Consider the following 711,029-nt stretch of genomic DNA (forward strand, 5'->3'; position numbering starts at 1 on the left):
TTAAAAGTCGTTAGATTTCAATCTCTTAGGCTTGTCTGATTTTCACAATATTTACATAGCAACATAACCTCTGCTCGCTATAAGCAAGAGAGCATTAGCTCTAAGAAAATTCAATAGGTGATTATATGATGTTTGGTTATTTTGTCGGGTATTTAGGAGCAGATCCTGAAGAGAGAATGACTTCAAAAGGTAAACGTGTAGTTGTGTTGCGTCTAGGTGTGAAATCTCGCGTAGGAACCAAAGATGAAACCGTCTGGTGCAAATGTAATATTTGGCATAACCGTTACGATAAAATGCTCCCTTATTTAAAAAAAGGTTCAGGAGTAATTATTGCTGGAGATATTTCTGTAGAAAGTTACATGAGTAAAGATGGCACTCCTCAGTCTTCTTTGGTAATTAGTGTCGATACAATTAAGTTTAGTCCTTTTAGTAGAAGCGAAACTCGCTCTCCAGCAGCAGAGGATACTGTGTCTCACGTGTCTTATGACAATGTGTCTGTAGGGTTTGAGGGAGAGAGTTTGGATGCTGAAGCTATAGCAGATAAAGATATGTATGCTGGTTATGGTCAAGGTCAGCAATATATATCAGAAGATGTGCCTTTTTAGTGGCTAACGAAATAACGATTTTTATAAAGAGGTAATTGTGGTTCTATTTCACTCTCAAGCATCTTGTAATAAACGAGTTAAGGCTGATGCGATTGTTCTTCCTTTTTGGAAGGTTAAGGATAAGCCGAAATGCGCAGCTTCCATCGCAAAGGAATATGAATCACTTTATCGAGTTGCCTTGGATAGCTTCTCTGGAGAAAAAGGGGAAATCGAGTTTATCTATAATTCTGGTCAAGGTAAGGAAAAGCGTCTTTTAATTTTAGGATTAGGGAAGAATGAAGAGCTAACTTCTCAGGATGTTTTAGAGGCTTATGCTAAGGTAACACGCGCATTACGTAAGGCAAAATGCACAACAGTGAATGTTGTACTTCCTACAATTTCCGAGTTGCGTATTCCTGTGGAGGATTTCTTGACCAACCTGACTTCAGGAATCCTATCTTTGAACTATAATTACCCTAAGTATACTAAGGAAACGAAAAAGACAGATCCTTTGTTAACTAAGGTTACTGTATTAGGAATTGTACCTAAGATTGCTGATAGAATCTTTAGAAAAGAAGAAAGCATCTTCGAAGGCGTCTATCTGACACGAGACCTTGTAAATGGGAATGCAGATGAGGTAACTCCTGGAAAATTAGCAAATATTGCTAAAGGATTAGCTAAGGAATTCCCTAGTGTAGACGCTAAGGTTTTGAATAAGGATGCTATTCTTAAAGAAAAGATGGGGTTGTTGGCGGCTGTGGCTAAGGGCTCAGCTGTTGACCCGTGTTTTATTGTTTTAAGCTATCAAGGTAAGCCAAAATCGAAAGATCATACTGTGCTTATAGGCAAAGGTGTGACTTTTGATTCCGGGGGCTTAGACCTTAAACCCGGGAAAGCCATGTTGACTATGAAGGAAGATATGGCAGGAGCCGCTACAGTATTAGGTATTCTTTCGGGGGTTGCTGCTCTTGAGCTTCCTGTAAATGTTACCGCTCTTATTCCTGCTACAGAGAATGCTATAGATGCTGCCTCTTATAAGATGGGGGATGTGTACGTCGGGATGTCTGGACTATCAGTAGAGATTGGTAGTACGGATGCTGAGGGGCGTCTAATACTTGCTGATGCAATCACTTATGCTTTAAAATACTGCAAGCCTACGAGAATTATTGATTTTGCTACCCTAACAGGTGCGATGGTCGTATCTTTAGGTGAGGATGTTGCTGGTTTCTTCTCAAATAATGATGTATTAGCTCAAGATCTTTCCGAAGCTTCTGCTGAAACTAGCGAATCTTTATGGCGCTTGCCTCTTGTTGAAAAATATGACAAAGCTTTGCATTCCGATATTGCTGATATGAAAAATATTGGCAGTAACCGTGCAGGGGCTATTACAGCGGCACTTTTCTTAAAACGTTTTCTTGAAGATCAACCGGTGGCATGGGCTCATTTAGACATCGCGGGTACTGCATATCGTGAAAAAGATGAGGATGCTTATCCGAAATATGCTTCTGGTTTTGGTGTTCGTTGTCTTATTTATTACATAGAAAAGTTTTTATCTAAGTAACTGTTTTTTAAACTCCTTCTGATTTAATAACGCGAATTTGTTTTTAATTTATTAAAATAAATGCGCGTTTTATTAAAGTTTTTTCAATTTCCTGCCGATAAAAGGGGTAAGTAATTACCTGTCTAATTAGGGGAAATGAAAATGTTAGGAGTACAAAAAAAACGTAGCAGCAAGAAAACAGCTACTAAAGCTGTTCGTAAACCTGCTAGAAAGGCTACTGCTAAGAAGACTGCTACTAGAAAGCCTGCGGTTAGAAAGGCAGTTCGTAAAACAGTTGCTAAGAAAACTACCGCTCGCAAAACTGTTAGAAAAACGACAGTACGTAAGACTGTAGCTAAAAAAACGACTGCGAAGAAGGCTGCTACTAGAAAGCCTGCAGTTAAAAAGGCAGTTCGTAAGACAGCTGCTAAGAAGACTACTGTACGTAAGACTGTTAGAAAAACGACAGCACGCAAGACTGTAGCTAAAAAAGCTACTGCGAAGAAGACTGCTACTAGAAAGCCTGCGGTTAGAAAGACAGTTCGCAAAACAGTTGCTAAGAAGACTACCGCTCGCAAGCCTGCTGCTAGAAAAGCAGTAGCAAAACCTGCTATGTCATGCCACAAGCATCACAGACACACAGCTTCTTGCCAACGTGTATGCGCTTCTTCAGCAAAAAGACGCTGTGGTTCTAAAAGCCGTGTTCGCACAGCTCATGGCTGGCGTCAACAATTAATGAAACTCGTTGCTCGTTAGGAACTGATTTCATTAGGCGATGGTGAACGGTAAGAAGATAGAATAGATCTCTTACCGTTTTTTTTGTTTATACTGAGGATTCTATCGACTCTCTCTGTACAGTTAGATTCGTAATGGGTATAGTAAGTGTCTACCTTTATCTGTGCTAGGAGGTTTAGGAGATGCAAGACTATACTTGCTTCCAAGATTTTTCCAAATTCTACAAGGAAAAGGCTCCGCACCTCACAGTCATTGGCTCAAATTCTGAAGAAGATCGTCGAGTGTGTGTAGAATTGCTTGTTTCTGGGAAAGCTCAGGAAATCGACGCTTTGGGATTAACAATCAGTGACTTATCAAAATGGACGGAATCTTATGGGTTATTTGCCTCTAAAGAAGTTGTTTCCATTTTCCAAGCAGAGAAGCTATCCCCGCAAATGCGTGATTTTCTAGCTCGTTATGCTAGAAATCCTCATCCTCATCTTACCTTAATGTTATTCACCACTAAGCAGTCGTTTTTCCAGTCTTTGCGAAAGGAGCTTCCTTCTGCCGTGTTCCTATCGTTATTTGGTGAATGGCAGTCGGATATGGAGAAGCGTATGGCCACCCTCCTATCTCAAAAAGCTTCCCTTTTAGGAATTTCCTGTTCTTTAGCCTTGGCCTCAGTGTTTATTAAGAAATTTCCCCAAGCGGAGATGCATACGCTTCTTGGGGAATTTCATAAGTTGCTTTGCTGTTTAGGGGGAAAGCAAGTTCTAGAGTACAACGATATTGAAAACTTTGTTGTGAAACAAGAACAGGTATCTCTATGGAAATTACGCGATGCTGTACTTCAAAGGAATACTTCTGCAAGTCAGGCAATGCTTCAAGCTTTGTTGCATGAACATGGGGAAGAACCTCTGGGATTAATAGCTTTTCTTCGTGGGCAGTGTTTGTACGGATTGCGTAGTTTAGAAGAAGAAACGGGGGATAGGAAACATCGCTTTTTTATTGCCTATGGGAAAGAACGGCTCCACCAAGCTTTAAGTTATTTATTTTATGCTGAGAGTATTATTAAGAATAATACTCAAGATCCTATAATAGCCATGGAAACTTTGCTGATTAGGATGACAAGTACATGACTTTGTATATTTTCCCGAATACTTTAGGAAATCGACGCGTGGATCTTTTACCTGCGGGTATAAGTGAAGTTCTACCTAAACTCCAAGGTTTAATAGCAGAGAGCGACCGTGGTGGTCGTACCTTCCTGAGTTTATGGAAAGTTCAGGAAATACACAAGTTTCCTATAGCAGTATTAAGTAAGAACGCCCGGTCTGTAAAGGCATGGGATTTTTATCTTGAGCCTATTGTAAAAAAACAAGAAAACTGGGGATTGGTTTCTGACTCGGGTCTTCCTTGTATTGCCGATCCTGGAGCAGGACTGGTACGTCGTGCTCGTGATCTTAATTTACCTATTCAAGCATTTTCGGGTCCGTGTTCTATAACATTAGCGTTAATGTTATCCGGATTACCGGGGCAAAACTTTACTTTTTTAGGCTATCTTCCGCAAAACCCTAGGGAGAGAGAACGGTGTATAAAGAGTAGTGCTGGGAAACAACATACACAAATATGCATAGAAACACCCTACCGGAATGTCCATACATTTCAAGCATTATTAGAAGTTTTACCGGGTCATGCTGATCTATGCGTAGGCATCGACCTTACTGGTGATCAAGAATTTGTTTCTACACGATCTGTAGATACGTGGTTACAATCTAAAGATATCGATCAGGTAACTCAAAAAATTACAAAAACGCCTGCAATTTTTCTTTTCCATACTCCGAGATAATGAATGGAGAAATTAAAAGAGGAATCTTTGTGTAAGATTCCTCAATACATACTTCCTATATATCTGTGAGATTGCTGCAGCAGGAGTGCTCTGAGCAACATTTCGCAACAGGAGGCTGTTCAGATTTCATAGAAGCATGCTCTGCTTCTTTCGCGAGTTTTGCGTAGTGATTTTTTATTTTCCGCATTTTCTTACAAAGAATAAATGGTTCGATTAACGACCAAACAAAGAAGCCAAGAAGCGGTGCAGTCAGGAATTGTATGAATTCGGAATTCAAAGCTACAGCCCTGCGCATTTTGACTTTCCCAGAAGCCATGGATACACTTTGAAGCATATTCAATAAGATAGGCATGGCGATCACAATCAATGCGCATATGAATAGATAAGTTTTGTACTTTCTAAAATGTTTCTTAGGCGCTAAAGGCTCTCCTTTGAATAACGTTCTATAAAAGATGAATACAGGTATAGATGGTGATAGAAAAAAGATCAAATTTACGATCGTTGACATAATGCTTGGTTGCGGCACAACACTCTCCATGTTTTTCGATCAATATACCTTAGCTTTTCTTCTGTAAATCCGTCGAGATTTTTATTATAAAATAATTTCTATACTTTAAAATAATATTTTATTCTATTTGGTATTTAAAATTGATCAATAGAAGTTTTTAATAAATTAAAAAATGAAAAATATAATTAAAAATATAAATACACAGTATGCTAATGCTACCACTTCGGAGGAATCAAATGAAACTTCCAATAATGAGAATGAGGTTGTTGAAAATCAGAATGTGATTCCCGATGAGAAGATTCTATTTTCTTGTGTTAATAGTGATGGCACAAGTAAGAATGTCATGCGTCAACCATGGAACGTTTCCAATCACAGAATTACCAACATAGTCAGAGGTACTGATGACCCCGCTCCTCAGGGGAGTATTGCTTTAAAAAGCGATCTCAGTGATTACCTGCAAAAAGGAGAAATCACCACCGCGGGAATCTTTTTAAGAACTACCGGTGGATTAATGATCGGTGATATTGACATGGGATCTGCTCATACTGTGGTGGGTCTACCTACTTCGTATAAAACCACTGTTGTAGATTCTGCGAATGTGGCCTCTGTTGGTATGGTAGAGGAGGACATAGGTGCTCTTGCTCACAAGGTAACCGATCTGATTAATCGTATCAATCAACTGACATCTCAAAATGGTTTAGATCAAATTATTAAGGATCTAGGCACACCGACTAGTACAGGAACACCGCCTAATGTCACCCTGACAAAACCTGGGGAGGCTAAATGGTTAGTGCGTGCCGGTGGGAATTCTATGCAGGGAGATTTGAGATTTCAAAAAATCGAACAAAGCTCGCCAACGGCGCCAGAACCTACTATTACTAATCTTGTGATATCAGGAACTAAAAAAAACAAAGCAACGGCTGCCTTAGGCGCGATTTCTACGGGAACTTCGAAGGATAATCTCCAAAGAATGGTTGCTGTAGATGATATCACAAAAACGTTGCAGAGTATAACACCTGAAAGTAATGCGTATCCCAATTGGTCGGGAATGGACATTCCATGTGTCTGTTTAAAACAAGCTGCTAATGGATCATCACCCATAGATTATGATAAATCTAAAAACTCTGAGCTATATATCCAGACTAAAGATGGGGATGGCGTTACGCTATTGCGCAGAGGCATCTACTGTGTTTCTTTTTGCTATGACTTTACTCAGACAGAACCTCCTGCTCCTCCTTCTCCTCCAGATCCTTCTGTTCCTACTACGCCTCCTGATGCTAAATCCTCAGAGGTCAGTTGCACATTATCCCTTAAACCTAAAGAAGGGGAGAAAAATGAGTGTTATAAAGTTACGGGGAAAGCGAACTCTAGTTTGATAGGAAAGACTTATATTTTTGTTCCTGGTGATCAAGCGTCAGTATCAACAGATTTAAGTTTTGAGGTTTCATCTAGTCCAGCGGTTGCCAAACGTACTTGGACGATAACTTTTATAGGCGCGGCTTATTAAATTATGAACAAGGCTAAGTAATGAACTTAGCCTTATTTTAGCAACAGAAACTATGGGGTAGTTGCTGCTGGAAAGATGGACGGAAGTAAAGTCGTTTGCCATGACCATGAAGAGAGGTTTAGACTTGTCTTGCTTGCACGGGAAGGAGTACCATTTGCTGCTGGAGGGGTGAATTTCAGTTTTAGGTCAGAAGGTTTTTGTACAGGTATCTGGAAGAATAAATTCTGTCCCGATATAGCTGAAACGGTATAGACTACAGTGTCAGTTTTAGTCGTTCTGTTAGCTGGTTCCGAGCTTTCTGTTCCTGTTGCAGATGGATTTAATATAACACTAATGTTTGCAGAAGTACTCTCGCTCCAATTAGCTGTTACAGATAGTGTTAAAATCCCAGTGGATAACACTTTTATTGTTTGTTTATCAGAATCTTCAATTTTTAAGTACTTATCTGATATTGGTGTGCTGCTTACATTATCAGCTTTTGTTTGTCCTGTAGCTCCTTCTGTTCCTGCTTCGCCACCTTGAGAGGCCTCCATTCTTATTGGTGCGGGTGGTACTGGCTTGGGAATACTGGGAGAAGGTGTTACTGGTGATTCATCAGGATCCGAAACAGGTGAAACTGGGGTTGCTGGAGCCGGAGCCGGTGGTGGTGGTGGTGCAGGTGGTGGTGGTGGAGTCGGGGTTTTCCAGTCAAAATAGTCTGTAACTGATGTTGATCCAGTGATCGTATTTCCTAAAAAACCAATTTGAGGGGTAGAGATTTTGGATTGCACATACTCGACATTAGCAGCGTCTTTAGGATTAGCCTCTGTGGGAGTTTTGATATTTTTAACCGCGTTGTTTCCCATATCCAAATCACCTGACATGGTGCTACCAGAAATGCTTACAAACAGTGAAGTATCAGGAGCTGGCTCTTCGGGTTCCTCTCCTTCCGGGGGAGCCTCCTGACTCGGCGGTATTCCTAAAGCAGCTTCAATGACGCTCACCTTACTCGATATACCAGACAGTTTCGTGACCGCTTCATTAATATCAGGGTTATTTGTTACTGTATTGGCTGTTGCCATAACATAGCCTACAGTTGCTGCAGCTGAAGGGTCTAAAGTCTTTGATTCTCCAGTTGCATCAGGCATCTTCACATTGGTAATCGAGTTTCCTCCCATATTGATGTTCCCTGACATGGTCCCACCTTTTGTAGATAAGTACCCCGAATTAGGGTCAGTCTTAGACACGTAGTTGGATTGTAGGTAGTCTAAGGATACAGCATCGGAATTTTGTTTCGGTGCTGCTAAGCCACTGATATTTTGATTATTCATATCAATGGGTTTTGTTGATGTGATGGTTGATCCCGTTAGAGTAAATAAAGCGGGGTTAGTCTCTACTTTTGCTCGTACTCTGCTTTGGATATTTTCTAATGAGAAATCATCGTTTACTTTATTATCTGTTTTATCTTTCATATTTTTAATAACAATTAATTGTCTTTTTAATAAAATCCAATAACAATTATTAATTATTATTAAAATTAAAAAGAAATGTTCATGATTTCTTCAGCAATAGTATCATGAAATAAACGACCTTGTTTATTTAAGAATAAAAATTCGTTATTGCTATCGAAGAGTTCTTTAATAAGAGGAAGGGAGGCAAGAGACTCCATTAATGGAGCAGGGAAATCTTTCCATCTAGCTCCTTCGGTAAGACGTAATCTTAGAGCTAGAGCTTCTTTGATGCGTTCGTTTTCTGGTAAGCTCTCTGTAGATTCATGAACAGGAAGATTTTTACGTACTGCACGTAGATACTGAGAGATTCTTGAGAGATTTTTTGACCGTACCTTATGCATATATTGTGAGGCAGAAACTCCTAAACCTAGAAAGGGTTTATCTGTCCAATAATACAGATTATGTTTGGATTGCGCTTGAGGTTTTGCATAAGAGGCGAGTTCATAACGAGAAAATCCACGTGAGGTAAGGAGTTCTTCAGCAGATAGGCTCATCGCGGCAAGTATGTCATCATTAGCAATGGAGGAAGCTAGAATACGACGGTGCTTATAAAAAGATGTATGAGGGTCTAGGGTGAGATTATAAAGAGAGATATGCGAAATCGGAAGAGTCAGGGCTTGATGAAGGTCCGCGATAAAATCTGCTAGGGATTGTGTTGGCAGACCATAAATAAGATCTATGGAGATATTATTATATCCATGTTCATAACAGCGGTGTACAGCGTCTATAGATGCTGCTGAGGAGTGGATCCTGCCTAAGGCTTTAAGAAGGGGATCATGAAAAGTTTGTGCTCCAATACTAATCCTATTCACAGCAGTGAGAAGCAGTTCTCTTAAATAGACCTCAGAAAGATCTTCGGGATTAGCTTCTAGGGTGATTTCTTGAGCGTGGGGAGCGAGCGTTTGAATTATGTTGTGAAGATAGTGTGGAGGAATTAATGAGGGTGTTCCTCCACCAAGAAATACAGTATCTATGAAATGCGTGTCCTTGATCGTAGAAAGTTTTTGCAAACCCTCTTGAAGAATCGCATTACAATACAAATTTACCGATTCAGAGTTGTAAGGAATCGTATAAAAGCTACAGTAATGACACTTCTTTGAACAGAAAGGAAAATGGATATAAAGGGCTAAAGGCGATTTACCATTCATTAGCATCGGGGTCAACAATGCCCCCACGTCTCCAACGATTTCGGTCGCTAAAAGGATCCTCGTCATCGTCACTAGAGTAATCGATTTCTGCAGCACCTTCTTCTCGATCTTCATCATGAAGATCGATTTCTACGGTCTCACCGGGATCAATATCAATTTCAGTTTCCGTAGCTTCCACAAACTCCATATCAGACATACTTGGCCCGTCAGGATATACCGTTTTTGCAGGACTGCGTCTTGGAGTAACAAACTCTTCAACTTCACCACTTTCTTTTAGAAGTTGCAGACGCTCCTTCTCCTCATGGATTTTGTTTTCTAAAGAACGCATTTCTTCTTTGTGACGGTCGATTTCTTTTTTAGGAACCAAACCCAATTGCATCCACTGGGTTAAGTCACGTAATTCAGATTCGAGTTTTTTTAGACGTTCACTTTTCATCTAGTGGGCACCATCCTGTATTCTAGAGAGCAGATGTAATGTATCCTTTGCTTTTTTTCAACTATAGAAAAAAAACAAAGATTGTTTTTTTTGAAAAATAAAAATTTGCTATGAAACGAAATTCAGATCGCATCTATCGAGAACAAATATCATATGGATTCAGAGTTTGCTGGACAAGTCCATTCTTCGGATATGGATTGGATCGAGGCTATGTTTCAAAAATTTCTAAATCATGAAACATTGGATCCTTCATGGAAATATTTTTTTGAAGGATACCAATTAGGTCAGGAAGGTGCTGCCTCAGCATCTTCAGGAAATGAAGAAGCATACGCTGCTCTGCAAGAAAAGAAAGCTCAATTCCTTTGTATGATATACCGTTATTATGGTTATTTACAAAGTCAGATTTCTCCCTTAACTTCCGTTAATCCTTCTCCTTTGATTCAAGAAAAGATCAAGAATATAGATCTTAATGAAATTGTCCCTTCTTTAGGTCTCCTCCCTCAGCCTAAAGTTCCTGTGCGTGATTTAATCCAAGCATTAAAAAACTTTTACTGTCGTAGTATCTCTGTAGAAACCCTTGCGTGTTCTCCTCAATTGCAAGAGTATGTATGGAAGCTCATGGAGAGTAAGCCTCCTCAACGATCTCCAGAAGAGCTTTTGCGTTCCTATCAAGATATATGTAAGGCAACCTTTTTTGAAGAGTTCTTACAAATAAAATTTACAGGGCAGAAAAGGTTCTCCTTAGAAGGGTGTGAAAGTTTGGTCTCCATGCTTGAACATCTTGTTCGCTACGGTGTTACTCAAGATATCACAAGTTACATTCTTGGTATGGCTCACCGTGGGCGGTTGAATGTTTTAACTAATGTTTTAGGCAAGCCTTATTCCCAAGTGTTTATGGAGTTTGAGGATAATCCTCAATCTCGAGGTTTAGATACAGTTGGTGATGTGAAGTATCACAAGGGATATGTAGCTAGATCTCTTGGTAAAAATGGTGAGGAAGTGACATTCGTCATGTTGCCAAATCCTAGCCATTTAGAAGCTGTGGATCCTGTTGTTGAGGGGGTTGTGGCAGCTTTGCAACATCAAGCGGATTCTGGTAAGGAACATTCTTGTTTAGCGATTCTTGTTCATGGCGATGCCGCATTTTCAGGACAAGGAGTCGTGTATGAGACTTTACAATTAAGTCAGATTCCTGGGTATTCCACAGGGGGAACGTTACACATTGTTGTAAACAACCATATAGGATTTACTGCTCAGCCTAGAGAATCACGCTCCACACCTTACTGTACAGATATTGCTAAGATGTTGGGCATCCCGGTATTTCGTGTGAATGCTGAGGATGTTTTCGCTTGTTTGCAGGCTATAGAGTATTCTCTGAAGGTACGTGAAGAATTTAGTTGCGACGTAATTATCGATTTATGCTGTTATCGTAAATACGGTCATAATGAAAGTGATGATCCTTCAATAACAGCGCCTCTGCTCTACGATGAAATTAAGAAAAAACAGACCATTCGCGAGATTTATAAGAAGTATTTGTTAGATAACTATCGTGAAGAAATCTCCGAAGATCGTTTGGAGAAACTTGAAAAAAGCGTTCAGGATACTCTCAACAAAGAATTCCAATCATTAAAGCAAGAAGAAAACCACAAACTCCCCAAAAGAGATTGTCGTCATTGCGATCGTATGGATCTCGGTGAGTTATTAATGAATGATATCGATGTTTCCTTAACGCGTGATACGGTATTTCATATAAGTTCTAAATTGTGTGGTCTTCCTGAAAACTTTACACCCCATCCTAAGGTAAAAGCTCTGCTTGATAAGAGAATGAAAATGGCTAAAGGAGAAATTGGCTATGATTGGGGGATGGCGGAAGAGCTAGCCTTTGCTTCTTTATTGATCGAGAAATTTTCCCTACGTCTTTCAGGACAAGATGCTATTCGTGGGACCTTCAGCCAGCGACATTTATTATGGAGTGATATCCAATCTGGAGATACTTACACACCTTTGTATCATTTATCTCCTGATCAAGGCTCTGTAGATATTTATAATTCGCCATTATCTGAATATGCTGTGCTAGGCTTCGAATATGGTTATGCTCAGCAAGCAGAGCGTACTCTTGTTTTATGGGAAGCGCAATTTGGAGATTTTTCCAATGGAGCGCAGATTATTTTTGATCAGTATATTTCATCTGCGATTCAAAAATGGGATCTACACTCTGATCTCGTTGTTCTTCTTCCTCATGGCTACGAAGGACAGGGGCCAGAACACTCTTCAGCACGTATAGAAAGGTATTTACAGCTGGCTGCGAATTGGAATTTTCAAGTTGTGATTCCTTCTACTCCGGTACAATATTTCCGTATCCTGCGTGAACATACAAAACGAGATTTATCTTTACCCCTGGTGATCTTCACTCCAAAAATGCTTTTGCGGCATCCTGAATGTACAAGCCTTATTGATGAGTTTACGGAACCAGGAGGGTTTCGTCCTATCCTTGAAGATACCGAGCCTAATTATGATGCTAAGGTATTAGTATTGTGTTCTGGCAAGGTATATTATGATTTTAAAGGTGCCTTACCTCAAGAACGTAAGAAAGACTTTGCTTGTTTGCGTATTGAGAGTTTGTATCCTTTACATCTCGAAGATCTTCTTTCCTTGATTGGCAAGTATTCTAAAGTCGAGCATTACGTTTGGCTTCAAGAAGAACCTCAGAATATGGGTGCTTATGATTATATTTTCATGGCTACTGAAGAGATTCTCCCTAAAAAATTAAAGTGCGTTAGCAGACCAAGAAGTAGTTCAACAGCTACAGGTTCTGCACGTCTTAGCCAACAAGAACTTTTAACATTAATGGAAACATTGTTTTCTTTAGGTAATGTATGATCACAGAAGTACGCATTCCAAATGTCGCTGAATCCATAAGCGAAGTCACCATAGCTTCTCTTTTGGTGACTTCAGAGAGTCTGGTTCAGGAGAATCAAGGTATTATGGAGATCGAAAGCGATAAGGTAAATCAACTTATCTATGCTCCTATATCGGGAAGGATCGTTTGGTCTGTCGCTGAAGGAGACGTTGTTGCCGTCGGTGGAATCGTTGCTACGATCTATGATGCTAATGAATCTGTTTCCGAAAGTACAGCGAAGGAAACTCCGGTAGAGGAGACAGTAGATGCGGAGATTATTAATTTCCCGAGGTCTACAGCTCACAATCCTCCTTCTGAGGGAAAAACATTTGTTCCTTTACGTGAGAAAATGCAAGAAGAACCGCAACGTTCGGGAGCTAAAAATGAGGTTCGTGAGCGTATGTCATCCATACGCAAAACGATTTCTCGACGTTTAGTTACAGCTCTTCATGAATCAGCAATGTTAACAACATTCAATGAGATTCATATGACCCCTCTGATGCAACTTCGGAAGGAAAAACAAGAGGCCTTTTCTTCTCGCTATAATGTGAAACTCGGTTTGATGTCCTTTTTCATAAAAGCAGTTATTGAAGCTCTGAAGGCTTATCCCCGTGTAAATGCGTATATTGATGGCGATGAAATTGTCTATCGTCAGTATTACGATATTTCCATTGCTGTAGGAACAGAACGCGGTCTTGTTGTCCCTGTGATTCGTGAGTGCGATAAACTCTCTAGTGGCGATATCGAAGTGAAACTTGCAGATTTGGCAAGTAGAGCTCGAGATGGTTTAATTTCTCTTCCAGAGTTAGAAGGAGGAAGTTTCACTATTACCAATGGTGGGGTGTATGGTTCCTTACTTTCTACGCCGATTATCAATCCTCCTCAAGTGGGGATATTGGGAATGCACAAAATAGAAAAACGCCCTGTAGTGATCGATAATACAATCGCCATTGCGGATATGATGTATGTTGCCTTTAGCTACGACCATCGTATCATCGATGGTAAAGAGGCGGTTGGTTTCCTTATCAAAATCAAAGATGCTATAGAACAACCAGAAGGGTTACTTGATTTTTAAAATCATAGGATCATCTAGGAAGAAGAAGAACAGCAGTGACGTTGTTCTTTTTTATAGGTGTATCTATCACGTTAGGTTCTGAATAGTAGTTGCGGTACCGAGAAGAGAAGAAAATCTCATGTTCGGTATATGTACACCGTTCAGAAATCGTAATTTTAGAACTTGAGATTCCAAGATCTAGCAACTGTTTTCTCGCTATAGCACGGAAATCCAAATGATTTTCCTTTGGCATGAAGGCAAAAAAACTCGGGGGAAAAAGCTCTCTATAATCGGGATAAATTGCATAATCCGGACCTAGAGAAGGGCCTATCACAACAATCAAGTCTTGGGGACGGGAGTTATATACACGTTTTAATGTAGCTACAGTTACTGCGTAGATATTTCCCACAAGTCCTCGCCATCCACAATGTACATTAGCGACGACATGATTTTCTGGATCGTAGAAAATAGCCGGTTGGCAATCAGAATGTCGGATATGTAGAGAAAGCATAGGATCATGAGTATACAATCCATCAGCAGGGCATCCTGAAGGGGTTGTATATGCAGCATGACGTAAACTCGTGCTATGCACTTGATGGAGATCACAAAAACGTTCAGCACCTAGAGCTTTACGGATCTCATCATTTTTAGGTACATAGACGTAGCCTTCTGCATCTGTTTGCTTAGGGAACAATCCATGACGTAGGGGGAGGTCGGAGAGCTCTGGGAAAGTTAGTTTATTTAGGTGGTTACCTGTAGTCGTAGATTGTGCCATAGCTAAAAATGTCTCATTCAGGATCTTTCCATACACCATGTTCTTTCAGAAGACTTACAAGCTCTTCTTCAGCTTTTTCCATGGGGATATGCGCTTTCACGCATGTGTGTTTGACATAGAGATCGATCATTCCGGTTTTAGACCCTACAAATCCAAAATCAGCATCTGCCATTTCTCCTGGGCCGTTAACAATACATCCCATAACGGCAATTTTTAATCCTACAAGATGTTGTGTTTTGTCGTGAATACGTTTTGTCACTTCAGGAAGGTCAAAGAGAGTTCTTCCGCATCCAGGACATGAGATATACTCGGTTTTTACTAAACGTACGCCAGCACTTTGTAAGGTGCCGAAGGCAATTTCTCGAACTGCGGTAAGTGGAATATTAGGAAGATCCAAAATTACAGCTTCTCCTAAACCATCCAGGAGTAGTGCTCCGAATTCTGTAGCTATAGCCACCGCTGCTTCAGATTCATCATCGAGATCTTTTGAAAATACCAATTTTACAGGTTGTTGCTCACATTCTTTATGTTCAAAGAACTCTCTTGTACTGTGAATAAACGGAGGTGAGGCGTGAAAATGCACGAAAGGCGCACTTAACACTTCCTCTTTGTTCCAGATCTCTTTGTTATAATCATAAAGGCAGGGTACTTCATGATGATGGAAAACAATGAAGTGCTCTTCTAATTTTTCAAGAATCGAAGTGCCAATAAAACTTTTTGGAACAACCACGCCATCAGGAGCGGTGAACTCTTTTTTCCCATTTTTAGGGTTGATTCCTAATTGCTCAAGTAGATGTTCAACTGTGGTATTTAAGATATGATCTTCATTCAGTTTAACAAAAACACCATAAACAGATCCCCAAGGGGTTGTTTTTGTGATTTTCTTGGAAGCATTGACGAAACTTTCAGAATTTTCTAAAGCAAAAGGGTTATTTCTCTTAGGAAGATTCAGGTATGTCTCTGTATGTTTTAATAAACTTTCACAAACAGGGACTTCTTGTGTCGGACACCCTGTTAAAGAACAACGAATGGTATCACCTAAACCTTCTGTGAGGAGAGTCCCTATACCAACAGCGGATTTAATAATCCCATCCATTCCCATTCCTGCTTCAGTAACCCCTAGATGTAGAGGATAATGCCAGCCACGGGCGTCAAGATCTTTAGCTAACTGACGGTACGCAGCAACCATGACTTTAGGGTTGCTAGACTTCATGGAGAAAACAACATCTCGGTAATCAAGCTTTTCACATATTTCAATATACTCAAGTGCCGAAACTACCATACCCTCAATGGTATCGCCATAACGTTGCATAACACGTTCGGAAAGAGAACCGTGATTCACTCCAATTCTCATTGCTTTCCCTAGACGCTTACATTTCTCAACAAGAGGAGAGAATTTTTCTTCTAATCGAAGAAGGCTGTCGGCATATTGTTTATCTGTATATGTTTTCCCCGTGAACATGTTGCGTTTATCAACGAAGTTTCCTGGGTTAATACGGACTTTGTCTACAAAATCTGCGACATGCATCGCTGCTTGAGGAAAGAAATGGATATCAGCTACAAGAGGAACATCTATGCCTAAGGCAAGCAAACGTTCTTTTATATGCTCGCATGCTTGAGATTCTTTAATTCCTTGTACGGTAACACGAACAATTTCACACCTAGCTTCTACTAAGGCACAGATTTGCTCAACCGTAGCGTCAACATCTGCTGTAGGGGTTGTTGTCATTGATTGCGTTTTTATCGAGTGGTCGCTACCTACATAAAGATTCCCAATTTTGACAGAATGCGTGTAACGTCTAACAGCTTGTTCTTGGGCTGGGGGATTGATCATAAAAACCTAAAATAGTTCTAAAAGGGCTGCTATAGAGAGGGCAAAAAGCGCTTTAAAAGCAAACCGAAAACCAAGTCTAGACTATTTGAGGGTATTCATCAAAAAGAAAAATATAAATTAAATAAAAACTTAACTTTCACAATCACATTTTTTGTTTTTAAAGTTTTTATTTGATTAGTTTAAAAAACTCATATTGATGAACTTATAGAATTTTAGGGCAGCCCAACCATTCTCTGAGATGAGAAAAGATAGAGGTTGTGCTGCTTTTGAGAAGAAAACCTTAATCGTCTTCCAAATCATCAATATCAATTTGTTTGTAAGATACAGGTTTGGGTTTGTGTAGAGGGTTGCTTCCTATACCGTAGAGACACACAGTTAGGTTATTCTCGGGGTCTTGTGCTATTTCAGCTAAGGCTGAGGATAGTGCTGTGGCAACTCTACTTTCAAAATCACTATCAAGTGGTGCAAACATGTCAATATAGGGGGCATCAAGCTGATTTTTAGGGAACAAAAGATCGTTTCCGTAAATGCTAATGCTGTGCACACCACTAGCTACTAGTGACTGAAAGAAACGAGAAAACATCTCTTTTTGACGGTCAAAGCTTTTCCTCCCATAAAGAGGGTGGCGTGTGTGCTCGAGTTGCTCATTATCTGTTTTTGGGTAATTTCCAAAGGGATTCCACGCACTAATCAGGTATTGAGGACTGTCATCTGTTGCAGATTCTGCGATATTGCTCCACGAACTGCGTGACCATCCTGCAGGTGTTTTCGGTGTTTGCGAAAATTCTGCTAAATTTGTATTCCAACCACGAGTTCCAATTTCTATTTTAAATAAATCTAAAGAACTATTCCGCATAGTTTCGGGACGCGTCAGATCTGCTTCTGGAGGTATGAAACATACCCGCGATACACCTGTGCCGCGATCCATAATAGGAGATAGGAATGATGGAGTTTTAAAAGTTACGAGTTTGACTTTGGAGTTGTTTTTTGCTGTAAAGACGTCGATATCTTCAACTCCAGGGGCTTGCATATTTTTAGGTAGTGATGAGCTCTCTGTGAAATTTGCTTTCAAAGAGTTGGCAAGATCGGAAGAAAGGAAGTCATAGGGCCTGTTTGCTTCTAAAGCGCTTTCTATTTTCCCCCTAATATCTTTTTTCATTTTGCTGGGTAGAAGCGCAATGGAGGCTCCTAATAAAATAGTTCCTAAGGTAACGCCAATAGCTGTAGCAATCACTAGGCCAGGGGCTCCAAGCACTCCGAGAGTAATCCCACAGGCAATTCCTCCAGCTAAAGCAAGTCCGCCTATGATCGCAAGCACTTTTCGAGTAGTCTCTCGAGTGTTTGGGTTATATAAAACCCTATTCAGATAGCCTTTTACGGGGAATCTGTCCTTAGGATTTAAATTAAATAGTTGGTGTGGGGGTAATGGATGATTACCCGAGGGAATTTTTTCATGTGACATAATTAAAATTATAAAAATTTTTTTAAATAAAAGTAATAGTGTTATTTATATTATTTATTGTCTATTGAAAATGAGTGATTTACAATATTGAGTATTTCACAATGGAAGTCCTAATCCCGGGGAACTCACAATAACAACGTTCATAATGGTGTCAGGCTGTGAGGTTGCAAAATTGATTAATGCAGCAACCAAACCTGTTTGTATAGCAGCCTTCCAATCAGCTGCTACTTGAGGATTTGAGGAGAGCTGAGTAGGCGCAGTGGAAATTAGGGGAATTTGAATCATGTCCACACCTTGTCTGATAGCCTCGTTTAGGCAATTAGTATACGTAGCTTTTGCCAGGGCAAAAGCAATCACGGGATGGTGATTATAGAGTTCAGGATCAAGCTCCTGAATGATGCCTAGGAAATTAGGTAATCCTAGTTGTTTCTTGTTGCTAGAGCCATCAGAGTTTTTCCATGGTATGGAGATACATTGACCTTCCTGCATCTCTATAGGAATTTCGTCAGAGATGTTTAAAGTGCATAAGTCTGAAAGGAGTGTATTCCGTTCTAATACGATCATGAGGTTGCAACAGCAATGCACACGTGGGGAATAAACGGTTCCTGTAGTTGCAAAGAGAACGGTTTTTGAATTGTTAATTTTCCAAACCTTATTTAATAGGGAAGGGGTAGTTTCTCCGAAGATGCGCGGTAAGGTGTTCCACGTATTCACTACTTCACAGTATTGTTCTAAAATTTTTGTATGTTTTGTGTTTTCATTGATTTCAATTAAGAATGGCGTACCTAGAAGAGGTGTAACATCTTTTTGTTGTAATTTCTGTTGAGAGGTTCTCCTAAGAAGAAATAGAGACGCAATAACAAGAGGAATTGCGAAGGCGCAAATAGAGAACAGAGGGAATATTCCTGTAACTAAAGAAGAAATAATAGCTCCGAGTATAGCTAAGTACGCGAAGACAAGCATAATAATAATCGGGAGGATTCTTGATACTATGCTACTTTTTTTGGGGGATATTTCGGGGTAGGATTGTATGTGTTTGAAAGATGCGGCAGTGAGATCGGATATCATATTATGGTAAAGAAGGATGCTTGGATTTTTGAGCCGTCTTCGCGATATCGTGAAAAAATACTCAGTTTAAAGTAGAGACGAAGATGCTCTCAATTTTATACATCTTTTTCTTAGTGTTTATGTTTTGCTATTCAATGTTATCGATATAGTAAAGATAATACAACAAAGTTGGCAACTTAGATTTTATTCAGAAGTTGAGCTGCTATAATTCATCTCAAATGTGCCTTGCAAGCCCTTTTGTACGTTTATTCAAAGTACTTATAGGTAGAAATATAAACACACCATCAGCACGTTTTCTATAAGAAAATGTCTTGGGATTTTGCTTCTAGGAGCAATAAGAGAGGATCTTGGGGTTATGATGCCATAGATCTACAACACATACTTGTTGTAGATCCACGACAAGGTGATCTTATGTTAGCCTAAGGGGGGATTAGCGATATCTGTGACAACAATGATCATTTGAGAATTTGGATTTTGCGTAGCAAAATTCGTAACAGCAGTTACTAAGGCTGCTTTCACAGCATCTATCCATTCAGCTCGCACAGTACCTCCTGCTAGATTTGCTGGAGGAGCGAAAAGGCTGGATGAGATAAGGGGTAACTGAACATATTTGGCGCCTTTTTCCACAGCTTTAGCTAAACAATTTTCATAGGCTTTAGTTACGGTCTCATAGCATCTGAGTGCGTCATTATTCAGTTGGTTGGCTGTTGGTCCTAAAAGTTGTGCGAGTAATGCAGGAGCCGAAGAGTCCCCGTCATTGGTTGTGCCGTTTGCATTTATCCATTTACCCGCAGTACATTCGCCAATATTTAAACGTGCCTTGCCTTCGGTGGAATTTTGCCATCCTCGACGACTAACTGCTCGAGTAAAGACGTAATTAGTTCCTCCGCCATGTCTGTACATAGTATCGTTGGCAGCATTTACTAGCATAGGGGTGAGGTCTTTGGTGAGGAATCTAGGTGTAGTAATGTCACCGCATGTAGAGACAAGTACTGTTTCAGTATGAGGGACCTGCCATCCCGAGAAAGTGGTGTTTTGGTCGATAGGATCAAATTGAGGGGTTTGGATATCTTGTCGGGATGCGAGTTTCGTCAGACCGTCAAGTAATTCCGTAAAATTCGGGACAGTTTGCAAAGGAGCCGCTGCAGCTGCAGGCAAAACCTGAGGTGGAGGAGTTGGAGATGATGGTACATCCTGAGGCTCTTGGAATGTTTGGGGTAGTGGTACATCCTGAGGAGCTGGGAATGTTGAGGATGGTGGTACATCCTGAGGCTCTTGGAATGTTGAGGACGGTGGTATATCCTGAGGCTCTTGGGATGTTTGGGGTAGTGGTATATCCTGAGGAGCTGGGAATGTTGAGGATGGTGGTATATCTTGAGGATCTTGGAATGTTGGAGAAGGAGGAGGAGTGTACTCTGGTGTTGATAGATCTTCTGATTGGAAAGAAAGAGGTGGAGAAAGGTCGGGTATGGATAGTTCTGATCCTCTTTCTGGGAAAGTCTCTTGAGGAAGAGATGATGAAGCAACAAGCTCTTTATTAAGAAGAATACAACACGCTACGGCTATGATAGAGCAAGCAACTACGGCAGCAGCAAGAGCTGGCATCGAAAAAGTAATAGCTAAAGCAAGGGTTGTTACCACGCCAATAAAGGCTAAGCCCGCGATGGTTGCAAGGGCTGCCTTTTTAACTTCTGTATTATTTCTATTACCTGGTATTGCGGAGGTCTCGGAAAGGAGTTGAGACGGCTCACGATTATGAATAGGTTGAAACATAAAATATTAATTTTTTTTATGACTAAAAGTTATTAATATTTTAACGTATTCCAGCCTTAGGGTATAGAGAGTTTTTTTTCAAGAACTTCGGGCCCAAAACGCAAGTTTTCCCGGAATGTAAAGCAAACCTTACATACCTCGCCCGTATATAAAAATGTCTTAACGTTTTTAATTTTTTAAGGAATGGAGCTTAAAAGGTAATTTTAACACATCCGCCGTTAATTTTACACTGACAGGCAAGACGTTCATTAGAGTCTTCACAATCTCCGAGAAAGTCTTTCTCTTCTTCTGTGAAATTAGAAAGATTTTCTTTGCCTTCTACAACCTCGATAACACAGGTGCCACATACTCCTTCTGTACATGCAAAAGGAATCCCTGAAGATTCACAAGGCTCTGCTATGCTAGAACCGTCTTGAAGTTCAAACTCTTGTGTTTCGTCTTCGGATGCAATAATCAATTTTGCCATTTGTGATTTCCTGAAAATCTTTTAATAACGAGACTAACAATTCGGAGTAGAGGGATTCGAACCCCCGACCTATTGCTCCCAAAGCAACCGCGCTAACCAGGCTGCGCTATACTCCGTACAAATGTCTCTAAGAAATAAAGACGTTAGCACAGAAGAAAATAGTCTACAAGATAAACATAACCTAAAATTCACGAATCTTTATCGTAAGAGTTTTTCTTGAAGATATATGTTTTTTGTCGTTATTGAAGAAAATAAGAGAGTCTCATAAGGGAGGCGCTTGGTGACAAGCAAACAAGAGAAATTATGGAGAATGGCTCTCATTCCCTTAGGTATTCTTCTTTCTTTTTTGATTCCTTTACCTCAGCTACTTTTAGATACTGGTCTATGTATCAACTTTATTTTATCGCTAACCGTTGTATTTTGGGTATTTTCTTTAAAATCTAGCCTTGAAGCTAGGCTCTTCCCTGCGTTATTTTTGTACCTTTGCTTATTTCGTTTAGGATTGAATCTTGCTTCAACGCGATTAATTTTATCCTCCGGTTGGGCATCACCTATGATTTTTTCTTTGGGGAATTTTTTTTCCCTAGGGAGTTTAGGAGCAGGAATTGCTGCCTGCTGTCTGTTTTTTTTAGTAAATTTTCTTGTCATTGCTAAGGGATCTGAAAGAGTCGCCGAAGTACGTGCAAGATTTATTTTAGAAGCTCTTCCTGGCAAGCAAATGTCACTAGATGCCGATCTTGTATCTGGACGAGCCTCTACGATCGATGTGGAAAAACAAAAACAAGATCTTTTTGAAGAGAGCGATTTTTTTTCTTCGATGGAGGGAGTATTTCGCTTTGTAAAAGGAGATGCTGTTGTTAGTTGTATTTTACTCATTGTTAATTCGATAGCAGCTGCCTATTTTGCTTGTTCTTCCGATGGAGAATCAGCAAATTTATGGCTCACCGTGGTAGGAGATGCTTTAGTAAGCCAGGTGCCTGCACTCATGACATCATGTGCGGCAGCTACCTTGATATCCAAGGTTGGCCAAAAAGAATCTCTTCTTGAGTATATGCTAGATTATTACGAGCAAGCGCGAGTGCATTTTCGAACGATTGCTCTTTTATTTTCCTCACTACTGTTTATCCCAGGGACTCCTAAAGCTCCTGTTCTTGCTTTTGCTATTGCATTGCTCATCGCATATAAACAACCCAAGGATATACAGGATCCTGAAACTTTATCTGAAATATTCCAACAAATACATCTCTCTCTTCCTACAGATTACACAGGAGTCAACCCTCACGAGCTATATGCACAAGCACGAGAAGAGATCTTCAATGAAACAGGAGTATTCTTACATCAAGAGATGAAGATTTTTTATCGTGGCAAACAAGCAACTTTGAGTTGCTATGGAAAACATTTTCATCTTGAAGAAATTTCTTTATCTCGTCTTTTGCCAATACTAAGAAATCTACTCCCAGAGGCTATTCACGGAAAGTATGTCAAAATGCTTGTACGACAAGCGCAAAATGTTTTGGGTATCTCTATCGATGAGATTATTCCCAAAAAAATATCTGAAAATTCCTTACTCTTTCTCGTAAAAGGCCTAGTCAAAGAACGTGTATCTTTAAGGTTGTTCCCTAAGGTATTGGAAGCAATAGCGTTATATGGATCTCCAGAAGAAAATCCAGAGATACTCGCCGAGAAAATTAGAAAATACCTAGGGAAACATATAGGAAGAGCTCTTTGGGATCAGAAAAATACACTAGAGATCATCACAGTAGATTCTCATGTAGAACGTATGATAGGTGATTTATATTCAAAATCTAATCCATTAATGTGTGATAAGGTGATTGGCCAAGTACAGACTCTTTTAAATCAATCAGCAGGAGGGGATTTTCGTGCTATCATTACGGGATGCGAGTCGCGTTTCGAACTAAGGAAAATGATAGAACCTCACTTTCCAGATCTACTTGTTTTATCACATAATGAACTTCCAGAAGAAATCCCTATTTCTTTGCTAGGATCAGTTTCTGACGAGGTTTTGACACTTTAATTGTGAAATTTATCTTTTTAAAACAAATAAAATATTTTAATTGAGGTATTGTTTAAAATATTTTTTTTATTTAATCTTAAAATAATTATTGAAAGAAAAAATTTGTGAAAACACAAAATACGCAGAACATTTCTGAGATTTGGGAACTTTATTGGCAGACTCAAGAAATCAAGTATCGAGATACTCTGATTGATTTTTACCTGCACTTAGTTAAGTGTGTGGCTCACCGCCTAATTTCAGGTATGCCTTCCCATGTAAAGACCGAGGATCTTTATGCTTCCGGAGTTGAGGGTTTAGTTCGAGCTGTTGAACGTTTTAACCCTGAAAAGAGTCGTCGTTTTGAGGGGTATGCTTTATTTTTAATTAAAGCAGCAATTATCGATGATTTAAGGAAGCAGGATTGGGTGCCAAGAAGCGTACATCAAAAGGCAAATAAGCTTGCTGATGCTATGGACGCCCTGCGTCTGTCACTCGGGAGAGAGCCTACGGATGGTGATCTTTGTGAGTATTTCCAAATTTCTCAACAAGAGCTTTCTGGCTGGTTTGCTTCAGCTCGGCCCGCATTAATTATTTCTTTAAACGAGGAAAGACCCTCGTTATCTGATGGTGAATCTGGTGTAGCTCTAGAAGAACGCATTGCTGATGAAAGAGCAGAAACAGGATATGACATTGTTGATAAAAAGGAATTCTCTTCATTCTTAGCAAGTGCTATAGAGGGCCTTGAAGAGAAAGAAAGAAAGGTGATGGCTCTATACTACTATGAAGAGCTTGTTCTTAAGGAAATTGGAAAGATTCTAGGAGTTAGCGAATCACGAGTATCCCAGATTCATTCCAAAGCCCTGATCAAGCTCCGAGCGGCTTTATCTGCTTTTCTTTAAGAAATTCTCTCTGGTTGTGGTTTCACATTCAACATGAAGATGCTCATAATTCCAAGAGACAATGCGACTCCCCCAACAGCACTAAGTAATAAGAACCAAAGGTTCAAAGTCAGTGTCATAGCCACACAACTCCCTACCGTTGCTACAATAGCTAGAGTAATAAGAGCTACAGAAATAATACGAGAAACAGTTTTGGAGTGAATAAAATCCACTGCTTTGGCTTGTAAACGGCTGATACAAGAAGTATTTTCTAGAGTTGGGCTTATCATTATTAAAATAACCTTTAAGTAAAAGAATTGATCTATTTTAAATTAAAGTGGAATTTTTATCTGTTTATTTTTTTTCTAGAGTAAATTCCTAAGGAATCTTGCATATAAGAGTACTGATCGTTAAGATAGTCCTTCAATTATTAAGATTTTTTGTTATTGCGATGCGGGATTTTATACAACACTTGCAAGATCGGGGAATTCTCGAAAATTTTTCCTCAGGATTAGATAGCGTAAGTACCCCAGTTTCTGCCTATCTTGGATTTGATCCTACCGCTCCTTCTCTTCATATAGGACATTGGATAGGGATATGCTTTTTGCGTAGAATGGCTAGCTTTGGTATCACTCCTGTAGCTCTTGTAGGTTCTGCTACCGGAATGATAGGAGATCCTTCAGGGAAAAGCATAGAACGTACCCTACTTGAGGAAAGCCAAGTCGCTTATAATAGCCAGAAACTCTCAGAATGTCTTTCTCGCTATTTACCCGGATTGCAAATAGTAAATAACATGGATTGGTTGAAAGAAACTACTGTGATAGATTTCTTGCGAGACGTAGGGAAGCATTTTAGACTAGGCGCTATGCTCGGTAAAGATACAGTCAAACAGCGTGTTCAGTCTGAAGAGGGCATTAGCTATACTGAATTTAGCTACATGCTTTTGCAATCATATGATTTTGCTTATCTCTTTGAGAAGCATGGAGTATGTTTGCAATGCGGAGGAAGTGATCAATGGGGGAACATTACTTCAGGAATTGATTACATTCGTCGTCTTGGATTGGGACAGGCTTATGGTTTGACTTATCCATTGTTAACGAATAGCCAAGGTAAGAAGATTGGGAAGACAGAATCAGGAACAATTTGGTTGGACCCCAAGCTAACATCTGCCTATGAGTTATATCAGTACTTTTTACGGCTTCCAGATCAAGAAGTGCCTAAAGTCGCACGTACGTTAACTTTATTGAGTAATGAAGAAATCTTTGATCTAGATCAAAAGTTTTTATTAGATCCGGTAGCTGTGAAAAAGTTTGTTGCCGAAACTATAGTAACCTCTATACACGGTGAAGATGGACTAAGAGAAGCTCAGATAGTCACCCAAAGTATGCATCCTGGTAAAGTATCTTCAGTTTCTGAGAAGGATTTCCAAGATCTTATTGCTATGGGCCAGGGAGTCTCTTTAGAAAGAGCTCAGGCTCTCGGCAAACGGTGGATAGATCTTTTTGTTACATTAGGGGTCTGTAGTTCTAAAGGAGAAGCTAGAAGATTGATCGAGCAGAAAGGTCTCTATGTGAATAGTGAACCTATTGAGAATGAACACAGTGTTTGTGAAGAAACTCAGGTATGTTTCGATCAATATGTGTTATTAGCACAGGGAAAGAAGAAAAAACTCGTTTTGCGTCTAATTTAAGTGTGGAGGAGGATTGGTGGCAGAGAAAGCAGGTGCGGATATTGGGCTAATTGGTTTAGCTGTAATGGGGAAAAATCTTGTGTTGAATATGATCGACCATGGTTTTTCTGTGTCTGTCTATAATCGGAGTCCAGAGAAAACTCGAGAGTTTCTTCAAGAACATTCTCAAAGCCCCGAACTTCAAGGACATGAAAAATTAGAATCTTTTGTACGTTCTTTAAAACGTCCTAGAAAAATCATGCTGATGATTAAAGCAGGAACTCCTGTGGATCAAAGTATTGATTCGCTACTCCCTTATCTTGAAGCTGGTGATATTATCATCGATGGAGGGAATAGCTATTATAAAGATTCAGAAAGACGATGCCGTGATCTTAAGGAAAAAGGCATATTATTCATAGGCATGGGCATCTCTGGAGGAGAAGAAGGCGCTCGTCATGGACCTGCTATTATGCCAGGAGGGAATAGTGATGCCTGGCCAGAAATAGCACCTATCTTCCAAAGTATTTCTGCTAAGGTTAACGGGAACCCTTGCTGCTGCTGGGTTGGACCCGGAGGAGCAGGACATTATGTAAAAACTGTACATAATGGCATAGAATATGGAGACATACAGTTAATTTGTGAGGCTTATGGCTTATTAAGATCACGTTTGGATATATCTCCTGAAGCGGTATCATCGATTTTTGCTGAATGGAATACACGTGAATTAGAAAGTTACCTGATGAGAATTTCTGTGGAAGTTCTCTCTTTAAAAGACTCCAATGGCTTCCCAGTTATTGATACCATTTTAGATGTTGCTGGACAAAAAGGAACAGGACGTTGGACTGCTATTGATGCTATCGATTCAGGCGTCCCTCTTTCGCTAATTATTGAATCTGTGTTAGCCCGCTTCCTCTCTTCTTGGAAAACTATTCGCGAGCGAGCAGCTCAAGAACTTCCGGGTATTCCTATCGTTTTTGAAAAACCTCGAGACCCTCATCTTTTTATAGAAGATGTTTTTCAAGCGCTATACGCTTCGAAAATCATAAGTTATGCTCAAGGATTCATGTTATTGAATCAAGCATCTGAAGAGCATCAATGGAATTTAAATTTCGGAGAGTTAGCCCTATTGTGGAGAGGCGGATGCATTATCCAAAGTGTTTTTCTAGATGCTATCCATAAAGGTTTCGAAAATGAGCCGGAAGCACCTTCGTTAATTTTACAAACCTATTTCAAGACGGTATTACAAAATTCCGAACCAGGTTGGCGAAGAACCGTTGCCTATGGCGTGGGTTCAGGATATCCTATCCCTTGTTTAGCAGCTGCATTGACATTTTATGATGGTTATCGAACAAAAGACTCTTCAATAGCTTTAGCTCAAGGATTAAGAGACTATTTCGGAGCTCATACTTATGAACGTAAGGATAGACCTCGAGGGGAGTTCTATCATACAGATTGGATAGGGTCCAAAACAACAACTCTAGTAAAATAATTTGAGAAAATACGAGAGCGTTGACTTAAGTTGATTTTTTGAGCAACTCTCTTGTTATCTTTAGGGATAACTTACAACGCCCCTTTTTGTTGGTCTATTCTAAGTTTCTGGAGTAGAATGTAGAGGAATATAAAAAAGTAACTTATCCCAACCTCAAGTTTCCTATCGGAAGGGCATAGTAACATATCTTTACGGCTTACTAATCTATTTTGAGAACTTCGATAAAAGCAGTGTTTGGAATAGAGACTTTTCCAAATTCCTTCATCCGCTTTTTACCTTTTTTCTGTTTTTCCCAGAGTTTACGTTTTCTCGTGATATCACCGCCGTAACACTTTGCAGTCACATTCTTAGAAAGAGCGCGAATAGTTTCTCTAGCAATTACTTTTTTATTGATAGCAGCTTGGATGGGGATTTTAAAAAGTTGTTGAGGAATCACATCGACGAGCTTTTCGCAGATACTTCTTCCGCGTGCTTCAGCTTTATCTCTATGTACAAGGCAAGAAAAAGCATCAACGGGTTCGTCGTTGATTAGAATTTCAAGTTTGATGATAGATCCTTTACGGTAATCTCCCAAACGATAATCAAAAGATCCATAACCCTTAGTCACAGATTTTAATTTATCGTTAAAATCAGAGACAATTTCATTTAAAGGAAGATCATAAGAAAGCACTAACCTGTGTTGATCTAACATTTCTGTTTTTAAGCATACACCACGCTTATCCAAACATAGATTCATAATACTGCTTAAGTACTCTTGTGGTGTAATGATATTGACATGTACCCAAGGCTCTTCCATGTGTTCTATGATCGAGGGATCTGGATAGGCGGTAGGATTGTCTATGAACAAAGTTTTGCCATTTTTTAAGACAACCTTATAAATTACACTGGGCGCTGTAGCAATAATGTCGAGATCAAACTCTCGGATGATTCTTTCAAAAACGATCTCTAAATGCAGTAATCCTAAAAACCCACAGCGAAAACCAAAGCCTAAAGAATGGCTACTTTCTTGTTCGATCGTTAAAGCAGAATCGTTAAGTTGTAAACGGCTTAAAGCGTCTTTTAAAGCATCAAAATCTGAAGAATCAATAGGGTAAATACCAGCAAACACTACAGGATTGATTTCCTTGAATCCATCTAAAGGTACCTTAGCAGGATGCTTTACTGTAGTTACCGTATCGCCAATCTTTACATCCTTGACTTTTTTTAAGTTGGCTATGAAATAGCCTACCTGACCTGCTCGTAAAGATCCCTCAATTAACGTTGCTTCAGGAAGAAAAGCTCCTACGCCTAATACCTCAAATGATGATCCTTTTGTTGCCATAAAGGTAATGCGATCACCTTTTTTAATTTCTCCGCTAATCACGCGGACATACACCATAATGCCTACATAAGGATCATAGTGAGAATCAAAAATCAAAGCTTTTAATTCAGTTTCTTCAGGAGGTTTAGGTGGAGGGATTAACTCAACAATTGCTTCAAGAATGTCAGAGATTCCTTCCCCAGTTTTTGCTGAGCAGGCGATCGCATTTGTAGTATCTAACCCTATGTAATCTTCTATTTGCTTTCGGATTTTTTCAGGGTTTGCGGCTGGTAAATCAATTTTATTTAAAATAGGAATGATTTCCAAATCACGCTCTAAGGCGAGATAAACGTTAGCTAAACTTTGAGCTTGCACACCTTGAGCTGCGTCAACAATTAAAAGAGCTCCTTCACAGGCAGCTAAGGATCGTGATACTTCATAAGAAAAATCCACGTGCCCAGGCGTGTCTATAAGGTTAAGCTGATAAACTTCCCCATTGTATTCATAATACATAGTCACTGGGTGCGCTTTGATTGTGATACCACGCTCTCTTTCTAGATCCATGGAATCAAGGAGCTGCTCGCGCATTTCTCTTTGCTCGACTGTACTTGTACTTTCAAGTAAACGGTCAGCAATTGTAGATTTCCCGTGGTCAATATGCGCAATAATAGAAAAGTTTCGAATGTTTTCTAGCTTATACTCTTTCAAAATACAGGAGGGGTCTTGTCAATTTCAGAGAGAGCCATGTTAGACTGAGTATTGTTAGTTGTCAATACTACTAGAACTGAAATGTAAGAAGGTGAGTTTAATTTATTTAAGAAATCAAAAGTAGAATAGCTATTGTGTTTGTAGTTTGTACGTTTTATCGTTTCTAACCGTAGTATATTATAAACATATGTCGTTTATAATTATAATTTTGTTTCTTTTATTTAGTATGACATATGGAAACTTCCAATCTTTTTGCCTTCCAAACACTTCCAAAGCAAGAAGTAGTTTGTCGATACATGGAAAAAAAGAGACCAACAAAATCTCAAATAATAATATTAATTGTTTTGAGTCTTTTATTTATTATTTCAGGTCTTATTTTTTTATCAATATTACCTTCATGCGTAAATATCATTATCTCACTACTATGCGCAGGCGTGAGTTGGTGTATTTTATCGTTTGTTACGGCCCAGATTATCATTAAATATTCTCAACCTAAATACAGTCACATCCCTTTTGGATTTCGTTGTGTAATTAAATCGGAATTTCCTAAGGCATTTTTTGATTTAGTAACTACGCAAGACTTAAAATTTGCGAATTTTAGGGAGTTATTAATTTATATTCATGATTTTAGAGAATCTAACGACACATCAATTCGAAATAATCTATGTAAACTATCGCCTCAATTAAAGAAGGCTTTGGAAGATTTTGGCGTTGACAATTTCAATACTGAAATTAACGGACAATATCTTCCAAGCTTAAATAACTTATTAATAGAAAATTGCCCTCTATATTGGATGAAGCGTTTTATAGAGTTAGGTAATAAGAATGTCTTAAGAGAAAATTTAGAAAAATACAATCGTGGGTATTCTGGGACCTATTGGTTTTGTGAATTAGATTCAATACGTCGACCTGTCTCTCCAAGAACAGAACACGGAACGATTTTCCTCCTTCAATCTTATGGATTGGTTCAAGAATTGAGCCAAGAGGAATATGTTTTTTTAATGGATCAGGTGAAAAATCATACTTTGGATAATCAACAAGTAACCGCTGTAGTAGATAGGTTATTAATTCATGCTCAGGGAGATTATAGCAGATATATTGCTGAGAAAGATAAGGTAGAACTACTGTCAGAACTACGCGTGTCATTTACAGAGGAGAGTATAAAAGAACTCATTTTTCGAATATGTTCCCATGGTTTTTCTTGGGAGCAACTACAGCTTATTCGATCAACATCGCTTGCTTCTTGGCAGTTTTTATGTTGGGTAGACCGATCTGCTGCTCATGGAGGTATGCGCATACTTGCAAGGTCTTTTTTAGGAGATTTTATTAATGAAAATAGTCATAAGTATGAGTCGAATATTGCTTTAGCAACGTATTCTGAATGTAAAAATGTTTCCCGATACACAAGCTTAATCAATCAAAAAACAAGTCAAGCTTGGAAGACTATCTGTTACTATTTTAATCACCGTATGAAATTTCATGAAAAATTGGAAGAAGCTCATCTAAATAGGGATGATACAGGTTATAATTAAACTTTCTTACAATTTTTAAAGACAAAAAAAATCCTCACCTGTTTCCAAGTGAGGATTTTTGTTAAGATCTCTCATTGAATCTTATGAAGAAGCGTTCTCAACAGCAGGTGTTCCCTGAATTGATGAGGATCCTTCAGCTTCTGTAGAAACAGCAGCTTCTTCTCCTGCGAGCTCTTTTTCTTTGAGAGCAGATTGAATTAAGAATAGTTTGTTTAGCTTGGTAGCAGAAACTAACCATATTGCAATAATCACAAAGAGTGCTATTGCTAGGTAAGGTGTCATAGCTCCAATACTTCCACAAACTACTAAGAGACCTTGTTGAATTAAAGAACCTCCGGATTTTCCGAAACGTGCGGCAACCACGTCAATAGCAGCCTTTCCTTTAACTTTTTGTTCTTGGTCTAATGGAATGTAGGCCATTTCTTTAGTTGCATCAAAGAGGGCATACTTTGTGGATTTAGATAGAATGTTTTGGACAGCACCAACCATAACAGCAAGCATTAATGGTGTGGTTCCAAACATTGCTACGATACCAGAAGCTTGATCTCTGAAGATAACTAAAACAAAGAAAAAGACACCTGTTAACAATACCATCACCGGTGTAACAAGAGCTCCTGTTAACCAGCCGAATTTACGGATAACGTTACCACCGATAAACAACATAACGATTACGGAGACAACACCTGTCCAGAATGAGAAATTCCCCATGAATTCGCTATATTCGTTAGCATTTGGGTATTGCATTTTCAACTGGCTCTTCCAAGTCACTTCTACGAGGTTAATACAAATACCGTAGCAAATAACAAGAAGGGCTAATAACAACATGTAAGGAGATCTTGCAAGGTAAGCAAAGCTTTCTTTCATTGTCATTTTTGGCTTTGATTTCTTAGCTTTGTTTAGCTCTTTAGGATCATAGAATCTAGGATCGGTAAGAACACACTTGTTCATCCACCAGTAGCATAGAATAATAATACCACCAGAAATAACAACCATGCTCATTAAGAGGTAAAGAGAGAGACCCCAAGGATCTGTATTTCCTGTAGCACTAGCACGTAGCTTAGAAGCCCAAATAATAGAGCGGCCAGAAGCGAGTAAAGCGATGTTAGCACCAACTCCAAATAAAGCGTAAAAACGTTTAGCTTCGCTAATTTTAGTAATTTCGTTAGCGAAACCCCAGAACATTAAAGAAAGCATAACGCTTCCCCATAGCTCAGAAAGCACGTAAAATGCAGCAAAAGTCCAGTTTCTAAGCATTGCAACGCAGCCCATTAATCCTTGAGGAAGGATGGCCTGTAATTTATCAGCAAAATCCGTTGGATGTAAAACGTGACGGAATGGGTAAATTACTGTAGGGAATAAAGCAAAGAATAGAAGGAATGGAGCAATTACTGTGTAAAAGAGGGCTGGCTTACTTAAGATGTTGCTTAATTTGGCATAGATAAGCATGAAGACTACAGCGCAAGGAACGACAAGCCACAGTTTGATGAAAGGTATAGCCTCTGCACCAGATCCGGGAGCCGTTACGATAAGAGTGTCTTTTGTATCACGCAATACGGTGTAGTTGAACGCAATACAGAAGAACATTAGGAACATTGGCAGTACCTTCTTCAGCTCATGCATGTGTATCGGCCAAAGAAAAGAACGCAATTTTCCAAAAGGTTTTTCCGCTGTTTGTGTCATATTTACCCTCTGAAATAGCTTAGTTAATTAATTTATAAGTTATTAATGATTTAGTCTTTAAAACAATTAAAATTTAATATTTTTAGCCTTTTAGCATATCATTTTCTTTCTCTATTGACAAGAGAAAACAAGACGAGGCGCTTAAAGGCTTTTTAGAGTACTCGAAAGACTAGAGCAAATCGGCTAAAATATTAACTTTACTTAGCCGATTGTAAAGTCTTTTAAACAAAAGACTGAGGAGAATCTAAACTTGAAGAATTAGTTCTTACTGCCTCCACATAGGCATTCCATAGCTCAACGCTAACGATACCATTGCGGATAGAACGAATAAGCTCTCTTTTTAAAGAGGGGAGAGGTTTTTTTGGGCTAAACCGTGCTAAAAGATCTTTATCTCCTACTTGTCTCGCTAATTCTAAAACGCGTTCTATGTCAGTCTTAGTAAAGTTAATAAAGTCTCTGCGCTTTTTAGAGCCTCTAGGAGCTCGAGGTTTTGGATTAATGGCTCGTGGTGAATCAGATTCTAAAATAAATGTTTTTAGCATTTTTAGAAATTGCTCGGGGGCGGCGCTTTTCATTTTTTTTAATGTAAAATGGTGCATATAGCCACCACTTGGTCCTGGAAGATAGCGACATAAATCGTTTTCTTTATCCCCGCAGACCTTTCTAATAGCTTTTGAGATCAGTTTTTCTATTTCTTCATTTATATTCGACTGTTCTACGGCCATGAAACCCACCTTGATAACTTGCTAAATCTTCATAAAAATTAATCGATGTTTACTTTACAAATTTTATAAGAAAGAATTTGGCATACTTTCGATTTAACGTTTAGAAAAATAAAATTAAAGTTCTGTTTATTTAGAGACGTAATTTATCTTCGATTTTGCTTTTTTTCGCAATGTTATTTTCCTGGAAAAGATCGTTTTGTTTCATAAATAACTTTAAAAGAAACAATCATAAGGACAAGAAGTCTTTAGCTGTAACATTTACTTCCTATAATTAAAAGCCTTTTCATTCTCATGAAACATATTTTATTTCTTTTATAAAACCTTCGTAAGAAGAGAAGAAGCGTTTTTCTGATTTCTTTTCGTTGTTCCTCTTATTAATTCTTCGGATTATTCTAAATAAATAACGAGATTTTTTTCTGCATTTTATATACCTTATGCCTTTCATTGTTCTGACTTTATTAAATTTCTGAAAATAATCTTCCGAAAAGGAGGGATATGTTGTTGGCACGTATGATCAAAAGAGTAAAACTGTTAATCTGCTTAGTTTTAGTTTTTATTGTTTCCGGGTGCTCTTCTTCTAAGGTGCGAAATGATGATAATAAGATTTATGTATTGTCTATGAATCGGATGATACATGATTGCGTGGCTAGAATTGTAGGAGATAAGCTTTGTCCGATTGTTTTAATCGATGGATCAATAGATCCCCATGCATATGAGATGGTTAAAGGTGACGAAGATAAAATGGCTATGAGCCGATTGATTTTTTGTAATGGCCTGGGATTAGAACATACAGCAAGCTTACGCAAACATTTGGAAGGGAATCCTAAGGCTGTAAGTATTGGGTCGCGCTTACTATCTAACGGAGCATTCGTTCCTTTAGAGGAAGATGGTTTTTATGATCCCCATATTTGGACAGATATGAGCATTTGGGTGGAAGGAGCTAAAGAGGTGACCAAAGCTTTAATTAGTGAATTCCCGGAGTATGAACAAGAGTTCACTTCCAATTCTAAAGAGTTGGTAGAAGAAATGTTGGAGCTAGATGCTTGGGCTAAGCGTTGTTTATTGACAGTACCTGAAGAATCAAGATATTTAGTTTCTGGTCATAACGCATTCAGCTACTTCGCAAGGCGTTACTTAGCAACACCAGAAGAAGTTGCAAGTAATGTTTGGAGTAAGAGATGTATTTCTCCTGAGGGTATATCTCCTGAAGCTCAAATTAGCATTCGGGATATTATGCTCGTTGTAGATTACATTCATGAGCATAATGTTACTGTTATGTTCCCTGAAGATACCTTGAATCAAGACGCACTTAAAAAAATCGCTTCGTGTTTGAGGAAGGGATACAACATCCGATTAGCGGATCGTCCGTTATATAGCGATAATGTCAAACATAATTACTTGGATACTTTTAAGCACAATGTTTGCACAATTACTGAAGAGTTAGGAGGAACTGTTTCTTGAATAGACAACATGAAATTGCTTGGTCAGTTCATAACCTATGTGTGAACTATGATCATTCTGATGTTTTATGTCATGTTTCCTTCCTATTAAGGAAGGGAACATTGACGGCAGTTTTAGGACCTAATGGTGCTGGGAAAAGCACGTTATTAAAAGCTTCTCTTGGGCTGATTCGTCCTTCCACCGGTCATACTTTGTTTTTTGGAAATAAGTTTAAAAAAGTACATCAACGTGTTGCTTATATGCCTCAAAGAGCAAGTGTGGACTGGGATTTTCCTATGACAGTTCTAGATCTAGTGCTTATGGGGTGCTATGGCTACAAAGGCATGTGGGGAAGAATTACAGCGGATGACCGTAAGGAAGCGTACAATATTTTAGAGAGGGTAGGTTTATCTGCTTTAGCAAATCGGCAAATAGGGAAGCTTTCGGGAGGTCAGCAACAGAGAGCGTTCTTAGCCCGAGCTCTTATGCAAAAAGCAGATCTTTATCTCATGGATGAATTATTTTCTGCTATAGACATGGCTTCATATCAGACTGTGGTAGACGTTCTGCGGGAGCTGCAAGAACAAGGACGCACGGTTGTTGTCGTTCACCATGATCTTAGTCATGTGCGTCAATTATTCGACCATATCATATTGTTGAATAAACATCTTATTTGTTCCGGACCGGTTGAAGAGTGTTTGACGAATAAAAACATTTTTCAAGCTTATGGTTGTGAGTTAGAACTATTAGATCGCACTCTTAAATTATCTAGAGGGAAGCAACAAGGAACGTATTAGATGCTCAATTGCATTTTTATCGACTCTATTTTTTTATCAAGCTTTTTAGCAGTTACTTTGATTTGCATGACAACGGCTTTATGGGGGACGCTTCTACTTGTAGGTAGGCAGCCCCTTTTAAGTGAGAGTCTCTCTCATGCTTCTTATCCAGGATTGCTTTTAGGGGCTTTATTAAGTTGCAAAGTCTCTTTTTTTACGGATTCTATACTGTTAGTTATTATTTTCGGCTGTCTTGCGGCTATTTCCGGTTATGGGATTATAGTCTTTTTAGAAAAAACTCTGAGGGTGCATAAAGATGCCTCTTTATGTTTTGTTCTCGTTGTTTTTTTTGGCCTAGGCGTTATTTTGACAAGCTATGTCAAAGATAGCTGTCCTTTGTTATATAATCGTATTAATGCGTATTTATATGGTCAGGCAGCTACTTTAGGTTATGTAGAGGCTAAACTCGCAGCTTTTGTCTTTCTTCTATCCATAACGACGTTATGGTGGTGGTATCGTCAGATTATCGTGACCATTTTTGACAAAGATTATGCTTCTACTTGTGGTTTGAGTACGCGTGTTTCTGGAAGCGTTATTCTAATATTTATTTCTTTAGTTATTGTCAGCGGTGTGCGTTCCGTGGGTATCATATTGATTTCTTCCATGTTCGTAGCGCCTCCTCTAGCAGCTCGTCAATTGTCTGATAGATTAAATATTATTTTTCTTCTTTCTTGTTTATTTGGAGGGATATGCGGAGCTCTTGGAAGTTACATTTCAGTAGCTTTCACTTGCCATGTTTCAGGACATGGGGGTGTGATTACTTTCCCTACAGGCCCTCTTGTTGTTGTGATATCAGGATGTTTAACTTTGCTTTGTTTAATCTTCTCTCCTAAATCTGGGTGGGTAACTCGATATATACGGAGAAAATACTTTGCATTTTCCAAGAACCAAGAGCATTTACTCAAAGTATTTTGGTACTTGTTAGAAGATCAGATTCCGGAAGTGGGAGCACGGGATTTTGTTTGTTCTCACAAATACCAAGAATATTTCGGTCCCAAGCCTTTCCCTAGGTTGAGAATTTGGTTGCTTGAATGTCAGGGTTTGGTAAAGTGTCGAGATTATCGTTGGAGTCTGAGCAGTAAGGGAAAGAATAGAGCAAAAAAATTAGTACGAGCTCACAGATTGTGGGAATGCTATCTTGTACGCTCTTTAGAGTTTAAAGAAGAAGAGGTGCATGGGTTTGCGGAAGAAATGGAGCATGTCCTAACAGATGAATTGGATTATGCCATTACAGAAATATTGGATAACCCTCATTATGATCCCCACGATAAGATAATTCCAGAAAAACCGCAGACTATGGAGGAGCTATGATAGGAGTGTTTTCCCCATATCATGGGGTATCTTTTTTGCAATTTCTCGAGGTCTTTTTTTCAAGAACTTTCTCTGGAGAGCTATTTCGGGGCCATTTATTTATCGATGACATTCAGGTTATCATATTTTTAGCCATTGCTCTTTCAGGAGCGTTTGTCGGTACCTTTTTAGTGTTGAAGAAGATGGCGATGTATGCGAATGCTGTTTCTCATACAGTATTATTTGGACTTGTGAGTATTTGTTTATTTACGCACCAGTTAACAGCATTATCGTTAGGAACTCTTACCCTAGCTTCAGTTTCAACTGCTTTGCTTACAGGTTTTCTTATTTATTTTATAAGAAATATTTTTCGTGTCTCAGAAGAAGCAAGTACCGCCTTGGTATTTTCTTTGTTGTTTTCAATGAGTTTGCTTCTTTTAGTATTTTTAACACGTAATGCTCACATAGGCACAGAACTTATTTTAGGTAATGCAGATTCTTTAACTCGAGGTGATATTTTCCCTGTATATACAATCCTTTGCATTAATCTGCTTGTTTCTTTGGTTGGATTTCGTAGTTTCGTTTGTGTTTCTTTTGATTCTGTATTCTCCTTTTCTTTAGGGATTCCTGTGAAAATCATAGACTATGTGATTATTTTGCAATTGTCCGCGAGTTTGGTAGGAGCGTTTAAAGCTGTTGGAGTTTTAATGGCTCTAGCATTTTTATTAATTCCAGGGCTCATAGCTAAAGTTTTTGTTTCTTCCGTACGTGGGATGCTCGTTTGGTCTTTGATTTTTGGAGCTTTGACTGCAGTACTTGCTCCTGCTTGTTCTAGAGCGATTTTAACATCTTACGGTGTAGGATTGTCGACGTCTGGTATTGCGGTTTTTATACTAATGGCTTTCTATGTTGTCGTTTGTTTATTTCATTATGGCAAGAAGCTGGTTTATAAAAAGTTTTATTCAAAAGATAGTAAGAATACAGAATTGACAACTCTCTAACCTAAGAGTTATGATTTTTTTAATTTGTTAAGGTTACTATTTGAAACATTTAGCTATTTTTGGATCCACGGGAAGTGTAGGACAGCAGGCTTTAGCAATCATTCGCTCGCTTCCTCATTTGTTCAATGTGGTTGCTCTTGCTTCATACGGTAATAAGAGAGATCTATTTTTTGAACAAATTCGAGAATTTTCTCCTTCTATAGTTTCTGTATACGATGAACAGCTATATTTTGAAATTCGCAAGGAGTTCCCTAAAGTTCAAGTATTTCTTGGTGAAGAAGGATTGCTAGCTGCTGCTACAGCTAACGAAATAGACACTATTGTTGCTGCATCTTCGGGGATAGTCGCTTTACCTGCAATTGTTGCTGCTATGAAGTTAGGGAAAACCCTAGCATTAGCCAATAAAGAAGTTTTGGTTTCTGCAGGAGAAATCATTAACAAATTTGCTAAGCAATATCAAACTAGGATTTTGCCAATAGATAGTGAGCACAATGCTTTATATCAATGTTTAGAAGGGAGAGATACCTCGGAAGTCAGAAAGTTGTTTTTAACAGCTTCTGGAGGTCCTTTATTATACAAATCTAAAGAAGAATTAACCCGTGTAACTATTCAGGACGTATTGAAGCATCCTATATGGAATATGGGGGCTAAGATTACCGTAGATTCTTCAACATTGGTAAATAAAGGCTTAGAAATAATTGAGGCGTATTGGTTATTTGGATTAGAACATGCAGAGATAGATGCTGTAATTCATCCTCAAAGTTTAATTCATGGTATGGTAGAGTTTGAGGACGGAACGGTGCTTTCTGTAATGAATCCTCCCAGTATGCTTTTCCCCATACAACATGTATTAACAACCCCGAAACGCTGTCCAGCACCTCATAAAGGAATGGATTTTTCTATCAAACACACATTAGAATTCTTTCCTATAGATGAGGAGCGTTTCCCAAGCATTGCTTTGGCGAGACAAGTATTAAAAGATAAAGGATCCTTAGGACCATTTTTTAATGCTGCTAACGAGATCTTAGTTCAAAGATTTTTGAAAAAAGAAATTGCTTGGTGCGATATTCTAGATAAGCTAACAAGACTTATGAAAAATCATAGAGTTTCTTCGTGCACCTCGTTAGATGATGTCTTTTCTGTTGATAAAGAAGCTCGAGCCCTTGCTCAAGAGATATAACCTGGTACGTATATGACAATAATATATTTCATTCTCGCAGCCCTTGCTTTGGGGGTTTTAGTATTGGTTCATGAATTGGGTCATTTACTGGCAGCCAAGTCTGTAGGTATGGCTGTGGAGAGTTTTAGTATTGGTTTTGGCCCAACCTTATATAAAAAGAAGATTGGCAATATAGAGTATCGTATAGGTATTTTCCCATTTGGGGGGTATGTCCGAATTAAGGGCATGGACAAAAGAGAAAAAGGTGTAGATGTAGACCCTGATTCGGTTTATGACATACCTCAAGGTTTTTTCAGTAAATCTCCATGGAAAAGAATCTTCGTCCTTGCTGCTGGTCCTATAGCGAATGTTTTATTAGCTTTTGTAGCTTTTGGCGCCTTATATATTTCTGGAGGGAGAGATAAAGCATATTCTGAGTATTCTCGTATTGTTGGTTGGGTAAATCCTATTTTAAAAGAGAAAGGTTTAGCTCTTGGGGATGAGATTCTTACGTGCAATGGCAAGCCTTATTACTCAGATAAAGACGCGATTACTTCAGCTTTATTAGACGGGCGTTTGTCATTTACGGGAGTGCACCCTGGATATCTTTCGGAAACTTCTAAGGATTTTTCCTTCAATACAGAATTCGATGTTAATAAAAATGGTATTCCTCTAGCAGGAGCGAGTTATCTTTTATATCGTCATCAGGAGCCTATTTCAAAGGAATCTCCTCTATATTCAGCGAATATACTTCCAGGTGATCGCTTAGTATGGATGGATGGGCAAATACTGTTTTCTCCAATGCAAGTTTCACAGATACTGAATGAGGCTTATGCTTTTGTTAAGGTTTCTCGTCACAATAGGGAATTCTCAGTACGTATTCCTAGACTATTAGTTAGTACATTGTACCTTTCTCCTTATGTAAGGAATGAACTTATCGATAATCAGTATGAAGCTGGGATTAAGGGGAAATGGTCTTCTTTATATACTTTACCCTACGTGATTAATAGCTACGGCTATGTAGAAGGGGAATTACAACCCATAGATCCAGAGTCACCGTTTCCTTTTATGGAAGAAAAACTGGAGTTGGGGGATCGTATTATTGCTATCGATGGTACTCCCGTTAGTGGAAGCACGGACATTTTGCGTTTAGTGCAGAATCATAAGGTATCTATTATTGTTCAGAAAATGACTCCTGAGCAATTAGAGGATGTGGATTCCTCTCTTGCGGATAAGCGGTTTATTCATTCCTACAATGCTCAAGACTTATTAGCGATTATTAATTCTATAGGAAGCGCTCACGAAGTACGTGAAGCGGGACAATATCGGTTATTGCCTCCCGTTCATCCTAAACCTTGGGTTAGCATTTATTCCGATGATCTTTTGAATAAGCGTCGTGAAATGGCGAAGAGATTCAAGAATCAAGATCAGCAGCGTTACTATCTCGAGAGAATAGAACTGGAAAAACAAAGGTTATCTTTAGGGATTCCTTTAAGGGATATGACTGTGAAGTATAATCCTAGGCCGGATGTTTTAATTGCGAATATTTCTAAGGATAGTCTGCGTACTATGAAAGCCTTAGTTGTAGGCCGACTAAATCCTCAATGGTTATCAGGACCTGTAGGGATTGTTCATATGTTACATAAGGGCTGGTCGTTAGGAATTTCAGAAGCTTTGTTTTGGATAGGGCTAGTAAGTATCAATCTCGCTGTTTTGAATCTTCTTCCGATTCCTGTATTAGATGGAGGCTATATTGTACTTTGTCTATGGGAAATGATCACAAGACGGCGTTTGAGTATGAAACTTATTGAGAGGATGTTAATTCCATTTTCTTTATTATTAATAGCCTTCTTTATTTTCCTAACGTTTCAGGATTTGTTTCGCTTTTTTGCTGTGAGCTAGGTTTCCAGCTTTTGGGAAATCCATAAAGGTTATAAGGATGAGAGCCAAAACAATGGATAATATAAATATCCTTGTTTTTGCTTGTATTCAACCTAGAACTTTTTTGTTTATCTTCCTTTACCTGGAGTTCTATTTCCTCTGGAACTTGTTCTATAGCTGTGCTTTTGCTTCCATATTTTAGAAATTCTCTCATTAGGAAAATAGATTTCTTATTTGTGATGATATAGGTATGGTTGGTGTTAATTACATAGCCTTTATGTGGGGTGTCTAAGCGAGTCTCTACAGTGCACACTTTTCCGTCATTTTCGCATTCTAAACGGAAAGGCAGAAACTTACTGCGTTTATTTCCACTAAGTACAAGAACTTCTACAGTTGAAGGGAGTTTACCCACATCAAGCATTTTTCTTGGGCAGTAGGTGAGTAACTGCCTACCTAATTTACCTCCAAAAATGAACTGTACAATGGCTAAGGATCGGTAACGTCTTGCTAATGTCGACCCGGCATTTGGAGGGGCCATCAGTATAGCTTTCCCGCACTTTGCTTCTTGAGGGCAATCTGGTTTTGCCAGGGCTACTCGCACAATAACGCCTCCTATAGAATGCGTCACAAAGTTAATAGGGACTCCTGGCTTGAGTTCTGCAATCTTTTTAATTAGTTTAACAAGATGATCAGCATGTTGTTCTAATGTGAATTTGCGAGTTTCATAGTTCCAGATAAATACATCGTAATTTTCTTTTTCTAAGACATTACCAATAGGTTTTAATGACCTGTAAGATCTTAAAAATGCGTGAACGCAGATTACGGATTCTTTTTGTTGAGATGTTTCTCTTATTCCACCAATTCCTGAAGGAAGTGTTTGAATTATAGAGGTATCCGCTAAAATAGACGTTCCAGATATTAGAAATAGTAAAATTAATAATAATTTATTCATTTGCACACCGATATAATTATTTTAATAAGTTTTTTATTAAAAACCAGCGTGTTTAATTAAGTCATTTTAAAAAATGATCAAGTTATTAATTATTAATTAATAAAAAATCACTCTTTAATAATCGCATGCGAATGAATAGAGATTTGTGCTTGATTAACTGAAAATATCCTATGAGTTTCGGATAATGTTTGATGAGGGAGGGTTGTTGAGGTTATTAGGGTTTGCCCGAGAGAAGGCGCTAGTCCTAATAATTGTGAGATTCTCTGATTGTCTAATCCTGCATGGATATCATCCATACAGAATAAGGGATATACGTTGTGTATGCTTTTTATGTAGAGAGATTCTGCAAGTTTAAGAACAGCAAGTAGGCTCTGTTTTTGTCCTTCACTAGAAAATTGTGCTACAGGAAGATCATTAATCATCAAAGTAAAGTCTTCACGATGAGGACCTACTGAAGTATTTCCTAATTCTAAATCACGATGTAAAGAAGCTGAGAGTTGTTTATGCAGTTCATTTTTAACAGCTTCTTGAGAAATCTTACATTGTTTAATTAAAGGACTTTTAAACTTTATAAATAAGCGTTCTGATAGAGAATTATTCCATAGTTCTTGAATGAGTTGATTGAGTTGTGTGCAGCAAGTGTATCGACTAAGGCATAGATAGGATCCTAAAGTGGCAAGTTGTTCATCCCAAACGGATAATGTAGAGGTTTGCTTAGTTTTCAGTAGGGTATTTCTTTGTAATAGAGCTCGGTGATAATAGGACAAAGAGTGTTTATATTGTGGATCACACTGCGATAAAAGTAAGTTAAGAAATAATCTTCGATCTGAAGGAGATCCAGAAATTAAGCAACGATCTTTTGCAGAGAACAGGACTATAGGTATCATGCCTATCAATTGTGATAGGGTTTTTATAGGAGATTGATCGCAAAAGATTTTTTTCCCCTGTTTGTCTACATAGGTAGAAAGCGTGTGGGGAACGCCATCTTTCTCGAAGGTCATTTCTAAAAAGAAATACGAAGAGCCAAAAAAAATGGCTTCTGTAAGATGAGAAGTACGGAACGATCTACCTAGAGATAATACATACAGAGCTTCAATAAGATTCGTCTTTCCCTGAGCATTTTCTCCAAAAATATAATTTATATTTGGGGAGAAAGAAACCTCAGCTTCTTTATAGTTTCTAAAGTTCTTAAGGCGTAAGGAAAGAATATTCATTAATCATCATGCAATCTCATAGGCATAATAACGAATAGGCTACGTGTGGAATCTGTAATAATTCCAGGATTGTAAGAGTCAGAAATACCTAGTCGAACTAACTCATCCTTACTATGTTTCAAAATATCCAGGAAGAAGAAAGGATTGAACGCAATTTCTAATAATTCTCCAGAATAGTTTACTGCCATACTCACTTTGCCCTCGCCCACTTTTGTACAGTTTGCTGTTAGGGTGAGTTCTCCAGGGGTAAAGGTGAATTTTACAGAGTGTGAAGATTCGTTAGTAAATAGAGCGACTTGTTTTAATAAGGTGATAAGCTCTTCTCTGTGAAGATCTAGTAAAACACTACTTTCTGTGGAAATAACAGGAGAGAAGTCAGGAAATTCTCCAGAAAGTAATTTAGTAATTAGCAATGTGTTGCCGCACTCTACAGCAATTTTTGCCTGATCTAAGAAAATAGAAGCTTCGGAATCTTCAGAACAGAGCTTAATGATTTCTTCAACAGCTTTAATAGGGATAATATAATCTCCAGTAAAGCTTTTATCTAAAGAGACTTCGATATCAGTTTTTGCTAGGCGTTTCCCGTCAGTACCAACTACAGTAGCAGTACCGTTAGCAATAGTTAATAAAACCCCTGTAAGAACATAACGGCTTTCTTCTCGAGAAACAGCGAATGATGTGCGTTGTAACATTTCTTTTAGCTGTTCTGCAGGGAGAGTAAATCTTACGGAATTTTGGATATCGGGAAGCATAGGAAAGTCCTCTTTCCCCATACTAAGTAAACGGAAACACGAAGAACCCGAGGTGATTTTGGCCATTTCTCCTGTAGTTGCCGAGATCTCGAGATTCGCCTCTGTTAACTCCTTTACTAATTGGAAAAATCTTTTAGAAGGAATAGAGATAGCCCCAGACTCATAAACTTTTGCTTGAGCTACACAACGAGTACTTACTGTAAGGTCTGTAGCGGTGAAAACAAGCTCGTCATTGCATGTTTCAATAAGTACGTGGGTGAGCACAGGGATAGGAGTGTTTTGAGGAACAACACTTTGGATTTTTTTTATAAGATTTCCTAACTCATTTCGGGATACGACGAACTTCATATTTTCCTACAACTGTAAGTCATTAAATCTAATCTTGCCCCTAGAGGATAGGGGACCCTTCAGGATCTCATTGAGAGATCTTCCTGGGATAAAGCAGGATATTACTATAAAGTGATTTTATGGTCTTCTAGATATTTGCTCGGATTTTTCTAGGGTAGGGACTTGTTAAGTTCAGGAAAGAAAATTGTTTTTTTTGTTATACTTTCCTCCAACTGTCTAGGTTGGGTAATGGTAAAATTATGGCCAGTAAGGAAATTGTCTCTAACCGTAAAGCCTTACATAATTACGAGGTTTTGGAATCTTTAGAAGCTGGGATTGTCCTGACCGGAACGGAAATCAAGTCGTTGCGTGATCACGGTGGAAATCTGGGTGATGCCTATGTGACTATTTCTAAAGGTGAGGCGTGGTTATTGAATGCCAGCATCGCTCCATACCGTTTTGGGAATATCTATAATCATGAAGAACGAAGAAAGCGTAAACTTCTTCTTCATAGATACGAGATTCACAAATTAGAAGTTAAAGTTGCTCAAAAAGGGGTAACAATTATTCCTCTTGGGATGTTTCTTTCTCGTGGTTACGTAAAAGTTCGTTTAGGTTGTTGCCGTGGTAAAAAATCTCATGATAAACGACAAACAATCATAGCAAGAGAGAAAGAAAGAGAAATAGCATCCGCTATGAAGCGTTATCGTTAATAAAGGCTTGGATATTATTTTCTTCTGCCCAAGCTAAAGCTTCTTTTTTTGTTGCAAATGTCATCAGTACTGTGGCCATGGCATCAGCATACGCACAACTAGGGTGAATAACAGTAGCCGAGATTATGGGGTAGTCATGTAGTTCTAGGGGCTTCCCTGTATGAGGATCTAGAATGTGTGTGTAAATTTTACCGTTTACAGACCATTGCTGGTAGTAGTTTCCGCTTGTAGCGACAGCTGCATTATGGATTTCTAGGATTTGTGGGGTTGCTGAAGACGCTATACGCCACGGTCGTCCGTTAGGGTGGCCTCCAGAAGTTTTGATTTCCCCTCCCCATTCTACATAGTTATTCTTACAAAAACGTAGACAGGTTTCTAGTAGACAATCTACGGCAAAACCTTTTACAGCGCCGCAAAGATCTAGTTGTACATCAGGATGTTTTTTGGTGATGGTTTTGTTGGTTAAGTCTAAGGTAATGTGTTTCCAACCGACATTTTTATAGTAGGATTTCCAAGTTTGTTCGTTAGGAAGAGAGTGTTGTTTAAGATGAAGTAACCAGAGATTTTTCAGCGGGCCAAGGGTGGGATCAAATCTTCCTCCGGATATGTGGTAAAATCTATCGATTTCTTTTAAGAATACAAACAACTCGTTAGACAGGGGGATCGCTACCCCGGCAGGAGACCGGTTGATTTTCGAGAGTTCTGACTCGCTATTCCAGTTATTATACACAGTATCAATTACCTTAAAGACTGCATCGATTTCATTTTTTAATTCAGCAGTCTCCTGGCGTGTTAGGTGTTGTCCTACAATAATACGGTAGGGCATGGTCATTCTCTCCCCTTCAAAAGAGGTGAGAGGTGGCGAACATCCTTGAAAGATGTACGATAAAAGAACTATGAGGAGAATTTTTGGTAACTTTCCCATGTGTTTTTCATTAGCATAGCAACAGTCATTGGTCCCACGCCTCCAGGGACAGGAGAGATTGCCTTGCATTTGGTAACAACATTATTGAAATCGACATCTCCCACTAGTGTATAACCTTTAGCATTATTTGCTGTGACTCGTGATGTACCGACATCGATAATAACAGTATTGGAAGAGACCATACTTTCTTTAATAAATAGGGGAACGCCGACAGCAGCAATAATGATATCTGCTGTTTTTAAAATTTCTGTAAGGTTTTGTGATTGGCTATGAAGTAAAGTTACCGTAGCATTCGTTGAAGGATGTTTCTGCATTAACATAGCAGCAAGCGGCTTACCTACAATATTGCTTCTCCCAACAACGGCAACATGACGCCCAAGAAGAGGAATTTCATAGTAGTGGAGTAGCTCAATAATTCCTGCAGGGGTACAAGGAGCGAATCCTCCAAGCTGTCCGAGTAGAAGCTTTCCCATATTTATTGGATGAAGGCCATCTACATCTTTCTCAGGAGAAATTGCTTGGATAATGGCATTACTATCTAAATGTTTAGGTAAAGGTATTTGTACTAAGATACCATGAATCGTAGGATCGTGGTTTAATCTTTCAATGAGTTTAAGAATATCGGTTAAGGTGGCATCAGAAGGCAATCTATGTGCTTTAGACACCATGCCTAAATCCGCAGCCTTTTTCACTTTCATTCCGACGTAAACCTCGGACGCTGGATCATTACCGATCAGTACTACAGCGAGGCCTGGTGGCGTTGAGCTATTGGCGATTTCTTGTTTGATTTTTTCTAAGACCCGCTCGGCAACGGGTGTACCTTTTAATAACATGAGCGACTCCTTAAGAAGCCCCTCATCTTAAAGATTCCTTGAGTTATTGTACACGGTAGTAGGTAAATTATTCCGCTATAGAGGAAATCTATCGTGAAGGCATGTTTCACATCTACTAGAAGAGAGGAGAAGTTCCAGAGAATTTTATAGTTAAAGAAGGCGAGTGTCGGATAGGAAAAGCAGGAGAATACCAAAGCGAACATAGAATGAATAATTGGTATCGATAACCACCTATCTTTCAGGAAGATGGTATGCATTTTGTGAAGAAGAGAGGAGGTAATCACATATAGAAATGCATGAATTCCAAATAGATAAGAGGAACCTATGTCGCAAAATAGACCGATAATCAGTGCGTGGATTAAGACCTTTTCTTTCGATAGTCTATAGAAATTCGCTACAAGATAGGGACCAAAGAAAATGGGGCATAAGTGTGGGGTGTATTGAGGACATAGAAAAAAACTCAATATAGAGAGGAATAAACACTGAAGAGATATTAACCGGTCCATAAGTCGCTATAGAGTGGGTTACTAACATTCATAACAAGATTCGAAATTATTGGCTTTTACTTTCTTAATATTTTCTTTATTATTCTTATTTGTTTTTCGAACATCTTACTAATTAATGCCCTTAGTTAATTTTAATTTAATTAATTTGTTTAATAAAATTTTTCTAACTAAAATTAATTTATAGGTAAGATTAGAAAATTATTATTTCTATGAGTGGGACAAAGAAGAAAAGAAACCGACGAGATTTGTCTCGAGTGATTCAGAAAAAGACAGAGAAGCTTCTGAATAGACCTAAAAAATTGAAAGAAAAGAAATCCAAGTTCCTTATTTCCAAAGACCAAGAGCAGCTTCGTCATCGTGCAGAAGAGTATGATACTTTAGTACGTTCCCTATTAGATAGGCAATCTCATGATGCTAATCATGTTTTAATTTTTAACTATCAGGATGGTTTCGTTTTTACTGATATGAATAATTTTGGAAGGTATTCTATAAAGCTATAAGACTGAATATCAAAAGCTAATAAAAACTTGCAGAACGGGACAAACCCGTGATAAAGGATAGGGTGGCCTGGGCTAATTTATGCGCTCCAGAAGCTGTAGCAATATTAAGATCTCCACAATTTTAATATTGCTAGACAGTTTGGTAAGTACTACCTACCTGGAACGATAGCGATGCACTTTCTTGCATCTACCCGCTCTTTCCCCTTTTCTTTATTCGTTAGGTTTTTTCGCAAGGTGGGTAACACCTTGCGTTTTTTTTTCTTTTAATTTCTCCCTAAGTTCTTTTTTTTGAATTAATTATTTTTTATTTTAAAATTAAAGCATAACTAATGGGTGTTTTTTTTAATTCTGAGAACAAATTATGGCAATTTCTGGAAACAGCAGTATTTCTCCTCCAGGCCCTGATAAATGGGATCCTGCCATTATGGGGAAGCAGCCTGAGTCGTTATCAGGACCCAAGGAATCTATCTTTTCCGAAACCAAGGAAGCCTCTGTTAAGAAGCAGGAGGCTATGATCCAATCTGGGGCTAGTGCAAATTATGAGACAGAATTGCAGATCAATGAGGGAAAGTATCGAAAAGCTCTAGAACAGGCTTCATCTTCCCCTAAGTCAAAATTAAGAGGGGCTTTTTCTAAAGTTCGTGCGAGTGTTCAAGGTTTTCTTTCTGGTTTTGGTACGAGAGCTTCTAGAATTTCTGCGCGTAGAGCAGAAGCAGATGGAGAGGGGAGGTCTATGCTTCCCAGTGATATGGAGATGGTCAGTAAGAAAGGGAACCGCATTTCACCGGAGATGCAAGGGTTTTACCTTGATGCATCGGGAATAAGTGACTCTTCATCAGACATTTCTATGCTTTCACTAGAATCGTTACGCTCTACATCATTATCTTCACTGTCGGCTCCAAGAGATGATATTAGTGCTTCAGAAACCTCTGCTGTAGTTTCTTTCGGGGCATTTCATACAGCGAGAACATCAGTAACGGAATCTACGGTGAACGCTTGGACAATAAATCGTTTGGGCGGAGAGATGATCAGCACCTTATTAGATCCAAATATAGAGACTTCGTCTTTGTTACGTAGAGCATCTTCGGTTGGTAATGAAGGGATTATTGATTTATCAGATTTAGAGAATCGTAGTTTGAGTACAGATACGAGGGCCGAAGGTTCAAAAAATACCAAAATTATTGATTCAGGTCGTGATGCAGGAAGAGTTGAAGATCTCGATTTAGAGGGATCGGGGATTTTAGAGACTTCAGCTAAAGAAGCTGAGAAGAAAGAAAGTCGTGAGGATCTTTTGAAGGATCAGCTTGCTTTAGCAAAAATGATGGAAAGCCTACTTTCTTCAGGTGTTCCCTCTTCTGTTTATGTGCCTTTTGTTACCTCTTGGTCTGATGGAAGCACAAGTTTTCCCCCTCCAAAATTTTCTGGAACAGTTGCACAGAGTTATAACAATAAATCCGAGCATGTTCCTATGGGCATCTCTAAAAATCAAGGGCATATGGATTTTTCTTCCATAGAGCGATCTAGAAATATTGTAGAAACTTCTTCATTATCAATAGATCATAGTGAAAGTCATTACCGTTTCCCTAGGAATCCTTTTCCCGAGGATTATATTCCCAACTTGAGTAAGGATGGAACTGCGAATTTTTCTGCTTTATCCAATACTGAGGCAGTATTTTTACCTATTCCAGAGGAAAATTCCTTTCCAAGATATGAAGCGTCGGCAGAATTAACGGGATATGACACGATAAGTTCCGCGTATTTATTCCCTGCGCATCAGGGAATGTCTTTATTAGCACCTTTGCCACGTTCTTTATCTGAATATAAACACCAAATAGAAAAGCGCAAAGGTCCTGGAGCACCTCCAGATCCTTTAATTTATCAATACCGTAACGTAGCTATAGATCCGCCGCTAATTTTTCGTGCTCCGCAACCTTTTGCTTCTTCATCCCGTCTTGGGGTGCAAGGAAAACCCGAAGCTGCTTCTGTTCATGATGATGGAGGAGGATCGGGGGGAGGCTTTTCAGGGCAAAATCAAGATAATCGGCGTTTTTCCAATAAAGATGAAAAACGTAAACCTACGGATATAGATTCGGGAGATTAAAATGCGCATAATACCCTTTGATCCTTATGGTGCATTTCCTCCTCAGGGAGCACAGAAAGATCCGCACAGCAATATACCATTGAATCAGAAGATTTCTGATGAAATCGCTAAGAATGAAGCTATGCGTTTGGCTTTGTTAGCTATTGCTGATAAAGAAAAAGAGGAAAAAAAGAGAAAACATCGTTTTAAAATACTCAATCGTAAACAAGCAAAAGTTCTGTTATCTCAATTATGCAATGTAGATTTAGACTTTAAGAGCTTGAAAAATGCAGGTTCCGAAGAAAAGGACGAAGAAGTTAGTGCAAAGTCTTTTGACATATCTGGTAGTAAAAAACCGATAAAAATAGGGGCATCAGCAGCTCAAGCGATTGCTAATGCCGCAGAAGCCTGGGTTATTGCTCGCAATAGAGGTGTGTTGGATATGGCTTCTCTATTGTTCTGGAGTAAAGATGAAAGTAGTTAAGCTGCACGCTGTTCTTTAGGTAGTTTAATTATCTCTACTTCTTTATCACGAATCGGTGGATAGGATAAGGCGCTTTGTTTTTCTAAGTCTTCCCAGATTCTATTAAGTTTATTCAATTGTTTCTTTGTAAGATTATCAAGAATCAGCATATCTTCTGTATTGCTGCAAAACCCAGACATCGACCAGTTTACAGACCCTGTGATTAGAATGTTTTGATCTATAATAGCAAACTTATGGTGTAGGCGATGACGTGTTGTTTTTGTATATAGTTTTAATTTAGAGTCTATTAATGCCTGTAGTTGCGTTATCGATAGTTTCGCAAAATCTTTATCAACTAAGATTTTCACATCAACACCACGTTTTTGTGCTTCATTGAGCTCTTCAAAAATCGGGGGATAGGTTAAGGCAAACATGGCTACACGTATTGTTTTTTTCGCAGTTCTTAGCGTTTGTAATACCGCTGATAAAGCTTTCCCGTGATCTCCAGGTAAGGAAAAGTATTGTATTTTCTGTCCTTGAATAACACACTCTCCTGAAGATTCGTTTTTGATATGCTGACAAAGTTCTTTACTCTTTAATCCAATGATAAGGTTACTATCTTCAAGAAATGATACACGGGTATAGTTTGCTGAACCTAACCAGGCATATTTGTCATCTATAGCCAGAGATTTTTTATGCATCAGTTTTCTTTCTACGCTCGGGTGATTAACTAAGGAGACATGTGCGTTTTGGGGGAATTCTTCAACATTTTTCATTTTTTCATAGTGAATCACAACCTTGCGTTGAGATTTAGCTTGATTCGCAAGACTTTTCATAATTTCAGGAGAAGTAAGACGATAAATACGAAGAAATAAACTTTCTTTTGTGGAATCGATAGCATCGCATAGCACTTGAAGAGAGTTATCCCCACACTGTTTTGAATAAATTACAGGTTCACGCAAAGCAAGGAATGTTTGGAAAGTATCAGGAGGTTGAGACTTTGCAAGGACTCCAAACAATAAAATAGTGCCTAAAGTTAAAGCGATTTTTAATTTCGATTTTGTTTTCTTTTGCATAGATGTAATTAGATTTAGTTTGTTTTTTTAATTTTTTAATAAAAGTTGTATCAAAAAAAATCACTCTTTTTAAAGAAAACTTAATAAAAATTAGAAAAAGTAAATTAGATAGGCATTTCGGGAAAATATTCCCTCCAACGATAGGAAACTTTTTTCATCGTTTTCTCATCAGCTTCAACTTCTTTAGGATAGTGGGACTTCATCATTGAGTTCAGAAGGATAGGGAAAGTGTAGTTTGGTCTGTGATTAGTGATCTTATTGAAACGTACATGCAGGTCTGTAGCAGGAGCTGCGCGTGTAAATGTCTTCCATAAAAAGCTTTTAGGGCTGGCTAGTGTTTCTTGTAGATTCTCTGTAAGCACAACAAAGGGCCAGGATTGTAAGTTTTGGTTATGCAGCAGTTCATCTATAGAGAATGGTTCTGGGGAAGTTTCTAGAACGAGACATCCAGCACAGAAAGTTCCTATATCTGTAATATGAGGAATAGAGGTTCCACGATACCTATGCGGGAGATCACGAATTTCTTCTCCTATTCCCATGAAAATTGCTTTAGAACCTTTGTTCAGTGCAGGTCCTGTATAGTCTAGAGTATCGTTCGCTGTTTCTGAAAAGATAATCAAATCCCGTGCAGGAACCATGCGAGATAACAGGACTTCAAGGAATTTCGGGAAGTTCTCAAGGTCTACATGGTGATCTGTAACCATAAGGAATTTCGTTAAGGACAACTGTCCTTCTCCAAGGATCCTTAAAGCAGTGGTCAGAGATTCTTTCCAATACCGCTCCTTAACGACAGCAGCTGTTATTGCGTGAAATCCAGCTTCACCATAGCTTTTTAACTGGCGAACTCCTGGCATGACTATTGGAAATAGTGGGGATAGGTATTCCTGAAGCTTATTTCCTAGATAGAAATCTTCTTGATAGGGTTTACCAACAATTGTCGCGGGATAAATAGCATTTTTTCTGTGGTAGATGTTTTTACATTTAAAAATTGGGAAATCGTGTTGGAGGCTATAATAGCCGAAATGATCTCCGAAGGGACCCTCGGGCCTGCGTTCACCACAAATACCCTCACCGGTTAAGATGAACTCAGAGTCGTAAAGTAGGGGGTGGCGAGTTTCAGGATCTTTTTTATAGAGTAATTTTGATCCTTGTAAAAATGTACAAAAGAGTAATTCGGAGACATTCTCTGGCAAGGGTGCTATGGCAGAAAGTATTAAAAAGGGGTTGCCTGATAGAAATACGGTAACTGGAAGATTTTCCTTTTTCATCTCTGCTTCATGAAAATGCATCCCTCCGCCTTTTTGGATTTGGAAATGCAAACCCAAAGTATTTTTATCGAATCTTTGCATTCGATACATTCCTAAATTCGGTACTTTAGAACTAGGAGACTCGGTATAGACTAGAGGAAGAGTGAGAAAAGCCCCGCCATCTTCAGGCCAGCTTGTAAGCATAGGCAATTGATGTAAATCAACAGAAGACATCTTATGATGAGGTAGCTTAGAGAAACATGGCTTACGCAAGCCTACAGATAAACCACGCAACAACAGCCGACGTTTTTCCCATAATTGAGATAACTTAGGCGGGGAAGAGAGCAAATGAATAACTTGAGATATTATATCGTTAGGAACTCTGGAAAAGATCAGGTCGACACGTTTCTGGGTCCCAAATAGATTTGTAAGAACGGGAAAAGAGGACCCTTGGACATTATGGAATAAAAGAGCCGGACCTTGGTTTTGAATAACCCTACGATGAATTTCAGGGAGCTCTAAATAAGGATCTACTGGAGCAAAGATGTCTATAAGATCATGATGTGAACGTAAAAGGGAAACAAAGTGTCTTAACGAAGACATGGCTATTCCCCTTTATTTGTAAAGATCACAGACCTTTGCTTTTAGCTCTTGCTATTACTTTTTCTAAGCCAAGCTTGTCGATGAGGCGCAAGGCAGAAGCTGAAATCTTAAGTTTAAGAAATTTATTTTCTTCGGTAGACCAAAGTCTCTTGGTAACCATATTAGGGAAGAAACGACGTGGAGTTTTCCCCGTAACTTTTAGACCGATTCCTTTTTTCTTTTTTGCAATACCTCGGATGGTGTAGCTATTGCCACGGCGAGGTCTTTTCCCAGTAAGTGGACACTTTCTTGACATGATTTCCCTACATTAACTTCGTCGTTATCGCAAGAATAAGACATATATAATTGAAAAGAATCTATGTTAGACATTTTCTGATATATCCGAAAGATTTTTTCTTCAAAAAATTTTAATTATAGCGATTTAATAAGAAAATCTTGATTTCACTTAGAATAGTAAAATTCGTTGTTTAAAGATCAGCAAATATTTCGGAGAGATGCGCATTGAACGCATCATGAGTGACTATTTCTTCCATGGAAGGCTTGATTCTATATACCCAATTATTTTTTGATACTGTTCCCGGTATATTTATGCGTTCGTATTTTAGATTGTCAGATACTAAATCAGGGCAAAGTGCGAGGTAGTCGTTAATTAAGTTAATATGAAAAATAGATGATGTTTTGTGAGAAACTTTTAGGATATGTTTTTGATCTTCCTCAGAGAGGACAGGAGTAAAAGGTATTCCTAAAAATTTTGCAAATTTTCGAGCTTCTTTCGGGGCATGTCGCCACCAAAGAGCAAGTGTATCCGAATCATGTGTGGATAATGAAGTCACTGATAGAGGGGAGTATTGATCTAAGGGAATGAAACTCCCATCACCTTCCCAATTGCGTTCCCACCGAGGAATGCGTGTGCCGCATATGCCTAGTTTTAACAAGGTGTGTTTTATATCAGAAGGCACGCTTCCTAAATCTTCTCCTATAGGGAGCATGCGGGATGCGCGTAGTATGTGCTTCAGTATGTCTGTGCCTTGGCGAAGATATTCACTCGCATCTTCTGGTTGAAACTTTCCATTTCCTGAAGAGTCCCACACCCATAGACGAAAGAATCCTACGATATGATCAAGCCTGTATAGAGAGTAGAAATTCTCAGCGTAGCGGAGACGTGCTTTCCACCAGGTGTAATTATCTTGGGCTAAATTGTGCATATGATAAACGGGAAGGTGCCAATTCTGCCCTTCAATATTGTAAATATCGGGAGGAGCGCCTGCCGATCCTGATGAGGAAAAGAATTGTCTATAGTACCAAACGTCACAACTATCCTTACTAATGAGAATAGGAAGATCGCCTTTAAGTAGAATCTGATGATCATCAGCATAGGATTTTACTTGAGACATTTGCTGAAAGCACAGGAATTGGAGATAGGAGAAAAACTCGCATTCTTTTTGGAATTGTTTCTCAAATTTTGAGAAGTTTGTCCTATCCGTATAGGCTTTTGCCCAGTTATTTATTGGAGCTCCTTTGAGATAGGATTTTATAGAACGGAATACTGTATAGGGACGTAGCCAATATTTTTCTTTTTCACAAAAGATCAGAAATTCTTCATCTTTTAAAGCACCGATTTTTACTACGTATTGATAGTAGTCTTGAAGAAATTCCCATTTTGCAACTTTGACTTGTGGGTAGTGCACATAAGGAAGTTGAGATAGTGCTTGCATTGTCTTTAACTTAGACTGAGCATGGGGAATAGACTGAACGTGGGGAAGGCTTGCTAAGGAAAGATAAAGAGGATTGAGAGCGACTGAAGATATGCTGTTGTAAGGGCTACTATCTTCACCGCTATCGTTAATAGGAAGAATCTGTATGATCTGTAACTTATGTTTTTGGCACCAAGAAATCAGAGGAAGGAGATCTAAGAATTCGCCAATGCCACAGCTATTTTTGGTATGTAGAGAAAATAACGGAACACAAATTCCATGCTTGGGCATGGTGCCTAAAGGTTTCCAGTTGTGCTTAGCTGGAGAGTCTTGAATATAGCGTAAAGCTTTAGAAAATGGCGTCATAAATCATACGAGCGTACATGTGTAGACCCATGTACCGTTATAAATGATACATGCCTAGGACATGTAGATCAGGAAGATTGCCTGTTTCTAAAGCTGCTATCCAAATTTTTGCATGCATTGAAAAAAGGTTTAAGTAGTGGAAGAGCTTCTCTCCATTTAGATAATTCATATTTAAAACGTCGGATAAATAAAGCTGTTGTGAAATCTCTCCATAACCAAGTATGCCTTTAATATTCGATTGTGGGGAAGCATTTACAGAAAGAGCAGCTTTGAAAATACGCTCGCGGAATACATTTTCTGGTAGAGTCCCAAGGATTGTGCCTACAGCAATGTTTCCCGAAGTACTATCTTCTTCGAGTTGTACAGGAACTTGAGTAGCACTAAAGCGAATTAAACACGCATGGTTTTTATCAGGAACTAAGGATGTGTTTAATTTTGTACCTAGAGATTCCAAAAGTTGTTCAAACTGATTTTGCATGGTAATCCGTAAAAATTAAGACCAAGGATAAGGTTTGGGGAAGTCTGTAGATTTTGGGTAATCTTCGTTATGGGTATTCACAGAATCTAAGGCATTCGCCATCATAGTACCTAATTCTTGACGTTTTTCTGCTGAAGAAAATAATCGCGCTGAAGTTCCTCTTAAGGCAGTAAAGAAAAGATTAAGTATCCCAGTAATAGCTTCAGTATCATTACCGACAAGATCCCGAACTCCTCGTTCCATTTTTGAAGCTGTAGCGAATTTATCGTTGATTAACTTAAAGAAGGTATCAGCAACTTTATCAAATTTGAGATCTTCGGGGATAGACACTCCATCAGCTTTTAATGATGCCATAACATTAGGGAATTTATCCTGGAAAAAACTATAACCCGTAATTACAGCTTGAAGATTGCGAGTTTCTGACATCATCACCTGTAACTTTATGGGGGAAACAGAAGATCCTTCTGATTTTAAATCTGCAGACATCCCCTTAAGAATAAAGGAAGATACAGTCCCCATTTCCTCATAGTTGTAGCGTGTCTGCAACATCTGAAGTAATTGCTCACATGTATGAAAATCTGAGGTCACTTGAAGATAGAGAGCACGCAATCCTGGAGCAGATGTTTGTAAAATATTTGCATACTCTTGCGAGGCAAATAGAATATTTTTACCACCAACAACAGCTTGGCGATTCTGTTGCATGTGAGTTTGTTGTGCTTTGATTAAAGAGTCTTTTAAAGCCCCTTTAGACGCTGGTGTTGTTTGAACTAGGTAATCTAAGGCAATACCTTGAAGGGCAGGATCAGAAAACTTAGATTTTACAAGATCTAAGATGTCTTCTTCAGAAGAATCATCATGTAAAGAATCTCGGATACTGCGTAAATCTTGGCCTGAAATTTCTGCATTGTTTTCGGTATATTTATCAGCAAGATCTGCATCAGATTTATCGCCAGTACTTTCAGATTTTTTTTCTGTTTGCGCAGCACCTTTTCTTCTGGATTCTAAGGTTTGAAATTTCTCTTCTTTCTTCCTAGTGCGCGTTGCTGCCTGAGGATTCGTTAAATCCTGAGAATCCCGAATCATGCTGATGTCAGATTGCTCTTGACTCGCTACAACTTCTTGGGCATCAGCTTTTGCTGCTGCAGCTTGTACTTGTGCAACATCAACAGCTTGTGCACCACCTAAGCCTCCGGCTCCTCCAGATGCTGCCATATGTCCTCTTTAAGAATTGACAGATTAGAAAATCTGAATTCTTCCTAATGGCTGGATGCGAATCTCTGGGAGAATCTCTTGGTAAGAAATCACAGCGATATCAGGGAATTCTGTTTCTATTAATTTCCTTACATATCGTCTTACGTCAATTGCTGTCAACAGCACAGGAGGCTGACCTCCTGGAGGAGTTGGCGTAATTGTATTTCTCATAGATTTTAAGATTAGGTTTACAGAATCAGGATCCAAAGCAAGATAAGATCCTGCAGAGGTTTGTTTAATGGCTCCACGGATCATCTCTTCAATTTCTGGATCGAGTAAATAAACTGAGATTGCAGATTGTCCTTGGGAAAATTTGAAACTAATGTAAAGTTTCAGAGAAGAACGTACGTATTCAGTTAGCAATACAGTATCTTTTTCAGTTTGAGCCCATTCACTTAAGGATTCTAAAATTGTACGTAGGTCTTTGATAGAGATCTGCTCTTGGACTAAACGTTTGAAAATTTCAGTAAGCTTTTGCAGAGGGATAAGTCGCGTAACTTCTTTAACAAGATCTGGGAACGAGCGTTCCATAAATTCAATCATAGAGCGTACCTCTTGAATTCCTAAGAATTCTTGGGAGCTTCTATGGAAGAAGTAAGACAGATGAAGAATAATCACCTCTAAAGGTGTCCAATACTTAATAGCTGCTTTTTCTAGAATAGCTTTAGCATCTTCACTAACCCAAGCAGAAGGGAGACCCGCAGCATTTTTATAAGTAAGGAAAGGAAGATTGTATCTCTTAAGATTTTCTTCAACTTCGTTAGTTAACACATGGTTTGCAGGAATTTTTCCTCGAACGTAGGGAACTTCATTAAGAAGAATCATGTAATCATAACCCTCTAGAGAAGGAGAGTCAGTGCGCACATGAATTCCTGGGTAACGAATACCAATATCTTGATACAAAGCTTGACGCATTTTCGGGATCATATCGTCAACGAAACTTTGACCAGACTTCGTTTTTTGTTGAATCAACTTAGATAAGTCTTTTCCTAATTCTAAAATTACTGGCAACGTTAAGGAGTAATCATCCGGGTTATCTCCAGCTGCTGCAGCTCCGTCTGAAGCAGCTCCTACTGTTGTTGATGCTCCAGAGGCACCCTGTTTAGAAGCACTGTTTTTCTTCGCAAGAAGGATAACACCAAGAATACCAAAGATAAGAGAGAGTATGGAGAATGACCAAAGTGGGAACCCTTTAAAAAAGCCCACGCCTAAAGTTGCTGCAGAGGCTAAGAGTAAAGCTCTAGGTTCTTTAACTAACTGAGAGGAAATCTCTTTACCTAAGTTCGTGTTTTTATCACTAGAAACTCGAGTAGTAACGATACCAGCAGTTAAGGAAATCAGTAGTGAAGGAATCTGAGAAACTAAACCATCACCGATAGATAACAGAGTGTATACGTGAGCAGCTTGAGCTAGGTCCATGCCGTGCATAGCCACACCAATAGTCAAACCACCGACAATGTTAATTAACGAGATCACAATACCTGCGATAACGTCCCCTTTAATGAACTTCATGGCACCGTCCATGGCTCCATAGAGTTCACTTTCCTTTTGAATCATGCCTCGTTTATCGCGGGCTTGTTGTGCATCAATCATTCCGGCACGCAAGTCAGCATCAATAGCCATTTGCTTACCAGGCATAGCATCTAATCGGAATCTTGCAGCTACTTCAGCAACACGCTCAGCACCCTTGGTAACAACGATAAATTGAATAATCGTAATAATTAAGAAGATAATAAATCCAACAACATAGTTCCCTCCAACTACGAAGTCTCCGAAAGCTTGAATGACGTGACCGGCATAAGCTTTAAGAAGAATCTGTCTAGAAGAAGAAATGTTAATACCTAATCGAAACATTGTTGTGATTAGGAGTAGCGAGGGGAACACCGATAATTGTAAAGCGCTAGGAATGTACAAAGCCACCATCAATAGGAAGACAGAAACAGCTAAATTGATAGTGATCATCAAGTCGACAATAGTCGGAGGTAGGGGCAAGATGATCATCAAAACGACACCGATCATCCATAAGGCAAGGATGAGGTCACTCGATTTGTTGATCATATTTAGGGCTGCATCCCCCCCAAAGGTTCTACTGACAAAATTGAGTAGCTTATTCATTATAGATTATCGGGTTGGTTAATGTTTTTATTATTAGGGTTTTGTGCATTAAGGGAAGTGATATAGAGAAGGATTTCTCCAATAGCTTCATACGTTGATTCTGGAATAAACTTCAACTCTTTTCCTTCATCCCAAAGCTGATGCGCTAAAGGCACATTCCTCATAATAGGAATGCCGTATTTTTCAGCTTCTGTGATGATTCTTTTTGCACGCAAATTAATTCCCATAGCAATAATCCATGGAGCTTTATATTTTTCCGGCATATAGCCGATAGCTACAGCGATATCCTTAGGGTTTGAAACGACCGCACTTGCATGTTTAATTTGAGAGGAGGTATCTTCATAGGCTATTTCTTGCGCGATTTGACGGCGGCGTCCCTTAATTTCTGGATTACCTTCTGTATCCTTAAATTCCTGTTTAACCTCAAACTTTTCCATTTTTAGTTCTTTAGCAAAGTTCTTCCTTTGATACACTAAGTCCAGAACAGCAACGACTAAGAAAAAAATACCAATGGATGTGACTGCTTTATAAAGTATCTCTTTAAAGATAACGGCAATGACAATTGGCGAGACTCCGGCAGTCTCAACGATTAGTGGGACGCGGTTTTTCAATGTGACATACAAAATCAAAGCAGCGCCGAAAATTTTCAAAATAGACTTTAATAACTCAATTAACGTCTTTACTTTGAATTTTTGTTTCAGGTTTTCAATAGGATTGAACTTTTTTAAGTCTGGTTTAAAAACCTCTGTAGAAAAGGTCGGTCCTACAACAAGAAATCCTACAAGAATGCCAACAAACCCTACGGCTCCAAGTAAAGGTAAAGAAGTGGTTAAGATCAAAGTTAAACAGTTATTTAAATAGTATAACGTAACTCTGGGATCGTGATTTATAGGTGCTTCTTTGAAAATAGAAACAAGAAAACTACCGAGATGTTTGGCAAAAAACGACGATAGATAGAAGGTCGTGAACATTGAAACGATAAAGGTAACCGCGGAAGGAAAATCTTGGGATTTTGCTACCTGGCCTTTTTTCCGTGCATCTCTAAGACGCTTCGGGGTTGCCTTTTCTGTTTTTTCACCCATCGCTTGGCCACAGTTAGATAAATAGCATTAAATAGGAATAATCTGCAAATTACCCTATAAGCGTGTTTTTCACAAGAGAGAAGCCTAGGAGATGAATCTTAATTATTCTATTTTGCTACAGTCGAGAAACAAGAGGTTTTTAGGTAAGATCTAGAAAGATCTCAGAGTAAGTTGCTAAGAAAATATTAGTCAGGAAACTTTGATTCCTATATTGTCTTTAGTGATCACACTAAAGGTGCTAGGTTCAAAATGCTAACGAACCGAGTGCAAGCTCCCACAAGCATCGAATCAACGATTCTCATGTTTGTGGGAATTCTTCCCTAGTAAAGGTAATAAAATAGCTACAAAAGATAACATATGGGGCATACAGAATGTGGCATCGTAGGACTTCCCAATGTAGGTAAGTCTGGGTTATTTAATGCTCTTACTGGAGCGCAAGTAGCTTCTTGTAACTATCCCTTTTGCACAATTGATCCGAATATTGGTATTGTTCCGGTTATTGATGACCGCTTAGATATTTTAGCTAAGATGAGTCAGAGTCAAAAGGTTATCTATGCCGATATGAAGTTTGTGGATATTGCTGGTTTGGTGAAGGGAGCTGCAGATGGAGCAGGATTAGGAAATAGGTTTCTTTCTCATATTCGCGAGACGCATGCTGTGGCTCATGTTGTTCGTTGTTTTGACAATGACGATATTACTCATGTATCGGGAAAGATAGATCCCAGTGATGACATTTCCGTGATAAATTTAGAATTGATCTTTTCTGATTTTTCTTCTGCAACAAGTATTTATAGCAAATTAGAGAAGCAAGCTAAGGGGAAGAACGACCTAGGGATTGTTTTACCTTTACTTGATAGAGTGATTAAACATTTAGAAAGTGGTCAACCTGTTCGCACGTTAAATTTATCTTCAGAAGAGCAGATACAACTCAAACCTTATCCCTTTTTAACAGCAAAGCCTATGTTGTATATAGCGAACATAGGTGAGGATTCAATAGCAACGATGCACAATGATTATGTTGCTGTTGTTGAAGAAATTGCCAGAAAGGAAAATGCTCCTGTTGTTCCTATTTGTGTACAATTAGAAGAAGAAATCATTTCGCTTCCTGTAGAGGAACGGAAAGACTTTTTAAATAGTTTAGGGCTAAAAGAATCGGGATTAAATCGCTTAGTTCGTGCTGCTTATCATACACTGGGATTGATTTCTTATTTTACAACTGGACCACAAGAAACCAGGGCTTGGACTATTCCTATAGGATCTACAGCTGCGGAAGCTGCAGGCCAGATTCACACCGATATTCAAAAAGGGTTTATCCGAGCCGAAGTTGTGACTCTTGAAGATATGATCACCTATGGAAGCCGTACAGGAGTCCGCGAAGCTGGCAAATTACGAGCAGAGGGTAGAGACTACATTGTGCAGGACGGCGATATTATGCTTTTCTTGCATAATTAGTAGAGAAGAATGCTTTTGCACTCTCTATATCCTTTTGAATGGCTTGAGATAACATTTCTCGAGAAGAGAATTTTCTTTCTTTGCGGATAAATTTCTTAGGGATTACAGAAACAGTCTCGCCATACAAGTTCCCAGAGAAACCAAAAAGATGCGCTTCTAAACATAACGAATTTCTTCCCACTGTAGGAGCCTTCCCAAGATTCATAATCCCTTGATATATCGTAGTGTGATATTCTATTTCGCATGCATATACTCCGAGAGGAAGCAGACATTGATCCTGAGGAAGATTAATTGTAGCAACCCCTAACTGGGTTCCTAAACCATAACCCGCCTCGATTTTCCCAACATATTTATATGAGTGCCCTAAATGGCGATTAGCGTTATCTAAATCACCTTCCATCAAAAACTGACGAATCCTTTTGCTAGAGACAATCTCTTGATCTATCTTGTGAGGAGCGACTTCTATAATTTCTATTCCTAGAGAATTGGCCAGAGGTTGTAGTGTTTTAGCGTTTCCTTCCCTTCCCTTACCCAATCTAGAGTCATATCCCAAGATTAAACGTCTACATCTTAATGTTTGATGCAGGGAACGTATGAAGCTTTCAGCAGATTGATTAGCAAACTCTTGTGTAAAGGAAAGAATACACAAGTAGTCTATAGGAAAATCTTGCAAAAGGAGAAGGCGTTCTTTTGTACTTGTAATTAACTTGGGAGTGGGTGACTGTAAAACCGCATGAGGATGTAAGTCAAAAGTAATCACTCCTGACAATCCTGGATAGGAAGATAAAACAGTCAGTAATTTCTTGTGACCTAGATGACAACCATCAAAAAAACCTATAGTTATAGAATCCACAGAGCGGGGAATCGATGTCAAACTATAGAATATTTCCATTAAAATCTCTTAGGTAAGGAGATATATCAAAGTCAGGACAGTCTAAAAGACAGCCATCAATACATTGATCTATAGAAAAACTACCACTACGTAAACGTCTGAGTTCTTCCAAATAAGCTCCACAGCCTAACATGTTTCCTAGTTCGTGAGCAATACTACGAATGTAAGTTCCTTTGCTACATTGTACAGAAAAATGTAGCAGGGGATATTCATATTTTGTAATTTGTAGGCTCACTTGAACCGTAGATTGGCGACGTTCTATTGATAATCCCTTTCGGGCATATTCATAGAGCTTTTTCCCGTTAACTTTTTTTGCAGAAAACATGGGGGGGATTTGTTGAATTTCCCCTTGGAAATACTGCGAAGCTTCTAGAATTTCTTCATAGGTAGGGACCTTTTTTGACCTACCAACAATTTTTCCATCGCAATCATAAGAATCTGTAGTTGTCCCTAGGTGAGCAACTGCAGCGTATTCTTTATCTTCAAATAATAAAACATCTGAAAGGCGAGTGAATCTACGGCCGATCAACATGACCATCACACCTGTAGCAAAGGGATCCAAAGTCCCTGCATGACCGATTTTTTTTACACCGATCAATTTTGTTAGAGTACGAATAAGACTAAACGAGGTCCTTCCTTGAGGCTTATCTATTAGAAGAATACCTTCTTTAAGTTCTGTAGCAAGTTCCATAATGATGTCGTCAATGTTTAGATCTTTCTAGCGGATGGTACTAACTTTTATCTTGTTCTCGTATTTTCCAGAGCAAGTTTTCTATATGATCCTGGGGAGAAAAAATATCTTCGAGATAAAAATTTATCTCGGGAAAATACTTAAGTACGACGCCTTTAGAAGCCTTATAAGCAATGTACCTTGCTGATGCTTTTAACGCTTCTAAAGTTTCTGTTGATGTATTTTCATGTGGCATAATTGAAACATAGACACGAGCAGAATGTAAATCTTTAGATAAACATACCCTAGTAACCGTAATCCAACGATTGGAAATTTTAGGATGTTTCACATCTTTTAAAATTACATTCGCAATTGCTTCGCGCAGTAATGAATTAACCTTTTGTATGCGTCTATTTTCAGTCATAATATTCTAAAGTTTTTGTGGATGATATATCACTTCGTAACATTGTAGAATATCACCTACCTGAGCATTCTGATATCCTTCTAATAAAATACCACATTCAAGCCCTTTTTTAACTTCTTTAACGTCTTCTTTAATACGTTTTAGAGAAGATAAGTTACCTTTCCAAAGAACTTCGTTATTACGTACAACACGTACTTTTTGATTTCTAGTCATTACACCTTCAGAAACCAAGCAACCGTAAATTGTACCTAATTGTGATGACTTAAAGGTTTCTTTGATTTCAGCAGCACCAAGATTTCTCTCTTCAGCAATAGGATCGAGTAATGCTGTCATCATTTCTTTAACAGCATCTACAGCATGGTAGATAATGTTAAATAAATGCACCTTAACGCCTAAGTTTTTGATCAGAGATTCGGCGTGGCTTTCTATACCCGTATGGAAGCCAATAATAACAGCTTTAGATGCTGCAGCCAAACGAATATCTGATTCAGAAATTTCTCCAACGCTACTAGAAAGAATTTCGGCACTTACTTTATCAGAAACAATTTTCAAGACAGAACTGGCCAAAGCTTCAATAGATCCTTGAACATCAGCTTTGATAATAAGCTTAAGGATCTTTTTATTTTGCAGCATAGCGTCAAAATTAGGACGTTTCTTCTGCAGAGCAAATTTCTGTTGTCCAGCAATTCTAGCACTAACAATTTCCTTAGCTGTTTTTTCGTTTTTAACGACAACAAAAGGATCGCCTGCCTTGGGCATGCTAGATAGCCCTGTGATTAAAGCTGGGACAGAGGGGCTGGCCGATTTCATTAGCTGGTTATGTTCGTTATGCATGGTTTTAACTTTGCCATAACAATCATTGAAAACTAATGCCTCACCAAGATGTAGGGTACCGTTTTGCACTAAAATAGTTGCTACTGCACCTAAACCTTTGTGTAGCTCGGATTCGATAACAATTCCACGAGCACGAGCAGATGGATTTGCTTTGAGTTCTAAAACTTCCGCTTGTAGAGCAAGCATTTCTAAAAGCTCAGATAAACCTTCACCTGTTTTTGCAGAGGTATTAATTGTTACAGTTGTACCTCCCCATGCCTCTGGCAATAGGTTGATTTCAGAAAGTTGTCTGTAAACGGTATCTGCATTGAAATTCGGTTTATCACACTTATTGATTGCTACAACAATAGTGATGTTTGCCGCACGAGCGTGTTTGACGGCTTCCAAAGTTTGTTCTTTGATTCCTTCATCTCCGGCAACTACAAGCACAACGATATCGCAGACTTCCGCACCTCGAGCTCTCATAGCAGAAAAGGCTTCGTGGCCAGGAGTATCCAAGATAGTAATATTTCCAACAGGTGTAGAACAACAGAAGGCTCCCATATGTTGTGTAATAGCCCCAGCTTCTACTGCTGCCACATTACTTTTTCTTAGCGAGTCAATTAAAGTAGTTTTTCCGTGATCCACGTGGCCCATAAAAGCGACGATAGGAGGACGAATGATTAATTGACTTGGATCTGTTTCTTGTATTTCTTCTTTAACAGTATTACTCTCGATACAGAGCTTATCTTGTTCTGATGAATCGATATCAATAGTACAGCCAAATTCTAATCCAATAAATTGTACTGTTGTTTCATTGTCTAATACGTCATTTACAACGTAAGTCATACCATGAATAAACATTTTCTGGATCAGCTCAGAAGCCTTAAGCTTCATTTCTGCGGCAAGATCTTTGATCGTGATAGGCAGAGGCACTTTAATATGGGTAGGGCGCTGTACCGTGTGTTCGTCATAGTGTTTTTTAGTTTTTTGAACACGTTTTTTTCTCCACTTATCGTCATCGCTACTGTCGTTTAATCCATAACGATCTCTACCTGTAAATGCCTTAGGAGTCTCTTCTTTTTTCGCACGGTCTCTAAAATCAGATCCAGGTCTCTTTGACGTATCCCTACGATAAAAAGGCTGAGATTGGCGATTGTTTGGAGAATGTTGTTTATCATTAGAAGCTTCAGAAGATTGCTGAGGCTTTGCCTGAACTGTTCCTGTGCGTTCTTTAGGCGCAGGCTTATCTTCTTTTTTAGGAGCTTTAAAAGTCTTCGCTAACAAATGATTAATGTGTTTCCCGGTAGGCCCGAAATTCGACTTGATAGAAACAACGCTTTTAGGAGGTTCTTTTTTAACTACTACTTCAGGCTCTTTCGGTGGAGGAGGAGGTTCCTTAATAACTGTTTCAGGTTCTTCTACTACAGAAGGGGGAGTTGGCTCTACAACCTCCGGCTCAGACTCAAGAGGAGAAGCCACTTCTTCTATAACAGGAGGAGAGAACGCAGTAGAGTCGGCGTCTACTGAAACAGGAGAAGGAATGGTTGAATCTTCAGACGCAAAAGATGAACGATTTTTAGCTCGAATTCTGCGTGGAGAAGTTTCAGTAGACACATGCTCAGCCATCGTAGGTACACTAGAGTCTACAACACTCTTTTTCTTCACGACTTTTTCTTTAGCAACTTTTTCAGTAACCTTAGTCGTAGGCTTTTCTGAAGAGCTTTTTGTGTCTGAAGATCCTGCCTGAGCTAATTTTTGCTTTAACTTATCTAATCCAGCAGCTTTCGTTAATTGAGCGTTTTTAATCTTCAATTTTAGGTTTTTCGTCAACTTTGCCTTCTCCATATTTGCTGACTTGCTCAAGGATCTTATAAGCAAGTTCTAAACTGATTCCAGGAACAGAAGCAAGATCATTAGCACTGGCTAATAATACCTTTCTGATCGTGTCGTATCCTGCGTGTACAAGATTCTGGACAACCAACTTACTAATGCCTTCCATCTCTAGCGGCTCATCTAATAGAGGACTATCAAATTCCGCTAACTGTAGGCGTTGAATTTCTAATAGTTTATTGTACTCGCTCATACGTTGAACTTCGAGTTCATAGTCTAAGATTTGACTAATCAAACGAGCATTAATTCCTCGCTTACCAATTACGGTTGCGTAATCAGCATCCTGAACGACTATAGCAATAACTTTGTCATCTTCTAGAATTGCAATCTTTTGAATTTCTATGGGGCAAAGCAAATTTTGCAACAATTCTGTGGTTACAGGAGAATAGTTTACAATATCTATTTTTTCGTCGTTCAATTCTCGAATGATATTTTTTACTCGAGAACCTCTCATTCCAACAAAAGCGCCCACAGGATCTGTTTTTGGATCGGATGAACTTACAGCTATTTTAGTTCTGTAGCCTGCTTCACGAGCAATTTTAACAATTTCTACAGAGCCTTCTTCTAGTTCTGGAACTTCTTGCAAGAAAAGTTGCTTAACGAATTCAGGATGGCTACGGCTGAGGATAACTTCAGCACCTCCATTTTCTGATTCTTGCACCTCGTATAACAGAGCATAAATCTTATCGCCAACTTTATGCTTTTCTGTTTTAGGATAACAACGAGCTGGTAGGAGACCTTCAACCTTCCCTAAATCTATGATTAAGTTTGATCCTTTTGCAAATCGCTTAACGACTCCAGAAAGAATTTCATTGACCCTATGGCGGTACTCTTCGTAGATAACATCTCTTTCTGCATGGCGTAACTTCTGACCGATAATTTGTCGGGCAGCGTGAGCAGCAATCCTGCCAAAATGCTCAGAAACAAAGGGAACGTCCATGTACTGCCCAATTTCGCATTCAGGATCGTATTCTCTAGCTTTGTCTAAAGGAATCTCTTTACTGGGGTTTTCACATACTTCTACGATTTCTTTCTCACAGAAAACTTCTATGTCGCCAGTTTTAGGATTAATATTTACAGAAACGTTAGCATCATCTCTTAGTGTTTTTTTTGCTGCAATTTTTAAGGCCGATTCAATAGCTCCTATGATGACAGGGCGTTGAATTCCTTTTTCCTTCTCCATGTAGTCAAAAATAGCTACAAGATCTTTATTCATTATACTCCTCTTATAAGTAAGGAAACAGACAGAGTGCTAAACCAAGGCAAGCTTATGTTATACAACATAAGCTCAACCTTTTAAGTAATATTATTTCCCTTTTTTCTTTTTATCTGAACCAACTAAATCTTCTAAGTCCAAATCATCTATATCTGTATCTGTTTGATCATGCTGTTTATCAGCTAAGTATTCTTTCACAGAAAGAGATACCTTTTTATGATCAGGATCCAGTTTGATAACCTTTGCAGATACTGAATCACCTATTGAGATAATATCTTCAATTTTTGAGAAAGGCTTTTCAGAGAGCTCTGAAACGTGAATCAGACCTTCTATACCGTTTTGCAGTTCTACAAATGCTCCGAATGCTGTAATTTTAGTTACAACTCCAGAAATAACGCTTCCTGTGGGGAACATTTCTTCAATTTCATTCCAAGGATTTGAACTTAACTGTTTGACTCCTAGAGTGATTTTTTTACTTTCTTTATCTACTGAGAGGATAACAGCTTCAACGATACTGCCTTTTTTGAAGAGTTCTGAAGGGTGAGATACTTTTTTAATCCAACTCATGTCAGAGATATGAATTAAACCTTCAATACCTGGCTCAAGCTCAACAAAGGCGCCGTAATTTGTAAGATTTTTAATTTCTGCACGTACGTGTAAGCCAATAGGATATTTCTCTTCGATGTTATCCCATGGGTTGTGTTCTGTTTGTTTCAGACCTAAAGAAATTTTACCTTCGTCTTTTTGGATAGATAAAACGATAGCTTCAACTTCATCACCTTTGTTGACGACTTCACTAGGATCGACAACATTTTTAACCCAAGACATTTCAGAGACGTGAATTAAACCTTCGATACCTTCTTCAATTTCGATGAAGGCTCCGTAGGGGAGAAGTTTAACAATTTTACCAGTAATACGTTTTCCTGGAGGATATTTCTTCTCAATATCTTCCCATGGATTGTGTTCTTTTTGTTTCAGACCAAGAGCAACCCGACCTTTTTCTTTATCAACGCTAAGAATTACAACTTCGAGTTCTTGATTGAGTTCTACCATTTCAGATGGATGCCGAATGCGTTTCCATGTCATGTCTGTAATATGGAGGAGACCATCGATACCATCTAGATCTAAGAATACACCAAAATCTGTAATGTTTTTAACGATACCTTTACGGCGTTCGCCAATAGTGATTTGTTCAATAAGTTCTGCTTTTTTAGAAATTCGTTCAGCTTCTAGGAGTTCTCTTCTTGAAACAACAACATTTCTTCTATCAATGTTGATTTTCAAGATTTTGAATTCGCAGACTTTACCTACATAATCATCTAAGTTCTTAATTTTCTTATTGTCAATTTGAGAACCGGGTAAGAAAGCTTCCATCCCAATATCAACAATGAGACCACCTTTGACTTTGCGTATAATTTGTCCCTTGACAATGGAACCTTCTTCACAGTGAGCTAAAATGTGTTCCCATTGTCTTTGGCGAGTAGCTTTTTCTCTGGATAAAACAACCTTTCCTTCTTCATCTTCAGTTTGGTCTAAGTATACCTCTACTTCAGCACCAAGAACCAAGCCTTCAGAGGATTCTATGAATTCTGACATTGGAATGACCCCTTCGGATTTCAGCCCAACGTCAACGACTACGAAGTCCTTATTGATATCAACTACAGTACCTTTTAGGATGGCGCCAGGTTGTATCTCACTGGTAGGTTCCTCATCGCTTGAAGTAATTCCGTGTGTTGAGCAGAGAAGATCTTTGAATTCAACAACGTCTTCCGAGAGGCAATCTATAGTATCAAGAATTTTTTTGGATCCCCAAGTGTATTCGGATTGTTTTGGCATTTAATGTTATTCTCCTAAAAACTACAAAGTCAAAAAAGATAGTGTAAATATAAACCTTAAAAAAGGCAAGATCTCCCTTGCAGCAGTTTTTTTATTCTAATTTGTTGCTTTAAAATTTTTTATTTGTTTTAGATTTATTTCTAAAATTATTCGGTAGGGTAAAAATAAATGACTTACGCTAAAGTAATTATTATCGGCTCCGGCCCTGCAGGTTATACTGCAGCGATTTATGCTTCAAGAGCACTTTTAAGTCCTATTTTATTCGAGGGTTTTTTTTCCGGTGTTTCCGGTGGTCAATTAATGACCACTACTGAAGTAGAAAATTTCCCTGGATTCCCTGAAGGCATACTAGGTCCAAAATTAATGGATAATATGAAATCCCAGTCTAGTCGTTTTGGAAACTCAAATTCTTCCAAAAGATGTTACTTCAGTGGATTTCACTATACGTCCTTTTGTAGTAATGTCCAATGAAGAAAAATATACCTGTGACGCGTGTATTATAGCAACGGGAGCTTCTGCAAAGCGTTTAGAAATTCCCGGAGCATCTGACAACGAATTCTGGCAAAAAGGTGTTACAGCGTGTGCTGTGTGTGACGGAGCCTCTCCTATTTTTAAAAATAAAGACTTGTATGTCATTGGTGGGGGAGATTCTGCTTTAGAAGAAGCAATTTTTCTGACTCGGTATGGAAAACGTGTTTTTGTGGTACATAGAAGGGATACGTTAAGAGCTTCTAAAGCGATGATAAAAAAGGCGGAGTCTAACGAAAAGATCTCTTTCATCTGGAATAGTTCAATAGTAAAAATTTCTGGAGATACCTTTGTTCGTTCTGTGGATATTTTAAACAATGTTTCTAAAGAAATTTCTTCTCATGAGGCGGGAGGCGTATTTTTTGCCATAGGACATAAGCCGAATACGGACTTCTTAGGTGGCCAGCTGGCTTTAGATGAACATGGATACATTATTACTGAACCGGGTACTTGCAGAACCTCTATTCCAGGAGTATTTGCTGCAGGGGATGTTCAGGATAAACATTATAGACAAGCAATCACGGCTGCGGGAAGTGGGTGTATGGCTGCTTTAGAAGCCGAACGCTTCTTAAATTAAAGCTATTGCCATAGCTGTGGCGTACTCACGACTATGGCTGATTGATAATAAGACTTTGGAGATTCCTAATTTTTGATACACTCTTTCTGGTAAAAAGACCTCGGGTTGTTTTGATATTTTAAGGATCTCTATATCTTTCCAACCAACAATCTTTCCTATTCCAGTTCCTAAGGCTTTAGCTACAGCTTCTTTTCCTGCAAACCTAGCTGCCAAAGAAGGACAAGGATCTATGAGTCTTAAACAATATACCTGCTCCTTTTTTGTGAAGATTTTATCGAGCATCCTTTGATTATGTGTTTTTATCGCTTTCCGGATTCGGGAAATTTCAATAATATCAGTTCCTATATGTGCAATTTGCATAATGGAAATCTATAGTTAAAGGCTTTCTAATTGGTTTTTTTGGGATTTAGCGAAGTAGGTTAGAGCTGTTTTTATAAGAGCGTATCCTATAGTCGAACGGATGAAGAACAGAATGGCCGGATTATCAATACATCTACGTAGTAGCAGAGATATCACAATCATTGCAGCCAAGATTAAAAAGCGTTTAGAAAAAAACGACTTTATTATGTAAACTTTTTTTGAAATCTTTCCCAAGAGTAATTGGTTAGACAGGTCATTTTGAGCGGATACAGATTTTAACAATAAAAATCGGTATTTTAAAGATGCAACAAACCATGCTCCCATAGCTAGGAGGACAAGGATTTTGAAAGAAAAATCTGGTTGATAAACAATCATGGAGGCTTTTAAAAGCAATTTAATTCCTCCTAATAACCAGAGTATCCCTGGGAGATAAATAAGTGGGTAATTTTTATTACTAGTCATGAGCTTTTGCTTGTTGCAATTTAACCATTCTATACGGATTTTATATTTTTTTCTATTTTTGGATTGAATAATGCGAATCTTCTTATCAGCGATATACTGGAATCATTCAAAATTTCTATGGAATTCAGAAAACTGGCCTCTCCGAGTGTCTTGGTATGGTCTATGTTTTTCTGTGGGGATTTTGCTTACCTCTATCTTAGGGATTTGTCTTGCGCTATCTTCTTATACTGAAGAAGATAAAACACGATTCTCTAAGGAACAACTTCGTTTAGCTTTGGAGAACTTCGCTTTATATTCTCTGTTATTTATCATTCCTGGATCACGTATAGCTTATATTTTATTTTATGGAGGCGATTTTTATCTCAAAAATCCTCAAGAGATTTTCAAAGTGTGGAATGGGGGATTAGCAAGCCACGGAGGTATGGTAGGGTTAATTCTATGGGCAATCATATTCTCTTGGATATATAGAAAAAAACTTCCGATATTGACCTTTTTATTTCTTTGTGATCTTTGTGCGTCTGTATTCGGATGTGCGGCTTTTATGATTCGTATTGGAAATTTTATGAACCAGGAAATTGTAGGAAAACCAACCAATCTTCCTTGGGGGATTATTTTTTCATCTCCTACTCAAGGCGTGTTAGGTGTTCCTACGCATCCAGTACAGTTGTATGAAGGAGTGAGTTATTTATTGCTTTCTATAATCCTGTTCTTCTTAAGTTATAAACGTTATTTTCGTTTAGGCTCAGGATGGGCCACATCCTTAGGATTAGTGGGTATATCGTTAATTCGTTTTGTTGCTGAGTTTTTTAAAAGCCATCAGGGTAAAGTTATAGGGCCTGATAGTTGGTTAACGATGGGCCAAATATTGTCCTTGCCTTTATTTGTACTCGGTCTATCTTTGGGAGTAGTATGCTTCCTTAAAAATAAGAAAGATAAGAGTTCTATTTCATCAGCAAAATAGAAAGAATTTCATACGTATTTTAGGAATCTCTTATGGGAGATAAATAGATACTATGGTATTTTAGCTTTTTAGTTTAATTTTTCAGAGTTTAACAGATGAATAAACGTTCATTGTTGTTTGTTTCTTTAGTTGGCATGGCTTTTGTCGGATGCCAAATCTTTTTTGGTTATAATGATTTTCGCTCTTGCAAAGCTCTTACAGAGAAACAAAAAACAATTTCAGAACAAGTGCTTGCAGCAACGAAGTCTATGGGGTTAGGTGTTTCTCCCTGGACAACACACCCAGATGAAGAAGTAAATAAGAATCATTATGCAGTGTGTGTTGGAGATAGACTCCTCCTATTGAATCAAGGGAACTCAGCAAGTTCAGTTTATTCTTCTGGATCTCGTTGGGATTTGATAGAAGAGACAACAGCTTGTGATAATATTCACGTTGCTTTGTATGGTGAAACAGGTGAATCGACAGTACCTTCAACTACAGGAAAGGTATTTCTCCCTGTAACCAGCGAAGCCCTTCCTGTTTTGGTCGTTGAATTTCGTAATAATCAAGAACCTATAGTTTTCTTAGGTCAATACAAGCAGGATGAAGGTAAGGTTTACAATAAAGACAGTCAAGTTTACGGAACTTCTTTAGTGTTCTGGAGGTCAGGTAATGAATACCTACCTTTAGGTATTTATAATTCTAAGGAAGAAAGATTAGAATCTTTAGACCTTCCAATTACTAAAGCTGCTATTTTTAGCAGTTCTCTTGAAACAAATACAGACACGCATTCTGGGCAATATTTTGTTTTGTCCAATGAATACATGCAACTAGTCATTTCTCAAGAGAGTGGTGCTGTAGAAGGCATTAACCTTCCTTTCTCATCAGAGGATAGTAAGAGTATAGTTAATGAAATTGGTTTTGATAGAGATTTGAAATCTCAAGTTCCTAGTGAGGCTTCTTTCCCTGGGCTACCTTCTGTAGGACCAAATAACCAAGTCGTCTCTGATACTGTAGGAGGATATTATCCCTTATTGCGTAGAGGGATTCTTTCTGATTCGAAGAAACGCACGCCTGCTAGTTATCATGCCTTAAATATTGTTTCGGGTAGAGACCTTGTCAACCCAGTAGCTTCTGGATATCGAGTTTCTGTCTTCAATGGTAATGTATTGGAATTAGAGAGCTACGATGGCTCTATTAAGAAAACTTATACACTTCCTGAGCAACAACCATATGCTTTTGAAGTTGCTGTTGGTTTAAATCGTTCTAGTGACGATATATGGATAACTTCGGGCGTTCCTGAAGTTGAAATCATGTCCAATACATTTAGTCCGGCTATTAAATACCGCGTGATTAAAAAGAATAAAGGACAGTTGGATAAGGTGAAACTACCTAAGTCTAAAGATCCTTTATCTTTGCGTAGTGGAATATATCCTCAATGGATACTCAATTCTAATGGATATTTCGGTATTATTTTATCCCCACTTACAGATATACCTGCTGGATACGCTGCTGCTTATGTTTCTGGAAATTCTGTTCCTACACGCTTATCCTTACTATATCCTAAAAATCAAGCATATCCTGCTTCTAAATACCCAGGATATGAAACCTTGCTTCCTTTACCCAAAGAAGAAGGAACTTATCGCTTTCTTGTTTACGCCGGACCTTTAGCAGAACCTACGTTAAAAGCTTTAGATCAGGCATATACAAATCCTAACGGTGAAAACCCTCAGTATCTTGATTGTATAACTTTCCGAGGATTATTCGCTTTTATTACCGAGCCTTTTGCAGCTTTACTCTTTATCATTATGAAATTTTTCAAAATGATAACGGGCTCTTGGGGGATTTCTATTATTCTGCTTACAGTATTTTTAAAACTATTGTTATACCCTTTAAATGCTTGGTCTATACGTTCGATGAGACGTATGCAAAAGCTGTCTCCTTATATTCAGGAAATTCAGCAAAAGTATAAGAAAGAGCCTAAGCGAGCCCAAATGGAAGTCATGGCTTTATATAAGACAAATAAGGTGAATCCTATAACAGGCTGTCTGCCTTTATTGATTCAATTGCCTTTTCTTATAGCTATGTTTGATTTATTGAAATCCTCGTTCCTTCTTCGTGGTGCCTCTTTCATTCCAGGATGGATTGATAATTTAACAGCTCCAGATGTTTTATTCTCTTGGACTACACCAGTTTGGTTTATTGGTAACGAATTTCATCTTCTTCCTATCCTGTTAGGGATTGTCATGTTCGTCCAGCAAAAGCTTTCAGCTTTGAAGAAAAAAGGACCTGTTACAGATCAACAAAGGCAACAGGAAGCCATGGGGACGATGATGGCTCTTTTGTTTACCTTCATGTTTTACAATTTCCCTTCAGGTTTAAATATTTATTGGTTTTCTTCTATGCTTCTTGGATTGATCCAGCAGTGGGTTACTAATAAGATTTTAGACAGACAGCATCTTAAAAATGAAATCACTGTTAATAAGAAAAAGCAAAGGTAACAACTGAAAAAAAAGCTTTTTTATATTAAAAAAGATATAAGAAAACTATTTAGATGAGATAGTTTTATGCGGGCGTGGGAAGACTTTCTTTTGCTACAAGAAAAAGAAATCGGTACGAGTACTGTAGACAAATGGTTAAGGTCGTTAAAAGTCCTATGTTTTGATGCGTGTAATTTGTATCTTGAAGCTAAAGACTCTTTTCAAGTGACTTGGTTTGAGGAGCATATACGCCACAAAGTAAAAACAAGTTTAGTGAATAATAACGGGAAATTAATTCGCGTTCACGTTACTTCCCTTGATAAAACTACTCCTTTCTATAAAGAAAAGCAGATGCAGCAGGAAAAAACTGCCTACTTTACTATGCAGTATGGCAATGTAAATCCTGAGATGACTTTTGCTAATTTTCTTGTGACTCCTGAAAATGACTTGCCGTTTCGTATTTTACAGGAGTTTACAAAACCTGCAGAAGATGCTACAGGCTTTCCTTTTAACCCGATTTATCTTTTTGGACCAGAGGGGTCTGGGAAAACACATTTAATGCAAGCTGCTGTAAATGTGCTCCGAGAATCTGGAGGTAAGATTCTTTACGTTGCTTCAGATTTATTTACTGAACATTTAGTTTCAGCAATACGTTCTGGAGAAATGCAGAGGTTTCGTTCTTTTTACCGTAATGTCGATGCTTTATTTATAGAAGACATAGAAGTATTCTCAGGTAAAGGAGCTACTCAGGAAGAGTTTTTCCATACCTTTAATTCATTACAAACAGAAGGTAAGTTGATTGTTATCTCGTCGGCGTATGCTCCTGCGGACTTAAAAGCAATGGAAGAACGCTTAATTAGTCGTTTTGAATGGGGAGTAGCTGTTCCTATTCATCCTTTAACGAAAGAGGGATTAAGAAGTTTTCTGATGCGACAAACAGAGCAACTATCTATTCGCATAGAAGACTCAGCTTTGGACTTCTTAATTCATGCATTATCTTCAGATATGAAAGCGTTATTACATGCGTTAAATCTGCTTTCAAAACGTGTTGCTTATAAGAAATTGTCTCAACAACTGCTCTATGAAGATGATATACAATCTCTCTTACACGATGTTTTAGAGGCTGCGGAAAGCGTGCGTTTAACTCCTTCAGGAATTGTGCGCGCTGTTGCTAAGTATTATGGAGTGTCTCCAGAGAGTATTTTAGGGCGTTCACAATCTCGAGAATATGTATTGCCTAGACAGGTTGCTATGTACTTATGTCGGCAGAAATTGTCTTTGTCCTATGTAAGGATAGGGGATGTATTTTCTAGAGATCATTCAACAGTAATTTCATCAATACGTGCTATTTCGCAAAAAGTAGAAGAAGGGGGGCACGACATTAGTATTGCTACGCAAGACTTAATGAAGTATTTAACTTCAGCGTATAAAAGTCTTGAGTTTTTCCCTGAAGAAGAAATCCCTTGCTAGCCTAAACTAACTTTTTCCTCAGAGCGTAGTTGATCATCAAACATGCCATAGACACTAGTGTCAAAATAATCTGTAAAATGAGTGCTACTAAAATTGTAGGCGTTGCGTAATAGCCACTTGTTAATAACAAGCTCATCGAACAGATAGAGACTACTCCTAAAGTTACCCAAAGAGCTGTATGCTGAATCATACGACATTTAGGCTGCCTATCCATACGAGGGCTAGTTCTGCTTACTGTGTCTTGAGAGATTCTAGGTCTTTGATCCCTAGTAGAATCGGAGCTCTTAAAATCGCTCAGAGTAAAGACATTTCTATTTGCTCGTCCAGAGAACGCTCCAAATGCATGTGCTGAGATCATAAGTTACTGAATTATAAAAAATGTAAGAAATGTTTAGCAGATTGTTATTTTCAGATCAATTTGAATACGCATAATTATGGGATCTCAGATTTTTACCCTCAGAGTATTTTCCTTCTTTTGATTCCGATTTTAATTTTTTATAGAGATTCGTTTCATACTCCCTTTGCTTCAAGATATCTTCCTTCTAAGTTCTTTCTTTTTTTTTAGATTTTTCTTATGGAAATACAAAAATCACTTCCCGCTTATTCCTCGATTCGGAGACTTATGAATTTTGATAAGAATTTGGTAAACGTAGAAACAATGAAGCAGGCGATTTTAAATCGTCTGTATTTTGGTGTAGTACAATCTCCGGAATCCGCTTCAGCAAGAGATATATTTACAGCAGTTTCAAAGACTGTAATGGAGTGGTTAGCTAAAGGTTGGCTAAAAACTCAGAATAGTTACTACGAACAAGATGTTAAGCGTGTTTACTATATTTCTATGGAATTTCTACTTGGTAGAAGTTTAAAAAGTAATCTTCTGAATTTAGGAATGCTGGATCTTGTTCGTAATGCATTAGAAGAATTGAATTATGATTTCGATACTTTAATACAAATGGAAGCAGATGCAGGATTAGGGAATGGGGGATTAGGACGACTTGCAGCGTGTTATTTAGACTCCATGGCAACCATGGGAATTCCTGCTTATGGATATGGTATCCGCTACGATTATGGTATCTTTGATCAGAAAATTGTCAACGGTTATCAAGTAGAAGCCCCTGATGAATGGTTGCGTTATGGTAACCCTTGGGAAATATGTAGAGGGGAATATCTCTATCCTGTTCGCTTTTACGGTAGAGTAATTCATTATACAGATGCTCGAGGAAAAGAAGTTGCTGATCTTGTAGATACTCAAGAAGTGCTAGCCATGGCTTATGATGTACCTATCCCAGGATACGGTAGAGATACTGTAAATACCTTGCGTTTGTGGCAAGCACAATCTCCACATGGATTTGAGTTTAATTACTTTAATCATGGGAATTATATTCGCGCCATAGAAGATATCGCATTAGTAGAGAACATTTCCAGAGTGTTATACCCTAATGATTCTATTTCTGAGGGGCAAGAGCTGCGGTTAAAGCAAGAGTACTTTTTAGTTTCTGCAACAATCCAAGATATTCTTCGTCGATATACGAAAACACATATTTCTTTGGATAATCTCCCTAACAGGGTAGCTGTGCAGCTTAATGATACCCATCCTGCATTAGGAATAGCTGAAATGATGCATATCTTGGTTGATAGGGAAGAACTCCCTTGGGATACCGCTTGGGATATGACTACGCGCATATTCAATTATACAAACCATACGATCTTGCCTGAAGCATTAGAGCGTTGGTCTATAGATCTCTTTTCAAGACTATTGCCTAGACATTTAGAGATTATCTATGAGATTAATTCTCGATGGTTGGAGAAAGTCTCTCAAAGATTTCCTGGAGATAACGATAAGCGTCGAGCATTGTCTATTATTGAGGAGGGTAGCGATAAACATGTCAATATGGCAAGTTTAGCTGTTGTAGGTTCGTCTAAAGTTAATGGCGTCTCTGCTTTTCACTCTCATCTTATAAAAACCACATTATTTAAAGATTTCGTAGAGTTTTTCCCCGATAAATTTATTAACGTAACTAATGGGATTACTCCAAGACGTTGGCTCGCCTTATGTAATCCTCGCTTGGATGCATTATTAGAGCAAACGATAGGGAGTGCTCATATTACGGATCTCTCTCAAATTCACAAGGTGATCCCTTTTGCTGATGACGCGAGTTTTCGAGAACAGTGGCATAAAATTAAGCTTAATAATAAGCAGGATTTTGCATTAAAACTTAAAAAAGAAACCGGGGAGAACATAGATCCCTCCTCTATGTTTGATTTTCATGTAAAGCGTATTCATGAATATAAACGGCAGTTAATGAACATTCTTAGGGTGATTTATCTGTATAATGATCTTAAGGAGAATGTATCTTCGAGTATTGTCCCAACAACAGTAATTTTTGCTGGAAAAGCGGCTCCAGGATATGCGTTTGCTAAGTTAGTCATTAAACTTATCAATAGCGTTGCCGATTGTGTAAATAACGATCCTCAGGTGAATGAAGTCTTAAAAGTTCTCTTCCTTCCAAATTATCGAGTGACGATGTCTGAGATGATTATGCCTGCTTCTGATATCTCGGAGCAGATCTCTACAGCAGGTATGGAAGCTTCCGGAACAGGAAATATGAAATTTGCTTTAAACGGTGCCCTAACAATAGGAACCATGGATGGAGCAAATATAGAAATGTCGGAATATATTGGTAGGGACAATATGTTCATTTTCGGTTTGTTAGAAGAAGAAATAGCCAAAATAAGGCGAGAGTATTACCCACAGGCTATATGTGATAACAATCCCAAGATTGCTCATGTGTTAAAATTACTAGATCAAGGATTTTTCAACACTTCAGACAAAGAACTATTCAAGCCTATAGTACATAGATTATTACATGAAGGTGATCCATTCTTTGTTTTAGCGGATTTAGAATCGTATATTAAAGTTCATGAATCTGCGGCTACCTTATTCCACAACACAGATGAATGGGTAAAGAAATCGATATATAACGTAGGCGGCATGGGCTTTTTCTCTAGTGATAGAGCTATTGCTGACTATGCCAGAGATATATGGAACGTTCCTACAAATCATAAATCTTAAGAAAAAGGCGCTGCTAATCCAATATGAATGACTTTTATTAGCAACGCTTGTTGTTGTCGAAAAACGCGAAACTTTTAATTTAATAACAGGATAGAAGGAGCTTCTAAGATTTTCTGCAATCGCTTCATAAACATTGCGGCTGGATATCCGTCAATTACACGGTGATCTATAGACAATGTCAATATACACGTAGAACCAACTAGAATTTCTCCATTGATTACTATCGGCTCTTCCTGAACACTACCCACAGCAAGAATAGCTGCTTGAGGGGGATTGATAATTGCTGTGAATGCTGTAATTCCTGTCATGCCTAAATTGGAAACGCAGAAAGACCCACCTTTATACTCTTCCTCTTTTAAAGATTGAGATTTCGCTTTAGAAGCTAAGCTTTTAATCTCGGCAGAAATCATACCTATGTTCTTGCGATCAGCACAGCGTACAATAGGAGTAATCACTCCATCAGGAATAGCCACAGCTATCGAAATATCTATAGTTTCAAAACGTACAATTTTATTGTCGACGCTATTGAAGCCTGAATTTACTTCAGGAAACTCTTTTAAAGCTAGGGCGCAAGCACGAACAATACAGTCATTAATAGACAGCTTAATTCCTTGGGCCTGTAGTTCCTTAAGCAGGGCGAGCAACGGCGAAGCATAAACTTTTTGTGTTACATAAAAATGTGGAATAGAGGCTTTCGCAGCTTGTAACCTCTGTGCAATGATGTCTCGAATAGGAGAAAGAGTTTCCTCGTGATAGGATCCAGGATGCACTTCAGGAGCTTCAGGGTAACCAAAACCTGCAATACCTTTGGTAGGAGCTTTATCCAGGTCTTTTTCAACAATACGTCCGCCAGGACCGCTACCTTTGATTCCAGAAATATCCAGGTTTTTTTCCTTCGCTACACGTTTAGCTAGGGGAGAAATGGGGGATTTTGAAGAATCTACTTTTAAAGATAGAGGTTTAGACAGGGGAGGTTCAGGTTTAAATTGAAAGGCTAACTGCATGGGGGCAACGGATGGTTGCACTTTCGTGACTTCTTCTTCCACTAATTGAACATTTTCTACAGGAAGTTCTGGCTCGGGAGTTTTAGGAAGGATAGTGTCTAAGTTGAAATCCTCATCCTTTTCCGAAGATATGACAGCTATAGGTGTGCCTATGTGTACTTTTGTTCCCTCTTTAACAAGACAATCCCGGAACCAGCCTTCTTCATTTGCCGTATGCTCGAGTACAGCCTTATCTGTTGATACTTCTAAGAGAACATCACCAAACTCTATTTTATCGCCATTGTTCTTATGCCATTTTACGATAGTTCCTACTTCCATGGTGGGAGAAAGTTTCGGCATTTTTAATAGAGAAATCACAAATTTACCTCATGATTTTTTCGATAGTGTCTAAAATACGATTCACATTGGGCAGAGTTGCTTGCTCTAATGTCTTGTTGTACGGCATAGGAGTTTCTCTTTGGCACACTCTTAAAGGAGGGCTATCTAGGTAATCAAAAATATGTTCTGTAATTTCCGTAATGATTTCCGCAGAGATCCCTGCAAAGTAATGACCCTCTTCTACAACTATACAATTTCCTGTTTTCTTTACTGAAGAAAATATTCCAGAGATATCTAGTGGCTTAATTGTGCGTAGATCAAGAATTTCTATAGAAAGACCATAACGCTGTTTAGCAACCTTTACAGCTTGTTTTACGATAGAAACCATTCGACCGTAGGTGATAATTGTTAAATCCTTACCCTCTTCTACAACTCGAGACTTCCCAATAGGGATTAAGTATTCTTCGACGGGGACTTCGCATTTGAGATTATACTCTAACTCATTTTCTAAGAAGAGAACAGGATTGTCATTTCTAATAGCAGATTTTAATAGTCCTTTAGCATCATAAGAATTCGATGGGGCAATAACAATTAAACCCGGGATATTAGCATATAGGGCCTCAACACAATGAGAGTGCTGACAAGATACTTGTGCTGCAGCACCATTAGGACCACGAAATACGATGGGAACTGAGAAGATTCCTCCAGTCATATAATGCATTTTTGCAGCATGTGAAATAATTTGATCTGCAGCTACTAAAGAGAAATTCCAACTCATAAATTCTATAATTGGACGCAAACCGGTTAATGCCGCTCCAATCCCTATACCAGCGAATGCCGCTTCACTAATTGGTGTATCAATAACTCTTGATGATGACCACTTATCTAAAAGGCCTTTTGTAACTTTATAAGCACCGTTATATTCAGCGACTTCTTCTCCTAGTATACATACATTAGGATCCCTCGCCATCTCTTCATCAATAGCTTCTCTAATAGCTTCTCGGATTTCTAATGTAACATACTTAGGCATACACACCCTCTTCTAATGTGGCAATCGTGGGTTCTGGATCTGATTTTGCTTCAGTAAAAGCTTTTAAAACCTCGTTCTTACATTCTTCACGTAATGCTTGAAAACTTTCTTCTGAGATTACTCCCAAGTTGATCAGCCATTTTTTAGCGAACATGATAGGATCTTTTTTTATAAGGCATTGCATTTCTTCTTTACTTCTATACAAGTTGGGATCAGAAATGGAGTGTCCTCTAAATCGAGAACATAAGCATTCAACAATGACTGGAAGCCGCGTTTTTTGCATGTACTCATAAGCTTCTTTAAAGCCTAAAAGACAATTGAAAAGATCAAAGCCGTTTAACGTGAATGAGCGTATACCGTAAGAAGCCCCTTGGGATTCTCCTATCGGTTGTTTTGCAATAGCACGATTGAGAGCGGTCCCCATGCCCCAGCCATTATTTTCTATAATCAGCATTAAGGGGAGGTTATGTAGAGCAGTAAAATTCAATGTTTCGTGAAATACTCCTTGAGCAACAGCTCCATCTCCAATGAATCCTAGGGAGATCTTATCTTCACACCGATATTTGATAGCGAATGCCGCTCCAGCGGCTAGGGGAATTTGACCTCCTACGATTCCAAATCCTCCTGGAAAATTCGGACCACACATATGCATGGACCCGCCTCGACCTAACGCGCAACCGGTTTCTTTACCTAGTAATTCTGCTGCAAGGGAGCGCAAGGGGATATTCAGTAATATGGCAAGAGCGTGACAGCGGTAGGAAGAGAAAAACCACTGATCTAATCCTGTATTAGCCAATGCTGCGGTCGCAACCGCTTCTTGACCACTATAGGAGTGGTAAAAACCACCAACTAAACCTTCCAAATAAGCCTCTTCTCCTCGTGTTTCAAACTCACGAATGAGTAGCATGTATTTCAAGAGTTCTACACAACGAGAGGAGCCATATATATCGATAATATTTTTTACAGTTGCCTCATCAGATTCTTGAGAAGCGATATTGTAATGAAAAGCGTCGGGCATATCTTGATACGAGAGTTGCGTCAAGGATTAAGTTCACTCTATTATAAAGTCATGGATTTGAAAAGACAAGACCAAAAAAGTAATTAAGTTTTTTAAAAAAAGAAAAATCTTTAATATCTTCCCATTTGTGTATTTCTGACCAAGAAGTAAAGGACCGTGGACACATGGACGTTTTTAGCAGACTAAATCGTCAGAATCATTTTTATGTGGAACAGATAGATGGTGTCATGAGAGATCCAAATTCTCCCAGTGACAACGACAATAAGAAAGATAATGAACTCAAGAAAAAATTATTAACTATAACTAAACGGGTTGTTGCCTCTGCTCAAGAATTTCAAGATGGGAGAGAAGGTGCTAGTAACTATTTAAAAAAAACGCAATGGATGCCCTATAAAAACGAGGAGTTAGAGGAAACAAAAGAGCTATTTTCTCTACTTACTTCCATGGATAAGAAGTTAGCTCAATTATTTTTTTATCTTCCCTCTTGTGGAATAGAGTGGGAGGATTTTGTAAGTTCAGTTGAACAGATTGAACAGAACTATGGCTTAGGCGGAATATTATTTTCTTGTGGTTCTTTTGAAAAGCAATGTAGGTATGTTCGTGATTTCAATAAGTCTCAGATAATTCATTTACTTTTGGGATGTACTATTCCTCATAGCTTGGAATTTTATTTGTTGGAGCGGGATTTATCTTTAATGGACTGCAAAAATCTTTATGAGGTAGGAATTGGTTTAGGAGAGCTACTTAAAGATTATGGGGTTATGATTTCATTAATCTTTCAAGAAATAGTCAGTATGGATATGACCAACTATTCTGAGTTGCTCAGGGGACTAAAATATTCAGGTAATATACAAGGAAAATTACATCACTGTGATTGTTCTCCTACGACAACCACACCAAGTCCCATAGCTTTACGTTATAGTTTAGCAAACACTATACGAGGTTTAGCTATTGACGTAGACTTCTCAAGATTGAAATTTATGGGATGTTCTATGTTGACGAATGTTGAGAATACAATAAAAGCACTGAATCATGGAGTCGAGTGCTTTACTTTTTCTAGTCTTAAAGAGCTTAAGAAGGGAATTAAAGTACTAACTCAATTAATTACCACGGGTCAAGTAAGTCCAGCAATTGTCAATAAAAGCGTGATAAAAATTCTTACCTTGAAAAGACGCTTTAAATCTATACATCTATAATTCTATGAAGGGGTTATTTGTAATTCTTCAGATTGTGCAGATAATCCCTTAACTTTTTCTTCTAACATTCCTAAACGTTCTTCTAATTTAGGTAGGCTACGGATTTTAGCAACTTGACGATGAATTTCTTGATATGGACGAGCAGGAGCTCCTCCATAGATACCAGGAGAACTTATAGATTTAGTAACTCCTGTTTGAGCCATCATAATTACATGGTCTGTGATTGAAATATGACCTGTAATTCCTGTTTGCCCTCCAATAATCACGTGGTTACCAATTTTTGTAGAACCAGCGATTCCTGCTTGTGCAACAATCATGCTATGCTTCCCAACTTCTACATGGTGAGCTATCTGCACTTGATTGTCGATTTTGGTACCTTCACGTATGATGCTATTTTTGAAACGACCCCTATCTATGGTAGTATTCGCTCCTATTTCAACATCATCTTCGATAATCACTTTCCCCAAATGCTTAAGATGTTTATGCCGGCCAAAAGCATTGGTAATGTAACCAAAACCACATGAACCGATAACAGCACCAGGTTGGACGATCACACGCTTACCCATCTCTACACGTTCGCGAATTACTACTCTAGGATGTATTAAGCAATGTTCTCCAAGAGTAGAATACGCACCTATAACACTACCAGTCCCAATGTAGGTAGAATCTCCAATACATGCGTGTTGGCATATAACAGCATAGGGCTCTATACAAACATCCTTGCCTATGGATGCTGTTGGATGGATAACAGCTGTAGGGTGAATTCCTGGGAATCCTGAGTCAACAGGAGAAATGAATAATTCGATACATTTCTGGAAAGCTATAGAAGGGAATTCTGAAACTATAAGGAAATTCTTATTTAAATGACCGTACTTTTGAGCTTGAGCCTTTGATAAAATAATAGCTCCAGCTTCAGTAATCTTTATAAAACGAGCATATTTTTCATTATCAAGAAAAGTGACATGGTGAGCTTTAGCTGCACTTATCTCTTCAACACCAGAAATAGGAGTTTCTGTATTTCCTTGAACTTCAACTTTTAATAAGTCTGCTAACTGTTGAAGAGTATAGACCAGCTCTTGAGGCATACAAAACTCCTTGGTTCTTGAGGTATCTTAGTTATTTTTGAAAGATTCATCAAGAATTTTGATAATCTCATCAGTTTTATCAGCACTAGAATCAATGGATAGAACCACTTCGTCGTTCAAGATCGCGAACAAACCTGTTTTTTCTCTTACTTTTGCAGAAGCTTTTTTTACTTCTTGTATGAGCTTTTGAACCCTTTTCATATTGGTTTGGTTCAACATTTGGTAGTATTGCGATTGTAAGGCATTATATTCTGCGGAAAGATCCTCAAACTTTTTTCTTAATTCTTCAGCAGCTGAAGTAGAGAGACTCTCGATATAATCTTCGTCTTGTAATTTATTATAAAGTGACGACAGTTCTTCTTCCATTTTTTCAGAATTTTTTGAGAACTGTTGTTTCATGTTTTCTAGCTCTTCGGTTTCTTTTTTCCCAAAAGCAGATTCCTCTAAACAACGTTTCAAACTGACAACGCCTAAGCGACACTCGCTAGAGCTTTCATCAGCAAAAACTTGCTGCATACCCGCTAAAGTTAGAAAAGTGAGAAAAACAGAGCTTAATGATTTTTTCATATTAACCTTTATAAGATCTAAGAGATGAAGAGCTTTAGATTAGCAAAAGCTCTCTCTGAAGACAACCAAAGATTTAGAGCTTTGCTACTTTTTCACAGCTATATTTAGAAGACGCCTCCTAAAGCAAAGAAGAACCGTTGTGAAACATCAATTTTTTCTCCCTCAAACATTTCTGTTGGGCGGAATGGCCAACCAAATCCTAACATAACTGGAACGTTGTTCATTACGTCAAAGCGTAAACCAAAGCCAGCACTTCCACAAAGATCTTTCAAACGGATAGTGTATTCTTTAAGTCCAATAAATCCTGAATCTAGGAAGACGAAAGCACTCACGTTAGGTTGATTGATTAAAGGATACTGGAACTCTTCCGTAAGTAGGAGAGAGGATAATCCACCTTGAGGTTCTGTAGGAGAAAACTTAGGACCAATGATAAATGGTTTATATCCCCGAACAGTAGTTTCTCCACCCAAGAAAAAGCGTTCACTAATAGGAATGCCTTCTATAGTTGTGTCTCCAAAAGGTTTAAGGAACTGAGCTTCTCCTTTGATTTTCAAAACCCCTTTCCTTGTTAGCTTACGATAAATCGAACTGTTTAAAGAGAGTTTTGTGAAGTGGTAGGTACCACCAAGACCAGAAACTTCGAAATTTACGCTACTACGTATACCTGTAGTAGGGTTTCTAGGGTTATTTACGGAATCGTAATTTAGATTTACACCGGCAGCAGATATAAAGCCTTTATTAGCAGCAAGATCAGGACCGGCTTGATCTTTTTTCTTCTTATATAAGCTAGTTTGTGTACCCCGGTAATAGATACCGTATTTTAATTGTTGATTTAAGATATACGTGGTACTGACATTTCCACCATAAGTCTCAACGGAATAATCCTTAGAAAGAGCTCTATTAATAGACTTATCAAGTTCGACACCTAGAATCCACGGTGTATTTAAAAAGTGAGGCTTTGTCCATTTAAGAGTATAGTCGGTGACTTTATCCCCGAAGTTTGCTTTTAAGAATAAATACTCTCCACCACCTCTTAGGCATCTAAAACCTTTAGAGCACAAATGTCTGATACCTAAAAGATCAAAATTGCTTTCAGAAAGCTCGATTCCTCCAAATAAATTGTCTAAAGAGCTAAAACCTAAAAACAATCCTAAGTTTCCTGTTGTAGTTTCTTTAACTTCTATGAAGATATCTCGATATTCTTCAGCATTGTCTAATGGATCCAATTGAGAACGTGCAGTATATACACTGACACTTTGGAAATAACCCGTATTTCTGAGGCGTTGCTCAGTATCTTCCAGTTTTAATCTGTTGAAAGTATCCCCTGGGAATAGGCTGCTTTCGTGTAAAATCACATCATGTTTTGTATGAGTATTTCCCGTGATTTTGATTAAACCAACTTTATAAGGAGATCCTTCACTTACCTGGTAAGTTACGTCGTAAACAGGACGTGAGGCATGAGGCGAAAATGTTACGTCAACATTCGTGTTAATGTAACCATACTTTGCATAAGTATTCTTAATTTTTTGTGCGCCTTCCCATATGTTTTCGGGGCAGTAAATATCATCAGGACCCGCAGATAATTGTTTTTCTACAAGGCGCTTAGGCAGTACATCGAATCCTTGAACATGTACGTGACCTAAAGTATACAGAGGGCCTTTATCGACATCCATGTAGAGTACGATATTTCCACATTCGTCTACTTCACGTCTTGGAGTAACTGTTGCATCAGCATAGCCTAGATTATGTAAATAGTTGGTGATAGCAAACGAGTCTTGCTCAACAATGTCAGGATGATACAGACCATTTCCTGTAAACCAACTAGTAGTTTTTGAATACTGTTTAGTCAGAATCAGTTCTTTGACATCTGCCTTTTCACATCTATTGAGACCTGAAATTTCTAACTTTTTAATTTTACCACAAGGACCTTCCTGAATCTGGATCAGGACATCAATGTAACCCTTGTGTTCATTATGATCTAATTCATAACAGAGTTGTGATTCAAAAAAACCGCGTTTAAGGTAGTAAACTCTAAGCTCATCAAAATTTTTTAAGAACTTTTCCCTATCAAATACATCATTTTCGTAGATTTGTAGAGTTTTAAGAATCTTATGAGAGGGTACGGCTTCGTTCCCTTTAATAGAAATTTTTCGAATGCATGGCTTGGCAACAAGAAGCAAAGAAATCGTGGTTTTGCCATTAGAAAAATCAACTTTTGGTTCTACTCTATCGTAATCTTTAGATAGATTGCGTAGGTCTTCATCAAAATCTGCTTGAGAAAACAAAGAGCCACTTTTCGTTTTTAATTTCGGTAGCGGATGTTTGTTTAAAGAATTTTCACCTTCAGTTGTAATCGTAATAGATTCAACGAGTGTGTATCCTTCTTTAACCGTTTCTGTAGCCGCTAGAGCTAATGGGGCGTGGATTAGCGCCAGAACGGTAAACCGCAGAATAACTTTATTTCGCATCATGAACATTCGAAAGAATTTCCCCTAGGCAGAAAAACTTGTTTATTGAAGTAAGCACAAAAATAAGGACTAGGATGTTTTTTAACAAGATCTTACTATCTTAAACATTGAAAGTGCTTCTAGAGATACTTATGTTTTTATAACCAAAAAAATTAAAAGTGCAAAGGTTTTATTTCAAGTTTAATATGGGTTTCGGCCAGAAAAGGCTCTAGCAAGCGTTCCGGAGTCTATATAATCAAAAGACAATCCTATTGGCAAACCTAGAGCCAAACGAGAAATAGATATGGAGGAATGAGAAAGCTCTTGTTTTAAGAAAAGGGCTGTAGCATCTCCTTCTAGAGTGGCGTCTAGAGCTAGAATAATTTCTTTCGGTTTTAAAAATTCTATACGTTGTTTTAGTAAATGCATTCTCTCTGCATCAATATGTTTTCCCGTTATTGGCGATAGTAAGGCTCCTAAGACATAATAGTGACCTTTGAAAATTTGGGAGCGCTCTAAAGCAAAAATATCTTTAGGAGTTGCTACGATACACAATATAGATGTGTCTCGATTGTTTTGACAAAATGAGCAAAGACTTTCTGGGTGACTTTTCAAGCAAAAACAAGTGGGACAATGGCTGCGTGCAGCAGAGAGTTCGGAAAAAGCTTTCCCCATGGATTCTAATTGATCCTTATCCCAATCTAATAGTTCGAAAGCTAGTTTTTCTGCTGTTTTAAATCCTATCCCAGGGAGTTTTCTAAGAAAGGAGATGAGTTTGGATAAATAGTCAGGATACTTTAGCATTTTGGAAATCTATAATTTTTTATTGTATCTCAGGGTCACAGAAAGTGCTTAAATACTTAAAATAAAAGTTAGGGTATAAACTCTTTGAATAGTATACTAGCTTTTTTCTTTATTTATGGTTGTGCGTGAAAAAAACAAGAAAGGCATCTATATGGGCTACAGGTTCTTATTTGCCCGAAAAAATCCTATCTAATTCTGATCTTGAACAGATGGTTGATACTTCGGATGAATGGATAGTAACAAGAACCGGAATCAAAGAAAGGCGTATTGCAGCAGCTAATGAATATACATCCATAATGGGGGCTAAAGCTGCTGAAAGAGCAATACAGAAAGCAGGTCTAACTAAAGACCAAATAGAATGTATTATTTTTTCTACATCAGCCCCGGATTATATTTTCCCTTCAAGTGCAGCCTTGGCTCAAGCTTATTTGGGGATAAAAGACATTCCAGCATTTGATTGTATGGCTGCTTGTACCGGTTATTTATACGGTTTATCAGTAGCTAAGGCCTATGTCGAATCAGGGATGTATAATAATGTTTTGCTTATCGCCGCAGATAAACTCTCTTCTTTTGTAAATTACAAGGATAGAAATACCTGTGTTCTTTTTGGGGATGGAGGTGCTGCCTGCATTATTGGAGAGAGTCGTCCTGGAGCTTTAGAAATCACTAATGTGAATTTAGGAGCAGACGGAAGTGTAGCCGATCTATTGAGTCTTCCTGCTGGAGGGAGTCGTGTTCCTGCTTCCCAAGAGACTCTAGAAGCGGGTAAGCATTTTATTTCTATGGAAGGGAAAGAAGTGTTTAAACATGCAGTAAGACGCATGGAGTCCGCTGCTAAAACTTGTATTGCTGGCGCTGGAATTGAAGAGAGTGACATAGACTGGTTGGTTCCTCACCAAGCAAATGAAAGAATTATTGACGCTATAGCTAAACGTTTTGAAATAGACGAAGGTAAAGTATTTAAGACGTTGTGTAAGTATGGAAATACAGCTGCTTCTTCTGTATGCATAGCTCTTGATGAGTTATTACAATCGCATACAATTCACTCTGGAGAATACTTGCTTCTAGTTGCTTTTGGAGGGGGGTTATCCTGGGGAGCAGTTGTTTTACAACAGGTAGAAAGTTAAATGACGAAAAAAATAGGATTTTTATTTCCAGGTCAAGGTAGTCAATACGTTGGTATGGGTAAAGATTTAGTAGAAAACTATCCAGAAGCAGCGAAAGTGTTTGCTTTGGCTGATGAGACTTTAGGATTTTCTTTATCCTCCATTATGTTTAACGGGCCTGAAGAGAAGTTGCTTGAAACTGCATACAGCCAACTAGCAATATACTTGCATAGTTTAGCTGTAGTTGAAATTTTATCTTCAAGAACTTCTATAACTCCTGCAGCGGTTACAGGTTTAAGCCTGGGAGAGTATACAGCTCTAGTGGCTTCTGGACGTATTTCTTCAGTTGATGGCTTTAATATTATTAGTAAACGTGCTCAATTTATGAATCAGGCTTGTCAACAAAGTCCTGGTGCCATGGCAGCAGTTTTGGGTTTGACAGCCGACGTTATTGAGCAGAATTTAGAAAGTTTAGGAGAGGGGATTTGGGTTGCCAATTACAATGCTCCTAAACAGATAGTTATTGCTGGTCTAAGAGAAAAAATAGAAGAAGCTGTTAAATTGTTTACAGATTTAGGAGCCAAAAGGGCGATACTATTAAAAGTATTTGGAGCTTTTCATACTCCACTGATGCAGTCAGCTGAAGATGAGTTAGCGCCTTACTTATATGATTTGAATATGAATAGTTCTGAAATCCCTTTTGTATCTAATGTTACAGCCAACTTTCTAAGGAATAATGATGAAATTCTTCAGTGTTTAGTCAAGCAAATGACTTCCCCCACGTTATGGTATCAAAGTTGTTCTAAAATAGATTTAGAAGTTGATGAATTTTTAGAACTTGGTCCAGGTAAAGTTCTTGCTGGATTGAATCGTTCTATAGGATTAAATAAACCTATTAAAAGTTTAGGTACAGTAGAAAGCATCAATAATTTTTTATCAGGGCTATAGATATATGAATGGTATATTGTTGGGAAAGAAAGCGATCGTTACCGGGGGATCTAGAGGTATAGGATTTGCCATTAGTAAGCTTTTTGTAGAGCAAGGTGCGGACGTTGAGATTTGGGGAATAAATGACGAGGGTGGTAAGAAAGCTGCTCAAGAATTATCGAAAATAGGAAGACCTGCGACTTTTGCTAAAGTTGATGTTAGTAAGAGTGAATCTGTAAAAGAGGCCGTTCAGAATTTTATTACAGTACATGGTAATATTGATATTTTAGTAAATAATGCGGGGATTACTCGAGATAATCTTTTAATGCGTATGTCTGAAGAAGAGTGGTCTTCTGTGATTAACACTAATTTAAATTCCCTATACTATGTATGTTCTAGTGTAATTCGTCCTATGATTAAAGCTCGTTCTGGGTCTATCATTAACATTAGTTCAGTTGTTGGTTTAATGGGGAGTCCAGGACAGACCAATTATGCAGCTGCCAAAGCTGGTATTATAGGGTTTAGTCGAGCGTTAGCTAAAGAAGTTGCTGCAAGAAACGTTAGAGTGAACTGCATAGCTCCTGGGTGTATTGATACTGATATGACCAGAGTGTTAAATGATAATTTAAAAAGCGAATGGTTAAAAAATGTTCCTATGGGGAGAATGGGTTTCCCTGAAGAAATTGCTAACGTAGCACTATTTCTTGCTTCACCCTTATCTTCTTATATAACTTCTCAGGTATTGAGTGTTGATGGAGGTATGACATACTAAATAGGTTGCAAACAATCTAGATTGAAAAATTAGATTTTTGTGATACTGGTTGTTTTCTCTTTTTAGGAAATTTTAGGTAATTGTGTAGATAAAACATAAGGATATAGCAATGAGTTTAGAAGATGATGTAAAGGCAATTATTGTTGAGCAACTTGGGGTAGATCCAAGTGAGGTAAATGAGAATTCTTCATTTATCGAGGATCTTAATGCTGATAGTTTAGACTTAACAGAGTTGATTATGACTTTAGAAGAAAAGTTTAACTTTGAAATTTCAGAACAAGATGCAGAAAAATTACGTACTGTAGGCGACGTTCTCACATATATTAAAACACGTCAGGGCCAGTAGTTGGACTACTCCTTTTGAGGTGCGTTTGTATCCTTAGTGCATCATTTCCACTAAAATAGCGCACCATTTCTTTTATTTTTCTTTACATGACTATTTTCTTAATGCATTCAGGAATGCATTTTAGATTATCTTTTATGAGATGGGATGTCTAAAAGTAATTTGCTTAGCGTATAGCTCTAGGAGCGATAAAGCTACTGAAGGGCATTCTTCAACAATACTCAGAAATTGTCCCTTACTTAAAGTGAGGGTACGAACTTGAGTTATTGCTTCCGCATTATATTCTCTGGGTTTGTTGCTGAATAAACTTTCTTCTCCAAAGCACTCTTGTGATGAAATTGTAACAGATAAAGATGAGCTGTTATCGGTAATTTTGACGTAACCTTCTACTATGATGTATAAGCTGAAGCTGGGTTCTTCTATAGAAAATATTTTTACTCCAGGCTTAAAGATCATGATTTCAGTTTTATCTGAAATCGCAAGGAGGATGTCCATATCTAAAGAATTAAATATAGGATTTTTCTTTAGAAGGAAGGCGCGGTCAATTAAATTCATCAAGAGACTCCTGGCTAAATAGTAAAGAAAGTAACTAGATTGTCAGAGTCATCTTTATTGTGATTTGTATGCTCTTCATCTAAAGTCGAATACGGCGGTACTGGTTGAAAATCAGCGTCGCAATTTGCTAATTCTTCCTTTAACTGTCTGGCTGTAAGTTTACTTAAATATGAAGGAGAATTTTCCATCATATTCAATAACTCTTTTAATGTTAAAGGAATAACACCACATTTTAGATAGTATTTTTCACTACGCTTTCCTGGGTTATTAATGAAGGGATCGAGTAGAGCAAATAAATAATCTTCGCAATTTTTTTCTAGAGATTCAAGTGCTTGTGCTTTTGCTTTTTTATTTTTTCCTGTTAGGGCTCTTATAAGTATATCAGAGTGTTCTACAGATCCTAAAATACCTAGGAATTCAAACATGAAGTTCACTTCAGATTGATAGTTGGATTCTAAGGTATTAACTAATAGGCTGAGGTTGTATTTAGGATAGGATTTTTGAATATAATTCTTATGATAATCATAAAAGATAGCTTTTAAGGCTTTAGATTTTACGATTTTATAAGCGTGTTTCTTAAAGAGTTTGTTATCAATTTTACAAAGTGCTTTGGCAGCAAGAATACGACAACGGTTGTGTATGTTATTATCAGAAAGAATCTGAAGGAATGCGGTTGCTGTTTCTTTAGGTAATCCTATAATAATCGACTCAGCCTGTTTCCTAGAGGTGCTTTTTAATAATGAGGTGGTGATGAGGAATTCTTTCACTAATGAAGCATCTAAAATAACACTAATTGTTTTCAATAGATAGTCACAGGCTTCTTCGTTATGAAGATGGTGTCTTAGTACTTGTAGTAATTTCTTGCAGTAAGGCTTGTGTAAGGTTTTCACAGATGCGTGTAGAGCCTTACATGTTTGAATAAAAATCTTGTTATTCGTGTTATCTAAGAATTCGACCAAAGTAGAGAAATTGTCAGGATTTTTTTCTAGGGTGAGAATAGAAAGTCCAATGGATACTACTCGAGAATCTGCGGAGGTGAGGAGTTCTTTAAGACGTGCATCTGCAATATCACGATATTGTCCACAGATTTCTTGCCGGCGAACTGTAAGAATTGCGGCGAGTAATTTATCACCGGGTTCATCATAAAGGTCTTCAGAAATATCAGAGATGCCTAATAAGTCATGTTCTGCAAAATAGAGATGTATTCCGGCAGCAATTGAAGGGTGTGGTGTAGTCATTGACCATCGTTTTAGGAGCTCTAGAGTAAGAAAATCTCTAGCCCAGAGACTATTCTTTAGCATTTCCATGGTTTTTAGCTTACTTGGTAAGCTCAGCTTATTCATATGAGCTAATAAACTAGGAAGGACACTACGACTACCAAGATTTAGCAAATGCTGGAAGGCAAAGATTTGATGTTTTTCATGTTGATGCTTTAGATGAGTGAGTAGTAACAGTTCTGTTTGTCTCTTCTCTTTTAAAGTCATGGATTTTATCCATTCTAGCATGGTTTTTTTCAGATGGATAGCTTGAGAAGATAAGTTTCTTAAAATGGCTTTGGCGTAGTATGACCGTAATAAACAAGCTAAGACGACTGTGATAAGGGATATCACAAGACAGACTGTATATTGGTAGGAAATAGCAAAACATAGGAGAGCCCACACGAACATGCCTACCGGCTCAATAAAGCACTCTATTGCAATTCTAATCTGGTTTCGAATACTGTTAGGAACCCCATAAATCAGCAACTGCAGGTTATTATCATCTAAAGCATAAGTCAATCCTTCACGAGCTACCATACCGACGGTTGCAATGCCAAGTGAGGTTTTAAATGACCAACAGAAAAACAGGCTAGTGAAGCATAGGGGGGCAAAAAGGATAATATTGTTCACCCCCATATTCTTTACAATTCTGCTGTAGGCAAACAGAGCAAAGCACATGTTTGTTAAAGAAATCCAGGATGACCACTTTGTGATATGTGCTGTAAGTTCGTATGTGTCTCGTTCTGCGAAGTGATGTTCGAAGATTTTTAAGTAATTAAACTCTGTCGCGATAGCAAGTAGCTGCATTAAGAAATAAAAACATAGTAAATAGAAGGTATAGCTATCCTTTAAGCAGAGTTTAAAAGCTTTTGAAGCAGAAGGAGGATGACCAGTGTCTATAAAATGGTCATGGTCTTCGGATAATTCCTTTAGAGATTTAGATACATAATGCACGATAGGGTAGCAACTGAACAGAATTACGACAAAGAGTACGAGAATTCTTTCAATCCCTATGTATTGAATTCTGTTAACGATTCCGCAACCAATAGCATCCCCTAAAAATATGATGGCATTGAATATGCTGAAATGTCTTTTAGCATCTTGAATATTAAAGAATTGGTCTACAAATCCCCAGAAATTTGTATAAGCTAATATTATAGAGCTCCATGTGAGCATGCGATAAATCAGTAGTGGCGTTGAGGGAATTTCACTACATGTGACTGCGTAACAAAAAAGGTAGAGGTTGCATACAATGATACTGGTTATGGGCAATAGAAATAATGTCTTTGGAGCAACTCTTTTTTTACATAAATTGTAAAGAATCAGTGAAGATAGAAGACATAGAATTGATGATGAGCCCAAGTAAATAGAGGGCAGGCCTTCTGTTCCTACATTTTCGAGAAAAAGCCCTTCACTTAATGCTAAGGAACCGTAACAACCTATTCCCCAAATTAACCCTAAAGCTAAAAATAGAAGGGCTCTTCTCTCTTCTCCATGATGCAGATTCAATAGCAAGCGAAGGGCTTTTTGCATGGCAAACCCACCTAAGAAAATAATATATTAACTGATGAAATTAATTAATTTCAAGGTGCGTCTAGGTGATTAAACAATAATAAATTTTATACAATTTATTTTTTTAATTTCCTGTTAATCTAGTTTCAAGAGGCAAGGGTTTGTTGTGACGAATTAATGAAACGCAAAGCACACTAATTAAGCAGATCACCGTTACTATTGAGGCACTAACAATAGCCCATATAGAGTTTGCTGTATTAACTAAAATGGCAGCAACTTGAGGCAGTACACCAGCGAGTCCTAAGGAAGCTAAAACAATAATGATAATAGCAACTAAAGAGATGGCTAGCAAGAATGCTGATAAAGCCATAGGACCACTGCAAACGCCCGTTGGGGAAGACAACCCATGTAGTTTTGTCTTGATTGCAGCAACTTCAGTTCTAAGTTCAGAAACGACTGCAGAAGTATTTGCCATGTGCGACTGCATTATACGCATCAGGTAGCTTTGATCTATTGTTCCAGATGCTGTGCCCGGAACGTGAGTCCATCCCGCTGAATATTGTTGCTGTAGACCTGATACAGCCGCCTGAATAGTAGATAACTGTGCTGAAATTTCATGTGCACTTAATGGAGGTAGCGATGTTTCGGTTGTATTTAAATCGGTTCTTACAGAGGTCATAATGTCTAACTTCTCCTAAGTATTCTTTTATAATAATCAAGCTTCTATTTGAGAATTGTTTACCATGTAGATTGCAGGTCTGCTTCTTAGTAAAGAAGTAATAGATATTGTGCAGAGAATCATGATGGAAACTGATGCACATGAGATAATAGGTAGAGATATACAGGCACCGACTGTATACATGTTAAGTAGAGAAATAAATAGAGGGAAGCCTCCGCAAACAGCAACGATACACATAATAAGCAAGGTGATAGCAATGAGAGCTAAAAGCGTTAATACTACTGCTGCAAGTTTCGAACAAGTGGAGGGAGGCCGGGAACCTACTATATAGGCGGAGTTACCTTCAGAACGAGGAAATCCTGCATTGTGATTTGCCCGTGATTCGAATAATAGCTCTGTGATTGTATTTAAACACCCTTTTAGACTGTCTACTTCGTCTTTTAAAAGAGCCATATTACTCGCCACATTATTTCCTGTGGCAACGGATTGAGAAGCAGATCTATCTAATAAGCTGATTCTCTCTTCGATTTGCCTCACTTGACTATCTAACGAGCTAATTCTTCCGTCAAAGCTAAGTAAGACTCTATTTAAAGCTTCTTGATCACCGACTTGATCAGATGACGACGATGGCGTTGTTATTGACATATGATTCCTTACGTTGCTTTGAGAAAAAATAACAAAACTTAAAACAGAATATCTTAAAGAACAGAATATATCAAGACATAAGCTTTTAATTATCTAAGTTATGCAAAGAAAAGTACTTAGAAAGTTTTTTGTTTAAGGACCATAAAATAACTAACCCTATAGACCATTGTAAAATCAAACTAGAAAGACTGTAAACAGATATAGGGTTCCACCAATTGCCGTCTTCAGGGAAAAGCCCTTCGTAAAAATACCAGCACAGTAAAGTAGCTCCCTCGATTGGGAGTAAATATTTTATTATATAATCAAAAGATTTGTTGAGGTGTATATCCCCAGGAACAGCGTTAATAATTTTCTTTTTTAAATGTGGTAGCCCGTAATTTATTGCTGCATAGATAAAAATAAGACCATTGATAATTAACCCTATTCCCCAGACAGTGTCTTGGTTCGCAAATACAGACAGACTTAAAGAGGATGGCACACCAAGAATAAAGGCGATGATTGTGGCGGATAACTCCGCTATGTGTTTTTTGATGCCGAACTCTGAGAGTGTTTGCGAAAACAAAAACAGCATGGAAATCATTGATGAAAGAGCGGCCATAGCAAAAGCCAGGAAGAATATAGAACTGAAAATACCGGGTAGATAGGCAGAGCCTGGAACTCGGGTAAACAATTCTGGAAGATAGATAAAAGCTATACCTATACTAGATGAGCCTGCGCCTTGTTGTAATTGCGTTGTGCCTAAAGTATCTAATGAAGCGCACGTAGCAAATACAATGACCCCCATAATTAGGGAAACGAGGTTATTCGATATTGCTGTAAGAGCTCCGTTGCTCACCACACCCGTTTTTTTTGAGGCGAATCCTGAATATACTAGGAGTAATCCCCAACCAGCTCCGGTATCCCAGGCATTTTGGGTTAGAGCTTCTAACCACAATTTGTAGCTAGATAATGAGGTGAAATCTAGAGTAAAGAGCTGTTTGATTCCTTGCATGGCGTTAGGAAGTGTAATAGCTCTTAGGAGTAAGACTAGGGTGCACACAAAGAATGAGGGGATAAGAATTTTATTGCACTTCTCAATGCCTTGTACAATGCCTTTACGAATGATCATATAAGCTAAAAACAGGGACAGGAAATGAAAGAATAGAGGGGAAAGGCTTTGATAGTGTGTTTCCCACAATTGAGAAAAGTCATTTCCAGCATAAATTTTCCCGGAAATAGAGTAATAGAAATAGCTGAGACCCCACCCAACAATATTCGAGTAATAAGCTAGAATACACGTTGTTACTAAAGTAATAAAGCCTCCTAACCAGGCATATTTTGGACCTGCTGTTTTGATTAGGGTGCCTATCGGAGCTTTCTTTGTTAATTTTCCTAGAGAAAGCTCTACGATAATAAGAGGAATAGACCAGATAAATAAAAAAAGAAGCCAAATTAAAATAAAGGCCCCATTGCCATTTTGTGCTGCAATTCTAGGAAAACGCCAGATATTGCCAGCACCAACGGCTATTCCCATCATGGAGAAAATAAAGCCTAGTCTAGAAGAAAAATGGGTGGAATTTTTGCTCATTACATTTACTCTAATTCAATAAACTTATCTGAAAAGTGTTTGTTTGTCATACTTACAACACAACAATCAGACCAGACATTTAGAGATGTTTCAATCATGTCCAAGACGGTATAGAAAGGAAGAATTAATCCTAATAAATGTAGGGGAATTTGCATTGAAGTAATCAGAGAGGAAGCTAGGAAAAAGCATCCCATGGGTACCCCTGCATTGCCAACAGCACATAGCGTCGCAATAAAGATCCAACCAATCATAGAGAAAATAGAAAAACTCACACCATTTGATGTGGCAACAAAGAGCACGGTAATTAAGATAAAGGCTGCACAACCATTCATGTTAATCACAGAACATAGAGGAAAGGCAAGTCGTGATAATGATGGTTTGATTTTGAGTTCTTCCTCAGCTAGTTCCATGGTTAAAGGTAATGTAGATGCAGAGGACTTTGAAAAGAAGGCCGTAATTAATGCAGGAGACATGCTTTTAGCTATTTTGATAGGTGAAAGCTTATTGGCTTTCAAAAGCCATGGAAGGACAATGCACCCCTGAATTAAGTTCGCTCCTACTACACAAAGGAGATATTTACTAAAAATTACTAAGTTTCCTTGGCTGTGAGTGACTTCCTTGTAGAACAGAATGGAAAAAGCCATGGTAGCTGGGATGAGTAATTTTAGTATCCCCTTAGCAATATTAAGAAGAATAGAAAAAAACGTTGAGAATAGTGTTTGAGTGAAATGCTTTTCTTTTTCAGCGAGGAAAAGAGAGGAAATCCCTAATAAAGCAGCTAAAAATGTCGCAGAGATAACATTATTCTCTAAAAATGGCTCAAGAATGTTTCCAGGAATTGTATTTGCCAAGACCTTTAGGTATCCCGTTGAGCATGTGGCTGAAGCAGATGCCGTAGCTTCTTCTAATGGCATAACAGGGTAGATAATGAGGAATAATCCCAAACCAATTGTAGCAGCTATGATAGTAGTAAGAAGCGTGTAGTAGAGTACTTTGCTCCCCAGGGACAACATTATTTGAAAATTTTTAATTGACGTGATCGTAGAGCCAATAGCAAAAAACACTAGAGGAAGACTTAAAAACTTTAACAATTTTAAAAAAATTCCTGATACAATCTCTGCGCTTTGAAATATCAAGGGGATATTAAAGGAAGCGAGACCCAATCCTGCTAACATACTTCCTAATAATAAGAGGTTGTAATTCGATTTTGCGATTTTCTTTCTCATGATTGGCACTAAAAAAATTTTAATAAAAGTGTAATAAGAGTATAGTGTTTCGAGAATTTCTTTTCTTTGAAATAAAATAAAATAAAACTTTTTTAAAGTGTAGCATGTCTTGTTTTAATCTATCCTCAGTTAACCAAAGATTAGCTCCTGTTGGACCTAACCATTTTCCGGACGAAACAGATTGGAAAAATGTGTTTGAGTCCAAGATTATGAAAAGCTCTCGCAGTCATTTGGAACTAGAGAAATATCAGGCAAATCGTCAAACACGTGTTGCCGTCATTGCTTTATCTGTGCTGGTAACTTTAGTGTTATTAGCTATGCTTCTTGGAACCTTACAAATTCAAGCTTTTGTCATGACATGGGTTGCGGTTGTTGTAGCTGTAGCTGTTCCCACGATTTTACTCACAGGGGGCATGTATGTCTTGTATAGGATTAGCAGGAAAGTAGATGTTCTTGCGGGCTCAGTAATCAAACCTTTTGGGAATAGGGTTTGGGCTCCGATGCCACTATGTCACTATTACAAGCCTAAAGCTGAAGAAAAAGAACGTATTCAAGAAAGAATTCAAGAAACTCATATAGACTTGTCAACTTTGGATAAAAATGGTTCTGGAGTAGCATTAGTCTATTTTTATCCAGATGGTATAGATTATAGAATCCCAACCTTTGTATTTCCTTTAATAGCAGCTCCGTTTGTTGTTCTGATTAAAATGGTCTATAATTTGATCAGATTTATAGTGATTCCTTTTTATATACTTTTGCAAATGGTCATACAGTGTGTTTCTAAAACAGATATCTCTAAAGAAGATCGCTTTATTTTTAAGGATATAGTTCGAGAAATGGCTAGATCTCTCGTTAACCTTCTGAAGGCTCCTTTTTATGGCACAGCTTCAATGATGGCAGTCTTTTATGGTTTATTAAACCCTTTAGGAGGGCGAGTTGCTTATAGTTGTATTGAAAGAGATTGGAATAATGATGTGATTCGTTCTCGTGGCGTGTGGTTGGCAGTTCCTCAGCATAATTTTAAATTTGAAGGAGGAGGTACACGACAAGGATTAGGACAATTCAGTTATTACCTAATTGGATGTTTTCAACCTATTGGTATGTTTTTATTTAGAGAAGGAAAGATTGTGTCAGGTGCTCATACGTCGGTGCAATACTATCCTCAAGAGAGTCTACCTATTTATCCAGGAATAGCTGTTATTCCTGCTTCTGAAATTGAAGAAAGTAATCATGATGAGGAATTGGACAGTGCTAACAATGTAGAGTTAGAAGAATTGATCTAGTCTGTTTTCTTTTAAACTCCCATCTAAAATATTTTTGATGAAAAACTTAAATGCGTTAAACTAGCCTCAAAGTTTTTCTGTCAGACACTTTTACGTTTACTATCTAGGTATATTAGTTTTGAAATTCTAAGCTTTTTGTCTCAGAAAACCTTCAACAGTAGTATAACTTAGGGTTGTATTCGCTAGGAATAGAAACTCAATCTTTTATGGTATCCTCTAAGTTGTATGAAGAAGAGAATATGACAGTACAGCAGTCACAAGATGGGATCATCCTTACCTTTCATTTCTTCTAAAAATTTTCACGGAGAATCCGATATAATCCCCGAATTCGGTTGTCCATCAGCATTCATAAATTTTCTTATTTCCGAGTTAGTAGACCTTGAAGGTTCTTCAGAGATTGCTGAGGGCTATTTATCTTTATCAGAGAGCCTATTGATGCTTTCCCGAGATCATATCGTGGTTTTAAAAATCATCATTTTCTACGGGATGAAGTATGGGGTGAATAAGAAAAATTCTCGAATCTTGGTCGATGTTTTAGCCTACATAGATATCTTATTTAAAAAATTAGGCATTAGCTCTTCGGATAGACTCTCTTTGTGTTCTGCTAAAGTATGTGCGAATTTTGAATTATTTTCTTTAACTAGCGACACTAAATTCTTAGATCAGGTCTTCAAAGATTTTCATGTCCTAGAACAGTTACTTAAGATTCATCCTCATTTGAATGATAGATTAGGTTGGGAGCATTTTTGTCGCGGAGAAAAACACGAGGAAGTTTCTTATTTAGCAACTGCTTATGTATATGAAACTGTAGGAAAATCTTACTTAACATTATATTGTAAAAGCAAAGAAACGGCAGCTCTTATACGAAGCTCTCAATGTTTTTCTAAGGTATTAAGCCTGGTTCCAAATCGAGCAAGTGCTCACGCAGATTATGCCGAATGTTTGCAATTTTTCGGGCTAGAATCGGGAAAGTCTTCCTATATAGAACAAGCTATAGATCACTTGTCTAAGGCTATTTTTCTGAGCTTTAATCGTCATATTGATAGCGCAGCTCATGAGAATTATCGCTATAACTATGCTTTAGCAGTAGTAAGATTATTTGATCTAACTTATGAAAAAGAGCATTTCTATCAGGCGAATAAGGTATTGTATCAAACGGTGCAAGCATATCCTCATATTGCTGAGCTGTGGGTGTTGTGGGGGGAATTGTTGATTCGTTCCGGTTGGCTTAACAGCAGCATGAAGCACATAGAAATGGGGTTGGATAAGCTTGCTTCAGCTCAGAAAAAAGGAGCAGACCCGATTATTTTATCATCGCTTCTCGCGAATGGAATAGCAGTCCTTGGGTTGTATTTAGACGAACCCAATCTATTTAAAGAGAGCCGTACGCGGTTAGTTGCCGCAATGAGAGCTTTTCCTGGGAATAGTCATTTAATTCAAGCGTTAGGGGTGGTACAGCTTTGCTCAGCTTTATATTTTGGTGACGATGCGAATTTTGCCGCTGCTGCATCTTGTTTTAAATCTTGTATTGAATGGGATGCAGAAAATATCAACGGGTGGCAGAAGCTTTTTGATGCATATTTTGCTTGGGGGGTAAGAAAAAAAAGTGTGAGATTGTTGCATAAAGCTGTTGATATTATGAAGAGGTTATGTTCTTTACGTCCTGAAGTATTTTTATTTTGGAGCGATAGAGGCTTAGCTTTAAAATGTTTAGCTGAAGCAACAACAGATCTTGCTTATAAGGAAATTTATTTAGAAGAATCTTTACTATACTATCGTAAAGCTTGGGATCTTACCCGTAGAATAGAAATTTTGGAATTGTGGGGACATTCTTGTTATTTATTAGCAAATCTTCAAGAGTCTCTAGAATATTATGATCAGGCTTATACTTTATTATCCGCTATAGATGAAGATAAACGGTCCTTCAGAGCCAAGGTCATTATCGCATCTACTCTTTTAGGAAAAGGGAAACTATTAGAAGATGAGTCTTTGGTTGAACAGGCTTTAGTTATTTTGAATTCGTTAATAGATGAATGTCCTGATCAAGAAGATTTACTACTCTTATTAGGAGAGGCGTGGCTATTTTTATTTTGGAAACGACGTTGTTTGGAATCCGAGGAATTAGTTAGGCTATATTTAGAACAGGCAGTTGCCTTAGGGTGTAGCGAAGCTTATTACACTTTAGGTAAGTTTTATGCTGTTAAAAAAGAGATAGGTCAGGCTTGGGCCATGGTAATGCGTTCTGTTGATTTTGGTTTTAAAATTACAGAATCGCGGTGGTTAAATGATCCGTGTTTAGCAAATTTGCGAGCTGGGCACGAGTTTCATGAAGTTGTGGCTAATCAAAGAGGTAAACTATGGTGGGCGAACAAAACAGAGGCGAAGAGAAACTAGACGCAGCTCTTGGTTCAGGAAACTTAATGGATTCAAAAACTAGCCATTTGGATGATGAGCTAAGTTTTAAGTTAGAGAAAGCGTTTACCTGTTTATCTACTGATATACATTCCCACGATCTTTCCAAGATTGTTAGTGAATATAATCCTATAGACTTAGCTTATGCTGTTTCTTGTTTGCCACCAGATTCACGTGCTATTCTTTATAAAAATCTCTCATGTATAGCTTCTCGAGTTGCTTTTATTATTAATACGGATTCTGCTTCTCGTTGGGCTATTTTTCGTAAATTGACTGATATAGAAGTATGTGCATTGATTGATCAGATGCCTCCAGATGAGGCTGTATGGGTATTAGATGATATTCCTGATCGACGGTACCGTAGAATTTTAGAATTGATAGATTCTAAAAAAGCATTAAAAATTCGTGATTTACAAAAGCATGGTCGGAATACAGCAGGGCGGCTCATGACGAATGAGTTTTTTGCTTTTTTGATGGAAACGACCGTAAAAGATGTTTCCGCTTGTATTAGAAATAATCCGGGAATAGATTTAACCCGGCTGGTGTTTGTTTTAGATTTTAAAGGAGAGCTTCAAGGTGTAGTTACCGATAGAAGTCTAATCATTAATCCTCCTGAAATCTCTTTAAAGCAGATCATGAGCCAAGTAGAGCATAAAGTCTTACCTGATGCGACTCGAGAAGAAGTTGTTGATTTAGTAGAACGTTATAAAATTGCTGCTTTACCGGTTGTTGACGAAGAGAATTTTTTAATAGGCGCGATTACATACGAAGATGTTGTAGAGGCTATTGAAGATATCGCCGATGAAACTATAGCTCGCATGGCGGGAACAACAGAAGATGTAGGGTATCATAGTTGTCATGTTGTTCAGAGGTTTTTACTAAGAGCTCCTTGGTTATTAGTTACTCTTTGTGCTGGACTAGTCAGTGCTTCAGTGATGGCTTATTTTCAAAAGATTGCCCCATCACTGCTAGCTCTCGTGATTTTCTTTATTCCTTTAATTAATGGAATGTCAGGGAACGTTGGTGTTCAATGTAGTACGATTTTAGTGCGTAGTATGGCTACAGGGACTCTTTCATTTGGAAGACGTAGAGAAACCATATTTAAAGAGATGAGTATTGGTTTATTAACTGGAGTTGCTTTAGGAATTCTTTGTGGGATTGTTGTTTATCTTATGGGATTCATAGGGATGAATCTTTTTTCAGGAGGAGGATTACAGCTTGGGGTTACTGTAGCAGCAGGTGTTTTAGGAGCATCATTAACAGCGACTACTTTAGGCGTTCTTTCCCCATTTTTCTTTGTGAAATTAGGTGTAGACCCAGCTTTAGCTTCAGGACCTATTGTCACGGCATTAAACGATATTATGTCTATGGTGATATTCTTCTTAATAACAGGTTTCTTGAACTTTTGTTTTTTCAGTTAATAGTTTTTCTATATTTTTGATCAACTTCATAAGGTTCTTATTTCTTCAGTATTTCTCTTACACTCTAAAAAAGATTCCTCAGATCTACTTTTAGATACTCAAGGATACCAGCGGTGTGTTTCTAGAGATGCCGCCATTATGGTTGTCGTTTTCTCTATTATTGTTGTCCTTACTATTCTAGGTATTGTACTTGTTGGCTCTAATGTTCTTACCTCTTCAATAGCTCTTATCTGTTTTTCTAGTGCGATTACAGCAGTATGTTTGATAGGTTTGGTTCTTGTTTTTATTTTAAATGCGGAGCAGAGGATCTTTCCCAAGATTGCTCTTCCTAACGAAATGGAATTTTCTGACGATGAACAAACTTTTTTACAAACATTATTGAACTTAACCGTTCCAGAGGAAGTACAAGAAACAGAGATCCAAACATTATCAGTAGGCACTCCTGAACGGGTATTTATTACTGGAACATTGTATCGCAACAATCCTTCTTATAGAGACAACATTTCTGAGCGAGTAGAAAATCTGCACGTTTCTTTTATGAATTTTGCCATGACCTTTACTAACGCTATTATGCATTGTGGAAGGGAATCAGGAAACTTAATAAAGGGCATCGTTAGGGAAATCAATGATCTGTTTATTCCCTCATTACGTTCTCGGAATCAAGAGACTTCCTTGTGTTATTGTTTGCAAATGTGGAGCGAACTTTTAAAGCAGCATTCTTTTGTAGATTTTATTGTCCTTATTCTTGAGAAACCAGAGATCAATAATTTCCTCCTTAAGAAGTTTATAGATGTTGCTGAATCTTGGAATACCAATCACGGTAATACTACTTATATTTCTAGAGCTTTACAAACGTTCAATCTTTGGCTTTACGGTTTATATGTGGGGGAGCCCTGCATAGAAATTCTTGAAGGTTATAACTCTCAACTTCTTACTTCGCAGGACCGTGCTTATTTAGAAGAGGGAAATTTCATTCAGCTCATTTTCTCTAGAGCCGAACCAGAATTACGTGTTCGATTTGCGGATTTTTTAAACACATCCGTACATGCTCTAGCTGCTAGAAAATGTCATACTATACAAAATAGTATGAACTCTGATGAGTATACACAAAATGATCCTTCATTACGTGAACTGATAGATAACCTTAATTTAAGAATGACATTTTGTTTGAATTTACCTATATGTTCTTCTTGGAAATTTAGATTTGCTTTGGCGAGGAATCTAAAGGGTATATACGATTTAAATCAGTTTATTATGGAAAATTATTACAGTTTACTAGCGAATCCCTTTTTGCTTATAGAACTGCTCCATAGCCATTCTAAATATCAAAGTTTCATCCAAGGATTACTGACTAAGGCAATGCCTATAGGTTATTGGAAATCTTTAATAGAGCCTATAATTGCAGGTTTGTTTTCTGTAGGAATAGCGAATGAACGAGAACTCAGTGTTATGGCGAATCACCTAGGCTTGACTTTTAACGATTTGATCTCTGTGATTTCTTCAAATCGTTTTTTAGAAGTTTTATTCCCACATTTATTTACTGAGTAGCTGTCTTAATTTATTCTCAGGCTTTTGGGAAAGACGGAGTGTCTGTGATTAAGAAACACAAAAAGCAGTCCTTAAAAAGGATTTAAGGTACTACTTTTGTGCATTCTCTTAGATTTATTTAATGAATTTTTTATGAGCGTAGTAGATGCCAAAAGGTATCATACAATTTATTGAGAAGGCTAATAATAAAAAGGCGGAGTATCCTATTTTATAAGCCCCAGATAATTGTGTGACTTCTTGAGGAGGTAAGAAGCTAATCCATAAAGCAAATACACAAGAAAGTATTCCTAAGAATGAAAGTAGGCAGATACCAAAAAATTTCCCAGGAACTGAATAGAGCCGCTGAGCTTTTGGCTCTTTAATACGTAAGATAGGACCTGAAATAAATAGGCAAATGTACATTGCTAAATACATTTGTATACTTAAAGCACTAAGGATCCAGTACGCTAAATCTGCTGAGTCTAGACACAGGAATATCAAAGTAAACACAGTGACTACAATAGCTTGAAATAACATAAGGTTTGTAGGGACATTCTTTGAGTTTACTTTTTTAAACATTCTAGGAAGGCAGTCATTTTGTGTGGAGACGAATAAGCCTTTAGTTCCTGCGAACATCCATGCGTTAAGTTCTCCCAAAGATCCTGCGATGGTCATAACTACAACAATGCTTGTCATCCAAGAAAGATTGTATTTATCAAAGAATAAAGAAAATGCTTTAACAAGCCCCGAAACCAAACTGATTTCTTCTTTTGGAATAACAATGGCTATAGAAAGAGATCCTAAAACCAAGATAGCTAATGTACAAATTGCTCCAATAAACACGGCTTTCGGGTAATTCTTTCTAGGGTTGATCATATCAGAGGCAAGGTTAGCATTAGCTTCTAATCCGCATAGGGCTAACAGCATCCCTGCTAACAATACAAAAGAAGACATACCGTGAATATCAGGAATTAGATCCCCCCATGAAAGGGAAATGGCTATAGGATTACCAGATAGAATCCAGAAAATAGCCAAAGTGACTAAAATGGCACCTGGGATCAAAGTTCCTATGATAACACAGATTGAACTGAACAACGCTGATGTACTAATTCCGAAGAAATTAAAGAAGGTTAAACCCCAAAATCCAGCGAGGATAACAGTAGCCAGATAGATTTTATTGTGAGCTAGATCTGGATTAATTTTATACACCAGGGTACTTGCAATAAATGCAAGCATCGCTGGGTACCAAGTCATATTATGGAACCATTGCATCCATATTGAGAAGAATCCCCACCATTTTCCTAAGGCATCACGAGTCCAAATATAAATTCCTTGAGGTTTAAATGATGCTAATTCTGCAGAGATAAGTGCATAAGGGATCATAAAACAACATACGGCTAATGCATAGAAGAAAAGAGTGGATAAGCCGTGTTTTGCTGTTAGAGGTAGGTTCCTTAAACTGATTACTACTGCTAGAGATAACATTCCAACAGTAAAAGTTCCTAGAGGTTTTGAGGGTTTTGAATGGGTGTGCATAAGAGCCTTCTTTAGATTACGCTATTGTAATACTCGGGTCTAAGTAAATATCTTGAATTAAGTTTAGTAATTGTATGCCTTCGGCCATAGGTCTTTGGAAAGCCTTTCTTCCCAAAATGAGCCCCATACCTCCAGCTCGTTTGTTAATTACAGCAGTTTTTGCTGCCTCTACAAAGTCATCCTTCCCGGAGGGACCTCCAGAATTAATAAGTCCTACCTTACCACAGTAGCTATTCAGCACTTGATAACGACACAGGTCAATTGGATGATCTGAAGAGAGTTCGGAATATACTCTATCATCGGTCTTACTAAATTTAATAGCTTTAAAACCACCTTGGCATGTAGGTAGTTTTTGTTTTACGATATCAGCACCTAAAGTTGCTCCTAAATGATCGGCCTGACCGGTCAAATCAGCAGCTGTATGATAGTCGACACCATTAGTGATAAAGTGGGGATTTCGTAGATAACACCACAATACTGTGGCCAATCCTAGTTCTCTAGCTCGTGCAAAAGCGCGAGAAACTGCAATGATCTCTTCTGAAGATGTCTCAGAACCAAAATACACGGTGGCTCCAACTGCAACAGCCCCCATATTGTACGCATTTTCTACCTGGCTGAAGAAAATCTGGTGGTAGGTTGTTGGGTAGGATAATAGCTCGTTATGATTGAGCTTCAACATAAAAGGAATTTTATGAGCGTATTTTCTTGAGAGTAAGCTTAAAACTCCATAAGAAGAGGCCACAGCAGAACATCCTCCTTCAATCGCTAAGCGAATAATGTTTTCGGGATCAAAATAGATGGGGTTGGGAGAAAAAGATGCCCCCGCTGTATGTTCTACTCCCTGGTCTACGGGAAGAATTGAGAGATACCCTGTATTACCCAACCTTCCGTGGGAAAACATTGACTGTAAAGATCTTAATACAAGGTTGTTTCTATCAGAATAAGAAAAAACTTTATCGACAAAATCTGGTGAGGGAAGTGTAAGATTTTCTTTGAGGATATGTTTGCATTTGTGTTTTAACAAATCTTCTGCGTCATCGCCTAGCAAATCATATATCTTCGACATACAAATACAGTCTCCTTAAGTGGTAACAAAGGTTAGTTTGGGGTTAATGAGTAAAATTTGTCAAGAATCTTTATAAAAGCAATCATTAAAAAGAGAAAAAACTATACTTTTTAAAATCTTTAAACATTTAAAATGGAGTAGCGCTTTCTTTATTTTAGAGTAAAATTAAATGTCACAACCTTCAATTAATCCTCATCTTCGAACTAACACTACTACGAATGAACCTATTCATGATGTCTCTTCTGAACTAGTTTCTGTTGTTTCTAGTGATAAGGATACTGCATGTAAAATAAGACAGTCCCAAATTATTGGTTTAATTTCTTCTGTAGTTGCAGCTATCTTGTTATTAACTATTCTTATTCTTCAACTAATTCCTGGGGCTCCTATTGCCTTTACTGTAATATTGGGGTTGGTTCTTTTGGGTACAACAGCAGTATCCTTGACATCTTTAGCTATTTATTTCCTTAAAATTAGAAAAATCTTTTCTGAGCTTTCTGAAGCTTCTAAAGAGTTAAGAACTACCTTCTGTAATTTCTCTTTAGACTTTTTACAAAGTGTAGAGCCGCAAAGGATCACACAACTTCCGAGATATGGATTAAGATCACAACAACCAGCTTCTGGACTAGTTTCTAATCGAGTATCCACAACTTCTAGCTCGAATGCGATTCATGAAACATCATCAACTTCTACTCCCACACCCTCTCCGTCTCTTTCAGAACCTTTACCTGTCCCGACACAAACTGAGGATTCCGTTTTTGAGGATCTTGCAACTGAAGATCAGCCTGAAGAAGGAATTCCTGCATCAACAGTAGGTGAAGAACAGGAGGTTTCTCCCGAAAGAGTTCCAGCTTCAGTTGATGAGGAACAACCATCGACTTCTGATGCTACCGCTCCTGATTTGGAGAGAATGAACGTAGATGCTTTATTTCAATCCAACCTTATGCGCCTCCTGGACATTGCGCAAGCGGGTGGGCAACATCCTTCTATAGAAGAACACTCTAAGTATAGAAGAGAACATAGTAAAGCTACTAAATCCTTTTCTGTTTTTTGTAGAGGCATAAAGCAAATCTGGGAGAAGGTAAAGCGGGGAGAAATTCCCGTGAGCGTTGGAGACTTGCTCACCATGTCTACAATACCATTTTTTGGTGCGGATAATCACTCTATTTTGTCCATTACTTGTAATGCTAAAGCAGCATTCTCCAGTGATCTTTGGGGAGCTTTCTGGTTACACGATACCCTCATAAATGTACAGCATGCAGACAACCTCTTTGCTCTTATTCGGTTAATCAAAACATTAAACCAACCATCAGCTTATACAGCATCCTTGGTAAGTTTGAACGTGTTGCTCTCAGGATGGTGTCTCTGCAACCAGAGTCTCGCTGCGAATATTGTGGGGTCAGTAGAAAAACTCTCTCTACCTCAAGAAGATAAGATGTTAGTTTTAGAAATGTTGAATTCTGGAAATATTATTGGGGCTTTAGTGTTTGTACACGGGAGAAACAATCCAGACATCCAATCGATTATGCAGATCCATGATGTAAATGCGCATGGCAGGGCTATGCCTGCTTCACAGGCTGCTGTTAATATACCATTTGAAGGTATCGACCCTTATAATTTGCGTGCAATCACAGTGATGGGAGATCTAGCTGAAAGAGACCCAGCCGAACAAGATACTACACTTATAAGAGAGTCTCAAAGAATTTTTGAGAGATTAGGTGATCACTTGCCATCAGGTGTTTCAGGATTAGCTTATAGTTTAGGCACTGGCCCTGATCCTCAACTAAGTTCATCATTTTCAGAGACAGTAGAGTTCTTGCGTCAGCATCCGCCTACATCAACATCTAAAATTTTCTGTATTTTACAAGCTATTCGTAGTGCACCGAAATTACAAACTCGTCTGAAAGATTATCTTCCCTATGCTGGTAAGGCTGCTATAGCTTCTGCAGTTTCTACGTTAATTTTAGGAGGACATTCCCTAGGGTTGTTTACCTATAAACAAATAGGTAGTTTATGCTCGGCTTTAGGGATTTCTGAACGCGAATTGCTGCGCCTCATTGAATCTAGAAAAATAGCGGGGGCTATTCTTCCTCAACTTTTATCATAAAACATATTTCTGTTATTTTATTAACAGGATGTTTGTGGAATGGGGGTTTTATTAAATTAATCTCTATTTACTTTTTATCCTTTAAACATAAAGGCTGATCTATTATAGATTTACCAGCATATCTTGTTTTTAGGTTTTCTTTGTGTTTAATCAAAACTCTCCCATCATTTCTGTAAAAGAATTAAACAAGGAAATAGCGAACCATCGTATTCTAAACTGTATCTCTTTCTCTGTGTATCCTGGTGAAATTTTTGGCATTATTGGTCATAGTGGCTCTGGGAAAAGCACTTTGTTACGCTGTCTTGATTTTCTTGTGGAGCCAACTTCTGGATCCATCTCGATAGCTGGTTTCCATACTTCTAACCCAATAGAAAAAATTTCTCGCACAGCCTTTGCTAAGCGGGTTGCCTATGTTTCTCAAAGCTGCGGCTTGTTTTTAGCAAAAACAGTGTTTGAAAATATTGCATACCCCCTGAAGGTTCGTTGCCCAGAGATGACAAAATCTCTCATCGAAGAGAAGGTTGATGATGCTTTGCATTTTTTTAATCTTTACGAGAGAAAACATGCATATCCAAGTAGATTAAGTGGGGGACAGAAACAAAAAGTCGCGATTGCCACAGCTATTGTCTCTGACCCTATGGTTTTGCTTTGTGATGAAATCACTTCCGCTTTGGATCCTAGATCAACCGAGGATGTTGTGGATAAATTGTTGCAGTTGAATGAAGAAAGGGGGATCACCCAAGTATTCGTATCTCATGAAATCGAAATCGTGAAAAAACTTTGTTCCCAGACTTTGGTTATGCATCAGGGAAGCATAGAAGAATTAGGTCCTACGGAAAAACTTTTCTTAAATCCTCAGAGCACGATTACAGAAGAACTTTTCCATATGCATTCCATCGCAAAGGGAATTTATGAATATGGTGAGAATGAAGAAATTTTAAGATTAGGCTTTCCGAAAGGGTTGGCAGTTCAAGGAATGATCAGTCAACTCATCCAGAGTGGAGGGATCTCTATGAATATTCTCTCTGGTGATATCAATCTCTTTCGTAAAACTCCTTTGGGTTTCCTTATTGTTGCTTTATCTGGAGAAAAAGAACAAAGAGATTGGGCAAAAAGTTCTCTTAGAGAGAAAGGGGTTATAGTAAAGCAAGTCCAGAAGTCAAGATAGCGGTATTGTAGATATGCAAATAGACATGATTTATATGTTAGTTAAGGAAACAGGCAGTACTTTATATATGGTATGCGCTTCTTTCTTTTTCTCTTCAATATTAGGTGGGCTTTTAGGGTTAGGATTATTCATAACGGCTTCCTATGGATTAAAGCCGATGAAGGGTTTTCATTCCGTTGTTTCTATTATTTTAAGTTTTCTTACGGCCATCCCTTTTGCTATTTTAATCGTTATTTTATTCCCTTTAACACGTTGGATAGTAGGGACTTCTTTGGGGGCTACAGCATCAATAGTTCCTCTGACTTTTGGCGCTCTACCTTTAGTTGCCTCTTTCGTTTCCGAAGCATTGCGTACCGGGGCGTTAACTTGTGTTGAGCCTGCTATTGCTCTAGGAATACCTAAAATAAAAATACTAAAAGATATACTTTTTCCAGAAATTCTCCCCCAGCTCATTTTTTCTTTAAAAAACCTCGTTGTCCATTTGATTGCTTGCTCTACTTTTGCAGGATTTGTTGGAGGAGGAGGATTGGGACAGATTTTATTGCAGTATGGTTATTATCGTTTTGATTTTTCAATTACTCTATCTGTCTTGATTATCACCTTATTTTTCATTGAAGGTATTCGAATTTTGGGAGACACTTTAGGTCGGCGTATACTAAAACATCGAGGGATTTTATGAAAAAAATCAAAATACTCTCGCTACTTGCTTTAGCCATCTCTTTAACAGGTTGTCACAATAATTCAGAAGGAGTTCTACGAATTGCTGCAAGTCCTACACCACATGCTGAGCTGCTTTATAGTTTAGAAAAAGAGGCGCAATCCCTTGGACTGCAATTTAAAATCCTTCCCATAGATGATTATCGTGTACCTAACCGTTTGCTTTTAGATAAGCAAATAGATGCAAATTATTTTCAACATGAAGACTTCTTAAAGGATGAGTGTGCTCGGTACCATTGCGAAGGAAAACTTGTTGTTTTGGCTAAAGTACATTTAGAACCGCTGGGTTTATATTCTAGTAAAACCCAGTCTCTCGAAGAGCTTAAAGTCAAGGAACAGTTGCGTATAGCAGTTCCTATAGATAGAACAAACGAACAACGCGCTCTAGACTTATTGAAAGACTGCAATTTGATTAGTTACAAAGAAGCTTCTCATCTAGATATCACTGCAAAAGATGTCTTTGGTTGTGGAGGGAAAAAGGTAACTATTCTAGAGATTGCCGCACCTTTATTGGTATCTTCTTTACCAGATGTTGATGCTGCAGTTATTCCTGGAAACTTCGCCATTGCGGGGGGAATCTATCCATATAAAAATAGTCTATACCTAGAGGATGTCCATACTTCCAAGTACACCAACGTTGTTGTAATACGTGCTGAAGATATGGAAGACTCAAGAATGCAAAAACTACAACAGCTATTGCAAAGTCGTTCTGTGAAGGATTTCTTCGATGCGAAATATCAAGGGATCTTTTTACTTCAGTAATACATGTAGAATGGCTCAAGTAAGAGTTGATCTACCCCGTTGCCAGTAGGTTTAAGGCATACTTGGCAACGATTTCTTGATTTTTTTTGAAAGACTTTTACCATTTTTCTTTTGATTGTTAAAAATTTATGTAAAATCAAGGTGGATTGATGTCGAGTACTGCAGTTTTAGGGCCTAAAGGTCCTTTCAGCTCTCCTTTTGAATGTTCTCTATACTCAACTAACTTAGAAATCAACTTGCTAGGTTCAATTCCTATAGTTGGCATATACATTGGAGCGAAGCGGATAGCTGCAGTTGCGCAATACAATAAAATGTTTGGATCGAAGACCGGAGTATCTCAGGTTATTGTTAAGGATTTCGGTGATGGCAGTTACAAAGTACAGGATGTGTTATCTTATAAAACAGGGCATTATTTTAGAGGTATTGTTGAGTGCTTAGGTCTAGGAGTTGTTTTGATAATTCTAGAATTTGCTATTGCCGTGTTTAAAGTCGTCATTTCATTTGCTGTTATGTTGATCCTCCTGTTGTCTTTAGTTGTCGTGAAATTGGGAGTGATCACGTGCTTGTCTCCAGACGATGTCGTCAACATAACGAGAGTTTTCAACAAAAATCAAACAGATTTGAGTTGTTAACGGAAATAATTTAAGATTTCGATCCATAAGATTAGAGAATGATCTTGAAGAGCCAGCATGCGTCTAATGTTTCTTGCTGTTTTGAGACATCGCATTGAATTCTTGTTTCATTTTTATTAAGAACACGACATGAGTAAGGTCATGTTGTTATTTATAAAAGACGGCCAAAAGAACTCGTAAAGCCGTATTGACTTTTTTCATGTTGCTGGATATAAGGCATTCTTTTAATGCAACGTATGATCAAACATTTATGTTGTATTTCTTTTAGGTGTTTTATGTTTCCTTTCCTTAAGAATCGAGAGTCACTCAGAGCAAAAAACTCTAAAAAAACAGCCTCTACAATTAAGCATGCAAAGCATTACTTGAACGGATATCTGAAGAAAATAGAGCATATTGTTGCTGCTAATCCTAAAGAAGTAATAGAAGCATGGAATGAAATGTTGGGAACCAAGTATAATGGGATGTTCCAAGCTTTAGGATTTAAGGATCATATTCTATTAGTAAAGATTTATAATTCTTCCTTATACGCTTCGCTAAAGCAAATGCATCAAAGTAGTTTAATTGCTCGTTTGCATCAAGTAGTTCCTCACGCTAAGATCAAGGAAATACAGTTTTTGTTAGGATAATGTATGGACGCAAAAGAAAAAAATTATGACGCCTCAGCTATCACTGTTTTAGAAGGGCTTCAAGCCGTTCGTGAGCGTCCTGGAATGTATATAGGAGATACTGGGATCACAGGGCTTCATCACTTAGTGTATGAGGTTGTAGACAACAGTATCGACGAAGCCATGGCGGGTTATTGTTCTGAAATCCATGTAAGGATTTTAGAAGATGGTGGAATTACTATCTCTGACAATGGTCGAGGTATTCCAATTCAGACCCATGAAAAGGAATCGAAAAAACAAGGTAGAGATGTTTCCGCATTAGAGGTTGTTCTCACGGTCCTGCATGCTGGAGGAAAATTTGATAAGGATAGCTATAAAGTATCCGGAGGTTTGCACGGTGTCGGAGTTTCTTGCGTTAACGCCCTGGCTGAAAAATTAGTAGCCACAGTATACAAAGATAAGCAAGCTTATCAGATGGAGTTTTCCAGAGGAGTTCCTGTAACTGGTTTGCAGTTGTTAGGAGCTACCGATAAGCAGGGAACAGAAATCACTTTCTACCCAGATAATGAGATCTTTTCTTCATGTGTTTTTGATCGCTCTATCTTAATTAAAAGGTTGCGAGAGCTTGCATTTTTGAATCGTGGTATAACGATCATTTTTGAAGATGATCGTGACGTCAGTTTTGATAAAGTCATCTTTTTCTATGAAGGAGGTATTCAATCCTTCGTTAGTTATTTAAACCAAAATAAAGAAAGTCTTTTCCCAGAACCAATTTATATTTCAGGAAGTCGAACTGGAGATGATGGTGACATTGAATTTGAAGCAGCTCTCCAATGGAATTCTGGATATTCTGAATTAATTTATTCATATGCAAATAATATTCCTACACGTCAAGGAGGAACCCACCTTACAGGATTTTCTACAGCACTAACTCGTGTACTTAATGCCTATATTAAAGCTCATAATTTAGCTAAGAACGATAAGCTCTCGTTGACGGGAGAAGATATTCGTGAAGGACTCACTGCTGTAGTTTCTGTTAAAGTTCCTAATCCTCAGTTTGAAGGGCAAACTAAGCAGAAACTAGGAAATAGTGATGTAGGTTCCGTATCACAACAGATCACTGGAGAAGCGCTAACAATCTTCTTTGATGAGAACCCACAAATTGCGAAGATGATCGTTGAAAAGGTTTTCATTGCAGCTCAGGCTAGAGAGGCAGCAAAGAAGGCTAGGGAGCTGACGTTAAGGAAAAGTGCTTTGGATAGCGCACGACTACCTGGAAAGCTTATTGACTGTTTGGAAAAAGATCCTGCAAAATGTGAAATGTACATTGTGGAGGGGGATTCCGCTGGAGGATCTGCTAAGCAAGGTAGAGACCGTCGTTTTCAGGCTATTTTACCTATCCGAGGTAAGATCTTAAACGTTGAGAAAGCACGTTTACAAAAGATCTTCCAAAACCAAGAAATAGGAACCATCATTGCAGCTTTAGGTTGCGGTATTGGATCGGATAATTTTAATTTAGGTAAGCTACGCTATCGACGTATCATTATCATGACAGACGCGGATGTTGATGGCTCTCATATTCGTACTCTGCTATTAACGTTCTTCTACCGCCATATGACAGCATTAATTGAAAATGAATGTGTCTATATAGCTCAGCCTCCTTTATACAAAGTAAGCAAGAAAAAAGATTTCCGTTACATTCTTTCAGAAAAGGAGATGGATGATTATCTATTAACTTTAGGAGTTTGTGACAGTAAACTGGTGTTTAAAAACGGAGATCGTGAGATCAGTGGAGAAGCTTTGGACAGCTTTGTCAAGCTTATCTTGAACATAGAAAACTTTATCGTTGCTTTAGAGAAAAAAGCTGTTCCTTTTTCTGAATTTTTAGAAATGCGCAAGGAAACCTTAGGCTATCCTTTATATTATAGCCCTCCGCAAAGCGGGAAGCAAGGTGGACGCTATTTCTATTCTTCCGAGGAAAAAGAAGAAGAGATGGCATCTAGAGAAGATGCGGATTCTATGAAGGTTATTGAATTATATAAAACGTCGATCTTTGCAGAAATTCAAGAGGAATTGCGAGACTATGGTTTAGATATTCGCCATTATCTCAATCCCAAAGATTCTGAAATGGTGATAACCAATGAAGATTCAAAAACGTTACCTTATACTTGTTATACTTTAAAAGAAGTTATCGATCATCTCAAAGCCCTTGGAAGAAAAGGTATAGAAATTCAGCGTTATAAAGGTCTTGGAGAAATGAATGCTGATCAGCTTTGGGATACAACTATGAATCCCGAACAGAGAACTTTAGTTCGTGTGTCATTGAAAGATGCTGTTGAGGCAGATCATATCTTCACCATGCTTATGGGCGAAGAAGTTCCTCCAAGAAGAGAATTTATTGAGAATCACGCTCTATCAGTTAAGATGAATAATTTGGATATTTAGGAGACGGTTATCACTATGTTGAACAAAGAAGAAATCATTGTCCCTAAAAATCTAGAAGAAGAGATGAAGGAAAGTTACCTTCGTTACTCTATGTCGGTAATTATTTCTCGAGCGCTTCCTGATGTCAGGGATGGTTTGAAACCTTCGCAAAGGCGTATTCTTTATGCAATGAAGCAATTAAACCTCACTCCTGGTGCGAAGCATCGTAAATGCGCTAAAATTTGCGGTGATACTTCCGGAGATTACCATCCTCATGGAGAGAGCGTTATTTATCCTACGTTAGTGCGTATGGCTCAAAACTGGGCGATGCGTTATCCACTGGTCGATGGTCAAGGAAACTTTGGCTCTATTGATGGGGACCCTGCGGCTGCTATGCGTTATACGGAAGCTCGTTTAACCCATAGTGCGATCTTCCTAATGGAAGATTTAGATAAAGATACTGTAGATATGGTATCTAACTATGACGAAACGAAGCACGAGCCTGTTGTTTTTCCTTCGAAGTTTCCTAATCTTCTTTGTAACGGTTCCTCTGGTATTGCTGTAGGTATGGCAACAAATATACCTCCTCATAACCTCGGAGAGTTAATAGAAGCCACGCTATTGGTATTAAGTAAGCCTGACGTCTCTATAGAAGAAATCTTAGAAGTCATGCCAGGACCAGATTTCCCGACAGGGGGACTGATTTGTGGTAGTGAGGGTATACGCTCTACCTACTATACAGGAAGAGGAAAGATCAAAGTTCGTGCACGTCTTCATGTAGAAGAGAACGCAGACAAACATCGTGAGAATATCATTCTTACAGAAATGCCCTACAATGTAAACAAATCGCGATTAATTGAACAAATTGCTGATCTTGTTAACGATAAGACTTTGTCAGGTATTTCCGATGTTCGAGATGAATCAGATAAAGATGGTATCCGTGTTGTTCTCGAGCTTAAGAAGGGAGAGTCATCAGAAGTTGTTATCAACCGTCTCTATAAATTCACTGATATTCAAGTGACTTTCGGAGCGAATATGCTCGCCTTGGATAAAAATCTTCCAAGGACAATGAATATTCATAGAATGATTTCTGCATGGGTACGCCACCGTACAGAGGTAATTCGCAGAAGAACTCGTTACGAGTTAAATAAAGCTGAAGCACGTGCACATATCCTTGAAGGTTTCTTAAAAGCTCTTTCTTGTTTAGATGATGTTGTACATACCATCCGTAATAGTGATAGTAAAGAACACGCTAAGCATCAATTGATTGAAAAGTTCGGATTTACTGAACATCAGTCCATTGCTATTCTTGAGTTGCGTTTATACCAACTTACCGGATTGGAAGCTGAGAAAATTCAAAAAGAATACGATGAGTTAGTAAATAAAATTGCTTACTACAAACGTGTTCTTGCTGATGAAGGTTTAGTAAAAGATATCATTAGAAATGAACTTCAAGAGCTTCAAAAGCTTCATAAAACTCCTCGTAGAACTACGATAGAATTTGATGCCGATGACATTCGTGATATTGAAGATATTATCACCAACGAACCTGTGATTATTACAATATCAGGAGATGACTACGTAAAAAGAATGCCTGTAAAAGTCTTTAGAGAACAGAAACGCGGTGGTCATGGTGTTTCTGGATTTGACATGAAGAAAGGTTCGGACTTTTTAAAAGCAGTATATTCAGCATCAACAAAAGACTACCTGTTGATTTTCACCAATTTTGGACAATGTTATTGGTTGAAAGTCTGGCAATTGCCTGAAGGGGAAAGACGAGCTAAGGGTAAACCGATCATTAACTTTCTTGAGGGTATTCGTCCTGGAGAACAATTAGCCGCTGTTCTTAATATTAAGAATTTTGAAAATGCAGGATTCTTATTCTTAGCAACCAAACACGGGGTAGTCAAAAAAGTAGCTCTTGATGCGTTCAGCAATCCTAGAAAGAAAGGTATTCGCGCTCTAGAAATAGATGACGGTGATGAGCTTATTGCTGCGGTGCATATTACTAGCGAAGACGAAAAGGTCATGCTATTCACGAGATTGGGGATGGCTGTACGTTTCCCTCATGATAAGGTACGACCTATGGGAAGAACAGCACGTGGAGTACGTGGAGTTTCATTGAAAAATGAAAAAGATCGTGTTGTTGCTTGTCAAATTGTTAGAGATGATCAATCTGTTCTTGTTGTCTGCGATAATGGCTTCGGGAAACGCTCTCAAGTAGAAGATTTCCGAGAAACCAATCGAGGAGGGGTAGGCGTACGTTCTATTCTTATCAACGAGAGAAATGGAGATGTTCTTGGAGCTATTTCTGTGACAGATCACGATAGTATCTTACTCATGTCAGCACAAGGACAGGCTATTCGTATTAACATGCAAGATGTACGTGTGATGGGAAGGTCTACTCAAGGTGTACGCTTAGTTCACGTTAAAGAGGGTGATACCCTTGTTGCAATGGAAAAACTCTCGTTAAATGAAGATGAGACTCTAATGAATATTGAAGAAGAGAGTGCCTCACCACAAGTATAAAGGAATAAAGCCATGTTTATAGTAATTGAAGGATGTGAAGGGTCAGGAAAAAGCTCTTTAACACAACTTCTAAAAGATAAGCTTATGGCTGAGGGGAAAGAAGTTGTAGCGACTAGAGAACCTGGAGGATCTTCCTTAGGTGAGCGAGTGCGTGATTGGATTTTAGACCCCTCCACAACAGAGATTTCTCCTTATACGGAGCTTTTTTTATTTCTTGCAGCACGTGCACAACACATAACTGAAAAAATACTCCCCGCTTTAGAATTAGGGAAAATTGTGGTATGTGACAGATTCCATGATTCTACAATTGTCTATCAAGGAATAGTTGGAGGGCTGGGGAAGGAATATGTGACAAATCTCTGTCACAGTGTTGTAGGAGAAAAAAAAATTCTTCCAAATCTTACCTGCCTTTTAGATATTCCTGCGGACGAAGGACTAAAAAGAAAACAACAACAAAAGTCCTTTGATAAGTTTGAAAATAAGTCTTTGGCATATCACACAAAAATTCGTGAGGGTTTTTTATCTCTTGCCGAGTCACGTCCTGACAGCTATCTTGTTTTAGATGCTAGACAACCTATAGAAGAATCACTCAACAAAGTTATGACCGCTTATACAGAATTAGCCTTATGCAAATAGAAGGAAAGATAGCTAATGAACCTTGGGAGGCCTTACTTGATAACATTAGTCAAGGTAAGGTATGCCATGCGATTTTATTGCACGGCAGTTCATTATCCATTCTTTCTCAATATGCTTATAACTTGGCCTCTCATATTCTTCTAAAAGATACTCCTGAAGCGCGGTATAAGATTTCCCAAAAACTACATCCTGATATTCAAGAGTTTCAGCCTTCTGGAAAGGGAAGATTGCATTCTATAGAGATCCCTAGGGACATAAAAAAACAGATCGCAATACTTCCTTATGAGGGCTACTATAAGATCTATATTATTCATGAAGTAGATCGTATGACTTTACCTGCGATCTCTGTATTTTTAAAAGTCCTCGAAGAAGCTCCGTCTCACAGTGTAATCATACTGACATCTGCAAAACTTCAACGTATACCAGCAACGATTCTTTCACGGAGTTTATCCATACATATTCAAGGACAAGAAAAGACAAACCCTAATGAAGAGGAAATCGCCTATCTACTCAAGTATGCCTCAGGAGAAATGAGTATTACAGAAGTAGGAAAAATAGTTAAAGGTAGTGCAGATACAGATAAACAAGTGCTCAGAGATAAAGCTAAATACCTTTTAGAAGTTCTTTTAACATTATTTAGAGATAGATTTATGCTTTCTTTAAATATCAGTGCGAGTGCTATGACTTATCCGCAATACGCTAAAGGTATTCTTAATCTGCCTATACTTCCTCTTGAAAAGGTGCTTGTGATTATAGAAAAAGCCTATCAAGCTTTAGATAACTCTTCATCAGCGACAAGCTGCATGGAATGGGTAGCCTTACAACTTGCATCACTGAATCATCGTTCTTCGGTATTAATTGAACGTACTTGTCCATAGGGGAATGGTTTCCTGCATTTTTTGTAAAACAACAGCAGGAATTTCATGCCCACCATTAAAAGAAATAAACTCTCCATGTAAACGTGAAGATAGGAGCTGATTTAGCCGTTCCCCATGGTAATAAGGCAAAATGGTATCTTGATATCCGTGACTTTGAATAAAAGGAACCTTAGCACATAAATTTATATTATTTTCCCAGCCTTTCTCTAATAGTAATGCTCCAGAACAAATTAAAGCTCCTCGATAAGGGATTTTTGAAGATAAAATAAGATGAGTGGTGATCATAGCACCTTGGCTAAAGCCTCCTAGGATAATGTCGTATCGCGGACGATCCAACTCTTCAATAAGGTTTTCTAAAGCTGCTTTTGGTTTCTCAAAATCTATATTGAATAATTTTTGGTATTGTTCTTCTGTTGCTGGGGTAATATCCGGATTAGAAATTAAGCTCTGAAATAGAGGAACGTCTAAGGGGAACCAAGCTCTTCCACCCCCAAATTCATAAGAAAGTTGTTCAATACCATGAGGGAATACCCATGTAGGACGTACACCTTTGAAAGGACATGCTGAAGGGAAAAATGCTAAATTGTCAGCATTTGCTCCATAGCCATGACAAAAGATAATAATAGGATCATCGGGATCCCCAGGACATACTATGGAATCTAATCCAGCAAACTTACGACGAAAAAATGAATACTCCATGAATGCTCTCAAAAGTAACTTATAGTGAAAATTTAGACCAAATTAGTCGGATTGATTTTAGAGATCAAGGGTTTCTTTGAACCCACAAGACATAGAAAAATTTATAATTCGTTCTTCTATAGGGAAGATAATTAATGTCATTTATTTTAATAACTTTAATACTTCTCGTGAAATAGATCCTATATTGAAAAAATTGGATTTAGAAACATGCCTATGTTAAAGTCTTCTCGAATTTAGTTTTTTGCAGAGAAATATTTTAGAGAATAGCGAATTCTGGAGTTTTTATGTCTGTTACAGATCCAGATTTTTTTTTACGACAAGCTGCAGATTATTTAGATCAAGGCAAGGTTATAGCCTTCCCCACAGATACAGTTTATGGTTTGGGAGTGGCATTAAATTACCCAAATGCCGAAGAGAAAATCTATGATTTAAAGCATAGAGATCAGGGAAAATCTTTGGTTGTGTATGTAAATACTATTGAGGATATTGAAAAATTCTCGGGATGTACATTATCAACACACGCACTTAAGTTATCACAGAAGTTCCTCCCCGGGCCGTTGACTTTGCTCGTTGACCATAAAAACCCTAGATTTCACCAAGAGAAACTAGGATTTAGGATTCTTTCTATTCCTATAGTGAATAAGCTCATCGATCTCGCAGGACCGCTACTTGGAACGTCTGCAAACATTTCCAATTTCCCTCCAGCAATCACCTCTAAAGAAGTGCTTGAAGACTTCTGTCAGGAAGATATTTGTGTTATTCCAGGCTGTTGTTCCTACGGACTGGAATCTACGGTAATCTCTGCAGATCCTTTAAAGATCTATCGTGAGGGAATGATTCCTCATCAAGTTATCGAAGACGTTGTAGGGGAAAAGATAGATGCTTGCTTACACACGCGCCACATGTTTTCTCAACACGTAAAAATTTATACAGTAAAAGATGAAGATGCTCTAAAGAATTTTCTTGAGCAGAACGCTCGATTTCAAGGTGTAATTTGCCACAACCCTAAACCATGTGATTTTTACCCTACCTTAAGACAAGCATTAAGATCTGTCGAACCTGTTGTGGTATTTATCTACGATCAGGAAACATCAGCATATCCAGAGCTAAGACCTTATCTAATTCCATATAGTTATACATACACTCGGTGAATGTCATGATCATAGATATGCACTGCGACCTTCTTTCTCATAAAACTTTTTCCTATGAAGATCCTTGCGTGCGCTGCTCTCCAAGTCAATTACTCTCTGGGGGAGTGAGAAAGCAAGTTTGTGCTATATTTACTGAGCATAGCATGAGCTCTCCAAGCGCTGATACACAAAATCAACTATTTTTTCACCTTCCTGATTCGGATAATCGTATCCGTTTAATTACTTTTGATTCTGATAACCTGAATCATGATGCTGGGGAAAATACCCTCTCTATTATTCGTAGTATAGAAAATGCTTCGGGATTAGGTTCTGATTCCCAACATCTCAGTGAGCTATTCACAAAACTCCTAGATCTATTTTCTATGGGGCCTATTGCTTATTTAGGGATTGTATGGAACGGAAGAAACCGTTTTGGGGGAGGAGTTTGTGACCCCTATAAACTTACCTCTGATGGGAAACGTTTATTAGAAATTATGAATCAATTGGCTATTCCTATAGACCTTAGCCATTGTTGTGATAAACTCTCCGATGATATTTTAGACTATACGGTAGACAAGCTTCCTAACATGCAGGTTCTTGCTAGCCACTCTAACTTTCGATCAGTACAAAACATCCCCAGAAATCTTACTGATGCCCATGCAAAAGAAATCGCATCTAGAGGAGGGGTTATTGGTTTAAATATCGTAAGTTACTTTGTTGGGTCTTCTTTACAAGGATTAAAACAGCATATCCATCATGCTGAAAAATTGGGAATTCTAGATCAACTTGTCCTAGGAACAGATTTCTTCTATTCTAATGCACAAGAAAAGTTTTTCCCTGAGTGTTCTACAGCCGAAGATCATCCCAATATCTCTAGCATTTTATCCGATAATCTACATAGGGAATCTACAGAAAAAGTACTCTGGAAATCTGCTCAACAATTCTTAAATCAGACTGTGAGTCTTCAAAAAGAACGAAGACATATTTGTTTAGATATATAAAAAAACCCGAAGCATTGCGCCTCGGGTCCATTAAGAGATACTCTATACAGAAGAAATAATCTTATGATTCTTCTTCTTTAGCCTCTTCAGCTGTTTCAAGTTCCTGATCTTCGCTATCTTGATCTCTTTGATCCGATTGATCACTGTGATCACTTAAAGATGAACTCCTAGAAGTTGGTGTCACAGCTCCAGGTGACCTTCTCAATCTGCTAAAACCAGCATTGAGCATAGAAGTAAAGCGATTGATACGTTCTGTTGGGCTACCAGTATCCCCATTTAATGAAAATGTAGAAGCACTTTTTCTTAAAGGTTTAGGAGAGGAAGCGCCTACATACAAAGAGCCAGGTTCTGATAAGTGCCTTTGTATTTGACTAATTGTTTCGTGAGCTGAGTTTAATTCTTCCGTTTTTGTAGTTAACATTCGTGTTAATCTAGTGACTTCAGACTCATGGTCGGTAGTAAGCCGTTCCATTAAATCTTGCTGACTCGCAATAGCTCGATCAAGATTTGCGGATGTTTCCTGCAGTTGAGATTCTAAATCTCTAACTTGAGCCTCTAGCTGTGCTACTTTAGCTTGTTCAGCTTGTAACTCACCTTGAGATCTTGCAAGTTGTTCTTCTTTTTGACTAAGAGTTTCTTCAGTTGTTTGTAGACGTGCTTCAACAGCACCCAAGTTTTCACGAGATTGAGTTAGTAACTCTGAAGATTCATCCAAACGACTTTGAAGATTATTTCCCAATTCTCTTGTAGTTGTCAGTGCTTCAGAAATTTCTGCAAGTTGTGTTTGAGAAGCACTCACTTCTCCTTGCAATCGATTAACTTCTTCTGTTTTCTGTTCGACTACTTGTTTCATATTCATAAGTTCAGTAGCCAGAACGACTTCACCCTCATTATTCACCCGAGGCTTTTTAAGAATACGGAGAGCCACACCAAAGGAAGCCAAACTCGTCCCAAGGGCAAGAACAGTTGCTCCTAAAGCAATAGAAAATGCCGAAGGTAAACTTGTAATCGTTAAGGTTAAGAGTAAAATACCGGATATAACTAAGATAATACCCACAGCAATAAGAGTTAAACTCACAGTCTTGCGACTAACATGAGAGTGCTGACATATCCGATTTAATACAGAAACCCTTTCCAATGCCTCTTCTTGAGAGGAGGACCGTAATATAGAAGGTATCATATCTGAAACTATTTAAAATAATAAAAATCAGTAAGATTTTAACAAATTCATTATTATTTTCTTAGAGAAAAAAGAAGATTGAATAAATCTTTATAATAAAAAGACTAACTAAACGCATATAATATAGAGTTAATCGCAATTAAAAGAGTTAAAACTTTTTATTTGACTAAAAAGTAAGACTTATCCGACAAAATCAAGTTCTTCTGAGGCATCTTCAAATGAATCTTCATGTTCATCGCTGCCAGAAGAAGAGGGATGCGTTTCATTTTGAAGTTCGGCCCTCTCACTCATAGGTTGAGGGAAGGTAATAGCCGGTAAGCAATCAGCCGGTGGCAAGCAATCAAACTGATCATAAGTCGTGGAAGGCGTGGTGAAAAATCGTGAGATTGAAGAGATTGATGAAGCAATAGTAGGGAACCAGGTCGAAGCTACTTCTTCATTAGATTGAGAACTTGGCATAGCTTCTAAAGTAGAAATACGATTTTGAAGATAACTAATTTTGAGATTCTGTGCAGTAATCTGAGTTTGTAAATCCATATTCCTTTGATTTGCTTGTTCTAAATGACTCTCTAATAGAGTTGAACAAGATTTTGCACTTTCTACAACTTGTTCTGAAAGCTCTTTTTCGGACTTTCGTGCTATCTGTTCATGCTGCATCAAATAGAAATGAGAGATCCCTTGAGCACTCAAGCTGAAGGCACGTATATCCTGAATTCCTCCAACAAATAAAGCGGCTCCTGTAATGCCCAAACCTAGACTGATACCGGGGCGGAACCACGTAGTTAAAAGAAGTTGAGAAATTACAGCGCCAACTATACAGCCTATACCAAGAACGATTTTCACCATTGCGATGACTGTTCTTGTTTTCCCCATAGAGTGTACTCTACTGTATGTTAAAATATCTAATGAAGAGGGGAAGAGAATGGAAAGAATGGGATCCGTATTCTTTTCTTGGGGACGAGGTAATCCATGTTCTCTGAGAACATTTCTAATCTCTAGATAATTTTTCCTCCAGACAGCGTTTTGATAGTAGACTACCTTAAGACAGTACGCGATGGCTGCTGAACCTATAACTATTCCTGCTACGCCTAAAGGGATACTTAGGGCCGAGGTCAGTCCTAAAGGAAGAATCAATACACAAATGCCAACTATAAGAAGAATGATTCCTAAGGCAAGAGCTACAATAACTGCGAGAAAAGTTTGTCGCTCGTTTTTAATGAAGTTAACATTATTTGCTAATATGGAAATAGTTTTAACTTCATTATCTGAGTTTTTAAATTGAATTTCAGGAGCAACAAGCATAAGTTTAAGAAAAAATACGAAAAACAATCATGTTACCACCTTATTATAAATGATGTAAATCTAATTTTATTTACAAAACAAATGAAGATTAGTTTGAGTATTCTAATAAACACAACAAATTAACATGATATTCTTTTTTTTAAACGATAGCTAAAGCTTTTTTGCGATTACCTATGTTTGGACTTAGTTAGAGGAGAAACTATACGATTGTCTCTTATGATGAGAAAAAATGATGTCCACAGCTTCCTCTGATGAGTCTACTAGGTATAAATGTCCCGGACATGTATGCGTATAATGTAAGTTTTTCATCCACTCTACTAAAGGCCCCCAAAATTGCATGCCTACAAGAACGACAGGATGAGGAACTTCTAGGTATCTAAAGTGGTCTAGGGCAAAAAAACATTCACTTACGGTACCTAGTCCTCCAGGAAACACTACACATCCAGAAGCTTTGCCAACCATGCCTTCTAAACGATGAGAGATATGGGAAACCTGTAAATAGTTTTCTTTGGGTATGTGATCATTCAATTCCTCACCCTTTAAGATAAATCCTAGAGATGCCCCCCCAGCTCGTACAGCACCAGCATTAGCAGCTTCCATAATCCCTGGACCTGCTCCAGTAACCACAGCGTACCCATTCTTAACTAATAGATATCCTATATTCTGAGCTTTTTTATAATGTTCATCTGTAGGACAGAATCCGCCAGCCACCACTATCCAGGGGCCATGATCTTGATGAAATTGTGTAGCGGAAATAATCTGCTCACAATCGTGTATATCCTGAGGTTCCCAATTTTGAGAGGAACCAAAAGTGGGGGAAATACACATCAATAATGTGAAATAAAAATAAAGAAATCGCATTCTACAAAACTAATTTTATCAATAAATGCATTATTATACACAATCTCAACTATTTTTAATTAGCAAATACTATAAAGATAGGGCAGGGGAAATTTAGTTTTTAAACTTTACACTATTTTAATTATACGCTAGCTTGTATCTCTATCCTCATTTTAAGACATGCATTTGTTATCTATAGACTTGAGCAGTTAAAAATGTTTTCCTTTCAGATAAAGTATTTCCAACAATTATTAAACATAAAATACGCTGTATTTTCGGCCGTATTTCTTGCTGCAACTACGGTATTCGCTCTAACCTTCCCTGAGATAGCTTCAGGATTCAGTGAGAAAGGATTTTCAACTGTACTCATAGGTGGCTGTGCTTTTCTATGTGCTAGAACTGTAGGCATACTGGTAAACCAGATTATTGATCGTGACATTGATAAGAAAAACCCTAGAACAACTTCTAGAGTATTACCCGCTAAAAAATTATCGATACATTTTGTTTTCTTAACCACGGTACTTGCATCCTTATTTTTTCTAGTTCCCTGTACATTTTTAAGTAAGGAATGCTCCTGGCTAGCCTTATTGGCTATTCTACTTATGATTATTTATGCCTATGCAAAACGTTTTACCTATTTGTGTCATTGGATCTTAGGTCTTATTTATTACCTTGCGATTCTTATGAATTTCTATGCTTTATCTTCAAAACCTCTCTCTTTAAAAATGTTTATCATAGCCTCCCTATGGGGAATAACAGCTGCTATGATTATTGCTGCTAATGACATTATCTATGCGATTCAAGATTTCGAGTTTGATAGGAGAGAAAAGCTCTATAGTATTCCTGCATGTTTTGGGAAGGCAAAGGCTGTTCGTATTGCTTCAGTATGTTTACTGCTAAGTTTGCTATCTTATATAGCCATGGCCGTGCTGGCATCTTTTAGTAAATTAGGGCTTATACTGTCGCTATTACCTGTATTAGTTATTGGGAAGACCATCAAAATCTATTACGCATTGGATAAGAATCATGTTAATCTTGAGAGATGTTTTTTTAGGGGAAACATCTACCTTGCTTTATCCTTTTTTATCGTCATGGTAAGTTTATTAATTTCATAATAGATGGATACGAATGAAACGTTATATCGTAGGCATTTCAGGAGCTTCAGGAATAGTATTAGCCGTCAAACTCATACAAGAACTATCTAAAATGCAACATGATGTTGAGGTAATTCTTTCTACAGCAGCAATGAAAACGCTCTATTATGAATTAGATACCTCTTCTTTGCTGTCTTTAATCCCTGAAGAAAGTCATCGGTATATTCACCAACATAATATCAAGTCTATAGAAAGCAAATTGGCCTCTGGATCCTATCATGTCGATGGGACTGTTATCGTGCCATGTAGTATGGCTACAGTAGCAGCTATTTCAATCGGCTTAGGAGATAACCTTTTACGAAGAGTTGCAGATGTAGCCTTAAAGGAACGAAGGAAGCTGATCTTAGTTCCTAGAGAGAGTCCGTTACACTCCATCCATTTAGAAAACTTATTAAAATTATCGCAAAATGGAGCGATAATCTTACTGCCAATGCCCATGTGGTACTTCAAACCACAAACTATTGAAGATATTAATAACGATATCGTTGGAAAAATTCTCTCTTTGCTAGATATAGAGAGCAATTTAGAAAAGGTTTGGACCAATCCAGCTTAATTGGTACGTTTACCATTGATTACTTCATGAAGATTTTCAATAGCGATAAAAGCATAGGGATCTTCTCTGTGGACAATTTCTTTAAGTTGTGAAAGCTGTAAACGCTCTACAACAATATAAAGAATGTTTCTAGGCTCTCCAGAATAGCCACCTTCAGCTTGAATATAGGTAAGACCCACTCCCAAGTTTTCCATAAGGATTTGGCCGAGTTTCCTTGGAGAGGAGGTGATAATGGTCACAGATTTCGTATCTTCGAGACCTAGAATGACCATATCCATAACTTTCGTTGCGATGCCGTAAGTTAAGAAGGATACGAATGCCGTATGCCAATTCTGATAGACAATACCTGCCAAGGCAAAGATAAAAAAGTTAGCAAAAAGAATAACCTGACCAACGGTGTATCCTCTTTTTTTATTTATGATGATACCTAGAATCTCGGTACCATCCGTAGATCCTCCATGACGGATGATCAAACCACAACCTACCCCTATAACAGCTCCACCGAAAACTACTGTTTCCATTTCGGACCCTTTAAACACTATAGGGCTAAAACCAAACCATAAAGGTAAGGAATCAATAAGCCATAGGGCACAGGAAAAGATGATCACAGCAGTCATCATCTGAATGACAAAATACTTACCAATCTGTTTAAAGGCTAAAATGACAAAGGGCAGATTGAAGAGTATTAAGCAAAACGGCAAATATTTATGACCAAAGAAATGAGAGGCAATAAGAGATAAACCGACGATACCACCATCGATAAGTTCATTTGGAACTAGAACCATTTGAACTCCACAGGCAGCTAAAAATCCTCCAAGAATAAACCAGCTTAGGGTCTTGGAAAAGTACAGAGGAAAGCTAAACTTCGTTAAACGAGTTCCGTGGGGCATTTTCAACCTCTGATTGTATGTTCGCGAGAGACGGGGCTTGAACCCGCAACTTCCGCCTTGACAGGGCGGTGCTCTAACCAATTGAACTACTCCCGCAAATGGACACGACAGGATTTGAACCTATGACCCCCTGTGTGTAAGACAGGTGCTCTAACCGCTGAGCTACGCATCCAAACAAGATTAGGTGCATAAGTTAGCAGAAGAAATAGTTTAATCACAACCATTTTTACTCTAACAATTAATAAAGCTTGTTGTTGCAAGTAAAAGTTCGAGAAAGACACACCCTAAGATGTTTCCCACAGCGTTTCTGATTTTTAGAAAATGCTAAGATACACAGACCGTGGTCTGTCGCACGTTTCTTTGTTTCTTTAGAGGAAATAGTTATAAATTTAAAAAAAGAGCTAGAAGAACAACAGCGTATCCCTAAAAAAAATTCTCATGTTTTTAGAGTAAACTAGAACTGTATTGTAGAGGATTCAAGAATCTATGGAAGAGATCGGTAGAGAGAATGTTCTACCGATTTTCTAATTAGGAATACCCAAGAGGTGGGATCAGTTTAATCAAAGAGTGTAACACCTGATTCAGAGCTCATAAAATTATCAAAGTCTTCTTGTAACTGTTGGAACTCAGCTTCGCTAGTTAAAGCTAGAGGAGAATTTCTTACGAGCAAAGGAACCACGGATATGTAATTTTCCAAAAGAGTTCGACACTCATCGGAAATATCTTCATCTATAACTATTTGACAATCACTTAAAGAAAAGAACTTGCGTTTCCCATCATCAACTAAAAGTCTGGGAATACCGCAGGCATATTCTTTTCCTGTAGTCACAAGTCGCATGCCTTTCCACTCTTCGTTATGTTCGCTAGCAGGGAAATTTACATTAAAGCCCGATAAAATCGGGAGAGGGTTCGATAGAGCATACAAGGAGAGTCTTTTTAGTATCTCAGGGGCATGTTCTTCCTGAAAGAAAGAAATGTGTTGTTCTTGAGAAAAAGCTATGGAGGGGACACCTGATAAAATGGCTTCCATAGCAGCTCCAGCAGTTCCAGAATAAAAGATATTTCTTCCTGCATTAGATCCATGATTGATTCCAGATAGTACAAGATCAGGCAAATCATTACGGAATAAATCTCCCAAAGCGAGCTTAACGCAGTCTACTGGGCTACCGGAAACTGCCCAAGCCCCAGCAACAGGCTGAGGATAGTCCACCTTTTCTATAGAGACGGGTTGTGTATAAGAAAAAGACATGCTTTTCCCTGACTGTTCCGTAGTAGGAGCAACTATATAGAGATCAGCAAAGTCTGCTTTTAATAAATTTGCAACTAAAAGACTCATCCCTTTAGCGGAAATGCCGTCATCATTAGTTAACAAAATCTTTAATCTTTTGTGCATAAAATTACCGAAAAAAAATAAATCTTACTATAATTAAAATAGTAAGACTAATCTATAAAAATATGTTTAATTAGTTTTATTTTTTTGAGCTTTTGACAATCCATGTTGTTCAATAGCTAAAGCAATATTATGTCTTGCTTGAGGAAAAACATCTTCTAGTAACTTTAATGCTTCTTCTGTTTTTGTTCTTAAAGATACAACTGGGCAACGACAAGTAACTCGAGAAAATCCACTTTCCTTAGCGAATTTTCTTATCCAAGATTCCGGGGTAAGTATTAAAGGGCGTAAGATAGTAATACCGAAATGGACCATATCTAAAACCGGTAACATTCCAGCAAATTCTGCTTTATGTAAGAGATTCATCAAAGCTGTTTGGACTACGTCATCACGATGATGACCAAAAGCTACGGCAGTAGCTCCCACATCTTTTGCTGCTTGGAATAGTAAACGTCTTCTAACTTGAGAACATGAATAACACTCTGGAACTTCAGGGTCATAGGGAGAGGTTATCGAACTATAGGGGACGTGAATTTTATCACAAATATTAGCTAAATACTGCTTGCTTACTTCTGAACCGCAAGAATATTTCCCTCCGATATTCACAGCGTAAAGATCAAGCTTTGGGAAACCTCTACCAGAAATCGCTTTAAGCATTAAAAGCAAAGAAAGGCTGTCTTTGCCTCCGCTAAGAGCTATAACAATCTTAGCGTGATTTTCCAACATAGAGTAGGTATACAAAGCCTTACGCACTAGGCTTTCTATACGTTTACCAGATTTCGTCCACGGGGGATGTAAGTGTAGAATAGACATGGGGAAATAGTAAAAGGATAGAATAAAGCTTGCAATACAATATTAGTTTTTATGAAAACTTGTAATTGGTTTTTATCCTTAGCTTATTTAAACTTTCCTTTAAAAGCCTTGCTTTGAGAAGAATTGTATGACAAAAAAAGTTAACAGAAATGATCCATGCCCATGCGGTTCTAATAAGAAATATAAGCAATGTTGCCTTAAGAAAGATAGTCAACCAGCACGCTATACTTCAGAAGGCAAGTTCAAATTTTCTGCGGAAGTTGTAAATTCGAGTGCTGCAGACAATAGTTGCACGCAGTTGTTCCAACGTCTTTCTGGAAGCATCACATCTGAACAAAAGCAAGCGGTTGATACGTATTACGAAATTACGAAAAATAAAACTCCTATTGGAAAGAAAACCATTAAAAAAGTTCAATCTAAAGAAGATCGTTTGATTTCTGAACAATTGAAGAAACATAACTTCCAAGTTATGGATACAAGCTTGTCTGTAGATCCTTCCGGTAGAGGAGAAAATTTTGTTACGGAAGAGTTTATTCCCACCCAAGAAGATTACCGTATTTCAGAAAATACTGATTCTGACTTGGAAGAAAATAACCAATAGCGTATAAATTGACTTCCTATTGGTTAATTAAAGTTTTCTCTTCAAGCAATAGGGTTCCTGATTTTTCGCTGGAGTAGCTCAATTGGCAGAGCATTCGATTTGTAATCGAACGGTTGAGGGTTCAAGTCCTTTCTCCAGCATTCTCTGGGGGTGTCGCATAGCGGTCAATTGCATCGGACTGTAAATCCGACTCCTTACGGATACGTTGGTTCAAATCCAGCCGCCCCCAAGATTTTCTTTATTTCTCTTCTTTCTTTTTCGTTATTATTTTTTATTTATCAGATATAATTAATTTTACCAGAATTAAATTAAACATATTAAAAATTGACCTATAATTTATTATCTGATTTTTATTAGAAAAAAAATCGGAATAATAAATGACTATTTCTAATAATAACACTAATGATTGTTATTTTTCTATAGATTCGACTTTTGAAGGTGATGTTGCTGCTGGGAATGTACAAACCAACGACGTCACATCTCAAAGTATAGAATCCACGAGTAGCTTAGTTGTAAATCCTCCTGGAACCTCGACTTTTTCAGGAACAATCAATGTAGAAGGACTTACTTCAGCTAACGACCTTAATATAACTGGCAACAATGTATATATAAATTTGAACGGCAACAGATTGAGTAACGTTGCTAGACCTATAGACCAGTCCTCTCCAGTACCGGCAAATTATATACGTTCTCCTGAGTACTTTTTCTGCTCACTCAATGAGTTTGGAAGGATCAACATTAATACACAGCAACCCGTTCCCATTCTCGGCACCGATAGGCTGGTCTACCAATCGCAAAATATTTTTTCCCACATACGCTTTGTAGATTACTCCTATAGAGATTCAAAAGTCACGTATCCAGGATCCCACTGGGTACAATTATTAAGCAAAGGTATCTACATGATCGATTACGGCATTAATAAACGCTGGGGATGGAATAATGGCTGGGGAGGCGACGTGCATCTGAAAAATGCTTCAGGCACCATTTATAGCAGCAATACTATCTATAGTGGGGGAGGATACTCTGGATTTGCAAGTTTATCTACAGCTTTTCGTGTCTCTAATCTAGCTAAAGATCCGAACGGCACTATAACAAATGATCCAAAAGACAGCATAAAAGAAAATTTATTCTGCGCACAGCTAACAAGTAATGGGGCAGTTTTAAGCGCTTTTTATTTTGGAATCATTTTCTACCCAAACCAAGGGGAATAGCTATGGATGATAAAGACAAAACTATTTCTAGATTCACATCAGATAATCCTAATAATCAAACTAGAGAAACTGATTTCGATGCGACAGGAGTTAAAGACCAAAACCTCTACCTAGAGAATGCTACGTTAAACATTGATGGCAATTTAAATATCGAAGATGATTTTGATGCTGAGACATTAATTGTAACAAAGGACGTAAATGCAAACTGTGATTTCTTTGCTGGTAGTGAACTCTCAGGAAACAATGGGTTTTCTTTGCGTGAGACGGTTTTAAATGGGGACATCAGCATTAACGCCTCTCAAAGTTCGAGTATTGGGAATATCTCAGACCCTCTTTCTCAACGCGACGCTTTAACATTCAACTACTATAAAAAAAGCTCCGTACAAGCCTATACCTGTATGTTAGACCATCGCGGTACATATAACATTCCTGCACATTCTATTTTAGATTTAAAAAGCGGAACTTCAAAAGATATTGAAAATTACACATCGATGTATCGCAACTACTTCTATGTGGAGGGTAAAGATCTTGTGATTAAAACTCCAGGAATCTACCAGGTCACTTTTGAAATCACTAGAATGGGAGGGCAACACTCAGGAAATGATGAAGTGAATTTATTTTTAAGGCTGGATCAAGGCAGTCAATTCGAAAACTTGTGCACAGCAGACACTCGAGGCCATTATCCTACAGATAGGACATCCACGGCCTTGTATGCAATTTTCTCTGTTTCAGATATCTCTTCACAACCTACCGTCAGAGTCTATACACATGCTCATATACAAAGTATGTTTTCTACGATAAGTGTGATTTGGTTCCCATTTGCAGCAAGATTTCCCGAGGAGGATTAAACTATGTCAACACCTAAAACTAATATTAGTTTACCCACATTTGTTCGTTTTAATATCTACTCTAAGGATCTATCTGAAGAGAAAAAAAAACGTGCTATAACGGTATCGAAAGCAATAACAGCCAAAAACACTAACCTTCAAAATCTAACTTGTACAAACGGGAACCTCAATTGCAAGCAGGACCTATTTGTTAGTGGGAACATGAAGATTAATACAGGGACGAATAACCAAACAAACTTCTTTGGTAGGGTAAACCTGAGCAATCATACAATCTTATGCGACCAACAACCACATACCACTAATATTCAAAAATTGCCGCAACAATATGTCCCTTATCATGTTTTTCAAAGTAATAAAACTGCAGTTTCTATGCGTTCTGCTGTTTCTGGAGGACATGTAGGCCGCGGGGACGTAAAACGTGGTGTGTGGATTCCTTGGGATAAATTTGAAACTAAAATTGAACAACAAGAGAATTCCCAGGTGTATGTAGGCAAAGGTGTCAACTCTTGTTATCTGAATTTTCATGCAACCCCAGAAAATCCTAAACTTTTCCGTATTAGTATCATTATGTCAAAGCACGGTGGTTGGTTGGATAACGGAATAGGAGGAGAGTGTATATTAGTCGCGGTTGTTAATGGCAAAGAGACACTTTTACAAGGATCTACGTGTTCAGGAACAAGTTACTACAGGCCTAAACCTATGGAATGGATTGCCACCACATTTCTGGCAAGAAATAGAGGGTATTTCATACTGAAAAACTTATCGTATGCTTGGAGGGTAGCTTCATTTTCTTGGAACGTAGTGCAGCTGCCTTATTTTGAATGAATATACTCAACTTTTGCCCGGGAATTATTCTCCGGGCACTTTGTTCACAACACGACCTACCAAGTCATAACCTACATATCCCGTGATTTCGATGAGATAACGTTCTCCAAATCCCGAAACTAAACGCGCTTCATTCACGATAATACAAGGATCTACTTCTGGAGCCTGACCATAAAAACGAGCTGTGAGTAAAAGTTCACTATCTGGATGGTAGCCATCAATAACAGCTTCCACAGTTTTCCCTACAAACTGCTTATTATGTTTCTCAACATTTTTCTTCTGTGTTTGAGAGAGGATCTTTAATCTTTTTGATTTTACGCTCTGAGGGATTTGGTAGGGCATTTCAGCAGCTAAAGAACCTTTTTCTTGAGAATAAGAAAAGATACCTAAATTATCGATCCATCCTTCTCCAACAAAATCGACGAGCTCCTGAAATTCTTCATCAGTTTCTCCTGGGAAGCCAACAATCAATGACGAACGAATATAGACATGGGGAATGCGTGTACGCAACTTTGTTAATAAGTCTAAAATTTGTTCTCTAGATGTTGTTCTTAACATCTTTTTTAATATCCGATTATTGATGTGTTGAAGAGGAATATCAACATAAGGGAGTAGGCGACGATCTTTTTCCATCAGATCAATAATGGTATCATCTACTTCATCAGGATACAAATAGAGCATTCTAATCCAATAGTCTCCCGGCTCCTTAAGCATCTCTCTTAATACACTATGTAAGCAAGATTTGCGATCCTTAGACAGATCTTTACCATAGTCACCCAAATCTTGAGCAATGAGAATGACTTCTTTAACGCCCATTTTTAACAATAAGCGAAATTCTTTAATCACCTGCTCTAAAGGTTTACTTCTTAATCCTCCCTTAATGGTAGGAATAATACAGAAGGCACAGCGCTTACGACACCCCTCAGCTATTTTCAAATAGGCATAATGCTTCGGTGTGGATAATTTTCTAGGTACTTCCCCCATTTCTAAATAACTTTTAGAAGATAACTTTTCTCCACTTTCCTTAGACTCTATAGCAGATAAGATATGTTCCACATCTCCAGAACCTAAAACATAGTGTACATAGGGGAGCCAAGGCTTTAACTCTTCTTTATGCTTAGAAACCATGCAACCAGTTAATATAATCTTGGCAGTTTCTTTCTTCTTATCGATTATTCGTTGAAGATAATCCGTAGATTCATCTCGAGCAGCTTTTAAAAACCCACAAGTATTCAAAATCAAATAATCCGCTTCTTGCAGGAGTTCGGTAGCTTCATAACCAGCTTTTAATAAAATTCCGAGCATTACCTCACTATCTACAAGGTTCCTTGAGCAGCCTAAACTAATAAAATGAATTTTATTTTTTGAGGTTGCCCCTTTAAAAAAAAACTGTTCTTTAGTTGACATGAAGATTCTCTTGTAATTATGGGGAAGTTTTCTTGATTCTTTTTGAAAATAAATATAGTATCATAAGCGATTTATCATTTTCTTGAAAGGATTCATCAATGGCTAGTAAGAACCGTGAAATCATTAAATTAAAAAGTTCTGAAAGTTCCGATATGTACTGGACTGTTAAAAATAAAAGAAAAACAACAGGTCGACTAGAACTCAAAAAATATGATAGAAAACTGCGTAGACACGTAATTTTCAAAGAAGCTAAGTAAAAAGATTTAATTTACCTGCTAGCTTCTATTTCAAGTTGTTGAGTGGGTCATGAAATTAGAACTTCTAATTGCTTTTAAGTATCTAATACCAAGAAGAAAAAGATTATCTTCTGCCATTGTTTCTATATTTTCAATAGGCATTATTTCTTTAGTCACTTGGTTATCCATTGTTTTCATTTCTGTTATCTATGGTTTAGAACAACGTTGGATTCATGATCTTTCCCAGCTTCATTCTCCAGTAAAAATCGTTCCTTCATCTGTTTATTATGATTCCTATTACTATCAAATAGACAGACATGCTGACCTTTCTTTGTATACAACAAAGACAATAGGAGAAAAGCTCGCTTCCTCTCTTATAGATCCCTATGATCCAAATTTGGACTACTCTTTACCAGAAAACTTCCCTCTACCAGATCAAACTTCAGATGGGAAATTAAAGGATCCTGTAAAAATTGCTTTTGAAGTTCTTAATCCCTATCTAGGGCAAAATCACGCCCAACTTTTAGAGTTTGAAGAGGGCATTGGTTATGTACAGATGGAAAGGATGGTCGATCCTAACAAAACAGAATCGCGAACATTTTCTCAATTTATTGCCTATCCTTCTGATGAAGTGTATCAAAATCGCGTGCTTCCCTATGAACAAACAGATTATAGTTCCGAGATTTTAAACCCTTTTAATAGCTCTTCCGAAGGTTGGGAACAAGATTTTATACATTTGCAAAATACCTACCGAGGAGCTTCGATCATCTTACCTGTAAATTATCGCGATATGGGGTATCGCGTAGGAGATAAGGGGGGGATCAGTATTTTCTCCCCAGAAACTCAGAAAGAGATCAAACATCCTGTATATGTCATAGGCTTCTATAATCCTGGCTTATCTCCCATGGGAAGTAAAATTGTATTCATTGATATGGATCTAGCTTCTCAAATACGTTCAGAATCTACGGGAATCGGCATGCATAATGGCTTACATGTCTTCTTTCCAAACACTAAACTGATCACACCAATTAAACAGCAAATTGAAGCTATCTTAAGTCAAGCCGGTATACAGGAATATTGGGAAGTATCTTCTCTCTATGATTATCAATATTTCAAGCCTATTTTAGATCAACTACGTAGTGATCAAGTTCTATTTCTCTTGATCTCCATTATTATCCTGATCGTTGCTTGTTCCAATGTTGTAACTATGTCTATCCTCTTAGTAAATAATAAGAAGAAAGAAATAGGAATTCTTAAAGCTATGGGGACTTCTTCTCGTAGCTTAAAGGCTATTTTTGGTTTTTGTGGAGCATTCTCTGGAGGTATTGGTGTTGTTTTTGGAACAGCTTTGGCTGTTTTAACAATGAAAAATCTCTCAATAATTACTCAAGGCTTAAGTTACTTACAAGGCAGAGAAGCGTTTAACTCTACTTTCTTCGGTCAAGGTCTTCCTCAAGAAATACATGTGCCGACTATTTTCATACTCGGTTTAGGCACTTTAGTGTTAGCTGCTATTTCTGGATTATTACCAGCAAGAAAAGTCGCTAAAATGCATGTCTCTGACATTTTAAAAGCGGAATAGTTATGCCTCCTCTTATTCAAGCAAAAAATCTGTCTAAGGTTGTTCTACAAAGCAATCAAGATATCGAAATATTACGTAATGTGAACTTTAGCTTATATCCTGGGGAGGTAGTTGCGATTACAGGCGCTTCAGGAAACGGGAAAAGCACGCTCCTTCATCTATTAGGCACACTAGATACACCGTCATCAGGAGAGCTCCTATTCCTAGGGAAAAGAAAAGAACACTACAATTTATCAGCATTTAGAAACCAACATATCGGTTTTATTTTTCAAAACTTCTACCTATTAGAAGATGATACTGTAATCAATAATGTGTTAATGCCTGCAAGCATTGCACGACAAAATATCGCTAAAGGATCTCCTGCATTTAAAAAAGCTCTCGAACTCATAGACTCTGTCGGCTTATCTCATAGAACGCACTCTCGCTGTTGCAACCTATCAGGAGGAGAAAAACAACGAGTCGCAATCGCAAGAGCACTGATAAACAATCCCGCAATTTTACTAGCTGATGAACCTTCGGGCAATTTGGACAATCAAACCTCTGAATACATCCATCAACTGCTTCTATCTCAATCTCATGATTCACGTGGAGTGCTTATTGTAACCCATAATAAGCAACTCGCACGTCAATGTCATCGTGAAGGGGTTTTACAAAATGGAGAACTGATTTTCTAAGATAGCGTCGTTTTGATTCCCGTAGCAAAGTCTAAAGTATATCTAGGCAAACGCTCTAAAACTTCCTGTTCCAGTAAATCCATGGACCCGTGATAGCGCGCTTGTCTAGTAAAATAATTCATCAGCCTATCCTCAGGATTACGTATTCCTTGATTCAAAAGAGTTTCCTTATCCAAACCCAGAGCACGAATATCCTGCCACGTGGTAAGAGAAATCATAGGTTCATATAAATGATGTTTCTCATCTGAAACTTCTCCAAGGCAGGGGACAGCAAATTTTCGTATTCTTTGTTTATTCCCATCAAGAGCACAGAAATACCCCCAATCATCAGGACTCACACAGCGCACCAAATTTAATTGCTCCCAACAAATTCCATGTGTACAGATTTCTAACAGGGTATTTTGCATTTCTGAAAGGAATCTTGCGTCATCAACCACGGCATTCTCATCATGCTCTCTCTTTAGTTCCAAACAATCTTCCGCCACTCTCTGCTTTTCTGCAGATAATTCCTCATTGTTCCAATCGTTATTTTGAACATGAAAAGAAAATTTCTCGTAATCCTCCTTAGATACCGTCTGAGCAAGAAGATAGACATTTTCCGAAAAAATGGTTCCAGCATTATGACAGCATCCGGATGTTCCTAACCAATATGAAGCAATTTCTTCATAAGATGCCCCTGTAATAAAGTCTCTCTCAGGAATTTCTGAGGCTGATTGTATAAACTTTCTTAACCAATACAATGGACAATGTTGAATCAAGACTAAGTCTAAAGAAGCAAGATCGATTTGTTCTAGACTATCTACAAACTCTGAAATACCATGTTTATTCAATGCTATTTTTAATTTTTGAGTGAATCTACCTAAATAGTTATGAAAAGACATGTCCCTATCGAGGCTAGCCTGTTCTAAAGCATCGAGAAGTAGTCGTATCTCTTGAATAGTAAGTTGCTTTTTCTCAATAAAATCATAAAAAACAGGAGGATATGTATCCTTAAATGTTTCTTTAAGTCCTTTAGGGAGGTTGGATCTCAAATAGTTTGTTAGAATTGCAAAAACAAATAAAGCCAAAGCAATACTGCCAAAAATCCCAACCCAAATAAATCCTATAGGATTGGACATGATAATCGCTGGAATTAGAGCCAGTAGCAAACTGATAGAAGAAATAACAGCCATAACTATGGCTATAGTCATACGATCTTGAACTCGCTTATCAAACGAATAGGAAGCATGACAACGGCAATCGTTTTTAAAAAGGGAATGTAAAATAATTTCTGGCATAAAAAACACCCTAAAACGCGCTAGTTTTGATCTTGGAAATTATGATTAAGCTTATGAATTAGAGTTAAAAAACCCTATAACGAGACATCTGTAAACACACGCATTGAATTCAAAGTGTGTTTCCTATCCGAGGATTATAACAATCAAACAGTTCTACTAAAAACTTTATTGCAATAATGAGTTTTTAGTTCTTATGAAATTGTAAATAAGATTCTTAAAAAATAAAGAGAGAAGAGCAAAAACTCTTTCTGTAAAACAAAAAAAATAAATCTATCTTATTTTACTGTAAAATGTCATTTAATGTGACTAATAAATTGGAGTGAGAAATGCCTCCTTACACTATCACAAGCACATAAAAACAGATTTTATTTTCCTTTGAAAATATGATCTATTTACACTTGGAAATACATCTCTCGATTGCTTTTATTGCTTTTTATTTGGAAAAAAAATTGCACAAATTTATAATTCGTCCTTCTGATAAGGCGGTTATGTTACTATGGAAAAAAGAAAAGACACGAAAACAACCATTGCCAAAGCATCTGAAGCTCAGAACAAGTCTTGGTATGTTATCGATGCTGCAGGTAAAACCTTGGGAAGACTTTCTTCAGAGGTGGCAAAGATCTTGCGCGGTAAGCATAAGGTAACTTACACACCTCACGTAGCTATGGGTGATGGTGTTATCGTTATTAATGCAGAAAAAGTGCATTTGACCGGCGCGAAGAAAGGTCAAAAAATATATCGATATTACACAGGATATATTTCAGGAATGCGTGAAGTTGCTTTTGAAAATATGATAGCAAAAAAGCCCTCTTATATTATCGAGCATGCAATTAAAGGTATGATGCCAAAAACTCGTTTAGGCAAGCGTCAGTTAAAATCCTTAAGAATACTGAAAGGGGATTGTTATCAAGAGTTTAAGTCTCAGAAGCCGATCGTATTAGATGTTTAATTTGGGGTAAATTGTGGTAAAAAATACAATAGAAGAATCAGTAGCTACCGGAAGAAGAAAACAAGCTGTATCTAGCGTTCGCCTTCGTCCTGGAACGGGCAAGATCGATGTAAATGGAAAAGCCTTTGAGGAATACTTTCCATTGGAAATTCAAAGAGTTACTATCCTCTCCCCATTAAAAGTTCTTGGCTATTCCAATGACTTTGATCTAGTGATTCGTATTAACGGTGGTGGAATCCAAGGACAGGTTATTGCGACACGCTTAGGATTGGCTAGAGCTTTATTAAAAAAGAATGTTGATTCTAAACAAGAATTAAAAAGTCACGGTTTCCTTACAAGAGATCCTAGAAAGAAAGAACGTAAGAAATACGGACACAAGAAAGCTCGTAAAAGCTTCCAATTCTCTAAACGTTAGAGTTTGCCGTTATTTTCATCAAAAGCAAGCGAGAGTCTTATCGAATTTCATCGCTTGCTTTTTTTATTTTCGTCTAAAGTACTTTCCTAAAAATTTTCTAGCTAGTTTCTTTTCTAAAAGAAAATCTTTCTTCTTTTTGGCATTCCAAAAAATGCCTTTCCTTCTGCACTCAGAGTATAAAATTTGTCTTTCTTAAACTCTATATCGACGCCTAGAGAGAAAAGAACAACCTTTCCTAAATTTTGAACCGCATGAATCAAATGCGTCGGGTTTTTCTTTAACATTACGTGGGAAATTTGTGTATTCTGATCATTTTTTAAGAAAACAAAACCTCCTGGAGGGAGATCTTCGAAATACTCTACTAGATCACAATCTTTGAACTGATCTCTAGCATTTCTAGGGATACTTAATCCATGTGCTTGAAATAAAATATTTAAAAAACCAGAACAATCTAATCCATAATCTATTAAGGAGTGGTGGAGACATCGTCCTCCCCAAACATACGGAATTCCCAAGAAATTTTCAGATTCTTTCAGCAAAAGATCTATAGAGAACGGTTCATTACAAAAACGCACGTGGCTCACATTACAATAAGGGACTTCCTTATCCAGAGGGAGCTTCATTCTAATTTTCACCTCTTTAGGGAGGGATACTTTCCCTTGAGAATCTATGGCTAATGGAGACCCGTAGGGCAAGGGGATATGCCAAGGTTCTAAAAAAGCATCGAAAGACTTAACGATTGCATTAGGTAAAATATATTGAGATAGAAGAGCAAAAGATGATTGCGAGGATATATTTCTGACTGGATAGGGGCGCCAAAAATCGTGATCACGGATTAATTGCGAGTAGGCATAATAGGAGAGCTTACCAGCAAGTAAGCGCTCTCCAAACAATAACTGCGTCTCCAAATCTCCATGTGCAGATGAAAGATCCGAAACAGATGCATACAGTTGATAATGTTTCATCTTTCCTAACCATAATTAAAGATGTGCCCATATGGAGAATATCTAAAAGTAAAATTAAGCTTTTATGCAAGCTTCAATACTTTGAAAAACGTCATCAGGAGATGCCTCAGAAGGGATACGTGTTAATTTCCCTAGCTCTTGATAATAGTCGACTACAGGAGCTGTTGATTTCTCATAACCCTCAAGTCTCTTATGAATCACCTCTAGAGTATCGTCAGAACGACGAACTAATTTAATTTGACATGTAGGGCACTCACTAAATCCCTGACTTTGATTATACACATATTTACAAGAAGGGCATATGAACCGAGAATGAATCCTACGAATAATCTCTTCATTAGACACATCTAATTGTATGACACGATAATCAGCGTGAGATTGCACAAAAAAATCATTCAAAAGAATGGCTTGATCTAGAGTTCTTGGGAACCCATCAATAATACATCCAGACCGACACTCGGGTTGGTTTAAGGCTTCTTGAACCATACCCCAAACAATTTCATCAGGGACCAGACAACCTTGGTTGATATACTCAGCAGCCTTGATCCCCAAAGGAGAGGCTGACTCTATAGCAGAACGAAATAGTTCTCCTGAACTAATGTGGGGAAGCTTTAACAGATGAGCAAGACGCTGTGATTGTGTGCCTTTGCCCGATCCTGGAGGCCCCATAATAATATAAAAAACATTGTTTAACATAACTACTTGCAAATATTTAATTAAGCCACAGGATATTTAAATATATTTAGAATTTATACTCTATGCTTTAGATAAGCATCTGAAGTCTAAGAAAAATTTTAAAAGTCAAAATCCTAGGAAGAGAATAGAAAAATTCCCACCTATTTCGCAATCGTTAAGCTATAAAATATTAATTAAGTATAACTATATATATTGTGCATATGGTTTAAAACAATTTGAAATAAAGGGGGATTAAAATTATAATTTCTCGTTAATTTCCTTCTTATTAGAATTATAAAACCATGCATCAACCGATTTCTCATCTTTCTCCTAATAACCACATCCTTCATTTTTTCGGTTCTATTACAAGAGAAAAGTCGGCTGTTTATGAAATTTCACTACATAGGCATGGCCCCTTAGAGCATCTAATAAACGGAGGCTCTTCTCAAGACCAAGATATCAATAATTTACTCATTATAAATAATATCACAGCATTTACGCAGACGCTTTTTACTCAACAAAGGCCGGTTCCCGCTGCAGATTTGATTGCGGACTGTTCTATTTGTTTTCCTCGATCTCAAAGTAGTCCCTGTTTAGACTTCTCTGAAAGTCCGCACTGTTTTCTGGTGTTCATTCATGAACTCTGTAGCTTACTTAACAACATCTATCAAAATACATTCGGTAATGTCGTAAGAAGCGTTATCGCAGTTTGTTCCTTGGTAAGGAAGAGTTTCCTTTTCTACCGCAAAGAGAAACAAATTATCTGTTTTCTTAATAAGAATAACAACATTTCACCATTTCAACGGGGTGGGTATATCGCTTCAGCATCGGCGTTATATCATGCAAGAAAAGTCGCCTTATCTTTACTTGCTTGGAAAAGCGTTTCTCTGGTTATAAGCATACTCGCCGTACTCGCATTGATAGTATTTATTGTGGGATGCGTATTTACTTTTCATTCCCATAGTGTTTTTTCTGACGCGTTTTTCATGTCTCCAGCAGCATCTGCTCTTGGATGTGGGGGGCTAACCTTCCTGTTATTAGGTTTGCTGGCATCTTCTTATGAAAATTATAGTAAAAAACAGCGCCAAGCGGCTATAGATTCTATACACCGTTCTCTACTGAGCCTTTATATTAGTGACAACATTCGTGTATCTACCGAAGAGTCAGATCATTTTACTTCCTCGATCGCTAGGAGCTGTTTGAGTCACTACAGTGCACTTTTAGACCCCGTCACTTTCCCACCACACACAGAACCAGAGCATGAAGAATCTTTAGGAATCTTCGATTCCCATGAGATTGAGAGTACCTTCCTTGATTATTCTAGAGAGTTCATGACTTCTCCTGTTCCACCCCCGTATTCAGAGCGACCACCGACATATGAAGAGGTTATGGAAGAAGATAGAAGAAATAGACAAAACAATAATCAGCATACATAAAAATTGAGGTTATACCATGGCGTGCTATTTAACTTTTGGTAAACAAGATCTTAGTGATTTTTCAACCACTACAAAAGCGATGTGCGTAGCTTTTGATCTTATTACTTTCCCTGTGATCTCTGTAGTTATTAGTGTTGTATCTTGGGCTATTTTACTGATCAAAATAGTAGCAAAAACATTAAAATTTCTCGTCCTAGCGACGTGTTGCCGTAACCAAGAAACATCTCTCAGTAAAGTTTTTGGGGAAATAAAAACAGAAATTCTCTCTGAGCATCTCGTTCTTATTCCTTTCATAGGTGCGATTATTCACGGACTAGTGCTTACATATAAATTGGATGAAAATGATTATGCTTCTATTGGCACTTTGGATTCTTTTGTAAGTTTCATGGAAGGTTCTCCTCTCTATCTAGAACATATCGCCCGATGGTAAAGATCTTAAAGAATTAAGAAACTGTAAAGACTCGTAATGGAATAATAATCGTGAGTTAAAACTATAAATAGTCTATAATTCCGCGTTGATTTGTTTAATACGTTTAAGAAATCAAACTTATGTCAGCTAATTCTTTAAATAATAAAGTGGAGTCCACTAATTATGTCAGTTAGTTCCTTAAATAATAAAGTGGGGTCCGCTAATACCGAAGCCCGTTTTGCAATTTTAAATTTTACGGACAAAGGGGGATTAAGCTTCACGAGTTTAGATTCCAGGTCCCATGTTCATAATTTCTTAACACGACACGTGGAAGCAACTTCAGCGTCGATAAATAGTGTAGCTTTATCGGGAGTTCCTCTCTCTCCTGGTGTTGATGCCGAGGCGGAGTCCGCTTTTGCCATTATGACAGCTTCGGAAGCTGTACTCCATTGTATAGAACATGTACTCTGGATCCGTTTCTTATGTGACTTATGTCGAGGAAACACTAGTGGAGGCAGCAATTCAGACTCTATTTTTTCATCCTTTATTTTGGGTATCTTAGCTACTTTAGTTTTAGGAATTTTTGGTGCTTCTTTAGGATCTACTATCTTGAGCTCCATAAAAATCAATAGCGCCTCTAAGGAAATTTTTAGATTGAAACAAACGAATCGAGAGATCTCTTTAGATGTATCTTCATTCCAAGCTAACACTCCAGAAAAAGCGAAAGCAAAAGCTGCTGCTCTTGTTACCCTAGAAGCAAATAAAGAGTTAGCTTCTGCTTATAAAAACTATAGAGCTGCGAAAATTGGTTACTTAGTGTGTGCGATTATTTGCTCCATTGCGTTATTGGCCTTAGCCGCGGGAGCTATACTCGGTATTTTCTTCACAGGACCTTTAGCCACGGCTGCGATCTCTGCAGCAATTATTGGTTCTTGTGCTGCTGGGGGGAGTTTATTGTTTATAAGCTTTGTAAGTTTTGCAATCTCTTCTATTTATATGGCTAAAAAACAAAAAAGTGCTGTTTTACACTTAAATAAAGCAACACTGTACACTATGGTTGCAAATCAAATATCTCTGCATCCTGAAGAGTATCAGCGCAACATCTTTAGCCAGACTGTAGCACAACAATGTCTTGCGAATCAGCAGGCAAAACATATGCCGAGCTACTCAGAGCTCGCCTATGTACAGCAATTGGGTAGTAATAGAGGTCAGCAACCAGCATCATCCCCAAATCATACTACTCCAAGCGCTCCTCCTTATCCTGGTTATGCAGACGCTCCTCCAAGTTATGAAGACGCGATCCGTTCAGGGCAATAACTGCTTCCTGGATTCGTTGACCCTATAGGGTAGGCAAACTAGAGAATGTCTAGTTTGTGGAATGAGGAAATCGAGTCGAAGTCCTTCGAGTCGTAAGTATCAGGGGCAAGAATCCAAAATAGGGGAGTTTTCTCTTGCCCAATGAGCTCTATAGGGTAGGCTTCGCGCTGTTTATCTGAAGGGAAAAAGATACTTCTTACAATATCTTTCTTGTTTTCTCCCTGAACGTAGACAACGATATGCTTTGCCCTATAGGCAAGAGGTAGCGTAAAGGTCATTCTTTCTGTATCCAATTGAGGAACTCTTTGAAAGACGACAAGGCGCTCTTTTTCTTTTAGAGCTTCTGTATTCGGGAATAACGATAAGGTATGTCCATCTTGACCAATACCGAGCATAATCATATCAAAACTTGTATCAGGGACTGTACGTTCTATAATGTCTTGATACTTCTCAGCACCCTCAGGATTTTCGATTTCCATCCGGAAAATTTGTTCTTCCGGAATACGTAAATCCTGAAGAATACTCATTGCTTGGCCGTAATTGCTTTCTGAAGACGTATAAGGAACATTTCTTTCGTCTCCCCAAAATAGAAAGATCTTTGTAGGATCAGAAAGTTTTTCTTTATTTATTACGATGGACTTGAAGATCTCTAAAGGAGTTCTCCCGCCAGAAAGAGCAACATAAAAAGCTCCTCTTTGTTTTATCGACTTATTTGCACTTGCTATCCAATCTTTACTTGCTAGATCAATGAATAGCTCAGTTTTTTTCGTAAGAAGGAGTTTATTTGTGTCATTAAAGTTAACTAATGTTGCCATAATCATCTCAAAATAAAGTTATATTACAAAGGACGCCAACTTTTGCCATCGGCTTGTAGTAATTTATCCGCCTCTTTAGGTCCCGCAGATCCGGCAACATAATTAGGGAAGAGCACATCTGAAGAATCTTGTTCCCACTGCTTTAGAATTGGTGTAAAAAGCTCCCAAGAAGCCATGACTTCATCACTAGATGTAAAGAGAATCCTATCACCTAAAATGCAATCACAAAGTAATCTTTCGTAAGCTTCGGGGGCTGTTGTTTTAAAATAGGTATCGTAGCGAAAATCCATTTTCACAGGACGCACGACATTATTCATCCCAGGGACTTTACAGTTAAATTGCAAAGCTACGCCTTCATCTGGTTGTATACGAATAATGAGGAGATCATTTTCTATAGGACAAATACGACAAGATTCGGGTTCAAATAAAGTCGCATAGGACTTTTTAAAAATAATAGAAATATCTGTAGAGCGTTTAGCCAGACGTTTTCCTGCGCGTAGATAGAAAGGCACTCCTAACCAACGAGGGTTATCTATGAACATCTTCAAAGCTACATAAGTTTCTACCATAGAAGCTGGGTTGACATTTTCCTCTTCGCGGTAGCCAAGAACAGACACTCCTTGGACTTCTCCCGTGCCGTACTGACCACGGATGACATCATCTTTAGAAAATGGACGTATTTTCTTAAGGATGTTGATTTTTTCTTTTTTTATCTCTTCAGAATTGAATACGGAAGGGGGTTCCATAGTAAGTAAACATAAAAGCTGCATCATATGGTTTTGCACCATATCGCGAAGCATTCCGGATTTCTCAAAGAAATTTCCTCGAGTACCTATGCCTATGGATTCGCTAACGCTAATTTGTACGTGATCAATATATTGAGAATTCCAACAAGACTCAAATAGGGTATTGGCAAAACGTATCGTGAGGATATTTTGTACGGTTTCTTTTCCTAAATAATGGTCAATGCGATAGACAGAGTCTTCATCTAAATTATCGTCTATGTATCTTTGCAACTCCTTGGCACTTTGCAAATCTACGCCAAAAGGTTTTTCTATAATCACGCGTGACCAAGGTTTGCCTTCTCCTTGATCATGATAGAACAGTTTGTACTTATTAATATTTTCAATAATTTCGGGGAAATAATCTGGGGGTGTAGATAAATAAAATAGCCGGTTCCCTTGAGTTCCATATTGCTTATCAATCTCCTCAAGTCTTTCCTTCAACGAAGCATAGCCTTCCGCAGAAGAAAAGTTCGATTCGTGATAAAATATGCGTGATTCGAATTCCTCCCAGATACGGATATCGAGTTCTTGAGCGCGTGAAAAATTCTGTATAGCCTGTTTCATTTCTTCACGAAATTCTTCGTGACTCTTTTTTCTTCTTGCAAAGCCTACACAGACAAAGTTTTTAGATAGCCTGCCTTCTTTGATCAGATGGTATAATGCTGGAAATAACTTGCGTGCTGTAAGATCGCCGGTAGCACCGAAAATTACCATCACACAAGGGGGGCACGGGGGTAAAGTTCTCCCACCATCTTGATTTTCATTACTTGTCATTTCCATCGTACTTTTGAGACCTCGTGACATAGCTAAAAATGTTTAGGATAACAAAAAAAGAATAAAAGTAACTATGGAGAAAAGTGCTTATTTTCGCACAGACAGGTTCTAGAGGCATAAACTACAAGACATTTACGGAGGATACATCCTAGAGCAACTTAAAAACATTTTAATCAGTTCCTTTATGTTTTCATCGTTACTTTGAAAGATTAAGAGGCTTTAACGTAGCGAAAATCTACGACTCCGGTAGGGGAAAAGTGGAAATTGGATAACTTTTTGTTTGATGCAAAATGAAACGCATCGTGGTAGATGGGTTCAATGATATGAAAAGTTTCTAGATATAGCGATGCTTGTGAAATCAACTCACGACGCTTATTAAGATCTCTTTCTTCTTGAATCGTAGCGAGAAGAGTTATGTAATCCTTATGGTTCACTACATAAGGAGGAACTCCTGAAGGATGAGCAAAAATGGTGAGAAATGCCATAGGATCAGAAAAATCGGCAAACCAGCCTCCAGTTGCCAAAGAGAAATGCCCCGATGCTAGTTCTGTTTGTAAAAGTGCAAATTCTTTTCCTGCTATGGAGATAGAAAACCCTAGGGTATCTTTCCACTGTTCTCGAATTAATTGTACCATTAACGCGCTGGCCGAAGAGCCGGCAGGAAAGACCAGGGAATGACTTTCTAAATCTTTTGCTGAGATATTGAGCTCTTCTAAGGCCTCTTTAAAAAGTTTCTTAGCAAGCTGCTTACGCTGTTCTCTCGTAGGAAGATCTAAATTTGGGTAGGTATGTAAGTTATTTGGGAGCAAATGTTGTGCAGGCTTTGCTCTATCTAAAAAGATTGTGGAGACTAAGGATTCCTTATCTAACGCTAAAGACAGGGCTTTCCTTAGCTTTGTGTGATTCAGGGGGAATTTATTGATATTAAAGGTTAGCCAGGACGTCCCTGCAACATCGAAGGAATGTAGGTTCCCTGTAGACTGTAGGCGAGAAAGAGTTTCTGTAGGGATACGTTCTCCCCAAGGAGGACCTTGCCAATCTAATTTGCCTTGATTAAACAATAGGGCAGCGGTATTGGGGTCAGGGACAAAATGTACGGTAATTTCTTGAGTTTTTACTTGTTCCTGGTTGTAGTAGTAAGGATTTTTTTTAAGACGTAGCCATTGTTTTTGTTTGATCTTTTTAGGATAAAAAGCACTACTCGCAATTGGCAAGGTTTGGTGTAACTCGCGTTGCTCCTTATGCACCGGAAAGAAAATAGGTAATGCGAGAAGCTTCAGAAAATGTGAGGTTGGAGATTCTAACTCAATGACTAAAGTTTTCTCATCCTTTGTATAAAACCCTACATGCTCTTCAGAGAGCACGCCTTGCTGTATTTGCTTAACATTCTTAATAGGATCAAAAGCAAAATTATACACACTAGAAACTTCTTGTCTGACCACTTGTTTCCAAGAAGCAATAAAATCTTCTGATGTTAAAGGATCTCCATTACTCCAATATGCCTTCTTTAAATAAAAAGTATAGGTCTTGCCATCATCAGAAAGAGAGTAGCTCTCAGCAAGTGCGGGTTCTAGATTTCCTGTGCGTGTATTTTCCTGAACCAACCCCTCATAAATATGCTTAATTAAATTAATATCAGACAGTAGACGAACTTCGCGAGGATCTAAAGAGCGCGGGTCGTCTTTCATGTTGATAGAAAGGTGGTCTTGAGATTTGCGAAAATGTTGACATCCATGCAGCATTAGGGAAGAGGAGATAAGGAAACCGAAGCAGATTCCCATTGATATCTTGCGCATGGAGTAATTCCTGAAGTGATTTTTTCTGAGAGAAATAGCTCTCTTCCTAATCCTGCTATCATCGCAGCATTATCTGTACATAACTTAGAAGAAGGAAAGTATAAAGGCAAATCTAGAGTATTTTTTAATAAGCTTTGGAAATACTTATTGTTTGCTACTCCCCCTCCAACGAGTATAGATCTGCACGAAAATTTTTTTACAATATTAGGAAGTTTTTGCGCAATACTAGTGAATGCGGCTTTTTGAAAAGACGCTGAAATATTGTTCTTTTGACTTTCAGAAAGCCCTGGCAGTGGGGTACGATGATTACTGTTATTTCCCTTAATTGCATAAAGAACAGCTGTCTTTAATCCACTAAAAGACAAATCATAACCGGGAACTTTGGAAGGAGAAAAAGGATAGGAGGATTCACAGCCGTGAACTGCGAGTTGTTCTATTAAAGCTCCTCCGGGATAGGGCAAACCCAAAAAGCGCGCGACTTTATCGAAAGTTTCTCCTATAGCATCATCTCGGCTTTTTCCGATTAACTTATAAGTTAAAGGGTCTTCCATCAAAAATATGGCGGTATGAGCTCCAGAAACGACTAGACCTAATGCAGGGAATTCCACAGAGCTTGCTTCCATGTAGGCGGCGTAAAGATGCGCCTCAACATGATTTACTCCAATGATAGGTTTTTGACATCCCACAGCCAGACCTTTAGCAAAATTCACGCCTATAGCTAGAGAACCTATAAGTCCTGGTGTATGTGTGACTGCAAACAAATCAATATCTTCTAAAGAGACGCCTGACTCTTTTAAAGCAGATTGCACCACAGAGGGGAAAACTTGAAGATGGGCTCGAGAAGCTAGTTCAGGAACTATGCCACCATAAGAAACGTGATCCTGTTGGGAAGAGACGACATTGGCTACAATTTTCGCATTAGCATCTACTAAAGCACACGCGGTCTCATCACAAGAGCTTTCCAACCCGAGAGTAAGCATAAAAACCAAAGAAAAATATCAATTAGTGTTCTATAGTAAAGGGGTCTTCTGAATATCAGCAAGGAAAACTTCAAGAGGCAAAATGAAAAAGAATATGGCAGTTGACGAAGCTTTAAAAGAAATTTTAAGCCGAGAAGGAGCTTCTACTCAGGAAGAAATTTGTCAAAAACTATCTTCATTGGGGATTGCCATGACACAATCCTCCGTTTCCCGTTGGCTAAGGAAAGTTCATGCAATAAAAATCCCTGGGGAAAAAGGAGCACGTTACTCTCTTCCACCGTCTGTAGGTGAGTCAAATATCAAACGCCTAGTCTTTTCTGTTCGTCATAATTCCTCTTTAATTGTTATCCGCACAGCACCTGGTTCTGCTTCGTGGATAGCCAGCTTAATTGACAATAGGTTTACAGAAAGTATTTTAGGAACTTTAGCTGGGGATGACACAATTTTTATCACGCCGATTTCAGAGTCAACAATTTCCTTAATAGCCAAAGATATAGAAAACTTCTTGCTAGTTTTTTCTGATTAATTGCATGATTATGCTTTAATCGTAAATAAATATGCGCTGCTGATTTATGGAACATTGGGTTGCTACAGCAAGAGTACTGCTACGTGGTTGTGGTTATACGTTATTTGTTAGCGGAATTTCCATACTCTGTGGCTCCTTTCTAGGTTTAATTATCGGAACAATGACATCGCGTTATTTTCCTTGCCGCATTACGCGATGGCTAGGAAATCTCTATGTCACTGTGATCCGTGGCACGCCTCTGTTTATTCAAATTCTCATATTTTACTTCGGTTTACCATCGATAATTAGGTTGGACCCTACCCCCTTAATGGCGGGATTAATTGCTTTGAGCATCAATTCTTCTGCCTATCTTGCTGAAAACATTCGTGGTGGGATTAATGCCTTATCAGTAGGCCAATGGGAATCCGCGAAGGTTTTGGGCTACAAAAAGTCGCAGATTTTCTTTTATATCATCTACCCACAGGTTTTTAAAAATATCTTACCTTCTTTAACAAATGAATTTGTTGCATTAATTAAAGAAAGTAGCATTTTGATGGTTGTAGGAGTTCCTGAACTTACTAAAGTAAGTAAGGACATTGTTTCTCGCGAACTCAATCCCATGGAAATGTATAGTATCTGCGCAGCCTTATATTTGCTTATGACGTCATTGTTTTCTTATGTAGCTAGGTTGCTTGAGAAGAGGGAGGGCGTATGACTGTTAAGGTTAGAAATCTTGCATATTCCATAAACAACAAGCATATTTTATCGAAAGTTTCCTTCTCTTTAGAAGAGGGCCATATTACTCTTTTTGTTGGTAAGAGTGGTTCAGGGAAAACAACCATGTTACGCGCACTTGTAGGGTTAGTAGAACCTACAAGTGGGGATATTTCCATTGAAGGGGAATCCCCGGCATTGGTTTTTCAACAACCAGAGCTTTTTCCTCATATGACAGTGTTAAATAACTGCATGCATCCACAAATCATCGTTAAGCATAGAAGTAAGGAAGAGGCTAAAGATAAAACCTTTAATCTTTTAAAATTCTTGGATATCGAAGATATCGCGAATAGTTATCCTCACCAACTCTCTGGAGGGCAAAAGCAACGTGTGGCTATAGTTCGCTCTCTATGCATGGATAAGCGTATCCTTCTTTTTGATGAGCCTACATCTGCATTGGATCCTTTTTCTACCTCTGCGTTTAAACGTCTTTTGGAATCTTTGAGAGACCAAAATCTGACCTTAGGTGTCTCCACCCACGACATGCATTTTGTTCAAGGATGCTTAGACCGGGTATACCTTGTAGATCAGGGAGAAATTATAAGCACCTATGACAAGCGTTATGGTGATTTAGACGATGAGCATCCTTTAAATCTCTACTTGAATTCTGGAAAATAGTGGTGGGGAGATATACAGCTGCTCATAGCAGCTGTTGCATGATTTAGTAACGTCGCCAACTACAGCTGTATGCTGCTTGTATGATATAAAGATCTTCAGCCAAGGCTCCTTCTTCAACATTCTCTAATTGTATGGATACTCCGCCACAGTGTTTAGGAACAGTAAATACGCGAGCATTTCCAGCGGGAAGTTCGACAATATCATAGTTACACCCTCCTATCGTGGTTATTCCCACGCGATGCAGAGGCATTTCTATAGAACTCATATTTCCTTGCAACTCTTCCTTTGAGTTCCAAGAAGGATAATCATAGTAAATCTTAAGCTTTATACAGGGGCGACTATAATCTAGAATTGAGGGGATTAGAGCTTTCAGAGTAAGCTCCCAAGTATAAATTCCTGGATACTTACCATAGAACACATCGTCGTCAAGTACAAAACAGCTTTGCTCTTCATCAGATAAAGAATATTGAAGAGAATTCATAGGGAATTTCCCTGAAAATGTTGGGCTTTTTGCTCCCCAAGTAAATCCTAAAATACCCTGAGAAAGAAGTTCTAGAGGTAAGGGGTGTTCTACCTCGTGACTCAAACCTGTAGAAGAAAAAAGATAGGCTTCCGTATGCGTAGTTTGTGGTTGTACTGGAGCCTCTTCTGCTACTTTACAAAGATGTTGAGATTCCAAATATTTCTCAAGGTATTCTAAAGATATAGCATCAGAGCGTTCTCTAGGGTTGGCTAATCCTGTAATTCTATAACCATCCATATCTACAAGACCACGAAATTTCCCACCGGAAACTGGCATCATTTGAAACGTCAATGTAGTTATAGAGTTGTCATGATTTTTGACCTTTTCATGAGTTTCATGCAGTTTATCTTCTATAGGGCGCAATTTTGAACTTAAGTACCCTACAGAAGCCGCGTAAGAATCTTTAGGGTTTTTAGGCGTTTCAAGACCTGAGATCGTATGACGATTCATATCTATATTTCCTGTGAGCATCCCACCAGATATAGGCAAGAATTTCTGGTAGATCTCTATTAACACTTTCTGAACAAGGTAATTATGATCACTTAAAGAATCATCAATACCTTCTTCTATCAGGATCTTTAAATCGTTCAATTCTTCTAAAAGACCATGAAGAGATATCTTCATGAGACTCATATCTGTCTCTAAATCTTGAACTTTTTCATCAGTTTTCTTTGTATATAAATAATCTATATCTTTGGTTTGCTTTTGTAAAATCGTCTTAATGTCTTGTATATCCGTATAAATCTTATTGAGATCTAAGTTCACAGCATCCTTAGTATCACCCTTGATTTTTTCCACCATAGTTATAGTTTTTTGAATCATAGAAGATAGAGGTTCAGTGTTCTTGGAGACCGGATTAAAGAAAGAATTTCGTCTTCTCATAGTTTTATCTCATGCGAATAATTAATTATAATCCGCATATTAATAAAACAATTTAATTAATAAAGGTTTTATTTATTTGTTTATAAAAGAAAAACAAAAGATTAATTTATTAAAACTCTCTATTCTGAGGGCTCTTGTTTTTTTTCCCAAGGTAAAGGTGATACCGTTTGTGGAGGAGTGGGATCCCCCAAAGAAGAGAAAAGTTTATCAGCTAGCGTGCTAAACGGACTAGCAATAGTATAACTCTTTAATAGGGCAATACGCGCATATGCAGAAGACCAGTCGACTTCTGGAGACGAGATCGACCCACGAATTTTGATAAGGAAGAAGTTTTTAGTTTTTAATGAAGTATTATGAAAATATTTCTTAATGATTTCTGGATCGATCCCCAGCGTCATGAAAATCCTATCTTTAATCATATCAGTTTTACCCCATAGAGCAAGGCGTATGCGATTATCTATTAAAGCATCAAAACGTTTACAGATAATCGTTCCTTTTTGAACTGAAAAAAATATAGGAGTGAACCATGACTCAACGAATTGTTTGCTTTCTTCAATATCAAGGAACTTAAAAAGATCATACATAGTTCCCGTATTGGCTATGGAAATTTTCCCAAAGTCTAAACTTGCTGCTTGTATGCGAAATTCTTCAAATGAGTAAGGGGCTATGGGAAGATAGAAGTTCTCTTTACTTACCTGGAGTAAGACAGGATGTTGTGAATACGCATTTCCTGAGATTAATGGGTTAAACTCTTTGAAAAACGCTCTATTAATTTCCTCATTAATATGTAGGGTAGCCACAAGATCATCTTCTAAAAGAATAGACTGTTCCTTTAAAATGAGGGGAATATACGCTTGGAGATTCGTTGAGTCTACCTTTACCGTTATCGGTCCTTCCCCCCTGAGGAAATGGTGGTTGATAGACACGTTAATCCTTGGCCCGGCCAAAGAGAGTACTTTAGTTTTTACACTAGGGGAGATAGGGAAGATTCCTGTAATGAACGACGAAGGAATACGCTTCCACTCTGCAGTTTGTTCAAATTCCCTTTCTGAGGGATTTAACAGGTGTTCTACAGAACCTTGTATGAGAAACTCTGCAGCTGTTTTACTTTCTTGGCTAGGGACAAGACAACTTCCCTGCAAGTCATATTCCACTTTAGTATCTAAATTACTCGAATATATAGATCCTGAAAGGTTGTTAATGATAAATGTTTCCTTCGAAACATGATCATAGAAAATCATGGGATTTGTTGATAAAGATCCTTCGAAACCGCCTTCTGTGAGTAAGGAAAGACAAGAAAGCCCTGATTTTTGCTGAGCACAAGAAAGCTTATAAATATCTAATCGAGCAATAGCGGTTCTGTGTAGTGTACATGAAGGAAAACATGAGGCCTTTTCAAAAAATCCCAAGTAACGTTCTGGAGTGATTTCCCATTGTAGAGTCCCTTGAGTTTTTGAAGACAGAGTTAACGACTCGTCCATGATCAGTTTCACATCACCTTTAAGAGCTTCTGTTTTAAAAACTGAATGAAGAATAAGCCTATCTTCTTCTTTGGGATTGTATAATAGGGAAAATGTCATATCTCCAGTAGGTCCAATATAGGTAGATAGACATGCTTCTTTTTGCTGAATTCTAAGAATCCTATCGATAGGAAAGTCAATAACCTCGCCAGCACTTTGGATTTTAATATTATTCATATCGATCGCTTTTTCAGGATCTACAACAGAAACTAAAACATCAGGAATAAGAATCCTTGAAGGGGGAGCTAAAGGATCTTCAGGATCTTCTATCATGAGTTGTAGATTTCCTTTAGTTAAAGATCGTCCTCCATCAGTATGTAAAGAGAAACTCGCTTTGGTAAGCTGTAGAGGAACTAACTTCGAGGAAAACAAGCTTAAGGGTAGCGAGCTGAGCTTCCCATGTATTAAAGTTGAGGAAGTCTCAGGACGTATAGGCTCATTAGGCTTTCCAAATTTCCCATGTATGAAAACTTCGTTTTCTCCTGCCGTGATTTTTCCTGAAAACTTAGGAAAATACAGGTGCTTTTGCGCTATCTGAACTTTTCCTGAAAAGGTAGCTGAAGCGTAAGAAAACTGTTGAGAAAACTTCTTTCTCCAGTTTTCCTCAAGATGATACGTAGCACTCCCTTGAAATAATAGAGATTGTAGAGTCCCTGAATATGAACAGTCCATTTTCAGCAAGGAATTATCTAGGTGTGCTTCAGCTTTTAATTGCGAATTTTTATATTCACCATGAATTTCTAAAGAATAGTAAGGAACTTCTAAAGGTATATTAATGACGAACGGCCTAGGAAATAGAGCGCGTAAATAGGTATGAGGCAACATATTCTGTTGAAGAATAAATTCCGTGCGTTGTTTTTTACTATCTACAGTCATTATTCCATGCACGTAAGACTGAGCAGCGCCTCCAAATACAGCTACAGAAGATCCACGGATATGGGTATAGCGAGTCGATTTTTTAATACTCACTTCTACATTTTTCATCTGGACAGAAAGGTTAGGATCTTTAGGAGATAAGGCAACTAAAGGAAGACTTGCCTGAAGATTAGCTTCTATATTTTTCCATTGAGTCAAGTCTAAGGGGATTTTGGCATTAGATATATGCGCCCGGATATTCTGACTAGAAATTTTCGTAGGGAAAGAAAGCACTTCAGAACACAACAAAGAAGCGATTTTTGGCTGTAATTCTATAAATGAAGAGCCGCCTTCTACAATATGGAAAGTCGACTGATGAATATACCCTTGCAACTTAGCTTGGATTTGACTTCCCTGAGCCGTTGCTGTCATAACGATTTTACCGTTATTGTGTGCAGCAACAGCGTGCAAATCGATAATATCCTCTTCAGAAAGAATACGATCTACAATAGGCGAGGCTATAAATAGCTTAAAAAAGGAGGCGGGGACAGAATGTAATTCTGCAGTGATATTGACTTTCGGTGAGAATACGCTCTCTATGAAGACTCTTCCTGTAGCGTTGTCTTCTGTAACCACACCTTTAACCAGCAACTTCTCTGGTGTCTTCTCCACATAAAATCCCGAGAGAACTAGGGTTTGCCCTTTAACTGTCTTCATAGTTATGGACCCATGTTCTGAAAGTATGGAACTATGAACTAAATAAGAAAGAAATACTCCTGGATCCAAATTCCCTACAGAAGGTTGTTCTATAGACAAGGATTCATCCACTTGCAATGACCAGCCTGACAAGGCTATAGCCTTAGGACGCTTATAAAGAAGTAGCCTAAGTAAAGACCCATCAATTTCTATCTTTTCTGCTGAGAAGAATTCTCCTGTTTTATTTTTCCCGATAACTTTAACCTTCTTAGCAGACTGAGGCCCTAACCAAGACAATTTCAAGTCTTCAATATCACACGAAAGCCCTGTTTCTTTGTGGATCAATGATAGAAAAAGGTATTTCCCAGATCCCTCAGAAAGTAATGAAGGCAGGAAATAGAAAAAAGTTAGGAAAATTCCCAAACTTATGCTTATCCCTAAAGTCTTATACCAGGATCTTCGTTTCATTTTATCTTTCCGGCAATATCTGTAAGGGTTAGGTTGTGAGGACTTTTCGTTGCTTGATCAAATATATTTTTCAGACTATTCTGTATTAAACTTAGCGCCGCGTCTGGATGAATTTGATTAAATGTTTTTAGGTGAAGAAGTTGCTCGACTATGTCTTTAATAGTGAGGCCTGAAATGTTATGAGTAGGCTTATACGCTCTCTTATGAAAGAGAATTAAACCTTCATTTTCTAAAATATCTAAACATTGAGATATCTCCCCAATGGGAATCTTCGAGTTTTTCGCTATAGTCTTTGCCGTAGGAGGTGTAGAGGCCTGATCAAAATCTTTCGATATCACGGAAAGAATATAAGTACATACCACAAGTTTAATGTAGCAATTGGGGAGGTATTGCTCTGAAGGGAAAATAAAATTACATCCCTGATTTTGAATGAGAAACGTAAACGCTCCTCCAAAAAGATAAATCATCGCATAAAGATAAAGTAGAAGTAAAAATGAGGGTAATGCGACCAAAGCTCCATAAGTAAAGCTGTAGTTAAATAAGTAGACCTGCAGACAAAAGAACACCTTTTGAAACATGATCCAGATAGTCCCTGCTGTTAAGGAAGCAATGAGTGCTGCTGTCTTTTGTACAGCCACTCTCGGCAAGAACGCATAACAACAAAATAACGCTAAATAGATAAAAAAATAGGGGGTAAGACGTGAAAATACATATAATGCAGTAATCGAATGGCTTAAAGAAAATAGTCTAGCGTACTCCACAGGCATGATTTGTGTAATGTAAATCCAGGACCCACAAACAATAATGAAAATCATTGGGCTAACTAGCGTGATGATTAAATAAGAAATCAATCTCTGGATAGATATAGGCGTCCATCCAGTTCTAAAAATCTTATTCAAACCATCTTCTAAAGATAAGAGCATAAGAATCCCTGCCCAGCAAAAGACAAAGAAGCTTCCTACCAATACTAACCCTATAGTACTCGTTGTGGAATGATAAGCAGCTTCAACAATCGCCAGGATAGGTCCTTTATAATCAGGGAACTTAACAAGAAGCCATTCCTTCCAGTCCAGATTTGCAAAAAGATGTTGGGATAGCCTTAAGAAAAAGACGAGTATGGGTATGCAACTAAACAAACCGTAATAACTCAAAACACAAGCTTCTTTAGAAACCTCATTTCTTAATAAAACTCTAGGAGCTAGTAGGAAAGACCTAATGATACGATTATTTCGAAATCCCGACTTTGGATTCTTTTTTTTTTTTGAAAATAGCGAGAGTTTTCGAAACATAGTTAAATCAAATAATCATTTTTTACTTATTTTAATAAAAAGTGATTATTTAATACTAAGTTAATAAAATTTTATTTATTAACTCTTATATGTTTTAATACATGAGATTAATAAAAATAATGGAAACTCTTCGCGACTAACGTTTTCCGCCTTCGCTCGTGTTCCTATAGATTTTTTGGGAGATACCCATTCTTCCATACTTTGAATCAAGAACCCATGTTTTGATAATGCTTGGGTCCAATAACTTAGGGGGAAATGAAAAGAAATCGAAGATTCTGAATGCTTTTTCCCCGGATGAGCAATAATGGGAATAGTCATTTTAGAAAGATAACGGTCGATCTTTCTTGAAAATAGCTTTTTATCTTCATCATAATGCCATGAAGAGACTCTAGGAATACGAAAACAAGGATGATTTAACACGATAAAGAATCTTCCCTGATCACCAAGAAGCCTGGCAACATTATCAATTGCCTGATCTGGAGCCTCCATATTTTGCAGAGATAAAATCGCCACAGCTGTGGAAAAAGAGTGGGAACTCTCTATCTTCAGCTTTTTCGTAAGATCAGAGACAAGAAATTCATGAGATCGAGATTTTCGCAATTTTCTTGCGATGGAAATCAAACTCGGGGAGATATCTATACCTAAATATCCACATTCCTTAGGGAGCATCCGTTCTAAAACCCCCTGACCACAACCGATATCTACCAAACGATCTTTTGATTTTAAATCGAGTAAAGGAAGTAATTTAGGCAGGATGACTTCCCTATGATAGTAATGCCCGTCACTCTGAACGATCTTATGATAATCTTCAGCTATGGGCTCCCAAGATGTAGACTTGGTATCTTCTTTCTTAGAATAAGAACGGTGCTTTTTATTGGAAAAGTGTCGCGACATGAGAGAGAGAATTTACTCAGAGACATAAAAAAAGGCAAGAAGAAGCTCTCTGCCTTTTTTTAATCATGCGATGACTGGGATTACTGTTCATATATTGGGAAGCCTTGATCATCGGTTCCTATGATTCTTCTGCCTCGTTGTTCTAACCGGCTCATGGTTACTGATGGAGAAAGTCTATAGGAGCTTTGCGCACCCCATCCACCATAGCGGTCCCCACTTGGATCTCTCAGATCTCCCTGATCTGCCGTTTCTGTGGTAGAGGTCAATGATACACGCCTCGTGTCCTCACTTACAGCACTCACAATCCGGCTCTCAACAGCTTGTAAGTTAGAAGTAGAACTACGTAATTGTTCAATTGAAGCTGATAGAGTCGAACAAACGGCTTCTAACTCTTGCTTACGCTGTTCTAAGTAAAGTAAATGCTGTTCTCTTAGTTGAGCATCAGATTGTAGCTGTTGTAGAACAGCGCGACTTTCCTCCACATGTTGTTTTAATGTCTCCATTTCCACTCTCAAGGCGCTCACAGCATCCACCATGTTCTTAACAGCGTCTTTAGAGAACACTCCTGTTAACGATTCCGCTAAACGCTCAAAAGGAGAGATTATAGTCTCAACTCGAGTACCTACAGATTTGAAAGCTTCCAAGTTAACCTTAAACTCTGAGATAAGCTCATCAAATTCTCCCGTACATGTTTCAAGTTTATTGCCGAAATCAGATAACTTCTCATGCAACTGTGTAAGTTCTGAAATTTGGTTAGCAAGATCCCTGTTTGCAGATACTAAAGTATCTACTTCTTGATGTAAGCGTGTGTTTTCTTGGCTAAATTGATGAAGTTGTTGTTTCATACGGCGTGCCACTTGAGAGGGGGTGCTATCCTGAATCACCATAATGACAATGACAAACGAAACAAGCATGATGGCAATCATTAAAACAAGAGAAAGAGTTGAAACAGCAACCCCGAATTGTAAGCAAATTAAAGCAGCTATACCCACCGCAAACAAAGAAACAGCAGAAATAATTTTAATGAGATGAAAAATGCGCTGAAGCACCGAAACCTTAACCTCAGGAATTACTAGCTTTTTAGCAGTTGCAACTTCTGGTGATGAAGGACTAGGTAGTTGAGTTGCAATAGGTATGACCGCACTTTTATCTGCTCCATAACCTTCAGAAGTAGATAAGGAGTTACTCAATAGCACTGTGCTTGTAGCAGATTCTACTGGTGATGTCATAACTTAATTTCCATGTTAAAAATTTTAATTTCGCAGAGATTAATTATAATTGTTTATAAAATCAAGTTCTTTACAAAGCGGCATGCGATTGATATTTAATAGATAAAAAAAACGGACGCTGTCTAAAAGGAAATAGTGAGCCTTGTACCTTTCAAAGGCTCCTAAGATTAGTTCTAGATAATCTAGATAAAAAGAAATAACTCTCTATTTTTTATCTAAATCGAACAAGACATCTAGGAATTTTAATCAAAAGATGTAAGAATCTATGCTCTCCGAAGTTTTTCTTGTGGTTATCCTATCCTAAAGGATATGGTGAGATAAATAATTTTCTAGTTACACCTTAAGAAGCTTCTTTATAATTTTGATCTGTTCGCAATAGGCTATAGGTGAATAAAAAACAACGTCAGAAGACATTAATCGCCCCCTCAATTATGGGAGGAGACCTTGCTTGCATAGGTGCAGAGGCAAAAAGAATAGAAGAATCGGGTGCAGACCTTATCCATATTGATGTTATGGATGGTCATTTCGTACCCAATCTGACTTTTGGTCCAGGAGTCATCGCAGCAATCAATAGATCTACAGACATCTTTTTAGAAGTGCACGCTATGATCTACACTCCGTTTGATTTTGTAGAGGAATTTGTAAAATCAGGTGCAGATCGTATCATCGTACATTTCGAAGCCTCTGAAGATCTTAAAGAGTTGTTATCTTATATTAAAAAATGTGGAATACAAGCGGGGTTAGCTTTTTCTCCAGAAACCTCTATAGAATTCATACCTCCCTTCCTCCCTTTTTGTGATGTCATACTATTAATGTCTGTGCGCCCAGGATTTTGTGGTCAGGGTTTTATTCCGGATATTCCAGACAAAATCCGCTTTACAAAACAGGCAATAAAAACCATGGGGTTAGAAGATTCTTGCTTAATTGAGGTTGATGGGGGAATTAACGAGACTTCCGCAAAACTATGTCGTGAAGCAGGTGCAGATATTTTAGTGGCTGCATCTTACATGTTCGAAAAGAACGAACAGACTATGGAAGAAAAAGTTTTGCTACTTCGAGGAGAAAATCATGGTATTAAGTAGCCAGCTCTCTGTGGGAATGTTTATTTCCACAAAAGACGGTCTTTATAAAGTCGTAGCGGTTTCTAAAGTAACAGGCAATAAAGGGGAATCTTTTATCAAAGCTTCGTTAAAATCTGCTGATTCCGAAGTGATTGTTGAAAGAAATTTTAAAATTGGCCAAGAAATAAAAGAAGCCCAGTTTGAATCCAGAAATCTTGAATATCTATATATTGAGGACGACCACTTTCTTTTCCTTGATTTGGGAAATTATGAAAAAATCCATATCACCAAAGAAATCATGAAGGATAATTTTTTATTCTTAAAAGCAGGAGTCACCGTTTCTGCCTTGGTTTATGATAATGTTGTTTTTTCTATAGAGTTGCCTCACTTCTTAGAGTTAATGGTGTCTAAAACAGATTTCCCCGGGGATTCACTTTTGATTACCGGTGGTACAAAAAAAGCTTTATTAGAAACAGGCATCGAAATTACAGTACCTCCTTTCATAGAAATTGGGGATATTATAAAAATTGATACGCGTACGTGTGAATATATTCAACGCGTCTAACTTCAGGCTGAGAAGGTAAGAGAAAATACATATGGATTTAAAGCAAATAGAAAAGCTCATGATTGCTATGGGACGTAATAGCATGAAGCGTTTTGTGATAAAACGTGAAGGGCTAGAGCTTGAATTAGAAAGAGACACAGGAGATAAACCTAATCAAGAACCCGTGTTTTATGACAGTAGGTTATTTGCAGGTTTTTCTCAGGAGCGCCCTATTCCTACGGATCCAAATAAAACAATCGCTAAAGATGTTGCTCCTGAAAAAACAGAAACTGAATCCCAACAAGCTCTTGGGGATTTTATTAGCTCTCCATTAGTAGGAACATTTTATAGTTCTCCTTCTCCAGACTCCCCATCTTTTGTTAAGCCTGGCGATGTCGTTTCTGAAGATACGATTGTTTGTATCGTAGAAGCTATGAAAGTTATGAATGAAGTTAAAGCTGGTATGTCCGGCCGCGTTGTTGAAGTTCTCATCGCCAACGGTGACGCAGTACAATTTGGATCTAAGTTATTTCGTATAGTTAAAGCTGAGTAATGAAAAAAGTCTTAATAGCTAATCGTGGGGAAATTGCAGTACGTATTATACGTGCTTGTCATGATCTAGGATTGGCCACAGTTGCAGTATATTCCCTGGCAGATCAAGAAGCTTTACACGTGCTCCTAGCAGACGAAGCCGTGTGTATAGGAGAGCCTCAAGCTGCTAAATCCTACTTAAAAATATCGAATATCTTAGCTGCTTGTGAAATTACAGGAGCAGATGCTGTCCACCCTGGCTACGGTTTTCTAAGTGAAAATGCAAATTTCGCTTCCATATGCGAAAGCTGTGGTCTGACTTTTATTGGTCCTAGCTCAGAATCTATAGCGACAATGGGAGACAAAATAGCAGCAAAACAGCTCGCTAAGAAAGTGAAATGTCCTGTAATTCCTGGCTCTGAAGGTATTATTAAGGATGAAGCTGAAGGATTAAAAATTGCTGAGAAGATCGGTTTCCCCATAGTCATCAAAGCTGTTGCTGGGGGAGGCGGTCGCGGTATCCGTATTGTTAAAGAAAAAGATGAGTTTTTCAGAGCTTTTTCAGCAGCAAGAGCGGAAGCAGAGGCAGGATTTAATAACCCCAATGTCTATATTGAGAAGTTTATTGAAAACCCCAGACATCTAGAAGTCCAAATCCTTGGAGATAAACATGGGAACTATGTGCATCTAGGCGAAAGAGATTGCACAGTACAAAGGCGTAGGCAGAAACTCATTGAAGAGACTCCAAGTCCTATACTTACCCCGGAACTCCGTGCAAAAGTAGGGAAAGTCGCGGTTGATTTAGCAAGAAGTGCAAACTACCACTCCGTAGGCACAGTAGAATTTTTATTAGATAAAGATAAGAAATTCTATTTCATGGAAATGAATACGCGTATTCAAGTGGAGCATACTATCACTGAAGAAGTTACAGGTATAGATCTTCTCAAAGAGCAAATTTATGTAGCTATGGGGAATAAACTTACTTGGAAACAAAAAAACATTGTTTTCAAAGGGCACGTCATACAATGCCGTATTAATGCTGAGGATCCTAGCAACAATTTTGCACCTTCTCCAGGGCGTTTAGACTACTATCTTCCACCAGCAGGTCCTTCTATACGTCTAGATGGAGCTTGCTACAGCGGCTATGCCATTCCTCCTTATTACGATTCTATGATTGCTAAAGTGATTTCTAAAGGAAAGAATCGAGAAGAAGCTATAGCTATTATGAAACGTGCTCTGAAAGAATTTCATATTGGAGGCGTCCACTCCACAATTCCTTTCCATCAATTCATGTTGGATAACCCTAAATTCATTAACTCAGATTATGATATCAACTATGTTGATCATCTTCTTTCCCAGGGGAATTCCTTATTCTAAGAAATTCTTTAAAAGTTCTTGTGTCTAGATATCCCTTCTCTAGACTCCTTAGTCTTTGTTAATTAAAATGTTAAAAGTTTAAGAGAAGTGATTCTAGAAATGGGCACTTCATGCTATAATGTTTTAATTTCTTAATATTGTTTTCGTCTTTATGAGAATATCTACTAACTTTTGTTTAAGCCCTTTTAATCAAGAGCCCTCTTATTGTGACAAAATATTATCTAAATTAGACAACTACTTCTATTTCGGTGGGAAACAAGTAGAAATCGTCGGAAGAAATGAAAGAACTCAAGAAATCCTATGTATATCCAGCTCAGGGCGGCATGTGCCTATCGCTGAGAAGATCATAAAAATACTTTCTTATGTCTTACTGCCTATCGTATTAGTTGCCTTGCTTATACGCTTCCTTCTACATAAGGCGTTGAACAGCAAGGTCGTCCTAATGGACCAACAGGGATTAGGTACTCCTTGTGAGTCCTACTTAAATCAGGCTAAAGCTATTCGCAATAAATTTATACCGCTTCGCTATGCATATCGTAATGATAATAACGCCTTAAAAACTGCTCTCAATCGCGAAGGGTTAAAGGTTGTCCACTTTTATAGAGAAGAAACTACTAATCAGTTGCTTCTTACCATGACATCACAAAATCTCCCGAATATAGCATTTACATTAGCCATTCCTGTCACAACCGCTACGCCTGAGGAAAGAGAACAGGCGCTAATGAAACACTTGTGGAACTGTATACAATCAATCAATACCGCTAAGCGCCAGAATTTAGATCACCTAATGATAAGTAACCCTATAGGCATTCACTTAAAAGATGGGGTGATTATTCATTGTATTCGCGATATTCATCTAACAGAACATACTTTAAATAAACACGATGCTTCAACAAGTGTAGAAGAACATAATCATCTACAAAACGCTTTCAATGATCTTGTGAACTTTACCGTACTTACTGGATACCCAGGTAAAGTATTTGCAAAATCAGACAGGAAATTTGTCCGCTTGGACAGTGCTACAAATTCACGAGCACTTTTGATTATTGATCCTGGCCATGTGACAACCTATACGGATAAAAACAAAGAAAGAGAACAACGCGTTACAGCCCTAATACCGATACTTCAACACGTGCCTCCAGAATATCTCCAAGGAATGCTCAACCAAATTCCAAGGTCTATAAAATCTAAAATCAAAAATCTACATTTTCTATTATCTCAAGAATTTCTCGACAAGACCTTAGATATCCAAGCCCCTCTATTTACATCCGATCACGTACAAACTCCATTGTCTAATCAAGAAAAGAGACAATTAGTACAGGACTTCCTCAATTTCATAGCCAGAAGAGCCGTCGTTCAAAACACTGCAGGTCGCAAGATGATAGTCTTCTATAAGGGCAATCCTGGAGAAGGAGAGGCTACTCTAATGAATCAATATAATAACTGCGGATCCATGTTCTATAAACCTGAAGGGACTCAAGAAAAATGTCTAGGGGAGAGCCTCATGGATCAGCTTATTGCTATAGGTATCTTTTCTAGTTACGAAAGTACTGAGAACATGATTTGTGCTTACTTTGATTAAATCTGTCGATTCACAAGAGGAAAATAAACAACTATGGTAACTAAGAGGATGAACATTTTGCCTTTAAACATACTTAAAGACACACCTGTAATTAAAGTAAAAGAACCCCCAAAAATATCATGTTAAACTCTGTAACATTTTCTCCACTCTATTCTCCCAGTCGGGTAGAAAGGTTCTCTGCTGCTCTAGACTCATATTTCTATCTAGGTGGTAAACAAACAAAAGTTATAGATAAATCATCCGAACTGGGGATCAGACTTGTTACTCAACATGAAACAAGAGCAATATCTACCGTTGAAAAAATACTAAAAATATTCTCTTGGATCTTTATTCCTATTACCATCACGGCATGGTTACTACGCTTAGCCCTACATCTATATCTACATATTGCGTATCCCTGTATATATCTTGACGCTGCTTTACCAGAAGCGCTTCAGAAAGATATTTTTATTACATGTCAAAAAATCTCACATACCCTAAACACAAAAACGATTCTCACAACAGAAGCAGATGCTTACCAAGAGCTCTCTAACGAAGGTATTACGTTACTAAAGCCTCAAGAAGAATTCTTAAATGTGCTCCCTGAGAGATTTTACCTAGATTCTCGTGAATCTTATACCTTCTATTTTCTAGGACGCCGAGATAAAATTGACACTCATAGTTTAGACCTTTACAACCTAATTCAATTAGGAAGAAATTTTATTGCTGGGTATGGATTAACAAATAAAAACGTAAAGAAGTCCATAGCAATATGTTTAAAAGACAGATTCGGAATTACAGCAAAAATTACGAGTCTTCCAAAACAAAATCAGGCGCTATACCAAGGTCTCAAAGCAGAATTCCGCTTTGATAACTATCCTAATTATGTTTGCACATTGAAGGATAATACCATAAGTATGCGTAGGGTAGTAAATTCATATGCAGAGGAGTTAGAAGTATCTGCTATTGCTACCTTTGTGAAAAATGTTCTAGAAGCACGCTATTTAGAAAAAAGAGATAGCTCTCATATATCTTGGCCTAAGTATGTGGGTTGTGACATGGGCGCAAGGGTAGTCATTCTCGATGATGAGGAGGAACACAAGGAGATTATCACCTCAACCCCTGAAGGGGATACTACAACTAATCTGAGATACTTCTCTTCAAAATCTTTTGTAGAGTGCTATCATAATATGAAAAAAAGAAACTTAGTTCCTTATATTTTAGGGAAGAATGCCGTATTTAAACATCATCAAAATAGATACCAACTGATTATGAATGAAGTTGGAAGCAGCCTACCTGTTGAAGATGTAGATAAAAGCACAAAACATGTAATGTCTGCCTTTTTAAGACAAGTTCCCAGTGCTTTCCTTAAGGATGTATTACGAGAAGCAACCGCACAAGAAGTTACTGTTGCCTTACCTTCTTTAGATATTAAGAAAATTGCCCGATCTCTAGATCTGGATCAAGTTATAATTCCAAAAAGCCATATTCTTATACATAAGCCTCTATTACGAGGTCTCTCTAGTAAAGAAATTAAACTAGAATTAGCTATTGAATTCATTCAACAATTTTTATCTCCTGCACATTCAAGTCGTGAAGAAGTATTCATTCCTTATAGACAAGAGTATTCTCCAAACTCTCCATCTAGTATGACAATCTGGGGATGTCTTTCTAATACAATAAATAACAATTTGATAAATTCTATACTTATGTAATTAGTAGAAATGCATGTGATTGAAAGATTTACAGAAGTATATCGGGGAGTATTTGTACGGGTAAGTAGACTTTAGACAAAGAAACCCCTGTATCTATCTATTCTCAAATACTGGAGTCATTACTTACTTCTTATTCTAAAAAAAATAGGTATCCTGATTAACAGAATACCCATCCTTCACTATATAGAAGCATCAAATAGATATATTTTAAGTTGGAGTAGTTCCTGGGTGTCCGAAGCTACGACGGCTAGTGTCAGGCGTTGAATGCCTAATTAAACGACCCTCTCTTTGAACAGCTTCTTGTTCATTACCAATATACCAGCGAGCCTGCTGACAGAAGCAATTGTATAGGGACCTCCACTGAAACTCAGGAGTTCCTTCTTGGTAGAATCTATCTCGTCTACTTGCAATATCTGCATCCGAAACATCATTTTGGCTGTACATATGTAAATGTCTTAATAAAGAGTAGGAAATTGACATCTGATAAAATGTTTTATAATAAGCAGACTCTTGTCGGGATAAAGCTTCTAAATTTGAAGTAACTTCTGGGAACCTTTCCCTGTATGCTTCTAAATCTCTGAGGGAGTACATACTCACAGCAAAAGAGAGTTCCATTAACTCTGTAACTGCATTTATAAGAACTGGATCTCTAGAAGCTGCATCATCAGGGAAAGCCACTCGACCATTTTGATCGGTATGCAATAATTCTAAGACCTCATTATTTTTCCTGCTTTTTAAAGAAAGTAAATGAGAAATATCGGGATTGACTGGCTCTCGTAAACCTCCCCAATTTGGGGGTTGCAGCGTATCTCGTTCTTGATTAAGTTTCTGCATTACATTATCTAAAGCAGCTCTTCCTTCAGCAGTTAATTCGGGACATGGTTGTAGCCCTATTCCAGATCCAGGAATAAATTGTTTTGATCTAATAAAAGCGGTAGCAGCAACTAAACCCATTACAGCAAGAACAATACCACCGAAAATTAATAAGCCTAAACCAGCACTTCCAGCCAGTCCTAAGCCACCAACTACCATAAGAATTATAGGAATGGCGACCGCTAAAACAGCCAGGCTTATTTTCAATGACTTAGAGCGACAAACCCCTTGACTTGTTTCACTATTGTTTGTTAAGTTTGCGCAGTTGCATAACCTACTCAAATTTATCATATTTTACCCATTTGGATGAAAGAAAGGAACGAGCGTAATATTTTACGCTTTAGTGTATTTAAAAGCAAGTTTAAAATGGGTTTTACCTCGCCGGATTTTTTGTTAATATCTTCAGGATCTTTGAGTTAAGCTAGCTTTCATGAGTTTATCCGGTTCTTCGCAGGGGAGGGGCTGGAGTCTTCTATCTTCAAAATGATTTCTTAGAAAGTTCAATCTCAACTAGGACAGTTGTTTATCTTTCTTACAATTTAAAATAAGCAAGTTCTGTAAGGAAAAGCCTTTTGTTACTTAAATTTTCAGACAACCATGACGTTGTCTGCTTACTACAAGCCAAAAAACCTATCACATAATGAGCTAGAACTTCTTCTTAAAAGTTAGGGGTGCGCCAGTGAACAACCACTCTACTAAAAGTATATAAATGGACTTTTGGGCTAGCAAGAACACCTAATCTTTCTAATTCTTTTAATATCCTCGACCCAAGTAAACCTCTTGTTTCAGGGTTCTCATCAGAATAATCAAAGAACAAAAGTTTTGCCCACAGCATATCTGGAGTCCCTAAGGGAATCACACTCTGTATTTGGCCGTTCTCTTTTTTCTCAGCTATATGAATTATGAAAGCTAAAAATAATCTAGAGAGCTTTTCTAACCCTTTTTGACTGACAGTATCCCCAGACTCCGTTTTTAAAATTTCTCGGCAAAGTAGGGGAAAGTTAATAGAAAATTCTGTCGCCTGTTCTTTAATAAAGGGGCTTTTTTGAACTTTCTTGAGTTTGTATATAGGAACCTTAATACCAGAAAGATCCAATTTACTAGATAAGCTGAGATAATTTACCCAGAAGTTCAGATTATCTATTTTTGAGGATGATTCAGAATCAAAAGTTATGAAACAGTCTTCTAAAGGCAAAGAAGAATAAACAAGGGGCAGATGGCGTATATTTTGTAAAAGCTCAGGATGGACAAGGAGGAGTTTCCTTTTATCTTCAGGGACCAAAGAATCCAAGGAGACAATACGACGCTTATAAGAGAGATAGCTATGCAAAAGGAGTCTTATAGCTAAAGCAATAAGAGTAATGGGAAGGAGGAGAATACCGATAATTTTTAAGACCTTTTCATAGGTTGCCAAAGCACGGCCAGGAAAAGTTAGAGACCACGCTCTATTTAAAGGATCTCTACCAACTATGTAGGATTGTTCACCTCCGAAGTAAAAGCAAGAATCTAGAAAAGAAACAGTTTTCTCTAGAGGCGTAGGTCTGGAATAGTTAGAAAAAATGAAACAAGACATCTTTCCTCCCAAATAACAAATCTCCAATATTATAACATAAAGCGTATGAAAGACTTAAAATAATTTAAACAACTAAACTCTCTTACCTAGAAGAAATTATAGGTAACTGTCTTGAAGCAGTTTTAGATGATTTTATTGTAAAGAATACTTTACACCGCCTAACCCAGAATAAAGAACTGACCACCATCGAAATGTTATTTTAATGGGGATACAGGTTAGAAATTGAAGGTAGTATTTTTAGATGCAGGGGTTATAGGAAATTCTAAGGCTCTAAAAATAATTTTATTGCTAGGTACAAATTCTTCATCTTCATCTGTAGCAGAACCTGAGCTGCACTCTAAAACAACAGAGGACTTAAAACTCACTCGATAAACATGTTGACTACTAAGGCTCTGTTGGAATCCGGATTTAATTTTACGAATGGCGTAGACTTGTTCTGAAGGAATTTTAATTTCTGAGACTGCTTGTTCTATTAAAACTGCAGCTACAGTGTAAGGACCAATTTGTATCTGATAATTGAACACACCCTTATCAATCCCTTGAAGATCCAACCTCACATCTCTTTCTGTTAAAATTTGACTTTTGGCTAGACTTCTCCAAATATTACAGTAAGACATCTTATTAATGAGAACTTTGGCATCACGCTTATAAACCTTCACTACATCTTTAAGCTTCGGAGTATAGCTCGAAAAGAGTTGTCTACGTTCTACTGATATCTCTTTGGATTTTGATTTAGAAACTTCTTCTGAAAAACGACTGGAAGTAGGTGAGGAAGGGGAAGAACGGCTAAACCCTCCTCCAAATGGAGGTAGACCACTCACACAAAATAAAGAGCGTTCCACTTTGTCGAGATACGTAACAGTTAAAACTTCTCGTCTAAGGAAACAATTTCCAATCAACCTCTTGTAATCTCTAGGGAACTTTCCGGTTCTAAGTGATTCAACATAGCCTCCAAAACATGTACTCGAACCCTTAATTATAGAAAAGATAATAATGTTTTTTATTCAAATCACTTACATTAAATAATTTATGATTATACCAAGACAGAAAAAGATCAAAAGATTTTTCTACATTGCCTCATGCCGATTGATATTTGGTGCTAGTTTTCGATTGGTTTTAGTTTTGGCGAGGATTGAAAAGAATGGACGTGAGAAAATACCGATGTAAGCCCATAATTGTCCAAAGATAATACAGTTAAGTATCTAACAATTAATATCTTTATACTATGAGTTAATCCTCTGATAATATTAATTAATTCAACATAATTAATATTATCAGACGTTATGTGAACGCCTTGTATACACAGAGCGAGGCCAGTTCGTCCACCTCAACGGCGGCAATGTCGATACTCCTGATTGAAGAGTCAGCAAACACTCTCCTGTCGTCAGGTTAAATTTCCTTACCTCTCTCTCAGCTTTCCACAAAATAGGATCAGAAATAACAATTGGATAACCAGAGATCTCGCTAAGATAACGAGAAAACTCTGCATCACTCTGATGAACTCCGTGTTCTCTCAATTCTGACCAAGTAAGTAACCGTAATGCTTGAGAGAATTCTCTATTATCCAGGCAATCAAAAGGTAGAAATACAGCAGAATGGTTATTGGGATTATAGAAAGCATTCCCAAAAGACTTCATCCATCTGGATAATCTATTTCCCTTCTCTCCTGTTGTCAAATCTTGTAATGTCAACACTTGCTCTAAAGTCAGAGACCTTAAAAGACGCACTCCACGCAAAGAAAACCCATGTTTTGCTAACAACAGCAGATATTTTGCAAAATGTTCTTCCTTGAGCTTAAGCTTGATAAGCACAGATTCTCGGCTGCGAGAGACGTATTGACAATAGCGAACAAACAACGAACTTACAATCTCTTTATTTTTCTCCCAAGCATCTACATCTGCGTAATAAACAAGATAACTGTACTCAACATCCGACATGATCTCGGCGACTACCCAGAAAACAGGAGAAAAAATAGTGATCGGTTCATCTGAAAAACCTAAGCGAGAAACCCAATATGCGGACAGGGAAGCCCGAGATTGCCAAGCTTCTCGAGGAAGAGGACATAGTAAAAAAAGATTTCTTTCTAGGGCGCATACATCGCAGAATTTTGACAGCCATAAAAATGGACAATAAGATAGTAAAGTGTCCTTAAATTTGTTTTGGATAAGAGATAGCGACTCGATGTCTCTAATTCTATCTATACCGAAATCGGTGATCTTCTCCCTAAGAGACCGAGATAAGGTGTTTAATGACAGAGAGGAATGGATATACTTCAGATGACCCATAAACTCGTCAAATTCTTCAAAGCTCAAGTGTTGCTCTACTAGCAGCTCCCCTAATAACTTCGGGAAAGTTATCTCGAAAAATGGCAAGTAGATCTCTAGAAATGACCGTATGCGTTTCCTCCACCCCCTCTTCCCGTGTATTAACTAAAGTAATCGGATGAATAGCTACTGGACCTTGCAGAATTTCACGATTATTCTCAATACATTCACGATCACTCTCTTCTCTTTTAAGCTGATACTTCTGTAGTAATAAGATGTGTGTAATAAGTTTAACAACCAGAGCTATAATTACAGGTATAACTAAAAGGTATGCTAGTATCTTCATACAACTTTGTATGCAAGAAAACTCGGGCTTAACTACCCTATAGCATAAGGATCCACTCTCAGACAAATCTGTCACTTGAATTTTAGGACCACAAATATGAAGAAAATTGCCTATGCGTTCTATTATTTTCTCTAAATGCACAGGCTGTCCTGAAGATATTTTCTTTTCTATATATTGCGGAGAAAACGATACGGGTGTGAAAAAATACAGATCCACGCTACCTTAATCCTCAAAAATAATTCTATCTAAACTAAGTCCTTTATTATCAAGACCCCCACATGTTCCCCTAAAGAAAACGTGGTTTGACCTATATAAAAGGTCTCTAAGCCAAATACTCCCAAGCGTGCGTTTGTTTGTCTCCCTTGCTGAATAAGATTTTCGACTTCTTCCTGAGTCATACCATCTCTAACAGGTACACCCAATAAGAAATTCGCCGTGTTATCTAATCTGTCCCGTGATACCTCACAAGTTTTGGTCGCTGATGTCACGATATCTTGACTACCGTCATCCCATGTGCGCAAGAAACCGGGGTAATGGATAAAACTGCATCCGGGTATCTCGGTTAATCTAAATTCAATAGGCAAATTACAGTGATATCTGGATACATTATCTACAAGGATTCCTCTCTCCTTATACTCCTCTTTACTAGCGCAACCTCGAGAACATAATAGTTCTGTGGATTTAATTAAGAGCTTACGCTGTTCCGAAGATAATTCTACTGTAAGAAACTTCTCTATAATGTCCGCACGACTTAGAACAGGGGGAGTTACAGCCTCCACCAAAGGAATCACAGGCTCCTCTAGTTCTTGTGCTTGTTCTTGTTCTCGGATCTTGCCTGAATATTGCAAGTAGAGATAAAGCCTGACAATAACCTTCAACGCTAAGGCAATAATCACGGGAATAACTAGAATGACCAAAAGTGCTTTGAGACATAGAGAAGCTATTGAGTCAACTACTTGGATCCTGTCACATAACAAGGTTCCGTTTGTCTCTACAGATTTTACTTCTATACCTTTAGAACTTTGGAACAATATATCATCTAAACGTCCGGATAATTTCTCCAAAACAATAGGCCGTTTGGCCTGAGCCATTTCATCCAATGGTTCACTATGGGAGTTTACTCCTGTTTCTATTGAAGTAATTGCAACGCTCTGAGTAATTCTCCTCATCCAAAGTGCATCACTAAATCGGACATGTTGTATAGCTGGTCCAGAAAACATAGTTCCGGATCGAAAAATTGTATTACTATTTGCAATAGTCAGTATATTCCTTACCATCACTATTATATCTTGAAACTCCCGCCATTTACACTTGTAGTTAGGGAATTTTATAAGGAGAGCTTCAACGCCAGTTTCTCCAAATAGTATTATACGAGTTAAGTACAAATCTCCGGATGTAGAATCTAGGTAATAGGAAGCTCCTCGTTTAGCTAGTCCAGGAAGTTCATATTTTTTCATAGAGGGACTTATCGGTAGCCAACGGAAATCGTTCCAGGAAGTATAATTAGCTTTAGAATCTATCGTATAAGTAAAAATATTCGCTTTGGGGAAGCGAGGAATATGTGTAGGAATTTCCAATAGATAAGGGACATTTTTGTGATGTTCTAAACTCGTGACATGGTGAGTTGATAAGAATTCTGCTGCTAAAATTGCTAAACTGAATGTTTCTGACCCTAATTTCAACTCTAAATGATCGCGATACTTTTCATTAATTAATGGGATATAATCATTTGTATTTCCAGAGGCAATCCTTTCCTTTACGATAGTTTGGCTAAAGAAATCCTTAAATCGCAGATCGATACTTCCTATTCCATCTCCCCCGCGAACATAGAAAAACCGTAAACAAAAATCATTTCGTTCTATTTTTACTAATTCTTTCGCATACATCAACTGTCTAGAGAGTTCTGCTGTTTCATCACTGACACGATAACGCACAAAATCTTCTAGAATGAGAGAAGTCCAATATACATCTATCTGGCTACAAGATTTCCATCGACTTCGTGGTATCGCCTCTTTTGGTTGGATGCTTACTTCAAGTACAGCAGGTGATATCGTGCTATAGAAGACGATATTTTTACCGGACTTTTCCCCACCCTGGAAGTACAAATATTTAATATTATTTGCTGGTATAGTCACATTAAATGCTTTGGAAGGAGCTGTGGTAACCCATCTTAAATTTTCCATGCTTCCCATAAAAGTTCCTGACCATAACTTGCCAAAAATTAGAAAGTCCTTCTCCTCCTTGTTTTCTATACCTAAAATATGACTAGGATAACTTTCTTCGTCTTCGGAGTTGAGTAGGATAACAGCGTCATCCAAGTTCTTTACGCTTTCTATTCTATCAGAAACTAGCATGCTGCGTCTGTAAATAGATTGCTCCTCTCCTCGGTTTTGCACTAGCATGTCATACCATTCTCCTAGCTCACTACGGGCGTTATCGGCGATTTCTATCATTGTTTCTCTAGGCACTTCTCCGGACCACTTTAGAATGACAGGGATGTGATATCTGGGAGAAGAAATTTTTATCTCCATGCAATTATCAGCATCTAAAGGAACTTTGCCTGTTATCGAACTAATAATGAGAGAATATAAATCGATAACTGCCGAAATCGCGCCACTTGCCTTTAATCGAATCGTGATATTTTTCGACATAATCCGGGGAGCAGATTTGAGAATATACGTACACCCCTCTGCTCCCTCTACAACTACGTTATATTGGGAGCTCGTGCGAACTGAAACCATTGCATATGGATGGGGACGATAGGTGAATGATCTATCTGTGAAACTAAATACTACCAAACCATCCTTACGAACCAAGGTAAATGTATTACCGAATTCCCAAGGTAGTTTTTGCAAAGTTTTAAGAATACTTTCTGGGTACCCCGCTTCTTCTGGTTGCTCTGCTTGCCATTTACTATGATCACACCCAGTAATTCCGAAAATAAGGCGACTGTTTTCTTTTTGTACTAATTGTATTTCTACTCCATCCAATAACAATATCTTAACTTTACCTACCCAGGATGCGATACTATCATGTGTTGATGCAGTATAAATGTGTAATCCAGCAGTGGGATCGTCTGGCTGATAAGTAGGTATTAAAGCTAAAACTCCTCCCATCATTTTGATCTCATTAATTTTCTTATCCAAATTGATAGTATGAGACGTAGATGTAGAATTTAAGAAAATAGAAGTATGTTGAGGGAGATCGGGTATATAGTAACGACAATTCCCTCCTCCAGAATAAATGGCCCCACCACCTAATCCTAGATAAAAGTTGGTATTATTTTTCCCTGTCAGGGTATCGTAACCCCGCTCAGAGCCGAAAATAGATCCAAAACCTCTTTGCCTAATTGTTAGAATTTTGTATTCGTCGTCATTCTCACTGTTTTCATTGATTTTTACTATTGGTACGTCTTGTTCCTCTTTTCCAAGATCAAAAACCACAGAATACGGTGATGGTATAGCACGGAATGAGATAACATTATTTGCTCTTGGATCCCCCGTTAAATTATAAAATCCAGCACCACCAATTTGAACTACTAATCCTCCTACTCCCCCTTCCACTATAATCTTATAATCCTTGTAGGAATTCGCTTGTTCCATACGTGCTTTCTGATCTTCCTTAGAATCTCCATCCAAGAGACGTACCGGTAGAACAGTTAGAGGATGCTTTCCTGCAACGATTTTTGTTTGTTGTGATACAGAAGTTAGGGGAGGTTGGTAATAGGGTGAATCAGTCTCCATGACAGCTTCCCGCCACACAATCTGATTAGAAAGGTAGATCACCTCGGTAACGGCTTTATATTGGATACCATATCCTACAATGACTGTAGTATAAATTCCCTTAGGTATCTTGGGAATGTTTCTAGGCCAATAACTATTGGCGTGTCCTTGCGCCAATGCTCTTGTCGGGCTAATGCTATAGGCATAACTCAACATCTCACGAATTTGCCAATCCGTCAGCTCTGGATGATGACCAATCCATCGGTTAGCATTATATGATTGATCTCCTGTCAAAACCGGAGGATTTTGACTTAGATCTAAAAAGACATTTCCTAAAACATGATTTCCTGATAGGTCTAATATCCCTTGCTCAGGCAAACTAACGACAATGTCTTTGCTCCCCTGCTCCAAGAAATCTTTGTATTTCAACCAAGCTTCGTGACGTGATTCATGATAAGCTACATTCCGCGCAATTGCCGCTGCTCCCATACCAATTGCCGCAATGGGACCTGCTGCTAACATTAAGGCAGGAGCGGCGACAGAAGATAATGTAAGAGCGAGAGAAATAGTATCAAAAGCCACCTGAACTCGAGCTGCCGCATGTTCAAAGGAAGAGGCTTCTTGCGTAAGAATGGTAACACTATTATAGAGATTCCAAACACCCGCCACTGTTTCTAAAATAGGAAGTTCTAAAACCTTAGCTGCACTCGCTAAAGCTCTTCCTGCACTTCCTCCAACCTTTTGAGCAACTGTTTGCAATTTAGATGCCACAGCACTCTCTAATCTAAAAGTGTTTACTCCTGCGTCTGTAATAAACTTCTTGCCCATTACCTGAATGACTGATCCCAGAGTCAACTCAGACATAGCTTTAACATCCATGAACAAGTTGAACTTTGCTAACTCATCACTAGAGTGTCCTTGTTCTACCATGCGAGAATATTGGATTAGAGAAACTATGGACATACCCAAGTCTAAATCCAAAACCCCAGTGCCCGATAATTCGTTAAGCATCCTTCCAACACGCTTAAAGGAATGTGCTAACCCTTTTCCATCAAACGTGATAGTTTTTGATCGTTTATCAGAAGTTTCTATTTCTACTGTTAGATTATCAGCGTCATCAATATCTACTGTTTTGATCTTTGCTTTATCATTATCAGTAATGGATATGGATTTCAGTTTCTTAGCAATAGCCTTGATCATAACTTGCAAAGATGACTGAATCCTTACCATGCTGTTCTTTGATGTTTGTATAAGAGAGGCAACTTCATTAGGTGTATCTGTAATTGCTCTCCCTTTAATTCTCTTGGTTCCAGGCTCTAAACCATGAGTTTTTAAGAGAGTTTGGAGCAAACTAGCGGTATCACTATCTAGTACATGCTTAGAGAGATAGTTATTTAAAACATCTCCATTGATCTTCAAACGACTCAAGTCGGATTCTTTCGTTGTCTCCGATATTCTTTGATGATCGACAGACCCTCCAATTTGATATAGAGTACGCCATGGAACTAGAATTTGACTGATCATCACACTTCCTCTTGCTGACATCTTCTCCAAAGTCGTGGATTGATGCTGAGAAGTTAATCCTAGGTCAGTGCCCAAAAACAATGTGTTTTCAAATAATTTAGAGTTAGGGATATATATTTTTATTTGCTCGTGCACACGTGCATAATCAGAAAATCCATAGCGCTGTTTTATCGTATAGGATTCGTCTACAATCTCACTTAAGAAATAAAAAGCTTGATCAACGGACGGAAAGTCGACATGTCCAAAATTAGGATCCGTAAACCTATACACACCTTCGCCCAGCTTTTGCAAAGTTAGGCTATGAGCTGGCGTAGTGATTAGGACACTTTTTAACGATGTGTCTTTAAACTTTTCTCTTAGCGTAAAAAGACTCCAAGACGCTGAAGAGAATACATCTGGAGAGTTCAAATACTTGTTCCCTTGCAATTGTAACCAATCCACTAATGCCTGACATCTATCTAACAATTGCCGGTCAGTTGGTGTTAATGGTAAACCTTCTCGATCTTGTTCCTGATATAACGATGAAACCGCCGTCAGATTCTCTTGGATAAGATCATAAGACGCTACATCTTTGGCTGACATGTATAACATTGAGAGCCCCATACACCGTCCCTCTGCACTATACAAAAAGGTCTGAGGATGCAGGTCGATGGATTTGCCCCCTAAACGGTTGGCTAAATCTGACCAACCTTCTGCTTGTGTATTGAAAAATTCTGACCAAGAAGATGAGGTATATTTTGCCCCTTCCACAATAGAGCGTATTGAGGGAATATCACGAGGAGCTGATAACAAATCCTTGCTTAATCCTCGCCCAAGATAGTCGTAGGGATTTACCATTGAAGAAGAATCTATAGTCGTTAACAAGGGACGACCGAAATTCTTATCACTATCAACAATGGGGCTGATTCCAGGAAGAGCACTAGAAATTAGATACTTCGATGCCTCTGCCAAGAAAAACTGTCCTGTTAATATCCTGTGAACTTCTGTCAAAGAACAGTAGTACTTACTATCTGAATATCTAAGAAGTGCTTCAATACCTTGATCGTTTATAAAACAATCAGCTTTTTTACTTTGAAGAATCGTTTTAGCTTTTTCCTCTGTCAAAGATCCTGAATGGATTTCTCTGTGTATTTCATAAAGACCTTGTAAATAAAGGTCCATAGTATAGCCGGCAGGGTTAAATATCCCGGGAGCTATACTCAACATAGTTTGTTCGGATTCCCTTCCATAATCAATCCCATAGCGAGCTCCTAAAGCTGTTACACTACTATCCGTAGGTGGAGTAAGCAAATTAGGAGTAGAGAATGATGATAATTTTTCTCCTAATGCTTCGAAGCCCTCCTGTTTCATACGATCCTGAACTTGTTTAGCTTCTGCACTGTTTTTATCTACAGACAGCAGTTCATATACCAAAGGCAAAGCTCGCTGCATATCATCATAGTCATTACTAAGCACGGATTTCATCGTATCTACTAATCGCCTAGAAGGCGCTGGGAATACACTTTCAGCAGATAAAATTCCTGAAACCCCAGAGCTCGCTAATATTAACCGTACAACACTTTGAAAATCTTGGAACGCATACCCCTCTTTTTGGATCCTCTCAAACAAGGGATGACCTGATAGATATTTATCTGCATTGAGCAAAGCAACACGTTCATTGCCCTCAAACTTCTTCATAAACTCTCGTATTCGTGAAGAAGCTTCAGTAACGCGCTGTGCGTATATTTTATCACAAATATCCGCATACCAACTATCCCTGGCTTTCTGATCACTCTTACCCAAGCTGTCATCTGCCACTATCTTCTTTGCAAAAGATAACATCTCACTCTTGAAGTCCTTTTCCGATAAACTTAAGAAGGAGGATAACAGTTGTTCATAATGCCTGAACAAATACCCTGAAGACACTTGGTATTCGATCTCGGTAATTTTACTTTGTAATCTTTCGTTTTCTGCAATCTTATTTGTAACATCTAAAAAATCTTCTAATTCTGGCGCAGATAATAAATCTACACTATCTTTAGCCTTAAGCTCTCCATATCGAGTCAAAAGCTCGATCTCAGAGTAAGAAGGAGAAGCTTGATCTACAGAATCAATAAAGTTAGCTATGGATAATAATCTTTCGGATATGGCAAGCATGTCCTTAAGGAATAAGGCACGATCGATTAAAGGACTTTCCCAGAGAACAACTTTTGTTTGTGAATCGGTATCTAAATATAACTTGATGGCCTGTCCTAAATCTTTCTCAAAATTACTATGCCCATTAGGGAAGAAATTCACCTGATTGGATATCGGGAATTTTACAGATCGCACAAATTCAGCTAGTTGTATCTGTAGAGAAAATATACTCTCCCTTGCTACTGGGTCTGAAGGTAGATTTTGCATTACAACAGAAAGAGCGTGATCTAGCTCAGCAAGTTCCCCTATGTCTAATGACAGCTGAGAAATCACATCATTGAAACGTTGTAATAATTCTTTAGGACATGCAGCCTTTGCATCTTCAGTCCAAAGTTTGGTAAATGCTTCCAAATCAATCGTGGACCGAGATATGCCCTTCACAGGCTTATCACTTAATTTTGAGGGATCAGAAAACAATAAATCACTCGCATCCTGATGTTTGATTCCACACCAGGTACTATCATCCGCGGGCGTTACATCATTCGCTCCAACAGTTATGGGATGTAGCCAATCGAAGCGTACAGGATTATCCGACACTCTTTTGTATGCCCCTAAGAAAGCCTCCTTCCCAAGTCTTTTCCCTTGATTTTCTAGGAAATCTTGCCCTATAGGCCCTTGTTCACGAAAAAATTGCTTCATCACCTTCACAATCAAATCAGGGCCTGTAATACCTAGAGTACTGACTGCACCGGGAGTGATCGAATCCTGACGAAAATCATAAAACAAAGACCCCTCAAGGTAATCTTTAACTAATGCACCTCCTACTTCAGACATAAGATCTAAATTTGAAAGATCTTCTAAACCATTAAACATACCACTCAACACGTTCTCTCTCAGAGTTTTTAATTCTTCATATTTTTCCCTCTGAGCATCAATCACAGCCTCTACTACTGCACTTCCTTTATGAGACATCATTAAGCCATTCAATCCTCGAACGTTCCATTTTTTTTCCCATTTGTGGTACCGCTGTAATATAGGCATAAAATCACGAATCACGTCTGAAGACATTTTTGCAAAAAGATCTTTCTTCTCATGCGACTTTGAGAATTTTTGTAGTTCACCTATTAATTGAGAAAGTTTTCTCTTTTCTTCTGCTGATATTTTGGACATATCCACCTCCTTAGCAATCTCCTCTATAGAAATTGAGCGAGAGCTAGCAGAGCTGTCAGTAACAAGCTTGAGAACAATATCGGATATAGAGCGTCGTATTTGGAGATTTTCGAAAAATGCGTCTCCTCCGACGTCATAAATTATCTTTGTAATTTCTGGAGAGTAGGCTGGCATCATATCCAAGTCTGCATAGATTCCTCCATGCTCGAGCAGCATGTACATTCTGACTTGATCTGTGGCAGCAGCGTAATTCCATCTTAAGAACATCTCCGTATCATAGTTATGGAGATTAGTTTTATCTCTCATGGATTCTAACTCTGAGATGTCCCTAATAATAACTTTTTTGCTTCCTACATCCTTATTAACTTTATCAACGATCTCTTGGATTGTTTTCTTATTGTTGTCTATCAGCTTCTTGTAATCTTCTATCTCTTCGTTTGAGAAACCCAGCTCATATTTTAGATACTCTATACGTATCTGATCAGATATAGAGTCGATACCTTTCATATTGCAAAAATTAAAGAAACTATCTTGTAGCATGACAGTTTCTTTCAAAAGGAGAGCATTGAAAGCGTCTTTAACGCTCTTATTCAATGCAACATAGGAGTCTCTCATAGACCGCATATCTTTAAGGTACTCATTTTGGAGTTTAGGATCTTTTGTCGAGCCATATTTACTCCTTAATTCATCATATCTCCGGATAAACTCTTGAGCACCTTCAGGTATACTTTCCCTCAGATTCTTAATCGCTGCAGTAAAAGCTATTTTTTTCAGTATGGAAGTAAACTTCGCAGCCCCATACGCCTTACTATCTACCCAGAAATAAAATTGAAAATTATCATATGCGCTCAAGAACGTCTTGATATACGCATCCGTACCATCCGGCGGTGCTCCAGCAACCCAAATCCCATGGATAAACTTCTCTACTTCCACTCGATGAGACTTGTACTCACTTTTAATCATTCCCATGACTTCAGAAGAAGCTTTATGATCTTTAGACAAATGAAGTTTCTTTTGAATGTCTTCCATAAACCGGGATTGATCAACTAGTAAACGTTGACCTACTCTAGAGTTCTTATTACGCAAACCTCCATAACGACTTATTGCTTTTTTTAAATTATTCACAGACTTCTGACAGGACTTTACCTGCTCTTCAGTTAACTGAAGACGACTAACGATATTCTTATCAGTAAGATCATACTTCTGTACAACACTTGCCTCTGGATCTACTGCTGCTGCGCGTTTCTTCCTAGACACACGATGATCAGAAGTTTTGTGGACCTTATGAAGATGAGATTTTGCCTTTTTAGTAATAGGGACGGACGACGTAGGAAAAGATACTGTACTTGTTTGCGATGGGCTCGACTTTTTAATTGAAGATAGGGAATTTCCCCTCTGCAGGTTTTCTGACCGAGGTGACACTGGAGTAGGGGTAATTCTCGCTGACTGTATTGTTGTAGAAAACAAATGTGCTAGAAGTCGCGATGTATTGTATAAAAGCGAAGTTTTCCAATTCCCTGTATGATGTGCAGGAGAGAAGTTACCCCCCCCCCCCCCCCCAACTTTTTTTTTAAGATCGTTGCGAATGCTTTCCTGAATCATCGCACCAATTTTCACAACATCTTCAGCAGTATTATTTCTTTTGATTAGAGAATTATAAAGAGTTATATCGCTACTGCCATTAGAAGAGGGCCATGTGTTCTGATGACTTGTTTCACTATGATAGGCAAAGCTGTCACTTTGATTGCGAGAAGAATGCGACGAACTAATTTTGTCGGGGAGAGTCATCGAATATTTATTTTACTTTAGAAACCCTGCAATTATATGTTTTTCATAAAAATCTCCAAGAAACTTCTTCTGATCTTCTTTACTCCGACTAGTTTACGTATCTTTACAATTCAGTAGCTGGGGTAGAATTGTTTATATCTCTCTCTATATACAAATTTATCAGTGTAATTGTTTAAAAAACTTAACAACCTCTTTTAAAACAAAGAAAATTAATTAATTTGTTAACAAAATTGATTATTAAACTATATAATATACGACAACTTTTTATAGAGGTTATTAGATGATTAACACAGCTATCGGCATAATTGGTATAGCAGCATTAGCCAGCGCTTTAGACGAATACGAGTCCTCCCTAAATCAGAATGACACACCACAAAGACCTGGCGAGTACACGGTTTCATCATCAAATGACGCAGTGTTTTTGCTCAGAGATATAGAAAAGTTAACAGAAGTTATTCATACACTTCACTTCACACTTCCTAGCTGGCTGATCAATGATATCAAAGATATCGAAAATGGCGCAAAACGTGTGCTAGAAGTTTCACAAATGCATGGTAACGATAATAGAACCGGATTAGGAGTCTTACAAGGGTTATTCGACAACTACTATCAAGTGCGTGATTACCTGAATAGTGTTTGCTATATTGGTGATGGAACAAACTGCGGAACAAGTCTAGGCAATATAAAATACTATGGATCGGCCACACATGTTCCCCACACTATTAAACAGCACCCATTCAAAGCAACATACCCCTCTCCTATACAAGGAAAAGCTAGATTAATGACTATTTCTGCCATAGCCATATTGTCAATACTCGCTTTAGCAGCTGTGGTAGCTTTAGGAACCTTGGGAGGGCTGTCTATAATTGCTTTGCCTATTAGCATAGGAGTTTCCGTAGCTACTGCTCTAGGATTTGTCCTAACCACCGCCATCCTTATAAAGAAGTTAAAATCTAGAGTAGTTACCGAATACCGACAGGAAATTATTCCCGTGAGCCAATATCCCCGTCCTATCTACTGGGGTTGCAGCAATTTTAATTAAAAAATTGTTGTAACCTTCAGCAATTTCGCTGTTCCTTACACTGAATACAAAGCTTGGTGTCCCAGTTGTTCAATTGCGTGAACAACTTTTGATGAACTATGTATCAAAACAGAAAGAGAACAATGCCTGACAAACACATCAGAGATAGGAAATATGTCTCTGATGTATTTTTGCTCATCCTATGAGTCTATCACATACAGGGAGACGCATGCTGATAGCCTTCATCTTTGGATGAACATTTGTAATGAGATTCTATAAAATACGACTATTTTTATCTTTTATTAATAAAAGAAATAAGATTTAAGTGTTTCAAACTTATTAGTTTAGTATTTAATGAACAAAAATAACCATTGAATATATAACTGACAACCTTGAAAATCTCTTTCCATTTGCGCAGGTTGAAAATCCGTATATGCCAGATCATGCTATACACAATCACAGCACGCCAAATGCTTTAAACTACGTCTCAATACCTTATAACACTTTCGATTTGAGATTAGACTCACAGACACTCTTAAACAAGTCCTCATCTATTGTGTCCTCACCATTCCCAATAGATGACAAACATGTCTTGGAAATTTTTATCAACAATTTACAAGCCCACGATTTCTCAAATACAGATTTTGATATACATAACTTTTCATGCGGATATGCATTACATTGCAGAGGCAATCATGAACAAGGGATAATCTACGATATCATAGAGCCCAAAATCCTTGGTCGTGTCGCTTCATGCATAGTAGACCGCAATCTCTTAGAATACCCTTATACAGAGGCTCTCTTAGAAATAATCAAATCCTCTCTACTGCTTAGCAGCCAAAATGGCATACAGTTCCTAGTTACAGAAGCAAACGCCTTCCCACAAAATACCCTTGCCACCCAACCAGATTCTTATGATTTAGTACGCAACGTGTCTTTCCTAGGAAGAGCTCTCGATATTGTGACTCTAGATCCTGTGAACATTCTGAATAGCTTACGCGATGTAAACATCCTAGATTACTCTTTCACAGAAGAAACAGCCATCCCCAGTTCTGACGGGCGTTTAGGAATCCCTCCCGGGACTAAACTATTCCCTAAACCCTCCCTAGACGTATCCGTGAATACATCGATATTCGAAGAAACCTCATCATTTTCACAAGAATTTTCTACCACAGTAACTATTAACGTTCCTTATTCTTTACCGCGTGTATCTTGTAATTTAGAAAATTCTCATTTGTTCGATAAGAGTTTTGGATCCGCACAAACAGAAATTTTAGTAATTAAAAAACAGTTGTTTCCGAGTTATTCTCCTAAACTTTTAGACATCATCAAGAAATATAAACAAGATGCTAAAATACTTATTAATAAAATCACTTTTAAAAATTTATGGAGAAACCAAGCGAAAAGTCAAATTCTGACACAAGGAGATGTCCGTCTAGATCTCCAGGGGATGGATAGCGCAAACTTCAATTATCAAATTCAAGTGGGTGGTCATACCATAGCCGCCGTCTTAATTAGTAAACAAGTATCGGAAATTCGTATTACGTCAGAACAAACTTATGCTCTTAGAAAAATCAAATCAGGATTTCAAAAAAGCTTAGATGACTGTCATATTTACCAAATTAGTCTGAAAAGTCTTTCGAATCTACCTGATGACTTAGGCAGCACTAGCACTGACGACGACGACTTAGCACAAGATGTGGCTTTTTCAGCTAGCTTTACTTATGATTTTGTAAAGAAAAACACTCAGCATTCCAAAAACACGGTAACATGTACAACAGCTTCACATTCTCTATATACTCTGCAGCAAGATCGTGCTTCAGACCCCGAAAAACTGAAAATAGATGAAGAATTCCAGCAAATTATCACAACTCTTAATATACAAGATCCCAAACACTTAGAAGCTTTTATTTCAAACGTAGGCACTCATTATACGACTTCTGTGACATACGGAGGAGTAGGATTTCAAGTGCTCAAAATTAGTTTCGAACAAGTTGAAAAACTCGAACAAGAGAAAATATCACTATCGACAGCAGCAGCAAACTCGCTTTTAAAAGGTTCTGCTACAAATACAACAGAATCAGGATACTCTTCTCTTAATTCAACGAGCTCAGCGCAAACGGTATTTTTAGGTGGAACTGTCTTACCAACAATAGAAGAAGATCATTTAGATTTTAAGGATTGGTCAGAAAGCGTACCTCTAGACCCTATTCCCATACAAATTGCCGTTTCTCCTATAACGGATATCCTTATCCCTCAATATTTCCCAACAATGGATACGGCTACTCTCGGAGAAAAAAAACAAGCGTTGCAACAAGCAATTGATGTATATCTTAAAAAACACAAACCAAAAATGGAAGAAATCCATGAAGGATTTACTTCAGGAATTGAGTTACGTTCTTCTCGATTTATTTTGCGATCAGGAAATTCTTCTTCTATAGTCAGTGAGCCCTACCTAGGTTACTGGTCTACTCTCCCCTATCTTTTCCCACAAATAGAAGAAGAATCTGTTGCTGTGCCTTTCGTGTTGTATTTCCAAGTCGAAAATGATCGAATACAGCAAAAGATCGTTCATAATACTTTTTGTAATATAGGAGCTGTTGACGTTAGAAAAGGTTTGTACAGATCAGGGTTTGTCGATTATGCGTTTATTGCTTTTTACAGCAGCTATCCAGAAGCTTACTTGGATACCTCATACTATACAGATCGGTGTGGGTTTGAAATAGAGAAAGTCAATGTGACTAAAGACAACATCATCCGAGATGGAGACGAAGTACGACTCAAACACACGGCAAGTAACAAGTATTTATCGAATATTAGCATGCGGGATGGTCATAACACTTTAACTAGAACAGATAGTCCAAACGATGCGGTCTTTATCCTAGAAAAATCTAAACGTTAATTCGTTTTTTTCGGCATGTCATAATGCAGTTTATGACATGTCACCTCTCCATACTAAGATCTACTATTCATAAAATCAGTTGATCTCTAGTGCATTTAAGATGGGATTCTAGCATGCACTGGTAAGAGGTGTCATTAAAATATCTGTGTTGTCCGTCCAATTTTCCCAACCACGATACTTGAAATACAACGCAATCCGCGTGATGAGTTTAATAACCAAAGCTATAAGTGCCGGAATAACACATAAATATAGAAATAAAGTTTTTAATCTCTCTTGAAAGAATAACGGAATGTGTATGGGCACATAGACAAGTTGTCCTCGAGTATTCATCTTGTCAATATAGAGTACGAGAGTTGTGTCTCGAAATTGAAGTAATCGGTCTACTCTCTCAGCTACTGATTCTAAATACCCATTTCCCTTATGGAAGCTATCAAGTTCGTCGAGGAAGTCATGTAAAAAAATCAAAGATGAACATAAGTGAGAAAACATGAATACAGCCAGAAATAGGGGCTTAAAAAATTGAATATTCAGAAAAAAACCGCTTATGAATACATCGCAGAATAACAAGAAATTTGTAGCAAATGATGATATTTTTGTATTTATCAGAAACAGATCGGATAGCCCATGCAGCTATCTACAAAAGCTTTACCTAAGCAATTTTTAGGAAATAGCTTTCACAAACTCTCGTGAATGCTACTTAACTTTTCTCCTACCTAAACGATAGAACTCTAACAAGTATCCCAAGACCCGATTTAGAAGGAGTACTTTTGTACTCGCATCTGCAAATGAAGAAACTATCGCCTCGACATTCAGTTGTATGACTTCTTTAAGTGTGAGTGGTGAAGATTTCACATGACTTAACTCAGAATCTTCATCTGAAGGGAATCCAGATAAAAGTAGCATCGTATTTTGCAAAGAAGTCCCTCCCATTTGAGGATTGTCGGAACTCAATGTTACACTAAGCTTATGATGCCTAAATAAAGAAAAAAAAGGATGACCATCCAGGCTATTAATCATCGTTTTACCTATCTTTTTCAATCCTGAATACTGGTGCAATGAAGCTCCCAGTATAAGATTAATAGCGGGGGCCATGACAAGCGTGATATTCTTCTCTTGGATTTCATGAATAGTCGGTAAGTGTTCAATTGCCTGAAACCCGTGTGCTATTCTCTGTATAGGTAAAGCCTTCAAAGTTTGGCTTAAATATAAAAAGCCTGTCCCCTCTCCTGCATGAGCTTCACACCCGAATCCCCTGTCATATGCGTAACGATATCCTGGTGTTAATTTCATAGGTGCTGCCTGAGGGCAAGTTTCTGCTCCAGCAGATTGCAATCCAACAAAAAGATTAGGAAAATACGCTTCAGCCTCATCAAGCCATTGTGCAGCCTCTTCGGAGCGTTGTTGTGTAGATTGTTGTAGGTTGGAAGAATCTGTTTTATTAAAACAATTCAAAAAACGCAGGACAATCCCTTGACACTGGAAAAGATGTGCAGCCCTAGAAAAAAGATCATACAAGCGGAAACGAGCTTCTTGAGGCGCAAGTGAAGGATAAATAGCGTACGCTATGCGTATATTTTGTTGGACTTCAGTATAGATGATGTTATCTTTTATACATTGCTTTAAATAGTTTTGCAAAACTAGCCAAAGATCATTTTCATTCTGAATTCCTCCTGGAGGGTACCTGTGTCCCTGTACAGTAGCCATAATCCGATCAAAGCTCGAAAAATCTCGAGAAATCACAGCATATTTTAACACAGAAACATCAGGATCCTTCTCATAGCGGATACTCTCAAAATTCTTAAATATTTCAGAATAGTTCTTATGAGGGTTCTTACTAGATAAAGGAGAGAATGTCCATTCACCGTTCTTCCATTTTATAAGCCCATTTCTTACTCCTAACTCCCAAGCTGTTCGCGGTGAAATCGTCCCCGGAAGATGCACATGAATATCTGCTTTAGGTAGGTTCTTAATGAATTGACTTGTGCACAGAGTATCATCGAGCTCAGAGGATAGTTGAGACAACTGTTCGATAATAAAAAAAAGCTTATTATCAACCATATTCTTTGCTTTCTTAGATTTGAGTTTTATTCCCATTCAATAGTTGCTGGAGGTTTATCAGAAATATCATAAACAACTCTGCTAACTTCAGGGATTTCATTAATGATGCGAGACGAACACTGGTTAAGAAATTCTCTGGATAACTGAGACCAGCACGCTGTCATAAAATCATTAGACTCTACAGCACGTAAAACTATCGTGTAGCCGTAATGTCTACAGTCACCTTTGATAGCGACAGACTTCACAGGTAAAAAGACAGCAAATGCTTGGCTGACATCCTGGTATAAATCAGCTTTTTTTAGTTCTTCAATAAATATGCTATCCGCATTTCTTACGATTTCTACATACTCTTGACGAACTTCTCCAAGAACTCTGATTCCTAAACCTGGTCCTGGAAAAGGATGTCGGTTGATAAATACTTCCGGCAAACCTAAGGTCTTACCTAAAGCTCGAATTTCATCTTTAAAAAGAAAACGTAGAGGTTCTAAGAGCTTTAGATTTAACTTTTCTGGAAGCCCGCCGACATTATGATGAGACTTAATCACTTGCGTTGCGTCACAAGACTTCGCCGACTCAATTACATCAGAATAAATAGTCCCCTGAGCTAACCACTGAACATTAAGGTCTCTAGATATGTTATCAAAAACATCGACAAAAGCAGCTCCTATAACCTTACGTTTTAATTCAGGATCATATACTCCAGATAAATCTCGGAAAAATTTTTCAGAAGCATCTTCCACGATCACTTCTAGCCCTAAAGAAGCAAACAACTGTTTCACCTCTTGAGCTTCACCTTTTCTTAACAATCCTGTATCTACAAAGACACAAGACAAACGATCACCTAAAGCACGATGCAGTAAAACAGCTAAAACAGAAGAATCTACGCCTCCAGAAAGAGCTAGTAATACGCGTTCCGTTTCTCCGACTTTTTCTTGTATCTCTTTAATAAGTTGTTTCCCGATTTTTTGAGTTTCCCAGGTTTCTGGAGCTCGACAAATATGCCTCACAAAATTGGCTAAAATTTTATCACCTATCGAATGAGAATCTGAAACCTCAGGATGGAATTGGAGACCGAAAATCTTTTTTTGAGGGCATTCTATAGCAGCAACAGGACAGCGTTGAGAACTTGCTGTAATGGAGAAATCTTTAGGAGGCACAGTAACAGAATCACAATGACTCATACGAATTTCGGTCTGAAAGGAGTCCTTATCCACAAGACCTTGGAAAAGTTCACTAGGATAAAAAGTTATAGGGATATAACCAAATTCGTTGGCTCCTCTTTGCACCTCACTTCCAAAATCTCTTGCGATAAGTTGCATACCATAACACACACCAAGTATAGGAATATTCGCATTATAGATTTCTTGATCAACTTTTGGGCTATTTTCCTGGTAAACAGAGTGAGGCCCTCCAGAAAAAATCAAACCCGCAGGCTGCTTGTGAAGAATATCTTCCAAAGATGTATTCCAAGGAAGCACCTCACAAAACACCGAAAACGCACGTATCTTTTTTGCCAGAACATTGGTGTATTGCGAGCCAAAATCAAGAATGAGAATCTTACTCAAGATAGCAAAACCTCCTATTTAGAGATCTGGTAGTTCAGGGTGCCTTGAACGTATTGTAAATTATGAATATGACTTTCTGTTTTTCCTGAATGAGTGATACGAACAAATACCGCGTTTTTTTGTAATTCTTCTAAGTTACGCGCACCTAAATATCCCATACCTGACCGCAGACCACCTAAGATCTGATAAAGCACATCATCAAGCGAACCTTTGTACGGCACAAGTCCTTCAACCCCTTCGGGAACAAATTTTTTAGCATTACATTCTTGAAAATAACGCTCAGCACTTCCTTTTTCCATAGCACCCTGAGAACCCATTCCCCTATACATTTTGTACGCTTGACCATGAACATGAACTATATCTCCTGGGGTCTCGTTGGTACCTGCTAACATACTGCCAAGCATAACGCAATGCGCCCCAGCAGCAAGGGCTTTAACAATATCGCCAGAGTAACGCATGCCTCCATCAGCAATAATACGAACAGAAGAACCGCGCAAAGCCTCTACAACATCCATAATCGCTGTCAATTGAGGCACTCCCACACCCGAAACAATCCGTGTTGTGCATATAGATCCAGGTCCTATACCCACCTTAACAGCGTCTACACCAATTTCAGCTAAACACAGAGCTGCTTCCCTTGAGACAATGTTTCCTACTATGAGCGTCACTTCAGGATAGTTCTTTTTAAGATACTCGGCGGTATCCAGTACCAATCTAGAGTGTCCATGAGCAGTATCGACTACTAAAGCATCTACACCAGCTTCAACTAACATATCCGCTCTTTCCCAGCCTTGTTGACCGACACCTACAGCACAGCCAACTGCAAAAGAAGCATCTTGGGATTTTATTTGTTTCACAACACTCACTTGCTCATTCACAGTGAGATTTTTATGAACAACACCCAAACCTCCAGCTACTGCTATACCTCTAGCCATGGAGAATTCTGTAATAGAATCCATGGCAGCGGACAAAATAGGAATAGATAAAGGCAAAGACTTTGAAACAGAAGAAGACAAACACGTTTCTTGTGGAAGTACTTCAGAGTACTGAGGTTTTAACAAAACATCGTCAAAAGTCAGAGCTTCACGCATATAGTTCTCAAAGTGAAGATAATCAAGTTCGGTACGCAATTAAAGAACCCATGCTTCTCACTAAAAAAAAGGACAAACTGCCTAAAAACAAGAGTGAAAGCATTGTAGTTGGGGAGGATACTAGCACTTATCTACAATAATCTCAATGGATTATTGAAAAATTGAGTAAAAATTCACTCATAAGAAACGATGGATCCCAAACTGTGCGAAAATGCCAAAAAGATCAAATCAACTCAGACAATTTCGCTGAGCTCTAGTGTAGAAAACTCAGAAAATCACACAGAATAACTGAGAGCTTTTAAAAAGCTCTCAGAATACATTGAGATGACTGAACTTACAGTGCAACAGACAACACTAATAACGAATAGGAGCGTCTTTATATTCATCGTGAATTGTTTTTACCGATCGACCGTCAGCTAAAAAAGTTGTCTCCAAATAATCCTCAGCAAAGTGTTCTCCAAAACTCTCCCTCACATTATCGGATGTTATTCCCTCCCAGACCATGGAATAGTATCCCTTCACAGGAAGCACATGATGGGTACAAACTTGATCCCCAGCCATCCACGCATAAGCTATACTGTGCCTACAGCGCTCTGAAGAGACATAATCAGAAACAACAACGGGAACGCAATTATAAACTCCTTCACGACGACGACAGGCAACGAAATCATCTTCTCCAAGAGCTAGAATAATTCCATTGCAACGCTTCCCTGGAGCATACTTCAAATTCAGGGCACCATGATTCTCTTCACCATCCGCATCTGTTACTCTAGAGGACTTTCCAAAGAGACGAATATCCAAATTATATACTCTAACATAATTATGAAGCCAAACAGCATGTGGGTAGTATTCTTGAAGCGTATTTTTCGCTGAAATAGGGTTCATTAAACTTCCATACACCACGATAGGAATATAGGGAGTCGTTAATTGCATTTTTGTATGTATCTCCTTCCACATCCTTCGTGATTCATTATCTACTCTTTCGATAACCTTAGGATCTATGTTTTCTTTAGATAGATATTGAGAAGGTAGATAGGCAGCAGGATAGGATAGAAAATCAGAAATAGGTAATTGAATACAAAATACCTGTTCAAACGTGTCTGTGCTATTTTTTGAGGAAATAGATTGGGAACAACCAGTAAGAATGAGTAGAACACATCCCAATAAATATATCATTGATTTACGCATAGAATCCTCTTTGATAACGAGAAGAAGACAATTAATATAACCTGAGTATTCTTAGCTAACTGACTTCTGCAAAGGCTAATTTTTCATTAAGTTTTTCAACGTGAAGAACGTTGTATGTATTCTCACAGCTTGCAATATAGCAATTAAGCACCTGTCTCAAAGAAAGAGGATATATTTATAGAAATACAGCCTTAAATTCTAAACACGCATGAATTCGTCAATTGCAGTCATATTGTCGCCTGGAAATGGTACAACCAATAGGGAACCTAGATTCTCATTTAGATTTTTCTGAAATTTTTTCAAAAAAATCTGAGTAAAGATAATGAGTATCTCCATGAAATTAAATATCTTTTCTTAGCCTCTAGATTCAGCAGTGGTGTTTTCGGTTCTTAGAAAAGAAGATGACCCGTTGCGATTAAAAAAAATTTTATATATTGTGTTCAACCGAAACTCATGAACCAATTAGGGATTCGGCATGTCAAATCCAGTACCTACAAACAACAAAATACTTTCCTCATTCCCTTCAACTATAAGCCTTAGTGAGGCAAACAGGAACCCATCACAACGTTGCTCATCTCTTAGATTGTTTCTAGACACTATGTTAATAGTTTTAGGTTCTTCTACTATAATTGCCATCTTCGCTGCAATTTTTTTTCTTAATGGTCTGAACTTGCTCAACACAACAACAATTGTCTTATCTTCAGTTCTGATACTTATAGGCATCATATTTATCAGCGTAGGCGTTCTTTTCTTTGTAAATAATATCGAGGATGGACTCTCAGGCATCTTAAGAAAACGTTTAAAAGAAAGAGAATCTGAAATCACAGAACTACGAAACCAAATCCAGACGTATCAACTTAACCTAGGGTTTTCTGCTTCAGAATCCTCCTCAAATGTTATAGAACATTCCGAACCCATAGAAACGAGTTCTGAAGCGATTTGAGGAGTGCATTAAATGCGTTCTAAAATCATGGTGAAGGTGGATAAATGCCCCAGAAGGGTAAAAAACAAAAAGAAAAAAATCAATGATTTAGAACAAAACTCTTTTTGTTCTCACGATTAAAAATCCCTATGATATCACTATCTGAACGGTATTTTTTATTTTTATATAATATTTTTTTATCGCAAATAAAGTTGTAAGTTGTTAGGGTCTTTTGCTTTTGAACTAAATATAGCGAATGAGGAAAAGATATGAGAACGCAAAACTTCTTCCTATCGAAAATCAGATTACTGGGTGCTTTGTGTCTAGCTTCCCTTTCTGTTTTACTTACCGGATGTGATGCAAATGACGCATTTACTGCTGATAAATCTATAGTTCAAGAAGCTAAAAGTTCAGCTCCTATCTTCACAAACACCGAAGATGCAGGCAATATCTGGGATACGATCAAATCAGCCTGGAGCCTATCTGAACAGATGGACTGTGTTCCTATAGTCATTTACGATGATCTCATGAATCCTTCTATCTTCCAAAGCCAAGGACTATCCCTTTGGAATACCGCTGTAGATGTTGAGAAAACCCAACGCATTTTCAATTACGATTCACGTAAAGATAAAAAAGATCCGTCGAAAAACTATGCCGATCTTAATGCCACTGCCCTTGACTTACAAGATTCTAAAAACCAAGAAGACGTTCATGCATCTGCCATTTTATACGGCATAGGAAAAGAAACATTTGTTACTTTATGCAATCACTACCCTCAACACAGCTTAGTCCCTGTAATCGTATCCAAACAGCTCAACGACACTACTGTCTACAGCCTTGGATTTATGTTCTCAGTAACTGATCCTGCTTTACTCACTCCTCAAGATGTTCTACCTGAGCCAAAACGTTTTTCAGAAATTTGGAAAGCTATCAATTCTCAGGAAGTTATTGAACTCTATGGCGAGCAATTCCCAGCTGACTACATTAATACAACAGTATTTGCTAATGGACAGGCGATTAATTCTTTAATTCCACCAGCAAATGAATAAATTACAATGATAGGGATTGCATCCATTTGTTGAAAAACCTCGCTACTCGCGAGGTTTTATTTTATTGCTCCCCCCTTCGCAGCTTCCTTGCGATATCCGATATCTCAATTATTTCATACGAACTACCAAACTTAGGTCCTCAAACCTCAGACTTTGCACTCAAATCGCTTGAGTTATAGCAATTTATTTGTCAAATAAAAAATTGACATATAATAGAAATCCTCTCCTTTTCTTAGGTCCTGTAAAAATAAGGCTGGTTTGATTTCAATGATTTATGATAAAATACTTGCCCGTTAACAAAAAAATTTGGTGAAAGTGTTATGTTAATTAAAAGTTATGACACACCTGCAGACTTTATACAACAAACTGCAAACGCTCCCTACCTAATTAAAAGTGCTTTTGCTCGTAAAGGGTTAGATGGGCAAATTATGTATTCGCACGATATGCAATCTGTTAAAGAAGTCATGCTATCTTTACTCGTAAGCTCTGTACCTATTTTAGGAACAATCCGAGGCTTGGCACGTATGTACAGTCTCTGGTCAGTTAAAGACAGAAGCCAGGATTCAGTTCGAAGTTTGAGTCAACATTCTACGATCGCGATCTTTGAGATTTTAGGTCTGGCTCCTCTGTTACTCGCTCTACAGATCTCTTCAATGGTTTCAGCATCCATCTTAATACTTGCTATTCTGCTCCTTGTTGTTACTGTTGGTGGGATAGGATTCCTCGCTTATTACTCCATTACAAAACTTATTGGGTGTATCAACAAATCTTGTTGTTCTAGATAAATCTAAATGAATGGGAGAGTGTTGTATTCCCTTGATGAGATATAGAATACCTCCTATTCTGCGATTTAGTAGAAACTCTACTCCAGAATTTACCCGAAGCATATGTTATACAAGTAACAACATCACCTTGCGAAAAGATTTAAAAGTCGATTCCTTCAATCTCTCTATAATTTACCTTCCAAAAACCAGGTCTTCCTCTTCTAGAAATAAAAAAAATATTAATATTTTACTATGTTTTAACAACTTATGCTTTAGTTCTTTAATTCATATTACTTTAGGATAAGAATATGTTTGTAACCTATCCAACACATGCATCTTTTATCGAGGGAACGCGTAATCATCCGCACCTACTTAAAAGTGCCTATGTACGAACACAAACCCCTTCATCTGCTCAGATCTCAGAACCTACAGGAGTTTCCTCGCATTTAGAATGCTGGGTACTCATCGATAAAGAAAACCTTAAATCCACCATATTAAATTCTATTCCCATTCTAGGCACGATCCGAGGCTTAGCACGTCTTTATAGTATCTACTCCGTTAAAGATAGAAGCTGCGATGCAACAGCCAACACCGTTATGCATACAACAACAGGAATTCTAGAAACTCTAGGATTGGGAATTTTTATTCTCTTGGCTAAAATTGTTGCCTTCATTTTGTTGCAAATCGTCTACTTTGTAGGTGTGAAAACAGGATTAATCCGAGATCAAAATACACAACAGTAATCCTACTTAGACTGGTCTACCAGAAGATGGCTTACCTAATATCCAATTCTAATTTTTCTTTGAAACCTTCGACCGCTTTCTCTGAACTTTCAAGCAAAATAGATACAAATTAAGCTCCTTTTTCTATACTTGTAAGTCGTTTTCTGGTCAGATTTCCTCCTTACTTGTACTTTCTATGAGTCTTTGACCTATAAACTTTACTAAATCCAAGGAGATGCTGTTGTGCATAATGAAATGATCTTCATAGCACAAACCGTTTTCATTGTGCTTGCGGGTATATTTTTTTCTTCTAAAAGTACTGGCTGGTTAACAGGCTGGTTGGCTACCCTATCAGTGATTATGAACGTTTTTGTATTAAAACAAATCGTTCTATGTGGCCTAGAAATTACCTCAGCAGATGTTTACATGATTGGCATCTTGTCTTGTTTAAATTTCTCCAGAGAAGTTTACGGACAAAGTAAAGTAAATGAAGCTATGACCGGCTCATGGGTAATCACTATCGCCTTTCTGCTTTTAACCCAGTTACACCTCGCTCTTAAGCCCTCTCCTAACGATACGACCCAAAACCATTTTATAGCACTTTTCTCACCCACGCTACGATTAACCCTAGCTTCTTTAGTGACTGTAATCCTCGTACAAATTATAGATCTTAAACTCTTCTCCTACCTAAAAACCTTGTTCAAAGATAAAGCATTCGGAACCAGATCAGCCATATCTTTAGTTTCTTCTCAAATCATTGACACCTTGCTATTTTCTTTTCTAGGCCTCTACGGAATCGTAGCGAATCTCACTCATGTAATTCTATTTTCTTTAATTACCAAAATCTGTGTCATCGCAATGTCTGTCCCCGTTGTTGTCTTGGGCAAACATCTCAAAAAGCGCAACGCCACCTAAAATGGTAATATAAAAATTCTTCTGTACAGGAGAAGTTTGGCCATTTCAAAAGGCTTCCTACCCACTGGATAAATTCTATTTACAGGAAAATATCCTCCCTATAGGCTTATTCTACTGTTTTCGAATGAGATGGAAGCAGAGATCTTTTCTTAGGGCAGTAGTTTCGGGTTCCTATCGTGGCATTAAAATTTCATGTCCTCCATCAATCTAAAAAATCACGAGCACGTGTAGGCAGAATAGAAACTGCTCATGGAACTATAGATACCCCAGCTTTTGTTCCTGTAGCGACAAATGGCGCCCTGAAAGGTGTTGTAGACCACAGCAATATCCAGTTAATGTTTTGCAATACCTACCACCTTCTGGTCCACCCCGGCATAGAAGCTATCGCCGCTATGGGAGGCCTGCATAAATTTATTCATAGAAATGCCCCCATCATCACAGATTCCGGAGGATTTCAAATCTTTAGCCTTGCTTATGGCTCCGTTGCCGAAGAAATCAAAAGCTGCGGGAAAAAAAAGGGCTCGTCATCCATCTTAGAAGTCACTGATGAGGGAGTTTGGTTTAAGTCCTACCGAGATGGCAGCAAGCTCTTCTTATCCCCAGAGGTTTCTGTACAAGCACAAAAAGACCTGGGTGCCGACATTATCATTCCTCTAGATGAGCTTTTACCCTTTCACTCCGATACAACATATTTCCTATCATCATGTGCACGCACCTACGTATGGGAAAAACGCTCCTTAGATTACCATAAAAAAGACCCTAGACATCAATCTATGTATGGTGTGATTCACGGAGGTATAGATCCCCAACAAAGAAAAATTGGCTGTAAATTTGTTGAAGATCATCCTTTTGACGGATTTGCCATTGGAGGAAGCTTAGGAAGAAACCTCAACGAAATGGTCCCTACTGTTGATATAACAACTTCTTACTTATCTAAAGACCGTCCCGTACATCTCTTAGGTATAGGAGACCTTCCCTCTATACAGGCAACTATTGGTTTTGGTATAGATTCTTTCGATAGTTCCTATCCAACTAAAGCCGCACGACACGGATTAATCCTATCTTCTCAAGGCCCGATCAAAATCGCCAACCAGGCTTATACTAACGATCTCTCCCCCATAGATCCAGAGTGCACATGCCTAACATGTACCTCCAAGATCTCTAGAGCCTATCTACGACACCTTTTCAAAGTTCATGAGCCTAATGCAGGAATTTGGGCATCCATCCACAATCTTCACTACATGCAAGAATTTATGAAAAATATCCGCAAACAAATTTTAAATGACGAGATTTAGTTTTTCTTTTCAGATTATTTTACTTAACTCGAAGTATTTAAGATTATTTAAATGAAAATAAATAAGAGAAATTTGCTTTTTATTTAAAATCGTCTTAAATTGCTTTACTTAGTTTTATCAACATGAAATCACCCAAAAACTCCATAAGAATCCTTTTCCTCAATTAACACCAGAAACAAAGTAAACGATTCTATTCTTAACAATGGCTGTGATCTTCTCATACATATGGAGTGTTTTTTCTATAAATATAACAACAATGCGGATTTCTTTTATGATAACCAGAATGCTCACTGGTTACTTAAAGATGGCTTTATCAGATCAGAAACCCAGTTGTATCCCTATACTATGGATTGGGAAATTGACATCACTAACGCTGATGAAATTAAAGAACTCCTCATTAGGTGCGCCCCTATCATAGGGAATATCCTAGGCTTTGGGAAACTGTATAGCCTCTGGTCTACCAAAGACCCCGAAGATCGATGCAAAGACATCCTATTTCACACTCTCTCAGGAGTATTAGAAACGTTAGGACTCGGTGTAATAGCTCTAATATTAAAAATAGCTTTGACGATGGCTTTCTACTTCTTAGAATTTCTCGGATTCCTACTCCATAGACTAGCTTCTTTCGTTCTTCCTCATAGCCAATCCCCAGACAGATTTTCCTTCTTTTAAACGTCTAACTCATCATATTTACCCTAAACCGATAACTATGCACTAGTTACATAAAGATAGGCAAATACACAACAAACACAGTACATTTATCAAGATTATTTCATGTTTATTATTGAAATAATTTATAAATAGAAATAAGCTGCTTCCCTCTCAATATCCAATAGTAAAAATCTAGCAATGTTTGCTAACAAAACTGCCCGGATATTCTTTGTTTTGGCATTCTAAACCTTCGTATATTTCAGGTTTTTCTTGCAGCCGCAATCAAGCCTGTCGTCTATTTCCTTATAAAAAATACAAGACATAAGAGAGCATGCTGGAATCACAATCCTCATCTTCATTCCTCAAGACCAGCCTTTTTCTATATACTGATAAATACAAATACTAAGGAAATTGTAACTCATGTTCATAAATAGATATCACGATAATACAGAATTTAATCAAGCCACGCAAAACTACCCCAAACTGTTTAGACTTGGATTTGTCCGTGATCAATTTGGTTTAAAATATTGGGCTATTGAATGGATATTTTCTGATGAAATAGACGATTTAGATGCAGATGGCTTGATTATTCAAGTGCTACGAGCTTTACCCATTGTAGGCGCAATTATGGGAATCGGGAAAATCTACAGTGTGTGGTCTACAGATACTTTTGAAGATAACCGCAGAGATAAGATTATCTTCACACTCACGGCAATAATCGAAATTTGCGGTTTAGGAATCCTTACTCTAATTCTGAAGATCATTTACAACGCTATAGCGAATCTCCTCATCATCTGCCTACCCCCTCTGATTCATAGAAGAGATGGAAATGCTGCGGAAAACTTCAGAGAATATCTTTTTAGCAAACTGAACTGCGGACAATAAAACACTAAAAAACAAAAACTTAAAATAATGGAAAAACACTAAACCGTTATTAATTAAATACTTGCGGTTAATAATTGTATTTAAAATTGAAACAATCTCAATCTAATAGTAGGATATTCCACATTCATTATTTAAAAGTGAAAATATAGTTATGTTTATTAATAAATATCCTAATAATCAAGATTTCTTAAATGCAACAAGAGAACATTGCTCGCTATTCCGTTCCGGATTTGTCCGCAATTTTATTGGCATCAAACCTATAGTACAAGAATGGCGTCTTTCAATACACGCGGGCGTTCTTTCCACAAGCAATGTCCTAGAAATTAAAAAAGCTCTACCCATTCTCGGAACAATTATGGGACTAGGAAGGCTGTATAGCGTATGGTCAACGAAAGATCATATAGTCGATAAAAAGGAACTCCTGTTGCATACCCTAACAGGGATGATAGAAATCTTAGGGTTAGGGATTGTTCTTCTCATTGCGAAGATACTATGTGCTATAATCAATATATTATGGAAGAAACTGAGTCTCTGCTGCTGCAAAAATCACTATCAGGAGATAAGCAGTCCACTAATTCCAACAATTTCTGGGGATTTGGATGATCACCAACCTGAAAGCACATTAGATTTATCCACCATACATCCAGAACAATTTAAGAACGCATTTTCTACTGACGTACAAGGCGATCCTTCTAAAGGAGAAGCAGTAACTGTATCGCTCACTGTAGATCCACAAACAATAGATAACATGATACAAGTCACAACCCAATTATTATCAAATATTGGGAATCTACACGAGGATGACGAAGAAGGTATGCAAAGAAGTATCTCTCAGTTCAGGAATATAGTAGGTCAAGGCATGCTACAGAGCCAAATGAGTAGAGTACAAACTACTTTACAAGAACTACCTTCTTGCGAAGAGGACGTAGTGAATGCAGAAATACAATAAGTAAATGCAATGTAATCAACTTCGAGTAACGCAATACATTAGTCTAAGTTTTATACTCTTCTCTGTATTATCCTGATGAAATACAAAATATAAGAGAAGAGACTCTTCTGATACTCCCGTCTCGTTCACTATCTCTTTTTACTTCCTGATAAAATCAATAAGCAAGAAATAGCACAAAACGCTAATGCCGATGCCATAGGAATAGTAATAAATCCAAAAATAAATAGCTTAGTTGAGCAAGATACCCGACCGCAAATATCTATGGTCATTCCGGCAATTTCTTGTAGGCAAATCTGATAAACAGCGATGATCATACCGACAATAGACAAAGGTAAAGCATACATCTTTACTAAACTATCTTCACGATACGTTGCTATTCCCAAGATAACCGATAAAGGAAATAGGCAAATCCTTTGATAATAGCATAAAACACACGGCTCTATATTTAATAAGTAACTGTAGTAAATACTCATTAACGTTCCCGTGCAACAAATTAACCACGCAAAATATAAAGCATAATTACGAAGGAATCTAATCATTGTTTTCCTCCGCAGCTTGTAAATAGCGGATTTGTCGAATCACACGCTCTAGTTCCTCAAATGTAGGATCCTCGATAAGATAATCTCCAACAACAGCTGTCGGTGTGGCTAACTGCCCTCCAAGAACCTGAGAGCCATAAATGTTATTTTTTTTAATTTGCTCTTCATAACGTTGAGAATCGATACATTGCATCAACCCCTTGGGGTTAATGCTACGGCCAGAATGCGTTTTCAAATTCTCAGTCAGCTTAGTTAATACTTGAGGAGTTGCCCAATTCTTACCCTCCTCTTTAGGGTAAACAAGCAGTCGGTGAAAATACTCCACATAAGCTTCTATATCTGGCTCACGGGGATCATGATGATACACACAAAGTAAGGCTTGAGCCGCAGGCATCGAACCTCGAATAAAACATACAGGGATTAAGGTAAACGATACCTCACCTGTATCAATATACTTCTTTTTTAATAAGGGGAAAACTTCAGTGCTAAATTCTGCACACGCCAAACATGAAGGCTCTTCAAATACTGTGATATTAATTGGTGCGTAACGATTGCCAAGAGTTGGGAAATGTTTGGCATTTGTAGGGATATGAGCTTTCGGAGGTAATATCGTCTGCTTTTTATAAATCATTAATCCAAAGCATAGTACGAAAAAAGCGCTGGTAACTATGACTAATATCTTTTTATTCAATGACTGTTCTCTTATCTTATATGGCCCACACAGAACTCAGAAATAAAATAAAAAAATAAAAATTGAAAACTATTTTTTATGCAAAGAAGTCTAGCTCTCTCTTTGATTCTCTTATTTCTATATTGAGATATGTCCACATCGATAAAAAACCTTTTAGTTTTATCATTCTCATTCTATTTAGAAAGAAAAATCACAATATTTTTCCTTGTATGGATAAAGAAACCCTAGAAAACATTTATAAGCACTTCCGTTATCGTTTTTTTAAATTAAGTATTCTCCCCGCATTTTTAGGATTATTGCTTATATGCACTCCTAATACACTGAACTATCAAGCTCCTAGTGTTATCCTTTCCGATAGGATCTGTGGCAGCCTGCTCATTCTCTTAGCATGCATTTCTTTCTATAAACGCTCTGTGCTTTGGTTTGGCGTATTTGTAGGCATTTGGGTCTCTCTTTTTCCCTGTTTTCCAGAACGCTCTTCTATCGTATTTGCAAACGATACTCTGATAGGCTTTGCTATCTTTGCTGTTGTCTGCATTCCTCCTACACGTCCGGAAGCTTTGGAAGTCGGGCCAACTCTACCTGAAGGGATTTCCTATAACCCATCTTCTGGAGGACGTCGCGCTGCTGTTTTGATATTAAGTTTATTAGCCTGGCTACAGTCGCGGTATTTAACAGCATCTGCCTTAGGAATATCCTCAAGTAGTTTTGAGCACGACTTCTTTGTCTATGCCATGATGATGACCGCATATTCTTTACTTGTTGTACTCTCTCTATCCGGAGGAGAGCGTCGTTGGCATACGCGCCCTAAAGTCGTCATAGCAACAGCCATTACCCTCCTATCCACCATCATTCTCACTTTCATTCCTATTGTAACTCAACAACTCACTCTAGATTGCTGGTTATCCTTATTTCTAACCTTACAACCAGCTTTGGCGTTTGTTTTTGCTTACGATGAATTCAGAGCAACATTTAACTATCTCGCACGATTCCTCGATAAAAAACGCGAGCTCATTCGTATATCTCTCTTTGGATCAGAATACTACAGGGATTCCCTATTTTGGGAAGAACGCACCGTATTGCCCTTTATAAAAGCATGCAAGCAAGCTTTTCAGGGAATTTCCTTTCCTATCCATCTTCTGATTACTATTTGCGTAACCATAGGATTTATCAAAATGAGCGATGAGCTCGCCATCACAGACACATTGAAAAACTACACCAATATCTGCTGCTGGTTCATTATTGTGCTCTCCACTCTATCTTTTGCTGATAGTCTTCGGTACTTGCGCTGGCTCTGTGTGATTTTCTCAGCAGCGATCTTACTCTCTCCTGTTTTCTTTCATATTCCCCTACATGCCCCTATCTTGATTCCTACCATAATCACAGGAATCGCTTTGATCTTTTTATCAGTAGGGAAAATAATACAGAAAAAGTAAGACGAGAGTCTTTGATTATATGAGTAAAGAAGGCACTCCTGAAGATGCTTCTTCTTGTCTTTGCTCTGCAGCTCGCGCTTCTTCTTCGGCCTCTAAGCGATCGCGTTTTTCTTTGTCATGCTCGCTTGCATAAATATCCTCTTGAGCTCGGTCTATCCCCTCAGAAATAAGGGAATCATGTAAAGAAGATTGCAAAGAATCTCGCTCAGGAATCACCTTCGTAGTCTGAAATAACGTTACAAAAGAAAACCTCGGTGTATATTCCGACAACAAAACTTGAGATTCTATGAACTCAGCTACATCTTTTTTGGTGATCTTCCCTGTCTGACTATTACAGTAATTTAAAATCTGTAAGTAATTACTCTCCGCCAATTGTTTATGCTTACTTAAAGCTTCCTTATGATGCTGAAAAGCATACAGAATTAAAGGAACAGAAATAAGCACGAATAAAAGAACCCCAGGAAGAAGAAAGGGCAAAAAGATATCAGAAACAAAAACCAATCCTAGAAGAGGATACCCCAACAAACAAGATCCTATCAATAAAAGCACCAGAGAAACAACAAGGGCAATTGCAGAGATAAATACAAGAGGAGTTCCCTTGCACCGATGTGTGTGAATATCGCCGTAAAGAGAAAGCTTTTGTTCTGAAGAGAGTAGAGTATAACCTAACTCAGGTGCAGGTAAATTCGATAACGGTAATGTCACGTTGAAAGACACTCCCGGATATCCTCTATAAGCAGATGGACATTACTGGTAGAACGCGTTAAATCGTTAAAGAACACAGGAACAAGACCATGATTTTTAAGCACATAAAATGCATCACCAAGGAAAGCCACATCACGAAAATCATGCGTAACAAGAATCACAGTTTTATAGTCTTTTCTTGCCAACCTTAAAATATATTTATACAACTGTTCTTTCGTCGTAATGTCCAAAGAAGAAAATGGTTCATCTAAAAGTAATATTGGCTTTGGAGATAAGCATTGACAAGCTAAAGAGACTCTCTGTTTTTGACCCTCAGAAAGTTCATCAGGATAACAATCTAATAAATCACCTAAATTGAAGCTTTCGACTACCTCAAGCAACTTTTCAGAGGATATACGGAAACGCTTATGTTTCCCTCCTAATTCCGAGTTTAGGTGTATATTTTTCAATACAGTCCGCCACGGAAGCAACGTATGTTTTTGCTGCATATAAGCAACATCTGTTTGTTGCACAGGTTCCCCTAACCAGAGAATTTCCCCTTCGGCTGGGGATAAGAAATTCGCTATTAAACGAAATAAGGTAGTTTTCCCAGTCCCAGACACCCCTAAAATAATGGTAATCTTTCCTGGATGAGATACAAAAGAAGTGTTTCGAAATATTAACTTGTCAGAATAAGAATAGCTAAGACTTTTGACTTCTAACATATAGAAACCACAGAGTTTAAAGTGAAGTCAGCTTGCGGTTACCAAGACTTGAACTTGGGACCTCGACATTATCAGTGTCGCGCTCTAACCAACTGAGCTATAACCGCGAGTTTGGAGACTAGGAGAGTCGAACTCCTGACCTTCTGAATGCAAATCAGACGCTCTACCAACTAAGCTAAGTCCCCGTCTATTCTTCTCTTATTGTGATCAAAAAAGAAAAAGTTATCTTAATAACTAAGAGATTTAACCTCAACCAAAGAATTAAGAAAAAAACGAATTAATGGGTTAAACAGATTTCTTGGAGCACACTTTTCAATAGAGAATCCGTGTAAAACTTACTAGTTTCACTTTGTAATTTTAGCCAGGCTTCATTACTTGACGACTCTAAAGGATGAGGTATAAGAATATTTACTCCTAAACAAGGAATGCCAAATTCATAACATACCTGAGCAACGGCTCCTCCTGCACTATCAAAACCTTGAATTTCGGAATGAATTTGTTGAAGCGATAGAAAATAATTCTTAGACATGGAGAAAGCCTCTCCAGTAGCTATAATGCCTTCGGTAAGACCATGTTCTGTAGATGTTGTAGGTTTTAGATAGCCATAGGTTTTTAGTAAACGCTCGATAGAATCTTTATGCATAGCAATAAACTGTCTTCCCCCAATCTTGGCAGCCTCCCTATACGCTTCGCTAGTCGCAAAAATACTCTGATGGATGTTTGGAATTTCAAATCTCTTGAAAAAGGGGCGTACATCAGAATCATAGTTAACATAACCATGAGAAATCAGAACATTCCCAAAACGCCCCGTTTCTGAGCGTGAGTAACATGTCCCTATAATCAAGATAAGATCGACTCTATGCTTGAGAATCATATTACAGCTAATAACAGCAGCAGAAACTTTATTTGGCCAAAAAGAAGACATTACTAAATACTTCCCGAAATAATCTCCAGAATAGTACGTTCTCCTCCCCTCTACTGTCTTCTTGCTATTCGCAAACCAAGGAATAGGACACGCGGAATCTGAAGATTCTGAAACTTCGGGAAGAGCAAAGATAATGCCTATACGAGATAAAGGAGCGTGTTTCTCACTAAAAATATCTATAGGAGCTGATTCTAAAGAGATAAAGGAGCAACAAAAAACGGCAGCTAGAACAACGCGAAGAACCATAAAAATTCCACTTATAGAATTCTGGCTCCTTATAGAAAAACATGATGTTTAAGAGAATGAAAAAGCTAAAGTGAAGATAGCTCTTTCGACTCTAGAGGTAGCGAAAAACTAGACTCGAAAGAGCTGATCTTCTATGAATCTTTATTCATCACAGAGAACATCACGCGTTTTTCACAGTCTAACTTTCTTTTTTAAATCTAAATTTCTTGCCTCACGCACTTTCGTAATCTTAAACGATTTTGTGAACGTTTCGTATTCTTTGTCTAAAGCTTTAGAATTCTTATTTTTATAAACCATGAAGACCTGATATAGAGTGTGATTTACAGAAATCAACATGCCTCTGAAATAAATGTCTTCACAAGATATCCAAAATTCTAACGCTTTATGCCCCTGTATCTCTTTTGCCTGCATAAATAGGACTTGTGATTCTGGAAGAGCCTGAAGCATTCCAGCAAACCCTTCTTGAAGATTTAATTCCGGACGGCTCACATCCACCTTCTCAGGGTACTCCCATACAGACACAACATAAACCGTGTTATCCGATTGTGTTTCTGTAACGTATGTATCATAGCGTATAGTCAGTTCTGATTGGGGAATCTCTATGACCTGTCCTGAATGTTCTGGATCTCCAGGAAACTCCGCAGAAAAGCCACAACTTTTCGTATAATCATACCGTTTCCATGGTAGACTATCTTTGATCTTAGAAACGCGTACGTCACCGTCTTGCATCTCCTTAGCAGAGAACCAACTCTTCATTTTAGAGAGAAAACCCGTCTTAGATTCTCCAGCAACTAATGAAGCTGGATATAGAGCTTGTAGAGATATTAATACGGTTAATAAAAACTTACTGACTTTTGAAAGCATAATAAAAATAAAATACGTTTATTAATTTAATAATATAACTTCCGACACTTTTATTAATAACAAAATACAAAAAATCAAAATCATCAAAAATCTTGTGTTTTATAAAACTCATGATAATAATCCTGACTGTAAAAAATCTTGGATACTAAGGAGTTGCTGCGGATTATGGAAGAGCAAACGTTTATCAGTAAGAAGGTTGGAGTTTTACCAGCGAGATGGGGCAGTGTCAGATTTCCTGGGAAGCCTTTAGCCATGATCCTAGGAAAATCCTTAATTCAAAGAACTTATGAAAATATCATTCAAAGCGAAACACTAGATAAAGTAGTTGTAGCTACTGATGATCAACGCATTATGGATCACGTGATAGATTTTGGTGGCGAGTGTGTTATGACCAGTCCAGAGTGCGCCAATGGTACTGAACGGATGGCGGAAACCGTATCGCGTTATTTCCCTGAAGCTGAGATCATGGTGAATATCCAGGGGGATGAGCCCTGTTTACGCCATACCGTTGTAGATGCTCTTGTGAGAAAACTCGAAGAGAATCCAGAAATTCATATGGTGACTCCTGTTGCTCAAACCACAGATCCTCATGAAATCTTAACAAATCAAAAAGTAAAATGTGTTTTCGATAAAAATGGAAAGGCTTTATATTTCAGCAGAAGCGCTATTCCACACATTTTAAAAAAAGAGACACCGATTTATCTACATATTGGCGTGTATGCATATAGAAGATCTGCTTTGTTCAGTTACATTGCTTCCGCTCCTTCTCCTCTAAGCCAAGCTGAAGATCTTGAGCAACTACGTGTATTAGAACACGGTGGATCCATTCATGTATGTGTAGTGGAAGCTAAGAGCCCTTCAGTCGATTATCCAGAAGATATAAATAAGGTGGAAGAATACTTAACATGCCATTCAAGTGCATCTTTTTAACAGGAGGGGTTGTATCCTCCTTAGGCAAGGGATTAACTGCTGCCTCGCTTGCTCTACTACTAGAGCGACAAGGCCTTAAAGTTGCGATGTTAAAACTGGATCCTTATCTTAACGTTGATCCGGGAACCATGAATCCTTATGAACATGGTGAGGTTTACGTTACCAATGATGGAATAGAGACGGATCTAGACCTTGGTCACTATCATCGCTTTTCTTCAGTAAACCTATCTAGGCATTCTACGGCGACTTCCGGGCAAATCTATGCCCGAGTCATTAAAAAAGAACGCGATGGAGTGTATCTAGGAAGTACTGTTCAAGTCATCCCGCATATCACTAATGAAATCATCGAAGTTATCTTAGAATGTGCTAGGGAAAATCATCCTGATGTATTAATCGTAGAAATCGGTGGTACTGTTGGAGATATAGAATCCCTACCTTTTTTAGAAGCTATCCGACAATTCCGTTATGAGCATGCTGAGGACTGCTTCAGTATTCACATGACCTATGTGCCTTATTTACAAGCTGCAGGAGAGGTAAAAACAAAACCTACTCAGCACTCTGTTCAGAGTTTGCGAAGCATTGGCATTATCCCCGATGCGATTCTCTGCAGATCCGAGGCTCCCTTAAGCTCGGAAGTAAAAAAGAAAATCAGCCTATTTTGCAATGTTCCTAGCACTGCGGTGTTTAACGTTGTCGATGTAGAACATTCGATATACGAAATGCCCTTAATGTTATCTCAAGAAAAGATTTCTACGTTTATCACCGAGAAATTAGGCCTATTTACTAAAAAAGAAGATCTAAGTGATTGGGAAATGCTAATCGAGCGTTTGCGCAATCCTCTTCCTAATAAGATACGCTTAGGTTTAGTAGGTAAATACGTACAACATAAAGATGCGTATAAATCCGTTTTTGAGTCCATTACTCACGCCGCTTTAAGCTTGAATTGCTCAGTAGAGTTATTCCCTTTAGATTCTGATGATCCTCATTTCCTGGAAACCTTAGAACTATGCGATGGTTGCCTGGTCCCTGGAGGTTTTGGGTCTCGTGGTTGGGAAGGGAAAATTCTTGCAGCCAAGCTCTGTAGAGAAAGAGGGATCCCTTATTTTGGAATCTGTTTGGGGATGCAGGTTCTTGTTGTTGAATATGCCCGTCATCTCCTCAATCTAGAACAAGCAAACTCTACAGAAATGGACAAAGATACACCTGATCCCGTTATCTGTATGTTGGATGGACAAGCTTCATTAATTGCTACAGGTGGCACGATGCGTCTTGGAGCCTATCCTTGCGTATTATCACCAGGAAGTAAAGTATACACGATGTACGGGAAACCTGAAATTATGGAACGCCATCGACATCGCTATGAAGTGAATTTAAACTACGTACAACAATTAAAAGATCACGGATTAGACATTGTGGGTATGTGCCCAGAACAAAAACTTTGCGAAATCGTAGAAATCAAAGATCATCCTTGGATGATAGGAGTACAATTCCACCCAGAATTCCTTTCGAAGTTGGTAACTCCTCACCCACTCTTTGTAGGATTTATCGAGGCAGCACTTCTTCACTCTAGGAATAAAACCTATGTCTAATCCTCAGGCAGCCAAAGTTTTCCTAGGTGTAGATTACGGAGAGAAGCGGATAGGTCTAGCCTACGCGTCATCTCCCCTGTGCATTAGTTTACCTATAGGGTTCATAGCCACAGGAAAAACGCTAGAAGCCACAGCAAAGCTTCTTGTTGGAATTATTCAAGAACGCAATGTGTCCACTGTAGTTTTAGGGAACCCTATCCCCATGCAAAAAGGACAAAAATCTGCCCTACAAGAAGATATACTCAAGCTGTCCTCTCTACTTCAAGAGTTCTGCCCTGTTGAAGTGATCCTTTGGGATGAAAGGCTATCCTCAGCAGAAGCAGAACGGATGCTAAAAGGAGACTGCGGACTCAGTAGGAAAAAGAGAAAAGGAAAAACGGATAGTATCGCTGCAAACCTGATTCTTACCAGCTTCTTGGAAAGTTCTCCTCACCTACTCTCTTAAATCTATTTGAAGCGATTGATTCCTCGACAACAACGAAAAAATCTTATCTATTCATTAATTCTCATTTCATCTTTTTTTCTCATATAAATTATTTAAATTCAGGGATCAATAAAATTACTTTGAACAAAAAACTAAAAAATCTTAACCTCCTATGTTGAAAGTTCCGCAATCCACTTATCCTTCTGAAAGATTTTTAATAAAATCAATGTAGCACAGTGGAATAAGTCACAGTGTCTTTCTGTTAAAAAAACGACATTGAAGGTATTTGCTTTTTTTATGAAATACACATGGAGGTTGATTGCTGTTGTATTCACGTCTTCAATTTTAGGAGGCTGTTTTTCAACGGCCTTAAGATCGTCAAAAACCCTTACGATTGCCATCCATGACGACCCGGAATCTTTATCCCCTGATCAAGCAAAACGCGCTTTAGATCTCTCTGTATCTAAACTCATTTTCGAAGGACTGACAAGAGAAAATCCCCATAAACATAATCAAGTAGAATTTGCCCTAGCAAGTCATTATACCGTATCAGCGGACGAAAAAACCTATACTTTCTTTATCAAACATGAGGCTTTATGGAGTAACGGCACTCCAATTACCTCTCAGGATATTACGCGAGCGTGGCAACATGCAAAAACTTGCTCTCCTCACCACAAAGCATTTGAAGGTATTGATTTTAAAGCTTGCTCACCATCTAGCATTACCCTAACACTAGATTCCCCAAATTCTAATCTACTGCAATTACTCGCTTTCCCCGCATTTTCTGTTTTCAACCCCGAAAATTTGAATATATTTAGTGGACCTTTCCAATTAATCACTTACAATCCTGGACATTGCCTTTTACTAGAAAAAAATCCTCACTACTATGATAAAGACAAGGTCCTTATCTCCTGTGTTAACTTATTAGTTATTCCGGATTTATATACCGGAGCCCTTTTACAAAATCGTGGGAAAATTCACTGGTTAGGACAGCCCTGGCATCAGGGATTGACAAAGGAACTAAAAGAAAATACTCCCTATCACTACACTTGCTACCCCGTAGAAGGAGCTTTTTGGCTTGTACTGAATACAAAAGATCCGGTTTTATCTCATATTCATAATCGCTATAGATTAGCCGCTGCAATTAACAGAGAAGAAATTATAGATTATGCTCTACAGGGCAACCAAGATCCCGCTTATACACTATCTAGACACTCCTCTCCACAGCACTCACACAAAAAGCAAAAACTCATTACCCCTACAGAAAAACTGACTCTAACCTACCCTTCAAATATTTTACGATGTCAGCGCATCGCAGAAATTCTTAAAGAACAATGTAAATCCGTAGGTATTGAGTTATTTCTTGAAGGATTGGAATACCATGTTTTCCTAACCAAAAGACAAATGTGTGATTTTACTATAGCTACGGCAACAGGAGTCGCCTATTACCCAAACGCCTCGCTAATCCCACAAGCAGATAGGTTAATTAAAAACTTAGAGATTATTCCTATCTACCATATGAGCTACGATTATATCACTATATCTCCAATAGAAAAAATTATTCATAATGCTTCTGGAGCCGTCGATCTTAAATACGCACGCTTACCTTAAAAACTCGCCCACAACACAACAAGAAATACAAAAATCTTTTTTTTTCAGACCCAAAAAATTGGCAATTATTTTTTGAATCAGTAATCTAACTCCAATTTGCTATTTAACTTTAGGACGATCCCGTGGTGCACCGACTTAGAAAACACTATGCTCTCTACTTCCTCTGTTTGTCTAGTTTGCTTCTCACGAGTTGTCATCATCGACATTCTCAAGAAAATACAGAGCGATGCTTAAGAATTGGAATATCGTATGATCCTGTTTCAATAGATCCTAGATGTACGTATCTCAAAAAAGATGTTTCCCTAGCCAAAGCCCTTTATGAAGGCTTAATTCGAGAACGCGTTTCTAACGATGTGATCCTGGGAATAGCGGAAAAATATACAGTGTCTAACGAAGGCTATGTGTATACCTTCAATCTGAGAAATACCTTATGGAGTAATGGGGATCCATTAACAGCTTATGATTTCGAAGAATCTATAAAACAAATCCACACGAAAAACCTCCCGATATCCTACCACAACCTTCTATACATTATCAAAAACTCTAAAGCAATTATGGAAGAGGGATTACCTATAGAAGAATTAGGAGTCAAAGCTCTGGACGCGAAAACATTAGAAATTACCCTAGAACATCCATCTGAAAATTTCATTGAGATGCTCGCTCATCCGTTGTTTTTCCCCGTCCACCGTTCTTTAAGAGAGCACTATGCCAACCCTAAAAACCAACATACCTATATTTCTAATGGCCCTTTTAGCTTGAGTGATGTGCAACCTCAAAAACATCTGAAAATGCAAAAAAATATCCATTACTACGATGCAGACAAAGTGAAACTCGATACTCTAGTCTTTACCATCATGTCAGACTCTCATACTGCAGCAAAATGCTTTAGAAATAACCTGATTGATGTTTTAGGAAATCCGTGGATAGCAAAAATCCCACAAGAAATGTTGAACAATACACCTAAAGAAATCACACATATTCATCCAGTTTGCTCAACTTCTCTACTGATCTATAATCTCAACATGCCTGTACTACAAAATAAAGCTCTAAGGAAAGCTTTAGCCTATGCTATTGATAAAGAATCCCTCCTTCCTCTACTCAACTCAGCAAGAATTGCCCATTCTTTTTTACCTCCAGAACTGTCCGAAATCCATGATCAACAAGTACTAAGCAAAGAACAACGAGAAAAAAAAGCCCGAGAATACTTTGAAGAAGCAAAATCTACTCTATCAGAAAAAGAACTCGCGGAACTCTCTCTTATTTACCCTCAAGAATCGAGCGTTTTTTCGTTCATAGTTCAAGAACTCTAACAACAATTTAAAAATGTTCTCGGTATACACATACCCATTCAAGGCATTGAGTACTTTTGTTTTTTAGAAAAAAGAAATAAAGGAGAGTTTTATCTATCTGTAGGAGGATGGATTGCAGAATACCTCCATGCGAGAAATTTCCTTACTATACTGGGGAATCCAGAAAATAAAGAGACGAGCCACCAATTAGGAAAGTGGAGTAATCAACAGTTTAACAACATCCTAGAAAAATACCATACAGCAACATTCACTAAGGAAGATCAAATCCTAGCCGAAGAACTTATCGAAGACGATCTTCCCGTATTTCCCCTATATCATTTCAACTATATTTACCTTTCCCATCCACGAGTCAAAAACCTCAATATCTCCCCTTTAGGACATGTTGAACTTAAAGACGTGGAAGTTCTTCCTATATAACGCAGCCTCTAAAAACTTTTTCAAAAAATTATAATGATTTCTTACAAACTAAAATATTTTTATATGCAAACACCTAGTTTTAAGATATTTAATTAAATGATATATTGATAGAGCGACTCTAATTACACAATTGAGTAAAATAAAAACCGCCTGTGAAAACCTCGAGTAAGCATCAAACATGCTGTTTAAATAGACGATAAAAACAATGCATAAATTCCTAACACCCATTCTATCGGTTATTCTATTTCTGGGGATTTCACCGCTATGCACAGGTTGTTATACACATACTGCTAAACACCAGAACTCTCTAAAGATAGCGATTAGCCATGATCCTATGTCTTTAGACCCTAGAAGTGCTTGTCTAAGTAAAGATATCTCGATAGCCCAAGCTCTCTACGAAGGCCTTGTAAGGGAACGTTCTGCTCATCCTGAGCTCGCTCTTGCACAGTATTACACAATATCTAGCGACCAAACAGTCTATACTTTTTATCTTAAAGAGGCTTCATGGAGTAATGGAGATCCTGTAACTGCTTATGATTTCGAAGAATCCATAAAACAAATTCATAATCTCGAAGTAGCCTGCTCTTCTAATTTTCTTCTCAGTGTGATTAAAAATTCGCATGCTGTGATGAGCAAACAGCTACCTGTAGACACCCTGGGAATTCGCGCAATAAATGCATCGCAATTAGAAATTACCTTAGAAAAACCTATTCCCCACTTTTTAGAAATTCTTGCCTATCCGATTTTCTTCCCTGTACATAAATCCCTCAGAGAATTTTCTGCCTCAAAGGGAACCAAACTCCCGAATATCACTAATGGCCCTTTTCTCATTGAAGATTACCAACCTCAAAATAAACTGATCATTAAGAAAAATCCTCTGTATCACGATAAACAAGCGGTGCATCTGGATACCATCACTTTTCAAATTGTTCCCGATACCCATACAGCTACACAACTTCTTCAAAAAAATCTGATTGACTGGGTGGGTTCCCCGTGGAGTTCTCCAATTTCTAAAGAAGACCAACATCATATCCCAAAAGATAAGTTGCACAATTACCCCGTTCTAGGAACGACAGCTCTAATATGTAACCTAAAACATAGCCCAACTAATAACTTAGCCCTACGAAAAGCCCTGGCCTATGCCATTGATAAAACTACCTTATTACAGTTTATCAGCCATGGAAAAGTCGCCGAACATTTCCTACCGCCGGAACTATCACAACTCCCTAAACAATCAGATCAATCACCAGAAGAACGCAAAGAATTAGCACGCGCGTATTTTAAAGAAGCTGAGAAAGAACTCTCACTCAAATGTATCGCAGAATTATCGATTATTTATCCTTTAGAATCTGCATGTCTGAACGCTATCGTTCAAGAGATACAACAACAAATCAAAAACGTTCTAGGGATTCATATCCCTATCCAAGGTATGGAATATCATTGTTTCTTAGATAAAAGACGTCGCGGAGACTTTACCTTAGCCACCGGAAGATGGATAGCCGACTATCCGAGGCCAACATCGTTCCTTTCCATTCTCGGAAACCTTAAAAATGACGAGCCAACAAAATCACTAACAAAATGGGAGAATGCCCAATACAATCGTATCCTGAAAACTCTACTTTCAAAAGATGAAACAATACAAGATCAAATCATAGCAGAAGAACTCATCGAAGAAGATCTTCCTATTATTCCTCTGTACCATTTTGAATATACCTACGCAGCTAACCCCAAAATTCACAACTCCTACACCTCATTACTCGGACATATCGACCTGAAAGAAGCAGAGATTTCAAAATAATATGCACATCTTATAAGTTTAAAAAACGTCTTGGGTTTTTACTTAAGTCAAACAAAATATTGACTTAAACTCGAAAAAAAATATCTTAACGGCGACTCTCCACTCGGATCAATGAATTATTTTATATTGAAGCTACGATAAATCAGAGATATAATATTTGAGCTTAGGTAAGGTTCTAGATCATGAATCCTTATTGACTTATCAATGACATTAAAGGTGTAGATAATGTTCCGTTATATAAAGAAACGCCTGGTATTTAACTTGCTTTCTTTATGGATTATCCTAACCCTAACTTTCCTCGTCATGAAAACCATTCCTGGCGATCCATTTAATGATGAAAGTAGCAACACCTTATCACAAGAAACTCTACAGATCCTTAAGTCTCGCTACGGATTAAATAAACCCCTATATCAGCAATACATTCATTATCTCAAATCTTTAGTCACGTTAGATTTTGGAAACTCCCTTGTTTACAAAGATCGCAGCGTAACAAGCATTATCGCGACAGCATTTCCAGCATCAGCAATTTTAGGACTTGAAAGTCTCCTACTTTCGATTTCCGGAGGCATATCCCTAGGAACTCTGGCAGCATTAAGAAAGAAAAAACAAGGGCGCTATATCCTTCTTTCTTCCATTTTACAAATTTCCATTCCAGCTTTTGTCTTAGCCACAATGCTGCAGTATATTTTTGCAGTAAAAATCCCTATTTTCCCCATAGCTTGCTGGGGGAATTTCTCCCACACGATTTTGCCCTCCCTTGCTTTAGCCATAGCGCCGATGGCCTTCATCACACAATTAACTTTCTCATCAGTATCTTCAGTCTTAAATAAAGACTATGTGTTGCTCGCCTATGCTAAAGGACTCTCTCCAATAAAAGTTATACTTAAACACATTCTTCCCTACGCAGTGTTTCCCACGATTTCCTACGCTGCATTTCTTGTGACTACAGTTATGACAGGAACATTCGCTATAGAGAATATTTTCTGCATACCCGGTTTAGGAAAATGGTTCGTCTGTAGTATTAAACAACGCGATTATCCAGTAACTCTAGGATTATCGGTATTTTATGGCGCTTTCTTTATGTTAGCTTCCCTACTTTCAGATCTCATACAAGCAATGATAGATCCCCAGCTGCGCTATTCCTATAAGGAAGCTGATAAAGAAGTGAGTTTTTCTCAAGAAAGTGAACATCTCTAACAAAATCCATAGCATTTAGGTGAAGAATAAACAGAAATTCAAAGAAAGAAATAAATAAGGCTATTGAAAAACTTCATGGACATTCCTTCAAAATCTTCTCAACTCACTCTATGGCAACGTATGAAAGGAAATACCATGTTTATGGTAGGAGCTTCATTGCTAGCAACCTTAATCATAGGAGCAGTTCTTCTTCCATGGATTTACCCTAATTACGAACAGACATCTCTAGAACACACCCTACAACAACCGGGAAGAATGTTTCCTTTTGGAACTGATTCTCTAGGGCGTTGCATGCTAGCAAGAACGGTTCAAGGTTTGCGCCTGTCCCTTCTTATTGCGGTTACGGCCACCCTGATCGATGTCTTCGTAGGACTATTTTGGTCTACAGTAGCCTTATCCTCGGGGAAAAAAGTTGCTTTCCTCATGATGCGCATTACAGAAATCTTATTTTCGATTCCTAGAATCCCAGTCATTATTCTTCTTCTTGTGATTTTTGATCACGGAATCCTTCCTTTGATTCTTGCTATGACACTGACGGGGTGGATACCCATAGCACGAATTATATACGGACAATTTTTATTATTAGAAAATAAGGAATTTGTGCTTTCCGCGAAGACGATGAACGCCTCTACATTTCATATTCTCAGGAAACACTTACTTCCTAATACGCTAACCCCTATCATCTCCACATTAATCTTTACTATTCCTGGAGCTATTTATACAGAAGCGTTTATTAGTTTTTTAGGCTTAGGTATCCAACCTCCTCAAGCTAGCCTAGGCACATTAGTAAAAGAAGGTATCAACGCTATTGACTACTACCCATGGCTATTTTTCTTCCCCTCATTTTTCATGATTACGCTCTCGATAAGCTTTAACCTCATCGGAGAAGGAGCAAAAGCACTATTCATCGAGGAAAATTCCCATGCCTGATACCTTACTCAACATACGAAATCTTACGATAGCATCAAACAATCCACGTAGATTGCTCATAGATAATCTCAGCCTTTCAATAAAAAAACGGCATAGCCTAGCGTTAGTTGGTGAAAATGGATCAGGGAAGACAACAATTACTAAAGCGATTTTGGGTTTCCTTCCAGATAATTGTGAAATCTTAGAAGGAGACATCTTCTTTGAAAATACAAATTTAAAAACCCTGTCCTATAAAAAATTCCAAAAGATCCGAGGAAAGAAAATAGCGACAGTATTGCAAAATGCTATTGGATCTCTGACGCCATCTATGCGTATAGGAGCTCAAATTGTAGAAACCTTACGACAACACAATCCCATAACAAAACAAGAAGCTTATGCAAAAGCTTTAGAATTACTCTCAAGCGTATGCATCCCGAATCCCGAACGCTGTTTTCACCTTTATCCTTTTGAATTAAGTGGGGGGATGCGGCAACGTACCGTAATCGCTATATCTCTAGCGAGCTCTCCAGAGCTTATTCTTGCTGATGAGCCAACAACAGCTCTAGATTCTGTGTCTCAGGCTCAGGTATTGCGTATATTGCGTAAAGTGCATAAAGAACATCATACCGCGATGTTGTTAGTGACGCATAATCTCGCTTTAGTCACAGAACTTTGTGATGATATCGCAATTATTAAAGATGGCCAACTTGTAGAAACAGGCAGTGTAAAAGAGATCTTTTCTTCTCCACAACACCCCTATACAAAACGTCTTCTGAAAGCTGTATCAAAAATTCCTCTAACCGCTAGCTCTTCGCCCATTTTAAAAGCGAAGCTCGAAAATTTAAGAAATACAGATACTTTGCAGACAACATATGACTAACTTAATTACCATAAAAAACCTATCCATTTCCATTAGGAAGCAGGTCATTCTCAATGACATTAACCTAGAACTCAAAAAAGGAGAATGTCTAACCGTTGTCGGTGCAAGTGGTTCAGGAAAGTCTTCTCTAGCTTTGGCAATTTTAGGATTAATGCGGCCGAATCACGGGACGATTACCTTTCATGTTGACCCGAAAACGCCCAAGGCAAAAACAGTACAAATTGTCTGGCAAGACATACACTCGAGCTTAAATCCTACAATGAGTGTCGAAGACCTTATTTTAGAACCTCTCCATATCATAGGAACCTACTCTAAAGAACAACAAAAAGAAAAAATCCTAAGCGTCTTACGTCTCGTTAACTTACCTTTATCAGTATTACGATTAAAACCTTATAAGCTTAGCGGAGGCCAAAAACAACGCGTGGCAATTGCAAAAGCTTTAGTTTGTGAGCCTGATCTCCTTATTTGCGACGAGCCAATCTCCGCTCTAGACACCCTAAATCAATCACTAATCTTAGAACTTTTCCAAACAATAAAACAGCAATGTGAAAGCACGCTTCTATTCATTACCCATGACATGTCAGCAGCATACTATATTGCAGATACCATTGCTGTTATGGATAAAGGATCTCTTGTAGAATACGCACCTAGAGAAAAAATTTTCATGGATCCTAAACATAAAAAAACCCAAGAACTTCTGGATGCTATCCCCGTATTTTCTCTAGAAGATACCGAATGTCACCACAGCGATACAGCTCATGAGAAAGTACTCATTTAAAAACCAAACAAAAAATTAGACACGGCCTGAAAACCTAAAGTTCTTTGTAGTATGTGAAAAGTTATGTATACTGCGATCCACGTTCATTTTATGATTTGCCTGAATTAGATGTTTGTAAAGCAACAATTGCAAGGATACAAACAGTCTTGTTTAACCACCTAAAGATCTATGACTCAATAGCATAGGAAAACTGTTATCGAGCCCTTTAGGCATTACGTGTAAATCGTTGACAGGAAGAAGTTGAGCGTGCTACGAATCAAACTAACCGCCGTTAGAATGGAGCATCATTGACGATGGAAATTTCTCATATCTTGGAAGACCTCGCTTACGACGAAGGGATACTTCCCAGAGAAGCTATAGAAGCTGCGATCGTCAAACATGCACAAATCACTCCCTACCTACTTCAGATTCTTGAAGACGCTACAGAACGCGTCCCGGAATTAATCAATGACGGTAGTTATCAAGGGCATCTGTATGCCATGTATTTGCTAGCACAGTTTCGAGAAACTCGAGCTCTTCCATTAATTATTAAGCTCTTTTCTTACTCCGATGATACACCTCATGCAATTGCTGGTGACGTTCTTACTGAAGACCTCTCAAGAATCCTGGCAAGCGTATGTGACGATGAATCTTTAATTAAAGAGCTTATAGAATCCCCAGGCATTAATCCTTATGTAAAAGCCGCAGGAATTTCTAGTCTTGTACATCTTGTAGGAATAAAAAAAATCTCTAGAGAGGCAACTATCCGTTATTTTGGAGAACTGCTAAACTATAGATTAGAAAAAAGTCGTTCTTTTGCTTGGGATAGTCTCATTGCTGCTATATGTGCTTTGTATCCCGGAGAATTATTCTACCCGATTAGCAAAGCTTTTAATGCCGGTCTTGTAGATATAACTTTCATAAGCATGGAAGATGTAATAAATATCATAAATGAAGAAACTATTGAGTCCTGTCTTCAGGAACTTTTGTCCTCACCAGAACTCATTAACGACACCCTAGAAGAAATGGAAAAATGGCTCGAAGATTTTCCTATAGAGCCTTAAACCCTCTCGGGATTTTCCAACAGACTATAACGCAAAGAGGTCCCAAGTGAAAAAACAAAAACGGTTCCTGTCTCTTTTATTTCTCACATTCGTACTCTTAGGCATATGGTTTTGTCCTCATCCTGAAGCAATAAACCCCAACGCTTGGCATCTATTTGCTGTATTCACAACGACAATTCTAGGTATTATCCTGCAGCCCGTACCTATGGGAGCCATAGTCATTATCGGGATTTCTACACTGCTACTTACTCAAACATTAACTCTAGAACAAGGTCTTTCAGGATTTCATGATCCTATAGCCTGGCTGGTCTTTCTATCATTTTCCATAGCAAAAGGCATTATTAAAACAGGTCTCGGAGAACGCGTTGCTTACTTTTTTGTCAGCATCTTAGGGAAAAACCCTCTGGGATTAAGCTACGGGTTGGTAATTACTGATTTTCTCTTAGCGCCTGCGATTCCTAGTGTTACAGCACGATCCGGGGGGATTCTCTATCCGGTAGTTATGGGACTATCAGAATCTTTCGGCAGCTCTGCAGAAAAAGGAACAGAAAGCCTGATTGGCTCCTTCCTCATTAAAGTCGCCTATCAAAGCTCTGTAATTACCAGCGCCATGTTTCTGACTGCTATGGCTGGTAACCCCTTATTAGCAGCTTTAGCAAGTAATGCAGGCATAGCTCTTACCTGGGCAACATGGGCAAAGGCAGCAGTAATCCCCGGATTACTGAGTTTAGTACTTATGCCTATAGTCCTCTATAAGCTGCACCCACCGACAATTACATCTTGTGAGGAAGCCATCCGCACAGCAAAATTACGTCTTAAAGAAATGGGCCCCTTGAAAAAAGGCGAAAAGATCATCTTGATGATTTTTATTTTGCTTGTTGTTCTATGGACATTCGGAGACCTACTAAGAATATCAGCGACCACAGCAGCATTAATTGGTCTATCCCTGCTTGTCCTGACAAATATTTTAGATTGGCATAAAGATGTCATGGCTAATACAACTGCCTGGGAAACATTTATTTGGTTCGGTGCTCTTATTATGATGGCGTCGTTTCTCAATCAATTAGGTTTCATTCCTCTAATTGGAGATAGCGTAGCCTCAGCGGTTACAGGACTATCGTGGAAAATAGGCTTCCCTATCCTCGCCCTGATGTACTTTTACTCACATTACCTATTTGCAAGTAACACAGCGCACATCGGTGCCATGTTCCCTGTATTTCTCGCTGTTTCCATAGCCTTAGGGACCAACCCCATTTTCGCCTGTTTAGTACTAGCCTTTTCCAGTAACCTGTTTGGAGGACTCACTCACTATGGTTCGGGACCGGCACCCCTATACTTTGGTTCGCAACTCGTTTCTATTAAGGATTGGTGGCAATCTGGTTTTGTTCTAAGTATTGTCAATATTGCCATTTGGGTAGGTATCGGCAGCCTATGGTGGAAAATTCTCGGTCTTATCTAAGAAATATCCTCAAACGGCGAGAGGGAAAACCTTCTAAAAAGAAGGTTTTCTCTTATTCGATAAAGAAAAACACAGCGAATTTACGAAAATACTGTATATGCACGTGAACTCCAATGATCTCAACGACGTAGTTATCCCAGGTACTCCTCCCCTCCCGAGGGAACTACAAAAATTCCCCTCTTTGATTCCAACAAATGATTTACGATTTTCCCCTAAGTTTGATGCCGACGTTGCTAAGCTTTTCCCGAATACCTATGACAGTCCTTACCTAAAATTTACTTCAGGAACTCTTGACCAACCTGTTCGTCCATTAAAAGTAGGTGTGATGCTATCGGGAGGTCCTGCTCCCGGAGGTCATAATGTTATTTGGGGATTACTTCATAGCTTAAAGAAAATACATCCCGACAGCTCGCTCATTGGCTTTCTTAATAACGGCCAAGGGATTCTCAATAATCATACAGTAGAAATTACCGAAGAATTCATGGAGTCTTTCAAAAATTCCGGAGGATTCAACTGTATAGGCACAGGAAGAACAAACATCATCACTGAAGAAAATAAAGCCCGATGCTTAAAAACAGTACAAGCTTTAGACCTTGATGGTTTAGTAATTATTGGCGGTGATGGTTCGAATACAGCAACGGCTATCCTAGCAGAATACTTTTCTCAGCATCATCCTAAAACGTGCGTTGTAGGCGTCCCAAAAACTATTGATGGAGATCTTCAACATCTATTTTTAGACCTTACCTTTGGATTTGATTCAGCAACAAAATTTTATTCCTCCATTATTAGCAACATTTCTAGAGATACGCTATCTTGCAAAGCGCATTACCACGTGATCAAGCTTATGGGACGCTCTGCATCGCACATTGCTTTAGAATGCACTCTACAAACCCATCCAAATATCACTCTTATAGGAGAAGAAATCGCAGAAAAGAATGTGCCTCTAAATACGATAATCCATAAAGTCTGTTCGATCATTGCTGATAGAGCCGCTATGGGGAAATACTATGGGATTATTCTTATTCCTGAAGGCATTATCGAATTCATCCCTGAGATTAACAACCTTGTTAAAGAAATCGAAAGAATCCCTGAAGATGCGGATAAATTTTCTTCTCTATCCCGTGAATCTCAAAAATTACTAAAAAGCTTCCCAGAAACTATCGCTAAACAACTCCTTAATGATCGTGATGCTCACGGGAACGTCTATGTATCTAAAATCAGCGTGGACAAATTGCTTATCCACCTTGTAGATAACCACCTGAAGAAACATTTTAAAAATGTTCCGTTTAATGCGATTTCTCATTTTTTAGGTTATGAGGGAAGGTCGTGCCTACCCACAAAATTCGATAATACCTACAGCTACGCCCTAGGATATGGCGCAGGAGTTCTTACGTATAACCGCTGCAACGGCTACCTCACTGTCATCGAATCACTGATTAATATTGTAGATAAATGGCGGCTACGCGCTATGCCTATTGTAAAAATGTTCACAACAAAGAAAAAGTCGGATGGAACTATAAAACCTCTGATAAAGAAGAGTTTAATTGATATTAGCAGTCCTGCTTTTATTAAGTTTAAACTCTATAGAAAAATATGGGCTCTAGAAGATTCTTATCGTTTTTTAGGACCATTACAAATTGACACCCCGCCCAACTCTCATTCCGATCATTTCCCTCCTCTTACTCTCCTCCTCAATCATAATGAATGGCAAAAAAGGTGTTCTATATGTATGGAAATTCCTGACTGCGATTATTAATTTCCGCTAGCGATATAACAAGATGATACCATGAGAAATTCGAGTTTATTCTCGACGAATTCTTTTTAAAAAATTAAATTCACGCATAAATACCCTCTTAAACCTATGGAAAGTAAAACTGAATGAGCACTACATGCCATAAACATGAACATCGTCATGTAATTACATTTAACATCCTCAATAACATTACAACTTTTGGTGTTCTCCATATACCTGCACAGGTTTCTCCTCCCTATCCTTTGGTCATTACCCTTCACGGATTAGCCTCAAGTAAAATAGGTTCTAAACGCACTCACGTACACCTTGCTGAAAAATTGTCAGAATGTGGGATTGCGGTTTTACGCGTTGATTTTCCGGGACATGGGGATGCAGAAGGCGATCCCTATGACTTCTCGTTCAACGACTATATCTTAAGTGCAAATGAAATTATTTCTCACGGCTACGGCTTAAACCATATCGATACAAAAAATATAGCTGTTTTTGGTTCTTCATTGGGAGCTACTTTATCTCTCTTAAATATGTCTAGCCTACACTATGTAAAAAGCCTCGCAGTGTGGGCCCCGACCATTCAAGGGGCTGTATGGCTACAAGAAGCTATTCATCTTCCCAATAACCTGATTTCACATTCTCCATCCTCAGAAGATATTTTTTATGGAGGTATGCGCATCAATAAAACGTTCTGTTCGCAATTCATTGAAATGGACGTAACTAAGGAAATCCCGAAATTTTCTGATTCCCTATCTATCCTCTACATGCAAGGACAAGAGGATACTGTCGTATCCTTACATCACCAGGAAATCTTTTCTGAGGCTATCAAGAACAAACCCAATCCTTATGAGCTACGCGTCTATCCCCATACTGGTCACCATATTCCTCAGTCTTGCTCTATGTTATCAGAACTTGTACAATGGCTAAAACATCAACTTATTCCCTAGGAACTACCTGTGGAGCTTCTCTCTGTAAATAAAAGTTACTTTGAATTGCAGCGTTTGCACTACCGTCCGGAAACCTTAAGCTTTCTACATGGTATCACGTCTTTGCATATTGTCGACTCTGCCTCTACAGCATCTCCTCATGTTCCTAAAGATCTTCAAGAGCATATTCCTCATTTGTGCAACATCCCTGAAGTCACTATTGAAAAGGGAAAGGCAACACCTTCTCAACCTTTGAAGATTGGTGTATTACTTTCTGGGGGTCAGGCTCCCGGAGGCCATAACGTGGTTATAGGGCTATTCGAAGGACTGCGCGCCTTTAACCCGAAAACAAAACTTTTTGGGTTTATTCAAGGCCCTTTAGGATTAACACGTGGTTTATATAAAGATCTCGATATCTCTGTAATTTATGACTATTACAATGTCGGAGGTTTTGACATGCTCTCTTCCAGTAAAGAGAAAATCAAAACCAAAGAACAAAAAAGCACAATTCTTACTACGGTAAAAAAGCTCAAGCTTGATGGTTTACTGATTATAGGAGGGAATGATTCGAATACGGATACAGCAATGCTCGCCGAGTATTTCCTCAAGAACAACTGCCATATCCCCATTATCGGGGTGCCAAAAACTATTGATGGAGATCTAAAAAACTTCTGGATTGAGACTCCTTTAGGATTTCATACTTCCTGTCGTATTTATTCAGAAATGATCGGAAATTTAGAGAAGGACACTCTATCTATAAAAAAGTACCATCATTTTGTCCGTCTTATGGGACAAAAAGCTTCCTATACAACTTTAGAATGTGGTCTACAGACCTTACCGAATATTACCCTCATTAGCGAACATCTCGCTATGAGAAAGATTTCCCTACAAAAGCTTAGTGAACATCTCGCTATGGGCTTAGTAAATCGTTACAGATCTGGGAAAAATTACAGCACGATACTCATTCCTGAAGGGTTGCTTGAACACATATTCAATACAAAGAAACTCATCAATGAACTCAATGTGTTACTTTTAGACAACACCCTAAACTTTGATAATGTGTATAAGCAACTTTCTCCAGAGTCTTTAAAGACATTTTCTGCTCTACCTACAGAAATTGCTCAGCAGCTACTGATCGCTAGGGATTCTTATGGGAATGTACGGGTCTCTAAAATTGCTACAGAGGAACTCTTAGCTGCTCTAATAAAAAAAGAAATCCAAAAAATAGAACCCAATATGGAATTCCAACCTGTGAATCACTTTTTTGGCTATGAATCGCGTGCGGGATTCCCTTCAAATTTCGATGCTAATTACGGACTAGCCTTAGGCATTGTTTCTGCTCTTTTCCTTGTCAGACAACGGACAGGGTATATGGTGACTATCAATAACCTAGCTCTCCCTTATAACGAATGGAGTGGCGGGGCTACTCCTTTATATAAAATGATGCAACTAGAACAACGCTTAGGTGAAGAAATACCTGTAATTAAAACAGATTCTGTAAATCCAAATGCTCCAGAAGTTCAATACCTTTTAAATCAAAGTGATACGTGCTTGATGGAAGATTTGTATTCTTTTCCTGGGCCATTACAATATTTTGGTGAAGAGCGCCTCATAGATCAACGGCCACTAACATTGTCATGGGGAAACAAAAAGTAGAGAAAAATAAGCACCTTTGCCAAGGCAACTATCTGGCTACTTCAGAAACTACTCTCTAAAAAGATGCTTATAGAAGAAAATTAGCGGTAGTCGGACTTGAACCAACGACTCGCAGATTATGATTCTGCTGCTCTAACCATCTGAGCTATACCGCCACACTAGATGGTAAAATTAATAGCGGGAGAAGGATTCGAACCTCCGACCTTTGGGTTATGAGCCCAACGAGATGACCACTACTCTATCCCGCGATAGATAAAAGACTTTAGCAAAGCTCTATATTTTTACACAAGGGATATATCTTTTAAAAGATTCCCAGGTGCGATCAAAAGCGACTTTCTCTTCATGTAAAAACATTGCACCTTTCTGAATATAAGCTGCTCTTTCCTCGGGATGATCTAATAAAAATGTGATCACTTTGACTATATTGGTCTTGTCTAAACAACAACCTGCACCCATGGACAACAGACGCTCTGCTAAATCTGACTGGGATTGGATATGCGGGCCAAAAATTAACGGCACACCACATTGCAACGGCTCTAATAAATTATGTCCGCCTATCCTATCATCAAATGTACCACCTACAAAAGCAAGATCAGCGGCAGAATACAATTGTTTTAACCAACCAATAGCATCTACAATAATGGCGTCATGCTGAGCAAATGTCGCTTCTTTACTCCACAAACCATAAGAAATATTTTCTTTACTCAAGAGAGCTTCTAATTCTTTGGATCTCTCAATATGTCGAGGTACCCAAAGAACTTTTAAATTCCTACGTAATTCCCGAACTACAGGAAGCCAAACCTCAACATCTTTAGGATGTACAGAACCTAAGACAAGCAACTCCGTATCTTGAGCTAATTGTAATTTTTCTCTCCAATAATCCCGCTGGTTATTTTCAGATAGTGTTTCTGTATACGTCTTGATATTTCCCGTAACTTGTATTTTCTCTTTATCAACACCCAGCTGCAAAAAACGTGCTTTATGCTGCTCATCTTGTAGTAAAAAGCCGTCTACAGGGGAAAAATAGTTCCTACCGAAACGTTTTAAAATGGTGAAGCGTTTACAAGAATTAGCGGAAAGCTTCCCATTAATAATCACGGCAGTAGCGCCTAGCCTTTTGGCCTCTTCAATAAAATTCAGCCAACAGTCTCCCTCAGAAAAAACTAATAAAGATGGGGATATCGCACGAACAACCGGTTTAATAATTATACTTAAATCTAAAGGTAAAATAAAAGTTGTCACTCCGAGAGGTCCAAACAACCTGTGAGCATTCTCATGTCCGGATTCGGTACAAGAAGTCACAACACAACGCCATTCCGGATATTCTTTCATGAACCGTTTTAATAAGGGAAGAAGAAGAGCTGTCTCACCTACAGAAGCTCCATGAAACCAAGCTACGGGCCCCGTTCCTGGAACTTCTGGTTTCTTAAAACCAAAACGAATACCTAATGACTTGGTATACTTCCCATGCACGAATCTCTTATACAGAATCCTAGGAAGCCCCACCATAAATGCGAAGATTAAAAAACAATCGTAGAGGAAAGTATGTAGCTTAGTACGTCGACCTTTGATCATAGAACGAAATTCACCAATCTATTAGGAACAAAAACTTCTTTTTTAATTTCTTTATCTTCTAGATATTTAGCGACGGACTCTCTTGCTGCGGACAAGATGTCTTCTTGTGAAGTGTTCTTATCAATATCTAAACGTGCTCTTAACTTTCCATTTACCTGTATTACAAAGGTTACGGAAGCGTCTTCTAAATATTTAGGGTCTACCTCTGGCCACTCTGCCTTGTCTATACCAGGAGCATAGCCTAAAATTGTCCACAACTCCTCACTGATATGCGGAGCTATAGGAGCTAAGGCTCGCACGACCATAGCTAAAGCAGATTTAGGATAAGTATCAAGCTTTGTAAATTCATTTATGAATTCCATAAACGAAGATGGTATGGTATTTAAAGACATTTTTTCTATATCTTCCCCAACCCTATGTACTAGTTTGTGCGCAAGAGCCATTCCCTTAGGATCATCAACATCTTGCACAGCAGAGGAAGTAACTAACTCATAAAAACGATTTAAAAAGCGTCTACAGCCGGAAACACCGTGATTACACCAAAGCTTATTTTTATCTAACGGTCCTGAAAACATAGCATACATACGCAACGCATCAGCGCCGAACTCATCTATTAGGGTTTGAGGATCCACCCCATTTAACTTAGACTTCGACATCTTCTCCTGACGGACTTCTAATTCTTCTCCAGAAGCAGTAGTCCATTTGCCGTTATCCTCTCGAACGTCTTCAGGATGAACATACCCCTTACCAGGAATTCGGTATGATGTAGCAAGAACTAAACCTTGATTGATTAACTTTTTAAAGGGTTCTGGAGTCGAGACCAATCCGGCTTCATAAAACACCCGATGCCAAAAGCGAGAATACAGTAAGTGCAAAACTGCGTGTTCTGCCCCTCCAATATACAGATCTACAGGCATCCAGTAGCGTTCATTTTCATTAGACCAAGGTGCTTGAGAATTATGCGCATCACAAAAACGTAGGTAATACCAGCAAGATCCTGCCCATTGAGGCATCGTATGTGTTTCACGTCTTCCCTTACGGTTAGTTTTTACATCATGAATTTCTACCCACTCTTTGACATTTGCCAATGGCCCTTGACCAAAACCCTTGGGGCGGTAGTCTTGAATTTCAGGAGGAAGTAAAGGAAGTTCATCATCTTCTAAAGGACGGCATGTCCCATCTTCAAAATGAATAATAGGAATTGGCTCTCCCCAATACCTTTGGCGAGAAAATAGCCAATCACGCAGCTTATAAACAACTTTACCTTCTCCCAAATTCTTCTTCTGCAAATAAGCAATCACATAATCGCTAGCTTCTTTGCCTCTCAGGCCATTGAGAAGAAAATCCCCATGATTACTATGGATACACTGTCCGTTGTCATCAAGCACCTCAGAAATAGGTAGAGCAAATGCGTTGGCAAACTCGCGATCTCTTTCATCATGAGCAGGGACGCCCATAACCACTCCGGAACCATATCCCATGATCACGTAATCTGAAACCCAGATAGGTAAAGGAGCACCTGTGATCGGATGCTTAGCATAGGCTCCTATAAACACTCCGCTTTTTACTTTAGTTTCACTGATACGTTCACGTTCGCTTTTACTTTGCACACAGCGAATATAGTTTTCTACAGCACTACGCTGTTCCTCAGAAACTAGGTGATTTATCTCAGGATGTTCTGGAGCCATAACGAGAAACGATACGCCACATAAAGTATCAGGACGTGTAGTAAATACTGACAAAAAGTTTCCGTTATCTACTTCAAAGCGTACGAGAGCACCTTCCGACTTCCCTATCCAATTTCTCTGGAGCTGTTTAACATTTTCTGGCCAATCTAAATCCTCTAAACCCTGCAATAGCTGATCTGAATACGCTGTAATGCGTAAAATCCATTGGCGCAACATTCTACGCTCTACAGGATACCCTCCCTCTACGGATAAACCATTCTCTACCTCTTCATTAGCTAAAACAGTCCCCAACTCTTCACAATAGTTGACTGCCATATCTGCCATATAGGCAAGCCCCTTTTCATATAGAAAAAGGAAGAGCTTTTGAGTCCAACGGTAGTAATCAGGGTCACTAGTAGCAAACTCTCTCCCCTCGTCATAGGAAAACCCCATAGCAGAAAGTTGCTTTCTAAAATTCTCTATATTTTTTTTTGTAGTTTCCCTAGGATGTGTTCCTGTTCTCACAGCATATTGTTCTGCAGGCAGGCCAAAGCTATCCCACCCCATAGGATGTAAAACTGAAAATCCTTTAGCTCTCTTGTATCGTGCGACAATATCTGTCGCGGTATACCCTATAAGATGTCCGACATGCAAGCCTGCTCCAGAAGGATAGGGGAACATATCCAATACATAATATTTAGGCTTATCCGCAGTTTCGTCTGCCTTAAAGCTCTTGTGTTCCTTCCAAAATTGCTGCCACTTCTTTTCTACTAAACTAGGATCGTACCGCATAATATCCTGACAAAGAGATCTTTTTAAAATAAAATAGAGGCTAGTGTATCCTTCACTCGATGAAAAGACAAGAATCTTCTAATCAAAACCTGAAAAGCATGAAATTTTTTCTATAAAAAACTCGCTTCTGTTATACCCTTGTCCCGCTTTTCCCCAATACATTGACAAAAAAAATATAAAACCCTATTTTAGTTATCTTTTAATTAGGTTGCTTTTCATGTTAGTTAAAATGAGCAAACTATTCGCATTTATTTTTTTGTTTTTCATAGTAGCTAATGCATCTCAAGCTGAATCAATTAAAATCCCTGGGTTCCCAGAAATCCCTGAGAGCTTGATTGTAATTAACAGAACGCAGACTCCAAAAAACGAAATCTGCCGGGCTGTAAATATACAAAGTGGTAAGCATAACCTTGTAGGCACACTCCACTTACCAACGACTCCTATGCCTGAAGGTGGTTATCCTACTGTTATTTTATTTCACGGATTCCGTGGAAGTACAGTCGGTGGCTTGACAGGATCTTATAGAAAGCTTGCACGCGCTCTAGTTGAGTCGGGTATAGCTTGTGTACGCTTTGACATGGCTGGGTGCGGAAATAGCGAGGGTATTGCTCATGAAGTGCCTATTCAAACCTATCTCAGAAACGGTGAGGATATTCTTAGTACTGTAATCCAGTACCCTGAAGTTCATCCTTTTAGGCTGGGTATTGCCTCTTTCTCTCTAGGGTGCCACACTGCTTTACATCTGGCACAATTTTACTGTCCTTCCCAATTTCAGATTCGTGCAATCAGCCTCTGGGCTCCAGTTGCTGATGGAGCAATTTTATTTAAAGAAATGTATGAGTCGGTGAACGACAATACGAGTATTGTGGATAACCTGGGAAAGGATTTCGGATTTGGCACGGCTCCTTTAGTCATTTGCGAAGAAGACGTGAGCGCTTTTCTCTCTCTTCAAGATCATATTGTTTTGAACTCTCTTCCTACAAGAATCCCTATTTTACATCTACAGGGTAGAGAAGATAACTTAGTATCTTTAACTCAAAGAGACTTATTTAAAAATACAGCTCCAGGGAATACAGAGTTTAAAATCTATGAAAATACGGATCACAATTTAGGTACGTCTCCCCATATGCAGGAGATCATTCGAGATATAGTCAAATACTTCCATAGCCATCTATAGAGACTGTTTTAACTTTGGCTGATATCTCTAAAAATACTTCTCAGAAAGAAAGGACTTTGTGAGCTTTTCTAAAAATATTCCCTGCTTGATTCATCAGATCCTTTTCCCTATACTAGGATTTATTCGTGTCTTCTACTCATAGAGATCGATATGACAGATGTATTAGTCATAGGCGCCAACCCCACAGGTCTCATTTTAGCAAACATGCTCATTCAGCACGGCATTCTTGCAAAAGTGATCGACCATCGGGATTCTGCAGATGAACCCGATTTTATAGATCTTAGGGATCTTCCTGTTGTTTTATCATGCTCTTCTTTAGAACTTCTAGATAATGCAGGTTTAATCGATGACTTCGTAGAAAAAGGGCATAAACTCTTCGGAGCCCGCTATCATTGGAAAAAGCGCACTGTATTGTTCAAGTTTAATCAAGCATCAGAATCGCGTTTTCCGTTTGCTTTATCCACTTCTTATCAAGAGTTTACCAAACACTTGATTCGTAAGTTCGAGGAAAATGGTGGAGCGATCCATTGGGGAACACGTCCTGTGACTTTGGTAGACAATAGCATTTTTATTGAGAGTACGAAAACATCACAAAATTTCGAAAATCGGGAAATTTACAACCCGAAATGGGTTATTGCCAGCGAAGCTGACAGTGATCCTGACATTCGCGATCTATTTAAAAATCAATTAAAACCTCGGAAGCAAGTAAAAGAAGTCCTTTTTGTTGATTGTGATGAAGGGGAACCTTTTGAAGAAAGCCATATTCACCTGGTTCCTAGCTCAAAAAGTTTCTTAAATTTTGTTTTTTATAATCACAAGAAAGGCACTAAGCAGTTGTGTCTTAGCAATACTTCTTACCCCCTATCAGTAAAGCAAAAGCAGAAATTACTCTATAATTACAATCTTGCTGTTACTGATGAACATCACCATATCAAATCTGTTCTTCATCAGTATCCTGCAGACCATAACAACTTTCTATTTGTGGGTAATTTAGCTAATAATCTGAATTTTTCTTATCTTACAGGAATAAATTCCAATATCCATACAGCTTTTAACTTAACATGGAAGCTTATCCCTGTGGTAAAAAAGGCTGCCTCAAAATACCTCATCACAGCTAAAGAACATGAGATTGGGAACATTCTTCCGCATCTTAGCGAAAAGAGGCAAGGACGAGCTAAAAATCTATTATTCTCCAATCTTTATGCACCCGCTCTGATGTATTATTTTTTAAAGGGTTGCCGTCAATTGGATGTTTCTGGAGGAGAGTATTACTATCCCCCCCATAAGGCATTGAAATATCAAAATAGCGATATTATTAAGATGTCTTCACAAGATAAAGAAATTCTTGGTCCAGGTCCTGGCATGCGAGCCATTAATGCTCAACTGGATAATGGCAGCTATCTACTAGACAGTTTAAAAAGTACCAAACACTTACTCATCTTCTTTAAAGAACGTACGGATCTAGAGCAAGCTCTTAAAGAAGAGTATGGTGAATGGTTAGAGGTCATTGTGACTAAAGATCAAAAGATTGCTAATCTTTATCATGCAAATCCGGATTCATTATTTATTATCCGTCCCGATTGTTACATCGGCTATAGAACTCATAAATTCAAGTTACATGAACTTATCTCCTATCTATTGCGGATATTCGCAACAGAAAAAATAGATTAAGCGCGCACTCTAGCTACAACGTTTTTCTACTTTTCTAAATACCTCTTCCAGATTGACTACTCTGTACTATGGCGATTCTTGTTCCTTAACCCGAGAAGGTCTAGGAATGGCTGGGGTACAACGCATTACTTAGCGTAACTTTTTCTTGAGTTAATGCTCGTTTTCTTTCCTGTAACTCTTGAAGAGCTTGAGATAAAACTTCTAGTTCTCTTTCCCATGCCGCACGGCCCTGGGCAAACATCTTATCTTTTTCGCCAACTATACTCGAGGCCATCATGTATTGTTTCTCGATTTCTTTAGCATTTTGTATCTTTTGTGTGGCCATCAGTGCTTTGACTTTGAAATCTTTCACCAAACGCGTCAAAATATACTTCGGCTGTTGCAAGAATGTCTCGTACACATTACGAAATAGATCCTGATTCTGACCGTCTGCACTCTCATTAGCACGGATACGTTCTAGTAAACTAGCAACTAATCGTGTATTTCTTCTCTTTTGTACATTCTTCATTATCCAACTATCAATACGTTGCGATGCTAAAGAACACAAGTGGTGTCTACCCAGGGTTGCGTTTACCGTCACAACCTCTTGGAGCGATTTCCCTTCTCTGATAATTTGTGTACTTCTAACGAAGTTTTCGTCTCCTAGCAACGTCCCATAAGCTAGCGGGGATAAGTTTCTTTCTACTCTTAAGTAAGAAGCAAGTAGTCTTTTTGCTTTGCGATACTCTTCTATGGAAACTTCTTCTCCGTTAGAAATTTTTTGCTTTAAGAGCTGAAGCTCTTGTAGAGCATCTTGAGCTAGCGACCATCCCTTACCAGGAATAGGAGAAGAAAACTCCAAGAATGGAGAGATGTGACTCATACCTAAGTACTCCAATGCTTTCTTACGCACTTGGAGCTCTTGCTCACCTACAACCGTTCTTTGAGATAGATCGTCTAAAGTTCTTGCCCTAGAGACTTCGAAACGTGCTAGCTGATCCCTACGGTATTGATCAAGTCTGACGTCATTTTTCCCTAAGCAGGAAGAGAGTTCCAATGCATTTTGAATCTCGTGCAGGTACCCAGCTTCAGCAGATTCTTTAACTAGATTATCGAATAAACGTTTAGCTTCGTTGACAATATCATCAGAAGCATCTGGGTCAGCAATTCTAAACATCAGTTGAGTAAGAGTGTCTACCCTACTCTTTACCTCATTAGTATCGACTTGCTGATCTGGTATTTGAGACACTATTTGAGATAGGACATCCGCCACAGCTTGACTCTCAACAAGCGTCTGTTCTAACTCAGGAAACTGTGCTTTAGTATTTTCAAGACGCTGTTGTAGCTGATTTTTATAAGACATCTGCTGACGATAACTTAGCATCTCATTATCATAACGCATGCGATAGTTGACTATCTTGTTTTCCTCTTCTTCTAGTCGACCGATCTCTACAGTAATCTCATCTAAACGTCGTTGACCACTAGCTAAGACCATTTCTCTAGCAGCATCTGTGGGTTGCGGAACAATGTGATCTATGTGATCCGCGGCTTCCCCTTGATCAGGAACTAATGACTCTTGGACTCTAGCGGTTTCCTCAGCTGCTTTTTTACGATCTATAACACTTTGAAGATCTGTAGTGCCGAAGCGTCTCTGAATCCTTTTATCTAAAGATTTTGAAAAACTTTTAAGATCTTGGATAGATTTTTTGAAATCGTCCTTCTTATTAGAAGGATCTCTATCTAAATCACGAATTACTCCCCTAGCCCAGCTATACTCAAAACCTTCTAGTTGTAAAATATCTTGAACTCGAGAAAGACGCTCCACATCGGGATTATTAAATTCTGAAGGGAGAATCTTTGTTGCAGGTAGTAAATCTTTAGCTAATGATGCTACACGGACATCAAAAGTTTTCTTCTCGATGATGTGGTCAAAAACCATAGGAACGATTTGTAAGACCAGTGCCGCAGCACTAAGACCTATCGGCAACCATACCATTTGCAGAGACAATAGAGATAAGCTGGCGATCAGCATACCCAGACCCAAGACAAACGTCACCAAAGACTGTGTTTTGTTCCACTTACTGGCTATTTTTTGTACCTGACTCAAGAAATTGCTTAAGTCTTTATTGCGTGTTTCCCAGAAGCTCTTGTTTACACTCTGAGCATCACTAACCGTTTGCGCTGTACTCTCGGCGATCTCTCCAAGTTCTGCAACCGCGGTAGGGACATTCTGTTCACCATAGGATGACAATACTGTTTCTAAATCTGCTAACTTATCAGATCTAGGATCACGTATAACTGAAAATAGCTGATTAGATGCGCGTATTACCTCTTCAACAGCAATATTATCGGGAGAACTTAAAGATTGCTCTAAATGAGTCATCTCCTCGAGGATCGCTTGTATATGATCAATACCTGAATCAAGTAAAACATCGATATTTTCCTGAGTTCCCGGTTGATTCGCTTTAATAGCGGCTACGAGCTCTCCTTCCTTCTTCTTGGATGCTTCCTTTAATGAAGACTCTCTACTGGTCAGTGCCTGCCATAACAAGGATTTTGTAGTTGTCCCTTCAACTTGAATTCTTTGCCCAATACTCTGAACGTCAGGAATAATAGCGTCCAACTCTCCCATAAGAGCTTTAAACTCTTCGGCCCATGCAGCTATATCTTCTTTAGTAGGAAGAGCAGCAGCCCCTCCAAGAGCATCATAGGTCGTATCCAAGAAAGTACGACATCTGTCTATAAACTCTGTGACAGCCTCAGCTTGATGATGCGATGTCCTTAACTTATCAATTTCACACTCTATAGTAGAATAGTTCTCTGAGAAATCACTCATCAAGACTAGAGACATCTTTTGAGATTTAAAGGTGTTATACTTCTCGCTCCACTCTTCAACCTTCTGACGGGCTTTTCCTAAGTCTTGAATAATTGCCTGCTTTTCTTGGAGAATCTCTTCCACAGGTTTCGTAGATACAGCCCCCCAACTATCCTTATTCACTAAGTTTAACAGTTGGTTGATAGAACTCAGAATTCTCACACGCTGATTATCAGGATGTTTTTTGACAGCCTTCTCTATGTCCATACGGACAAACTTTCCAAGCTGTATACACCTATGGATTTTATCAAATAAAGAACTCAGGTTGCCAAGATTCGCAAGATACCCGATCAACTCTGTCTGCACTTTATTAGATAAATCTGCAGCATTTGCATGCCTATCCCCTAGGAATTTACGTAGGCTCTTCACCTCTGTCTGTATCGATGATTGCAGAGTTGTTTTTATCGTATTTGCCTCTTCAATATTCCCGGATGAGTGTTCTGTAATGATATTCTCAAGCTGATCTAAAATATTTCTAACCATCAACTGACGCGCAGAGTCGATACTCTCATGAGTATTTAGCTTATGAGCGCCGGTTTTAATTTTTTGATGTAGATCAGCTAACGTAGGATTTTCGGATAAAGCATATACATCCATTTTCCAAGATTCAAACTGTTCTAACCAATCTGCAAGTTGGACCTTAGTTATATGCGTTTGCAGCTTTGTGAATATATCTAAGGTCATATCCACAGTTTGTTGTTCTTGAGATAAATATAAACGTGTAGCCGGTGTGATATCTAATAACCAGGACGACAGCGTCTTGCTATATAAGTATGTGCGCTCATACTGGTCTATAGTCTGACGAATCTCCAGACCTACTTTATTTCCAAATCCGCAGATACTCATCAAAGATTTTGCAAGGTCTACGAAATCTGCTCCTGGGAGGAGTGCCGGCAAATTTACCCCAGTTTCTTGAAGAGCAGAGTTAGAAAGTGTGCGTAAAGCAGAGTATGCGGAATTATTTTTTAATAACTCGACCTTAGCATTCAACACATCAGAAAGGCGTTTTTGCCAGGCTGCATCATCAACCCTATCAATACCTAAAAGTGCGTTACATTGATAACGTGAGTTAATTTCCCCAGATATCCCAAGAGTCTTATCAAGATTGGCTCCTCCATCATAGGTATTTTGGCTCATGTCTGGACGTAGCTTAGCAAGGAGCTTCTCTTTTAAAGATCCCCCCTTAGGCATCTCAATATGATACTTAGATAACGTCGAGCTCCTTAAATCCTGATGCTTACTGAGCAGATGTCGGTGATACACCTGTAAAGAACGATATTTTGATCTGATCTCTTGACAACGTGCGCGTAATTTCGTGCTGACAAGCCCACTAAATAAAGACACACCTAGTGTAATAACGACAGGGATCCATAAACTGATATTGAAAATCATCATTACAGGAATAACAAAAAGAATTGCTAGTCCTACTAGTGTCAAAATAATCAGGGCAATCTTGTACAAACGCATCTTTTTCAGATCCGTTTGTTCCATAGAGGAGAGCTCTCCCTCTACAGCTTCTAAAAGAGCTTGCTGAGTTGTTAATCCCGCGCGCAGGCCTTGTGCCTCCGGGCTCAATGGAGATGGTGAGGAAACAGAATCCAGCTGTTCTCTCAGAGAATTTTGATTAGTGTCTCCATTAACTAGAAAAATAGACACAGACAACCTCAAAAATATACTAATTTTAAGAAAAAATTAAACTTTCAGATAAGCATTATAACTCTAAAAGAATTTATATTAAATCATATATGTAAGGATTGTTCTTATAATTTTTAATTAATAAAAATAATTAAGAACTTAACAAATGGGATAATGTAACTTTAGTAAAGAATTTTTAACAGCTCATCCTCACTAAGAATGGGAATTTCCAGTTCTTGGGCCTTTTGTAACTTGGACCCAGGATCCTTGCCCACAACAAGATAGTCGGTGTTTTTAGACACGGAAGAACCTACCTTACCTCCACAATTGCGAATGTAAGTTTCTGCTTCGGATCTCGTCAATTTTTCAAGACTGCCCGTAATTACGAAGGTTTTCCCTAAACACGAAGAACTTTCCCTGCGGTAAGGTAAAACATGCACCCCTAGAGAAAGCATTATTTGAATCTCTTCGCGATGTTCTGGTTGATTAAAATAAGCAACTATAGATTCTGCAACTTTATCTCCAATTCCCTCTACAGATTTTAGATCATCCAAAGAGGCAGACATCACAGACTCTAAAGAAAGAAAATGTTGTGCAAGAGCGTTGGCTCCGCCTATACCCACATAAGGAATACCCAAAGCAGTAAGAAAACGATCTAAAGGCACACTTTTAGCTTTCTCTATACTTTTAAGGACGTTTCTTATGGATTTATCTTTAAATCCTGGAACATGGCGGAGATCTTCTTCAGTGATTTGAAAAATATCACAGCGTCGATGAATACACCCTAAATCAAATAGCTTCGTAACAACCTTTTCACCAAGATGATCAATATCTAAAGCGTCTCTTCCACAAAAAAAGCGGATTTTTTCAATAACTCCTGCAGAACACAGGGGGTTCGTACAACGAACAGAAACTTTATCGGATTCGCGAGTTACCTTCCCATGACACACAGGACAGTATTCGGGCATAACCCAAGGCTGTGAGCCTTCCGGACGCTTTTCCAGGCAAACACCAACAACTTGAGGAATAATTTCTCCGCCCTTCTCTACATATACGGTGTCACCTATACGGATGTCTTTTCTCTCAATTTCATCTTCATTGTATAGAGAAGCCCTAGAAACTCTAGATCCTGACAAAACTACAGGTCGCAGCTTAGCCACTGGGGTCAATACTCCCGTTCTGCCTACTTGAACTAAGATATCTTCTAAAATAGTTTCAGCGCGTTCTGGCGCATACTTGTATGCGAGTGCCCAGCGATAATGCTTCGCCGTCATTCCCAAGACTTTTTGATCTTCTATATCATCTACTTTGATCACCACACCATCGATTTCCATGGGAAGTTGATCTCGCAAAGCTTCTATCTCATGGAGAGAGGCGACGACTTCATCGATAGTTTGGCATTGACGTGGCTGACCCAATACGGGGAATCCCCACTCTCTACACAACAGGAGATTCTCATAATGTGATCGCTTATTCTCTTCTGCCAACGATCCATAAATAGAAATTTCTAAGTTTCTTTGTGCTGCTTCCTTAGCAGACAACAATTTCAAAGTGCCACCAGCAGCATTTCTTGGATTAGCAAATTCAGGTTTCTCCGCTTGCCTTTGTGCCGCATTAATCTGACGAAAAGTTGCTCGTGAAAAAAATACTTCACCTCGAACTTCTAGAAATTCTGGAGCCTCTTTTGATAAACGTAGGGGAAGCGTGCGTATCGTACGGATATTTGCTGTGATATCCTCTCCCTTACGTCCATTCCCACGGCTTAAAGCTTGTAAAAGGACTCTCTGCTCATAACGAAGAGCTACGGCAATACCATCTATTTTTATTTCTAGAGTGTATTTCGGGGTATACCCCAACGCTTTCTCCATACGGGAAAAGAACTCATAAAGCTCTTCTAAAGTATAGGCATTAGCAATAGAAAGCATGGGGTGGGCATGAGCTACAATAGGAAAGCTTCCTGAAGCTCGATCCCCAAGACGCATCGATGGAGACCATAATACCTTCCATTCAGGATGCTGCGCTTCTATAGAAAGAAGCTGCCGCATTTTCATATCATAGTCATAATCTGAGATTGTGGGATTATGAAGAACATAATAGCGATAATCATCTTCTTCGATATCTTTACACAGAGAGAGATATTGTTCTCTGGAATATGTACTTTGCATGCAGTATTTACTTAACTCCTTTTGCGCAGCGGAAGCCATAGGTACTATTTACCGCACCAGGATTATTACGATGACGATGAGCACAACGGAGATCATCTTTTAAGCTTTTCCAGCATCCCCCACGCAAGACGCGGTACACTCCTTGAGCAGGGCCTTGAGGCGCGTGTGATTCTTGAGCAGAAAGTTCATAGAAATCATAGCTATACCAATCTTCACACCACTCGTAGACGTTTCCTGCCATATCATATAATCCATAGGCATTGGCAGGATAACTCATGACTGCTGTTGTATCAGAACTAAAGAAATTCGCCAGGCTCTTATCTATTTCTTCACCACAAGGATAACGCTGTTGAGCAACACCTCCATACGCGGCTACTTCCCATTCAGCTTCTGTAGGGAGACGCTTCCCTACCCAAGCAGCATAGCCAGAAGCACCGTACCAAGTAACACCAACAACAGGATGTTTAGCATAACCTGGCTCGATAACCAGCTTGCCTGAACGCCGTTGTATTCGTGAATCTTTAAGACGGATAAGCTCATTATAATATTTATCCTGTTCACTTCCCGAACATTCTAAATAACGCACAAATTGTTCATTAGTCACAGGATGGATATCTAAGAAAAAGCTCTGCAGGAAAATCTCATGTACAGGATGTTCGTCTCGTTGTCCTTCACGACTCCCCCGGATAAAAGTTCCTCCCTCGATAAATACCATTTCTGTGAACAAGGGTTGAGGTTTCACCTCTTCTTTTTCTTCTTCTACATAACGGCTAACCACAGGCTCGCGTATTAATAAGGACTGCAATGCATTAGCATAGCTTTCGTCTTCCCTAACTACCTCTTCCTTAGAATCTACAGAAGTATCCATAGCTTCGTCTATAGATTTTGCTTCTACAAGAACAAAGGCTGAATGATCAGAAGATTCTTGATGTATTCTGCTCTCACCTTCCCGGTAAATATTCGCAACGCTAGGGACCTGCGGTTCGTCACTGATTTCCCTCAATTGTTCTTCCTTACACTGCATTTTCGCAGTAAGGAGCTGTTCTCCCAGTGTTTTTTTTACAATTAAGGGAGTCAGTTTCCTGGGTCTTTTATCTATAGAATAACTCAAACAGGATTTAATTAATTGATCCCATGAATAAATGTAATCAGGGAAAGCTTCCGATGGCAAAGGAAAGACTCCCTGAGGGAACTTTCTAAATAATAAAAAGTAAACAATCACTCCAAAAGCATAAACATCTTCAGAAATTGTTCCTGACATAGGTTCTGGAGCTTGAAATACAAGTAATTCCTTTAACTTATCTAAAGATGATCTCTCTGGAAACTTTGTTAAAAGATGCTGAGTATAGTGATCCTTGAGCAAAAAAGAAAATCCTAACTCAGGTAAAAACACCGTAGGAGACTCTCCTGAAAGATCCACATGTACAGAGTCTAAACTCAGGCCACCATGAACTAACCCTCTAGAGTGTGCATAATCTAAAACCTCTGCCAACTGTACAACAATCTCTTGAATTTCTAACTCTGATAATCCCTGAGGGAAACTAGAAAGATATTGACTTAAGGAAAGCGTGGGAACTTCTTTTTCTTCAGTGACTAAAAAATACTGATTATCTGCTTGTGAAACATTTTCTATAGAGAGAATGCCAGGATGTTTTATTGTTGCTAATTTTATAATAGTTTCATGAAAAGCATTCATAAATGCTTCTGATGAGGAAAATTCCGAATGCAGTAGTTTTAAAATATACCGTTTTTTTATAAAACGGTGCTCAGCAAGGATATCTTGGCACCATAAGTCCTTTCGCAAATAACAGAGAATCTTATAGTCACCTAAAAACTCAATTCCAATATTCTGCTCGCTTTCCATGGAGCAAACTCCTTGCCTTTTTGAGATTTTCTATCTTCTGCTTATATTGAGCTAACTATAGTAAGGGAAAGGGATGATTGCAATATACAAGAATAACAAAGAAGGACTTTGGAAAGATTCTCCTAAAGTCCTTCTTTGTTCTTAAGAATAAACAACACGCGAAAAGATTGTGTGCTCATCACTCTCTCTTAACCACAGTTAGTTACAATCTATTGTTATTTCTATAGTCACTTAACTACAAACTTCGGCAGCTCGCATATCGGTCACTACGCGGTCGGCCCTATCTCCTTCTTCTATACCTGCAACTCTTACCAAAGGTTCTTTAGTAATTTTCCCCACGCCACATAAACGAAGAATCATGACTACAACCCAAGACAATAAAAGGATCCCCGAAACAATGGCACATCCGCCTGCCAATGCAGAAGTCGGACAACATAAATTTAAAGCTGTCACTCCAAGAACTAAAATTGCAATAGAAAATATAGCGCCAACAATAGCAATAACCACCCTACTGATATCTACACATCTACGCTCTGCTCTAAATGCAGGGATTTTGTCTACGGATAGATCACAACTCCCTAAACCGCCAAAAACATCTTTCACATTTTCAATAAAAGGCATCAAAACCTCTCTATTTTCATAAATACCCAGAGACAGCACATAGATTATATAACAAGATTCAAACATTCAATCAGAGATTCCTCTCTGATTATAAAAATAACGAGAAAGAAACCGCTCTAGAGCAAATCTTACCTGCTACAAAACTTTGATCATCCTCTTCAAAAAACACATCTATTTTCTTGAAGCACTAGAGAGATATTTTTTAAATTATGAAAAAAGAAAAAGTCTTTTCTATAAAGCTAGAAAGATCCCAAGAACCCCTACTTTTCTTTAAAAATAGATCCATATTTATTTAAAACTGTCGGGATACAAGTGGCTTCTCCAACCACTCTATGTTTCGATATAAACATAGACAAAGAGAAGATGAATCACATGAAAACTGTAGTACAATTCTCAAAAATGCATCTGTAAATAGAGTCTACGGGCAAGGATTCATGCTACAATGGGGAAAATGCCGATTTATCAAATCCAAGTACTCTCCAAAATCGTCATACATCCTGCCCTTACTAGGGAGAGAGATGCTCTAAGAAAAGTCGACTCTCCCTAATCTAAGATAAGCCCTTTATAGAGTAATTTCCAAAGGGTGACATCCTATCTTATCCTTTAATAAACATACGTTTTAATGCAATAGCAGACCAAGCAAGTCCAACCAAAGATGTAGCAATTGTAACAACACCACAGTATGCAGCTGTTCCACCAACAGAGCAGCTCATGCAACCTACAATAAGAGATGCTACTGCTACGATGGCTACTAGTGCTGCAATAGCAACTCGGGTTACATGGGAGCATAAATTCTCGTTTTTATTAAAAGCAGGAATAGCGTCTTTTGATAAATCAATTTTTCCTAAACCATTAGCAGCTACGCTGAAGTTCGATACGAAACCCATAACCATCTCCTATCTTAAATTTCAAAAGAACAATATAAAATGTTAAGTTTTAAGTATATAAAAACAGAAGCCAACCAGAGCTGCCTACATAGGGATAACCAAAGCATGAAGGCATTTTGGGAACCATCACAAAGAAGAAGTTATTGGTGAACTGGAGAGACACATACCCTTAGGCATATCTATGCGCTTCCTATATTTATTGAAAATCAGCTCGTGAAGACATTCACGCATAAAAAAAACCGTTCTATCGTCTTAAAACTATAGAACGGTTTTCAACAAACTTGAGTTACTGATCTCAATAAATCTGACACTCTGCTTGAGAAACTGAATTAGAGGGTTTATGCATTTTGGGCAAGCTGTGCTGATCTATTACGATAACTAGATATCGCACCGTACCCCCAATAGCTAGCTAACATCAGCAAGACTAGTCCTAGGGCTATAGAAGCACCACCAGCTAAAGAAATAACGGTAAGCGCTGCTGCTGTGCAAGTCCCAATACCACAGATTAAAGCACCTAAACCAAGAAGCATGGCGACTAAGGTCATCACCAGGCGAGTCACATTAACAGACAATTTATTCTGCACGAGATGAGCAGAAGTAAAACCACTAAAACCTAAACCATCACGTATGTCCGAAACGAGTTGTTGACACGACATAATACACCTAAAACATTGATTTATAATTTTTCTATTGAAACATCTTCAGGAAAAAACATAAACACAGGATAATAAAAAATTTATTATCCACTCGTCTTAAGTACACCTCCATTTCAAGAAGGATGAGCTGTATTTCCTAGGCGAGTCTTAGGGTGTCCTATGCGTGTTTTAGGCTGTATGCATCCTTCACTTACTAAGTCATACCAGCGCATAGTAATACTTCTCCATTCTCTTTCTCGAGTGAGTTCACCCTGTCGTAAAAGAGTGGATGTAATCGCGAAAGTTAGCAAAGCTGCGCCTAGAGCACATCCTGTGGGCACTATCCAAACACTCAAACTAACAGCTAAGAAACCAGTTGCAGAGGCGATCGATAACGCGAAACACCCTGCTCCTATGATAGCAGCCGCAAGTTCTAAAATAACTCTACATCGCGGAACAATCAAAGCTCTCTGGTTCATTATTAATATAAGATCTGCACACCTAGAGCGAATATCCATAACACTCGATCGGGCAGGTATTGGATTTCCCTCTACACTAGCAGCCATAAAACACGTATAATAAAATAAAGGATAACTAAGTATATAGAAAATTAATATTAATCTCAATAAACCAAAGTATTAATATCAAGGTGCTATTGAAAACATTTTTTTACGAATTTCGTGATACAGAGTAAACGACTTCTTATCCTCATCCTGTATACCCCTATCTTTCAATAGGCCTTCCGCTATTAAAAAATATTTTTGAGCTTTTGCATAATCATGACGATCGCAAAAGACCTTCGATAATTTCAAATGCAGAGCGATGTCTTCAGGCGCTTCCTTAGCGCTCTGCTCTAAAAGAGCCACGCCTTCAGCTATTTTCCCAAGATGAAGGAATACAGAAGCCAGTCTACGACGAGATTCACAACATTTGGGTGAGCGTTGCACAGCCTTTTTTAAAGCCTCTTGGTAAGAAAGGACCTCTTCGTATGTAGATCCTGGATGTGTAAACAAGAGTTTCAATGTGGCTTCATCTATGTGCCCTTGCAAGTAATCATGAGCTACTGACCCTAGCGTCTGTGCTTGTGAAGAGCTTTTAAGAAGAGCCTCCCCTTCTTTTCTCTGACCTTTTAGGATTTTTACAATACCCAAAAGCTCTTCGAGTTCATGATCGTCTACATATTCCTTAGCTTTTTCATAAGCTAGATCAGCTTCATGATATTGTTGCTTTTGCAAAGCAAAAGACCCTTGGTTAATAAAAGTTAGGCCTATAAGCTCTTTTTCAGAACGTATTCTTAATTCATCAACGTTTAAACAATCACAATAATGCTCTGTAGGAAGATGTCTTCCTCCTGCAGTTGTTTCAATATTGACCTTTCCCCCTCCGTATCTTAAGTAGATGTGTCCTGGAGGCGTAACGGATTCTAAAGGGAGATCTAAACGTTGCGCTAAAGACAAATAAAGAGAAGAAACCCCCAAGCAGACACCGAATTTTCGGTCTGCTACTGAAGATAGAAAAGAAAATTCATCGGAAAACATTTCATTTTTCGATGGATAACGAATCCCTTCTTCATAAAATAGAATCGTATTCAGAGCTTCTATAGTTGCTCTATGATAAGCCTCTGATCCTACTGGACTGTGTTCCCCATCTAAGTGTCGCTGACGTTCTATATAAGCACGCAGAGCTAAAATATCTAAATATTGTGTATAATGTTCGGCCTTACTCTTTCCCTCTTCTCCGGGAAATTCAGCGTATACAAGAGCTCGCGCAAGATCTTTTTCAGGAAGAAAAGACGCATCATCATTGTGGCATAGAAAAGAGATCCCTTGCAGATTTAGTTTTTTCATAACTTCAACATCTTCTTTTGAAAAAACATAATCGGGATTTTTAGATAGTAAAACGCAATTAGATAAAGTTTTTAGTTCATTAACAGTTAGCTGAGGAAAAAATTTTTCTAGTTTCTTTCTACTTTGATGATCACCATGTATCACAAAATACGCACACAAGCTTTCCAAACAGTAGGGATCAAGATTCCAAAAATCCTCATATTGATCTTGCGGGATAGTCGTACCTTCACAAAATATCTTTGAGCCAAATCCTTCTATAGCAATAACAAACACAAAAACAGCAAACAGTGACCTTGGCATCATAAATGGTACTTCCTGAGTATCTTTAATCTGAACTTACTGATGCGAGAATTATACCACGGTTTCTCTCATATTGTGATTCTTTATTTACTAATGATTTAGATCACAGATAGATCATGAAAAGAAATAAGGAATAGTTTCTATTTCATCATCTTCCAAAAGCCTACTTATCTTTGCAATCACAAATACACATATATAAGAGGTTTTAGTTCTGCCTAAGTTAGGGACAATCCCCTTGACTTTTTAATATTTTTATGATCGGTTTGGGGTATCTCAAATCACCCAAAGCATGAATTTATGAAACATCCAGTCTACTGGTTCTTAATATCCTCGAGCCTTTTTGCCTCGAATTCTTTGAGCTTCGCTGAAGACGCTCAAACAGCCTTAACTCCCTCCGATAGTTATAATGGAAATACAACATCTGAGGAGTTCAGTGTAAAAGAAACTTCATCAGCAACAACGTATACTTGTGAAGGCAATGTGTGTATCTCCTATGCAGGGAAAGATTCAGGTCTAAATAAAAGTTGTTTCACAGCTACTGAGAACCTTGCCTTCTTAGGAAACGGGTATACTCTTTGTTTTGATAATATTACTACTACATCTAATAGCCCCGGAGCTATTAGTGTTAGTGGTGACGATAAAACCTTAGGCGTCTCAGGATTTTCCTTATTTTCATGTGCTTACTGCCCTCCAGGAACCACTGGTTACGGAGCCATAAAAGCTGCAGGGAATACTACCATCAAAGATAACTCTAGTCTTGTCTTCCACAAAAACTGTTCGACAGCAGAGGGTGGCGCCATTCAATGTAAATCAGGAAGCTCTACCGCTGAATTAAAACTGGAAAATAATAACAACCTTGTTTTCTCAGAAAACTCCTCCACTTCAAGCGGCGGGGCTATTTATGCTGATAAACTCACCATTGTCTCAGGTGGACCTACGTTATTTTCTAACAACTCCGTATCCCACTCTTCACCTAAAGGCGGAGCTATTTGCATAAAAGATTCAAGTGGTGAATGTAGCTTAACCGCTGATCTCGGAGATATTACCTTTGATGGGAACAAAGTAATAAAAACTGATGGTAGTTCAGTCAAAAGAAATTCGATAGATCTCGGCACAGGGAAATTTACAAAGCTACGTGCTAAAGATGGCTTCGGGATTTTCTTCTATGATCCTATTACTGGAGGAGGATCTAGTGCACTAAACATCAATGAAAAAGATACTGTTGATTATACAGGAAAGATTGTCTTCTCTGGTGAAAAATTATCCGATGAAGAAAAAAAACAAACAGACAACCTAGCTTCTACTTTCAATCAGCCCATCACATTATCAGCAGGATCTCTTGTACTTAAAGATGGTGTATCTGTAACCGCAAAACAAATTACACAGACAGAAGGCTCTACTGTTGTTATGGATCTAGGAACCACATTACAGACGCCTTCTTCAGGTGGAGAAACCATCACCCTAACTAATTTAGATATTAACATCGCCTCGTTGGGGGGGGGGGGGGGGTACTGCTCCTGCTAAACTCGAAACAAAAAACTCAAGTAAAGCTATTACCATCAAGGCTGTCAATCTAGTCGATGCCGACGGTAATGCTTATGAAGATCCTATTCTTGCTACGTCTCAACCTTTCACAGCAATAACAGCCACAACCTCCTCAAGTACAGTCACACCTCCCACAGAGAATCTAACCAATTATGTCCCTCCTACTCATTACGGTTACCAAGGAAATTGGACAGTAACTTGGAACAACGAAACAGCTACAAAAACAGCCACTCTAACTTGGGAACAAACTGGTTACTCTCCTAACCCAGAGCGTAAAGGTTCGTTAGTCCCGAACACTCTTTGGGGTTCCTTCTCAGATATCCGAGCCATACAAAATCTTATGGATGTAAGCGTCAACAGCGCTGACTACTATAGAGGATTCTGGGTATCCGGTCTAGCCAACTTCCTACACAAAAGTGGGTCTGATACTAAACGAAAGTTCCGTCACCATAGTGCTGGGTATGCCTTAGGTGTCTACGCAAAAACTCCTTCAGAGGACATATTCAGTGCGGCTTTCTGCCAGCTCTTCGGAAAGGACAAAGACTATTTCGTCTCCAAAAATAGTTCCAATATCTATGCAGGTTCTCTCTATTATCAACACATCTCTTATTGGAGCGCTTGGCAGAATCTACTACAAAGCACTATCGGTGCTGAGGCTCCGTTAGTTCTTAACGCACAACTCACTTATAGTCATTCTTCTAACGATATGAAGACTCAAATGACAAATACATATGCTCCAAAATATAGTACCTACTCTGAAATTAAAGGTTCTTGGGGTAATGATTGTTTTGGAGTTGAGTTTGGAGCTATGGCACCCATAGAAACACCATCTTCTATCCTCTTCGATATGTACTCACCTTTCTTGAAGCTACAACTTGTTCATGCTCATCAAGATGACTTTAAGGAAACTAATAGCGATCAGGCGAGATACTTTGAAAGTAGCAATCTCACCAATCTATCTATGCCCATCGGTGTGAAACTGGAAAGATTCTCTCAAGGGGATATCGCTTCCTATAACCTCATCCTGGCTTATGCTCCGGATATCGTAAGAAGCAACCCTGACTGCAACGCTTCTCTGTTAGTGAGCCCAACCTCGGCTGTTTGGGTAACTAAAGCCAATAACCTCGCACGGAATGCTTTCATGCTACAAGCAGGAAAATATTTGTCTTTAAGTCACAACATAGAACTCTTCAGTCAGTTTGGTTTCGAGCTCAGAGGTTCTTCTCGAACCTATAACGTAGATCTCGGATCCAAGATTCAGTTCTAATCTCATCCACCTCCCCTGCTCCGTATGTGCGGAGCAGGGCCTCCCTTTGTCTATCCTAGCCAGCACCCTTGACTTTTAATAATTTTTATGATCGGTTTAGGATATCTCAAATCACCCAAAGCATGAATTTATGAAACATCCAGTCTACTGGTTCTTAATATCTTCGAGCCTACTCGCCTCGAATTCCTTATGCTTCGCTGAGGCAGATCAAAAAACCTTGACCTCTGCGGATAGCTATAATGGGAACACGGCGGGGAATCAAGCATTTCAACCGAAAGTAACCTCTGCATCTCAAGGAACAACATACACGTGTATGGGAAATGTGTGCATTTCTTATGCAGGATTAGGTGAAGAAGGTTTGTCTAGTAGTTGCTTTTCTGATAACTCTGGCAGTCTTTCCTTCTTAGGAAACGGCTATACTCTTTGTTTTGATAATATTACTACACAAGCAAGTAACCCGGGAGCCATTAATGTTAGTGGTAGCAATAAAACCTTAAACGTCTCAGGATTTTCATTATTTTCATGTGCTCATTGCCCTCCAGGCACGACCGGTTACGGAGCTATACAGACTAAAGGCGTATCTACTTTCAGTGGCAATAACAAACTCATTTTTGATAACAATCGCTCTACAGGAAAAGGTGGAGCCATTAAGTGTGCTACAGGAAGTAATCAAGAGCTCAAATTGGAAGGAAATGGCTACGTAGTCTTTTCTGGAAATTCTTCTCAGAAAAAAGGTGGGGCCATCTACACAAAAAAGCTGACAATTACTGCTGATGGGCCTACGTTATTTTCTAACAACTCTGTATCCCATAATTCGGCACCTAAAGGCGGAGCTATTTGCATAAAAGATTCAGGCGGTGAATGTAGCCTAACCGCTAATCTTGGGGATATTATTTTCGACGGAAACAAAACAATAAAAACTGGTGATAGTACAGTAACAAGAAATTCTATAGATCTCGGCTCCGGTGGGATGTTTACAAAACTAAATGCTAAAGAAGGTTTCGGGATTTTCTTCTACGACCCCATCTCTAACACAGGAGGATCTACAGAAATAGAATTAAATAAAGCTGAAGAGGGCTCTACTACTTACACAGGTAAGATTGTCTTCTCAGGTGAAAAATTATCCGATGAAGAAAAAAAGGTTGCGGGCAATCTGCAATCATATTTCAAACAGCCTTTAAAAATTGGCTCCGGTTCTTTAGTCCTTAAAGATGGTGTCACTTTAGAAGCAAAAAAAGTCACACAGACAGCCGGCTCTGTTGTCATGGATTTAGGAACTACGTTACAGACGCCTTCCTCAGGTGGAGAAACCATCACCCTAACTAATTTGGATATTAACGTCGCCTCATTGGGGGGGGGGGGGGTCGCTCCTACTCCTGCTAAAGTCGAAGCAACAACTGAAAGTAAAACAGTCACAATCAATGCTGTCAATCTAGTCGATGACAACGGTAATGCCTACGAGTATCCTATACTTGCTGCATCTCAGCCTTTCAAAGCAATAGAAGTAAAATCTGGTTCTGGCGGCTCTATTACTCCACCCACAACCAATCTACAAAACTATACCCCTCCGACTCATTACGGTTATCAAGGAAATTGGACGGTAACTTGGGCACAAGGATCAGGCGCTCAAGAGAAAATAGCCACTCTAAATTGGGAACAAACTGGCTACTCTCCTAACCCAGAACGTCAAGGATCTTTAGTTCCGAATACTCTCTGGGGTTCCTTCTCTGACATCAGAGCTATACAAAACTTAATGGATATCAGCGTCAATGGTGCTGATTACCATAGAGGTTTTTGGGTATCCGGTCTAGGAAACTTCTTACATAAAAGTGGCTCAGATACTAAACGCAAATTCCGCCACAATAGTGCCGGATACGCCTTAGGCGTCTACGCGCAAACTCCTTCAGAAGACGTATTCAGTGCGGCTTTCTGCCAACTCTTCGGAAAAGACAAAGACTATTTAGTCTCTAAAAATAGTTCCACTGTCTATGCAGGTTCCATCTATTATCAACATGTTTCTTATTGGAATACCTGGAATACGTTGCTACAAAATACTATCGGTGCGGAAGCTCCGTTAGTCCTTAACGCACAGTTAACTTATTGTCATGCTTCTAATAATATGAAGACAAACATGACAGACACCTACGCTCCTCCTAAAACAACATATTCAGAAATCAAGGGTGATTGGGGTAACGATTGTTTTGGAATTGAGTTTGGAGCCATGGCACCCATAGAAACGCCATCTTCTCTCCTATTCGATATGTATTCACCTTTCTTGAAGCTGCAACTTATTCATGCTCACCAAGGCGACTTTAAGGAAAACAACAGCTCTGAGGGAAGATATTTCGAAAGTAGCAATCTCACTAACCTTTCCCTACCTATCGGTATGAAGTTTGAGAGATTTGCTAACAACGACACAGCTTCTTATTATGTTACTGCCGCTTATGCTCCCGACATCATAAGAAGCAATCCTGACTGCACCGCTTCTCTATTAGTTAGCCCAACCTCTGCCGTTTGGGTAACTAAAGCCAACAATATTGCGCGAAATGCTTTCATGTTACAAGCAGGAAATTATCTCGCTTTAAGTCACAACATGGAACTCTTCAGTCACTTCGGTTTCGAGCTCAGAGGTTCTTCTCGAACCTATAATGTAGATCTCGGATCGAAGATCCAATTTTAATCTCATCCACCTCTCCTACCCCGATCTCACGGGGTAGGGCCTCCCTCTTTCTACTCTTGCCAACACCCTTGACTTTTAATTATTTTTATGATCGGTTTGGGATATCTCAAATCACCCAAAGCATGAATTTATGAAACATCCAGTCTACTGGTTCTTAATATCCTCGAGCCTACTTGTCTCGAACTCATTATGTTTTGCTGACGCAGAGCAAAAAACCTTAACCTCTGCTGATAGCTATAATGGGAAGACGGCTGGGGATAAAGAATTTGAACCTAAAGAAACCTCCAAATCTGAAGGGACAACATACACGTGTACAGGGAATATATGTATTTCCTATGCGGGGTTAGGCGGAGATGGCTTAACCAATAGTTGCTTTACTGATACTGCTGGTAACCTTGCCTTCGTAGGAAATGGTTATACCTTGTGTTTTGATAATATTACTACTAAAGCCAGTAACCCAGGAGCCATTAATGTTAGTAGTAACGAGAAAACCTTAGACGTCTCAGGATTTTCATTATTTTCATGTGCTTATTGTCCTCCGGGCACAACCGGTTACGGAGCTATTAAAACTTTAGGGAATACCACTATCAAAGATAACTCTAGTCTTGTCTTCCATAAAAACTGTTCGCAAACAGAAGGTGGCGTCATTTACTGTAAAGCAAGCAGTGGTACCACAGAATTAAAAATAGAAAATAATCAGAACCTCGTTTTCTCAGAGAACTCTTCTAACACCAAAGGCGGGGCTATATTTACTCAAAAACTCACCATAACTTCCGGTGGGCCTACGTTATTTTCTAATAACTCTGTGTCCCATGATTCGACACCTAAAGGCGGAGCTATTTGTTTAGATGATACCAGCAGTGAGTGTAACCTAACCGCTGATCTCGGGGATATTACCTTCGATGGAAACAAAATCATTAAAACTAGTGATAGTTCAGTAACAAGAAATTCCATTGATCTTGGTTCTGCTGGGAAATTTACCAATTTAAGAGCTAAAGATGGCTTCGGGATTTTCTTCTATGACCCCATCGCTAATCAAGGTGATACTAGCGACCCAATAGAGCTAAATAAAGCTGAAAGCCGCACTAATTATACAGGCAAGATAGTTTTCTCAGGAGAAAGGCTATCCGATGAAGAGAAAAAGGTTCCGGCCAATCTACAATCATATTTCAAACAACCCTTGAAAATTGGTTCCGGTTCTTTAGTCCTTAAGGATGGTGTCACTTTAGAAGCAAAACAAGTCACACAGACAGCAGGCACTGTTGTCATGGATTTAGGAACTACGTTACAGACGCCTCCCTCAGGTGGAGAATCCATTACTCTAACTAATTTGGATATCAACATCGCCTCGTTGGGGGGGGGGGGGGTTGCTCCAGATCCTGCTAAAGTCACATCACAAACCTCAAATAAAACAGTTACAATCAGTGCTGTCAATCTAGTCGATACTGACGGTAATGCTTACGAATATCCCATTCTTGCTACGTCTCAACCTTTCACAGCAATAGTAGCTACAACTAACACTAGTACAGTTACTGCACCCACAACCAATCTAGAAAACTATACCCCTCCTACTCATTACGGTTATCAAGGAAATTGGACAGTAACTTGGAACAACGAAACAACGAAACAAACAGCCACTCTAACTTGGGAACAAACTGGCTACTCCCCTAACCCAGAACGTCAAGGACCTTTGGTTCCTAACACTCTTTGGGGTTCCTTCTCGGATATCCGTGCCATACAAAACTTAATGGATCTCAGCGTCAATGGTGCTGATTACCATAGAGGATTCTGGGTATCCGGTCTAGCCAACTTCCTACACAAAAGTGGTTCTGATACTAAACGCAAGTTCCGTCACAATAGCGCCGGATACGCTTTAGGCGTCTACGCAAAAACTCCTTCTGATGATATTTTCAGTGCAGCTTTCTGCCAGCTCTTCGGAAAGGACAAAGACTATTTAGTGTCGAAAAACAACGCCAATATTTATGCAGGTTCCCTATATTATCAACACATCTCTTACTGGAATGCTTGGCAGAATCTGCTACAAAACACTATCGGTGCGGAAGCTCCGTTAGTCCTTAACGCACAGTTAACTTATTGTCATGCTTCAAATGACATGAAAACAAACATGACAACTACCTACGCTCCTCTTACAACAACGTATTCAGAAATCAAGGGTGATTGGGGTAACGATTGTTTCGGAGTCGAGCTTGGGGCAACTGTGCCTATCCAAACAGAATCTTCTCTCATATTCGATATGTATTCACCTTTCTTGAAGTTGCAACTTGTGCATGCGCACCAAGATGACTTTAAGGAAAACAATAGTGATCAGGGAAGATATTTCGAAAGTAGCAATCTCACCAACCTGTCTATGCCTATCGGTGTGAAACTAGAGAGATTCGCTCATAATGATACTGCTTCTTATCATCTCACTGCTGCGTATGCTCCAGATATCGTAAGAAGCAACCCTGACTGTACCACTTCTCTGTTAGTGAGCCCAACCTCTGCCGTCTGGGTAACTAAAGCTAATAACCTCGCTCGAAGTGCTTTCATACTACAAGCAGGAAATTATTTGTCTTTAAGTCACAACATAGAATTGTTCAGCCAGTTCGGTTTCGAACTCAGGGGCTCTTCTCGAACCTATAACGTAGATCTCGGATCCAAGATCCAGTTCTAATCTCATCCACCTCTCCTACCCCGCTCTCACGGGGTAGGGCCTCCTCAGCCTGTTAGGCTAAGGATCTCTTTACAACACGAAAAAACTCGTTGTCACAATCAAGGGGAATCTTGAAGAGCGTACTTCTTGAAAATTAACCACTAACTTTTTTGAAAAGTATGACATCTTTGGACATAGTTAACTCTATAGAAGTGTCTGGTTTAATATCACCTTTAAGTAAAGCCTTCGATAATAGTGTAACTACCTTTTGCTGAATTAACCGTTTTAAGGGTCGTGCTCCGAAAGCACTGTCATACCCCTGCTCACTGAGATATAGTATGACAGAATCATCCCAAGTTAACGTTACACGTCTTTCTAACATGCGTTGGGCAACCCTACGCATCTGAATGCCGACGATTTTTACAATATCCTCAGTACTTAAAGGAATAAAAGGAAGAATATCATCAATACGATTGATGAACTCAGGACTGAAGTATTTCCGTAATGTCGGAGCAACTACCGACAACACAGTATCCTTACTTACCTCACTCCCCTTTTTCGCGCAGTAATCGGCGAGTTCTTGAGAACCTATATTCGAGGTCATAATGAATAAAGCATTTTTGCAATTTACCTTACGTTTCTTACTATCTGTAAGAATCCCCTCATCAAAAATCTGTAAAAGAATATTGAAAACTTCCCTATCAGCTTTTTCGATTTCATCGAAGAGGACAACAGAATACGGTCTTCGACGTAAAGCTTCGGAAAGGCTTCCGCCTTCTTCATAACCTACATAACCTGGAGGCGATCCGATCAACTTGGACACGGAATGCTTTTCCATATACTCAGTCATATCGAAGCGTACCATCGCTTCTTCTTTATTAAACAAAAGATCCGCGAGGGCTTTAGCAAGCTCTGTTTTTCCGACTCCTGTAGGGCCTAAAAATAGGAATACCCCCAAAGGCCGTTGAGGATCACTCAGCCCAACACGTGCAGCACGTATAGAATCGCTTACCGCAGCAATAGCAAACGGTTGACCAACAACACGTTCTTCCAATGATTCTTCTAAAACAAGAAGTTTTTCTGCTTCACCTTCTAACATTTTTTGCACAGGAATTCCTGTCCAATTTGCTACTACTTGAGCAATAAGACGTTCGTCTACCTCTTCTTGAAGCAAACGATTATCTCTTTGATTTAATGCTTCTTCATCATTACGGATTTCTTCTTCAAGAGCAGGAATCAAGCTGTAGCGTAACTCCGCAACGCGATTGTAATCGGCAATACGTTCTGCTTCTTCTTCAGAAAATTTCATATTTTCTAAAGAATTCTTTTTTTCTTTAAGACCGGAAATCAGTTTTTTTTCCTCATCCCAACGTAGTCGCAAGACTGAAAGTTCTTCTTTAAGCTGATCTATAGACTGTTGCATAGCTTCAGCCTCTTCTTGATAGGCGGGAGCTTTTTCGCGTTTTATAGCTTCTTGTTTAACAATCAATGCTGCGAGCTCGCGTTCTTTTTCATCGATAGGTAGAGGTAAACTACCAATTTGCATACGAATTAAACTGGCAGCTTCATCAATAAGATCGATCGCTTTATCAGGGAGAAAACGATCAGGAATGTATCTATAAGAAAGAAGAACGGCAGCATTTAATGCTCCCTCGGTAATACGTACGCCATGGAAAATTTCATACTTCTCACGAAGACCACGAAGAATAAACACAGCATCTTCTAAAGAAGGCTCTGTTACAAAAATAGGTTGGAAACGCCGTTCTAAAGCGGCATCTTTTTCAATATACTTTTGATATTCATTAAGAGTAGTCGCACCAATGCAATGCAAAGTTCCGCGTGCTAACGCCGGTTTTAATAAATTTGCAGCATCCATAGCTCCATCGGTAGCTCCAGCACCTACGAGAGTATGCACCTCATCAATAAATAAAATGCTTTCCCCATCAACGGATTCTACATCTTTAAGCACACTTTTTAAGCGTTCTTCAAATTCCCCGCGATATTTTGCTCCTGCGATTAACGCTCCCATATCTAAAACATAGAGCTGTTTACCTTTTAAACTTTCAGGAATATCGCCTTGAACTATGCGTAACGCCAAGCCTTCCGCTATGGCAGTTTTCCCAACTCCTGGTTCCCCTATGAGCATGGGGTTATTCTTAGTTCTTCGTGATAACACTTGAACTGTACGACGGATTTCTTCATCCCTACCAATTACAGGATCCAGCTTTCCTTCTTTCGCTAATGAAGTTAAGTTCTTACAATACTTTTCTAGGCCTCGGAGATTATTTTCCGCACTAGGAGAGTCCATACGATTGCCACGCCTTATATTAATAATGAGTTTCTTAAGATCGTCTAAGGATATTTTTACCGTGTTTTTCCAAGAAGCAAAAGGCTCCTTGTTGGATTTCCAAAAAGCTAATAATACATGATCTCCGGAAAGGTAAGTATCTCCGAGATCTTTTGCCTCATGTTTGGCATCTAAAAGTAGACTTTGCAGCCCTCGAGAAGGTTTCGGCATAGAGTCTCCTTCAACAACTGAAGGTTCTAACGATAGAGCCTTATCGACTGCAGAAATAAGCAATTTAGGATTGCTTTGAATTTCTTTAATAATTAAATAAAATAGTGACTCAGTATTTTCTAATAGACATTTAAGAAAATGATTTTCGCTTACGTAAGGATTTTTTTGTGATTTAGCGAGCTCAAAAGCCTTTTCTAGAGCTTCGCTTACTGCATCCGATATCTTGTCCATAAAACAGCCCTAATACCCTTCTGAAACATTGTATTCATTACATAGATAAAACAAAAAATCTATCTATTTTCCAAAGCGACTTCTTGCTTCTGTAACAATTGTTTTTTCTTATCTTTTATTTTTTGCTGTTTTTTCCATTGCGAGTTGTATTGATATAATAATCCGTAATCTTTCACGGTACTAGCGATCTCCCGACAGTCACTCATTAGCCCATCGAGACGGGCTATACGCTCACCATCTAAGCAATCCGCTAATCTGTTAGCACTTTTGTGTATAGACTCTGTTGCTAACCGAGCCTGCTTGATTAATGAAGAGTCTCGCTCGTCATCAACCAAGGAAGATAATTTTTCATACATATGGGTAGTTTCTGTTTCGAGTTTCCCCAAGGCTTTGTCTGCCTTATCAACAAACTGTATCAATTTCTCAATAGGATCAATATTATTACCGTAGACTAAATCCTGAGAGCACAAACGATTGTTTTCATCTCTTATCTTTCCAGGAATAATATTCACTATAGATTCGCCTATAATTTTAGGAGAATACATAGCAAAAATATCATCTTTATAAAGAGCAATTCCCGAATCGATTTTCAAAACGAGTTCGTAGCAATACAATTGTCCGGAATCTCGGGAAATTCCCTTATCCATGATATTGTGTACAGAAGCTACAGAACCAATAATCTTACCTGCTAGACACACATTCATTCCTTTACTGACTCCACTAAGGTGAGTAAAGGCTACATGGATTTCCTGTTTTCCATCTCCACGACTTTTGGGAGTGAATAGCATGACAGAAAATAAACCTAGAATTCCTACACAAAGAAATACTCCAAAAAATATGGATTTACGATCTTCCTTAGACATTAGAGCCCTCCTTAATCAGCATTTCACCATGCTGATGACCGGCAAAGAATTGCCTAACCAAAGCATCGTTTGTTCTTACAAATTCTTCCTTTGTATAGATGCGGGGTATAGTTCCTTGATCATGGATAGCAATGCGATCTGCAAGCGCTAATGCTAATGTAATATCATGAGTGATGACTATACCTCCTATTCCTTGCTCTTTTCGCAATTGGAAGATTAAGTGTGTCATTTCCCGACTCGTCATAGGATCTAAACCTGCTGTAGGCTCATCATAAAGGACAAGCTTGGGAGAATAGACTAAAGATCGAGCTAAGGCAACTCGCTTTACCATACCTCCTGATAATTTACTCGGCATAAAATCTGCAGCATAACTTAATCCTACATTAGACAAAGCTTGATCTACCTTAGCGTTAATCTCTCGTTGGGAAAATACCTTATGTCGTTCATTATAGGCATGAAGACCGAAAGCCACATTTTCTCTAACAGAGAGAAAATCAAAGAGAGCGCCTCCCTGAAACACCATACCAATAGTAAAATCTTTTAAACGCCCTTTATGAGTCAGTTCTTTAGCATAGCGCACTTCTCCAGAGTCGGGAACCTCTAACCCTATAATATGCCGAAGAAGCACACTTTTCCCTGTGCCGGATTTTCCAAGGATTACCAACAACTCATCAGGAAATACCTGCAAAGAAATCCCCTGCAATACCGTATGGTCTTGACCTTCGGTATTGCAATAACTCTTATAAATGCGATCTACAGAAATCCAGGGCTCTACCATACCCCTCCCTAGTAACCTAGAACATGAAAGAATGCTGTAATCACACAATTAGCAAATAAAATAGAAATATATGAAGTCACAACCCCCGCAGTAGTTACCTTAGCAACATCTGTAATGCGGCAATGCTTCCCTAATCCCTGATAACAAGCTAAAGAGGTGATAATAAATCCGAATACTAAAGACTTCACAATGACCATCACAATATCGGATAGGAATACATTCCCAGAGACCATGTGCAAATATACCTGTGCTGACAATTGAAAAGCATAACGACACAGTAAGTATCCACAAAAGATCCCTGACCAAACTGCAGCAATGACCAAAGCAGGCATAGCCATAATGCCTGCAATGATTCTTGGTAAAGCGAAGTATTCTAAGGGATTTACTCCTAAAGTTTCCATTGCGCTCACTTGTTCGGTCATGCGCATAGTTCCTAAGAAAGCAGAAATTGCTCCTCCTACTCTTCCAGAAAGGGCGAGAGCGGTAAGAACAGGACCTATTTCCACTAAAATACTTTTTACCACGAAAAATCCTATAGCGCAGGACAATCCATGTATTCCCAATTGATAATAGGACTGCAAAGCCAAAACGATTCCTGTTACAGCGCCAGTAAGCATCACGACTGGTAAAGAAGCTACGCCGATATCATAACCCTGAATACTTATAGAACGAAATAAGCTCTTCTTCCATGAGAAGCTTTTTATCACTGCACAAGTGAACCCCATCCATCTGCCTAATTCCAAAGGAAAAACACAAAGTATTTGGAAAATACGAGCGCGTTTTTTTGCCTCCATACTCCACATCCTCAAAATCTTGAGAAGCCCCTGTATTTTAAAGGCTATCGAATGTTTTCACTAAACTATCAATAAGCACATTTTGAGTATAGGCTAGATTTTCCTTACTGTGTACAGAAGAAAGAAAGCTCGCTTCCATGGAGGCTGGAGATAAATACACTCCCTGAGCAAAGACATGACGATAAAATACTCCGAACATGTGTTGATCACATTCCTGCACTTCACTGAGATTTTTTGGGGGTGTTTCTCTAAAGAAAAATGAAAACATCGAACCGGCTCGCACTAAAGATACGGGGAAACCTCGATTACGAATGACTTCTTCTATAGGAGCAAAGAAACTTTGTGCGAGGTTCTCTAATTTAGGGTAAAAATCTACTTCACGGCATAGCTCTATGGAAGCTTTTCCTACAGCCATAGCAATAGGATTCCCAGAAAGTGTTCCTGCTTGAAATACCTTTCCTAAAGGAAGTAAATGATCCATAATCCTCTGGTGCGCCAGGAATGCAGCTACCGGCATACCTCCTCCCAAGATTTTCCCATACACAGTAATATCAGAATCTACATCCATGATAGAGCGCACACCCCGAATTCCCATGCGAAATCCTGTCACCACTTCATCCATAATCGTTAGGGCTGAAAACCTGCGACTTGTAGCGATAACACCCTCAATAAATCCAGGCTGTGGGAGAATTACCCCCATATTGATAGCTATAGGTTCAAAAATGACACAGGCAACGCGTTCCCCCACCTGAAGCATAACTTCTTCGAAAATCTGCAAATCGTTGTAAGGCAAGATCAAATTCAGAGGCAAATAAGGATTTCCCGAAAAGTAGGTATCTACAATATGAGGAACCTGGTGTATAGTGCTCTCATCTATGGAGATACCGTTTAACAAAACATCGGAATGTCCATGATAGCATCCTAAAAATTTAATAATTATGGCACGCCCTGTAGTTGCACAAGCAAGACGCACAGCGGTCATTGTCGCTTCCGTACCAGATGAGACAAACCGCACCTTATTGTCCGTTAACTCTAAACAGGAAAATAAGGTAGCTGCTAGAGAAATCTCATTTTCTGAAGTGAGACCATAAGAGGTGCCTTTAGGTGCTGAATTACAAATAACATCTAAAATTTTTGGATGGCTATGACCGTGTATTAACGATCCCCAAGACCCGCAAAAATCAATAAATGTCTTACCAAAACTGTCTATGAAAATATCGCGGTAAGCACTAGAGACAATGGTAGGAACAATCCCCACAGGAATACACGCACGTATCGGAGAATTGACTCCTCCAGGAAAATAGCGACAAGCTTCTGCGTAAGTCATGGTTGACTCTTCAATAACTGACATATAACCCCCTAAGAAAGTCCGGGGTTATTTTGAAACATGACAACTTTAAAACCTAGGAAAAGACTGAGAGAACAGTAAATAAACAATATAAGCTAGTTTAACAACAGATTCTCAGGAACTGTAGACAGTGAAGCATACTTACCTCCCAAATCTTTAAGAATCATAGACCAAAGATTTTCAGGACAATCGGTAAATACATATTCATAACTTGCAGGAGCTAAAAACCAATTCCCATCTAGGAATTCTCTTTCCAATTGTCCTGCTTGCCAACCACTATAACCAAAACATAGGTTGATCATAGGTCCTGTCTCACTAGAAGCGATCTCTTGTAAAAAAGATAGATCCCCTCCTAAATATACAGAAGGGCAAATTTCCAAAGTTTGTTCGGGAATTTCTGAACAGGAATGCAAAAGCATCATCTGATTCGCTTGTAAGGGACCTCCCATACAAAAACGGATGTTGTTATTGGATACTTTATCAACAGTAAAAATATCGTCAGCTATTTCTAAACCCAATGTCTTATTTAAAATGAGACCAAAAGAACCATTGAGGCTATGCTCACATAACAAAATTACACTACGAGCAAATACTCCCTGATCTGTGTCAGGAGAAGCTAATAATAACGAACCTTTCTCTAAAATAGCATAGGGAATTTTAGCCATAAGATACCATGGGATTTTCTTCTATTCTTCATAAGCTACAGCAGCATCAAACACCGACTTCACACAAAGAATAGGAACTTTATGTGTAAGCGCTAAAGGGATGCTATCGCTCGGACGAGCATCAATATCGGTGACATAGAGGAAATCCCCTTGTTTTTGCTCTAAAAACATACGCGTATAAAAAATGTTATCCTTGTAATCACTAATTACAACACGTAATACATGAATATCAAAACCTGAAAAAACAAAATTTAGTAAATCATGGGTCAATGGTCTTGACAAGGCAAAATGCGTAGGATCGGAATTTTGAAAAGCCTGCCCCATAGATACATGCCCATATATCGCAAATTTTTTTTCTTCGGTACCTAAGACTATTCCTGCATAATGACAAAAGCTGACTAACTTATAAAAGTTCAGTAAAACCAAAGGGGTATCTTGGAGCAGCTCTTTTTCTATACTCATACTCTACCGGTGTTCTTTTTACCAATCTGACCGTTGGCATAACCAAACCATACCTCAACGTTCGCTATAACAAACCCGACTTCAATAATACCATGAATTTGTAGCAGCTTCAGCAGGTCTTCCTCGGGATGAGGATATACATTTGGAGTATGAATATCGTAAATATAATTTCCGTTATTGGTGATAAAAAATCCTCCATGAGGATGTTTCCTTAACTTCCCTAGATACCCCAAACTTTCCAAAGTAGCAATAATAGAAGATCTACCAAAAGGGCTAATTTCTATAGGAAGACCAAATTTCCCTAAAACCTGAACATGTTTACTTTCATCTGCAAGTATCAACCGTCGACGACTGGATTGTAATAAGATCTTCTCACGAAAGAGCGCTCCACCTCCACCTTTAATCATACGCAATTGAGGATCGATTTCATCAGCACCGTCAACAGCAAGATCTATTTCGGTGAACTCTTCGTCATTAACTAAAGGAATGCCTAAACTCATGGCTAGAGAATACGACTCTTTTGAAGAAGCAACAGCATGAATATCTAAATTTTCTTGCTTATGCTTGTTAGCAACAGCTTTGATAAATTCTCTAGATGTCGAGCCACTCCCTAACCCCAACAGCATGCCTGGCTCCACCAAGTGTGCCGCTTCAAAAGCTAACCGTTTTTTTACTTCTAAATAGGGATCTTCTTTCACAACACCTCTATTTGTTTTACCTTTCTCTATCCTTTAGCTAGAAAATATCTGCATTTCCACACAAAAACTCACAGCCTAAATCATACTAATATAATTGTCTTTGTGAGGTCAAATGAGGATGTTCTCTAACAGAAAGATCCAAGATACGGATAGTTCTCCCTGTAATCTAAACATCATAAAATCCCACTGCTTTGTCTCCATTCTCCCCAAGTTTTATAAGCAAGTCTAGGAAGAAAATCCTTATCATCACGATCTGTAGTTTATCTAAAACATGATTCCCCATCTGTTTTTCTGAAAATGTATTTTGGTGGTCACTAAGATTCTGAAATAAGGATTTAACCTTTATATTTAACGGATAAGTCTCTAAACCTAAATCCAGATAACACAATCACTGTTCCCTATAGATATGAGATAAAGAGTGTGTTGCTCATACTTTATCTACTATGGCTATACAGCAGCATGTCTTTCTTAGACACCATGGGAAGCTTAGCGGATCGCCACTTCTCACTTGCGATAGTCCTGCATACTTGTAGAAGAAAATAACTCCAAATATTTTGCACGAAAAACACCTCAAAATGCCATCTGCTTAGTGATGAAACCATGGAGTTTTGAAGAATCTGTAAGAAGATCGATGAGAGCTCTATAGGCTGAAATCGCAAAAAAAAATAAATTACACCAACCGATTAGAGAGATAGTAACTTTAGAGCCGTTTTCCTTATGCAAATAATACAAAAACGCCCTTGTATATTTATCAAAGATTCACTGGCACAATCTCCAGCACATATTCTTATGTTCAATAATACGTTGTTTTCTTTGTGCGAGAATGAATGCGAATTTATAGAGAATCCTATTCTGAATAAATCCACTTTAAAAATCTGTCTCCTGTATCTTTATTTAGCATATAGTAATTGAGATGCTCTCGTGAAAGGTTACGTTGTTGTAACATATGCCTACTACGTTTGTTAAAGAATTGCAGCGCTCCTTTATGGAGACCATACATACGCTGATCATCTCGATAATAGTAATTCATCCACTCAGTCAAAGTAAGCAATGCAATTTTAGGATCGAAATTTTCGATGTTCTCCTCATCAATGTAGCGAGAAACAACAAGCATTAACTCCATAAGCACACCACTAACTCGTGACTTATCGAATGTGTGAAGAAAAAGTGATAAATCACAATCTACATCTTTAAATAACTGCAATTGTTCCCAAGACACTCCGTGTTTACAAAATGCTAACAACCATGCCGCAGGAGCTTGATTCAGACATGCCAATAACGACGTAAAATTCTCATCTTCAGTCATTCCCTCTAATGAATGGTTCATCCTCAAACGTATCGCGTTAACAAGATCTTGAATGCTATTCCAAGTAGAGTGTCTTGCATGTTCTAATAACGTTATGTATTCCTCCTGAGAAACAATGTGAGCTAATAACCAAACACAAGGGTGGAAAGCGGTTAGGTTCACATCGGACAACCCCACACGATTCACCCAATAGATCTCAGGCTCCATGTGTTCTGCTTCAGGCAGTTCTCTAGGACCAAGCTGGATAAACTTATTTATGAAATATAAAGGACAATTCCTTAATAATAGAGTTTCTAAATCAGGAATCTGCACCCCATGACAAGCAATGTGTAAACGCTCAAAATCACCAGCTGTCACCCTCCCCTTACACTCCTCAGGTAGTAGATCAAAATTCCCCGAAGACATACACAAGAGAAGAGCTCGTAATTCTTTAAGATTAAGCGCATGATCAAAAACTAAATCACAAATAACCCGAGGATAGTTTTTCTCTAATACGCGGCGAAATCCTGAAGGAAGAGGATGGTGTAACTCATGCAAAAAACGACGCAATGCCAAAACAGATGTTATGCCGACAATACACAAAGATAAGACGAGGCCGAATATAATCAAGGGGTGAGAAAATCCGTAGGCAAGTAAAAACACGAAAACGCCACTAAAGACAGAATATACTATACTCGTAATAGCCGCAGCATGGTGAGATAACTTATCTAACGGGCAATGCTCTTTACTTCTCAAACTCAGAGAAATCCAAGCACTCCGAAGACGCCCATCTAGGGAGATACTATCGCCACTCATAACATGTCCTAGATTATATTTTTGAAAAACAGAGCAGAGCCCAAAAGCTTTTAATTATATTCAAAATTAAAAACAATAAAGAAACCGGTCCCCTCTAAATCTATTGTTCGATAGAACTAAAAATGAATAATGCAAGAAAATTAGAAGAAAATATTATTAAGATATAGAAATACAACCCAAGTTAAAAAGATGCTAATTCAGCGTCCTTTCTCCTGTCGTGCGATTTAAGGAATAAATAGGAATATGAGAGAGACTGCGTCTCTCTACAAGTTCTCGACTACTACTCTTATTGAAGAATGCTAGGGTCTGATCATAAAAATGCCATGTAGGGCTTTCTTTGTTCTCCTCATAATAGTGAATCCACTCGTCCCAAGTGAGTAGAGCCAATGAAGAATCAAACTCAGAGCCTTCTTGATGCATATAGGGGTATGTAACAGGCATGAGGCGTGCCAAATTCATGCCTCCATTTGCCTCATTGAATAAAGAAAGGAAGACCATATCTCTACATTCTACCTCTTTAAGTAACTGTAATTGCTCCCAAGAAACACCATGTTTACATAAGAACAGTAACCAATCCCATTGGTAGGTATTTAAACAACAGGACACCCAACTATGATCGACATGAAAACTATCAACAAACACATGTGGAAGAACAGCGATAAGTCGAGAACGAATGCCTTCAACTATAGGCTGCGCTTCATTCCAAGTATTATTATGAGCATGATTTAATAAACTTTGGTATTCAGATTCAGAAACTACTCGAGAAAAAAGCCAAGGATAATGATGAAAAGCCGTATCTAAGCAACTAGATAATCCTGTGCGACATACCCAATACACTTCAGGTTCCATACCCTCTGCATTAGGAAGCTCTCTAGAACCCAAATCTATAAACTTACCCATAAAGTACAAAGGACAACTCTTTAATAAGAGCTTCTCTAAATCAGGAAGATCTATTCCCTGACAAGCTGCTTGTAAACGCTTAAGACCAAACTTCTCTACCTTTTCTTGACACTTCTGTGAAGGGAAAACAAAATTTCCAGAAGATAGTCCCGAGATCACTGCACGCAACTCTTGCAGAGACAACTTTCCCTGAACCACGAAATCATAAATAACCGAAGGGAATTCACGTTGAATTATAGAAGCAAAACCTTGCGGAATAGAAGGTTTCAACTTTAACTTATCCCCACGATAAATCAATAACCCACAAGAGACACCCAAAAGAATGATAGAGATGACCAAACCCAGGATAATTAACGGTTGAGTTAACCCACAAATCATCAAAGTTGCGAAAGTAGTAATTAAAGCAAGAAAAACACTATTCGCTATAGCAAAAGCATGTTTACGTAAACTATCCGCAATACACGTCTGCGCCTTACGTTCTTTGATTACTAATATCGAAGCAGCATTAGATCCTAAATGAGAAGGTGATTGTAAAGGATGCACGCTATACTACCCAATGAATGAAATAAATCTGAGGAAATATACGCATTTTTAGAAACAAAAAACAATGGATAAATCTCAGAATTTTCCGGTTAGAATAACGGAAATCTAACTCTGAAAATACAGTTGAATGACTCTTAACTACATAGCCATTTAAGATAAACTACAGTAGGGAATACTACGGAATTATAAAAATACATTGTTTTACAAAACAGTCGTCTCAGAGTGAGAAAATTGATAATTTCTCCTCAGCTAAAGTCTTGTTGTCCAGCCTCTGACTCGATGTTTGCATAGCAAGTTGAGGGGTACGTTCCTAAAATTCTTTTAGTGCATTGTAAATACACTAATGTGTTCTCGTTCTAGCTCCTGTATTCATGTCATAATCATAATAAGGTTGTCCGGAAAGCATAGTATGATCCACTGAGACTTCTGGTAAAGGCTCTCCCCCATCCCGTCTACGATTTAACAACTGGATTGTGGATTCATGGGTTCTCCATCTCAAACTTCTACTAGAGCTATCTTGATAGTCTTCTATCCATTCATCCCATGTAAATAGGGTAACATGAGGATCGAAGCTTGTTTCCACTGCTTGGGTATAAGGGAAAGTAGACATCATATTTCTACATAGATGTCCCCCTCGACTTTGCAATTCAATTTCGCAAAGAAAATCGATAGAACGACTATCTAATTTCGTAAATAACTGTAACTGCTCCCAACTCACTCCGTGTTTACATAAGTAAAGGAAAGAGTTAGGTTTATTTACTTCCGATTTTAAATCAAAGACTCTCAATGAGAAACTTGGTTGATATGTGCTACTTATACTATCGATTATACGACGTTGCAGTGTAACAATGATATCCTGCACTTGCGACCACGTTTCATTCTCAGCATGTTCAAGAAGCGTGAGGTATTCTTCTCTAGATACTGTGCGCGATAAAATCCAAATGAAAGGCGTGAAGATTGTATCAGAAGTATGAGCAAATCCCCTACGGCTTGTCCAATAAACTTCAGGAGATAATCCATGAGATTCAGGAAGTGTCCTATCTCCCAAGGCAATCAATCTATTGATAAAGTAAAAAGGACATTCTTTTAATAAAACATCATCCAGAGGACGTAATCCAGTACCAAGAGATTCGCTTTGTAGCTGGGAAAAGGAAAAATTCTGCAATTTTGTTTTTAGGCTATTAGGGTAACTTTCAATAGAGTTTCCTTGATTGACTCCTTCTATAAGAAGGCGGAGTTCTTGAATTGTCAGATTCTCCTGAATACACAATTGATGAATCATTCCAGGGTAATTTCTACCAATTGCGCTGTGAAAGCTAGCTGGAATTAGGGTTTCTTCTCCTACATAACCCTCAGCATCAAGGGTAGTTTCTGTATCTACTGTCAATGAATTGTCAAACAACAAACCTAAATTATAGTCTGCTGTATCTGTTTCTTCTCTAATCAAGGTCTCATCAACACTAGAAGAAGATAGTTGAAAGGCAGTATCTAAAATAGACGTTGACTCCCCATCCATAGACTCCTCTCCAGCAGTATGAAAATCCGACGCAACCTCGGAAACACTAGCTAAAGACTCTTCATCAACTTTATCTACAGCTAAAGGCAACTCCTCTTCCAATACGTCTCCAACAACATGAGAATCTCCTATCAAATTGGTCTCAGAAATTAAGCCTGTTACACTTCTTTGATTGGAGCCACCAACCCCATCCATTTCTGAATCAACGATATGCGCTACGACAACATGAGAGTTCCTAAAACAACAGAGATTAATTACTAAGAGAACTCCACAAAGGACTAAAGAAATCACTAAACCTAAAATCACTATAAGTTCAGAAGCTCCACTAACAATAAAAGCAGCGCAAACAAGAGCAAGAATCGCAAAGCAAATGTTAGTGATCGCTAAAGCACACCGATATAAACGCCGTGAATTACAAGTATGTGAACTATCATCAACTAAAGATGATGGAGAATAACAACAAAAAGTACTAAAACAGGTCATTCGTCTCCCTTATAGAATTAACTATCGAGAATAATTTTCTCTTGAGTACAGGGAGGACAACAGATTAAATAATAAGCCCTGACGCATTGGCAGAAGCAGTCTATGGATAATTAATTAATTAGTAAATCTCTATTTTTTTAATTAAACCATTACTTCTCTTCATCTCATAACGTAAATCCTTAATAACAAAAGCATTAAAAATACAGACACAAGAATAATCATAGATTGAAAAATCTAAGAACTCCAATCACACTACACTGTATTTTAAACTCTAGACCAAAGCACTTAGTAAAGATTGTCAGGAATTTTCATTTGTGAATTAATAATAAAAACGAATTCTCCTAACTATTGTTATCCTACATGAAAGTTGCTGATCTCCTAGTCTACTTAAACGACCTACTCTCTCCGGAATCATTTCCTGATTACTGTCCTAACGGACTGCAAGTAGGCAGCCCAGGTTCTGATATTCAAAAGATAGCAGTTGGAGTAACTGCAGATTTGCCCGCTATACGGGCTGCTATTGAAATAGAAGCTAATGTCTTGATTGTACATCACGGCTTATTCTGGAAAGGCATGCCCTATCCCATCACAGGCATGCTCTATGATCGAATACAATACTTGATCAAACATGACATACAATTACTCGCCTATCACCTACCCCTGGATGCTCATCCCCTTATCGGGAATAACTGGAAGGTAGCTCATGATTTGCAATGGACCAATCTTCAACCTTTCGGAAGCTTTCTTCCCCATCTTGGAGTTCAAGGCTCCTTCTCTCCTACGCCCATAAAACTATTTATAGAAAACTTGTCCGCCTACTACCAATCTCCAATAAAAGCTCAAGCGCTTGGTGGGAAAGAAATCATTTCTTCTGCAGCACTGATTTCTGGAGGAGCATATAAAGAGCTATCTCAAGCTATTCTTTGCAACGTAGATTGCTTTATCACGGGAAATTTTGATGAACCCGCATGGTCTACGGCTATGGAAAATCATTTGCACTTTCTAGCTTTTGGACATACCGCAACAGAAAAAGTAGGACCAAAAGCTCTTGCTCATTACTTACAAACACACTTACAAATTCCCTCAACATTTATTGATACCGACAATCCATTTTAATCTACGGCAATGTGTGTGATCGTTCTTGGCTTTTTCTTAGAACTTAATTTATAGTAAGTTCTTTTTACTATTTCAAAAATCTATAGACCGTCATGACCATAGAATTAAACAAGCCACACGTTCGTCCAAGAAGTGAAATTTCCCCTCAAGATTGTTGGGATATCAGTCCCTTATATCTAAATAGAGAAGCATGGGAAACAGACCTGGATTCTTTCGGATTAAAAACAGACGGCTCACCTACATGGCCTGCTCTTCAAGCATCGCAATACCAACTTGAAAATTCAGAGTCTCTACTATCCTTATTAACTACACTCTTCTCTATTGAGAGAAAGTTGGACAAACTCTATGTTTACGCCCATCTCGTTCATGATCAGGACATTACAAACCAAGAGGGTATCGCAGATCTTAAATCTATCACACATCTCTGCACCTTATTTGCCGAAGAAGCCTCTTGGGTACAACCTGCTTTAACCAGCTTATCTGAATCTCTAATTGCTCAGCACTTATCGGCCCCTTGTTTAGCTCCCTATAGATTCTATTTAGAGAAAATCTTTAGACTATCTATACACACAGGCACTCCTGGAGAAGAAAAAATTCTTGCTTCTGCCTTTACTCCTCTTGAAGTAGCAAGTAAGGCATTTTCTTCTTTAAGTGACTCGGAAATTCCCTTTGGACACGCTACAGACTCAGAAGGTAACTCCCACCCTCTTTCTCACGCACTTGCTTCATTGTATATGCAATCCACAGATCGGGAATTACGAAAAACAGCCTACCTAGCACAATGTGAAAGATACCACAGTTACCGACATACTTTTGCAGACTTACTTAATGGAAAAATCCAAGCACATATATTTTACGCAAAAAATAAAAGGTATAACTCATGCTTAGAAGCTGCGTTGTACCACAATAATATCCCGACAACCGTGTACACGAACCTTATGGATATCGTGAAGAAAAATTCTTCGCTGATCACGAAGTACTTTTCCATTAAACAACAATGCTTAAATCTAAAAGATTTCCATTTTTATGATGTTTATGCTCCCCTAAGTCAGTCTGAAGAGAAAAAATATGCGTTCCAAGAAGCTGTAGATCTTATCTACACTAGCCTTTCTCCTCTAGGAACTGAATACACGGATATCTTAAAACAGGGGTTAACAACTCAAGGCTGGGTAGATAAATACGAAAATCTTAATAAACGCTCTGGAGCCTATTCTTCAGGATGTTACGATAGCCATCCTTATATCCTCCTAAACTATACGGGAACCCTTTATGATGTATCTGTAATTGCCCACGAAGGGGGGCACAGTATGCACTCGTATTTTAGTAGGAAACATCAACCTTTCCATGACGCTCAATATCCTATTTTCCTTGCGGAAATTGCTTCTACCTTAAATGAAATGCTTCTTATGGATTCCATGCTTAAGGACAGCAACTCAAAAGAAGAGAAAATCACCATTCTGACAAGATGTTTGGATACCATCTTCTCTACACTATTCCGTCAGGTATTATTCGCCTCTTTTGAATACGACATTCATCACGCAGCAGAACAAGGGATTCCTCTGACTGAAGAATACCTATCCTCAACTTACAAGAATTTACAAAATGAGTTTTACGGAGAAATTATCACATCTGATGTCCTCTCTCACATAGAATGGGCAAGAATTCCTCATTTCTACTACAATTTCTACGTATATCAATATGCAACGGGGATTATAGCCGCCCTGTGCTTTTTAGAAAAAATTCTTAACAACGAAGATAACGCTCTGAACTCGTATCTGAACTTTTTAAAAAGTGGTGGATCGGATTTCCCCTTAGAAATCTTAAAGAAATCAGGATTAGACATGGGCACAATTGACCCAATCCAAAAGGCTTTTTGTTTTATCGAGAGAAAAATTCAAGAGCTATCATCTTTAATTTGAAACAACTAAAAAAATGGCGCTTGATATTATTAAGTGCTAAAATCATTGCCAAAAACATGGGGCTTTGTTATCGTTTTCGAGAAACGGCAAAGTCTCTTAGAATATGAAACACAAGGAGCTTACAATATGTCAGATCAAGCAACGACCTTTAGGATTAAGCCCCTGGGCGATAGAATTTTAGTGAAAAGAGAAGAAGAAGATTCTACATCGCGCGGCGGCATCATTTTACCTGATACAGCAAAGAAAAAACAAGACCGAGCACAAGTGCTAGCCTTAGGAACAGGGAAGCGTGATAAAGACGGTCAAGTCCTACCTTTTGAAGTTAAAGTAGGTGACACTGTTTTAATAGATAAATACGCGGGACAAGAACTTACCATGGATGGTGAGGAGTACGTCATTGTTCAAGAAAGCGAAGTTATGGCAGTTCTCAATTAAGACTGATAATTATTTATAGATTGCAAAAAGTTAAGGAGCACAAAAAACAATGGCAGCAAAAAATATTAAATATAACGAAGACGCCAGAAAAAAAATCCATAAGGGAGTTAAAACTCTTGCAGAAGCTGTAAAGGTAACCTTAGGTCCTAAAGGACGCCATGTGGTTATCGATAAAAGCTTTGGTTCTCCTCAAGTTACAAAAGACGGTGTAACTGTCGCCAAAGAAATTGAGCTCGAAGACAAACACGAGAACATGGGAGCTCAAATGGTTAAAGAAGTCGCTAGCAAAACTGCAGATAAAGCTGGTGACGGAACTACAACAGCTACTGTTCTTGCTGAAGCTATCTACAGTGAAGGATTGAGAAATGTGACTGCAGGCGCCAATCCTATGGACCTCAAGAGAGGAATTGATAAAGCTGTAAAAGTCGTTGTAGATCAAATCAAAAAAATTAGCAAACCTGTACAACATCATAAAGAAATAGCTCAAGTAGCCACCATTTCTGCTAACAACGATTCTGAAATTGGTAATCTCATCGCCGAAGCCATGGAAAAAGTTGGAAAAAATGGCTCCATTACTGTTGAGGAAGCTAAAGGTTTCGAAACTGTTCTCGATGTTGTTGAAGGTATGAATTTCAACCGAGGATACCTTTCTAGCTACTTCTCTACAAATCCTGAGACACAAGAATGTGTGTTAGAAGAAGCTCTTGTGCTTATCTACGACAAAAAAATTTCCGGAATTAAAGATTTCCTTCCAGTTTTACAACAGGTAGCAGAATCCGGACGTCCCCTATTAATTATTGCTGAAGATATCGAAGGCGAAGCTCTAGCTACTTTAGTAGTCAACAGACTACGTGCAGGATTCAGAGTCTGCGCAGTTAAAGCTCCTGGATTTGGTGATAGAAGAAAAGCTATGTTAGAAGACATTGCTATCTTAACCGGTGGCCAACTTATCAGCGAAGAGCTTGGTATGAAGCTTGAAAACACCACTTTATCCATGCTAGGAAAAGCTAAGAAAGTCATCGTTTCTAAAGAAGACACAACAATTGTTGAAGGTCTCGGAAACAAAGAAGATATCGAAGCTCGATGCGAAAATATCAAAAAACAAATCGAAGACAGCACTTCTGACTACGATAAAGAAAAACTCCAAGAACGTTTAGCAAAACTTTCTGGAGGCGTAGCTGTAATCCGTGTAGGAGCTGCTACAGAAATTGAAATGAAAGAGAAAAAAGACCGAGTAGATGACGCTCAACATGCAACTCTTGCTGCAGTTGAAGAAGGAATCTTGCCTGGTGGTGGTACAGCTTTAGTTCGTTGTATCCCTACTTTAGAAGCTTTCATTCCTGTTCTTACAAATGAAGATGAACAAATCGGAGCACGTATTGTTCTTAAAGCATTATCCGCTCCTTTAAAACAAATCGCAGCAAATGCTGGTAAAGAAGGTGCTATCATCTGCCAACAAGTGCTCTCTCGCTCTTCTAACGAAGGCTACGATGCTTTACGCGATGCTTACACCGATATGATTGAAGCAGGAATTCTCGACCCAACTAAAGTCACACGTTGTGCTTTAGAAAGCGCAGCTTCTGTAGCTGGCCTTCTATTAACAACAGAAGCTTTAATTGCTGATATTCCTGAAGAGAAATCCTCTTCTGTTCCAGCAATGCCAGGCGCAGGAATGGATTATTAATCCCCTATGTAGAGAACTTCTTCTCTATTCTTACAAGGTCTCCCTTCATCTATCTCAAGAAGAAGGGGGACCTTTTTCATTTTGTAATATTTCTTTCTTCATCTATGTTAGAAACTAAGATAAACACAATCTCATCTGCATGCTTAAACTTCTAAAAAATTTATTTTTGTTAGCATTCTGCATTGCTGCCTACTTTTGGATTCGTAAAGAAAGCATTGTCGAGCACTGGTTATCTGCAAAATTACATACTCAAGTCACCGTAGGAAGAGTCTCCCCGAGAACTTCAGGAATGAAAATCCGTTACGTATGTATTCATAACCCCATGCCATCGGAACGTTTCCCCTATGCCATGGAAATCGAATACGTCAACCTGCGCTTCTCTCTGATTTCTATGCTTTTGTCGAAAAAAATAGAAATCTCAGATCTTCTAATCCACGGAGCAAACTTCACTATACTTCCATATGATAGCCCATCTTCAAAAACAAACTGGTCGTTGTTATGGAAAAACTTCACTCCAGAAGCTCAAGAAAATCGCGCTCTATCTTCGTCATACTCCTTCTCATCAAGATTTGATGATATTCCTGTGCTGATCAAACGCTGTTTGTTCGTAAATACCCGCATTCATGGCATAAAATCAAACAACAAAGATATCCCCTATCTTGCTGTGCCCTCCATGGAATTCCATAGCAACATAAGCAAACATCACTCTCTTCCTAACCTAGCTACAGCACTCACCTCCATTCTGTATCTAGCAGTGGAGGAAACTCTCTACCACGTAAATATCCCCGGTGATATTGTCAAAACTCTATCTAAGCAATCACATAACTACTTCAGCTCTGCCTACCCCATCTTCACACCAAAAGAAGAATGCGAAACTACAACAACGTCAAAAAAATCCACTGATGAAATCGTCGAGTTTGTCAGAGAACTCTTCTTTCATTAAAAAACAATAAACCTCTTAGCCTTTTTCCATTACTTCCAGCTGTTCGAATTTACCTCACTCCAACTCAGAAACATATTTATACAGAAAACCTATTGACTTTTTTGCTATTTCACTTAGAATTATTTTCTTTTAGTGTTCCGGAGTAGCTCAGCGGTAGAGCAGTGGACTGTTAATCCATTGGTCGTTGGTTCGAACCCATCCTCCGGAGTTTTTTCTTCATTAAGGTTCGCATGACATAGAGAGGAAGTAAGGTCTGTGGGCTTTAGTATTCCCCAAGAAAGGATTTCTGAAAATGAGGCTCAAGGAAGTTGTCTTCTTTCTGGTAGGCTTCCTATCTCTTCCTCCGCCTTGGGTATTCTTGTCAGCATAACTGCAATTTTTGCTACGGCGGCAGTTACCTCCCTAAGCTTAACTTGTTCTCCGCAAATCCTTGTAATCGTAACAGCATTAGTCTCCGCTGTCCTTGCTATCCTATGCTTCGTGCAAATTGTTTTTCACATTCATGGTAAGAAAACATCCACTCTAAAACTGACAAACGATGAGTCACAACCCCAGGCTACCCAGTTACCCGAAATCTCTACAGCTCCTCAACTCGCAAACGCAGTATTTGATGAATTACAACAAAGGCTGTCTAGAGAATCAGATTTAGAGACTATAGAATACATCACACATGTTAAAGCTAATGAGTTCATTACAGATAAAGATGAGTGGCGGCGTGTTTTCTTAAAGAATCCTCTATTTTTACTACAAAGCGCCCTCTCTTCATGGAAAGTTGTCGACAAGCAAAACGAATATGTTGTCCTCTCTAAAGATTATATAGGATTTCGTCTTGTCCTTGCGGAATATGATTTTGAGGAACTTGAATCAGAGGCTTTCATTGCCCAACAACCACAACGCTGTTACATACATCAAGTTTGTCAAACCGATTTACCCGAAGAAATTCACAACAATCGCGTCATAAGAACACAGCTGCAAGATTTAACTTATGTACTTCCTATTGTTCCTAATTTCGTCACAGCCCGTGAAAGCACCAATCCGAATAGCACAAAAGATGCTGATTCAGTTCTCTATGAAATTTTTAAAACTTTCTTCATAAACTACTATGTAGCTTTAAATAGCTCTGTTACTCACAACAAAATAATCACACTACAGTTATTACACTCCGGCTATCCTGACCCCAGAGCCCGTCTGCTGGAAACTCTTGCTTTACTCTGCGCCATTGAACAAATGCGTTATACACAAACTCCCCAAACACACGCTGTTCAGCGAACCAGATCAGTAGAGACTCCTCCTCCCCAAACCTCAGAACACAAACAGAGCTCTACATATTTTACTTATGGATCTAGAGAAGCTTCTATACATACACCTACAGCAGATAAGTATGCATCTCCCTATGGTCAATTGCGATCTTTCCAACCTCAATCTCATCTGCAAACGGTATTGAATACACGAGATTCACACGCAACTGCTCCTGAAAATACAAGAAGCATTCCCACCCCCAATTTTGATGAAGTGCAAACCTTCTTAGTTAATCAAAGTGGAGAACGCGACATACCTTTAGATCCCAATCAGACTTCTGTCTATATTCTATCTCCAGAAGATTATTGGAAAATATTTGTAACAAAAGACACGACATCATTCCCAAGAGAATCATCTCCATTTGGTCTCCTTTCTCATTCTCAAGGAAGCCAAGAAAACTCCATGTTCAATCTGAATCTGGGGCGCTTCATGGAAACACAATTTATGATCGTAGCCAACCTAACGCAGGCTGAAATTCATAATCTCAGCAGCCTCTGTAAGGAAACAAATCCTAGACAATCTCAGAACAATACAGATGAATAACTTTGAGTCACGCTGTGGCTAATGTGGAATGATGAAGTAGGCGTGACAAAAGAGAGGCTCGGTACTGATGCAAAACTGACGTATCTGCTGATAAAAGCTCGCGCGCCTTTACCACATTCTCCTCCGGCATTTGACAGTGCTCAGGAAGATACTCTATATGCAATCCAGAAAGGATAACCAAACCTTTTTCTAAACGTCGGGAAATAATCGCGGCAGGTTGGTTGGGGAGATCTTCATAACGTGCTTCCACGCAAATTTCTTGGTACGTATCCGCATGTTCAAAATAGGGGCCACCATTAAATAAAGCCCACCCAGGCATAGGAAAATTCGAGAAAAGTAAGGGGGCGGCACGAACACCTACGGGACTGGTATAAGAAAACACTTGATTATACGCCGGGCCTACAGCTCTACCGGGGAAAAAACCCAATCCTCTATCCGCTTCATAAAGAGAGGCGTCAGGCTCACGAAAACTCAATCTCTTACACGCAAAGTAGGCTCCTGCACAAATCCCTAAATAACTGCCCCCCTCACGAATATAATTATCAATTCTTGCTGTTCCTAAACCATGAAGGATCTTATGATAAGGACGATCTGCACCCCCAGGGATAACTAATAACCTCGCAGAGAGCTCCCATAAAGGATCATAAAGAAGAAATCTCCCATTTACACGACAAATTTCTAGGTTTTCCTCAGTAGGGAGGCTATTTCTTAACCAACGCATCAGATGACGCAAATAATAGGGGGAGACGCCCTCATCAGAGTAAACGAGTATTTTTGTTCTCATAAAAAATAAACTAAGGATTAGTACTTGGAATAGAATCACTCAAATATTATAAAGTGTTTAATCCATTAAAATGTTATTTCTGGTAAAATATTTATTTTATTGCCTATAAAACTACGTTATTTTTGCAAAGACACCTATGTTTGTTAATAATTCTCAAACAAAACAATCACGTAATTTTGCTCTAGGACTATTCCACAGCCTTTTGGCGTGCCTTTACTGGGGAATTGTGTTCGTCATTCCTAATTTGTTAGAATCTTTTCAAGAATTAGATATTGTCTTAACCCGTTATACCATTTTTGGGCTTTTTTCTCTGTTACCCGTTCTGTGGAAGCGACAAAATATCTTTAAAAATACCACTTTGAATATTTGGGGGCAAAGCTTCCTCTGGGCTTTCCTTGTCAATGTAGTGTACTATTTTGGTATAGCCCTAGCTATCCGTTATGTAGGAGCCGCAATAACCATTATTATCGCTGGATTAGCACCCATAGCCGTTCTCTTCCACTCAAATATAAAGAAAAAAGAGCTTTCCTACCCCCTACTTTCTGCCATTAGTTGTGTGATATTCTTAGGAGTCGTGCTCACCAACCTCTCAGAGTTTCATGCTACGACAGCTACAAACCCCCCACAGTATTTCCTAGGCCTTGCCTGTGTCATCATCTCCACAGGAATCTGGGTTGCCTATATTATTTGCAATTATGACTTTTTGCTAAAAAATCCTAACATTTCCCCAGAATTATGGTGCACCATGTTGGGAGTATCTTCATTGGCTATCTGCCTGCCTTTGATTGTCATTTTGGATTGTCTGAACATTACACACGTAGCTCATAATTTCCTTACACATACCCCCGTATCGGAACGATTGCTCTTTATCCTTCTATGTTCAGCCATGGGGATATTGTCCTCATCTCGAGCCATTCTCTCATGGAATAAGGCAAGCCTGCATCTATCCCCCGCTCTTTTAGGAGCCATATTGATCTTCGAACCCATATTTGGTTTAACTTTATCCTATCTTTACGAAAGGAGCCTTCCCTCCCTACAGGAAGGGATCGGGATTTTCCTTATGCTAGGAGGAAGCTTAGTCTGTTTGATTCTGTTCGGGAAAAAAACAAGTCAAAAAGAAGCAGAAAACAACAAAGCTCTTCCCTTTGTTGATTAACCAAGTTGTATACTCATGGTGCGTAATATATTTTCTTATGATAACAATCTTTTACAGCAAGAAGTCTTTTCTGCTTCTAAAAGTAAAAGCAAATCTTCAAAAATACTCATCGAATAAAAAATTTATCTTCAGCTAAACTCACCTTACTATCTTAATCAATAAAACTTGATGAAGATTAAATCACAACCTCGCGTTTGAAAGTGTAAAACAAAAAACTTCACCATCTGGATTCTGGGTGAAGAAGAAACTGTATAAGTGTTCTTATGGACACATTGGAAATACTAGTGTATAGGTGTCTTTTGTTGTTACGCTTAAATGCCAGAGAGTTTTCGCATCTCCTATAGATAAAAATATTGGAGAAGGGTAACTAGCGTTCCCCAGGAGGCAAGCACCTTGAAAAAAGTTACACCCCCAGATTCCAGAAAATATAAGCGTGGGAATATGTCAGTTCATTCTCCTGGGACACCCACCCCTCGAAATTAGATTTAAGAATTCTATGGAGAAAATTTCCGGAAAATTAGAAAGCGTGCTTTTTGAAGATCATGATTCAAAGGAAACTGCTGCACGTATGAGAATACCCTATAAGGGTACCATGATCGTTATCAAAGGACAATTCCCCGATTCTTTTTTACAGCTCGGTATGCAACTACATGTATACGGAAAGTGGTCAGAAAATCCCAACCTAGGGAAGTACTTCCAAGTCTATAGTTGTGATTCTCAAGAAATGCGGGATAATCGCGGGATAATCAACTACCTTACCTCTAAACTTATCAAAGGCATTGGGCCAAAAATCACAGAAAAAATCATCGAGAAATTCCGAAATGACACCGCAGATATCCTCGATAATCAACCCGAAAGATTAATAGAAATCCCCGGGATTAGCCAAACACGCTGTGATAGTCTCTGTGAACAACTCCGCGAGCAAAAAAATCTTAGGACTACTCTACTCTTCCTACAACAGTACAACATTGCGATTCATTACGGTGTAAAAATCTATAAGAAGTATAAAGAGAACTCTATAGAAAAAATATGTGAAGATCCTTTTCTTCTTGCTAGAGAAATGGAGGGCATCGGATTTAAAACTGCTGATCTTATAGCAACACGTCTTGGCGTGCCTTTAAACTCACAAAGCCGATTATGTGCCGGAATACAATATTCCCTAGAAGAACTCCAAGAAGACGGTCATACTTGCTACCCCTTACAAAGTCTGGCGCAGTTAGTAGAGAAACTACTCAATCAAGATATTCCAGAAAAACTCATACGCATTGAAGAAATCATTTCTCAAGTGTACATCATGCAAGAGAAAAATCTTCTTCATATCGAAGAGTTAGAAAACACCCCCTACGTGTGGGTAAAACATATTTACCTAGCAGAAAAAACAGTAGTTTCTGATTTAAAACGTATTTTATTTTCCTCAAGGAAAATCCGCCCTATAGATAGCGATAAAGCCATTCAATGGGTTGAGGAAAACTTAAGTATACATTTAGAGCAAAACCAGAAAGAAGCTATTCGTGCGTGTTTTTCAGAAAAAATTCATATTATTACTGGAGGACCAGGAACAGGGAAAAGTACCATCACTAAGGCTATACTCAAGATATTTGAGCAAGTGACTTATAAAATCATTTTAGCAGCTCCTACAGGAAAAGCTGCAAAACGCATGACAGAAATTACTGGAAAACACTCGGTAACTATCCATGCACTATTACAATATGATTTTAAAACACGGTCTTTTCGTAAGAACTACGAAAACCCTATAGATTGCGATCTCATCATTGTCGATGAATCTGGAATGATGGATACCTATCTTTTATATCATTTCTTAAAAGCTCTTCCTGATCATGTGATCGTTATATTCATTGGAGATGTACACCAACTTCCTAGTATCGGCCCTGGCAATATCCTAAAAGATATTATCAATTCTAAAAAGATTACCGTGACTAAGCTCAATAAGATTTTCCGTCAGGTCCACGACTCTAACATCATTATCAATGCTCATAAAGTCAATGAAGGTGAGTTTCCTGTCCTATATTCTGAATCAGGCCGGAAAGATTTCTTATTTTTCCAAAAGGAAGATCCTCAAGAAGCTGTAGACCATATTGTCCATCTAGTGACACAGTTCATCCCTAAGAAATACCATATCTATCCCAAAGATATTCAAATTCTTGCGCCCATGAAAAAGGGGGTCTTAGGAATTCATAATCTTAATCGAGTCCTAAAATCCGCTTTAAATCCTAAGCAGGCAACTCTCCACGGGAGGTTTCATTCCTATGCTGTAGGAGATAAGGTTATGCAAATCCGCAACAACTACAATAAAGAAATATTTAATGGAGATATTGGGTATATCTCTATGATTAACTTTGAAAATAAACGCGTTGTAGTGAATATGGAAGGAAAGTATGTCGTCTATTCCTTCTCAGAGCTGGATGATTTGGTTTTAGCCTATGCTACCTCAGTGCATAAATACCAAGGAAGTGAAAGTCCGTGTATTATCCTCCCTATACACACTTCACATTTTATGATGCTTTACAGGAACCTGCTCTACACGGCCATCACGAGAGGAAAACAACTCGTAGTCTTAGTCGGAACGAAAAAAGCCATTGCTATAGCCACAAGAAATGATAAGGTACAACACCGCTGTACGGGACTCTTGCAAGCTCTTGAACAACTTACTCAGCCCCAATATCAGAAACATTATCATTAAATGAAAATAGACTAGTCCACGATCGTAAATAATAACTGAGGAGTTGTTAAGGAAAATACCTCTTCAGAAAAGTTCAAAAACTCTATGTTCCAAAGATCCATAACTCGATCCTTATCCAGACTCTCCAGTTTTAAAGATTTTGGAGAAAGCATACGCCATATTTCCCAAGCTGTTCCTGGAATAATGGGATAAGAAATCAATGCCAATAACTTTTGACAGTAACATGCACAAAAGAGTATGGCCTCTACACGATGGGTAAAACCTTCTTTCAGCAGCTTCCACGGCGCCTGATCATTAAAGTATACATTTCCTAATGCTGCTAACTCCATAATTGCACAGCATGCCTTACGTAAGCTGTACTTACTATAATGCTCCTGAGCATCTCGAACGATCTTCTGTGCATGATCTAAGAACTTTCTATCTTGATCTTCTAAGAGATCTGTTGAATATGCTAGTTCCTTGAACCCATTTTTCTCAGCAAATGCAAGAACTCTATTAATAAAATTCCCGAACTTGCCTACAAGCTCTGAATTACATCGAGTTTTAAAATCTATAAAGGTAAATTCGCTATCAGATGTCTCTGGAGCTGTTGCTGCTAAAACATAACGTAGTTTATCAAGAGAATACGTATCCAAAAAAGAATCGATATCTACATAATTCCCTTCGGACTTACTAAACTGGTAGCCTTCAAGCAGATAGAACTCAGAAGACACTAAAGCATCCATCTTCTTGTAGGGGATACTCTGACCTAATTCCATAGCTGGAAATATTGCCGCATGGAAAGGAATATTATCCTTGCCGATAAACTGCACATACTCTGTAGACTCTTCCAACCAAAAATCTTTCCAAGCATCAGGATTACTCAGAGATGCAGCCCAATCCATAGTTCCGCTAATATAGCCAATTGGAGCATCAAACCATACATAAAATACCTTGTTAGGAAAATCCGGAACGGGAATTCCCCAAGATAAATCTCTGGTAATCGCGCGTGGGCGTAAATTCTTTATATAATCTGTAACAAACTTACGAACATGTTCTGGTAAATAACACGTATCGATATATGCCAATAAAGGATCCACCATACGTTCTAAATGCAGAAACGCATGTTCAGTTTCTTTAAGAACAAGTTGAGATCCTGATAATTTAGATCGCGGATTAACTAAATCTGTAGCCTCATAGTCAGCGCCACATTTTTGACACTCATCACCACGAGCTCCATCAAATCCACATTTAGGACACGTGCCCTCTACGTAACGATCAGCAAGAAAACGGTTTTCTTCTTCAGAATATAACTGAAGAGAGATTTGATTTTCGATCAGACCTTTGGATTTCAATTCTTTATAAAAATCTTGGACCAGATCTTTATGAAAAGGGTTTGTAGTACGCGAGAAGAAATCTATCGAAATCCCTAACTTATCAAAAGTATCCTTATGTATCTTATGATACATATCCACATACTCTTGGTATCCCATACCTGCGCGTTCTGCATTCAATGTGATCGCTATTCCGTACTCGTCAGAACCACAAATATAAAGAACATCATCCCCTAACAATCTACGAAATCTCGCATAGACATCAGCGGGTAAGTAGGCTCCAGCTATATGTCCAAAGTGCAAAGGTCCATTTGCATAGGGTAATGCCGAGGTAATTAAGACACGTGAAGGCATTATTTCACGTCACTCCATGTATAAGCGGAAGGGTCTTTTCTTCTTCCTGAAGTACCACCTTCTCGTTTTTTCTCAGTAGTTGGAGTAGACACATGTTCGGTATCTTCTTCTATATAATCCGCTTGTACGCCTTCTTTTTCTAATAAAACTAAAGCTTCAATAGCAGCATTAGAAGAACGCACATCACCTTTTGCTATCCTAATTTTTGCCTGCTTAATCGCGTAATTCACTAAATTAAACGGGCTGTCAAACAACTGGTTTAACTTTTCATTGGTTAAACGATCTTTGTTAGTCATAATACGTTCCTATGTTCTTCTGCTATAAAAATACTTTTCAAAACCTCGTAAGATTTCTCCAAATCATCATTGATAATGACGTATTCAAATTTATTAGCCGCAGCTTGTTCAATAAGACTATGCTGCAACCGCTCTTGTCTTTGAGTATCTTGTTCTGATCCTCTTTGTTTTAGACGCCTTTCTAGCTCTTCCTGAGATGGCGCAGAAATAAAAATCGTCACTGTGGGAATTTTACTCCGCAAGACCAAAGCTCCTTCCACGTCAATAACCGCAACCGCGTGTCTCCCAGATTTCCAAATTTCATCAATCCCTAAACGACTCGTTCCGTAATACTCTCCAAAAAGTGCTACCCACTCAAGAAAATCATCATTGTCTAAGCGTCGTTGAAACTCCTCTTGAGAAACAAACTGATAATCTACTCCAGGAACTTCTTCAGGACGAGGTGCTCGTGTTGTAAGTGATAAAGTCTTCTGAAAAGAATCTGGAAATTCTTGAGCCAACATACGTACTAGCGTTGTTTTCCCAGCTCCAGCAGGAGCACTAATAGTAAATAATTTTGGTACGCATAGGGGATGATCGGGAGAAAAAGGAACACGAACTTTATCTTTCATAAACTATTAGAATACCTGCCTCACAGGAGCAAAACTTTTTCTATGACAATCACAAGGGCCAAAAGCCTTCAATGCCGCTAAATGAGCGGCTGTACCGTATCCCTTATGCTTATCAAAGCCATAATTAGGATAAAGCTGATGAAGCTCCCGCATTAAATCATCTCTATATTCTTTAGCTATAATCGATGCCGCAGCTATAGATGCAGACTTGGAATCTCCTTGAATAATCTTCTTACACGGAATCTTATGGGGTAGATGCAAACCATCCACTAGAAGAAAATCGGGATGAATAGGTAGATTAGCTATAGCTACTGCCATAGCTTCCTTGGTTGCTTCAAGGATGTTAATCTCGTCTATTCTTTCTACAGAGACAACTCCAAGTCCATAATATACCTCAGGATCATTCACAAGAATATCGCGAATTTTGCCTCTTTCTTTAGGTGTGAGCTTTTTGCTATCGTTCACTCCGGCAAACACCTTGCCTCGAGGAAGAATACAAGCTGCTGCAACCACAGGCCCAGCTAGAGGGCCTCTACCGACCTCATCTATCCCAGCTATGAGAGAAAAACCTTCACGGAAAACTTCTTCTTCGAAGATAGTTTTAGATAGAAACAGCTGTTCTGCATCCATAGCTAGCGTGTTCATAGATCGGTGTATCTTAAATAAAATGAGAAATCAGCTAAATTCAGTCGTTATAACTATTTCTTGGAAGATCTAGGACCAATATACTCTTTAACTTTAGCAGCTTTACCAGTTTTACCCTTCAAGTAGTACAGACGAGCACGAGAAACCTTACCGCGTTTCACTACTTCAATGCCAACAATCTTAGGACTATGAAGTAAAAAACTTTTTTCCATGCCTTCTCCGTAGGCTACCCGGTGTAAAGAAACCACTTCTCCAGCTCCTCCACCCTTACGAGCCATCACTGTACCTTGGAATGTCTGTGTTCGTTCTTTACCACCATCTACAATTTTTGTAGCTACACGAATGGTATCCCCAACACAAAAATCCGTAAGAATTTCTTTTCGAAGTTGTTCTTCTTGCAATTCCTTTATTAAGTTCCCCATATACTTCACCTACATTCTCTATTTCTATTCTGCCTGTTTGCAAGAGATAGCCCATAAATGGCCGTCAAAATCACGAACTAATCTCACCTCTCCACGATCGTCAGCTTGTTCTAGAGTGCCTCCAAGCATTTTCCATCGTCCTAAAAAACTAAAAAAGTCGTCTTTACAATCTAGTCGAAGCGACAAAAGGACTATATTTTTATTTTTTAATCCTACCTCTTGCAAATGTATTGTCATTTGCGTCTTCCCAGGGATCTGCAGTCTATCATTGACAGGTTGATTTAATCTAAACATCTTAGAATAAAATTTGCGCGACCGATTGAGGTCTTCAACCTCTAAAATTACCGCACTTTCCCCTTCTAGCACAGACTGTTGGAGATCAGACTCCTGCTGAGTTACTTCCTCGTTGTCCCGATCATAAAGATAACGGATATAGAGATCAGGACGTCTTTCTCTGGTTCTATCTAAACTTATTTGCTTTCTCCACTTGGAAATCGCTTGGTGATCCCCATGAAGAAGCACTTCAGGAACCTCGCGCCCTTCGAATATTCGAGGACGTGTATATTGAGGCCCCTCTAACAACCCGTTTTCCATAGAGTCCGCATCCGCACTCCCTTGATTCCCTAACACTCCGGGAATAAAGCGAGATAAAGCATCAATTACAACTAAAGCCGCGATGCCTCCGTTAGTTAAAACGTAATCCCCTATACTTATCTCTTCATCGACTTCACTTTCTAAGGCTCTTTCGTCAACACCTTCGTAATGCCCGCATAAGAATATCAAATGGGAGCATTTTGCTAATTCACGGCTCTTTTCTGCTGTTAAAAGCTTTCCTTGAGGAGAAAGATACACCACCTTAGAATCACTTCTTTTCACATGCCTTATTGCCTTTACTACAGGCTCAGCCATAAGAAGCATCCCATCATTATGAAAAGGAGCATCATCTACCTGCTTCCACTTACCCAATCCAAACTCTCGTATATCCCTGGATTGAATTTCTAACAGCCCTCTCTTAATAGCCCTCCCTAAAATACTCGAGCGCAAAGGACTATCAAAATACTCTGGGAATAAAGAAAGTATATCAATCTTCATCCCGAGACCAAAAAATTATTTAACGACACTTTGTTTTGCTTCAGCTCTTTTTAAAGAACGACGCTGACGATAAGCACGGCGTTTTTGGCATACAGCAGCTTTACGAGCCATTTTCTTAGCCATTAATTCACAGTAAACTCCAGGAGCTCCTTGCTTAATCAAAACAGCAGCCTTCTCTGTAAGTTCGGCTCCCTGATTTAGCCAGTGAAAGATTCGCTCGCTTTTCAATTGATAATTCACTGTACTGTGAGGATCGTACCAACCCAATAATTCGATATATCTACCATCACGAGGAGACTCAACGTCAGCAAGTACTAGTCTATAGACTACGTGATTTCTTCGTCCTTGTTGTCGTAAACGAATTTTTAACGCCACAGGTTTCCTCCAGACATTTTCTTTTTCATTTGTTCTATTCTCTCTTTACTCATATTTTTAAAAAACTTTTTAGATTGCATCATACGCTTCCGGAATTGATTTACATCACCTAAAGTCAATCCACAACCCGATGCTATTCTTTTCATGCGACTCATATCTAAATCGACTTCTTCTTTTCTCTCTTGAGGAGTCATAGAAAGAATGATCGCTTCTGTTTTTTTCATATGCTCTTCGGAATCCGCTATCTCTTTATCGCTAGGTTTAGCGCCACCAAAACTTGGCATCATTCCCATGAGTTTTCTAAGTGGACCCATGCGTCGAAACGCCTTAATCTGCTTATAATAATCTTCATAAGTAAAGGTCGATTCTATTAGCTTCTTCCCGAGTTCTTCGTCTTCTTCTTCAGAAATACATTCACGCATTTTTTGTACAAAATGCACGGTATCTCCCATACCTAAAATGCGATCCGCCATCGATTCCGCATTAAAAGGTCGAAGATCTTGTATTCTCTCACCGCATCCCTCAAATTTTATTGGTTTCCCCAATAAACTTTTCATAGATAATACGGCGCCGGCGCGAGCATCACCGTCTGTCATGGAGATAATCACTCCAGTCAAGTCTAAATAATTATCAAAGGCTTTTGCTGTAGAAACAGCGTCCTGTCCCATCGCTAAATTCATAACAAAAAGCCTTTCACATGCATGAGATACTTTTTGTATGGAGGCTAATTCTTCCATTAACACTTCATCAACATGCAAACGACCTGCTGTATCAATCAAAACAAGATCATGCCCTTCCTGTTTAGCGTAATCTAGAGCCTGAGAAACCACTTTTACAGGATCTTGTCCTTCGCTATTGTAAAGCTCAGCTTTAGTTTTTGAAATTAAGTTTCTCAATTGCTCTACTGCTGCAAAGCGTTTCAAGTCGCAGGGAACGACAAGCACTTTCTTTGCTTTACGTTCCTCTAAAACATAAGCTGCAAGCTTAGCGCAGGTCGTAGTTTTTCCTGTTCCTTGTAAGCCACAAAGTAAAATTACCCCAGGATTCCCAGAAGTATTTAAATCAGTTTTATCACCGAGTAGTTCTGTCAATTCTTCGTGTAAATACCGTATGAATTGTTGTCCGGGCGAAACATGTTTCCAGACTTCTTCTCCGAGAACTTTTTCCTTTACCTTGGCAATAAAACTTTTAACCACATGATAATTCACATCGGCGTCCAACAACGCCAATCGGACTTCCCGGATCGCTTCAGAGATATTTTCTTCAGTAATTCTACGTGAGGCAACCAGCGAAGAAAAAATTGAGGATAGTTTTTGCGATAAAGAACTGATCATCTACTGAGCAAAAATCAAGAATAATCTCATGAGGATACAGCATCACTTGCATGATTTTCAAGAAAAAAAATCCTATCGCATGCTGAGAGATCTTGGTGTATAGAACCACACACACCGTGATTTGCAAAAATTCTTTTTACTGCCTCTCCTTGACGATAACCAATTTCCAGCCAACCTACACCCCCGGGATGTAAAACAGCGTCTAAATCCCGAGCTATTCTTTCATAGAATTCCAATCCCGAACTGCCTCCCACCAAAGCTTTCCAGGGCTCATGACAACGAACTTCTGGATCTGTGCGCATAATTTCATCAAAAGAAAGGTAAGGAGGATTACAGACAAAAGCATCAGCTGGACAAGAAAAGGGGGCAAATAAGTCCCCTTCAAGAACGTCGACTTTTAGATTATTTTTAGAAGCATTGATTTTAGCTACAGCTACGGCTTTTGGACAAATGTCTGAAAGAACTACTTTAACATTTGGACAATACTTTTTTATAGATAATCCCAAACACCCACTACCACAACACACATCATAAAATGTTTGGATATGAGAATGCTGTGTTAAATATTGTATAATTTTTTCAGCGAGCAACTCTGTTTCCATTCTAGGGATCAGCACCCGAGAATCTACTTCTAGATCTAATTCTAAAAAACGTACACTACCATGAATATATGCTGTTGGAACACGTTCTGCTCTTTTCTGAATACGCATCCAATACATGTTTAGAGTATCGGAATTCAAACGTACGGATAATATTTGAGCTCTTGAAGTTATTCCAAGCAAATCCATCAAAATATCAACGGCTTCTCTATCTGAGAAAAGTACGCCACAATATTCTAAATAAGCAGCAGCTTCTTTAAGAATTTTCTTTGTTTCCATTTTGCAAAAGCTGGTGATAAGCATGGCTAACCAAAGCTGAGGTAATCGTATCCAAATCGCCTTCCATAACTTTATCTAAGCTATAAAGAGTCAGTCCTATTCTATGATCTGTCACGCGATTTTGTGAGAAATTATAAGTACGAATTCTTTCTGATCGATCTCCGCTACCCACTTGAGCCGACCGCATAGCCGAAGCTTCTTTATGACGGCGCTGCATTTCTGCATCACGTATACGTGCCTTCAAAATACGCATAGCCTTAGCTTTATTCTTATGCTGACTGCGTTCATCCTGGCAAGTAACAACAACGCCTGTGGGCAGGTGGGTGATTCTCACTGCAGAATCCGTAACATTGACGTGCTGTCCTCCAGCTCCCGAAGCTCTAAAGGTATCGATTTTTAAATCTTTTTCATCGATAAAAACTTCTTCATCATTTTCCGCAGGTTCTGGCAATACAGCAACAGTAATTGCAGAAGTATGCACACGACCTTGAGTTTCAGTTTCAGGGACCCTTTGAACACGGTGAGTTCCCGCTTCATACTGAAGTAAGCGCTTAACTCCAGTTCCTGAAATACCCATCACGTATTCTTTATATCCACCGATATCTGATTCGGAAGCGGAAAGTACTTCATACTTCCATCCTTTAGCAGACGCATATAGGTGATACATTCTTACGCAGTCCCCTACAAATAGAGCGGCTTCGTCTCCTCCTGTACCTGCACGTAATTCCATAATGACATTCAAATCGTCATCTGGATCGGGGGGGACCAATAAATTCTCTAAAATTTTATAGAGTTTATCAACCTCAGCTTTTCCCGATTGAATTCCCTCTTCTAGCATAGCTATCATCTCAGGATCTTTCTCCTGAGCTAAAGCTTGTTTATCATCACTCAGAATTTTTTCCTGAGCCACAACCCTATCATAGGTATTTTTTAACTCAGAAAGCCGTGCGTGCTCTTTACTTAAGAGGCTATACTCTTTGGGGTTATCAAAAATCTCTGGATTAGAGATTTTAGCTTCCACTTCCTCGAGACGTTTCAAATACTCTAGAATCTTTTTTTGCATGTATCACTTCTCAATCAAGAGTTCTTGGCATGATTCCAGCTAAGCATGCCAGGAGTTCTTAAGTTAATTTCTTAAATTATCTACCTGATGTAAGTAGGCCATCCCTTAATGAAAACATTCTATTATGGAGTCGCTATATCGTCGGATCAAACCCACTGTAAATAAAGCTTTTGATTACTTTATAAATTGGTACTTGGGTCATAGTTTTATCATATTTTGTCAATATGCGTCACTGCAAACAAAAAAAGGTTACTAATTACTCTATTTGTTGAATAACTATGAGCGTTCCCAACTAGGGCATTAAATGACAAAACACGTTTCAATACACCCTAATCACAGGGGAAATGACAACGTGTTTACAAAAACATTGAAGATGAAAAGAAGAAATTACTTCTTTTTCTTTACAGGGGCTTTTTTCTTAGCTTTAACTACAGGTGCTTCTTCAACAGCAGCCTGGGAGGGTTGTGCGGGCTTTACATTACTGTAACGCTTTAAGAATTTGTCTACTCGACCCTCAGCGTCTACTAATCTCTTACTTCCTGTGAAGAAAGGATGTGAAGCTGAAGAGACGCTCACGTAACATACAGGGTACTCTTGTCCTTCAAACACTTCCGTTTTATCGCTTTGATATGTAGATCCGCAAACAAATTTATATCCTGTAGAAGAGTCTACAAATAAAACTTGTTGATAGTTGGGATGGGTGTTCTTTTTCATATTGACAACTCCAAAATCACCATCTTATGGTATGTGGGTAACAACATCATGAAATACTAAGGGAAAAGAGTACAGTAATACTTTATGAAAAAGCAAGAAAAAACACGTTTATTTCCTCTATTCCAAAGACTTTTCATTCTAGTTATTTTCCTTTGTCCTTTTTCCGCTTTTTCTCAGTCTTCCCATTCTCTAAAAAAAAATTTGTTTCGTGCTCAAGCTGGAGATTACGCAGTCTTTAGCAAGGGGGGACAAAAGTTTTTTTTATTTGTAAAATCCATAGCAGAAGAGACTGTGTGGATAGAAATGACAGAGTTTCCACATTTGTCACAACAAGACCGTACCCTATTGAAAAATACCCCATGGAAAACTTTAATTAGTAGTCTACACTCACCCAGAAGAGTTTTTGTAATTTCTCTGTCAAATCAAGACTTGCGTATCTTCTCTTTAAATCTAAAAACGCAACAACTGCAGCAGATTCACACAGATGATCTTCCTCTGTTTTCCACGCTTGTACAACTTTCTTTAAACGAAGCTCCTGCGCATCTAACAAAGACACAGGGGAAAAATAACGACCCATGGTCCCCTAGAATTACTCTAGAAGGAAATTCTGCAGTTAAAATGCCTGTGCAAGCTTGGCATGCACATTGGCCCAAAGATTCTTCTATTTTATCAGAGAAAAACGTGCTTATGTATTTTACAGCCTGTGAGATCTCTGTTTTCCCTCTATGGACAAGTATAGAAACTCCCAAGGGTCCGGTTGTCTTACGAACTATTGATGTGGGTCATAATGCTATATCTCCATATTCCTACAGCATTCCCAAGATATAAAATCCTTTCCAAAACCCTGTCTGGATGCCTTCTATAGATTCAACTTTGAAAATCGAGAAATTCTTAAACTTATCTAGAAAATATTTTTGATTGAAAAATCTAATAGAGTAAAATGGCTATCATGGTTTTTGTTAGACGTGCGCATTTTAATTTTAATACTAGAATTAAATGTGTATGACTTTCGTCTACTCTAGGTGCGCTAAGTATGGCCACAATTCCGATTAGGGAAATTCCCTTTTCGAACCTCCATATATGGTTATGGAGAAATTCAAACTCAGAAAGTAATTAAGGGTTTCACTAGGCATCTTCATGAAAGATCGGTTTTCTTTAAATAAAAGTCGTCAGATACTTCACTCAACATATAAATTACTCAAAAGTAAAAAACTTGCTCAAGATCCCGACTCTAAACAAGAGCTACATAAGTTATTAGAACAACTTGAAGAAGCCATTTTTCAACAAGATCAGGAAGCAGCTAGTCAACTCGCACGGCAAGCTCAGCAATTCAGCAAGCGCTATCCCGCTTCTTTTGCAAAAAAATCATGGGAACTGACTAAAGCCATTCTTTTTGCTGCCTTAGCAGCTTTTCTTATTCGCCAATTTTGGTTTGAACTTTATGAAGTTCCCACAGGATCCATGCGTCCAACTATTTTAGAACAAGACCGGATGATTGTTTCTAAAACCACTTTCGGCTTACATTTCCCGTTTAAGAAAAAACCTTGGGGATTTCGTCCTGAAGCTGTTACTCGTGGAGGTCTTGTAGTCTTTACTGTTGGTGATCTTCCCATTTCCAACTCCGATACCAAGTATTTTGGATTCATTCCAGGGAAGAAACGTTATATTAAGCGCTGTATGGGGAAACCAGGCGACACCCTGTATTTTTACGGGGGTAAAATTTACGGCTTAGATAAAGAAGGTTCGGTTATTCATTTCCCCAATGATTTTGGTTTAGAGCATCTCTATCACGTTCCTTACATATCTTTTGATGGGTCAGTAGAGATCGTAAATAGCAACAAAACTACCGCTTATTTTAAACAAATGCACCAACCGTGTGGGAAACTTTCCTTGCCTCAAGAAGGTCCTTACGGCCAATTTTTCCATAAAGGTGTTTGGCACAATGACACCCCAAATGCATTAAAACAGCACCACGCTTCTCCGGTGAGTTATGCTGATCTGTTTGGTATGGGCAACTATGCTATGGTGCGCATTCTGACACATAAACAAGCGAGCTTATGTCATACGTTACCTAATGCAACAACGCAGGCATATTTAGAGATATCTCATACTCCAAACGTTTCCTATCCCACGCCAAATCTTCAGCATTATCACAATCAGATTGTTCCTACAATACAACCGATGAAAACGCTACTTCCCTTACGCCAGGAACATATTCACCTGATTAGGAATAATCTAACCACATCACGATTTGTGATTTCTGATGGTGTTGCTTATAAATACCAACCATTTGCAACAGATCCAGAGGGATCCGCTAAACTCTACGGTCTTCCTTTTCCCGGAGTAGATGATGGTTGTTATGAGTATTCCAAGGGAGAAGCTTACAAAATAGGTTTCGGAGGCATGCGTTATAAACTTAAACCTACGCATCCTTTAATGCAGTTAAATGATAACCAAGTAATTGATTTATTTAACTGTGGTGTTAATTTTAGTTCTTTCTTCATCCCGAAAAATCCTAAATACAATCCTTTGCCTAACCGTTATGCATTTTATAACCAGGGGAATCTTTATATTATGGACTCTCCTATTTTCATTAAAAATGATCCCGCTTTGCAAAAGTTTGTAGAATCTGAAAAAACAAAACAGGAAGAATCTTCAGAAGATCGTCCTTATATAGGCTTTATTGACAGAGGTCCTCCTCCTCAAGATCCAGAACAATTCGCAGAGTTTATTCACAATTTCGGAATACAAATTCCTGAGAACCACGTTTTGGTTTTAGGAGATAATTACCCTATGAGTGCTGATAGCAGAGAGTTTGGCTTTGTGCCTTTAGAAAACCTCTTAGGGTCACCTTTATGGATTTTCTGGCCTTTGGGACATTTTGGACGTTTAAAAAATGTTCCCGCACCAACTACACTTCCGGGATATCTAGTTAATAGTCTGGCTTTAGGATTCTTTATTTGTATATTTGGGTACATGCGCTATCAACGACACCATCGTCTGTTCCCCAAGAATAATAAGAAAAAATAAAAAAGAAGACTCTCCTAACGGAGGGTCTTCTTTTCTCTATGTAGAAAGAATGTTAGAGCTTAATGTGGTCTAGCAGCTACTTCGATTGCGATAACTGTAGGATGACCGTTAATGTCCCATTCTTCTCCTTCGAGAATATCGACAAATTCCCATTGAGTAGTTAAAGTCTCCTCACAAATATAATCTACATAGTGTACAAACGCTTTTCTCACATCTTCTGATGTTTGTATTCGCAAGACAATACGATCAGAAACATGAAGTTTCTGATTACGACGCATAGTATTGATTTTATTCACCAATTCTCGAGAAATCGCCTCAACAATAAGCTCTTCAGTCAATTGACAATCAAGAACAACAGTAAACAACGAAGAACTACGAGCAACATAACCTGGATCGGTTTCCCAGGAAATCAATACATCATCCATATTTAAAATAAGCTCTTCAGAACCTAAATTAAGAGAGATATATTCCTGTTTTAACAACAGTTGTATTTGTTCTTGAGAAAGAGAAGCCAAAGCTTTTTGTATATCCTTGATCTTCTCTCCAACTCTTCTACCTAGAGACCGAAAGTTAGGTTTCACCGTTGTTTTTACAAAACTTGGTGCTTCCTTATAAAATACAATATTTTTGACATTCAGCTCTTCTGCAATAAGCTGCTCAAAAGAAGCTAACTCATCCAAACGATCTTTAGGACCTACTACATAGAAATTCGCCAAAGGTTGACGTACTTTTAACTTATGCTCTTTCCTTAAGGAATGCCCTAACCCGACAATCTCTCTAGCATCACCCATACGCTGTTCTAAATCTGGAAATACCTTAGCAAGGTCAACGTGTGGGAAATCACAAAGATGTACTGACTCCAAAGAGTTTTCTGTTTTTATCTGCTGGTATATATCTTCTGAGATGAAAGGAATGAAAGGAGCGATCACTCTACAGAAAACAGTCAGCACCTCATAGAGTGTTGCAAAAGCTGCTCTTCTATCTGGGGTATCTGCAGATTCCCAAAAACGTCGACGACAACGACGAATATACCAATTTGTTAGATCATCAATAAAAGTAACAAAAGGATTCACAGCGGTATTCAAATTGTAAGAGCTCATACTTTCACGAACCTTACCAACAACAGTATAAAGATTAGAGAGAATCCATTTATCAATTTCACTGTAACTAATCTCTTCTTTATCGTAATTGTTAGCATCAAAACCGTATAAATCCGTATAGGTTTTGAAAAATGATAATACATTTGTTAAAGGTAATAGAACTTGCTTGAGGACAGATTCAACACCTTTATCAGAAAAACGTAAATCTTCTGCTTTAACAACAACGCTATCCAATAAATACAACCGCAAAGCATCGGCGCCATAAGTATTCATTATGCTCATAGGGCTCGGATAGTTATTTAACCTCTTCGACATCTTATTGCCGTCTTCAGCTAAAACAATACCATTAACTATCGCATTCTTAAACGCAGGCTGATCGAATAAAGCTGCTGAAATAACAGTTAAAGTATAGAACCATCCTCGCGTCTGATCTAAACCTTCGGCAATAAAATCTGCAGGAAATCCAGATTCAGTAGCTTCTTGATTTTCAAAAGGATAATGATTCTGAGCATAAGGCATAGCTCCTGAATCAAACCAGCAGTCAAATACGTAAGGTACGCGATGGAATGACTTCCCATCTTTTTCAACTTTTAATTGGTCAACAAAATGACAATGTAGATCGGAAACCTTCTCTCCAGTGAGCTTCTCAAGCTCTTCTACAGAGCCTATAACTAAGATTTCTCCATCCTTACTTTTCCAAACAGGAATTGGTGTTCCCCAATAACGATTTCTACTAATGGCCCAATCTCTAGCTCCTTCCAACCACTTACCAAAACGTCCTTCTTTAATGTGTTCTGGCACCCAATGGATTTTTTTGTTCGCTTGCAACATTTTATCTTTGATCTTCTCAACGGAAACGAACCAAGAATTCACCGTTTTATAAATCAATGGTGTATCTGTTCTCCAGCAGAAAGGATACCGGTGCATTATCGTACCGTGATAAAACACCTTGCCTTGAGTTTTTAAAGACTTGATAATTCCCTTATCACAACTCTTAATGTATTGCCCTTGATATTCAGGTATCTCTTCAGTAAAACAGCCGTGATTATCTACAGGACAGACCATGGGAACACGGTGCTCTTTGCAGACAAAGAAATCTGCCTCACCGAACGCAGGAGCCATATGGACCACTCCCGTACCCTCGCTCTCCTCTACAAACGAGCCAGGAAGAATTTTATAAGCGCCTTCCGCACGTTTCTGCTCAAAAAAGTTAAAGGGTGGCTCATAGCTTTTCCCAATCAATGTTGTTCCTGGGAAACTTTCTATAACTTCATATGTATCGGGGTCGGAAAACCACCGCGATAGACATCCTTGCCCTAAAATCCATTGCTCACCGGAAACTTTATCAGCAACACGTACGTAAGTGATTTCAGGGTTCACAGCAACTGCCATATTCGACACTAACGTCCACGGTGTTGTGGTCCATACCAATAAAGACGCAGAATCCCCGTGTAAAGCAAACTTAATCACTACAGAAGGGTCATCAACTTCCTTGTAGTTTTGACCTGCTTCAAAATTTGATAGAGGTGTGCCCAACTTCGTAGAGAAGGGAACCACCTTAACACCTTCGTAAACTAACCCCTGATCATAAAGAGAACGGAATACCCACCAGACGCTTTCCATAAATGAGGCATCCATCGTTTTCCACGTAGCAGAAAAATCTACCCAGCGGCCTACACGATTTATATAATGCTCCCATTCATCAACGTAACGAAAAACAATTTTTCTGCACTCTTCGTTAAACCTAGCAACACCAAAATCCTCTATGGCCCCTGGAGTGGTAAGATTTAAAGATTTTTCTACTTCATACTCTACAGGAACACCATGACAATCCCAGCCGAATCTTCTAGGAACATAGTATCCATCCATAGTAGCAAAACGCCCAACAACGTCTTTAATTGTTCCAGCAAGAAGATGGCCATAATGAGGTAAACCTGTAGCAAATGGCGGGCCGTCATAAAAAGAATATAGGGTTCTCCCCTCTCTATTTTTTAATGATTTTTGAAAAATTTCTTGAGTTTTCCAAAAATTTAATATTCTTTCTTCTCTATTAGCAAGACTTTCCCTACTGCCTTCCCCTTCCGTATGCATATTGTATCCGTTGAGTGTGTTTTGATATAAAATCACTCTAAAAATAAAGATTTTTCAGGTTTTCGTCCACCTTGCCCTAGAGTTTGAGAAAAATTTTCCTTCTCTTGACAACATTTAAAATAGGGAGATACTTGAGTTGTACAAAAGCACAGGAAAGCTTACAATATACTCCGGGGGTGTATAGGTTTCGACTTGGGAATGAAGTGTTAATCGCATGCGGAGGGCGTTGGCTGGCCTCCTAAAAAGCCGACAAAACAATAAATGCCGAACCTAAGGCTGAATGCGAAATTATCAGTTTCTCTGAACTCTCTGAGCAAAGATTAGCTGCTTAATTAGCAAAAGTTGTTATTTAGATAACCTCTAGATAACCCGGTCCTCATGGACTCTACCAGAGGTTTGTGAAGTACCGTCATCTATCTGGTTGGAATCTACCTCCTCTAATTCTCAGGGGGGTTGATTCGAGATTATTGAGAGTCGTTGGTTTCCATAGATGTTCTTAGCTGAGGAAATGCAATGTAGTACCACTAGGGACTAAGCATGTAGAAGTTAGCAGGGAATTCACTAAGGACGAGAGTTCGAGTCTCTCCACCTCCATACTTTTCTAGTTATAGAAAGGCCTGGCCTCCAAGCACGCATTCTTTTTTATCTAAAGAAATACATCATCCTTTGAACTGCACAGTAACTTTAATCAGTATCTATTCGGAAACTTACTTTTTCATTATAGTTCTCAAATAAGTCAAACGCCTGCTGAAACTTGAACAAAGCATGAAAATTTCAGAACACACTGTCTTAATCATCAATCATTGTCATACTCCTACTGGCGAATTAGATCATTATTTTGGCTCCAACAAACAATACGTACTTCAAAACCCTCTATACCGCTCCTGTTTTGAATTATTCCTTAGCTACGTGCCAATTTTCAGTACTTTTACTGGAGTGCGTGCTTTATTAGGGATTGCAAATATTGAAAATGTTTTGCTCATTCCAACAAAAGGTCACAGTACAATATGCTCCATTGGACCTTGTGTGGATATTAATGAAGCTGTGCCCAAGATCCGCAAAAATGCTTGGTTAGAAATTTTGGGAATTAAAGGCTTTGTAGCTATCTTTCAAGCCATTCTTCAGGTTATACGCGTAGTTATTCGCTACTTCAATAAAGTCTGTGGGTGCATATCTCCGGCACGCGCAGTTATGAATTTCGTAAACCGGCCACTCTCTCCTCCAAAATCTGCTCAGGAGGAGCTCCAAGATTTTTTAGGACCTATGCAACTATAAAATAGTTGCAGCCGCAGCAGCAAGTTTAGAGCGCTCCGTACGCGTGAGAAACATATGGCCGTATAAAGATAAGTGATGGAACTTACCGACTAAGTAAGTAAGACCATTGGAATTCTCATCAAAGTACAAACTATCAATTTGCGTAGGGTCCCCAGTTAAAACAATTTTTGTGCCCTTACCTGCACGAGAAATGATTGTTTTAATCTCATGAGGAGTAAGATTTTGTGCTTCATCGATAATCATAAACACCTTTGGCAAAGACCGTCCACGAATATAGGTGAGCGCTTCCATTTCTAATTTTTTAGCCTCAATTAAAGACTGTAAAACTTCGGAAAAATCCCCCATCCCACCAATACTAAAAAGAAATTCCATATTATCGTAGATGGGCTGCATCCAATGAAGAAGCTTTTCTTCCTTAAGACCTGGAAGAAATCCAATATCCTTACCCATAGGGATAATAGGACGACTTACCAATAACTTATTATAATTTCCCTTATCAAATACCTGATACATAGCTGCAGCTAAAGCCAATACGGTTTTCCCAGACCCAGCTTGTCCCATAAGGGTAACTAACTTTATATCGTCTCTTAAAAGAAGATCCAACGCACATTTTTGTTCATTATTTAAAGGTTTTATTCCCCAAATTTTATCTGGAAGAGCTCTCAAAGAAACAATCCTTCCCTCAGTTTCATGATAACGACCAAGGGCAAAATAATTTTCTCCTCCAGAAATGAAAAAATATTCATTAGGCGCTGGAGCGATATCCAAAGGCACATCTAAGTACCCATGTGTATAAAAGTTCTCTACATCCGATGGGGATACAGTTAACTCACGATAACCACGATACAGAGATCTAAAAGAAAATCTCTTATTTTCATAATCTCTAGCTTCTATTCCAAGGGCCTCGGCTCGCACTCTACGTCCCAGACTTTTCGTAACAAAAACCATAGGTTCTCGTTGTGCGATCACTTGAAGAAGTTCTAACGTGAGAAGTTTTCTACGTTTTTCATCATTAGCTAAATTCGCAATAGAAGATACTTCTATACGCAATTCACTGCCATTGGGTAAAGAAATGCCTTCGGCATGATTACCTGACCTTTCAAGTAGTAAACGGATATTGCTCAAAGCTCGCGAAGCATTTTTTGCCGATTCATCACGATCTTTAGCAAAAGCCTCCAGCTCTTCAATTACAGTAAATGGAATAATGATGCGTGTATTCTCAAACGATGATAGGGCTTCAGGATCATAAATAAACACACTCGTATCAATGACCATTGTCTTCTTCATTCAGCTAACTCCTAACGAAATGGGCTCCAACCCTAATCAAATCATTTTATAACGACAAATATCTTTATTAGTAGAACGATGAAAATACTTAAACAAATACCTGGAGAATCTGCGCCGATGTTGACAAAAATTTATTAGAAACTTCTTGACCCTTTTATATAATTCTAAGTAAAAAAAACTCTATTCTTAATTCTTGCAAAAAGAAAAAACTGCCTGAATCTTTAGGAAGTTAGGTCATGAATTAGCAATCGATATTACGAATTGCTAATTCGATTGTAAAAAAAACAAAGCTTCCCTACAATGACGTTAAGCAATGACAGTAGAGTTCACCATTGGAGGTCGTCATGAAAGTGAAAATTAATGACCAATTGATTTGCATCCCTCCCTACATTTCCGCACGATGGAATCAAATAGCTTTTATCGAATCACAAGAAGGAGAAGTTCAAGGTCGGTCTACCCTCAAGTTGCATTTAATTGATGGAAAGACCATTTCTATACCTAACTTAGATCAGGCGATTATCGATATTGCTTTCCAAGAGCACCTTCTCCACTTAGAATCTTCTCAAATGATGCGCGATGAATCTGGCCGTGAAGACGACAAGCTGGGTATGTTAATCAATACCTTGCAACAATTATCCAAAGATACCGATGTGCAGATATTTGCTCATAAAAGCCTCATATCTCCTCTATTTTCAGGAACGAGTCCAATGGAAATGATCTTACAACATACTCCAGAACATAAGGATCATCCAGACGCTCCTGCGGATATTTTAGAGAAAATGGTGACGGTAATCCGTTCATTAGTAGGAAATAATCAAAACCTATTTCCTAAAGCAGAGCCTCATTGTAATTGCATGCACTGTCAGATTGCTAGAGTTATTAGTGAAGAAGAAGAAGCCACTGTATCCGAACAAGATTTATCTTTTCGCACATGGGATATCAGTCCGACAGGGAACAAATTGTATCTTGTTACCAATCCCCTAAATCCGAATGAGCAATTTAGTGTCTACTTAGGCACACCTATTGGATGTACATGTGGGCAGGTAAATTGTGAACATATTAAAGCTGTTCTCTATACTTAAGGTTCTACCTAATCTCGTTTGGTAAGATAATTGACTTTTTCACTGCAGTCGATATAATTCTTTTTTCTAGGGAGTACTTCCCCTAAAGGACTAGGTCACATCCTTGTATCGATTTCTAATGTGAATACACTGTAGGAGTAAAGCATGCGAACGCTATCGATTTCTATGCTTTTGTTTACCATCGGGTCAGGAATAAGTTCAGTAAGCTTGCATGCTGCACCTTCCACATCAAAGACTCCCGCTGCGCAAGTAGACAAGGCTTCCTTTGCTCCATTTACAGGAGAGATTAAAGGAAATCGTGTTCGTCTACGCTTAGCTCCTCATGTTGATAGTTCTATTGTAAAAGAACTATCCAAAGGTGATTATGTCGCTGTAATTGGTGAAAGTAAGGATTACTACATTGTTGCAGCACCCGAAGGTCTAAAAGGTTATGTATTTCGGACGTTTGTTTTAGACAATGTTATTGAAGGCGAACAAGTGAATGTACGTTTAGAGCCTTCAACATCAGCTCCTGTGCTTGCACGATTATCCCGAGGAACAGAAATCCAAGCAACATCCAACCAACCACAAGGAAAGTGGTTAGAGATTGCTTTACCTAACCAATGTGCTTTCTACGTTGCGAAAAACTTTGTTTCTCAGAAAGGCCCTATCGATATTTATAAACATAGACAAGGTCAGAAAAAAATCGCTTTAGACTTGCTAGATTCCGCTATGAATTTTGCTAAAGCAGAGTTACAGAAACCATTAGATGCGGTTGATCTAGAAGCTATTTATAAAAAGATTAACCTTATACAATCTGAAGAATTTAATGATGTCCCAGGTCTACAACCTCTAATACAAAAAGCTTTAGAGGAAATTCAAGATACTTACCTATCGAAGTCATTAACAAATCAAGATAATACGATAGGGAAACAACAAGTGTCCAACTCTTCTAATGTTGTTGACAGTATCGAGAAACCTACAACAGGATCGTTGTTATCTCGACATATCCGTAAGCAAACAACAATAAAAACTTCTCCAAAAACTCAAGGAAGAGAAAGCCTAGAATTGTCGTTGTTTAAAATTTGGGCGAGCATGCAACCCCAAGAAAACGCTAAAAAGCTTACTCAAGAAGCCTTCTATGAGGAAGAGAAAAAGAAAAAGCAAACTTTTGTTGGTGAGCTTGAAATTTATCCTCATGTCGTAAAAAACAATCCCGGGGATTTTTTACTTAAAGACAAAGAAAACACTATAGCATTCGTCTATGCAACAAAAATAGACTTAGAAAAATGGTTAGGAAAGAGAGTTTCTGTGGAATGCCTCCCTCGCCCAAACAACCATTTTGCTTTCCCTGCTTATTACATAATTAACATCAAAGAAATAGCTTCTTAAATTATTCGTCCGTACTCTCTTTTATATCTTCCAGTATCCAGCATGCAGGACAATTTAGAAGTAGAGTATCTTCTTTGATTCTATAGTACTTAATGCGTTGAGTCCCCTGGTCGTCTTTACTTGTATAGACAAGATGCATGCATCCTTGTCTGTCTAGATACGCACTAGGGTCTACGCTATAACCAGAGTCAATAAGCTTAGGATGATTCCAAGTTATTCCCTCATTATATGATGAGAAGCATGTAAGCCTCTCTCCTGCACGAGCACTATTCGCAAAAAGGTACAGTTTGCCATTTCTCCCGGATTGAACAGCAATACTATTGTCATAGCTGCGCCAGGGAAGGTTCTTGAGTTTTGACCAAGAGCTTCCTTGATTTGTCGATACAGCCATACAAATATAACTCTCTTCTACAGAAGCATTCCTAAAAAACAATGCGAGCTTATTCGACGTGAATTTTACAATTGCAGGTTCTATAGGAACTTGATTTCGCGAACCTCCTAAAATCGGACCCATACGTCCTTCCCAAGATTTAGAAAAGAAATTATAGATTTCAACCCAAGAGTCCCCTATCACCGCCTGACCAGGAATTTCATAAACATTGTACGAGGGAATGTATACGCGATTTCTTATCCTATCAACGTATGGAGGATTTCTAGTTGTTCCTTCTATTCCTGGAGGCAAGAGTCTATGCTCCAACCAATGAAATCCTGAATTAAAAGAAAAAGCTACATAAGGTTGACTTCTACTCTCTCCAACCTGTTGCTTTCTATAAAACAGCCAAATTTCTTGAGAGCTAATTCTTACTAATACAGGGTGGGAAAATAGGCCGGACTCTTGAGGAAAAATTTCATAAGGCTCTGACCATATCCCCAGGTCACAACGCCTTCCTATCAACTTATTGCTGTCGCAATCTTGCCAAACAACAAGAAGACGTCCCGAAGTCTCTACAATTGTCGACATTCCTGAAGTCCTGTTGTCAGAAGATAGCCAGAGCTCCTCACAGGGCTTATAAGTTTCTCCTGCATGTACAACCGCAGGAGAAAAGAATATTAAACAAATCCAGCCCTTCCACATAACTGCAACCTAAAAATAGAAAATAGGCAGCATGTTATAAAAATTTTAGAGTTTTTGTAATGGGTAAAAATACGTCATCTCTAAAACTTCTAATACACAGAAGGGAAATCTGTTTTCCCTCTGAAAACACGATAAATATACACACCATAGGCAGCTATAAACGGCAAACCAACCAGTACAATGACTAATAGGCTTTGCAAAGTTTTTGTGCTTGCTGCTGCATTATAAATCGTATAGCTATTCTCAGGGTCTACTGTAGAAAATAAGATATTTGGGAAAACCAAAGTTACAGCAGATAATATTAAAAGCAGTAAATTCAGCGAAGAATAGAGAAAAGCACAGCCATAACGTTCTCGAGATATGCAAGTTTTAGTTGCAAAGCAACAACCTAAAGTCATAGCCAATAAAAGTGTCAACAGAGGATATGTAGGGACACCAGCAAAACTACCTACTTGGAAAGAGTTCCCTTGTACTTGCGGTATCATGGCAAGTGTAGTACTAATTAACAGTAGATAAACAACTAAAAATGCTGACAAAACATAAGGAAAGCGTTTAATAATCCGCTGTTGTAATTCACCGGTAGTTTTCATTAAAACAAAAGTTACCCCATGAATTGCAAAAGCACAAACAACAAGAGCTCCACACAACAACGTATAGGGGCGGAAAAAGAGTATCCAAGATAATGAAGAATACGGAGTTGTAGGAGATATAGGCAATCCTAAGACCATATTCCCTACTATAACACCTAGGAAAAAGCTAATCATTATTCCGGATATGCAGAAAGTAACATCCCAAAAAGATTTCCATTTTGCTGACTCAGTCTTACTACGAAACTCTAAAGAACATCCCCGAAAGATATAAAGCAAAACTAAAGTCCATATTGGCATATAGAAAATAGATAGCAATGCACCATAAGCGGGGGGAAATCCTGCAAAAAGTCCGCCAAAAATAATAATCAGCCAGACCTCATTACCGTCCCAAATGGGTCCTATAGAGTTAAGTAATACGCGTCGTTCTTCATCTCCACGAGAGGTGAAATAGATTGTGCTCAAACCTAAATCAAAACCATCTCCTAGAGAATAAGCAAATACTGCAACCACTAGTATAGCGTACCAAGCTATTGGCAACATCGAAGTTAATGAAAATTCCATGATTATACTTCCACCTCATTAAGATCGTTTTGGTCTGGTCCTCGTTGTATTTTTTTACATAAAAGAAAGAGAAATAAAGATAAGAGACAAACAAACACCAAACTAAATAAAATCAGAGACTGCATAACCTGTTCTCCGCGGATTATAGGAGAAACAGCGTCCTTAGTTTTTAATAAGCCATAAACAACCCAGGGTTGTCTTCCCATTTCTGCAGCAAACCAGCCCACTTCATTACAGACCTCGGGGCAAAGAACAGAAAATGAAAGTATGGATAAGAAGAACGGTCTTAATGCCCAACGTTTTTTCTTATAGGCAAACCATGAAATGACCGCCAAAATCACCATAAGTCCCCATAGCATTACCATAAGATGGTAAAATTGGAATACCAGTTGCACGTTAGGCCACTCATCTTGTGGAATTTGATCTAAACCTGTAACCGGAGTCTTAGGATTTCTATGCACTAAGAATGAAAGACCTCCAGGAATAGGTAAGCCTATAACTTTTTGGTTTTTTACATCTACGTAACCAAACAAATAGATTGGGCTGTATTCTTCAGTTTTAAATATACCTTCAAAAGCAGCTAATTTTGCAGGTTGCGTCTTCGCAACACCACGTGCTGTAACATCTGCAGACCACAACTGCAAAATGAGCACGATAATACCAGTCAAGGCACCCAATTTTAATCCCTTAAGAGCAAATTCTACGTGGCGTTGTTTACGCAAATAATACGCACTTACGCTAATCACTAGGAAAATACCCGAAAGCCACGTGCCCAATACCACATGAATATAGCGATTTATACTTGAAGGTGAGAAGACTACTTGCCAAAATGAAGTCATCACAGGAACAAGCTGTCCGTTATGCATGGCCATTTCATAACCTGAAGGCGTTTGCATCCAAGAGTTAGCACACACTATCCAGAAAGCACTCATATGAGCTCCTAAAGCGACCATACACGTAGCGAAAAAGTGCATTTTCTTAGAAACTTTATGACGTCCAAATAGCAATACGCCTAAAAAGCCAGACTCTAAGAAAAAAGCGAAAATACCCTCACTTCCTAAAAGTGTTCCAAACACGTTCCCTGTATATTCAGAAAACCTCGACCAATTAGATCCAAAGGAAAAAATTTGCATGATTCCAGTGACAACGCCAACAACAAATGTTATTGCAAATACGCCAATCCAAAACCACGTCATTTGTTTATAGATATTCTTCTTCGTAACTAGATACAAGCCCTCCATTAGGACAAGCATCATACTGAGACCCATGCTCAAAGGAACAAACAGGTAATGAAATGCAATAAATAAACCAAACTGTATTCTAGATAAAATTACTGTATCCATCATGTCCGCCAGAAATCCGAGAACAAATAAAAAACCTGTAATGTGAAGTATATAACAAACTATTGCAACTATAAAATACTTTGCTGTTAACCTTTTTCTCTATATGCTACAGTAGTATATTACCTTCTTTTAGAAAGCAGTCCATTGCCATTAAGGTGAGAATCTCTTCGAGTATTCTTAAGAAACTAGTAAAACTATGCCCATAGATATTACTTACTATACAACGCCCTTATTAGAGATTGTTCTGATTTGGGTAATGTTAAATTATCTGTTAAAGTTCTTTTGGGGAACTCGAGCCATGGACGTTGTCTTTGGTTTGCTAGCTTTTCTATTTCTCTTTGTTCTCGCAGACAAGCTACATTTTCCTATTATCCGACGATTGATGCTCCATGTCGTTAATGTTGCTGCCATTGTCGTTTTTATTATTTTCCAGCCAGAAATCCGACTGGCTTTATCTCGTGTACGCTTTCATGGACGAAAGTTTGTTATTGATTTACAGGATCAATTTATTGAGCATCTAACTTCCTGCATTTATCAAATGTCTGAGAGACAAATTGGCGCTCTTGTTGTTCTTGAAAATAAAGATTCTTTCGATGAATTCTTAAGCTTTTCTTCCGTAAAAATTAATGCAGACTTTTCAGAAGAGCTTCTAGAAACAATTTTCGAACCTTCTTCTCCTCTGCATGATGGAGCTGTAATCCTCAGAGCAGAAACCATAGCCTATGCTCGTGTTGTTCTTCCCCTAGCCCAAGATACAACACAGTTATCTCGTTCTATGGGGACCCGTCATCGTGCAGCTTTAGGAGCTAGTCAACGTACCGATGCATTGATCATCATTGTCTCTGAAGAGAATGGTTATGTATCACTATCCCGCGATGGAATTTTGACTCGCGGAGTCAAGATGGATAGATTCAAAGCTGTGCTAAGAAGCATCCTTACTCTGAAAGAACAAAAACATAAACCCTTTAGCTCATGGATTTGGAAAAAATGATCGATTTCTTTTCTCGTTTTTTCATTCGTAATTGGCTGAGAAAGGTGGTGTCTTTGGGCTTTGCCATCATCATTTGGGTGCTCGTCGGGCAAACAGTAACTGTTACCCGAACGTTAAATAATATTCCTGTGCGTATTATTGACCTCAATCCAGATCAAACTGTATTAGGATTACAAAGTAACGGGTTATTAGATAAAAAAGTCTCTTTAACGATTACAGGGAATAAAAATACAGTTCATGATCTTCGTCCCACAAACTTGGAAGTCGTTATTAGTGCTACAGGACATTCAGAAAGCTGGATAGCAGCTATTGACAAGTACAATCTTGTCAGTCTTGATGGTGAAACTAATATCCGTAGAGATATTCAAAGTGTTTCTGCTGATGATATTTTTATTCGCCTTACACAATATGTCACCGAGGATATTACAGTAACGATTACGACTCCTGTAGGTAGTCCCCCTAAAGGTTACGAATACTTGGATGTTTGGCCAAAATATCTGATTCAAAAAGTTAGCGGTCCTAAAGAGTATGTCAACGCTCTTAAAGATCAAGGACTGGAACTCACGTTTAATCTCAATAAGGTATCTTTTGAAGAATTAGAAAGAAATCGTATTGCTCAAGGGAATCATGATGAAATTATCTTTCCTATTCCTGAGGAATGGAAAAAAATTCTCATCCCATTTGGGAATACAAATACATATGAGAACCTAAACGATCCTCAAGCAGATTTTTTACGTCTATTATTTTTAAAACAGGAATTTATTCCTCTAAATCTTAATCTCCCTGTTTTGCTTTTCTTCCCTGTGAAGTACAGCAACACTTTCAATCCTTTAGCCTATACTTTAGAACCTTCCCATCCAATTATTCTGAATCAGGGCATTTATCAAATTAATATCCCTCTTTATGTGAAAGACGTAAGTAAGCTTTTCTTAGATGTCGTAAAGAATAACATTGCTTTAGCCGTTGTTATGGCGCCCCCACATGAGAATAACTCTGTAAATTGGGCTGTAGAGTTTATAGATGAAAAGACTCTCGAGGATACCTTTGTTCAAGCAATCATGGCACAAGAACATGGAATTCTTCATGATTTCGCTTTGATTGATGAAACAGGAATACGTCATCGCTTCCGTGAATATCTAAGAAAACTTACCTTATTTGGCAAAGATGGATTTCCATTAAATCTTTCTGCAGAGATTTCTCATAATAAGGTGATTATTCGTTCAAAACCTACAGAAACCTCAAAGCTACATAAAAAGGATTGGTAGGAATTTCATTATATCTACCTCTTGAGATTTATAACTAACAGCTTAAATAAGCATAAAAATTATAAAAACAGTTGTCAGAGTTATTGAGACTATTATAGTGTCAATGCGAACGGCTCATTTAACTACTAAAAGAGCGTAATTTTTCATAAATAAAGAGACAGCGTTCTCACTTACCCCCAACCTCTTATTACGCTGTGTAGAGTAGGGATCCTAAATTATGTTGCGTCGTGCTAAGCAAAGCTTTGTAGACTTTTTCGTTTACTATCTAGGAATAACTGTAATCGGTATTTTCAAACATATTCCTCGTTCTTTGTTACATCGCTTAGGAAAAGCTCTAGGAACTCTCGTTTTTTATACTATCTCGGACTATAGAAAAACGGCTCTTACCAATTTAGCATTAGCTTTCCCTGATAAATCTTTTAAAGAAAGACAATCCATTGCTAAGCATTCGATACAACATGTAATGATTACTGTTTTAGAATTGTTAGCAGTAGAAGGACTCATTAGTCATCTTAATGATTTAATTTCCATAGCTACAGCAGAATCGCATCCTGAAGGATTTTCTTCGGACGAAGTGCTCACACACAAAGAATTACAAGATACCTTTTCTAAGCTCGATGAAAATGAAGGAGTTATCTTGTTTTGTGGCCACCAAGCAAACTGGGAACTGCCTTTTCTTTATATTACGAGAGACTATCCAGGTCTAGCCTTTGCTAAACCTATAAAAAACGCCCGGTTAAATAAAAAAATTTTTTCATTGAGGGAAATCTTTAAAGGGAAAATTGTTGCTCCGAAACAAGGAATCAATACTGCTCTTCAAGCCTTACAACAAGGGTATGTTATCGGCATCGTCGGTGATCAAGCATTACTGATCTCTTCTTATACTTATCCACTCTTCGGGCATGAAGCATTTACAACAACATCTCCCGCTTTACTCGCATATAAAACAGGCAAGCCTGTGATCGCCATATCCATATGCCGGAATAAAAACGGCTATACTATTGTTCCTAGCAAAAAGCTCTATGCTGATAAATCTCTTCCTATCAAAGATGCCACAACATCACTTATGAACAAGCTCATGAGTTTCTTAGAAACAGGCATAGCTCATAAGCCACAGCAATGGATGTGGATGCATAAACGATGGAAACGTAAACTGCACAAGGGGTTAAAAAAGAAATATGCCTATAGTCACATACTCGTTATTGTCAACTCTGGGGATCTTGATCACCTCGGACAATTTCTTTCTGACCTAGAGCGACTCTACTCAGGAGCTGCGTTAACATTAGCCTTATATAACCCGACTAAAGAAAAGATTTTTACCTCGAACCTACACCAATATACTATAAAAGAGTTTTCACATCTTGAAACTCTCTATGCTCTTCCCAATAGCTTTCCCGCTGTATTTGATTTAGCAGACCTTCCAGGACGCCTGCATAAGCATTTTAAGAAAACGGGATCAGTGGCTCTGTACACCCGAAAAGCATTAGAAAAGAAAATCTCCCAACCTACAGCTCCCTTAATTACAGCACTCAAGAAGTTTTCAAAAAATTCTTAACTTCCAAAAGAGTTTTTTTGCTTTTTTTTTTGATTTGCCCCAGAATGCTTTCGGTATTTTATAAATAAAAAGAATTTTATGTGCTTAACAGACTGTTTGGGATCCTCATTTGAATGTACTCTCAACTGCATCTGCAGTTGTCAAAACTCTCAGAATAATAAACGCGTTACAGCACTAATCTCCGCATTAGTCCTTGCAATATTAGCAATAACAGCTGTTGTTATTTTCTCATTAATATGCGCTGGTACGATTCATGTTCCTGAAACCCTTTGGGGAATCAGCAAGTACATCCTAACACCGATACTCCTCGCAATCGCCTTGGTAACGGCTTCGTTATCAGCAGGATGCTTCAAAGCAAGAAACCGCTTTTTATCTGCATAATCCTACGAGCATCAGCTTATTTAGCTGATGCTGAGACGATGTCATTAACTGTTGTCAATGTCAGATTATTGGTATCTTTCATTTGTGCTCCGCGACTTAACACTAAAACTTTATCGTAATTTGATAAAATTCCTCTTTCGATACCATAGACACAAGCTTGATGTCTCCAGACTGTACGATCCGACTCTTCGGTAAGCATAGGGTATACCCCCCACTCTAAAGCAAGTCGGTAGTATACAGACAGGTTTGGTGTAACAGCAATGATGGGGAAGCGTGGACGATACTTAGAAAGGAAAATCGGAGAGCCTCCAGATTCTGTATACACGATAATGGCTTTGGCTGCTGCCTTCTCAGCAATTTGAATTCCTGACAGCCCTATAGACTGAAGATAAGGAGATACCTTAACAGCACTCTCACTATCATTAATCTCTAGGAAAGACATGTAATTGAGGTTTTTTTCCGTTTCTTGAATTACAGAACGCATGATTTTCACAGCAGCTATAGGATGACTACCTGAAGCTGTTTCTCCTGATAGCATCACTGCAGATGTCCCATCATAAATAGCGTTCGCTATATCAGAAACCTCTGCACGCGTTGGCAATACATTGCGAATCATAGATTCTAACATCTGTGTAGCAGTAATACAAAAACGCCCTGTTTCACGAGAGACTTTTGCCATAAATTTTTGCAAACTAGGAACTTCCACAACAGACAGCTCGATTCCTAAATCCCCACGGGCAATCATAATCCCATCTGCAACTTTGGCAATCTGCGGGAAATTTTCTACACCTAGGCGATTTTCTATCTTAGCAATAATCGGCATATCCTCACGCCCACAATCTGCTAAGCACTTGCGCATACTCTCGATATCTTCAGCACAACGAACAAAGGAAGCCGCAATCACATCGACACCCTGATCTACTCCAAATTTAAGATCATGGATATCCTTATCGGTCATAAAAGGAAGAGCTAAATCAATTTCTCTGATACTTAAAGACTTATGAGACTTCAACTCTCCAGAATTAATAAATTCTAACTCTAACCAATCGTCACCAACAGAAGTGATAACAGCTTGGAGATACCCATCGTCTATCAAAACTTCAGTACCTTCACGAACAAAAGGGAAGACACATTGAGGATGTAAAGTGACTCCTCCTTCGAGCGATCCCTCGATCTCTTTCTCTACTAAAGTGATTTTCTGGCCTCGTGCTACCTTAATTGGCGTGGGAATCTTTCCTAAGCGAATTTCTGGACCTTTAGTGTCCAACATAATCGCTAAAGGGGCTCCTTTTTTCTCTCGCAACTCTTTAAGAAGATTTATTGTCTGACCATGACTTTCATGAGTACCATGACTAAAGTTTAACCTGGCGACGTTCATACCCGCGTCTAAAAGCCTCTCAAGCATTTCCGGAGTATTTGTTGCCGGACCTATAGTACAAATGATTTTCGTTCTTGCGATCATACTTCCCTAATTTATCAAACCAATCAAAAACTTTTTTTATCTTATAGCGAACATTCTTCTCTACTCAAGACACGATACATGATTTTATCTTAATTTGTACGTTGAAATCCCCAACTAAATACTATTTTATAGAATATATCGCGCATTCCTATCCTTGAATCAGGTAAAATGAAGGCTTGGATTTTTTTCTTTCTATAAAGTTAAAAGTAAATCAAACTAGTTTCTACTAAGTAGTTATAATTATCCATGTAGAAAATTTCTTCTTATTTCCAAAGTTATTATGAAATCTATGCCCAGCTTACCCGTTCGTATTTCTGGTATTACAGTTAGAAATCTGAAAAATATCTCTATAGAGTTTCTACCAGGAGAAATTGTTCTACTCACAGGAGTATCAGGATCTGGAAAATCTTCGTTAGCTTTTGATACTGTTTACGCTGCAGGAAGAAAACGGTATATATCCACTCTACCTTCATTTTTTGCGACGACTTTATCTTCTTTACCTGAACCTAACGTTGAAAGCATCCAAGGGTTATCTCCAACCATTGCTGTTAAGCAAAATCATTTTGCTTATCACTTTCATGCTACTGTCGGCAGTGTTACAGAACTTTCCCAACACCTTGCGTTGCTATTTTCTCTGGATGGGCAGGCTAGAGATCCTGTAAGCAACAAAGTGCTGCATCTACAAAGCAAAGAAAAGATTCTTGCAACACTTGAGAATATCCCTGAAGGCACGCAAATCACACTACTTGCTCCGTTACCAGATACCAGTAGCTCAGCAATTCAAGAGTGTGTCAGGCAGGGATATACGAAAATCCGTATGCATAATGAAATCTCATCCATCTATCCTTTTCTATCGTCTCCTCTGACTACTGATCACCCTGTCGATGTTGTCGTGGATTCTTTCATTAAAAATGAAAGTAACAATGCAAGAATGAAAGTCAGCTTATTCGCAGCGCTGCAACTAGGTCAGGGGCGCTGCTCTATACATTCCGGATCCCAAGAAGAAACCTTTTCTACACAAGTCTATATACCAGAAACCCAACAAACTTATACGCCATTAACACGACAATTGTTTTCTCCCCATAGCCTTGAAGATCGTTGTTTTAAGTGCCAGGGAACGGGAGTTCTTATTACTATTAAAGACCCTTCTCTTATTCAAAAGGATTTATCCATCCGGGAAAACTGTTGTAAGCTCGCTGGAAACTGCTCTACTTATTTTTACCATGCCCTTTATCAATCTCTGGCAGACACGTTAAACTTCAGCTTAGATACTCCTTGGAAACAGCTTCCTGAGCATATTCAGGACACCTTTCTCTACGGTCAAAACTCCCTAGTTCTTCCAGTACGCCTTTTTGATCCTGCACTTGGGAAGAAATCCCTGACCCATAAAGTGTGGAGAGGAGTTCTTAATGATATTGGTGAAAAAGTACGCTATGGAGCGAAACCTTCAAAATATATTCCTGAGGGGACCACAGCAGTCCCATGTCCTAAATGTCAAGGAATAGGGATCGGAGAATACGCATCTGCAGCCACTTGGCAAGGAAAAACTTTTATCGAACTTCAGAAAATGCCTCTTGATGAGTTGTTCTCTTTAACCTCTTCTATAACACCATCATCAAAATCTGTGCATGAGGTACTAGAAGGGTTCAATAATCGCCTTGCTACACTTATTCAGTTGGGTCTTTCCTACCTTACCTTAGATCGGGCCTCAGCAACGCTATCAGGAGGAGAGCAAGAGCGTACTGCTCTTGCTAAGCATCTTGGCGCTGAGTTATCAGGAATTACCTACATTCTTGATGAACCTTCCATAGGACTCCATCCTCGTGATACCGATAAGCTCATACAAGTAATTCAAAAACTACGCAGTCAAGGGAATTCCATTCTTCTTGTAGAACATGATGAACATATGATCTCTTTCGCAGACCGTATTATTGATATTGGTCCACGAGCAGGGATTTTCGGAGGTGAGGTACTATTTAACGGCACTCCTCAAGAATTTCTAAGCAAAAGCAACTCTCTAACAGCAAAATATTTACGAAACGAACTCACTATAGATATCCCCAAAAGACGTGCTAAAACACAAGCCACTCTTTCTCTATCTCATGCAACAACCAACAATTTGAAAGACGTGACCATTTCCCTACCTTTGGAAAGAATCACTGCGGTTACTGGTGTTTCAGGATCTGGAAAATCGTCTTTAATTAACGACACGTTAGTTCCTGCTATGGAACGTCTTATACAAGGAAAACCAGAACCTCACCTGCGCATAGATGGAGGGGATATTTCACGTGTTGTCCATATTACTCGCGACCTTCCTGGCCGCTCGCAACGTTCTATTTCCCTAACGTATATTAAAGCTTTTGATGATCTGCGAGAACTATTTTCCCAACTGCCTAAAAGTAAGCGGCTGGGGTTAACTAAAGGGCATTTTAGTTTTAATCTACCGTTAGGATCGTGCACGGAATGCCAAGGAATAGGGGCGGTAACTTTAGATGATTCTACCCTCATTCCCTGTCCGCTGTGTCATGGAAAACGTTTCCAACCCCAAATTTTAGACGTACATTATCAAGGGAAAAGCATCGCTGACATTTTAGAAATGACAGCATATGAAGCAGAGAAATTCTTTATAACTACTCCCCATATTCATGAAAAGATACATGCATTATGTTCTCTAGGTCTCGATCATCTTCCTTTAGGACGACCTTTATCCAGCTTATCAGGAGGAGAAATTCAGAGATTAAAGCTTACCTATGAGCTTCTTTCCCCCTCTAAAAAACCTACCCTCTATATTCTTGATGAGCCAACAACAGGCTTACATACTCATGACATCCATGCTCTTATCCAAGTTTTGTTTTCTCTTACACACCAGGGACATACGGTAGTGATCATAGAACATAATATGCACATTGTAAAAACTGCAGATCACGTCATTGAACTTGGCCCTGAAGGAGGAAATCTCGGTGGATATGTACTGGCCTCATGTTCTCCTGAAGAACTCATTCTCTTAGACACTCCTACAGCAAAAGCTTTGCAACCATATTTTACAAAGACCCCAGCTCTGCCTAAATGCACGAAAACAAGCCAGAATACGCATATTCTCAGAGATATTTCTGTTAAAGATGCTTATCATCACAACCTGAAACACATTGATGTTACGCTGCCACGTAATGCCTTAACAGCTATTTCTGGACCTTCAGCCTCAGGAAAGCATACTTTAGTTTTCGATATCCTTTATGCCTCAGGAAATATCGCTTATGCCGAACTCTTTCCTTATTATGTTCGTGAAGCTCTCATTAAAAAGACCCCTCTACCAAAAGTAGAAAGTGTTCGAGGATTATCTCCAGTTATTGCCATCAGAAAAACAGGAATAAAGAAAAACTCCCGACATTCCTTAGCTTCGGCCTTAGATATTACTGACGGGCTTGAAAAACTCTTTTCCCTTTTAGGGAAGCCCCACTGCCCATTATCAGGAACTCTCTTAGAAAAAATCACTCCACAAACTCTTGTTGCGAAACTTCTTCACGAGTATGCAAATTCTTATGTAACAATAACAGCGCCTATATCCTCAGATGAAGATCTCTCTATCGCTTTAGAAGCAAAGAAAAAAGAAGGGTATCTAAAATTATTTGCCAATCAAGAAGTGTATGATCTTGAAGAACCTCTCCCTGAGATTTTAGAAGATCCTGCTATCGTTATCCAACACACAAAAATCTCCCAAAACCACGAGTCCTCGCTTTTATCTTCTCTAACTTTAGCCTTTTCCTTATCCCCTACTCCCAAATTACATATTCATAATCATCAAGGGATTGTTCATTCACTAGCCTTTAATCTCGGCTGGCAAGATGCTTTAGGAAATAGCTACCCTAACGTTACACGCAAGCTTTTATCTCGCGAGCATATTGAAGGGCAATGTCAACAATGTTATGGATCAGGGAATGTTTTAAAACTCTCTTTAATGGATCATAAAGATAAAATTCTTAATTACTCTCCTATAGCTCTCTTTGAGCTCTTCTTCCCCGAAAGCTCCATAAAACCTATTCTCGATCTGATTAAAGAACTAAAAATTGCAAAAACTACGCCCATCAAAAATCTCGATATTCATACTCAAGAACTATTATTTAAGGGAACCAACAGATATCCAGGATTAGAAAGGATCCTTCTTGACCATTGTAACCGCGTTCCCTCCTGTCCTCTTTTACAACCTTTGCTCGTCCATGACATCTGCCCAACATGCTCTGGATGGGGAATTCACACATATGCTCAACATGTACGTATAGGGCAAACCTCCATTGTAGATATCTATCAACAAGACACCCACTTTTTGAAAGACTTCTTAAACACCCTTCACGATGATCAAGCTCAGCCGATTATACAAGATTTACAAAATCGTTTAACATTCATCAACAAGGTAGGTTTAAGCTACATTACCTTAGGACAACAACAAAATACTCTTAGCGATGGTGAATATTATCGCCTACACTTAGCAAAAAAAATCTCTACAAACCTTACGGACATCATTTATCTTCTTGAAGATCCTTTATCAGGTCTCCATCCTAAGGATGTTCCCACTCTAGTACAACTGATTAAAGAGCTCATTGCTAACAACAATACCGTTATTGCTACAGACCGCAGCAATGTATTAAAGCATTACGCAGAGCATACAATTCATTTAGGACCAGGATCTGGACCTCAGGGAGGGTACCTCACAACTGATACATCCGTATCTCTAGAAAATGAGGAGTATCCTCAAACTCCCTTTAAACATACTTTAGATGTACGTCTCACGGTTCATAACATCACGGATCTCAGTGTACAAGCTCCTCTCCGCAGCTTGGTTGCGATTGCTGGAGTATCGGGATCAGGAAAGACCTCATTGCTAACTGAAGGTTTTTATAAACAGGCTCAAAAGCTTATACACAATGGTTATGAGCTATTTTCTCATGTAATATTGTTAGATTCTCATCCTCTTTCTTCTTCACAACGTTCGGATATCAGTACGTATTTTGATATTGCTCCAAGTTTAAGAAACTTCTATGCATCGCTCACCCAGGCTAAAGCCTTAAGCATTACATCAAGTATGTTCAGTACAAATACTAAGCAAGGACAGTGTGCAGATTGTTTAGGATTAGGTTATCATCTAATCGACCGGGCTTTCTATGCATTAGAGAAACGCGTATGTCCAACGTGCTCAGGATACCGAATCCAACCCCTAGCTCAAGAAGCTGTTTATGAAGGGAAGCACTTTGGGAAATTACTACAAACTCCTATTGAAGAACTCCCTATACTCTTTCCTTTTCTTCAAAGGATTCAAGCTCCTTTACAAGCGCTTATACGGGCAGGACTGGGCTATTTACCTTTAGGCCAAAACCTCTCTTCTCTATCGCTTAGTGAAAAGATCTCTGTGAAAATAGCGAAATTTCTCTACTTACCTCCAAAAGAACCAACATTATTCCTACTCGATGAGATAGCGGCCTCCTTAGATAGAAATCAGAAATGCCAACTACAAAGACTATTCCGTACCCTGATATCTCAAGGACATTCGATTATTTATGTTGATCATGATGTGCATTTGCTGAAACAAGCAGATTATATCATAGAATTGGGGCCTGGCTCTGGGAAATATGGAGGGAAACTGATCTTTACAGGAAGACCAAAAGATATCTTAGCTTCAGAATCCTCTGTATTGAAAACGTACATGTGTGGGTTATAAAAGACGCTCTTTCACAAGAAGATCATAGGCAACGCGACAATTGTCACGCTCCACATCATCTCCTAAACAATGGAAAAAGATGAACTTTTGCAAGAGTAAATTTCTTCTTTCTTGATAACTCAATTGGTTTTCACAAATTCCTAAAGGACTACAAAATAATCCTAGTAATGCTTTTGGAGCTACACCATCTTCTCTACATCCCGAAAGATGTAAATAAGCTAAAGAACTCTCTTCAGTGAGCGCTAACCAATAACCATAAAGAACAAAAGCACAATGACTGTCCTCTATCCAGAAAGACTCGTCATAATTATCAGATAAGAGCTCGTATACTTTTTGCTCCTCTTTCATCCAAAGGTAGGCAAGTATTTCATAAGGCAAAAGATAGGTATACCGCTGCTGAGGAGAAACATATGTTTCCAGTAAACGGAGAGCATCAAGGATCAGCTCACCCTTACCATGAATTAACACGTCTTTAGCAAATAAATCGAACAAGTAAATAATCAAAACAGGATCTAAGATTTCGATATCTGAAAAAACCTTTTCTACAGGTGCGTGAAGGAAAATGGCTTCTAATGCTGAAAGGAAATGTACAAGCTGATGAGGAAGAATTTCTACGACATCTTCAGTAAATGTTGTTGCCTGGATATTCTCGCGTAAAATGTTCCCATAGACATCGATAAATTCTCGATCTCCTAAATCCGCTGCGGTATAAAAAATGTCTGCAAGAGCGCGGTAATCTTTTAAATCCCAAGATCTTTGGAATAAGCCTGGGAGAAAAGGGGTAAATCCTGACCAATAGCTCAATAGCAATTCCATTTTCGATGAACGGAAATCTATAGGGGAAATATCCAAACTACAAAACAAAGTGTCTTGAATTTTCCCTTGTAAATTTTTCAAGAAATGCTCTTCCTCTGAGGAATTTATGGATTCAGGAGCAACATGAAGAGCCAGCAGCATAAAAACTAAGGAGACGCGATGATTACTGTATAAAGCTTCATGCAAACGATAGACAACATGATCGCGAACTCGAGAAATTTCTGGACGCTGACTATAACGCTTCAATGCTAATAATAGACTTTTTACCTCTTCGTTATATTCTCCGAGACGTTGGTATACTAAAGCTTTACCGAGGTATTCTAATGGTGCTGCAACACTATCATGTAAAACAGCAAACTCTCTAAGTGCTTGGGAGAACCCTTCTTTATCGCCTTCTTCAGCAGCTTTTTCTAATACAGCAATGCCTATACGAAATTGTGCTTCGTATCCCTCCTTACGACCAGGGAAAGATTCGACGATCCTTCGGTAAAACGTAATAGCACGATCATAAAGCTTCTCATTAAGAAAGGCATCAGGAACTGCTAAACAACTGACTTGAAGTGATCCACTACTTTCTAAAACAACGATATTTCCACAAACGTCGGCTATATCTTGAATAATGACTCCAATACGTCCTCCACGTCCAGGGAGATAATCCATATGAATCATCCAGACTGCATGATCGATATGCAAAGATAACCGATGATTTTGCTTTTCAAAAGCTATAAAAAACTTCTCTTTATTTATATCTATATTTCCAGAGGTTTTCTGTATCTCTAAGCCGTTTCTCACTAGAGAAACTGAAAGAATATTCTTCTTAATATGTAACCAGAAACCATAACCTCGGTAGAAATCCCCATGATCTACGTTTTCAGAAGGAGGCAATAAAATTCCAAACCCTCCTTCTAATCCTTTGCGTAATAACGTATATTCCAAACGTACTTCAGAAAAGCTTTCTATCTTAGAAATCGCCAAGCTATACCATAATGCTGGGGACACCTCGAACATAGGGAAGTATTTAGATAGTAAAATAGATTCGTGGAATTTCCAACATTCTGCGTCCTGAGTATGCAGGGCTATCTTAGGCGTCCATTTCGGGCTACCTTGTAAATGCTGTTCTATATCAGCTTTTAATGCCTGCACAGATGGATAGCGTTCTTTAGGGTCTGTCGCTAAAGCTCGCATAACCACTTGGGAAAGAAAAGAAGGAATTTCTCGATGAGGAGCTGCCTCTTCAGGAGAAATAATGTGGTTAGGGATACTAATTTTCTTCCCTTTTTTATTACGATAAGGGAAAGACAACGTCAACATCTGATAAAGAATTACCCCTAAAGCATAGATATCCGTACTTTCTGAAGCTGGAGCTCCTCGCAGACGTTCAGGAGCCATATAATCCGGAGTACCTACAATCTTACCAGGCACCGTCATATTGGAAAACATAGATCCCGGCATAGGAATATCAAGATCTAAAAGAAAATCTTCTTTCATTTCCTTAGATAGGGCTGCTCCCCAATCTAAAATCACAACCTCACTAAATAGCCCGAGTAAAATATTGTCAGGTTTAAGATCTCTATGGAGAATCCCTCGAGAGTGCACATATTCTATAGTAGAACAAATTTTATGAAAGATAGAAAGAAAGGTCCCTACCGATGTCTGTTCCGCAAGATCCTTAGGAAGAGAATCGCATTGCCAAACACTTTTGAGCAAACTCTTAAGAGTATAACCTTCTATATACGGCATAGTGTAGTAAACAAGGTCACTGTCACTACAAATCGTAAAAACAGGAACAACCCCCGGATGCACAAGATCCGCAGCAATTTTAGCTTCCCTAAGAAAACGCTTCTTTAATAACTCATTATCAGAAAGATCTTTGCGGATTCTTTTCAGTGCAACCTTACGCGAACAGGCAGGATCATAGGCTAAATAAACCTCACCCATTCCCCCTTTACCAATCATTCTGATAATATCGTAATGCTGCAAAAGTGCTTAGTCCTTTAGTTCTAAGAAAACGATGCTAGCTTATCAAGAATACTTTGTAATTCGATACGATTATTTTTTAAAGCTTCTTCCTTAGCACATACAAGATCTGGATTAGCTTTCGTACGGAAACTCTCACTACTCAATAAACGTGAGGCACTTTCGATAGCATTCTCCAAACGTGTTTTCTCTTTTTCTAGGCGTGTTTTTTCTTTAGCAATATGTTCTACGGGAACAAATACCCCAAGACGAATACCCTCAACTACCCCTAAGCTATATACACGATCTTTAGGTTCTTCTGTAAGATTTTCTATAGAAGATATACCACCAAGAGCGCACACCATAGGCACATAAGTCTCTATAGATGTTCCTTCAGGGCAAATAACAAACGCTTCTAAAGAAGCCCTAGAATCTAATTGCATCTCTCCACGAATATTCCTAACTGTGTACACGAGCCTTTCTGCAAGAGCAAAAGATTCATGAAGATGCTCAGGAATAACGATATTTATGGGTTGAGGATAAGGAGCGACTACATAAGAATCTGCGCGCAACATAGCTAAAGCATGTGCTGTAATAGCATCAGAACATTCGTCCTTAACTTCTCCTATAACTTCTTTTAACTTTAGAAAGAGTGTTTCAGTAACAAAAGGTGCTATAGGATGTAAAACACCTAAAATATTGACTAGTAAAACAGCTAACAATTTCTGTTTTGTTAGTCGATCTTCCTTGCTTCCCTGCTTACCGTATAAAGTTGGCTTGATAATCTCTATATATGTGGAACAAAAATTATTCCTGAAGAATTCATATGCCATCGTGGTCATCTTATCGAATGCGTAATTTTGATACGCAGAATGTAACTCTTTTAACAAACGATTGAACCCATCAAGAATATAATAATCTTCTAATCCTAAAAGAGTTGTATCTATACCACGAGCAAGATCCTCACTTGTCAAATTAGAAATATGACCAAAGATAAATCTTGCGCCATTCCATATTTTATTCGCGAAGTTCTTGTATTCCTCAAATAAACGATAGTCAAGATCGATTTGCTCACCACGATTCGCGCATGAACACAACGCCATACGAACGGCATCAGCACCGTACTTAGCTATCATCTCCAAAGGATCAATAACATTACCTTTAGACTTAGAAAGCTTTTCCCATTTTGCTATAACATCTTTAGGAAGGGCTTTCCCCATGTCATAAGCATATTTTTCTTCTCCGGTAATGTATGTCCATTCTCCGAGATCGTTATAACGCTTGTACGATTTCCCAAAAATCAATCCATGTAAAAAAACATCGCTAAAAGGCTTTTCTCCAACCATAGCGCTGCAAAGCAATACCATGCGCGTCACCCAGAAAAATAGGATATCATGCCCGGTAATAAGAACTGCTGTGGGGTAAAACTTTTCTAAATCCCCGGATTCGTTATCGGGCCAACCTAAACAGGTTAATGGCCACAATCCAGAAGAAAACCAAGTATCTAATACATCAGGATCTTGATCCCAAGATTCAGGATCTTTAGCTACCTCTTCAGGAATGCCTTCACCGTCGTAGCATAACATACGATTCGCATCGCTTTTATGATACCATACAGGGATACGGTGTCCCCACCACAATTGCCGGCTAATGCACCAATCTCGGAGGTTATTCACCCAAGAGAGATAGTTTTTTGTAAATTCTGGGGGGAAAATCTTTATTGCATCACTAGATATAAACTCTCGCAATGAGTCGCGGAAGCTATCTACAGAAACAAACCATTGTTTTGATAAATATGGCTCGATAACGGCACCTGAACGATACGAGACACCCACTCTAAGCTTATAGGGTTCTTTCTTAACAAATAACCCCATAGTCTCTAAAGCAGTAATGATACTTTCTCGAGCTTTTTCTTTACTTAAGCCTGCAAATATCCCTCCATTCTCGTTAATTTCTCCGGTAGGAGTAAGAATATTTACCATAGGGAGGTTATGATTAATTCCGGTGCGATAATCATCTTTATCATGAGCAGGTGTAATCTTGACAGCTCCAGTACCGAATGAGGGATCTACAGACATATCTGCAATAATAGGAATCTCGCGATCCACAAAAGGTAAAAGCACCTTAGCTCCTAATAGATGGCTGTAACGCTCATCATCAGGAGAAATAGCAATCGCTGTATCGCCTAACAATGTTTCAGGACGTGTTGTTGCTACGACAATGTCTTCAGAACTATCCACTACGCGATAACGAATGTAGTAAAGCCAACCGTCTTTTTCCTCATACTCTACTTCATCATCAGCAAGTGCTGTCTGTAAAACAGGGTCCCAGTTAACAAGATAATTCCCCCTATAAATATGTCCTTTATCAAAAAGGATTTTAAATGCTTTTTTCACAGCACGATTGGCTAGAGGTTCCATGGTAAAACGCAAGCGCGACCAATCGCAAGAACATCCTAACTGACGTAATTGAGAAAGAATGACGCCTTCACTTTTTTCTTTCCACTGCCACACATGTTCGAGAAATTCTTCTCTAGAGAAATCCACACGACGCTTCCCTAAGGAGGAATATAAGTGCCTTTCCACGACTGTCTGAGTAGCGATACCGGCATGATCGGTACCTGGAACCCAACATACCTCAAACCCTGACATACGCTTATAACGAATAAGAACATCTTGAAGAGTATTTACAAGGGCATGCCCCATATGCAAAATGCCGGTAACATTCGGTGGCGGCATAATAATAGCATAGGGAGGCTTGTCACTCGCCGCTTGTGCCACAAACATGTTAGACTCTTCCCAAAAAGCATATAATTTCTCTTCTAATCCTTTAGGATCATAAGCTTTAGGAAATGCATCCTCTTCCATAATTCTCTATCCAAATCATTATAATATTTTAGATGTCATGTTAAAATTTGTCGGCCTAAGAAGCATCCATGGAAATCACTTCCATCCAAAGATGATGTCGCCTACTGACAATTTCCTTATCCCTACTAGATAAAGAAACCTTGTAAGAAACAATTCCCTGGCGCTCTTTGAAATCTTCACCCTTTAGACAGTAAATACGGTAACCAGAAAGCTGACGTACTTCATACGTCAATTTTTCTATTTTCCCATCACCATAGTAAACCCAAAGATGCAAAGTCGCTGGAAGGATATACTGCATCCGATAAGGTAAACTCCAGGTAACAACAATCTGCTGGCCCAATGTTTCACGCAGACAGGTTTGTTCTATACCCAGATGTGCTGCAGCTGTGTAATCATTATCTATAAATTCCGTGAACGAGGACAGGCACGGCTGCGAACATCCGGACAAACACAGTATAGATCCCAGAGGGAATAGAAGAACCCATAAGCTTCTAGAACAATAGTAACGCAAAAACAAAAGCAAAGAGTGCAAACGATTCAACTATCCCAATAGATGCAAAAGATTTACCATAAATAGCTGAAGAGCGTGCATAAGCTTGGATAGCACTTACACAACATTTCCCCTGCATTACAGCCGATATTAATAGTGCGATCCCTACAGAAAGCCCTACAGCAATCCCTGCTATAGCACCAACTTTGCCATCTTTTATACCATCTCTAAGCAAAAGCATAAAAATCAATCCATAGATAGATTGCGAAGAAGGCATTGCAGACAAGCCTATAATCTTTCCATGTCCCTCGTCAATTCGAGACATCACAGCATGCGAAGCCACCCCTGCCATACCACAACCAATGGCACTGCCTATCATTGCTAAGCCCATGGCAAAAACAGGACCAACAACCGATAAATCAATCATTATGTACCTCTATACCTCATAATAATACTACAAGAAAACCCGAGAATGAATTCTTTAATTGTCTTGCTTATAACTTCATTTTTCCAAAGGTCCCGAATTCTACCAAACCATAGAATTATTACCTAAACCTATCCCTAGGAATCCACAACCTTATGACATACTACTTTCTTTAAGGGATGTAGGAGCTTGCCTCCCCCATCAAAACTATAGTGATACCACTCAATAAAGTTTAATCTTAGACCGTGAATCACTCCCCCCATAATAGAAAGTAATATGTTCACTGAATGACCAAACAAAATAATAATGAAAGCTATAGCAGGCGAAAACCGATTGCTAATCTGTACTATTGTGGTTCCTACCATGGCACCTGCCAAGCCTAATGCGTATATACGCAAATAAGATAAAACATCTGAGAATACCTGAATAATCGCTGTAATCTCATCTATACCACCAATACCACGTTGCAACACTGCTCCGGAGACTGCAAGACCTATACCTACAAATATGCCGTAATAACCTAGAACCCCTCCAAAATCATAAGGGACACGGAATAGGTAATGAATTAAAGATACAGACTGTAAATATAAAGGAAGATAAAGATAGGCACCGCACATAAAAATGATCCATCCAAGCCCTGAATAGCGCTGACGTATATAACGCAACATGCCCAGAGCCATATGAATCAATCCGACAAATAAAGCTAATTCCATGAGAATATTGTCTGTAAACTTATCATAGACAACAGCACGTTTACCTACGTCGCCATTAACGGTTTCAGTAGCAAGGAGAAACTCTTTTGGGGTCTGCTTATCTTTCAATAAAGGATGTTCATTAACTAACTCTTTATATCCCTTAGGATGCTTCTCTAAATAATATTCTGCCTTTTTCAATGCTAATACATGCGTAAGCGAGTACTCTCGCAAAGGATTTGAAGGACTGATAGAAATGCCAAAAAAGGAAGTGGTAGCAAATCCCCAACAAATACATCCTAATCCTAAAATAGAAAACATCTTCAGGAAACGCGCTAATGACTTGGAACCTTTAAGCGCACGACGTGCCTTAAATGTTATGAACAACGAGGTTGCTAGAAAAACAAGTCCGTAACCACCATCATTGACAATCATAGAGAAGAAGAAAAAGAAGGAGACAAATACCCATAACGAAGGGTCTTTATCCGAAGATGCTGGTGTATCATAAATATTCACCAGATCTTCCCCAATGCGTCCCAAACCATGATTTTCTAAATAGGTAGGAACAATCTCATCTGGATTTGGGGCTACCTTGTATAGACAGACATCAAATTCTTCGCAGAGTTTCTCTAATTCTGTCAGACGATCAGAGATTACCCACCCCGAAATAGCGAACATCCTACCATCGAAAAGCTCTTCAACACTATCTTCGGCATGTTTGAGTTGCTGATCATTGGTATAATTGCAAAGTCCTTCAAGAATATCCTGACGATAAGCATAAAGCTCACATATTCTTGATTTTTTATGATGAATAGTCCTTAAAAGGACAGCTTCTTGCGATTGCAACTCATTAACAGAGTGTGGAGCATCAATCTCTGTAAATTGGTCTTTTGATAAGCCGACTACACCAATTACAGCATAATAATCGAAATTATACGCCGTAGATAAGTAGAAAACATTCGCTTGATCAACTTCTAGCTCTTGCCCTTCAACATGTTTGCGATAGAAAAACCTTATGGTTAATCCTGTTTTCCTTGTGAATTCAGCAATATCACTAGAAGAAAATACGCCTAGAGGTTTCACTCTAAGAATCTCTTTCCTTAAAGCTTTTGTATTTTCCGTGAAAGTAAGGATTTCTTGGTGTAGAGAAAATACCTCATCTAATATCTGTTCAACGGTTAAGTCTTCAGATTTTGACAACGACAAATCTGATGTAGGATATTCTCTTTTCAAACTATTTAGAATTTTCAGACACTCAGAAAAACGCCGCATTTTTTCTGAAGTAACGAATCTCTTATCGGAAATAAACTCGACAACTCCGAGTTCCCTGCAAGCAGTAAGAAATTCTGAGCTATTTCTTCCAATAAAAAGATACTTATCTACATTTACGCGCATTCGGATTCCTCCTTACGCTGCTGTATCTTTTTCTTAGCCATCTTTACTTGGCCAACATCTGTAATACTACGATCACTCAAGAAAATTGCTATTTTCTTAATCATACGTGTTGTCTCTGGAATCAGCTTTTTCTCAAAAAGATTTACACGAATAGAGACATTTCTTAACTCGTCTTCTAAAATTCTTTGCTTTTCTACAGCCACTTCAGAGCGTACTTTATTAACTACAAACTCTCTGGTGTAAGCGACAAGAGTGTCTACCCAGATCGGGGTATCTAAAACAGAATAAGAAGATTCCGTTAGAACGATATTCTTTATTACAGGAACTTCGACGCCTGCGATGTTTTCATATTCTTTTGCTACTTTTTCGATCTTAAAGCTATTTACTATAGCGTCAACATAGAGAGGAACACTATAGAGCTCAGCAAAGGCGTATATGCTTTCTCTAGATTCTTCATATGCGCGTATACTTTCACTGGCCTCTCGAATAGCATTGGTTACTTCTACTTGTAACAAGGCTTTCTTTAATTTTAACGTTGGTAAATATGTTTCCAGACGAGAAAGTTTTACCTTTTCTAAACGATAGGCGTTCTTTGTTAACTTTACCTGTGAAGACATGACTTGGGCCAATACTTATTGATCAACTGTTCCTTTATTCCTACTTCTTCGGAATGGAAACTTTGAGCAAGAATTTTCCACCCAATATCCAAAGCTTCTTCTAAAGGAATATTTACTTCTAAACTCATCAATCGTGTTTCAAAAAGCTCCGCAAATGCCAATAACTTTTTATCCCAATTGGATAACTTAAAGCCCATGGACATTCTTTCATTAGCTTTTCTAGAATCAGCATAAAGCCGTATTAATGAATTTGCTAGATCTCCGTGATCTTCTCTGGTCACCTTACCAATAACCAATTGTTTCAAACGAGATAAGGAACCGAAAGGATCAATACGATTATTTTTCAGGTAAAATTGCCCTTCCGTAATGAATCCTGTATTATCAGGAACAGGATGCGTAATATCATCACCGGGCATCGTAGTTACACTAATTAAGGTAATCGATCCACCCTGGGCTATGTCCACAGCCTTTTCATAGCGTAAAGCAAGATCAGAATACAAAGATCCAGGATACCCGCGGTTTGCAGGAATTTGGTCCATGGTAATAGCAATTTCTTTTAAAGCATCTGCAAATGCCGTCATATCTGTAAGTAAGACTAAAACATTTTTATTTTGATCTACGGCAAATTTTTCAGCACATGCTAAGGCCATATCAGGAATCAATACACACTCTACAGGAGCATCTACAGCCTTATGAATAAACATTACACTTTTATCAGCAAAACCTAACCTTTTAGACTCCTCAACAAAAAAGCTATAATCAACAAAGGTTAATCCCATGCCTCCAATAATTACGATATCCGCATCTGTTTGTGCTGCTATACGCATCAATAAGGCGTTGTGATTCTCACCTGAAGACGAGAAAATAGGAATTTTTTGTGATTTCACTAAGCAATTGAATACATCAATCATAGGAATATTGGTGCGCACCATATCCCTAGGAACAACACGGCAAACAGGATTGAATGTAGGCGTTGATATTTCAATCGGATCACCAAAACATTCTCCCTCACCGTCAATAGGTTTACCTACCCCGTTCAAACGCCTACCTATTAAAGAGTCTCCGTAAGTCACCTCCATAGAGCGTCCTAAAAACACCACTCGGTCTCCTGTTGACAGCCCAGAAGTCCCTCCAAAGACTTGTAGAGTCACTTTCTTAGCATCGAAACGCAAAACCGAGGCATACGAAGACCTTCCATCTACTCTCTCTATTTCTGCTAATTCGCCTAAACGTGCTCCCTCAGCTTCTACGGTTATCAAGTTTCCTTTGATATCGGTAATTTTTGTATATATTGTCTGCATAACCTCTTACGCTGTTTGTACCATCTTCGTCTCTAACAACCTAAGAATGACTTCCATCCCTTCCTTATACTCATCAGAAAGAAACTTCTGTCCATTTAAGGTTTTGATTTTACTTTGCAATTCAAGGAAAAAACTTCTCGCATTGTCGGGGCTATCGAAATTAAATCTCGCATCAAAAATACGACTCATTAATGAAAATAACTCAATTTGCCGATCAAAAGGACAATAACAATCCACGGGATCAAAAGCATTTTGTTGAAGATAGCAGAAATCATATAACTCAGATTTTAAGTAAATTTCCATATCTTCCATGGGGATTCCTTCTTCCCCAACCACTTCCATGCGTTTGCCAATTTCGGATCCTTCACGAAGGAAGTAATTAGCTTTTTTTACTGCTTCTCCCCACCCTTGGACCTTATCTTCTAGTATCTCTCCAACTTGATCTAAGTATTTTGACCATGAGATCATAGGGTCAATTGAAGGATAACGTCTCGCATCAGCACGAGCCTTAGAAAGACCACAAAAGGCACCCACTACTGATAAAGTAGCCTGAGTTACAGGTTCTTCAAAATTTCCTCCCGCAGGAGATACAGCTCCACATATCGTTAGAGAACCTTCGGAACCATCTTTCATACGTACAGCACCACCGCGTTCGTAAAACGCGGCTATTCTCGATGCCAGGTAAGCTGGGAAAGCCTCTTCCCCAGGAATTTCTTCTAATCTTCCGGAAATTTCTCTTAAAGCTTGAGCCCATCGTGATGTTGAATCTGCTAGTAGAAGTACGTGCAGACCCATTTGCCTATAATATTCAGCTATAGTAATACCTAAATAGATAGAGGATTCCCTAGCAGCCACAGGCATTGAGGATGTATTACAAATAATGCATGTCCTATGCATTAAAGATTTTCCAGTATGTGGATCTGTAAGATGAGGAAACTCTTGTAATACCTCGACTACCTCACCAGCACGCTCTCCACAAGCACAGAGAATAACAATATCCACAGCAGCATATTTAGATAAATGGTGCTGCAGAACAGTTTTCCCTGCCCCGAAAGGACCAGGAGTACAGAATGTTCCCCCTTTCAATACAGGAATTTGGGTATCTAAAATCCTAACACCCACGTCCATAATTTCATGGCAAGGAACTTTATCTCCTTGAATAAAGGCTTGCTTAATCGGCCATTTCTGAACCATAGTAAAACTATATTCTTGGCCATCAGCATCTCGAGCTTTAGCAACTACGGTGTCAACACTATATTCACCTTCTGAGATTACCCAGGTAATCGTTACCTCTTTGAAACAAGAAAACGGTACCATAATTTTATGATCAAAGTACCCTTCTTTAACAAACCCTAGAGCATCTCCACGAACAAGAACATCTCCAACAACAGCTTTGGGAGTGTATGCCCACAATGTGTTCTTACAAAGAGCATTGACATATTCTCCTCTTTTTAAGAAAAAGCTACTCTCTGCCAATACCTGCAGACGATTTTGCAATCCGTCAAAAATCCCTTGTAATAATCCTGGCCCTAATTCTGCTTCTAGTAAGTGTCCAGAGAAAGTGACCAAAGCTCCTCGACAAACATCTTGCGTGTCTTCAAAGACTTGGATCTTAACCTCTTGACCGACAACCTCAATAACTTCAGCTTTTAGCCACGCATCATTAACATTAACGTAAGCAACTTCACCTTGGCGTACGTGCCCATCAAAACGTACACGCAATAAATTGCCATAGGCCTCTATAACATATCCCTGAGTCGTTTGTCCCGAAGTTGTTACCATGTGATTGCCTTTTCCATAGAATTAATAATGTTTTTGCCTTTCTCTAAATCTACCATGCTATTGCGAATAGCAAATAAATACGCAGTAACCCTTGCCAAAACTGCATTTGCATCAAAATATTTGTCTCGGTACATCTCTTCAATCTTATGAAATTCGTACAAAGATAATGTACGATTCAATGTATGAGGTAAACGTCCATAGTCTTGTAGCACATCACTCAAATCTGAGAATTCTTCGGGTAATTCATAATTAGGTGCATCTTTTTGCATCAACACTTGAAGCACGACAGGATTAGAACTATCTTCATCTCTTAATACATAAGAAACATCAAGCTTCATAACCCGAGAACGAAAGCCTGCTAAAATCACACGTAAGTTTTGCTTAAAAGTAAAATACGTACGAAGAAACTCAGAAGAGCTTTGTTGATAAAAAGATAGAAATTCCCTAACTAACGAGGAAAAGTTCTCCACACGTTCTTGAGAAGTCTTATATTGCAACAAGAAATCCTTGAAAAAATCCTCAAATTCACAATCATCAGACCATTGTTGGAGATTGACCATACTTTCAACATTCTCTTGTGTTACTACACCATAAGAATGAGGCAATGGCTTCCCTGACCAGAAAAATGCAAAATTTTCAAAATCGAAGAAACGTTTTAAGATAACATAATACCCTAGATCTTCTTCAGACAAGTTTAAATGTAGAAGAGCATCAAGATCATCAAAAGAATAAACAGGGTGAGACTCAGGAAGCTGAGGAAGAAAAAACGATGATAAAAAATAATATTGAGTCATGGCAATAACTCTAAAATTGGTTAGGATCCTATTTATGAGAAAAAACTAGGAACCCTGAAATATCATTTCACGAAAATCTTTTTGCAAATAACGCATCAAAAGATCAAGTAAGGTATCTGAACTAAGATCTAAAACCCAGTTCTTATCTTCCACTCTTAATTGAACACCACCGACAAACTTCCCGATTGCTACTCCTTTACCTTTAAGTTTCGCCAGAACGGTTTTCCCTAGGAATTCATTAACGGATCTTGTTGCCACGTGTTTACCGATATAGGCTGTAAGATCCCCGGAAATGCCTTTGTCTTCTATCGCCTGTATCAACGCTGCAACAAGTTTAGCGGAAACCTCGGGATCAGCTAAAGTATTGTCTAGCCACTCCGCTAAGGACTCTTTAAAAACTTTATTTTCTACAGCTTGTTTTAAACTTTCTAAGGAACGCTTACCTGCTTGTGCTAAAGCAGATTCTCCTTGTTTTAGTTTGTGATCGGCTTCTTCTTTAGCCGAAGCAATAATGCGACTGGCTTCTTCTTGAGCCTCGTCTATTATCCTTTTTGCCTGTTCCTTTGCATTACGCACAATAGCGTCTGCTTCATCTTCCGCAGGCTTTAAAGTTTCTATTCGTAGAGCATCGCAGATTTGCTTTAACTTATCTTCTGCACCGAGATCTGCCATATCATTGCTACCGTTAAGAAAACAGAGTTTATCTTAAAAAAAAATTCAATTATAATCCAACTAACCCAACAGATTATAGCATTTGATCATTTAAATAAAATTAAATAAAAGATTTCCATGAAACTTCACGCTCTTGTTTCTTTTCTGTTTACTAGTTTGTCTCTTACAATAAGCGCAAATCCTCAAACACAAAGTACAGCAAAACCTGCCCAGAGACGTCCCTCGAGCGTTTCTCAACGAAGAGCGTTGAAAAAATCACAATCTAGTATTTCTAATGCAACAGCTTCTCACTACGTTGCAAAAAGAGCGCATAAAAGTCGAAGAACAACACAACAAACGAAAGAAAAATCATCAATTTCTTGGGTTACCTACTCTACAGATGAGTATACTATTCGCATCCCGAATAACTGGCAGTGCATAAATGATAAAACACAACTGCCTGAAAAACTTGATGTCGTATTTATTGGCCAAGGGACAGGTTCGTTAACACCCACGATCAACATTTCTCAAGAAATTATATCTAAGAATCAACCTGAATACATTGAAGAGATACTTGCTTATCACAAAGCCAATGACATGACACTAGAATCTTCTGTATTCACTCATATTCAATCTCTTCATGGAGAATTCACAATTATCAAAACAGAAAAGAATTCTTCGTGGGGCAGGGTTTTCTGCCTTCAAGGCGTTGCTGTCATCAACCACAAGGCCTATATTTTTACAAGCACCGCTACCTTAGATGACTATCCTAATGTATCTTTGATTTTCTTAAAGACGGTGTCTTCCTTTAAGCTTTCAGAAAAAGAAGCTACTTCTGGGGATACTATCCTTAGAGAGGCTCTTAAAGCCTTACAAGAAGAAATAGAATAAAGTTCCAAAACTACTTAGACTAAAGATGCTTTTTCTTTATGTAAAACTTCCCTTTTAAGAGCATCAAAAATAAAACGAATAGCGATCTGTTTCCCTTCAAGAGTTAAATTAAACACCACGGGGAATCTAGAAAAGAGTAGCTGGAAGGGTATTTCCACAGCATGATCTTTGACGGATACAGAAACCGCAGCATTTCCTAGTATAGGAGAGGCCTCGTAAATCCTTAGACATAACGCAGCAAATTGACGAATAGAGTTACGCATTGCTGGGTCGAAAGTATATGTAGAAGAACAACAACTACAGGCTAAGACTTCCTCCAAGCTAAATACCGAAAAAGAAACTTCTCCTTCGCAACAGCAGGGACAGGAAAAAACAAGTAACGAGTTATGGTTCATCTTATCTTCTTTAATTTGCCTTACAGTATTGTTGAAACTTTAAGGCAGTTTTTCTTACACATCTTGTGCGGCTATTTGCTTAATAAATTCTGTAACAGCGGCTTCAAGAATCTGGGTATCACCAGAGAATATACGGATTCCCTCAGCGAGTTTCTCAGTAGCCATAGCATCTTCATTCATTAAGAAACGGAATATGCTTTCTGTTAATTCAACAGGCTGAACATCGAGTTTCTTAGCTTCCGCTGGATCTAACTTTCTTGCAACCGGAGACTGATCCTTCTTTAGTTCGTCTAACAATTTAGGAGAAACTGTTAATAAATCACATCCGGCCAAGGCTAATACTTGCTCTTTAGAACGGAAAGAAGCAGCCATAATTTGTGTAGTGATATCAAACTTCTTATAATATGTATAGATATTCGATACAGAAGCCACACCAGGATCCGCATCTATAGAGTACCCATCATCTCCGTAAGCAGCTATCCACCAATCATAAATACGCCCAACAAATGGCGAAATTAAAGTGGCTTTTGCTTTTGCAGCAGCGATAGCTTGAATTAAGTTAAAAATAAGGGTGACATTACAAGCAATACCTTGTTTCTCTAATAATTCTACTGCTTGTATACCCTCCCAAGTACCTGGGATTTTAACCAAAAGACGCTTTTTATCTCCTCCAGAGGCTGCGAACAACTCGCTTAAGAAAATAGCTCGTTGTACCATAGCTTCTGTATTGAACGAAAGACGAGCATCTATTTCTAAAGAAACTCTACCCGGAATGTATTTTAAAATTTCTAGACCAAAATTTACCTGTATCTTGTCTAAAACAAAAGTGAGGGTTTGAACGTCATCACCATTCTGTCGAATTCCCCAAGCAATAGCTTCTGTTAGCAATTCTTGATACTTGGGTTCTTGCGCAACTTTGAGAATAAGAGACGGATTCGTCGTTGCATCTTGAGACTCTGAAGACTTAACTAACTCTGGATCACCAGTGTCGCAAACAAGAACGCTCAAGAGTTTGAGTTGCTCGAATTGACTGGACATACACACCCTGTTATCACTATTCGTCTTTTGCTGAGACTACCAAAAAAAAATATTACTATCAAGGAGGTTATAGGTCTAACCTTAACCTCCTCTTTTGATCATTAAAGCCTAGCTAACAAGCGCATTCAGATTCGCTTACAAAGTCAAAGACAAGTTCCTCTTGTTCCTTTTCTAAGTACTGCTTAATACGCTTGTGTGTATCAAACCCTGTACCTCCAGGAATCATATGCCCCATAATGACATTCTCTTTGAATCCTAACAGGTAGTCAGTTTTACTACTACACGCAGCATCAGTTAATACCCGAGTCGTATCTTGGAAGGATGCGGCAGAAATAAAGGATTCTGTACCCAACGAAGCTTTGGTAATTCCCAATAATACTGGAACAGCTTGTGCTGGTTTTCCACCTTCCTCTTCTGTACGTTTATTCTCTTCGTAGAATTCTTTTTTATTTACTTCTTCTCCGAAGAGTAAAGTAGTATCACCTGGATCAGTAATGCGAACCTTCTGCAACATTTGACGAACAATGATTTCTACATGCTTATCATTGATGTCTACACCCTGTAAACGATAAACTTCTTGAACCTCATTGACTAAGTACTTTTGCAATTCGCGAACGCCACAAATTTCTAGGATTTCATGTGGAACAACCAAACCATCTGTTAGCTGCTGTCCCTTCATCACATGATCTCCACGTTGAACAATCAAGTGCTTGGTCAAAGGAATCAGATGTTCTTCTTCCATTCCTGTTATTTCGTCACGAACAACAAGAATACGTTTATTTTTCTGAATTCCTTTAAAGTCTACAACACCATCAATCTTTGCAATATCTGCAGCGTCTTCAGGCTTACGAGCTTCAACTAATTCAGCAACCCTAGGTAGACCTCCAGTAATATCCTTAGTCTTAATTGCCCCTCGAGGTAATCTTGCTAATAACATACCAGGGTCGACTTTTTGATTTTCTTCGACAGAAACAATCGCTCCAGAAGGAATAGCGTATGTTCCAACCAATTCCGTCAAACCGGGATCAGAATAAATAGCAATTTGAGGATGCAGTTCTCCACGATGCTGTTTAACAATAAGCTCGACTAAACCTGTGTTCTTATTAACTACTTTCTCTGTAGAAATACCCTCTACTAAGTCTTCGTATTTTACAAAACCAGGCTTATCACAGATAATTGGAATATTATGTAACTCGACCTCAGCAATTCTTTGGCCTGCAGTTACCTTCTCCCCATCACCTACTAAAATCTTAACACCGAGTTCTACCGGATAAGTCTCTAAACTTTCTATAGACTTGGTGCTTAGAAGTTTCTTGTACTCTTCTAAACTACGTCCTTCATCACGGACAACATGGATAGCACCTTTCTTATTCAAGACTAAGTGATTTCCATCTTGACCCACAACCACACGTAGATCCATGTATACTAGGATACCGTCACAATCTGTAACAATTTCTGGAGTTGAAGATGTAGCTGCGATACCTCCAAGGTGGAACGTTCTCATCGTTAGCTGTGTTCCAGGTTCACCAATGGATTGAGCAGCTATAATACCCACAGCTTCTCCTAAACCAATCAGACGACCATTAGCAAGGTTTAACCCATAACACTTAGCACAAACACCACGACGACTTTCACAAGTAAGTGTAGAGCGGATTTTAATACTTTCAATTCCAGCATCATCAATAAGTTCAGCCTGAGCAGATGTAATCACATCTCCATTCTTAGCTAGAAGCTTACTTTTATTACCGGGTTGATAGATATCTTCTGATACCGTACGACCATAAATACGATCTTTTAAAGGTAGAAGCTCTTCTGAACCCTGTCGAATTGCAGTAATTTCGATATGATTCAATGTTCCGCAATCTTTTTCCGTAATGATGACATCTTGAGCTACGTCAACAAGTCTTCGAGTTAAATATCCAGAGTCAGCTGTCTTCAATGCAGTATCAGCTAAACCTTTTCTAGCACCGTGAGAAGAAATGGAATACTCAAGAACGGTTAATCCTTCGCGGAAGTTCGAGGTAATCGGAGATTCGATAATCGCACCGTTTGGCTTAGCCATTAAACCTCGTAGAGCTCCTAACTGCTTCAACTGAGACTTATTACCTCGAGCTCCTGAATCTATCATCAAGAACAGAGGGTTGTGTTTACTTTTAGTTTGCTTACTAATTTCAACATAAAGAGCGTCTGACAAGAGTTCTGAAACCTCTGTCCAAATACTAATAGTTTTAGAATGACGTTCACCATCGGTGATAATACCATCATCATATTGTTTCTTAACAATGGCAACCTTGTCATAAGCTTCTTTAAGAATTTCACTTTTAATCTCAGGAATTTTTACATCTTTCAATCCCATAGAGATCGCAGCTTTCGTCGCTTGGATAAATCCTAAATCTTTAAGATCATCTAAGAAGCGTACAGTAGCCTCAAGCCCTACTTTTTTATAGCATTGTAAAATCAATTCACTGATACGCTTACTTGGCATGCTATAGTTTTGGAACCCTAACTCTTTAGGAACAATTCTATTAAACAGAACTCTTCCTGGAGTAGTTTCAATAACCTGACCATCGATGCGTACTTTAATTTTCTCGTGAATATGAATACCACGGCCTGTTTCATCGCGACGACCATTTGTATGCTCATCTAGGAATCCGCCAGAATACAATGCTCGCAAGACTTCCGTAACATCCCTAAAGATTTTGACTTTTCCTCCATGCTCTTCCGGGCAATATGTCGGGTCTGCCATCAGATAGTAAATACCTAAGGTCATATCCTTAGAAGGTGTAGCGACAGGCTTTCCAGAAGACGGCAAGAAGATGTTATCAGGAGCCATCATCAAAACTTTGGCTTCTAATTGTGCTTCTATAGACAGCGGCACGTGAACAGCCATTTGGTCTCCATCGAAGTCCGCGTTAAATGCTGCACAGACTAGGGGATGCACACGAATCGCTTTACCTTCGATTAATACAGGTTCAAACGCCTGTATCCCTAAACGGTGGAGTGTGGGGGCTCGGTTAAGCAATACTGGATGGCCTTTAATAATTTCTTCTAGAACATCCCAAACTTCAGGAGCTCCACGTTGAATCATTTTCTTAGCAGAACGAATAGTATAGACACTACCCTGATCTTTTAATCTTTTAATAATGAACGGTTCAAACAACTCAAGAGCCATTTCTTTAGGCAAACCGCATTGATTAAACTTCAATTCAGGACCTACGATAATGACAGAACGTCCAGAATAATCAACACGCTTACCTAAAAGATTTTGTCGGAAGCGTCCATTTTTCCCTTTTAGCATTTCAGAAAGGGATTTTAATGGACGATTCCCTGCTCCCATGACAGGGTGTCCATGACGACCGTTATCAAATAGAGCGTCCACGGCTTCCTGTAACATACGTTTTTCATTACGTACGATCACTTCAGGAGTTTTTAGCCTTAAAATAGCTTTTAAACGATTATTTCGGTTAATTACACGACGGTATAGATCATTTAAATCAGAAGTTGCAAACCTTCCACCATCTAATGGAACTAAAGGACGTAGATCGGGTGGAACGACAGGAACACTTTTTAAAACCATCCACTCAGCGTGATTCGAAGAAGAGACAAAACCTTCGATAATTTTTAATCGCTTAGCAAGTTTCATTCTGGCTTGCTGAGATTTGGTTTTTCGCAAACGATCCTTAAGCTCTTTTAATAGACTTTGAAGATCTTCTGATTTCAATAAATCATAGATAGCCTCTCCGCCCATTTTGGCTACGAAAGAATCTTTTCCCCACTTCTCAATGACTTCTCGATACTGAGCATCATTTAAAAGCTGCTTTTTATTTAAATCTGTCTTACCTGGATCGATAACTACATATTCTTCGTAATAAATAATCCTTTCAAGATCAGAAGCGGTCATTCCTAAGACGTTACCTATTCTTGATGGTGTAGTCTTAAAAAACCATATATGTACGATAGGCACAGCCAGCTCAATATGAGCCATACGTTCACGACGAACCTTAGAAAGAGTAACCTCTACTCCGCAGCGATCACAAACAATACCTTTATGCTTAATCTTCTTGTATTTACCACAACAGCATTCCCAATCCTTTGTGGGACCAAAAATCTTTTCGCAAAATAGTCCACCTTTTTCAGGTTTAAACGTACGGTAATTGATTGTTTCAGGCTTCTTGATTTCCCCACAAGACCACTTATCGCGAATAGTAATATCTGAGGCAATTCCAATTTCTAATTTATCAAATAGCCCCTCTTTAGATAGAGAGACATTGTCTCGAGAACCTTCTCCAAACATTATTGTTTTTCTCCAATAAGTGATTTTTTAAGCATCTACTACCATAGGACGAACATCAAGTCCTAGACCTTGCATTTCCTTAATTAAAACATTAAACGACTCTGGCGTTCCTGACTTCAGGAGGTTTTCTCCTTTAACAATGGATTCATAAATCCTTGTTCGACCAGTAACGTCATCCGATTTAACTGTAAGAATCTCTTGGAGCATATGAGCTACCCCATAAGCTTCTAAAGCCCAAACTTCCATCTCTCCGAATCTTTGACCTCCCATTTGAGCTTTACCTCCGAGAGGTTGCTGAGTGACCAAGGAGTAAGGACCAATGGATCTGGCGTGAATTTTATCTGCAATTAAGTGGCTTAGCTTCAACATGTAAATGTATCCGATTACCACAGTATTGTCGAATCTCTCTCCAGTCTTTCCATCATACAAGTAAGACTTACCATCTGCAGGCAAACCTTGTTCTATCATCATGTCCCAGATACGAGATTCTGGGAAACCTTCAAATACTGGAGTTTTTACATGAATACCGGCAGTTTTTGCAGCGTAACCAAGATGAGTTTCCAATACCTGACCTAAGTTCATCCTAGAAGGCACACCAAGGGGGTTTAAGATCATCTGTACAGTTTCGCCGTTAGCAAGGTATGGCATATCAGCTTCAGGAACAATCTTAGAAACAACTCCTTTGTTTCCGTGACGTCCAGCCATTTTATCTCCAACCTGCAGCTTTCTTTTTGAAGCAACATATACTTTAACCTGGCGGATCACACCGTGATCAAGATCAGCATCACCTTCACGAATATGTTCAACTTCTGTTTTATAATTGACTTCCAAACGTTGCAAGGATGTCTCGTAATCAGAAAGTAGTGATTTTAAAACATCATACATATCGCAAGGAGGCATAAGGAGATCGACCAAAGACTCTTGCTCAAGCAATTCGATTGTCTCTTGATCAAATACAGTACCTTCTTGAACCAGAATATCGGCAGTACGACGATGTATAATCGAAGCTGGAGCTTTTTCATTTAACAATAGAGCTCCTAATTTTTCACGATACTCTGTTTTTAATACTGAAATCTGATTCTTGTAACCTTTCTGTAGGTCTTTCAAATGAACAGCTTCTTCTACAAGCTCGTCATCACTCTTAGAAAGTCTATCTTTTCTACTGAAGACTTTCACGTCCATGACAACTCCCTCTGTTCCTGGAGGTACAGTCAAAGAAGCGTCTTTAACATCAGCAGCTTTCTCTCCGAAGATTGCTCGTAATAAACGTTCTTCAGGAGCTAATTCTGTTTCTGATTTCGGAGTAATTTTACCAACAAGAATGTCGCCAGGCTTTACTTCAGCTCCAATACGAATAATTCCATCTTCACCTAAGTTAGCCAAGACTTCTTCAGAAACGTTAGGAATGTCACGAGTAATCTCTTCTTTTCCTAATTTTGTGTCTCTAGCTGTTAATTCAAACTCTTCAATATAAATTGAGGTATAAGCGTCTTGCTTAATCAACTTTTCAGAAATGATAATCGCATCTTCGAAGTTATATCCATACCAAGGCATGAAGGCAACCAAGATGTTCTTTCCTAAAGCAAGTTCTCCCTTATCTGTAGCAGGACCATCAGCTATAACATCACCTTTGACTACAACATCTCCCACACTACATAAAGGCCGTTGATTAATGCAGGTACCAGAGTTTGATCTTAAGAACTTTTTAAGATCGTAAGTGCGTTTAAGTGTTGGGTTATGTTTAGCTGCAATAACTACTTTATAACCGTCAACATATTCTACGACTCCGTCTTCTTCAGCAACAACAATAGCACCGGAATCTTTAGCAGCACGTGCTTCTAAACCTGTTCCAACAATAGGAGCTTCAGTTTTCAATAAAGGAACAGCTTGACGTTGCATGTTTGATCCCATAAGAGCACGGTTAGCATCGTCATGCTCTAAAAATGGAATTAAACCTGTAACAATCGATACCAATTGCTTTGGAGAAACGTCCATATGCGTAACGGTACTTGTGTCTGCTTCAAAAGCCTCTCCACGATATCTTGCCCAGCATACAGGATCGACAAACATATTATATTCATCTAAATTCGCTGAAGCCTGAGCAATCACACATTCTTCTTCGACATCAGCAGTCATGTATTCGATTTCATCAGTAACTACCCCACCTCTAACGATACGATAAGGAGTTTCAATGAATCCGAATTCGTTAATTTTTGCAAAGGAAGATAGAGAAGTAATCAAACCAATGTTTGGTCCTTCTGGAGTCTCAATTGGACATATACGTCCGTAATGGCTCGCATGCACGTCACGAACTTCAAATCCAGCTCTTTCTCTATTCAAACCTCCAGGCCCCAAAGCTGACAAACGCCGCTTATGTGTTAATTCGGCCACAGGGTTCGTTTGATCCATGAATTGAGAAAGCTGAGAACGACCGAAAAAGTCCTTTAGAACGCTTGCGAGACCTTTTGCAGAGATAATTTTTCCTGGAATCAATGTATCAGAAGAGAAATCAAATAAATTCATTCTCTCTCGGATAATTTTTTCCATTCTAGCCAATCCGGAGCGGCATTGGTTTTGGATAAGTTCTCCTACAGAGCGTACACGACGGTTAGCTAAATGGTCGATATCATCAATCGAAGCTTTTTCATCACCCATTTTTAAACGGATAAGATACTTCAGAGCACCAATAACATCTTCTTTTCTTAAGGTCACTTGTGCTAAGGACTCTTCATCCATGGGGAACCCAAGTTTTCTATTTAATTTATAACGACCTACTCTTCCTAAGTTATAGCGTTTAGGATCAAAGAACAGACGCATAATTGTAGAACGAGCATTTGCCAAGGTCGTAGGCTCACCGGGGCGCAATCTTCTATAGAAATCCTTTAAAGCAGCTTCATAAGAGTCTGTTGGATCTTTGGCCAACATTTTGATGATAGGGTGATTTTCATCAGCCTCTACAGCTATTTTTAAAGTCGAGATATTAGCATCGAGCATACGTTTTAACATAGCTGTGCTAAGTTTTTCTCCAGCCTTTCCGTAAACCAAAGAAGAAGCTTCATCTAAAACATTATCAGCTAAGATTTTACCAACTAAGAAAGAAAAATCTTTTTCACTTTTTAAAGAATGTTCTTCTATTTGGAAAAACTCTTCAATAATATCAGCGTCAGATGAATACCCTAGGGCACGGATAAACGTTATAGCTAAAATCTTGCGGCGACGTTTCTTTCTATCAATATGGATATAAATTAAATCATTTATATCAAAAATAGCCTCTAGCCAACTACCTCGATAAGGAATAATTCTGAAAGAAAACAAAATATTTCCTTTAGAATGTTTTTCCTGTTCGAAATTAATCCCTGGAGAACGGTGTACTTGAGAAACAACAACCCTTTCAGCCCCGTTAATAATAAAGGTTCCTTTATCTGTCATAATGGGTATAGTGCCCATATAGACTTCTTCTTCCTTAATTCCTGTTTCATCAGTCAAACGGAAGCGAACTTTTAAAGTAACACTATAGGTGATCCCGCGACGGATACACTCGTCGGGAGAATATTTCGGCACACCTAAGTTATAAGATAGATACTCTAAAATGGTAGCTTCGTTATAAGATTTAATTGGAAAAATCTCTCTGAAAACCTCTTCTAAGCCGATATTATCGCGCTCTTCTGCAAGCTTACCAATCTGAAGAAATTGCTTATATGACTTAATTTGAATTTCAATAAGATTTGGAAGATCTAAGATATCTTCCTTTTTTTTGACGCTAACCCGCTCCGGGCATTTGAACATGCGAGCTCTCCTAAGACTATTGTGATGCCAAAAGACTTCCCTTAAACAAGCCTACGTATGCCGTATTAAGGGAGTACTACAATTGTATACATGATAAAAAAAGAAAAGAAAAATCTGTAAGATTTTTCTTTCCTATAAATTACAAGCCTTTAAAGGAAGCTTTTGCTCCAGCTTCTTGTAATTTCTTAACTGTATCCTCAGCATCAGACTTAGAAGTCTTTTCTTTAACAACTTTAGGCAAGCCTTCTGTCATTTCTTTAGCTTCTTTTAAAGCTAATCCTGTAACTTCTCGTACTACTTTTAAAACGCCTATTTTTTTATCTGCAGGAACTTCCTCTAAAGTCACTGCAAATTCTGTAGACTCAGCAGGAGCAGCTTCAGCACCAGCAGCACCAGCACCAGCAGCAACTGCCATCACAGGAGCAGCGGCAGTGACATCCCATTTTTCTTCTAATAATTTTTTTAAAGCGGACAGTTCTAATACTGTTAAACTGCTTAATGTCTCTACTAAAGTTTCCAAACTTTGTGTCGTCACTTTTGTCACCCTTACTTAATTTGAGAGTTTTAACATTCTTCTTAGTTTTTTTGCGTTTTCTGGTCGATGCAGGAAATAACACCAGAAAGAGCTGAGCCCATGATTCCAACGACCTGAGACATCGGAGCAGCTAATAGTCCAACAATTTGCTGTCTCAGTTCTTTCATTGAAGGCAATTTGGCAACAGCCTCTACTTCTTTACCTGACAAGTTAGCGCTATCAATTCGTCCGGCAAGAAAAACTAGTGAATCGTTATGTTGTTTATTAAAATCTAATACTTGTTTTGCTGCAGAAACAGCATCATCATAAGCAAAGACTACACCTAGGTGTCCGCTTGTATCCGAAGAATCTATATCAAAACCAGCGCTTTGTATAGCTTTGAAAAAAATTCTCTTTTTTAATACTTCAAATTCTGCAGAAACTCCGGAGAGTGAATTACGAAACTCTCTAGAGTGTGCTGCCGTAAATCCAAGATATCTCAATAAAATAAAACCTTGGGATGCGGAGATCTTCTCTTCTATCTCTTGAAGGAGTAATTTCTTTTCTTCTTTCATTTTCCCTCTTGAATTAAGACGCCATTAACTCTCTAGTATCGACAGAAATACCAGGCCCCATAGTAGAGGAAACTGTAAATGATACCAGATATTGCCCCTTCGCTGCAGGCGGCTTAGCTTTAATTAAAGCAGAGCATAGAGCTTCGATGTTTTCCTTAAGAAGGTGTCCATCAAATGACAGCTTACCTACACCAGCATTACATACCCCAGCGCGGTCTGCTTTAAATTCAATTTTCCCTTTACGCAACTCGGCAATAGTTTTAGTAACGTCAGTGGTTACTGTTCCAGCCTTAGGTGTAGGCATAAGGTTTCTTGGTCCTAGAACCTTTCCCAACTTCCCAACTTCACGCATCATATCTGGAGTAGCCACTGCGACATCAAAGTCAACCCAGCCGCCTTTAATTTTTTCAACGAGATCGTCACTACCTACAAAATCAGCTCCAGCGTCTAAAGCTTCCTTAGCTTTTTCTCCAGCAGCAAACACAAGAATTTTTAAAGTTTTTCCTGTACCGTTGGGCAAGGAAACAGACCCTCGAATTTGTTGATCGCTTTTCTTTGGATCTATGCCTAATTTAATAGATACATCGACAGTTTGATCAAAGCGCACTGTGGGGCATTGTTTTAAAATATCTATAGCTTCTTGCAGAGAATATGACTTTGAAAAATCATAGCTTTTTAAGATGCCTTGTATACGTTTTCCATGTTTTGTCATAATTATGCAGCCCTATTACAATTTACTCGACGTCTATACCCATACTTCGGGCAGTTCCTTCTACCATACGCTTTGCAGATTCAAGAAGAACGACGTCCATATCTTTCATTTTTTGTTCGGCAATAGCTGTAACTTGTGCTTGGGTCAATTTTCCAACTTTATTCCTGTTAGGAATTTTAGACCCAGATTCTAGATTTAATGCCTTTTTGATCAAAGAAGATACGGGAGGTTGTTTGGTTATGAAAGTGAAAGTTTTATCCGAATAAACAGTAATAACTACTGGCAACAGGTCTCCAGGACGATCTTGTGTTGCAGCATTAAACTCTTTACAAAAACCCATAATATTTACACCAGCAGCACCTAAAGCTGGTCCTATTGGAGGAGCTGGGTTGGCTTTACCACCAGGAATTTGTAGTTTAATTAACTTAATCACCTTTTTATTCGACATACTAAACCTTACTCTATCTTGACGTCCCTCTATGAATAAAGAGGAAGAAACGAAAAACTAAAATTATAAGAAGATGGAGAATAAGAATACACAGATTTTCTTACTCTTATTCACTTTCTTGTTCTAGGGTCACCTCTTCCACTTGCCAAAACTCTAAATCATCAACACGAGTTTCCCTTCCAAAGATGGATACCATGACACTAAGACGCCCTTTATCATGGAACACTTCAGAAACAACACCGATAAAGTTTACAAAAACACCATCATTAATTTTAACTCTGGAGCCAACATCGAACTTGTGTTTTTGCACAACACCAGCTTTTTTCTCTTCAATGTCTTTTAAAATATTTCTCACTTCATCTTCGGATAAAGCTAGAGGTACTCCCCCACCTAAAAATTCAACAACACCTGGATTATTTTTTACATATAACCAAGACTCGTCGGTCAAATGCATTTTAATTAACAGGTACCCCGGCCAGATGAACTTCTCAACGACTTTGTGCTCACCCTTCTTTACTTCCATCACGTTTTCTATAGGCAAGACAATTTCTTGTATAAAATCCGTCATTCCGGAAGATTCTTTAAAATCTTCTAAAGCTTTTTTTACTTTTTTCTCTTGAGCCGTAAAAACTTGAACGACATACCATTTAAACATGCAACTAACCAAACAAAAAGCTTGTTATACCACTTAACAATGTAAGTAGCTTACGAAACACCAAATCTACACAATATATAGAAAAGCCTAAGCCAAAAATACTAGCGATTACGATCTTAACGTATCGTTTTAGATCTCGTTTACTGACCCATTCAATTTTTTTAATTTCATCTAGAAAGCCAGCACCAGCTTGCTTTTTAGCTTTAGCGATTTTCTTAGAGAGTGTCTCTTGGTGATTGCGTTGTTTCATAAGCAAATTTCTAGATCAAAAATTAAGTCTATACGGGTGCGAAGGGAGTCGAACCCCCGACCGGCGGCTTTGGAGGCCACTGCTCTACCAGCTAAGCTACACACCCAAAAAAGCATGATTAAGATTTATCATCTTAATCATGCTTATAAAATCACCTGGTTTAGGCAATAATTTTTGAAATCGTTCCAGCACCGATTGTACGACCACCTTCACGAATAGCAAATCTCATACCTTCTTCTAGGGCTACAGGGCTAATCAATTGAACATCGAATTCAACGTTATCGCCTGGCATAACCATCTCTACACCCTCAGGAAGAGTTACAACACCTGTTACATCTGTTGTGCGGAAGAAGAACTGAGGTCTATATCCAGTGAAGAAAGGCTTATGACGTCCACCTTCTTCTTTTTGCAAGATGTAAACAGTACCTTTAAATTGTGTATGGGATTTTACGCTGTTAGGTTGGCAAATAACCATACCGCGCTCAACATCATTTTTCCCAATACCTCTAAGAAGTAGACCTACGTTTTCTCCTGCTTGACCTTCTGGAAGTTCTTTTCTGAACATTTCCACACCGGTAACAATTGTTTCGCGAGTATCTCTCAAACCAACAATTTGTACCTTATCACCAACCTTAACGACTCCTCTTTCGATACGGCCTGTTACTACTGTACCACGACCAGAAATAGAAAATACGTCTTCGATAGGCATTAAGAAAGGTTTATCAACTTCACGTTCTGGGGTAGGGATATTATCATCTACTGCTTGCATTAGCTCGCGAATCTTTTCAACATAGCTTGCATCGCCTTCTAAAGCTTTCAAAGCAGAACCGCGGATGATAGGGCAGCCTTTGTAACCTTTTTCTTCTAAAAGCTCGGATAATTCCATTTCGACCAAGTCTACAAGCTCGGCATCCTCTTGAGAAATCATATCGATTTTGTTAAGGAAAACAACAATGTAAGGAACCCCTACCTGTCTTGCCAACAGAATATGCTCCTTTGTTTGGGGCATAGCACCGTCAGTAGCGGAAACAACGAGAATTGCTCCGTCCATCTGAGCAGCACCTGTAATCATGTTTTTAACATAGTCAGCGTGACCAGGACAGTCTACGTGAGCATAGTGACGGTTAGGGGTTTCATATTCAACGTGAGAAGCGTTGATAGTAATTCCTCTAGCTTTTTCTTCAGGAGTATTGTCAATAGAACTGTAATCACAAAAATTAGCTAACCCCTCTGCTGACAGTGCGCGTGTGATTGCAGCTGTTAGCGTAGTTTTACCGTGGTCAACGTGTCCAATGGTCCCTATGTTGATATGGGGTTTAGTACGTTGAAAAGTTTCTTTTGACATTTCAGAATCCTCATTAAATTAGTTTTACTCCAACCATTACTTCTGCCCAGAATAGGAATTGAACCTACGACCGCTTGCTTACCATGCAAGTGCTCTACCACTGAGCTATCTGGGCCTATACTTCACGTTTCATAACGGCTCAGAGAATTGCCTAGTCTATGTCACTTATTTTAAAACATCAATAGAAAACAATTAACGATGCCTGTATACAACTCTAGCTTTCGTTAGGTCATAGGCTGACATTTCAACAGTGACTCGATCTCCAACAAGCAAACGAATATTGCTCATACGCATTTTACCGCATAAATGAGCAGTGACCGGCATGCCATTCTCTAGTAATATTTTGAAATGCATCCCGGGAAGGAGCTCTTGCACTCTACCCTCAAGCACGATAGTGTCTTCTTTTTTTGCCATGTATTAATTATCCTTAAACAAAATCCTCTCGGCCAAAGGCATCTCAATTAAAGACTGGCCAGACGGGCAGATTTGGTCTTTTTAAAGAATAGAGCTTATCCCTTTCCGCTCTATCCATAAATGCAGCAGCATTATATTCGGTATGTAGAAAAAGTCAAATCCCTTTCATAGATAGCCTAAATATCATAAAAAATTATTGATTGCTATAGGAATAAGTGGGAAAATTTACTACAACATTTACAATTAAAATCAATTTACTTTACAATGCGTCAGTTTAGTTATTTTTAATAAAATAGAATGATATCTTCTGTTACTTTTAGCACTCCTCATCCTAATGGTTTGGAGAGCATGGCAGCCATGCAAGATCACAGTGGATCCGATAGTGAATCTGTGAATACGAATATAGAGAACCCACAGCCACCTAATAGCGAACTTAGGGGAATAACTACATCTTCTCGCCCTCCCCTCTCTCTGATGAATATTCTCCCTTACCGACCAGCTCCAAGAACATGTATGGACCATGCTCGATCTGTAGGGGAAAAAATTAGTACGTTTTTAAGGGATAACTGGAAATATATTTTATTGTATATCCTTGCTTGGGCATTAATATTGGCCTGTCATCATACTATGGCAGTAACATTGACCATTTGGCTGGGTATAGGCTTAGGTGTTGGTGTTCTTTTTGGTATTTTTACCGCCAATGTTTTGGATAGGAAAAATAAGTATAAAAATACAAACAGCCTGTGGAATTTGATGAATTATGGGTTACAGCAGCTTGATCCCAATGGAACGCGCCAAATTCTTTTAGCAACAATCATTGCTTCTATTTCTTCGCTAATTTACGCTATTCCTGAAGCTGTTGGATTTACGATTGGTGCATGCATAGGCAACCAAATCAGTATTCTCATTTCCTACGGTCTCCGCTTAGGCGATGACGACAATTATGTCGCTGATCGGCAAGCTTTTGATAAAAAGGTGGCGCACATTCAGAAAGCGATTAATCAGTACCAATTAATTAAAAATCAAATGATCATTCAGAAGCAAATTTCTGAAATTGTCGCCCAACAAAATAATCCTCAAATGACCAATACGTTGCATACCCTGCAACTACAAATGAATATGCCATTACCATACGTATTTGATGCACCTAAAACACAATTTAGTGATCACCTACATTTTAGTGATCCTGATTATGTTATCGCTTCTGCGAATCAAAGAATTTTAGCTCTATCACAAACTCTAACCCATCTAAGACAAGAGCCTAATCGTGTTGTTGAGGAGTAGTTTTGAATCCCTCCGTATGTCCCCTACAACATGCTGGATGCTTGAAAAAACAGCACCGCATTTTACAAACTCTGTTTCCCGAAAAATTTCATAAAGACATGTTGTATAACACTCTTTTAGATTTCGGATCACAACCTAAACACTTTGACAAAAGTAAAATTTCAAGGGAGAACCTTGTATTGGGTTGTCAGAGTGATTTATATCTTTATGAAGTATATCAAGAAGGACGTTTATTCTTTTTTACGCATACGGAAGCTTTGATTTCTTCTGGAATAGCAGCATTATTTGCTGAAGTGTATTCTGGGGAAACTCCGGTGACCGTACTCACCTGTAAGCCAGTATTTTTTGATCAACTCAGCCAATACCTATCTTTCGGAAGAGTGAATGGAGGTGAGTCTTTGTATATGCGGATGAAACAAATTTCTGTGCAGTATCTCAAATCTTCAGATTAGAGATGGATATCACTTGCTTGTCAGAAGCTTATATGTTAATATCCGTTCTCTTAATCACGGGGCAGTAGCTCAGCGGTTAGAGCCACGGACTCATAACCCGTTGGTCACAGGTTCGAATCCTGTCTGCCCCAAGCTCTCTTTCCTATCAACAATCGTCTTTATTTCAACCTTTCTGAAATCTCATCATTAAGCAACAGAGTAGTAGCTTCATCATGGTATTTGACTTATGAAGGTACTGTCGCTCAGCTTCTAAAATGTAAAGAAACTGATTTTAAAGCCAATGAACAGCTTGGTATTTTCTAGAGGCTCGCAACAAACCTCATGGTATGACTTTAGGCGAGCTTCTAGGGAACGGGATAACCATGCGCTCATGCGCAGGCATTACAATAGGAATGATTGTAAATGACTCTTAGCAGAAGCCTACTTAGTTAAACTATTTTCCAGATTTAACCAAGCGACTTCAATAATCTTAGAGTCACTATCTACCCTCTGAAGGGCAAGCGGAAGCAATGTTAAAAATTTTAATTAAAAATAGTGCTTCTGAAAGAACTGCACTGCCGATTTGCCTTTAACTACGAGAAGGATTTTTAAGGCTTCTCCGACAATAAATGGCATAGCGCCTAGTTGGAAGCCCTTTACAACATCTATGGATTCCGTGAGCGACATCATATAAAAATAGTAGGCAAGCCAGAGAGATCCCATTACTAGTATTATCAGGGCTGCGATAGTAAGAATAGAAGCCAAGACGTATCCACTGGGAGATTTAAACCGACGATAAAGTGAGGAGATAAATAGAGCAGCGATAGGAAAAGCGTAAAGATATCCTGCTGTTGGACCGAAAAACGCGGTTAAGCCACATCCCGAACCATAAAATACTGGCAAAAACATCCCTGCAACAAGATAAGAGAGCACACTACCGACAGCCATCCTTGGAGAGTATGCAATACCTATACAGAAAATCCCTAATGTCTGAAAAGTAACGAGAATAGGGGTAAAGGGTAGGGGTAGGGCAATCTTCGCTAATAAGGCGAGGAAAAGCGATCCTTCCAATATTTTGACTATTGGACTGTTCAAAATTCTTAACAGATGAGACTTTGTAGCTAAGCTATAACCCATATTCTTCTCCTAATTCTAATCGATATGGTGGCGTAGTTATTTTGAAGCTTCCCTTCTCTCTTGTCAATTTTTCAATTCGCAAACACATAATTAATAAGAAAAGAAAAATTAACTAATTCAAATTATATTAATAATAAAAACGATGATATTTAATTATAATTTATATTAAAATGGCTTCGAATTATTTTAAAAATCAATCATAAAAAGTATTTTTAATAACTAAGAGACATTCTTAGGTGTCCTATTGAGTTTTCTTTGGGAGTAGTCTATATGTTATCTTTAAGTTCATCCTGTAATACACCAGGACTGCAGACAGCAGTTTCACAACAAAATCAAAATACTTTAGATCCTGGTCCACAAAAAATTATTAAATTATCCCGAAAGATCGAAGGCTTTTTAGAAAAGCACAAGCCTCCAGCAAGCACGTGCTATTTAGCTAATCCTACAAGCTCCTCACGTGTGCAAATACTTGACGAGGCATCTTGTAGTAGAGAAGTAACGGCGACACTTGGCCAACAAAACTACCCTCCTCAGGGACCACTTGTTAGAAGTAGTGCCGATAATTTTTATCTTGATGTAAAGGAATACTCTACAATCCACGGTACCGCTTGTACAGCGCTTTCTTTGTTAAAAACGGATGTACGTTCCGGTATAAAACGTCGCCTTCCAATAATACCGGGAGCAACAAAACAAAAAATGCAACGATTCTGCCCTACTTCAATAGAAGAGTCAGATAGACAAGCTGTTCGTGTCGAAAAAAGAACAAGAGACATGCTATTTATAGCACAGAAAGTTCGACAATATAATATTTTTGAAGATAGGTGTGGAGCAGTTTTAGACCTTTGGCATGTAGCTCCGACAGATACAAACCCTAAGGATGCTCAAAAAATTTGGATAAAAACCCCAGATGGCTATAAATCTCCATTTTGCTATGCGAAATGTTTGAATTACGCTAGAACAATTCGTTGTTATAGAACAACCGCCCCAAGTAGAGGAAGCTTTTTACTCGAAGAAAATCAAGGTAGCATTCTTGCTTCAAGTGTAGCGTATACTCTGGGAGCTATATTCAGACATAGCCGTTTCAAAAATATACTACTTGAAAAAGAGACTTTGAATAACGGCGAGGCAATCTACGTCGCTGATAGTGTATTAGTGCAAATAATTCTCCTGATTTCCTTGGTCGCAAGAAACGCACACCCCTATGCTAAAGATGTAAAACCCGAAGCTATCTTTTCAGAAGATGAGAAGAACGTCATAACCCTTGCATCAAATATCTTCCGAGAACAAGTCTTAGGGAAAATACCATCAAACAAAGATGAGGCAGAAGTTTCAGAAACCAAACCCCTGGAATTCTCTGTAGCAAGCAAAAACAGCGATCCATGGCGTCAATCAAAGTTAGATCAACTAAGTTCATCTAATGTTCAAGAAGACAACTTCGATGATTTTGCAGGAGAAGAAGGGGAAGCGATAACACCACATACAGCTGAAAGGCTACTCGCAATATCTTCGTCTATTCTTAATCCCTCCCCCTTAACAGATGCTCCACCATTAACTCCGACACCAGGCTCCTCCCCACAATACTTAACACCTTCCCCTCACGGTGAAGATGACTATACATTTGACATCAACTCCTCCCCTCTAACAGAAGCTCCACCATTAACTCCCGCGCCAGGCTTCTCTCCACAATACTTATACTCCCCCTTGGCAGATGCTCCACTATTAACTCCTGCACCAGGATTCTCTCCACAATACGTATCCACTCCTATCCATGACGATGAACATGACCGCACATCTGATATGAACTCCTCCTCCTTAACAGACGCTCCGCCATTAACTCCCGCACCAGGATTCCACCCACAACACGCATCCTCTCCTCTCCATGATGATGAAAATGACCGCTCATTTGACGTGAACTCTTCCCCCTTAACAGATGCTCCGCCGTTGACTCCGTCGCCAACTCCGCGCTCAAATATCTACCGATGGTATCCATAGTATTTATCGCCTTCCCTTTACACTGAAAACAGACTCACTCCCATTCCTAGACTACTGAATTCGATATGATTATAGCGCTGAGAAAAACTGCGGATTATCTATCAGAAAAATAGGGGTCAGATTTACTTAATGATCCTTTTCTCTAACTGCATATTAGCTGTTAACGGTGTTAGGGAAGGTGAAAAAAATCGTGACCCCTCACTCATTCAAAGGTGGCTAGAAAACAGAAACACCTGTCTGAAAAAACTGATTTGCTAATTTACAACCCGATATTTTAATCATAGACGAGTCGATGGGGACCGTCGTAGATATTCCCCCAAACTTCACTTGAACGATAATTTTTATCTAATGAGCCATAGACTAAGTAGTTCAAAGAAAAATGATTGTAAATCACAACTCCACGCAAAAGTAAAAAGATACTAATGATGTAGAGACTAAAACCTATGACGCCTGTGGTTATGGAACCAAGTAGCATACCGATTATACTACAAATGACACCGAAAATAACAAGCACAATAGAAAGTATCACGCATACTCTCTCAGCCAAAGGAAACTCATCCCATAGATTGATCGGTTCCTGATTTTGCAAACAGAAACCTGTAGGAATTACTGTCGCCATAACCATCATCTTCTTTAGATTTTGCAAAACACAGTCTATCTTAACTTTAAAAAAAAGACTATACGGCTTTTGTTTTTTACCGGCGTCGATTGTTGCTTACTAAACCCACCAAGACAATGATATTAGCGATAAACACAATCAAGCACATAAATAAGCTTATTGTCTGTGATACTGCTAGAACATCTCCGGTCTGCCATGCTAAAGAAGCATTGTGTAAATGATTAGAATACAATCCCGTATCATTTGCATCTGTTGTATTACTTCTTCCTAATGTGCTAGGGACCTGCATAACTATACTATTAAGGATCCCAACAACAGTAGATAAAAATATTCCATGAGCTACCCCAATGATTGCCTGCACAGCACCGATTCTGTTCCCATCTACAGAGCGCACAACGACTTGCGATTCCTGAGGAGCACCTGTCAATCTTTGTAAAATAGTAGTTTGGATACGTCCTCGCAATCCTCGGAAGCAATTTCTTAATAACTCCATAAAGATAACACTACCACTTAATGTAGATGCTACAACAAATATAGCTTGCAAAATCGGAAATGGATTGCCGTACCTTCTTACACAATTGAGATTATCCACAATGGTTACTAGAAAAATCAGAGGTGTTAATCCATGAGCAATAAGACGTAATGATCTATACGCATCGCGAACAGAACGACGATTGGTCAACAATAGAAGAAAGTATCGCAAGAGATTCAAAGTATAGCCAAAAATGATTACGTACGAAACATAAACATCAGGAGCGTATGTCACAGAAACGATGATGTACTCTTGCAGTAAACCACAAACTCTAAATATACAGAATATACTCGATAAAAGAATATCACTCCTGGATTGTGGAGTGAAATTAAACTCTACTTCTGAAGATGTTTCTCCCAATTGCAATAACTCGGATAATCTCTCAAAGGCCCCTTGACCATGACCTATTTCCACCAAAGAAATCTGATTGGAAGCAAGCGGCAACATACTTTCTGAGCTCGATTCACCAGAAGAAGAATGGTGTGCTAGACGTAACGCCCAAACATAGCTAGGACAACGCAAACTTGGCAAAAACAATCCCTCAGCTCCTGAAGAGTAAGCAAGAGTTGTAACGTTAGAACGTGCAAATCCTGCCGAGTCCAACAGAGTAGTCATATCTCCTGACACCCTAAAATGGGCTGCGTTACTTCCTGTAACATATGTCGTAGGGGCGATCCCAATTACCCTAACCCGATCACCATAAGGTACGTGACGCAATACCTCATTAACTATAGCCCCACCATCACCGTAAAATATAATTGTATGATGTCTATGCTGGTTGTCAGGATGAGAGAAAAAGTATTTCAAGGATTCAATCAATGCTTGACATAGGGGACTAGAACATGAAACAACAGGTCTTCGTAATAATCGAGAGCGTCCCCCCCCTCCTCCCCATCCAGAATTATACAACAGACGTACAGGCTCACCTCGGACCTCACTAAGGTACAAGGACTCGTGTTGAGCCTCTAGTAAAGTTTGGAAACTCCCATTAACGTAGGTAACACAAACCTCATGAGCTCTTGGTATCTCTGCATTCGGATCAAAAATACTCACAGCTTCAAAAACTTCTGGTTGTTCCATTACATCAGATCCACATCCTCCATGAATGAAACAATTTACGCGTTCAGAAGTCTGTTGAGACAATGATACATCATCACCAGCAGAAGGTGGGTGATAATCTCCTAAACTGATATTTTCTAAACTCGAATTGCCATCAAGATTGACAGTCACAATCATAAAAACATTCAACTACAATATAGCGTAATAGGTATTCATAAACTTACGTGCAGAGAAAAAAAATAGTCGTCTTCTCCAGCTTTCGTTTGTGCTGAGATTCGCACTTTATTCTGTAAATCAAACCTAGAAATGCGGCTATGTCTATGTCTTAGTCTTCTGTACACATAGAACCGCATTTTTAAGAGATAATTAAGATAAAGGAACTTATAAGTGTGATGTTATAGTAATTCGCATCTGTGAAAAAAATTAGCCCGAGGTTTTGATCTATTCCAACTAAATTGTCTAGAGCTTTTTAACAAATGTCTTTATCCACAAAATAAAAAAATATCCGAACAGAAATCCAAAAACTCTTATAAATTTAGCAAACTGTGGTATGCGTTATTTTGTATGCGTTAAAATCTCTCTCGCATATCTTTCGCGTTTCCATGCAAGTTCTCTATCTGTTTTCTCTTTTTGCCAAGAGAGGAGATCTTTTTTAAATTCTAGTTCTTTTTCTCGCATTTCGAGATCTTTGTAAGCATATTCCACATCTTTAGAATGTCGACAGGCGTGCCAAACATGAGCTATCTCATCAAGCTTTTGTAGTAAAGCATCAAACGAAAAGTTCTCACTATTCAAATCATCAGCAGGCATACGTAGGGAGGAAAAAATATCGTTACATGCTTGTAGAACTCTCTTACCTGAGGGCAACTCTTTTATTAGTTCTACAGCCTGTTTACTATTTTCTAATTCGATATTCTCATTTTTACATTTAAGAACGAGATCGCGGTAGAGATCTTGGCTCTCTTCTACCAATACTTGAAATAAAGAATCGAGCTGGCTTGCTAGAGTTTCTCTATCCTCATCTGTCATAGAATCAAAACAACTATCTATACTAAAGTTCTGATGTCCAACAGACTCTTTCATAACAATCTCTGCATCTTCAGCGATTGTATTACTGTAGGATACTATAGGAGAAAACGCGAAGACTAAACTATAAATAAACAATCTTTTAATCATACTTACTCTTATTCTTCTTTAATCTGAACTAATTCACTCAAACTCACGTGCAACATAGGAAATAAAAAACGAAAAAGCCAACCCGAAGTTTATTACAAATAAGACTACAGAATTTAACACGGATATGAATGAATCAATCTACCTTATAGGTAAAACGATTAAGGACAGCTTCTTAACATATTTCTAAATTAATATATTTTCTCTGCTTTTACTATTTTGCCTCTAGGGGACTACACATACATAAAACATGTAGAACACAAGAAATCGATATATATACCACTGTGATAAACATCAGCATAGCGTGATAAACGAAAGTAAACATCCGCATGAGTCCTATTCTAAATAACAACCTATGCAATCGACCCAACTTGAGCATTTCTAAAATGAAATTCAAGAAATCTGATTTGCAAATTACCAGACTATGCTCGATTTTCAGCGGGCATATCCGTTGCACAGATTGAATAGGGAGTAGAGGAACTTTAGTGTATCGATGCATCTGTAATCAGTTTAGAGGAAAAGCACTAGCAAGCAGAAAGAAAATGCAACACAAGTTATTTAAAATCAACAAGAAAGAACCATTATTTTCTGCTATATAAATCACTGAAAATATGTGCTTTTTCACTAGCTATACGTGAGCACTTGGGTATTCCCATTGTGACATTTTTTTTATAATTCGTGGCACAGATTCAGCGCATTGTAAGTCCTTAATAGATAAAGGCAAGCGCAAAGTGTTATGTGCTATAACTTGCTCGTAAGCAAGTAGCGCTTTAATAGCAATAGGGTTAGTCGTCTGATTAAGCCAAGAAGAAACTTCTCGCCACAAGCCCGCACGATACTTGTTACGAGGATCCTCAACACACTCACGTGCCTCTTTTGGCCAGATATTAGATAGAACTGAAATTAACCCCTGTGCCCCGCACTCATACATTTGTGGCCACAAGCCATCGTCACCACAATAAAGAACTACGTTAGAACTAATCTGCGCGTATTCTAGACAATTTTTAATAGACCCTCCGGAGTCTTTCAAACCATAGAAAAAAGGGTGAGTAGCAAGAGCTCGTACTGTGTCTAAATATAACGTTGTTCCTGATCTAGAAGGAATGTTATATAGAATTGCAGGCTTGTTTGTTTTGTTTAACAGAGATTCAAACCAAAGGGTCTGACCATGTATACCAGGCTTAGTATAAATAGGGGTAGTGATTAAAAAACCGTAAATAGGATACGACTGACATGTATGGATCCACTCTGAAGCTTCGTGTAGTGATGTCCCTGGTACACCAACAATTATGGGAACCTTCAAGTTTAAAGAACATGCATAGGAAACTAAGGATTCTTTTTCCTTTGCTGTCATGGATAGGCTTTCTCCTGTACTACCAAGAAGAACAACGCCATTGCCTTCTCTCTCTTGAAAACGCAAGAGATTTTCAAAGCTTAAAAAATCTATAGAATTATTAGGTAAGAAAGGCGTGACAGAAGCCGTGAGTAATTTCATAGTAATCAGCGGTTATACTACAGAAAACTTCTGCTTAACATAATCATTATGGAGTTGTTCTACAACATTTCCTGCAAGATTTTCAGGAACAACTAAGCTTAATGCCATACAGCTTTGGCAACAGCAAAAGATTGGGGAAGGATAATGCCGTAATTTTTCCGTCACAGTCGTTACAACCTTTGTTGAAGCTAATCCGGAACCGATCATCGTGATTAACGCCAGATCATAGAGCATATGCACTGTGCCAATGCTCGATAATTTATCATACAGCTCTCGAATAACATCGTCAGAAACGTCATCATCATCAGTTGTAAAGGATACCGTGCTGTCTTGAGAAGTTATTAATCCAGGAAGAACATGATGGATTTCTAGTATAGGTAAAATCTTATCCAAGCCCACAGTACTTGAACCGCTGCAGTCTATCGACCATAAACGCTGATGCTGACGTAAAGACAATGCTTTTACACGTGGCTCATGACTCATAATTTTATCCATAGCATAGATCCACGTGCCCCCTTTAGACAAATCAAAAGTTGAGGTTACAAAAATAGGGATACCAGCGCGCACACAAGGAGAAAGCATAGGTGGATAAAGAATCTTGGCACCAAATGTGGCAAGATTCTGCATTTCTTCAAAACTCAACTCGGGAATAAGTTGAGCATCTTCAATAATTCTAGGATCCATGGTATAAATACCGTTAACATCCGTATAAATACGCACTTCCTTAGCGTGACTCATTTCAGCAATTAAAGCTCCAGAATAATCACTACCCCCTCTACCTAATAGTGTTGTTTCCCCAGAAGCATTTGCTCCTATGAATCCCTGGGTAATGTAACAAACATCACTCCGAAAATCGAGAGCATGCCAATTCTCACGCATACGCAAAATGTCAGGAGTTGCTCGACTATACTCACCGTCTGTTAATATAACGGTTCTAGCTTCCAAAAACTCTAAAGAGAAATCATTACTACAGCAAAAAGCATGAAATAGAGAGGCTGATATATCCTCTCCTATAGCAAGAATTTCTGCGCGATCACGCGGTGATATTTTTTCCTTATCCATACAACTTTGTAACTTCTCTATCCAGGGAGATATAGAGAATGTGAGTTGTAGATCATGAATAATTTCATTATGTTTGTTTGCTATGTCCAAAATGATGTGTTCCCGATATTCACTAGAAACGGAACAAAACATATCCAAAAGATCCGTAATACCGGCTACAGCACTGACAACAATAAACCACGGCGTATTCTTATGAACAATATCATAAACTTTTCTGATACTTTCCGCAGTTCCTAAACTCGTCCCACCAAATTTATAGACTACTGGGGGCATGCATATTCTCCAGCATTCTGAAAACAGTAGTTCTGCATATTCATCAATAAAGCTCCCGCAGCACCTCGAACAAGATTATGTATCAATACATTCATCTTTATTGTTCGGGAATCTCCTCCATAAGTAACGGGACCTATATGCACACGCATATCATCATCTGTGAGATCTTTTCTTGCCTGTGGATGCCAAGGAGAATCGTAAAGTTTATACGTTTCGGGAAATTCTGCATTCTTACGGTGATAAATATGAAGAATGTCTTCTATAGCTACAGTATTATGAAAAGTCACGTGTAAGGTCAATGTATGCCCATAAATTACAGGAACACGGTGCACAGTAACCGTTATAGGGAAATCCGCAGGTTCTTCACTACTTCCTAAAATCTTTAACGTTTCTCTCAGGATCTTTTCCTCTTCCTTTACTATGTGAGGAATTGTATTTCCTAAAATATCCATAGAAGAAATCCCAGGATACCCAGCTCCACTCACTGACTGCAAAGTAACAATATGTACATGACCTATACTCAACTCCGTTAAAGGAGCTAAGGCCAAGGCAATACCTGACACACAGCAATTAGAGTTTGTTATGATTCTTCCTGGAAAAGGTTGCTTATTCACAAGTTGAAAATGCTCCGGATTTACCTCAGGGATAACTATAGGAACAGCAGGGTGCATCCTATAAGCTGATGCATTAGAAAAGATCAACTTCCCCTTAGACAAGCAGTAGGACTCTAATGATTCTGCTACAATCTCTGGCAAAAAAGACACGACAACATCTGACTCGACTTCTTCAATCCTACGAACAGGTACGTATCTCATGCTGGCTGGCATAGGGCCTAACGACTCTTGCCACACACATACAGAACCATAAGTTTGACTACATTTTGTCTCGGAGGCAACAACTTCACAAATATGCCAAGGAAACCATTTATGCAAGAGAGCTACAAACTTTTGTCCAACAAGTCCAGTAGCTCCCAAAACAGCCACACGCATGTGTTGCCTCCTGAAATCATACTATATCATCCTTGATTACGAATAAAAAAAGCAGGCCAATAAACCGCCATGAAATTTAGGTTGGTGATAATCCAAAACACGTGCTTCTTATTCAAAAATCAAAGAATCTTAGAGGCCGCATTGTAATAACCGTTTTGTTTTTTAAGCAAGAACTGTTCGTTCACATAGAAACCTTTAGCCCTACTTCAGGTCCATAACATCCAGGGGATGGAGACTCATCGATTAACCAATCTAAAATTCTTAAAGCCCCCTCTGCAAACACTGCCCTAGAAAAGACCTTATGGTGTATAATGATTTGTTCTTTATCACTAATAAAGGCGACTTCATGTTCGCCAGCAATATTCCCTACACGCGATGCATGCAGTTCAATATTTTTTACACTATGACAACGAGACCCGATACTATATTCCTGTTGCCAGGCCTCTTGCTTAGTATTGCGAAGAATAGAGGCTAGTTCTTTAGCCGTTCCAGAAACTGGATCCCTTTTTCCTCGATGATGCACTTCAGAAATTCGGATATCGTACCTATCATCAAATACCCGAGCAAGTAGACCTGCCAAACGTTTTTGCACATATGCTCCTAGACTTGTGTTAGGGCAGACAACAACAGGAACATAAGCAGCTAAACGTTGTAATTTCTCATCTACAGAGCAAGAGGGCTCAGGCTTTGTCGTAGCAAAAATCAGGGGTTTAGGGTTAGAAAGCAAGGCAACGAGGAGTTCATCTGAAAAAGATGAGGAAGAAAAATCTACAAGAACGTCATTACTTTCTATAACGGAGTCTAAGGAATAAGAGCTCTGTCTAGAGAACCCTGGGCCTAAAATAAAACGGTTTGATGATCTCAACAAAGAACTCAATAACGTTCCCATTCTTCCCGAACATCCGATAATACCAACACGCATACAACCTTCTAAAAATGCAGACAAAACACTACTTTTTATATCCCTAAAAGGGATTAGCTTTCTCTCGACAAAAATCCTAAATGACCCTAGAATTTAAATCTCTTTGATTCTTTCAACACGAATTGTTCTTTATAATCCGTAATAGTCTATACAAGTAGAAAGCTTTTTTAAGTAGATCCTAAACTATAAACTTCTATTTATTCATGACTCGTCACATCGCTGCAATACTTTCCAACTCTGAAAGTTATTCAGATGCACTGTTAAATTCTCGACTTGCTTTATGGAAGGCTTATTGTCCCCAAGTTTTTTTTGAGTATTTAGATGCTCTGAATCTAACTGCAGGATCAGTGATAGATATTGATCACATTAACCATACTATCCTGTCACAAACAGGTCTTACATTATCCTCAACAAAAGATTATCTCCCGCCACACGATTATTTATTTGAGTTAAGTCAGCAACGGTTTCCTATAGCTAAACACATACGCAAAATGGAGGATGAAAGTTTTTCGCCTCTTCCTGATCTCATTCACGATTTATTTTGCCATGTCCCATGGTTACTGCATCAAGAATTCGTAAAATTTTTTTCTTCTATGGGGAAGCTCTTTATAAAAGCTGTAGAACGAGCAAAAGAAATCTATTCTATAGAAGACCAGCCTCGAATACTTAACAGCAATGTTCTAGCAATCTCGCGGTGTTTCTGGTTTACAGTAGAAAACGGTCTTATTGAAAAACAGGGAAAGAGAAAAGCATACGGAGCTGCTATATTAAGCTCCACAGATCAGTTATCCTATACCTTTAACAACAACGTATTCATTTCTCCGTTTAAAACCGAACACATTATACAACGCCCCTGCAATCCAAAATCCCTACAAACCACTTTCTTCATCATTCGTGATTTTAGCGAATTAAATGACGTTGCAGAAAAAATGCACCTATTTCTAGAGCAAGGACGACTTGATTTTATTGTCTTTGGTCCACACGATGTATACTATCAAGATATTATCTATTTTTTAAATGAACATGTCTTTTCATAAAAATAGGGTGCTTTTTAACCTATCACTCACATTTTCATTGATTTTGATCCTATCAAATCTCGTAGCAGCTTCTAGGCTTGTTATTACCTCCTACTTCACGATCCCTGGAGGGCTGATACTCTATCCCGCAACCTTTGTAATCTCTAATATTGTTAATGAGGTCTTTGGCCCTGAGAAAACCCGGCGTATGGTTTTGTCTGCATTTGCTGGAAACATATTCGCATTGGTATTCCTTCATATTGTCTCTTTTCTTCCGGCATCTTCTCCAGATGTAGAGTATGCATGGCACACCCTTTTTGACATTAGCCCGATAGTATTTATAGCGTCCTTTGTCTCTTTTTCAGTCTCTCAGCAGCTAGAGATTGTCTCCTTTCACTTCCTCAAACAACACTTTCCTAACACTCCTGCTTGGCTACGTAACAATACCTCCACACTGCTCTCTCAAATGATAGACACGTTTATTGTGGATTTTGGCGTCATTTACCTAGGAATGCGCCTCCCTTTTACAAAAACCCTACAAATCATGATGTGCTCTTATTTTTATAAAGCTTTCTTTAACATTCTCACCACTCCCATCTTTTATATCGGGGTAAGAAAATCTTATGCGTCTGCAAAGATAATGTAAAATAATAAGAAGTTAGTAAGTCATTAATAAAAAATTAAAATGATTTTTTTCTTTAAAAAAACTATAATCGTTGCAAAAAAAAATAAAATAACAGTTTTATGGCTAACTTTCTTCTTTGTCCGCCAACTACTTACCAAAGATCTATTTATACATCGTATAATCCCTATAATACTTATTCTTCCGGAGAAAGAACGGTTGGTTTTATGCGTAAAAAAACACCTATTACCGGACCAGGCTCCTTTGATAACGCTTCATTTTTAAGTAAATTAGCTAGAGTCATACTAGCTTCTGTATTTATTATTATTACTCTAGGGTTGATTCTATGTTTTATGTCTACACAGAATCTCTTGGACTTTGATATCCGCTGTTCTTGTGTAGATGGCGCAGAATATTATTACCCACCCTACCTGTATGACGCGTCTGTATTTAGTTCAAAACCGGAAATTTCATTTGGCAGCTGGGACCATCTAGAAATCTCAACTCATCTTATCAGGCTGTCTGAGAAGCATACTAATCTATTCGTGTCCTCTCTTTATACACCGTCAACTTGTTTTTCTATAGAACGCGTGGTGTTAGAAGACCTACACATGTTTGACTTCTCTACTCAAAGCATTTTAGACCACCCTGACAGCACTCAATGTCATCACCAAGACAATTACCAAGACTATCCTCATTTAGTGGAAAGGGGTTGTCAAAATTTCCGAATCTACGCTTACCCATTATGGCACCACCCCTGTGCGAATAATGCGGAGGAACTGAACTCCTTGATGTTATCAACAGCACAAAGGGGTTTTGCGGGGGTATCTCATTGGACACTGGTAATCGTCAACTTATACAGAAGGGAGGTTGTTTTCTTTGATAGTCTAGCGAATTTTATAGATAATCGGATAATTGACCCAGCACTAAACTCGATAGCTACTAGATTAGGAAATGTTCATCCCGATGCCAATGGAGCGTGTTCTCCGTTTATTGTCAAAAAAGTTATAAAAACCCCCATACAACAAGACAGTTCGTCTTGCGGAATTTGGCTTTCTCTATTCCTTGATAAATACTTAGACGACCCCGACTACGTGCCCCCCGTAATGGGATACACACAAGCTCAGTATTTCTTACAGGAATTCTTAGAAACTATTCACCAACGCCCAATAACTCAAGCTTCCGATTACACTCTTAACTTGCTAGGAATTACATGCGATCAAGCAGAAAACTCATCCAGTACGCTATAATCATCCTCACTTTGTTTTCCTCCACTTTTGCGTTAGCAACAACAAAGGAAAACCATCCGTGTGTCGTACTTACAGGAGCTTCAGGACAACTAGGTTCAGCAGTCACCTTGTATCTTCACGAACGAGACTACTATCTACTACTTATAGGCAGACAACACGATAAACTTCGGACACTACACGAACAAAACCCCAATTCTTCAACTCTAGCTATAGACTATTCTTTCCCCGGATATCTTGCAGATTATAAAAAAACTCTTAAAGAGCTCAATCGCCCTATTCAAGGGCTGATCATTTTAACACCTCGCCCTATTTGGGGAAGCGTTTTACAATCCCCGGAATCTTGGGAATCCACATTACAAACAACTTTTATAGCACAGACAGCTCTAATTCAAGCGACTCTCCCCTATATGAGTTCTCAAAGTTCTATTGTGATCATAGGAGGAACGACATCTATACAACGCCTACCCGCTTACGGTCTATCCTGTGTTATTCGTCGTATGTGGACAACGTATGCTAAAGCTCTTGCTTATGAATTGGGCCCTAAAGGAATTCGTGTAAACGTTGTCTCTCCAGGAGTTGTACTCACTCCTTTTCATAAAAATAGAATTCAAGAAAAAGCTAGAGTAAACCAATCTAGCTATATGGAAGAATATAATAAGGAGACTGAAGAAATACCTTTACGTCGTCATTGCGAATCTGAAGAGCTAGCAAAAACCATAGAGTTTCTCCTAACACCATCCTCCTCTTTTATTTCAGGGGTCAATCTACTTTTGGATGGGGGTTTTACCTCCTCTCTGAACTAACTAAAGTTTTCCGACTTTAAACTGATTCAATCCATCTAAATCAAATAGAGTGATAGGAAGGTATCCCAAACCGTATCACTCAACTTTCTGTTTAAAAAATTCATCCCATTTTTCAACAAAAGATAAGCGTATCTTATTAATTCGTGCAGACTTTCACAAATCCGTTGTTATTGACTTTCTAGGGATTCTATGTTAACAATTCTTCCCTTTGTCTACATTGTCAACCTTTTTCTAGGAAAGCATCATTTATGGAAGCACGCTCTGAGTTATGGTCATTAGACGCAATTAAAGAAGTATATAACACTCCTGTTTTTGAGTTAATCCATAGGGCGAACGCTATATTAAGAAGTAATTTTCCCCACTCCGAATTACAGACATGTTATCTTGTTTCGATAAAAACAGGTGGTTGTACTGAAGATTGCGCTTATTGCGCACAGTCTTCACGTTACCAAACAAATGTCAAACCAGAACCAATGATGAAAATCACAGAAGTCTTGGATAAGGCAAAACATGCTATAAATTCTGGAGCCACTCGCGTGTGCCTCGGAGCTGCTTGGAGAGAAGTAAAAGATAACCATCAATTTGATCGCACTTTAGAAATGATCAAAGGCATTACCAATATGGGCGCTGAGGTATGTTGTGCTCTTGGCATGCTCACCCCAAATCAAGCTGAAAAGCTCTTTAAGGCCGGTCTCTATGCTTATAATCACAACTTGGATTCTTCTGAAGGTTTTTACAAGACAATCATTACCACACGCAAATATGAAGATCGTTTACGAACTTTGGATATCGTTGAAAAATCTGGAATTAATGTCTGTTGTGGTGGGATTGTTGGTATGGGAGAAACTGTTGAAGATCGTATCGAGATGCTTCATAACCTAGCATGTAGAGAACGCATGCCAGAATCGGTGCCTGTCAATGTGCTTTGGCCGATAGAAGGGACTCCCCTACACAATCAGAAATCGATATCTTTTTGGGAAATCTTACGTACGATAGCTACAGCACGCATTGTGTTTCCCCACTCTATGGTGCGCCTGGCCGCAGGACGTGCTTTCCTTTCTGTGGAACAACAAACTCTATGTTTCATTGCCGGAGCAAATTCGATTTTCTATGGTGAGAAACTCCTCACTGTAGATAACAACGATATAGATGAAGACACCGCCATGCTGAATTTACTTGGAATGCGTCATCGTCCAGCATTTTCAATGAAAAGAGGGCAACCATGCCAATCTGTAACCTGTTAGAACAAAGATTAGAAAAACAAAAACATAGAAAGATTCACCGAACATTAAAAACTGTCTCTACTTCTATAGATTTCACGTCTAATGATTATCTTGGCTTTGCTAGATCTTTAGAGTTGAAACAAAGATTTTCTAACGCATGGGATTATATGCATTCCCTGGGTTCTACAGGATCACGTCTCCTCACAGGGCAATCTCTTCTAGCAGATCGTGTAGAACAATACATTGCTGCCTATCATAATATGGAAAGCGCTTTAATTTTTAATTCTGGATACATGGCAAATCTCGGATTAATTTCAGCACTGGTTTCTAAAGAAGACCGTGTAATCTACGATATCTATATCCACGCTTCTATCCATGACGGCATTCGCCTTGCGAAAGCCCAGGGGATCCCCTTCCGTCATAATGACATTCAACATTTAGAAAAGCGTTTATCACAACCACACTGTGGACAAACCTTTGTTTGCGTGGAATCTGTATATTCGCTTCATGGTTCAGTATCTCCCCTAAAAGCCATCTGTGCTTTATGTAAAAAATACTCTGCGCATCTTATTGTTGACGAGGCACATGCTCTAGGAGTCTTTGGAAATATAGGGGAGGGATACGTAGCTTCTTTAGGGCTTCAAAATGACGTATCTGCAACTGTATATGCTTTTGGAAAAGCTTTAGGGATTCATGGTGCAGCAGTTGGAGGAAAAGCTATTCTTAAAGACTACCTAATTAATTTCTCCCGTCCTTTTATTTATACCACGGCTCTACCTCCCCATGCGTTTGCATTGATCCAATTGGCCTATCAATATAACGAAAAAGCGAATGTCCTTAGAGAAAATCTCCAACAACTGATCTCTTATTTCCGAGAAAAAGCACAAGACATGCGTTTACCTATTTTTAAAGACAATGGCAATACGCCTATTCAGTCCTTATGTATACCAGGAAGCACTCAAGTACGCAAAGCAGCAAAAACACTTCAGGATTTTGGATTTGACGTCCGCCCTATTGTCAGTCCAACTGTAAAACAAAAAGAAGAATTATTACGGATATGTCTTCACTCGTTTAATACCAAAAGTGAAATCACAGAATTCTTGAATAAATTATACGAAATCCAAGAAAGCTTATGCATATTATCATAGCAGGAATTGATACAGAAGTCGGCAAGACATTCGTTAGCGCCATCTTAACTATCCTATTTCAAGCAGAATATTGGAAGCCCATACAATCTGGCTCCTTAAACCACTCTGACAGTGCCATAGTTCATGAACTCTCAGGAGCTCGCTGCCACCCAGAATCTTACCGACTTTCTCATTCCCTAGCAGCCCACCAAGCAGCTCAAATCGATAATATCACTATTAATCAAGAAACTATCACTCTTCCAAAAACAGATTCTTCTCTCATTATTGAAACTTCAGGAGGATTCCTCTCTCCCTGCACATATAATTCTTTACAGGGTGATGTTTTTGCGAAATGGCCATGCCATTGGGTGCTTGTTAGCAAAGCCTATTTAGGAAGTATCAATCACACTTGTTTAACAATTGAGGCTATGCAAGCAAGAAACCTCAGCATCTTAGGAATAATTCTCAATCAATACTCTAAGGAAGAAGAAGATTGGCTGCTTAATATGACCGGTCTGCCTTTTTTGGGACGTTTGAATTATGAAAAGATGATTTCCAAAGCTATAGTACAAAACTACGCAAATCTATGGAGAGAAACCTGGAAATATAGAGAAATACAGTGATGTTTACAGATCTAAAGAATGAGAAAAAAAAATCTAAAATATGGCATCCCTTTGCTCAACCTGGTTTAGATCACGAACCTATCCACATTGTACGTGGAGAAGGTGCTTATCTCTATACAGAATCGGGCACTGCTTATCTGGACGCCATTTCTTCATGGTGGTGTAATCTTCACGGTCACGCTCATCCCTATATTGCACAAAAAATCTCAGAACAAGCATACCAACTTGAGCATGTAATTTTTTCTAATATCACACATAGTCCCGCTGAAGAGCTTTCTCAAAGGCTTACGGAACTACTTCCAGACGGTTTAGAACGTTGTTTCTTCTCTGATAATGGTGCCTGTTCTATAGAAATCGCTTTAAAAATCACTCTCCAATATTTTTATAATCAAGGAAGACCAAAAACTCGTTTTGTATCTTTGAAACATGGCTACCATGGAGATACTTTCGGAGCTATGTCCATAGCAGGCCCGGCCGATATTAATCAGCCTTTCCAATCTCTATTTTTCCCTGTGGATACTATCGACCCTCCCTATTATGGAAAAGAAGATATCTCTTTACAGCAAGCACAAGCTCTATTTTCCACAGGAGAAATTGCAGGATTTATTTACGAGCCGATCTTACAAGGCACAGGAGGCATGCGTGTGCACAATCCTGAAGGATTAGATGCCATTTTAGCACTCGCCAAACACTATGATGTGTTTTGCATAGCCGATGAAATTCTTACAGGATTCGGACGCACAGGACCATTGTTTGCTTCAGAGTACATGCAAACGAACCCAGATATCCTCTGTCTTTCTAAGGGGTTAACAGGTGGATTTCTTCCTCTTGCTGTTACTGTAGTGCGCGAAGAAATTTACCAAGCTTTTGTAGCTAAAGATCGTAGATTATCTTTTCTACATGGCCATACCTATACAGGGAATCCCTTAGGGTGTGCTGCAGCTTTAGCATCTCTGGATCTCACATTATCCCCGCAGTGCAAACAACAACGTGAAATGATAGAGACTTGCCATAAGCAATTCCAATCACAATACGGATCACAATGGCAACGCTGTGATGTCTTAGGAACGGTACTCGCTGTAGATTATCCAACCAAATCTTTAGGATATTTCTCTAATTTACGTGATACCCTTTATAACTTCTTTATAGACAATCACCTCATTCTACGCCCCTTAGGAAATACTATTTATGTCCTTCCTCCCTACTGTATCCATGAGGAAGATCTGCAGCGAATTTATCATTACCTCCAGGAGATTCTATGCTTACGAGTACAATAACAACCTTTGTATCATATGCATCACGTTGGTCATCTATCCTTAAAAATATCGTTGCGGATAACGAGTTACATAGCAAGTGGGTCAATACACTATCGTTTTTAGAAAACTGTGGGGCAAAAAAGATCTCAATTAGTGAGCACCCTACACAAGTAAAAAAAGAAGTATTAAAACACGCTGCAGAAGAATTCCGTCATGCGTTTTATCTAAAAACGCAAATCTCGAGAGTCTCAGATCAACCTTTCCTTGATTATTCTCTAGACAAAATGCTCGGTTCCTATGGTGTTAAGTATTACCTAGATCTTCTAGATGTGCGCACATGTAAAATACTGAAAAACCATTACCACCTTTCTGAACAAACATTGAAGACCACAGCCTACGTACTTGTCACCTCTGCTATAGAAATGCGCGCTGCTGAGCTCTACCCTATCTACCATGATATTTTAAAACAGGCTGGGAGCAAGGTCACTATAAAATCCATTATCTTGGAAGAACAAGAACACCTAGAAGAAATGGAATCAGAATTAGCAACATTACCACACGCAAAAGACCTTCTTTCATATGCTTGCAAAATTGAAAGCACGCTATGCTTGCAGTTAGTCACTCACTTAGAGAAACTCATAGAGAAAACGTGTAGAGTTTAGTCTTCTAGAATGAATAATATTTTCTTGGACGAGAAATTAGTGTTCAGGCAAGCTTTTTGGAAAGCAAAAATAAGTTAGCCAAAATGCTTGCTTATAAGATTTCTCCCTCCTCTATATCTGGAAGAGTTTCCGTTCCTCCGTCGAAGTCTCATACTCTACGAGCTATCTTTTGGGCTTCGGTAGCACAAGGGACTTCCATAATACATAATGCTCTCGCCTCTCCAGACTCAGAAGCTATGATCCAAGCTTGCGAGCAGCTAGGAGCAAAAATTCTTAGAAAATCTACACATCTTGAAATTACGGGAACCTCCCAGCTAACACTTCCTAGAGACACCTCCATCAATGCAGGAAGTTCGGGAATTGTTTTTCGTTTCTTTACAGCACTTGCCGCGATTTTTTCTGAGAAGATCACAATTACAGGATCTTCACAATTACAACGGCGTCCCATCGCTCCCTTGATCCGAGCTCTAGAAAATTTTGGGGCTACCTTTTCCTATGAAGGAGATCCCTATTCTCTACCTTTCTCTGTCTTAGGGCCAATTTCTTCCGGATATACAGAAGTTCTAGGTGATGACTCCCAATACGCCTCTGCTCTTGCTATAGCATGTTCTTTAGCAGAAGGACCTTTTTCATTTACTATCATCAATCCTAAAGAACGCCCTTGGTTTGCTCTTACATTGTGGTGGCTGGATTTCCTCGCTATTCCCTATGTGCAATCTGACGATACTTACTCGTTTGAAGGGAACGCTCGCCCCCAAGCATTTTCCTATACTGTGGGGGGAGATTTTAGCACCGCAGCGTTCCTTGCAGCTGCTGCCCTACTTTCTCAATCCCCTCATCCCACCTACCTAGAAAATCTCAATATCGACGATATCCAAGGAGATAAGGAACTCTTTTTCCTTCTTAAGAAACTTGGAGCCAATATTACTTTTGAAAACAACACCATGATTATTTTCCCTTCCACATTTTCGGGAGGAAATATTGATATGGATCTTTTTATTGATGCTCTTCCTATTCTTGCTGTTCTCTGCTGTTTTGCTACCTCCTCCTCATATCTATATAATGCTCGAGGCGCTAAAGATAAAGAAAGCGACCGCATCATTGCAATCACTCAAGAACTACAGAAAATGGGAGCTTGTATCCAACCGTGTCACGATGGTTTACTAATCAATCCCAGCCCATTATATGGAGCTTCCATGCATTCTCATAACGATCATCGAATTGCTATGGCCCTCTCTATAGCAGCGATGCATGCTTCTGGGGAGAGTATCATCTATGATACTGGTTGCGTAGAAAAAACTTTCCCAAATTTCATCCAGATTCTAAATTCTCTGCATGCGAACGTCCAGGAACATCATGAATATATTTCTCTGCGGCCTGCCCACAGTGGGCAAGACATTGTTCGGCAAAGCTCTCGCTAAATATTTTTCGACATCTTTCTTCGATGTTGATGATTTAATTGTCATGAACTACGGCAACAAGCTACATTCCTCGGCCTGCGAAATATTCCAAGCTGTTGGAGAACAAGAGTTTACAAAATTAGAAATTGAAGCTCTCCGTTCTATCTCTCTAGATAATAGTGTCACTGCTTTAGGCGGAGGAACCATCATGCATCAAGAAGCATGTGATATAATTAAAAATAGAGGACTGCTGGTTTACCTATCCCTTCCTATAGCTCAGATTTGTGAAAGGCTCTTAAAACGTGGTCTTCCTGAAAGATTAAAACAAGCTCCAAATATGGAAGAAATCTTACAACAACGTATAGAGCGTATGCAACGCATCTGTGATTATCACTTCCCTCTTGACGAGGTAGATCTTTTAGATGAACGTTCATTATTATCTGCGTGTGAATCTTTGAATACCTTACTAAATCAATGAGAAATCGCTTTGGTTCTTTATTTTCTCTAACGACATGGGGAGAATCTCATGGGTCTTGTATTGGGGTTGTCGTCGACGGGTGCCCTGCAGGGCTACAACTTTCCCCTGAAGATTTTGTTCCTGCTATGTCGCGCAGATGCCCAGGGCGGCCGGGAACATCTCCACGTAAAGAAGCAGATATTGTTCATATTCTTTCTGGGATCTATCAAGGCAAGACAACAGGGACACCCATTGCTCTACAAATTTTTAATACTGATGTAAAAAGCGATCCATATTACGAACAAAACGATCGCTACCGTCCAGGACATGGACAATTTGCTTATGAGAAAAAATATGGCATTGTAGACCCTCTAGGAGGAGGAAGGTCATCCGCAAGAGAAACTGCATGCCGCGTGGCTGCCGGTGTCATCGCAGCAAAATTTCTTGCTCATTATGATATTCATTGTTTAGCTTTCTTATCTAAATTAGGACAGGCATCTATTGAGGAATATCCAAAATATTCTACAGAATTCGCGCAAAGCATTTACAACTCCCCCTTTCTTTCTCCTCTAAACCATGACTCTATCTTTCAAACAATAACCGACCTACAAAATAAACAAGACTCGTTAGGGGGCGTGGTATCTTTTATTACTTCTCCTATTCATGAGAGCCTTGGCGAGCCAGTATTCAGTAAAGTACAAGCCATGTTAGCTTCTGCGCTGATGAGCATTCCAGCAGCTAAAGGATTTGAAATAGGGTTAGGATTCGCTTCTGCTGATAGGTATGGATCGGAATATATTGATCCTATTATTATCGAAGACGGGATAATTTCCATGGCATCGAATAACTGCGGCGGATCATTAGGAGGGATTACTGTAGGAATGCCCCTCAATGGTCGGGTAGTATTTAAACCTACATCTTCTATTAAAAAACCCTGTTGCACAGTAACGAAAACTGGGGAGCCTACGAGCTATACTACGCAAAAAGGCAGTCGTAATGATCCCTGTGTTGCTATAAGAGCTGTAGGTGTTGTAGAAGCTATGGTAAATCTTGTCTTAGCTGATTTATTATTACAACAACGATGTGCGAGATTATGATCAAAAACTTTGTTTCCGATCCTCATAATATCAAGCTTGTGGGGAACTTCTTCAATAAAAAGTTATTTTCTTCTATATCTACAAATTATCCCGTTGTTATCGTTACCGATTTTCAAGTTGCAGAAGCAATTCTTCCTCCTGTTTTAGATTTTATACGTTCTTTAGGCTATAAGGTAGTTCCTTTGTCCTTTCCTTCCGGAGAGATAAATAAAACATGGGAAGTTTTCATTTCTCTGCAAAATCAACTTGTAGATCAAGATGTTCCTCTAGGTTCTACCATTATAGGTATTGGGGGCGGTATAGTTTTGGATATGGCAGGATTTCTCGCCTCTACATATTGCAGGGGTGTTCCACTATTCTTAGTCCCCACAACAATGACGGCAATGATAGATGCTTGTATAGGAGGAAAAAATGGGATTAATCTACGTGGATTCAAAAATCGCTTGGGGACTTTCTATCTCCCGAAAGATGTCTGGGTATGTCCTGAGTTCTTATCAACATTACCTAAGAAAGAGTGGTTCTACGGAATTTCCGAAGCCATAAAACACGGATGTATCGCTGATGCTTATATCTTAGATTTTCTTCAGAATCACAGTGAGATGCTGTTCTCCTCTCGGGAAATTCTTAGTGAATTTATCAAAAGAAACTGCCTCGTTAAAGCTGCCATCGTTGCTAAAGACCCTCATGATAAACATCTAAGAAAAATACTCAATTTCGGTCATACAATTGCACACGCTATAGAAACATTATCCCAAGGCCATCTCCCCCACGGATTGGCGGTAAGCGTAGGCATGATGATAGAAACAAAAATTTCCCTAGAATCAGGAATTATGAAAAATCTTTCTCTGCTAGAGCAATTACACCATCTATATAAACGCTTCCATTTGCCTACAACTCTTGAGGAACTACGCAATCTTATTCCTCAACATCTTCATAATGAATTTTACAATCCTGAAAATATCATCCATGCTCTTGGCTACGACAAAAAAAATCTCTCCAAAAAAGCCATCAGGATGGTTATGATAGAACATTTGGGCAGGGCAGCTTCATGTAATGGGATCTATTGTACAGTACCAAAAATGGATATCCTTTATAAAACTCTAAAAAGTGAATGCTATGCTATGTGCAACAATTAGTGGGCCTACTTTTGCTGAAGCTGAACAGCAACTTTTACACTCCTTACCTCTAGTCGATAGTATAGAGTTGCGCATTGATTATCTTTTATCTCTGTCTTCAGATGAACTCAAACATCTCATAGCCCTAGCAAAAAAACCTATTCTCACGTTAAGGAAGAACCCAAGCCTTTCTGAAATAGCATGGATAGAACGCACTATACAACTTGCAGAGTTACAGCCGGAGTACCTGGATATTGATAAAGACTTCCCCAAAGAAGCTTTAGCAAAAATCCAAAAGAATTATCCTAACATAAAAATTATTCTCTCTTATCATAGCGACACTTCCGAACACATTCCTAATCTCTGTAATGAAATGCTTAGGCGACAAGCACATCATTATAAAATTGCTATTACATCAACGAAGTCTATAGACACCCTCCGCTGCATACAAATAAAAAAACACCTTCCCGAAAATACTACACTACTTTGTATGGGAAATGCAGGTATAGCCTCACGCATTCTTTCACCATTAATGAAAAATGCCATTAATTATGCCTCTGGAATCAATGCTCCCAAAGTAGCCCAAGGACAGCTCTCTATAGAAGATTTACTCGCCTACAACTATACGAATCTCTCTTCAGAATCCCGTATCTATGGTCTGATTGGTAACCCGGTAGACCGTAGCATCAGTCATCTTTCCCATAATAAATTATTTTCAGAGCTACAGCTCAACATGAGCTACATAAAAATTCTACTCACCCCCTATGAACTTAACGAATTTTTCTCTTTAACTCGTGATCTTCCTTTTGGTGGTCTGAGTGTGACTATGCCTTTTAAAACCGATGTTCTTGAATATATCGATATTCTTGATCCCTCTGTACAACAGTGTCAGTCTTGCAACACCTTAGTTTTCCGTGATAATAAGATCGCAGGATACAACACAGATGGCTTAGGGCTATTAAACCTTTTAAAACGCAAGAACATCCTTTTACAAAACAAGCATGTGGGTATAGTGGGATCTGGAGGTGCAGCAAAAGCCATAGCCACTACATTCGCTGATTCAGGAGCGCAGATCAGCATTTTCAACCGTACGAAAACTCACGCTGAAAAACTCTCTGTGCTATGTCATGGTCAAGCTTTTCCCCTAAATGCCTTATCAGAAAACCACAACATCGATATTCTCATTTTATGTCTGCCTCCCGATGTAGAAATACCTGAAATCTACCCTCCTGTGATTATCGATATTAACACACTACCTAAAGAATCCCTCTATACGAAAAAAGCTAAGGAGCGAGGTTGTCAGATTCTTTACGGCTATGAAATGTTTGCTGAGCAAGCTCTCCTGCAATTTTCCTTATGGTTCCCAGATAAACTCTCTCAAGAGAATAGAGAACAATTCCGTCTGAGTGTAGAAAATATTATTAACGCTATGTAAAAAATTTCTATTTTGCTTTATGCTTCTCGAAATTTTTTATTCTTCCTCCCATGCAAAAGTACTGGCTATTTTTCTTTTTTCTTTTTCCTACGCTTAGTGACTGTACAGAAACCACGCGTTACGTAGAGGTAAAATCTATTCACGAGATTGCTGGTGATATCCTGTATGATGATCAGGATTTCTGGTTAATATTTGATCTTGATGACACATTACTAGAAGGAGCTGAAGCACTAACACAAACAGTGTGGCTCCAGAAAACAATAGAAGGATTTCAACAACTCGGCTTCTCTGAAAGTGAAGCTTGGCAAACTGTCTACCCTTATTGGGAAGGATTTCTAGAAAAAGGATCTGTAAAAACTATAGAAAATGCTATGCAGATCCTCATCTCAAAAGTCCAAGAAAAACAGAAAACACTATTTGTTTATACTGAGCGTAAACATTCCTCAAAATCTATCACTCTACAACAGCTAAAAAGCTTAGGTCTATCTTTAGAAAGTACAGCCCCTGTTGTAACTCATGAACTTCCAAAAAGTATCCTTTTTTCTTCTGGGGTCTTGTTTGGAGAAGAACTCCACAAAGGACCTGGACTCCAAATTTTCTTAGATACCATCGCAGCCCGTCCTGAAAAAATTATCTATGTGGATAATTCCAAAGAAAATGTGGCACGTGTTGGTGAGTTATGCAAATTAAAAAAAATTTCTTATCTTGGAATTACTTACTCAGCTAAAAAATTCTTGCCTCCAGTATATCATCCTGAAATCTCTAAGGTTCAATACACATACACACAAAAACTTCTTAGCAATGAGGCTGCTGCTTTATTACTAAGACACCAAATGATGGAATAGCATTAAGATGATAATTCCTCTATTTTCACCAAAAATGATGGCATAAAAAAAACTTTTTTTTTTAGAGTCACAAAAAAGAACCACGTATCTTTTCTTTTGGTAGTTCATGGCGTCTTTTCGTTCTTCCCTATTAACTGCTCTATGTGTCTATGGCATCATGATCATGCCTGCCTATGCTATTGATCCGAATCATCCTAAGCTCCACCATCATAAATACTCCGAAAGATTGCAAAAAAGGCACACGGAAGATTCTTATGTTTCCTCTTCCTCGATACAAGAATCCTCTGCAACCTCAAGCCAAGAACCTCGTCGTCATGTACTTACCCCAATACGTAATGTATTAGCAGATCGCCCTTGCGACGAAGGGCTGTCGATCTCCAAATTGTTCAACTCGATAGAAAAAGAAACAAACTCACAAATTTCTGTGGATTTTACCATTCTCCCTCAATGGTTTTATCCTAAAAAAGGTCTGCTAACGGCAATTGATGAGAAGCAGCCGACTTGGCAATTTTACATGAGTCCTAACGTTTCTTGGCAACTCTACAATAGCCCTACTGCAGGTGTAGGGAGTATCGATTTCTCCTATACCTTAATACGTTACTGGAGAAACAACGCACAAAATGCTAACAACGCCATAGGAATTGCGGGTGGAATCAATGATTACAGTACCCGAGCTAATACGTTATCTCAGCTGACGTTTTCTCAAACATTCCCGGGGAATATTCTTACGATTTCAGTTGGTCAATACAGCTTATACTCTATAGATGGGACATTGTACGATAACGATCAACAATCAGGATTCATAAGTTACGCGTTATCACAAAATGCTAGTGCGACATATTCATTAGGAAGCGTTGGCGCCTATTTACAATTTACACCTACACCCTCTATAAATATTCAAGCAGGCTTCCAAGATGCTTACAATATTTTAGGCTCTTCTTTCGACATTTATAATCTTACAAGAAACCGCTATAACTTTTATGGATATTTCTCTTGGGCACCTCAAAGTGCTTTAGGTAGTGGACAATATTCTGCATTAATCTATTCTACAAGAAAGGTACCAGAACAACCTACGCAAACAACAGGATGGTCGCTAAACTTCGGACAGCACTTAGGAGAGAAACTTTACGTATTTGGAAGATGGAATGGTGCCACAGGAACAGCGCTGAATCTCAACCGCTCTTATGTTCTTGGATTAGCATCAGCAAATCCAATAAATCGCAATCCTCAAGATCTTTTAGGGGCTGCGTGCTCCATGAGCAAAGTCAATCCTAAAGTAGTTACAGAAAAGAGAATCCGCAAATACGAAACTGTAATAGAAACATTCGCAACCATAGGATTTGGACCTCACATATCCTTAACTCCAGATCTGCAAATCTATATTCATCCTGCACGGAGACCTGATAAACGTTCTGCTAAAGTTTACGGCATCCGAGCTAATTTCTCTACCTAATATCCTATAACTTGATATCCTTAGGAGTTTGTACATGCCTTACGGAACACGCTACCCCACATTAGCTTTCCATACCGGAGGAGTCGGTGAATCTGATGATGGAATGCCTCCTCAACCTTTTGAAACTTTCTGTTATGACTCAGCTCTATTACAAGCAAAAATAGAGAATTTTAATATTGTCCCTTACACATCAGTACTACCTAAAGAACTCTTTGGAAATATTGTCCCTGTAGATCAATGTGTAAAATTCTTCAAACATGGTGCTGTTTTAGAAGTCATCATGGCTGGACGCGGAGCTTCCACAGCAGAAGGCACTCATGCAATTGCTACCGGTGTAGGTATTTGCTGGGGACAAGATAAAAATGGCGAGCTTATCGGTGGATGGGCAGCAGAATACGTAGAGTTTTTCCCTACATGGATTAACGATGAAATCGCAGAATCTCATGCTAAAATGTGGTTGAAGAAATCCCTTCAACATGAACTGGATCTTCGCTCAGTTGTAAAACACAGTGAATTTCAGTATTTCCATAACTACATTAACATTAAGCAAAAATATGGTTTCGCATTAACTGCATTAGGGTTCCTCAACTTTGAAAATGCCGATCCGGTAACAATTAAGTAAGGAGAATACATGATTTCTAATGGGAGTAAATCCGGGAAAAATCTCGGAGCCATAGCTTTGGCAGGTATGGTAATTAGCTCCATGATTGGGGGAGGAATTTTCAGCCTTCCCCAAAATATGGCAGCATCAGCAGGAGTAGGAGCAATTATCTTAGCATGGATCCTAACAGGCGTAGGCATGTTTTTCATTGCCAATACTTTTAAAATTCTCTCATTAGTGCGCCCTGACTTAACGACAGGGATCTATATGTACAGCCGAGAAGGATTTGGCCCCTACATAGGATTTACCATTGGGTGGGGATATTGGTTATGCCAGATCTTTGGTAATGTCGGTTATGCTGTAATGACCATGGATGCGTTAAACTATTTCTTCCCACCCTACTTTCAAGGAGGAAATACGATACCCGCAATTATAGGAGGCTCCATACTCATATGGGTTTTCAATTTCATCGTCTTGAAGGGCATCCGTCAGGCATCGTTCATTAACGTCATCGGAACCGTATGCAAACTCGTTCCTCTTATTGTATTCATTATCATTACAGCCTTTCTTTTCAAACTTGCGATTTTCAAAACAGATTTTTGGGGGGATACGGTTACAAAAACACAACCGTTATTAGGATCTGTAACTAGTCAGCTAAAAAGCACCATGTTAGTTACCTTGTGGGCTTTCATAGGAATCGAAGGAGCTGTAGTTATGTCCGCACGTGCAAAAAGTCCCAGTGCTGTTGGAAAAGCTACGATTTTAGGTTTTACTGGTTGTCTTACCGTTTACGTACTTTTATCTATCTTACCCTTTGGCTCCTTATTTCAACATCAACTCGCAGGTATTGCCAACCCTTCAACCGCGGGAGTATTAGGTATTCTCGTAGGAAAATGGGGAGAAGTTTTAATGAACGTCGGTCTCCTTGTTGCCATACTCTCTAGTTGGTTATCCTGGACGATGATCGTTGCTGAGATCCCTTATTCTGCGGCAAAAAATGGTACATTCCCAGAGATTTTCACTATCGAAAATGCTGATCGCTCTCCGAAAGTTTCGTTATACATCACTAGCGCTCTCATGCAAGTCGCTATGCTTCTGGTGTACTTTTCAACCAACGCATGGAATACGATGTTGAGCATTACAGGCGTCATGGTTTTACCTGCCTATTTTGCAAGCGCTGCTTTTCTTGTGAAGTTTAGTAAAGACAAAAAATACCCAAATAAGGGACCAATCAAAGCCTTTACTGCAAAAATTACAGGACTCCTTGGTGCTGCTTATTCTATTTGGCTCATCTATGCTGGAGGACTGAAATATCTACTTATGGCGATTATTCTCTTGGCTTTAGGTATTCCTTTTTACATTGATGCTGGGAAAAAAGGCAGGAATGCAAAAACTTTTTTTGCAAAAAAAGAGATTACAGAAATTACAATAATTGCTTTTTTAGCATTACTAGCTATATTCCTCTTTTCAACGGAGAAAATCCGTTTATAACCCAATGATCCAATCACCCTTGGGGAGAGGCCCTTGCGCCTCTCTCATTTTTTTTAGTTCCCTCTCCTTCCACATTCCTCTCTGTTATTTAATGCATTATTTGCTTATCCTCAGGAGAGATATAGAGTGAATTTCTAAATTCAGATTCTAGATTTCAAGGTAAACTTATGCGTATAGCAGTTTTAGGAGCGGGATACGCCGGGCTTTCTGTAACTTGGCATTTACTACTGCATTCTCAAGGAACAGCAACTATTGATCTTTTTGATCCAGTTCCTCTAGGTCAAGGAGCTTCGGGATTGTCTTCGGGTCTTCTTCACGGATTTACTGGAAAGAAAGCCATGAAACCTCCCCTCGCTGATTTAGGAATTACCTCTACTCATAGCTTAATCACAGAAGCTAGCAAAGCATTACATATCCCGATTGTTCTTTCCCGAGGGATCATCCGCCCAGCAGTAGACGATGAACAGGCGGAGATTTTTATGAAGCGTGTCGAGGAATTTCCTAATGAACTCGAGTGGTGGGAGAAAGCACGTTGTGAAATGACTGTCCCCGGTATTGTTGCGAATCTCGGAGCTTTGTTCATAAAGAACGGTGTAACCATAAATAATAACGCGTACATTAATGGTCTTTGGGATGCTTGTGCGAATCTTGGCACTCAGTTTTACGATGAGCTTATAGAAAATATCTCTGATATTGAGGAGTTTTATGAGCATATTATCGTTACACCAGGAGCTAATGCCCATTTCCTCCCCGAATTACAAAAACTTCCCTTATCCAATGTAAAAGGCCAGCTTATAGAAATCTCCTGGCCTAAGGATCTGGCTATGCCACAATTCAGCATCAATGGCCGTAAGTATATGGTAGCAAATACGGAAAACAACACCTGTATTTTAGGATCTACTTTCGAACATAATCAACCCGAAATTGTTCCTGATGAAAATGTTGCCTATAACGAAATCATGCCCCCTATTCTCTCTCTATTTCCAGATCTCAAAGATGCGACTATCCTGAATTATTATGCAGGCATGCGTTCATCCAGCTCTACACGTTTACCATTGATTAGCAGGATAAAAGAAAACCTTTGGTTCCTAGGAGGTCTAGGATCCAAAGGTCTACTTTATCATGGCCTTACCGGAGACATGCTAGCTCAAGCTGTTTTAAAACAATCTACAGCTTACATAGCTAAAGAGTTCTTATTTACTCTTTAATCAAATTGTCTTGAGAGGTTTGCTTCATCAAGTAAAAATCAAAAGAGAAATTCAAGAAAAAAGAAAGAGCTGGAGTCAGAATAAGAGCTATGGGCATAACTAATACCAAGACTTCCATTAAAAACGATCCTGTATTCATATCTGATAAACACACAAGATGTGACATCAAATAAAACGAATCTAAGGCGAGCCAGCTACACAATGCTAAAGGCGTCGCTGCTATGATAAATCCAATAGACTGTTTCAACACGTTACCTTTAAAACAGCTTAATAACTGCATATAATCAACGCTTTCATGATCGCTAAGCACAGGTATGCAAAAAAATAAAGATATGAAAGAACCTAGAAAGAGTAAGATCAAAGTTGTTGCCGAAAGATAGGGAACAAAAATTAACAATGTATGGAAAACTCTACCAATCCAAGGCAAAGAACTTAAAAACATCGATAACAAAATTATTGTACTTACTACAACCATCGCAATGAAAAATGGCATAGAAACAAGTAAAGATAACCACAGTGATTTCCAATTCTTATGAAATGTTGCTGTGATTTTTTCTACATTACCCACAGATTCTTGTTTTAATAACGCCTGTACAACCACAGCAGAAGCACACACAATACTAAAGGAAGAAAAAAACGCTCCCAGACCTAGTGTTGATAGCGAAAAACTAAGAACAAATTGTGAGCATAATTTTAAAAATATAGAAAAAACAAAACCAAAACAGCACAAACTAGAAAAAATAAAAAGAAATCGCTGTTTATTAAAAATCTTTTTAAAAGCATTTTGACTTAATACGTCAAAAGATTGAGTCATAAATCACCCCATTAACTTGTGCTATAACAAAGATACGTTGGCTTTTTCCTGAGAAATTTCATCCAAGGAAATTTGAATCTTATTTTTTATAAAGGTATCCCAAAGCAATCCAGGAACAATCTCATAATCCCCAGATGGCAGCATACGACATGGAAAACCAAAAATTAAATCTTCAGGAATACCATAGGGATTATAGTCAGAGCATACTCCAGTAGAAAACCACTCTCCATCTTTAGGGAGGAAAATAGAGCGTGCCGCCTCTGCTAAAGCACGGGCAGCAGATCCTGCAGAGGATTTTCCGCGAGCTTCTATAACAGCACTTCCTCGATTTTGAATAGAGGGGAACATAATATTCTCAAGCCAATCACGGTCACTAATCACCTCAACAGCAGGTTTTCCTGAGATTAACGCTTGAGTAAAATCGGGAACTTGTTTTGCAGAATGATTTCCCCAAATAACAACGTGGGAAACTTCGTCTAAAGGCACTTCCGCACGATGAGCCAACATTGTATGCATCCGGTTCTGATCTAACCGCAACATAGAATGGAAATTCCTTCTATTCAATCTTGGAGCCTGGTTCATAGCAATCCAACAATTAGTATTTACAGGATTACCAACGACAAAAATTTTCGCGTCACGCTTTGCAGAAGTATTTAACACAGATCCCTGAAGAGAAAAGATCTCTCCATTACGCTTTAAAAGATCCGATCGTTCCATACCAGGGCCTCGCGGCGCTGCTCCTATAAGAAAAGCCGCATCAATGTCATCAAAAGCATCTTCTAGGGAAGTTGTAACACGCAGAGACTGCAAAAGAGGATAAGCACCATCATCAAGTTCCATACGAACACCTGAAAGCACTCTCTCTAGCCCAGGGAGGTCATATATACGTAAATCTATCCCACAGTCACTACCAAAAACATCACCATGAGCTAGAGCAAATAGAAAACTATAGGCAATTTGCCCTGTCCCCCCTGTAACAGCAACGCTAACCGTACGCGTTAGTTTCATAACCACGCCTCCCTAAAAAAAACACTATAATCCTTAAATAAAAACAAAATCAAGCGCGTCTATTTTGTGATAGCCAAGAGAAAGCGATTCCTAAGCTAAAACCGTGTCAAGAGGCGAAATAAATACAAGCGTTACGCTCCTATCCACAATACTCCGCGTCTGAATTCTATACCAAGACTTATGCTTTACTAACGTTTCTGTCAAACCCTAGTTGTCATCATAAACCCTGTAAATACCAAAGATATCTGAGTAAAATCAGAGTAACGTGCTGCAAAAAAAATACTGCTGGGCAAAAAGATAAAAAAGAAAGACCTTTGCGTCTTAAGAACTGTTGGAAGTCAAGAAATGCGATCAGGAAGCTATACGATAGAAAATGGCTCCTCGAGCACCTACCCAAACCCCTGAACGAGATTTCATCACCTGTTCTCCCTTACGCGTAGATAAAACACCGTGAATATCTAAAAAACCTACTGAACGCACACGAATAAAAAACATAGCGTTTCCATCCATCGCTTAAAAAATGAAGACGCTATTATATCACAAAAACTATTAAAACACTGAGGGAAAATGAGTTTCCCCTCTGGTGAAAAGCTTTAGGATTTTTTCTTCTGTGTACTGTTAAAAAGATTTAACAATGCTTCTGCCTCAAGGCACGCCCCCTCTTTAGCCTGCCCCTGCATAATTCCCAGAACCTGGTTTGCTAGATCTTTGCCTAGAGTCACTCCTTCCTGATCAAAAGAGTTAATGCCCCAGCAGAAACCTTGAAAGACTATCTTATGTTCATAGAAAGCCAAAAGAGCTCCCATAGTGTAAGGAGTCAGTCTCTCAGAAACAAGAAGAGAAGAAGGACGATTTCCTCTAAAGCTCTTATTCGGGTTAGTATTTTCTCTCCCCTGTGCTAAAGCTATAGATTGCGCGACCATATTGGCAAAAAGTTTCTGAGACGAGGTAGATCCAGAAATGACGATATCTGCTCCCCTCTGATTTTCAAGAAAACCAATAAATTCTATAGGAACAATATCGCTACCTTGGTGTAGACATTGAAAAAAGGAATGTTGGCTATTGGTACCGACTTCTCCCCAAATAATCGGACTTGTAGCAAATCTGATGATCTCTCCAGTTTGAGCAATGCTTTTCCCGTTTGATTCCATACCACATTGCTGTAAGTGCGCAGGGAAATACTCTAAACCCGCAGCATAGGGAACAATCACTGAGGTAGGGTAACGCAAGAAATTACGATTCCAAATTCCCAACATTGCTGCTAGCATAGGGAGGTTTTCAACCATGTGTGGTTCCAAAGCAGCTAAATCCATAGCTGCAGCTCCTTCAAGAAGCTGCAGAAAAACATCAAATCCATAAGCAAAGCCTAAAACAACACCGCCTACCATAGATGTAGAGGAATATCTTCCCCCGATGCTATCCCAAATATGGAAAACTTCAAGATACTTACTTGTGTCGTCCATGGGACTACCCTCACAAGTAACCGCAATGAAATGGTCGCGAAAGTTTAAACCCTGTTTTAAGAAATGATCAGCAATGAATTCTTCATTAACAGCAGTTTCTAATGTAGTTCCTGATTTCGATACAGTCACAACTAAAGTTTTAGAACACTCGATCTCCTGTAAAACTTCTGCTGCATTATCAGGGTCAATATTAGAAACAAAATAGACTTTCTTATCCGAAGGACAACAGCCTTTTAAGGCACGATGCAAAGCTTTAGGACCAAGCTCTGACCCTCCAATGCCAATCTGCACAATCGTAGTAAAAGCATCTCTATACTTACTTAAGAAGTCTTTTAAACGTTGTGCTTCAATTTTAGATCTTAAAGCAATATCCTCTGCATTTCCTGTTAAAGGGATTTCCTTAACCCAAGCACGTGTTGCTGTGTGCAAGGCAGGGCGAGATTCACTAGGGAAATTATCAATATAGTTGACGACCTCCCCGCTTTGCATCGCCTGCATGGAAGCCACAAGACCGCGCTCAGAAGCTAAATCCGTTAATGCGGATAAAACACCTTCATCAACTCGTTCTGTAGCATAACTTAGGGTGAAACCTTCTATGGATAACGAAAATCTTTCTACACGCTCTTGTGAAATTATTCCAGGGGTAGTTAAGTCTATAGGCGCAACAGCCAAATCTTGTAATATCTTTGTTGAGGGGCTATCCAGAAAGCCTTTTCTATCCATCATCTACCTCATCCTAGCTTAAAATCTACCCAAAACCTATACTAAAAACTCTACCAGCCGAAGTTAGATTTTATGACCTCAGCCCAGTTTTGCGATGCTATCCTTGAACAATTTACTCTTTTTCTATCAGTAGATCGCGGTCTTAGCTGCAATTCGATTTCCGCATATATTCAGGACATTACTCTATTCCTAAAAATAAACGCCATTACATCAATTGCAGAAATCTCTCAAGACAGTGTGCATCTATTTGTTGATCAGCTACATAAACGCAAAGAAGCTGAAGCCACTTTAGCACGTCGTCTGATCGCCTTAAAAGTATTTTTCCGATTTCTCAAAGAGGCAAAACTTCTTGAACACCCTCCTCTTATCGAACATCCTAAAATTTGGAAACGCCTACCCACCGTACTCACACCAAAAGAAGTGGATACCCTTTTAGCGATTCCTAAGAAAACTACAACCTCTTCTATGATCTCTACTAGAGATACGGCAATTCTCCATACGCTATACTCTACAGGTATACGTGTATCTGAGCTCTGTGGTTTACACATAGGAGATGTTAGCGATGACTTTCTTCGAGTTACAGGGAAAGGTTCTAAAACACGACTGGTTCCCTTAGGGAAACTTGCGAGCGAAGCAATAGACGCCTATCTATGTCCTTTTCGAGAAAACCTCCAAAAAAAACAACCTGAGGAGCACCACCTATTCCTCTCTATACGCGGACGTAAACTCGAGCGTTCTTGCGTATGGAAAAGAATCCATTATTACGCAAAGCAAGTCACCCACAAACGCGTCTCACCACACTCTCTAAGGCATGCCTTTGCTACACATTTATTAGACAATAAGGCCGACCTCAGAGTAATTCAAGAAATGCTCGGTCACGCGCGCATTGCCTCTACGGAAGTCTATACACATGTAGCAGCAGACACCCTAATGGAAAACTTTCTTTCCTATCACCCGAGAAATCTCTCCTAATCACATTGATAGAAAAATGTACCATTCTCTAGGTGAGAATAACAATCTTCGTTTCCTTGTGATGTTCCAGTATATCCTCCATAAGTCTCAGGATAATAATACCCGTATTCATAGGGATAGTAAAAGCTGTAGGGCACATGACCATTCTGCTCCTGGAACTGCAATCCTGAAACAGTAACCACTTTTGCTAAGAATGCGGACTCTGATACAAAGGAATTTTCTCCAAAAGCTGAAGAAAAACAAGCACTTAGGAAACATGCTAGGGCTAGAAGCTTTTTCTTCATAAACTTCCTCAAAAAAATCTAAAACTCTAGATTTTATTTTACTACGGATGGGAATTTAATGATGTGTCTATAAAGGAAAAAGCGTTGAAATGCCCAGGATAGGACTTGAACCTACATGCCGCGAAGCACTGGATCCTAAATCCAGCGTGTCTACCAATTTCACCACCTGGGCAGAAAAAAACACTCTATGATGGCTAGCAAAATCATTTTGGTTCCTCTGACTGTTTTTGTAAATAGAAAACCCTATATTCTCTATGATTCTCTCTCATAGTCTAACCCTTTTATAATCAAACTTGCAGGAAAATTACGTTTTATATAATTTTCATCGCTTCTATGTCCCCATAAATTACTCGTGCGAAAATTAGTATGAATACACCCCTGCCTTCAGCAGTCCCGTCTACCAATGTAACTCTAAAGGAAGACGCCTCTGCTTCGTCCTCTGCCTCAACATCTTGCAGTGTTTTAAAAACTGCAGCTGGCGACGTTGTACTTTCTATATTTTCTTCAGAGGGGTCAGCACCAGCTTCGTTAAGTTCTCTTGCTACACTTGCCTTGGCACAAATTTCTGCGATTGCTAACGAAAATACTCACCTGTTTCAAGATTGTGCTCATAATTTGGTATTCTTATCTCCTGAAACAATTGATATTGAAATACAAATCGCCGACCTCCTGCAAACTTTAGAAACGCTAACTCCTCAAACAACTAACGAAGAAAAAACGAGTTATAAGCAACAAGAACAGAGCTTACTCAACAAGGGATATGAACCTCAGGAAGTAGCACCAAGATCAGCAAAAGACATCCAAGGCTCATCCAAAACATTACAACAGCCCGCAAAAACGTTTTCTAATTATACTTCTGCAAAAACTTCTGATTCCCGGCCTTGGGCAAACTCTTCAACGATTCTTCATAACTCAGAACAATTTACATCACGAGCTTCTCATTCTTCTACACCATCTCAGCAACCTCGAACAGAAAAAGATAGTGATCTTATTTCTTATCAATCTTACCCTGCCTACACCACAGAGAAAAAAGAACAACAGATCTTTACAACGAAATCTCAAGAGTCCAAACAAGACCGAGAAGACCGAGATCAAAAACAAGATCAACAACGTAACGGACAGCATCAAGAAGAGAATAATCAAGAAAAACAGAGAGAAAAACACTACAAGTCGCAGTTTAACGTCGACAAAAGTAAAAAGATATCTTCTCAATTATCTATAGAGCAACTCCGGTATTTTGAAGACGTACGCCAATCTCGAAACATCAACGTTGAGGAAGAAAAAACTTTTAAGAGAAAAGCGCAATCTCCGATGTCGTTGTTTGCTTCGGGGAATCCTACTCAAGGGTATGCTCCCATTCAAACGCCAAAAATCGAAAACGTATTCATACGTTTTATGAAACTTATGGCAAGAATCCTGGGACAGGCGGAAGCTGAAGCTCAAGAACTCTATCTTCGTGTTAAAGAACGTACAGATAATGTTGACACTTTAACTCTATTACTTTCTAAAATCAATTCTGAGAAAGGTGCCATTGATTGGAGAGATAACCCAGAAATGAAAGCTCTTGTTGAACAAGCTAGAAAACTCGATGTCACCATATCCGATACGTTACAATGGACTGAAGAAGAGAAAAAGCTTCTGAAAGAAAATATTCAGATGCGCAAAGAAAACATGGAGAAAATCACCCAACTCGAAAGAACAGACATGCAAAGGCATCTTCAAGAAGTCTCGCAATGTCACCAGGCACGCTCCAATGTATTGAAACTTCTCAAAGAACTCATGGATACCTTTATTTACAACCTGCGTCCGTAATGTCATATTTAACGTATTTATTAGAAAAAATAGCAGCTTCTAGCAAAGAAGATTTTCCTTTTCCTGATGATTTAGAAAGTTATCTTGCAGGATATTTTCCAAATCAAGATCTTCCTTTAGATACGTACCAAAAGCTATTCAAAATCTCTTCAGAAGAACTAGAACGTGTGTATAAAGAAGGCTATAACGCCTACTTAAATAGAGAATATCAAGTAAGTAGTGAAACTTTCCGTTGGCTAGTATTCTTTAATCCTTTTGTCTCGAAGTTTTGGTTTTCTTTAGGAGCTTCTTTACATATGAGCAAGCTCTACCCTCAAGCCTTACATGCCTATGCAGTAACTGCATTATTAAGAGATAAAGATCCCTATCCTCATTACTATGCTTACATTTGCTATACACTTATGGACGAACACGAGAACGCAAATAAGGCTTTAGAGCTTGCATGGGAACGTGCCAAACATCATAGCGCTTACCAAGAACTAAAAGCAGAAATTCTGGATATAAAAAACCATGCATAATCCCATAACTATGGGGAATTGACTATGTCTTCCTGGCTCGCACAATCTACAGAAATCCTCTTAAACCAACAGCCGTATATCCCAGATAGTCCTAAACAATCTGAAGCCACTGCAAGCATAAAATATTCTATTACTCAAGCTACAGAATCTTCTGGGCAATCCTTAACAAAAATTTTTATCAACAAGCAAAGTGAGAGATTGCTGACAAAAGATGATGTGCAAGTTGTCACAAATCGCCCCCTTACCCCTGCAAGTCCTAGAGAAAAAATCCTACAATTTGGAAGTTCTCTAACATCACAATTACCTAGAAAAGAACAGACTTCATCGTCTTCTCCTTGGAATCTCTTTTCACAAAAAAATTCTAAAGAATCGATGACAGCTCTTCTCAAAGACTTAATGATGCCAAAATCTAAAGAAGCAGCTACTGAGAAGAGAGTCTTTTCTGAGAAAACTCCCTACACGGAAACACACATACAATGTAAACAACAGCCAAAAACTCAACATGATTTAGAAAGATCTAAGACGTTCTGTGAATCTACAGAAGATACAGAATATAACACACGATCCGAGGAGACATTTCTTTCTTCTCGGGATGCTGATTTTCGTAATAAAGAAGAACACCGACTAATTTTAAAATCGCCCCTAGGAAAATATAGCAAAGGATTATCACAGGATGAGCATCCAGGAAAACAGCACTCTCAAAAATGTTTCTTTAAAAAATCCCAAAAAAATAAAAAAACGCGAGCAGCTTCTGTTGTTCCTATTATTAATCCTCCTTCTATTGGTATATTTACCTTAAGTTACCTACTCACAAAACAAGGGATACTCTCTGATTTTTCAGCTTACGCATCCTATAAAGATTGTGTAGAAGCTACGCAAAAAGAACTTGAAGCAACGCATATCGAGCGTATGCAACAAATCGAAAAATCTATCGAGAAGGAACAGCAAGCGCAACGCTGGGGCTCTTTAGCAACTATTGTAGAATGGATTTTACCCTGGGCAACCTTGGGAGCCTCTACTGTTTCTGTAATTATGGGTGGAGGGATTTTCTCTTGGATAGGTGTACTATCCGGTCTTATTGCACTAACACTCACCTTATTGGATGCTTTAAATGGTTGGGAAGCTATTGAAAAATTAATCCCAGGGAAAGATAGGCAAACAAAACAAAAAATACTGAAAATTGTACGAATTGTCCTTTTTGTAATAGCAGTTCTATTATCCATTGCTACTTTAAAGCTAGAATGTCTCGGGCTACCCCAATTTGTTCAAGGAGTCTTGCGTGGGATAACCCCCGCTTTAGAAGGCGCTTTAAGCCTGCTACGCGGAGCTATGCTGTGGACACGCTCAAAATTATTCAAAATGAAGTCTCACTACGTTTTTCTTGAAACAAAAATCGAACTTCTCAGTTTAGAAAGGGATGATTACATCGCTCGTACTCAAGAAATCTTAGAAAGTTTTCATGATTCTTTCGAAAATCTCGCGCACGTGTTACAGTTGTGCAGAGAAATCGACAGAACGTTTCTGGAATCTCTAAGGTAAATTCTTTTGTAAGGAATGTTATGACAGCATCTTGTGCAACAACAACCGGTACAACTTCAGAGAGTACAGAGATCGATTTACTAGATACAGCATCGGCAACTGAAGCCTCGTCAACAACCGACGCTGAAGTTAGTGTTCCTGATTGCTGTCAGATGGCTATCTTGCGTTCGATGTCGGATGCCTGTCTAAGCTTATTAAACCAATCAGGTTCGGTATTTTCACAATTTTCTCCTCAAAACAAACCTGCGCCTTCAGAAACTCTCATGGCAAAAAATGGTATGTTGATGAAATCTTCATGCCTACCAAATCTCTCCTCACAAAAGTCACTGGATACATTTTCTTCAACTGAGAGAAACCCCTATTTACAACAAGCTAGCCTGTATTCTAATCTCACCTCGGCAAAAGAAGAAAAAACTCAAGCGAGTACAGTATTTTTTTCTTGTCCAGCTCCTAAAGACGCAAATCTCATAGAAAAAACAACAATCGTACTCTTAAACCTGCCAGAATCTAAAGAGGATGGAGGTATGCGAGATCAGTCTTCTCTTCATCTGTGTCCAACAAAAGTTCAAGTTCACACCTACGACAAGGAAACAATAAAAGCACATAGCTCTAAAAACTCTACTAAAACCTCTGAAGAATCTGCAAAATCCTCACCTTCTTTGCCAAAACCTTCTACCTCTTCTCTCAGTCCTCTGGCTCTATTCAGCCATGTACAAAAAGAAATTACGGAAACACGTCTCGATACCAAATCGAGAGAAAAAGAAGAAGGTCAGGGAGAAAAAGGACAACAAGAACATCAAGAGCAAGAGCAACATCATCATAAACAGAAAAAAGGCTTTGCTATTGAAGAGCTTTCTAATCAAACATCTCTTCGTTATACGCAATCTTGTATGTTACCTGATGAGATTGTTGAATTCGCCCTTACAGAGGCTCAGCTGAGCTCATTGATGCATATGCGCGTATCGAATCTCGATATTCTCAAAATCTGTGCAGAAATTATGAAGCTGATGTTGAATAGTAGAGAGCAAGATAATCTCGCTCGTTTAGAAGCTAGAAAACATCTTTTAGAAAAAGCCAGAGAACTTATTGAAAGTTATGAAAATCAAGCTAAGATTTCTCAATGGTTAGGAGTCGCCACAGCAACTTTAGGAATTGTAGGTGCTGCTGCTCCTATCATCGGAGAGATCTCTGGAAAACAGATTCTTGGATTCATCCAGCAGCATACGGGATTTTGGAAAAAAGCCACAGCACACACCTTCTTCAGAGGTGTCGGAAAAGTTTGTTCCTCCCTATCACAACTTACAGAAGCCTCGTCTAAAATCTATGAATTAAAAGAAACAGCATCAAGAACATTCGCAGAAAACTATAAAGAGATATTCCGTATGGAACATGATGAAATCACCCGATCGATTGAAGAGGTGAAAGACCATTGGAAAAATATGGATAATTTTCTCTTACAAATACTACAAACAGAGCATGATGCCGTTCGTAGCCTCTACCAATAAAAGGCTGCTATTTCCTTATATTTTTATATGCTTTTGTCTTCCCCCAAGGGAAAATGACCTCGCAGCTTTTCTCAGTGAAAAACAGCTGATCCCCTCCAGGTAAAGAATCCAAAGGAAAAGAAATGCTGATAACCATATTTCCTGGTTTAAGCTCTTTCAAAGCCTTTAAAACACTTTTTAATACCTTTAAAGAATACGAAGAACCATAGAAGTAAACACAAGAGGCTTGAGACAACGGTGTTTCATGGAAATGTTCTTTCAAAAATACCGCAGGTTGTACAGATAAGAGACGATGTAGATAAGAGGAAAAGTTTATAAAAGCGGGCTGATTATCTATACCGACAACCTGACATCTAAGAATATGCGAAAACCAAAAACAGACTTTTCCTAATCCACAACCTAAATCATAAACAACATCTTGAGAAGTAACCCCAAATTCCCTACTCACTTTATTCAAAGCCAACCAAGGAGTTTCTCCATATACATTCCCTTCTCTCAATAATGAAGATTGTGGAGAACGACGCAACTTTCGGTAAGGATTTTTTAATAAAGAATAAACAAACTTTGCTAGATCATATAAAAGCAATTTTGGATATTGAATATAGAGCGATAAGGATAAACAAACATATTCTCTAATAGAAAACCATATTCTATAAATCAATACGCGCAATACGTATAAGAATGAAGACTTCTTAAGTACGAAGCTCTTTAGGCGGTTGGAATACGACATCTTCTACAGTAAATATATCTTCTTCAACTTGTAAATCGGGTATTAATTCTTTCAACCTAGAAATACAAGATTGAACAATATGCTCAGGAGTTGATGCTCCTGCTGTTATTGCAATATCACCAGAATAGTTTAAAATTTCATCAGAAATATCCTCGGGACTATTCACTAGCCGTGCGGGGATATTTCTTTTTTCAGCAACCTCACGTAAACGGTTAGAGTTAGAACTTTGGACATCTCCAATAACATAAACAAAATTCACCTTAGGAAGTATCGAACGTAATGCTTCTTGACGATTTTGTGTAGCATAACAGACTGAAGAACTCGGTAACGTAATAATATGAGGATAACGCACCTTTAATGCTTGGGTAACTTCCGCAACATCGTCCAAACTCAAAGTGGTTTGAGTTACAAAAAATAAAGGATCATTCACACTGAAGGGTAAGTTTTCAACATCTTCTACTTTTTCGACTACGGTGACACTCTCGGGAGCTTCACCTCGAATCCCTATAACTTCCACGTGCTTGCTCTTGCCTATCAAAATAATTTGATAACCTTTGCTTGCATAAAGCTTAACTGCAGAATGAATCTTAGTTACCAAGACACAAGTCGCATCTATATCAAAAAGATTCCGAGCTTTCGCCTCCTCACGAACCTCTGGAGGGATACCATGAGCAGAATAAATCACCTTTTCTCCACGAGGAACATCCTTAAGATCTTCTATAAAAATTGCCCCGCGTCTCTTGAGATCATCAACTACATGACGGTTGTGAACAATTTCATGTTTTACATAAATAGGAGCTCCCCATTTCTCTAAAGCAGATTCTACAACTTGGATAGCACGAACTACCCCAGCGCAAAATCCTCTAGGGTTACTTAAAATAACTCTACGCATACATTCTCCAAAATGGGTGGATGCTTAATAAAAAAAACCTTTAGAACAACATTGTTTCTAAAGGTTATTTAATATAACTGAAGATTTTTTATATTGTAATGCCTATTACGACTCAGTTATTGTGTTCCCACCTTCTTCCATTGCATTTTCTTCTTTTTGAATAAGTTGAAGAACCATACGTTTTACATTACTAATGTAATCCCCGTACTTTCCTGTTTGCACATCAGCATCTGTAAAGCCTAAAAATACGTGAGGAGACACCCCTAAGTTCTCTATGTATGAACCATCAGATCTTACTGCTAGAGATCCTGTTAAAGAACAACTTTTAATTCCTGTTCTACTAGGGAAATCAACAGTAAAGACAAAACCTCCAGCTCCTGCTGTAGTCGTTCCAACAATGAGAGCTCTACCATTATCTTTCATAATCGCAGGTAATAAATCTCCACAGGAGAAATCCTCTTCATTGATTAAGACACAAATAGGATGTGAGTAACGATGCTCAGGATGCGGGCATATATGGGAAAATCCTAATAAAGGTATAGGATTAGTGAGATTGATCTCTCCACTTTCCCAGCTCTTTAAAACTGCGTGTGAGAATTTTTGTAGATACCCCACAGCATGCATATCAATTGGATAACCTTCCATATCTTGACCAAGAGCATTTCTTGCTTGCTCATCCGTTTCAACACCCTCAAGCATCTCTAACCATTTGACTGCTGCTTGAACTTCACTTTGAGTTAGTATCATTCTATGTTTAGGTGTTTCTAAAGGTCTATCCGTTAATCTACTCAATAACCCATAAAGATAGAAAACACTACCACCAGGATTATTTGTTTGATCGATAATTAAAGCCTCTGACTTAGATTCAAGAACGTCGATGATCTCGTTAAAATCTTCCCATGGGGAATTCATATTCTCAACACTACGATCTTCCATATCGGTCCAAGAATATGTAGAAATTCTCAGGAATCCGATTGAATGAGGTTGCCCTTGGTCATCTGCAACTGTAAATATGTAAGCATGATATGGCCCACTTTTGGCTCTCCATGTCACTTTCCCAAAATCAGGGAAAAAGCCTTTTTTACTTCCAATATTATAATCACTGTAGAAACCACGTTTATACTGCTCACGTAATTCGTTCCAGAAATAAGGGACCATTTCATTTGTAAACAAACATTTGTCAGCAACACTGGATAATAGAGGTAAAGCACGTGGGGACTTCATCTCTATTACAGGATTTTTTACCAAAGGAGATATCAAAGATAAATCCCGAATATGTTCAGGAGTGTGACGCCATTTCACTTTTAACGTACGCGTTAAACCACTAGGACGACGAATTTTTAACGTAGCTATTCCCACAGGAACCTGATGCCCCAAAGAAGCAGAACGCGAAAAGAGCATACGTGTAGCTGCAGCATAGTCAGAAGGAACTCCTCTACCCGTACGTATACTTTCAATCGCTTCCAGAATTGGTACACCATCCATCTCCAAAATTTCATCACCTACAGATATGTCAGAGTGGTATGTATGTACGTCGACAACAAAACATCTATTATTGCTGCTTAACTTTAGTGTATAAGGTAAATAAGAACTCTCTGTAGCAAAGAATGTTATCCCTGCATGGAAGTCGTTTAAACTAGAAATATACTCAGCAAGAACCCCTTGGCAATACTTTATCGAGGGATTTTCCTCTAATTTTATCTTTAAACGCGCTTGATCTGTTACATCTTTAAGATCCCAACGGAAAAGCTTATGCTTCCAGTCTTTAGGAGCATATTTAATATCCAATAAGTGTTCTAAAAAATCCAAATCCGCACATGCGCTTTGGTGGACTAAGGTCTTCGCAGAACCTGAAAAGGAAAAACCTAGTAACAGGGAACAAACCAAGACTGTAATGTGTTTTATTTTCATATTTACCTCTCTTCCAAATAGAGAATATTTATAAGGAGGTGGTATGATAGAGGTATAAAGATTTTATTAAAACAAAGTTTTAAAAAATTTTTTTACTCAAAAAACAACCACATCAAAAAAACATAGCGATACGCTCGAGCATAAAATACGAAAACAAACCGCCAAAATAACTGGCCAAGGCAATCCAAGAAATTTTCTTAAGATACCACAGGAAATCAACTTTCTCGATACCCATAAAGGCAACTCCAGCAGCTGATCCAATGACTAAAATGCTTCCCCCAGTGCCTGCCGCATAAGCGATTAATTTCCATAAAGTATCATCAATTGGGACTTGATACATACCCATAGTCGCAGCAACAAGAGGAACATTATCCAATACACTTGAAATAAGACCAATAAAAATAGCAACTACGTTCCTAGAAAATATTCTATCCATACTTATAGAAAGTTCAGAAAGAACATTTGAAAAAGTTAGAGCATTGACGGCTAATAAGATACCTATAAAGAAAGTAATTGAGGAAATATCTATCTTCGTCAAAATATGAGGAATACGCAGATGGTAACGATCCTCACCATGAGGAGAATGAACCCAATCACTGGCTAACCAAACGAGCCCAAGACCTAACAAAGCACCGATAAACGGAGGCACTCCTAAACATGCTTTCCACACCGGGACCATTAACAATGAACCTAAACCAATACAAATGATTAAACCACTTTTTTTAGGTGATCCTTCTATCTCAATATCCTTAGAAATCATTCCCGAAGAGCGTTTTTTAAGTAGGAACTGAGCACAAATTCCCGCAATAAGCACACACACCAAACTAGGCACAAAGAGAGCACGAATAATTCCCCAAGAAGTCACTTTATTGTTGATCCACAACATTGTTGTTGTTACGTCTCCTAAAGGTGTCCAAGCCCCCCCAGCATTCACACTAATCACACAAATAGCGCCTAAAAGTAACCGATCTTCTCTAGATTTCACTAGGCGTTTCAAAATAGAGATAATAATGATGATAGAAGTTAAATTATCTAGAGCAGCTGATAAAAAGAAAGAAAGCCCTATAAGCACCCAAAGCAATAAAGTTCTAGATTGTATGTAACAACACCGCACTATAAGAGAAAACCCTTTGTGTGCATCTATAAGTTCCACTATAGCCATCGCCGCGAATAAGAAAAAAATGACCTGAGCCATGTCAGCAATTTCTTCAGCTAGCATCATATGATCAGCATGTTGTATATGAGAAAAACAAACTAGCCACATCAAACCTCCCATAGCCAGTGCTACAGCAGACTTATTGACTCGCACAATATGTTCGAAAACAATCGCGATGTATCCAAATAAAAACAGAGCACACAATTGGAATTTCAACATAATGACCTCAAAAATAATACTACGAACTAGTGTACTCCTATTTACAGGTTAGGTAAAGTAGGAAAAAATTCTTCTATGAATAAGAAAAACTTTTGTTTTTTTACACACTAAAATCAAAATTTGTTATTTAGCACTGTTTTATAGAAAAATTCTATATTCTTGCAGCTTAGATTTGAAGCAACAAAACGTTTATAAATATAACGAACTATTTGACAAAGATACAAAAGAACAGAACAATAATAAAGTTCCCTAGTTCTAAATCTGCGTTAGGAGTCTAGTGAAAGTCGCCTTATCGTTTAAACATCTTATTCCCAAACTCTATACGTGTATTAAGGATGGTTATACCTTTAATACATTTAAAAAAGACTTTATAGCCGGACTTACTGTAGGTGTATTAGCATTTCCTTTTGCCATTGCTATCGCTATCGGTGTCGGCGTATCCCCTATACAAGGTTTACTAGCATCCATCATCGGAGGATTTATAGCCTCAGCGCTAGGTGGTAGCCGTGTTCTTATATCAGGACCGACTAGTGCTTTCATTTCTATACTTTATTGCATTTCAGCAAAATACGGGGTTGAAGGGTTATTTACAATCACCCTAATGGGAGGGATATTCCTAGTCGCCTTTGGACTTACTGGATTAGGAACCTTCATTAAATATATGCCCTATCCCGTCGTCACAGGATTAACAACGGGGTTAGCTGTTATCATTTTCTCCTCTCAGATTAGAGACTTTTTAGGTCTACAAATGGGGGATACTATCCCTACAGATTTTATTGCTAAATGGGTAGCTTATTGGGATTACTTATGGACATGGGATAGCAAAGCTTTTGCTGTAGGGCTGTTCACTCTACTCATCATGATTTACTTCCGTAATTACAAACCACGATACCCAGGAGTTATGATAGCAATTATCGTAGCTTCAACACTAGTTTGGTTGCTAAAAATTGACATTCCAACGATCGGCAGTCGCTACGGAGCTCTACCACAATCTCTACCTTTACCTGCATTCCCCCATCTCAGTCTGACAAAGATTTTACAACTCATGCCAGATGCATTAACCATTGCAGTTCTTTCAGGGATAGAAACCTTGCTTTCGGCTGTAGTTGCTGACGGTATGACTGGATGGAGACATCAATCCAACTGCCAACTCGTAGCTCAAGGCATTGCGAATATCGGAACATCTTTCTTTGCAGGGATGCCTGTAACGGGTTCTTTATCAAGAACAGCTGCAAGTATTAAATCTGGGGCAACCACTCCTATTGCAGGGTTAATTCACTCCGCTTTTATTTGCGTAATTCTTTTAGCTTTAGCACCCTTAACAGTAAAAATCCCTCTTACCTGTTTAGCAGCTGTCCTTATTCTTATTGCCTGGAATATGAGTGAAATTCATCACTTCATTCATTTATTTACCGCACCTAAAAAAGACGTTGTTGTTCTCCTAACCGTTTTTATTCTTACGGTTATGACAACAATCACTTCTGCAGTGCAGGTAGGGATGATGTTAGCCGCGTTTCTATTTATGAAACAAATGAGTGATCTTTCTGACGTAATATCCACAGCAAAGTTCTTCGATGAAAATAAGCAGACAAAAGATGATGATCTCTTTTCTAAATCTGAAGTTCCTGCTCATACAGAAATTTATGAAATCAACGGCCCGTTTTTCTTTGGAATTGCTGATAGATTGAAAAATCTTCTAAATGAAATAGAGAAACCTCCTAAAATCTTCATATTATGCATGAGTCGCGTACCTACAATTGATGCATCTGCTATGCACGCTCTAGAAGAATTCTTCCTTGAGTGTGATCGCCAGGGAACGCTTTTACTCTTAGCAGGAGTAAAAAAAACACCGCTAAGTGATCTTAAACGTTATCATTTAGATGAACTTATCGGTGTTGATCATATCTTCTCGAATACGAAGAGCGCTCTCTTATTCGCTCAAGCCTTAATTAATTTAGAAAGCAAGTCGTCTCATTAATGTTTCCCCACCATAGATTCGGGAACAACAAGACGATCGAACTCTTCTGCTGATAAGTAGCCCATCTGTATACAGGCTTCTTTTAAACTTAGATTTTCATGAAAAGCTTTCAAAGCCATTTTAGAGCATTTATCATAACCTAAAACAGGAGTTAAGGCAGTAACGAGCATCAAAGAGTTATCCAAGTATTCTTTAAGTCTTAGCTTATTCACTCGCAAACCTGAAACAAAATAATCAGCAAAGGCTTGCATACCGCCAGAGAGTATATCTACAGATTGTAAAAAGTTATAAATGATCAAAGGTTTCATTACATTAAGTTCGAAGTTCCCTCGACTTCCGCCAACAATGATTGCCTGGTTATTACCGATAACTTGAGCACAAACCATTTGCAAAGCCTCACATTGCGTTGGGTTGATCTTCCCGGGCATTATCGAAGATCCCGGTTCATTCTCAGGAAATAATAATTCCCCTAAACCACATCGAGGACCCGATCCCAAAAAACTTAAATCTGTGGCAATCTTTGTTAAAGCACAGGATAAAGTAGCTAAAACACCATGAGCATGTACTAAAATATCGTGATTCGATAATGCTGAAAAATAATTCGATGAAGCAATAAAAGGCTCTCCGGTTTCTTGACGCAAATAATGAATCACCTTATCTACAAAACCTTCAGGAACATTTAATCCTGTTCCTACCGCTGTTCCTCCTATGGCTAACTCATACATGTGTGTAAGAGAAAAAGCGACTCTCTCTAAACATTGACGTATTTGGCTACTGTAACCAGAAAATTCTTGTCCTAATGTCATAGGAACAGCATCCATTAAATGTGTTCTGCCAATCTTGACACAATCTCGAAACTCAGCAACCTTAGCATCTAACGCCCGCTGTAAATGATCCAGAGCAGGAATTAATTTCTTCTTCAGACTCATCACTGCAGCAATATGCATAGCTGTGGGGAACACATCATTAGAAGATTGGGATTTATTTACATGATCATTAGGGTGTATTGGTGTTTTGCTACCTAAAACACCACCGTGACGTTGAATAGCTAGATTCGCAATCACCTCGTTCACATTCATATTTGATTGCGTTCCACTACCTGTCTGCCAAACTTTTAGAGGAAAATGCTCATCAAAATTGCCTGCTATAATCTCATCAGAAGCAGAAACAATCATATCACAATATTTTGAATCTAGAAAACCTAGATCACGATTTGCCTTAGCAGCACATTTTTTAATCCATACTAAAGCTCGAATAACTTCTTGAGGCATAACCTCAGGAGCCCAGGAAAAATACTTCTGAGAACGCGCTGTTTGTGCTCCATACAACTTGTCTTCAGGGACTTCTACAATTCCTAAACTATCATTTTCTTGCCGCATATATTCTATTCCCCTATGATTCCCTTTTATTTTTCCCTCTACATCTACAAAATGAAAAAAAAACTTTTATGTTATTTTCTAACTACTTCATTTTTACTTTTGTTTTGGGAGTATTTTTCTAAAAATAATCCATCCTTTTCCTTTTTATGCCCTCCACCATCGAAAATAGCTGCTAGTTTTTTAAATTCTACAAATCTTATTTTTTCTTCTTCCTGCTATACCCTCCAAGGGATTTTAGGGGGATTCTTTTTAGCCCTATTATTGTCTATAGGGCTCGTAATCCTTATGCTAGCCTATAAACCAGCAAAAGATCTCCTGAACCCATTTTTCATCTTGGTGCAATGTACTCCCATGTTTACCTTAGCACCTCTAATCGTACTATGGTTTGGCTGGGGATTGAATGCCGTAATTGTCCCGACAGCGCTTACAGTATTTTTCCCATTAACAATCACGATTTATCAAGGGATAACATCAACTCCTGAAGAACTTCTAGAGCAATTTATTTTACATCAAGCAACCAAACAACAAATTTTCATTAAGCTACGTCTCCCCCATGCTCTTCCTCATATATTTTCAGGACTTAAAATTGCTATGGGATCTGCAGGATTTGCAGCAATAGCTGGAGAGTGGTTGGCTTCACAATCTGGTTTAGGGATCCTCATTCTAGAAAGTCGACGAAACTATGATATGGAAATGACCTTTGCAGGATTGTTTGCTTTAACCCTTCTCACATTTACTCTGTTTCAAAGCATTTTACTCATTGAGAAGCTAACCTTTGCCCTCTTTCGCATAGAAAAAACAACAAAGAAATATCGACTGCCTAATAGAAAATTCGCTTGTTTACTCATCCCCTTACTCATTCTACCTCTATGGAAGTTTAAGACTAAGCCAGTACACCAAACTCATCTCACACCTATAACTTTACTTCTAGACTGGACTCCTAACCCTAACCATATCCCGCTATATGTAGGAGTATCCAAAGGATTTTTCCGCGATCAAGGTATAGATTTACGCATTCAAAAAAGTACAGATACAGGTGCTGTTATTCCCCATGTTCTCTTCGAACAAGTAGACCTTACCCTATACCACGCTCTTGGAATAATAAAAACCTCTCTACAAGGAGCTGATATACAAGTAGTCGGGTCTTTAATTGACTCTACATTACAAGGGTTTATCTATAGGAAAGAAAATAATATTTCAAAAATAGAAGATTTGAATAATAAAGTTTTAGGATTCTGCTTAAACAACTCACGCGATCTTTCCTGTTTACTAGAAACGTTACGTCTACACGGTGTTGTTCCCTCGGAAGTACGAAATGTAAGCTCAGATTTAATCTCGCCCATGTTATTGAAAAAAATCGATTTCCTCTATGGAGCTTTTTACAATATAGAAGGCGTGAAACTAGAAACATTGGGAATGCCTGTAGGCTGCTTCCTCTCTGATTCCTACGGTCTTCCTACAGGACCTCAGCTCCTCCTATGTGGAAAAAAAAATACGAGAGCTACATCTCCAGAAGTTGTTGAGGCCATACAAATAGCTCTTCAAAGAAGCATTGACTATTGCCAAAAACACCCTAAAAAATCCTTCCAAGCGTATATCAAAGCTACGCATGACATACCGAAAATCATTACAGACGAATTTCTTCAATGGAAAGTCACTCTCCCTCTATTGTCGAAATCCCAAGAGCCATTAAATAAACATCTAATCGACACCTTGTTACAAGCTATCCTAAAGCGCTACCCCAACTTTTCGGATAAAATAATCAGTTTCTCTCCAGATCAGATATACCCATCTAATTCACAGGTCTGCCAGGATGAGAAAAAACGTGAGCAAGACGCGATAGCACATCTCGAAGAACTTCCATTGGCTTCTGCTCAGCACTAATGCGCGACACCTTGTGAATGGGATAATGTTGAATAATCGCATCTATGTCTTTTTGATAGGATTGCAAACGCTTTTGCAATACTTCAATACCAACCTCATTAATTCTTCCCTTACTATAGAGAGAATTTTGAGTGCGTTCGAGCAACTTAGCTTCTTCATGTACTTCTAAAATAATTACATGACGTACATGAATGTAGGAATCAAGAAGCTTTGCTTGATCTACCGTTCTTGGAAGCCCACTAATAAGTAAATCCTGACGATCTGGAAGAAACTTCCCAGTAGCTATCAGACCCTGAACATAATAGTTCCAAACAGCAATAACATCTTCATCGGGGATCAAAGACCCGGACACTGCATATTTATGAAAAAGTTGTCGAATAGGAGACTCTATAGGATAACAACGGAAAATATCCCCTAAAGAAACATAAACTTGGCTACCACCATGTGCTATAAAATTTCCTAATAAATCTTTACCAGCACCGGGAGGACCAAATAAAAGAATGGAAGAAAAAGGTTTAGTATAGAGTTTTATACTTTCAGCTATCAATTTATCGATCATAAGATATTTTAGATCCTATTTTGCATGTTTCTCCGCACTTTAGTTGATTACCTTGAAAAATAATAGCCCTAGCATATAAAAATTCTCCCCATGGACACTTTTTATTTTTTATTACCTCAAGCTTGTATACTCTTGTTAGCAGCAGATGCCTTAACTAATGTTTTAGTGTTAAATCACGTATTGGCACGTTATTCAAGAAAAGAACGCTTGTCACTGTTAGTACGAGAAAGTGTGTTCGCTCTTTTTAGCATGTTTGCTTTATATGAAGCAGCCTTGGGCACCTTGTACGTGTTAAAAACTCCCCTATGTGCAATACAAGTTGTAGGGGGTATTGCCGTCACATTGACGGGAATGAGGGCTATTTTAAATCTAAGTAAAGAAAATAGTTGGAAAGGTTTTACTACCCCCTCCTCCCTATCTATGGTAACACCCATTGCTTTGCCTCTAATGATCGGTCCTTCTTGGCTAGCAGCTTGTTGCATTTTGATAGGGAAACGCTACAGCTTTGCTTCAATTTCTCTTATTCTCATTCTTTCTTGGGTCTTTATTTCTCTAACTACTATAATCTTACAAGTTTTTGTCAGCGGAGGAAAAGATAAGGCAAAGGTACTCCTTGCCACCCAAACAGTGCTTGGTCTCTTCGCAACGATCGTAGGTACCCAACTACTCATGTCCGGATTACAACTTGCCTTCTTATAAAAGAGACATTTATGCTAACTCTGATTAATCTTAGCTTATTATTTTACGTACTTTTTGATTCTCCTGGATCTGTTCCTGTTTTCGTATCTCTGTTAAAGCGCTTCTCTGCCAAAAGGCAACAACGTATCATCCTCCGAGAATGTATTTTTGCTCTTGTTACCCTACTACTTTTTGTCACTTTCGGAAGAAAATTCTTCCAATTTCTTGACATTTCCTTGTACGCATTTCAGTTTATCGGAGGGGTTCTACTCTGCTCGGTTTCATTGAAAATGATGCTTGTACCCCCACCAGTAGAATCAGACTCTTCTGAACCACAATCAGAACCTATCTTCTTTCCCTTAGCTTTCCCTGTAATCACTGGCCCTGCTGTAATTACTTCTCTACTCAGCTATATGGAAGAAGCTTTGTTATCTAAAGAAATTATTTTCAGTGCTATGATAATCGCTTGGGTACTTTCCGTATTTACTTTACTAAGTTCGAGCTTTTTTAATCGAATTCTGGGATCTTCCGGGTTAGTAGCCTTAGAAAGATTATTCAGCATTGCGTTATTATTAATGTCTGCAAACCTCATGCTTAAAGGTATTTCAATAGCATTTAACATAGGATTTTATATTAAGTAGTGTAGATAAATGAAAAGAAATGATCCCTGCTGGTGTGGAAGCAAACGCAAATGGAAACATTGCCATGCCCAGTCCCCTCAAATATCTTGGGAACAACAAAAACAATATTACGCTTCGCAATACGATATTATTTTAAAGACTCCAAAACAAATCGAAAAAATCCGTTATGCTTGTCAAGTAACTGCACGTATACTTGATGCTCTTTGCAAAGCATCTAAAGAAGGTGTGACTACAGAAGACCTAGACCAACTCTCCCGTCAATTACATAAAGAATATGACGCAATTCCAGCACCTCTAAATTATGGCTCTCCTCCTTTCCCAAAAACGATTTGCACTTCACTTAATGAAGTGATCTGCCACGGCATTCCTAATAATACCCCCTTAAAAAACGGCGATATCATGAACATCGATGTTTCTTGTATTGTTGATGGGTATTACGGAGATTGTAGCAAGATGGTAATGATTGGAGAGGTCTCTGAAATAAAAAAACGCGTCTGTCAAGCATCTTTAGACTGTTTGAACGCAGCAATTGCTAAGTTAAAGCCCAACTTACCTCTATACGAAATCGGTGAAGCCATAGAAGCTTGTGCTGATAGTTATGGATTTTCTGTAGTCGATCAGTTTGTAGGTCACGGTGTGGGTATAAAATTCCATGAAAACCCTTATGTTCCGCATTACAGGAATCGTAGTGCTATACCCTTAGCTCCTGGAATGATATTTACCATAGAACCCATGATCAACGTAGGGAAAAAAGAAGGGATTATAGATCCCAAAAACCACTGGGAAGCAAGAACTTGCGATAATCAACCTAGCGCACAGTGGGAACACACCCTACTGATTACTGAGACAGGTTATGAGATACTAACTCTTCTAGAGAAATAATCTCTTCTTCCAGAGATTCTATATGCTCTAGAAGATTCTGAATTATCTCAATGTCTCTCATGTCTGTGAAGACAGAGACATTTTCCTCTTGTTTTTGTAGAGCAAGATACTTTTCTCGAACTAAGAACAGCTCCTTACGAACTTCTGCTAACACTTCAGTTTTTTCTGCAAACTGTCCCCGTAATTGAATGTATTTATCCTTATAGGACTTAATTTCATGGTTATCAGACGGTGTTTTAATAGCAGTTTCTTGTTCTTTTATAAAAGCATGCAGCTTTATAATTTCTTCATCCTTTTGATTTAAAAGATTCTGTACTTCTTCTAACCTTAAGCGTAACTGCTCTACTTCCTGAACATAGGCTTTAAAACTTTCACATCGATCTTCTAAACTCTTCCTTAAAAGCTTTTCTTCGATAAGCTCATTTTCTAAAGAGGTCATTTTTTCGTCTTTTTCTCGTAAAGCACGTAACCATAACTCAGTTTCCCCGTCCTCTCTATTGGAAACTGTGTCTTTTCCAGACACCCAAGAAAATACAGAAGTAGTCTCATCTCCAGCTACAAGACGTACATATTCGTTATGCAAAACAGCGTAATCTTCTAGCCAACTATTTTTCTGATCAGCAAGAATTTGCAAATCCAAAGCCATATGTTCTTGTTTCTTACAAGAATCCTGTAACAAAGCTCGGCACTCTTTCAGCTCAGATTCTAAAGCATGTGCACGCTTTTCTAAAAATTCACACGCTATAGATTTATCATGAACTGCTTTATCATAAGATATTTGTATCTCACTATACTCATTCGCTAATTGATTATATTTCTGTTGTTGTTCGTTATTTTCTTCATCAACAAAGGAAATACCAAAAACAAAAATTCCCCAAGATAATAAAAAGGCTAAAAACAAGCCTAAAGCCCATAATAATGAAGAACTTACATTAATATATTTGTAATAATATACTGATAAAAATAAACAGGACACGATACCGTATCCCCAAAAACGCAAATATACAGACGCAACTAATGCTAAAGCAGAAAAAAACATAGTCAGTAGAAATACAGTTGCATCAACTATATAAGCACAACCTAATCCACTGAAAATTAAAATCATAGACGATAGAAACACCCATTCTATTGAGAAAGATCTACACCTTCCCAACAAAGTTCCCCACCTAAATCCTTGATAAACTTTTCGATAAAGACGCTTATTAAAAACGTGCATGGCCTCAAATCCCATACAAGAATACGCCTAGGACTCTTCTAAAGAGTCATGAGCTTTAGTTAATAAATAGCTAATTACAGCGGGATCTCCCTCATAGGTCATCTCCACTTTCATCTTGCCGTCTGAAGACACATGCGCGCAAGTCACCAGTACATAAGCACTCACATCCTCATCGAAAGTTCCTGCACCGTCATCACGTTCGTTTCCAGACACTTCCTTCTCCTCGCTAGCTAAAGGATGCTATTCTCAATCAAGCAACCTCGTGTTCACCGATTGATAGCAAGTCCTTTATTTTCTTTAGAAACTCTAAATTTTAGAGATAAAAACTTTATTACTTTCCTTGCAAAATTTTTTAATTTTATTTGTCGCTAAAGGAAAACAACTTAATAAACAAAATAAGTATTTTTTGAATTTATTATTTAATAAAACGTTTTGTTTATTGGTAAAATAAAACTAAACAAAACTAAAAAATTTTCCATTATGGCAGTACAACCTATTAGCACCACATCTACAGCTTTAATAGCATCTGGAGAAGCGACGCAGGCTACTCAACTTCCCCCCTTGGATCCACTAAATACACCTCCTATTGGCGCTTTGCTTTTTAGCATTTACGAGCTTCTTTTACAAGCGATTGAAATTCGACAACAAACAGTTCTGACTCAATCACAACAATTAAATGATAATACTAATATTCAACAACAATTAAACCAAGCAACTAATCAAATCAAATTTGCTGTGGTAAGCGCTGGGGCTAAAGAAGACGAAATTACTCGTGTACAAAACCAAAACCAGAACTACTCTGCTCAAAGATCAAATATTCAAGATGAATTGGTTACTGCTAGACAAAACGGACAAATTATCCTCTCACACGCATCTACGAATATCAACATCATCCAACAATTAGCTTCTCAAGATTCTTCCTTCTTAAAAACAACCAGTTCTATTGGAAGTACAGTAAACCAATTAAATAAACCTCCTTCATAAGCAAGTAGGGAAACAACTTAAAGTTAATTGAAGATAAATAGGTAGGAAATTATGTGGTTCTCTTCTACACCACTGCAAGCTAACCCAAGAGCCGCTATCGAGGTTCCAGGAACGTCTATCACAGGCGGTCCCAATACAGCAACAGCTGACGAAATTATTGCAAAATTTGCTAAAGATTCCAATCCGCTGATTATTACCGTATACTATGTATACCAATCGGTATTGGTCGCTCAAGACAACTTATCTATTATCGCTCAAGAACTTCAGGCTAATGCTTCTGCTCAAACTTTTCTAAACAACCAAGAAGCTTTATACCAATACACAACTATCCCTAAAAATAAATTAAACGATAACTCATCGGCATTCTTGCAAGATGTTCAAGCGACGAACCAAGCTGTTGGAGCTTCTAGACAAGCACTACAAAACCAAATTTCAGGACTAGGAAATGGCTCCCAAGTGATTTCAAGTAACTTGAATACCAATAATAACATTATCCAACAGTCTCTACAAGTTGGTCAGGCTTTAATTCAAACATTCTCACAAATTGTGAGCTTGATAGCTAACATTTAATTATAAGGAACCTAGCATAATGAACGTCTCTTCTATAGCACCAAATGTGGATAAAGTCCCTACAGTAGTTCCCCCATCGACAAAAGTTGTGTCCGATAGCATTGTAATTAATAAACCCTCAGCTATCTACTTCTGTATTTCGGTTATGCTACAGTTATCTACATCGACTACAGAATTCGGAAAATCGATCATGGCAGTGTTACAAGATAATACGATAGCTCAACAAAAGAAAACAAAAGAGCTAATCAACCTACCCTTATTAAAAGTCCCTGATCTTCAAAAAGCTGATAACTTTAATGAGGAAAAGCCTGAGTATAAAAACCAAACTGAAATCCAAGCATACCAGACTTCAAACCAACAAATCACTGCCAACCGACAGCTTATCCAACAAGAGCTTTCCGCAGCACAACAAAGAGCTCAAGCAAATCAAAAGGCAGTGAATGCAACTTCTACAGAGTCTATGAAGTTATTGCAAGCAACTACAGCTCTCCTATCTTCATTAAAAGAATATACTATTAAAGCAAATCTAACGACATCTCCGTCTGATTAATTATTTAATGACTTCTAATAAAACAATCCATAATCTAATATAAGGCATGGCTAAAAAGAAAAGAATCAGGTCAAACCTCTATGAGGGTTATCTTCCCAGATAAACATAACAAAAACCCGTTTCTCACTCAGGTACTTAGACAGCTTCCTTCGTTTATCTTAATCACCTCGTGTATATCCCCTCTGCTTTCCTACCTGATGAAAAGGTTATTCGGTATTCCAGGGATTATCGAAACTCTAGCCCTATCTACTGCAGGAATTCACAAACATAATTTCTGGCAGTTTATTACCTATCCTCTCATTACGGCTGACTCTCTATGCATCCATAAAGAAGGCTGCATGGACATAACACAACGTTTACTCGTGAGAAATGTATTAGGTTTCACCTTTTTCTATAAGGCAACTAACCACATTATTCGAAAACTAGGATCGATAACTTTTCTTATTCTTGTTATCAGCCAAGTCCTAATAACAGGAGTCGCGGTTTGGGCATGTCTCAAATTATTTCATAGTTCGCAAGCCCTATTCGGACCAGAATGTTTAATTAGCACACTTTTGCTCATTTGGGTTTTCCTAGATCCAGAAAAACGCCTTGGACTTCACCCCTTCCCAATTACCCTATCCCGTAAATGGGGATTTGTAGTTTTGGCAGCGTTTTACTTCCTGATTCTACTATTTTCTGGAGCCTTTGCCTTATTCTTCGGATCCATACTCTCATTAATGCTGGGCGTTCTATTTTGCTATAAAGAAAAAATTCCTAACCCTTACAGAATATCTCGAATCTTTTAAGCTTCATCAGCAAATAAAGCTAGAATTGCTGCTCTAGCCTCACCTAATCCGGAAAGGACACCCTCTTCAAAACGGAAAAAAGGGTTTTCTTCCAATAAAGAAAAATCCATGGGCTGCAACACATCATCCGAAGTTAAATTAGGAATGATTTGCTCCCCCATGTTTTGTAAACGAGATTTTTGATTTTCATAAAGCTGATTCAACAACTCATGAATTTTATTTTTCATTTTTCTCTTTTCGCTTCCCTATAAAAAATTGTTTCATTAATTGCTCAGCATCTTCACGACAAATTCCGGAGCAACACTCTACCTGATGAAATGGATGTTTTTCTTTAAAAACATTGATCCAACTCCCCCCGGCTCCCAAACGCAAATCAGGGGCTGCCCAAACTATTCTACGAATACGGGCCTGTTGTATAGCTCCGGCACACATCAAACACGGCTCAAGAGTACAATAGAGCACAGTATCAACTAAACGCCAGTTCTCCAAATATTGTGCCGCAGCTCCAATACATAAAATTTCAGCATGAGCTGTTGGATCTTGAAGTTTTTCGGTCGTGTTATGACCTCGAGCAATGATTTTATTATCTTTTACGATCACACAGCCCACAGGAACCTCGTCCTCATCATAAGCCTGGCGAGCCTCCTTAAGAGCCTGATTCATAAAAAATATATCTTTTTCTATATTCATCGACTTTATATTAGATAGCGCAAAACTACTTTTTTGCATCGGATTATAAGAAAAAAATTGCCTAATAAGAAATAGTAAAAAGTCGTCATATTACTTTAACGGCCATTTTTCAATCAGATCAAAAACGTAGAATTTTTATTTTCAAATCAAAAAAACCCGCCTCACTATACCAAAAGGTGTACATTAACAAACCTCTCAAGTATAATTGGCTTTTGCGGCAATTATTTTATTTTAAGGAGACATCCAATGTCTTTGGATAAGGGAACTAAAGAAGAAATTACAAAAAAATTTCAGCTTCATGAAAAGGATACCGGTTCAGCAGATGTGCAAATCGCCATATTAACAGAACACATTACAGAACTAAAAGAACACCTCAAGAGATCTCCTAAAGACCAAAATTCTCGACTAGCCCTGCTTAAGTTGGTAGGACAAAGACGAAAGCTCTTAGAGTATCTTAACTCTACAGACACCGAAAGATATAAAAATTTAATTTCAAGATTAAATCTAAGAAAATAATCTTTATTTATTTTCCCCGACAAAACAATCTAATTAGGAGACCTTCATGACATTTGAAACTATTTCTGTTACCCTTGAAGAAGGCAAAACATTAGTATTTGAAACGGGGAAAATAGCTCGTCAGGCTAACGGCGCGGTTCTTGCTCGCATGCAAGAAACATGGGTCTTTTCGTCTGTTTGTGCGGCTAACCTTGAGGAAGCTGTCGACTTTCTACCTCTAAGAGTTGATTACCAAGAAAAGTTTTCTTCTATAGGAAAAACTTTAGGTGGGTTTATTAAAAGGGAAGGCCGCCCAACAGAAAGAGAAATTTTAACTTCTCGCCTCATAGATCGCTCCATGCGTCCTTCATTACCTAACCGGTTAATGCAGGATGTTCAAATTTTATCTTACGTATGGTCATACGACGGAGTAACTCTTCCTGATCCTATAGCAATTTGTGGTGTTTCTGCAGCCCTAGCAATTTCTGACATTCCTCAGACTAGTATTGTAGCTGGTGTTCGTGTTGGCTTTGTGAACAATCGTTGGGTAGTTAACCCAACAAAAGCTGAAATGGATGTTTCCAGAATGGAACTCGTGTTAGCAGGAACAGAAAATGCTATTTTAATGATCGAGGGACACTGCGATTTCTTTACAGAAGAGCAGGTTATCGAAGCTATTGAATTTGGTCACAAACACATTGTCACTATATGCAAAGCACTCAAGGATTGGCAAAAACAAATAGGTAAAGAAAAGAATACAAGTCAAATTGTTTCTCTCCCAGAAGAAGTCCAATCTGCTGTAAACGCACTTGTGGAAGGAAAGTTTGTTGACCTCCTGAAAATTAAGGAAAAGAAAGCTTTTGAAGCTGCTTCAAAACAATTAGAAAATGAAGTCGTAGAACAACTCCAAGAAGAAAACGAAGTTTTCACTGAGTTCAATATTAAAATTGCTTTTAAACAAGCAAAGTCTAACTTCATGCGTAGTCTGATACGTGAACAAGGCATACGTTCCGATGGACGTTCTATAACTACTATTCGTCCTATCTCTATTGAAACATCTTTCCTCCCAAGAACTCACGGTAGTTGTTTATTTACTCGGGGAGAAACCCAAACTATGGCTGTCTGTACTTTAGGTAGTGAAGCCATGGCCCAACGTTATGAAGATTTAAATGGTGAAGGACTAGCCAAATTTTATTTACAATACTTCTTCCCTCCCTTCTCTGTTGGAGAAGTAGGAAGGATCGGCTCCCCAGGAAGAAGGGAAATCGGTCATGGTAAACTTGCTGAAAAAGCATTAAGTCATACGCTACCCGATCCTGTGAAGTTCCCTTATACTATCCGAATAGAATCCAGCATTACTGAATCTAATGGTTCTTCATCTATGGCATCTGTTTGCGGAGGTTGCTTAGCTTTAATGGATGCCGGAGTTCCTATTAAAACTCCTATAGCTGGTATAGCCATGGGATTAATATTAGACGATGACCATGTAACTATTCTCTCAGATATTTCCGGATTAGAAGATCATTTAGGTGATATGGATTTCAAAGTTGCTGGAAATACCGAAGGAATTACAGCATTCCAAATGGATATCAAAGTAGAAGGCATTACTCCTGCTATTATGCGAGCTGCCCTAGCCCAAGCTAAAGATGGTCGTCAAGATATTCTTGAAACTATGAAACAAGCTCTTGCAGCTCCTAAAACAGACTTATCTCAATACGCTCCTCGCATTGAAACAATGCAAATTAAGCCTAATAAAATCGCTACTGTTATTGGGCCTGGAGGTAAGCAGATTCGTCAAATTATTGAAGAAGCTGGAGTACAAATTGATATTAATGACTCGGGTCTTGTCAGTATTTCTGCTTCTTCACCACAAGCAATAGAGAAAGCTAAATCTATTATTGAAGGTTTAGTTGGTGAAGTTGAAGTTGGTAAGATTTACGAAGGTCGCGTAACCTCTGTTGTTCCTTTTGGAGCCTTTGTTGAAATTCTCCCTGGTAAAGAGGGTCTTTGCCATATTTCTGAGTTTTCTAAACAACGTATAGACAACGTTGGTGATTTCGTTAAACAGGGAGACACCCTAACTGTTAAGCTGTTAAGCATCAACGAAAAAGGACAATACAAACTCAGCCATAAAGCTACTCTCAGTGAGTAGTTTCCTCGTTTTCCTTTGTTGTTTTTCTTTAGATCGTTTTGAAAAGACAAAAAAAAGCCCCGAATTTCGGGGCTTTTCACATCAGTACCTAATCTATTAGATTAGGTAGTGGTGTTATTCAGTTTTAACGTACCATCTTTCATAGCATCTTCTTGAGGAGGAGGAGGAGGTAAGTCGTCAGAAACTTTCTTAAACATCATACCTTCTTCTTTTAAACGTGCTCGTTTTTTCTCTGGGTCCCAAGTGTGATCCATGATTTCTTTAACGTCTTTAGCGTCTAGAGTTTCAAACTCTATTAACATCTGCGTCATCAATTCAACTTCATCACGATGTTCTCTGATGATTGTTAATGCGCGCTGGTACGCAGCATCCAATAAGGAACGCAACTCACTGTCAATAGCTTTTGCAGTTTCCTCTGAATAGCTTTTCTCATGATAAGAGCCATAACCTGTAGAGGTATCTGAACGCTCATCATAAGTTACAGTACCTAATTGCTCACTCATTCCCCACTCGCAGACCATACTACGAACTAATTTCGTAGCTTGAGAAATATCTTGCTGAGCACCACTAGAAATATCCCCTAAAAAGATATCTTCTGCGGCTCGACCTCCCATAAGAACAGCCAACTGATCAAACAACTCTTTTTTCCAATAGCTAAGTTTGTTCTTCTCAGGAAGGAAATGCGTAGCTCCTAAAGATAAACCTCTAGGAATAATAGTTACTTTATCCACAGGATCGGCATGTTGAACACAAAGCCCCACAACCGCATGACCTGATTCATGATAGGCTGTTGTTTTTCGTTCTTCCGCATCCATTTCTAAGCTACGACGCTCTTTACCATAAAGAACCTTATCACGAGCTTCAGCAACATCTACAGCAGTTACTGCAGTACGATCCTTACGCGCAGCAAGAAGAGCAGCCTCATTTAATAAATTCTCTAAATCCGCTCCTGAAGCTCCGGGAGTGCTTCGTGCTACTGCCATAAGATCTACTGTAGGATCCAATTTGATTCTCTTAGCATGTACGGAAAGAATTTCAAATCTACCCTTAATATCAGGTAAATTCATAACCACACGACGATCAAAACGTCCAGGACGTAATAAGGCCTTATCTAAAACATCAGGACGGTTAGTTGCAGCCATAAGGATAACACCCTCATTCGTGCCAAAGCCATCCATTTCCACAAGTAATTGGTTTAATGTTTGTTCACGTTCATCATGACCTCCGCCTATACCCGCGCCCCGATGACGACCTACAGCATCGATCTCATCAATGAATATAATGCAAGGAGCATTTCTCTTCGCTTGTTCGAACATATCACGAATACGACTAGCTCCAACACCAACAAACATTTCTACAAAATCAGATCCGGCTATAGAGAAAAATGGTCGGTCAGCTTCTCCGGACACAGCTTTAGCTATTAAAGTTTTTCCTGTTCCTGGAGGTCCTATTAACAACACGCCTTTAGGGATTCTTCCCCCTAAACTCGTAAATTTCGTAGGGTTCTTAAGAAAGTCTACGATTTCTATTAATTCTTCTTTTGCCTCTTCTATACCCGCAACATCAGCAAAAGTGACTTTGTTCTGCCCCTTCATTAACAAGCGCGCTGGAGATTTCCCGAAAGACATGGCTGAACCGTTCATACCACGCACTTGTCTAGAAAAGACAAAATAGACAAAGACAAGCACAAGTATAATGGGTAAGAAAGTAAACAGATATCCTATGTAATGCGGCGCAGGCTCTTCACTCTTAAATGTTTTCTCTAACACTAAATTCCGTGGCTGATCCGGAGCTTTGAAAGTTAAAGCACGGTTATTGGAGAATCCTTCCCACTCTTGTTTAGCTCCAGAAAACCAATGAGCAAATACCTCAGGGTCTTGTTTTTCCAATGCTCGAGAAGATAGCTCTTGGTTATTAAAATACCAAACAACCTGGCTAAGCTCACCACGAAGCTTATCTAACTGTGCTTGATTAATCTGACTATCTTCTATAAGTTTTTCATATTTACTACGTTCTTCACGATATAAACGTACAGAACGCAATTGTCCAAAATGGTCTCCTCTATCAGATAAAACTAGTGATGTAGAAATCCTCTGTAGAGAAGATAAAACTTTCTCATAAAGAACACTTAGCTGTTCAGCATCCATCGACTGAGTTAGAGAAAGCTCAACCTGTTGATAAAAATCTTTTAGTTCTCGCTTTATACTCTCAGAACCTATGCCCAAAGCTGGGGATAGATATTTCCCAATAAGCTCATATAAATCGGAACCAAACGTACGTAAAGTTTCACTAGATCGAGGAAGTGTCTGATAACGTTGCTCTAAAGAACGCAAATTGATAATTTGGAAATTATTCGAACCATGAACGACAAGAGCTCCCAAAGAAGACTTTCCTAATTCCACACTAGGAGATATCAAATAACCTGTTTCAGGAATTGGAACCCCAGAAATTGCGGAAAACCACGAAACAGAGCTCTCTACCTCTTTTGCAAAATTATCGACATTCTTACTCGCTTCCTGAAGATCAAACTCTAATTGATGTTTTTGATCTATCAACTCTAAGTAATGATAGCGCAGCTGACTTTCAGCTGTTGGAGATTCACGAAAACGCCCACTAAACGACACCAAATTATCATTTAGAGCAATTTTTCTACTATCTTCAGGATAAATCAATTTTAAATTTACTAAATGCTCTAGCTGATGGCTAAAACTGACCCGGGCTTTCTTGGCAACTAGGAAATTTTGAACAGCAATCACGCCGAAAATTACACCAAATAGAAGGAAAAAAAATACCGTAGGAAAATTTTTTTTCGATTCGGGCTTCATTTTTTTATCTTTAGACATAAACTACACAACTAAGCTAATCAATCAGACAGGTAATTATTTAATGTAGCATATTTTTTATTATTTTGTTTATAAAACCAAGTTATAAAATAAAAAATATGAAAATCTGCTTATACAATGACCTACTACTCATCATCTTCGAATACAGTATAAGAACGATCATTATATACTTTCTATTCTATCATTACTACCCCAGCTTTTACGATGACTCTTTTATCTCGAAGTCGCATTTCTGCTGGTAAATTACGGCTCAAATGATCATAAACCATTTGTAAAAAATGCCTTGAGACAACAATACCAACCTTATAAAAGAACTCCTTACACACCCACTTAGCAAGAAAAACTTGTTCTATCAATGATTTAGGAATTTCAATAGACCACGTTGTATGTTCTTGCCGTATATTTTCAAGAAAGGGTTGTGCTTGTTGTTTCATGTAACAGGAAAGTTCCTCAGAATCTTGAGCGAGTGTGAGTAAAGGTTGCGTGATGTTTTTACCAAAAATCTCTTCTAACCAAGGAAATATCTTATTACGCATTCTAGCACGTAGATACCGTTCATCAGTATTTGTTACATCATGAACATAGGGAATATTTTCAGCATCTAAAGTATGAATTAAAATCTGTTTGGGGATATGTAATAAAGGCCTTAAAAGAGGGATTCCGTTGTAGGATGCTTCACTAGTCATCCCTTTTAAATTTCCTAAATGTGCTCCCTCTAACACGCGTTTTAAAACAGTTTCTGCTTGATCATTAGCATGATGAGCTAAAAAGATCCCTGCAAGATTTTCTTCCCGACAAATTTTATAAAATAATTCATAGCGATAACGTCTCGCAGCATTTTCTGGATCTTTTGATGTTTTATCTTTGGAAGGAACATGATTGACTATAAGGGGGACACCTTCTTCTTGACATCTAAGCTTAAGCTCCTCAGCTTCACGATAGGATGACTCTCTCCATCCATAATCTACATGAACAGCAGTAAAAGAGACTCCCCGAGATTTAAGAAGATAGAGGAGAAATAATGAATCGCTTCCTCCTGATAAAGCAAGCAGATAGCTTTTTTTCATATCTAAAGCAGAAAAAAAAACTTCTAATCGCTTATCATTTCTGAGTAGGCAAGATAACATAATCTAAATACATGTCCGTGTAAATGCATTACAAATACTTTAAGGCTTATCAACTTACAGATATATGCTTACTTTGTCCTTAACCTTGAAGAACTCCTGATACCAGGTATGCTATGCCCATTCTATGGAAAGTCCTAATTTTCCGTTATTTAAAAACTGTGACTTTTTGCACGCTTAGCCTTATCTGTATTTCTATTATTAGTTCCCTTCAGGAAATCGTTAGCTACATAGCAAAAGATGTTCCTTATCCGACAGTTTTGCGACTAACAGCTTACCAGATTCCCTACTTATTGCCCTTTATTCTTCCGATTTCTTGCTTTATTTCTGCTTTTACGCTTTTTCGAGGATTGTCTGATAATAACCAAATCACCTTCCTTAAAGCATCTGGAGCTTCCCAAGCGATCATCACTTTTCCTGTTCTTATGGTTTCTTGCGCCATTTGTTGTGTAAATTTTTATACATGTTCTGAATTGGCTTCTATTTGTCGTTTTCAAACCTGTAAAGAAATTGCCAATATGGCTATGACTTCTCCGACATTATTACTCCAGACACTACAGAAGAAAGAAAGCAATCGTATTTTTATTACTGTGGATCATTGTGCCAAAAGCAAATTTGATAATGTGATTATTGCTTTAAAAAGAGACAAAGAAATTGCTAATGTAGGGCTGATTAAAACTATCATTCCTGATGTTGCTAATGATACTGTACAAGCACGGGGTGTTGTTATGATCTCAAAGCTGCCCTCCACACTGACAGATCAACGCTCTTCGAATTCTAAAGAATACTATATAGAGACCTTGGATGAAATGTTAATTCCTAAGATAACTTCAACGTTATTTGCTGGAAAATCTTACATGAAAACACGGACAGATTATTTACCTTGGAAGCAACTTGTAAAACAATCATTTAGCCGTACCTATTTACCCGAAACCTTAAGAAGAATCGGTATAGGTTTGCTCTGTATTACTCTTACCTATTCTGGCATGGTTTTAGGAACCTATAAACCAAGATTTCGCAAATCAATAACTCTTTATTGTATTTTCCCCGTTATAGATTTAATTTTATTAATAGTTGGCAAAAACACGTCCTCTCTCTTTCCTGCTCTTATGTTGTTTATTTTCCCTCAGGTAGTTTCTTGGATTGTTTTTGCGATCAAAGCATATCGAGAAAATAGGGGTTATGCATAAGTCATGTATATTTGGAAACGTTATGTATTAACCAAGTTTTGGTTTTCTTTAGTATCATTAATTGTATTGGCTTTTGTTTTTTATGCCTCTATTCATCACTCCCTTCATACTATCAAAGGGAATACTACCTCTCTGGCTTCAGGGGCATCGTTAAAGCTTTCTATTCTTTATTATCTATCACAGATAGCTCTTAAAGCAGAATTTCTCATTCCCCAGCTAGTTGCTGTGGCAACTACCATCACTCTATTTTCCATGCAAAATAAACGTGAAGTCCTTCTCCTACAAGCCTCCGGACTCTCTTTGAAGTCTTTAACAGCTCCTTTGATCCATTCGAGTTTTATTATTACACTACTTTTGTATGCGAATTTCCAATGGCTACATCCTATATGTGAACAAATATCCATAACCAAAGAGCATATGGACAGAGGCACTCTAGATAAAGTCCATGACAAAGTCCCCGCTCTCTATCTTAAAGATCAAACAGTTCTACTTTATTCTTCTATTGAGCAGAAAACATTAACTCTTAATCAGGTGTTTTGGATTAAAAATCCTAAAACGATCTACACCATGGAAAAACTGGCATTTACAACACCATCTCTTCCTATAGGACTTGATGTTATACGCTTTTCCGAAACAGAATCTGGAAGTATAGAGCTTAGTGAATACTCTGATATGAAAGAGTTCCCTGAAATTGAATTTGGATTCTACGATAATCCTTTTTCTAAAATTTTCACGGCCGGAGGTAAAAATCGCCTTTCGGAGTCGTTCCAAGCTATTCCTTGGAATGCCACAGGCTTAGGGTTGTCTACAACTATTCCTCAGCGAATCTTATCTTTATTGTCTACGTTTTACTATATGCTAATTTCTCCTTTAGCTTGCATATCCTCGATGATTATCTCTGCGTATCTTTGTTTAAGATTCAGTCGTGTTCCTACAGTGACTCTTGCCTACCTTGTGCCTTTAGGAACGATAAATACCTTTTTTATCTTCTTAAAAGCAGGTATGGTTCTGTCTAACAGTAGTGTTTTACCGATATTACCTGTAATGTTATTCCCATTAATTATCTTAGCTATATTCACAAACTATGCTTATGCTAAGCTTCAATAATTTCATTGAGATAACCTGAGAACTGCCATTTTTCTAAATCATAATTGTAGAACGGTTTAAGGTTAGAAAGGTTTTGTCTATTTTTCCTCAAACAATTTAAAAATTTACTCATCAATTCAATATGATGTGCAAATACAAGCCGGTCTCTAGCTACTAAAGTGGGTGCAAGAACCTTTGTCATAAGCAATTTTAATCTGTGCTCATCCCAGGCTTCTTCACTAGAAAAGAAAGTCAACCCTGCAATGAATATCGATGCGTAATCCAACCCATCCTTAGACATGACTATCAGGTTATTTGGATCTATAATTTCTATAAGCTTGAAGACGGTTAGGTAGGAAATAATATGCAACAGCAAGAGTTTATCGTTTTTAAATAAAATCTTTTTCTTAGAAAAGAATGTGTCTTTTAGAACTGAGAGGCTAGCGTCAAGAAAATCATAAATTTGGCCTTTGGATATACTTGGGACGGAAAATAATGATAAGGATCCGGATTTATTGAATTCTTCTTTGAAAATCGAAAAGAATCCAAAAAAGGTTTCTTGTTCTCCGTGAACTTTTTCAATATGTTTTAATAGATCCTCTGGTTCTGGGAATGAAAATATATGTGCCTTATCAATTCTATCTAAGCTTTCTTCTATCACACGGCTTCTTGCACGATCTTTCCTAGATAAACGATTCTGTATGTTTAAAATTAGTGTGATATCTCCTAGGTCTTCCTTAGCATTGAGAAACCCGATAAATTCCTCATTACAATTCGCATAGAGTATAGAGCTTTGTGTGATAGGGCTTGGAGATCTTATGATATTTATTGATTTATCTCCCAACTTCAATGTTCCTTCTAATCCCGGAAATACTCCTAAAACAATAGGATCAAACACTGTGGCGCGCGAGTCTAATATTCTGTCTATCGCTTTAAATAAAGGACCGCTTGGGTATTTAGAAAACAACCGATACAATTCTTCGTACACCTCAGAAACATATTGTCCTGATGATAGAGGTTTCTTATCTTCCTGAGCTTGGATTTTTGAGTTTATATGAAAATATAAATATCGAGCTGCTTCTGTAAATGTCAGTTTAGTTTCAAAAATCCCACTACTTAAAGAAGACATGAGAGTGTGTGTATGTCGATAATGCGTCTGATTATCAGGAACAGTGTTTTGAGTTTTCCATGCATCTCTCAAGAAATAGAGAAAATCATTGAAGTATTGAAGGTTATCTTTCTTAGGATTATTAGAAACCACGGTGGTTTGATATCTAGATAAGAATAGCCCCATGACAGCATTGTGTATTTTTTCTGTAGATTTAATCTCTAGATTACTCAAAGCCTTCTGATAAAATAACCGTATAGGCATATCGTTCGTGAATACTAATGAAGACGCTAAATTATGAAGCTCTTCGCTATTCCACACCGATGTTTTTGTTAAAGGATCACCTTCATGAGCTGTTTCATGAATCTTCCCTTGTTTGCAGATAATCTGAGTGAGTGTATCTGTATAAAAACGCTTATTCTCCTCGTCAGACATGTAGAAAAGCTCATAGGAACGGTCTCGTTTCACTTCTACTAAGTTATTTAAGAAATGCTCTTCCTCATGCATTTCTTCTAATTCCCGTTCGATGAGTTCTTCGTTTTCTTCTTCTTCTTCCTCCTTAATAATCTTTCGGCTGAGATTGGCTTGCGTTTTATTGTAAACCCTACTTAGCTCAGAATAATCATGAACTAAACTCTGATACAACTCTCGTTCTCTACTTTCTAGGAAAGAAAATACGTTTTGTACCCCTGCGATAAGGAAATTAGACTCTTGTAAGGCCTTATTTGCTTCGCTCTTAGGTAGAGAACCGGCTTTCTTAAGATAATCCTCTATATTCTTGATCGCCTGTTTCATTTCATCAACATGATGATCTTCAGAAAATATATCATCCGACCTGGTGCTATTAATGAAAGACGATGGCGAATTATAAGAAATCTTTTTTAACTTCTCTAAATGCTGCAATGCTTTTTCAAAATTATGACCAGACTTTCGCATATTTACTCTATAAACGAATCAAAAAATTAGATTATTATCTTACAATCGTTATATTAGTTTATTATAAAAATAATTTAACCATCAAACTAATTTAAAAAGAAAATGAAACTACGATTAATAAAACGTTGAATTAAAGAAATTAAAAACTGATAAAAAAAATAAGAGAAGATAAAAACAAGAGAAAAGCTTGAAATGCGCTAAAAGATTGATATCTAGAAAGAAACGGAAGAAGAGGGATTCGAACCCCCGGACCCTTTCAGGTCTCCTGTTTTCAAGACAGGTGCATTAAACCGCTCTGCCATTCTTCCTTAAGAAAACTGCTGTAAAAACCTTAAGTCGTTCTCACAGAAAAGACGAATATCGGAAATACCATGTTTTAACATAGCTAACCTCTCGATACCCATGCCAACAGCATATCCTGTATAGATTTCAGGATCAACTCCGCTGTTACGCAAAACTTGAGGGTGTATCATACCAGCTCCAGCTACTTCTAGCCAACCAGTATGTTTACATAAGGAACACCCTGCTTGTCGACATTCACAAGAAACATCGACTTCTATTCCTGGTTCAACAAAAGGAAAGTAGCTGTGACGTAAACGTAACTCTATTTCCCTTTCAAAGAACGTATGGTAAAACTCCGTAAGCATCGCTGTCAAGTCAGAAAGTGTTACATGACGATCAAGATAAAAAGCCTCTACTTGATGGAAAATCACATGAGAGCGTGCTGAAATATCCTCGTTACGGAAACATAGACCTGGGGCAACGACTTTTATAGGGGGTTTCCCTTTTCGTAATTCTCTAACCTGGACGTTAGATGTATGTGTGCGTAATACTGTTTTAGCATCTAAGTAAAAAGTATCATGCATTTGTCTCGCGGGATGATCTTCCTCAAAATTCAGCAAAGAAAAGTTATTTTCTTCACTTTCGATGTTTGGAGCTTCGCGAACACAGAAACCGAGATGAACAAAGATATCCACAACATCGTCTAAAACTTTTTTCACGATGTGTTTCCCTCCAGGACAATGCGGTTCTCCTGGCAAGGTAATATCAATCTTTTCTCTTAAGAATCCCTCGGCTTCTTCTGCCAAAAGGATAGCGTTATTTTTATCACGGATTAGGTTTTCGATATAGGTCTTACAGTCATTTATGGAAGCACCCATTAGAGCCTTTTGGTCTGCAGGACACTCCCTTAACTTATCTGCAAAACAACGGAAAAGACCTTTCTTTCCTAGATAACGAACCTTTAGGTCAAAAAGATCTTTTGAAGAGTTAACTTGATTTAGTTCTGCACAAAATTGTTGCTTTGTAGCTTCAAGCTCCTCTTGAATCGCCATGAGATTTACTTCCTAAAGATTTGCCTCTAAAGCTTTTTTAGCTTGATTAGCCACTTCTGCAAAACCCGCAGGGTTATGAATAGCCATTTCTGATAGCATTTTTCTATTTAAATCGATTCCTGCGCACTTTAAGCCATTAATTAAACGACTATAGGATAAACCGTTTATTCTAGAAGCGACGTTAAGACGAGCAATCCAAAGGCTACGGAAGTCACCTTTACGATCTTTTCTATGCATATAATTGAACGCCATAGCTCTCATTACTGAGGATCGGCTTTGACGAAAATGGCCTTTTCTATCTCCCCAAAAGCCTTTAGCTTGTTTTAATATACGCTTACGACGGCGCCTGGAAGCTACTGAACCTGTTGCTCTCACCATAATACAATTCCCTTACCTTTAAACAAGCATCATTCGCTTATACATACCTACCTGTCCCTTATCTACTAAAGGCTGCTTAGATAGGTTGCGTTTTTCCTGCGAAGATTTTTTCGATAATTTATGCCTCTTGCCTGGGCGAGTTCTCTTTAACTGGCCAGAACCTGTCAACTTAAAACGCGCCGCAACGGACTTATTGCTTTTCATCTTGGGCATTGATTTTGTCCTGCTTTTTCTTAGTTTTTACCGTTCCCGGAGCGACTACGCAAATTAAGGAACGGCCATTTAATTTTGGCTCAGATTCTATGAATCCTACGTCTTCAAGACCTTGACTCATCTTTTGTACAACTTTGTACCCATGTTCTGGATAGGCAAGTTCACGGCCTCGAAACATACACGTAATTTTTACTTTATTCCCTTTCTCAATAAAGCCTCGTGCTTGTTTTAGCTTTGTAGCAAAGTCATTGTCATCAATATTTGGCTTTAATTTGACTTCTTTAACACGGACTTGGTGTTGAGCTTTTTTAGAGTCTTTCTCTTTCTTGGTTAGATTATAGCGATATTTGCCATAATCCATAATTTTACATACAGGTGGCTCGCTGTTTGAAGCAACTTCCACAAGATCTAAATCGGACTCCCTGGCTAAGTCTAGAGCATCTTTGGTATTCAATATGCCCAATTGCTCACCAGCAGAACCTATAAGACGGACTTTAGGAGCTCGTATCTGTCTGTTAATTTTTAAATTTAATGCCACACTCTATCCCAGTTGCTCGTTAACACGATTCTTTAAATGATCAGAGGCTAGTACTTTGCCCTGGAGAAAACCTATAGAAACAATCTTCCCTTCATCTAGACAAAGAAAGATAGAATCTTAGAGAATCCTTAAAAGAAAAGCAATTGAAATCCCATTGCTCAATAGCTTGTTTGAGAACTTTTCATCTCCTAACATAGGCAAATCCCATCTTTTCAAAACTTGTTTTTACAATTCTCTAAATAGAAAATGGTTGAAAGTCATCCTGAGGTTTATGATTTTTTGTTGCATTTAAAACTTTATAAAATATAACCTTAGTACTTTCTCATTTCGCGTCTTTCTATACTAAGTTCCTAATTTAGCAAACTGAAAATGTATTTTTATAACTAATAAATCATTGTTGTTTTGGTGTCATAATGTCTACTCTGACTCCTGAAAGCTCCTTAGGGTCTTACGTCAAACTTCCTCGTCCTCTCCCCAAACAAAAAATGCGGGAGATCGTACTGCAAATGCTTTATGCCTTGGACATGGATCCTATGTCTGAAGAGAGCCTTGTTCCTCTCTTAATGTCAGAGACTGCCGTTACTCAAAAACACGCTTCTTCTGCCTTAAATTTTTCAAAAGAAATCCTTGCAAAGTCTTCTGAATTGGATTTATTAATTGCTCAAACAGTTAAAAATACCTCTTTTGAGAAGCTGACTTTGATGGAAAAAAACGTTTTGCGTTTAACATTATATGAGCACTTTCACGGGCAGCCTATCAATACCGCTATCTTGATTGCGGAAGCTACAAGGCTGGTCAAGAAGTTTAGCTATGTTGAAGCTTGCTCTTTTGTTCATGCAGTTTTAAATGATATTTTTCGTTTAGCTACGCCGATAGCACACCCTGATACTTCTCTAATGTGTTGTTAAACCTAATGTTATTTTAAACTTATCTGGAATTCTAAATGTGAAAGCATCTACTGCCATTCGTTTCCCCTTTTCAGTTCGCCGTAGTGTTTGGTTGAATAAGTATTCTACGTTTCGTATCGGAGGTCCTGCGAATTACTTTAAAGAAGTGCGTTCAGCTAGCGAAGCACAGCAAGTGATTCAGTTCTTACACAGTCACAACTATCCATTTATTATCGTCGGGAAAGGTTCGAATTGCTTATTCGATGACCGAGGGTTTGATGGTTTTGTTTTGTGTAATGGTATACAAGGAAAAGAATTTATCTCTGAAACTACTATCAAAGTCTATTCGGGAACTTCTTTTTCTTTTCTAGGGAAAACTCTTTCTTCTTCAGGATATTCAGGTTTAGAATTTGCAGTAGGTATTCCAGGATCAGTTGGTGGGGCTGTATTTATGAATGCTGGAATCGGCAGTCAAGACACTGCCTCTGTAATTGAAAGCGTGGAAGTCATTAATTCTCAAGGAGAAATCCTTTCGCATAATGCTGAAGAACTCGCATTTGGTTACCGGACATCGCGTTTTCAAGATTGCAATGAATTTATTCTTTCGGCAACTTTCCGCCTATCTAGAAATTCTTCATCCGCAAAAATTGCAAAAGACTTGCTTCGGAGTAGGTTACTTTCTCAACCCTACCAACAACCTTCTGCGGGATGCATTTTCCGTAATCCCCCAGGAAATTCCGCGGGAAAGCTCATCGATGAAGCTGGTTTAAAAGGCTTTTCTCTAGGAGGAGCACAAATATCTCCAAAGCACGCTAATTTCATTGTGAATACGGGCAGAGCAACATCTCAAGAAGTGAAACAGCTTATTCAAATGGTTCGAGACAAGTTACAATCACAAGGAATCAACTTAGAAGAAGAAGTGCGTATTATTCCTTACCAACTACCCTAAGAGAACGGAACACAAAAAGTCTTGGAGCCTTATATCTATTCATAATATAGAAAGAGCCCACTTCCCAAAGCTTAGGATCTAATGTACATGCCAGTCCCTCGACAGAACACATCTCATTTGCTCCCTCTGCATGACCTGGATAGCATACTACGGTAACTACCCCTTGAGGAGCTACTAAGGTAAGTGCTTTTTGAATGCTCATGATAGTTGTTTTTTCTAAAGTAGTAATACTCTTATCGCCATTAGGAAGGTAACCTAAATTATAATGAAATAGTTTAGCTCCTGACTCATTAATATGTTCATGAGACATCTCTTTAAATTCTATAATAGATTTTTCTTCATTAGACAAAGATTTAGAACACAAAAGAGAAGCCTTTGTTAAAGCTTCTCTTTGCACATCATAGGCTACCAGTTTCCCTTTTCCTTGCAGTATACGGGCTAAAATCAAGCAATCTTTACCGTTCCCACAAGTCGCATCCACAGCGGTATCTCCAGGAGTAAGAACATGTTGAAAGATTTCGTGAGATAACCGGACGACATTTCCTTGAAGCAATCCTATTCCTTTAAACATCAATAAGCCTATTGCAAAGATACTCTTTTCTCGATAACATTATACCCTAGTTTTTGGGGTATTAGCTCAGTTGGTTAGAGCGTCACGTTGACATCGTGAAGGTCAGCTGTTCAAGTCAGCTATATCCCAACTTTCTTTACAAATTCTGTGTAGAAAATTTCCTGTCCTTTAGATCTCCATAACCTTTCAAACCAAGAATCTCCGTAATTCTCCAGCATCTTACAATAATAAGGCTCTTCCAATTGAGGCAGTAAGCGTTGTTGCATAATCTTGATAGCCTGAAGAAGGTAATTTTTATCATCTGTAGCGAGAATGATAATTCCAGAGTCTACTAGAACCCTAACAATATCGTTCATAAACTCATCTTGAAATAAACGATGTTTACGATGACGAGACTTTGGCCATGGATCAGGAAAGTTAACAACAATACGTTGTATAACCTCATTCTGAATATAATGACGGAAAAAGGTTTGAGCTTCACCGCAAACAATCCTCAAGTTTCTCACTTGAGAATTATGCATTTTAGACCAGATTTTCCTTACCCGATCAAAGCGTTTTTCAACTGCTATCCAATTCATATTCGGGTTTTTGTTAGCTTGCGCAACTACCCAATCACCGTTCCCTGAACAAAGTTCACAGAAAATTGGGTGATTATTCCCGAAAAATTCTTCCCAACTAGGCATCTCAAACTGATCATGTTTGAAATAATGTTCAGGAATGTAAAGGACATCATCCTTGATTTGGGTTTTACGTTCTTCCCAAAAAAAAGGAGCTTTTAAATCTTGTGGTTTCATTTAGAAATAATAATAAGAGATTACAACTCAAGAAATTATAGAAGCTCTTTCGGTTTTCTTTAAGAGTTTTCTTTTCAAGAAAAAAAGAGAGAAAATACAATTTATATCAGAAAAAAAAACGACCTTTGGGAATCCCAAAAGTCGTCAAAGTACGTATATAATAATGATTTCAAAAAACTACCAACTTAAATTCGCAGCAGTCTGGTATTCTATTACACGAGTTTCAAAAAAGTTTTTCTCTTTATTAAGATCGATAGTTTCACTCATCCATGGGAAAGGATTCTTAGAATGATAAATAGGCTTCAAACCAATTCTTTCTAAACGACGATCAGCAATATGACGTACGTAGTCAATAAACATTGAAGCTTTTAATCCTAAAATCCCACGTGGCAAGCAATCACGAGCATATTCGATTTCCAAATCTACAGCCTTTTCAATAAGTGCGATAATTTCACTTTGAAGTTCTGGAGTCCATACCTCGGGGTTTTCTTCTTTAATTCCGTTGATAAGATCGATACCGAAATTCAAATGGATAGTCTCATCTCGTAAAATATACTGGTATTGCTCTCCGATTCCAGTCATCTTATTTTGACGATGGAAAGAAAGGATCATTACAAAACCACTATAGAAAAAGATCCCTTCCATAATGATGTAGTAGCCGACCAAGTTTTTAATAAACTGGCTCAATCCTTCTAACGAATTCGTAGAAAAATTAGGGTCTAAAACATCCCCAGTCAAGGTCATTTGGAAATCATCCTTAGCCCTAATCGTTGCGCGCTCGTTATAAGCATTGAAAACCTCTGCTTCATCTAGTCCCAAAGACTCACAAATGTAAAGAAACGTATGCGTATGCACAGCTTCTTCAAATGCTTGTCTCAATAAATATTGGCGTGCTTCAGGATTTGTAATGTGCTTAAAAATAGCCAAAACAATGTTATTCCCTACTAAACTTTCTGCTGTACTGAAAAACCCAAGGTTTAAAAGAATAACTCGACGTTCATCTTCGGAAAGATTGTTTGATTTCCACAATTCGATATCGCGAGCCATTGGGACTTCTGTTGGTAGCCAGTTATTCGCGCATCCATTTAAATAGTGTTCCCAAGCCCATTTATACTTAATAGGGACTAACTGATTCACATCCACCTGATTACAATTAACCAAGCGCTTGCTATTTAATTGGACGCGTTTTGATTTACCTTCTAAAATATCTGCTTCCATTGTTTCCATCCTTCTCTTTTATATTACTGGCAAGATTCGCAACCTTCTTCGAAAGAACAGACGGGTGTTTTCTTAGCTCTGTCTACGACTATACTTGTAGAAGCAGACTTGTTTTTCATCCATCTAGGCTGAATTCCTCGTTTATTGATATCAATAAACGATTTTTCTACAGAGGTGGCTGCTAAGGACCTTAAGTAATACGTAGTTTTCAGTCCTTTTTTCCATGCTGTGAGATACATAGCAGAAAGTTTTTTACCGTTAGGTTCCGATAAATATAAATTGAGGGATTGACCCATGTCTACCCATTTTTGTCTTCTAGAAGCACATTCAATTAACCATTCAGGCTCAATTTCAAAGGCTGTAAGGAAGATCTTTTTCAAATCATCAGGAATCCGTTCTATTTCCAATAAAGAGCCGTCAAAGTACTTCAAATCATCTAACATATCGTCATCCCATATTCCTAATTCCTTGAGCTTATTGATCAAATAGACATTGGGAATTGTAAACTCTCCAGAAAGATTGGATTTCACAAACAGGTGCTTATATGTTGGTTCTATGGATTGAGTGACCCCGATAATATTGGATATAGTTGCTGTTGGAGCAATTGCCATAGTATGACTGTTTCTCATTCCATAAGACTTGATTGCTTCACGCACAGGATTCCAATCCTTACGACATGATGTATCCATCAAAACATTTTGTTCTCCGCGGTATTCTTTCAATAACTCTATGGTATCTAGTGGGAGATAACCTCGATCCCATTTAGAACCTTTGTAAGAGCTATATGTTCCGCGTTCTTTAGCTAATAAACTTGAAGATAGTATGGCATAATATGCAACCAGCTCTGAACTCTTATCAGCAAACTCTACAGCTTCTGGAGATGCATAGCTAATATTCAGTTTATAAAGGGCATCTTGGAAACCCATAATTCCTAAACCAACAGCCCTATGAGATAAGTTAGCGTTAGCCGCTTCTTGAGTTGGATAAAAGTTAAGATCTATGACGTTATCTAAGATACGAATAGCTATTGATATCGTTTCCCCAAGTTTCTTTTCATTGATATCACCATTTTCAATATGTTCTACCAAGTTTACAGAACCTAAGTTACAAACTGCTGTTTCATTCTCTGAGCAGTTTAACAAAATTTCTGTGCACAAGTTCGAACAACGTACAACACCAACATGATCCTGCACAGCACGAATATTAGAAGGATCTTTGAAGGTCATCCATGGATGTCCTGTTTCGTAGAGCATACTTAACATCTTACGCCACAAATCTGCAGCCGGTATCTTCTTATATAATTTGATTTCTCCTGTATCTATTTTGCTTTCGTATTCTTCATAAAGCTTATCAAATTCGATACCATAAGCCTCATGTAATCCAGGAACATCATCGGGACTAAATAGAGTCCACATACCCTGCTGCTCTAAACGCTTGAAAAATAAATCGGGAATCCAGCTTGCAGTATTGATATCATGAGTACGTCGACGCTCATCACCAGTATTCTTTCTTAACTCTAAGAAATCTTCGTAATCTAGATGCCATGTCTCTAGATATACGGACGTAGCGCCTTTGCGTTTACCTCCCTGATTCACAGCAATTGCTGTATCATTCGCTACTTTAATGAAAGGAATGACACCTTGGCTTTTTCCGTTAGTTCCTTTAATCAAAGAGCCTGTAGCACGTACTCCAGTCCAGTCATTACCGATACCTCCAGCCCATTTAGAAAGCATAGCATTATCTGATATGACTTTATAAATATGCGCGAGGTCATCCTGTACTGTAGACAAGTAGCAAGAACTTAATTGTGAATGACGCATTCCAGAGTTAAACAGGGTAGGTGTTGCTGGCGTATAACGGAATGTAGACAAGAGATTGTAGAAAGTAATGGCCCAGAAAGTTTTATCATCACCTTCGTTCAACGCAAGCCCCATGGAAACACGCATCCAAAAAATTTGAGCTGTTTCTACTCTAAGCCCTTCATGTTGATTGAAATAACGATCATAAAGATTTTGTACTCCCATATAAGAGAACTTTTGGTCTCTAGATATATCTAAAGCTTCGGCCAAAGCATCAAGGTCATACTCTTTCAAACGAGGATTTAACCGATACGTTTCTCCATTAAGAATATAGTTTTTAAAACATTGCTTTTGCGCTTCAGCAAGATCAGAATCCGTTGCGGTTTTCCCCATGGTCTCTTGATAGACCACATCCATGAGCAGCTCGGCTGCTACATATGCGTAATCAGGCTCTTTTTCAATATTGGCTCGCGCTGCCATAATGCAGGCCAAAGCAATTTCTGATTCTTTAATTCCAGAATAGAAATTGGCAAATGCCATATCAGCAAGCACGTGGGGATCTGTTGTTTCAGGGAATCTTTGACACGCCCAAATAAATTTATCAATTAGCTGAGATTTATTTATCGAATATGTAGTTCCGTCACTTTTAACGACATCATATACTTCTTCAACAGGATCTTTCTGAGCATCTATCTGTTGCTTGTTTTCACGAATTCTAGAACGTGCTTCTCTATACAAAATATAATTTTTAGCTACGTCATAATGGCCAACTACCATTAATTGTTTTTCAACAATATCTTGTATGACTTCTATATCAATAGTTTTTTCTGGAGAACAAACGCCTAAGATTTCTTCTACTATTTTATTCGTCAGCCCATTGATCTCAGAAAGAATCTCTTGAATAGAAACATCTGTGATTTTCTGTGTGGCCCTAAAAGCTTTTTCTAAGGCTGCAGAAATCTTCATGGGATTGAATTTTACAGTACTTCCATCCCTACGTATGACAGAAACACAATGCCAAGACCCTTCTCGTTGTTCCTTGTGCTGGTCTCTGTAGATAATATAATCTCTAGCGACATCTTGCAAACCATTCACATACAACTGGTTCTCTACCATATCCTGAATACGTTCAACAGTAACAACCTGACCTTCTCTAATTTTTTGAACGGCTTCATTTACAACTCTATGAGTGATATCGGAAATAGCATTTTCTAAATCTTTGGGTAAGGGAGAATCATTTTCCAGACTACGTGTATCACGAAAAGCAGCTTCCAAAGCTTGGAAAATCCGTTCCTGATTAAAGGGAACAAACATGCCATTACGTTTTACAATAGTATAATGTTTCTCTTTTACCTCGACCATATATCATCCCCTAAAATCTGTATTTTCGATTCAAAATAAGTATTTCTAAGCAATAACGGAATTCGACTAAACACTTAGGAAAATCCCAGAAGATCTCTCATAGTTGAACATCAAAAAACTTAGAGAAAAGTCTCCCTTTCCTAGAAGACGTTTCTTCTAGAAAACCCAATATGTAGTGAAACATTATGCACTTGTATACCATATATAGGAATAGACAACGTTTCGTGCAATTGAAAAGTACGATCATTCTCTGGAAAAAAATATCCTTCTGAGGAACATTTTTTAACTTAGATATACGATGATCTTTTTGGCAAAAACTTGTTGATTTTTGATGAATATATTATGCTTAGACCTGTAACGAACTTCCGGAATTCTCATGGCAGAATTGGAACCAGAAATCCGAGGCAAGCGTCGAGTCGTGACTCCGAACGCTATCACAGCCTTCGGTCTCTGTTGTGGACTTTTTATTATTTTTAAGAGTGTTTTAAAGACATCATCTTCTGTAGAACTCTTGCATCGTTTACAGGGGCTTTCGCTTTTGTTAATTAGTGCAATGATTGCAGATTTTTCTGATGGTGCTATTGCTCGCATTATGAAAGCTGAAAGTGCTTTCGGAGCACAATTTGATTCTCTTTCTGATGCGGTCACATTCGGTATAGCTCCTCCACTCATTGCAATTAAGAGTCTTGATGGTGTGTACGCTGGAGGATTTTTTTCTTCTCTGCTTTTAGTCACTTCTATAATTTACTCCTTGTGTGGAGTGTTACGGCTAGTCCGTTATAATTTATTCTCTAAAAAACCGAACGAAACAACACGGCTTCCATGCTTTATCGGTTTGCCGATTCCTGCTGCTGCTGCATGTGTTGTCTCTTTAGCTTTATTCATAGCCTCTGACTTTGGTACAGTACTTCCGGTACAAGTGCGTGTTACTTTGATTTCTTTAGGTCTACTATTTATTGGAAGTTTGATGATCTCCCCTTGGAAATTCCCAGGGCTCAAAAACCTACGTTTTAAAGTTTCTTCTTTTTTACTTGTCGTTACTACTGGCTTAGTCGCATGTTTGTTTTTCCTAGGTCTTGTTGATCATTTTACCGAAGTATTTTTCTTAGTTTCTTGGTTATATGTTTTGGTAGGGTTCCCTATTTTTGCGATCACATATCAGAGAAAGACAAAACGGTTATGATAGACTTTTCAATAACACATCTTCTTGTTGCTTGCCTTGGCCTCGGCTTAGGGATTTCTTTATCTTCTTATTATTATCGCAAGAGAGAATCTTCGCATTCCGAAGCAAGAAGAAATTTGGAGCATGAAAATGAACTCCTTAAAAGTTCTTTAGAGTTATCACGTCGTCAAGAACAACTGATGGAGGATTTCAGCAATAAACTTGCTGTTTCTTCACAATCTCTTATTAAAGAGATGAAAGAAGAAACAAAGAGCTACTTCTCTGAGAAATCTAAAACTATTGAATCTATATTAACTCCTGTTCAGGCTACGCTGACTGCTTTTAAGCAAAACTTAGAAACTTTCGAGACTAAGCATGCTGAAGATCGTGGTTCCTTAAAAGAACAAATTTCCCAGCTTCTTGCTGCGGAAAAAAAACTTGAAAAAGAAGCTCAAGCTTTGACGGATATCTTAAAACATCCAGGATCACGAGGCCGTTGGGGAGAGATTCAGTTAGAAAGAATCTTAGAGCTTTCAGGTATGCTTAAATATTGCGATTATGAAACACAAGCTACCGATACTGAAGGTTCAGTACGAGCTGATATGGTCATCCGTCTCCCTCACGAACGCTGTTTGATCATCGATTCCAAGGCTCCATTTTCAGAAACATATTTGTCTGGGGATACTTCTGATAAATCTGACTTGGTAGGGAAAATCAAGGATCATATCAAAACACTAAAATCAAAAAGCTACTGGGAAAAATTTCATTACTCCCCAGAATTTGTCATTCTTTTCCTTCCTGGCGAGAGTATTTTTAATGATGCTCTACGTATTGCTCCTGAACTTATCGATATCGCAGCCACTTCTAATGTCATTCTATCGGGACCTTTAACACTACTCGCTTTATTAAAAACTGTTGCTCATACATGGAAACAGGAAAACTTAAGAGCACAGATCCAGGAAATAGGACAATTAGGAAAAGAGTTACACCATCGTTTACATGTGGTCTTTAACTATTTCCACAAGATTGGGAAAAATCTTAACAATACTGTGCAAAGCTATAATGATATGTCGTCTAGCTTGCAGCATAGGATATTACCAACACTACGGAAATTCGAAGATTTAGAGATAACATCTTCTCTACACAGAGTAGAGGATCCATCTCCTATCCATAATCCTGCAATATCTTTTCTTCCAGGCTGCGAAGAAGATGACATCGCTTCAGAAGATCGCTTATTCCAAGAAGATAAGCTGTAATACCTATAAAGCTGATTTTATCGATAACTCTTGATCAAATCGGCTAGCGTTATCTTGTAGCATGTCTTTCCCAGCAAAGGAAATGAATGTGGCTTTATCTTTGTGATCCTGTAGGTACTTCTTCATAACAGAACAGATATGTTCTTTAGTTACAGCTAAGACAGCTCTACGGAATGCTTGCCGTAAAGCAGGAATTCTTCCACATCGTAATCTATAATATCCTGTAGAAGCACGAGTGCCTGGAGCAATTGGAGCATCTAAATTTTGGATAACGCCAAGAACTCCTTCATGAATATCATCATTCGAGAAATTTCCTTTAGCGACTTCCTCGATACCATAGAGGAATGCCTGATGGGAATCAAAAATTTCAGGATCGCGATAACTGTAACAATAAAATGCTCCCCTACCAAGATTCACTGCTGCTCCTGATCCATAGGCTCCACCTTGTTCACGAATTTTTGTATGCAACACGGTGTTATCAAGAATTTCTGCAGCTACGGTAAGGGCAGCAGCATCAGGATGATCATAAGGCAAATCTCCTATAGGGAAAGCTAGAGCATTAAAGGCTGCACGAGCAGGAATATACAAACCCTGTGATCCTAGGACCATATCTATAGAAGGATTTACCCAAGGTTCGCACGATTGACCTTCGACATCTAAAATCCCATAGAAATTATTCTCATATAAGTGTTGATAATTTGCCTTGCTGCCACTAAGAACGAGTTGACGCTTACCAAAGAAACACTTTTTATATAAGGATTGTAAAATACCGACGACATTGTCTATTTCCTTATCAAAATTATTCGTAAGATCACGAATTTTATCTACGTAAGGCAGGCCTGAAGCTAAATAAGACATCGTTGCGGTTATAGATTTATCCATGCAAGCCATGCTGACAGCATAACTCATAGGGCTATTGCGCACACTATTTGTCAATGCCTCGTTATGCTGCATGAGTAATTCCTTGATTCTTGCTACGTCTGTAAAATCAATACTGAGGAGAGTATCTCCCATAACTTGAAACAACTTATCAGCTTTCGATATTAAAGCTTTCCCACGCACACCTATTGATGGTGATAACAAAGTGTTGTTATTAGCATGTGGAGAGAACTCATAGGAAACATCGACGCCTCCTGTATGCTCTAGGAGAAATTCCAGCTGCTCTTTGTAAGATCTTCCTCCACAACCTAACTGTAACATTAGGAAAACAAGCAGACGTAACCAGGGAAGTTCTTCAACAGACAAAGGAGGAAGATCCATTACCAATTCTGCGAAGATCAAGTCATTGGTAAAGCAATCATGATGGAGAACTTCCCCACGAGATACATTCTCCTTAACAAGAGGAAATTCTTTTCCTGAATTTGGTACCTTATCTAAAGAAAAGTTTGGGAGAATCTTATCTAAATTTTCATTCTGAGATTGATATTCTTCCAAAATTTTAGAAGTTAGACGAATTTTTTCAATATCTTCAGAAGAAAGCTTCTGTTGAATCTCTTTAAGAAGAGCTTGCTCTTCTTGATTTTCTATAGCAATCAAATCAGAATCAGGAAGAAGTATCACACGAGCAAAGTGGGGATTATCTAGAAAATACTTCCTGATAAGTTTTGGAAGATAATCTGGTTGTTTGAGCTTTTCTCGAAGATCAGCAAATAAGCTGTGAATTCTTAACCCATCTTCAGCATGCCCTCCATGCTGTCGCAACAATCCTGAACGGAAAAATAAAGATAAGCCATACGGAAGGGAATACCCTGTGATTTCTTTTCTTGCCAGTTCTAGTTGATGTACAGCAGCTTCAACCAAATGATTCGGGATACCTTCTCTGATGATCTCTTCTAAACAAGCAAAAATCCATGATTCTAATTTTTGAGCTCCTCCATGAGAACATCCTTTACACACGATGGTGATAGGAATCTCTCGAATCTCACTATCAATTCCCATATCGGCTTGTTTACAAAATCCTGATTTTAACAAGCGGGATTTCAAAGGAGCCGCGTCGGTGCCCATTAAAACAACATCAAGAACATGCAAAGCCAATAATTCTTGTTGGTCTAATATAGAACATGTCAACCACGATAAACCAAAAAGAACCTTGTCTTCATCTTGTGTATCCGAAGGATATTTAAGGATATTCCTTACAGGTTCTTTAAATCTTTTTTGCAGAGGAACAGTAACTGTTTGTTTTTCTAGCTTCCCTACATGACGTAATAGCTTTTCCTCGAGAAAATCCAAATGTCTAGAAGGTTTAATATTTCCATAAAAATAAAATAAGCAACGTCCAAGAGTGTACTGGCTCTGATGAAACGCTATAACACTTTCATGAGATAGGGTAAGAATTTCCTTAGGTTCGCCTCCAGAATTTACACCGTAGGTAACCGAAGGGAATAAAGCCGCATTTAATGCCTCTGACAACCGAGATTCTCCTGACATCATCGCGCCTTTCATCTCATTAAAAACCACACCGGTATAAGTTAGGGCATTTTCAGGATTGAGTTCATATCTCCATCCTTCTTGTAAAAAGCTATTTTCAGTCAATAAAGGATGAAAAACAGCATCTATATATACGCTGAGTAAATTATAAAAATCTTCTGGAATTTGTGATGCCGCAGGATAACAGGTAAAATCTGCGCCTGTAAAGGCGTTCATAAACGTATTTAAACTACGTCGTGTCATGGAGAAAAAGGGATCTCGCACTGGATAATTATTGGAACCGCAAAGCACCATGTGCTCTAAAACGTGAGCCACTCCATTAGAAGTTGATGGGCAAGTCCTGAAGCAAATATTGAAAACATTTTCATCATCGTTATTAACGATCATCATAATAGAAACGCCCGAAGGTTTATGTTCCACCTCGAGTAATTTGCTTTCTATCTCAGGGAGATCTTGACTTAACTTAACGACGAAATTTCTATATGTATCTCCAGCTTTCATACTCTATCCAAATCCCTAATGTGACACATCAGGTGTTCTCCATCTTTTTTTAATTTTATAGAGTTAATTACACTATAATGTTCTTGCTTTTCAGCAAAACCAAGTTAAGTTACCTTGGGTATTATTTTCAATAACTCCTGGGGGAAGTTATGAACAATGATCTCAATTATTTTGAAAGTCATTATCAAAAATTACTCAAGGAATTTTCAGATTTTCTTCACTTTCGTTCTATATCTGCAGATCCTAGTTGTCTATCCAACTGTGAAAGCTGCGCTGCTTTCTTAGTTGACAATCTTAAAGATATATTCTCAATAGAATTATGGGAAAAACCGGGCCACCCTCCTATAATTTATGCTACTTACCGTGAAGCAGGTTCAACAGCCCCCACCCTACTTCTCTACAATCATTACGATGTACAACCCGCGGATATGGCAGATGGATGGTTAGCCGATCCTTTTACAATGAGAAAAAAAGGAGAACATCTGATTGCTCGAGGAGCTTCCGATAATAAAGGGCAGTGTTTCTATACCTGGAAGGCTCTTGAACACTATTATCAATCCAGAAAAGGGTTCCCGGCAAACATTACCTGGATCATTGAGGGAGAAGAAGAAAGCGACAGCCCTGCATTAAAGGCTTTTCTTGAAGAGAAGAAAGAGCAATTACAAGCTGATTATTTCCTAATTGTTGACGGAGGTTTTTCTTCTGCAAAAGCTCCTGCTGTTAGTATAGGCGCTCGAGGTTTAGCAATTATGAAAATCACCTTAGAAGAAGGCCAGAAAGATATGCACTCAGGCATTTTTGGTGGTATTGCCTATAACGTAAATAGGGCTTTAGCAGAAATGCTGGCATCACTACACCACAAGGATAATTCTATCGCTGTAGAAGGTTTTTATGATGACGTTGTTCTTCCTGAAGAGAGTGAGCGCAGTGACAATCCGAAAAGCAATCTTTTAAAAGATGGGGAAAAAAGTTTAGGATTTCGTCCTACTCTATATTCTCCAGCAACAACTGTAGAAGAAGCTTTGAGTATTTATCCTACTTTAGATATCAATGGTATCTCTGGAGGTTATACAGGACCGGGATTTAAAACAGTCATTCCTTATAAAGCGACTGCTTATCTTTCTTGCAGGTTAGTTCCTAAACAGGATCCTCAGAAAACAGTAAAGCAAGTTATCCAGCATTTAGAAAAACTCGTTCCCCCTACATTGAAATTCTCTTATGAGATCTTTGAGGGTTCTCCGGGATGGAGAAGTTCTCCCAATTTACCCATTGTTTTAGCTTTACAAGAGATTTACTCCCAACTGTATCACCAGCCGTGTCTGAGAGTATTTATGGAAGCTACTATTCCTATAGCTTCATTATTAGGTGCCATCTCAAAAACAGAACCGATTATTTGCGGCACATCTTATGTAAGTGATGCCATTCATGCTGCAGAAGAAAACTTCTCCCTAGAGCAAATGCGCAACGGTTTCCTTTCTATTTGTCTTCTTTTAGATAAATTAGCAAAAGCACAAAAAAGCACTCTCTAAGAGAGTGCTTTCATTAAAATTGTGTAATGGAAAAACTTAGGCCTAGTCTTCTGGTTTTAATACTACGAAGCGAATTACCTCTCCTTGTGAAACCATTAGGAGGATGCTTTCATTATTTCCATCCTTTAAAACAGTATTCAGTTCTTCTACTGAAGAAACTTTTTGTCTATTGACGGCGAGGATAAGCTGTCCCGGAGCTATACCTGAAGAACTAGCGACAGAACCTGCTTCGACAGAAATAATCAGCACACCTTTACTATCAGGAGTCATTCCCAATTTCTTAGCAGTTTCTGGGTTGAGATTTTGCACTCGGATACCCACGCGATTTAAAGCAGAGACACCGTCGTCCTGAGGAGCTTGAGAAACTATAACAGGAATTTCCAAAACCTGTCCTTCACGAACTACTTTTAGTAATACTCTTGTATCAGGATTCATCAGGGAAATGGCATTGCGGAATGCACTAAGAGATTCTACTTCTCTACCATTGTAAGCAATGATTACATCTTCTTGCTTTAATCCTGCCTTATCTGCTGGTGACCCTTTAACGACATCTGTAATCAAAGCTCCATAAACTTTATCTAGTTTATAGCAAGCCGCCAATTCAGCATCTATAGGTTGTAGAGTAACTCCCAGGAACCCACGAATTACCTGACCGTCGCTAATCAATTGATCGATGATCTTCTTAGCCATTAAACTAGGGATAGCGAAACCAATACCGATGTAACCTCCACTACCGCTAACAATAGCCGTATTCACTCCAATTACCTTCCCATCGATATTAAGAAGAGGACCTCCAGAATTTCCGGGATTAATAGCTGCATCTGTCTGAATAAAATCTTCGAAATCGGCTATATGCAGCTGATTCCTTCCTTTAGCACTAATCACTCCTACGGTAACTGTAGCTTGTAAGCCGAAAGGATTCCCAATCGCTATTGCCCAATCCCCCACTTTCAAATTATCAGAATTTCCAAAGGTAAGATGTGGAAGCTTGTTCGCATTGATTTTAATCACTGCTAAATCAGTTTTAGGATCTAAACCGATAACCTTAGCAGGATATTTCTGACCGTCATGCAGGGTAACATGAATCTTTCCGGCATCTTCAACTACGTGATTGTTAGTGACGACATACCCATCTGGAGAAACTATAAATCCTGTACCACGAACAGCCTCTTTCGACATCGGACGCTCTTTTTGTGTGGGCAAACCGAAGAAACGATTGAAGAATTCATCATTGAAATAATCAAAAGGATTATCGTAAGGTCCCCTACGCCCAGGAACAGGATGCACAGGACGGTTACACTTAGGAAAGCTTTCGATATACACAACACCAGGTGTTGCTTGTTCAGCGACCTTAGAAAAACCTCCAGAAATCTCCTTCAGCAGCACTTCTTGAGGGACTTCTGCTATCCGCGAATCTTTTTTCACAGCAGCAAATCCTAAAGGAGAAAGCGTAGAAATACTTAAAAACATTGCTGTGGCTAATAATACATGTATTGGCTTCTTCGTCATACCTTTTTCCCTATAGGCTCTAGATTCTGTCTAGATCTCGTGCTCATGTTTGTGAAAGCTTATGAATTCTAATACTTTTTAAATAGACATTGTAAAGGACAGTGATTCACATGCCGCTTCGGATATAATCACGAAAAGCGGATTATATTGTAGCAAGATATTACTACAAAGAATTTTTATCTTAAGAACTTTCTGAAAGAGTTTATATCTTCTTATAAAGAATTTGAAAGCAAGAAGAAATACAGAGTCATATTCTCGACTTACAAACTTCTATATTCTTGCCAACTATAGAAATAGGTTGATTATTAAATAATTATAGCTGAAGTGCTTGTAAATTATAGAGAGCGTAATAAGGTTTCTACAGTTTCTCCAATTAAAGCTGGAGATTCAACAACACAAACTCCGGCTCTTCTCAAAGCTTCTTTCTTACTTTTAGCATCTCCAGAATTTCCAGAAATAATAGCTCCAGCGTGACCCATACGCTTTCCTTTAGGAGCGGTTTCCCCAGCAATAAACGCGATAACAGGTTTGGTACAGTAAGCTTGGATCCATTCGGCAGCTTCTTCTTCAGCGCTACCTCCTATTTCTCCAATCATCAATATGAGTTCTGTTTGAGGATCATTTTGAAATTCTTCTAGAACATCAATAAACGAAGTCCCGTTTAAAGGGTCTCCACCTATACCTATGCATAAGCTTTGTCCTATACTCCGTTGAGTGAGTTGCCAAACAGCTTCATAAGTTAATGTTCCTGATCTTGAAACGACACCTACACTCCCGGGAAGGTGGATATATCCTGGCATGATACCAATTTTACATACACCGGGCTTTATAATTCCTGGGCAATTAGGACCTATCAATCGGGAAGAGCTATATTGCATCACATGGCTCACTTCGAGCATATCTTTGACAGGGATACCTTCTGTAATGCAAACAATCAGCTCGATTCCTGCATCCTCAGCTTCAATTATCGCTTCTGCAGCATAAGCAGGAGGGACAAATATCATTGTTGCGCGACAATTCGTTGCTTGTTTTGCTTCTAATACAGAATCATATACAGGACGATTTAGATGTTTTGTCCCTCCTTTCCCAGGAGTGACTCCTCCTACGAAATTTGATCCATATGCAAGGCATTGCTCTGTATGAAACGAGCCGGCTTTTCCTGTGATTCCTTGAGTGATAATCGGGGTGTTTTTACTTAATGAGCAAAACATAGAGCTCCTTAACCTTATTTACTTAATGCTACAGCAAGCTGTGCGCCCGTATTTAAGGAATCGGTAAATTTACAGGGGATTCCTGAACGCTGTACAATTTCTTTGCCAAGTTCTACATTTGTTCCTTCTAAACGCACTACTGTAGGAATGAGATTTTCCCTAGTTTGCATCACAGCAACAAGTCCCGAGGCAACTGCAGAACAATCCATAATGCCACCGAAAATATTGATAAAAAGAACCTCTACATTTTCGTCTGATAGCACTAAAGATACGGCTTCCTGAATTTGTTGTTCCGTAGCGCTCCCGCCTACATCAAGGAAATTTGCTGCAGATCCTCCATGAATCTTAAGAATGTCTAATGTGCTCATAGCTAATCCGGCACCATTAACTAAGCACCCAATATTGCCATCTAGAGCAATGTAGGAAAGTCCTATCTGCTTAGCAAGTACATCACGAACATTTTCTTGAGAAGGGTCGTACAATACTTCAAGTTTTGGATGACGGTATAAGGCGTTATCATCAATAGTGACTTTAGCATCTAGTACAAGAAGATCTCCTTCTTGAGTAAGCACTAAAGGATTAATTTCCAGTAAAGAAGCGTCATTATCATAGAAACATTGAACAAGACTTTTAATCAGCTGTACGCCTTGTTTCCCTGTATCGCCTTCCCAACCCATAAATTTAATCATCTGTCTAAGTTGATAATTATATATACGAGCAAAAGGAGTCAGGGGTATAGTAAGCAATTGGTCAGGATATTTTTGAGCTACCTCTTCAATATCAACACCTCCGGCTCTCGATAACATAATCGCTGGGCAGCGATTTTTCCTATCCATGATTACTGCTAGGTAATACTCAGTAGCAATATTCACTAAGGGTGTGATCAGAACTTTCTCTACAGGTAAAGCTTCTCCAGAAGTTTGATTACTGGTAAAACGCATGCGTAACAATTTATCCACAGCTGCAAGAATCTCATCAGGAGATTTCGCAACAATGACACCACCGTTTTTCCCCCTACCTCCAGCATGTACTTGTACTTTAACCACACCTGCGCTGATTCCTAACTCATTGAGCGTATGTCTACCTTCTTCAACAGACGAGGCTACACGATAAGGAGGAATAGCTATATTATAAGAGGCTAAGAGGTCTTTAGCTTGGTATTCATGAAGGTGCATAAATAACCCTTTGAATTTTCCTCCTTATCTTGTATCATTCCTTTTACTTCAACTAACTTTGCTCTAATCCGTGTTCAAGTTCTTTAGTAGCAAGATTCAGTCTCTATTTAAAAAAACTCTCTCCCCCGATCTTTTAGAATTTACGGAAAGTTTGTTTTATGAAGCAGATTTTGGATCAGATCTTACTGAAGAGTTGTGTTCTCGTTTGCGCAAATGTCGTAAACCAGATGCGTCTACTGTTAAAGATCTAGTTTCCTCATTACTTCGTGAAACTCTAGACAACTTACCTCATGTAGAACCTTGTCAAGGACAAGCTCCTATGGTTTCTTTGATATTGGGAACAAATGGTTCGGGGAAAACCACAACTGTGGCTAAACTTGCCCACTACCACATGTCTCGATCAGAGAAAGTTATGATTGTTGCCACGGATACTTTCCGTAGTGCTGGCATGGATCAGATGCGTTGTTGGGCAGACAAATTAGGTTGTGGATTCGTATCAGGGAAGCCTGGCGGCGATCCTGCTGCTATTGCTTATGACGGCATTGCTTCTGCTATGTCTCGAGGTTACGACCGTGTACTTATTGATACTTCAGGTCGTTTGCACACGCATACCAACTTACTCAATGAATTATCAAAAATTGTTTCAGTATGTAATAAAATACACCCAGGGTCTCCGCACGAACGACTCATGACTATAGATGCGACTTTGGGAGGAAATGTTATTGAGCAGGTACGAGTTTTCCATGACGCCATTCCTCTATCGGGACTCATCCTAACCAAAGTTGATGGTTCTGCTAAAGGCGGGACATTATTTCGTGTGGCAAAACAATTAAAGATCCCTACAAAATTCGTCGGCTACGGCGAACTTATAGGGGACCTTGAAGAGTTTCATATAGATAGGTTCTTAGCAAAGCTTTTCCCTTAAAAGATATTTTAGTTTCTTTTTGAGGAAGAGAAAATTTGCAGAAGGTACCAAAATATCATAATCACATTGCAATACATCTTTAATGCCATGATTAAAGATAGCTTATAGCTTAAATCGCCATCATTGCCTACATTTTGAGCTGCTCTACGGATAGCTTGCGCGTCTACGACAGTTAATCCTACAAAAATGGCTAATCCTAAATAGCAAATTAATAGGTAGAACAGCGGCATATAAACAAATAAAGAAGCCACCCCGAATATAACGGAAACCAACATCAAACCAATCAGAGCAAACATCAAAATGCTACTCATCTGTGTGAGATCACTTTTAGTAAAAGCTCCATAAGCTGCCGACAAACCGAAAATCAAACCGGCGGATCCAAAAGCAGCCCAAACAATACCTCCACCATATTGTGCGGCATATACAGGAACTAAAGTTCCAAAAAACAAACCTTCCAAAGCGGAATATGCTAAGAAAAGTCCCATAACTGCAGGAACAGAAAGCTTATGAATCTTCGCGTTGATGTAGAACGATACTCCAAGAGTAGCGATGCACCAAACCCACCAGAACGAAAATAAACTTCTATACATTCCAGAAAAGTATAATCCTAATGATACAAAAGTCGTGACAGCAAGACCCGCAGTCATCCAACCATATACTCTGGATGTAAACGTTCCCGGCAAACGAGATTCCTGTGCATAATCGCGATCGTATAGTCCCATTTAACCTCCTATACTCACATATAATTTAAAATTAACAGACTTGCTATTATTTATTTAAAATTTATAATAAAGACTAGCTAAATTAATTACTATTACCAAGAGCATTAATAATAAAATAAACTTCCCTCCTGGGACTAAATGCTTTCCTTGGTAGTGTCTTTTCCCATAGCGCCCCTTCCAGACCATAAGTACAGGAAATACTCCTATAATTAAAGCCGCGCCTATACCTCCGGCATAATTGAGACATTTGAGAACAATCTCAGGGTAGCACATCGACCATGCTAGAGGGACAATAAAAGTTAAAAAGAAAATAGAGAAACCATGTTTTTTCTTGCTCCATTGAAAAGCGTCAACTAGGAAATCCATAACTCCTAAAGCTACACCTAAAAATGAAGAAACCAAAGCAAAGAAACCAAAGAATTCCCCTGCAACATAAAACATAGAACACTGTAATGAATTTTTCATAGCTTCTACAGCTGTGAATCCATTTTCCTGAGCTTTTATAAGAAAATCTAATGGGATAACTCCTAAAACCAGTCCTTCCCAAATTACATATAAGGTTAAGGGGATCAAACTCCCGATAACGATTGCTTTTTTTACATCTTTAACTTTTCTATCCATGTAGTAGTACAGCGAAGGGACTACACTTTGGAAACCAAAGGACAGGAAAAGGATGGATAATCCATCTAAGGAGCGCACCCAGGAACCACGTAAAAGTAGTCCGGGTTGCAATGCTAAAACACCTAAAATGCAAAATACTGCAAAAGCAACGGCTAATCCAAAAACAAAAAACCGGTTACAATAATCGATAACTTTTGTTCCCATCATTAAAGTAGGACAAATCAAAATTGCAAATGCCAAAGGAGCCCCATGACGTATCCAGGGAATATCCAATCCTTGACAGCCAAAAATACGAAATAAAATATTCCCTCCCTCACAAAAGTAAGCAATCAAGAGAGAGTAGAAGAGGAATAGATACACAAGCCACATCAAAATCTTCCCAATATCCCCTAGGGTATATTGTGCCATAGATAACATGTTGACCTGTTGCTTATCCTTACACCATGTCATAACTTCAAGAAGGCAAAGTCCAGACGCCATAGAAAACAGCCAGGAAAGAACATAAAGAAGAGTTGTAGGAAGAAATCCTGAATATGCTGTTAATACAGGAACTGCTAACACACCAGCACCTATGGCTGTCCCCGCAATAATAAGGGAACCACCCAAGACCTTGCTAGACATAGAAAAACCTTTAGAATTTTGTATTATACTTTAGAATTAATGATAATTGGAATGAAAACACCAAGCTCTTACTTTATTCAACAGTTACAGATTTTGCTAGATTCCTAGGGCAATCTATCTCATTGCCTTTTTTCAAAGCCATGGTGTAGGCCATAATTTGTCCCACTATCGTATAAAGAATAGGAGATACTAAAGGATGGCTATTAGGAACATATATTTGATAATCTGAAACAGCAGCAATGTCTTCTTGTGCTTCCGAAGCCACAGCTATCACGTGTGCTTGCCGAGCTTTCACTTCCATAATACATCCAACCATCTTCTCATAGACAGTAGAGTCACCACAGAAGGTAATCACCGGAGATCCTTTGCTAATTAAAGCAATGGGTCCATGCTTCATTTCACCTGCAGGATAACAGTTTGCTTCAACATATGCAATTTCTTTCAACTTCAAGGCTGCTTCCATACAGATAGGATACATTAGGCGACGTCCTAAAAATATGAATCTATCCTCATGGTAATAAGCCTGTGCCCATGAATGTAAATTTTCATTTGCCAATAAACGATTGCATAACTCTGGAAGTTCCAGCAACCCTTTTCCACAAGCACAATGTTCTTCTAAACTTAGCGTATGTTTAGAAACTGTTAATTTTAATCCTAATAAGATAAGTAAAAGTAATTGGGCAGTAAAAGCTTTTGTTGAAGCTACACCAATTTCAATACCTGCTTCTAGGAATAAGCAATGATCCACTCCTGTAGCTAACGCAGATTCTTGAACATTACAAATCCCTAGAACACAAGCCACTTGTCTAAGACGAAACTCTTTTAAAGCTGCTAAAGTATCGGCTGTTTCTCCAGATTGGCTAATTAAAATCGCTAATGTCTTCTGTCCAATATATGCTCTTCGATACCGAAATTCTGAAGCCACTTCAACGTGAACAGGAATTGAGACTAAAGACTCTATAATGTACTTCGCCAAAAACCCGGCATGATAAGAAGAACCACAAGCAACTATAGAAATCTCATCAAAATCTTCTAAAGGAAAACCTTGTAAAAATTTCTCACTAATATATCCTTGAGGATCTATATATTTATGAACAAGACGTTCCAAAACCTCCGGCTGCTCATAGATTTCCTTAAGCATATAATAGCTATATCCTTGCTTATCCGAACCGGAATCGGTATACGTGACCTGACGAACTTGTTTACAAATACGCTTTAATGCAAAATTGTACGTCTCGACTTCATTACCAAGACCTACAATCGCCAATTCTCCAGAAGCTAAAGCCTGAATACTCTGCGTGTGTTTCAAGAAGGCTCGACTATCTGAAGCTATAAAATTTTCCCCCTCTCCCAATCCAATAATTAAAGGGCTCTCTTGAGATGCACAAAGTAAAACATCAGGATGATCTTTATGAATCAGGCCACACGAAAAACTCCCCTGCAGTTGAGATAAGGTCGAGGAGAAGCTGTGGATTAAATCTGCTGTAGTTTGATAATGAAATGCAAAAAGCTGGGCGATCACCTCAGAATCTGTATCTGAAGAAAAAGAAATCCCCTCAGAAAGAAGGAAGGATTTTAATTCTTTAAAATTTTCAATAATCCCGTTGTGAACAACAGCACAAGTAGAATTCTCATCTACGTGGGGATGAGCATTACTTACTGTAGGCACGCCATGCGTTGCCCAACGCGTATGGCCGATAGCTAATAAAGATTGTATGTTTTCTTGTTCTAAAGAATGTCTAAGTTCATCGACACGTCCTAGCGTCTTTCGCACAAACAGGCGTCCAAGATGAATAGAAGCTAATCCTGCGGAATCGTATCCACGGTACTCTAGCTTAGCCAAACCATCTAAAACTACAGGAATAGCTAATTTAGAACCTAGATATCCGAATATTCCGCACATACATTACCTTACTCTACCACGCCTACTCCCAACTCAGAATCAACGATGTCCGCTATAGTCTTAGCGAGAGAGTCTACTTGATGCTTCTTTAAACCCTCAACCATAACCCTACAAATATTTTCCGTTCCAGAATATCTTAATAAAACGCGACCAGAATCACCTAAAGATGATCTAACATCTCTAAGTGCTTCTTGAACTAAAGGCAAGGTATCTAAGGGGATTTTTTCTTTCACTGCAACATTGATCAGTGCTTGAGGACTTTTTACAATCAGGGATGTTAAATCTGATAACGTAGATTCGCTTTCAATCATAATCCGCAAAACCTGCAAAGCAGAAACAATACCATCTCCTGTAGTATTATAATCCAGAAAGATCATATGACCACTTTGCTCACCACCAAGGTTGACATCATACTCTAACATATTCTGTAAGACATGACGATCGCCCACGGGAGAAATTAATGCTTCTATTCCTACACTTTCAAGATATTTCAATACACCGAAATTGGTCATAACGGTAGCTATAACACGATTACCTCGTAAGAGATCCTTTTTCTTTAGATCATTAGCGCAGATACTTAAAATCATATCTCCATCAACAATATGCCCTTTCTCATCCACCATGATCACGCGATCACCGTCACCATCTAAGGCAATACCTACATCTGCCTTATGCTCAATCACAGCTTTTTGAATCACGGAAGGGAAAAGAGCCCCACAGCCATCATTAATATTACTTCCTGTAGGTTCACAACCATAACAAATCACTTCAGCATCAAGTTCTTCAAAAACAGAAGGCGCTACTTTATAGGCTGCCCCGTGGGCACAATCTAAAACTATCTTCAACCCTTTTAGTGTTCTTCCTCTGGGGAAAGTAGCTTTAGCAAACTCTATGTACCTTCCCATAGCATCCACGACACGTTTGTTCTTCCCTACAGCACAATCATCAGGGAGATTTCCAAACTCTCTAAGAGCAACCATTTGCTCAATACGTCGTTCTATGACATCACTAATTTTAAATCCTTCAGACGAGAAAATCTTGATCCCATTATCCCAATAAGGATTATGAGATGCGGAAATCATAATCCCAGCATCGGCACGGTAAGCACGGGTAATAAACGCTACTCCTGGAGTGGGAATGGGCCCCAATACTAAGGTTTCTATCCCCATAGAAGTCAAACCCGCAACCAGGGCATTCTCAAACATATATCCCGATAAACGTGTATCCTTACCTACGACAACACGGTGTTTCCCGGATTTACTTTCTTGTAGAACACCTGCAACAGCTTTTCCTAATAATACCGAAAGCTCTACAGTCATAGGTTCATAATTTGCTTTCCCACGCACCCCATCCGTGCCAAAAAGTTGCTTTACTTCCTTAGTCATTTATTCCCTTAAAGATTCGTTCTCAACAGATTAAGAGTGATTCACTCTTTCGGTTTATAACAGGCAAGATGCTCTAGAAACACTGTTAGGATATTCTTAGACAACAAGTGTTTACGATTATTGAATTTAAAGTTCTTTTCATCTCTCCCTCACACTTTTTAAATTTTCTATCATAAAAATTAGAATTGTTATTAGAAAAATCATGTGGTTCAGTTATTTTTGAACCTGACAAGCTCTCATCCTAGGTGGAATTGTCGATATGTGTAAAATTTTTCTAAAAATTATGATCTTGTTCTTTATGAATTTTTATAAAATTGTCCTCGTTCGTGATGAAAACACTGATTTTCTTAAGACACCGTCTGGTCTAATTATCGGAAAATTGGTGTAGTTTAGAAATCACAGAAAAGTAAAATGAAAATTCTATAAAGAAACGTAGATAAATAATCATAAAAATCCTTGTATGAGGTATAAATGTGTGTCTTTCTGCTAGGCATTTTGTTCTTGCAAACTTCAATGTTTTTGTTATGGTGAAATTCCCCTAGAAAAAAGAGTGCTCATATAAACCCTTTTTCTTCCAAGACTTTTTAACACCCGATATCTATAATAAATGGTCTGTGACAACAAAACTCTCTTGCGTAGAGGCTTAGAATTGTTTAGAAAAATTTCTAAATCTGCACCCACTCCAATTATCTACTCAGCTGCCGACCACAACATCAAACTTAAAGACTTTTCTCCACACGCACTTTCCGTAGTAAAGACCCTACGAAAAGCTGGACATAAAGCTTATATTGTTGGCGGATGTATCCGCGACTTACTACTCAACACAACTCCCAAAGACTTTGACATTTCTACATCAGCGAAGCCTGAGGAAATCAAAGCCGTTTTTAAGAATTGTATACTTGTTGGGAAACGCTTCCGCTTAGCGCATATTCGTTTCTCAAATCAAATCATTGAAGTATCTACATTTCGTTCGGGAAGTGCTGATGAAGACTGCCTCATTACCAAAGATAACCTTTGGGGAACTGCTGAAGAAGATGTTTTAAGAAGGGATTTTACCATCAACGGTCTGTTCTATGATCCTACAGAAGAAACTATCATAGATTATACTGGGGGTGTGAGCGATTTAGAGAATCGGTACTTAAGGACGATTGGCGATCCTTTTGTTCGTTTTAAACAAGATCCCGTAAGAATGTTGCGTTTACTAAAAATACTCGCAAGAGCTCATTTCACTGTGGATCCTAAAACATTAGAGGCTCTTCAAGAGTGCCGTTACGAGTTAATTAAGAGTTCTCAAGCGCGTGTTTTTGAAGAACTCATCAAGATGCTAGGTTCGGGAGTTTCCTCCCAATTTTTTAAATTAACGGCAAAATATCAGATTTTAGAAATTCTTTTCCCTTATATGGACAAAGCTTTTCGTCTAAATAAGACCTTAGAAGACCAAACCTTTGCCTGTTTAGATATCTTAGATAGGAACATTTTAAACAAAAAACATAACTATGACCGCCACCAGCTCATGGCGATATTTTTATTTCCTATTGTTAACTTTAATGTGCGTTATAAGCACCGCCAGTACCCAAGCCTTTCACTAACATCTGTCTTTGACTACATTAAAAATTTTCTAGGAAAGTTTTTTGCGGATTCATTCACGAGTTGCTCTAAAAAGAATTTTATTTTAACAGCTCTTATTTTGCAGATGCAATACCGGTTAACCCCATTAGTGCCAACGAAAAAAATCCACTTCTTTAACCGGAAGTTTTTAAATCATGTACGTTTTTCTGAAGCTCTTTCCCTATTAGAAATACGCAGTTTAGTTTATCCTAAATTAGATAAAATACTTGATGCTTGGATAAGGCATTACCAAGCATTACAATTTAAAAAGGAACTTCCCTCTTGAGTTTAAACTAGCCATGTTTCCTCTTTATCTGGTTCGCATACTGTATCCTATAGGATTAATAGCCAATATATTTTTTGGCTTTGCGTTTACCATCCAGTGGTTTCTAAGTGAAAGACACAAGAAAGCTTATGTCCCTAAAGCTTTTTGGATTTTTTCCTCAATAGGGGCGATTTTAATGATCACCCATGGCTTTATTCAAAGTCAATTTCCTATAGCACTTCTCCACGGAGCAAATCTAGTTATCTATTTTAGGAACCTAAATATTTCTTCTTCCCGTAAGCTCTCTTTAAAAACCACTTTGATCATTCTTGCTGTAACGTTGCTTCTCACTGCATTACCTTTTGCCATAGAAGCTTACTATCATCCTAATATGCAGTGGATGGCTTCTCCTAATATCTTTCACCTTCCTCTACCCCCACCAAATATTTATTGGCATATTATTGGTTGTTTCGGGTTGTTCACTTTTTCGTGTAGGTTCTTTATTCAATGGTGCTACTTAGAAATGAATAATCAATCTACATTGCCGGCGCTATTCTGGCAGGTAGGTTTTGTGGGAGGTTTCCTGGCCTTTCTTTATTTTATACGCACAGGAGACCCTGTAAATATCCTCAGTTATGGTTGTGGACTCTTTCCCTCCATAGCAAATCTACGCATCATATATAAGAAATCACGTCTTTCGGAGTTTCACAACCCCAGCTACTTCATATCTGCGGGAGAAGCTAGTGGTGACACTTTAGGCAGCGACCTTCTTCGCCATATCAAAGCTCTTAATCCTGATCAGCGTTGTTTTGGTGTTGGAGGACCTTTAATGCGCAAAGAAGGTCTTGAGCCTCTAATCCACATGGAAGAGTTCCAAGTGTCAGGCTTCTTAGAAATCCTAACCTCTATCTTCACTCTAGTTAAGAAATACCGAAAGCTATACAAAGCTATTCTTAAAGAAAATCCTGAGATAGTCTTCTGCATAGATTTCCCAGACTTTCATTTTTTCCTTATTAAAAAGCTAAGAAAATGCGGTTATACAGGAAAAATCGTTCACTATGTCTGTCCGAGTATTTGGGCATGGCGACCTAAAAGAAAAAAGATCCTAGAAAAGTATTTAGATACACTTTTGCTCATACTTCCTTTTGAAAATGAGCTTTTCACAGATTCTCCTTTAAAAACGATCTATTTAGGACATCCTTTAGTAAAGACGATATCGAATTTCCAACACTGTGCATCCTGGAAACAAGAACTCGCTATTTCTGATCAACCTATTGTTGCGCTATTTCCAGGTAGCCGACCTGGGGATATTCTCAGAAATTTACAAGTACAAATTCGTGCATTTCTTGCCTCATCATTAGCGGAATCACATCAGCTTCTGATATCTTCTTACAACCCGAAACACGATCAAACCATCCTCGATCTCCTAGAAAAGGAAGGTTGTCATGGTAAAATTGTCCCGGAGATGTTCCGTTATCACCTTATGCGAGATTGCGATTGTGCCTTAGCAAAATGTGGAACTATTGTCTTGGAAGCCGCTTTAAATCAAACGCCTACGATTGTCACCTGTCTTCTTCGGCCTTTTGATAGCTTTTTAGCAAAGTATATCTTTAAGATCTTCATGTCTGCATATTCCCTACCCAATATCATTACCAAATCAATTATCTTCCCAGAATTTATAGGAGGTAAATCTGACTTTACTCCTGAAGAAGTAGCAGCAGCTATAGATAGCCTTGCTAATCCTGAATCTAAAGAAAAACAGAAACTGGCGTGTCAGAAACTTCTTGAAACAATGAAAACCAACGTTGTGACGATTCAAGAATGTTTACAAACTATATACTCGTTAAACAGTCGTTTTCATAGAGAAAATGGTTGCTTAGGAAACTACGTCCAGAAGAATGTTAGGCCGAGTTTTTAACTCTTTCAATGTTCTTTTTGACTAAAAGAGGGTAGTGCTTTTCTTCTTACATAGATGGGAACATGGTGAGGGGGAAAAATGAAAATCTGCAGTGATCGAATGAAGTTCACATCTATGCCATCTTTAAGTTATGTTTCAGATTGCTTCGTTTATGAGTGCTTTAATTTCCCGTTCTATCTCCTTGATGTATGATCGTTGACGTTCAATCATCCTATTAGATTCTTTGATCTTTAATTCCAGCCTACAAAGCTCTGCTTCATAAGCTATCCGATTTGCCATATGCATGTGCTGTTCTTCTTGAAGTCGAGTATCACAATCTTCGTTCATTTGTTGCAAAGCAGCTATATAATCTTTAAGCTCAGTGATACAGGCTTCTAGTTCTTTATTTTCAAAGCGCCAAGCATCTTCATTACCGAGGTAGGTAGCCCTGTCTTCTATACAACCTTGTAGAAGAGAATTATATTCATTTTTCATCTCAGTTGCCTCGTTCTTATAATCAAGAGCTTTATTTTGAAGATCTTGAATTTCTGCGAGCAATTTCTGTACTGTGGGTTGATGCTCATCACGTGTAGAAGAATCTACAGCTTTGGCTTTCTTAAAATAAGAAAAAATATGCTTTACTCCTAACCCCAATAAAATTAACCCTAAAATTATTGAAGTTACAGAAATCGCAAAAACAAACGCGGGGAGTAAAGAAGCAAAAGCAGTCACTGCAACGATATGAGAAATGATGAAAACAACATTTATAGCTATCAAAGTAATACGAACTAATAACTGCTTCTTAAAAGAATATGTGGGCAAGGTATCCACACGCGTTTGTTCTGAATTCTTAATAGAAGATACATCATTCATAATCTCAAACACTCCAAATAAAAAATATAGGTAAGTTTTACCCTTTGTTATTCTCAGAATGAGAGATTATATTACTATCCGTAAATTCTTGAATACTAGAAGCATAGGCATCCAATGCATTAGCAAATTCTATTAAGCTATTACCCGTAGGAGTGGTTATTTCATCTTTTTTTGTGCTATCAGTAATCAATAACACGAGATCTTTTAACTTACGTTTCAACGTGATCAATTTTTGATTTAACTCTCGAACACATCCCTGGTTTCGTTCATTATCTGTAAGAAAAAGCTGTAGGCTAGAAATCTGCTCCTGTAATTCAGCGACTTTGTTCGTTAACTCTTCAATTCTCTGATCTTTCAGAAAAATTAACGCGGATTGTTCTTGGCACTCGGATTGCTGCTGAATCAAGTAAAACCTCAGATTACTAGACATAAGTTTTTCCGCCTGTTCAGACTGACGAGCAATTATAGACTCTTTATTAAGCAATTCATTGCTAACCTGAAGTTTCTCTATAACCAGCTGAGAAGTGGCTTGATTTTCCTCTAGAACACGCCTTAACTCGACTAATTCTTTGCGTAAACGAGAAACCGTGTTCTCTAAATAAGAATGCTCTTGAGCCATCGCAGCATATCTATGTGTGAGGCTGTCTAGTTCATCTTGTTTACTCTTTAAGAGAGCCTGCATTTGCAAAGCATCTTCAATCTCCTGATTCTGTTGACTTTGGAGAGGATGGTCTTCTTCTGATAAACAGTTCTGTAAATCCTGTGAGGACGTTTGCAATTCCTGAATAACATTTTCAGATCCTGAAACCTCTGATCTATGAAGACGAGCTAACTGCAAAATAATACAGGAGTGCCCTCCTCCTATGCAGAGAATCAATGTAACGCCGAGAACTATACTAATAAGAATCCCGTTAAAAATTGCAGAAGATAGAGCATGGGATATCACAAGTAATGCTATCCCAGCTGTAATAACAGCTAAACCTAAAATAACTGCGATTATGGAAGTGATAAGAACAACGTGCGGTTTATTAATATTATAACGACTAGAACCTAATGGCTGCGTATCAGCAAGTTCTAAGCGATGGAGAAGTTTCATAAGTTACTCGCCTAAACATAATGTGATAAACAACTAATCCTAAATAGAATAAGTTACGAGTATTCAATATATGTAATGTATTTATTAGCAAGTTAATTATTTCTAGAATTGAGAAAATAGAATATTGACCAAATATAACACAAAAAAAAAGCTCCACACATAAGCAAGGAGCCTTTTTTGATATTTTTAACACCTATAAAATTATCTAGAAAACTCATCTTCAGAAGATAGACTTTCCTCATCATCAGCATTGTTATCTTCTACCACCATATAAGCTATCCCCGATTCCGGGGATCCTATAACATTATTAGCTTCAAACCAATCCGCATGATCATCTTCTTCTTCATTACTCGAAGGCATTTCTATATCCATACTAGCGTCTGCGAGTTGAGATTCTAATTCTCGAGAGAGATTCACAACCTCTCCTTTCATAACAAGTAATTGTTGTTCTAGATCTTCTTTTTCTGCTTCAAATCGATGAAGATCTTCTACACATCTTCCCTCAATATGTTGAGCTCTCTCCAATTGAGAGACTGTTTCTTCTCTAAGACAATCTAACTCCATTTTCTGTTCTTGTAATTGTCTGTTCAACTCTGTCTCCACCACTTCTAAATCCTGTATATGCTGATATAATCTCTCTTGTTCTTCGCGGCTATGCTGCACAGTAGCACGAAGATGAAAAAGGTTATAAATAGCCACACAAATAATTAGAATAGAAGCAATTAAAGTCAGAGTCAGAAAAATAATGTAAAGTGATCCCAATTGAATATGGGAGGCCGCGCGAACAATAATTTGCGCCACAATGACGATTATACTCAAAGCTATCGCAGAAATATTCATCGTGCGATGGCCTTGGAATCCACAAGCAGAAGTCCTGTTTAAATTCATAGCTATGTAATTAGCAACCCCGTTCAAAACTTCCCCTAGAACAAAATGAAAAACACATATGTATTGAGAAACGCAAAAGTTTCGTATGTAGGTAACGCAGGGCTTTGCTGATGCTTAAAAAACCCCGGTATATATTGGCTAACTTTTATCCCGACATGATCTCTCAGGATATAAGCATTATCGAGACTGCACTTTACCCTCTAATTCTTCCACCTTTTTCGTCGCGGAATAAAGAGTTTGTTAATGATAAAAAGTAAACCAACTCATGATATGAGGTAAGATATCGTACATATGAACTATACGAATAAACGTAGACTGAGAGACGTAAGCAAGATTATGAATGAATCAAAAGAATGGCAAAAAAAACTCGACCCTATTTACCCAATAGAGTCGAGATTATACTAATTTAAATGGCTATAGACCTAAGCTTATAGTCTTTTCTATAATTAGCCTAAATCTTCCAAATCTTCAGTACCTAAATAATCATCTGTAACCGATAATGCTTCACTACCGTCTGGATCTACATCAGAACGCTCTGTATCACCTGCAATAGAAGCATGCGCTGCTAGTTGTGCTTGTAATTGATCTAGCTGTTCTTGCAGTTTGTCCATTCCAGATGTCAGACTTGATTTTTCACTTTGTAGAATTTTAATCTCTCCGGTGCTCTCGTCAAGCTGTTCCTTTAATTTTGCAATCTGAACTAAAAGATGTGATGTTTCCTGCATTGTTACACGAACTTTATGTGATATAGAAGCCTCTAGTTCCTTGTTTTGATTCTGCATCTTACGGAAGTCGTCTTCCACTTTTTTCTTCGCATCTTCTAGTTCTTGAATTTTACCTTCTAAACCTAATATGACTTCATCTCTGGACTCCAGATCACAGTTGAGATTTTTAACCTTCAAACTCAATTCATTTCTCGTATAAGCTAACATAGTAATTCGATTTTCAAGACCTTCTACCACTACTTGATCTTTTTCTAGTTCTTCTTCAAGAGATCGAACCTTGATAGCAAGATCTGCATTTTGATTCTTAAGTCTCTCAACATCTTGGTCTTTTACTTCTATCTTCTCGGTAAGATCTATTAATTTACCTTGCAATGTGATTACTGTGCTAACTCCTTCGTCTTGTAACTGTTGCAAACAAGCTTCCAATTCTTCTTTTTGTGCTGAAAGTGCGTCAACTTGTTCTAAAGAGTGTGTTAATTGTGTTTCTAAACTTTGTACTTGCTCCTCTAAAGCACCTATGTTTTGCTTAGCCAAAGCAACTTCTAAGGTCCTCTTTCCTAGCTCTTCTTGCATTTTTTGTGCTTCTTCAGCGATGGGTGGATAGCTTGCTACTAATTCCTTCAGTGCTTGAACTTTAGATTCTAAAGAAGCTTTTTCTTGATTTGCTTGTGCTAAATCACCTATGGCACTCATCAACTTCACTGACAATTCACTACAACGTCCCCGTTCTTCCTCTAACCGCGCTTCAGAACATATAAGCTGCTCTCTTAGCTCAATCATTTCTGCCTGTAAACGTGTGTTCTCTTCACCAAGTCGAGCATCACCAGGAACTCTTCGAGATTGAGAAACTACATTATACATAGACATGGAGAGAAGAATAACGCTAGCTAGTAAAGCAGTAGATACAAGAGCAACTAGAGTTACAGATGTAGGTAAGGCAAAGAAAACCAAAGTACCTATTAAAGTTCCAATAAGCACCATGCCTGCTAATAAAGCAATAGCAGTTGCAATTCGTTGATATTTACTCGCTGATATGCTAGACAGAGCGTGTTGCGTTGTAGGTACGTGTGTCGCAATAGGATTAGTGTTCACAGGGCTAGTCATCATAAATTACTCATTTTTAATAACATAACGCAAAACATTGAAGCGGTCATAATGTTTTAAATGCAAGAACTTTATGTCCAACGATAAGTAAAAAAACTTCAGTGAAAATATAGACAAATAACTTAGGAACTAATGCTTACCGAAACGAGCGGATTCCCTATATGCACTAAGCCTTAGAAACGGCCACAAGTGCACAATATTCTCCTACTGCTATGTAGGGGGCAATTTTAATGTCTTCAACAAGTATAAAAACGGCGTGTTTAATGTATTTCATTACATAAGCCACAGGGAAATTAAGGACTTCCAACTGTTTGTGGAAAGTCCTTAATTAAAATATGAGATTTTAACGTCTTTCTTCAAACTGTCTTAATTGATTTTGAGCCACTCTGAGAAGAAGATGTGTTGCTCGATTGAATTTTCTGTTCTTCCTCTAACCGCGCTTCAGGGTGTGCAAGCTTCTCTTTTAGCTCGATTATTTCTGCCCGTAGACGTGTGTTCTCTTTACCAATTTGGGCATAACTAGAAGCTCTTCGAGATTGAGAAACTAAATTATACATAGATATGGAGAGAAGAATAACGCTAGCTAGTAAAGAAGAAGATACAAGAGCAACTAGAGTTAAGGATGCAGGTAAGGCAAAGCAAACCAAAGCACCTATTAAAGTTCCAATAAGCGCCATGCCTGCTAATAAAGCAATAGCATTTGCAACTCGTTGATATTTACTCGATGATATGTTAGAGAGTGCGTGTTGTGTCGTAGGTACGTGTGTCGCAATAGGAGTAGTATTCACAGGACTAGTTGTCATAAATCACTCGTTGTTAATAACATAATTCAGAGCATTGAAACAGTTATAATCTTTTAAATGCAAGAAATTTATTCACAACGATAAGCAGCAAAACTTAAGTGGAAATATAGACAAATAACTTAGGAACCAATGTTTACCGAGATAAGCGAGTTCCTTATACACACTAAAAGCTGTAGAAACAACCACAGGTGCGCAATATTCTCCTACTGCTATGTAGGGGGCAATCTTAATGTCTTCAGCAAGTATAAAAATGGCGTGGTTGCTGTATTTCACTATATAAGCCATAGGGAAATTAAGGACTTTCAACTATTTGTGGAAAATCCTTAATTAGAATATGAGATTTTAACGTCTTTCTTCAAACTGTCTTAATTGATTTTGAGCAACGCTAAGAGCTAAGTCTTTTGATTGGACTTCCCTTGATGCCTCTACCAGCTGTTTTTGAAAATCAGAGAAACGGTTTTTATAATCTTCTAATTGAACATGAGCTTCATCTAGTTGCCTACGAAGATCGTCATTAGTTTGTTGTAAACGTTGTTGCTCTGCTAATGATCGTGTCTCTAAACTCTCAGGGCTTACTATTTCTGTATGAGATCTTAGAGCTTCTGTAAGCTCATGAATTTTCGTTTCTAATGTAGTGATACGTTCATTTGCTTCTTCTAAATTTTCTCGCAATACAAATAGCTTATCTTCTCTGAGGTCAAAAACTTCCTGTTCCAATTCATAAAGTGCTGAAGAATCAATCGGAGCATTCGGAGGGAAACTAAAATTGCGTACTTTTGCTTCAAGTTCTTCATCCCCATCACAATATTGCTGCAAACGCATGGCCCTCAAATTATCCACATGATTTCTTCCTGGAGCAGAATCATGCGTGCGGAAAAGATTAAATAACTGACTCTCTAATTCAAATATTCTTTGATAGCTGATACTTCTTTCAGAAGCCTCAACGAGTTCTTGAACTTGGCTTTCTAGAGCAGAATCCTTACTGAGTTCTTCCATTCTTCTAATTCTGTGGCGTGCCATCGATACACGTTCTCTAGCATCGAAACTCATTTTTGTTCTTATATCTTTTCTTGCTTCCTCTAACTTCGCTATACTTCTTAATCTCTGAGGGTCAGATTGCAACTTCAGACTTCTTTCATTTGTGTATGTTACGACAGTTTCTCGTAATCTTTCATTACTCATCTCTAATTCTCTGATAGTTGCCCTATTTTCTCTTATCTGTTGGTTCAGTGTTTGTACTTCTTGTTGCAGATTAGAAACATTTACCCCTGTTGCATTTTGTAATCGTTGGACCTGTGCTGCTAATTCTTTGCTCTTGGACTTACTTGCAGTTAATTCTAACTCTACCTTTTTTCTTTTATTTATCTGATGTTCTATCTGCCCCTTAGATACATTGCGCATACGAATTATCTGATTAGAAAAGCGAGTAATCTGGCTCTCTAAATCTAAAATCTTATTTTGTTTTTCACGATTGTCTTTTTGTAAGTCTGCTATCCTAGCTTCCACTTCTTCCTGTAGAGGCTGCGATATCTCCACTAGATCATCTCCTTGAACTGCAGATGCTGTATTTCCTGCTTGCAAATCACTAACTCTATTTGCAAAATCCCTGCACTTCCTCTTGAGTTCTTCTATTTCTTGCTCATATTTCCCTCGTTCCTCAACGAAAGATTGAACATGAGATGTTTGCTCTTTAGCAGAATTTTCGAGTTCGTGTTCTAGTCCGCGTATTCTTGCTAAATTCTCGGATGTATTTTGCTGCAACTGAGAGATTTCCTCTTCATAACGCCTTTGTCTTTCTTGACTTGCTGTTATGTTGGCAAGATATTCTTCTTCTTTACGACGCATCTTTTCTTTTAACTTGCGAATATTATCTTTAGATTCTCTCTGAGATTGACGCAGTCCCGTTATTGTGGATTCACAATGTGCATGATCTTCTGATAAACCAGATAATCTCTCTGAGACGACTTCCAATTGCACAACTTTGGCTTCTAATTCCAAGCATCTTACACGCAAATCGTCTCTTTCCCTTTCTAACTTAACTCGGAGTTCCTCTTGGCTTTTAACAATAAGGTGATGATTTCTATCTCTTTGTTGTAATGTGCCTTCAAATAAGAGTGCACTCCTCTCTATCTCAGATTTTTGTTGTGCTAATTCTGCTAACTGACTTTCTAAACAAACAACGCGTTCTCTAAATTGAGACTCACTAGAAGCCAAAGCTTCCTCTAATTCTTGTATTCTCGCTTCGAAACTACTCTCTCTTATCTGATTTTCTTCGTGTCTCAAAACCTCAGAATCCAAATCTGGAATTCTCGTGGACACATGTACGTGCTCTCTTTCTAACTCCTGTATTTGCTGATTTTCACATTGTAAAGCGCCAACACTATCCTCAAGAATCGGATCATTTGCTACGTGTACAAGTGCATCATGGGACGGACTTTCATTCTGTGGAGACTCTATCTGTATATGCCGCTTTCTATTTACTATGTGATAAAAGCTCGTAGCTAGGAAAAACAAGGCTACTAAAACGCTCATACCTAAAACAATACTTGGAATAACCCCCAATTCAACACTGAAAAGAACAAGAGCGGTTATACTGGAAATGAGAACCAATACAGATAGGAATATGGAAAACACATAAATGGCTAAACAACCCCGTGAAGAATTAGCCTTGACTAAACACATATTAGTTTCTAAAGTTGGCGTTAAACACGCAGAAATACATCTCATAATTATCTCACAAACAAATATCACGATTAAAACAACAAGACCTAACATGTGTGTAGATCTTGTATTGAGAAAAAGAGCGATGCGAAACGCTCTTTGTATATTAAAATAAGGAAATACAAAATAGAATAAGCTTCACAACTAGGCGTGAAGCCCATTTATAGAACAAGATGGAGGTAGTCTATATACTTGAAGATCGGTTACGTGTTCTTGCGATCGGTCGTAAATTTAAAGTTTCTAACAAAGCTATACGTTCTTCTTGCTGTCGGATACGAACTAAGGCGCTGGTAAGAGAACTGATGCCAATATCTGTTTCTAAGTTCTCGTAATAGTTCACAGTGGATTGTAGATGCTGTAGGATTTCTTCTTTTTCTTTTAATAAGTCTTTCAGCTGCTGAATATGATCTGCATCTACTTCTTGTTGTTGACTTACAGTGTGTCGTAAATCACTAATTTGTTGATCTTTTTCTTGCAATTCTTGATTAAATCTTTCTTGATTCTGCAATAGAGTTTGTCGCAACGCGGTCAATACTCCATCCTTCTCTCTTTCTTGATTCGTCAACTCTAATTCTAAAAATTGCGTTCTTTCTCTTATGGATCTTTCTTTAGACTCCATCTCTTGTTGATGCCTGTGATCAAGTTGAAGACGTAGATTCGTCTGTCTTACTACTTCTCTATAACATTCTTCCTCCTTACTCTCTAACAATAGTGCATGTTCTTTTCTTAATTGATGAATAATACTGTCTAATTGTACTATACGCTCGCATCTCTCTTGTAAGAGATCTCGTTGTTCCTCAGATATAGAGCTGAGACTTGTCTCTATTCCTATCTGATTTTCCTGATTGGACAAACGTAAAGACGCTAATTCGTTATTAGCGGTAGCTAGTTGTTGGGTTAATTCAAGAACTCTCTCCTGTTCTATGACACTAGGAGTTACCTGTTGTGGAGAACTGCTCTGACAACAAAAATACACACCCAAGGCTATAAGTAACAGCCCTGCGATAATCGCCATACCTAGAAGAATAGCACTTAACAATCCCAGATCTGCTCCCAGAAATACGCAAGCTGCGATACTAGAAGCAATTATCAAAATCCCTGATACTATAGCAATCGTATTGATAATAATATGAGAGTTCGTTCTGTCTACACGTGTAGACACTATCTCTTGTCCCTCTAATCTAGAAAACAAGTTCGTCTGCATACATTTCATAAAGAAACCCTTAATAAAATAGATAACTTGCACACGCTTGTCTTTTATGAATTGTATATTGTCTAAGCGTCTGATAGGAATGGCTGCACAGGTTAACCAAAAAAGAAAATCAAGAATAGTCTTGTTTAGTGCGCCAAGTATTCATCACAGAGTATTCTCCCCCTTAAACCCACAGAAAACACGATGAAAAAAACACGGAAAGTGTTTCTGTTAAAATCTAACACGCTCATTTATGATAAGTACCAATTTCTCCTTGTCTTTGTTTACATTTTCATTAGTGCATAGCACTTCTAACTTATTATTCTCTAGATTCACCGCGATCTGAAAAATGATCTTCGGCAGTCACTATGTTGTGAACGGTATCTTCTTCTAAACTCATATCGATAGTATCTAGGTTAGTACCTTCAAAAACGGTATTCCCTAATCTTGAGAACTCGCTTCGCAAATTCGCTATCTCTTGAGTTTGTTGAGAAGTGAGTTCTCTCAATCGTAGGAGTTCTTTTTGTTGACTTTCTCTTTCATGGTCAAAATAACTCGCTATCATGGCCCCGACTTCTTCTCGAGTATATTCCTCGGACTCCTCTAGTATCAAAAAACTCGGACTCATTGAATTCTCCATAAGCATGGAATGGTATTGTGATCCAAAACGTGTTTCCACCCTTTCCATTATCCTATAATAAAGAGCTAGTGTACGCTTGAGCTTCTGATTCTCCTCTTCAAGGGCATGTACATTTAGAGCATTACCTGATAATAATGTTTCTCTGATATGCTCTTCAGCTCCTCCGCCTATGACTAAAAATGGAGCTTCTGCCAGACTATCTCTATTTTGCCCTACTTCTTCTAAACGCATTTGCAAAGCACGTATTGTCCCTTGATTTACTGTTTGGGTATTCTGTAGTTTTTCTATTGAACTTTGCAAATCGCTTTCCATACTAGATAAGGCAGCGAAATCCCTATTGCGTAGACTTAACGCATCTTCTAAAGAACGTATACGCGTTTGTGCCTCATCCCTCGCTTGCAGTAAAATGCGCACTTTCTCATGTACAGGGGCAATTTTCCGGAAATCAATGAGATCCTGATGAGAGTGCAGTTGCTGAAGAAGATCTTCATAACACTGTAGAGAACGCGCATAGTTTAGACTTTTTTCTCTGAGTCTAGACAGGCTCTCTTGACAGTCGCTGACTAGGTTACCACAGTCCCCGACTATAAGAAGCTCTTGGAACCTTTGAAAATCTGTATATGCGTTATCAAACTCCTCCCTAGCACTATCCATGCTGATTTTTGCTAAGTCTCTCTGACTTACAAAATATTGGTGGTTGAGGCGCTCTTGCTCATGTTCTGACATCAACGTGCGTAATTCTCTTTCTATGGCGTCTATGCTTTCCTCTGTGAGAGCTGGAGCTTCTGAGGGTCTAGAATCATGGATATGAGATCTTGGGGTATCTTCTGAGAAACGCTGCGACTGAGATATTACAGCGTGGCAAGAAAAACATTTTAAGCTAGCGCTGAAGAGTAACACTCCAATAGCAACAGATATACCAATAATTACGGTAGAATACAATACTCCCAACTGCGTTCCAAATAGAACCACAGCAGCTATAGCTCCGGTAATAATCAATAAACTTGCTATTAATGATATAATAGTCGTAAGAACATGAACTCGAGAATCAGAAAAATTACAACAGCGATCTTCAGAGTTCTCCGATTTCAAATAGAAACAAGGAGAAACACATTTCATATAAAATCAATCCAAATTATAAACGGCTGGAAGATAGTATTTTCTATTCTATTTTATTTCAAGCTCTTATTAAGAAATCTACTTTGACTCGTCGATAGAATTTATGCAACTCGTTTAAAATCAAAAGAAAAGAACAATGATTGAGAAAAGTGTGTTTTTTAAGGAAAATGTGAAATTTAGAAAGGTAAACAAACTAAGTATAAAAAGAACAGCAGAAGAGATTTTCAGAACAACATTATCCCACTGATTTTGAAGAAATTCCTTTGTTTTCTTGTTGTTTTGCTTATTTTCATCATTTGTCATTAAGACGTTCTTGTGATTAGAATTACTTCTTTTTATGGTTATAGCAACTTTCATCATCCGTACAGTTATCGTTTAGACGCTCTCTTTCTACATCTGGGATCTGTACACACAGAATCTCAGAAACACTGTTTACTCACGAATCATACACTGTTTATGTATGAGCTCCACAGGGAATCTTAACCACGCGTATATACTACACTAGTGAATGACGACTTAATGAATTTTGTAAGACTGAGCTACCCCTATGGCAAATATCACCCCGAATTGTTTTCCTAGTTACTCCACACATATTGTTCCTAAACCATCTTTAAAACAGCGTTTACAGATATGTGCACAAAATATCCATTACCACGTCTTTTACCTTTTCATAACAACTACCTTATTGAAGCAGTCACCGCATACTGCAAATCCAGTGAATTTGCGTATTATTCTTACTGTTATTCTTGCTTTAGTTGTCAGTAGTGTTCTTTTCTTATTTCTCTATCCTTTAAAACTCGCTCTCTTAGGAGTCAGCCTATGTTTAAAAGATGCTAAAACAACCACAATATCCCCCATAAAGATTTTTGCTCGTAATTTACAGGACATATGTAATGAAACGCTTTATATCAATTCCGATACCCTGCACATAACCCCAGAGTCATCTCCCTTTTTAAAATCCTTTTTAATTCCGGGAGAACGCTCTTGGAAGTTACGCCACTTGGAAAATGAAATATCCAAAATATATTCTGGTATACCTGATCCCCTATTCAAAATTCTTCACTATGTAAACACCAAGTTTTTACAACAAGACGACTCCTCTTCTAGCCAACAAGACTCCTTAGAAGCATCTCTGTATTATTCCGTTCTACAAAAACTTACAGCGGCATTACAAGACCCCTCGATCACAAAACCAAGGAAACAACAGCTGTTAAACTATATTGGGTCTTATGCATTTGCATGCCCCCCTACATGGATTGAAGTCATATTTAGAGAACTGACCGAGATCTATAATAAACAAGATACTAGTGTAAACTACATCCTATTGTGTGTACAAATGTTCAAAGAAAATTTATTGCAGTTGATGACGAACCGTTCTTCACCAGAGTGGCATCACATGGCGAGCTTTAAACATTATCACGGGCGTTCTCTAGGGCTGAACATGGATTCCCTCGCACGGATTCAATTTACAGGCTACCTTATCCTGAAAAAACAAAGTCTATATGACCGCGTTTATAAGAGATTCATTTCTAGCTACAGGGATTCGGTAGCAGACCTTATCGAATATATCCGTTATCAAATCTCTGAATCTTCTCAAGATCTAAAGAACTCCCTATCAGTATATCTATGTGAAACCATGAGGACATTAAGGGTCCCTGAAAACGAAATTTCCTCTATCCTATGCTCTCTATTTTATGATGACCAGTTTGATTTGAATACTTCTGGGGTTGCGTTCATTTTACTCATGCAGGGGATCCTGACGACACATCCGGAGACAACCACTCAGAAAATAAAAAAACGCCTGTGCTCACTATTCTGTTAATCAGCAGAATTGCAAAAAAATCTTCACAAAAGACACTAACAATTTTTGAGTTAAAAATCTTTAAACTTCAACTACATAGTCAGTAAAAAGTTGTAATTAATCACGAGTTCTTCTATACTATTTTAGCTTTTCATAAAAAAGTACGAAAATAGACCCTTTTGGGGAGGATTTTTCGGCTTATTTTCATTCAGGTAAATTTCTATGTCACTAGAAAACAATAATTTCCGTGCTGCTTTTGCACACCCACAACCCGCTCCAGCATTGCACGGAACCTCTTTAATAAAAACCGCCAATCAAAAAATTTCTTTTCTATCCATATTCCATGCGTTAGGAAATAAAATTGGTGCTTGTCTCTGTTTAAATCCAGAGTCTGATTCTAAAGCCGGATGGGTCTTTGCCTTTGTTTTATCTGCTATTATTACGGTTCTCCTCTGTATTATCCTTCTCCCTGTGAAGTTAATCCTTCTAGGATTAAGTTGCTGCCCTTGCATATCTAGATCTCCAACTGAGGTTGAGGCACCACAAATTCCATCTTCCTCAAGACCTTCAACTCCCCCAGCAAGAGAGGCAAGTGCTTCTTCTCAACTTCCTGTAGGACTAGATCCATCTAGATTTGCTCCAGCTTCCTTTATCCCTGTTCCTCCGATCAATCCACCTTCAATGCAATCCTTCGGAGGAGAAGTTTCTCAAGGAATAACTCTTAGAGAGTTCTTGGAAACAAACTACCCCACAGTCGACCTAAACACTGTTACCCTAGACAATTTAGGAATCACCCTTTTAACATTAGAAGATCTCCCTGAAGGCACCAATCTTCTAGATCTCCCCATGTCTCTACTTTTCGGAGAGGATAGTCGCGACCTATCTGAACTCCCCTTGTTCCAAGATCGCGAGGCTGGCTCGGTGCCTGGTTCTTTACCTCCACAACATATAGAACCCTCAGAAGACGGGCTAGAAGATTTGCAACATCAGGATGGCGGAGCTACTGCCCCAGCTTCTCTAATTGTCGATACATCTGAAGCTGTTCCTGTTGTAGAAGTTGACCAACAACTCTCTGGAAGAGAATTGTTAAACAGATTGTATCCTAATACAGATCACTCAAGATTCATTAACAGTGCTCGTGTAAACCTAAGACTTCAAGGTATTCCTGGGCCTCATAGTGACGAGGATATTCTTAATCTTCCCGCAGTCACAGCTTTCCCAGATCTAGTTGCTGGACAGCCTGCGCGTCCTTCCTCTTTAACTCTCACTGACATACCAGCATCCCTTGCTTCTTCTCCACAAGCAGAACCTGTTGCGCCCCCTCCTAGTGAAGAATTAATTTCACCTAGCGACCCTCGATACACTTTCTTACAGAACCACTTTCCTGAAGTAGAACCTCAATACTACAGCAGACACATTAGTTTACTAGCTTCACTTTCTGGTGTGGACGAAGGAAGCTTCAATCTTCTTGAATTGCCTTTGGAAGCATTTATTTATACGGAACCTGATCTAGATTATGAGCCGATTTCTTCAGAGGATTTGCAAGAAAGACTGAGAGAGATCTCTCCTGAAGAACATGTAAGAAGAAATAACGAGTTTCTTCAGAACCTCCTAGAAAATACGCCTAATCGCTGGACTTTCTTAAATAGACTAAGAAGCAGTATCACAAGCTCTACTCAAAGTGCAGACTTGCGTAGACAGTGGTTCTCAATAATCGACATGATTGTTCATAAGGCTAGTCCGGAACTGGAAATAGAAGGTGTAAGCAATACTGCTCGTGCGTACCTGTTCCGAATTCACCAAATTTTAAAAAATGATACGGTTTCTGTTGAAAGAAAAGTAGAGATGTTAAAATACATCGCTTCTCATTATGATTCAGATTCTGTGGCAATGTGTTTAGAAGCAATGCAACAAGAAATCACGTTACAAAATGAGATCGCCCCTCAATTATCTCTTGTTGAAGCCGATGAGGGAGCCACTGGCTCCAGCGCACCTAATAATCGAATTCTTCCTCCTCTATCCTCACGAGCAACTCCTCAAGAAGTAACCGGATACGTCCAGCTGTTAAGAAATATTCTATCATCCCCTATGTTCATGAATGAGGATAATGTCCACCTTTGTCCTGCTAATGATCTCTATCTAGAGTCATTGATGAGAGAGGTACCCAACACCTGGGGACCAATCCATCAACCATTAGAAGATCAGGTCAGACAAGTTCTAGAAGTTGAGGACGATAATATTCTTCGAAACGAAAATAACCCCACAACTCGAACTAGACGAATGAGACAGAACCAAGAGATGCGTGATAGCTGGCGTGGCATATTGCTATCTCTATCCAATAGAAGGGAGGGATCGGTTTCTTCAGACGAAGCCCAAGCTCTTTCCCGCTCTACAATGTATCAAATGCTCAAACTTATAAGTAGTCCAAACGTACCGCACGACAAAAAATTATCCGTCATAAGCAACGTAGCTTCATACTATGATAGGTGTCCTCCTACTTGGGTCCGAGTTGCCGGCCAGGAATTACAAGCTATCTTTAACACTAAGGATGAGACAACAAATATTGTGCTTGTTTGGGTACAAATGTTTAAGGAAGGGATTTTGTCAGAAATCTTCAGAAACCAAAGAGAATGGCACATGATGACAGCATTCAAGATGTTGCGCGGTTCTGAATTGGGATTAGACAATGTGGGGATTATTCTAGATTCATATACAACCATGCTAACTGCTCGTCAATACACGAATCAGCATAACCAATACTTCGCGCAATTCCTAGATGTTTACCGAAATGGTGGTGAAGACTTGATTAATTCTGCTCTAGAACAGGCTCTTGGAGGCTCTGATGATCAGATACAAGCTCTAACCAATACCGTCCTAGCAGATTTAGAGGCTGCGGGTATTCCTGAAGCACATCGCTCTCAAATTATGGAGGAAGTCTTCTTCCCAGAAGAAAATGACTACAAACCTTCGAGAGAGGCTATCTGTTACTTACTACTTAAAGAAGGTGTTATCACCGCTCAAAACTCCAACCGTTAAACATTGAAATAGTTCGATACACAGCCTCTTGAAGCTAAGGCAACATAACCCCACAGTTGTGTTGCCTCAGTCTTTTACCCCAAACAAAAAATGGTACTATTGTATATCCTAGAAAAACATAATCCCGCTATTGTTGCTCATATATTCTCGATTCACGTTTAAAATCTACAATACAGAGTAGTTGTTCTCTCGGCTTGCATCGCCGAAGTCTCTTCTTTAAGGCTGATCCTAAGTGGATAAGCCATGTATTTCGATGACTATTTAAAACTGGAGTCACAAGTCACAATACTTTTACTAACAAAGTTTGGGTTAGCATCAAATGAATACGATGATAGGACATTAAACCCTTAAATTATTTTTAACATTTAGAGAATACACCCCTATGAGCGTGTTCCTTAACCCAAGCAACTCACAGCCAACGCCATCTTATCCTCCTCCTCTCTCGTGCTGCCAACATATCACCACTTGCATAAAAGAGGCGAGCTACTGTTCCTTATTTTCAACTATCTTTTCAAAAATAGTCTCTACCTGGGGTGGCGAAAACTTAGAATCTTTCTTAGGTTACCTCACCATTGCTCTAGCATGCCTTACCTCTGCTCTTATTTCTCTCATACTTTACGTTCTCCTTATTCCAGTTAAATTAGTAGTTGCTGTAATAACTCTTCCCTGCTGTCGAAAGACCCAAAGAACCTCTTTACTTCCCGAAACTCCAAAGGTCGTTATCCCCTTAACGGAAACCCAAGAGGCCTTCGTTGAAGAGGTAAAACAATCCATTCTCCAAAATCTAACTAATGAATTTGAAATGAATACATCAGAGGATATCTTATCCCTAGTTCCTATTCCTTCGCCATTTTTGACTTCATTAGAGACAGCATCCTGTGAAAGAATTTCGTGTAACTACAAAAAGTTAATAAGACTGATTAATAACTTGAATTGCTGGGATGCTGGTTGGGGAAATATCATGAATTATCTTACTGTTGAACTATCCGAAGATCCTTCTCATCCCGATGCTCAAACATTTCCGATCATCATGCACCACCTCATTCTAGCTCTAGAAGATCGCGATATTTCTACAGAAAAAAAATGCGCTGCTCTTAATGAAATCTCTTCGTATGCAAATATGTGCCGACCTACTTGGGGTGAAACAATTTTCAGGTCGATAAATCATCTTTATAATACAAGAAATTCAGGAAGAGACCAGATACTCTTGTGGCTACAAATGTTTAAAGAGCACTTGCTCACACAACAACAACTCATTGCACATGAAGAGGAATGGCATCAAATTAATGGCTTAAAACATATCTATGGGAAACAACTTGGCTTGACTACTCATCATCTAAATCAAAATCTTGCTGGTCTGACCCTAAGACAAACCTCGACGCTTCCTCAGAATATAGAAAAATACAGAGCTCTTAAAAATAGTTTCGAACAAGCCTATGCAACATCTTATTCTCAACTCGTGTCCTATCTGCACAATGCATTTGTAACATCAACACCAGAAATACAAGCTCATATTCATAACTACCTACTGGATATAGTCGCCAGAACTATCAATCTTTCTGAAACAACAGCACACATTGATGTCGTAATTGATTGTTTCTACGATGAAAATTATGAACTCAAGCCCGAAGGAATAATCTACCTACTCTATGTCATGGACATCATAGTTCCTAAGCGTACCTAACACAGTCAGACGAAACAGTAAAAAAAAAGCGCTGTGTGAGGTTTCACAGCGCTTTTTTGATTTCACAGATCGTGAACACTATTCCTTAGAATATCAGACGCATACCACAATTCAAATCATAGGCTATAGTATGCTCTCTCCATTCATAGGTAAATCCTAAGAAAGTACTGAAATAAGAATTCCACTCGGTATCATTACTAAACTGAGCTTTTATGGACTTTCTAGAAAGATTAGAACCGACGCCATCCCATGAATAAGAAGCTTCTGGCAAGTTAATAAGAACAGTAGGTTCCTGACGGTAGACATCAATAGCATAAGAGAAACTAAAGCTATTAACCTCTGAACGCTGCCCTCGAGAATAGTTATGTTCTAAGGTGACACCAAAGGGAATGGCTACATTTTGTAAATGTCCTTCACCAAATGTTCTTGCCTCACTACCTACCTCTGTAAATTTAGGAAAATCCACATAGACGTATTCAGCTTCCACGAAAGGCACAACTGCAGAAACAATAGAAGAAATCAACCTACGTGAATTTACAATATAACGATAATCTACGTGAGCATCTGCCAAGATACCGCGACTATTCCAAGACCCTTTGGATTCACCTAAATTTGGCTTAGGATATTTCGTGTTTAAGTCGTTATGAATGTCACTATAAATCAACATACCTTTAAATAACCACGACCCAGCAAAGATACCCAAATATCCTGAACCTAAATAACCACTTTGATCACTACGTGACGAATAAGCTTGACTAGCGGTATAACCGAAGAATTGCGCAAAGCTTCCTCCAATTAAAAAATCCTCTATTAATTGTGTATCCAATCCTACAGCATAGCCACCAGCACGGTGAGTAAAGCCGTCCACCTTACCAATTGTTGCACAATTAGTAAAAGTTCCCATCCCAGCTCCCCAGATATTCGTTGAGAAATCCAACTCCATTCTTTGTGCAGTAATGTTGTGAGCCAACTGTTGTTGTTTTAAAGATCGTAAGTCTCCGTAATGTCCCCATAAGGAATTCAATACTATAGACCCACTCTTCTCAGGATTTAACTTATAACTCGTAGGCTTCCAATTGATCATTAATTTTCCATTAACTACTTGTGGATCAGACCACGTTCCCATATGTCCATAAGTGTCTTCTGTTATGGTTGGAACAGAAACTTTAACACGTAATTCTTCTAAAGCCTTATCCAAATCAGGAGTATCGGATATCGAGGAAGCGCTCTTAAACGAAAGTAAAGTAATATCCGTTTCTTTACGTAGTAAAGCATGGTTTTCATAACCTGCGCCTGCTGAATCTAAGAGATTTAAATCTAGAGATCCTGAACCAATTGTCATGCCCTGAGGGACAATAATCTGAGGAGGTAAAGGAGTCTCGTCATCACTAGAAACAAATGAAGCTAGGTCAATTCCAATAGAATTGATATCTGCCAAAGTCTTTTTTCCAGGATTCTTAACAGGATCGTAAGCACTATAATAAACTTTAGATGTAGGGCTTTCTATCTTCTCAGCAGGTTTTGCATTCGGATCAAAAATACGCAAAACTGTTCCTGCGGAAAGTAAGATCTCACTACCTCTTTCTTGTTTTAAGCCGCACAGCCATAACTGAGCTTTATTAGATAAGACCAGTGTTCCTGATTCTAACAAAGCGACCTGAGGGATTTTAGAGGTTGCATGAGAAAAACGAATATTTCCAGTATGAGGAATTCCCGAATCATCTTTAGCTTTAGAATTAAATATCAACGTAGGATCATTTAATGCATCCTCATGATCTTTTGCGCCTTTTCTTAAAGTCAAATCTTCAAAAACAATAGCATCGGCAAAAACTACGGAATTCTCTCCAGTAGCAGAAACCTCAACTAATTTTGACTCTTTTCCTGAGAAGTACAGCCCATTAGAGATATCTTCAGAATTCCTATTGCCTTGGAAAACTATATCCCCTCCTAAAGCCTCTAAAACCACGATGCCTTTTTCACTAATACGAACAGCCCCACCTGTAGGAGCATAGTTATTATAAAAAGCTACGGAACCTTGATTTTTTTTAATGATCAGATCTTGAGTGTGAATGGCACCACCGCCAAATAAATTATGCTCAGGGTGTTTGGAAGCCGTAGTACTATTCCCTGAAAAAATCACATCTCCGATATTCTCGATAATCTCGACTTTTGTATTATCGCTCTCTACTTTAGAAGCAAAACGCTCTTGAGATTCAGTTGAAGTTAATGAACCTGTTAAAATTGCCCCACCAAAACATCCTGCAGAATTCCCTGAGAACAACACCTTACTGTCATTTTCTCGAATCACTACGGATGTCTTAGCAAAAATCGCTCCTCCTCCGCTATGATGACCTTCTGAATTGATCTGTCCTTCTTCAAGATCTTCAACATAAGGATCTCCAAAAACAAAGTTATCCTTAAACTCTACTTTCCCTAAGTTTTTAGAAATGGATACGCCTGAGGCACTAGCCAGTGCTCCACCAGCAGTAATTGTTCTATTGCCAACAAAAGATACTGTAGATGCGTTCTTCTCAATACTTAATGTATCCCCTAAAGCACAAACAGCACCGCCGAGAAATTTCGCACAGTTACGGATAAACTGTACTTTCCCGTTGTGAGCAATGGCAACGTCTTTAGATAGAATAGCTCCTCCACTACTATTTTCTCCAAAAACTCGGTTATTGCTAAAAGAAAGGTCTACGTTATTTTTCAAACCAACAGCATCAAACCCAAACAAAGCTCCTCCTCCTAAAGGATTTTCTTTTTGAGCTTTGTTATCGCTAATTTCCATAGAGTTTTCAAAGAAAGATACAGATGCAGAGTTATCTTCTATACTTATACTCTTAGCAAAAATCGCTCCTCCACCACGGACCCCTAAATTTTCTGGTTTAGAAGATTCTATAGGAGCATTCGATGCACTCGATTCTTCGGAAGATTCGGAAGCTGTGGAAGATAAAGTGGAAGGAAGAATGCATCCTTTATTGCAAGAGAAGGTTATTGCTCCTGAGTTCCCGGAAAGTGTAACCATCTCATTAGCAAAAATCGCTCCTCCACCAATGTGCGTACTGGAGGATGCACATTGACCAGCTTTATTCTTAGAAAAAATAATCTCTCCGATATTTCCAGAAATCAACACATTGGATCCGTAAAGAGCCCCACCACCAAGAGAATTATGGATCTCTTGAGACTCTAAAAGGTTCTCATTACCTTCGAAGCGAACCCCTCCAGTATTATCCACTATTTTAATATCACCAGATCCAATCAAGGGCTCTTTAGCATCTGTAGAAGGTTGCTCAGGAAGCAAACAATAAATCGCACCGCCGCCGAACTTAGAGGTATTCCCCTCAAAGGCAACGTCCCCAAAATTTTGACCGATTTCTACTTGATGCTGAGAACTAATAGCACCACCAGTTACTTCGGCTGAATTTTCCTTAAACAAAGAACTTCCAACGTTCTCTACTATTCTTACGTTTCTAGATAAAAGAGCTCCTCCACGGCACTTCGAACTGTTTTTAGAACAAAGCACTCCATGATTATTTAAGAAACTAATTCTCTCTCCAGAAGCTAAAGCTCCTCCTCCTAAAAACTGAGAGCTTTCAGCAACAGCCAAGGCCTGATTATTTAGAAACTCTATGGATCCTAAATTTCCGCAAAAATCCATAGATTTTGAAGAAGATACAGCACCTCCAGATAAAGCATAGTTACCAAGGTACTGGATATCCGCATGGTTTATAGAACAAACAAAATTTCCACAAGCTACAGCCCCACCGTTGGCCTTGTCCGCATGATTCTCATTTAAGAGAAAAGATCCCTTATTCTCTAAAAATACAACGTCTCCACTAGAACACCGAGACTTATGAACTGGACGTCCTTGATTAGCGTTAAAAGCACCGCCCCCTATAGAAAAATCGGTAATCTCTGCAGGAGCAGATGTAAAATCTACATCTGTTGTGGAATTCGCTATAGTAACATCATGACAGCCATGTATAGCGATACTACGCCCAGAAACGGCCCCACCACCTGCTTGAGACTCACAACCATCAAAAACGAGTTTTTCCTTAAGGCTCTCAAAAACAACATCTTCATCAGAATAAACAGCAGCTCCTGCAGCTGTAGATTTTAAGTTAGTAAAAGATAGGCCCGACTTCATCCCTGTTCCCTTGAGAGCTATGCCTAAGAATCCAGGGGTATTTTCATCTACAAGATGCTCTGGTGCATTTTTATAGCAAAATGCTAATCCCTGCTGAGAGTCCTTTACATCGTATTGTGGATAGGTTTTCTCTTTCTCAGCCTCAGCATTTGTAGATCTGGCATCTAAATTTTCCCAAGATAAAACATTTACTGTTTGAAATATGGTGCTCGCATTTTCTAAATGTTGTCTCTGTTCATCCTCTGCAACCAAAACTTTGTAAACACACGTGGATGTATTATCTAAAAGAGAACGCTCTACATCCGTTTCTTCTTTTTTAGGTTCTTGCGCATGGGATTTTTCTTTCCTAAAAATACCTGCAGAAGGCGCTTCTAACTGAGCTTTGGGCATAGAAAGTGTATCAAGAATCACCTCTGAAGCTGGTTCATAACCATATAATCTGTAATTATTGGTGACCATCCCCGTAGAAACTAATATGGCTAAAACTACGGAATGGGAAAATGTAGATTTTTGAAACCTTGATACCTTTTTTGCGATCATCGTAAACCTAATTCAGAGATGTTTCAGTATTCGTTTTCAAAAGGTTTATCACTATCAACACGATCCCGTCAATAAAGAAAGATAGCAAATAGGTAAACTTAAAAACTAAGAAAGGCTAGATAAAATTCGCTCGCAGACACGTGCTCGAACCAAATCTATAGATCCAGAGATTCCGTTAAACAAAGACCGGCCACAAGCCTTCCCGTGGCATTTTATGACAAGTTTAGATAGCCCACACACCATGGAACCTGGATAAATCGTATAGTCTAATTGACGTTTCACATCAGACTCTAATTTATCCCCTAAGATATGACTGAGAAAATCAAAAACGCCTTCTGCTGTTTTCAGGAAGATGTTTCCTGTAAACCCATCTGAAACAACAACGTCCACACGACCACTGAAGACATCACCGCTTTCAATGTTGCCTAGAAAGGCCTGCTGAAATGTTTCCCTCAATAAACGAAATGTCAGTCTGTGCGCTTCTGTCCCTTTACGTTCTTCTGAACCAATATTTAATAAACCTATCGTGGGATGCTCTGTACCTCCCAGACATTGCTTGTAGGCTAAACCCATACGAGCAAAACCTAACATCTCTTCAGGATTTACAGAAACATTAGCACCGACATCTAATATAACTGCATATCCCCGCAGAGTAGGAACACGAACGAGTAAAGCAGGACGACGAACTGTAGGGAACATAGGAATTTTAGTTCGTGATAAGGTAATCAAAGCCGCAGTGTTTCCTGTAGAAATAAATGCGTCTATCTTACCCTCTTTGAGATAGTCTAAACCCAGAGCCATGGATGAAGACTTTTTGCGAATAGCGGACAAGGGAGAATCTTCCATAGTGATAAAGCTTTCTGAAGCTATTACCTCTGGATATCCCCTATAAGTATTCTTACTGAGTATCTGCTCCTTCACTTCATTAGAAGCAAAAGCAGTAAAAGAAATGTGCGAGTTCGAAGCTCTAGAGTTGAGTACATCGATTAGCACTTCCCAAATAACGAGAGGAGAGTGGTCTCCTCCCATCAGATCTATGCCAATTTGCACGTTCATAGCACAAATATTTTGTTATTTCTTTTCTACAGTCATAACGGCTTTCCCGTTATAAAAACCACAAGAAGTACAGACTGTATGAGGAAGAAAAGCTTGTTTGCAGTTGTTACAGACAGCCGCATGACGTGCTTGTTTTGCATGATGACTTCTTCGGATATTTTTTCGTGCATTGCTATGTCGATTGCGTGGTACTGCCATATCTCTCACCTTTTATAAATTATCGAAAGGGGATTCCCCTTTGATTTTCTTTCTATCTTCTAAAAATTGTACGATATTTCCTCTTTCAGGGCAGCCTTCTTTATTACATTCTTGAAAATGGTCGCTCTCTAAGAGGAGTTCTTGCCGAATTAAATCTTTGCAATCAAATACACCCGATTTCGCGTCTTCATGACAAATCAGGTGAGACACATCCATTAAACTCACAGAATATAAAAAACTTTTGTCACAAACACAACAACGCAACCCTAAGTCCGTAGCTATGTTTAAAGATAAAATCCATTGTTCGTTATCTATCTTTTCTAAGCTTCCGGATACATCAATGGTGCTAGAAAAAAGTTCTTCTTCACCAGACTCACGTATACTTGCTGGACTTAAAGAATAGTTTATTACTTCTCTTTCTCCGGGAAGTTTTAGTCGGCAAATGTATAATTTTAGATCGTCTATGTTTCCCATAAGAAAAAAATCTCAAAGCTATGTTTAGAGCTTCTGCGAGTTTGAAGACAGGAGTTTACCAAACAAGGTAATTATAGAAAACAAAGACATGCTTTAAATCTATTGAGACAATAAATAAAACTATCATTTTAAATTAAAAGAATCAATAAACCATTTCTGTAGAATTTTTTACCTAATTTTTTTATAATTTCCCTTTCAGAAAGTAGACAAATATCTAGGAAGTTTTAAGACTACGCCTCTACAAACAAACCTATTCCTGAATTATATCCCTAAAAAACGCAGGGAAATACGGACTAGGCATCAAGGAAGACCATGGAAAACGACATCTTATTAAATATAGAGTCCAAAGAAATTCGCTACGCCCATCTCAAAAACGGCCAGCTTTTTGACCTCATCATTGAAAGAAAAAAAATTCGCCAACTCAAGGGCAACATCTATCGAGGTCGCGTAACTAATATCTTGAGAAACATCCAATCCGCATTCATCAATATTGATGAAAGAGAAAACGGCTTCATTCACATTTCAGACGTGTTAGAAAACTCTAAGAAGTTCGAACAAATGTTTGACATGGATTTCGATGTTCTCAACAAAGAAGACAATGAAAAACCGGAAGCTCCTATAGAAGAGTTATTGAAATTAGACAGCCCTGTACTCGTTCAAGTAGTTAAAGAACCTATAGGCACTAAAGGGGCACGTCTCACCTCCAACATTTCTATTCCCGGGCGTTATTTAGTTTTACTTCCTAACTCTCCTCATCGTGGTGTATCTAGAAAAATAGAAGATCCGCATATGAGGGATCAATTGAAACAGCTAATCCGCTCCTTTGAAATGCCTCAGGATATGGGTTTAATTTGTCGAACTGCTAGTGTACTTGCTTCTACAGACGCTTTAATAAATGAGGCTCACGACTTACTTGCAACATGGAAAGGCATCCTAGAGAAATTCCATTCTACCGATCAGCCCTGTCTACTTTATGAAGAGACCGACATCTTAAAAAAAGCTGTTATCACCTGTATAGATAAGAATTATAAACGCTTATTGATAGATGATTACTCTACCTATCAAAAATGTAAGCGTATGCTCAAAAAATACTCCCCTAATTCTTCTGTAAAGATTGAATACTATCGTGATTCTATCCCTATGTTTGAACGTTTTAACATTGAAAAGGAGATAGATAAAGCAACAAAAAGAAAAATCTGGCTTTCAAGCGGTGGTTATCTATTTTTCGATAAAACAGAAGCCATGCATACAATTGATGTAAATTCAGGTAGAAGCACACAATTAGAAAGTGGCGTTGAAGAAACCCTGGTTCAAATCAACCTAGAGGCTGCTGAGGAAATTGCTAGACAACTCCGCTTACGTAATGTTGGAGGCTTGGTAATTATTGATTTCATAGATATGAAGTCGCGTAAAAACCAGCGTCGTGTTTTAGAACGTTTAAAAGAACACATGAAATACGATGCTGCTCGCTGTACTATTTTGAGTATGAGTGAATTCGGTCTTGTTGAGATGACCCGTCAGAGAAATCGCGAATCTTTAATGCAGACACTATTCACTACGTGTCCTTACTGTAGTGGTAATGCGATTATCAAGACCCCAGAAAGCGTGGTGATTGAAATTGAGCGAGATCTCAAAAAAGTCATCAATCATAAGGAGCACACACACTTGTGTTTAGTGGTTCATCCTGAAATTGCTAGTTTTATGAAACAAGAACAAGACGATGATGAACTCATCCGATTGGCCAAACATTTAAAAGCTAAATTACAAATCAATACCTCAGACTCGCTTCACCTCAACCACTACCAATTCTTTTCATTAGTTACGGGAGAGAGTATTGAGTTATAGGCATGGTTATGCATTTTTCTACCTATTTATTAGAAGCCTTTGGCAACCAATCCTTACCTGAATCCTTGTATCAGAAGTTTCAGATTTACCATCAAAACTATATCGATGCAGCGACAAGGAAATGTTCCTTAGAAAAAGCAGAGGAATTGTGTTTACAATGGCTAAAAATTGTCATTGAAGATCTCAAAGATCCTTTTATTTTCCCTCCATACCATAAGAAAATTCGTTCACCGGTAGACTTATTTGATTTCGGCAAACAATTTTTTTCAGTACTTGTAGATGATGAGCATTCTAAAATTCACAACCTTCATCATTTAGATCACATTCAAGAATTCATCAATCGTAAAGATAACGTAATTTTGCTTGCCAATCACCAAACAGAATGCGACCCCCAACTGATGTATTATGGCTTAGGGAAGACCCATCCTGAGCTTCTCGAGAATATGATTTTTGTAGCAGGAGATCGTGTAACTTCCGATCCTTTAGCACGTCCTTTTAGCATGGGCTGCGATTTATTATGCATTTACTCCAAACGCCACATCAATAGTCCTCCAGAACAAAAAGAAGAGAAACTTCATCATAACCAGAAAAGCATGAAAACGTTGAAAACTCTACTCCATGAAGGAGGCAAGTTTATTTATGTAGCCCCTGCAGGAGGTAGAGATAGGAAAACGCAAGACAATCTTCTTTATCCTGCAGAATTTCAACCTGAAAGTGTAGAGATGTTTCGCTTGCTCACCAAGGCATCAGGGAGACCTGCTCATTTCTATCCATTTGCATTAAAAACCTATGACATTCTTCCTCCTCCACCAACAATAGAAGACACTATTGGAGAATACAGAGCAATTTTCTTTGCTCCGATTCGTTTTAGCTTTGGTGAAGAGATTTTATTAGACAATTTATGCTCTGATGACGAACTTAACGGAAGTGATAAGCATAGCCAACGAGTATTGAGATCAAAAAAGGCTTTTTCTATTCTGACACAGCTGTACGAGGAGTTATAAAATGAAGTGGAAGGCACTATTCGTTACCTTACTTATATCAGTATCAGTGACGTCGTGCAAACAACCTTCAAAGATACTTCCCGATCATTGCCCACTAAAAGTTTTTACCCCTTCCATAGCAAATCAAAAAACAGCAAAAATCATCTGTCCAAACGGACTTCAGTTGCTCATCATTTCTCATCCAGGGATTTCTAACTCAGGAGCTGCTTTAGCAGTGAAAACGGGAAATTCTTCAGATCCACAAGATTTTCCTGGACTAGCACATTTAACAGAACACTGTGTCTTTCTAGGAAATGTAAAATATCCTGATAACGACGGGTTTTCTCATTTCCTAAGTAACAACAACGGAGTATACAACGCCTATACTAGTTCCTATACAACGAGTTTTCTATTTTCTATAAAGAACTCAGCATTTATTGAAGCTATTGATCAATTTGTGCATTTATTTATCCATCCTCTTTTCCGTCAAGAGGACATCGACAGAGAGAAAAAGGCTGTACACCAGGAATTTTCCATGCATCTCAATCAGGATCTTCGTCGTGTACACCGCATTCAACAACTTATTGCTCCTGAAGGACACCCTATGCAAAGATTTGGATGTGGAAATGCTTGCACATTAGCTCAAGTTCAATCTCAGGACATGCACAAATGGTTTCATCAGCATTACCACCCTGAAAATATGATAGCGGTCATCCACACAGCGGAGACTATAGAAAAGGCTATCAAAATCTTTCCCAAAATCTTTGCGAAAATTCCCTCTAAGAAAAACTATCAGAAACGTACTCTGTCTTCTGGTGATGACCACCTCTCATCAGGGAAACTGTATATCAATACTGCTGTGGAGCCTAAAGCAAGTATGAGGGTCTACTGGCATCTATATACTACCTCTCAAGCGCCCATAGGCTGTTATGCTGCCCTTTCCTATATCTTAAATCATGAAGCAACAGATAGTCTTGTCTATCTATTAAAAGAGGAAAACCTCATTACAGAGTTAGATTCTGGATTTTATAAAACCTCAGACAACACAGTGAGTTTCACAATATACTATCAGCTCACTGAAAAAGGTGAACGAGAATACTCTAGAGTACTACTCCACACTTTTGCCTACTTACATCAAATCCAAAAACAGGGCATTCCTGAACACTGTCTAAAAGACATTACTACTATTAATACTCTAGAGTATTGCTACGGCTCAAACACGAATCTTTTCAAAACTCTGCAGGAACAAATTGCAGATCTTATTGACGAAGATTTAACCACATATCCCTATCGCTCTCTTGTTTATCCCAAATATTCCTCTGAGGAAGAGCAAAGCATTTTAAAAACGCTTTCAGATCCCAGCCAAGCGCGTTATGTGCTATCAACAAAAAACCCTAAAAATTGGCAAGAAGCCCTACAACACCATGATACGATTTTTGATATGGTCTATTATGAAAAGTCCTTATCGGATCTACAAGCCTACCAAGAAGCGGACTCAAAAGGATGTATGGCTTTGCCGCAACCGAATATTTATATTCCGAAAAATATTGAGGTTGCAAACGTGTCTAAAACAGACACAGAAGGATTTCCTTTCTTACCTAGATTAGCTTATCAAGATAAGGGTCTTACCTTTTACTATTGCGAGGACAACTTTTATACCACACCTAAGCTCACCATCAATTTACGCATACGCTCTCCCAAGATTTCTAGAAAGAATATCCGCTCCTTAATAGCTACGGATTTATGTGCTCTTGCTATTAACGAAAATCTTGTTAAACAATACTACCTAGCAGCTCAAGCGGGTCTTTCTTTCTCTACTTCTTTGCGTGGAGATGGGTTGAATTTAGAAATTACTGGATATACTACTACGGCCCCTATCTTACTGAAGTCTATTTTATCTTCTTTGAAACCTGCTATAGATAAAGACAAGTTCGACATACAGAAGCAACAGCTTCTAGAAATATATCAGAGAAAGATTTCAGAATGTCCTATACGTGCAGGGATCGATCAACTGTGGTCGTATACACTACACGACGTGTACTCTTATCAAGAAAAGCTTGCCTCTCTAAAAACCATGGATTTTGAAGAGGTAGAAAGTTTTGTAAACAGTCTATTTGACCAACTACATGTTGATGCTTTAGTTCTTGGACCGCCATCAAAAAAACAAGAAGACGAACTACTATCTATAGTTAAGGATTTTTCTTCTTGCTATCCACAATATGATGTCGACGGTTTTTACTATCAAAGGCAGGAGAAAGACATCGCCAATATAAACATAGATTATCCCTTATCAGGGAACGCTATGTTGTTAGTCCTTCAAGATAGACGTTCTTCTTCCATAGACCATGTCGTTGCCACAGAAATGATGTTTAAATGGCTACATCACATCGCCTTCTCTCATTTGCGTACAGAACAACAATTAGGCTACGTTATAGGAGCATGTTACCACGAACCTCTACTATGTCCTTCAGGGATACTGTACATCCGTTCTAATGCATATACTCCTCAAGAATTGGCAATGAAAACACAGGCTTTCATCCAAAGTGTTGCTGCTTCGGTAGAGGATTTTGGTATGTCAGAGGCATATTTTTCTGACTTAAAAGACGCCTATATAAAAAATATTACTCATCCTACCCATTCCTTAGAATCTATGGGGTCGGCATTATTTTCGCTAGCCTTTGAAAAAGCGTCTGTACAATTTTCACTACCTAACGAAAAAATTGCCGCTGCTAAAAATATGAACTACACGGATTTTAAAGTTTACTGCCAGGAATTTCTCAATCAGAAATTAGGATCAGAAATTCCTGTATACATTCATGGAAAAGAGGGTTAGGTTTTCATCTAAAGAAACAATAAACAAATTCGGGAATATCTCTTAAAAACCAAAAGGTCATTAAAGAAATAATAGATGGTCCTAGGGCAAATAAGAATAGCCATCCTAAAGATAATGATGACGATGAAAATGAGGGTCGCAGAATAAGATAGCCCACGATGTTGGGCATATTAGAAACAATCGTCAATCCTCCTGCAGACATGCACCCAGCGATAACGAGGTAAAGAAAACAATCTGTAGCCACCGGGAGATTATGCACCAGGTAATTCACTAAGGCATTATCCAAGAATATGGATAAGGTATACGCAGTGATCATATAACCAAAATCTGACATTCTATGCATGAGCTCTAACACCCACCACTCTTGGAGTTCTCCAAAAATCACTAGACCTGCATAAAATAATCCTACAAAGCACACCTTAGAAAGGTTGATTGCGTGTTGATAGAAAATTGTAAATTTCTGAAATCCCAAATAAAAGATGAGGATAGCTGCCATTAACAGTGGAACTGATCTTGCAAGAATAACAGAGCCCACAAGGATGATATGCACACAAATAATCCATTTTGGCACACGTTCATTCATCCTAGAGGGATTTCTCACTACCTTAGGGAAGTTATTAAATTCCTTTCTGAAAATGAGATAATAGATAGTTGTCGACAACAGGATAGCGATTATTGCTTTCCAACAGAAATATTGTAGAATAAAGCTATTTCCCCATTTCACTGAGGGTAAAATAATAAACAAAGCTCTAGAAGATAATGCGGAAGTTAATCCTCCGATAGAGATGTTAGCAAATAACAATCCCATGGTTGCATAAGCAAAACGTGGGGTTGGAGAAAACTTGTAGAAATTCCTAACTAGCAAAGTCGCAGCAATAATCATAGCGCCTGTCTCTTTCAGAAGGATGGAAGACAATGGCGAAGCGATCATCAGCGTCCACCACCAGCACCGTGGGGACTGCTTACCTATTTTTGCAATATTGGAGAAAACACGTTCTGAGAAGTATACGATAGGTCGAGATTCAAGAAGAATGAGCATAATGACAATAAACAGGGAAAATACGTAGTTCCTACTATTGAAATAACTCATAGTCACTCTATATCCTTCAGAATAGAGGAACCATAAAAATAGCGGAGCTGCCCAAAGAACGAAAACTAGCTCTACCCTACTTACTAATCGATAAAATTCACTCAACCAAAGATATTTCTTCCACCTTTCTGGGAATACCATTTTTTTATGCTGATACCGTTGACATTGTCTGAACAACCAAGGCGTAAGAAATGTATGCAGTATAGAACAGAAAAAAAGCAGAGCCGCTCCGGTCTTCAATGACGAAGAGTATTGAGGTAAAATCATAAACAACCTAGGAGACGACAATTCTTATAATTATCAATAGAGATATCTTGAGTAAAAATAAAGACTCAAAAGCATTTTCCTAACTCAGAGAGTCAGCAATTAGAAAATCACTTCCTTTTGAAAATAGAATGTGGGAAAGAAATTGTAAAAAATTTTTTATTTCTATAAGTAAGAGAAAGAGATGAGGGTCTGATTATGACGCATACAATTACACTATTGACTACTGACAACAATACTGAAGAGCTTAAACAAGCACTTCAAAGGATTACCACAGCTTATTCATGTGTTCTTGGATCTTCACATGAACAAGAAAATGCTGATCAGATTTACGAAGTTTGCCAAGCTGAGAGTACTCTTTCTGTTGAGGCAAGTAAGATAGTTTCTGTTGCTGAAGGAACCTTATTGTCTTGTTGTTGTAAATAGACTATCGCAATGCTCAAACCATCCAGTGTATTTGCGTAAGCTATTTACGAGCATACCCTGGCTATTGTGGATAGTTGCATGGATAGCTTTAACTATGGAGGGGTCTGTTTCGATTTCCTTGGGATAACTTACAAATAGCGTTGCCCCGGCCCCAGACATACTAACGTGAGCATCAAAAGGACTCCATATCCTTTTTAGCATGTCTTTTTTCTCTTCAAGATCCCTACGAAAACGAAACACGGACTTTTCTAAATCATTGTTTCTCTCGTATAAAGATAAGCATTCTTCCCTTTTAGAAAAATCTTCGGGGCGTACATAAGAAAAAGCGTCTTTAGTCAAGACAGCTTGGTCTGAGAAATAGAGGACATACCTTTCATCGCCACGATCGTTTTCGTAAGGAAGGATTTGCTCGCCACATCCTATGCCTAGAGCAGATCCCAATGAGAAGAACAGAGGGACATCCATGCCAATCTTTTTCCCTAGCTCTTGCAGAACATCATTGGATAGTTGCGTTTGGAAATGTTGATTTAAAGCATAGAGTGCTGTAGCAGCATTGCTACTGCCGCCTCCCATACCAGATCCTATAGGAATACGCTTATACAACCGCCAAGCAACAGGACTGTAGATTTTGGTGTAGTCTCTGAAAACCTGAACACTTTTCCATATGAGATTTTGAGGAGTATTTAATTCTGGTAGATTACAAATAAGAGAATCTTCACTACTACTCTCTAAGCTCAGGCTATCTCCAAAATTGATGACTTGGTATAGGGTTGTCATCTCGTGGAAGCCATGAGCTGTTTTGCCGTGAAGCTTTAAAAAGAGATTGAGTTTTGCTGGAGAAAAAAGATCCATAAAACCAATTTTGTATAGGCGAGGAGCAGACTCCCCACCTTGCCTAATTTAATTCTTCAGCAGCTGTCTGTTCTTGAGACGGTTGCGTATTAAGAACGGCAACGTACGAACTTTCAGAAGATACTTCAACCATTAAAGTTGCAGTTACGTCTTCCTTTAGTTTTAAAGGTACACTTTTCTTTCCAAGATTTTTAATCGCATAATGAGCGTGAGGGAAATTCTTACGTGTAAGAACAATATTTTTCTTAGCTGCCTCGGCAATAATATCACTTACTGTGACGGAACCATACATATTATTATCCGGGTCTACACGGACCTGAAACTCAAGAACGATATCTTTAAGAATTTCTGCTAATTTTTCAGATTCTGCCTTATCTGCTGCTGCACGGAGTAACCGTTCTTCTTTCAATTTAGCCTGCAACCTTAAGGTTCCAGCTCCTGCTATCACAGCTTTCTGTTGAGGCAGAAGATAGTTACGAACATATCCAGGACGTGCAGTTACAATATCGCCACTACGGCCTAAACCCTCAACATCCTCTAGTAAAAGTAGTTGTTGTTTCATTTTGTCTCTTTTCCTCTAAATTAATCTTCTCCTACAAAAGGTAGAAACCCTATATGACGCGCTCTCTTAATAGCTAGGGTAAGAATACCTTGGAAGCGGGAAGAGACACCTGTAATTCTTCTAGGTAAGATCTTACCTCTTTCCGTAATAAATTTTTTTAAAGTTTCCGTATCTTTGTAATCGATTGTTTTCCAACCTGCGGAAACAAAAGGGCATTTCTTATTAAAACGCTTCCTTCTGTGTTCATTATTATGAACAGGCTTATTCATATTTTCTCCTTAAACAATTATTCTGGTAATGATGCGAATTCTAAAACTTCTTTGACTGCATCAGTTTTAAGGGTTAAGAATCTGAGAAGATCTTCATTAAGATGATACTCTTTCCATAACTCGGCTATCACTCCAGGAACTACTGTAAAGTAAATAAGATAGTAGTAACCTTCTCTAGCTCCACGAATAGTATACGCTAATTTTTTGCGTCCTTGATCATGAATTTTTAGAATTTCGCCACCATAATTTGTGATGCCTGAAGTTACCTTCTCCAAAGCCTTGCGTCTAGCTTCTTCACTGAGAGTAACACTAAATACATACGCCCCTTCGTATAGTTGGGTTGTTTTTTCTTTCATTAAAAACTCCTAAACATAGCTAGAGTAGTTTATTTCCCTAAGATATCCCAGTCTACAAAAATTACTTAAGGGATCTCCTAGGCTGTTTGAGCCCCAGAACACCATTGAGAAAATAACGCACTGGCCTCGATAAATAAGGATTGTATTCCAATCTGTTCTTCTTCAGTAAACTGCCCGAGAACAAAGTCCGACAACTCTACATTTTCTCTTTGAGGTCGACCTATACCCAAACGCAACTGCCAATAGTCATTCGAACCTAGGCTTTGTGTGATACTTTTTATCCCTTTATGACCGCCTCCTCCAGCACTTTGGCGAAGACGAATATTACCAAATGGTTGGTTCACATCATCAGCGATAACTAGAATACGGTCTGTTGCAATATTATAATATCCCTTAACTGCTAAAACAGCCTTACCACTTAAATTAACATAAGTCCTAGGCTTTATAAAAACCATAGACCCTTGGGACGACTCTACCTTGGCAATATCAGAAAATAATTTCGGAGCTTCTTTAAAATGCACTCCGGGGAACTGCTGAACTAGCCTATCCACACATAGGAATCCTATGTTGTGTCGCGTCCATATATATTGGCGCCCCGGATTCCCTATGGCAACAACCAGACTAGTCATAAATAAATTATCTTCTAGATACTGTTACAACAACTTCCTTCAGAGGGGTGATAGGTCGAAGCCCTGCAGGGAGTTGAATATCCGAAAGCTTTCTTGTCTGAGACAATCCTAGAGAGCGGACATCCAATTCTAAGTAGGGAACAATATCTTTAGGTTTACATACGACACGTAAAGCACGGATAACTTGTCTTAAAGATCCGCCTAGTTTTACGCCAACACAATCCACGGCATTAATACAGCGAATTGGAATATTTAATTTTACATCACGATCTTCTATAAGTTCTTCAAAATCTAAGTGGATCACTTTATATGAGGTCACTTGATATTGAATATCTTTAACTAAGGCCTTAATCGTACGACCTTCGTAAGATAAAGAAAAAATTGTAGAAGATAGCGCACCGCTTTCTAGGCTAGATAAAAATTTGCTAAACACGTGAGCATCAACAACAATATTTGCTAGGCTCTTTCCGCCAGAGTAAATAACAGCAGGAATACCTCCTGTTTGACGAATTTTTTTAAGCAAAGATTTTTTATCAGTCTCGCGACTTGTAACTACGAGCTCCATAATGTGCTATTCTCCATAATCTTGAGCTAAAAGAATCCTCTGCAAAAACACCTCTTCCCAGAGTTAAAACACGCTTTCCCAGGGACCATTGACTGTCATGTCTAGAACATATATCTGAACAGTTTTCGAGGCAAAATTATAGCTCTATCTCGGAAAAAGTCAATCTTTTCCCTAAAATGAAGTTTTCCTTAACAGAACGACAAACCATGCTGAGGGGAATAAAAAAAAGAAATAACAGAAACCTTGGGGTGAAAGGATTCGAACCTCCGATGCACGGTACCAAAAACCGCTGCCTTACCGCTTGGCTACACCCCAGCATAAGGTTATAGTTTATCTAATCTTCAGTTTTTGAAAATAAGAAAATTGCAAAATGGCTAAGAATTTTGCCACAACATCAAGTGGTTATGGCAAAAAATAGGCCTTTTCGTCTTGTGATTTTTGTTCTTAGCTTGCTATGACGCGTAGATAAGCTGTAAAAAGAGAAAGCCATGAAAATCATACAAGCTTCTGTAGAATGTGCTCCTTTTATTAAAGCTGGTGGACTAGGTGATGTTGTTTATGGTTTATCGAAAGCATTATCTATCGACCATGACGTTGAAATCCTCCTCCCCTTCTATCCTTTTCTCTTCCCTGCGTTTTCTTCTAAAGCGCTTAATGAGCAATTTTTCTCTTATAACTTTTTAGGAAGACAAAATGCGACCGCCACCTCCTATGAATATGAAGGGATGACTCTTACTGTGATTACATTGGACTCACAATCGGAGCTTTTTTCCACGTCGACGATCTACACCGAAGATGACACGCTACGTTTCAGTGCTTTTTCTGCTGCTGCTGCTGCATATATTCAAAAATTAGATAAAGTAGATGTTGTGCATATGCATGACTGGCATGTAGGACTTTTAGCGGGGCTGTTAAAAGAACCTAATCTTCCTAGCTATCCAAAAAGAATTTTCACAATTCACAACTTTAGTTATCGAGGCTATTGCAGTACACAATTGCTTGGAGCCTCTGAAATCAGTGATTTCGGATTAAGCAATTACCAATTATTTAGAGATCCGAACACGAGCGTCCTCCTCAAAGGAGCCTTATATTGTTCTGATTACATTACTACCGTATCTCCTTCATATGCTCAGGATATACTCAATGATTATTCGGATTACGAAATACACGATGCCATCATGTCTAGACGTCATGTTTTTTGTGGTATTTTGAATGGTATAGATGAAAATATTTGGAATCCAGAAACAGATCCTGCTTTAGCGGAGCATTATGGTAACAATTTGCTTGAGTCTCCTGATGTCCTATTTACAAAGAAAGAAGAAAACAAAATCTCCTTGTATGAGAAATTAGGGCTATCTCATGAATACTCTCCTTTAATGTGTGTAATCTCACGGATTGTTGAGCAAAAAGGTCCTGAATTTATGAAAGCTGCTATTCTTCATGCTATGGAAAATAGCTATGCTCTAGTCATTGCAGGCACATGCTACGATCAAGAAATTCAAAGACAATTTACCAATTTACAAGAATCTTTAACGGCTTCGCCGAATATTCGGATTATTTTGGATTATAATGATTCCCTAGTACGCTTAATTTATGGTGCTGCGGATATGATCTGCATTCCTTCACATTTTGAACCTTGTGGACTTACACAACTTATTGGAATGCGCTATGGAACCGTGCCTCTAGTTAGATCTACTGGGGGTCTTGCTGATACCGTTACTATGGGGGTCAATGGTTTTACTTTTTCCCATACGGATAACTTCAATGACTTCTTTCATATGTTATCCCAAGCAGTTTCTACCTATAGGCATGAGCCTGACGTATGGTTTCAACTTGTTGAAGAGGGCATGTTACGACCATCAGGACTCACCACCATGGCTACCCATTACTTAGAGGTCTATAATTCCTTATTCTGATCGTTTCCCTTAGACTTCGCCCTTTGTAGCACGTGATTCTTATTCACCCAAAAATACTCAGCTCCTGAACATACGGAATAGATAGCCACTATAGACCCAACTACCGAAGCAAAAAGCTCTAGCTCTCTCTCAGAAATCATTCCCAGTGAATGAGGGATCATAGCGAGCAAAATCAACAAAAAGCTGATACCTTGTAAAATAGCCTTTAATTTTCCACTCGCTCTAGCAGCTAGTACAACCCCTCGGAAAGCGCATACAGTACGTAATGTACTAATAACAGAATCTCTAGCGAGAAAAATGAACACAAGAATTAAGGGGAAATTTACCGGAGGTTGAGTGAATGTGAGATATAGAGAAATTCGATAAATACTATCGGCCATAGGATCAAGAAGTTTCCCTAAATCAGTCACCTGAGAAAACTTCCTAGCTACATAGCCATCGATAGCATCCGTAAGCTCTGAGAGGCCCAAAAGAGCCAGTAAAACATAGGGAAGAACCACGGGGGTGATCCCCAGCCACTTTCCTTTGAGATAGAGCAGCATGAAAATTGGCGTTATAAATAGCCGGGAAAAAGTTAGATAATTAGGTAGTCCCACCCCATACCTCTATCAAAAAATTGCTTAAACGAGAACCTCAGCACTATAATGAATGCCTAAGAGACAAATTAAATAGATAAGAATTAGAGCGCAAGTATCGAGTGTTATAATGTTAAAAAACTATTTTTTGAAGATAGTATTTTCTGCTACAGGACAGCCTCTAGTTCTTTTCTTAGTATTGTTTGTTTTTATTTGTAGTGATATCTTTGCCCTTATTCTTAAGAAAAATCCTCATTTCTAACACTATCTATCGTGTACATCACGGATTTTTCTACGTTTTTTTTTGATTGGAGTTTTACTATGTCACAACCTCTTACTTTACAAGCAATGATTGCTAAAATTTTACAATTCTGGAGTGAACAGGGGTGTGTGATTCATCAGGGGTATGATCTAGAGGTAGGTGCAGGAACATTTAACCCTGCAACATTTTTGCGTGCTCTAGGTCCAGAGCCTTATCAAACTGCCTATGTAGAGCCTTCTAGACGCCCTCAAGACGGTCGTTACGGCACGCATCCCAACCGCCTGCAAAACTACCACCAACTTCAGGTACTTCTTAAACCCGTCCCCACAAATTTTCTCTCTTTATATAAAGATTCACTACAAATTATAGGTTTGGATCTTCGTGAGCATGATATTCGTTTTGTCCATGATGACTGGGAAAATCCTACGATCGGTGCTTGGGGTTTAGGTTGGGAAGTATGGCTAAATGGCATGGAAATTACCCAGTTGACCTATTTCCAAGCTATAGGAAGCAAGCCTCTCGATACAATCAGTGGAGAGATTACTTATGGCATTGAACGCATTGCTATGTACCTACAAAAGAAAAACTCCATTTTCGATGTTCTCTGGAGTGATGAGCTCACCTATGGAGACGTGACTCGAGCTTCTGAAAAAGCTTGGAGTGAATATAATTTCGATGCTGCCAATACCCAGACGTGGTTAAAACACTTTGAAGACTTTGCTCAAGAGGCTTTAGCTGCCCTAGATCAAGGGTTACCCGTTCCTGCTTACGACTTTGTTATTAAGGCATCTCACGCCTTTAATATTCTTGATGCTCGAGGCGTGATTTCTGTTACGGAGCGTACCCGCTACATTACTAGAATTCGTCAATTAGCCCGTGCTGTTGCAGATGGTTATGTAGATTGGCGCGCCTCTTTAAATTACCCATTACTTCGCAATAGGAAGGCTGATAAGCATGTAGATACACAAGCTCTTCCATGTCCTAAAATGGAAACTGCGGAAAATTTCCTATTAGAGATTGGTGCTGAGGAACTGCCTGCAACTTTCGTCCCCATCGGGATTCAGCAGTTAGAATCTTTGGCGAAGAAGCTTTTATCTGACTACAATATTGGTTATGACAGTTTAGAAGTCTTAGGATCTCCAAGAAGACTGGCTTTATTAATTTACAACTTAGAGCCGACAGCCATACAAAAAGCTGTTGAGAAGAAGGGCCCCATCCTATCCTCTTTATTTAGTGATTCCGGAGATGTAACTACGCAGGGTGAGCAATTCTTTGCTACTCATCATGTGGATATCCGTCATTATAGTGAGCTTTCACAACACTCTTTGTTCGATATTCGTGAAATCAATGGTGTACAATATCTCTTCCTTCTCCATCCTGAAGTGCGTAAAGACACCGCTGTGATTCTATCCAATGAATTGCCTAAATTAATTCAGTCTATGAAATTCCCTAAGAAAATGACCTATGATGATAGTGGTGTAGAATATGCTCGCCCTATTCGTTGGTTAGTTTCTCTATATGGGACCTCTGTGCTTCCTTTTTCCTTTGGCAAAGTCTCTGCTTCGAATATTTCCTGGGGACATCGCCAGTTGGATCCTAGAGAAGTACGCATTCCTTCTTGTGAACGTTATATAGATACACTACGTGATGCATGTGTGATTGTGTCTCATAAAGAACGAAGAGAAATTATTGAACAAGGGTTAAAGTTACACAGCTCGGATAGTGTTTCGCCGATAACTAATCCTCGTTTACTTGAGGAAACTGTTTTCCTTACAGAGCATCCTTTTGTTACTTGCGGACAATTCGATCCTGAGTTTTGTTCACTACCTAAAGAGCTTCTCATTGCTGAAATGGTAAATCACCAAAAATACTTCCCTACCCAAAATACAGTTCAACAAATTACCAATCAGTTTATTTTAGTTTGTGACAACTGTCCCAATGACATTATTATTCAAGGGAATGAAAAAGCCTTAACTCCTCGTCTCACCGATGGAGCATTCCTCTTTGCACAAGATCTAAAAACTCCGTTAACAACTTTTGTGGATAAACTAAAATCCGTAACCTATTTTGAAGCTCTTGGCTCACTTTATGACAAAGTACAAAGGTTAAAAGCTCATAAAAACATAGTTTACCCACTCATGCCTTTATCTTCTGAAGAAGACATAAACACAGCAATAGAGTTCTGTAAAGCTGACTTAGTTTCTGCTGTGGTTAATGAATTTGCAGAACTTCAAGGTATCATGGGAGAATATTACCTGAAACATGCGGGATTATCTCATGCATCTGCGGTAGCTATAGGAGAACATTTACGTCATATTACTTATGGTCAGACGATCTCCACGACAGGAACTCTATTAAGTCTGCTAGATCGTTTTGATAATTTACTTTCTTGTTTTATATTAAATCTCCGACCGACTTCATCTCATGATCCTTATGCCTTACGTCGTCAGTCTTTAGAGATTCTTACACTGTTACATGCTTCCGAAGTTTCTCTGGATCTTGAAAATCTACTTTATCATTTAGCGGATAACTTTCCTTCTACCGTTGAAGGGACTTCCTGGGATAAACCTGCGGTTATCAAAGATCTCCTAGCATTTATATGGGGAAGACTAAAAACCTTTTTGGCCTCTCTAGGATTCAGCAAAGATGAAATTGCGACTGTACTTTCTGATACCTCCGAGAAAAACCCTGTAGAAATTATAAAATCTGCGACAGCCATTCAAGAAATGAAAGCGAATCAAGGGGCTACTTTAGAAAAAATTACAACGACGCATAATCGCTTAAAAAAGATTTTAGCTTCTTTGAAACTCCCTACGAATAAACACACGTCCATGGAACTTGGTCTACAGGAAGGTCGTCTAAAAGCTGCTCTCGATCAGTTTGATGCATCGGCAAATATTAAGAATAAAAAAGAGTATTTCCTCTGTCTTGGAGAACTTGCAGACAACATTAATCTGTTCTTAAATGAAGTTCATGTGACTAGTGGCAGCGAAGAATTAAAAAACTTACGCATTCATCTGTTACTAGTAGCTATGGAGAAATTCTCTTCGTATCATTGGGAATCTTTAAAAAGTTAAGAGAAGCTTGTAGCAAAAAAAAAGTGGCCTGATAGATTCCTATCAATGGCCACTTTTCTCAATCCTAAATACATAGGATCTTATACTTCTAATGAAGTGACATCTAGAACAGTTTCTGTTAATCCATCGACAACGATAGTTACTAAGAATACTCCACATGCAGGATCAGGGAATTGTGTATCTGGGAATCTATTCTGAAAATCTTGAACTTTAGATGAATTTTCTTCATCACAGCTGTCAGGTTGTAAAACCGCTATAACTGCTAGACCATCGAATGAACATCCGAAGAAATCACTGAGATCAAGCCCTTCCTCAATCAGCTCTTCTAAAAGTGGATGATGTTGATGACTCATCAAAACAATGACCAAAGGAATACCTTCATCTTGGGCATGTTTTAAGGCTGCACCATAGTCTTGGAAGACGCAATGACAGCAATCCTCTGAAACCAGTGCACTAGTGGGCTCATCTACTGCTTGAATCAGATGAGCAGGCAATAAGAAACATGATAATAAAGCTAATAAAATACGCATAAAACTACTTTCCCTAATTAAAATGCCCACCACAATAGCAGGAGATAGAGAAAAAAGATATCCCGATTTTAAAAATTTGATATCGGGATACTTCTAGGAAAACTATGTTTTATCACTAACGTATAGAAATAATTGGCTTTATAGAATCCTCCACAGGTAGATCTATGAGGGCGATATCCATAATTTTTTCATCTCTATCAGAAATGGATAAGGTAAGTAAGTATGCTCCCTTAAGATCTTTGACTTCTGAGAACAACTCCTTAAAAGCTGCTATTTCTGCAAGCATAGGATCAGGAACAGGAGGATAAATTAATAAATTAATTCCTGTAGGACTCAGAACAGCAAAATTCGCATATTTACTTAGCACTGAATCTTCCATATTTATCGCTATAGAGAACAGCTGTTGGAAAGCAACCGTACATTCATCACTGTATAGAACAATGAGAGTATTCAAGCCCTTCTGTCGTGTCGATTTCAGACAATCCTGATAAGAGTAAAATATAGAAGGGTGTTTCATTGAAATATCTTCGACCTGCTGTTGGTCATTTTCTTCATCTTTCAATGATGTGGTTGTTTCTCCTCCGATGGCAGGCAGGACTAACAACAGCGAGAGTATTGATAACAAGATGTGCATGAGGCACCTCCATTGCTAGTTTCAGTGAAGCAAGAAGGGCTAGGATACCAAAGCTTTAGTTTTAATCATAGTTCATTTTAATTTTAAAATAGTAACAACTATAACGATCTAATAAAATATATAGAAATAAAACTTATAATATTAATTATCAGGCGTTTATAGGTATGCGCCTGATAATCTTAGACCATAACAGCGTAGCGTTATAGGTCTACAAAATTTGACATGGAAGCGGGAACAACTCTGAGTACTTTTTCATAACCCTTAGGACTTATAGTAATAAGAATCACGCAAGGTTCCCGAAGATCCAACTCCCAAAAATGATCCTGGAAATCCCCCATATACAACACCATGGGATCCATTTTAGGATAATAATCAATAGAACTAATTAGACCTCGTTGAAGAACAACAATATTACAGAAATCAGCTAAAGCTTTGGGGAAACAAAAATTCTTATCGACTAGGTGTGACCAAATCTTTGCAGAACTCGGGTTAAAATAAACGAAAATACAACATTTGCCCTTTTTTACAGCATCTCGATAAGCGTCGTGATACGAATACCATATTCTTTCGCCATTAGAAAGCTGTACATATTGCGGAGGGGAAAACTTGTCGAAAACAGCGTTTCCTTGATCCTTTAAAGGTAACTCTTGCCCCCACATAGATAAAGAAGAGGTCAGCAACAAAAGAACAAAACAACAAAAACGCATAAAACCTATCCCTACTTATCAAGATTTATGAAAGCAAAACAGGCTGCGATTTTTGATCCACAGCCCGCTAATGTCTCGAAAAAAGATAAAACAACAGAGATATAAAATCACCATTTGTAAAAATTTTATTACAAAATGTGAACGAAAGCTCTAAATAACCTCGTTTTTGGATATTAAAGTTTCTAGCTCGACTGCCTGCTGATTTTGCCACTCTTGAAGTAAAATAGAAGCACCGTAGCCCAAACCAGCAGCCTTAGCAACTTCACCTACACGACTAACCAAAGAAGTGCGCCGTGCAGCCGCTAACCCCATAGCTTCTGAAACAATGAACCCTCGAGTGTGGTTGGATTCCGTGACCATCCCCCCAAAACATAAAGCCCAGGAGAGAATAGGCAAAAGAAACTTGAAAGTTTTCATAAAAATCAACAAATTAACAAAATTAACAAGGTAGTATTTTATATTAAATTTATTAATTTTTCAATCTTTACAAAGAAATTTATAATTAATTAGGACTGTAAAAAAAACTATAAATAGGAGACTAACATTCCTGTGGCTCTAAAAGAGTAATTATGACTCTATCTTTACGTAGACGAACATAATCCTCTAGAATGGACAGCGTTTCTTCCTGAGCACTTTTCGACTGCCTTGACAAGGGGTGGCGTTGCTCCTTCCATTGGCGATCCGCAAGCTTTTGTAAAGATTGTACAAACACTGTTTCGAGACAATCAGTATTCATACGGCGTTTTATGAGTAATTCTATAATTACCTTATCTTCTAACAAGGAGAGGGCTTCGTCAAAAGGAAGATTACGTTGATGTTTTTCGTAATATTCGATGAGATGAGAAAATAGTTTTCTACATTCAGGATGTTTGAAATCCATAGCCGTAAAATAATTTTTCGCTGTGTGCGGGATGCTCGTGTGGTGGGTTTTACAAAATAACATACAGCGCAAAACATCTGTTTCAATAATCACATCGGAATGAATTTTCGGTAATCTCTCTTTATTAACTACAGAAGATTTAGCGGGTGCAATTCCTGATTCTAGCTTCGCAAGAGAAAATACCATACTTTCTGGAATCATCATTAAAGAAGCTAATTGCTTGAGGTGTTCATAAACAACAATGGGGTTCCCCCATTTTTTAATTTGTGTGATAGTCTCCTCGATGACTAGAGCCTTTTCTCTTGGGGAGAAATTCGGATAAACGCGCATTTTTTGACTGATAAGAAAAGTAAGATAGTCTTCACTTTGATCTAACAATTCTCCAAGAACCCCTGCTCCCTTATGCATCAAAAAAGAATCCGGATCTTCTCCTTGAGGCAGACGGCATACCATAGCAGCAATACCCGCCATCTGACACATGTCGCCAACGCGCACGGCTGCTTTTATACCAGCATCATCACCATCAAAAAGCAAATATGCTTTAAGCACTCCTAATTTACTTAACTCTTTTACGTGATCTTCAGTAAATGAAGTGCCTTGGGCGGCCAAAGTACAATTGAATCCGGAGTCTATCATTTGCAAGCAATCCACTTGCCCTTCAACTAAAATAACGCGTTTTTCTTTTGCGATTCTTCTTCGTGATAGATGTAGTCCGAAAAGAGCTCGGGATTTTTTAAAGATCATTGTTTCAGGAGTATTTACATACTTACTTCCCCGCGTGTTTTCCAAAAATTTTCTTGATGAAAAACCAAGAGTATGGCCGAGAGAATCGTGTATAGGAAAGATGATTCTACGAGAAAATAAAAACCATTTATTCCCTATAAAACCTGCGTCTTCCAGTTGTTTTTCTGAAATACCCTTTTCTCGCATCGCGTGAACAAATAAAGTTTGTTCTGGGGCATAGCCTAAATGAAAACGCCCTATTGTATCAGGAGAAAATCCTCGACGATATAGATATTGTAAAGCCTCCCTCCCCTCAGCAAGTTGATATAAACAAAAACGAAAGAGTTTTTCAGCCTCAGCGTTAATCTGGCGCAATTCATCCTTCGCCCCTGTAGCAAACGGTGATTGGGTATCTTTAATCTTAATAACAAGGTCGACATGGAATTTTTTTGATAAAGTGAGAACAGCTTCACTAAATGAATACCCAAGATGATTCATTAAAAAGCTGATAGCATCGCCATGAGCTCCACAGCCAAAACAGTGATAATATGCACCTGTTGGATTAACAATAAACGAGGGGGTTTTTTCAACATGGAAAGGACAACACGCTTTATAGGTACCCCCACTTCTTTTTAAATGGAGGTGTTCCGAAAGCACTTCGATAATATCAATACTGTGTCTAAGATTATCTAAACTTTCTTCCGTGTACATAGGTTATGATCTTCGTTGTTCCTTGGTTATGCCATAATCACCGCTTTAAAAGAAAGGCAGCTCGTCTTATGAATCAGCTATCAACAAAACTCTAAGAGAAACCCATCTTGATCCCGAAGAATAAATATAGTAACCTAGCAGGCTAACGCATAGGAAAATTCGGCAAAATCTCTATGGTCTTTTACAGGAGTTTGCTAATCTAACCAGCAGTTATTAATTTATGGAATAGCAACATTGCTAAGCGTTCTCTTCCACTAGACTAGGTTAATCTCTAGGTAATACTTTTCCCCAAAGAAGAACTATGACATCAAAAAAAACTACACCTATGATGAAGCAATGGCATCAATGTAAGGAGAAAGCAGGAGAGTCGCTCCTTCTCTTTCGTATGGGGGATTTTTATGAGGCTTTCTATGATGATGCGATTGTGCTCTCTCAAAATCTAGATATTACTCTTACGCAAAGACAAGGAATTCCTATGAGTGGGATTCCTGTATCTACAATTAATGGATATATAGATCGTTTGGTAAGCAAAGGCTTTAAAATTGCTGTTGCTGAGCAACTAGATGAGGCGCAGGATAACAAAGGAAAGTCCGAGCCTTTATCGAGAGAGTTACAAAGATTTATTACTCCAGGAACGCTACTCTCATCTTCATTACTTCCTGAAAAAGCCAACAACTACATCGTATCTATCAACCGTGTTGGAGCTCTTTTTGGATTGGCATGCTTAGATTTCTCTACGGGATCCTTTCTACTACAAGAATATGATAACATGAAAGATCTTGTAGACGAAATTTGCCGTTTAGCACCGACTGAAATCTTAAGTTGCGACAAGTTCTATAAAAAACATTCTGATATCATCGAACAAATTCAACAACATTTAAAACTGACTTTATCTACATATGCGGATTGGGCATTTGAACATCAATTTGCCACGCAAAAGTTATCCTTACATTTCAATGTGTCATCTTTAGATGGATTTGGTCTTAAAGGTCTAGTCCCAGCAATCAATTCTGCTGGTGCCTTACTTTCGTATCTCCAAGATAAGCTTCTCTTACCCGTAGAGCATATCTCCATACCTAAAACACAAGGAAATCAAAAACACCTACTTATAGATACTGCATCTCAGGTAAACCTTGAGCTATTGACTCCCATTCACGATCCTCAAGGGAAAAGTTCTTTGCTTCATGTGATGGAACGTACCTGCACTCCTATGGGAGGCAGGTTATTACGTAATACATTAGTTAATCCTTTTTATGATCAACAAGAAATACTACTGCGTCAAGATGCTGTAGAATTTCTTTTAGATCGTTCAGAATTAAGAAAAAACCTTAGATCTTTTCTTTCTCAAGTCCGAGACCTTGAACGTTTAACTACGAAAATTACTACCTCTTTAGCAGGTCCCAAAGATATTGGGATGCTCCGCGACTCATTAAATGCAAGTATGCGTGTATGTGAGCTCCTTTCTCCTTTACCCTTGCCGAAATTTTTCCAAGGGAAATTTACTTTACCTATAGGTTTGACCTCTCTCTTAGAATTACTCTCTAATGCTCTTTTAGGAGAATTGCCTTTAAGAACTTCCGAGGGGAATATTTTTTGTGATAATCATCATCCTGATCTGCAGCGCCTACGCTATACCAAAGAAAATTCAAAGGAATGGTTATGGCAATATCAGGAAACCATTCGCAAGCAAACAGGAGTGAAAAAACTTAAGGTTTGTTATTCCCAGGTGCTTGGCTACTATATAGAAGTAAGTAGTGATTTTGCTCCTTTATTACCCAAAGAATTTATCCGTCGTCAATCACGTCTACACGCAGAACGTTTCACAACAGAAAAACTGCAAGAATTTCAAGATGATATGTTAAATATCTCAGACAAACTGCAGACATTAGAAACGCAACTATTTAAAGATTTATGTGAACAAATTCTTCAACAACGCGAAGCAATTCTGTTCTTATCTCAAGTGATCGCGGATATTGACTATATCCTTTCTCTGTCTGACCTTGCAGCAGAGTACAATTACTGTCGTCCTATCGTAGACACCAGCGACTCTCTATCCATATCCGGAGGGATTCATCCTGTTGCCCAAACTCTATTAGATAAGGGAACGTTTATTCCTAACGATATAAAAATGCACAACACACGAACGCGAATGATTTTAATTACTGGGCCAAATATGGCAGGGAAGTCTACATATATCCGACAAATCGCCCTACTTGTTATCATGGCACAAATGGGTTCGTTTATTCCTGCGAAATCTGCCCATATTGGTATGATTGATAAGATTTTCACACGAATAGGTGCGGGAGACAATCTATCTAAAGGGATGTCAACATTTATGGTAGAAATGGCAGAAACTGCCAATATCCTACATAATGCCACTGATCGCTCTTTAGTTATACTTGATGAAGTTGGTCGTGGGACAAGCACCTACGATGGTTTAGCAATTGCACAATCTGTCGTAGAATATTTGCTATTCACCGAAGGAAAAAAAGCAAAAACACTATTTGCGACTCACTACAAAGAACTTACAGATTTAGAAAATCACTGCCCACATGTAGAAAATTTCCATGCTGGCGTTAAGGAAACTGGTGGCCAACCTGTGTTTCTCTATGAGATTCTTAAGGGACATTCTCAGAAAAGTTTTGGAATACATGTCGCGAAACTTGCTGGCTTTCCTCTTTGTGTGATATCGAGAGCGCAACAGATCTTACGTCAATTAGAAGGCCCAGAAACGACTTCTAAACAACCTCAAGAAAAAGAGCTGCAGCTCACGTTGTTTTGACCATGCGTGTAAAGGATTTTACTCCGAAACTGATTCCAACATCTCCAGGTGTTTATCTAATGAAAGACAGCTCTGGAGAAGTATTGTATATCGGGAAAGCAAAAAACTTACGCAACCGCATAAGCACCTACTTTCGAAAACAAGGGGATTCTAGAGAAAGAATTCCTTTTCTCATGAAAAAAACAACAGACATAGAAACAATTTTGGTTTCTAACGAAACAGAAGCTTTTCTTTTAGAAAACAACCTAATAAAAAAGTATCATCCGAAATACAATGTTCTTTTAAAAGACGATAAAACTTTTTTTTGCCTAGCTATATCTCTAACTCATCTTTGGCCAAAAATAGATGTTATTCGTACTAAAGCTGTGACCTCTTCCAAAAAGCAGATAATTTTTGGTCCGTATGTGAGTGCAGAAGCTTGTCGGACTCTTTTAGAAGTGATCAGTCAATGGTTCCCCTTGCGCACCTGCTCTAACCGAGAATTTGCTTCAAGAAAACGTCCATGTATTCTTTATGAGATGAAACGTTGTTTAGCACCTTGTGTGAACTTATGTTCTCATGAGGAATATGAACAAACATTAGAGAAGGCTATTTTATTTTTAAAAGGCCAAGTTTCGGAAGTTGTCCAAGACTTAGAGAAGTCTATCGAGAAAGCCTCTAAGGAACAAAAATTTGAACAAGCGGGGATGTATTACCGGACATTACAACTTATCCAACAAGCTATGGTAAAGCAGCATGTAGAGAAATTCCATTTTCAAAATATAGATGCTATTGGTCTCTATCGAAAATACCAGAAGACTGTCATCACTATATTGACAATACGTTCTGGGAAGCTACTTGGAGCGCGTCATTTTCCGTTTTCAGAAAATGCTCAAGAAGATGCAGATTTGCTTGCCTCTTTTATATTACAGTACTACACAAGCCAACCTCAAACTCCTAAAGAAATTCTCACTCCTATTCCCCTAAATATTCCTGATCTTCCGTGTTTATTAAATAAAGATACCCCACCACAGCTACGTTCTCCAAAAACAGGTTATGGTAGAGAATTACTCAACTTAGCCAAAAATAATGCTCAGGTGCATGCAGAGACAACGATACAATCCTCGGCACTACCTTATGAGGAGTTGAAGAAAATTCTGAAATCCTCTGACTATCCTTACCGTATAGAGTGTTATGATAACGCGCATCTACAAGGATCTCATGCTGTTGGCGTATACATTGTCTATGAAAACGACGCCTTGTCTCCCAAAGACTATAGAACATTCTCGATTTCTTCCTCTGCTTATAATGACTTAGCTGCTTTCCGTGAGGTGTTATCTCGTCGATTTACCTCACTCACTTCGTCGATTCCCGACATGATTCTTATAGATGGAGGGCGTACACAATACGCACAAGCCAAGAAAACATTAAAAGAACTCAATCTTACGGGGATTCAAGTTGTTTCGATAGCTAAAGAAGCAGGCAGCCACAGCAGCTCATTAAAAAAGGAAAAACTATTTTGTGATACATTTCCCCAAGGAGTTCTACTCCCTCCCACATCAAAGCTATTACAATTTTTCCAGAAACTCCGGGATGAGGCGCATAGATTTGCAATCAGTAGGCATCGAAAAAAACGTCACAAAGACTTCTTATTGCCCAAGGAAAAGATTCCTGGAATTGGTGAGATAAAAAGAAAACGTTTATTACAAAAATTTAAAAGCTGGGAACAAGTTATGAAGGCTTCCCAGGGAGAACTTGAAGCTATCCCTGGGCTAACGAAAAAAGACATTCAACATTTGTTGGCTAAGCAAGCTGAAGATACGTATCTAGAAGATGGAAAAGTGGATTACTCTTCAACTTCTTCTTTTATCTCCTCTAAAAAGTCCTCTGCTGAGGGTAGGTCTGCTACACACAACTCTTCTATTTCATCCTCTGACTCTGATTCTGATTCAGAGCGATCCTTAGGTTGAGTTAACCCTTTGATAATTACATGAACTGAAGCAACGTGAAGACCTGTATACTCAGATATTTCAGAAACTATGCATCCTTGTATTTCTTCAGTTTTTTCTGGTATAGAAACACCATAATCAACGTTTACTTCGACACGAACTTTGACTAAATGATTTTTAGAATCTTGTTCTACATAGATTCCTTTCATTCTCTCGATATCTCTACCGAATAAGGTATCAATTAAATTACCCCCTAAAAGAGAAACTCCGTTGATTTTAGCTAAACAATGTAAAATAATTACTTGAATTACGCGAGTTTCTATATCACGGCTAAATACAGTCTCTGGAAACTCAATTTCTTTCACATCTAATTTTAAATTCTGCTTATCCATATTCCTCCTATGTGCCTATTTCGCTAGCGAGAAATGTACTCTATAGAAATAATAAGCGCTAGTGATTAGTCTAATGGTCAACCGGTTAATATGCTACCCTCAATGCTACCTATTTCTTTTTTTCTGATTTACATTCTGTTAGGGTTTGTATCTGCTTACCTGGCCGTGAAAAAAAATCGTAACCCGATCGGCTGGTTTCTTGCAGGAATGTGTTTTGGGTTCTTCGGGATCATTATTCTCCTCATCCTTCCTGATCTCCCTCCAAAGAATGATAACTCTACCCTCTCTTCTGATGAAAACGAACCCTCTAATAACATTTTACATTCTATTCTAGAAGATTCTTCTGTAATTTCCTCTCCCCCTCCTGTCACGCAAGTTCCTAGGGATACAGAAAAATGGTTTTATCTAAATACAAAAAAAGAAAATGTAGGTCCTTTGTTCTTAGAGGACTTGCTTGTATTCCTGAGAGACAAAAATAAACACGCTAAAGAAAATACAAATCCCGAGGACATCTGGGTATGGAAAAAGGGAATGGAAAACTGGGAAAGAGTAAGGAACATTCCAGAATTAAATGAGGCGTTAAAAATTCTTAAATAAAAAACAAAAAATCTTTAACACCCCTGCTATCGTCGTGGGTGTGGTATCGAGATTCTCTACCAACTTGCTTTGATAACTCCAGGGATTTCACCCATAGAAGCCATTTGTCTAAAACAAATTCTAGAAATAGCGAACTTTCTCAAATAACCACGAGGACGACCCGTTAACAAGCATCGATTATGTAAACGAATAGGAGCCGTGTCTCTTTTCATTTTATTCAGTGCAACACGTGCATTTTCCTTCTCTTCTTCGCTAGCGGTTAAGCTTTTTGCAATTTTGCGAAGCTCACTTCTTTTTTTGTAGTTTGCCTCTACTAATTTTCGGCGCTTATTTTCTCTCGCTACTGCTGACTTTTTCGCCATGCGTTCTTACCTAAAACTTATTAAATTATTTTTTACGCGCAGGTCCGGTTTGACGTTGCTTACGGTTAGGGTCTATCTTATTAATAACATAAAGACGCCCTTTACGACGAACAAGCTTATCTCCCTTTGAAGGATCTGCTTTAATAGATGAACTCACTTTCATGAAAATTATCCCCTCGTGGTCCCTCTCTAAAATGCCGAGAAAGACGCTCTAAATTATGGAATATCGCTAAAAGGGACTAATTTAACCCCTTCCGTACTTTTTGACAACAGGAGACTTAAGCTGATTACAAGTTCCGTGTGCAAATGCGATAATCTCTTCAGTTCTCTTGAACTTATTCACCCAATTTTATACACTTACGAGGAGTTTTTTCTAGTGTAATCATTCCATGGACTAGAAAACTTAGAAACCAATAGGAAGGTACTGTGAAACGGACTTATCAGCCTAGTAAAAGAAAGCGTCGAAATTCTGTAGGTTTCCGTGCTCGTATGGCTACAAAAAACGGAAGAAATTTACTGAATCGCCGTCGTCGTCATGGCAGACACAATCTAATCGACCTATAAAATATTTTGTTTTGTGCATCGATCAACTTTACCCAAGCGCGCTCGTGTATTAAAGAGACGGCAATTTCTTTATATATCGCGAGCAGGATCTCATTGCCAAGGTAGTCAGGTTATTTTTCATGTTGCTCCATCTAAATATCCTGGATGTTGCAAGTTGGGGATAACTGTATCCAAAAAGTTTGGGAAAGCTAATAAAAGAAATTATTTTAAACGCATTGTGCGCGAGGCCTTTCGTTTAAAGCGCCATTCTCTTCCTTCTTGTCAAATTGTTGTCATGCCCAAAAATAAACACCGGCCTAAATTTGAAGAGTTGCTTCAAGATTTTGCTCAACAAATTCCAGAAGCACTCAACGGTAAATTTTCAAAAAATAAGCCTACGACTGGTGGCGAATATAATCTAAAGAATGAGAAATGTGAGAGCGAACTTCTTTAGGGGCTGTTTCAAAAGCAACTTCAGCGTGTTGTAAAGCACTTTTCCACTGATCAGAGTCTAGGTAAAACTGAGCGATCATCATCTCGATTCTCCAGATATTTTCTTGATCCTGGTGTCCAAACTCTGTTAAATAAGCCTCTAAAGGTGCAATGACTTGACTAGGGTCCTGATTCAGGCCTTCTTGAGATCTTTTAGCCAATTCTTGGAACTCAATTAAAGCGACAGTGAAGTGTGTATGTTTTTCATTTTTAGGGTCTTTATTGAGTAATTTACGCTTTACTTTTTGACATTCTTCAGAATCCATTTTACCGCTTTCAACAAGAAGACGATATTTTTCTGATAAGAAGAAGTAGTCATCATTGCGCACCCCTAATTCTAGAGCTTTTGCTATGAAATCCTTGCACGAAAGCTCTTCAGAAAGTCGGTAATACTTCTGCAGTTCTTCCATAGACAATGTATGCATAACTGGATAAACACTGTTGAGTAAGCAGTCACTTTCAATAATATGACATAAGCTGTCGCCTAGATTTTCTCCAGTTTCATTACCGAAAGACTCGATTTTATAAATTTCTCTTCCATCATGAGAAAGTAAAAGAAGAGAAGGAAACTCATCAATTTTGAACTTCGTTTTTAGATATGTATTTTGTGTATGCAAGTCTTCACTTTGAGAAGAATGCCGAGGAAAATCTACTTCCAAACATATAAAATTCCCGTTGATCTTTTGAGCAAATTCCGTAGAAGCAAGAACCTCTTTACGAATCTTCATGCATAAGGCATTCCAATCGGAACCGGAAAAAAAGATTAACATGGGCAATTCAGAATCGCGGCTTTTTTTCACAGCCTCGTTATAATCTACATGCCACAAAATCTCAGAAGAACTCTCTTGAACAACGCCATGCAAACTTATAGAACTTGCACCTAATAGAAACGTTGTTAATACCTTCAGTTGCTTCAAAGAATATTTCTTCACAATCTGTAACAGGATCATGGGCTTCCTCTCCTTCTCCTAGTGAATAGGACGCAACTCGTTCTATTTAGGCGTCACAGAATGCTCTCAGGGCATTCTATCAACCATTCTTGTTGTATAGTCTTTTTTTTATTAAAACGAAATAAAAAACACCACTTAAAAGTTTTAATCTCTTTCTACAATCAAACACATATTCTATGGGATTAAATAATCATGTATTTCTTAGGAATATTTATGCGTAAAACCCTTAGAATAACTCTTTTTCTAAATAATCCTAATGTACTCGTTCTCTTTCTGTATTCCTTAGAAAACCATGGATTGGGAAACTATCTTGTGCTAAAGTTTCAACAAAAACATTCATTTTTCATATTGAGGCGTTAGTCTAGCACCTTGAAACAAGCCTAATCTACGCTCTCACCGGTATAAATCGAGAACCTTTGAGAGTCTGCTCATGAGACAATCATCCTACAACAGACAGAACCTTTACTTATATAATACCGCATCGAGAACCAAGGAACTTTTTTCCCCTTCTAACGATCCTGTCAGATTGTATACCTGCGGTCCTACAGTATATGACTATGCGCATATCGGAAATTTCCGCACGTATGTATTTGAAGATTTATTAAAACGGACTCTTTTGTTCTTTGGATACTCTGTAAAGCATGTCATGAATATTACAGATGTCGATGATAAGACGTTGGCTGGTGCATGTAAAAAAAATATCTCTTTGGATACCTATACGGCTCCGTTCATACAAGCCTTTTTTGAAGACGTTGCCACACTAAATATCCTACCCGCCGACACTTATCCCCGCGCTACGCACTATATCCCTCAAATGCTCGAAGCTATCCGCAAGCTCTTAGATGATGGTATCGCCTATACAGGCCAAGATAACTCTGTGTATTTTTCTATAAAAGCGTTCCCTTCTTATGGGAAGCTCTCTCAGTTACAGTTACAAAATTTGCAATGTTGTTCTAGGGTAGCTTCCGATGAATATGACAAAGAAAATCTTTCAGATTTCGTGTTATGGAAAGCATACGATAAAAAGAGAGACGGTCATATCTATTGGGAGAGCCCATTTGGCAAAGGTCGCCCAGGTTGGCATTTAGAATGTTCTATCATGGCTATGGAACTTCTCGGGTCTTCTATTGATATCCATGCAGGCGGTGTAGACAATATTTTCCCCCACCATGAAAACGAGATTGCTCAATCAGAATCTTTATCTCACCAGCCTTTTTCTCGTTACTGGCTCCATTCTGAGCATCTTCTTGTTGATGGGAAAAAGATGTCGAAAAGTTTAGGGAATTTTTTCACACTAAGAAATTTGTTAGATCGTGGATTTTCTGGAGAAGAAATCCGCTACATGCTCTTACAAAGCCATTATAGAATGCAATTAAACTTCACTGAAGAAGGATTGATTGCTTGCCGTCAAGCGTTAAAACGCTTGCGTGATTTCATTTCTCGATTAGAAAGTCCCTACCCTGAAAGCGCTACGATTTCTGAAGATATCGATCGGTGTGGGCAACTGTTTTTACAAGATTTTTCAAACGCTATTGCGAATGATTTAAACATAGCGACAGCACTCGCCTCCCTTTTTGATTTTATCCATCAGACAAACTCACTGATTGATAAATCAAACTTCACACAGGCTGATAGCAACTATGTTTTGGACATTATGAAGAAAATTGACACCGTACTTGGTGTTATTCCCTTCACTACGTCCTTAGAAATCCCTAGTGAAGTTGCACAACTCGTTGAAGAACGAGAAGTTGCCCGCAAGGAGAAAAATTGGAAGCAAGCAGACGTTCTTCGAAATCAAATTGCGTCTCTCGGCTATGTTATTGAAGATACAAAATCAGGGCCTAAAGTAAAAAAATATTAGTCCTTGTCTGATTCTAAACGACGCATAGCTGGGAAATACAATACATCACGAATCGAGGCAGCATCTGTAAGGATCATAACCAAACGATCAATACCGATACCAAATCCTCCTGTGGGAGGTAAACCTTGGCATAAGGCTTCTAAAAATTCTTCATCTATAGGATGGTATTCGCTATCTGGATCTAAAGCCTTTTTCTCTTGTTGTTTTTCTAAAAGTACTCTCTGACGCAAAGGATCATTCAACTCTGAATAAGCGTTACAAAGCTCTTTACCTAAGCAAAAACTTTCGAAACGCTCGACAAAATCCCCATCTCCTGAGCGTAAAGATTTACATAGGGGCGTCGTCTCTACAGGATGATCTGTAATATGATGAGGCGCAATTAATTTATCGCAGACTAACTCGTCAAATAATGCTGCGATTAATAAACCTCTGGGAGCTGTCACGTAAGATTCCTCAGGCAATGAAAAACATTCTTTTAAAATTTTTCGCAACTCATGATCTCCATGAAGATCTACATCGACACCTCCATATGTCTTGATACTATCTTTCATAGTCATGCGAATCCAAGGAGCTTTAAAATCAATGGATACAGGCCCTTGTTTTAAGTGTGAATAGGTCAGAACGGTACTACCATTGTTCAACTCACAGACGAGATGTTCAACGAGATTTTCCACATAGGTCATGACACTGTGATAGTCTATGTTCGTTGCATAGGCTTCCATGATGGTGAATTCAGGATTGTGGGTTCTATCGATCCCTTCGTTCCTAAATACTTTTCCGATTTCGTAAATACGTGGAGTGCCTCCAACAAGAACTTTTTTTAAAGAAATCTCTGGAGAAATCCGCAGAAATACTTCTGAGTGCAAAGCATTCAAAGTAGTTATAAAGGGTGTTGCCTCAGCGCCGCCATAAACATTTTGGAGTATAGGAGTTTCTACCTCTATGAATCCCTGAGCATCCATGTAGTGACGGATTAATTTGATAATCCGACTTCTTTTTAAGAAAGTTTGCCGCACTTCATCAGAAGAAATGAGATCCAACCAACGCTTTCTATAACGAATTTCTTTATCACTTAGGCCGGCATGTTTATCGGGCAGAGAAATTAAAGATTTACACAATAGTGAGACGGTTTCGACAAGAATAGTTAACTCTCCGGAATGCGTGAAGAATAGATACCCTTCGATTCCTAAAATATCACCGAGATCAAGCTTCTTCTCTATGAATTTTATTGGGGTAATCTCTGCATCTACAGGGAGACCTGCAACTGAAGAGAAATCCCTGTTAAACATCACCTGGATCTTTTGATCATTATCTAAAATCTGGGCAAAAGCGTTCTTTCCCATAGAGCGGAAAAGCACCATACGACCTGAGATTTTTACCTTAGGGGTTGCCTTATTCGTAGCATCTTCGCTATTCCCAAGGGATTGGGACATATATTCTTTTTTTATTTCCTCAACACTACTTGTTCCGGGGAATTCATAAGGATAGGGATTAATACCTAAATCAGCTATTTCCCGGAGTTTGTTACTTCTATGGAGAAAATCTTCTTGTTTTAGGTACTCAGCTTCTGTAGACATCGTTTTTCTAAATCCTTTTGCCTATTTCTTCTTTTCTAAAGACTCTTCTAGTTATCACGTAATCCAAACATAAAAAAATTATATATGATCGAAAGAAAAGAAAGTTAAAAGTTCATTGTAAAGTGGAGATTTTCTCAAAAACAACAAAAAAGATGAACGTTTAATTAAGAGAAAATAAGAACTTTAGAGAGGGAGATCTCCTCTCTAAAATTCTTTAAGAAGAAATTAGCTATTTTGTACGCAAAGCAGCTTTGATTTTTTGAACGTAATTCGCGCCACCACCGTACTCGAATCCCATTCTAGCTTTCTCAACTCCATGAGCATCAATGAAAACTAATGTGGGGAATCCGTTTACACTGTATTTTGATTTTAATGCTTGGTTTTGTTGTTTTACATCTTCAGGTTGGCTAGAAGATTGTGGGAAGTCGAGCTCTACCATGTGTAAATTCTCACCCGCATACTGTTGAAATTCAGGAGTATTTAAAATTTGCTCTTGCATCTTCATACACCAGATACACCAATCAGAACCTGTAAAAAATAAGCCGATATATTTTTTGTCTTTTTTAGATTGTTCGACAGCATTGTCATAGCTTTCCCACTGTACTCCAGAAGTTTTAACCACGTGCACAGTAGATTTATCGATCCCTTTTTGGTAATGAGAACGCTTTTTTGCTGCACAACAAGGCAGTGTGAGTAATAAACAGAGGGCTATTAAACTTCCTTGCAACCAACGTTTCATGCAAATCCTCTTAAAAAAATAATGTAGAATTTTCCCTTAACCCCCGAGTGTACCATCCTATTTACGCACAAAAAGCAAGGAGATTGTCACATCGGAGAACAAAGAGCATAGATGAATAAACCATCTATATCTATAGTGAATCCTTAAATATCTTTGCTATTTATATATTCTATGACTCATCCTGATATTGCTTCTATTTTGCAAGAAATAATAGATCGCTATTCAGAGCACTATTATCCTTCTCTGGCAAAACTGATTCCCCTAACTCCCAAATGGGGAAACAGCCCAGCTCCTATAAAAGCTTCTGTGGCACAGGCACAACGTATTGAAAAACCGCTTATTGCTGATAAAAAATTAGAAAAACCTTTATCAAATCCAGTTCAAGATAGTGAAGCTCCTCCCCCACCCATTACTCACGAGCGCTTAAAAAAATCTTCCTGGGAGTGCATTCCTCTCCCTCCTGATCTCTCTAGAGAAGAAATCTTGAAGTTTCGTTATTCTACTTTGCAAGCACATTGTTTGAACACACCTTTGGATATACCTTGTGGGATCTTCGTAGATGAAGAAAAAGATGAGGAAGTTTTATTTTTTAATAGATTGTCAAAAATTCTTACTCAACAAATCTTCCCTTCTCGGCTCATTTTATCAACAAATCATAAAGATATTTTTCATAAAAATACGGGCCTTTCTTTATGTCTAGCACCTTTAACAATGATACGTTATAAAATCCCCAATGTACGTTATCATCAATCTTTCATGAAAGATGGGTGCACTTGGATTCCTATTTATTCTTCAGTATACTATGAAAATGATCCGCAATTGAAACGAGATCTATGGGTAATATTGAATCAACTACCTTTCGCCTATACGCAGAAGTCATAGTAAACTCCAATATCAATAAGGTATTAGACTACGGGCTCCCTGATCATCTCGAACACATTACTAGGGGTACTGGTGTTAGCATTTCCTTACGGGGAGCAAAAAAATATGGAATAGTCCATCAGATTAAGACACACACAGAATGTAAACGAGTTCTTCCTGTTTTAGGTGTTATTGATTCTGGAATTATCCTTCCTCAAGATCTTCTAGAACTTATGTTTTGGATGAGTCAATATTATTTTGCACCGTTGGGGAAGACACTACGTTTAGTACTTCCGGGAATATCTTCCAGTATTATACAACCCAAACAACATTATCGCGTCCTACTCAAGCAAAGCAAAGCGAAGACGAAAGAGATCATTCTTTCTATTCAAAAAGAATCTCCTGCGCAAGCAGCAACTTTAAAAACATTATTATCATGTAGCTCTCCTCCTGGTCTTTCAGAACTCATGGACAAGGCCAAGGTGTCACAATCTCCGATCCATTCTTTAGAAAAACTTGGAGCTATTGAAATAGCCAGTGCTGCAGATCTTGAAATTCAAGAAGACCGTCTAACGTTCTTTCTCCCTGAAGCCCATGTGCTACATCCGCAACAACAAGATGCCGTGGATAAGATTTCTTCATCCTTATCTTCGGGGAAATTTCAGACACACTTGATTTTTGGTGTTACAGGAAGTGGAAAAACAGAAGTATATTTCCAAGCTATTCGTGAAGCGAGGAAATTAGGGAAAAGTGCGATTCTTTTGGTTCCTGAGATTGCTCTTACAATACAAACAGTTACCCTATTTAAGGCCCATTTTGGAAAAGAAGTGGGTATTCTGCATCACAAGCTTAATGACAGTGATAGAAATAAAACCTGGAGAGAAGCATCAAACGGGAATATTCATATTATTATAGGTCCAAGATCAGCATTGTTTTGTCCTCTACAAAATTTAGGACTGATCATCGTTGATGAAGAACACGATCCTGCCTATAAACAAAGTGAAAGCCATCCCTGTTATCATGCTCGAGATGTTGCTGTGATGCGAGGGAAACTGGCAAATGCTACTGTAGTGTTAGGCAGTGCTACTCCAAGTCTAGAAAGCTACGCCCATGCTTTATCAGGGAAGTATATTCTTTCAGAATTATCATCACGAGCTGCTGCTGCCTATCCTGCGAAGGTTTCTCTTATCGATATGAATATGGAAAGAGAAAAGACAAAGACAAAAACATTATTCTCTCAAGCTGCACTTAAAAGTATTGAAAAACGGCTCGCTGTTGGAGAACAAGTCTTAGTTTTCTTTAATCGACGTGGCTACCATACAAATGTGTCCTGTTCTTCATGTAAACATACGTTGAAATGTGCCCGCTGCGATATGGTATTAACTTTCCACAAATATGCGAATGTCCTTCTCTGTCATCTCTGTAATTCTTCCCCTAAAGATCCTCAGACATCTTGTCCAAAATGTCATGGAACTATGACTTTACAATATCGTGGATCGGGGACAGAAAAAATAGAAAAAGTATTGCATAGTATCTTCCCACAAGTGCGCACTATCCGTATTGATTCGGACACTACGAAATTTAAAGGAAGTCATGAATCTTTATTAAAACAATTTGCCACAGGAAAAGCGGATATACTCATTGGGACACAAATGATAGCTAAAGGGATGCACTTTCCAGCCGTAACTTTGGCCATCATTTTAAATGGTGATTCTGGTCTGTACATTCCTGATTTCCGTGCCTCTGAACAAGTATTTCAATTGATCACACAAGTAACAGGAAGGTCGGGAAGAAGCCACCTCCCTGGAGAGGTCTTAATTCAATCGTTTCTTCCTGATCACAGTACCATTCGCTGTGCCATCAGACAGGATTATCGAGAGTTTTACCACCAAGAAATCCCTGGCAGGGAATTATGCAGCTACCCGCCATTTGTTCGTCTTGTCCGCTGTATATTCATAGGAAAATGCCCCAACCTCACTTGGAAAGAGGCACAACGAATCCACTCTATACTTAAAGAGAAGTTGGATACTCACACCCAATTAATGCAAATCACACCGTGTGGACACTTTAAAATTAAAGATGTATTTCGGTATCAATTTTTAATAAAAAGCAAGCAAGTTTTGCCTGTAAATAAAAAGCTCCACGAAGCTTTGCTAACTGCAAAACTGTCTCCCAAAGTAAAATTCATGATTGACGTCGATCCTACAACTACATTTTTCTAGATAGCTATGCAAAACGGCAATTAAGAGATTTACTTCATCTTGGTGATTAAAAGCGTGGAAATTTACTCGTATAAAAGGCTTATCGGCAAAAGTCATCAAGCCTACGCGTAAGTTCGCCTCATTGAGAAGTGAAACTAAAAGATCAAAATTAAAATCCTGTAAGAAAATAGGTTGTCCACAACCTTGGGAACTCAAACCAAAATACTGCTGAAAATACTCTTGAAGGGCAAAAACTTGTTTGCGAGCGAGCTCCCCTGCTACAAACAAATGATCATATGCAGCACTTATGGTAATCAAGGCGTGGGGAGCGAGTGCTGTAGTATAGCGTAATGGTGGGGAGTTTAACATCAACTCTGTTTTCACTTCTGAGGAAGAAAGAATAGCAGCTCCCATGGCTCCCATAGCTTTACTATAGGTAACAAGAACAGCATAAAAATTCTCATACCCCCATTTGTGACACAATCCACGGCCCTCCTCGCCAAAAATTCCCATAGCATGAGCTTCGTCTACAATAAGGTGAGCATGATATTTTCTTGAAAGAGCTAAAAGTTCTTCAAGAGGAGCTAAAGTTCCTAAGAAAGAGTATACCGAACAAACAAAAATGAAAATTCTTCCTGATGAGACTGCTCTATGAGACATTAATAAAGATTCTAGAGCGTTTAAATCATTATGAGGAAACGATTGATGTTTTCCGGATATCATTTTTAAACTTTGTACAACGGATACGTGTACAGACGCATCCCAAAAGACCATATCGGTATCTTTAGAAATGTGATAGCAGAAACCTAAATTCGCCATATAGCCGCTGTGTACGACAAAAGCCGCCTCAGCTTGATGGAATTTCGCTATCTTTGCTTCTAATTTTTGTAAAGTTTGGGAAGGGCCTGCAATAGCACGAGAACCACTTGCTCCAAGTTGGGCTTGAGGAAATTGTTCACAATATAAACGATAGCGTCTCTCAACTTCATTTACTAATACTGTAGAGCGAGAGAAACCTAGGAAATCGTTAGTTACAAAATCTATTGGGCATTCACTCATTAAAGATCTTTTCCTTGAAATCTAGTATCTTTAACTATTCAAGTGTCGTTTTAGTCCCCATGAAACAGAGAAAGAGCTAGAGAATTTAAAGCTCGGTAATCAGGTTTTCCTGAGCCCAGCATCGGGATAGATTCCAACTGATGCTGATAGGATATTTTCATTATGCTACTTGTTTTCAAGTTTTTTAGGATATCATTTACTTCATTGAGACTGGTAGAAAACGTCGTAAATAAGCAGAGTTTGACTTTCTCTCCGGGTATACCACAAACGATCAAAGAAACATCCTCTTCCTCATCAGGCAGCCCAAAACCTTCAATGAGTAAGTTTTCTAAAGCCTGCAAACTAATCATTTCGCTACCAATTTTTACGAAACGACTAAGTCTACCTTGTAAAAACAACTGACCATTTCTATCTAAATACCCTAGGTCTCCTGTCACGTACCAACTGGAGCCTCCAAGATGTACAAAACCTTGATCAGGATCTGCTTCCAAATAGCCAGGAAACAGTGAGGTACCTCGAATAAGAACTAAACCCACTTCTCCAGAAGACAGAGGGACATAAGTTTCTTCTGAAACAATCAGAATATCCATACCTTCAATAGGGACACCAACACAACGTTCGTTTTTGGGACTCTTCTCATCATTAACCGTAATCACAGGAGAACACTCAGTGGTACCATATCCTTGACGAAGAACAGTATGAGGAAAATTTCTCTCAGACTTATCTCTTAAAGAATCTTTAAAAGCGTCTCCTCCGACAACAACAAAACGCAAAGAGCTTAAAGTAGATTCTTGTTTTTTAGCTGTTTTCAAAATGTAATCTAAAAAGATAGGTGTACTCCCTAAAAAGGTAGCGTGCGTCTTATCTATAAACTCCACAATCTTTTTGGGCTGCAAAGGATTATAAGAAAAAACTAAAGGCAATCCTGCAAGCATAGGGAAGAGAGCACAACAGTTAAACCCATAAGCATGGAATGGGGGAAGAAATGACATCATAACATCATTTTCTACGGGATCAAAAAATTTTAAACAGGCATTTTGATTCGCTATAAGATTTGCGTGGGTTAAGGGAACTCCTTTAGGGAGCTTTTCTGTCCCGGATGTAAATAGAATAACGGCAATATCCTCTTGATTCTGCTCTGAAAGATTGAACAACCCCAATAACCAGTTGGGCGGGAGAGATAGATAAAAAGCTATACGCATCTTATCCCAAAGGGAAAGTTGTTTACGTATATTTTCCATGTAAATGAGCTTTGCTGGATACTCTACACCGTCACCGTGAATCTCATGTAAGTGCGCGACCAGTTGCTTCGAAGTTAGGATATGATCTACATGTGCTAGAGCAATACATGCTTCCATTTCTCGAAGTCCCTGACTCCAATTGATCATGACAGGAATTTTCCCAGATAACAGCACAGCGAAATAAGCAATATAAGCCCCAGCAGAGGCTGGCATCATGATCCCGATATTTTTTCCGGTATATTGAGATACTTTTAAAGACAACGCGATAATTGCCTTACGCATATCATCATAAGACAAAATCCCTAATTGCTCATCCCAGCAACTAGCTGCTGATCCCATTTCTGAACAGAGTTTTAAAAACTTCTCTAAAACAGTCCGTCCATCACGTAGACCTATACGACGCTTTTTAGAATAATTCCAACGCTTATGCATATACCCTTCCCTTATATTAGGCATAAGGAACTTCTATAGGAAAACTTTCTGTATCTTCGTTAAACCACGAAGAAAGAAAAGCATTCAAATCCTGTTTCGTGGGAAATTGCTTCAAGAATTCGTTACTTACTTGGTGTATTGTCACTTTCACAGAGCGTTTTGGCATAAAAAATATCCCCCGTCGCAACAGGGACTTCAAAGCCTCTTTGAATACTATGCTCAACTTAGGGGTAGATTGAGTTTTATATCTTGAGAAAGCGCTCCCCCATAATCCGTTAATGCGGATCAAAAATACGTTGCACTCCTTAGATTTATGCAATAACACGTATGCCGAATACTGATTAACTATTTCTTCTTTGCCATTTCTTGATAACCTTCCGGAAGGATACAGCAATACACTGCCTTGATTATCCAAGACACGAATCGTTTGATTATAAAAATGTTCCATCTGTTCGACAGTTTTTTTACATTCTCTTCCAGGAACAACTGTAGGAACAGGTATGGCGCCAACAGAATTTAAGAACCAACGAACTACAGAATTTTTAAATAAATAACTCACAGCAAGGGGGTGCAAATGAAAACGCTGCCAAAATAAATATTCAAGAATTACAGGATCAATTTCGGCTACATGATTTGATAAAAATAGACACCCTTGATTAGGGTTAGGATTTATAGACTTTAGACCTTCTAATTTTATCTTGTAGCGCAACTTCAGAGCAAAGCCAACCAGAAAAGCATACGTAGCTTCATAAATAGTTCGCCATACCTTAAGTATCATAGGTAACCCTTTCTCATAACAAATTCGCCTACAACCCCTCTAGTAAGTTTATCATAATCCTATCTTTTGATAATATGGTTTAACTAATACTTAGGAAAAAAATCGCTATGCCGTCTCATTTACTAGACTATCAAAGAGTTGCAGAAAGTATAGTTGAGAAAACCATCGCCGAGTTAATCCATTATCGACAACGCCTTCCGCTAGTCCCTTTCTGGACAAAACCCGACGGGTCTTTTGTCACACCCGCAGATTATGCTGTCCAATACTGCCTTCAAAAAAAGCTATCAACAACTTTTCCACATATTCCGTTTATCGGGGAAGAAGTCTTAGACCCTGTAAGCGATAAACATAAAATTAATAGTATTTTAGAATTCATTCACAGACTAGATTCGCAGGTGACACCTGAGGATCTTTTAGAAACATTAAGCCCCAATCAAGAAGCCTCGACTTTATACTGGCTTGTTGATCCTATTGATGGTACGTCAGGATTTATTAAAAACCGTTTTTTTGCCTCTGCAGTATCCTTAATTTATGAGGATAAGCCTATACTCGCGGTTATGGCGTGCCCATGCACAGACCGCCATACTTTTAAAATCTATTCTGCTGCTAAAAACTATGGGGTTTCTTTATTTGGTACGGCAATTGAAACTCGGCATTATTTAAAATCTGGAGAAACGCTAACGGGGAAGTTTTGTGAAGCATCTCTAGCTGCACGTAACCAACAGCACCACGCTACACGCTTATTAAGTCTCTCCTTGCCAGGGCAACCCCAAGCTTGTCGAGTTGACAGTCAATACAAATATGCTATGGTTGCTGAAGGCGCTGTAGACTTTTTTATCCGCTACCCCTTTGCTATTTCTCAAGCAAGAGCGTGGGATCATGCTCCAGGGGCTTTTTTAGTAGAAGAGTCTGGGGGCGTAGTTTCCGATATTTTTGGAAATTCGCTCAACTATCGTCGAGAAGATTTCATTTTAGAAAACCATCCCATAATTCTAGCTTCCGGGAATGCGGAAATTCACAGAATTACGTTAGACGCCTTACAAGAACAAGCAAACATTGTTTCTGAAGAAAACTTGCTAGCTTACTAAATGTAAGCTGTCAGTTTTTCTTCTACAATACTGTCTGATAAAATTACGGTATCTTGATCGGTATCTTCGCTTTGCTGATAAATTTCTTTAAGAATTAAAGGCAGTTGACTCACTTTTTGTAAGACTGTTTTGGGACAATAGGCTTTTCCAACAGCAAGAGCTACATTCAACAAGCCACCAGCATTTGCTAGATAATCTGGGGCATACAATATTCCTTGAGCATGAAGCACAGCGCCTAAAGAAGGATTCTCTAATTGATTATTTGCAGCCCCTACAACAGCACGACAACGTAAGTTATAGACATTACTTCTATTAATCACTCCACCGAATGCACAGGGAACAAAAATATCGCATTCTAATGTAGGGAATGCATTTACAGGGACAACAGTAACCCCATAGAATTTGGTCACTTCATCAAGAACAGCTTGATTTGTATCGGAAACATACAACTCTGCACCTGCAAAAAAGAGCGAGTGTAACAGCTTTCTACCGACAGAACCAAGACCTTGGATTCCGATCTTCCTTCCTTTTAAAGAAGAACTCCCCCATAACTGCTCTGCAGTTTCCTTGATACATAAAAAGACGCCATGAGCTGTATAAATTGAAGGATCACCGCTCACGCTTTCTATACCGCATACCCAAGGAGTTTCCTGGTTGATAATATTAATATCACTGACAGAGACTCCCATATCTTCTGCTGCAATATACTGTCCGTTGAGAGAATCTACTGCTTGACCGAAAGCCCTAAGGATATCCTCGGTAGGACGCGTCATCCCTTTAGGGAGAATAATCACACTTTTCCCTCCACCGGTCCCTGTCCCACTAAGAACAGCCTTATATGTCATACCTTTTGATAAACGCAAAACGTCGGTCAAGGCATCGTCAAAGGAATCGTAACTAAAAGCACGAACTCCGCCCAAAGCTGGACCCACTAGTGTCTGATGAATGGCAATTACAGCATGTAACTGAACCTCTTCACAAGTAACTTCGATTACACGTTCGTAATCTTCTATATGCAGATCTTTAAACACTAGAGGATATTTCATAATCTTAAAGTAGAAGTATTTGTAATTATAACATGCGAGTATTGTATAGTTTTAATTAAAAGTCAATTAACTAAACCCTCTCCCTTCTCTTAAAATTCTTCTCGTGTTACTCTAGAGTACTCAGAAAAACTAGTGAATAAAAAAAAGAGTATAATGAGAGTCGCTTATGTCTGAAAAACCATCTTTATCGATCATGCATCCTTGGCACGGTCCTATATTAACCCAAGATAACTACGAATCTCTATGTTGTTATATAGAAATTACGCCACAGGATTCTGTAAAGTTTGAGTTAGACAAAGCTACAGGTCTATTGAAAGTAGATCGCCCTCAGAAATTTTCTAATTTCTGTCCTTGTTTATATGGATTATTACCTAGAACATATTGTGGGGAACTTTCTGGAAAATATAGCGGAGAACAAAGTCTGAAAGCAGATATCCGCGGTGACGATGATCCCTTAGATGTTTGCGTGCTTACAGAAAAAAATATCACGCACGGCAATATCTTGCTTCAAGCACGTCCTATTGGTGGTCTGCGCATTATTGACTCCGGAGAAGCCGACGATAAGATTATCGCTGTTCTTGAAGACGATTTAGTATTTTCAGAGATGCAAGATATCTCTGACTGTCCTTGTACCGTTATTGATATGATCCAGCATTATTTTCTAACTTATAAAGCTACTCCAGAACACTTGATCAATGCAAAACCAGCAAAAATTGAAATTGTAGGGATTTACGGAAAGAAAGAGGCACAAAAAGTAATTCAACTAGCACACGAAGACTATTTGAATAAATTCGTTAGAGAGAAAACAACCATATAACCAATGTTTCTGGAGAGGAGGCTCCTCTCCTTACATTCTTTAACTTAGAAAGAGAAGAGATAGCTGTTGATAAACTTATCTGCTTCTACAGCAATCTCCTTAAGCTCAGGGAAGCTCAGTAATCGCATACCTTCTTGAAAGCTTAACCATTGAGCATCACAAATTTCGTTCGGATCTGCATGTACATCCCCTTGAACTTCTGCTAAGAAGTAGGCGACTTCTTTACGAACAAATACCTCGTTATCATTAAAAGAATAGTGTTCTACAAGAACTTTTGGGAAAAAGTTGACTACACTCAAGCCAGTTTCTTCAACTAACTCTCTTTCTGCAGCCTCCTGAGGACCTTCTTTATCTTCAGAATGGCCTTTAGGGAACCCCCAATGCTTGCCTTGGGTATGGCAGATAAAACAAGCTTTTAGTGTACTTTTATCAGGAGTACCAAAAAACTTTATGGGAATAATACCAAAAGAGTATTCATACTTTGTCTTTATCATAATTAGGGTATATACCTCGAGAATAATATCGTTGAATTATGTCCACCAAAACCAAAAGAATTCGACATAGCGACATCTATATCCCAATCCTGGGCTTTGTTCGCAACTACGTCAAAATCATCAATTTCCGCAATCGGATTTTCTAAATTAATCGTAGGATGTAATTTCCCCGTTTGAATTGCTTGAATTGTCGCAACAGCTTCGACGCCCCCAGCAGCTCCCAGGCAATGCCCTATAAGTGACTTTGTGGAATTCATTCGCAGCTTTTTCACATGACTACCGAAAGCTTTTTTCAATGCTAAAACTTCCGATATATCCCCTAAAGGAGTTGATGTACCATGAGCGTTAATATAGTTTACGCGTTCTTTAGGAATACCAGAACTTTCTAAAGCCCCGAGAACACATGAGGTGATCCCTTCTCCGTCATCTCTAGGAGCTGTAATATGAAAAGCGTCGCAAGTAGTATATGAACCAAGGATCTCTGCATATATAGGAGCTCCTCGCTTCAAAGCGTTTTCTAAGGTTTCCAAAACTAAAATTCCGGCTCCCTCACCAATGACAAAACCATCCCTATCTCTGTCCCAAGGACGAGAGGCTTCTTGAGGGGCATCATTCCTTTCTGATAAAGCGCGATTAGCAATAAAACCTGCCAATCCAACACGGTTCACGGCAGCTTCGGTGCCTCCACAAACGATCATATCCGCGCGTCCAGCAACAAGGTGCTGATAGGCGGCATCTATACAATAGTTTGAAGTCGCGCAAGCTGTAGATATGGAATAGTTGGGACCCATCAGCCCAAAGTCCATAGCAATAAGGGCAGGAGCCATATTAGTAATAATGTAAGGTATGAAAAACGGAGAGAGTTTTTTATTACCAAGAATAAGACGTTCCATACCATCGTCCAGTGTCTGTAATCCTCCCATACCAGAACCAATGATAACACCGCAACGGAGAGGATCAGCTGGAAGATTATCTTTATCCCATCTAGACATCGCAATCGCTTTCTTAGCTGCAACTACTGCGTAAGTAATAAAAAGATCAACTCTTCGTGCTTGCTTTTTATCTAAATAGGGTTCGGGATTAAATTCAGGGATCCAACCGGCAAAACGCGTAGCATAATCTTCGCATGGAAAAGAAGTGATTGTATGAACACCACTAACACCAGCAAGCAAATTATCATAAAAGGTGTCTATTTCGTTCCCTAAACAAGAAACAACGCCCAATCCCGTGACTACTACACGTTTTTTACTCATAAAGTTATTCTACCCTGTTAAGAAGCTAGAAGCTTGGATGTAATAATGGAACCATCCTTCCAAAGTTCTTCCAATCGATACTGTTCTCTAATGGATGAGATAAACAAATGGATGACAATAAATCCATAATCTATAACTACCCAGTCGCCATGACTTAACCCCTCTATATGTAGAGGAGCGACATTATGTTCTTTTAATTCTTGTACAATCGTATCTGCTAAAGCTTTTACATGTACACCCACATTCCCTTCAGCAAAAATAAAGTAATCTGTGAGCTGAGAAATGGCACGAACATCTAAGACAACAGGATTATTACCTTTTTTGTTATCAATAACTTTGGCAATTACTTTTAATAAATCAAAGCAAAATAATTCCATAGAAACTGGCACGAGAATACTCGATTATCTAAGATAAGGTCGAGCTTTTTTTCTTAGGTTAAATAATATTCCAATAATACTTTCTTGCCATTTTTCTAAGTCTTCCTCTAGGCCGGACCACTGTCTTCTCCTCACCTAGAAGAAGAAAAGGCAAATCAAGAATATGGTCTGAGAAAGTATGACTTCTCGCCCGTCCTATTTTTTTTAGATGGCTAAGTATTCTAGCTTTATTATCTCCAGTTAGGCATTGATTTGCAAGCGTTTGCCCTCTAGAAAATCCTTGATACTTTGAAGCATAACATACGTTGGCTCCTAACTTTTCCGCTATTGGTCTGACAATGAAATCTGGCGAGGAGGAAAAGATCATGACTTCCCCTGAAGAATCCTCCAAAGCTTCATAAAATTTTTCTAAAGCTGGCGTATAAAAATCTTTTTTTACCAGCGTCTGTGCAAAATCGCAGGCTGTAGCAGAAAGATCCTCAAATGCAACCGATGAGAGTAATGAAGAGACTATCCGAGAATAAAATGAGGGTAAGTCTAAAAAAAAAATCGAAAACGAAGAAAAGAGAAAAAACAAGAAGGAAGGGTTTTATAAGAGAATAAGCGACGCTCTAGAGCGTATTTATAAAACCCTATACTGCTATTTCCTCGTAGCAACGTACCGTCTAAATCAAAAGCATAAATACAAGATCGTCTCATGTTAACTGCTGAATTTGGCGCTTCAAGTCGAGGATACTTTGATCCAGTTCCTCTAAAGCACGTTTGTCTTCTTCAACCAGAGCACTGTACTGCATAGCACGATCGAAATCTAGGCCCGAAGATCCCAGAAGTTTCTTATCTTGCTCTAGTTTATCTTTTAATTCCTTACGACGCTCTTGTCTTTGGGACAAAACTTGTCGCATATTTGTGAGCTTTTCACGAGAATCAGGAGAAGACAGCAGTTGTTCTTCAAAATATGCTGTTATATGCTGTAAAGTTAAATTCAATCGATTATCTAAAGAAATCCGCTCTGAGGCAGATAAGAAAGCTGCCTTAGTTAAAGATTCTTTCAACTCTTGCCACTCGGATCGCGTTTCTGAGTGAATATCCCCAGAAGTGCATCTTTCAGAAAATAGTTTAATCTTTTCAGTTAACTCTTTTATTGCTTCTTGTCGAATCTGTTTATCTCTAGCTAATTGCTCTTGATATACCTGTTCGGCAGCATCCTGTTTTTCTTTGAGCTTCTCAAACAAAACTTGTAGTTCTGCCTTCAAGGCAACAACATCATCATGAATTAAATCAAGAGACCGTATACGCTTTGCAGCGGCGTCTAAATCCTTGCGAATTCTAAAAAGGTCACCGCCCTCTTCCAATACTTGAGCTATACCTGCGAGTTGCTCTCGGACATCTTTAGAGTTTTCAGCAGATGCCACTCTTAGACGACTTTGCTCTTGACGGATTTCTTTTTCTAAACCTTTGAGTTGATCCCAGCATTTACTGAGCTTCAAACGTGTATCAGAAAAGACAGTAGAAGAAACAGCTAAGCATTTAGCAGCCTGCTGTAGATTTTTGATTTCCTTCCGTAAAAAAAAAACGGAACGCTTTAATGCGTCCTTATCTGCACGAGAAAAATATTTAGCAACAAAAGACTCAACATCTTCTGAAAAAGCGTCACTAACTTTCTCAATAAGTTCTTTTCTTTTCGGGAATACTTGATTTCCTAGAGACGATAAATGTTGGAAAAATTTGCTTTTTAATCGCATACGCATGCCAACATTCATGAGCTCTTTGCGCAAATCAATAATTCTTGCTGAGAAGCTACTTAACCACACTAATGAGGTATGTAACTCCTTATAAAAACTCTTCCTCTTCTCTAACGTCTGGGTTTCTAAAAACACCGACTGCTCTTCTTGCACCGTTAGGGGGCTGGTTCCTTCTAAGAAATTCGTTATATCTTGCTCTAGACAAGATATAGCCAACTCAATCTGTCCAACGACAAAAGTCCCCTCTTCATCTTGTAAGGATTTAATATGCCGTCCTTCTTTCGTTAAATCAATATAGCGTCGCCAAAATTCAGCCCGCTTACCAACGTTTTCTACTTGATGGAATAATGGAAGACAGTGCTTTCTTATCGCCCAAAACAACTTTAAATTTGCTCCTTGGTTGTTTCTTAAGGCTTGTTCCATTTTCTCTAGACTAAAAGTCACCTGCTCTTCTATCGATGAGAATACAGATAACTCTTGAGTAAATATGGTAAAGGATTCATTAGTCATCGCGGCGTTAGAAATATCATCACTTTTGAATTTCAATTCCTCACTAGAAACCACTATAGAACCTTGTTTTGCTTCTGAAGAATAAAAGCTGTTGTCTGAAGTATCCATAATAACAACTTAGGGTGTAGGGCTTGACAAAGAAATAATGAATAGAAGATAAAGTTTGCCCCCGCACTACATTATCGTCAATCGTTTTTATGAACTTATTTACTAGAATTTCCTTTGACGAGGGATTGGAGTTATTTAGAACAAGTCCTTTAGAAAAACTACAGGAAGCTGCAAATATTTTGCGTAAACAGCGCTATCCTGATGATAAAGTCACTTATGTCCTAGACGCCAACCCTAACTACACCAACATTTGTAAAATTGATTGTACTTTTTGCGCATTTTATAGAAAGCCTCATGCTTCTGACGCATATCTCCTTTCTTTTGACAAATTTCGTTCTTTAATGCAACGATATATATCTATGGGAGTTAAAACTGTGCTTCTTCAGGGAGGAGTTCATCCGCAGTTGGGGATAGACTATCTTGAAGAATATGTACGGATCACAGTACAAGAATTCCCCTCTATCCACCCTCACTTTTTCTCTGCAGTAGAAATTTCACACGCAGCCTCTGTATCAGGAATGAGTAACGAAGAAGCTTTAATGAGGCTTTGGAATGCAGGACAGAGGACGATTCCTGGAGGAGGCGCTGAAATTCTTTCCGAACGCGTGCGCAAAATTTTATCGCCAAAAAAAATGGGGCCCGATGGATGGATTAATTTCCACAAGCTTGCCCATCGTTTAGGGTTCCGCTCTACAGCCACAATGATGTTTGGGCATATAGAAAACGCTCATGATATTCTCTTGCACCTGCAATCTCTAAGGGATGCTCAGGACGAAACCCCTGGGTTTTATAGCTTCATTCCTTGGAGCTATAAGTCTGGGAACACCGCCTTAGGACGTAGGGTTCCTCACCAAGCACCTCCGGAGATGTATTATCGTATTCTCGCAATCGCTCGAATCTTCTTAGATAACTTTGAACATATCGCTGCTTCATGGTTTGGAGAAGGTAAAAAACACGGAGCTCGTGGATTACATTATGGGGCCGATGATTTTGGGGGAACGATCATTGATGAGAGCGTTCACAAATGTACGGGATGGACGTTAAAGAGTTCTGAAGAGGAAACTCGAGCTATGATTGCTGCAGAAGGATTTATCCCTGTTGAGAGGAATACTTTCTATGAACATATAGAAACGCCCTCTTATCAACCATGAAGAAAATAATCCTCTGCTATCTTTGCTGCTAGAGTTTCTGCGGTTAATCCTAAGGTAGGTAATTCTCGAAATATAGGGTAGCGTTTAAACCAGGTCCTTTGTTTTTTAGTATAATGGCAAGTATTCGCTATAAATTTTTGTTTAACCGCTTCATAAGCTTCTGCGGGAGAACCCTGATCAATAAATTCGATCCACTCTCTATAGCCTATAGCTTTTGATGCTGAGGAATTGTCTCTGATCCCCTGCTTGAGTAATCTATGCACCTCATCAATTAAGTCATCTTCGAGCATTCTTTGACAACGCAATTGGATAGTGTCTCGCAGAAGCTCTTTAGGCGGTGATAAAAACCATCCTCGGCAATTATACTCCCTACATTCTCCAACTTCCCTAGTCCACTTATGGTCTGACACTTTTTTCCCTGTTAAATGGATAATTTCTAAACCTCGCACGATTTTGTTTCTATCATTCTTAGTAATTGTACGAGCATATTCAGGATCTTTCAGGCAAAGGTTTTCGTATAACAATGATAAACCATGCTCCTGAATATAAAGATCTAATTTCTCGCGGAAATCGCAGTCTGCAGAAGGCCCTTGAGGAGGCCCTGAGAGAAAGGTATGAAAATAAAATCCGGTGCCACCGACAAGAATAGGGACTTTATTTCTAGAGAGGATATTCTGACATGCCTGCACTGCCTGATAATAAAAATCTACGGCATTAAAAAGTTCTTGGACATGGCAGATATCGATTAAATAATGAGGAACGCGCTGTCTATCCTCCCAAGACACTTTCGCTGTGCCGATATCCATACCCCGATAGACTTGCATGGAATCAACAGATATAATTTCCCCATCAATCATAGGTGCTAGCTTTAAAGAAACATCTGTTTTCCCGGATCCTGTAGGTCCCGCAAGTAAAATCACAGTGCGCTTAAACAATTTTGCAAATGATTTTTGAGGATCTAAGCAGACATCACATCCCGTAGATGTCGTCGCATTCGCTTGGAATTCAGGAGCACGCATATGCACCGGGGTTAAAACTTAGTAAAACATTCTTGTTCTGATTGGCAAACAGGCAAAAGTTGATCGACGCCTGCTATACGAATAACATCTGCCACCAAATTAGAAACGCAACAAATACAAAGAAGACCCTGACGAGACTGTAAGGATTTAGACAATGAAAATAAAAGGCGGATTCCTGCGCTACTCATATAAGTCACGTATTGGAAGTTGAGTACGATTTTATGCTTACCTTCTTCAACTTTCTTATTTAGAAATGCTTCTGCTTGGGGCACAGAAACAGCATCTAACGCCCCTTCTAAAGAGACAACAAGAACATCCCCATACTGTTTAGTTAACCAATCCATAAAAGCAACTCCAAATAGTATCTCGCAAATATTAGCGATATTATTTACGATAAAAATAAAAAACAATGCGCAGCCATGGTAAGAAGCTTTATAAAAATGCTTTTTTCTCCTGGACCAAGATATTCTTTATCTTACGCATTCCTATGTATTTTCCTTAGTATCCTAATTTTTATTCCTACCATTCATTGGCTTTTGTTTCCCGAGACTTTTTTATTTCCTACAACAAAAGCTCTTCCCATTAAAAATATTTTCCTGATTTCTTCATCTCCTTCTAGAATTCCTGAGGCTATTTTTTCAGAGACACTACAATTATCTGCGGACAATCCTACTTTCCTACATCAATTTACAATTAAGCAAGCAGAAGCCACGTTAAAAGATCTAGGGATATTTTCTTCGGTATCTATAAAGAAAGTCCCAGACAACAAAGGAATCATCATCTTTTATGCTTTACACACCCCTATAGGCTATTTAGGCAACCAAACGAATACTTTAATCAACCATTCTGGGGAACGTTTCCCTTGCCAACCTTTTTTTAAAACACAAAAACTTCCTAAGATTTTTTTCCCACAAAAAGATGTAGAATCTTCTATTTTACCTTCATGGAAAATAGACATTGCATCTCTTCTAATTGAAGAACTCAAAGAAGATCCTCCTGTGGTGATTGATTTATCTCTTACGGATATCTACCCTATGGAAATAACCGTTTCTTTATCTTCTGGAAATCTTCTCAGGTTTCAATACCACACGATACATGCAGGATTAAAAAATTATCATCTCTCTCAATGTACTACAGTGATGCAATCTAGAGACTGCCACATTTACGATTTAAGATTCCCCTGTCACCTATTATTAAGTAAGCTATGACTCCTATAATCATTTTGACTCAACTACCTTCTCAAGAAGAAGCTGAACTTATCGCTCACACTTTAGTCACTCAAAAGTTAGCGGCTTGTGTACATGTTTTCCCAAAAGGGAAATCTACGTACATATGGGAAGGCCAGCTCTATGTTTCTGAGGAATACCACATGCAAATCAAAACGCTATGTTCACGATTTCCTGAGGTATCCAAAACCATTCGTTCTTTGTGCTCTTACGACGTTCCGGAAATCATTTTCATCAAAATTGATGATGGAAATGCAGAATATTTAAAGTGGTTATCTCTGGAAACTGCCCCACAAACATCTCAGGAAATGAATAAATCTTGACGTTTTTTCGAAATTCGGTATAATCTTTTCAGGAACTTTGAATGATACATAAGTGTTTTATTCTTTTTTTCCACATCTCAATTTAATTTGGATTTTATGGAAGAGTTTGTAGCATATATCGTAAAGAATTTAGTTGCTGATCCTGAAGCTGTGGAAATTCGTTCTATTCAGGATGAGTCAGGTGAATCTATAAAGTTAGAGATACGTGTGGCTCCCGATGATATAGGGAAGATCATAGGTAGACGGGGAAATACAATACACGCATTAAGAACTATTCTTAGACGTGTGTGCGCGAGATTAAAAAAGAAGATACAAATTGACTTGATCCAACCAGAGGGGATCAGAGAATCTGTTGACGAAAGTGAGGATGTTTCCGGTAGTTTTTGTCTTAATTCAAACAACTCTAGCGAGTCAGAGATGGCCCATCAATGTTGTGGCCGAGGCAATTGCTGTTCAGCGGAAGACGAAGATATAGAAGTATCTTCAGTTCATCATGAATGCAGTCATAATCACCATTCTGAATAATATTCACTACTTTTCTTTTTAATACTATAGAGTTTGGCAATAGCTAAAGACCCCTTGCGGAGTTTTTAGCTCTTCGCAGTTAATAGACACTGCTTATTCAAAGTCTTTCCGACCTTTTTCTTCCGATCAAACTTATGTAGCCCTGATATAATCAATTGATGAATGATTTGTTCAAAAGTCCATCCTAAACGGGCAAAATCATGAAGAAAAGGACTTGCCTGTGTCATTCCTGGAATAGGGTTCATTTCAGAAAGCCAAAAATTTCCTTCATCATCTAAAAAGAAATCGACTCTACATGAACCTTGTCCTTGAATCACACGGTACACACGTTCTGTGAACTCCTTTACTCTTATTTTAGATTCTTCGGAGAGATCCAAATCGTATTGTATTTGAGCGCTTGCTCTACCGTTTAATCCATATTTCTCTTCATAACTAATAAATCTTTTCTCACCACAACGTTCATGTGGTTCAGAAATATAGTAACAGCTACTGGAGTCTCCGAGACAAGACACTTCAATTTCGCGAGATCCTAAACGACTTTCTTCGATAAAAATATCTGTATCATATAGGAAAGCTTCAGATATTTTTGCTTTTAGTTCTTCTTCATTATGCACTTCAAAAACCCCAATACTCGATCCCAAATGTGCAGTTTTCACAAACATAGGAAAAGTAAAGGCCTCTGAAATCTTATGCATACATAACTCTGGAGTTCTTTTCCAAGCATGTAAAGTCAATGGCTGATAAGGAACCACGGGAACACCTACAGAAGCTGCAAGGCGTTTTGTCATAATCTTATCCATAGTGACTGAGGAAAAGAGCAGAGAGGGTCCAGCATAGGGCTTATTGATAATTTCTAAAAATCCCTGAAGCGTACCGTCCTCTCCAAAAGGGCCATGTAATATCGGAAGGATAAAATCTACATGTGTAAGAGCCTCTGTTATCTCTGAAGACAAGACGTAATGACCTTTCCCTTCATAATCTTCACATTCAATAGTGGAGACTTTTGACCATAATCCCTGGCGATCGATAATAAAGTATTGCACATCGTAGTATTCAGGAGACAAATACCGAACGACATTTCTCGCAGACAACAAAGAAATATCGTGTTCGCAAGACTTCCCTCCACAGACAACTCCAACTGCGAGCTTCCTAGGTTCAAAATCCTTTAAAGCATTGCCTACGGTATAAATATTTCCAGCTCCTAAAGATATACACACATCATGAACGCGTATTTCTTGTTGCAGGTATGGGATAATGTTGTCATAAGGAACATAGCTACATTGTACATGAGAGGATAAGGAAATCGTCTCTGCTAATTTCTCAGGAGACGGTAAATCTAATGCAGTTTCTCCAGCACTGTAGACATCAGTGAGAATCACCTCATCAGCATCTTGAAAAGCTTTATAAAAATCTTCCAGACAATATTGCAATCTAGAAAATCTATGTGGTTGACATATCGCAACTATACGACGCAAGCCAACAGCATCTCGTAATCCTCTTAGAGTGCAAGAGATCTCAGAAGGATGGTGTGCATAGTCTTCAAAGAATAAGAATTTCTCTGAAACATTCTTTCTTTCCATACGTCTTTGAATACCAGAAAAGTTCTTAAGAGCCTCTCGAATACTTTCCTCATCAATACCCAAAGTTAATGCTATACCCATAGCTACAGCAGCGTTTGCAATGTTGTGCTTACCGATAAGGTTAAGATCTATGTCCAAGTAATCTTTCCCTAAGAAAGACAGAGAAAATAGCGAGCGCCAGCCATCTTGATAATAGGAATGTATACGTAAGTTACAATCTTGAGAAAATCCATAAGATGTTCCTGAGATTCTTCCTTTAAGTTCTTGGCAATCGCCATTATAAAAACATAAACGCGGATCTTCAACCTTACGAGTGAATTCTTCAATTGTTAAAGCAAGTTTCTCCTTACTCCCTTCAAAATTACTGAGATGTTCATTATCTAAATTGGTTACAACAGCAACTTTAGGAAGATAGTGTTTTAAAGAGCCGTCGCTTTCATCAGCTTCCGCTATAAAGTACTCTGAGCTTCCTGAATAACCATTCAAAGATAGAGAATTCAGACCTCCAATAGCATAGGAAGGATCTTTTTTTGCTGTTTGGAAAATGGCGGTGATTAACGAAGATACTGTCGTTTTGCCATGACTCCCTGAAACTAAAATACTTGTTTGTTCTTGCATCAAAAAAGCGAGAAGTTCAGAACGATGGAGTATGGGTAACTGTTTCCTTACAGCTTCTAGATATTCTACGTTATCCTTAGCGATCCCTGATCCATAGATGATAGTGCAATCTTCAGGAATATGATGTTTATCATGCCCTTGTAAATACCGTGCCCCTTTGGCCACAAGCTTATCGATAATGGCTCCTCGATTTAAATCACTTCCTGATACGGAATATCCCCGGTCTAATAAAATATGAGCTAGTGCACTCATTCCTATTCCGCCGATACCTATAAAATGATAGTGGATTTTCCTATCCATAGATTACCCTATAAACATTCACATATAAATTGATAAAAAGGCTTAGAAGATTTGTTTTGATAATAAGCCCGCAAAGCTTCTCGCCTATTTTTAATAGTTTTAGGATCAAGAGCAAGCAAAATATTTTTAGTTAAAACTGCTTTAGAAAGCTGTTTTTCGAGGATCATCGATCCTCCTCCTATCGTATAGACAAGGAATTTTGCATTTTCCTCCTGATGTCGATAAGCTCCCGGATATGGGATAAGTATAGAAGGACTTTGTGCCCACAACAATTCATCCATAATCGTAGCTCCAGCCCGACTAATTACAAGATCTGATGAAAGTAAGACACTCAGCATGTCATGCTCAAAGGGTTTTACACAAAAGGACACGCCACCACGACTATAGACATGCTGTATGGAAACTATATCACCTTTCGGTCCTGCGACATGATGAACATACATATTTGGGTAATCCTTGGCAACCTCAACAAGTGCCGGTGGGACATGATCATTTAATGTCTTTGCTCCTAGAGATCCTCCTACAACACAAATCGTTGGAGAATGGGAAGTTAGGCGTTCTACAATAGGATTAAAAGAGGAAAACGCTCTTTTTGGTAATGAAATCTCTTGAGCTGGACATGCAAATTGCTTAATGACAGGTGAGAAAGATACACCCACCCCCTTAGCAAAACGTGAAAACAGCTTATTTACCTTACCTGGAACAACATTTTGCTCGTGTAAAAATATAGGGATTTTCTTTTTCAATGCTGCCATCAATACCGGCAGAGAGTGGTAACTACCGAAACCTATGACAACATCGGGATCAAAAATAAGGAGTTCTTTTTTTGCCTTTTTATATCCTGCATATAGGGAACATGCTCTCCGGATAGCAGTGATAGGTCGCGCAAATGTCGGCAATCCTGAGGGAATTTCTTTATACAGTATCTGCTGTTCTCCAAGGCTTGGGTGGTTATCTAAACCCTTACCCAAAAGAAGCACATCTACACCTTCTCTACAAAATGCTTCTCTTGTTGCTAGAGCGGGGACGATATGTCCTCCCGAGCCTCCGACAGCTAAAGCTATTTTGTTGATTTTCTTCATCGCACACCCTTAATAGCAATGTAACACCACACATATTCGCAATCAGAGAGGATCCTCCCTGACTAAAAAAAGGGAGATTTACTCCTTTACTCGGTAATAATACTGACACAACGCCTAAATTCATAAAAGCTTGCATTCCAATAATTACCGTTACGGCTATAGCCAAAGAAGCTCCTTCTAAAGAAGAGGCTCGGATAGCAATTACGTAACCACCGTAAACAAAATACATATACAACAAAATCAAAAGTAGCATACCTAAGAAGCCAAATTCTTCTGCATATATTGCAGCGATATAGTCATTTTGTGCTTCTGGAAGATAGGTAAGCTTTTGCAGGCTAGCTCCTGGGCCTTTACCAAATAATCCCCCTGACCCTGCGGCGATTTTTGCTTGATATGGCTGATGTCCTCGACCTTTAATGTCTAATTCTGGATGCAGATAAACATTTAAACGATGTCGCACATAAGGCATTCTATAAGCAAGAACGCCGCCCACAACAAGAATACATAACAACGGAAGTAACCAATAACGCAAACGCACAGCTGTCATAATAAATACAGGGATCAAAGAAAAAGCTATTACAGCTGCGGAACCGTTGTCAGGCTCTATAGCAATAAGTACAATAGGAAGAAACAGTGTAGTAGTGAGCTTAAGAAATAGTTTGAAATTTTCTCGATACTGAGGGCGAAATACCAGATATTCGATAGCTACGCAGGGAACAAGATATTTTACAAACTCTGAGGGCTGCAAAGTCAGTTGTCCTATACCTAACCATCGCTTTGCTCCATTCCTACACACCCCGACACCAGGAATCAAAACAGCTACAAGTGCGCATCCTGCTATGAACAATAATGTGGGGCTCATTTTTAGAAAATCTTTCCAACCTGTTATATAAACTAAAGTAGAAAGACCTAATCCCAATCCTAAGTAGGTAATCTGGCGGATTAAAGCCTTATGGGTACTACAAGGAAGCGAACGATCGAGAATTTCTGCAGAAGAAGTGTCAAAAACCATGACTAGACCTAGGGAAAAAATCCCTAACAAACAAGAAACTATAAACCATTTCATATTAGGCCTAGAGAGAAATTACCGTATACGCAACTGATCCCCAGGTCTTAGTTTACGAGCTTTTTGTTCGTCAAGATCATTCATTTTTAATAGATCTTCAAGACGAATCCGATTACGTAGCGCTATAGTCCAAGGGCTATCTCCTTCTTGAACAGTATAAAAATCCTCAGCACTCGCTACTTTCACTTGAGGATTCTTAGTTGTTTCTTGTTTATCGTATACAGGGACTTTCAATACTTGCCCTATCTTCAATTGCGTGGAAGAGAGATCATTGATCTGCATAAGCACAGCCACAGTTGTATGATTTGCCTTAGCAATACGTTCTAAGAAGTCTCCCTTCTTGACAACAACCGTTGCGTAGGCTTCCTTCTTAGGGGTTTCTTTAGCAACTTGGGTGCTGGGTTCTATAGGTGTAGGACTTGCAACTGGCACAGGAGAAGTTGTTTGAGGAACACTAGGTGTTGGAGGAGCCTTGACAACCACAGGCTTATTTTCTGCAAATTGCACAGCGAATTCTTCTTTAGAAACGCGCTGTGGAACCGTTTCTACGACAGGTTTTTCGATCTTCTCAACTTTTTCCTGTACTTTTTCTACAGGAGGAGGGGCAAATTCAACAAGTTTCGCAGGTAAGGGAGGGCATAATACATCTGCATTCTTTTTATCTGCATGCTTTGCTGTAGTAAAGAGTACTAGCACCAAAACAGCATTCACTAAAGTCGCGATTATAATCGTATCTCTACGGTTCATATCTTTAATGCCTCCATCTCACCTACTAATTGCTTAAAGCAATCTCCTCTTTCCTCGAAGCTCCGAAACTGATCAAAACTTGCACATCCAGGAGATAATAAAATTACGTCACCAGGCTGTGCTATACTCTGGGCTACATTGACTGCTTCTTGTAGATCTCGAGCTTGCGTTAAAGGAAGATTACTACTAGATAAAGCTTGGGCAATCTCTTTCCGACACTCTCCCATAGCCACAATATGTTTTACAGTTTGAGTAAGGGTTGGAATCAAAGAAGCAAAGTTACTCCCTTTGTTTCTTCCTCCCAAAATAACAATAATGTTTTCTTTTACAGCTATTAGAGCCTTTTCTACTGAGCTCATAGTTGTAGCCTTACTATCGTTGATATAGCGCACGCCATCTTTTTCTCCCAGATATTCTATCCTATGGGGAGGTTTATCAAACGTAAGAACAGCCTCTAAAAACGCCTCCAAAGGAATTTTGGTCACTTCATTAGCTAAAGCGTAGCCTGCGCAATAATTATTCCTATCATGCAAGTATAATGGTTTTAATGCACTCCCTTTATCTAAAACTAAATTGATTTCCCTAGTAGAGTCTAGATAGGATTTCCCAAAGGAAACGCCATCACCAACCCATAAAGATTCAGGAGATTGCAAACATTTCACAATATTACTTTTTGCTTCGCTATAGGCTTGTAGGGTGTAATGATAATCCAAATGGTTTTCTGAAATATTTAAAATAGTAGCTGCGGAAAGCACAGGGATCTCTATTTCTTGTTCTGCCAATTGAAACGAGCTCATTTCCACAACGCGGATACCTTTCTGGTACATGGCTTGAAGTATCGGAAAACCAATATTCCCCATAGCACAAGCAGATATCCCAACAGAACGTAGGAGATGGACTAAAAACAACACGGTTGTGGTTTTCCCTGCGGACCCTGTAACTCCAATGGAAGGATAACGATGAAATTCAGGATCTTGAAACGCTAACTGTATGTCAGTAACAACAGGAATCCCTCTATGTTTGGCTTCTACGATAACAGGGTGTGAAGTTTTGATCCCTGGGGAACGTACACATAGGTCTATATCTTCAGGGAATTCTCCGGCGCTATCTAAATAACGCTCACAAAAGAACTGGCAAGAATTTAGGGCCTCTGAAGATCCATCGATACCAATAACGTAATCTCCTCGATTACGGAGAAACTCTGCTGCAGATTTCCCTGTAACACCTGATCCTAAGACTAAGACACGTCGCTTATTCACAAATTATCTCCATAATGCTGCGATGATCCCTAAAACCATAAAGAAAAATCCTGCCATCCAAAAACGCTTAACCACTTGAGTTTCTGAGATACCTTTATACTCGTAGTGATGATGTAATGGGGAGCATAGGAAAATACGCGTTTTCCTTAACCGGCAACTAGCAATTTGTAAAATTACAGACCCTGCTTCTGCAACAAAAACCCCTCCCAGTAAAATCAACAGTAATTCTGCACGCAGCATAACAGCACAGCTGCCCAACATGCCTCCTATCAATAAGGATCCTGTGTCTCCCATGAACACCTGTGCCGGAGAACAATTGTATTTTAGAAACGCCAGACTGACTCCTAGCAATGCAGATAATAGTATAGAGACATCAGTTGCGAGAGGTAGTGTAGTGCTTGTAAGGGCAACAACCAGCAAACCAAACGCACACATACACGTGGTTCCTGTTGCCAAACCGTCAAGACCGTCAGTAAGATTTACTGCATTACCCGTTCCTACGATAGCCAATACGGCTAGAACAAAATAAAAAAACTGCGCTAAAACAGAATTCCCGAAAGAAATAGACCCGAAAAAAGGAACTCGTAAAGTGTAAAATAGAGAAGTACCTTTATATATAAACATCACTGCTGTAGTGATCACTGCGGATATCACCAACTGCAAAACAAACTTCTGTTTTGCTGAGATACCATGGCCTTTCTTTTTTCTTTTTTTCACTATATCATCGTACCACCCTAGACTGGTCCAACTGATTATCAAAAACACAAATAACCATGTTGAGAGTTTCCCTAAGGGCAGCCAAAAAAAAATCGTGAATAACAATACGAGAAAAAAAAGAATGCCTCCAGCTGTAGGCGTATGTTTTTTATCCTGATGAAGAACTTCTAATTTTTCACAGTATTCTTTGTGTACTTGATCATAATGATTGCGTTTCTTCAGCCAGCGTATCACGGGCTTGCCTAAGAAGATCCCGAGAATAAATGCGAGAGCACATACTGTGAACAGAAAAAAAATCAAAGATTCATGAAGATAAAATCCAGAATTCATAAGTTAAAGTATTGAAAATTAAAAACAGCTCAATAGAGATTCTAAAGCTAAAGATCGTGATCCTTTTAGCAAGACAATATCCCCTTGCTGGACGACTTTCTTTAAAATCTCTTCTATGCCCTGAGCAGATGGGTAGAAAGAAACTTCACAAGTGTCGTGTTTTAATAGATGCCGAATAGGCAACCACTTTTCTCCAATAAAGAAAATAATACTTGCTTTAGATAAAGCTTTATTCGCAACCACGGTATGGCCTTCCTCAGAATGATTTCCTAATTCTGCCATATGGCCTAAGATAAGTATGACTTTCCCTCCTTCTGAAGGATTAGGAATTGCATCCAAAGCAGCAATCATTGCCTCTGGACAAGCATTGTATGCATCATTGATTATTTGAATACCATTACGAACACTTTGCTCAAAACGCATAGGAGGCAGCTGTAAATCACAACAGGAATGAATAATTCTATCGACAGGGACATCAAGAAGCCATGCTAAAGACAGAGAAATTAACAAATTACTGTAAGCTGGCTTGTATGGGAAGGCTACAGCGAAATCTATATCCCCTTCAGGAGTACTGATGACTACGCTATCCTTACGAATAGCCTTGTAATAAAAATCAGCGGTCTCATCATAAAAAGCAAAAGAAAACTTCTCAGCAGAGACAGACTGTTTCATGAAGTAAGAATACCAAGGAGAGTCTTTAGGAAGAAGTTGCACACGACTATTGCGTAAAATATGGCTTTTTTCTTCTGCAATGCCTTGCACACCCTGATCTGGGAAATTCATAACATGTTGATCTGCTATATTAGTAATTACAGCAACCTCAGGTTCTACTATAGAGAGTAAATCCTGCATGTTCTTTGGTTCAGAAACTCCCATTTCTAAAATGACAAAATCTTCGTCTCCATCTGCCATGAGCAAACTTAAAGGAACGGTAAGTTGGGAATTATAGCTTTTAGGGCTAGCATACACCCGGTACACGGAAGAAAGAAAAGTTTTCGCGAAGGCTTTAGTCGTTGTTTTCCCTATGGAACCGGTAATCCCTACAATTGTTCCTTGAAATAGGTGACTTTGACTTTCTCCAGCTTCTTTTAAAGCTTCTGTAGTGTCATTCACAACTATTAATTCTAAACCAAAGGAATCTCCTTGGTAATCTTTAGAAACGACGGCGGCTACGGCTCCAGATTGCGCTGCTTGTTTGAGGAAACGATGACCATCCGTGCATTGTCCAGAAAGAGCGAAAAATAAATCTCCAGGTCGCACCTGTCGACTATCAATGGCAACCCCAGAAATCTTTTTCCCAGACCTTGGGTATTTTACATTGGATAACATTAAGGTTACCCAATCTTCTAATAAGATAGATCGCATTCCTTGGCCTTTTTTCTCTTATTAAACATATACTCTTCAAGCAAATGTGCTCTAACGAGCATACCGTTTACAAGTTCTAGGATGAAGTTTTGGAGTGTTTCAAATATTCTGTTCATTAATATAAATAAATATACTACATGAATGCAAGCAGCGTTATCAGGTGTAGGTAAGATTTCCTACTGACTATAAAATCATATTTCGCTTAAACTAGGGTTTCCTTTCGCTTTCTTGGTGGCATAGCCAAGCGGTAAGGCCGAGGCCTGCAAAGCCTCTATCCCCGGTTCGATTCCGGGTGCCACCTTTCTTTTTCCTTTTTTATCTAAGGTATTGTGCACTAAAAAACGACTTGGTAGTGTGAGTTTTGCTTAAGGTTTCTCCTGGGGACTACCAATGTTAGACAAGGAAAACTCCCTGTACGATACAGATAAAAAACTTTTCCACGGTATAGATAAAGTCTTTCATTCTATCAAGGATCATTATGGTCCTCTACTTTCATCGCACTCTTTCTTTGAGAATCAAGGCTATCGTGTCCTATCTCGCATAACTCTCGCGGATCCCTATGAAAACATTGGTGTAGATTTTGCCAAAGCGATGGCTAAGCAAATCCATAAAAAATATCTTGATGGCATAACGACAAGTATCATTTTGCTCTATGCTCTTCTCAAGGAAAGCTACATTTTTTTAGATCAAGGCTTATCGCTTTACAAACTATGCTGTGCCTTAAGAAAAATGAAGGAAAAGCTTTTAACATCTTTGAAAAAGCACGCTTGGCCTTTAAAAGATGGGAATAAAGCCAAAGGCATTGTTTTCTCTGCCCTTCCAGATTTAACGATTGCTTCAGAAATGGCTGAGGCTTTTGCATCTGTAGGTTCTGATGGGTTTATATTATTATCCCAACTGGAGATGTCTCATATTCAGATCACACAAGGATTAAAAATCCCTTGTGGCTATAGTTCTCCTCACTTCATTTCTCAATCTACCCAGAGGACAATCCTACTTTCACAACCTCGTGTTTTCGTCACTGACAAAAAAATTACTACTGTCCTCTGTTTCCTTCCTCTATTACAAGAGTTACGTGAAAACGGAGAACATCTACTGATTTTTTGTAACGGCATAGATCCGGATGTTCTTTCTACATTCACTGTGAATAAACTTGAAGATCTCCTAGAAATTGTTGTTGTTGATTTGAGTAGATACCCTGATCTTGATCCCACCTTATCTGAGGATATCACCTTATTCACAGGAACAAATGTGTTCTCTCAAGATTTTTCTCCAACAACACGGTTGCCCGAGCGTGTATCTTTAGGATCATGTGCTTCTATAGAAATTTCTGAAGAAGAAACAATAATCATTCGTGGGCATAGCGTTTCTGAAGTTTTAGCATTAAAAATACACCAAATCGAAGAAGAAATTCGCACGAGCTCCTGTCAGGAGAGAAAAACTCTGTTAATCAAGAGAAAGCACCGCTTACAAAATGCCGTTGCTGTAGTCCCTGTACGCGAAGAAAATAAACTTTTCTATTCTTTAGCCCTTGCCACATTAACTGCTGCCGTAGACAAAGGCTACATTCCTGGGGGAGGTGCTGGTCTATTTTATGCTTCTTTAAATCTGTGTGGTGAGGAAGAACTCTCAGAAGAAGAACAAGCGGCCATTGAGATTCTACAGATGTGTTGTCGCGCTCCTTTAGAACAACTCATCAGGAATATGAAACTAGAAAGCCAGGTCGTTCTAGATAAACTGTTATCTCTATCAACACCTAGTTTAGGGATGAATGTCATTTCTCAACAAATAGAAGATCTTATTGCTTCAGGCATTCTAGATCCTCTATCCAAAATAGAGGATATTTTCTCCTTAGCCTTGGAAACAGGATTGAAAATACTGTCCTCAAAAGTCATCATTACCCATGCTAACAAGTAAATAATTCTCTAATCTTTGATCTATACGCTTAATTGCAACAATCTTTTCTTTATGAAAACAGTGAGTCTGACACACTGAAAATCCTCAAATTCTCGTCCCTTCCTATAAGATCTGCAAATAAAGCAGTTAATAAGAAAAACCTGACTCAGTACTATAAGTCTATTTTAGTACTGATTTCCGGAAATATTTGAGAATGAGAACACTGTTTCCCGTTTTTTCGGAGATGAAAATTGTACTATTGTATTGATCTTAGTAAGAAAGAACTTGAATAATTGAAGATCCGTAAAAGATCTTAAGAATAGTTGTTAGGGAAAACAGGAATGCTTTTTTATTAGCGGATTGAGCTGATAAATTATGCCAGCCTTTTGGAGAACAGGGGATATGTATAATAAACCTTCACAAGCTCATCGTATTATTCATATCTCTGATGTGCACTTTTGTGTTTTCCCTAGAAATCCCTTAACCTGTTTCAATAAGAGATTTAAAGGAGTATTACGCCAAGTATTTGGCGGTGTAACTTTTCAGTCTTCAACGATAGCAAAACGTTTTCCTGATTTAGCTGTAAAACTGCAAGCCGATAGTATTTGTATTACTGGCGACTTTTCTCTTACAGCTTTAGATAAAGAATTTCTACTAGCTCAAGACTTTGTGCATACCCTAGCACAAAATGCCTCTGTATATGTACTTCCTGGGAACCATGACGTTTATACACAACAAGCATTAGATCAGAAGACTTTCTATAACTACTTCCCTAATATACAATTACAAAACGAACAAATTTCCTTTAACAAACTCATGGATCATTGGTGGTTAGTCTTACTGGATTGTTCGTGTTTAAACGGATGGTTTTCTGCAAATGGCATGATAAAATCATCACAAATTTCTATTTTAGAGAACTTTATTCTCAGTCTTCCTCCGCAAGAAAACATTATCATTGCCAATCACTATCCTCTCTTACCTACAAAAGACCCTTCTCATGATTTAATTAATCATCTGCTTTTACAACATGTTTTGAAAAAGTATCCTAATGTGCGTTTATACCTTCATGGCCATAATCACCAGGCTGCGGTCTACAACTTCAAAGATCACGCACCAAACATGATTTTAAACAGTGGCTCTGTCTCGTTACCTTCTAATGCCCGTTTTCACATTATAGACCTATATCCTCAAGGATACCACGTATATACTGCAGCGATAACAAATCTCTTAAATACACAAGAGCCTCTAGAAATCTCTATAGAAGCCAATTTAGAGTCTTGGTAATTTTTCAAACCAACGACAAAATGAAAAATAGAAAAAACTGTGTAGAAAGGCTAGAAGCCTTCTTCACAAATTTTTTCTGCAATGGTACGAAATACCTCTGGAGTATTGGGTACTTCGCAGTGAGAAAGATCACGAGTGGATTCAGGCATAGCTATAAGCTTTTCCATCCACACTTGTCTCTTCTTTTGTTCTTCGAGAATCAAAGCTTGATCCCGTAGTTTTTTCAGCAACTCTGCTTCCGCAGATAGCTCTTTTGTTTTTTTTGTTCCCATACTACGGAATCTAAGAAAATCGTACTTTTTACACAACAGAACTTCTTATGATCAGAAGTTACTTGGAAACACGCGATTCATAACTTCCTGTACGTGTGTCTACTTTAACAACTTCACCTTCTTCTATGAAAATGGGAACCATAATTTTTGCTCCAGTATTTGTTACTGCAGGTTTTAATACTCTTCCCGAAGCTGTATCTCCACGTACACCTGGTGCCGTTTCAGCGATAGTAAGTTCCATAAAAATTGGAGGTTCTACCGCAATAACATTACCATTGTATAAAACTAATGTATAGATAGTGTCTTCTAATAACCACTGACGAATATTTTCTATTTTATCCCAGAAGATGACTTCTTGCTCGAATGTTTCATCATCCATGAAGGTAGCACCTTCCTGATCTGAATAAAGGAAACGCATCTGTTGTTCTCGCACATCTGCAGTTTCTACCGATTCTCCAGATTTAAACGTCTTTTCAATGACTCTTCCTGTAAGAAAATTTTTTACCTTAATCCTATTAAAGGCTTGGCCTTTTCCTGGTTTTACAAAGTCATTTTGCAAAATCAAATAGGGTTGACCATCTATTTCTATTCTTAATCCTACACGAAATTCACTAGTGCTTACACGAACCATGGGGCCTTTTATCCTTAAAATTCTCCCATTTATGTTATCTAGGATGTTCTCCTTTGTCCAGAAGAATGTCTTGTATACGACAGGATAAATATAGCGATTAATATCTATTGATTTTAGTTTAAACGTGCAATTTTCCTATATGCAGTATAAAGAAAATGATTATTTGACATCGACAACATCGAGTTAAACTAGGGAGCAAAAGCATGTTTAAGCACAAAGAAACGAAAACTGATGAAGCCAAAATAGCCCAGGATACACTAGAACGTTATTCTGGATCGTCTATTGAAGAATTTTGTCCCTACCTACTTTTAACAAACTTTGCACACTATACCCACGTATTTGCAGAAGCTTATCAGGTACCTATTTCAAAAGGATCTATGTTTTCTGCAGCACACGCTCCCCAAGTTAATGCGTCCATTTTGGATTTTAAATTAGGATCCCCTGGAGCAGCTTTAACTGTAGATTTATGTTCTTTCCTCCCTAACTTAAAAGCTGCTGTTATGCTTGGTATGTGTGGCGGTTTACGCTCGCATTATCAGGTTGGGGATTACTTTGTCCCGATAGCAAGTATTCGAGGAGAAGGAACCTCTGATGTCTATTTCCCTCCTGAAGTCCCTGCTTTAGCAAATTTCATAGTACAAAAAACTATCACAGAAATATTAGAAGAGAAGAAAGCGAGCTACCATATTGGAATTACTCACACCACAAATATCCGTTTTTGGGAGTTCAATAAAGAGTTCCGAAAGAAACTCTATGAAAATAAAGCACAAACTATAGAAATGGAATGTGCCACCCTCTTTTCTGCAGGTTATAGAAGAAACCTTCCCGTAGGAGGTTTATTGATCATCTCTGACTTACCTCTGAGAAGGGAAGGGATAAAAACTAAGGAAAGTGGAAATCATGTGTTGAAGACATATACAGAAGATCACATCACTACAGGCATTGATGTCATTTCAAGATTAGACACAGTATTGCAAAACCGCCCTATCAAAACCAATAAAGGTTTGCCACATATGGAACTTGGGGAGGCTGACGATACCATGCCTAAAGATTCTGGCATCTCAGATAGCGATTATTGAGAAAGAATTCTCTGTAAAATGCAATCTGCAGTAAATCCACAAGCTTCCGCTACATCAGCGGGAGCTCCAGAATAACCAAATCTATCCATAGCAATAGCTAAGCCATTCGAACCGATATATTTATACCAACCCAATGCAGATCCTGCCTCTATAGATACTCTTAAACCTAAATCGCCACCGATCACACTTTCTCGGTATTCAAAATCTTGCTGTTCGAATAACTCCCAACAAGGGAAAGAAATTACACGGACTTTTTTATCCAAATGGATTAGCTCTTGTGCCACAGCTAGAGCTAAATGCAACTCTGATCCTGTAGCAAATAAAGTATAATCTGGTTTCCCTTGAGTCTCTTTTAAAACAATGTAGGCTCCTCGGCCGACACCTTCTTTAAAAGATCTATTTGTTTGCGATAGTGTAGGTAAATTTTGCCGAGAAAGTATCAAAGCTGTGGGACCGGCATAACGCAATGCCGCATGCCAAGCTCCCTTAACTTCATTAGCATCCCCAGGGCGGATAACTTGCAAACCTGGAATTGCTCGTAACGACATAATTTGTTCTATAGGTTGATGGGTAGGACCATCCTCCCCAACAAAAATCGAGTCGTGGGTAAATTGATAAATCACGGGTAATTTTGCTAAAGCAGCCAAGCGAATAGCATTCCTTAGATAATCAGAAAATACTAAGAATGTGCCTCCAAAAGGTCGAAACACTTGTGAGTAAGCGAGGCCATTCATAATAGCTCCCATACCAAATTCTCGAACACCATACTTAATGTTTCTACCCGAGAAATCGTGGCTATTAATATCTTTAGCGTCAGTTATCCAAGTCCCATCAGAACTCGATAGGTCTGCTGATCCTCCAATAAGAGAAGGGATATTCTTAGCTAAATCTTGAATAATCTTGTTCGATGCCGCACGTCCAGCTATGTTCTCAGGCATGGCTATATCGTCGAGTATTCTCTCTAATTGTTCTGAAGAGAGAGGTGATTTTAATGAAAGAAACTCTTGATACAAGTCAGGGAATAGACGAGACCAAACACGAAAATTATCTTGCCATTCTTCTTGAACTTTACGATCTTCATGCAACTTATTAGAAAAGAAGGACTTTACTACAGGAGAAATGAAAAACTTCTCTTCAGGCAGATGCCAGAAACGTTTTGTCTGTTCCACACCAGCTTCTCCTAAAGGAGATCCATGTGCCTTATGGCTGCCTTCTTTAGGAGAGCCATGCCCAATGACTGTGTGTGCAATGATTAATACAGGACGCTGCTGAGATTGCTTAACTTTCACAAACGTTTCATGAATGCCTAAGAAATCGTACCCATCGACTTCATAAACATCCCAACCGTAAGACTCAAAACGTTTTTTTACATCTTCTGAGCTGACTTCTCCTAAAAAACCATCTAAGACAATATTGTTATAGTCATAAATCACGACAAGATTGTCTAAACCTAAGGTTCCTGCGAAGCTGCAGACTTCATGGCTAACGCCTTCCATCATACATCCATCACCAGCCAGGCAGTATACTTTACCATTAAAAATTTCGTGCTCAGGACGATTAAAGCGAATTCCAAGCATCTTCATAGATAAAGCCATACCTACAGCATTACCTACTCCTTGGCCTAAAGGTCCTGTAGTTGCTTCAACGCCCTCCGTCTCTCCAAATTCTGGATGACCAGGAGTCCGAGAATGCAACTGACGAAATTGCTGAAGATCCTCTAAAGAGACATCATACCCAGCAAGATGAAGACAGGCGTATAGCAAAGCTGAACCATGCCCTGCAGACAAGACAAAACGATCTCTATCAATCCATAACGGATCTTTTGGGTTGTGTCTTAAAACATAACTGTACAGGTAAGCGGCAAGTTCCGCACAACCTAAAGGTAATCCCGGATGACCAGAACCAGCTTTTTGAATGATCTCTATACTCAATTGTTTAAGAGTTCCTGAGACCTTTTCCAAGATATCTATATCTACTTCTCTGTTCACCATTTATCAGACCTAAAAGCACTTCACAAGAATATAAATAACGAAATTATAGGGCATGCATTACCAAAAAGCAAGACTACTCGCAATATAAGATCCCGCAATATCTTGATGAAGATTTCTTACCTAGGCTCTCACGGGTGTATAGAACATTTTTTATGCATCTAAGACCAAAAAGATTCTTTCTTAGGACAGGATTAGAGACTAAAATACATCTCTCCCCTATAATCACAGGAAGTTCAACGTTTTTGACATTGCAAAGTCATTCCTTATGTTAAGTAATACTCTCCGATCTAATTTTTTAAAATTTTACGCTAACCGTCACCATACTATTGTTTCTTCTTCACCTGTTTTTCCCCATAACGATCCTTCCATTCTCTTTACCAACGCAGGAATGAATCAATTCAAGGATATTTTTTTAAACAAAGAAACCGTGAGCTATTCACGAGCTACAACCTCTCAAAAATGTATCCGCGCTGGAGGCAAGCATAACGACCTCGATAACGTTGGACACACATCTCGACACCTTACTTTCTTCGAGATGTTAGGAAACTTTTCCTTTGGAGATTACTTTAAAGAGCAAGCGATTGCTTTTGCTTGGGAAGTTTCTTTATCTGTTTTCAATTTCGATCCGGATCGTATCTACGCAACAGTACATGAAAAAGATGATGAAGCGTTTGCTCTTTGGGAACGACATTTGCCTTCCGAACGTATTTTCCGTCTAACTGATAAAGATAATTTCTGGAGCATGGCTGAAACAGGCCCTTGTGGATATTGTTCCGAGCTTCTTTTCGATCGTGGTGAGCAATTTGGTAAAGCAGCCTCTCCTCTAGAGGACAGTGAAGGCGAGCGCTTTTTAGAATACTGGAACCTTGTATTTATGGAGTTCAATCGCTCAGCAGAAGGTTCCTTACTTGCCCTGCCTAACAAACATGTGGATACTGGCGCAGGTCTAGAGCGTTTGGTTTCTATTATCTCTGGAACCGATACTGTTTTCGAAGCTGATGTATTACGTTTGCTTATTTCAAAAACAGAAGAATTGTCAGGGAAAAAGTACCATCCAGATGAAGCTTTAGGAGCTGCTTTTAGAGTAATCGCGGACCACGTGCGTTCCTTATCTTTTGCTATAGCTGACGGCTTGATCCCTGGGAATACAGAACGTGGATACGTATTAAGAAAAATTTTGCGACGTTCTGTAAACTATGGAAAACGTCTTGGATTTACTAAACCATTCCTAGCAGAAATCGTCCCTGCTTTGGTTGATGCTATGGGGGAGGCGTATCCTGAATTACGCCTATCCGCGTCCCAAATTCAAGAAGTCATGACCATAGAAGAGGAGAACTATTTCAAATCACTTCACCGTGGTGGGAATTTACTTCAACAGGTTCTTAAATCTTCTTCTTCTTCATCCATCATTTCTGGAGAGGATGCTTTCAAATTAAAAGATACGTATGGATTACCTCTGGATGAAATCGCCTTGTTAGCTAAAGATTATGATTTCTCTGTAGATCTAGACACCTTTTATCAATTAGAGAAAGAAGCTAAAGAGCGCTCCAGGAAAAACATAGCTAAATCTCATAACACTACAGATACAGTATATGATTCACTTTCTTTAGGAGAGAATTCCACATTTGTTGGTTATAATGACCTTTCATGCGACACATTTATTGAAGCAATTATCAAGGATGGTGAACAGGTCCCCTATCTTAAAGAAAAAGAAAAAGGCATTTTAATCTTAAAAGAAACCCCCTTCTATGCAGAAAAAGGTGGTCAGGTTGGTGATTCTGGAGAGATATTCTGTTCTGATGGAACATTTGTAGTTAGTCACACCACCTCTCCGAAAGCAGGGATAGTTATTCATCATGGTGAAGTCTCTCAAGGACAACTCTGTCCTGCACAAGCTGTAACTGCACAAGTACATTGTCTACGTAGAAAAAATATCAGCAACAACCACACGGGCTGTCATCTTTTACATAAAGCTTTAGAAATGACGCTTGGAGATCATATCCGCCAAGCAGGATCTTTTGTTGATGATACAAAGATTCGTTTAGATTTTACGCATCCCAAAGCTATCGCTCCTGAAGACTTAGCTTCTATTGAGCTTTTAGTTAATGAGAAAATCCGCGAAAATCACCGCGTGGAGACTCGAGAAGCTTCTTACTCTGATGTAATGAATTCTAAAGAGATCAAGCAATTTTTTGGTGACAAGTATAGTGATATTGTTCGCGTAGTCTCAGCGGGATTTTCTCATGAGCTCTGTGGGGGTACTCATGCAGAATTTACAGGAGACCTTGGTTGTTTCCGCATCCTTAAAGAGCATGCTGTAGCCACGGGGATCCGTCGTATAGAGGCTGTAACAGGAAAAGAAGCTGAAGTTTTAGCACGTCAAGACACTCAGGATCTCAATGAAATTGCGCTTATTTTACAATCTCCTCGAGATCAAATTCTGAATAAATTACAAAACATTTTAGATGAGAAAAAAGAACAAACGAAACTCATTTCTGATTTAGAGAACAAGCTTATTTATTCTCTATTGGATAAAGTTATTGATCGTTGTCAGCAGGTTGAAGATGTTTCTTATTTCATTCATCATTTACCTGAATCGGAAAGTCATCGCTTACAACAGTACGCCAACTGCCTACATCAAAAAATACCAGCACGTTTAGTTTCTCTATGGACTACTCAGAAAAACGGGAAGTATATCATCTTTTCAAGAATTTCTGACGATCTGGTTAAACAAGGATTACAAGCTAAAGATCTTTTAAAAATATTACTCACACCTTGTGGTGGTCGTTGGGGAGGGAAAGATATATTTGCACAAGGTAGTGCTGATAGTCTCCCAGAAGCAGATATATTAAATAACACTTTATGCCAATGGATTTCGACCCAGTTAATTTAAACCTATCTATTTTACCTGAAATAACTAACACCTCTGTTCCATTACTAATAGAAAATATCCTTCCTGGGGCTCGTAGTTTCTTAGCTGCTAAGTTTTTCTACGAGAGGAAAGAGTCTGTGGTAATGATTACCACGCGCTCTCGTATTGATGATCTCTTTGAAGATCTTTCTTCATTTTTAGGATTCCCTCCTGTGGAGTTTCCTTCATCAGAAATAGACTTATCTCCAAAGCTTGTTAATATCGATGCTGTTGGGAAACGTGATAAGGTTCTTTACGATTTGTATCAGAAAAAAGCCCCTATATTTTGTGTAACAACACTAAAAGCTTTACTAGAGAAAACTCGATCACCAAAAGATACAGCTCACCAACATTTAGATATCCAAGTTGGAGATGTTCTTGATCCTGATATCATGATCGATCTATGTAAAAATTTAGGTTATCGCCATGAAACTCTTGCCAGCGATAAGGGAGAGTTTGCTTATAGAGGAGGGATTATTGATATCTTTCCTCTATCTTCTCCAGAACCTTTCCGGATAGAGTTTTGGGGAGAAAAGATCATCTCAATACGTCCTTTTAATCCATCTGATCAACTCTCAACAGGGAAAGTTTCCAAGCTGTCTATATCCCCAGCCACAAAAAATTCGGGGACAGAAGTTTTATCACACTGCCTATTGGATTATTTTGATACACCCCCAGCATTTCTCTTCGATAATTTAACCTTGTTAGAAGATGATTTCTCGGAGATTTCAGGGACGTTGTCTTCGCTACCTAACCGTTTTCTACCTATCCAAGATTTATGTCGACGTGCTTTTCAATCTCAGACGATTTTCTTTGAAGAGAAAAACTTCCCTAATGTTCGTACAATTAAAAATACCCAAGTAAACATTGAAGTCTTCCACTGCGACATTCAAGCTTCCCGACTTGTTGCTCCTTTTATCTATCCTAACGAAGTTATCGACGAACAAGAAAATCCCCTTCTTGGTTTTCTACAAAAGCTTCAAGAATATATCCCTAACAAAGGACAACCGTTTAACGTAGCCCTCTACAATACAAAAGCAAAATCTTTAAAAGAAGCTCGGGCTCTAATAGAAACGCTAAGCCAGAGCTCTATACATATCTATGAAAAACCTGGGAATCTCTCTTCTAGCTTTGCTCTTGTAAACGAAAGATTTGCTGCTATTTCCCTAGCGGAATTTGCTTCTACAAAAGTATTGCGAAGGCAAAAACAGAGAAATTATTTTTCCGTAACTACTGAAGAAGTATTCGTTCCTATTCCTGGAGAGACAGTTGTTCATTTACACAATGGTATTGGCAAATTTATCGGAATGGAAAAGAAGCCAAACCATTTAAATATTGAAACTGACTATCTAGTTCTTGAATATGCCGACAAAGCACGGCTGTATGTGCCTTCAGACCAAGCCTATCTGATTTCACGTTACGTAGGAGTTTCTGACAAAACTCCTGACCTTCATAATCTAAATGGCTCTAAATGGAAACGATCTCGAGATCTCTCTGAAAAGTCTCTTATATTATATGCTGAGAAACTCCTTCAGCTCGAAGCACAGCGTTCCACGACTCCTTCATTTATTTATCCTCCCCATGGAGAAGAGGTAATTAAATTCGAAGAGAGCTTTCCTTATGAAGAAACTCCAGATCAATTGAAAGCGATTGAGCAAATCTATTCCGATATGATGTCCGATAAGCTCATGGACCGTTTAATTTGCGGTGATGCAGGATTCGGAAAGACGGAAGTCATTATGCGAGCTGCTGTGAAAGCGGTTTGTGATGGTCAGCGACAGGTTATTGTTATGGTCCCCACAACCATTCTAGCAAATCAGCATTACGAAACTTTCACCCAACGTATGGCAGGGTTACCGATAAATATTGCTGTTCTTTCGCGCTTTTCTGAAGGGAAGGCTCTGAAAAAAATCTTTGAGGATACAGCTCAAGGCAATATTGATATTTTAATCGGCACACACAAGTTAATAAATAAAAACTTAGAATTCAAAAATCCTGGTTTATTGATTATTGATGAGGAACAACGTTTTGGTGTTAAAGTTAAAGATTTCCTCAAGGAACGTTACCCTACGATAGACTGTCTCACAGTATCAGCTACACCTATTCCGAGAACATTATACATGTCTTTGTCGGGAGCCAGGGACCTCTCTTTGATTACCATGCCTCCATTAGATAGACTGCCTGTTTCTACTTTTGTTTTAGAACACAATGAAGAAACTCTATCTGCAGCCTTACGGCACGAATTATTGCGAGGTGGTCAAGCATACGTAATTCATAATCGTATTGAGAGCATTTTTAGATTAGGGAATACAATACGGAACTTGGTACCAGAAGCACGTATTGCTGTTGCTCATGGCCAAATGTCTTCAGATGAGTTAGCTTCTATTTTTCAAAAATTTAAGGATCAAGAAACCAATGTCCTTGTAGCAACAGCACTTATAGAAAATGGTATCGATATTCCTAATGCCAATACGATTTTAGTCGACCAAGCAGATAAATTTGGCATGGCTGATCTGTATCAGATGAAAGGTCGTGTAGGAAGATGGAATAGAAAAGCTTACTGTTATTTTTTAGTTTCCCATTTAGATAGATTATCTGGTCCTGCTGCAAAACGTTTACAAGCTTTGAATAAACAAGAATATGGAGGAGGAATGAAGATCGCTCTCCATGATTTAGAAATTCGTGGCGCAGGAAATATTTTAGGAACCGATCAATCCGGGCATATCAGTGCGATTGGATTCAACCTCTACTGTAAGTTATTGAAAAAAACGGTTGCTGCTTTAAAGAACAACTCTTCTCCTTTATTATTCAACGATGATGTAAAAATAGAGTTTCCTTATAAATCCCGCATACCTGATACCTATATAGATTTGGCGTCTCTGCGTATAGAATTTTACCAGAAAATCGGTGGTGCTGAAGATGCCGAACAGTTAGATTTGATAAAAGAAGAGATGCGCGATCGCTTCGGGCCTCTACCCGAAGAGGTCTTATGGTTATTTGCATTAGCTCACGTACGTCTATTTGCTCTACAACACAATATTTCTAGCATTAAAGGTACGGGGAATGCTTTGTATATTCAACAATGTCATGGAAAAACCGAGCAAATAAAGAAAACATTACCCTATTCTTTATCTCCCACCCCAGAACTCCTGGTAGCTGAAGTGTTAGAATCTATAGAGAAAGCATTTCCTCTAAAAACCCCTCGTTAAGGAGGCTCAATGTCGAAATTTTACGACGTGATAAAACCCCAAGCCTCACGTCCACCTGTATGGTTTTTACGGCAAGTAGGCAGATACATGCCTCAATATAGAGAACTCAAAGGTTCTCAAACATTGAAAGCTTTTTTTCACAATACAGATGCTATTACAGAAGCCACCCTTTTAGGGCCAAGCCTACTAAAAGTAGATGCTGCCATTCTCTTCGCGGATATTCTTTCGCTATTAGATGGCTTCAATATCTCTTATGATTTTGCTCCAGGCCCGCAAATCTCTTTTTCTCCTGAAGAAGAACTCGTTTTTACAAAAGACCCTCAAGACACGTTTTCCTACCTTCTTGAAGCCATCAAGAATCTCGTCAAACGTTTATCAGTTCCTCTCATTGCATTTGCTGCGTCTCCCTTCACCATGGCGTGTTACCTTTTAGACGGCGGAGCTTCTAAAGATTTTCCAAGAACTATGGCGTTCTTGTATCAGCACCCCAAGAGGTTCGATGCGCTGCTTAAGCAATTAGCGGAAGGTACGGTCATTTATCTTAAAGAACAAATCCACGCAGGAGCTTCAGCTATTCAGTTATTTGAATCTTCTAGCTTACGTTTACCCTCAGCCTTATTTTCTCGTTATGTGACACTACCAAATACCCAACTCATCGCTCAGTTAAAAAATCATGTTTCCTCTCCAATAAGTTTATTTTGCCGTTGTTTTGATGAAAACTTTATAGATCTCTATTCTACGGGAGCGGATACTCTACATCCTGACTACCATGTCAACCTTAGTAAGATCTATACATCAGTTACAGATCCAGGATCTTTACAAGGAAATATTGATCCCGCCTTATTTCTACTTCCTCAAGATCAGTTTCTAAACCACCTTGAAAAGTACCTCTCTGTTTTAAAACATCAACCTAAGTACATTTTCAATTCAGGGCATGGTATTCTTCCTGAAACTCCTTTAGAAAACGTTCAAGCTGCGGTATTATGTTTAACGTCAATTTCAACTTCTTAGAAGGTCTTCACCAACCTGCACCGAGATACACAAGCTATCCAACAGCTCTCGAATGGGAGGAATCTGATGCAGATCCTGCCTACCTTGCTTTTAAGTATCTTCAAAAAGATAACAGCCCTTTATCCCTGTACTTTCATATTCCCTTTTGCCAGTCGATGTGTCTGTATTGTGGATGTTCTGTAGTAATCAACCGTCGCGAAGATATTGTAGAAAAGTATATTGATACGCTGATTAAGGAAATGGAGTATGTCCATACGCTCTTAGGAGGAAGACGGAAAACTTCACGGATCCATTTCGGAGGAGGCACTCCAAGCAGGTTATCCAGAAAACTCTTTGAAACACTTTTTTCTCATATCCATCGTTTATTTGATCTTTCCGAAGCTGAGGAAATTGCTATTGAATTTGATCCCCGTTCTTTGAGGGACGATGATAAAAAAGCAGAATTTATCCAGTCTCTAGGATTTAATCGTGTGAGCTTAGGAGTCCAAGATACCCAAGCTGCTGTTCAAGAAGCTGTACGGCGTCGTCAAAGTCATGAAGAGTCACTTTATGCTTATGAAAAATTCCGTGAGTTAGGTTTTGAAAGCATAAATATAGATCTAATTTACGGTCTTCCAAAACAAACTAAGTTAACATTTACTCAAACGATTGCTGATATTTTACACATGCGGCCTGACCGCTTAGCGTTATTTTCATTTGCTTCTGTTCCATGGATAAAACCTCATCAAAAAGCTATGAAAGAAAGCGATATGCCCTCTATGGAGGAAAAATTCGCCATATATTCTTATGCTCGACATACGTTAACGAAAGCAGGTTACCAAGCCATTGGATTAGATCATTTTTCTCTACCTGAAGACCCATTAAGCATAGCGTTTAAAAACAAAACTTTGATTCGGAATTTTCAAGGCTACTCTTTACCTCCTGAAGAGGATCTTATCGGGTTGGGAATGTCATCAACAAGCTTTATCCGTGGTATATATTTACAAAATGCCAAAACTCTAGAATCTTACCATGAGAAAATCCTTTCAGGCTCTCTAGCTACAGTGAAAAGTAAAATTCTTTCAGAAGATGATAAAATAAGAAAATGGGTAATTCATAAACTCATGTGTACTTTTGTAGTATCAAAAGAAGAATTCACCCAGCTTTTCGGTTATTGTTTTGATGAGTATTTTTCCGAAAGTCAAGAACGGATAAGTAGCATGGTAACTACAGGATTAATTCAAAACAGTTCATCTCTTCTTACCGTAACACCATTAGGAGAGCTGTTTGTACGTGTAATTGCTACAGCATTTGATGCATATTTCTTAAAAACTGTTTCTTCAAATCCTAGGTTTTCAAGATCCATATGAAAAAAGCCATTATCATAGGCGCAGGAATTTCAGGGTTATCCACAGCGTGGTGGTTACATAGGAAATTCCCCAATAGCGAACTTGTAATTATAGATAAGGCAGATCGACCTGGTGGGCTTATCTACTCAGATTACCAAAAGAATTTTGCCTTGGATCTCGGGCCTAAAGGTTTTCTAGTACGTGGTGAGGGACAGTATACCCTCGGATTAATTCGTGATTTACAACTGGAAGAGGCTCTCATTGTTAGTGATAAAACCGCGAAAAAACGTTTTATACGTTACAAAGGGAAAACACGAAAAGTCTCCCCATGGACATTAATAAAAGAAGGTTTGCCTTTCGCTATCATCAAAGATCTCTTTGCCTCCCGCTATACAAAAGATAGCTCTGTATATGATTTCCTAAGTCGCCATAGCACAATAAATCTTATTCACAATGTATTAAATCCTGTTGTTACCGCAATTCGTGCAGGACACAGTCATCTACTTTCTGCTCATATGGCCTTCCCTTCCCTTTCTCAACGCGAAGCAAAAACAGGATCCATTTTACGCAGCTTCTTAAAAGAACCTTCGAAGAAAAAAACATCCGGAGCTCCTTATCTAGCTTCGCTACGTCCCAATCTAGGCATCCTCATTGATACTTTAGTAAAAAAACTACCCGCAACGTGGAAGTTTTCTTCTCCTGTTACAAAGATCGAGTGTTTCCCATCCCAGGTTGTCGTATCCACTACACAAGAAACATTCTCAGGAGATCTAGCAATATATACGGGGGCCACGTCTCTACTTCCTTCTCTTATTAATATTCCAGGACTGCAACAGCTTGCGAATAAAACTCTTCATTGGGATCTCTCGTGTGCAACATTGGGGTGGAATAGGGATATGCCTTCTATCCCTAAAGGTTATGGTATGCTGTTCTCTGACGAACCACCGTTATTAGGTATTGTCTATAACTCACGAGTCTTCCCTAACCAGATGCCTGGGAAAACAGTTCTATCATTACTATTAGAAAACCGCTGGCATCAAGAAGAAGCTTTCGCTTTTTCTTTAGCAGCGATTTCTGAGTATTTAGGGATTTCTACAAAACCCGATGTATTTTCATTATTTTCCCCAGAAGAAGGTCTACCTCAACACGGCGTAGGGTTTTTAGAAATGAAAAATCAGATACTCCCTGTACTTCCTCATAATCTAAAAATTGTCGGGCAAAACTTCTCTGGTCCAGGATTAAACAGATGTGTAGCCTCAGCCTATCAGACTGTTGCTGCTATCTAAGGGAAGGAAACGCTCACAAAGAGAAAGTGTTGTGGTGATCATCTCTCTGAAATATTCTCTTCTTGAAGACATTTCGAGTAATCTCTTTTCGACATGATCTAGGAGATGTTGAGTTAGCTTATCTCTTTCATTAAGTTTTTCATAAGCACATGCTAGTCCTGACACCCAACGCATTTCCATGGCTACACGATGATTAATGTCTTCAATAAGGACTACCTGAGGATGATTAGGCGTTTCCCAATCCCCTTTGACTTCTTCAAAAACCTTGACAGCGCGAGCAGCATCCCCCAAGGAAAGATAAGCATCAGCAAGGTCTAATTTCACGGTATAGTATACGTAGACCCAAGCCTTCGCATTTTCCCCACATAAAGTGATCTCTGAAAATTCATCTAAAGCTTTTATAAACCAGCCGATTTTTCTTATCATTTCTGTTTCTGCATGACCTTGGAAATAGTATACCAAAGATAATAATGAGGATTGGGGGAATAGTTCTTGAAAGTGCGATAAATGTAATAAAGCACTCTCTTTCCCTGAGAGATAGTCGTCTATATCATAAGCAAGAAGATATAAGCGATCTCCATACAAACGCAGATCAAGATGATGACAATAAAGATCCAAAAGCTTTTGATTCGACTGCCTACGTGTTAATGCCCAAACTAACCTAACCGTTGACTGCAATGCAGAACGCTCTTGTGAAAAGATATTTGTTAGAGCTGAACTTGCTTGAGGATCACGATAATATAAAGCAGCAAAACAACATTTTGCGATATCCTCGAATGAGGATGAGCAAGATAGCCGTGTTGTATAACTTGCCTCTTTAAATAATTCTCCACGCCGAAAAGCTAACCATAAAGTTAGCACCCGACTATATTCAGGATTCTGTGATTGCTCTAAAGTTTTTTGTAGATACTGTTGTTCTGTTATCTCTATTTGGTGATCAATAAGGGTAAGTATAGGACTCGCATTACGCCTTCTATGACGATGGATCATATCATAGATAAAATAGTGATAGAGCTCCTCAAGAGCTACTTCACTACTACCTAACAACTCACATAACTTCACAACAGGAGATACAAAACTAGGATCTTTCTTTAGAAATAACGCGTCTATAGATTTTAAAATTTTACGATGTAGAAATGAGACATGAGATTTAGAGTTCCACTCTTCGCACAAATCTATCTTTTTCTGAAGAGCGTAGGAAAGAAATAGTCCTAAACCAGCCTCTTTGCGACTCCAACTTTTATAAGCTCGGAGAAAGAAATCTTCGGCATCACTGTACTTCTGTTCATAACAAGAAATACATCCTAGATACTCATACACCCGAGGTAATGTGACTCCCAACCTAGAAGCATGATCCAAAATTGACACAAAAATCTCTCGAGATTTCGTGAAATCCTGTTTCTCAAAACTATAGCAACCTAAGAAAAAACTATATTCTGGGAAATACGTATGTTCAGGGACAAATACAGATTCTCCGGCAAGCAGTAAGCGCTGCATGGCGGAGAGGTTCTTCTGCTGATGGTAGATTTCCAATAACGAAAAGTAACCGTAATAAAGTAATGTCGATTGTAAATAATTTCCTTGATCTATCAGAACCTCTAATTCACAAATGCCTTTTTTCTGATTCCAAGGAAGGGTATACAAGGCATGCGCAAGGAGAAGTACATCAACCTCATGAGCACGTTGTACCTCGCCGCGTGATATTCTCAATACTAAGTTGTCAATAGATTGAGCATAGTCTTTTTCAGCTTGACAGTAAGGGAATAGTAAAGCTTCACAAGAATCTCCAACTTCTCGTGATTTCTTAATTTTCAATCCTAAAACAATCTTTTTTAAGAAATTTTTTTCTATATCAATGACCTCGGGATGAGGACTACAGGTTCCCTTTGCAATAGCTTGAGAAAGCTTCTCGCATAATGCTAAAGCTTCGTCGTAATTTCCTCGTTCTTGCATTACAAGAATCTCTTGCTTGCGATCCTCATAACTACTATGTAAAGTCATGCTATACAGTTCGAGTAAGAGATGGTCTTCTAATGTGTCTCTTCCCCTCTCTATACTATGAAATTGCGTTATCAAATCCCTTAAAGAAACCCCATCAGGATTTAATTTCTGCCAAGCAAGACGTATTTCCGACCTAATGTGAGAAGGCATTGTCACTACGGACAATAACTTTCTGATGATCTCTTTACTGGTGGCTCTATCTTCTTGTTTGATTCTGACCTGTACATACTGACGCGTTAACGCCGCTATAGTTTCCCAATCTCTAGGAGACAATGCTGTTTTTTCAAAAATAATACGCTCTACAAATGCTGAGAAAACTTCATCACAACCATTTCCAGACTTCAATGCTGTATACACGTCTGCACAGTAATGACCAAAAGGCAATTGCTGAGTTGGAGCAGCCCAAACACTCCCTACACTCACAATTAAAAAAAACTGAAAAATGCGTAGTAACGGATGGTGATATACTTTCATGATAGATATCTCTCTACCATAGTACTGGCAGGAATTAGAAAAAATCACAATAGTTCAAAAAAAACAAACTATAGGTGAACCAAAAGTATAGTAGAAGACTCTATTACTAAAAAAGAATGTTCTGTTTGGAGTTTTTTATAAATTAAATGTCTACAGAACCTCTAAACTACCTACAAAACACAAAAAGAAAACGCGCACATGAAAATGTACAAGCTCTTCTTTAAAAAAAAGATATTAAGCTGATGCCAACTAACCTACTGATAAACAAAGAAGTATGAAAAATTAAAAACTAGTAGTGATTCTCTGTTTTTCTTTTCTCTAAAAAAATTGTTGCATGAATTTGAACAAACAAACTAATTACAAATTAAAACAAGTAAAAATAGTTTAAAACAACAACTAGAGGACGCTTTTCATGGCGCTAAAAGATACGGCAAAAAAAATGAGAGATCTGTTGGAAAGTATCCAACGTGACTTAGACAAGGCCGAAAGAGGAAATAAAGCAGCAGCTCAACGAGTACGTACGGACTCTATCAAGCTAGAAAAAGTTGCTAAAGTATATAGAAAAGAATCAATCAAAGCTGAAAAGTCTGGCTTGATGACTCGCAAGCCTGCGACAAAAGCGAAAAAGGCTGCTGCCACTAAAAAAGCAGCATCTAAGCCTAAAGCAAAAGCTAAGCCAAAAGTACAAGCTAAAGCTGCCCCTAAAGCTAAAGCCCCTGCAAAAAAGATTCCAGCTAAAGCAAAAGCTAAAAAAAGCTCTAAATCTCGCTCCCTAAGAAAATAGTTTTTTCCTTGTCTTGGTTTTTAGAGGGTAATTATATTTTATAACTTGCCCTCATTTTCTTTTTCTCTTAATTTCAAAAGATTATCCCTAGAAACGCTTCGTTATGATAAAATTCTGCAGTAATTTTTAACTGCTGAGTGGACGCAGAGTAATTCTATCTCGCAGGCACGTGAATTTTTCACATAAAATTCGATTCTAAAATTAGAGCCCTTACAAATAGACCATGCTTACAGTCGCCAATTGTAAACACTTTGGCATTTGCGGCGGGTGTTCCTCGCCTCACTCTGCCTACTCCGATTCTTTAAAAGCTAAAGAACGTATCTTACACGAGCTCTTTGCTCCTATTTTCCCTGCTTCAGATATTCTACCTATCATTCCATGCCATCCTCTTTTGCGGGGAAGAAATAAAATGGAATTTTCTTTTTTCCAAACTAAAGAGGGTGAGAAAAGTCTAGGATTCATTACGCCTACAAAACCGAAACAAGGCATTCCCATTACAGAATGTCTTATGATTCATGAACATGCAATGGATATTCTAGAGATCACACGCACATGGTGGAAACATCATCCTGAGATTACAGCTTACTATCCTCCCTTCAATAAAGGCTCTCTGTGCACCTTAACTGTACGCATTGGCAGCCCTGAACACACGCTCATGGTCATTCTCACAACATCTGCAAGAGAAGAATATGCCGTCGATAAAAAGATTATTGAAGAATGGAAAAATATGCTGATACATTCCGATCTTCCCATTGTTTCTATTGTATGGGAAGAACGCGTCAGCGCGAAAAGCGTTCCTACCTACTTCCGCTCTAACCTACTTTACGGAGAAGCATTTATTAAACAAAAGTTAAGCTTACCTAAAGATGGAAATTCCGCGGTATTTCATGTGCGGCCGAGAAGCTTCTTTCAACCACAAACTCTCCAGGGAGCAAAAATCATAGAAATTGCCAAAGAGTTTATGGATCCACAAGGATCCGAAACACTCTTAGATCTCTATTGTGGTGCGGGAACTATAGGGATTATGCTTTCTAAATATGTAAAAAAAGTTATAGGAGTAGAAATTGTCCCTGACGCTGTAGACTCCGCAAAAGAAAATATCTTAATAAATAAAAAAGAAAGTCTCATTGAAGTACATCTAGAAGATGTAAAAACTTTCTGTAAACGGCATCAAGATCATCCTGCTCCTGACGTTGCTATCATTGATCCTCCACGCTGTGGTATGCAAAACAAAGTACTGAAATACTTAATCAGAATCTCTCCTAAAAAAATCATTTATATCTCATGTAACCCAAAAATACAGTTTGAGGAGTGTTGTAGCTTAATTTCTGCAGGTTACCGTATAAAGAAAGTACAGCCTTTAGATCAATTTCCTCATTCTCCGCATTTAGAAAATATTATTTTATTAGAAAGAGAAGGCAACCTCTAGGAAAAGCATTGAACGCACGCTTCCTGTTGTGTTAACCTTTCCTTGAAATAACCGAAGTAAAGGTGGTTTAATGTTATCTCGTTTATTCACGTGTTTTTTATTTCTTTTGAGCTCATCCTCTCTCTTAGCAGATGAAGACGGCTCTCAAGTAAAAAGTACTTTTGCTCAACCCGCTGTAATGCTTGGCATTGCTATTTTGTTCTTTTACTTCATTTTATGGCGCCCAGAACAAAAACGCAGAAAAGCGATGGAAAAACGCAAAAATGAACTTGCAAAAGGCGACAAAGTTACTGCCATGGGGATTTTAGGAACTATTGATGAAATCCGAGAACACACCGTAATTTTGAGTATCACCTCTGGAAAAATCGAGATACTGAAAGCAGCTATTTCTGAAATTCTGAAGCCAGATGGGACTAAAGCATAAGCTTTAAGATATAGACATTTACTGGATACGATATTAGAGAAATCTACATTGATTTTTTATAAGCCAAGTTATAACTTGACACCATAAGCTATTCACGAAGTCGAGGATTTTTAGGATCATGACTTGGCTTTCAGGCCTATATTTTATCAGCATTGCTAGTGTAGTATTTTGTGTTATAGGTTTGATACTTTCTGGAATCATTCTTATTGCTCGTAAATTTCTAGTTAAAATTCATCCTTGCAAGCTAAAAATTAATGATGACGACTCCCTTACAAAAACTGTAGATAGCGGCCGTACCTTATTATCTTCTCTGTTAGATTCGGGTATTCCGATTCCTTCTCCATGTGGAGGTAAGGCCACTTGTAAACAATGTAAGGTAAAAATTGTTAAAAACGCCGACCAGCCACTAGAAACAGACCGCGCAACTTTTTCCAAACAACAGCTAGAACAAGGCTGGCGTCTTTCCTGCCAAACCAAAGTCCAACACGACATGTGTTTGGAAATCGAGGAACGTTATTTACATGCTTCTTCTTGGGAAGGTACGGTCGTTTCTAACGATAACGTAGCAACCTTTATAAAAGAGCTTGTTGTTTCTATTGATCCTGCACATCCTATTCCCTTTAAACCTGGGGGCTATCTACAAATTCGTGTTCCTGCATATAAAACGAATACTTCCGCTTGGAAGCAAACTATGGCTCCCGAATATCATAGTGATTGGGAACGTTTTAATTTATTTGGCCGGATTATAGATAACAGCCTTTTAGAGCCAGATTCTGCTAATAAAGCATATTCTCTAGCATCCTATCCTGCAGAACTGCCGATTATTAAATTCAATGTCCGTATTGCGACACCTCCTTTTATTAACAATGCGCCTAATCCAGGTATCCCCTGGGGAGTATGCTCATCCTATATCTTCTCGCTACAACCTGGGGACAAGATTACTGTATCTGGTCCTTATGGCGAATCCTTCATGAAAGAAAACAACCGCCCGTTAATTTTCCTAATAGGTGGCGCGGGATCTTCATTTGGTAGAAGTCATATTTTAGATCTTTTGTTGGATAAACATTCTACAAGAGAGATCACTCTGTGGTACGGAGCTCGCTCTCTAAAAGAAAATATCTATCAAGAAGAATATGAAAAATTAGATAAGGATTTTCCTAACTTCCATTACCATTTAGTGTTATCGGAGCCTCTTCCTGAAGATATTGCAGCAGGTTGGGATAAGGATGATCCTGAGAAAACGAATTTCTTATTCCAAGCTTTTGAGCTTGGTCAACTCAGCAAACTTAGCAATCCTGAAGATTATCTATACTATGTATGTGGTCCACCACTACACAACAGTAGTATCCTGAAATTACTCGAAAATTATGGAGTTGAAAGATCTTCCATAATTCTTGATGATTTTGGTAGCTAGTTACTTAGTATATGTTTTCTCGCTATAGATATTCTCAAGATTTTATCGATCACGAGTTCTCAGCATTCGGACTAATGATGCAATATATATTATCATAGCGAGAAAGCTAAACACCATATGCGTAGCTTGGCTAATTGCATACGCTCGGCCATTAATAAATCCTCCCCAAAAATTCGTCTGATCATTTGGAATAATGGCTATCGTTGTATTGGCTGTTGCATTATACCGACAAGATTCACTAATTTCTAAACCTCCAAAAGTGGCCATCCCTCCTACAAGGGCAAAGAAAACACCAAATACTGCTGTATTTACAACACTAGTCATCCTATAGTAACTATTAATATTCTCACGCCCTATCCTTGTTACTCTACTAGATAAGTGCCGATGATCTTCCGTAATACTTCCAAACCATCTTAAGCATCGTCTGCATAATGCATCTCGAAGTTCAGGAAGAGCATACTCTAACACATCTCTACCCAGTAATGTCCATCCAAAGAGAGTAATGACACCATATAAAGCTGCTGTGCACTCTGTAATCGTAGTGCGCGATGCCATACGGATATTATTTAGCAAATCAAATAGGTTCACAGCAGGAGAAAAAGTGTGGTAGCACAGAAGTAAAATACGCACATTACGATATCTTTCTCTTCTAGAGCGAGGGCTAGTTAGCATTAAAAAGCAGCTACACACTCCATCAATACCAAAAAACACTATACTGAAGGCTAATAAAGAGGCGTTTACATTTGTATCAATAAGAGGAAAAATCCAAAAAATAGATACTGCATCTGAAATTCTAAGGATATTAATAACAGCTTCTCCAAGTCGATCTAAACAACTTTCTGGAGGCAACACACTCTCTTCAACTTGGATAACGGTTTCAGCCATACCAAGTAGAGTTTGTATTCTAGAGAATACATTAGGGCTTGCAGTACGTGATACAGTCACCCCTTGGATATTATGTCCAACTATTCCAATATTTCTCTCTTGATCACTTGGATTTGAATCACCTAACGGTGATGTTTCTGTAATCTCAACTATATTCCCTTCTACTAAGTTTTGAGAAACAGCACTCACTCCTGCTATTTGCATAAATGTAGCCACAATAGCATTATTAAAGGCAGGATCAGTAAAATGGATCCAAGTAATTCCTAAACTTCCTGAAGAATAAGGCAGTGTTACGACTCTAGATCGTAGAAATCCTCTGTAGTCTAAGCACGAAAATACATCTCCCCAAACACGATAATAAAAAGATCTAGTATGTTCTACGTAGTCTGAAGGACAAATGCCAACTAAAACAATATTGTCCGCATGTCTTGTATTTCGAATTGCCTCTTGAACATATCTAGCACTATTTCCAAAAAAATAATGAATAAAAGTGCTCCCTGGAGGATGAGAAGCAAAAAAGCCATCCCAAACGTCTAGAATAGCTTCACAAATAGGAGTCATTCCTTGTTGAGATCTTCTAAAGAAAAATGAAGATCCGATCCCTTCTCTATTATAGATACCTATAACCTCTCTTCCACCCAACAACTGGCTAAGATGTATAGTTTCATTTTGGGCTCTATAGTATCCTGACTGGCTGCCGTTGGTATACCCCACTCCAACTAAAGGTGTGGAGACTGGCGTGGATTCACCACTTTCACATATCGTTTGAAAAATAGGAACAGGATGCCTATTTCTGGATCGTTCGTTATTGTTCCCATGAATAAATAAGTAAACACTATCTTCTTGAGTACCTTCTGATACTGAAGGACTGCCTTCTAAAGATCCCACAAGAGGTAAGGTATTCGTTGCGGGGGGGGGGGGGGTACCTATAGTATGTTGTGAGATTCCCAAGATACATGTTTGAGACTCATTCGATTCTTGATTTTCTTCAGAATAACCAGATCTTGGTGCAAAATAACCAGAATAAACAGAATGTATAGGGGTAAACACGATATTAATAGCATGTTTTCAGACGTTTAGTTCATTAAGGCGGGGAAACCTTTGAAATCCAACAAACAATTAGTCAAATAAAAATAAACAAAATCTTACAAACATCTCTAAAACAAAGTAGAGAATATAATTTATTTGAGGTCCGTTAAATAAAAGAAAGAATAATAATCTTTAGGAACTAGTTCCTTACGAGAAACTAAAAATACCCTGTAACGGGGTATCTCAATACATTTACCTAAATAGATTAGATCTTCTTGGAAGAGCGTTTGTATTTATACACTTTTGACACACATGTTATTCAATAACCTCAGAAAAGTGAAATTGATTATTTCACCAGAAATCAGTCAGACAAGGAAACATTATTTTTCAATCAAAGCATTTAAATAAAAAAAAAGGAGAATATTTCTATTCTCCTTATAAAAACTCAGTTTACGAGTCAAAAAATAACTGAAAGCTTGGCGACGACCTACTCTCCCATACTCTTGTGTATAGTACCATCGGCGATAAAAGGCTTAACTTCTGAGTTCGGAATGGTATCAGGTGTGTCCCTTTTTCCATTATCACCAAGCAAATTCTTGTAACGTAACATTCACGTATACTAATAGACGCTTAAGAGAGTCTTTAGTATCAACTTACATTGATCGATTTATTTCAACAAAAAAGCCTATTGAGCTTTTTATATGATAAAAACCAAGTCAATGGACTTATTAGTATTGGTTAGCTAAACACATTACTGTGCGTACACACCCAACCTATCAACCACATAGTCTATATGGAGTCTCATAGGGATACCTTATCTTAAGGGAGGCTTGGCATTTAGATGCTTTCAATGCTTATCCTTTCCGAACGTAGCTACTCGGCTATGCTTTTGGCAAAACAACCGACACACCATTGGTTCGTCCATTCCGGTCCTCTCGTACTAGGAACAGCTCCTTTCAAGTATCCTGCGCCCACAAAGGATAGAGACCAAACTGTCTCACGACGTTTTGAACCCAGCTCGCGTACCGCTTTAATTGGCGAACAGCCAAACCCTTGGGACCTTCTCCAGCCCCAGGATGCGATGAGCCGACATCGAGGTGCCAAACCGCCACGTCGATATGAACTCTTGGTGGCGATCAGCCTGTTATCCCCGGAGTACCTTTTATCCGTTAAGCGACGGCGATTCCACTTTCCACCGCCGGATCACTAAGCCCGACTTTCGTCTCTGCTTGACTTGTAGGTCTTGCAGTCAACCTATTTTATACCTTTACGCTCTACTCGTGATTGCCAACCACGATGAAATAAGCTTTGGGCTCCTCCGTTACTTTTTAGGAGGATACCGCCCCAGTAAAACTGCCCGTCTGGCAATGTCCATATTCCAGATTCATGGAATTATGTTAGATTCCCAACTTGTTAAGACCAGTATTTCAACGATGACTCCCACTCTCCTGACGAAGAGTGTTCTCAGTCTCCTGGCTATGCTACACATAACAAATCAAGAATCAATACCAAAGTACAGTAAAGGTTCACGGGGTCTTTTCGTCCTTTTGCGGGTAAACAGCATCTTCACTGCTACTACAATTTCACCGAGTCTTTCGTTGAGACAGTGCCCAGATCGTTACACCATTCGTGCAGGTCGGAACTTACCCGACAAGGAATTTCGCTACCTTAGCACCGTTATAGTTACGGCGGCCATTCACCAGGGCTTGGGTTCAATGCTTTGCCTTGCGGCTGACATATCCCTTTAACCTTTTGGCATTGGGCAGGCGTCACACCATATACTTCCCCTTAGAGGTTTGCATAGTGCTGTGTTTTTGTTAAACAGTCGCCTGGGCCATTTCTCTGCGGCCCCCCGGAGCTCATGCCGTAAAGGCAATCACCCTAAGAGGCTCCCCTTCTTCCGAAGTTACGGGGATAATTTGCCGAGTTCCTTAACGAAAGTTATCTCGCGCGCCTTAGAATACTCATCTCGCACACCTGTGTCGGTTTAGGTACGGTCACCATCAACAGCTAGAAATTATTTCTTGAAAGCCTTGCGCCACACTATCAGTTCCTCCGAAGATTTCCCTTAACCACAACCTAACCTTATGTTAGCGGATTTGCCTACTAACCGGTCTCATTGTGATACGGACATTTCCAATCGTCCGCGTGCTTAACGTACTCCGTCATTCCATTGCTAAAGTTTTAGGTGGTACAGGAATATTTAACCTGTTGCTCCATCGTCTACGCATTTGTGCCTCGACTTAGGGGCCGACTAACCCAGGGAAGACGAGCTTGACCCTGGAAACCTTGTGCTTACGGCGAGGAAGATTTTCACTTCCTTTATCGTTACTTATGCCATGGATCTTCACTAGTATCCGCTCCAGCACTCCTTACGGTATACCTTCACTGCTGAATACTACGCTCTCCTACCGCGTATATATAAATATACACCCGCGATTTCGGTTTTATGCTTGAGCCCCGATTATTATTGGCGCAATGATTCTCGATTGGTGAGCTGTTACGCACTCTTTAAATGATTGCTGCCTCTAAGCCAACATTCCAACTGTCTTAGAATCATCACTTCCTTACTCACTTAGCATAAAATTTGGGACCTTAATCGGCGGTCTGGGCTGTTCCCCTCTCGACAACGAAGCTTAGCCCCCGCTGTCTATCTCCCGGACTCGCTTTTGGTATTCGGAGTTTGATTTCCGTTGGTAAGCCGGTAGGCCCCCGCTAGAATTCAGTGCTCTACCCCCAAAAGCTTAATATCCGAGGCTAACCCTAAAGTTATTTCGGAGAGAACAAGATATCTCCAAGTTTGATTGGCCTTTCACCCCTATTCACAACTCATCCAAACATTTTTCAACATGTACTGGTTCGGTCCTCCACAAGGTCTTACCCATGCTTCAACCTGGTCATAAATAGCTCACTTGGTTTCGTGTCTAAATCAAACGACTAAACGCTCTTTTAAAACTCGCTTTCGCTTCGGCTCCGGAATGTAAATCCCTTAACCTCGCCGTTTAACTTAACTCCCTGGCTCATCATGCAAAAGGCACGCCGTCAACCATGACTTCCTAAGAAGTTATAGGTCTTCGACCGCTTATAAGCTACTGGTTTCAGGTTCTATTTCACTCCCTTAACAAGGGTTCTTTTCACCTTTCCTTCACAGTACTGGTTCACTATAGGTCATTGACTAGTATTTAGACTTGGAGAGTGGTCTCCCCAGATTCAGACTAGGTTTCACGTGTCTAGCCCTACTCAGGTATCGAATAGAGTCTCTTGTTTTTTCGTCTACGGGACTATCACCCTGTATCGTTCTACTTTCCAGAAGTATTCAACTAAAACTTAAGATCCCATGTTATCGACCCTACAACCCCACATTAAAAATGTGGTTTGGTCTTCTCCCCTTTCGCTCGCCGCTACTTAGGGAATCTCTTTGATTTATTTTCCTCTGCTTACTAAGATGTTTCAGTTCAGCAGGTGTCGCCTTATACGCCTATGTATTCAACGTATAATGGTAGATGATTAATCTACCGGGTTGCCCCATTCGGAGACCTCCGGGTCATAGCTTTATACCAGCTCGCCGAAGATTACTGCAGGTAAACGCATCCTTCATCGCCTGTCAATGCCAAGGCATCCACCAATAGCTCTTAATAACTTGGTCTGTAAATTATTGATCCATGCAAGTTAACATCACCTAAAGACATATATTCTTAAACGTCTATTATTATATGTGAATTTACTTGTTACCATATTATTTACATAACATACTTGATCGTAAACTAAATGTTTTGGAAACAACGCTTAACAATGCAAAAGAAATAGAATACAAGATTAAAAAAACGCTTGCCCAACCTAGTCAAACCGTCCTAAGACAGTTATCCTTATCCTTAAAAGGAGGTGATCCAGCCCCACCTTCCGGTAGGGCTACCTTGTTACGACTTCATCCCAGTCATCAGCCTCACCTTGGGCGCCTCTCTCCTTTGCAGGTTGAGTCAACGACTTAAGGCAAAACCAACTCCCATGATGTGACGGGCGGTGTGTACAAGGCCCGGGAACGTATTCACGGCGTTATAGCTGACACGCCATTACTAGCAATTCCGACTTCATGTAGTCGAGTTGCAGACTACAATCCGAACTGGGGCCAGCTTTGAGGATTTGCTCCATCTCACGATATTGCTACCTTCTGTACTGGCCATTGTAGCACGTGTGTAGCCCTGGGCATAAGGGCCATGCTGACTTGACGTCATCCTCGCCTTCCTCCTGGTTAACCCAGGCAGTCTCGTTAGAGTTCCCACCCTAAGTGTTGGCAACTAACGATAAGGGTTGCGCTCGTTGCGGGACTTAACCCAACACCTCACGGCACGAGCTGACGACAGCCATGCAGCACCTGTGTATCTGTCCTTGCGGAAAACGACATTTCTGCCGCGGTCAAATACATGTCAAGCCCAGGTAAGGTTCTTCGCGTTGCATCGAATTAAACCACATGCTCCACTGCTTGTGCGGGCCCCCGTCAATTCTTTTGAGTTTCACCCTTGCGAGTGTACTCCTCAGGCGGCATACTTAACGCGTTAGCTACGACACGGATAGGGTTGAGACTATCCACATCAAGTATGCATCGTTTACGGCAAGGACTACCAGGGTATCTAATCCTGTTTGCTCCCCTTGCTTTCGCGCCTTAGCGTCAGGTGTAAATTAGAAAAGCGCCTTCGCCACTGGTGTTCTTCCACATATCTACGCATTTCACCGCTACACGTGGAATTCCCTTTTCTCCATCTACCCTCTAGAAAGATAGTATTAGATGCTGGCTTGGGGTTGAGCCCCAAGATTTAACATCTAACTTTCCTTTCCGCCTACACGCCCTTTACGCCCAATAAATCCGATTAACGCTAGCACCCTCCGTATTACCGCAGCTGCTGGCACGGAGTTAGCCGGTGCTTCTTTACCTGGTACGCTCAAATCGATTGGATATTAGCCAATCTCTCTTATTCCCAAGCGAAAGTGCTTTACAACCCTAGAGCCTTCATCACACACGCGGCGTCGCTTCGTCAGACTTTCGTCCATTGCGAAAGATTCTCGACTGCAGCCTTCCGTAGAAGTCTGGGCAGTGTCTCAGTCCCAGTGTTGGCGGTCAATCTCTCAATCCGCCTAGACGTCAAAGCCTTGGTAGGCCATTACCCCACCAACAAGCTGATATCCCATAGACTCTCCCTCAACCGAAAGGTCCGAAGATCCCCTTCTTTAATATGTTTTAGATGCCTAAACATACCACATTCGGTATTAGCGGTCGTTTCCAACCGTTATTCCCAAGTTGAGGACAGATTATCTATGTATTACTAACCCTTCCGCCACTAAATAACAACCGAAGTCATTATTCCGTTCGACTTGCATGCCTCATCCACGCCGCCAGCGTTCAATCTGAACCAAGATCAAATTCTCAGAAAAAATAAATTTAAAAATTAACGGATTTTTAAAATCCGAACAAGCATTTTTTTACTGGCTTGCATTCTATCTCATTTGCATTGTTAAGAAGAGAAGTTCGACGATGTCGATCTCTCATTTTGCACGCCCACATCGAAGTGTGAACTCTTTCCTCTTTCGCTTATCGCGGTGAAGAAGAAATCAATATCTTATATAAACGGCATTTATTTATGCAACATATTTTGGTGTTCTTTTTTTCTCACCGCGATTTTTCTTAATTGAATTTTAGGCTCCACAACATGCTCAGAGCCAGAAAAATACATTTCGTTTTTTTCATTTTTTATGTTCGAATGCTACCTGTTGCTGTGCTTACACAAGCCTATTGAAATTCTATTTACCACTAATACAATCCTGAATCCTGTTTGAACGTATTTTATTATAATTTTTTTTTGATTCGAGTATGGTAGATCTTTACATCTTCATCCCTTAATTAAACGCGCTGGTTTCTTAGACGTACCTGAGCAACCTTCTCTTCTAAATATTGGGTAAAACAGTTGGAATCTCCTTCCTTAATGGAAGTATTGCGATGTTTAGAGTGAAATTTAAATTTGAGAAATGTGCATGAGGTGTTCGCGAACGGCTAAAAAGACGAAGTGCTGTTATTTCTAATATTAGGGAAGTTTCTTTGGCCTATGCGACTAGGAAACTTATGAGAAAAACCGTATCAATGAGTACAATGAACTTTAACGATTGCATTATGTTTGCATTCACAGGCTTTTTGTCTTGGATAAATATTATCGTCGAGATAATATTTCTCTTTAGCTTTCATAGCTTATGGCGAACGTAGCTCAGTTGGTTAGAGCGTCGGATTGTGGTTCCGAAGGTCGCGGGTTCAAACCCCGTCGTTCGCCCTTCTTTATCTTCTTTGTTTCTTTTGCCATTCTTGATATAACCAAGTATTAGAATAAATTCTCACTCTACTAAACACCTTGTGTCTATCATGGTAAGAGAGCGTCAGAAATCTAAATCAGTCCTATTCCCTTCGATACCTTTTGCGGTTAGGGCGAGCGCTTATCTATTTTTGGCTTGTTTTTCAGGTCTGAGTCTATGGAGTTTTCATAATACCCAGCCTTGTACACAAAACTGGATAGGATTGTTGGGCTGGTCTTTAAGTTCTTTTCTTTTGTACTGCTTTGGAGCTGCATCTTTTCTTATCCCTCCATATTTTTTATGGTTGTCTTTCCTGAACATGAGAAAAACACCGTCTAAAATCTTACATCGTAAAGCATTAGCATTTGCTGCGCTTCCTGTATGTTCTTCTGTTTTGTTATCCATGTTGTCTCCTATTCAGACATTGCCGCATGTTTTAGATACACGTCTTCCTAAGTTCGTTTTAGGAATCAATCCTCCTGTTTCCTATTTAGGAGGTATTCCTTTTTACATTCTGTATACGGGGCAATCCTTCTGCTTAAAACATTTGATAGGTTCTGTCGGGACGTGCCTAATCTTTTCATTCATACTGTGTTTTTCTATTTTTTATCTTTGTGGTGGGATAGTTTTAATTAAAAAAAAAATCCTGCAAAAATTTCTCAAAAACAAATTTCAAGCCTGCTGGAACATTTGCAAAAGCATTTTAAAAAGACTAACTAACAAACAAAATTATCTTCCTAAGCCATCGATTAAAGTTCCCTCTTCTCCTATAGTGAGAAACAGTGCAAAGAAACCACCAACTCCCATTGTCTCCTTACCTATAGAGAAACGGGATTTATTAGATGATGTACAAATACCGTCTCAAGCTTCAGAAAAAGCGACTCTTTTTTTAGCTCCACATCCTGAAAAACGCATTGTATCTCCGTTCCTCAAACCACAAAATACGGTGCAGAAAAATTCAAAGATTAATGTACTACCTCAAACCCGATCTCCATCGGTTAATAAAGTAGAAAAACTTCCTTTAAACCTATCTACATTTGGCGAGGGCAATTCTGAGTTACCTCAGTATCATCTATTAAGTAAGAGTGATAATTCTAAACCTGAATCCTTGCGTGAAGAATTACAAAAAAAGGGTGTGATCTTACAGCAAACTTTAGAAAGTTTTGGAATAGAAGCTGATATTGGCAATATTTGTTTTGGACCTACATTAGCTGCATTTGAAGTACAACCTCATACCGGTGTAAAAGTTCAAAAAATTAAGGCATTAGAAAATGACATTGCGTTGAACTTACAAGCCTCGAGTATTCGTATTATTGCTCCGATTCCTGGGAAGGCTGCTGTTGGTATTGAAATTCCTAATCCCTATCCTCAGCCAGTAAACTTCCGTGATTTATTGGAAGATTACCAAAAACAAAATCATAAATTACAGGTTCCTCTTTTACTTGGGAAAAAAGCTAATGGTGATAATTTCTGGGCAGACTTGGCCACAATGCCCCACTTGATTATTGCAGGAACCACCGGGTCTGGGAAATCTGTTTGTATCAATACAATCGTCATGTCTCTTATCATGACAACACTACCTTCCGATATCAAACTTGTGATTGTTGATCCCAAAAAAGTAGAGCTTACTGGGTATTCACAGCTTCCTCATATGTTAACTCCTGTAATTACAGAATCACGAGATGCGCATAGTGCTTTAGTTTGGCTTGTTAAAGAAATGGAACTTCGTTACGAAATTTTAAGATTCTTAGGCCTTCGTAACATTCAAGCTTTTAATTCTCGTCAACGCAATATCGAGATAGAGTCTTCTTTTGATAAAGAAATACCAGAAAAAATGCCTTTCCTTGTAGGGATCATAGACGAGCTATCTGATCTTTTACTTTCTTCTTCTCAAGATATAGAAACACCTATTATTCGCTTAGCCCAGATGGCAAGAGCCGTTGGGATTCATTTAATCCTCGCTACACAAAGGCCTTCTCGCGATGTTATTACTGGGTTAATTAAAGCGAACTTCCCTTCACGCATAGCATTTAAAGTTGCTAACAAGGTAAATAGTCAAATCATCATAGATGAACCAGGTGCTGAAAACCTGATGGGGAATGGGGATATGTTAGTCGTTTCTCCTTCTTCTTTTGGAGCTGTGCGTGCTCAAGGAGCTTACATTTGTGATGAAGATATCAACAAGGTGATTAAAGATCTGTGTTCTCGTTTCCCTACAAAATACGTTATTCCTTCATTTGATACTTATGAAGACTGCGGTGGGGATGATGTAACAGATAGAGATCCTTTATATAATCAAGCAAAAACATTAATTCTTCAAACAGGCAATGCCTCTACGACTTTCTTACAAAGAAAACTTAAAATTGGTTATGCTAGAGCGGCAAGTTTAATAGACCAGCTTGAAGACGCGCGAATTATAGGTCCTTCTGAAGGTGCCAAACCTCGTCAAATCTTAATACAAATACCTCCTCAAGAAGGATGAGTTTATGGAAGGTTTTTTCCCTTTAGCCTCAGGTTCGAAGGGGAACTGTGCCTATTTAGGAACGGAATCCTCTAAAATTCTGATAGATTTAGGTATTAGCAAGCAACTTGTGACACGTGAACTCCTATCGATGAACGTGCATCCTGAAGATATTCAGGCTATTTTTGTATCTCACGAGCATTCTGATCATATTTCTGGAATTAAAAGTTTTATAAAGACTTATAACACTCCGGTTATTTGCAATCTTGAAACGGCACGTAACCTTTGTCAATTATTAGATGTTCATCCGACGTTTAAGATTTTTTCTACAGGGACAACATTTTCTTTCCATGATTTAAAAATCCAAACATTTAATGTTCCTCATGATGCTGTAGATCCTGTAGGATTTATCTTTCATTACCGTGATGAGAAATTAGGTTTTTGTACAGACTTAGGTTGGGGAACTTCATGGATTATTCATGAACTTTACGACTGTGATTATCTACTTATAGAAGCCAACCATGATCCTGAACTTGTCCGACAATCTTCTCGCCCCGACATTTATAAAAAACGTGTTCTTAGTAAGCTTGGCCATCTATCAAATCATGAGTGTGCGGAATTATTACAAAAAGTTCTCACTCCCAAAATAAAAAAAATCTACCTTGCTCACCTCTCTAGTGAATCTAATACACCTGAACTCGCGCTATCTACGGTATCTTCTGCTATAGAAAATATTACTTCTATTGCTCCTGTCGTTGTAGAAAGTCATGAAGTGACTGATCCTATTTACTTTAGCTCTTTAATAACCGCATGAAATTAGAACATACTTCACACCAGACTCTATACATTTCTCTAGATCATAACTGGGAAAAGAGCACTTGCTATAGTATGGATAGAGCTTCGCAGTTACTGAATTTCAAATTTCTTCCCTTTCTTACTTTTGCAGATTGGAAAGTAGAAGAACAAGTCCGTAAGCTCTGTCACAAGGCTAAGAAAAAACAGTGTATATCTCCCTTAGCAAAATGGCTAGGACAGCTTCACAAGCAAGACTTAACCATGCCTCCTATGCCTCCTATAGCCATTTGTTGGATCAATTCCTATATTGGTTACGGAGTCTTTGCTCGAGAGAGGATCCCTGCGTGGACATATATTGGAGAGTATACAGGGATATTACGTCGCCGTCAGGCTATTTGGTTGGATGAGAACGACTACTGTTTTCGTTATCCCTTATCCTTATGGCTATGGCGTTATTTTACTATCGATAGTGGACATCAAGGAAATTTCACTCGTTTTATTAATCATAGTGACAAGCCTAACGTAGAGGCCATTGGGGTATTCCAGGATGGACTATTTCATGTGATTATTAGAACGATTCAAGCAATTGAAGCGGGCGAAGAGTTATGTTACCACTATGGCCCGCTATATTGGAAGCATAGGAAAAAACGTGAAGAGTTTATTCCCGAAGAAGAGTAGGTGGTTAACTCTTGTCGTATGTTCCCATGAGCTCCGCGGTATCTATAATATGACCTTCCATGACTTCAAGAAGCTGATCTTTGGTCACATTTTCCTCTGCAGGTAAAATGGTATCTAGAGCATAGCTGGAGAGATAATACCGATGCTGTCTATCTGGTGGGCAGGGTCCTTCATAGCAAGCTTTTCCTGAAGTATTCAATCCTTGAACAGCGTAAATATTTGCGCCTTCTGCTAGTTCGGTTATCATTGGAGAGAGGTTATATACTATCCAATGAATCCATAGACCATCTTCTCGTAAATTTTTGGGCACATCGGGATCTTCCATAATCAACGCAATACTTTTTGCTTCTTTAGGAACATCTTTAAATATTAGGGGTGGTGAGATCCCAGCGCCTTGACATGTATATTTTTTTGGAATTGCTTTCCCATAATCAAATGCCGGTGAGAGTAATTGCATAATTCGTCTCCAGTTAGATATCTAGATTTTGCAAAACAGTGGGTTGAGCATCTTCCTCCAGTCTAAGTAAGGCAACTTCTCGATGTGTGGACAACACATCCTTAAACAAAGCTACCAAAGCTATAGAATTTAGAATCACCATACCCGCAAACCCTGTGTCAGAAAGGCTCCAGATCAATCGCATATCTACTATGCCTCCGAAAGGTATAACCGCGACAAACAGGATCTTTAACCAGGAATTGGCTCGTTTTCCCGGGATCATATATTCTAAACTTTTTTCTGCGCAAGCAAACCAAGTCAGGACCGTCGTATAACCAAACAAGGCCATGGCGAGAATGACAACAAGCCCTCCAATAGAACCTAAGCTTGATTTAAAGGCGTTTAACACCATCAGCGTCCCCTCTTGTCCCGAGATATACGCACCAGAAACAATAAGAACAAGTGTAGTGATAGAGCAAACTATCATAACGATGACGGGGGGTAAAAGCGTAACCAGACCATCAACCACTGGATTCTTACTCTGAGAATCGGATTGTAGAATAGACACCATACCACTACCACAATCCGTAGCCATAATCGCACGACTCATTCCAGTTGAGATAACTTGCGTGATTGTATAGCCTCCCAAGCCTGCAACTGTTGCTTTTATTCCTAAAGAAGACGAAACGATAAGTTTTAGCGCGGGAATGATCATCGAACTATGCTGTATAAGAATAATCAGACAAGAAATGGCGTAAAAACCTGCTATAAAAGGAATCACTCGGGCTGAGAATCTTAAAATACGGCTATTTCCCCCTATGAGTACGGGGACAATTGTTAATGCAAGAAAAACTCCTAAAAGAAACTTCAAAGGCACACTCTCAACACAAAGAGGGACTATGCAATTAATTTGTGCAAAATTTCCTGCAGAGAATGCTGTAATAATTGTGAATATACAAAAAAGACCGGCGAGGAATTTACTTCCCAAGCCATAGGCGAGGCATCCCGTGGGTCCACCGATAAACTTGCCGGATTGTCTACACAATTTACGATATTTGACGCCTAAAAAGGACCCTGAGTATTGAACAATGGCACCTAAAAGAGCGGCTACCCAGATCCAGACTAAAGCTCCAGGCCCTCCACAAGCAATAGCAACAGCCATGCCGGCGATATTTCCAGTACCAAAATTCCCAGCAAGAATACCAGCTACAGCTTCGTAACGAGACACTGTACCATTTTCAGTAGACAGATTTTCCTGTTTATTTTTCAACATTAGATTAAAGCCAAGCTTTAACCCAGTAAATTGCAAGCCCCGTAATTTCCATGTTAATAATCCACCAAGAAATAGAATCGTGGGGAACACACAAAAGGAAATGCAGAAATTATTTAATTGTTCTAGGAAATGTAACATTTGTCTCTCTCTTTATTGCTAATAGTGTTCTTTTAACGGAAGATCACAGCAAATTAGCTTGTAGCTTCCTCTCCTGGCTTAGGGGAAAGGAAGCTTCGTTGTAGAGAGCTTAAGAAGGTTGAGATATCACAATATCTACAAGCTCAGGCCACCTTTCCCCTTGCACTATTGAGGCAACGGTCCCGGAATCTAATCCTAAGGTGGAGGCAAAAGCAGAGATATCTTCTTCAGTAATAACACCCTGAGAAGCAGCTTGAGAAAATACGTCACTTAATTCGGACATAAACATATTCCAAATCCAATCGCGACCTTGCATTTTCTTCATACCTTCAATTAATGAAGGGTTTTCAGCTAGAAGCTTCATTAAAGCTAGAGGGTGAAGTTCTCTGATGCGGTTTAAAGCGCTCTTAATCTCACTCTGAGACATAGCTAACGATATAGAAGATTTTTCAGCAGCAGCAGAAACAACGAAAGAGATATCTCTTTTGTCTTGATCCGATAACTGATCTTCGTATTTCTTAAAGTTAGCTTGCACTTTCTGCGTATCCTTCTTAGATTGACTACGTCGAGCAAATAATCTTCGCGAACGACGGGAAGGCTTCTTTTCACTTCTCATGAGTATAACAGATTCGTTATTTATGTCCCTCGAGTTTTTTACGCGCTGCTTAGATCCATAAGGGTTCAAGCAGCAACTACTCAAACTCAAGAGCAATATCAAACCGCCAAAACTGTACTTATAGATGTATTTTTTCATTGCTTTAGTTAATTTTTAAATTAAAATTTATAACATTATATCATAAATACATTAAAATAGGCGGCTTTTAGTTATTTATTTTTTAATATTAAGATCTTTAACATCATAAGAACCTGTATTCTCTGCTCCTTCAGGGAATTGATTCTTGAGTTTCTCGGGTTGATTTGTTATTGGCCATTTTGTTATCAACATGTGGCATTTAGTTAGTGCCCTTTATTAAGGGAAATTAACAAAACAATTAGACGCCAGGGGATCTTATGTTAAAAATCCTTATAATTCGAAGCTGCGCCTGTTTAGTAGCTTGTCTTTTAAGTTTTCCTTACATGTCTGTTGGAGCTCCGGCTTCATCGATGACGCTCCAAACAAACTTATCTTCTGGTAAAGGAAAAATAGGATCCGATTCATGGATTGAACACAAGCTGCGCCAATACCCAGAATTACTTTGGCTGACAGAGCCCTCGGCTGCGGCAAACATAGCGACAACATCGAAAACGACCTATTCCTTATCTTTATTTGATAAGAAGATCTCAGCTTTTGATATTGCTATACGTAGTTTGATTTACCTACACCTGTTAATCCAGGGTTCACGTCAATCCTATGCTCAGCTTTGTCAATTACAACCTGCAGAAAATAGTATTACCTTTAAGCAATTCCAAACTGCTCATAGGCAACTGATTTATTTCTTAAATTCTCCGAAGCATTTTGATAATACTCTAAAAATTTTGGAGACAGCCATTGTTTTAAAACATCTGGGTTGTTCTGCAAAGGCTGTAGCAAACTTTAAACCTTACTTTTCAGAGACCCGAGTTGATGCTTTTTATGCAAAAGCTTTACATGTATTACAAGCATTTCCAGAACTCTGTCCTTCGTATTCACGTCTATCTCCAGAACAAAAAGAAGTTCTTGTTGCATTACGTCGCTTAGCTGATTACGACTCTCTGTTTAACCTGACAACTGCCCCTAATCCTCAGCTTTTATCTGTAGGTAGGATAAAACGTCCGTTGGTAATTTTAGATTTATATCTATATTCTCTGGATATCTGTGGTGAGCACAATTGCTCTCAAGAATTTTACTATAACTTTGCTCCTTTATTATCTATGTTGCAGCAGCATGCAACTGTAGAAGAAGCTTTTTCTCGTTATTTCACTTACAGGGCGAATCGTTTAGGCTTTGAAGGGTCTTCTCGTAGTGATATGACTTTAGTGCGTTTAGCCACACTTATGGAACTTTCTCCTGCAGAAACTAGCGCTCTTACCTGGAGTTATAAAAATCTTCCTATTGATGAGTCAGAAACCTTGATCAATAGCTTTTACACAGTACAAGGGGAACACATTCCTCTAGAAATACGCGGTCTCCCAAATCTAATTACCGGTTTACTACAAGCAAACCATGGAACAGCAACATCAAGCCCTGAAAGCCGCTTGCGTCAGGTTTACTCGACAGCGCTATCTTTAGTCGTGAAAAGCTTGCGTGTTCAGAAGGATATGTTGAAAAAACAATTGCTTGATCAAACGACTGTTTTGGATTTCTCAGAAACGACAATTTCTTGTGGAGGTCTAGATATTTTCTCAGAAAATATTGCTGTACGTGTGCATTTGAATGGTTCAGTTAGCGTTACACTTTAAAGCGTAACGCTATGTACTTACAACTTCTTAAAAAGATCCGCCATCTCTAGAGCTGTCTTCATCCCAGATACTCCTAAGTGAGATCCTTTGATTCCCGCTCGTTGCCATGCAGAATCTACACAAGGGGCTGTGATAACAGAAAAGGTAATGGGTAGATTATATTCTACAGATAACTCACTAATTCTTGCTGACACTTGATCTGCTATGTGATCGTAATGAGTAGTTTCTCCCTTAATGAGCACTCCACAAGCGACTATAGCGTGATACTCTATGCCTGAAGTAAGGAGTTTCTTCAACGTACAAGGGATCTCAAAAGACCCTGGAACGCGTACTATGGTGAGCATATCCTCTGCTCCACCGAGCTCAAGAAAAGTCTGTGCTGCTCCAGAAACCAAAGCATCAGCTATAGGCCCGTTAAAACAGGCACCAACGATAGCCACGCGCATATCTTTTGCCGAGGCTATCCCTTTAAATGTTTTCATATAATCCTAGAATTATCTTGTGTTCACTTCTTCTTTATAAGAAGGAAAGTCTATCCAATGTCCCATACGCTCTTTTTTTGTGCGGAGGTAACATTCATTTTCTTCAGAGATATTGATGGGAAGAGCTATTCTATCAACAATTTCTAACCCATATCCCTGAAGGCCGTAATATTTGTGGGGATTATGGGTAATCAATTTGATCTTTGTCAATCCTAGATCAACTAAAATCTGAGCCCCGATTCCATATTCTCTAGAATCTATAGGGAAGCCAATTTCTAAGTTAGCATCGACAGTATCATACCCACGATCTTGTAAAGCGTAGGCTCGAACTTTATGACCTAATCCAATACCACGTCCCTCTTGTCCGCGTAGATAAACAATAACACCTTCACCCTCTAATCCAATATATTCCATAGCAGAGCGCAATTGGTGTCCACAATCACAACGTATGGACCCCATGATATCACCAGTAAGGCATTCAGAATGTACTCGCACAAGTACATTCTCCTTCCCTTGCACATCACCTTTCACCAAAGCAATATGTTGGATGCCATCAAGCACGGACTCGTAAACATGAATATTAAAATCCCCATATTCTGTAGGAAGACGAGCTGAAGAAATAGGAACCACGAGCCTTTCGGATAACATTCGGTAGGCTACCAAATCAGACGTAGATATGACCGAGATTTTATGCTTCATAGCAAATTCTACAATTTGCGGAAGACGCATCATCGTGTGGTCTTCATTGACAAGCTCCGAAAGGATCCCACAAGCCTGCATATTGGCTAAACGCATGAGATCTAAAGCAGCTTCTGTATGACCGGCTCGTTTTAATACGCCTCCCGGCGTAGCCATTAAAGGAAAGAAATGCCCCGGACGAACAAAATCCTCAGGAACACTATTAGGGTCAGATAGCAGTTCAACTACTCTTGTTCTATCTGCTGCAGACACGCCTGTAGTTACGCCTTTAGCAGCATCTACCGAAACTGTAAATGCCGTACGGTAGCGACAACGGTTATCTTTAACCATAGGGGGGAGGTCTAATTGTTTTACTCTCTCAGAATCTAAAGCAGCACAGATAATTCCCGTCGTATATTTAAGGAGAAAAGTCATTTTTTCAACGGTCATTTTCTCGCCTGCTATGATAAGATCTCCCTCATTCTCCCTTGAAGTCTCATCAACAACAATAACAAATTTACCCTCAGCAATATCTGCAATAGCTTTTTCTACAGGGACAAAACAAGAGGCACGAGCATCATTATTGAATTTTATCACCAACGTTCCTCCAAATTACAGACACCTACTCTCTAGGAATGCTAATGGAAATCCCTATTCACTGCAATCTCTTCCCCGTTTTCTCTATACGATGACTTCCCAAGAAGTTTTTAAAGAATTTCCTAGAATTTCAGAAAATGTAGGCACAATTTTTTGAGAAGAATGCAGGTATAAACCTAGATCCCCAAAAATAGGTTTGCGTTGATCTCCTAAAATTTTAGGTCCTAAGTAAAGGACAAGAGTATTTGCTAAACGTTCTTTCAAAAACGAAGTATGTAAAACTGCCCCGCCTTCAACAAGAACTTGCAAGGTATGTGTAGTAGATAAATATGTCATTAATTCATGTAAATTTACTTTAGAATCTTTAGATTCTGTAACTAGGAGATCCACGCCCAGGTCTTCTATTTTTTTTCTATGATCTTTTGAAGACTGTGCGGTCGTGACATAGAGGGATTTCCCGGTGCTATGAAAGATATTTGCCTCTGGGGGGATCACACCTTTACTATCCACAACCACGCGCAAAGGTTGACAAGGATAGAGTTCACCGGAAGGTTTTCTAGCTGTTAACAAGGGGTTATCTTTTAAAACAGTTTTAGAACCTACAATAATAGCTTGAGAACAGGCTCGGAGTTTCCCAACATCAGCGCGGGCTTCGGGGCAGGTAATCCATTGTGATTGTCCGTCTTTATCTGCAACTTGACCATCTAAAGTCGCAGCACTTTTAATTACCACCCAAGGTTTCCCATGTGTACGTTGGTATAAATAAGACTTTAAAGAGCGCTCTGCTTCTTCTTTTCCTAAACCTTCATAAACACAAATACCCGCTTTTCTTAAACTCGCTATTCCCCTACCTGAGACACGAGAATCGGGATCTAATAAGGCAACATAAACTGCAGCAACTTTATATTTGATTAATAAGTTCACGCAAGGAGGAGTGTTCCCATAGTGGCAGCACGGTTCAAGAGTTACATAGACTTCGCTACCCTCAATGGATTCTGAAGCAGAGCGTATTGCTTTTTCTTCCGCATGAGGCTGACCTGCTTTCTCATGATATCCCTCTCCTATTATCCGACCATTTTTTACGATCACACAACCCACCCAGGGATTCGGTTGTGAAGAAAATGCTCCCTTTTCTCCTAATTCTATAGCTCTTCGCATAAAAAATAGTTGTTGCTCAGAAAAATCTTCCATATACTTTGTCTTTGTGAGAAAAAGGTAATTAAAGAGACATAAGGATGTTGGATATAAAATTAATACGCAAGGCACCTGAAGAATGTGAAGCCCGTCTTCGTAAGAAAGATCCTCTTATTTCTCTTCAGCCTATTCTTGATTTAGATAAAGAAGTCCGCAATCTCAAGACACAAACAGAAGCATTACAATCTCAAAGAAAACTTTTGTCAAATCAGATCCATAAAGCTAAAGCTCAAGGAGAGGATGCGTCTTCTCTGATCGATAGCGTGGAAAAAATTGCTCAAGACCTAGCCAATCTTGAACCCTTACTTGAGCAAAAGGAATCGACTTTACAAGACTTACTCGTACGTCTTCCGAACTATCCTGATGAAGATGTCCCTGTATGCCCTGACAAAACGGGGAATCAGGTAATTAAACAAGTAGGTTCATTACCTACATTCTCTTTTACTCCTAAACATCACGTAGAGCTCAACCAAAAATTACAAATTTTAGATTTTAAACTTCCTGCGAAAACTTCGGGATCAGGTTGGCCTGCATATAAAAACCAAGGAGTATGTTTAGAATGGGCCTTGTTAACCTATTTATTGAATAAGCAAAGAGAACACGGGTTTCAGTTATGGTTACCTCCTCTTCTCGTAAAACATGACATCCTTTTTGGCTCAGGACAAATTCCTAAATTCGATGGTCAGTATTACCGGGTAGAAGATGGAGATCAATCTCTATATCTTATTCCTACAGCAGAGGTTGTTCTTAACGGCTTCCATTCTCAAGAAATTTTTAGTGAGAAGGACCTCCCCATATACTATGCGGCATTTACGCCATGTTTTCGTAGAGAGGCGGGTGCTGCAGGAGCGCATGAACGAGGACTCGTTCGTGTACACCAATTCCATAAAGTGGAGATGTTTGCCTTTACTACCCCAGATCAAGCAGATCAGGCATATGACAAAATGCTCTCTGTTGTTGAAGATATTCTTACAGAATTAAAACTCCCCTATCGGCTATCTTTGCTCTCCACAGGAGACATGTCTTTCACAGCATCAAAAACTATAGATGCTGAGGTTTGGCTACCTGGGCAACAGTCTTACTATGAAGTTTCTTCTATTTCGCAATGTACTGATTTCCAATCCCATCGTTCAGAAACGCGTTATAAGGATAACCACGGAAAAATGCACTTTGTCCACACCCTTAATGGTTCTGGTTTAGCGACACCACGTTTATTCGTGGCTATTTTAGAAAATAACCAACAAGAAGACGGTTCTGTGATTATTCCTGAAGTTTTACGCCCCTACTTAGGGAATCAAGAAATCTTATTACCACAAGAGTAGAATCTATATTGCAAACATGAAAAAAACCTAAGGCAATCTAAACCGTATACCGGATGGATAAAGTAAATGAATACCGATTATGCTCACTTCAAAAATGCAACCCCTGAAGAACACATCAAAATTGTTAGAGATCAGCATGGAGTCTGCCTTGGCGAACCTCATAGAACAATAAAAGGTTTTTTCTATCACCTAGCAAGTGATGCTCTATCCACAGGAGTCTTTTTATTTTTCATTAGAACTCTGGCGTTCCTTCTTCCTATTTCTCAAGCGACACAAGCCGAGATTCTGTTTTCGTTAGGACTAGGATGGATTTTTTATCGTGGATGTTTGAAAGCAAAAAAAGCCTGGTCTTACATGGAGCTTTCTCATCGGTTTATGTTACAAGAAAAAGAAGAAATCGAAAACCATCCCGAACAAGAACGCCTAGAGTTAAGTGTGATCTTTAAAAATCAAGGATTTAAGTCTCCTCTCCTTGAAGAAATGGTAGATTATGTTTGCTCGGACTCTACTCTTCTTCTTGATACGATGATTCGCGAAGAGCTTCACATCTCTATGGAGAATTTCCCTCATCCTTTAAAACAGGGCGGGACACGTATGCTAGGAGGCCTTCTAGGCATAATTCTCTTCCTACCCTTAATTCTCTGTTCTAGTTATACAGTAGCCGCCGTACTATCTGGCATCCTCATTACAGCACTCTCTGCTACTAAAGCAAAAATATTAGGTAATCATATGATTACAGAAGTTGTATGGGTTTTAGGTATTTTCATTACCTCGATAAGTATTGTTTGCACTTGTGTAAAATTTTTATAGATCCTAGGTATCATAATGTTTTCACAACTATTCTCTTCTCCATTTTCACCAGAAAATCTAAATAATTTTTTTGAGTCGGGGATGACCGAGGACAATAGTCCGATGTTATCTAAAAAGAGCCGGTTACTTAGTCGTAATTTATCTTTAAAATCGGCGTGTGTTTCCTTAGGAACGTATTTATGTGCATTAGTGTTCTATTGGTTTCACGTTATAGACATTTCCAATTTGTTTGTCGTTTTTACCTTCTTTCTTGCAGGAACTCCAGCGTTAATAAAGTCTTTAGATGATATTCGTAATAAGACGGTAAATATTGACATCTTAATGACGTCAGCAGCTTTCGGATCTATTTTCATTGGTGGAGCTTTAGAAGGATCTTTACTTCTTGTTTTATTTGCTATTTCTGAAGCTTTAGGGCAAATGGTATCCGGGAAAGCAAAGGGAACATTAGCATCTTTGAAACATCTAGCTCCTACAATAGCTTGGGTAGTTCGGGAAGATGGGAACTTAGAGAAAATTCCGGTAAATCATGTAGAAGTTGGGAAAATCATTCGAGTGAAAAGTGGCGAGATTGTTCCTTTAGATGGAGAAATCATTCACGGATCTTCCTCGATCAATCTTATGCATCTTACTGGGGAAAAAATCCCTAAATCTTGTCAGGTCGGCTCTATAGTTCCTGCGGGGGCACATAATCTCGAGGGAAGTTTTGATCTTAAGGTTTTGAAAACGGGTGCGGACTCAACCATTTCTCATATTATCAATTTAGTTATTCAAGCGCAGAAATCGAAACCACGTTTACAACAACGTCTAGACAAGTATTCTTCGGTGTATGCGTTGACAATTTTTGCTATCTCTACCTCTATAGCTGTTTTAGTCCCTTTATTTACCTCGATTCCTTTCTTAGGGCCTAATAGTGCGTTTTATCGTGCTTTAGCGTTTCTCATAGCGGCATCTCCCTGCGCATTAATTATCGCTATTCCTATTGCCTATCTCAGTGCTGTAAATGCTTGTGCAAAACATGGTGTTCTTCTTAAAGGTGGTGTCGTTTTAGACCGTTTAGCTTCCTGTAATTCTATTGTTATGGATAAAACAGGGACGCTCACAACGGGAGAACTTACCTGCATAGGTTGTGATACTTTCGGTGAGGAAAATCCTGATTTCTTCCCTTCTATTTTAGCTTTAGAACAATCTTCCATGCATCCTATAGCTCAAGCGATTGTTTCCTATCTCATAAAAAATAATGTTTCCTCACGTCCTGCAGAAGAATACTGTATGATTCCAGGACAAGGTGTACGGGGACTTTTTGCAGGTAAGGAAGCATTCGTAGGGAGAGTCGATACCGCATTACAAAAAATTCCCCAAGATTACGTTCAAGAATTAGAAGAGCGTATACACACTGCACGACAACGCGGAGAAATATGCTCTCTTGCTTATTTGCAAGGTTGTTATGCTCTCTTTTATTTTAAAGACACACCACGTCCTGATGCCGGGAAAATTGTCAAGGAGCTTCGAGACGAAGGGTATACTATTAGCATGTTGACAGGAGACCATCAAATTAGTGCAGAAAATACTGCTAAGATTTTGGGGATCTCTGAAGTATTTGCAGATTTATCTCCCGATGACAAATTAGAAAAAGTACGTGAACTTGCGAAGCAACGTCATATTCTCATGGTTGGGGATGGGATCAATGACGCTCCTGCTCTTGCACAAGCAACAGTAGGTGTCGCTATGGGAGAAGCAGGAAGTGCGACCGCCATAGAAGCTGCTGATATAGTTCTCCTTCATGATGCGATTTCCCTACTACCATGGATTATCAGGAAATCTAAGCAAACACGAAGGATCGTTACCCAAAACTTGGGATTAGCCCTGGCTATTATTCTTCTTGTTTCTTGGCCAGCATCTTTGGGGATCATTCCCTTATGGTTAGCAGTGATTCTCCATGAGGGGAGCACCATTGTTGTAGGGCTTAATGCTTTGCGCTTGCTGAAATAGTTCTTAGTATTTTGAGAATCTACGGCTATAGATACTCTGTAGAATACCCAGTGAAGCCATAGTCGAAATTACTGAAGATCCTCCGTAGGAAACTAACACGAGAGGAACTCCAGTAATGGGCATTAACCCGCACATCATGCTAATATTAATTAAAACGTGCATAGAAATATGTACAGTGATCCCTGCTGCTAATAATCTACCAAAACTATCGACAGCCACAGCAACTGTTCGGCAACCGAAACAAATCAAACAATAAAACATCCATAAGGCAAAGAAAAGGCCGATCAACCCGAACTCTTCTCCTAAAGCAGAAAACACGGAATCTGTATATCCATAAGGCAACCATCCCCTCCCGGCAAATTCTCCAGATTTCCATCCGCGTCCCTTAACACCTCCTAATCCAATAGAAATTAAAGATGCACGTTGATGGTGATTTGAAGGGCTTAATCTTTCATATTGGTATTCCTTGATAACCTTGAGTGCATAAGGTTTTACCTTTTCATGAGAAATTATCCCTGAGAAAATCAACAAGGAACAAAGCATACCCGCGCCAGCAATGATAGTGCTAATTTTTACAAATAAGGGGTGGATATTTCCTAGATAAAAAATAGCCAAAGCAACGGGGCATAAAACTAAAGCTGTTCCTAGATCTGGTTCCTTCAGAATCAGTACAAAAGGGATTCCCACAATGATACAAGCCAGTAAAGCTGTGGTCTTCGAAGAAATGACAGATTTACGTATATCTAATGTGTAGCTAAGCATGATGACAACAATCAGCTTAGCATATTCAGAAGGTTGAACACTTAAACCAATCACAGGGATTTTGTACCATCTGTGGACATTTTGTACCGCAGGAACAAAAAATAAACCTATCAGGCTCAAAAGCATGAGAATATAGAGACACCATGCCCAATTTCTTAGTTTATGGTAATCCAGGTACATGCATAAGAAAAAGGCTACCCATCCTAAAGCAAAATGGCGTATCTGCATGATACTTTTATTTGTTAGCAATCCTTTTGACGAGGTTACAAGTATCGTAGATGGATCCATAGAGGAAATCACTACCACACTGATCATCATTAATACAATGATGACCACAAACACCCAAGAATTGACATAGCTGAAATATCTAGTGTTTCTCATAATGCTCTTTATAGCTTAAGAGTGGGATACTTCCAATGAAAGTTATTTATTATGAAATTGCAGAAACTCCATCTACAAATGTAACAGCAAAACAATTCATGCATGTGTGGAATCCTTTTGCTCTTACTGTTGTTTCCACCAAAAAACAAACCGATGGAAAGGGGAAATTTAATAGGTCTTGGGTATCTTCAGATAAAGACCTCGCCCTATCACTGTGCTTTTTCATTACTGAACTTGATATTGATGCGAGCTTATTATTTCGTTTAGGGACAGAAGCAGTACTCGAAGTCATTCAGGATTTAGGCATCACAAACGGAACCATAAAATGGCCTAATGATGTTTTGGTAAATGGTGAAAAGCTCTGTGGTGTTCTTAGTGAAACTCTACCATCCCAAGGTTACTTAGGCATTATTTTAGGGATAGGGATCAATGGTAATAGTTCCAAGGAAGACCTCGCCTCTATAGAGCAACCGGCCACCTCTCTCTCTCTACTTCTAAAGCATACTATAGACCTTGAAGAGATCCGAAATATGCTTGTCGAACGTGTTCAGAAGCGTATCATGCAAAGATTCCCAAAGATCCTAGCGAGAGAAATGAATCACGGGTAAATCTAAAAAACGAAATACTCTCGAAGCTACCCATAATGAAGGTCGCGATCTTTGTTTCAAATATTTCTCCACAGCTTGTTCATAAGCAGCTGTCTCAAAAGCAAATAAATTATCTCTAGCCCAGAAATCTTCTATAAATTGGACTGCTGTTTCTTGTTGGTGATGCTCACCTAGAGTTTCTAAAATCTCATGAACAATCTGAGGTAAGGTTTCTTCCATCTCTTGAAAAGCAAAAAGAATATCGTAGCCGTATTTTAAAAAATCTCTCCAGGGAACCCGGTGATGACTCAATAAAAACTCTGTTTCCTGAGATAACCGCGATATTTTGATATTACCTAAAGAAGCTAGTGAGAGGAGAGCTTGACGCTTGGCAATGGCGTGAGAAAGCAAACACTCCCAAGAAATCATAATATTCTTCACAAGATAGTATAACTGACAATAGGCTCCAAGAAAAGCACCCAAGAGCACGCTAAAAATCACTACAAAGACGAATCCTATCATAGGTTATATATCGCTGACACATGATAAAAAAGCAACTGAGCTCTACATGTAGGTAAGAATCTCAGCATCAGTAAGCTCGCGATATTCCCCGTAACGCAGACCACCGAGAACAAAACTCCCGATACGAATACGAGAAAGCTCTAAAATCGACAACCCTGCAGCCTCAGCAAATAAACGGATTTCGTGTTTTTTCCCTTCATTTACAATAATCTTAAGAGTTCCTCGACGGATTTTCTCTACAGAAACAGGTCTGACTCTCTTGCCATCTATGACCGTACCTTCCATAAGATCCTCAAGATTTTTTGCAGTAACATCACGACTGACTTTAAGCAAATACTCTTTTGTAATGCCAAAAGAAGGGTGAATGATCTTATTAGAAAATTCCCCATCATTCGTGACTAAAATCAACCCCGAGGTCTCCTTGTCTAACCTACCAACAGTAAATACTCGATAAGGAAGGTGGGAAAATAAATCGATAACTAACTTATCACCTGGAAACTTTCTCTCTGAAGAACACAAATATCCCAAGGGCTTATGTACCATAAAATAGACCTTCTTGGTCATGCCTACTCGACGACCATCGACCTTCACTGTATCCGTCTCTTCATCCACTAATACGAAAGGGCCTGGCGCTACCCGACCATTTACAGTTACATGTCCTGAAAAAATGATCTCATCGCACTTTCTCCGCGATGCAACACCTGAAGAAGCTAAAAACTTATTAAGACGAACTTTTCCCATAATATTCTCCATTCGAGACATATATTGTGCCGAAGAATAGCAATAGAGGTCTACCATTCTTTATTATAAAAAAATATTGTCTGGAAAAAATCTTTCTTCTAGACAAAAGTTTTTTTGTTCCTATGCTAGTTTTCTTAATCTCATTACTCAGGAAGCCATGGCCTTTCTTATCTTATTACGACACGGAAAATCCGTCTGGAATGAAAAAAACCTTTTTACAGGATGGGTGGATATCCCCCTGAGTCAAAAAGGTATTGACGAAGCAATGCTTGCAGGCGAGGCAATCAAAGACCTCCCCATAGATTGTATCTTTACCTCCTCTCTTGTGAGGAGTTTAATGACGGCATTGCTTGCTATGACACATCACAATTCTAAAAAAATCCCTTACATTGTTCATGATGATCCTCAACACAAGCACATGAGCAAGATCTATAGTGATGAAGCAAACCACATGATCCCGCTTTACCGTTCCAGTGCACTAAATGAAAGAATGTACGGAGAGCTCCAAGGAAAAAATAAAAAAGAAACCGCTGAGCAATTTGGAGAGGAGCAGGTAAAATTGTGGAGACGTAGTTATAAGACTGCCCCTCCTAAAGGCGAAAGTCTTTACGATACTGGGCAACGCACTATCCCCTATTTTCATGAAACTATTTTCCCTTTGTTGCAAAATTCAAAAAATGTGTTTGTGTCTGCACATGGAAATTCATTACGTTCACTCATCATGGATATAGAAAAATTAAGTGAAGAAGAGGTAATCTCTTTGGAGTTACCCACAGGAAAACCCATAGTGTATTTATGGACCGGTCACACATTCGAACGACACCCAGAACCATTTGGTTAAACAACCAACAAGCGATTCCTCCTTCTACTTCAGTAAGGGAAAGCTTTGAAACCTATGCTGATCCCTTTTCTTTGATACCTTCTTCAGCAATAAAGCTCCTGAATGAAACTGAAGAGGCTGCCCGCAAGCTTGTCGGTTGTTCTAAAGAAACTCATACGTTTCATTTCCTCCCACATTTCCCCCATGCTGTTATGATTATTGTAGCGGCATTATTAGAAAATCTGACTTTTTTCCAGGGGAGGAATCATCTTCTCATCTCTTCTCATGAACAGCAATATCATGTCGACGCGATTTGCCGCCGCCAGGGTTTGGGAACTACTTATGATTGGGTAACGATCAACTCTTCGGGAAGACTCTCTCCAGAACAACTTACAGAGGCATTAACACCGCGTACATTATTATTTTCATTATCTGCAGCTAACGGCATCACAGGGCTGATCGAACCTATAGAAACATTACAACCCTTATGTCAGGATCGGGGCGTTGTCTTGCATTTAGATCTCTCTGATATTTTAGGGCGTGCAACCATAACTCCAGAAATGCTGAATTCCGATATTCTAACATTTTCTTCTCTAGCTTTAGGAGGCATTGGAAACATCGGAGGCATGTTTATTAAAAAATCCCTGAGTAAGTTTTTTGATTTATGGTTACCTTCTAACTCTCCAGGAACTTTGTGTTTAGGTTCTGTAGCAGCTATGAAAACTGCTTGTCAAGAACGCGCATCTTCTTTGTCCTCACTCATCTTACGATCGATAACTCTCAGAAGCAAACTGACAAAAGAACTTCAAGCAGCTTGTCCTGACGTACAATTTCTTTTCCCAGAATTAGAAAATAAACTTCCCAATGTCATGCTTGCCGCTATAGGAGATATCCCTGCGGAGAGTTTAGCGTTCTTCCTGCACCAACAAGGCATCTATCCAGGGCTGGGTTACGAACGCTTCCAACCTATATCTCAAATCTTACAAAATTGTGGTGTATCGCCTTTCCTCTGTCATAGTACCCTACATTTTTCTTTTACAGAGAGAACGAAAGATGAGCAGTTTACTACCTTAGGGCACGTTATCCACGAGGGTATTGCCCACCTAAAATCAGCAATTGCGAGCTCTATATGACAATTCCATTTCAACCTGTCGCCTCTTGGGCAAACGTATCTCCAAAAGTTATGAAGAAGTTCCATAAGTTTTACTGTGAGGGAACATTTTCAGCTGAAGATGCGGAAAGTAAAGGAGCCCATCTGATTATCGGCAGTCAAGGGCATCGTCTCGTGGGGAATTACGTAATATTCTATTGGCTAATAGATAAGGTAAATGGGAAAATTATTGATGCTAAATTTCAATATTTTGGCCATCCCTTTTTACTTGTCCTTGCCGAAACTACTTGTAATTTAGTTACTGGCAAAACCTACGCGCAAGCCTATAATCTTACTGTCAACTCTATCGACATTGAACTGCGCTCTCATCCTGACAAACCTGCTCTCCCAGAAAACAGCTCTTCTCTGTACCACTGTATCATCGATGCTTTAGATATCGCTGCAGAACAATGCATGGAAATTCCTCTTGAGGATGGTTCTCTTCCTCTCAAAGAATCGTTCTTACCTTCAGAGATCGAAGATGCTAATCCTTATACTAAAGAAGCATGGGAAGCTCTGTCCATAGAATCACGACTACACGCTCTACGTACAATCACTGAAGATAAAATTTCTCCCTACGTAGCTCTTGATGGTGGTAGTGTACTCATTGAAAAACTTGAAGAAAATGTCGTAACAATTGCCTATGCAGGAAATTGTTCTGGATGTTTTTCTGCTATAGGATCTACATTGAATTCTATAGGCCAACTTTTACGAGCCTACGTTTATTCTGAATTGCAAATTAAAGTAAATGAGGCCTCTTTAGACTTTTCTATGTCTCAATACTCCGACGAAACTAATTAACTTTTAAAGTTCGTGAATTGTCAATAATTCGTATCTTTTGATAAAGAATAATGAAATGTTAATAACACTATAATGATTTCATTATTTTTTTCCTGAGGATTGTTGTGTTTTTCCAATTCCTGAAAAAGAAAGTTGCTTCATTAGGCATCTCTCCCTTAGGCTTTTTACTTGTTTTTTCAGCTTTAGGGTGTGCGATCTTTTTTGGGAACAACTCTTCTAAATCTCCTGATTTTCCCCCACCACCTGAAAAAAAAACCTCGGGGTGGTTTAAGCTTAGCCAAGTAGCAAATCCTAAATTATTAGAATCCTTAGCAAAAAAAGAACAGCTAGAAAAAGACCTCACTATGTTTCAACCAGTAGCTCATGCTACTGTAGCTTTATCTCTTCCTACGGAAGACGATCCACATATTGTTCCTCAAGTATCGGTGATTCTCTCCTCCCATAAAAATGAACTATTTTCATTATCTCTATTACAGTCCATTACTGACTACTTATCCAGTAGCCTGCCTGGATTAACCAAAGAGCACATTACCTTATCAGATAATCTAGGAAATACGTATTCTCCAGGGGAGTTCTCTACAAATTCTCTGTTACTATCTGCATGCGAGCAATACTTAGGGAAAATTTTTCCTAAAGAACACTTTGCTCTAGCGTGCCTAGCAAACGATACTCCAGGAATCCAGCTAACAATTAATGAGAAATACCTAGCAAAGTTCCCAAAAGAAAAAAGAGAAACATTTTTGCTTCATGCAGAAGAACATCTCAAGAAAATCTGTGGGCCTACCCAACCTATTGTCATTGAGAAATTCCCTTTCTCACAAACCATAAAGAAAGATCGCCTTTCCTATAAGCTCCTCGTTGGAGGAACAATTTTACTTTCTAGTTTAGGGATCATTGCTTTGGCAAGCTTCTATCTTGCTTTCTATGCTTACGAACGTATTCCCTCAGAATCGAAAAAAATAAAACAAGGCATAAATATTACAAAGCTGGTAGAGATACTAAAAAAAGAGTCTCCTGAAAAAATCAGGTTAATTCTCTCGTATTTGGATCCCAAAAAAGCCGACGAGATCTTCAAACATTTGCCTGAAGATGTAAAACACCAAGTACTGAAATTATAAACATTAAGAATTAGGTATATCTTGTGACGATGTCTCAATCCCCTGGTTCGCTTTCAGATACTGAAGATTCCCCAGAAAAAACTACAGACTGGGACGCAGGATTCTCCCAAGGTTTTTCAGAAGGAGAAGCCTCGGGATATGATAAGGCATTTCAAGAACTCTTATCTCTAATTCAGATATTCCGAAAACTATCGATCCGTATGCTCTCGGAAATAGAGAAAATCCCTCAACAACTGAAACCTGACCTTTTAGAACTCGCTATCCTTACCTGCGAAAAATTCCTCTATAAAAAATTAGATAATGTTGAAGAACTTGCCCTGTTGATTTCTTCGGCTCTACAACAACATACCTCCTTGAGATCTTTATCACCCGTAAAGATTTTCCTTCATCCTGAAGACCATAAGAAACTAAATGATTGGATAGCAACGCATGAAATCCCCATGATTAAACATGCGGAGTTTCTCCCTGACATCTCTTGCAAAAAATCCAGCTATAAAATGGAGATTCCCTCAGGAATCCTAAGACAAGAAATAGGAGAAGAACTAGATCATTTACTTTCTGTTTTAACAGTATGACACATTTAAACTACGAAAAATCCCAACTTCACTATTGGCAGCCTTACCGTACGTGTGGACTTCTTTCTAGAGTTTCTGGAAATCTCTTAGAAGTTCAGGGACTTTCTGCGTGTCTCGGAGAACTCTGCCGCATCTGCACGCCAAAACATCCCGACATCCTTGCTGAAGTTATCGGTTTCCATAACCAAACAACATTGCTCATGTCCCTATCTCCTATGTACCATGTTGCTTTAGGTTCGGAAGTACTTCCCTTACGTCGCCCACCATCACTACACCTCTCAGATCATCTTCTTGGCCGCGTGATTGATGGATTTGGGAATCCTTTGGATAACAAAGAAAGTCTCCCAAAAACACAGATAAAACCGTTGATTTCCCCGCCTCCGTCTCCCATGTCACGACAACCTATTCAAGAAATTTTCCCTACAGGAATTAAGGCAATCGACGCATTTTTAACCTTGGGGAAAGGACAGCGCATCGGAGTATTTTCAGAACCCGGAAGTGGAAAATCTTCACTATTATCTGCCATAGCATCAGGATCAAAATCTACTATTAATGTTATTGCCCTTATTGGCGAAAGAGGACGCGAAGTCCGTGAGTATATAGAACAGCATGCTTCAGGATTAAAACATCATCGAACAATCATTGTTGCTTCTCCCGCACATGAAACAGCACCGACTAAAGTAATTTCAGGACGTGCTGCCATGACTATAGCGGAATATTTTCGAGATCAAGGACATGATGTGCTATTTATTATGGACTCTCTATCACGATGGATAGCCGCACTTCAAGAAGTTGCGTTGGCAACAGGAGAAACGCTAGCAGCACACCATTATGCTGCTTCTGTTTTCCATCATGTTTCCGAATTTACAGAACGTGCTGGGAATAACGAACGTGGTTCTATAACAGCTCTTTATGCTATTTTATACTATCCCAACCACCCCGATATTTTTACTGATTATCTTAAATCTCTTTTAGATGGGCATTTCTTCCTTACTCATCAGGGGAAAGCCCTAGCGTCTCCCCCTATTGATATTCTTCTTAGCCTATCAAGATCAGCGAAAAAACTTGCCCTTCCTCACCACTATGCAGCTGCGGAAAAGCTCCGTAGCTTACTAAAGACATATCAGGAAGCTTTAGATATTATCCATTTAGGAGCCTACAGTCCCGGACACGATAAAGATCTCGATGATGCTGTAAAAATCCTTCCTAGCATAAAAAACTTCCTTTCCCAACCGTTGTCCAGTTACTGTCAGTTGGAAAATACCTTGAAAGAGTTGGAGGCTTTGGTAAATCTTGAATAAGAAATTAGTAGCTTTATCTACCCTAGCCAAAATAGAAATGTATCATTCTTCATTAAAAGTACGACACTTTAAAAGTGAAAAGCATTATCTATCTCAAGAGCTTGTTAATATAAAAGAACGCATGACGCTAGTTTCTAAAACCAGGAAAGAGCGGTTTTTATACCGAAATAACATCGAACATTACAATTCACTTTTAGAACACTTGCAAACATTACAAGTCTCTATTTATAAACAACACGATATCTCCTGTAATCGCCTACAAGAGCATCAAAGTAAATTACTAGAATTAATTAACCGTAGAAAAATCATCGAAAAGATCAAGAATAATAAGTATTCTAAATATCAAGAGATAGGAACGCAAGGCTAACTGTAATGACCGACTCTGTAACCTTCCCGTCTGTCGTGGAAATGTCTTCACTAACAGAAAAACTCAAGTCTATTAATCAGGAGCATTTATTAGATTCGTGGTCGTCCCTTTCTCAAAAACAACAACAGCGTCTCTATCACCAAATTTCATCTATAGACATAGACCTTTTCCGTAAACAACAACAACTTATCACTTCTCCAAGACCTATCCTAAAAAATTTTCATCCCTTAACATCTTTCGCTTCTTCAGGAGAAGATCCTGAAAGAACTCAAGTAGGGACAAGGCTTCTAAAGGAAAAGAAAGTCGCTTGTGTTGTTCTCGCTGGAGGCCAAGGATCTCGATTGAAATGTGACGGGCCTAAAGGCTTGTTCCCTGTATCTCCTATCAAAAAGAAGCCCTTATTCCAGCTTGTTGCTGAAAAAGTCTGTGCAGCAAGTAAATTGGCAAATCAACCTTTGCCTTTAGCTTTTATGACATCACCTCTAAATAATCGTCAGACGCGTTCCTATTTCGAATCTAATGATTATTTCCATCTTGATCCCAACCAAGTAGACTTTTTCTGCCAACCCCTTTGGCCTTTATTATCCTTATCGGGAGATTTGTTCCTTGAGGATACTGACACTCTATCCTTAGGGCCTAACGGAAATGGTTGCCTAGCAACTCTTCTCTATACCTCAGGGTTATGGGAAAAATGGAAGAAAGCAGGAATTGAAATGGTTAGCGTTATCCCTATCGATAATCCTCTAGCCCTACCTTTTGATGTAGAACTTTGTGGATTCCATGGTATGGAAAATAACGAGGTCACCATTAAAGCTGCTTTACGACAAACTGCTATTGAAGATGTGGGAATCTTAGTACAATCTAATGATTCTGGGAAAACTTCAGTCATTGAATATTCTGAAATACCCCAAAATGAAAGATTTGCCACAAACGCGGATGGCACGCTCAAGTATTGCTTAGCCAATATCGGTCTCTATTGCTTATCTATGGATTTCATTGCCCTTGCGGCCTTGCGTGAACTCCCCCTATATAAAGCTCATAAACATGCAAAACAGTTAGGGCTATATTCCTCAGAGAAAAACTCTTGGAAATTCGAAGAATTTATCTTCGACCTCTTTTGCTATAGCGAACGTTGCCAAACTCTTGTATACCCACGTCAAGAATGTTTCGCACCACTAAAAAATCTTGAAGGCAACCATAGTCCTGCTACCGTCCGAGAAGCTCTTTCCGCTAGAGAACGTCAAATCTTCCATAAAGTTACTGGGAAAAAACTTTCTCCAAACACAACATTTGAATTAGAAGCCGATTTCTATTATCCTTCGACCTCTACTTCCCTACATTGGGAAAATAAAGCGTTTTTCGAGGAACCATTTTTTGAGGCCTCATGAAAGAGAAAATTGCCTACTTAGGTATGGGCATTTGGGGATTTTGCCTTGCTTCCTTATTAGCGAATAAGGGTTATCGTGTAGTAGGATGGGCGCGTAATCCTGAATTAGTTGCGCAACTACAAACTGAGCATCGGCATCCTCAGGCTCCTGATATTCCTATCCATCCGAATTTGTCATTCACTACAGATATGGTAGAGGCGGTAGACGGCGCTTCTATGATTGTGGAAGCAGTCTCTTCAGCAGGAATACGCCCGGTATCTGAACAGCTAAAAACAATTACCGACCTCAACGTTCCTTTTGTCATTACCTCTAAAGGTATTGAGCAGCATACCGGACTCCTCCTCAGTGAAATCGTTGTCGAGATTTTCGGTAGTAAGGCTTCCCGATATCTCGGTTATCTCAGTGGGCCTTCTATAGCACGAGAAGTCCTTAAAGGCTGTCCTTGTTCAGTTGTGATCAGTGCGTATGACCCTGACACCTTGAAAAAAATACATAATGCTTTTCTCACTCCGAAGTTTCGTGTGTATCCCAATAGTGATCTTAAAGGCGTAGCTCTCGGTGGTGCTCTGAAAAATATCATAGCGATTGCCTGTGGAATTTCTGATGGGTTCCAATTTGGAGATAATGCTAAGTCAGGATTGGTAACTCGTGGTCTTCATGAAATACGCAAATTTGCCACGATCATGGACTGCCGCCCCGATACTCTCAATGGCTTAGCAGGTCTTGGAGATCTTTGTACTACCTGTTTTTCTTCACTAAGTAGAAATACCAGGTTTGGGAAGCTAATAGCTCAGGGATTAACCCTTGAACAAGCAAAAGCAGAAATCGGCATGGTTGTGGAAGGTGCGTATACAGCCCTTTCAGCATATCAAATTGCTAAACATCACAAAATCGATATGCCGATAACTACAGGAATCTACCGCGTTTTATACGAGAATCTAGATATCAAAGAAGGTATTGCTGCACTCTTACAAAGAAATACTAAGGAAGAATATCTTTAAACATGGAGATACGCTCTATTAGCTCATCTCCTTAGATAGAAGCCTCATCCTACTGAGTTTTCATTTGTACATTTTTTTACCATTTGTTAAAGATGAATTTATAACGCATAGTAAATAAGGTCATCTACTAAATGAATAGCAAGCTGAAAAAGCACCTACGTTTAGCATCACTCTCTCTCCTAGCTTTATCAGGAATGTTCTCCTCCTCTACCCTTAATGCTATGCCATCGGGGAATCCTGCAAGTCCTGTAATTCCTAATATTAATCCTGAACAAAAGGGAATGTGTGCTTTCGAAATCTGCAATAGCTACAACCTCTTTGCAGCACTGACCGGAAGCTTAAAAATAGGATTTTCTGGTGATTATGTTTTTTCAGAAAGTGCACGAATAAGTAATGTTCCCGTAGTGACCTCAGTAAGCACAATGAATACAGGTCCCTCACCTACAGTTACCTCAACAACAAAAGACTTCGATTTTGATTTAAACGATTCTAAAGTTAGCTCTAGCTGTGTCTTTGCTTCAGTAGCTATCCAAGACACCTCCCCAGCAGCTATCCCACTTTTAGATATTAGTTTTGATGTAAAAATCGGCGGCTTAAAACAATACTACCGTCTTCCCCTTAACGCTTACCGAGACTATACCTCTTCTCCTCTAGCCTCCGAATCACAAGTCACCGACGGCTTAGTAGAAGTTCAAAGTAATTATGGTTTCGTTTGGGATCTAAGTTTGAAAAAGATCCTTTGGAAAGATGGCATTTCTTTCATAGGGATTGGTGCAGATTATCGTCATGCAGCCTGTCCAGTCAACTACATTGTTGTGAATAGTCAAGCAAACCCTGAAGTGTACTTCGAAGACTCTAAAGGGAAAATAAGCTACAAAGAATGGTCGGCAAACATCGGCATTACCACCTATGTCAACGATTACATTCTTCCTTATATTTCCGCTTCTGTAGGGAATGCTTCAAGGCAAGCCCCTGCGGATAGTTTCACACGTTTGGAAAGCCAATTCACCAACTTGAAATTTAAAGTTCGCAAAATCAATAACTTCCACCGAGTAAACTTTTGCTGCGGGGCTACCTGCTGCGCATCTGACAACTTTTTCTATAATGTTGAAGGTCGTTGGGGTTGCCAACGCGCCATAAATATAACCGCAGGTCTCCAATTCTAATAAGAACTAATTAACGTACGATACACGTTATGCATCAGTTTCAATGATGCTGCAACTAAACTCCACTCTTGCTGCATAGCTCGCATCTGAAGTTCCAACATGAGTTGGTGTGTTTGCGCAAGGTCTCCATAATTTTGTACGTCAGCAAGGCAAGTATTAAAGAAATTAAGTAAGCCTCCTTTGGCTGTTCCTGTAGCGACATCTATCTCGCCATCAACAACCTTATGCTCTAAATCTTGCAATGTAATTATAGAAAAATCCGACCCCATAATCTTGTAAGAAGCTTCATACTCATTATTCCCAGGCATGAAAATAAGCGAGTTCAGATTCAACATCAGATTTTTCATCTGTGTTAACATAATCACTAACTCACTGTCATACCCGCTAACGATATCCTGAAGTTGTTTTTTCTGATCATCAGTAAGCGTGTCATTCCCCTGAATGTTTTTAGAAATTTGCTTCAGTAGAGCCTGAGCGTTCTCAGCGCTTTTAATATCATTTCTTAACTGCAGACGCTCCTCTTCATAGCGATCTACTATCATCTGATAGCCAAATTTAAAATTTGCGGTTCCTGATGTCTGAGAGATGTACGATCCTAAATTATAAATAATAGGAGCAGAGTTGAAAGTCTTAATAACTTCTAAAAGCGGACTAAACAGGTTCTGAGCATATCCTGAAAGGTTCAGCTCCCTTCCTAAAGCATATAAAGCTGTCTCTTGAGCAGGAATATATTTATCTAAAAGAATATAAGCAAATGCCGATTGAAAAGGCATCTTATTGACTATAGAACCCTCGACAGGAGCAAGCTCAGGAGCTGTCGTCAAAGCCTGTGGCGATGTCCTTTCTAAATGCTCTTGGAAAATCTTATTTGCTTGCTTGCGTAGCTCCTTATTCTCTTTTTCTGTCAATACTGTCTGCATCACCGCAATCTCAAAGCCCGTATCTAAAAAATCACGATTTAAAGATGAGACAAATTCCCTACGCAATCCCAATTCACTCGCTTCCTTGAGTAAATCTTGCATGATTTTTAGATGCGAAGCTACCTCATTCATTTTTGTATAATCAGCAGCAACTTCTGCAGGTGATACACGACGCTCTGCAAATTTTGGACCTTCAAAAATCTGATGGGGCTGTTGATAACTTTGTATCGGGGAGTTTCTCATAACTGCTCCTATTTCAATCTACGTGTTAACTTCGCAAATATCTGATTCATTAATGCTAGAGCAGCACTAACCATAGTCCACTCTTGTTGAATTGCGGAAGACTCTAACTGCAGAGCTAACTGTTGGTTTTGGTTAAAAGTTGTAAAATTCAACTGGGCAGCTTCTAAACTCTGCAAAATCTGCTGTTCTCCACCGGGGACAACACCATTTTCACCACCTTCAATAACAAAACTTTCAAAAGATGCCAGAAAACGAGGCCAATCCTCAGACTCCTTGCTATTTACCAGGATCTTAAAAGCTTTATCTATATCGTTAGGATTATCTACAGGTTGAAATTGCATATTATTTAGGAAAATAGACAAATTTCCTAGATTTCGAATCAAGGCATCGAATTGAAATTGATATCCAGAAATAGTCTGACGCAGCTCTTGTGCTTGAGAAGCTGTTAACTCTCTATCTCCATTGATACTTTCTAAAATCTGTGTAAGTTCACCTTTTGCTCTCTGACAACGCGCAATATCACTTTGACAACGAATTTTTTCCTTACTCAAGACACTCTCTGCTTTACCTTTGGCATCAGTAAGCGCTTGAAGGTTCATCTGACGTAAATATATCGCAAGAGAATAGTAGACATCCGCGGTTTGGAAATTCGTAACATGATGAATTATTTGATTCATATACTTAGCAGCTTTATTAGAGAATCTCATCTGCACCCCTAAAGTCTCCAATACTTGCTGCTGATTCGGTAAATACTTATCTAAAAGTAAAGAAGAATAAACCATTTGTATCGGAGCAGTCTTGACGAAAATATCTTTACCTTCAGACATACTTTTAAAGTAATTCAACTGCGTAGGATCCATAGAAGCTTTCTGAGCCATCAGCTTGGTGGATTCTTGAGTCCATTGATTAATCTGCACTTGAATTTGTTTAATCCCAGCATTCATTGCATCGACAACACGCTGATAATCCGAACGCGTCATTACTGATGTAGTAGATTTAGTCATCAACTCAATACTATTCAGGAAAAACTCTGGATTAAGATTAGTTGTACTATTATTAAATAATTTTACCCCTTGATAATCTGTCTGGAGATTAGTAACAAAGGTAGACATAGGCAATCCTCCTACGTCAAAATCAGGCACACTACGTTCTTGCCAATAATTTTTTTCCTTTGTAAGCGCATCTTTATAATTTTGTTCTTGAGAAGTAGATTGTATGCCATACTGAGACGCACAAGCTAAATAAGAATACTGTAAACTCAAGAAGTTCACTAATTGAACTTGTTCGTTGATTTTCAGATTCTTCATCGACTTTATAAAAGTAGCCAACCCATCTTTGACACCCTCAGGCATAGGATTTGTAACACTACCCGCATACTTATCCATAAGCATACGATAGACCCCACCAAGGATTATATAGCTACGTGTCATACCGCCTTGCATAGCGTTATAACCTGAACCACTTAAATCTGATGCAGTTGAGGAGACATCCCAAACAGGGTTGAGTAAGTCTTTGAGAGAACTTGAAAACTGGCGCATAAGCTCGATGACTTGGTTTGCTTCATCGATATTTAATGAACATATAGCAAGCTTTACGTTTAGTTCTTCAGATACGGGATAGGCTAAAGAAACCATGGCGTTATAAATTACCATCATGTTCTGCCAAAAATGAATCACTTTACTTTTTGGCGGAGCTTCTTTCCCTTCTAATTTCTCTATTGCAGCCACAAACTCTTTAGACAGAGCATACAATGAATTATACTGCTCTTCTGTAGGGTTTCCTGTAGTAAATGCCTGTTTTAAAGTACTGAGCTTTACTTGATATTCTCTAACTATAGCTTTCTCAGCTTCTGTAGAATCAAAGAGTCCACCTTCATCTACAGGTTTGACCCAATCTTCAAAATTCTTTTCAAGCCCTTCTATATAAACTTTTGCAGCAGCAAGATTTGGATTTTGAAGGATACCTTCAACTGTAGTGGAATCTGAAGCAACTTTAGGAAGAGCAATTTTCCCATCAGAGAAATTATCAAAAGCAATATCCTCTACAAACCCCGAAGACATTTCTGGAACAGGGAATTGAGATTCTGTCTCTTGTAACAAACCAAGAGCGTGTTTTAATCCTCTAGCTTTTTGATCTAATTCTTGAAAAAGAAAGACGGCACTAGAAAACGGCGTCGTCATATCTACCTGATCACCAAGTAGTGCCGCAGTCACATTGCGATTAAACGTGATATAAGAAGGTTGTATCGTCACTGTTATTTATCCAGAATAGATCAATTATTTTTCTAATTTTAAAATAAAAAAAATATTTCAAAAATAAAAATAATTGTCGCTTGAACTAAAACATAAATAACAAATAACTTTGATTATTTAATTATTTTAATTCGTTTTCTATTCTGAATAATTCATCCGTGATTGTTTGAGGAAGGTCAGCTCCAAAGATCTTACAATACTCACGCACATTGGCAACCTCCTTGAGCCATCCAGGAACATCCACAGATAGTAGATCCTGTAGAGATTGCGTAGATAAGTTCAACCCTTCTAAGTTTAATGAAGACTCTTCTGGTAAATACCCGATAGGTGTTTTCTTAGCGATCGACTCCTCACCATTTGTTCTGCGGAAAATCCACTCTAACACACGAAGGTTATCACTAAATCCAGGCCAGATAAAATTACCGTTCTTATCCTTTCGGAACCAGTTCACACCATAAATCTTTGGTAATTTTAAACTTGGGTTAGAAGCAAAAGATAACCAATGATCAAAATAGTGCGCCATGTTGTAACCACAGAAAGGCAACATTGCAAAAGGATCATGACGTAACTTACCCTGCTCGCCAACAATAGCTGCGGTAGTTGCAGAAGACATACTCGCACCGATCGTGACCCCATGTTGCCAACTTAAAGCTTCATAAACCAAAGGTATAGTTTCAGAACGACGACCGCCAAAAATAATTGCCTCTATCGGCACCCCTTCCGGATTATTCCATTGAGGGTCTAAAACAGGACACTGTTGCACTGGCGTAGTAAATCTAGAATTCGGATGTGCAGCAGGAGCTCCTCCTGGTTGCCAAGGTTTCCCATGCCAATCTACAAGGCCTTCAGGAGGTTGACTTGTAAGTCCTTCCCACCAAACATCTCCATTAGGAGTCAAAGCAACATTGGTAAATATCGAATTCGACTTGCAAGTGGCTAAGGCATTAGGATTTGTAGTTGCTGATGTTCCCGGAGCAACACCAAAAAAACCAAATTCAGGATTTACAGCATATAGCCTTCCGTCTGGGCCAGGACGTATCCAAGCAATATCATCACCAACACACTCGACTTTCCATCCTAATATCTTAGGCTTTAACATTGCTAAATTAGTCTTACCACAAGCACTCGGGAAAGACGCTGCAAAATACTTCTTCTGACCTTCAGGGTTGGTCACGCCTATAATTAACATATGCTCAGCAAGCCAACCTTGCGAACGAGCTATATATGAAGCTAAACGCAAAGCAACACATTTCTTTCCAAGTAAAGCATTGCCTCCATAACCACTACCAAATGACATCACACTACTATCATCTTGGAAATGGACGATACGCATATGCTTAGGATTACAAGGCCATGCTAAGTCTTTTTCCCCGGGCGCCAAAGGAACACCCACGCTATGCAAACATTTATGAAAAGACCCGGATGTTCCTAGAGACTTTAATACTTCTTCTCCCATACGGGTCATGATCTTCATAGAACACACAACATAAGGAGAATCAGTAATTTCAACACCAATAAGGGAAAATGGAGAATTTAAAGGTCCCATGCAAAAAGGAACTACATATAGTGTTCTTCCGCGCATACAGCCACGGAATAGACCATGTAACTCCTGACGCATCTCTTCAGGATCACGCCAGTTATTCGTCGGACCAGCATCTTTCTGTTCTTTCGTACAAATAAAAGTAAACTGTTCAACACGAGCAACGTCTTCAGGAGAAGAGCGCACGAGAAAACAATTCGGATGTAGATCAGGATTTAATGGAACAGCGATTCCAGATTTTTGCATTATGCCATAGATTTCAGCATATTCAGAATCAGAGCCATTGCATATACGTATGTCCTTAGGAGTTACTAATTCAGCAACTTCTTGGATCCATTGTTTTAAACCTTTATGCTGAATTGCTTCACTCCATACACTGGTCATACCATATTCCCTTTGCGTTTCTTGAATTGATCTAAGTGTTCTAAAGCCTTACCTGTGCCTAAACACACAGCAAGTAAAGGATGAGGTGCCGTAATTACAGAAAGTCCCGTGTTTTTACTCAAAGCCTTGTCGAGACCTTTGATTAAAGCCCCGCCACCAGCTAATACCATTCCACGTTCAACTAAATCCGCAGAAAGCTCAGGTGGACATTTCTCTAAAGTTAAACGGACGCATTCAATAATTTGTTGGATAGGCTCTGCTAAACATTCACGAATTTCTACAGAATTAATCCTTTTCGTAATAGGTAACCCCGCAACTTGATCACGGCCACGAACTTCCATTTCAAGTTCATGATCTCCTAAAGGATACGCAGAACCAATAGTAATCTTAATTTCTTCAGCAGTACGCGGGCCAATCATAAGGTTATAAGTACGACGCATGTAATTGATAATACACTCATCAAACTCATCACCAGCAATACGTAAAGAACGCGACTCTACTATCCCCCCTAAAGAGATGATCGCGATCTCGGTGGTTCCTCCACCAATATCAATAATCATACTCGCGGCAGGCTCATGAACAGGAAGATCTACGCCAATAGCTGCTGCCATTGGCTCTTCTATCAAAATGACTTCCTGAGCTCCAGCATGTAAAGCTGAGTCTTCAACAGCTCGCTTTTCCACTCCGGTAATCCCAGAAGGCACAGCGATTAAAATTCTTGGACGAAACATGCTGCGAGAAGGAGTCACACGCTTAATTAACGCTTTTAACATTCCTTCCGCTATTTCAAAATCTGCAATCACACCGTCTTTCATAGGACGAACAGCCATGATCTTACGCGGGGTCTTCCCCAACATAGCCTTAGCTTTATGACCAACAGCAAGAACCGTGTGAGTTTGAGCATCTACAGCAACTACAGAAGGCTCACTGAGCACAATACCACGGCCACGAACATAAACTAAAGTGTTCGCTGTTCCTAAATCGATGCCAACATTACCAGAAAAAAAGTTAAAAACTTTATCAAAACGACCTAGAGTCTTGTTGTACAAGCGATTAGACAGATTTTTAATTTTAAATAAGCTTCGATGTGGGCTCATAGCATCATATCTGTAGCAATTCTAGTACTTCTTCCCAAGTCAACTTGGAAACGACTTCATCATCAGAGTTGATCACTTTCTTTACAAGGCTCTTTTTCCTATTTTGCAGCGTTAGAATTTTTTCTTCGATTGTATTTAACGTAACTAACTTATACGAAGACACCGAACGATTCTGCCCTATACGATGCACACGATCCGTCGCTTGATTTTCTACAGCAGGATTCCACCACATATCATAGTGAATTACTGTATCTGCACCAACAAGGTTCAACCCTGTTCCCCCTGCTTTTAAAGAAATCAAGAAGACTAATAATCCAGGATCCTCGTTAAACTGGTTCACGATTTCCAATCTGTTCTTGGTGGAACCATCCAAATAAACAAAACGAACTCCACGAGCCTCTAAGTCCTTTTTGATGATACTCAACATCTTGGTATACTGACTAAAGAGAACCGTTTTATGTCCTGTCTCCACAAGAGAAGAAAGAAGATCCATCAGTAAGTCATACTTTGCAGAATCTCCTGGCTCAGGAACGTCTTTTGCAAAAATCGCAGGGTGACAACAGATCTGTTTTAAACGAGTCAGTGTGGCAAGAACGTGAATATGAATACGATCAAAACCTTCTTGTTTCACCAAACGAGAAAGCTCTTTCTTAGCTGAAGCTGCGTAAGAATGATAGAGTTCTTTCTGCGAATCTGTAAGATGACAGTGATACAAAATCTCCGAAACAGGAGGCAAATCTTCCAATACATCTTCTTTCATACGACGAAGAATAAATGGCGCTACCTTCTTCTTCAAAGCCACCATATTGTCGGTCTTATTCCCCATGTAGTTGCCCGTACGGATGTATTTACCAACAAAGCGATCGTAACTGCTTAATAAGCCAGGCATCAAGAAATCGAATAAACTCCACAACTCTTCCAAAGAATTTTCAATCGGAGTACCCGTGAGAATTAATCTATGCCCCGAACGAATCATTTTTACAGATTTCGCATTACGCGTTGTACGGTTCTTAATATGATGGGCTTCATCTAAAACTACATAATCAAAGACAAAATCCTTATATACATCGATATCCTTTTGTAATAGGTTATACGAGGTAATGGCCACATCATAATCCGACAAATTAGCCAACTGTCTACGTCTATATGAAGGGACACCATCAATAATCACAGTCTTAAATTCTGGATTAAATTTACGGAACTCTTCTTTCCAGTTGTATACCAAAGATGTTGGACAGACAATTAACGAACATCCCTTGCCCTTCTCTAACTTACTTTGCGTAATCGCAATAATTGCTTGTAAAGTCTTTCCAAGCCCCATGTCATCGGCAAGAATACCATTGAGATGCATCTTTCTAAGACGTTCTAACCAATGAATCCCTTCAGTTTGATAACTACGCAATGTTGCCTGTATCTGCTGAGGAATCTCTTGGAATTTAAAATCAACTTCTCCACGAATTTGTTTTTGTATTTCTGCCAACTTTTTCGTCATTTTAAAGTTAACAGGAAGACCTTTGAAAAGCTCCGGAGAAATCCCCGTTAAACTCCATAAAGGACACTTCTCTACAAAATCATCCAGAACTTTAAAACCGATTTCATTAAAGATCTGAATAACTGGAGATATCTTCTCTAGGTCTAAAACCAAAATACAAGGAAGTTTTGTAGAACCTGAAGCTCTACCTCTGCGCGTCTTAACATGACGCCCTTTCTTCGGTAGCTCTAAGAAACGTTTTTTAGCGCTTATGCAATCCCAAAGTAGGTCTAGGCTGATTCCTTTCAAGTAACCGTTTACTTTCAGTTCTGCTTCATAAGTATTGACTTCAGAACCTTCTCTGAAAGCAAGATCAAAGACAGTTTCATCATAAATAAACTGATCAGAAAGGGTTTCAGGACAATTAAATGTGATCCTGTGTTGGTTATTAGGAATAGTTTCCGTCATAAACTCAACAATTTTCTTTTCACTTTTTACATGAAAAGCCCCGTCTCGCTCGTCATAGATAAAACCAGAAAAGACCTCGTCTATTATCTTGCGCTCTTCAACAAGATTCCTTGCTAGAATCCCATCTTCACGAATAAACGCGCGGATCTCATCAAATTGCAAAGAGAAAGGAACAGCAGGAACCCTGAGATCATCATAGATGAAATACAACTTTGCCTCTAGCTCCCCATCCAAGTAACTGATGTTGCATTCACCTCGAACATCCTCAACATAAGGAAGAGTGACAAATGAATTCAGAACTTCGACATTAGAAACCTCTGCATATTCCTTAAACACAGGAAGAGCATTTTCTCGGAAAGAACCAAATAAAGCTTCTGGTATAGTCACATCACGCAACTTCGAGAAAGAACGCAAATGCGCACGTCGAATCTGAGGAGCAAAATGGTGGTATACATTGTTATGAATAATACCAGGAACATTAGATTCCAAAAGAATCGCTTGCTCTGGCTGAAGCGTGTCATCATCCACAAGGATCAATGGAGTCATTAACAATGCTTTGTATGGAGTATCGAAAAAGTCTAAATCAAACTTCATCTTAGCTGGAGTAACAGACCAATATAAAGGCTCCTCAAGATTCCCACAGAATATTCCTGAGAAACTTTCTTTCTCTCCAGATTGACATCCTCCACGATCCGCCATTTGATGTTCATACATCTTTGCTAAAATGACACCTAAAGAGGTTAACGTAAGGTACGCTGATTTCAACAGTTTCTCTTCAGGAGGTTGGTTAGCATAACGCACGTAACGAATCAGCAAATCTATAAGCTTGCGATCGGAAGCATTAAAAGATTGCATTGTGAAAAAGAAGTGACGCCCGTTCAAGATAATAGGCTCTTGATACAACACTCCTTCAAGAAATGTCTTAATGTTTGAAATGTAAAACGGTTTAGAACGACCAGGAAGACGTAAAACTAATTGAAATTCTACATGCTGGTTCGGACGGAATACTTCATCATTGGAAGCAACAAATAAAACGGCAAGCTCTGCAGAATTCTTCTCGAGATATTCCTGAGGAAGGAAAAATGGATTTGCGCTTAATACATTAGCCGCATGAATGTACTCACTTAAGATTTCTTTTTGATGAGCACGGTCTTTTCTTTCTTCTTCTCTATTTGCAGCAGCGACAAAAGTTTCCTGAAGTTCTTTTTTAACGTCTTCGTTTATCTCTTGATTCGTCTCTAAGTTAGCTTCTTGAGAATAAGCCACTACCATTTCATTGAAATACCTTTCTAAATAAAACAGCAGCGCTACTATATGCTGACAATCATAGTTATAAGAACAGTCACAGTTAGAATCTATGGTATCAGATTTCGATCGATCAACTTCTATTTCACATTCATATACGTTGTCATATAGCCCTCGAACCTGCGCTCCTATGCAGACTGATTCTCCATTCATAGACAGGATTTTCGCATTAATCACAGCTCCTTGGTCAAAAAGTTCCTTGCCATCTTGCAAAATGTTAGCTGTAAAATCCCTTCGTAATTTGCGAAAATTGAGCATTTCTCCTCTAAATTATAGAGTTCTGATTGAATCAGCTTACTTGTACCTGTTTACCCATGCTAAATCAATGAAAAATTTTAGCAGGCCTTTTCTCTTGTATTTTCACCTGCTTTTTTGCACTAACTATTACTCTTATAATTGACTAGTCGTTGATAAAAACTCATCAAATATCTAGAATGTTGCTTTTCTTGCGGGTGTAGCTCAGTGGTAGAGCGCCACGTTGCCAACGTGAAGGTCGTGAGTTCAAGCCTCATCACCCGCTTTTCCTTCCAGAAAAGCTTCAAAGGGTAGTCTTGTGTCGCGAAATTTTTCTAACGAACAATTTTCTGTTAATTTAGAAGAACAACCTGGGTGCGTTGTTTCTGCTGAAGTAAAAACCACACCTCAACTCTTAGATAAGCTTCATAAACAGGCTATAAAAAAGATAAAGAAAGATGTCGTTTTGCCAGGGTTTCGTAAAGGTAAAGCTCCAGACGGCATTATCGTTTCTCGCTACCCTAGCCAGGTCACTAGAGAATTAAATCAACTACTCATTCAATCGGCCTATCAGGCTTTAGGCTCTGTGGGAGACCGAAGACCTCTTTCCCCACAAGCTATCAAATCGACTTCGGTAACAAAAGCTGATATAAATGAAGGTGGTCAAGTAAACTTTACTTACGAGGCCTTTCCAACGATTTCTGATATTCCTTGGGATAAACTATCCTTATCAGAAGAACCAGCTGTAAAAGATATTACTGATGAAGAAATGGAAAAAGGCTTACTTAATATTTCCTATTTCTTCGCAACTAAAACTCCTGTAACTCGCACTTCTCAAGAAGGCGACTTCATCTCATTGTCTCTTCATGTATCCAAACAAAATGAAGAAGGCGTCCCTACACCAATTTTTGAAAATAAATATTTCAAACTTTGTGAAGAAGAAATGACCGATGCTTTCAAAACTAAGTTTCTAGGCATTTCTGCAGGTCACCGTGTAACTGAAGTTATCTCATCCCCAGAAATCCAATCGTTCCTCAATGGAGATGTTTTAACCTTTACTGTTAACGCAGTTATTGAAGTTGTTGCTCCTGAGCTTGATGATGACAAAGCTCGTCAGTTACAAGCTGAATCCCTAGAAGATTTAAAGAAAAAGCTACGCATTCAATTAGAAAATCAAGCAAAAGATAGACAACACCAACAGCGCTTTGCTGAGGCAGAAAATGCATTGGCAAGCATTATCGATTTCGACCTTCCAACATCTATGTTAGAAGATCGTTTAGCTATGCTAACCAGAGAAAAACTACTCAACGCTCGATTGATTCAATATTGTTCTGACGAAGAACTGGAAAATAAAAAATCAGATTTACTAAAAGAAGCTGAATTAGAAGCTAAAAAAACTTTAAAACTGTTTTTCCTAGCCAATAAGATTTTCAATGATGAAAAGCTTGTGATCAGTCGTGAAGAGCTTCAATACATGATGGATGTATGTTCTAGAGAACGCTATGGCATGCAGCCTCCTCGAGATATCTCTCAAGAAGCTTTACAAGAATTAGTGATGGCAGCTCGTGATCGCTTAACTTACCATAAAGCTATGGAAAAAGTTCTATCCAAAGCAAAGGAATCAGCGACAGCGCCCTCTGCATAATCGAGCTAGAGGAAAACACTTGACCCAAGAAAGTCTTAAACATAGAATTCAACATTTTAATGTGTAGGCTTGTTTTCAAGCAAAACAGCACAAAAAAATGAATATGTGTATTGTTGGAATTGCTTTTCCGCGTCTGAGTATGTATGCGGGAAAGAAACTATTTTGAGAGGAAATGCAAATGACATTGGTGCCTTATGTGGTCGAGGATACAGGTCGTGGCGAGCGTGCCATGGATATTTACTCGCGTCTTTTAAAAGATCGCATTGTAATGATTGGCCAAGAAATTACAGAGCCCCTCGCGAATACCGTCATAGCACAACTACTTTTCCTCATGTCCGAAGATCCTAAAAAGGATATTAAAGTTTTCATTAACTCCCCAGGAGGGTATATCACAGCTGGATTGGCTATCTATGATACTATTCGTTTCTTAGGTTGTGATGTAAATACTTATTGCATAGGTCAAGCGGCTTCTATGGGAGCTTTACTACTTTCTGCAGGGACTAAAGGTAAGCGTTATGCTCTACCTCACAGTCGGATGATGATCCACCAGCCTTCAGGAGGAATTATCGGGACTTCTGCTGACATTCAGTTACAAGCTGCAGAAATCTTAACATTAAAAAAACACCTTGCAAACATTCTTTCCGAGTGCACCGGACAACCTGTAGAAAAAATCATAGAAGATTCTGAAAGGGATTTCTTTATGGGAGCTGAAGACGCAATCTCCTATGGTTTAATTGATAAAGTGGTCTCTTCAGCAAAAGACACGAAAGATAAGGACACCATCTCCTAGAGAGTCATTATGAACAAAAAAAATCTCACTATCTGCTCTTTTTGTGGGCGTTCTGAAAAAGATGTAGAAAAACTGATAGCAGGTCCCTCTGTCTATATTTGTGATTACTGTATTAAGTTGTGCTCAGGGATTTTAGATAAAAAGCCAACGTCTACATCATCCTCAGGAGCATCCACAGAGACAGCACCTCAGCATCCAGATCTTCAAGTGCTTACTCCGAAAGAGATCAAAAAACATATTGATAAGTATGTTGTCGGTCAAGAAAGAGCAAAGAAAACCATTGCTGTCGCTGTATATAATCACTACAAACGCATACGTGCTTTGTTAAACAACAAACACGTCAGCTATGGAAAGTCCAATGTTTTGCTTTTAGGCCCTACAGGATCAGGAAAAACCCTTATTGCTAAAACTTTAGCAAAAATCTTAGATGTGCCTTTCACAATTGCTGATGCAACCACGCTTACTGAAGCGGGCTATGTCGGTGAAGATGTGGAAAACATCGTTCTAAGACTATTACAAGCTGCTGATTATGACGTTGCAAGAGCAGAACGGGGAATCATTTACATCGACGAAATTGATAAAATCGGTAGAACTACAGCGAATGTTTCCATTACCCGAGATGTTTCCGGTGAAGGTGTACAACAGGCTCTATTAAAAATTATAGAAGGTACTACCGCAAATGTCCCCCCTAAAGGAGGACGTAAACATCCTAATCAAGAGTACATCCGTGTAAATACAGAGAACATTCTTTTCATAGTTGGTGGTGCTTTCGTTAATTTAGATAAGATTATCGCCAAACGCTTAGGAAAAACGACAATAGGTTTCTCTGATGACCTCGGGGATTTCTCTCAAAAGGACCGTGATCACCTACTCACAAAAGTAGAAACAGAAGATCTTATCGCTTTTGGTATGATTCCTGAATTTGTTGGTCGATTCAATTGTATTGTGAACTGCGAAGAGCTTTCCTTGGATGAACTCGTTGCTATTCTTACTGAGCCCACAAATGCAATTGTGAAGCAGTATATCGAGTTATTCTCAGAAGAAAATGTAAAGTTGATATTCGAAAAAGAAGCTCTATATGCTATAGCAAAAAAAGCAAAGCTGGCAAAAACTGGAGCCAGAGCTTTAGGTATGATTTTAGAAAACTTACTCCGAGATCTGATGTTTGAGATCCCTTCTGATCCTACAGTAGAAGCTATAAGGATTCAAGAAGACACGATCTTAGAGAATAAAGCTCCGGTGATTATCAGAAGAGCTCCAGAAGCTATAGCTTAAATTTCTCTTCTTCTTTATTTAGGGATGTAATGACAACAATCGCCCTAGAAGCTGCAAAAAAGATTCTCCTGAAGTTGCGTAATGCCGGCTACCAAGCATATTTTGTTGGTGGTTGCGTTCGCGATATGCTCATGGGCAAACCCATAGAAGAAATTGACATCGCCACTAGCGCTCCTCCTGTTATTGTTTCTACTATCTTTCCTGACACACTAGCGTTAGGAGCCGCTTTCGGTATCATCGTTGTTAAAGAAAATAACCGCTTATTCGAAGTAGCAACATTTCGTAGTGATGAAAATTATCAAGACGGACGGCATCCCGAACGTGTGATATTTTCATCAATGAAAGAAGATGCTTTACGCCGTGATTTTACAATAAACGGGATGTATTACGATCCCTTTGAAGAAAAGCTCTTTGATCTTGTTGAAGGAAGAAGAGATCTCGAAAAGCGTGTAATACGTGCGATCGGTCATCCTAAATTACGTTTCTCCGAAGATAAACTCCGTATATTACGTGCTATACGTTTTAGTTCCTCTTTAGGATTTACTTTAGATCCTGCCACAGAACGTGCCATTATTAAGGAAGCCCCTTCGTTGGTATGTTCCGTATCTCCAGAAAGAATCTGGCAGGAACTTAAGAAAATGCTGAAAAAAAATCCTTATGAAGCTTTATCCTTACTGATACGACTGAAAATCATCACTGTAATTTTCCCCGAGCTTCGGGATATTCCTCCGAGCTTACTGCGCACAAGTATCGAATTCGCTAAAAGACTGAATCCTCTAGATTTCCCTGAAATTTGCTTTCTACTTCCTCTATTTCAAGGTGTGAGCGAAGAAGCTGCTTGCGTGGCTTTTACTCGTTTACGAGTATCAAACAAAGATTTGAAACTAATACAACTGTGGTATCAAGCACTTCCTCAGTTCCAGAATGTCAGTAATAATCGTGTTTTCTGGGCACACTTTCTAGCTTCTCCGACAGCAAATCTATTTCTATCTCTATTTTCAGCAACCCAAAAAGATCCTTCTAAACAACAAAATTTCATCGCCCGCGTTCAGGAACTAGAAGAACGCTTAGAACAATTCATTGTCAGAATCAAAACGGCATCTCCCTTAGTTTCTGCTCCTGATCTCATCTCTAGAGGGATTGCACCAGGCAGACTACTCGGAGATCTATTGAAAGAAGCTGAGACACTTTCTATAGAAAACGAATGCCATGATAAAGAAAAAATTTTAACCCTGCTTAAGGAAAAAGGTTTCTGGAAGTAAGAAATATCACAAAATAAACTTTTCCCTTAAACACTCAATCGATTTTATTTCTTTAGATTTAATTTTTTAGCTCTTATTATTTTCTCTATAATTATTCAAAACTTAGATTAATTGAGCTTATCATGCTACGGATTGCTATTTTAGGAAGACCCAATGTAGGGAAATCTTCTCTTTTCAATCGCATGTGCAAACGATCTTTAGCTATAGTCAACTCACAAGAAGGAACGACACGAGACCGACTATACGGAGAGATACGTGGATGGGGAATCCCTGTACAAGTCATCGATACTGGAGGAGTAGACAAAGATTCTGAAGATCACTTCCAAAAACATATTTACAAGCAAGCTTTAGCTGGAGCAAACGAAGCGGATATCTTACTGCTTGTCATTGATATCCGCTGCGGGATTACAGAATTAGATGCAGAGATTGCGAAACAACTTCTTTGCTTAAAAAAACCTTTGATCCTCGTCGCAAATAAAGCAGATACACTCAAAGACGAATACCGTATTCACGAACTATATAAAATAGGAATCTCTGATATTCTTGCTGTATCCGCAAGTCACGATAAACATATCGATAATCTTATACACAGAATTAAAACTCTCGCTAATGTTCCTGAAGTTGTTGAGGAGCCTGTAGAAGAAATTCATGAGGAAGAAGTTCCTGTCATGGAGTCTTTAGAAACCGAAGAGTTTCTAGCCGATTACGAAAACGAAGACTCCGACTTTTCCGTGTCTTCAGTGGAGGATAAACCCCTAAAAATTGCTCTTATAGGTCGTCCTAACGTCGGGAAGTCCTCGATCATTAACGCACTATTAAATGAAGAGCGTTGCATCATTGATAATATCCCTGGAACCACTCGTGACAATATCGATATTCTTTATTCTTATAATGACCGGTCGTATCTGTTTATAGACACTGCGGGTCTGAGAAAAATGAAAAGCGTGAAAAATTCTATAGAATGGATCTCTTCTTCTAGAACAGAAAAAGCTATAGCACGTGCAGATATTTGCTTACTCGTCATTGATGCTACGCATCACCTATCTTCTTATGATAAACGTATTCTTTCTCTGATATCTAAACAGAAAAAGCCCCACATCATTCTTGTTAACAAATGGGATTTGATTCAGGGCGTGCGCATGGAACATTATATTCGCGACTTACGCGCTACGGATGTTTATATTGGTCAATCAAAGATCCTTTGCATATCTGCAGCAACAAAACGCAACCTACGTCAGATCTTTTCATCTATTGATGAACTCCATAAAACCATATCTAATAAAGTCCCCACACCGGTAGTTAATAAAACACTCGCCTTAGCTCTGCAGAAACATCATCCTCAAGTAATTAATGGAAGAAGACTGCGTGTGTACTATGCTATTCATAAAACAGCAACACCCTTCCAGTTCTTACTATTTATTAATGCAAAATCATTATTAACTAAGCATTATGAGTGTTATTTAAAAAATACTTTAAAATCAGCATTTAATTTATACGGCGTTCCTTTTGATTTAGAATTTAAAGAAAAAACGAAAAGAACAAATTAATTTGTTTAAAAAATGAAATATTATTATTACAAAAATAATAATAACAAATTAATTATTTCTTGGAGACTTTAACCATGAACCATGATCGTTACGATATACCAGAAGCTGATTACCACCATTCACTTGATGAGCTTCTTTACCAATCAGAAGAGGCTTTCTCCTTAGACAAATACCAAGAGACTGGTGTCTATGTGGAAGAAGAAAAAGAAAATGGTGATCTCCTTATAGTGCTTGGAGAATCGATCTTGAAAGGCGTAATACGCCAATTCTATATTAGTGACGACAATCACGCCTACACTCGTAGTTGTCTAAATGGGGAATGGGACCTATGGTTCAATATTCCTCCAAAAACTATCGAAAGCACAACTTACGATTTTAACTCTTTATTAGAATCAGACTTCCTTCTCACTACAAATGTAGAAACATTTCTTAATGCCCCTAAAGATTTTCCGAAAGGATCGGAATCCTTAAATAACATTATCATTTGCATGACAACGCGTAATCGCGACCATCATGTACAATTTCTGATTGGGGATAATCACAGAACATTTTGGATACGTCACCACGATGCACAATCCTGGTCTGAGTGGTCCGTATTTATTTAAAACGATAAATTCATAAAGTAAGGGAAAAGGCTGGAAGCTAGCCCAGCCCTAAAGCTCTTGTTATTCGTCGTCAGAATCACTAATAACTGTTAATTCCAAAGGACCGAAATTGTCATTATTTTGGAAAGATGTGGCAACAACAGGCACCACGTTTTGAGGCCGTTGTTCTCTAGTCATCGTCAACTCTAAACGGAATAAATGCTTTACAATAGCGATACGAATATCTCGAATCAGACTTTCGAATAGTAAGAACGACTCATGTTTAAATTCGATAAGAGGATCTTTCTGACCGACAGTACGTAAACCTACTTCACTACGTAATAAATCCATATCGACAAGATGAATTTTCCATTGCTCATCGATATGCATAATCATGACCGAGCGTATAATATCTTTACAGATACCCTGAGCATCTACTTCATCCCCAGCTGCTTCTGTAATTTCCTGCACCATAGAAGCAAACTTATTCTGAAGAACTTCTATAAGATCATCAGCCACCTGTTCTGCAATGGCATCTATAGAATTCAATCTTTTCAATTCTTCAATATTCAACTGCAGAGGGAAAGAATAGTTCATCCATTCTTCTAGCTTAGGAAGAGAATTCCCTTTAGGATGATCACCGCTCATGATCAACGAAGCGATCATCAATGCAACATGATATATGGATTCCTTAGCTAAACTAAAGATATCTTCAGAGCGTAGAACATCATTACGAAAAGCATAGATCGTCTGCCTTTGCTTATTCATAACATCGTCATATTCAAGAGTATGCTTTCGAATAGTATAGTTTCTTGCCTCAACCCGTTTCTGTGCTGTTTCAATGAGCTTATTGAACATAGGATCCGACATAGCCTCTCCTTCAGGAGGACGGAAATGACGAATCAACGCATTTAACTTGGGAGATGCAAATAAACGCATCAAACGATCTTCAAAAGATAGGAAAAATTTAGCCGAACCAGGATCTCCTAAACGTGCACAACGCCCACGTAACTGCCTATCAATACGGCGTGACTGGTGCCGACTCGTACCAATAACATGAAGACCTCCAACAACTACAGCTTCTTCATCCAGCTTAATATCTGTACCACGACCAGCCATATTGGTGGCTACCGTCACAGCTCCTAGCTTTCCTGCTGCTGCAATAATCTCTGCTTCTTGAGCATGGTTTTTCGCATTTAAAACTGTATGTTCTATACGATTTTGTCTCAAAATACGAGAAAGCTTCTCAGAAACCTCTACAGACTCCGTTCCTATGAGAATGGGGTTCCCCACTGCATGTATACGGGCAATCTCCTTAACAATCGCGTGGTACTTTTCACGCTCTGTCATATAAAATTCGTCATTATGGTCTACACGCAAACATGCTTTAAACGTAGGAACCTGCAATACGTATAGATTATAAATCTCTTTAAACTCTTTAGACTCAGTAATCGCTGTTCCCGTCATACCCGCGAGTTTTTCATACAGACGGAAGAAATTCTGTAAGGTAACTGTAGCAAAAGTTTGTGATTCCTTACGGATAGTAACATGTTCTTTTGCTTCTATTGCTTGATGCAGTCCTTCGGAAAAACGACGACCTGGTTGTGGGCGGCCTGTATGTTCGTCAATGATGACAATTTGATCATTACGAACAATATAATCCACATCGCGTTCCATAAGAAGATGCGCTCTTAATAGTTGGCGCAAGCCATGAGCTCGAGCTTTTCTCCTGGTATCTTCTTCGGAAATTGCTATTTTTCTATTGATTTTGTCTGTCGGAGATAACGAATCGTCACTATCTATAAGAGCATATTCATGCCCCATGTCCATCATGACAAAATCTTCAGCAGAACCTCCAGCCTTATCCACCCACTGTTGCATGCCACGATCTGTCAATTCAAAATCATTATTATGTTCATCAACAATGATATAAAGCTGAGATAGCTTCTCTAAACTCTCTTCTTTATTTTGCTCAGCATGATAATAAGTATCCCATTTATCTATCATTGCTCGCAAATCAGGGTGTTCGCGTACTCTACGCAAAACACGGTTTAAAGGCATTCCCTTACTAACCAACCATAAGCTACGACAAAACTCAGAGATAGCTTCAATAACTTTTTTATCCTTAGGGAGGATATCCATATCCAAGAACAATTCTAGTCCCCGTCTCGCTTCAAGAGCTAACTGGTTACATAACTCCCTTTGTAACTGAACGAGGTCAGCAACTTTATCTTTAAGTTCGAAATAAACAGGATTATGTTTTTCCCCGGGCCCAGAAATAATTAAAGGGGTTCTAGCTTCATCAATTAAAATTGAATCCACTTCATCGATAATAGCAAAATAAAACCCACGACCGACCTGCTCATCAACAGAAGTTGCTATAGAATTATCTCTGAGATAATCAAACCCGAACTCTGATGCTGTACCGTAGACAACGTCACAACGATAAATTTCTTTTCTTTTTTCTAAAGGAGATCCAGATATCAATACTCCGGTAGTTAAACCTAACCAACGCAATATAGAGCCAACCCACTCACAGTCCCTTTGAGCAAGATAATCATTAACTGTGACTAAATGCACAGGCTTGCCTGTTAATGCATTTAAATATAGAGGCATAACAGCAGTGAGAGTTTTCCCCTCTCCTGTCTGCATCTCAGTTATAAAGCCCTTGTGCATAGCTATAGCACCAAGAACTTGCACATCATAGGGAACCATGTCCCAATTTTGATGATAACCTGATACTTCTACAGGAGTTCCTGTTAAACGCCTGCACACGTTTTTAACTACGGCATAAGCCTCGGGAAGCATATCATCTAAGGATTCGCCTTCCTGATAACGCTTTTTTAACTCTACTGTTTTATTACGTAACTCCTCATCAGACAAAGGAGCTAGCATCTCATCATAGAGGTTTACCTTATCCACAAGTTTTTGAAATTTTTTTAAGGTGCGCTCTTGAGAAGATCCAAAGAAACGTTTAAGAAAATCTAACATACGTCGCTTAATTTAATATAATTGCTTGGAAAATAATCTATTAATTCCTACGAAAACTCATCTGCTAATACCATACTCGATTATGGTGAATAAAAGGAACAAAAGTTCCCTCTCTTATATTCTTCTTTCTCCAGAAAAGGAGGCAAAAAACTTTTATCATAAAGATAGAGAAATAAAAAAAGAATTTAAGCAGCAAGTAGCGTATCTACTTCTACAACATGCTGATGATTCAAAGGTAGCTTTCGGCGTAAATTACGCATAATTTGCGAACGACGCTTCTTTTGCTGCAAAGACACATCTTGACCTGACAAAAATGCTTGTATTTCATAAGCAGTGTCAAAATTCCCTGAACGAGCCTCACAAGCACTCAATAATTCTAAAGTTTCTGAGGAATGATTGAGCTGTACAGCCTTTTTTGCGTACTCTAAACCAGCTTCTGCTGTCACTATTGATGCATATCCAACTCCTGACAGCCAGGCTAAAGCTTTGCATGCCGTAGGACAATCAGGGAACTTCTGAATCACTTTAAGGTACATCTTCTCAGCATCAGAATATTTCTTTAAACAACATAAACTAAAGCCGTAACCCAAACTACATTGCCAATCCTCAGCATATGTACAACATTGAAATGCTAAACCCCAGCAATATTCAGCTAGATGGTGATCACCTTGATCCATAGCTGCTAAAGCAGCGTGCTTCATCAACAAAGCATCTCCTCGGGACCACAAATCACTGCTTTGATAAATAAGCAGAGCTTTTTTAGATCGCCCTTGTTTTTGTTCACATAAACCGATGTTGAATAGAGACTCCTCTCTATAAGCCGGCTCTGACAATAACTTGCGAAATAGCTTCCCAGCTTCTAAATAATTACCACAAATACGAGAAGAGTGAGCCAAATTATAGATAACTTTTAAAGGGCACGGACCTAAAGTATAGGCACGATTATAAAACTCTATAGCGTCTTGGTACCGCTTAGATATAAAATAAATATCTCCAACAGTAATGTAGGTCTCTTGATGGGATAGCGGAGAAATCCACGGTTCAATTACACTACACGCAGCATCTAAGTCCCCGACATGCACTAAAGCTGATGCATACTTCGCGGCATCTTGTTCTTCAAATATCTCTTTCGAAACTAAAGAAAAGGCGTGACACGATTCTTTATACGCACCATGACGGTACGCTTTGTAGGCAATCTCTAACAAAAATTGAGGCCCACGTAAATTTAACCTTCGTGCTTCGTCTAATAGTTTTTCTACCTCGTCAAAACGACTCAAATTGCGAAGAATACGCATGTAGTCAAATAAACACTGACGACGGTAACAACGTTTTTTTAAGATGGGTAAGAGTTTTTGTTCTGCGACAGACCATTCCTTCAGCTCCATGCTCAGATGAACTTCTCGAATCACCTGAACTGCGTAACGACGGAAACGGGAAACGTGACAATAGACTTTAAAAACTAAAGCTGTTGTCAAACTTGCAACTAAAGCCCATAGGATGACTAGCCACATAATTCGCCAACTCTCTCTTTTCTCTCTCTTTGCAATACCAAAAAAAACCTTTAAAGTCTTTAAAATTATTCTCTCAAAGAACGCCCTAAAGATTGTCCCATAAGGCAACGCGTTTCCAATCCCATGCGCGAATTTTTCAATAAATCTGCGTCAAATTGCACAGATCCCGGCTGAAACAACACAATAACAGTAGATCCGCCTATCTCAAAAAAGCCTTTCTCATCACCTTTAGAATACTTTTCCCCAGGTTTGTAGGTTTGAATAATAGAGCCAACATTTAATGCCCCTACTTCTAGGTAAAGTACATCTCCAAAAGCCTCCGTTTTCAGCTCAGTTAGTGTACGCTTATTTTCACAAAAAATATTAAAATTATCTTTTAATGCCATCGGATGTACAGAAAATAAATACCCGTTGATAATGCGCGTTGGCCCCGGCAAACAATCTACTGGAAAGTGGAAACGATGGTAGTCAAAAAGGGCTAAACGGGCAAAAACCACACTGCCGGAAGCATATTTTTCAACAAGTTTATGGTCTCCTAAAAGTTTTGAAAGAGAAAAGCGCTTCGATTTAACAACGAATTCTCCAAATTCCGCTATGTTCGGATAAATCAGATAGGCACCATCTACAGGCGTCACACAGATATTGTCTCCTTGAGCAATTGGTCGCGCTTCAGGGAGGAGCTCTCTAGTAAAAAAATCATTGAAAGAGGAAAACTCGGAAAGAGATTTTTTGAAGTCTTTTGTGTTGATATGATTTTTCTTTACAAATCCGGGGATTTTTCTACGTGTCCAAGAACGTTTTTGAATCCAACCATAGATACGTGACAGGATTGGAGATCTAGATAATAGCGTGGAGAGTCTTTTTCCTAATTTAGAGCTATATAGAAACGTCATAGTTTTTTCATAACATACAAATTCCGTCACTCTTTGATTAGTTAAACGATCAATATACTGCAGTTTCTTCACTTGTCCTCGACCTATGAGATCAAAACAGGCGACTATAGAAAGTTATTAAAAATATTCCAAACTAATTAAATAGAAATCGTTAAAAAACCTGCCTACATCTTTAATGGAGAACCTGATATCCTAACTCTCAAGTTAGTTTTATTTTCATCCATTTTCATGATTAAAAACGATACTATTGCTGCCATAGCCACACCTCCCGGAGAAGGAAGTATTGCCATTGTCCGTGTATCGGGACCAGAAGCTATTCAAATCACAGACAAAATTTTCTCCGGGTCCGTACCGTCTTTTTCTTCCCACACAGCACATCTAGGCACGGTAAGTTACAATGGCCAGCAGATCGATCAAACTCTTTTATTAATCATGCGAGCTCCGCGTTCATTCACGGGGGAAGATGTGATCGAACTCCAGTGTCATGGAGGCTATTTTTCCTGCTCCCAAATCTTAGCAGCTTTGATAGCCGAAGGAGCTCGCCCTGCTCTCCCTGGAGAATTTTCTCAACGCGCATTTCTCAATGGAAAAATTGATCTTATTCAAGCAGAAGCTATTCAAAATATTATTGCTGCTGATAGTTTAGACGCCTTTCATATAGCGCAGAACCATTTCCAAGGACACTTCTCAAAGAAAGTTCAACAAATTTCTTCGTTGATTATCGAGTCTCTAGCCTTTATTGAAGTTCTTGCGGATTTCCCCGAAAAAGAACAGCCAGATATGGAGGACCCGCTGCATCGACTAAATGAGGCGATTTTGATCATCGAAGACCTCATTGCTAGTTTTGATCAAGGGCAAAAGATTGCTCAAGGAACGAGTATTATATTGGCAGGCCACCCTAATGCAGGAAAATCTTCTCTTCTTAACGCTCTAACTAATAAAAATCGCGCCATCGTTACGGATATCCCCGGAACTACAAGAGATATATTAGAAGAAACCTGGATGTTACAAGGGAAACGTATTCGACTTATCGACTCTGCAGGACAACGAGAAACCAATAATCCTATAGAACAAGAAGGTATTGAGCGGGCACTTGCTGCTATGGAAGAGTCCGAGGCAATTCTTTGGGTTATGGATGTCACTCAACCTCCACCACCTCTTCCAGAAATCTTAATGCGAAAACCCTCCCTCCTTCTTTGGAACAAATCCGATCTTGGAACACCCCCTCATATTGAAACTACCTTGCCCCAATTAGCTGTCTCAGCAAAAACAGGGGAAGGTATTTTTGAGCTCAAACAATTTATCCAAAAATGGATGCAAAAACAACAGTTGGGCAAGAATGCAAAAGTCTTTCTTGTTTCTTCGCGCCATCATACAATACTACAACAGATGCGCACATATTTGCTCTCAGCTCAGGAAGGACTGCAGCATCAATTCCCCCCTGAGTTCATTGCTTTAGAATTAAGACAAGCTCTTCAGACTACAGGGAATCTTTCTGGATCTGAAATTAACGAAACGATACTGGGAGAAATTTTTAGCAGGTTTTGTATTGGGAAATAGAGATTGCATTAAAAATTTTATTCTTTCCACTTTAGACGAGCTCTTCCCTGATCCACAACCGTCATTAACGGGGTGGAGAACTCCGTTTCAACTCCTTGTTGCTATTTTACTTTCAGGAAATTCTACCGATAAAGCTGTAAATGCTGTAACCCCCAGGTTGTTCTCCCTGGCTCCTGATGCGCAGACTTTAGTGCAACTGCCCTTAGAAAACTTATACTCCCTAATCTCGCCTTGCGGCCTCGGCAGGAGAAAAGCTGCCTACTTACATAATTTAGCGAAGATATTGTTAGAAAAATACACTGGGGAACCCCCGGCTTCTCTAGAGCTACTAACACAATTGCCAGGAGTGGGAAGGAAAACTGCATCTGTTTTTTTAGGAATTATTTATAAAATACCGACCTTTCCCGTAGATACGCATATCTTAAGATTATCCCAACGTTGGGGAATCTCTAATAAACGAAGTCCTTCAGCAGCCGAAAAAGATCTCGTTCTTTTTTTCGGAGAATCTAATTCTCCAAAACTCCATTTACAACTCATCTATTACGCCAGAGAGTACTGCCCTGCTCTCTACCACGACACAAACAAATGCAAAATATGTGCGTATTTAACCAGAAGATCTTATGAAAAAAAAAACAAACAAAACCCCTTAAGAAATAATATGTTCTGTTTTTAAAAATAGAAAGAGTTTCGTATAAAGTTTTTCCTCTGTATATGTCGTGAATGAAATTTACTTTGCTTTCTAACGTAGAAATCTTTTAGACTGGGCACCTACTTACTACCTCGATATCGCAATTTTTTAATATAATGAATAAAAACGCTTCTAATAGGGCTAGTTCTAAAAAAGAGCTCTCTGTTTGGTCGATAGGAGGCTCTATTTTCGCCATGTTCTTTGGAGCGGGCAATATAGTATTCCCACTAGCCTTGGGTTATCATTACCACGCTCATCCTTGGCTTGCTTGTTTCGGCATGATCCTCAGTGCTGTCTGCGTTCCCTTACTGGGCTTATTCAGTATGTTATTGTATTCCGGAGATTATAAAGCTTTTTTTTCTTCCATTGGAAAAATGCCCGGAATGTTTTTCATCATAGCAATTTTATGTTTGATAGGTCCTTTTGGAGGGATACCTAGAGCGATCGCTGTTTCGCATGCCACTTTAGTATCTCTATCGGATTCAAAAACAACATTCATTCCTAATCTTCCTATTTTTAGTTTGATTTGTTGTATTTTGATTTATCTATTTGCTTGCAAACTCAGTAAACTTATCCAATGGTTGGGTTCTGTATTTTTCCCAGTGATGTTAGTGACTCTCATTTGGATAATCTTTAAAGGATTAATCATTCCTGCAAATCCTAGCTTTATGGAATCAGTAAGCTCCAAACAAGCATGGTCAGCAGGAATTATAGAGGGCTTCAATACTATGGACCTTCTTGCAGCCTTCTTCTTTTGCTCTATTGTTGTAATTTCTATAAGGCAACTGCTAGAAAATGGAGAGGCTAGTGATGAAACACCTTTAAACTTTCAAAAAATCAATAAAAAAGACAAACGCACTTTAGGTTTAGCTTTTGCTTTAGCTGCAGCACTTCTTGGATTAATTTATCTAGGATTTGCGTTGTGTGCTTCTCGGCACGCAGGCTTGCTAGCCCATGTAAGTAAAGGACAAATTCTAGGAAGAATTTCTGCTATTGCTCTCGGACCAAATAGTTTATTAACCGGTGTATGTGTGTTTGTAGCTTGCTTAACGACAGAGATAGCTTTAGTTGGGATCTTTGCTGACTTTTTAGCCCGCATCATCTCATCAAAAAGAATGACGTACTCTAATGCAGTAATTTTCACTCTGATACCCTCATACCTAATTTCTATTTTAAACTTCGAAAATATCAGTCTCCTTCTATTACCTTTACTACAGCTAAGTTATCCTGCATTAATCGCTTTGACTTGCGGAAGTATTGCTTATAAGTTGTGGAATTTCCGACACGTCCAAGCTTTGTTTTATTTAACCCTCTCTCTTACAATCGTTTTACGGTTGGTGAGTTGAGTTAACGCTTGTATTTGCTAACTAGCATAAAGTTATGGTTTTAAACGCTTTAGCTGGCTTTCGTCAAACAGCGATGGATTACCTCGCTACGAATCGCCACGACATTGCTTTAGATTTTTCTGGAGATTGTTACAATATCCGAATTCCTGATGAAGATTCTCCTGATGGAGATTGGGTCAGCACGTTAAAATTCAGTAACATTGACAATCTGACCTTTGCCTCATGCAGCTGCCCTGATGGGGATTGTTGTGTTCATTTGATGACAGCGTTCTTCTCTGCTTATGATGCACACGGATGGTTGCCCCTACACCATAAATTTAACTTATCTTTCTGGTATGCGCTATTCCTTAAGTTATTCACAGAAGGAGCGCGGCTACACGCCGATGGTGATAAACACTATTCTATAGCATCTTCTCATGTCTCTTTAGAGATTTCCGCACTGTCTCCCGAAGCTTTTACAGAATGGTTGCCTATCGTCCATCAATCTGCAGAACCTAACATCGCTACAGAGAAAACCTTCCTACAATCTGCCCTATATCGTATAGCAAAACGCTTCTTTTTCTTCGCTGAAGCAGGAGCAAAATTAGATCTTATTGAAAACAATCAAGGATTCCCTACGCAATTTTCTCTACAATGGCAAGGGATCTCTCTAAAAGGAGAAATTCTTGATTTCGCTACTTTAGAATCCCTATTTCCTAAGATCAATTTCGCACAAACGTCTCTTCCTGGAAATTACCAAGATTTCTCCGTCACAAAAGTGCGTGTCGCTCCTGAAGAATCTAAAATATATTTCACAATCAACCCTGTACAACAGGATGATAAAAATCAGACTGTAACAAAACTGGGTTCCGTCGGCTATGTAGCAGGATCTCAACTGGTAATTTTGCCTCCACAAGAAACTTCTGTTTCCATCTATGTACTTTCCCTGCTTCCCGCAACATTGAAAAAACAGATACTCTCTCTACTACATTATGACGCTGAGAAACGCCCTATCCGCTACTCTATCCATTTCTTAAGGGATTCTTCTTTATCTTTTTCAGCATATTTAGAGTCCCCTGGCGATTTAGAAAATGGGGAATTAATCTACCCGGATTTTTGCTATGTACCCGAAAGAGGACTATTCACAATAGAGGGACTACTTTCTCCTCAAGTCTCCTTTATTATTAAAGCAGATCAAGTTGAAGAGTTTTTAAATAACGAGGGTTCGTTAATTCGAGAACCAGGATTCGAAGTATTTACTAACCAAGTTCCTGAAGGGCAACTCACCTATAACATTACACAACAAGGCGTTCTGTTATTCCATTACAATACAGGTAATCCTGCTTCTATCGACATTCATTATGGTCCTTGGACATATTACTCAGGGCAAGGCTTCTTCTTACAAAGAAAAGCTGATCTAGAGATTCAAGATGGTTTAATCGTAGAGGCCGACCAAATTCCTAGCTTCATCATGAAGCATGAGGTTGTGTTAAGGACTATTCCTAACTTCTTTGCTCCTACACCACCATTAAAAAATCTCTTTTTTGAAGTACATAAAGAAACTAAGGGGTCTGGGTTATATTTAAAACCAGTATTTCAAGGACTCGAAGAAGAAAATTATCGATTATTTGGCGTTTTCCTTTATCGAGAAAATCTTGGATTTAACTTACTTCCAACTCCTTTACAGTCATTATGTTCTCTACCAAAGAAAATTCCTCCAGAACAAGTCCCTGACTTTATTAATCAGAATTTCCAAAACGATAAGCTTGTATTTGTAGATCCTCAGCTTCGCCTACCTGAAACTTTTGAGCTTGTCATACGATCCATAACACGTCCTCACCCATCCTCTCCTTTGCATTTGCAGTTAGAACTCAAAACAAACATCGGTTCTATACCTTTAGGTACGGTACTACAAGCCCTAAAAAATAAAAGAGCTTTTGCTTTTACTAAGGCAGGTTTCTTAAATTTCCAACACTGCCTATTCCAATTTTTAAAACAATTCATTGCTTCTCAAAAGTGTCTCATCCCTGAAAACACCGTAATAGCGACAGTCACTGATATTTTTAAATTGGATGCTTTAGCTCCGTTATCTACTCATGAAAAAATTCAAGCCAGTGAATCTGATCTAGCTTTCTTCTCACAACTTAAAGCGGCATGTCTTCCTCCTATTCCACAAAGCCTGTTCTCTACGGATCACAAGCTGCGCCCGTACCAAAACAGCGGCTTATTATGGTTATGGTTCTTGTACAACCACCGTCTATCTGGATTACTTTGTGATGAGATGGGATTAGGGAAAACACACCAAGCTACAGCTCTATTAGATATTGTTTTCCAATCTGCAGAACCTACAGAACGTCCCAAGTTTCTTGTTGTTTGTCCAACAAGTGTTCTTCCTCACTGGGAACACACATTAGCAACGCATTTGCCTACAGTAAGTATTTTTTCTTTTCATGGTCCGAATAAACCTGAACATCTGCCTCCTGCCGATGTGATTATCACCTCATATGGCACTCTAAGGCAAAATTACGCCAAGTTTTACAAGCTTTCATTTACCGTCACGGTATTCGATGAAATTCATATGGCTAAAAACAAAAATAGCCAAATTCACAAGATTCTTTGTCGATTGGACTCCCAAATGAAATTGGGTTTAACAGGTACCCCTATAGAAAATAACCTTCTAGAGTTTAAGGGTCTCTTAGATATCATTCTCCCCAACTACCTCCTATCAGATGCTTTATTTAAAAAGCTCTTCACAAAAAAGCATACTGCTGAAGTAGATGATGAAATTATCCCTTCTCAGGATTTGTTATTAAAATTAACGCGGCCTTTCATCTTAAGAAGAACGAAAAAACTTGTTCTTCCTGAGCTTCCTGAAAAAGTAGAGTCGATTATTCCTTGCACTTTGTCTCCAGAACAGAAGAAGTTGTATCTATCTACATTGAAAAGAGAAAAAGCGCAAATTCAACAACTGGAATCTCCAGAAGAACAAACAGTCAACTACCTCCACGTATTTGCATTGTTGAATCACTTAAAACAAATTTGTAACCATCCTGCGATTTTCTTTAAAAATCCTGATAAATACAGAGAACACGAGTCAGGGAAATGGGAGGCTTTTGTACGTCTTCTCCATGATTCATTATCATCGGGCTATAAGGTTGTTGTCTTTTCACAATACATTCACATGATTCGCATTATCATGTTGTATCTTGAAGAGATCGGGGTGAAATATGCCTCTATTCAAGGGAAATCCTTAAATAGAAAAGAGGAAATAGAATACTTCACTACAGATCCAGAGTGTCGCGTATTCGTAGGTTCGTTACTCGCAGCAGGAACAGGAATTAACCTCACTGCTGGAAATGTCGTCATTATGTACGACCGTTGGTGGAACCCTGCCAAAGAAAATCAAGCTTTGGATCGTGTCCATAGAATAGGACAGAAAAATACTGTATTTATTTATAAACTCATGACTGAGGATACGTTAGAAGAACGTATCCACTACCTGATTGAAAAGAAAATTCGTCTATTAGACAAGGTGATTTCTACTCAAGATTCGAACATTCTCCACATGTTAAATCGAGAAGACCTCATTACCATTCTATCATACAAAGACGAACATGGTGGAGTCGATACTACAAGCAACACCTCAGAAGAAGATGAAGCATCTCTATTCTAAAATTAGGGAAAATTGCAAAAATTTACTGAGAAAGCTTTAAGTAGCCCCGATAAGTAAATACAGCGCCTAAAAGTCCATAAATATAGGCACGATTTTTAGGCCACGTCACAGTCAGTCCAGCATCCGTAGCAAATAACAGGATAACCATAGCAAAGACAAGAAGCCCTGCTCCTAAAAATAGCGCAACAAGTGGCCAATGCTGTAACCAACTCCAATCAGATTCAGATTGTTCGGTAGGCTTTTGGAAAGTATTTTGATCACTAAGAACAGCTTCCCAATCTTCTGAAGAAACAGCAAAAAGATCTTCAGATTCTCCCTTTGCAGAGCCTTCTGGGAAAGAAATGTGACATGAAGAAAATCCTCCTGAAGCTACTGGAGGATCTTGAAGGAATGCACTGCAATACGGACACTGGGGCATGTGCATGGATACGCTACCTTCACACTTCCAACACGTGCGCTGCATCTCTGCTTCTTTAGCAAATGGCATGGCAACCTACCTTCCCCAACCTAGGGCTTAATACAAAGAAACAGAAAGTTTCTTCTATGTCAATTTGTACGCATTACAGATAATTACAGTACATAACTTAAATTATAATTTCTATTGGGAAAAAATCAATGCTGAAAATTAATCTTTAGATCTAGAATAAGCAAAAAGCTCCTCATAAAATAATACTAAGACCTAGCGTCTTAAAAAACATCTTCTTAAGGACTTTTAAATTTCGATACTTACGAGAATTGGGAATAAAATATGAGTACAGATTTTGACTGTGTTGTTATTGGTGCTGGACCTGGCGGTTATGTTGCAGCAATTACTGCTGCGCAACAAGGATTAAAGACAGCACTTATTGAAGAACAACAAGCCGGAGGGACATGTTTAAATCGTGGTTGTATTCCATCTAAAGCCCTATTAGTAGGTGCAGGAATTGTTTCTCAAATTAAACATGCAAAGCAATTTGGGATACATATTGACGGCTATTCCGTAGACTATCCCGCAATGGTTCAAAGAAAAAATTCGGTCATCAATGGAATACGTCAAGGATTAGAAGGTCTAATACGAAGTAATAAAATTACTGTATTGAATGGTCGAGGATCGCTAATCTCATCCACAGAGGTAAGAGTAAAAGGTCAAGATACTTCGGTAATTAAAAGTAAGTATATTATCATAGCTACAGGTTCAGAATCTCGTCCTTTCCCCGGTGTGCCATTTTCATCTCGCATTCTATGTTCTACGGGCATTTTAAACCTTACAGAACTTCCTAAAAAACTCGCTATTATCGGTGGTGGTGTCATTGGTTGTGAATTTGCCTCCCTATTTAATACTTTAGGAGTAGAAATCACTATCATAGAAGTCGCGGATCAGATCCTTTCGGTAAATAACGCGGATATTTCCAAAACAATGTTCGACAAATTCTCACGGCAAGGAATCCGCATCATCACGAAAGCTTCTATCAATGCACTTGAAGATATTGGAGATCGTGTAAGACTCACTGTAAACGAACAAACAGAAGAATATGATTATGTTCTCGTCGCGATCGGACGTCAATTCAACACTACGGATATAGGTTTAGATAACGCAGGGGTCATTCGCGATGACCGTGGTGTTATCCCTGTAGATGAGACTATGAGAACCAATGTCACGAATATTTTCGCTATTGGAGATATCACAGGAAAATGGTTACTTGCTCATGTTGCCTCTCATCAGGGGATTGTCGCAGGGAAAAATGCTGCAGGTCATAATGAAATTATGGATTATTCTGCAGTGCCTGCAGTCATTTTCACCTTCCCCGAAGTTGCTATGGTAGGTCTTTCTTTAGAAGCCGCACAACAACAAGGCATTCCTGCGAAACTAACAAAGTTTCCTTTCAAAGCTATTGGGAAAGCTGTTGCCATGGCAGAGGCTGACGGTTTTGCAGCTATCATCAGCCACGAGACTACACAACAGATTCTAGGTGCTTATGTTGTCGGTCCACACGCAGCATCATTAATTGCAGAAATGACCCTTGCTGTATGTAATGAACTGACATTACCTTGTATCTATGAAACTATACACGCTCATCCAACACTTGCTGAAGTTTGGGCTGAGAATGCGTTATTAGCAACAAATCACCCTCTTCATTTACCTCCTCAAAGACTATGAATGATACTCCTAACGAAATACAAAAACCCCAACAAGGCAAGCGTCTCTCAGAACGTTTCCCTAAATGGTTAAGGCAAGTTTTACCTAAAGGCTCTGTCTTTGACTATACCGACAAAACTATAAAACGTACTGGCATGGCTACGGTATGCGAGGAAGCGCTTTGCCCTAATCGTACTCGCTGCTGGTCAAGAAAAACAGCAACGTACTTAGCTTTAGGAGATGCTTGTACTCGACGTTGTGGATTTTGTAATATCGATTTCACAAAGAAACCCCTACCTCCAGATCCTGATGAACCTAGAAAAATAGCAGAATCAGCAAAGATCCTTCAGCTTAAGCATATCGTATTAACTATGGTAGCTCGCGATGACCTAGAAGATGGAGGGGCGAGTTGTTTAGTACGTATTATTGATACTCTTCATCAAGAGCTCCCTGAATCTACTATAGAAATGCTTGCTTCCGACTTCCAAGGAAATGTCGATGCTTTGCATACCCTGCTAGATTCAGGATTAACCATTTATAATCACAACGTTGAAACTGTCGAACGTCTCACGCCTATGGTGCGACATAAAGCCACGTACCGGCGTTCTTTATTTATGTTAGAGCAAGCTGCGTTATACCTCCCAGATCTTAAAATCAAATCAGGAATCATGGTAGGTCTCGGAGAACAAGAAAGCGAAGTAAAACAAACATTAAAGGATCTTGCAAATCATGGTGTAAGTATCGTCACCATAGGACAGTATTTACGTCCTTCAAGATTACACATACCAGTAAAAAGCTATGTGACTCCTGAGACTTTTGATTACTACCGGAGAGTAGGAGAATCTTTAGGCCTCTTTGTTTATGCAGGGCCTTTCGTAAGATCCAGCTTCAATGCTGATATTGTTTTAAACGATATAGCAAATAAACAATCTGCAAGAGCAAAAAGCTAGAACTCATGTGCATTTCTGCTTCACTTTCTTAAAAGCGCTTGCGTTTTTAAAAGGCTTTTGTAGATCTAAATTTGTACAGCTATAACTACATATTAAAGAACTTTTGTGATCTCATGTTGATAGAAATCAAAAACATATTTAATGTTTAATGTTCACGATTGGCACTAATCCCCCCTTTTGTTATGGTGAGTAAAAAGGTATGCGTGGGTTATGTTTCGTAGTTCTATTTCTTGTTGCTTATTCTTTATAATGACCTTATTTTGCTGTACAAGTTGTAACAGCAGATCGCTCATCGTTCATGGGCTTCCAGGAAGAGAAGCTAATGAGATTGTCGTTCTTCTTGTTAGCAAAGGTGTCGCCGCACAAAAGCAACCACAGGCTGCTGCTTCTACAGGAGGAGCCTCTTCAGAACAACTATGGGATATTTCTGTTCCTGCAGAGCAAATTACAGAAGCATTAGCAATTTTAAATCAGGCTGGTCTTCCTAGAATGAAAGGCACAAGCCTCTTAGATCTATTCGCCAAACAAGGTCTTGTCCCATCAGAAATGCAAGAAAAGATCCGGTACCAAGAAGGTCTTTCTGAGCAAATGGCCTCTACCATTAGAAAAATGGACGGGATTGTTGACGCGAGTGTACAAATTTCCTTCACCACAGAAGCTGAAGATAATCTTCCTTTAACAGCATCAGTTTACATTAAGCATCGTGGAGTTTTAGATAACCCTAATAGCATTATGGTCTCTAAAATTAAACGCTTGGTTGCCAGTGCTGTTCCAGGGCTGTCTACAGAAAACGTTTCTGTAATTAGTGACCGAGCCTCCTATAGTGATATTACGATTAATGGCCCTTGGGGATTGACCGATGAAATTGATTATGTCTCCGTATGGGGCATCATCCTAGCAAAATCCTCACTAGGCAAATTCCGTTTAATCTTTTACTTCTTAATACTTACCCTATTCATCATCTCTTGTGGATTACTTTGGGTAATTTGGAAAACACATACATTGATTCTTTCCTTAGGTGGAGCAAAAGGGTTCTTCGATCCAGCTCCCTATTCTAAAGTTGCCCTAGAGACTAAGAAACCCGAAGAAGGTGCTGGAGAGAAAAAAGAAGGACAAGCTCAACCTAATCCAGAGGATACAGAAGGTCCTAAAGACAATGCACCAGAGGCAACAGAAGGAAACGAAGAAAATGAGGGTGTCTAGTGACCGCCAACACTTTTGGAACGTTGAACATCTTAATGAAGTATTCCAAAGAAGACGATCTTGCAAATTTTTTGCCAGAGGATCTCTTGGTTTCACCTACGCATCATGAGGATATCCCTCTCAGTTCTTTATCCTTCACTATGTGTTGGTTGGCAACAATTCATCCTTCATGGATTAGCGTTGCCATTAAAGATTTTCCAGAAGTCATACAACGGCAACTCCTCTCATGGCTTCCTGATTCTTTAGTTCAAGAATTGCTTCCCTTGCTTCCAGGAATTTCTATTGCTAAACAACGATGCTCTAATTTTGGTGCGTTTTACCTACTAGATATGTTGAGCAAAAAAATCCGTCCTCCAGGGATTATCGAAGAGATATTTCTTCCAGCTTCGCCGTTCAATGCTATGCTGTATTATTCCGGAACGACAAAGATGACGTTGATTAACTGCTTAGGATTGTTTGCTATAGCAAAAGAACTACGCAACATTGTGGATAAAGTAATTATCGATCGCGTGCATAAGATCCTATCTCCTACAGAGCAACTATTTTTGTCTTATTGCCAATCGCACCCTATGAAACATCTCGAAACGACAGAATTTCTTGTCTCTTGGGATAATGATAATGATTTCCGTAATTTTATTCACAAACAAGGCCTCCAATTTCTTGCTATAGCCTTGGCAAAAGAAGATGCCTCTTTCCTTTGGTATTTTCTACGTAGATTGGATATTGGTCGGGGGTATATTTTCGAACAAGCTCTACGAAAATCCTATGAACATCCCCACCGAGACTATTTTAAGAGCCAGTTAGAATTATGCATTAAGATCTTAGTACAGTAAGATCTCCAAAACTCAGAGCATGAACAAACAATAATGGAGACTTTCTCTTTTTTCCTTGCATATGAGTTGAGCGTTAATAATAAGGAATGAAAACAACGAAAAGAAGGAGCAGCGTTTCCTCTCTAAATATTAAAAAATCTTAGGGTTTTGTGCGCTGTTAAATGAATGAAGTTTTTTAGTCTAATTTTTAAACATGACGAAGTCGTACCGAATAAAAAAGTCCTTGCTCCGGAGGCTTTTTCAGCTCTGCTTGACGCTAAAGAACTCTTAGAAAAAACAAAAGAAGATAGTGAATCTTACACTAGGGAAACAAAAGAAGAATGTGAAGTATTACGTAAAAATGCAAAAGAGCAAGGTTTTAAAGAAGGCTGTGAACAATGGAATTCTCAACTTGCCTATTTAGAAAAAGAAACTCATAGTCTTCGTAATAAAGTTAAAGAAGCTCTTGTTCCTTTAGCGATTGCTAGTATAAAAAAGATTCTTGGTAAAGAATTAGAAATTCATCCAGAAGCCATTGTTTCTATTATTGCTAAAGCATTAAAAGAACTCACTCAACATAAAAAAATTATCATCCACGTAAACCCCAAAGATCTTGCACTTGTTGAGCAAAATCGTCCTGAGTTGAAAAAAATCGTTGAGTATGCTGATACATTGATCATTGCTCCTAAAGCGGATGTGACACAAGGAGGTTGTGTCATAGAAACAGAAGCAGGTATAGTAAATGCTCAGTTGGATGTACAATTAGCTGCTTTAGAAAAAGCGTTCTCTACTATACTAAAACAACAAAATCCTGTAGATGAAGCTCAACTTAAGCAAGAAGTGCCTGCTGATGACGCTCAGGACAAGCAAGAATAAAGGTATTTGACATCATGCGTTTCATTTTTCGTACTTTCCTGTGTATGTTTATCTTGATCGCACCGTGGTGTCTTGCAGATAACGGATTATACGATACCTCTTGTTCGTCTCGTTGTAACTCCCCTAAACCTACAGAGTTGCCTGTTGTTTCTCAACAACCTGAAGTAAAAAAAACTTACCCGCAACCTACATTTCGAGAAAGAGTCACAGCTGATGATGTTCTTCCTCGGGAACACCTGTCCGAAGGAAGTTTTTCCGATACCTATCCTGATCTGACTACTCAAGCAGTCATCTTAATTTTCCTTGCATTATCACCGTTCCTGATGATGCTGCTCACATCATATTTGAAAATTATCATTACTCTAGTTCTGTTAAGAAACGCTTTGGGTGTACAGCAAACTCCCCCCAGCCAGGTCCTTAACGGGATAGCCTTAATTCTTTCTATTTATGTGATGTTCCCTACCGGAGTTGCTATGTACAACGACGCTAGGAAAGAAATTCAAGGCAATGCGATCCCTAGAGATTTATTCTCAGCAGAAGGAGCAGAAACAGTTTTTGTCGCACTAAATAAATCCAAAGAACCGTTACGGTCATTTTTAATACGCAATACGCCAAAAAGTCAGATCCAAAGTTTTTATAAGATTTCTCAAAAAACATTTCCCCCAGAAATCCGAGAACATATGACTGCTTCGGATTTTGTGATTGTCATTCCTGCTTTTATTATGGGGCAGATTAAAAATGCTTTTGAAATAGGCGTTCTCATTTACCTACCGTTCTTTGTAATAGATTTGGTAACAGCCAACGTGTTGGTAGCTATGCAAATGATGATGCTTTCGCCATTATCTATTTCGCTACCTTTAAAATTACTTCTTGTTGTGATGGTGGATGGTTGGACGTTATTACTTCAAGGTCTCATGATTAGCTTTAAATAGGGATATGCCGTGATAGCACTTGCCGCAAGCTTTAAATCCATGCTCTTTGAGTATTCATATCAGTCACTGTTACTGATTTTGATTATCTCTGCGCCTCCTATTATCCTTGCCTCTATTGTTGGTATCATGGTTGCAATTTTCCAAGCAGCAACACAAATTCAAGAACAAACATTTGCCTTTGCAATTAAGCTCGTTGTTATTTTTGGCACCTTGATGATTTCCGGGGGATGGCTAAGCAATATGATTTTCCGTTTTGCTTCTCAAATCTTCCAAAACTTTTATAAATGGAAATAAACAGCTATGGCAATCTCTTTACCAGAGCTTGTTTCTGTTTTTGATTCTAAATACCTTGATTACATTTTGCAAAAGCCTCCAGCCTATGTTTGGAGTGTCTTTTTGCTGCTTTTGTCTAGGTTACTGCCTATATTTGCTATAGTTCCCTTCCTTGGGGGAAAACTCTTCCCCGCACCAATTAAAATTGGCATTGCGCTTTCCTGGGTCGCCATCATCTTTCCTAAAGTACTAATGAGCACCCATATAGCCAATTATCTTGACGACGATATGTTCTATATTCTCATTGTCAAAGAGATCTGTATTGGTACGTTAATCGGTTTTATTCTTTCTTTTCCTTTTTATGCTGCACAATCTGCAGGATCCTTTATCACTAACCAACAAGGTATTCAGGGTTTAGAAGGAGCGACATCGTTAATTTCTATTGAGCAAACCTCACCTCATGGGATCTTCTATCACTATTTTGTGACTATAGTGTTCTGGTTATCAGGTGGACATAGAATTGTCTTAACGATTTTACTACAATCTCTAGAGGTCATTCCTATTCATAAATTTCTCCCTATGGAGATGATGTCTCTAGATGCTCCTATTTGGGTTGCCTTAATTAAAATGTGCCAGCTATGTCTTATTATGACGATTCAGCTTAGTGCTCCAGCAGCTGTAGCTATGCTCATGTCTGACTTGTTCTTAGGAATTATTAATAGAATGGCTCCACAAGTGCAGGTTATTTATCTCCTTTCTGCCTTGAAAGCATTCATGGGTCTATTATTCCTGACTCTTGCTTGGTGGTTCATAGTCAAACAAATCGACTACTTCACACTAGCATGGTTTAAAGAAACACCGATCATGCTTCTCGGATCCAACCCTAAAGTCCTTTAGGGAGAACCATCTAAACTATCTATATTGAAAAAATATGCAGCGAAAAAGCCACGAAATTCCAGCAGCTTATTTCGCTAAGACTCTATAAATTTATAGAGGTTTCTGAGAAGAATCATTGCCCTTATTGTCCCCTAGTAAAATCAGAATCAAACATAGGACTAAAAACGAGAGTGTAAAAGGGAAAACATTCAAAAAGAAGAACAACAACAAGCCACAAAGAAGAGCATTCTTTGCGGGGCCGTTCTTCGCATAATAGCTCTGAAGATTTTTCAAAACCGCGCGAATTTCAGAATAAAAACCTAAAACCACTCCGCAGGCGACAAATAATCCACCTACCCAAGAGACAAAATCGGTAATAATACCAAATAGAACTAGCGCTCCACTGATGGCTTCTCGAGCGTGATGAGAAAAGAACCTCTTCATTCTTCCTACTTTAGGATTGGCATGCAAATCCTTCACCTTACGCTTCAAAGACTCAAACTGAGAGGACGACTCTTTTGAAGAAGAGTTTTCTTTTGGTGTCTCATCTGCCATAGCCTTACCTTTAAAAATCTTTTTTTATTTAAAAATACTTATAATACTCAATTATCAAAAAAAATATTTAAAGATAAATAAGAAATTTTTAATTATAATTTATTACTCTTTGGGGAACAGCGACATCGAGAAACAGCTCCTGTTTCTGGATCAATGAGATAGAGATAGTCTCCGGCATTTCCTAAGGTGAAATCAAAAATCTTTTTATTCAGCAAAGGAAGCAGATCGTATTGCGAAAGAAGAATCTGAGTCTTATCTCTTAACTCCATACGAAAATCCGTGCGTGTTTTAAACAGCTCTAAAGCAGCAGCTTCTCCATGCTCTTGAATAGATTGTTCTTGCCGTTTTACACTTTCCCAAATTCCCCCTCGGAGAGCTTCCAGCTCGCGATAAGCCACAGGGTGATCTATAATGGCTTCTAAGAGTAGGGGATCAGCAAATATCAAGTTCAACTTGATCATCCCTTGAGGTTTCTCTTCATAATGAAGAAAATTAAGTAGAGGTTGGATCGTTTTAGTGCCTCGCAGCATAGTATACAGAATCTCAGCCTCTTGCGAGGGTAATGTCAGAGTTTCAATGACATCAGCCCCAAATTTTTTCCCCCCTTGCAGAATCTCCTCTTTTTTATTTAGCAAAGCTTTCGTAACTGCGTACTCTGAACCTGGAGGCACGTATCCTGTATCCACATAAACACGTCGCAACAGGCGTATAAATAGTGCATGCCAGGATACTGAATCCGCGTAATCCTCTGGAGACTCTTGCAGAAGAGCATATAAATTAAACCTAGAGTTGTTAGGTGGTCGTGAAAAAGGAACTTTTAGAAGGCGGTATTTACGTTTTTTCGTGGTCGCTACCTTGGCTGTCTTTTTTGGAGAAGACGTTTCGGCATCTCTAGAAATCTTTTCCACGGCAGAGATTTTTTTAGCTTTTTCCTGATATTCTACCTCTGCACAGGCGGAGCGTTGTGCCGTAAAGAGATTTTCACTATTTTCTACCATCCGCGCATAAACGGAACGTTTTCTTGCATTTACAGCATCAAAAGACACCATAGAAACTAAAGAAGCCAGGCAGAGTAAAGTGAAAATGTAAGACTGCATCGTTATTTCCCCAAGGCAAATTGATATGTCAACACGCGCTCAGTACTCTTAGGAAAATGGCGATGGATGACCATTTGCATCCTCTCAGGAAGCTCTGGATCACTACCCCGAGGAACAATAGCCACTTGGGAGACGTTATCTAAAAGTAAAGAGGTTTCTACCTTACCGTGATTTCTTAAACTGCGTATGTGAAGTTCTAGTCTTCCCTCCTCTTTATGATAGTATAGAGAGCCCCCGACTTCTCCGGCAAGATCAGGATCCCGGTATACTCCACGATCAAAAACTACAGAACACAGCGCTCCCGGGACCTCTTCTATTTGAGATGTAGCGCGGAATAGAGTCCGCAGTTGCTTATACGCGTAGTTTTCCTGTAAAAAGGTTTTATATACCTTCTCATCACGTTTGGTAGAGCAAAACATGTGCCTTTGCCAAAACCCTAAAACACTGAATAGCACAGCGAATAGGGTGATGGATACCAAAACCTCCATAAGAAGGAAGGACCTTTTCTGTTTTTTTATAACGTTTATACTACTACGCATACACTTCGTTGCACCGATGTTGTATATTTTTGATTAGGGAAAATCTCAACGATGACATCGGCAAAACAAGCTTTTACCGTGTTCGTCTCTACACGCATTCCTTTGCGAATTTCTATAGAATACACATAAGGAACCCGTATCCCATTCCCTTGGCTTGTATAAACAACACAGGAGAGCTCACCCGAACCTGATGTAGGGAAATTTCCATTGAGCATTTGCTCTCGCATATTATCTTCAACGGCAAAAAAACAATAATCAATCACAGCGGGCAACTGTAGATTGATCACATCATCTTGGATAGATCTATGCACCCCACAGTAAAAACGAATACAAGGCATCAGCACTAGACAAACTAATGACAGTGACATCAATACCTCGATAAGCAGAAAACTCCGCTTTATCTTCTTTTTACGTAGTGCCATAGTCAACTCTACCCATCCTTTCTATTTGTTCCTGCTGCTCGCTGTGAAAAAACTATCAAGTCATCACCTTTGTCATTGATCTTCACAATGATTTCTTCACCCCAGGCGTCTTTCAATAATTTTTTCCCTTCTTTACACCATGCAGCTCCTTCAAGAACGGATTCTTTACGGTCTACGATCTCTTTTAAAGAAGATCCTCCTGTGGCATATTCCATCATTAAGATGTCGTACACCTTGGCACAGTTTTGCTCCGATTGGAAAGCTTTTCCTTTTTGAATGCTACCGCGCATATTAAAAGCTAAAGCTCCACCAACAATCCCGATCAATGTGATCACAACCATCATTTCAATCAATGTGATGGATTGTTTACGTTTTTGTTTTTTCATAACTTCTGTCCCGTTTGTCTATAAAATTTGAATATTGCTTGTTAATGGGATAAGGATTGCCAACATAATTATCCCGATAATTCCCCCAAGAAACACAAGAATCACTGGCTGGCACCACGAGGTTATCCAGGTGAGTGTTTTTTGAATATCTTCATTATAAATATGGGCGACATGGCCGAGAACATCAGCAAGATCTCCGGATTCCTCCCCCAAAGCAACCATCCCCAAGGCTAATTTCGGCACCCAGGGTCTTTTTGCCAACTCTTTGCTTAGAGAACTCCCTTCTATGACAGCGTGTATCATTTGTCGCATATCTTCACGTAGTACGTCATAGGGAACAGCTCCACAGCCAAGCTCTAATCCCTCTATCAAGGTTCCACCACCACGAAGAATCGCCGAAACTACAGAGCAGAACCTACTAAATCCCAATTTGACAAAGAAATTCTTCACTCCAGGCATAGAAAATAAAGCGCTCTCGCACCATCTTTTCCAGAAGGGTTTGCGTCGTGTAGCTATGATGCTCACTATTCCCGATCCTAAAAGACCTAGTATAAGATACTTGTATTTACACACGAAATCGCTAAGACCGAATACTATAGAAGTCAGCGTGTTGGGCTCCATATTTTCAAATGTCTCTTTCAACGAAGGAATCACCCCTGTAAGGAAAAAGAGAATCACAACTAGAGAAAATACTAACAAAACTATCGGATAGCTCAGCGCCGCTGTGAGCTTTTTAGTCATTTGCTCACGTTCTTCTAAAACTATGATGATGTTTTGCAAACACCCTTCTAGGTTGCCTACACTTTCTCCAGCAAGAACAGCACTGCGATAAAAATTGTCAAAAATCCCTGGATACATTGCCATTGCCTGTGACAATGATCCTCCTCCACGAAGGTTTTCCATAAACACTGTCAGCAAGCCGGACAGCGCCTGTCCTTGATATTGATCTCGAAGTGAAGATAGCGTTTCGTATAAAGGCAACCCCGAACGAAGAAGAAGTAGCATTTGTCTTGAGAAAATGATCAATTCACTATTTTTTAATCGTACACGACGAGGAGGAACTTCTCGAATAGACAAAAGTTGTACACCCTGTTGAGCAAGTTTTTCTCTCGCTTCTTGAAGATGTAGTGCTTCTATCCAGTCTTGTTTACGCCGCTCTTTAGCATTAAGGTAGGTGTAGCGATATCTTGGCATATCTTTATCCCCCTCCTTAATCATACCGTTTCGTAACACGGAACACTTCCGACAAAGTCGTCTCTCCTGAAAGAGCTAGAGCAACACCATGTTGTAATAAAGGTTGAAATCCTTTCTGTTCGGCATATTCTCGCAACACATGATAGGGCTTGTGCATAGCTATTTCTGAACGCAAGGCTGCATCAGGGTGTAAGAATTCGTAAATTCCCTGACGACCCTTATATCCTGAACGGAAACACTGAGCACATCCCTTTCCACAATATAACGGCACATCGGCATCAATACCTATAGAGTGTAGAAACGCCTGTTCCTGAACACTTGCTGCACAACGCTCCTTACAGTTGGGACAAATTTTCCTTACCAACCTTTGCGCTACAACACCGAGAATTGTTGCCGAAAGTAAATAGGGTTCTACTCCCATATCTAAAAGGCGGGGGATCGCAGAAATTGCGTCGTTAGTATGCAATGTACTAACAACAAGGTGTCCCGTGAGTGCCGCCTGTATCGCTATTTCTGCTGTCTCCTGATCACGAATCTCCCCAACCATTAAAACATCAGGATCCTGACGAAGCAAATGTCTTAAGCCACATGCAAAAGACAAACCAATTTTAGGCTTCACAGCAATCTGAGCTATTCCTGCCAACTTGTATTCAGGAGGATCTTCTATGGTCATAATGTTGGCAAAAGGACCGGAAAGATGCTGTATCACACTATACAAAGTTGTGGTTTTTCCGCTTCCTGTGGGTCCTGTCACTAAGAGGATACCCTCAGGAACAGCAATGACCTCTTTAAAAGACTTTTCGATATTCTTAGGCATGTGCAATCCAGAGATATCGAGAATCACATTACGCTTATCTAAAATCCTCAGGACAACACGCTCTCCATGGATCACAGGAACCGTACTCACACGCATGTCAATTTCCTGACCACCTATTTGGATTTTTATTCTTCCATCTTGCGGCAGACGATGCTCTGCTATGTCCATCTTTGCCAAAACTTTAATCCTAGTGATCAAAGCCGAACGTAGATGTGCAGGCGGAGAAAGACGATCGTGTAAGACTCCATCGATACGATAGCGTATGCGCAAAGAATCTTCCAAAGGTTCAAAATGAATATCCGAGGTACGCTCTTCTATAGCTTCTTTTAAAATGAGATTTAAAAAACGCACTACAGGAACAGCATCTGTATTTTCTAAAAGATCTTCCTCTTCACTTACTTGAGAGATTTCCCCTTCTTTCATGCTTAACAGCATGTCAGAAGCCTTCCCTTCTAAATTCGAATAGATCTTTTGTAAACTTTTTAAGATCTCTGTTTCATCCTTAAGGATAAAAAGCACAGGCTTCTTTATAAGCAGCTGCACCTCATCTTTCGCCATAAGAGAGGTAGAGCTTGCATAAGCCATCTTTATGCCGTTTTCCTGCTCTTCTAATGGCAGTAAACAGTGTTTTTTTAGAAAGCTATAGGGTAGAGCATTAAGAAGCTCTTGAGAGAGTAAAGACTTACCGCCCATCGTACTCTAGCCCCTGTACTTGAGACGCGGGTAATTCTATAGCAGAAATGAGTTCTAATTTTTTATGAGCCGCCTTAGCAGCTTCTTCTCCAGCAAGCAATGCCTGGCGAAATTCTGTATTTTCTCCAGGACGTGAAGAAAGAATCGCTTCTTCATGGCGTTCTTTTTTTTCTATAGGATTATCTAAAATTTTCGGTGTAATAAATACAAACATTTCTGTTTGGCTATCTGCTGTAGAGTTCATACCAAACAGCTTCCCTACACCAGGGATCTCCCCAAGAAATGGAATGCCATCTTGAGAGTCCGAAGCGTGCTTACAACGCAATCCTCCGATGATTACTGTCTCTCCATCAGGAATACGTACCTTGTTGGTAATATTACGTCGCGTGACATCAGGACGCTCGTTAGCATTTTTCCCAGTTGTGTCAAAAGTGATGTCTGTCTCTAAAGTAATATAGCTTTTCCCGTCTTCATCCCCCACATTGATTACAGGGAGCATTTTGATCATGATACCATATTGCGCACGGTTGTACTGGGCTTTTTCTTTATCCGCAGAAACAGCTATGGACATCTCTTCTACAATCGCTATTCTTGCAGGCGTTTGGTTCATGGTAACTACAGAAGGGCTGGCATTGATACGCACATCTTCTTGAGCCATGAGAAACTGATAGGCAAGATCATAACCAGGAACTAAAGAAGCCCCTGTATTCCCTTTAAAAAGAAACTCTAAAATCCCTGAGCTTGTCCAAGAGATAGCAGAAGAGGATTTTTTACAAACTTCTTCTCCCAGGCGTAAAAGATTTAATCCAGCCTTACGTTGGCTAGAAAGCTTTCTTTCAAACAGCAAAACCTCTATACGCACCATTTTTTTAGGAACGTCGAGCTTTTTTAATAGCATTTTGATTCTGGGCAGAGCTTCTTTCTCTACAACCATGATCAAAGTTCCTGTTTTAGAATCTGCTATAAAATTTCCATATTTTACAGACCCCTCTTTTACAGAACCCACTGAAGTGGTATCGATACTTATTGTAGAGGCAGCTTCCCGAAGGATAGCTTCAGAAGATGAAGGGATCCCTCCCTCCTTACCAGAGAACACATCGTGTACTTGTGATAATAAGACCGCTAATTCTTGAGGATCGGAGTGCTTAACGCTATACCAAAAGACTGTTTTATCTGTAGGATTCTCTATGCCTTCTTCAAGATCCTTAATCAAATCTATCGCTTGATGTACTAAAGCTGCGGTGCCACTTAAAAATAAAGAACGCCCTTGATGTTGCAGAGGAACAACTTTAAGCCCAAGTCCTTCTTCATCACCCTCTCTGGTAATATCTTCTCGAAATGCCGCTTTAAGTATAGAAATCATTTCGGAAGCTTCTATCTTGGTTAAAGGAACAACGCGATATTCCTGACGCACACTATCTTCTTGAATAAAGTCGTAGATTTTAAGCAGCTCATGAATTTCTCCAACAGAGCCAAAAACCCACAACTTCCCTCCAAACGCATCAATATGCATGGTATCAAGATTAGCAAACTTTCTTAAAATATGCTGATCCGCACGTACATCAATATTCTTAGAATTTAATACATAACCAATGTAGGAGGTAGAAGGGAGTAAGTCTAAATCCTTCCTAGAAGAGAAAACACCAGCAACTCCACACCCCTCCTTGCGCGTTGTATAGAGCTCTTTAATCCACGGGCTGATCTGGCGTATGCCAATTCCAAGACGAGAGAGCAACTGCGTCAAGCATTCTTCAAAACCCTCTTTGGGAACAGTGAATTTTGATAATGAAGAAACTTTGATTGAACCGATGTCTTGAGGCACCAGATAAATTACATTATCCTCACCATAGTCTGAAACCAAATTATAAATCGTAGCCTCGGGGTGATGCCACAAAGCATAATCGTCGGGATTTTCTCCTCGTTCACGAATTTCCGCAGACCAAAGATTTTCGATACGCTTAATGTGATTTTTTACATCCGTGAGCTTATTTAAAAGCTCTTTCCATCGAGCTTCATCTTCACAACCTGATGCACGTAAAGCAGCGGCCTCTTCATAAAGACTCTTTAACTGAAGGTTATATTCCTTCATGTCTGCGTTAAATGAAGCCAAACCTGGGGAATTATCTATGGAATCTTTGGATTTTTCTAAAGAAGCGGCTTTTTCCGCAACGGTTAGAGCTAGGCCGGGAGTGCAACAAGCTAAACCCGACAATCCCAAGAAATAAACTAAAGGAGTACGCCAAAAACGCATTTATGATCCCCCACGATTGGTGCCTTCGCTGCCCACAAGAGCTTGTCTTCCGGGAATAACCTCTTCTTTAGAAGTCGAATGCCCAGAATCAAAACTTTGCTTTAACGGCAGTGTCACAGCCTCTACTAAAGTCCTTTGCGCATTAAATACATGAGCACGCAAAACAAACTCTCTCGAGTCTTTTTCTAACTTATCAAAAACCAATAACGGCCCTTGAGTCTTTCCTGAAAGGTAATCTTCTAGCTGTTCTTTTCGTGTGATCTTTTCCCAAGACTTTCCTGTGTATACCACCCAATCATCAGGAGAAAGAATCATTCTCTGCCCGCCAGCCTGTATGATAGGACGGGACCAAGAACGCATCCCAACAAATTCAAATTCCTTTATAATCTCGGCAACCTCTATAGGAGAACTCATCGTTTTTACCAAACTCATAGACTGCCGGGCTGTTCCCCCGACATTCCATACCTCTATGACCATGACTTTCTCATCTATCTTCTTCACCTCTAAAAGAGGCACTTCAGAACTCTCGCCGCGAAATTCCCCGCACGTCTGCCAACAATTTCCATTCCAAAGTAAAATGTCACCAACAGCGAGATAACGACTGTAGTTCTCATCAGACAAAGACACAAAATCTACGCGTTCTTTAACAGCTTTATCAGCGTAATCTGGGCCACCGTGCATAAGAAGGAACTTGTCACTGCCTATACGACGAATCTTTTGTTTCACAGGGAAACTTGCATCCACACGAACACCACCAATTTCCCAAGATTCCATCCCCCGAACAGGAGCATTTAAAAACAGGGTTTCTCTTTCTTTAGGAGAGGTAACCATCTCTCTATTTACACCCATTAAACGGACTTTTACCTCTATACGGTTATCCATGCTCAAAGGACGGCACTCTAACCATAAGTCTGTAGGCTTTCCTTCAGGGCTAAAGGTAAACATCCCTCCTTCAGGAGAAGGGACAACCTGTAAGTAAATTTTTTCATTGGCTCTAGCAACATAAGTATCCTTAGAGGTAGCTAATTCCAAAAAAAACTTACCGCCACATGCGTCAGGGCGTTTGTTGCTTCCTAAAAACACAAGCTCTTGTCTAAGGTCTGGTAACTTTTCCCTAAGTTCCGGGAAATCCAAAAACCAAATCCCTTTAGAGACATTTTGAGCCTGGGGGAACATGTCTTGTTTCTCTTTCGCACCATCAAAATTCAAAGAAATATTATATAAATTTTCCAAATGATCAGGAACACCACACACCATCCAAAGCAAAGCAGCGATACTCAGCAGGCTGTATCCGATCGAAAAAAGCTGGTGCATACTAGAAACAAACTAAAAATAAAGTTAAAAGATAACCGATTAGAGAAAAAAAATCAATTTATACAAACAAAAGCATCTGTATTTAACATTAAAAAACAACTAAACAAAGAGAGAATACTTTTATAAGCAAACTAACTCTGTAGATACAGGCCGACTGGTTAAACTAAAATTTTTATTCCCATCTATCAACACGGTGTCTTCAATGCGTATACCGCCAATCCCCGGGAAGTACACTCCAGGCTCAACTGTAACGGTCATTCCTGTCTCTAAAGTAGTTGTACCGGATTTTGGAGAGAGTACAGGATATTCGTGAATATTTCTTCCCACACCATGGCCTACGCCGTGGCAAAAATAGTCCTCGAGGTCATATTTCCTAAGAATGCGAGCGGCCTCTTCGTGAATATCTAGACATAGAGCTCCTGCTCGACAGAGTTTCATCGCCTCTTGCTGTGCCTCCACTACTGCAGGATAACTTTCCACAAGACGAGAATCAGGGCGTCCCCACGCTACTGTGCGGGACATATCTGAACAATATCCCTGATACAAAACTCCTATATCAATAAGAACGATATCTCCTTTACGCAGGGCCCTATCGGTAGGAACTGCGTGAGGAAAGGCAGAATGATGACCAAAAGCAACAATAGGAGAAAACGATGGGCCTTCAGCACCAGCCTTTGCCCAAAATATACGAAGAAGTTTGACAACTTCTTTCTCTGTTATGCCCTCTTGCAGCACAGAGAGAACATAATCATAACCTTCAGAACCGAGAGCCGCCGCCTGACGCATCTTCTCAATTTCATCTGCAGACTTTATGCTACGCAATTTTTCTGTAAACAGGCTAATCGGCACCCAAGAACATGAGGCGTTTTCTCTTTCTTGATACCTATGAAATGAAGTATGAAAACTATCAAAACCTAAAGTTTGATATTTTGTTGTCTCAAGATAAGGAAGGAGAAATTCTGCTATGTTTCTATCACAAAACACAAGAGAAGGACCTTGAAGATCAGCATAGAGATCTTTATCCATGCGATAGACAAAAAATATGACTTCATTTTTCCCTATAAGAAGAGTTCCTGTGGTCACTTTATCATCTAAAAAATATGCAAGATCCTCACTTCTTTCTACGATAAATCCATCAATACCATAATCTACGAGAGCCGCTTGAGCTCTTTCAATACGATCTTGGAACATAATTTACTCCTTAATAAAATCTTCGTCTAAAATTAATCGACGTATGAGCGTCCCATCAAACGCCTTTTCTGGCTTGCCTATCTGCCAGAGCAAAGATAGCCAAGAAATATCGAATGTTCGTAGTGTTTTACAAAATATGGTTTGAGTTAAAGACTCTTTGATCAAAAGAGCCATTGCCTTTTTATCAACTTTTGTATGACTTCCTGCTGCTAAAGAGAGTATCCAAGATTTTAACTCTTCTTCACCTATAAACGTCGGAGCACTTTCAATAGCAAACACACAAGGGCCCATTTGAGAGATTTCTATTCCCAGCTGTTTAAACTCTTCGATGTGAGATAAAAGAAAAGCCCTCTCTTGAGGTGTAACCTCCAAACATAACGGAACCAAAAAAAACTGGCTCTTGTAGTGTTCTTGTTGGCTTTCTATCAAAGATAGGTAAAACAAATGTTTACGTGCAGCTTCTGTAAAAATAGCATGAACTCCTTCAGAGTCCTCTGCAAGAACTATTTTCCCTAATGAAGTTAAAAAACGCACTTCTTGAGATTCCCCCCAAACGATTTCTGTCTGTGTGTCTATAGAAGGAATCTCCTGCTGGCAATCAGGGAAAGAGACAGATCGTATGGAAGGTGTTGCTAATCGTGTCACGGGTAAGCTCATAGGCTCTCGAGGCTCTTCTACAGGCGCCTCGGGAAGCTGCTCATCAAAAAATCGCAGCGTAGGCAAAGTAAAGGACGTTTTTTCAGAAATTGAAGATTCTTGAGAGCGTGCTAACACCTCCCCTATAGACTCTGAAAGGAATTCTCTAACAAAGTCTTCCTTAAGAATTCTGACTTCTGTTTTTTGAGGATGCACATTGAAATCACACCACTTTGGAGGAAGATAAAGTTTTAAAACGAAGACAGGATACCTTTGTGGAGGCAAGAGCATAGCATACGCCTCGCTGATTTGCTTAGATATCAGCGCAGAATCTACAGGACGGTCATTGATAAAAATCCGCTGTCCTAAACGCGTGGGGCGATGGAAACACGGGGAACCTAAAAAACCTACAATACGTATAGGTTCCTCTACCCTATCGACTCTCAAAGCCTCCTTCATAAAACCCTCACCCATAACAAACGCTACACGCTCGGCAAGGCCTTGATGCTTAAGTATATGAAATTCCTGCTGTCTTTCGCTAATCCAAGACCAACCCACACCCTCTATGGATAAAATCCTATTTTCTAACAGCTTTCTCATAGCTATCCGATCCGTTTGAGGGCTTTTTTGAAACCCTCGACGTACAGGAACGTTATAAAATAAAGAATCTACTGAAATAGTGGTCCCTAGCTGACGTGGCTTTGCCTCTGCAGCAATCACTTCTCCGCCGTGGATTATTGTTCTAGACCCTTCTCCTCCTTTAGGACAGGAAAGAATCTCCATTTTAGAAATCGATGCTATTGCGGGGAGAGCTTCACCTCGAAAGCCAAAACTTGATAATGAAAACACATCAGAAAATTCTTCTATCTTTGAGGTAGCATGACGCTTAAGAGCTAAGGTCACCTCCTCAGAGCTCATCCCACAGCCATTGTCTTTAACAACAATAAGGCCCTGACCTCCCCCAAGTGTTTCTACCTCTATCTCATCAGCTCCAGCATCTAAAGCATTCTCTACCAACTCTTTAACAACAGATATCGCATTTTCAATCACCTCTCCCGCAGCTATCTGATTGATGGTAACTGTATCGAGTAGTTGGATAAGGGGTCGTGTAGCCATAGAAAATTCTAATAAAGGATCTTGCGAAAGCAAAAAGTAAAATACCCAAAAACTAATGTCAAGACACGTAATTTTTATAATCCGTAAAAGACAAAATAAGAACAACTTATCAAATAATTATCTGTAAAGACCTTAAATTATATCTAATTAATAACTTGTCTTTTCAGAAAAATTAATTTTAAAATTGATTTATGAATTAAATAATTTTAATTTTAGGAATTATATTAATGAGCAAGCCTACTTCAAATAATTCTAAAAAGCCATCAGCCTCGTTTAATAAAAAAACACGTAGCCGACTCGCTGAGCTTGCTGCACAAAAAAAAGCTAAGGCTAATGATTTAGAACAGAAATATCCTGCCCCAACAGAAGAAGAAACAAAACAAGCTTTAATGGGGATTTTACAGGGACTTGATGCCGGATTAACTCTCCAGCAAATCCTAGGGCTGTCCGACGTTTTATTAGAAGAGATCTATACCATAGCGTACAGCTTTTACTCCCAAGGGAAATACAATGAAGCTATTGGTCTTTTCCAAATCCTTACAGCCTCAAAACCTCAGTGCTACAAGTACATCCTAGGCTTAAGCTCATGTTATCATCAACTCAAAATGTACAATGAAGCGGCCTTTGGCTTCTTCCTTGCTTTTGATGCGGAGCCCAATAACCCTATCCCTCCCTATTACATCGCCGACAGCTTGATGAAGATCGACCAAACCGAAGAATCTAGAGATTTCTTAGACATCACTATTGATATCTGTGCTAACAAACCCGAGTACAGAATTCTAAAAGAACGCTGCAACATCATGAAAGATTCTCTCAAAGGGAAAAGCGAAGACACAACTCCAAAAAAGAAAAAAACTACCTCTGCTAAATCAAAAACGCCGGCAAAAAAAACTCCGGGGAAAAAAAATTAACCTAGGGTTAGGAGAACTCCAATATGAATAAAAAAGTTAGAAAAACAAAAAAAACTACGACTACAGCTAAAAAGACATCTACAAAACACACGAACACCTCTCCAGCCTTAGTTTCTAAGGGAACAGACAAACAAGAACAAGCTATCTCAAACTTAGAGAATTTAGTTTCCTCGATCTATGAAGATTTACCTTTGGCGCAGACATTTTCTGGGATTCAAGATGAAAAACAACTAGCTCAGATGATGGCGGCTCTAAACGGCACTTTGGATTCTCTACCTATCGAGAGTTTAACCGAAGGCTTGTTTAACAATCCTAAAGAAGATGCGAAGTTTGCTAAAGATCTCGCTTCAGTACTTCATGGTTTGAAGAACTTATCTTCAACAGTAAACAAACATATCTCTGATAGACGTTAGCTTTACAATAAATTTAGATAACATAGGGTAATTAGAAGATGTCTCTTTCTACCTCAGGTCCAGATAGTTCCAATCAGAAAAATATCCTGGCTCAGGTACTAGCTTCTACACCACAAGCAGTACCCAATCCAGATAAACTTGCTGGTAATGAAACTAAGCAAATTCAGCATACTCGTCAGGGGAAAAACGCTGAAATGCAAAGCGATTCTAGTATCGCTGGAACTCAAGGAAAGGAAAAAACTGGGGCTGTTGCTGAAGCACAATCTTCCGAGAATCTGATGGCAGGACAAGGAATTGCCGCAGGACAAGAGACAGTATCCGCAGAAGCTGCAGCTGGAGCTAACCAAGCCGCTGGAGCTTCTGCTTTCCAGGCTGTAAACCTGCAGTCTACTATTGAAGAGGCTAACAAAACATTAGAGACCACTCTCTCCTCTTTATCTTCTGTGAATTCTTCACAATTACAAGAAATCCAAGCATTAGTAGCTTCTGCTGTCAACGGAACATCGAAATCTGCAATTCAAGCATTGGAGACTCCTGATCTTCCTAAGCCCTCCATAACCCCTAGACAGGAAGTTATGGAAATTAGCATGGCTCTAGCAAAAGCTATCGCCGCCCTTGGAGAAGCAACGGCTTCTGCTCTTTCTGATTATCAAAGTACGCAAGCGCAAGCTTCAACCATGAACCGCTTATCTTTGGAATCTCAGGGACTCAAGATCGACGCAGAACGCGAAGAATACCAAAAAATGCAAGAGATTCAAAATAAGGCAGGAAGCAACAAGACTCTCGAGACAGTAAACACTGTGATGATAGCTGTTTCAGTAACAATCACTGTAGTCTCGGTTGTTGCGGCCTTATTCACCTGTGGTTTGGGTCTTATAGGAACTGCTGCAGCTGGAGCCACTGCAGCGGCAGCTGCCGCAACTGCTGGGGCTACCGCAGGTGCTGCCGCCGCAACTTCTGTAGCAACAACTGTAGCTACACAAGTGACTGTGCAAGCAGTGATGCAAGCCATAAAAACCGCTATTGTACAAGCTGTTAAGCAGGCCATCATGGAAGCTGTAAAAGCAGCCGTAAAACAAGGGATTAAACAAATTATCAAACAAGCTGTGAAAGCAGCTGTGAAGACTCTTATGAAAAACATGTCTAAGATCTTCCAAACAGGACAAAAAGCTCTTTCTAAATCCTTCCCTAGACTATCTAAAGTCATCAATGCTTTAGGAAACAAATGGGTAGCTGCAGGGATGGGTTTGGTTGTAGCTGTGCCAGCTTTAGTTAAAGGTATTGGGGATCTTAAATTATCCGAATTACAAACCGAACTTGCCGATATACAGAAAAAAACAGGAATGCTCACCGCACAATCAGAAATGATGAAGATGTTCACTATGTTTTGGCAACAAGCAAGTAAAATCGCCGCGAAACAAACTGACAGTGCTAACGAAATGCAGCAACAAGCAACTAAATTGGGTGCTCAAATTGCTAAAGCCTTCCAAGCTATTAGCTCAGGCTTAGCAGCAGCAGTATAAAAATTATTTATTAAGGGGACATTTTTGCTATGACATCAGGAGTTAGTGGAAATAACAATACTGATCCTTCATTAGCTGCTCAGCTTGCACAAAATGCCAGTCTAGCAGCCGCTAAAGCTCAAGGACAAGGTAAAACAGGGAATACACAAGGTGCGCAAGAAGAGGTCGCCGCAGGTTTTGAGGATCTAATTCAGGAAACTCAAGCTCAGGGAACTTCTAAAAAAGAAGCCACTTCGCAAACATCAAAAAGTTCTAAAACTGACAAATCGGAAAAATCCTCATCTTCTACATCAGTATCCAGTGCCTCGAGCACTGTTACAGCTCAAGCTGTAAAAGGTCCCAAAGGACTTCAACAAAATAACTACGAGCTCCCACAGCTTCCCACTCCCGCGAATACAGAAGTCAATGGGGTTGTGATTAAAAAAGGGATGGGAACTCTTGCCCTCTTGGGATTAATTATGACACTACTGGCACAAGCGAGTGCAAAATCCTGGTCTTCACAGTTCCAACAACAAAACCAGGCTATCCAAAACCAAGTAGCTATGGCTCCAGAAATCGGAAACGCTATTCGAACTCAAGCGAATCACCAAGCTGCGGCTACAGAAGCTCAAGCTAAACAAAGCATGATCTCGGGTATTGTAAATATCGTAGGTTTTGCTGTTGCCGTCGGTGGGGGTATCCTGTCTGCAGCAAAAAGCTTAGGGGGATTAAAATCAGCAGCTTTTGCAAAAGAAACCGCGGGTGCTACTGGATCCGCAGCCAGCTCTGCAGCATCTCAAGCTTCAAAAATGGCTACAGATGCCGCGAGCACAGCAGCTAAAACAGCAACATCAGCGGCGTCCACTGCTGCGGGTTCTGCGGCTCAAGGCGCAGCAAAAGCAGCCGCAGGATTGGCAGACGACATGGCCAGTGCTGCTGCAAAAGCTACAGCAGGTGCTGCAGGAAAAAGCGGCGGCCTATTTGGTAAAGCTTTAAATACCCCAGGATGGAAAGACAAAATTGCCCGAGGTATGAACGTAGTCAAAACTCAGGGGGGTCGTGCTGCAGCTTTCGCTGGTAGAGCCCTTTCTACATCTATGCAAATGTCTCAGATGGTTCACGCACTTACCGCAGGTATTGATGGGATCGTTGGGGGCGTTATGGGTGCTGAGATTGCTCACCACCAAAAACAAGCAGGTATGGCGGAAGCTCATGCTGAAGAATTGAAACAATTGTCTTCTATTCAGAGCCAATATGCAGGACAAGCTCAACAGCTTCAAGAGCAGTCACAACAAAGCTTCAACTCTGCTTTGCAAACTCTGCAAAATATAGCTGATTCTCAAACACAAACAACTTCTGCGATCTTTAGCTAATATAGCTTGTCTTCTTAAGATAATCCAAAGGGCTCAAATGCATATTGAGCCCTTTTATGTAAATCTGCTTTACATTAAGAAACTATATAGCCCTGGCGAAATTCTTCATGATAGATTAAACGACAACCTACAACCATAAACACCACAGCAAGAAGTAGTGCTCCCGACAGGCTTTCCCCTAAAAGCACCCAGCCATAGAATGCGGAAAATAAAGGCATAACAAGATTACAGAAAGAAAGGAACGTTGAGGAATATTTCCTCAACAACCTAGCATACAAATTGTAGCTAATGAGATTAGAAAACAGGATAAGGAAGAAAATTGCTTGAGCAAAGAGAATGCCATTACTTACAGGAATAGGGTTCCAAGTTTCAACAACCATAGAGTGTCCTAAAGATAAAACTCCGGAAACAAGCATAGCGTAAGCATTGATTGCCATTACTGACAAAGAGGAGTTCTTTTCTATCTTTCTTAACAACGTCCATCCAAAAGCAGAAAAACACGTAGCAAGTAATAATAAAATTTCAGGAATCCCTAACTGCCAGCTCCACGTACTTGTGTCACTACCCCCAAAGAATAGGTAAGAAAGATAACCAAATAGCCCCAGGCTCAATCCCCCCAACTTCTTTAATGTTACAGTCTCTCGCAACTGAATATAAGAAAACAATGCAGAAATAAACGGCGAAAGTCCGTAGATAAAACACGCCTTTGAAGAAGATAAGTTCTGTAAACCTAGAAATTCACAAACATTCGTTAGATAAAACCCAACGATTGATAAAATCAAAACGGGAACATACGCCTGTTTTGGTAGTTTTAACGACCCTTTTTTCCATAATACGATTCCCACCAACACCAAACCAGCAATCAGCATGCGACTGCCTGTAACAAATAAAGGAGCCGAAGCCTCCATGGCTAATTTGCTAAAAGCAAAAGATGAGGACCAAATAAAAGCATTAAAAAATACTAGAAAAATAGACATGAAGAAGTAGTTTCTGGAATAGAAAATATCCTATTATAAAAGAATAAAACTTTGGCTCCAACTCAAATATACTTTTATCATTAAACACCTCTTAAAAAAACTCAGGACTCCCCCACATAAATACACAGTTTTTTAAGAAAACTCCCTTGCTTTGATCCAGAAAAACGTTACAATAACAGACTTAGAAAAACTCTTAATGGAGAGAAGATGATCCGCGTAATTTGCAACAATGAAACTTATGAGCTGCCTGAGGGCACTACAGCTGCTGATTTCGCGAGCAAAATAAAAAATTCTCATTACTTTGCTGGCGTTGTCATAAACGATCAAATTAAAGATCTGTCTACAACCCTAAACGAAGGAGATACCTTAAGATTTGTTACCTTTACAGATCCAGAAGGACGAGAAATTTTTTTACATACTTCTGCTCACATTCTCGCTCAGGCTATACTACGTTTATGGCCAGACGCTATCCCTACTATAGGACCTGTTATCGATCAGGGATTTTATTATGATTTCGCCAACCTGTCTATCAGTGAAGACGACTTCTTAATGATTGAAAATATGATGGGCCAAATATCTGAAGCAAAATTTGCTGTGCAGAAAAAAACATTTAATAACAAACAAGAGGCCCTAAACGAATTCGCCAACAATCCTTTTAAAGTAGAACTCATACAAGAGCTCCCAGAAGGAGAGAGCATTACTGCCTACTCCCAAGGGGAATTTATGGATCTCTGTCGAGGCCCCCACTTGCCCTCTACTGCCCCTGTAAAAGCTTTTAAGCTTTTACGCACATCAGCAGCCTATTGGAGGGGGGATCCTCAAAGAGAATCTTTAGTAAGAATCTATGGTGTGGCTTTCCCTACGACAAAAGAATTAAAAGAACATCTACACCAGTTGGAAGAGGCAAAACAACGTGATCACCGCGTTTTAGGAACTAAACTCGATCTGTTTTCTCAACAGGAGTGTTCAGCAGGAATGCCTTTTTTCCATCCGCGAGGCATGATTATATGGGATGCTCTTATAGGGTATTGGAAACGCTTACATCAACTTGCGGGATATAAGGAAATCCAAACTCCTCAGCTTATGAACCGTAGCCTTTGGGAAGTTTCTGGACATTGGAGTAACTACAGAGAAAATATGTATACTCTAAAGATCGATGACGAAGACTACGCAATTAAGCCCATGAATTGCCCTGGATGTATGCTGTATTATAAAACACGCCTACATAGCTATAAGCAATTTCCCTTAAGAATTGCAGAGATTGGTCACGTGCATCGCTACGAGGTCTCTGGAGCTCTTTCAGGGCTTATGCGAGTACGCGCATTCCATCAAGATGATGCTCACGTATTTCTCACACCTGAACAAGTAGAAGAAGAAACATTAAATATTTTACACTTAGTTTCTGAATTATACTCCACATTTGGACTCGAGTATCATTTAGAGTTGTCAACACGCCCAGAAAAAGCAACAATTGGAAGCGATGAACTCTGGGAGCTAGCAACAGCAGCTCTGGAGCGCGCGCTGATCAATTCAAACACTCCTTTTATTATTAATCCTGGAGACGGAGCTTTTTACGGACCGAAAATTGACATTCATGTGAAGGACGCCATCCAACGTACGTGGCAATGTGGAACAATCCAACTCGATATGTTCCTACCCGAACGATTTGAGTTAGAATACACAAATGCTCAGGGAGAAAAAAGCACTCCAGTTATGTTGCATCGTGCTTTGTTTGGTTCCATTGAAAGATTCTTAGGTATTCTTATAGAGCATTTCAAAGGAAGGTTCCCCTTATGGCTCAGTCCTGAACATATCAGATTAATTACTGTGGCAGACCGTCATCAACCTCGAGCTCAAAAACTGGCTACAGCGTGGCAGAAATTAGGCTTGATAGTTACAGTGGACGATTCTAATGAATCTGTAAGTAAAAAAATACGGAACGCACAAAATATGCAAGTCAACTATATGGTGACTTTGGGAGATCGGGAAATTGAGCAAAATACCTTAGCAATACGTACCCGAGATAACCGAGTCTTAAATGATATGACAGAGGACAAATTCATAAATACTATACTTGAAGAAAAGAACTCTTTGAGTTTAACTCCACTATTGTAGAAAACCCAGATCCAAGGACGAGCATCTCCAATGAAAACCATCGCTGTCAATAGCTTTAAAGGTGGAACAGCTAAAACATCGACAACTTTACATTTAGGCGCAGCGTTAGCGCAATACCACAACGCTCGCGTGCTCCTAATTGATTTTGATGCTCAAGCAAATCTTACTTCAGGACTGGGTCTTGACCCTGATTGTTACGACAGCTTAGCTGTCGTTCTTCAGGGTGAAAAAAATATTCGTGAAGTGATTCGCCCTATCGAAGATACAGGATTAGATTTAATTCCTGCTGACACTTGGTTAGAGCGTATAGAGGTTTCGGGAAATTTAGCCGCTGATCGTTATTCTCACGAACGTCTAAAACATATTCTCACCTCTGTAGAAAATGACTATGACTATGTGATCATTGACACTCCTCCCTCTTTATGCTGGCTTACCGAGTCCGCATTAATTGCAGCACAATATGCGTTAATTTGTGCTACTCCTGAATTTTACAGTGTGAAGGGTCTAGAAAGATTGTCATCATTTATTCAAGGCATTTCGTCACGTCATCCCCTAAGTATCCTTGGAGTTGCTCTTTCCTTCTGGAATTATCGTGGTAAAAATAACGCTGCTTTCACTGACTTAATCCATAAGACATTCCCTGGAAGACTCTTAAATACTAAGATTCGTCGAGACATTACGATTTCTGAAGCTGCTATTCATGGGAAACCTGTCTTTGCTACCGCGCCTTCAGCACGGGCTTCCGAAGATTACCTCAATCTAACCAAAGAACTGTTAATTTTACTGAGGGATATGTAATCCTATGGGAAATCTAAAAACGTTGTTGGAAAGCCGTTTCAAGAAAAATACACAAGATAAAATGGAAACGCTTACACGCAAACGTATGGAAGGCGAGCACTCCCCTTTCTTAAGCAGATTTTCCGATGTAAAATTATCCCCAAAAGAAGAAGAAAAATTCCGCCAATTATTGCAGCATTACACTTTCGATGATCAGATTTCCGAAGAAGATTTCAAAAGTCTTTGTAATCTCTCTGCTCAAATCAAACAAATCCACCATCAAGCAGTACTGTTGCACGGCGAACGTATAAAAAAAGTACGTGATTTACTAAAAACTTACCGAGAAGGAGCTTTTTCAGCTTGGCTACTACTTACCTATGGCAACCGTCAAACTCCGTATAATTTTCTCGTGTATTATGAACTCTTTTCTACTCTTCCTGAATCCTTGAAAATAGAAGCCGAGAAAATGCCAAGGCAGGCGATTTACACATTAGCCTCTCGCCAAGGGTCCCAAGAAAAAAAAGAAGCTATTATCCGAAATTACCGCGGAGAAAGTAAAGGAGAACTCCTAGATATTATCAGAAGGGAATTTCCTCTAATTTCTACAGATCGTCGTCAGATATGCTTAGCAAAACAAGCACTATCTATGCTTTCCAAAGGCTCAGAATTATTAAAAAAATGCTCAGAATTGTCTCCTGAGGATCAGGCTGCCCTTGAAAAATTGATAAAAAAGCTTCAAAAAGTTAAAAGTAATTTCATTCCCAATACAAAGGTCTAAATATGGCAGCGAAATCAAAAACACTGGAACTAGAAGATAATGTTTTTCTTATTCTTGAAGGAAATTTAAAAAGAATTTTTGCCACTGCTATTGGCTACACAACATTCCGAGAATTTCAAAATGTTGTTTTTAACTGCTCTAATGGCCAACAGGAAATAGCGAATTTCTTTTTTGAAATGCTCATTAATGGGAAACTCATCCATGATCTTCCTACAGAACAAAAACAAGCATCTCAAAGCTTAATAGCCGAGTTCATGATGTTGATTCGTGTTGCTAAAGACGTTCACGAACGTGGTGAATTTATTAACTTCATCACATCGGATATGATCTCTCAGCAAGAACGTTGCGTGTTTTTAAATCGTTTGTCGAGAGTAGACGGTCAAGAATTTCTAATCATGACAGATGTACAAAACACCTGCCATTTGATTCGCCATCTATTAGCACGGCTTTTGGAAGCACAAAAAAATCCTGTAGGAGAGAAAAATCTCCTAGAAATTCAAGAAGATATCGTATCATTGAAGAACCACTTCGAAGAACTAGAAAAATCTCTTCAGTAAAATAAAATTATATGAACAAAAAAAAGCGCGTACTCACCGGTGATCGACCAACAGGCAAACTGCATTTAGGTCACTGGGTAGGATCTATAAAAAATCGTTTAGACTTACAGAACAACCCAGCGTACGATTGCTTTTTCATCGTTGCGGATCTCCACACTCTTACAACCAGAGTACGTAAAGAACAAGTTCTAGATGTGGATAACCATATTTATGAAGTTCTTGCAGACTGGTTAAGTGTGGGGATTGATCCGAATAAATCTACGATCTATTTACAGTCAGCCATTCCTGAAATCTACGAACTCCACCTACTGTTTTCTATGTTAATTTCGATTAACCGCATCATGGGGATTCCGAGTCTTAAGGAAATGGCAAAGAATGCTTCTATAGAAGAGGGTGGTTTGTCCCTTGGATTGGTGGGTTATCCAGTTTTACAGAGCGCGGATATTCTTCTTGCCAAAGCACAACTCGTTCCCGTAGGTAAAGATAATGAGGCCCATATAGAACTCACTCGTGATATTGCTCGGAATTTTAATCGTTTATATGGAGAAATCTTCCCCGAACCAGAGACTTTACAAGGAGAGCTTACCTCTTTAGTCGGCATTGACGGTCAAGGGAAAATGAGCAAATCCGCAAACAACGCAATCTATCTTTCTGATGATGATGCAACCATCAAAGACAAGATCAGAAAAATGTATACCGACCCAAATCGGATTCATGCTACGACCCCAGGGCGAGTCGAAGGGAACCCTTTATTCATCTATCACGATATTTTCAATCCTAATAAAGAAGAAGTTGAAGAATTTAAAACACGTTACCGTCAAGGATGTATAAAAGATGTTGAGGTAAAGGCACGCCTTGCCGAAGAACTTATTCTCTTTTTACAACCTTTTAAAGAAAAACGTGCCGAACTACTTGCAAAACCTCACGCTCTTCAAGACGCATTGCAAATGGGCACAGAAAAAATGCGTGCTCTAGCAAAAGAAACTATGGAAGAAGTTCGTGACACCTTAGGGTTAAGCCATAAATGGCGTTCTCGTTTACTCCCTTAATTGTTATACACTCCTATGACCTTTGAATTACGAGCTGCTTTTTCGCCTTGTGGAGATCAGCCCGAAGCTATTGCTAAGCTTACTCAAGGCGTACGTAATCACACTCCATCTCAGGTGTTGTTAGGCACTACAGGATCAGGAAAAACATTTACCATTGCTAATGTGGTTGCTAATGTCAATCGCCCTACACTAGTATTAGCACATAATAAAACATTAGCTGCACAGTTGTATCAAGAATTCAAAGAATTCTTCCCTAATAATGCTGTTGAATATTTTATCTCCTACTACGATTACTACCAGCCCGAAGCATATATTGCTCGTAATGATACCTACATAGAAAAAAGTCTCTTAATCAACAGTGAAATCGATAAACTGCGTTTATCCGCAACGCGATCTATTCTAGAGCGCAGAGATACTTTAATTGTTTCTTCTGTATCGTGTATTTACGGTATTGGCTCTCCCGAAAACTACACTTCCATGGCATTAGAACTCAAAGTAGGAAGGGAATATCCAAGAGCAATACTTGCCTCTCAGCTTGTAAAAATGAATTATCAAGCTTCCTCAGTAGCGCAACGCTCAACTTTTCGCGAACGCGGTAGTGTGATCGATATTTTCCCTGCTTATGAGAGCGATCTCGCAATTCGTTTAGAATTTTCCAATGACACATTATCTTCTATAGAATACAGCGATCCTCTCACTATGATTCCCATGGAATCGGTAACCTCAATTATTTTATATCCGGGATCACACTATGTCACACCTGAAGCTGTTCGTGAACAAGCAATACGCTCTATACGCGAAGAGCTAGAAGAACGTTTAGCATTCTTCCAAGATCGTCCTATAGAACAAGATCGCTTATTTCATAGAACTACGCATGACATCGAAATGATCAAAGAAACCGGATTTTGTAAAGGAATAGAAAACTATTCTCGCCACTTTACAAAAAGTCCTCCAGGAGCTCCTCCCGCCTGCCTATTAGATTATTTCCCCGATAACTTTTTACTAGTTATTGATGAATCACACCAAACACTACCTCAGATACGCGCTATGTATCGCGGGGACCGTTCTAGGAAAGAATCTTTAGTCGAATACGGTTTTCGTCTTCCCTCTGCTTATGACAACCGTCCTCTGACCTATGAAGAAGCTAGGAAATATTTCCATAATGTTATTTATGTATCTGCAACTCCTGGAGAGACAGAACTCAACGAAAGTCAAGGTCATATTGTTGAACAAATTATCCGCCCTACAGGAATTCCTGATCCTATTCCAGAAATCCGTCCGGCAACAGGACAAGTAGACGATCTCCTAGAAGAAATTCGTAAACACTTATCTAAATCTCAGGCAAAGATTCTAGTCATCTCCATCACCAAAAAGCTTGCCGAAGATATTGCAGCTTTCCTTTCAGAATTAGATATCGCTGCTGCCTATTTGCATTCTGGAATAGAAACAGCAGAGCGCACCCGTATCCTCTCTGACTTGCGTTTAGGGAATATTGACGTGCTCATAGGAGTAAACTTACTCCGTGAAGGATTAGATCTTCCTGAAGTTTCTCTAGTCGCTATTCTCGATGCCGATAAAGAAGGTTTTCTACGTAGCACTTCGTCCTTAATACAGTTTTGTGGAAGAGCAGCAAGGAATGTGGACGGAAAAGTCATTTTTTATGCTGACCACAAAACTCTCTCTATAGAACAAACCTTAAAAGAAACAGAACGTCGTCGGCAAATACAGTTGGAATACAATAAAGCAAATAAAATTACACCAAAACCCATTATCAAAGCGATCTTTGCCAATCCTATTCCGCAAGGAGGGAAAAAGGAAGTTCAAGATACCCCTCAACAACCTTTATCTACACAAGAATTAGAAAAGCTCATAAAAAAATACGAAAATCTCATGCAGCAAGCTGCCAACGCATTCAGATTTGATGAAGCTGCTAAATATCGTGATAAAATGAAAGCTGCTAAAGAACAACTTCTTTATCTCTCATAGAACATTAAGAAAAACCAAAAGGAAATCTACTTGCTTTTTGTAAAATCAGAACCTAATATTGCCTTAATCTCCCCGCAACCTCATTGTGATCATATGATCCGTATGCTCATATTGTGTTAAATAGGTCTTTGGGAGCTAGTTTCCAACCCTTGACAAAAGAGATTAAAGACTCATGCTAGAAGTTGTCATTTCCGATATCCAAGCCAGAGAAATTTTAGATTCCAGAGGATATCCCACACTATATGTTAAAGTAATTACAGACGCAGGCACTTTCGGAGAAGCTTGTGTGCCTTCGGGAGCCTCCACAGGAATCAAAGAAGCTTTAGAGCTTCGCGATCAAGATACCTCTCGATACCAAGGGAAAGGTGTTTTACAAGCCTTAAAAAACGTGAAAGAAGTTCTGCTTCCTGTTTTGCAAGGAGTCAGCATATTTGATCAAATCCTTATAGACTCTATTATGGTAGAAGCAGATGGCACACCAAATAAAGAGAAATTAGGAGCGAATGCTATCTTAGGGGTATCCTTAGCAGCTGCAAAAGCAGCAGCCGCAACTTTAGGACGATCTTTTTACCGTTACGCGGGGGGATGTTTCGCTCATATTCTTCCCTGTCCTATGATGAATCTCATTAATGGCGGCATGCATGCAGACAATGGTCTTCAATTTCAAGAATTTATGATTCGCCCTATAGGTGCACATTCTCTAAAAGAAGCTGTGCGTATGGGTGCTGATGTTTTCCATGCGTTGAAAAAACTGCTCAACGATAGACATCTCGCTACAGGAGTTGGAGATGAAGGCGGATTTGCTCCAAACTTAACATCTAACTCTGAAGCTTTAGACCTTCTTTTACTAGCTATTGAAAAAGCAGGTTTCCAGCCTGGCGAGGAGATCTCTTTAGCTCTTGACTGTGCTGCATCTTCTTTCTACGATACAAAAACAAAAACTTACGAAGGGAAAAACTCTCAAGAACAAGTCAGCATACTCGCCGATCTTTGTGATCGTTATCCTATTGACTCTATAGAAGATGGGCTTGCGGAAGAAGATTTTGATGGTTGGGAATTGCTAACCGCAGAACTCGGAGAAAGTATACAGATTGTAGGTGATGACCTCTTCGTAACCAATCCAGAGTTGATAGCAGACGGTATAAGCAAAGGCCTTGCTAACGCTGTGCTAATTAAACCTAATCAAATCGGCACATTAACAGAAACTTCAGAAGCTATACAGCTTGCCCATAGTCAAGGATACACGACTATTCTTTCTCATAGATCCGGAGAAACTGAGGACACAACAATTGCAGATCTTGCTGTGGCCTTCAATACAGGGCAAATTAAAACTGGATCCCTATCACGTTCGGAACGCATTGCCAAGTACAATAGACTTATGGCAATAGAAGAAGAACTAGGTTCTGAAGGTTTATTCAAAGACTCTAACCCATTTTCTGGAGAATAGAGTCGGGACGATCGCTTTCTTGTGATTTCTAGAAAGCGATTACCTCTTTAAACTTCCCAATGATTAAACTGATGGTTCTATTCTTAAGAACCATTCTAAAGATAGAAAAACTCCTTATCTATAGTAAATAGTAGATGTCTGCTTAAGCAAAATTTCTTATATACTTAAAAAATAAAGAAAATAGGCAATAAAGAAGCATTTTTAGATCTCCATGATCTTCTAAAATGCTGTCTTGCAACTACTAATTTGATGTAGATGATCCCTTTTACAAAAACAATAGGCTATCGTTTGTGGTTAGCATGCGTAGCAGCGATATTAATTCCCTTAGGGATTAATATCGTTTTACTTAACCTCAGACAATACCATACTACAGTTTCATCAGTTACCTTAGCATTTAAAGAAAATGCTACGTTTAAAGTGGATACCCTCATGCAAATTGTCCCACTTAATGCTGATGTTTTAGCTCTATTTTCAGAAGTCTTAGATCTCGATGAAGGAATTCCCTCGATCCCTAACGTTGAACTTAGCAACGAAATGCAACGGATGTTTAGCTCATCATATGATGAGATTTCTTTAATTAAGTTGTTCCCCAATGGGGAGAAAATCGTTGTTGCCTCTAGTATTCCTCAACGTCTTGGAGAAAATTACCAAAATAAACTCGACATTTCTACCCAAACAGACTTTTCAGCAACATTCAAACAGTCTGAGAACAATCATGAAGTATTCTCAGTCATGCAGGCAAATATTTTTGACAATGACACTCATGAACTTCTAGGGATTCTTTATACAACTCATAACATTGAAAAATTTCTTGAGGATATCCTTGTAAATACCCAAGCATACTTTAATGTAAAAACGGCTCTTTTATCTAAAGAAGGGATCATTTTAAAAGCATCTGATCCCGATTTAAACTTACGTGCTATCTACCCTAACCTTACTGAAAAACAATTTTGTGACACTTTCATGGACAAAAGCACCTGTCCAAAAAATATTTCTTTAAAGCCGATTCCTCTATCCCCACTATCTATAGAACCCAACTTTTTTTCTTTTAAAAATGGGAAAAATGAAACATGGAGCTACCTTGCCCATGTTCCTAATATGGACCTGAGCGTACTTTCATACGGAATAAAAGCTGAGCTCTTTGCCACATTTTGGAAACGCACGTTAATCTATTTCGCGTATTTTCTATGTGTTGTATTAGGAAGTATTATTGCCTATCTCGTTGCGAAACGGCTCTCTCAGCCCATTCGCAAACTTGCCACAGTCATCATACAAACTAGGGAAAACATCCACGCACCCTATAAGGATGATTCTCTAGGGTTTGAGATCAATAGGCTAGGGCATATTTTTAACGCCATGGTGGAAAGTTTAAACCAACAACAAAGCCTGGCTGAAAAAAATTATGAAATAAAAGAAAGTGCTCAAAATGCACTACATCTAGGAGAACAAGCACAACAAAGACTCCTTCCTAATATGCTTCCTAATTATCCAAACACTGAACTCGCAAAAGCTTACATCCCCGCTATTACTGTAGGCGGGGATTTTTTCGATGTCTTTATCGTTGGTGAAGGCGATCATGCCAAACTATTTTTAATTGTTGCTGATGCTTCTGGGAAGGGTGTCCATGCCTGCGGATACTCTCTATTTCTTAAGAACATGCTACGCTCGTTTCTCTCGCAGATGCCTTCAATAAAAGAAGCTATAAAACAAACTGCTTCGCTATTTTACCAAAATACTGCGGATTCAGGGATGTTCGTCACACTATGTGTCTATAGTTACAATTACAAAACAGGAATTGTAGAGTTTTATTCCTGTGGTCACAATCCTGCCTGTTATCTGTCTCCGAACGGCGCCGTTTCTTTCCTATCCCATCGTGGTATGGCTTTAGGATTCCTTCCCGATATTCCTGATATCCCCATGGCAAGCTTTAAGCCTGATCCAGGATCCCTAATTATCTTGTATTCAGATGGAATTACAGAAGCTCATAATAAAGCTTTAGAAATGTTTGGAGAAGAACGACTGAAAAACGTTGTAAAAACCTTAGTGGGTAAAAGCGCTGAAGATGCTATGCATTCTTTAATACTATCTGTGAAAACTTTCGTAGGGAATTGCCATCAACACGATGATATTACCTTACTGATCCTTAAAATATCTGACTTATGAAACAAACTTTTACCAAACGCATTTTGTTGTTTCTTTTTTTGGTAATTCCGATTCCTTTAATTTTGAATCTGGTCGTCCTATCCCTATTTTCTTTTTCAGCAGCAAAAAGCAATCTCATGGAAAACCTCCATACCCATGCGACAAATTTTAGCTTAGAATTTGAAAAAAAACTTACCATCCATAAAGTTTTCCTGAAACGTCTAGCAAATACGTTAGCACTAAAAGCCTATTCCTCATCTTCAGAAGATTTCTATTCTCAAGCTTATAACGAGATGTTCGCCTTATCCAACATGGATTTCTCGCTGTGTCTTATTCCTCTAGTACAGGGAAATATAAAAACAAAAAATCCCCACGATCCGTTTATCTACTATTTAAAAGAGCATCCTGAAATAAAAAAGAAGCTGAGCATGTCTGTAGGAAAGGCATGCATCATTACTGTTCCCTCAGGATCAAATACGCATTCTACAAACTATCTAGTGATTACTGAAGATATCGAAGTATGGAATTCACCAACAAGCGCGGGATTGCTTGTTAGCTTCTACCCTATGGATTTCTTACAAAAAGACCTGTTTAAATCCCTACACTTAAAAGATGAAGACATCTGCCTTCTAAATAAATACGGCGAGGTTCTCTTTGCATCATCTCCTAAATTCTCCTCAGAAGTATTTTCATTAGATATTGCAGATCTCCCTAAAATCACTGCAAGAAAACAAGCCATCCCCCTTGAAGTCGCACCAAAAATCCTTCACGAACAAAAACTGATAAGCGTAAAAATACACAATAAACGCTATCTAGGGCTTGTTTTGAACAAGCTTCCCATTCAAGGAACTTACACCCTATCTATTATTCCTCTCTCTTGGTTTATTATTAAGGCTATCCGTCTCCCTCTAAATGTAATTTTCTTTTATTCTCTAGCTTTTATCTTAATGGGATGGATCCTTTCTAAAATTAACAAACGATTAAATCAACCTATTCAGGAACTTACCACATGCATGGAAGCGGCATGGAGGGGAAATCATAATATCCGTTACGAACCCCAGCCCTACGGATATGAAATTAATGAATTAGGAAACATTTTTAACTGCACATTGCTGTTGTTACTCAACTCTAGAGAAAAAGCAGAAATCGAACGTCTTTCTGGAGACAAGCTACAAAAAGAATTAGCTATTCTTTCTTCGCTGCAAGAAGCATTACTCAGTCCTCATTTCCCCGAGTTTCCTCATGTTTCTTTTATTTCGAAACATCTCCAAGGCATGCAAAGATCTGGTCATTTTTACGGATGGAAAACCTCAATTCCTGAGCAAAGTTTCCTAGGTGTTATAGGCCTTGCTGGTGATATAGGATTGCCGTCTTATCTTTATGCCCTATCAGCACGAAGTTTATTTCTTGCCTATGCGAACCTTTCTTCTTCTTTAGAAAACATTTGCTCCAATACTTTCAAAGCGTTTGAGCAAACCACGGAAGGCGATGAGGCCACTATCTCTATGACATTTATTCGCTACTGCTCAACTGATAGAAATTTATCTATCTTATCAGCAGGAGAAACACCTCCTGTAGCCTTTTTAAAAAGACAAGACACATTTTCTCGTCTTATCTCGCCCTCAGTCCAAAACATACAACCCGGGGATATCCTAGTGTGTATCACAGGAAATAAAGAACTTACAGAATACCTCTTGCGCTTACCTATTGAAGATTTGATTAGAGATCCTTTAGCACCTCTAAATTCAGACAACTTTATAGAAACTCTTACAGATATGCTAAATAAAGAAACTCAATCACAAATAGATGGAACTCTACGCTTCTTATCTTTCATCTAAATGAAGATTTGTAATAGTTATACTTTCACTTCCAGGTTCTTTAGGTCCCTTGCCTAACCATAAGAGTACCCCTGAAACCATAAGAGCAAGAACACCCAGGAGTACAGCTCCAGAGACAATGATGACAAATGCTGGAGAGGTGACAGCAAGACAGATAACAACTACAGCTATACCAATAATCACAAACACTACAGAGCTCTTACTGATTTTTGATAATGTAGCTTTATGATTTTGCCCAAACTGTGCAATGGTCGGGCAGTAAAACTTTAGATGTTCGTGTATATTCATTCCTTATACTCATCAGATCAAAAATTCAAACGGAACATGTTAGTCATGTACGCCTTTTCTTACAAAATGATAAAAACTTCTTTCCGATACCCTTAAGAAGGTTTTTTGCTCTTGTTGCTTTCCATCTTTCTCATCCTGTGAGCACTAGTACTCTTACTGTTGTACAGTGACCTTATTCTGATATTTTCTTTAGGGAATCGCTTACTGACAGAAACCTAGAATTCGTGATAAGAGGTAGAAAAAGCCCAAAGTTTTCCTCGTATTTCCTATGTCACGACTGGATTTTTTTGTTTTTGATTCATTAGTTCTTAAGCAAAAGCATAATGAGTTAGAAGAGATTTTCTGCTCAGAAAATGACGATCTATTTCGTGCTTATCAAACGACTGCTCTCCAGTCTCCCCTAGCAGCAAAAAACCTTACCATCGCAAGAAACGCAGCACGTTATATCCTTGCAGAAAACGGGGAAATCGATATTACAAAAGTGGTTTCAGCGATCGAGCACCTGACAAACTGTCTCTATCCTTTAGGTCCTCATAGACATAATGAAGCTAAACCTAGAGAACACTTATTAAAAATGCTTCAATCCATCAAACAAGAACCTGAAATTAGAGAAAGGATAAAAAAACTTTTTGTTCCCTCTTATAGAGTCATTCAAGATCTTATCCGTAATACCCTAGCTCTCCCTACAGAGATCGAGCTCACTCCTATTCATGTACGTCAGGCGGCACTCACAGCAATGTTTTCCTATTTACGTCAAGATGTGGGTTCGTGTTTTGCAACAGCTTTTGCTATTCTCGTTCATCAAGAATACCCCTCTCTATTCATAAAAGATATCGATGATTTGCTCACCTCAGGAAAACTTACAAGAATCATCGGCACGCGAGAAATCTCCGTACCTATGAATTTGTCAGGCTGTATTGGCGAACTATTTAAACCACTAAGAGTATTAGATCTATACCCAGACCCTATTGCTAAACTTTCTGCATCTCCAGGTTTACAAAAAGCATTTGCCGCAGCTGGCGTCATCGACATCTTAGATGATCCAGAAGTTCGTTTGCAGCAAATCCTTGCTCATGAATACCTAATGAGTAAGCTTCAGCATGTCGATGACACTTTAACAGCTAATGAAATCATTCAGCGTACACTACTGCACCACTACCAAATTACCGAGCAATCTGTACGAGCAACTCTATTTCAGGAAGGATTCTACAGCAAAGAACAAGCATTTTTCTCTATTGAGCATTCTCATAAGCTCTCTCAAATACAGAGAGTCTATAGTTATCTTTCTGCTTATGAACTAGCTAAATCTGCTTTTATAAGCGATACGCAAAATCCATTACTAAAATCTTGGGAATATACGTTAGCTACCCTCGCTGACGCTAATGATACCTCAACTCTAAATCACATTCGCGTAGCCTTAGGATGGGACGCTGATGATCCTAATAGCTTAGCGCGTATTATCCAAACTTTCGCTCAAGAAGAAGTCGAGAAGACTCGTGATCTGATACAACAATGCGAACAGACATATAATGAAGCTCGTGCTCAACTAGAATATATAGAAAGTCGCATGAGAAATCCACTCAATGAGCAAGATAATAAGATCTTGATTATGGATCACATGCGCTTTCGCCAGGAGCTAAACACCGCTCTTTATAATTGGGATACCGCTCAAGAAAAGGCAAAGAAACTTTTTGCTCTTCCGAATTTCTTACTCTCCTTCTACACCAAGACTATCCCTCAATATTTCCGTAGTTCTTATGATGCCTTTATCCAAGAATTCTCTCACCTTTATACTGATTCCCCTGCAGGATTTCGCATACTATTTACCCACGGGAGAAGCCACCCTAACACCTGGTCAGCTATCTATTCAATTAACGAGTTTGTCAGCTTTGTATCAGAGTTCTTTTCCTCAACAGAAGTAGATCTTCTTGGAAAACATGGTGTTTTAGGACTAGAAAAAGAAGTTTCAGCTCTTATCCATTACATTGTCTCTTGTATTCATAAAAACTCTTTCCAAGAAGCAGCGATAACTCGCATTCTTAAAAGACATAATTCGGTAGTTCCTCCTTCAGTTCTTGATAACTTAGACAAGATTTCCCACACCCCCTGGGTCTATGTTTCTGGAGGAACAGTAGAAACTCTATTAAAGGATTACTTCGAGAATCCCGAAGAACTGACACGTGTTGAAAAACATCCTGAAACTGCTCATGAATTAGCGGCTTTCTTCTCAGATGCTTTGAAAGATCTTCCCTATGCAATAAAAAGCTATTTAGAAGATGGTGCGCATTCTTTAATCGCTTCATCTCCCACGCACGTTTTTTCTATAATTGCGGGGTCGCCTCTATTTCGTGAAGCATGGAATAATGATTGGTACAGCTACACTTGGTTACGTGATGTCTGGGTAAAGAATCACCAAGATTTCCTAACAAACACTATACTAAATCAACAAGGGATCTATACATTTATAGAAAGATTCTGCTCAAAATATAGCCTACAGAATCTCACTTATGATTTTCATGATTTTTGTTCCGATCATTCTTTATCCCTTCCTGAGCTCTATGAAAAATCTGTAAGATTTCTAAAAGAAAACTTCCCTAAATCTGAAAAAATCTCTGCTCTATACCAACGACGTTTAGCTCACCAAATTGTGCAAGATGTTCCCTATACCTCAGATCAACAGCTCCCTGAGGTTTTAGATAATCTGAGTTCCTATCTAGGGATCTCATCGAGAATCACCTATGAAAAATTCAACACGCTCATAAACCAATTCATTCCCAACTTTTCTCTATTGTCTTCGGGAGAAATTCGTCATCTCTTTAAGGGATTAATGATGGAAAGTTACCAGCGAATGTATTTCGAAGAAGATATCTTTCTGAGATTAGCAACAGCAATGCGTCATCATAATCTTGCTTATCCTGCTCCTCTTCTCTTTGGAGATAGTAATTGGGCATACAGCTATTTCGGATTTATCCTTCACCCAGGAACTCAAGAAATCGACCTTTGGCAGTTTAACTATGCTGGTTTACAAGGGTATCCTCTGGAAAACATAGACAAACTTCTGTCCGTAACACAACCCTGGATACTCTATGCAAATCCTATAGACTATGGTATGCCCTCCCCTCCAGGATACCGCAGCCGTATGCCGAAAGGATTTTTCTAATCTTCGTCACAAGATTTTTTCTTTCTTTTAAAAATCGAACGAAATAAAGATTTTAGGGAGTGTTTAGAAATTTCTCTCCCCATTGCAGAAATACTCTCTGTTAACGGAAGTTTTTTCGGACACACGCGAACACAGTTGTGGGCTTGCCCACAACCTTCTATACCTTTTTTACCCATAAGCGTACGTAAGCGCTTCTTAGAATGCTTATCCCCAGGATAAGTATTAAACAAACGTGCTTGAGCAATAGCTGCTGGGCCTATAAAATCATTGTGCTCATTAATTTGAGGGCAGGCTTCCGTGCAACACCCGCATGTCATACACATAGACAAGGCATACATAAGCTCTTGCTCTTCCTGAGATACCTTGACCCCACTGTGCTCCCCATCAACATCAGCAGCTACCCAACCCTGTATCTTCTGTAAATTATCAAACATGATGGATCGATCGACTATAAGATCTCGAATTAATGGGAACTTCGTTAGAGGAGCTAAAACGATCTCTCGAGATCCCGTCTCTCTTATATACTCTTCAATGAGTGCTGTACATGCCTGACGAGGAACACCATTCACCAATAACGAACAAGAACCACAAACTTCTTCCAAGCATCCTTGTTCCCATACCACAGGATTTACAGTTTCCCCAAGGGTATTTACAGGATATTTTTCAATTTCCATAAGAGCACTGATGACATTCTCTCCTGGATGTAAGGTCAATTCAAAACTTTCCCAATATTGCTTCCCCGGGGTCCCCCGATAAATTTTCAATATAAAAGTTTCAGGAATATCCATAAGACTCTCTTTATTTATATGGGCAAACGAATAGTTTCTGGGACATTAGCAAGCTTGATTTCCCCCGTTGAAGATTTGGTATAATCTCTTAACGTAGGTTGCACATGACGCGTATCAACAGGCTTGTAAGTAATCACAGGTTCCTCAGGAGAATATGAAGCCAATGTCGTTTTTAACCAGTGTTCGTCATCACGTTTAGGAAACTCTTCTTTATAGTGAGAACCTCGAAACTCGTCTCGTAACAATGCGCCTTTAGTAATTGCTAACGCCAACTCTAGCATAGGACCCATCTGCCGTACGAAATGAAAGGTCTTATTAGCAAACTGCGAAGAATCATGTACAGAAACTTTTTGCAGTCTTTCTCTGAATTCTTTTAGCTGTTCTAATGTGTTCTTCAGGTCTTTGTTATTACGTTTCACAGTGACATTTCTCACCATGACATTGGCAATCTCTTCATGCAAGACAAAGATATTCTCTCCCCCACTTCTAGAAAGTAAAAGAGCGTTTTCTTCTTTCTCTTGCTGGAGTGCATCTGAAAAATCTGTAGAAGTTGTTAGACAAGAGCCAAAAGCTGTAATAAAACGTGCAGCTTCTTCTCCAGCGACTAATCCCGCATAGAGACAGGATAATAAAGAATTCGCACCTAGACGATTCGCACCATGATATTGGAAATCCGATTCACCACAATTAAAGCATCCAGGGATATTCGTCATCTGCCGATAACGGCTATCACGATCAGGATCATCAGCAGCAGGCCAATCTACCCAAGCACCACCCATAGAATAGTGCACAGCAGGGAAAATTCTCATCGGCACTTTATCAGGGTCTTCTCCAGTAAACTTCCTGTAAATATCAAGAACAACTTCCAACTTATGTCGTGTAGAAGCTGGCAAATGCGTAACATCTAAGAAAACTTCCATACGACCGTCTATTCCTAATCCTGCTTCACAGACCTGTAGAATAGCACGAGCACCGACATCACGGCTGACTAGGTTCCCATAAGCAGGATACATGTCTTCTAAGAAATACCAGGGTTTTCCTGTTTCTCCACAAGGGCGCCGCGAGCCATCAGGGAAAATTATCGTCTTGGAAGAATCTCCAGGGACCCAAACACGCCCTCCCTCACCTCGAACAGACTCTGATATTAATCGCAATTTATCAATACCAGGAATAGCCGTAGGATGAATTTGTATGAATTCTGGGTTTGCATAAGTCATACCTTGAAGGAACAAGCGTCCATTTGCCGCTCCTGTACAAAATGTCGAATTCGTAGACATCTTAAAAATAACCCCAGGACCGCCTGTAGCAAAAATTACAGCATCACCTTTCAGAACTTCTAAGCGATTATTGAATAAATTCATTAATACAATACCACAGGCTCTACCTGCATTATTGGTAATCAATCTTATAAATTCATGATTCTCAAATTTATTCACACGTCCCTGACTCTCACGACGTCGCACCTGCTCATCTAAAGTATACATAAGCTGTTGGCCAGTAGAAGCCCCACAAAATACTGTACGATGATACAGCGTCCCTCCAAATCTACGTACATCCAAATCACCATTAGGTGTACGATTAAAAGGACATCCAAAATTATCCAACATACGGATAATCCTAGGCGCCGCTAAACACATCTCCAAAACAGGCGGTTGATCTGCTAAGAAATCTCCTCCCTTTATCGTATCGTAAGCATGTATATAGGGAGAATCTTGCTCCTCATGCTTAAGATTCAGAGCAGCATTTATGCCTCCCTGAGCACATACAGAGTGAGATCTTTTTACTTTTGTCAATGACACGAGATCAACAACTATACCGAAATCCGCCAGTTTCATGGCTGCTGACAACCCTGCTAAACCGCCACCGACTACGATAACTTTACAACCTTGTGCTTTCATAATCTTATGCCATGATATACAAATTCCAAATCACACTAATGCCCATGGCTGCCACTATGACCATGGCAAAATAACATACATTACGTAAACGAGTTTGAGAACGTAAAGATATGACGACACCCCACCTTGAACAAAATGTCCAGAGACCATTAAACCCATGAAAAGCTGCAGAAATCACAAGAATAGTGTAAAAAATTGCCATCCATAAGGACCCTAAAGAATCCCGAACAACATAAAGAAAAGCAGTCCCAACATTAGGAGTCAGGAGATACGCTTTTTTCTCTAATAATTGAGAAACCGCGCTGCCGTCAAGATCCTCTTTGTCTAAACGAATCGTTTCAAATTGAGGCGCTGAAAAATTAATAGTGAAAAATCCTTTAGTGCCACGAACTATTGCTGCATACCGCGAAGGGTCAATATCGACAACATAGTATGTTTGCCCATGCAGTTCTACATGAACAGGATAACGAAGAAAACGAAACTGAACCACATGAAAAATAAGACCGAAAAGTAAAATCCAAGCAGTTCTTCTTTGCCAAGTATAGGCAAGATTCCTCGCATAAATTAAAGCGGGTTTTCTGCCGTCAGAAGCTCCTGAGTTAGTTTGTGCTTGAAAAAGATAGATGATGCCTATGACAGCGTGACAAGTAAACGGCAAGGCCAAAAAAACGATTTCTATGATCTTAAGACCAGGAATCTGATGAAATTTACTTACCAACTGAACGAAACCACTACCTTCCTTAAAATAAGAAGAAGCAAGCATATTGGTAAACATATGCTCACAAAGAAATAACGTAAATGCGACTCCTGCTAAAGAATGAACACAACGTAAAACAAAGCTAGTGTAGTACTTCCATGACCTCTGAGCGGCCCCAGAACATGCTTCCTTTTCGTTCATCATAAGCCTTTATTTCACAATTTCTTTTTTTAGCAACCATAGAAGCTTAAGTAGAATTATGTGAAGTTATTTTTACTGACAAATCAGAGATAGACTAACCTTTTTTTCTTCCCTCCAAGAATCGCAAAACATTCCTTCGTGCTATATCCGCAAGCTCCTGAGGAGTCATACCATGAAGATGCGCTATCGTTTCTATCGTATGCGTTATGTAAGCAGGTTCATTTCTCTTTCCCCGATGTGGAGTAGGAGCGAGAAAAGGAGCGTCCGTTTCTATTAACAAATGCTCAAGAGGAATTTGAGCAACTACAGAACGGAGATCTTCAGCATTTTTAAATGAAACAATCCCGCTAATGGAGATATACCATCCACGAGAAAGTAATTCCTCAGCATCATGTAGTGTACCTGTAAAACAATGGAGCATACCGGGACAAGAGCGTTCATCATGATGATAATATAGATCGATCATCTGGAAAAAATCATCAAAAGCACCACGACAGTGCACCACAAGAGGTAATTCAGAATCTAAAGCAAGGGATAAGTATTTCTTCAATACTTCCTTTTGACGTTCTTGGGCAGGGCCATCTTCAGCAAAACAATAATCTAAACCTACCTCACCAATAGCTGCTAATTTCCCTGCTTGGGCAAAGCCTTGGAAATAGTGAAAATGTTCCTCTATATCTGTATGAGCATCTTGAGGAGGAGTTCCAGCAACATGACAAAAACGCACATCAGGAAAACGTTCTGCATAACGAAACGATGTATCAAGCTCGTCTATAGTTGTGGTTACATTAACAAGGAGAGATATCCCAGAATCTTGTGCACGACGAATCACGTCATCAGCATCCTCAACGAAAGCCTCATCTGAAAGATGTAAGTGAGCATCTGCTAAATCCATAACCTCTTCTCCTTAAAATCTTGGCATCAGGAAATGAGTGATCATACATCTCCTCATGAAATATCTTCAAAAGAATCGGTTTCCGCAGAATTTTTTCTTAGAAATTAAAGACAAAAAAAGGGTGTATTTGAATCAATACACCCCAAATAGATTGTGTTATCCTGATAGGTTAATTTTTCGAAAACACCATATCTTCGAGAATGGATTGTGTTATCTTCTCAGGAAGCACTATAGGATCAGACTGATCCGCAGGATAGTAGACATAAGAAGGAACACTTGCACGACCTAAACGTGCCAGCTCTTCGGTAATCCCTGGATCCTTACGTGTCCAATCCGCTTCTAAAGTAACCACTCCATGTTTTTTAAACATCTCTTGTACAGCACTTGCATACAATACAGGTTTATTCATCTGACAAGTTAAACACCACTTAGCTGTAAAGTTCACAAACACCGCTTGTCCTTCCTTACGCAATTGAGCAAGTTTCGTAGCTGAAAACGGTTGCCAAACGTTATTCTCCTGAACAGCTACAGTTTCTGTTGCTTCGACAAAATTCTTTGAAGCAACAAAACTTAAAGATAGAGCTCCTGCAACACATCCTAAAAATAATGTTGAAGCAATCACCCTGTGTTTCTTAGGAGAAACTGGCGTACCCCATTTCCCTAAAATCCAAGCGCCTATACCTGCAAGCCATAATCCTGCAAGGAGGATAATTAACGCTGTAGTACTTGTTTCTGAACCAAAGATCCACGCTAACCAAGTTACCGTACCTAATAACATAAACCCAGTAAGCTGCTTAAACGTACTCATCCAACTTCCAGGTTTAGGAAGAACGGAGAGCATCTTAGGAAAGATAGAAAATACAAGATATGGCAATGCCATTCCTAGGCCTATCGATGTAAATATCATCAATTGCTTAATGAACGATAAAGACATCACCAAACCTAGTATAGAACCTAAAAAAGGTCCTGTACATGGTGTAGTTACTAATGTTGCTAACACTCCGTTAAATACAGCTCCTACAGCTTTATTTTTAGAGCCTCCAGACTCTGTGGATTGGAGTTTCCCTCCAAGAGAAGCAAACATCGTGCCCATTTCAAATAAGCCTAGAGAACTCAAGGCAAACAAGAAGAACACTATAACCAAGGTCGCGACAAACATAGGCTCTTGAAGCTGGAAGCCCCAACCAATGTTATGCCCTAACATTTTTAAAAGAGAAGCAACCCCTGCTAACCCCCAGAAACAGCCCACTACACCTAAAGTGAAGCATAAGCCATTGATAATTACGGATGAGCGGTGCTCGCCAGCAGATTTAATTAATCCGTAAACTTTAAGAGTAACTAAAGGCAAAACACAGGGCATAATATTAAGAAGAAGTCCCCCGAGGAACGCCATGGCAATAATCGTGACATAATTCCATAACGCGGATGTTCCCGATTCCGATTCACTAATTTGACCACGAACTGCGAACGATTCCACCTCGCTACCCGTTTTATCTGTAAGCAATAGAATCCCTTGCAACTCCTGATTTTTCTGAACTCCTGAAATGGTTTTTATCTTCAGTTTCCAAGCTGTTCCTGAATCTTCACTAATCGCTTCTTCAGAATAAGCGAAAATCTTATCGGCCTTCTCTGAAATAAACCAAGCCTTCTCAGCACGGTTTTTCTGTCCGGAAATATTTAAAATGATCTCGCCATCTTGACTACGTCCCAAAGTAATTGTCTGATCTTCCAATAGACGGGGTTGTGTTTGTAAAGTTTGAGCGAACTCTGCAGTTCTTTCAGGATATAAGATCACATCGCCGTCACGATAAGGTAGGGATAATTCTAGATCAACATTTCCCGGGACACAACTCTCTCCACAAGCCAACCATTCAACATGCGCTTTTAACACCACAGATTCTTGATTATCTAAACTCTCAGGAGCACGAATATCTGCAACTATAAAAGCATGATCGTCATAACCAAAGAATGTCGTGCCCTCCTCCTCAAAAACTTTAGGAGTTGGCCAATGCTCTTCTTCAACTATGAATCCCTTGGGCAAATTCCAATTAATTCTCAATGGACTACCCACTTCGCCAGGATTCTTCCAATAAATATGGCTTCCCTTAGGAGCCGCTATCTTAATCCCTAATCTGAATATTCCGCCTTTAGGAATGTGGGATCCCTCAGAAATGAGAGTAGCACCTGGTGAAGCCGTCTCTACAATAGGCTCTGCAGCACGCAGTTTCTGACCATACCCAGTAAAGGCAGGCACAGAAAATAGAAATGCTACCAATATAGTTTGAAAATGCTTTTTGATTTTATTCAAAATAACTCCAACTATTTCTAAATCAGGTAGATAATTATACACTATTTATAATTTTGTTTTTACTAATGCTTTTGTAAATCTCTTTAACAAAACCTACTTGGCTCTATACCAGAATTTTGATAGGATCGTCTTTTGTACGATCCCCTCATTATGTAAAGAATTTTATACTCTATGTTGCAATTCACCCATAATCCCATTATCCAGGCTTACACAGAAGCTGACCTTTTCGGTAAGGGGATATTCTTCAGTCTACTGATTCTTTCCCTTTGCACTTGGACAGTACTACATCAAAAGCTTGCTATTCAAAAAAAATTTCTGAAATCAGGAAAATCTCTTAAAGACTTCTTGATAAAGAATCGTCATGCTCCCCTGTCCTTAGAAATTCACCCGGAGTTAAACCCCTTTGCTGACTTATATTTCACTATTAAACGGGGAACTTTAGAACTTCTTGATAAAAATCGTCAGCAGGCACCAGATCACGGCCCGGTATTATCCGTTGAGGATATACAATCCTTAGAGACCCTACTTGGAGCCGTTATGCCAAAATATCGTGCACTTATGCACGAAAATAACTTTATCCCTGCCACAACAATTAGTCTAGCGCCCTTTTTAGGCCTTTTAGGAACAGTTTGGGGTATTTTAACAGCTTTTTCGCATATCAGTTCAGGAGAAGTTGGAGGAACAGCCATGATGGAAGGGCTTGCAACAGCTTTAGGAACGACAATTGTAGGATTGTTTGTTGCTATTCCCTCTTTAATAGGGTTTAATTATCTTAAAGCTCATTCTTCTCGGTTAATTCTAGAAATAGAGCAGACAGCGTATTTGCTGTTAAATTCTATAGAAGTCAAGTATCGTCAGACAAATTTATGAAACGTATTATCGTTGAAGATACTGAAGAAGATCCTAATGTTAATCTGACTCCATTGATTGACATTGTTTTTGTTATTTTAATGGCGTTTATGATAGCCATGCCGTTAATACGTATCGATTCTATAGCTTTAGCCCCTGGAACACAAAATCATAAGGTTCTTGCAAAAGAAGATGCGCTATCAACAACAATCAAGGTATTAGCAGATCATACGATCACTCTCAATGATCAAGCTCTTTCTTTAGGAGAACTAAAAACGCAACTCGCCCTTTTACATCAGCAACACCCAAATCAAGTGCCTTTGCTGCTACAAGATGGCGATACACCTTTTAGATTATACCAAGAAGTAAAAACTACGATAGAATCAGCAGGATTTCACGAACTCCATATAGCTTTAAAAAGCTAATTATGAAAAAAGCTCTTCCTTATAGCCTTTTTGCCATCATTTTCCACGGAGCGTGTATAGCTCTCCTTTCATATTCTCCCGCAAACAAACCACCGACTAAACCTGTACCATTTAAAGAAAAAATTGTTGCTTTAAGAGAACCTTTGCCTAGTGTAGCAACTGTAACAACGCCTCAACCCACCCTAAAAGAACATACAGATAAACGCGATATTGAGCCATCTCCTCAGAAACCGAGCGTAAAACCGCCTGTCGAAAAGAAAAAAACTGAGGATATTCAAAAACCTTGTGTCCCCAATAAACCTAAAGAAAAGCCGAAACCACAACCCAAGGGAGAAAATCACCCCACAGCAAACAAAAGCATAGGAAAAGAAGCCAAACTCAAAGCAATTGCAGACCTGACAAAAACACTCTCAAAACATCTTGATGACAGTAATGCTCGGCTCGCCGATATCACTGTTCCTACAAATAAACAACTCGCAGTACAAACAACTTTAGCAACAACACAAGATGAAGAATTATGCCAATTGCTCCGTGAGCACATGACTCTTCCTTTTTCTGGAGAAGTGAGATTAAAACTTGTATTAACGCCTCAAGGACGGATTCAGGATTGTGTTTTATTATCTGAAATTAGCGAATCCGAAAAAGAACTCATTCTTATGCGCATCCACGCAATTCCTTTTAAAAAATTCTTAGATAAATACAAAATCTCGAAAAATATCGTTTTTCATATTAAACTGCTGAGTAATGAGTCTTAACATAGTAGGGGTTGTTGGAATGTTACGACGTATGTTAGTCAGTGCTTTCCTGATTTTTGGGATGATCTCCCTCTATGCTAAAGACTTAGAAGTCTCTGTGCGTTCTGAGATATCTCGTTTACCCATACATATAGAGTTAAAGATCGGCTCTAACGATGCGCCACAACAAAAATACTTACGCTCATTGTGTACTACCTTCATTAATGATTTAGCTCTTGGTGATCGTCTTCAACCTTCTCTTGTTCAAACCGGGACTTCCTCAGCACCTTTTAATATAGCTATTGTTTCCCATTATCCAGAAATCACATTTACCTTATCCAGAGGGACTCAAAATTATCAACCCATGCACTCTCTGGTGCTTACAGAAGATAACGCTTCTAACCGTCAGAAAATACATGAAGCTGCTGATAAGATTCATTATGCCCTTACAAGTGTTCCTGGAATCAGCTCGGGGAAAATCATTTTTTCTCTAAGTAAAAATCCTAAAGATAGTGAATTAAAACAAGGCGAGCTTTGGTCTGTAGATTATGATGGAGGGAATTTGCGCCCCCTTACACAAGAAAACTCCTTATCTATTACTCCTAATTGGATGAATATAGGGAGCAAGAATCCCTACCTGTATGTTTCCTATAAATTTGGCATTCCGAAGATTTTCTTAGGTTCTTTAGAGAACACTACGGGGAAAAAGGTTCTGCATTTACAAGGGAATCAGTTTATGCCAGCTTTTTCTCCTAAGAAAAAGCTATTAGCTTTTATTTCGGATTCGTATGGAAATCCGGATTTATTTCTTCAGAGTTTTTCCCTATCAAAAGGCGCTATGGGGAAACCCCGTAGAGTCCTTAATGAAACTTTTGGAACACAAGGTAACCCTTCTTTTAGTCCTGATGGCTCTAAGTTAGTTTTTGTTTCCAATAAAGATGGTAGACCACGTTTATACATCCTTCAAATAGACCCAGAAATTCAATCTCCCCGATTATTAACCAAAAAATATAGAAATAGCAGTTGCCCTTCATGGTCTCCTGATGGTAAAAAAATAGCCTTTTGCTCTGTGATTAAGGGTGTTCGGCAGATTTGCCTATATGATCTGGCTACTGGGAAAGATTATCAACTAACAACAACCCCTGTAGACAAGGAAGGGCCTTCATGGGCCGTGGATAGTCAGCATCTTGTGTATAGTGCAGGGAACTCAGGAGAGTCAGAACTTTATTTATTAAGTCTGATTACCCAAAAAACTAAGAAAATTGTTATAGGATTAGGGGAAAAACGTTTTCCTTCTTGGGGAGGTTTCCCTGATAACCAATAAAGAGAATCTTATGAAAAAGAAATACCTAAGCGTTCTGAGTTGTTTACTACTTACTCTTTTCGCCCTACCTTCATGCTCTTATCCTTGTGGTGATTGGGATACTATTTGCGAAGATTGTCAACATCCTAGAAGAAGAAAACAAAATTTCGCTTTTGTTCCTCTCTACACCGATGAAGAGATGAATCAACACTTTGCGGATGCCTATGATTCCAAAGAAGAACAGTTATATAAAACAAGCAGTCAGTCCATGGCTTTCCGTAATATTACTTTCGCAACGGACAGCTACACGATCAAAGGTGAAGAAAACTTAGCTATTTTATCTAGTCTTGTTCGTCAAATGCAGAAATCTCCAAAAATGACACTGTACATAGAGGGTCATACTGATGAGCGCGGAGCTGCATCGTATAACCTAGCTTTGGGAGCTCGCCGCGCCAATGCTGTTAAGCAACACTTAATTAAACAGGGGATTTCAGCAGACCGGCTATTCACCGTATCTTATGGAAAAGAACAGCCGATAAACCTGGGTCATAATGAACTTGCTTGGCAACAAAATCGTCGTACAGAATTTAAAATCCATGCACGTTAGTTATAAACATTTTTTCTATTACGGATTCTGGTGCTGCTTAGGATTGACTTTGCCTACACACGCAGCGGGGAAACCTCCTGCCATACAAACTGTGCTGGCAGAGATAGAAGATGCTTCTACAAAATTGTTATGCCACGAAGCAGAAATTCAAATGCTTACAGATCGCATAGATGAACAAGATAGCAAAATACAAAGACTTTCTTCTGCAAAACCGGAATCTCTCACAAAACAAATCCAACAATTAGAAATTGAGCACAAAACGCTAGCCAAAACCGTTGCGGTGCTGACAGCATCTGTAAAAGATATCCAATCTACCTTACACAACAAACTCCAAGAAATACAAAAAGATCACAAGACTCTTTCTCAAGATATCCGTCTCTTACGACGTTCTCTTCTTGCCCTGGTTGATGGAACTTCTCCCGAAGCATATACGGATCTTAGTGAAGAGATTCCTGCTCACATCCATGTTGTAAAACCTGGAGAAACCCTAGGTAAAATTGCTGCGAAATATAAAGTTCCCGTAGCAGAATTAAAAAAACTTAATAAATTGAATTCTGATATTATTTACGCCAATCAAAAGCTTTGTTTACCAGAGAATAAGAAATAAGCATCTGTTTTTGCATAACTAATATCTAATTCTCACTGTAGATAATAAACAAATTCTTTTGTAGGATCGGAAATAAAGTCCGATTTATCTATAATTCAATGAAATTGACGATTGCTTTATTTGGTGAAGCAGAAAAAGGAAGCTACGATACCGCCTATTTATGTCGTAGTACAGCAGAGCTTTATGACCACTTAGGCAACGGATCTGCAACAACCAAATCAGGAATAGCCTTAGCAATACAAGCACTAATGTACAACTATAACGTGCTCTACTTCCGAGTAAAAGAGGAAGGGTATTGTATAGACAGCTACTTTTTTGGACTTCACTTCTTAAATACCCAAACTACTCTAAAAAACATTATCGCTATGGGTCTTCCTGGTGTTGGTGATCAACACATCATAGAAGCCTCTAAATCTCTCTGCCGAAAATATAAAAGTTTTCTTTTATTTTTCGAGCAAGACCTCTACGATTTGTTAACCTTTAATAAGATTTTCTAGTCGATAGTTCCGAAATATTCTTTTAGACCTTCTTCATTAGGAGCCATAGCTTTCTGTCCTTGCTGCCAATTTGCAGGACATACTAACCCATGACTTTCAAAGAAAATCAAAGCATCTAACACCCGAAGCTCTTCATCTATAGAACGACCTAAAGGAAGGTCATTTACTACCATATGTCTGATGATACCTTCCTTATCAATCAAGAATGACCCACGGAAGGATAACCCTGACTGGGAGTCTAAAACACTATAAAGCTTAGAAAGCTCATGAGTAGTGTCGGAAATTAGAGGATAGGTGATACCTTTAACTCCACCAGCTTTTTTGTCAGTTTTTAACCAACGCTGGTGTGTGTCGAGATCATCAACAGAACAGCCAATAACTTGAGCTCCGCGATTTTCAAACTCTTCTAAAGAATCTTGAAAAGCATGTAACTCTGTAGGACAAACATAAGTAAAGTCTTTAGGATAAAAGAAAAGAATAACGTATTTACCACGATAATCTTTCAAAGAGATGTTTTTTACTTCGCCGTCAACGACTGCTTGTACAGAAAAATCTGGGGCAGCTTTCCCAATAAATAACGATCCCACTTTACGACCCTATTTTTTAAATTATGCTTCGCACCAGAGAGGACTTGAACCTCTGACCACCTGGTTCGTAGCCAGGTACTCTATCCACTGAGCTACTGGTGCACAGCTCTTTCGATGAAAAGTGTAGTCAAGTTCAGCCAAATGATCAAGTCTTTCTCCTCTATCTTTGAAAAAAGATCGCTCTAAACAAAAAAGATATTCTCATCAGGCGTTGTATAAAATTTATTTACCGCTAGAGATCATCCGGGAGAGAAGTTTCCGGAAATTGAGGATCTTGCAATTCCTTGGAAGAGTCCACGATAAAAAATGAACTAGTCAAAAGTAAGCAGGAAATAGAAATCGAATGCTTTAAAATATATTTAATCACTGTCAGAGGATCTAAAACCCCTGCTGAAATTAAATTTTCAAAGGTATCATGAACACAATTGTATCCAAAATAAGGATCGGCATGTTCTAAGACTGTCGCAACTACAGCGTCTGGAACTTTCCCGGAATTTCTTGCCAAGATCCTCAGAGGAGCTTCTGCTGATTGCAACATACACTTACAGCCAAACATCACCCCAGCCGGTAATTGCTCTGGGATTTTTACAACAGATGCGGCACGAGCTAACGCTGTTCCACCTCCAGGAAGGCATCCTTCTTTAAAAGCTGCTTTTGTTGCTTTTAAAGCACTTTCTAAACAGATTTTCTTTTCTCGATATTCGTTTTCTGTAGTTGCTCCTAAATGTATTTGAGCAAGCCCTCCAACAAATCTGGCTAAACGCTTTTCTAAATCTTCAGTATCCATTTCGGAACTACTATGAGCAATGGCTCGGCGTAAATAATCTATATGCTGTTCTCTTCTTTCCTGATTGCCTTTTCCTTCCGATAAAAGGGTTGTATTTTGTGTAATGACGATCTTCCCAACGGAACCAAGAATACTTGGGCTTCCTTCTTCCAAAGAAATTCCCAATAGATCCCCTACAACAGTTGCCCCTGTTAAAATGGCAATATCTTCAAGGATTTCCTTACGTTGATTACCGAAACCAGGAGCTTTTATAGCACATATGGGGAGCTCCCCCTTAAGCTTATTAACAATTAAAATAGAAAGAAGCTGAGGATCAAAATCTTCAGCAATGATAATTAAAGGATTTTTACTCGTCTGAAAAGTCTGATCTAAAAAATGAATAAATGCTTGATTTAAACAAGATAACGTCTGATTGCACAACAAGATGGAAGCATTTTCATAGATCACTTCCATAGTCTCTGGATGGGTGACAAAATACGGGGATAAATATCCAGCATTCAAACCCACATCAGTAGTTGCTTTTAGCGTCGTCTCTTTATTCGTTCCCTCTTTTATAGAGATAACACCTTCTATACCTACAGTTGCTATAGCATCAGATATAAGTCTTCCTATCAAAGGGTCGTTATTTGCAGATGTTGTCGCTATTTGTAATACATCTTCTTTTGGATCTGCTTCAATTACGAGCTTAGTAAGCTCCTTATCCAGCATCTCCCCAGCAAGATGAATTCCTTGTTTGATCTCTAAAGGGTCTAACCCGACAGCAACCCCTTTCAATCCTGACGAAAATAACGCATCTATCAATACAACTGCGGTAGTAGATCCATCTCCTACCTGGATTTCTGTTTGCAACGCGGCTTCTTTAGCAAGCTTCAAACCCGTATGTTCGAAAGCATCCGTCAAAGTCACTTCTTTAGCTATAGAAGCACCGTGTTTTGTGACATAAGGAGACACGCGATCTTTTTTGATAACAACACAAGACCCTTGTGGCCCTAAAGTTGCAATTACAGCTTTAGCTAAAGCACGCACCCCCCGATTTAACGCGCTAAGCCCTTCTAATCGATTCTTGAATATTTTAGACACGTTCTTTCTATGTCTCCCTAGATTCCAGGGATAAGGCGACCCTATAAGGTCGCTTATAGAAACAACAAAAATTCCTGTCAAACAGTGGAATCAAGAGAAAAAATTACTCTTCTTCACCATAATCAGCTATTAAGAAAGGCTTACGTGTACTTTGGAACTTTGTTCTCCCCTCAGTACACAACTTTTTTAACGGCCAAATAATATAGCGTTCTTTCTGGCAGATATGCAGAAATGTTTCTTCGCCTAAACAACGATATATAGAGTTTTTTCGCAAAGGAATTTTCTCTAAAGCGTTAAAGGCATTCTCCACTTGTTTAGGATAAAGAGTTTTCAAAGTTCCTAAAATTGTACTTTGCGTTTCCATAGGAAGAAACTCTCTAGGTTTATCTAATACAAGCAAAACGCCTGAGCAAAGCTCCATTTTATATTTGCCAAAAAAAGGTTCGTAACAAAAAGGATAAAATGTGATTCCCGGCAAGCGCGCTTCATTTAGTTTTTTAGCAACAAGATTCCCATCCATCCAAGGAGCACCAATCAATCGAAAAGGAAGGGTATAGCCTATGCCAATACTGGATATAGACAAGGCTCCGATAATTCCTGTTGCTGCATAAAAAAATGCCGTTTGCGCATCAGGAATTTGTGGACTAGTAGGAATCCAATTTAATCCTGTTTGCGAAAATGTCATAGAGCGCTTCCATCCCTGCATAGGAACTACCGACACATCAGCATAGGGGGCGTATTTCGCTTTATAAAAAAGTGCTAATTCTCCAGGAGTCATTCCGTAGCAATAGGGAATTTCAGGAGCATACTCCGATTGAGATATCGGCATAGGGCCATCTATTATCTTACCGCCCATAGGATTCGGGCGATCTAAAATGATGAGGTGTTTTTTGTACTTTTGTGCTGCACGCACCAGATGAAGCAAGGAAGTGATGAAAGTATACGAACGCACTCCTATATCCTGCACATCATATATTAAAACATCACTCCCCTGTACAGCATGCTCAGGAACCTCTTTAACACCATATAATGAAACTATGTGTAATCCCTGAACCTTCGGAGCTGTTCCAGGAGTTTCTGCCGGTGCAGTTCCATAATATCCATGTTCTAAAGTACAGAGAACATTCAAAGAACATAGATCACGATGTTCTAGAAAAGCAGAGAGGGAATCTTTCCCCTCATGGTTAATAGCAGCATTGTGAGATATTAATGTTATTTTCTTATCACGAATCCAAGAAAGATACGGCTCATCATTAAAAATACGATCTAGTCCCACTGACACTTGAGGGAACCCTAAGCAAGGAAATAAACATAATAAAATTAAAAATGAGCGTATGAGTCTCATAAAACCTATCTGATTATAAAAATAACATTTTGATAGTTTGCATGTTGGTTAAGTACTGCTAGCAAAAAAGATAACTTTATGCAACCTTGCTAATAGTTGTGTAGGTGCGCCTATTTCGATTATTTTGTAATATAATCGCGAAAGGCACTACAATCGACAAAATTACTAATGTAATTCTACACGAGACAGAAACTGTTAGTTATTTGCTCTTTCCCTTTTGCTAAGGAGAAACCCATGAAGATAGTGATTGCTAGCTCCCACGGTTATAAAATACGAGAAACCAAGACTTTTTTAAAACAATTAGGAAGCTTTGACATTTTCTCATTAACAGATTTCCCTAACTACCGCTCTCCTAAAGAAGTAGGTTGTCTTCCCGAAGAAAACGCTCTAGCAAAAGGTCTCCACGCAGCAAGAGAACTGAACTCTTGGGTAATCGCGGATGACACTATGCTTATGGTCCCTGCATTAAATGGGCTTCCTGGCAAGCTATCAGCGACTTTTGCCGGAGAAGATGCTTGTGATAAAGACCACAGAAAAAAACTTCTGCAAGAAATGCAATCTTTAGAAAGCATCGTAGATCGTTCTGCTTATTTTGAATGTTGCATTGTGCTTGCTTCGCCTGAAGGAAAATTCTTTAAGACTCGTGGGATTTGTGAAGGCTATATTAGCCATCAAGAAAAAGGCTCTTCGGGTTTTGGTTATGACTCTTTATTTTTAAAATATGACTACAAACAGACGTTCGCTGAACTTTCCGAAGATATAAAAAATCAAGTCTCCCACAGAGCTAAAGCTTTACAAAAGCTCGCTCCTTATTTACAAGACCTGTTAGAGAAACAGCTAGTCTCTAGGAATTAACATTTCCAATGAATGTTCTAAGCAGCCGCGGATTTCTCGCATCTCTGCAAGTATAGCTTCTGCTCTTAAAAAATCTGCTTCTAAACTTGCCGCTGCTGGCATGCCTTCTTTTCCTTGAAGTTTCTGTGTAGCTACAGGCATTTCTAAACTCACTGTAGATTTCGCTGTAAGTCGGTGGGTCTTGTTAAAAGAAACCGTTTGAATACCTTCATTCATGGGAGCTTCCAATTAATCATGGGCTTATTCAGCTTTTTAAGCAGGTAGTTAATTTTTGAAAAGTGCGAACAACCAAAAAAGCCACGATGTGCCGATAAAGGGGAGGGATGCGCAGATGCTAAAATTGCATGTTTATGTGTGGAACGAAACAGCAAATCACATTTCTTCCTTGCAGCATTCCCCCATAAAACAAAAATAACATGAGATCGGTTTTCTATGAGTTTGGTAACAATTGCATCAGTAAACTGTTCCCATCCCCGACCCGCATGGGAAAAAGGAGAGCCGGCACGCACAGTCAATACAGTATTTAACAATAAGATCCCTTGATTCGCCCAGGCCTGTAAACATCCCGTGGTATTTTGTACTCCCAAGTCTGTGTGTAATTCTTTAAAGATATTCACAAGAGAAGGAGGCAAGCGCACACCTTGAGGAACACTAAAACTTAATCCGTGTGCTTGTCCTTCTCCAGGATAAGGATCTTGACCAAGAATAACAACACGCACAGAATCAAAAGGTGTGCTTTTTAATGCAGTAAAGATATTGTCTTTTGCAGGGTAGATGGTTTTCTGCGAATACTCGGACTGTAAAAATTCCCTAAGCTTATACATGTAGGGTTGAGACCATTCATTTTCAAGCTGCTCTTGCCAAGACAAAGGAAGCTGGTCTATAGTAAAGGCATTCTGCATAAACCGCCTACTTTTATTATTTGAAAATAAAAATATATTAACCTTCTTAGATTATTTTAGCTTCAGGGATCCTGATTTTTTTTCAGTCAGAAGCTATTAAATTAGGATACCACTATGCTTACTTCAGAATTAAACGAAGCACAAGTCGCAGCAGTAACTTCACCACTAAGTCCGATTTTAGTTCTCGCTGGAGCCGGAGCAGGAAAAACTCGTGTGGTAACTTGCCGCATCCTTCATCTCATTAACGAAGGTATCGCCCCTAAAGAGATCCTTGCAGTAACTTTTACTAATAAAGCAGCGAAAGAACTTAAAGAACGTATTTTACATTTATGCCCTCAAGCTCATGGTTCTGACATTCCTATGGTATGTACATTCCACAGCTTAGGGGTATTTATTTTACGCAGGTCTATACAAGCACTAAATAGAGAAAATAATTTTATTATCTATGATCAAAGCGATACTGACAAACTGCTCAAACAATGTTTACAGAAATTTAATTTAAAGAAAACTCTAAGCAGTTCCATACAATATCATATCTCACAAGCAAAAAACCGTTTGCTTTCCCCTGAGGACCTGGATCCCGAAGAATATATAGATCCCGTGGTTTCTATTTATAAAGAATATCAGCAACGTTTACATGAAGCCAATGCTTTAGATTTTGATGATTTGTTATTTCTTACAGTACGACTATTTCAGGAGTTTCCTGAGGTCAGAAAAGAATACAGTGAATTATGGAAGGCTCTTTTAATTGACGAGTATCAAGATACGAACCACGCACAATATAAAATAGCTCAGACAATAGCTGGGAAACATCAAAATATATTTGCAGTGGGAGATCCCGACCAATCGATTTACTCTTGGCGCGGGGCAAATATTCATAATATTTTAAACTTTGAAAAAGATTATCCTCGAGCCCTTGTTCTTCGCTTAGAAGATAACTACCGGAGTTACGGAAATATTCTTAATGCTGCCAATGCTCTAATTCAAAACAACGCTTCACGATTGAAGAAAGACCTACGCAGCGTAAAAGGCCCTGGAGAAAAAATCCGTGTATTCTTAGGGAAAACAGATAAAGAAGAAGCCGAATTTGTAGCTGATGAAATCAGCCGTCTGCATAGAAGATCTCAGATTCCCCTTAGCGATATCTGCATTTTTTATAGGACAAACTTCCAATCTAGAACTTTCGAAGACGCTTTATTACGTAGACGTATTCCCTATGAAATTCTTGGCGGTCTTTCATTTTACAAACGCAAAGAAATTCAAGATATCTTGGCTTTTTTAAGAATGTTCACTGCGAAATCCGACGTTGTTGCTTTTGATAGGACAGTCAATCTTCCTAAAAGAGGGCTAGGTCCTTCTACGATTTCCTCTTTAATTGAGTATGCTCTCACAAATAATTTGCCGATTTTAGAAGCATGTAACAACGTTTTAAAAACTCAAGATGTGAAACTCTCTAAGAAACAACAAGAAGGTTTGAGGGAGTATCTCAGTATTTTCCAACAACTCGAACATGCTTATGCAACCCTTCCTCTTAATGAGTTTGTTGTCGCTACAATACGCATCACTGGATATTTCCAAGTATTAAAGGAAGATCCTGATACTTTTGAAGATCGGAAAAGCAATCTTGACGAACTCGCTTCAAAAACTTTTGAGTGGGAACAGCAAAATACAGATGGAACCTTAGAAAATTTCCTAGATGATCTTGCTTTAAAAAGTTCTACTGATGACACGGAACTCGTTGCAGATCGTGTAAATCTCATGACAATTCACAATGGTAAGGGTTTAGAATTCCGCATAGCTTTTGTTGTAGGATTGGAAGAGAACCTCTTCCCTCATGCAAACTCTAAAGGTAGTTATGAAAATCTTGAAGAAGAACGACGTCTATGTTACGTAGGAATCACTAGAGCCCAAGATCTCCTTTACTTAACAGCAGCACAAACTCGTTTTCTTTGGGGCACAGTGCGTGTCATGAAACCGAGTCGTTTTCTTAAGGAAATCCCTAGAGATTACTTGATTCAAGTACATTAGGTATGTTTCAGCACCATCAAAAGCTTTCTCTTAACTACCTTCCCTCGCTGCGTATGCAGCAGGGATTGCAAATGTTACAATCTCCGATTACAGAACTCTCCTCCTATATACTTCAACAAATCATTCATAACCCATTTTTCGATATCTCTTCTCTAGAAGAGGAAGAATGGTCCACATGTTCTTCATTCCCTTCCGTGGATGCTTCCTATTCTCGTCCTGAATCTTTATTTTCCCATCTTCTCACACAGGTGCAACAAACTTTTGATCGTCCTGAAGATCTGCTTATTGCTCAACACATTATAGGAAATCTCTCAGATCAAGGTTTGTTTCTTTCTTCTCCTGAAGAACTCTCGCTACAACTTGAAGTGTCTCTAGAGGCCGTGAATAAAGTATGGAAAACGATTCAATATTTCCATCCTCTAGGTATTGCTTCTCCATCTCTACAAGATTATTGGCTTCTCCATTTAGAAGGCTCCCCACACACCCTTGCTTACAAGATTATCAAAGAGCACTACTCTCTTTTGATTAACTGTGACTTCCTCCGTATAGCAAAGAAATGTCACTGCTCCCCTGCAGACTTAAGACATGCTCTTAAAAATGCATTAACCACAATCCCGTGGTGCCCTGCCAAAGGATATGCGTCCTCCTCCAATATACAACCCGCGCTTCCTGACGTCTATGTCGCTAAAAAAGATCGGGTTTGGGAGATTCAAATCAGTTCCAAAGGACTACCTCCTATAAAACTGAATAGCGAAGTATTTCACATTTATGAACAGTTACCTAGAGAGGAAAAAAAGACCCTCACACAGCAAATTCTTTCTGCTAAATGGCTGATTAAAAACTTAAGAAAACGAGAACAAACATTGTTTTCGATTGTTGAGAAAATCCTTCCTCATCAAGAAAACTTTCTCTTGGGCAAAACATCCTGCCCTAAGCCGTTGTCTGTAAAAAATCTATCGGAAGAATTGCCCTATCATGAATCTACGATATTTCGTGCTATAGAAAATAAAACCTTGGCAGGCCCTATAGGTATCATACCTCTGAAACACCTCTTCCCTCGTCCTGTAAGTACTAGTGATTCTCAATCCAAAGAAACTATATTACAATGGATTCATCAATGGGTAGCCTCTGAAACCACACCTTTGTCTGACGCTGATATTAGCAAACGTATCTCACAACAGGGCATCCAATGTGCCCGTCGTACGGTAGCTAAATACCGAACACAATTAAAAATTCTCCCTGCGCATAAAAGAAAAGTACATTCACAAATGTAAAGCGGTTTTACATTTTAGCAATTAGGTAAAGTACGCTACATAGATTTGCTGCCAGCGAACGCTTTCTAATTTCTGTTCTCTAGCGTATTTTTCAAGAACCGGAATAGGTTGTGTTGCAAACATACGAATCTCAGCATCTGTAAGTCTTAGCATTACCCATAAAGGAGGAATCCCCAGCATTTTGCGGATTTTCTTCATAGCACGACGAAAATAGCTCTGTACAATCAATAATCTTGTTCCGAAATACACAGGTGTAGAAAGAATACAGGCAAGACCTGCTAAAGGAGACCATAAAGCTAACCCTAACCCAGAAAGAACAAAGAAAAATAAGCAATAGCTCTCTCCTGGGGAACGAAATAACGGTCCTAAAAAGCGTCTCCAAACTTTTGGCGAGGTTTGATAAGCTAAAACCTCTTCAAACATAGGTTCATAAAACTTCATACGTGCTGCATGTACGGCTTCATGAGAAAGAATTTCTTCTTTAGAATACATATAAAACCAACGTGCAGCTTTACGTAGATGTTTGCGCAGCTGTATGGTGACATGGTTATTGGTTATCCATGTGCACCCAGCCTCCCAAACATCCATTCCTTCATTAGAATATATGACTTCTAAATGTGTAGGATTAATATCAAAAATCTCTTGTAATCTCGGAGGGAATGCTGTGGGATAATCAGGAGCGTTATCAATTATATCTTGAGCGCGATATAAAAAAGGCGGTTTTAATTCTTCAGGCCCAGCGAGTATTCCTTGTTTGTTCAAATCCAGGAGGTCATCTTCCAAAGTTTTTGGAGGAATTAAAAACTCAAACTTTTCCACGTTTTAGTTCCATATTTCTAAGATACTCATGCTATCAGAATTTCTTCTTATCCGTTGTTAAAATCAAAAACTTTAACAAATCAACAGTAAGCATTTTTTGAGTAAATATTCTCATTAGATGTAATGATTTGCTTCTTATCATCTCATCTTTCAAAAACAAGAATTATTCTTATTAAAGTTTTCGTATAGAGCTACATTTCTTAAGTACTACATTATTCCCTTGAAAAGAATCTACTTCATACTGAATAACGATTAGGACATGCCAGGCCCTCTGGTTTAATCTCTATTGAAGAATTTGAGTTTTGCGGTTTTTATATGTTTATATGAAGATCAAGCTTTACAAATCATAGAAATTATAGAGACATGAAAGTCTCTATAGTCAGCGATTTTTTCTTCTAAGAGAAAAAATAAAATTACCTATTTATAACCCTTCTTTATTTTGAAGATTTCCTCTTCATATAAGCAGGTTATTGTCAAAGTTTCTAGTTTGTCCGTTATTTAAAGTGAGCTGAAATACGTATCAGTAGTGAAAGCTTGCATTAAATAATCGTTGCTTGCATGAGGATTTTTTTTAGATAGGGAATAAAAACAATAAAAAAGGAGAGGCGGTTTTACTCCAAGTAAAATGCGGAGTTCGCCATTTAATATAAATGAAAAAATCCTTAATCGTAGTGGAATCTCCCGCTAAAATTAAAACCTTGCAAAAACTCTTAGGGAAAGGTTTTATTTTTGCTTCCTCACTAGGACATGTTGTTGACCTTCCCGCCAAGGAATTTGGTATCGATATCGAACATGATTTCGAACCTGACTATCAAGTTCTTCCTGATAAACAAGAAGTTATCAGTCAAATTTGTAAATTAGCCTCCAGTTGTGATATTGTCTATCTCTCTCCTGACCCGGACCGAGAAGGAGAAGCGATTGCCTGGCATATTGCAAATCAGCTTCCTGAAAATACGCATATCCAAAGGATATCCTTCAATGCAATTACCAAAGGTGCTGTTAATGAAGCTCTAAAGCATCCTCGAGAAATCGATATGGCTTTAGTAAATGCTCAACAAGCTCGTCGCCTGTTAGATCGTATCGTTGGTTATAAAATTTCTCCTATTTTAAGTCGTAAGCTACAACAAAGATCGGGTATATCTGCAGGACGCGTGCAATCCGTAGCACTCAAGCTTGTCGTTGATCGTGAAAAAGCTATCGAAGCCTTTGTACCTACCGAATATTGGAATGTGCGTGTTTTCCTCCAAGACCCTAAAACATCTAAGACATTCTGGGCCCACCTATATTCTGCTGACGGGAAAAAGTGGGAAAAAGAACTCCCTAAGGGGAAAACCGAAGATGAAATTTTATTAATTAACTCTGAAACTCAAGCTCAACATTATGTTGATCTGTTAGAAGACGCTTCCTATAGAGTGACTCGCGTAGAAGCGAAAGAAAAACGACGTAATGCCGCGCCACCATTTATTACATCCACCTTGCAACAAGAAGCAAGTCGTCATTTCAGATTTTCTTCTTCTAAAACGATGTCAGTAGCTCAGACATTATATGAAGGTGTCGAGTTAGATAACGAAGATGCTACAGGATTAATTACTTATATGCGTACAGATTCTGTACGTATTGATCCTGAGGCATTAAATAACGTCAGAGATTATATACACAACACATTTGGGCAAGAATACCTTCCGAAGTCTCCTAATGTCTACACGACAAAAAAGATGACTCAAGACGCCCATGAAGCTATTCGCCCTACAGACATCCATTTATCTCCCGATAAGCTTGAAGGGAAACTCTCCGATGATCAACTCAAGCTTTATTCTCTTATTTGGAAACGTTTTGTTGCTTCCCAGATGAATCCTGCGATTTATGATACATTAGCAATGACGATTTCAACGAATGTAAAAATAGATTTGCGTGCTTCTGGATCATTATTGAAATTTAAAGGTTTTCTCGCGGTATACGAAGAAAAGCTGGATGATGATACAACCGAAGAAGAAAATCTATCGCTTCCTCAACTACACGCCCAGGACGTTTTAGATAAGGAAAAGGTTTCAGCAGAACAAGCTTTTACAAAACCCCTACCGAGGTTTACAGAAGCTTCTTTAGTAAAAGAGTTAGAAAAATCCGGCATTGGCCGCCCCTCTACATACGCAACGATTATGAATAAAATTCAAAGTCGTGAGTATACTATTAAGGAAAATCAGCGGTTACGCCCTACAGAACTCGGGAAAATTATCTCGCAATTTCTTGAGACCAACTTTCCTCGGATTATGGACATAGGTTTTACAGCTCTTATGGAAGATGAGCTAGAGCTTATTGCTGATAATAAAAAGTCTTGGAAATTACTTCTTAAAGAATTTTGGGACCAATTTCTTCCTGTAGTCACTACTGCAGAAAAAGAAGCTGTTATCCCTCGCGTGATAACCGATATCGAATGTTCCGCATGTCACAAAGGAAAACTTGTTAAAATCTGGGCAAAAAATCGTTATTTTTACGGATGTTCAGAATACCCTGAGTGTGATTTTAAAACTTCTGAAGAAGAACTTGCTTTCAACAAAGACGATTATGCTGTTGATACACCTTGGAATAGCCCCTGCCCTGTTTGCGGTGGGGAGATGAAAGTCCGCCACGGACGTTTTGGAACATTTTTAGGATGCTTCAACTATCCTCAATGCCGTGGAACGATTTCCATTCATAAGAAAGGTGAGGAAGTAGAACAAGAAGAAGCTATTCCTTGTCCTGCCATTGGTTGCTCAGGGAAAATTTTAAAGAAACGTTCTCGTTACAATAAAACATTCTATTCTTGCTCAGAATATCCTGACTGCAGTGTGATAGGCAACACTATAGATGCTGTTATTACAAAGTACACAGGAACTGCAAAAACACCCTACGAAAAGAAAACCACAGGGAAGAAAAAAGCCACTACAAAATCCAGCAGCAAAACGACTAAAACAACTGCTAAAAAAAAGAAAAGCGAAGGAAAGACTCCAAAAACCCCTAAAGCAGGAGCTTTACTTACACCATCTCCTCAACTAGCTCTGATGATTGGCCCGGAACCTGTAGGACGTGGAGAAGCCACAAAGAAAGTCTGGCAATACATCAAGGACCATAATCTACAATCCCCTGAGAATAAAAAGATGTTGCTGCCCGACGAGAAGTTTGAAGCAATTATTGGCCCGGAACCTGTAGATATGTTCCAATTGCCAAAACTACTCAATCAGCATTTATTCAAATCTGATTAATCCTCGTGCTCATCATCAGCTTCTTCATAGTTATCAATCAGCTGATAAACTTCTTGCACTGATGTAGCTTTAGATAAAGCTGAGCGAAGGAAACGCACTTTAGAAGCGGATATTAAATAGTGGCCACAAAGTTTCCGCGTTTCAGAAAGAAACTTTGCTTCACTTTGATAGTATTCCTCGACCCACTGCAAATGCTGAATAAAAGCCTGTTTTCTCTTAGAAAAAGGCACTTTTTGATATGTTCCGCTCGCAAGATAACTTTCTATTTGTCTTACTATCCAAGGAGCTCCCATAGTACCGCGGGCAACAAGTACACCATCGCACTGCGTAGAGTCCATCATCAGCTTAGCTGCTTCTGGAGAAAAAATATCCCCATTCCCAAATACAGGCAAATCCTTACCGGCGGCAGCTTTCGCTCGCGCTATGTATTCAAGATTACTAGGGCCAACATAACCTTGAGCTCGTGTTCTTCCGTGCACAAAAACAGCGCTTGCGCCAGCATCTCTTATAATACGTACTGTTTCTTCAACATTAATATTGTTGCAGTCCCACCCGGAACGTATTTTTACAGTAACAGGAATAGAGACCGCCTCTATGATCTTCTCCAAAATTTTCCCAATAAGTTCTGGAGATTTTAACAATCCTGACCCACTGCCATCTTTTGTGATCCTGTCTGTAGGACAACCACAATTTAAGTCGATTAAATCAAAGCCTAGACCTTCCAAAACCTTGGCAGCTTCTCCCGCCATTTCAGGCTTACTACCACAAAGTTGTCCCCCAATGGGGCGCATAGATTCAGAGTACTCTAAAAGCTTGAGAGTGCGTGAAGGAGAGTAGTGTAAACCCTCAACCTTAACCATCTCACAAAACATTAGCGCGGGAGGACCGTAAAATGATGACATTTTCCGGTAAGGATAATCTGAAAAACCTGCGAGAGGCGCGTAAACTACAGGAGATTTTAATAAAATATTTCCTATACGTATTGAAGAAGCCATGGAGACTGAAAAATATTAAGAATAACAAACCTTAGGGTTCGTAACACAATAAAAGGAACAGCCTCTAAGCAGAGTAGAGCAATTAAAGGGCTAATATCAATAAAGCCAATCCGCGGAATAAATCTTCTAAATAAAGCTAGATAAGGCTCTACAAATTTATATACGTATTGATACCATTTTGCATTGTGGCATTCAGGAACCCAAGAGGCAAGAATATACACTAAGATTAAAAAACTATAAACATTAATAGCTGCTTTCAAAAAATAAGATAACATTCCTTTCCCCTTTATAAACAATTAATATGTGTTTTTCTTGAAAAACAGCCATTTATTCTTTAAAATGGTTACCTTTATTTTTTAAGAACACCGTACTATGGATTTTAAACTGCCCATATACCACATAGGGGTCGCCCTAGATGCAAACCACACTATTAAAATAGCAATTTTGCAGAAAACATGTAAAGGATGGATAGTTTCCCATTGCGAGCAGATTTCTAAAGATCAAGAATGGTTGCCTCCAAAAAAATACTTAACATCATCTGTCACATTTTCGTTAAGAGGAACCGATAGTTTAATTAGAAGTTCGCTGTCTTCATTAAGAAATAAAAATAATATTTTAAAAATAGCTTTAACAGATCTAGAAACCAACGCACCCTTCCCTTGGAATTCGTTAGTTGTTGCTCCTCAGTTGGGGAAAAGAAATGAGTCGGGAGAAACTCCTGTTACCCTTTGGGTAACTCAAAAAGCCAGAGCAGAACGTGAGGTAGCCCTTCTACATAAAGCGCGTATTTTTCCTGATAGACTATCTTGCCAACCTGCAGACATCTTCTCTTTTGTGCAGCAGACCCCCTTAAAAGCTCTTCCTGCGTATTTCTTAGTTTACACGGGTTCTTCTGAGACCTCATGCCTTTTTGTCCAAAATGGCTCGGTTTTAGTCTCTAGGTCATTTGGTAACGCCCAGGACAACTGCGAGAATATTGTAACAACGCTAGATTACGTAAAAGAAACGTATCCTTCTATAGAACTATCAGCTATTCACACCGTACATATTCCTGAAGGATTAAAAAAATCTTTAGAAAATAAACTCTCTCTCCCTTTGATTGCCTGCCAAACGACAACCTTTGGTTTGGAGGAAGAAGAATGGGCAAATTACGGTGATGCTATTATCACAGCATATCACGGTGTCTCAAAAAGGACTCTTGTCTTACCCTACAACCCCGTGTTTAACTGCGCGGAATCTCAAAAGCATTGGTTTAAACGCTCCGCTCTGGTTATAGGGAAACTGGCATTGCTATCCTCAGCAATCGTAGGTATAGGTTCTACTTTAAAACTGGCATCTCTTTCTCACCGCGTGCGGGAACACTTTGCTTTAGCGTGTCCGGAAACTCCAAAAATCCCTAAATCTCTTTGTGGTTTAGAAGAAGCTCTGCGTACTGCTGTATCTTCGAATTCTCACTCCGAGTATCCCTATCTCCCAACAATTCCCACAAGCAAAGAAACTATGCTGTTTCTTTCTTCGATGTCGCAGAATACCCCCTCCGTGAAACTTTCGTACTTCTGTTATTCCTTGGTATCGTTTCCTTCGCAGCAAAATCCTACCCTACCCTACAAAGCAAATATCTCTGTCAAGGGAGAAGGAAATCCCGAAGACGTATCCGAATTCCTCCGCAAAATATCTATGCACCCTAAACTCTCTAACATCATGCAGACATCGTCTAGCGGACGCACTTTTGAGTTACAATTCACTATAGTTTCCCAGGAAGTCCTATGAAAAAATGGTCTTTAATTTGTGCTCTTATTGCTTTGAGTTTAGTTAGCTGCCTTCCTGTTATAGGGATTGTCTATAAACATGCCCGGACAACAAAGCGTTGGGAATCTCTAAACTCGCACATTCTTACCTTAAAGTTGATGAAAGATCAATTCGACCTAATTAAGAACAAGAATGAACACCTCAAACGACGTCATAAAAATATCCAGCCCCAAGAACTCCTCCAAGCAAGTAAGCAAATTCGCCTATTAGGTAGGGAGCAAGACCGGTTAGCCTCCCTCAAAGAAAATTCCTTGATTTCTCAGAGTAAAGAAGTGTGGTGCAGGAAACAAATGTTTCTCTCATCAAACAATCAGGTGATATGGTTTATCGGACAGATTGCCGATGATCTGATATCATTACGTCTGGAAAATCCCGTAGAAGCTGATAGTGATAATGTTGAAGAACTTTTCTATCTATTTGATGCCAATAACCCTAAGGCACCTTTGGCCTTCTTTACACATTGGGAAATGACAAAACATACTACACCATTAAACAATCAGGTGTGGTCTATAAATGCTGAGGCTATAAGTCGATGGTTATAAGAAAATTTTTATGTTTGTTTCTTCTATGTTGTGCTTGTATGACTCCAGGGTATGCCTCTGGAACTTATGAGAAACTCACACTCACAGGAATTAACATCATCGATAGGAATGGCTTATCGGAGACAATTTGCTCTAAAGAGAAGCTGAAAAAATACTCTAAAGTAGATTTTCTCTCTCCTCAACCTTATCAAAAAGTCATGCGTATGTATAAAAACGCACGAGGAGAAAATGTCTCTTGTTTGACAACATACCACCCCAACGGACAATTAAAACAGTATCTTGAGTGCGTGAATAACCGTGCTTGTGGACGTTATCGAGAATGGCATAGTAATGGAAAAATCAAAATCCAAGCAGAGGTCATAGGAGGAATTGCAGATCTGCATCCTTCAGCAGAATCAGGATGGTTATTCCATGGAACGACTCTCGCGCACAATGACGAAGGCATACTGGAAGCTGCTATTAATTATGACAAGGGTTTACTCCAAGGAACCTCATATTACTACCATTCTAATGGTCAGGTTTGGAAAGAGTGCTCTTATCACAAAGGCCGCGCTCACGGTGATTTTCTCACGTATACAGCTGAAGGGTTCCTACTAAAAAAGCAAACATATCAAGATGGGGAAAAGCACAGCATATCCATACGCTATGAAGAACGTTCTAATACGGTGCTCTCTGAAGAAGAATACGATAATGGTCTATTGTTAAAAGGCTATTACCTAGATCCTGAAACTCATCAAATATTTTCTGAAATCACCAACGGAAACGGAACACAAGCTATCTATGGAAAACACGCGATTGTAGAAACACGAGCGTTCGTTCGTGGAGAGCCTCATGGAAACGTGACTGTGCTGAAAGATAGTCTCGGCAATCAAATTCTTCAAACATACACATTGTCTGAAGGCGTAAAACATGGTGAAGAGCTATTTTTCTATCCCGATTCTGGAAAATCTAAACTCCTTTTAACTTGGAATCACGGCATTTTACAAGGCCCCGTAAAGACCTGGTATCCCAACGGATCTTTAGAAAGCTGTAAAGAATTGATAAATAATAAAAAATCAGGTCTGTTAACGTTGTATTATCCTGAGGGGCAGATCATGGCTACCGAAGAATATGACAACGAGTTGCTTGTAAAAGGCGAGTATTTCCGCCCTGGGGATCGACATCCTTATTCTAAGATAGATAAAGGTTGTGGCACAGCAGTGTTTTTCACATCTTCAGGAACGATTACTAAAAAAATCCCCTATCAAGATGGCAAACCCTTAGTTAATTAGCTATGGATACTTCCGTAACTACCGACAAAAACAAACAACGAGAATTTTTTTCTTCGCTACGACAATCTATACAAGAACCTCGGTTATCACAAGCTTCTCAAGCAATAGCTGCATTTGTTCGTCTACTACCCAAAGGAAGTTGTGTTCTTTCCTTTGTTCCTTTTCGATCAGAAATTAACATAAATTTGGCCAATCAGATTCTGATCGAAGACTTCTCCCTAGCACTACCTAAAATAGATAATCATGAACTGACACCTGTCCTGGTTTCTTCCCTAAACACTCTCTCAAAGATAGTACACCCCTTGCGTATCTCTGAGTTCAATTTACACTGTATCTCACCACAAGACATCACACATGTTCTTGTTCCAGGTTTAGCTTTTGATAACGATAACTACCGTCTGGGCTATGGTGGTGGTTGTTATGATCGTTGGTTAGCAAACTACCCACACCTGATCTCTATAGGCGTAGGATTTAGAGAACAAAAAACTCCTATTCTCCCTCGGGAATCTCATGATATTCCCTTATCTCAACTATTTTTAGCTTAATATTGTTCTCAGAAACATGTGTACAAATACTTTCTAGAGATTTTTTACTCCCTCATGACCAAGACCTTTGTCTTCACATTGAAAAATCTGTGAATTGTCAATAACACACCCTCTGTGTATGATGACAATCCACTGTCAAGGTGAACTACGAAAAATCTTTTACCTAATAATTGCAACAAACCTACAGATACAGAAAATGTTACATTTACAACTGCTTTCTATCTTGACTGGTGTGAAAAATTGGGTTATCCATAAAAATCAAAAGAAAAGCCAAGCATACATCTATCATCAAAAATCACCACTCTGACATCTCTTAGCTAAGTTATGAGAAGAAGCTTACCCATTCTTCTCTCAAAGTCCAAAATGCAAGACTATTGCATAGACAGTGTGGAAAAAAGGAGCACCTATTTAAATGAATGTACCTGATCGTAAAAAAGCACTAGAAGCAGCAATTGCCTATATTGAAAAACAATTTGGCTCTGGATCTATTATGAGTCTAGGGAAGCACTCCGCATCTCATGAGATCTCTACTATAAAAACGGGGGCCTTATCTTTAGATTTAGCATTAGGCATCGGAGGTGTTCCAAAAGGCAGGATTGTGGAGATCTTTGGCCCTGAATCTTCGGGGAAAACCACGCTCGCTACCCACATTGTGGCCAATGCGCAAAAAATGGGAGGCGTTGCTGCTTACATCGATGCAGAACACGCTTTAGATCCTAGTTATGCTTCCCTTATAGGAGCGAATATCAATGATCTTATGATCTCCCAACCAGATTGTGGTGAGGATGCTTTAAGTATAGCTGAGTTACTAGCAAGATCAGGAGCTGTGGATGTTATCGTCATAGACTCTGTAGCTGCTTTGGTTCCTAAAAGTGAACTCGAAGGCGATATTGGCGATGTACATGTAGGATTACAAGCACGTATGATGTCTCAAGCATTACGTAAGCTGACAGCAACATTAGCACGTAGTCAAACCTGCGCGATATTCATTAATCAAATCCGCGAGAAAATAGGTGTAAGTTTCGGCAATCCCGAAACAACAACAGGCGGACGCGCTTTAAAATTCTACTCATCAATACGTATGGATATTCGTCGTATAGGAGCGATCAAAGGTAATGAAAGCTTCGATCTTGGAAACCGGATCAAAGTAAAAGTTGCTAAAAATAAACTCGCACCTCCATTCAGAACAGCAGAATTTGATATTCTCTTTAACGAAGGTATCTCTTCAGCAGGATGCATTTTAGATCTAGCTGTAGAATATAATATCGTAGAGAAAAAAGGATCCTGGTTTAACTATCAAGATCGTAAATTAGGACAAGGAAGAGAAGCTGTTCGTGAAGAACTCAAGAAAAATAAGAAGTTACTCGAAGAATTAGAAAAACGTATCTTTGAAGTAACTGCTTCCTCAAAAACTACAGTTGAAGAGAAAAAAGAAGAACCTGTTGTACAACCTGTAGCTTAAATTTTTTCATCCCCTTCTCTTGATTACATATCAAGAGAAGGAGAAACCGCTAATTAATGACGGCAATGACAACCACATGAAGAAGGTTGTGAATCTGAAGTGGTCGAAGAAGCGGGAGAAATTGTTGAGCAAGAATCTTTCTCATCTAAGAAACCATCTAAAAACTCATACAAAGCATCACAGACTTCTCGAGAAGCTTGTAATATCTTATTACAATCATTGTTAAGTAGTGTTTCGATTAACACTTTTTCCTCACGAGCATGTTTTACATCAACATCTTTATGTACTGAGAAGTACTCGTACCCTTCAGGAGAAGTAAAACCAAAATATTGCTTTAATCCAGAAATTTTTGACTCTGCAACTGCAGGAATTTGGCTTTCATAAGTATATAAAGCCGAAATACCAGCTGATAATGAATCTCCAGAGCACCAGCGTAAAAATGTGTCTACTTTCTTTTGAGCTGCTGCACTAGGAACGTGATTTTCTAACTCTTCTTCAGTAACACCTAAAGCATAAGCAAAATTTTTCCATAGACCTATATGATTAGGGTTTCCAGCTTCTTCGTCCATAAGGTTTTCAAGAAGTAGCTTACGTGCTTCTAAATTATCACAGCGGCTATGAATTGCTGAAATATAACGAGGGAAAGCTTTAATATGAAGATAGTAATCCTTTGCGTATGCTTTTAGCTGATCTTTTGTTAACTCTCCCTTAGACCATTTCATATAGAAAGTATGGTTTAACATGTGTTTTTGATTGATATTTTTATCTAGTAAATCCAAACAAGGTTTCATTAACGTCTCCCAAAAGTTAAAATTATGTAGACTCCCAAGCTACAGAACGAAGCAAAGGACCGTATAAATCCTCTTTTTCATTAATATCTAATGCGGATAAATCGGACTGTAGCGTAGGCAAAGAATGAAAAGTAATTTTTGGCGCATCTTCTATAAGCGCTATAGGAGTATGTTCATTTCCCTCTCCCATACAAAGTACAGCAGAAACTGCTAAAGCATCTAAAAGATTAATTTGCGTCATACGTAGGGGACGGCCAAAACAATCAGGCTTCCCTATATAGCTGTATAGAGGAGAAAATCCATACCAACATAATCCTAATCCTAAAACACCTCGACGCATAGGTGTCGTATGGCTATCTACTATGATCACTCCTAAATTTTCTAAGCGATATCTATCCTTCAACCATAGGCCTAAAGCATTTGTTGAAGCTAATAAATCTCGCGGATATAAAACATAGTAATCCTGAGCATTGGATTCATCAATCCCCGCTGAAGGAATCAAAATTCCTTGCTTCTTAGTGAGATACATATCATGAAGCTCGGAATAAATATAAGCCTCTGATTCTTTTTTAATTAATGCTTCCTTAGTTGTTGTTTTTACATCAACAACAGCACCTTCACAAAGACTCAAAACTTTTGAAGATAAAGCAATGATCGAATTCTCCGCCAACTGCGGAAGAGACTCCTCTAAAATTTCGTAAATATCATCATGAACATGAACTCTACGAGTGACAATCGGCGAAATTTTCATAAAAACAAAATGTTAAGTTCTCTTTCTCATCTAAAACAGTTTTCCTCCACCCTTTGATTAAAGATAGAGGGAAGAAAACATCACCCTCATAACACTTGTGAATATGAGTTATGAAACACCCATCCACCATCCGATTTTCTAAAAATAAAGAAAACAATTCTCCTCCGCCAATAAGAAAAATAGAAGAAAGTTGTTCTAAACGTCTAAATTCCTCTAAAGAAGATACCCAGATTACATTCTCGAAACTTTCATGATAATCCCTGGAAAAGACAATAATCTTCCGGTTCTTCTTATACTTATCAGGAAGACCCTCAGAAGTCTTTCTCCCCATGATTAGGACATGATTTCCTATAGTTTTGGAAAAAAATTCGATATCTTCAGGATAGTTCCACGGAAGCTTTCCTTGCTTTCCCATGACTCCCCGGGGGTCACAAGCAACTATACCGAGTATTTTACACATAAACCCCAGGCCATGCTGCTGCGGATAAGACCCTGTGGTTTGCTTCAACATCATGAACACGTAAGTAATTCACGCCTTGCTGTTGTAACAAAACCGATAAGCTCACAGTTTCCCAATCACGATCTTTAGCATCATATTTCCCCAACAAAGAGAAACACGATTTCCTTGAGTGCCCTACCAACGTAGCGCAACCAAGCTCTCGGAATTTTTCCATTCTGTGTAATACATTCAATGCTTGTATGGGAGTCGTTCCGAAACCTATTCCTGGGTCAAAAATAATTTGATCTTTGCTCAATCCCAAAGCAACAAAAGCTTCAATTTGCTGCTTTCCCCAGCTTAGCAACTGGTCTGAAGCACATGTGGTAAAAGCTAACGTTTTATCAGGACGTGGAGGAAGAGAACACGAATGATTGATAACTAATAATAAATTCGCATCTCTGGCAATCTCAGCCATTTCTTTAGAGCCGCCAGAAACATCATTTATCCATCGAATTGGATAAATTTCTAAAGCTCTCTTAATAATCTCAGGATAAAATGTATCCAAGGAAACGTCTGGATATTGCATACATCCTGACCATTTTTCCGCTAAAAGCTTGAGTACCGGCTCTAAACGGGCCCACTCTTGATCTACGTCAATCAATTGCTTAATTTTAGGGTTAGTTGCTTGCGCACCAAAGTCTATTACGGAAGCCCCTTGAGCAAATAATCGCTCTGCATGAGCAACAGCTTTAGAAGGATCAATATATAATCCCCCGTCAGAAATGGAGTTATCCGTAACATTCACTATGCCCATTAAAAAAGTAGTAGGAGAAAAGCTATTCAGAATAATCTCCTGAGGACAAGGTAGACAATGGGCTATTTCTCCAAACGTTTTTAAGTGAAATTCAGAATCTGGTTGATGGAGTTTTCTAGTAGGGCATAACGATGCCACAAGAGAAAGTAAGAACGGTCTTTCTAAAATCCTATGATGAGGTATGATGATGTCATCCTGTTGGTAATTTTCATCACCATATAACAGAATATCCACATCCAGAATCCTAGGAGACCAAGGTAAGGCATTAGGATCTCTACCAAGCTTACGTTCTATATGTTTGATCCCTGACAATAACTCCTTTGGAGATAGTGCAGTCCTTCCAATAAGTACGGAATTAAAAAAAGGCAAGTCCCATTCTTTTGGTGAGTCAGGCAACAATAAAGCCTTTGTCTCCAAAATTATGGAACTTTGTAAATCTTCTATGCCCAACTCTTTTAAAAGAGAAAATGCTCTACGAAAATTTTCAAAACGGTTTCCTAGATTGGAACCTAGAGATAAACAAATAAAATGCTTGGTTATCATAGTGAAATTTCCCTACTTATCTTAAAACAAATGGGCTTCAGTAAGTTAGGAACAGGAGGGCGTTCTTTACGCACTTCTAAATCTATTTTAGAAACCTTGTCTTTTAACTTTGCTTCTAAAGCATCCATTAAAATCTTAGATAAGTGCTCTACTAAAGCACAAGGCTTACTAGAGGCTACTTCTTCTATTAAAGAAGTGATTTCAACATAACAGCATGCATCCCCAAGATCATCTGAAACACAAACAGAGGGCTCTTTAAAGAAAGAAAGGACGACAGAAACTAAAATGGGCTGCTTAAAATAACGCTCCTCTGGAGAACATCCAAGACGCACCCATACACGAAAATCTGGAATAATGAGTTGATGCGATTCTGCGGCGACACCTAAAAGTTATAAAATGATTCGAGTTATTTTCCCTTGATATTCTTTGCTTTACCCGTGATTTTTTCTTCTTCTAAAAGATCGAGGAAAGCTCGCAATTGTTTTGAACGAATCGGGTGACGCATTTTTCTCAAAGCCTTAGCTTCAATCTGACGAATACGCTCTCGAGTCACATTAAATGCTGAACCCACCTCTTCTAGTGTTTTAGGCTTGCCATCCAAAAGACCAAAACGATGAATCAAAACAAAACGTTCACGATCCGTAAGGGTTTTTAACACCTCTTTCATTTTATCTTTAAGCATAGAATAGCCTGTGGCCTCTGCTGGAGACTCCACACCAGTATCTTCCAAAAAGTCGCCAAAGGAGCTTTCGCCTCCCTCACCAACCTCTGCTTGTAAAGAAATTGGATGCTGAGCAATTTTATAAATTTCCCGCACCCGATCAGGGGTTAATCCTAACTCTTCGGCCAATTCCTCTGGTGTAGGCTCTTTGCCCGTTTCCATCATTAATTTCTTAGCACCACGAAGAACTTTGTTTATAGTTTCAATCATGTGCACAGGAATACGGATGGTTCGTGCCTGATCTGCAATAGCACGTGTAACAGCTTGACGAATCCACCATGTGGCATAAGTAGAAAATTTATATCCTCTGCGATATTCAAATTTTTCTACAGCTTTCATCAAGCCCATATTCCCCTCTTGAATCAAATCTAAGAAGGAAAGGCCGCGGTTTGTATATTTTTTAGCTATGGAAATCACTAAACGAAGGTTGGACTCAACCATTTCTTTTTTAGCTTCCTGGCTCTTGTCCATCCAACGCTGCAGCATACGCACGTCTTTTTTGAACTCTTCCAGAGTTCTTCCTGCTGCAACTTCTCGCTTGTATAATCTACGCTTAGCAGCGTCTAATTTTGCTGCTGCAAACTTATTTCTTTCTGCTCGAACCTTCAAATCATTGATTTGCTGTTCCAATTGTAAGAAAGAATCATATGCTTTAAAGACAACCTCACCGAAATCTTCGGTAACATTGTGACGACAATGGAAACAACGCAGATAAGCTTGCGTACGAATACGACACTTTTCTAAATCGTCGTTTAATTTCGCAGTCTCTTCTTTCGATAAATTATTTTGTTTTAAAGCCAACAGCAAAGACTCTAGATATGCATCTTCTTCCTTAAGCAAACTAATTAACTTAGGAAGCAGCTTTAAGAAGTGAGCTTTGTCTTCGACTTCTTTTTCTGAAATAATTTTATCAAAACGTTCTTTTCCATTGATGAGGTATTGCGCAATAGAAATAGCTTCTTTTGAAGAATAACGAAAACGTAAGATAATCCGTTCAATTTGAACTTGAGCTTTTTCTATTCTTTTAGAAATTTCAACCTCTTCCTCTCTAGTTAATAGAGGAACAGTTCCCATTTCTTTTAAATACATACGCACAGGGTCATCAGGAGTCCCCTCTGTACGCTTGGCTAAGCCCTCTAGCTCTTTGGCTTCTTTTTTTCTTTCCTTTTGTCGTTCTACATCTGCTTGGTTCAGGACTTGAATATCCATTCCCGTAAGGAAAATCAGCACCTGATCGATTTGTTCAGGCGTATCGAAAGACATGGGAAGAATCTCATTGATCTCCTCGTAAGTAATAAAGCCCTGATCCTTAGCAAGAGAAACGAGTTCTTCTAACTTTTTCTGAGCTTCTTCTTCATGAGCCGCTTCCATAGCCTGGCCATTTTGTGTATTCATGAGCATTTAATTATTGGGTTGCAACAAAATAATAGGGCCCTAGCCTTTGGGTAACAGTTTAGCCAAAGAAAGATAGGAAATCTAGGGATTTTTAATAAGCATGGTCGATGATAGGTCTATCCACGAAGAGCATCTATACGCACCGGATAAAGAACACCCAAAACATGATTGTGTAGTGGGCCTTTATTTAAAACAGTTAAACAATAGTAAAAAGGAATTTGACCATGGTTTTTTGTTTTGATTATTATTTTTCCTGATCGCTCTTTCCGATCATAAAGACGAAGATCTGCTTCCCATTGAGGTAAACCAGAAACAACGACATCTTCATCCATTTTTAAAAAATCTTCTACCCCGTATCCCGTCCAAGTTTTAAATAAAGAATTGGCGAAAACTGCCCTTTGTGATTGCGGAGTATACACAAAAAGCATTCCAAGATTTTCTTCTCTAAGACTATCAAACAACTGACGACATTCCAAGGAGTAGTTGTGCACAGAAGATTCAGATCGTATATAACGAGAAGCCGTTAAAGAAGACGCTACTTCTATATTTTCCATTTTAAAAGCGATTTTTTTTAACTCCGAAAGAAGTTGCTTGGGCAATTCTTGCGAACTCGCTTTAGCATTTCTGGGTAGATTTTCTACCATATTAGATTCCAGCTGGAGCAAGTTGCGAATTTCACACATTAAATCCTGCACCTTGGATTCCAACTTTCCAATGTAGACTTGTCGCACATCCAACATGTTGTGCTGTTCTGTAAAAGTTGCCTGGTACTCTTCATTAAGTACTTGCTGATAAGCTAAAGCTTCAGCAAGTTCTCGATTGAGTTCCCGACTTTCTTCTTCCTTTTCACGGCACTCTTGAGATAAGGCATCTAATTGTAACTGCAGACATTGGTTCTCTTCCCTTAAATGAGCGACTAACCCCTCCAATTTCTGCATATCTGCCTTGGTTTTCATAAATACTCCACGAACGTGAAGTAGTTGATTCAGGAGTTTCTGATTCTGTGACCTCAATTGTTGACTTTCGTATTGGCGTTCTTCAACTGACTCACAGATTTTTCTTAACCCCTCATCTTTCTCAATAATTTTACGAATTTTAGTCTGTAAAAGTTGACCCGCTGCTGTTTTTAACTGCTTTTCTCTAAGTCCGATAGAGAAAAACCATCCAACCAAGGAAATAATAGAAAAAACAAAGTAGCTATATTTTTTTTGAGAATCAGACAAAAAAGGTAGACAAACGAGGGGAAGAAGAAATGCAACTATAGGGAAGAGGTAGTTATGATACCGAGCTATTGGGTGAAAAAATTTTTTCACAAACAACATAAAAATTCTCATCCTTTTCTCATGAACTCATAAAGTTAGCTTTACTTTTCGAGTCTTTTTAGAAAAAACCATGCGATTAATTCTATTTTTTATGTTTGCATAAAAGTTTATTTATCTCTCCCATAAAATACAGTCCATTTCCTCTGTTTTTATTTCTTTTTATTGTTCTTTCTTTTACAATCGCCCCCTTATTGTAACATAGTACCTCACTTATCAAATCTTAACTGAAATGTTAAGACAGGTTGACTCTTTCAAATAAAAAAGACTTGTTTTTGGAGTAACAATGGCACCCAAGAAAACAACTAAAAAGGGCGGTCCAAAAAAGCGGCCTTCTGCAGAAAAGCGTATTATAACTTCGCAAAAACGTTATTTGATCAATCAAAGTTTTAAGTCAAAAGCAAAGACAATGATGAAGAAATTTGAAGCAGCCTTAAAAGCTGGTGATCAGACAACCATTGCTTCTGGATTACAGTTAGTCTACAGCGTAGCTGACAAAGCTGTAAAAAGGGGCATTTTTAAACAAAATAAAGCCGCTCGTATCAAATCACGTGCTACCCTACGAGCTAATGCAAAAATATAATTTTAATTTATAGGTAATTATGACTACTTCCTGCTTTAGTAGATGTTGTCCCACTCTATCTAACATTCCTCTTTGTCCCGACTTAACAACGTGTTGTGATCAGATTCGACTAAATGCTACGAAACTTCATAATAGTATTAGTCTTCTGGGAGATGTGTTTGGAATTTTAGGTTCCTCTACAATGATTGCTAAAGCATCCCTAAATCCAGAGAACACCAACACTCTAATGCGACTTACCTCATTAGAAAATGCGTGTGGAATAGCTGTAGGATTAAACAGCTGTGTAGATACAGTAACCCTGGTCTCTCAGTTATTAACAGGTGCTATGTTCTATGAAGTAGACTCTGCTACCGGAAGTTTCAAAATAGTTACCAAAAATATACAAAAACCCAATGGGGAAGTAGAAATTGTTTCCAGTCGTATACTAAGATCGCCTCTTGCTATTGCAAGCAAAGTGACTCGCTTAGCTTCTAAAGCGACAGGAAGCGCTTGCTTACTCTCTGATTTGAAACTTGTAAATTTAGCAAAACATGCGAAAGGTTTAGGCGGTATTTCTACCGGCTTATCCGCTATTAGTTCTGCTTGCGGCGCTGTTGATGACGTTATCAGCATCGTCTCTACTTTACGCTCAACAGACTTTGATCCTTCTTACGAAGATCTTGTCCAACGTCGTGTAACATTAAGAGAGAAATTCTTCTCCTTACTGTGCAATTTTGTCGATTTAGTCGCGGATATTCTTTGTTTATTTGCTAATTTTGCTCCTGCGTTGTTAGGACCTCAATCTGCTCTCATTATTGGTTCTTTCTTCCTGATGTCTGCCGTTCTAAACTTTGTTCAAGATTCTATGAGTTTATAAGATCTGTTTCTAAAGAAGACGATCTACCCCATAAGTATACTTATGGGGTTTTTTTATGATCTTATACAACGTCTCTCGATCAGCCCACACATCTATGTTGTTCTTTGCACGTGTGATCGCTGTGTAAAGAATAGAAATGTCAAAAGTTTCACACCCTTTAGGGATAATAACAATGACGTCCTCGTACTCACTTCCCTGACTTTTATGCACTGACATAGCGTAGTTATAGGTATAATAAGAAAACTCTTTGGCATCGATAAAGCGAGAGTGAGAAAAAAATAACTTTTGCGTCTTTGGGCAAAGGTACCCCGTATCACCATTAAATAGCCCCCAAGCTTCATAACGTTCTGTTATCATAATAGGAATGGGTAACTCTGGATGTGTTTTTTGTATTTCATGAAAGAGCAGTTCATTTAAGCGTAGGTATCCCCAAGGACCATGTCGCATAGGAGTTAAAACACACAATTGTGTTTGAGATGAGGGGGTATTTATAAACGCCTCTTTAATCATAGAAAGTGCAGTGAGCAAAGGAGGCAAAGGGGTAAAAGGAATGGCTTGTCTTTCTAAAACAGCTCTAGCAAAATTTTGAACTCTATTTGTTTTAGCTCTGTGAGAAACATGAAGATGTAGAGCTCTTTCAGGGAAACGTGCTATCAAATCTTGAAGAGGATTTCCGGCGCCAACACCTATGGGGGGGAGCTGATTCTCATCTCCCAATATAATTAAATTATCAGCAATGATTTTCCCGTGTTTATTTTCCCCTGATAAAGTGTTGACTAGGCTATGCAGAAGACTAAATGTCACCATAGACCCCTCATCAACTAATAATAAATCAAAAGAAGCGCACTGGTGATACGCATGTTCTTGCAAGAATCGGTGTATTGTTTGGATTGTGACACTAGACTCAGAAATATGATGTTTAGAGAGTATGTGACGGATATGAGAGGTTGCTTTTCCTGTAGGAGAGACTATAGCAATACGGATTTTAGGATACTGCTTAATTAACGCGATGATTATCTGTACAGCAAGAAATGTCTTCCCTGTTCCCGGCCCACCACAGATCAAAGAAAAACAACTGTTAACAGCTTTGTGAAAAACCTCATTTTGCTCCTGAGATAAACTCGACAGAGTTGTTGTAGTCAGGCTGTACCGATTAGAAGCTTGTGACAACAAAGAGAGTTTTTTAAAAAGTTTCTCACGAACTGTATATAAAGATTTTAAATAAATTTTATTATTTTCTATCACAAACAACGACGACAAAACATCGTGAGGAAGAGCCTGAAAATATTCATAAAACAGCTTTTCAGAAATTCCGGATACTGAAGGGAATAAACGCTCATTTTCTATACTAAGAAAGGGATAACCACAACGCCAAAGAGCAGAAGAAATAGCCAGAAATGCAAACGCTTTTTTTGATTCTGGAGAGATATGGCGCTTCGCAAAAGCTAGGTCCAAAGGTAGAACAATCTGTTGTTGAACTACATCATAAAGAAGGTGAGAAACATCCGGGCTTAACGAAAGCATGAACTCTATGCATTTTACCCCTTTTTATAACTCGTTTCGAGATCTTTGGGTAGATGTTTTTGGCATAATGCTAGTGCTTTCTGAACTTTAGAATCATACAAACGCTCATTCGAGGGTAAAGCATTTAGACAATCCCAAGCTTCTAAATAACTCTTATTTTCAAACAGGCATAATCCTAACAAACGATAGGTTAATGGTGAGGGGGCAATTTTGGTAAGCCATAAGCTATAAAAATAACATTTATGATACTCACCTTGAATGTATAAGAATTCTGCATCGGCTAAAAAATTTGCTATCTCCTCTTCACATATGGTGATAGGAGTTAATCCCTCATCTGTGATGAAATCCTCTAACTTCAGTAAACGTGTAATCGCATGTCCCGACAACATTTGCTTATACGCTTGCTTGATAAATAGAAAAACAAGGTTCTCACTTTCTATATCATAGTCGGTAAACTGTAAAATGAGGTGGAGCAAATTCAAAGCTTTATCATCACAATTTCCCTGATGCCATAACTGCTTAGCTTCTTTCATTAAATAATGCACAAGCTGTTGTCTATCTATGTCATAAGACTGTATCTCCTCCCAAAGATTGAGATACTTTCTTAGATTAGTGTAACTTAGATCATCATTAGCAATAATATCTTTAAGAGACTCGGGAGAGATGATCAACTTCTCGCTTACCCATAAACCCGCATCTAAAATTTTTAACACTGAGAGTGTTTGTTGAGCTTTTGTGGTTTGTACCTTTTGTACATTTGCTGATAGAATGGTTCCAAAGGTATCTACAAGACGTTTCTTAAGCGATTCTATCTCAAAAGAAACAATTGAGTTACATATCTGAGTAACCTGTTCAGGATGCGAAAAAAACTTCTCTACTAACGGTTGGATTACCAAATCATATTTAGGATCAAAGTAAAAACGTTCCCAATTCTTAATTATCTGCATTAAAGGAGATAGACGTTCTTGAGGAACAATAAAAAGATGTTCTACAAGCATCGAAAATAATTCTTCTTGAGGAATAAATTTTTCGTAGGATCTTTGATCCACAGCGTGAACTTTCTTCTTATAAAAAAGAATCATCTCATAGTAATCTGGATAAATCCTACAAAAATTCGACTGTTTTAATTCTAAAAAGTAACTTCTACTAAGCATTAAAACAGCATAATCGTAAATTTCAGAATTCCAATCACATTCTCTTTTTAGTAACTTTTCGATGGTACGATGAAGAATAGTTCTTCCTGAAGAAAATTCCCCGAGTTCTATCAAGCAATGAGCTTCTATATTACCTAAAAAGAAGTCGGAAACCAGTTGCTGTATGTTTAAATCTAATAATGAAAATTCGGTATCTTTTACTTGATTCCTCCATACTGATAATGCGTGTAAAGCTTTATCAAAATGTCTTTGCTTATAATTTAAAAGAAACTCAAACAAAGGAAGATAATGAGACTTGGGAAACTGCTGATACAAAGTATCAACGAACACCTCCATTTGTTCTATATTCTCAGAGAAAAAAGCATTGAGAATACGCCCTCCTATCACCTCTTCTTTAAATAAGAATTGCGTTTTTTCTACTTCGTTATAAATCTTAGAAAAGACTTTCTCTGACTGGCTCATGTTTTTCTGCTTTTGCAGAATAAATCCTTGGAAACAAAGAAGACACTGGCGTTGTTGACTCGGGAGCAAGCGTTGTAAAAAAGACTCTACTTGTTCTTTTTGACCATTAACCCATAGTGTAGCAGCTTGTGTGCTTTCTGATGATGTCACTGAAGGGTTGTGCGAGGAACATAAAAAATAAAGCCCCCCTCCCATGGCAAAGCATGAAAGAAAAAATGCGCAAAACAGGATATAGCGAACCATCAGAGCCTCTGCCGGCTTTTCGAAACCGTCGTTTTTAATTAATTTTTAACATGTTAAAGTTAAATTATATATACAGGGTTGTCTTTATGCAAAATTATTTTTAATCAGAAAAAAATTAAAAAATTGTAAAGGGTCTTTGAAAAATAAAAGATTTTGTATTAGTTACTCAAATAATATAGCCTACCTTGTTTGCTCATGCTTACGGATAAAATTATATTATTTGTTACCGAAGACAGTAGTATATCTTTACAACTAAAAGAGTTTGCTCAGAATGTAGAGTATAACATTGTTGTCTCTTCTACGCTTACTGACACTCCTGAAGCTGATTTAATTTTCTGTGAATACTTACTTCTCCCTGAAGCTATGTTTTCTAGTAAAATTTCTTCAGAAACAGATTTAGTTGTATTATTTGATGTATTTGAAGAAGAGGCTATTGTAAAAATTCTGAATAACGGTGCGAGCGGTTATCTACTTCGCCCTATAACAGTTAAAGTTATAGATGCTGTTATTCGTGCTTTTTTACGCAATCATCATCATTTCGAACATGCCATTCCTGAATCCATATCTTTTGGTGATCGAACATTCCATCTTTTAAATCTTTCTATAGAATCACCTCAAGGAACCACCCATCTAACTCCTTCAGAAGCTGGAATATTAAAAAAACTACTTATGAATCGTGGTCAGTTGTGTTTAAGAAAACACCTGCTTGAGGAAATAAAAGGGAACACCAAAGAAATTATAGCTAGAAATGTCGATGTACATATCGCTTCTTTAAGAAAAAAACTTGGGCCTTATGGTTCTAAAATTTCTACAATTCGCGGTGTTGGTTATTTATTTTCAGAAAATGATAACCTGCCTCCAGAATCAAGCGAAGAACCCACACCTCCCTATCCTTCTAACAGCTTTTGATTACTCCTTGTCACTAAATCGTCATAACTAGACAATATCCTAAAAAGCTATGACCTGCCATGATACTTGCATCTGTTTTATTTTCCCCCGAAGATTTTTCTTTTCCTGAACTCATTACAGAAGCGTATTATACTTGGGATATTTTAGCATTAATAGATAGAAAATTATCCACGCATGTGTTCTCAGGAATTCATGGAACTGTAGAATCTGGAGCTTTTTTAAAAAATATAGAAAGCATAGAAATTGCTGAAGGAGCTTATGTAGAGTCTGGAGCCTATATTGTAGGTCCTTGCATCATAGGCCCACAAACAGAAGTCCGTCACGGAGCTTATATACGAGGGAGTGTGATCACAGGCACAGGTTGTGTTATTGGACACTGTACAGAAGTAAAAAAAGCCTATTTTGGTCATTATGCCAAAGCTGGTCATTTCGCTTATATTGGAGATTCTGTATTAGGTTCAGAAGTCAATCTCGGTGCAGGTGTGCGTTGTGCGAATTTTCGCCTTGATGGGAAAAACATTTCTGTGAATTGCGCTGAAGGTCGTGTGGATACCAAACTAAGAAAAGTAGGTGCCTTTCTTGGTAAAAACGTTTCTGTAGGTTGCAACACTGTTATTAATCCTGGGCATTGTATTCCAGCTCATACAACAATTTATCCCGGAAAAGTTATCTAGTTTAAGGCAAATTCTATGGTCGTTATGGATATTTTCGAAGCTTACCGCGTAATGATAGAAACTGGTATAGAGGATTCTTTAGATGAGTTTGGTCCTAAAGGATTCTCTATACGAGCGCCTGTAGAATATGCGTTAACAAGCGGTGGTAAACGCATTCGCCCTATGTTAGTATGTATGATTGCTAAAGGTCTCGATATGGGTAGAGATGTTTTAGATTCTGCATTAGCTATAGAATTCATCCATACCTCCACGTTAATCGCTGATGATCTTCCTTGTATGGATGATGATGATGAGCGTCGTGGGCGTCCTACAGTACATAAAGCTTTCGATGAAGCTTCTGCTTTATTAGCATCTTATGCTTTGATTCCTGCTGCATATTCGCGAATTCGTTTAAATGCAAAAAAACTCAAATCAGCAGGTGTCGATTCTAAAGAAGTAGATTATGCTTATGATATGATTTCTGATATCACCGATAAAAATTTTGGCGTCCACGGTGTTTTAGGAGGACAATATGAAGATATGTTCTTCAATAATGAGGGTCCTGAACATGTGCAATCTATCATTCATAAAAAAACAGGAGCCCTGTTTGAAATCGCTTGTGTCTCCGGTTGGTTGTTTGGAGGAGGAACACCCGAATGTGTTCCACAAGTACGAGAATTCTCTCAAACCTTTGGTCTGCTTTTTCAAATAAAAGATGATATTTTGGATATACATCAAGATGATCAAGATGTAGGGCTAAATTACGCGTTATTATTTGGTGTGGATGCTGCCAAAGACCTTTTAAAGAGCTCCAAAGACCAGTGCTTTAGCTTAATAAACCATCTTAAGCAACACGGGTTAAAAGACACTTCAGAATTAGAAATGCTTATAGAATATGTGGGTATTCGAGATTACTAATGCGTATGTAAAAATCTGGGTGAGAGGATTTGAACCTCCGCCCCCTTGCACCCCATGCAAGTGCGCTACCAGGCTGCGCTACACCCAGGAAATACTAGTTTACAAACAGGTTATTCCTTCAAACTGGAACTCACATTTTTTAAATTCTGCAACGCCTATCTGAGCACACCTTTCAATAATAGTTTCTAAAGTATCCCCTGCCGAGACATCAGCGGATTCTATGTCTACTGCTATAGAAGCTGTAAAAGATGCTCCTCCTTTTTCTCCTCTGACTTTGAAGTTCACAAAAATTCCTTGCTTAGTTTTGGAAATATTTTTAAATCTCACTAAGTTATTATCGATAAGGTTTTTCATTTTATGACCTTCGCCTTCGAAAGCAATAAAAATACCAACCTCTAAGGTTCCTGTAAACGTAAAGATTATATTTAAGAAGTTGCTAAAAAGATCTTTTACGCGATTCTTGTTTTATCCTACCCAAATCACATTCGGAATAATCTACAAATTTAAAAAATGATTCGTATACGGGATCAAACCTGATGACCTCTTTAACCATGTCTATGGCTATTTTTCTATAATTTTCATGTCCTTGTACTTGTGAACGTAGTTCGCAAAGCCACTGTAATGCCCTTCCGTTGATATGGAAAAACCAACGTATGTTGTAAGCTAGAGGAACGACATACTGAGCTTCTTCTGGAAACTCTAAAGAAATTTGGTTGTAAGCTTCTTCAGCTTTTTCCATAGCTTCTCTAAAATCTTTTTCCATAGGGGTGTCTAACAACTGCTCAGGAATGTGGTAGCCGAGATTTGTCGTGAGTAATTGACGTTCTTGAGTCAGAATTCGATGTCTTTGAAGATCTCTATAAGCTCCAAAATCCGCAGTGATATCAAATCCGAATTCTAAACACTCCAACCCTCGTGGAGATTTATGTCTACGATTTTCTCTAGATGAAGATCCTGCTTCTAAAACACGGATCAGATCTTCTCTAGGCATAGATTTACAGATATTGATAAGCTCTTCGTAGGTATGTTCTGAATAAGGAAAAAGGAATCCTGCAGCTACTTTATATATGCCTTCAGGATCTCCATAAACTAAGCGTACTCCCGTTTGTTTAGACGGATGCGATCCCCCACTAAATTTCTCAGCCAAGCTCGTTAATTGTTCTCTGAGAGTTTGTCGATAGCTTAGCATAGCTTGATGGTGGTGGTGGTGTGATTCTGCACGGCTAACAAAAGAGGGAATGATTTTCATGAGTTCGGTTAAAGAAGACTCGCCAATTTGTCTAATTTCCGTGAGATTGTGTCCCTGAATTTTATGCAATAAGGTCTGCCAGAATCTTCCATTACCAAAGAATCCTAAATTCGTTAGGGTTGCAGCAGGAAGAAGTCCCCGCAAACAATCTAAAACTTTAGCTCTTAAAGAAATGGTATATGCAGACTGAGATACTTCGGATTCCTTCGGATAGATCTTTTCAAAATAAGTACGTACTTTTGGAATCAAATCCGCATACGTATCAAACAAGAAATCACACGTCCCCAAAAACACGTCTTTAAAGGCCGAGGTCATTAAAATAGGGTCGCGGTAATATAAATACTCCCCTTTCACTTTTTGATCGAAATACACGTATCTAGAAGACTTTTCTAAAGGAGACCCTCCTATACGAGCATCTTCTAGTATCTTTGCAGCAAGCATAGAAACACTTTCTATAGCAAGATGAGCACCACCTAATTCACCTATAGAATCATCTCCAAACCCATCAAGAACTCGTCTATAAAAATCAGCTGCTTTATGTATTCCGACTTCAAAATCCACTCCGGAACTATCTAAGAAATCGCCCCCTTCACCTTCTAAGAACTCCTTTAAAAGTAAAGAACGTAAACCCAATGTGGACCGAGAATATTTAGAAAATAAGGCTCCTTTCACCACTTCAGGAAGATTCTTCAAAGCAAAAATGTTTGTTTCTAGGTTGGTAACGAAATGAGACAAACTCTTCCTTTGTTCTGAAGAAAACTCATCATCTCTGCTCAACATGAAAAACCTCAAAAATTAAAAAGACTGCCACATGGATTAGAAAAAAACCAAAACGTTTTTACTTAAAAATCCTGTTGAAAAATGGTTGATCTTGTGTTCACAAACATGCAAAATCTCGATTTATTTACAAACTGAACAATGTTTTAACAAAGTTTTAAACATGTTAACCACGTTGTTTTCCCTCTATAAACCGAGTTTTAAACAGTTTCCATACCCCCTAAAGAAGAAGAAGTAATATT

At 38.8% G+C, this 711,029-nt stretch carries 575 protein-coding genes, 22 tRNA genes, 3 rRNA genes, 1 other RNA gene and 4 pseudogenes; 287 read left to right on the top strand and 318 right to left on the bottom strand.

The window, feature by feature from the left end:
* Positions 1-125: 125 nt before the first annotated feature.
* From G5O_RS07210 to G5O_RS07230, 5 genes are all read left to right on the top strand, one after another.
* Positions 126-605: a single-stranded DNA-binding protein gene (locus tag G5O_RS07210; protein WP_016894745.1), complete on the top strand. Its 480-nt coding sequence runs from the start codon at positions 126-128 to the stop codon at positions 603-605.
* A 37-nt stretch (positions 606-642) separates the two neighbouring features.
* The gene (locus G5O_RS07215; RefSeq protein ID WP_006343085.1) at positions 643-2,145 is read left to right on the top strand and encodes a leucyl aminopeptidase; all 1,503 of its coding nucleotides are present in this window, start codon (positions 643-645) and stop codon (positions 2,143-2,145) included.
* A gap of 141 nt (positions 2,146-2,286) precedes the next feature.
* On the top strand, positions 2,287-2,880 hold the full coding sequence (gene hctB / locus G5O_RS07220) for a histone H1-like DNA-binding protein Hc2 (RefSeq protein ID WP_006343086.1): 594 nt from the start codon (positions 2,287-2,289) through the stop codon (positions 2,878-2,880).
* Positions 2,881-3,041: 161 nt separating this feature from the next.
* Positions 3,042-3,977: a DNA polymerase III subunit delta gene (locus tag G5O_RS07225; protein ID WP_006343087.1), complete on the top strand. Its 936-nt coding sequence runs from the start codon at positions 3,042-3,044 to the stop codon at positions 3,975-3,977.
* Positions 3,974-4,684: an SAM-dependent methyltransferase gene (locus G5O_RS07230; protein WP_006343088.1), complete on the top strand. Its 711-nt coding sequence runs from the start codon at positions 3,974-3,976 to the stop codon at positions 4,682-4,684. Before G5O_RS07225 ends, G5O_RS07230 begins: the two co-directional genes overlap by 4 nt.
* 55 nt (positions 4,685-4,739) lie before the next feature.
* On the opposite strand, the gene G5O_RS10530 is transcribed toward G5O_RS07230, so the two are convergent.
* Positions 4,740-5,000, bottom strand: a complete 261-nt coding sequence (locus G5O_RS10530) for a hypothetical protein (protein WP_013747354.1) — start codon at positions 4,998-5,000, stop codon at positions 4,740-4,742.
* Between the two features lie 364 nt (positions 5,001-5,364).
* Between G5O_RS10530 and G5O_RS07240 the strand changes: the two genes are divergently transcribed.
* Complete coding sequence (locus G5O_RS07240; protein WP_014518364.1) at positions 5,365-6,699, top strand: hypothetical protein; 1,335 nt, start codon at positions 5,365-5,367, stop codon at positions 6,697-6,699.
* Positions 6,700-6,749: 50 nt separating this feature from the next.
* On the opposite strand, the gene G5O_RS07245 is transcribed toward G5O_RS07240, so the two are convergent.
* The 3 genes from G5O_RS07245 to G5O_RS07255 all read right to left on the bottom strand — a co-directional run bounded on the left by G5O_RS07245 (position 6,750) and on the right by G5O_RS07255 (position 9,773).
* The gene (locus G5O_RS07245) at positions 6,750-8,150 is read right to left on the bottom strand and encodes a hypothetical protein (RefSeq protein ID WP_006343093.1); all 1,401 of its coding nucleotides are present in this window, start codon (positions 8,148-8,150) and stop codon (positions 6,750-6,752) included.
* 65 nt (positions 8,151-8,215) lie between these two features.
* Complete coding sequence (hemW, locus tag G5O_RS07250; protein ID WP_006343094.1) at positions 8,216-9,337, bottom strand: radical SAM family heme chaperone HemW; 1,122 nt, start codon at positions 9,335-9,337, stop codon at positions 8,216-8,218.
* Positions 9,327-9,773, bottom strand: coding sequence for a hypothetical protein (locus G5O_RS07255; RefSeq protein WP_006343095.1), 447 nt, complete (start codon positions 9,771-9,773; stop codon positions 9,327-9,329). Before G5O_RS07255 ends, hemW begins: the two co-directional genes overlap by 11 nt.
* A gap of 153 nt (positions 9,774-9,926) precedes the next feature.
* Between G5O_RS07255 and G5O_RS07260 the strand changes: the two genes are divergently transcribed.
* On the top strand, positions 9,927-12,653 hold the full coding sequence (locus G5O_RS07260; RefSeq protein WP_006343096.1) for a 2-oxoglutarate dehydrogenase E1 component: 2,727 nt from the start codon (positions 9,927-9,929) through the stop codon (positions 12,651-12,653).
* A complete protein-coding gene (sucB, locus tag G5O_RS07265; protein WP_006343097.1) occupies positions 12,650-13,747 on the top strand; it encodes a dihydrolipoyllysine-residue succinyltransferase in 1,098 nt (365 codons plus the stop codon). Before G5O_RS07260 ends, sucB begins: the two co-directional genes overlap by 4 nt.
* A 10-nt stretch (positions 13,748-13,757) precedes the next feature.
* Here the strand turns inward: sucB and pgeF are convergent, their stop codons facing one another.
* From pgeF to G5O_RS07300, 7 genes are all read right to left on the bottom strand, one after another.
* A complete protein-coding gene (pgeF, locus tag G5O_RS07270) occupies positions 13,758-14,501 on the bottom strand; it encodes a peptidoglycan editing factor PgeF (RefSeq protein WP_006343098.1) in 744 nt (247 codons plus the stop codon).
* Between the two features lie 13 nt (positions 14,502-14,514).
* A complete protein-coding gene (locus G5O_RS07275; RefSeq protein ID WP_006343099.1) occupies positions 14,515-16,335 on the bottom strand; it encodes a 4-hydroxy-3-methylbut-2-en-1-yl diphosphate synthase in 1,821 nt (606 codons plus the stop codon).
* 280 nt (positions 16,336-16,615) lie between these two features.
* Entirely contained in the window at positions 16,616-17,797 is a 1,182-nt protein-coding gene (locus G5O_RS07280; RefSeq protein ID WP_006343100.1) for a DoxX family protein, read from the bottom strand.
* A gap of 96 nt (positions 17,798-17,893) precedes the next feature.
* On the bottom strand, positions 17,894-18,865 hold the full coding sequence (locus G5O_RS07285) for a macro domain-containing protein (protein ID WP_013462652.1): 972 nt from the start codon (positions 18,863-18,865) through the stop codon (positions 17,894-17,896).
* Positions 18,866-19,279: 414 nt separating this feature from the next.
* The gene (locus G5O_RS07290; protein WP_006343103.1) at positions 19,280-20,638 is read right to left on the bottom strand and encodes a macro domain-containing protein; all 1,359 of its coding nucleotides are present in this window, start codon (positions 20,636-20,638) and stop codon (positions 19,280-19,282) included.
* 190 nt (positions 20,639-20,828) lie between these two features.
* The gene (locus tag G5O_RS07295; RefSeq protein WP_006343104.1) at positions 20,829-21,104 is read right to left on the bottom strand and encodes a 2Fe-2S iron-sulfur cluster-binding protein; all 276 of its coding nucleotides are present in this window, start codon (positions 21,102-21,104) and stop codon (positions 20,829-20,831) included.
* 41 nt (positions 21,105-21,145) lie between these two features.
* Positions 21,146-21,220: transfer RNA gene (locus G5O_RS07300), tRNA-Pro, on the bottom strand.
* 194 nt (positions 21,221-21,414) lie between these two features.
* Here G5O_RS07300 and G5O_RS07305 point away from each other — a divergent pair.
* Entirely contained in the window at positions 21,415-23,139 is a 1,725-nt protein-coding gene (locus tag G5O_RS07305; RefSeq protein ID WP_006343106.1) for an EscV/YscV/HrcV family type III secretion system export apparatus protein, read from the top strand.
* Positions 23,140-23,243: 104 nt separating this feature from the next.
* The gene (locus tag G5O_RS07310) at positions 23,244-24,017 is read left to right on the top strand and encodes a FliA/WhiG family RNA polymerase sigma factor (protein ID WP_006343107.1); all 774 of its coding nucleotides are present in this window, start codon (positions 23,244-23,246) and stop codon (positions 24,015-24,017) included.
* Here G5O_RS07310 and G5O_RS07315 read toward each other — a convergent pair.
* Positions 24,014-24,286 carry a hypothetical protein gene (locus tag G5O_RS07315; RefSeq protein WP_006343108.1) on the bottom strand — a complete coding sequence of 91 codons (273 nt, stop codon included), beginning with the start codon at positions 24,284-24,286 and terminating at the stop codon, positions 24,014-24,016. The two genes, G5O_RS07310 and G5O_RS07315, sit on opposite strands and share 4 nt — an antisense overlap.
* 161 nt (positions 24,287-24,447) lie before the next feature.
* On the opposite strand from G5O_RS07315, the gene tyrS reads away from it, so the two are divergent.
* Complete coding sequence (gene tyrS, locus G5O_RS07320) at positions 24,448-25,686, top strand: tyrosine--tRNA ligase (protein WP_006343109.1); 1,239 nt, start codon at positions 24,448-24,450, stop codon at positions 25,684-25,686.
* Between the two features lie 16 nt (positions 25,687-25,702).
* A complete protein-coding gene (gene gnd, locus G5O_RS07325; RefSeq protein ID WP_006343110.1) occupies positions 25,703-27,154 on the top strand; it encodes a decarboxylating NADP(+)-dependent phosphogluconate dehydrogenase in 1,452 nt (483 codons plus the stop codon).
* Between the two features lie 199 nt (positions 27,155-27,353).
* Here gnd and lepA read toward each other — a convergent pair whose 3' ends face one another.
* Positions 27,354-29,162: a translation elongation factor 4 gene (gene lepA / locus G5O_RS07330; protein ID WP_006343111.1), complete on the bottom strand. Its 1,809-nt coding sequence runs from the start codon at positions 29,160-29,162 to the stop codon at positions 27,354-27,356.
* Positions 29,163-29,596: 434 nt separating this feature from the next.
* Between lepA and G5O_RS07335 the strand changes: the two genes are divergently transcribed.
* Positions 29,597-30,694, top strand: coding sequence for a DUF1389 domain-containing protein (locus G5O_RS07335; RefSeq protein ID WP_006343112.1), 1,098 nt, complete (start codon positions 29,597-29,599; stop codon positions 30,692-30,694).
* An 81-nt stretch (positions 30,695-30,775) separates the two neighbouring features.
* Here G5O_RS07335 and npt1 read toward each other — a convergent pair whose 3' ends face one another.
* Together npt1 and ddbA are read right to left on the bottom strand one after the other, a co-directional pair.
* Positions 30,776-32,374 carry an NTP/NDP exchange transporter Npt1 gene (npt1, locus tag G5O_RS07340; RefSeq protein ID WP_013747357.1) on the bottom strand — a complete coding sequence of 533 codons (1,599 nt, stop codon included), beginning with the start codon at positions 32,372-32,374 and terminating at the stop codon, positions 30,776-30,778.
* A 221-nt stretch (positions 32,375-32,595) separates the two neighbouring features.
* Positions 32,596-33,099, bottom strand: coding sequence for a DNA binding protein DdbA (gene ddbA, locus G5O_RS07345; RefSeq protein ID WP_006343114.1), 504 nt, complete (start codon positions 33,097-33,099; stop codon positions 32,596-32,598).
* A gap of 495 nt (positions 33,100-33,594) precedes the next feature.
* Between ddbA and G5O_RS07350 the strand changes: the two genes are divergently transcribed.
* Genes G5O_RS07350 through G5O_RS07375 form a run of 6 tightly spaced genes read left to right on the top strand, consistent with a single transcriptional unit; the run spans position 33,595 to position 40,727 of the window.
* The gene (locus tag G5O_RS07350; RefSeq protein WP_006343115.1) at positions 33,595-34,560 is read left to right on the top strand and encodes a metal ABC transporter solute-binding protein, Zn/Mn family; all 966 of its coding nucleotides are present in this window, start codon (positions 33,595-33,597) and stop codon (positions 34,558-34,560) included.
* Positions 34,557-35,336 carry a metal ABC transporter ATP-binding protein gene (locus G5O_RS07355; protein ID WP_006343116.1) on the top strand — a complete coding sequence of 260 codons (780 nt, stop codon included), beginning with the start codon at positions 34,557-34,559 and terminating at the stop codon, positions 35,334-35,336. The genes G5O_RS07350 and G5O_RS07355 overlap by 4 nt, the downstream gene beginning before the upstream one ends.
* A complete protein-coding gene (locus G5O_RS07360; RefSeq protein ID WP_006343117.1) occupies positions 35,337-36,686 on the top strand; it encodes a metal ABC transporter permease in 1,350 nt (449 codons plus the stop codon).
* A complete protein-coding gene (locus G5O_RS07365; RefSeq protein ID WP_006343118.1) occupies positions 36,683-37,666 on the top strand; it encodes a metal ABC transporter permease in 984 nt (327 codons plus the stop codon). The genes G5O_RS07360 and G5O_RS07365 overlap by 4 nt, the downstream gene beginning before the upstream one ends.
* A 40-nt stretch (positions 37,667-37,706) precedes the next feature.
* Entirely contained in the window at positions 37,707-38,846 is a 1,140-nt protein-coding gene (dxr, locus tag G5O_RS07370) for a 1-deoxy-D-xylulose-5-phosphate reductoisomerase (protein ID WP_006343119.1), read from the top strand.
* Between the two features lie 12 nt (positions 38,847-38,858).
* Positions 38,859-40,727 (top strand): site-2 protease family protein, encoded by a 1,869-nt coding sequence (locus tag G5O_RS07375; protein ID WP_013462657.1) that lies wholly within the window; start codon positions 38,859-38,861, stop codon positions 40,725-40,727.
* Here the strand turns inward: G5O_RS07375 and G5O_RS07380 are convergent.
* The 3 genes from G5O_RS07380 to dnaN all read right to left on the bottom strand — a co-directional run bounded on the left by G5O_RS07380 (position 40,678) and on the right by dnaN (position 43,972).
* The gene (locus G5O_RS07380; protein WP_006343121.1) at positions 40,678-41,658 is read right to left on the bottom strand and encodes an esterase/lipase family protein; all 981 of its coding nucleotides are present in this window, start codon (positions 41,656-41,658) and stop codon (positions 40,678-40,680) included. The genes G5O_RS07375 and G5O_RS07380 overlap by 50 nt on opposite strands.
* Before the next feature lie 107 nt (positions 41,659-41,765).
* Positions 41,766-42,872 carry a DNA replication/repair protein RecF gene (gene recF / locus G5O_RS07385; RefSeq protein ID WP_006343122.1) on the bottom strand — a complete coding sequence of 369 codons (1,107 nt, stop codon included), beginning with the start codon at positions 42,870-42,872 and terminating at the stop codon, positions 41,766-41,768.
* Positions 42,872-43,972: a DNA polymerase III subunit beta gene (gene dnaN, locus G5O_RS07390; protein ID WP_006343123.1), complete on the bottom strand. Its 1,101-nt coding sequence runs from the start codon at positions 43,970-43,972 to the stop codon at positions 42,872-42,874. The genes recF and dnaN overlap by 1 nt, the downstream gene beginning before the upstream one ends.
* Before the next feature lie 239 nt (positions 43,973-44,211).
* Between dnaN and smpB the strand changes: the two genes are divergently transcribed.
* Entirely contained in the window at positions 44,212-44,664 is a 453-nt protein-coding gene (gene smpB, locus G5O_RS07395) for an SsrA-binding protein SmpB (protein WP_006343124.1), read from the top strand.
* On the opposite strand, the gene G5O_RS07400 is transcribed toward smpB, so the two are convergent.
* From G5O_RS07400 to mreD, 3 genes are read right to left on the bottom strand one after another with little or no spacing between them, the layout of a single operon-like run.
* Positions 44,645-45,589, bottom strand: a complete 945-nt coding sequence (locus tag G5O_RS07400; protein ID WP_013462659.1) for an FAD:protein FMN transferase — start codon at positions 45,587-45,589, stop codon at positions 44,645-44,647. The two genes, smpB and G5O_RS07400, sit on opposite strands and share 20 nt — an antisense overlap.
* A complete protein-coding gene (gene folD / locus G5O_RS07405; protein ID WP_006343126.1) occupies positions 45,559-46,422 on the bottom strand; it encodes a bifunctional methylenetetrahydrofolate dehydrogenase/methenyltetrahydrofolate cyclohydrolase FolD in 864 nt (287 codons plus the stop codon). Before folD ends, G5O_RS07400 begins: the two co-directional genes overlap by 31 nt.
* Complete coding sequence (mreD, locus tag G5O_RS10340) at positions 46,413-46,928, bottom strand: rod shape-determining protein MreD (protein ID WP_006343127.1); 516 nt, start codon at positions 46,926-46,928, stop codon at positions 46,413-46,415. The genes folD and mreD overlap by 10 nt, the downstream gene beginning before the upstream one ends.
* Before the next feature lie 209 nt (positions 46,929-47,137).
* On the opposite strand from mreD, the gene ltuB reads away from it, so the two are divergent.
* The 3 genes from ltuB (at position 47,138) to G5O_RS07420 (ending at position 49,992) form a co-directional block, all read left to right on the top strand.
* Positions 47,138-47,428 (top strand): late transcription unit protein LtuB, encoded by a 291-nt coding sequence (gene ltuB / locus G5O_RS07410; protein ID WP_013462660.1) that lies wholly within the window; start codon positions 47,138-47,140, stop codon positions 47,426-47,428.
* A 361-nt stretch (positions 47,429-47,789) separates the two neighbouring features.
* Positions 47,790-49,529 carry a hypothetical protein gene (locus tag G5O_RS07415; protein WP_006343129.1) on the top strand — a complete coding sequence of 580 codons (1,740 nt, stop codon included), beginning with the start codon at positions 47,790-47,792 and terminating at the stop codon, positions 49,527-49,529.
* A gap of 1 nt (position 49,530) precedes the next feature.
* Positions 49,531-49,992, top strand: a complete 462-nt coding sequence (locus tag G5O_RS07420) for a hypothetical protein (protein WP_006343130.1) — start codon at positions 49,531-49,533, stop codon at positions 49,990-49,992.
* On the opposite strand, the gene G5O_RS07425 is transcribed toward G5O_RS07420, so the two are convergent.
* From G5O_RS07425 to sctU, 8 genes are all read right to left on the bottom strand, one after another.
* The gene (locus tag G5O_RS07425; RefSeq protein WP_006343131.1) at positions 49,989-51,047 is read right to left on the bottom strand and encodes a phospholipase D-like domain-containing protein; all 1,059 of its coding nucleotides are present in this window, start codon (positions 51,045-51,047) and stop codon (positions 49,989-49,991) included. The two genes, G5O_RS07420 and G5O_RS07425, sit on opposite strands and share 4 nt — an antisense overlap.
* Positions 51,048-51,151: 104 nt before the next feature.
* Entirely contained in the window at positions 51,152-52,897 is a 1,746-nt protein-coding gene (locus tag G5O_RS07430; protein ID WP_006343132.1) for a menaquinone biosynthesis decarboxylase, read from the bottom strand.
* 25 nt (positions 52,898-52,922) lie between these two features.
* Positions 52,923-53,192, bottom strand: coding sequence for a 50S ribosomal protein L28 (gene rpmB / locus G5O_RS07435; protein ID WP_006343133.1), 270 nt, complete (start codon positions 53,190-53,192; stop codon positions 52,923-52,925).
* Positions 53,193-53,364: 172 nt separating this feature from the next.
* Positions 53,365-54,957 carry a 4-alpha-glucanotransferase gene (locus G5O_RS07440; RefSeq protein WP_006343134.1) on the bottom strand — a complete coding sequence of 531 codons (1,593 nt, stop codon included), beginning with the start codon at positions 54,955-54,957 and terminating at the stop codon, positions 53,365-53,367.
* Positions 54,958-54,994: 37 nt separating this feature from the next.
* Positions 54,995-55,435: a CesT family type III secretion system chaperone gene (locus tag G5O_RS07445; protein WP_006343135.1), complete on the bottom strand. Its 441-nt coding sequence runs from the start codon at positions 55,433-55,435 to the stop codon at positions 54,995-54,997.
* A gap of 15 nt (positions 55,436-55,450) precedes the next feature.
* Positions 55,451-56,647, bottom strand: a complete 1,197-nt coding sequence (gene sctW, locus G5O_RS07450) for a type III secretion system gatekeeper subunit SctW (RefSeq protein WP_006343136.1) — start codon at positions 56,645-56,647, stop codon at positions 55,451-55,453.
* Positions 56,648-56,671: 24 nt separating this feature from the next.
* Positions 56,672-58,801, bottom strand: coding sequence for a type III secretion system export apparatus subunit SctV (gene sctV / locus G5O_RS07455; protein WP_013462662.1), 2,130 nt, complete (start codon positions 58,799-58,801; stop codon positions 56,672-56,674).
* Positions 58,801-59,883 carry a type III secretion system export apparatus subunit SctU gene (gene sctU / locus G5O_RS07460; RefSeq protein ID WP_006343138.1) on the bottom strand — a complete coding sequence of 361 codons (1,083 nt, stop codon included), beginning with the start codon at positions 59,881-59,883 and terminating at the stop codon, positions 58,801-58,803. Before sctU ends, sctV begins: the two co-directional genes overlap by 1 nt.
* Before the next feature lie 357 nt (positions 59,884-60,240).
* Between sctU and ychF the strand changes: the two genes are divergently transcribed.
* Positions 60,241-61,335, top strand: a complete 1,095-nt coding sequence (gene ychF, locus G5O_RS07465; RefSeq protein WP_006343139.1) for a redox-regulated ATPase YchF — start codon at positions 60,241-60,243, stop codon at positions 61,333-61,335.
* On the opposite strand, the gene G5O_RS07470 is transcribed toward ychF, so the two are convergent.
* From G5O_RS07470 to rpsA, 6 genes are all read right to left on the bottom strand, one after another.
* Positions 61,313-62,227, bottom strand: a complete 915-nt coding sequence (locus G5O_RS07470) for a bifunctional riboflavin kinase/FAD synthetase (RefSeq protein ID WP_006343140.1) — start codon at positions 62,225-62,227, stop codon at positions 61,313-61,315. The two genes, ychF and G5O_RS07470, sit on opposite strands and share 23 nt — an antisense overlap.
* Entirely contained in the window at positions 62,211-62,918 is a 708-nt protein-coding gene (gene truB / locus G5O_RS07475; protein ID WP_006343141.1) for a tRNA pseudouridine(55) synthase TruB, read from the bottom strand. The genes G5O_RS07470 and truB overlap by 17 nt, the downstream gene beginning before the upstream one ends.
* Positions 62,919-62,958: 40 nt before the next feature.
* A complete protein-coding gene (gene rbfA / locus G5O_RS07480; RefSeq protein ID WP_006343142.1) occupies positions 62,959-63,321 on the bottom strand; it encodes a 30S ribosome-binding factor RbfA in 363 nt (120 codons plus the stop codon).
* Positions 63,322-63,327: 6 nt separating this feature from the next.
* Positions 63,328-65,982, bottom strand: a complete 2,655-nt coding sequence (gene infB, locus G5O_RS07485) for a translation initiation factor IF-2 (RefSeq protein ID WP_014945526.1) — start codon at positions 65,980-65,982, stop codon at positions 63,328-63,330.
* Positions 65,939-67,243, bottom strand: coding sequence for a transcription termination factor NusA (nusA, locus tag G5O_RS07490; protein ID WP_006343144.1), 1,305 nt, complete (start codon positions 67,241-67,243; stop codon positions 65,939-65,941). The genes infB and nusA overlap by 44 nt, the downstream gene beginning before the upstream one ends.
* Positions 67,244-67,333: 90 nt before the next feature.
* Positions 67,334-69,079: a 30S ribosomal protein S1 gene (gene rpsA / locus G5O_RS07495; RefSeq protein ID WP_013462663.1), complete on the bottom strand. Its 1,746-nt coding sequence runs from the start codon at positions 69,077-69,079 to the stop codon at positions 67,334-67,336.
* Between the two features lie 168 nt (positions 69,080-69,247).
* On the opposite strand from rpsA, the pseudogene trxB reads away from it, so the two are divergent.
* Positions 69,248-70,184: pseudogene (gene trxB / locus G5O_RS07500) on the top strand (thioredoxin-disulfide reductase).
* Here the strand turns inward: trxB and acpS are convergent.
* Positions 70,176-70,544 (bottom strand): holo-ACP synthase, encoded by a 369-nt coding sequence (gene acpS / locus G5O_RS07505; RefSeq protein WP_006343147.1) that lies wholly within the window; start codon positions 70,542-70,544, stop codon positions 70,176-70,178. The pseudogene trxB and the gene acpS sit on opposite strands and share 9 nt — an antisense overlap.
* Before the next feature lie 15 nt (positions 70,545-70,559).
* On the bottom strand, positions 70,560-71,006 hold the full coding sequence (locus tag G5O_RS07510) for a hypothetical protein (RefSeq protein ID WP_006343148.1): 447 nt from the start codon (positions 71,004-71,006) through the stop codon (positions 70,560-70,562).
* A 70-nt stretch (positions 71,007-71,076) separates the two neighbouring features.
* Here G5O_RS07510 and G5O_RS07515 point away from each other — a divergent pair, with 70 nt between their 5' ends.
* The 3 genes from G5O_RS07515 (at position 71,077) to dnaA (ending at position 75,896) form a co-directional block, all read left to right on the top strand.
* Positions 71,077-71,967 carry a prolipoprotein diacylglyceryl transferase gene (locus G5O_RS07515; protein WP_013462664.1) on the top strand — a complete coding sequence of 297 codons (891 nt, stop codon included), beginning with the start codon at positions 71,077-71,079 and terminating at the stop codon, positions 71,965-71,967.
* Positions 71,968-72,062: 95 nt separating this feature from the next.
* Positions 72,063-74,447, top strand: coding sequence for a membrane protein insertase YidC (gene yidC, locus G5O_RS07520; protein WP_006343150.1), 2,385 nt, complete (start codon positions 72,063-72,065; stop codon positions 74,445-74,447).
* Positions 74,448-74,513: 66 nt separating this feature from the next.
* Complete coding sequence (gene dnaA, locus G5O_RS07525) at positions 74,514-75,896, top strand: chromosomal replication initiator protein DnaA (protein ID WP_006343151.1); 1,383 nt, start codon at positions 74,514-74,516, stop codon at positions 75,894-75,896.
* A gap of 1 nt (position 75,897) precedes the next feature.
* Here dnaA and G5O_RS10490 read toward each other — a convergent pair whose 3' ends face one another.
* Positions 75,898-76,254, bottom strand: coding sequence for a hypothetical protein (locus G5O_RS10490; protein WP_013462665.1), 357 nt, complete (start codon positions 76,252-76,254; stop codon positions 75,898-75,900).
* Between the two features lie 264 nt (positions 76,255-76,518).
* On the opposite strand from G5O_RS10490, the gene G5O_RS07535 reads away from it, so the two are divergent.
* Positions 76,519-78,969 (top strand): glycogen/starch/alpha-glucan phosphorylase, encoded by a 2,451-nt coding sequence (locus tag G5O_RS07535; RefSeq protein ID WP_006343152.1) that lies wholly within the window; start codon positions 76,519-76,521, stop codon positions 78,967-78,969.
* 74 nt (positions 78,970-79,043) lie between these two features.
* Here the strand turns inward: G5O_RS07535 and G5O_RS07540 are convergent, their stop codons facing one another.
* From G5O_RS07540 to pdhA, 3 genes are read right to left on the bottom strand one after another with little or no spacing between them, the layout of a single operon-like run.
* Positions 79,044-80,330: a pyruvate dehydrogenase complex dihydrolipoamide acetyltransferase gene (locus G5O_RS07540; protein WP_006343153.1), complete on the bottom strand. Its 1,287-nt coding sequence runs from the start codon at positions 80,328-80,330 to the stop codon at positions 79,044-79,046.
* A gap of 4 nt (positions 80,331-80,334) precedes the next feature.
* Entirely contained in the window at positions 80,335-81,321 is a 987-nt protein-coding gene (locus tag G5O_RS07545; RefSeq protein ID WP_006343154.1) for an alpha-ketoacid dehydrogenase subunit beta, read from the bottom strand.
* Complete coding sequence (pdhA, locus tag G5O_RS07550) at positions 81,314-82,339, bottom strand: pyruvate dehydrogenase (acetyl-transferring) E1 component subunit alpha (protein WP_006343155.1); 1,026 nt, start codon at positions 82,337-82,339, stop codon at positions 81,314-81,316. Before pdhA ends, G5O_RS07545 begins: the two co-directional genes overlap by 8 nt.
* 164 nt (positions 82,340-82,503) lie before the next feature.
* On the opposite strand from pdhA, the gene G5O_RS07555 reads away from it, so the two are divergent.
* Positions 82,504-83,535 (top strand): hypothetical protein, encoded by a 1,032-nt coding sequence (locus tag G5O_RS07555; protein ID WP_006343156.1) that lies wholly within the window; start codon positions 82,504-82,506, stop codon positions 83,533-83,535.
* Between the two features lie 2 nt (positions 83,536-83,537).
* On the opposite strand, the gene lpxD is transcribed toward G5O_RS07555, so the two are convergent.
* The 4 genes from lpxD to recR form a co-directional block, all read right to left on the bottom strand.
* Complete coding sequence (gene lpxD / locus G5O_RS07560; RefSeq protein WP_006343157.1) at positions 83,538-84,620, bottom strand: UDP-3-O-(3-hydroxymyristoyl)glucosamine N-acyltransferase; 1,083 nt, start codon at positions 84,618-84,620, stop codon at positions 83,538-83,540.
* Between the two features lie 27 nt (positions 84,621-84,647).
* The gene (locus G5O_RS07565) at positions 84,648-85,187 is read right to left on the bottom strand and encodes an OmpH family outer membrane protein (RefSeq protein ID WP_006343158.1); all 540 of its coding nucleotides are present in this window, start codon (positions 85,185-85,187) and stop codon (positions 84,648-84,650) included.
* 104 nt (positions 85,188-85,291) lie between these two features.
* A complete protein-coding gene (gene bamA / locus G5O_RS07570; RefSeq protein ID WP_006343159.1) occupies positions 85,292-87,664 on the bottom strand; it encodes an outer membrane protein assembly factor BamA in 2,373 nt (790 codons plus the stop codon).
* Between the two features lie 171 nt (positions 87,665-87,835).
* Positions 87,836-88,438, bottom strand: a complete 603-nt coding sequence (gene recR, locus G5O_RS07575; protein ID WP_006343160.1) for a recombination mediator RecR — start codon at positions 88,436-88,438, stop codon at positions 87,836-87,838.
* A 125-nt stretch (positions 88,439-88,563) separates the two neighbouring features.
* Here recR and fabH point away from each other — a divergent pair, with 125 nt between their 5' ends.
* The 4 genes from fabH (at position 88,564) to acpP (ending at position 91,589) form a co-directional block, all read left to right on the top strand.
* Positions 88,564-89,565 carry a ketoacyl-ACP synthase III gene (fabH, locus tag G5O_RS07580; protein WP_006343161.1) on the top strand — a complete coding sequence of 334 codons (1,002 nt, stop codon included), beginning with the start codon at positions 88,564-88,566 and terminating at the stop codon, positions 89,563-89,565.
* Positions 89,566-90,492 (top strand): ACP S-malonyltransferase, encoded by a 927-nt coding sequence (gene fabD, locus G5O_RS07585; protein WP_006343162.1) that lies wholly within the window; start codon positions 89,566-89,568, stop codon positions 90,490-90,492.
* 4 nt (positions 90,493-90,496) lie between these two features.
* On the top strand, positions 90,497-91,243 hold the full coding sequence (gene fabG, locus G5O_RS07590) for a 3-oxoacyl-ACP reductase FabG (protein WP_006343163.1): 747 nt from the start codon (positions 90,497-90,499) through the stop codon (positions 91,241-91,243).
* A 109-nt stretch (positions 91,244-91,352) separates the two neighbouring features.
* Positions 91,353-91,589, top strand: coding sequence for an acyl carrier protein (gene acpP / locus G5O_RS07595; protein WP_006343164.1), 237 nt, complete (start codon positions 91,353-91,355; stop codon positions 91,587-91,589).
* A gap of 132 nt (positions 91,590-91,721) precedes the next feature.
* Here the strand turns inward: acpP and G5O_RS07600 are convergent, their stop codons facing one another.
* From G5O_RS07600 to G5O_RS07625, 6 genes are all read right to left on the bottom strand, one after another.
* A complete protein-coding gene (locus G5O_RS07600) occupies positions 91,722-92,141 on the bottom strand; it encodes a cyclic nucleotide-binding domain-containing protein (protein ID WP_006343165.1) in 420 nt (139 codons plus the stop codon).
* Positions 92,142-92,155: 14 nt separating this feature from the next.
* A complete protein-coding gene (locus G5O_RS07605) occupies positions 92,156-94,933 on the bottom strand; it encodes a hypothetical protein (RefSeq protein WP_006343166.1) in 2,778 nt (925 codons plus the stop codon).
* 103 nt (positions 94,934-95,036) lie between these two features.
* Positions 95,037-95,591 carry a hypothetical protein gene (locus G5O_RS07610; protein ID WP_006343167.1) on the bottom strand — a complete coding sequence of 185 codons (555 nt, stop codon included), beginning with the start codon at positions 95,589-95,591 and terminating at the stop codon, positions 95,037-95,039.
* 36 nt (positions 95,592-95,627) lie between these two features.
* A complete protein-coding gene (incB, locus tag G5O_RS07615; RefSeq protein ID WP_006343168.1) occupies positions 95,628-96,236 on the bottom strand; it encodes an inclusion membrane protein IncB in 609 nt (202 codons plus the stop codon).
* 85 nt (positions 96,237-96,321) lie between these two features.
* The gene (locus G5O_RS07620) at positions 96,322-97,803 is read right to left on the bottom strand and encodes a sodium-dependent transporter (RefSeq protein ID WP_006343169.1); all 1,482 of its coding nucleotides are present in this window, start codon (positions 97,801-97,803) and stop codon (positions 96,322-96,324) included.
* 5 nt (positions 97,804-97,808) lie between these two features.
* Entirely contained in the window at positions 97,809-99,029 is a 1,221-nt protein-coding gene (locus G5O_RS07625) for a dicarboxylate/amino acid:cation symporter (RefSeq protein WP_006343170.1), read from the bottom strand.
* 104 nt (positions 99,030-99,133) lie between these two features.
* Between G5O_RS07625 and G5O_RS07630 the strand changes: the two genes are divergently transcribed.
* The 4 genes from G5O_RS07630 (at position 99,134) to G5O_RS07645 (ending at position 105,693) form a co-directional block, all read left to right on the top strand.
* Positions 99,134-100,312: a hypothetical protein gene (locus G5O_RS07630; RefSeq protein WP_006343171.1), complete on the top strand. Its 1,179-nt coding sequence runs from the start codon at positions 99,134-99,136 to the stop codon at positions 100,310-100,312.
* 261 nt (positions 100,313-100,573) lie between these two features.
* Positions 100,574-102,706 carry a tetratricopeptide repeat protein gene (locus G5O_RS07635; RefSeq protein ID WP_006343172.1) on the top strand — a complete coding sequence of 711 codons (2,133 nt, stop codon included), beginning with the start codon at positions 100,574-100,576 and terminating at the stop codon, positions 102,704-102,706.
* Positions 102,707-102,732: 26 nt separating this feature from the next.
* Positions 102,733-104,145: a magnesium transporter gene (gene mgtE / locus G5O_RS07640; protein WP_006343173.1), complete on the top strand. Its 1,413-nt coding sequence runs from the start codon at positions 102,733-102,735 to the stop codon at positions 104,143-104,145.
* A gap of 138 nt (positions 104,146-104,283) precedes the next feature.
* Entirely contained in the window at positions 104,284-105,693 is a 1,410-nt protein-coding gene (locus G5O_RS07645; protein WP_006343174.1) for a CT214 family putative inclusion membrane protein, read from the top strand.
* Between the two features lie 114 nt (positions 105,694-105,807).
* Here the strand turns inward: G5O_RS07645 and G5O_RS07650 are convergent, their stop codons facing one another.
* Together G5O_RS07650 and G5O_RS07655 are read right to left on the bottom strand one after the other, a co-directional pair.
* On the bottom strand, positions 105,808-107,208 hold the full coding sequence (locus tag G5O_RS07650) for an amino acid permease (RefSeq protein ID WP_006343175.1): 1,401 nt from the start codon (positions 107,206-107,208) through the stop codon (positions 105,808-105,810).
* Between the two features lie 16 nt (positions 107,209-107,224).
* Positions 107,225-108,274 (bottom strand): class I fructose-bisphosphate aldolase, encoded by a 1,050-nt coding sequence (locus tag G5O_RS07655; protein WP_006343176.1) that lies wholly within the window; start codon positions 108,272-108,274, stop codon positions 107,225-107,227.
* A gap of 169 nt (positions 108,275-108,443) precedes the next feature.
* Here G5O_RS07655 and G5O_RS07660 point away from each other — a divergent pair, with 169 nt between their 5' ends.
* The 10 genes from G5O_RS07660 to G5O_RS07705 all read left to right on the top strand — a co-directional run bounded on the left by G5O_RS07660 (position 108,444) and on the right by G5O_RS07705 (position 120,729).
* On the top strand, positions 108,444-110,378 hold the full coding sequence (locus tag G5O_RS07660; RefSeq protein ID WP_006343177.1) for a CT214 family putative inclusion membrane protein: 1,935 nt from the start codon (positions 108,444-108,446) through the stop codon (positions 110,376-110,378).
* Positions 110,379-110,520: 142 nt separating this feature from the next.
* Complete coding sequence (locus G5O_RS07665) at positions 110,521-111,546, top strand: methionine ABC transporter ATP-binding protein (protein ID WP_006343178.1); 1,026 nt, start codon at positions 110,521-110,523, stop codon at positions 111,544-111,546.
* Positions 111,547-111,559: 13 nt separating this feature from the next.
* A complete protein-coding gene (locus tag G5O_RS07670; protein ID WP_013462668.1) occupies positions 111,560-112,225 on the top strand; it encodes an ABC transporter permease subunit in 666 nt (221 codons plus the stop codon).
* Complete coding sequence (locus tag G5O_RS07675; RefSeq protein ID WP_006343180.1) at positions 112,222-113,025, top strand: MetQ/NlpA family ABC transporter substrate-binding protein; 804 nt, start codon at positions 112,222-112,224, stop codon at positions 113,023-113,025. The genes G5O_RS07670 and G5O_RS07675 overlap by 4 nt, the downstream gene beginning before the upstream one ends.
* Positions 113,026-113,174: 149 nt before the next feature.
* Positions 113,175-113,657: a hypothetical protein gene (locus tag G5O_RS07680; protein ID WP_006343181.1), complete on the top strand. Its 483-nt coding sequence runs from the start codon at positions 113,175-113,177 to the stop codon at positions 113,655-113,657.
* Between the two features lie 275 nt (positions 113,658-113,932).
* On the top strand, positions 113,933-114,283 hold the full coding sequence (locus tag G5O_RS07685) for a DciA family protein (protein WP_006343182.1): 351 nt from the start codon (positions 113,933-113,935) through the stop codon (positions 114,281-114,283).
* A 3-nt stretch (positions 114,284-114,286) separates the two neighbouring features.
* A complete protein-coding gene (gyrB, locus tag G5O_RS07690) occupies positions 114,287-116,707 on the top strand; it encodes a DNA topoisomerase (ATP-hydrolyzing) subunit B (protein WP_006343183.1) in 2,421 nt (806 codons plus the stop codon).
* Positions 116,708-116,722: 15 nt separating this feature from the next.
* Complete coding sequence (gene gyrA / locus G5O_RS07695; protein ID WP_006343184.1) at positions 116,723-119,215, top strand: DNA topoisomerase (ATP-hydrolyzing) subunit A; 2,493 nt, start codon at positions 116,723-116,725, stop codon at positions 119,213-119,215.
* A gap of 12 nt (positions 119,216-119,227) precedes the next feature.
* Positions 119,228-119,851, top strand: a complete 624-nt coding sequence (tmk, locus tag G5O_RS07700; RefSeq protein WP_006343185.1) for a dTMP kinase — start codon at positions 119,228-119,230, stop codon at positions 119,849-119,851.
* Complete coding sequence (locus G5O_RS07705; RefSeq protein WP_006343186.1) at positions 119,842-120,729, top strand: DNA polymerase III subunit delta'; 888 nt, start codon at positions 119,842-119,844, stop codon at positions 120,727-120,729. Before tmk ends, G5O_RS07705 begins: the two co-directional genes overlap by 10 nt.
* On the opposite strand, the gene G5O_RS07710 is transcribed toward G5O_RS07705, so the two are convergent.
* Complete coding sequence (locus tag G5O_RS07710) at positions 120,706-121,428, bottom strand: alpha/beta hydrolase family protein (RefSeq protein WP_006343187.1); 723 nt, start codon at positions 121,426-121,428, stop codon at positions 120,706-120,708. The two genes, G5O_RS07705 and G5O_RS07710, sit on opposite strands and share 24 nt — an antisense overlap.
* 284 nt (positions 121,429-121,712) lie before the next feature.
* Between G5O_RS07710 and G5O_RS07715 the strand changes: the two genes are divergently transcribed.
* Positions 121,713-122,579: an L-threonylcarbamoyladenylate synthase gene (locus G5O_RS07715; protein WP_006343188.1), complete on the top strand. Its 867-nt coding sequence runs from the start codon at positions 121,713-121,715 to the stop codon at positions 122,577-122,579.
* Positions 122,580-122,584: 5 nt separating this feature from the next.
* Entirely contained in the window at positions 122,585-123,559 is a 975-nt protein-coding gene (locus G5O_RS07720; RefSeq protein WP_006343189.1) for a dipeptidase, read from the top strand.
* Between the two features lie 61 nt (positions 123,560-123,620).
* Here the strand turns inward: G5O_RS07720 and G5O_RS07725 are convergent, their stop codons facing one another.
* From G5O_RS07725 to G5O_RS07735, 3 genes are all read right to left on the bottom strand, one after another.
* Positions 123,621-124,739, bottom strand: coding sequence for an IncA family protein (locus tag G5O_RS07725; RefSeq protein ID WP_006343190.1), 1,119 nt, complete (start codon positions 124,737-124,739; stop codon positions 123,621-123,623).
* Between the two features lie 180 nt (positions 124,740-124,919).
* The gene (locus tag G5O_RS07730; protein ID WP_006343191.1) at positions 124,920-126,041 is read right to left on the bottom strand and encodes a CPSIT_0556 family inclusion membrane protein; all 1,122 of its coding nucleotides are present in this window, start codon (positions 126,039-126,041) and stop codon (positions 124,920-124,922) included.
* Between the two features lie 183 nt (positions 126,042-126,224).
* Positions 126,225-126,869 (bottom strand): LOG family protein, encoded by a 645-nt coding sequence (locus G5O_RS07735; RefSeq protein WP_006343192.1) that lies wholly within the window; start codon positions 126,867-126,869, stop codon positions 126,225-126,227.
* Between the two features lie 227 nt (positions 126,870-127,096).
* On the opposite strand from G5O_RS07735, the gene G5O_RS07740 reads away from it, so the two are divergent.
* Entirely contained in the window at positions 127,097-127,996 is a 900-nt protein-coding gene (locus tag G5O_RS07740; RefSeq protein ID WP_006343193.1) for a UbiA-like polyprenyltransferase, read from the top strand.
* 13 nt (positions 127,997-128,009) lie between these two features.
* Positions 128,010-128,588, top strand: a complete 579-nt coding sequence (locus tag G5O_RS07745; protein WP_006343194.1) for a flavin prenyltransferase UbiX — start codon at positions 128,010-128,012, stop codon at positions 128,586-128,588.
* Here the strand turns inward: G5O_RS07745 and G5O_RS07750 are convergent.
* The 5 genes from G5O_RS07750 to G5O_RS07770 form a co-directional block, all read right to left on the bottom strand.
* Positions 128,585-129,478 (bottom strand): YitT family protein, encoded by an 894-nt coding sequence (locus G5O_RS07750; protein ID WP_006343195.1) that lies wholly within the window; start codon positions 129,476-129,478, stop codon positions 128,585-128,587. The two genes, G5O_RS07745 and G5O_RS07750, sit on opposite strands and share 4 nt — an antisense overlap.
* A gap of 22 nt (positions 129,479-129,500) precedes the next feature.
* Positions 129,501-129,574 (bottom strand) — tRNA-Asp (locus tag G5O_RS07755).
* A 3-nt stretch (positions 129,575-129,577) separates the two neighbouring features.
* Positions 129,578-129,650 (bottom strand) — tRNA-Val (locus G5O_RS07760).
* A 384-nt stretch (positions 129,651-130,034) separates the two neighbouring features.
* A complete protein-coding gene (gene surE, locus G5O_RS07765) occupies positions 130,035-130,871 on the bottom strand; it encodes a 5'/3'-nucleotidase SurE (RefSeq protein WP_006343196.1) in 837 nt (278 codons plus the stop codon).
* 66 nt (positions 130,872-130,937) lie between these two features.
* Positions 130,938-131,681 (bottom strand): tRNA 2-thiocytidine biosynthesis TtcA family protein, encoded by a 744-nt coding sequence (locus G5O_RS07770; protein ID WP_006343197.1) that lies wholly within the window; start codon positions 131,679-131,681, stop codon positions 130,938-130,940.
* A 127-nt stretch (positions 131,682-131,808) separates the two neighbouring features.
* Here G5O_RS07770 and G5O_RS07775 point away from each other — a divergent pair, with 127 nt between their 5' ends.
* The 6 genes from G5O_RS07775 to G5O_RS07800 all read left to right on the top strand — a co-directional run bounded on the left by G5O_RS07775 (position 131,809) and on the right by G5O_RS07800 (position 135,166).
* Positions 131,809-132,282, top strand: a complete 474-nt coding sequence (locus tag G5O_RS07775) for a YecA family protein (protein WP_006343198.1) — start codon at positions 131,809-131,811, stop codon at positions 132,280-132,282.
* Positions 132,283-132,349: 67 nt separating this feature from the next.
* Positions 132,350-132,422: transfer RNA gene (locus tag G5O_RS07780), tRNA-Thr, on the top strand.
* A gap of 6 nt (positions 132,423-132,428) precedes the next feature.
* Positions 132,429-132,511, top strand: a tRNA-Tyr gene (locus tag G5O_RS07785).
* Positions 132,512-132,659: 148 nt separating this feature from the next.
* Positions 132,660-133,493, top strand: coding sequence for a hypothetical protein (locus G5O_RS07790; RefSeq protein WP_006343199.1), 834 nt, complete (start codon positions 132,660-132,662; stop codon positions 133,491-133,493).
* Positions 133,494-133,495: 2 nt separating this feature from the next.
* Positions 133,496-134,341, top strand: coding sequence for a hypothetical protein (locus G5O_RS07795; RefSeq protein WP_006343200.1), 846 nt, complete (start codon positions 133,496-133,498; stop codon positions 134,339-134,341).
* Positions 134,342-134,344: 3 nt separating this feature from the next.
* Positions 134,345-135,166 carry a hypothetical protein gene (locus G5O_RS07800; RefSeq protein WP_006343201.1) on the top strand — a complete coding sequence of 274 codons (822 nt, stop codon included), beginning with the start codon at positions 134,345-134,347 and terminating at the stop codon, positions 135,164-135,166.
* A 24-nt stretch (positions 135,167-135,190) separates the two neighbouring features.
* Here G5O_RS07800 and rimO read toward each other — a convergent pair whose 3' ends face one another.
* Entirely contained in the window at positions 135,191-136,573 is a 1,383-nt protein-coding gene (gene rimO, locus G5O_RS07805) for a 30S ribosomal protein S12 methylthiotransferase RimO (protein WP_006343202.1), read from the bottom strand.
* Positions 136,574-136,671: 98 nt separating this feature from the next.
* Between rimO and rpmG the strand changes: the two genes are divergently transcribed.
* From rpmG to G5O_RS07820, 3 genes are read left to right on the top strand one after another with little or no spacing between them, the layout of a single operon-like run.
* Positions 136,672-136,830, top strand: coding sequence for a 50S ribosomal protein L33 (rpmG, locus tag G5O_RS07810; RefSeq protein WP_006343203.1), 159 nt, complete (start codon positions 136,672-136,674; stop codon positions 136,828-136,830).
* Positions 136,831-136,879: 49 nt separating this feature from the next.
* Positions 136,880-138,391: an ABC transporter permease gene (locus G5O_RS07815; protein ID WP_006343204.1), complete on the top strand. Its 1,512-nt coding sequence runs from the start codon at positions 136,880-136,882 to the stop codon at positions 138,389-138,391.
* Between the two features lie 2 nt (positions 138,392-138,393).
* A complete protein-coding gene (locus G5O_RS07820; protein WP_006343205.1) occupies positions 138,394-139,065 on the top strand; it encodes an ABC transporter ATP-binding protein in 672 nt (223 codons plus the stop codon).
* Here the strand turns inward: G5O_RS07820 and G5O_RS07825 are convergent.
* Positions 139,062-140,342, bottom strand: coding sequence for a DUF1389 domain-containing protein (locus G5O_RS07825; protein WP_006343206.1), 1,281 nt, complete (start codon positions 140,340-140,342; stop codon positions 139,062-139,064). The two genes, G5O_RS07820 and G5O_RS07825, sit on opposite strands and share 4 nt — an antisense overlap.
* Positions 140,343-140,838: 496 nt before the next feature.
* On the opposite strand from G5O_RS07825, the gene rplM reads away from it, so the two are divergent.
* Together rplM and rpsI are read left to right on the top strand one after the other, a co-directional pair.
* Positions 140,839-141,291, top strand: coding sequence for a 50S ribosomal protein L13 (gene rplM, locus G5O_RS07830; protein ID WP_006343207.1), 453 nt, complete (start codon positions 140,839-140,841; stop codon positions 141,289-141,291).
* 13 nt (positions 141,292-141,304) lie between these two features.
* Complete coding sequence (rpsI, locus tag G5O_RS07835) at positions 141,305-141,706, top strand: 30S ribosomal protein S9 (protein WP_006343208.1); 402 nt, start codon at positions 141,305-141,307, stop codon at positions 141,704-141,706.
* 113 nt (positions 141,707-141,819) lie between these two features.
* Here the strand turns inward: rpsI and G5O_RS07840 are convergent, their stop codons facing one another.
* Complete coding sequence (locus G5O_RS07840) at positions 141,820-142,671, bottom strand: C40 family peptidase (RefSeq protein WP_006343209.1); 852 nt, start codon at positions 142,669-142,671, stop codon at positions 141,820-141,822.
* Between the two features lie 54 nt (positions 142,672-142,725).
* Entirely contained in the window at positions 142,726-143,367 is a 642-nt protein-coding gene (locus G5O_RS07845; RefSeq protein WP_006343210.1) for an adenylate kinase, read from the bottom strand.
* A gap of 281 nt (positions 143,368-143,648) precedes the next feature.
* Here G5O_RS07845 and garD (G5O_RS07850) point away from each other — a divergent pair, with 281 nt between their 5' ends.
* The 3 genes from garD (G5O_RS07850) to garD (G5O_RS07860) all read left to right on the top strand — a co-directional run bounded on the left by garD (G5O_RS07850) (position 143,649) and on the right by garD (G5O_RS07860) (position 146,508).
* A complete protein-coding gene (gene garD, locus G5O_RS07850; protein ID WP_006343211.1) occupies positions 143,649-144,782 on the top strand; it encodes an inclusion membrane protein GarD in 1,134 nt (377 codons plus the stop codon).
* Between the two features lie 16 nt (positions 144,783-144,798).
* Positions 144,799-145,212, top strand: coding sequence for a hypothetical protein (locus tag G5O_RS07855; protein WP_006343212.1), 414 nt, complete (start codon positions 144,799-144,801; stop codon positions 145,210-145,212).
* Positions 145,213-145,374: 162 nt separating this feature from the next.
* Positions 145,375-146,508, top strand: a complete 1,134-nt coding sequence (gene garD / locus G5O_RS07860; RefSeq protein ID WP_013462672.1) for an inclusion membrane protein GarD — start codon at positions 145,375-145,377, stop codon at positions 146,506-146,508.
* Positions 146,509-146,546: 38 nt separating this feature from the next.
* Here the strand turns inward: garD (G5O_RS07860) and pgl are convergent, their stop codons facing one another.
* From pgl to tsaD, 4 genes are all read right to left on the bottom strand, one after another.
* A complete protein-coding gene (gene pgl / locus G5O_RS07865) occupies positions 146,547-147,323 on the bottom strand; it encodes a 6-phosphogluconolactonase (RefSeq protein WP_006343214.1) in 777 nt (258 codons plus the stop codon).
* Between the two features lie 23 nt (positions 147,324-147,346).
* Complete coding sequence (gene zwf / locus G5O_RS07870; RefSeq protein WP_014943446.1) at positions 147,347-148,888, bottom strand: glucose-6-phosphate dehydrogenase; 1,542 nt, start codon at positions 148,886-148,888, stop codon at positions 147,347-147,349.
* 203 nt (positions 148,889-149,091) lie between these two features.
* Complete coding sequence (locus G5O_RS07875) at positions 149,092-150,678, bottom strand: peptide ABC transporter substrate-binding protein (RefSeq protein WP_013462674.1); 1,587 nt, start codon at positions 150,676-150,678, stop codon at positions 149,092-149,094.
* Positions 150,624-151,658, bottom strand: coding sequence for a tRNA (adenosine(37)-N6)-threonylcarbamoyltransferase complex transferase subunit TsaD (gene tsaD, locus G5O_RS07880; RefSeq protein ID WP_006343217.1), 1,035 nt, complete (start codon positions 151,656-151,658; stop codon positions 150,624-150,626). The genes G5O_RS07875 and tsaD overlap by 55 nt, the downstream gene beginning before the upstream one ends.
* An 82-nt stretch (positions 151,659-151,740) precedes the next feature.
* Between tsaD and argR the strand changes: the two genes are divergently transcribed.
* From argR to G5O_RS07895, 3 genes are read left to right on the top strand one after another with little or no spacing between them, the layout of a single operon-like run.
* Positions 151,741-152,184, top strand: a complete 444-nt coding sequence (gene argR, locus G5O_RS07885; protein WP_006343218.1) for an arginine repressor — start codon at positions 151,741-151,743, stop codon at positions 152,182-152,184.
* A gap of 46 nt (positions 152,185-152,230) precedes the next feature.
* On the top strand, positions 152,231-152,878 hold the full coding sequence (locus G5O_RS07890; RefSeq protein ID WP_006343219.1) for an amino acid ABC transporter permease: 648 nt from the start codon (positions 152,231-152,233) through the stop codon (positions 152,876-152,878).
* Positions 152,875-153,555, top strand: coding sequence for an amino acid ABC transporter ATP-binding protein (locus G5O_RS07895; RefSeq protein ID WP_006343220.1), 681 nt, complete (start codon positions 152,875-152,877; stop codon positions 153,553-153,555). Before G5O_RS07890 ends, G5O_RS07895 begins: the two co-directional genes overlap by 4 nt.
* A 43-nt stretch (positions 153,556-153,598) precedes the next feature.
* On the opposite strand, the gene G5O_RS07900 is transcribed toward G5O_RS07895, so the two are convergent.
* From G5O_RS07900 to G5O_RS07920, 5 genes are all read right to left on the bottom strand, one after another.
* Positions 153,599-154,960: a hypothetical protein gene (locus G5O_RS07900; RefSeq protein ID WP_006343221.1), complete on the bottom strand. Its 1,362-nt coding sequence runs from the start codon at positions 154,958-154,960 to the stop codon at positions 153,599-153,601.
* 119 nt (positions 154,961-155,079) lie between these two features.
* Entirely contained in the window at positions 155,080-158,499 is a 3,420-nt protein-coding gene (locus G5O_RS07905) for a hypothetical protein (protein WP_014518382.1), read from the bottom strand.
* Entirely contained in the window at positions 158,496-159,788 is a 1,293-nt protein-coding gene (locus G5O_RS07910) for a YhjD/YihY/BrkB family envelope integrity protein (RefSeq protein ID WP_006343223.1), read from the bottom strand. The genes G5O_RS07905 and G5O_RS07910 overlap by 4 nt, the downstream gene beginning before the upstream one ends.
* 78 nt (positions 159,789-159,866) lie before the next feature.
* Entirely contained in the window at positions 159,867-160,682 is an 816-nt protein-coding gene (locus G5O_RS07915; RefSeq protein WP_006343224.1) for a class I SAM-dependent methyltransferase, read from the bottom strand.
* A gap of 80 nt (positions 160,683-160,762) precedes the next feature.
* The gene (locus G5O_RS07920; RefSeq protein WP_006343225.1) at positions 160,763-161,911 is read right to left on the bottom strand and encodes an IncA family protein; all 1,149 of its coding nucleotides are present in this window, start codon (positions 161,909-161,911) and stop codon (positions 160,763-160,765) included.
* A 386-nt stretch (positions 161,912-162,297) separates the two neighbouring features.
* Here G5O_RS07920 and rpe point away from each other — a divergent pair, with 386 nt between their 5' ends.
* The 6 genes from rpe (at position 162,298) to G5O_RS07950 (ending at position 168,700) form a co-directional block, all read left to right on the top strand.
* Entirely contained in the window at positions 162,298-162,993 is a 696-nt protein-coding gene (rpe, locus tag G5O_RS07925) for a ribulose-phosphate 3-epimerase (protein ID WP_006343226.1), read from the top strand.
* Positions 162,980-163,537: an elongation factor P gene (locus tag G5O_RS07930; protein ID WP_006343227.1), complete on the top strand. Its 558-nt coding sequence runs from the start codon at positions 162,980-162,982 to the stop codon at positions 163,535-163,537. The genes rpe and G5O_RS07930 overlap by 14 nt, the downstream gene beginning before the upstream one ends.
* 31 nt (positions 163,538-163,568) lie before the next feature.
* Positions 163,569-164,069 carry an acetyl-CoA carboxylase biotin carboxyl carrier protein gene (gene accB / locus G5O_RS07935; protein WP_006343228.1) on the top strand — a complete coding sequence of 167 codons (501 nt, stop codon included), beginning with the start codon at positions 163,569-163,571 and terminating at the stop codon, positions 164,067-164,069.
* A complete protein-coding gene (gene accC / locus G5O_RS07940; RefSeq protein ID WP_006343229.1) occupies positions 164,069-165,424 on the top strand; it encodes an acetyl-CoA carboxylase biotin carboxylase subunit in 1,356 nt (451 codons plus the stop codon). The genes accB and accC overlap by 1 nt, the downstream gene beginning before the upstream one ends.
* A gap of 151 nt (positions 165,425-165,575) precedes the next feature.
* Positions 165,576-167,006: a DUF648 domain-containing protein gene (locus G5O_RS07945; RefSeq protein ID WP_006343230.1), complete on the top strand. Its 1,431-nt coding sequence runs from the start codon at positions 165,576-165,578 to the stop codon at positions 167,004-167,006.
* Between the two features lie 119 nt (positions 167,007-167,125).
* Complete coding sequence (locus tag G5O_RS07950) at positions 167,126-168,700, top strand: DUF648 domain-containing protein (RefSeq protein ID WP_006343231.1); 1,575 nt, start codon at positions 167,126-167,128, stop codon at positions 168,698-168,700.
* A 207-nt stretch (positions 168,701-168,907) separates the two neighbouring features.
* Here G5O_RS07950 and G5O_RS07955 read toward each other — a convergent pair whose 3' ends face one another.
* The 6 genes from G5O_RS07955 to G5O_RS07980 form a co-directional block, all read right to left on the bottom strand.
* Positions 168,908-169,864 (bottom strand): hypothetical protein, encoded by a 957-nt coding sequence (locus tag G5O_RS07955; protein WP_013462677.1) that lies wholly within the window; start codon positions 169,862-169,864, stop codon positions 168,908-168,910.
* 367 nt (positions 169,865-170,231) lie between these two features.
* A complete protein-coding gene (locus G5O_RS07960; RefSeq protein ID WP_006343233.1) occupies positions 170,232-171,146 on the bottom strand; it encodes a DUF648 domain-containing protein in 915 nt (304 codons plus the stop codon).
* 215 nt (positions 171,147-171,361) lie between these two features.
* Entirely contained in the window at positions 171,362-171,988 is a 627-nt protein-coding gene (locus tag G5O_RS07965) for a hypothetical protein (protein ID WP_006343234.1), read from the bottom strand.
* Positions 171,989-172,420: 432 nt separating this feature from the next.
* Positions 172,421-173,518, bottom strand: a complete 1,098-nt coding sequence (locus G5O_RS07970) for a DUF1389 domain-containing protein (protein ID WP_014518383.1) — start codon at positions 173,516-173,518, stop codon at positions 172,421-172,423.
* Positions 173,448-173,972: a DUF648 domain-containing protein gene (locus G5O_RS10410; RefSeq protein ID WP_013747370.1), complete on the bottom strand. Its 525-nt coding sequence runs from the start codon at positions 173,970-173,972 to the stop codon at positions 173,448-173,450. The genes G5O_RS07970 and G5O_RS10410 overlap by 71 nt, the downstream gene beginning before the upstream one ends.
* A gap of 29 nt (positions 173,973-174,001) precedes the next feature.
* A complete protein-coding gene (locus G5O_RS07980; protein WP_013747371.1) occupies positions 174,002-184,075 on the bottom strand; it encodes a LifA/Efa1-related large cytotoxin in 10,074 nt (3,357 codons plus the stop codon).
* A 280-nt stretch (positions 184,076-184,355) separates the two neighbouring features.
* Here G5O_RS07980 and G5O_RS07985 point away from each other — a divergent pair, with 280 nt between their 5' ends.
* Positions 184,356-185,117, top strand: a complete 762-nt coding sequence (locus G5O_RS07985; RefSeq protein ID WP_006343239.1) for a hypothetical protein — start codon at positions 184,356-184,358, stop codon at positions 185,115-185,117.
* 412 nt (positions 185,118-185,529) lie between these two features.
* Entirely contained in the window at positions 185,530-187,998 is a 2,469-nt protein-coding gene (locus G5O_RS07990; RefSeq protein ID WP_013462681.1) for an MAC/perforin domain-containing protein, read from the top strand.
* Positions 187,999-188,106: 108 nt separating this feature from the next.
* Here G5O_RS07990 and G5O_RS07995 read toward each other — a convergent pair whose 3' ends face one another.
* The 5 genes from G5O_RS07995 to G5O_RS08015 form a co-directional block, all read right to left on the bottom strand.
* Positions 188,107-188,487, bottom strand: a complete 381-nt coding sequence (locus tag G5O_RS07995; protein WP_006343241.1) for a hypothetical protein — start codon at positions 188,485-188,487, stop codon at positions 188,107-188,109.
* 204 nt (positions 188,488-188,691) lie between these two features.
* Positions 188,692-190,056 carry an amidohydrolase family protein gene (locus G5O_RS08000; protein WP_006343242.1) on the bottom strand — a complete coding sequence of 455 codons (1,365 nt, stop codon included), beginning with the start codon at positions 190,054-190,056 and terminating at the stop codon, positions 188,692-188,694.
* 26 nt (positions 190,057-190,082) lie between these two features.
* Positions 190,083-191,621 carry a glutamine-hydrolyzing GMP synthase gene (gene guaA / locus G5O_RS08005; protein ID WP_006343243.1) on the bottom strand — a complete coding sequence of 513 codons (1,539 nt, stop codon included), beginning with the start codon at positions 191,619-191,621 and terminating at the stop codon, positions 190,083-190,085.
* A 14-nt stretch (positions 191,622-191,635) separates the two neighbouring features.
* Complete coding sequence (gene guaB, locus G5O_RS08010; RefSeq protein WP_006343244.1) at positions 191,636-192,712, bottom strand: IMP dehydrogenase; 1,077 nt, start codon at positions 192,710-192,712, stop codon at positions 191,636-191,638.
* Positions 192,713-193,066: 354 nt separating this feature from the next.
* The gene (locus G5O_RS08015; protein WP_006343245.1) at positions 193,067-193,900 is read right to left on the bottom strand and encodes a gamma-glutamylcyclotransferase family protein; all 834 of its coding nucleotides are present in this window, start codon (positions 193,898-193,900) and stop codon (positions 193,067-193,069) included.
* A 475-nt stretch (positions 193,901-194,375) separates the two neighbouring features.
* Between G5O_RS08015 and G5O_RS08020 the strand changes: the two genes are divergently transcribed.
* The 9 genes from G5O_RS08020 to G5O_RS08060 all read left to right on the top strand — a co-directional run bounded on the left by G5O_RS08020 (position 194,376) and on the right by G5O_RS08060 (position 202,052).
* On the top strand, positions 194,376-194,843 hold the full coding sequence (locus G5O_RS08020; RefSeq protein ID WP_013462683.1) for a membrane protein: 468 nt from the start codon (positions 194,376-194,378) through the stop codon (positions 194,841-194,843).
* A gap of 248 nt (positions 194,844-195,091) precedes the next feature.
* Complete coding sequence (locus G5O_RS08025) at positions 195,092-195,871, top strand: hypothetical protein (RefSeq protein WP_006343247.1); 780 nt, start codon at positions 195,092-195,094, stop codon at positions 195,869-195,871.
* Positions 195,872-196,191: 320 nt separating this feature from the next.
* A complete protein-coding gene (locus G5O_RS08030; RefSeq protein WP_006343248.1) occupies positions 196,192-196,656 on the top strand; it encodes a hypothetical protein in 465 nt (154 codons plus the stop codon).
* A gap of 287 nt (positions 196,657-196,943) precedes the next feature.
* Positions 196,944-197,378 (top strand): hypothetical protein, encoded by a 435-nt coding sequence (locus G5O_RS08035; RefSeq protein WP_006343250.1) that lies wholly within the window; start codon positions 196,944-196,946, stop codon positions 197,376-197,378.
* A 222-nt stretch (positions 197,379-197,600) separates the two neighbouring features.
* Positions 197,601-198,272 carry a queuosine precursor transporter gene (locus G5O_RS08040; RefSeq protein ID WP_006343251.1) on the top strand — a complete coding sequence of 224 codons (672 nt, stop codon included), beginning with the start codon at positions 197,601-197,603 and terminating at the stop codon, positions 198,270-198,272.
* Between the two features lie 176 nt (positions 198,273-198,448).
* On the top strand, positions 198,449-199,567 hold the full coding sequence (tgt, locus tag G5O_RS08045) for a tRNA guanosine(34) transglycosylase Tgt (protein ID WP_006343252.1): 1,119 nt from the start codon (positions 198,449-198,451) through the stop codon (positions 199,565-199,567).
* Positions 199,568-199,792: 225 nt separating this feature from the next.
* Positions 199,793-200,239 carry a hypothetical protein gene (locus tag G5O_RS08050; protein ID WP_006343253.1) on the top strand — a complete coding sequence of 149 codons (447 nt, stop codon included), beginning with the start codon at positions 199,793-199,795 and terminating at the stop codon, positions 200,237-200,239.
* A gap of 399 nt (positions 200,240-200,638) precedes the next feature.
* Positions 200,639-201,103 carry a hypothetical protein gene (locus G5O_RS08055; protein ID WP_006343254.1) on the top strand — a complete coding sequence of 155 codons (465 nt, stop codon included), beginning with the start codon at positions 200,639-200,641 and terminating at the stop codon, positions 201,101-201,103.
* Positions 201,104-201,254: 151 nt separating this feature from the next.
* Positions 201,255-202,052 carry a hypothetical protein gene (locus tag G5O_RS08060; RefSeq protein WP_006343255.1) on the top strand — a complete coding sequence of 266 codons (798 nt, stop codon included), beginning with the start codon at positions 201,255-201,257 and terminating at the stop codon, positions 202,050-202,052.
* A 128-nt stretch (positions 202,053-202,180) separates the two neighbouring features.
* On the opposite strand, the gene G5O_RS08065 is transcribed toward G5O_RS08060, so the two are convergent.
* Both G5O_RS08065 and G5O_RS08070 read right to left on the bottom strand, forming a co-directional pair.
* Entirely contained in the window at positions 202,181-202,591 is a 411-nt protein-coding gene (locus tag G5O_RS08065) for a disulfide formation protein (RefSeq protein ID WP_013462684.1), read from the bottom strand.
* The gene (locus tag G5O_RS08070) at positions 202,584-203,222 is read right to left on the bottom strand and encodes a DsbA family protein (protein WP_013747373.1); all 639 of its coding nucleotides are present in this window, start codon (positions 203,220-203,222) and stop codon (positions 202,584-202,586) included. Before G5O_RS08070 ends, G5O_RS08065 begins: the two co-directional genes overlap by 8 nt.
* Positions 203,223-203,491: 269 nt before the next feature.
* Between G5O_RS08070 and G5O_RS08075 the strand changes: the two genes are divergently transcribed.
* Positions 203,492-204,718: an SPW repeat domain-containing protein gene (locus G5O_RS08075; RefSeq protein WP_006343258.1), complete on the top strand. Its 1,227-nt coding sequence runs from the start codon at positions 203,492-203,494 to the stop codon at positions 204,716-204,718.
* 15 nt (positions 204,719-204,733) lie between these two features.
* Here the strand turns inward: G5O_RS08075 and G5O_RS08080 are convergent, their stop codons facing one another.
* The 6 genes from G5O_RS08080 to G5O_RS08105 form a co-directional block, all read right to left on the bottom strand.
* Positions 204,734-205,435: a hypothetical protein gene (locus G5O_RS08080; RefSeq protein ID WP_006343259.1), complete on the bottom strand. Its 702-nt coding sequence runs from the start codon at positions 205,433-205,435 to the stop codon at positions 204,734-204,736.
* Positions 205,420-206,127, bottom strand: a complete 708-nt coding sequence (locus G5O_RS08085) for an ABC transporter ATP-binding protein (RefSeq protein ID WP_006343260.1) — start codon at positions 206,125-206,127, stop codon at positions 205,420-205,422. The genes G5O_RS08080 and G5O_RS08085 overlap by 16 nt, the downstream gene beginning before the upstream one ends.
* Positions 206,128-206,160: 33 nt before the next feature.
* Positions 206,161-206,234, bottom strand: a tRNA-Ile gene (locus G5O_RS08090).
* Between the two features lie 5 nt (positions 206,235-206,239).
* Positions 206,240-206,312 (bottom strand) — tRNA-Ala (locus tag G5O_RS08095).
* 92 nt (positions 206,313-206,404) lie between these two features.
* Positions 206,405-207,298: a 5'-methylthioadenosine/S-adenosylhomocysteine nucleosidase family protein gene (locus G5O_RS08100; protein WP_006343261.1), complete on the bottom strand. Its 894-nt coding sequence runs from the start codon at positions 207,296-207,298 to the stop codon at positions 206,405-206,407.
* Positions 207,299-207,469: 171 nt separating this feature from the next.
* The gene (locus G5O_RS08105; protein ID WP_006343262.1) at positions 207,470-208,162 is read right to left on the bottom strand and encodes a hypothetical protein; all 693 of its coding nucleotides are present in this window, start codon (positions 208,160-208,162) and stop codon (positions 207,470-207,472) included.
* A 165-nt stretch (positions 208,163-208,327) separates the two neighbouring features.
* Here G5O_RS08105 and kdsB point away from each other — a divergent pair, with 165 nt between their 5' ends.
* The 15 genes and pseudogenes from kdsB (at position 208,328) to G5O_RS08180 (ending at position 226,833) form a co-directional block, all read left to right on the top strand.
* Complete coding sequence (gene kdsB, locus G5O_RS08110; protein ID WP_006343263.1) at positions 208,328-209,092, top strand: 3-deoxy-manno-octulosonate cytidylyltransferase; 765 nt, start codon at positions 208,328-208,330, stop codon at positions 209,090-209,092.
* Complete coding sequence (locus G5O_RS08115; RefSeq protein ID WP_013747374.1) at positions 209,068-210,681, top strand: CTP synthase; 1,614 nt, start codon at positions 209,068-209,070, stop codon at positions 210,679-210,681. Before kdsB ends, G5O_RS08115 begins: the two co-directional genes overlap by 25 nt.
* On the top strand, positions 210,674-211,126 hold the full coding sequence (gene ruvX, locus G5O_RS08120; protein WP_006343265.1) for a Holliday junction resolvase RuvX: 453 nt from the start codon (positions 210,674-210,676) through the stop codon (positions 211,124-211,126). Before G5O_RS08115 ends, ruvX begins: the two co-directional genes overlap by 8 nt.
* A gap of 276 nt (positions 211,127-211,402) precedes the next feature.
* Entirely contained in the window at positions 211,403-212,716 is a 1,314-nt protein-coding gene (locus G5O_RS08125) for an ABC transporter substrate-binding protein (protein ID WP_006343266.1), read from the top strand.
* A 122-nt stretch (positions 212,717-212,838) separates the two neighbouring features.
* Positions 212,839-214,443 (top strand): annotated as a pseudogene (locus G5O_RS08130) (peptide ABC transporter substrate-binding protein).
* Between the two features lie 205 nt (positions 214,444-214,648).
* Positions 214,649-216,241 carry a peptide ABC transporter substrate-binding protein gene (locus G5O_RS08135; protein ID WP_006343268.1) on the top strand — a complete coding sequence of 531 codons (1,593 nt, stop codon included), beginning with the start codon at positions 214,649-214,651 and terminating at the stop codon, positions 216,239-216,241.
* Positions 216,242-216,466: 225 nt separating this feature from the next.
* Positions 216,467-217,438 carry an ABC transporter permease gene (locus G5O_RS08140; RefSeq protein WP_006343269.1) on the top strand — a complete coding sequence of 324 codons (972 nt, stop codon included), beginning with the start codon at positions 216,467-216,469 and terminating at the stop codon, positions 217,436-217,438.
* 75 nt (positions 217,439-217,513) lie between these two features.
* Positions 217,514-218,368: an ABC transporter permease gene (locus tag G5O_RS08145; RefSeq protein ID WP_006343270.1), complete on the top strand. Its 855-nt coding sequence runs from the start codon at positions 217,514-217,516 to the stop codon at positions 218,366-218,368.
* Positions 218,361-219,227 (top strand): ABC transporter ATP-binding protein, encoded by an 867-nt coding sequence (locus G5O_RS08150; RefSeq protein ID WP_006343271.1) that lies wholly within the window; start codon positions 218,361-218,363, stop codon positions 219,225-219,227. The genes G5O_RS08145 and G5O_RS08150 overlap by 8 nt, the downstream gene beginning before the upstream one ends.
* The gene (locus G5O_RS08155) at positions 219,220-220,005 is read left to right on the top strand and encodes an ABC transporter ATP-binding protein (RefSeq protein ID WP_006343272.1); all 786 of its coding nucleotides are present in this window, start codon (positions 219,220-219,222) and stop codon (positions 220,003-220,005) included. Before G5O_RS08150 ends, G5O_RS08155 begins: the two co-directional genes overlap by 8 nt.
* A gap of 287 nt (positions 220,006-220,292) precedes the next feature.
* A complete protein-coding gene (locus G5O_RS08160) occupies positions 220,293-221,048 on the top strand; it encodes a DUF1186 domain-containing protein (RefSeq protein ID WP_014518394.1) in 756 nt (251 codons plus the stop codon).
* A 46-nt stretch (positions 221,049-221,094) separates the two neighbouring features.
* Entirely contained in the window at positions 221,095-222,507 is a 1,413-nt protein-coding gene (locus G5O_RS08165; protein ID WP_006343274.1) for an anion permease, read from the top strand.
* Between the two features lie 97 nt (positions 222,508-222,604).
* Positions 222,605-224,263: a diphosphate--fructose-6-phosphate 1-phosphotransferase gene (locus G5O_RS08170; RefSeq protein WP_006343275.1), complete on the top strand. Its 1,659-nt coding sequence runs from the start codon at positions 222,605-222,607 to the stop codon at positions 224,261-224,263.
* A gap of 122 nt (positions 224,264-224,385) precedes the next feature.
* Positions 224,386-225,198, top strand: coding sequence for an alpha/beta hydrolase (locus tag G5O_RS08175; RefSeq protein ID WP_006343276.1), 813 nt, complete (start codon positions 224,386-224,388; stop codon positions 225,196-225,198).
* A gap of 9 nt (positions 225,199-225,207) precedes the next feature.
* Positions 225,208-226,833: a diphosphate--fructose-6-phosphate 1-phosphotransferase gene (locus G5O_RS08180; RefSeq protein ID WP_006343277.1), complete on the top strand. Its 1,626-nt coding sequence runs from the start codon at positions 225,208-225,210 to the stop codon at positions 226,831-226,833.
* 81 nt (positions 226,834-226,914) lie between these two features.
* Here the strand turns inward: G5O_RS08180 and G5O_RS08185 are convergent.
* The 4 genes from G5O_RS08185 to leuS all read right to left on the bottom strand — a co-directional run bounded on the left by G5O_RS08185 (position 226,915) and on the right by leuS (position 230,867).
* Positions 226,915-226,988, bottom strand: a tRNA-Met gene (locus tag G5O_RS08185).
* Positions 226,989-227,008: 20 nt separating this feature from the next.
* A tRNA-Met gene (locus G5O_RS08190) sits at positions 227,009-227,081 on the bottom strand.
* A gap of 25 nt (positions 227,082-227,106) precedes the next feature.
* Positions 227,107-228,408, bottom strand: a complete 1,302-nt coding sequence (gene waaA / locus G5O_RS08195) for a lipid IV(A) 3-deoxy-D-manno-octulosonic acid transferase (RefSeq protein ID WP_013747376.1) — start codon at positions 228,406-228,408, stop codon at positions 227,107-227,109.
* Positions 228,405-230,867, bottom strand: coding sequence for a leucine--tRNA ligase (leuS, locus tag G5O_RS08200; protein WP_006343279.1), 2,463 nt, complete (start codon positions 230,865-230,867; stop codon positions 228,405-228,407). Before leuS ends, waaA begins: the two co-directional genes overlap by 4 nt.
* A gap of 229 nt (positions 230,868-231,096) precedes the next feature.
* On the opposite strand from leuS, the gene G5O_RS08205 reads away from it, so the two are divergent.
* Positions 231,097-232,044, top strand: a complete 948-nt coding sequence (locus G5O_RS08205) for an alpha/beta hydrolase (protein WP_006343280.1) — start codon at positions 231,097-231,099, stop codon at positions 232,042-232,044.
* 150 nt (positions 232,045-232,194) lie between these two features.
* Positions 232,195-233,715 carry an FAD-dependent oxidoreductase gene (locus tag G5O_RS08210; RefSeq protein WP_006343281.1) on the top strand — a complete coding sequence of 507 codons (1,521 nt, stop codon included), beginning with the start codon at positions 232,195-232,197 and terminating at the stop codon, positions 233,713-233,715.
* A gap of 100 nt (positions 233,716-233,815) precedes the next feature.
* On the opposite strand, the gene G5O_RS08215 is transcribed toward G5O_RS08210, so the two are convergent.
* From G5O_RS08215 to G5O_RS08250, 8 genes are all read right to left on the bottom strand, one after another.
* Positions 233,816-238,225 carry a hypothetical protein gene (locus G5O_RS08215; RefSeq protein WP_006343282.1) on the bottom strand — a complete coding sequence of 1,470 codons (4,410 nt, stop codon included), beginning with the start codon at positions 238,223-238,225 and terminating at the stop codon, positions 233,816-233,818.
* Between the two features lie 161 nt (positions 238,226-238,386).
* Complete coding sequence (ligA, locus tag G5O_RS08220; protein WP_006343283.1) at positions 238,387-240,369, bottom strand: NAD-dependent DNA ligase LigA; 1,983 nt, start codon at positions 240,367-240,369, stop codon at positions 238,387-238,389.
* Positions 240,370-240,376: 7 nt separating this feature from the next.
* The gene (locus tag G5O_RS08225) at positions 240,377-242,233 is read right to left on the bottom strand and encodes an SUMF1/EgtB/PvdO family nonheme iron enzyme (RefSeq protein ID WP_006343284.1); all 1,857 of its coding nucleotides are present in this window, start codon (positions 242,231-242,233) and stop codon (positions 240,377-240,379) included.
* Between the two features lie 231 nt (positions 242,234-242,464).
* A complete protein-coding gene (locus G5O_RS08230; RefSeq protein ID WP_014518397.1) occupies positions 242,465-242,920 on the bottom strand; it encodes a hypothetical protein in 456 nt (151 codons plus the stop codon).
* A 530-nt stretch (positions 242,921-243,450) separates the two neighbouring features.
* Complete coding sequence (locus G5O_RS08235; protein ID WP_006343287.1) at positions 243,451-243,741, bottom strand: hypothetical protein; 291 nt, start codon at positions 243,739-243,741, stop codon at positions 243,451-243,453.
* Positions 243,742-244,079: 338 nt separating this feature from the next.
* The gene (locus G5O_RS08240; RefSeq protein ID WP_006343288.1) at positions 244,080-244,397 is read right to left on the bottom strand and encodes a hypothetical protein; all 318 of its coding nucleotides are present in this window, start codon (positions 244,395-244,397) and stop codon (positions 244,080-244,082) included.
* A 113-nt stretch (positions 244,398-244,510) separates the two neighbouring features.
* Positions 244,511-244,855, bottom strand: a complete 345-nt coding sequence (locus G5O_RS08245; protein WP_006343289.1) for a hypothetical protein — start codon at positions 244,853-244,855, stop codon at positions 244,511-244,513.
* A gap of 165 nt (positions 244,856-245,020) precedes the next feature.
* Positions 245,021-246,526: a transglutaminase family protein gene (locus tag G5O_RS08250; RefSeq protein WP_006343290.1), complete on the bottom strand. Its 1,506-nt coding sequence runs from the start codon at positions 246,524-246,526 to the stop codon at positions 245,021-245,023.
* A gap of 294 nt (positions 246,527-246,820) precedes the next feature.
* Here G5O_RS08250 and G5O_RS10350 point away from each other — a divergent pair.
* The 3 genes and pseudogenes from G5O_RS10350 to G5O_RS08270 all read left to right on the top strand — a co-directional run bounded on the left by G5O_RS10350 (position 246,821) and on the right by G5O_RS08270 (position 254,689).
* Positions 246,821-249,335: pseudogene (locus G5O_RS10350) on the top strand (autotransporter domain-containing protein).
* Positions 249,336-249,465: 130 nt separating this feature from the next.
* Positions 249,466-252,015: an autotransporter domain-containing protein gene (locus G5O_RS08265; RefSeq protein ID WP_014518398.1), complete on the top strand. Its 2,550-nt coding sequence runs from the start codon at positions 249,466-249,468 to the stop codon at positions 252,013-252,015.
* 130 nt (positions 252,016-252,145) lie between these two features.
* Positions 252,146-254,689, top strand: coding sequence for an autotransporter domain-containing protein (locus G5O_RS08270; RefSeq protein WP_014518399.1), 2,544 nt, complete (start codon positions 252,146-252,148; stop codon positions 254,687-254,689).
* A gap of 133 nt (positions 254,690-254,822) precedes the next feature.
* On the opposite strand, the gene G5O_RS08275 is transcribed toward G5O_RS08270, so the two are convergent.
* The 11 genes from G5O_RS08275 to G5O_RS08330 all read right to left on the bottom strand — a co-directional run bounded on the left by G5O_RS08275 (position 254,823) and on the right by G5O_RS08330 (position 268,568).
* Positions 254,823-257,417 carry an ATP-dependent Clp protease ATP-binding subunit gene (locus G5O_RS08275; RefSeq protein WP_006343296.1) on the bottom strand — a complete coding sequence of 865 codons (2,595 nt, stop codon included), beginning with the start codon at positions 257,415-257,417 and terminating at the stop codon, positions 254,823-254,825.
* Between the two features lie 59 nt (positions 257,418-257,476).
* The gene (locus G5O_RS08280) at positions 257,477-258,280 is read right to left on the bottom strand and encodes an MlaD family protein (RefSeq protein ID WP_006343297.1); all 804 of its coding nucleotides are present in this window, start codon (positions 258,278-258,280) and stop codon (positions 257,477-257,479) included.
* Positions 258,273-259,058 carry an ABC transporter ATP-binding protein gene (locus tag G5O_RS08285; protein ID WP_006343298.1) on the bottom strand — a complete coding sequence of 262 codons (786 nt, stop codon included), beginning with the start codon at positions 259,056-259,058 and terminating at the stop codon, positions 258,273-258,275. The genes G5O_RS08280 and G5O_RS08285 overlap by 8 nt, the downstream gene beginning before the upstream one ends.
* Before the next feature lie 8 nt (positions 259,059-259,066).
* Positions 259,067-259,852 carry an MlaE family ABC transporter permease gene (locus tag G5O_RS08290; protein WP_006343299.1) on the bottom strand — a complete coding sequence of 262 codons (786 nt, stop codon included), beginning with the start codon at positions 259,850-259,852 and terminating at the stop codon, positions 259,067-259,069.
* A 37-nt stretch (positions 259,853-259,889) separates the two neighbouring features.
* Positions 259,890-261,203, bottom strand: coding sequence for an aspartate aminotransferase family protein (locus tag G5O_RS08295; RefSeq protein WP_006343300.1), 1,314 nt, complete (start codon positions 261,201-261,203; stop codon positions 259,890-259,892).
* Positions 261,204-261,295: 92 nt separating this feature from the next.
* Positions 261,296-261,865 carry a YqgE/AlgH family protein gene (locus tag G5O_RS08300; RefSeq protein WP_006343301.1) on the bottom strand — a complete coding sequence of 190 codons (570 nt, stop codon included), beginning with the start codon at positions 261,863-261,865 and terminating at the stop codon, positions 261,296-261,298.
* A gap of 21 nt (positions 261,866-261,886) precedes the next feature.
* Complete coding sequence (locus G5O_RS08305; RefSeq protein ID WP_006343302.1) at positions 261,887-262,327, bottom strand: bifunctional nuclease family protein; 441 nt, start codon at positions 262,325-262,327, stop codon at positions 261,887-261,889.
* On the bottom strand, positions 262,324-263,025 hold the full coding sequence (rpiA, locus tag G5O_RS08310) for a ribose 5-phosphate isomerase A (RefSeq protein ID WP_006343303.1): 702 nt from the start codon (positions 263,023-263,025) through the stop codon (positions 262,324-262,326). Before rpiA ends, G5O_RS08305 begins: the two co-directional genes overlap by 4 nt.
* Positions 263,026-263,872: 847 nt before the next feature.
* Entirely contained in the window at positions 263,873-265,126 is a 1,254-nt protein-coding gene (locus tag G5O_RS08320) for a DUF1389 domain-containing protein (protein WP_006343305.1), read from the bottom strand.
* A gap of 192 nt (positions 265,127-265,318) precedes the next feature.
* Positions 265,319-266,569: a DUF1389 domain-containing protein gene (locus G5O_RS08325; RefSeq protein WP_006343306.1), complete on the bottom strand. Its 1,251-nt coding sequence runs from the start codon at positions 266,567-266,569 to the stop codon at positions 265,319-265,321.
* A 340-nt stretch (positions 266,570-266,909) separates the two neighbouring features.
* On the bottom strand, positions 266,910-268,568 hold the full coding sequence (locus tag G5O_RS08330) for a DUF1389 domain-containing protein (RefSeq protein ID WP_006343307.1): 1,659 nt from the start codon (positions 268,566-268,568) through the stop codon (positions 266,910-266,912).
* Positions 268,569-268,928: 360 nt separating this feature from the next.
* Between G5O_RS08330 and G5O_RS08335 the strand changes: the two genes are divergently transcribed.
* The 7 genes from G5O_RS08335 (at position 268,929) to G5O_RS08365 (ending at position 276,507) form a co-directional block, all read left to right on the top strand.
* The gene (locus G5O_RS08335; protein ID WP_006343308.1) at positions 268,929-269,684 is read left to right on the top strand and encodes a Nif3-like dinuclear metal center hexameric protein; all 756 of its coding nucleotides are present in this window, start codon (positions 268,929-268,931) and stop codon (positions 269,682-269,684) included.
* 92 nt (positions 269,685-269,776) lie between these two features.
* Positions 269,777-271,603, top strand: a complete 1,827-nt coding sequence (gene pepF, locus G5O_RS08340; RefSeq protein WP_006343309.1) for an oligoendopeptidase F — start codon at positions 269,777-269,779, stop codon at positions 271,601-271,603.
* A 126-nt stretch (positions 271,604-271,729) separates the two neighbouring features.
* Positions 271,730-272,038 (top strand): co-chaperone GroES, encoded by a 309-nt coding sequence (locus G5O_RS08345; RefSeq protein ID WP_006343310.1) that lies wholly within the window; start codon positions 271,730-271,732, stop codon positions 272,036-272,038.
* A 49-nt stretch (positions 272,039-272,087) separates the two neighbouring features.
* Entirely contained in the window at positions 272,088-273,722 is a 1,635-nt protein-coding gene (groL, locus tag G5O_RS08350) for a chaperonin GroEL (RefSeq protein ID WP_006343311.1), read from the top strand.
* 139 nt (positions 273,723-273,861) lie between these two features.
* Positions 273,862-274,665, top strand: coding sequence for an AsmA family protein (locus G5O_RS08355; protein ID WP_006343312.1), 804 nt, complete (start codon positions 273,862-273,864; stop codon positions 274,663-274,665).
* Positions 274,666-274,801: 136 nt separating this feature from the next.
* Positions 274,802-274,873, top strand: a tRNA-Asn gene (locus G5O_RS08360).
* 47 nt (positions 274,874-274,920) lie between these two features.
* On the top strand, positions 274,921-276,507 hold the full coding sequence (locus G5O_RS08365; protein ID WP_013747381.1) for a hypothetical protein: 1,587 nt from the start codon (positions 274,921-274,923) through the stop codon (positions 276,505-276,507).
* Between the two features lie 7 nt (positions 276,508-276,514).
* On the opposite strand, the gene G5O_RS08370 is transcribed toward G5O_RS08365, so the two are convergent.
* Complete coding sequence (locus tag G5O_RS08370; RefSeq protein WP_006343314.1) at positions 276,515-277,291, bottom strand: BPL-N domain-containing protein; 777 nt, start codon at positions 277,289-277,291, stop codon at positions 276,515-276,517.
* Positions 277,292-277,427: 136 nt separating this feature from the next.
* Between G5O_RS08370 and G5O_RS08375 the strand changes: the two genes are divergently transcribed.
* A complete protein-coding gene (locus tag G5O_RS08375; protein ID WP_013747382.1) occupies positions 277,428-278,447 on the top strand; it encodes a DMT family transporter in 1,020 nt (339 codons plus the stop codon).
* Between the two features lie 496 nt (positions 278,448-278,943).
* Entirely contained in the window at positions 278,944-281,148 is a 2,205-nt protein-coding gene (gene recD2, locus G5O_RS08380) for an SF1B family DNA helicase RecD2 (RefSeq protein ID WP_006343316.1), read from the top strand.
* 11 nt (positions 281,149-281,159) lie between these two features.
* Here recD2 and metG read toward each other — a convergent pair whose 3' ends face one another.
* The 11 genes from metG to G5O_RS08435 all read right to left on the bottom strand — a co-directional run bounded on the left by metG (position 281,160) and on the right by G5O_RS08435 (position 290,245).
* Positions 281,160-282,815 (bottom strand): methionine--tRNA ligase, encoded by a 1,656-nt coding sequence (gene metG, locus G5O_RS08385; protein ID WP_013747383.1) that lies wholly within the window; start codon positions 282,813-282,815, stop codon positions 281,160-281,162.
* Positions 282,815-283,111, bottom strand: coding sequence for a hypothetical protein (locus G5O_RS08390; RefSeq protein ID WP_006343318.1), 297 nt, complete (start codon positions 283,109-283,111; stop codon positions 282,815-282,817). The genes metG and G5O_RS08390 overlap by 1 nt, the downstream gene beginning before the upstream one ends.
* Complete coding sequence (gene gmk / locus G5O_RS08395; protein ID WP_006343319.1) at positions 283,108-283,722, bottom strand: guanylate kinase; 615 nt, start codon at positions 283,720-283,722, stop codon at positions 283,108-283,110. Before gmk ends, G5O_RS08390 begins: the two co-directional genes overlap by 4 nt.
* Before the next feature lie 6 nt (positions 283,723-283,728).
* The gene (locus G5O_RS08400) at positions 283,729-284,367 is read right to left on the bottom strand and encodes a ribonuclease HII (RefSeq protein ID WP_006343320.1); all 639 of its coding nucleotides are present in this window, start codon (positions 284,365-284,367) and stop codon (positions 283,729-283,731) included.
* Positions 284,368-284,420: 53 nt separating this feature from the next.
* Positions 284,421-284,789 carry a 50S ribosomal protein L19 gene (gene rplS / locus G5O_RS08405; protein WP_006343321.1) on the bottom strand — a complete coding sequence of 123 codons (369 nt, stop codon included), beginning with the start codon at positions 284,787-284,789 and terminating at the stop codon, positions 284,421-284,423.
* A 24-nt stretch (positions 284,790-284,813) separates the two neighbouring features.
* The gene (trmD, locus tag G5O_RS08410) at positions 284,814-285,881 is read right to left on the bottom strand and encodes a tRNA (guanosine(37)-N1)-methyltransferase TrmD (RefSeq protein ID WP_006343322.1); all 1,068 of its coding nucleotides are present in this window, start codon (positions 285,879-285,881) and stop codon (positions 284,814-284,816) included.
* A gap of 15 nt (positions 285,882-285,896) precedes the next feature.
* The gene (locus G5O_RS08415) at positions 285,897-286,256 is read right to left on the bottom strand and encodes a 30S ribosomal protein S16 (RefSeq protein WP_006343323.1); all 360 of its coding nucleotides are present in this window, start codon (positions 286,254-286,256) and stop codon (positions 285,897-285,899) included.
* The gene (gene ffh, locus G5O_RS08420; RefSeq protein WP_006343324.1) at positions 286,247-287,590 is read right to left on the bottom strand and encodes a signal recognition particle protein; all 1,344 of its coding nucleotides are present in this window, start codon (positions 287,588-287,590) and stop codon (positions 286,247-286,249) included. The genes G5O_RS08415 and ffh overlap by 10 nt, the downstream gene beginning before the upstream one ends.
* Before the next feature lie 26 nt (positions 287,591-287,616).
* Positions 287,617-288,468 (bottom strand): peptide chain release factor N(5)-glutamine methyltransferase, encoded by an 852-nt coding sequence (gene prmC, locus G5O_RS08425; RefSeq protein WP_006343325.1) that lies wholly within the window; start codon positions 288,466-288,468, stop codon positions 287,617-287,619.
* The gene (gene prfA, locus G5O_RS08430; protein WP_006343326.1) at positions 288,446-289,531 is read right to left on the bottom strand and encodes a peptide chain release factor 1; all 1,086 of its coding nucleotides are present in this window, start codon (positions 289,529-289,531) and stop codon (positions 288,446-288,448) included. The genes prmC and prfA overlap by 23 nt, the downstream gene beginning before the upstream one ends.
* Before the next feature lie 387 nt (positions 289,532-289,918).
* Positions 289,919-290,245, bottom strand: a complete 327-nt coding sequence (locus tag G5O_RS08435; protein ID WP_006343327.1) for a type B 50S ribosomal protein L31 — start codon at positions 290,243-290,245, stop codon at positions 289,919-289,921.
* Positions 290,246-290,329: 84 nt separating this feature from the next.
* Here G5O_RS08435 and G5O_RS08440 point away from each other — a divergent pair, with 84 nt between their 5' ends.
* Positions 290,330-291,073: a hypothetical protein gene (locus G5O_RS08440; protein WP_006343328.1), complete on the top strand. Its 744-nt coding sequence runs from the start codon at positions 290,330-290,332 to the stop codon at positions 291,071-291,073.
* Between the two features lie 309 nt (positions 291,074-291,382).
* Positions 291,383-293,275: a signal peptidase I gene (gene lepB, locus G5O_RS08445; RefSeq protein ID WP_006343329.1), complete on the top strand. Its 1,893-nt coding sequence runs from the start codon at positions 291,383-291,385 to the stop codon at positions 293,273-293,275.
* A 59-nt stretch (positions 293,276-293,334) separates the two neighbouring features.
* On the opposite strand, the gene ileS is transcribed toward lepB, so the two are convergent.
* A complete protein-coding gene (gene ileS / locus G5O_RS08450; protein ID WP_006343330.1) occupies positions 293,335-296,466 on the bottom strand; it encodes an isoleucine--tRNA ligase in 3,132 nt (1,043 codons plus the stop codon).
* Positions 296,467-296,638: 172 nt separating this feature from the next.
* Here ileS and ssrA point away from each other — a divergent pair.
* Positions 296,639-297,063: a transfer-messenger RNA gene (gene ssrA, locus G5O_RS10355) on the top strand.
* Positions 297,064-297,231: 168 nt separating this feature from the next.
* The gene (locus tag G5O_RS08455; protein ID WP_006343331.1) at positions 297,232-297,741 is read left to right on the top strand and encodes a hypothetical protein; all 510 of its coding nucleotides are present in this window, start codon (positions 297,232-297,234) and stop codon (positions 297,739-297,741) included.
* Here the strand turns inward: G5O_RS08455 and G5O_RS08460 are convergent.
* Complete coding sequence (locus G5O_RS08460) at positions 297,736-299,028, bottom strand: PhoH family protein (RefSeq protein WP_006343332.1); 1,293 nt, start codon at positions 299,026-299,028, stop codon at positions 297,736-297,738. The genes G5O_RS08455 and G5O_RS08460 overlap by 6 nt on opposite strands.
* 344 nt (positions 299,029-299,372) lie before the next feature.
* On the opposite strand from G5O_RS08460, the gene G5O_RS08465 reads away from it, so the two are divergent.
* Together G5O_RS08465 and G5O_RS08470 are read left to right on the top strand one after the other, a co-directional pair.
* Positions 299,373-300,110, top strand: a complete 738-nt coding sequence (locus G5O_RS08465) for a hypothetical protein (RefSeq protein ID WP_006343333.1) — start codon at positions 299,373-299,375, stop codon at positions 300,108-300,110.
* A gap of 144 nt (positions 300,111-300,254) precedes the next feature.
* Positions 300,255-301,481 (top strand): SH3 domain-containing protein, encoded by a 1,227-nt coding sequence (locus tag G5O_RS08470; protein WP_006343334.1) that lies wholly within the window; start codon positions 300,255-300,257, stop codon positions 301,479-301,481.
* A 1-nt stretch (position 301,482) separates the two neighbouring features.
* Here G5O_RS08470 and G5O_RS08475 read toward each other — a convergent pair whose 3' ends face one another.
* From G5O_RS08475 to G5O_RS08485, 3 genes are all read right to left on the bottom strand, one after another.
* Positions 301,483-302,556 (bottom strand): exo-alpha-sialidase, encoded by a 1,074-nt coding sequence (locus G5O_RS08475; protein ID WP_006343335.1) that lies wholly within the window; start codon positions 302,554-302,556, stop codon positions 301,483-301,485.
* Positions 302,557-302,645: 89 nt separating this feature from the next.
* Positions 302,646-303,707, bottom strand: a complete 1,062-nt coding sequence (gene cydB / locus G5O_RS08480; RefSeq protein WP_006343336.1) for a cytochrome d ubiquinol oxidase subunit II — start codon at positions 303,705-303,707, stop codon at positions 302,646-302,648.
* Between the two features lie 2 nt (positions 303,708-303,709).
* Positions 303,710-305,050, bottom strand: a complete 1,341-nt coding sequence (locus G5O_RS08485) for a cytochrome ubiquinol oxidase subunit I (RefSeq protein ID WP_006343337.1) — start codon at positions 305,048-305,050, stop codon at positions 303,710-303,712.
* A 196-nt stretch (positions 305,051-305,246) separates the two neighbouring features.
* Here G5O_RS08485 and cdaA point away from each other — a divergent pair, with 196 nt between their 5' ends.
* The 4 genes from cdaA (at position 305,247) to G5O_RS08505 (ending at position 309,242) form a co-directional block, all read left to right on the top strand.
* Complete coding sequence (gene cdaA / locus G5O_RS08490; protein ID WP_006343338.1) at positions 305,247-306,041, top strand: diadenylate cyclase CdaA; 795 nt, start codon at positions 305,247-305,249, stop codon at positions 306,039-306,041.
* The gene (locus G5O_RS08495) at positions 306,023-307,306 is read left to right on the top strand and encodes a CdaR family protein (RefSeq protein WP_013462699.1); all 1,284 of its coding nucleotides are present in this window, start codon (positions 306,023-306,025) and stop codon (positions 307,304-307,306) included. Before cdaA ends, G5O_RS08495 begins: the two co-directional genes overlap by 19 nt.
* Before the next feature lie 217 nt (positions 307,307-307,523).
* The gene (locus G5O_RS08500; protein ID WP_013462700.1) at positions 307,524-308,861 is read left to right on the top strand and encodes an LpxL/LpxP family acyltransferase; all 1,338 of its coding nucleotides are present in this window, start codon (positions 307,524-307,526) and stop codon (positions 308,859-308,861) included.
* A 78-nt stretch (positions 308,862-308,939) separates the two neighbouring features.
* Positions 308,940-309,242, top strand: a complete 303-nt coding sequence (locus tag G5O_RS08505) for a hypothetical protein (RefSeq protein WP_013747384.1) — start codon at positions 308,940-308,942, stop codon at positions 309,240-309,242.
* 16 nt (positions 309,243-309,258) lie between these two features.
* On the opposite strand, the gene pyk is transcribed toward G5O_RS08505, so the two are convergent.
* Positions 309,259-310,704 (bottom strand): pyruvate kinase, encoded by a 1,446-nt coding sequence (gene pyk / locus G5O_RS08510; RefSeq protein ID WP_006343341.1) that lies wholly within the window; start codon positions 310,702-310,704, stop codon positions 309,259-309,261.
* Between the two features lie 289 nt (positions 310,705-310,993).
* Between pyk and uvrA the strand changes: the two genes are divergently transcribed.
* Positions 310,994-316,414 (top strand): excinuclease ABC subunit UvrA, encoded by a 5,421-nt coding sequence (gene uvrA, locus G5O_RS08515; protein ID WP_006343342.1) that lies wholly within the window; start codon positions 310,994-310,996, stop codon positions 316,412-316,414.
* Here uvrA and pknD read toward each other — a convergent pair.
* From pknD to G5O_RS08565, 10 genes are all read right to left on the bottom strand, one after another.
* A complete protein-coding gene (gene pknD / locus G5O_RS08520; RefSeq protein WP_013747385.1) occupies positions 316,409-319,210 on the bottom strand; it encodes a serine/threonine-protein kinase PknD in 2,802 nt (933 codons plus the stop codon). The two genes, uvrA and pknD, sit on opposite strands and share 6 nt — an antisense overlap.
* A gap of 20 nt (positions 319,211-319,230) precedes the next feature.
* Positions 319,231-322,053 (bottom strand): valine--tRNA ligase, encoded by a 2,823-nt coding sequence (locus G5O_RS08525; protein WP_006343344.1) that lies wholly within the window; start codon positions 322,051-322,053, stop codon positions 319,231-319,233.
* A gap of 55 nt (positions 322,054-322,108) precedes the next feature.
* Positions 322,109-322,585, bottom strand: a complete 477-nt coding sequence (locus G5O_RS08530) for a hypothetical protein (RefSeq protein ID WP_013462702.1) — start codon at positions 322,583-322,585, stop codon at positions 322,109-322,111.
* A complete protein-coding gene (locus tag G5O_RS08535) occupies positions 322,545-322,970 on the bottom strand; it encodes an ATP synthase subunit C (RefSeq protein WP_006343346.1) in 426 nt (141 codons plus the stop codon). The genes G5O_RS08530 and G5O_RS08535 overlap by 41 nt, the downstream gene beginning before the upstream one ends.
* Positions 322,971-323,104: 134 nt before the next feature.
* Positions 323,105-325,054: a V-type ATP synthase subunit I gene (locus G5O_RS08540; protein ID WP_006343347.1), complete on the bottom strand. Its 1,950-nt coding sequence runs from the start codon at positions 325,052-325,054 to the stop codon at positions 323,105-323,107.
* Positions 325,045-325,671 (bottom strand): V-type ATP synthase subunit D, encoded by a 627-nt coding sequence (locus G5O_RS08545; RefSeq protein WP_006343348.1) that lies wholly within the window; start codon positions 325,669-325,671, stop codon positions 325,045-325,047. Before G5O_RS08545 ends, G5O_RS08540 begins: the two co-directional genes overlap by 10 nt.
* Positions 325,656-326,972, bottom strand: coding sequence for a V-type ATP synthase subunit B (locus G5O_RS08550; protein WP_006343349.1), 1,317 nt, complete (start codon positions 326,970-326,972; stop codon positions 325,656-325,658). The genes G5O_RS08545 and G5O_RS08550 overlap by 16 nt, the downstream gene beginning before the upstream one ends.
* A 6-nt stretch (positions 326,973-326,978) precedes the next feature.
* Positions 326,979-328,754, bottom strand: coding sequence for a V-type ATP synthase subunit A (locus G5O_RS08555; RefSeq protein ID WP_006343350.1), 1,776 nt, complete (start codon positions 328,752-328,754; stop codon positions 326,979-326,981).
* Positions 328,748-329,548 carry a DUF2764 family protein gene (locus G5O_RS08560; protein WP_006343351.1) on the bottom strand — a complete coding sequence of 267 codons (801 nt, stop codon included), beginning with the start codon at positions 329,546-329,548 and terminating at the stop codon, positions 328,748-328,750. Before G5O_RS08560 ends, G5O_RS08555 begins: the two co-directional genes overlap by 7 nt.
* A 45-nt stretch (positions 329,549-329,593) precedes the next feature.
* Positions 329,594-330,220, bottom strand: coding sequence for a V-type ATP synthase subunit E (locus G5O_RS08565; RefSeq protein WP_006343352.1), 627 nt, complete (start codon positions 330,218-330,220; stop codon positions 329,594-329,596).
* Between the two features lie 117 nt (positions 330,221-330,337).
* Between G5O_RS08565 and G5O_RS08570 the strand changes: the two genes are divergently transcribed.
* On the top strand, positions 330,338-331,090 hold the full coding sequence (locus G5O_RS08570; protein WP_006343353.1) for a hypothetical protein: 753 nt from the start codon (positions 330,338-330,340) through the stop codon (positions 331,088-331,090).
* 14 nt (positions 331,091-331,104) lie between these two features.
* On the opposite strand, the gene G5O_RS08575 is transcribed toward G5O_RS08570, so the two are convergent.
* From G5O_RS08575 to infA, 14 genes are all read right to left on the bottom strand, one after another.
* Positions 331,105-331,485: a hypothetical protein gene (locus G5O_RS08575; RefSeq protein ID WP_006343354.1), complete on the bottom strand. Its 381-nt coding sequence runs from the start codon at positions 331,483-331,485 to the stop codon at positions 331,105-331,107.
* 54 nt (positions 331,486-331,539) lie between these two features.
* Positions 331,540-332,523, bottom strand: coding sequence for a transaldolase (tal, locus tag G5O_RS08580; RefSeq protein ID WP_013462703.1), 984 nt, complete (start codon positions 332,521-332,523; stop codon positions 331,540-331,542).
* 112 nt (positions 332,524-332,635) lie between these two features.
* Positions 332,636-336,817, bottom strand: coding sequence for a DNA-directed RNA polymerase subunit beta' (gene rpoC / locus G5O_RS08585; RefSeq protein WP_013747386.1), 4,182 nt, complete (start codon positions 336,815-336,817; stop codon positions 332,636-332,638).
* A gap of 27 nt (positions 336,818-336,844) precedes the next feature.
* Entirely contained in the window at positions 336,845-340,603 is a 3,759-nt protein-coding gene (gene rpoB / locus G5O_RS08590) for a DNA-directed RNA polymerase subunit beta (RefSeq protein ID WP_013747387.1), read from the bottom strand.
* 139 nt (positions 340,604-340,742) lie between these two features.
* On the bottom strand, positions 340,743-341,138 hold the full coding sequence (gene rplL / locus G5O_RS08595; protein WP_006343358.1) for a 50S ribosomal protein L7/L12: 396 nt from the start codon (positions 341,136-341,138) through the stop codon (positions 340,743-340,745).
* A 41-nt stretch (positions 341,139-341,179) separates the two neighbouring features.
* Entirely contained in the window at positions 341,180-341,692 is a 513-nt protein-coding gene (gene rplJ, locus G5O_RS08600) for a 50S ribosomal protein L10 (RefSeq protein WP_006343359.1), read from the bottom strand.
* A 13-nt stretch (positions 341,693-341,705) separates the two neighbouring features.
* A complete protein-coding gene (rplA, locus tag G5O_RS08605; RefSeq protein WP_006343360.1) occupies positions 341,706-342,404 on the bottom strand; it encodes a 50S ribosomal protein L1 in 699 nt (232 codons plus the stop codon).
* A 22-nt stretch (positions 342,405-342,426) separates the two neighbouring features.
* Positions 342,427-342,852 (bottom strand): 50S ribosomal protein L11, encoded by a 426-nt coding sequence (gene rplK / locus G5O_RS08610; protein WP_006343361.1) that lies wholly within the window; start codon positions 342,850-342,852, stop codon positions 342,427-342,429.
* A 106-nt stretch (positions 342,853-342,958) separates the two neighbouring features.
* Entirely contained in the window at positions 342,959-343,507 is a 549-nt protein-coding gene (nusG, locus tag G5O_RS08615; RefSeq protein ID WP_006343362.1) for a transcription termination/antitermination protein NusG, read from the bottom strand.
* 4 nt (positions 343,508-343,511) lie between these two features.
* Entirely contained in the window at positions 343,512-343,757 is a 246-nt protein-coding gene (secE, locus tag G5O_RS08620) for a preprotein translocase subunit SecE (RefSeq protein WP_006343363.1), read from the bottom strand.
* A 33-nt stretch (positions 343,758-343,790) separates the two neighbouring features.
* Positions 343,791-343,863: transfer RNA gene (locus G5O_RS08625), tRNA-Trp, on the bottom strand.
* Between the two features lie 54 nt (positions 343,864-343,917).
* Positions 343,918-345,102 (bottom strand): elongation factor Tu, encoded by a 1,185-nt coding sequence (gene tuf, locus G5O_RS08630; RefSeq protein ID WP_006343364.1) that lies wholly within the window; start codon positions 345,100-345,102, stop codon positions 343,918-343,920.
* Between the two features lie 43 nt (positions 345,103-345,145).
* Positions 345,146-345,217: transfer RNA gene (locus G5O_RS08635), tRNA-Thr, on the bottom strand.
* A gap of 77 nt (positions 345,218-345,294) precedes the next feature.
* Entirely contained in the window at positions 345,295-345,516 is a 222-nt protein-coding gene (gene infA / locus G5O_RS08640; protein WP_006343365.1) for a translation initiation factor IF-1, read from the bottom strand.
* Positions 345,517-345,813: 297 nt separating this feature from the next.
* On the opposite strand from infA, the gene G5O_RS08645 reads away from it, so the two are divergent.
* From G5O_RS08645 to G5O_RS08655, 3 genes are all read left to right on the top strand, one after another.
* Complete coding sequence (locus G5O_RS08645) at positions 345,814-346,800, top strand: membrane protein (protein ID WP_006343366.1); 987 nt, start codon at positions 345,814-345,816, stop codon at positions 346,798-346,800.
* Positions 346,801-346,802: 2 nt separating this feature from the next.
* Positions 346,803-347,252: a SufE family protein gene (locus tag G5O_RS08650; protein ID WP_006343367.1), complete on the top strand. Its 450-nt coding sequence runs from the start codon at positions 346,803-346,805 to the stop codon at positions 347,250-347,252.
* A gap of 58 nt (positions 347,253-347,310) precedes the next feature.
* Positions 347,311-347,383: transfer RNA gene (locus G5O_RS08655), tRNA-Ile, on the top strand.
* Between the two features lie 394 nt (positions 347,384-347,777).
* On the opposite strand, the gene G5O_RS08660 is transcribed toward G5O_RS08655, so the two are convergent.
* The gene (locus G5O_RS08660) at positions 347,778-348,368 is read right to left on the bottom strand and encodes a biotin transporter BioY (RefSeq protein WP_006343368.1); all 591 of its coding nucleotides are present in this window, start codon (positions 348,366-348,368) and stop codon (positions 347,778-347,780) included.
* Positions 348,369-348,638: 270 nt separating this feature from the next.
* Here G5O_RS08660 and G5O_RS08665 point away from each other — a divergent pair, with 270 nt between their 5' ends.
* Positions 348,639-350,360, top strand: coding sequence for a hypothetical protein (locus G5O_RS08665; RefSeq protein ID WP_006343369.1), 1,722 nt, complete (start codon positions 348,639-348,641; stop codon positions 350,358-350,360).
* 274 nt (positions 350,361-350,634) lie between these two features.
* On the opposite strand, the gene G5O_RS08670 is transcribed toward G5O_RS08665, so the two are convergent.
* From G5O_RS08670 to G5O_RS08700, 7 genes are all read right to left on the bottom strand, one after another.
* A complete protein-coding gene (locus G5O_RS08670; protein WP_006343370.1) occupies positions 350,635-350,979 on the bottom strand; it encodes a hypothetical protein in 345 nt (114 codons plus the stop codon).
* A 76-nt stretch (positions 350,980-351,055) separates the two neighbouring features.
* Positions 351,056-352,747, bottom strand: coding sequence for a DUF687 domain-containing protein (locus G5O_RS08675; RefSeq protein WP_006343371.1), 1,692 nt, complete (start codon positions 352,745-352,747; stop codon positions 351,056-351,058).
* A 378-nt stretch (positions 352,748-353,125) separates the two neighbouring features.
* Positions 353,126-353,746, bottom strand: a complete 621-nt coding sequence (locus G5O_RS08680; protein ID WP_006343372.1) for a hypothetical protein — start codon at positions 353,744-353,746, stop codon at positions 353,126-353,128.
* A 625-nt stretch (positions 353,747-354,371) separates the two neighbouring features.
* A complete protein-coding gene (dapA, locus tag G5O_RS08685; RefSeq protein ID WP_006343373.1) occupies positions 354,372-355,238 on the bottom strand; it encodes a 4-hydroxy-tetrahydrodipicolinate synthase in 867 nt (288 codons plus the stop codon).
* A gap of 12 nt (positions 355,239-355,250) precedes the next feature.
* Positions 355,251-356,573, bottom strand: a complete 1,323-nt coding sequence (locus G5O_RS08690; protein ID WP_006343374.1) for an aspartate kinase — start codon at positions 356,571-356,573, stop codon at positions 355,251-355,253.
* The gene (asd, locus tag G5O_RS08695) at positions 356,561-357,562 is read right to left on the bottom strand and encodes an aspartate-semialdehyde dehydrogenase (RefSeq protein WP_006343375.1); all 1,002 of its coding nucleotides are present in this window, start codon (positions 357,560-357,562) and stop codon (positions 356,561-356,563) included. Before asd ends, G5O_RS08690 begins: the two co-directional genes overlap by 13 nt.
* A gap of 181 nt (positions 357,563-357,743) precedes the next feature.
* Entirely contained in the window at positions 357,744-358,484 is a 741-nt protein-coding gene (locus G5O_RS08700) for a 4-hydroxy-tetrahydrodipicolinate reductase (RefSeq protein WP_006343376.1), read from the bottom strand.
* 203 nt (positions 358,485-358,687) lie between these two features.
* Here G5O_RS08700 and G5O_RS08705 point away from each other — a divergent pair, with 203 nt between their 5' ends.
* The 19 genes from G5O_RS08705 to G5O_RS08795 all read left to right on the top strand — a co-directional run bounded on the left by G5O_RS08705 (position 358,688) and on the right by G5O_RS08795 (position 378,168).
* Positions 358,688-359,521, top strand: a complete 834-nt coding sequence (locus G5O_RS08705; protein ID WP_006343377.1) for a phenylalanine 4-monooxygenase — start codon at positions 358,688-358,690, stop codon at positions 359,519-359,521.
* Positions 359,508-360,146 carry a queuosine precursor transporter gene (locus tag G5O_RS08710; protein WP_006343378.1) on the top strand — a complete coding sequence of 213 codons (639 nt, stop codon included), beginning with the start codon at positions 359,508-359,510 and terminating at the stop codon, positions 360,144-360,146. Before G5O_RS08705 ends, G5O_RS08710 begins: the two co-directional genes overlap by 14 nt.
* Before the next feature lie 98 nt (positions 360,147-360,244).
* Positions 360,245-361,372 (top strand): Ulp1 family isopeptidase, encoded by a 1,128-nt coding sequence (locus tag G5O_RS08715; protein ID WP_006343379.1) that lies wholly within the window; start codon positions 360,245-360,247, stop codon positions 361,370-361,372.
* Positions 361,336-362,175: an SDR family oxidoreductase gene (locus G5O_RS08720; protein ID WP_006343380.1), complete on the top strand. Its 840-nt coding sequence runs from the start codon at positions 361,336-361,338 to the stop codon at positions 362,173-362,175. Before G5O_RS08715 ends, G5O_RS08720 begins: the two co-directional genes overlap by 37 nt.
* A 248-nt stretch (positions 362,176-362,423) precedes the next feature.
* Complete coding sequence (bioB, locus tag G5O_RS08725; protein ID WP_006343381.1) at positions 362,424-363,419, top strand: biotin synthase BioB; 996 nt, start codon at positions 362,424-362,426, stop codon at positions 363,417-363,419.
* Positions 363,398-364,546, top strand: a complete 1,149-nt coding sequence (locus G5O_RS08730) for an aminotransferase class I/II-fold pyridoxal phosphate-dependent enzyme (protein ID WP_006343382.1) — start codon at positions 363,398-363,400, stop codon at positions 364,544-364,546. The genes bioB and G5O_RS08730 overlap by 22 nt, the downstream gene beginning before the upstream one ends.
* Positions 364,531-365,148: a dethiobiotin synthase gene (gene bioD / locus G5O_RS08735; protein WP_006343383.1), complete on the top strand. Its 618-nt coding sequence runs from the start codon at positions 364,531-364,533 to the stop codon at positions 365,146-365,148. Before G5O_RS08730 ends, bioD begins: the two co-directional genes overlap by 16 nt.
* A complete protein-coding gene (bioA, locus tag G5O_RS08740) occupies positions 365,148-366,425 on the top strand; it encodes an adenosylmethionine--8-amino-7-oxononanoate transaminase (protein WP_013462707.1) in 1,278 nt (425 codons plus the stop codon). Before bioD ends, bioA begins: the two co-directional genes overlap by 1 nt.
* Positions 366,407-367,066, top strand: coding sequence for a hypothetical protein (locus G5O_RS08745; RefSeq protein WP_006343385.1), 660 nt, complete (start codon positions 366,407-366,409; stop codon positions 367,064-367,066). Before bioA ends, G5O_RS08745 begins: the two co-directional genes overlap by 19 nt.
* An 83-nt stretch (positions 367,067-367,149) precedes the next feature.
* A complete protein-coding gene (aroA, locus tag G5O_RS08750) occupies positions 367,150-368,487 on the top strand; it encodes a 3-phosphoshikimate 1-carboxyvinyltransferase (protein WP_006343386.1) in 1,338 nt (445 codons plus the stop codon).
* Complete coding sequence (locus G5O_RS08755; protein ID WP_013462708.1) at positions 368,423-368,944, top strand: shikimate kinase; 522 nt, start codon at positions 368,423-368,425, stop codon at positions 368,942-368,944. Before aroA ends, G5O_RS08755 begins: the two co-directional genes overlap by 65 nt.
* Positions 368,941-370,020 (top strand): chorismate synthase, encoded by a 1,080-nt coding sequence (aroC, locus tag G5O_RS08760; protein ID WP_006343388.1) that lies wholly within the window; start codon positions 368,941-368,943, stop codon positions 370,018-370,020. The genes G5O_RS08755 and aroC overlap by 4 nt, the downstream gene beginning before the upstream one ends.
* Positions 370,017-371,156, top strand: coding sequence for a 3-dehydroquinate synthase (aroB, locus tag G5O_RS08765; protein WP_006343389.1), 1,140 nt, complete (start codon positions 370,017-370,019; stop codon positions 371,154-371,156). The genes aroC and aroB overlap by 4 nt, the downstream gene beginning before the upstream one ends.
* Complete coding sequence (locus G5O_RS08770) at positions 371,137-372,570, top strand: bifunctional 3-dehydroquinate dehydratase/shikimate dehydrogenase (RefSeq protein WP_006343390.1); 1,434 nt, start codon at positions 371,137-371,139, stop codon at positions 372,568-372,570. Before aroB ends, G5O_RS08770 begins: the two co-directional genes overlap by 20 nt.
* A gap of 50 nt (positions 372,571-372,620) precedes the next feature.
* Positions 372,621-373,415 carry a DUF2608 domain-containing protein gene (locus tag G5O_RS08775; protein WP_013462709.1) on the top strand — a complete coding sequence of 265 codons (795 nt, stop codon included), beginning with the start codon at positions 372,621-372,623 and terminating at the stop codon, positions 373,413-373,415.
* 106 nt (positions 373,416-373,521) lie between these two features.
* A complete protein-coding gene (gene aaxA / locus G5O_RS08780; RefSeq protein ID WP_006343392.1) occupies positions 373,522-374,868 on the top strand; it encodes a porin AaxA in 1,347 nt (448 codons plus the stop codon).
* A gap of 34 nt (positions 374,869-374,902) precedes the next feature.
* On the top strand, positions 374,903-375,490 hold the full coding sequence (aaxB, locus tag G5O_RS08785; RefSeq protein ID WP_006343393.1) for a pyruvoyl-dependent arginine decarboxylase AaxB: 588 nt from the start codon (positions 374,903-374,905) through the stop codon (positions 375,488-375,490).
* 9 nt (positions 375,491-375,499) lie between these two features.
* Positions 375,500-376,960: an arginine/agmatine antiporter AaxC gene (aaxC, locus tag G5O_RS08790; RefSeq protein ID WP_006343394.1), complete on the top strand. Its 1,461-nt coding sequence runs from the start codon at positions 375,500-375,502 to the stop codon at positions 376,958-376,960.
* Positions 376,961-377,127: 167 nt separating this feature from the next.
* Positions 377,128-378,168, top strand: a complete 1,041-nt coding sequence (locus G5O_RS08795; RefSeq protein ID WP_006343395.1) for an FAD-dependent oxidoreductase — start codon at positions 377,128-377,130, stop codon at positions 378,166-378,168.
* Here G5O_RS08795 and G5O_RS08800 read toward each other — a convergent pair.
* The 4 genes from G5O_RS08800 to G5O_RS08815 all read right to left on the bottom strand — a co-directional run bounded on the left by G5O_RS08800 (position 378,158) and on the right by G5O_RS08815 (position 382,176).
* Positions 378,158-378,982 (bottom strand): hypothetical protein, encoded by an 825-nt coding sequence (locus G5O_RS08800; protein ID WP_006343396.1) that lies wholly within the window; start codon positions 378,980-378,982, stop codon positions 378,158-378,160. The genes G5O_RS08795 and G5O_RS08800 overlap by 11 nt on opposite strands.
* A 21-nt stretch (positions 378,983-379,003) precedes the next feature.
* A complete protein-coding gene (locus tag G5O_RS08805) occupies positions 379,004-379,990 on the bottom strand; it encodes a malate dehydrogenase (RefSeq protein WP_006343397.1) in 987 nt (328 codons plus the stop codon).
* A gap of 351 nt (positions 379,991-380,341) precedes the next feature.
* Entirely contained in the window at positions 380,342-380,485 is a 144-nt protein-coding gene (ltuA, locus tag G5O_RS10405; protein WP_013462711.1) for a protein LtuA, read from the bottom strand.
* Between the two features lie 98 nt (positions 380,486-380,583).
* Positions 380,584-382,176 carry a glucose-6-phosphate isomerase gene (locus tag G5O_RS08815; protein WP_006343399.1) on the bottom strand — a complete coding sequence of 531 codons (1,593 nt, stop codon included), beginning with the start codon at positions 382,174-382,176 and terminating at the stop codon, positions 380,584-380,586.
* A gap of 72 nt (positions 382,177-382,248) precedes the next feature.
* Between G5O_RS08815 and G5O_RS08820 the strand changes: the two genes are divergently transcribed.
* Positions 382,249-383,148, top strand: coding sequence for a site-specific tyrosine recombinase XerD (locus G5O_RS08820; protein WP_013747388.1), 900 nt, complete (start codon positions 382,249-382,251; stop codon positions 383,146-383,148).
* Here G5O_RS08820 and G5O_RS08825 read toward each other — a convergent pair.
* Together G5O_RS08825 and G5O_RS08830 are read right to left on the bottom strand one after the other, a co-directional pair.
* Complete coding sequence (locus tag G5O_RS08825) at positions 383,145-383,432, bottom strand: putative periplasmic lipoprotein (RefSeq protein ID WP_006343401.1); 288 nt, start codon at positions 383,430-383,432, stop codon at positions 383,145-383,147. The genes G5O_RS08820 and G5O_RS08825 overlap by 4 nt on opposite strands.
* Positions 383,433-383,522: 90 nt before the next feature.
* Positions 383,523-383,604, bottom strand: a tRNA-Leu gene (locus tag G5O_RS08830).
* Positions 383,605-383,798: 194 nt separating this feature from the next.
* Here G5O_RS08830 and G5O_RS08835 point away from each other — a divergent pair.
* Genes G5O_RS08835 through G5O_RS08850 form a run of 4 tightly spaced genes read left to right on the top strand, consistent with a single transcriptional unit; the run spans position 383,799 to position 388,806 of the window.
* Positions 383,799-385,244 carry a hypothetical protein gene (locus G5O_RS08835; RefSeq protein WP_006343402.1) on the top strand — a complete coding sequence of 482 codons (1,446 nt, stop codon included), beginning with the start codon at positions 383,799-383,801 and terminating at the stop codon, positions 385,242-385,244.
* Positions 385,244-385,762 carry a SycD/LcrH family type III secretion system chaperone gene (locus G5O_RS08840; RefSeq protein WP_006343403.1) on the top strand — a complete coding sequence of 173 codons (519 nt, stop codon included), beginning with the start codon at positions 385,244-385,246 and terminating at the stop codon, positions 385,760-385,762. Before G5O_RS08835 ends, G5O_RS08840 begins: the two co-directional genes overlap by 1 nt.
* Positions 385,763-385,786: 24 nt before the next feature.
* Positions 385,787-387,301, top strand: a complete 1,515-nt coding sequence (locus tag G5O_RS08845) for a hypothetical protein (RefSeq protein ID WP_006343404.1) — start codon at positions 385,787-385,789, stop codon at positions 387,299-387,301.
* A 20-nt stretch (positions 387,302-387,321) separates the two neighbouring features.
* Positions 387,322-388,806, top strand: coding sequence for a hypothetical protein (locus tag G5O_RS08850; RefSeq protein WP_006343405.1), 1,485 nt, complete (start codon positions 387,322-387,324; stop codon positions 388,804-388,806).
* A 7-nt stretch (positions 388,807-388,813) separates the two neighbouring features.
* Here G5O_RS08850 and G5O_RS08855 read toward each other — a convergent pair whose 3' ends face one another.
* The 4 genes from G5O_RS08855 to G5O_RS08870 form a co-directional block, all read right to left on the bottom strand.
* Positions 388,814-389,536, bottom strand: a complete 723-nt coding sequence (locus tag G5O_RS08855) for a class I SAM-dependent methyltransferase (RefSeq protein WP_006343406.1) — start codon at positions 389,534-389,536, stop codon at positions 388,814-388,816.
* The gene (ispH, locus tag G5O_RS08860; protein ID WP_006343407.1) at positions 389,499-390,428 is read right to left on the bottom strand and encodes a 4-hydroxy-3-methylbut-2-enyl diphosphate reductase; all 930 of its coding nucleotides are present in this window, start codon (positions 390,426-390,428) and stop codon (positions 389,499-389,501) included. The genes G5O_RS08855 and ispH overlap by 38 nt, the downstream gene beginning before the upstream one ends.
* Before the next feature lie 105 nt (positions 390,429-390,533).
* Positions 390,534-392,339: a protease-like activity factor CPAF gene (locus G5O_RS08865; protein ID WP_006343408.1), complete on the bottom strand. Its 1,806-nt coding sequence runs from the start codon at positions 392,337-392,339 to the stop codon at positions 390,534-390,536.
* Positions 392,340-392,451: 112 nt separating this feature from the next.
* Positions 392,452-393,714 (bottom strand): NhaD family Na+:H+ antiporter, encoded by a 1,263-nt coding sequence (locus tag G5O_RS08870; protein ID WP_006343409.1) that lies wholly within the window; start codon positions 393,712-393,714, stop codon positions 392,452-392,454.
* Positions 393,715-393,991: 277 nt separating this feature from the next.
* Here G5O_RS08870 and G5O_RS08875 point away from each other — a divergent pair, with 277 nt between their 5' ends.
* A complete protein-coding gene (locus tag G5O_RS08875; RefSeq protein ID WP_006343410.1) occupies positions 393,992-395,692 on the top strand; it encodes an SLC26/SulP family anion transporter in 1,701 nt (566 codons plus the stop codon).
* Here the strand turns inward: G5O_RS08875 and fumC are convergent.
* On the bottom strand, positions 395,689-397,071 hold the full coding sequence (fumC, locus tag G5O_RS08880; RefSeq protein ID WP_006343411.1) for a class II fumarate hydratase: 1,383 nt from the start codon (positions 397,069-397,071) through the stop codon (positions 395,689-395,691). The two genes, G5O_RS08875 and fumC, sit on opposite strands and share 4 nt — an antisense overlap.
* A gap of 51 nt (positions 397,072-397,122) precedes the next feature.
* Here fumC and G5O_RS08885 point away from each other — a divergent pair, with 51 nt between their 5' ends.
* The gene (locus G5O_RS08885; RefSeq protein WP_013462715.1) at positions 397,123-398,955 is read left to right on the top strand and encodes an ABC transporter substrate-binding protein; all 1,833 of its coding nucleotides are present in this window, start codon (positions 397,123-397,125) and stop codon (positions 398,953-398,955) included.
* Here G5O_RS08885 and G5O_RS10365 read toward each other — a convergent pair.
* Positions 398,864-399,514 carry a nucleoside monophosphate kinase gene (locus G5O_RS10365; protein WP_006343413.1) on the bottom strand — a complete coding sequence of 217 codons (651 nt, stop codon included), beginning with the start codon at positions 399,512-399,514 and terminating at the stop codon, positions 398,864-398,866. The genes G5O_RS08885 and G5O_RS10365 overlap by 92 nt on opposite strands.
* A 90-nt stretch (positions 399,515-399,604) precedes the next feature.
* Between G5O_RS10365 and G5O_RS08890 the strand changes: the two genes are divergently transcribed.
* The 3 genes from G5O_RS08890 to G5O_RS08900 are packed head-to-tail and all read left to right on the top strand — an operon-like array spanning position 399,605 to position 401,715.
* Positions 399,605-400,213, top strand: coding sequence for a MarC family protein (locus G5O_RS08890; protein ID WP_006343414.1), 609 nt, complete (start codon positions 399,605-399,607; stop codon positions 400,211-400,213).
* A gap of 11 nt (positions 400,214-400,224) precedes the next feature.
* Positions 400,225-400,833 (top strand): MarC family protein, encoded by a 609-nt coding sequence (locus G5O_RS08895; RefSeq protein ID WP_006343415.1) that lies wholly within the window; start codon positions 400,225-400,227, stop codon positions 400,831-400,833.
* A gap of 9 nt (positions 400,834-400,842) precedes the next feature.
* Positions 400,843-401,715, top strand: coding sequence for a methionyl aminopeptidase (locus G5O_RS08900; protein WP_006343416.1), 873 nt, complete (start codon positions 400,843-400,845; stop codon positions 401,713-401,715).
* On the opposite strand, the gene G5O_RS08905 is transcribed toward G5O_RS08900, so the two are convergent.
* Complete coding sequence (locus G5O_RS08905; protein WP_006343417.1) at positions 401,672-402,820, bottom strand: hypothetical protein; 1,149 nt, start codon at positions 402,818-402,820, stop codon at positions 401,672-401,674. The genes G5O_RS08900 and G5O_RS08905 overlap by 44 nt on opposite strands.
* Before the next feature lie 138 nt (positions 402,821-402,958).
* Positions 402,959-403,144: a hypothetical protein gene (locus tag G5O_RS08910; protein ID WP_006343418.1), complete on the bottom strand. Its 186-nt coding sequence runs from the start codon at positions 403,142-403,144 to the stop codon at positions 402,959-402,961.
* A 267-nt stretch (positions 403,145-403,411) separates the two neighbouring features.
* On the opposite strand from G5O_RS08910, the gene G5O_RS08915 reads away from it, so the two are divergent.
* From G5O_RS08915 to G5O_RS08930, 4 genes are all read left to right on the top strand, one after another.
* Positions 403,412-403,915, top strand: coding sequence for a DUF720 domain-containing protein (locus tag G5O_RS08915; protein ID WP_006343419.1), 504 nt, complete (start codon positions 403,412-403,414; stop codon positions 403,913-403,915).
* Between the two features lie 51 nt (positions 403,916-403,966).
* A complete protein-coding gene (locus G5O_RS08920; RefSeq protein ID WP_006343420.1) occupies positions 403,967-404,485 on the top strand; it encodes a DUF720 domain-containing protein in 519 nt (172 codons plus the stop codon).
* A gap of 19 nt (positions 404,486-404,504) precedes the next feature.
* Complete coding sequence (locus tag G5O_RS08925) at positions 404,505-405,035, top strand: CT847 family type III secretion system effector protein (RefSeq protein WP_006343421.1); 531 nt, start codon at positions 404,505-404,507, stop codon at positions 405,033-405,035.
* A gap of 80 nt (positions 405,036-405,115) precedes the next feature.
* The gene (locus G5O_RS08930; RefSeq protein WP_006343422.1) at positions 405,116-405,823 is read left to right on the top strand and encodes a hypothetical protein; all 708 of its coding nucleotides are present in this window, start codon (positions 405,116-405,118) and stop codon (positions 405,821-405,823) included.
* Here G5O_RS08930 and G5O_RS08935 read toward each other — a convergent pair.
* Positions 405,820-406,050, bottom strand: a complete 231-nt coding sequence (locus tag G5O_RS08935; protein WP_006343423.1) for a hypothetical protein — start codon at positions 406,048-406,050, stop codon at positions 405,820-405,822. The two genes, G5O_RS08930 and G5O_RS08935, sit on opposite strands and share 4 nt — an antisense overlap.
* Positions 406,040-406,513 carry a tRNA adenosine(34) deaminase TadA gene (gene tadA / locus G5O_RS08940; protein WP_013462717.1) on the bottom strand — a complete coding sequence of 158 codons (474 nt, stop codon included), beginning with the start codon at positions 406,511-406,513 and terminating at the stop codon, positions 406,040-406,042. Before tadA ends, G5O_RS08935 begins: the two co-directional genes overlap by 11 nt.
* 246 nt (positions 406,514-406,759) lie before the next feature.
* Here tadA and rpsO point away from each other — a divergent pair, with 246 nt between their 5' ends.
* Both rpsO and pnp read left to right on the top strand, forming a co-directional pair.
* Positions 406,760-407,029, top strand: a complete 270-nt coding sequence (gene rpsO, locus G5O_RS08945) for a 30S ribosomal protein S15 (RefSeq protein WP_006343425.1) — start codon at positions 406,760-406,762, stop codon at positions 407,027-407,029.
* Positions 407,030-407,075: 46 nt separating this feature from the next.
* Positions 407,076-409,160 (top strand): polyribonucleotide nucleotidyltransferase, encoded by a 2,085-nt coding sequence (gene pnp / locus G5O_RS08950; RefSeq protein WP_006343426.1) that lies wholly within the window; start codon positions 407,076-407,078, stop codon positions 409,158-409,160.
* 101 nt (positions 409,161-409,261) lie between these two features.
* Here the strand turns inward: pnp and ftsH are convergent, their stop codons facing one another.
* Together ftsH and tilS are read right to left on the bottom strand one after the other, a co-directional pair.
* Positions 409,262-412,003, bottom strand: coding sequence for an ATP-dependent zinc metalloprotease FtsH (ftsH, locus tag G5O_RS08955; RefSeq protein WP_006343427.1), 2,742 nt, complete (start codon positions 412,001-412,003; stop codon positions 409,262-409,264).
* A gap of 173 nt (positions 412,004-412,176) precedes the next feature.
* The gene (gene tilS / locus G5O_RS08960) at positions 412,177-413,130 is read right to left on the bottom strand and encodes a tRNA lysidine(34) synthetase TilS (RefSeq protein WP_006343428.1); all 954 of its coding nucleotides are present in this window, start codon (positions 413,128-413,130) and stop codon (positions 412,177-412,179) included.
* Between the two features lie 113 nt (positions 413,131-413,243).
* On the opposite strand from tilS, the gene G5O_RS08965 reads away from it, so the two are divergent.
* Both G5O_RS08965 and G5O_RS08970 read left to right on the top strand, forming a co-directional pair.
* Positions 413,244-414,317, top strand: a complete 1,074-nt coding sequence (locus tag G5O_RS08965) for an LptF/LptG family permease (RefSeq protein WP_006343429.1) — start codon at positions 413,244-413,246, stop codon at positions 414,315-414,317.
* Positions 414,318-414,320: 3 nt separating this feature from the next.
* On the top strand, positions 414,321-415,424 hold the full coding sequence (locus G5O_RS08970) for an LptF/LptG family permease (protein WP_006343430.1): 1,104 nt from the start codon (positions 414,321-414,323) through the stop codon (positions 415,422-415,424).
* On the opposite strand, the gene G5O_RS08975 is transcribed toward G5O_RS08970, so the two are convergent.
* From G5O_RS08975 to infC, 6 genes are all read right to left on the bottom strand, one after another.
* Entirely contained in the window at positions 415,411-417,447 is a 2,037-nt protein-coding gene (locus tag G5O_RS08975) for a hypothetical protein (RefSeq protein ID WP_006343431.1), read from the bottom strand. The genes G5O_RS08970 and G5O_RS08975 overlap by 14 nt on opposite strands.
* Positions 417,448-417,670: 223 nt before the next feature.
* Positions 417,671-417,755 (bottom strand) — tRNA-Ser (locus G5O_RS08980).
* The gene (pheS, locus tag G5O_RS08985; protein WP_006343432.1) at positions 417,756-418,781 is read right to left on the bottom strand and encodes a phenylalanine--tRNA ligase subunit alpha; all 1,026 of its coding nucleotides are present in this window, start codon (positions 418,779-418,781) and stop codon (positions 417,756-417,758) included. It abuts the tRNA gene before it with no gap.
* A 12-nt stretch (positions 418,782-418,793) separates the two neighbouring features.
* On the bottom strand, positions 418,794-419,159 hold the full coding sequence (gene rplT, locus G5O_RS08990) for a 50S ribosomal protein L20 (protein ID WP_006343433.1): 366 nt from the start codon (positions 419,157-419,159) through the stop codon (positions 418,794-418,796).
* Between the two features lie 18 nt (positions 419,160-419,177).
* Positions 419,178-419,372, bottom strand: coding sequence for a 50S ribosomal protein L35 (gene rpmI, locus G5O_RS08995; protein ID WP_011006725.1), 195 nt, complete (start codon positions 419,370-419,372; stop codon positions 419,178-419,180).
* Positions 419,350-419,910 (bottom strand): translation initiation factor IF-3, encoded by a 561-nt coding sequence (gene infC / locus G5O_RS09000; protein ID WP_006343435.1) that lies wholly within the window; start codon positions 419,908-419,910, stop codon positions 419,350-419,352. The genes rpmI and infC overlap by 23 nt, the downstream gene beginning before the upstream one ends.
* A gap of 413 nt (positions 419,911-420,323) precedes the next feature.
* Here infC and nusB point away from each other — a divergent pair, with 413 nt between their 5' ends.
* A complete protein-coding gene (gene nusB, locus G5O_RS09005) occupies positions 420,324-420,818 on the top strand; it encodes a transcription antitermination factor NusB (RefSeq protein ID WP_006343436.1) in 495 nt (164 codons plus the stop codon).
* Positions 420,819-420,855: 37 nt separating this feature from the next.
* Complete coding sequence (gene murB / locus G5O_RS09010) at positions 420,856-421,746, top strand: UDP-N-acetylmuramate dehydrogenase (RefSeq protein WP_006343437.1); 891 nt, start codon at positions 420,856-420,858, stop codon at positions 421,744-421,746.
* Here the strand turns inward: murB and mnmM are convergent.
* Positions 421,724-422,317: a tRNA 5-(aminomethyl)-2-thiouridylate-methyltransferase MnmM gene (gene mnmM, locus G5O_RS09015; protein ID WP_006343438.1), complete on the bottom strand. Its 594-nt coding sequence runs from the start codon at positions 422,315-422,317 to the stop codon at positions 421,724-421,726. The two genes, murB and mnmM, sit on opposite strands and share 23 nt — an antisense overlap.
* 55 nt (positions 422,318-422,372) lie before the next feature.
* Here mnmM and G5O_RS09020 point away from each other — a divergent pair.
* A tRNA-Val gene (locus G5O_RS09020) sits at positions 422,373-422,446 on the top strand.
* Here the strand turns inward: G5O_RS09020 and trmB are convergent.
* The 3 genes from trmB to G5O_RS09030 all read right to left on the bottom strand — a co-directional run bounded on the left by trmB (position 422,437) and on the right by G5O_RS09030 (position 427,490).
* Complete coding sequence (gene trmB, locus G5O_RS10370; protein WP_013462721.1) at positions 422,437-423,111, bottom strand: tRNA (guanosine(46)-N7)-methyltransferase TrmB; 675 nt, start codon at positions 423,109-423,111, stop codon at positions 422,437-422,439. The genes G5O_RS09020 and trmB overlap by 10 nt on opposite strands.
* A gap of 177 nt (positions 423,112-423,288) precedes the next feature.
* Complete coding sequence (locus tag G5O_RS09025; RefSeq protein ID WP_006343439.1) at positions 423,289-424,329, bottom strand: ribonucleotide-diphosphate reductase subunit beta; 1,041 nt, start codon at positions 424,327-424,329, stop codon at positions 423,289-423,291.
* A 23-nt stretch (positions 424,330-424,352) separates the two neighbouring features.
* Positions 424,353-427,490, bottom strand: coding sequence for a ribonucleoside-diphosphate reductase subunit alpha (locus G5O_RS09030; RefSeq protein WP_006343440.1), 3,138 nt, complete (start codon positions 427,488-427,490; stop codon positions 424,353-424,355).
* A 376-nt stretch (positions 427,491-427,866) separates the two neighbouring features.
* Between G5O_RS09030 and G5O_RS09035 the strand changes: the two genes are divergently transcribed.
* The gene (locus tag G5O_RS09035) at positions 427,867-428,673 is read left to right on the top strand and encodes a CDP-alcohol phosphatidyltransferase family protein (RefSeq protein WP_006343441.1); all 807 of its coding nucleotides are present in this window, start codon (positions 427,867-427,869) and stop codon (positions 428,671-428,673) included.
* Positions 428,670-429,908, top strand: coding sequence for a DNA recombination protein RmuC (locus G5O_RS09040; RefSeq protein WP_006343442.1), 1,239 nt, complete (start codon positions 428,670-428,672; stop codon positions 429,906-429,908). Before G5O_RS09035 ends, G5O_RS09040 begins: the two co-directional genes overlap by 4 nt.
* 3 nt (positions 429,909-429,911) lie before the next feature.
* On the opposite strand, the gene G5O_RS09045 is transcribed toward G5O_RS09040, so the two are convergent.
* Complete coding sequence (locus G5O_RS09045; RefSeq protein WP_006343443.1) at positions 429,912-432,836, bottom strand: insulinase family protein; 2,925 nt, start codon at positions 432,834-432,836, stop codon at positions 429,912-429,914.
* Between the two features lie 149 nt (positions 432,837-432,985).
* Between G5O_RS09045 and G5O_RS09050 the strand changes: the two genes are divergently transcribed.
* The gene (locus G5O_RS09050) at positions 432,986-434,365 is read left to right on the top strand and encodes a M20/M25/M40 family metallo-hydrolase (RefSeq protein WP_006343444.1); all 1,380 of its coding nucleotides are present in this window, start codon (positions 432,986-432,988) and stop codon (positions 434,363-434,365) included.
* 42 nt (positions 434,366-434,407) lie between these two features.
* Here the strand turns inward: G5O_RS09050 and htrA are convergent, their stop codons facing one another.
* The 3 genes from htrA to sucC form a co-directional block, all read right to left on the bottom strand.
* Positions 434,408-435,874: a serine protease HtrA gene (htrA, locus tag G5O_RS09055; protein WP_006343445.1), complete on the bottom strand. Its 1,467-nt coding sequence runs from the start codon at positions 435,872-435,874 to the stop codon at positions 434,408-434,410.
* Positions 435,875-436,209: 335 nt separating this feature from the next.
* Positions 436,210-437,085 (bottom strand): succinate--CoA ligase subunit alpha, encoded by an 876-nt coding sequence (gene sucD, locus G5O_RS09060; RefSeq protein ID WP_006343446.1) that lies wholly within the window; start codon positions 437,083-437,085, stop codon positions 436,210-436,212.
* Between the two features lie 14 nt (positions 437,086-437,099).
* Complete coding sequence (gene sucC, locus G5O_RS09065; protein ID WP_006343447.1) at positions 437,100-438,260, bottom strand: ADP-forming succinate--CoA ligase subunit beta; 1,161 nt, start codon at positions 438,258-438,260, stop codon at positions 437,100-437,102.
* 70 nt (positions 438,261-438,330) lie between these two features.
* Between sucC and ftsY the strand changes: the two genes are divergently transcribed.
* Positions 438,331-439,185: a signal recognition particle-docking protein FtsY gene (gene ftsY, locus G5O_RS09070; RefSeq protein WP_006343448.1), complete on the top strand. Its 855-nt coding sequence runs from the start codon at positions 438,331-438,333 to the stop codon at positions 439,183-439,185.
* A gap of 8 nt (positions 439,186-439,193) precedes the next feature.
* Here ftsY and G5O_RS09075 read toward each other — a convergent pair whose 3' ends face one another.
* From G5O_RS09075 to glmM, 4 genes are all read right to left on the bottom strand, one after another.
* Positions 439,194-439,907, bottom strand: a complete 714-nt coding sequence (locus G5O_RS09075; protein ID WP_006343449.1) for a Bax inhibitor-1/YccA family protein — start codon at positions 439,905-439,907, stop codon at positions 439,194-439,196.
* 54 nt (positions 439,908-439,961) lie between these two features.
* Complete coding sequence (locus G5O_RS09080) at positions 439,962-441,149, bottom strand: aromatic amino acid transport family protein (protein ID WP_006343450.1); 1,188 nt, start codon at positions 441,147-441,149, stop codon at positions 439,962-439,964.
* Between the two features lie 73 nt (positions 441,150-441,222).
* Complete coding sequence (gene glmS / locus G5O_RS09085; RefSeq protein WP_006343451.1) at positions 441,223-443,052, bottom strand: glutamine--fructose-6-phosphate transaminase (isomerizing); 1,830 nt, start codon at positions 443,050-443,052, stop codon at positions 441,223-441,225.
* A gap of 8 nt (positions 443,053-443,060) precedes the next feature.
* Positions 443,061-444,437, bottom strand: coding sequence for a phosphoglucosamine mutase (gene glmM / locus G5O_RS09090; protein ID WP_006343452.1), 1,377 nt, complete (start codon positions 444,435-444,437; stop codon positions 443,061-443,063).
* Between the two features lie 607 nt (positions 444,438-445,044).
* On the opposite strand from glmM, the gene pcnB reads away from it, so the two are divergent.
* Entirely contained in the window at positions 445,045-446,331 is a 1,287-nt protein-coding gene (pcnB, locus tag G5O_RS09095) for a polynucleotide adenylyltransferase PcnB (protein WP_006343453.1), read from the top strand.
* A 13-nt stretch (positions 446,332-446,344) separates the two neighbouring features.
* On the top strand, positions 446,345-448,228 hold the full coding sequence (lpxB, locus tag G5O_RS09100) for a lipid-A-disaccharide synthase (protein ID WP_006343454.1): 1,884 nt from the start codon (positions 446,345-446,347) through the stop codon (positions 448,226-448,228).
* Between the two features lie 135 nt (positions 448,229-448,363).
* Here the strand turns inward: lpxB and G5O_RS09105 are convergent, their stop codons facing one another.
* The 8 genes from G5O_RS09105 to G5O_RS09140 form a co-directional block, all read right to left on the bottom strand.
* The gene (locus G5O_RS09105; protein WP_013747390.1) at positions 448,364-449,080 is read right to left on the bottom strand and encodes an IncA family protein; all 717 of its coding nucleotides are present in this window, start codon (positions 449,078-449,080) and stop codon (positions 448,364-448,366) included.
* Positions 449,081-449,117: 37 nt separating this feature from the next.
* Entirely contained in the window at positions 449,118-450,176 is a 1,059-nt protein-coding gene (locus G5O_RS09110; protein WP_006343456.1) for an IncA family protein, read from the bottom strand.
* A 201-nt stretch (positions 450,177-450,377) separates the two neighbouring features.
* On the bottom strand, positions 450,378-451,091 hold the full coding sequence (locus G5O_RS09115) for a hypothetical protein (RefSeq protein ID WP_006343457.1): 714 nt from the start codon (positions 451,089-451,091) through the stop codon (positions 450,378-450,380).
* Between the two features lie 419 nt (positions 451,092-451,510).
* Positions 451,511-452,896, bottom strand: a complete 1,386-nt coding sequence (locus G5O_RS09120; protein ID WP_006343458.1) for a coiled-coil domain-containing protein — start codon at positions 452,894-452,896, stop codon at positions 451,511-451,513.
* 353 nt (positions 452,897-453,249) lie between these two features.
* Positions 453,250-453,696: an IncA family protein gene (locus G5O_RS09125; RefSeq protein WP_006343459.1), complete on the bottom strand. Its 447-nt coding sequence runs from the start codon at positions 453,694-453,696 to the stop codon at positions 453,250-453,252.
* Between the two features lie 342 nt (positions 453,697-454,038).
* A complete protein-coding gene (locus G5O_RS09130) occupies positions 454,039-456,471 on the bottom strand; it encodes an IncA family protein (RefSeq protein WP_006343460.1) in 2,433 nt (810 codons plus the stop codon).
* A 130-nt stretch (positions 456,472-456,601) separates the two neighbouring features.
* Positions 456,602-457,630, bottom strand: coding sequence for an IncA family protein (locus G5O_RS09135; protein ID WP_006343461.1), 1,029 nt, complete (start codon positions 457,628-457,630; stop codon positions 456,602-456,604).
* Positions 457,631-457,928: 298 nt separating this feature from the next.
* The gene (locus tag G5O_RS09140; protein ID WP_006343462.1) at positions 457,929-459,368 is read right to left on the bottom strand and encodes an AAA family ATPase; all 1,440 of its coding nucleotides are present in this window, start codon (positions 459,366-459,368) and stop codon (positions 457,929-457,931) included.
* 547 nt (positions 459,369-459,915) lie between these two features.
* On the opposite strand from G5O_RS09140, the gene G5O_RS09150 reads away from it, so the two are divergent.
* The 3 genes from G5O_RS09150 (at position 459,916) to G5O_RS09160 (ending at position 465,889) form a co-directional block, all read left to right on the top strand.
* Positions 459,916-461,190 (top strand): DUF1548 domain-containing protein, encoded by a 1,275-nt coding sequence (locus tag G5O_RS09150; RefSeq protein ID WP_006343464.1) that lies wholly within the window; start codon positions 459,916-459,918, stop codon positions 461,188-461,190.
* A gap of 201 nt (positions 461,191-461,391) precedes the next feature.
* Positions 461,392-464,205 carry a DUF1539 domain-containing protein gene (locus tag G5O_RS09155; RefSeq protein WP_006343465.1) on the top strand — a complete coding sequence of 938 codons (2,814 nt, stop codon included), beginning with the start codon at positions 461,392-461,394 and terminating at the stop codon, positions 464,203-464,205.
* Positions 464,206-464,587: 382 nt separating this feature from the next.
* Positions 464,588-465,889, top strand: a complete 1,302-nt coding sequence (locus tag G5O_RS09160; RefSeq protein ID WP_013747392.1) for a DUF1548 domain-containing protein — start codon at positions 464,588-464,590, stop codon at positions 465,887-465,889.
* A gap of 85 nt (positions 465,890-465,974) precedes the next feature.
* Here G5O_RS09160 and pmp18D read toward each other — a convergent pair whose 3' ends face one another.
* The 4 genes from pmp18D to G5O_RS09180 all read right to left on the bottom strand — a co-directional run bounded on the left by pmp18D (position 465,975) and on the right by G5O_RS09180 (position 472,307).
* Positions 465,975-470,579, bottom strand: coding sequence for a polymorphic outer membrane protein Pmp18D (gene pmp18D / locus G5O_RS09165; protein WP_006343467.1), 4,605 nt, complete (start codon positions 470,577-470,579; stop codon positions 465,975-465,977).
* A gap of 105 nt (positions 470,580-470,684) precedes the next feature.
* On the bottom strand, positions 470,685-471,635 hold the full coding sequence (gene plsX / locus G5O_RS09170; protein ID WP_013462727.1) for a phosphate acyltransferase PlsX: 951 nt from the start codon (positions 471,633-471,635) through the stop codon (positions 470,685-470,687).
* Between the two features lie 15 nt (positions 471,636-471,650).
* Complete coding sequence (gene rpmF, locus G5O_RS09175; protein WP_006343469.1) at positions 471,651-471,833, bottom strand: 50S ribosomal protein L32; 183 nt, start codon at positions 471,831-471,833, stop codon at positions 471,651-471,653.
* Between the two features lie 12 nt (positions 471,834-471,845).
* Positions 471,846-472,307 (bottom strand): DUF177 domain-containing protein, encoded by a 462-nt coding sequence (locus G5O_RS09180; RefSeq protein ID WP_006343470.1) that lies wholly within the window; start codon positions 472,305-472,307, stop codon positions 471,846-471,848.
* Between the two features lie 312 nt (positions 472,308-472,619).
* Here G5O_RS09180 and G5O_RS09185 point away from each other — a divergent pair, with 312 nt between their 5' ends.
* From G5O_RS09185 to G5O_RS09195, 3 genes are read left to right on the top strand one after another with little or no spacing between them, the layout of a single operon-like run.
* Positions 472,620-474,152 carry an Rne/Rng family ribonuclease gene (locus G5O_RS09185; RefSeq protein WP_006343471.1) on the top strand — a complete coding sequence of 511 codons (1,533 nt, stop codon included), beginning with the start codon at positions 472,620-472,622 and terminating at the stop codon, positions 474,150-474,152.
* Between the two features lie 8 nt (positions 474,153-474,160).
* Positions 474,161-475,156: a 1-acyl-sn-glycerol-3-phosphate acyltransferase gene (locus tag G5O_RS09190; RefSeq protein ID WP_006343472.1), complete on the top strand. Its 996-nt coding sequence runs from the start codon at positions 474,161-474,163 to the stop codon at positions 475,154-475,156.
* Position 475,157: 1 nt separating this feature from the next.
* Positions 475,158-477,968 (top strand): insulinase family protein, encoded by a 2,811-nt coding sequence (locus G5O_RS09195; protein ID WP_006343473.1) that lies wholly within the window; start codon positions 475,158-475,160, stop codon positions 477,966-477,968.
* Between the two features lie 4 nt (positions 477,969-477,972).
* On the opposite strand, the gene G5O_RS09200 is transcribed toward G5O_RS09195, so the two are convergent.
* Positions 477,973-479,325, bottom strand: a complete 1,353-nt coding sequence (locus G5O_RS09200) for a putative Na+/H+ antiporter (RefSeq protein ID WP_013747393.1) — start codon at positions 479,323-479,325, stop codon at positions 477,973-477,975.
* A 195-nt stretch (positions 479,326-479,520) separates the two neighbouring features.
* Here G5O_RS09200 and rbp7 point away from each other — a divergent pair, with 195 nt between their 5' ends.
* Positions 479,521-479,748, top strand: coding sequence for a reticulate body protein Rbp-7 (rbp7, locus tag G5O_RS09205; protein WP_006343475.1), 228 nt, complete (start codon positions 479,521-479,523; stop codon positions 479,746-479,748).
* Here rbp7 and ispE read toward each other — a convergent pair.
* The 7 genes from ispE to G5O_RS09240 all read right to left on the bottom strand — a co-directional run bounded on the left by ispE (position 479,725) and on the right by G5O_RS09240 (position 483,296).
* Positions 479,725-480,600: a 4-(cytidine 5'-diphospho)-2-C-methyl-D-erythritol kinase gene (gene ispE / locus G5O_RS09210; RefSeq protein WP_006343476.1), complete on the bottom strand. Its 876-nt coding sequence runs from the start codon at positions 480,598-480,600 to the stop codon at positions 479,725-479,727. The two genes, rbp7 and ispE, sit on opposite strands and share 24 nt — an antisense overlap.
* 43 nt (positions 480,601-480,643) lie before the next feature.
* The gene (gene rplI, locus G5O_RS09215) at positions 480,644-481,162 is read right to left on the bottom strand and encodes a 50S ribosomal protein L9 (protein ID WP_006343477.1); all 519 of its coding nucleotides are present in this window, start codon (positions 481,160-481,162) and stop codon (positions 480,644-480,646) included.
* Positions 481,163-481,182: 20 nt separating this feature from the next.
* A complete protein-coding gene (rpsR, locus tag G5O_RS09220; RefSeq protein WP_006343478.1) occupies positions 481,183-481,431 on the bottom strand; it encodes a 30S ribosomal protein S18 in 249 nt (82 codons plus the stop codon).
* Positions 481,432-481,448: 17 nt separating this feature from the next.
* The gene (gene rpsF / locus G5O_RS09225) at positions 481,449-481,787 is read right to left on the bottom strand and encodes a 30S ribosomal protein S6 (protein ID WP_006343479.1); all 339 of its coding nucleotides are present in this window, start codon (positions 481,785-481,787) and stop codon (positions 481,449-481,451) included.
* A 77-nt stretch (positions 481,788-481,864) separates the two neighbouring features.
* Positions 481,865-482,416 (bottom strand): aminoacyl-tRNA hydrolase, encoded by a 552-nt coding sequence (gene pth, locus G5O_RS09230; protein WP_006343480.1) that lies wholly within the window; start codon positions 482,414-482,416, stop codon positions 481,865-481,867.
* A 7-nt stretch (positions 482,417-482,423) separates the two neighbouring features.
* A complete protein-coding gene (locus tag G5O_RS09235; protein ID WP_006343481.1) occupies positions 482,424-482,981 on the bottom strand; it encodes a 50S ribosomal protein L25/general stress protein Ctc in 558 nt (185 codons plus the stop codon).
* A gap of 243 nt (positions 482,982-483,224) precedes the next feature.
* Positions 483,225-483,296 (bottom strand) — tRNA-Gln (locus tag G5O_RS09240).
* Positions 483,297-483,469: 173 nt separating this feature from the next.
* Here G5O_RS09240 and glgA point away from each other — a divergent pair.
* Positions 483,470-484,897: a glycogen synthase GlgA gene (gene glgA / locus G5O_RS09245; protein WP_006343482.1), complete on the top strand. Its 1,428-nt coding sequence runs from the start codon at positions 483,470-483,472 to the stop codon at positions 484,895-484,897.
* Here the strand turns inward: glgA and pgsA are convergent.
* Positions 484,879-485,493 carry a CDP-diacylglycerol--glycerol-3-phosphate 3-phosphatidyltransferase gene (gene pgsA / locus G5O_RS09250; protein ID WP_013462729.1) on the bottom strand — a complete coding sequence of 205 codons (615 nt, stop codon included), beginning with the start codon at positions 485,491-485,493 and terminating at the stop codon, positions 484,879-484,881. The two genes, glgA and pgsA, sit on opposite strands and share 19 nt — an antisense overlap.
* Before the next feature lie 300 nt (positions 485,494-485,793).
* On the opposite strand from pgsA, the gene G5O_RS09260 reads away from it, so the two are divergent.
* The gene (locus tag G5O_RS09260; RefSeq protein ID WP_006343485.1) at positions 485,794-488,811 is read left to right on the top strand and encodes a glycine--tRNA ligase; all 3,018 of its coding nucleotides are present in this window, start codon (positions 485,794-485,796) and stop codon (positions 488,809-488,811) included.
* Between the two features lie 80 nt (positions 488,812-488,891).
* On the opposite strand, the gene G5O_RS09265 is transcribed toward G5O_RS09260, so the two are convergent.
* From G5O_RS09265 to dnaG, 5 genes are all read right to left on the bottom strand, one after another.
* Positions 488,892-489,341, bottom strand: a complete 450-nt coding sequence (locus tag G5O_RS09265; protein ID WP_006343486.1) for a CT795 family Sec-dependent secreted effector — start codon at positions 489,339-489,341, stop codon at positions 488,892-488,894.
* A 115-nt stretch (positions 489,342-489,456) separates the two neighbouring features.
* The gene (locus G5O_RS09270) at positions 489,457-489,975 is read right to left on the bottom strand and encodes a CT795 family Sec-dependent secreted effector (protein WP_006343487.1); all 519 of its coding nucleotides are present in this window, start codon (positions 489,973-489,975) and stop codon (positions 489,457-489,459) included.
* A 200-nt stretch (positions 489,976-490,175) separates the two neighbouring features.
* A complete protein-coding gene (locus tag G5O_RS09275) occupies positions 490,176-490,682 on the bottom strand; it encodes a CT795 family Sec-dependent secreted effector (protein ID WP_006343488.1) in 507 nt (168 codons plus the stop codon).
* A gap of 150 nt (positions 490,683-490,832) precedes the next feature.
* Positions 490,833-491,099, bottom strand: a complete 267-nt coding sequence (locus G5O_RS09280) for a hypothetical protein (protein WP_006343489.1) — start codon at positions 491,097-491,099, stop codon at positions 490,833-490,835.
* Positions 491,100-491,220: 121 nt separating this feature from the next.
* On the bottom strand, positions 491,221-492,996 hold the full coding sequence (gene dnaG / locus G5O_RS09285; RefSeq protein WP_013462731.1) for a DNA primase: 1,776 nt from the start codon (positions 492,994-492,996) through the stop codon (positions 491,221-491,223).
* A gap of 301 nt (positions 492,997-493,297) precedes the next feature.
* On the opposite strand from dnaG, the gene mutS reads away from it, so the two are divergent.
* Positions 493,298-495,778 (top strand): DNA mismatch repair protein MutS, encoded by a 2,481-nt coding sequence (gene mutS, locus G5O_RS09290; RefSeq protein ID WP_006343491.1) that lies wholly within the window; start codon positions 493,298-493,300, stop codon positions 495,776-495,778.
* A 2-nt stretch (positions 495,779-495,780) separates the two neighbouring features.
* Positions 495,781-497,493, top strand: a pseudogene (gene uvrC / locus G5O_RS09295) (excinuclease ABC subunit UvrC); the annotation flags it as partial.
* A 110-nt stretch (positions 497,494-497,603) separates the two neighbouring features.
* On the opposite strand, the gene G5O_RS10380 reads toward uvrC, so the two are convergent.
* On the bottom strand, positions 497,604-498,098 hold the full coding sequence (locus G5O_RS10380; protein ID WP_014518428.1) for an Asp23/Gls24 family envelope stress response protein: 495 nt from the start codon (positions 498,096-498,098) through the stop codon (positions 497,604-497,606).
* Positions 498,099-498,188: 90 nt separating this feature from the next.
* Between G5O_RS10380 and G5O_RS09300 the strand changes: the two genes are divergently transcribed.
* Entirely contained in the window at positions 498,189-498,695 is a 507-nt protein-coding gene (locus G5O_RS09300) for a DUF4339 domain-containing protein (protein WP_006343493.1), read from the top strand.
* A gap of 56 nt (positions 498,696-498,751) precedes the next feature.
* Here the strand turns inward: G5O_RS09300 and rpsN are convergent, their stop codons facing one another.
* Together rpsN and rpmJ are read right to left on the bottom strand one after the other, a co-directional pair.
* Positions 498,752-499,057, bottom strand: coding sequence for a 30S ribosomal protein S14 (gene rpsN, locus G5O_RS09305; RefSeq protein ID WP_006343494.1), 306 nt, complete (start codon positions 499,055-499,057; stop codon positions 498,752-498,754).
* A gap of 25 nt (positions 499,058-499,082) precedes the next feature.
* A complete protein-coding gene (gene rpmJ, locus G5O_RS09310) occupies positions 499,083-499,220 on the bottom strand; it encodes a 50S ribosomal protein L36 (protein ID WP_006343495.1) in 138 nt (45 codons plus the stop codon).
* Positions 499,221-499,483: 263 nt separating this feature from the next.
* Between rpmJ and rpmH the strand changes: the two genes are divergently transcribed.
* Positions 499,484-499,621 (top strand): 50S ribosomal protein L34, encoded by a 138-nt coding sequence (gene rpmH / locus G5O_RS10385; RefSeq protein ID WP_006344410.1) that lies wholly within the window; start codon positions 499,484-499,486, stop codon positions 499,619-499,621.
* A gap of 13 nt (positions 499,622-499,634) precedes the next feature.
* The gene (gene rnpA, locus G5O_RS09315) at positions 499,635-500,054 is read left to right on the top strand and encodes a ribonuclease P protein component (RefSeq protein WP_013462734.1); all 420 of its coding nucleotides are present in this window, start codon (positions 499,635-499,637) and stop codon (positions 500,052-500,054) included.
* On the opposite strand, the gene G5O_RS09320 is transcribed toward rnpA, so the two are convergent.
* The gene (locus G5O_RS09320; protein ID WP_006343496.1) at positions 499,996-501,042 is read right to left on the bottom strand and encodes a thioredoxin family protein; all 1,047 of its coding nucleotides are present in this window, start codon (positions 501,040-501,042) and stop codon (positions 499,996-499,998) included. The two genes, rnpA and G5O_RS09320, sit on opposite strands and share 59 nt — an antisense overlap.
* Before the next feature lie 430 nt (positions 501,043-501,472).
* Here G5O_RS09320 and cysS point away from each other — a divergent pair, with 430 nt between their 5' ends.
* Positions 501,473-502,903 (top strand): cysteine--tRNA ligase, encoded by a 1,431-nt coding sequence (gene cysS, locus G5O_RS09325; RefSeq protein WP_006343497.1) that lies wholly within the window; start codon positions 501,473-501,475, stop codon positions 502,901-502,903.
* Here the strand turns inward: cysS and lysS are convergent.
* Together lysS and dsbH are read right to left on the bottom strand one after the other, a co-directional pair.
* Positions 502,900-504,480 (bottom strand): lysine--tRNA ligase, encoded by a 1,581-nt coding sequence (gene lysS / locus G5O_RS09330; RefSeq protein ID WP_006343498.1) that lies wholly within the window; start codon positions 504,478-504,480, stop codon positions 502,900-502,902. The two genes, cysS and lysS, sit on opposite strands and share 4 nt — an antisense overlap.
* A gap of 229 nt (positions 504,481-504,709) precedes the next feature.
* Positions 504,710-505,219, bottom strand: a complete 510-nt coding sequence (gene dsbH / locus G5O_RS09335; protein WP_006343499.1) for a disulfide reductase DsbH — start codon at positions 505,217-505,219, stop codon at positions 504,710-504,712.
* A 171-nt stretch (positions 505,220-505,390) separates the two neighbouring features.
* On the opposite strand from dsbH, the gene G5O_RS09340 reads away from it, so the two are divergent.
* Both G5O_RS09340 and priA read left to right on the top strand, forming a co-directional pair.
* A complete protein-coding gene (locus G5O_RS09340) occupies positions 505,391-506,101 on the top strand; it encodes a hypothetical protein (protein ID WP_006343500.1) in 711 nt (236 codons plus the stop codon).
* On the top strand, positions 506,053-508,302 hold the full coding sequence (gene priA / locus G5O_RS09345) for a primosomal protein N' (RefSeq protein ID WP_006343501.1): 2,250 nt from the start codon (positions 506,053-506,055) through the stop codon (positions 508,300-508,302). The genes G5O_RS09340 and priA overlap by 49 nt, the downstream gene beginning before the upstream one ends.
* Here the strand turns inward: priA and G5O_RS09350 are convergent.
* From G5O_RS09350 to G5O_RS09360, 3 genes are read right to left on the bottom strand one after another with little or no spacing between them, the layout of a single operon-like run.
* Positions 508,234-509,340, bottom strand: a complete 1,107-nt coding sequence (locus G5O_RS09350) for an aminotransferase class I/II-fold pyridoxal phosphate-dependent enzyme (RefSeq protein WP_006343502.1) — start codon at positions 509,338-509,340, stop codon at positions 508,234-508,236. The two genes, priA and G5O_RS09350, sit on opposite strands and share 69 nt — an antisense overlap.
* Positions 509,341-509,390: 50 nt before the next feature.
* Positions 509,391-511,013: an AMP-binding protein gene (locus G5O_RS09355; RefSeq protein ID WP_006343503.1), complete on the bottom strand. Its 1,623-nt coding sequence runs from the start codon at positions 511,011-511,013 to the stop codon at positions 509,391-509,393.
* A gap of 16 nt (positions 511,014-511,029) precedes the next feature.
* Positions 511,030-511,791 (bottom strand): lysophospholipid acyltransferase family protein, encoded by a 762-nt coding sequence (locus tag G5O_RS09360; protein ID WP_006343504.1) that lies wholly within the window; start codon positions 511,789-511,791, stop codon positions 511,030-511,032.
* A 107-nt stretch (positions 511,792-511,898) separates the two neighbouring features.
* Between G5O_RS09360 and G5O_RS09365 the strand changes: the two genes are divergently transcribed.
* Complete coding sequence (locus G5O_RS09365; RefSeq protein ID WP_006343505.1) at positions 511,899-512,879, top strand: inositol monophosphatase family protein; 981 nt, start codon at positions 511,899-511,901, stop codon at positions 512,877-512,879.
* Here the strand turns inward: G5O_RS09365 and G5O_RS09370 are convergent.
* A complete protein-coding gene (locus tag G5O_RS09370; RefSeq protein WP_006343506.1) occupies positions 512,876-513,925 on the bottom strand; it encodes a Glu/Leu/Phe/Val dehydrogenase family protein in 1,050 nt (349 codons plus the stop codon). The genes G5O_RS09365 and G5O_RS09370 overlap by 4 nt on opposite strands.
* A 166-nt stretch (positions 513,926-514,091) precedes the next feature.
* Here G5O_RS09370 and G5O_RS09375 point away from each other — a divergent pair, with 166 nt between their 5' ends.
* The gene (locus G5O_RS09375; RefSeq protein ID WP_006343507.1) at positions 514,092-514,742 is read left to right on the top strand and encodes an inorganic pyrophosphatase; all 651 of its coding nucleotides are present in this window, start codon (positions 514,092-514,094) and stop codon (positions 514,740-514,742) included.
* 44 nt (positions 514,743-514,786) lie between these two features.
* Here G5O_RS09375 and G5O_RS09380 read toward each other — a convergent pair whose 3' ends face one another.
* From G5O_RS09380 to G5O_RS09400, 5 genes are all read right to left on the bottom strand, one after another.
* Positions 514,787-515,236 carry a bis(5'-nucleosyl)-tetraphosphatase gene (locus G5O_RS09380; RefSeq protein ID WP_006343508.1) on the bottom strand — a complete coding sequence of 150 codons (450 nt, stop codon included), beginning with the start codon at positions 515,234-515,236 and terminating at the stop codon, positions 514,787-514,789.
* Positions 515,237-515,238: 2 nt separating this feature from the next.
* A complete protein-coding gene (fabF, locus tag G5O_RS09385; RefSeq protein WP_006343509.1) occupies positions 515,239-516,489 on the bottom strand; it encodes a beta-ketoacyl-ACP synthase II in 1,251 nt (416 codons plus the stop codon).
* Between the two features lie 17 nt (positions 516,490-516,506).
* Positions 516,507-516,866 carry a ribosome silencing factor gene (gene rsfS / locus G5O_RS09390; protein ID WP_013462736.1) on the bottom strand — a complete coding sequence of 120 codons (360 nt, stop codon included), beginning with the start codon at positions 516,864-516,866 and terminating at the stop codon, positions 516,507-516,509.
* 58 nt (positions 516,867-516,924) lie between these two features.
* A complete protein-coding gene (locus tag G5O_RS09395; protein ID WP_006343511.1) occupies positions 516,925-517,443 on the bottom strand; it encodes a haloacid dehalogenase-like hydrolase in 519 nt (172 codons plus the stop codon).
* A 118-nt stretch (positions 517,444-517,561) separates the two neighbouring features.
* Entirely contained in the window at positions 517,562-519,226 is a 1,665-nt protein-coding gene (locus tag G5O_RS09400; RefSeq protein ID WP_013462738.1) for a coiled-coil domain-containing protein, read from the bottom strand.
* An 89-nt stretch (positions 519,227-519,315) separates the two neighbouring features.
* Between G5O_RS09400 and mqnC the strand changes: the two genes are divergently transcribed.
* Positions 519,316-520,377, top strand: coding sequence for a cyclic dehypoxanthinyl futalosine synthase (gene mqnC, locus G5O_RS09405; protein ID WP_006343514.1), 1,062 nt, complete (start codon positions 519,316-519,318; stop codon positions 520,375-520,377).
* Here mqnC and miaA read toward each other — a convergent pair.
* Positions 520,368-521,396 carry a tRNA (adenosine(37)-N6)-dimethylallyltransferase MiaA gene (miaA, locus tag G5O_RS09410; protein WP_006343515.1) on the bottom strand — a complete coding sequence of 343 codons (1,029 nt, stop codon included), beginning with the start codon at positions 521,394-521,396 and terminating at the stop codon, positions 520,368-520,370. The two genes, mqnC and miaA, sit on opposite strands and share 10 nt — an antisense overlap.
* Before the next feature lie 11 nt (positions 521,397-521,407).
* On the bottom strand, positions 521,408-521,740 hold the full coding sequence (locus G5O_RS09415) for an STAS domain-containing protein (protein WP_006343516.1): 333 nt from the start codon (positions 521,738-521,740) through the stop codon (positions 521,408-521,410).
* Between the two features lie 75 nt (positions 521,741-521,815).
* Here G5O_RS09415 and G5O_RS09420 point away from each other — a divergent pair, with 75 nt between their 5' ends.
* From G5O_RS09420 to G5O_RS09430, 3 genes are all read left to right on the top strand, one after another.
* Positions 521,816-522,604 (top strand): cell division protein FtsQ/DivIB, encoded by a 789-nt coding sequence (locus tag G5O_RS09420; RefSeq protein ID WP_013462740.1) that lies wholly within the window; start codon positions 521,816-521,818, stop codon positions 522,602-522,604.
* Positions 522,601-522,945, top strand: a complete 345-nt coding sequence (gene cutA / locus G5O_RS09425) for a divalent-cation tolerance protein CutA (RefSeq protein WP_006343518.1) — start codon at positions 522,601-522,603, stop codon at positions 522,943-522,945. The genes G5O_RS09420 and cutA overlap by 4 nt, the downstream gene beginning before the upstream one ends.
* Before the next feature lie 96 nt (positions 522,946-523,041).
* On the top strand, positions 523,042-523,470 hold the full coding sequence (locus tag G5O_RS09430; RefSeq protein WP_006343519.1) for a KH domain-containing protein: 429 nt from the start codon (positions 523,042-523,044) through the stop codon (positions 523,468-523,470).
* A gap of 65 nt (positions 523,471-523,535) precedes the next feature.
* Here the strand turns inward: G5O_RS09430 and G5O_RS09435 are convergent, their stop codons facing one another.
* Genes G5O_RS09435 through G5O_RS09465 form a run of 7 tightly spaced genes read right to left on the bottom strand, consistent with a single transcriptional unit; the run spans position 523,536 to position 532,534 of the window.
* Entirely contained in the window at positions 523,536-525,968 is a 2,433-nt protein-coding gene (locus G5O_RS09435; RefSeq protein ID WP_006343520.1) for a bifunctional UDP-N-acetylmuramate--L-alanine ligase/D-alanine--D-alanine ligase, read from the bottom strand.
* Positions 525,969-525,976: 8 nt separating this feature from the next.
* Entirely contained in the window at positions 525,977-527,050 is a 1,074-nt protein-coding gene (gene murG, locus G5O_RS09440) for an undecaprenyldiphospho-muramoylpentapeptide beta-N-acetylglucosaminyltransferase (RefSeq protein ID WP_013462741.1), read from the bottom strand.
* Positions 526,962-528,116 (bottom strand): putative lipid II flippase FtsW, encoded by a 1,155-nt coding sequence (gene ftsW, locus G5O_RS09445; RefSeq protein ID WP_013747396.1) that lies wholly within the window; start codon positions 528,114-528,116, stop codon positions 526,962-526,964. Before ftsW ends, murG begins: the two co-directional genes overlap by 89 nt.
* 18 nt (positions 528,117-528,134) lie before the next feature.
* On the bottom strand, positions 528,135-528,863 hold the full coding sequence (locus G5O_RS09450) for a lytic transglycosylase (protein WP_006343523.1): 729 nt from the start codon (positions 528,861-528,863) through the stop codon (positions 528,135-528,137).
* The gene (gene murD / locus G5O_RS09455; protein WP_006343524.1) at positions 528,860-530,122 is read right to left on the bottom strand and encodes a UDP-N-acetylmuramoyl-L-alanine--D-glutamate ligase; all 1,263 of its coding nucleotides are present in this window, start codon (positions 530,120-530,122) and stop codon (positions 528,860-528,862) included. Before murD ends, G5O_RS09450 begins: the two co-directional genes overlap by 4 nt.
* A gap of 3 nt (positions 530,123-530,125) precedes the next feature.
* On the bottom strand, positions 530,126-531,169 hold the full coding sequence (mraY, locus tag G5O_RS09460; protein ID WP_006343525.1) for a phospho-N-acetylmuramoyl-pentapeptide-transferase: 1,044 nt from the start codon (positions 531,167-531,169) through the stop codon (positions 530,126-530,128).
* A gap of 18 nt (positions 531,170-531,187) precedes the next feature.
* The gene (locus G5O_RS09465; RefSeq protein ID WP_006343526.1) at positions 531,188-532,534 is read right to left on the bottom strand and encodes a UDP-N-acetylmuramoyl-tripeptide--D-alanyl-D-alanine ligase; all 1,347 of its coding nucleotides are present in this window, start codon (positions 532,532-532,534) and stop codon (positions 531,188-531,190) included.
* A 230-nt stretch (positions 532,535-532,764) separates the two neighbouring features.
* Here G5O_RS09465 and G5O_RS09470 point away from each other — a divergent pair.
* The 3 genes from G5O_RS09470 (at position 532,765) to G5O_RS09480 (ending at position 535,714) form a co-directional block, all read left to right on the top strand.
* Positions 532,765-532,835: transfer RNA gene (locus G5O_RS09470), tRNA-Cys, on the top strand.
* Positions 532,836-532,924: 89 nt separating this feature from the next.
* Positions 532,925-534,451, top strand: coding sequence for a variant chaperonin GroEL3 (gene groEL3, locus G5O_RS09475; RefSeq protein WP_006343527.1), 1,527 nt, complete (start codon positions 532,925-532,927; stop codon positions 534,449-534,451).
* 381 nt (positions 534,452-534,832) lie between these two features.
* Positions 534,833-535,714: a metallophosphoesterase family protein gene (locus tag G5O_RS09480; RefSeq protein WP_006343528.1), complete on the top strand. Its 882-nt coding sequence runs from the start codon at positions 534,833-534,835 to the stop codon at positions 535,712-535,714.
* A 50-nt stretch (positions 535,715-535,764) separates the two neighbouring features.
* Here G5O_RS09480 and G5O_RS09485 read toward each other — a convergent pair whose 3' ends face one another.
* Positions 535,765-535,986, bottom strand: a complete 222-nt coding sequence (locus G5O_RS09485) for a hypothetical protein (protein WP_006343529.1) — start codon at positions 535,984-535,986, stop codon at positions 535,765-535,767.
* 58 nt (positions 535,987-536,044) lie between these two features.
* Positions 536,045-536,617: an elongation factor P gene (gene efp / locus G5O_RS09490; protein ID WP_006343530.1), complete on the bottom strand. Its 573-nt coding sequence runs from the start codon at positions 536,615-536,617 to the stop codon at positions 536,045-536,047.
* Positions 536,618-536,820: 203 nt separating this feature from the next.
* On the opposite strand from efp, the gene G5O_RS09495 reads away from it, so the two are divergent.
* Positions 536,821-537,696: an AMP nucleosidase gene (locus G5O_RS09495; protein ID WP_006343531.1), complete on the top strand. Its 876-nt coding sequence runs from the start codon at positions 536,821-536,823 to the stop codon at positions 537,694-537,696.
* Here G5O_RS09495 and tkt read toward each other — a convergent pair.
* Positions 537,690-539,687 (bottom strand): transketolase, encoded by a 1,998-nt coding sequence (gene tkt, locus G5O_RS09500; protein WP_006343532.1) that lies wholly within the window; start codon positions 539,685-539,687, stop codon positions 537,690-537,692. The two genes, G5O_RS09495 and tkt, sit on opposite strands and share 7 nt — an antisense overlap.
* A 265-nt stretch (positions 539,688-539,952) precedes the next feature.
* Between tkt and alaS the strand changes: the two genes are divergently transcribed.
* From alaS to G5O_RS09525, 5 genes are read left to right on the top strand one after another with little or no spacing between them, the layout of a single operon-like run.
* Positions 539,953-542,580, top strand: coding sequence for an alanine--tRNA ligase (gene alaS, locus G5O_RS09505; protein WP_006343533.1), 2,628 nt, complete (start codon positions 539,953-539,955; stop codon positions 542,578-542,580).
* Positions 542,556-545,807, top strand: coding sequence for a transcription-repair coupling factor (gene mfd, locus G5O_RS09510; protein ID WP_006343534.1), 3,252 nt, complete (start codon positions 542,556-542,558; stop codon positions 545,805-545,807). Before alaS ends, mfd begins: the two co-directional genes overlap by 25 nt.
* Positions 545,808-545,816: 9 nt before the next feature.
* A complete protein-coding gene (gene hemE / locus G5O_RS09515) occupies positions 545,817-546,818 on the top strand; it encodes a uroporphyrinogen decarboxylase (RefSeq protein ID WP_006343535.1) in 1,002 nt (333 codons plus the stop codon).
* On the top strand, positions 546,791-548,167 hold the full coding sequence (hemN, locus tag G5O_RS09520) for an oxygen-independent coproporphyrinogen III oxidase (protein WP_006343536.1): 1,377 nt from the start codon (positions 546,791-546,793) through the stop codon (positions 548,165-548,167). Before hemE ends, hemN begins: the two co-directional genes overlap by 28 nt.
* On the top strand, positions 548,164-549,432 hold the full coding sequence (locus tag G5O_RS09525; RefSeq protein WP_006343537.1) for a protoporphyrinogen oxidase: 1,269 nt from the start codon (positions 548,164-548,166) through the stop codon (positions 549,430-549,432). The genes hemN and G5O_RS09525 overlap by 4 nt, the downstream gene beginning before the upstream one ends.
* On the opposite strand, the gene G5O_RS09530 is transcribed toward G5O_RS09525, so the two are convergent.
* Positions 549,403-551,907: a hypothetical protein gene (locus tag G5O_RS09530; protein ID WP_006343538.1), complete on the bottom strand. Its 2,505-nt coding sequence runs from the start codon at positions 551,905-551,907 to the stop codon at positions 549,403-549,405. The two genes, G5O_RS09525 and G5O_RS09530, sit on opposite strands and share 30 nt — an antisense overlap.
* A gap of 412 nt (positions 551,908-552,319) precedes the next feature.
* Between G5O_RS09530 and hctA the strand changes: the two genes are divergently transcribed.
* From hctA to nqrF, 4 genes are all read left to right on the top strand, one after another.
* Positions 552,320-552,691 (top strand): histone H1-like protein HctA, encoded by a 372-nt coding sequence (gene hctA / locus G5O_RS09535; protein ID WP_006343539.1) that lies wholly within the window; start codon positions 552,320-552,322, stop codon positions 552,689-552,691.
* Positions 552,692-552,914: 223 nt separating this feature from the next.
* On the top strand, positions 552,915-554,120 hold the full coding sequence (gene rlmD, locus G5O_RS09540) for a 23S rRNA (uracil(1939)-C(5))-methyltransferase RlmD (RefSeq protein WP_006343540.1): 1,206 nt from the start codon (positions 552,915-552,917) through the stop codon (positions 554,118-554,120).
* 70 nt (positions 554,121-554,190) lie between these two features.
* On the top strand, positions 554,191-554,544 hold the full coding sequence (gene yajC / locus G5O_RS09545; RefSeq protein ID WP_006343541.1) for a preprotein translocase subunit YajC: 354 nt from the start codon (positions 554,191-554,193) through the stop codon (positions 554,542-554,544).
* A gap of 118 nt (positions 554,545-554,662) precedes the next feature.
* Complete coding sequence (gene nqrF / locus G5O_RS09550; protein ID WP_006343542.1) at positions 554,663-555,958, top strand: NADH:ubiquinone reductase (Na(+)-transporting) subunit F; 1,296 nt, start codon at positions 554,663-554,665, stop codon at positions 555,956-555,958.
* 42 nt (positions 555,959-556,000) lie between these two features.
* On the opposite strand, the gene G5O_RS09555 is transcribed toward nqrF, so the two are convergent.
* From G5O_RS09555 to G5O_RS09570, 4 genes are all read right to left on the bottom strand, one after another.
* Positions 556,001-557,893: a DUF687 domain-containing protein gene (locus G5O_RS09555; protein WP_013462745.1), complete on the bottom strand. Its 1,893-nt coding sequence runs from the start codon at positions 557,891-557,893 to the stop codon at positions 556,001-556,003.
* Positions 557,894-558,346: 453 nt separating this feature from the next.
* Positions 558,347-558,461, bottom strand: a 5S ribosomal RNA gene (rrf, locus tag G5O_RS09560).
* Positions 558,462-558,579: 118 nt separating this feature from the next.
* Positions 558,580-561,518: ribosomal RNA gene (locus G5O_RS09565) — 23S ribosomal RNA — on the bottom strand.
* A 229-nt stretch (positions 561,519-561,747) separates the two neighbouring features.
* A 16S ribosomal RNA gene (locus G5O_RS09570) occupies positions 561,748-563,299 on the bottom strand.
* The 16S, 23S and 5S rRNA genes sit together here, the layout of an rRNA operon.
* A gap of 813 nt (positions 563,300-564,112) precedes the next feature.
* On the opposite strand from G5O_RS09570, the gene G5O_RS09575 reads away from it, so the two are divergent.
* The 4 genes from G5O_RS09575 to G5O_RS09590 all read left to right on the top strand — a co-directional run bounded on the left by G5O_RS09575 (position 564,113) and on the right by G5O_RS09590 (position 568,139).
* Positions 564,113-564,186, top strand: a tRNA-His gene (locus G5O_RS09575).
* 89 nt (positions 564,187-564,275) lie between these two features.
* Complete coding sequence (locus G5O_RS09580; RefSeq protein ID WP_014518435.1) at positions 564,276-566,687, top strand: FtsK/SpoIIIE family DNA translocase; 2,412 nt, start codon at positions 564,276-564,278, stop codon at positions 566,685-566,687.
* A gap of 4 nt (positions 566,688-566,691) precedes the next feature.
* Positions 566,692-567,480: an MBL fold metallo-hydrolase gene (locus tag G5O_RS09585; RefSeq protein ID WP_006343545.1), complete on the top strand. Its 789-nt coding sequence runs from the start codon at positions 566,692-566,694 to the stop codon at positions 567,478-567,480.
* Positions 567,477-568,139, top strand: coding sequence for an SET domain-containing protein (locus G5O_RS09590; protein WP_013462747.1), 663 nt, complete (start codon positions 567,477-567,479; stop codon positions 568,137-568,139). Before G5O_RS09585 ends, G5O_RS09590 begins: the two co-directional genes overlap by 4 nt.
* Before the next feature lie 4 nt (positions 568,140-568,143).
* Here the strand turns inward: G5O_RS09590 and G5O_RS09595 are convergent, their stop codons facing one another.
* The 3 genes from G5O_RS09595 to G5O_RS09605 form a co-directional block, all read right to left on the bottom strand.
* Positions 568,144-568,596: a YbhB/YbcL family Raf kinase inhibitor-like protein gene (locus G5O_RS09595; RefSeq protein ID WP_006343547.1), complete on the bottom strand. Its 453-nt coding sequence runs from the start codon at positions 568,594-568,596 to the stop codon at positions 568,144-568,146.
* A gap of 13 nt (positions 568,597-568,609) precedes the next feature.
* The gene (locus G5O_RS09600; protein WP_006343548.1) at positions 568,610-569,986 is read right to left on the bottom strand and encodes an alanine/glycine:cation symporter family protein; all 1,377 of its coding nucleotides are present in this window, start codon (positions 569,984-569,986) and stop codon (positions 568,610-568,612) included.
* Positions 569,987-570,095: 109 nt separating this feature from the next.
* Positions 570,096-570,740 (bottom strand): DUF8085 domain-containing protein, encoded by a 645-nt coding sequence (locus tag G5O_RS09605; protein ID WP_013462748.1) that lies wholly within the window; start codon positions 570,738-570,740, stop codon positions 570,096-570,098.
* Between the two features lie 257 nt (positions 570,741-570,997).
* On the opposite strand from G5O_RS09605, the gene G5O_RS09610 reads away from it, so the two are divergent.
* Positions 570,998-572,365 carry a hypothetical protein gene (locus G5O_RS09610; RefSeq protein WP_006343551.1) on the top strand — a complete coding sequence of 456 codons (1,368 nt, stop codon included), beginning with the start codon at positions 570,998-571,000 and terminating at the stop codon, positions 572,363-572,365.
* Positions 572,366-572,382: 17 nt separating this feature from the next.
* Here the strand turns inward: G5O_RS09610 and ribH are convergent, their stop codons facing one another.
* The 3 genes from ribH to ribD form a co-directional block, all read right to left on the bottom strand.
* Entirely contained in the window at positions 572,383-572,847 is a 465-nt protein-coding gene (gene ribH / locus G5O_RS09615) for a 6,7-dimethyl-8-ribityllumazine synthase (RefSeq protein ID WP_006343552.1), read from the bottom strand.
* Between the two features lie 12 nt (positions 572,848-572,859).
* Positions 572,860-574,122: a bifunctional 3,4-dihydroxy-2-butanone-4-phosphate synthase/GTP cyclohydrolase II gene (locus G5O_RS09620; protein WP_006343553.1), complete on the bottom strand. Its 1,263-nt coding sequence runs from the start codon at positions 574,120-574,122 to the stop codon at positions 572,860-572,862.
* Positions 574,123-574,206: 84 nt separating this feature from the next.
* Positions 574,207-575,313: a bifunctional diaminohydroxyphosphoribosylaminopyrimidine deaminase/5-amino-6-(5-phosphoribosylamino)uracil reductase RibD gene (gene ribD / locus G5O_RS09625; protein ID WP_006343554.1), complete on the bottom strand. Its 1,107-nt coding sequence runs from the start codon at positions 575,311-575,313 to the stop codon at positions 574,207-574,209.
* A 44-nt stretch (positions 575,314-575,357) separates the two neighbouring features.
* On the opposite strand from ribD, the gene serS reads away from it, so the two are divergent.
* From serS to G5O_RS09640, 3 genes are all read left to right on the top strand, one after another.
* Positions 575,358-576,638, top strand: a complete 1,281-nt coding sequence (serS, locus tag G5O_RS09630; RefSeq protein WP_006343555.1) for a serine--tRNA ligase — start codon at positions 575,358-575,360, stop codon at positions 576,636-576,638.
* A gap of 66 nt (positions 576,639-576,704) precedes the next feature.
* On the top strand, positions 576,705-577,448 hold the full coding sequence (locus G5O_RS09635) for a VIT1/CCC1 transporter family protein (protein WP_006343556.1): 744 nt from the start codon (positions 576,705-576,707) through the stop codon (positions 577,446-577,448).
* A gap of 15 nt (positions 577,449-577,463) precedes the next feature.
* Positions 577,464-579,437, top strand: a complete 1,974-nt coding sequence (locus tag G5O_RS09640; protein ID WP_006343557.1) for a cation-translocating P-type ATPase — start codon at positions 577,464-577,466, stop codon at positions 579,435-579,437.
* Between the two features lie 3 nt (positions 579,438-579,440).
* Here G5O_RS09640 and G5O_RS09645 read toward each other — a convergent pair whose 3' ends face one another.
* Positions 579,441-580,580: an FtsW/RodA/SpoVE family cell cycle protein gene (locus G5O_RS09645; protein ID WP_006343558.1), complete on the bottom strand. Its 1,140-nt coding sequence runs from the start codon at positions 580,578-580,580 to the stop codon at positions 579,441-579,443.
* A gap of 35 nt (positions 580,581-580,615) precedes the next feature.
* Between G5O_RS09645 and G5O_RS09650 the strand changes: the two genes are divergently transcribed.
* Positions 580,616-581,188, top strand: a complete 573-nt coding sequence (locus G5O_RS09650; protein WP_006343559.1) for a biotin--[acetyl-CoA-carboxylase] ligase — start codon at positions 580,616-580,618, stop codon at positions 581,186-581,188.
* Here G5O_RS09650 and G5O_RS09655 read toward each other — a convergent pair.
* Together G5O_RS09655 and G5O_RS09660 are read right to left on the bottom strand one after the other, a co-directional pair.
* A complete protein-coding gene (locus G5O_RS09655) occupies positions 581,162-581,689 on the bottom strand; it encodes a hypothetical protein (protein WP_006343560.1) in 528 nt (175 codons plus the stop codon). The two genes, G5O_RS09650 and G5O_RS09655, sit on opposite strands and share 27 nt — an antisense overlap.
* Positions 581,690-581,731: 42 nt before the next feature.
* The gene (locus G5O_RS09660; protein WP_006343561.1) at positions 581,732-582,430 is read right to left on the bottom strand and encodes a pseudouridine synthase; all 699 of its coding nucleotides are present in this window, start codon (positions 582,428-582,430) and stop codon (positions 581,732-581,734) included.
* A gap of 157 nt (positions 582,431-582,587) precedes the next feature.
* On the opposite strand from G5O_RS09660, the gene G5O_RS09665 reads away from it, so the two are divergent.
* The 10 genes from G5O_RS09665 to G5O_RS09710 all read left to right on the top strand — a co-directional run bounded on the left by G5O_RS09665 (position 582,588) and on the right by G5O_RS09710 (position 592,117).
* A complete protein-coding gene (locus G5O_RS09665) occupies positions 582,588-583,271 on the top strand; it encodes a 2,3-bisphosphoglycerate-dependent phosphoglycerate mutase (protein WP_006343562.1) in 684 nt (227 codons plus the stop codon).
* Positions 583,226-584,383, top strand: a complete 1,158-nt coding sequence (locus G5O_RS09670; protein ID WP_006343563.1) for an aminotransferase class V-fold PLP-dependent enzyme — start codon at positions 583,226-583,228, stop codon at positions 584,381-584,383. The genes G5O_RS09665 and G5O_RS09670 overlap by 46 nt, the downstream gene beginning before the upstream one ends.
* Complete coding sequence (locus G5O_RS09675) at positions 584,380-585,201, top strand: NifU family protein (RefSeq protein WP_006343564.1); 822 nt, start codon at positions 584,380-584,382, stop codon at positions 585,199-585,201. The genes G5O_RS09670 and G5O_RS09675 overlap by 4 nt, the downstream gene beginning before the upstream one ends.
* 104 nt (positions 585,202-585,305) lie before the next feature.
* Positions 585,306-586,319: a type III secretion system protein gene (locus G5O_RS09680; protein WP_006343565.1), complete on the top strand. Its 1,014-nt coding sequence runs from the start codon at positions 585,306-585,308 to the stop codon at positions 586,317-586,319.
* 29 nt (positions 586,320-586,348) lie between these two features.
* Positions 586,349-586,894, top strand: a complete 546-nt coding sequence (locus tag G5O_RS09685; protein ID WP_006343566.1) for a FliH/SctL family protein — start codon at positions 586,349-586,351, stop codon at positions 586,892-586,894.
* Complete coding sequence (locus G5O_RS09690; RefSeq protein ID WP_006343567.1) at positions 586,891-588,195, top strand: FliI/YscN family ATPase; 1,305 nt, start codon at positions 586,891-586,893, stop codon at positions 588,193-588,195. The genes G5O_RS09685 and G5O_RS09690 overlap by 4 nt, the downstream gene beginning before the upstream one ends.
* Positions 588,188-588,562, top strand: coding sequence for a hypothetical protein (locus tag G5O_RS09695; RefSeq protein ID WP_006343568.1), 375 nt, complete (start codon positions 588,188-588,190; stop codon positions 588,560-588,562). Before G5O_RS09690 ends, G5O_RS09695 begins: the two co-directional genes overlap by 8 nt.
* A 5-nt stretch (positions 588,563-588,567) precedes the next feature.
* Positions 588,568-589,950: a UTP--glucose-1-phosphate uridylyltransferase gene (locus G5O_RS09700; RefSeq protein WP_006343569.1), complete on the top strand. Its 1,383-nt coding sequence runs from the start codon at positions 588,568-588,570 to the stop codon at positions 589,948-589,950.
* Positions 589,947-590,951: an NAD(P)H-dependent glycerol-3-phosphate dehydrogenase gene (locus G5O_RS09705; RefSeq protein ID WP_006343570.1), complete on the top strand. Its 1,005-nt coding sequence runs from the start codon at positions 589,947-589,949 to the stop codon at positions 590,949-590,951. The genes G5O_RS09700 and G5O_RS09705 overlap by 4 nt, the downstream gene beginning before the upstream one ends.
* Positions 590,952-591,082: 131 nt before the next feature.
* Complete coding sequence (locus G5O_RS09710; protein WP_006343571.1) at positions 591,083-592,117, top strand: membrane protein; 1,035 nt, start codon at positions 591,083-591,085, stop codon at positions 592,115-592,117.
* Here G5O_RS09710 and G5O_RS09715 read toward each other — a convergent pair.
* The 5 genes from G5O_RS09715 to G5O_RS09735 form a co-directional block, all read right to left on the bottom strand.
* Complete coding sequence (locus G5O_RS09715) at positions 592,114-593,280, bottom strand: CT620/CT621 family type III secretion system effector (RefSeq protein ID WP_006343572.1); 1,167 nt, start codon at positions 593,278-593,280, stop codon at positions 592,114-592,116. The genes G5O_RS09710 and G5O_RS09715 overlap by 4 nt on opposite strands.
* Before the next feature lie 8 nt (positions 593,281-593,288).
* Positions 593,289-595,532 carry a CT620/CT621 family type III secretion system effector gene (locus G5O_RS09720; RefSeq protein WP_006343573.1) on the bottom strand — a complete coding sequence of 748 codons (2,244 nt, stop codon included), beginning with the start codon at positions 595,530-595,532 and terminating at the stop codon, positions 593,289-593,291.
* Positions 595,533-595,653: 121 nt separating this feature from the next.
* The gene (locus G5O_RS09725) at positions 595,654-597,456 is read right to left on the bottom strand and encodes a phosphoenolpyruvate carboxykinase (GTP) (RefSeq protein WP_006343574.1); all 1,803 of its coding nucleotides are present in this window, start codon (positions 597,454-597,456) and stop codon (positions 595,654-595,656) included.
* The gene (locus tag G5O_RS09730) at positions 597,453-598,553 is read right to left on the bottom strand and encodes a rod shape-determining protein (protein WP_006343575.1); all 1,101 of its coding nucleotides are present in this window, start codon (positions 598,551-598,553) and stop codon (positions 597,453-597,455) included. The genes G5O_RS09725 and G5O_RS09730 overlap by 4 nt, the downstream gene beginning before the upstream one ends.
* 4 nt (positions 598,554-598,557) lie before the next feature.
* The gene (locus G5O_RS09735) at positions 598,558-602,055 is read right to left on the bottom strand and encodes a DEAD/DEAH box helicase (RefSeq protein WP_006343576.1); all 3,498 of its coding nucleotides are present in this window, start codon (positions 602,053-602,055) and stop codon (positions 598,558-598,560) included.
* 190 nt (positions 602,056-602,245) lie between these two features.
* On the opposite strand from G5O_RS09735, the gene G5O_RS09740 reads away from it, so the two are divergent.
* The 7 genes from G5O_RS09740 (at position 602,246) to G5O_RS09770 (ending at position 609,155) form a co-directional block, all read left to right on the top strand.
* Positions 602,246-602,317: transfer RNA gene (locus tag G5O_RS09740), tRNA-Gly, on the top strand.
* A gap of 33 nt (positions 602,318-602,350) precedes the next feature.
* Positions 602,351-603,676 (top strand): trigger factor, encoded by a 1,326-nt coding sequence (gene tig, locus G5O_RS09745; protein ID WP_006343577.1) that lies wholly within the window; start codon positions 602,351-602,353, stop codon positions 603,674-603,676.
* Between the two features lie 178 nt (positions 603,677-603,854).
* A complete protein-coding gene (locus tag G5O_RS09750; protein ID WP_006343578.1) occupies positions 603,855-604,466 on the top strand; it encodes an ATP-dependent Clp protease proteolytic subunit in 612 nt (203 codons plus the stop codon).
* A 9-nt stretch (positions 604,467-604,475) separates the two neighbouring features.
* Positions 604,476-605,741 carry an ATP-dependent Clp protease ATP-binding subunit ClpX gene (gene clpX, locus G5O_RS09755; RefSeq protein ID WP_006343579.1) on the top strand — a complete coding sequence of 422 codons (1,266 nt, stop codon included), beginning with the start codon at positions 604,476-604,478 and terminating at the stop codon, positions 605,739-605,741.
* 29 nt (positions 605,742-605,770) lie between these two features.
* The gene (locus G5O_RS09760) at positions 605,771-607,003 is read left to right on the top strand and encodes a CCA tRNA nucleotidyltransferase (RefSeq protein WP_006343580.1); all 1,233 of its coding nucleotides are present in this window, start codon (positions 605,771-605,773) and stop codon (positions 607,001-607,003) included.
* Positions 607,004-607,125: 122 nt separating this feature from the next.
* A complete protein-coding gene (gene der, locus G5O_RS09765) occupies positions 607,126-608,550 on the top strand; it encodes a ribosome biogenesis GTPase Der (protein ID WP_006343581.1) in 1,425 nt (474 codons plus the stop codon).
* A gap of 74 nt (positions 608,551-608,624) precedes the next feature.
* Positions 608,625-609,155, top strand: a complete 531-nt coding sequence (locus G5O_RS09770; RefSeq protein WP_006343582.1) for a hypothetical protein — start codon at positions 608,625-608,627, stop codon at positions 609,153-609,155.
* 60 nt (positions 609,156-609,215) lie between these two features.
* Here the strand turns inward: G5O_RS09770 and secA are convergent, their stop codons facing one another.
* The 3 genes from secA to G5O_RS09785 all read right to left on the bottom strand — a co-directional run bounded on the left by secA (position 609,216) and on the right by G5O_RS09785 (position 614,601).
* The gene (secA, locus tag G5O_RS09775) at positions 609,216-612,125 is read right to left on the bottom strand and encodes a preprotein translocase subunit SecA (protein WP_006343583.1); all 2,910 of its coding nucleotides are present in this window, start codon (positions 612,123-612,125) and stop codon (positions 609,216-609,218) included.
* Positions 612,126-612,310: 185 nt separating this feature from the next.
* Positions 612,311-613,636, bottom strand: a complete 1,326-nt coding sequence (locus tag G5O_RS09780; protein WP_006343584.1) for a tetratricopeptide repeat protein — start codon at positions 613,634-613,636, stop codon at positions 612,311-612,313.
* Between the two features lie 65 nt (positions 613,637-613,701).
* Positions 613,702-614,601, bottom strand: coding sequence for a phosphatidylserine decarboxylase (locus G5O_RS09785; RefSeq protein WP_006343585.1), 900 nt, complete (start codon positions 614,599-614,601; stop codon positions 613,702-613,704).
* Between the two features lie 156 nt (positions 614,602-614,757).
* Between G5O_RS09785 and mnmE the strand changes: the two genes are divergently transcribed.
* The 4 genes from mnmE to G5O_RS09805 all read left to right on the top strand — a co-directional run bounded on the left by mnmE (position 614,758) and on the right by G5O_RS09805 (position 621,775).
* Positions 614,758-616,089, top strand: a complete 1,332-nt coding sequence (gene mnmE, locus G5O_RS09790; protein WP_006343586.1) for a tRNA uridine-5-carboxymethylaminomethyl(34) synthesis GTPase MnmE — start codon at positions 614,758-614,760, stop codon at positions 616,087-616,089.
* Positions 616,079-616,762 carry an endonuclease III domain-containing protein gene (locus G5O_RS09795; protein ID WP_013747403.1) on the top strand — a complete coding sequence of 228 codons (684 nt, stop codon included), beginning with the start codon at positions 616,079-616,081 and terminating at the stop codon, positions 616,760-616,762. Before mnmE ends, G5O_RS09795 begins: the two co-directional genes overlap by 11 nt.
* Positions 616,763-616,893: 131 nt before the next feature.
* Positions 616,894-618,123, top strand: coding sequence for a branched-chain amino acid transport system II carrier protein (gene brnQ / locus G5O_RS09800; RefSeq protein ID WP_013462751.1), 1,230 nt, complete (start codon positions 616,894-616,896; stop codon positions 618,121-618,123).
* 34 nt (positions 618,124-618,157) lie between these two features.
* Positions 618,158-621,775 (top strand): DEAD/DEAH box helicase, encoded by a 3,618-nt coding sequence (locus G5O_RS09805; RefSeq protein WP_006343590.1) that lies wholly within the window; start codon positions 618,158-618,160, stop codon positions 621,773-621,775.
* A 22-nt stretch (positions 621,776-621,797) separates the two neighbouring features.
* On the opposite strand, the gene G5O_RS09810 is transcribed toward G5O_RS09805, so the two are convergent.
* Positions 621,798-622,262, bottom strand: coding sequence for a phage holin family protein (locus tag G5O_RS09810; RefSeq protein ID WP_006343591.1), 465 nt, complete (start codon positions 622,260-622,262; stop codon positions 621,798-621,800).
* A gap of 261 nt (positions 622,263-622,523) precedes the next feature.
* Between G5O_RS09810 and lpdA the strand changes: the two genes are divergently transcribed.
* From lpdA to G5O_RS09850, 8 genes are all read left to right on the top strand, one after another.
* Entirely contained in the window at positions 622,524-623,912 is a 1,389-nt protein-coding gene (gene lpdA / locus G5O_RS09815; protein ID WP_006343592.1) for a dihydrolipoyl dehydrogenase, read from the top strand.
* Complete coding sequence (lipA, locus tag G5O_RS09820) at positions 623,909-624,841, top strand: lipoyl synthase (RefSeq protein ID WP_006343593.1); 933 nt, start codon at positions 623,909-623,911, stop codon at positions 624,839-624,841. Before lpdA ends, lipA begins: the two co-directional genes overlap by 4 nt.
* A 210-nt stretch (positions 624,842-625,051) precedes the next feature.
* Positions 625,052-626,044 carry a type III secretion system inner membrane ring lipoprotein SctJ gene (gene sctJ / locus G5O_RS09825; RefSeq protein ID WP_006343594.1) on the top strand — a complete coding sequence of 331 codons (993 nt, stop codon included), beginning with the start codon at positions 625,052-625,054 and terminating at the stop codon, positions 626,042-626,044.
* Entirely contained in the window at positions 626,044-626,877 is an 834-nt protein-coding gene (locus G5O_RS09830) for a hypothetical protein (RefSeq protein WP_006343595.1), read from the top strand. The genes sctJ and G5O_RS09830 overlap by 1 nt, the downstream gene beginning before the upstream one ends.
* A 165-nt stretch (positions 626,878-627,042) precedes the next feature.
* Complete coding sequence (locus tag G5O_RS09835) at positions 627,043-627,732, top strand: HrpE/YscL family type III secretion apparatus protein (protein ID WP_006343596.1); 690 nt, start codon at positions 627,043-627,045, stop codon at positions 627,730-627,732.
* Positions 627,733-627,746: 14 nt separating this feature from the next.
* Complete coding sequence (gene sctR / locus G5O_RS09840) at positions 627,747-628,664, top strand: type III secretion system export apparatus subunit SctR (protein WP_006343597.1); 918 nt, start codon at positions 627,747-627,749, stop codon at positions 628,662-628,664.
* A gap of 9 nt (positions 628,665-628,673) precedes the next feature.
* Positions 628,674-628,958 carry a type III secretion system export apparatus subunit SctS gene (gene sctS / locus G5O_RS09845; RefSeq protein WP_006343598.1) on the top strand — a complete coding sequence of 95 codons (285 nt, stop codon included), beginning with the start codon at positions 628,674-628,676 and terminating at the stop codon, positions 628,956-628,958.
* A 6-nt stretch (positions 628,959-628,964) separates the two neighbouring features.
* The gene (locus tag G5O_RS09850; protein ID WP_006343599.1) at positions 628,965-629,834 is read left to right on the top strand and encodes an EscT/YscT/HrcT family type III secretion system export apparatus protein; all 870 of its coding nucleotides are present in this window, start codon (positions 628,965-628,967) and stop codon (positions 629,832-629,834) included.
* A gap of 90 nt (positions 629,835-629,924) precedes the next feature.
* Here G5O_RS09850 and G5O_RS09855 read toward each other — a convergent pair whose 3' ends face one another.
* From G5O_RS09855 to mutL, 11 genes are all read right to left on the bottom strand, one after another.
* A complete protein-coding gene (locus tag G5O_RS09855) occupies positions 629,925-630,368 on the bottom strand; it encodes a hypothetical protein (RefSeq protein WP_006343600.1) in 444 nt (147 codons plus the stop codon).
* 92 nt (positions 630,369-630,460) lie between these two features.
* A complete protein-coding gene (locus G5O_RS09860; protein WP_006343601.1) occupies positions 630,461-631,465 on the bottom strand; it encodes a hypothetical protein in 1,005 nt (334 codons plus the stop codon).
* A 2-nt stretch (positions 631,466-631,467) separates the two neighbouring features.
* Entirely contained in the window at positions 631,468-631,953 is a 486-nt protein-coding gene (locus tag G5O_RS09865; RefSeq protein ID WP_006343602.1) for a DUF1494 domain-containing protein, read from the bottom strand.
* A 35-nt stretch (positions 631,954-631,988) separates the two neighbouring features.
* Positions 631,989-632,426 (bottom strand): hypothetical protein, encoded by a 438-nt coding sequence (locus G5O_RS09870; protein ID WP_013462753.1) that lies wholly within the window; start codon positions 632,424-632,426, stop codon positions 631,989-631,991.
* A gap of 8 nt (positions 632,427-632,434) precedes the next feature.
* Entirely contained in the window at positions 632,435-632,812 is a 378-nt protein-coding gene (locus G5O_RS09875) for a type II secretion system protein (RefSeq protein ID WP_006343604.1), read from the bottom strand.
* A gap of 18 nt (positions 632,813-632,830) precedes the next feature.
* Positions 632,831-634,006 (bottom strand): type II secretion system F family protein, encoded by a 1,176-nt coding sequence (locus G5O_RS09880; protein ID WP_006343605.1) that lies wholly within the window; start codon positions 634,004-634,006, stop codon positions 632,831-632,833.
* Positions 634,007-634,022: 16 nt separating this feature from the next.
* Positions 634,023-635,516, bottom strand: a complete 1,494-nt coding sequence (locus G5O_RS09885; RefSeq protein WP_006343606.1) for a GspE/PulE family protein — start codon at positions 635,514-635,516, stop codon at positions 634,023-634,025.
* A complete protein-coding gene (locus G5O_RS09890; protein ID WP_006343607.1) occupies positions 635,506-637,767 on the bottom strand; it encodes a secretin N-terminal domain-containing protein in 2,262 nt (753 codons plus the stop codon). Before G5O_RS09890 ends, G5O_RS09885 begins: the two co-directional genes overlap by 11 nt.
* Positions 637,768-639,081 (bottom strand): hypothetical protein, encoded by a 1,314-nt coding sequence (locus tag G5O_RS09895; protein WP_013462754.1) that lies wholly within the window; start codon positions 639,079-639,081, stop codon positions 637,768-637,770. It lies immediately after the preceding gene.
* A gap of 120 nt (positions 639,082-639,201) precedes the next feature.
* Positions 639,202-640,272: a M24 family metallopeptidase gene (locus G5O_RS09905; protein WP_006343609.1), complete on the bottom strand. Its 1,071-nt coding sequence runs from the start codon at positions 640,270-640,272 to the stop codon at positions 639,202-639,204.
* A 3-nt stretch (positions 640,273-640,275) separates the two neighbouring features.
* The gene (gene mutL / locus G5O_RS09910; protein ID WP_006343610.1) at positions 640,276-642,024 is read right to left on the bottom strand and encodes a DNA mismatch repair endonuclease MutL; all 1,749 of its coding nucleotides are present in this window, start codon (positions 642,022-642,024) and stop codon (positions 640,276-640,278) included.
* Positions 642,025-642,251: 227 nt separating this feature from the next.
* On the opposite strand from mutL, the gene G5O_RS09915 reads away from it, so the two are divergent.
* The 4 genes from G5O_RS09915 to sctE are packed head-to-tail and all read left to right on the top strand — an operon-like array spanning position 642,252 to position 646,223.
* Positions 642,252-642,935, top strand: coding sequence for a SycD/LcrH family type III secretion system chaperone (locus G5O_RS09915; protein WP_006343611.1), 684 nt, complete (start codon positions 642,252-642,254; stop codon positions 642,933-642,935).
* 23 nt (positions 642,936-642,958) lie between these two features.
* Positions 642,959-643,348, top strand: a complete 390-nt coding sequence (locus G5O_RS09920) for a hypothetical protein (protein ID WP_006343612.1) — start codon at positions 642,959-642,961, stop codon at positions 643,346-643,348.
* A gap of 38 nt (positions 643,349-643,386) precedes the next feature.
* A complete protein-coding gene (locus G5O_RS09925) occupies positions 643,387-644,871 on the top strand; it encodes a type III secretion system membrane protein (protein ID WP_006343613.1) in 1,485 nt (494 codons plus the stop codon).
* A 29-nt stretch (positions 644,872-644,900) separates the two neighbouring features.
* Positions 644,901-646,223, top strand: coding sequence for a type III secretion system translocon subunit SseC family protein (gene sctE / locus G5O_RS09930; protein ID WP_013747405.1), 1,323 nt, complete (start codon positions 644,901-644,903; stop codon positions 646,221-646,223).
* A 74-nt stretch (positions 646,224-646,297) separates the two neighbouring features.
* Here sctE and G5O_RS09935 read toward each other — a convergent pair whose 3' ends face one another.
* A complete protein-coding gene (locus G5O_RS09935) occupies positions 646,298-647,200 on the bottom strand; it encodes a DMT family transporter (protein WP_013462756.1) in 903 nt (300 codons plus the stop codon).
* Positions 647,201-647,407: 207 nt separating this feature from the next.
* On the opposite strand from G5O_RS09935, the gene thrS reads away from it, so the two are divergent.
* From thrS to G5O_RS09980, 9 genes are all read left to right on the top strand, one after another.
* Positions 647,408-649,315, top strand: a complete 1,908-nt coding sequence (gene thrS / locus G5O_RS09940) for a threonine--tRNA ligase (RefSeq protein ID WP_013462757.1) — start codon at positions 647,408-647,410, stop codon at positions 649,313-649,315.
* 30 nt (positions 649,316-649,345) lie between these two features.
* Positions 649,346-650,113 (top strand): ParA family protein, encoded by a 768-nt coding sequence (locus G5O_RS09945; protein WP_006343618.1) that lies wholly within the window; start codon positions 649,346-649,348, stop codon positions 650,111-650,113.
* Between the two features lie 4 nt (positions 650,114-650,117).
* Positions 650,118-650,870 carry a pGP6-D family virulence protein gene (locus G5O_RS09950; RefSeq protein ID WP_006343619.1) on the top strand — a complete coding sequence of 251 codons (753 nt, stop codon included), beginning with the start codon at positions 650,118-650,120 and terminating at the stop codon, positions 650,868-650,870.
* A 2-nt stretch (positions 650,871-650,872) separates the two neighbouring features.
* Entirely contained in the window at positions 650,873-651,427 is a 555-nt protein-coding gene (locus G5O_RS09955) for a CT584 family type III secretion system tip protein (protein WP_006343620.1), read from the top strand.
* A gap of 11 nt (positions 651,428-651,438) precedes the next feature.
* Positions 651,439-652,476, top strand: a complete 1,038-nt coding sequence (trpS, locus tag G5O_RS09960) for a tryptophan--tRNA ligase (protein WP_006343621.1) — start codon at positions 651,439-651,441, stop codon at positions 652,474-652,476.
* Positions 652,477-652,491: 15 nt separating this feature from the next.
* On the top strand, positions 652,492-654,462 hold the full coding sequence (gene uvrB, locus G5O_RS09965) for an excinuclease ABC subunit UvrB (RefSeq protein ID WP_006343622.1): 1,971 nt from the start codon (positions 652,492-652,494) through the stop codon (positions 654,460-654,462).
* Between the two features lie 172 nt (positions 654,463-654,634).
* Positions 654,635-655,909, top strand: coding sequence for a phosphopyruvate hydratase (gene eno / locus G5O_RS09970; RefSeq protein ID WP_006343623.1), 1,275 nt, complete (start codon positions 654,635-654,637; stop codon positions 655,907-655,909).
* Positions 655,910-656,164: 255 nt separating this feature from the next.
* The gene (locus G5O_RS09975; RefSeq protein WP_013747406.1) at positions 656,165-658,072 is read left to right on the top strand and encodes a PP2C family protein-serine/threonine phosphatase; all 1,908 of its coding nucleotides are present in this window, start codon (positions 656,165-656,167) and stop codon (positions 658,070-658,072) included.
* Positions 658,069-659,889: a PP2C family serine/threonine-protein phosphatase gene (locus tag G5O_RS09980; RefSeq protein ID WP_014518445.1), complete on the top strand. Its 1,821-nt coding sequence runs from the start codon at positions 658,069-658,071 to the stop codon at positions 659,887-659,889. Before G5O_RS09975 ends, G5O_RS09980 begins: the two co-directional genes overlap by 4 nt.
* On the opposite strand, the gene G5O_RS09985 is transcribed toward G5O_RS09980, so the two are convergent.
* Complete coding sequence (locus tag G5O_RS09985) at positions 659,875-660,177, bottom strand: hypothetical protein (protein ID WP_014518446.1); 303 nt, start codon at positions 660,175-660,177, stop codon at positions 659,875-659,877. The genes G5O_RS09980 and G5O_RS09985 overlap by 15 nt on opposite strands.
* A gap of 268 nt (positions 660,178-660,445) precedes the next feature.
* Here G5O_RS09985 and G5O_RS09990 point away from each other — a divergent pair, with 268 nt between their 5' ends.
* Positions 660,446-663,337 (top strand): hypothetical protein, encoded by a 2,892-nt coding sequence (locus G5O_RS09990; RefSeq protein ID WP_006343627.1) that lies wholly within the window; start codon positions 660,446-660,448, stop codon positions 663,335-663,337.
* On the opposite strand, the gene sdhB is transcribed toward G5O_RS09990, so the two are convergent.
* From sdhB to G5O_RS10015, 5 genes are all read right to left on the bottom strand, one after another.
* Positions 663,334-664,125, bottom strand: coding sequence for a succinate dehydrogenase iron-sulfur subunit (gene sdhB, locus G5O_RS09995; protein ID WP_013462758.1), 792 nt, complete (start codon positions 664,123-664,125; stop codon positions 663,334-663,336). The genes G5O_RS09990 and sdhB overlap by 4 nt on opposite strands.
* Before the next feature lie 14 nt (positions 664,126-664,139).
* A complete protein-coding gene (sdhA, locus tag G5O_RS10000; protein WP_006343629.1) occupies positions 664,140-666,023 on the bottom strand; it encodes a succinate dehydrogenase flavoprotein subunit in 1,884 nt (627 codons plus the stop codon).
* 4 nt (positions 666,024-666,027) lie between these two features.
* Positions 666,028-666,921 (bottom strand): succinate dehydrogenase cytochrome b558 subunit, encoded by an 894-nt coding sequence (locus G5O_RS10005; protein ID WP_006343630.1) that lies wholly within the window; start codon positions 666,919-666,921, stop codon positions 666,028-666,030.
* A gap of 94 nt (positions 666,922-667,015) precedes the next feature.
* Positions 667,016-667,816: a TatD family hydrolase gene (locus G5O_RS10010; RefSeq protein ID WP_006343631.1), complete on the bottom strand. Its 801-nt coding sequence runs from the start codon at positions 667,814-667,816 to the stop codon at positions 667,016-667,018.
* A gap of 169 nt (positions 667,817-667,985) precedes the next feature.
* The gene (locus G5O_RS10015) at positions 667,986-670,124 is read right to left on the bottom strand and encodes a protein-disulfide reductase DsbD family protein (protein ID WP_006343632.1); all 2,139 of its coding nucleotides are present in this window, start codon (positions 670,122-670,124) and stop codon (positions 667,986-667,988) included.
* Between the two features lie 171 nt (positions 670,125-670,295).
* Here G5O_RS10015 and G5O_RS10020 point away from each other — a divergent pair, with 171 nt between their 5' ends.
* The 7 genes from G5O_RS10020 to G5O_RS10050 all read left to right on the top strand — a co-directional run bounded on the left by G5O_RS10020 (position 670,296) and on the right by G5O_RS10050 (position 675,146).
* Entirely contained in the window at positions 670,296-670,994 is a 699-nt protein-coding gene (locus G5O_RS10020; protein ID WP_006343633.1) for a MotA/TolQ/ExbB proton channel family protein, read from the top strand.
* A complete protein-coding gene (locus tag G5O_RS10025; protein WP_006343634.1) occupies positions 670,991-671,398 on the top strand; it encodes an ExbD/TolR family protein in 408 nt (135 codons plus the stop codon). The genes G5O_RS10020 and G5O_RS10025 overlap by 4 nt, the downstream gene beginning before the upstream one ends.
* A gap of 2 nt (positions 671,399-671,400) precedes the next feature.
* Positions 671,401-672,153: an inclusion-associated protein gene (locus tag G5O_RS10030; protein WP_006343635.1), complete on the top strand. Its 753-nt coding sequence runs from the start codon at positions 671,401-671,403 to the stop codon at positions 672,151-672,153.
* Between the two features lie 19 nt (positions 672,154-672,172).
* Positions 672,173-673,456 carry a Tol-Pal system protein TolB gene (gene tolB / locus G5O_RS10035; protein WP_006343636.1) on the top strand — a complete coding sequence of 428 codons (1,284 nt, stop codon included), beginning with the start codon at positions 672,173-672,175 and terminating at the stop codon, positions 673,454-673,456.
* A 10-nt stretch (positions 673,457-673,466) separates the two neighbouring features.
* Positions 673,467-674,042 carry an OmpA family protein gene (locus G5O_RS10040; RefSeq protein WP_006343637.1) on the top strand — a complete coding sequence of 192 codons (576 nt, stop codon included), beginning with the start codon at positions 673,467-673,469 and terminating at the stop codon, positions 674,040-674,042.
* Entirely contained in the window at positions 674,032-674,649 is a 618-nt protein-coding gene (locus G5O_RS10045) for a LysM peptidoglycan-binding domain-containing protein (RefSeq protein ID WP_013462760.1), read from the top strand. The genes G5O_RS10040 and G5O_RS10045 overlap by 11 nt, the downstream gene beginning before the upstream one ends.
* 98 nt (positions 674,650-674,747) lie before the next feature.
* A complete protein-coding gene (locus tag G5O_RS10050) occupies positions 674,748-675,146 on the top strand; it encodes a hypothetical protein (RefSeq protein WP_006343639.1) in 399 nt (132 codons plus the stop codon).
* Here the strand turns inward: G5O_RS10050 and G5O_RS10055 are convergent.
* The 4 genes from G5O_RS10055 to G5O_RS10070 form a co-directional block, all read right to left on the bottom strand.
* On the bottom strand, positions 675,143-675,733 hold the full coding sequence (locus tag G5O_RS10055) for a peroxiredoxin (RefSeq protein ID WP_006343640.1): 591 nt from the start codon (positions 675,731-675,733) through the stop codon (positions 675,143-675,145). The two genes, G5O_RS10050 and G5O_RS10055, sit on opposite strands and share 4 nt — an antisense overlap.
* 29 nt (positions 675,734-675,762) lie before the next feature.
* Positions 675,763-675,835 (bottom strand) — tRNA-Arg (locus G5O_RS10060).
* Between the two features lie 130 nt (positions 675,836-675,965).
* Entirely contained in the window at positions 675,966-677,600 is a 1,635-nt protein-coding gene (gene groEL, locus G5O_RS10065) for a molecular chaperone GroEL (protein WP_006343641.1), read from the bottom strand.
* A 103-nt stretch (positions 677,601-677,703) separates the two neighbouring features.
* On the bottom strand, positions 677,704-678,945 hold the full coding sequence (locus tag G5O_RS10070) for a DUF1343 domain-containing protein (protein WP_006343642.1): 1,242 nt from the start codon (positions 678,943-678,945) through the stop codon (positions 677,704-677,706).
* Positions 678,946-679,179: 234 nt separating this feature from the next.
* Here G5O_RS10070 and rdgB point away from each other — a divergent pair, with 234 nt between their 5' ends.
* Positions 679,180-679,800 carry an RdgB/HAM1 family non-canonical purine NTP pyrophosphatase gene (gene rdgB, locus G5O_RS10075; RefSeq protein WP_006343643.1) on the top strand — a complete coding sequence of 207 codons (621 nt, stop codon included), beginning with the start codon at positions 679,180-679,182 and terminating at the stop codon, positions 679,798-679,800.
* Here the strand turns inward: rdgB and G5O_RS10080 are convergent.
* Both G5O_RS10080 and ung read right to left on the bottom strand, forming a co-directional pair.
* The gene (locus tag G5O_RS10080) at positions 679,783-680,016 is read right to left on the bottom strand and encodes a hypothetical protein (RefSeq protein WP_006343644.1); all 234 of its coding nucleotides are present in this window, start codon (positions 680,014-680,016) and stop codon (positions 679,783-679,785) included. The two genes, rdgB and G5O_RS10080, sit on opposite strands and share 18 nt — an antisense overlap.
* Positions 680,013-680,702 carry a uracil-DNA glycosylase gene (gene ung / locus G5O_RS10085; RefSeq protein ID WP_006343645.1) on the bottom strand — a complete coding sequence of 230 codons (690 nt, stop codon included), beginning with the start codon at positions 680,700-680,702 and terminating at the stop codon, positions 680,013-680,015. The genes G5O_RS10080 and ung overlap by 4 nt, the downstream gene beginning before the upstream one ends.
* 114 nt (positions 680,703-680,816) lie before the next feature.
* Here ung and G5O_RS10090 point away from each other — a divergent pair, with 114 nt between their 5' ends.
* Positions 680,817-682,730 carry an ATP-dependent helicase gene (locus tag G5O_RS10090; RefSeq protein WP_006343646.1) on the top strand — a complete coding sequence of 638 codons (1,914 nt, stop codon included), beginning with the start codon at positions 680,817-680,819 and terminating at the stop codon, positions 682,728-682,730.
* Between the two features lie 2 nt (positions 682,731-682,732).
* Entirely contained in the window at positions 682,733-684,004 is a 1,272-nt protein-coding gene (gene rpoN / locus G5O_RS10095; protein WP_006343647.1) for an RNA polymerase factor sigma-54, read from the top strand.
* A 21-nt stretch (positions 684,005-684,025) separates the two neighbouring features.
* Here rpoN and G5O_RS10100 read toward each other — a convergent pair whose 3' ends face one another.
* Positions 684,026-684,823, bottom strand: a complete 798-nt coding sequence (locus G5O_RS10100; RefSeq protein ID WP_006343648.1) for a hypothetical protein — start codon at positions 684,821-684,823, stop codon at positions 684,026-684,028.
* 650 nt (positions 684,824-685,473) lie between these two features.
* On the opposite strand from G5O_RS10100, the gene topA reads away from it, so the two are divergent.
* Positions 685,474-688,062 carry a type I DNA topoisomerase gene (gene topA, locus G5O_RS10105; protein ID WP_006343649.1) on the top strand — a complete coding sequence of 863 codons (2,589 nt, stop codon included), beginning with the start codon at positions 685,474-685,476 and terminating at the stop codon, positions 688,060-688,062.
* Here the strand turns inward: topA and dusB are convergent.
* Positions 688,059-689,057 (bottom strand): tRNA dihydrouridine synthase DusB, encoded by a 999-nt coding sequence (dusB, locus tag G5O_RS10110; RefSeq protein ID WP_006343650.1) that lies wholly within the window; start codon positions 689,055-689,057, stop codon positions 688,059-688,061. The genes topA and dusB overlap by 4 nt on opposite strands.
* Entirely contained in the window at positions 689,036-689,332 is a 297-nt protein-coding gene (locus G5O_RS10115) for a YggT family protein (RefSeq protein ID WP_013462761.1), read from the bottom strand. Before G5O_RS10115 ends, dusB begins: the two co-directional genes overlap by 22 nt.
* Positions 689,333-689,429: 97 nt before the next feature.
* On the opposite strand from G5O_RS10115, the gene G5O_RS10120 reads away from it, so the two are divergent.
* The 5 genes from G5O_RS10120 (at position 689,430) to recA (ending at position 694,686) form a co-directional block, all read left to right on the top strand.
* Positions 689,430-690,827, top strand: a complete 1,398-nt coding sequence (locus tag G5O_RS10120; protein ID WP_006343651.1) for a hypothetical protein — start codon at positions 689,430-689,432, stop codon at positions 690,825-690,827.
* Positions 690,824-691,408, top strand: coding sequence for a hypothetical protein (locus tag G5O_RS10125; protein WP_006343652.1), 585 nt, complete (start codon positions 690,824-690,826; stop codon positions 691,406-691,408). Before G5O_RS10120 ends, G5O_RS10125 begins: the two co-directional genes overlap by 4 nt.
* A complete protein-coding gene (locus G5O_RS10130) occupies positions 691,399-692,679 on the top strand; it encodes a toxin-antitoxin system YwqK family antitoxin (RefSeq protein ID WP_014518451.1) in 1,281 nt (426 codons plus the stop codon). The genes G5O_RS10125 and G5O_RS10130 overlap by 10 nt, the downstream gene beginning before the upstream one ends.
* A 2-nt stretch (positions 692,680-692,681) precedes the next feature.
* The gene (locus G5O_RS10135) at positions 692,682-693,224 is read left to right on the top strand and encodes a 5-formyltetrahydrofolate cyclo-ligase (RefSeq protein ID WP_006343654.1); all 543 of its coding nucleotides are present in this window, start codon (positions 692,682-692,684) and stop codon (positions 693,222-693,224) included.
* A gap of 412 nt (positions 693,225-693,636) precedes the next feature.
* Entirely contained in the window at positions 693,637-694,686 is a 1,050-nt protein-coding gene (gene recA, locus G5O_RS10140) for a recombinase RecA (protein ID WP_006343655.1), read from the top strand.
* A 53-nt stretch (positions 694,687-694,739) separates the two neighbouring features.
* Here recA and G5O_RS10145 read toward each other — a convergent pair whose 3' ends face one another.
* From G5O_RS10145 to G5O_RS10175, 7 genes are all read right to left on the bottom strand, one after another.
* Positions 694,740-695,477 (bottom strand): CADD family putative folate metabolism protein, encoded by a 738-nt coding sequence (locus tag G5O_RS10145; RefSeq protein WP_013462762.1) that lies wholly within the window; start codon positions 695,475-695,477, stop codon positions 694,740-694,742.
* Between the two features lie 22 nt (positions 695,478-695,499).
* On the bottom strand, positions 695,500-696,228 hold the full coding sequence (locus G5O_RS10150; RefSeq protein ID WP_006343657.1) for a putative folate metabolism gamma-glutamate ligase: 729 nt from the start codon (positions 696,226-696,228) through the stop codon (positions 695,500-695,502).
* Positions 696,200-696,688, bottom strand: coding sequence for a dihydrofolate reductase (locus G5O_RS10155; RefSeq protein WP_013462763.1), 489 nt, complete (start codon positions 696,686-696,688; stop codon positions 696,200-696,202). Before G5O_RS10155 ends, G5O_RS10150 begins: the two co-directional genes overlap by 29 nt.
* Positions 696,681-698,024 carry a dihydropteroate synthase gene (gene folP / locus G5O_RS10160; RefSeq protein WP_006343659.1) on the bottom strand — a complete coding sequence of 448 codons (1,344 nt, stop codon included), beginning with the start codon at positions 698,022-698,024 and terminating at the stop codon, positions 696,681-696,683. The genes G5O_RS10155 and folP overlap by 8 nt, the downstream gene beginning before the upstream one ends.
* The gene (gene folB, locus G5O_RS10165) at positions 698,021-698,380 is read right to left on the bottom strand and encodes a dihydroneopterin aldolase (protein ID WP_028444378.1); all 360 of its coding nucleotides are present in this window, start codon (positions 698,378-698,380) and stop codon (positions 698,021-698,023) included. Before folB ends, folP begins: the two co-directional genes overlap by 4 nt.
* Before the next feature lie 50 nt (positions 698,381-698,430).
* Positions 698,431-700,146: an RNA polymerase sigma factor gene (locus G5O_RS10170; protein ID WP_006343661.1), complete on the bottom strand. Its 1,716-nt coding sequence runs from the start codon at positions 700,144-700,146 to the stop codon at positions 698,431-698,433.
* Between the two features lie 110 nt (positions 700,147-700,256).
* Positions 700,257-701,462, bottom strand: coding sequence for a hypothetical protein (locus G5O_RS10175; RefSeq protein ID WP_006343662.1), 1,206 nt, complete (start codon positions 701,460-701,462; stop codon positions 700,257-700,259).
* A gap of 283 nt (positions 701,463-701,745) precedes the next feature.
* Between G5O_RS10175 and rpsT the strand changes: the two genes are divergently transcribed.
* Positions 701,746-702,042 carry a 30S ribosomal protein S20 gene (gene rpsT / locus G5O_RS10180; RefSeq protein WP_013462764.1) on the top strand — a complete coding sequence of 99 codons (297 nt, stop codon included), beginning with the start codon at positions 701,746-701,748 and terminating at the stop codon, positions 702,040-702,042.
* A 181-nt stretch (positions 702,043-702,223) separates the two neighbouring features.
* Positions 702,224-702,898: a hypothetical protein gene (locus tag G5O_RS10185; RefSeq protein ID WP_006343664.1), complete on the top strand. Its 675-nt coding sequence runs from the start codon at positions 702,224-702,226 to the stop codon at positions 702,896-702,898.
* 9 nt (positions 702,899-702,907) lie between these two features.
* Here G5O_RS10185 and recD read toward each other — a convergent pair whose 3' ends face one another.
* The gene (gene recD / locus G5O_RS10190; protein ID WP_006343665.1) at positions 702,908-704,422 is read right to left on the bottom strand and encodes an exodeoxyribonuclease V subunit alpha; all 1,515 of its coding nucleotides are present in this window, start codon (positions 704,420-704,422) and stop codon (positions 702,908-702,910) included.
* 14 nt (positions 704,423-704,436) lie between these two features.
* Positions 704,437-706,281: a DUF1347 family protein gene (locus G5O_RS10195; protein WP_006343666.1), complete on the bottom strand. Its 1,845-nt coding sequence runs from the start codon at positions 706,279-706,281 to the stop codon at positions 704,437-704,439.
* A gap of 195 nt (positions 706,282-706,476) precedes the next feature.
* Between G5O_RS10195 and G5O_RS10200 the strand changes: the two genes are divergently transcribed.
* The 3 genes from G5O_RS10200 to G5O_RS10210 are packed head-to-tail and all read left to right on the top strand — an operon-like array spanning position 706,477 to position 708,761.
* Positions 706,477-707,190, top strand: a complete 714-nt coding sequence (locus G5O_RS10200; protein WP_006343667.1) for a response regulator transcription factor — start codon at positions 706,477-706,479, stop codon at positions 707,188-707,190.
* Between the two features lie 59 nt (positions 707,191-707,249).
* Positions 707,250-707,864: an LbetaH domain-containing protein gene (locus G5O_RS10205; protein WP_006343668.1), complete on the top strand. Its 615-nt coding sequence runs from the start codon at positions 707,250-707,252 to the stop codon at positions 707,862-707,864.
* Between the two features lie 15 nt (positions 707,865-707,879).
* Positions 707,880-708,761: a polyprenyl synthetase family protein gene (locus G5O_RS10210; protein WP_013462767.1), complete on the top strand. Its 882-nt coding sequence runs from the start codon at positions 707,880-707,882 to the stop codon at positions 708,759-708,761.
* Between the two features lie 14 nt (positions 708,762-708,775).
* Here G5O_RS10210 and G5O_RS10215 read toward each other — a convergent pair.
* From G5O_RS10215 to G5O_RS10225, 3 genes are all read right to left on the bottom strand, one after another.
* A tRNA-Pro gene (locus G5O_RS10215) sits at positions 708,776-708,849 on the bottom strand.
* 11 nt (positions 708,850-708,860) lie between these two features.
* Positions 708,861-709,115, bottom strand: coding sequence for a hypothetical protein (locus tag G5O_RS10220; RefSeq protein WP_006343670.1), 255 nt, complete (start codon positions 709,113-709,115; stop codon positions 708,861-708,863).
* A gap of 82 nt (positions 709,116-709,197) precedes the next feature.
* A complete protein-coding gene (locus G5O_RS10225; protein WP_006343671.1) occupies positions 709,198-710,790 on the bottom strand; it encodes an FAD-dependent thymidylate synthase in 1,593 nt (530 codons plus the stop codon).
* Positions 710,791-711,029: the final 239 nt, after the last annotated feature.

Source organism: Chlamydia psittaci 6BC, from assembly GCF_000204255.1.
In the GTDB taxonomy this organism is placed as follows: domain Bacteria; phylum Chlamydiota; class Chlamydiia; order Chlamydiales; family Chlamydiaceae; genus Chlamydia; species Chlamydia psittaci.

What these genes read in the sequence shown, in the direction of transcription:
- aroA (WP_006343386.1), top strand. Translation starts at nt 367,150, where the DNA reads ATGCTTGCTTATAAGATTTCTCCCTCCTCTATATCTGGAAGAGTTTCC.
- G5O_RS07440 (WP_006343134.1), bottom strand. Translation starts at nt 54,957, where the DNA reads ATGACGCCATTTTCTAAAGCTTTACGCTATATTCAAGACTCTCCAGCT.
- G5O_RS09595 (WP_006343547.1), bottom strand. Translation starts at nt 568,596, where the DNA reads ATGCAATTACTCTCACCGGCATTTGATTATGGGAAAGCAATTCCAAAA.
- pth (WP_006343480.1), bottom strand. Translation starts at nt 482,416, where the DNA reads ATGACTAGTCTGGTTGTTGCCATAGGGAATCCGGGGCGCCAATATATA.
- G5O_RS07950 (WP_006343231.1), top strand. Translation starts at nt 167,126, where the DNA reads ATGTTAAACTCTGTAACATTTTCTCCACTCTATTCTCCCAGTCGGGTA.
- nusA (WP_006343144.1), bottom strand. Translation starts at nt 67,243, where the DNA reads ATGAATAAAGATCTTGTAGCTATTTTTGACTACATGGAGAAGGAAAAA.
- G5O_RS09150 (WP_006343464.1), top strand. Translation starts at nt 459,916, where the DNA reads ATGGCAAATATCACCCCGAATTGTTTTCCTAGTTACTCCACACATATT.
- G5O_RS09850 (WP_006343599.1), top strand. Translation starts at nt 628,965, where the DNA reads ATGGCAATCTCTTTACCAGAGCTTGTTTCTGTTTTTGATTCTAAATAC.
- hctB (WP_006343086.1), top strand. Translation starts at nt 2,287, where the DNA reads ATGTTAGGAGTACAAAAAAAACGTAGCAGCAAGAAAACAGCTACTAAA.
- G5O_RS07740 (WP_006343193.1), top strand. Translation starts at nt 127,097, where the DNA reads ATGTTTTCCTTTCAGATAAAGTATTTCCAACAATTATTAAACATAAAA.
- G5O_RS07845 (WP_006343210.1), bottom strand. Translation starts at nt 143,367, where the DNA reads ATGTTAAACAATGTTTTTTATATTATTATGGGGCCTCCAGGATCGGGC.
- fumC (WP_006343411.1), bottom strand. Translation starts at nt 397,071, where the DNA reads ATGCGGCAAGAAAATGATAGTTTAGGAATTGTAGAAGTCCCTGAAGAC.
- lpxD (WP_006343157.1), bottom strand. Translation starts at nt 84,620, where the DNA reads ATGCCTCAAGAGCTGGTCTATACTCTTCAACAGTTAGCAGACTTATTA.
- G5O_RS10005 (WP_006343630.1), bottom strand. Translation starts at nt 666,921, where the DNA reads ATGAACGAAAAGGAAGCATGTTCTGGGGCCGCTCAGAGGTCATGGAAG.
- G5O_RS08975 (WP_006343431.1), bottom strand. Translation starts at nt 417,447, where the DNA reads ATGCGAAAGTCTGGTCATAATTTTGAAAAAGCATTGCAGCATTTAGAG.
- acpS (WP_006343147.1), bottom strand. Translation starts at nt 70,544, where the DNA reads ATGCAAATTGCACATATAGGAACTGATATTATTGAAATTTCCCGAATC.
- G5O_RS10080 (WP_006343644.1), bottom strand. Translation starts at nt 680,016, where the DNA reads ATGAATGAAGGTATTCAAACGGTTTCTTTTAACAAGACCCACCGACTT.
- G5O_RS09805 (WP_006343590.1), top strand. Translation starts at nt 618,158, where the DNA reads ATGGTTTTAAACGCTTTAGCTGGCTTTCGTCAAACAGCGATGGATTAC.
- G5O_RS09915 (WP_006343611.1), top strand. Translation starts at nt 642,252, where the DNA reads ATGAGCAAGCCTACTTCAAATAATTCTAAAAAGCCATCAGCCTCGTTT.
- garD (WP_006343211.1), top strand. Translation starts at nt 143,649, where the DNA reads ATGCATCAACCGATTTCTCATCTTTCTCCTAATAACCACATCCTTCAT.
- G5O_RS07650 (WP_006343175.1), bottom strand. Translation starts at nt 107,208, where the DNA reads ATGCACACCCATTCAAAACCCTCAAAACCTCTAGGAACTTTTACTGTT.
- G5O_RS10145 (WP_013462762.1), bottom strand. Translation starts at nt 695,477, where the DNA reads ATGAAACCTTGTTTGGATTTACTAGATAAAAATATCAATCAAAAACAC.
- G5O_RS08435 (WP_006343327.1), bottom strand. Translation starts at nt 290,245, where the DNA reads ATGAAAAAGAACACCCATCCCAACTATCAACAAGTTTTATTTGTAGAC.
- G5O_RS07680 (WP_006343181.1), top strand. Translation starts at nt 113,175, where the DNA reads ATGTCGAGTACTGCAGTTTTAGGGCCTAAAGGTCCTTTCAGCTCTCCT.
- G5O_RS08155 (WP_006343272.1), top strand. Translation starts at nt 219,220, where the DNA reads ATGACTAACTTAATTACCATAAAAAACCTATCCATTTCCATTAGGAAG.
- rbfA (WP_006343142.1), bottom strand. Translation starts at nt 63,321, where the DNA reads ATGACTGAAAATAGACGCATACAAAAGGTTAATTCATTACTGCGCGAA.
- G5O_RS07800 (WP_006343201.1), top strand. Translation starts at nt 134,345, where the DNA reads ATGTCAACACCTAAAACTAATATTAGTTTACCCACATTTGTTCGTTTT.
- G5O_RS09760 (WP_006343580.1), top strand. Translation starts at nt 605,771, where the DNA reads ATGACAACAATCGCCCTAGAAGCTGCAAAAAAGATTCTCCTGAAGTTG.
- pyk (WP_006343341.1), bottom strand. Translation starts at nt 310,704, where the DNA reads ATGATCGCAAGAACGAAAATCATTTGTACTATAGGTCCGGCAACAAAT.
- trmB (WP_013462721.1), bottom strand. Translation starts at nt 423,111, where the DNA reads ATGAAACCACAAGATTTAAAAGCTCCTTTTTTTTGGGAAGAACGTAAA.
- G5O_RS08085 (WP_006343260.1), bottom strand. Translation starts at nt 206,127, where the DNA reads ATGTTAGAAGTCAAAAGTCTTAGCTATTCTTATTCTGACAAGTTAATA.
- bioD (WP_006343383.1), top strand. Translation starts at nt 364,531, where the DNA reads ATGCATATTATCATAGCAGGAATTGATACAGAAGTCGGCAAGACATTC.
- brnQ (WP_013462751.1), top strand. Translation starts at nt 616,894, where the DNA reads ATGAATAAAAACGCTTCTAATAGGGCTAGTTCTAAAAAAGAGCTCTCT.
- sctR (WP_006343597.1), top strand. Translation starts at nt 627,747, where the DNA reads ATGCGTTTCATTTTTCGTACTTTCCTGTGTATGTTTATCTTGATCGCA.
- G5O_RS09705 (WP_006343570.1), top strand. Translation starts at nt 589,947, where the DNA reads ATGAAAGAGAAAATTGCCTACTTAGGTATGGGCATTTGGGGATTTTGC.
- G5O_RS07360 (WP_006343117.1), top strand. Translation starts at nt 35,337, where the DNA reads ATGCTCAATTGCATTTTTATCGACTCTATTTTTTTATCAAGCTTTTTA.
- G5O_RS07980 (WP_013747371.1), bottom strand. Translation starts at nt 184,075, where the DNA reads ATGACTCTCCCCGACAAAATTAGTTCGTCGCATTCTTCTCGCAATCAA.
- G5O_RS07955 (WP_013462677.1), bottom strand. Translation starts at nt 169,864, where the DNA reads ATGATAAATTTGAGTAGGTTATGCAACTGCGCAAACTTAACAAACAAT.
- fabG (WP_006343163.1), top strand. Translation starts at nt 90,497, where the DNA reads ATGAATGGTATATTGTTGGGAAAGAAAGCGATCGTTACCGGGGGATCT.
- G5O_RS08935 (WP_006343423.1), bottom strand. Translation starts at nt 406,050, where the DNA reads ATGAAAAATAAAATTCATGAGTTGTTGAATCAGCTTTATGAAAATCAA.
- G5O_RS10225 (WP_006343671.1), bottom strand. Translation starts at nt 710,790, where the DNA reads ATGTTGAGCAGAGATGATGAGTTTTCTTCAGAACAAAGGAAGAGTTTG.
- G5O_RS08330 (WP_006343307.1), bottom strand. Translation starts at nt 268,568, where the DNA reads ATGACCTGTTTTAGTACTTTTTGTTGTTATTCTCCATCATCTTTAGTT.
- lysS (WP_006343498.1), bottom strand. Translation starts at nt 504,480, where the DNA reads ATGTCTACAGAAGCTGAGTACCTAAAACAAGAAGATTTTCTCCATAGA.
- sdhA (WP_006343629.1), bottom strand. Translation starts at nt 666,023, where the DNA reads ATGAAAGCACAAGGTTGTAAAGTTATCGTAGTCGGTGGCGGTTTAGCA.
- G5O_RS10030 (WP_006343635.1), top strand. Translation starts at nt 671,401, where the DNA reads ATGAAAAAAGCTCTTCCTTATAGCCTTTTTGCCATCATTTTCCACGGA.
- uvrB (WP_006343622.1), top strand. Translation starts at nt 652,492, where the DNA reads ATGACCTTTGAATTACGAGCTGCTTTTTCGCCTTGTGGAGATCAGCCC.
- G5O_RS07255 (WP_006343095.1), bottom strand. Translation starts at nt 9,773, where the DNA reads ATGAAAAGTGAACGTCTAAAAAAACTCGAATCTGAATTACGTGACTTA.
- prfA (WP_006343326.1), bottom strand. Translation starts at nt 289,531, where the DNA reads ATGCAAAAAAAGATTCTAGAGTATTTGAAACGTCTCGAGGAAGTGGAA.
- G5O_RS07675 (WP_006343180.1), top strand. Translation starts at nt 112,222, where the DNA reads ATGAAAAAAATCAAAATACTCTCGCTACTTGCTTTAGCCATCTCTTTA.
- G5O_RS07415 (WP_006343129.1), top strand. Translation starts at nt 47,790, where the DNA reads ATGGCAATTTCTGGAAACAGCAGTATTTCTCCTCCAGGCCCTGATAAA.
- G5O_RS08055 (WP_006343254.1), top strand. Translation starts at nt 200,639, where the DNA reads ATGTTCATAAATAGATATCACGATAATACAGAATTTAATCAAGCCACG.
- G5O_RS08645 (WP_006343366.1), top strand. Translation starts at nt 345,814, where the DNA reads ATGATATCTTCTGTTACTTTTAGCACTCCTCATCCTAATGGTTTGGAG.
- G5O_RS08805 (WP_006343397.1), bottom strand. Translation starts at nt 379,990, where the DNA reads ATGAAACTAACGCGTACGGTTAGCGTTGCTGTTACAGGGGGGACAGGG.
- ileS (WP_006343330.1), bottom strand. Translation starts at nt 296,466, where the DNA reads ATGCATACGGAAGGGGAAGGCAGTAGGGAAAGTCTTGCTAATAGAGAA.
- G5O_RS09635 (WP_006343556.1), top strand. Translation starts at nt 576,705, where the DNA reads ATGAATACCGATTATGCTCACTTCAAAAATGCAACCCCTGAAGAACAC.
- sctE (WP_013747405.1), top strand. Translation starts at nt 644,901, where the DNA reads ATGACATCAGGAGTTAGTGGAAATAACAATACTGATCCTTCATTAGCT.
- G5O_RS09035 (WP_006343441.1), top strand. Translation starts at nt 427,867, where the DNA reads ATGGCAGAATTGGAACCAGAAATCCGAGGCAAGCGTCGAGTCGTGACT.
- G5O_RS07375 (WP_013462657.1), top strand. Translation starts at nt 38,859, where the DNA reads ATGACAATAATATATTTCATTCTCGCAGCCCTTGCTTTGGGGGTTTTA.
- folP (WP_006343659.1), bottom strand. Translation starts at nt 698,024, where the DNA reads ATGATAACCAAGCATTTTATTTGTTTATCTCTAGGTTCCAATCTAGGA.
- ribH (WP_006343552.1), bottom strand. Translation starts at nt 572,847, where the DNA reads ATGAAAACATTTAAAGGGATAGCCTCGGCAAAAGATATGCGCGTGGCT.
- G5O_RS07820 (WP_006343205.1), top strand. Translation starts at nt 138,394, where the DNA reads ATGCCTCCTCTTATTCAAGCAAAAAATCTGTCTAAGGTTGTTCTACAA.
- lpdA (WP_006343592.1), top strand. Translation starts at nt 622,524, where the DNA reads ATGAGTACAGATTTTGACTGTGTTGTTATTGGTGCTGGACCTGGCGGT.
- truB (WP_006343141.1), bottom strand. Translation starts at nt 62,918, where the DNA reads ATGGAACTTGCTACAGAACTTAAAGAAGGTATTCTTCTAATAGATAAG.
- G5O_RS07535 (WP_006343152.1), top strand. Translation starts at nt 76,519, where the DNA reads ATGAATTTTGATAAGAATTTGGTAAACGTAGAAACAATGAAGCAGGCG.
- glmM (WP_006343452.1), bottom strand. Translation starts at nt 444,437, where the DNA reads ATGACTAAGGAAGTAAAGCAACTTTTTGGCACGGATGGGGTGCGTGGG.
- der (WP_006343581.1), top strand. Translation starts at nt 607,126, where the DNA reads ATGCTACGGATTGCTATTTTAGGAAGACCCAATGTAGGGAAATCTTCT.
- G5O_RS07275 (WP_006343099.1), bottom strand. Translation starts at nt 16,335, where the DNA reads ATGATCAATCCCCCAGCCCAAGAACAAGCTGTTAGACGTTACACGCAT.
- G5O_RS07515 (WP_013462664.1), top strand. Translation starts at nt 71,077, where the DNA reads ATGCGAATCTTCTTATCAGCGATATACTGGAATCATTCAAAATTTCTA.
- G5O_RS08440 (WP_006343328.1), top strand. Translation starts at nt 290,330, where the DNA reads ATGAAAAAGCAAGAAAAAACACGTTTATTTCCTCTATTCCAAAGACTT.
- G5O_RS10130 (WP_014518451.1), top strand. Translation starts at nt 691,399, where the DNA reads ATGGTTATAAGAAAATTTTTATGTTTGTTTCTTCTATGTTGTGCTTGT.
- G5O_RS09420 (WP_013462740.1), top strand. Translation starts at nt 521,816, where the DNA reads ATGGTAAGAAGCTTTATAAAAATGCTTTTTTCTCCTGGACCAAGATAT.
- G5O_RS09950 (WP_006343619.1), top strand. Translation starts at nt 650,118, where the DNA reads ATGGGAAATCTAAAAACGTTGTTGGAAAGCCGTTTCAAGAAAAATACA.
- G5O_RS09530 (WP_006343538.1), bottom strand. Translation starts at nt 551,907, where the DNA reads ATGAAAGTATATCACCATCCGTTACTACGCATTTTTCAGTTTTTTTTA.
- ung (WP_006343645.1), bottom strand. Translation starts at nt 680,702, where the DNA reads ATGCAGAATGCCTTTACTATAGACCAGCTTCCTTTGTCTTGGCAAGAG.
- recR (WP_006343160.1), bottom strand. Translation starts at nt 88,438, where the DNA reads ATGCTAAAGTATCCTGACTATTTATCCAAACTCATCTCCTTTCTTAGA.
- G5O_RS08690 (WP_006343374.1), bottom strand. Translation starts at nt 356,573, where the DNA reads ATGCCCCCAGTAGTCTATAAATTTGGTGGGACGAGTTTAGGAACTGCG.
- G5O_RS08175 (WP_006343276.1), top strand. Translation starts at nt 224,386, where the DNA reads ATGAGCACTACATGCCATAAACATGAACATCGTCATGTAATTACATTT.
- G5O_RS07445 (WP_006343135.1), bottom strand. Translation starts at nt 55,435, where the DNA reads ATGCAAAATCAGTTTGAACAACTTTTGGAATCTCTAGGTACAAAATTA.
- G5O_RS08505 (WP_013747384.1), top strand. Translation starts at nt 308,940, where the DNA reads ATGTGCTTAACAGACTGTTTGGGATCCTCATTTGAATGTACTCTCAAC.
- rlmD (WP_006343540.1), top strand. Translation starts at nt 552,915, where the DNA reads ATGCTTACAGTCGCCAATTGTAAACACTTTGGCATTTGCGGCGGGTGT.
- G5O_RS08820 (WP_013747388.1), top strand. Translation starts at nt 382,249, where the DNA reads ATGACCTCAGCCCAGTTTTGCGATGCTATCCTTGAACAATTTACTCTT.
- G5O_RS10155 (WP_013462763.1), bottom strand. Translation starts at nt 696,688, where the DNA reads ATGTGTAAAATACTCGGTATAGTTGCTTGTGACCCCCGGGGAGTCATG.
- G5O_RS09655 (WP_006343560.1), bottom strand. Translation starts at nt 581,689, where the DNA reads ATGATAGGATTCGTCTTTGTAGTGATTTTTAGCGTGCTCTTGGGTGCT.
- G5O_RS07715 (WP_006343188.1), top strand. Translation starts at nt 121,713, where the DNA reads ATGTCTGTTACAGATCCAGATTTTTTTTTACGACAAGCTGCAGATTAT.
- G5O_RS10490 (WP_013462665.1), bottom strand. Translation starts at nt 76,254, where the DNA reads ATGATCTCAGCACATGCATTTGGAGCGTTCTCTGGACGAGCAAATAGA.
- G5O_RS07790 (WP_006343199.1), top strand. Translation starts at nt 132,660, where the DNA reads ATGACTATTTCTAATAATAACACTAATGATTGTTATTTTTCTATAGAT.
- dsbH (WP_006343499.1), bottom strand. Translation starts at nt 505,219, where the DNA reads ATGAAACGTTGGTTGCAAGGAAGTTTAATAGCCCTCTGTTTATTACTC.
- hctA (WP_006343539.1), top strand. Translation starts at nt 552,320, where the DNA reads ATGGCGCTAAAAGATACGGCAAAAAAAATGAGAGATCTGTTGGAAAGT.
- G5O_RS08500 (WP_013462700.1), top strand. Translation starts at nt 307,524, where the DNA reads ATGTTGCGTCGTGCTAAGCAAAGCTTTGTAGACTTTTTCGTTTACTAT.
- G5O_RS09890 (WP_006343607.1), bottom strand. Translation starts at nt 637,767, where the DNA reads ATGCGTTTTTGGCGTACTCCTTTAGTTTATTTCTTGGGATTGTCGGGT.
- tuf (WP_006343364.1), bottom strand. Translation starts at nt 345,102, where the DNA reads ATGTCAAAAGAAACTTTTCAACGTACTAAACCCCATATCAACATAGGG.
- rdgB (WP_006343643.1), top strand. Translation starts at nt 679,180, where the DNA reads ATGAAGATAGTGATTGCTAGCTCCCACGGTTATAAAATACGAGAAACC.
- G5O_RS07895 (WP_006343220.1), top strand. Translation starts at nt 152,875, where the DNA reads ATGACTGTTAAGGTTAGAAATCTTGCATATTCCATAAACAACAAGCAT.
- zwf (WP_014943446.1), bottom strand. Translation starts at nt 148,888, where the DNA reads ATGGAAATGACAAGTAATGAAAATCAAGATGGTGGGAGAACTTTACCC.
- G5O_RS07720 (WP_006343189.1), top strand. Translation starts at nt 122,585, where the DNA reads ATGATCATAGATATGCACTGCGACCTTCTTTCTCATAAAACTTTTTCC.
- kdsB (WP_006343263.1), top strand. Translation starts at nt 208,328, where the DNA reads ATGGAAGAGCAAACGTTTATCAGTAAGAAGGTTGGAGTTTTACCAGCG.
- lipA (WP_006343593.1), top strand. Translation starts at nt 623,909, where the DNA reads ATGAATGATACTCCTAACGAAATACAAAAACCCCAACAAGGCAAGCGT.
- miaA (WP_006343515.1), bottom strand. Translation starts at nt 521,396, where the DNA reads ATGCGTGCTCCTGAATTCCAAGCGAATGCGACGACATCTACGGGATGT.
- leuS (WP_006343279.1), bottom strand. Translation starts at nt 230,867, where the DNA reads ATGCGGTACGATCCTAGTTTAGTAGAAAAGAAGTGGCAGCAATTTTGG.
- hemE (WP_006343535.1), top strand. Translation starts at nt 545,817, where the DNA reads ATGTCGAAATTTTACGACGTGATAAAACCCCAAGCCTCACGTCCACCT.
- tolB (WP_006343636.1), top strand. Translation starts at nt 672,173, where the DNA reads ATGTTACGACGTATGTTAGTCAGTGCTTTCCTGATTTTTGGGATGATC.
- G5O_RS09155 (WP_006343465.1), top strand. Translation starts at nt 461,392, where the DNA reads ATGTCACTAGAAAACAATAATTTCCGTGCTGCTTTTGCACACCCACAA.
- aroC (WP_006343388.1), top strand. Translation starts at nt 368,941, where the DNA reads ATGAGAAATCGCTTTGGTTCTTTATTTTCTCTAACGACATGGGGAGAA.
- G5O_RS09920 (WP_006343612.1), top strand. Translation starts at nt 642,959, where the DNA reads ATGAATAAAAAAGTTAGAAAAACAAAAAAAACTACGACTACAGCTAAA.
- G5O_RS10175 (WP_006343662.1), bottom strand. Translation starts at nt 701,462, where the DNA reads ATGTTGTTTGTGAAAAAATTTTTTCACCCAATAGCTCGGTATCATAAC.
- groL (WP_006343311.1), top strand. Translation starts at nt 272,088, where the DNA reads ATGGCAGCAAAAAATATTAAATATAACGAAGACGCCAGAAAAAAAATC.
- G5O_RS08495 (WP_013462699.1), top strand. Translation starts at nt 306,023, where the DNA reads ATGGATTTGGAAAAAATGATCGATTTCTTTTCTCGTTTTTTCATTCGT.
- G5O_RS07875 (WP_013462674.1), bottom strand. Translation starts at nt 150,678, where the DNA reads ATGCGCAAGATATCAATGGGAATCTGCTTCGGTTTCCTTATCTCCTCT.
- G5O_RS08145 (WP_006343270.1), top strand. Translation starts at nt 217,514, where the DNA reads ATGGACATTCCTTCAAAATCTTCTCAACTCACTCTATGGCAACGTATG.
- G5O_RS09670 (WP_006343563.1), top strand. Translation starts at nt 583,226, where the DNA reads ATGGACCGGTCACACATTCGAACGACACCCAGAACCATTTGGTTAAAC.
- G5O_RS10020 (WP_006343633.1), top strand. Translation starts at nt 670,296, where the DNA reads ATGTTGCAATTCACCCATAATCCCATTATCCAGGCTTACACAGAAGCT.
- G5O_RS09975 (WP_013747406.1), top strand. Translation starts at nt 656,165, where the DNA reads ATGATCCCTTTTACAAAAACAATAGGCTATCGTTTGTGGTTAGCATGC.
- argR (WP_006343218.1), top strand. Translation starts at nt 151,741, where the DNA reads ATGAAAAAGAATATGGCAGTTGACGAAGCTTTAAAAGAAATTTTAAGC.
- rpmG (WP_006343203.1), top strand. Translation starts at nt 136,672, where the DNA reads ATGGCTAGTAAGAACCGTGAAATCATTAAATTAAAAAGTTCTGAAAGT.
- G5O_RS09485 (WP_006343529.1), bottom strand. Translation starts at nt 535,986, where the DNA reads ATGGGAACAAAAAAAACAAAAGAGCTATCTGCGGAAGCAGAGTTGCTG.
- recA (WP_006343655.1), top strand. Translation starts at nt 693,637, where the DNA reads ATGAATGTACCTGATCGTAAAAAAGCACTAGAAGCAGCAATTGCCTAT.
- G5O_RS08355 (WP_006343312.1), top strand. Translation starts at nt 273,862, where the DNA reads ATGCTTAAACTTCTAAAAAATTTATTTTTGTTAGCATTCTGCATTGCT.
- G5O_RS09270 (WP_006343487.1), bottom strand. Translation starts at nt 489,975, where the DNA reads ATGCACATCTTGTTATCAATACTCTCGCTGTTGTTAGTCCTGCCTGCC.
- G5O_RS08575 (WP_006343354.1), bottom strand. Translation starts at nt 331,485, where the DNA reads ATGAACCATAACTCGTTACTTGTTTTTTCCTGTCCCTGCTGTTGCGAA.
- G5O_RS08700 (WP_006343376.1), bottom strand. Translation starts at nt 358,484, where the DNA reads ATGCGTGTTGGTATTATCGGATGTTCGGGAAGAATGGGAACGTTATTG.
- gyrB (WP_006343183.1), top strand. Translation starts at nt 114,287, where the DNA reads ATGGACGCAAAAGAAAAAAATTATGACGCCTCAGCTATCACTGTTTTA.
- mnmM (WP_006343438.1), bottom strand. Translation starts at nt 422,317, where the DNA reads ATGTTTAAAGGAATAGGATTGCTTCAAGGAAATGTCGTCCGGTTATCT.
- G5O_RS08245 (WP_006343289.1), bottom strand. Translation starts at nt 244,855, where the DNA reads ATGAACCAGAGAGCTTTGATTGTTCCGCGATGTAGAGTTATTTTAGAA.
- rpmJ (WP_006343495.1), bottom strand. Translation starts at nt 499,220, where the DNA reads ATGAAAGTGAGTTCATCTATTAAAGCAGATCCTTCAAAGGGAGATAAG.
- dapA (WP_006343373.1), bottom strand. Translation starts at nt 355,238, where the DNA reads ATGAAATTACTCACGGCTTCTGTCACGCCTTTCTTACCTAATAATTCT.
- G5O_RS08540 (WP_006343347.1), bottom strand. Translation starts at nt 325,054, where the DNA reads ATGCGCGTAAATGTAGATAAGTATCTTTTTATTGGAAGAAATAGCTCA.
- G5O_RS09045 (WP_006343443.1), bottom strand. Translation starts at nt 432,836, where the DNA reads ATGAAAGCTGGAGATACATATAGAAATTTCGTCGTTAAGTTAAGTCAA.
- G5O_RS07295 (WP_006343104.1), bottom strand. Translation starts at nt 21,104, where the DNA reads ATGGCAAAATTGATTATTGCATCCGAAGACGAAACACAAGAGTTTGAA.
- G5O_RS08815 (WP_006343399.1), bottom strand. Translation starts at nt 382,176, where the DNA reads ATGGATAGAAAAGGCTTTCTGGATAGCCCCTCAACAAAGATATTACAA.
- glmS (WP_006343451.1), bottom strand. Translation starts at nt 443,052, where the DNA reads ATGTGCGGAATATTCGGATATCTAGGTTCTAAATTAGCTATTCCTGTA.
- G5O_RS08840 (WP_006343403.1), top strand. Translation starts at nt 385,244, where the DNA reads ATGTCATATTTAACGTATTTATTAGAAAAAATAGCAGCTTCTAGCAAA.
- pheS (WP_006343432.1), bottom strand. Translation starts at nt 418,781, where the DNA reads ATGGCGATTCAAGAGGAGCTTGAAGCTACAAAGCAACAATTTTGTGCA.
- metG (WP_013747383.1), bottom strand. Translation starts at nt 282,815, where the DNA reads ATGCCTTCACGTGTCTTAATTACCTCGGCATTACCCTATGCAAATGGA.
- G5O_RS07610 (WP_006343167.1), bottom strand. Translation starts at nt 95,591, where the DNA reads ATGACCTCTGTAAGAACCGATTTAAATACAACCGAAACATCGCTACCT.
- G5O_RS09585 (WP_006343545.1), top strand. Translation starts at nt 566,692, where the DNA reads ATGGAAGGTTTTTTCCCTTTAGCCTCAGGTTCGAAGGGGAACTGTGCC.
- G5O_RS09465 (WP_006343526.1), bottom strand. Translation starts at nt 532,534, where the DNA reads ATGCGATCTATCTTATTAGAAGATTGGGTAACCTTAATGTTATCCAAT.
- G5O_RS08915 (WP_006343419.1), top strand. Translation starts at nt 403,412, where the DNA reads ATGGCAGTACAACCTATTAGCACCACATCTACAGCTTTAATAGCATCT.
- G5O_RS07905 (WP_014518382.1), bottom strand. Translation starts at nt 158,499, where the DNA reads ATGAAACGAAGATCCTGGTATAAGACTTTAGGGATAAGCATAAGTTTG.
- G5O_RS07750 (WP_006343195.1), bottom strand. Translation starts at nt 129,478, where the DNA reads ATGCCCCACGGAACTCGTTTAACGAAGTTTAGCTTTCCTCTGTACTTT.
- nusB (WP_006343436.1), top strand. Translation starts at nt 420,324, where the DNA reads ATGTCTACTCTGACTCCTGAAAGCTCCTTAGGGTCTTACGTCAAACTT.
- G5O_RS07315 (WP_006343108.1), bottom strand. Translation starts at nt 24,286, where the DNA reads ATGATAAGCCCAACTCTAGAAAATACTTCTTGTATCAGCCGTTTACAA.
- G5O_RS07795 (WP_006343200.1), top strand. Translation starts at nt 133,496, where the DNA reads ATGGATGATAAAGACAAAACTATTTCTAGATTCACATCAGATAATCCT.
- G5O_RS09140 (WP_006343462.1), bottom strand. Translation starts at nt 459,368, where the DNA reads ATGAAATGTGTTTCTCCTTGTTTCTATTTGAAATCGGAGAACTCTGAA.
- tilS (WP_006343428.1), bottom strand. Translation starts at nt 413,130, where the DNA reads ATGTTATCTTGCCTACTCAGAAATGATAAGCGATTAGAAGTTTTTTTT.
- rplS (WP_006343321.1), bottom strand. Translation starts at nt 284,789, where the DNA reads ATGGGGAACTTAATAAAGGAATTGCAAGAAGAACAACTTCGAAAAGAA.
- rplK (WP_006343361.1), bottom strand. Translation starts at nt 342,852, where the DNA reads ATGTCGAATAAAAAGGTGATTAAGTTAATTAAACTACAAATTCCTGGT.
- G5O_RS09780 (WP_006343584.1), bottom strand. Translation starts at nt 613,636, where the DNA reads ATGTGGCTAGTCATCCTATGGGCTTTAGTTGCAAGTTTGACAACAGCT.
- mutS (WP_006343491.1), top strand. Translation starts at nt 493,298, where the DNA reads ATGACATCAAAAAAAACTACACCTATGATGAAGCAATGGCATCAATGT.
- efp (WP_006343530.1), bottom strand. Translation starts at nt 536,617, where the DNA reads ATGGTTCGTGTAAGCACTAGTGAATTTCGTGTAGGATTAAGAATAGAA.
- infA (WP_006343365.1), bottom strand. Translation starts at nt 345,516, where the DNA reads ATGGCAAAAAAAGAAGACACTATCGTGCTTGAGGGTAGAGTGCAAGAG.
- G5O_RS08105 (WP_006343262.1), bottom strand. Translation starts at nt 208,162, where the DNA reads ATGCTTTCAAAAGTCAGTAAGTTTTTATTAACCGTATTAATATCTCTA.
- G5O_RS10380 (WP_014518428.1), bottom strand. Translation starts at nt 498,098, where the DNA reads ATGGATAAGCAGAATTTAAAATTAGATGTGAAAGAAATTGAGTTTCCA.
- G5O_RS09715 (WP_006343572.1), bottom strand. Translation starts at nt 593,280, where the DNA reads ATGAGAAACTCCCCGATACAAAGTTATCAACAGCCCCATCAGATTTTT.
- G5O_RS09735 (WP_006343576.1), bottom strand. Translation starts at nt 602,055, where the DNA reads ATGCTCAATTTTCGCAAATTACGAAGGGATTTTACAGCTAACATTTTG.
- G5O_RS09260 (WP_006343485.1), top strand. Translation starts at nt 485,794, where the DNA reads ATGTCACAACCTCTTACTTTACAAGCAATGATTGCTAAAATTTTACAA.
- G5O_RS10010 (WP_006343631.1), bottom strand. Translation starts at nt 667,816, where the DNA reads ATGGATTTAGCAGATGCTCACTTACATCTTTCAGATGAGGCTTTCGTT.
- G5O_RS08015 (WP_006343245.1), bottom strand. Translation starts at nt 193,900, where the DNA reads ATGCGTAAATCAATGATATATTTATTGGGATGTGTTCTACTCATTCTT.
- tal (WP_013462703.1), bottom strand. Translation starts at nt 332,523, where the DNA reads ATGTCCAGTCAATTCGAGCAACTCAAACTCTTGAGCGTTCTTGTTTGC.
- G5O_RS09645 (WP_006343558.1), bottom strand. Translation starts at nt 580,580, where the DNA reads ATGAGAAACACTAGATATTTCAGCTATGTCAATTCTTGGGTGTTTGTG.
- G5O_RS09280 (WP_006343489.1), bottom strand. Translation starts at nt 491,099, where the DNA reads ATGAAAACTTTCAAGTTTCTTTTGCCTATTCTCTCCTGGGCTTTATGT.
- G5O_RS08000 (WP_006343242.1), bottom strand. Translation starts at nt 190,056, where the DNA reads ATGGTTGATAATAAGCTTTTTTTTATTATCGAACAGTTGTCTCAACTA.
- rpoC (WP_013747386.1), bottom strand. Translation starts at nt 336,817, where the DNA reads ATGTTTGGAGAAGGTTCTCGAGACAATGTCTCTCTATCTAAAGAGGGG.
- G5O_RS08135 (WP_006343268.1), top strand. Translation starts at nt 214,649, where the DNA reads ATGCATAAATTCCTAACACCCATTCTATCGGTTATTCTATTTCTGGGG.
- G5O_RS08225 (WP_006343284.1), bottom strand. Translation starts at nt 242,233, where the DNA reads ATGGAAAGCGAGCAGAATATTGGAATTGAGTTTTTAGGTGACTATAAG.
- G5O_RS09320 (WP_006343496.1), bottom strand. Translation starts at nt 501,042, where the DNA reads ATGATCCTGTTACAGATTGTGAAGAAATATTCTTTGAAGCAACTGAAG.
- bioB (WP_006343381.1), top strand. Translation starts at nt 362,424, where the DNA reads ATGGAAGCACGCTCTGAGTTATGGTCATTAGACGCAATTAAAGAAGTA.
- bioA (WP_013462707.1), top strand. Translation starts at nt 365,148, where the DNA reads ATGTTTACAGATCTAAAGAATGAGAAAAAAAAATCTAAAATATGGCAT.
- G5O_RS08065 (WP_013462684.1), bottom strand. Translation starts at nt 202,591, where the DNA reads ATGATTAGATTCCTTCGTAATTATGCTTTATATTTTGCGTGGTTAATT.
- pgl (WP_006343214.1), bottom strand. Translation starts at nt 147,323, where the DNA reads ATGGCAACATTAGTTAACTTTAATGACACAAATAAACTCCTTCTTACG.
- G5O_RS07210 (WP_016894745.1), top strand. Translation starts at nt 126, where the DNA reads ATGATGTTTGGTTATTTTGTCGGGTATTTAGGAGCAGATCCTGAAGAG.
- cutA (WP_006343518.1), top strand. Translation starts at nt 522,601, where the DNA reads ATGACTCCTATAATCATTTTGACTCAACTACCTTCTCAAGAAGAAGCT.
- G5O_RS09640 (WP_006343557.1), top strand. Translation starts at nt 577,464, where the DNA reads ATGTTTTCACAACTATTCTCTTCTCCATTTTCACCAGAAAATCTAAAT.
- G5O_RS08370 (WP_006343314.1), bottom strand. Translation starts at nt 277,291, where the DNA reads ATGAGAACAAAAATACTCGTTTACTCTGATGAGGGCGTCTCCCCCTAT.
- waaA (WP_013747376.1), bottom strand. Translation starts at nt 228,408, where the DNA reads ATGATCAAAGGTCGACGTACTAAGCTACATACTTTCCTCTACGATTGT.
- G5O_RS09200 (WP_013747393.1), bottom strand. Translation starts at nt 479,325, where the DNA reads ATGATTTTACCTCAATACTCTTCGTCATTGAAGACCGGAGCGGCTCTG.
- G5O_RS09945 (WP_006343618.1), top strand. Translation starts at nt 649,346, where the DNA reads ATGAAAACCATCGCTGTCAATAGCTTTAAAGGTGGAACAGCTAAAACA.
- mreD (WP_006343127.1), bottom strand. Translation starts at nt 46,928, where the DNA reads ATGGACCGGTTAATATCTCTTCAGTGTTTATTCCTCTCTATATTGAGT.
- clpX (WP_006343579.1), top strand. Translation starts at nt 604,476, where the DNA reads ATGAACAAAAAAAATCTCACTATCTGCTCTTTTTGTGGGCGTTCTGAA.
- G5O_RS07915 (WP_006343224.1), bottom strand. Translation starts at nt 160,682, where the DNA reads ATGTCGCGACACTTTTCCAATAAAAAGCACCGTTCTTATTCTAAGAAA.
- infB (WP_014945526.1), bottom strand. Translation starts at nt 65,982, where the DNA reads ATGGAGAAGGCAAAGTTGACGAAAAACCTAAAATTGAAGATTAAAAAC.
- G5O_RS09835 (WP_006343596.1), top strand. Translation starts at nt 627,043, where the DNA reads ATGAAGTTTTTTAGTCTAATTTTTAAACATGACGAAGTCGTACCGAAT.
- sctU (WP_006343138.1), bottom strand. Translation starts at nt 59,883, where the DNA reads ATGGGTGAAAAAACAGAAAAGGCAACCCCGAAGCGTCTTAGAGATGCA.
- G5O_RS10210 (WP_013462767.1), top strand. Translation starts at nt 707,880, where the DNA reads ATGGTCGTTATGGATATTTTCGAAGCTTACCGCGTAATGATAGAAACT.
- secA (WP_006343583.1), bottom strand. Translation starts at nt 612,125, where the DNA reads ATGTTAGATTTTCTTAAACGTTTCTTTGGATCTTCTCAAGAGCGCACC.
- G5O_RS07290 (WP_006343103.1), bottom strand. Translation starts at nt 20,638, where the DNA reads ATGTTTCAACCTATTCATAATCGTGAGCCGTCTCAACTCCTTTCCGAG.
- G5O_RS07260 (WP_006343096.1), top strand. Translation starts at nt 9,927, where the DNA reads ATGGATTCAGAGTTTGCTGGACAAGTCCATTCTTCGGATATGGATTGG.
- G5O_RS08895 (WP_006343415.1), top strand. Translation starts at nt 400,225, where the DNA reads ATGCTAACTCTGATTAATCTTAGCTTATTATTTTACGTACTTTTTGAT.
- G5O_RS08295 (WP_006343300.1), bottom strand. Translation starts at nt 261,203, where the DNA reads ATGTCAGTTATTGAAGAGTCAACCATGACTTACGCAGAAGCTTGTCGC.
- ispE (WP_006343476.1), bottom strand. Translation starts at nt 480,600, where the DNA reads ATGGATCTTTTTTCTCCAGCAAAACTCAATCTCTTTTTAAAGCTTCAC.
- G5O_RS09235 (WP_006343481.1), bottom strand. Translation starts at nt 482,981, where the DNA reads ATGGAGCTCGTAGTTACAAGTCGCGAGACTGATAAAAAATCTTTGCTT.
- G5O_RS08240 (WP_006343288.1), bottom strand. Translation starts at nt 244,397, where the DNA reads ATGTCGTGTCAACAACTCGTTTCGGACATACGTGATGGTTTAGGTTTT.
- G5O_RS07840 (WP_006343209.1), bottom strand. Translation starts at nt 142,671, where the DNA reads ATGAAACATTATCAACTGTATGCATCTGTTTCGGATCTTTCATCTGCA.
- G5O_RS09190 (WP_006343472.1), top strand. Translation starts at nt 474,161, where the DNA reads ATGCATTTTTCTACCTATTTATTAGAAGCCTTTGGCAACCAATCCTTA.
- G5O_RS08020 (WP_013462683.1), top strand. Translation starts at nt 194,376, where the DNA reads ATGTCAAATCCAGTACCTACAAACAACAAAATACTTTCCTCATTCCCT.
- G5O_RS08755 (WP_013462708.1), top strand. Translation starts at nt 368,423, where the DNA reads ATGAATATATTTCTCTGCGGCCTGCCCACAGTGGGCAAGACATTGTTC.
- sucD (WP_006343446.1), bottom strand. Translation starts at nt 437,085, where the DNA reads ATGTTTTGCTCATTAAGTAAAAACACCCCGATTATCACTCAAGGAATC.
- G5O_RS08795 (WP_006343395.1), top strand. Translation starts at nt 377,128, where the DNA reads ATGCGTATAGCAGTTTTAGGAGCGGGATACGCCGGGCTTTCTGTAACT.
- rpoB (WP_013747387.1), bottom strand. Translation starts at nt 340,603, where the DNA reads ATGTTCAAATGCCCGGAGCGGGTTAGCGTCAAAAAAAAGGAAGATATC.
- G5O_RS07365 (WP_006343118.1), top strand. Translation starts at nt 36,683, where the DNA reads ATGATAGGAGTGTTTTCCCCATATCATGGGGTATCTTTTTTGCAATTT.
- G5O_RS09110 (WP_006343456.1), bottom strand. Translation starts at nt 450,176, where the DNA reads ATGAAACTTCTCCATCGCTTAGAACTTGCTGATACGCAGCCATTAGGT.
- G5O_RS08710 (WP_006343378.1), top strand. Translation starts at nt 359,508, where the DNA reads ATGTCTTTTCATAAAAATAGGGTGCTTTTTAACCTATCACTCACATTT.
- thrS (WP_013462757.1), top strand. Translation starts at nt 647,408, where the DNA reads ATGATCCGCGTAATTTGCAACAATGAAACTTATGAGCTGCCTGAGGGC.
- G5O_RS10115 (WP_013462761.1), bottom strand. Translation starts at nt 689,332, where the DNA reads ATGTTATCTTATTTTTTGAAAGCAGCTATTAATGTTTATAGTTTTTTA.
- sctV (WP_013462662.1), bottom strand. Translation starts at nt 58,801, where the DNA reads ATGAATAAGCTACTCAATTTTGTCAGTAGAACCTTTGGGGGGGATGCA.
- G5O_RS09770 (WP_006343582.1), top strand. Translation starts at nt 608,625, where the DNA reads ATGAACCATGATCGTTACGATATACCAGAAGCTGATTACCACCATTCA.
- rbp7 (WP_006343475.1), top strand. Translation starts at nt 479,521, where the DNA reads ATGACGCATACAATTACACTATTGACTACTGACAACAATACTGAAGAG.
- G5O_RS08660 (WP_006343368.1), bottom strand. Translation starts at nt 348,368, where the DNA reads ATGGGTTATAGCTTAGCTACAAAGTCTCATCTGTTAAGAATTTTGAAC.
- G5O_RS09525 (WP_006343537.1), top strand. Translation starts at nt 548,164, where the DNA reads ATGAAAAAAGCCATTATCATAGGCGCAGGAATTTCAGGGTTATCCACA.
- G5O_RS09675 (WP_006343564.1), top strand. Translation starts at nt 584,380, where the DNA reads ATGACAATTCCATTTCAACCTGTCGCCTCTTGGGCAAACGTATCTCCA.
- G5O_RS10365 (WP_006343413.1), bottom strand. Translation starts at nt 399,514, where the DNA reads ATGATCGATAAATTGATAGCTGAAAGTATAAAACTCTATACTAAACCT.
- G5O_RS08835 (WP_006343402.1), top strand. Translation starts at nt 383,799, where the DNA reads ATGAATACACCCCTGCCTTCAGCAGTCCCGTCTACCAATGTAACTCTA.
- G5O_RS09300 (WP_006343493.1), top strand. Translation starts at nt 498,189, where the DNA reads ATGCTACCCTCAATGCTACCTATTTCTTTTTTTCTGATTTACATTCTG.
- G5O_RS08075 (WP_006343258.1), top strand. Translation starts at nt 203,492, where the DNA reads ATGGATAAAGAAACCCTAGAAAACATTTATAAGCACTTCCGTTATCGT.
- G5O_RS08230 (WP_014518397.1), bottom strand. Translation starts at nt 242,920, where the DNA reads ATGTTTGAATCTTGTTATATAATCTATGTGCTGTCTCTGGGTATTTAT.
- G5O_RS07670 (WP_013462668.1), top strand. Translation starts at nt 111,560, where the DNA reads ATGCAAATAGACATGATTTATATGTTAGTTAAGGAAACAGGCAGTACT.
- G5O_RS08565 (WP_006343352.1), bottom strand. Translation starts at nt 330,220, where the DNA reads ATGGCAGATCTCGGTGCAGAAGATAAGTTAAAGCAAATCTGCGATGCT.
- G5O_RS09435 (WP_006343520.1), bottom strand. Translation starts at nt 525,968, where the DNA reads ATGGATAGGAAAATCCACTATCATTTTATAGGTATCGGCGGAATAGGA.
- ltuA (WP_013462711.1), bottom strand. Translation starts at nt 380,485, where the DNA reads ATGTTTTTTATTCGTGTGCGTTCAGTAGGTTTTTTAGATATTCACGGT.
- G5O_RS09275 (WP_006343488.1), bottom strand. Translation starts at nt 490,682, where the DNA reads ATGCGTTTTTGTTGTTTTGTTCTTTTGTTGCTGACCTCTTCTTTATCT.
- trpS (WP_006343621.1), top strand. Translation starts at nt 651,439, where the DNA reads ATGAACAAAAAAAAGCGCGTACTCACCGGTGATCGACCAACAGGCAAA.
- topA (WP_006343649.1), top strand. Translation starts at nt 685,474, where the DNA reads ATGAAAAAATCCTTAATCGTAGTGGAATCTCCCGCTAAAATTAAAACC.
- G5O_RS10070 (WP_006343642.1), bottom strand. Translation starts at nt 678,945, where the DNA reads ATGAGACTCATACGCTCATTTTTAATTTTATTATGTTTATTTCCTTGC.
- G5O_RS09450 (WP_006343523.1), bottom strand. Translation starts at nt 528,863, where the DNA reads ATGAACCGTAGAGATACGATTATAATCGCGACTTTAGTGAATGCTGTT.
- smpB (WP_006343124.1), top strand. Translation starts at nt 44,212, where the DNA reads ATGGCCAGTAAGGAAATTGTCTCTAACCGTAAAGCCTTACATAATTAC.
- G5O_RS08060 (WP_006343255.1), top strand. Translation starts at nt 201,255, where the DNA reads ATGTTTATTAATAAATATCCTAATAATCAAGATTTCTTAAATGCAACA.
- trmD (WP_006343322.1), bottom strand. Translation starts at nt 285,881, where the DNA reads ATGAAGATTGATATACTTTCTTTATTCCCAGAGTATTTTGATAGTCCT.
- pnp (WP_006343426.1), top strand. Translation starts at nt 407,076, where the DNA reads ATGACATTTGAAACTATTTCTGTTACCCTTGAAGAAGGCAAAACATTA.
- lepB (WP_006343329.1), top strand. Translation starts at nt 291,383, where the DNA reads ATGAAAGATCGGTTTTCTTTAAATAAAAGTCGTCAGATACTTCACTCA.
- G5O_RS08470 (WP_006343334.1), top strand. Translation starts at nt 300,255, where the DNA reads ATGCGAACGCTATCGATTTCTATGCTTTTGTTTACCATCGGGTCAGGA.
- garD (WP_013462672.1), top strand. Translation starts at nt 145,375, where the DNA reads ATGTCAGTTAGTTCCTTAAATAATAAAGTGGGGTCCGCTAATACCGAA.
- G5O_RS09660 (WP_006343561.1), bottom strand. Translation starts at nt 582,430, where the DNA reads ATGGGAAAAGTTCGTCTTAATAAGTTTTTAGCTTCTTCAGGTGTTGCA.
- rpsO (WP_006343425.1), top strand. Translation starts at nt 406,760, where the DNA reads ATGTCTTTGGATAAGGGAACTAAAGAAGAAATTACAAAAAAATTTCAG.
- G5O_RS07710 (WP_006343187.1), bottom strand. Translation starts at nt 121,428, where the DNA reads ATGGAGTATTCATTTTTTCGTCGTAAGTTTGCTGGATTAGATTCCATA.
- G5O_RS07705 (WP_006343186.1), top strand. Translation starts at nt 119,842, where the DNA reads ATGCAAATAGAAGGAAAGATAGCTAATGAACCTTGGGAGGCCTTACTT.
- rsfS (WP_013462736.1), bottom strand. Translation starts at nt 516,866, where the DNA reads ATGGAATTATTTTGCTTTGATTTATTAAAAGTAATTGCCAAAGTTATT.
- rplI (WP_006343477.1), bottom strand. Translation starts at nt 481,162, where the DNA reads ATGAAACAACAACTACTTTTACTAGAGGATGTTGAGGGTTTAGGCCGT.
- G5O_RS09865 (WP_006343602.1), bottom strand. Translation starts at nt 631,953, where the DNA reads ATGGAGGTTTTGGTATCCATCACCCTATTCGCTGTGCTATTCAGTGTT.
- prmC (WP_006343325.1), bottom strand. Translation starts at nt 288,468, where the DNA reads ATGGAAACAAAGAAAATTCTTAAAGAAGCTGCTGCTTATTTAGAATAT.
- G5O_RS08905 (WP_006343417.1), bottom strand. Translation starts at nt 402,820, where the DNA reads ATGATTTTAATTTTCAGTGGATTAGGTTGTGCTTATATAGTTGATGCA.
- ispH (WP_006343407.1), bottom strand. Translation starts at nt 390,428, where the DNA reads ATGCGTAGAGTTATTTTAAGTAACCCTAGAGGATTTTGCGCTGGGGTA.
- G5O_RS07735 (WP_006343192.1), bottom strand. Translation starts at nt 126,869, where the DNA reads ATGTGTATTTCCCCCACTTTTGGTTCCTCTCAAAATTGGGAACCTCAG.
- fabD (WP_006343162.1), top strand. Translation starts at nt 89,566, where the DNA reads ATGACGAAAAAAATAGGATTTTTATTTCCAGGTCAAGGTAGTCAATAC.
- G5O_RS08270 (WP_014518399.1), top strand. Translation starts at nt 252,146, where the DNA reads ATGAAACATCCAGTCTACTGGTTCTTAATATCCTCGAGCCTACTTGTC.
- rpmB (WP_006343133.1), bottom strand. Translation starts at nt 53,192, where the DNA reads ATGTCAAGAAAGTGTCCACTTACTGGGAAAAGACCTCGCCGTGGCAAT.
- G5O_RS09875 (WP_006343604.1), bottom strand. Translation starts at nt 632,812, where the DNA reads ATGAAAAAACAAAAACGTAAACAATCCATCACATTGATTGAAATGATG.
- G5O_RS07400 (WP_013462659.1), bottom strand. Translation starts at nt 45,589, where the DNA reads ATGGGAAAGTTACCAAAAATTCTCCTCATAGTTCTTTTATCGTACATC.
- G5O_RS09120 (WP_006343458.1), bottom strand. Translation starts at nt 452,896, where the DNA reads ATGATGACTAGCCCTGTGAACACTAATCCTATTGCGACACACGTACCT.
- G5O_RS10125 (WP_006343652.1), top strand. Translation starts at nt 690,824, where the DNA reads ATGAAAAAATGGTCTTTAATTTGTGCTCTTATTGCTTTGAGTTTAGTT.
- G5O_RS10025 (WP_006343634.1), top strand. Translation starts at nt 670,991, where the DNA reads ATGAAACGTATTATCGTTGAAGATACTGAAGAAGATCCTAATGTTAAT.
- tmk (WP_006343185.1), top strand. Translation starts at nt 119,228, where the DNA reads ATGTTTATAGTAATTGAAGGATGTGAAGGGTCAGGAAAAAGCTCTTTA.
- mnmE (WP_006343586.1), top strand. Translation starts at nt 614,758, where the DNA reads ATGATTAAAAACGATACTATTGCTGCCATAGCCACACCTCCCGGAGAA.
- G5O_RS08900 (WP_006343416.1), top strand. Translation starts at nt 400,843, where the DNA reads ATGAAAAGAAATGATCCCTGCTGGTGTGGAAGCAAACGCAAATGGAAA.
- G5O_RS07725 (WP_006343190.1), bottom strand. Translation starts at nt 124,739, where the DNA reads ATGATACCTTCTATATTACGGTCCTCCTCTCAAGAAGAGGCATTGGAA.
- dnaN (WP_006343123.1), bottom strand. Translation starts at nt 43,972, where the DNA reads ATGAAGTTCGTCGTATCCCGAAATGAGTTAGGAAATCTTATAAAAAAA.
- G5O_RS10530 (WP_013747354.1), bottom strand. Translation starts at nt 5,000, where the DNA reads ATGGCTTCTGGGAAAGTCAAAATGCGCAGGGCTGTAGCTTTGAATTCC.
- G5O_RS07545 (WP_006343154.1), bottom strand. Translation starts at nt 81,321, where the DNA reads ATGCCTAAGTATGTTACATTAGAAATCCGAGAAGCTATTAGAGAAGCT.
- G5O_RS10045 (WP_013462760.1), top strand. Translation starts at nt 674,032, where the DNA reads ATGCACGTTAGTTATAAACATTTTTTCTATTACGGATTCTGGTGCTGC.
- aroB (WP_006343389.1), top strand. Translation starts at nt 370,017, where the DNA reads ATGATCAAAAACTTTGTTTCCGATCCTCATAATATCAAGCTTGTGGGG.
- G5O_RS08545 (WP_006343348.1), bottom strand. Translation starts at nt 325,671, where the DNA reads ATGTCTTCACAGGTAAAGTTAACAAAGAACGCCTATCGTTTAGAAAAG.
- G5O_RS07420 (WP_006343130.1), top strand. Translation starts at nt 49,531, where the DNA reads ATGCGCATAATACCCTTTGATCCTTATGGTGCATTTCCTCCTCAGGGA.
- glgA (WP_006343482.1), top strand. Translation starts at nt 483,470, where the DNA reads ATGAAAATCATACAAGCTTCTGTAGAATGTGCTCCTTTTATTAAAGCT.
- secE (WP_006343363.1), bottom strand. Translation starts at nt 343,757, where the DNA reads ATGAAACAACGCAATCACCAAGAGACACTCTCTAAGAAAATCGCTAAA.
- pmp18D (WP_006343467.1), bottom strand. Translation starts at nt 470,579, where the DNA reads ATGATCGCAAAAAAGGTATCAAGGTTTCAAAAATCTACATTTTCCCAT.
- G5O_RS08870 (WP_006343409.1), bottom strand. Translation starts at nt 393,714, where the DNA reads ATGTTGAAATTCCAATTGTGTGCTCTGTTTTTATTTGGATACATCGCG.
- G5O_RS09600 (WP_006343548.1), bottom strand. Translation starts at nt 569,986, where the DNA reads ATGTTACATTTCCTAGAACAATTAAATAATTTCTGCATTTCCTTTTGT.
- G5O_RS07625 (WP_006343170.1), bottom strand. Translation starts at nt 99,029, where the DNA reads ATGAGAAAGAAAATCGCAAAATCGAATTACAACCTCTTATTATTAGGA.
- ftsH (WP_006343427.1), bottom strand. Translation starts at nt 412,003, where the DNA reads ATGTCTAAAGATAAAAAAATGAAGCCCGAATCGAAAAAAAATTTTCCT.
- G5O_RS10150 (WP_006343657.1), bottom strand. Translation starts at nt 696,228, where the DNA reads ATGAAAATTTCGCCGATTGTCACTCGTAGAGTTCATGTTCATGATGAT.
- G5O_RS07280 (WP_006343100.1), bottom strand. Translation starts at nt 17,797, where the DNA reads ATGTCACATGAAAAAATTCCCTCGGGTAATCATCCATTACCCCCACAC.
- G5O_RS07565 (WP_006343158.1), bottom strand. Translation starts at nt 85,187, where the DNA reads ATGAAAAAATCATTAAGCTCTGTTTTTCTCACTTTTCTAACTTTAGCG.
- cdaA (WP_006343338.1), top strand. Translation starts at nt 305,247, where the DNA reads ATGCCCATAGATATTACTTACTATACAACGCCCTTATTAGAGATTGTT.
- mraY (WP_006343525.1), bottom strand. Translation starts at nt 531,169, where the DNA reads ATGAATTCTGGATTTTATCTTCATGAATCTTTGATTTTTTTTCTGTTC.
- G5O_RS07855 (WP_006343212.1), top strand. Translation starts at nt 144,799, where the DNA reads ATGGCGTGCTATTTAACTTTTGGTAAACAAGATCTTAGTGATTTTTCA.
- G5O_RS08730 (WP_006343382.1), top strand. Translation starts at nt 363,398, where the DNA reads ATGCCAATCTGTAACCTGTTAGAACAAAGATTAGAAAAACAAAAACAT.
- G5O_RS07655 (WP_006343176.1), bottom strand. Translation starts at nt 108,274, where the DNA reads ATGTCGAAGATATATGATTTGCTAGGCGATGACGCAGAAGATTTGTTA.
- G5O_RS09040 (WP_006343442.1), top strand. Translation starts at nt 428,670, where the DNA reads ATGATAGACTTTTCAATAACACATCTTCTTGTTGCTTGCCTTGGCCTC.
- G5O_RS08775 (WP_013462709.1), top strand. Translation starts at nt 372,621, where the DNA reads ATGCAAAAGTACTGGCTATTTTTCTTTTTTCTTTTTCCTACGCTTAGT.
- G5O_RS07285 (WP_013462652.1), bottom strand. Translation starts at nt 18,865, where the DNA reads ATGATATCCGATCTCACTGCCGCATCTTTCAAACACATACAATCCTAC.
- G5O_RS08770 (WP_006343390.1), top strand. Translation starts at nt 371,137, where the DNA reads ATGCTATGTGCAACAATTAGTGGGCCTACTTTTGCTGAAGCTGAACAG.
- G5O_RS07660 (WP_006343177.1), top strand. Translation starts at nt 108,444, where the DNA reads ATGTCACAACCTTCAATTAATCCTCATCTTCGAACTAACACTACTACG.
- G5O_RS08550 (WP_006343349.1), bottom strand. Translation starts at nt 326,972, where the DNA reads ATGCAGACAATATATACAAAAATTACCGATATCAAAGGAAACTTGATA.
- G5O_RS09860 (WP_006343601.1), bottom strand. Translation starts at nt 631,465, where the DNA reads ATGCAGTCTTACATTTTCACTTTACTCTGCCTGGCTTCTTTAGTTTCT.
- G5O_RS08115 (WP_013747374.1), top strand. Translation starts at nt 209,068, where the DNA reads ATGCCATTCAAGTGCATCTTTTTAACAGGAGGGGTTGTATCCTCCTTA.
- G5O_RS07630 (WP_006343171.1), top strand. Translation starts at nt 99,134, where the DNA reads ATGTCTTGTTTTAATCTATCCTCAGTTAACCAAAGATTAGCTCCTGTT.
- plsX (WP_013462727.1), bottom strand. Translation starts at nt 471,635, where the DNA reads ATGAACGTGCAAATTGGCATAGATCTGATGGGAGGAGACCACTCTCCT.
- G5O_RS08800 (WP_006343396.1), bottom strand. Translation starts at nt 378,982, where the DNA reads ATGACTCAATCTTTTGACGTATTAAGTCAAAATGCTTTTAAAAAGATT.
- dusB (WP_006343650.1), bottom strand. Translation starts at nt 689,057, where the DNA reads ATGGCTTCTTCAATACGTATAGGAAATATTTTATTAAAATCTCCTGTA.
- tsaD (WP_006343217.1), bottom strand. Translation starts at nt 151,658, where the DNA reads ATGCTTACTCTCGGGTTGGAAAGCTCTTGTGATGAGACCGCGTGTGCT.
- G5O_RS08070 (WP_013747373.1), bottom strand. Translation starts at nt 203,222, where the DNA reads ATGATTTATAAAAAGCAGACGATATTACCTCCGAAAGCTCATATCCCT.
- rpsR (WP_006343478.1), bottom strand. Translation starts at nt 481,431, where the DNA reads ATGAATAAGCCTGTTCATAATAATGAACACAGAAGGAAGCGTTTTAAT.
- sctW (WP_006343136.1), bottom strand. Translation starts at nt 56,647, where the DNA reads ATGGCAGCATCTGGAGGAGCCGGAGGCTTAGGTGGTGCACAAGCTGTT.
- G5O_RS07945 (WP_006343230.1), top strand. Translation starts at nt 165,576, where the DNA reads ATGAGAATATCTACTAACTTTTGTTTAAGCCCTTTTAATCAAGAGCCC.
- G5O_RS09135 (WP_006343461.1), bottom strand. Translation starts at nt 457,630, where the DNA reads ATGAAATGTATGCAGACGAACTTGTTTTCTAGATTAGAGGGACAAGAG.
- G5O_RS09400 (WP_013462738.1), bottom strand. Translation starts at nt 519,226, where the DNA reads ATGGATACTTCAGACAACAGCTTTTATTCTTCAGAAGCAAAACAAGGT.
- G5O_RS08030 (WP_006343248.1), top strand. Translation starts at nt 196,192, where the DNA reads ATGTTAATTAAAAGTTATGACACACCTGCAGACTTTATACAACAAACT.
- G5O_RS08670 (WP_006343370.1), bottom strand. Translation starts at nt 350,979, where the DNA reads ATGGCGACAGTAATTCCTACAGGTTTCTGTTTGCAAAATCAGGAACCG.
- G5O_RS08390 (WP_006343318.1), bottom strand. Translation starts at nt 283,111, where the DNA reads ATGACTAACAAAGATCGTTTAACCAATGAAAAGTTAAACCAGTTGTTT.
- uvrA (WP_006343342.1), top strand. Translation starts at nt 310,994, where the DNA reads ATGCCCAGCTTACCCGTTCGTATTTCTGGTATTACAGTTAGAAATCTG.
- G5O_RS08140 (WP_006343269.1), top strand. Translation starts at nt 216,467, where the DNA reads ATGTTCCGTTATATAAAGAAACGCCTGGTATTTAACTTGCTTTCTTTA.
- serS (WP_006343555.1), top strand. Translation starts at nt 575,358, where the DNA reads ATGTTGGATATAAAATTAATACGCAAGGCACCTGAAGAATGTGAAGCC.
- G5O_RS07425 (WP_006343131.1), bottom strand. Translation starts at nt 51,047, where the DNA reads ATGCAAAAGAAAACAAAATCGAAATTAAAAATCGCTTTAACTTTAGGC.
- rpmF (WP_006343469.1), bottom strand. Translation starts at nt 471,833, where the DNA reads ATGGCAGTACCACGCAATCGACATAGCAATGCACGAAAAAATATCCGA.
- G5O_RS09905 (WP_006343609.1), bottom strand. Translation starts at nt 640,272, where the DNA reads ATGTTCCAAGATCGTATTGAAAGAGCTCAAGCGGCTCTCGTAGATTAT.
- recD (WP_006343665.1), bottom strand. Translation starts at nt 704,422, where the DNA reads ATGCTTTCGTTAAGCCCGGATGTTTCTCACCTTCTTTATGATGTAGTT.
- G5O_RS08525 (WP_006343344.1), bottom strand. Translation starts at nt 322,053, where the DNA reads ATGGAAGAGGATGCATTTCCTAAAGCTTATGATCCTAAAGGATTAGAA.
- accC (WP_006343229.1), top strand. Translation starts at nt 164,069, where the DNA reads ATGAAAAAAGTCTTAATAGCTAATCGTGGGGAAATTGCAGTACGTATT.
- G5O_RS07985 (WP_006343239.1), top strand. Translation starts at nt 184,356, where the DNA reads ATGATTAACACAGCTATCGGCATAATTGGTATAGCAGCATTAGCCAGC.
- G5O_RS09935 (WP_013462756.1), bottom strand. Translation starts at nt 647,200, where the DNA reads ATGTCTATTTTTCTAGTATTTTTTAATGCTTTTATTTGGTCCTCATCT.
- tkt (WP_006343532.1), bottom strand. Translation starts at nt 539,687, where the DNA reads ATGGTGAACAGAGAAGTAGATATAGATATCTTGGAAAAGGTCTCAGGA.
- G5O_RS08275 (WP_006343296.1), bottom strand. Translation starts at nt 257,417, where the DNA reads ATGGACAAGATATCGGATGCAGTAAGCGAAGCTCTAGAAAAGGCTTTT.
- yidC (WP_006343150.1), top strand. Translation starts at nt 72,063, where the DNA reads ATGAATAAACGTTCATTGTTGTTTGTTTCTTTAGTTGGCATGGCTTTT.
- rpsF (WP_006343479.1), bottom strand. Translation starts at nt 481,787, where the DNA reads ATGAAAGAAAAAACAACCCAACTATACGAAGGGGCGTATGTATTTAGT.
- surE (WP_006343196.1), bottom strand. Translation starts at nt 130,871, where the DNA reads ATGCACAAAAGATTAAAGATTTTGTTAACTAATGATGACGGCATTTCC.
- G5O_RS07930 (WP_006343227.1), top strand. Translation starts at nt 162,980, where the DNA reads ATGGTATTAAGTAGCCAGCTCTCTGTGGGAATGTTTATTTCCACAAAA.
- G5O_RS10195 (WP_006343666.1), bottom strand. Translation starts at nt 706,281, where the DNA reads ATGGTTCGCTATATCCTGTTTTGCGCATTTTTTCTTTCATGCTTTGCC.
- G5O_RS07350 (WP_006343115.1), top strand. Translation starts at nt 33,595, where the DNA reads ATGTTGTTGGCACGTATGATCAAAAGAGTAAAACTGTTAATCTGCTTA.
- G5O_RS09710 (WP_006343571.1), top strand. Translation starts at nt 591,083, where the DNA reads ATGAATAGCAAGCTGAAAAAGCACCTACGTTTAGCATCACTCTCTCTC.
- G5O_RS07555 (WP_006343156.1), top strand. Translation starts at nt 82,504, where the DNA reads ATGGACGTTTTTAGCAGACTAAATCGTCAGAATCATTTTTATGTGGAA.
- G5O_RS08705 (WP_006343377.1), top strand. Translation starts at nt 358,688, where the DNA reads ATGACTCGTCACATCGCTGCAATACTTTCCAACTCTGAAAGTTATTCA.
- dnaG (WP_013462731.1), bottom strand. Translation starts at nt 492,996, where the DNA reads ATGTACACGGAAGAAAGTTTAGATAATCTTAGACACAGTATTGATATT.
- rimO (WP_006343202.1), bottom strand. Translation starts at nt 136,573, where the DNA reads ATGTCAACTAAAGAACAGTTTTTTTTTAAAGGGGCAACCTCAAAAAAT.
- G5O_RS08455 (WP_006343331.1), top strand. Translation starts at nt 297,232, where the DNA reads ATGAAAATTTCAGAACACACTGTCTTAATCATCAATCATTGTCATACT.
- ltuB (WP_013462660.1), top strand. Translation starts at nt 47,138, where the DNA reads ATGAGTGGGACAAAGAAGAAAAGAAACCGACGAGATTTGTCTCGAGTG.
- G5O_RS07770 (WP_006343197.1), bottom strand. Translation starts at nt 131,681, where the DNA reads ATGTCTATTCTACACTTACATCCCCCGTGGACGAAATCTGGTAAACGT.
- G5O_RS07510 (WP_006343148.1), bottom strand. Translation starts at nt 71,006, where the DNA reads ATGACTAGTAATAAAAATTACCCACTTATTTATCTCCCAGGGATACTC.
- ligA (WP_006343283.1), bottom strand. Translation starts at nt 240,369, where the DNA reads ATGCAAAGTACATATTCCAGAGAACAATATCTCTCTCTGTGTAAAGAT.
- G5O_RS08885 (WP_013462715.1), top strand. Translation starts at nt 397,123, where the DNA reads ATGAAAAAAAAACTTTTATGTTATTTTCTAACTACTTCATTTTTACTT.
- G5O_RS08965 (WP_006343429.1), top strand. Translation starts at nt 413,244, where the DNA reads ATGCCCATTCTATGGAAAGTCCTAATTTTCCGTTATTTAAAAACTGTG.
- G5O_RS09185 (WP_006343471.1), top strand. Translation starts at nt 472,620, where the DNA reads ATGGAAAACGACATCTTATTAAATATAGAGTCCAAAGAAATTCGCTAC.
- G5O_RS09495 (WP_006343531.1), top strand. Translation starts at nt 536,821, where the DNA reads ATGTTTAAGCACAAAGAAACGAAAACTGATGAAGCCAAAATAGCCCAG.
- aaxB (WP_006343393.1), top strand. Translation starts at nt 374,903, where the DNA reads ATGCCTTACGGAACACGCTACCCCACATTAGCTTTCCATACCGGAGGA.
- G5O_RS08265 (WP_014518398.1), top strand. Translation starts at nt 249,466, where the DNA reads ATGAAACATCCAGTCTACTGGTTCTTAATATCTTCGAGCCTACTCGCC.
- G5O_RS08465 (WP_006343333.1), top strand. Translation starts at nt 299,373, where the DNA reads ATGAAAGTGAAAATTAATGACCAATTGATTTGCATCCCTCCCTACATT.
- G5O_RS09980 (WP_014518445.1), top strand. Translation starts at nt 658,069, where the DNA reads ATGAAACAAACTTTTACCAAACGCATTTTGTTGTTTCTTTTTTTGGTA.
- rplT (WP_006343433.1), bottom strand. Translation starts at nt 419,159, where the DNA reads ATGGTGAGAGCAACAGGTTCAGTAGCTTCCAGGCGCCGTCGTAAGCGT.
- htrA (WP_006343445.1), bottom strand. Translation starts at nt 435,874, where the DNA reads ATGACGAAGAAGCCAATACATGTATTATTAGCCACAGCAATGTTTTTA.
- sucB (WP_006343097.1), top strand. Translation starts at nt 12,650, where the DNA reads ATGATCACAGAAGTACGCATTCCAAATGTCGCTGAATCCATAAGCGAA.
- mgtE (WP_006343173.1), top strand. Translation starts at nt 102,733, where the DNA reads ATGGATTCAAAAACTAGCCATTTGGATGATGAGCTAAGTTTTAAGTTA.
- G5O_RS09665 (WP_006343562.1), top strand. Translation starts at nt 582,588, where the DNA reads ATGGCCTTTCTTATCTTATTACGACACGGAAAATCCGTCTGGAATGAA.
- G5O_RS07600 (WP_006343165.1), bottom strand. Translation starts at nt 92,141, where the DNA reads ATGAATTTAATTGACCGCGCCTTCCTTCTAAAGAAAAATCCTATATTT.
- G5O_RS08485 (WP_006343337.1), bottom strand. Translation starts at nt 305,050, where the DNA reads ATGGATACAGTAATTTTATCTAGAATACAGTTTGGTTTATTTATTGCA.
- G5O_RS09750 (WP_006343578.1), top strand. Translation starts at nt 603,855, where the DNA reads ATGACATTGGTGCCTTATGTGGTCGAGGATACAGGTCGTGGCGAGCGT.
- G5O_RS09925 (WP_006343613.1), top strand. Translation starts at nt 643,387, where the DNA reads ATGTCTCTTTCTACCTCAGGTCCAGATAGTTCCAATCAGAAAAATATC.
- G5O_RS09415 (WP_006343516.1), bottom strand. Translation starts at nt 521,740, where the DNA reads ATGGATTGGTTAACTAAACAGTATGGGGATGTTCTTGTTGTCTCTTTA.
- G5O_RS09605 (WP_013462748.1), bottom strand. Translation starts at nt 570,740, where the DNA reads ATGAAAAAATACATCTATAAGTACAGTTTTGGCGGTTTGATATTGCTC.
- G5O_RS08970 (WP_006343430.1), top strand. Translation starts at nt 414,321, where the DNA reads ATGTATATTTGGAAACGTTATGTATTAACCAAGTTTTGGTTTTCTTTA.
- G5O_RS08560 (WP_006343351.1), bottom strand. Translation starts at nt 329,548, where the DNA reads ATGACTCAATATTATTTTTTATCATCGTTTTTTCTTCCTCAGCTTCCT.
- G5O_RS09880 (WP_006343605.1), bottom strand. Translation starts at nt 634,006, where the DNA reads ATGCCAAGATATCGCTACACCTACCTTAATGCTAAAGAGCGGCGTAAA.
- G5O_RS07990 (WP_013462681.1), top strand. Translation starts at nt 185,530, where the DNA reads ATGCCAGATCATGCTATACACAATCACAGCACGCCAAATGCTTTAAAC.
- G5O_RS08845 (WP_006343404.1), top strand. Translation starts at nt 385,787, where the DNA reads ATGTCTTCCTGGCTCGCACAATCTACAGAAATCCTCTTAAACCAACAG.
- G5O_RS07995 (WP_006343241.1), bottom strand. Translation starts at nt 188,487, where the DNA reads ATGTTTTCTCACTTATGTTCATCTTTGATTTTTTTACATGACTTCCTC.
- G5O_RS07225 (WP_006343087.1), top strand. Translation starts at nt 3,042, where the DNA reads ATGCAAGACTATACTTGCTTCCAAGATTTTTCCAAATTCTACAAGGAA.
- G5O_RS09870 (WP_013462753.1), bottom strand. Translation starts at nt 632,426, where the DNA reads ATGGCACTACGTAAAAAGAAGATAAAGCGGAGTTTTCTGCTTATCGAG.
- sctJ (WP_006343594.1), top strand. Translation starts at nt 625,052, where the DNA reads ATGTTTCGTAGTTCTATTTCTTGTTGCTTATTCTTTATAATGACCTTA.
- G5O_RS10185 (WP_006343664.1), top strand. Translation starts at nt 702,224, where the DNA reads ATGATTGCTAAAGCATCCCTAAATCCAGAGAACACCAACACTCTAATG.
- G5O_RS07910 (WP_006343223.1), bottom strand. Translation starts at nt 159,788, where the DNA reads ATGTTTCGAAAACTCTCGCTATTTTCAAAAAAAAAAAAGAATCCAAAG.
- G5O_RS09895 (WP_013462754.1), bottom strand. Translation starts at nt 639,081, where the DNA reads ATGCACCAGCTTTTTTCGATCGGATACAGCCTGCTGAGTATCGCTGCT.
- G5O_RS08210 (WP_006343281.1), top strand. Translation starts at nt 232,195, where the DNA reads ATGACAGATGTATTAGTCATAGGCGCCAACCCCACAGGTCTCATTTTA.
- G5O_RS07825 (WP_006343206.1), bottom strand. Translation starts at nt 140,342, where the DNA reads ATGCCAGAAATTATTTTACATTCCCTTTTTAAAAACGATTGCCGTTGT.
- G5O_RS07645 (WP_006343174.1), top strand. Translation starts at nt 104,284, where the DNA reads ATGGTTGTCGTTTTCTCTATTATTGTTGTCCTTACTATTCTAGGTATT.
- G5O_RS09730 (WP_006343575.1), bottom strand. Translation starts at nt 598,553, where the DNA reads ATGAGCCCACATCGAAGCTTATTTAAAATTAAAAATCTGTCTAATCGC.
- dnaA (WP_006343151.1), top strand. Translation starts at nt 74,514, where the DNA reads ATGCGGGCGTGGGAAGACTTTCTTTTGCTACAAGAAAAAGAAATCGGT.
- sucC (WP_006343447.1), bottom strand. Translation starts at nt 438,260, where the DNA reads ATGCACCTTCATGAATACCAAGCTAAAGACCTCTTAGCCTCTTATAAT.
- G5O_RS08925 (WP_006343421.1), top strand. Translation starts at nt 404,505, where the DNA reads ATGAACGTCTCTTCTATAGCACCAAATGTGGATAAAGTCCCTACAGTA.
- ribD (WP_006343554.1), bottom strand. Translation starts at nt 575,313, where the DNA reads ATGGAAGATTTTTCTGAGCAACAACTATTTTTTATGCGAAGAGCTATA.
- aaxA (WP_006343392.1), top strand. Translation starts at nt 373,522, where the DNA reads ATGGCGTCTTTTCGTTCTTCCCTATTAACTGCTCTATGTGTCTATGGC.
- ddbA (WP_006343114.1), bottom strand. Translation starts at nt 33,099, where the DNA reads ATGGCCGTAGAACAGTCGAATATAAATGAAGAAATAGAAAAACTGATC.
- eno (WP_006343623.1), top strand. Translation starts at nt 654,635, where the DNA reads ATGCTAGAAGTTGTCATTTCCGATATCCAAGCCAGAGAAATTTTAGAT.
- G5O_RS09885 (WP_006343606.1), bottom strand. Translation starts at nt 635,516, where the DNA reads ATGGGCGGTAAGTCTTTACTCTCTCAAGAGCTTCTTAATGCTCTACCC.
- rpmI (WP_011006725.1), bottom strand. Translation starts at nt 419,372, where the DNA reads ATGCCCAAGATGAAAAGCAATAAGTCCGTTGCGGCGCGTTTTAAGTTG.
- G5O_RS09340 (WP_006343500.1), top strand. Translation starts at nt 505,391, where the DNA reads ATGACTCATCCTGATATTGCTTCTATTTTGCAAGAAATAATAGATCGC.
- nqrF (WP_006343542.1), top strand. Translation starts at nt 554,663, where the DNA reads ATGACTTGGCTTTCAGGCCTATATTTTATCAGCATTGCTAGTGTAGTA.
- G5O_RS07380 (WP_006343121.1), bottom strand. Translation starts at nt 41,658, where the DNA reads ATGAATAAATTATTATTAATTTTACTATTTCTAATATCTGGAACGTCT.
- G5O_RS08920 (WP_006343420.1), top strand. Translation starts at nt 403,967, where the DNA reads ATGTGGTTCTCTTCTACACCACTGCAAGCTAACCCAAGAGCCGCTATC.
- G5O_RS07685 (WP_006343182.1), top strand. Translation starts at nt 113,933, where the DNA reads ATGTTTCCTTTCCTTAAGAATCGAGAGTCACTCAGAGCAAAAAACTCT.
- G5O_RS10170 (WP_006343661.1), bottom strand. Translation starts at nt 700,146, where the DNA reads ATGCTCATGAATACACAAAATGGCCAGGCTATGGAAGCGGCTCATGAA.
- G5O_RS10200 (WP_006343667.1), top strand. Translation starts at nt 706,477, where the DNA reads ATGCTTACGGATAAAATTATATTATTTGTTACCGAAGACAGTAGTATA.
- G5O_RS09160 (WP_013747392.1), top strand. Translation starts at nt 464,588, where the DNA reads ATGAGCGTGTTCCTTAACCCAAGCAACTCACAGCCAACGCCATCTTAT.
- folD (WP_006343126.1), bottom strand. Translation starts at nt 46,422, where the DNA reads ATGTTATTAAAAGGTACACCCGTTGCCGAGCGGGTCTTAGAAAAAATC.
- G5O_RS09265 (WP_006343486.1), bottom strand. Translation starts at nt 489,341, where the DNA reads ATGCGTATTTTATTAGCTTTATTATCATGTTTCTTATTGCCTGCTCAT.
- pgeF (WP_006343098.1), bottom strand. Translation starts at nt 14,501, where the DNA reads ATGGCACAATCTACGACTACAGGTAACCACCTAAATAAACTAACTTTC.
- gmk (WP_006343319.1), bottom strand. Translation starts at nt 283,722, where the DNA reads ATGAAAGATAAAGTTCGTGTTCCTTTTTCTCCCGATCATCCCCTATGC.
- G5O_RS09355 (WP_006343503.1), bottom strand. Translation starts at nt 511,013, where the DNA reads ATGCATAAGCGTTGGAATTATTCTAAAAAGCGTCGTATAGGTCTACGT.
- rplJ (WP_006343359.1), bottom strand. Translation starts at nt 341,692, where the DNA reads ATGAAAGAAGAAAAGAAATTACTCCTTCAAGAGATAGAAGAGAAGATC.
- ruvX (WP_006343265.1), top strand. Translation starts at nt 210,674, where the DNA reads ATGTCTAATCCTCAGGCAGCCAAAGTTTTCCTAGGTGTAGATTACGGA.
- G5O_RS07920 (WP_006343225.1), bottom strand. Translation starts at nt 161,911, where the DNA reads ATGACATCACCAGTAGAATCTGCTACAAGCACAGTGCTATTGAGTAAC.
- G5O_RS09025 (WP_006343439.1), bottom strand. Translation starts at nt 424,329, where the DNA reads ATGGAAGCAGATATTTTAGAAGGTAAATCAAAACGCGTCCAATTAAAT.
- G5O_RS08250 (WP_006343290.1), bottom strand. Translation starts at nt 246,526, where the DNA reads ATGATGCCAAGGTCACTGTTTGCTGTTTTTGTGTTTGTTATTGCTATA.
- G5O_RS08930 (WP_006343422.1), top strand. Translation starts at nt 405,116, where the DNA reads ATGAGGGTTATCTTCCCAGATAAACATAACAAAAACCCGTTTCTCACT.
- pepF (WP_006343309.1), top strand. Translation starts at nt 269,777, where the DNA reads ATGACCATAGAATTAAACAAGCCACACGTTCGTCCAAGAAGTGAAATT.
- G5O_RS09955 (WP_006343620.1), top strand. Translation starts at nt 650,873, where the DNA reads ATGGCAGCGAAATCAAAAACACTGGAACTAGAAGATAATGTTTTTCTT.
- G5O_RS09370 (WP_006343506.1), bottom strand. Translation starts at nt 513,925, where the DNA reads ATGAAATATCCTCTAGTGTTTAAAGATCTGCATATAGAAGATTACGAA.
- pdhA (WP_006343155.1), bottom strand. Translation starts at nt 82,339, where the DNA reads ATGCCCGACGCTTTTCATTACAATATCGCTTCTCAAGAATCTGATGAG.
- G5O_RS09180 (WP_006343470.1), bottom strand. Translation starts at nt 472,307, where the DNA reads ATGGGAAACATAGACGATCTAAAATTATACATTTGCCGACTAAAACTT.
- G5O_RS08345 (WP_006343310.1), top strand. Translation starts at nt 271,730, where the DNA reads ATGTCAGATCAAGCAACGACCTTTAGGATTAAGCCCCTGGGCGATAGA.
- G5O_RS10050 (WP_006343639.1), top strand. Translation starts at nt 674,748, where the DNA reads ATGAAATTGACGATTGCTTTATTTGGTGAAGCAGAAAAAGGAAGCTAC.
- acpP (WP_006343164.1), top strand. Translation starts at nt 91,353, where the DNA reads ATGAGTTTAGAAGATGATGTAAAGGCAATTATTGTTGAGCAACTTGGG.
- G5O_RS08825 (WP_006343401.1), bottom strand. Translation starts at nt 383,432, where the DNA reads ATGAAGAAAAAGCTTCTAGCCCTAGCATGTTTCCTAAGTGCTTGTTTT.
- G5O_RS08280 (WP_006343297.1), bottom strand. Translation starts at nt 258,280, where the DNA reads ATGTCTAAGGAAGATCGTAAATCCATATTTTTTGGAGTATTTCTTTGT.
- G5O_RS09610 (WP_006343551.1), top strand. Translation starts at nt 570,998, where the DNA reads ATGTTAAAAATCCTTATAATTCGAAGCTGCGCCTGTTTAGTAGCTTGT.
- rplA (WP_006343360.1), bottom strand. Translation starts at nt 342,404, where the DNA reads ATGACAAAACATGGAAAACGTATACAAGGCATCTTAAAAAGCTATGAT.
- G5O_RS07635 (WP_006343172.1), top strand. Translation starts at nt 100,574, where the DNA reads ATGGGATCATCCTTACCTTTCATTTCTTCTAAAAATTTTCACGGAGAA.
- G5O_RS09105 (WP_013747390.1), bottom strand. Translation starts at nt 449,080, where the DNA reads ATGAATGATGTATCTTCTATTAAGAATTCAGAACAAACGCGTGTGGAT.
- recF (WP_006343122.1), bottom strand. Translation starts at nt 42,872, where the DNA reads ATGAATATTCTTTCCTTACGCCTTAAGAACTTTAGAAACTATAAAGAA.
- hemN (WP_006343536.1), top strand. Translation starts at nt 546,791, where the DNA reads ATGTTTAACGTCAATTTCAACTTCTTAGAAGGTCTTCACCAACCTGCA.
- G5O_RS09350 (WP_006343502.1), bottom strand. Translation starts at nt 509,340, where the DNA reads ATGAGTGAATGCCCAATAGATTTTGTAACTAACGATTTCCTAGGTTTC.
- G5O_RS10090 (WP_006343646.1), top strand. Translation starts at nt 680,817, where the DNA reads ATGCTTACTTCAGAATTAAACGAAGCACAAGTCGCAGCAGTAACTTCA.
- groEL3 (WP_006343527.1), top strand. Translation starts at nt 532,925, where the DNA reads ATGTTAGACAAGGAAAACTCCCTGTACGATACAGATAAAAAACTTTTC.
- G5O_RS07605 (WP_006343166.1), bottom strand. Translation starts at nt 94,933, where the DNA reads ATGCAAAAAGCCCTTCGCTTGCTATTGAATCTGCATCATGGAGAAGAG.
- alaS (WP_006343533.1), top strand. Translation starts at nt 539,953, where the DNA reads ATGTTAAGTAATACTCTCCGATCTAATTTTTTAAAATTTTACGCTAAC.
- G5O_RS09480 (WP_006343528.1), top strand. Translation starts at nt 534,833, where the DNA reads ATGTATAATAAACCTTCACAAGCTCATCGTATTATTCATATCTCTGAT.
- G5O_RS09125 (WP_006343459.1), bottom strand. Translation starts at nt 453,696, where the DNA reads ATGACAACTAGTCCTGTGAATACTACTCCTATTGCGACACACGTACCT.
- rpsT (WP_013462764.1), top strand. Translation starts at nt 701,746, where the DNA reads ATGGCACCCAAGAAAACAACTAAAAAGGGCGGTCCAAAAAAGCGGCCT.
- G5O_RS09075 (WP_006343449.1), bottom strand. Translation starts at nt 439,907, where the DNA reads ATGGGACTATACGATCGCGATTATGCACAGGAATCTCGTTTGCCGGGA.
- G5O_RS09690 (WP_006343567.1), top strand. Translation starts at nt 586,891, where the DNA reads ATGACACATTTAAACTACGAAAAATCCCAACTTCACTATTGGCAGCCT.
- G5O_RS09650 (WP_006343559.1), top strand. Translation starts at nt 580,616, where the DNA reads ATGAAAGTTATTTATTATGAAATTGCAGAAACTCCATCTACAAATGTA.
- G5O_RS09195 (WP_006343473.1), top strand. Translation starts at nt 475,158, where the DNA reads ATGAAGTGGAAGGCACTATTCGTTACCTTACTTATATCAGTATCAGTG.
- G5O_RS07815 (WP_006343204.1), top strand. Translation starts at nt 136,880, where the DNA reads ATGAAATTAGAACTTCTAATTGCTTTTAAGTATCTAATACCAAGAAGA.
- G5O_RS08745 (WP_006343385.1), top strand. Translation starts at nt 366,407, where the DNA reads ATGCTTACGAGTACAATAACAACCTTTGTATCATATGCATCACGTTGG.
- G5O_RS07240 (WP_014518364.1), top strand. Translation starts at nt 5,365, where the DNA reads ATGAAAAATATAATTAAAAATATAAATACACAGTATGCTAATGCTACC.
- G5O_RS10205 (WP_006343668.1), top strand. Translation starts at nt 707,250, where the DNA reads ATGATACTTGCATCTGTTTTATTTTCCCCCGAAGATTTTTCTTTTCCT.
- G5O_RS09985 (WP_014518446.1), bottom strand. Translation starts at nt 660,177, where the DNA reads ATGAATATACACGAACATCTAAAGTTTTACTGCCCGACCATTGCACAG.
- tyrS (WP_006343109.1), top strand. Translation starts at nt 24,448, where the DNA reads ATGCGGGATTTTATACAACACTTGCAAGATCGGGGAATTCTCGAAAAT.
- murG (WP_013462741.1), bottom strand. Translation starts at nt 527,050, where the DNA reads ATGAAGAAAATCAACAAAATAGCTTTAGCTGTCGGAGGCTCGGGAGGA.
- G5O_RS08475 (WP_006343335.1), bottom strand. Translation starts at nt 302,556, where the DNA reads ATGTGGAAGGGCTGGATTTGTTTAATATTCTTTTCTCCTGCGGTTGTA.
- G5O_RS08715 (WP_006343379.1), top strand. Translation starts at nt 360,245, where the DNA reads ATGGCTAACTTTCTTCTTTGTCCGCCAACTACTTACCAAAGATCTATT.
- cysS (WP_006343497.1), top strand. Translation starts at nt 501,473, where the DNA reads ATGAGACAATCATCCTACAACAGACAGAACCTTTACTTATATAATACC.
- G5O_RS08720 (WP_006343380.1), top strand. Translation starts at nt 361,336, where the DNA reads ATGCGATCAAGCAGAAAACTCATCCAGTACGCTATAATCATCCTCACT.
- asd (WP_006343375.1), bottom strand. Translation starts at nt 357,562, where the DNA reads ATGCGTGTGGCTGTTTTGGGAGCTACTGGACTTGTTGGACAAAAGTTT.
- rpoN (WP_006343647.1), top strand. Translation starts at nt 682,733, where the DNA reads ATGTTTCAGCACCATCAAAAGCTTTCTCTTAACTACCTTCCCTCGCTG.
- G5O_RS07430 (WP_006343132.1), bottom strand. Translation starts at nt 52,897, where the DNA reads ATGTCTTCGTTAAGACACTTTGTTTCCCTTTTACGTTCACATCATGAT.
- G5O_RS09580 (WP_014518435.1), top strand. Translation starts at nt 564,276, where the DNA reads ATGGTAAGAGAGCGTCAGAAATCTAAATCAGTCCTATTCCCTTCGATA.
- ffh (WP_006343324.1), bottom strand. Translation starts at nt 287,590, where the DNA reads ATGATCAGTTCTTTATCGCAAAAACTATCCTCAATTTTTTCTTCGCTG.
- G5O_RS08100 (WP_006343261.1), bottom strand. Translation starts at nt 207,298, where the DNA reads ATGGTTCTTCGCGTTGTTCTAGCTGCCGTTTTTTGTTGCTCCTTTATC.
- G5O_RS08535 (WP_006343346.1), bottom strand. Translation starts at nt 322,970, where the DNA reads ATGATTGATTTATCGGTTGTTGGTCCTGTTTTTGCCATGGGCTTAGCA.
- G5O_RS08285 (WP_006343298.1), bottom strand. Translation starts at nt 259,058, where the DNA reads ATGGTAGAGCCCTGGATTTCTGTAGATCGCATTTATAAGAGTTATTGC.
- G5O_RS09380 (WP_006343508.1), bottom strand. Translation starts at nt 515,236, where the DNA reads ATGATAAAGACAAAGTATGAATACTCTTTTGGTATTATTCCCATAAAG.
- G5O_RS07890 (WP_006343219.1), top strand. Translation starts at nt 152,231, where the DNA reads ATGGAACATTGGGTTGCTACAGCAAGAGTACTGCTACGTGGTTGTGGT.
- G5O_RS08025 (WP_006343247.1), top strand. Translation starts at nt 195,092, where the DNA reads ATGAGAACGCAAAACTTCTTCCTATCGAAAATCAGATTACTGGGTGCT.
- G5O_RS09360 (WP_006343504.1), bottom strand. Translation starts at nt 511,791, where the DNA reads ATGATACTTAAGGTATGGCGAACTATTTATGAAGCTACGTATGCTTTT.
- G5O_RS09050 (WP_006343444.1), top strand. Translation starts at nt 432,986, where the DNA reads ATGAACAATGATCTCAATTATTTTGAAAGTCATTATCAAAAATTACTC.
- G5O_RS09365 (WP_006343505.1), top strand. Translation starts at nt 511,899, where the DNA reads ATGCCGTCTCATTTACTAGACTATCAAAGAGTTGCAGAAAGTATAGTT.
- G5O_RS08300 (WP_006343301.1), bottom strand. Translation starts at nt 261,865, where the DNA reads ATGGCTAAAATTCCCTATGCTATTTTAGAGAAAGGTTCGTTATTATTA.
- gyrA (WP_006343184.1), top strand. Translation starts at nt 116,723, where the DNA reads ATGTTGAACAAAGAAGAAATCATTGTCCCTAAAAATCTAGAAGAAGAG.
- cydB (WP_006343336.1), bottom strand. Translation starts at nt 303,707, where the DNA reads ATGGAATTTTCATTAACTTCGATGTTGCCAATAGCTTGGTACGCTATA.
- G5O_RS08320 (WP_006343305.1), bottom strand. Translation starts at nt 265,126, where the DNA reads ATGAGTGGCGATAGTATCTCCCTAGATGGGCGTCTTCGGAGTGCTTGG.
- G5O_RS08680 (WP_006343372.1), bottom strand. Translation starts at nt 353,746, where the DNA reads ATGATTAAAAGATTGTTTATTTATAGTTTAGTCTTCGCGTTTTCTCCT.
- G5O_RS09430 (WP_006343519.1), top strand. Translation starts at nt 523,042, where the DNA reads ATGGAAGAGTTTGTAGCATATATCGTAAAGAATTTAGTTGCTGATCCT.
- tadA (WP_013462717.1), bottom strand. Translation starts at nt 406,513, where the DNA reads ATGAATATAGAAAAAGATATATTTTTTATGAATCAGGCTCTTAAGGAG.
- nusG (WP_006343362.1), bottom strand. Translation starts at nt 343,507, where the DNA reads ATGTTTAAATGGTATGTCGTTCAAGTTTTTACGGCTCAAGAGAAAAAA.
- lpxB (WP_006343454.1), top strand. Translation starts at nt 446,345, where the DNA reads ATGTTTCCTCTTTATCTGGTTCGCATACTGTATCCTATAGGATTAATA.
- G5O_RS07775 (WP_006343198.1), top strand. Translation starts at nt 131,809, where the DNA reads ATGACAAAAAAAGTTAACAGAAATGATCCATGCCCATGCGGTTCTAAT.
- ychF (WP_006343139.1), top strand. Translation starts at nt 60,241, where the DNA reads ATGGGGCATACAGAATGTGGCATCGTAGGACTTCCCAATGTAGGTAAG.
- G5O_RS08125 (WP_006343266.1), top strand. Translation starts at nt 211,403, where the DNA reads ATGAAATACACATGGAGGTTGATTGCTGTTGTATTCACGTCTTCAATT.
- G5O_RS08335 (WP_006343308.1), top strand. Translation starts at nt 268,929, where the DNA reads ATGAAAGTTGCTGATCTCCTAGTCTACTTAAACGACCTACTCTCTCCG.
- G5O_RS08570 (WP_006343353.1), top strand. Translation starts at nt 330,338, where the DNA reads ATGAAACTTCACGCTCTTGTTTCTTTTCTGTTTACTAGTTTGTCTCTT.
- G5O_RS07470 (WP_006343140.1), bottom strand. Translation starts at nt 62,227, where the DNA reads ATGGAAATATTCTATAGTTTGACATCGATTCCCCGCTCTGTGGATTCT.
- mqnC (WP_006343514.1), top strand. Translation starts at nt 519,316, where the DNA reads ATGAACTTATTTACTAGAATTTCCTTTGACGAGGGATTGGAGTTATTT.
- G5O_RS07730 (WP_006343191.1), bottom strand. Translation starts at nt 126,041, where the DNA reads ATGCTTGTTGCTCCTGAAATTCAATTTAAAAACTCAGATAATGAAGTT.
- G5O_RS08290 (WP_006343299.1), bottom strand. Translation starts at nt 259,852, where the DNA reads ATGGAGGCAAAAAAACGCGCTCGTATTTTCCAAATACTTTGTGTTTTT.
- G5O_RS10040 (WP_006343637.1), top strand. Translation starts at nt 673,467, where the DNA reads ATGAAAAAGAAATACCTAAGCGTTCTGAGTTGTTTACTACTTACTCTT.
- recD2 (WP_006343316.1), top strand. Translation starts at nt 278,944, where the DNA reads ATGGAGAAAATTTCCGGAAAATTAGAAAGCGTGCTTTTTGAAGATCAT.
- G5O_RS07230 (WP_006343088.1), top strand. Translation starts at nt 3,974, where the DNA reads ATGACTTTGTATATTTTCCCGAATACTTTAGGAAATCGACGCGTGGAT.
- ftsW (WP_013747396.1), bottom strand. Translation starts at nt 528,116, where the DNA reads ATGAAATGGTTTATAGTTTCTTGTTTGTTAGGGATTTTTTCCCTAGGT.
- hemW (WP_006343094.1), bottom strand. Translation starts at nt 9,337, where the DNA reads ATGAATGGTAAATCGCCTTTAGCCCTTTATATCCATTTTCCTTTCTGT.
- incB (WP_006343168.1), bottom strand. Translation starts at nt 96,236, where the DNA reads ATGTCAATAACAACGCCATCGTCGTCATCTGATCAAGTCGGTGATCAA.
- G5O_RS08375 (WP_013747382.1), top strand. Translation starts at nt 277,428, where the DNA reads ATGTTTGTTAATAATTCTCAAACAAAACAATCACGTAATTTTGCTCTA.
- G5O_RS08050 (WP_006343253.1), top strand. Translation starts at nt 199,793, where the DNA reads ATGGAGTGTTTTTTCTATAAATATAACAACAATGCGGATTTCTTTTAT.
- G5O_RS08235 (WP_006343287.1), bottom strand. Translation starts at nt 243,741, where the DNA reads ATGGGTTTCGTATCGAACTTCAGCGTAGCTGCTAATGGTTTAGGAAAA.
- guaB (WP_006343244.1), bottom strand. Translation starts at nt 192,712, where the DNA reads ATGCGTGAAGCTCTGACTTTTGACGATGTTTTGTTAAAACCTCAGTAC.
- G5O_RS07620 (WP_006343169.1), bottom strand. Translation starts at nt 97,803, where the DNA reads ATGAGCAAAAATTCCACCCATTTTTCTTCTAGACTAGGCTTTATTTTC.
- mfd (WP_006343534.1), top strand. Translation starts at nt 542,556, where the DNA reads ATGGATTTCGACCCAGTTAATTTAAACCTATCTATTTTACCTGAAATA.
- sdhB (WP_013462758.1), bottom strand. Translation starts at nt 664,125, where the DNA reads ATGGATATTCCTGAAACTTTTATATTGAAAATTTATCGGGGGACCCCG.
- npt1 (WP_013747357.1), bottom strand. Translation starts at nt 32,374, where the DNA reads ATGACACAAACAGCGGAAAAACCTTTTGGAAAATTGCGTTCTTTTCTT.
- G5O_RS08890 (WP_006343414.1), top strand. Translation starts at nt 399,605, where the DNA reads ATGGACACTTTTTATTTTTTATTACCTCAAGCTTGTATACTCTTGTTA.
- G5O_RS08205 (WP_006343280.1), top strand. Translation starts at nt 231,097, where the DNA reads ATGAGCAAACTATTCGCATTTATTTTTTTGTTTTTCATAGTAGCTAAT.
- G5O_RS10220 (WP_006343670.1), bottom strand. Translation starts at nt 709,115, where the DNA reads ATGAAAAACCTTATCGATAATAACTTAGTGAGATTTAAAAATATTTCC.
- G5O_RS09130 (WP_006343460.1), bottom strand. Translation starts at nt 456,471, where the DNA reads ATGTTAGGTCTTGTTGTTTTAATCGTGATATTTGTTTGTGAGATAATT.
- G5O_RS08170 (WP_006343275.1), top strand. Translation starts at nt 222,605, where the DNA reads ATGCACGTGAACTCCAATGATCTCAACGACGTAGTTATCCCAGGTACT.
- bamA (WP_006343159.1), bottom strand. Translation starts at nt 87,664, where the DNA reads ATGTTCATGATGCGAAATAAAGTTATTCTGCGGTTTACCGTTCTGGCG.
- G5O_RS08555 (WP_006343350.1), bottom strand. Translation starts at nt 328,754, where the DNA reads ATGGTAACAACTTCGGGACAAACGACTCAGGGATATGTTATAGAGGCC.
- G5O_RS09810 (WP_006343591.1), bottom strand. Translation starts at nt 622,262, where the DNA reads ATGCCATTTGCTAAAGAAGCAGAGATGCAGCGCACGTGTTGGAAGTGT.
- G5O_RS08850 (WP_006343405.1), top strand. Translation starts at nt 387,322, where the DNA reads ATGACAGCATCTTGTGCAACAACAACCGGTACAACTTCAGAGAGTACA.
- G5O_RS07900 (WP_006343221.1), bottom strand. Translation starts at nt 154,960, where the DNA reads ATGAGAAGACGAAATTCTTTCTTTAATCCGGTCTCCAAGAACACTGAA.
- G5O_RS08865 (WP_006343408.1), bottom strand. Translation starts at nt 392,339, where the DNA reads ATGAAAATAAAACACATTACAGTCTTGGTTTGTTCCCTGTTACTAGGT.
- G5O_RS08400 (WP_006343320.1), bottom strand. Translation starts at nt 284,367, where the DNA reads ATGAACACGCTAGCTATGGATGCAGAACAGCTGTTTCTATCTAAAACT.
- G5O_RS09855 (WP_006343600.1), bottom strand. Translation starts at nt 630,368, where the DNA reads ATGGCAGATGAGACACCAAAAGAAAACTCTTCTTCAAAAGAGTCGTCC.
- G5O_RS08150 (WP_006343271.1), top strand. Translation starts at nt 218,361, where the DNA reads ATGCCTGATACCTTACTCAACATACGAAATCTTACGATAGCATCAAAC.
- G5O_RS07305 (WP_006343106.1), top strand. Translation starts at nt 21,415, where the DNA reads ATGGCTCTCATTCCCTTAGGTATTCTTCTTTCTTTTTTGATTCCTTTA.
- G5O_RS08305 (WP_006343302.1), bottom strand. Translation starts at nt 262,327, where the DNA reads ATGAGTATAGAAAAAGAGCTGCTCCAAGATACCCCTTTGGTTTTACTG.
- G5O_RS10135 (WP_006343654.1), top strand. Translation starts at nt 692,682, where the DNA reads ATGGATACTTCCGTAACTACCGACAAAAACAAACAACGAGAATTTTTT.
- pcnB (WP_006343453.1), top strand. Translation starts at nt 445,045, where the DNA reads ATGGTCTGTGACAACAAAACTCTCTTGCGTAGAGGCTTAGAATTGTTT.
- fabF (WP_006343509.1), bottom strand. Translation starts at nt 516,489, where the DNA reads ATGAGTAAAAAACGTGTAGTAGTCACGGGATTGGGCGTTGTTTCTTGT.
- rpsA (WP_013462663.1), bottom strand. Translation starts at nt 69,079, where the DNA reads ATGCCAAAACAATCCGAATACACTTGGGGATCCAAAAAAATTCTTGAT.
- G5O_RS08675 (WP_006343371.1), bottom strand. Translation starts at nt 352,747, where the DNA reads ATGATTGTGACTGTCAATCTTGATGGCAATTCGAGTTTAGAAAATATC.
- G5O_RS08460 (WP_006343332.1), bottom strand. Translation starts at nt 299,028, where the DNA reads ATGAAGAAGACAATGGTCATTGATACGAGTGTGTTTATTTATGATCCT.
- G5O_RS09725 (WP_006343574.1), bottom strand. Translation starts at nt 597,456, where the DNA reads ATGACCAGTGTATGGAGTGAAGCAATTCAGCATAAAGGTTTAAAACAA.
- G5O_RS07960 (WP_006343233.1), bottom strand. Translation starts at nt 171,146, where the DNA reads ATGTCTTGTTTCATTTTTTCTAACTATTCCAGACCTACGCCTCTAGAG.
- G5O_RS07245 (WP_006343093.1), bottom strand. Translation starts at nt 8,150, where the DNA reads ATGAAAGATAAAACAGATAATAAAGTAAACGATGATTTCTCATTAGAA.
- G5O_RS09685 (WP_006343566.1), top strand. Translation starts at nt 586,349, where the DNA reads ATGTCTCAATCCCCTGGTTCGCTTTCAGATACTGAAGATTCCCCAGAA.
- G5O_RS10120 (WP_006343651.1), top strand. Translation starts at nt 689,430, where the DNA reads ATGGATTTTAAACTGCCCATATACCACATAGGGGTCGCCCTAGATGCA.
- yajC (WP_006343541.1), top strand. Translation starts at nt 554,191, where the DNA reads ATGTTATCTCGTTTATTCACGTGTTTTTTATTTCTTTTGAGCTCATCC.
- G5O_RS09030 (WP_006343440.1), bottom strand. Translation starts at nt 427,490, where the DNA reads ATGGTCGAGGTAAAAGAGAAACATTATACTATTGTAAAACGTAATGGC.
- priA (WP_006343501.1), top strand. Translation starts at nt 506,053, where the DNA reads ATGGGTAATATTGAATCAACTACCTTTCGCCTATACGCAGAAGTCATA.
- mutL (WP_006343610.1), bottom strand. Translation starts at nt 642,024, where the DNA reads ATGGCTACACGACCCCTTATCCAACTACTCGATACAGTTACCATCAAT.
- G5O_RS09990 (WP_006343627.1), top strand. Translation starts at nt 660,446, where the DNA reads ATGTCACGACTGGATTTTTTTGTTTTTGATTCATTAGTTCTTAAGCAA.
- G5O_RS09375 (WP_006343507.1), top strand. Translation starts at nt 514,092, where the DNA reads ATGTCTGAAAAACCATCTTTATCGATCATGCATCCTTGGCACGGTCCT.
- G5O_RS09080 (WP_006343450.1), bottom strand. Translation starts at nt 441,149, where the DNA reads ATGTCTAGCAAGGTCTTGGGTGGTTCCCTTATTATTGCGGGGACAGCC.
- rpsN (WP_006343494.1), bottom strand. Translation starts at nt 499,057, where the DNA reads ATGGCGAAAAAGTCAGCAGTAGCGAGAGAAAATAAGCGCCGAAAATTA.
- G5O_RS08855 (WP_006343406.1), bottom strand. Translation starts at nt 389,536, where the DNA reads ATGTCGTATTCCAACCGCCTAAAGAGCTTCGTACTTAAGAAGTCTTCA.
- accB (WP_006343228.1), top strand. Translation starts at nt 163,569, where the DNA reads ATGGATTTAAAGCAAATAGAAAAGCTCATGATTGCTATGGGACGTAAT.
- G5O_RS08035 (WP_006343250.1), top strand. Translation starts at nt 196,944, where the DNA reads ATGTTTGTAACCTATCCAACACATGCATCTTTTATCGAGGGAACGCGT.
- G5O_RS09700 (WP_006343569.1), top strand. Translation starts at nt 588,568, where the DNA reads ATGACCGACTCTGTAACCTTCCCGTCTGTCGTGGAAATGTCTTCACTA.
- G5O_RS07745 (WP_006343194.1), top strand. Translation starts at nt 128,010, where the DNA reads ATGAAACGTTATATCGTAGGCATTTCAGGAGCTTCAGGAATAGTATTA.
- rplM (WP_006343207.1), top strand. Translation starts at nt 140,839, where the DNA reads ATGGAAAAAAGAAAAGACACGAAAACAACCATTGCCAAAGCATCTGAA.
- G5O_RS09590 (WP_013462747.1), top strand. Translation starts at nt 567,477, where the DNA reads ATGAAATTAGAACATACTTCACACCAGACTCTATACATTTCTCTAGAT.
- G5O_RS08665 (WP_006343369.1), top strand. Translation starts at nt 348,639, where the DNA reads ATGTTATCTTTAAGTTCATCCTGTAATACACCAGGACTGCAGACAGCA.
- aaxC (WP_006343394.1), top strand. Translation starts at nt 375,500, where the DNA reads ATGATTTCTAATGGGAGTAAATCCGGGAAAAATCTCGGAGCCATAGCT.